The sequence below is a fragment of the Vreelandella sp. GE22 genome (assembly GCF_968212445.1).
This window is the reverse complement of sequence record NZ_OZ309110.1, coordinates 2,273,653-3,196,398: the sequence shown is the minus strand read 5'-3', so window position 1 is coordinate 3,196,398 and position 922,746 is coordinate 2,273,653. Positions and strand designations below refer to the sequence as shown.

Below are 922,746 nucleotides of genomic sequence, written 5' to 3'. Positions count from 1 at the left end.
ATAACAGTAAATGAAATCAACTTGTTTTTTGAAAAAAATACATTAACCGAAATCAACTAGATGTCGAGTCTCATGTGATTAACTGAGGGTGCTCAAAACTCTGTTCTAGCTTGGTCTATGAGGTCCTGGATTCACAGAATAACTGCAGCGCTTTTGCTCACGAGGCAGTGGCAGCAGCAGAGCCAGTTCGGCGAGCTACCCGCGCTCAACTGGCACACCTACGGCAGCGGCCACCTGCACGGGCTGAGCGCCCCGGGGCTGAACCTGGAAATCGATCTGGAGCCGGACGCCCTGCAATGGAGGGCCAAGTATTGGCGCTTCAGCGGTAGCAGCTGGGGGTTAGAGAATTATATTTTAGATTGCAATAAGTAGAGGTTTTTTAAATGAGCTTGGTTCATATTTATTATATGATATTGTTAGTTAATGGTGTGGCATATTTAAAGCTGCGTTACTCGTTAAGGGGGGTGTCCAGAGATATATGAGTGCTACTTCGGTGCCGTTAATTCGGAATCTATGAAAAAGACAGTTGATTTCAATAAATATATATTATCTAGAGATAGGTGGAATGATGGATTTAATAAAGAAACACTGCTGTGGGTTAGGGTTTATATGATATTAACCTATGTGAATATATTGTATACATCAGCTGGGGTAATGGGGTTTTTAATAATCGGTTTTCTTATATGATTAGTAAAGCCAAATGGGCTTGGCCGTAGAAGCTGAGCTTTCGCTAGGTTTTTGGTTCCGCGAAGAAATAGTTAAGGGAGCAATAAGGTGCTTCTTCTCTTTCCAGTCAGCACCAAATATTACAGATGGGAAGCTATCGGCCAACTCATGAGCGAGTCAGCGCACACGGTGAGGTAGCGTTCAGCTGAAACAATGCTTAGCAACTCATCGGCGAGCATCAGTACCACGCGAGTGCTGCTAGCTGCACACACCCTCACCGGCAACGTCCCTCCGGTAGAGTCGGGCTGCTAAAGAGTCCATGACATACCCATTTCTGTTAGAGTCGAGCGTACCAAGCTAGAAATATAGCGTGACCCCATTGTTGATCCATAACGCCATATAAATCCAGTTAGCGGTGATTTTATGCAGGACCTTTATCACGATCCAATTTTTTATTTTAAAACAAATGCATGGGAGGAGGGTGTTAATGATGAAGGTGCTTATAAAAAGATAATAGCCAGAGTAGAAGCTGGCGAGTCAGATTTTCTTGCGCTAAAAAGTTGGTACCTTGCTTTAGGAAAGGGGTGTGATAAAGATGTTTTGTCCGCGCTCGATATTCTAAATAATGATGCTTTAAATAGGAATGCAGGCGCGTTGTGTGCAGTAGGAGTCGGTTTTTTGCGTGGTTATTATGGTGAAGAGGATGAAGAGAAGGCGCTGTATTTTTTTGATAAAGCAGAAAAGATATGTTTTCGTAAGGCTAACTATCAAAAAGGATTGATGCGCTTTAATCGATACTATTTTCAGGGTAAGAGAGAAATAGATAAAGTTATGGCAAGAAGTTTTTTTGAAAAAGCAGCCAGGAACGGCCATGCAACTAGCCTGAGTTTTCTTGTTTTTTGCCGAGAAGGGCCACGGTTTAAACATATTTTTAGGCAGTTGAGGATGTTTTTTATTTACCTTCTCTCAAGAAGTTCTTTGAGTGGGCCAGAGCGATGGTGGTGTTATCGTGAACTAAGGCCTTATAGGCCTACGGCCGTTTCTCTCGCAGAAAATTGCGGTCATGCACTGGGTTATTTCGCTAAAAATTAGCACTGTTAGACGCGTCCCATCTTTAATTTTCCCCATATAGTGATTGAGTGCATGCTTTTTAAAATCCTGGTCGAAACTTACTCCACACTGTTGAGCTACAAACGTATAACACTAATAGCGCTTATCGGTCCGTTGGGGCTGACGCTAATAGCAGCGCTACTTACCCAAGGAGTCGTCATGCTTCAACCCAGGCCAGTGGCGCTTTACCTGTCACTTGAGTTACTGGCAGAGGCCATCGATATAGCGGCCTACACGCTTTTGGTGGTCGTGGTATGCAATGCCATCTTGCGTCAGCAAACCAGCGGCTTTGGTAGAGGGCTTTTCTGGGAGCAACGTGAAACGCGACTTTTCTTATACCAGCTAGGTCTTTATGCGTTATTCATTCCAGTGTCGCTATTCGCTTTCGTTCCCGTCGTCGGTATTTGGATCACGCTACTGCTGAGTGGTTATCTCTACAGCCGTTTGGCGCTGGTGTTGCCCGGTATTGCGGTCGGTCAGCCGCTTACCTTTCGATTGGCCTGGCAACTCTCTCGCCCCTACCAGTGGAGCGCTTTCGTTGTATTGGCGCTCTTTCCAACCGCAATAGGGATAGCGCTCGAAAGCCTGCCGAGTGCAGGTGCTTTGTTGCTTCTTCGGCCACTAATTTTCTTTGCGACCTCGCTCATTTCCGTAACGGCCATGGCCATTCTGTATCGAGAAATCGTGACCTCCGCCGCGCAAGACGCCGAACCCTTACCTTGACCGAGAGGCTGACGAAACCCTGGCCTATTTAGAGCGGAAATCACGTTCAAGGCGTTTTGAAAGTATAAAGGAGTAGATAGTGTATAAGCTTGTTTTAATGCCTGCATTGATCGCGCTGTTGTTAGGCGGTGCGCTGTCTTTTGCGAGCGAGTACTTCGAAAGAAGTACTGTGCTGGAAAAGTACGGTCGATCTATTGAAGAGGAAGCTGCAAAAAGAAGGGAAGCTATATGCGAAAAAATAGCCGATGTCTTTCCTGAGAATTCTGCTGCGTCCAGAAGCCTGGCACTTGAAGAGTTGAAAGAAATTGAAGAAAGAAAAAGGATTAGGGCCCATTAATATGAAGTTTCTAAGATTTACGATAGCGCTTATGGTTTTTTTAATAGTGCTTATAGCGACTTTAGCTATTTTGGGACGGTATATGAGTGACTTTATGTACGCCAAAAACCTTTCAACGCTCGCTTTATATCAGGATCAGTTGGAGGGGGAGGTGGGTGCTGATTTAGAGAGTTTTTTGAGCGCTCTTGATCACTCGAATGAGAGCGCCCGGAAGCAGTATTCTGATATGTGTGCCACTTATTAAGGCGAGAGTTGATATGGTTGAGAGTACGCTGTTTAGATCACTTGTTCTGGCATCGTTTTTGAGCAATATAGCGCTGTACTATTTTGGATGGCAGATGGCGTTTTATATGCCAGAGCAACATGTTGAGTTGTTAGGGTGGCAAGGATACTCTTCGATTTTCAATGAGGAAGGATTAAGGAATTTAGAAGTCATTATTATAGTGACCGAGCTCGCTGGGCTTGCAGGGCTTCTTTTTAAGCCACTGGTCTTCAGGAACGTGCTTCTTTTTAGCATGATGTTGTGGGTTTTCGAAGGGGTAGTGGGCGGTTACTACGTCTCCACACCGTTGATCAACATGCTGGATTCAATTCAGCGCATTCTGGTTTCGCTGACGCTTGGCTACGCCTTTTTTTCAAAAGACATCGCTAAGTAGCCGCTGATTTTAAGAGCCGGCAATACAACAGTCGAGTAAGTGGGAGATTTCTTATGGAGGGCGGAAGGAAGGGCCCTGCTTTCAAACTCAATCCGCTGGCTTTTAACTATTTGCTTTGTATGAGCGCTTATCGCTTGGTTAAAGACGCTTATCAGGCAGGCGCCACCTTTCTATCGAATCACGTGATGTCGAATGAATTCGTGATGGCGGTAGTAACGGTACACTTTGCCTACGTTCTGATTTTTTTATGTGGTTTGGCAATGGGTATGCTGACCGCCAAAAAGGTCCTCCTCCATTCGGCAGCCGCTACCGCAGCGAGTGTTGCACTGGATAGCTACTTTATAACGAACGCGACGACCGGCAATCATGAATGGGTGATTTTTATGCTCTTTCTTGGCGCCCTGCTGGGCGGGATGGGGGGAGCCGCCGCGTTATGCATCAAACGATTGAAAAACAGGCGCAGTCGCCGTTTGCCGTAATGGCTCCCGTTAACCAGTAGCGGGCCCTGATCACGGCGCGTAGATGGGGCGGGGGTTGGAACCGCAAAGGGCCGCGTTGTCTGGGCGACGATTTCCCTCCATTGAGTGTACAATCCCCTATCTTTTTCGATTTATCTGACGCTGGATCCATCACACCATGAGCAATGCCAAAACCCGTGTGCTGACCGGGATTACCACCTCCGGCACCCCCCATTTGGGTAACTATGTGGGGGCCATCAAGCCGGCCATCGAGGCAAGCCAGGACCCGAACGTGCAGTCGTTCTATTTCATGGCTGACTACCACGCGCTGATCAAGTGCCAGGACCCGAAGCGCGTGCAGCAGTCGCGCCTGGAGATCGCGGCCACGTGGCTGGCGCTGGGGCTCGATACCGACAACGCGATTTTTTACCGCCAGTCGGATATTCCGGAAATCCCGGAGCTTACGTGGATGCTCTCCTGCGTGTGCGCCAAGGGCCTGATGAACCGGGCCCACGCCTACAAGGCGGCGGTGGCGGACAACGAAGAGGCGGGCAACCAGGACGCGGATAAAGGCGTGACCATGGGGCTCTTTGGCTATCCGGTGCTGATGGCGGCGGATATCCTGATGTTCAACGCCAACAAGGTGCCGGTGGGGCGCGACCAGATCCAGCACATCGAGATGGCTCGCGATATCGCCGGGCGCTTCAACCACCTGTACAAGGGCAACTATTTCGCCCAGCCCGAGGCGGTGGTGGATGAAAAGTCCGAGGTGTTGAAAGGCCTGGACGGGCGCAAGATGTCGAAAAGCTACGACAACACCATCCCCTTGTTCGCCCCGGAGAAAAAGCTTCAAAAGCTCGTTCGCAAGATCAAGACCAACTCGCTGGAGCCTGGCGAGCCGAAAGACCCGGACACCTGCACGCTGTTTCAGATCTACGCAGCGTTTGCCTCCAGTGCCGAAACCGCGGCGCTTCGCGAGCAGTACGCCGCGGGTATCGGCTGGGGGGATGCGAAAAACCAGGTGTTCGATTACCTGAACGCACACCTGAGCGCGCCCCGCGAGCGCTACACGGCGCTGCTGGAAGACCCGGGCCATATCGAAGCGGTGCTGCAAAAAGGCGCCGAGCGCGCCCGGGAAGAGGCCACGCGCAGCATCGAGAAGCTACGTTCGGCCATGGGCCTGGGCCGCTTCGTTTAAGCGACCAAACGTCAAGCCTTTTCGATAACAAGGCGGCTTTCTAACGGTGGCGCTGCGTTTTATTGCGTCAAACAAGGCCCTTCCACTTAGCTGGGGAAGGGCTTTTGTGTACAGTGCAGTCCGGGTCTTGAAAAAAGTATCCAACGACAACCACTACGACCACGCGTTAGCGAGGAGCCTGCATGTCTCGTCATACTTCAGCGTCAGAGCCTGGTGTCGCACTGGGCGGCCTTCATCATCTTGCTTTATTGGTGGTCGCCGTGGGCAGTTTGCTGGGCGCCATCATGTGGCTGGCCATCCCGACCGCGGTGGCGCTCATCGTGGCGGGGAGCCTTGCGATCTCGCTGTGTCTTTTATGGGGGATTTCCTGGGCGCGGCTGGAGGAGGACCTTTTAAAAGGCATTCAGGCCATGCTGATTCCCATTTTGATCCTCATCAGCGTGGGGATGATGGTGGGGGTATGGATGCTCTCGGGCACGATACCAGCCATGGTTACGCTGGGGCTCGAGCTGCTGTCACCGGGGCTCTTTTTGGTGGTGGCATGTTTGTCGTGCTCGTTGATGTCGGTCATGGCGGGCACGTCCTGGGGCACGCTCAGCACGATCGGCGTGGCGCTCATGGCGGTGGCCGTGGGGCTCGACGTGCCGCTCGCCTGGGCGGCGGGGGCGATCGTCACGGGGACGTTTTTCGGCGACAAGCTGTCGCCGCTTTCCGATACGACCGTCATGGCGTCCGCCGTGTGCGAGGTGAACATCGTGACTCACATTCGTCACATGCTCTACTCGACGCTGCCGGCGTATCTCATTGCGCTGGCGGTCTACGCGTGGCTGGGTAGTAGCATCAGCACGGGGCAGGCCAGCGCGCCGGAAACCGCCGCGCTGATCGAGACGCTCAATGCGGTGTTCAGTATCAATGTGGTGACGCTGCTTCCGCCGGTGATGGTGTTCGTCTGCATTCTTCTGAAAAAGCCGGTGCTGCCGTCGTTCGCCGTGGGTATCGTCAGCGGCGCGCTGATCGCCGCGCTGCTTCAAGGGGCGGGGGCGAGTGAGATCGGCAATGCCATGAACGGCGGCTATAGCGCCAGCACCGGGGGTGAGATGGTCGATAGCATGCTCTCCCGCGGCGGGCTGCAGAGCATGATGTCCACGGTGGCGGTGCTGATCGCCGCGGCCGTACTGGGCGCCCCGTTCAAAAGCGCGGGTACCCTCGATGCGGCGATTGCGCTGTTGAACGAACGCCAGGCCGGGCGGCGGCAGGTGCTGGGTAGCGCCATGGGGCTGCACAGCCTGGCGTTCTTGCTGACCGGCAGCTACTACGTCACCTTCGCGCTTTTGGGGCCGCTGCTGCGCCCGCTGGTCGCCAATAGCGGCACGCCGCCCAAGAACCTGTCCAGGATTTTGGAAGACACCGGCACCACGCTCTCCCCGCTCATTCCCTGGGGCGTCACGGGTGCTTTCACGGCGGCTACACTGGGCGTTTCCACGGCGGATTTTTTCATCTACGCCATTCTCTGTTATGGCGCGATCGTGTTTTCGCTTTTCTATGTCGTGACCGGGCTCGGGCTTGGCCATGAGAAAACGCGTATTCGTTAGGTGCTGGGCGGATAAGCGAAATACACTGGGCGACGCTTGAAAAGCACGGTGGGGTGCAGCATGTAAGGGAGCGCTGCAACGGGTATTCCGGCTTTTATCGAACGGTATTTACAAAGGGACTATTGAATGCAATCGACGTACCGTCATCAAACGTTTACGGAAAAAGCGATGATCGTACTGGCGCTGGCGGTACTGGCGCTGGTGCTTTGGAAGCTGGTGGGGCTGTTGCTGCTGATTTTCGGCGCGGTGGTGGGCGCGTGTATTTTGCAAACCTGTATGGTGCCGCTGCTCAAATGGGGGGTGCCGCGCTGGCTGTCGCTTCTGATCGTGGTGGTGACATTGACGCTGGTGCTGGCGGGGATCAGCGTAGCCTTTGGCTCCCAGGTGGCGTCGGAACTCGAGTCGCTTTCGACTTTGCTGCCCGAAGCCTGGGAGCAGTTGCAGGAGCGCCTTCAGGGCACGCCGCTTGAGCCGCTAATGGAGAACGCCGGCGAGCGGGCGGGCTCGGTTTTCGAAAACGGCCTGGCGCAGGTCGGTATGGTGGTCGTCTCCATGGGCGGCAGCCTGGTCAATTTCTTCGCGCTGATCGTGGGGATGGTGTATTTTGCCGCTCAGCCGGATGTCTACCGCCGTGGGTTGTTGTTGCTGGCGCCGGTCAAAAGCCGGGACAAGCTGGCCGAGGCGCTGGATAAAAGCGGCAAGGCGCTGCGGTTTTGGCTCGGTGGCCAACTGGTTGCGATGGTCGTGACGGGTCTACTGGTCGGCGTGAGCATGTGGCTTTTGGGCGTGCCCGCGCCGCTGGGCCTTGGCCTGATTGCTGGGGTGCTGGATTTCGTGCCGCTGGTCGGCCCGCTTATCGCGGCCATTCCCGCGCTGCTACTGGCCTACACGGTCAGCCCGCAAACGGCGCTTTTTGTGCTGATCGCCTATACCATTATCCAGCAGATCGAAGGCAACGTGATGCAGCCGCTGGTTCAGCAGCGCGCGGTGAATTTGCCCCCCGCCATGCTGCTGTTTTCGCTCTTTGCAGCCAGTACGCTGTTTGGCGTGGCCGGGGTGCTGTTGGCGGCACCGCTCACCGTTATCGGCTTTGTGCTGATCAATACGCTCTACGTACAGCGTGACGAAGACGACGAACCGGTAAACGGTGAACAAGACAAGAGCGAGAAAAGCGAGTAGCCAACGCGTAGTGAGCTTTGATGAGGTATCGCAAAAGCGTTTTAAAATGAGGTTCAAAGGGTGGTGAATACGTCCGTTTTCGCCGTGCAGATGTTGAGTTTTTGAAAAGATCGAAGGTGCGCTATGTCGACCACTCCCGCCTCCGCGGAGGCTGAAAATTTCTCCAGCAAGTACCGTGTGCCGCTGATCGCCATGGCGGCGATCGTTTTCGGGGCGCTATTGATCGGCGTGTTCTTTAGTGCCAACACCGGCATGCTGATGATCATCGGCGGCCTGTTTGGTGTGGCGCTCTATCACGCGGCGTTTGGCTTTACCGCGGCCTGGCGGGCGTTCATCACCGAACGCCGGGGCCGCGGGCTGCGCGCGCAGATGGTAATGCTCGCCGTTGCCGTGGTGCTGTTTTTCCCCGCCCTGGGCGCGGGCACGTTATTCGATATGCCGGTCTCTGGCTTTGTCCGCCCCATCGGGATCTCTGTGGTGGTCGGCGCGTTCATCTTCGGTTTGGGCATGCAGCTTGGCGGTGGGTGCGCCTCGGGTACGCTGTTTACCGCCGGGGGCGGCAATGCTCGCATGCTGATTACGCTGCTGTTCTTCATCGTGGGCTCGGTGATTGGCACCGCGCACTTTACCTGGTGGCAGAGCCTGCCCGCGTTTGCGCCGGTCTCGCTGGTCGAAGTAGCGGGCCCGGGTGGCGGCATCGCGATCAGCCTGGTGCTGTTCGCCGCCATTGCCGCGTTGACGGTGGTAATGGAGCGCCGACGCCACGGCCAGCTAGAAAAACCGGCCCCGGTGACCAAACCGGGTAGCAAGCGTTGGCTGGAAGGCCCCTGGCCGCTATTGGCCGGCGCCGTGGCGCTGGCGCTGTTGAACTTCGCTACCCTGGCGCTGGCCGGGCGCCCCTGGGGTATTACCTCCGCCTTTGCGCTCTGGGGCGCGAAGGTCTTTAACTTCGTGGGCGGCGATGTCACTCAGTGGGGGTATTGGCAGTCGGAATCCAACATGGCGGCGCTGGATGCCAGCATTTTCTCGGACATTACTACCGTGATGAATATCGGCATCATGCTGGGCGCGATGGCCGCCGCTCACTTGGCCGGGCGCTTTGCATCGAATTTCAACATCCCGATCCGCTCGGTGATCGCGGCGATTCTCGGTGGGCTGATGCTGGGCTACGGCGCGCGGCTGGCCTTTGGCTGCAATATTGGCGCTTACTTCAGCGGTATTGCCTCGGGCAGCCTGCACGGCTGGCTCTGGATGGCCGCCGCCTTTGCCGGCAACATGCTGGGGGTCAAATTGCGGCCGCTGTTTTTCGCCGGTGTAGAAGGGCGCAAACCCAAGGCCAAAACGGCCTGACGCTAACCGGTTGATGTTCAACGCCCCGCTAAAAAAGCGGGGCATTTTTTTGCTCAAAGCCCGCCTGCGTGCCACCTTTGTCGTAGTGGCGTGATACATTATGCCGTTATAACCGTAAACGCTTGATATTGCTGCGCTGCAGCAGTAATGGACGAAAAGAGAGCCCCATGACTCAGAGCAAACGCCCCTTATACATTCCTTACGCCGGTCCTTCCTTGCTTGAAATGCCGCTATTGAACAAAGGCAGCGCGTTTACTCAAGAGGAGCGGCTCGCGTTCAATTTGATCGGTCTGTTGCCGCAAAAGGTCGAGACCATCGAAGACCAGCTCGAGCGCAGCTATCGCCAATATCAGCAGTGTCACAGCGACCTGGACCGCCATATCTATCTGCGCGCCATCCAGGACGATAACGAAACGCTCTATTTCCGCCTGGTGTCCGAGCACCTGGAAGAGATGCTGCCGATTATCTATACGCCGACCGTGGGCAAGGCGTGTCAGGAATTCTCCAATATCTATCGCAATCACCGGGGGCTTTTCATCGGCTACCCGGACCGCGAGCACATGGACGATATCCTGCGCAGCGCCACCAAGGACAACGTCAAGGTGATCGTGGTCACCGACGGCGAGCGCATTCTGGGCCTGGGCGACCAGGGCATCGGCGGTATGGGGATTCCCATTGGTAAGTTGGCGCTCTACACCGCCTGTGGCGGGATCAGCCCGGCCCATACGCTGCCCATCATGATCGACGTGGGCACTAATAATCAGGCGCTTCTGGACGACCCCATGTACATGGGCTGGCGCCACGAGCGAGTCGGCCAGGAAGAGTACGACGCCTTCATGGCGCAGTTCATCGCCGCTCTTAAGCGCCGCTGGCCCAACGCCCTGCTGCAGTTCGAGGATTTCGCCCAGGCCAACGCCGTGCCGCTACTGGAGCGCTACCGCAACGAGCTTTGCTGCTTCAACGATGACGTTCAGGGCACCGCCTCGGTGGTGGTGGGTACGCTGATGGCCGCCTGTCACGCCCGGGAAGAGAGCATCGCCAAGCAGCGCGTGGTGTTCGTCGGCGGCGGCTCTGCCGGCTGCGGTATCGCCGAGCAGGTCGTGGTCGCCATGCAGTCCGAGGGGCTTTCCGAGCGCGAGGCCCGCGAGCGTGTCTACGTGATTGACCGCGACGGGCTGATGACGACGGACCAACCCTGGCAGCGCGATTTCCAGCGCCGCCTGGCCCACGACCCGGCGCTGGTCGCCGACTGGAACGGCCAGGGCCTGGAAGAGACCATCGCGCAGATCAAGCCCACGGTGCTGATCGGCGTGTGCGGCCAGCGCGGTATCTTCACCGAGCAGGTGATCCGCACCATGCACGCCGGCTGCGAGAACCCGGTCATCATGCCGCTCTCCAACCCGACCTCCCAGGCCGAGGCGGTGCCGGAAGACGTGATTCGCTGGACCGACGGCCAGGCGCTGGTCGCCACTGGCAGTCCCTTCGCGCCGGTGGTCTATAACGGTCGCACCTACGCGATTGCCCAGTGCAACAACGCCTATATCTTCCCCGGCATTGGCCTGGGCGTGGTAGCGGCCAAGGCGCACCGGGTGACCGACGAGATGCTGATGAGTGCATCAAGAGCGCTGGCCCGGGAAGCGCCGCTGGTCAAAGAGGGCAAGGGCGCGCTTTTGCCGCCGCTTTCCAAGATTCGCGAAATCAGCCAGTCGATCGCTTTCGAGGTGGCGGCCATGGCGCAGCATAACGGCGTCGCGCTGACCACCAGTGGCACTCAGCTGCGTAAGGACATCGAAAACGCGAGCTGGGACCCGGATTACCGCGACTACCGTCGTCGCGCCGTTTAAGCGTTTTAACGTTCAAGGCTCTCGGCGCCGCTACTCAGGTAGCGGCGCTTTTTTTAGGGCCAAAAAAAGCCCCCACCGGAGTGGGGGCGTGCAAGCATTGGGTCGTGCGTTGCCGGTAGGGCTACGCTGCGCCAATCATCTTGCGCAGCACGTAGTGCAGGATACCACCGTGGCGATAGTACGCCAGCTCGTTGATCGTATCGATCCGGCATTTCGCCTCGATCGTACGCTCGTCACTGCCCTTTTTGATGGTGACCTTGACGTTGGAGCCGGGGCTTAGATCGCCCAATCCTTCGATGGATACTTCTTCATCGCCGGTCAGTCCCAGGCTTTCACGGCTTTCGCCTTCCGGGAACTGCAGCGGCACCACGCCCATACCGATCAGGTTGGAGCGGTGGATACGCTCATAAGACTCCGCCAGTACCGCGCGCACGCCTAAAAGCCGCGTACCCTTGGCCGCCCAGTCGCGACTCGACCCGGTGCCGTACTCTTTACCGGCAATGACCACCAGGGGCGTGCCTTCTTCCTGGTACTTCATCGCCGCGTCGTAGATGGACATCTGCTCGCCGCTGGGCACGTGGCGGGTTTCGCCGCCGACCACGCCGTCGAGCATTTCGTTTTGAATGCGTACGTTGGCGAAGGTGCCGCGCATCATGACCTGGTGGTTACCCCGGCGCGAACCGTAGGAGTTGAAATCCACCGGCTTCACGCCGTTTTCCTGCAGGTAGCGCCCGGCGGGGCTATCCGGCTTGATGGAGCCGGCCGGCGAAATGTGGTCGGTGGTGACCGAGTCGCCCAGCATCGCCAGGACCCGCGCGTTTTTAACGTCCTCGGTGGGTTCCGGCTCCCGGCCCATGCCTTCGAAAAAGGGCGGGTGCTGAATGTAGGTGGAGTCGGGCCACTCGTACACTTGGCTTTCCGGCACTTTGATCGCTTTCCAGGTTTCGTCGCCTTCGAACACCTCGCCATACTCCTTGCGGAACATGTCGGTGTTCACTTTCTCGACCGCCTCGGCGATCTCGGCCTGGGAGGGCCAGATGTCTTTCAGGTAGACCGGGTTGCCATCAGAGTCATCGCCCAGTGGGTCGGTGGTCAGATTGCTCTGTACGTTACCGGCCAGCGCGTAGGCCACGACCAAGGGCGGCGAGGAGAGCCAGTTGGTTTTGACCAACGGGTGAACCCGGCCTTCGAAGTTACGGTTGCCCGAAAGCACCGAGGCGACCGCCAGATCACCGGTGTTGATCGCTTTTTCGATCTCCTCGGGTAGCGGGCCGGAGTTACCGATACAGGTCGTGCAGCCGTAGCCCACCAGGTTGAAGCCCAGCGCGTCCAGGTCGTTGTTCAGATCCGCGGCGGCCAGGTAGTCGGTGACCACCTTGGAGCCGGGTGCCAGCGAGGTCTTGACCCAGGGCTTGGTTTCCAGACCTTTTTCGCGTGCCTTGCGGGCCAGAAGGCCGGCGGCCATCATCACGCTGGGGTTGGAGGTGTTGGTACACGAGGTGATCGCAGCAATGACCACGGCCCCCGGGTTCAAACGGAAGCTCTGGCCGTTGTAGGACACATCTTGGCTGTCGTTGTGCTCGAAGCTACGCTCGACACCCACGGCGGTCTGGCCGCCCTCCGAGGAGAACTTGCCGGTTTCGGTGTCCGGCTGGGTCTTGCCGTCGTCTTCCATTACCTTGGCGAAGGCACTGGGCAGGTCCTTGAGCGATACCCGGTCCTGGGGGCGCTTGGGCCCGGCCAGGCTTGCTTCGACGGTGCTCATATCAAGGCCGAGGGAGTCGCTGAAGATCGGCTCGTCGCCGGGCTCGCGCCACAGGCCCTGTTCCTGGCTGTAGGCTTTCACGAGCGCGATCTGATCGTCTTCGCGGCCGGTCAGGCGCATGTAGTTCAGGGTTTCTTCATCCACCGGGAAGAAACCACAGGTCGCACCGTACTCCGGCGCCATGTTGGCGATGGTGGCGCGGTCGGCCAGCGGGAGGTCTTTGAGGCCGTCGCCGTAGAACTCGACGAACTTACCCACCACGCCTTTCTTGCGCAGCATTTCGGTAACGGTGAGCACCAGGTCGGTCGCGGTAATGCCTTCTTGCAGCTTGCCGTCGAGCTTGAAGCCGATGACTTCGGGAATCAGCATGGAAACCGGCTGACCGAGCATCGCGGCCTCGGCTTCGATGCCGCCCACGCCCCAGCCAAGCACGCCCAGGCCGTTGATCATGGTGGTGTGCGAGTCGGTGCCGACCAGGGTGTCGGGGAAGGCGTAGGTCTTGCCGTCTTCTTCCTTGGTCCAGACCGATTTGCCCAGGTACTCGAGGTTGACCTGGTGGCAGATACCCGTGCCCGGCGGTACCACTTTAAAGTTATCGAAGGCCTGCTGGCCCCAGCGTAGAAACTCGTAACGCTCGCGGTTACGCTGCATTTCGATCTCGACGTTCTCGTCGAACGCCGTGGCGTGGCCGAACTCGTCGACCATGACCGAGTGGTCGATGACCAGATCGACCGGCGAGAGCGGGTTGATGCGGGCCGGATCTTCGCCGAGCTTTTCGACCGCGTCGCGCATGGAGGCCAGATCCACCACGCCGGGCACGCCGGTGAAGTCCTGCATGAGAACCCGCGCCGGGCGATAGCCGATCTCGCGGCTGGATTTACCCTCTTTTTGCCAGTCTACCAGCGCTTGCAGGTCGTCGTTTTCGACGCTTTCGTCGTCGCCAAAGCGTAGCTGGTTTTCCAACAGAATTTTCAGGGTCTTGGGTAGCCGGTCTATGTTGCCAAGCTTATCGGCCGCCTTGGGCAGGCTGTAATAGGTGTAGGAGTGACTCCCCACCTCCAGGGTGCTGAGCGTATCGGGTATCTTGCTCATTCCATGCTCCTCTCTCTTGAATGCGGGCTCTTGCTTGCTATGTATTGGATGATTGCAGTGCCACGGTGGTTCGTTTTCTAGAGCCTAGCCTATTAATAGCACATGGGTACTTTAATCCCGGCTTTCAAGGGATCCTGGCCTAATGGCCAAGCCTCCCCCTTGTAATTACTTGTACTCGACGCCATTTCAGGCAGACTCTCTTGTTTGGTTTTTCGGCCAGTACTACTCGCATCGCGCTGGCCGGGCCATCCGTTTTATTCGATATAGGTGGTGTCATGGAAACGCGTCATGAACGTTTGATTATTCTTGGCTCCGGGCCTGCCGGGTACACCGCGGCGGTGTACGCCGCGCGCGCCAACCTGCAGCCGTTGCTGATTACCGGGCTGCAGGCGGGCGGCCAGTTGACCACGACCACCGATGTGGATAACTGGCCGGGCGAGGCCGAGGGCATCCAGGGCCCGGCGCTGATGGAAAAGATGCAAGCTCACGCCGAGCGCTTCAATACCGAGGTGCTGTTCGACCATATCCATGAAGTCAGCTTAGGCGAAAAACCCTATACTTTGAAAGGCGATAGCGGCACCTACACCTGCGATGCGCTGATCATTGCCACCGGCGCCAGCGCCCGCTACCTGGGTCTGCCCACCGAGCAGCAGTTCATGGGCCAGGGCGTGTCCGCCTGCGCGACCTGCGACGGCTTTTTCTATCGTAATCAGGAAGTCGTGGTAGTGGGGGGCGGTAACACCGCCGTGGAAGAGGCGCTCTATCTTTCCAATATTGCCTCCAAGGTGACCCTGGTACACCGCCGCGACACCCTGCGCGCGGAGAAAATCCTGCAGGACAAACTGCAGGAGAAGGTCGAGGCCGGTACGATCGCGCTGGAGTGGTTCCAGCAGGTCGACGAAGTGCTGGGCGATAACAGCGGCGTGACCGGGGTGCGGCTGAAGTCGACCCTCGATGGCACCGTCAAGGAGCTCCACGCGCCTGGGCTTTTCGTTGCCATTGGCCATAGCCCCAATACCGGTATCTTCGAAGGCCAGCTCGCCATGAAGGGCGGCTACATTACCGTGAATTCCGGTCTCGAAGGCAACGCCACCGCCACCAGCGTGCCCGGCGTGTTTGCCTGCGGCGACGTAATGGACCATATCTACCGCCAGGCGATTACCTCCGCAGGTAGCGGCTGCATGGCAGCCCTCGACGCCGAGCGCTACCTCGACGGCATTGGCTGATTCTAACAGCGCTTCAAGGGTCGGCGCAGGGCACTGACGCGCTGTCTACCCGTAGCCGGCCCAGCTGGCTTAGTACCAGCTCTTTACCCGCATTGGCGCCGCTGCAGAGCTTGAAGCTGCCGTTATAGCCGCTGGCGTGGCCCAGCGGCGTGTAGCGTACCTGGCGCCATTGGCGGTTGTAGGTAATGCGGCTTTTCGGGTGCGCGGGGAAAATCCGCAGGATGCGCTGGGGCTCGGCGCTTTGACGAGGCGCGCCGTCGATCACCGCCAGCGGCAGGCTCCAGTCGTCGCTGCAGCGAAAGGCGGCGGTAACCGGGCAAAGAGTGACGGTCTCGCGCCGGGTAATGGCCGTATTGCGAGCCAGCGAGAATGCCCGCTGAAAGCGATTGATCTCGCCTTTGAGCGCCGTGCGTTGGTTTAGCGCCTGAAGGTGGGGAAGGGCGCCGGTGGTCAATAAGCCCATAATGAAGAGTGCGACGACCAGCTCCAAAAACGTCATCCCTCTGTCGCGATGCGCGTCGTGCGCTGCCTGGGCGCTGGCGTAACGCGAGCGGCGATGGTGGGATAGGAGTGCTTTATGCATGGGCTCACCCTGGCGGACCTCTCTTCAGGTTAGAGCGCTTTGCTTGGGCGGGGCGTAGGCGTAAGCGGAGCCTGGTGTAGGTTCAGGCGTAGTTAGCTGTAGGTAAAAAGGGACAGGCCTTGTGAGTGATTTCTTGATAGTGGGTGGCGGTATCATCGCCATGATGACCGCCCTACAGCTTGCCGATGCCGGCCAGACGGTGTGCATCGTCGAGCGCGGCACCTGCGGGCAAGAGGCCTCCTGGGCGGGGGGCGGTATCGTGTCGCCGCTCTATCCCTGGCGCCACTCGGCGGCCATTTCCTGGCTTTCGCGCTGGTCGGAGGGCGCCTACCCGGCGCTTGCCTTGCGCCTGTTGGAAGAGACCGGCATCGACCCGGAGTATCGCCAGAAAGGGCTTTTGTATTTGAGCGTCGAGGATGACGAGGCGGCGCTGGACTGGGCGCATCAAATGGGGAAACCGCTCGAGCGCGTGGGCGCCGCCTTCGTTCACGAAAAGGAGCCCCAGGCCGAGGCGGGTAGCGGCGCGCTCTGGATGCCAACGCTTGGCAGCGTGCGCAACCCGCGGCTGGGCCAGGCGCTGCGCGCCAGGCTCTCCGCCATGCCGGGCGTGACGCTTTGCGAGGGGCAGCCGGTCGAAGGGCTCATCGAACGACACGGCGACATTGCGGGGGTGAATACTCCTCAGGGCCCGCTTTTGGCCGGCCGCACCGTGCTCTGCGCCGGCGCCTGGAGTGCTGCGCTGTTGGCACCGCTCGGTATCCGCTTGCCGGTACGCCCGGTCAAAGGGCAAATGATTGCCTACCGCGCCCCGCCGGGGCTTGTACAGCGGGTGGTGCTCAAGGATGGGCGCTATATCATTCCCCGCAGCGATGGGCTTTTGCTGGTGGGCTCGACCCTGGAAGAAGCCGGGTTCGATAAAACCACTGATGAGGCGGCGCTGGTCTCACTCAAGCAAAGCGCCGAGGCGATCGTTCCCGCGCTTGCCGGTTACCCGGTAGCGCACCACTGGTCCGGGCTGCGCCCGGGCTCGCCCGGCGGGCTTCCGTTCATCGGCGCGCTCCCCGGCTACGCGTCGCTCTATATCAACGCGGGCCACCATCGTAATGGTCTGGTGCTCGCGCCGGCATCTACCCATTTATTGGTCGATACGCTGTTAAAGCGCCCACCACTGATCGACCCGACGCCGTATGTACCCACTCAAGAGCGGCTCGTCCTCTAAGCGGGGCCGTCCTTCTTTTGCTCCTGAATGTAGCGCTCCCGGTGGGCGGCTGAGCAAAACCACTTTTCTTCAAAGCGCAGCGCCTCGCTTTCCGGTACATGCACCTCGCACCAGCGGCAGCGCACCATGGTGCCGCCTTCGACGCGCTCGGGCGCATCCGTTTTTTGCGAGAGCTTGTGTTGGCGGTACATGCCGTAAAGTTTCAGGCCAACGTAGAACACCACCGCAAAAATAAGTAGCCGAATGATCAACAGGTTCATCCTTTTATCGCTCCCGGGCGGGAAAGTGGGTGTGTAAAATACTGCGTGTTCGAATGCGTGCGTTTATCGCCAGAGCCTTTGCCAGTAACGGGCGCTTGCGGGACAATACCCGCTTGCCGGTACGGTTTGGAGGCTGGGCTTTGAGTGCCATCGCGTGGCGTCCAAACGGTATGTTTCAAGGATTCTCAAGAGATTTTACCCCCCATGCAAGACTTAACGCTGGTCATGGCCCAACTCGACCCTTTGGTCGGTGATATTCCCGGTAATGCCGCCCGTGCGATCGAAGCCGTGCGCGAGGCGCGTATCGAGCACCGGGCGGACGTGGTGGTATTCCCCGAGCTTTTCTTGACCGGCTACCCGCCGGAGGATCTTTTATTGAGGGCTTCGATGGAGTCGCGCCTGCAAGAGGCCCGCGACACCATGGCGCAAAAGGTCGTCAAGGACGTGCTGGTGATCATTGGCTACCCCGGCGTTCGCGATGGGAAGCGTTTCAACCTGGCCGGGGTGCTTTATAACGGCGAGTGGCAGGCGGAGTACGCCAAGCAGGCGCTGCCCAATTACCAGGTGTTCGACGAACAGCGCTACTTCACGCCCGGCAATGCGCCGCTGGTATTCGAGCACAAGGGCGCCAAACTCGGCCTTCTGATCTGCGAAGACCTTTGGGAGAGCGCGCCCATCGAGGCCGCCTGTGGGCAAGGCGCCGATGCGCTCGTGGTGCTCAATGCCTCGCCCTATCATCAGGAAAAGCCCGGCGAGCGTCGGCGCCTGCTCACCCAGCGCGCTCAGGCCGTGAATCGCCCCATCGTCTACGTCAACACCATTGGCGGCCAGGACGAATTGGTGTTCGACGGCGGCTCGAGCGTGGTCGATGCCAAAGGCGAGCTCAAGATACTCGCGCCTTACTGGCAGGCAGGGTTGATGCCGGTGCGCCTCACTCAGACCCCGGAAAACGCCTGGGCCCCCGAGGCCGGCGAAATCGAACCCGACGTCTCGGCGGAGGAGAGCCTTTACTGCGCGTTGGTGACCGGCGTTCGCGACTACGTCAATAAAAGCGGCTTCAGTGGCGTAGTGCTGGGACTTTCCGGCGGGATCGACTCGGCGCTTTCCCTGGCGATCGCGGTGGACGCCTTGGGTGAGCAGCGCGTGCATGCGGTGATGATGCCTTACCGCTACACCGCGGATATCTCAAAGCAGGACGCCGCCGCCCAGGCCGAGATGCTGGGCGTCGATTTCGATGTCATGCCGATCGAGCCGATGGTCGAGGCCTTCACCCAGACGCTTTCCGAGAGCTTTGCTGGCGCCGAGCAAGACACGACCGAGGAGAACCTGCAGTCGCGCTGTCGCGGGGTGCTGTTGATGGCGATCTCCAACAAGAAAGGCTTGATGGTGCTGACCACCGGCAACAAGAGCGAAATGGCGGTGGGCTACGCCACGCTCTACGGCGATATGGTGGGCGGCTACAATGCCTTGAAGGATGTATATAAAACCTGGGTGTACCGGCTGGCGCGCTGGCGCAACACCCAGTCACCGGCGGTGCCCGAGCGCGTCATCGAGCGCCCGCCGAGTGCCGAGCTCGCCCCGGACCAGAACGACAGCGACTCACTGCCCGACTACGCCTTGCTCGATGCGATCCTCTCGCGCTACATCGAGGGCGACATGAGCGCCGAGGCGATCATCGCCGAGGGCTTTTCGCAAGACGATGTCTACCAGGTCGTGAAACTGGTGGACCGCTGCGAATACAAGCGCCGCCAGGCACCGGTCGGCGTTCGCGTGACCGCGCGCGGGTTCGGCCGCGACCGTCGCTACCCCATCGTCAACGGCTGGCAGCCCGGCGATTGACCCAAGCGTTGAACCTTAAAGCTCGGCCCAACAAAAAAGCCAAACGCTGTTTGGCTTTTTTTGGTTAAGGGGTGGCCTTCGAATGGGGTTTGAACGTCGTTTGAGCGTTCTTCTCAAAAGCTTTTCTCAAGAGCTCTTTTCAAAAGCTTTTCTTAAAAACTCTCCCAAGCGGGCTCGGAGGAGGACGATGCTAGCGCCTTGTTGGTTTCGGCAGGCGCGCTTGGCTTGGGCGCTTCGCGGCGGGGCGTGTCGCGTAATGGCTGGCTGGTAGACGGGGGCAGCTTGAATATCTGCATGGTCTGCATCAGTGCCTGGGCATTTTGGCGCAGCGTGTTGGCGGCGGCCGCGCTTTCATTGACCAAAGTGGCGTTATCCTGGGTCATCTGGTCCATCTCGGAGACGGCCTGATTGACCTCCTGAACACCGGCGCTCTGTTCGACGCTGGCGCTACTGATTTCGCCGATGATCACATTGACCCGCTCGATAGCGCTGACGATCTCATTGGTGGACTGGTTGGCGTGGCTGGCACGCTCGTTGCCGTGTTTCACACGTTCCAGGTTGCTGGAGATCAGCGCGTTGATCTCCTGGGCGGCGCTGGCGCTACGCTGGGCAAGGCTGCGCACTTCGCTGGCCACCACGGCAAAGCCGCGGCCGTGCTCGCCGGCCCGCGCCGCCTCGACCGAGGCGTTGAGCGCCAGAATGTTGGTCTGGAAAGCGATCGCGTCGATGGTCGAGATAATACCGGCGATTTCCTGAGAGCTTTGGTCGAGCTCGTTCATCGTGGTGGCAAGCTCGTTGACCGCCTTGCCGCCTTCCTTTGCAGTCGCGGCGGCCTGGCTTGCTTCCCGGCTTGCCTGCTCGGCGTTGGCGGCATTCTGGGTCACGGTGCTGCTGAGCTCTTCCATGGCGGCAGCGGTTTGGGCCAGCGCGCTTGACTGCTGCTCGGTGCGCGAGGCGAGGTTGTTATTCCCCTCGGCGATCTGCTCGCTGTTGCTGGCTACTGCCTCGGCAGAGGTGCGCACGTCCAAAACGATACGCTGAAGCTGCTCGGCCATGGCCATTTGCGAGGCCATGATGCCGCGTTCCCGGGTATTTGGCTGTGCCTGACGGCGCTCGTCGGCCACCGCCAGGTTACCGTTGCCGATAGCGCTCGAGAACGCCTGCACCTGGTCGGGTTCGGCGCCCAGTTCGCCCAACAGTTGCCGCGATAGGTAGAACGCGATGAGCCCGCCCAGCAGCAGCGCCGCGAGCGTCAAACCGATCATCAGCATCTCGAAACCAGCCGCGGTTTCCCGGGCGTGGTCGGTGGTCACATCATTGAGCTGCCCCTGAAGATCGATGAATTCGTTGATTTGCGAAAGCCACTGCGCGTAAGCGGGGCCTGCCTGTTCGATCAAAAGCGTTTGGGCGGCGGCGAAATCCCCCGCGAGCCGGGCTTCGATGACGGCCTCGGTCAAGCCCAGAGTCAGCGCCTGTTGGGCTTCGATGCGCTCGATGATGCTTGCCTCCTGAGCGGGCCCTGGTGCGCTTTGAACGATGCTGGCCATTGCCTGGGAGGCGCTACGGTAGTCATCTTGCAGACGCTGCATTTCACCATTTAACGCGCGGTACTGCTCAGCGGTGGTGGTGATGACGATATCGCGCAAAGCGATGGCGCGGTCGTGTACGCTGCCCCGCCAGTCGATCGCTTGGCGCTGTTTGTTGCCGTTGATGTCGTTGATTTCGGTCAGGTCGTTGCTGATTTGGTTGACCTGATAGATCCCTATCGCGGTGAGCATGGCCAGCAGGACCAAGACAATGGAGAAACCGACGGTCAGGCGTGTGGTGATTTTCCAAGAGCGTAACGTGTTCAAGCGCGTTCCCTCGCTGTGGAGTGTTCTTTTTTCGTGGGCTGCTCGAGTCGGGCAGTCCCAAAGTGTTTTTAGTTATACGGCAGCAGGAGAGAGGTTAGTTATTTGTACGATATTTGTACAAATAATAATTGTAGTTAAATATTACCGATTGTTATAGCGATTGGGCGGCGGGCCGGGTAATACCAAACGTCAGAATAAGCATAAAAAAACGCCTTTTGGACCACGCGCGTCCAAAAGGCGTTTGTACAATTTATGGCTCAAACGGCGACCGGCTAAACGGTGTCTCTTCTGCGGGCAGCGGCCCGACGCCTGCCGTTAAGGCGTCGGGTGTCCGGCGTTAGCGGTTAGCGGAGACGTGTTTGGGAACGAAGCGGTCGCCGCGAAGCTGGTCGTGGTTGGGGGCGTTTTCGCGCAGTACGGTGAGCACTTCTTCGGCGCGGTCGTTCATGCCCAGGCCCTGGTAGCCTTCGACCATGGTGGCCAGGGCGTCGCGGGTGGCGTTGGCTTCCGGGAAGTTCTCGATCACCCAGCGGCCGCGCTCGACGGCGGCAAGATAGGCGCCGCGACGCAGGTAGTAATCCGCCACGTGCAGCTCGTGCTGGGCCAAAAGCTCGCGCAGGTAGACGATGCGCTGCTGGGCGTCCGGGGCGTACTCGCTCTGCGGGAAGCGCTGAATCAGCTCGCGGAAATCGTTATAGGCATCCCGCGAGGCGCCAAGGTCACGCTTGGATATATCGATCAGGCGCAGGCGCTCGAGGCTGAAACGCCCGGCCTGCCAGGCCGACAGGCCGCGCAGGTAGTAGGCGTAATCCACCTGGGGGTGGTCGGGCTGCAAGCGAATGAAGCGGCTGGCCGCGGCGCGCGCCTCTTCCCAGTTGCCGTTTTCGTAGTAGGCGTAGATCAGCTCGAGCTGCGCCTGCTCGGCGTGAGCGCCGAAGGGGTAGCGGGTGTCCAGCGCTTCCAGCCGCTCGATGGCGATGGGGTAGCGGTTGTCTTCAAGCGCGGTGCGGGCAAGCTCGTAGAGCTCGCGCTCCTGCACCCCGCCGAACTCGCCTTCGTCCTGCTCGGCGTCGTCGTTATTGTTGCTGGCGCAGCCGGCCAACAGGGCCAGGCTCAAGGCTACGGCGCCAAAGCGGTGGGCAGTGGAGAAAACGCGCATCATCATCCTCGTTGCAAACAAGCCTCAATCACCGAAAAGCGAAGATGGCCATAAGTAGAAATGGTAGAATAGGTCGCAATTGGCCCACTATAAAACACCTTGGCGCAAAACGCAGGCATCCTGGCGTTTCGTTCGGGGTTCTGTGTCTTAAAGAGGTTTTGCATGTCGCACATCATCGAAGCCACGCGCCAGGTGCCCGCTGCCCTGGCCGGCGCTCGGTTGGACCAGGCCGCGGCCGAGTTGTTCAGCGAATACTCCCGCGAGCGCTTGAAAACGTGGATCAATGCCGGCGAGCTGACCGTGGACGGCGCGGCGGCCAAGCCCAAAGCCAAGCTTCACGGTTTGGAAACGCTGCATCTTCATACCACCCTGGAAGACGACACGCGCTTTGCCCCCCAGGAGATCGCCCTGGATATCGTGTATGAAGACGAGGCGGTGATCGTGCTGAACAAGCCCGCCAATATGGTCGTTCACCCGGCGGCGGGCAACCCGGACGGCACGCTTTTGAACGCGCTGCTGTTTCATCACGGCGCGCTTGCCGAGATTCCCCGGGCGGGCATCGTTCACCGGCTGGATAAAGACACCACCGGGTTGATGATGGTCGCCAAAACGCTGACCGCTCAGACCCGGCTGGTCGAGCAGCTTCAGGCACGCAGCGTTTCGCGCCAGTACGATGCGGTGGTGCTGGGCAAGCCCGTCTCCGGGGCAACGGTCGATGCGCCCATTGGGCGCCATCCGAAGGATCGCAAGCGCCAGGCGGTCACCGCTTCGGGCAAGCCCGCCGTGACCCACTACCGGGTGGTCGAGCGCTTTCGCGCCCACACCCACGTGCGCTGCCAGCTGGAAACCGGGCGCACCCACCAGATTCGTGTACACATGGCCCACGCGCGCTACCCGCTGATTGGTGATCCGCTCTATAGCGGGCGTGCCAAGCTTCCGCCCGGGGCGAGCGAGCCGCTCAAGGAAATTCTGCGCGAGTTCCCTCGCCAGGCCCTTCACGCCCGTAAACTCAGCTTCATTCATCCGATCACCGAGGAGCCGATGACGTTCAGGGCGGCGCTTCCCGATGAGCTTTTGATGCTACTGGACTACCTGCGCGAAGACAGCGAGACCAAGCGATGAGCGATGCCATCGATCTTCATCCGAGTCTCGTCGAGCCGGACTGGCCTGCCCCGGCCAACGTGCGCGGGTTTGTCACCACCCGCGAAACCGGCCCGAGCCAGGGAGATTTCGCCGCCTTCAACCCGGCAAATCACGTGGGCGACCACCCGGACCACGTAGCCCTTTGCCGGCGGCTTTTGCACAAGGAAATCGGCGACGACCGCCCGCTCTTGTGGCTCGACCAGATCCATGGCGCGCGGGTCCAGCAAACCTATCAGGCCACGCCGCCCAAAGCCGATGCCTCGATTGCCACGTCAACGCACTACGCCTGCGTGGTGCTGACCGCTGATTGCCTGCCGGTTTTTTTCTGTAACCGCCAGGGAAGCCAAGTGGCGGTCGCCCACGCGGGCTGGAAAGGCCTTGCCGGCGGCGTGCTGGAAGCGACCGTGGCCGCGATGAACTGCCCCGCCGACGATATTCTGGTGTGGCTGGGCCCGGCGATTTCCAACGCCCAGTTCGAGGTGGGCCCGGAGGTGTACGGCGCCTTCGTGGGCGCCCACCCGGAAACCATCGAGGCCTTCGAGCATAGCCCCTACCGGCTGAACCACTACATGGCGGATCTCTACCGGTTGGCGCGCTTTCGCCTGGCCGCGCTTGGCATCCACCACATCAGCGGCGGTCATTTCTGCACCGCCTGCGAGCCGCGCTTTTACTCTTACCGGCGCGATGCTGGCGCTACCGGGCGCATGGCAAGCGTGGTTTGGTTGCAGGATGTCTCGGCCTAAGCGATTAAAAAGTCCCAAAGGTGAAGCCCTTCGACAGGGCCACCTCTTGAAAGGGCGCTGAATCGGCACCATTTAATTTGTCAAGCCAATGCCTTTTTAGAGCGTTCCCATAACTTTTTAGAGGGTTCTCATAAAAAGCGCACCTGGCAGATTAAACCTTCGTTAGGGCCACGCCCGCGTCCAAACGCGCGGCTTTCCCCAGGAGAATGTCATGCGATTCGATAAATTCACCGCCAAACTACAAGCCGCCATTGCCGATGCACAGTCGCTGGCCGTCGGCCAGGGCCATAATCAGCTGGAACCGGTTCACCTATTGACCGCACTGCTGGATGCCAAAGACACCGGCATTAAGGCGCTGGTCGAAAAAGCCCAGGGTTCGAGTTCACGCCTGCGCGAGGGCCTCAAGCGTCAGCTCGACAACCTGCCAAAGGTTGGCCAGTTCGATGGCGACGTGCAGCCCTCCCGGGATCTGGTCAAGCTTTTCAACCTCACCGACCGAGAAGCGCAAAAGCGTGGCGACCAGTTCATTGCAAGCGAACTGGTGCTGTTGGCGGCGCTGGATAACGGTGCGCTTGCCAAAACGCTGAAAGAGGCCGGGCTTAACCGCCAGGCGCTGGAAGCCGCGATTACGGGCCTTCGCGGCGGCGCCAACGTCGATGATGCCAACGCCGAAGATCAGCGCGAGGCGCTCAACAAGTACACCATGGATCTTACCCAGCGGGCGCTGGACGGCAAGCTCGACCCGGTGATCGGCCGCGACGACGAGATTCGCCGTACCATTCAGGTCCTCCAGCGGCGCACCAAGAACAACCCGGTATTGATCGGCGAGCCCGGCGTGGGCAAGACCGCCATCGTCGAGGGCTTGGCCAGTCGTATCGTGGATGGCGAGGTGCCGGAAGGGTTGAAAGACAAGCGCGTGCTCTCGCTCGACATGGGCTCTTTGCTTGCCGGCGCCAAGTTTCGCGGCGAGTTCGAGGAGCGCTTGAAAGCGGTGCTCAAGGAGCTCGCCCAGGAGGAGGGTCGGGTGATCCTCTTCATCGACGAGCTGCACACCATGGTAGGGGCGGGCAAGGCCGAAGGCGCGATGGACGCCGGCAACATGCTCAAACCCGCGCTTGCCCGAGGCGAGCTTCACTGCGTGGGCGCGACCACCCTGGACGAGTACCGCAAGTACATCGAAAAGGACGCAGCCCTGGAGCGCCGTTTCCAGAAAGTGCTGGTCGATGAACCCTCGGAAGAGGACACCGTGGCGATTCTGCGCGGCCTTAAAGAGCGCTACGAAGTGCACCACGGCGTAGCCATCACCGACTCGGCGATCATCGCCGCGGCCAAGCTTTCTACGCGCTACATCACCGACCGGCAGCTTCCGGACAAAGCGATCGACCTGATCGACGAGGCCGCCTCGCGCATCCGCATGGAGCTCGACTCCAAACCCGAAGCGATGGATCGCCTCGACCGCCGTTTGATCCAGCTCAAGATGGAGCGCGAGGCGCTCAAAAAAGAGACCGACGAAGCGACCAAAAAGCGTTTAGAGGCGCTAAGCGGCCATATCCTGGATCTCGAGCGCGAGTACGCCGACCTCGACGAGATCTGGAAGGCGGAAAAGGCCAGTATTCAGGGGGCGGCGCAGTTCAAGGCCGAGCTGGAGCAGGCCCGTACCGATCTGGAGCAGGCGCGCCGCCAGGGCGATCTGGGCCGGATGTCGGAAATTCAGTACGGCAGAATCCCTGAGCTCGAGAAGAAAATTGCCGAGAGTGGCGAGGGAGAAGCCGACACCGCCAGCCACCAGCTTCTTCGCTCCAACGTGACCGAAGAGGAGATCGCCGAGGTCGTTTCACGCTGGACCGGTATTCCGGTGTCCAAGATGCTCGAAGGCGAGCGCGACAAGCTTTTACGCATGGAAGAGGCGCTGCACGAGCGGGTCATCGGCCAGGACGAGGCAGTGGAAGCGGTGGCCAACGCGGTGCGCCGCTCCCGGGCCGGGCTTTCGGACCCCAACCGGCCCAACGGCTCGTTTCTGTTTTTAGGCCCAACCGGGGTGGGCAAGACCGAGCTTTGCAAGTCGCTGGCCAACTTCCTCTTCGACACCATTGATGCGATGGTACGTATCGACATGTCCGAGTTCATGGAGAAGCACTCCGTGGCGCGGTTGATCGGCGCGCCCCCCGGCTACGTGGGGTATGAAGAGGGCGGTTATCTTACCGAGGCGGTACGCCGCAAGCCCTACTCGGTGCTGCTGCTCGACGAGGTGGAGAAAGCCCACCCGGACGTATTCAACATTTTGCTGCAGGTGCTCGAAGACGGCCGCCTGACCGATGGCCAGGGCCGTACGGTGGACTTTCGTAACACCGTGATCGTCATGACCTCGAACATGGGCTCGGACATCATCCAGCGTATGGGCGGCGATACCGGCGATGAAGCGACCGGCTATGAGACGATGAAGAGCGCGGTGATGGAGGTGGTAGGCAACCACTTCCGGCCGGAACTCATCAACCGCATCGACGAAGTGGTGGTGTTCCACGCCCTGGGCCAAACCCAGATTCAGGCGATTGCGTCCATTCAGCTCGAGCGCCTCAAGGCGCGCCTCGCCGAGCATGGCTTGCGTCTGGCGATTAGCGATGACGCCATGGCGCAGTTGGCCGTCGTGGGCTTTGACCCGGTCTATGGCGCAAGGCCGCTCAAGCGGGCGATTCAAAGCCGTATCGAAAACCCGCTGGCCCAGGACCTGCTGGCCGGCAAGTACGCCCCGGGCGCGACCATTCACATTAGCGCCGAGGAAGGGCGGCTGGTGTTTGCCTGATCCGCGTTTGATGAACTGGCCTTTATGAGCCCCCTGGCCCCGCCCGGCTTGCCGTGGCGGGGCTTTTTCGTAAGTAACTGGTTTTTTCGCCAGTTTTGGTGCGACTGCCCTTCTTTGGGGCGATGAAAGGTTGACACGCCAGGCGCGCTATTGGAATCTTGTGGGTTCCTGATTTGCGGACGCGGACCCCTCGGGTAATCCCCTATCCCCGCGTGAAGGGTAGGCTTACGCCTTTACCCGCCGAAGGACTTCCAGGCCCCGCTAACCGCGTGGTTTGGCCAACGCCCCGACGCGGCGAACCGCCGCGAGAGGAAGTAGCCTCGAAGGCCCGCTTCCGATGAGAGTGCAGGCCCTAACCGGGCCGTATGCCAGGGTTTGGCATCAGGTGTCGGCACCGCCGGCAGCGGCATACCGCCGCACTCGACACCGCAGCTATCTGCGGATCGCACTCGAGACCTTTAGGGGAGAATTACTGTGGAACTGCTTTCCGGCGCAGACATGATCGCCCGCTTCTTGAAAGACGAGGGCGTCGAATATATTTATGGGTACCCCGGCGGGGCGGCGCTGCATATCTACGATGCGCTTTTCCGCCAGGACGATGTCAAACATATCCTCGTTCGCCACGAACAGGCAGCGACCCACGCCGCCGATGGCTACGCACGCGCCTCCGGCAAGCCCGGCGTGGTGCTGGTGACCTCCGGGCCCGGGGCGACCAACGCCGTGACCGGCATCGCCACCGCCTACATGGACTCCATTCCCATGGTCGTTTTGTGCGGCCAGGTGGCGAGCCACTTGATTGGCGAAGACGCCTTCCAGGAAACCGATATCGTGGGCGTGACGCGCCCGATCGTGAAGCACAGCTTCTCGATCCGTCACCCCTCCGAGATTCCGGACGTGCTGAAAAAGGCGTTTTATCTTGCCTCGACCGGCCGCCCGGGCCCGGTCGTGGTCGATATTCCCAAGGATATGACCGCCCCGACCGAGCGCTACGAGTACACCTACCCGAAAAAGGTCAAGCTGCGCTCGTATAACCCGGTCAACCGCGGCCATACCGGCCAGATCAAAAAGGCCGTGGAGCTGATGCTCAAGGCCAAGCGCCCGGTTTTTTATACCGGCGGCGGCGTGGTGACGGGCAATGCCAGTGAAGGCCTGACCGACCTGGTCAAAAAGCTCGGCTTTCCGATCACCACCACCTTGATGGGCATTGGCGCCTACCCGCAAAGCGACAAGCAGTGCTTGGGGTGGCTGGGGATGCACGGCTCTTATGAGTCGAACATGGCCATGCACCACGCGGATCTGATCATCGCCATTGGTGCGCGTTTTGATGACCGGGTGACCAACAACACCTCCAAGTTCTGCCCCACGGCCAAGATCATTCATGTGGACGTGGACCCAAGCTCGATCTCCAAAACCGTGCGCGCGGACGTGCCGATCGTCGGCCCCGCGGCGGGCGTCATCAACGAGATGATCAGCCTGACCCAGGGCCGTACGGTGGAGCACGCCCAGGCGCTTAGCGAGTGGTGGGAGAAAATCGACGGCTGGCGCTTTGAGCGTGAAGGCAAGCTTTATGAGCCTTCCAAAACCGGTGAGGCGCTCAAGCCCCAGGAAGTGGTCGAGGCAGTGTGCCGTGTCACACGGGGTGAGGCGTTCGTCACCACCGACGTGGGCCAGCACCAGATGTTTGCCGCCCAGTACTACAAGTTCGACAAGCCCAACCGGCTGGTCACCTCTGGCGGCCTTGGCACCATGGGCTTTGGTTTTCCGGCGGCCATGGGCATCAAGAAGAGCTACCCGGATGACGACGTGGTGTGCATCACCGGCGAAGGAAGCTTCCAGATGATGATGCAGGAGCTCTCGACCTGTAAGCAGTACGGGGTGGGGGTCAAAATCGTCAATCTGAATAACCAGTCGCTGGGGATGGTGCGCCAATGGCAGGACTTGAACTACAAGTCGCGCCACGCCCACTCCTACATGGAGTCGCTACCGGATTTTCATCTGTTGATCGAGGCCTACGGCTTCACCGCGATCACCGTGACCACCATGGAGGAGCTCGAACCGGCGCTGGAGCGGGCCTTTGCCGACAAGCACGAGCTGGTGTTTTTGGATATCAAGGTCGACCCCTTCGAGCACGTCTATCCGATGCAGGTGCCCCTGGGCGCGATGCGCGACATGCTGCTGTCTAAAACGGAGCGTACCTGATGCGTCATATCATCTCGATTCTTCTGGAAAACGAACCGGGTGCGCTATCACGTGTGGTGGGCTTGTTTTCTCAGCGTAATTACAACATCGAAACCCTCAACGTGGCGCCCACCGAGGACCCGTCGCTCTCAAGGCTGACGGTCACGACGGTGGGCGACGACCGGGTGATCGAGCAGATCACCAAGCACCTCAACAAGCTGATTGACGTGGTCAAGCTGGTCGATTTGACCGAGGGCAACCACATCGAGCGCGAGCTGATGCTGGTGAAGGTCAAAGCGCTGGGCGCGGCCCGGGACGAAGTGAAGCGCACGGTGGATATCTTCCGCGCGCAGATCGTCGACGTCACCCCGAGTCTCTACACCGTGCAAATCACCGGCGACGCCGCCAAGCTGGACGCCTTCCTTCAGGCGATGGCGCCGGTCGGCATTCTCGAAGTAGGGCGCACCGGGGTCTCGGGTATTGCCCGGGGGGATAAGGTGCTGTCGCTTTAATCTGAGCGAAAGTACCCGCTGTCATTAGCGAAAAAACCGGTCAACGCCAGTTGACCGGTTTTTTTAATGAATGGGGTTAGTCAATCTCACCGACTACCCCATGGAAGGCCTCAGCGCGCAGCCGACGGTAGAACATACTGTGGTTGCGGTAGCCATATAAAAGCTACTCGTCTCCTTCAAAAGCCACACAGTCCTGATGATACTGGTCGGTAAAATCATCCACGGAAGAAAACATATTCAGGTCATAAGTAGACGCCTTGGCTAGGGCGAGATCATGAGAATAAGAATCACTCGTCTCCTTTTGTTTGGCTTTCTCTAATTCTTCTTCTTCAAAATCTCTGGATACAGTGCTGCCGGACAAGTGCTCTCGCATCAACATCCCAGCCACTGCAGCTGCCATTTCGCACGATTGGGGGCGAGAATAGGCATGTGAAGTTATTGTGGTGCCATTATAAGATTCGATAGTGTCGCTGGTACGTGCTCCAAAACTATCGAAGGTATCAGCTTGTACGACGCTACAGCTGAGCAGGAAAACGGCTGCTGTGGTAAGTAGTTGCTTATGGTGCATTCTGGTTGGCTCTTGGTTAGTCAAAGGTGTGGGGCTTGGCAACGCATAAAACATACCGAGGGGCGACGAGTGGTCAATGAGTTGAATGACCGACCAGAAAGCTCCTCGATTGGAAAGCATTGGCACAGGCGCTGGCTGATGATTCAGAAGCCCTGAATATCGCAGATGCTGCATTGATAGCTTGAATTGAGTATCAGAGGTCTGGAGCTATTTTTCCTCTAGACAGTCTTGATAGAATTGTTCTTTGAATTCTTCGGGGGAAGAGAATTGATCCAGGTCATACGAATAAGCTTTCACAATAGATAGCTCTATAGCGTTCAAATGATGGTTAGCCTCTGCTTCTTCTAGAGACGCATCCAGTTCATCACCTTCTAGGGTTTCCATCGCAGGATGGCCTCCCTTATGGATAGCTAGTATTTGTTCTGTGATTTCTGATGCCATTGCGCAGGAGTCTGTTTTATCGAGAGAACCTAGAGATTCTACCCGTGCTCCGTAACTGTTGTAGTAATCCGCGTGGGCGGTGCTGCTGGCAATCAATAGGGCGGCTGCTGTCATGAAGAGCGGTTTTTTATGCATCGGTTTTCTATCCTGGTTTTATCAAATTAAGTTAAAGTAGGGTCGCCTGAACGAAATGGTTAGTCAATAGTTTTGCCGATTAATGAGTGCTCAGGTGGTACAGGGCTCGAAAAGCAGTGGGGGAATGCTGCTGCTGTTAGTAACCATAGTGCCTGCGGCCTCGAATGATATCCGAACGATGGCCTGAATAATGAATGGAGATTTTATGCCGTTATTTAAAATGTGGACCGCAATTCTGTTGATGGCCATGGCACTGCCTGCATGTGTCAATTCGCCTTCCTATTCAACGGATCCGGGCTACTACTTTTCCGAACCTGCCCAGCGAGCATTGGCTGTCGCCGCCGGGCGGGGCGATATTGAGGCTATGCAACAAGCACTCGATCAGGGCGCCGACCCCAATACAGCGGGTGAAGATGCCATGACGCCGCTATTCTGGTCTGCTATGGATACCATGGGGGCCAATATCGATGGCTTTCGTTATTTGCTGGCGAACGGCGGAGACCCTAACCTGGTGGTCGTCGAAGAGAGTAAGCCCAGTAAAATTACCGCTCATTTAATCCACTTGGCTTTCACAAACCAAAATTCGGCTTTTCTTGAGGCGGCGCTAGAGGCTGGGTCAGACCCGAATACACTGGTCAATGTCGATGAAACATTGCTGTTTGAACGTCATACAGACGTATATATTGATCAAATTAGACTTTTAATTGAGCACGGTGCAGATGTGGACTTTAGAGGTGAGTTACAACGGACGCCATTAATGAACGCAATCTCCGGCAGTGAGTATAAAACCGCTCTAATGTTCATTGAGGCCGGCGCAGATCCTACCCTAACCAATGAAGTAACCGGTAGATCTGCACTTGATACAATTAAAAATTTTCATGATAGAGAGAGTCGGTATGGAGGGGCTGATTACGATCATCTGATTAATGCTTTAAAAGAAAAAAGCTATCTCGACGAATCCTTTTGAGCCTGAGTCCTTGCATGAAAAGGTCGTCGCAACAAGTCAAGTGCTTACAAAATTTATTCTAATAAGCACCGCTGGTACTGTTGTGTCTGACTGCGTTTGCTTTTATGTGCACGCAAGTAGCTGTTTGAGCCTTTCTCTTATTTCAGCGTTCGTTGATAGCGGTCCAAAAAGCATCGATCATCGGTGTTTTCAAGCGCCGGTTGAGCACGCAAAGGCCTACGTCGTAGTGGGGGAGCTCGGGTTTGACCGGCAGAACCTGCACGCGTCCGGCCAGCGGGCTGTTATCCAGCACGATTTTGGGCACTACTCCGACCCCAAAGCCCAGCGCCACCATGCTGACGATCGCTTCGTGCCCGGCCACCTGGGCGTAGATGCGTGGCGCCACGCCCATCGCCTTGAACCAGGTGTTGGCGTACTCCCGCGATAATCCGGCTTCCGAGAGAATCATCGGCACCTTTCGCCATTGCTCGGCGGTGGAGCTTGCCGGTGCTTGGGGCAGCCATGCGTAAGCGTGCATCGGTGCGATAAACAGCAGCGGCGAGCGGGTGAGGGATTTGAAGGTGAGGGCGCTTGGCGGGATGCGCGGGCGCGGGGTGATCGCCATGTCGTCCTGGCCTTCCAGCACGCGGGACATCGCCTCGGCCGGGTCGCCGGTGTGTAACTTGAGTTCGATACCGGGGTGGCGTTGGCGTACGTCGCTCAAAAGTTCGTACAGGAAGCTGTAGCTGGCGGTTACCGAGCAGTAAATACTGATTTCACCGAAAAGCTCCGTTGCTCCGGCGGCCAGGGTGCGCTTTTGAAGCTCCCACTGCTCGAGTGCTTCCCGGGCGTAGCGCTGAAATGCTTCCCCCTGGGGGGTAAGCGTCACATGGCGGTTGTCGCGCTCGAAAAGCCGCGCGCCCAATTCGCTTTCCAACTGCTGGATCGAACGGCTAAGCGTCGAGGGGCTTATGTGGCAAAGCTCGCTGGCGCGGCCGAAGTGCAGCGTATCCGAAAGCGCCAGGGCGTGTTTAAACAGGCGGAAGTCCATCGCAGTCTCTGTGTTTCACTATTTGAAATAGTATCTTGCAAATATAGCGTTTTACGCAACGATTGGCGCGGCGTAGAGTTAACTCATCGCCACATACCGACGCCGCACCACGGCTCGGTTGGCCAGCAACGCTGAAGCCGTTTCGCATAAACGGTTTAAAAAAGACACGATTCGATAACGACTTTTAGGAGACCACCATGCGCGTTTTTTACGATAAAGATTGCGACCTTTCCCTGATCCAGGCCAAGAAGGTCACCATCGTGGGTTACGGCTCCCAGGGGCACGCCCACGCCAACAACCTGAAAGAGTCCGGTGTCGATGTCACTGTGGCGCTGCGCCAGGGGTCTTCCTCTGCTTCCAAGGCCGAAGCGGCGGGTCTTAACGTGGCAAGCGTTGCCGATGCGTGCAAAACCGCCGACGTGGTGATGCTGCTCGCCCCGGACGAGAATCAGAAAGCGATCTACGAGCAGGAAGTCGAGCCGAACCTGAAGGAGGGCGCGACGTTGGCGTTTGCCCACGGCTTCAACATTCACTACAACCAGATCGAGCCGCGCCAGGACCTGGACGTGATCATGATCGCGCCGAAAGCGCCGGGCCACACCGTGCGTTCCGAGTTCGTCAAAGGCGGCGGCATCCCGGATCTAATCGCCATTCACCAGGATGCATCCGGCAACGCCAAGGAACTCGCGCTCTCTTACGCCGCGGGCGTGGGCGGTGGTCGCAGCGGTATCATCGAAACTACCTTTAAAGATGAAACCGAAACCGATTTGTTCGGCGAGCAGGCAGTCCTTTGCGGTGGCGCGGTCGAGCTTGTGAAAGCGGGCTTCGAAACGTTGACCGAAGCGGGCTACGCGCCGGAAATGGCCTACTTCGAGTGCCTGCACGAGCTCAAGCTGATCGTCGACTTGATGTATGAAGGCGGCATCGCCAACATGAACTACTCGATCTCCAACAATGCGGAGTACGGCGAGTACGTGACCGGCACCGAAGTGATCAACGAACAGTCTCGTGAGGCGATGCGCAATGCGCTCAAGCGCATTCAGACTGGCGAGTATGCCAAGATGTTCATCAGCGAAGGTACTTCCAACTACCCCTCGATGACCGCGCGCCGTCGTCTGAACGCCGAGCACGAAATCGAGCAGGTCGGTGCCAAACTGCGCGGCATGATGCCGTGGATCGCGGCCAACCAGCTGGTCGACAAGAGCAAAAACTGATTCGATACCTGTATCGTCGAGTTGGTTGCTATTAAAGAAGGGCGCGTTTATCGCGCCCTTTTTGCGTTGGGTGCCGGGTGCCAATAGCGGTAGCCGTTGGCCGGGTAGCGTGTAGAATGAAAACCTGCCTATACATGACTTCACATTAGGGATGACGCTTATGACTCAGGATGCTCGCGACCAAGAGCCAGGACATACTCCGCCGCCTTATAATCCAGAGAAGGACAGCGAGTCGGTCAGCAACGAAGATCTCGCCACGGCATTTTTGCGCGAAACCGAGGTCGTCGAAGAAGCCGTCGAAGACGGTCAGAAGATCCGCCGCAAAGGCATTTACCTGCTGCCCAACCTGTTTACGACCTCCGCGCTCTTCTCCGGCTTTTTTGCGGTGGTCGCCGGTATCAACGGTGATTTTAGCGCGGCGGCGGTGGCTATCTTCATCGCCATGGTGCTCGACGGCCTCGATGGCCGCGTGGCGCGCATGACCAATACGCAAAGCGCCTTCGGCGCCGAGTATGACAGTCTGGCCGACATGATCTCCTTTGGCATGGCCCCGGCATTGGTGGCGTTTAGCTGGATTCTTCAGGATATCGGCAAGACCGGCTGGGTCGTCGCCTTCTTGTACGTTGCCTGTGCCGCGCTCAGATTGGCGCGCTTCAACGTGCAGATCGGCAGTACCGACAAGAAGTGGTTCATCGGCTTGCCAAGCCCTTCCGCCGCCGCACTGGTTGCCGCCAGCGTATGGACCTTCCACAGCTTCGATGCCGATGCCTTTGGCTTCAAACTTTTAATGCTGGTCGTGGTGGGCGCGGCAGGCGTGTTGATGGTGAGCAACATTCGCTACTACAGTTTCAAGGAGCTCGACTTCAAAAAGCCGGTGCCTTTTGTCGTACTGCTGGCCGTCGTGCTCGGTTTTGTCATGATCTCGGTCGAACCACCGGTCATGCTATTACTACTGTTTGGCGCGTATGTGCTCTCGGGCCCGGTTTACGCGGTCGTGCGTAAGGCTAAAAGCAAGGGCGAGCAGGGCGGTGCCCGCTAAAGGTTACGCTGGCGTGACGCTTATGTGTTTTTTTAATAAAGCTTTTTCAAAAAGCCCTTGCACTCCCGGCAGTGAATCCGTAAAGTACGCATCCGCTGCCGGGGACGCAAGGCGTTGCCAGCGGTAGATGAGAGTGAAAACTCTCGGTTTGTCAGGAAGTTAGCGGTTTTTTGTTCGCTCGCTTCACTCGCCAAAATCGGCGGTTGACAAACTTCAGGAAATGCGTAGAATACGCCTTCCTCGCTACGGCAGCCGGCTCAGGTCATCGAGTCAAGTATTAGTCGAAGCGAAACCGCTCTTTAACAATTTGATCAGGTAATTCATGTGGGCGTTTGCCGATGAGGGTGACAAGTCACCAAACATCAAGGCAAGCGCACAAGAAGAATTTTCGAATTCTTCAAATTCGTTTGAACCTTGAGCCAGGATTGATTCGCCTCTGCGTCACGTCTTCGTATGTGGGGCAGGCAAGAATCACAATGATTTTAAACTGAAGAGTTTGATCATGGCTCAGATTGAACGCTGGCGGCAGGCTTAACACATGCAAGTCGAGCGGTAACAGGTCCAGCTTGCTGGACGCTGACGAGCGGCGGACGGGTGAGTAATGCATAGGAATCTACCCGGTAGTGGGGGATAACCTGGGGAAACCCAGGCTAATACCGCATACGTCCTACGGGAGAAAGGGGGCCTCTGGCTCCCGCTATCGGATGAGCCTATGTCGGATTAGCTGGTTGGTGAGGTAACGGCTCACCAAGGCAACGATCCGTAGCTGGTCTGAGAGGATGATCAGCCACATCGGGACTGAGACACGGCCCGAACTCCTACGGGAGGCAGCAGTGGGGAATATTGGACAATGGGCGCAAGCCTGATCCAGCCATGCCGCGTGTGTGAAGAAGGCTTTCGGGTTGTAAAGCACTTTCAGCGAGGAAGAACGCCTGGCGGTTAATACCCGCCAGGAAAGACATCACTCGCAGAAGAAGCACCGGCTAACTCCGTGCCAGCAGCCGCGGTAATACGGAGGGTGCAAGCGTTAATCGGAATTACTGGGCGTAAAGCGCGCGTAGGTGGCATGACAAGCCGGTTGTGAAAGCCCCGGGCTCAACCTGGGAACGGCATCCGGAACTGTCACGCTAGAGTGCAGGAGAGGAAGGTGGAATTCCCGGTGTAGCGGTGAAATGCGTAGAGATCGGGAGGAATACCAGTGGCGAAGGCGGCCTTCTGGACTGACACTGACACTGAGGTGCGAAAGCGTGGGTAGCAAACAGGATTAGATACCCTGGTAGTCCACGCCGTAAACGATGTCGACCAGCCGTTGGGTGCCTTGTGCACTTTGTGGCGAAGTTAACGCGATAAGTCGACCGCCTGGGGAGTACGGCCGCAAGGTTAAAACTCAAATGAATTGACGGGGGCCCGCACAAGCGGTGGAGCATGTGGTTTAATTCGATGCAACGCGAAGAACCTTACCTACCCTTGACATCCTGCGAACCCGGGAGAGATCCCGGGGTGTCTTCGGAAACGCAGAGACAGGTGCTGCATGGCTGTCGTCAGCTCGTGTTGTGAAATGTTGGGTTAAGTCCCGTAACGAGCGCAACCCTTGTCCCTATTTGCCAGCACGTAATGGTGGGAACTCTAGGGAGACTGCCGGTGACAAACCGGAGGAAGGTGGGGACGACGTCAAGTCATCATGGCCCTTACGGGTAGGGCTACACACGTGCTACAATGGCCGGTACAAAGGGCTGCGAACTCGCGAGAGTAAGCGAATCCCAGAAAGCCGGTCTCAGTCCGGATCGGAGTCTGCAACTCGACTCCGTGAAGTCGGAATCGCTAGTAATCGTGGATCAGAATGCCACGGTGAATACGTTCCCGGGCCTTGTACACACCGCCCGTCACACCATGGGAGTGGACTGCACCAGAAGTGGTTAGCCTAACTTTGGAGGGCGATCACCACGGTGTGGTTCATGACTGGGGTGAAGTCGTAACAAGGTAGCCGTAGGGGAACCTGCGGCTGGATCACCTCCTTAAACGATGCGTCACTCTCCCGGCAAGCGCTCACAATGAATTACCTGATCAAGTAGCTGTTGAATGAGCAGTGATAAGTCAATCGCCTTCGGCGATGCCTTATCACTGCTTATGGCAGTCGCTCTTTAACAATGTATATCATGCTGACAGTATCGAATGACGATATGAAGACAAGTGCCTTTAGGGTGGCTGTGTTTATAGCGTGATCTCGATACGCAATTGTTTTGTGATACGTTTCAAGCGTATCCGGCAATCGTTGTCATTGCGGGATCCAGACTCCTTCGGGTTATAGGGTCAAGCAATGAAGCGCACACGGTGGATGCCTAGGCAGTCAGAGGCGATGAAAGACGTTGTAGCCTGCGATAAGGTTCGGTGAGGTGGCAAACAACCTGCGACCCGGACATCTCTGAATGGGGAAACCCACTGACCACAAGGTCAGTATCGTATCCTGAATACATAGGGATACGAGGCGAACCGGGGGAACTGAAACATCTAAGTACCCCGAGGAAAAGAAATCAACCGAGATTCCCCCAGTAGCGGCGAGCGAACGGGGACCAGCCCTTAAGCATGTGAATGGCTAGACGAACGGATTGGGAAGTCCGGCCGTAGCGGGTGATAGCCCCGTAGTCGAAAGTCTGATCATGTGAAATCGAGTAGGTCGGGGCACGAGAAACCCTGATTGAAGACGGGGGGACCATCCTCCAAGGCTAAATACTCCTGACTGACCGATAGTGAACCAGTACCGTGAGGGAAAGGCGAAAAGAACCCCGGCGAGGGGAGTGAAATAGATCCTGAAACCGTGTGCGTACAAGCAGTAGGAGCCCACTTGTTGGGTGACTGCGTACCTTTTGTATAATGGGTCAGCGACTTATATTCAGTGGCGAGCTTAACCGATAGGGGAGGCGTAGCGAAAGCGAGTCTTAACTGGGCGACCAGTCGCTGGATATAGACCCGAAACCGGGCGATCTATCCATGAGCAGGGTGAAGGTTGAGTAACATCAACTGGAGGCCCGAACCAGGATCTGTTGAAAAAGATTTGGATGACTTGTGGATCGGAGTGAAAGGCTAATCAAGCCCGGAGATAGCTGGTTCTCCTCGAAAGCTATTTAGGTAGCGCCTCACGTATCACCACCGGGGGTAGAGCACTGTTTCGGCTAGGGGGCCATCCCGGCTTACCAACCCGAGGCAAACTCCGAATACCGGTGAGTGCAGCGTGGGAGACACACGGCGGGTGCTAACGTCCGTCGTGAAAAGGGCAACAACCCGGACCGTCAGCTAAGGTCCCCAAATCCTGGTTAAGTGGGAAACGATGTGGGAAGGCTCAGACAGCTAGGAGGTTGGCTTAGAAGCAGCCATCCTTTAAAGAAAGCGTAATAGCTCACTAGTCGAGTCGGCCTGCGCGGAAGATGTAACGGGGCTCAAACCAGGTACCGAAGCTACGGGTTCATCCTTAGGGATGAGCGGTAGAGGAGCGTCGTGTAAGCCGATGAAGGTGGATCGAGAGGTCTGCTGGAGGTATCACGAGTGCGAATGCTGACATGAGTAACGATAAGGGGAGTGAAAAACTCCCCCGCCGGAAGACCAAGGTTTTCTGTTCGATGCTAATCAGAGCAGAGTGAGTCGGCCCCTAAGGCGAGGCCGAAAGGCGTAGTCGATGGGAAACGGGTCAATATTCCCGTACCGGATGTCATTGCGATGGGGGGACGAAGAAGGCTAGGTGAGCCAGGCGTTGGTTGTCCTGGTGAAAGCGAGTAGGCCTGGGTCTCAGGTAAATCCGGGACCCTTTAAAGCCGAGACGCGAGACGAACGGATTACGATCCGGAAGTCACTGATGCCACGCTTCCAGGAAAAGCCTCTAAGCTTCAGATGACATGCGACCGTACCCCAAACCGACACAGGTGGTCAGGGTGAGAATCCCAAGGCGCTTGAGAGAACTCGGGTGAAGGAACTAGGCAAAATGGTGCCGTAACTTCGGGAGAAGGCACGCCGGATTAGGGTGAGAGGACTTGCTCCTTCAGCCCGAACCGGTCGAAGATACCAGGTGGCTGCAACTGTTTAGTAAAAACACAGCACTCTGCTAACGCGCAAGCGGACGTATAGGGTGTGACGCCTGCCCGGTGCCGGAAGGTTAAGTGATGGTGTTAGCCCTCTGGGCGAAGCTCTTGATCGAAGCCCCGGTAAACGGCGGCCGTAACTATAACGGTCCTAAGGTAGCGAAATTCCTTGTCGGGTAAGTTCCGACCTGCACGAATGGCGTAATGATGGCCACGCTGTCTCCACCCGAGACTCAGTGAAATTGAAATCGCCGTGAAGATGCGGTGTACCCGCGGCTAGACGGAAAGACCCCGTGAACCTTTACTATAGCTTCACACTGGATACTGATGTTGCCTGTGTAGGATAGCTGGGAGGCTTTGAACTCCGGACGCCAGTTCGGAGGGAGCCAACCTTGAAATACCAGCCTGGCATCATTGGTGTTCTCACTCGGGTCCGTTATCCGGATCGAGGACAGTGTGTGGTGGGTAGTTTGACTGGGGCGGTCTCCTCCCAAAGAGTAACGGAGGAGCACGAAGGTACCCTCAGCACGGTCGGACATCGTGCAATGAGTGCAAGAGCATAAGGGTGCTTGACTGCGAGACAGACACGTCGAGCAGGTGCGAAAGCAGGTTCTAGTGATCCGGTGGTTCTGTATGGAAGGGCCATCGCTCAACGGATAAAAGGTACTCCGGGGATAACAGGCTGATACCGCCCAAGAGTTCACATCGACGGCGGTGTTTGGCACCTCGATGTCGGCTCATCACATCCTGGGGCTGAAGTCGGTCCCAAGGGTATGGCTGTTCGCCATTTAAAGTGGTACGCGAGCTGGGTTTAGAACGTCGTGAGACAGTTCGGTCCCTATCTGCCGTGGGCGTTGGATGTTTGAGAAGGGCTGCTCCTAGTACGAGAGGACCGGAGTGGACGCACCTCTGGTGTTCCGGTTGTCACGCCAGTGGCATTGCCGGGTAGCTATGTGCGGACGGGATAACCGCTGAAAGCATCTAAGCGGGAAGCCCCCTTCAAGATGAGACATCCCCGAGGCCTCGAGCCTCCTGAAGGGCCCAGCGAGACCAGCTGGTTGATAGGCACGGTGTGGACGCGCTGCAAGGCGTTGAGCTAACGTGTACTAATGGCCCGTGAGGCTTGACCCTATAACACCCAAGGGGTCTGGTCCTGTAGTGACAACGACGCTCGACAGAGCACCGGATACATTGAGACGATCACAAGACAGTCAGCCGATATACATTGAAAGTTACGCCTGACGACCATGGCTTGCGTGAACCACCCGATCCCTTGCCGAACTCGGAAGTGAAACCGCAACGCGCCGATGGTAGTGTGGGGTCTCCCCATGCGAGAGTAGGTTATCGTCAGGCACCTCTTCGAAAAAGCCCCGAGCACTTTGTGTTCGGGGCTTTTTTATGCGCGCAGGAAAAGGTCCGGGCACTGGCAGGGGGCGCAAAAAGTATCAGTGCCTCCATGCCCTTGTAGGAGCCCAATTCATTGGGCGATGGCGGCGCCCGCCGCCCGGGGTTGGATTTGCCACCGTGCCTGCCGTCCACCCAAGCGGCGCGGTGCGCCGCATCGCTGGCTAAAGCCTGCTCCTACAAGAACAGGGGCACAACAGGGTATCGGTACCACCGCGCCCCTGCAGGAGCCCGATTCATCGGTGGTCCGACACCTCGGCGATGGTGGCGCCCAGCCGCCCGGGGTGGAATCCGCCACCGTGCCCGCCGCCCACCCAAGCGGCGCGGTGCGCCGCATCGCTGGCTAAAGCCTGCTCCTACAAGAACGGGGGCACAACAGGGTATCGGTACCTCCGCGCCCCTGTAGGAGCCCAATTTTATTGGGCGATGGCGGCGTCCGCCGCCCGGGGTCGAATTCGCCACTGTGCCGGCCGCCCACCCCGGCAGCGCGTTGCGCCGCATCGCGGGCTGAAGCCTGCTCCTACAAAAACGGGGGGCACACAAGGGCCTCGGTGTCACCGCGCCCTTGTAGGAGCCCGATTCATTGGTGGTCCGACACCTCGGCGATGGCGGCGTCAGCCGCCCGGGGTTGGATTCGCCACCGTGCCGGCCGTCCACCCCGGCGGCGCGGTGCGCCGCATCGCTGGCTGAAGCCTGCTCCTACAAAAGCATAAAGTGGCCCTTAATGGCAGATGCTTTCCAGTGCTTCCATCAGGCTGTCCATTTCGTCGTCGGTGCCGATGGTGATGCGCAGGAAGTTGGCGAGCGTGTCGGTATCGAAGTGGCGTACCAGAATGCCGCGTTCGCGCAGGGCGGCGAAAAGCTGGGCGCCTTCGAATGCCGGGTGCTGGGTGAGTACGAAATTCGCCTTGGAGGGCAGCACTTCAAAGCCGAGCGCCTCTAAACGGCCGCGAGTGCGCTCGCGGGTTGCGATCACATGGTTGCGGCAGGCGTCGAAATGCGCCTGGTCTTTTAACGCCTCGATACCGACCAGGCTTGCCAGGCTGTCCACCGGGAAGGAGTTGAACGAGTCCTTGACGCGCTGCAGGCCGTCGATCAGCTCGGCTGAGCCGATGGCGTAGCCCAAACGTAGCCCGGCCAGGCTGCGCGATTTGGAGAACGTGCCAGTCACCAGCAGGTTCGGATAGCGCTTGGTCAGCGCGACCGCGCTCTCGGCGCCGAAATCGACGTAGGCTTCGTCGATCAGCACTACCCGGTCCGGCACGCGCTGCAAAAGCGCCTCGATGGCATCGAGGGAGTGAGCGTGGCCGGTCGGCGCGTTGGGGTTGGCCAGAATCACGCCGCTGCGCTCGGTGTTTGCGCTCAGGGCGTCAAGGTCGACCTCCCACTTGGCATCGAGCGCGTGTTGGCGAAGTTCGATACCGTACAAGTTGGCGTAAACCGGGTAGAAGCTGTAGGTGATCGCCGGCGCATCGAGCGGCGCCCCGTGGCAGAAAAACGCCTTGAAAGCGAAGGCCAGCACTTCATCGGAGCCGTTGCCGACAAAGGTGTTGGTAATATCGACGGCCATGGTGTCGGCAAGCGTTTGGCGAAGCGCGCGGGAGGTAGGGTCCGGGTATAACCGCAGATGATCCGTTGCGTAGCTCCCCAGTGCCTGCCCCACGCCCGGCGCCGGGGGGTAAGGGTTTTCATTGGTGTTGAGCTTGATAAGGCGCTCAACGGGCTGCTCGCCGGGCACATACGGGGTGAGTGACCGAACGGCGGGGCTCCAGAATTGGCTCATTAGAGGTAACCTGATTATCCTTGCAAGGAGCATCATGGTGGCCCGGCGCTCGACCCAGCGCAAGTTCTACCGGCCGCGACGTCCTGCGCCTTGGCTGCGTTGCGGTGCCCTTGTGCGATTCCAAGGTGTCGGGGCTGGGCGTTGCACCTTGTAGCGGTTATGCTGTCACAAGCGCACGAAAGAAATGTATGTCCAACACGATAAGGAGACACCCAATGCAATTCAGGAGTTTGCTAGCCGGTTCGGCTATGTTGGCACTGTTGGCAGGCTGCGCATCTGGCCAGACCGATCAGAGTGAACAGGCACCGGCGATGAGCGCGTCCCAGGCGAACTATCAGGGCACGCTGCCTTGCCGCAACTGTGACGGCATCGATCTGGATGTCACGTTGGAAGGTGAAGAGAGCAGTGCCGCGCAGGAGCGTACGTTCGCGCTGCAGGCAAGCTATCGTAATCATCCCCAAACGCCGCCGGACGAAAACTACACCGGTAACTGGGAAGTGCTGACCGGTACGCCTTCTGATTCGAACGCGACCGTGTACGAACTCACGCCCAATGGCGATGGCCAGATCTACTACTTCCAGAAGATTAGCGAGCAAACCCTCGAACTGATCGACCCGGAACGCCGCCGCTTTGAAAACGGCGAGATGCTGCAGCTTCAGCGCCAGTAAGCGCGCAGGAACTGCACATTGTTCGATAGACAAAGGCGGCCGCGAGCCGCCTTTTGTGTTTTTGCCAGGCGTTGGTTAGGCCATGGTAGACAGTGAGACAGGAGCGAAACGGCGTGGCAAAAGCAAAGAGCGCCTTTGTGTGTACCGAATGCGGTGCCGAGTACCGTAAGTGGCAAGGGCAGTGCTCGAGTTGCAACGAATGGAATACGCTAAGCGAGGTCCGCCTGGCAAGCGCCCGGCCCGGTAGCGGCGCCCCCGCTCAAGGGCGCGGCGGCTACGCGGGGGATCTTTCCCGGGACGTGGTCGACTTGAGCAATGTCGATTTAAGCGAAGTGCCCAGGCTCAGCTCGACCTTCGGCGAGTTCGACCGCGTGCTGGGCGGCGGGCTGGTTCCGGGCTCCGCGGTGCTGCTAGGCGGCAACCCCGGCGCGGGTAAGTCGACCCTTTTACTGCAAACCGCCTGCAAGCTCGCCCAGCAGCGGCGTATCATGTACGTGACCGGTGAGGAGTCGCTCTCCCAGGTCGCCATGCGCGCCCACCGCCTACAGTTACCGACCAGCGGGCTCAAGATGCTGGCCGAAACCAGCGTCGAGACGATATTAGCGGTCGCCGAGCGCGAAAAGCCCGAAATACTGGTGATCGACTCGATCCAGACCATGCACCTGGAAGACATCAGCTCTGCGCCTGGCGGGGTCGCCCAGGTGCGCGAATCGTCGGCGGCGCTGACCCGTTTTGCCAAGCAGAGCAATACGGTGTTATTGCTGGTCGGCCACGTCACCAAGGATGGCACCCTGGCCGGGCCCAAGGTGCTCGAGCACATGATCGACGCCTCATTGCTTTTGGAAGGCGGCGCCGACTCGCGGTTTAGAACCTTGCGCGGCCAAAAAAACCGCTTCGGCGCGGTGAACGAGCTGGGTGTCTTCGCCATGCTGGAACAGGGCATGAAAGAGGTCAAAAACCCCAGTGCCATTTTCCTCTCCCGCCCGGAAGAGCAGTCGCCGGGTAGCCTGGTCATGGTGGTGTGGGAAGGTACGCGGCCGATTCTGGTCGAGGTGCAGGCGTTGGTGGATGAATCGGCGCTGGGCAACCCACGGCGCGTCGCGGTAGGCGTGGATCAAAACCGCCTGGCGATGCTGCTGGCCGTACTCAACCGCCACGGTGGGCTTTTCACCGGCGACCAGGACGTCTTCTTGAACGTAGTGGGCGGTGTCAAAGTGCTGGAGACCAGCGCCGATTTAGCGGTGCTGTTGGCGGTGGTGTCGAGCCTGCAAAACCGAGCGCTTGCCAAGGAGCTGGTGGTGTTTGGCGAGGTGGGGCTTTCCGGCGAGATCCGCCCGGTGCCCAGCGGCCAGGAGCGCATTGTCGAGGCGGCCAAGCACGGCTTTTTGCGCGCTATCGTGCCGCGGGCCAACGCCCCGAAGCAGCCACCCAAGGGTATGGAAGTCATCCCCGTCGATAAACTAAGCGATGCGCTGGAAGCGCTTTAAGCTGTACTACGCTTTTAGACACGAAGCTTTCAGATACGACGCTTTTAACAGCGGCCTGTCGTCATCAATGCAAAACGACGGGCCAATACCAATAACGACGCACCAATGGATTTTTTTCAAGGAGCGATACGATGAGTTCGATTCGACTAACCCAATATAGCCACGGCGCCGGTTGCGGCTGCAAAATCGCTCCGGACGTGCTGGACAGCATTCTAGCCAAAGCGGGGCCGGCCGCGGGGCACAAGCAGTTGATCGTCGGCAATCAGGGCCGGGAAGACGCCGCCGTGTATGACCTGGGTGACGGCCGCGGCATGGTCTCGACGACCGACTTTTTCATGCCGATTGTCGATGACCCCTTCGATTTCGGCCGTATTGCCGCGACCAACGCCATTAGCGACATTTACGCCATGGGCGCCACGCCGGTCATGGCGCTGAGCATTCTGGGCTGGCCGGTGGACAAGCTCGCCCCGGAGATCGCCGGCGACGTTATCGCCGGCGCCCAGGGCGTGTGCCGCGAGCTTGGTGTAGCGCTGGCCGGCGGGCACTCCATCGATGCGCCGGAGCCGATATTTGGCCTGGCGGTCAACGGCCTGGTCCAGCTCGACCAGCTCAAGCTCAACAGCAGTGCCAAACCCGGCGACCTGCTCTATTTGACCAAGCCTTTGGGCGTGGGGCTTTTGACCACGGCGGAGAAGCGCGGTCTGTTGGAAGACGGCCACCACGGCCTTGCCCGTGAAACCATGCTGAAATCCAACCGCATCGGTATCGAACTTGCCAGGGTCAAAGGCCTCAACGCCATGACCGATGTGACCGGCTTCGGCCTGGCCGGCCACCTGAGCGAGATTTGCAGCGCCAGCAACGTGATGGCCCAGGTCGATTTTCGCCGCCTGCCGCGGCTTTCCGAGGCCGAAGCCTACCGGCGCCAGGGCGCGGTGCCCGGTGGCACGCTGCGTAACCGCGACGCCCTGGGTAACCAACTGCCCGCCATGGACGAAGCCCACTGGCAGTGGCTTTGCGACCCGCAGACCTCCGGTGGCCTTTTGCTCAGCGTCGACCCCGCCTGGCAGGATGATGTCGAGCGCGTTGGCCGCGAGCACGGCCTGAACCTGCAGCCCTTCGGTACACTGAAGGCGCGCGCAGGCGACGCGCTGATCGAAGTGGTTGGGTAAATGACCACCGACCTACCCGCTACGACCGCGCTAATTGGCAAGGGCGCGCCGCTGATCGATGTGCGCGCGCCGGTGGAGTTCGCCCAGGGCGGCCTGCCCGGCGCGGTCAACCTGCCGCTAATGGTGGACGAAGAACGCCACCAGGTAGGCATCGCTTACAAGGAGCACGGCCAGCAAGCCGCGATCGCACTGGGCGAGCGCCTGGTCAGCGGCGACGTTAAAAAGGCGCGCATCGAGGCCTGGCGTGGGTATCTCGAGCGCCACCCCGAGGCGGTGCTTTACTGCTTTCGTGGCGGCCTGCGCTCACAGATCGCTCAGCAGTGGCTTGCGGAGGCGGGCATCGATGTGCCGCGCATTCAAGGCGGCTGGAAAGCCATGCGCCGCGCGCTCTATGAGCGTATCGACCAGGCCGCCGAGCAGCCGATGCTGGTCGTATCGGGGCTGACTGGCTCGGCCAAAACGGTGCTGGTCAACCAGCTGCAAAACGGCATCGATTTGGAAGCCTGCGCCAATCACAAGGGCTCGGCGTTTGGTCGCCAACCCGATGAACCGGCCACTCAGATCGATTTCGAGCACGCCCTGGCCCGGCAGCTGTTGGGTCAAAACGCCAAGCTGGTCATGGAAGACGAGTCACGCCAGATCGGCAGTGCCAATATTCCGCTCACCTTTTGGCAGGCGCTCGAGAAGGCGCCGCGCATTCGCGTCGAGATGCCGCTGGACTGGCGCCTGGAGCAGCTTCGTTATGACTATATCGAAGCGCTGGAGGCGGCTTACGCGGCGCGCTTTGGCCCCGAGCAGGGCTGGGAGCGCATGAAGGAGCAGCTCTCCAACAGCCTCAAACGCTTAGCCAAGCGGCTGGGCAACGCCCGGCTGCAGCGCCTTCAACGGCTGCAGGCCTTGGCGTTTAGCGCTCACGCCCAGGGCAACGTGCAGGCCCACGAAGCCTGGCTTGGGCCACTTTTGACCGAATATTATGACCCGTTATACCGCTACCACCTGGAGCGGCGCCAGAACGCTCCGGCACCGCTGCACGTAGGCGATTGGGATAGCTGCCTGGAAGCTGCCCGAGCGTGGAGCGCCTAGGCGCGCGCTAACCACTGCAGCATCACCCGGTCCAAAAGCGGGGCCAGGGCGTGAAAGCGCCCGGGGTTCTCCACCATGGCCTGCTCGCTTTGTAGGTAGCGATCGAGCGCCTGAGTGCCGGGCGTGGCTGGCGGGTGTTCGAACAACCCGGCCACGCTCTGCGCAGTCGCCTCGAGGTGGCACATCAGGCCGACCACCCGCCCGCCGTCCCAGGCAAAGCCCTGAAGTGGGGCGGCTTCGCTTCCACCTAACGGCAAAGCGTCCTCGGGCAGGCTAAACACGTAGCGGTGCCACATGAACGCCTCGAAGCGCCCCGGCAAATCGAACGGGCTATCTGGCGCAAGCGTCACCGTGTGCCAGCCGGTTTCCGGGTAGGTACCCGGTGCGATCACCGCGTCCAGGGCCTCGGCGATCCAAAGCGCCCCCAGGCCGATACCCAGTACCGGGCGCTGGCCGTCCAGATAGCGGTTGAGAAGCTTTTTTTCCGCCTTGAACCAGGCGGGGGGATCCTTGGCCAGCGTCTCCGGGCCATCGAGTACGATGAGCGCGTCGCACTCGCCGTGGCGCGGGGTGAGCTCGCCTTCGAACAGGCGGAACACGGTGTAGCTGTGGCCCATGCTCTCGAGCCAGTCGGTAAGACGCGCGGGGCCGTGGTCAGGGCCGTGCTGTAGCAGATGAATATGCATGGTAATCTCCTCGCCGGCCGTCGTTCACTGCGAAAATATCGCTTGGGTGTGCGACGATAGCGTATCGCCCTGTTTTCACCAATACCGTTTTCACCAATACCGTTTTCACCAATATAAAGGCTCAGGAAATCAACATGGTGGCCAAACCTCTTGGATTTTATCAAAAGCTGCAAACGCTTTCGCTGACGGCCCAGCAAGCCTTTATGGCGGCCCTTTGTGAGCGGCTGATCCCCAACTACGCGCTTTACGAGCAGACCACCGGTCACGGCGATAGCCATACACTTAAAACCGTGTTGAGCCTGGTATGGGAGCGGCTCACGGTGCCCAACGCCAGCATCGATTTTGCCCGCCAGGCAGAGAAGCTGGCCGAGTGTGAACCGCCCGCCGAGGACGACAGTTTCGGCGCCCGCCGGGCGCTGGATGCAGTGGTGTCCGTCACCTCGCTGCTGGATACGCTGCAGGGGGAAGCCGGCGAGGCGGTGCTGGACGTGAGCCGCACCTCTCGGGCCGGCGTACGCGCCTTCATCGAACTCACCGAAGGGGAAGAGGATGCCCAGAAGCTTGCGCTGATCATTCGCGATCACCCGCTAATGGAAGACGAAAACGACTTTCAGGACGCGGTGCTGGAAGCGGTGAGTGCGCCCCTCGATAAGGCCGCGTTAAAAGAAGTACGCGTGCTTGGCCGCAACGGCGGCATCAGCAACCTGGGGCTAAGCCTTGATGAGGACGACGACGCTTAAAGCACGCTTTTGAGCGCCTGGATGACCCGGCAGGCCTGGCCGTGCCGGGTGAACCCACGGGGCCTGGGTTACAGGCGCATCTCGATGCCGCGCTCAGCCATGAAGCGCTTGGCTTCGGGAATCGTGTACTCGCTGAAGTGAAAGATGCTGGCCGCCAGCACCGCGTCGGCACCGCCTTTCAATACGCCGTCGACCAGGTGCTCCAGGGTGCCCACGCCGCCCGAGGCGATCACCGGTACGCTCACCGCCTCGGAAATGGCGTGGGTCACGCCCAGATCGAAGCCGCTTTTGGTGCCGTCACGGTCCATGCTGGTCAGCAGTAGCTCGCCGGCACCCAGTTCGACCATCTTCTTCGCCCACTCGACGGCGTCCAGCCCGGTTGGTTTGCGCCCGCCATGGGTGAAGATTTCCCAGCGCGGCGTTTCGCCCTCCTTGGAGACCCTCTTGGCGTCGATCGCCACCACGATGCACTGGCTGCCAAAGCGCTCGGCGGCCTCGAAAACGAAATCCGGATTGGTTACCGCGGCGGTGTTGATCGACACCTTGTCGGCGCCGGCGTTGAGCATGGTGCGAATGTCGTCGCAGGTGCGGATACCACCGCCCACCGTGAGCGGAATGAATACTTCGCCGGCGATACGCGACACCATGTCTACCGTGGTCGCGCGCTCGTCGGAGCTTGCGGTGATATCCAAAAAGGTGATCTCGTCGGCGCCCTGCTGGTTATAGCGCTTGGCGATCTCCACCGGGTCGCCGGCATCGCGAATGCCCACGAAATTGACGCCCTTGACCACGCGGCCCGCGTCGACATCCAGGCAAGGGATGATCCGCTTGGCCAGGCTCATACCTTGCCCCCGGTCAGCTCGTCGCTCAGGCGCTGGGCCTCACGTACGTCCAGGCTTCCTTCATAAATGGCGCGGCCGGTAATGGCGCCCAGAATACCGCTATCCGCTACGCCGCAAAGCGCCTGGATGTCGTCGAGGTTGGTCACCCCGCCGGAGGCGATGACCGGAAGGCCGCCTTCACGGGCAAGCTCGGCGGTGGCCTCGATATTGACGCCTTGCATCATGCCATCCCGGGCGATGTCGGTGTAGACGATGCTCGAAACGCCGTCATTGGCGAAGCGCTTGGCAAGTTCGGTCGCCTTGATGGTGGAGACCTCCGCCCAGCCGTCTGTGGCCACGAAGCCATCTTTTGCGTCCAGGCCAACGATGATCTTGCCGGGGAAGGCGCGGCACATTTCGCCGACGAATGCTGGCTCCTTCACCGCTTTGGTACCGATGATCACGTAGGAAACGCCGGCGCTCAGGTAGTGCTCGATGGTTTCCGCGCTGCGGATACCGCCGCCGATCTGAATGGGGAGATTCGGGTAGGCGCGGGCGATGGCGGTGACCGCCTCTCCGTTGACCGGCTTGCCTTCGAAGGCGCCGTTCAAATCGACCAGGTGTAGGCGGCGCGCGCCAGCTTCGACCCAGCGGGCGGCCATGGCGACCGGGTCATCGCCGTAGGAGGTGGCATCCTCCATACGGCCCTGCTTCAAGCGCACGCACTGGCCGTCTTTGAGATCAATCGCGGGAATAACTAGCATGGTAAATCCTCTCAGGGCGTCCAGGTAACGAAGTTTTCAAGCAGGCGAAGACCCGCGCGTGCGCTTTTTTCCGGGTGAAACTGCACGGCGAACGTGGCGTCGCGGCCAATGGCCACGTGGGCTTTCACCTTGCCGTACTGGGTCGTGCCCAACACGTGGGCATCCTGGCTGGCGTTGACGTAGTAGCCGTGGACGAAATAGAAGCGCTCGTCGTTTTCGATACCCGCCCACAGCGGGTGGTCGTGGTGCTGGGTGAGGCGGTTCCAACCCATGTGCGGCACCTTCAGGCGCTGGTCGTGCTCGTCGCGCATGTCCGGGGGGAAACGGTCGACGCTGCCCTGAAAAAAGCCCAGGCAGTCCACGCCGCCGTTCTCTTCGCTTTTCTCCATCAGCATTTGCTGGCCTACGCAAATGCCCAAAAGCGGCTTGGCCTGGCGGGTCAGAATATCGTCGACCAAACCGCGAAGCTCGGTACGTTCGAGTTCGCCAATGCAATCGCGAATTGCGCCCTGGCCTGGCAGCACCACGCGGGTGGCGCCCAGAATACGGCGGGCATCCCGGGTGATGATGACGTTTTCGTGTGTGACGTGTTCAAGCGCCTTGGCCACGGAATGCAGGTTGCCCATTCCATAATCGATAACGGCAATGGTCATTACGCGCTCCTTTTAGTGGTTAGCGAAGTCGACCGGCAGGCAGCCTTCGACATTAAAGCGTTCCCTTGGTCGAGGGCATCTGTCCGGCCATTCGCGCGTCTTCGGCCAGCGCCATGCGTAGCGCCCGGCCAAAGGCCTTGAAAATGGTTTCTGCCTGGTGGTGGGCGTTGTCTCCCTTGAGGTTGTCGATATGCAGCGTCACGCGGGCGTGGCTGACGAACCCCTGGAAAAACTCGCTGAAAAGCTGGGTGTCCATTCGCCCGATGGTAGCGCGGGTGAAGGCGGCGTTCATGAATAGCCCCGGCCGGCCGGAGAAATCCACCACCACGCGGGAAAGCGCTTCATCCAACGGCACGTAAGCGTGGCCGTAGCGGTAGATGCCGCGCTTGTCGCCCACGGCTTCATTGAACGCCTGGCCCAGGGTGATGCCTAAATCCTCGACCGTATGGTGGTCGTCGATGTGCAGGTCGCCGGTCACGTCGAGCTCGATATCGATCATCCCGTGCCGCGCGACCTGGTCCAGCATGTGATCAAGAAACGCCACGCCGGATTCACCTTTTAGATGGCCCTGGCCGTCCAGATTGATCGTGACGGTGATCTGCGTTTCGTTGGTGTCACGGCTGATCGTGGCAATTCGCGCTGACATGTTGCATCTCCTGCGCTTACGCGCATAGTGGGGCGGCGGGCATGGGCTTCGGTAACCCCCGGGGCTTGGACATAATAGCGAGCCAAAACAACCATTATAGAGAATCGATGACCCCATCCGCTACAATGCGCGATAAGGTTGCCGCTTTACCGGCGCCCATCGAGCGGCTTAGCCGTAGCCAGGAGGATTTCAGCATGCCGGTGACGCTTTTCTACGTTGACCAGGCCCGGTGGGAGGCCGACGAGCGCATACGCCTCGATTTGAAGCGTATTTATGAGGACGCCCCCCAGGCGCGAATCAAGACCCTCGAGGTGGCGCCCTTCATCGAGGAGCACCTCGAGAACCGGCAATTCTTTGCCTGCGCCCACTTCAATGAACACCTGCTGGGGGCGGTGGCCATTTTCGAGGCCGAGGACCGCGCCTGGTGGTTGTCCGAGCTTTGCGTACGCAAGAGCGCCCGGCGGCGTGGCGTAGGGTCACGCCTTATGGCACTGTTGGCCGAACAGGCAAAGCACCAGGGCCGCACGCTGCGCATTGCCACGGCGACATTGCCGCTGGCCGATCGCGTGCTGCTTTCCAAAATAGGCTACCGGCCGAGTTCCGTGGCCACTTCCAATGCCGGTAACGGCGCTTTCCACGAAAGCGACCCCAACGAGTATGTCGAGCTAGACCCACAAGGGAAAGGGTGATGAAACAGTTATTGCGTATTTTGCTGGCCGCGGTCGGTATTTTGGCCATGGTGGCCGTGGCCGCCGTGGTGTATGTCACCACCTTTTTGGATCCCGAGGATTTCAAACCGCGCCTGGTCGAGGTGGTCGAGGAGCAAACCGGGCTGAGCCTGGCGCTGGAAGGGCCGATCACCTGGTCGTTCTACCCGCGCATCGGCGTCAGCGTCGAACAGGCCCGCGCCTGGCTGCCCGAACAATCGCGGGAAGAAACCTCCTTCGCCGCCGTCGACAGCGCCGAGGTGAGCGTGGCCTTCGCGCCATTGCTGCGCGGCGAAATCGCCGTCGACGGGCTGACCCTGGACGGCGTGCGCCTGAACCTCGAGCGCAACGCCGAAGGCGAGGGCAATTGGCAACTGCTCGTGGACCGGCTGGCCGAGCAGAACAGCGAAACCGCCGAAACCGTGCTGGCGCCGGCCAGCGCCGGCCCCCATGTCGATGCAGGCAATCTCTCGGTGGTGCTCAATATCGCCAGTGTCGAAGTGCGCAACGCCGATATCCGTTTTCGCGACGCGCCCAGCCAGTCGCTTTGGCGGCTACAGTCGTTGGATATTTCCGGCAGCAACGTCAACCCGGCGCGCTCCTTCCCGTTAAAAGCGATGTTCACCCTTACTCGGCACAACCGATTGGACGCCGAAGCGCTGGAGCGCCCGCCGGTATTCACCAGCGAGGTCAGCCTTGAAACCCGTATGCGGCTGGGGCTGGACGAAGAGCAGGTCGTTTTCGAAAACTTCCAACTCGGCACGCGCTCGACCACCTCGCAAGAGAGCGAGCCGCAGCAGCTAAGCCTGCGAGCCGCGGAAATGACCGCTCGGTTGGCCGAACAGCGCCTGAGCGTAAGCGAAGGCGTACTGGAAACCGGCTTTCGCCACGCCGAAAACTGGCAGGGCAGCCTGGCGATGACGCTGGCCTTTGCTTTAGATGCCGACTGGGCCGCGCAAACCGCCCAGTTACGCGATGCCCAGCTCACCGGCCCTGATGGGCTGCGCGTAAGCGGTCATCTCAATATCGAACAGCTTCAGGACGTCCCGCAGTACCAGGGCCAGCTCAACGCCGCGCCCTTTACCCTGCGCCCCTGGCTTTCACGCATGGGGGTCGAGCTCAATACCGCCAGCGAAGCCGCACTCAGCGATGTCGCCATGACCAGTCCGGTGCAGGGGAGCCTCGAGCAGATTTCGCTGCCGCAGCTTTCGCTGGTCATCGACAGCAGCACCTTCACCGGCGAGCTGGCCGCGGCGCTGGATGGCAGCGCGCTCAACTTCGATTTGACCGGCGACCAGCTCAACCTGGACCACTACTTGCCGGGTCCGGTCACCGCCCAGCAGGCCAGCCGGAGCATCATTCGCCGCGCCGTGGCCCAGCAAGAAAACCCGCTGCTGCCCCAGGCGTGGCTTGCCACGCTGGATCTACAGGGCGACCTGGCGCTCGATCAGCTCGAGCTTGCCGGGCTCGTGTTCAACGACCCGGAGCTTGCGCTGCGGGGCGAGCAGGGCCTACACCAGCTGACCGGGTTCGAGTCGCGCTTTTACGACGGGGCGCTCAACGCCACCGGCACCCTGGACGCCCGCGAGCCCATTTTGACCTGGCAGCTGGCCCCCCAGGTAGAGGGCGTGCAGGTCGCCCCGCTGATCGAAACCTTCAGCGACGAAGAGTCCCCAATTCGCGGGCGCTTGGACATAGCGGGCGACCTCTCGACCCAGGGCAACACCCGCGACGTGCTGACCAGCAACCTCAACGGCGAGCTCGATGCGCGCCTGAACGACGGCGCGATTTTGCACACCAACGTCTCTCAACAGGTGTGCGAACTGGTGGCTCGCATCGAAGGCGAAGGGACGCTCAGAGACTGGCAGCCCGATACCCGTTTCGAGCAGTTTGGCGCTACCTTTAACGTGCGCAACGGCGTGGTCACCAGCGACGACCTGCTGATCACCCTGCCGGGTATCGATATGCAGGGTAACGGCGAGCTCAACCTCAACAGCATGAACTTCCTGACCCGCGCCAACGCCCGGCTGGTCGATACCGCCGACGCGGCCTGCTCGGTCAACCCGCGCCTACAGGCGCTTGCGCTGCCCGTGCTATGCGAAGGCCATATCGACGACGAAAAGTCCCAGTGGTGCCGTCTGGATCGCGAGGCCTTTCAGAGCTCGGTGGTAGCGCTGGTTAGAGACGAAGCCGGTAGTGAACTCGAAGAGCGCCTGGGCGAAACACTCGACAATATCGACCAACGCCTGGGAGAGGGTGCCGCGCGGGAACTGCGCAACGGTATCCGCAATCTTTTCGACTGATACTGACCCCCTTTGATGCGCCGGCCCAAGGGCCGGCGCTTTTGTTATCGCCCGTATTACCTCATTAACTGCTCTAAAGGGAGCTGGAACATTAAATGGCCGATACGCCCACGCCGTGCCTGACGGCCCCTGAATTTCAACACCGGCTGCTGACCTGGTTCGACCAGTACGGCCGTCACGATCTGCCCTGGCAGTCGCCGCGCAGCGCCTACCGCGTGTGGGTGTCGGAAATCATGCTGCAGCAAACCCAGGTGAATACCGTGATTCCCTACTTCGAGCGCTTCATGGAGCACTTCCCGACGCTTAAGGCGCTGGCCGATGCCCCCCAGGACGAAGTGCTGCACCTATGGACCGGGCTTGGCTACTACGCCCGCGCCCGCAACCTGCATAAAGCCGCGCGCATCGCCTGCGAGGAGCACGGCGGCGAACTGCCTTCTGAGAGCGTCGAAGCGCTCACGGCGCTGCCCGGCATTGGCCGCTCCACCGCCGGCGCCATCATTGCCCAAAGCATTGGCGCCCGCGCGCCCATTCTGGACGGCAACGTCAAACGCTCGCTCACCCGGCTGCACGCCGTACCCGGCTGGCCCGGCAGGCCCGCCGTAGAGCGCAAGCTTTGGGCGCTGGCGGACTACTTCACCCCCGACGAGCGCCTTGCCGACTACACCCAAGCGGTCATGGATTTCGGCGCCACGCTCTGCACCCGAGCACGACCCGACTGCATCATCTGCCCGTTCAATGACGTATGCGCTGCCTACCAGGAGGGCGCCCCGCAGCGCTACCCGGAATCCAAACCCAAAAAGACGCTGCCCACCCGCGAAACCATCATGCTGATGCTACGCGACGACCAGGGGCGCGTATGGCTGGAGCAGCGCCCGCCTTCGGGGCTTTGGGGCGGGCTATGGGGGCTGCCTCAGTTCGACGACTACCAGGCCCTCGACGACTGGCTACAGACCCGGGTCAAAGCGCCCCATAAAGCGCACCCCTTGCCGGATTTCACCCACACCTTTAGCCACTTCCGGCTTTCGATCACCCCGCAGCCGGTGAGCTGCAAGGAAATGAACGGCGTGCACGAGCAGGGCGTATGGTACGACCCCAACGACCCGCCTGCCCTGGGCCTGGCTGCGCCGGTCAAGGCGCTGTTAAGTCAACTGGTGCCGTTTTCACTTGATCCGACCCCGGGGCCCTAGCCCATACTCGGTATCGACTTCCCACTTCAAAAGGAGCACCCCATGAGCAACACGGTTTTCTGTCGTAAGTACCAGCAAGAACTACCTGCGCTTGCGTTTCCGCCGCTGCCCGGCAAGCAGGGCCAGGAGATTCAGGCCACGGTGTCCCAAAAAGCCTGGGGGGAGTGGCAGGCGCTCCAGACCCGCCTGATCAATGAAAAGCACCTCAACATGCTCGAGCCGGAATCGCGCCAATACCTGATGGATCAGATGGAGCGCTTTTTAAATAACGAAACCACCGACCAGGCCGAAGGCTACGTGCCCCCCAGCCAGCCCTAGCCCACGAATGGCGGGCGTTTTGGCCCGGCGGGGTCAGCGCCCATAAACGTGGCGCTTTGCCATAACCACGTGATCGGAAAGAAAGTTTCACAAAGGTGTTGACGAAAAGCGGACTTTTTAGTTTAATACGCACCGTTGGCAGCGGCCAGATAGCTCAGTCGGTAGAGCAGGGGATTGAAAATCCCCGTGTCGGCGGTTCGATTCCGTCTCTGGCCACCAAGTGTTGGGGTATCGCCAAGTGGTAAGGCACCGCTTTTTGGTAGCGGCATTCCCAGGTTCGAATCCTGGTACCCCAGCCATTGCCAACAAGATTTCTTGTTGACTGACTCGCTTTACGCAATCGGTCAAATGTTCAAGAAAGCACGAAGCGCCGACATAGCTCAGTTGGTAGAGCAACTGACTTGTAATCAGTAGGTCCCGGGTTCGACTCCTGGTGTCGGCACCATCAAAAAGATGGTTAAAAGCAACATGTTACAGAACACGATCAAGCCGCCCTTTAGGGCGGCTTTTTTGTTTCCGTAGTTCTCTACATAGATCCCACCCCTAAATCACTCATCCCCAGGGTGATACACCAACGGTACGCTAAGGTCATAGGTGTCCATCATCGACGCTGACCGGTGACCACTGGCTTCCTGTTTTTCGTGACGTGTCCCTTTCGTATCGGTAATGCCGCGACGCTTGAGATCGTGAAGGCCGAAACGCTCTTCTTGTGTGATTATTTCCTCTTCGATGGCCAGCTTCATCAAGCGTTGCCAGGCCGTGTCCAGGCTCGACTTGCGTAGCTCGCTGCCATCGGCCGCGATGATCAGCGGGCGCGCTTCCGGGTGCATGGGTACGGCCTTTCCTTTTGCTTTCCAGATTCCGGCGCGGCGCTCGGTGGCGGCCGTCCAGGCGGCGTTCAACCGTGGGTACCAACGCACGACGTTATCGCGTGAGCCCTTGCGGCGGTTGGTCATCACGCCTTGCGCGGTGCTGTTGGCATCGGTGAGGGTGATCACTTCGATACCGCGCAGTCGGCAGATATAGGCCAGCTCCATTACCATCCAGAGGTAGGGCGCGCAGGCGCCTTTCTCGCCCCGCGTGCGTTGGCCGCGCTGTTGAGCGAACTCGTTCAATCGAGCGATGGTGGTCAGCTCCGGTAAGCGGCGCTGTTTGCGCTCTTTTGCAGCCTCGACGCCCTGGGCGGGGTTGGTTTCGCAGTGGCCGCGATTGATTCCCCAGCGAAACAGGCGGCGCAGGTAGCGCAGCAAGTGGTTGGCTTTGGAGGGGGTGCCCTCGGCGGCGATCCTGTCCACCAGCCGCTGGACCAGTGCTGGTGAAAATTGCGTGGTGGACAGGTCGCCCAGTGGCTTGTTCAGTTTCGTGGGCATTTCGAGCAGGGCCGCGCGGCAGTAGTCGTAGTCCTGTTGGGTCTTGATGGCCAACTCTTTGAGCTGCGCAGACTGGTGAAACTGCTGAGCCAGATAGCGAAGGGTGCGGCGATCAATGCCGCTGCGCTGCTCCATTATACGGTGCAGCTCTGACAGGGTGGCATCGGCCCCGGCGATGCGCTCGGTTTTCAGCTTGCCCGCTTCATCACGATATTGAACGTACCAGCGGCCCCGGCCGCGCTTGTCGTAATAAACCCCGTTGGGGAGTTTCGATTGGTTGATGTGCGCCGGTATGTCCGGGCTGTGCTTACGCGGGCGTGTCTTCATAGTATGTCGCTAGGGCTGAGTTCTTGTTTCGGAGCGGCTTCAATACCGCCCGCTTTGTTGATCAGGTCGATGGTCGTCCAAGGGCCCCGGCGGCCGTTGAATACCATCACGCCTTGTTCGCGAAGGCATCGGGCCGCGTCGGCTGGACGCTGGTAGCCGGTAATTGCCTTGATTGCTTCGCAGTCTATTACGCTTTGTAGGCTCATGAGTGACTCCTTACCCGCCACTGATTGAAGCGGTTGCGGATCGTGCGGAACGTTTGGCGCGCTTGGTGGTTGCTATCCAGTTCGGCGCGGCTTTGGATATTGCAGGCTGTGACCAGCCAGTCACGGGCGTCGTCTGAATTATGGGTGCCGTCCGGTAGGGCGCTTTCGTCAATACCATTCTTGGCTCGCCGGCGGCGATCGAGATAAAGCTGGAAGGCACTATCCTGACAAAGCATCGCGGCTTGTCTGGCATAAGTGGCCCCTTTGGGAATCGATGGTGACTGAGCCAGTGCAGCTGGCTCACTGCTCTCCACTGGGAATTCACCTGGCGCGCTGGCCAGTGCTTTTTCCAGCTTCTCGAATGCCTGCTTATCCAAAGGGTTGTAACAGCTCCGCCCGAAGATGCTGCGATAGGCGGCCAAGGCCGCGCTCCCAGTTATCCTGAGCATGTCGAGTTGTTTGGCAGCCTCTTCAGGGTTCTCGCGAACCCAGCTTGGGTCAATGGCCATGCTCACCCCTTAGCCTTCGGCTTCACTTCGTGAACCTCGAGCACTTCGCGGATCTCGATCACTTCAACACGCGGCTTGAGGTGACTGGCGGCACTGACGCCGAGCTGGAAGGCGCCGCCCACGCAAAAGGCCAGAACCGTAAACTTGATGACGTAACGCCAGTCTTGAGGAATCGGGTTTTTCATCGCTTACCGTCCTTGCCTGTTTTTCAGTTCACGGATGCCTTGGCACTCGATGCACGTAGTCGCCCAAGGCGCGGCTTTGCGGCGCGGTGCCGGGATCTCGTAGCCGCAATCGATACATTCATCGTGCGGCGCCGGTTGGGCTAGCCGTGTGCGGTTGGCCAGCGTGGTTTCCAGGGCGCGCTGGGTAACTTCCGCGGCGCGGTCGATGTTGTCTGCCATGATGGTTCCTTCTCTCAACACAGTTCGGGCGGGAAGTACTCGTCTTCCTCGCTTTGGGCGTATGCGGGTACCGGCGCGAAGAGTTTTCGCGCCGCTTCTTTGGCTTCCTGGCCTTCGCGGTAGGCGTCTTCCGCTTCGGCTCGGTAAATTTCTGAGCGCTTCCACTCTTCGAGACGTTCGCGCTGGGCTTTTTTCTCTTCCGGTGATGGCTCTCGGGGTTCGATGTCGACCCCCTGCGTACAGTTAGTGACACGAGTCCAAGGGGACTCGGCTTCGCCTCCTCCCGCACCCCCTTGGGGGCCGCGCGACTTGCTGCGCACTTCCCAGCGGTAGAAGCGGGTCAGATATTCGTGTTCGTTGCCCCGGCCATCGGAGACGACGATGCCGAAGGTGCCGGGCGTAGCTTCGCCGTGGCGGCCTTTGGCCTCGATGCCCTCGGCTATCTCGCCGGTGCCGTGGCTGTACTGTGCTTGTTCATCGTTTACACGGCTGAGATCCACGCGGGGCATCGTCCAGGGTTTGATGGGGCGCTGTTTGCGGGGCATATTGGGGCCGCCCATTAGGCGGAGGAACTGATCCCACTGGCCGGCGTTGGCGGCTTGGCGGATCTGTTCGAAGCGATTGGCAATGCGTTGATCCGGCCGGGTCGCGGCCTCCCAGTTTTCCAGCTCGTCTTGGTGTTTTTCGTTGAGGCGGCGGATCTCCCGCCAGACCGTCACGCTGGGCAGGCCGACGAACTGGAACTGGCGAATGCCCCACACGGCCGCCCAGGATTCGATACGTGGCGCCACGCTGTTGAGGTCGTGGCCGTAGGTGTCTTTGTCGTCGTTGGCGACGCCGTCGCGGGCGAACTGCTCGCCGTTGAGGTTCTTCGATATGTACTTGGCCACGTACCCGGCGGCGGTGCCTTTGGCGTAGTTGATGCGCTCGACCTTGAAGCGCGCGGTGGTCTTGCGCCCGCGGCGATCAAACAGCTCCTGGGGCGTGTCGGCTTCGGCGTGGTCGCGCACGATGTGATTCACGCGGTTGGCGTCTTCGCGCTTCATCCAGATCAACAAATGCCAGTGCGGGGTTCCGTCGTGGTGGGGCTCGACCACGCGGATGCCGTAGATGCCCAGATTCTCTCGGGCCAGCGCCGCGCGGGTGCGCGCCCACACCTTTTGCAAATACGCCTGAGCATCGCGCGGCGTGCTGCCGTCGTACTTCGGGTTGCGCACGCTGTGCTCGGAGATGACCGGGTGGAAGCGGCTGGGCGCGGTGATGGTGTAGAACATGCCGACATGCCCCAGGCGGCGGGATTCCGCTTCGGTGTCGCTGATGCGTAGCATGAGCTCGGCGCGGCGGTGGTTGGGGTTCGACAAGCCCAGCTCGGCGAGCTCGGCCAGGGTGTACACTTGGCCTTCCTGATTGATCGCCTCGAGCGCTTCGAGCAGCGCGGTATTGCGGTTTTTCTGGGCACGGCGGCGTTTCAGCGTGGCGTGGCTGCAGTAAATACCCGCCCGCTTGTGCACGCGGTGGGCTTCGCGCTGGACCTGCTCGAGCCGACGCCCGGCCAGCGTGCGCAGCTGACGCCGCCACCAGTTGGCATCTTCGAGCTTGGCGAGCTGGACGCTGGGTTTAAGCTTGAGGCCCGGCGGGTTGAAGCCGTGCGAGCGCGCCCGAAAGCGAGCCTTGTCGAGCGCCATTTCATTGACGACGCGCAGGCTCATTACCGGCGCGCGGTACCAGCGAAATACTGCCATCAATGGAATGACGCCCAACGGGGGGCTAAGTGGGTTGCGCGACGTCGCCACCTGGTAGGCGATCTCGCGCGCCTGCCCGCGAAGTGTGCGCGCTTTTGTCGGTTTGAGGTTGAGCGGTGGCGGCAGCAGGCCGAGGCGCAGGCGGCGGTTATGCTCGGCGATGCCGCCGATCAGCTTGCTCCGCTCACGCTCGACCGCGGTGGCCTGGGCTTCGGCGTGGTTCTGGACCGCTTCATCGTCGTGGGTCGCGTTCAGGCCGCGCAGCATCAAGCGCTCGGCGACACTCGACAGCCACTCGCAGCCCGCTTTCAAACCTGCGATGGTCGTCGCGCCGCGCTTGACCAGCCCTTCGAAGCCGCGCTCGAGGTCGTCTTTGATGGCCTCGAAGCGGCGGTAGATGTCGGTGGGCTCGATCAGGTCTTGCACGTTGTGGCGCAGCCAGCGGTTGGCGGCGGCGTGGCCGTGGCGTTTGGAGACATACACGTAACCACCGGCGAGCCGGTCGGCCAGCGAGGGCAGGCGCTCGAAGTGGCTGCGCAGGAAATACCCGCAATCGGGCGTACCTGAACTATGAGCGAAAGCGAGATCCAGCGCGCTCATTGGCTCGCCACCTGAGCGTTAACCACTGCAATGTCTTGGGCGTAATCCCCCAGCACGCCTTCCAGTTGTGTCAATTGGCGGCCGAGGGTTTGGGATTCCCGTAGGAGCTCCGAAGCGGCCATCGCGCGACCTTGCGCTTGGAGCTTAAACGTTAGCTCGGTCAATCGTTCGTGGGCGAGGTACAGGTTGAGCATGGTGTCGTTGACGTTCATGCGACCCCCTTTTCGATCAGCGCGAGCCAGTGCAGCGCGGCCCTGGTATTGCCTTCGGCCAATGCCTGGCGGGCGTGCGCGGCCAGCTCGGCGCTGGGGTGGGCGGTGCGGTTTCGTAGCTGATCGCGTAGGCCAGTGGCGTAGTCGCTCATGCGGTGGATCGCGGCGCGGATCGCGTCGCGGGCGGGTTTGGCGAACTCGCTGATTTGCTGGGTCGCGTCTTCCTTGAGGCCCGCGCTTTTGAGCACCAGGCGGCGCTCGGCGAAGGGCAGGTTGGCCCATACGTCGACCAGGTCTTGATCCGCCGCGCGGCCGTGGAGCTCGGCGCGGAGTTCGCCAAAGCCCGCGCGGTCGGGCTGGACGCGGGGCGGTTGGGGCAGGGTGGCTACGTTACTCATCGGTGACTTCCTCCTCGTAGGGGTCATCGTTCGCCGCGGGTATATCGAGCTTCATCTGGCTGAGTACCCAGGGCGAGGTGAACAGCTTCACGTCGGGGTTCGGGCAGCGGCTGGGGGCCAGGTTATGGATGAACTCGAGGTGGGCCTTGGCACGAAACCCGCAGTCGAATTCGTTGGTGCAGTGCAAGTAGAGCTCCCGCAACAGCGACATATCGCTTTTGGAGGTGCGCACCTTCATGTGGCCGCCGCAGTGGGGGCAGTCGATCCGCAATCGGCTGAACTCGGCGTGTTGGGTATCGGTGCTACTCACTGCGTTCTCCTGCGACGGGGTAAAGGGCGCGGCCCCGGCCCGTGAGCCCTTGGGTGCCTTTGCGTAAGCGGCGCCGGGTCAGCCACTCGGCGGCTTCTTCAATGGTGCTTAGGCCTTCCTGTTTGCGTACCGCCTCTAGCTGGCGTTCGAGTTCGTCGTCCAGCACTAGGTGGTTCTGGGGCATTTCAAGTGCTCCTTGAGGACCTTTTTCGTGCCTGTCTTTACGAAGCACGCTGGCCCACACTGGTGTTCACGAGATCGCCGACGCCCAGGGTGTCGAGGGCTTCTTTCAGCACTAACTGGCGCAGCAGGGTGGCCCTGGACATGCCGGTGTAGTCGACCAGGGCGTCGATGAGCTTGGCTTCGTACTCATCGAGGTTGATGGCGGCGTAGCGGTGGCGAATGCGGCGAGTATCTTGGTGCATGGCAGTGTTCCTTATGCAGCAGCACGCAGGGTTATTGGGCGGAGAGAGTGTCTTCGTCGTACTGGGCGATGCCACGCAGCATGAGCATGCGCACCGTGGCGGACATTGACCGGACCTCCAGCTGTTGAATGCGCTCGAGGTCGCCGCGCTCGGTTTCGGTGAGGTAGGTCATGACGGGTTTGTCGCACCCCTTGGGGGCATAAACCGGCTTCTGGGGAATGGTGTTGGTCGCGGTCATGGGTTAGGCTTCCTTAGTAAAGTAAAAGACTCTGAAAGAGACGGTCGGGCGAGGGGGTTAGCGCTCGTACAGGCGGATTAGCTTGCGCTGCAGGAAGTGTTCATCGAGGTGGACGCGCAGCTCCGCCAGGGCGTCTTCGATATCCACCGCGGCGGCGCCGTTGGCCAACAAGGTGGCAGCCAGTTGGCCGGTGGATTCGGCGGCGATGCGCTCTTCCAGCGCTTCGAGATCCGCCAGCGGGTTGGCCCCGCCGATCTCGGCGGTGATGGCTTGGCGGATGGCAGGCGAGCAGCGGTTCAGCTCGACGTCGATACCGCGAAAGAGCAGAACTTGGTTTAAGGCAGGTGTGGCCATGGCAGTGGTTCCCAATGTTTTTATCGATAGCCCGAGGGGGGCGTGAGGATGTCGGATAAAGGGCGTGTGAATCCGGAAATGAATCCCGAGCTGGCAGCTCAAGAGATCACGATGGAATTAATCAGGGCCGGTGCATTCACGATAACCAACCCCGGTTCTAGTCCTGCGTATGGTCGTGGGGTCGCTCAAGCTGTAACTAATGCTCACAGCATGTTTCTTAGTTACTACAAGGGTTTGGAAGGGGATGATTGAATTGTTCCAGGCCAGCCATTAACGAATTCGCCAAGCTGAGAGCACACTCGTTGAGGTATTCGCCGTTATTGCCCTGCTTCGCTAAGGCGCCGACCACATCAACCAGCACGCGCTCGCACATGGCTTGCTGGCGGGCGTTGAGTTGAAAGGGCTGAGTTTGCGGGGCGGCATCTGCCGATGCAGTGGCGTCAGGCTTAACCGCCGAGATCGACCACGTTCGATGAGGCACTTTGTCGTCGAGCTGGAAAGTGGCGGTGGTATCGGAGGCGCCCAGGTCGCTGACGATGCGCATGACATCCAGCAGTTCGGGAAAAGTCATGGTATGCGGGCATTTGGCGTTGAAGCCTTTGATACCGTTACGCGCAATGTCGAGCGTAAACGGCTCTTCGGTCCGATCGACGACGAGTTTTTGCACCGTGATGCGCGGTAAGGATTCAGCAGGTGTGGCCATGGCAGTGGCTCCCTTGCAAAGTGAAATGAAGTAAAAGACATCAACAGAATGGTACCGAACGGTTACCTTTGTCAAGAGTAGTGAGGACATAATGGTTTCATTGGGTGAGAGGCTTAGGAAAGAGAGGGAGCGACTGGGGTTGTCTCAAACCCAGTTCGGCGACCTAGCCCATGTGACTAAAAAGTCTCAAATGCTCTATGAGGCAGACCAACGCAGTCCTAAAGGCGATTATCTGACAGCGATTGCAGCTCAAGGAGTTGATGTTCAGTACGTTCTAACTGGAAACCAATCGGTATCCTCGAATATCGAACTTGTTGATCTATCCAATGGCTTGGCGGCAATACCGATGTATGACATCGAAGCCGCCGCCGGTGCCGGGCGCAGCTTCGAAGGCGAGCCGATCAAGACCACCCTGCAGTTCCCGCGCAGTGAGTTGGCTGCCCAGGGGCTCGACCCGGCGCAGATCGTGGGTGTGCAGGTGCGGGGCGATTCGATGGATGGCACCCTGGCGGATGGTGATTGGGTGTTGGTGAACCGCGCCGCGCGCGATCCGAAACAGGAAGGGGTTTTCTTGCTGCTGGTGAGTGGGGAGCGGCGGATCAAGCGGGTGCAGCGGTTGGCCGGTGGGGCGCTGTATTTGATTAGTGATAATGAGCTTTACCAGCCGGAGATGATTAAGCCGCAGGATATGGGGGATGTTGAGGTTCTGGGGCGGTGTGAGATTCGGATTGGGCGGGTGGTGTAGAACACTTTTATGCTTATAAGGGGAAGAAGATGGATGATAAATTCGTAGTTGGAGATATTGTCAAGCTAAAATCTGGCGGTCCTGAAATGACTGTAAATGCTCCTATAGCAAACCCCCGAGGCTATCGTTGCCAATGGTTTGCAGGAAAAAAATTAGAACAGGGTATTTTTCCAGGAGACTCCCTCGAAAAAGTCGAGAAATCTACATCATGAAGTCAAATGATGCAGCGGCTTGGATGCTTACTGAAATAGAGCGTGAAGGCTGTTTATATCAGGACGACGTGGTGGATTATCTGGTTAAGGGGAATGCCGATGATCTGCTCCGTGAAAATGCAGATGGCAATCTTGTCGTTGGAGCGGCGGTGCTAAAGGCTTTTCGAGGCCTTACCGAAACCAATGTTGTGTGGGTCAGGCCTGATCGCTATTGGCGGTTTCGTGTAGCAGAAGATGAGCCTGGTAGAGAGGCTCGGGGCTAAAAGGCGGTTTTAAATTGCCAGAATAAAATAGGAGAAGAGGGAATGAAGAAAGCAACTACCATGGCCATGTTGTCCTTATTAGTCGGCTTGTTTTCTGTAACTGCGCAGGCGGAAACGATTGAAGAGCTTATGAGTGAGGCTCGTGGGCTCGTTTCTACTGGTTTTGATATGTCGGCTTATGGTTCGTCGTCAAACAGCGACGAAGTAGCGCAGTGTATGGCTATGATGCGAGATAACCAGCCCCAAGCAGATGATCTGCGTTCTCGTATCGCTGAGCTGCCTTATAGCGTGTCTAAATCCAATCTGGATATGGCGGCTATTGATCTGAATCGTTGCCTATCGTGCGTACCTGATGCTGTTTCCAGCTGTGAAGCTGCTAATGAGTTGTTGGATACATCAGAACAGTATTTACAATGAAAAGTACTCAATGTTAGAAGTTGCTCTGCTTTTTTTAGGTGACGTGTGAAAGATATTTTCATTGCTTTTATTGACTTTCTGAAGATACCAGTCGGTATTATTCTTCCATATCTTTTACTTAAAGGTAAGATTAAAATCTTTATGCTAAAAGATTTGCTTTCAAAAAAGGTTTTAGAGATAGATTCGATTAAGAAAAAGGTAAGGCGTAAGATCGAAGGGTCAGATATAGACCTTACTAGCTTTGATCCACATGATAAAATTACAAAGGCAGATACTGAATATGCAAAAGATATCCTTTCTGAAGTATATGAATCCGCGTTTCATGCTGATAGAAATTTAGCAACAGTTGCCATGGTTTCATATAGGGTTTTTGAACGCTTTCATTTGGAAATGGATTTTTATTGTAAAAGTTCAGGCTATGTAAAATCAGGTATCAAGAAAGGATCTTTTTATTATTTTTTTAATTCAACTTTAGAGTACATAGAGTCTTGTGCTGTTCGCTCTGTTGAGTTTCCCAAGAAGTTAACGGTTCTGAGAAATCCATCTTATGGAATAAAGGGGCGACCTTTATTGCCTTCTGATAACTTAAATACTTTAAAAGGCCTTGAGCAGGGTCCTCTTTACAGACATGATAGATTTGATGCTGCCGGTTATTTTTTGGAGGTTATAGGTTTTAATGTAAATGAAAATAATTACTTAATGGCTAAAGCGTATTTCTCGGCTACCAAGAGCAATTCTTTAGCCCTTTTTTTATTTGTCGATAAAAGAATATCAGTGCCGTTAGAGATAGATGTTTCAAAAGATCGTGAGTCGCTCTTTGATAAAGAAGTTCTCTATTTTATAGGGTTTAGCTCTCATCGTCGCAGCAATGATAAAGGGACCTTTGACATTTTTCATATATATTACGCCAATATTTCTGATTATTATAAATTTGTAAATAATTCGCTTTTAGAAGAATTTGAAGATGTTTTTGGTAGTTGTTTTGGTAGTGACTTTTTTGATGTTAAATTTTATAAAGATAGTCAAGTTGTTCGGGTTACGGTTCTAAAGAAAAAAGCATACGAGCATTATTTAAATAATGAGCGATCTATATGCTATAACGCTTATGCTAAATCTGGAAAAGGGTTTTGGGAGTTTGTTTTTAAATCTCTTCTTAAAAATCCTTCTCTATCATATTGTGTTTTTTGTCATGGTGTATTTAATTTTATTAGAGGGTTAGGAGCAGTACTTTTAAATAGTATTGAGAGATTGAGAAAAAAGTTATTTTAACGGTTGGTTTGTTTATGGGCTATTCCCTCATCCGTATACGCCCGCATCAACTCATCCCAGTTCGTCGTATAGCGCGGACTGCGATGGGCGCACCTCAAATGCCACGGGGTGTTCTTCTCCGGTAGCCCCATGCGTACCGTGCCCTTGCCCATCTTCTCGTTCAGTTCGTCCATCGTAGCCATGAGCTTCTGGCTGCGCTGGCGGTCTTCTTCCGTTTGCGGGGTATCCATCAGGCTGAGCTGTTGGCGGTGCTGATCGGTGAGGTCCAGCATCATCACGCCCGCTTTCTTGTAGCCGTACTTGGGCCGGTAGATTCGGCTTAAGCCCGCGCTCGCGGCGGCGAGGATCTCGCGGGTGTCCTGGGTGGGGCGTTCCAGCTCGACCACCACGCTGGGCGAGTACTGGGGCTGGTCCTGCCGGAATCTATCCGTTTTGAGGAATACCAGCACGGCGCGGGCGAGGCTTTTTTGTGAACGCAGCTTTTCGGCACCGCGCTGGGCGTGGTGGCGGATCGCGCCGGAGAGGTCGCCGAGGTTACCGGTGGAGCGCCCAAACGAGCGGCTGGTCATGATGCGCTGCTTGGGTTCGGCTAGGTCGTTCATTTCCAGGCAGCTGACCCCGCGCAGCTCGAGCACCGTGCGTTCCATGTTCACGCTGAATTTGCGGCGCAGGTGTTTGGCGTCGGCTTCGCGCAGATCCCAGGCGGTTTTGATCCCCATGACTTGCAGGCGCTCGGTGAGGCGACGGCCCACGCCCCATACGTCGCCCACGTCGATCTGTTCCAGCAGGTGGCGGGCCTCGTCGGTGTCCGCGTGCATGATGCACACGCCGGGGTAGCCGGGGTGCTTCTTGGCGATGCGGTTGGCCAGCTTGGCCAAAGTGTGGGTGGCGGCCACGCCAACGCATACGGGAATCCCGGTATAGCGGCCTACTTTCCAGCGCACGCTGCGCGCGTGCTCGAGCAGGGCGTCCGGCTCGAAGCCGTCCATGCGCACGAACATTTCGTCGATGCTGTAAGGCTCGACCCCGGCGGTTTCCTGCTCGAGGATGCTTTGCACCCGGTGGGACATATCGCCGTAGAGCTCGTAGTTGGACGAGTGAAGGATGATTTCGCCGCGCTCGACCAGGTGGCGCACCTGGTGGGCGGGGGTGCCCATCTCGATGCCCAAGGCTTTCAGCTCGTTCGAACGGGCGATGATGCAGCCGTCGTTATTGGACATGATGCCCACCGGCTTGCGCTTGAGCTTGGGGTTGAATACGCGCTCGCAGCTGACGTAGAAGTTATTGCAGTCGACCAGACCAATCATTATTTGCCCTCCCTATTGTACAATACTGTTGTTTTATACAGTATTAGACCCTGGGAACGCGAGAGGCAAATGCCAATGCCTGTCATTAACATGGGATAACAAAGGGCAGTAGCATGCGAGTGAATTACCTGGGGCCGGCCGTGGTGGGCGTGGAGCACCCGGCCGTAGCGGAAATGGACCGGCGCAAATTTTCAGCAAGCTGCTTTCTGGTCGAGGTGGGCGAGGATGCTGCTGACAATGGCCCCTGGATGGAGGGCGATGTGCTGGTGGTGGATGAGGCGCGCTCGTATGGCCACGCCGATTTAGTGGTCGCGGAAGTGGGCGGCGAGTATCGGTTATTCAAGACGCATCGGGTGGGCGAGCGCTGCCGGTTGTTGCCCGCTACCGGGGGCGAGGGGTGTTTTATCAATGCCGAGCAGTTTCGGGGGGTGGTGGTGAGGCAGGCGCGGTGTTGGGCGGTGTAGGTAATGTCCTACGATTTCTGGCGTTGATCGCTTACGGCAAAGTGGGCTTTGGTTTGCCAGGCTGTGAGTGTCGCCTTGAAGCACGCGGTTTACCGCCGGAAGATTGCGGCATTACCTTGACCAGGGAGGGCTGAGCCAAACGGACCTGGCTTATCTGTAGGGATTTGGATATTAAAACCCCGGCTACTGGATGGCCGGGGTTATTTTTTTGAAAGAGCTAAGTCGACATGGAGCCAGCATCCACTCACTGCGTCTCCATCCTAATACTGCACGTATAGCCACGGTCGTTGAGATCGTGGCGCACCTCATCAATGATCCAGGGCGTGGCGTCGATCTGTTCCTTAAACCCTACGGTGGTGACCGGGGTTTCGGGGTAGATGTCGGCGCGGCCTTCGGCGAGATCCAGCGTTAGCTCGGCGTGTTTGCGCTGCAGGCGCGTGAGCTCGGCGCTGGCTTCTTCCAGGGCTTCGCCTTCACTGGCGTAGGTGTGGCGTAGGCGCTTGGCGTTGTCGCTGTTTCCCACCAGCACTTCCTTGCGTTCCGCTTCGTCGAGATCCGACCAGTAGGCGATGACGCCGGTGAACTCTTCCCGATCCGCGATCAAATACCGGTGGGTATCGCCGACGCCGCGCTTGAGGGTGAGCATGGGTATCGGCGTGCCGCTAGCGGTGACGCCGCCGTTCATGGGCATGAAGAGCAAGTTTCCGTTTTTGGCCTGGCAGAGTGCATCAAACCGCTCGGCCAGGCGGTAGAGGAAGTGGAGGTCTGATTCGTCGGTCTGGTCGATGTGCTCGATGAATATTCCCGCCAGCGGGGCGGCGATGTTGGGGGCGAGGCCCAGCCGGCCGGCGGCGGTGGCCACGATCTCTTGCAGGGTTTTCTGGTGGTAGCTTTCGCAGCGTTTGGCCGGGTTGTCTTTGCGTAGGTCTGCGCTGCGGGCGCGGATGGTGAGTACGTCCGGCGCGCCGGAGTGTTCGACCTCGTCGACGGTGAACGAGCCGCGGTCGACCAGGGCTTCACCTTCCCAGCCCAGCGCGACGGTCAGGATTTTGCCGCGCGGGGGGATCGCCAGGCGGCCGTCGTGGTCCTCAAGTGTCAGCGTGAGTTCGTCGGTCGTCGTGCCGCGCTTGTCTGTGATGGTGAGGCTTTGAAGGCGGCCGGTGGCGGCCATGCCGCCGATGGAGTAAGCGGGGCGACGGGCGGGAATCATACGAGCCTCGGGACGGCGCGCATGGCCATACCGGCGAGCGGGCCGAGCATTGCCAAGAGGTTACCGTTATCGTCTTCTACCCGGTGCAGCACCATATCGAAGTCGATCTGCTGGGCGGCACCGTCGCGCATGAGTGCCACTTTGCGTTCCTTGAGGCTTTCGAGCACGTAGTAGCCGTAGTTTTTGCCAGTGCCCTCAATCAGCGGCCAAGCGTTGCCCTCGTTGGCCATGTCGCGTAGCTGGTCGAGGTGCGGCTGGCCGCCGGTGAATTGCGGGTGCAGGGTGCCGGTGAGCGTAATGGTGTCCTCGCCGGGGCCGAGAAACTGCCGGGCGGGCAGTAGGCCGACACGGCCCTGGGCTTCCTGCCGCCAGCGGGTTTGGCGTTCGAGTTCCTGGTAGGCGGCGGTGTCGAGGGAGAACACGAACATGCCGAAAATCATCATCATGGTGGGTTACCTCAATCAATGTCGTGGAAGGCGCTGCGGCGCGATGCCTGGGCGCGGCGCTCGGCGTCGCGTAGGGCGCGCTGTACTTCGGCGTTGACCAGGCGCGCGAGATCCTGTTCGTTCATGCCCGGGGCGGCGTGGATCTCGATGTTGATGCCGCCGTTGATGACGAGCCCGGCGCTGGGCTCGCTGGGGCGGCTTTGCAGCGGCGGGCGGGCGTCGATCTGGACGCCGCGGGTGTCGATTTGCAGCGGGTCGAATTGGGGGAGCTCGGGCCACTCGAATGACAAGGCGTCGAGGCTTGGTAGTTCGGGCCGCTGTATTTCAAGCGCGCCCAGCGTGGGTAGCGTTGGCCGCTCGATGTGCAAGGCGTCGAGCGCTGGTGTTTTGGGCGCGGCTACCTCGCTGTAGAGCTGGGGTAGTTCGGGCCGTTGAATCTCTAGCGCGCCCAAGCGGGGCAGGTCCGGCCGTTCGATTTGCAGCGCGTCCAGCGTGGGCGTTTGAGGCGTGGCCACTTCGCTGTAGAGGCGGGGCATGTCCGGCACCGGGGGCGGCGCTACGTCCAGTGCAATCGCTGGTGATGCAATTCCGGCGCTGAGCATCAAGCCGGTGGCCGCATCACGCATGTTGCTGGCCAAGCTGCGCACTTGCTTAACGGGGCCGTCTGCATCGGCCTCGATGCCTTTAGCCATGCCTTGCGAGACGAAGCCACCAATGGTGGCAAATACGCGGCTGGGCGAGTGGATATCCAACCAGCCGCGCACCGTATCGGTTACGCCGCTGGCTAGATTGGCGGCGCTTTCTGTGGCGCGATTGGCGCCGTCGCGGATGCCTTGTCCTAAACCTGCAGCGGTATCCTTCCCGAGCTGAATAGCACGGTTGGCACCATTGCTTAATGAGTCCAGCGCACTGCCCATGGCGTCTTGTACCCAGCCCGCGATATTGCCCGCCATGCCCATTACTTGATCCCGAAGTGCGCCGATCATGCTGCCGATGCCGTTGATCATTCCCTCAACAATATTGACGCCGAAGCCTTCAAACACGCGGCTCGGTGAGTTAATGCCGAGGATGCCCTTGAACCAATCCATCACGCCGGTGGCAATGCTGGTAATACGCTCGCGCAGGGCGCCCAGCTTTTCGGTTATGCCTCCGATCAGGCCATCGATGATGAAGCCGCCCAGACTGCGAAAACCGTCGGGGATCTGGATGCCGAGGGCGTCTAGCGTCGAGACGAACGCGGTGTGCAGCAGGCCGAGCGGTGACCAGTCGAGTAGCAGGCGCGTGACGCCGCTGATGCCTTCTCCGAAGGCGTCACGCAGGCGTTGGATGATACCGCCCACGGCATTTTTAACGCTTGACCACGCGCGGCTGATACCGCCAGCGTAGGCGCTAATGATTTGGCTGCCGAACTCGGAGAGCGTGCCGGGTAGCTCGATGCCCAGTAGGCCTAGAGCGGAGGACATGCCGCTGTAGAGCAGGCCAAACGGTGACCAGTCGGCCAGCAGCCGCGCGACACCGCCGATGCCTTCGCCGAATGCATCTTTGACGCGCTGCCAAAGGCCTTGGAAAAACCCTTTGATGGGCTCCCAATATTTGTAAATGACCAGGGCCGTGGCGGCGATGGCCAGAATGGCCCAGCCGATGGGGTTGGTGACCAGAAAGGCGGCGGTGGCCTTGAGCGCGCCGAGCAGCCCGACCGTGAGTGCGCGGCCGACGGTGAACAGCGCAGCGCCGGCGGTTTTAAGGATGGGCGCGAGGGCACCGGCTTTGATGCCCAGGGTGGCCAGCGCGAAGCGGGTAAAGAGCAGCGGGCTTAAAATGCTGGCGAACGTCATGGTGATAGCGCCGCCGATGGTGGCCAATGCGATCAGACCACCGACAACCTTCGCAATCGTGCCAGCCAGCTCGGGGTTGGCTTTGATCCAATCGCCGACGCCGCGGGTGATGGCGGTAATGCTTTGGATGAGCTCGCGTAGCGGGCCGTCGTTGGTGTCGGTGATCGAGATGCCGACTTCTTCCCATGCACTGCGTAGCTCTTTTAGATCCCCGCCGACGTTGTCGGTCATCGTGGCGGCCATGCGGGCGTTTTCGCCCATGTTGTCGCCCAGGGCGTTGAGGATCTCATCAAGCTGGCCACCGCCCATGGCATCGACCAGTTCCGCCATGCCGGAGCCCGCCTCGACACCGAATATGTCCTGCATGATGGCTTTGCGTTCGACGTTGCCTAGATCCGCTGTGGCCTGACTGATATCGCGCAGGATATCGGGCATGGCGCGCATGTTGCCGTTGGCGTCGGACACCTGAAGCCCGATGTTTTCGATGGCAGCAGCACCCTTGGCAGCGGGGTTCGTGAGCCGGTTCATCATGGCGCGCATGGTGGTACCGGCTTGGCTGCCTTGAACGCCGATGTTGCCGAGGATGCCCGACATGGCAGCCGCTTGTTCCATCGTCAACTTGAGGTCTTCGGCGCCGCCGAGGTACTTCATCGTCTCGCCGAGCATTTCCAGATTGACGTTCGCGCGGCTTGCGGTACCGGAGAGAATGTCCGCCACCCGGGCCATCGAGCCATCGGCTTCCATATCGACCTTGAAGGCGCCGGCGATGTTGGAGGCGATATCCGCCGCGCGGCCGAGCTCGGTGTTGTTGGCCAAGGCGAGATCGAGCACGTCGCGCATCGAGGCGCGGATCGCGTCGCTACTCATGCCCGCGCGCAAAAGAAACTCTTGGCCGCTGCCGACTTCCGTGGCACTAAAGGCGGTGCTGCCGCCTAAATCCCGGGATTGTTGGCGTAACGCCTGATAGCGTTCGTCGTCGGCATCGAAGCGGCCGACGGCTTGTAGCGTGCTCATCTGCTCGCCCCAGGCAACACCCGGGCGGAGTAAGCGGCTGGCGGCGTAGCCCTGGGCGATGCCGGTCCCGAACATGCCCATACCCACGCCCTGGGCGCGGGCGACTTTCGCCATGCCGTTCTGGTAGCGGTCGCGCGCCTCGGTTAGTCGCCGTTGGCGTTGGGCGACTTCGGAGAGGTGGCGTTTCTGTTCCTGCAGGGCGGTATTTAGCCGCTCTTCTTTTGTGCGTAGCTCTCGCGAACTTCGGCCGAGGTTGTCGGTGCTGATGCCTGCGTCATCGAGGCGCGTTTTTAGACCTCGGATGCGCTCTGTTTGGGTGGCGTGGTTTTGAGTGAGTCGTTTTACTTCCTCGCCTGCGCCCTTGGTGCGGTTGCGGTATTCGCGCAGCGTGCGGGCGGATCTATCGAACTCGACCTGCTGGCTTTGAAGGCGCCCACGGGCACGCTCGAGCGACTGTGACAGCTGGTCACTGGGCTGCTTGGTTTCGAGTAGTTGTTTGGCTAACCGATCATATTCACGACGGGCAACGGTTAGTCCCGATTTAATGCCGTTATGGGCTTCGCGCTGCTTGTCGAGCGCTTGGGTGTACTGCTGGTTACGCGAGCGGGCGTCGCGCATTGCGCGGGTGTTTTGCCGCTGGGCGGCGTTTGCTTTGCGGTAGCTGGAGAGGTCGCCTTGCTGCCGCTGGAGTTCTTTGAGCGAGCTTTGGGTCTCGCGCATTTCGCGGGCGGTTTTGCCCGCGCCTTCGCGCATTTTCTTTAACGGGCCGGTGACACGGTCCACGGCGTTGAGCATCACTTGCAGTCGTAGATTACGTGCCATCGGTTTTCCTATTTATTGCCAGGCTTGCCCTTGGGCTTGCTGCCTTCGTGACGCTTCCGGGCCCGTTCGCGCCATTCCATTAGCTCTTCAAGTTCCATGCCGTCCATGGCTTGGGGTTCCCAGTGGAAGACCATGGCCAAGTCGGCCATCGCGTCTTCTACAAATTCCGGCAGGCTTAGGCTTCGATGTCTTTGAATTTCTTTGGGGTTAAAAAACCGTTCAGCGCCGTGCCGAGCTGGACAAGGTCGACGATGTCCATGGTTTTGAGTTCGGCTTCTGTGAGTGCCGGGGTGGTGATGCGCGGCATGACTTTGGTAAGGGCGGCCACGTCGAGGTTCATGATGTCGACGAGCGAGACGCCGCGCATGCCGCCTGACATGGGCTTGCGCACGATGATCTCGGTCACGTCGTTTTTGCCACGCTTGAGCGGTGTTTCGAGCTCGACGGCTTCGGTGGGAACGCCCGGCGCGGCGGCTTGGGCTTGGGTCGCGTCGGTCTGGTTGTCGGTCTGTTGGGTCATTGTGGTGTCCTATTCAAGAATGGGGTAGGGCCGCCGAGGCGGCCGTGGGCGAGGGCTAAACGCCCAGGGCGGCGCGGCGCTCTGCCAAGCGATCGACACCGCGTACTTTGAAGATGAAGCCGGGGACGTCACGCTCGATGACGTCTTCGCCGTCGACGATGAGCTTGAAGTAGCTGAGTGAAGTGGTGACGCTGATCTGGTTGTTGTCGCCTTTGCTCGCGTCGCCCATGGAAATAGTCTTGTGGCGGCCGCGCATGACGATTTCCACCGGGATAATGTCGCCGTCTTCGTCCGACTCATAAGAGCCGGTCATGCGGAGCATCGCGGCGTCGTGGATGGGGCTGCCGTAGCTGTCGTAGATGTCGACGATCATGCCGCCGGCGGTCCACTCGAACTCTTGGAGCTCGTTGCCCTGGTCGACCTCGATGGGGCCTTCCATGCCGCCGCCCTCGTACTCGACCATGCGGCGCGCGAGTTCGGGTAACGTCAGTTCGGGGATCTGGCCTTGCCAGTTGTTGCCGTCGCCGAACAGGTTGAAGTCTTTGAGAATGTGGGGGAGTGCCATGGGGTTCTACTCCTGTCAGGCGTTGATGCGGTCGGCAAAATCGACGAGATACTGGTCTGTAATGCGCTGCTGCAACATGAGATTTTCGAGCGGCGGCACCGGGGTGTAGTCGTAGTCGATATACAACTTGCCGCTCTTGAGCACCTCTTTACTGTTCAGCTCCGGATCGAACCAGGCTTCGCCGCCCAAGATGTAGCCCTTGCGCGTCAATTCCCGGAACTTGGCGTTGATGCCTTCGATGATGTCGCGCACCAGGCTGGGGTGCATGGGCTTATCGACGGGCCAAAGATGGGCTTCGGCGATGGTATCTGCGAGTACCTGGGCGGTGCGGGTGTAGGACTCGAACGCAAACAAAGGATCTTCGGAGCACGTGCGCGAGCCCCAGAAGCGAAAGCCTGATTTGTTGATCAGCGTGGTGACGTCGGCGGCGTTTAAATAGCCCGCGTCGGTCGCTGGATCCTGGAGATCCCAGAACACATCGTGGGTAATGCCGGTGACGCTGTTCACGGGCATGTTGGAAAGCGTTTTATGCCAGCCGATGTCGTTATCAAGTTTTGCGCGATGGCCAAGGGCTTTGGCAACGGCGGAGAGCGGGCGGCTTTCTTGCGCGTTGACGTCGAAGTTCTGGAAGTCGGGCCAGATCACCATGGCTTCTCGCGCGCCAAAGTTTTCGCGGTACATCACCGCTTCTTCTTTCGTCTCGCAGCCGTGACCGGCGACGTAGGCGAAGGCGCGCAGCTGTTGGGCTATCGCGATTAGCGCACTGGCGACGTTTTCGTTGTCGAGTTCGGGCACGCCCAGAATGCGGGGTTTGACGCCGAACTGCTGCTCGGCGGCCAGTAGTGCCTGGATGCCGGTTTTACGGCCGTTGGTGACGGTGCCGATCAGATTGGCGGTGGTGGCGGCTTCGTCTTCGCCTTCGGCGACGCGGACGACGACGCAGACGGCGCGGGCTTCTTCGACGATGGCTCGCAGCGAGCGGGCGAGGGTGCCGCCGGTACCGGCGTCGCTGATCGCGCTGTAGATGTCGGTGATCAGCACCGGGGTATCAAGGGGGAATTTAGCGGCGACGGCATCGGTGGCGGTGGCCACCAGCCCGATCACCGCCGTGCTGACGGTTCGGATGGGCCGGGTGCCCTCGTTGATTTCGACGACGCGGACGCCGTGGTGGTAATCCTGGGCCATGTGCTTGGCTCCTGCGCAGGTTCATGCGAATAGGTAAAGCGCCATGGTGGGCGGGGTTCGCGCGGGAGGGTAGTGGCGGGCGTTGTGCGAGATGCTGCGGACAGTGCATAATCATTAAAATTCATTTAATTTAGGAGCGAAGCTTGTGAACGACCAGAGAATAGATAAAGAAGAGATTTTTTATAGGGGTGTTAAGTCTTTTAGCAAACTTTTCTTTGAAAGCGTAACTAGGCTTACTTTGACTGGTTTTTTAATACAGGTGGCCATAACTTCAGGGAGTGAAGTTATTCTTACTGTTGCTTTGTTTCTTGTCTTTTTGGTTATTTTGAATGTTGTTTTAGATCTAATGCTTCCGATTAGGAATATTCGTTCTCTATCTTTAAATAAAAAGCTCGGTTGGATTCCAGAGGTTGTTATTTTTGTTCTCGTTTTTAGTCCAATAATTATCTTCATACAGTATGTGGTTGTGGGGGGTATGGCAGAACTTTTCGAGTACTATGCAACTTTGGCTAATAGGTAAACCTTCGAAAGTGAAGCCCGCCGATAGGCGGGCTTTTACATTGTTAAATTCAAGCTATGGGGTTAATGCAGTAGTAGTGAAACAAGTAGACAAGCCAAAAGTGGTACCAATGCATCTAACACTGATTTCATTGTCCACCCTCGCCAAGCCCCCTCATACCAAGCCACCGGCATGGCTCGGCCCCACGACCAGCCACGCCGGTTTGCGACGCGGTATTCGTTCTGGGCGATCTCGCGGCCGAGGAATATCGCGACGGCGATAGCCCCGGCAGCCCAGACGTTGGCCCATACCAGCCATAGGGCGAGCTGGATTAGCACGGCGATCAAGGCGTGTTCGAGGTAGGAGCGTTTCATTGTGTGTCCTCTTGCGGCCGGTACTGTTTGAGCTGCTCGATCGCCTGATGCGCCGCTTCTTCTGCAGCCTCAATCGTCTCCGCCCGCTGCACTGCGGCTTTACCACCCAGACGCAACTTGCGGATCCCGCGGAGGGCGGTTTCCCATTGCTCGGCGGTGGCGATGATTGCCTTGGCGGCGGCTTCGGCCTTCACCTCGAACATGGTGATGTGGTCCTGCACGCTCGAGGGGATCGCTTTTGCGTCTTTGCCGTTGGCTAGCCAGTCTGTGGCTTCTTGTTTGGCGAGCAGGTATTCCTGGTCGATGTAGCTGCCGGGGCTGACGAAGGCGGCGCGTGCGCTGCCGGCGGCGGTGTCGATTTCATTACACAACTGATCTGCGTAAGCCTTCATTAATACCTGTTTGGGAATTTTTTCGTCGAGCGTATCAACGTTATAAAAAGTGTTGCCCTCAAAGCTAACTTTTTGGATGCGCATTTTAGATTCCTTAATCCAGGACGAGGTTGGTTAGAACATTGCGCTTGTCACTGTAATAGTTGACAAGATCGGACCAGGTAAGACCGCCTACTAAAGATGTCCTATAAACATCCAGCCTCAGAGTTCCAAAGCTGCTCCCTGTACGGCTTCTTACTAGCCTGCTATTGCCAGTAGTGTTTTTGAGCACTTCGACATCGCAGTCGGACAGGAATATATCGCGCCCCGTGTTGCCCGCAAAAACAGCCATGATGGGCATTTCGTTCAGCCTGATATGACAGTTATAAAAAAGAACTGACGTGCTGCTTTGGGCATCCAGAATTAAACCTGAGCGCACTTCCAATTTCTTGTTTTCCACGTTATCAACGTCAAAAAATGTGTCGACATCAATGCTCGAGAATAAAATACTTCCGTTACGGACCCCGAATCCAGCGCCATAATGAGCGTCGTTGAATGCACTGTATTTCGTTTGTTGCACTAGCTTGGGCTTCTCACCCGTACCATAACCGTACACAGCGATGCTGCCTGACTGAATAGAGACGCCAGTATCTTCTATGACATGGACCTGACCTCTTCGCAGATAGATACGGATGGTTCCTCCATTTACAGCTTCCCGGCCCACCTGCTTGATGGTTCGGAACGGTGATCTTTCGCTACCGTCTCCATTATCGTTTCCGCTAGAAGCATCGATGTAAAAATTCTGTTCTGAGTATTCTTTTATAGCTACCGGAACTGCCTTGGTAGCCTCATCGACTTTCTTATCAATCCCTTTCATCTTCCCAGCAATCTCGCTGGTCAGTTTATTAGCGGCGCTGACGAGTGCCGCGACTTGGCTTTCTAGGCTCATGGGGCCTCCTGGGTGCTGTTTTGAATAGTGGCGGCGCCCTGGCTAAAGGCGTCGGTTAATGCGGTGAGTGATTCACCAAGCTGATTTTCCAGCTCGTTTACCCTGGCCTTGGTGGCTTTCTTGGCCAGCTCTTCGGCGATGGTGGTGGCGAAATTTGGGTTATTGCCGAGCGCTTCGGCGATCTCGGCGAGGGTGTCGAGGGTTTCCGGCGCGCTGCCGATCAGCACTTGAATGCGCGCGTCGATCTGCTCGGTGGTGAGCACGTCGGTTTTGTTGGCTTTATTGCGCAACTTGCCGTCGATCACGCCGAGGGTGTGGGTCACTGCCTGGCGTAGGGCGATGAGGTTTTCATCGAAGCTCATTTTGTGGCGTCCTCCTGGGCGGCGATCATGCCGCCGTGGTAGCTGATGGCGTCGGTGAGCGCGGCTAACACGCTGTCGATTTGGTGGGTGGCTTTGCTGGCCTCTGCGACCTGGGCGAGAGTCTCAGCCGATAGCGTGCCTGGCGGGCCTTGGGTACCGTGGCTGATGATCTGAAAGCGTGGCGGCGCGGGCAGGTGAACAGTGACCGAGCGCGCAGGCATGGTGACGGTGAGGCGAGTCGCGTTAGCCATGAATCACCCCCGGCGTTAGCTGGAAGTGGCCGCGCAGCAGGCTGTACACATCACCGGATGGAAACGTGATGCGCAGCTCGTACCGTGCGCCGGACCAGCCCGGCGATACGGCACCGGCCGTTTGCTCGGGGCGGATATGGACGTTGATGCCGCCGCGCTCGTGCTCTAGCTCGATGCCGTTACCGGTTTCACACGTCAGCAGCGGGGCGCCCTGAGTGGTGGCCACCACGAACACGGCCTCGCAGCCTGCGAGATCCACCGGCGTAGCGGCGGCGTCTTCGTTGGCCCAGGCGGCGCTAAAGCGGTAGGTGGTGCCGGCCACCAGGCTGATCGTGGGGGCCTGGGTACTCATGCGCGGTTCTCGAGCTCTTGCACGCGAAACAGCAGGTCCACTTGGCGTGCCATGTTGTCCACGATTGCCGCCGCGTTGGCGGTGTACTGTTCGCCCCAGGCCGCCAGTGACAGGTTCGCGCCGGTCCCCTCGACCGTGACGGACTCAGCGGGCAGGGCGTCCAAGCGCAGGTCGAAGGCAAGCAGCAAGGGCACCGCGTTGGAGATATAAGCCAATGGGTTGGCATCGGACCAGACCGCTAACAGCGTGCCGTCTTCAAGAAAGAACCCGACTTCGTGCACCCAAAATTCCGGCCCCTCGCCGTCGATGACGCCGGTGAGGTGAATCTGGTGGTCGCTGACCCGCTCGCCGTCGGCAATGCTGACGCGCCGGCGTTCGTTGACCAGCTTGAATTCGTTTTTGCCGGGGGTGCGGGCGTTGTCGCCGATGGCGATGTGGGTGATCCGAGCGGCCAGGCCGTCGTTTTCGGCATTGAACACGGCGGCGAGGCCCGCGGTGGTGATGACGGGTACAAGAGCGGTCATGTGGTGCTCTCCATTGTGTGATGAGTAACGGCAAAGCCCCGGCAGGTCGCGGCGATCGGCAGCGCTACCGCCGGTAGATGTGCCTGAGCCACTGACTCGGGGAGGACGATGCCGGGGGCGTTGGCCATGAGCCGCCGGGTCACGGCCAAGCCGTGATAGGCGCCGACCAGGGCAAGCCGGGCCGGTGACAGCGTGGCGTCCGTTGTGGGCTGTGCTGGGCGGCGGGTCAGCGCAGCGGCGTGATGGCTTGCCGTGACGGTTATACCGGCGGCCACTTCCAGCACTGGTTGAACGGGGTGCGTCTGCGCCCGGGAGAAGGCCGCGGGGTGCAGGTCGCTGGCGGTGGCCATGCCCGCCGCCAGTTCGAGCGGCGGCTGGGTGAGCCGGGCGTCGTTGCGGGCGAGCCCGGCGGCGCTCTGGGCATTGGCTACACCAACGGGGGTGGGGCCGAACTGGGCGGACAGCGAAAAATCGTAATGGCTGCGCAGGTTCTTGGCGCTTTGAATGGCGTGGTGAATTTGCGTGTAAAACGCACCGCTGAGCTGGCTGGCCATATCGCGGTTATCGTTCAGGTGCAGCCGGGCGCGGAAGGTGCCGGGCTGGGCGGTCGGTTTCTGCTCGAACCACTCGGTCAGCGTGACGTTAAGGCCCATGGCCGCCAGCGCTTTTTCCACCGCAAGACGAGTGCCCTTGATGCGGTGCACCGCGAAGCTTTCGGCAATGACGCGGCGCTTGGTGGCCTCAGGCCAGTCGGCTTCCCATACGTCGACCGAAAACGCCCAGGCGAGGAAAGGCAGTAGTTCCGCCGGGCAGGTGGCCGGGTCATAGAGCGTGCGCAGCGGTACCGGCAGGGCGAGCGGGTGCGATGCGGCAACGCGCGCCTCGAGCTGGCTGCGGTTGGGCGGTAGTAGGTGCGTGGTCATGGCAGGCGCTCCGTACTCAGATGGATGCCGGTGCAGCGGGGCGCCTGACTGGGCGCGCTGCGCAGATCCTGCCAAGCGTGGAGCGTGACGTTTTCGACGCCCTGTACCGTGAGCGCGGCGCTGATGCCGGAACGGGTGACCCAGCCGCCCAGGCGGTACCGGGCATCGACGTAAACGCTCAGTTCGTTGCGGGCTTCCTTGGTGACGAGCTCGGCATCGGGACCGGAGCGCAGTGTCAGCGTGGCGTTGACGGCGTAGTCGACGCGCTCAGCGGGCTGTAGGGTGAGCCGGTCGGTCAGGGGGCGATATGGCTCCAGGTAGTCGCGCACAGTGTCGAGCAGCTCGGGCGTGGCGATGCCGTCGTTCTGGCGAGATAGCACGGTGAGCACGACGTCGACCGGCGCGGGGCTTTCCACCGCGACGTCGCGCACGTCCGGGTGAGCGGCGGCGGCGTGGAATTGGTAGGCGCCTACCGGCCCGGCCACCGATAACCCTTCGAACGCGAGTTGAATACGGGCGCGAAAGGCGCGGTCGCTTTCGAACGTGGGCGGTATCGGCGGCACTTCTTTGGGGTCGCCGGGGTCGAGCATCAAGCGGGTTACTTGGAAGTTTGCGCCGAGCTGATCGAGATCCGCGCCGCCGGCGTAGGCGAGCATGACGGCGCGGGCGGCGTCGTTGATGCGCTCGCGCAGTAGCAGTTCGCGGTAAGCATTCTCTTGCAATAGCTTGGTCAGCGGCTCGCTTTCAAGTGCGAGTGTGGCCGCGAGATCGTCGCGCTCATCAAGGGGCGTGAGTTCGAATAGCCGCGCTTTTCGCTCGCTGAGAAGCGCCTCGTAATCCAGCGGCTCGATGACGTCCGGCGGGGTGATCTGAGAGAGATCTATCGGCGTGCTCATGAGAACGGCACCTCTACATGAAGGCGCTGGCCATCATGGGTCTGGGCGTCGATCCCAAGTAGGGCGCGGCCGTGTTGAGCAGTGTCGACTTGGCGGTTCACGCGCAGCACGCGCACTCGGGGTTCCCAGCGGGTAATGGCCATGACTGTGGCGGAGTACGCCTGTAGCAAGGTGGTGTCGTTCAGCGGCTGGTCGATCAGCTCGGGCAGCAGCGAGCCGTATTCGCGGCGCATCACGCGGGTGCCGATGGGCGTGGTGAGAATGTCGCGGATGCTTTGCTGAATATGAGCCAAGCCGTTCACTCGGTGGCCGTTGTCGGTGCGCATACCGGTCATGGTCAGCCCCCTACGAACACGTTGGTCGAGCCGGTGGCGACCAGCGAGCCACACGCGACGGGGTCACCGACGCGGCCTTTGGGGCGACCGTTGACGAATACGGTTTTGGAGCCCGCGGCGAGTACCGATTCATGCGAGCAGTGCCGCGCCCAGCCGTCGGCGACGCGGTGGCTGGGGATGCCGTTCACGAATACATCGGGCGAGCCGGATACTGATGGGCGCGGTGAGCATGAGCCGTGGCCGGTGCACATATCGCCGAGGCGGGTAGCTGCGGGCATGGTGGTCTCCTAGAGCGGCGTGGGCGCCGCCATTTCCTGGCGCACGTTGTCGAGCTGATCCGCCTGCTTGAGCGCGTTGATCATCGCAGCGCGGCTGAGGCCGCCATCGCCCTTCGTGATCGGGCGGGTGTAGATCCCCAGCGATTCCTGGCTTGCCCGGCGCTCGAGATTGCCCAGGGTGTTGGCGAGGGCGTGCTGGCTGGTGGCCAGCGAATCGCCGTTACCGGCATAAAGCGCTTCGCGCATGAGCTTGAGTTCGTCGCGGATCTCTTCGCCGACGGTGATCATTCGGTCGAAGTGGCCGCTGTAGTCGATTGCGCTTTGAGTGGCATCCATGTGGGCCCCCTAGTTCTCGTAGATGTTGCGACCTTTGAGGTGCATATCGCCGCTTGCCGTGATTCGGATATCGCCGGTGGCGTTGATCGTTATATCGCCGGGTATGTCGACGGTCAGGTGGTGCTCTACGTGGTTGTAATCGATCACCGCGCCGTCGGGCATGACGGCATGGAAGTGGTCGCCGTGGTCACTGGGTGCGCGGTGGAGGTTTCGAAACAGGCCGGTGAGCACGACGGCGGTATTCATGTCGCCGCCGGGGGCGATGACGAGTACCTGTTCGTCGACGTTCGGCGGGCACCAGGTGCGTGTGGTGCCCGCGCGGCTTTCGATCCAGCGCAGCCAGTTCGTTTCGAGCTCGCCGATTTGTACCCGCACGCGCGGCGGCTTGGGCGGCTCGGCGGCGGGGTCTCCGTAATCCACTTCAGTAACGATACCCACGCGGATCAGGTTGTTTATCAGGCGGCGTAATTCAGCGACGTTTTCCATGGCGTTCATGCTGCGCGGATCTCGCGTGGGTGGGTAGCGGCGGGCGTTGTGCCACGCGGGCAAGACAAGGCGGGTGTTATTTGCCGGGCGGGGTGAGGTGGTTTAGCACGCTTTCGGCGATGCGGTTGCGGTCGGCGGCGGTGATGCCGACGAGCTCACGCCGGGCGTATTGGTGCACGGGGCCGCCTTTTTCGACGCGGTCGCGCAGGCCGTAGTGATGCACGCGCGCAATTTTGGCGACGCGGCCGGTGAACTGGACGGCGGCCTCGTCGGCGCTGGTTTTGATGCGCAGGTGCTTCGCGGTGCGCAGCTTGGTGAACATGGCTTTACGGCGCACTTGGCCCCGGCGGCCGCGTAGCTCGGTGCGCGGCTCGAACGGGGTGCCGTCGGGGTTCGTTTGGGCTTTGATACGTTCGCGGTTAGCGATGCGCAGGTCGCGGGCGACGTTGCGGGCGAGGACGCGCCGCTCTTTTGGTGTGAGCTTGTCGATCAGCGGCGTGAGCCAGGCGTCCAGCTGCTGCAGGTCGTCGCTCATGCGGGGCTATCCCATTCGCTTTTGAGAACGTGTGCTGCGTCGGTTGGCCCTTTGACGTAGAGCTGCCAGCTTTTCGCGGGGCAGGCGTCGATGGGGTACTCGGGCATGCGGTGTTCGGATTCGATGCGACCGCTCTCGCAATCCACTTTCGAGACGACGCGCTCGGTGAGGCGCACGATCAGGGCGAGATCCCAACTGTGGTTATTCAGAATCTCGGCTTCGAGCTGGACGGCTTCGTCGGGATCGAGGTCGGGCTGGTAGGTGTTGAGCCATTGAAGTAGCGGAATCATCACGGTATCCAGTGAGCCACTGTAATCGGTGATGAGGATTTGAGCATCGACGGTGTATTGATGGCTCAAGTTGGTGCCGCGCGAAAACTTGATCTTGCCGTCATTGATGAACGTGTGGAGCTGTTCAGGATTGCGCTTTAGCTCGGGTATCGCGTTGAGTAGATGGGCGCGTAGGGATTGGAGTTTGATCATTGGAGTGCCTCGACGAGCCCATTGTGGCGGGTTGCGCAGCGGTGATATTCGGCGGCCCATTCGCTCATTGTCAGCGCAACGTCTTCACCGGTTCCTGTTTTGAGCAGGGGCAGCACGCTGGGGCACCGTTGCATTAAGTTCCGTTGAATCGGGTCGGGTGCCGGCGGCGGCATTGTTGAGCATGCGGATAGCGTCAGGCTCAAGGCATACGCGCTGATAAATGGGCTTTTGGATTTCACGGATGATTCCTCGGTCGATGATCCGCTCGTTCGCTGTTAGCTCGGCGAGGCGCGTTTCGACGTTCGCGGCGATCTCGGATTCGCGGGCGAGCCCGGCGTCGATGGCCTGGCGAGCGGCGCGCTCGGCGGTGAGCTGGTGGCTTTCGTTTTGCCAGTTAGAGACTTGCCAGCCGGCGGTGAAGGTGATGGCCAGCGCGGCGGCGCTGGCCAGGATAACGAGCTTACTCATGCGGCTAGCCTCAAGCCTTGGTCGTGACGGCGGTAGGCGGCGGCCATCTTGGTGTCGTAGTCGTTCGCGGCGTAATTGGGGCCGTTGTAGCGACGAGCGAAGTCGGCCCAATCGTGGCGGCGCAGCGCGGCATGAATCGCCTTGTCGGCTTCGATGAATCGAACAAAGGCAGCAAGCTGGCTGGGTTCGTCGGTGGCCATGCTCGCGGCGTAGTGCGCGGCGGATTCGTAGCCGAGGTTTTTCCAGTGAAAGCCCATGATTTGGAACAGGCCCCAGCTTGCGGACTCGATCGAGGCGGGATAGTGGATATTTGCGGCGCGTTCGCGGCGGTCGTGTTCACGATGGCCGCCAACGTAACCGCCGGGGCTCGCGTTGACGATGTCGGGCTGGGCACGCTGGTAGGGCACCGGGTTGATGCCGTGGTGTTGCAGCTGTCGGCGCATGATGTGGCGTTCGAACAGAATAACCGGCTGGCCGTTACGGGGGCCGCCGATGTGGAAGCCTTTGCCGCGACTTTCGACTTCGTTCACGGCCATGACGGCGGCGAGCTCGACGCCCAGCCGTTCGGCGGCGTTGACCAGGTCGATCTGGCGGAGTACGCGACTATCACGTTGGCCTTGGAGCGCGCTGCGGGTTTTGGGGCCGGCGATGCCGTCGGCGACCAGGCCTTGGGTTCGCTGGTAATTGCGCACCGCTTCTTCGGTTTTCGGGCCGAAGTGACCGTCGACGCTGATCGCGTAGCCCGCTTTATTGAGTTCACGCTGTAGCGCGGTGACGCTTGGGCCAATAGAACCTTGTCGTAACAGCATTAATGTCTCCAAAGTGGGCGGATAAGGTGGGCGACGTTGCCGCCGGTGCGGAGCAGGCCTACTGCCAGAGCGACCAGGCCTGCCGCTATGAGCCAGCGAGCCGCGTCACCGGGCGCTGGGCCGAAAATGGCGACGCAGGTAGTGGCCACGACGATGAGCCACGCCGCTAAAGCGACGCCGGGGCGGTAGCGGCCATCGCGCCGGCGGAATGTGAGCAGCCGGGCGACGATGACGAGCGCGGCGGTAATCGTGATCAGGTAGGTGATGCTCATTAGCGCCCTCCCAGCCATTTTTTGAGATCGAGCGTTTTTACTCCTTCGATTGCTCGTAGCCCTGCGGTGACCGAAACGGCCGCGGCGATGAATGCCGAGACGGCGGAGTGCTCCAGCATGTTGCTCAGCGTTGCAGGGCCGCCGAGGTAACCAATCCAGAACGAAATGAACAGGTAGACGAGCCGTTCGACGATGCCGAGTTCTTTCGCGCTCATTACAAAGAGCGTTGCGCCGCAAAATGCGCCGACGACGGCGTTCGCGTCGATGCCGGGCAACATGCCGATCACCATCGCGGCGAGCGAGGCAGTGCCGGCGGCAACGGCGGTTGATGGTTCGGCCATGTGATCCCCTTGTGTTTTCTCAGCTCCAGAGCTGAATCTTTGGTTTTTTGGTTTCGCGGGTTTCCGGCGGCGGCGGTAGCGTGACCGGGGTTCCCTCTTTGAGCACCGGGCCCTGGTCGGCCAGGTGCGGGTTGAGCTGTAGCGTTTGCTCGGTGATTGCGGCGGTTTTTCCGTAGACGCGGTAGAGCAGGGCGTCGAGTGTCTCGCCTTGGTGGGCGTGGGCCACGCGGTTCATATCAGCTCGACGGTGGTGTGTGATCGACCGACTATTTCGGCTATCGCCCAGCGACTGTCGGCGCGATAGTCGTCGGCTGCGGTTTCAATCGTTTCTGAGCGCAGCCTTGATTCACCCGTCGCCGAGTAGTCGCGGTAGCGTTCGTGAAGATCCGCTTGGGCTTGGGCGTAAACGGCTCGGGTATAGAGCAATTCGAGATCGCCAGGGGATTGCCACGGCTCTGGCGGTATTGCGTCCCAAGCCATCCGGCCGGCGTGCTGGTGTTCGTGCTGGTAGTCGGCGAGCTGCCGGTTGATGTCGGCTATCGCGGCGCGGAGCGACTGGCGGATGCGAACATCGGTGACACTCGTGACCCGCTCTTCGTCACGGAACGCGTTGGGGTCGATGTCTGGCCAGAATCCGTTATTGATGATAATGGCCAGCGTTTTGCTGGGGGCGTTGGTGCCGTGGGCGATCATGTGGCCACCTGTTCTTTCCGAGCGGTTAAGAAGGGGGTGGACCGCTTCGCGCGAGGCTCAAAGCCCTTGCTTGGCGGTGCCCCCTTGCCGTCGGGGTGCGACTCGGTTGGCGGTCAGGCGTTGGCTTGGCCGTCCTGTTTTTTCAGCTGCCGTTCGAGCTGCTGGATGTCTTGCTTGACGCCGATGCGCTCGTTCAGCGCGAGGGCCTCTTTCAGCTGGGCCAGTGCGCCTTCGGGGTCTTCGGCGGCGCGCAGGGCGTAGCCGTAGCTTTTGTGGAGCTTGGCTTTGATCTGGTCGTGCATGTCGTGGTCGCCGACGGTGGCGACGGTGCGGGCCATGACGTTAGCGAGGGCGTCGGCATCGGCGCCTTCTTTCTCCAACTGCGCTTTGACGCCCTCGGCGATCTCTTCGGCGAGGATGCTGACGGTGTCGCGGTCGTACTGGTCCGGCGTGTCGAGGTCGTGTTTCACGGCGTAGGTTCCGATTTCGAGGGCTTTATCGAACTCGCCAACATCGATACACCAGATCATGAGCGTCATGAGTACGTCGTCTTTGGCGCCGTTGCCCTCAGAGAGCACGCCGTCGACGTAGGGCATGTAGTCCGGCAACATCTCGCGCTTTTTCTCGATCTTGGCCGCGACTGACTTGATGGCTTTTAGCGTGCGGCGGGCTTCCCAGAGGGCGGCGGCGTGGAGTTCGAATTGCTGTCCGCGCTGTTGCTCACCGGGGGTGGCGGCCCCCGCCGCGTTTGCGGCGGAGACTCGTTCGAAGTGCTTGCGGGCGGGGCTTTTCATTACTCGCCCCCTTGCCCGGCTTCTTCGATGCCTTCGACCAAACAGCCGAAGCCGTAGTCCTCAACGACGTAATCGTCGTTGCTGGATTCGTAGTTCTCGATACGGTTGCGGCGCGGGTTGTCGAGCACGTAGCGGCGGCGACTACCGAGCTGCCAGTAGAGCGATAGGTTAGCCAGCGAGGTGATCATGACGGCGCCATCGGGCACGAACGGGGCGCGTACTGCCTGGAGGCCGCCGACGCGTTTCTGGCTGATGATCAGATCCATCGCGCGGGCTTCGGTCGGGGTTTCGGCGTGCGCTTGAATCAGCGGGAAATACTTATCGGCCAGCATCTTGCGGCCCATGATCGCTACGAGGTCAGTGTCTTCGCGGTACCATGGGTCGATCATTTCGTTGACGGCGTCGAACACCAGGGCATCGAGGTTTGCGTAGTCGCCGCCGGCGCCAACTTTTACGCCTTTGAGTACACGCTTAACGGCGTGCTCGCGGTACTTCTGCAACCAGCCCTTATTGACGTCCTCAAGCATCGGGTTGGCGGCGCGGTCGGTTTCGATTGCCGCTTTTTCACCGTTGAAGCCGATCATGATGCGGTCGAGCGCTTGGCGTTTCAGAATGGCGTTGCGTAGGCGGGCTTGGAAATCAGGGAAGCGTGCCCAGGCGTCGAGCTGCGCCCAGCGAATGTGGGTGTCGAACTCGGTGCTCACGCATTCGTAGCTCTCAGCCGTCAGCTCGGCCACATCGCGAGTCTGACGGTCTTTCTGCTCAACGTTGGTACGCCCGGCGATGGGGCCGGAGACGCCGAGGCCGACTTTCTGGCCCTTAATCTCGTCAACGCCGACCATATTGATCCGGCTCAGAAACTCGCTGGACTCCTGCATGCGGGTTTCGAGTGTCTGCTGGACGCCGGGTGTGACGTTGAACTGTTCGCTGGTGTTCTCGACGCCGTTCAGCTGGGCGAGCTGGCTCTTGAAGGCGTTGAAGGCTTTACGTGTATCGTTGCGCATTGATGTTCCCTTGAGTATTGGACGGTGGCGGCTGAATGGCGGCCGGCGTTAGCAGTCGGTGAGCTCGGCGGTGCCACCGGTCGCGGGCGTGCGCGGCGGGGTATCCGGCGTGTTGTCGATCTGGTTGAAGAGCTGCTCGAAGCGCTTTTTCAGGTCAGCGTGGTCGGTTTGCAGCTGACTGAACTGCTCAGCGGTGGGGCGGGTTTCGAGCTCGTCGGCCAGAGTGTTGTAGTGCTCGGCGACGACCTCGAGCGTGCCTTCCAGCTCGGTGCGGAATGCCTCGAACCCCTGAGTGGTCTTGGTATCGTGACGCTTGAACAGGCCGGCGATCTTTGCCTTGAGGCCGTCGGCAACCGGGGGCTTTTCTTCGGTGAAGTCGAGCTCGACTTCTACGGCTTCGGTGAACAGGTTCTCGGCGTGCTGTTTGCGGCTGGCCAGTGGGGAGGCGGCACCGGCATCGCGGCTGAACTTAATCATCTCGGTGCCGAGCGATGCCGGGGAGTCGGTAACCGCCAGGCCTTCGAGGTAGGCTTCACCGGTATCGCCGAATTTGGGGTTGATCTCGATCGAGCTGTAGACCTTCTGGCGACGCTTGTTCATCGCCTTGAGCTCGTCGGTAGGGTCGATCTCGGCGAAGAGAGCCAGCTTGCCATCTTCCACGTCGCGCGATTCGACCGAGAGCACGTCGCCCAAGGCGTTGAAGGCGCTATCCGCCGTCATGCCGCGAATGTGTTCCATCCAGATGCGGGCGCCATATTTCTTGGGGTCGTAGTTCGCGGCCATTTGGATGATCCAGTCGCGTTGGATCTCGCGGCCGTCGGTGGTTGCGCCTTCGGTGGCGACGCGGAAAAACTTGGGCATGTTGGGCTTCCTGAGCGGTTGGCGGTTCAATGCGCTCAGGTTCCGCGTGTAAGCGGTTTGGCTCAACGGGCGGGCGTTGTGCGGGGTTTGCATGACAAACAGAGGCGGGCGTCGGCATCGCGCGCGGCGGGTACGCTGGCGGCATGACGACAACCGCCCCCGACCCGATACCGAGCGCTGACGAATCGCCGCGCATGACCGCCCGCCACCTGTATTGGCAGGGGTGGCGAGTTGCGCGTATTGCCGAGGTGATCGGCGAGAAGCCCGCGACTGTTCATAGCTGGAAAGCGCGGGACCGCTGGGAAGACGCCACGCCCACCGAGCGCGTCGAGCATTCGCTCGAGGCGCGGATGGTGCAACTCATCGCGCTGCCCGAAAAGGAAGGCAAGCACTTCAAGGAGATCGATTTGCTGGGTCGGCAGATCGAACGGCTGGCCAGGGTGCGCAAGTACCAGGAAACCGGTAGCGAGTCTGACCTCAACCCGAACATCGAAGCGCGTAACGCGGGGCCGAAGAAGAAGCCTAAACGGAACGCGCTGGATGAAGAGCTGATGGAGGCGTTGGAAGTCGCCTTTCTTGATTCGCTGTTTGAATATCAAAGGGTTTGGTTCGAGGCAGGGCATAAGCACCGCATACGCAACATTCTCAAAAGCCGCCAGATCGGCGCCACTTGGTATTTCGCCCGCGAGGCTATCGTCGACGCGTTCAAGACTGGCCGGAACAAAATCTTTCTGTCTGCTAGCCGCGCCCAGGCGCACATCTTCCGCAATTACATCATTCAGTTCGTCAAAGAGGTGTGCGACGTCGAGCTTAAGGGCGACCCTATCGTCCTGGATAACGGCGCTGAGCTGCACTTCTTGGGTACCAACAGCAAGACCGCCCAGGGTTACCACGGCGACGTGTACTTGGATGAATATTTCTGGATTCACCGCTTCGCCGAGTTCCGCAAGGTCACCAGCGGCATGGCGATGCACAAGAAGTGGCGCCAGACGTATTTCAGCACGCCCAGCAGCGTGGGCCACGAGGGATATCCGTTCTGGAATGGCGACCTGTTCAACAAGCGGCGCAAGAAATCCGAGCGGGCCGAGTTTGACGTCAGTCATGAGGCGCTGAAGAACGGGAAGCTGTGCCCGGATGGGCACTGGCGGCAGATCGTCACGGTGCTGGATGCGATCGAGGGCGGGTGTGATCTGTTCGACCTTGAGCAGCTGCGCCTGGAGTACTCACCGGAAGAGTTCGACAACTTGCTGATGTGCGGGTTTGTCGATGACAGCCAGAGCGCATTCCCGCTGGCCACCATGAAGGCCTGCATGGTCGACTCTTGGGAAGTTTGGGACGACTACCGGCCCTACGCCCCGCGGCCGGTAGGTGACCGCGAAGTGTGGATCGGCTATGACCCCACCGGCCAAGGCGAGGACGGCGACGGCGCGGGGCTGGTGGTATTGCTGCCCGCTCGCTCGAGCGAGGAAAAGCACCGGGTGCTCGAGCGGCACCGGCTCAAGGGTCAGGACTACGAGAAGCAAGCCGAGTTTATCGAAGCGTTCCGCGACAAATACAACATTGCTCATATCGGTATCGACACTACCGGCATCGGCGGGGCGGTCGCGGAGTACGTCGAGAAGTGGTTCCCGACCGTCGTGCGGTACCGCTATGACGTTTCCCTCAAGACCAGCATGGTGCTGCAGGCTCAGCAGATCATGCGCAAAGACCGGTTGGAGTTCGATGCGGGCTGGTCGGATCTGGCCGCGTCGTTCATGGCCATCAAGAAAGAGCTTACCGGCAGCGGCCGGCAATTCACTTACGTGTCGGGTCGCAGCAAGGCGACCGGCCACGCGGATCTCGCGTGGGCAACCATGCACGCCCTACATTTTGAGCCTATCGACGGCCCCGCGATCGAGGGCTCTGGAAAATCCATCATGGAGATTTACGAATGACGACGACTGCCACCGCGGACAAACCGCGCCACCGTGTTTATGCCTATGAGACTGAAAAGGCCGCCCCGGCGGTGGCCACCGATGGCGGACGGATGGAGGCGTTCACGTTTGGCGATCCGGAGCCGGTCACATCGATGCGGGACGTTTGGTATGAGGGCGTCTGGCTCACGCCCGATGAGTGGTACGAGCCGCCTTTTCCGCTAAGCGTTCTTTCAAAGAGCTACCGGGCGACGCCGCACCATGGCAGCGCGATACAGGTGAAACGGAATATTCTGCTCAAGACGTTCATCCCGCATCCGCTCTTGAACCGGCGCAACTTCGCTGCGCTGGCTCTCGACTACCTCGTTTTTGGTAACGGGTACCTCGAGGAGGTGCGGGGTCGGCTGGGTCGTCGGCTGGGCTTACAGCATCGAAGCGCCAAATACATGCGGCGGGGGGACAACAATCGGTACTGGTGGCACCCGAACTATATGGAGCGTGTCGAGCTGCCCGCCGGGCGAACTATTCACTTGCTCGAGGCCGATATTGATCAAACCATTTACGGGGTACCGGACTATATCGGCAGCTTGCAAAGCGCCTGGCTCAATGAGTCCGCGACGCTGTTCCGGCGCCGGTACTATCTGAACGGCTCGCACGCTGGTTTCATCATGTACGTGAACGACCCTGCGCACGATACGAAAGACATCGATGACATGCGCAAGGCGCTCAAGGAGAGCAAAGGGCCGGGCAACTTCAGGAACCTGTTTCTTTACTCGCCTCGTGGGAAGAAGGACGGCGTGCAGATCATCCCTGTTTCCGAGGTAGCCGCGAAGGACGAGTTTGCCGCTATCAAAAACATCACTCGAGACGATCAGCTGGCCGGGCACCGGATACCGCCGCAGTTGATGGGAATCATCCCACAAAATACTGGTGGGTTCGGCACACCCCGGGAAGCGGCACGGGTGTTCGTGGCCAACGAGCTTGAGCCCATCCAAGCCATTTTTAAGGAGATCAACGACCACATTGGCGAGGAGGTCGTGAGATTCGAGCCGTACCGGCTGGACGATCCCAACGCCGACTAACCCCGACCGATAACCGAAGCCGCCCACCCGGGCGGCTTTTTTGTGCGCGCCTGCATGAAGCCAGTTTTTGAATAAGTCGTATTAGCCTTTTTATTAGCTCTCTCATTGCGTTTAAGCGCCTTTATTCTTTCCGCTCTCCGATGCCATCTTGATTGAGAACGTGCCGCACGCGCTCGCTCTGGCCGTCCTGCCCACCACCACGACGACCCACGCCGCGCCATCGTCACCCCGCCCCGCCCGCGCGCTAAATATGGTGGTTTTTATGCAGTGTTGCGCTAGGGACTCAGGCCGCGCCGGTACTGGGCGGAAGGGCGGTTATAAGGGGCGCATTTTTTATGCGTTCTCATGCGGAATTATGCAGTTATTGCGGCGGCTGGTGGAGTCGGTCGAGGTAGTGCTTGGCTAGCATTTCGAGAATGGGTTTTCGGTGGGCGTCCCAGATCTTTTCATCGACCATGGTGGCGATGATCGACGGCATTTCAGCTTGGGTTAACCAAAGCTCTTCCATTTCCCATGGCATTAGCTCAATTTTTGCACCGTGTTTTTGATGACGTATATCAAAGCGCACACAGTAGTCACCTTGGTGGTTTTGTTTGATAGCGTAGCTGAATCGCTTCATAGCATGGTGCTCTAAGTAGCTGAATCACAAGGCACGAATACCATGTTTTTACATATATCTTTTTAAGCTAACTCATTAATGAGACTGTAAAACTATTATACCTTGTAATCAGTAGGTCCCGGGTTCGACTCCTGGTGTCGGCACCATCAAAAGATGGTTAAAAGCTAAAGTGTTAAAGAACACGATCAAGCCGCCTTTTTAGGCGGCTTTTTTGTATGTCTAAAAAACGCCCACCGATGGACACGTTTGCCTTCTACAGACAGTGTTCGCTATATCGCCACTGCTCTTGCACTGCATTTGGCACTCCCCTTACAACTCAACTCTCTCAGCGCCACCAGTTGATTTCGACCCTTTTTTTAAATTCAAAAACGATTTTCCGAAAATCAGTAACTTAGCGACCCGCCCAAGAAAAGGGTAATTCCGCTCTTGTCGACCAAAGTCCTTTAGCAATCAGATAATTACTCTTGATAGACTCTTGTTCGCTGCCGCGCAGGCAGCTTAGAAATGTTCATCGAATCGAAATTGAACGGCCATGCGGTTCGCTGCCGCGCAGACAGCTTAGAAATGGCAAGGAATGTTGCCCATATCACGGTAAAGTTCGCTGCCGCGCAGGCAGCTTAGAAACATTCAATGATTCGGCTGGCGAAGCCCATAAGGTTCGCTGCCGCGCAGGCAGCTTAGAAAATGAGATAGCGCAGGAGTTCGCCGACCACCGGGTTCGCTGCCGCGCAGGCAGCTTAGAAACTGCCTGTCATCCGTTGCCCTTCGGTCGCTCCATTCGCTGCTGCACAGGCCGCTCATAAAATCCGATTGGAGAGCCGCTTTCGCCGCAAGTAGTTTGCTGCCGTACAGGCAGTTCAGGATCAATAGGATAGGCACCGCGGTGCGGATGCGCTGTCGCTTACGCCGCGCTACGCGGGGAGAGGTGGAAGAGGCGATGTAAGGGGGCGGGAAGCTGTTGGTGGTGGCGTTAACGCCTGTTTCGACGCACCAAAGTAACCATCAGCGCCAGAATGAAACAGGCCACCGCCGGCATCAGTACATCCAGCACCGAACCCAGGTGCCAGCCGGTGTACACGCCTTCGAACATGTCCACCGGCTGGGTTTGGCCCCACTCCCAGCCGCGCTGAATGGCCAGGCGATACTCGTGCTGGGCGATTTCGCGGCCCAGGAACACCGCCACGGCCAGCGAGCCGGACACCCAAAGGGTGACCCGGGGGAGCAGGGCGAGCAGGAGTTGAACGCCCAGGGCAATGACCACGTGTTCCAGCTGACTCATGTCCATAACGTATCCGTTGCGGCCGGTGGTAAGGGGCCAATCAAAACGGCCGCCCTAGGGGTGGCTTAGTGAAACCGGGGTAAGAGCTTATGAGCGGCGGTATCGAAAAAGCGTGCCATCCGGTCGATCAAGCTCGAGATATACGAGTTGCACAGAATCCAGGGCAGCACCACCAGCACGATGGCAAGCGCCCCGAAGTAGACATCGCTCACCCAGTGGCCACCCACCAAAATGCGCGGCAGGGTTACGAAGATAGCCAGCGCCACGGAAAGCGAGGCGATCAGGCGGTCGGCGAAGCGCAGCATGAAGCTGGCGAATACCATGGCCAGCACGCCGTGGTCGCTCGGGAAGCTGTTGGAGGCGGTCGCCTTGGCGTTCAGATAGGTGTAGTTGTTGAGAATGTTGACGTCGTCGTGCCACACCGTAGGGCTGGGGCGGGCGGCGAGCAAATCCATGTGCAGCATTTCACCCAGCAGCGCCCCCACCGCCGACATGATCAAGCCGATCGCCAGCCACTTGGGCCAGCTGCCGTTCTTGTCGCGCACCATGGCGAAGAACAGCATGATCACCAGCACGCCAAACATCACTTTATCGAAGGCGCGGGTGTTGAGCAGTGCCATGGTCTCGACCCAGCGCGGGTAGACCGGGCTTACGAACTGGTTGAAGAAGAAAAAGACGTCATCGTCCAGCTTGGTCCAAAAAAGTACCGATGGCAGCCACCAACTGGCGATCAGGGCAAATCCAAGGAAGTTGTAAAAAAGAATGCGGCGAGTGTGCATGGCAATACCCATATTGCGGCTTATGGTTCAGGGCATAGTTTAGTTGCTTAGCCTGTTAATGAACAGTGTTTCGTAATCTGTGCGTCATGCTCGCCTCCTCACTTTTCGGTCTTATCGGCGCTGCTGGCGGCGATGGCATTGGCCACGGTGGTGCGGGCGTGTTCGAGTACCGAGCTCCACTCCTCGGGCGTGGGGTCGGCAAAGCCCAGGCCACGCAGCAGAAAGAGCCCTTCGATTGCAAGCACGGCCTGGCGGATGTCTTTACTGGCGATATCGTCGCCGTCGAACAGCTCTAAAATGGTGCGGTAATACTCTCTTGCCGGGCGCGATTTCTCCGGCGAATGGAGCAGGGCTGTCATCAGAAAGGCGGAGCGGCGAATGAGCCGGTCGTCTTCGGTCAGCGCCTCATCGAGATAGGCGAGCAGGCGTTTGTGGCTATGTTGCCAATCGCTGCCTGCCCGGGTTTTGACGGCGCCATGCACGCGCTCGATCTCGCGCTGCAAGACCGCGGCCACCAGGTCGTCCTTGGTCGCGAAGCTGTAGACCAGGCCCCCTTTGCTGATACCGGCGCGCTCGGCCACGGCGTCGAGGGTGAACTGGCGCCCGGCGCTTTCCATGATGATGGCGTCGGCGGCGTCCAGAATGCGCTCGAGGGAAATCTCTTTCTTGCGTGCCATGGGCCTCCCGGTCTTCGTCGATCAGTGAACACTGGCAGTTTACCTTATCCCCGCTGGCTCGCGCTGAACGCCTTGCAATGCCGTCGGTATTTTTCGTTGCACCGAGTTGATCGATTGCGTCAAAAAAGCGCACTTTTATTTTCCGACTGGTCAGTCATAATCTCTCTTTTTTCGTGAGCGCTTCATGAGCGCCGCATTCACACACGTCAAAAGGTACAGAGCCATGGCGCTATCCAGACGCAGTTTTCTCTTGTCCGCCGGTACCGGTATCGCCGGCGGCGTGATGGGCGGTTTTTTAGGCGCGACCTACGGCGCCCGCCCAGGCTGGCGTCTGGAATCGCAGATCCCTCGGGCGGAAGGCGTGGCCACCTCGGACACCTTGCCCGCCCAGGCCGATGTGGTGGTGATCGGTGGCGGTATCGCCGGGCTTTCCACGGCGCTGTTTCTCAACCAGAAAGGGCTCAGTACGGTGGTGCTCGAAAAGGGCGTGGTGGCGGGGGAGCAGTCCAGCCGTGCCTTCGGTTGGGTCTACTCTAATAGCTGGGATTTGGGCAAGCTGGAGCTTGCCAACCGCTCGAAGGCAATCTGGCAAGGCTTTGCCGAGCGCTTCGACGAGGACATCGGTTTTCGCCAGACAGGTAACTACTCGCTGCTGGCCACCGACGACGAGGTAAGCGCAAGCCAGGACTGGCTTGACCAGGCGCGGGAGATTCAGCCGCAGACCGATGCGAGGCTGGTCACGGGTAGCGAACTCGACCGGCTGCTGCCCCAGGGCGCCGGGCAATACAAGGCGGTGCTTCATCAACCCAGCGACGGCACCGCCGAGCCGCGCTATTCGGTCTCGCGCATTGCGCGCGGGGCGATGAATGAGGGCGTGCAGATCGTTTCCCCTTGTGCGGCGCGCACCATCGACCGCCAGGGCGGTAGAGTCGTCGGCGTGCATACCGAGAAGGGCTACATCAAGGCCTCCCAGGTCGTGCTGGCCGGCGGTGCCTGGTCGTCGCTGTTTGCTGGTAACCTGGGCGTTCATCTACCGCAGCTCACCATTGCCTCGTCCATGCAGCGTTTGAGCCCCATCGACAACGCCTTGCCCGGTGCCGGCTATGGTCCGGATTTCGCTTGGCGTCAGATGGACACCGGCGAAACCGCGGTGGGTGTATCGGCCAACGTCGCGCCCATCACCACCGACAGCTTCCGCATGCTGCTGGACTTCTTGCCGGCGCTGAAGCACTCCGGCGATCTGCTCAAGGTACGCCTGTCGAGCGACTTCTTCGCCTCGCTCAACATGGCCTCAAAATGGTCCGCCGATGAGATCACGCCCTTCGAGCAGGTACGGATGCTCTCGGGCAGCGTGGATGAAGACGAAGTGAACACGGCTTTGGCCAACCTGCGCCGCGCCTACCCGCAGTACGAAAACGCCCAGGTGCGCGAGCGCTGGGCGGGCATGATCGACGCAACGCCGGACTCCACCCAGGTGATTTCAGACGTACCGGATAACGACGGGCTCTTTGTCATCACCGGTTTCTCCGGCAACGGCCTCACCACCGCGCCGGCGTCCGGGGAAATGCTCGCCGAGATGATTGCCGGCGAAGAAACCACCTGTGACCCGTCGATCTATCGCTTCAGCCGCTTTACCGACGGCTCGGAGTACGTGTTCCGCCACTGATAGGGTGTTGAGACCCTAAAACGCCAGCGCCACCCGAGAAGGTGGCGCTGGCGTTTAGCGAGGGTACTAAAGGATTAAAACGCGCGTACGTTAGAGCGCTTCGATCTTGGTTTTCTGCTCTTCGAGCAACTTTTTGGCGGACTGAAACTCGGCCAACTTCCCGCGCTCTTTGTCGATCACGGCGGCCGGGGCCTTGGCGGTGAAGCTTTCGTTGGAAAGCTTCTTCTCGACGCCGCCGATCAGCTTGTCCTGCTTGTCGATCTCCTTGTTCAAGCGCGCAAGCTCTGCGTCCTTGTCGATGAGATCCGCCATGGGCACCAGCACTTCCATATCACCGACCAGCTGGGTGGCGCTAAGCGGGGCATCGTCCGGGTTGGCAAGCCAGCTCACGCTTTCCAGCTTGGCAAGCTTGGAGAGGAACAGGCGGTTGTTCTCCAGGCGCTCGGCGTCCGTCGGCTGGCCCTTGGTCAGCAGTACGTCCAGCGGCTTGCCCGGGGCGATGTTCATCTCGGCGCGAATGTTACGCACGGCGACGATCACGCCTTTGAGCCACTCGATATCCCGGCTCGCCTGCTCGTCGATTTGGGCATCAATCGCCTGGGGCCAGGGCTGGTTCATGATCGATGCGTCCTGGCCCGGGTAGCGCCCGGCAAGCGGCGCGACGCGCTGCCAGATCTCTTCAGAGATATAGGGCATCATCGGGTGGGCCAGGCGCAGGATGGTTTCCAGTACGCGTACCAGGGTGCGACGGGTGCCGCGTTTGGCTTCAGCGGACGCATTTTCGTCCCACAGCACCGGCTTGGAGAGCTCCAGGTACCAGTCGCAGTACTCGTTCCAGACGAACTCGTAAAGCGCTTGCGATGCGTGGTCGAAGCGGTACTCGTCCATCGCTTTGGTGACCTGGGCCTCGGTTTTTTGTAGCTGCGAGATGATCCACCGATCCGCCAGCGAGAGCGTCACCGCCTCGTCACCTGTGCCGCAGTCTTCGCCTTCGGCATTCATCAGCACGTAGCGCGAGGCGTTCCACAGCTTGTTGCAGAAGTTGCGGTAGCCGTCCAGGCGGTTCATGTCGAACTTGATATCCCGCCCGGTGGTCGCTTGGGACAAGAACGTGAAGCGCAGCGCGTCGGTGCCGTGGGGCTCGATGCCGTCCTTGAACTCGTCCCTGGTCGCCTTGGCAATCGCTTTGGCTTTTTTCGGCTGCATCATGTTGCCGGTACGCTTCTCGAGAAGCGCGTCCAGGCTGATGCCGTCGATCAGGTCGATCGGGTCGAGCACGTTGCCCTTGGACTTGGACATCTTCTGGCCCTGGCCGTCCCGCACCAGGCCGTGCACGTAGACGGTCTTGAAGGGCACCTGGCCGGTGAACTTCAGCGTCATCATGATCATCCGGGCGACCCAGAAGAAGATGATGTCAAAGCCCGTGACCAACACGCTGGTCGGGTGGAAGGTCTCGAGCTCCGGGGTTTTTTCCGGCCAGCCAAGGGTGCCGAAGGTCCAAAGACCCGAGCTGAACCAGGTGTCCAGCACGTCTTCGTCCTGGGTGAGCGTGATATCGCTGCTCAGGCCGTGCTTTTCGCGAGCCTCGGCTTCAGTGCGCGCAACGAAGACGTTGCCTTGTTCGTCGTACCAGGCGGGAATGCGGTGGCCCCACCAGAGCTGGCGCGAGATGCACCAGTCCTGCAGGTCGCGCATCCAGGCGAAGTACATGTTCTCGTAGTTCTTGGGCACGAACTGGATGTCGCCGTTCTCGACCGCCGCGATGGCGGGCTTGGCGAGCTGGTCGACGGCCACGAACCACTGATCGGTCAAAAGCGGCTCGATGACGTCACCGGAGCGGTCGCCATACGGCAGGGTGTTGTTGACCGCTTCCACCTCGAGTAGCAGGCCGAGCGCGTCCATGTCGTCGACGATCTGCTGGCGCGCCTCGAACCGGTCGAGCCCGGCGTATTTGGCGGGCAGGGTGGCGTCTTCTTCCGGCTGGGGCTGGCCCTTGAGGTCGAAGATCTCGGCGCGTTCGAGAATCGTGGCGTCTTTCGAGAAGACGTTGATCAACAGATGGTTCTGGCGCTTGCCGACTTCGTAGTCGTTGAAGTCGTGGGCCGGGGTGATCTTCACACAGCCCGAGCCTTTCTCCATGTCCGCGTGCTCGTCAGCGACGATGGGAATGCGCCGGCCCACTAGCGGCAGCTCGATGAATTGGCCCACTAATGATGCGTAACGTTCGTCTTCCGGGTTCACCGCCACGCCGGTATCGCCCAGAAGTGTTTCCGGGCGGGTGGTGGCAACGACGACGTGATCCTTGCCGTCCGCGGTTTTCACGCCGTCGGCCAGCGGGTAGCGGAAATGCCAGAAGCTGCCTTGCTGCTCCTTGTTCTCCACTTCCAAATCGGAAATCGCGGTGTGCAGTGTCGGGTCCCAGTTGACCAGGCGCTTGCCGCGGTAAACGAGCTTCTCCTCATGCAGGCGCACGAATACTTCCTGCACCGCCTTGTAGAAGCCGTCGTCCATGGTGAAGCGCTCGCGGGACCAGTCCACACTGGCGCCCATGCGGCGCAGCTGGCGGGTAATGTGGCCGCCGGACTCTTCCTTCCACTCCCAGATCTTGTCCGTGAACGCCTCGCGCCCCAGCTCGTGGCGGGTCTTGCCTTCTTCCGCGGCCACCTTGCGCTCCACCAGCATTTGGGTCGCGATCCCCGCGTGGTCGGTGCCGACCTGCCAGAGCGTGTTGTTACCCTGCATCCGCTTCCAGCGCGTCAGGGTATCCATGATGGTGTCCTGGAAGGCGTGACCCATGTGGAGGCTGCCGGTCACGTTGGGCGGCGGAATCATGATGGAGAAGGGCGCACCGGTGCCGGACGGCGCGAAGCGGTTGTCCGCCTCCCAGCGCGCGTACCAGCGGGTTTCGATCTGTTCGGGTTGGTAGGTCTTTTCCATGTAGTGACTCGCAAACGATGCTTTCCCGAGAGACGCCCGAGGCAAGCATGAAATTCATAAAGGGGGCGAAAAATGGCGGCTAGTATAGCGCGATATGGTCCGATGCGTCAGGGCTCCTGGTTTGCTCAGTAGCCTAGGTCTATGGCTCTAGGGCAATTGTGCAAGTACCTCTTGCACAACCCTATCGACATGTTAAAGGTCGGTAGAGGCACGTATATACGATTGTTTCGCTCTGGAGAACCCTTGGAAGTCTTTTTATCCAATCTTGTGCGGCACCACCTCGTGACCCAGCTCCTTATAGCGCTGCCAGCAGGCGCGTTTAGTGACCAGCACCTGCTGGTGCTGGTTGATGATTTCGGCAACTCTTGTGAAGCGCTCGATGCCCTCGGGAATTTCCGGGTGCAGGTTCAAAAGCGCGGTCTCTTCCGCTGGGGTGGGCAGGGCACCAAAGCCCAGCGTAATGGGCACGCTTTCGGCCATGTCGCTGCCTTCCAGGGCGTGGGGCAGGTAGGCATCCTCGCGAAAGGTCCAGAGCGCGTCGTCGGCTTGCTGCGCCAGTGCCTGGTCCTCGCAGTGAAGGTGCAGCCGGTAGCCCTTGCGGTAGATGGTGTCCGCCAGCTTGCAGGCAAAGGCGAGCCGCGCCTCCAGGGTGGTGTCCTGAAGTATGTAGAAGTCGATTCGCGCCATGGAATTCCCGCATTGAAACGTCTGAAGGCCTGAAAGGTCGCCGCCGCACGAGGCGGCGGCGGGAGGGGTTACACCAGCTGGGTCAGCCAACCGTGGGTGTCGTCGCTGCGCCCGTACTGAATGTCGAGGAGGGTTTTGCGAATGCGCATGGCCACTTCATTGCCACCGTCGCCGTTCAGGCGAATCCGCTCGTGCTCGGTGACCAGCTCGCCCACCGGGGTAATCACCGCGGCGGTGCCGCAGGCGAAGACCTCGGTGATCTCACCGGACTCGGCACCTTCGCGCCATTCGTCGATGCTGATCGGGCGCTCTTCCGGGGTCAGGCCCATGTCTTTGGCAAGCGTGAGTACCGAGTTGCGCGTCACGCCTTCGAGAATCGTATCGGTCAGGCGCGGGGTGACCAGGCGGCCATCCTTGAACACGAAGAACAGGTTCATGCCCCCGAGCTCTTCGATCCACTTGTTCTCCGCCGCGTCCAAAAACGCGACCTGGCCGCAGCCGTGGCCTTCGGCCTCTTTCTGCGCGGCGAGTGAAGCCGCGTAGTTGCCGCCACACTTGGCAAAGCCGGTGCCGCCAGCGGCGGCGCGCTTGTAGGTGGACGAAAGCCAGATCGAGACCGGGTTCACGCCGCCTTTGAAGTAGGAGGCCGCGGGGGAGGCGATCACGTAGTAGTCCACTTCGTGGGCCGGGCGAACGCCGAGGAAGGCCTCTGAGGCGATCATGAACGGGCGCAGGTACAAGCTGCACTCGTCGGCATCGCTTTGCGGGGTGGGCACCCAGGTGTGGTCCTGGGCCAGCAAGGCTTTGATCGAGCCCAAAAAGTCCTCATCGGAAAGCTCGGGGAGTGCCAGGCGGCGGGCGCTACGGCGCAGGCGCTCGGCGTTTTTCTCCGGGCGGAAGGTCCAGACCGAGCCGTCCGCGTGGCGGTAGGCCTTGATGCCCTCGAAGATTTCCTGGCCGTAGTGCAGCACCGCGGCGGCCGGGTCCAGGGTCAGCGGCCCGTAGGGGCGCACCTGGTGGCCGTGCCAATCGGCGTCGACCGTCCAACGCACGTGCGCCATGTGGTCGGTGAAGTGTTTGCCAAAGCCTGGGTTTGCCAGCACGCTTTCGCGAAGGTTGTCCGGCGTTGCCTGATTGGAGGGCAGAATTTCAAAACGAGTTGCTGAACTTGCAGTGGGCACGGCGTATCGTCTCCGCAAAGCACCCCCGCGGGGGTAAGCATCAAAAATGGGGAAGGCGCCCGGTCGGCTGGGCGCCTTGATGTTTCAGGTTTAACGGTTGTGGCGGTGAAAGGCAACCGTTACGCGCCATAAGCGCTTATTTTGTCTCGGTATCGACCTGGGCGTCGGTTTCGCGGTCCAGCAAATACTGGGTCAAAAGCCCCACCGGGCGGCCGGTAGCGCCTTTTTGCTTACCCGAGTGCCAGGCCGTGCCGGCGATGTCCAGGTGCGCCCAGGGGAAATGATCGGCAAAGCGTGACAGAAAGCACGCCGCAGTGATCGTACCCGCAGGGCGCCCGCCGATATTGGCAAGATCCGCGAAGTTGGAGTCCAGCTGCTCTTGGTATTCGTCCCAAAGCGGCAGCTGCCAGGTACGATCCCAGGCGGTTTCACCGGCTTCCAGTACGTCGAGGGCCAGGTCGTCGTCGTTGGACAAAAGCCCGGTGGCGTGGTGGCCAAGGCCGACGATGACTGCACCGGTAAGCGTGGCGATATCGATGACGCTTGCTGGGGTGAAGCGCTCGGCGTAGGTGAGCGCATCGCACAGTACCAGCCGGCCCTCGGCGTCGGTGTTGAGTACTTCGACGGTCAAACCCTTGAGGGTCTTGATGATGTCACCAGGCTTGGTCGCTGCGCCGTCGGGCATGTTCTCGGCGGCGGCCACGATGAACACCGCGTTGAGCCTGGGTTTGATCTCGAGCACCGCCTTGACCGTGCCGAACACGCCGGCCGCGCCGCCCATGTCGAACTTCATCTCGTCCATGCCGTCGCCGGGCTTGAGCGAGATACCGCCGGTATCGAAGGTGATACCCTTGCCGATCAGTACGTGGGGGGCTTCATCCGGGTCGTCGGCGCCCTGGTACTTCATGACGATCAGCCGTGAAGGCTCGACGCTGCCGCGCCCGACCGATAAAAGCGAGCCCGCGCCCAGCGCTTCGAGCGCCTCTTCGTCCAGAATTTCCACGGCGAGGGCGCCGCGCGACTCCTTACCCAGCTTTTGTGCCTGTTCGGCCAGGTAGCGCGGGGTGCAAACGTTGCCGGGCAGGTTGGCCAACGTACGCGTAAAATTGACGCCCTGGCCGATCGCACAGCCGATTTTGGCGCCGTACTGGGCGTTTTGCACCTCGCTGCTTTCACTGACGATCAGGTGCAGTTTGGCAAGCGTAGGCGTGGGGGGCGGAGCGGATTTGAACTGGTCGAAACGGTAGAGCGCGCGCTCGGCAGCCTCCAGGGTCTTGCGCGCCTTCCAGGCGGTGTCGCGCCCTTCCAGCAAAATATCGGTGAAGGCGGTGCTGGCTTCGTCGATGGGCAGTTTCACCACCGCGGTCATGGCGGCCTCCATCGCCTTGATAACGGCCGCTTCCTGGCACTTTTCGCGCTCGCCAAGGCCGACCAGCAGAAGCCGCTGCGCGCCAAGCCCGGGGGCGAAGGGGATCAGCTGAACGTTGCCCAAGGCTGCGTCGAAATCGCCGCGCTCGAGTAGTTGACCGATCAGCCGCTCGCTCGCGTCGTCCAATTTCGCCACCGCGGGCAGCAACTCGCTATCTTTATAGACGGGCAGAACAAGGCACGCCGTTTCGGATTTGGCGGGATTGGCCGTCTGAACGGAAAATTCCATGACGTCTCCAACAAGACAAGCATCAAGTGATTCGCGATAATACCGCGATCGTACGTTGTATTAGTGTACCCAAGCCATGAACGCATTGCATGGTCACCTGCAGGCTTAGCCGGAGAGCGCGTTGATTTTATTTCGGTACTTGACTCGTGAAGTGTTACTCACCATGTCGGCGGTGGCCGGCATTTTGTTGCTGGTCATCATGGGTAGCCGCTTCATTCGCTACTTCGCCGATGCCGCCGAGGGCGATTTTCCCGTCACCATTCTGGGCAGTTTGATGTTTTATCACCTGCCCGGGTTCATGGAGCTGATTCTGCCGCTGGCATTTTTTCTCGGCATTCTGCTCGCCTACGGCCAGCTCTATATGAATAGCGAAATCACCGTGATGGTCGCCTGCGGCATGAGCCCCACGCGCCTTTTGCGGGTAACGCTGCTGCCGGCCTCGGTCGTGGCCGTGCTGGTAGGGCTTTGCAGCCTGTGGCTCACCCCGGCCGGGGCGCTTTTAACCGACGCCACCATCGAGGAGCAGCGCAGCCGTTTGGATGTCTCGGTGCTCGCCCCCGGGCGCTTTCAGTCCTTTGGCGGCGGGCGCACGGCGTATATCAGCGATTTCAATAGCGACGGCACCGAAATGCAGGAGGTGCTGGTGCACGAGCAGGCCAACCCGGATAGCGACAGCCCGCACAGCTACATCACCCGGGCGCGCGCGGGCCACCAGGAGACCCGAATGGAGACCGGCAGCCGCTTTCTGGTGCTGGAGGAGGGCGAACGCTACGGCGTCACCCCCGGGCGCCAGGCCGCCGAACGGCTGGTGTTCGATCGCTACACGCTGCGTTTGGGGCTCAGCCGTGAACGCCAGGAGCTCGATTCGCTGGAATACGCCACCACGGCGGATCTATGGCGCGAGCCCGGGCCGCGCGCCCAGGCGCAGTTTCAGTGGCGGGCCGGGCTTCCGCTGATGGTGTTCGTGCTGGCGCTGCTGGCCCAGCCGCTTTCCCAGGTCAACCCGCGCCAGGGGCGGTTCGCCAAGCTCTTGCCGGCGGTCTTTTTGTACGTCGCCTATTTAAGCCTGCTGTTGGCCGCCGTGGATGCCATCGGCAGCGGCACCCTCGCCACCACGGTGGGGGTGTGGCCGGTGCATGGGCTCTTTTTGGGGCTCGGGTGTCTGCTGATCTGGCGCTCGCAACGTAAAGGAATGCGCTAATGCTCAGTGTTTTAATGCCGGCGGATCGTTTGGACCGCTACATCGCCCGCAACATACTGGGCGCTATCGTCATCGTACAGATCGTGCTGCTGGGCCTGGATATAACCCTGGCCTACATTGGCGACCTGGGCGACACCCAGGGGAATTACTCGGCACTAGACGTGCTTTTGTATCTTGGCATGCGCCTGCCCTGGCGGTTTTATCAATACGCCCCGGTGGCGGTGCTGATCGGCGCACTGATCGGCCTGGGCACCATGGCCTCCAGCAACGAGCTGACCGTGATGCGCGCGGCCGGGCGCTCACTTGCGCGTATCGTCTGGGGGGTGATGAAGCCGGTGCTTTTGGTGGTAGCGGTGGTGCTGCTGGTGGCGGAGTTCGTCAGCCCCCGAACCGAGCAGTTCGCCGAAGCCTGGCGGCTGGAGCAGCGCCAGGGGGAAGGCACCATGCTCACAAGCCGCAGCGGCTGGCAGTTCGAGGGCGACAGCGTCTATCGTTTTGGCGCCATTCGCGCCGACAACGTGGTGCTCGATTTGACGCGCTACCGTTTCGAAGAGCGCCGCCTGGTCGAAGCGACCCGTGCTGAGCGCGCTTACTGGGAAGAGGGCGTGTGGCAGTTGGAGGCCGTGAACACCACGCGCATTTATGACGACCACACCGAGTCCGAGTACGTGCCCCAGGCGATGTGGGAAACCGCGCTAACCCCCACCCAGCTGGAGCGGCTTTTACGCGATATCGAAAGCCAGGCGCCCAGCGAGCTGTGGGCCTATGCTAACTTCCTGCAAAGCCAAGGGCTTAGCGCCGAGCAGCCCTTGCTCTACTTCTGGCAGAAGGTGCTGATGCCGCTGACCATGGCCTCGCTGGTCCTCATTGCCGCCTCGTTCGTTTTCGGGCCCCTGCGCACCGTAGCCGCCGGCACCCGGGTTTTCTACGGGGTCGTCACCGGGCTCGTTTTCAAGTACGTGCAGGATCTGCTGGCGCCGGCTTCCAGTATCTTTGGTTTCTCGCCGGTATGGGCGGTGCTGGTGCCTACGTTGGCGTGTGCCGTCGTCGGGGGCTACTTCCTGCACCGAAACGGCTAACCGCTTAAAAGATGTGAAAAGCCGGGTACCCAAAAGTGGCCCGGCTTTTTTGTGCGATTTTTTCAATCCTTGGCCTGAGCGCTAACGTACTGTATTGGTTTTATAAAACGCGAGGTAACTAAAAACGCTTAACAAAAGCGACTGATTTTTACTTGATAAGATGTATGCGAATCATTTACATTCGGTTTATGCATTTTATGAGGTGATGTCATGTACGTGTGCATGTGCAAGGGTGTGACCGACCATCAAATCCGTCAGCAGGTGAGCGACGGCGCGCGTAGCTTTCGCGACGTGCGCGAAGCCACCGGCTGCGCGACCCAGTGTGGCAAGTGTGCCTGCCTTGCCAAATCCATTACCCGTGAAGCGATTTACGACGAGCGCCAGCAAGCCGATATGGGTCTCGCTTACGCCGTATGACGCGAATCACTATTGTTTAAGTTACTTTTAGCAAATAACTGATTTGTTTGAATTTTTAGCTTGCTCCTTTATACTCTCAGTCATCCGGGAGTATGCCTTGTGGGCCGCTGCTCCTTTAATGACGTAACTGCTTGATTGTCCGAAAAACCTTTTACGACAAAAAGAGCGCACGCACAAAGAAGGTGATATATGAAAGGCGATCCCAAGGTTATTCAACATCTCAATATCGCACTGGGTAACGAACTCGTTGCGATCAACCAGTACTTTTTGCACGCCAAAATGTACAAGGACTGGGGCCTAAAGGCGCTGGCCAAGTGGGAATACGACGAATCCATCGAAGAGATGCAGCACGCTGACAAGATCATCGAGCGCATCCTGTTTTTGGAAGGGCTGCCCAACCTGCAGGACCTGGGCAAGCTGCATATCGGTGAAAACGTCAAGGAAATGCTCGAGTGCGATCTCAAGATCGAACACGACGGCCGTAACGACTACATCGAAGCCATCACCTACTGCGAAAGCGTGAAAGACTACGTGACCCGCGACATGCTGCGCGATTTGCTGGCCGATGAAGAAGAGCACATCGACCACATCGAAACCGAGCTCAGCCTGATCGATAAAGTCGGTGTCCAGAATTACATGCTGCGCCAGATGCAAATGGCCGGCGAAAACGAATAAGCCTTCGTTTAGCCCAAAAAAACCCCGAACCAGGTTCGGGGTTTTTTTATGGACGACCCTTTATTTGGACGGGTCGACCTGCTCGGTTTGCGCCCCAGAGTTGGGTTTGGCGCCCCCCAGGCTTGGCTCTTGACCCAGCGGCTCCGGCGTATTCTTGATCGAGTACTGGCTGCGCCCGTCAAGCGAAGGTCCTTCGCCCCAGCGGCCTTTCGGTGCGTCTTTATCCAGCAAGGTGTTCAGGTAGTAGTAGGAGTGCTCGGTCGCCTCATGCTCTTCCGGCGTCGAGTTGGGAATCGGTAACTGCGCTTCCATTCCACCCAGCTCCTCGATGATGGCCAGCCACTGCTGCTGGTGATAGGTATCCCGGGCGATCAAAAACGACAGGAAGTCCTTCATGCCGTGATCGTCGGTCCAGTTATAAAGACGCGTGGCCAGAACGCGCCCGCCGGATTCCGCCGCCACGTTGGCCATCATGTCCGCGCCGATATTGCCGGTGGCGTACACGTGGCTCATATCAAAAGGCACGCCGTTGGCGTTGACCGGCATGGCAGAAAGGCCCGATGACAGCAGGTGGCGCGGGTTTGCACCGCCCAGGATGGCGTTCATCACCGGGTCCTTGGCGGTTTCTTCCTGATAGGAAACCGGCGCGCCTTCCAGATTGAGCGCAACGGCATGGCCCAGCATCTCGATGTGCGATAGTTCTTCGGTGGCGGTCGACATTAGTATGTCACGAATACGGTCATCGCCGCGGGCGCCCATCGCCTGGAAGAAATACTGCATGGCCACGCGAATTTCGCCCTCGATACCACCAATCGCCTGTTGCAGTAGCATGGCGAACTGGGGGTTGGGCTTGTCGACCTTGACCGGGTACTGAAGTTTGGATGAATGATGAAACATGATTACTCTCCTTAGTCGTTTGCCAAGGGGTTCCTTGGTCATTACTCCGGCAACGCTTTGTTCAGTAAAAAATTGTTCAATAAAAATGAACGTTTACTATTGAACAACGAGTGTGGAGTAATTGGCTTTTACGTTTCGTCAAAATGTAGTGCTTCCTGCCTTTCACAGCCTGGCACATAAGAAGAGATATTCGAGTATTAATCGCTATTATTGTTTGAGTAGTTGGTTTTTAATTTAAATCAAATATTTATAATTTTTATAGTTTGATTTATGTTATGCGTTTAGGTGTCTTTAAGTAATGTTAGTTGGTTTCAATATTGTCTATAACTATCAATGCGCTGCTCTTTTAGTCTAAATTAAGTTGGCTGTTTTTATGTTAATAAGTTAATACAGGTTAATTACTTTTGATGCTTTAGACGATGTCGTGAAGTCTGGCTTGGCGATGAGAGCACGACACTAAAAGTACTTTTAAAAAGTATTCTTTAAAAGTGCTTTAAAAAAACCGCCCGGCGGTATTAACCGTCGAGCGGGCTGGAGCTGGATCTCAAGCTGGGAGAGGAGGTTAGCGGTTCTGTGCTGCGAAGGCGTCAGATCCTTCGAACGCCGCGACCGGCTCGTCCACGGAGAAGGTCGCCCGGCTCAGGCGGCGTACGCGCTTCATGAACAGCGCGATGCACACCAGCGTGCCAAGTGCGGCCACTACGTAGCTCATCTGCAGCGGAAGGCCGAACCCGATCGGCGCGAAGGCCAGGTAGGTAAAGGTCGCCATGGTCATGAAGACCGCAGGAATCGCCGTGATCAGGTAGGGCTTGCGTGACAACACCAGATACATGGTGCCCACCCACAGGGCGATCACCGCGGTGGTCTGGTTGGCCCAGGAGAAGTAGCGCCATAGCAGCGTGAAGTCCATGTGGGTTAGCGCGTAGGAGATCACGAACAGCGGCAGGGCGATCATGATGCGCTTGGCGATCGGTTTCTGGGCGATTTTCAGGTAGTCGGCAATGATCATGCGCGCACTGCGAAACGCGGTGTCACCGGAGGTGATCGGTAGCACGATAACGCCCAGAATGGCCAGCGTACCGCCCACGGCGCCCAGCATCGTGGTCGAGACTTCGCTCACCACGGCGGCAGGGCCACCGGCGGCGAGTACGTCAGACAGCGTCTGGTCGCCGTAGAATAGGCTCATGGCGGCGGCGGCCCAGATCATCGCAATCACGCCTTCGGTAATCATCATGCCGTAGAAGATACGCCGCCCGTTGGATTCGTTCTCCGTGGTGCGCGAGATGATCGGCGTTTGCGTGGCGTGAAAGCCGGAAAGCGCGCCGCAGGAGATCGTCAAAAACAGCAGCGGGAAGATCGGCGCGCCTTCCGGGTGCATGTTGGCAAACGAAAGCTCCGGAATCGGCGCCCCGGTCACGATCAAACCAATGCCAATACCCGCGGCGCTAAAGAGCAACAGCGCGCCAAAGTAAGGGTATACCCGGCCAATGACCTTATCGATCGGCAACAGCGTGGCGATCAGGTAGTAGGCAAAAATCGCAAGCGTAATGCCCACCAGCGAAAGCGAGGTCATGTTCGCCAAAAGCGTCGCGGGGGAGGTCACGAATACCGTGCCCACCAGTAACAGCAGCAACAGCGCGAAGCCGTTGACCACGTGTTTCATCGCCTTGCCCAAAAACTTGCCCGCCAGTTGCGGCAGGTGGGCGCCGTGGTTACGAATCGAGATCATGCCGGTCAGGTAGTCGTGCACCGCACCGGCAAAAATGCAGCCGATCACGATCCACACAAAAGCCACGGGGCCGTAAAGCGCGCCCAGAATCGGCCCGAAAATAGGTCCCACACCCGCAATGTTAAGAAGCTGAATGAGTGAGTTACGCGTGGTGTTCATCGGCACGTAGTCGATGTTGTCGCGCATGCTAAAAGCCGGTGTTGGACGCTTTCGGTCGGCGACGAACACGCGGTCAACGAACTTGCCGTAGGTAAAGTACCCTACTATTAGCAGCAGTATCGAGGCGATGAAGGTGATCATTGGGGGCACCCGGTGGTGGTCGGTGGCAAGGGGGAACGGGCGGGGCAGCAGGCGTTAGGCACGGCTGGCCTGCCCAAGCCTGCGAATGTATCTGTTCGCGGCGGGATTCGCTCTACGACTTTAGTTTCCCTTGCCGGGCCACGGGGCTTTATAACGCAAAACGGGCAGCCATGGGCTGCCCGTTTTCGATTCACACGAGTGCGGGGATCAGGACGCGGGGGTAACGCCACACAGCATGCGGGCACCACCGCCGCCCAGATGCGGCTCGTCTTCGTAGGTGTCGCCACCTTCATGAATGATCAAGGCGCGGTCGGTCATGTCGTCCATGCTTAAGCGCGGCGCGAGTACCGGAAGGTTCGCTTCGCCGTCTTCGTTCACCGTGAGGACCGGAAGGTCGCCCAGGTGGCCTTCGCCGTAGGGGCCCTGGTGGGTGTCGGTTTCTTCCGGGTCATAGTGACCACCGGCTGCCTGGGCGGCGGTCATCTCGCCGTCGTCATCCTCGGCGGGTTCGCAGCTCGGGTTCTGGTGCAGGTGGAAGCCGTAAATGCCGGGCTCCAGGTCGGTAATGGAGGGCGTCAGCAGCACGCCGCCGAACTCCGAGCTTTCTTCGATAGTCACGGTGCCCAGCGCTTCTTCTACGCCGTCGGCGGTGACTTCGTGCATGTTCACTTCCAGCGAATCGCTGGTTTGGGCATGGGCAGCGCCTGCTAGTAGAAGGGCCGCTGCAATACCGGTAAGAGGGGTTGCTAAACGCATGTGGTTTCTCCTTTCCTGTTCCATGGAAGCCCCGAAGGGTGCCTTTACAAGGTAGCTGCTTGGCGCCGGTGGCGCCAACGTGGCCGGGGGTTATTATCCTGGCCGGGTGACAACCGCCGGCGAAGCCGCGACAATAGCGCCACTTTTTTTGCGGGGAAGGCCATGGCGGCGTTACGCATTCTTTATCAGGACGAGCACCTGGTGGCGCTGCACAAGCCCGCCGGGCTTTTGGTGCACCGCTCCAAACTCGCCCGGGGAGAAACCACCTTCTTGTTGCAAATGCTGCGCGACCAGCTGGGCCAGCGGGTCTATCCGGTTCACCGGCTGGACCGGCCGACCTCCGGGGTGATGGTCATGGCGCTCTCTTCCGAGGCCGCGAGCAAGCTAAGCCAGGCGTTCAACGAGCGCGTGGTGGAAAAACGCTACCTGGCGGTGGTGCGCGGCAAGGCCCCGGACGCCGAGACCCTCGACTACCCGCTGCGCGAAGAGGACGGCACCCGCCCCAAGGCGGAAATGCCCGCCCTGGCCGCGCGTACCGATATCACACGGCTGGACAGCGTGGAACTGCCGGTGCAGGTCGACCGCTACCCGGTGGCGCGCTACTCGCTGGTCGAGGCGCGCCCGCTGACCGGGCGGCGCCATCAAATACGCCGCCACCTTTCCCGCCGCGGTTACCCCATCATTGGCGATGCCAAACACGGTAAAAGCGTACACAATCGCTTTTTCGCCGAGCAGCTTGGCGCCCCGCGGCTATTGCTGGCGGCCAGCCACCTGGCGTTCGACCACCCGTTTCAGTCGGCCCGCTTGAGCGTAAGCGGCGCGTTGGACCCGGTGATGACCGCGCTTTTCGAGCAGTTGGGTTGGGCCGGGCACCTGCCGCTGGATGGCGTCCGTCTTGAGGCGCTAACACCGGATACCGACGCGACCCCGGCACGTTAACCCAACATTCGCGCTAACCGAACATTGATAGAGAGTTTGCCATGTCGACCGACTACGACTTCCGCTTTGGCGGCATTCGCCGCCTTTACGGCCAGCGCGCAGCCAATGCCTTTCGCCACGCCCACGTGGTGGTGGTCGGCGTGGGCGGGGTGGGCAGCTGGACGGTCGAGGCGCTGGCGCGCTCAGGAGTTGGCAAGCTCACGCTGATCGACCTGGACGACGTCTGCGTCTCCAACGTCAACCGCCAGCTTCACGCCCTCGAGGGTACCATCGGCCAGCCCAAGGTCGCGGTGCTGGCCGAGCGCTGTCGCTTGATCAACCCCGACATCGACATCATCGCCGATACCGCGTTTGTGACCCCGACGAACCTGGCCAAGCGCATTCCTGATGATGCCGACCACGTGGTCGACGCCATTGACAGCGTGATCGCCAAGGCCGCGCTGATCGCCTGGTGCAAGCGGCGCAAGCTTCCCATCACCGTAACCGGCGCGGCCGGCGGGCAAACCGACCCCACGCGCATTCAGGTAGCGGATCTCACCCGCACCGAACACGACCCGCTGCTTTCGAAAGTGCGCTCGCGCCTGCGCCGGGACTACAACTTCTCGCGCAACCCCAAGCGGCGTTTCTCGGTCGAGTGCGTCTACTCCGACGAGCAGCTGGTCTACCCAAGCGCGGACGGCGAAGTGTGCCTACAAAAGCCCGGCAGCGGTGACGCCACCCGGCTGGACTGCGCCTCCGGCTTTGGCGCCGCCACCTTCGTCACCGGCACCTTTGGCTTCGTGGCGGCTTCCAAAGTGCTGGAGCGCTTGGCGAAAAAAGCCCACCTGAGCGATGTCACCCCCGTTACTGAAAAGGAAAGCGAATGACCGCCCCCGTTCCCGGCATTTACCGCCACTATAAAGGCGCACTTTACGAGGTGCTTGGCACCGCCCGGCATAGCGAAAGCGAAGAAGAGCTGGTCGTTTATCGCGCGCTGTACGGTGAGTACGGCCTCTGGGTGCGTCCGCTCGAGATGTTCAATGAGCACGTCTTCATCGAAGGACGCGACCAGCCGCGCTTCGCTCTGGATACGCCTTTTTAGTCAAGTTTACTTCGATTATGTAAGCGATTTCTTACATTTGTGTAAGTGATTCGCTCCTTGTAGCGGATACGTTTGCGCTTGTCGCCCAGGTCGTTATTCTCGTCATTCTCTAGTGACGGGTTAAGAGGCAAGGAGCAGCGTAATGGCAAAAGGAAAAGGGCTTCAATTCACTCTCACGCTTGCGGGCGTGGATGACGTCGCGGTCATCGACTTCACCCACCGCGAGGCGCTCTCCGAGCCCTTCGAGCTGACCCTGAACGTCGCCAGCCGCGAAGGCGACCTGGAGGCTTCCGAGCTTCTTGACCGCGAAGCCACGCTGACCGTCTGGCAGGACGGCGAGCCGCTGCGCCGGGTCCACGGCATCATCAGCGAGTTCGGCCGGGGTGATCGCGGCCATCGGCGCACCTTCTACTCGCTAACGCTGCGTCCGGCGCTCTGGCGCACCTCGCTGCGCCAGAACTCGCGCATTTTCCAAAAGGTCGATCCGCTCACCATCATCAACACCTTGCTGGACGAGCGCGGCATCACGGACGTGGCCTTCGCCGTCAGCCGTGAACCCCTCGAGCGGGAATACTGCGTGCAGTACCGCGAGACGGATCTCACCTTCATCGAGCGCCTCGCCGCCGAGGAGGGCCTGTTCTATTTCCACGAGTTCGAGGACAGCGAAGGCGGCGCCCACCGGCTGGTGTTCTCCGACGACCCCCAGGTACTCACCAACCTGGGCGAGCGCACCTACCACAGCCGCGCCGGCGGCACGCCCCCCACCCGCCACGTGCGCAAGCTGAGCCACACCGCCCGGGTTGCTGCCGCCAGCGCCCAGCTCAAGGACTACAGCTTCAAGAACCCGGCCTACGCCCAGCTTCACGATCACATGGGCGATGACGTCGCCGAGCACGGCCAGCAGACCGACTACGAACACTTTGACTACCCCGGCCGCTACAAGGAAGACGCCTCCGGCAAGCCCTTCACCCGCATCCGCCTGGAGCACCTGCGTCGCAACGCCACCACGGCCAGCGCCCAAAGCGATTTGCCCGAGTTCGCCCCCGGCGCGCGCTTCACGCTTGTTGATCACGACACCGAGAGCCTCAACCGGGACTGGCAGGTGGTCGCGGTGCACCACGCCGGCGAGCAGCCCCAGGCGCTGGAAGAGGACAGCATCAGCGCCAGCGACACCGGCGGCATGACCCGCTACGTCAACCAGGTCACGCTGATGCCCGGCGACGCCGCCTGGCGCGCCACCCCCAATCCCAAGCCAAGCGTCGACGGTCCCCAGGTGGCCTTCGTGGTCGGCCCGGAAGGCGAAGAGATTCACTGCGACGCGCACGGCCGGGTCAAGGTCCAGTTCCCCTGGGACCGCTACGCCGAGCCGGATGACACCGCCAGCTGCTGGGTGCGCGTCTCCCAGGGCTGGGCCGGCGGCGGCTACGGCAGCATTGCACTGCCGCGCATCGGCCACGAGGTGATCGTCTCGTTTCTGGAAGGCGACCCGGACCAGCCGCTGGTGACCGGAAGGACCTACCACGCGGTCAACCAGCCCCCCTACGATTTACCGGCGAACAAGACCCGCACGGTGCTGCGCACACAAAGCCACAAGGCCGAAGGCTTCAACGAGCTGCGCTTCGAGGATGAAGCGGGGGAAGAGCAGATCTGGGTCCACGCCCAGAAGGACCTGGAGCTTTTAACGCTCAACGACCGGACCGAGGAGATCGAAAACGACAGCTTCCTGAACGTTAAAAACGACCGCATCAGCGAGGTCGATCACGATGATCATCACACGGTGCACGGCGACCGCTTCGAACATGGCGAAGGCGATCAGCACCTCACCGTGCAGGGCAGCCTGCACCTCAACGCCGGCCAGGCCTGGCTGAGTGAAAGCGGCCGCGAACTCCACATCAAGGCCGGTCACAAGGTCGTGCTGGAAGCGGGCAGCGAGATCACCCTCAACGCGGGCGGCAGCTTCATCAAGCTGGATGGCGGTGGCATTACCATCGTCGGGCCGACCGTGAAGGTGAATGCGGGGGGCAGCCCGGGTAATGGGACCGGGCAGGCGGCGCAGCCCCCCAAATTACCGCCTGTATTGGACGGAAAGGATCATGATCGGGTGGAGGCAGATGGCCAATCGCCACTGCTGGATATGAATATTAAACCTGCCACGCAATACGCTGCGCTGTTACAGGAAAGCGCGTTATGCCCACTGTGTTCTGCTGATAAAGAGGCGAAGTAGTCATGGTGCTCAATGATCAACCTGCCCAATTGCTCGGCAATATCGACTGGCCATGGCCGCGCAATCGACATGTTTTTCTACTGATGGATGGCGTCAGAGTTAAAAAAATCGGAAAGCAGCTATATACATGGTCAGAAGGGAATTTAAATGCAGAGATGCTTTATGCAGGCACGCCTTTGTCAGATTTGAATGACATCTCGCCATGGTTAATTCAGCTATCGGGCCCGCAGGATATGGTGTTGAAGCATTTTCTTGCTCAAGGAACGTTGGCTGAGGGGGGATATATAATCGAAAGTGATGCCTCTCTTGCTGACCTAGCCAAGCATTACCGCCTCCTTTCGGTCGTGTTGGACCCATTGGAAATTCCCATGTTGCTAAGAGTGGCCGATCCTGCGGTGGCCGCCGCCGTGCTGCCCGATAGAAGCTCATCAGATGTGGCGCCCTGGGGGCCCATAGAAAAGCTCCACCTTCCGGATACAGTCAAGGGGGCATGGCTGTCTCATGCACCTCAACCCACGGCCTCGGCACCGCTAACGATTAAGCCGAGTGGTTATCAACTGAACGAGGAGCAGCATCAGCGGTTGCAGACCTGCAATAGGCGGCGCGACATTCGCTACCTGATGTCATTCGTGAAGCAGCACCATGGCGACTGGCCATGGGCGGACTCAGACATCGCGCGTTTTCGGCTGCTCGCCTCATTAGTCGAAAAGGCCCGCCATCACGGCTTTAACTCACCTAAAGAGTGGGCGCTGGTGTGTACCCTAATGAGCCGCTTGAACATTAACTCCTGGCAAGCGTTGGAGCAGCATGCGGTTTATCCCGTATTAACCGATAACCATCATTCAGCCCCGCAGCGACTGAAGCAAGCCCTCGCCACCATATCACCCAACACTGCCACTGCAGCGATAGAGGAAGCTAACGATGTCCGCGTTTGAACGCCCTTCAGATGATCGCGATAATGCCGAATTTGCTGCTAACGAACTCTCCTCACGCGATAGCGAAGAAGCCGCCACGTGCCCGCTCTTTATCGGCAAGATTCGGCTGGTTCCGCTGCGCTACGGCATCGTAGAAGAGCTAGAGCCCGAATTAAGTATGCCTTACTCGCTGACAGCGCGCCCGTTAGGGGTGCGCCTGCTGCGCAATGGCTTTCTGTATGTGCTGGATGGTGAAAGCAACGAGCTGCATGAATACGAGTATCGCGATCAAGGGAATACCTTAAAAGGGCACAATGACGGCAAACTCGAATACGAGACCGATCGCACGCTTTACGTCTGCTTTTCGGAGGTCCAGTGGACGAGCGCAAAACGCGCCCAGGTGCAGGAAAGCGAAGAGGATCGCGATGCCTTCATGCAGGCGATCAACCTTGGCAGCGCCAACCCCGTGACAGGTGGCGGCAAGGATCTGATTACCACCGCTCAAGCCGAAGAATGGGTGGCCGAGTTCGCGGAAGACGCCGAACTAGAGATGCCCGAAGGTGGGCACGAGCAAGAAGGTGAAGCCTATCACTGGGAGAATGATCACTATTACCACAAAACCCGCTTGGGTAAACTGCTCGCGCAACATGAAGTAGAAGATCGTGACGAATGCCTTTGCTTAATTGCGCGCGACGATATTGGGGTGATGCGTGACCTGGCACAGTTCCAAGATAAAGTCGTAGGTTGGATAGAACAGTGGGCCACCGAAAATGAGGGACGTACCGAGCGGGATTACATGCTGGCTTGCTACATCGAGTCGCTCTCCCAGCTACAAGAAGCTTCGCTAGATGATATGCGCGCTGTATCGGAAGATCCTGCCGTACAGGCGATGCTGGATGAAGTAGAGGCAATGGAAGAACCTCGGCAAAGTGAAGTGCGTCAAGACCTATTAGACTTCCTTAATCAGGACAGCAATACCGGAAGCTTGCCACAACCTACCGATTCGGACTTGCCTGATGATCTGAAAGATCGTTTGTACGAAATACGTCTTGAAGCGAACCGTGCCAATTACCAAGCAATCAATGAGCGATTACATGAAGAAGTGCGACGGTACTATGTGGAAGAGAGCTTTAGTGAAAGCCTTGGAAGAGACTTTGTAGATCGTCATCGTGAGGCACTGCACTCGATGAAGCAGGAGCACAACGAGAGGCTCAAGGCTCTGCTAAAAGGCAGTAAAATCGGGCAACGAGGCATTAACGATCTGATTGAACGGGATCGCATGGATGCCTTCCTCGCTGAGCAGCGTCCCCGGCTACAGCGCTGGAATGCCCTGCTTGATAATATCTCTAATGATCGCACTGATATGCTATGTAGTACACGGTTCCATAACGCGGCTTGGTATTATGATGCACAAGATGAGGGGCAAATCCTCGAAGGCTTTAAAGCCCAGTATGGTTGCTTGAAAGATATCTGCCGCAATGAAGATGTGACGGAACGGGTGGCTGCTTGGTTGGAAGCATCGCCACATTATGATCGGCCACTATTCCATACATTAACGCTTGCTAATCAGAATGACTATCTCGGTCAGTACTCAAGCATCACTAGCGCTGGCTACGGCACTTTACTTAAGCTAGATGAATTACGCAGTGAGTTAACAGCACTTGAGTCAGGGCAGTTGCCAGCAGTTGATACTCTACCGGAGAACACGCAAGTTATTGCCGATAGCGCCCACCAGACACTGGCGCCCGCTGTATCACGAGGAATCGCCCAGGTTATGGAGGAGTTCTATCAGAGCATCGACCGTAATTCGATGCCTGACATTGAAGAGCTATTCCGGCGCTTGCCCAAGGTTCTGCCAGCAAGAATTTTGGATGCCGCTCAGCGTACAGGGGCCACTTTTGTGGTGTCTTCTCCTGAAGAATTGGTGGCTTTCCGACGTACTATGCAGCATGTATTGGCTCTACATGAGGAGCTTGACACTCTTCGCAGACGCCGTGATCGGGTCAAGGAAACTGCTGGGCACCGCTCTCCTGAGGCTAAACGTCTACGTGCTGACTTCGTGCGTCTTCGTCATGAGCTTCAAACGGAGCCTGGGCGCGACCTTGCTCGCGCCATTAATCCTGTAGAAGAGCTTCCCGAAAACAGCATTCGTATTGTGAAAGCTAGCCCTGGGCGTATTGGCCTGACATTACTATTGCCTGCGGCTCAGCAGGCTGAAGTTGGTGGTTTGGTCCGCAATCTGCGGGAGGGGGTTGCGGCAACACCTAAAATAAATCTGGCCGGGGACGGGCTGGGTCTCTTAGTGTTTGCGGCTCAATTTTCAGTGCTATGCAATGCTACAAAAATATTCCTAGAAAATTATCGTAATGGAGAAGAAAGTGATTGGAATCCAGTTTTAAAAAGTTTGGTTACTACAGGTAGTGCTGGTTTACTTGCTGCACAAGGGATTATAGATACGACGCTTAGCGCCAGAACTAAGGTCCTTACAAGAGCATTAGATATCACTGGAGCACAAAGTATTAGTGCTTCTCTTGGGAAGTTGCATGTTTTCTTGGGGATTTTTACATATGCTTTTGGTGTTTATGCTTCTTTCGAAAGTGTTTCTAGCCGCCATACTGCATGGCAGGAAGCCATACGTAGTGGTAACCACAACGCCCAAAGTGCTGCTATAACGAGTATGGTTGGGGCAGGTGGTATGTTGGGTGCCAATGCTTATGGGCTGTCTAACACTTTAAGAACAGGGTTTTCGGCAGTATTTCGAGGTACAGGGTGGGCCGCTGCGGGAGCACGTCTGGGAACAGTATTTTGGCGCTTTAATCTCGCTGGGGGGGTGTTTAGCATATTGGAACTAGGCGGTAGCTGGCTTGCTAATTATTATAGTATTAGCCGACATGACGAGTGGCTGCTCTCTACCCCCTGGAGCCAAGATGCTTCTAAAGCCAGTGATGATCCATTTGAAGCGTATCAATCACAGTTACAGGAGATTGCTAAAGCGCCAAAAATTAGTGTCACTTTTGAAGAAGCTGACAGCTGGTGGCGACGGCAAGTTAGTAAGCCGGAGTCAGTTGATTTCAAGCTCTCTTTACCTATTAGCCTTAGAGACCTTGCGGCACCGTTTGGCGGAAGGGCGCCGATGCGCCTTTCCATCGGCGGTTACCAGGTACAGCCTGAAAATCGGGGGCGAGATTACCAGCCTGAACGTTGGGTGACGGCTACCGACAAGATTGTAGAAAGCTTGGCGCTTGTTGATAAGGCGCCACTTGAGTTTTCTCTTCCGCAGCCCGAACCACTGAGCTCGATATCACCGCGCCCTACCCATAATGTTTTTGCCATTCGGCTGGAAGTGCTGGACAGTAGTGGTCAGTATCAGGCTAACGATTACCATATTTACGTGTCACCCTCAGGCGGCAGTGGTGAGTACACGCCATCCGATGTTGCTATTCGTGGTGAGAAAGCCCCTTGGCAACACATTGACCCCCTTCTTTTTACTTGATAAGGCACCCCTATGTCGGCCAAGCAAAACCCAACGCCACGTCCTGATATCCTCCAGCCCCACCAGGCTGGAGATATCGAGTCTTTCCCCGGTGGCAATGTAAGCTATTTGTCACCGACTCCCTTACCTACGGGAACAACCCCTTTGGATTTCAACCAAGCTATTGGGGAAGTAAACGATGCCTACCTAGACTTCGGGGGAAGCCTCCCTACTCCTTTTACTTGGCAATTTACGCTAGGAGGCCCCTTTATTAGTTTTTTAATGTTGGTTTTTCTTATCCCAGTGCTTGGGGGAGGGCTAATGTGGTTTATTGGAAAAGATATCGAGCTTTTTTACGTAGGTATTGCCGGGCTTTTTAACGAAGTATTTGTTCAGGCTTCAGTAATCTGTTTCTTGATATTAATATTAGCCTTGTTCATTAAAGCTCATTATCACTATAAGTTCCGAGAAGCTGTCCCTACTCGCTTTCATCGCCAACGCCGCGAGGTCGCCTTCGCGCCGGGGGATGGCAAGCCACCCATCATTGTACCCTGGGAAAGCGTGGCGGCCTGGGTGACGCAGGCGCAGGGGGTAACGCAATACGGTGTGCAGCGTCAGTATGGCTTGGGGATAGGCTTTATCGAGCCTGAAACCGGACAACAGCACTTTCTTGAATTATCACAGCCGGGCATGCCCTTGGCGTTGGGGCTTTGGGAAGCCGTGCGGGCTTATATGGAATACGAGGTCAACACCCGCGAAGAGCTCCAAGACCCACAAGGACTGCATCGCCCCGGCGATCCGCCCTACGAGGGCGTGCACACCTTCCACAATGCCCGGCACCGATTGCACCGCCGCTACCGCGAGGGCGAAATAGGCCTGTTCACGGTCACCATGTGGTACCTGTGGCACATTATCGATTTGTGGACGATTCCTTTTTATCTTGCCGAATGGGAAATACGCGTTATCCAGAAAGCCGGCCAGAAGACGCTTCCAGCGAGTCTCTATGAATGGTCACAGGCACTGCCCGAAGCGCAGTGGGTCAAACCGAGCGATGAGCTTGTGCGCCTCTCGGCAGAAGTCAAAAAGCGCCACACTCAGCAGCCGAACCGGCCTATTACAGCTATCTTTGCCGAGGTTTACGGGGAGGAAACGACACTCACAGCCTGAGGCAATGGAAGCTAACACCGCAATCAGCGCGTTCAATGATGTCACATCAATAAACCAGTAGTGGAGAGTAAAGAAGTGAGTGAAAAAGTAGTAAGTGATCAACAGGAAAAAGTCTTAATCGAAAATATTGATTTTAAGTGCCCCTCATGTGCTTCCTGCTTCAGTGAGGAATCGCAATGGATCACTAATCTTTTAGAATCCAAAACGACCACTTGCCCAAACTGTGGAAGCGAACTGCTGATTGGAGCAGAAGAAGAGGGCCTTCTGGCAGCTTTAATGAAGAAGAAAGAGCGATTCGGTAAAGCAATGTTCGTCTTTATGGTGCCCTACACTATAGGAGGGCTTATCGTCTCCCTTTATTTCGGCGGGCTCGGTTTTATGCTTTATATGCCGGTCGGACTGGTTATTTTCTCTCTGTTGAAGATGCTGTTTGATAATCAACCTGACCTGACGATTGGCTTGAATCAAGCCTCATGACAGATATGCCAACGCTGGAACTTTGTGCCGCTACCACAAGATCCTGGTGGCCAGGTTTCACACTGCCAGGGGCAGGTATCATCGTCAGTGGGGCGGCCTGCGTGGCGCAATGGCCCAGTGCGAGCGCACCAACGACCCTGCCCGCTGGCGTTGTTTCCGGTGCAAGCGGCTGTGGGAGCACGCCCGCTTTGCTCACTGGTACACTGAATACCCCGCGCGCTCCCCAAAAAAGCCTGGGAAGAGCGCGTGTCGGCCCCTTTCTATGAGTTTGATGCCTACCTCGCGAGTTCGCCGGATACCCAGGGCAGTTCGACCTATTCACTGCAGCTTTTCCACCCCGGGACGGGCGTTCGCCAGAAGCTGGATGCGCAATTTCCACCCGGCAATATGGGTGGCGAAATGATTGCCGCGTGGTAGTTTATCCAGCGCTATATGGATGTCTCCCAGCCTTTGCCGGATGTGCCTGCGCTGGAAATTCATCGACCCAACGACCCTAAAACGGTGGAAGTGGATGAGCGCAAGGGCCGCAACCCTCGCTACTGGCGGGATATGAGTGAAGCTGAGGTGAAGCAGATCCAGGAAGAGAAGTATCGCCGCAATATTCGCCGGTAGTAGGCCGCCATAAGGTGATGACGAGCTATCAATGGCTCAGGAAACCTTCTTCTCATTCTCAGGAGACCCTGATTGAAACAACATAAATCAACCAGCCCCGCGTCGCTGCGCGCGGGCCAGTGGGCACGACAAGGCGGCAGTGTGCAGTATTGCTTGAGCCCGCTACCCCTGCCCACCGGTAGTGAGCTTGCCCACGATGTAACGAAAGTCGATGTGTACCACGACGATGCCGTGATGGATCTCCGCCCAGGGTCCAACCCGGAAGCAACCATGATGGCTGGGACCTGTGTGACAGGTGGGGGCGTTTTTGTGATTTTCGTGTCTCTGTTCGGGTTATGGGTTGCTGCGATGAGGGAGGGGGGCTATATAACGATATTTTTATTTATATTTTTACTCTCGTATATAATTTTATTGGTGATGGGTAATTTTGCCATCCCTTTCATGAACACCGCTCTTAGAAGGACGCCGCCGGTACGCTTGAATCGCCACCGCCGAGAAGTGGCGTTTGTCGTGGCGCCCAGGGGGCGTTTTTGGATGCCAGCACCGGAAAATGTGGTGTGGTGGTCAGTGGTTTCGTTTCTTTCCGCCTTCAGCGTGGGCGTAGCCCTTTTTGAGATTCATGACTGGTTTTACGGCAGAACCGAGCACTTTCCTATCGGGTTTGTGCTAATCCATATAACGACAGTCGCGTTAATGTTCGTTTACCCTTTCATTTACGACACGGTATCGCGCTTTTGCAAACGCGAGCGTCGTACGGTCATCGTTCCCTGGGAAGACGTGGTGGCGCTGGCAGGGGTCAGCCAACACCTATCGCCCTATGGCATCTCCGGCGTTGGCTGGGAGTTCGAGCTATTGGCCCCTGACCCCGAGCGCCCGGGCTATGCGCTGCCCGGCGGCGGGATCTCGTGCGGGGTAGGCGGCTATCCGGGGGCGTTGGCGCAGTGGGAATATATACGTTGCTTTATGGAAGAAGGTCCCAGCTCCATCTCTGCCCGAAGTGACAAATCCTGGACGGAAAAATACAACGACGAGATGACGCAGGCCAAGGCGTATTTCGAGCGTACCAACGAGCCGAAAAAGTGGCGACGTTTTCGGCGCGGCAAACGGTGGGAGCTCGCCCGCTTTGCGCACTGGTATGCCGACTATCGCGAGCAGCATATTCTGCCCCAGGCGGTACCCAGGGGCTGGCTTGCTGAATGGTCCAAACCCCTGCCGCCCGAAGAGCGGGCGACCCCCTCGGCGTCTCAGGTCCAGCTCAGCACCATCGTACGCGCCGCCTACCGGGGTGGCGAAACGTTCAGCACGATGGGCGATATCGAAAAACGCTTTGGGATCACGTCTGAAGCGCCGCGGAAAACGTCTTATCCCACGTTCCCTTTCGGGCGCGAGGCAGGCGATATGAAGAGATTGGCTGGACCAGGACAGAACAAATAAAGACATGGCGGAAAATCAGGATATAAACAATGAGTTTAAAGGCACCGGAGCTGCCACAGCCAGATACTCATCAGCCTCATCAGCCAGGAGAGACCCAATCCCTCCCTGGGGGGCGTATTACCTATCTTTCCCCTAAACCGTTGCCCACTGGTCATCAGGCACTGGATTTAAATGGTTCGATTAGTAGCCTTAATGAGGTATGGCTGGACGTTGGCGGGGGGTATTCCGACGTTTTTGGCTGGCAACTGCTTACTGGGGTAACGTTTGGTTTTTTTCTCTTTTCAGCTCTGTTTGGGCCTAGTCTAGTTTGGTTGATGATGGCTGATGCCCCATTTGCTTTTATGTGGGGTACTTATAAATTTGGTTTTTGGGTAGGAGTCGCGGGGGGAGGGGCTGGCTTTCTGCTGATGTATCTAGGGCACTGCATTGCTCTTAACCGTTTGCGGCATACTCCTCCGGTACGTTTTCATCGCCAACGTCGGGAAGTTTGCTTTGTATTAGAAGGTACACGCAAAACGGTAATAGTGCCTTGGGAATCCCTGATGGCGTGGGTGGTAGAAGCCCGGGGCGTTACCCAGTACGGCGTTCAGCAGCAGTTCGGCATGGGATTTGGCTACGCGCACCCAGAGACAGGCCAATGGCTAAAGCTTGAATTTATGACCTTTGCAAAGCCTCTGGCCATCAGCCATTGGGAGGCGATCCGTGCCTATATGGAATACGAGGTTAATTCACTGGCTGATATACAAGACCCTAACGTTATCAGGGGCGAGAATGATCCCCCCTGGGAAGGCGTACACACCCTGCGCAATGCCCGCCGTCGTATTAACCAGCGCCGAGCTGAGGGCGAAATCGGCTGGTTGTATTGGAGCTGCTGGTATTTTATTGACATCATTCAGCTCTGGAACTTGCCGGGTTATTTGACCGAAAGAGAAAACAAACGGCTAATAAAAACGCGGCCCAATGTGCTGCCAACCAAAATGACACGGTGGTCACAACCTCTTGGCGAAGAACAGTGGGCCAAACCAAGCGATGAGTTGGTGAGATTGTCCAAAGAGGTCAAGCGTATTCGCGAGCAAGACCCGGCCTTGCCGATTGAAATGGTGTTCGCCGACGCTTATCGACGCCAGGGTATCACCGCATAAGTTCAATATGCTCAAGACGAATATTCGCTCTGCTGTGCCCCCCATGCGCGCAGGGGAGCGGGAAAGCCGCGCCGGGGGCGAGCAATACTGCTTAAGCCCCTTGCCGCTACCGGTGAATAGTAAATATGCCGTGGATGTGGCGCATATCGACGTGCGCCACGATGACGTCACCATGGATCTTCGCCAGGGGGAAAGCCCGGAAGGTTTGATAACGGCGGGGTATACATTGACATCTGGCTTCTTGTTCATGCTTTTTTCAGGGCTGCCGATGCTGACTATGATTCAAACGATGTACGAGTTTGGCAGGCCTGGATACCGGCCAGTGAGCAAGAAAAAAGTGGATCTTTTACTCTTATGGTAGAGTACACCGAAACGCTGCTCTCACTAGGCGAAGAGCGCTTACGTTTCACCTTTTATAAACTTGACGCTTCCACAATTAAAAAAGAGATCGAACCCAATGGCGAGGAAGCCCGGGGTATGAGCGTGCCTGCCCGCTTTATCCTGACGGTTCCCCTAATACCAGAAAATTAAGGATACTTATATGTGGTTTATTCAGCCCAAGCAGGACTTCATGGCTGAGATGCCCTGGAGGTATACGAATGAAGTGGCGGTAATGAGTTGGCAGATAAAAGCAAGAAACTACGATACTTCAACAGCTAACATAGAATTAATTGCAATGGTACTGGTTAGTCTTGGAATGGGTGGGGGGGCGGCTTATTTGTTTTCCCACCCTGAAGTTCCATTGTTAATTTCGCTATCTTTCTCAATGATCATGCCTTTAGTTTTCATACCACTTTCTCTAAGTATTACCCACTATACAACCATCTTTGTCTATCGTTTTACTGAAACGATAGTGGAAGTGCATTCATGGGAACCGCGGCAGGTATCGGGCAAGGCATTCCTGAAGTGGTCCGCGATTATTTTGCTACCTGTAGTGGGCGTACTGGCATTATTTGAGCCAGCCTTGATAATTGCAGGTATCGGTCCTTTGGGAATGGGGCTTATGGCTTTGCAAGCAGGGTCGCAACAGGCAAAGAATAGTTATAAAGAACCGACTGTATACGATTGGCGAGAAACCGATAAGATCTATCTTTATCCTGGGAGAGATATCATCGGTTTGAATATCCCCTGGTACAACCCTAATGAAAATAAAATGATCCCTAATGGAATTAATGAAATTTATTGCAAGGAGGGTGAGAGAGAATCTGTGTTGAAATTCTTTAAATCCAGGTTGCCGGGTGTTGATGTGGTAGAAGAGAAGTTTCATTTGTGATGATGCTGATTTGGCTGCCGATGCAATACGAACCTATCCTACCGGCCGTGCCGTTTTTTAAAACTACTTCATGGAGCCACTGCAGCATTTTGGAGAATGTGTTAGAAAAAGCAGGGCCAGCGCCGGTATTCGCCTAGACTCAATATGGCTACTGGCTAAAAATCTCCTTTCCTGCTTCTCTAGCAGGGGATACTGCTAGTATCTCGGAGATCGGCCGAGAGGGATTTTGGGCGCTTGGCGATAGATTCAGGTTAGTATGGTCAAACTAATATGATAACGTGATTTTTCCCCAAACTGGTTCGAGTGACTAGAGTGGTTTCCAAAGGAACTGGTGTGCTCGCCGCAGTAACAACGTTTCTGGAGGCAATTGAGCGTAATCAACGTGGCGATAATGATGCCGCCATCGCGTTTGGTTTTGCCGCGGTAGGCGCCGTACTTACTGTGCTTGCTTTTTCCAGCCCGGTGGGCTGGGTCGGGCTTGCTCTGCTGGTAGGTGGTGCCGTGATAGGCACTCTATTAACGGATGGCCCCTTTGTGCAGTGGCTCAAAAACGAGCCCTTTGGCATGCAGCGTGGGGCAGCGCCTTGGCTGCTGGAGCCTGAAGAGGCTTACTATCGGCTTCAAAGTTTGCTGGCCAATATTTCTATCACCGCACGTCGCCTTACCACACAAGAGCAAGCTGCTTTACGTGCTAATGTAGCTGTGACCCATAACAGACCCACTCCATCATCAATTTTAATGGGTGAACTTTGGCAGAGGCAGCTCCAAGCAAGTAGTGTCAACACTGTCATCGAGGTGCAAAGCGCCTTACCAGGCATGGGGAGTGAATTGCAGGATGTGGTAGTGATAGGCCTGTTCGAATCTCACGTGAGTGATGCGAATCTCGGGAGTAATACCCGCCCCTTAAATATTATTCCTGCGCTTACTCAGTTATCCGCTAATAAATTTAATTATTATATACATACTCCAGAGAATCATCTAAGTGGTCTTGCTTTTATACGTTATGGACTGGAAGTGAGTGTCCAGTTTCGTAAAAGCGTGCATGTGCCGTTTGAGGTTGACGAGTTCTACCCGGCCCCTGAACCATTGAATGAAATGCCGAGGGGTTTGGATAATGTATTTAATAGAGAGTCTCTGAATAAAGATTATTGGAAAACGGAGTCGATATATGTCTAATCCTATAGATGACCATGACGTATATACTGAAACTGCTTATATCCCCAAAAAACGCATAGAGTGGGAGCATGACAATACCGACCGTGAGAAAATAATAGGGACGCCTTGGAAATGGTATAAACGCACGCAGGATAATGCCCCCAGTGACGAGTATAACGGCGCTAGCGCTAAAGCATCGGAGAACTGGGTGAAGGAGAAAGCTCGGCGTTTCAAGAATGGTGATAACTTTTTTAAAGTAATGCGTGTTATCTATAATCATGAATCCATCATGCCACCAAATTTCAGTTTTATTTCACAAGTTTTTGTTGTGTGTATGGCTTTTGGTAAAGGAGGAGCGTTTTTTTTTCCTGCATCGTACTGTTTTTTTTTATTAGTGTTTTTTTTAAAATTTTTATTTGGGGGGTGGGGTTGGGATGATGTTTTAAATCAGATAATGGCCGTAGGTTTTATCTTCTTTTATACAACTTTAGCATCGCTAGTTGTTTGGAAAGGGGGCCGGCTTCTTGAGAAAAAATTCCCCCGATTTTTATACCATATGCGCAAGGCTCCTCTCTGGCAGCTTAATCGCCAAACGGGCCTATTTACGGTGTATAACCCCAAAAAAGCCTGGGAGGAGCGGGTGTCGGCACCTTTTTACGAGTTTGATGCCTATCTTGAAAGCGCGCCGGATACCCAAGGTAGCCCTACTTATTCGCTGATGCTCTACCACCCTGAAACGGGGCTTCGTCAGAAACTGGATGCTCAGTTTCCGCCTACCAATATGCCCGGTGAGTTGGTGGCCGCATGGCAGTTTATCCAACGCTATATGGATATTTCCCAGCCGCTACCAGATGTCCCCGCTCTGGAAATACACCGTCACAAAGACCCTACCACGGCAGCCGCTGACCAGCGCAAAGGTCGCAACCCGCGTTACTGGCGAGATATGAGCGAAGCCGAGGTAGAGAAAATTCAGGAAGATAAGTACCAGAAGAACATTCGTTTGCGCTAAGGCAATTGCGCACAATAGGGCAGACACTAAAAAGTGTGCTCTGCCCGAACTTGCTTCAGGCCTTCGTGACACCGGCGGCATGACCCGCTACGTCAACCAGGTCACGCTGATGCCCGGCGACGCCGCCTGGCGCGCCACGCCCAATCCCAAGCCAAGCGTCGACGGCCCCCAGGTGGCTTTCGTGGTCGGCCCGGAAGGCGAAGAGATTCACTGCGACGAGCACGGCCGGGTCAAGGTCCAGTTCCCCTGGGACCGCTACGCTGAACCCGATGACACCGCCTGTTGCTGGGTGCGCGTCTCCCAGGGCTGGGCCGGCGGCGGCTACGGCAGCATTGCACTGCCGCGCATCGGCCACGAGGTGATCGTCTCGTTTCTGGAAGGCGACCCGGACCAGCCGCTGGTCACCGGGCGCACCTATCACGCGGTCAACCAGCCGCCCTACGATTTACCGGCGAACAAGACCCGCACGGTGCTGCGCACGCAAAGCCACAAGGCCGAAGGCTTTAACGAGCTGCGCTTCGAGGACGAGGCGGGGGAAGAGCAGATCTGGGTCCACGCCCAGAAGGACCTGGAGCTTTTAACGCTCAACGACCGCACCGAGGAGATCGAAAACGACAGCTTCCTGAACGTCAAAAACGACCGTATCAGCGAGGTCGATCACAATGATCATCACACGGTGCACGGCGACCGCTTCGAACATGGCGAAGGCGATCAGCACCTCACCGTACAGGGCAGCCTGCACCTCAACGCCGGCCAGGCCTGGCTCAGCGAAAGCGGCCGCGAACTCCACATCAAGGCCGGTCACAAGGTCGTGCTGGAAGCGGGCAGCGAGATCACCCTCAACGCGGGCGGCAGCTTCATCAAGCTGGATGGCGGTGGCATTACCATCGTCGGGCCGACCGTGAAGGTGAATGCGGGGGGCAGCCCGGGTAATGGGACCGGGCAGGCTGTGGAAGACCCGCTATTGCCCGGGCGGGCGGTGGCGGAGGCCCACGAGGCTGTCCCAGCAACCTCGTTGCCCAAGCTAAAAGACTACCAGCTCAGCGACGCGGCCATCATGCCGCTGTGCGGCAAAATCAATAATACTCAGTGTACCCGGGAGGACTGTCCATGTCTGACTGGTTGAGGCAAATGGCCGAGCGCTCCAGGGCCGCCTATAGCCTTGCAGAAGTGGCTGTTGGTCAACGCGGTTACGTGGTGCTGGATCAGCGGCGCGCGCCGGAGCAGTGTCGCTCGATACTCGGGCGCGAGGGGCGGCAGGAGTTTATGACGCTATTCGCAGGTACCTCACTCTCACCGCTTTTAGAAGCCAGCCCTTGGCTGGTAGAAGTTGGCGTGGGGAGTGATGCCTGGCACTATGCCGAGAAGCTCTGCCAAAAGCGCTTGGGGTGGATGTGCCTGCCTTCATCTGGCCAAACCCTTCAAAGCATCACCGATCATTTACGTTCTCTGTTCGTACTAGCCGATCCGCACGGTGGGACGTCACTCATCAATTTGCAGCAGCCCGCCGTGTGGATGGCGCTACTCGCCAGTGCCCCTATCAGCGTTTACAACCATTGGTTGAGACCCTTTCAACAGGTGGCAACGCCTACGCCCCAAGGCCAGTGGCTTGTCTGGCAAGTACAAGCTAGAACCACTGATGCATCTGATGTAGGGCAACTGACCAGCGAGATGGAAGTGGCGTTGAAAGAGAGTCAGCAGGCCTGGTGGTTGAGCCGTATGGCGAATGTCCCGCTGGGTAGTTTACGAGCCGTTTGGTTGGTCAAGATAAAGGTCTTGATGGAGGCAGGAATCACTCGTTCCGATCACCTGAAACGGCTTTTTCCCATGATAATCAGCGAGAGCGAGGTGCTGAGTTCACCCATAAAAGAGGTACTGGGTAAGCCGCTGCCATCTCGTAAAAAGGTACAGCAACTGGAGCATCTTGTATGAGTGCCTCGCAATCGTCGCAACGTCGTCTAAACACTGTCGTGGTCAATATATTCGAGTCGCCGCCCTCGGAGGGGGAAAGTCCGGGGGAGAATGCCTCTCACGTGTGTGAGGAGAATTGCTGGGCCGATATTATTTATATACCGGGTACACGAACGTTTTGGCTTTTGACCGAGGAAGTATCAGATGCGCTGATGGAAGCCTCTGACACCCTACGCGAGTGGACCAGCACAGAAGATAAGGAAGCGCGCCTTGACCTTCTGACGAACGAGGCCGGCTTGATGGAGTGTCTGCTACCCAGCCGCGCAGAAAGCTTTCTTAATGATTCCGAGCGTCAGCGCTATATCGAGAGCTTCAATCGACTGGTCGCGATCACATCTGAAGACATGCCATCCGTACAGCAACGGATCGCCCATGAGGAAGGCCTGCGTGACCTACTCTGGGATGTCAGCACGCCCGGTATGTTGCTTCATATCGTCGGCCATATTACGGGAAGTGAAGTCAGTGAAATTGAAAACGATTTACGCACACTCTACCAGCAGGGCGTAGAAAGAGCGGAAGAGCAGGGCTACTCGCTGGAGGGCGAGGCGTATTACGGGCCTTGGGAAGAAGAGATCGCACAGGCATTGGAAACATATCGTGTATGCCGTGAACAGGCGCAGAGACAATATCACTTCAATCCAGGCAGCCAAGGACCTGCGACTCCCTTCTCGCTTAGGGATGTCCTGGCAGAGTATCAACGCTTCATTGAGCTATGCGAATCCAATCCGCCCGTCGAGGCCGCGCAGGCTTGCCAATTTGTAGGTTATGTACAACAGCTGAGTGAACAGCAAACAGAAAAGTATCACGATTATCTCGAAAGCATTTTAAAACTCGCTGCACTTGGCATTGCCACGCCAGAGCTTGCACTCTCCAGTGCCTCCGGTGGTGGTTCAAATGTAGAGGGAGGCATAAACGGCTTCGATACCTATTGCCGCTTATTGAGAGAAAGCGCTGAGCTCAATGAGTCGGTAGAGCAAAAGCTAAGCGAATGGGAGTCCGGAACGGCAGGCCGCGCCCAACTGCCTGTTTTTCTTTTCGAGCAGGAACGCCAGCAGTACGAAAGGCTTCATGATCAGTTGGATGAGCTGTTTGAAGCGGCCAGCGAAGCAGTCAAGCAGATGAAGCCGGGACGAGTCCTGATATGGAACACGAACCTGAACGATGACCGGCATTCGCTAGGATACGAAAAGCGTAAAATCGAGCGGCTCGTACGCCGTGAATTTCCGCTTCGCGAGTTCAGCTCACCATTGGGCGACAAATCGCTGTGCCATATCAGTTTATGGCAACTGGCGCCTCTCATGTCAGAAACCGAACGCGAACGTTTGGATCAAGCACTTGGTGCCGATGGCGTACTGCCCGCCACCTTATGGGAAGCGCCTGAAACGGCGTTGACTCAGTGGTTGGCTTCGCGTGGCTGCGAGAGAATCGAGCATCAGCTCAGTTGGCACGAAGACACACTGGGTTTTTTCCAGCCGGATGACCTCTTTTCCTATTTGGAACAGCACCATTATGAGGTGGAGTCGTTAACGGGTGATAACAAAATCCGCTGGGGAGAAGCTCTCCAGAAGATCCTCTTTACCGGCCCTGGCCGTGAATCGTTGAGGCTTTTTGATGCCAGTGCACAAGCACAAATGCTGCGATTGGTCGGGATGACGCAATTTGACCTTAATGAGGAACGGTCAGAAGGTGAGCGTGACGCCCCTTGGAACGCCGAGGCGCAGTCCGGCAGCCTGGCATTTTTTGATGGTGAACTGACGTTCGAGGAAAAATCAGGTGCCAGCGTCACGCGCAATGATCAATTGGAACTGGCACGAGATACGGCCGGTGAGTGGTCCTTGAATGACAAGGATAAGACCGCTGCAAAGCTTTCTTACGGGTGGGAAAGTAAAGGCACGATCAGCCTGGCACGAGGCGAACTTCCTCTGGGGCGTTTGGTGCTACCTCAAAAGTCTCAAGCCTTGTCGGTCAGTATCGAACTGGCCGAACGTAATGAAACGCGCGACTTGGGGCGCTATACCGTTGTACTCGATGCGGTAGCCAAAGGCTTTGCCGGGGCAAGCGCAGTACTCTCAAGCGAGTTGGGGTTTGATTTCGATAAGGATGGGCTAAGCATCACTGGGGTCGACTGGGCCAAGCGCGAAGCCCAAGGCGCTGAGTTCGATGCGTTTGCGGGTGCCAAGCTGGGCATAGAGACGCGCTGTGCCCTTCACTGGGAGCCGCCGGAAAACTTGCAGCGCCTGCTGCCGACACGTGCCGCGTTATCAGAACTTGCCATGCAGGGCTCGAGCCGGTCACTCACGGGATGGCGAAGCCTTGGCAATGCCAAGTTGGGGGGCGAGGTATCCATCGGTATCGGGGCGAAGGCCGGTTTTCTTTTACGTATGCAGGGCGGTAAGTTCACGCTCGTCATGAGTGCTCGACTGGTCGTTGGCAAAGGCGTCGGCGGGTCGCTGGCGATTGATCTGGATGTAGATAGCCTTGATTTGTGGCTCACCATGCTTCACCGCGCCATGGTCGATAACAACTACGTCCAGCCCGAGTGGGTCGACGAAGAAGCCTACGAAACCCTGGGTTTTCTCGGTTATCTCGCCGCCACGACGTTGTTGAACGTAGGGCTTCTCGCCGCCCGCGGCAAGGCCGGTATCGAGCAGCTCTACAACGCCATGACGGGCGGGCAGAATGCGGGGCCGATTGCCTACGTTATTACCAACGATCCGCGGCAAGAACAGATGCGTAACTGGATTCAGCAACTAACGCCCGAGGCACTGGGGGCTTTGCTACATCTGCTAATCAGCGAACCGCGAGCGTTCGAAATTGAGACTCCCGGAAGAGGCCGAACCCGCGATAACGTAGAGTCATTCAATTCCCAGCAGGCATTGGACTTTCAGCAAATAGCCATTGCCAACTGTTTGGGGTGGATCGTGGACGGGGTAACAACCGGAGTCTACGGCTCACTATGTCGTTTTAGTCAGGAAGACCCGACTCCCTCACAGTACTTATTCGCCAAGGCACTTATACGAATGAGCGAGGACGGACAGCCATGGCATGATGACCCAAGACATGCCTACGAGCGCCGTAAACGTGACCTGGAATTTTTTATGGAACGGACTTCAGGCACAAGTGATGAAGACGTTAGATTTGCTAAACAAGAATACCGGCGCTATGCCGCAGGCTTAGCCACCGAAGTATGTGCTACTCAGTAAAGTAATCGACCAAGGAATGACGTCATGCGATCAACTCTTTTAGCTGCACTGACCAGCTTGCTTTTAGTACCGCTAAGCGTGCTGTCTGCTTGGGCCCTGGATGACGAAGCGCAAGCCGCCAAAGAGGAAAGAATGCGGTTATGGGGTATTCACCAGTGGGAAAGGATGCAGCCGCCACTTGAAATTGCCGCCGAAAGTGGCGATGCGGAAGCGATGTATTATTTGGGCGAAGCGAATCGACTGCTTAGCCGAGGTCTTTCACAGGCCGCACTTGACTGGTATTACCAAGCCGCTCAACACGGCGACCCCTACGCCATGCTGCGCTTGTTTGACGGTGGGGCCTGCGAGCTGGGCGACGTTTGCCCGGAAAACGGCGACGACTGGCCGCAGGAAGCGCTCGAGCTCATGCTGCCCCAGGCGGAAGCCGGAGACCCGGAGGCCATGGCGGCGCTTTATTACATTTATTACTACGTGGAAGAGCCCGACGAAGAAGAGGCGCTCGAGTGGCTGGACCGCGCTGCCGAGGCGGGCAATGCCTGGGCCATGCACTCGCTGGGCAAGCGTGCACGCAACGATGAGGATGCTTACAGTAGCGATACAGAGCGTTTGGAGGCCGCGGAGGTATGGTTTCGCCGGGCGGCCGAAGCGGGGTATGCGCCTGGGATGAATGATTTAGCCGTCATTTTGAGCCATTTGGGGCGATATGAAGAAGCTTGGGAGTGGATGCTTCAAGCCTCAGAGGCGGGCCATATTAATGGTAGGCAATGGGTAGCATCTTGCTATATCGAGCCTGAAGCACAAGGGCGGGAAATGTGTCAGGTAGACAAACAGCCTGCGAAAGGGTGGGCGATTATGCTGGCCAGAAATGAGGAAGTACCGGGTACTTCCTCAGAGCGAGCACTACGGGTGTATCATGATAGCCTTACCCCCGAACAACGCGCCGAAGGCGAGCGTATGAAGGAAGAATGGCTGGGCCTGGAACCGCCGCTTTCCTATTTCCCCGAGAAGTTTGGCCCCTGATGATGTTACTCCCTCGCGCCGGTCTTCTGGCAACCCTAGCCTGCTTGCTTTTGATACCGTTAACGCTACTACCACCTGCGTGGGCGTTGGATGACGAAGTGCAAGCCGCCAAAGAAGAGGGTATGAGGCTTTACAACGCACACCAACGCTCAAAGAGCCCACCCTATTTGGAAATAGCCGCAGAAGCGGGTGATGCGGAGGCGATGTATTATCTAGGAGAAGTTGATCGCTTGCGTCATATGGGTCTAACCCAGGCAGCACTGGACTGGTACCACCAGGCCGCTCTACACGCCGACCCCTACGCCATGCTGCGCCTGTTCGACGGAGGCGCCTGCGAGCTGGGCGACGTTTGTCCGGAAAACGGCGATGACTGGCCGCAGGAAGCGCTCGAGCTCACGCTGCCCAAGGCCGAAGACGGGGACGCTGAGGCCATGGCGGCGCTTTATTACATTTATTACTACGTGGAAGAGCCCGACGAAGAAGAGGCGCTCGAGTGGCTGGACCGCGCAGCCGAGGCGGGCAATGCCTGGGCTATGAACACGCTGGGCAAGCGCGCACGTGATGATGAGGATGCTTATGAAAGTGAAACTGCGCAGCTTGAAGCGGCGGAGGTATGGTTTCGCAGAGCAGCTGAACTCGGATATGCGCCATCCATGAACAATCTATCAGCAATTTTAAGTAATTTAGGACATAATGATGAAGCTTGGGAGTGGATGACAGAAGCTTCTGAAGCAGGTCACATAAATGGTAGGCGCTGGACAGCTTCATGCCATATAGTACCTGAAGAAGAAGGACGCGATTTATGTGACCCAGCGCCAGCACCGAATCCTGCTATCGGCTGGGCAATTATGTTGGCTATTGATGAAGAAGTGCCAGGAGCCTATTCCAACGATAGTCTTGAATATTACAAAGAAATGCTCACACCTGAACAATGCGAAGAAGGCGAGCGTATGAAAGACGATTGGCTGGGCCTGGAACCGCCGCTCTCCTATTTCCCCGAGAAATTTGGTCCCTGATGATGTTACTGCCTCGCCCCGGTCTTCTCGTGACACTAGCAAGCTTGCTTTTAGTCTCTCTAAGCGTGTCGCCTGCCTGGGCCCTGGATGACGAAGTGCAAGTAGCAAAAGATGAAGGGATGCGGCTTTATGGCATTAGAAAAGTAGATTCAGCTATTCCATTCCTTGAGCAAGCGGCTGAAGCTGGTGATGCAGAGGCGATGTACTACTTGGGTGAATTCAACCGCCGCTTGGTGATGGGTAACATGAACCAGGCCGCGCTGGACTGGTATTACCTGGCCGCCCAACACGGCGACCCCTACTCTATGCTGCGCTTGTTTGACGGTGGGGGCTGCGAGCTGGGCGATGTTTGCCCGGAAAATGGCGATGATTGGCCGCAGGAGGCACTCGAGCTCACGTTGCCTAAGGCAGAAGCCGGGGACTCGGATGCCATGGCGGCGCTTTATTACATTTATTACTACGTGGAAGAGCCCGACGAAGAAGAGGCGCTTGTGTGGCTACACCGGGCGGCCGAGGCGGGCAATGCTTGGGCCATGAACACGCTGGGTAAGAAGGCGCGTGATGAAGGAGGTTCTTTCGAGCTCAATATGGAGCAATTAGAAGCGGCGGAAGTATGGTTTCGCCGGGCAGCCGAGGCAGGGTATGCGCCGGGCATGAACAATTTGGCTGTCGTCTTGAGTCATCTAGAACATTACGAGGAGTCTAGAGAGTGGCGAGAAGCATCCTCTGACGCAGGACATATCAATGGGCGTCGATGGATAGCCGCCTGCAATATAGTGCCCACACTCAGAGACTTTAAGGACTTATGTCGGGCGGCATTAGAGCCAGATCCTGCAAAAGGGTGGGCAATATTGTTGGCAATTCAGGAAGAGGTGTCCGGAAGCTATTCAGATCAAGACCTGGATATCTATAGAGAGCACGTCACCCCCGAACAACGCGCCGAAGGCGAACGCATGAAAGACGACTGGCTGGGCTTGGAACCGCCGCTCTCTTATTTCCCCGAGAAGTTTGGCCCATGATGATGTTACTGCCTCGCGCCGTTCTTCTGGCGACATTAGCCAGCTTGCTCTTAATGCCGTTAACGCTACCGCCTGCTTGGGCCCTGGACGAGCAAGCGCAAGCCGCCAAAGAGGAAGGAATGCGGTTATGGGGTATTCACCAGTGGGAAAGGATGCAGCCGCCACTTGAAATTGCCGCCGAAAGTGGCGATGCGGAAGCGATGTATTATTTGGGCGAAGCGAATCGACTGCTTAGCCGAGGTCTTTCACAGGCCGCACTGGACTGGTATTACCAGGCCGCCCAGCACGGCGAGCCCTATGCCATGCTGCGCCTCGACTCAGGGGGCGCCTGCAAACTGGGCGGCGTTTGCCCCGAAAACGGCGATGACTGGCGAGACGCGGCCCTCGATGCGACCCTGCCCAAGGCCGAAGACGGCGACCCGGAGGCCATGATGGCGCTCTACTCCATCTACGCCGTAGAGGACAGAGAGGCCGCCAATCACTGGCTGCTGGAAGCGGCTGAAGCAGGCAACGTCTATGCTCAAGACTGGTTAGGGCGAAGAATTCGAGATGGTGAAAGTGGCACCAGGTACACCAACGATACGGAGCGCCGGGAAGCGGCTGAGGTTTGGTTCCGCCAGGCAGCGGAGCTGGGCTACCCACCTTCCATGAGTAACCTGGCAGGGATATTGGCGAACCTGGAGCGTTACGATGAGGCGTGGGAGTGGATGGAAAAAGCCTCGGATGCGGGGTAATCCCCCCGAAAAATAACCGCGGTGATAAGTGGAATTTTGTAACCTGAACAGACAGGAGATTCCACATGCGAAAATCACGTTTTACCGACAGCCAGATCATGGCGATTCTGAAGCAAGCCGAGAACGGCGTGCCGGTTCCTGAACTTTGCCGCGAGCACGGTATGAGCAGTGCCACGTTTTATAAATGGCGTTCGAAGTATGGCGGTATGGACGCGTCCATGATGAAGCGCCTCAAGGACCTGGAAGACGAAAACCGTCGGCTCAAGAAGATGTACGCCGAAGAGCGCTTGAAATCCGAGCTTCGCCAGGAGGCCCTTGAGGGAAAGTGGTAAAGCCATCTCAACGCCGAGAGATGGCAATAAATGCAGTTGATGCCGATCGCTGCAGTGTACGGCTGGCCTGTGTGGCCTTTGGTATCAGTGAGACCTGTTATCGCTACCGGGCAAAGCTGAGCCATGAGAACGCGGTGATTGCCGACTGGCTGGTGCGTTTAACCCATAACCAGCGTAACTGGGGTTTTGGGCTGTGTTACCTGTATCTGCGTAACGTGAAGGGCTTCGGCTGGAACCATAAGCGCATCTACCGGATTTACCGGGAACTGGAGCTTAACCTGCGGATCAAGCCCAGGAAGCGACTGGTGCGGAAAAAGCCGGAACCCCTGTCGGTACCGCAGGCTCTGAACGGCTGTTGGTCTATGGACTTCATGCACGACCAGTTGGCAGATGGCCGAACGTATCGGTTGTTCAACGTGCTCGATGACTACAACCGGGAAGGTCTGATCATCGATGCAGACTTCTCGCTGTCGGCAGAGCGCGTAATACGCTCTCTCACGCAGTTGATCGAATGGCGCGGCAAGCCAAAAGCCATTCGCTGTGACAACGGCCCGGAATACATCAGCGGTAAGCTCGTTACCTGGGCAAGGCAGGAAGGCATTGAACTTCGATACATCCAGCCGGGGAATCCGCAGCAGAATGCTTATGTTGAACGTTACAACCGAACGGTACGCTATGACTGGCTGAGCCATTACCTGTTCAACTCGATCAGTGAGGTTCAGGACTTTGCCACACGCTGGCTTTGGACTTACAACCACGAACGACCGAATATGGCATTGGGTGGAATGACACCGAAACAAAAGGTAGCCATGGCTGCCTAGACGCCTCTACTTATCGCCCCGGTTATAAATGGGGAGATTACCGCGGGGCTTATGAATGGTCGCATGTGGTTAGTTTCGTGCAATATCGTACCCAACAATGAAGGAAGGGAGTTGTGTAACAGCGCGCCGCTGCCTAACCCAGCAGAAGGATGGGCCATTGCCTTGGCTATCAACGAGGAAGTGCCCAATACTTACTCTTCTACCGATTGGTACAGATATCGCCAGATTGTTTCTCCTGAAGAGCGTGAAGAGGGCGAAGCCATGAAGGATGAGTGGTTGAATTTAGCACCGCTTTCCTATTTTCCCGATAAGTTTGGCTTTTAATGAGGGGCTTTCTTTACCGCACTCTATATTGCCTCACCGCCGCCGTTGCCCTGACGGCGGCAATGCCTGCCTATTCGCTCGATGATGCTGCCCAGGCTGCCAAAGACGAAGGCATGCGGCTTTATAACGCTTATCAACGCTCGAAAAGCGAGCCGTACCTGAAAACGGCCGCAGAAGCGGGGGATGTCGAGGCGATGTACTACCTGGGTGAGGTGTATCGCTTACGGCATATGGGATTAACGAATGATGCCATGGACTGGTACTACCAGGCCGCCCTGCACGGCGAGCCCTATGCCATGCTGCGTCTCGACTCCGGTGGCGCCTGCAAGTTGGGCGGCGTTTGCCCCGAGGAAGGCGATGACTGGCGAGACGCGGCCCTCGAGGTGACCCTGCCCAAGGCCGAAGAGGGCGACTCGGAGGCCATGATGGCGCTCTACTCCATCTACGCCGTAGAGGACAGTGAGGCCGCCAATCACTGGCTGCTGGAAGCGGCCGAAGCAGACAACGTCTATGCTCAAGACTGGTTGGGAAGAAGAATCCGCGATGGTGAAAGTGGCACTAGTTACACCAACGATACGGAGCGCTTGGAATCGGCTGAGGCTTGGTTTCGTCGGGCGGCCGAGCTGGGCTACCCACCTTCCATGAGCAACCTGGCAGGGATATTGGCGAATCTGGAGCGTTACGATGAAGCCTGGGAATGGATGGAAAAAGCCTCTGATGGGGGGCTTATCAATGGCCGGCAGTGGTTAGCTGATTGCAATATTATGCCGAATACTGAAGGAAGAAAGCTATGTGATGGCGCCCCCTCTCCTGATCCAGCAAAAGGGTGGGCCATTGCGCTCTCTATCGATGAGGAGGTACCCAATACTTTCTCGTCTACTACTTGGTATATATTTCGTCAGCATGTCACCCCTGAAGAGCGTGACGAAGGCGAGGCCATGAAAGAGGAGTGGTTAAATTTAGCACCGCTCTCCAATTTCCCCGATAAATTTGGCTTTTAATGATTGGCTGTCTTTACCGCACTTTATACTGCCTCACTGCCGCCGTCGTTCTCACGGCGGCAGCACCCGTCTACTCACTCGATGAAGACACCCAGGCTGCCAAGGACGAAGGCATGCGGCTCTGGGGCATCCACCAGTGGGAAACGATGCAGCCGCCACTGGAAATTGCTGCAGAAGCAGGCGATGTCGAGTCGATGTACTACCTCGGTGAAGCCAACCGGCTGCTTAGCCGCGGCTTGTCCAATGCAGCCATGGACTGGTACTACCAGGCCGCCCAAGACGGCGAGCCCTATACCATGCTGCGCCTCGACTCAGGGGGCGCCTGCAAACTGGGTGGTGTTTGCCCCGAGGAGGGCGATGACTGGCGCAAAGCGGCCCTCGATGCGGCCCTGCCCAAGGCCGAGGAAGGCGATACCGATGCCATGGTGGCGCTCTACTCCATTTATGCCAAGTTAGGCGATATGGAGGTCGCCGACCACTGGCTGCTGGAAGCAGCCGAGGCAGACAATACGTATGCGCAGGATTGGTTGGGACGAAGAATCCGCAGCGAACACGATAGTTACGGTAGTTACGTCAACGATACGGAGCGCCTGGAAGCGGCTGAGGCTTGGTTTCGTCGTGCGGCCGAGCTGGGCTATGCCCCCTCAATGAATAATTTATCGGCTACATTAGTGCACCTTGGTCGTTTAGAAGAAGCCTATGATTGGATGATAAGAGCATCAGATGCAGGAATGGCTCTTTCAAGATTTGCCATTGGTTGGTGTTATATTGAACCAGAATACGATGTTATTTGCCCTGATGAACCTCATATGGCAGCAGGGGTCGGGATTTTGGAGGCTATGGTAGAAGAGATTAATAAGCCTGAGGCAAAGTCTTTACTGGATGGTTTTTCAGAGCCGCTCACTGACCAAGAGCAAGAAGAAGCCGATGCAGTGAAAACTAAATGGCTCAATCACCAGCCACCACTTTCTTATTTTCCCGCCAAGTTTGGCTTTTAATGATTAATGGTCTCTACCGAACGCTGCATTGCCTCATGGCCGCCCTTGCCCTAACGGTGGCTATGCCTGCCTATTCGCTCGATGATGCTGCCCAAGCCGCCAAAGGCGAAAGTATGCGGCTTTATAACGCTTATCAACGCTCGAAAAGCGAGCCGTACCTGAAAACGGCAGCAGAACCTGGGCGGTAGCTGGCTTGCTAATTATTACAGTATTAGCCGACATGACGGGTGGCTGCTCTCTACCCCCTGGAGCCAAGGTGCTTCTAAAGTCAGTGATCGTCCATTTGAAGCGTATCAATCACGGTTACAGGAGATTGCTCAAGCACCCAAAATGGGTATCACTATTGAAGAGGCTGACAGCTGGTGGCGGCGGCAAGTTAGTGGGCCAGAGTCAGTTGATTTTAAACTCTCTTTGCCAATTCGCCTTGGAGACCTTGCGGCACCGTCTGTCAGAAGGGCGCCGGTGCGTCTTTCCATCGGTGTCTACCAAGTGCAGCCGGAAAATCAGGGGCAAGATTATCAGTCTGAATAATGGGTGAAGGCTACCGATAAGATCGTGGAAAGCTTGTCCCTTGCGGATAAAGCGCCACTCGCGTTTGCCCTGCCTCGGCCTGAGTCACTGAATTCGATATCGGCGCGGCCCACCCATAATGTTTTTGCCGTACGGCTGGAAGTGCTGGGCCACGATGGCCATTATCAGGCCAACGATTACCATATTTATGTATCGCCCTCAGGGCAGCGGAGATTACACGCCATCGGATGTTGCTATTCGCGGTCAACAAGCCCCGTGGCAACACATCGACCCTCTTCTTTTGATTTGATTAAGGCACTTCCATGTCGGCCAAACAAAACCCAACGCCGCGCCCGGATATGCTCCAGCCCCACCGGGCTGGAGATGTTGAGTCATTTTCAGGTGGTAAGGTTATCTACCTGTCGCCTACTCCCTTGCCTACAGGAGCAGCTCCTCTAGATTTCAATCAGGCGATTGGAGAATTAAATGATATCTGCTTGGATTTCGGGGAAAGCCTTCCTACGCCATTCACTTGGCAGTTCACGTTAGGTATACCCTTTATAGGCTTTTTGATGCTGGTTTTTCTTATTCCAGTGCTTGGGGGAGGGCTAATGTGGTTTATTGGAAAGGATATCGAGCTTTTTTACGCAGGTATTGCCGGGCTTTTTAATGAAGTATTTGCTCAGGCTTCAGTAATCTGTTTCTTGATATTAATATTAGCCTTGTTCATTAAAGCCCATTATCACTATAAGTTCCGGGAAGCTGTGCCCACACGCTTTCACCGCCAACGCCGCGAGGTCGCCTTCGCGCCGGGGGATGGCAAGCCACCCATCATTGTACCCTGGGAAAACGTGGCGGCCTGGGGACGCAAGCGCAGGGGGCAACGCAATACGGTGTACAGCGCCAGTATGGCCTGGGGATAGGCTTTATCGAGCCTGAAACCGGGCAGCAGCACTTCCTGGAATTATCACAGCCCGGCATGCCCTTAGCATTGGGGCTTTGGGAAGCGGTGCGGGCTTTTATGGAGTACGAGGTCAACACCCGCGAAGAGATTCAAGATCCTCACGGCTTGCATCGCCCTGGCGACCCGCCCTATGAAGGTGTACATACGTTCCACAATGCCCGGCGCCGATTGCACCGCCGTTACCGCGAGAGTGAGATCGGTCTTTTCAAGGTTACTCTGTGGTACCTGTGGCATATCATTGACCTTTGGACGATCCCTTTTTATTTGGCGGAATGGGAGATCCGTACTATCCAGAAGGCCGAGCGCCAGGGCCTCCCGGCCAGTCTTGATGAATGGTCGCAGCCCGTGCCCGAAGCTCAATGGGCCAAGCCCAGCCAGGAACTCACGCGCCTCTCAAACGAGGTCAAAAAGCGTCATGCTCGGCAGCCGAACCGGCCAATTACGGCCATCTTCGCCGAGGTTTATGCCAAGGAAGCGCCTCTTTCTGCTTGAGGGGACAAGAACACCACAGACAGCGCCGAAAGCGATTTTCCGGAGCTCACGCCCGGCGCGCGCTTTACGCTGACTGACCATTACACTTTGAGGCCAAGGCGCTTTACCCCAGAGCATTATGCGGTTGCCGTACGTTTTGAACGCTTGAATGAAGCCGGGCAATATCAAGCCAATGCCGATGATATCCAAGTGGTCTATCTGAACCCCTCCCTGGGTACTGGGCCAGAATCACACTACCAGCCAACTGATAGTGTCAACGCGCCGATTGAGCCAAGAGGCTGGTACGCTATTGATCCAAGCACTATGGTAATGAATCCGTAAACAGGAGCCAAAATGGCCAAGAAACATAAAGGCCTCACGGGGCCTGAACCGACCAAATCGCAGCAAGCGGGTAAGGTGGAGCGCTTACCGGCTGGAAAAATTATATTTCTGGCACCTCACCCCCTTCCAACTGGTGAGCCGGCACTAAACGAAGGGGCAATCAGCGAGCTTAACGATACTTGGCTGGATTATGGAGCTGGGTGGCCTGGTGTGTTTGGTAATCAACTAATCATAGCCTTGTCATTTTGGTCTTTCCTTTTCATGGCTGTTGTTGCGCCGCTATTACTTTCGCCGTTTATGTCTCAAAGAATGTTTAACGCTCTTTCTGATGGTTTTATAAGAAATGGCCTCTATATGGCGGCTGTTGGACTGTTTTTTGGGCTTTGGGGAGTACTTTCTGTGCACTCGAAACGCAAAAAAGTTATCCCAACGCGTTTTCACCGTCAACGTCGCCAAGTATGCTTTGTTCCGGAAAGTAAAAATGGTGATGGCTACGAAGCCCCTGTGTTTGTACCTTGGGAATCACTCCGGGTATGGGTTTTCGAGACCCGTGGCGCTACCCAGTATGGCGTGCAACAGCAGTACGGCATGGGAATAGGCTATTTGCTGCCGGGTACTGATAAATGGGTAAAAACCGAATTTATGACCCCTGCTTTGCCGTTGGCTCTGGCCGAGTGGGAAGCGCTTCGCGGTTATATGGAGTATGAAATCAACTCCTTGGATGAGGTCCAGAGCCCCCTTGCCATTCGAGAAGAAGGTGATCCGCCTTGGGAGGGGGCGCATACCATCCGTAATGCCCACCGCCGTCTGCATCGGCGCCGCCGCAACGGGGAGGTTGGCTGGTTCTACACCCTGGGTTGGTATCTCTACCACCTGCTCACCTTCTGGACGCTGCCAGGGTATCTGGCTGAGTTTGAGACATGGCTACTTAGACGCTCTGGTAAAAAGACACTGCCTGCTGAAATGGTGGAGTGGTCAAAACCACTGCCCGAAGAACAGTGGGCCAAGCCAAGCGCCGAGTTGGTAAGGCTCTCTGAAGAAGCCAGGCGGATTCGTAACGCCGATCCACAGCGGCCCATCGAAGAAGTATTTGCTGAGACTTACCGGCGGCAGGGGTTAGAAACCTGATTTTATGGCCAAAAAACATAAAGACCTTACAGGGCCAGACCCAACCAAACCGCAGCAAGCAGGTAATGTGGAGCGGCTATCAGCCGGAAAGATTATATTCCTAGCACCTCACCCCCTCCCCACGGGAGAACCAGCACTAAACGAAGGGGCGGTCAGTGAGATTAACAATACTTGGCTGGATTATGGAGCAGGGTGGCCAGGAGTGTTTGGTAATCAGTTCGTGATAGCTCTGTGCTTTTGGTCGTTTCTTGTAGTCGCTTTTGTTTTTCCGATGGTTTTGTACCCATTTGTCTCAGAAAGAGTCTTCCGTGCTTTCGTAGACGAAGCTTTTAGAAACGGCTTTATTGCGATATTAATTGGATTTGCGTTTGGGATATGGGCGACTGTTGAAGTTTATACGAAGCGCAAAAAGGTGATCCCTGCGCGCTTTAATCGTCAGCGTCGCGCAGTATGCTTTGTTCCGGAAAGTAAAGACGGTAACGGCTACGAAGCGCCCGTGTTTGTACCCTGGGAGTCATTACGTGTGTGGGTTTTTGAAACTCGTGGTGCTACGCAGTATGGCGTGCAACAACAGTACGGCATGGGGATCGGCTATGTGCTGCCTGGCACCGACCAATGGGTGAAAACCGAGTTTATGACGTCTGGATTACCACTGGCCTTGGCTGAGTGGGAAGCCTTGCGGGGTTACATGGAGTATGAAATCAACTCCCTGGATGAGATTCAGAGCCCCCTTGCCATTCGAGAAGAAGGTGATCCGCCTTGGGAGGGGGCGCATACCATCCGTAATGCCTGCCGCCGTTTGCATCGACGCCGCCGCAACGGTGAAGTTGGCTGGTTCTACACGCTGGGTTGGTATCTCTATCACCTGCTCACCTTCTGGACGCTACCAGGGTATCTGGCCGAGCTCGAGACGTGGCTACTTAGGCGCTCAGGTAAAAAGACACTGCCGGCTGAGATGGTGGAGTGGTCGAAACCATTGCCCGAAGAACAGTGGGCCAAGCCAAGCGACGAGTTGGTAAGGCTCTCTGAAGAAGCCAGGCGGATTCGTAAAGCCGACCCACAGCGGCCCATCGAAGAGGTATTTACAGACGCCTATAAGAGGATGAGATGTCAGCGGTGACTTGCGAGCGTGGCTAAACGTGCAGTGAGATGGGTGATATAGAAAAGCTCTTTGGCATCACGCACGAAGCGCTGTGGTAACCCCCTTGCCCGCATTTCCGTCTGGGCGCGAGTTATTGCCACAATGAGGTTCGGCATGAGGAGTAGAGTACACCGAAACGCTGCTCTCACTGTAGTGGCATAGTAAATTTGGCCACCTAATTAGAGGTGCTAATATGCACCAAGACATCACCAGGTGGCAGCATGGCAACAAGACCAAAACGTAACTTTAGCCCTGAATTCCGGCTCGAAGCAGCACAGCTAGTCGTCGATCAACACTACACGGTTCGTGAAGCGGCTGAAGCCATGAATGTGGGGTATTCGAGCATGGATAAATGGGTTCGTCAGTTACGCCAGGAGCGTGATGGCCAAAGCCCTAAAGCAACGCCCATGACAGCCGATCAGCTCAGGATTCGCGAGCTTGAAAAGCGCATCCGTGACATTGAGATGGAAAAAGACATCCTAAAAAAGGCTACCGCTCTCTTGATGTCGGACTCCCTGAACACTTCTCGCTAATCGAGAAACTCAAGACGAGCTACCCGGTAAAAAAACTGTGTGACGTGTTTGGCGTGCATCGCAGCAGCTTTAAATACTGGAGACAACGTTCACAAAGACCTGTGTGTGCCACGAAGACCAAGGAAATAGCCAAGGTCAGAGAGCTATTTCGCGAGAGCGAAGGCTCTGCAGGGGCGCGCAGCATCGCAGAGATGGCGACAAGGCAGGATGTGCCGTTAAGTCGCTATCGCGTTGGCCGCCTGATGGAAAAGCTTGGCCTGATTAGTTGCCAAGTGCCTGGGCACACCTACAAGAAAACAGGTGATGAACATGTTGAGGTACCGAACCACTTAGCGCGTCAGTTTAACGTTGAGGCGCCCAACCGCGTTTGGTGTGGCGACGTCACATATATCTGGACTGGCAAACGCTGGGCTTATCTAGCCGTTGTCATGGACTTATTTGCCAGGAAAACGATTGGCTGGTCGATGTCGTTGTCGCCCGATAGCGAACTCACCAGCAGCGCATTGGAAATGGCTTATGAGAGCCGTGGGCGGCCAAAAGGGGTTATGTTCCACAGCGACCAGGGCAGTCATTACACGAGCCGTAAGTTCCGTCAGACACTCTGGAAATGCCAGGCAAAACAAAGCCTGAGTCGACGTGGTAATTGCTGGGATAATGCGCCAATGGAGCGTTTCTTCAGGAGCTTAAAGGTTGAATGGGTGCCAACGTATGGCTATCGATCATTCTTGCAGGGGCAGCATCATATCGTGAACTATTTAATCGGGTATTACAGCCAGCTTAGGCCTCACCAGCATAACGGTGGTATGAGTCCGAACCAGGCAGAGGAAAAGTACTGGGTTAACTATAAAGCGGTGGCCAGTTTTACTTGACCACTACATTACGGCATTTTCATTCGTATACCTCCAGGGTATTTCGGCAATGAAGTCCTGCTTGGGCTGAATAAACCACATATAAGTATCCTTACTCTTCTGGTGTTAGGGGAACCGTCAGGGCAAAGTGGGCAGGCCCGCTCATACCTCGAGCTTCCTCGCCATTGGGTTCGATGTCTTTTCCGATTGCGGAAGCATCAGACTTGTAAAAGGTGAAACGTAAGCGGTCTTCGCCTGGTGTGAGCTGGCAAGTCAGAGCACGAAACTATGATATTTCCAAGAGTAGCTTGGAGTTAATGGTGTTCGTGATTATGGCATCGGGAGGGGGGTATGTAATGTCTTTATTCGTTGAGTCGTTGTTAGCCTCTTTTTTGCTAGGATTTGGTATGTTTCTACCTTTCTTTTTACTTGGCTTAAGTGTAACCCATTACACTACTATCTTTGTTTACCGTTTTACTGAAACGTTAGTGGAGGTGCATTCTTGGAAGCCGCAGGATGCTGCAGCTAGCGCATTCTTGAAGTGGTCCGCGATTATTTTGCTACCTGTGGTAGGCGTACTAGCATTATTTGAGCCAGCCTTGATAGTAGCGGGTATTGGCCCCTTGGGGATAGGGCTTATGGCCTTGACAGCGGGGTCTCGACAGACAAAGCAGGATAGTAGAAAACATCATTCATTTTATTGGCAAGACACCAATAAAATCTATCTTTATCCTGATAGATATATTATAGGTTTGAATACTCCTTGGTATCACCCTGAAAAAAGAAAAATTATTCCTAATGGAATGAACGCAATATATTGCAAAGAGGGCGAACGACAAGAAGTGTTTAGATTCTTTAAAGAAAGATTGCCAAATGTTGAGGTGGTAGAAGAGAAGTTTCATCTTTGGTGATGCTGATTTGGTTGCTGATGCAACACGAACCTACCTTACCGGCCGTGCCGTTTTTTAAAAACTACTTCATGGAGCCACTGCAGCATTTTGGAGAATGTGTTAGAAAAAGCGTGGCCAGCGCCGGTAGTCGCCTAGACTCAATATGGCTACTGGCTAAAAATCTCCTTTCCTGCTTCTCTAGCGGGGGATACTGCTAGTATCTCGGAGATCGGCCGAGAGGGATTTTGGGCGCCTGGCGATAGATTCAGGTTAGTATGGTCAAACTAATATGATAACGTGATTTTTCCCCAAACTGGTTCGAGTGACTAGGCTTTGTATGAAAAGTCATTTTTGCTAATGTAACCCATGCATAACCAGCATCGGTGCAATATGTCAGGACGCTACGAAATCCACGAGCAACAATGGCAGTTGATCAAAGACATCGTATCCCCGAGTCAAACCATGGGCAGGCCCAGAAAAGACGACCGGCAGATGCTCAATGGTATCTTCTGGGTGCTCTGTTCTGGCGCCAAATGGCGCGATCTACCTGAGCGCTATGGCCCCTGGAGCACCGTCTATGCCCGATTCCGTCAGTGGCGAGATGACGGTACGTTTGAGGCGGTCTTATCGCGTCTCCAGCTACAGCTTCGTGAAGATGGCTTGATAGACCTGGAAACGTGGATGATCGACTCAACCGCCGTTCGTGCAACCCGAGCCTCCGCTGGCGGAGGCAAAAAAGGGGATCCGACGAACCCGAACATCACGCGTTAGGCCGAAGTCGCGGCGGCATTACGACGAAGATCCACCTGGTTTGTGATCGGTTGGGCTGGCCCATCGCCTTCACTCTTTCTGCAGGGCAGGAGGCGGATACGCGCTACTTCCTGCCCACTCTGGAGAAAGTCCGGTTGTCGGGAAAGCGCGGCCGGCCACGCAAACGTTGTCGCTATATCGTGGCTGACAAGGGTTACGATAGCGAAGCCTTGCGCCGTTACTGTGATCGCGTTCGGATCAAACCCGTCATCGCTCAACGGCAGATGAAACGCAAACCGCGTCCGGGCCTCCCTCGCGGTTTCGATAAACCCAAATATCGCCAAAGAAATATCGTGGAGCGCGTGTTTAGTTGGCTCAAGGAGTGTCGCCGTATAGCGACTCGCCAAGAGAAGCTGGCCCGCAGCTTTTATGCGATGGTATGTGTAGCTTGCATACGTCGATGCCTACGGGCCGACTTTTCGTACAGACCCTAGGGAGTTGAAAGACCTATTGCCCCACTGGCAAGCGCTGAACGAGCTGGGAATGGGCGGGCAGCGCGAGCGTTCACTGGATGACTGGCGCAGCCTGGCGAAAGCCAACTTCGAAATCGAAGGCAGCGCCGGGGCGGGCGCCAATGCCGACTTCAAGCTGGGCAGGGAGGGCGGCAAATTTGTACTGCGCATATCCGCCAAGCTGGTTGCCCTGACGGGCATGGGCAGCAAGATCCGTTTCGAACTGGACCCCGCCTATCTCGATTTATGGCTGGCGATGCTGTACCGCGCCTACAAGGATAACCAGTACGAAACGCCAACGTGGATTACCCCGGAAGCCGAAAGCACGCTGGGCAAGATGAGCTTCCTGTATGCCACCTTGCTGTTGACCGGTGGATTACTGGCCGCGCGGGGGCTGGAACAGGTCGATAACTTATTTACCGAGCTAACCGGCGGGCAGAATGCCGGGCCGATAGCGTATGCGTTGGCTAATGACCCTCGGCAAGAAACATTGTCTGGCTGGGTTCAGGCATTAACTCCTAAGGCATTAGGTGCACTACTCCATGTACTCACCAATACGCCGCGAGCGTTCAAGGCTGAAGGTGAGGATAAATCCGCTGAACAAGCACAGGATGTTCAGCAGATCGCCATCTCGAAATGTCTGGAGTGGATCGTGGATGGCGTGACCACCGGGCAGTACGGCAGTTGCCGCTTTGATACGCAGACGTCGACGCCCGACCAACCGGCTCAATACCTGTTTACGAAAGCGGTGGCCCGCATGACCGTTGGGGGGGAGTTGATATGGGGTAGAGAAACAAATAGTTTAGCCCCAGCACACGATTCAGAAGATGATGAAGCGGCTATAACTCCCTACCAGGTGGGGCTCAATCGCTTGAATGTATTTATGCAAAGAGAGTCAAAATTGCAAGGTACACAAGTCTTTAGGGAAAAAGAACTTTATGAACTTAATGTTCAAAGGTTGGGTTCGGTGGATTGTAGTCAAGAGTCTTGATTTTTACTGAACTTTTAGAGAGATGCTAATGAGAATTTCAAGTTTGAAGTTGGTAAGTAAAACAGCGCTGTTGAGTGTCCTTTTAACTTTTAGCGCACAGGTTTGGGCGCTGGAAGAAGATGCCCAGGCTGCTAAAGAAGAAGGCATGCGTTTGTGGGGCATCCATCAGTGGGAAACGATGCAACCCCCGCTTAAAATTGCTGCTGAAGCAGGCGACGTGGAAGCCATGTACTACCTGGGTGAAGCAAACCGATTACTCAGTCGAGGCCTGTCCCGAGCAGCTATGGACTGGTACTACCAAGCCGCCCGGCACGGCGAGCCCTACGCCATGCTGCGCCTCAATTCGGGCGGCGCCTGTAAATTGGGCGACGTCTGCCCCGATAACGGCGACGACTGGCGCGAAGCGGCGCTCGAAGCGACTTTGCCCAAGGCCGAAGACGGCGATGCCGACGCGATGATGGCGCTCTATTCCATCTATGCCACGATGGAAGATGCGGACGCCGCCAATCATTGGTTGTTAGAAGCTGCGGAAGCAGACAGTGTCTATGCGCTAGATTGGTTGGGCCGCCGAGCCATTGACGATCAGGATAATTACGCTAGCGAAACTGAACTCTTAGAGGCAGCGGAAGGTTGGTTCCGCCGTGCAGCGGAATTGGGTTACCCGCCTGCCATGAGTAACCTATCAGCAATATTGCGTAATCTAAAACATTATGACGAAGCTTGGGAGTGGATAGAGAAAGCCTCTGATGCTGGACATATGAATGGCCGACAGTGGTTAGCTGATTGCAATATTATGCCTAACTCTAAGGGAAGGGAACTATGTAATGCAGCTCCTTCCCCAAATCCAGTAGAAGGGTGGGCAATTTTAACGGCTATTACTGAGGAAGTGCCTGATACTTTTTCATCCGGCCATTGGGAACTATATCGTCAATATGTTACACCCGAGCAGCGTGAGGAAGGAGAAGCTATGAAAGATGAGTGGCTAAATAAAGAGCCGCTTTCTTATTTTCCGCCCAAGTATGGTTATTAATGAAAAGTCGCTTTATCGCCCTCTATATTGCCTTACCGCCGCCGTTGCCTTAACGGCGGCAATACCCGCCTATTCGCTTAGCGACGATGCCCAGTCTGCTAAAAATGAAGGCATGCGGCTCTATAGTATTAGCAGGCCGAAAACCGCTATTCCCCATTTAGAACAAGCAGCACAAGCAGGTGATGCAGAGGCCATGTATTACCTGGGTGAAGCCAATCGCCGATTAGTAATGGGCAATATGAATACCGCCGCACTGGACTGGTACTACCAGGCTGCCCAACACGGCGAGCCCTACGCCATGCTGCGCCTGTTCGACGGTGGTGCCTGCGAACTGGGCGATGTTTGCCCGGATAATGGCGACGACTGGCCCCAAGAGGCGCTCGAACTCACACTGCCCAAGGCGGAAGCGGGTGACGCGGAAGCCATGGGCGCGCTCTATCATATTTATTACTACGTTGAAGAGCCCGATGAAGAAGAGGCGCTCACTTGGCTCCATCGTGCGGCTGAGGCGGGTGACGCCAATTCCATGAACTGGCTGGGTGAGCTAGCCCGCAGCGATAAGGATGGCTATAACAGTGACACGGAGCGGCTAGAAGCGGCGGAAGGATGGTTTCGACGAGGAGCTGAAGCAGGCTTTGCCCCATCCATGAACAACTTGGCCGTAGTCTTGAACCACTTGGGAAAAAACGAGGAATCTTGGGAGTGGCTAATACAGGCTTCTGAAGCTGGACATATTAACGGACGTGGTTGGTTGGGCGTCTGTAATATTGAGCCTGAAGGTGATGAAATGAGCCTATGCCATTCAGCTCCAGCTCCCGATCCAGCAAAAGGGTGGGCGATTTTACGAGCTATGAATGAAGAAGTGCCTGGAACGTCATCAGAGCGGTTATTGAGAGTTTATGGAGGCGGAGTTGCTTCTGAGCAGCGTGAACAAGGCGAACATTTGATCGCTGATTGGCTAGACCTTGAGCCGCCGCTCTCCTATTTTCCCAGAAAGTTTGGTTTTTAATGAGTAAGCCGCGTTATCGATTTCTGTGTTCATTTACCGCCGCCGTTGCCCTGACGGCGGCAATGCCCGCCTATTCGCTTGGCGACGATGCCCAGTCAGCTAAAGATGAAGGCATGCGGCTGTGGGGCATTCATCAATGGGAAAAGATGCAGCCCCTACTTGAGATAGCAGCTGAAAGTGGTGATATGGAAGCCATGTATTACTTGGGCGAAGCGAATCGATTACTCAGTCGAGGCCTTTCACAGGCTGCGCTGGATTGGTACTACCAAGCTGCCCAACACGGCGAGCCCTATGCCATGCTACGCCTCAATTCAGGCGGCGCTTGTAAGCTGGGCGACGTCTGCCCCGATAACGGCGACGACTGGCGCGAAGCCGCGCTCGAAGCGACCTTGCCCAAAGCCGAAGACGGCGATGCTGACGCCATGATGGCGCTCTACTCTATCTATGCCACGTTAGAAGATATGGACGCTGCCAATCATTGGTTGTTAGAAGCGGCTGAAGCAGACAGTGTCTATGCGCTAGATTGGTTAGCGCGAAGAACCCTCGGTGACCAGGATAGATACAAAAATGATACCGATCGTCGGACAGCCGCTGAAGTTTGGTTTCGTCGCGCTTCGGAGTTGGGGTATGGGCCTTCCATGAACAATTTATCATCTGTATTAGTTCAATTAGGGCGTGAGGAAGAGGCTTATGAATGGATGATAAGGTCATCTGATACGGGAGTAGTCGATGCAAGGATGGGGGTTGCCTGGTGTTATCTTGAGCCTGAGTTCGATGGGATTTGCTTGAATGAACAGAATATGGCGATAGGCGTAGGTGTTCTTGAAGCTATGGTTGAAGAGATCAATAAGTCTGAGGCAGAGTATTTGCTGGATAATGTGGCAGAACCCCTCACCGATGAAGAGAGAGAAGAAGCCAATGACGTAAAAGCTCAATGGCTTAACCAGGAGTCGCCGCTCTCCTATTTCCCCGACAAGTTTGGCTTTTAATGATTAACCGTTTCCATCGAACTCTATGTTACCTCACCGCCGCCGTTGCCTTAACGGCGGCGATGCCCGCCTATTCGCTCGGCGAAGACACCCAAGCCGCCAAGGACGAAGGCATGCGGCTTTATGGTATCCATCACTCCAAGTCTGCTATCCCCCTGTTAGAGCAAGCCGCTGAAGTAGGCGATGTGGAAGCCATGTACTACCTCGGCGAAGCCAATCGGCGTCTTGCTATGGGTGGCCTGTCGAATGCGGCCATGGACTGGTACTACCAGGCCGCCCAGCGCGGCGAGCCCTACGCCATGTTGCGTCTCGACTCAGGGGGCGCCTGCAAACTGGGCGGCATTTGCCCCGAGGACGGCAACGACTGGCGAGACGCGGCCCTTGATGCGACCCTGCCCAAGGCCGAAGACGGCGACTCGGCCGCCATGATGGCGCTCTATTCCATCTACGCCGTAGAGGACATGGAGGCCGCCAATCACTGGCTGCTGGAAGCGGCCGAAGCAGACAATGTCTATGCTCAAGACTGGTTAGGGCGAAGAATTCGAGATGGTGAAAGTGGCACCAGGTACACCAACGATACGGAGCGCCTGGAAGCGGCTGAGGTTTGGTTTCGACATGGGGCTGAAATGGGATATGGGCCTGCTATTAGGAATCTGGCTTTTACGTTAAAGCAGTTGGGTAGCTTGGATGAAGCCTACGAATGGCTGATCAAAGCATCACAGGCAGGCGATATACAAGGGCGTCTACGGCTTTCATGGTGTTATTTGGATCCTGGCCATAACGATATATGTCGCAATGCAGATAATAAAGCGGCGGGTGTAGGTATGCTGGAAGCGATGATTGAAGAGGCAGGTAAAAGTGAAGCTCAAGACTTATTGGATATGTCAGAAATCTCACTAACAGCCGCACAGCGAGCAGAGGCTGATGATATAAGAAATCAATGGCTAAACCACGAGCCACCGCTCTCTTACTTCCCCGCTAAATTTGGCTTTTAATGAGGGGCTATCTTTACCGTACTTTATATTGCCTCATGGCCGCCCTTGCCCTAACGGTGGCTATGCCTGCCTATTCGCTCGATGATGCTGCCCAAGCCGCCAAAGGCGAAAGTATGCGGCTTTATAACGCTTATCAACGCTCGAAAAGCGAGCCGTACCTGAAAACGGCAGCAGAACCTGGGCGGTAGCTGGCTTGCTAATTATTACAGTATTAGCCGACATGACGGGTGGCTGCTCTCTACCCCCTGGAGCCAAGGTGCTTCTAAAGTCAGTGATCGTCCATTTGAAGCGTATCAATCACGGTTACAGGAGATTGCTCAAGCACCCAAAATGGGTATCACTATTGAAGAGGCTGACAGCTGGTGGCGGCGGCAAGTTAGTGGGCCAGAGTCAGTTGATTTTAAACTCTCTTTGCCAATTCGCCTTGGAGACCTTGCGGCACCGTCTGTCAGAAGGGCGCCGGTGCGTCTTTCCATCGGTGTCTACCAAGTGCAGCCGGAAAATCAGGGGCAAGATTATCAGTCTGAATAATGGGTGAAGGCTACCGATAAGATCGTGGAAAGCTTGTCCCTTGCGGATAAAGCGCCACTCGCGTTTGCCCTGCCTCGGCCTGAGTCACTGAATTCGATATCGGCGCGGCCCACCCATAATGTTTTTGCCGTACGGCTGGAAGTGCTGGGCCACGATGGCCATTATCAGGCCAACGATTACCATATTTATGTATCGCCCTCAGGGCAGCGGAGATTACACGCCATCGGATGTTGCTATTCGCGGTCAACAAGCCCCGTGGCAACACATCGACCCTCTTCTTTTGATTTGATTAAGGCACTTCCATGTCGGCCAAACAAAACCCAACGCCGCGCCCGGATATGCTCCAGCCCCACCGGGCTGGAGATGTTGAGTCATTTTCAGGTGGTAAGGTTATCTACCTGTCGCCTACTCCCTTGCCTACAGGAGCAGCTCCTCTAGATTTCAATCAGGCGATTGGAGAATTAAATGATATCTGCTTGGATTTCGGGGAAAGCCTTCCTACGCCATTCACTTGGCAGTTCACGTTAGGTATACCCTTTATAGGCTTTTTGATGCTGGTTTTTCTTATTCCAGTGCTTGGGGGAGGGCTAATGTGGTTTATTGGAAAGGATATCGAGCTTTTTTACGCAGGTATTGCCGGGCTTTTTAATGAAGTATTTGCTCAGGCTTCAGTAATCTGTTTCTTGATATTAATATTAGCCTTGTTCATTAAAGCCCATTATCACTATAAGTTCCGGGAAGCTGTGCCCACACGCTTTCACCGCCAACGCCGCGAGGTCGCCTTCGCGCCGGGGGATGGCAAGCCACCCATCATTGTACCCTGGGAAAACGTGGCGGCCTGGGGACGCAAGCGCAGGGGGCAACGCAATACGGTGTACAGCGCCAGTATGGCCTGGGGATAGGCTTTATCGAGCCTGAAACCGGGCAGCAGCACTTCCTGGAATTATCACAGCCCGGCATGCCCTTAGCATTGGGGCTTTGGGAAGCGGTGCGGGCTTTTATGGAGTACGAGGTCAACACCCGCGAAGAGATTCAAGATCCTCACGGCTTGCATCGCCCTGGCGACCCGCCCTATGAAGGTGTACATACGTTCCACAATGCCCGGCGCCGATTGCACCGCCGTTACCGCGAGAGTGAGATCGGTCTTTTCAAGGTTACTCTGTGGTACCTGTGGCATATCATTGACCTTTGGACGATCCCTTTTTATTTGGCGGAATGGGAGATCCGTACTATCCAGAAGGCCGAGCGCCAGGGCCTCCCGGCCAGTCTTGATGAATGGTCGCAGCCCGTGCCCGAAGCTCAATGGGCCAAGCCCAGCCAGGAACTCACGCGCCTCTCAAACGAGGTCAAAAAGCGTCATGCTCGGCAGCCGAACCGGCCAATTACGGCCATCTTCGCCGAGGTTTATGCCAAGGAAGCGCCTCTTTCTGCTTGAGGGGACAAGAACACCACAGACAGCGCCGAAAGCGATTTTCCGGAGCTCACGCCCGGCGCGCGCTTTACGCTGACCGACCATGACACTTCGAGGCCAAACAGGTTTACCCCAGAGCACTATGCAGTTGCCGTACGTTTTGAACGCTCGAATGAAGCCGGGCAATATCAAGCCAATGCCAATGATACCCAAGTAATCTATCTGAACCCCTCCCTGGGGACTGGGCCAGAATCACACTACCAGCCAACCAATAGTGTCAACGCGCCGATTGAGCCAAGGGGCTGGTACGCTATTGATCCAAGCACCATGGTAATGAATCCGTAAACAGGAGCCTAAATGGCCAAAAAACATAAGAGCCTTATGGGGCCAGATCCAACTAAACCACAGCAAGCCGGTAATGTAGAGCGTCTATCAGGCGGGAGCATTACCTTTTTAGCGCCTTTGCCTCTTCCAACCGGGGAGCCAGCATTAAACGAAGGTACGATCAGCGATCTCAATGACACTTGGCTGGACTATGGTGACGGTTGGTTCGGAGTGTTTGGCAACCAACTATTATTGAGTGGCATATCAATAATGTCACTCATGATGCTGATTTTATTCCCAATAATTGTTTACTCCTTCATATCAGAACGTGCGTTTCAAACATTTTTAGATGAAGCAGTTAGAAACACTTTCTTGGTGGTATTATTGATATCAGCAATAGGCATTTTTGTAACAGTTAAGCATTTTCATATAAGGAAAAAAGCTATTCCTGCACGCTTTCACCGCCAGCGCCGCGAAGTGTGTTTTGTGCCGGAAAAGAAGAGCGGCGATGGCCATGAAAAGCCGGTTTTCATCCCCTGGGAGTCGCTTCGCGTATGGATTTTCGAGACTCGTGGCGCTACACAGTATGGTGTGCAACAGCAGTACGGTATGGGGATTGGTTATGTGCTGCCGGGTACTGATAAATGGGTGAAAACCGAATTTATGACCCCTGGCTTGCCGTTGGCCTTGGCAGAGTGGGAGGCTTTGCGGAGCTATATGGAGTATGAAGTCAATTCCCTGGATGAGATTCAGAGCCCCCTTGCCATTCGAGAAGAAGGTGACCCTCCATGGGAAGGATCACATACCATCCGTAATGCCCACCGTCGTCTTCATCGGCGTCGTCGCAACAGGGAGGTTGGCTGGTTCTACACTCTGGGTTGGTATCTCTACCACCTGCTCACCTTCTGGACACTTCCAGGTTACTTGGCTGAATGGACAAATAGGCTCGTTCGTCGATCAGGTACCAAAGCGTTACCTCCAGAGGTGGTGGAGTGGTCAAAACCACTGCCCGAAGAACAGTGGGCCAAGCCAAGCGCCGAGTTGGTAAGGCTCTCTGAAGAAGCCAGGCGGATTCGTAACGCCGACCCACAGCGGCCCATCGAAGAGGTATTTACAGACGCCTATAAGAGGATGAGATGTCAGCGGTGACTTGCGAGCGTGGCTAAACGTGCAGTGAGATGGGTAATATAGAAAAGCTCTTTGGCATCACGCACGAAGCGCTGTGGTAATCCCCTTGCCCGCATTTCCGTCTGGGCGCGAGTTATTGCCACAATGAGGTTCGGCATGAGGAGTAGAGTACACCGAAACGCTGCTCTCACCAGGCGAAGACCGCTTACGTTTCACCTTTTACAAGTCTGATGCTTCCGCAATCGGAAAAGACATCGAACCCAATGGCGAGGAGGCGCGGGGTATCAGCGTACCTGCCCACTTTGCCCTGACGGTTCCCCTAACACCAGAAGAGTAAGGATACTTATATGTGGTTTATTCAGCCCAAGCAGGACTTCATTGCCGAAATACCCTGGAGGTATACGAATGAAAATGCCGTAATGAGCTGGCAAGTCAGAGCACGAAACTATGATATTTCCAAGAGTAGCTTGGAGTTAATGGTGTTCGTGATTATGGCATCGGGAGGGGGGTATGTAATGTCTTTATTCGTTGAGTCGTTGTTAGCCTCTTTTTTGCTAGGGTTTGGTATGTTTCTACCTTTCTTTTTACTTGGCTTAAGTGTAACCCATTACACTACTATCTTTGTTTACCGTTTTACTGAAACGTTAGTGGAGGTGCATTCCTGGAAGCCGCAGGATGCTGCAGCTAGCGCATTCTTGAAGTGGTCCGCGATTATTTTGCTACCTGTGGTAGGCGTACTAGCATTATTTGAGCCAGCCTTGATAGTAGCGGGTATTGGCCCCTTGGGGATAGGGCTGATGGCCTTGACAGCGGGGTCTCGACAGACAAAGCAGGATAGTAGAAAACATCATTCATTTTATTGGCAAGACACCAATAAAATCTATCTTTATCCTGATAGAAATATTATAGGTTTGAATACTCCTTGGTATCACCCTGAAAAAAGAACAATTATTCCTAATGGAATGAACGCAATATATTGCAAAGAGGGCGAACGACAAGAAGTGTTTAGATTCTTTAAAGAAAGATTGCCAGATGTTGATGTGGTAGAAGAGAAGTTTCATTTGTGATGATGCTGATTTGGATGCCGATGCAATACGAACCTATCCTACCGGCCGTGCCGTTTTTTAAAAAACCACTTCATGGAGCCACTGCAGCATTTTGGAGAATGTGTTAGAAAAAGCAGGGCCAGCGCCGGTATTCGCCTAGACTCCATATGGCTAGTGGCTAAAAATCTCCTTTCCTGCTTCTCTAGCGGGGGATACTGCTAGTATCTCGGAGATCGGCCGAGAGGGATTTTGGGCGCCTGGCGATAGATTCAGGTTAGTATGGTCAAACTAATATGATAACGTGATTTTTCCCCAAACTGGTTCGAGTGACTAGAGTGGTTTCCAAAGGAGCTGGTGTGCTCGCCGCAGTAACAACGTTTCTGGAGGCAATTGAGCGTCATCAACGTGGCGATAATGATGCCGCCATCGCGTTTGGTTTTGCCGCGGTAGGCGCCGTACTTACTGTGCTTGCTTTTTCCAGCCCGGTGGGCTGGGGTGGGCTTGCTCTGCTGGTAGGTGGTGCCGTGATAGGCACTCTATTAACGGATGGCCCCTTTGTGCAGTGGCTCAAAAACGAGCCCTTTGGCATGCAGCGTGGGGCAGCGCCTTGGCTGCTGGAGCCTGAAGAGGCTTACTATCGGCTTCAAAGTTTGCTGGCCAATATTTCTATCACCGCACGTCGCCTTACCACACAAGAGCAAGCTGCTTTACGTGCTAATGTAGCTGTGACCCATAACAGACCCAATCCATCATCAATTTTAATGGGTGAACTTTGGCAGAGGCAGCTCCAAGCAAGTAGTGTCAACACCGTCATCGAGGTGCAAAGCGCCCTGCCAGGCATGGGGAGTGAATTGCAGGATGTGACAGTAATAGGCCTGTTCGAATCTCAAGTGAGTGATGCGGATCTCGGGAGTAATACGCGCCCCGTAAATGTTATCCCCACGCTGACCCGGTTATCCGCTAATGAAATAAAATATTATATACAAACTCCAGAGAGTCACCCAAGTAGCCTTGATTTCATTCGTTATAGACTGGAGGTGAGTATCCAGTTTCGTAAAAGCGTGCATGTGCCGTTTGAGGTTGACGAGTTCTACCCGGCCCCTGAACCATTGGATGAAATGCCGAGGTATTTGAATAACGTGTTTAATAGAGAGTCTCTGAATAAAGGTTTCTGGAAAACGGAGTCGACGTATGTCTAACTCTGAGGGTAGTGGTGATGCTTATGCCTATAATGCTTATAATCCCAAAAAGCGTCTTGAGTGGGACCAGAAAAAAGTCGACCGTGCGCATATGATCGGAATACCACTTAGCTGGTACAAGCGTACGCAAGATAATGCTAATAGTGAGGAGTATGGGTGCATAAATATTATAGCATCGAAAAACTGGGAGGAACAGAGAGCCAAGCGTGTCAAGTATGAAGATAGTGTTTTTGACGTGATGCGTGTCGTTTATGATCACGAATCTATGATGCCGCCTAATTACAGCTTTATTTCACAGGTTTTTTTTGTTGCGATGGCTTTCGGTAAGTTATGTGCTTATTGTTTCCTTGGCCTTTATTCTTTATTCTGTCTGCTTTTTTTTTCGTTTTTTATTTTCGGGGATTGGAGTTGGCAAGATACTTTAGCTAGTATGTTTGACATGGGTGTTATTTGTATTTCTACAGCTCTCGTTGGTCTATTTGTTTGGAAGAGTACGCGTCTGATTGAAAGAAAGTTCCCCCGATTTTTATACCATATGCGCAAGGCTCCCCTCTGGCAGCTCAATCGCCAAACGGGCCTGTTTACGGTCTATAACCCCAAAAAAGCCTGGGAAGAGCGCGTGTCGGCACCGTTCTACGAGTTTGATGCCTATCTTACCAGCTCACCGGATACCCAAGGCAGTTCGACCTATTCACTGCAGCTTTTCCACCCCGGGACGGGCGTTCGCCAGAAGCTGGATGCGCAATTTCCACCCGGCAATATGCGTGGCGAAATGATTGCCGCGTGGCAGTTTATCCAGCGCTATATGGATGTCTCCCAGCCTTTGCCGGATGTGCCCGCGCTGGAAATTCATCGACCCAACGATCCTAAAACCGCGGAAGTGGATGAGCGCAAGGGCCGCAACCCTCGCTACTGGCGGGATATGAGTGAAGCTGAGGTGAAGCAGATCCAGGAAGAGAAGTATCGCCGCAATATTCGCCGGTAGTAGGCCGCCATAAGGTGATGACGAGCTATCAATGGCTCAGGAAGCCTTCTTCTCATTCTCAGGAGACCCTGATTGAAACCACATAAATCAACCAGCCCCGCGCCGCTGCGCGCGGGCCAGTGGGCAAGACAAGGCGGCAGCGTGCAGTATTGCCTGAGCCCGCTCCCCCTGCCCACGGATAGTGAGCTTGCCCACGACGTAACGAAAGTCGATGTGTACTACGACGATGCCGTGATGGATCTTCGCGCGGGTGCAAACCCAGAAGCAAGCATGATGGCTGGGACCTGTGTGACAGGTGGAGGCATTATTTTGATTTTCGTATCTCTGTTGTTGTTATGGATTGCTGCGATGAGGGGGGGGGCTATATAACGATGTTTTTATTTATATTTTTGCTTCCATATTGGGGTCTTTTGATCGTGGGCAACTTTGCCATCCCTTTTATGAATACCGCCCTTAGAAGAACGCCGCCGGTACGCTTGAACCGCCACCACCGAGAGGTGGCATTTGTCGTAGCGCCCAGGGGGCGTTTTTGGATGCCAGCACCGGAAAGTTTGGTGTGGTGGTCCGTGGTTACGACCATTTCCGCCTTCAGCGTGGGCGTAGCCCTTTTTGAGATTCATGACTGGTTTTACGGCAGAACCGAGCACTTTCCTATCGGGTTTGTGCTAATCCATATAACGACAGTCGCGTTAATGTTCGTTTACCCTTTTATTTACGACACGGTATCGCGCTTTTGCAAACGCGAGCGTCGTACGGTCATCGTTCCCTGGGAAGACGTGGTGGCGCTGGCAGGGGTCAGCCAACACCTATCGCCCTATGGCATCTCCGGCGTTGGCTGGGAGTTTGAGCTTTTGGCCCCTGACCCCGAGCGCCCGGGCTATGCGCTGCCCGGCGGCGGGATCTCGTGCGGGGTAGGCGGCTATCCGGGGGCGTTGGCGCAGTGGGAATATATACGTTGCTTTATGGAAGAAGGTCCCAGCTCCATCTCTGCCCGAAGTGACAAATCCTGGACGGAAAAATACAACGACGAGATGACGCAGGCCAAGGCATATTTCGAGCGTACCAACGAGCCGAAAAAGTGGCGACGTTTTCGGCGCGGCAAGCGGTGGGAGTTCGCCCGCTTTGCGCACTGGTATGCCGACTATCGCGAGCAGCATATTCTGCCCCAGGCGGTACCCAGGGGCTGGCTTGCCGAATGGTCCAAACCCCTGCCGCCCGAAGAGCGGGCGACCCCCTCGGCGTCTCAGGTCCAGCTCAGCACCATCGTACGCGCCGCCTACCGGCGTGGCGAAACGTTCAGCACGATGGGCGATATCGAAAAACGCTTTGGCATAACGTCTGAAGCGCCGCGGAAAACGTCTTATCCCACGTTTCCTTTCGGGCGTGAGGCAGGCGGTATGAAGAGCTTGGCTGGACCAGGACAGAACAAATAAAGGCATGGCGGAAAATCAGGATATAAACAATGAGTTTAAAGGCACCGGATCTGCCACAGCCAGATACTCATCAGCCTCATCAGGCAGGAGAGACCCAATCCCTCCCTGGGGGGCGTATTACCTATCTTTCCCCCAAGCCTTTGCCCACTGGTCATCAAGCGCTGGACCTAAACGGCACAATCAGCGCCCTCAACGAGGCATGGTTGGATGTTGGTGGGGGGTACTCCGACGCTTTTGGCTGGCAGCTACTTACCGGCGTGAACTTTGGTTTGTTTGTATTTTCAGCATTGTTTGGGCCCAGTTTAGCCTGGTTGATGATGCCTGATGTACCGTTTGATTTTATTTTAGGACTAGCCAAATTTGGTTTTGGGGTAGGTGTTACGGGTGGGGGGGCTGTTTTTCTACTGATGTATCTAGGGCACTGTATTGCCCTTAGCCGTTTGCGGCATACTCCCCCGGTGCGTTTTCATCGTCAACGCCGCGAGGTGTGTTTTGTATTAGAAGGCACACGAAAAACAATGGTCGTTCCCTGGGAATCTCTGATGGCGTGGGTGGTAGAAGCCCGGGGCGTTACCCAGTACGGCGTTCAGCAGCAGTTCGGCATGGGATTTGGCTATGCGCACCCCGAGACTGGCCAATGGCTAAAACTCGAATTCATGACCTTTGCGAAACCCTTGGCCATTAGCCACTGGGAAGCAATCCGTGCCTATATGGAATACGAGGTCAACTCATTGGCTGACGTTCAGGACCCCAATATCATCAAGGGCGAGAACGACCCGCCCTGGGAAGGCGTGCATACCCTGCGCAATGCTCGCCGCCGTATTAATCAGCGCCGAGCTGACGGTGAAATCGGCTGGTTGTATTGGTGCGGCTGGTATCTTATTGACATCATTCAGCTATGGAACTTACCGGGATATTTAACCGAAAGGGAAAACAAGCGGTTAATAAAAACGCGGCCCAATATATTGCCAACCAAAATGACACGGTGGTCACAACCCCTTGGCGAAGAACATTGGGTCAAACCAGGCGATGAGTTGGTAAGATTGTCCAAAGAGGTCAAGCGTATTCGCGAGCAAGACCCGGCCTTGCCGATTGAAATGGTGTTCGCCGACGCTTATCGACGCCAAGGTATCACCGCATAAGGTCACTATGTTCAAGACGAATATTCGCTCTACGCTGCCCCCCATGCGCGCAGGGGAGCGGGAAAGCCGCGCCGGGGGCGAGCAATTCTGCCTGAGCCCCTTGCCGCTTCCTGTGAATAGTAAATACGCCGTGGAGGTGGCGCAAATCGATGTGCGTCATGATGAAACCACTATGGATATTCGCCAGGGCGCCAGCCCGGATAGCATGATGACGGCGGGCCATATGCTGAGCGTCGGTATCGTAGCCATAATGGCTTTCTGCCTTGTTGTATGGGTAGGCATAGGGGGATTTCCACCTGACCCTCAGTTTGCAGCCGCATGGGGGGGGGGGCTGTATTTCGTAACTCTTTTTACATTTATCGCTGGTATTGTCACGGTTAACTTAGTATTACAACGCATGCCACCTATTCGATTGAATCGCCAGCGTCGTGAAGTGGCCTTTGTGGTCGATCCTCCGGGTCGCTTCTGGCTGCCTGCTCCTTACAATCTTTGGATGATTTCTATCGTTGGGACCGCCTCCACCATTCCGGGGGGCATGGGCATCATTGAAATAGGCGAGTGGCTGCGCGGTGCCCGAGAAAACTTTCCTGTGGGGTTAGCGCTACTGCATATGGGGGCCATGGCCTTTCTCTTTATATATCCGGCGATTTACGACATTATCTGCCGACTCTGCAAGCGCGAGCGCCGTACGATACTGGTGCCTTGGGAAGACGTGGTGGCGGTGTGTGGTTTCAACCCCAGCCTGGGGCCGGGGGCCATCACCGGCTTTGGCTGGAACTTTGCACTGCTGCCCCCGGACCCGGAGCGCCCCGGCTATACGCTACCGGGGGCGGGCATCATCGTCAGCGTGGGCGGGCTACCGGGGGCGCTGTCCCAGTGGGAGTACATCCGCCGCTTTATGGAAGAAGGTACCGAGGCCATCACACCTGCCGCCCGTGAGTGGGGCGTGGCGTGGTACGACGCCTACGTGGCCCGGGAAAAGGCCGAGTGCGAACGCACCAATGACCCCGCCCGTTGGCGACGCTTTCGGCGCAAACGGCTGTGGGAGCACGCCCGCTTTGCCCACTGGTACACCGAATACCGCATGAAACACATTCTGCCGAAAGCCGTGCCCCATGACTGGCTGGCCGAGTGGTCGAAACCCTTACCCGAACCCCAGTGGGCCCAGCCATCGGCGGCGCTTAAGACACTTAGCGAGCACTTGCACGCCGCTTATCAGCGCGGCGAGACGTTCAGTGAGTTGGGCGATATCGAAAAGCGTTTTAACATCACGCCCGAAACGCCTCGTCGAGACCCTTATCCCACGTTTTTGTTTGGGCGCGAGGCAGGCGATATGAAGAGATTGGCTGGACCAGGACAGAACAAATAAAGGCATGGCGGAAAATCAGGATATAAACAATGAGTTTAAAGGCACCGGATCTGCCACAGCCAGATACTAATCAGCCTCACCAGGCAGGAGAAACCCAATCCCTCCCCGGGGGGCTTATTACCTATCTTTCCCCCAAACCGTTGCCCACTGGTCATCAGGCACTGGATTTAAATGGTTCGATTAGTAGCCTTAATGAGACGTGCCTGGATGTAGGTGGTGGATACATGGATGTTTTTGGCTGGCAATTACTGACCGGAGTAACGTTTTTTTTGTTTTTGTTCTCAGCGTTGTTCGGCCCAAGCCTGGCTTGGTTAATGTTAACGAATGCTTCGCTAGCCTCTATGTTAGACACTTTTAAATTTGGCACATGGGTAGGTTTAGCGGGAGGAGGCGCAGTTTTTTTAATAATGTATTCAGGCCACTGGACAGCGCTTAAAAGCATACGCAATACGCCACCCGTTCGCTTTCACCGCCAGCGTCGCGAAGTCTGTTTCGTAGTAGAAGAAACAAAAGAAACAGTCATTGTGCCCTGGGAGTCCCTCATGGCCTGGGTAGTCGAGGCACGCGGTGTTACTCAATACGGTGTACAGCAACAGTTTGGCGTAGGCATGGGCTACGCGCATCCTGAAACGGGGCATTGGCTAAAAATCGAGTTCATGACCTTCGCCAAACCGCTGGCGATCAGCTAGTGGGAGGCTGTGCGTGCCTACATGGAGTATGAGGTGAACACCCATGCCGAAATACAGGACCCACTAACTGCGCGCGCAGAAAACGATCGCCCCTGGGAAGGCGTACATACCCTGCGCCGGGCGCGCCAGCGAATGAATGAACGCCGCGCCAGCGGCGAGATCGGCTGGCTCTACTGGGGCGCCTGGCACGCGATGGATATTATTCAGCTTTGGAATCTGCCGGGCTATTTGACCGAGTGGGACAACCGCCGCTTGAGTAAGGCGCGCACCAACCTGCTGCCGCCTCAGATGATTGAATGGTCAAAACCACTGCCCGAAGAACAGTGGGCCAAACCGAGCGATGAGTTGGGATCGTTATCTAAAGAGGTCAAGCGTATTCGCGAGCAAGCCCCGGCCTTGCCGATTGAAATGGTGTTCGCCGACGCTTATCGACGTCAGGGTATCACCGCATAAGGTCAATATGTTCAAGACGAATATTCGCTCTGCTGTGCCCCCCATGCGCGCCGGCGAGCGCGAAAGCCGCGCCGGGGGCGAGCAGTACTGCCTGAGCCCGTTGCCGCTACCGGTGAATAGTGAATATGCCGTGGATGTGGCGCATATCGACGTGCGCCACGATGACGCCACCATGGATATTCGCCAGGGCGCCAGCCCGGATAGCATGATGACTGCTGGCCATATGCTGAGCGTCGGTATCGTAGCCATAATGGTCTTCTGCCTTGTTGTATGGGTAGGCATCGGGGGATTTCCACCTGACCCTCAGTTTGCAGCCGCATGGGGGGGAGGGCTGTATTTCGTAACTCTTTTTACATTTATCGCTGGTATTGTCACGGTTAACTTAGTCTTACAACGCATGCCACCTATTCGATTAAATCGTCAGCGTCGTGAAGTGGCCTTTGTGGTCGATCCTCCGGGTCGCTTCTGGCTGCCTGCTCCTTACAATCTTTGGATGATTTCTATCGTTGGGACCGCCTCCACCATTCCGGGGGGCATGGGCATCATTGAAATAGGCGAGTGGCTGCGCGGTGCCCGAGAAAACTTTCCTGTTGGGTTAACGCTACTGCATATGGGGGCCATGGCCTTTCTCTTTATATATCCGGCGATTTACGACATTATCTGCCGTCTTTGCAAACGTGAGCGCCGCACGGTACTGGTGCCCTGGGAAGACGTGGTGGCGGTGTGTGGTTTCAACCCCAGCCTGGGACCGGGGGCTATCACGGGTTTTGGCTGGAACTTTGCACTGCTGCCCCCGGACCCGGAGCGCCCCGGCTACACGCTACCGGGGGCGGGCATCATCGTTAGCGTGGGCGGGCTACCGGGGGCGCTGTCCCAGTGGGAGTACATCCGCCGCTTTATGGAAGAAGGTACCGAGGCCATCACACCTGCCGCCCGTGAGTGGGGCGTCGAGTGGTACGTCGCCTACGTGGCCCGTGAAAAGGCCGAGTGCGAACGCACCAATGATAAGGCCAGTTGGCGACGCTTTCGTCGCAAGCGGCTGTGGGAACACGCCCGCTTTGCCCACTGGTACACCGAATACCGCATGAAACACATTCTGCCGAAAGCCGTGCCCCATGACTGGCTGGCCGAGTGGTCGAAACCCTTGCCGAAGTCCCGGTGGGCTACCCCGTCGAAAGAAGTCACCGAGCTAAGCGAGCTATTACGGGCAGCTTACTTGCGTGGCGAGAAATTCATCGAAATGGGCGATATCGCCCAACACTTTGGCGTCGCGGTGCCCGCGGCCAGCCAAAAGGCCTACCCTTCGTTTCCCTTCAGAAGCAACGCCCAGCCTGTTTCGGATTATCATCAGTAAGGATCGTGTCATGACAGAAAAGAAGTGGCCAATGGGTACCCTTGCCGTTCTAACGTGCCAGGGGTGCCATCATAAATGGCCGGCCAACTGGAAACAGACCAAAGCACTACAGGAAGGCAAGCCAGTGGTGTGTCCCAAGTGTCATGCGGAATTACCCCTCAATGAAGAACAGAAGGCGGCATTCGAGGAGCATGTCGAGAGCATTGAAAAAACCACAGGCAAGGGATCTATCTGGGTCACGCTTGCAGGTCTGGCCAGTTTCGCGGTCGCGATCGGCTATTTCTTTAACGTTGTGCCTATGCCTGCGCTTGTGGCCGTGATCCTGCCTTGCGTTTTGATCATGTTCTCTTCTTCATCAAGCGCCAGGGAGATACAGCCGCTCTTTCTGGCGTTGTTGCCTCGGCATACCGATAGTCAACAGTAACCGAGCACTGGCGTTACTGTTGGTAGCGCTGCAGGTGCTATTGCCTTGATACGAATTGAGCGCTTCGCCTCGTTCATCTGTTTGATGAAAAAGACAAGAATCGCGACGGTGGCGCCCACCGGCTGGTGTTCTCCGACGGCCCCCAGGTGCTGACGAATCTGGGGGTAACCATCCCCTAAAATCGGTGCACCACACCGGCGAGCAGCCCCAGGCACTGGAAGAGGACAGCATCAGCGCCAGCGACACCGACACCGGCGGCATGACCCGCTACGTCAACCAGGTCACCCTGATGCCCGGTGACGCCGCCTGGCGCGCCACGCCCAACCCCAAGCCCCGGGTCGACGGCCCCCAGGTGGCCTTCGTGGTCGGCCCGGAAGGCGAAGAGATTCACTGCGACGAGCACGGCCGGGTCAAGGTCCAGTTCCCCTGGGACCGCTACGCCGAGCCGGATGACACCGCCAGCTGCTGGGTGCGCGTCTCCCAGGGCTGGGCCGGCGGCGGCTACGGCAGCATTGCACTGCCACGCATCGGCCACGAGGTGATCGTTTCCTTCCTGGAAGGCGACCCGGACCAGCCGCTGGTCACCGGGCGCACCTATCACGCGGTCAACCAGCCGCCCTACGATTTACCGGCGAACAAGACCCGCACGGTGCTGCGCACGCAAAGCCACAAGGCCGAAGGCTTCAACGAACTGCGCTTCGAGGATGAAGCAGGCGAGGAACAGATCGGGGTCCACGCCCAAAAAGACCTGGAGCTTCTGACGCTCAACGACCGTACCGAGGAGATCGAAAACGACAGCTTCCTGAACGTCAAAAACGACCGTATCAGCGAGGTCGATCACAATGATCATCACACGGTGCACGGCGACCGCTTCGTGCATGGCGAAGGCGATCAGCACCTCACCGTACAGGGCAGCCTGCACCTCAACGCCGGCCAGGCCTGGCTTAGCGAAAGCGGCCGCGAACTCCACATCAAGGCCGGTCACAAGGTCGTGCTGGAAGCGGGCAGCGAGATCACCCTCAACGCGGGCGGCAGCTTCATCAAGCTGGATGGCGGTGGCATTACCATCGTCGGGCCGACCGTGAAGGTGAATGCGGGGGGCAGCCCGGGTAATGGGACCGGGCAGGCGGCTCAGCCGCCCAAATTACCACCTGTATTGGACGGTATCGATCGAACACAGGCGTCGTTACAACCCATCAATCGGGCAGCCCAGTTAAAATCACTGCTCAAGGCACCTGCTTACTGTGATATTTGCGAAGCAAGTGACGCGGGTGAGGAGCGTTAAATGCCACCATTAGCGACCGCAACGCATGCCCTCATTGACGGCGTTTGTTACCCCAAGGCACTCAAGCGCTTGTACGGCCGTAGCGATATAGAAGAGATCGTGCCGCTCTACTTGGGAACGCGCTGGAAGGAGCTGGCTGAGCACGGCCCTTTACTGGTCAAGCTTGGAGGCACGGGGCTGATTAATGAGGCCAGCGCCGGGAACACTGATTGGTTATATCGAGCGATGTCCTTTTTTAGTAGCCAAAGTGATACTCGCCAGATCAGTCGACACCTTCGCCGTTTTATCACTTTCAAAGGAGCCGCCAATGTCGAGCAATTACTGCGCTTTGCGGACCCACTGGTCACACGGCACTGGCTGGAAAGCTATGGATCGGCATTACCCGCCCATGTGATGGGGCCTATCGATACATGGTGGGTGGCTCACTGGTCGCCTCGCTGGAGCGATCGGCGTGCTGTCACATGGCAAGCGTTCACGCTGGCAGACGCGCCCCTGACACCCAATGCCTTTGCTGCATCGGCCCACTGCCAGGCACCCGATTTCCTGCCCATGGCAGACGCCCAGTATGCTGCACTAGAGGCCGTGACCCAGTGGCAATTGAAAGAGCGGTTGACCGATCACTTTCAACAACAGGCGGCCGCCGCTTGGCAACGCCTGCCGGCTGAGCAGCGAGGGCAGTGGCTGGACGAACGGCTGGCGGACGCCCTGGCATGGGGCGCCAATACGCACCGCCAGCTCGCGATATGGGTAGATTTAAGCCTGCATTGGGGAGACGACTTTAGTACGGCAAGTGATGGGCTCTACCAGCGCTGGCGAGCCCACGAGGAGCAAGCGCTTCGCCTTTCCGCAGTAGAGCAGCTCTACGCGTTGGATCGCTGGAGTCGAACAGGCGCAGCCGCGACCTCACCGGTTCATGCCCGTTATTCAAGCACTTCCCACTCTTCATCATCTGTTAAAGAGGCATTTCATGGCTAACACGGACGCTCAGACACAATCCCGCGATGCCTCCTTTGATGAAACTCCCGTGGGTGGCGGTGTTTGCCCGCTGTTGCTGGATGTCGACATCTTTCCAGTGCGTTATGCAATCGATGAGGCTCCGGATGAAGCGAATGCACCCGCGCCCCATTTGATCGATGAGCAATGGCAGGGGCCTAATTATCCGGCGATTGAAACCCGCGATTACACGCTGCGCCAATTGCGTGATGGCTGGCTTTATGTGTGGGTGAGCGAAGAGGGCGAGATACGTATCGATGAATACGCCATAGATGGCGCCATGTTCAACGGGGCGCCTCATCTAACGTATTCGACCTGCGTGTCCATCGCCATGGCCTACTCCAGTGTCCAATGGACCGACCGCATTCGCGACTATGTGCTGGAGAATACGGAGGTTCGCCAGCGCATCATGCGCGCCGTGAACTTGAATGCCGCGGTCAGTGCTGTCGGTGATGACGCTTTTTCTCCTCACGCGGCTCCGATCACTCAATTGGCCGAGCACGTAGCAGATATTATGCCCAATGGTGCCGTGGATGGATTTACCAGCACTACTGTCTCGACTGTGGAAAGAGGAGCGGCGCTGGAAAACGTCGACAATAGCACTAGTCAAAACCGTGAAGATAACGATGAAGAAAGTAACGCAGATGATGATGAAGAAAGCTTTTATCGGTTACTTGAAGTAAAGCCAGAGATAACTCAAGCCAGTGTTCTTTCCACTATCGCTAATCACGATGAAGCTATCTTTGTAGCACTGGATGACGATTTGGGCATCGTCAATGACTTGACCATGGTTCTGGTTGGGCGCGAAATAGAGCTGGAAGCCTTTCTGGACGAATACGGACATAAGCTCGAGACGGCGCAAGTCGTCAAAGCGCTGTGTTTGATCGATATTGATGACCTAATCGGTGAAGACGTTCGCCAGGACCCCGAGCGTTATCGCGAGTTGACCGTCAAAACCGGTGAGTTGCTTGACGCTTTGAAAAACGTAACGAATGGATCGGACAATACGTTGCTCAATAGGGATCAGCGTATTGATCAGCTACGTGAAGAACTCATAGAGCTAGGCATGCCTGCCCCTCCAGGTCGCAACAGCCCGCTATACGAAGAGTGGCACGCCAAAGAGCATCCCCGCCTGGATGTCCGGCTGAACGAGGCCATCACCTTTCTAGCCGAAAAGGAGCCACAGCTTGAACGGTTGCAGGCACATATCGAAAACAGTCTGGCCGACCTGATCATCTGGCTGGAGCGCTTGCCATTATCCGCTCAGGATCTCTGTTTCGATACCTGTGATGCCGAGCAAAACCGGGCCATTCACGAATGTGGCTGTATGGCAATGGAAGCGCTTGGCGCGACACAAACAGGTCGAGCGTGGCTGGATGACACCTATCAAGTGCGCGATTCGCTGATTGGTTTTGCGATGAGTAACTTCGATCCCGCGCTGACGACCGCTCTAGAAACCATCGTGCAAAACTTTATCGAGGAAGGCACTGAGGATGGCGAGCCTGCAGATAGTGACGTAACGGCAACCAGCGTAATGGGGCAAGTTAGCGCTGGTATCGGGGTGCTCAATCTGGATGTGGTAAAGAATCATCCCGTATATAAAGCGTTGGCGCCGCCGGTCAAAGAGGCGTTCGAAACGCTGCGAACGGAAGTTAGTCGTTCAAATGCACAAATATGGGGAACAATTGGCTATCAAGTACTGCCATCCTTAAGTGCGAAAGGGCAAGTTTCTTTACAGAAAGCTGTAAAATCGCTGATGCATCCCTCGATGGTAGCGTTAGTACACCCCGACGTTGCCTCTACGGAAATCGTTATCGATCCTGAATACGAAAACAAACACCGCCAATGGCGGGAACAGGCATGGAAAATCACGGGAGACATTCACGATGAAAAGCTGCGCCGCCAAAACGCGGGTAACGCTCAAGAGCGCGCGGCAAGCACCAGAACATTGGAACGGCTTGAAGAGCAACGTTACGAGCATGCTTTTGATGAGCCCAAGCGCGCCACCGCCGCAGATGGGTCGCTGGACCAGCGTTCGTCAGGTAACCAAACGCGGGCCAATAACCTTACCAGCGCGGGCTATCATGAGCTTCGCTATCAGCATCAACTAAAATTGATGAACGGGGCGAGTGCCGCTCGCCGGCACATGACAAACCGTGTAGAGCAACTGGGCGGTGGCTTGGCCCTGTTGATCGCAGGGTTGAATCTTTACAGCTTCATGGATGCGGCCCGCACTGCCCAAAAAGAGGGTGTTGATGATGAGGGCATGCGCAAACTGGCCGCGACCACGGGAGCCGCGACGGTAGCGGTCATGAGCCTGTGGGTCATGCCATTTTGGAACAAGTATGCGAAACAGCAATTCAGGCTATCAGGAAATATGAAAGCGGTGGCAGGGGCCGGTGTTTCTAAATGGAGTGCCTCACCGAATAATGCGCAGGCTGCACGACTTGCCGCCAAATTGGCTACCCGCATGGCGGGGCTATCAGCCATTGGAGCAATTGCTGCCGGGTTGGATGCATGGCAGACGAGACAAGATATAAGAAAAGCATCCAGTGAGGTTGAGCATTCAGCGCTTTTAATTAAAGCTCTTGCAGGTGCCACTATAAGTATTACTACTGCTGCTCAGCTTGGTGGAGCTGTTGCAGGCAGAGTCGCTATTCTAGGCCGAACATATTCCTTTGCTTGGATACTTGGACCCTGGGTCTCCGGCATTCTATTTGCGGCAGGGGTGATCCACCTGGTTGCATCTTATTTTGCTGCCCGGTACAACCGCGAAGGGGTGCGTGAGTGGTTATATAGCAGCACTTGGGGCCAAGGCGACCCAGCATGGGAGGACAGCGACGAAGGTAATAAAAACGAGTGGCGAGCCTTGATGGAAATTCTGCTTCAGCCTTCCGTGAGGTTGACGAGTGTAAACGATGTAACGTTTGACTCGTCAAACATGAGTTATTATGGGATAGGCGATATTGCTAGCAGCTATCAAGGTTGCTGGCTGCAAATCGCCTTTCCCGCCTTGCTGGCGGGTGAAACTATCAAACTGTCCGAGAATGCCCGAGGTGGCTTCTGGGCACCTGCAAGCAGCTATGAACAAAGCCCTTCTCAACAAGGTAAGCGAGGATCAGTTCTACCCACCTATGCTGGCTACGACACTAACGATGTACGCGTATGGCAAGCCTGGATTCCTGCCAGAGAGCAATCCGAGCTCGAGCCGTTTGTACTAACGGTGAGTTATGAAGAGACGATGCACACACTATCAGGAAGTAGCTTAGGCTTTACCTTTTATAAGCCGAATGCTGCCAGAGGAAAAAAAGAGATTGAGCCTAATAGCGAAGAAGGCCAAGGCATCAGTCTGCCCGCTCACTTTGAGATCACGATACCCATGGGCTTAGAAGAGTAAGGATATTGATATGTGGTTTGTACAACCCAAGCAGGACTATATTCCAGAGATGCCATGGAAGCACACAGATGAGCCTGCCCTCATGAGCTGGCAAATTCGGGCGCGAAATTATGACACCTTTGCCGCGAATGTTTTATTGTCTGCATTGACGATTGTTAGCTTAGGTGGTGCTTATTTTTCTTTTGATACTGCTTCACTTGTTTTTGAAACATTTCTCTCTTCTCTTTTAGTTGGGGCGGGGATGTTCCTTCTTTTTATGCTAATCGTTATGAGTATGACCCATCAGACTACTATCCTTGTTTATCGGTTTACAGATCAGCATGCAGAGGAATGTTCCTGGAAACCCCAGATGGCGTCTGTGAAGCCATTTTTAAAATGGTCGGCTATTATCTCGATGCCAATTGTTCTAGTGCTGATTCTCATGGATTCGTCACTGCTCATTACCAGCCTTGGGCCGCTGGCAATGGGCTTGGCGGCTTGGATGATGGGGACATCAAAAGGTTATCAAGCACTACATGGAGCGCAACAGCACGACTACGATTGGCGCAAAGCCGACAAAATTTACCTTTATCCAGGAAGAGATATCATTGGCTTGAATGTGCCCTGGTATCACCCTGAAATGGACGAGATGATACCGGAGGGTATCAAGGAGATTTATTGCAAGAAAGGTGAGCGCGATAAAGTGTTGGGTTTTTTGACAAGCAATCTTCCAGATATCGAGGTTGTAGAAGAAAAGTTTCATCTGTGACGGTGGGGGGGATCGGTTTCTTAGCCATGTTCTGGGGGCATAGTTCGGCGTTGAGGCTTTTACGCAATACGCCACCCGTGCGCTTGCACCGCCAACGTCGCGAAGTCTGTTTTGTAGTAGAAGAAACAAAAGAAACAGTCATTGTGCCTTGGGAGTCCATCATGGCCTGGGTAGTCGAGGCACGCGGTGTTACTCAATACGGTGTGCAGCAACAGTTTGGCGTAGGCATGGGCTACGCGCATCCTGAAACGGGGCATTGGCTAAAAATCGAGTTCATGACCTTCGCCAAACCGCTGGCCATCAGCCAATGGGAAGCTGTACGTGCCTACATGGAGTATGAGGTGAACACCCATGCCGAAATACAGGACCCGCTAACCGCGCGCGAAGAAAGCGATCCCCCCTGGGAAGGCGTACATACCCTGCGCCGGGCGCGCCGGCGAATGAATGAACGCCGCGCCAGCGGCGAGATCGGCTGGCTCTACTGGGGCGCCTGGTACGCGATGGATATTATTCAGCTTTGAAATCTGCCGGGCTATTTGACCGAATGGGACAACCGGCGCTTGAGTAAGGCGCGCCCTAAACTGCTGCCGCCTGAGATGATTGAATGGTCGAAACCGTTGCCCGAAGAACAGTGGGCCAAACCAAGCGATGAGTTGGTAAGATTGTCCAAAGAGGTCAAGCGTATTCGCGAGCAAGACCCGGCCTTGCCGATTGAAATGGTGTTCGCCGACGCTTATCGACGCCAGGGTATCACCGCATAAGGTCACTATGTTCAAGACGAATATTCGCTCTACGCTGCCCCCCATGCGCGCGGGTGAACGGGAAAGCCGCGCCGGGGGCGAGCAATACTGCTTAAGCCCCTTGCCGCTACCGGTGAATAGCGAATACGCCTTGGATGTGGCGCATATCGACGTGCGCCACGATGACGCCACCATGGATATCCGCCAAGGTGCCAGCCCGGATAGCATGATGACGGCGGGACATATGCTAAGTGGTTTAACGCTATTTATGAGTGGTTTTTGCTTGATACTTGTTTTGGCTACTCTTATGAAAAATACGATGCAAGAGTTAGCATTTGCAGTATGGGGTGGGGGGCTGTATACAGGTTTTCTATTTGTCTTTACCCTTGCGATTCTTTGGCTCAATACGCTATTTAAGCGTATGCCGCCCATCCGTTTGAATCGTCAGCGTCGAGAAGTGGCCTTTGTGGTCGATCCACCAGGTCGTTTCTGGCTGCCCGCCCCTCACAATCTTTGGTTAGCGTCGGCGGCTAGCTTTGCTGTGAATATTTCTGGCTTCATGGGCCTCATTGAAATAGGCGAGTGGCTGCGCGGTGCTCGTGAGAGTTTTCCCTTCGGCTTTATGCTGATGCATGTCGGCGGGTTTACCTTTTTCTTCGTTTATCCTCCCCTTTACGATCTCATCTGCCGACTCTGCAAACGCGAGCGCCGCACGGTACTGGTGCCCTGGGAAGACGTGGTAGCGGTGTGTGGATTCAACCCCAGCCTGGGGCCGGGGGCGATTACCGGCTTTGGCTGGAACTTTGCACTGCTACCCCCGGACCCGGAGCGCCCCGGCTATACGCTACCGGGGGCGGGCATCATCGTCAGCGTGGGCGGGCTGCCGGGGGCGTTGTCCCAGTGGGAGTACATCCGCCGCTTTATGGAAGAAGGTACCAAGGCCATCACACCTGCCGCCCGTGAGTGGGGCGTGGCGTGGTACGACGCCTACGTGGCCCGGGAAAAGGCCGAGTGCGAACGCACCAATGACAAGGCCCGTTGGCGACGCTTTCGGCGCAAGCGGCTGTGGGAGCACGCCCGCTTTGCCCACTGGTACACCGAATACCGCATGAAACACATTCTGCCGAAAGCCGTGCCCCATGACTGGCTGGCCGAGTGGTCGAAACCCTTGCCGAAGTCCCGGTGGGCAACCCCGACGAAAGAAGTCACCGAGCTAAGCGAGTTATTACGGGCAGCTTACTTGCGTGGCGAGAAATTCATCGAAATGGGCGATATCGCCAAACGCTTTGGCGTCGCGGTACCCGCGGCCCGCCAAAAGGCCTACCCTTCGTTTCCCTTCAGAAGTAACGCCCAGCCTGTTTCAGATGAATATCAGTAAGCATCATGTCATGGCACAAAAAGTAGCCGTTGGGTCCCTTGGCCGTACTAGCTGCTGCCGGGTCACCAGAAGTGATCGAATAGCACTCGGTGCGCGCTAAGCCCAGGAAGCTTTCAATAGCCTCGCCAGGTAGAGAGTGGCCGGCCCAGCGCCGTGGTGATTTTGGTGAACCAGTTGTAGCTGCAAACTGCGCTGGGCGCCTTCGGCCAGGTTAAGAGGCACCAGCGCCCCGCGGCCGAGTGCTTCCTCCACCATGTATTCGGGCACCCAGCCATAGCCCAGCCCTTCCTCGATGGCCTCGATGACGGCGTCGAAGCGGTTGAAGCGCCAGATGACCGCCGAGGTGAAACTGTCGGGAACGTGCTCGGTATGATGGGCATCGCCGCTACTTTCGCATTTGATGACGTGAGAGAGCGCCAGGTCCTTGCGGGTAATCGGCTTTGAATGCAGGGCCAGCGGGTGCCCGGGGTGGGCAACGCACACCAGCCGGAGCTGGCCAAGCTCGTCACTGAGGGCGCCGGCGGGGCGTTGGCTTGTCAGGTAAAGATCCGCCTCGCGGTGTTGAAACCGGCCCAGCAGGGCCGGCAGGGTCACGTAGTCGATATCCAGCAGCGTGGCGGGAAAATGTGTTTTGAAGCGGGTCAGAATGTCCAGTAGCCAGCGCGATGGCACGCAGCTTTCGATGCACAGGCGTACCTTGATTTCATGGCCCTTTGCCAGTGAGCGCGCGCGGCCTTCGATTTGCAGCATGCCTTCTACCATGGCCTTGCCATCTTCGAGCAGCAGTTCGCCGATAGGCGTCAATACCGCCTTGCGCCCGCGTATTTCGATCAGCGTGGCGCCCAGTTGCTCCTGCAGTTTATTGACCGCGTAGCTCACCGTGGACTGGCTGCGCTCCAGGTGCTCGGCGGCTTTTTGAAAGCTACCTTGCTCGATCACCGTTTTGAACACGTTCCAGTGGTCCAGCGTCGTTTTGGGATTCATGGCGCTCAACGTATCTAAAAATTGGATCTATTTTAGCTATAATTTGATTTTTTAATCCAAAATTTATTGGCTAATCTGGGCTCGGAGGTAATCCAATGAGCCCAGCAAAACTGTTTTCTATTCTTCTCGCGGCCTCGGCCGTCGATATGGCCGCGGCGTCGACTTCGCTGACGACTGAGCACCTCGAACTCACCGGCGAGAGTCACTCGGGGGTGGTGAGCTACCTGGGGATTCCCTACGCCCAGCCGCCGGTGGGCGCGCGTCGCTGGCGCGCGCCCGAGCCGCTGACCGACACGACGCCAGTGCATAACCTGGGGCGCTTTGGCCCTGGCTGCGCGCAGCCCTATATCCAGGCGATGGCGGATCAAAACGTCGACCCGGAACAGACCAGCGAAGACTGCCTGTATCTCAACGTCTGGGCGCCGGAAGACGCCGCCGAGCGCGCCTATCCGGTCATGGTCTGGCTGCACGGCGGTGGGTTTAGAATCGGCGGTAGCCAGCTTGGGCTTTATAACGGTGAAGCGCTGGCGCGGGAAGGCGTGATCGTCGTGACGCTCAACTACCGCCTGGGGCGGCTGGGCTTTTTTGCCCACCCGGCGCTTGGCGACGAGGAATCGGGCAATTTTGGCCTGCTCGATCAAATCCAGGCGCTGCGTTTTGTACATCAGCATATCGGGGCGCTGGGCGGCGATCCTGACAATGTCACGCTGTTTGGTGAGTCCGCCGGTGGCGCCTCAATTCTCTATCTTATGGCCGCCCGGCAGGCGCAGGGGCTTTTTCATAAAGCGATCGTCCAGTCCGGCGCGATCGATATGCCGGAACTAAGCGGCGAGCAAATGGCGACGCTTGGCGAACGCTTTGCACGTAATGCCGGGGTCGCGGATGCCGATGCCGAGGCGCTGCGCTCGCTGCCGCTGGAGGCGGTATTGAACACCTCGCCTCAGGATAAAACCGACACCATGCCCTTTATCGATGGAAAGCTTGTCGAGCAAAGTGTCTATCAGGCGTTTGCCGAAGGCGAAGTGGTACCGGTGCCACTGCTTATCGGCAGTAACGACTATGAGGCGGGCTTTTTCCCGCCCGGCTTTAGCTTGCGCGTGCCGGAGATGATGAGCGCGGAGCAGTGGCGTAAGGCAACGGCCTACACCGATGACTACGGCGTGGCGCAAGATGCTGACCCCAGCCAGCGCCGCTACGCCCAAGCCGCCCAAATTGCGACGGACCTGTTCGTGACCCAGGGCACCCGCCGGGTGGCCCGCGACCATGCCGCCCAGGGCAATCCGGTGTACCGCTACAGCTTTACGTATGTGCCCCCGAGTGAGCGCGACACTACCCTGGGGGCGATTCACACCGCCGATGTTCATTACGTGCTGGGCAACGCGCTTTCCGGCGATGCCGACACTCAAGCCATGAGCGCCGAGCTGCAAAAGCGCTGGGCCGCTTTCGCTCGCACCGGTGAACCAACAGCGCGCCACCAGCGGCGCTGGCCAGGCTACCAGCGCAGTAATGAAATTCTGCTGCACTTTACCTCCGACGGCACCCGCGTTGGCGCGGATCAGGCCAGTGCCAGGCTCGACTTTCTTGAGTCGCTTGGCAGCCTGCAAATCAATTAATACGGTGAGAAACGCCATGACAAACGATCAGCCCTGGCCCGATTTCACGGCCGATACGACGCTTTCTGATGCGGTCTACAAGAAGGTAGTGCCCCACCCGGAAACACCCGAAGAGCTGCTGGCCAAGGGCCGCACGATTACCGCGCGCATTCAGCAAGTGGTGCCCGAAGAGCGCCTGCCGGGCAAAAAAATCCCCTACTGCATTCGCGCGGATATGGGCGAGCGCTACCTGATCGCCGGTACGGTCGTAAGCGTCATCGCCCGCGCGGCGGATTCCGGCAATATGTTCGAGATGTGCACGGTGACCGGCGGCAAGGGCGCTGGCCAGCCAGTGCACCATCACCGCGAGCACCATGTGGCGCTCTATTTGCTGGATGGCGAGGCGGAGCTTTGGCTCGACGAGGAGCGCTACCAGATGAAAAAGGGCGATTTTGCCAGCGTTCCGGAAGGCGTCGACTACGCTTTCCGCTTTGGCGCGCACCGTACCAAAATGCTGGTGTGGTATGCCGGTGAGGGAATTCAAGCGGTGCTCCAGGCGCTGGGCGAGCCCACCGCGCTCTATATTCAGCCCGAAAACGCGCCGCTCGACTGGCAGCCCGAACGCATCGCGGCGGCCGAGCACGCCGGCGATATTACCTTTGCCCCCGACCCGTTCCCCGAGCGGCCGTTGTTGCCCATCACCCGAACCTCGCTGCCTGAGCAGACCGTGGCCTACACCCTGGCGGCGGACGAGGGCCAGAAGTTCGCCGGCGGCCCCGAGTATTTTGCTCTGCTGGCGACCCAGCAAAATACCGGCGGCAAGTTCTTCGTGGTAATGAGCCAGGGGCCGCAAACGCCCATGATTCCCAGGCACTACCATAACCTGCATACGGAGAACTTCTTCTGCGTGGATGGTGGGCTGGACATGATCGTCAATCATTCCACGCTTAGCCTGGCGCCCGGAGATTTCGCCTCCATCCCCGCCGGGACTATTCACGCCTACCAGATGACCAGGCCGTTTAACCGCTTCATGGGTTTTTTGACCCCGGGGCTTTTCCAGAATTTCTTTGAAACCCTGGGCGAGGCGGGCTACGAGGCCAACGTTTACCCCAGCGAGCCGCGCCAGCTACGCTTTGACCGGGTGATCAAGGAACTCGAAAGCCTGGATCTGGTGGTGGTCGAAGAGCAGATGCAGGCCAAGGAAGCCGGCGGCCACTGATATGGTCAGCGTGCACGCAGCGTAATCCGCGTAAGCTCGGAAGGTTTGCCCAAGCGCAGGGCGAAACCCGGCCACAGCGCGGTGCCGTTATTCAGGTAAAGCGTCATGCCATCGACCTCATAACGCCCGGATACGAAGCCGTTGTTGGCGCGGGCGACGATCCGATCGAACCCCATGATCATGCCGCCGTGCGTGTGCCCGGAGAGCTGAAGATTAACGCCTTGCGCGGCGGCCCTGGCGGCGTTGCGTGGCTGGTGATCGAGTAGAATCACCGCCGCCTCCGGTGGGGCCCCCTCCAGCGCCTGAGCTAAATCCGGCCCCGGGCGGCCGCGCCCGGTGGCGGAGGCGTCCGTCACTCCCGCTATCACCAGTGCGGCCCCGTCGCGTTCGATAACGGTGTGCTGGTTGGCGAGTATCTGCATACCCAGCGTCTGATAGTGCGAAAGCCACTGCTCGACGCCGAAATAGTATTCGTGGTTCCCCGGGCTTACGATCACCCCATCCGGCGCCGAAAGCCCGGCGAGCGGGGCGACATCGTCGCGGCGCGCCGCCAGCTCGCCATCGATCAAATCCCCGGTAATCAAAACGACATCGGCGCCCAGCGCGTTGGTCTGCGCCACGACCTCCTCGACCCAGGGCCGCTCGAACAGCCGGCTGATGTGTAGATCGGTCAGGTGAGCGATCTGGTAACCCTCGAAGGCGTCGGGCAGCCCGGGGATCGCGATCTCGACATCCTTGAGCGGCGGCACCCTTGCCGCTTGGCTAACGCCGAACGCGGCAACGCCAAGGGCAAGAGCGGCCAGCGTATAGCGAAGCGCGGCGGGGATAGCGAGCAGGTGTCCTTTAGTCAGCGCCAGCAGCGCGGTAACGGCGTCGGTGACCAGCAGCATCAGCGCCAGAAAAATCATGGCGCCGAACAGCGTATTGACGGCCAGTACGACCGCGCGCGGCACTTCCGGTGAAAACATGCTGCCGAAGGCTAGTTGGGTCAGCAGGTGATGCTGCGACACCGCCAGCAGCACCGCGCTCAACGCCAGCTTGATCCACAGCGGCCAGCCAAGGGGGGCAATGAAGCGAATGATCACGATCAGACAGGGCAGCGAAACGGCAAAATGAAACATCGAAGGCTCTCGTTGGGTAAAGGAACGCAAGGCACGGTCCAGGAGAAAGGCTGAGCTGGAAAAGCCGCCAGGCGCCGTGCCCCTTGGCCGGTTAGCGCCGTAGGCCAGCTCATTGGCCATCACCCGCCAGAATGGAAAGACGGCCACGATATCACGCGCAATGTCGGCGTTGGTCACTTCCGCAAAACCCAAGGCGCCAGGCGTTTGAGGGGATAGCGTACCCGGGAAGGCCCGCCGTGGTGTGATTATAAGCGAACAAAGAGGCGTGCGCCTCTCCGTGGTAGGTGGGGGATTTTCACTCCCAGGTAGGGAAAGGGTCCGGTAATGCAGTCCAGGCCTCGACGCCCGCGAGACGTTCGTCTTCCGATAAAAGGCACGCATCGAGGGCGGCGCGCATGCGCTCCTGATTCAGGTTCTGGCCGATAAATACCAGTTCCTGGCGCATATCGCCAAAGGGCTCCTGCCATTTTTCCGTGATAAACGCGCGGTACTCCGGGTCGTCCGGCCAGCGCTCTTGCGGCACGGCCTTCCAGAACATGCCCGCCGCGCCGTGGTGGGCGATACCGCCGGCCTGGCTCCACTGGCCTGCCCAGTGCGGGCGGCTCGCCAACCAGAAGAAGCCTTTCGAGCGCAGCAGCCCCTCGCCGAACCAGTCGGCGTGTAGCAGCTCAAAAAACTTCTCCGGGTGAAAAGGGCGCCGCGCGTGGTAGGCGAAGCTGCCAATACCGTACTCCTCGGTTTCCGGTACGTGCTCGCCGCGCATCTCTTTTAGCCAACCCGGGGCTTGCTGGGCGCGTTCGAAATCGAATCGGCCGGTGTTGAGCACCTTATCGAGCGCTATTTTACCCTGGCGGATCGGCACTATCTCGGCCTCCGGGTTGAGCGAGGCGAGCACCGCTTTCAAGGTCTCGAGCTCGCTTTCGCTCATCAGGTCCGTTTTGCTAACCAACAGCACATCGCAAAACTCGATCTGGTCGGCCAGTAAGTCGGCCACGTTGCGTTCGTCTCCATCGCCCAGGCTTTCGCCGGCCTCTTCAAGGCTTTGAGCCTCGCGGTACTGATGCAAAAAGTTAGCGCCATCGACCACGGTGACCAGCGTATCCAGGCGTGCAACCTGGGAAAGGCTTTGACCGTCGTCATCTTCGAAGGTGAAGGTTTCGGCGACCGGAAGCGGCTCGGAAATGCCGGTCGATTCGATCACCAGATAATCGAAGTGCCCCGCTTTAGCGAGTCGGCCGACCTCTAAAAGAAGGTCTTCACGCAGCGTGCAGCAGATGCAGCCATTACTCATTTCCACGAGCCGCTCTTGCGTCCGGTTCAAACCGATGTCATGCCCCGGTGAAGAAGTGTCGGGCCCACCGCGCACCAGCGCCGCGTCGATATTGATCTCGCTCATGTCGTTGACGATGACGGCCACCCGCAAACCTTCACGGTTGGCCAGAATATGATTGAGCACGGTGGTTTTGCCCGCGCCTAAAAAGCCCGAAAGTACGGTGACGGGAAGTGGCTTGAATTCAGGCATGACGGTTAGTCTCCCATTTTGTGTTATGTAATATTATAACAATAAAGAAAGGATGAAAACATTCATGTACTCAAGAGGAGTAGCCAACACCTGGTTTGACGAGTAACGCTGATTGAGACCGCCTGGAAGTAATTCAACGCTAAAGGCGCCTGCACCGAGTTGGGCATTGGCCACAGGGCATTACCGTCCAAACATCAAAACCCCGAGTAGCGGCGATCCAACGGTGGGCGGTATTTGAACGGCGGGGAATCCGATACATTAGGGGAGTTGTTACACTGTTACCCAAGACCCGCCGTTCAGGGGGCGCGACATTGACGAAATAGAGCAGGCGAACAATGTTGTTTCAAGGCATGGGCTTAAATGCCGTTAACTGATCCATTTGAAGGCGCTTCATATCATGTTTCCTGACTCTGCACCGGATGTTCTAAAGCAGTTATCAAGAAGTTTAATCAGCAGTGACCGGGAAGAATTTTTTCAACACCTTACGTTTTCATTAGCATCGTTGCTCGATGTCGATCATGTGTTCATTGCCCGTATCGATGCTCATGGGAGCTTCGTATCGCCGCTGGCGTTTTACTCGAACGGGCAGTGGATAAGTGAAGCACCGTACTCGATCAAAGGGGCCGTGTGTGCCCAAATCAACCCCCGTTGCGAATTCATGGTAAGCCAGGGCGTCTGTGAGCAGTTTCCTGATGATCCGCATCTTGCGGCGCTCTCTGCCGAAGGCTTTTTGGGGGTGCCCATGCTGGATGCCGACGCCAACTGGCTCGGCGTCATAGCGCTCATTCACTCTTCCCCTTTGACCCTGCCGGATTTTGCCATCGATACGCTGCGTATTGCGGCTTCCCTGGCGGGGGTCGAGCTTTCGCGTCAATTGGCGGGGGCCAGCGCAAAAGTGCATATTGACCGCCAGCGCCGAGCGCTTCGGCTATTGAGTGAAGGCGGCGAGACGGTATTCAATGCCCCAACCGAGGCCGCCCTGATGCAAGGCTGTTGCGATGTGGCCGTGGGCACCGGTGGCTATGCGGCGGCCTGGATCAGCCGGCCCGACGCCACGCGGCGCGCGGATTCGCTGAGCGTCACCACAATGGCGGACCGGGATGGCGAGGAGGTTGCCTGGTGCAGCCCACGCCAACTCATGATCAAACGCTATAGCCACGTCGTCACCCAAAAAGCGTTCGAGCAGGGCCGCCCCCTGGTGGTGAGTGAGCTTACGAACACCGGCGGGGTCAACGAGAATCTCAAGGAGGGGCTGCTGGCCCTCGGCGTCAAAGCGTTTATTGCGCTTCCTCTGATGTTTCGCGATGTTCCGCTGGGCGTGCTGAGTTGTTATCACGCCCAGGACGCGGCCATTTCCGAAAAAGAGCTCAAGATCCTCGGCGACCTGGCCAACGATATCGCGTTCGGGCTGGACAATTTTCTGCGCCGCCAAAACGAGCAGAGCATTCAGCACGCGGTGACCCACGTAGCCACGGCGGTGTCCGCCGGCCACGGCAAGGCCTTTTTGTCGCAACTGACCGTGCACATGGCGACCGCGCTCTCGGCAGAGGTGGGGTTTATCGCCACGCTGGACAAAGAGGCCCCCGATATCGCCACGATGGTATCGATTCACGTCAACGGCGAGGAGCAGCCCGAGCTTCGCTATCACCTGACGGGGGTGCCGTGTGAGGATGTCATCGAGCACCGCGAGTGTATGGTGCTGGAAGGCGCTTCGGTGCGCATGCCCCGCGAGGCCAACGGCGCGCTCGATTGGGTGAATGGCTATATCGGCCACCGCCTGGATGACGCCCAGGGCAAGCCGATCGGTATCGTTGGCGTCATGTACGAGCAGGCGCTGACGCACACCCACATTGCCCGAGAGGTACTGCAGATATTTGCCGCCCGGGTCGCCTCGGAGCTCTCCCGCCAACAAGACGAGAGCCTTATCCGCGAGCTGGCCTACCGGGATGAAGGCACGCGGCTACCCAACCGCGCCGATTTCATTCGCCAACTGACACGCCACGTTGAGGCCAAGCCGCCTCGGCCGCTGGCGCTGCTGCTATTGGGGCTCGATCAGTTTAAAGAAGTGAACGACACGGCCGGCCACCACGGGGGCGATATGGTGCTCAGCGAAGTGGCCCAGCGTTTCGCGGCGGTGCTCGGCGATCAACATTACCTGGCGCGGCTGGGCAGCGACGAGTTCGTCGTCATCTGCCGTGACACCGGCCAGCAGGCGGCCCACGACGTGGCCGCATCGCTTCAAAAGGCGCTCGAAGCCCCGATCGTCGTCGAACAGCACTCGGCGGAGCTCAGCGCAAGCGTGGGCATATCGCTGTTTCCGGAGCAGGCGACGAGCGCGCAGGGCCTTCTGAAGTACGCCGATACCGCCATGTATCAGGCCAAGCGGCAGCCGGTCAATACGCGCCTTTTCCAGCCCTGGATGGAGCAGGTCATGCGCGAAAAGCTGGACATGGCCAAACGGTTGAGCGCCGCGATCGCCGATAAAACCCTCGGCCTGCACTTTCAGCCGCAGGTGGATATGCAAACCGGCGAGCTGATCGGTGCCGAAGCGCTATGCCGCTGGCAGGATGACGTGCTTGGCAGCATCTCGCCGGGTGTTTTCATTCCGCTGGCCGAAGAGCGCGGCATGATGATAGCGCTGGGGCGCTGCGTGATCGAAAAAGCCTGCCAGCATCTTGCCCACTGGAAGGCGCAGGGGCTCACGTTTCGCGGGCAGTTGGCGATCAACATAGCGGCGGACCAGTTCGACGACAGCGACCTGGCCGATGCGCTGCTCGAAAACTGCAGCGCCTACCAGATCGCCCCGTCCGCGCTGAGTCTGGAGCTGACCGAAAGCGGCATCATGATCAACCCCGAAGAGGCCGTTGCGATGACCCGCCACTTCAAGGAGCAGGGCATGGGCCTGGCCATCGACGACTTCGGCACCGGCTACTCGTCGCTTGCCTATTTGAAACGCTTCGCCGTGGACAAGATCAAGATCGACATCTCGTTCATCCGCGACATGCTCACTAGCGAAAACGATCGAATGATCGTTGCCACCATTATCGCCATGGCCCACACCCTGGGTCTGGAGACGATCGCCGAAGGGATCGAGAGCCCGCCGCAGATCAAGCCGCTTATCGACATGGGCTGTATCCAGGGCCAGGGCTACTACTTCGACCAGCCGTTGACCCCGGAGGATTTCGCCCGTCGTTGGCTCGGGGGCCAGGCGTGAGTTGGGCTGTCGCCGGTTCGCCGCGGGTGGTGCGTGGCGCAGGGAAGGGCGCCGGATTTGCCGAAACTTGATAGGCGAAGCGGGCGGTTAGCGCTAAGGTGGGGAAAAGCCAATAAACGGTCCCGATGCTGGCCGCTGGTCGTTGCGTGCCAGGTATCGAGGACCTTCTAGTGCGAAGGAGACACCCCATGGCCGGGAACTACCACACCCAAGTGGGTAGCCGCTGCTACCGCTTTAAAAGCCTTGCCGAGCTGATGGCGAAGGCCACCCCGGCGCGCGCCGGCGACCGGCTGGCCGGTGTGATGGCACAAAGCGCCGAGGAGCGCGTGGTTGCCCAGATGGTCCTGGCGGAGCTTCCGCTCACCACGTTTTTGAGTGAGACTCTGATTCCTTATGAGAACGACGAAATCACCCGGCTGATCATTGACGACCACGACGCCAGCGCCTTTGCGCCCATCACGCATCTGACCGTGGGCGATTTTCGCAACTGGCTGTTGTCGGACCAGGCCACCCCCGAGGTGCTGGAGCGCGTGCGCGCCGGGATCACCCCGGAAATGGCCGCCGCGGTGAGCAAGCTAATGCGCAACCAGGACCTGATTCTGGTGGCCAAGAAGTGCCATGTGAGTACCGCGTTTCGCAACTCCCTGGGGCTACCCGGGCGCCTCTCCACGCGGCTTCAGCCCAACCACCCGACCGACGACGTGACCGGTATCGCGGCGAGTATTCTGGACGGGCTTTTATACGGCAGTGGCGACGCGGTGATCGGCATCAACCCGGCCACCGACAACGTCGCCCAAAGCGTGAAGCTGATGCGCCTGATGGACGAGGTGATTCAAAAGTACGAGATCCCCACCCAGTCCTGCGTGCTAACCCACGTGACCAACACGCTGGAAGCGATCGAGCAAAACGCCCCGGTGGACCTGGTCTTTCAGTCCATCGGCGGCACCGAAGCCACCAATCGCAGTTTCGGCTTCGATCTGGCAACGCTTGCCGAGGCAGAAGCCGCGGCGCAGTCGCTCAATCGTGGCACGGTGGGGCGCAACGTCATGTACTTCGAGACCGGCCAGGGCAGCTCGCTCTCCGCCGACGCCCACCATGGGCTGGATCAGCAAACCTGCGAAGCGCGCGCCTACGGTGTGGCGCGCAAGTTCAGCCCGCTGCTGGTCAATACCGTGGTCGGCTTCATCGGCCCGGAGTATCTCTTCGATGGTAAAGAGATCACCCGCGCCGGGCTCGAGGATCATTTCTGCGGCAAGCTTTTGGGCGTCCCCATGGGGTGCGACGTCTGCTACACCAACCACGCCCAGGCCGACCAGAACGACATGGACAACCTGCTCACGCTTCTGGGCGTGGCCGGGTGCAATTTCGTGATGGGCATTCCAGGCTCTGATGACATCATGCTCAACTATCAGACCACCTCGTTTCACGATGCGCTCTACGCCCGCCGGGCGCTCGGCCTCAAGGCCGCGCCGGAGTTCGAACAGTGGCTTTCGCGCATGCAGATTTTCAGCGATATCGACGCCCACCGGCTGAGCGAGGGCCTGCCCGCCGCCTTTGCCAATAGCCTGCGCCATCTACCCGGGAAGGCCCGCCATGAACACTAAACCAACGCCTGGAACGCCCACCGACAGCCCACACCGCCACGAGCCGGTCGTCGTCGAAAACCCCTGGGAGACGCTGCGCGCCTTTACCGACGCGCGCATTGGTTTGGGCCGGGCCGGGGTGAGCCTGCCCACGAGCAAACTGTTGGAATTCCAGCTGGCCCACGCCCAGGCTCAGGACGCGGTGCACTGCCCGCTAGCACTAGAGGCCCTGAGCGAGACATTGACCGAGGCGCTCGCCCTCGAAATCGCCCCGATAGCGCTGCACAGTCACGCCGAGGACCGGGCCACGTATCTACAGCGCCCGGACTACGGCCGCCGGCTCGACGACGAGTCCCACGGGCGGCTCAAGGAGCACGCCACCACCGAGCGCGCCGACCTGGCCGTGGTGATCGTCGATGGTCTCTCGGCGCTGGCCGTGCAGCAAAACAGCGCGCCGTTTTTACAAGCGCTCTACCAGGCGTTCGAGGAAGACGCGCTCGATTGGACGCTCGCGCCGCTTAGCATCGTCGAGCAGGGGCGGGTCGCCATTGGCGACGAGGTCGGCGCGCTTTTGAACGCCGACGCCGTGCTGGTCATGATCGGCGAGCGCCCGGGGCTTAGCTCGCCGGATAGCCTGGGCCTCTACATGACCTGGGCGCCGGAAGTGGGCCTCAAGGACGACCGGCGCAACTGTATCTCCAACGTGCGCCCGGCAGGGCTCGATATGAAGAGCGCTTCCCGAAAGCTGTTGCTGCTGTTGAAGGAGGCGCGCGAGCGTAAGCTTTCCGGTGTGAAGCTCAAGGATCGCAGCGAGGACGACGTGGTCGAGGGCATCGGATCGACACGTAACTTTCTAGTGGCCGACTGACTGTTTTTTATCCGGCATATCGCCTAGGCTAACAAGCAATTCCGGCCGCCTTCACTTTAGTTCGAGCGGCCCTTTGAATGGCAAAGGAGGGCGTTATGTTGACAAGCGAGCCCGCAGACGGCAGCCACTTGCAGGCGGTGTCGTTGCCGCACCTGGTCGTGTTTACCGGCTCTGGCATCAGCGTGGAAAGCGGCATCAAGACGTTTCGCGCAAGCGACGGCCTGTGGGAGGAACACCCGGTCGAAAAGGTCGCCACCCCGGAAGGCTTTCGCGATGACCCCGAGCGCGTACTGGCCTTCTACGACCAGCGCCGCGCGCAGATTCGTAAAGCCAAACCCAACGCGGCGCACAAGGCGCTGGCCGCCCTCGAGCAGGATGGCTTCAGCGTCTCGATCATTACTCAAAATATCGACGACCTGCACGAGCGCGCAGGTTCTTCTCATGTGCTACATCTTCATGGCGAGATTCTAAAGGCGCGCTCCACCGTCGATGCGCGGCTGCGCTACCCGGTCACCGGTAATATCGCCCTGGGCGAGGTGTGCGACAAAGGCAGCCAGCTGCGCCCGGACGTGGTCTGGTTCGGCGAATCCGTGCCGCTTTTCGACCAGGCCTGTGAGCTTGCAAGCCAGGCGGACTTCTTTCTGGTGGTGGGTACCTCGCTTGCGGTCATGCCCGCCGCCTCGCTTTTGTCCTATATCGACGCGGAAACCCCTTGCGCACTGATCGACCCGGACGCGGATGCCCTGACCCCGCCCGGTGTCCTGGCGATCAACACCACCGCCGGGGAGGGCGTGCCGGCGCTGGTCAACCAGTGGCGTCGCCAAAGGAGTTTCGAGCTCTCCTGATCCGGGGGCGGGCGCTGGATCTCGGGCGCCCCGCCCGCTTTCACTGGCCCCGGCAGGCGGGTCTGGCTCGTCACGCGCCGGGCGCTGCTTTATACTCGGCGCCCTTTGACTAACTGGGTGCGCGGATGTCTGCCTCTGATACTACCTGTGAACAGGATGCGCCGGCCGAGCATCCTCAACCGCCGCGGCGCGAGTTCAAGGCGCGTGGCAGTTTCGTGATCCGCTGCGAAGGCTGTAACCTGCCCAAGCTCAACTGCCTGTGCCCCTACAAGGCCGTGGCGCAAAGCCACGCCCAGGTATGGCTGATCACCCATTCCCTCGAACATTACAAGCCGACCAATACCGGGCGGTTGATTGGCGATGTGCTGGCGCAAACCCGGGTATTTACCTGGTACCGCACCGCGCCGGACCCGGAGTTGATCGCGCTGCTCGAGGATCCGCGCTACGCGGCTTTCGTGATCTTTCCGGATGACCACCCGGACTACGCCGAACGCGTGGTGGGTATCGACGCCGTGCACAGCGCCAAGCGGGAGGCGCGCATACCGGTATTTATCATTCTGGACGGTACCTGGCGCCAGGCGCGGCGCATGTTTCGCAAAAGCCCTTACCTGGACGCGCTGCCGGTGCTGCCGCTGCATACCGAGCGCGAAACCCGCTACCGGCTAAGAAAGCCCGCCTCCCGCGCGCACCTGTGCACCGCGGAAGTGGCCACCGAGCTTCTGCGCCAGGCCGGCGACGAGGACGCGGCGAGCGTGCTGGACGATTACTTCGACGTGTTCAACGAAAGCTACGCGGAGAGCCGTTTCTATCGCAAGATCGACGAGCCGACCCCGGCCATGCGGCGGTTGCTGGCGCGCAAGGCGCAGGGCTAGTTAGGCAGCCAGCGCAGCAGCACCTTGCGCACCCAAAACCAGCGGTTGATAAGCAGCGCGGCGAAAATCAGGCTGCACCCCAGAAGCTGCAGCAGGGACATGGTTTCGCCAAACCACCAGCCGGCGAGTAGCGCGGTCCACACTGCCTCGAGCATGAGTATCACCGAGGCGTGGCTTGGGGTGGTCATGCCCTGGGCGGTGATCTGCAGGAAAAAGCGCAGGGCGCTTGCAAGTAGCGCACTGGCCATGAACCAGCCCAAAATCGAGGTGCTGAGCACCACCGGCTGATGCTCCACCAGCAGCGACGTAACGCTTAGCACCACCCCTACCGCGAGCAGTTGCAGCGTAGTGAGCGCCAGCGCCGGTACGTGGCGCACCACACGGGTGTTGACGTTGATCAAAAACGCAAAGCAGAGCGCGGCGCACACCATATAGAGCTGGCTGGCTTCTACCCGAAAGCCTGCGTTGAGCGAGAGTAGCGCAAAGCCCGTCAGGGCGACCGGCAGCGCCACCCAGGTCGAGCGGGGCGGGCGGTCACCGAACAGCAACCGCGCGACCACCGGCACCAGCAAAATCCCCAGGCTATTGATAAAGGCGCTTTCGCCCAGGTGGTCGGAGTGGCTGAGCCCGAGAATCCAAAAGCCAATGGCGGCACTAAACAGCACACCCACGAACAGGCCGCGGCGTATACGCCGCGCGGGCAGCCTGGCAAGCGATGGCCAGGCAAAGCCGAGTAGCACCAGCCCGGCAAGCAAAAAGCGGGTGCCGATGAACAGCAGCGGCGGCATACCCGCTAGCGCCTCCTTGGAAAATATCCAGCCCGCCGCTGCCACCATCGTGACCAATAGCAGCAGCGCATCCGCTTGCCAGGGCGCGCGCTCGATGTTGTTCACACGGCGCTGCCAAAAAGCGCACCGGCGATTCTAAAGCCGGCCACCCAGGTGCCCACCGCCGAGCCCAGCGTTGCCAGAATGAATACCAGCAGCGTGCGCGAAACGCGGTTTTTCCACCAGCCTTTCAACTGGGTCACGTCGTGGCGCAACGAAGAAAAATCGCGCACCTTGGGCTTGCGCATGTAAAGCTCGACCCCGGCGGCCACGAACCCGGCGCCAATCGTTGGGTTGAGCGAGGTGAGCGGGGCGGCGAAGAAGGTAGTGATCACCGTGACCGGGTGGGCCAGCGCAATAATGGTCGCCCCGCCGGAGAGAATACCGTTGATCAAGAACCACTCCAGCACCAACTGCCAGCCAAGCTCGGTATTGCGCGAAAAGCCAATCGCGAAGCCGGTAATCACCAGGGCGGTGATGAGCCAGGGCAGCGCCTTCCATATTTTGGAAGGCGGCGGCGTGGTCTCCAGCGCTTCGCGCTCGGTTTTGGGTGTCTCGGGCAGCGGCGCGCTCAGGTGCTCCGTGGTGCCTTTCAAGTGGCCGGCGCCCAGCACCACCAGCACGTTCTTGTAGCGCCCGGGCGGGGCCTGCTCGGCCAGGCGCAGCGCCATGTAACGGTCGCGCTCGCGAATTAAAGGGGTATAGAGGTTTTCCGACTCGGCGGCGAATTCGCTGAAGGTGGCCTCCAGCATGTCGCCTTCCTTGAGCTTTTCGATCTCTTCCTTGGACACGTCCTGGCGGGACATGACGCTGCCGAGCAGCCCGGTAAACAGCGAAAAGCGTTGCCACCAGGGGACGTTGCTGTAGATACGCTTTAGCGTCACGCCCACGTCGCGGTCGATCATCATAAGCGACAAGCCGTGGTTCTGGCTCGCCTCGACCGCCGCGCGCATCTCGGCCCCTGGCTGAATACCGGACTGGTCGGCGATGCGCTGCTGAAACGCGCCCAGGGCGAGACTGGCCGCTACCATGCCTGCCTTGCCCTGCTTGAACACCTGGAAAAGGTCTTGCTCGCCCATCGCGTCCGGGTTGGTCATGCTGTGGTGGCGGGCCTCGCAAAGCTCGATGGCCACGGCATCGAAGGCGCCGCTATCGAGCAGGCGCGTTACGTCCTCGGCGCTTTGGGCTGATACGTGGGCGGTGCCCAGCAGGGTGTAGCGGGTCGCGCCTATTTCAACGGTGTTCAAGGGGCCGCTGGTCGTCGGAAGCGCCTGGGCCGGCTCGGTGGAGGAGGGTGCGTCGTCATCAATCATGGTTGTCTCACTAAAAAAGGGGGCCTCGCGGCTTAGCGGCGCCAGAACGCGGGGGTGAACAGAACCAGTACGGTAAAGATCTCGAGGCGGCCTAAAAGCATCGCCAGCACCAGAATCCACTTGGCCAGGTCCGGCATGTCGCCGTAGTGTTCGCTTGCCTCGCCAAGCGCCGGGCCCAGGTTGTTGAGCGCCGAGCCGACGGTGGACCAGGCAGTGATTTGATCCACGCCGGTCGCCATGACGCCGACCAGCATCAAAAAGAACAGCATCACGTAGGCGGAGAAAAAGCCCCAAACGGCCTGGGCGATGCTGTCCGGCACGCTCACCTTGCCCACCTTGACCGCGATGACCGCGTTGGGGTGGATCAGGCGCATTACCTCACGCATGCCCTGTTTCAAAATCAAAATGATACGAATCACCTTCATGCCGCCAGCGGTCGAGCCGGAGCAGCCACCGATGAAGGCGGCCACGAACAGCATGAACGGCAGCGCCCCGGGCCAGCCGGAAAAATCCGCCACCGCAAAGCCGGCGGTCGTGGCTACCGAGACCACCTCAAAAAGCGCATGGCGCAGGCCGTGAAGGGTGTCGTAGGTGCCGGTAAACCAAAGCGTGAAGGTCGCGATGGTGACCAGACCCGCAAGAAACAGCATCAGAAAGCGCGCTTCCGGGTCTTCGAAGTAGTGCAGCAGGCGCTTCTCCCGCCAGGCGATGAAATGCAGGCTGAAGCTGAACGCCGAAATCAGCATGAAGGAGACGCAAATCAACTCGATGGCGGCGTTGTTGAAGTAGCCGATGCTGGCATCGTGGGTGGAGAAGCCGCCGATGGCCACGGTCGAAAAGCTGTGGCCGAGCGCGTCGAACCAGTTCATGCCCGCCAGCATATAGGCCACCAGGCACGCCATGGTCAGCGTGGCGTAAATGTACCAGAGCGCCTTGGCGGTTTCGGTGATGCGGGGGGTGAGCTTGGAGTCCTTGAGCGGGCCTGGAATCTCGGTGCGGTAAAGCGCCATGCCGCCCACGCCCAGCGTCGGCAAAATGGCCACTGCCAGCACCACGATCCCCATGCCACCCAGCCACTGAAGCTGCTGGCGGTAGTAGCGAATCGATTCGGGCAAAAAGTCGATGCCGGTAATCACCGTGGCCCCGGTCGTGGTGAGCCCCGAGAACGACTCGAACACCGCGTCGGTGAAGTCGAGGGCGGCGTCGCCGGACAGCATCAACGGGATCGAGCCGAAAAACGCCAGCACCGTCCAGAACATCGCCGCGATGATGAACCCATCGCGAATGCGCAGCTCCTTGTGCGCGCGCCGGTTGGGCAGGTATAGCAGCAGGCCCGTGGCCACGGTAATCGCGATGCCGCTAATAAAGGCGTACCAGACGCCATCGCGAAACCATAGCGACATCAGCGTGGGCGGCAACATGGTAAGGCTGAAGAGCATCAGCAACAGCCCTAAAATGCGTAGAATGACCCGCAGGCTCATGGAATCGAACGGCTCCTGGACAGTGTTTAAAAGAACGTAAGGCCGACTTGAAAAAGCCGTTCGACGTCGCGAATCCGGCGCTTGTCGATCACGAACAAAATCACGTGATCCCCGCTTTCCACCACGGCGTCACCGTGGGCGATGATGACCTCCTTGCCGCGCACCATCGCCCCGATGGTGGTGCCCTCGGGCAGGCCGATATCGCGCACCGCCCGGCCGACCACTTTGGAAGACTGCTTGTCACCGTGGGCGATCGCCTCGATTGCCTCGGCCGCACCCCGGCGCAGGGAGTGCACGTTGACGATGTCGCCCCGGCGCACGTGGGTCAAAAGGCTCCCGATGGTCGCCTGCTGCGGCGAGATCGCGATGTCGATCTCGCCGCCCTGGACCAGATCCACGTAGGCGGCGTTGTTGATCAGCGTCAGCACCTTTTTCGCCCCCAGCCGTTTGGCCAAAAGCGACGACATGATGTTGACCTCGTCGTCGTTGGTCAACGCGCAGAAGATATCGCAATCCTCGATATTCTCCTCTTCCAAGAGCCGCTTGCTGGTGGCGCTGCCGTGCAGCACCACGGTGCGGTCGAGGCGCTCGGAAAGGTTCGTGCAGCGCTCGAGACTGTGCTCGATGATCTTGACCTGGTGGCTGTGCTCCAGATGCTCGGCCAGGCGCTCGCCGATGTTGCCGCCGCCGGCGATGACCACTCGGCGAAAACCGCGCTCGACCCGTCTAAGCTCGCTCATCACCGCGCGAATGTCGCGCCGGGCGGCGAGGAAGAACACTTCGTCATCGGCCTCGATGATCGTATCGCCCCGCGGAATGATCGGCCGGTTGCGCCGGTAAATGGCCGCGACGCGGGTATCCACGTTGGGCATGTGGCGGCCCAAAAACGCCAGGTCCTGGCCCACCAGCGGGCCGCCGTAAAACGCCTTTACCGCCACCAGCTGTAAAAGCCCGCCGGCGAACTCCAGTACCTGAAGGGCGCCGGGGTGTTCGATCAAGCGGCGCACGTGGTCGGTCACCACCTGTTCGGGGCTGATCAATACATCGATGGGGATGGCTTCGTGGGCGAATAGCCCCTTGCGAGTAAGATAGGGCGTGGCGCGTACCCGGGCGATCTTGGTCGGCGTGCGAAAAAGCGTGTGCGCGACCTGGCAGGCGATCATGTTGACTTCGTCGGAGTTGGTCACCGCGATCAGCATGTCGGCGTCTTCGCAGCCCGCCTGACGCAGGATGATCGGGTAGGAACCAGCGCCGGTCACGGTGCGGATATCGAGCTTGGTGTGAAGCTCACGAAGCTTGGCCGTGTCCGTGTCGACCACGGTGATATCGTTCTCTTCGCGCGCGAGGTGTTCGGCCAGCGCCCCGCCGACCTGGCCGGCGCCAAGAATGATGATTTTCATGGCTGAATCGGTTCCATTGAAAGCGCCGGCGTTTTAATGAAAAGAGCGAAAGGGCGCCGCAAATAAAGACGGCGGCCAGTGTAAACCAGCCGCCGTCGAAAAGCAGTGAGGAAATTAATCCAGCGTGAAGCCGACCTTCACTGTCACCTGCCAATGAGCCACCCGGCCGTTTTCGATATGCCCGCGGGTGTCGATGACGTCCAGCCAGCGCATATGATCGATCGACTCGGACGCCTTGGCGAGGGCGTTTTGCACGGCGTCTTCGATGCTGGTTTCAGAAGAGCCGGTGATTTCTACGTGCTTGTAGATATGATTACTCATACGATTTTTCATCCTTGTGGTGAATAAACGGCTTCGAGCGTTTGGTTACGCCAAACGCTTTTCCAGCCTGGCATAAAAAAAGCCATCGTGACTGCTTTGTTGCGAAAAGAGCTGGCGGCCGTGGCCGCTCGTCTCGCCCCAGGCCACGTCCGACGGGGTGGTGGCCCGCGCATCCGGGGTGCGGCTGATGAACGCCTCGATTTGTTGGGCGTTCTCCTGGGGCAGCACCGAGCAGGTCGCGTACAAAAGCGTGCCGCCCGGGCGCAAAAGGCCCCACAGGTTATCCAAAAGCGAGGCCTGGAGCTTGGCCAGTTGGCCAATATCGCTTTGACGGCGCAGCTTTTTGATATCCGGGTGGCGGCGAATCACGCCGGTGCCCGAACAGGGCGCATCGAGTAAAATAGCATCGAAGTGCGTGCCGCTCCACCAGTCGCGCTCGGCGGCGTTGGCATGGCGCAAATCGGCGCTGAGCTTGAGCCGGCTGAGCGTATCGTCGACCCGGGCCAGGCGCTGGTTATCCATGTCGATAGCGGTCAGCGCGATATCGAACTGCTCGAGCAGGTGGGCGGTTTTGCCGCCGGGGGCGGCGCAGGCATCGAGCACCTGGGCGCCGGGGCGGGGCGCAAGCGCCGGGCCCAGAAGTGCCGCACTCAACTGGGCCGCCTCGTCCTGAACACTGACCCAGCCCTCCTTGAAGCCTGGCAGTATCGAGACGTCGCAGGGCGTTTCCAGCGTGATGCCGTCCGGGGCGTGGGCGCACAGGTGCGCGTCGAGCCCTTGATCGACCAGCTTGCCTAGGTACGCCTCGCGGTCGAGCTGGCGCTGATTGACGCGCAGGGTCATGGGGCCGGGGTGGTTATTGGCCTCTACCACCTCGCGCCACTGCTCGGGCCAAGCCTCGCGCAGCACTTTCAAAAGCCAGGGCGGGTGTTCCAGCGCCACGCTTTCGTCGCGGTCCACCTCGGCTTGCAGCGCCTCGCTTTCGCGCTGAAGCCGGCGCAGGCAGCCGTTCAATACCCGGGTGGCCCACTCTTTTTTCAAAAGCCGCGCCGCGCCGGCGGTTTCACCCACCGCCGCGTGGGCGGGAATCCGCATGTACAAAAGCTGGTAGATGCCGATCAATAACAGCGCGTGAATATCCTGATCGCGCTTTTTGAACGGCTGTTTGAGCAGTTTCGCGGCCAGCGCTTCAAGGCGCGGCAGGCGGCGGCAACTGCCAAAACAGAGCTCTTTTAAAAGGCCCCGGTCCCGGGCGATCACGCTGTGCTCGTCAAGGCCGGCCAGCGACCCTTGTTCGTTGAGGACCGGCGTCAGCGCGCGCGCGGCGGCGGCGCGCACCTCCTGGCCACTGCCTTCCTGGGGGCGCTTGGCGCTCATGAGTTCTCTCCGTGATGCGTCTGTTCGATCGTTGGCGTGCCCAGCTGGCTGCCCGGGACAAGCCGGGGCTGTGGGGCGTTGAGTAGTGCGCTGACCGGCAGCATTTTGGCGCCGGGGAGCTGCACGTGGCTAACGCACAGCACCTGGTGGCCGTGCTCGCCGCAGGCGATGCGCAGATGATCGTCGCCGTGGGCCAGCAGCGTGCCCGGGGCGGATGAATGCGGGGCCGGGCCTTCGGCGCGGGCCATGTAAAGGCGCAGGCGCTCATCGCCCAGCGCGCACCAGGCGACCGGCCAGGGGTTGAAGGCGCGGATTTTGCGCGCCAGCACATCGGCGCTTTGTGTGAAGTCGAGCTCGGCTTCCGCCTTGCTCAACTTGGCCGCGTAGGTGACGCCCTCCAGCGGCTGGGGCGTGGCCGTGGCGCTCGCCTGGTTCAAAGCGTCGAGCGTTTCGATCAGCGCCCTGGCGCCGTCCTCGGCGAGCTGGTCGTGAAGCGCCCCGCCGGTGGTGTGCTCGGTGATCGGCGTGCGTATTTCACTGAGCATCGCGCCGGAGTCCAGGCCTGCATCCATCTGCATGATGGTCACACCGGAGGCCGCGTCGCCGGCTTCGATGGCGCGCTGAATGGGCGCGGCGCCGCGCCAGCGGGGCAGCAGTGAGGCGTGAACGTTGATACAGCCAAGGCGCGGGATGTCGAGGACGGCCTGGGGGAGCAAAAGCCCGTAGGCCACGACCACCATGATATCGGCCTCGAGGGCGGCGAGCTCGGCCTGGGCGGCGGGGTCTTTCAGGCTCATCGGCTGATAGACCGGCAGTTCGTGCTCGAGGGCCAGACGCTTGACCGGGCCGGGGGTAAGCTTGCGCCCACGCCCAGCGGGCCGGTCGGGCTGCGTATAAACGCCTACCACCTGGTGGCCGCTTTCGAGCAGGGCGGCAAGGTGTGATTCGGCAAAATCCGGGGTGCCGGCAAAGACGACGCGCAGTGGGGGCATGGGTCTACCTGTTCGGGCTTTTTTCAGAAAATAGCGAGAGGGGCGTAAAAGCCGCCCGGTGGGCGGCTTTTTGATCGCTTAGGCGTCCTGCAGCTTGTGGCGCTTTTGCATCTTTTTCATGATGCGGTCGCGCTTCAACGCCGAGAGGTAGTCGACGAAAAGTACCCCTTCAAGGTGGTCGTACTCGTGCTGGATACAGTGGGCGAGCAGGCCATCGGCTTCGAGCTCGTAGGCCTCGCCGTTGCGATCCTGGGCATTGAGTTTGACCTTGAGAAAACGCGGCACCTCGGCGTAGTGCTCGGGGATCGACAGACACCCTTCGGAGAGCGGCTCTTGCTCTTCGCCGATCGGCTCGTAGCGCGGGTTGATCAACACCAGCGGCGCGTCACCGTTTTCAGAGACGTCCATCACCACCACGCGTTGGTGAACGTCGACCTGGGTGGCGGCAAGCCCGATGCCGCGCGCGTCGTACATGGTTTCCAGCATATCGTCGACGAGCTGGCGGACGCTGTCATCAACGGTCTCAACCGGTTTCGCCTTGGTTCTCAGGCGCTCATCGGGAAATTCGAGAATGGGACGTGTAGCCATGGCGTTACTATCACCGTTATTCAATCTGTGGTTTCAAAACAGGGGCTAGAATAGAGGTTAAAAACCGCGACAGGTTCCGGCGGCGGGTCAATGACCGCGCTTGAAAGTCGCCCGCGCCCCTGCCTCAATTGGGTTAGCGCGTCTATGTGCTTTACTATAGGCCACTATATCATGCTGGCGGTACTTCTGGGCATGCGCGCAGGCGTGTCTTCTACCGCTCTCACCCCTTTCAGGGAATCGCCATGGCCGTTAAAAAATCCCTTCGTTATAGCGCCTTCGTCGCGCTTTTGCTGGGGGGCTCGCTTGCCGCCAGTGCCGCAATGGCTTGGGAGCGTATCCGCGACGACGCCCCCGAGCGCTACACCGTCGTACAGGGCGACACGCTTTGGGATATCTCGGCGCGCTTTCTACGTGCTCCTTGGCAGTGGCCCACGCTTTGGCAGGCCAACCCGCAGATTCGAAACCCTCATCGTATCTACCCAGGCGATACCCTCGTGCTTGGCGACTGTGCCGGCGCCCCCTGTTTTGATTTCGAGCCCGGGCGCCCGGTGGTGAAGCTTTCGCCCCAGGTGCGCCGGGTCGAGCCCCGCGAGGCCGTAACGGCGCTGCCCCGCGAGGTGGTCGATGTGTTTTTACGCCAGCACCGCGTTCAACAGGCCAATGAGCCGCTTCGCGAGCTTGGCTACGTGGTGGGCGGCGAGAACGAGCGCTTCATCAGCGGCGCCGGCGACACGCTTTACGTGCGCGGCGAGCTCCCGGCGGACACGCGCATGGGTTTTTATCGCCCCGGCGAGCTCTACTTGTCTGGCGAGGGCGAAACCCTGGGGCGCGAGCTCGTCTATATCGGCGAAGCGCAACGGGCCGGCCAGCAGGGCGAGATCGCAAGCGTCAAGGTGCTGAGCGCTCAGCAGGAGGTGCGCAACAACGATATCCTGCTCACGCTGGACGATACCTTCGAGGCGGATTTTCAGCCGCGCGCCCCGCTTAATGACGTGGCCGGGCACATTATCGCCGCCCCCGGCGGGGTGCGTTTTATCGGCAGGCTGCAAATCGTGGCGCTGGACCTGGGGACCGAGGACGGCCTGCAGCCGGGCCACGTACTGCGCGTGGACCAGCAGGGCGAGCTCATCAACGACCCGCGCACCGGGGAGCTTTTTCAACTGCCCAATACGCAAAGCGGGCTGGTCATGGTATTCAAGCCCTATAACCGTATGAGCTATGCGCTGGTCATGCAGGCGTCCAACGTATTGGCGATAGGCGACGAGGTGCGCTCACCCAGTCGCCCGAATTAAAAAAACCGGTCGTCAGGATTAACAAAAGGGGGCGGGAATGGATACGAACGCATGGCTGGCCGTGGAAGCGCTACCGGGGATGGGCGCTCATCGCATCAAGGCGCTGGCCCAACGCCAGCCCAGCTGGCCCCAGGGGTGGCTTGCCGCGCTGCCGGGCCCGGCGGCAAGTGCGCTAAGGCTCTGGCTCGATCATCCATCTAAAAGCCCGCTGCAGGCGCGGGTGAACGCCACGCTCGACTGGCTCGCCGGTGGGCCGCGGCGCCACGTGCTTCATCCGGGCCATCCCCACTGGCCTGCTTTACTCGATGAGCTACCCGACCCGCCGCCGGTGCTTTGGGCGCTGGGCGATCTCGACGCGCTCAAAGGGCCGGGTATCGCCATGGTCGGTACCCGCAAGCCGACCGGCGAAGGCGCCCGAAACGCTCGACACTTCGCCCGGGAACTGGCCCGGCGCGGCTGGTGCGTGGTGAGCGGCATGGCGCTGGGCGTAGACGGGCTGGCCCAGCAAGCCGCCCTCGACGAAGGGGGCGCCACCGTGGCGGTGCTGGGCGGTGGCGTGGATATCATCTATCCGGCGAGCCACCGCGCGCTTTATGAGCAGCTAGGCCAAACCCCCGGCGCTTTGGTGCTGGCCGAGCACCCGCCCGGCACCAAAGCGCGGCCCGCTTTTTTCCCGCGGCGCAATCGTATCGTCACCGGGCTTTCGCTGGGCACGCTGGTGGTCGAGGCCACCGAGAAAAGCGGTAGCCTGGTGAGTGCAAGGCTTGCCCTAGAGCAGGGCCGCGAGCTCTTCGCCGTGCCGGGCTCGATTCATAACGTCCAGGCCCAGGGCAGTCTGGCGCTTTTAAAAAGCGGCGCGACCCTGGCGCGCCACGTCGACGATATGCTCGATGAGCTTGGCCACTGGGCGCCGGCGTACATGCCCGCAGCCCAGACGCCGGCACAACCCCCAACCGAATCTTTGCCGGCCATGAGTCACTCGGCTGAAAGCCCGCCGCCGGATGCGCTGCTTGCCGCGCTTTCGTCGGCCCCGACCCCCATCGACCTGCTGGTGCAACATACCGCGCAAAGCGTGGGCGAATGCCAGCAGCGCCTTTTGATGCTGGAGCTCGATGGCCTTGTGGCCCAGCAGGCGGGCGGCTGGGTGCGCCTTGGCTAGGCCGTGGTAGGATAAACCCACGTTGGCTGGCTACGCCGAATACTCAAAGGAGGCCTTGATGACATCGACGGTGGAACTTCAACGCGCGACCCAGGCGCTTCGCGAAGGCGGCGTCGTCGCGTGCCCGACCGAGGCGGTGTGGGGGCTTGGCTGCGACCCGGACAACGAGCAGGCACTCACCCACTTGATGCGCATGAAAGAGCGCGACCCGGCCAAGGGCGTCATTTTGGTGGCGGCCAGCATCGAGCAGTTCGGCCCCTGGCTTGCCGGGCTTCCGCTTGCGCTGCACGCCCCGCTTGCGGCGAGCTGGCCCGGCCCCAATACCTGGCTTGTGCCGGACAACGGGCGCAGCCACGCTTTGGTGCGCGGTGCCCACCAAAGCGTGGCGCTGCGCGTCACCAATCATCCTGGTTTGAAAGCGCTGTGCGACGCCTTTGGCGGGCCGCTGGTGTCCACCTCGGCCAACCGCGCGGGCGAGCCACCGGCCATGACCGAGCAAGAGGTGCAGACGCTGTTTGGCACGGAGCTTGGTGCCATCCTGCCCGGCGAGCTGGGCGCCCAGGCGCGCCCCAGCACTATTCGCGACCTGGCCTCCGGCAAGGTGCTGCGCTTTTGATATGAGCACCTTTCTGATGGACGCTATGGTAGCGCGGCTGGGCGCGGAGCGGGCCGGCCAGGCGCCGGGACCTTTTCCCCAGGACGGTCTGGTGCGCAACATCCACGGCGACTTCACGCCGATGATGTGCGGCGGCATCAGCGCGCTTTTACTCCAGATGCTGCACCCGCTGGCGCTGGCCGGCGTGTGGGACCACTCCAACTTTCGCCACGACATGGTGGGCCGGCTGCGGCGTACCAGCGACTTTATCGCCACCACCAGTTTCGGTACGTTCGAGCAGGCCGAAGAGGCAATTGCTCGGGTGCGCCGGGTGCATGCCCATGTACGCGGCCAGGCCGCCGACGGCCGCCCGTACGCCGCCGATGACCCGGACCTGCTCACCTGGGTGCACGTTGCGGAAATGAGCCGCTTCATGGCCGGTCACCTGCTGTATCGTAACCCGAACCTGAGCGCGGCCGACCAGGACCGCTACTTTTTCGAAACCGCCTGCATCGCCGAGGCGCTGGGCGCGCGCGACGTGCCCGACAGCCGGGAGGCGGTCGCGGCGTACCTCGAAACGAAGCGCGGCGAGCTTGTGTGCGATGAGCGCACCCGGGATGTGATCCAGGTGCTGCTGGCCGCGCCGCCGCGGCATCTGATATTGCGCCCGGGCGGGGCGCTTTTTATGCGCGCGGGGATCGACCTTCTGCCCGAATGGGCCGCGCGCCAGCTCGAGCTCGATATGTCGAAGCTCCAGCGCCGGCTCGTTCGCGCCAGCATCAAAGGCGCGATGCCCCTGATCAGCCGCGCGGTAAGAAGCGGCGCCTACCGCCGGGCGCTGACGCGGTTTCAGGGCCGCGCCTGAGCCGCTCGATTGCCCCTTCACCCCTTGCGCCTTACCCCTTACCATAAGCGTCTACCCTTTCAGGCACGGCTTTGGAGATACTGTGGCCCACGAGCACCTTGACGACGTTAAAACGTACCTGATGAACCTGCAGGACCGGCTCTGCGAAGGTCTTGCCCAGGCCGATGGCCGCGGCACGTTCAGAGAAGAGAGCTGGGAGCGTGAAGCCGGCGGCGGCGGGCGCTCGCGGGTGATCGAAAACGGCGCGATTTTCGAAAAGGGCGGAGTCAACTACTCCCACGTGTTTGGTGAAACGCTGCCGCCTTCGGCGACCGCCTCGCGCCCGGAGTTGGCCGGGCGCAGCTTCCACGCGGTGGGGGTGTCCTGGGTGCTGCATCCGGAGAACCCGCACGTGCCCACAAGCCACGGCAACGTGCGCTTTTTCATCGCCGAAAAAGAGGGCGAGGCACCGGTTTGGTGGTTTGGCGGCGGCATCGATCTCACCCCGTACTACCCGGTGTTCGAAGACGTGGTGCACTGGCACCAGGTGGCCAAAAACGCCTGCGCGCCCTTTGGCGATGAGGTTTATCCCCGCTACAAGGCGTGGTGCGACGAGTATTTCTACCTCAAGCATCGCGATGAAACCCGCGGGGTGGGAGGGCTCTTCTTCGACGACCTGAACGCGCCGGATTTCGAGCACGCCTTCGCCTTTCAGCGCGCCGTGGGCGATAGCTTTTTAGAGGCTTACCTGCCGATTATCGAGCGTCGCCGTGACACGCCCTGGGGCGAGCGCGAGCGCGAATTCCAGCTCTATCGGCGTGGGCGCTACGTGGAGTTCAACCTGGTGTGGGACCGGGGGACGCTGTTTGGTTTGCAAAGCGGCGGGCGCACCGAGTCCATCTTGATGTCGATGCCGCCGCTGGCCCGCTGGGAGTATGGCTATACCCCAGGTGCTGGCAGCCCCGAGGCGCACCTGGACGACTACCTGACCCCGCGCGATTGGCTGACCGAGGCCGAGAACCTGGGAGTGAGCCCGTGAGCGATCACTACTGTGTGCTCGGTAACCCGGTCAAACACTCCAAATCACCGATGATTCATCAGGCCTTCGCCGAGCAAACCGGTCAGGCCCTGCGCTACACCGCCGAGCTTGCCCCGCTCGACGGTTTCACCGCCGCCTGGCAGCAGTTCTGCCACCAGGGTGGGTATGGTGCCAACGTGACCGTGCCGTTCAAACAGGATGCCTTTGCGCTGTGCGATACGCTCAGCCTACGCGCCCGGCGCGCCGGTGCGGTGAATACCCTGATCAACGGCCAAAACGGCCGCGTCTATGGCGACAACACCGACGGCGTTGGCCTGCTGCGGGATCTAAAAGCCCAAGGGGTGGCGCTTCGCGATGCGCGCATTCTGGTGCTGGGCGCCGGTGGTGCGGTGCGCGGCGTGCTCGAGCCGCTGTTGAACGAAGGCCCGCAGGAAATCGTGATCGCCAACCGCACGGCCGACAAGGCTGAGGCGCTGGCCCGGGATTTCGCGGATTTAGGCAAGACAAGCGGGGGCGGGTATCACGCGCTTTTCGGCACGTTCGATCTGGTGATCAACGGCACCAGCGCAAGCCTGGCCGGCGATTTGCCGCCGTTACCGGACGCGCTGTTCAACCCGGGGGGTTACGCCTACGACATGATGTACGGGGCAAAGCCTACGGTATTCATGCAGTGGGCTGATACACGCGGTGCCACCACGGTAGACGGCCTGGGCATGCTGGTCGAGCAGGCCGCAGAGGCATTTTTCCTCTGGCGCAACGTGCGCCCGGATACCACGTCGGTGCGTCAGCTTTTGAGACGATCGCTGAGCGCTTGAGCGCGGCGTGCCCTGGGCACGCCGCAGGTCTACCCGGGCTTACGGGCGCGAGCAGTTCGGCGTGCGGCCCTGGCTTCTGGCCTGCTCATAGGTGGCCATGGCTTGGCCCATGCCGGACTGGAGCCCACTGATACGTTGATCCTGGCTTGGGTGGGTCGACATCCAGGCCGGCGGCGCGCCGCCGCTGGAGGCCGCCTGCATGTTTTCCCAAAGGGTGACGCTTTCTCGCGGGTCGAACCCGGCCTGGGCCATCAGGTCCTGGCCGATGATATCCGCTTCGCTTTCATGACGGCGGGAGAAGGGCAGCGCGATACCGTACTCGGCGCCCATACCCAGCACGCCCATCAGTTGCTGGCCGCCCGCGGACTGCATGCCCGAGGTGCTCGAAATCATCGAAAGGCCTAGCGAGGTCGCGCTCTTGGTCGAGGCGCGCTCGTTGGCGTGGTTGGCCAGCACGTGGCCGATTTCGTGGCCTACCACCGAGGCGAGCTGGTCCTGGCTGGTGGCCAAATCGAGCATGCCGGTATTCACGCCCATGTAGCCGCCGGGCAGCGCGAAAGCGTTGGGCTGCTCGGATTCGAACACGCGCACCTGCCAGTCCGAATTGCGCTGTTCGCTGGGCAGCACATCGACGATGGCGTTAGTGATGCACTGTACGTAGCGAAGGCTTGCCTGATCCCCCATGGGTACATCCTGCTGGTACTGAGCGAAGGCCTGCTGGCCCATCTGATTGAGCTCGGCATCCGAGAGCAGCAGAAGCTGCGAGCGGCCGGTCGGCGAGGTGCTACAGGCCGCAAGTGAAGCGCACAAAGCCGTAACGGCGAAAGGGCGAAGCCAACGCATGAAAGATTCCTTGTGGGTAAATGGTATGAACGGTTCGATGACGGTAGTTTTATCATAACGTATTGGGAGGGCAAGTATGGATGACGAATTAACCAGGCGCCTTACACGCCTTTTAGAGCGCGCCGAGCACTGGTTGCCTCCGGCGCCGGCACCGGTGGACTGGTCCACTCAAAGCGCTGCTTTGTGGCAGCGCCATCCGCTGGGTGGGCGGCTGGTGCCGGTACCGCCACGCGATACCACGACGCTGGATGATCTGCTCGGCATCGAGCGGCAAAAAAAGGCGCTCCTCGATAACACCCGGGCGTTTTTGAAGGGCTTGCCCGCCAATCACGCGCTTTTGTGGGGCTCCCGGGGGAGCGGCAAATCGTCGATCGTTCGCGCGCTGATCAATACGCTGGCGGCGGACGGCCTGCGCCTGATCCAGGTCGACCGCTATGACCTGGCAAGCCTGCCGCAGCTGGTCGAGGAGCTTCGTCATACTCCGCATCGCTTCGTGGTCTACTGCGACGACCTTTCCTTCGAGGGCAACGACGACGCCTACAAAGCGCTCAAAAGCGTGCTGGACGGCGCGCTAACCGGCCCGCCGGAGAACGTGCTGATCTACGCGACTTCCAACCGCCGCCACCTGCTGCCGGAATCGATGGCGGATAACCAAAGCTCGCAGCTGGTGGGGGAAGAGCTTCACCACGGCGACGCCGTCGAAGAGAAAATCTCGCTTTCGGATCGCTTTGGCTTGTGGCTTGGGTTTCATCCTTTCAACCAGGCGACCTACCTGGACGTCTGCGCTCACTGGGTCGTAAAGCTGGGCGGCGAAGACGCCTGGAACGACGCCGCCCGCGAAGAGGCGGTTCGTTTCGCCACGCAGCGCGGCGGACGCAGCGGGCGCGCCGCCTGGCAGTTTGCCGCCCACTGGGTCGGGCGCCAGGGGCTTTAACGTACCGGCGTGAGCTGGCCGTCCTGGCCCACGTTGAGGCGAATGGTCGGCGTGAACAGCCCCGATGGCAGGGTCATGCCAAGCCCGCGCAGGTTCCCCGGCGTAATCGCCAGCTCGCTGCCTGCGGGGAGCGAGCCGTGGGAGGCCAACTGCTGCGCCAGGTTGATCATCGGGCGAAGACGCTGCGGGTCGGTGGCCAGCACGTCGAAGGACACCGGCAGGCGCAAATTCGCCCCATCCCCCGGCGTTAGCGAGACCTCCTCGGCGTAGCGCCCGGAGACCGGATCCGCACCGGGCATATCCAACGTCCAGTTGAACCCCGACATATTGACCGCCGGCATCCCCGCCGGCAGGCCAAGCCCCAGCGCCATGGTTGCCTGGATCGGCAAGCTACCCGACCCCAGGCTGGACGCGATCAGGCTCGACAAGTTAGTGGTGTCGAACCCCGCGTTCAGATCATAAGGCCCCACCTTGACGTTCTCGACACCCAAGGACGTGACCGCCAAGCGAAAAGCAAAAAGGCTGGTTTGAGGAAGCGCCAGACAGCCGGTGAGTAGGCTTGCCAGGCTTAGAAGCGTTAGCCAGCGCCAACGGCGCGCAAGATGAGCCATGAGTCCCTCCTGTGAAGGGCGAAAGGTGGTAGGGCCAGCAATGAAAAGCCAGGCCATTTGAGGTAGAGCGGTGATGTTTGTCAACTGGTTTATCACATGGCCCCTAAGCGGGCGAACGCAACCCATCCAGTAAGGGCGGCTAACGCCGCCATCGCCGAATGAATTCAGCTCCTACGGTGGGCTTGGGGCAAAAGGGGTGGTAGGAGCAGGCTTCAGCCAGCGAAGCAGCGCAACGCGCTGCCGGGGTAGATGGCCATGGCGCACCAGTGCGGTCCATCAAGTAAGGGCGGCTAACGCCGCCATCGCCCAATGAATTGGGCTCCTACAATAAAGCCGTGCACTCATCCATTGTAGGAGCAGGCTTCAGCCAGCGAAGCAGCGCACAGCGCTGCCGGGGTTAAGTGGCGTGGCGCGTCAGGAGGTTCCATCGAGTAAGGGCGGCTGGCGCCGCCATCGCCCAATGAATTGGGCTCCTACAATAAAGCCGTGCACTCATCCATTGTAGGAGCAGGCTTCAGCCAGCGATGCAGCGCACAGCGCTGCCAGGGTGGGTGGCTCTGGCGCACCAGCGGGCGGCATCGAGTAAGGGCGGCTGACGCCGCCATCGCCCAATGAATTGGGCTCCTACAATAAAGCCGTGCACCCATCCATTGTAGGAGCAGGCTTCAGCCAGCGAAGCAGCGCGCAGCGCTGCCGGGTTAGGTGGCTATAACGCACCAGTAGGCCCCATCCAGTAAGGGCGGCTGACGCCGCCATCGCCCAATGAATTGGGCTCCTACAATAAAGCCGTGCACTCATCCATTGTAGGAGCAGGCTTCAGCCAGCGATGCAGCGCACAGCGCTGCCGGGGTAGGTGGCCGTGGCGGCGCCCGTGCGATCCATCGAGTAAGGGCGGCTGGCGCCGCCATCGCCCAATGAATTGGGCTCCTACAATAAAGCCGTGCACTCATCCATTGTAGGAGCAGGCTTTAGCCAGCGATGCAGCGCACAGCGCTGCCGGGGTTAAGTGGCGTGGTGCGTTAGTAGGCTCCATCGAGTAAGGGCGGCTGGCGCCGCCATCGCCCAATGAATTGGGCTCCTACAATAAAGCCGTGCACTCATCCATTGTAGGAGCAGGCTTCAACCACCACTGCAGCGCGCAGCGCTGCCGGGGTGGGCGGTGGCGCATCAGTGCGAACCATCGAGTAAGGGCGGCTGGCGCCGACATCGCCCAATGAATTGGGCTCCTGCAATAAAGCCGTGCCCCCATCTATTGTAGGAGCAGGCTTCAGCCAGCGAAGCAGCGCACCCGTGCGATCCATCGAGTAAGGGCGGCTGGCGCCGCCATCGCCCAATGAATTGGGCTCCTACAATAAAGCCGTGCACTCATCCATTGTAGGAGCAGGCTTCAGCCAGCGATGCAGCGCACAGCGCTGCCGGGGTTAAGTGGCGTGGCGCACCAGTGCGATCCATCCAGTAAGGACGGCTGGCGCCGCCATCGCCCAATGAATTGGGCTCCTACAATAAAGCCGTGCACTCATCCATTGTAGGAGCAGGCTTCAGCCAGCGATGCAGCGCACAGCGCTGCCAGGGTGGGTGGCTCTGGCGCACCAGCGGGCGCCATCGAGTAAGGGCGGCTAGCGCCGCCATCGCCCAATGAATTGGGCTCCTACAATAAAGCCGTGCACTCATCTATTGTAGGAGCAGGCTTCAGCCAGCGATGCAGCGCAACGCGCTGCAGTGGTGGGCGGCCACCATAAAAAAACGCCCGCTGAATAGCTCAGCAGGCGTTTTTAGAGAAGCGTCAGGCTCGCGTTAGCGGCGTTTCTGGCGTGCTTCCTTGGTGCGGTCCAGCTCGCGCTTTTTGGCTTTTTCCTTGTCGCTGGCGCCGGCCATGTGATCATAGGGGTTGTCGCCGGAGCGGAACTCGAAACGCATGGGGGTGCCGCGGACTTTCAACACCTTGCGGAAGGTGTTGGTCAGATAGCGCCGGTAGGCTTCGGGCAAGGAGCTGGTCTGGTTGCCGTGGACCACGATGATCGGCGGGTTGCTGCCGCCCTGGTGGGCCATGCGCAGCTTGATACGCCGGCCGTTGATCATGGGCGGCGGGTGCTGGCTGGTGGCATCTTGTAAGAGCGTGGTCAGGCGGTTGGTCGACCAGTGGGCGTTGGCCGCCTCGAACGCGCGCTCGATGGACGGGTAGAGATCGCCCACCGCGGTGCCGTGCAGCGCGGAGATAAAGTGCATCTCGGCGTAGTCGGCAAAGCCCAAGCGGCGCTTGATCTGGCTGCGCATCTTCTCCTTGGCGTCGCTCTCCAAGCCGTCCCACTTGTTGACCGCAAGCACCAGCGCCCGGCCGGTGGTCAGCACGTAGTCCAGCAGGTGCAGGTCTTGCTCGACCAGGCCGCTGCGCGCATCCAGCACCATCACCGCTACGTGGCACTCCTTGATGGCATCGAGGGTCTTGATGATCGAGAACTTCTCGGCGATCTCGCTGACGTTCTTGCGCCGCCTGACCCCTGCGGTATCCACCAGCACGAACGGCTTGCCGCGGCGCTCGAAGGGGATTTCGATGGCATCGCGGGTGGTGCCGGCTTCGTCGAACACCACCACCCGGTCTTCGCCGAGCAGCCGGTTGACCAGGGTGGATTTACCCACGTTGGGCCGGCCGATCACGCCGATACGAATACCCTTGCTGCCGGTATCCGCCGGAATGCTTTCGTCGCGGGCGGGGAAGGGCTCGAGCACGGTGTCCATCAAAAGCGACACGTTGCGCCCGTGGGCGGCGGCGATCGGCCATGGGTCGCCAAGGCCCAGACCCCAGAAATCCCCCATCGCCGAGTGCTCTTCGAGCCCGTCGGTTTTATTGACCACCAGCCAGGTTTTCTTCTGGTTGACGCGCAGGTGGTTGGCGATCGCCTCGTCGGCGACGTTCAGCCCCGAGCGGCCATCGACCAGAAACAGCACGATATCGGCTTCGTCGATCGCGGCCAGGGACTGCTCGGCCATGGCCGCGTCGATGCCTTCCTCGTCACCGCTAATGCCACCGGTGTCGATGACCGTGTAGGTCTTGTTACCCAGCAGGCCGTTGCCGTATTTACGATCGCGCGTAAGGCCTGGGAAATCGGCCACGAGGGCATCCCGCGAGCGTGTCAGGCGGTTAAACAGCGTCGATTTGCCCACATTGGGCCGACCGACTAGAGCGATGACGGGTGTCATGGAGTGAGTTCCAACGTTTGCAGCCGGCCATTGTTGGCCTGTACATGAATGGTGCTGCCTTCGGTGACCGGGCGCAGGGTGATGCCCGACTTGTGCACCCGGGTACGGCCGACGATGTTGCCTTCGCGGGCATCGATGAGATGCACGTAGCCTTCGAAGTCACCCACGACCAGGCGACCATCGGCAAAGGCGGGGGCGGTCAGCCAGCGATCTTCCAGGTCGTCGTTGCGCCAGATTTCCTGGCCGTTGTTGGCATCCAGCGCCACGACCTGACTGTCGTCGGTGACGACGAACAGCGTATTGCCGACGAGTACCGGCGTGTGGCGGCTAGAGAGGCTGGTCTCCCAAAGCGTGCCGCCCTGGGTTGCCTCGAGGGCTACGACGCGGCCGTTATAGCTGGTGACGAACAGGCGTCCGTCCTGGCTTAGGACCGGCTGGCCGGCAAGATCCACCAGGCGCTCGACTTCGCTGCGCCCGCGGGGCGTGGCGATCTGCATGTCCCAAAGCGGCTGGCCACTGCGGTTATCCAGCGTAGCCAAGCGGCCGTTGGCCAGGCCCACGAACGTAACCGGGTCGATCACCATCGGTGTGCCGGTACCCCGCAGCGTAAGCGCGGGTTGGGAGCTGGTGTAGACCCAGCGCTCCTGGCCGGTTTGGCGGTCAAGCGCGGTAATTTGGCCGTCGACGCTTTGCACGACCAGCAGCTGCTGATTGGCCTGGGGCGCGGCGAGCACTTCGCTGGAGACCCGCGAGCGCCAGTTGATGCTGCCATCAGACTGGTCGATCGCGATCACTTCGCCGTTACGCGTAGCAAGATATAGCTGGCCGGCAATGGCGTTCAGCGCACTGGAAAGCGGCGTGTCGAGCTCGATACGCCATTGGCGGTTGCCATTATTGGCGTTGAACGCCATGACCACGCCCTGGGCGTCGGCGGCGAAAACGGTGTTGCCTTCGCGAGTGGGCTCGATGGGGTAGCGAGCGCGCCCCAGGCCGTCGCCGACGCTTTGCCGCCACACGTTCTCCACGTTCGTGGTTTCGTTGAAGCTGGTGAGCTCCTTCGGCGTGAAAGCGGGTTCGCTCTTGCTGGCGCAGCCGGCCAGCATTACCAGCGCTGCCGCGCCTAGCGTGGCGCGCAGAAGCGCTTTATTGAATAACGGTTTGGAAAGGCTGATCGTCATCAGGAGGTCGCCTCCTCGGCGCCAAGGTCGTCTAGCTTAAACTGAATGCCGTAAAGCGACTGGTTCTGACCATCTGCGGCCAGCGCCTCTTGCCAGGCCGTGCGGGCGTTATCGGTATCGTCAAGGGCTGCATAGGCGTCGCCGCGGGCGTCAAGGCGCTGCGCGGCCAACGAGTCGGCCATCGGCTCGTCCAGCAGCGACAGCGCCCGGTCCGGGTTGCCCTGGGCGATTTCCACCCGGGCCAGACGCAGCCGGGCCAGGCTTTTCACGTAATCCCGCGAGGCGTTGTCCGCCACGCGCTCGAGCGCTTCCCGGGCGCCGTCCAGGTCGTTCTGGTCGACGGCCAGGCGCGCTTCGATCAAAAGCGCAAGCTCGGCGTAGAGCGTGCCACCGTGGTCATCGTTGATCTCGTCGACCAGACTACGGGCGGTTTCGAACTGCTCGGTGCTCTGCTCCGGCGCGTTGCTGATGGTCATCAACTGCTGGTAGCGCACGGAGGCCGCCGCTGCCTGGCCTTCCTGGTAGTTCTGCCAGGCGTGCCAGCCGAATACCCCGGCCGCCGCGATCACAGCGCCGGCGAGCAGCGAGGTGCCGTTCTCTTTCCACCAGCGCTTGATGACATCAAGCTGTTCTTCTTCGCTTCTCAGCTCCGCCACGGGCGGCCTCCTTGTTCTGGCATAGTGGGTAGGCCGGTTTGGCCTACCGGGCCTTGCGGCCTTTGAATGGTCAAGCGCTTAGCGGGCGATGAGTGCGTCGAGCGTGTCGACCAGCGCGCTCTGCTCGAGGGTTTGCTGCTCGCGCTCTTCGCGCAGGAACTTGAGTGTGACCGTTTGATTGGCCACTTCGTCTTCGCCCAGCAACAGCGCCACGCGGGCGGCGCTTTTATCGGCCTTTTTCATGCGGCTTTTGAAACTGCCGCCGCCGCAGTGAAGTTGCAGGCCAAGGCCGGGCAGTTCATTGCGTAGCCGTTCGGCAAGCGTCAGCGCGGCGGTGGTGGCGCTATCGTCCATCGCCAGCAGGTAGACATCGCACCCGCCCAGAGCCTCTGCGGGGACCAAATCGAGGGTTTCCAGCAGCAAAATCAGCCGCTCGATACCCATGGCAAACCCCACCGCCGGGGTGGGCTTGCCGCCCAACTGCTCGACTAGGCCATCGTAGCGCCCGCCGGCACACACGGTGCCCTGGCTTCCCAGCGCCGTGGTGGTCCACTCGAATACCGTGCGCGAGTAGTAATCCAGCCCGCGCACCAGGCGCGGGTTAACCACGTACTTGATACCCGCGGCTTCCAATAGCGCCGTCAACTGCTCGAAGTGCTCGAGCGACGCTTCGTCCAAGTGATCCATAAGCTGCGGCGCGCCGTCGAGCATGTCCGCCATGGCCGGGTTCTTGGAATCCAGAATACGCAGCGGGTTGCTGTCCAGGCGCCGTTTGGAGTCCTCGTCGAGAACGTCCTGGTGCTCGTTGAAGTAGGCGACGAGCTTGTCACGGTAGGCCGCCCGGGCGTCGAGCGAGCCCAGCGAGTTGAGCTCCAGCGTCACGTGCTCGCTTAGGCCCAGTTCCTGCCAAAGGCGCGCCGAGAGTAAAATCACCTCGGCGTCGATATCCGGGCCTTCGAAGCCGTAGGCTTCCACGCCGACCTGGTGGAACTGGCGGTAGCGGCCCTTTTGCGGGCGCTCGTGGCGAAACATCGGGCCCTGGTACCAGAGCCGCTGGGTCTGGTTGTAGAGCAGGCCGTGCTCCATGGCGGCGCGCACGCAGCTGGCGGTGCCTTCCGGGCGCAGCGTCAGGCTGTCGCCGTTTCGGTCCTCGAAGGTGTACATCTCTTTTTCGACGATGTCGGTCACTTCACCGATCGAACGGGCGAACAGCGCGGTTTGCTCGACGATCGGCATGCGGATTTCGTCGAAGGCGTAGCGCTGCATCAGGTTGCGCACCTTCGCCTCAAAAAATTGCCAGCGAGGGCTCTCGCTGGGCAATAGATCGTTCATACCACGAATGGCTTGAATCTTTTTAGCACCGGACTTGCTCAATGAGGACTCCTTATAAGCACGGGCAGCCTCTTGCGGGGCTGCCCGTCTTTTACGGCGTTACACGCTACGCGTGATGACGTCGTCTTGTTGCTGCTGTTTGAGGCGGACTTTTTCGCGGATCATCGCTTCCAGGTCGTCGACCAGGTGGTCGTTGCGTAGTTTGCTGGCCGGTTTACCGTCGATATAGACCAAATTGGCCGGTGAGCCGCCGGTCAGACCGATATCGGTCTCTTTGGCTTCGCCGGGTCCGTTGACCACGCAGCCGATCACCGAGACGTTGAGCGGCGTCATTACGTCTTCCAGGCGCTCTTCGAGCTGGTTCATGGTGTCGATGACGTCGAAGTTCTGGCGCGAGCAGCTGGGGCAGGCGATGAAGTTGATCCCCTTGGCGCGCAGCTTCAAGCTCTTGAGCATGTCGAAACCGACCTTGATCTCCTCGACCGGGTCGGCGGCCAGCGACACGCGAATGGTATCGCCGATGCCATCCATCAACAGCATCCCAAGGCCGATCGACGATTTTACCGTGCCCGAGCGCAGCCCGCCGGCTTCGGTAATCCCCAAGTGCAGGGGCTGTTCGATGCGGCTGGCCAAATCCCGGTAGGCGGCCACCGCCATGAACACGTCCGAGGCCTTGACGCTGACCTTGAAATCGTGGAAATCGAGCCGGTCGAGGTAGTCGATGTGGCGCATGGCGGATTCCACCAGCGCTTCCGGGGTCGGCTCGCCGTACTTCTTCTGCAGGTCTTTCTCGAGCGAGCCCGCGTTGACGCCGATACGAATCGGAATACCGTTATCCCGGGCGGCGTTGACCACTGCCTTGACGCGATCTTCCCGGCCAATGTTGCCTGGGTTGATGCGCAGACAGTCCACCCCCAGCTCGGCGACGCGCAGGGCGATCTTGTAGTCGAAGTGGATGTCCGCCACCAGCGGCACGTCAACGCGTTGCTTGATGCGGCCAAAGGCTTCGGCGGCGTCCATGTCCGGTACTGATACGCGCACGATATCCGCCCCGGCGTTTTCCAGCTGCTGGATCTGGCCGACGGTGGCGTCCACGTCCAGGGTGTCGGTATTGGTCATGCTCTGCACCGCAATCGGTGCATCGCCGCCTACCGGAACCTTGCCAACGTGGATCTGGCGGGACACTCGGCGTTTGATTGGAGAAGGGGCGTGCATAAGACGGATCACTCTCCTAGAGTAAATCGGGCAACGTTATTGGCACCGGCGCGCTGGCCAAGATCGACACTCTCGCCTAGGTAGATCAATTCCACGCCGGTGGCGTTACCGATGGTGAGTCGAAAAGGCGGTTCGCCTTCAACTGTAGCCGTGGTGCCCGGAGTTTGCAGGCCCACGAAAACGCGCTGATTGGTGGCATCGAAAATTTCGGTCCAGGACTGCTCGTTAAAGGTCAGTGCCATCGTCCTGGCGTCTGTCTGGGCCTGCTCTTCGCCGCCCTCGGCTTGCGTTGCGGCAATCGTCTGGGCCGATGCGATCGCAGCCTCGGACGGCTGCACCGGCTCGGGCTCGCTGACCGGCGCTTGCTCGGCGCTTTCTTCGTCTGCGCCGTTCTGGGCATCGCTTGGCGCGGGGGAGGAGACCGGCGTGTCAGGAAGGTCCGCGGCCGCGTCGTTTTCCGGCGTGGCGAACTGGCTCTCTTCTTCGGACGAGGGCGTGGCGCCCATGCTCGGCGGCTCGCTGCCGCCACGGCTTTGCCACCACATCACCGTCACGCCGATCAGCCCGGCAATCACTAATAGCGTCACCAGCTTGAAAAGCCAGGCGCCGGCCCGCGACGGGGGCCGCGAGGTCGTCACTGGCGTCACCTTGCGCTCGGCATCTGCGGTGCCAAAGCGTGCCTGATACGCCTCCAGCACGACCCGCTCATCCATCCCCAGGTATTTGGCGTAGGCCCGCAGGTAGCCGCGCCGGTAGGTGACCACGGGGATCTCATCGTAGTGGTCGCGCTCGAGCCCTTCGACCACGGCGGGGCGTAAATTCAGCGCCAGGGCGGCGTCCGTGAGCGGTACGCCAAGCTGTTCACGCTGGCTGCTGAGCAGCTCGCCGGGAGAGGCGGTTGAGGTCGTCGTATTCTCGTTTAAATGTGTGTCGCTCATGGCTGAGCATCCTTCAATAATTAGGTGATCAGGGCGCTGCGCCGTCCAGTGACCGACGCTGATAATCCGCGGCAGCTTGTTCATCGCCGCGGGCGCGGGCAATCGTGGCGGCCAGCGTTAGCGCCTGTGGGTCGGGGCCGGCCAACTGCAGGTAACTTTGCAGTGGCGCCCAGGCGCGCTCAAAATTGCCCTGAGAAGCTTCCAATTCGGCTAACATTAAATACCCGCGCGGACTCCGCGGGTCGATACTTTGGGCACGCGCGAAGCGCTCGCGGGCGCGGTTGATATCGTTCAACGCCACGTAGCACTGCCCTAAATTGGTAAAAAGCTGGGCGCGGTTGGCGTACTGAGCGTCCTGGGAGGCGATCTCCAATTGCTCGCAGGCCTCGTTGAAACGGGCCTGCTGGTATAAAAATGCCGCGTAGTTGTTACGCGCGCGGGTAAAAGAGGGCGCCGCCTCGACGGCCTGTTGGAAATAGCGCTGGGCCAACGCGTTCTCGCTCTGTTGCTGATAGACCAGCGCCATGCCTTGAAGTGCCTCGGCGTTTTGCGGGTCGGCCTCTAGGGCGCGGTCGAGGGCGTTAAGCGCGCGGGGAAGGTTGCCGCGCTCGAGGTAGGCAATGCCGAGTTCACTGTAGGCGGTGGCAGCGTCCTGACCGGTGCGCTGCGAGGAAGGCGTGCTGGTCGTCGCGCACCCGGCGAGCATCAGGCTACCCAGTAGCACGGGCAGTATCGATACTCTAAAGGGGGTCGCGCGGCTACCGTCAATCATGTACGCCCTCATGGGTGAATGTTAAACCGCTACTTGCTCGACGCCGGCCCGTGTCGGATGACGGCCTTTATCAAATGCCGATGTTAACCAAACGCCGATGTTTATCAAACGCCGATGTTTATCAGACCATTATGCCAGGTCGAAACAGGGTCCATCAAAGCGCTGTGCCGGATGGAAGTCAAGGCGCGTTAGTCAGCGTCGAGCTGTACCGACTGAATATGGCGCGCACTACGCTTGGTGCGGTCCTTCACACGCCCCACGAGCTGCCCGCAGGCGGCGTCGATATCGTCGCCGCGCGTCATGCGCACGGTGGCGTTGTAACCCAGGTCGTAAAGCCACTGCTGAAAGCGCATGACCTGATTGCGCGAGGGCTTCTCGTACCCTGAGTTGGGAAACGGGTTGAACGGAATCAAATTGATCTTGCAGGCAAGTTCCTTGAGCAGATCGGCGAGCTGCTCGGCGTGCTCCTGCTGGTCGTTCACATCCTTGATCAGGGTGTACTCGATCGTCACCTGCCGGTTTTCCGGGCACTTGGCCAGGTAGCGGTGGCAGGCATCCAAAAGCGCGCGGATGTTGTACTTGCGGTTGATCGGCACTAGCTCGTTTCTGAGCTCGTCATTGGCGGCGTGCAGCGAGATCGCCAGGCTCACGTCGATCTCGTCGCCGAGCTTGTCGAGCATGGGGACTACGCCGGAGGTGGAAAGCGTCACCCGGCGCTTGGAGAGGCCGTAACCGCTGTCGTCGAGCATCAGCTTCATGGCTGGCACGACGTTGTCGAAATTCAGAAGCGGCTCCCCCATACCCATCATGACCACGTTGGTCACCGGGCGGTTGGCCGTGTCGCGGCGCGGGCCGACGCTGCGTTGTGCGACCCACACCTGGCCGATGATCTCGGCAGCGGTCAGGTTACGCTGAAAGCCCTGCTTACCCGTGGAGCAGAAACTGCAGTCCAGCGAGCACCCCACCTGGGAGGAGACGCAGAGCGTACGGCGCTTGCCGTTTTCCGCCGGGATCAGCACCGTTTCCACGTAGCTGCCATCTTCCACCTCGAGCACCCACTTGCGAGTGCCATCCGTCGAGGTGCCTTCATACACCACCGCCGGCCCGCGAACTTCCGCCACCTGGGCGAGCTTTTCGCGCAGCGCTTTGGAGAGGTTGGTCATCGCGGCAAAATCGTCGACGCCCTCCTGGTGAATCCACTTCATCATCTGGGCGGCGCGGAATTTTTTCTCGCCAATCGAGAGAAAGAAAGCTTCCATCTGCGCGCGGGAAAGCCCCAGCAGATTTTGCAGCGCCGGTGTGGCGGATGCATCAGAGGAGGGTTTGGAGGCGACGGTCGCATCCGGCGTATGTTGGGCTACGGTGGTGGTCATGGCTCAGCGCTTGGAAAGGGCGGGGGCGAACCCCCGCAAAAATGGCCAGCAACGCGTGTGAAACGCCAGTGCGTGATTAGCGCGGGCAGATTTCGTCGTTGCCGAAGAAGTAAGAGATTTCGCGCTCGGCGCTTTCAGCGGAGTCGGAACCGTGAACGGCGTTGGCGTCGATAGTTTCAGCGAAGTCGGCGCGGATAGTGCCCGCTTCAGCTTCTTTCGGGTTGGTCGCACCCATCAGGTCGCGGTTTTTGGCAACGGCGCCTTCGCCTTCCAGTACTTGGACGACGACCGGGCCAGAGGTCATGAAGCCGACCAGATCTTTAAAGAAGGGGCGCTCTTTGTGCTCGGCGTAGAAACCGCCCGCTTTCTCTTCGGAAAGATGGAGCATCTTGGCGGCAACGACGCGCAGACCGGCGCTTTCAAAACGCGCGATGATGTCGCCAATCGCGTTTTTTGCAACGGCATCGGGCTTGATGATGGAAAGAGTGCGTTCGGTCGCCATGGTGTAGCTCCTTAGAGGGTATATAACAGAAAGTGCCGCTTCATCATGAAGCGGCGCAAAAATCTAGTGGCAGGCGCCAAGCGCCATACCAAGTGGGCGCGATTATAGCGCCTCCCAGCGGGGATGAATACCGGTTCGGCTAAACGGTGAAGCTCTCGCCGCAGCCGCACTCATCCTTGACGTTGGGGTTATTGAAGCGAAAGTAGCGGTTGAGGCCTTCGCTGACGTAATCGACTTCGCTGCCATCGAGCATTTCCAGTGCCTGCGGGTCGACATAGACGCTGGCGCCATGCTCTTCAAAGCGCACTTCGTCATCTTTGGCTTCGTCGGCGAAGTCCAGTACGTAGCTATAGCCCGAGCAGCCGCTTGGTTTGACGGCGACGCGAAGCCCCAGGCCCTGACCGCGCTCATCGAGCACGTGGCGGATCTGTTTAGCGGCGTCCTGGGTAATCGTTAGTGTTGCCATTGGCATGCTCCTTGAACGTTTCGGCCTTAGCGCGGCGGTGTGCGTAAACCGCTCACCGCATGGTGGATCAGGCCAAGCGCATGATCGATCTCGTGTTCGGTCGTAAAGCGCCCAAAACTAAAGCGCAGCGATGAGTGGGCGAGTTCACGCGGGATACCGGTGCCCAGTAATACATATGAGGGCTCGACGCTTGCAGAGTTGCAGGCCGAGCCGGTGGATATCGCCAGATCGCGCAGCGCCATCAAAAGCGGCTCACCGTCCACGCCTTCGAACGCCACGTTGACGATGTTGGGCACGGCGTGCTCGCTTGCCGCGTTGACGTGCACGCCGCCCAGCCCTTCAAGGCCTTTCAAAAACCGTGCGTTCAGGCGCGCGATGTTGACCTGGTCGGCCTCGCCGACCTCGCGCATCAATGCAAACGCCTCGCCCATACCGGCAATCTGATGGGTGGGCAGCGTGCCCGAGCGCATGCCGCGCTCGTGGCCACCGCCGTGGATAAGCGCTTCGACACGAATATCCGGGTGGCGTTTCACGTAAAGCGCGCCTATTCCTTTCGGCCCATACGTTTTATGCGCGGAAAGCGACATCAGGTCGACTTCCTGGGCGGCGGCGTCGAGCGTAATACGCCCCACCGCCTGGGCGGCATCGGTGTGAAACGCCGCGCCGAATTCGTGGGCCGTTTTGGCGAGTGCGGCGATGTCGTTGACCGCGCCCAGCTCGTTGTTCACCGCCATTAGCGAGACCAGGGTGGTATCGTCGCGAAGCGCCGCTTTGAGCTGTTCTGGCGTGGTGCGGCCATCGCTCCCCGGGGTGATCCAGGTGACCTCGAAGCCCTCGAACTCCAGGGCCCTGGCGGTATCGATCACCGCCTTGTGCTCGATGGTCGAGGTCACCAGGTGCATGCCACGCTCGCGATTGGCACGCATGAAACCGGTCAGCGCCAGGTTGTCGGCTTCCGTCGCGCCGCTGGTCCAGACGATTTCCCTGGGGTCTGCGCCAATCGTATCCGCTACCTGGCGGCGCGCCTGCTCGACGGCCTGCTCGGCCTGCCAGCCCAGCATATGGCTGCGCGAGGCCGGGTTGGCGAAGAGCTGATCCACCGTCAAGTAGCGCTGCATGACAGCGGCCACGCGTTCATCCACCGGTGTGGTGGCGGCGTAGTCCAGATAAATGGGAAGCGAGGGGGCGGAAGTCGTCGTCATGGGTTCCAGCGGCGTTTTAAATCATTGGGAAGAGGCGAGGATGCTCGCATCGACGCGGTGGCGCTGACGGGTCGCCGTTTGCAAGACGTCCGGGCGCTTGGCGAGCTGGCCCAGGGTAACGTCATCAAGAAACTGGCGAATCTGACCGGAGAGCTCGCACCATAAGTAGTGGGTCAGGCAGATATCGCCCTGCTGGCAATCCGACATGCCCTGACAGCGCGTGGCATCGACGCTTTCGTTCACCGCGTCGATCACCTGGGCGACGCTGATGTCGTCGAGTTCGCGGACCAGCAGATAGCCGCCGCCGGGGCCGCGCACGCTTTTGACGAGCCCCGCCCGGCGCAGCCGTGCAAAAAGCTGCTCCAGGTACGAAAGCGAAATCTCCTGACGCTTTGAAATATCGTTCAGACACGTGGGGCCTTGCTCGGCGTGAAGCGCCAAATCGAGCATCGCCGTCACGGCGTAACGGCCTTTGGTGGTCAAACGCATAGGAAATCCCGGTGCCAACCTTGGGCGCACTGACAAAAATAGAGGACCATTATGGGAAATCCCGAGTACTTTGGTCAACTATTATGGTCAGTGACTTTCCAGGCGCCTGCCGGGCGGGGGTGTCAGGCTAGCGCTGGGTATCGTCCGTCTTTGAGGCGGGCGCCGGCGTCGTGGGTCCGGGCTCGAGGCCTTCGCAGCCGGTTTCGTGTTCGTCCAGCACGCCGGCAAAGTCCTCGTCGTTAAGCTCGGGCAGGCGGCCTTCGCGGTAGCTGGCGTCGAGCTTGCCAAGGGTTGCGCACATGCGCTCCATGCGTCCGTCGACGGCGTGCATGTGATCGAGTATCGCCTGTATGGAGCGCGCCACCGGGTCGGGCATATCCTGGCTCACGCCGTAGGCATCGAAGCCGAATTTCTGGCACATGGCCTCGCGCCGGGCCGGGTCGACCTCGGGCGTGGCTTCCACGTCCGGGTCCGGGCGCTGAACGACCTTGCCGGGAATCCCCACGACGGTCGCCCCGGCGGGTACTTCCTTGGTGACCACCGCATTGGAGCCCACCTTCGCCCCGGCGCCTACGGTGAACGGCCCCAAAATCTTTGCCCCGGCACCGACGATGACGCCGTCGCCTAGTGTCGGGTGGCGTTTGCCTTTATTCCAGCTGGTGCCGCCCAGGGTCACGCCCTGGTAGAGGGTCACGTTGTCGCCGACCAGCGCGGTTTCACCGATCACCACGCCCATGCCGTGGTCGATGAAAAAGCGCCGCCCGATGGTCGCCCCCGGGTGGATCTCGATGCCGGTCAGGGCGCGGGCGAAGGTCGAAATCGTGCGCGCCAGCCACTTGAGGTTTTTCTTCCAGAGCCAGTGAGCGCCGCGGTGAAGCAGCAGCGCGTGAAGGCCCGGGTAGTTGGTGAGTACCTCGAGAAAGTTACGCGCCGCCGGGTCGCGGTCGAACACGCTATTAATATCTTCACGCAAACGTTCAAACATGGGGGGTCCTTCGTTCAGGCAACAGCGCATTTTTCGTTAGGCCAGGGCGCCGGCCGCACGACAGAGTCGCGCCCCGGGCCGCGGCCTTTGAGTTCGTGGCGTCAGTTTAGCGCGGCTTTTCGCCCGCCGCTTTTTCCGTGGCGGTGAGCACGCCGCGCAGAATGTTCATCTCGAATTTTTCGACCCGCGCGCGCAGGTAAAGCCGCCTTAACCTGGCCATGAGCTGGCGGGGCTTTTCCGGGTCGTGAAAATCGATGGTGATCAGCGTGCGTTCCAGGTGCTCGAAGTAGCGCTCGAGCTCTTCATGGGTGGCGAGCGCGTCGTCGCTTTCGACTGGCGAAGCCTCTTGGCCCGCAAGCCAGGCCACGCGGCATTCGTAGCTAATCACCTGCACGGCCGCGGCCAAATTCAGCGAGCTGAAGTCCGCGTTGGTGGGGATATGCACGTGGGCGTGGCAGCGCTGAAGCTCTGAATTGGTCAGGCCGCTGTCCTCGCGGCCGAATACCAGCGCTACCTGGGCGTTATCCGCCCGGCACTCGGTGGAAAGCGTATCGCCCAGCTCGCGCGGCGAGAGCATCGGCCAGGGGAGGGTGCGCGAACGGGCGCTAGCGCCGACGGCCAACGTGCAGTCCGCGACCGCCTCTTCGAGGGTGCCCACCACTTGGGCGCTGTGCAGCAGATGGTCCGCCCCCGAGGCGCGGGAGATACTGTCCTGGGTGATGACCTCGCAGCGCGGTGCGACCAGGCGGAGGTCCGCGAGTCCCATATTGTGCATGGCGCGGGCAACGGCGCCGATATTGCCGGGGTGACTGGTGCCGATAAGAACGATGCGGATGCGCTCAAGCATGAAAAGGCTCGGTAGTGACGTTAAGCGCGCAGTTTATCATGAGTCGATAGCAAGCCCGAGGGGGCTCTGTTAGAATTGCGCGCCAAAGGCACGTTCACCCTTTCTGTGCCGCCGTTCTTTAACATCACTGTGCAAGGTTTGATCATGAATCCGATGGTCCAGTTTACGCTGCGCGCTGCGCGTAGCGCCGTTGAACAATTTTTACGCGTTCGCGAGCGTATCGAAAACGCTCATGAGGAGTCCAACCTCGAGCGGCTTTTGGAAGACACCGCGCGCAAGGCGGAAGCCACCGTGGTGCACCAGCTCCAGCGCGGCTACCCGCAGCACGGCGTAAGCGGCCGCTATACCCCGCACAAGGCGGGCGAAGGCGACGGCGCCGACATCGTCTGGAACATCGAACCGCTTCACGGCTACTCCAACTTGTCCGTGGCGGGTAAAGGCTTTGCACTTTCCGTGGTGTGTCTTAAAAAAGGCCGCCCGGAACACGCGGTGGTGATTTCCCCCTTCGGCGACGACGAGTACATCGCCAGCCGCGGCAGCGGCGCCCAGCACAACGACAAGCGTATGCGCGTCAGCAAATCGACCGCGCTTCCCGGTACCCGCATGGCGATGAGCCTGCCGCCTTCCTGGCTGCGCGATACTCACCTTCCCGCTTATCTGAGCGTGGCCCAGCACGTGGCCCCGCAAACCGACACGCTGATTGCCACCGGCAGCGGCCTGTTGGATATCTGCGAGCTTGCCTGCGGTCGTGTGGATAGTCTCTTTGTGCTCGGTCTCGAAGAGCAGGATCTGCACGTCGGCTCGTTGCTGCTAAAAGAAGCGGGTGCCTTGACCGGTACGCTTCAAGGCCAGCCCTCGATCAAGCCCGAAGGCCAGCTGATGGCCGCCGGCCCGCGCCTCTACAAGGCGTTGATCAAGCAGCTGGCGCCGCATGTTTGATGTTTGTGAGTTGTGAATCGTAAGTTGTGAATCGTGAATCGTGAATCGTGAATCGTGAATCGTGAATCGTGAATCGTGAATCGTGAATCGTGAATCGTAAAAGCCCCTGCCGGTTTCCCGGCAGGGGCTTTTTTTGGTCGAGCCCTGGGGTTGAAAAGCGCCGTTACGGCAGCTCTTCTTCCTCTTCCTCGATCACTTTCTTCGTCGGAATCAAATCTTCCCGCGAGAGTTTCAGCGGCAGCAGCAGCGCCCCGGAAATGTAGATCGAGGAGAACGTACCCACCACGATGCCGATGAGCAGCGCCACGGCGAAGTTCTGGATCATGTCGCCGCCCAGAATCAGCAGCGCCAGCAGTACCAGCACCGTGGTACCGGAGGTGGCGAGCGTGCGTGACAGCGTGGCGTTGATCGCTTCGTTGAAGATCTGCGGCATATCGTCGATCTGCGAGGTGCGGATCGCCTCGCGGATGCGGTCGTAAACCACGATGGTGTCGTTGAGCGAGTAGCCGATGACCGCCAGAATCGCCGCCAGCACGGTCAGGTTGAAGTCGAGCTGGAACAGCGCGAACACGCCGACCACGATGATGACGTCGTGCACCAGGGCCAGCAGCGCACCGATGGCGAACTTGTACTGAAAGCGCAGGGCGACGTAGAGCATGACCACGCCGAGCGCCACCATCAGGCCCATCCCGCTTTGATCGCGCAACTGATCGCCCACCTGGGCGCCGACGAACTCGGCGCGAATCAGGTTAACGCTGTCGCCGCTTTCGCGTAAAAGGCCGACCACTTCGGTACCGACGTCCGGGTCGAATGCCTGCTGTAGGCGAATCAGCACCTCGGTGGAGGCACCGAAGGTTTGTACCGACACATCCTGGAAGCCGTTGCTTTCCAGTAGTTGGCGCACGGCATCCAACGACGGCGCTGCGCCGTAGCGCACTTCGATCAGCGTGCCGCCGGTGAAATCCAGCCCCAGGTTCAGGTTGAAAACGGCGATGGCGATGATCGAGACGACCAGCATGATGGCGGAGGCGATAAACGCCAACTTCCGCCGACCCATGAAGTCGATTTGCAGGTGTGATAGGGGTTTCATGACCACCTCTTGAAGTCGGGGCGAAGCGCAGGGATCCGGAACATGGTGATTAGATCCATAGCTTTTTGACGGGTTTGCTGCCGTAGGTCAGGTTGACCATGGCGCGCGTCACCATCAGCGCGGTGAACATCGACGTCAAAATGCCGATTGAGAGCGTTACGGCAAAGCCTTTCACCGGACCGGTGCCGATCGAGAACAGAATCACCGCCACCAATAGCGTGGTGATGTTGGCATCGACGATTGAGGTAAAGGCGCGCTCGTAGCCGGCGTGAATCGCCTGGGGAATCGACAGCCCGTTTCTAAGCTCTTCGCGGATGCGCTCGAAGATCAGCACGTTGGCGTCCACCGCCATCCCCAGGGTCAGTACGATACCCGCAATGCCGGGAAGCGTAAGCGTGGCGCCCAGCATCGACATCACCGCGACCAGCATGGTCAGGTTCAAACCCAGTGCAACGGTCGCGAATACGCCGAACACCTTGTAGCGGGCCAGCATGAACAGCACCACCAGCAGCAGGCCGATCTGTACCGATAGCAGGCCGCGCTCGATGTTCTCGGCGCCCAGGCTTGGCCCGATGGTGCGCTCTTGCGCAAAGTAGATGGGCGCGGCCAGCGAGCCGGAGCGCAGCAGCAGCGCAAGCTCGGCGGCTTCGGTGGGGGAGTCCAGCCCGGTGATGCGGAAGCTATTACCCAGCGCGCTCTGGATGGTGGCCAAACTGATCAGGCCGCGCTCCACGTAGGGCTCGCGCTCGATGGTCTCTTCGCCGGTGTCCGGGTCGGTGACCACGGTGTCTTCGCTTTTGTGCTCGATGAACAGCACCGCCATGTTGCGCCCGATATTGGTGCGCGTGGCGCGGTTCATGAGCGTACCGCCGGTGCCGTCCAGGTTGATGTTGACCTGGGGGCGGCCGTTTTCATCGAAGCTGTTGCTCGCGCTCGACACGCTGTCGCCGGTGATGATCACATCGCGCATCAGCTCCGCCGAGCGCCCCGGCTGGTTACGAAACACGTGGGTTTCGGTTTCCATGTCCGGGGTGTCGTTGCGCGCTTCCAGGCGAAACTCCAGGTTCGCCGTCGCGCCCACGATGCGCTTGGCGGCCACGGTATCCTGAATGCCGGGCAGTTCGACCACGATCTGACTCGGCCCCTGGCGCTGCACCATGGGCTCCGCCACGCCCAGCTCGTCCACCCGGTTGCGCAGGGTGGTCAGGTTCTGGTTGACCGCGTAGTCCTGGATCTCGCTGACGGTTTGATCGCTCATCGACATCACCAGTGTCGATGAGCGGCCGCTGCCTTCGCTTGCGTAGTCGAAGTCGGGGAATTCGCGGCTGATCAGGCGTCTTGCGGCGTCCCGGTCATCCGAGCTTGCAAAGTCCAGAGAGAGCGACTGGCCGTCGATCTCGGTATTACGGTAGCGAATACGCTCATCGCGCAGAAGCTCGCGCATGGCGCTGGCGTTGACTTCCAGACGCTGGGTAATGGCCGCGTCCATGTCCACTTCCAGCAAAAAGTGCACGCCGCCACGTAAATCCAGACCCAGGGTCATGGGCGAGGCGGAAAACGCCTGCAGCCAGCCGGGCGTCGCGTCGGCCAGGTTCAGCGCCACGGTGGCGTCGGGCCCGAGTACCTCAGACGCTACATCCCGGGCGTTGAGCTGGTCGTCGTCGCTTTGCAGGCGAATCAGCCACTGGCCGTTTTGCAGTTCGGTGCCGGTCACGTCGATGTCGTTATCGGCCAGCGCCTGCTGGACGCGCGAAATCTCGCGCTCGTCGAGGGTATCGCCTTGGGCGCTGCTTACCTGAATGGCGGGGTCGGCGGGAAATAAATTGGGAAGCGAGTAGATAAGGCCAACGATCAAGACGACCAGTATCAGTAGATACTTCCACAGGGGGTAACGGTTGAGCATGTAAGCCCTGCCTTCAATGACATACGGAATTGCCGTACGCGGTCGAACCGCGTACGGCAACGTTTACCATCATCGACCATGTCACCCGTGCCGGGGTGGCTGGCACGTTCGGCAGGGTGGGGCAATGATTAGATGGACTTGATAGTACCTTTGGGCAGCACCGCGGCCACGGCGTTTTTCTGCACGTTCACTTCGGTGCCTTCGGACACTTCCAGGGTGAGAAACTCATCCGACACCTTGGTCACACGGCCCACCAGGCCGCCGCCGATGACGACTTCATCGCCTTTGTCCAGGCTGGTCACCAGCTGCTTGTGCTGCTTGGCACGCTTGGCCTGGGGACGCCACAGCAGGAAGTAGAAAATCAGTACGAAACCGACCAACATGACGATTTGGGCGATCCCGCCGCCGCCGCCGACGGCTCCTTCGGCATGGGCCGGGGAGATAAAGAAATCCAGCATCGAGCGAACTCCTGGGTTAGACGTTAATGGGTGAAGCGGTTAAACCACGCGCCAAAGCGCGTGGCGATCAATTTGCAAGCGGTGGCACGGGCAGGCCGCGCTGGGCATAAAACCCTTCCACAAAGGCGGTCAATGTACCCGCTTCGATTGCCGCGCGCAAATCCGCCATGACGCGCTGATAGAACCGCAGGTTGTGGATCGTATTGAGCATCGAACCCAGCATTTCGTTGCAACGATCCAGGTGGTGCAGGTAGGCGCGCGAGAAGTTTTTACACGTATAGCAGTCGCACTCGTCATCGAGGGGGCGCGTGTCATGACGGTGCGTGGCATTGCGAATCTTGACCGTCCCCGTGGAGACGAAAAGATGGCCATTACGCGCGTTGCGGGTCGGCATTACGCAGTCGAACATATCCACACCGCGGCGCACGCCTTCTACCAAATCCTCGGGCTTGCCCACGCCCATCAAGTAGCGGGGGGTGTCGTCCGGCATCCAGGTGGGCAGGTAGTCCAGCACCTTGATCATCTCTTCCTTGGGCTCGCCGACGGAAAGCCCTCCGATCGCCAGGCCATCGAAGCCGATCTCCAAAAGGCCCTTCAACGAGCGCTCGCGAAGATCGGGGTGCATACCGCCCTGGATGATACCAAAAAGCGCCGAAGGCGAATCGCCGTGCGCATCGCGGGAGCGCTGGGCCCAGCGAAGCGACAGCTCCATGGACTTCTCGGCTTCGTCAAAGGTGGCCGGGTAGGGCGTGCACTCGTCAAAAATCATCACCACGTCCGAGCCCAGCGAGCGCTGCACGGCCATCGACTCTTCCGGGCCCATGAAGACCTTGCTGCCATCCACCGGCGAGCGAAAGTGCACCCCCTGCTCGGTGATCTTGCGGGTCTCGCCCAGCGAAAAGACCTGGAAGCCGCCGGAGTCGGTGAGAATTGGCTTATCCCATTGGGCGAAATCGTGCAGGTCGCCGTGGCCTTCGATCACTTCCGTGCCCGGGCGCAGCCATAAATGGAAGGTGTTGCCCAGGATGATCTCCGCGCCGATCTCCTTGACCGCTTCCGGCGTCATGCCTTTCACGGTGCCGTAGGTGCCGACCGGCATGAACGCCGGGGTTTCGACCGTGCCGCGGGGAAAGTGCAGGCGCCCGCGCCGAGCGCGGCCATCTTCCGCCAGGCGCTCGAAGCGCATAAAGCATTCATTTCGCATTGTCGTACTCGTCAATAATCGTCGGTGAAGCGCTAATAAAAGAAGGCGTGCTCAACGGGTCAGCAGCATGGCGTCGCCGTAGCTGAAAAAGGCGTAGCGCTCGTCCACCGCTGCCTGGTAGGCGTGCATGGTATGCGCGTACCCCACAAACGCGGAGACCAGCATCAAAAGCGTTGATTCCGGCAGGTGGAAGTTGGTGATCAACGCATCCACGCAGCGCCACTCGTAACCCGGGTAGATGAAGATATCGGTTTCGCCGTTATAGGGGGCGATCTCGCCATCGGCGCTTTTCTGGCAAGCGCTTTCCAGACAGCGAACGCTGGTGGTGCCCACGGCGATGACCCGGTTGCCCGCCGCGCGGGTGTCGCGCACTTTCTGGCAGGTCGCCTCGGACACCTCGATCCACTCGCTGTGCATGTGGTGCTCGAGGATGTTGTCCACCCGCACCGGCTGGAAAGTGCCCGCGCCCACGTGCAGCGTGACGAAGGCGCTGTCCACGCCTTTTTCGGCCAGCGCGTCCAATAGCGGCTGATCAAAATGCAGCCCCGCCGTGGGGGCGGCCACCGCGCCTTCGCGGCGGGCGTACACGGTCTGGTAGCGCTCGCGATCACTTAGCTCGTCTTCGCGCGTGATATAGGGCGGCAGCGGCATGTGGCCGTGGCGCTCCAGAAGCGCGATCATCGGCGTCTCGCCCAAAAAGCGCAGCTCGAACAGCGCATCATGGCGAGCTTCCACCACGGCGTGAATGTCGCCTTCAAAGATCAGCTCGGTACCGGGCTTCGGTGACTTGCTCGAACGCAGGTGGGCAAGCCCTCGGTGGCTATCCAGCGGGCGCTCTAAAAGCATTTCCACCTTGCCGCCGCTGGCCTTGTGGCCGTGCAGGCGGGCGGGAATCACGCGGGTATCGTTGAAGACCAGCAGATCGCCCGGCGCCAAAAGCTCGGTCAGCTCCGTGAACTGGCGATGCGCGAGCGCGCCGTTTTCGGCATCGACGCACAGCAAACGGCAGTCGCTTCGCTGCTCGGAGGGGTAGCGAGCAATCAGCTCATCGGGTAACTCGAAATGGAAGTCCGCGCGCTGCATGGGCAAGCTCTTTTCAGTGATCAAACAGGCGCCATAGGATAGCGCTTTCGCACCATAAAGTCAGTCGATGTGATTGACCTGGCGGCGATTCTCCGTATAATGCCCAGCCATTGCCGGTGTGGCGGAATTGGTAGACGCAGCGGATTCAAAATCCGCCGCTGTAAAAGGCGTGCCAGTTCGAGTCTGGCCACCGGTACCATGTTTTGAGGGCCTGACGTTTTTCGTCAGGCCCTTTTTTATGCCCTGAACTTACAGCCTTTACGCAACCCGCGCGTCGGCCACCGCGGCGCGCGTGTCCCATGCCATCCACCGTTTCATGTACTACCCCAACGTCGCTTTTCATAGCGCCTGCGACGTTTTCAATAGATGCCGAAATGAAAAAAGCGGCCACCTGAGGGTGGCCGCTTTTTTTGGGTAGTTAACTCAGTTCAGGAATAGGCCTGAGTTGGCGGTAGTGGGCGCTTCGTGAGGGTCTTTTTTCAATTTGAATATACTCACTGCCTTAACCAGCCTGTTTGCCTGACTATCCAGACTGTCTGCCGCCGTCGTCGCCTCTTCTACAAGCGAAGCGTTCTGCTGAGTCACCGCATCGAGCTGCACAATGGCATCACTGATCTGACGAATACCCGTGGTCTGCTCGGTAGCCGCCGCGCTAATCTCGTTCATCATGCTGGTCACGTTTTGAACGTGTGCCACGATATCCTGCATGGTCACCCCGGCTTCGTTAACCAGCTTCCCGCCCGATTCGACTTTCGTGACGCTATCGGTGATTAACGTTCTAATTTCCTGGGCGGACGAGGCACTGCGCTGCGCCAGGCTTCTGACTTCACTGGCGACTACCGCAAAGCCTCGCCCTTGTTCCCCGGCGCGAGCGGCTTCGACCGATGCGTTCAGAGCCAGAATGTTGGTTTGGAAGGCAATTTCATCGATGACGCCAATAATGTCGGAAATCTTGCGCGAGGAGGCCTGTATTTCATTCATCATGGTCTCGACACGTCCGACCACTTCGCCACCCTGAGTGGCGACATGGCTGGCGCCTATGGCCAACCTGACGGCCTCTTTAGCCGTCTCTTCTGTGCTGCTCACAACGCTGGAAATTTCATCCATCGCCGCGGCAGTCTGCTGCAAGTTGCTCGCCTGCTCTTCGGTACGCTGAGAAAGATCCGTATTGCCCGAGGCGATCTGACTGGAACCGGTCGCCACGTTTTCACTACTGCTACGAACCGTGCTCACCACATCGCTCAACGAATGCTGCATGACCGCCAGAGAGGCCATCAGACTGTTCGCCCGGGTGTTTCGTGCAGTGAAGTCTTCGGACAAGTCACCCTTTGCTACCTGGTCTACCAGCGTTCTTACCTCGGCCGGTTCAGCGCCAAGCTGTCCGATGATGGCGCGGTAGCCCCACCAAAGCATCAAAGCGACCGTGACGCTAAGTAGCGCCGACAACACAAGCATCGCACTTGACCAGAAATCTCGCGACGCTTCGGCCGCCACGATGGCGTTATCGGTGCGCGTATCGAGCATGGCATAGAATTGATCGATGGGCTCCATGATATGAGCGGCGTTCGTGTTGTACTCATCGTCGAACATCAATTCGATGGCTTGCCGCTGTGCCGTTTGGCTGGCCACGCCGTCCAGGGAATTGGCTTGTTCGGTCAACTCCATGGCACGTGTTTCCATGAGTACGAGATCCTGGGAGCGCTGTTGAGATTCGGCGAGTAGCGCAAGCTCCTCATCGGTAAAGCCCTGTTGGCGCATGAGGTCGAGCAACGCCGCCGGTTCTTCGAAGCCACCGGGCGGGGTGATACCGGCACCACGAAGTTCCCAATAAATTCGATTGTAGTGCGCGGGGCGGGGCGCCTCTCCATTAGCGATATCAATAATTTCCCGATACTGGTTTGCCCATTTTTCTTCACCGGTCACCACATAACTTCTGGCAAGCCTTGTCAGCATGAGAGAGTTCAGACGTAATTCGCTGGCCAGCAGATAGGATGCATAGCGGTCATGATTCGCCGCATCGACTTTCAAACTTTGCTGTTTGGTCATGTAAGACGCCAGCAAGACGAGCAGCGATACCATGGCGACGACCGCAAAAAGCGCGAGAAACACGGTTCTGACCGAAACTGCCTTTTCGATTTTCATTTATAAACTCTTGAAGGGAAGCACGCCATTTATTAGGCCGCTAATGATTTGAGGCAGTGTAATATCGGCAAGTGCGTTGCTTTCTTTAGCTTTGATGGGGGTTTTAGTGCGAAAAGTAAGGCGCTGGGCAGGCGGATAATCGCGCCTGAATCGGACTTATCCAGATAACCCCGATTCAGGAGGTCGGGGTCAGGGCGTAAAGGCCGCTCGCTTTCTATCCAGGCGCTTCGATGGCCCGTTCCAGTGTCGCCAGCCGCCCGGGCACCAGCGCATCCGCCACCGCGGTAATGCGGATTACGTTATTAAGCTTTGGATGGGCCAGGCGCGCGACCAGCACGCCTTCTTCCAATAGCTGCTGGTGGACGGTGGCGGCCAACTCGGCGCTTGGTAGACGAATGCCGACAAAGTTGGTGGCACTCGGGAGTACATCCGCCCCCAGAGCGCGAAAATGCTCGGCCAGTTGCTCGCGGCGCGCTTTGACATCCGCTACGTGTGAGTGCACCTCATCGAGGTTGTCCAGCACGATCTCGGCGGCGGCCATCGCGACCGACGAGACCGCGTAGTGAATACGCACTTTCATCATCATCGAAAGTACCTCGGGCTCGGCAATCGCGTAGCCGATACGAAGCCCGGCCATGCCGTGGGCCTTGGAGAGCGTACGCAGGCGAATCACCCCCGGCAGGGCGCGGGCGGCAAAGTCGCTGCCGGCGTCATCGCGAAAATCGCCGTAGGCTTCATCCAGCAACAGCCAGCAGGTAGCCGGCAGCGCTTCGCGGAGGGTGAGAATCGCCTCGTCGTCGTGCAGGTGGCCGCCGGGGTTATCCGGGTTGGCCAGGTAGACCAGTTGCGCCTCTTCCCGGTGGGCGGCGGCGGCCAGCGCTTTTAGATCGGGGGCCAGCACGCCTGGGACCTCGCGATAGTCCGGCTCGACCAACCGGCAGTCCTGGCCTCGGGCAAAATAGCCAAAGGTCGGGTAGGTGCCCGCCGTCGCAATCACCGTTTCCCCGGCCTCGCAGGTGGTGCGCAGGGCCAGCGCAATCAGGCTATCCGCCCCGGCGTCCACCAGCAGGTGCTCCAGCGGCGTCCCCAGTTGCTCGCTCAAGCGGGTACGCACGCCCATGGCTTCGGCATCGCCGTAGCGGTAGGCGTGCTCGGCCAAGGCATCACCAAAGTGCGCGCGCAGCGCCCGATGCGGCATATCCAGCCCCTCGTTGGAGCCCAGCTGATGAGGAATGGCCCGCCCAAGGCGGCGCTCCAGGGCCTTGATACCGGGGAAGGGATTGACCGGGCCTTCGCCGGTCAGGTGCTCGGGATAGCGGGGCATGATGATTTCCTGCAGTTCAAGTGACACGTGCTTTGGCCAAGCGCGATGGAAAGCGGCCAGAAAGTTGGGGCTTAGTATCCAGCAGTTAAACGCTTACATAAAGTGTCGGTAATCGCTGACCCCAAGGAGAGGTGTCGCCATGGCGCAGGTCTGGCAAGATAGACCTTTTAGACTCTTTATTTAGACTCTCTACCGTTCAAGGACACGCATGGCGCATCTGCTACGCATCGTGATGATTCACGGCCACCTGGAAGGCGTGGTCGAGCTGAGTGTGGATGGCCACACCAATATTTGCGGCACCAACGCCTCGGGCAAGACCACGCTCCAGCGCCTGGTCCCGGTGTTTTATGGCGAGCTGCCCAACAAGGTCGTGCCCAAGACGCGCATGAAGTTCGATGCGTTCTACCTGCCCCACCGCAACAGCTACCTGGTGTACGAGTACCGCCGCGAGGCGGGCAATATCTGCCAAGCGGTGCTGACGCGCAAAAGCGACGGCGGGGTCGAGTACCGCTTTGTCGCCGCGCCCTACCGGCCGGAGGACTATCTGGTGACGGGGGAGAACGGCGTGGAAGCGCTGGAGTACGCCCAGTGGGCCAGCGGCCTGCGGCGCAGTAATATCAGCGTCTCCTCCAAGCTCTCGGCGACCTCCGAGTACCGCGCCGTGATCCAGAACGACTTCACTCCCACCCCCGGCATGGCGATGCACGGCAATCGCAAGGAAGCACTGAAGCTACGTCAGCTCGCCGCCCAGTTCAGCCTGGTGGCGCCGGAGCACCGCATTCGCCATATCGAAAAGCTGGTCTCGGCGGTCCACGCCAAAGAGGGCAAGATGGATACCCTCAAGACCATGCTGGCGGCGATCTTCGAAGAAGACGGGGTGGAACTGCCGGTGACCCGGGTACGCAGCGCCAAGGCCCGCGACTGGATTGCCCAGATGCGCCAGTCGATGCGCCTGGAGCCGCTGCAGCGCTCGCTGACCCGCCTGCACGGTATCGACCGCGAACTCGCCCACCTGGACGCCACCCTCTGGCAGTTGAAGCCGCAGCTGGACGCCGACTTGAGCCGCGCCGAGCGCGCCCTAGCGGATGCCGACGCCGCCCGCGCCGAGCAGCAGCGCGCCTTCGAGTCAGAGCGGGTGCGCTTCGAGGCCGAGCGCGACCGGCTCAACGACCAGCTCAGCGAGCAGGAGAGCGAACTCAAACGGGCCCAACGCGATCTGAGCGACCTGCAGCAGCAGTTCGAAGCGTTCGAGGCCGCCGACATGCCGGGCCTTGAACAGGCGCTCAACGGCCTGCCCCAAAAGCGCGAGCAGTACGAGCAGCTAACGCGCCACCTGCGCACGCTGCAAGAAGCGGTGCAGGCAAGCCAGGCGCAAAAGGAGGAGCGCCTTCGCGAGCTTGGCGACACGTTGGCCCGCCAGAGCGACGAGACCCAAGCGCTGATGGACGCCCTGGCCGAAGAGAAAGCGGGCTACCGCGAAACCCAGTGGGAGGCTCAGCAGCAGCTCGATGCCCGCTATCAGGGCGAGCGCCAGACGGTGGAGGCGGGCTACCAGACCCGGCTAACCCAGGCCAGCGAGCAGCTGGCGGTATTAAAAGCCGCCCTCGACCACGGCGGGCCAACCGCTGAAGAGAGCGAAGAGGCGGCGCTGGTGCAGACCCGCGTCGACCAGGCCCAGGGCGAGCGTAACGCCGCCGGTAGCCAGCTCGAAAGCCTGCGCCAGGAACTGACGGGCCTCAAGCGCGAGCGCGACAGCGCCGAGCAGACCCACGCCGATGCACGCAAAGCTTTGCAGGCGGCCAACCAGCACCGCCAGGCGCTACACCAGCAGCGCGACCCGGCCCAGGGCACGCTGCGCCACTTTCTGCGCTACCACGCCCCCGGCTGGGAGCAGCGCCTGGGCAAGGTCATCGCCCCGGCGCTGCTGGAACGCCGCGACTTGGCGCCCACCCTGGTTGAGGCGCCGCTTGAGACCGAGAGCCTATTCGGCATTACCCTCGAGACCCAGGCCATCGAGCTACCGGAGTACGCCCAGGACGAAGCCAATCTGCTGGCCGCCATCGAGGCCGCCGAGGAGGCGGTGCTGCGCGAAGAGGCCAACGTGGCCAGCGTCGAAAAGCAGCTCAAGCGCCACAACGAGCGGGTTGGCGCCTGTGATGAGGCGTTCGGCCAGGCGCAGCAGGGTATCAAGCGCGCCGATCAGGAAGTCGAGTACGCCCTTGAAGCCCGCCGCCAGTGCCAGGCGCGCCACGGTGACGCCCAGCGCGCCCGCCAGAATGAGCGCAAGGCGGCGCTTGACGAGCAACAGGCGCTGCACCAGGCCCTGAAAGAAGAGCGCCAGCAAGCGCTGGATGCCCTGCACGCCGCCTATCAGGCCGAGCAGCTCGAACTCAAGGCCGACGCCCAGCAGCGCCTGGCCACGTTCGATCGCCAGCTCACCCAGTACAAGGAGCAGCTGCAGGCGCTGCGCGACGAGCACAAGCGCCAGAGTCGCGAGGTCGAGCAGGCCTTTGACCAGGCGCTGGAAGAGCAGGGCGTCGACCCGGTTACCCTCAAACAGACCCGCACCCGGCTCGGCGAGCTGGAACACCACATTCGCGATACCGCCGCCCGCCAGGAGGAGCTGGAGGCCTACCAGCGCTTCATGCGCGTGAGCTGGGGCCAGCGCAAGCCCGAACTCGTCGAGCAGGAGAGCCGCCTGACCCGCGAGGTCGGCGACACCCAACGCCAGCGCGATGAGAAGCAGCAGCGGTTTCAGGCCACCAAGGCCGAACACCAGCGCCAGATCAACGTCTTTGACGCCACCCGGCGCGAAAGTAACGAGCTGCTTGGCGAGCTCAAACCGCTGATGAAACAGCTCGACGAGCTCAACCTTGCCGCCGACCCCAGCCCCCAGCAGGCCACCCCCGGCGATAGCCAGGAGCGCATCACCCGCACCCGCCAGGCGCTCAAACAGCGTGCGGAAGAGCGCGACGCGCTGCGCAAGGGCTGCCAGGAGGTCGAGAGCCAACTGATAAAAGGTGCCAGTTCGAGCTTCGTCGACGCGCTGGAAAGCGAACGCGACAAGCTCAGCGACCCGGACGAGCCCCGCGCGCTGCTGCCGATACTGGCGGGCATGCTGCAACTGCTTGAAGACCAACAGCAGCAGCTCGTTCAGCAGGGCCGCAACCTGAGCGACGATCTGGACAAGTTCTTCACCGTGTTCAGCGACTTGAATCGGCGTATCAGCGCCCAGAGCAAGCGGCTTTCCGACGAAGTGGCGGATGACCTGGCCCTGGACGGCATCAAAAAGGCCGAGGTACGCATTCAGTCGACCATCGATGAGCTGGGCTTCTGGGAGCCGCTCAAGCTCTTCGCCAAGCGCTACAAGGCCTGGCGCGAATCCGACCAGACGCTGCCAAGCGACGACTACTTGAACGCCCTGGCGGACGTGGTGGATCTGTTGCGCCACGACCAGCCCTACAGCTTCGAGAGCCTGCTGCGCCTGGAACTTCACCTGAACGAAGGCGGCACGGATCTGGTCATCCGCAGCGACCGCCAACTGCTCGAATCCTCAAGCCACGGTATGGCCTACCTGATTCTGTGCAAGTTCCTGCTCGCCTTTACCCGGCTGTTGCGCGGGCGCGCCGAGATCGCCATCCACTGGCCGATCGATGAGATCGGCACGCTCGCCTACCACAACGTCGAAAAGCTTTTTGATGCCTGCGACAGCAACCGTATTCATATCGTCGGCGCCTTCCCCAACCCCGAGTCCGACGTGCTGCTGCTGTTCAACAACCGCTACTTGATCGACCGCGACGCGCAAAGGCCCGGCGTGCGCCGACTCAAACGCATCGAGCCGCGCCAAAGCCGCCTGGCCGAACGCCTGAAAGCCCGCAGCGAGGAGGTCTCCGTATGAGTGATGACTCACTTTCCAACGACCCGCGATCCTTTGATCTGCTGCCCCACGGCCCGCTGCTGGAAAAGCTGCTGGCCGGGGAGTTCGTCTGCGCGGTGAGCGACGAAGCCGCCTTCCAGCGCCTGCAGGATGACACGCTGCGCGAGGCCTTCGATGCCTACCTGCGCCCGCTCAACCGGCGGCTGGCGACCAACGAGGACAAAAGCGTCTACTTCCTCGGCTGGCGCCAGCTCGACGACGCTGCGCGCGAACAGCTCTCTCGCCAGTTGAACGACACCGTGCACAGCCTGCTGCCGCTGTTGGAGTGGCTGCAGCTGGTACAAGAGGCGCTTGGCCGCGACAGCGTGCCCGCCCCGGGGGACGTGCTCAAACCCGGCGAGCTACAGGCCAAAAGCGAAGACAACCCTAGCCTTCGCGAGCGCATCGAGCGGGTGGCCGGTGACGCCTTCTTTGGCTCCCAGAGCGACCAGCTCGACGCCCAGGTGAAGCAGGTGTTCAAGCGTTTGAAAGAGCACGGCTACCTGCTCCAGCCCCACGGCGACCGCCAGGTCTATCTGGTGACCGGCAAGGTAGAGTACCTGCTCGACCTGGTGCGCTTTATTCGCGACGAGGAGCACCTGCCGGTGGCGGATGACGTTGACGCCGCCCAGGAGACGCTGCTGTGAGCGAGGTCGAACGCGACAGTCAAAGCGCCGAGACCGCCCTGGAAAGCCGCCAGATGACCACCGGCGTGGAGCGCCTGGCCCTTTTGGGCCGCCACGCCGAGGTGCTGATGCAGGGCTACACTCAGGACGAAGTACCGCTGGCCGGGCTCAGCACCAGTGCGCTGCGCAAGCTCTTGGCCGCGCGCATCGTTTGGCGCCCGGACGAGCAGGGCGGGGTCAAGCTGACCCCCAAGGTACGCGAGCTGATCGCCGAGATGACCGCGGATGAAGCTCGCCGCCACGTCAACGCGGACGTGGCCGAAGCGCTGGAGCTGGTCCGCAGCCTGATTGGCAGCTATCGCGAGTCGAGCAGCCGCGGCGACTACTGGCAGCAGGAGCAGCAGCTTACCCGGCTGCGCCAGGCAGTGGACGACATGAACGGCCGCTTTGCCGATGCCATCGACAGCCTCTGGCAGCGTCTCAACAGCGACTTCGGCTTCGTCAGCCAGCTAAGCGACAAGGTGCGCGAGAACGACCGCGCCCAGAAGCAGGTGGTGCGCCTGCTCGACGGCCTGGCGTTGATTGACTTCCATGAGCTGATCGAGCTGGTGGGCAGCGACGGCACCCTGCGTAAGGTACTGGTCAGCCAGCTACAGCAGCAGATCAGCCAGCACTACACCAGCCTGCGCGAAGTGCAGCACCGCCTGATCGAGCTGATGGCGCGCTTTCGTCACCAGCAGGCGCGCAGCCGCCTTGTGTCCTGCATGGCCGCCTTTCTACGCGAACACCCAGGCTTCACCCCCGGCAACTACGCCCAGCGCAGCGACGTGCCTAGGCTTTTCAACCGCGCCGCCCCCATGGTGGCCGCCGGCGCCGCTGCGCTTGACCGCACCCAGGACACGCCCACACTGGCCGCGCTGCTGAGCGCCATCCCCACGCCCAGCCGCCCCGCCGAGCTGACCACCGCTGCCAGGCCCGCGCATGCCCAGGAAGACGCCGCCGTGGCCGCCCGCCAGCAGGCGCTGAAAGAAGACGTGGAAACGTTCTACCTCGACGTGGTGGACGCCGCCCCAACCCAGCCGGTCAGCGCGCTGGCGTACCTGGAGCAAAGCGGGCTCACCTGGAACGCCGAGATCTGGCTTTTCGAGGTCATCGCCGAGTTCCAGGGCCTGCCGCGCAGCGAGCAGCAGGCCTTTATCCTTGATCAAGAGGAGAAAAAGGCCAGCGACTATAACGACGTGCGCCTGATCCGCGATGTGTCGCTACAGCTGGCGCTGCCCCAGTGAACCTGCCCGGCCGCGCCCGCGCGGGGCTGAACGACGTGCAGCGCCTGCTTCGCCAACAAGGCCGCGTTGAGCGGCCCCGCCGCCAGTGGGTGGACGACGTCGTCGCCTGGTGCCGTGAGCAGGACATCGACCTGGGCCCGCGCCTGACCAGCCAGGCGCTCCGCTTCGATACTACGCTGCTCGCCGAGATCGACGCGGTGCTGGAAAGCGCCCACTTGGCCCCGCTGGGCCGTTCGCTCAGCGGCCTGACCAGCAGCGCTCAAGCGAAGGCAGGCGTTGAGGAAGACAAGCAAGGCCGCGAAGGCCCCCGCGCCTGGCGGGTGCTGCTCAATATGGCCCCTCAGCCCACCGCCGGGCTTGCCAACGCACCGCGCAGCATTCGCGATGTCGATCTTCGCAGCCTCTCCCTGGGCGTCTTCGGCCTGCTGCTTCAGGTCGAAAACCTGGACAGCTTCTACGCCTTCGACCCGAACATCGTCGCACTAAAAGGCTTCGCCCAACCGCTCATTGTCTACCGCGGCGACAGCCACTACGGTGGCGGCTTTAGCTTTCTCGCTGAGGCGTGGCGCAAAACCCGCCGCCCGCACCTCTACGCCGGTGACTTCGATGCCAAAGGTGTGACGCTGGCGCTCGACAGCGGCGCCACCCACTTACTGCTCCCCAGCATCGAATGGCTCACCCAACACGCCACGCCGCTGCACCAGCCCGCCGGGCAGTTAGCGTATCAACGGCGGCTGCGGCAACTGCACGTTAGCCTGCCGCCGGATCATCCGCTAAGGCCCTATCTGGCGCTGTTAGAGCAGCAACGGGGATTATTACAGCAATGGTTTGACGGGGACGAGGTATGTGTGAGGCTAGCGTAAATGCCTATCTATTTATCGGGCGGCCCGCTATTTGGTCCTTTAAACTCAGGCGTACTGCCGGGGGTTATGCATGCTCCAATATGATTGAAACCGGCAAAACGTGCGTGCACGCGAATTTTGGATATCCTGCCAAATTTTGCTTTTCTCTCAACAGAAACAATGGGATAAAGTTAATTTCTGCGGCAGCATAACCTCAATCAATGTGCTAGCGCGTTTAATGAGGTTATGTAGCCTTCCGTATAATCGCTTTTAGAATAAGTCACAAATAGTACAAACTTGAAAAAAGGGCTGAAAACCATGATAGAAATAAATTATATTTTAATAATCGCAGCTGCTTTTTTTGTAGTAGCCAGCCCCGGGCCAGCGACTCTAGCCATTGCAGGGACATCTATGAGTCAAGGGCGTTTACATGGTGCGACTTTGGCGGCCGGAACGCTAACAGGGTCTTTTTTCTGGTCTTGTTCAGCAGCATTTGGTCTTAGTGCTATTATGTATACGAATGCATGGTTATTTGAGCTGGTTAGATACGTTGGGGCATGCTACTTAATATTTTTAGCTTACAAGGCGTCTCGTTCATCCATTTATCACAAAGATATTGAAATAAATAGTATCTCTAAATCAAGCTTAATGAAAACATACCTCCGAGGTGTTGCCATTCACTTAACCAACCCGAAAGCCATTTTGTTCTTTGGGTCATTGTATTCCATTGGTATACCAGCTAATACCTCCCCACAGGACTTAATAAAAGTAATAGGTGTTGTTGGTTTAGAAAGTTTGATCATATTTCAAGGTTACGCTTATATATTCTCAATACCCAAAGTTCGTAGTACGTATCTAAAACTTCGCCGCTGGTTTGAAGCTTTTTTCGCCGTTATTTTTGGAGCGGCAGGGTTTAAGATATTAACAGCTAAGTTAGATTCATAGTTATTCTAACAAACGCAATCAGCCCGGAAAATTAATCGCTATGCGCTAAATTTTCCGCTGTTGCGGGTGTTGGGCGGAGGGCTGACATGAATCAAACAGAATATATACTGAGTGAAGAAGTTACCGGCTCTGCTCAAGAATTGCTCGGTGTCAGGTTTCACCCTGACTACATCGTGTTCATTAAATCAGGGTATGACCTCGGGGACTCTGTTCTTGAGCCACTAGAGATCGATAACCCCAAGTCTTACGTCAACATGTATGCATACTGCAAGGAAGCATGGGAGTTTTGGGGTGTCCCGAGGAGCTTACTGCCGATAGTGCATGACAACGCAGACTTCTACTGTGTCAATCAAGTAGGTGGAGTGGAGTTTTGGTCACACGATGCCCGCGCTGTAGCTGAATCTTGGTCGACGTTCGGCGATTGGGTTGCGGCTATGAAGTCAGAGGCGTGAGCATCGCCCAACAAGGCCAGGCACGGCGACGGCTTTTTCGTTGCGGCTTCGCCTCCACTACAAAGCCGCGCGTGCTGGCGCCGTTTAGGCAGCAATTGGGAGAATCATGGATAAGTATCTGAAGTATTGGAAACGCGGTTGGTGGGCATGGCTTCTGATGCTCTGCTCTAACCTCGCAATTAGCCTCCTCGTAATCCCATTGGTTTTTCTCTTCGGAGAGAACCAGATTGGCTACTGGAGTGCGCTACTCGTGGTATGGATTTTAATTGTCACCCCTTTGTCGGGCTGGCTTTTTGAGAAATTTGCAAGTAGCTCTGCAAGGATCAACGGTTCGCAAGGCGGTGACTGATACTGCCTAAAAAATCATTGAAGCCGAGGCCGCTTCGCGGTGCGGCTTAACTCATTTTTAGCCTCCAATGACCAGCATCTTACTAAAACTGATTTGCTCTATCGCCGGACTGTTCGGGGGGGGCATTCTTGCGTTCACATGGTTTGCCTTTCATCAAGACTACTTTGCATCGCTAGACAGTGGCTCCACTGCTTTAAAAATTGGTGTCACCTTCATTCGGGTAACATTCCTGCTCTTGTGTGCTTGGGCTGCATGGTGTCAGCCTTATCAAGCGGCGCCACTTTTTAATACATAGCCTCCCGTTCCTCAGTTGGCCCCTAAACCTGGGCATAGCCCCCGTCAACGAACACCTAACTCCCTGTCATAAAGCTGCTGTCCTCCGACCCTAGAAACGCTACCACCGCTGCGGTTTCTTTGGGGTCGCCCAGTCGCTCAAGCGGTATGGCTCTCTTCATCTCGCTCATGGCTTCGGAAGGGAGTAGTTCCATCACCTTGTCTGTTTGGGTCGGGCCAGGCGACATGACGTTCACGCGAATGCCCGTTCCCCTCAGGTCATGCGCCCAGCTGCGCGCCATATTGCGCACGGCCGCCTTGGAGGCGCTGTAGATGCTCATGGCCGGGGTGCCCATGCTGCCCACCGTGGACCCGGTCAGGATGATAGAGCCGCCATTGTTCATCAGGGGCAGCGCCTTCTGCACGGTGAAGAGGATGCCTTTGACGTTGATGTCGAAGATGTAGTCGTAGTGCTCGGCGGTGATCTGCCCCAGGGGTGCGAACTCGCCGACGCCCGCGTTGGCTACCAGTACGTCCAGGTGGTCTTTCTCTTTTTGCAATGTCTTGAATACGCGGTCAAGATCCTCCAGCTTCGTTACATCCGCCTGGAGACCCCGAGCGTTGGGGCCTAGTGTCACCGCCGCGTTGTCGAGGACGTCCTGGCGTCGTCCGACAATGAAGACGAAGGCGCCTTCGTCGATGAGGCGTTGGGCCGAGGCCAGGCCGATGCCGCTGGCGCCGCCGGTGATGAGTGCGATTTTGCCGTTTAGCCGATTCATGTTGGGGTTTCCGTGTGTGTGTTGACTCGATTCGCTTTAACGATATATAAACCACTTACTAATGTTCAAGTATGCACCTTTTGGTAAGTAGGATTATGGCAAACGAAAACTCAGAAAACCCACGCTTTATTTGCGGCCTGCATGCCACGCTGCACGTAATGACCGGGAAGTGGAAACCGTTGATTTTGTTCTTTTTAAACAAGGGCCCGACGCGTTACGGCGAGCTCAAGCGAAGCGTTCGGGGGGTAAGTGACAAAATGTTGATCCAGCAGTTGAAAGAGCTGGAGTCCGACGGCATCGTCAAGCGAACCGACTATGGGGAGATTCCGCTGCGCGTCGACTACTCGCTGACGCCCTTCGGGGAAGGTTTGGTGCGAGCCATGGAGCCGCTTTGCCGCTGGGGTGACGCGCACGAAGAGCACATTGCCGCAGCGATGGACCGCCGCCAAGCCAGCCGGTAAGAGATAGATGCCCCTAGTGGCCGTTTCGCAGATGCCTGGCGCCAAACCATCGGTCGCGCATATCTAAACCTATGACTTTGATGTCTAAGGCGCTACGTTGGCCTTAATAAAACGCTAACCCATTGTCTCATTCAGCCTGATTCATTAGCCTCGGGTATTTCTGCCAAGTAGTTAAGCCAGCTCTGGATGCCCAGCCCGCCGAGGTGCTGGTCGATGCGCTTCCTCACGTTATTTAACAAGCGAGTGCCTAATCATCCGAGACCATACACCTAATTGAACTGAAACTTAATTATATTTGGCAAGAAATTTTCTTCTTTTAGTTTTGATAAGACGTGGAGTAAATCTTTTTTTTCCTCTTTTCTTATCAAAAAAAATAAAAATTCATCGCCGTTAGTATCAACCTCAATAAGCTGGTGTGAAAGGTATTGTAAAGCCTTTTTTAAAGCGAATTTTTGTTCAGCGATGTCGTTGTGAACGTCAAAGGTATTGTCAGAAAGAGAGATGGAGTGTGTTGTTAATAATTGGCTGATTTGATGCTTGCAAGATTCAATATCTTTCCAGTCAACCCAGACAGCACATCCTCTCTTCATCAAATTTTCCATGACGAAGTAGAAAAATAAATCTTTGCTGTATTTGTCGTCCTCCTCATTCCAAAAAGAGTTCGATTGATGAAAGCCTTCTGTGAAAACTTCCCAAAAGCTTTTTTGGTAGTTTAGGGAATAGGGGGTCACCAGTTTGATGAGTTGCTGATAATTACTGAAATCGAAGCTGCTAATTTTTGCAATAAAACGATTTTGTCTACGTTGTCGATTTCTTATAGCTTTCTTTTGCTCTGATGCAATATTTCTGGCTTCTTCAGGGATTATTGATACCGCCCAATTAAATATGTTCCAGAAGTTATCATGAAAATCTGGATGCTGCACAATAGACTCCCATTTTGTACCATGCTCGCCCCAGCCTTGGAATAAATCAACATGGAAAAAGTCATGAGTGTCTTTATGTATTAAATAACCTTCTCGTAATTTCTCCGAGCGATGATGTTTCATGTAATAGAGGCTGATCCATCCCGCTGACATATCAATTAAAAGCCGCTTGTTTCCATTGCTATCCAACTTATAAAGCTGGCCTTGGTTTTTGGGCAGGAGTTTTAAAATTTCTAGGTATTTTGTTTCAATTTCTTTTAGCATATATCAACTCGTTAAGTTTTTTAAGTGATTTTAAATTATCCGATTATCATTAGAAATTAAGGCTAGCGTAGGCAACGAAGACCGCAAGACTGCGACGCTTTCTAACGTTGATTGGATGAATCTGTATCAATGTAATTCAATGTCTCAACTAATAATATCTCAGGTTGGATTAATTGACGACACCGCTGGCAACATGAGGTGTCTGTAAATTTTTAGCAGCTAAGCCTGTGGGGCATGTTGGCGGGCCGAGCGCCGGTGCGCCAGCACGCACTGCGCCACGATTAACGGCTTTCTTAAAGCCAGCACCAGATCATGGCGGAGGCTGAAGAGCTTGGCTTGAACTTCCAAGGGGGCTGGAGCGCCGGGCGACCAATACCTTTGATGCCCACCGTGGGCTTGCGTGGGCTGCCACCCAATACCGCGAGAAGCCGTTGCAGCTCGCCCTGTTCGATGCCTATTTCGGCGAGGCGAAAAATCCGGCATACCCTCAGGTGCTACTTAATAAGGCCGTTGAGGTGTGGCTTGGCGGTGACGAAGCCGAGGCCATCGCCCGCTCTGATGAACACGCAGACGAGGTGCGCGCGGCAGAGCAGACATTCATATAGGCAGGCGTCACCGTCGTGCCAGGCTTCATCCTCGACGGACGCTACCTGATTTCCGGCGCCCAACCGGCCGATGTGCTGCTTGATGCTCTGCCTCAGGCGGCCGAGGAAAACGCTAACTGATAATGCTACCAAGGAATTGAAGTGAAAAGGGGGCAGAAAGTCACTCGTAAACCAAGGTTAGACTTTTAAAAAATTACAATATAGCGGTGGTTTAAATGAAGTAGACAGTGCTAATCAGGGGCCAAGGTATGTTCAATTCAGCGTGTCTCTTCTTTTCCTTTTAGTTGATGTGAGAGAGATCGGGGTCGAAGATCAGCGACTGATGCGCCGCACCGCCGGCTATGACGCCCGCTGCTGCAGCAAGGGTCGCGTTTGGCATTGGGCTTGCGAGGTCACCGGCGGCGAAAACGCCTGGGACCGTCGTTGTCTGCATCTCGTTGACGTCGAGATATGGGCCGGTCGGCCCGTCCTTGGCCGCGCAGCCCAGTTGTTCTGCGATATCGCTGGCAAGGGTGGTTTGGGGGACAAGAAACAACCCCGCCAGCGGGATTTCACGCCCGTCGGCAAGCTTCGCGGCGGTGAGCGCGGGCGCCAGTCCGAGCAGACCCGTAATCGGCGTTGTCTCGATTTTTACACCTCGTGCGGAAAGTGCCTGATGTTGTTCCGGCGTCGGCGTGATGGCGCCTTGAGTGAATAATGTCGTTGGGCCCCAATCGGGAAGCAGCATCGCCTGGTGTATCGCCATGTCGTTTCTCGCCAACACTCCCACAGGTTGTTGGTTCAATTCGTAACCGTGGCAATACGGGCAGTGCAACACCGTCGCCCCCCAGCGCTCTGAGAGGCCCGGTAGGCCGGGCAGGGTGTCTCGAACACCATAAGCCAGGATCAGTCGGCGCGACACGATATTGCCTGCCTCCCTCAGCGAGACCCTGAACCCACCATCCTGTTGATATGCCGCTACGGCCTCGTCATCCACGACGCTTACGGTTGGATACGCGCTTAACTCGTTGCGCAACGCCTCCTTGATCTGTGCCGGGCGCCGGCCGTCTTGGCCCGGAAACCCGTGCGAAGACATTGCAAATCGATTGCGCGGCGCGCCGTCGTCGATAATTAATACGCTGCGGCGGGCGCGGGCCAACTGCATGGCTGCCGACAGCCCCGCAAAGCTGCCCCCGATGATGATCACCTCATGATCCATGATAACCCCTGCCTTTATGCTTAACGAAACATATAGAGTTACATGAAGAGGCGGCCAAGGCAATACATGAAACTTTATTTATTACGTGATGCCTGCTAGGGTCCTGGCTTTACAGATAACGAACGTGAAATGGATACCACCTATGCCTCGCGATCTTCGCATGTCCCGCCTATTGCACGTGCTGATTCACATGGACCGCCATGTGCATCGTGCGACGTCGGATGATATATCCAGGATGATCGCTACCAACCCCGTGGTGGTGCGTCGGATGATGAGCGGGCTGCGTGAGCGCGGGATTGTCACGTCGGAGAAGGGGCATGGGGGTGGCTGGAAACTGGTACAGCCGCTTTCAGAGATCACGTTGGGCACCATTTATGAAGCAGCAGGTGCGCCGTCTATATTCAATATCGGACCCAAGGCCGAGCCGGCCGAATGCCTGGTCGAACAGGCGGTGGATGCCCAGTTGAACACCACGCTGCAGGCAGCTGAAGCTAGCCTACTAGCACAATTCTCGAAGATAAGCGTTGAAGACCTGGCAAAGGATTTTGAGCGCCGCACTGCCGAACAGCAGCAGACATCATGACGCGCCTGTGACACCTGCCCCTATACCGGGCGTGGCTGTGGGGCAGGGCGGAAAGACCGCTGCGATCCCGGTTGTGCCCGCCTGGCCAGCACCTTATGTGCTTTGGAAAAAAATGAAAAAGTGGCTACTCATACTGCTTGCTTCGCTGTCGCTGCCCGCCGTGGCGGACGACGAGACGCTTGATTGCAATAACATAATGAACACGCTCGAGACCAATCGGTGCGCGGCTATCGAGTTAGAGGCCGCCGAAGACGTACTTACCCGCTATCTGGAAACGAGCGTTGAACTTAACGCGGCTGACCCGGAGCTGGTCGATGCTATCAGGGTGGCTCAAAAGCAGTGGCAGGCGTATGCCAATGCCCACTGCGGCGCTGTCTATACGCAGTGGCGCGACGGGACCATTCGCGGCGTCATGGGCATTACCTGCAGTACCCGTTTAACGAAACAGCGAACGCACGACATCTGGCAGGACTTTCTGACCTATATGGACAGTACGCCGCCGGTGTTACCGGAACCCGCTATCGAGTAACGCCTTGATCCTTTCCATAACCTTCTAATCGATGTCTTGCTCGCCCAGGCCTGCCTTCGCCATAAAGGCGCGGGCGTTTACTGCCTTGCCCGTCTAAACGATGATCGCACCGAGTAGCGTCGCCTTGACGCCTGCCATGTTGTTGGCATTAGCGCAGATGGAAGGGCAGGGTTCGAGCCAAGTAGCTATCGCCTCAAAGCCAATCTTCTACTCGAAGCCCAGGCACGCGATTAAACTCACGAACGTTATTGGTGACCAGAATCAACCCTCTTGAGCGAGCATGCCCGGCAATCATCTGATCATAGGGGCCGATGGGGGTGCCCGCTTTGGCCAGCTCGCTTCGTAGCTCTCCGCTGTGGTAGGCGGCGCCAGGGTCGTAGTCGAGTACTTCCAGTCGGGCGGAAAATCCTTCTATCACACTTAATTTTTTCTCGGGAGAAGCGGATTTTTCAGCACCGTACACCAATTCCATTAGTGTCACGGTACTGATGCAAATCTGCTCGCTATGCTGATTGAAGGTCTCGCGAACATGAGCCGGTTTATGTTTGATGGTAAAAATGCAGGTATTCGTATCGAGCATGTACTTAAGCATCAAAACGCCTCGCGTTCCTGCTCAACGGGCTGCTCGCGTTCACCCATAAAGTCTGTGGTGACGCTTGGGCCGTCGAACCAGCTGTCCCACGCTTCACCTGCGGGCGTAATCAAGCGCGCGCGACCCACTGCAATCACATCAACACGTGTAACGCCCTCCGGTAGCGCGAGCGATTTAGGCATGCGCACCGCTTGGCTACGATTACTTTTAAACACTGCTGCTTTTTCCATGGCCGCCTCCTTTTCAGTACTGTCGTTACTTGCTATATGCACGTAGCATGATTTCTATAGTTTGATCGCATTTTGGGATATGTCAAAGGGATATACAGTATGCAAAAAGTAAGAATCGACCTGGTGTCCGACGTCGCCTGCCCGTGGTGCGCCATCGGCTACCGGCGCCTGGAACAAGCGCTCGAAATCTTGAAAGGTGAGATCGACGTTGAGCTTCACTGGCAGCCCTTTGAACTCAACCGGGACATGCCGCCCGAAGGCGAGCCCATTCTGGAGCACCTGTGCCGCAAGTACGGCAAGGATGCGGCCACCATGGAACAGTCCCAGCGTGAGATCATGGCAGTGGCCGAAGAGCTCGGCTTGAATTTCCGTGGCGCCGTTGAGCGCCGGGCGAATAATACCTTCGATGCGCACCGTGTACTTGCCTGGGCGGCCACGCAGAACCTGGAAACGCCCCTGCAACTGGCCCTGTTCGAGGCCTACTTTGGCGAGGCCAAAAATCCGGCAGACCCGGAGGTGCTACGCGAGAAGGCGATCGAGGTGGGGCTTGATGGCGATGCCGCCGAAGCCATCGCCCGGTCGGATCAGTACGCGGATGAAGTTCGCGCGGCCGAACAGAGGTTCATGGATGCGGGAGTAAGTGCGGTACCGGGCATCATCCTCGACGGCCGCTACCTGATTTCCGGCGCCCAGCCCGCGGATGTGCTGGTCGATGCGCTGCGTCAGGTGGCCGAGGAAAACGCTAACCGCTAATGTATATCGACCAGCCGGGCTTTGCTTGACCATGTAGGCGCGGACGGGGCGATAGTGTTGGGCGATCTTTATGGCACTACGAGCAGCAGAGCAAACAGACCTCGCAAAGGTTTTAACCTGGCCCGCCACGGAGCAAGCATTTCTTATGTGGGCAGGGCCCGCGGTGCGTTACCCGGCAACGCCCGCCAGCGCGTGGGCTGATATCGAGGCCTCCGAGCAAAACGCTTACGTCCTTCTGGGTGTTGAAGGCCAACTGGTGGCGTTTGGTCAAATGCTGCAACGTGAAGGCGGCGTTATCCACTTGGCGCGGCTGGTGGTCGATCCGGCTTCGAGGGGGCAGGGCGTGGGTAGAGCGCTTTGCGTGGCGCTGATGGAAGAGGCCGCATCAAAGCAACAGGTCAGTGCGTTTACGCTCAAGGTGTTTGAGTCGAACAAGCCCGCTTTCCACCTGTATCAGTCGTTGGGTTTCGAGTTCAACGGCAGAGCGGAGTCCGGCGCGGTGGCCATGATCAAAAGAGTAGCGCGCGGTTGATGAGAGGATAAAAGCGGAGCGCCGAAGCGCCCCGCTTTTAAGCCTTACTCGCTCAGGCCCACCTTCTCCATAAACGCCCGCGCATGCACGTCCACCGCCTTGATGGCGCTGACGACCTGCTGCGGCGTGAGTTCGTACGCCAGGTTGTGGCTCGATTCGCCTTCTTTCAGCGCGGCCTCGGCGACGCGGAACAAATCATCGTCGCTGGCTTCGTCGAGCTTGAGCGCCTTCAGCGTCACCGGCAGGCCCAGCGCCAGGTACAGGTCCAGGTACTCTTCCAGTTCTGCTTGCGGGGTCTGGTCGAGAATCAACTGCGCCATGGTGCCGTAGGCGACTTTTTCGCCGTGGGTCAGGTCGTGGATCTCGCCGTGCAGGGCGGTGAAGCCGTTGTGGATGGCGTGGGCGCCTGCCAGGCCGCCGCTTTCGAAACCGAGACCGCTGAGCAGGGTGTTGGCTTCGACCACGGCTTCGAACGAGGGCGTGACGATCTGCGCCTGATTCGCCTGGTAGGCGAGCATGGCGTGCTCGAAGAGGATCTCTTCGCACTTCTCGCCAATGGTCGCGCCCAGAAGCGTGGACTTGCCGCCGGCCATGTTGTTGGCGTTGGCACGAATGGCGGCGCGCGCCTCGACCCAGGTGGCCAGCGCATCGGCAATGCCGGAGGCCAGAAAGCGCGGCGGCGCCTTGCAGATAATGCCGGTATCCACCAGCACCAGGTTGGGGTTCTTGTCGTAGAAGCGGTAGGAGTCGAATTCGCCTTCATCGTTGTAGATGACTGAGAGCGCGCTGGTCGGCGCATCGGTGGACGCCGTGGTCGGTAGCACCGCGCAGGCGGCTTTGAGCTCATCGGCCACGCCCTTGGCGGTGTCGATCGTCTTGCCGCCGCCGAAGCCGATGACGACTTGCGCTTGTTGCTGGCGGCCCAGCTCACTGATCCGCTCGATCTCGCGCGTGGAGGCCTCACCTTCGAACACGACACGCTCGAAACTCACGCCTTCGTTTTCCAGGCTCTCGCTTAATTGCTTACCGGCAATTTTCCAGACCACGTCGTCGGCGATGAGTAGGGCTTTTTTGCCCAAGGCCGCGACATAATGGCCGGCGCGGGCCGTTACACCTTCACCCTGAACGTAGCGGGCCGGGCTGATGAAGACTTTCTCGTTGGTCGCTTCCATGGTGAATAGTCCTGTACGTAGAGTGAGTTGCATGATCAGTGTAATCGTCTGTGACAGTGATGTACCCACTTCGTTTCGATTCAAAACCTATAGATTGACGCGGGTCATTTCATGGCGAATGGGCAGGCTCCAGGATAAGCTCGCTTTATTAAATTTAGGTAAAGAGACGATGAATAAATACACACAGATTGCACGAAAGCCGGTCTATCAATATCGCTCCGGCGCGGCACTCAAAAGCAGCATAACCAGCAAATGAACGTCGTGATCTCGCTATGGGAGCGCGGGGACCTGCTGGCTTAAACGCCGTGGTGCTTTAATAAGAGCCGTTCGATCTCACAATTAGCCGGTAAAAGGTGGCGCTTGGGAAAACGAAAAGTGAAGGACATTCTGTGTTGCTTGGGCTGCCGAGGAAGTGCAGCCTGGGTACTGCCGTGGACGTTTAAAAACATCGTCATTATATTGCTGCGGTGGGCGCTTTTGGTCGGTGGATTCGGTACGTTAATGCTGCAGGTATCCAATACTCTTTTATATGTTCTGGGGTTAGTGCTTTTATTTACCCTCTTTGACCAGACCAAAAGGTTCTATAGAACACGACTGGTTTGCAAGCGTTGTGGGGCGCCCATTACTGACGAAAAATTGGCGTGGTCGCGGTACCGGCGTTTCCCTGGTTTGCTGAAAAACATTCCCTGTTGGCGGCGCATTCACGTCGCCATTGATACGGGTATCGTTGCAGGATTGATGCCTGCCAAATGGTTAAGAAAGATCAGGATCTCTCATCACCAGTTCCTGGCGGCGGGCTTTGAGAATAATGACGAAGCAAGAGCGGTTCGCCACCTTGAAGTGCTGGAAACGCTGGAAGGTGAAAGAGGCCTTATCGATCTAGGGTCCAGGTACCTGGATGGGATAGGGGTGAAGGAGGACCATGAAAGAGCCTACCAATGTTTCGAGAAAGCGGCGGCCTTGAACGGCAAGTGGTTGATGTATGCAGAGTTCAATCTTGGTTGTATGCACATGGCGGGGCAGTTCGTTCCAGTGAACGATGTAAAGGCCGGCCAGTACTTCGAGAAAGCAGCCAATAAAGGACATCCGGCCGCCCAGTATAATTGGGGATTGGCCTTGATCGATGGCTGGGCGGGCTACGAAGATTATGCGGCGGGGGCCGAATGGCTCGAGAAAGCGGCCGCTTCCGGTATACCTGAGGCTCAGGACACTCTGGCAATGTTCGAGAACGCTAACCATCACACGGGATCACCATGAACCTGCTTTTTCTTGGCACCTCTGCCGGCGTCCCCACCAAACAGCGCAACGTCTCCGCCGTTGCGCTTTGCGAGCGTAAGGGCAAGGGCTGGTATCTGATCGACTGCGGCGAGGGCACCCAGCAGCAGATCCTTTACACCCGGCTTTCCCTGAATGCGCTGCGCGCTATATTGATTACCCACGTGCACGGCGACCACTGCTACGGGCCACCGGGACTTTTGGCGAGCGCGGCGATGAACGGCCGCCAGGCGCCGCTCACCGTGGTGGCGCCCGCCAGCATCCAGGCGTGGATGAAGGCAACTTTCGAGGCCACGTCGCTCTCGCTGCCTTTTGCCGTGACGTTCATCGACGCCGACGCGCTGCCAAACGTCGAGTTCGAGAACATGGCGGTGGCCACCTCACGGCTTTCTCACGGCGTGGCTTCTTACGCCTACAGCTTTACCGAAAAGCCCAAGCAGGATTTGAACGTCGAAGCATTGACCGCGCGGGGTATTCCGCGTGGCCCGCTGTGGGGCCAAATTCAGCATGGCGTGGATATCGAGTGGGGCGGCGAGACGCTGAAAAGCGCAGATTACCGGGTGTTCAAAAACCCGCCCGGCAAGATAGTGATCGCCGGTGATAACGACAGCCCCGAGCTTCTCACAGAAGCGTGCGCGGATGCCCAGGTGCTGGTGCACGAAGCCACTTATACTGCCGCGATGGCCGAAAAAGCGAGTGAGGTAGGGCATAGCTACGCGCAACAGGTGGCCGCGTTGGTCGAGGCGGCGGCGCTGCCTAATTTGGTGCTGACGCACTTTAGCCCGCGCTACCAGTCGCATACTCAAGCCTCGTCTTCGATCGAGGAGATCCGCGAGGAGGCTAAGAGCGCTTACGCCGGCACGCTCTATCTGGCTAGGGATTTTCTCGAGCTTGAGTTGGATAAAGAGGGCCGCTTGTCTGAAGTGTTTAACGGATAAACTTTCGAAAGCACTCGAGTTGCGGGTAACTATTTATACCGGATAGACTCCCGACTGTAAGTCGGAACAATATCCCTCCCTAGGCTGAACGAGCAGGTAGTCCTTTTTTCTGCCAGCCAATTCAAGCCGAAGTTCTCACCGCTATCTACTCGTGGCAAGTATTCGCCATCTTAATGGATTAAGATAGTGTCTCCATCCATTGCGTGATCTTCAAATATTCTGCTTAGCGTCTAAATGGTCGTTAACATGGCATGGGCGTCCTGCTGTCAGTGAAGGCGAGCGTTATCGCCCGATAGCTCTAATAACCCCGGCGCGTTGAGCAACGGGTAAAACCGTTGCTCAACGCGCCGGGTTTCGTTTTCCTTGCGACCTTTGAAAGGTTTTAGTCCGTTCGCCGACTATATTGAATTAAAAGCGGAGCAGTAATTCACAGGTAACGCAGATGGAGTTATATTCTGCTGCCAACATTCCCTGATGCTGCTCACCCCCTATTCCCACGGATACAAGCTCTATAGACGACTCACCCCCTTTCACTTCTCCACCAATTATCAATATTTCGTTAGCATGGCTCTCTAATTGATGGCCATCCGTAAAACAGGTTTGGACTAGGCTTCCAATACCCAATATTTGTGCGGTATCTATCCCGTAACGGTTTGCAATAGATGCTATCGCTTCACTAAGATCCTGATTTGGTCGCAGAGTCAACAATAGCGCATTGGGCTTGGTTGAAGAGGAAGAGCTCTGGTAAGGTGAAAAAAGGGAAAATCGAGTCTCTTCATCGGCAGTGACGGCTAAAAAAGCACCTTCTATCGCTATGCAAGATACTTGCACGTTATCAGCCAATACAGAAGAAGGTGACAATAAATGTCCTACCGCGACCTGTTCATCTCCTTGCTGCCATACGCCATGGCCATGGAGAAAAAGTTCTTCGTCACGTAGACCTACATGAATACCTGCTAACAGTATTTGAGCTGGTGCCGATAAGCGACGTGTTTCGCTATACCACGCTGCGTGTTGTCCACTCGGGTCATCGCCCGGAATAACATACTCGAGCGCTTCCATATCGGCGCCCTGTACCGTTATGTACGCTGATAAGATGGACTGTGCTTTCAAGGCTTGAACAATTGCATCATGAAGTGTTTGTCCGCCTTCAAGTGTGATTAATTTTTCTTCAGCATAGCAAGGTTGTACCTGATAACGGTTTGTATCAGGCGTACCCGGGTGCTGGATATAACCGGTCTTCGGTGTAGGGGTAGAAGATGAACTCATGGCGCCTCCTGTAATTCGCCACGCTCTATCAATATTTCACGAATCAGTTTTTTCGTTATTTTCCCGTAGGCCGTTTTGGGCATTTCGTTCCAGAGCACGAAGCTTTTGGGGACTTTATAACGGGCGATACGCTCATTCAGCCATGCGTTTAGGGAGGTTGCATCCAGTTGCTGGTCCGGGTAAAGCACACAAACGGCCATTCCCACTTCACCCCAGACTGGGTCAGGCACTCCCAGTACGGCGGTTTCAGAAATCGCAGGATGACTGAGCAGCTTTTCTTCGATTTCTCGTGGGTAAATATTGGAGCCCCCCGATATATACATATCGGAAACCCGACCCGTTAAGTAAAAGAAGCCTTCCTCATCCATATGGCCTAGATCGCCGGTCAAAAACCAGCCGTTTCGAAAACTCTTCTGGTTGGCCTCATCGTTATTGTAGTAGCCGGCAAAGACCGCAGGGCCGATCACGGCGATTTCTCCCGTTTCTCCTGCGGCGACTTCAATACCGTCGCTATCTTGAATTTGGACCTGTACCCCGGTACGTGAAAAGCCACAGCTTCCAATTTTCATGCTGTCATCATCGAGGTGATGGAAGGCCGGAGGCAATACCGTGATATTGCCTGTCACCTCTCCAAGCCCGAAGTACTGGACGAGAACTGATCCCAGAGTTTCTAAAGCTTTTGTTTGATCCGCTCGATACATGGGAGCGCCTGCGTAGATGACATAGCGCAAAGAGGAGTGATCGTGCCGCTTTACACTTTCATGCTCGATGAGCATTTTGACAATGGTGGGCACAGTAAAGAGATTAGTTACTTTCCATTTCTCAACGAGCCCCCAAATGACCTCCGGGTCAAATTTTTCATCAGCCGGAAGTATGGTTTTAACGCCGTGCGCTACTTGGGCAAGTTGATGTACGCCCGCGCCGTGTGATAGCGGCGCGACGACTATAGAGGCGTCAGAGGAGCTTGTTCCCGGCATCAGGTCACATAAGTGATTGGTGACAACGAAGGCCATTTGGCCATGGGTAAGCACCGCTGCCTTGGGGCGTCCGGTGGTGCCAGAGGTGAAGAAAAACCACGCCGGATCATCTCGGTCAACTTCGGCGGTCGCTATCTGATTGCCTGAAAAACGCTCGACAAGTGTTTCGTAATCGACACCGAAATTACTTTCTCCAATCGAGACAGTCACATCAATGATGGGAGCGCATGCGGCGGCATGATCAGTGAAGCTGGCGCCACACAGTAGGCCTTTCGCTCCGGAGGATTCGGCTAAATAAGCGACTTCGTCAGGCGACTGGCGGTAGTTGGTGGGAACCCATACGGCGCCTATTCTCCAGCATGCGAACATCGCTTCGAACATTTGATGGCAATTGGAGGATTGCACCAGTAGTCGATCCCCTTTTTTCAGCCCCATTTCATGGCCGAGCGCATACGCAAACGCTTGTGAGCGCTCCTCTATCTCTTTCCATGTCCAGGTTTTTTCACCCCATACGAAGCCAATTTCATCGGAGAAGCGGCGTGAACTCTCGGTCAGAAAGTGGGACAGGTTCATCACCCGAGTAGAAACAGGCCTCAAGCTCTCGTGGATATTAAGACTCATTTCACACGCTCCAGAATAGAAACGTAATTGGTGACCGCCGCGCCTCCCATATTGAAGACACCTGCCAGTTCCGCATTCGGTATTTGCATCTGGTTGGCTTCCCCCATCAACTGCATGGCAGCCATTACATGCATGGAAACGCCGGTGGCGCCGATAGGATGACCTTTGGATTTCAATCCGCCTGACGGGTTAACGGGCAAGGCGCCATCCTTGCGCGTGATGCCTTCCTGAATGACGCGGTGGCCGCTACCCTTTTCGGCAAGACCCATGGCTTCGTACTCAAGCAACTCCGCAATGGTGAAACAGTCATGTGTCTCCACGAGGGATAAATCCATGATATTCAAGCCGGCGTTTTCCAGTGCTCCTTGCCAGGCAATCGATGCCCCGCGAAACTCCAATACGTCTCGTCTTGAAAGCGCCATCAAGTCGTTGGCCTGCGTTCGTGCTCGAAAGGCGATGGCACGCTTTAATTGCGAGGCTGTTTCTGCATCGGCAATGATCATGGCCGCTGCGCCATCTGAGATGAGAGAGCAGTCCGTACGGCGCAAAGGGCCTGCTACTGTGGGGTTGCGTTCTGAAATAGTCGTACAGAAGTCGACGCCGAGATCTTTTTGCATCTGTGCATAAGGGTTGAACACACCGTTTGCGTGATTCTTCGCAGCAATCATGCCCAGTTCGTAAGAATGGTCTCCGTAGGTTTGGAAGTAGCGTTCAGCGATCTTGCCGAATACGCCTGCAAAGCCCCCGTCGATGTTGGCTTCTTCGCGATGATAGCTAGCGCTTAGGAGAATGTTTCCTACCTCTGCAGTAGGCGTTGCCGTCATTTTTTCTGCGCCGATGACCAAGGCGATACGACCACGTCCCGATTCAATGAAATCGAGCGCTCCATGCAACGCTGCGCTCCCTGTTGCACAGGCATTCTCGTACCGCGTTGCGGGTGTGTGCGCGAAGCGCTCATCGCCCATTGCTACAAGAGCTGCCTGGAAGTCCTGGGACGAAAACCCGTTGTTGTAAACGCCCACGAAAATGCCGTCGATCGCATCGTGGCTGACGCCTGCATGAACGAGCGCATCCTGGACCACGCTTTGCATGAGCGCTTGGGTATCGGGTTCGGGCGATTTTCCAAAAGGGGAGTGCGCCCAGCCGACGATCTGTGCTTTTGTCATTATTTGCTCCTGATGGTTGTATTTAGAATTTCTTGTATTCAAAAAAATCTTTGGCCAACTCCGTTTCGATCGCGGTGGCCGCCTCTCGTAGTGAGGGGATCAGTAGCTGTGTTCTACGTGGTTCCTGCATTCGATTTTCAATTGCTGCAATAGAGAGCGAGCCGACTAGAACGCCATCTGGCCAATGAAGAGCGATACCGATCCCCCAGGAATCGGGAAAGATCAGGCCAGAATTAAGCGCATAGCCTTGCTGTCGTGTTTCTCGTATAAGTTTTTGGATTTGATCGACGGATAGTTGAGAAAAGTCGTTTTCAAGAGTCGGTCGCTGTGCCTCCAGAACTTTTTGAATTTCAAGGTCAGGCAGCGTAGCCAGCATAGCCAGAGAACCTGCTCCAATTCCTAGCGGGTGATACGAGCCCTGGAGCAGTGCATGTGTGCGAATGGGATAGGCTCCATCCTCACGCTGCAGGCAGAGCGAAAGATGACCTCGCCTAATAGATAAGCAGGCTGCGTCTTGAGTTTTTTGAGCCAGCCAGGAAACGCTGCATCCTGCCAAGCGAGTAAGGTTGTGCTGTTCAGCGGCCCGCTGGCCTAGTAGAAAGGCTTCTGGCCCCAGTTGATAGCGCTGCGTGGAGTGAGACTGCTCAACCATGCCTGCATTGATAAGCGCTATCAAAAGCCGTCGAGTGGTTGGTTTATTCAAACCACTGTATTGCGTCAGTTCGGATAGAGATGCTCCCTCGCCTGCATGTCGGCCTATCTGACTCAAGAGAGTCATGGCGCGATCAACGCTTTGAGCCCCTGCCGTGGAATGACCAATATCAAATGCCTTGGCTTTGTATTCCATATTATGGACCATAGTTGAGTTTCTTTTTATCTTGTTAGATCTTATTTTGCAGATACTTTGACTTTTTGGAATAGTTTTGGCAAATTTTTATCGTCGTATATATAAATTAAGGTCCATATTATGGATCAATAACAATGAAGTGCTTCAGCACGCATACGCCACAAGGAATACAACACAATGAAATATTATGGTTTTCAAAAAGCTGTATGGCTCGCCTCGGTGACAAGCGCTTTGCTTGTGGGTACCGCTTCTGCCGAAACGCTGCGCCTCTCCCACAATACGGGTAACTCCACCTCTTGGCACTTGGGAGCGGAGCGCTTCGCTGAATTACTGGATGAGTCTTCTGATGGTGAGTTAGGTGTACGTGTTTTCCCTAACGCGCAGCTATCGGGTGGTGATCAGATGCGTCAAGCGGAAATGGTCGGGCGCGGAGCTCTTGATTTACTGATCACCTCAGCTATCAATGTCACTCCCTTGGTACCAGAGATGGCCGTTTTTTCGTTGCCCTACCTCTATGCCAATTATGATGAAGTCGATGCAACCATTCAGGGAGAACCCGTTGAGCTGCTTGAGACCATTCTCGAGGAGCGTGGCATTGTAGTGCTTGCGTGGGGTGAAAATGGTTTCAGAGAATTGACCAATAGCGTTCGCCCTGTACGAACGCCCGAGGATATTCGTGGCCTGAATATACGGGTGGCCGGCCCCATGTATGTTGACGTCATGAATGCCTTGGGCGCTAATCCACAACAAATGCAGTGGACAGAGACCATGACAGCCATGCAGCAAGGTGTCGTCGACGGACAAGAGAACCCCGTTGGTGCGGTCATTATTCCCCAGCAGATATATGAAGTGCAGGATTACCTGACCACTTGGCATTATTCCTATGATCCGATTTTTCTTGGAATGTCCAAGCAGCGTTGGGATGGGTTTGATGAGCAAGAACAAACAATGATCAAGCAGGCTGCAGATCAGGCGATGGCTTACCAAATAGAGATCACTCGAGAAAATACTGCTAAAGGACTGGATTTCCTTCGACAACAAGGTATGCAAATCACGGAGCTTACTGATGATGAAATCAGTGCCTTTCGAGATAAGACTCAACCTGCTTTCGATAAATGGTCAGAAATGATTGGCTCTGAAATAATTTCTACTTTTTTCGATGCCATCGAGGAAAGCGGCCGATAATTTCATTTGTTTCGTGTTTGATTTTAATGGAGCTTCAATATTTTTGAAGCTCCATTAATAAATATATGAGGTGTCTCAAATGAAATTTTTATTGAGAGAGGCAGAAAAGATAATTTGCGCAGTTCTTTTTTTGGCCATGACGTTGCTGGGTTTTGCTAATGTTATAGTTCGTTATGGGACTAACTATTCTTTAGCGGCTACCGAAGAGCTGCTAACTAATGGGTTCTTGATCCTCACTGTTTTTGGGGCTGCAATTGCTGCCAGAAGAGGTGAGCACTTGGCTGTCTCAATTCTTTATGACTTGCTTCCCGCTCTCTTGCGAAAGTGTCTTTTAGTAGTTTCAGGTGGTCTTTCACTTGTTTTGCTTATATTGTCAGCTTATTTCTCGTGGGAGGTGTTTACGAATCAGCTAGCATCAGGTATGCGTTCTTATGGGTTGGGATTGCCGGCCTGGTACTATCACATAGCCGTTCCCTTTGGTTTTGCCCTGATTATTATTCGTTATCTACAGAGCATGTGGGATGAATTAAAAAACCGTAGGGGTGCCACTATGGAGAATGGTAATGATTGATGTCTTCGAAAACCTCTCGTCTGGTTCGCAGATGATATTGGTTTTTTTTGTGCTATTGTTTTTACGTGTTCCTGTGGCTTTTTCTTTAGGCCTCTCTGCTCTTTATGCGATGTGGCATATTGGATTTGGGCTGGATCTGGCTGGCGACTTGATAGCTACTGGAGTCACCAAATTCTCGTTACTTGCTATTCCTTTCTTTATCTTGGCCGGCACTTTAATGGGAAGGTTGGGTATTGCTGAAAGGATGATACGTTTCTTTCAAGTACTCGTGGGCGGCTTGCCTGGAGGAATGGGTGTTGTAGGTACGGTGGTGTGCCTTTTCTGGGGGGCGGTAAGTGGTTCCGGGCCAGCCTCTGTGGCTGCGATAGGGCCCATGATCATTAAAGGAATGGAAGAAGACGGGTATCGCCGTGCTTGTGCCGCGGGCTTGGTATGTACTGGTGCAGCTCTTTCCATTGTTATACCCCCTTCAATTGGGTTGGTGATTTATGGAGTCATTTCCGAAACTTCAATTTCGAAATTATTTATAGCAGCCGTCATCCCGGGGTTATTGATGGGGGCGATGATGTTGCTAATCCTGCCTTTAGGCCGTGAAAAAAAAGGGGCCGGTTTCAATAACCTGGAGTCATATGCAACGTCTGTATTGGGGGCTTCTGTTCCTAATGGAACGTACAAACATCGTCTATGGGTAGCGTTTCGCCAATCGTTCTGGGGACTTCTAACACCGGTAGTCATTTTAGGTGGTATCTACTCAGGTGCCTTCACGCCGACTGAAGCCGCGCTAGTTGCAACTGTTTATGCAATTTTGGTGGGGGCGCTGGCATATCGCACACTTACTTTGAAAAGATTGTACGAGGCATTGAGCGATGCGGCTTCATCTTCATCCGTTGTTATGTTGGTGGTTGCTTATGCTGGCTTATTTGGTTGGGTTGTTACGGTAGATGATCTTGTTGGCTCATATTCCAGCTTGCTACTAGATATAAGTAGTAAAGAATGGGTTGTACTACTCGTCATCATGCTGATCTTATTAGTTGTGGGCATGTTCATGGATGCAGTAACTGTGATGTTCATATCTTTGCCCATCTTTATGCCAATTGTTCATGAAATGGGGTGGGATCCAGTCTGGTTTGGAGTCCTTTTAATGATCAATCTCTCGATTGGCCTTATTACGCCGCCGGTGGGGATTAATCTCTATGTCGCAGCGAATGTCTCAAAACTTTCGATCGAGGAAGTGGCGAAAGGTGCTTTACCGTTTGTGCTTGCTTGCTTGTTGGGGCTTGTGATAGTTGCGGCTTTTCCTTCTCTATCTCTTATTTTGATTGATTTATTTCGTTAATTAATTTGCTAAGGTGACCTGATGAAAACAAAAAACCGTATTGCTATTGTAACTGGGGCTGCTCGTGGTATTGGATTAGCAACGGCTAGGCTTTTTTTAGAAAATGAATATGAAGTGCTAATGATCGATCGTGATACTATTGAACTTGAAAAAGTTGCGGCTGATTTGGAAGGTGCGCATGCATGGGTGTACGACATATCAAATCCAGACGATATAGCCCATTTAGTACGCGAAGCCGAGAACCAATATGGGCGGGTTGATGCATTGGTAAACAATGCAGGTGTTGCGGATTTTCGACCGCTTGAAGAAACCACTTATGATATATGGCGCCGAGTCATGGCGACCAACCTGGATGGCATTTTTCTTACTACTCAGTCGTTATTGCCTCTGCTCAAGGTAGCCAAGGGTGCGATTGTTAATATCGCTTCTATTTCGGGTCTCAGAGCGAGTACGTTACGTGTAGCCTATGGCACGTCCAAAGCTGCGGTCATTCACCTGACTCAACAGCAAGCCGCTGAGCTAGGCGAACACGGCATTCGAGCAAACTGTGTGGCGCCGGGCCCGGTAGATACAAAGCTTGCGATGGCTGTCCATACTCCTGAAATTCGCGCTGCGTATCATGACGCTATCCCCTTGAATCGCTACGGAAGTGAGCGCGAGATCGCCGAAATGATCGTATTCCTTTGCTCTGAGAAAAGCAGCTATGTTACCGGGCAGGTCATTGCAGTAGATGGTGGATTCCAATCTACGGGGGTTGGACTACCTGCGCTTCGAAGCCTCAAGGGATGACAATCGAGACTTCATGGAAATATCTAGATATTCTTAATTCAGGCTGGTAGGTAAGTCCATTTTTTAGACAATAACGCTGACTCTGATAATAGAGCCAGCTACCCACGCATTTTCGACCTTCGTTTTTTAGGCGCTTATGATCGCTTCTGAATCGGCGTTGATTTCAGTGCCGCTTGAACGGATTCAACCCATTGGCCTGCATCATCATCATGCGCTTGGCAAAAGGCAGGCGCTCGGCCAGGTGCAGGCTGAAATCGCCCAGCTGGCGTAGCGGCTTGGCGCCGGTGAACAGGTGGTGGAAGCTGTCCGTGGCGGCAATCATCGCCTGATTGGCCAAGCGGCGCTGCCACTCGTAGCGTTTGAGCGCGGCGCTGTCGCCGGCATCGGTGTGGCCCAGAATCAGCTCGGCCAGGGCGTCGGCGTCGTGCAGGCCAATGTTCAGCCCCTGACCTGCCAGCGGGTGTACCACGTGGGCGGCGTCGCCCATTAGCGCCAGGCGTTTGGCGGTGTAGCTTCTGGCGTGCTGGCGTTTTATGGGGAAGCTTGCGCGGGCGACCACGCGGGTAATACCCCCCAGCCGCTTGGGGTACGCCGCTTCAATGGCGGTTTTAAGAGCGTCGTCGTCCATGGCCTCGCGGGCCTGGGTGGCGCCTTCCTGGTCGTACCACACAAGGGAGGCGCGGTGGCCGGGCAGCGGCAGCATGGCAAGGGGCCCGGTGGGCATGAAGCACTGCCAGCTCACATCTTGCTGGGGAAGTACTGTCTCCACGTTGATGATCATCGCGCGCTGGTGGTAGTCGTGGGTGGCGATCTCGATACCGGCCAGCTCACGAAGTTTGGAGTTCGCGCCGTCGGCACCGACCACCAGTTCGGCGCTCAGCGTCTGGCCGTTATCCAGCTCTACCATACGAGTGCTTCCGCTTGCGTAGGTCGCCACCAACGTGGTTTCGGTATAAAGCGTCACGCAGGCCATGCTTTCCAGGCGCTGCCACAGGGCGTGCTGAAGCGCGATGTTCTCGATGAAAAGGCCAAAGCGCTCCATATCGCTGTCCTCGGCCGAAAACAGGCTGTGCCCGGTGCCTTCCTGGTTCCACACTTCGATATGGCGAAACGACGAGGTGCGCTCTAGCGGAAGGTTAGTGTGGCTTGCCTCGATGAAGTCGAGCGAGCGTTTGTTCAGCGACGAGATACGCAGGTCATAGTCGCCCTCGGGGGCCTTGGGGGGCGTGCTGTGTTCGATCAGCGCCACGCGGCGGCCGGCTTGCCCCAGCCGCGCGGCCAGTGCCGCGCCCACCATGCCGCCGCCAATGATGATGATATCGTGATCTCGCTGCATGAAAGGGCTCCTCGTTAGGCCGGGGCGGGCACGTTGTATGCACCGCCACTGTCTTACAGTATCGTTGAGATGTTAACCGCTTTCCTAGGGTGAAGTATTGACGCAGATAAAAAACCTGACTGAAGTCGAGCAGGCGGGCGAAGAGTTGGCGGTGTTCATACTTCGCCACCCGCGGCTTTTCATCATTACCGGTGCCGGGGTCAGCACCGACAGCGGCATTCCCGATTACCGCGATGCCAACGGCCAGTGGAAACGCTCGCCGCCGGTACAGCACGGTGACTTCATGGGAAGTGCCAGCGTGCGCAAGCGCTACTGGGCGCGGGCGCTGATCGGCTTCAAGGCGCTGGGCAGCGCCCAGGTGGGCGGTTCGCACCGCGTGCTGGCCGCGCTCGAAGCCAAGGGCATGGTGGAAATGCTGGTGACGCAAAACGTCGACCGGCTTCATCAGCGGGCGGGCTCGAAGCGCGTGGTCGACCTGCACGGCCGGGCGGATACGGTGAGCTGTATGCGCTGCGGTTACAGCATCATGCGCTACGCCATGCACGCGGAAATGGCGCGCATGAATCCCCGCTTTGCGGCAATGGATGCCGCCCACGCCCCGGACGGCGACGCGGATCTGGAAACCGATTTCTCGAGCTTCAAGGTGTACGACTGCCCACGCTGTAGCGGGATATTGAAGCCCGACGTGGTCTATTACGGCGACGTGGTGCCCATGGCGCGCCGGCTCGAAGCCGAGGCGGCGCTGGCCCGCTCCAGTGCGGTGCTGGCCGTGGGGACCTCGCTGATGGTGTTCTCCGGCTACCGCTTCTGCCGCGAGGCCCACGCCCGGGGCCTGCCGGTGGCGTCACTTTCGCTGGGCGTGACCCGGGCCGATCACCTGCTCACCCACCAGTGGCGCGCGCCGCTTACGCCGGTACTGGCTCACGCGTTGACATGCCTGGAGCAAACCAGCACTAACGCGCTTTAGAGACCCAAGGGTTATCCGCCACCCAAAGCCGCCAGGGCGCGTCGCGATCCGCCGGGGCGGCGTAGTCGATACCCACACGCGGTCCGCTCGAAATACGCTCAACGGCCTCACCCCGGGCGACCCAAAGCTGTTCCGGCCGGGTCATGTCTTCACCGTAAAGCGATTTGTCGATTTGCAGTGCCCGGGTGAGCTTGCCCGGGCCGTTGCAGAGCGCCTTGCCCTGCATGGGGCGGTAGTAGCGCATGGCCTCTTCGTTGACGGCAGGCTCGACCGCACGCACCAGCACCGCGCAGGGGTTGCCTTCGGGCTGGGTGACGATATTCAAAAGCCAGTGCATGCCGTACACCAGGTACACGTAGGCGTGGCCGGGCGGGCCGAACATTGCCTCGGTGCGCGGCGTTTTGCACCGGTGGGCGTGGCAGGCGGAGTCCGCAGCACCCCGGTACGCTTCGGTTTCCACGATGGTGGCGGCGACCAGCTCATCGCCCACCCGGCGCACCAACTGGCAGCCCAGAAGCTCGCGTGCGACCAGCAGGGTATCGCGGTTATAAAACGGCCGGGGCAGGGGAGTATTGAGCGAGGATTCGGAAATATTAGGAAAACCCATGATATCGCCATAAACTTGAGTCAGGTGCTAGGGTATTACCCCAGCCCGACTATTGAAAGTGGAGGCCTTAGTGCTGAACTTCGATCACGAGTACCAAACGCTTCCCGAGCCACTGTGGCGTGCCTGCGAGCCTTCGGGCGTGGCATCGCCCAGCTTGATCGCCTTTAATGAGGCGCTCGCCGCAACGCTTGGCGCCCGCGCCGTGCCGGATGACGCCACGCTTGCGCAGTGGTTTAGCGGCAACGCTATCCCTGACGGCGCAAGCCCCGTCGCGCTTGGCTACGCCGGGCATCAGTTCGGCAATTTTGTGCCTCAACTGGGCGATGGCCGCGCGCTGCTGCTGGGCGAGGTGGTGGATAGCGAGGGCAAACGCTGGGATGTCCAGCTCAAGGGCAGCGGGCGAACGCCGTTCTCCCGCGGCGGCGACGGTCGCTCGCCACTTGGGCCGGTGCTGCGCGAATACCTGGTCAGCGAGTTCATGGCCGCTATCGGCGTGCCCACCACCCGGGCACTGGCGGCGGTGGCCGCAGGCGAGCGCGTAGTGCGCCAAATGCCCGAGCCCGGCGCGGTGTTCACTCGGGTCGCCTCGAGCCACGTTCGCGTGGGCACCTTCCAGTTTGCCGCACGTCAGGACCAGGCTACTTTAAAAGCGCTGGCGGACTACGTCATCCAGCGCCACTACCCCGAGGTCATGACCGAAGACGACCCTTACCTGGCGCTGCTCGAGTGCGTGACCCGCCGTCAGGCCGAGCTCGTCGCCCGCTGGATGAGCGTCGGGTTTATCCACGGCGTGATGAATACCGACAACACCAGTATCAGTGGCGAGACCATCGACTACGGCCCCTGCGCCTTCATGGAGCAGTTCGACCCGAGCAAGGTGTACAGCTCGATCGACGAAGGCGGGCGCTACGCTTTCAGTAACCAGCCCGCGGCGGCCCAGTGGAACCTGGCGCGCTTTGCCGAAACCTTGCTGCCCTTGATGAACGTGCAGGGCGAAGAAGGCGTCGAGCGCGCGGTAGAGGTGATTCGCGGTTTCGACACGCACTTCGATCATGCCCGGCGGCAGTTGCGTATTGCCAAGCTGGGGCTCGAAGAGGATGCCAAAGAGCTTGCCGACACCCTGATGGACGAGCTCGAAACGCTGATGCAGCAAGGGCGCATGGACATGACCGCCACCTTCGATGCGCTGACCCATTACGCCATCGACTTCGACGACGCCAGCCGCGAGGCGCTGTTGGCGCTCTCCCAAACGCCCAAAGCGTTAGACGTATGGCTCGAGACATGGCGGGGCAGCGAACTGGCCGAGCACGCCACGCGTCAGCACACCATGCGCCGTGCCAACCCGGTGGTCATTCCCCGTAACCACCGCGTGAAAGAGGTCATCGACGCCGCCCTTCAGGGGGATTTTGCGCCGTTTCATACACTGCTGGCGGCGGTAACCCACCCGTTCGATGAGTCGTCCAGCGCGCGCCGGCTGGCCGCGCCGGCCACCAGCAGCGAACAGGTACTGCGCACCTTCTGCGGTACCTAGCCGCTACACGCCATGGCATGGCGGGAGCGCGTCATGGCTATGCTATACTGTGATTTTTTACAGTTAAGGCGGTGGCTTTTCACGTGGCGCTGCTTTTCGACACGGAGGTAAGCAGGGGCCCGTGCGCAAGATTATTCACTGTGACTGCGACTGCTTCTACGCAGCGGTCGAAATGCGCGATAACCCGGCGCTTGCGGATATTCCTATCGCCATTGGCGGTTCCGTGGAGCAGCGCGGCGTGGTTGCCACGTGCAACTACCCCGCGCGGGAATACGGCATCCACTCCGCCATGCCCATGGGCCAGGCGCTCAAACGCTGCCCGCACCTCACCATCATTCGTGGCGACATGGCCAAGTACAAGGACGTGGCTCGCCAGGTGTTTGCCATCTACCGCGAGATGACCGAGCTAATCGAGCCGCTGTCACTGGACGAGGCGTTTCTGGACGTCTCTCAGGTAACCCAGTTCAAAGGCAGCGCCACGCTGATGGCCCAGGCCATTCGCGAGAAAGTGCGCCGGGAGGTGGGCATTACCGTCTCCGCCGGCGTTGCCCCCAACAAGTTTCTGGCCAAGATCGCCAGCGACTGGAACAAGCCCGATGGCCTGTGCGTGATTCCGCCCGACGACGTCGAGCGCTTCGTCGAGGCGCTGCCGGTCAAAAAGATTCACGGTGTCGGCCCGCGCACGGCGGAAAAAATGGCCAGCCTCGATATCCACACCTGCGCGGACCTGCGCACCCGAGCGCTCACCGAGCTGATCGAGCACTTCGGGCGCTTTGGTAAACGTTTGTTTGATCTAAGCCGCGGCCATGACGAGCGCCCGGTCAAGACCCACCGCGAGCGCAAGTCGATCAGCACCGAACAAACCTACTCCCAGGATTTGCCCACGCTCGAGGCGTGCCGGGGCGAGCTTCCCGAGCTTTTGAGCGATTTGGAGCGGCGCTACGCAAGACTGGACCCGCCCCCGGCGGTGAAGGGGCTAATGGTCAAGGTGAAGTTCAACGACTTTACCCAAACCACGGTCGAGCACGCCGACCCCGCGCCGAACATGGCGCAGTTCGAATCGCTTTTGAACGTTGGCTGGGCCCGCGGGGCGCGCCCGGTTCGCCTGCTGGGGGTGGGCTACCGTTTGGCCGACGGCGCCCCGGACACCCAGCTTTCGCTGTTTTAAGGGCCCCAAGGGCTTGGCCTTGACGCCGGTTCTGGCTTTGATTAAAACATCTGTATGACCGATAGCGGCCTAATGGCTGCTGCGCCCCGGACCGCCGGACCGTACTATTTCTTATACTGCCAGAGCCTTTATTAAAAAGCCCTTATGACAGAGCCCTTATGACACTTTCACGTCCTCCCCTGGTCTTTGCCCACGCCAACGGCTTTACCGGCGACAGTTACAAAAGCCTGCTGGCACCCTTGGCCGAGCACTTCGATCTTCAGCCTATCGACCGGGTCGGGCACCACCCGCGCTTCCCGGTGAATCGCAATTGGTCCAACCTGGTCGATGAGCTTTTACATTACCTGCCTACGCACACGAAGGTGCTGGGCGTGGGCCACTCGCTGGGCGGCACCCTGATGGCCATGGCCGCACTTCGCGAGCCCAAGCGCTTTTACGGCGTGGTCATGCTCGACCCGCCCTTGATGATGGGCGTCGATGCTTGGGCGTTGAAAGCGGCCAAGCGCTTTGGTTTCGTCGACCGGATCACCCCGGCCGGCAAAACGCGCAACCGGCGAAGCGTTTGGCCCAGCCGCGAGGCGATGACCACCTCGCTCAAAAGCCGTGGGCTTTTTCGCACCTTTACCCCACAGGCGCTTAGCGACTATGTTGAAACAGGCACCCGGCTACTCGAGGGCGGCCAAGCCGAGCTGGTGTTCGAACCCGGCGTCGAGGTCGCCATCTTTCGCAATTTGCCGGATCACCTTTCGTTCCGGCTGGCCCGGGTTCAGGTGCCGGTGGAAATCGTCGCCGGCGCGGGCTCTGACCTGTTGACACCCAAGCGCATTGGCCGCCTGCAGCGTAAGGGAATGTCGGTCAACCAGGTGCCGGGCGGGCATATGTTCCCCATGGAGCACCCGGAGGAGACCCGCACGGCGATTCTCGATGCCTGGCAGCGTATCCAGGCCCATTGAGGCGCCTTACCCCAAGCCCTATCGATAACGACCAGGAGAGCGACCATGTATCTTTCCGTACAGCTAAGCTACTACCCGCTGACCGATGACTTCAAACCGGTGGTCAAGGAGGTCGTCCAGCGCCTGGAGCAAAGCGGGCTCGAAGTTCACCCCAACCGCATGAGCACTCAGGTGTTCGGCGAATTCGACGCGGTCATGGCCGCCCTTAACGATGTCATGAAATGGTCCTTCGAGACCCACGGCAAAGCGGTATTCACGGCGAATTTTCTAGAAGGGGATCGCCGACCCAGGTAATTCGGTTTTATTGAACAGAACTTTTCAAGCCCGATGCCGCTTATCCAGAGCGGCATTTTATTGCCCTCAACGAGCGTTGAAAGTAAATAATTCTTTAGTTTTCGTTGGCGATTGTGTCGCGTCCTGGTGTCTAAAAGTCGTTAATGGAAACAGTCCGCCTGCTGATATAGGTAAATTGAAAAAGAACCTTAATAAAAATCGGCAGGGAACCTGACACCATGACTCTCATACAACGTAGCGCTCACCGGCTGCACACCGGTAAAACTCTTCTAACGGCCTTGGGATTGGCCTTGGTAAGCGGCCAGACGTATGCCCAGTCGTTCAGCCTGGACTTCTCCAACGAGTACAACGCAAGCTCGATTCACGCCCAAGGCGACGCCTACTTTATCGACAAGGTAGAAGAGCTGACGGACGGTGACATCGACATTACGCTGCATACCGGTGGCGCGCTTGGGTTTAATTCCGGTGACCACTTCTACGCAGTGGCCGATGGCGCCGTGGATATCGCCGATACCCTCTCCGGCACCATGAGCGGTGTGGATGCGCTCTTTTTGCTCTCCTCCTTGCCATTTCTAGTCAATGATATTGAAGACGCCCGCCAGCTTTACGACATTGCCAAACCCTATTACGAAGACGTATTCGAAGATAACGACCAGGTGCTGCTTTACGCCTCGCCCTGGCCGCCCAGCGGTATCTGGTCGAAGGATGCAATCGAAAGCGCCGATGATCTAACGAATCTAAAGATTCTCACCTTCGATCGCAGCGGCACCGAGACCTTTAGAAACGTCGGCGCCTCGCCGGTCAGCCTCTCCTGGGGTGATGTGGTGCCGCAGTTGGCCACCGGCGGCATCAGCGCCGTGCTTACCTCCGCCGAGGCCGGCGCCAATGGCAGCTTCTGGGAGCATCAAAACCACTTCTCCGCTGTTCAGTACGCCATCCCGCTCAACATGGTGCACATGAACAAGGCCGTGTTCGATTCATTCAGCGAAGAGCAGCAGCAGGCCGTGCTCGAAGCCGCTCGCCTGACCGACCAGTACAACTGGTCCGCCGTTGAAACGCGTACCGAGGAGAACTACCAGATGCTCTCGGAGAACGACGTCGAGGTCAGCGACCCCGTATCGCAAGATCTAAGTGACGCGCTCTCCGAGGCCTCTAGCAACGTAATCGAAAACTGGCTGGGGAACATTGGCGACATCGGCGAAACGATCCTGGATGAATTTAGAGGCCAGCAATGAGGTTTTTCGAGCTAATGGAAAAAGCGTCGAAGCTACTCAACCGTGCGGGCGCCGCGATTGCCGTGGCGCTCATCATCTACATGTTTGGCCATATCATTCTCGAAATCGTGATGCGCCTGTTGGGTCGCTCTACCTTCATTTTGGATGAATATATCGGCTACGCCGTGGCGACCATGGCGTTTCTGGGGCTTCCCTACGTGCTCGAAAAAGGCGGTTTGATTCGAGTGTCGCTGCTCATGGAGCGCATACCCGAACCCAAGCGGTGGCCTTTAGAGCTTTTCAGCAGCCTGGTTACCGCCGGCTGTTTTTTATGGCTCTCCACATTTTGGCTGCAAAACGTTCAGCGCAGCTATCAGCGTGGCGTGGTAAGTGAGACCCTGGCCGAAACGCCTATCTGGCTTCCCGAAGGCGCCATCCTCATTGGCATGTGGCTGATTTCACTTACGCTATTAGTGAGGTCATTAAAAATCGTGTTACTGCGCTCGCGGTACTCATCTCCCACGGCCTAGGCTTGGCTAACAGGAACGAACTATGGATATTTTCTGGACGGCCGTTGGCGTGGCGCTGCTGCTGGTGTTTTTCCTCTCAATGGGGACCTGGATATTCGCCTCGATGCTGGCGGTTTCCATTGGCTCGCTCTGGCTTTTCGGGGACTTCAGCGCTGATCGTATCGGTTTGATCTTCTCACGGATTTTATATCGGGCCAGCAATAGCTGGGAGCTTTCGGCGATTCCGCTATTTATTTTGATGGGCGAGCTGATCTTTCGCTCGAATCTCTCGGAGCGGCTTTTCAAAGGTTTGGTGCCGATTACCAGTCGGCTGCCAGGCGGTATTCTGCACACCAATGTATTGGGCTGTACGCTGTTTGCCGCCGTCAGCGGCTCGAGTGCGGCCACCACCGCCACCATCGGTAAGATTACCACCCAAGAGCTCAAGCAGCGCGGCTATGACCGGCACCTGTCGATCGGCTCGCTGGCCGGCGCGGGGAGTCTAGGGCTACTGATTCCGCCCTCGATCGTCATGATCGTGTACGGCGTTCAGGCGGAGGTTTCGATCAGCCAGCTGTTCATGGCGGGCGTTGTCCCGGGGCTTGTGATTGCGTTTCTGTATAGCGGCTACATTGGTATACGCGCCTTGATGTCTCCAGCGCTTGCTCCTAAACAGGTGGCGCATGAGCAGTCCATTGGCCAGTCGATTCTGCTTTTACTGCCCATTTTGATTCTGATCTCGATCGTGATCGGCTCGATCTACAGCGGCATCGCCACGCCATCCGAGGCGGCGGCGGTAGGCGTGGCGGCTACGCTGGTACTGTTGGGCGCCGAGCGGCAGATCAATTTGGCCATGCTCACCGAAGCCTTTCGGGGAACACTGATTACCTCGATCATGGTATGTAGCCTGTTGATCACCGCGACCCTTTTGTCGACGGCGATGGGCTATCTGCACCTTCCCCGCGAGCTTGCCAGTTGGATTGCCACACAGAACTTCAGCCCGGCCATGTTGTTGCTGGCGTTGGCTGTTTTTTATATCGTCCTGGGGCTTTTTTTGGACGGCATCTCGATTACCGTCATGAGCCTGCCCATTACGCTTCCGATCGTGCTGCTGGCAGGGTTCGACCCGATCTGGTTCGGCATTTTTCTAATCATCATGATCGAGCTTGGCCAGATCACCCCGCCCGTGGGCTTCAACCTCTTCGTTTTGCAAAGTCTGACAGGGGAAAGTATCGGTCGCGTGGCCTGGGCGGCGCTGCCGTTCTTTTTGCTGATGTGCCTGGCGGCCATTATCGTTAGCCTATGGCCCGGCCTGGTGCTTTGGCTGCCACGCTTCATGGCTGGCTGAGCCGTTAGTGCGGGATAAACAAAAACGCCGCCCGGTAGGGCGGCGTTTTTGCGTTCAGGCGGCGTTTGGCTCGGCGATCAGGTCAGCGAATCCAGGCAGGATTCGATGATGTCCAGGCCTTCGTTGAGCACGTCGTCTTCGATGGTGATCGGCATCAAAAAGCGGATGGTGTTGCCGTACATGCCGCAGGAGAGCAGGATCAGGCCTTTTTCGCGGGCTTTTTTGCAAAGCGCTCCGGCCAGGTCCGGGTTCGGCGCCTTTTTGCCTTCTTTCTCGGTGACCAGCTCGAAAGCGGCCATGGCGCCCAGGTTGCGCACGTTATCGATGCAGTCGAACTTGTTCTGCCACTCGTGGAAACGTTTGACCAGTTTGTTACCCAGCGCCAGGCTCTGCTCGAGAATGTTTTCCTCCTCGAACACTTCGAGTACCGCCAGGGCGGCGGCGCAGGCGGTGGGGCTGCCGGTGTAGGTGCCGCCCAGCGAGTTGGGGCCAGAGGCGTCCATGATTTTATCGGTACCGACGATGGCGGAGATCGGCATGCCATCGGCCATGCTTTTCGCCATGGTCATGATGTCGGGCTCGACGTCGCTGTGTTCGATGGCAAAGAGCTTGCCGGTACGCCCGAAACCCGACTGCACTTCGTCGACGATCATCAAGATGCCGAGCTCGTCGCAGATGTCGCGAACGCGTTTGAGAAAGGAGGCAGGGGCGGCGTAGAAGCCGCCTTCGCCGAGCACGGGTTCGAGTACGATGGCAGCGGTGTTGGTCGGGCCGGCGTCGGTTTTCAGCGCCATCATCAAGCCACGAATCGCCTCGTCTTCGCTGATGCCGTGATAAGGCACCGGATAGGGCGCACGGAAGACGGTGCCCGGCATCGGGCCGAAGTCGGTCTGGTAGGGCGCAACCTTGCCGTTCATCGCCATGGTGTAGAAGGTACGCCCGTGATAGCCGCCGTCGAAGCAGATCACGTTGGGGCGGCCGGTGGCCGCACGGGCGATCTTCACGGCATTTTCCAGCGCCTCGGCACCGGAGTTGGCCAGCATTACCTTGGCATGGCCGCGTACCGGCACGACCTGGCTGAGCTTTTCGGCTACCTTCACGTAGCCTTCATAGGGCATGACGGTCTGGCAGGTGTGCATTACCTTGTCGAGCTGTTCCTTGACCGCCGCGACGACCTTCGGGTGGCGGTGGCCAATGTTGAGTACGCCAATGCCACCGGCAAAATCGATGAAGCGGTGGCCGTCGGCATCCCAAATCTCGGCGTTCTCGGCACGGGCGGCAAAGGCCGTGGCGGGGCTTGCCGCGCCGGCGGCCACGTATTTTTGCTTTAGCGCGTTAAGCTCGGCATTGGTCATGGCGGGTTCCTTTAGCATTGGGCATGAATCACGGGTAGGGCATTAGCATAGTACGCCTACGCCGCTATTAAAATTCTGCGGGTGCCTCTGGCTGAGCCACCACGATCCGATTACGCCCCTGCGCCTTGGCACGGTACATGCCTTGGTCGCCGCGCTCGATCAAATCCTCGGCGCAGGAGGCCGGGGTGCTGGCGACACCGGCGGAGAGCGTGATCGTCAGTGCATGCTCGGTGAAGGTCTGTTCTTCTATGTGGGCGCGAAGACGCTCGGCGGCGGTTTGGGCTTCGCTACTGCTGGTTTCGGGCATGATGACCAGAAACTCTTCGCCCCCTAAGCGCACCTGCACGTCGGTGGCGCGAAGCCTGTTGTTGATCGCGGCGGAAAGCTCGGTCAGCACCGTATCGCCGGTCGCGTGGCCATAGGTGTCGTTGATGGTTTTGAAGCGATCCAGATCGAACATCATGACGCTGAGATCGCCACCATAGCGCCGGCAGCGCTTGAGTTCTTCGCTGAGATGGCAAATTCCAGCCCGCCGGTTCAAAAGCCCGGTAAGGCCATCGTGGCTGGCCAGGTGGTCCAGGCGGTCGTTCGCCTCTCGCAGCCGCTCTTCCAGCTGTTTTCGTTCGGTGATGTCGATCACGAAGGTCACTTTGCGCGGGGTGCCATCATCGCCTTCTACCCGAGCGGCTTCGGCAATGATGGTGCGCAAGTCGCCGTTTTTACAAAAAACCTGCCACTCCTGGCGCATCTCGGTCGGTTGCGTACCTTGAAGGAACTCATCGTGCATGGCGCCAGCCTTTTCGCGGTACTCCGGCGATACCATGACAGTGAAGTGCTGGCCGATGAGCTCTTCCTGGGTGTAACCGTAAAAGTTGCAGTAAGCTGGATTGACGAGCTCGAAACAGCCCCGGTTATCGGTGACGCAGATTCCTATGGGCGCGCTAGTCAGTACGCTCCACGCATTGCGTTTGGAGCGTTTTACCATTTCTTGTAATTGCTGGGCCGAAATGTCAGGCATTCACCACTCCGGGATTTAAATGCGCGAGCGCTTCGTCTCGCAGTGCCACGAGCCGTGGCGTAAGGTCCTCACCCAACGAGTCGATAGCGGGCTTGGCATAAAAGTAGCCTTGCTGGCGCATAATACCAGCGCGGGCCAACCAAAGCGCTTCACTGTGCGTTTCGATGCCTTCGGCAATTACCATGGTGTCGAGCTCCTGGGCCAGCGAAACGACCGCTTTGAGCAGGGCCTGGCGGCGCGGGTCGCTGTCGCAGTTCATGACGATTTCACGATCGATTTTAAGCGTGTCGGGGTTCAAGTCTGTGAGTAGATCCAGATTGGCGTAGCCGTTGCCGAAGTCGTCCAGGGCGGTCTTGAACCCCATGTTGTGATACGCATCGATGATATTGGCCAGGTGATGACGGTCCTCGACGCGCTCGGTTTCGGTGATCTCGAACACCAGGCGACTGGTGGGCCAGCCAACGCGCCGGGAAACTTCCAGGGTCGCCTGTATGCAGGCGTGGGGTTCGTATACCGCGTTGGGGAGAAAGTTGATCGAAAGGTCGGTCTGCATCCCCAGCGCGCTTGCCATCTCGATGGCTTTGACCCGGCAGGCCTGATCGAAGCGGTAGAGCAAGTCGTCGGTGACTTTGGAAATAATGCTCCAGGCGGACTCGCCGTTCACACCGCGCACGAGCGCTTCATACGTGGTGACCTGCGCTTTCGATAGATCCACGATAGGTTGAAACGCCATGGTGAAATCAAAGGGAAGTTCTCCATCGCAACGATTACACCGACCCTCTACCCGAGCGCAGTTACTCATGAAAAATCCTCTGTTAAGCCCTTGGTGTTTTGGGTGTTCAACACGTCTTGGCGCGTTTTATGACGCGTGACTTCAATGTGAATCGTAGCAGTTTAGTCGCAGAGGGGGGTTGCGTACATGACGGGCGTTAAGGTCCACACACCCTTTTAATTTATGTTGAAAAAGCTTTCAGGAGGGGCGAAGTTGGCTTAAGCGCCCGGTGCTGGCGCTCGAGGCTGCGCTAGATGATACCCGCCTTATAGAGTGCTTCGCGCTGGGCGGCGGTGATGCCGATTTCTTCCAGCACGCTGTCGGTATGCTGGCCTAAAAGCGGTGGGGCGGTTTGGGCGGATACCGCGTGACCGTCGATACGAACCGGGTTGGCCACCAGGTCGACGCTGCCCGCCATGGGGTGGGGCAGCGTCTGCTTGAGCCCCCGTGCCTTGACGTGAGCATCCTCGAAGACCCGGTCCAGGGTATTGATCGGCCCGCAGGGCACGCCGGCGTTTTCCAGCGTCGCAAGCCAATGGTCGATGGGCCTGAGTGCAATCGCTGCCTCTAAAAGCGGCACGAGCGCCTCGCGGTGGGCGACCCGGGCACCGTTGGTGGCGAAACGGGCATCTTCACAAAGCGCAGGCTGGCCGATCGCCGCGCAAAAGCGCTTGAACTGGGCGTCGTTACCCACCGCGACGATGATATGTCCATCCTGGGTGGCAAACGCCTGGTAGGGCACGATATTGGGGTGAGCGTTACCCAGCCGCTTGGGTACCTGGTGGGAGGTCAGGTAGTTGGTGGCCTGGTTAGCCAAAACGCCCACCTGAACATCCATCAGCGAAAGGTCTATATGGCAGCCTTCGCCGCTTTCGCGGCGTGCATACAGCGCGGCGAGGATGGCGTTGGTGGCGTAAAGGCCGGTGAAAATATCGGTGATCGCCACGCCCACTTTCACCGGGCCGCCACCGGGCACTTCGTCGGGTTGGCCGGTCAGGCTCATCAAGCCGCCCATGGCCTGGATCATGAAGTCGTAGCCGGCCCGGTGGGCGTAGGGGCTTTCTTGACCGAAGCCTGTGATCGAGCAGTAAACGAGCCCCGGGTTGATCGCTTTCAGGCTCTCGAAGTCGAGCCCGTAGCGCTTCAGCCCCCCGACCTTGAAGTTCTCGAGCACCACGTCGGCGTCGCCGGCCAGGGTCTTGATCAGCGCCTGGCCTTCGGGTTTTGCCATATCCACCGTGACCGAGCGCTTGCCGCGGTTGGCGCACAGGTAATAGGCGGACTCGAAACTTTCGCCAAGCCAGGGCGGGCCCCAGTGACGGGTGTCGTCGCCTTGGCCTGGGCGCTCGATCTTGATCACATCGGCGCCCATGTCGGCCAGGGTCTGGCCGCACCAGGGGCCGGCCAGCACGCGGGAAAGGTCGAGCACCTTAATGCCCTTAAGCGGCGTTGGCGTATCGCTCATGGGGGCTCCTTGCGCGGGGCGATGGATTAGAAAAACGCCTGTAGGCCGGTCTGGGCGCGGCCCAGAATAAGGGCATGGACATCGTGGGTTCCTTCGTAGGTGTTCACCGATTCCAGGTTCACCATGTGGCGAATGACGCCGTATTCATCGGAGACGCCGTTGCCGCCGTGCATGTCCCGGGATACCCGCGCGATATCCAGCGCCTTGCCGCAGTTGTTACGCTTGATCAGCGAGACCATTTCCGGCGTCCAGTTACCTGTATCCATCAAACGGCCGACCTGTAGCGCGGCTTGCAAGCCAAGCGCGATCTCGGTTTGCATGTCGGCGAGCTTTTTCTGAATCAGCTGGTTGGCGGCAAGCGGGCGGTTGAACTGCTTGCGGTCCAGGGTGTATTGGCGGGCGGCGTGCCAGCAAAACTCCGCGGTGCCCATCACGCCCCAGGCAATGCCGTAACGCGCCTTGTTCAAACAGCCGAACGGACCTTTCAGCCCACTGACGTTAGGCAACAGGTTCTCTTCGGGAACGAAGACGCCGTCGAGCACGATCTCGCCGGTGATCGAGGCGCGCAGCGACACCTTGCCTTCGATTTTCGGGGTGGAGAAGCCCTCGAACCCGCGCTCGACGATGAAGCCCTTGATCTGGTCGTCGTGAGCGGCGGATTTTGCCCAGACCACGGCGATATCGGCGATCGGACTGTTGGTGATCCACGTCTTGGCACCGGACAAGCGGTAGCCGCCGTCGACCTGCTCGGCGCGGGTGATCATCGAACCCGGGTCGGAGCCGTGATCCGGCTCGGTCAGGCCAAAGCAGCCGACCATTTCGCCGCTGGCGAGCTTGGGCAGATACTTCTGCTTTTGCTCCTCAGAGCCGTAGGCCTCGATCGGGTACATCACCAGCGACGACTGCACGCTCATCGCCGAACGGTAGCCGGAGTCGACCCGCTCTACCTCGCGGGCGATCAACCCATAGGCCACGTTGTTGACCCCCGCGCCGCCGTACTCCTCGGCAACGGTGGCACCTAGAAGTCCCAGCTCGCCCATCTCGGACATGATCTCGCGATCGAAGCGCTCCTCACGAAACGCGCTGAGCACGCGTGGCTGAAGATTTTGCTGGCAGTAGTCCCGCGCGGCGTCGCGGATCTGGCGTTCTTCGTCGGTAAGTTGCTGCTCGAGCAGCAGCGGGTCATCCCAGTTAAAGCGTGACATGGCGAAAGCCCTCTTGTTGAGTACTTGCAATGTATCGCCGTTTCAAAGAAATATCTACATTTTTATAAAACGTCGACTTTAGTCGATGCCTCGTGCCCGTAGCACCTCGGTAATGACCGGTACCGGGGTCATCAGGTGCTCGCGCATCATGCCCGCGGCGCGTTCGCCATCCCGGGCCAGAATCACCTCGACCAGCGCGCTGTGCTCCTGGTGCTTTTGGGCCAGCGCACTGGTCGACATCACGGTTTCCTGCAACCAAAGGTGGCGGTAACGCTCGACCTGGTTGAACAGCGCATCGCGCATTTGTAGCAGGTGGGGGGAGTTGCAGCCGCTGGCAATAGCGGTATGGAAAGCCTGGTGGCGCTGGTCCCAGTTATCGAGAAGCTCATCCGGGCTGCTGACGTCGGTGACCTTGCCCAGCCGGTGGGCGGTGGCCAGCACGTCGGCTTCCCAGTCATCGTCGCCACGCTCGATGGCCAACCCCAGCACCAGGCCTTCGAGCTGGGCGCGGGCATCGTAAATATCGCCCAGTTCGGCAAGCGACATGGGCGCGACGCGGTAGCCGCGCTGGCTAATGGCGACCACCAACCGGTCGGCCACCAGCTGGGAAAGCGCTTCTCGCAGCGGGCCGGTGCTCACCCCGTAATGCGTTTTCAGAAGGCTCATCAAGAGTTTCTCACCCGGCGGGTAGCGCCCGCGAATGATATCCCGCTTCAAATCGCGGTAGGCGCTAATGGCCAGGTTGGGCCGGGGTAGGGGCGGTTCCATCGAATCTCCTGGGGTGGCGGTCAAAATAGGCGTCATTATTGCGTAATTTTGAAAATTTATCTCAAGTGACGCTATTTCGTGAAAGGGCGCCGCCAGGCGTCGGCCGGTGAGCGCAGCGGGGGCGAATGCTTTTACGATGCCGTGGCTATGGCACTATCGTCCCATTAACGTTTGTTTTGAAACCGTGCTAACGTCATTAAAGCGGCTTTCAAAAACCACAAAGCCGCATTGCGCGACCTTGCGACTCCAATATCAATAAAGCACCCATGAGAGAGACAACGCCCATGCGAACGCTAAAATACGCTGCCGCCACGACCATGTTAGCGCTGGCGCTACCCGCCAGTGCACAGCAGCTCTCGATTGCCACCGGGGGCACCGGCGGCGTCTACTATCCAATTGGTGGCGGTCTGGCCGAAATGATCAACGACCATATCGAAGGGGCGCAGGCGACCGCGGAAGTTACTGGCGCCTCGGTCGAGAACATGGGGCTGATCATGCGTGGCGACGCGGATATGGCCACCGCTTTGGCGGACACCGTCTATCAGGCCTACACCGGCACCGGCGACTTCGAAGGCCGTCAGGTCGAAAACACCCGGGCGCTGGCCTCCCTCTACCCCAACGCCGTACAGCTGGTCACGCTTGCGGAGTCCGATATCCAGAGTATTAGTGACTTGGCCGGTAAACGGGTGTCGGTAGGCGCGCCGGGTAGCGGCACCGAGCTCAACGTCAGTGCGCTGCTCGAGTCCAACGGTATCAGTTACGATGACTTTGATCCGCAGCGGCTGAATTTCAACGAAACCGCCGATGCCATCCGCGATGGCGATATCGACGCTGGTTTTTGGAGCGTGGGCCCGCCCACCAGCTCGATCATGAACCTGGCGGCTACGCGCGATATCCGCTTGATAAGCCTTTCCGAGGAAGAGATTGCCAACGCCCGTGAAGACGAAGAGGTGTTCGCCCCCTACGAGCTGGCGGCCGGTCTTTACGACGGTATGGACGAAGCGGTGCAGACCATCGGTATTCCCAACGTCCTGGTGGTCAACGCCGATATGGACGAAGAGCTTGCCTACCAACTTACCCAGGTGCTTTTCGAACACACCGACGAGCTGATCGCCGTTCATCCGGCGGCCAACGACACCACCGTCGAGTTCACGATGGAGTCCACGCCGGTGCCGCTACACCCGGGCGCCATCCGCTACTTCGAAGAAACCGGCGCTGAGATCCCCGATCGCCTGCGTCCGTAAGCCTACCCGAGGCGTTCGGTCATGCAGTGGCTAGCGGCGTCGCTGATAGCGCTTTCATTGACGGCGCTACAAAGCGCCGGTGCCTGGGGACAGGCGCCGGCGCGTTTGACGGTGACCAGCGACGCCGGCGCCGTGCTGCTCGATCACCCCATCCCCGATGAAAGCCGCTGGTGTATGGCCTGGAACCACTCGGTGGCGCACTTTACCGTGCTCGACTGTTACCAGAACCGCGGCGGGCAGATGGTGCTGGAGCGTAGCCACCAGCCGGACTTCGCCGCGGGCCTTGGCCATATTGCCGGGCGCGGGGTGCAGGTTTCCGACGGCGAAGGCGGCTATTGGATCAATGCCATCGACGAGGCCGTGCCTGGTAATCGCTACCGGCTACGCGTAGGGGCGCTCTCGGTGAGCCATCGCATCACCTGGCCCGATAGCGGCCATGAAACGGTGAGCCTGAGCGAGCGCGCCCCCGGTGAGCGGGTGATCGTCGAACTCACCGCGCCGTGAGCCGGTGTCCGCGGCTATCCCTTGACGTTAAAACTCTTTGCTTGCTAACCCTTTCGAGGACTCCATGAGCGAATCCACTCAACCTGCGGTGGTCATGCCGGGGGCAAACGCGGTGCAGCCCCGCCAGGCACTTTGGGCCATCACGATCGTGGCGGTTGCCCTTTCGCTTTTCCAGCTCTACTCGGCGGGCATTCAGCCGTTGGGGCTTTTCTATCAGCGCAGTATCCACCTGGCGCTGATCATGTTGCTGGCGTTTTTGATGTTTCCCGTGTTCGGCCCGACCCGAGCACGCGGCGTACTTGGCTGGGCGCTCGACGCGATCTTCTTTGCCGGCGCGTTGATCACCGGCGGCTACCTGGTCTTCTTTTTGGATGAGATCATCAACCGTGCCGGGTTCTGGAACCAGACCGATATAACCGTGGCGATCATCGCCACGGTCACGGTGCTGGAAGCCAGCCGCCGGGCGGTGGGGTTTGGCATGACCATCATCGGTCTGATCGCGATCGTCTACGCGCTGGCCGGGCCCCGGGGGGAACTGGCTTGGCTTGGCGATTGGTTGCCGGGTATTTTGTCTCACCGCGGCTATACCCTCGACCGCGTAGCGGGACAGCTTTATCTTGGTCAGGAGGGTATTTTCGGCCTGCCGCTCGGGGTGGCGGCCACCTACATCTTCATTTTCGTGCTGTTCGGCGCCTTTTTGGAGAGCACCGGCGCGGGGCGGTTTTTCATCGATATGGCTTACGCCGCCACCGGGCGCCAGCGCGGCGGCCCGGCCAAGGCGGCGGTACTCGCCTCGGCGGGCATGGGCTCGATCTCCGGCAGCGCCATTGCCAATGTGGTGACCACCGGCGCCTTTACCATTCCGCTCATGAAAAAGCTCGGCTATCAGCCCAAACAGGCCGGCGGCATCGAGGCCGCGGCGTCGACCGGCGGGCAAATCATGCCGCCGCTGATGGGGGCCGGGGCGTTTTTGATCGCCGAGTACACCAATACGCCGTACCTGGACATCGTCAAGATCAGTATCCTGCCGGCCATCATGTACTTCGCCACGGTGTATCTCTTCGTGCATATCATCGCGCTAAAGCAAGGCATGCAGGGCATGCCGAGAAGCGAGCTGCCCAAAATGCGCCAAGTGATGAAGGATGGCTGGCACTTCTTACTGCCGCTGGCGGTACTGGTCTGGCTGCTGGTCATGAACCTTTCGCCCATGCGAGTGGGCTACTACGCGGTGGTAACCATGGTCGCCGTGGCGGTGATTCGCTACGCGCTTTGGTACTTCTTCGTCGCCCCCGGCCAGGGCCATCCGGTGACCTTCGAGCGCACCAAAAACGTGGTGTGGGCGGGGCTTGTTAAGCTGGTCGAAGGGCTGGAGCTTGGCGCGCGCAACGCCGTGGCGGTGTCCATGGCCTGCGCGGTGGCGGGTATCATCGTTGGCGTGGTGGGCCTGACCGGGCTGGGGCTCAAGTTCTCCTCGATGATGCTCGCTTTCTCCGGCGGCAACCTGGTGCTTGCGCTGGTCATGGTGCTGCTGGCGAGCCTGGTGCTGGGTATGGGGCTGCCGGTCACGGCGAGTTATATCGTGCTGATCGTGCTGGTCGGGCCGGCGCTCACCAGTGAATTCGGCGTGCCGCTTTTGATCGCGCATCTGGTGGTGTTCTGGTACTCCCAGGACTCCAACGTGACTCCGCCGATCGCGCTGGCCGGGTTTGCCGGGGCGGCGATTGCCGGCAGTAAACCCATGGAAACCGGCTTCCAGGCCTGGAAGTTTGCCAAAGGGCTCTACCTGATCCCGCTGTTCATGGTGTTCAACCCGGAGATCATCGTGGGCGGGCCGGTGCTGGTCGTGGTCTGGAACGCGGTGATCGCGATCTTCGCGCTGTGCGCCTTTGCCGCCTCGCTCGAGGGGTATCTGTTTACGCGCATGTCATGGCTACCGCGCCTGGCGATTGGGGCGGCGATCTTCGGCGTCTTCTACCCAAGCCTTTGGACCGAAATAGCCGGCGTGGTGGTGATCGCGGCGGTAATCGGCGTCAACTACCGTGCCAGCCTGCGCGAAACGCCCGCCGTCACGGCGTAACCCAAGCGTAGAACCACCGCGTATAAAAAAGCCCGGAACAGTGTTCCGGGCTTTTTCGTTAGCGCCTTTCATCAGCGCCGGGCAGCGCGCTTTAGAAGATCGATTCCGCCGCGCCCGAACCCTGGGAGCCGCTGGCCTCCTCGAGCTCGCGGCTAATGGTGCGCGCCTGGTAGGAGGGCAGATGGCCCTCACGGAAAAGCTCCACGAGCCCGCCGGACTGGCTGTCGTACAAGCGGCGGCCGCTGTCCGGGTCGACCCGCGCGGTGACGATGGAGGCGGGGCGCTCCGGCAGGGCCGAAGGCGTGCCTTCCAGGGCGCCGCCCATGAAGTCGATCCAGATCGGCAGGGCGGCGCTGGCGCCGTATTCCGCGGTGGTTTCGTTGCTGTCCTTACCCACCCAGACCGTCGTGACCAGGTCGCTGTTGAAGCCGGCGAACCAGGCATCGCGCTGGTTGTTGGTGGTACCGGTTTTACCCACGATGTCGTCGCGGTTCAGGCTGAGCGCGGCGCGCCCGGTGCCCGAGGTGATCACGTCGCGCAGCATGTCGCGCAGAATATACACCGCGCCGGCATCGGCGACGCGCCGGGCGACCGGATACTCCTTGCCGTCGATCTCGACGCTCTCCTGGCCTTCGGCACAGCTCGGGCAGGCGATCTGCGGCGTGGCCTCATCGAGGATCTCCCGGTCGTCGTCGCGGGTGACGCGCTCGATGAACCAGGGCGAGACCTGGAAGCCGCCGTTGGCGATCACCGCGTAAGCGTTGGTCATTTCCATGGGCGTGAGGCTCGCGCTACCCAGCGCCAGGGAAAGCCCGCGGGGCAGCCGGTCGACCGAGAAGCCGAAGCCTTCCAGGTAGTTGATGGTCGGGTTGACGCCCATCGTTTGGAGTACGCGAATGGTGACCAGGTTGCGCGAACGTGCCAGCGCCGGGCGCAGGCGCATCGGCCCCTGGAAGTCGCGGCTGGAGTTCATCGGCCGCCACAGCGAGTTGCTGCCGTCGTCTACCACCAGGGGCGAGTCGTTGACCACGCTCGCCGCCGTCATGTCGCCGTCGTCGAGGGCGGCCAGGTAGATGAAGGGCTTGAAGATCGAGCCCGACTGACGCTGGGCCTGAATGGCGCGGTTGAACTTGCTGGCGTTGAAATCGAAGCCGCCCTGCAGCGCCAGAATCGCGCCGGTGCGCGGGTCCTGAACCACCAGCGAACCTTCGACGTCCGGGCGCTGAGAAAGTCTTAGCGTGTCGTCGTCGTTCTCTACCACGCGGATCAGGTCTCCGCGCACGGCGATCTGATCGGCGCTTGACGGCTCGCCGCCGCGGCTGCGCGGGCTTTGGTAGGCGCGTGCCCAGTTCAGGCCGTCCCAGGCGATGGTTCTAAGTTCGCGGTCGCGGGTCAGCACCTGCATTTCCCGGCCGCTGCTCTGGACCACGATGGCCGGTTGCAAAAGGCCGTAGTTGGGTGTGCGCTCGAGCACCTGCAGCCAGTTGGAGACGTCGCCGTCGATGCCTTCGATCTCGGTCTGGCTGCGCTCCGCGGCTTGGCGCGCGGTCTGGCGGATTTCCGGCGACTCGGAAAGCTCCTCTTCAAGGCCTTGAGTATTCGTTTGCTCTTGGGCTTCGACGAGGCTTGCGGCGATGTCGCGCTGCTCTGCGCCGCGCCAGCCGTGGCGCCGGTCGTACTCGATCAAGCCGTTGGCCAGGGCGTTGCGGGCGGCGGGTTGAAGCTCGCTGTCGATGGTGGTGTAGATCCGGTAGCCGCCGGTGTAGGCGGTGTCACCAAAGCGCTCGACCGCATACTGGCGCGCCATTTCCGAGACGTAGGAGGCATCCACTTCGGTTTGGGTGTAGTGGCGACGCGCGGTCACCGGGTCCTGCACCGAGGCCTGGTAGGTATCGTTATCGATATAGCCAAGCTCGCGCATACGGAACAAAATCCAGTTGCGGCGAATCAGTGAGCGCTCGGAGTTGGCCAGCGGATTGAACGCCGACGGTGCCTTGGGAAGCCCCGCGATCATTGCGGTTTCGGCAAGCGTTAGTTCGGCAAGCGGCCGGTCGTAGTAGGTTTCCGCGGCGGTGGCGATGCCGTAGGCGCGGTTACCCAAAAAGATCTTGTTGACATAAAGCTCGAAGATTTGCTCTTTGGAGAGCACCTGCTCCATCTGCAGCGCCAGCAGGATTTCACGAATTTTACGCGTGAAGGTCTGGTCCAGCGTCAGCATATAGTTACGCGCGACCTGCATGGTGATGGTCGAGCCCCCGGACTGGATCGAGCCGCCGCTTCGGGCAAGCTCCACCGCCGCGCGGGCAAGCCCGCGCGGGTCGACCCCGGCGTGTTCGAAGTAGCTCGAATCCTCCGCGGCGACCAGCGCGTTGATCATGTCCTGGGGGATTTCGTCGAAATCGACCACCATGCGCCGCTCTTCGCCGAACTCGCCGATCAGCCGGCCGTCGTTGGTGAAGATACGCAGCGGGGTATGCAGTTCGAAATTTTGCAGCTGGCGAACGTCGGGAAGCCCCGGAGAAAAGTAGATGGCAGCACCTACCACGGCCAGCACGGCGGCGCCCACCAGGGCGGCAGCCATCGAAACCAGTGACAGGATAAGGGTTCGAAAAAACGTCATGAACAGAGGGCACCCGTGGAGATAAGATAAGTACGGCGTCCAACTGGCCGTATTGCGCAATTGGCGACCATTATAAGAAGCCAGGCCCTCGGCCACCAGTGTTGATATGCCATGATTGCCTCAACGTGTAGCGACGCCAAAAATAAGGTAACCTCGGGCGACGCTCGACAAGACGACAAAATCAACGGGACCACATGCGCCTACCAAAGTCTGGAAAGGGGTTGATCGGGGTCGATATCACCTCGGCCACCGTTAAGCTTTTAGAGCTCAAGCAGCTGGACGGCAATTTTCAGGTTCAGAGCTACGCCGTGCGCCCGCTCAAAGAGGGGGCCGTGGTGGAGCGCCGGATACGGGATATCAGTGATGTCGCCCGCGTGCTTCGAAACGCCGTCGAACACGCCAATCCCTCGACCCGTAAAGCCGCGGTCGCCGTTCCCGCCAGCGCCGCCATTAGCAAAACCCTGAGCTTTCCCGCTTCGCTGGGCGAAGACGAGATCGAGGCGCGGATAATCGAGGAGTACGACCGCCACATTCCTTTTCCGTTCAACGAGGTGGCCTTCGATTTTCAGCGTTTGGGGTTGGTGCCCGATGACGAAAGCCAGCAGCAGGTGGCGCTGGTGGCGTGTCGTCAGCGCGACGTCAGCCAGTTGACCGATACGCTGGTACAGGCCGGGCTCGAACCTGCTGCGGTGGATGTCGAAACCTTCGCCGTCGAACGCTCGTTTGGCGAGCTCAGGCGGGCGCTCAACGTCAGTGACGACCCCAGGGCGTGCGTGGCCCTGGTGGATCTGGGCGCTAATATGAACGCGTTCCACGTGCTGCGCGACGGGCGCATTACCTACAGCCGCGACACGGTATTTGGCGGGCGCCAGTTGACCGATGCCATTCGCGAACGGTTCGACCTGAGCAACGAAGAGGCCGGCCTTGCCAAAAAGCGCGGCGGCCTGCCCGAGGATTATCAGGCCAACGTGCTAACGCCTTTTATCGAAACCGTGGTGCAGCAGGTGGGCCGCTCGCTTCAGCTTTACTATACCGCCGGGCGCAAACAGCGGGTCGAGCACCTGGTACTGGCCGGCGGGTCGAGCGTGATCCCGGGGCTTGCCGAACGTATCGCCGAAGAGAACGGCCTGGCGGTGACGCTGGCCAACCCCTTTCACCGGATGCACATCTATAAGCGGCTGAACGTCGAGGGCCTGACCAACGACGCGCCGGCCATGCTCACCGCCTGTGGGCTTGCCATGAAGGTAGGCCAATGAATATCAACATCAACCTGTTGGCCTGGCGGGATGCGCGCCGGGAAAAGCGCACCCGGCAGTTCTATAAAATGCTGGCTTTGGCGCTGGTCGTGGGGGTGTTGATGGCGCTGGCCGTGGGGCTTGTGTATCAGCAAGAACTCGATGGGCAAGAGATGCGCAACGCCTACATCACCCGCCATGTCGAGCAGTTGGAGCAGCAGATTGCCGACGTGAAGCGCTATCAGGAAGACGCGGCACAGCTCAGCACCCAGCTCGAGCTTTTCAAAACCCTGCAAAGCGAGCGCACCGATACCGTCGAGCTTTTCAACGCGCTGGCCGCGAGCCTGGCCGACGGCGTGGTCTACGAGCAGTTAAGCCGGGAAGGGGAACGGGTTCGCCTCACCGCGACGGCCAACGACGAGCGCCAGGTCTCAGAGCAGCTGCGCCGCATTGCAAGTATGCAAGGCTTTGCCGTGCCGGTACTTTCCGAGGTGACCAGCGCCCCGAACCAGCAAGGGCGGCGGTTTGGCTTCGAGGTCGTCCAGACGCTGCACGATACAAGCCCTGACGCCGGTCAAGGGGAGGCCGCCCAGTGATGACGCGAGCCCGGGCGCGCCACGAATGGCAGCGTCTCAAAGAAGTCGACGTACAAAGTCTGGATCTCAAGGAGGCGGGCAGTTGGCCGGTTTTTTTGAAGGCGCTTTGCGTGGTGCTGGTATTTGCGCTTGCCTTTGGTGGGCTAATGGCGTGGCAGGTCAGCGACAAACGCGCCCGATTGTCCGAGGCGCAGCGCGAAGAGGTGCGACTTTTGAGCGAATACCGGGTCAAGGCCTCGGAAGTGGCGCTTTTGCCCAACGTGCAGAACCAGTTGACGACGCTCGGCGGACAGATGGACCGGATGCGCGCCATGCTGCCCACCAGCGCCGAGATTCCCTCGCTTTTGGACAGCATCAGCGACGCCGCGGTGGATAATCGGCTGACCATCGAAGTCGTCCGGTTGCGTGCGACCGTTAGCAACGAACACTACATCGAGCATCCGCTGGATATTCAGGTGCGCGGCGGATATCACCAACTGGGCCGCTTCGTGGCCGATATCAGCCAGCTCGCGCGTATCGTCACCCAGCACGACTTGACCATTACACCGGTCGAGCCGCAAAGCGACGTGCTCAGGCTCTCTTTGGTGGCGCGCACCTACAGCTATATCGACGACCCCAGCCACGAGGAGGCGGCGCCATGAGACAACGCCGCGTGTGCATGATGGCCCTGGTGGCGACCCTGACCGGCTGCAGCGATGCACGGCTGGACGAGCTGGACGCCACGCTTGCCGATATCCGCCGCGCCCCTAGTGGTCAGGCTTCCCTTGCAAGCGCGCCTTTTCCCGAGGCGGCATATTTAAACTACCAATATAGCGAGTCGCGCAGCCCGTTTTTGGCGCCTGAGCAGTTGGCGCGAAGTGAGACAATCTCGCCACGAAACAGCGCCCTGGCCCCGGATACCCAGCGCCCCCTGGAGCCGCTGGAAGCCTTTGCGCTTGCCTCGCTGCGCCTGGTGGGTACGCTGCAAATGGGGGGCCAGCGCGTGGCGCTGATCGCCACGCCCGACGGCAGCGTTGTGAACGTGCGCGAAGGTAATCACATGGGATCCAACTACGGGGAGGTCACCCGTATTTCGCTAGAGGAAGTCACTCTGCTCGAGCGCGTATTCAGCGAGCAGGAGGGCTGGCAGGAGAGCCCGGCCGCGCTGTCACTCGACCCCTAGCCGGCTGTTACTACTTATCGCTTGATAGACGTTGATCCGGGACCCGTTGTTTATGCTCATCACTGCCCGCTATACCGCGCTTTTTTTGCTCGCCCTTTGGCCTGCCATGGCCAATGCCGTGCTGCTGACCGATCTTCAGGTGCGCGAGGCATCCCAAGGGGAGGTGGAGCTTTTGCTCTCTTTCGACGGCCCTCCCGCCGAGCTCACCGGCTACGCGCTGGAGTCGCCGCCGCGTTTGGCGCTGGATTTGCCGGATACCCAAAGCGGGCTTGAAAACCGTAACCTTGTGGTCGACCAGGCGGGCGTCGAGCGGATCACGACCATCGAAGGCGGGGGGCGCACGCGCTTGATCGTCGAGCTGCAGGGGGCGCATACGTTTCGCTCGGCGCCGTCCCCCAGCCGGCTAAGCGTTTTTCTTACCCCAACTGGCGGTACTCCTCCGGCCGCGACGGCGTCTGCATCTGCTTCCACCTCTACTGCCCCGGTTGCGGCAACGCCGTCGGCGTCCGTTGTCAGCGCTTCCACTCCCGCCAGTGCCAGCGGGCCCCAGGTCGAGAACATCGATTTTCGCCGCGGCGCCAACGGCGCCGGGCGGCTGCTGGTCACGTTTAGCCAAAGCGGCGTAAGCGCCAGTGTCGAAGAGGCCGACCGCGGCGTCGTGCTTGCCAATCTGGAGGGCGTGACCTTGCCGGATTCACTCGACCAGATCCTCGATGTCACCGACTTCGCCACGCCGATCAACCGCATCACGCCGCGTGCCACCGCCCGGGGGGTGCAGTTAGAGCTTCAAACCCAGGGGGCTTTTGCGATGCTCTCTTCGCAGAGTGGGCGAGTGCTGACCGTGGACGTGGAGCCCGTCGCCGAATCCGAATCGCTTGCCCAGCGGGGCGAGGAGAGCTTCACCGGCGACCGGCTGAGCCTTAACTTTCAGGATATCGAGGTGCGTTCGGTACTGGCCACGCTTGCCGAGTTTACCGGTTTGAACCTGGTGGCCAGCGACAGCGTGACCGGGCGGGTAACGCTCAACCTGAACGACGTGCCCTGGGACCAGGCGCTGGCGCTGATTTTGCAAAGCCAAGGGCTCTCGAGTCGCGAACAGGGCAACGTGATCGTCATCGCGCCGGCGGGGGAGCTTGCCGATATCGAGCGCCAGGAGATCGAGTCGCGTAATCAGCGCCAGACCCTCACGCCGCTGGTCACCGAATTCATCGAAGTGCGCTACGCCCGCGCCGAGGATTTTGCCCAGCTTTTGCGCGGCGGCGACGGCTTCGGGCTTTTGACCGACCGTGGTCGGGTCACCGTCGACCAGCGCACCAATACGCTGCTGGTTCAGGACACCGCCGAGCAGATTCGCGAAATACTCGCCACCCTCGACCGGCTGGATATCGCCGTGCGCCAGGTGCAGATCGAGGCGCGCATCGTCATCGCCCGGGACACCGCCTCGCGCGAGCTAGGCATCAACTGGGGCGCTTCGAGCACCCGCGGTTTTCAGCTCAACGACGATGGCACGACCTACGGCCGGCGCAATATCAACCCGGCTGGCATCAACCGTGCCCAGGGCGGGCTCGCCGTCGATTTGGGGGCCGGTGCGGTGGCCGGCACCGGGTTTAGCTTTGGTTATCTCTCCGGCGACGTGCTGCTGGATCTCGAACTCAGGGCGCTCGAGAGCGAAGGCAAGAGTCAGACGATCTCCCAGCCGCGCATCATCACCGCCAACCAGCGCACCGCCACCATCCGCCAGGGCGAGGAGCGCGCGTTTCAGAGTGTGGATGTGCAGGGCAATCCGGATACCCAGTTCAAGGAGGCCGAGCTTTCGCTGGAGGTCACCCCGCAGATCACCCCGGATAACCGCATCATCATGGATCTCGTGATCAAAAACGACAGCTTCCGGGAAAGCGAATTCGGCGGGGAGCCGCCCATCGATACCAATCAGATCGAAACCCAGGTGCTGGTCGACAATGGCCAAACCGTCGTGCTTGGCGGTATCTTAACCACTGAGCAGCTCAGCCAAATTGCCAAAACCCCGTTATTGGGTGATCTACCCGTCCTCGGGCGGCTATTTCGCTACACCCAGGAGAGCAATGAAAAGGTAGAGCTGTTAGTGTTTATTACTCCACGACTACTAGATGATGGTTTGGCGGTTCGCTGATGCAGGATTTACCCAGCCTTTTTTTGGTCGGCCCCATGGGCGCCGGCAAAAGTACGATCGGCCGCTTGTTGGCCGCAGAGCTTTCGCGCACCTTTTATGACAGTGACCATGTCATACAGGATCGCTGCGGGGCGGATATTCCCTGGATTTTCGATGTCGAGGGCGAGCTTGGCTTTCGCCAGCGCGAAATGCAGATGATCGACGAGCTGACCCGCTTGCAAGGCGTGGTGCTGGCCACCGGCGGCGGCGCAGTACTGCGCGAAGAGAACCGGCAGGCGCTGCGAGAACGCGGCACCGTGGTCTATCTGCTCACGACCGTCGAGCAGCAGCTAAGGCGCACCCGCCGGGACAAAAACCGCCCGCTTTTGCAGTGCACCAACCGCGAACAGGTGCTGCGGGACATGTTCACGGCCCGCGATCCGCTCTACCGCGCCACCTCGGATGTGACCGTGCGCACCGACCGACGAAGCCCGCGGTCGGTGGTCAACGATATTCTCCGCCGTGCTCAGCGTCTCAACGACCCGCTCGAAAGCGCCTACCCGACCGACTCCAAGGTATCGTCATGACGTCACGTGCCAAGCGCACCCTGAACGTAGCCCTTGCCGAGCGCAGCTACCCAATTCACATCGGCGCTGGCTTGATCGCCGAGCCGGGTCTGCTCGCCCCTTATATTGCGGGTAGCCAGGTCCTCGTGGTGACCAACGAGACCATCGCGCCTTTATATCTCGACACGCTCTGCCAGGCCTTGCCCGAGGCGTGTAGCGTACGCACGCTGGTACTACCCGACGGCGAGCAGTATAAAAGTATCGAGCAGGTCGAGCGCATCTGGGATGCGCTGCTCGGCGCTGGTTTCAACCGGCGCTGCACGCTGGTGGCGCTCGGCGGCGGGGTGATCGGCGACATGGTCGGCTTCGCCGCCGCCGCCTACCAGCGGGGCGTCGCGTTCATTCAGGTGCCCACCACGCTGCTCTCCCAGGTGGACTCCTCGGTGGGCGGCAAAACCGGCGTCAATCATCCGCTTGGCAAGAACATGATCGGCGCGTTCTGGCAGCCCAAAGCGGTACTGGTCGATACCGATACGCTGACGACACTGCCTGGCCGCGAGCTTTCCGCCGGGCTTGCCGAGGTGATCAAGTACGGCCTGATTCGCGACGAGGCATTTTTGAGCTGGCTCGAAGCGCACATGGAGGCGCTTCGCCGCGTCGAGCCCGAGGCCATTAGCGAGGCGATCGCGCGAAGCTGTCAGACCAAGGCGGATATCGTCGCCGATGACGAAACCGAGCAGGGCGTGCGGGCGCTTTTGAACCTGGGGCACACCTTTGGCCACGCCATCGAGGCACACCAGGGCTACGGTAACTGGCTTCACGGCGAGGCAGTAGGCGCCGGCATGGCCATGGCCGCCACGCTTTCTCACGCGCTCGGCATGCTCAGCACCGAGGATCTGGCTCGTACCAGAGCGGTGATCGAAAGCGCCGGGCTGCCGCTGGCCGCCCCCGAAGGCATGCAGGTCGAAGATTTTTTGAGCCGTATGCGCTTGGACAAGAAAAACATCGATTCCCGGCTTCGCCTGATACTGCTCGAGGCCCTGGGGCAGGCGGTGATCAGCGACCAGACACCACCCGCGACGCTCGAAGCGCTGCTCCAGCGCTACCCCAGAGCCGTCAATAAAGGTGTCGTCGACCCGCGTTAGTCGTCTGCGCCCTGAAACGACAAGACCCGCCACGATTGCGGGTCTTGTCGTTTCAGGGCGCAGGAACCTGCATCACCTATGTTAATCGGTATGCCGTATGCGCTATCGGCATGGGGTTTTACGTTATCGTTAGACTAAAGTCTATGCGCCCGTTGGGGCGGTAAAAGCGACGCTGCTTTTTGGGTTAAGTGATTGACCCGGCTATATTTTTTACCCAAGGGTTAATGCAAATGCAGGATTTGGCAAGGATTTTGAGAAATTTCAGGCGGTCGGGCGATTGCGCCAGGTAGGGGCGAGTGGCTATGCTGATCGGCCATTTTCCTGCGGCAGCGAACGCATCAGAACAGGGGGCTCGGGCGGGAAATACGTAGCATAATAAAAAGAAAACCCGCTATTAAAGCATAGAGTCGCTGCCAGTAAAACACCTTGACTAGAGGCACGCCCATGAACAAAGGTCTTCATCAGCCTGGCGAGTTTCGTGATAACTGCGGCTTTGGGCTTATTGCTCATATGCAAGGGGACGCCAGTCACGATCTTTTAAAGACGGCCATCGAGTCGCTGACGTGCATGACGCACCGCGGCGGTATCGCCGCTGACGGCAAAACCGGCGATGGCTGTGGGCTGCTTTTAAAAATGCCCACCCGGTTCATGCGTGAAACCGCCAAAGAGGCGCTGGACGTCGAGCTTGGCGAACACTTTGCCGTGGGCGTGATCTTTCTACCCGTTGACGAGGCGCGCGCCCAGCGTGCCCGCGAAACCCTGGAGCGTGAGCTCGACAAGCGCGGACTCAAGCGTATTGGCTGGCGCGAAGTACCCACCGACTCCAGCGTATGCGGTCCCATGGCGCTGGATTGTCTGCCGCGCATCGAGCAGGTTTTCATCGAGCCCGGCGATAGCGGCAATTTCGCCGTGGATCTCTTCATGGCTCGGCGCTACGCCGAGCAGACGCTCAAGGATGACGAGGACTTTTACGTCTCCTCGCTCTCCTCCGAGGTGGTCTCCTATAAAGGTCTGGTAATGCCGGAGGATCTGCCGGCGTTCTACAAGGACCTGAACGACCCGCGCCTGGAAACCGCCATCTGCGTCTTTCACCAGCGCTTTTCGACCAACACCGCGCCGCGCTGGCCGCTGGCTCAGCCGTTTCGCCTGCTCGCTCACAACGGCGAGATCAACACCATCGAGGCCAACCGTGGCTGGGCCAACTCGCGCAAGGCCAACTTCGCAAGCGAGCACCTGCCGGACATCGCCGAGCTCGACGAAGTCGTCAACACGACCGGTTCCGACTCCTCGAGCATGGACAACATGCTCGAAGTGCTGCTCACCGGCGGCATGGAGCTTCACCGCGCCGTGCGTATGATGGTGCCGCCGGCCTGGCAGAACGTCGAGACCATGGACGCGGAACTGCGCGCCTTCTACGAATACAACTCCATGCACATGGAGCCCTGGGACGGCCCGGCGGGCGTGGTCATGACCGATGGCCGCCAGGCCGTGTGTATGCTCGACCGTAACGGCCTGCGCCCGGCACGCTGGGTGATGACCAAAAACGGCTACATTACGCTGGCATCCGAAACCGGCACCTACGGCTACAAACCCGAAGACGTGGTCGCCAAGGGGCGCGTGGGCCCGGGGCAGATGCTCGCCGTGGATACCCAAACCGGTGAAGTACTGCACACCGACGATATCGACAACCGCCTGAAGTCCGCCTTTCCCTACAAGCGCTGGCTCAAAGAGCAGGCCAGCTACCTGGAGTCGGCGCTGACCGAGCTTGCACGTTTTCAGAGCATGGACTCAGATGCGCTCAACGTGCAGCAAAAGATGTTCCAGGTCACCTTCGAGGAGCGCGACCAGTTGCTGCGCCCGCTGGCTGAAAGCGGCCAGGAGGCAGTGGGCTCCATGGGCGACGATACGCCGATGGCGGTGCTTTCCAGTCGCCCGCGCCTGCTCACCGACTACTTCCGTCAGAAGTTTGCCCAGGTGACCAATCCGCCGATCGATCCGCTGCGTGAGGCGATCGTGATGTCGCTGGAGACCTGTTGCGGCGCGGAGCTCAACGTGTTCAAGGCCACCCCCGAACACGCGCACCGTCTGATTCTGACCACCCCGGTCCTCTCGCCGCGCAAGTTCACCGCGTTGGTCAGTCAGGATGATCCGGCGTTTGCCAGCTGCCCGCTGCCCCTTGGCTATAACCCGGATGAAACGAGTCTCAAGCAGGCCGTGAACGCGCTTTGCCAAAAGGCCGAAGAGCAGGTCAAGGCGGGCTGCGTGCTGTTGGTGCTCTCGGACGCCGAGTTACCCAAAGGCGAAGTGCCGATCCAGGCGGCGTTGGCCGTCGGCGCGGTGCACAGTCACCTGGGAAGGCTGGCGCTGCGCCCCAACGCCAACATCATCGTGGAAACCGGCTACGCCCGGGATGCCCATCAGATGGCGGTGCTCTTTGGGGTGGGCGCCACCGCGGTTTACCCCTGGCTTGCCTACCAGGTCATGGCGGACATGCACCGCGTGGGCGAGTTGACCGGCAACCCCGCCGACTCCCGCGAGAACTACCGCAAGGGCCTGCAGAAAGGGCTTTTCAAGATTCTCTCCAAAATGGGAATCTCCACGCTCGCCTCCTACCGCGGCTCTATGCTGTTTGAGGCCGTCGGACTCAATGACGAGATCATGGAGATCTGCTTTGTCGGCATGGCCTCGCGCATTCAGGGGGCGGGTTTCAGCGAGCTACAGATGCAGCAAACGCTGATTGCCAAAGACGCCTGGACGCCGCGCAAGGGCATCTCCCAGGGCGGCCAGCTCAAGTACGTGCACGGGTTTGAATACCACGCCTACAACCCGGACGTGGTCATGACCTTGCAGGCGGCGGTGCAGGAGGGCAGCTACGCCAAGTGGAAGAAGTTCGCCCAGCACGTCAACGAGCGCCCGGTGGCGACCATCCGCGATCTGTTGAAGCTCAAGCTCACCGGCGATTCGATCGAACTCGACGAGGTGGAGTCCGTCGAGGATCTGCTGCCGCGCTTCGATAGCGCCGGCATGTCCCTCGGCGCGCTCTCGCCGGAAGCCCACGAGGCGCTGGCCCAAGCGATGAACGAAGCCGGCGGGCGCTCCAACTCCGGCGAAGGCGGCGAAGATCACGCCCGCTACGGCACGATCCGAAGCTCCAAAATCAAGCAGATCGCTTCGGGGCGCTTCGGCGTCACGCCCTCGTATTTGGTCAACGCCGAGGTGCTACAGATCAAGGTGGCCCAGGGCGCCAAGCCCGGTGAGGGTGGCCAGCTACCCGGCGGCAAGGTGAACGAACTCATCGCCCGGCTGCGCTACGCCGTTCCCGGCGTGACGCTGATTTCACCGCCGCCGCACCACGATATCTACTCGATCGAGGATCTGGCGCAGCTGATTTTCGATCTCAAACAGGTCAACCCGGACGCCCAGGTCTCGGTGAAGCTCGTCTCCGAACCTGGCATCGGCACCATCGCCACCGGGGTGGCCAAGGCCTACGCGGACCTGATCACCGTCTCGGGCTATGACGGCGGCACCGCGGCAAGCCCGATGACCTCGATCAAGCACGCGGGCTCCCCCTGGGAGCTGGGCCTTCCCGAGGTTCACCAGGCACTGCGCATCAACGGGCTGCGCGACAAGATTCGCCTGCAGACCGACGGCGGCTTGAAAACCGGCCTGGACGTGGTCAAGGCGGCGATTTTGGGCGCCGAGAGCTTTGGCTTTGGCACCGCGCCGATGGTCGCGCTGGGGTGCAAATACCTGCGTATTTGCCATCTCAATAACTGCGCCACCGGTGTCGCCACCCAGGACGACTACCTGCGCGGCGAACACTTTCGCGGCACTGTCGACATGGTCAAAAACTACTTCCGCTTTATCGCCGAAGAGGTGCGCGAGCTGATGGCACTGATCGGCGTGCGCCAGTTGACCGACCTGATCGGCCGTACGGACCTTTTGGAAGTGATCGAAGGCAACACCGCCGCCCAGCGGCGGCTGGACCTGACGCCGCTTCTGGAAAACGATTACGTGCCCGCGGACGCGCCGCAGTTTTGCACGGTGAGCCGTAACGTACCCCACGACCCCGGTGCCAAGAACCAAGAGGTATTGGGCGCTCTTAAAGATGCCATCGAAAACCGCGCTGGCGGCGACTTCAGCTTCGATATCACCAACTGCGATAGAAGCGTGGGCGCACTCAGCTCTGGCGCCATTGCCAAGCGTTACGGCGAAGAGGGCCTCGAGGAGGCACCGATTACCGCGCGCTTTACCGGGGTGGCCGGCCAGAGTTTCGGCGTCTGGAATGCGCGGGGCTTGAATCTTTATCTCGAGGGCGACGCCAACGACTACGTCGGCAAGGGGATGAACGGCGGGCGCATCGTGATCGTGCCACCCAGGGTGAGCGAGTTCGAAAGCCACAAGACCTCGATCGTCGGCAATACCTGCCTTTATGGCGCCACCGGCGGCACGCTGTATGCCGCGGGCGTGGCCGGCGAGCGCTTTGGTGTGCGCAACTCCGGCGCCATGGCGGTCATCGAGGGCGCGGGGGATCACTGCTGCGAATACATGACCGGCGGTATCGTCTGCGTACTGGGTGAAACCGGCGTGAACTTTGGCGCGGGCATGACCGGCGGCTTCGCCTATGTGATCGACGAAGAGCGCAACTTCGTGGATAAGTACAACCATGAGCTGGTGGAAATCCACCGCGTGAACACCGAAGCGATGGAAGCGTACCGCCGCCACCTGCGTGAGATGATCGAGGCCTACGTTGCCGAGACCGGTTCAAAACGCGGCGCGGCCATTTTGGAAGACTTCAGCGACTATGCGCGCCACTTCTGGCTGGTGAAGCCGAAGGCGGCGAGCCTGGGGAGTTTGCTGGATCAATCTCGGCGTCAGCCGCAGTAATCCAATGTGTCCATCGCCGAGAGGAGAGAGATCATGCCCAACCGTTTGAACAACGATTTCCAGTTTATCGATGTGGGTCGTAAAGACCCGCAGAAAAAAAAGGCGTACACCCGCGCCAAAGAGTTCGCCGAAATCTACGAGCCGTTCAAGCCAACGGACGCGGCAAGCCAGGCACACCGCTGTCTGCACTGCGGTAATCCGTACTGCGAGTGGAAGTGCCCGGTGCACAACTATATTCCCAACTGGCTGCAGCTGGTGGTGGAAGGCAACATCATCGAAGCCGCCGAGCTTTCCCACAAGACCAATTCGCTGCCGGAAGTGTGCGGGCGGGTCTGCCCCCAGGACCGGCTCTGCGAAGGTGATTGCACGCTCAACGACGGCTTTGGTGCGGTGACCATCGGCTCGATCGAGAAGTACATCACCGATACCGCCTTTGCCATGGGCTGGCGCCCGGACATGTCCAAGGTGGTATGGACCGATAAAAAGGTCGCGATCATCGGCGCCGGCCCAGCGGGCCTCGGTGCGGCGGACATCCTGGCGCGTAACGGCGTCAAACCCGTGGTATTCGATCGCCACCCGGAAATCGGTGGGCTTTTGACCTTCGGTATCCCCGAATTCAAGCTCGAAAAGAACGTCATGGAGCGCCGTCGCTCGGTATTCGAGGAAATGGGCATCGAGTTTCGCCTGAACGTCGAAATCGGCGTGGACATCGAGTTCGATACCCTGGTGCAAGAGTATGACGCGGTCTTTTTGGGCATGGGCACCTACCAGTACATGGAAGGTGGCTTTCCTGGCGAAGACCTGCCCGGCGTGTACAAGGCGCTCGATTTTCTGATCGCCAACGTCAATCGCCGGCTGGGTTTCGAGAAGGACGCCAACGACTACATCTCCATGGAAGGCAGGCGCGTGGTGGTGCTCGGCGGTGGCGACACCGCGATGGACTGTAACCGCAGCTCGATTCGCCAGAACGCGGCCAGTGTGACCTGCGCCTACCGCCGTGACGAAGAGAACATGCCGGGCTCGCGCCGCGAAGTGGCCAACGCTCGGGAAGAGGGCGTGGAGTTTCTTTTCAACCGCCAGCCCGTTGCCGTGGTGGGCGAAGAGAAGGTGGAGGGCGTGAAGGTGGCGCGCACGCGACTGGGTGAGCCGGACGAAAACGGCCGCCGCCGTCCGGAGATCGTGCCCGGCTCCGAAGAGGTGATTCCTGCGGACGCGGTGGTCATCGCGTTTGGCTTCCAGGCAAGCTCCATCCCCTGGTTCGAAGGTGCGAGCGTCGATGTCGACGAGCGCCGTCTGGTCAAGGCCCCGGAGCACGGCCACTACGCCTTCCAGACCAGCAACGAAAAGATCTTCGCCGGCGGCGATATGGTGCGCGGCTCCGATCTAGTGGTCACCGCGATCTATGAAGGCCGCCAGGCCGCCGAGGGGATGCTGGATTACCTGGGCGTTTGAGTTTGACGTTTTAGTGTGACAAAAGCGGGCCGTGGCGATACGGGCCGCTTTTTTTATGGTGTCTTGGAAATGGTGCCTAGAAAAGGGTGGCTGGGCCGGGGAAGGCTGGCGCCTTCCATCGCCCAATGGAATTGGGCTCCTACAAGGGTGGCAGTGGCAATGCTGTTGTAGGAGCAGGCTTTGGTCAGCGACCTGTTTGAGGAGGCAGGCGCCCCGCTGGCCCGACAGTTCAAATTGAGCCTTTAGGCGTACTCTGTTATTCTGCCATCCCATCCTGGTGTGGCTTTCTGCAACACCCATTGATCACGTTCTTACAGGTTTTCCATGACACGATATATCTTCGTGACCGGCGGCGTTGTGTCCTCTCTTGGCAAGGGCATCGCGTCGGCCTCGCTGGCGGCGATTCTAGAGGCCCGCGGCCTTAAGGTCACCATGCTCAAGCTCGACCCGTACATTAACGTGGACCCGGGCACCATGAGTCCCTTCCAGCACGGCGAGGTGTTCGTCACCGAGGATGGCGCTGAAACCGATCTGGACCTTGGCCACTACGAGCGCTTCATTCGGACTAGGATGACCCAGGGCAACAACTTCACCACCGGCCGGGTCTACGAGCACGTGCTGCGCAAGGAGCGCCGCGGCGACTACCTGGGCGGTACGGTGCAGGTGATTCCGCATATCACCGACGAAATCAAACAGCGCGTCTACGACGGCGGTAAAGGCTTCGACGTGGCGCTGGTCGAGATCGGCGGCACCGTCGGCGATATCGAGTCGCTGCCGTTTTTGGAGTCGATCCGCCAGATCCGTAGCGAGCAGGGCGCCAACCGCGCGCTGTTCATGCACCTGACGCTGGTGCCCTACATCAAGACCGCCGGCGAGACCAAGACCAAGCCGACCCAACACAGCGTGAAAGAGCTGCGCTCCATCGGTATCCAGCCGGATATCCTGATTTGTCGTAGCGAAGTCGAGCTCGAAGAGAGCGAGCGGCGCAAGATCGCGCTGTTTACCAACGTCGAAGAGCGCGCGGTGGTGCCGCTGCAGGACGCCGATACCATTTATCGTATTCCGCTGATGCTTCACGAGCACGGCCTCGACGATATCGTCTGCGACAAGCTGCGCCTGGAAGCCGGGCCCGCCGATCTCACCGAGTGGGTAAAGGTGCTGGACGCCAAGCTCAACCCGCTGAAGTCGGTCAGCATCGCCATGGTCGGCAAGTACATGGAGCTGCTGGACGCCTACAAGTCGCTCAACGAAGCGCTGATTCACGCCGGTATCCAGGGGCGTATCAAGGTCAATATCGACTACATCGACTCCGAAGACATCGAGCGCCACGGCACCGAGCGCCTGGCGGGTAAAGACGCCATTCTGGTGCCCGGCGGCTTTGGCGAGCGCGGTGTGGAAGGCAAGATCAAGACCGCCCAGTTCGCCCGCGAAAACAACGTGCCGTACTTGGGGATTTGTCTGGGGATGCAGGTTGCGGTCATCGAATTCGCGCGCAACGTGGCGGGCTGGACGGATGCCAACTCGACCGAGTTCACCCACGACACCCAGCACCCGGTGGTGGGCTTGATTACCGAGTGGATCAACGCCGAGGGCAAGATCGAGCTGCGCGATGCGGCCTCTGATCTTGGCGGCACTATGCGCCTGGGTGGGCAGGTCTGCCACCTGGCACCCAATAGCCGTGCCCGCGAGGCTTACGGCTCGGATGAAATCGTCGAGCGCCACCGCCACCGTTTCGAGGTGAACAACCAGTTCATCGACGAGCTGGAAAAAGCGGGGCTTGTGATCTCCGGCAAGAGCGTGGATCAGTCGCTGGTCGAGATGGTCGAGCTTTCTGACCACCCCTGGTACGTGGCGTGTCAGTTCCACCCGGAGTTTACCTCCACCCCGCGGGATGGCCATCCGCTGTTCTCGGGCTTCGTGAACGCCGCGGTCGAACACAAGGCGCAACGTACGCGCGCCCACGCCGCGCCCCACGACCACGATTAAGGGGACGATCATGACCTCACACGACTCTTCGCCGTCCACTTCCAGCGAGCGTCATATTTCCGTTGCCGGCCTCACCGCCGGCAATTCTTTGCCGCTGATGCTGCTGGGCGGCATGAACGTGCTGGAGTCTGCCGAGCTTGCCGATGAAGTCGCCGCGGCCTACGTCGAGGCCACCAGCGCCTTGAACATGCCCTACGTGTTCAAGGCCAGTTTCGACAAGGCCAACCGTAGCTCTGTGCACTCCTATCGTGGGCCGGGGCTCGAGAAGGGCCTCCAAATCCTGGCCGATATCAAGGCGCGCTATAACATCCCGATCATTACCGACGTGCACGAGCCCCACCAGGCCGCCGCCGCTGCAGAAGTGGCTGATATCATCCAACTGCCCGCGTTTTTGGCCCGCCAGACCGATCTGGTCGTGGCCATGGCCGAAACCGGGGCGGCGATCAATATTAAAAAGCCGCAGTTTCTCGCCCCGCACGAGATGCGCCATATCATCACCAAGTTTCAGGAAGCCGGGAACGACCGCCTGATGCTTTGCGAGCGTGGTTCGAGCTTTGGCTACAACAACCTCGTGGTGGACATGCTCGGCTTTGGCGACATGAAACAGACCGGCTACCCGCTCTTTTTCGATGTCACCCACGCGCTGCAGCGCCCGGGCGGGCGTGCTGACAGCGCCGACGGGCGCCGCGCCCAGGTGGCGGAACTCGCCCGGGCCGGCGTTGCCGTAGGCTTGGCCGGGCTCTTTTTGGAAGCGCACCCGGACCCGGACAACGCCAAGTGCGACGGGCCCTGCGCGCTGCCGCTGGATCAACTCGCGCCGTTTTTGACCCAGCTTTCAAAGCTCGATGCACTGGTGAAGGGCTTCGAGCCGCTCGCCATTCGCTAACCGGCCGGCCAGGCCCTGATATCAGGTTCGAGGACCTGAACTGACGCACGCGTGCGTCAACGGGAAACATCGCTATTCAGTAAACCGACAATCAAAGGACGCTGTCATGACCAAAATTGTGGATATCACCGCGCTTGAAGTGCTGGATTCCCGCGGTAACCCCACCGTAAGCGCCACGGTACGTTTGGAAAGCGGCGCGGTAGGCCAGGCGTGCGCCCCCAGTGGCGCTTCGACCGGCTCCCGCGAGGCGCTCGAGCTTCGCGACGGCGACAAGACGCGCTACCTGGGCAAGGGCGTTTTGAAAGCCGTGGGCGCGGTCAATGGCAGTATCCGTGAGGCGCTCGTCGGTATGGACGCCCGGGATCAGCGCGGTCTGGACAACGCCATGCTGAAACTCGATGGCACCGACAACAAGGCGAACCTGGGCGCCAATGCGATTCTTGCGGTATCGCTGGCGGCGGCCAAGGCGGCGGCGAACGCCAAGGGTGTGGCCCTTTACGCCCACATTGCCGAGCTTTACGGCAAGCCTGGCCACTACAGCATGCCCGTGCCGATGATGAACATTCTCAATGGCGGCGAGCACGCGGATAACAACGTCGATATCCAGGAGTTCATGGTTCAGCCGGTGGGGGCTTCCAGCTTCTCCGAGGCGCTGCGGGTCGGCGCGGAAATCTTCCACGCGCTGAAAAAGGTGCTCGCCGCCAAGGGGCTCTCCACCTCCGTTGGCGACGAAGGCGGCTTCGCGCCGAATCTTTCCTCCAACGCCGAGGCGCTGGCGGTGATCAAGCAGGCGGTGAGTGATGCCGGCTACACCCTGGGTCAGGACGTCACCCTGGCACTGGACTGCGCCTCCTCCGAGTTTTACAAGGATGGCCAGTACAATCTTTCCGGTGAAGGCAAAAGCTTCGACGCCCAGGGCTTCACCGACTACCTGGCAGGGCTTTGCGATGACTACCCGATCGTCTCGATCGAAGACGGTATGGACGAGTCCGACTGGGACGGCTGGAAAGCGCTGACCGACAAGCTCGGCGACAAAATCCAACTGGTGGGCGACGACTTGTTCGTGACCAACACGCGTATCCTCAAGCGCGGCATCGACGAGCAGATCGGCAACTCGATTTTGATCAAGTTCAACCAGATCGGCTCGCTCTCCGAGACCCTCGATGCGATCCAGATGGCTCAGGATGCCGGCTTCACCGCTGTGATCTCCCACCGCTCTGGCGAAACCGAAGACACCACCATTGCGGACCTGGCCGTGGGCACCGCGGCGGGCCAGATCAAGACCGGCTCGCTTTGCCGCTCGGACCGGGTCGCCAAGTACAACCGGCTGCTGGCGATCGAAGCCGAGCTTGGCAGTGTCGAGTATCCGGGCTTGAAAGCGATCAAGGGACAGTAAAGTCCAGGCCTCTGGTGTAAGCATTGTCTTAAGAATTTGTAAGAGATCGCTTACTTAGGCCGTCGATATCCGCTTATAAGCGTTAGGATTCGAGCGGTTTTTTTGACCGGTATTTCGCCAAGTATTTGAAATAAAAGTTTTTTGTCATCGAGGCGGGCCTGTGGGCCCGCTTTTTTTTGGGCGGTTGGCGCTTTTTGTGCAGCGCTGGATCTCTGGCACACTGTGATCAGGACAAGGGGAGGCAAGGATGCTTTAGGCAGTATAGAGCGTAATGTTGAAGGTGCGCCGAGTGACCAGACGATCGTGGCCTCGGCAGGGAGAAGCACCCAGGCAGTTCGACACAGGGAGTGGTCAGAGAAAGTGCTTGGAGCGGGCGGCCTATGGGCCGCCTTTTTTATGCCCGTATGAGCACCGGCGGTAGGCTAATCGCTAAATCTATCAGTAGTTATAAGAAAAACGCATTGTTATTCCTTTCCTCTATTAATTACCATTGCGCGCCTGAATTAGCAGACTATCAATTTAGCGCTGCTTTCCCGGTGCGCTTTTGCACCGCACTCGCTATCAGGAGGCGGCTACTATGCCCTGGTTAGTTGTTATCAACGTATTGATTTTGGCGTTAGCGATCGCGCTTTTGGCGCGCTGGCAGCGCCGCGGAGCGAGTCTTTCCCGCGTGGTGCTGGTGGGTCTGGTCGCTGGCGTCGTGCTGGGCGCCATTTTGCAGGCGCTTTTCGCCGATACCGCCACGCTGACCGGCACCCTCGACTGGGTGAATCTGGTCGGCGGCGGCTACGTGCAGCTTTTGAAGATGATCATCATGCCGCTGGTACTGGTGACGATCCTTTCGGCGGTCACGCGCCTTCACGACGCAAGCTCGCTTGGCAAGATCAGCTTCGGGGTGCTGGCCGTTTTGATGCTGACCACCGCGATTTCAGCGGTGATCGGTATTGGCATGACGCAGCTGTTCGGCCTTTCCGCGGAAGGTCTGGTGCAGGGCGCGCGGGAACTCGAGCGCGGCCAGGACATCATCGAGCGCAGCGCCCAGGTGTCGGATCTCACCGTGCCGCAGCTGCTGCTGTCGTTCATTCCCAGTAACCCGTTCCAGGACCTGGCCGGCGCGCGTCCCACCTCGATCATTAGCGTGGTGATCTTCGCGACCTTTTTGGGCCTGGCCGCACTGGGCATCAAGCGCGAAAACGCCGCGCTCGGCGACAAGCTGATCGACGGCATCGACGTGGTGCAGAAGTGGATCATGCGCCTGGTACGTATGGTGATCCGCCTCACGCCTTACGGGGTCATGGCGCTGATGACCCGGGTGGTGGCGACCTCGAATCTCGACGACATCCTGGGCTTGCTCGGTTTCGTGGTGGCCTCCTACGTGGGCCTGGCACTCATTCTGGTCATGCACGCGCTCTTTTTGTCCGGGGCGGGCGTCAATCCGCTGCGCTACTTCAAGAAAGTATGGCCGGTGCTCACCTTCGCGTTCACCTCGCGCTCGAGTGCTGCGACCATTCCGCTCAATATCGAAGCCCAGGTGGACCGCATCGGCGTGCCGCCGGCGATTGCCAACTTCGCCGCCTCCTTCGGCGCGACCATCGGCCAGAACGGCTGCGCGGGTCTTTATCCTGCGATGCTCGCCATGATGATCGCCCCTACGGTCGGGGTCGATCCACTCTCGCTCGAGTTTTTGGGTACCCTGGTGCTGGTGGTAACGCTTGCTTCCTTCGGCATTGCCGGGGTCGGCGGCGGGGCGACCTTTGCCGCGATCATCGTGCTCTCGACGCTGGATCTGCCCATTGCGCTGGCCGGGCTTTTGATCTCCATCGAGCCGCTGATCGACATGGGCCGCACGGCGATCAACGTCAACGGCTCAATGACCGCGGGCACGGTCACCAGCCGCCTGCTCAAGCAGCACGACGGCGCGGTCTTCGCCGCGGACTCCGAGGAGCTTGGCGAGCCCAAAGCGATCTAAAGCGCTTTCTTTTAGGCCAAAAAAAGCCACCCTCGGGTGGCTTTTTTTTATGGGCGATGGTCAGGGTGCCTAGCGCTCGAGCTTGTCCATCTTGCCGGTTTTGCCGTCCCACTCTTCGGCGTCGGGCAGCGGGTCTTTCTTCTCGCTGATATTGGGCCAGACATCGGCAAGCTCGGCGTTGATCTCGATGAAGGGTTGCTGACCCTCCGGAAGCTCGTCTTCCGAGAAGATCGCCTCGGCGGGGCACTCCGGCTCACACAGCGCGCAGTCGATGCACTCGTCCGGATGAATCACCAAAAAGTTCGGACCTTCGTAAAAGCAGTCGACCGGGCAGACTTCTACGCAGTCGGTATATTTGCACTGAATGCAGTTTTCGGTAACGACAAACGTCATCGGTTTATCCCTCTTGCATGGCCACCGCACGGTATGGCCATGGCGTGTCGTGAATGATAGTTAATCGTGAATGGTTATAAATCAGCCGTTTTTTAGAAGCTAAAAAATATGGGCCGTATTCTAGAGGTGCCTATGCCCCGCGGCAAGCGCCAACTGCACCGCTCATAGAAGCTCGCGCCACTGATACAAAAGCTCGAGGGCCTGGCGGGGCGACAGCGCGTCGACCTCCATGCCCTTGAGCGCTTCCACGACCGGGTGCGGCGCACTGGCGAACAGGTCGTTTTGCTGGGGCGTTTGGCTGGCGCCGGGCTGGCGCTCGCTCCCATCAACCGGTTGCCCCTGCACGTTTCGTTGCGGCTCACCTGTATCGCGTTGCTGCTCGTCTATATCGCGTTGTTCAAGGGCCACGAGCTTTTGCCGCGCCCGGGCAATCACCTCGGCGGGCACCCCGGCCAGTTGGGCGACCTGCAGGCCGTAGCTTTGGCTGGCCGGGCCTGCCTCGATACGGTGCATGAATACGATGCTGTCGCCGTGCTCGGTGGCGGTCAGGTGGATGTTGGCCACGCCCTGGGTCTGATCGGTTAGCCCGGTCATCTCGAAATAGTGGGTGGCAAAGAGCGTCAGCGCTTTGGTCGCGGCCAACTGCTCGGCGCTCGCCCAGGCAAGGGATAGCCCGTCGAAGGTGCTGGTGCCGCGGCCGATCTCGTCCATCAACACCAGGCTCTGCTCGGTGGCGTTGTGCAAGATATTGGCGGTTTCGGTCATCTCCACCATGAAGGTGGAGCGCCCGCCGGCCAGGTCGTCCGAGGAGCCGATACGCGTGAAGATGCGATCCAGCGGGCCGATTTCCGCGGATTGGGCGGGCACGAAGCTGCCGCTATGGGCGAGCAGGGCGATCAGCGCGGTCTGGCGCATGTAGGTCGATTTACCGCCCATGTTGGGGCCGGTAATGATCAGCATGTGCCGTTTGGGGGAGAGGTCGATATCGTTGGGCACGAAGGGCGTTTGGCTTACGTGCTCGACCACCGGGTGGCGCCCGGCGCTTACGTGAATGCCGGTGTGGGCGGTGAGCGTCGGGCGTACCCAGTCGAGCGCCTCGGCACGCTCGGCAAAGGCGCACAGCACGTCGAGCTCCGCCAGCGCCTGGGAGGTGCCCTGAAGCTCGTGGAGCAGGGTGTTGAGCTCGCCCAGAAGCCGCTCGTAGAGCCACTTCTCCCGCGAGAGCGCTCGGGACTTGGCCGAAAGCGCCTTGTCCTCGAACTCCTTGAGCTCGGGGATGATGAAGCGCTCGGCGTTTTTCAGCGTCTGGCGGCGAATGTACTCCGCCGGGGCTTGCTGCGCCTGGGCGCGGGGTAGTTCGATGAAGTAGCCGTGAACCCGGTTGTAGCCCACCTTCAGGTGAGAAAGGCCGGTGCGTTCGCGCTCGCGCCGTTCGAGCTCGATCAAATAATCACCGGCGTTCTCGGCAAGCCCTCTGTGCTCGTCGAGCGCGCTATCGAAGCCTTGTGCGATCACGCCGCCGTCGCGAATCACCACCGGTGGGTTGTCGATGATCGCCCGGCTCAGCGTATCGGCTATCTCCGGGTAGGGGCGAATATGCGGCTTGAGGCTATCGATGGCGCTGCCGCTCTCGACTTCTTCTAAAAGCCCCTGCAGCGTGGGCAGGGCATTGAGCGCGTCGCGCAGCTTGGCCAGGTCGCGTGGGCGGGCGCTGTAGAGCGCCACGCGGGCCAAAATACGCTCGATATCCCCCAGTTCGGAAAGCGCTTCGCGCAGCGCCATATAGGCGCTGTTCAGGGTGAGCAGTGCCACGCCCGCTTGGCGGGCCTGAACGATTTGGGTTTGGCGCAGCGGGCGGTTGAGCCAGCGCTTTAAAAGCCGCGAACCCATGGCGGTGGCGCAGGTGTCCAGAACGCTTGCCAGGGTATTGTCGGTGCTGCCGCCCAGATTGAGGTCGATTTCCAGATTGCGCCGGCTGGCGGCGTCGATCACCACCGCGTCGTCCCGGTTTTCCACGGTAATGGCGGTCACGTGGGGCAGGCGCGAGCGCTGAGTGTCCCGGGCGTAGTCGACCAGCACGCCGGCGGCGACCAGCGCGGTGGTCAGGTGGGCGCAGCCGAAGCCGCGTAGATCCTGCACCTCGAACTGATCACAAAGGCTGCGCGTGGCACTTTCCAGATCGAAAAGCCACTCGCCCTGGCGGCGCAGGCTGCGCTTTTGCGACCACGCCTCGGGCAGGGTCAGGTTTTCCGGCACCAAAAGCTCCGCCGGTGCCAGGCGGGTCAACTCGGCCAGCATCTCCGCTTCGCTTTCGACTTCGAGCACGTTGAAGCGCCCGCTGGAGAGCTCGAGCCAGGCCAGGCCAAAGCGCTCCTTGCCCGGGCACAGCGCCACCAGCACGTTGTCACGGCGGGCATCGAGCAGGGCTTCGTCGTGCAGCGTGCCGGGGGTGACGATACGCACCACCTGGCGCTCCACCGGGCCCTTGCTGGTGGCCGGGTCGCCGATCTGCTCGCAGATCGCGACTGATTCGCCGGCGCTGACCAGTCGGGCCAAATACCCTTCGGCGCTGTGGTAGGGTACACCGGCCATGGGAATCGGCTTGCCGCCGCTTTGGCCGCGGGCGGTCAGGGTGATATCCAAAAGCGTGGCGGCGCGCTTGGCGTCGTCGAAGAAGAGCTCGTAGAAATCCCCCATCCGGTAAAAAAGCAGGACCTCGGGGTGTTCGCGTTTGATTTTGAGGTATTGCGCCATCATTGGCGTGTGCGCGGGGCTGGCCTGTGACATGGGCGTCCTGATTGAGCGTGGCGCAAACGTATTGCGCCATGTTCTATGGGCAAGTGAAACGCAGTATTCTACGCTGAACGAAGCGCTTACATGAAGGAGTCTGCATGGCCGCTGACGCGTCTGGTTTGAAAAATCTCGATCTGGCGCTTCTTTCGAAGCGCCTGGGCAGGCTTTGCCTTGCTCGAAACGTTACGCTGACCACCGCGGAGTCCTGCACCGGCGGTGGGATTGCCACGGCGATTACCGCCGCGCCAGGTAGCTCGGGCTACTTTGAAACCGGCGTGGTCACCTACTCCAACGCCGCCAAGACCCGCCTGCTGGGCGTCGCAGAAGAGACCTTTGACGCCCACGGCGCGGTGAGCGAGGCGGTGGTCAATGAAATGGTCAAGGGGGCGTGCCGGGAAAGCGGTGCAAGCCTTGGCGTGGCGGTGAGCGGCGTGGCAGGCCCGGGGGGAGGCAGCGTCGATAAGCCCGTCGGGCTCGTCTGGCTTAGCGTGGGCGATGAAGCCCGCCAACACGCCCAGCGCTTCATCTTTCCCGGTAGCCGTCAGGCGGTGCGCGAGCAGGCGGTACGCGAGGCGCTGGTGGCCCTGATTTTGCGCCTATCCGACTAACGAAGCGGTAATCGAAAGGCGCTGGAAGTACCCAACATGGCCTGGTTTGGCGTAAATAAATAGCGTATCAGGGATAGGTTTTAGCGCTATTATTTGGCATAATACTGGCTAATTATACAGGTTGTTACGAGGACGCTTTAAATGGCTCAAGATGAAAACCGCACAAAAGCACTGAACGCCGCGCTCGGCCAGATCGATCGTCAGTTCGGCAAGGGCACCGTCATGCGTTTGGGCGATGCGCCGCGGGTGGTCATGCCATCGGTATCGACCGGCTCGCTCGGCCTCGATATTGCCCTCGGCATCGGCGGGCTTCCGTTTGGTCGCGTGGTGGAAATCTTCGGGCCGGAGTCCTCGGGTAAAACGACGCTGACGCTGTCGGTCATTGCGCAGGCGCAGAAGCAGGGCAAGGTGTGTGCGTTTGTGGACGCCGAGCACGCCCTCGACCCAAGCTACGCGGAAAAGCTGGGTATCAACCTGGACGACCTGCTGGTCTCCCAGCCGGATACCGGTGAGCAGGCCCTCGAGATCACCGACATGCTGGTACGCTCCGGCGGCGTCGACGTCATCATCATCGACTCCGTGGCCGCCCTCACGCCGCGCGCCGAGATCGAAGGTGAAATGGGCGACACCCACGTGGGCCTTCAAGCCCGCTTGATGTCCCAGGCGCTGCGTAAGATCACCGGCAACATCAAAAACGCCAACTGCCTGGTGGTATTCATCAACCAGATCCGCATGAAGATCGGCGTGATGTTCGGTAGCCCCGAAACCACCACCGGCGGTAACGCGCTGAAGTTCTACTCCAGTGTGCGTTTGGATATCCGCCGTACCGGCTCGGTGAAGTCCGGCGACGAAGTCACCGGTAACGAAACCCGCGTCAAGGTCGTGAAAAACAAGGTCGCGCCGCCTTTCCGCCAGGCCGAGTTCCAGATTCTTTACGGCAAGGGGATCTACCACGCCGGCGAGGTGATCGACCTGGGCGTGCAGTGTAATCTGGTGGATAAAGCCGGTGCCTGGTACAGCTACAAGGGCAGCAAAATCGGCCAGGGTAAAGCCAACGCTTCCCAGTACCTGGAAGAGCACCCGGAGATCATGGAAGAGATCGAAAGCCAGATTCGCGAGCAGCTTCTTGCCAAGCCCGACCCTAAAAAAGAGGAAAAGGAAGAGGTCGCGGCGCCGGCGGATGTCGATGCCGACGGCGAAGATAGCCTGATCTAAGTGCTGGCAATGCAAAACTTCGGAGACGTCCGTGTTTGGCACTAACAACGCGACCCCGCGCGGGGTCGCCATGGATCTTCTGGCGCGGCGCGAGTACTCTCGCGCCGAGCTTTTCGAGAAACTCACGCAAAAGAGTTTCGATGAAGTGGAGATCGAAAGCTGTCTGGACGCCCTGCAAGAGCAGGGGCTTCAAAGCGACAGCCGTTTCGCCGAGAGTTTCGTGCGCTCACGCATTCTGCGCGGCCAGGGCCCGGTGCGTATCAAAATGGAGCTTAGGCGCCGCGGTGTGGAAAGCGATCTTCAAGCGGAGGCTTTCGAATCCGTTCAGGCCCAGGAGCGAATCGACTGGTTCGAGCTTGCCTTCGAGACGCTTTCAAGACGTTTCAGCGATTCCGGGGCGCCGGCCGGTGAATCGTTCGTTCCCCCTAAAGAGCGCGCCAAACGCGAACGTTTCCTCGCCAATCGCGGCTTCGACTTCGATCAAATTCGCTACGCGCTGTCCCGTCTGGACACTTGAAGCGCGCATTCAGTCCCTCTGTCTTCCCCTAATTCCCTCTGGTTTTCGCCTAATTCTCCCTGTTTGGCCCGGCCGCGCCCATCGTGGCTTTAGTCGTGGGGCAACTTCGTTATAATAGATGTTTTGCGTGCCCCAGGGTGGTGGCGACAGCGCCCCGAGGCATCACGTTTTATTGTCACGGAACCCCTATGAAAAGCGCAGAGATCAGGCAGGCCTTTCTAACCTATTTCGAGGAGCACGGACATACCGTGGTTCCCTCGAGCTCGCTGGTACCGGGCAACGACCCGACGCTGTTGTTCACCAACGCGGGCATGGTGCCGTTCAAGGACGTGTTTCTGGGTCGTGACCCGCGCCCCTACGTGCGCGCCACCTCAGCCCAGCGCTGCGTGCGCGCCGGCGGCAAGCACAACGACCTGGATAACGTCGGCTACACCGCGCGCCACCACACCTTTTTCGAAATGCTGGGTAACTTCAGCTTCGGCGACTACTTCAAGCGAGACGCCATCCGCTTTGCCTGGCGCTTTTTGACCGAGACCCTGGGGCTGCCCAAAGAGAAACTTTGGGTCACCGTGCACATAAGCGATGAAGAAGCCGAACGGATCTGGAAAGACGAGATCGGCATTGACCCCGCGCGTTTCTCGCGCCTCGACGAAGACAACTTCTGGCAGATGGGCGATACCGGCCCCTGTGGCCCGAGCTCGGAAATCTTCTTCGATCACGGTGCTGACGTATGGGGTGGCCCGCCGGGAAGCCCGGAAGAGGACGGCGACCGCTACATCGAGATCTGGAACCTGGTCTTCATGCAGTTCGACCGCGACGCCCAGGGCACGTTGAACCCGCTGCCCAAGCCGTCGATCGACACCGGCATGGGCCTCGAGCGCGTGGCGGCGGTGATGCAGGGCGTGCACTCCAACTACGAGATCGACCTTTTTCAGAATCTGCTCAAGGCGGCGGCCCAGGCCACCGGCTACAGCGACCTGGAGGCGCCGTCGCTGCGCGTCATTGCCGACCATATCCGCTCCTGCGCGTTTTTGATCGCTGACGGCGTACTGCCGTCCAACGAAGGCCGCGGCTACGTACTGCGCCGGATCATCCGCCGCGCGGTGCGCCACGGCCACAAGCTCGGCGCGACCGGCGCGTTTTTCCATACGCTGGTCGCCGCCCTCGACGCCGAGATGGGGGATGCCTACCCGGAGCTTCGCGAATCCAGCGATCAAATCGCCCGGGTGCTGCTCAAGGAAGAAGAGCAGTTCGCGCGCACCCTGGATCACGGTATGGGGCTCTTGAGTGAGGCGCTTGAGTCTTTACAAGGCGATACGCTGCCCGGCGAGACGGTCTTCAAGCTTTACGACACCTACGGCTTTCCCTTCGATTTGACCGCCGACGTGTGCCGCGAGCGTGGCGTCAAACTCGACGAAGAGGGCTTTCAACAGGCACTGGAGGCCCAGCGCGAACGCGCCCGCGCCGCGAGCCAGTTCGGCGCCGATTACAGCGCCAATATCGAGCTCGACGGCACCACGGACTTCACCGGCTACGAGCTTTTGGCCGATGACGCCAAAGTCACCGCGCTGGTGGATAGCGAAGGCAACGCGCTCGCCGCGCTCGAGGCAGGCCAGAAGGGCATCGTGGTGCTGGACCGCACGCCGTTTTACGGCGAGTCCGGCGGCCAGGTCGGCGATACCGGCTACTTGCATGTCGAGGGCGGGCGTTTTCAGGTCAACGATACGCAAAAGCAAAGTGGTCACCATCTGCACCAGGGCGTGATGGTCGAAGGCACGCTCAGCGTGGGGGCGGATGTGCGCGGCGAGGTCGACACTGGCCTGCGTGCTGCCACCGTGCGCAACCACTCGGCCACCCACCTGCTGCACGAGGCGCTTCGTATGGTGCTGGGCGACCACGTCCAGCAGAAGGGGTCGCTGGTCAACGCCGAGCGGCTGCGCTTCGACTTCAGCCACTTCGAAGCATTGACGGCGGAGCAGCTCAAGGAAGTCGAGCGGCTGGTCAATGAGCAGGTGCTGGCCAACGCGCCGACCAAAACCGAGCAGATGAGCCTCGATGAGGCGAAAGCCAAAGGGGCTGCGGCTCTGTTCGAGGCGAAGTACGCCGACAATGTCCGCGTGCTGACCATCGGCGCTGACGATTTCTCCATCGAACTCTGCGGCGGCACCCACGTGGCGCGAAGCGGCGATATCGGCTGCTTCCATATCGTGACGGAGGCGGGCACCGCCGCCGGCGTTCGCCGTATCGAGGCGATCACCGGCGAAAACGCGCTGGCGTACTTCTACCAGCAAGAAGCCGCCCTGGAGCGGCTGGGGGCGCGGCTCAAGACCAAGCCCGAGCAGGTCGAATCCCGCATCGAATCGCTTTTCGAGCGCAACCGCACCCTCGAAAAAGAGCTCGAGCAGCTCAAGGCGAAGCTGGCAAGCTCGGCGGGCAGCGATATGCTGAGCCAGGCGCAGGAAGTCGGCGGCGTGAAGCTTCTGGCCACCCAGCTCGAAGGCGTTTCCGGCAAGGATCTACGCGGTATGCTCGACCAGCTCAAGAACAAGCTGGGCTCCGGGGTGATCCTTTTGGCGGTGGCCGACCAGGCGGCGGGCAAGGTGAGCCTGATCGCCGGTGTCACCGACGATTTGACTCACCGCGTGAAAGCCGGCGAACTCGTTAACCACGTGGCCGCCCAGGTGGGCGGCAAAGGCGGCGGACGGGCCGATATGGCCCAGGCCGGGGGTAGCCAACCCGAGGCCTTGCCGGGGGCGCTCGAGAGCGTGCCGGCCTGGTTGGAAAGCGTGCTCTAAGCAAGAGGCCGGTGGCAGCGTTGCCACCGGCTTTTTTTATATTCATCGGCGTAGTAACTGGCACGGTTTTCCAACGCCAATGCCGGGCTAGTCTACTATTACTCTTTTACTCCGAACCCATAGGGAAAATGGCATATGGCACTATACGTACAAAAGTTCGGCGGTACGTCGGTCGGCTCGGTCGACCGTATCAAGGCCGTGGCGGAAAAAGTAAAAGGCTTTCGCGACCAGGGCCACCAGATCGTCGTGGTCGTTTCTGCCATGAGCGGCGAGACCAACCGTCTCACCGACATGGCTCAGGCCTTGAACGACGACCCGACGCCGCGGGAAATGGATATGCTGCTCTCCACCGGCGAGCAGGTGACTATCTCGCTGCTTGCCATGGCGCTTCAGCAGTTGGGTGTCCCGGCGACGTCCCACACCGGCGCCCAGGTCGGTATTCACACCGATAACGCCTACACCAAGGCGCGCATCCAGCGTATCGAAACCGACGATCTGAAAAGTGATCTCGATGCCGGCAAGGTCGTGGTCGTGGCGGGCTTTCAAGGCGTGGATGAAGACGGCAACATTACCACCCTTGGCCGGGGTGGCTCGGACACCACCGGCGTGGCGCTGGCGGCCGCACTCGGCGCCGACGAATGCCAGATTTATACCGACGTCGATGGCGTTTACACCACCGACCCCCGTGTATGCTCCCGTGCTCAGCGCCTTGAAAGCATCACCGTCGAAGAGATGCTGGAGCTTGCAAGCCTGGGCTCCAAGGTGCTTCAGATTCGCGCGGTGGAGTTTGCCGGCAAGTACAACGTTCCGCTTCGGGTGCTCTCGAGCTTCGAGGATGGCCCCGGTACCCTGATTATTGCAGATGCTGACCAAGACGAGGATTCCATGGAAGAACCGCTGATCTCCGGTATTGCCTTTACCAAAAACGAAGCCAAGCTGACCCTTTTGCACACCCCGGATGTTCCCGGTGTTGCCTCGCGCATTTTAGGCCCCATTGCCGATGCCAATATCGAAGTCGATATGATCGTGCAGAACGTGGCGCCGGCCGGCGACTACACTGATTTCACCTTTACCGTGGCCAAGGGCGATTACAAGGCGACCAAAAGGCTTTTGGAAGAAACCGTGATCCCGGATCTCGGCGGCGGCGAGCTGCGCGGCGATGACAATATCGCCAAGGTGTCGCTGGTGGGTGTGGGCATGCGCTCCCACGCTGGGGTGGCCTCGAAAATGTTCCGTGTGCTGGCCGACGAGAACGTCAATATCCGTATGGTCTCCACCTCGGAGATCAAAATTTCGGTGGTCATCGACGAAAAGCACATGGAACTGGCGGTCAACGCACTGCACAAGGCGTTCGGGTTGGATAATGCAAATGTAGAATCCGAATAACATTTGTGCTCCAAACCTTCTACGCTAAGAGGTAACTTGCTACCGTAGGTGGTGAGCTTTCTTGCAACGGAAGTTCAAGTGTCATGGAGCCAGAGGCATCAGTCGTTGGTGACTGGTGCCGCTTTGCCGCATAATGGCGGCGTTGACGCCTCTGGCGGACACGAACCGTTGTACAAACGTCTGAGAAGGAGATCAGCCATGCTCATCCTAACGCGCCGCGTAGGCGAGACACTGATGATAGGTGATGAGATCACCGTCACAGTGTTAGGTGTAAAAGGTAATCAAGTCAGAATTGGTGTTAACGCCCCCAAGGATGTCGCCGTACATCGTGAAGAGATTTACCAGCGAATCCAGCGCGAGCGCGATACTGAAAGCGAACCCGAATAAATGGCGCCTTATACCACGTCCACTAAAGGGCGTTTAAGCGCTAACCCAAAGCCGGCGCGAAAAAATTTCTGCTTAAGTCTGGACAAGCCTCAGTATTATCGGTAATATTCGCGCCGTGCCGTTGAGGAGAGGTGGCCGAGTGGCTGAAGGCGCTCCCCTGCTAAGGGAGTATAGGGTTTATAGCCCTATCGAGGGTTCGAATCCCTCTCTCTCCGCCAACCGCATAACCCGTAACATGATTGCTTGAAGAGCAGTTGCTTTAAGATAAGCGCCCGTAGCTCAGCTGGATAGAGTATCTGACTACGAATCAGAGGGTCGGAGGTTCGAATCCTCCCGGGCGCGCCATCTTGTAAGCCTTCAGTGCTTTTAGTTCAATGTCTGATCTAACAAGCCTTTCGTTGCCAAGTGATTGATGTTACACTGTTTTTCGTCGATTAACGACGATCAAGCGCCCGTAGCTCAGCTGGATAGAGTATCTGACTACGAATCAGAGGGTCGGAGGTTCGAATCCTCCCGGGCGCGCCAGATTCCAGGAAAACCCGCCTTTTCAAAGGCGGGTTTTCTGCGTTGGTGCCCTGAGTCAGTACGCGTAAGGCGGCTGCTTAGGCGCCGGATATCGAGTCGGTTCAAAAGGATGGAACCTGACGCAGGAGGGCGGCTCGCGCTCTCTGCGGTCGTTTAAAACGCCTGCCACTTTACGTGGTCAGGCGTTTTTTTTGGCCGGGCGCTTTTGGGTTAGGCGGGGGTGGTGGTGATGGGTTGTGGCGTCGCCGGGACGAGCTCGCGCAAGAGCGTGTCGAGGTCGGTCACCCGCTTTAAGCGCTGGAAGTGCTGATTGGCCTCATGGTTTGACTGGCGCATTTGGGCAAGCCACTGCTTGACCAGCGACACGACCACACGGTCCGGTAGCGCTTCGCGCTGGCGCCTGGCGTAGTCGGCAATGACCCCGGCGCGCATCGCCCAGGTTGTCTCGCCCAGGCGCTCGCCGGTGTCGAGCCAGTGGCGAATGCGCGGCGCAAGCCAGGGGTCCGCCAGGGCGCTGCGTCCCAGCATCACATCCTGGCAGCCCGAGAGTGTGCGCGCTTTCCAGTAATCCTCCAGCGTCCAGATATCGCCGTTGGCAACGACGGGGATGCCAAGGCGTGCGCGAATTTTGCCAATCCATTCCCAGTGGGCCGGTGGGCGATAGCCTTCGTCGCGGGTGCGCCCGTGTACGACCAGCCGCGAGGCCCCACCTGCCTCGGCGGCCTGGCCGCAGGCAACGGCCAGACGCCGGTCCGAAAAGCCCAGACGAATCTTCGCCGTCACCGGTATTTGCCCTTCGAGCGCCTGGTAGACCGCATCGACGGCCTGGTAGACGCGCTCGGGGCGGCGCAATAGCGAGGCACCGCCATCGTGGCGGTTGACCAGTTTGGCCGGGCAGCCAAAGTTCAGATCCACGCTTACTGCGCCCAAGGAAGCCGCCTGGCGCGCGTTTTCGGCCAGCGCCTCGGGGCTGGATCCCAAAAGCTGCAGATGGACCGGCACGCCGCTGGGCGTGGCCACGTGCTCGAGCTCGAGTTCGGGGCAGTGCTTGTAAAACACACGGGGAGGCAGGCGGGCATCCACCACGCGGACAAACTCGGTGACCGTCCAGTCGAAACCGGGCTGACGCGTCAGTAGATCGCGGGTGAGGGCGTCGATCACACCTTCCATCGGCGCCAGGCCGATCTCCCCCTTTTGTAGTAAATTAACAACCATGGCTTCCACTTTAGCGTCATTGCATTCTATTCTGAATGTGGCAGGTTAGAGGATTGTCCTCACTGCGCCAAGCGCCTTTAGAGGCGTTTGGTGTGCCACTCAATGACATGACCAGGCGGGGGAAGTATGCAAGAAGGAGAATTGCTCCAGGAAGGGCTGGCCCTAATGGCGATGGGGATGGGGTTCGTCTTTGTTTTTCTTACCATCCTGGTGATCAGCGTCACGCTGATGTCGGCGCTCATACGGCGCTTTCAGCCCGCCCCGCAAGCCGCCACCCAACCCGCCGGGCGCGCGGCCCCACCGGAGCCTGCGGGTCAGGATGACGAAACCCTGGCCGTTATCTCGGCTGCCGTGCATCGTTACCGCACATCAAGTACCCGGTAACGACAGGAAACCCTAGCGAACTTTACAAAAGCGCAGCGCTGTATTTTGTTAAGTTTACTAACACAACACCCTTTTTTGAGATATAGAGCATGAACGAGAACAAACGCCCTCTAGGGGTTACCGATGTCGTCCTTCGCGATGCCCACCAGTCGCTGTTCGCTACCCGCCTGCGCCTGGACGACATGCTCCCTATCGCCGAAAAACTCGACAACATCGGCTTCTGGTCGCTCGAAACCTGGGGTGGGGCGACGTTTGATTCGTGTATCCGCTACCTGGGGGAAGACCCCTGGGAGCGCATTCGCGCGCTGAAAGAGGCGATGCCCAACACGCCTCAGGCAATGCTGTTGCGCGGCCAGAACCTGCTGGGCTATCGCCACTACGCCGATGACGTGGTCGACAAATTCGTCGAGCGGGCCAAAACTAACGGCGTCGACGTGTTTCGCGTTTTCGATGCGATGAATGACCCGCGCAACCTGGAGCGCGCGATCAAGGCCGTGCGCCAGGTCGGCGGCCACGCCCAGGGTACCATCTCCTACACGGTGAGCCCGGTACACACTCTGGACAGTTGGGTCGAGCTTGCCAGCACCATCGCGGACATGGGTGCCGACTCGCTGGCGATCAAGGACATGGCCGGGCTTTTGACGCCCTATACTGCTTTTGATTTGGTCACGCGACTCAAAAAGAGGCTCTCGATCCCTGTGCATTTGCACTGCCACGCGACCACCGGGCTTTCGACGTCGACCATTTTGAAGGCGGTCGAAGCGGGCGTGGATAACGTCGACACCGCGATCTCGTCGATGTCGATGACTTATGGCCATAGTCCGACGGAGTCCGTGGTCGCCATGCTCAAGGATACCGACCGCGACACGGGCCTGGATCTGGAAGCGCTCGAGGATATCGCGGGCTATTTCCGTCAGGTGCGCAAAAAGTACGCGGCGTTCGAGGGCTCGCTCCGGGGGATCGACTCGCGGATTCTGGTCGCCCAGGTGCCCGGCGGTATGCTGACCAATATGGAAGGCCAGCTAAAAGAGCAGGGCGCCGGCGACAAGCTCGACGACGTGCTCAGCGAAATTCCGCGGGTGCGTGAAGATCTCGGTTTCATTCCGCTGGTCACCCCGACCTCGCAGATCGTGGGCACCCAGGCGGTGATGAACGTGATGATGGGGGAGCGCTACAAGTCGATCTCCAAAGAGGTGCAGGCGCTACTTAAAGGCGAGTACGGTGCTGCCCCCGCGCCGTTTAGCTCGGAGCTGCAAGAGCGCGTGTTGGACGGCGGTGAGCCGATCACCTGCCGTCCGGCGGACAACCTCGCCCCGGAGATGGAGCGCTTGGCCAGTGAGCTTGAAGAAAAAGCCCAGGCCGAGAACATCCGCTTGGCCGAAGGTGAGTCGCGTATCGACGACGTGTTGACCTATGCGCTGTTCCCGCAGATCGGCCTCAAGTTTTTGAAAAACCGCGACAACCCGGGCGTCTTCGAGCCCGCGCCCCAGGCCGACCCGCAAAGCGTGGCCGTAAGCGAAGAAAAAACCAAAGCGCCGGCCAAAGCCGCCCCCGCCCAAGGGCCCGAGACCTACACCGTCAAGCTCAACGGCAAGGCCTACGTGGTCGAGGTCGCCGAAGGTGGCGATATCAGCCAGGTCAGCGAAACGCCAGCCAGCGGCGCGCCAGCCGAGCAGCCTGCCAGCCAACCCGCCGCGCCCAGCGGCGAGGGGATCGATGCGCCGCTTGCGGGTAACATCTTCAAGGTCAACGTGAAGGTGGGCGACCAGGTCGCGGAAGGCGACGTGGTGGTGATTCTCGAAGCCATGAAGATGGAGACCGAAGTGCGCGCCCAAAGCGCCGGCACGGTGTCCAGTGTCAACGTGAGCGAGGGCGATAGCGTCGCCGTTGGTGACTCCCTGGTCGAGCTTTAAGGGCATACGGTAATGGATAAATTAATCACCCTATGGGAGGGCTCGGGGCTTTATAACCTCGCGCTCGGCCAGGCCGTCATGATCCTGGTGGCGCTGGTGCTGTTGTATCTCGCCATCTACAAGAAGTTCGAGCCGCTTTTGCTGGTGCCAATCGGCTTTGGCGGCATTTTGGCCAATATCCCCGAGGCGGGCCTTGCGATCTCTGCGCTCGACCAGGCGATCGAAGTAGCGCGCCCGGCGATTTTGCAGCAAATCGGTGCGGCACTTGGCGTGGCGCTCGACCCGGTTGCCGGGGCGGAGGCCTGGCGGGAAGCGCTCAAAGCGGTTGCGCATAACGCCGCGCCAGAGCAGATGCGTGCCGCCCGCGATATCGCCGTGGGGGCGGGTTACAGCAATGGCGTGCTGTATAATTTCTACAGCGTGGCCATTGGCTCGGGCATCGCGCCGCTGGTCATCTTCATGGGCGTGGGCGCAATGACCGATTTCGGCCCTTTGCTTGCCAACCCGCGCACGCTGTTTCTGGGCGCGGCGGCGCAATTCGGCATCTTCGCCACGCTCTTTGGGGCGGTTCTGCTCACCTCGATGGGGGTGATGGACTTCTCGCTCAATCAGGCGGCGGCGATCGGGATCATCGGCGGGGCGGACGGGCCGACCTCGATCTACGTCTCGAGTGTGCTGGCACCCGAATTATTGGGCGCGATTGCCGTGGCGGCCTACGCCTACATGGCGCTGGTACCGTTGATCCAGCCGCCGATCATGCGTCTTCTGACCACCGATAAAGAGCGCAAGATCACCATGACGCAGCTGCGCCCGGTGTCGAAACTCGAGAAGATCGTGTTTCCGCTCATGCTGTTGATTTTGGTGGCGCTGTTCCTGCCGGACGCCGCGCCGCTTTTGGGCATGTTCTGCTTTGGTAACCTGATGCGCGAGTGCGGCGTGGTCGAGCGCCTGGCGGATACCGCCCAGAACGCCTTGATCAATATCGTCACCATCGTGCTAGGGCTCTCGGTGGGCTCCAAGCTGATGGCCGAAAGCTTTCTGGCCTTCGAGACGCTGGGCATTCTGGGCCTTGGCATCGTGGCCTTCGGGATCGGCACCGCCGCGGGGGTATTGATGGCCAAGCTGATGAACCTGGTCAGCAAAATGCCGATCAACCCGCTGATTGGCGCCGCCGGGGTCTCCGCGGTGCCGATGGCGGCGCGGGTGGCCAACCGGGTGGGACTCGAGTCCAATCCGCACAACTTCCTCTTGATGCACGCCATGGGGCCGAACGTGGCCGGCGTGATCGGCTCGGCGGTGGCCGCCGGGGTGATGATCAAGTATTTGGGGTAGGCGCTGTTAGTAATCAAAACGCCCCGCATGAGCGGGGCGTTTTGGTTTGTCGGTGTCTGAAATTTCCACGGTCTCGAGTAGCCCGTAGCGAGGGTCTTTCGCCAGGGATGGCGAAAGTAGCGTACAAGGAGGTATTTACAGCGCCCTCGCGTAGGGCTGCTCGAGACCAGCCCACCTGCTGGCCCATTCAGCTTTAACGCTTTTGAATATCCAGCGTGCTTTTAAGCCGGTTCTCAAGCGTCGTGAAGTCCGCGGCCTCGTCTTTGGGCCAGGCCACGGTGAGCGTGACGCCCTGGCCGTCGTAGTCGGCGGCGGCAATCGGCGCGCGCTGCTCTTCGAAATAGGCGCGGGCCAGGGCCTCCTGGGCGAAAGCGACTTTCAAAAGGTAGTGTTCACGCTCGACGATTTCCCGGGTGGGTAGGGTTTCGAGCGCCTTGTTTACGGCCTGGGCGTAGGCGCGGGCGAGCCCGCCGGTGCCGAGCTTTGTGCCGCCAAAGTAGCGGATCACCACGCAACCGACCTCGCCCAGAGCACTTCCCTGAAGCGCCTGGTACATCGGCCGGCCTGCGGTGCCGCCGGGTTCGCCGTCATCAGAGAAACCAATCGCGGTTTGCTCACCCGGCGGGCCGGCAATGAAGGCAGTGCAGTGGTGACTGGCACCAGGGTGGGCAGCGCGGGCGGCTTTTAGAAGCGCTTCGAACGCATCCGGCGTCGGGGCGTGGCAAAGCCAGGTGATGAACTGGCTTTTTTCGACGACGATCTCGGCCTCGAAGTGCGTGTCCGGGGAAAGGTTCGGGGCTCGGTAGCGCAAACGGGGCTCCTGAAGGCGATTAGTGGCGCTTCTCGGCAGCGGCGGGGCTTTTGCCCATTACCATGCCCAGCACCTGGATATCGCCATTATGCAGGAAAACCGCCGGCATCGCCTGGTCCTCGGGGCACAGATGCACGCCAAGCCTGTTGATCGAGAGCTCCTTGAGCACCACTTCGTGCTGGTTGATGGTGGCCGTGGCGGTTTCCCGGTGCGGGCCGCGCTGGTGGCGGTGGATCACGATCACGTCGCCGTCGAACAGGTTGTACTGCTGCATGCGATTGCCGCGAACGCGCAGCGCATAGGTGTTGCGCCGGGTCACGTCGCGCTCGGTGCTGGCGGCGCGGGGCGTAGCGTACTCTCTGGTGCTCGGGGCTTTGGGGCGCAGAGCGTTCGAGGTCTCAAGCGGTCGTGATGCGATCATTTGTTTCTCTCCAGCAATCGCCCGCTCCCTGGGCGTGAACAAGTGAAAAGCGACGCGGGTGCATGTCTTTTCATACAGTGGTTGGAGTATAAACCTGTTTTTGCATACAGTGCTAGCCCTGTATGAACACTTCTGTGTCGTATCGCGCTCTCTTTTTTGGCAAAGCCCCGTGGCTGTGGGCTTTAGTAAAGAGGTGTGATGCCCGGGGCGGCGCTACGCTGGCGCAAAAATGCCTTTTTGTGTAGAGTGCGCGCGATATCCACGCCTTGGGAGACCGCTTTGAGCCTGCGCCTTCAAGCCCGAAAGCTTGCCTGCGAGCGCGATGACCGCTTTCTATTCAAGGGGCTCGATGTCGAGATCAACGCAGGTGAGCTTCTGCGTGTCGAAGGCCCCAACGGCAGCGGCAAAACCACGCTTTTAAAGATACTGGCGGGCCAGCTCAACGATTACGAGGGCGGGCTCTATTTCAACGGAAAGCCCTTGGCCAAATGCCGCGATGATTTTCTCGCCAATCTGGTGTATCTGGGCCACGCGCCGGGCGTCAAAGCGGGGCTGACGCCGTTGGAAAACCTTGCCTGGTACCAGGCGTTGGATGGCGGGCCGGTAAGCGAGGCGGCCTGCGAGCGCGCGCTGGGAGACATCGGCCTGGCCGGATTCGAAGACGTGCCGGTGGGGCAGCTGTCCGCAGGCCAAGGGCGGCGCGTAGCGCTTGCCCGACTGAATCTGACACCCCGGGCGCTTTGGATACTCGATGAGCCGTTCACCGCGATCGACCGGGAAGGGGTAAAGGCGCTGGAGCAAACACTTTGGGCCCACGCGGACGAAGGCGGCAGCGTGGTGATCACGACCCACCACGCCCTGGGGGAACAGACCCGGGTGCGGCGTATGACGCTTGGCGAGAGGGTGGACAGTGACGCCGGCTGATCAAAAGACGTTACTTCGAACCGCCCCCGGCGGCGCTTTTCGGGCGTTCAAGGCGACGCTTACGCGGGATCTCACTCTGGCCTTTCGCCGTCGCGGCGAGGCGCTCAATCCACTGGTGTTTTACGCGCTGGTGATCACGCTGTTCCCAATCGGTATTTCGCCGGACCCCGCGCTTTTATCGGTGATAGCCCCCGGGCTTTTGTGGGTAGCGGCGCTGTTGGCGGCGTTACTCTCGCTTGATACGCTTTTTCGCAGCGATTTCGAGGATGGCAGCCTCGAGCAACTGCTGATTGCCCCGCAGCCGCTACTGGCGCAGGTGGTGGCCAAGGTGGCCGTACACTGGCTTTTAACGGGGCTGCCGCTTGCACTCATGGCGCCGGTGCTGGGCGCGATGCTGGCACTTCCGGCGGGAAGCTATGCGGTGCTGGCGCTTTCACTACTGCTGGGCAGCGCTACGTTGAGCCTTGTGGGCGCGATTGGCGCCGCGCTAACGGTGGGCCTGGCACGGGGCGGCGTGCTGACCTCGCTTTTGATTCTGCCGCTTTATATTCCGGTGCTGGTGTTTGGGGCAGGCGCGGTGCAGACCGCCATTGCGCTCGAAAGCGCCGCGCCACAGCTTGCCATGTTAGGGGCGCTGCTGGCGGTGGCGCTTTTACTGGCGCCGTCGGCGATTGCCGCCTCGCTTCGTATCAGTATCAACGGCTAAGGATGCGCGCCATGTGGGCTTTCATTCATAAGTTTGGTTCACCCAAGTGGTTTTATAGCTTGAGCACCCGGCTCGAGCCCTGGTGCTGGGCGCTGGCCGCCGCCTGCCTGATGGTCGGGGCCGTATGGGGGTTGGCGGTGGCGCCAGCGGACTACCAGCAGGGCGAGAGCTTTCGCATCATTTACGTTCACGTGCCCGCTGCGCTGCTGGCCCAGTCGGTGTTCGTTTCCATGGCGCTGGCAAGCCTGGTGTTCATGGTGTGGAAGATCAAAGTGGCCGACATGGCCGCCAAGGTGATGGCACCGTTCGGCGCGGCCATGACGTTTACGGCGCTTTTTTCCGGCGCGGTGTGGGGCGTGCCTACCTGGGGGACCTGGTGGGAGTGGGACGCGCGGCTGACCTCGATGCTGATTCTGCTTTTTTTGTACCTGGGCGTGATCGCCCTGCGCGGTGCGTTCAATCGCCGGGATAGCGGCGCCCGGGCCGCGGCGCTCCTCGCCATGGTCGGAGTGATCAATATCCCGATCATCAAGTACTCGGTCGAGTGGTGGTACACCCTGCACCAGTCCGCCACCTTTACGTTGACCTCGCGCCCGGCGATGCCGGCGGCCATGTGGCTGCCGCTGCTCGTCATGCTGGTCGGGTTTTATAGCTTTTTCGCCGCGATTACGCTTGCGCGCACGCGCAGCGAAATTCTGCGCCGGGAAGGCGACAAGCGCTGGGTTCGCGCGCTCCTAAGCGGAGATACATGATGGCGTTCACCTCGCTGACGGAATTTTTCGCGATGGGCGGCCACGGCGTTTACGTTTGGTCGGCCTGGGGCGTCACTACCTTGCTGCTATTACTGTGCCTTTTGCAGGCGCGCCTGGAGCGCCGCGGGCTGGTCAAAGCGGTGAGGCGTCGCGCCCGCCGCGAGCGGGCCCGCGCGCAAAACGGCCCACGCTCTTCTTCACACCCAGGGGGTAATGATGACGCCTAAACGCAAGCAGCGGCTTTTCGCGCTCATTGGCGTGGTGGCGCTGGCGGGCGTGGCCGTGGGGCTGACCCTCTTTGCGCTGCGCGCCAACATCAATTTGTTCTTCAGTCCGGTGCAAATCGCCCAGGGCCAAGCGCCACTGGAGCGCCAGATCCGCGCCGGCGGGCTGGTCAAGGCGGGTTCCGTCGCACGCGACCCGCAAAGTCTGGACGTCGCCTTCGTGGTCACCGACTACGTGGACGAGGTGAGCGTTTACTACAGCGGTATCCTCCCGGATTTGTTTCGCGAAGGCCAGGGCGTGGTGGTGGTCGGCGAGTTGCAGTCCGACGGACGCCTGAGAGCGGACAAGGTGCTGGCGCGTCACGACGAAAACTACATGCCGCCAGAGGTCGCCCAGGCGCTTGAGGAGGCGGGCTACTCACCGGCGGACTATCAGCAAAAGGCCGAACGGGTCGTCAAACAGTTGGAAGGGCCGGGCCGCCCTCAAACGGACGGGAATTAACGTATGTGGGTAAAGATGATTCCCGAAGTGGGCCATTTCGCGCTGATTCTGGCGCTGATGCTGGCGCTGGTTCAGGCCACGCTGCCACTGGCGGGCACGCTAACCCGCCGCCCGCTCTGGATGGCCTATGGTGGCCCCATGGCGGCGGGGCAGTTTCTGTTCGTGGGTCTTGCCTACGTCTGCCTGAGTGCAAGCTACCTGCTCGACGACTTCAGCGTGGCCAACGTGGCCAACAACTCCAACTCGATGCTGCCCTGGTACTACAAGGCCAGCGCCGTTTGGGGTAATCACGAAGGCTCGGTGCTGCTTTGGAGCTTGATGCTGGCCGGCTGGGGCTTTGCCGCTTCCCACTTTTCGAAGCCGCTGCCCCGGGATATGGCCGCCCGGGTGCAGAGCGTGATGGGCATGATCAGCGTCGGCTTTTTGGCCTTTATCCTGCTCACCTCCAACCCTTTCGAGCGGCTGTTGCTCAATATGCCAAGCGACGGCGCCGATCTGAACCCGCTCTTGCAGGATTTCGGCCTGGTGATCCACCCGCCCATGCTCTACATGGGCTACGTCGGCTTTTCGGTGGTCTTCGCCTTCGCCATCGCCGCGCTGATCGGCGGGCGGCTGGACGCGGCCTGGACCCGTTGGGCACGGCCCTGGGCGAATATCGCCTGGGCGTTTTTGACGGTCGGCATTGCGCTGGGCAGCTGGTGGGCTTACTACGAGCTTGGCTGGGGCGGCTGGTGGTTCTGGGACCCGGTCGAGAACGCCTCGCTTTTGCCCTGGCTGACCGGCACCGCGCTTTTGCACTCCCTGGCCGTGACCGAAAAGCGGGGATCGTTCAAAAGCTGGACGGTGCTTTTGGCCATCACCACTTTTTCGCTCTCGCTGATGGGCACGTTTTTGGTGCGCTCCGGCGTGCTGACCTCGGTGCACGCCTTCGCCAACGACCCGGCCCGCGGATTTTTCATCCTGGTGCTTCTGAGCGTGACGGTGACGCTGTCGCTTTTACTGTTTGCGCTGCGCGCCCCGCGGGTCAGCCACCAGGTCGGCTTTGGCTGGCTATCCCGGGATTCGCTGTTGCTGGTCAACAATTTGCTGCTGGTGATCATGACCGTCACCGTGCTGCTCGGGACCGTTTACCCCTTGATTCTCGACTCGCTGAATTTGGGTAAAATCAGCGTGGGCCCGCCGTATTTCAACGCGCTGTTCGTGCCGCTGACCGTTTTGCTGTGTCTGTTCATGGGCCTTGGCCCGCTGGCGCGCTGGAAGCACATGGGCGCGGGGGAGCTCAAGGCAAAGCTTTGGCTGTCGGGGCTGGCCGCACTGGTCATCAGCGCGGTGGCGCCGCTTTTGTACGCGGGCGAGTGGAATCTGTGGGTGAGCTTGGGGCTTTTGGCCGCGCTCTGGATCGTGCTGCCGCTGGCCCGGGATGTCTTCGATACCTGCCGCCGGGCAAGTTCGGTCACCCGCGGGCTTGGCAAACTCTCGCTTGCCTACTGGGGCATGGTGCTGGGCCACGTCGGCATGGCGGTCACGATCATCGGCGTCACGGTGGTCTCGAACTACAACATCGAGCGTAACGTGCGCATGGCGCCGGATACCACGGTCGAGGTGGCGGGTTATCAGTTCACCATGCAGGAACTGATCAGCCGGCGCGGGGCGAATTTTCTGGCCGATACCGCGGTGATCGAGGTGCGCAAGGGGGACGACGGCCGGGCGTTCAAGATGCAACCGGAGAAGCGCCTTTACCTGGCCACCCGCATGCCGATGACCCAGGTCGCGCTGCGCCCGGGGCTCTTTCGCGACCTTTACGTGGCGATGGGCGAGGACCTGGAGGACGGCAGCTACGCCATGCGCATTCAGTACAAGCCCTTCGTACGTTGGCTTTGGCTGGGGGCGCTGTTAATGGCGGCGGGGGCGGTGCTGGCGGTGATCGACAAACGCTATCGGCGCTCTAAAGCGCGCCCCCGCGCCCTCGAAACCCCTGTGGAGGCGCTATCATGAGACGCTGGCTGTTGCTGCTGTTACCGCTTGGTTTTGTCGGCATTGCGCTTTTCTTCTACCAGGGCCTTTCCCGCGACCCCTCCCAGCGCGACTCGGCGCTGATGGCCCGGGCGTTCCCCGCGTTTGAAGCGAGCACGCTGCGCGACCCAGAATTCCAGGTGGATGAATCGCTTTTGCGCGGCAAGCTCACGCTGGTCAACGTCTGGGGGGAGTGGTGTCCGGCCTGTAAACAGGAGATGCCGCAGCTCTTGACGCTCGCCGAGCATGGCATTCGCATGGTCGGCGTGAACTACCGCGACACCCGGGAAAAGGGTGGGCAGTTTTTGAGCGAGTACGGCGACCCTTTCGAGGTTAACATTTTCGACCCGGAGGGCCGTTTGGGATTCGACCTTGGCGTTTATGGTGCCCCGGAAACCTTTCTGGTCGATCGCGACGGCGTGATCCGTTATCACCACAAGGGCTACATCGGCCCCGACGATGTCGATGCGCGCATTCTACCGGAGGTCGAGAAATGGCGTTGAGGTCTCTTTTCGTTCTAATGCTGTTACTGGTGAGCCCTTTAGTGCTGGCCGCTATCGAGGTGCGCGAGTTCGACGACCCGGTGCTCGCGCAGCGTTATGCCGACCTGACCGCCTCCATGCGCTGCCCACTGTGCGAAAACCAGGCGATCGACGACTCCAACGCGCCGATTGCCGCGGACATGCGCCAGCGCGTGTTCGAGCTTCTCCACCAGGGCCAGTCGGACAGCGAAATCGTCAACCATATGGTGGCCCGCTTCGGCGAGTACATTCTTTATAACCCGCGTCTGGAAAACCGCACCTATTTGCTTTGGGGCGTGCCCATTGCGCTGGTGCTGCTGGCGATGGTGATTCTGGCGTTGATCGTGCGCGCCCGGCGCCAGGCCTCGAGCCAGGCGCTGAGCGCGGCGGAGCGCGAACGCCTGGACACCTTGATCAACCGCGAGAGGTCACCATGACGCCGCTTTGGATTGCGATTGCGCTCGCCGCACTCCCCGCGCTTTGGCTGCTACTCGCCCCGCTTTGGCGAGCCCAGGCGCTCCATGAGGCCCAGCGCCGCTTCGAGGAAGCCGACGGCGCCAACCAGCAGAACGTGGCCATTTTCAAACGCCGCCTCGCCTCGCTCGAAAATGCGCAGGCGAATGGCGACATCGACCAGGCGCGCTTTGACGAGGCCAAACTCGAGCTCGAGCGCAGCCTGCTCGACGACACCGCTGCTACGCCCCGGCGCGCGCTCAAGGGCCCGGGGGCGGGGCGCTTGGCCATTCCCATGGTGGTGGTAGCGGCACTGGCGGCGGGGGTTTTTATCTACCAACAAAACGGCGCCGAGGGCGATCTTGCCCTCTACGCGCTGCAACAGTCGGTGGAAAACGACCCCAACCCCTCCATGGAGCGCTATCTCGAGCGTTTGAAGGGCGAAGCCGAACGCCAGCCTGAAAATGCCAACGTGTGGGGCATGCTGTTTAGCTTTTACCGCCAAAGCGGCGAGCTCGAAAAAGCGGATGAGGCGCTTACCCGGCTCATCGAGGTCGACGGACGCGCCCCGGCGCTTTTGGGCGAGCTCGCCGAGCTTCGCTTTTTCATGGCCGGGCGCAGGCTCACCCCAAATGTTCGGGCGCTGGCCGACGAAGCCCTGGAAGTCGACCCGCGCCAGCCCAAGGTGCTGAGCCTTCTCGGCGTTCACGCCTTCGACGAAGGCGACTACGCGCTCGCTATCGACCGCTGGCGCCGGGCGTTGGCGAGTCTGGAGGACAGCGCCACGGTGGAGGCGCTTCGTGAGGGGATTCGCACGGCAAACGCCCGGCTGGAGGACGCGGATAGCGCTAACGTTTCGACCGACGGTGTGTTTGAATAGCCCGCTCGATTTTTATCTGCTTTATAAAGAGCCGCAATGCGCTTAACGTCCATACGCCTTACCGGGTTCAAGTCCTTCGTCGACCCCATTACGGTGCCCTTCGATGGCAACATGACCGCGATCGTCGGGCCCAACGGCTGCGGCAAATCCAATATCATCGATGCGGTGCGCTGGGTGATGGGCGAGTCCTCGGCCAAGACGCTGCGCGGCGAGTCGATGGCGGACGTTATCTTCAACGGCTCCACCGGGCGCAAGCCGGTCGGTCAGGCGGCGATCGAATTAAAATTCGATAACCGCGACGGTGGCATGGGCGGCGCCTACGCCCAGTACGCGGAAATCGTTGTCAAGCGTTTGGTTACCCGGGACGGCCAGTCCAACTACTTTTTCAACGGCCAAAAGTGTCGCCGCCGGGATATCGCGGATCTCTTCATGGGCACCGGCCTTGGCCCGCGCTCCTACGCGCTGATCGGCCAGGGTATGATCTCGCGGCTGATCGAGGCGCGCCCGGACGACCTGCGCGCGACCCTGGAAGAAGCGGCGGGGATCTCCAAATACAAGGAGCGCCGTCGCGAGACCGAAAACCGCATGCGCCGCACCCAGGAGAACCTGGAGCGCCTCGACGATATCCGCGAAGAGCTCGACAAGCAGCTCGAACGCTTGAAGCGCCAGGCCGAGTCCGCCAAGCGCTACCAGACCTTGAAAGCCCAGGAGTACCAGCTCAAGGGCGAGCTTGCGCTGATTCGCGGCCGCGCCTTGCGCGCTGAGCAGACCCGTCAGGAGAGCCGGGTGCGCGAGCTCGAAATCAGCGTCGAAAAAGACGTTTTCGGCGTGCGCGCCTGCGAAACCCGCCTCGAGCAGGCCCGCGCTCAGCACGATGAGCTCTCTGAGGTACTCGAGCGTCATCAGCAGCAGTTTTTCGAAACCACTACGCGCATTGCGCGCCTCGAGCAGGATCAGGCCCACCGCAAGAGCCGCGAAAGCCAGCTGGCAAACGACATCGACACCGCCCGGCGCGACCTTGACGAGCAGCGCCGGGTCAGTGAAGGCGACCAGACCCGTTTGGCCGAGATCGAGGCGCGCTGGGAGATATTACTGCCCGAGCTCGAAGCTCAACAGGAGCAGCTCGAAGTGCTCGAAGAGACGCTGGCGCAGGCCGCCCCGGCGCTCGAGGCCGCCGAGCAGCGTTTTGCCGATATCGATGCGCGCTGGCGCGACGTCAGCCGCGACGCCGAGCGCTGCCAGGACCAGATCGTCGATCTGGAACAGCGTATCAAGCGCCAGCAGGCCGAACGAGCCCGCCGCGAGCAGCAGCGCGGTGAGCTCGACGACACCGCTTCGCTGCAAAAAGAACATGCCCAGAGCCTGGCCGAGCTGCAGGAGGCCGAGCGTCGCGCCGAACACTTTCAAACCGAACGCGAACAGCGCCAGGCCCGCTACAGCGAGGCGCGTACCGCCCATCAGAGTGCTCTGAGCGTGCGCGAAGAAAAGCGCGGCGAGCTCAGCCAGTGCCAGGGCGAGCTCGCCTCGCTCAAGGCGTTGATCGACGCAGCGCTTGCCGACCACGACCCGGATCTACACACCCACCTCGAAGCCCTGGGGCTCGAAAACGCCCCGCGCCTCGGCGAGACGCTCAGCGCCTCGCCTGGTTGGGAGCCGGTGGTGTCCTGGCTGCTCGCGCCCTGGCTCAATGCCCGCATGGTCAGTGGCGCTACGCTCAAGGCGCTGCCCGAGGCGCTGGCCACCGACTGGTGTTTGATTCAAAGCGAGGCGAGCGCCGCGGCGAGCGACGCCCGGCTCGACTGCCTGGTCAGCGGCGCCGGAGCGCTGGGGGAGTGGCTGTCGCGCATTCACTTTGTCGAGAGCGACGACCAGGCCCAGGCACAAGTGGCGCACCTCGCCCCTGGCGAGAGCGTGGTTAGCCGTTCGGGCCTTTGGTGCGGGCGCGGCTGGCTGCATCAAAAGGCCAGCGGTGAAGGCGTCGATGCGCTGTTGATGACCCGGCGACGCTTTGACGAGCTAAGCCAGCAGCGCGAGGCCGTCGAGCAGGCGCTGGCGGAACTCGACGAGCGTTGCGAGACGCTGGCTCGAACGCTTGAATCGCTCGAGAGCGAGCGCGAGCAGCGTGGCGAAGAGGAGCGCGAGCACGGCAGCCTTCGCCAGCAACTGGCGGTGAAGGAGCAGCGCCTGGCCCAGCGTCTGGAGCACCTGCAGGGCCGCGCCGCGGAGATCGACGAGGAGCTTGCCACGCTAAGAGAGGACGAGGAGAGCCTTGCCTTGACCCTCGAGGAGCAGCGCGAGCGCTGGGGTGAAGCGATGACGCGCCTGGAGGAGGCGGCCACCGCCCGGGAAGAGAGCGTCGAGCAGCGTACCCGCGCCCGCGAAGAGTCTGATCGCCTGACCCGGGAGCAAGCGCCGCTCAAGGCGAGCCAGCAGGCGCTGGCGTTGGAGCGCGAGCGGCTCAACACCGAGCGCGATAGCCTGCGCGCCCAGCAGAGCCGATCGAGCGAAAGCGAAGAGCGCTTGAAGCTACGCATCGAAGAGCTCGAAGAGGCGCGTGAAACGCTTTTGGAGCCCGATGAGTTGGCCGCCGAAGAGCTCGAGGAGCTTCTCCACGAGCGCGAACAGCGCCAGGCACGGCTGAGCGAAACCCGAGAGCAAGCCCAGGTGATCTCCGAGCAGCTCAAAAACGACGAGCTCGCTCGGCAAAATCACGAGCGCACCCTCGAGCAAAGCCGGGAGCAGCTGCAAACCCTGCGTATGGAGGTTCAAGCGCTGGCGCTCAAGGCCACCACCCAGGATGAGGCACTGGCCGAGCTTGGACACGACGCCGAGGCGCTGGCCGCCGGGCTTGCCGATGATGCCGAGGAGTCGCGCTGGCAGTCGCTGTTGGAAGGCACGACGGAGAAGATACGCCGTCTTGGCGCGATCAACCTCGCCGCGATCGAGGAGTACGACCAGCAGGCCGAGCGGCGCGACTATTTAGAGGCGCAGCATGCTGAGCTTACCGAGGCGCTGGAAACCCTGGAGCGGGCGATCAAGCGTATCGATCAGGAGACACGGGTGCGTTTTCGCGAAACCTTCGATCAGGTCAACGCCGGGCTGCAGGCGCTTTTCCCGCGGGTATTCGGCGGCGGCGCGGCGTGGCTAACGCTGACCGGCGACGACCTGCTGGAAACCGGCGTGGCCATCATGGCGCGCCCGCCGGGTAAAAAGAACAGCACCATTCACCTGCTTTCCGGGGGGGAGAAGGCGCTAACGGCGCTGTCGCTGGTGTTTGCGATCTTCCAGCTCAACCCGGCGCCGTTTTGTATGCTCGACGAAGTCGACGCGCCGCTGGACGACGCCAACGTCGGCCGCTACGCAAAGCTCGTCAAGGAGATGTCCGAGAGCGTGCAGTTTATCTACATCACCCACAACAAGATCGCCATGGAGGCCGCCGAACGCCTGATGGGCGTGACCATGCAGGAGCCTGGCGTTTCGCGGCTTGTGTCCGTGGGTATCGAAGAGGCCACCGCGCTAGTCGACTGACCCGTTAATACGAGATCGACCGTTGCCGGCTATTACGCTTTGTTCATGATTTTAGCCCGGCGATGATAAGTGCTCTATTCATCCCCGGGTTCGAATAAGTGTTAGCCAAGCGTGGAATGGGCGCTCTTTTGTCAGCAGTCCGGCGCAAAAGGGGCTACAACGCTTGCCGGTGATCGATTAATCGCCGCCTCTTGCTATTCGTTTCAGCGCGACACTTCATAAGCAGCTGACCGGTGGGTTTTGAGCCGGCCAAGTTCACCTGTCAAAGTCGCGAAGGCGCAGTCGAAAGTCTTTGATAACAGGGGATTGCAAACGGGTTATTGGATACCGTTACGACTACGGTGAGCGCATTACTACTGGAAATATATATAGTAAAAACATTAATGGCCATAGTAGGAATCGAAGAGTGTTGTGTGTTCAAACTCGCAAGAACTAACGAACACTTGTTGCGATAATGCTTAGTTGTGCTTGTTTAATGATCGAATATGGTTGTAAGATTTTGTCATCTAGCGTTAATGCTTCTACAATTGGCGCACTAGTAAGCTTTTCGGCGAACTTTACTTCATTGCTAGCCTAGGGCGTTAGCCATGAATAAAGAAGCGCTGAAGTAAAAGTAAAAGTAAAAGGGCGTTGTTGCACGAAGGTGGCCGACCCAATCAAGCGCCAGGATGGCACTTTTGGCCGTTGGGCTTGTCGAAAAGCGGGGCTTGCTACGTCGATGGCTGGCGAGTAGCGGGGTAAGCTTTATTAGATAGAGCAGCAGGTTGCCCTTTTTTGTAGCAGACGCACTATGCCTGGTGGTAAATATAGCGTTTGGATGGACGCGGCTATCATCAGGGGTAGCGCCTTAAATCGGTTAAAATGACCCGTGGAATGCTCGACATGGAATTAAGAGAGTGGTTAATCATTCTAGGATTGGCGTTGGTGTCGCTTATCGTGGTCGATGGAGTGCGAAGGCTCCAGCGTCAGCGTCGGGTACCGCGTCTTGACCAGGCGGTCGATAACCTGCCCAAGGCATCGGTGAACGAGCTCGATGACGAGGCCAAAGAGGCCGAGCTAAGCTGGGAGCTGCCCAACGGCGGTGCCCGGGTCGTCAAGCCCGCCGACTACAGCGGTTTGGGTAAAAAGCCCAAGCTCGAGCGTCAGGACCATCCCGGGCCCTCCAGGGTACTCTCCGATTTCAAGCGTTCGTTTTCCAAAGTGGCGTCCCGCTCTAAAAGCGCGGCAACTAGCCAGCGCTTCGCCTATCAGGGCGGTTTCAGCGAGCGTGATGAAGAAAGCCCCGACGCTTCCCGCGCTGCCCCTAAAGCGAGCGCCCCGGCCAGTACCGCCGAACCAACCCGCGCGGCGAGCCCGAGCGAGCGCTCCGCTGATCAAAGCCCTGTTAAACACGCCCCCGTTGAAGAGCGTCGCGAGCCGAGCCTTTTTGCCGATGAAGCGCCTTTAAGTGAAGCGCCCTCGGCGGCCGAGCCCACCAGCGGCGCAGCCTCCACATCGCAAACACCCCTCGATACGCCGCACTCGCCTGGCGTGGCGCCCTCCGAACCTGCTTTTTCTACTCAGGCGGTTGGCACTGAGCCGGTGGAAGCCGCAGCGCCTAATGAGAGCGAAAAAGCCGATACCGCGACCGACGAGCCCGTGCTGCGCGCCGAGCCCGAAGACGCCGCCTTTGCCAAAACCAGCGAGTCACGTCAACGGCGCCAGCTGCGCTCCAACACCGCCGGTGAACTCGATGACGACGCCATAGACGAGTACCGTCTGGTCGATTTCGAGGGCATGGGCCGCTCCTTCAAGCGTCGCTTGATCGAGCGTCGTCAGGAGCGCGCCCGTAAAAAGGCGGAAAAAGCCGAACGCGTCAAGGCGCTTGCCAAGCAGAAAGCCGAGCGTAAGGCGCTGGAAGCCGAGCAGCGCCGCGAGGCCCGGGAAGCCGCCGAAGCCGAAAAAGCGCGTATTGCCCAGGAGCACGCCCGGGCCCGCGAAACCGAGGCCGCCCACGCAACGGCGCAGTACAACGACGACGAGCTTTATAGCGCCGAGCCTTCGATGGGCGCGCTGCGCGGCCAAAGCGCGAGAGACGCGCGCTTCGACGAAGACGAGGCGGCGTTCGATGAGGCCTACGATGCACCGGCTTTTGACGAAAACGTCGTACGCCCCCATCCGGCGCTCGAAAAAGCGCTGCGCCACGACGTATCGGGCGCGCGCGCCAAAGAGACGCTGACCGACGCCTCGGAAATGGTGGTGATCAGCGTGCTCTCGCGGGACGAAGAGGGCTTTGACGGCGGCAAGCTTTTGGAACTGATGATGGCCTGCGGATTGCGGTTTAGCCGCGAAATGGGCGTTTTCCATCGCTTCGAAACCGAAAGCCCCGATAGCGAGCTGCAGTTCTCCATGGTGAACGTGGTCAAACCCGGCACCTTCCCCATCGAAGAGATGGACGAGTTCGCCACGCCGGGTATTTCGTTTTTGATGCCGCTACCCGGGGCGCTCGATAGCTCCGCTGCGTTCGAAGCGATGGTCGAGACCGCCATGGTGGTCGTACGTCACATGGGCGGCGAGCTCAAGGACGAAAACCACAGCGTCATGACGGCGCAAACCATCGAGTTTGCTCGCCAGCGCGTGCATGAGTTCGAGCGCCGCCACCGCCTGCAGCGCCACACCGCCCGCTAATCGGCTTTTTAAGTGTCTCAAAACACCCGCCTCGCCAGGCGGGTGTTTTTGTTACTAGAGCCTAACGCCGCCAGGCTTTAGGATAGCGCCACTACGTACTGTTTTACGGAACCCTATTGCATGAGCCAGCCTTCCCCCCAGGTGCGTGAGGAAATCGCCGCGCTGCGCGCCGAGCTCGACGATGCCAACCACCGCTACTACGTGCTTGACGAGCCCGCACTGACCGATGCCGACTACGACCGCAAGCTCCAGGCGCTCAAAAACATCGAAGCGGACTACCCGGAACTGGTGACGGTCGATTCGCCCACCCAGCGCGTTGGCGCTGCCCCGGCGGAGGGCTTTCCCGCGGTGACCCACGCGCTACCGATGCTCTCGCTGGACAACGCGTTCAATCGCGACGACGTCGTTGCTTTCGCCGAGCGCGTGGCCGAGCGTTTGGAGCGAACCCCTGACGAGCTCGAGTTCAGTTGCGAGCCCAAGCTCGACGGCGCGGCGGTGTCGCTGGTCTATGAGCAGGGCGTATTGGTAAGCGGCGCCACCCGGGGCGACGGGCGCACCGGCGAAGGTATAACGTCGAATTTGCGCACGCTGCGCTCGGTGCCGCTCAGACTGCGCGGCGATAATGTGCCCGAGCTTTTGGAAGTACGTGGCGAAGTCATCATGCAACACAAAGGCTTCGAGGCGCTCAACGAGCGCGCCCGGGAAGAAGAGAGCCGCGTATTCGCCAACCCGCGCAACGCCGCTGCCGGTAGTCTTCGTCAGCTCGACCCACGGATTACCGCCAAGCGCCCGCTGGAGTTTCACGGCTATCAGGTGGCCAGGTTAGAGCCGGATAGCGGCGATACCACCCACAGCGCGCTGATGGAGCGGCTGAAAACGCTCGGGTTTCGCTCGAGCGCGGAGCTTGCCACGCTCAAGGGGCCCCAAGCGGTCGCCGACTACTGCGAACGGCTCGGCGAGAAGCGCCTGACCCTGGGGTTTGATATCGACGGCGTCGTGATCAAGGTCAACGATCTGCGCGCCCAGCGTGAGCTTGGCTTCGTGGCCCGCGCCCCGCGCTGGGCGGTGGCGTTCAAGTTTCCGGCTCAGGAGGAGATCACGACCCTCAACGACGTCGAGTTCCAGGTCGGGCGCACCGGCGCCATTACGCCGGTTGCGCGGCTCGAGCCGGTCACGGTGGCCGGCGTGACGGTCTCCAACGCGACGCTTCACAACGCCGATGAAATCACTCGGCTGGGCGTCATGATCGGCGACACCGTGGCGATTCGCCGGGCCGGCGATGTCATCCCCCAAGTGGTTCGGGTGGATACCGACAAGCGCCCGACCTCGGCGAAAGCGATCGTGTTTCCCGACGCCTGCCCGGTATGCAGCTCACAAATCGAGCGCGTCGAGGGCGAGGCGGTCGCGCGCTGCTCCGGCGGGCTCTTTTGCCCCGCCCAGCGCAAGGAGGCGCTCAAGCACTTCGCCAGCCGCAAGGCGCTGGATATCGACGGCCTGGGCTTGAAAATCATCGACCAACTGGTCGAGCGCGACTGGGTGCAGACCCCCGCGAACCTTTTCGAAATCGGCGTCGAGCGGCTGGCAACGCTGCCGCGCATGGCGCAAAAGTCCTCGGAAAACCTGGTGGAGTCGCTCGAAAAGGCTAAAAGCACCACCTTTGCGCGCTTTATCTATGCCCTCGGTATTCGCGAGGTGGGCGAGGCCACCGCCGCCAACCTGGCGAGCCACTTCGGCACTCTACAGGCGCTGCAGGGCGCCGAGCAGGCCGCGCTCGAGGCGGTCAACGATATCGGCCCGATCGTCGCCGCCCACGTACATACGTTTTTCAAGCAGCCGCATAACCAGAACACCATCGCCGATTTGATCCGGGTGGGCGTTACCTGGCAAGAGGTGGAAGTCACCCAGGGCCCCAGGCCGCTCGAAGGCCAGACCTGGGTATTGACCGGCAGTTTGGAAACCATGACCCGCGACGAGGGCAAGGCACGCCTTCAAGCGCTGGGCGCCAAGGTCGCGGGTAGCGTGTCCAAAAAGACCACCGGCGTGGTCGCCGGCGAGGCGGCGGGCAGCAAGCTTGCCAAAGCCCAGGAGCTGGAGGTGGACGTACTCAGTGAGGACGCCTTTATTCAACGACTTGCCGAGTGGGAGCAAACGTCATGAGCCGATTTATCGAAGTACCCGCACGGATGCTACCGCCGGAGACCCTCGACGCGCTGCTCCAGGCGTTCGTGACCCGCCAGGGCTACGACACCACCGACACCAGCGGTGAAGGCATGCACGGCTGGGTCATCGAGCTCAAGCGCCAGCTCGAGCGCGGCGAGCTCTTGATCGCCCACGATATCGAACTCGAGCAGACCGAGGTCATGACGCTTGCCCAGTGGCGCGCCTTCGGGCGCGATATCGCCGATGACGAAGAAGAGGGCGACTACTAAATCATGCGGACTGAGCGCGGATCAGCTCGCTGATCAGTCGCCTTCCCGGGTGCAGGTGATCGACGAGCGTATACTCCAGCGGCCGCGGCTCATCGCACATGCTCGAGGCGATCACCTCGGCGCACAGCGGCGTGCTGGCAAGCCCGCGGCTACCGTGAGCCGCGGATATCCAGAGCCCTTCGTGATGGGCGCCAGAAACCGGCGCCACCCGAGAGGCATCCTTCTGGAGCGCAGCATAATCGCTTCGCCACTGCTCGAACACCGGCACGGGCCCGGCGTAGGGCGTTTTGTCCGGGCTCGCCGCGCGTACCGCCGCGCGCCCGGTAAGGCGTTCCGGCGTAAGTGGTCCGCTCATTCGTTCGAGTTCATCGAGCCACTCGGGCAGGGCCGCGCGTAGCTCATCGATATTGCGCTGGTGATCCTCCGGGCGTATGTCGCGCTCGCCATCGTTGGGGATGAAACTCGCCCCGAAGGTGAGTACGCCGTCCGCCGGTGGGCAGAGATAGCCGCCGGCGCACACCACCCGCGTCGGCGCGTTGACGCCGTCGGGCAGCGCCAGCGAACTCACCTGCCCGCGTACCTGCTGAAAGGGGAGTGTGCGGGTCTGTTCCAGTGTATTGGCCAGGTGGGCGTTGGCGATGACCACCTGGTCGGCCTCGGCGCTCGTCTCGTGATCGAGGGTAAGCTGCCAGCCGCCGGGGGTCGGGGTCAGCGCCGTCACCTGGGCCTGGCGGTACTCGATACCCGGGTGCGCCAGTAGTGCTTGGCAGAGTAGCGCAGGGCGTACCCAGCCCGCCTGCGGGTAAACCAGGGCGTGCTCGACGCTGCCCGGCACGCCCGTAAGGGGGGCGAGTGAGCCTTCCTGCGCTTTCACCACCGCCTCGCCGAGCGGATGGCGCTTTAAAAAGCGCCGCTGGCGGTCCGCTTCCTTATCGCTTTGCGCAATCTGCACCACGCCGCAGGGCGCCCAAAACGCATCGTTTTTGGGCACCTCGCCCAGCCAGCGCGCGCTGTACAGAAGTCCGGCTAAATAAAAACGGCTCTGGTCGTTGGTCTCGGTGGCGAGTTTGACGTAAAGCGCGCCCTGGCGGTTACCCGAGCCGCCAGCGCCGGGCGCCTCGGCCTCGTACACCGTCACCTCCACACCGCGCCGGGCAAGTGCTGCCGCGACGCTCGTTCCGGCAAGCCCTGCGCCAATCACCGCGACCCGCTCGGCTTTTTGTACCGCGGGCGGGGTGAACCAGGGCGTCGCGTCGCGGCGGTTATCCACCGGGGGAGATTCGATCTCACCGGCCAGCATCTCGCGCTTACGCCCAAAGCCCGGCACCTTTTTGATCGTAAACCCGGCGGCCTTCAGCCCGCGCTTGACGATGCCGGCGCAGGTAAAGGTGGCAAAGGTGGCGTTGGGGCGCGAGCGCGCCGCCATGGCCTCGAAAAGCGCGGGTTGCCACATGGCCTCGTTTTTCGATGGGGCGAAGCCGTCGAGAAACCAGGCGTCGACCTGACCATCCAGCAGCGCCAGCCGCTCGGTGGTGTCGCCAAAGTGCAGGTCGAGGGTGACGCGCTCGGACAGGTGCAGCCGGTGGATACCGCTGACCGGCTCGGGCCACTGGGCGCATAGCACCTTTGCGTGGCGCGCAAGCGAGGGCCAGGCGCTTAGCGCCCGCTCGAGCGCCTCGCGCTCGAGCGGGTACATTTCTGTGGATAACAGATGAAGCCGAGCATTGGGGGCGGCGTGTTCTTCAAAGCAGGTCCAGGCGCAGAGCATGTTGAGACCGGTGCCAAAGCCGGTCTCGCCGATCACGAAGGGACGACCCGGCGCCCAGCCGGCGAAGCGCTCCGGCAGGCGGTTGGCGTTCAAAAAGACATGCTCGGTCTCGGCGCGGCCATCCTCGCGAGAGAAGTAGACGTCGTCAAAGCGCGTGGAGTGCGGGGCGGCGTCATCCCAGGTGAGCTGGGGGGCGGTTAACGCTTTTAGAGGTGGTAGAGCAGGGTGGCGCTGGGTCACACGGGTATCCGTTGTCGGGGCGTAGGGAAAAGCGATTAAAAAATGACCAATTTGTTAATACGGGCGTTATCTCTCGCTTTAAGAAAAGCGTCCGCCATGTTTTCACAGAGTTTTCCACAGCCTCTGTGCAAAACCCGGCGGTGCCGCATAGCTTTCTTTGAAAATCAAGGCAATACTTTTTTGAAAGGCTTCACCGTTACGGTAGCGTAGACGCCGGCATCCACGTAGGGGTCCTGATCCGCCCAGTTTTGGGCATCATCGAGGCTTTCGAACTCGGCAACGACCAGGCTCCCGCTAAAGCCGGTATCCCCCGGGGTTTCGCTGTCGATGGACGGGTGAGGCCCGGCCAGTACCAGGCGACCCTCGTCGCGCAGCGCTTCCAGGCGGGCAAGGTGGTCCGGGCGCGCCGTCAGGCGCTTTTCCAGACTCTCGGACACGTCTTCACTGATAATGGCATATAGCATGGGGCTTCCTTGGGCGTAAGCGAATGGGTTGGTCTTCGACCAGGCTTTGATGGATGGGCCCGTTGACCGGGCGGGGCCAAGCGCTCACTATAACGCGCTTGCAAGCCGCGAACGGGGCACGGCGGCGGGTCGTATGACCGCTGCATCCGTACTTATACGTGAAGCGCCCCTATTCTGACAAACTCCCCCTACGACGTCATGCCTATGCCCCGACTGCCCGTCACCGTGTTGCCCACTACCTTCGATGCCGATCACCGCTACCCGGTCGATTTGCATATGCACTCCACCGCCTCCGACGGGGCGCTATCGCCCTCCGAGCTGGTGGCGCTGTGCGCAAGTCGCGGGCTCTCCTTCATGTCGCTGACCGACCACGACACCATGGACGGGGTCGACGAGGCCGCCCGCGCCGCCGAACGTGAAGGCCTCTGCCTGGTTGCAGGTTGCGAGCTCTCCACCCGCTGGCAGGGCATCAATATTCACGTGGTGGCGCTGATGCCCGGCGGCGTTCAGGGGCCGTTGGTCGAGGGGCTCGAATTTCAGCGCCGGGCGCGCATCAAACGCGCCGAGGTGATCGCCGAGCGCCTCGAAAAGCTTGGCCTGCGTGACGCCCTGGCCAAGGCGCAGGCCCAGGCCGGAAGCGACCGGCCGCTGGGACGGCCGGACTTTGCCCGGGCGCTGGTGGCCGAGGGTCTGGCGCCGGACTGGGCCGGGGCGTTCAAGCGCTACCTGGGCAGCGGCAAGAAGGGCGACGTCAAAGCGCACTGGCCGGAGATTGGTGAGGCGGTGGAGTGGGTCGTGGCCTCCGGTGGCGTGGCGGCGATCGCCCACCCGCTGCGCTACGGGCTGACACGGCGCAAGCGCGGCCAGTTGATGGATGCGTTTACCGCCGCCGGCGGGCAGGCCGTGGAACTGGTCAGCGGCCAACAGAACCCGGACAGCACCCGGGATTTGGCCCGCCAGCTCGACGAGCGCGGACTTTACGCCTCGCTCGGCAGCGATTTTCACTTTCCCGGCAGCCACTCTGCCCCCGGCAGCATGAGCGAAATTCCGCGTACCGCGGCGTTACCCATCTGGCAGCACCCACGGCTTGTCCACATGCACCAGGCACCCGGCGGGCTGCTCGGCGCAAGCCAGTAGCGTCATCCAGAGCGTAAGGCCTCACTAACCGCTATGCTTGAGGTAGGCCCATCCGGGCGTTTTAACAGCCAAGGAGCGAGTAATGAGCCAGTATTTTCAGATACATCCGGAAAATCCGCAAAAGCGCTTGATCGACCAGGCGGTCGAGATCATCCGTAAAGGCGGCGTGGTTGCCTACCCGACGGACTCCGGGTATGCGCTGGGCTGTCACCTGGGCGAGAAAAAAGCGATCGAGAAGATCAAGTGGCTGCGCTCGCTCGATGACAAGCATAACTTTACGCTGATGTGCTCGGATCTCTCCGAGATAGGCACCTACGCCAAGGTGGATAACGCGGTGTTTCGCCTTCTAAAGGCGCACACGCCCGGCCCCTACACCTATATTCTGGAAGCCACCACCGAGGTGCCGCGGCTTTTGCTGCATCCCAAACGGCGCTCGATCGGCGTACGCGTGCCGGATCACCAGATCACCCACGCGCTGCTCGAGGCGCTGGGCGAGCCCATGATGAGCGTTACGCTCATTCCGGTGGACGAAACGCTCCCGCTGAACGAGCCCGAGGAGATTCGTGAGCGCTACAGTGCCCATCTGGATTTGATCATCGATGGCGGGGCCTGCCATCTGGACCCGACCAGCGTGATCGACCTGCGTGAGCTGCCACCGAAGATCGTGCGGCAAGGGCGCGGCGACACGACCCCCTTTGAAAGCTAGCGTCGGTCCGCCCTGATGAGGGGCGCCGAGCGTTAGTGCCCGGCGCCGTCCTCGTCTCCATCTTTATCCTTTGCTGGCTCATCGCCCTCTCGGTCAGCGTCCTGCTGCGCCTTCTCCTTTTTGCGCTTTTTCTCCTCTTTTTCCTCGCGCGGGTCCTCGCTGAATTCGTCGAGCCAGGTGCCGCAGCGTAGACAATAACGGGCGCGCTTTTCGTGGCGGTCGTGGCCGCAACCCGGGCAGGCCTCTTCCGAGTAGCGGTCCTCGCGAATCGAGCGGATCACCTGAGCGGAGAACACCCCGGTGGGCACGGCGATCACCGAGTAGCCGATCAGCATCAAAATCATGGTGATCGTCTTACCCACTGGCGTGACCGGCACGATGTCGCCGTAGCCCACCGTGGTCATGCTTACGATGGCCCAGTACATCGCGATCGGAATGCTGGTAAAGCCCGCCTCTTCGGATTCGATGGTGTACATCAGCGCGGCGAAGAGCGTGACCACCATCAGGATGCTGCTGAAAAACAAAAGAATCTGACGCAGGCTGCGGTGTAGCGCCTCCAGCAGCATACGCCCCTCGCCGACGAACTCCATCAGTCGCAGAATACGGAAAATCCGCAGCACCCGTAAAAGCCGCACGATGACCAGCGCGTGGGCGCCGGGCACCAACAGCACAAGCCAGGCAGGCAGAATGGCGACCAAATCCACGATGCCGTAAAAGCTCTTGATATAGACCGTTGGGCGTTCCAGACAGTAAAGGCGCACCAAAAGCTCGATACTAAAGGCGGCGGTGAAGCACCACTCCATGTAGAGGAAGATATCGCCATAGCGCTGGGCGTAACCCTCGACGCTACCCAGCAAAATCACCGAGACGCTCATCAAGATCATGACGATCAGCACCAGGTCGAAGGCCTTGGCGGCGGGCGTGTCGGATTCGAAAATGATGTGGAAAAGCTGCGAGCGGATGCCTTCCGGTCCCGGCGCGAGATGAAAACTCATGGCGATATCCTTAAGTAACTAGCCCGCTTAGCTTAGCGCGCTTTCAAGGGCCAGGCGATGCGCCAGGCTCAACGCGTTATAGCCAAACGTAATGCTGGGCACGTTGGGATCGAGCGCCCGGTAAAGCGCCGCGGCGGTGGGGCGAAGCGTCTCGTCCAGATCCTTGTGATCGGCCAGGGTTTTGTAGGCGTGCTCGGCGCTTTCGAAATGCTGGCTTTGTCCGCTGTCCTTGTAGGCGTCCAGGGCAACGGTGGCGCGGTGAAGCCACTCGCCGGGCGTTTCGGCTTCGGGGAGCGACCACTGCCCGTGGCCCAACGCATTGCCCCGGGCGGCCTTGCTCGAATCGCTCGGGCGAAGCGCGGTTTGAGCCGAAAGCGACAGCGCCAGCGACCAAAGCGCTGAGGGCGAGCCCGCCTTGAGTTCGAGCTCGACTTCGCAAATGGTGGCGCCGGCGCCGTTGCACTCGATTTGGCCTTCATCGAGCACCAGCTCGATGCGGCTATCGCTCCAGTCGATCAGCCAGCTGCGCCGGTCGAAGTCGGTACTCAAACTCGGTGTCAGCGCAGAAAGCGCGCCGCCCAATGGGCCTTCGAAAGGGGGCAGGGCCGCAAGCGCCTGGGTATCCAGCCCGTTTTCCACGGCCATCTCCCACTCGTTGCGCGTCGAGAGCCCGCCGCCGCCGTGGCCTTTGGTTTTCACCGTTTGAAGGGTCTGGGTATCACTCTGGCGAAGCCGCAACGCGATCCCGGCGCCAGCCAAATCCCCTTTGGGGGTGTCGAAATAGGTATTTTTGAGCTTTTTTTTCACCGGCTCCTGGGAAAGGGCCGGAAAGCTTAGAAAGGCATCGATGGACGCCGCAGGCAGCGCTAGCTTAAGCTCGACTTCAAGCGGGGCGTGATTTTCCATGACAATAGCTACCTTGCTTTTGTGAACATTGCGTTAAATTTTGACGTCTTTTATGAACTTTTCATGACGGGGGCGGGCGCACTCTTTATACTGGCGCCGCCATTTTCAGGCTTTCCACACTCAGGATGAAAGGCACTATGGTTACCTCCAATCCTTTTTCCGCCATGTTTGGCCGCTCGCCATTCCAGCCGCTTTTGGCCCATATCGTTAAAGCCAACGAGTGCGCCGACCAGCTGCTGCCCTTTTTCGAAGCCTCGCTTGCCGGTGACTGGGATACGGCCGCCACCCTTCGCGAAAAGGTTACCTGCCTCGAGCACGACGCGGATACGTTGAAAACCGAGCTGCGGCTCAACCTGCCCAACACCATGTTCCTACCGGTCTCGCGCTCGGATCTACTCGATCTGATCAGCGTGCAGGATAAGATCGCCAACAAGGTGCGTGACATTACCGGCATTATGCTGGGACGTAAAATGCGCGTGCCCGACGAGCTGGCCACACCCATGCGCGACTATATGCGTACCAGCGTTGCCTGCGTGGCCCAGGCGCGCCAGGCCCTCGAAGAGCTCAAGGAGCTTTTGGAGTCCGGCTTTGGGCGCAACGTGTCGGATGTAATGCACACCATGATTCGTGAGCTGCATACCCTGGAACACCAGGCGGACGATCAGCAGGTGGCGATCCGTCGCCAGCTTTTCGAGCTCGAAAGCCAGCTTCCCCCGGTCGACGTGATCTTTCTCTATAAGATCATCGAGTGGGTGGGCGAAGTATCGGACCGCGCAGAACGCGTGGGTAGCCGACTGCAGATTTTGACCGCGCGTTAAGGGGACCGCATGCAGATTATTGCCCAATATGGCGATGTATTTATCATTCTCGCCTGTGTTTTTGGCTTTTTCATGGCTTGGGGGGTCGGTGCCAACGATGTCGCCAATGCCATGGGAACCTCGGTGGGGTCCAAGGCGATCACCATCAAGCAGGCCATCATCATCGCCGTAATTTTCGAGTTTTTGGGCGCCTGGCTTGCTGGTGGTGAGGTGACCTCCACCATTCGGGGCGGCATCATCGACCCGAACCTTTTGGAGGCGAATCCGCAGTTTTTGGTTTACGGCATGCTCTCGGCGCTTTTGGCCGCGGGTATCTGGCTGATGGTCGCCTCGGCCCGGGGCTGGCCGGTCTCCACCACCCACTCGATCGTCGGCGCGATCGTCGGCTTCGCCGCGGTGGGCCTGGGGGTGGACGCAGTGGCCTGGGGCAAGGTGGGCCAGATCGCCTCGAGCTGGGTGGTCTCGCCGCTTTTGGCCGGTACCATCGGCTACGTGCTGTTCAAGTCCGTTCATCACCTGATTTTTGAAAACAGCGACCCCTTCACCGCGGCCAAGCGCTACGTGCCGGGCTACGTGTTTTTGGTCGGCTTTATCGTCGCCATGGTGACGCTCACCAAAGGGCTCTCCCACGTGGGGCTCGATTTGAGCTTTAGCCAGAGCCTGCTGCTTTCGATTCTGATCGGCGCGCTGATCATGGGTCTGGGGGTCTTGATGCAGCGACGCATCAAGTTCGAGCAAAGTGCCAACGACCACTTCGGCTACGCCAACGTCGAGCGGGTGTTCGGCGTTTTGATGATCTTCACCGCCTGCGCCATGGCTTTTGCCCACGGCTCCAACGACGTGGCCAACGCGGTGGGCCCGCTTGCCGCGGTGATCAGCGTGGTCAGAAGCCAGGGCGTGATCGACAGTGCCGCGCTGGTGCCCTGGTGGGTGCTGGTACTCGGCGGCGGCGGCATCGTGTTTGGCCTGGTGACCTACGGGCATCGCGTGATCGCAACCGTGGGTACCGGCATTACCGAGCTCACCCCGAGCCGCGGCTTTGCCGCAACACTTGCCGCGGCGAGCACCGTGGTACTGGCCTCCGCCACCGGTCTTCCCATCTCGACCACCCATACGCTGGTGGGCGCGGTGCTCGGCGTGGGCCTGGCCCGCGGTATGGCGGCACTGAACCTGCGGGTCATCGGTACCATCGTGATGTCCTGGCTGATCACGCTGCCCGCCGGCGCGTGTCTGGCCATCGTGTTCTTCTTCATGTTCAAGGGCATGTTCGGCTAAAAAGCGCCCCACGCCCCACCCTCTAGCGCGGCACCGTTTTGCTCCTTGCCCTGCGGCAAGATTGGCAAAACGGTGCCGCGCTTTTTGGGCTCTGGTAAAGTAAGTCCTTTGTCGTGACGCAAGCTTCCCATTCACCTGCTGCCGGAGAGCGGCCCCTTGGATACACGCTTCCCCTTTGTCGACTGGTTCCGCAACGCCTCGCCCTACATCAACGCTCACCGAGGGCGAACCTTCGTTATCCTGGTCGAAGGCGATGCCATGGCCTCCAGTCGCGGCGAGCAGCTAATCCAGGACCTGGCGCTTTTGCATACTCTTGGCGTTCGGCTGGTGGTGGTGTTCGGCGTGCGCCCCCAGGTGCAAAAGGCGCTGAGTGAGAGCGGCATCGAGCCGGTGCACGTGGGCGGGCGCTGGGTCGCCGACCGCGCGGTGATGGCTCAGGTGGAGCAGGTGGCGTCGCACCAGCGGCTTTGGCTGGAGGCGCGCTTGTCGCTTGGTTTGCCAAGCTCGCCGCTGCACGGCGTGGAACTTAGCGTGGTGTCCGGCAACCTGGTCACCGCCAAGCCCTTGGGCGTGCGCGAAGGCGTGGATTTCGATCACAGCGGTGAGGTGCGCCGGGTGCGCGGCGGCGCCATCGAGGAGCTTTTGGCCCAGGGGTCGCTCGTGTTGTTGCCGCCGCTGGGGTTTTCCAGCACCGGCGAGGTGTTCGACCTGGATGCCTCGGAAATCGCCCAGCACGCCGCGGTCGCGCTCAATGCCGACAAACTGATTTTATTGGGCGACTCCGAAGGGCTCAAGGACGAGCAAGGCGGCCTTTTGCGCCAGTTAAGCCCGGACGAGGCCGCGCCGCGCTTTGAGAGCGCCGCGCCGGGAAGCGAACTGGCCCGCCATTTGAGCGCGGCGTGCAGCGCGGCGCGCAAGGGCGTGGCGCGCACCCACCTGCTCTGCTGGCACGACCAGGACGCGCTGCTGGGCGAGCTCTTCACCCGGGATGGCGTGGGCACGATGATTACCGAACAGCACTACGAGCAACTGCGCCCGGCGACGCTTAACGACGTGGGGGGGCTTTTAGAGCTTTTGGAACCGCTGGAGCGGCGCGGCATGCTGGTGGCGCGCTCCCGCGAGCGCCTCGAGCACGAGATCGACGACTACCAGGTGATCGAGCGCGACGGCATGGTGATCGGCTGCGCGGCGCTGCACGTCTTTGCCGATGCGGCGATTGGCGAGCTGGCCTGCGTGGCGGTGCACGAAAACTACCGCGGCGGCGAGCGCGGCGAGCGGCTGGTCGAAGCCGCCGAGCAGCGCGCGCGCAGGCAAAGGCTGGCCTCGATTTTCGTGCTCACCACGCATACCGCCCACTGGTTCGTCGAGCGCGGCTTTCAGAGCGCAAGCCTCGAGGACCTGCCGCCGCTCAAGCGCGACGCCTACAACCACGCCCGCAAATCCAAGGTGCTGATCAAAACACTCACTTAACGCAGGCAAGACGGGGCGGGCGAAAAACTGGATAATGGGCGCCATCGCTCAGCCTCGTAAAACGAGTAGGGCACACTCATTGATTCGGACGTCCCCCCATGGAAATCAAAGTTAACTACCTCGATAACCTGCGCCTCGAGGCGAAGTTCGACGACTTCAGCGTTGTCTCCGACCAGCCCATTCGCTACAAGGGCGACGGCTCCGCCCCGGGGCCTTTCGATTACTTTCTGGCCTCGTCCGCCATGTGCGCGGCGTATTTCGTGAAGGTGTACTGCAACGCGCGCAATATCCCCACGGACAACATTCGCCTGTCCCAGAACAACATCGTCGACCCGGAGAACCGCTACAAGCAGATTTTCAAGATCCAGGTCGAGCTTCCCGAGGATATCTCCGAAAAAGACCGCGAGGGCATGCTGCGCTCCATCGACCGCTGCACGGTGAAAAAGGTCGTGCAGACCGGACCGGAGTTTCAAATCGAGGTGGTCGAGAACATCGACGAGGACGCCCAGGCCCTGCTGATGGGCGCGCCTGAAGGCAGCGAGACGTTCATCGAAGGCAAGGATGCGCCGCTGGAGCAGACCATCGCCCGCATGAGCGGCATTCTCAGTGATCTCGGCATGAAAATCGAGATCGCCTCCTGGCGCAACATCGTGCCCCACGTCTGGTCGCTGCACATTCGTGACGCCGCCGCGCCCATGTGCTTCACCAACGGCAAGGGCGCCACCAAAGAGAGCGCGCTCTGCTCGGCGCTTGGTGAGTTCATCGAGCGTTTGTCGTGCAACTTTTTCTACAACGACCAGTTCTTCGGCGAAGAGATCGCGGGCAGCGACTTCGTCCACTACCCCAATGAAAAGTGGTTCCAGCCGGGCCCGGATGACGCGCTACCCGAGGAGATCCTCGACGCGCATACCCAGGCGATCTACAACCCGGAAGGCGAGCTTGCCGCCTCGAACCTTTATGACACCAACTCCGGACGCGTGGATCGCGGCATTGTCTCCTTGCCCTTTGTGCGTCACTCGGATGGCGAGACGGTCTACTTCCCGTCGAACTTGATCGAGAACCTGTTTTTAAGCAACGGCATGAGCGCGGGCAACACCCTGGCGGAAGCCCAGGTGCAGTGTCTTTCCGAGATTTTCGAGCGCGCGGTCAAGCGCGATATTCTCGAGCAGGAGCTGGCGCTGCCGGACGTGCCGCAAGAGGTGATCGCGAAGTACCCGGGCATTAAAGAGGGGATCGAGGCGCTCGAAGCCCAGGGCTTCCCGGTGCTGGTCAAGGACGCCTCGATGGGCGGCCAGTTCCCGGTGATGTGCGTCACATTGATGAACCCGCGCACCGGCGGCGTGTTCGCCTCCTTCGGCGCTCATCCGCGTTTCGAGGTGGCGCTGGAGCGAAGCCTCACCGAACTTTTGCAGGGCCGTAGTTTCGAAGGCCTCAACGATCTGCCGCTGCCGACCTTCAACTCCCAGACCGTGGCCGAGCCCAACAACTTCGTCGAGCACTTCATCGACTCCGTGGGCGTGGTTTCCTGGCGCTTTTTCAGCGCCCAGTCGAACTTCGAGTTCGTCGAGTGGGACTTTTCCGAGGGCGGCACCAGGACCTCGCAACAGGAGGCCGACACGCTCTTCTCGATCTTTGCCGAGCTCGACGCCGAAGTCTACATGGCGGTGCACGAAGATTTGGGCGCGCCGGTGTGTCGTATTCTGGTGCCGGGCTACTCCGAGGTGTACCCCATCGAAGATCTGATTTGGGACAACACCAACAAGGCGCTGGACTACCGCGAGGACATCCTCAACCTGCACCGCCTGGATGACGCGCAGTTGACGGATCTGGTCGAGCGTCTGGAAGAGAGCCAGATGGACGATCATGCCGATATCATCACGCTGATCGGCATCGAGTTCGACGAGAACACGGTCTGGGGCCAGCTCACTATTTTAGAGCTCAAGCTTTTGATCTTTTTGGCGCTGGGCCGCTTTGAAGAGGCGCTGGACTGCGTGGAGATGTTCCAGCAGTACAACGACAACACCGTCGAGCGCGGACTCTTCTATCAGGCCCTCAACGCCGTGCTGGAAATCGAGCTCGACGACGAGCTGGAACGCGACAACTACCTGCCCAATCTGACCCGCATGTTCGGCGAACAGACCATGGCGGCGGTGGTTGGGTCGATAACCGGCGATGTACGCTTTTATGGCCTCACGCCGACCAACCTGCAGCTCGACGGTCTCGAGCGCCACCAGCGCCTGATCGAAAGTTACAAGAAACTTCACGCCGCCCGCGCGCGTCGGGCCTCTTGAACCATTACTCACTGACCGGACATGCCATGACACCGATGAGCCTGACTTCAATCGCTGCCGCCCTGACGCTCGTCTCCGGCGCGAGCCTTGCCCAAAGCGCCGAGCAGAGCCAAAGCGAGGTGCGAAAGCTTTACAGCGGCCAAATGATGCCCGATGAGCAGGTGGCGCTTTCGCGCCATATCGACCGGCTGTTCCCGACCCGTACGGTGAAGGCGGCAAGTTCCCCGCATCAGTTCGGCCAGCGCGACGCTTCATTAGAGAACTTCTCGCTGACCCATGAAGGCGTCACCTACGATATTTATGACTTCATGGCGCTCAACCGGGTAAGCGGCCTGATGGCGGTGCACGACAACGACGTGGTGTTCGAGCAGTACGCCCTCGGCAACAGCGCCGAGACCCCCTGGATGTCGATGTCGATCGCCAAGTCGATCTCCTCGACGCTGATCGGCGCCGCCCTCAAGGATGGCCATATCGAGAGCCTCGATGACGCCGTCAGTACCTACGTGCCCGAACTCGTCGGTAGTGTCTACGACGATGTCAGCGTCGAGCATATTCTGCTCATGGCCTCCGGGGTGGCCTGGGATGAAACCTACGCCGACCCGAACTCGGAGCGGCGCCACATGCTCGAGCTACAGCTCGAACAGCGCCCCGGTGCACTGCTGGATTTCATGGGCGGTTTAGAGCGAGCGGGGGCACCGGGCGAGGTGTGGAACTACAGCACCGGCGAAACCCAGCTGCTCTCGGCGATCATCAACGGCGCGGTGGGTAAAAGCGCCTCCGAATACCTGTCCGAGAAAATCTGGGCCGATTACGGCATGGAGACGGATGCCAAGTGGTGGCTCGATAGCGAAGACGGCCAGGAAATTGGCGGCAGTGGGCTTTTGATCACGCTTGCCGACTACGCTCGCTTTGGCCAGTTCGTGCTGGATGAATATAACGCGCCCAACGTGCTGCCCGAAGGCTGGGTCGCAGAGTCGGCAAGGCCCCATGAGATCGGCGGCGAAGAGATCGAATACGGCTACTCCTGGTGGCCGGAAGGCGAGGGCGCGTTTTCAGCGGTGGGGATATTTGGCCAGTGGATCTTCATCGACCCGGACAACGACATGGTGATCAGTATGACCAGCGCCCAGCCCAAGGCGGAAGCCATGGAGATCGTACCGATCACCGAATTCTTCCACGCGCTGAGCGATCACCTGGCCGGCGAGTAGAGTAATCCGGTTGCAACGCCTGGCCCGCTGGGCGAGGCGCAGGATAGATGGTTTAACGCTCCCGTTCACCCCAAGGAGGCGCTCGTGTTCATCAAGGAACAGCAGTTGGAAGGCCAGCACATCGTGCTCGAGCCACTCAATGCCGGTCATATCGAAGGGCTTGCGCGCGCGGTCAACGACGGCGAGGCCTGGAAGCTCTGGTACGCAAGTGTGCCCCATCCGGACGATATGGCCGCCTACGTAAAGCGCGGGATGGACGCGGCGGCGGCGGGCAACCTCGCTTACGCCGTGCGCCATAACGCCAGCGGTGACATCGTCGGCACCACGCGGTTCTACGGGGTCGATGCCGCCAACCGCCGGGCGATGCTGGGCTACACCTGGTACGCCCAAAGCGTGCGGCGCACGCCAGTGAATACCGAATGCAAGTTGTTGATGCTGGCCAACCTGTTCGAGGCATCGAATGCGGTGGCCGCGGAGTTTCGCACCCACTTTTTCAACCACGCCTCCCGCGCGGCCATCGAGCGCCTGGGTGCCAAGCAGGACGGCATTTTGAGATCCCACCAGATCATGCCTGACGGTTCGCTGCGCGACACAGTGGTCTACTCGATCATCGCCGCCGAGTGGCCGGCGGTGCGCCGCCATCTCGAAAGCAAGCTGGCGCACTTCGCGCCGGCGTAACGAATCGGCCCCGAGCTGGCTTTATCCGCCAAACGAGGCCTTTATCGGGCCAAGCGCGATTTTAGGTGCGCACGTGCTCAGACCTTGCCGGGCTCAGTACCAGCACCGCCAGCGGCGGCAGGGTGAGCGCAAGGCTCGCGCTCTGGCCGTGCAGCGGCGCATCATCGGCGACGATATGGCCCAGGTTGCCCAGGTTGGAGCCGCCGTAGCACTCGGCGTCGCTGTTGAGCCGCTCTTCCCAGCGACCGGCGACCGGCACGCCCAAACGATAGCCGTGGTGCGGGACCGGGGTCATGTTGGCCACCACCAGCACCGGCTCGCCGCCGGCGCTGGTGCGAAGCCAGGCGAAGACGCTATGGGTCTCGTCGTTGCTCATCACCCAGGTGAAGCCCCGCGCCTCGTTGTCCTGCTCGTGAAGGGCGGGGAGCGTCGCGTAGAGGCGGTTGAGATCGCCCACCAGGCGATGAATGCCGGTGTGTCGTGGCTCATCCAGTAATGCCCAGTCGAGTTCACGGTCATGGCTCCACTCGCGCCACTGGCCGAACTCACAGCCCATGAACAGCAGCTTCTTGCCCGGCTGGGTCCACATCACGCCAAGATAAGCGCGCAGGTTGGCGAACTGGCGCCATTCGTCCCCGGGCATCTTGCCGATCAGCGAGCCCTTGCCGTGGACCACTTCGTCGTGGGAAATCGGCAGCACGTAGTGCTCGGAGAACGCATACACCATGGGAAAGGTCATCTCATGATGGGCGTGAGAGCGATAGATCGGATCCTTGGCGATATAGGTCAAGGTGTCGTGCATCCAACCCATGTTCCACTTGTAGGCAAACCCCAGCCCGCCTTCCGCCGTCGGTTGGGTAACCCCCGGCCAGGCGGTGGACTCCTCGGCGATCACGATGGTACCGGGCGCTTCTTCGCTGACCACATCGTTGAGATGGCGCAGGAAATCGATGGTCTCGAGATTCTCCTGGCCGCCGTGGCGGTTGGGAATCCACTCGCCTTCGTTGCGCGAGTAGTTGCGGTAAAGCATGGAGGCCACTGCATCCACGCGCAGCGCATCGATATGAAAGTGCTTCAGCCAATGAAGCGCCGAGGCCAACATGAAACCGTGCACTTCCCGCCGACCCAGGTTGTAGATGTAGGTGTTCCAGTCCTGATGAAACCCTTCAAAGGGGTGCTCATACTCATACAGGGCGGTACCGTCAAAGCGTGCCAGACCATGGGGGTCGGTAGGGAAGTGCGCTGGCACCCAGTCAAGAATCACACCGAGCCCGGCACGGTGGCACGCATCGACGAAGTAGGCGAAGTCGGCGGGTGTGCCAAAGCGGGCGCTGGGGGCAAACTGGCCAAGCGGCTGGTAACCCCAGGAGCCGCCGAAAGGATGCTCCATGATGGGCAGCAGCTCGACATGGGTGAAGCCCAGCTCGAGCACATAGGGAATCAGGTGCTCGGCAAGGTCCCGCCAGCTGTAAAGCTCGCCGTTGTCGCCGCCGTGCTTGCGCCAGGAGGCCGCATGCACCTCATAAATGCTCATGGGGGCAGAGGGCGCGTGCACCTTCTCCCGCTTTTCGATCCACTCATCGTCATGCCAGGTAAACGGCGTGGTGTCGGCGACCACCGAGGCGGTGGAGGGTGGGGCTTCGGTGGCCAGCGCCACCGGGTCTGCGCGCAGCCCAAGCGCGCCATGGGCCTCCAGAATCTCGTATTTGTACGCTTGCCCCGAGCCAAGGCGTGGAATGAATAGCTCCCACACCCCGGCTGGGTGGCGCAGGCGCATTGCGTGGCGCCGGCCATCCCAGCTGTTGAAGTTACCCACCACCGAGACCCGCCTTGCATTCGGCGCCCAGACGGCAAAGCGCACGCCCTGGATGTCCTCTACCGCCATGGGCTGGGCGCCCAGGCAGTGCCCCAGGTTGCGATGGTTGCCTTCGCCCAGCAGGTAAAGATCCGTCTCACCCAGGAGCAGGTCGAAGCTGTAAGGGTCCTCGGTGATCTGCTCGCCCTGGGGCCAGCGGATGTGCAACTGATAGGGTGCGGCGTGGGGCAGCCGCGCGGCGAACAGGCCGGGGATCTGCAGGCCCGTCAGGCAGCAGCGCACGCCGCCATCCCGGTCCAGCACATCCACCCCGACAGCGCCGGGCAGGTAGACCCGCAGGTATTCGCCCTGTTCGTCGGTATGCATACCCAATACCGAAAAGGGATCGCGGTGGGTGCCTTCAACCAGGGCAGTGGCATCGTCTTCGCTCAGCCGCAGTGTGTCATCCAGCACGGGCCGGGTAGTCGTAACATCATTCATTGGGCTCTCCTGGGCTTAGCTGGTCAACAATGGCCGCTAGGCCGCGCAGCGGCACGCCAAGCCAGGTCGGGCGGTTAGCGGCTTCGTAGGCGATTTCGTAGGCGGTCTTTTCGAGCACGAACAGGTCAACGGCCGCCGCGGCGCCGTTGGCTTTCTGCCACGCGTGGGGAAGATCCAGCGTGGCCTGCCAGTAGGCATTCAAGAACACCTGACGCCCTTTAAGCAGATACTGCTCCACCACCTGATGGCCCTTGCCGGCGCTGTCGGCTTCACTGTGGCCCCCTTGGGCCTCTTCGATCCTGGCGTAGGCGTAATCGAAGGAGCGCAGCATACCGGCCACATCGCGCAGCGGGCTGTCCTTGGCGCGGCGCTCTTCAAGCGGCCTTGCCGGCTCACCCTCGAAATCGATGATATAGGCATCGTCGTGGGCCACCAGTACTTGGCCAAGATGCAGGTCGCCATGGATCCGGGTGATGAGGCTTCCCTCGGCAAGCGCGGCCATGTTGTCGATGGAGGAGAGGAGTTCGTCACGCTTTGCCAGAACGCTTGCGGCAATCTGCTGGTCGGCGTCATCGGCGGCGCCCATGTGCCGTTGAAGCAGCGCCAGCGCTTCTTCAACGCGCTGCGTCACGCGCTCTTTCCAGTGTGTAACCTGCGCGGGCCCGGCTACTTCGCTGGCAAACGCCGGGTCATCGGTAGGCAGCGCCAGCACCCTATGCAGCTCGCCCAAGCGCTGACCCAGGGTAGCGGCAAAGGCTTCCAGCTCGTCGAACGCGCCGTAACGCGCCTTATCCTTCACGAGTTCATGGGACTGCTCGTCCGCCAGGGCCTCGCGAATCGCGCGCTCGAGGGTCGAGCGGGTCCATGACCACGCATCGCCCTGGTTATCGATAAACCCTTGCACAATCATCAGGGTCTGCGGCGTGCCCTGTTCATCGACCTGGGTCACTTCCCCCAGTAGCGGGGCGGTGTTGATAAAGCCCCGCTCGGTCAGGTAACGGCCGATCTCGGCTTCCGGGTGAACGCCGGATTCCAGGCGACGAAACAGCTTGAGCACTAGTTGATGGTTGATCACCACTGAGCTATTGGACTGCTCGGCGCCCTGCTGGGCAATCTCCGGGTGCTCCGGCAGCGAAAGCTCGATAAGCGCCGGCGTTGGCAGAAAATGGATAGCGCCTCTCGCGCTTGGCAATACCACTGACTGACGCAGGGCATCCAGAACGGCCAGGGTAAAGGCATCCAGCGTCAGCGCGTCGGTGAGCAGGCCTACTTCATGGAAGCGGCGTACCCTCGCCATGGCAAGCTGTTGGGCAAGAGGGCTGCTCTGCTCATCCTCGGCCAGAAACGCCAGCGGTAGCTGATAGCGCTCGCTGCCCTGGGCGTGGGTGATCTCAAGCTCGCTGAGCAGCAGGGCATGGCCGCTGTGCTCAAGGCTTGCAAGCGAGTGCAGATGAATCGCCTCGACGCGCGCCTGCTTGGCCGCAAACCAGCGCCGCTTGGTCAGGTAGTGCGGCAAGGTTTCGCGCTCGAGCAGCTGCCTTGAGGCGCCTTCGAAAATCTCCTCGAGACGCTTTTTGATGATCAGGGTGACGAAATCCGGCATCGGCGCGGGTACTGGCGTATGCCACTCGGGCATGGCGGTTGCCGGGGCCAGCAGGAACCAGAAGAAACCGTAGGGTGGAAGTGTGAGCAGATAAGGCAGGCTGCCCACCGGCGGGAACGCACTGCCGCCGACCATCTCTACCGGCACTTGCCCTGCAAAAGCGGAAAGATCGAGCTCGACCGCTTGGGCAGTGCTGGCCACGTTGGCCACGCACAGCAGGGTTTCGGACTCGCCGTTATCCAAGGTCATCTCGCGCAGGTAGGCGAGAATATGCCGGTTGGCCGGATAGAGCGGGCGCAGGGTGCCGCGGCTGAAAGCCCGGTGCTGGCTGCGCACCGCCAGCAGGCGGCGCTGGTTGTTGAGCAGCGAGTGCGCGTCGCGGGTCTGGGCCTCGACATTGACGGTCTGATAGCCGTAGAGCGGGTCCATGACCGGGGGAAGTACCAGTTGGGCCGGGTCGGCGCGGGAGAAGCCGCCGTTGCGGTCTACCGACCACTGCATCGGTGTGCGTACGCCGTCACGATCGCCCAGGTAGATATTGTCACCCATGCCGATCTCGTCGCCGTAATACAACACCGGCGTACCCGGCATTGAAAGCAGCAAGCTGTTGAGCAGCTCAATGCGCCGCCGGTCACGTTGTAAAAGCGGTGCCAGACGCCGGCGAATCCCCAGGTTGATACGCGCCCGGCGGTCAGAGGCGTAGTGGTTCCACAGGTAGTCACGCTCCTTGTCGGTGACCATTTCAAGCGTCAGCTCGTCGTGGTTGCGCAAGAAAATCGCCCACTGACAGTTGACCGGAATGTCCGGCGTCTGGCGCAGGATGTCGGTGATCGGGAAGCGATCCTCCTGGGCCAGCGCCATGTACATGCGCGGCATCAGCGGGAAGTGGAAGGCCATGTGGCACTCGTCGCCATCGCCAAAGTAAGGGCGGGTGTCCTCGGGCCACTGATTGGCCTCGGCGAGCAGCATACGGTCCGGGTAGCGCTCGTCGAGCACCGCACGGATCTTCTTGAGCACCACGTGGGTTTCCGGGAGATTTTCGTTATTGGTGCCTTCACGCTCGACCAGATAAGGAATGGCATCGAGGCGCAGGCCGTCGACCCCCAGGTCCAGCCAGTACGCCATGACCTTGAGAATCTCGTCGAGTACTACGGGGTTGTCGAAGTTGAGATCCGGCTGGTGGGAGTAGAAACGGTGCCAGAAGTAGGCGCCGGCCACCGGGTCCCAGGTCCAGTTGGAGGATTCGGTGTCCAGAAAGATGATGCGCGTGCCTTGGTAGGCTTGATCCGTGTCCGACCAGACGTAGAAGTCGCGCTCTGGCGAGCCGGCAGGGGCTTGACGCGCACGCTGGAACCACTCGTGCTGGTCGGAAGTATGGTTGATGACCAGCTCGGTAATCACGCGCAGCCCGCGCTGGTGCGCCTGTTCGATGAAGCGCTTGGCATCGTCGAGCGTGCCGTAGTCGGGGCTGACGCCGGTGTATTCGGCGATATCGTAGCCGTCGTCGCGCCGAGGCGACGGGTAGAACGGCAGTATCCAGATCGTGTTGACGCCCAGGCTTACGATATAGTCGAGCTTCTGGATCAGACCTTCAAAATCGCCGATGCCGTCGTCGTTGGCGTCAAAGAACGACTTGACGTGCACCTGATAGATCACGGCGTCCTTGTACCAGAGGGGGTCGTCGAGAAAGTCGATCGTCTCGACGGCGTGTCGTTCGCTGCTGGCATCCATCATGGGGCGTACCCTCCCTGCATTCATCGATGTAAACGAATCTTTCCAACCGGTGAACCATTCACCGGTCGTTTATGGTTTCGGCGCCGCTAGCGCCCGGTTCGATCGCTGTCCGGGCTTGCAAGCCCCGCGCTAACCCGCCAGACGGTGAAGGGCAGCGCCTGCTCCAGGCGCAGCGACTGCCAGCGCCCGTGCCAGTGAACGCGCTTGCCGCTCATCAACTCCTCACCGAAAAGCGCCCCGTCATCAGGTTGGTCGAAAAGCGCGAAGGGCAGCTCGAAGGTGCCCTCCTGGGCGTCGAAGGGGTCGAGATTCACCGCCACCAGCACGACGTTGTCGCGGCTAGGCGTGGCCTTGGAAAAGAGCAGCAGGCGGTCGTTGTCGATTGGGTGAAAGGTGATGCCCAGATGCGTTTGCAGCGCCGGATTTTCGCGGCGGATACGGTTGAGCTGGGCGATCTCGTAGCTGATATTGCCCGGCGCCTGGTAGTCGCGCGGGCGAATCTCGTACTTCTCCGAATCCAGATACTCCTCCTTGCCGGGTACCGGGGCGCTTTCGCAAAGCTCGAACCCCGAGTACATGCCCCAGAGCCCGGAGCCTAGCGCGGCAAGCGCCGCGCGCTGCAAGAAGCCACTGCGCCCGCTGGTCTGTAGAAAATAAGGGTTGATGTCCGGCGTATTGACGAAGAAGTTGGGGCGGTAACCGTCACGCAGCGGTGCTTCATTGAGCTCTGTGAAGTATTCGGTCAGTTCGGCCTTGGTATGGCGCCAGGTGAAGTAGGTATAGCTCTGAGTGAAACCAAGCTTGCCTAGGCGCAGCATCATGGTCGGGCGAGTAAAGGCTTCCGCCAGGAACATCACGGCGGGGTCGCGGGCGCGGATATCGGCGATCAACCACTCCCAGAAGGGCAGCGGTTTGGTGTGCGGGTTATCGACGCGAAAGATCTTCACCCCTTCATCGACCCACGCCTGGACCACGTCACGCAGCTCGCGCCAAAGCCCGGGCACCGCGTCCTCGGCGTAGAAGTCGACGTTGACGATGTCCTGATACTTCTTGGGCGGATTTTCGGCGTAGCGAATCGTGCCGTCGGGCCGCCAGGAAAACCAACCCGGATGCTCGGCAAGCCAGGGGTGATCCGGCGAGCACTGAATGGCGAAATCCAGCGCAAGCTCGAGGCCGTGATCGAAGGCGGTGCGTACCAGGTCGCGAAAATCCTCACGGCTGCCAAGCTCCGGATGAATGGCCTCGTGGCCGCCCTCGTCGCTTCCGATTGCGTAGGGGCTGCCCGGATCCGTTGGGCCGGCCTCGAGGCTGTTGTTGGGCCCTTTGCGGTGCTTTCGCCCGATAGGATGAATGGGCGGGAAGTAGAGCACATCGAAGCCCATGTCGCGGATCAGCGGCAAGCGCCGGTGCACGTCCCTGAACGTGCCGTGGCGGCTGGCGTCCTGGGTCTCCGAGCGTGGAAAAAGCTCGTACCAGCTGGCAAAGCTCGCCTGCAGGCGCTCCACCTCCAGAGGGTAGTCGGCATGGGTGCGGGTCAGGTGGGGGCGAGGGTCGGCATCGCTCATCAGCCGCGCGGTATCGCGTTCGAGCAGCAGCGCCACCTGGGCGCCTTCGTCCGCCGCCTGGGCCTGGGCGTCCAGGCGCTCCTCTAGGGCTTGGCGTAGCGGGGCGCTTGCCCGGGCGGCGGCGCGCTCGAGCAGCAGGCGGCCCTCCGCAAGCTCCAGGGCGATGGGCACGCCGGCAGCGTGCTTTTTGGAAAGCTCGTAGCGGTAGGTGGCGAAAACGTCCCACCAGGCTTCGATATAAAAGACGTGGCGGCCTACCCGAGTGGGGGTGAAGTGGCCCTCCCAGCGGTCGAGCCCCAGGGGCTTGGCGAGCTGCATCGGGGCACGCTGCTCCTGGCCCTGATCGTCGACCCAGCCGATTTCGGCGGCCAGCACGTCGTGGCCGTCGGCGAAAATGGTCGCCGAGACGCGCACCGGCTCATCGACGGTGGCCTTGGCGGCGAAGCGCCCATCCTCCAGGGCCGGGGCGACGGCCTCGATGGCGATGCGCGGTGCTTGAACGGCCCGGGACAGCGCATCGCTTTCGCGGGGGACGTCATGATGTATCGAAGCCATAGCTTAGCTCTCCTTGCTCAAAGGCATGTCGAATGAACCTAACGGCCAGGCGCGCGGGGACCGGCGGCACTGACGAGTTCCAGAAGCGCCAGCGAATGGCTGGCTAGGGCAAACGCCTCACCGGGGGCGTCGAGTTCCAGATCATCCGGTCGGGCGTTGTCCAGGCGGCAGTGCCAGCGGCCCTTGTCTGGCTCGGGCAGGGTGAAACGCACGTCCTCATCGCCGGCGTTGAACAGCAGCAAAAGAGTGTCATCGGCCCCGGCCCGGCGGATACCGCTTGGCTGGGCGCGGCCGTCGAGCAGAAGCCCCAGCACGTGCAGGCTCGGGTCTTCCCAGCGCTCCACGCTCATCTCTTCACCGTCCGCGGCAAGCCAGGTCACTTCCTTGAGGCCCAGCTCCTCGTTGTACTCGCCGCTGAGAAAGCGGCCGCGGCGCAGAATCGGGTAGCGAAGGCGAAGGGCACTCACCCGACGGACGTACTCGATCATGGCGTGGGCGTCGCCTTCGAGGTTCCAGTCGAGCCAGCTGATCTCATTGTCCTGACAGTAGGCGTTATTGTTGCCCTGCTGGGTGCGCAGCAGTTCGTCGCCGGCCAGCAGCATCGGCGTGCCCTGGGAAAACAGCGTCGTGGCGATCAGGTTGCGGATTTGGCGCAGGCGCAGCGCCTTGATCTCGCTATCCTCGGTGGGGCCTTCCTCGCCGTGGTTGAAGGAGATGTTGTGGCCGTGGCCATCCTGATTGTTTTCGCCGTTGGCGTCGTTGTGCTTGTCGTTGTAGGCCACCAGGTCATACAGGGTGTAGCCATCGTGAGCGGTAACGAAATTCACCGAGGCGAACGGGCGCCGCCCCCGGCGCTTGAAGATATCCGCCGAGCCCATCAGCCGGGCGGCAAGCTCTTGAAGCTGGCCTTCGTCGCCGCGCCAGAAGGCGCGCACGCAGTCCCGGTAACGGTCGTTCCACTCCGCCCAGCCCGGGGGGAAGCCGCCTACCTGATAGCCGCCGGGGCCGCAGTCCCAGGGCTCGGCGATCAGCTTCACCCGGCCGAGCACCGGGTCCTGGCGGCAGGCGTCGAGAAAGCCGCCGCCTTCGTCGAAGCCATGGGGCTCGCGGCCCAAAATCGTTGCAAGGTCGAAGCGAAAACCGTCCACGCGCATTTCGGTGGCCCAGTAGCGCAGCGAGTCGGTGACCATTTGCAGCACGCGCTGATGGCTCAGATTCAGAGTGTTGCCGGTGCCGGTGTCGTCGATGTAGTAGCGCGGCTCTTCCGGCACCAGCCGGTAATAAGAGGCGTTATCGATCCCCTTGAGCGAGAGCGTCGGGCCGAGCTGGTTGCCTTCGGCGGTGTGGTTGTAGACCACATCGAGGATCACTTCCATGTCCGCGGCGTGGAAACGGGCCACCATCTCCTTGAACTCGTTGACACTCTCGCCGGAGAGATAGCGCGAGTGGGGGGCGAAGAACCCCAGGGTGTTGTAACCCCAGAAGTTATGCAGCCCCTGCTCCTGCAGGCGCTGGTCGTCGACGAAGGCGTGAATGGGCAAAAGCTCGATCGATGAGACGCCTAGTGAGCGGATGTAGCCCACCACGTCATTGACCATCAACCCGGCGAAGGTACCGCGCAGGGCCTCGGGCACGGCGGGGTGGCGCATGGTGTAGCCCCGCACGTGGGCCTCATAGACGATAGTGTGATCCCAGGGCAGCTGTACTTCTCGCGAGCGCCCCCAGGTGAAGGCCGGGTCGACCACTTTACAGCGGGGCATGAACGGGGCGCTGTCGCGCTCGTCGAAGCTCAGATCCGCGTCTTCGTGGCCGATGGTGTAGCCAAATAGCGCGTCGTCCCACTGGATTTCGCCGACGATCTGCTTGGCGTAGGGGTCGAGCAAGAGCTTGTGATGGTTGAAGCGGTGGCCCTGTTGCGGCGCGTAGGGGCCATACACCCGGTAGCCGTAAAGCAGACCCGGGCGCGCGTCCGGTAGATAGCCGTGCCATACCTCGTCGGTGTATTCGGGAAGCTCGATGCGCTCGATCTCGTGCTCGCCGCTGGCGTCGAACAGGCAAAGCTCTACCCGGGTGGCATGGGCGGAGAAAAGCGCGAAATTCACCCCCAGCCCATCCCAGGTCGCACCCAACGGAAAAGACCACCCTTCGTGCACGCGGGAGCGGCGCATCACGCTAGGCGATTCATCGGCGGCTACGGTGCTGTCGCCATCCCGCGGCGTCTGGCTTATCGTCATCGTCTTCATTCCTTGAGCCCTGATGGCTCGCAGGGGGCGGTGTAGGCCACCCCGGCCCAACACGGGGGAAAGTGGCTATTTTTCAGTTTTGGGCGAGCGCTTACGCGGCGCTGCCTTTTTGGCCGACGGTGTCGCTCTGGCCTGGTCACTCTTTTGGGCCCCGGCGCTCACGCGCGCGCGTTCCGGGGCGGGCACTGGCTCGACGCCCGGGGCGTGGCCACGATCCTGAACCGGCAGGTCGTCGGTGACCTCCGTTAAGCGGGCCTCGTTCTGGGAGGAGCTTGCATCGAGGTCGTCTTCCGGCTCATCGAGGGGCAAACGACTCTCTTCGATGCCGCGCTCGTCTTCCTCCAGGGGCAGGTCCTCTTCCATGATCGGCGGCTCGTCCAGGGGGGCGAGCAGCTCGTCCTGGGCATCGCTTTCGGCGTGTTGTTCGGCGGCGACGATCTTTCGCGCCCGCTCCCAGTGCTGTTGTTGCTGGCCCTCCGGGCGCCCTTCGGCTTCCCAGATGCTGTAGGCCAGTTGCCGGACACGTTCTTCATCGATCATTTCAACTCTCCCTGCGCCTCGCGCGCTGTCATTGCTCATCGGGGGTGAAAGCGTTCGCGTCGCCGTCACCCGCCGAACTATCTTCATTTAGAAATACCCCCACCGGCAGCGTGGACAGCAGCTCGCCAAGCGCGATCTTCTCGCCCTGGGATGCCACGCTTGCCTGGGTCAGTACGCTACGCCAGCGCCCCGGCAAGCCCTCAAGGCGCGTGTCGCCCCAGTGCGGCAGGGGCTGTTCGCTTGAATCCAGCAGCGCCGCGCTCAGGCGCGGGACCACCACCAGCAGCGTTTGCCCGTTATAGCGGCGAAGAAATGCCACCACGCGCTCGGCGTGTTCGCCGCTGGCCAAAAGGGGCTGATAGCTGCCCTTTAAAAAAAGCGCCGGATAGCGGCCTCGAAGGGCCAAGAGCCTGGCCGTCACCAATTGCTTGATGTGCCCGTCCGGCCAGCTTTTTAGCGCCTGCTCTAGAGCCGGGGCGCTTGAAAGCGCGGCCTGTCGCGCGGCGTAGTCCACCGGGCGGCGGTTGTCCGGGTCGACCAGGCTGTAATCCCAGAAATCGTTGCCCTGATAAAGGTCGGCGACGCCGGGTACGCTCAGGCGCAGCGTCGTTTGTGCCAGGCCGTTGACCGCGCCGGGCAGATCGAGCATTCGCGCCGCGTGGTGAAGGCCGTCGCGTAGTGCAGACGTGGTGAGAAGCCCCTCTAGAAAGCGCCGGCACACCTGCTCGTAAGCATCGTTGGGCCAAAGCCAGTGGCTTTTAAGCTTTGCCTCGCGCAGCGCCTTTTGTTGCCACTCGCCCAGCCGCTGGATAAACGTTGCCATGGCTTGGGTGTCCTGTGTGTTTTGGGCGTCCCGGGGGGCGAGGGTGGGCGGCCAGGCGGCGACAATGATCTGGTAAAGCAGCAGTTCATCGCCAGGCGAAGGCGCCACACCGTCCTCTAACGTCTGGCGCAAGGGCGCGGCCAGGGCGCGCCATTCGCCCACAAGACGCGTGAAGCGCGGGGCGTGTTCGCTCAATGCGGCAAGCCGGGCGCGAACGTCCTCGCCGCGCTTGTGGTCGTGGGTGGCGGTGGTCACCATGGCAGATGGAAACGCCTGGGCACGCAGGGCGTTGGCGGCGTGAAAGCGCGCCGGCGTATGGTGGAAGTGTTCGCCGTCGAAACCCACATCGTTTCGCGATATCAGCGCGGCGCTGCGATACCCCGCCGTATCCTCCACCGCCTTGGCGGCCACCGGCGAGGTGAGCTGTTGAAAGCGCACGATGGCGCGGTTTCTGAGCGCGCGCTCGGCCTTGTCGGCGCAGCCTCGGGGCGCATCGCCCCCCAGCCAGCGCGCCAGCGCCTCGAGGGTGTCGCGATCCGGTGGGCTCAACGCGCGTCTGGCCCCGGCCATCGCCTCCTGGAAAAACGCCTCGTCTGCCGGGGGGCGGCCGCTGTCGTCGGCGTAGCTGCGGTAAATGGGAAAGTGCACCACCAGGGCGTACAGCGCCCGGCGTATAGAACCCAGCGTGATGTCGCGGTGCGAAAGACCGGCGCGGGCCACCGCGTGAAGCGCCCGGGCGCAGGCGGCGTATTCGCTTGCCAGCAACGAGGTGAGGATTTCGCCCCGGGCTTGGCGTACTTCCTCCATGAACGTAAGCGCGCGGCCGCTAACGTCGCGCCACAGGGCGCGAAACGGCTGCTCCCCCGCCGGGTCGTGCATGAGCCCCGACACTTCGTTCATGAACTCGTAGCCGCTGGTACCGTCCACGCCCCAATCCGTGTGCAGCGTTTCACCGACGCCGAGAATTTTCTCGACATACAGCGCCACCCGCCGCGGCGCCTCGGTGGGTCGGCTCGCCTCCAGCGCGTCCAGCCGGCTGCGCAGGCGCAGGCAGTAGCCCCGCGGGTCGGCCAGCCCGTCGACGTGGTCGATGCGCAGGCCATCCACCCAGCCTTCTTTTACCAGGCGAAGCGGCAGGGCGTGCACGGCGTCGAAGACCCCGGGGTTTTCGATACGTAGCCCGCCAAGCTCGGTGACATCGAAAAAGCGCCGCCAGTTGATCTCGTCACTGGCGGTGCGCCAGTAGGCCAGCCGGTAGTGCTGGCGCGAAAGCAGCGCGTGCAGCCGGGTCATGCCATGCGGGTCGCTTGCCTTGAATAACGCAAGTACGCCCTCGAGACAGGCGCGGGCGTCCGGCGCGTCGAGCACGTGGTTCAACTGGGCACAGGCCTGGCCCGCCTGCAGGGCCGGGGGCGCTTTATGGGCCAGGGAGTCGAAAAACGCGGCCTGCTCATGAAGCGCGCTGTGCTCGGCGAAGCGCAGGATGTCGCCGTAATGGCGCGGGTCGATGGGAAAGCGGTGCTCGTGGTAGGCAACGTGAAAGCCGCCCTGGTCAAAGCACAGACTAAGCTCGCCGGCGGCCAGCGTCTCTTGGTAGGGCGCGCCCAGAAACGGCGCCAGCAGCTTGCCTTTCAACAGCGGGTCGGGGGAATCCCAGTCGACATCGAAAAACCCGGCATAGGCGCTCTGCTCGCCCCAGGTCAGCACATCCTGCCACCAGGGGTTTTCCGAGCCGCCCACGGCGAGATGATTGGGCACGATATCCAATACCAGCCCCATCTGGTGGGCGCGAAGCGTTTCGACCAGCGCCGTGAGCGCCGCTTCGCCACCGACTTCGTCGTCGATACGCGTGGGGTCGACGCCGTCGTAGCCGTGAGGCGAGCCCGCGCGCGAGGCCTGAAGCGGCGAGGCGTAGAGGTGGCTCACCCCGAGCGCGGCGAAGTGCGCCACCAAACGCTCGGCATCCCAAAGCGTGAAGCCCTTGTGAAACTGGAGCCGAAGCGTTGCGCGAATCTCATTCATGGAAAGGTCCCTTACTGGGCGCGGTTTTAGGCTCAACTTCGGACGACGGCGCCTCGATGGGACGCTGGCGCCTAACCCAGGCAAGACGCTCGAGACGCTGGCGTGTTTGTGGGCAGGAGAAAAGCGACGGGCTGTCGGCGGCCAGGCGGCGGCGCCAGTTGGGGTGCTGCTCGCCGCTGTTGGGGAGGTTCGGCTGCTCCTCCAGACCCAGAATGTCCTCGACGGGAATCAGCACCAGCGGTGCCGAGGTGGCGGCCAGGTGGTCAAGGCAAGCATCGATCACCCGCGTGGCGGGAATGTCGGCGGCGGCAAGCGCGCCAGGGGCAGACGAGGCGCTGAGAAGCCCGATAGTACTCGCCAGGCGCGCCCGCTCGAACTTGCGGGCAGCCTCTTCGGTTGCGCTGCTTTGGTCGGGCTTCAAGAGCCCAAGCTTGCTTCGCCACTGGATGTCGCGGCCCGCCCACCAGCCCGCTACCGTCGGCAGGTCGTGGGTCGTGGTGGTGGCAAGCGCGGCGTCGGACCACCGGTCAGCGCTCAAAAAGCGCTGCTGGTCGTCTTGCTCGAACCAAAGCACCTGCATGCCGAGAATGCCCCGGGCGGCGAGGGCCTCGCGAAAGTCCGGTGCCACGGTGCCCAAATCCTCGCCGATGACGATCGCCTGGTGGCGAAAGGACTCCAGCGCGACCAGGCGCAGCAGATCCTTTAGCGGGTAGCGCAGATAGCCACCGGCGCCTGGTGAAGCGCCCGCGGGCACTAGCCACAGGCGCTGCAGGCCCAAAACGTGATCGATTCTAAGCCCGCCGGCGTGGGCGAAACCGCAGCGCAGCATGTCGATGAAGCTTTGAAAGCCCGAGTGCACGAGCCCCCAGGGCGAGAAGGCCGCAAGGCCCCAGTCCTGCCCGTCGGCGTTGAACAGATCCGGCGGCGCGCCGATCGAAAGGCCGTCGAGCATCTCCCCCGGGCGGCTCCAGGTCTGGCTGCCCGCCGGGTCGACGCCGACCGCCAGATCGGCAATCAGCCCGACCCTCATGCCCGCGTGTCGGGCGCTTTGATGCGCGCGCTCGAGCCCCTCGGCGGTGAGCCACTGGAGAAAGGCGTGAAAGCCGATCTCGAGGGTATGGCGTTGGGCGAAGGCCGTGACCGCATCGCTTTGCGGATCGCGCAAGGCCTCTGTCCAGGCGTGCCAGTCGCCGGGGCCGTTGATCTGTTGAAGGGCCTCGAAGCGGCAGTGGTGTTCGAGCGCCTCGCCGCCGGCCTGGCGAAACGCCTGCAACTGGTCGCGCCATTGCCGCGCTTGCGGGTCATCGCCGTTGATGACGTCATCGTACAGAAAGCGCAGCCAGCCAAGCTTGGCCCGGGCCGCCTCCGGCCAGTTAACGAACGCCTCGGCTTCGAGGGAGGCAAGCTTTAGTTGCGTGTGACCATGCGCCTTGGCGCGTGCGACTGCGGTCTCGCCCAGCAGCGTCTCCGGGGCGCAGTGAAGCACGTTGTACAGTAGCCGGCTGGAGGGGGAGTAGGGGCTGTAGTGATGCACATTGGCGCTGAACATGGCGTGGGTGGGGCTGATCGCCAGGGCGTCCGCCCCCAGCTCCCTAAGCTGGGCAGCACTTTGGACGAGCGCCTCGAGATCCCCGATACCACCGTCGCCGGGCCGACGCAGTGCGTAGAGCTGAACCGCTGCGCCCCAAAGCCGTGGCGCAGCGCTTTGGGCTGCATCCGCCGGGGTGAAGCAGCGCGGCGGCGCTACGGCCAGGGTGAGCGTGGCGCGCTCGATCGTCAGCCGGTGGTAGCCCGGCGCGTCGATGGCGGGCACGCGAGAGGTTTCATCGAGTGTCCCCTCACGGCGCTCCCCACTTTCCAGAACGAGGGCGAATGGGGTGCCCGGGGCAAGCGACGAAGGGAGCGGGGTGGGGGCGTCGACATCCGCGGTAATCAGTGGCGGCCAGTCATTCGGGCTTTGCCCAGCGCTTAGTTGATTCAGGCGCCGGTGGCTTTCGGCGATCGCGGCGGCGGAGTCGGTGGCAAAGCCAAGACTATCGAGCAGGCGGTGCTGGGCATCCTGGGAGAGTCGGCAGGCGGCGCCATCGCTGTCCTCCCACTCGAGCAGCAGCCCCGCCGCCTGGGCAAGATCCTGAAGGGGCGTATTCATGGCGTGTCTCCGTGTTCGCCGGTCATCAGCCACGCCGCCGCCGAGCGCGGTGGCAGCCGGCCCGTCTCGGCGGTGCTTGCCACGCCGTCGCGGCTTTCGCATAAATGCGTTTCCAGGCAAAGCGCTTGGCTTTCAAGCATTGTGCTCTCCACGTCGGTCTCACCCAGGTTAATCGCGATCACCAGCTGTGCGCCGTCGCCCAGACGCCAGCGGGCGAGTACGGCTTTGTCGCCCAGAACATCGGCCCCCAGCGATCTTGCCCCTTCCAGGCGCGGTACGATCTGGAGATGGCGCAGGGATAAAAGCGTGCGGTAGCGCTCGAGGATGGCGTGGTGGGGCGGTAGCGTTCGCGCCTGAAAATCCGGCAAGGAAGCATCGAAGGTATCGGGGGCGTTGGGGTCGGGGATGTGCTCGCGAGCCTTTGATTCCTTGAATGCGGCGAAGTCGGCGAACTCCGCTCGGCGCCCTTCACGCACCGCCTCGGCCAGGGTTTCGTTGTGATCGGTGAAAAAGAGAAACGGGCGCTTCGAGCCCCACTCTTCGCCCATGAACAAAAGCGGCACCATGGGCGACAGCAGCAGCAAGAGGGTGGCCGCGGCCAGCGCATCCGGGTCGGCGAGCACGCTAAGGCGCTCGCCCAGCGCCCGGTTGCCGGTCTGGTCGTGGTTTTGCAAAAACGCCACGAACGCGATGGGGGCAAGGTGAGCGCTGGGCTCGCCTCGGGGCCGCCCGTGGCGCGAGGCCGCGCCCTGGTAGATGAACCCCTCGTTAAGACAACGCGCAAGGCGCTGAGTGGGCGCCTCGGTGAAGTCGCCGTAATAGCCCTCGCTTTCGCCGGTTAGCAGAACGTGCATCACGTTGTGCCAGTCGTCGTTCCACTGCGCGGTGAATAGCGGCGCTTCGAGCAGCGAGGCGCTGTTGGCCTCGTTTTCGAGCACCAGGTGCACGTGGCGGTCAATGGGGATCACGCGGTGAATCGTCTCGGCGAGTTCCACCAGAAAATCCTGCTCGCCGATGGCGTGCACGGCGTCGAAGCGCAGCCCGTCCAAACGGTACTCCGTGAGCCACATCAGGGCGTTGTCGATGAAAAAGCGGCGCACCATGGGCTCGCGAAAGTCGATAGCGGGGCCCCAGGGCGTGTCGACGTCGTCGCGAAAGAAACCGGCGGCGTAGTGGGCCAGGTAGTTGCCGTCCGGGCCGAAGTGGTTGTACACCACGTCGAGAAAGACCGAGAGCCCCAGGCCGTGGGCCTCGTCGATCAGCGCTTTCAACTCGTCGGGTGTGCCGTAGCTTCCCTGAACCGCGTAGGGCAGCACGCCGTCATACCCCCAGTTGCGCGTGCCGGGGTAGGCGGCCACCGGCATCAGCTCGATGGCGGTGACGCCCAACGTCTGCAGGTGGCCCAGGTGCGCGCGCACGCCGTCGAACCCACCGAGTGCGCCCGCATGAAGCTCGTAAAGCACGGTTTCTCGCCAGGGCCGGCCCCGCCATTGTGTGTGGCGCCAAGCGTAGTGGGCCGGGTCGATCACCACGCTCGGCCCATGAATATCCCCCGCCTGGGCCCGGGCGGCGGGGTCGGGTACGTTCAGCGAGCCTGCCGGCGTGACGAGCCGGTAGCCATAGCGCGCGCCGTGGCCACAGGCAAGCTCGGCGCTGACGCAACCATTGGCCTCTTTTGCCATGGTGACACGCTCGAATCCTTGTACCTCGAGTTCGACCTGTTCGGCATCCGGTGCCCACAGAACGAATCGCGTTCGACCGTCGTCGAGCACGTTGGCCCCCAGGGCGGGGCGCTGACTGCGTTCATGCATCGCTTCGACTCCTTCAAAGACGCTGCGTCGTGATGCGTTCGGCCTCGATGGCCTGCTGATAGAGCCTGGTGTAGGGAATGATGGACTGGCGCCAGTGATAGCGTCCGGTCATGGCGGCGCCGCGCATGGCGTTAAAAAGGTCCGTGCATTTATGTACGGCGAAGGCGCGCTGGATGGCGCGCATGTAGCTGCCGAACTGCATGTCGTCGAACAGAAAACCGGTCACACCGTCCTCGATGGTATCGGCAAGCCCACCGGTGCGGTGGGCGATGGGCAGCGAGCCAAAGCGCTGGGCGTACATCTGGCTCAACCCGCAGGGTTCGAAGCGCGAGGGCATGAGCAGAAAATCGCTGCCAGCGAATAAACAGCGCGCCTGGTACTCGTCGAAGCCGATATAGGCGGCCACAGCACCTTGATAGCGCCGCGCCAGCGCGCGAAGCGCCTGCTCCACGTCATGCTCACCGCAGCCCATGAAAACGATCTGCCCCCCGGCCTCGACGATGGCCTTGGTGGCCTCGATGGTAAGATCCAGCCCCTTTTGATGAACCAAACGCGAGATCACCACGAACAGCGGCCCGGCACCCGGTAATAGCCCGTAGCGCAGGCGTACGTAATCGGCGTTGGCGCGTTTCCCGCGCCAATCGTTGGAGGAGAACGCCTGAATCAGATGGCTGTCGGTGCGCGGGTCCCAGGAGTCGTCGATACCGTTGGGGATACCGCTCAAGCGCCCCTGATCGGCCTTGCAGCGAAGAAGGCCGTCCAGCCCGCAGCCGAATTGGGGCGTGGTGATCTCCTGGGCGTAGGTGGCGCTCACCGTGGTGACGCGGGAGGCATAGTTGATACCGGCTTTCATGAAGGAGAGATCGCCGTAATACTCGACGCCATCGATATTGAAGGCGTGCTCTGGAATGCCCAGCGCCGCTCGCCGGGAGCCATCGAAAAGCCCTTGATAGGCCAGGTTGTGAATCGTAAAGATGCAAGGCACCGGCGCGTTCTGCCAATGCAGATAAGCCGGGGCGAGGCCGCAGGCCCAGTCGTTCAGGTGCAACAGTTTGGGCTGCCAATCGAGCCCCGCCAGGCCCAGGGCGATATCCGCCGCCGCCTTGGAGAGCCGGGCGAAGCGGATGTCGTTATCCGCCCAGCCGGTGTCCTGGCCATCGCCGTAGCCGCTGGAGCCGCGCCCGTAGGGCGTGCCTTCGCGATCGAAGAGTTCCGGGCAGAGCAGGACGTAGACGATCAGACCGTCGCGGCAGGTGATCTGGCCGATCTTGCACGCCGGCAAGTCGGCGAAGGCGGCAAGCTCGCCGACCGGCGTGATCACGACATCGGCGGTAAGGATATCGCGGTAACCCGGAATCAGTACTCGGACATCGTGGTGTGCCGATAGGGCCCGAGGCAGGGCCGACGAAACGTCCCCCAGCCCACCCACCTTGACGAAGTCGCTCATCTCGGTGGTAACGAAAAGTATTGATTTGGAGGGCGAATCGTCAAACGGTGGGCGGCGGGTAATCGAAGTGTTATCTGAAGTTGTTCGATGTCGTCCGATGACATTTTTTTCTGAGTTATAACGCTTCGTCTTCAAGTGAGTATTCAAAGAAGTGTTTATTTTATAAGATGTTGGCGTTTGATAGTTTCTTTTTAAACTCGCTTTAGACTCGACTTTATGACTGTTTTTATTGCCCAATACCCCCTCGTCCATGCTCAACCTCCCCGGTTATCATGGTAGATACTGTTGGATTAGATAACTCATTATCTCGGCGACGTTCCTGTCGGCCGCCCGCGCCAAGCTCTGTGGCGGGTTTCTCTATTACTTTAGTCGAAATAAATAATAAAGCTGTAAGCTTTTGGCTATCCATAACGTTGGTTAACCAATATGTTGCTTGTTTTATTGATTTATACTTAGCGATCTCTTTGGTTGAATTAATATAAATGCTTTTAATGCATGACGTTAAAGTACTTTTTTTAACACCGGTTAGCATTCGATAGGGGCTGAAGTTTTTGTTTTTTTAAATCGAAGACAAAATAATTCGAGGGCAGGAAGGGAGTGAAAGAATAAAGCAGGGCGATGATTTGCAAGGTCCGCTGTGAAAAGTCCGATACAAAACCTTCGGCTTGGAAGATATCGGGACTTTGCCCCACGGAGGTGGGGCGCCGTGGGGCAAAGAGCCTAAGGGGATAGCGAGAGAAAAAAGAGTATCAGGGGAGGGGACAGAAGCGACAGAATGAATCCGCTGACCACCGCGACCGGCACGCAGGCCACGCCGCCGTGCTGCTGGATGACCGGCAAAGTGAAGTCCATCGAAGTGGCGCCGCCAAACCCGATCGCCAGTGCGGCGTGGCGGTGAATGATCAGCGGGATCAAGATAAACGCCAGAAGCTCCCGGGCCAGGTCGTTGAAAAATGCAACGCCGCCCAGCAGTGGCCCCAGCTGGTCGCCGATCAAAATGGCGGACAGCGAATACCAGCCAAACCCCGAGGCCATGGCCAGGCCTTCGCTCACGCTTAGCGAGAGAAGCGGGGCGGCGACAACCCCGGCCAGCAGCGAGCTTGCGGCCAGCGTCACCGCGATGGCAAGCCCCAGCCGGTTGAGCAGAATTTGTTTGAGCGCCATGCCGGAGTTGCGCAGTTGGCAGCCAATCAGCGCAAGCAGCGCGTAAAGCGCCCACTCGGCCAGCGTATCCGCCGTGGCGAACACGCCGCGGCCCAGAACCGGGGCGAGCAAAAGCCCGGCGGCCACCCCGGCCACCACCGTGACCAGCAGCAACAGCGACCCTTGAATGGCGGCAAGCTTGCTGGCCGGCGCATCCTTGACCACCGGTGAGGTGCCGGCCTTGAGTGTCATCCGGCGCGACAGCCACCCAAGGGCTGCCAGGTTGAACACGGTGGTAAGGCTGAAAAGTGTCAGGGCACTTGCGGCCAGGCGCGAAAGCTCGCCGGTCAGGTTTTCGAGCCCGGCCAGGCTTATGCCCATCAGTAGCAAAATGAGATACACCGAAGCGCTAACGCCCCGGTTGATCAGGTGCTGGAGGTAGGGTGAGCGAACGCGCACCAGGTAGCCCCCGATCAGGGGGAGTAGAACGATCAATAAACCCGTGAGCATTTAGGGGGCGGCGCCATCGCTTGGGGTGAACTCGGTCAACGTGATGGTGGTATCCCGGCGGCCGTCCTTGACATATTCCACCGAGAGAATCAGCCCGGGCCACTCGGGGGCGAAGCTGATTTCCATATGGCGGTCGGGTTTCTCGACATCCGTAAGCGTCACGCTCTGGGTATCGAACTTGCCGGCGGGCAGGTCAACGGTGGCGGTATCGTTGGTATAGTACTGAAAATGTTCGTCGCGGCCGCGATGATCGAGAAACTCGAGTTCGCAGGGCGCCCGTTGGGTGCACTCTTCAGAGCCGGCGCGGCGGGAAAGGTCGAACAGCGCGGCCTGGCGGTCGAGTGCCGTGAGTTCACTTTCACCCAGTTGGTAGCTGTCGCCCACGCCGAACAGCGAGTAGCTGCTCGAGTACAAAAGCGAACGGGTGGTGTCATCGTCAGCGGTAAAGCGGCTTCGCTCCTCGCCTTTGGCAACGGCGACGGAAAAGCGCATGCTGCTCAACCAGTGGCCTCCTTCCTGGCTTAGCGTATGGCGCACCGTGGCGCTGGGCCAGTTGCGAACCTCGAGGCGGTAGCGCGCTTCAAAAGGGCGCGGATCGTTGAAGCCCGTCTCTTCGCTGGAGACGGCGGTATGGGCACTTCCCATACCCAAGGCAGCGAGCAGCAACGCGCCGATTCGCCGGGGGTTGGACATCGCTTTCAAAATACGGGGCACAGGTTCCACTCCTTTGTGTGCAAATCGTCCTTAAGAGCCTCGAACCAGGCACTTCGTTCACGTCAGGCCTTTCATTATGGGCATCTGGCGTGCGCTAGTAGCCGTCATCCGGGTTGACCGTGGCGAGTGACTCTCCATCCTCGAAGGCGTGAAGGTAGGAGATGACCTGGTCGATGGCATCCACAAGCGGCGTGGGGGCCGCCATATGCGGCGTAATAATAACACGCGGATGCTGCCACAGGGCATGCTCGGCGGGCAGCGGCTCCTGCTCGAACACATCCAGTAGCGCCCCGCGTAGATGCCCCGGCGCCTGGCCCTCGCCCAGCGCCTCGATCAGCGCATTTTCGTCGATCAAGCTGCCCCGGCCCGGGTTGATCACGCTGGCGCCTTTTGGCAGTCGATGAAGACGCTCGGCGTTTAAAATATGCCGGGTCGCCGGGGTGTCCGGCAAAATGGTCACCACGCTGCGTACCTGGCTTAAAAGCTCATCGAGGCCCGCCTCGCCGTGCAGGCAGCGAACGTTTTTCAACTCCTTTGGCGAGCGGCTCCAGCCAAGCACCGGAAAGCCCGACTGATAAAGCGCCGCCGCCACCGAACGGCCGATCGCGCCCAGGCCCAAAACGCCGACCGGCCACTGCGATTTCTCCACGACTTCCTGGGTTTGCCACTGCGCGCTGGGCTGCTGGGCCGCGTAGCGGTCCATGCTGCGGTAAAAGTGCAATACCCCGTAAAGCACGTAGTCGGCCATTAGCTCACCCATGCCGGCATCGCGCAGTTTGACGATCGGCACATTGGCGGGGCGCTCGGGGGTGTTCAAAAGATGATCCACGCCGGCGCCCAGGTTGATGATGCCCTTGAGCGCCGTTTGCTCGGCCAGTAAATAGCCCGGTGCTTTCCAGACCGCCAGGTAGTCGGCGCCGAGGCGATCCGCTTTGGGGGCGTCGCTTGTGAGCACGGTGTCCTTCGGGAACGCCTCTAAAAGGGCGGCTTGCCACTGCTGGGCCTGGTCGGTATGTACCACTATTTTCATGAAGCGCTCCTCGAAATCGCATGTTGCGGGTTACCAGCTATCATGGGTTAAGTGGGGTAAGGGCTGCAAGGAGGCGGCCGTGCCCCGGCGCGCGCTCAAAGGCGCGCTTTCGCCATCGGGAAAGGAGATCCAGCATGACGACCAGCGCCCAGGTAGTCACCCGCCAACGCAGTGGCAAGGGTTTTACCTACCGCACCGAAGACGGTGAAACGCTCAAGGACACCCAGTGGCGCGAGTGGATCAAGTCGCTTGCCATTCCGCCGGCCTGGCGGGACGTCGAGATCACGCTCGACAAGCGCCATCACATTTACGCCACCGGGCGCGACGACGCCGGGCGCAAGCAGTACGTTTACAACCCCAAGTGGCGTGAGAAGCGCGAGGCGAAGAAGTTCGATCGGATGATCGCCTTCGCCCAAAAGCTTACGCCGATGCGCCGGGTGACCGGTCAGCACCTGCTCCAGGAGGGCCTTCCCCGGGAGAAAGTGTTGGCCTGCATGGTGCGCCTGATCGACAGCGCCTATTTTCGTCCGGGGAGCGAGCGTTACCGCCAGCAAAACGACTCTTATGGGCTGACCACCATGCGCTCCAAGCACTTGACCATCGACGGCGACGAGCTGATCTTCGACTACCGGGGTAAAAGTGGCCAGGACCAGCACCGGGTGGTCGAGGACGCACGCCTGGCAAGCGTGGTGGCCGAGCTCGACGACACGCCAGGCTATGAAATCTTCAAATACTTCGACGAAGACGGCAACAAGGTGCGCGTGGATAGCCATGATCTCAACGACTATATCCACGAGGTAATGGGCGAAGCCTTCAGTGCCAAGGATTTTCGCACCTGGGCGGGCACCTCGATCGCCGCCCTGGCCCTTGAAGAGGTGGGCATCGACGACGATGAAAAAATCAGCGAAAAGAACGTGCGCCAGGCCGTCGAAAAGGTCGCCAAGTCGCTGGGCAATACGCCGAGTATCGCCAAGGCGAGCTATATCGACCCGCGGATCGTGGAGAGCTACCTGGATGGCCAGACGCTGGAAAACTTTCGTCAGTTGGTCGACGTCGAGCTCGAACACGACGACCTGACCGGCCCGGACGAGCGTGCCGTCCTCGAACTTTTGAAGAGCCGCCTTGCGCGTAAAAAGTAGCGCCAAGCGGTGGACGTCTTCTCTAACCCCCTGGTGGGCATCGATTCACGCCCCAAAGGGGTTTTTGATAAAGGCTTTGACCGGTAGCCAAGGGTGGGTGCTAGTATCGGTTGAAGACGACATTTTGGCGGCGCTCGCGCCAAAGCTGTCGCTGCATTGGCCCAGCAAGCTGGTTTTTAGTGATTTTTAAGGGCGAGTTACTCGATGAATGAGGTTTCCCTGCCTTTCACTCGCGAAGAGTATGCCAATCGCCTTTGGAAGGTGCGCGCAGAAATGGCCGGCCGCGGCATCGACGTGCTGATCGTCAGCGACCCCTCCAACATGGCCTGGCTAACCGGCTATGACGGCTGGTCGTTCTACGTGCATCAGTGTGTGCTGGTGGGTCTGGAAGGGGAGCCGGTCTGGTTCGGCCGCCGTATGGACGCCAACGGAGCGCTTCGCACCTGCTGGATCGCCCCGGACAACATCACCTATTACCCCGACTACTACGTGCAAAACCCGGACATGCACCCGATGGAGTATCTGGCCCAGTCGGTGATGCCCGGGCGCGGCTGGCACACCGGCGTGGTGGGTATGGAGATGGACAACTACTACTTCTCCGCCAAGGCGTACCAGAGTCTTTTGCGCGAGCTGCCTCACGCGCGTTTCATGGACGCCAACGCACTGGTCAATTGGTGCCGGGCCATCAAGTCCCCCCAGGAAATCGCCTACCTGCGCGTGGCGGGGAAAATCGTCGAGGGCATGCATTCACGGATCATCGAGGTCGTCGAGCCCGGGCTTCCCAAAAGCAAGCTGGTCTCCGAAATCTACCGGGTAGGTATCGAGGGGTTCGTGGACGAAACCGGCAAGGTCTTCGGCGGCGACTACCCGGCCATCGTGCCGATGCTGCCCACCGGCAAGGACGCCGCCGCCCCGCACCTGACCTGGGACGACACGCCGTTTCGTAAAGGCGAGGGCACCTTTTTCGAGATCGCCGGGGTGTTCAAGCGCTACCACGCGCCGATGTCGCGCACCGTGTTTCTAGGCACGCCGCCGACGGATTTCATCCGCGCCGAATCCGCGCTTTTGGAGGGAATCGAAAACGGCCTGGCGGTGGCCAAACCCGGCAACCGCACCGCGGATATCGCCATGGCCCTGGGCGCGGCGATGGACAAGTACGGCTTTGACCGGGGCGGGGCGCGCTGCGGCTACTCGATCGGGCTCTCCTACCCGCCGGACTGGGGCGAGCGCACCATGAGCCTGCGACCGTCGGATGAAACGATTCTAAAGCCCGGCATGGTGTTCCACTTCATGCCCGGTCTCTGGGTCGACGAGTGGGGCCTGGAGATCACCGAAAGCATTCTGATTACCGAAACCGGCTGCGAGACACTGGCGAACTTTCCGCGCCAGCTGTTCGTCAAGTAACGCCGCCGATGAACGAATCGACCAAGGATACAGTGATGAGCTCTGAGACGAATATGCAACGGCCAAGCCCGGTTTCCGCCACCGTCGACTTCGAGGCCGACGGCGTTCAGCACGGTTTCTTGAAGCTGCCGATCTCGACGGACGTCTCGGCCTGGGGGGCGGTGATGATCCCGGTGACCGTGGTCAAAAACGGGGATGGCCCCACTGCGCTTTTGACCGGCGGTAACCACGGCGACGAATACGAAGGCATTACCTCGCTGCTCAAGCTTTCCAGCGCGCTGAAAGCGCAAGACGTAACCGGCCGGGTCATCATCGTGCCCTGCATGAATACGCCGGCGGTGATGGCCGGCACCCGCACCTCGCCGATGGACAAGGGCAACCTGAACAGAAGCTTTCCCGGCAACCCGGACGGTAGTGTGACCGCGCAAATTGCCGACTACTTTACCCGCGTGCTGGTCCCCATGAGTGACGTGGTCTTGGACCTGCACTCCGGCGGGCGCACGCTCGACATTCTGCCCTTCGCCGCCTCCCACGTGTTGGATGACAAAGCGCAGCAGCAGGCCGCGCTCGAGGGCGCCAAGGCGTTTGGCGCGCCCTACGCCATGGTGATGTTCGAGCTCGACGCCGAGAAACTCTTCGATACCACCTGTGAGCGCCAGGGCAAAACGTTCGTGGCCACCGAACTTGGCGGCGGCGGCACCTCCACGCCGCAGAGCATGGCGATCACCGAGCAGGGCGTGCGCAACTTTCTGATTCACTACGGGTTGGTGTCGGGCGAGGTCGCCATGCCCAAAGATGGCCAGGTCTATCTCGATATGCCCGATGCGAGCTGCTACGTACAGAGCCAGCATGAAGGCGTGTTGGAGCTGACCGTGGCGCTGGGCGATGCCGTGAAAAAAGGCCAGACCATTGCCTACGTTTATGATATGTCACGAAGCGGTACCGAGCCCGTGGCCTACCAGGCCGAGCGCGACGGCATTTTGATGGCCCGGCGCGCCCCGTCGCTGATCCATATGGGAGACACGCTGGCGGTGATCGCCGATGTCGTCGACCGTTTGGAGGCGTGAGTCAGCGCGTGCTAAAACTCGACCGCTTCGATTTGAAAATCCTCGATATCCTCGGCCGGGATGGGCGCATCACCAAGTCCAAGCTGGCCGAGGCGATCAATCTTTCGATCAGCCCCTGCTGGGAGCGGGTCAAGCGCCTGGAGCAGGCGGGGGTGATCGAGGGCTATACCGCGCGCATCAACCCGGACGTGCTGGTGCCGCGCAATACGGTCTGGGTACAGATCGAGCTAAAAGCGCATAACGCGGAGAGCTTTACGCGCTTCGAGGCGCTGGTGCAGGAAACGCCGGAGGCCACCGAGTGCGTCGCGGTGGGCGGCGGCGTCGATTACCTGGTGAAATTCGAGGCGCGCTCGATCGACAGCTACCAGCGGCTGATGGACCGATGGCTGGTCTCCGATGCCGGTATCGAGCGCTACTTTACCTACATCGTCACCAAGACGGTGAAGAAAAGGGCGGTCGAGATCGACGCCGCGGATATCCTCTAATCGTCGCTTAGAAGCGACAGCTGAATATCGTCCGCGTCGCCGTAAGAGCCTTCCCCCACCCGATTGCGCCCGGCACCTTTCGCGGTATAAAGCGCTTGATCCGCGGCTTTGATCAAATGGGGTAACCCCTCGCCGTGCTCCAGACTCCCCGTGCAGACGCCCACACTGACCGTCACGTACCCCGTGTGGGAGGCCTGGTGGACGATCGCGAGCGCTTCGACGCCGGCCCGGATCTGCTCGGCCAGCAAGGCGCCCGCTTTGGCGCTGTCCGAACTATCGGTATGAAGGACCAAAAACTCTTCGCCGCCGTACCGGCAGGCCGTATCGTGCGGGCCACAGGCGCTTTGAATGGCCCGGGCGATTTGTTGCAGACAGGCATCGCCTTCGTCATGGCCGTAGGCGTCGTTGAACGCCTTGAAATGGTCCACGTCGATCAAGATGACCACCGCGAACTTGTCCGGTACGCGCCGATTGCGTGTTAGCGAAGCGGCGTGCCGGTTCAGCCCCCGGCGGTTGGCGAGCCCGGTCAACGGGTCCACATGAGAAAGGCGGTCCAGCGTCTCGTTGCGCTTGGCAAGCTCGACGCGAAGCTCTTCCGCGTTGGCGTGCTGTAAATAGAGCTGCAGCGATTCCGTCGAGAAGCGGTAGTTCGCCAAGAGGGTCAATATCACGGTGGGCACGCCCACCACCAGGTGATTGATCACGTATTCCGTATTTGCGCCGGGTAAAAACCAGATGACGGTGTAAAGGCATACGCAAATGAAGAGCGAGGCGCCTAGGGTGTACTCGAACGGATGGGCCAGCACGATGGCCAACGCGAGCTGAAACACCAGCCCCGCATAGAAGTAGTGCAGCACGCGGGGGTCGCTGGTGCCCAGCAGGCTCAAGCACCATATCAGCAAGGCCAGGCTGACCATGATGGTGCTGGCGAGCTCCTTGTGGCGAATGGAAACGGGGCGCTTCAGATACCAGAACATAAAGGTGGCCAGCGGTATGGCCACGACAAAGCGCATGATCGCCGAGCGCAGGCCGGTGTCCGACAGCAAGTAGATGTCCACGGGAATATAGGAGAAGTAAAAAATCGTCAGCAGTGCGCTGAGCAGGCGCAACGTGCGAAGCCGCCGGTCGTTGCGGTCGATATCGTAACGCTCTTTTACCGTGGTCGTGCCATTGGTCTGGGCTAGCAGCTGGAAGTAGGGCAGTCGGTACACAGTGATCTCGTAGAGTTATCGCTTTTCTGAGCTACCGCGCGAAGAGAAAGGGAAATTACTAATCCAGGGGCTGGTAAATTTGACTGAGAGCCCTTGGGGGATATTAGCACCAAATAGCGCTGATCATGGCTTGGTTATATCCGTGAAACCTGCGTTTTAATTGCTTTCGATCCTTCGCGAAGTGTGCTCGCCAAAAAAAGAGACGTTAATACAGGGCCTGGCAAAAAAAGGGCCGTTCGATGTGCGGGTTTTCAAAAACACTTCGTGTGCGCTTTTCCTTAGGCTTGAATGACAGCAGGCGACACGTTTTGCGTCGCCTGCCGATCGTTCACGCGCAGCCAGGCCGTGCTTTAAACGAGACGGCTTAAGGAAGATGTTCATGACCACGCTATCGACAACGCTTGCCAAACGACTGGAGGACCCGCGTCTTTTCCGCCAGTACGCCTACGTGAACGGTCAATGGACCCACGGCAAGGGCGGGCGCGAAGAGGCCGTGCTCGACCCGGCCACCAACGAGGCCATTGGCCATATTCCGCTTCTCGAGGCCCGCCAGGTCACCGCCGCCGTGGACGCGGCGGAAAATGCTTTCGGCCAGTGGCGCCTGCTGCGCGCCGACGAGCGCTGCGAGCGGCTGCTTGCCTGGTATGATTTGATCCAGGCGCACCGCGAAGACCTGGCGATGATCATGACTCTGGAGCAGGGCAAGCCGCTGCCGGACGCCCGGGGCGAAGTCGAGTACGGGGCCAGTTTCGTACGTTGGTTCGCCGAAGAGGGCAAACGCACCTACGGCGAGACCATCCCCAGTCATATTCCCAACGCAACGCTTGGCACGATCAAGGAGCCGGTGGGGATCGCGGCGATGATCACCCCCTGGAACTTCCCGCTGGCGATGATCACCCGCAAGGCCGCCGCCGCGCTGGCTGCGGGCTGCCCGGTGATCATCAAACCCGCCAACGAGACGCCGTTTTCGGCGCTGGCGCTGGCGGAGCTTGCCGAGCGCGCCGGGATTCCCGCCGGCATTTTCAACGTGGTGCTGGGCGAGCCCGCCGAGGTTTCCAAAATACTGTGCAGCGAACCGCGCATTCGCGCGCTTTCGTTTACCGGCTCCACCCGGGTCGGGCGGCTTCTCATCGAGCAAAGCGCCCACACCGTCAAGCGGCTTTCCCTGGAGCTTGGCGGCAACGCGCCGTTTATCGTCGGCCCGGACATGGTCCCGAAAGAGGCCGCTTACGCGGCGGTGGCCGCCAAGTTCCAGACCGCCGGGCAGGACTGTCTCGCCGCCAACCGCATTCTGGTCCACGAATCGATCCATGACGCCTTCGTTGCCGAGTTTACCGAGCGCATGGCCGCACTCACCGTGGGTAACGGGCTGCACAGCGAGACCGATCTGGGCCCGCTGATTCACCGCCAGGCGGTGGAGAAAGCCGCCGCCATCGTCGACGACGCGATCTCCCAGGGCGCCACCCTGGTGGCCGGCGACCAGCACGATGCGCCGGGCGAGAACTACTTCATGCCGGTACTGCTCACCGGTGTCACGCCGAAGATGAAGGTCTGGCGCGAGGAGAACTTCGCCCCGGTTGCCGGTATCACGGCCTACGCCAGCGACGACGAGGTCATCGCCATGGCCAATGACACCGAGTACGGCCTGGCGGCCTACGTCTATACCCACGATATCCGCCGCATCTGGAAACTAATGCGCGCGCTCGAGTACGGCATGGTCAGCGTCAACTCGGTCAAAATGACCGGCCCACCGGTGCCTTTCGGCGGTGTGAAGCAGTCCGGTCTTGGCCGCGAGGGCGGCACCACCGGTATCGACGAGTACCTCGAAACCAAATACTACTGCCTCGGGGCGCTGGGCTCGGTTTCCGGAAGCTAAGTGACGGCTGACGACCCATTAACAAGACCTTCCCCTTGTGGGGAGGTTGTTTTTTTTCAGAGAGAACGCCATGAGCTTGCACCAGGATCTGATCGAGCGTGACCGTAAGGTCACGTTTCACGCCTCGACTCACCTCAAGGATTTCGCCCAGGGCGACGCCCCGGGCCGGGTCATCACCGGCGGTCAGGGCATCAACATCGTCGACAAGGATGGCCGCGAGTTCATCGACGGCTTCGCCGGGCTATATTGCGTGAATGTCGGCTACGGACGCACCGAAATCGCCGAGGCGATCTATAAGCAGGCGATGGAAATTTCCTACTACCACACCTACGTGGGCCACGCCAACGAGCCGCAGATCGAACTCTCCGAGCGCATCCTGAAAGCCGCCGGCATGAACATGTCGAAGGTTTACTACGGCATGTCCGGTAGTGATGCCAACGAAACCCAGCTCAAGATCGTGCGCTATTACAACAATGTGTTGGGCCGCCCACAGAAGAAAAAGGTGATCTCGCGGATGCGCGGCTACCACGGCTCCGGCATCGCGTCCGGGTCGCTGACCGGCTTGAAGGCGTTTCACGACCACTTCGATCTGCCCATCGACACCATTCGCCATACCGAGGCGCCGCATTATTACCTGCGCGCCGCGGAGCAGCACGGCATGACCGAGCGTGAATTCTCGGCGTACTGCGCCGAGAAACTCGAGACGATGATTCTGGAGGAGGGCCCGGAGACCGTGGCGGCCTTCATCGGCGAGCCGGTGCTGGGCACCGGCGGTATCGTGCCGCCGCCGGAAGGCTATTGGGAGGCGATTCAGGCGGTGCTCTATAAGTACGATGTGCTTTTGATCGCCGACGAAGTGGTTTGCGGCTTTGGCCGTACCGGCTCGGATTTCGGCAGCCACCACTACGCCATGAAGCCGGATCTGGTCACCATCGCCAAGGGGCTGACCAGCGCCTACCAGCCGCTTTCGGGGGTGATCGTTGGTGACAAGGTGTGGAAAGTGCTCGAACAGGGAACCGGTGAGTTCGGCCCGATCGGCCACGGCTGGACCTACTCGGGCCACGCCTTGGGCTGTGCGGCCGGGCTTGCCAATCTGGACATCATCGAGCGCGAGAACCTGGTGGGTAACGCCGCAGAAACCGGCAGCTACTTCCAGCAACAGCTCAAGGCCACGTTCGAAGGCCACCCGCTTTTGGGCGACGTGCGCGGCGTGGGCCTGATGGCCGCCCTCGAGTTCTCGCCAGACGCCCGCGAGCGCCTGCACTTTGACCCGGCGTTGAAAGTCGGCCCGCGGGTCGCCGCCGCCGCGCTCGAAGAGAACCTGATCGCCCGGGCCATGCCCCAGGGCGATATCCTCGGCTTCGCGCCGCCTTTGACCATCAACCGCCAAGAGGTGGATGAGGTGATCGAGCGCACCAGGCGCGCCGTCGACCGCGTCACCGACGAGCTGACCCGCTCGGGGGATCTCAAAACCGGCGATCAGGAAGCGGCGTTTACCGTTTGAGCCGCTGACCTCGTTCGAACGCCGCTACTTTGGGAGCGGCTTTTTTGTTTCCTGCCAAGCAGGCTACGCTTAAGACACGGTTCAATTTTCTGAAACGAGGTGTACGATGCAACCGGTACTGGCTTTTGACGTATACGGCACGCTCATCGATACCCAAGGCGTGGTCGTGGAGCTCGAGCGCCGTCTGGCCCAGCCAGACAAGGCAACGGAGTTTGCACGGCGCTGGCGCGAGAAACAGCTGGAGTACAGCTTTCGCTTTGGTTTGATGGGCGCCTACGTAAATTTTGCCGAGTGCACGCAAAAGGCGTTGGTATTGACCGACCGCGCGATGCAAACCGGCCTTTCCGACAACGACTGCGACCACCTGATGGCCGTGTACGGTGAGCTGCCCGCCTTCGATGATGTGGCGGGCGCGCTTGGCCAGTTAAAAGAGGCCGGGCTACGCTGCGTGGCGTTTTCCAACGGCACCGAAGAGGCCATGGGGGCGCTGCTCGGCAAGGCCGGGGTCACCGCCTATATGGACGATATGGTCAGCGTCGACCGTATCAAGCGCTTCAAACCCGACCCCGCGGTCTACGCTTACCTGCGCAGCCGGCTCGATACCCGCCCGGAGCATACCTGGCTCATTTCCAGCAACCCCTTTGACGTGATCGGCGCCAAACACGGCGGTCTTAAAAGCGCCTGGGTGCGCCGTCGCTCGGATACCCCCTTCGACCCTTGGGGGATCGAGCCGGATATGACCGTGACCGGCCTGGACGACCTGGCCAAGCGAATGGTGAGCCAGGCGGGCACCAGCACTTGATAGTGGCATGACGCTATAGCGATATAGCGAAAAAATCGGCCTGGCATGACCGTCAGGGGTTGGGTCTATTAGCGTTTAATGTTCTATAGTGTGCGTGCTAAAAGTCATTTTCGTTATGAGGGGTGCTTGCCCCGCCGAGGAGGAACGATGTCATCACGTATCAATGCAGTCGTACCGGATTTCGAAGCCGATACCAGCCAGGGCAGCATTCGCTTTCACGACTGGATTGGCGATAGCTGGGCGATTTTGTTCTCTCATCCGAAAGACTTTACCCCGGTCTGCACCACCGAGTTCGGCGCGGTCGCAAAGCTCAGTGAAGAATGGAAAAAGCGCGGCACCAAAGTGATCGGTGTTTCTGTCGACGGCGTCAACGACCACAAGCGCTGGGCGGGGGATATCGAAAGCTACAGCGGAAGTTCGGTCGATTTTCCGATCATCGCCGATGAAGGTCTCAGGGTATCCAAGCTTTTCGATATGCTGCCGGAAGATGCTTACCTGCCCGATGGCCGCACCCCGGCGGATAGCGCCACCGTGCGCTCGGTGTTCATCATTGGCCCGGACAAGCAGCTAAAGCTCTCCATGACCTATCCGATGACGGTCGGGCGCAACTTTGGTGAAATCCTGCGTGCCCTCGATGCGCTGCAGGCGACGGCCAAGCACGGTGTTGCCACGCCCGCGGATTGGACCGTGGGGCAGGACGTTATCATTCCGCCCAGCGTTTCCAACGAAGACGCCAAAGAGAAATTTGGTGAATTCGATACGGTGCTGCCGTACCTGCGCAAGACCCGCCTCAAATAACGGGCACAAAAAAGCCTGCAATGATGGCAGGCCTTTGATAAGAAGGGCGGCGATTAGCCGCCTTTTTCTATACCCGCAGGGTCGCTTACGCGGGCTGCAGGGCGAGCTGATCCACCGAGTTGGAGACGCCTCGGGCACCGGTGAGAATCTCGTTGACGATGGTCTCGATCTCGCCGACGCTTGCCTGGCTGTTTTTACCCTGCTCGACGACCTGCTGAACGGCCAGGCTCGTGCGCTCGACCAGGTCGCTGTTCTCCTTGAGCACGCGCGTGATCTCTGCCACGGCTTCGCTCGAGCCCTTGGCCAGCTGGCGTACTTCGTTGGCGACTACGGCGAAACCACGCCCCTGTTCGCCGGCTCGGGCCGCTTCTACCGCAGCGTTGAGCGATAACAAATTGGTTTGGTTGGCAATTTTGGCGATGGATGCGGTGATGTTATTGATGGTTTGCGCCTGTTGGTTGAGCGCGGCCATCAATGCCTGGGCATCTTCCAGGGTTTTGGACGCCTGCCGGGACTCCTCGACCACCTTCTGCAAGTGAGTCAAACCGTTTTGGGCGATCTGTTCGGTTTGGCTTGACGTGCTTTGGGCGTTGAGCACCGCGCGCCGGGCAGCCTCGTTCTCTTGAACGGCCGAGGTGATGTCGGTGGCGAACTTGACGACCTTGATGACGTTGCCTTTGCTATCGAAAACCGGGTTATAGGTCGCTTCCAGCCAGATGCTCTGGCCCCGGCTGTTGAGTCGCTCGAACTTACCCTGCTTGAACTGGCCGCTAGCAAGCTCGCCCCAGAACACCGCGAGCTGGGGAACGAAGTCCGCCGTGCAGAAAATACGGTGGTGCTGGCCGGTGATTTCGCCGCTTTTATACCCCATGGTGCGCTCGAAATTGACGTTGGCATTGAGGATAGTGCCATCCGGGGTGAACTCGATGACCGCCATGGAGCTGTCCAGCGCTTTCAGCACCGCGCTTTGGCTCTCTGCCGACTCGTGCTGCGTGGATATGTCGCTTGCGATCTTGATGATTTTGACAACCTTGTGACGGCGATTTCTCACCGGCAGGTAGATCGCTTCGAGCCAGACATCCTCACCGGTCGCGCTGATACGCCGAAAGCTGCCCTGCTGGGACTCGCCGTTGACAAGAGCTGCCCAGAAGCGCCGGTAGTCGGGGGAGTCGACCTCTTCCTGGGCGCAGAAGATGCTGTGGTGTTGGCCGACGATATCTTCGAGAGAGTAGCCGACCTTTTCCAGAAAGAGGGGACTGGCATCTTCGATAATGCCCTCCGGGGTGAAATGGATGCTGGCAGTATGTTCCTGCAGCGCCGCGGGTAGGGCGGAGTGTGTGATGTAAGCGAGCATGGTGGCTTCTCGGTGAGCTTCATGATTGTACAAATATTTTTGAATTGTACGTTTTTCATACAACTTTTATCGGATTATACTAGTGCGAAAGTAGTCAAAGTCTAACTATTTTTTGTGAAAGCGCGTGAGCAGGTGCGTAGACGATAGTAGACGGGGGAGTGTGACCATCATCCTGTTTTGCTCTTCGTTTGGCTAATAGTGGTTTACTACATCCAATATAGAAGTTGACTAATAGTGGGTGGCAATCGAAGGCTTGCTTGCTATAATCCACCGCCCAGGCGAAAGCTCTATCCGGGCTTATCGCTCAATTTTTAGTTCAAGATAGTTGCCGTCCATGTCCTTCAAACTGCGTTGGAAGATCCTTCCACCCTAGCGTTATGCCCCCTCCTTGCGGCTTCGAGCCGTGTTTTTTCGCCCCCGGACGACGCGTTTTCGCGTGTCTGTGGCGTGTAGTGAATAATTCAGCACATTTTTTGACCAGGATATGGGTATGGCGCTTTTTAGCAAGCACGAATGGTTTTCAAACATCAAAGGCGATTCGCTTTCGGGAATAGTGGTGGCGCTTGCGCTGATCCCCGAGGCGATCGCCTTTTCGATCATTGCCGGGGTGGACCCCAAGGTGGGGCTCTACGCCTCGTTTTGTATCGCGGTGATCATCGCCTTTACCGGCGGGCGCCCGGGTATGATCTCGGCGGCTACCGGCGCCATGGCACTTCTGATGGTGACGCTGGTGCGCGAGCACGGCCTCGAGTATCTGCTGGCGGCCACGCTGCTGACTGGTGTCCTGCAGATCGCGGCCGGCTATCTGAAGCTTGCCGAGCTGATGCGCTTCGTCTCACGCTCGGTGGTGACGGGCTTCGTCAACGCCCTGGCGATTCTGATCTTCATGGCGCAACTGCCGGAGCTTACCGATGTCACCTGGCACGTCTACGCCATGACCGCGGCGGGGCTTGGCATCATTTACCTGTTTCCTTACCTGCCCGCTATCGGCAAGTCGCTGCCGTCGCCGCTGGTGTGCATCGTGGTGCTGACCATCGTGTATATGGCAAGCGGCATGGAGATTCGCACGGTCGGCGATATGGGCGAGCTACCCGATACGCTGCCGGTCTTCTTGTGGCCGGATGTACCGTTGACCTTTGAAACCCTGACCATCATTTTCCCCTACGCGATCATGCTGGCGGTCGTGGGCCTTCTGGAATCGATGATGACGGCGACCATCGTCGATGATCTGACCGATACCCCGAGCAACAAGAACCGTGAGTGTAAGGGGCAGGGCGCGGCCAACATCGGCGCGGGTCTGCTTGGTGGCATGGCCGGCTGCGCGATGATCGGTCAGTCGGTGATCAACATAAAATCCGGTGGCCGAACGCGCCTTTCAACACTGATTGCCGGCGTGGTGCTGCTTTTGATGGTGGTATTTCTTTCCGATTGGGTCTCGCAGATTCCCATGGCGGCGCTGGTGGCGGTGATGATCATGGTGTCGATCGGTACCTTTAGCTGGGAGTCGATTCGCGATCTGAAAAAGCATCCCATGAGCACCAATATCGTGATGCTGGCTACCGTGGCCGTGACCGTGGGTACCCACAATCTGGCGCTTGGCGTATTCGTCGGCGTGCTGCTGGCGGCGCTGTTCTTCGCCAACAAGGTGGGCAACATCATGTATATCGGCTCGACCGAGGTCGAGGCAGGGCGTGCACGCGAGTATCAGGTGGTCGGCCAGGTATTCTTTGCCTCTTCCGAGCGCTTTTTAGCGGCGTTCGACTTCAAGGAGAGCCTGGATAAGGTGACGATCGATCTATCCCGTGCGCACTTCTGGGACGTGACCGCCGTGCAGGCACTTGATCGCGTCGTGATCAAGTTCCGCCGCGAGGGCACCGAGGTCGAACTGGTAGGCCTGAGCGAGGCCAGCGCCACGGTGGTCGACCGCTACGCGGTGCATAACGACCCCGAAGCGGTCGAAAAGCTCATGGGCGGCCATTAGACAAACAAGGAGAGCAGCATGTCCGAGCACGTATTCGCCGCTATCGACGGCTCCGGTTTTTCAGAAAGCGTGTGCGATTATGCCGCCTGGGCCAGCAAGGCATTAGGCGCGCCGCTTACCTTTGTCCGCGTGGTCGATAACCACTCGGCGGCGCCGAGCGAGCAGAACCTGTCGGGGAATTTGAATTTTGGTGCCCGCGAACACCTCATGGAAGAGCTCGCCTCGCTGGACGAGCGCAAGGCTCGAGTGAATCGCGAGCAAGGCCGGCTCGTGCTGGAGGCGGCTCAGTCACGCGCCGCTGAGCAGGGGACGACGGAGCCCAACACGCGCCAGCTCAACGGTACGCTGGTCGAGACCTTGGCCGAGCTCGAGACCGGGATGCGCCTTCTGGTCGTGGGCAAGCGCGGGGAAAACGCCCACCAGGCCAGCGGCCATCTGGGCTCCAACCTGGAGCGGGTAGTGCGTGAGTTGCACCGGCCCATTCTCATGGTGCCCGCGGCCTTCAAACGGCCGGAAAAGGTGATGATCGCCTTCGACGGCAGTAAGACCGCGCGTAAAGGCGTGGAGATGCTGGCCCGCTCACCGCTTTTTAGCGGCGCTGAATGCCACGTAGTGATCGTCGGCGCGGAGACCGCTGAACATCGCAGCGAGCTCGACTGGGCGCTGGGTATCCTGAAAGAGGCTGGACACCGGGCAGAGGGCGCGATTCGCGCTGGCGAGGTGGATCAGGTGCTGCCCGAGTATTGTCAACAGCACGGCATGGACCTGCTGGTCATGGGCGCCTACGGGCACTCGCGCATCCGCCATTTGCTGGTGGGCAGTACGACGACCAAAATGCTCCGTTCGAGCCAGGTGCCGGTACTGGTACTTCGCTAACGTTTGCCGCGGGCGGTATTCGCCGCCCGCTCCGGCTGAATGTGCGCAATCGACATACCATGAATGGGCGGCGGGGCCTATACCCCTGCCCGTGGATCCGTCACGTAAGCAAGCCTCACTGGGCACCAAGGAACGGGCGCGCCATGCGCTCACCCGCCACGGCCCCCAAAAGCCAGAGTGTCACGCTGACCCCGCCATACACCAGCGCAAGCCACGCATCTTGCTGCTGTATTAGGTAAAGGATTTCCAGGCTGAAGAGCGAAAAGGTGCTGAAGCCGCCGCAAAAGCCGGCCATCAAGAGCGGCTGTAGAGGGGCCCAGCGCCACCTGGCGTGGTATGTGACCATGACGCTCAGCCAAACCATCAAGCAAGACCCCGCGGCGTTCACCGCCAGGGTCCCCCAGGGAAAGTAGTTACCCAGAGTGGCGATAGCCCAGGAGGAGAGCGCGTAGCGGCAGACGCTACCCAGCGCGGTCCCGGCGGCGACGGTTAAATAGGTCGTAAGTGACGTCAAAACGTATTCGCCGCCAGGCCCCAACCCAGGGCGGCCAGCAGGAGCGCGCCAAAGAGCGTAGCGCCCAGAGTGCCCAGCGCCGCCGCCCGGTTTTGTCCTTGCCATAGAGTCAGCGTTTGCAGGCTGAGCGACGAGACCGTGGTATAGCCCCCCAGTAGCCCGGTGATCAGCAGTAGCCCGAGCGAGGAGTCGGCGAGCGTCTCAAAGCCGTAGCGGCCGAGGAGTAGCCCGGCCACGAAAGCACCGCTGGCGTTGACCAGCAGTGTCCCCCAGGGGAACGCGGTCCCCCAAAGCCGAACCGCTAAATTGGTGACTGCAAAGCGCCCCATACCGCCGAGCGCGGCACTGACAGCGACGAGCGCCGCATTGGTCAACATCTGCCCCATGCCTACCCCGTTTTATGAAATGCCCACGAGTATAGCAGGCCCGCCGATAGCGGGCCTTGGGCCCGGGATTACACCTCGCTGGTGAGCGGGTGGTTTTGGGGTTTGCCGATCTGTTGGGCGGCATTGATGCCGGAGAGCAGCGCCTTCAGCGAGGCGCTGACCGTGTCGCTGTCCTCGGCGAAGGCGCAGATCCGCTGGCCGTCGATATTGAGCTGCACGAACGCAATGGCGTTGGCTTCGCTGTCCCCGCCCAGCGAGTGTTCGCTGTAGTCGATGATCGCCACGTGGCTGTCGCAGTATTTGTACCAGGCATCGGTGAAGGAGGACATGGCGCCGTTACCGGTGCCTTCCAGACGCAGCGTCTTTGCGCCTTCCCTCAGCGTGATCTCGATGCCTTCGTTCTGGCCTTTCGAGAGACGGTAGTCGGCCAGTGCCAGCGGCGCCTCGAGGTTGAAGTGATCGACCATCACCTGGCGAACCATTTCGCTGGAAAGTTCGCTGTTGCGCACTTCGCTCTCTTTTTGCACGTAGGGGGCCAGTGCCAGCATCATCCAGCGCGGCAGGTTGATGCCGTAGTCGCGCTCCAGCAAAAACGCCATGCCGCCTTTGCCGGATTGGCTGTTCACGCGGATCACCGCCTGGTAGTCGCGGCCGATGTCGTGGGGGTCGATGGGCAGGTACGCCACCTGCCAAGGCTCATCCGCCTTCTGGTGCTTGAGCGACTTGCGGATCGCATCCTGATGGCTTCCGGAAAACGCGGTATAGACCATCTCGCCGACCCAGGGGTGGCGGGGGTGCATGGTAATACCCGTGCACTCGTGGACCACCTGAATGATCTCGTCCGGGTTGGAGAGATCGAGCATGGGGTCGATCCCCTGGCTGTAGAGGTTCATGGCCAGGGTCACGATATCCATGTTGCCGGTGCGCTCGCCGTTGCCCAGAAGTGTGCCTTCGACTCGGTCCGCGCCGGCCAGCAGCGCAAGCTCCGCCGAGGCCACCGCCCCGCCCCGGTCGTTGTGGGTATGCACCGAGACAATCACGCTGTCGCGCCGGCTGATGTGCTGGCAGAAATACTCGATCTGGTCGGCGTGATGATGGGGGCCGGCCACTTCCACGGTGGTGGGCAGGTTCAGGATGCAGGGGTTGTCCGGGGTGGGCTGCCACACGTCCATGACCGCCTCGCAAATCGCCAGCGAGAAGTCGATCTCGGTGCTCGAGAAGCTCTCCGGCGAGTACTGAAAACGCCAGTCGACATCCGGGTACTTGGCTGCATAGGTTTTCACCCAAGTCGCGCCCTGCACGGCGATATCGGTAATGCCGCTGCGGTCCATCTCGAAGACCCGCTCGCGCTGAACGGTGGACGTCGAGTTGTAGAGGTGGATGATCGCGCGCTTCACGCCAACGAGCGACTCGAACGTCTTCTCGATCAGGTGCTCGCGACACTGCACCAGCACGGCGATGGTCACGTCCTCCGGGATCTGGTCCTCCTCGATCAGCCAGCGCACGAAATCAAAATCCGGCTGGCTCGCCGAAGGAAAGCCGACCATCACTTCCTTGATACCGACCTTGACGATCTGGTGCCAGAAGCGCTTTTTCTGCTCGACGCTCATTGGCTCGAGTAGCGCCTGGTTGCCGTCGCGCAGATCCTCGCTCACCCAAATGGGCGCGCGCTCTAGATCCTGGTCCGGCCAGGTGCGCTTAAAAGCGGGAACGCGGGGGGCAGGGCGGTATTTGCGATGATCGAAGGCGGACATAAACGCTTCCTGACGGTTGTTCGGAAAAATGAGCAAGACCTGGCGAACACTGGGCTTCTGGATCACAGCTGCCCCGGCACCGGGCTTTTACGATAGCACCAGTATAGCGCTGCAGCCGTAGAAGATTATTGCTAATCAAGAGGACTTGCGCGGATAATTGGCAGAAACTATCTTTAAAACTCTATTTTACGGCAGGAGATAGCCGATGTTGCCGACTCCGTTAGAGATCGATCGCTATGACCGGCATATTCTCGATGTGCTTCAACAGGAGGGGCGCATCAGCAACCAGCTGCTCGCCGAACGGATCGGGCTTTCTCCTTCGCCGTGTCTTCGCCGGGTACGCGCGCTGGAAGAAAACGGCCTGATCACAGGCTACCGCGCCGAGGTCGATGCCCGCCAGCTCGGGTACGACCTGATGGTCCTTTTGCATATCGCCATGGACCAGCATACCCAGGAGCGCTTCGATAACTTCGAGCGCCACGTCCGCGAGATCCCCAACGTCATCGAGTGCTTGATCATCACCGGCCAGGCCGCGGATTTTCAGCTCAAGATTCTGATTCGCGATATGGACGAGTACCAGCACCTGCTGCTGCGTGTTATCAACCGTATCGAAGGCGTCACCGGGGCGCACACGAGCTTCGTGCTGCGCCGGGTGTTCGAGCACCGCCCGGTCTCCACCCGCCCCTGATGGGCTCCGTCACCCAGTACTCTCAAACTCTTCTCAAACCGTTTCAAGGAGAAAAACCATGTCGATCGAGCGCCACGATACCAAAGCACGCATGAGCCGCGCGGTCATCCACCAAGGGGTGGCGTATCTGTGCGGCCAGGTGGCAGGCCCCGACGCCCGCCAGGGCGATATTACCGAGCAGACGCAAAGCATGCTTGAGCGCGTCGATGCGCTGCTAAAGGAGATCGGTTCCAGCCGCGAGCAGCTTTTGAGCGCCACGGTGTATCTCAAGGAGGGCGGTGACGTGGCGGCCATGAACGCGGTGTGGGACGCCTGGGTGCCGGAAGGCTACGCCCCGGCGCGCACTTGCGTTTGCGCGGCGATGCCTTCCGAGGAGCTCAAAGTGGAAATTACCGTAACCGCTGCGGTGGGCGAGTAGCGCTCACGCTGCGCCGTTTGAACGCTACTCCAGCGGAAAGCGCGTGTCGCGCAGGCTCTCCTTGATCTTTTTAAGGTGCGGTAGAAAATCCTCGCCCCGGCGAAGCGTGACGCCGGTGGCCAGCGCATCGATCAGGGTGAGCTGGATGACCCGCGAGGTCATCGGCATGTAGTGGTCGGTGTCCTCCGGGGTGGCGACGTCCAGGGTGGCCGTACACACCCGGGCCAAAGGCGAGTCCGGCGCGGTAATGCCTAGCACCACCGCCCCCGCCGCTCGGGCGATTTGGGCGATATCGACGAGCTCCCGAGTGCGGCCGGTGTAGGAGATGATCACCACGACATCCCCGGTATGGCAGGCCGCAGCCACCATGCGCTGCATCAGGACATCGATGTAGGCCATGACCGGCAGGTTAAAGCGAAAGAACTTGTGCTGGGCATCCTGGGCCACCGCACCGGACGCGCCCAAACCAAAAAAGTGAATGTGCTTGGCCTGGGTGAGGTAGTCGACCATGCGCTCGACCGCGGCCATGTCGACCTGGCGCTCGGCGTCTTTTAGCGCCGCAATCGTGGCGCCGAAGATTTTCGGGGTGTACTGGGTGGCGTTGTCGCCAGGCTCGACGGCGCGGGTTACGTAGGGCGTGCCGCCGGCCAGACTCTGAGCCAGCTTGATCTTGAAATCCGGATACCCCTTGGCGCCAAAGTTGCGGCAAAACCGGTTGACGGTAGGCTCGCTGACCCCCGCCGCCTGGGCGAGGCTTGCGATGCTCAGGCTCGTCGCCGCCGCCGGGTCGTTCATAATGACGTTGGCCACCTTGAACTCGGAGCGGTTTAAGTCGTTGAGCCGTTCGCGCAAGCGGTCAAGGAGGTCGTGGGCCATTGGGTTTCCTGGGCGTTCGTCGTGGGGGAGTGGGCGCCCCACCGAGTACAAAAGTCGTAAAATTCATCGGCGGGCAGAGGCTGGGAGTAATAATACCCCTGCGCCGCTTCACAACCAATGGAGCGCAGGTAATCCGCCTGGGCTTTCGTCTCGATTCCCTCGGCCACGACGTCGCAGCCTACCGCGTGGGCCAGCCGGGTAATCGCCAGCGCTAGGTGGCGGTCGACCTCCATGTCCTCAAGATCCATCACGAAGGCGCGGTCGATCTTTAACGTCGAGAAGGGCAGCGTCTTGATGTAGGCAAGCGAAGAGTGGCCGGTGCCGAAATCGTCGATGGCGACGGCGATGTTGTTCTCGGAGAGCTTGGCAAGCTGCGCGCGCGCATTGTGCATATCGCTCAAAAGGCCGGACTCGGTCACTTCCAAAGCGAAAAAGCGCATGGGAACGTTAAACGCGGCCAGGGTGCTTAAAAGCGTCTCGGCAAAGTCGCGTCGGCCGAGCTGGCGAGCGGCGACGTTGACCGCGATATGAAAGTTATCATCCAAAAGCCCTTGTTCGCGCCAGGCCACGATGTGGCGCAGCGCCTCTTCGATGACCCACTCGCCGATAGTGAGAATATCGCCGCTGGCTTCGGCCAGCGGAATGAACTCCGCCGGTGATATACGGCCAAGCGAAGGATGATCCCAGCGCAGCAGCGCCTCGGCGCCGATCACCTGGTTGGTCGAAAGCGACAGCTTGGGCTGAAAGGCCAGGCTCATTTCCCCGCGCTGGGTGGCGCCGCGAATCGACTGCTGTAAGTGCAGGCGGTGGCGCTGTAGCGTTTCGAGCTCTTCGTTGTAGCTCTGCACGCGCACGGGGCCGTTTTTCTGCGGCAAGGCAAGGGCGGCCATGTGCACCAGGCGCTCCGGGTCGAAGGTGCCTTCCGCACTGCTGATGCCGATACGCACGGCCAGCGGCAGCAGTAAATCGCCCAGCGTCTGGTCCTGGTTGAAGCACTCCAAAAGCTGTACCGCCTGGCCGATCAACTGATCGATACTGGTTTCCGCAAGCACGACCAAAAGCTCGCTACCACCCCACATGCCTAGCTTGGCAGTGTCGCCTAGCTGCCCGTAGAGTTGTTGGCTTACGTGTAGCATGAGTTTGTCGGCAATCGCGTAGCCGTGAAAGCGCACCACCTCGTCGAGCTGGTCGATGGCGATAAACAAAAGCCCGGTCGGCGTGTTTTCCTTCGCCGCCATACGCAGCATCTGGGTCATCGCCCGGCGGTTGGGCAGCTTGGTGATGGTATCCGTGCGCGCCTGGTGGTCGAGCGCCTGATGCTGCTGCGCCGTTAGCCGTTCCAGGGTTTCGGCTTGCTGAGTGCGCAGCTGGTAGCGGTGTTCGACCTCCAACACGTTGTGGACGCGCTGCATGACGTCGTCGTGCTTGAAGGGTTTGGTGATGAAATCGCGCACGCCCATGGACTGGGCGCGACGCCGGGTTTCATCGTCGATTTGTGCCGTTAAAACGATGATGGGAAAGGCGTGGTCACCGAACGCGGCGTTGAGCGCCTCCATGACCGCATAGCCGTCCATATGCGGCATGCGGATATCGAGCAGCATCAGATCCGGGCGCTGTCTTTGGCAGTAGCTCACCACCTCACGCGGGTCGCTCATGCCATGGGTGTTGTCAAATCCGTGATCATCCAAAAGATCGAGTAACAGCTCGACATTGGCAGTATTGTCATCGACCACTAACAGATGTTTGCGGGCTAGCTTCATGGATCACTTCCAGGCGCAACGTGGAGAAACTCTTTGAGCATGCTCGAAAGTTTCTCGATATTGATAGGTTTGGTCAGGTAGTCGTTAAAGCCCGCCGCCAGGCCTTTTTCGATATCCCGCGGCAGCGCATTGGCCGACAGAGCGACCACCGTCATGGCCTCGAGTCCTGGTGTTTGGCGCAGGGCTTTAAGGGCCTGATAACCGTTCATGCCTGGCAGGTGGATATCCATTAGCACCAGGTCCGGGACCGCGTGGCGCAGGATATCCAGCGCAAGCTCGGCGCTGGCAACGGTTTGCAGCTCGATTTCTTCGAAATCGTCGATAATGTCCTGCATCAGCTGCTGATTCGTAGGGTTGTCCTCGACATAGAGCACTTGAAAACGCCGCTTACCGCTTTGCGGACGTAGCAGGCCGGGCGCGGACGTGTCCGTTTTGGCCACGCCGTGTTCGGTTAGTGGTAGCGTGAACCAGAACGTCGAGCCTTTACCCGCCACGCTGCTGACACCGATATGTCCCTGCATGTGTGTAACGAGCTCCCGGGTGATGGCAAGCCCGATACCGGTACCCTCGATGGTGGTGTGTTCGGCCTCCAAGCGGTTGAAGGGCTGAAAGAGCTCGTGCTGGCGGGCATCGTCGATGCCTATGCCGGTGTCGATCACGCTGATCTTTAACGTGTCTTGCTGGGGTGTCACGACGATCTCGATCAGTCCGTTGTCGCAGTTGTACTTGATTGCGTTGGAAATCAGATTCAAGAGCACCTGCTTGGTGCGGGTGTAGTCCGCCATGACGTTCAAGCCGGGATCCACCCTGGCGCGCTTGAGCGTGATGCCCGCCGCTTCGATATTGGCCTCGAGGGTGGCGCAGGCGTCGTCGAGCACGTTGGCGACCAGGATCGGCTCGAGGGACAACGCCAGATGCCCTGCCTCGATTTTGGCAAGATCGAGCACCTCGTTGATCAGGCTCAAAAGGTGCTGACCGCTGGTTTCGATTTGGCCGACCTGACGCTGCTGTTTTTCGCTGAGGGGGTCGCGGCGGCCCTTGCTCATCAGCTGGGCAAAACCGATGATGGCATTGAGCGGCGTACGCAGTTCGTGGCTCATCGACGAGAGGAATTCGCTTTTCGCCTGGTTGGCCTTTTCGGCCTGGTCCCGGGCGATCGCCAAATCGCAGGTGAACTGTTCGCGCTCGGCCATTTGCCGGTACAGATTGATCAGCAGCGCACAGGTATCGGTAAACGGCTGAAGCCAATCGAGCAGCGCCTGGTTGAGCGGCTGTTTGCTGTTGGCAATGGCGTACATGCCGATCAGACGTTCGCCGCTGTAGATGGGCACACCGAGATAGTTGTCCAGACGCGGGTGCCCGGGTGGAAAGCCGCCGCGCGTGCCATGGTCATGCACGTCGTCGGTCATCACGACCTCACCGTGAGCAAATACCCGGCCAAGGAGCGAGCTTGGATCGGTCAGCGTCATGTCACCACTGCTCAGGCGAGACATCAGCTCCTGGGAAGAGGTGCTCCAAAAAAGATCGGTAATGGCGTGAATCTTGAGGGCATTGGTAGTATCGGTTGGCAAGACCTCGCCGATCAGAGCGTAGTCGCTGTCGGTGAGCTCGCGCAGCGCCTCTGAAAGAAACGTCCAGAGCTGCTCGCCGGACATCAGCGCCTGGTAGTCGGTAATACCCTGATGCAGTACCTTCAAAAGGCCCTGCTCCTTTACGATCCGTCTGTTGGCTTCGTAAATGGTGGTCAGATCGGTCAGCACGCCCAAAAATTCGACCACCTTGCCCTGGTTGTCGTGAATGGCATTGACCGCCAGGTGTACCGGCACCCGGTGGCCCTGGCGGTGCATCGCCTCGACTTCGCGCCCTCGGCCGATCACCTTGGGGGCCCCACCGGCCAGATACCGCGAGATGAACAGATCGTGTTCGCTGGCAATGTGGGGCGGGGTCAAAACGGCGATGTTCTTGTTCAAAAGCTCGTGCGCTTCGTAGCCCAAAAGGCTCAGCGCGAAGGGGTTGATCGCGATGATGGCGCCTTCGCGATCAATGCGAATCTTGGCGGTGGCGCTTTTACTGAACAGGGCTTCGAAGCGCCGCGCGGTGCGCGTAAGCTCGGCCCTTAGCTTGTGCTGGCGGAAAATCTCTTCGACCTGGCCTGCCATGTTGGCCAAAAGCCGCTGTTCGCGCTCGGTAAAGTGGCGTGGCGTTTTGTCGATCAGGCAAAGCGTACCGATTACCTGGTTGTCGACCGGACGCAGCGGGTAGCCCGCGTAAAAGCGAATGTGCGGGGGCCCTAAAACCAGCGGATTGTCGGCAAAGCGCGGGTCCTTGAAGGTGTCTTCGACAACCAAAACGTCGTTTTTGTAAACGGCATGGGCGCAAAACGAAAACTCCTTGGGGGTTTCGCTGACGTCCAATCCGGTATGCGACTTGAACCACTGGCGTTTTTCATCGACCAGTGAAATCAGTGCAACGGGCACTTCGAAGATATCGCAAGCAAGCTCGGTCAAACGTTCCAGCGTTTCATCCGGAAGCGTGTCCAGCACCTCCAGGCTGTGCAAGGCCGCTAGGCGCTGGGGTTCGTTGTCGGGTATATCGGCGGCTTGCATATGTCGTCCATAAAATTGAGCCAATTCATTGTTTATCGGACGTTTGGGCCCGGGCTTTAATAATCCGGCACTGAGCGAGGCGTTTTACAGGTCAAATTGGGTAAATCGCGCGGCCGGGTTCTAGTGGGCAAACGATTGAGCGATACTGAACGTCTTGAGTGTTAATGATTCAATGCGAGGTGCCCATGCAAGGTGGCATGTCTTCCCAAGCGCTAACACTGGTGACGCTCTCAGCAGTCGACGGCGTTGCGCCCGCGCAGTGGGATGCGCTGGTAAGCCCGGAGCAGCCCTTTTTACGCCATGCGTTTTTGCGCGCGCTGGAGCAAAGCGGCTCGGTAAGTGAGGCCACCGGCTGGCAGCCACGCCATTTAAGCGTGTGGCAGGGTGAGCGGTTGGTCGCGGCGCTGCCGATGTATCTAAAAAGCCATTCCAACGGCGAGTACGTCTTCGACTGGGGCTGGGCCGAGGCCCTCGAGCGCGCCGGCGGCGACTACTATCCCAAGGCGTTAAGCGCCATTCCGTTCACGCCGGTGCCGGGCCAGCGCACGCTCCTTGCAGATGATATCGACCCGCAAAGCGCCTACGCGCTGCTGGCCAAGGGGTGGCGGCGCCAGTGCGATGAGTTGGGCCTTTCGAGCTGGCACCTGCTGTTTGCCAACGACCAGGAGGTGGCTGCCTGGCAGGCGCAAAGCCCTGATCTGATTACCCGCCAGGGCGTGCAGTTTCAGTGGCACGATCGAGGCTTCGAGGATTTCGACGGCTTTTTGGCGAGCCTGACCGCCAAGCGGCGAAAGACGATCAAGCGCGAGCGGCGTCTGGTGGCCGAGCAGGGGATTACGCTGCGCCGTCTGGAAGGCGACGAGATCGACGAGGCCGCCATGGCGCACTTTTTTCAGTGCTATACGATCACCTACCACGAGCGCGGCCGCCCGCCGTACTTGAACGCGGCATTTTTTGACGCGCTGCGCCGGGACATGCCGGCCTCACTGGTGCTGGTTCAGGCGCTGGTGGAAGGCCGACCTGTGGCCGCCGCGCTCTATTTTCGCGGTGCCACCACGCTTTACGGGCGCTACTGGGGCAGTGAGGTGGTCGCCGACTGCCTGCACTTTGAGGCCTGCTACTACCAGGGCATCGAATACTGCCTCGCGCGGGGGCTGACGCTTTTCGACCCCGGCACCCAGGGCGAGCACAAGCTGGTGCGCGGGTTCGCCCCCACCCCCACGCAGTCGCTTCACTATGTGGCGCATCCCGGCCTTGCCGCCGGGGTGGCCGAGTTCTGCGCCCAGGAAGGGCAGCACGTAAAGGCGTACCGGGCAGCCGCGTTAGAAGCGCTACCGTTTAAAACCGAAGGCTAAAGACACGGCTCGCCGCTTCGCCCGCTAAATGGCATAATGCGCGCCGTTCACGCCTGCCCCAAAGGCACTTGATTACAGGAACTTCAGATGCATCGATGGCTGGTCGTCGCCTTGCTGGGCGTTCTAGGTTTTTTACAGTATCAGCTATGGCTGGGTAACGGCGGCTGGCAGGATTTGCAGCGCGTCGAGGCGCGCGTGACAGTGCAGGAAGCGGCGAATGCGCCCATGCGCGAGCGCAACGCGCGCCTGGCCGCCGAGGTCACCGACCTTAAAACCGGTTTGGATGCGATCGAAGAGCGCGCGCGCAGCGATATGGGCATGGTGCGAAGCGACGAGCAGTTTTTCTGGGTGCCAGGGGTTGCGATCCAAAATGAATTGATTGGCCTGAACGCGGCACTGGTCACTCAGCCAAACCTTGCGCCCGCGGCGAACGCCCCGGACACCGACAATGAGTAAGGCGTTGTGGCTGGTGGTGCCCGCGGCGGGGCAGGGGCGGCGAATGGGCAGCGCCACCCCCAAACAGTATCTGCCGATTGCGGCGCGCCCGGTGCTGGCGCATACCCTCGAGCGTCTTTACCGCGCCTTTCCCGAAGCGCGCCTGGTGCTCTGCCTGGACCCGGCGGATCGCTGGTTCGACCCGGCCTGGGTGCCGTTTGCCCAGTGGCAGCGGGTCGAGGGCGGTGATGAGCGCATGGACAGCGTGCAAAACGCGCTCGATGCCATGGCCGCCGCCCCGGACGATATCGTCATGGTGCACGACGTGGCGCGCCCCTGCGTGACGTCTCTGGATCTGCACGCGCTTTACCAGGCGGCGCTGGAGCACCCGGGCGGGGCGCTTCTGGCCATGCCCGTGGCGGATACCATGAAGCGTGAAGGCGGGCCTGGTTTGAGCGCGACAACCGAGCCCCGCGACGGGCTTTGGCACGCGCTGACGCCCCAGGGCTTTCGCTTCGCGCTTTTAAAGCGTGCCCTCGACCAGGCCGTCAAGAATGGCGTAATGGTGACCGACGAGGCCTCGGCCGTCGAGGCGCTGGGCCAGGCACCGCGGCTGGTCAGTGCGCGGCGCGACAACCTGAAAATCACCCACCCTGACGATCTTGCCTTGGCGGCAGCCATTTTGGCGCTACAGGCAGGCAACAGCGAAGAGTAGTCTCGATGCGTATTGGCCATGGATTTGACGTACACCGCTTCGGCCCCGGCGATCATTTGATGGTCGGCGGGGTCAAGCTCGCTTTCGAACAAGGTTTCGTCGCCCACTCCGACGGCGATGTGCTGCTCCACGCGATCAGCGATGCCCTGTTGGGCGCCTGCGCGCTGGGCGATATCGGCCGCCACTTCCCCGACACCGACGCCGCCTGGCAAGGCGCGGACAGCCGCGAGCTGCTGCGCCACGTAGTGGCGCTGGTGCGGGAGGCGGGCTTCGTGGTCAACAACCTGGACGCCACGATCATGGCCCAGGCGCCTAAAATGGCGCCGCATATCGACGCCATGCGCCGTGTGATTGCCGAGGATATCGGGGCTGATATGGGCCTGGTCAACGTCAAGGCCACCACCACCGAGCGCCTCGGCTTTACCGGCCGTGGCGAAGGCATCGCCGCCGAGGCGGTCGTGCTGCTAAAGCCGGCGGCCAACTAATGGGGGCACTGCCCGTTTGGCCGCGGGTGCTCGACGCCCGCTTTGGGCCCCGCGCGCCGGGAAACTACCGCGCCTCGCCGGAGGATTTTTGGGTCGACGAGCAGCTCGACTTCACCCCGGAAGGCAGCGGTGAGCACCTGTGGCTGCGTATCGAAAAGCGCAACCAGACCACCCTCGACGTGGTGAACGCGCTAAGCCGGCTCTGCGAGGTGAGTCCCCGCGTCGTGGGCTACTCGGGTATGAAGGACCGGTCCGCGGTCACGCGCCAGTGGCTCAGCGTACAACTGCCGGGGGCGAGCGCACCGCCGACCCTCGATTCCGCGCTCGAGGCGCTGGGTATCAAGGTGATCGAGCAGGGGCGCCACCCAAGAAAGCTCAAGCGGGGCGTTCACCGCACTAATCGCTTTCGCCTGCGGGTAAGCGGTGAGGCAATCAACACGGATACGTTCCTGCCTCGCTGGGAGGCGCTCTGCCGTGAGGGGGTGGCCAACTACTTCGGCCCCCAGCGCTTTGGTAATGAGGGGCGCAACCTGCAAAAAGCGGCGGCAATTTTGCAAAAAGGCTGGCGCAAGCGCGACGACCGCCAGGGAATGCTGCTTTCCACCGCGCGTAGCTTTCTATTCAATGAAGTGCTAGGCGCGCGGATCGCGGACGGCCGCTGGAGAACCCCGCTTTTAGGCGATACCTTGATGCTCGACGGCACGCAAAGCGTGTTTAATGCCCAGGCCGAGGACGAGGGGCTCGAGGCGCGGGCCGACGCCCTCGACTTGCACCCGACCGGCCCGCTTTGGGGCACCGGCGAGCCGACAACCGGCGAGGCACTGGCCTACGAGCAGGCGCTTTACGCCTCCCACCCGGCGCTTTGCGATGGCCTGGTCAAGGCGGGCGTGAAAAAAAGCCACCGGGCGCTGCGCGTCCGCGTTATCGAGCCCCGGCTTACCTGGCAGAGCGCGGCCGCGGTGCTCGAATTTTCGCTGCCCAGGGGAAGCTTTGCCACCTCGCTTCTCGGCGAGCTGATCGATCATCCGGACTTTTGAACCAGGCTTTACGCCCAGACAACGCCCCAGGAGAGGCCCATGCGACGACTGCTGCTATCCAATGACGACGGTGTGTATGCGCCGGGTTTGCGCGCGCTGCACGACGGGCTGGTGAGTCATGCCCACCTGCGCGTAGTCGCGCCGGACCGGGACCGCAGCGGGGCGAGCAACTCGCTGACGCTTTCGCGCCCGCTGTCGCTCACCGCACTTGATAACGGCTTTTACAGTGTCGACGGCACGCCCGCCGACTGCGTGTATCTGGGCGTCAACGGCGTGTGGGACGAGCGCCCGGATCTGGTCATTGCCGGTATCAACCACGGCAGCAACCTGGGCGACGACGTGCTCTACTCCGGCACGGTGGCCGCGGCCATGGAGGGGCGCAACCTGGGTATGACCGCGATGGCGGTGTCGCTTTGCGGTGGGCGCCACTTCGAGACCGCGGCGCGCATGGCGGCTACGCTGGTGGGCGCCGCTGGCGCGCTTTCGCTGCCACCGCGCACGCTTTTGAACGTCAACGTGCCGGATCTACCCTGGGAGGAGATACAGGGCGTCAAGGTGACCCGGCTTGGCTATCGGGGGCCGGCGGAAAAAGCGCTGCCGGTCCAGGACCCAAGAGGGCGCACGCGGTACTGGATCGCTCCGGTCGCGGCCAATGCTGACGACGGCGAGGATACCGATTTTGCCGCGATCAACGCAGGCTTTGTCTCGATTACGCCGCTCCAGACCGATTTAACGCGCCACCCCGCCCGCGCGGACGTGCAAGCCTGGCTGGACGCTTTTGACTGAGCTCTCGTCAGGAGAGCGCCGTGGGCGGGGCATGACGTCCCAGCGCACGCGTAATCGTATGGTCGAACGTCTGGTGGGCCAGGGCATTACGAATACCCGGGTGCTCGAGGTGATGGCCCGCGAGCCACGCCATTTGTTCGTCGACGAAGCGCTTGCCCATCGCGCCTACGAAGACACGGCGCTGCCGATTGGCTGCGGGCAAACGCTCTCGCAGCCGTTTACCGTGGCGCGGATGACCGAACTGGTGCTAAAGGCCAGGCCGCAGCGCGTGCTGGAGGTGGGAACCGGGTCCGGGTATCAGGCGCTCATTCTGGCGCGGTTGGTGCCCTCACTCTACTCCGTCGAGCGTATAGCGACGCTTGCCGGCCGCGCCGCCAAGCGGCTCGAATATCTGGATGCCCGCGTCCAGTTGGCCCTGGCCGACGGCGGCGAAGGCTGGCCGCAAAAAGGGCCTTTCGACGTAATTTTATTGACCGCCTGCGCGCAGACGCTCCCGGAACCCTTGTTGGAGCAGCTAACCCGCGACGGCGTACTGATTGCCCCGCTGGAGGCGCCGGACGGCAGCCAGTGGTTAACGCAGGTCAAGCGTATCGGCGGCGCGTTCGAGAAACGAAGACTCGAGCCGGTACGGTTCGTCCCTTTATTGCAAGGAGTGGTGGATTGAAGCATCGACGCTTGGGCGTATTTTTCAAAGGCGCGGGTATGGGCGCCGCCGACGCGGTCCCCGGTGTCTCCGGTGGTACCATAGCCTTCATTACCGGTATCTATGAAGAGCTGATCCATACCATCCGGCAGTTCGGCCCCAGCGCTTGGGGGGCCTGGCGTCGGGGTGGTTGGCGCGGGCTTTTTGCCCACCTCAACCTGGGGTTTTTAATACCGCTACTGGCGGGCGTCGCGGTGAGTTTGGTCAGCGTAGCGCATCTGGCGCTTTGGCTGATGCAGGCGCATCCGCTCTTGCTCGACGGTTTCTTTTTTGGTTTGGTGGCCGCCTCGGCGCTGGTGGTCGGCCGCGCCACCGGACGCTGGCGGCTTATCTATATACTGCCGCTTTTGGCCGGCTTTTTGCTCGCTCGCGGGCTGCCGGCGCTGATGCCGCTGATTTTACTGCTGGGTAACGAGGCGCTGATCGTGATGACCGCCGGTGCCATCGCCATCAGTGCGATGCTGCTGCCCGGGGTCTCGGGGAGCTTTCTGTTACTCACCATGGGGCTTTATGGCACCATCATGGGGGCTATCAAAAGTCTTGATATGAGTATTATCATGCTGTTTGGCGTGGGATGCCTTGTCGGCTTGATGCTTTTTTCACGGTTTTTAGGCTGGCTTTTAAAGCGCTATCACGCGGGCACCATGCAGCTATTGCTTGGCTTCATCGTCGGCTCGCTACCGGTGCTATGGCCCTGGCGCGAACTACTGAGCTACCAACAGGGGCCAGAAGGGCAGATGATTCCACTGGCCCACCGCTACTTACTGCCAAGCGAGTACGCCGCGTTGACCGGTGCTTCCGCCCAGGTGGTGGGCGTGGTCGCATTGATGCTCGTTGGGGCGCTTCTGGTAGTATTACTCAATCGGCGTGCAGCTCAAAGGCCACGCAGTTCGACATAAAGCGCGCGGCGTTGAAAAGGAGTAGGGTTTGCATGCGTAAGGTTTTGACACTGTCTTTGTTAGCGCTGGCCGTTAGCGGCTGCGCTAACCAGCAGCCACACACCCCGCAGGTACGGGACTTGAGCGAAGCGAGGCGCGCCGTGGAAGACTCGCCTCAATACACCGTTGCCCCGGGCGATACGCTTTACGGTATCGCCTGGCAGCACGACCTGGACTACCGCGAGCTGGCGGCGCTCAATGATATCGACGCGCCTTATCAGATCCATCCGGGCCAGACCATTGCGCTGCGGCAGGGGGCGGGAAGCGCACCGGCGCGTAATCAGGCCTCCCATCAGGGCGGTGACATTCAAGTGTCGCGGCAAAGCGGCGCGGTCGCCACGGGCTTGAACTCGACGACCGTGGCAGCTAGTAATCAGGCCGCCAGCCAAAGCGACGACCAGCAGATGGACTGGCTCTTGCCGGATGAAAGCGCGATCGAGCGTAATCAGCGCATCAGCGCCGAGCGGGGCGAAAGCGAGACGCCGGATACCCCGAACGCCAGCGAGCCCGAAACGGCACAGGACGCTCCGCAAAGCGAGTCGCCCCAGGCGGACGAGCGCCCCCCGGAGCCCGAAACGGAACCCGAGCCTACGCCGGAGCCCGAGCCGGAACCCGAACCCGCCGCCGAGCCAGAACCCGAACCGGCGCCCGCCGCTTCCGCGCCGGATCGCTCCTCGCGAAGCTTCACCCCGGTCGACGATGTCAACTGGCGCTGGCCCACCGATGGGCAGGTGAGCGGAAACTTCGGTGAAGGAGGTACGATTACCGCCGGGATTGATATCACCGGACAAAAGGGGCAACCTGTAAGAGCTGCCGGTCCTGGCATCGTGGTATACGCCGGTAGCGGTGTGCGGGGTTACGGCAACCTCATACTGCTCAAACACAACGATCAGTATCTCAGCGCCTATGCTCATAACGACAGTTTGAGCGTCAGCGAAAACGATGTGGTCGAAGCGGGAGAAGTCATTGCCACGATGGGCGATAGCGATACCGACAGTGTCAAACTCCATTTTGAGGTGCGCCGCGATGGCCAGCCCCAAAACCCCTTGGAATTTTTACCATCGCGCTAACGCGTTCTCTCTAAACGGCTTGGTAAGAGCGCTTGGCGCCATTGGAAGAACCCGGATAGCTTGATAAGAGCGTCATATAACAATAACGGTGCACGCGCACACTGAAGTGCGGCCACCCATACTTTTCTACATGGCGGTTAGGCAAGACAACGGGGGTAAGACCATGAGTATGCTGGAGAAGGACCTACAGGAGGTTGACCTGGAGACGGTGGAAGAAGCGTTGGACGACGCTGAAGACACCGCCACCGAAGAGGAAAACGCCTTCGAAAAAGCGCTGGGTCGCGAGGATCGTCAAGCGACCCAAAGCCTGGACGCTACGCAAATTTATCTCAACGAGATCGGTTTTTCGCCGCTGTTGACGCCAGAAGAAGAGGTCTATTACGGCCGTTTGGCGCGCAAGGGTGACCCGCTTGGGCGCTCGCGAATGATCGAATCGAACCTACGTCTGGTCGTAAAAATCGCCCGGCGCTACCTCAACCGTGGCCTGACGCTGTTGGATTTGATCGAAGAAGGCAATCTGGGGCTGATCCGGGCCGTCGAAAAGTTCGACCCCGAGCGCGGTTTTCGTTTTTCGACCTACGCGACCTGGTGGATTCGCCAAACGATCGAACGGGCGCTGATGAACCAGACCCGTACCATTCGTTTGCCCATTCACGTGGTCAAGGAACTCAATATCTACCTGCGCGCCGCGCGGGAACTCACTCAAAAGCTCGACCACGAGGCAACGGCGGAAGAGATCGCCGAGCACCTGGATAAACCGGTCGAAACCGTCAAGAAGATGCTGGGGCTCAACGAGCGCGTCTCCTCCGTGGATTACCCCATGGGCGGGGAAAGTGACAAGCCCTTGATCGATACCCTGGCCGATGACGATGTCTCCGGCCCGGAATCGCTTCTGGTGGATGGTGACGTGCGCGAGCACGTGGATCACTGGCTCGACGAGCTGAGTGAAAAGCAGCGTGAAGTCGTGGTTCGCCGCTTTGGCCTGCGCGGACACGAATCGGCGACCCTCGAGGAAGTCGGCGCTGAAATCGGCCTGACCCGGGAACGGGTTCGTCAGATACAGGTGGAAGCCTTAAAGAAGCTTCGCCGCGCGCTGGAGAAACAGGGCCTTTCTCTCGACGCTATTTTCGAGAGCTAATACCCCCAGCGAGCCTTAAAAAAGGCAAGACCTAACGCACCGGATTAACCCTCCGGTGCGTTAATGTTAGTGGGCTACCCATTCGGGCGCCTTCAATATCCGATTTCATAAACGACCGTCGTCAGGCGCCCCGAGGCGTTTGTAAGTGAGTACCGTTAAAATGCGCCCGCTAGCGGCCCATATCGATTTAGACGCGCTGCGTCATAACTATCAGCTAGCCGCGGGCTGCGCGCCCCAAAGCCAGTCCGTTGCGGTCATCAAGGCCAACGCCTACGGCCACGGCGCCCTTGCCTGCGCCCGCGCACTGGCCCCCCAGGCGCCGGCCTTCGCGGTGGCCTGTATCGAAGAGGCCATCACCCTGCGCGAGGGAGGCATACAAGGGCCCATCGTGCTGCTCGAAGGCTTTTTCAGCGCCGACGAATTGGCCTTGGTGGACACCCTTGGCCTATGGGTCAGCGTGCACAGCGACTGGCAGGTCGAGGCGCTTTTAGCCTGCACGCCCGAAAAACCGATCCCCGTGTGGGTGAAGGTGGATTCGGGGATGCATCGGCTGGGCTTTGATCCACAGCGCGTGGAGGATGTCTGGCACCGCTTGAGCACCGCGCCTCAGGTGGGCGCGCTTCATCTGATGAGCCACTTCGCCACGGCGGACGCCGGCGAGCGTGGCTATTTCGACCGGCAAATGACGACGGTCAAAGCGCTCGGTGAAACCCTCGGCGCTCCGCTTTGCCTGGCGAACTCTCCCGCAACGCTTGCCCACCGCGACGCCCACGGCGCCTGGAACCGGCCTGGTGTGATGCTTTACGGCAGCAATCCGCTCGCGGTGGATAACGCCCTTACCCGCGCGCTTCGCCCGGTCATGAGCCTGCGCTCAGAAATCATCGCCCTGCGCAGTGTCGAAAAAGGCGAGCCGGTGGGTTACGGGGGGCGCTGGTTAGCGCCGCGGCGCTCGCGCATCGCCGTGGTGGCCGCAGGCTACGGTGATGGCTATGACCGCCACGCCAGTGACGGCACGCCGGTACTCATTAACGGTCAGCGCTGCCCCATCGCCGGGCGGGTGTCGATGGATATGCTCACGGTCGATGTGAGTGATATCGACGCCGGGATTGGCAGCGAGGTGGTGCTTTGGGGCCAAAGTGCCCACGGGGCGTTGCTGTGCGTCGATGAAGTGGCCCGCCACTGCGATACGATCAGCTATACGCTGTTGACCGGGGTCTTGCCTCGCGTGCCGCGCATTTACAGCGGCGCGCTCACTTAACGGTTACTGGTATGTCTAAAAAAACGTTTCCCCGCTCTTTCGCGCATCCGCGCTACTGGCCCACCTGGGTCGCCATTGGCGCGATGTATCTCGTCGCCTGGCTGCCCTGGCGGCTTAAGCTTTGGGTCGGCAAGATGATCGGTCTGCTCGCCTGGGCGCTGATCAAACGTCGGCGCCACATTACCGCCACCAATATCGCGCTCTGCTTTCCCGAGAAAAGCGTTGATGCCCAGCGACAGCTGGTCAAGGAGACCTTCATCGCCAACGGGATTGGGCTGGTGGAAACCGCCACCGGGTGGTGTCGCAGCGCGCAGGGCTTCAGGCACCGCGTCGCCTATAACGGCGAGGAGCACCTGGCCCGGGCGAAGGCCCAGGGCAAGGGGGTGCTGGTGGTCGGCATTCACTTTTCGACGCTGGATTTGGGCGGGGCGCTGCACTCGCTCTTCTTCCCGGCGGACGTGGTGTACCGGCCCCACAACAACCCGCTGTTCGAGCGTTTCATGACCCGCGCCCGTTCGCGCATTTTCGGCCAGGCTATCGACCGGCACGACCTGCGCGGGGTGGTGCGCCGCATCAAGGCGGGGCATATCGTCTGGTACTCGCCGGATCAGGATTTCGGCCGCGATGTCAGCGTCTTCGCGCCGCTATTCGGTCAACAGGCGGCGACCATCCGTTTGACCTCCAAGATCGCCCGTATGACCGGCGCGCCGGTGGTGCCATTGATGTTCCATAGAAACCCGGACAACCGCACCTATACCATTGAGTGCCTGCCGGCCTTCGAGAACTTCCCGAGCAAGGACGAGGTAGAGGATGCCACCCGGGTCAACCAGTTCATCGAACGGGCGATTCGCAAGCACCCGGAGCAGTATCTGTGGCTGCACCGGCGCTTCAAAACGCGCCCGGAAGGGGAGGAGAAGGTTTACTAGCCGAGGATCGATGCAAAGCTATGCGATCAGTGGGAGGAGGATCGTGTAACCCGTAGCGGGGGTCTTTCGCCAGGGAAGGCGAAAGTAGCGTACAGGGAAGTATTCACAGCGCCCCCGCGTAGGGTTGCGCGAGCCTCCGGGCCCGGAGCCGCCATCAAAAAAGCCGACGCGCGGGCGTCGGCTTTTTCGTCTTCGATCGCCATAGGGCTAATCGAGATTGCGCGAGTAGAAGATCTCCAGCATCTCCTTGCGCAGGCGGTTTTCGATTTCCCGCGCTTCCTCGAAGGTGATGTCCCGGCGCGAGGTGCCGAACAGGTAGTTATCCAGTTCGAAATCCTTGAGCAACATCTTGGTGTGGAACATGTTGTCCTGATACACGTTCACATCCATCATCTGATACGCGTGCTTGGTATCCTCGGCCAGATAGTCCTGAATCGAGGTGATAGCGTGATCGATGAAGAGCTTCTTGCCGTCCACATCCCGGGTGAAACCGCGTACCCGATAATCGATGGTGACGATATCGGAATCGAAGCTATGGATCAGGTAGTTCAGCGCCTTGAGCGGGCTGATGTGGCCACAGGTGGAGACGTCGATATCCAGCCGGAAGGTGCTGATGCCGTTATCCGGGTGGGATTCCGGGTAGCTATGCACCGTGACGTGGCTTTTATCCAAATGGCCGACCACGGTTTCCGGCAGCGGCCCGGGGCCTGGCCGGGTCTGCGCGGGTAGCGGCTCGTCCAACTCGTGCTCGGCGATCAGCACCGTCACGCTCGCGCCGTGGGGCTCGTAATCCTGACGTGCGATATTGAGCACGTGAGCACCAATGATATTGGTCACATCCTTGAGAATCTGCGTCAAACGCTCGGCGTTATAAAGCTCGTCGATATAATCGATATACTCGCCGCGCTGCTCTTCGGTTTTGGCGTAGCAGATATCGTAAATGTTGAAGCTTAACGAGCTGGTGAGGTTGTTAAACCCGTGGAGTCGGAGATTATCAGGCAATTCCGCGCCTCCTGGTAGCAGTGAAAACACCCCGACGAGCCAGCGCCGGAACCGGATCCGTACATGTTCCTGGTGTTACGTTGCCCGGGAACCGAGCGGGCGTATTATGCCCGCCCGGCCCCCGAGTTGCATCCAGCGACGCGATTTTAATCCGCCGCGGCGTCCTGAATTTCGAAGGAGTGGGTGATATCGACCCCGCCCTTGACCAGCATAATCGAGGCGCTGCAGTACTTCTCGGCGGAAAGCTCGACGGCGCGCTGGACCTGCTTCTCCTTGAGCGCCCGCCCGGTCACCACGAAATGAACGTGAATACGGGTAAACACCGACGGCACCTCGTCGGCGCGCTCGGCGTCGATCTCTGCCACGCAGTCCGTCACGTCTGCCCGGGCCTTGTCGAGAATGTTGAGCACGTCGAAAGCGGTGCAGCTCCCCATGCCCATCAGCAGCATTTCCATGGGGCGGGGGCCGGTATCGCGCCCGCCGTGATCCGGCGGGCCATCGATCACAACGCTATGGCCACTGCCCGATTCCGCCACGAACTGGCGGCCGTCTGTCCACTTCACCCGTGCTTTCACGCGGCTCTCCTTGCTAACGATTCGTACGTGGCGCGCAGCATAACACGCCTTTGCGCCAACCGGCGCTATCCCTCTACCGGCCAGCCGCCTTCGCCGATGGCGCTCAGTGCGGTGGTATCCGGGTTGTAGAGGTACACCCAGGCGTCGCCAAAGCGGGTGGCAAGCGTGACGCGCTGATACTCGCCATCAAAGGGCGCTTGTGGGCGATGGTCTTCCAGCACATCAAGCGCCGCCAGGGTCGCTTGATCGACGCGGTAAATCTCCAGCGCGATCCCTTTGGAGTCACGACGTTTGGCGCCAGGGTAGGGGCCGACGTCGTAGAGCGTAAGGAGCGCGCTCCTGTCATCGCCCAAAAACTCGGCATCCTCCAGCACGTGGGCGTTGTTGAGACCTTTTTTCAGCGTGCCGTAAACCGCGACCAGCGGCGTTAGGGCAATATCATCGGCAAGGCTCACGGGGCCTCCTGCCAAAAGGGTGAATCAGTTTAGCGTGCTGCCAAATGGCGTTCGAGCGCGCCAAGCCGCGCCGGCGTGCCTACGTCGACCCAGTGGCCGACAAAATGCTCGGCGCTGACCAGGCCTTTGGCTATCGCCGCTTTAAAAAGCGGCGCCAGGGCGAAGGCGCCGGCGCTGCTTTGTTCAAACAGCGCCGGGTGGATAACGCCGATGCCCGAATAGGTGAGCGCGGGTGTGGCCATCCGGGCCAGGCCTTCGATGATGGCGAAGTCCCCCTCCGGGTGCTGGGGCGGGTTATCCACTAACACCAGGTGGGCCAGCTTGCCCGGGGCAAGGGTGGGGGTTGGCAGCCAATCGCACCAGACATCGCCGTTGACCAGCAAAAAGGGCGCCTCGCCTAAAAGCGGTAGCGCGTTGAAAATGCCGCCGCCGGTTTCCAAAGGCGTTGGCTCGACGCTGTAGCGAATCGAAAGCCCGAAGCGCTCGCCATCGCCCAGTGCCTCGATGATCTGTTCGGCGCGGTAGCTTACGTTGATGACGACCTCGTCGATACCGGCCAGGCGTAGGTGGTCCAGGTGGTGCTCGATCAGCGCCTTGCCGCCTACCGGCAAAAGCGGCTTGGGGCAGGTGTCGGTCAGCGGGCGCATACGCGTGCCAAGCCCGGCGGCCAGAATCATCGCCTTCATGAAGCCTCACCCAGCTTGGCGGTGATCGCGGGACGCAGGGTGTCACGTAGCCAGGTGGTGAACTCGGCGTGCTGGCTAAGCGCTGCCAGGCTGTCCTCGAGGTGGTTCAAAAAGTGCGGCAAACGGGCCAGATACCCGGTTTTGGCGTCGCGCAGGGTCAGACGGCAGAAAATCCCCAGCACCTTGAGCGAACGCTGGGCGGCCATGGCGCGGCACTGGATCAAAAACGTGGTTTCATCGACTTTGGAGGAGAGGCGCCCGTCCCGGCGTGCCTGCGTGTAGAAGTGCCTGACCAAGGCGTCGAATTCGGCGGGCTCGAAGCGCCAGTAGCGCCCGCAAAGAATCGAGATGACGTCATAGCTGATGGGGCCGGCCACCGCGTCCTGAAAATCGATCATGTAGAGCTTTCCGGCGTGGGGCATGAGGTTCATGGCATCGAAATCCCGGTGTACACTCACTACCGGCTGCGCCAGCGCCTGGGTTATCAGATCGTCGTTCAGCGCTTCCAGGCTTTCCGGCGCCTCGAGACCAAGCCACTGGGTTAAACACCAAGTGGGGAACAGGTCGAGTTCGCGGCGTAGTAGCGAGGCGTCGTAGGGTGCCAGAGCGTCAGGGCTGGCGGCGTTTTGCAGACGACCGATTAGCTCGAGCGCTTCACCAGTGCGCGCGCGGGCGCTGGCGGCATCGGTAAACGCCGCCTGAAGCGGGGTGTCGCCCAGGTCTTCGAGCAGCATGAAACCGGCGTCGAGATCGGCATGGTAGATGGCGGGCACGGGCAGATTCGCTGCGTGCCATTGCCGGGCGATGGCGACGAACGGCGCCGAGTCCTCTTGCTCGGGTGGGGCGTCCATGACAATTTGTGTTTCGCCTCCGGGCAGTATCAGGCGAAAATAGCGGCGAAAACTCGCATCCCCCCCGGCCGGGGCGAGGGTGAGAGCGGACGGCGCGAGACCGTTTTTTTCAGCGACCCATCGGGTGAGGGCGTCGATCCTGGAAGTGGGCATGCAAGCTCCTTGCTGGTCGGACATCTAGCGAGCTGTATAATACCGATTCTGAATGCCAAGGATAACGAACATGGGCAAGCGATTTACGCGCACTGCGCCGGTAGGACACACGCTGGTGGGCATTTTTGCGCTCACCGCGTATTCAGCGATGGCGCAGAGTGAACCCTTGCCTGCCGAGGCGCTGGACTGGCAACCATACCGGCCCGCCGAGGCCGAGGGCCAGCTATGCCGCGGGCGCTACGTCATGCCCGGCTACCGGTTGCCCGCCGAGCAAAACCCCGAAACGCTCTCGATCGAAACGACACAAGCCGCCTACGCCCAGGATGGCGAAGCGCTGCTGCGCGGCGACGTAGTGCTGCGCCGGGCGGATAGCGAGCTCCAGGCCGCGCAGGTTTTTCTGCCGTCCAGCCGGGAACAGGTCGAGGTCGAAGGCGGACTGGCACTGCGCAACGGCCAGGCGCTTTTGCGCGGCGACCAGGCCACCCTGCGCCTGGACGAAGACCGCGGCCGTATCGACGACAGCCGTTTCGTGCTTTACGAGCCCCACCTGCGCGGCCAGGCCAGCCAGCTCGAACAGACCGGCGAAGACCAGTACCGGCTGCACGATGCTCGTTTTACCACCTGCGACCCGGGCGAAAACACCTGGCAGTTGGTGAGTAGCGACATCCGCCTCGATCAGGCCGCGGGCTTTGGCACCGCGCGCAATGCCCGCCTCGAGGTCAAGGACGTGCCGGTGTTTTACTGGCCCTGGGTGCGCTTTCCGCTGGATGAGCGCCGCCAAACCGGCTTTTTGTGGCCGACCCTGGGCTTTTCTAACAGCGGGCTGGACTACGCCCAGCCGTTTTACTGGAACATCGCACCCAATCAGGACGCCACCATCACCCCGCGCTTGATGAGTGACCGCGGCCTTCTTTTAAACGGCGAGTACCGCTACCTGCTCGATGAGAGTCAGGGCATGGTCGAGGGTGGCTATCTGGCCGACGACGGCGGTCGGCGCACCGGCGATAACCGTTTCGAAGGCCAGGAACGCTGGTATATCGACGCCCGCCACCGCGGCCGCGTCAACCCGCGCAGCAACTACAGCCTGCGCTACGGCGGGGCCAGCGACGGGCGCTACTTCGACGACTTCGGCGCCGAGTTCGGCCGCAGCGACCGCGCCGCCATGGAGCGTTTGGCCCAGGTCGATTACCGTGGCGAGCGCTGGCAGCTCGACGCCCGCGCCCAGGGGTTTCAGCGCCTGGAAGACCCGCTAAGCGACAGCGACAAGCCCTTTTACCGGCTACCCAGCCTGACGGCCAATACCAACAACTGGCAGCTCGGCGGCGGCTTTTATAGCCAGTGGCGCTCCAACGCCACCTACTTCTGGCGCGATGTCGATGAAACCCTGGTGCCGGAGCGCGAAGCCGCCAACGGCTCCCGGCTTCACCTTTCGCCGGCGGTGGGCTGGCGTTTCGAGGAGCCCTGGGGGTATATCGAGCCGCGCACCGAGTTTTGGAACACCGCCTACGAGCTCGATTACGGCGACCGTGACACCAGTCGAAGCACCTCGCCTACGCGCAGCGTCGCGATTACCTCTATCGACAGCGGCCTGGTGTTCGAGCGCGAACTGGCGCTGGGCGAAAGCGACTACCGCCAGACCCTGGAGCCGCGGCTCAACTACGCCTACGTTCCACGTACCGATCAGGTGGACTTACCCGAGTTCGACAGCCGCGAGCGCGCCTTCTCCTGGGACCAGCTTTGGTCGCCCCATCGCTTCTCCGGCGCTGACCGGGTGGGCGATCTCAACCGCGTGTCGTTAGGCGTTCAGTCGCGTTTGATCGAGGATGGCGCCGGGCGGGACCGGCTGAGCTTCGGTGTCGGCCAAAGCGTGTACTTCGCCGAGCGGCGCATCGACAGCGACGGCGACCCGGATACGCTGCCGGACCGCCCGGAAGAGAACCCGAACGTGAACCCGCAAAGCCGCTACCAGGCGACCCGCGAGCGCTCGCCGCTGGTCACCCGGCTCGATTGGCAGATCAGCGATCGCTGGAGCACCGGCTACGAGTGGCTGTACGATGATCAACGCGAGCAGACCGAGCGCTCCAGCGTCGACGTGGCTTATCGTCATCCCGAGGGCCACGTAGTGAACCTTGGCTACCGTTGGGAGATCGAAGGGTACGACCCGGGCGTGGTACCCGGCGACGACGGCTTTCGCGACTATAGCCGCGAAGAGTGGGATCTCTCGGTGGGCTACAAGGCCGCCCCGCAGATCGACCTGATCGGGCGCTATCTGTATGACCAAACCAACGACCGGGCGCTGGAGCAGCTCGCCGGTGTGCAATGGAACGACTGCTGCTACGGCGTGCAGGTGGTCTGGCGCGAGTGGATCGACGATAACGACACCGCCCGAATAGGGGATGATTTCAGCGACCGCGGACTGTTTCTGCGCTTCGTGTTCCGCGGTTTGGGCGGCGTGGGCCAAGGGGCGAACACGTATTTCGACCGGGCGGTTCCGGGCTATACCCCGTCACCCTTGTAACGCATGACCATCCAATACCCCGCTTTTATTCAATAGCGACGACAAGAGATTTTTCTATGACGATGAACAAGAGCCTAGCAGGTGGCGGTTTTTCACGGCAGCTAAAGTGGCTGTCGACGGCCGGGGCGCTGGCGCTGTGTCTGGGCGCGAGCGCGGCGCTGGTAAGCGTTAACGCCCACGCCCAAAACTTTCAAAATAGCCAACGCCAAACCCTGGACAGCGTGGCCGCGGTGGTCAACGACGGCGTGATCATGCAAAGCGAGCTCGACGAGCGTATGGCACAGGTCGAGCAGCAGGCCCAGGCCCAGGGCGGAAACCTGCCGCCGCGCCGCCAGCTCCAGGAGCAGGTGCTCGAGCGCATGGTGCTCGACGAGATCCAGCTGCAAATGGCCCGCCAGGCCAATCTAAGCGTCGACGATACCGAGCTCAATCGTCAGCTAAGAACCATCGCCGAATCCAACGGCCTGAGCATGGACGCCTTTGCCGACGCCGTCGAAGCCGACGGTATGTCGCTTGCCGAGGTGCGCGAAGACGTGCGCCGCGAGATGCTCATGCGCCAGGTCCAGCAGCGCCAGATTCAGCAGCGCGTAAGCGTCAGCGACCGTGATGTCGAGCGTTTCCTCGAGCAGCAGCCCGCTCAGCAGGGCCAGGCGTTCATCGAAGAGAGCCAGGCGCGCCACATTCTCGTGGAGCTTACGCCCACCCGCAATGAAGACCAGGCGCGGGAGCGCGCCGAGCAGGCCCGCGCGCGTTTGCAGCAGGGCGAGGCGTTCGGTGCGGTGGCCCGCGAGCTCAGCGACGACCGGGGCAGCGCCATGAACGGCGGCGACCTTGGCTGGGTACGCCCGGGCCAGACCGTGCCCGCCTTCGAAGAGGCGATGAACGACCTAAGCGCCGGCCAGGTCTCCGCGCCGGTGCGTTCGCAGTTCGGTTACCACATCATCGAAGTGCTCGACCGCCGCCGTCAGGACGTGACCGACGAGAGCCGTCGCGAGCAGGTACGCCAAGCGATTTTCCAGCGCCGTGCTAACGAAGAGCTGCAAAACTGGCAGCGTGAGATTCGCGACCAGGCCTTCGTGGATATCCGCCGGTAATGGCTGAAAGCGCTCCTCTTCCGCTGCTGATCACCACCGGTGAACCCGCCGGTATCGGCCCGGAACTGGTACTGATGCTGGCAGCCCAGGGGCGTCTCGGGCCCGAGACGCTGGCGGTGGGCGACCCCGGGATGCTACAAGATCGCGCCGCGCGCCTTGGCCTGGACGTGGAGATCGTCATCGCCGAGGACGGGCATTTGGAGCGCCCCGACACGCCGCATCTGGGGGTTTGGCCGGTAGCGCTGAAAGCGCCGTGCACCCCGGGTGAGCTTGACCCGGCCAACGCCGCCTACGTGATCGAAACCCTCGACGTGGGTGTTCGCGCCTGCCAGCAGGGTCTGGCCGGCGCCATCGTCACGGCGCCGCTGCACAAGGGCGTGATCATCGACGGCGGCTTCAAGGATTTTACCGGCCACACCGAGTGGCTGCGCGACGCCTGTGGTGTCGACGAGGTGGTAATGATGCTGGCCACCGACTGCGCGCTGCATACTCAGGCAAGCAGTTGGCAGGGCAGTGGGGACCTTCGCGTGGCGCTGGCGACCACCCATCTGGCGCTTCGCGACGTCGCCGATGCGATCACCTTCGAGCGTCTGACGCGGATCGTAACGATTCTTGCCGCCGATCTAACCCACCAGTTCGGTATCGCCGCCCCACGCATTGCCGTGTGCGGGCTGAACCCTCACGCCGGGGAGGACGGGCACTTGGGGCGCGAGGAGATCGAGACGATCACCCCGGCGCTTACTCACCTGCGTGGCCAGGGAATCGACGTGCGCGGCCCTTTCCCGGCGGATACGCTGTTTACCCCGCGCCACTTGCAAGAGGCTGACGCGGTGCTGGCGATGTATCACGACCAGGGGCTTTCAGTGCTAAAGTATGCAGGCTTTGGTCGGGCGGCCAATATCACCCTGGGCCTGCCGCTGGTGCGCACCTCGGTAGACCACGGCACCGCGCTCGATTTGGCCGGCCGCGGCGTAGCAAACCCGGATAGTCTTCTGGTGGCGCTCAACCTGGCGCGCCGATTAAGCGGTCGCCGCGCCGCCGCGCCGCCCGCTTAGCCGTCACCAGCCCGCCCACACCGTTACATGCTCTATCCTACTCAAGGACTTTCGTTAGATGTCTCAAGCGCCCCTTCAACACCGAGCTAGAAAACGCTTCGGCCAGAACTTTCTTCGTGACCCTGGCACCATTTCGCGCATCGTTCGCGCTATTGGGCCGGCGAAGGGCGACCGGCTGATCGAGATCGGCCCGGGCCAGGGCGCGCTGACCGGGCCGCTTCTGGACGCCAACGGCGCCCTTGAAGTGGTCGAGCTCGATCGTGACCTGATCCCGGGGCTGCGCGTGCAGTTTTTCAACTACCCGGGCTTTGTCATCCACGAAGGCGACGCGCTGAAGTTCGACTTTCACGCGCTCAAGGGCGACGGCCCGGCGCTGCGCGTGGTGGGCAACCTGCCTTACAACATCTCGACGCCGTTGATCGTACACCTGCTGGGCATGGGGTCCGCGGTGGCGGATATGCATTTCATGTTGCAAAAGGAAGTCGTCGAGCGGCTGGCCGCCGAACCCGGCGGCACCGACTGGGGGCGGCTGTCGGTCATGGCGCAGTATTACTGCCAGGTCGAGCAGCTCTTCGTCGTGGCGCCGGAGGCGTTCGTGCCGCGGCCCAAGGTGGATTCCGCCATCGTGCGACTGACCCCCCATGAGGAGCTGCCCCACACGGCGAAGGATCCGGCGCTTTTGTTCGAGCTGGTCAAGCTCGCCTTCGGCCAGCGGCGCAAAACGCTGCGCAACAACCTCAAGGGGCGGGTTAGCGCCGAGACCCTGGAAAGCCTCGAGATCGACCCGGGCCGGCGCCCCCAAACGCTGACCGTAGAAGAGTACGTCACGATCGCCAACCACGTGGCCGAGCTTTCGCCGGACGCCGAGCGGGGTGATTCGTGAGCCAGTTAGCGATCGAGGTGAGCGTGGTCCCGGCGTACTGCCCGGAGGAGTCTAGCGAAAGCGAGTCGCGCTACGTGTTCAGCTATACCGTAACGGTGCATAACCAGAGCCCGCACAGTGTGCAACTGATGGCGCGCTACTGGAAAATCACCCAGGGCAGTGGCGATGCCCAGGAAGTACGCGGCAAGGGCGTGGTCGGCCAGCAGCCGCTCATCGGCCCCGGCCAGCGCTTTCGCTACACCAGTCGGGCGATTCTGCAAACCCCGGTCGGGGTCATGGAAGGCGCCTACACGCTGCTCAATACCTATACCCAGCGCGCCTTCGACGTGCCCATCGCGCCGTTTCGCCTGGCCGCGCCCAGTCAGCTCCACTAGCCAGGTATCTCCCCACGCAGCTTTTCGTCGAGGTGAACGCCAAGGCGCAGGGCGAGCTGCACGATGGTGAGCGTAGGATTGGCGTGGCCGGCACTTGCGAACACGCTGGAGCCGGCCACGTACATGTTTTGCTGGGCGAAGAGTCGGCAGTCGCGATCGACCACGCCCTGGTCGGCGCTATCACTCATGCGCGTACCGCCCATGTGATGGCGCCCGGCAATTTCTCCCTCTTCGGGCAGCGCTACCGGCTCCGTGGCCAGCCAGTCGGCGAACTGCACGCGGCCAATATTCTGCTTAAGCAGGTACTCGCCCAAAAGCATCAGGCTTTCGCGAATCGTATGCCGGTCGAGTGCCGACTGCTGCCACACCAGCCGACTCAACGGCACGCCCAGCGCATCGCGCTCGTTAGAAAGCTCCACGGCGTTGTCGAATCGCGGCTCCTGCTCCCAGGCCGCGCGCAGGTACACCCCGTGCATGACCGGGCCACCGGCTCTTCCCGCAAGTTCGGCGCCAAGCCCGGGCGCCTGCTCGGCAAGCTCCGCGATGAGCGCCTCGGTGGCTTCCGGGGCCATGCGGTGCAGACGCAGCCCGCAGTTGAGAATGCCACGCTCGGCCATGGCGGCGGCGGTGGGCGAGAGATAAACGTTGTAATCGGTGTCGAGCCCGAAGCGGGCGGGCTCGAACAACAGCGCTTGGCCGATGGTCGCGTGGGGGTGCTCCATCCAGTAGCGGCCAAGCGTTGTGTCATCCGGCACCAGCCGCCCGCCGCTTTGCTGATTGCACCAAAGCAGCAGGCGCGAGTTTTCGATGCCGCCGCAGGCCAGCACGAAGGTGCGCGCGCGTATGGTTTTGCGTACGCCGTCGAAGTCGCTAAACGTAGCCGCGTGCACGCGGTCACCGTCGGTCTCGAGCCCGACCAGGTTGGCGGTCAGGCAGTAGGTGAGGGTCTCGAGCCCGTTCAGGGTGGCGGCGAACTTGTCCTTCATGCGCACTGCATGACCCAACGAGAAATAAACGCGCTCGAGCCCTGCGCCGTCGATGGGCGCATCCGGTGGGATGGTTTCCAGGTCCAAAAGCGCCGCGGCGGCTTCGAAATAAGGGGCGAGCGCTTGTTTGTCGATCGGCCAGCCGGTTTGTGGCGCGGCGGTCTTGGCGGTGAAATCGTGGGCGTCAAGCGTCCGGCACACGCCGCCCCAGTGGTTGGTCGAGCCGCCCATATAGCGAAGCCTGATGCTGGCCAGATCCAGGTAGGTGTCGCCTACGCTGGTACCCCGGTAAAGTGCCTGGGAGCGCTCGCTTCGCGAGGCTTCGCCGCCTTCGCATAGAAGCACCTGGTGGCCCTGCTGGGCCAGGGTCATGGCAAGGGTAATGCCCGCCGCCCCGGCGCCGATCACGCAGACATCATAAGGCTGGCGCTCGCTTAGCGCTTCAAATGGCTGATACATTAATGGTTAGTGTCCAGATCGGCGGGGGCGAGTAGCCAGCCGTTTTTGATCACCGGTGCCTTGGTTTGGGCGGCAAAGGTGCTGGCCCAGGGCGCGCCGGCCAACAGCGCGCTCCCGGCGCCCAACGAGGCGGCTTTTAAAAGCGCCCGGCGCGCAGGGTCTTTCGCCGTTGACGGCTGACCGGTCTTCGTTAAAGAGATAGCTCGCATAGGGCCCGTTTTCGTTGTGATGGTCATCCCCCCCAGATTAGCCGATCGGATGCCGGGAGCGGGGCATTTTCTTTAACGTTTTAATCTTTATTAGCCAACCATAAGGCTTTTTTTATGAGTACATACGCCATCGGGGATCTGCACGGCTGCCACGCGGAGTTCGTCGCTCTGCTCGATAAGCTCAGCTTCGACCCGACCCGCGATACGCTGTGGCTGGTGGGGGATCTGATCAACCGTGGTCCCGGCTCGCTTGCCTGCCTGCAAGAGGCCAAGGCGCTGGGAAGTGCCGCGCGCTGCGTACTGGGCAATCATGATTTTCACCTGCTGGTGGCCGCCCGGGGCGGCGGGCGGCTCAAGCGCGGCGACACCCTGGACGATATTCTGGGCGCCCCCCAACGCGAGGCGCTGCTCGACTGGCTTCAGGCCCAGCCGCTGGCGGTCGTAGAAGAGACCACGCTGATGGCCCACGCCGGGATACTTCCGAGCTGGAGCGCCGAGGCCGCGCTTGGCTACAGCGCCGAGGTCCAGGCCGCGCTTGCAAGCGAGGCTTCCGGGCGCTTTCTCGAGACGCTTTATGGCAATGAGCCGGCGCGCTTCACCGAGGCGCTGGACGGTATGGACCGGCTGCGCGCCCTGGTCAACGTGTTTTGCCGTATGCGTTTTATCAGCGCCGATGGCACCCTCGATTTCGCCGCCAAGGAGGGCCTGGATAGCGCGCCAGCCGGTTTCTACCCTTGGTTTCAGTTCCCGCGGGAGGACGATATTCGACTCATATTCGGCCACTGGGCTGCGCTCGAGGGCCAGACCCCCAAGGCTAAAATCGACGTCCACGCCCTGGATACCGGCTGCGTGTGGGGCGGCGCGTTGACCGCGATGAACCTCGATACCGGCGAGCGCACCGCGGTGGCCAGTCAAAATAAGGGCGCTTGAGGTGGCCGAACACGATCGTCGCCTGGAGGGGCTGGAGGTTTACCGGGTGGGCGGCGCCGTGCGCGATGCGCTGCTGGGGTGGCCGGTTTATGACAACGACTGGGTCGTGGTGGGCGCCACGGTCGATGCGATGCGTGAGCGCGGCTTCAAGCCCGTGGGCCGCGATTTTCCCGTGTTTTTGCACCCGGAAACGGCCGAGGAGTACGCCCTGGCGCGTACCGAACGCAAGGCCGGCCACGGCTATAGCGGTTTCGAGGTGCACGCAAGCCCCAAGGTAACGCTCGAAGAGGATTTGCTGCGCCGGGATTTGACCATCAACGCCATCGCCCAGCGCCCGGACGCCACACTTTGCGACCCGTTCGATGGCCAGGGCGATCTCGAAAAGCGCGTGCTGCGCCATGTTTCGCCCGCGTTTGGCGAAGACCCGCTGCGCGTGCTGCGCACCGCCCGTTTTCTGGCCCGCTACGCAGGGCTTGGTTTTGTCATCGCCGATGAAACGCGTGCGCTGATGCGCCGGATGAGCGACGCCGGCGAGCTCGAACACCTGGCCGCCGAGCGGGTATGGGTGGAAACCGAAAAGGCGCTGAGCGAACCGAGCCCGGCGGCGTATTTCACCACCCTGAACGATTGCGGGGCGCTTGAGAGCTGGTGGCCAGGGCTTGCGGCGGCGCTTGTCGAGGCGCTTGCGCTGATGCGCCTGGCCCCGCCCGAGCAGGGTCAGGCGCTGGCCCACTGGCGGATGGCGTTACTGGCAAGTGCCCTCAGTGATGCCAAACGGGAGGCGCTGGTCGAGCGGCTGCGCCTGCCCAACGCCGTGGCCACGCTTTGCCGCCAAGTGGCGCTCACACGTGCGCTGTTGAAGGCCGCCCTGAGCGGCGAGGGCGTGTTTAACTGGCTGGAGCGGCTGGACGCCTTTCGTAAACCCGCTCAGGTCGAAGCACAGCTTGAGTTGGTGGCGACGCTGGCGCCGGATTTACGGGAACCGCTGGCCCAGGCATTTGGGCACGCACGCGAGATCAACCCCCAGGCGCTGATAGCCGAGGGCTTTCACGGTGGGGAACTTGGCCAGGCGCTGCGCGAGCGGCGCCAGTGGGCGGTTTCTGAGGCGCTGTCAGGTTAAAAAGCTCAGGGCGAGATCGTCACGCCGCGCCACTCGAAGGCCACCGGCCAGAGGCGCTGGTTTTGGAAATCAGTGCGCTCGAAAAGCGTTTTGTAAGGGGTCTGACAGCGGGGGTGGCGCTGGTCGGGCAGAAGCTCCGAAAGCGGCTGGAGCACGAAAGCGTAGCGGGTGATGTCGTCCCGGGGAAGCGTGATATCCCCCACTTGCGCGCAAATGTCGCCCACGCTCAAAAGGTCGATATCCAGCGCCTTGGGCTGGTGGCGCTGGGTGGCGACGCGCGGGTTCAGGGCCGCTTCCTGGGCCTTCGTCCAGGCGCTCAGCGCCTGGATACTCCAATCGCTTTTAAACGCCACCACCGCGTTATAAAAGTTGGCTTCGCCTTCGCAGCCGACCGGCTCGCTTTCGAAGACCCGCGAGATGCTGACCTCGCCAAAGGTTTGCTCGAGTACCTCGAAACAGGCGCCCAAATGACGTAATGGCTCGGCGTTGCTGCCAAGGCTTAAACACACCAGGTTCACGGCGTGGATGCCTCGATGACCTCGGGGATCTCGCCGCGCACGATTTCAAGGCCGACGCTTTGTGCCTGGGGCACTGCACCGGGCTTGCGCACGGCCAAGCGTAGCCAGCTGATCGGAAACTCGTGGCGCAGGTATTCGCAAAGCCGTTCGGCGAAGGTTTCGATCAGCGCGAACTGATGCGCGTCGGCGAACTGCTGAATACGCTGGCAGATCGCGGCGTAGTCCAGGGTCAGGCGTAAATCGTCGGTCGCCGCGGCCGGGCGTATATCCGTTGCAAGCGTTAGATCCAGGCGCAGCGACTGGGTGATGGTGCGCTCCCAATCGTAAACGCCGATAACGGTTTCAATCACCAGGCCTTCAATTAAAATACGGTCCATGCGTCTTATCCCCATCACAGTCAGGAAATAGTGTACGTGAGCAAGCCGGTCAACGATACAAAACAGAGGGTTGTTGCCGGGTGGTAGCGCTTCTCTGCGTGGTGTTGGGTTACCTTTGCGGTAGCTGGCTCGCCGCGCTTTTCGTGTGCCGCCTGGCCCGGGTGGCGGATCCGCGCAAGTGCGGCTCCTGCAATCCCGGTGTTTCCAACGTGCTGCGCCTTTACGGGCCGCGCCTGGCGGGCGCGACGCTTGTCCTCGATGCCGCCAAAGCGATGCCCGTGCTTGCCCTGGCCAAAGGTCAGGGGCTGCCGGTATGGGTTCAAGGCGGGGTGGGGCTTGCGGTGCTGCTTGGCCACAGCTACCCACTGTGGCATGGCTTTCGCGGCGGCAAGGCGGTGGCCTGCGCCTTTGGGGCGCTGCTGGTGCTGGTGCCGTGGGTGGCGCTAGCAAGTGCGGCATGCTGGGCGCTGCTGGCCTGGCGGCTGCGCACCGCGGCGGTGGCCTCGCTTGTAAGCGCGCTGCTCGCTTTGCTGCTGGCGCTCTGGTTTTCCCCGGCCTACGTGTATGTGGTGGGCACTTTTACGCTGGTGGTGTTCTTACGCCACGCGTTCAATATTCGCCGCTTGCGCCGAGGCGAGGAGCCCGACCTTGGCGGGCGCCGCTAACGCGCGGGCGGGGTGAGCGACGCCAGTGGCCAGCGCGGCGTGGCCTGCATGATGCCGACCTTGTCATGCTCGCCGGCGTTCAGGCGCATCGCGCCCACAAAAGCGATCATCGCGCCGTTGTCGGTGCAAAACCGCGCACGGGGGTAGAAGGTGTCGGCGCCGCGCTTTCGGGTCTCGACGGCCAGGCGCTCGCGCAGGCGCGCGTTGGCGCTGACCCCGCCGGCCATCACTAGCCGCTTGAGGCCGGTTTCGTCCAGCGCCCGACGGCACTTGATCACCATGGTATCGACGACCGCCTCCTCGAACGCCCGGGCAACGTCGGCGCGGGCCTGCTCGTCGAGCGCCCCCTCGGCATCGAGTTTTTTCAGCGTCGTCAGGGTGTGGGTCTTGAGCCCGGAAAAGCTGAAGTCGAGCCCGGGGCGGTCGGTCATCGGCCGCGGAAAGCGAAAACGCTTGGGGTCGCCGCGTTCGGCGAGTTGGGCGACCAGCGGGCCGCCGGGGTAGGCAAGGCCCAGCATCTTGGCGGCCTTGTCGAAGGCTTCACCCGCGGCGTCGTCCACGGACTCGCCCAGTAGCCGGTAGCGGCCGAGCCCGGCCACTTCGACCAGCTGGGTATGCCCGCCGGAGACCAAAAGCGCGGCGAAGGGAAACGCCGGGGCGTACTCCTCGAGCATCGGCGCGAGCAGGTGGCCCTCCATGTGGTGCACGCCCAGCACCGGAATATCCAGCGCCCGGGCCATGCCGTGGGCGGTGCTGGCCCCCACCATCAGCGCGCCGACAAGCCCCGGCCCGGCAGTGTAGGCGATACCGTCCAGGTCCTTTTTGCCAAGACCGGCCTGGTGCAAGACCTGGTCGATCAGCGGTAAAAGCTTACGGGTATGATCTCTTGATGCGAGCTCAGGCACGACGCCGCCGTACTCGGCGTGCATGGCCACCTGGCTGTAGAGCGCATCGGCTAAAAGCCCTTCGCCCTCGGGCTTTTGTGTATCAAATATTGCTACGCCGGTTTCGTCGCAGGAGGTCTCAATGCCAAGCACACGCATAGGGGGTCTCTGTAAATCACTTGATAGCGGCGATTTTATCACGCTTGCCCGGCGAGCCGTTATGCGCTTTCGTCGTTCACCGCCGGTTGACGCAAGGAAAAGCTCGACTAGCTTTAGTGAAGATCCGTTTATCCACTTCGAGGAGATTGTAATGCGGGACCCGTTCAGTATTACCCGGCGTAGGCTTTTGGGCACAGTGTCCGCCATCGCGGGGGCGAGCTTGATTCCCGCCGCTTACGCAAGCGACTCCTCAAACGAGCGCGATGAAGACGCGCTCGAAGGCTCCCCAAGGCGCTGGTGTATCAAAGGCGCCACCGTGCTGACCATGGAGCCGGACAAGGCACCGCTGGAAAAGGCCGACATCTGGGTCGTCGATGGCAAGATCGAAGCGGTCGGTGAAAATCTCGATACCGGCGATAGCGAAATGATCAACGGCGAAGGCTTCATCGTCATGCCGGGGCTCGTCGATGCTCACAACCACCTGTGGCAAACCCAAATGCGCGGTATGTTCGGCCAGCGCGAGGGCAACCTGTTCTTTCCGCTGACCAACCGACTGGCCGAGCATTATCGCGCCTCGGATATTTGGGTCGGCGAATATCTGGGGGCGATGGAGAACATTAGCGCCGGGATCACGACCAGTAACGACTTTTTCGACAATAACCGTAGCCCCGAGCATAGCCAGGCGGCACTTGAGGCGCTGTCCGCCTCGCCGCTGCGCGCGCGGCTTCTTTTCGGCAACGAAAGCAAAACCAACGGCAGCCAGATCGACCTGGAACGCCTGAGCGAGCTTCACGAAAACTGGGAGCGTTACGGCGAGCAGGGGCGCCTTTCCCTGGGGCTGGCCTGGCGGCTGCCGGATAACCTGGGCAACCAGGACGCGCTGACCATGAAGCGCCGGGAATTCGACACCGCGCGCGAACTTGACCTGCCGATTGCCGTGCACGTAAGCGGCGAAGGCCACCATGAGATGTTCCAGCACCTGATCGATGGCGAGTTTTTGGTACCCAAGCTTCAGGTGGTGCACGCCACCGACGCGCGCGAGGAGCACCTTGCAGCTCTGGCCGAGGCCGGGGCGAGCCTTTCGCTGACGCCGGTCACCGAGCACCGGGTCGGCTACGGGATCACCCGTCTTTCCCACTTCAAGGACGTCGAGCGTTTGGGGCTGGGTATCGACGGTAACGCCCTGGCAGGTTGCGGTGATATGTTCGCGGTGATGAAACACGCCGCGCTGACCGAGATTGCCGCCAGCGGCGAGCAGGATAGCGTCGATTGCGAGCGCCTGGTTTCCCTTGCCACCCGTAAGGGCGCCGAGTCCATCGGTATGGGCGATGAGATCGGTACGCTCACCGCGGGCAAGCAGGCGGATCTGATCATGCTCGATACTAAAAGCGTAAGTCTTGGCATGCTGCCCACCGAGCCCTATGCGTTTATCGTATTCGCCGCCACCCCGGCCAACGTGTCGCTGGTCGCCGTGGGCGGGCGCATCGCCAAACGCGGCGGCGAGCTTCTGGACCTGGACGAAGAGCAGCTCGCCTCGCGCATTGGCGCCTCGCTTTCACACCTGCGCGAGCAGCTTTGAGCCCTGGCCGCCAACGGCGTTTGGCGAAGGCGGCCCAAAAGCGGCCGGTTGCAAAATTGCCTTGTGGCGACTAGACTACTCGGCGCTGTAAAAAGGGTCGTACACTGTATCTACAGATGTTGTATAAAGCGGTGTACGCACTATCCGAACTAAGTCTCCTTAAGGTGGTGAGTGCTTAATGCCTTCTGTAAAAGTACGTGATAACGAGCCGTTTGACGTCGCCCTGCGTCGCTTCAAGCGTTCTTGCGAAAAAGCCGGTGTTCTTTCCGAAGTACGCCGTCGTGAGCATTACGAGAAGCCGACTGCTGAGCGCAAGCGCAAAGCGGCCGCGGCCGTAAAACGTCACGCCAAGAAAATTCAGCGTGAGCAAAAGCGTTTCGAACGGCTCTATTGATCCGTACCCAGAAATATCCACGTCGGTTTTAGTGGATATTTCAAGAGGGATGCCAAGCGGCCGCCGTAAGGTGGCCGTTTGTTTTTAAGGGCGTCCCAAAGAATCGATGCTTACAAGAGAAAGTGGCGTAACCCAAGCACGTCGTTTGGGTTACATTATTTTATCTTGCCCCGCGCAGGAAACGTTCACCCATGGCCGGTCAGATCCCCCAGCGATTCATTGACGACCTATTGGACCGCGTCGACGTCGTCGAGGTGGTGGGTGAGCGCGTGCAGCTTAAAAAGGCCGGGCGTAATTACTCGGGCCTTTGCCCCTTCCATCAGGAAAAGACCCCCTCGTTTACGGTGAGCGCCGACAAGCAGTTCTACCACTGCTTTGGCTGCGGCGCCAACGGCAACGCGCTACGCTTTTTAATGGAGTACGACAAGCTCCCTTTCCCCGAAGCCGTCGAACAACTGGCCGCACGCCAGGGGCTCGAGGTTCCGCGCGAAGGCGGTGACGACCCCCGAGAGCGCAAGCGCGAGCAAAAGCGCAAAGAGGGCGTGAACCTTCTGGAGCTTGCCGGTAGCTTTTACCGCGAGCGGCTCAAGATGCAGGAAGGTCAGGGGGCCAAGGCGTACCTCAAAAAGCGCGATTTGTCCGATGAGGTGATTAGTACCTACGGTATCGGTTTCGCCCCGGATGGCTGGGAGGCGCTCAAGCAGCACCTCAGCGCCAAGGGCGTGAGCGAAGAGGTCCAGGTCGAATACGGGCTTTTGATTCACCGCGAAGATACCGGGCGCACCTATGACCGTTTCCGCGACCGGGTGATGTTCCCCATTCGCGACCTGCGCGGGCGCACGCTGGGCTTTGGCGGGCGCATCATGGGGGACGGCCAGCCGAAGTACCTGAACTCGCCGGAAACGCCGGTGTTTCATAAAGGCCGCGAGCTTTACGGACTTTATGAGGCTCGCCGGGCGGTCAATAAGCTCGAACAGCTGATCATGGTCGAAGGCTACATGGACGTGGTGGCGCTGGCGCAGTACGGCATTCACAACGCCGTGGCAACCCTAGGTACTGCGACCACCGAAGATCACCTGCATCGCCTTTTTCGCTTGGTCAACCGCGTAGTGTTCTGCTTCGACGGCGACCGCGCCGGGCGTCAGGCCGCCAGCCGGGCGCTGGAAACGGCGCTGCCGCAGATGATCGACGGGCGCGAAGCGCGCTTTTTGTTTCTGCCCGAAGGCGAAGACCCGGATTCGCTGGTACGCCGCGAAGGCGAAAAAGCCTTTCAGGACCGGGTCACCTGCGCGATGCCGCTGTCCGAGTTCTTGTTCGAGCAGGCCGGCCAGGGGCGCGATTTGAATACGGTCGAGGGGCGCGAACGCTTCGCAAGCCAGGTACTGCAGGCGATTGGTAAAGTGCCGGAGGGCATGCTTCAGTCGCTGCTGTTCGAGGCGCTTGCCAAACGAAGCGGGCTTGCCAAAGAGCAGCTTCAGGCCATGCTCGAAAAACGCGCCCCGGCGCCTGCCGCCGAAGCTGATGTCGACGAGCCGGCGCAGTCCGCGCCTTCCCCCGCCGCCCCCCGGAAAGCGGCCAAGCCGCGGTCGGCGCTTGGCAAGGTGCTCTCGAGCGTCGAGCGTATCAATCAATTGCTGCTTTTCGAGCCGCGGCTGGTCGAAGCACTCCCGGGCGAGCTCGATTGGCTGCCGGAAGACGACAGCCATACGCCGCTTTGTCGCGAGCTGGTCACGCTTTTGCGCGCCGGGCGCTATAAAAGCCCCCAGGTGGTGCTGGCGCATTTTCAAGGCAGCGAAGAGGGTCAGGTGCTCGCCGAGCTCGCTCGGCGGGAGCTTTTGATTCCGGCGGCCACGCGCGAAACCGAGCTTTTAGGGCTGGTCGAGCACCTAAGTGCCCATCAGCGCAAGCGCTCGCCGGAAGAGGAGTACCACGCGCTGCTGGCGCTCGAGCGTTCGGGGCAGAAGCTGGATAAAACCCAGCGGCAACGTTTGGCCACTCTGGTGGTCGAACTGACACGCAAGCAGTAGCGTCACAACAGGAAATGAAATCGAGAAGCGCTCGAAGCGAAGAGCAGGGTAGGGCGTTTGAAAAGAGCGCAGTGTGCGGGGTTGAATTTCCGCCGCCAGGCGCCATATAGGGAGCATTGCGGGCCATAAAATGGCCTAACCGAACAAACTAACACACCTGATTCGCCGCGCAAATACGTTTCGCTGGGAAAAATACAGCAAATTACGCTATAATGTTCGGCTTGTTGAGTTTAATCGATTCAGCGCCCCAGGTGTTTCATTCTTCTTCGTCGAGATAGGGTTTCTATGGCTGGAAATGCGCAGCAGCAGTCGCGTCTGAAGGAGTTGATCGCGCGCGGCAAGGAACAGGGCTACCTGACCTATGCCGAGGTCAACGACCATCTACCCGAGGATATCGCCGACCCGGATCAAGTGGAAGACATCATTGGCATGATCAACGACATGGGTATCAATGTCGTTGAAGAAGCGCCGGATGAAGACACTTTGATGATGTCGGATCACTCCACGGACGAGTCCGCTGCGGAAGAGGCCGTTGCGGCCCTTGCCGCCGTGGAAAGCGACGTAGGTCGCACGACCGACCCGGTGCGCATGTACATGCGCGAGATGGGTACGGTCGAGCTTCTGACCCGCGAAGGCGAAATCGAAATCGCCAAACGGATCGAAGAGGGCACGCGGGAAGTGATGTCGTCACTTGCCTATTTGCCGGGCGCGGTGACCTCCATCCTCGACGCCTACGACGCGACCCAGGACGAGGAAGCGCCAGGGCGACTGTCGGATCTCTTCTCCGGCTTCATCGACCCGGACGAAGGTATTCCAGGCGTTGCCGAAGCCGAAGTGGTCGAGCCCGAAGTCGACCCTGAACCTGGCGATGACGCCGAGATTGACGGCGACGGTGAGGACGAAGACGACGATAGCACCGCCAGCGAAGGTGGCCCGGACCCGGAAGAAGCGCGTGCGCGCTTCGAGCAGATCCGTGAGCAAAACGCCGCTGTGGGCACCGCGTTCAAAAAGCATGGCCGCGGCAGTGCCGAGCTCAAGGCCGAGCAGGCGCGTCTGGCCGAATTGTTCTCGCCGATCAAGCTCGTGCCCAAGCACTTCGAGCGCCTGGTGGGTCAGGTGCGTATCAGCGTCGAGCAGGTGCGTGCCCAGGAAAAGGCCATCATGCAGCTTTGCGTGAAAAAGGCCAAGGTGCCGCGCAAGCTGTTCATCAAGTCCTTCCCCGGTTTTGAATCGAACAAGGGCTGGCTGGATAAATTCCAGGAAGAGCAGCCGAAGTACGCCGATCGTTTGGAGCCGCTGCGCGCTGATATCGCCCGCTGCCAGCGCAAGATCGCCTTTGAAGAGGACATGGTCCAGCTGATCGTGTCGGATCTTAAAGAGGTCAACCGCAAGCTCTCGATCGGTGAGGCCAAGGCGCGCCGGGCCAAAAAAGAGATGGTCGAGGCGAACCTTCGTCTGGTGATCTCGATCGCCAAGAAGTACACCAACCGTGGCCTTCAGTTCCTGGATCTCATTCAGGAAGGCAATATCGGTTTGATGAAAGCGGTCGACAAGTTCGAATACCGCCGCGGTTACAAGTTCTCGACCTACGCCACCTGGTGGATTCGTCAGGCGATTACGCGTTCGATCGCCGACCAGGCGCGCACCATCCGTATTCCGGTGCATATGATCGAGACGATCAACAAGCTCAACCGCGTATCGCGTCAGATGCTTCAGGAAATGGGCCGCGAGCCCACGCCGGAAGAGCTTGGCGAGCGCCTCGAGATGCCGGAAGACAAGGTACGCAAGGTCCTGAAGATCGCCAAGGAGCCGATCTCCATGGAAACGCCCATCGGTGACGACGACGACTCGCACCTGGGCGACTTCATCGAAGACGGTACCATGCTGCTGCCGATCGACCTGGCCACCGGCGAAGGCTTGATCGAAGCCACGCGCAACGTGCTCGGCGGCTTGACCGCCCGGGAAGCCAAGGTGCTGCGCATGCGTTTCGGGATCGACATGAACACCGACCACACCCTCGAGGAAGTGGGCAAGCAGTTCGATGTCACCCGCGAGCGTATCCGCCAGATCGAAGCCAAAGCGCTTCGCAAACTGCGCCACCCCAGCCGCTCGGAGCCGCTACGCTCGTTTCTTGATGAGTAGTGAAGCGTGAATGGTAAGTAGTGAGTGGTTAGTAGTAAGTGGTGAATAGTAAGTGGTAAGTCGTGGAAAGCAAAAGCCCGCCGTTCTTTGAACGGCGGGCTTTTTCGTGCAGTGGGCTTTTTATAGCGTGTAGTAGGTGGCGGCTCCCGGGCCGACCGGTAGTCCAAAGACGAACACCCAGATGAAGAACAAAATACTCCAACCCACCAGCATGAACAGTGTATAGGGCAGCATCAGCGCGACCAGGGTGCCGATTCCCATGTCCTTACGATAACGCGAGGCGACGGCCAGGATCAGACCGAAGTAGCTCATCATCGGCGTGATCAGGTTGGTGGTGGAATCGCCGATCCGGTAGGCGGCCTGGATGACTTCCGGAGCGTAGCCCATCAGCATCAGCATGGGCACGAAGATCGGCGCGGTCACCGCCCACTGGGCCGAAGCGCTGCCCAGTGACAGGTTGACGAAGGCGCACATCAAAATGAACAGCGCGAAAAGCCCCGGACCGCTCAGGCCTAACGAGTCCAGAAGGCTCGCGCCGGCGACCGCCGTCACCGTACCGAAGTTGCTCCAGTTGAAGAGGGCGACGAACTGCGCGGCGAAAAACACCAGTACGATATAGAGCCCGAGGCTGCTCATGCTCTTGGCCATGGCGTTCACTACGTCGCGGTCGGTGTGCATGGTGCCCGCCATACGCCCGTAGACAAAACCGAGCAGGGTGAACGATACCGCCACGATCACCACGATACCGCTCAAAAAGGGCGAGCCACCAATCGCGCCGGTTTCCTGATTACGCAGCACACCGCTTTCCGGTACCACCAGCGCGAGGAGCACGGCGACAATGGCGAGTAGGGCCAGGCCGGTCCCCTTGAGCGCGCGCTTTTCACTCGCCTCCAGCCCTGTCATTTGCTGGTCGTCGATATCGCTTTCGGCATAGGCCTGGTCGAACTTGCCAAGCTTGGGCTCGACGATGTACTCGGTCACCAGGCCCCCGATGATGGTCACGAAGAAGGTGCTCACGAACATGAAGAACCAGTTGGCCTCGGCGCCCACGATATAGGCCGGGTCGAGAAGCCGCGCCGCTTCCTGGGTAATGCCGGAGAGCAGCGGGTCGACGGTGCCGATCAGAAGGTTCGCGCTATAGCCGCCGGACACCCCGCAAAACGCCGCGGCCAGGCCCGCCAAGGGGTGGCGACCCAGGGAGTGAAAGATCATCGCGGCCAGCGGAATCAGCACCACGTAGCCGAGTTCGGCGGCCATGTTGGACAGTATGCCGGCAAACACGACGGCGTAGGTGACCAAACGCGGTGAGCGATTGAGCACCAGCGCGCGCATGGCGGCGGATAAAAGCCCCGAGTGCTCCGCCACGCCTACGCCGAGCATGGCGACCAGCACGGTGCCAAGCGGTGCGAACCCGGTGAAGTTGGTGACCACTTCGGTGATCAGGCGGCGAAGCCCGTCGGCGTTCAAGAGCGAATTGACCGTAATCCATTCGCCTTCGTTGGCGGGGCGCGGGTCGGCCACCGATACGTCTAAAGCGCCGGCAATGCCGCTGGCCACGACCACGAGAACACACAAAATGGCGAATAGCGTCACCGGGTGGGGCAGCAGGTTGCCCAGCCACTCGACGCTATCCAGAAAGCGCGTGAACGCGCTGCGCTTGGATGCCTTTTCGGCGCTGTTGGGGTTTTCCATGAGAGGAATGTATCCGGTTGATTATTGGGAAGGTTTAAAAAGTGTTAAACGAAAACACTACGGTCATGCCAAAACCTTCGCAAATGGCTTTACGCATAGCGGTATATAAAAAATGAAACGCCGCCTTGAGGGCGGCGTTAAAAAGCGGGCGGCAGGGCGTATCAGGGGAGGGGGTTGGCCGCCTGGCGGGCAAGGTAGACGCGCCGGGCCATCAGCAGAAGCTCGAGGGTGGCAAACAGGATCAGGCTATAGCCAAGAAGCTCGACGACCTCTTCCGCGGCGTCCTTGAAGGTGCGCTCGTAGCCTTCGCCAAGCACTGCTTCCCAGAAAATGCTCCGCCCGTACAGGCGCGAAAAGACGTAAGTCGTCAGCACTCCGCCGGCGAAAAGGCCGAAAGCGAAGGTGTTGCTGTAGTAACGGAACTCGTCCAAAAACTGTTGGCGCTTGATCACCACCCAAGCAATCGAAGGAATCACGATCAGCGCGACCAGGATTTTCCAGGTATTGCGGGCGATGTACTCGTCCAGAAAATAGTCCTGCTCGCGGACCAGCGAGGAGGCAATAAAGGCGAACAGCAGTAGCGTGACCGTGGGCCATACTTTTAACACCTGGCGCACATAAATCAGCATGAGGCAGCAGGTCGCCAGCACCGCAGTTTGGGTCAGCTCGGTAAAGCCGTTTTCGCTAAAGCGAAGCACGGGCATATAGAGCGCTTCCAGGTAGGCGCCCTGAGCGATTGCGCCGATGAACAAAACATAAAGCGTTGCACGCATGAGAGTCGTTTTAAAATTGATGGGCCAGTTGGGTGGGGGGAGTGACATTGAGCTTCCTTACAAGACATAGCGTCGGCTATAAACATTCATTGATGAATGTTCATTATATCGTCACTTTGTCGTGCTCGCACGCTGATAATGCCGTCAAGGCGCTCCATGGGCGCTTTTGTCACCCGGTTGTCACTTTTTAACCTGGCGCCGCGCGTGGGGGTAGCTTTTTTTCGATATGCACCGCGAGATAGTCGACCAACTGGCGAATCTTGGGTGAAAGATGGCGGTGGCGGGGGTAGACCGCCCAAACGGCGGTATCGTGGTGTTGAAACGGCTCCAGTACCGCGATTAGCTCGCCACTTTCAAGGTAAGGCGCCACGTAGTAGTCGGGGAGCTGGGCAAGGCCGAGCCCTTTCAGGGCGGCGTCCAGTAGCGCAGGTCCGGAGTTTCCGCTCCAGCGCCCCTCCAGGCGAACCTCCCGGCGCTGGCCGTTGACCTCGAAAAGCCAGTAGGGGCGCGAGCCCAAAAGGCAGGGGTGCTGGCTGAGTTCGCTCAGCGTGTGGGGAACGGGGGCCTGGCGAAAGTAGCTGGACGCGCCGACGATATATTCGCGGCGCTCGCAAAGACGCTTGGCGATCAGTGAGGAATCCTTCAATACGCCCATGCGGATCGCGATATCGAAACCTTCGTCGATCAGCTCTACTTCGCGATTGGTGAAGTGCATGTGCACTTCGAGCTCCGGGTGCTGGCACTGAAAGTCGTTGACCAGCGGCGCCACGAAGCGCTCGCCGAAGGTGGTCGCGCAGGTCAGTTTTAAAAGACCCTTGGGCTTGGCCTGAAGCTCGCTAATGGCCTGCTCGGCATCGCGCAGACCATCGAACAGATGACGGCAGTGCTCGACGTAGAGTGAGCCGGCCTCGGTGAGGCGGATTTGACGCGTCGTGCGATAAAGAAGCTGCACGCCGAGCTGATTTTCCAGCTGGCTGACGAGACGGCTGGTATGCGAAGTAGACACTTTTAGATGACGTGCGGCGGCAGAAAACGTCCCTAGCCGTACGACTTCGACAAACGCTTCGATACGGTCCCAACGCTGCATGATGCTCCTCGAAGCCCATTGTTGCTGTCCAGCAATAATGTTGTGAGTATATCCCTATTTATCCTTGGCGCCTAGCTGACTACACTGACCCACGTCGAGTAAGGTCTTTGCTCTTTGTCCCAGGAGATATGGTATGAAATCACGCGCTGCTGTAGCGCTTGAAGCGGGTAAGCCGCTCGAGCTAGTCGAGATCGATGTAGAAGGCCCCAAGGCCGGTGAAGTGCTGGTCAAGATGGAAGCCACCAGCGTTTGTCATACCGATGCCTATACGCTGTCGGGCAAGGACCCGGAAGGTAACTTCCCTGCGGTACTGGGCCACGAAGGCGCCGGTATCGTCCAGGAAGTAGGCGAGGGCGTGACCAGCCTGAAACCCGGCGATCACGTCATTCCGCTTTATACCGCCGAGTGCGGCAAGTGTAAGTTCTGTCTTTCCGGCAAGACCAACCTTTGCAGCAGCGTACGCGCGACTCAAGGGAAGGGCGTCATGCCCGACGGAACCTCGCGTTTCTCACTGGACGGCCAGATGCTGCATCACTATATGGGCACGTCTACCTTCAGTGAGTACACCGTCGTACCGGAAGTGTCGCTGGCCGTGGTCTCCAAAGAAGCGCCCATGGACAAGATCTGCCTGTTGGGGTGCGGTGTGACCACCGGTATTGGCGCGGTGCTCAATACCGCCAAGGTTCAGCCCGGCGACACCGTCGCGATCTTCGGTTTGGGCGCGATCGGCCTGGCGGCGATTCAGGGCGCGGTAATGGCCAAGGCGGGCCGTATCATCGCCATCGACGTCAACGAAGACAAGTTCGAGCTGGCCAAGCAGTTCGGCGCCACCGACTTCGTCAACCCGAAGAAGTACTCGGACCCGATCCAGCAGGTCATCGTGGACATGACCGACGGCGGCGTGGACTACTCCTTCGAGTGTATCGGCAACGTCAACGTCATGCGCTCGGCGCTCGAGTGCTGCCACAAGGGCTGGGGCGAGTCGATCATCATCGGCGTGGCCGGCGCCGGCGAAGAGATCTCCACGCGGCCTTTCCAGCTGGTGACCGGACGCGTCTGGAAAGGCTCTGCGTTCGGTGGCGTCAAGGGGCGCAGTGAGCTTCCGGGCTACGTGGAAAGCTACATGAACGGTGAGATCAATATCGACGATTTCATCACCCACGACATGCCGTTCGAGAAGATCAACGAAGCGTTCGACCTGCTTCACAAGGGCGAAAGCATTCGCACCGTTCTGCACTTCTAACGTGTCGTCAGGTGGCCGCGTGCTAACGCTATCGTCACAAGCGTGACCAAACGCGGTGGGGTATCCCGCCGCGTTTTCATCTTTAGGAGCTTACTCATGAGCATGAGCGAAACTCTGGAGCTCGTCTCCGCCAACCGCAGCTTCGGCGGCTGGCACAAGCGCTACCGCCACTACTCGCGGGCGCTGGACTGCAACATGGTCTTTGCCGTTTACCTGCCACCCCAGGCTGAAAACGAGCGCGTACCGCTGGTCTGGTGGCTTTCCGGGCTTACCTGCAACGACGAAAATTTCATGCAAAAAGCCGGCGCTCACCGCGTGGCCGCCGAGCTTGGCATCGCCATCGTATGCCCCGATACCAGCCCGCGGGAAACCGACCTGCCCGGCGAGCACGAAAGTTTTGACCTGGGCTCCGGGGCCGGCTTCTACGTCAACGCCACCCAGCCGCCCTGGAAGAGCCACTACCGTATGTACGACTACGTGGTCGAAGAGCTCCCTTCCGTGGTGCGCCAGCACTTCCCGGTGAATGGGCGGGAGTCGATCAGCGGGCACTCCATGGGCGGCCACGGCGCGCTCATTCTGGCGCTGCGCCATCCTGGGCGGTTTAGCTCGGTATCCGCGTTCTCCCCGGTCGTGAATCCGATGAACTGCCCCTGGGGCCAGAAAGCCTTTAGCGCCTACCTGGGCGAGGACGAGTCCCGCTGGCGCCAGTACGATGCCTGCGAGCTGGTCGCCAACGGCGCCTCGCGTCAGCGTCTGTTCATCGACCAGGGCGACGCCGACCAGTTTTTGGAAGAGCAGCTCAAGCCCGAGCGTTTAGAGGCCGTGTGCGAAGAGCACGACCATCCACTAACGCTGCGCCGCCAGCCAGGGTACGATCACAGCTACTTCTTTATCGCCTCGTTCATCGAGGAGCATCTGCGTTATCATGCGCAGCACCTCATGAAACCCTAAGGATGTCGTAATGCTCAATCGTGCGCTGCGCCGCTATTTGCGTCTTCTATGGCGCGTTGTATGGCGTGGCGCACTCGCCTTCGTGCTGCTATCCGTAGCGCTGGTACTGCTCTTTAGCGTGGTGCCGCCGCCGGGGTCGATGATCATGGCCGAGCGCAAGGTGCAGAGCATTATCAACCGCGAGCCGATCACCATTACCCGCCAATGGCGAAGCTTCGAGGATCTTTCGAGCAACGCCAAGCTCGCCGTGATCGCGGCGGAAGATCAGCGTTTTCCCCAGCACCGCGGCTTCGATCTGGTCGAGCTCAAACGCGCCTGGCAAGCGCGCCAGGACGGATCCCGGCTACGTGGGGCCAGCACCTTGAGCCAGCAAACCGCCAAGAATGTCTTTCTGTGGAGCGGGCGCAGCTGGCTGCGTAAAGGGCTCGAGGCCTGGTTTACGCTATTGATCGAAACCTTTTGGAGTAAAACGCGCATTCTCGAGGTGTACCTGAACGTGGCCGAGTGGGATACCGGCGTATTTGGCCTGGAGGCCGCGGCGGATCACTACTTCGGCGCCTCGGGGAGTGCCATGACCGAACGTCAGGCCAGCTTGCTGGCCGCGATCCTGCCCGACCCACGTAACCGCAGCGCTTCGCGCCCGGACGCCCAGGTCGAGCGGCGCAGCCAGTGGATCCGCCAGCAAATGCGCAACCTGGGCGGCGTGGGCTACCTGGAGCGGCTTTAAACTTTCTCGTTAGGCTTCACCGGCACGCCCGTCGCCGGAACGCTTTGCCCTCTCATCTTTTTAAAACGTCAGATTGAGTATGTCAGGCGCTCGCCACAAAAGCGGGCCATTGGCGCTTGAAAGCAGCGCCGACGTTGAAACGCCACGGCCTGCAAGCCGCTTTGTTACATTTATTAACAATCTGTTGCGTATAATTTCACTAAAAGTTGAACCTGTGGAAGCATGTCGCGTCTGAATCACCACATACATAATGCGCAAAGAGGTTTCTTATCATGCAACGTTTGACTGCTTTGTTTTCAGCTGCACTGCTTGCAACCGGCCTGATGGCAGGTACCGCCAACGCCCAGCAAGCGCAAGACCCGGCGCAAGACCCGATGGCCACCCAGCAAGCGCCGGCTCAGGACTTCTCTGATCAGCAGCTACAGCAGTTCGCCGATGCTTCTCAAGAAATCGCCGTGATCTCTCAAGAGTACACACAGCGTCTGCAGGAAGCAGAAGACGAGTCCGCACAGCAGGAAGTACGCGCTGAAGCCAACGACCGTATGCTCGAAATCGTCGAGGACAGCGGTTTGGATGTCGATACCTTCAACGCGATCGGCCAATCCATTCAGCAGGATCCGGAAATGATGCAGCGCGTGCAAGAAATGGCTAGCGAGTCGTAACTGGCAATATGCTTGGTGTGGCGGGCGTATAGCAATCAGTAGCGCTTTAACGCTCGCCTGCCGCTGCATTACTCGAAAGCCCGATGCCTTGCATCGGGCTTTTTTGTGCGCGCTGCTTTACCGAGTGCTTGAATACCGCCAAACTTGCTCCACTGAAGTGAGCGTTGCACTCAAGGAGTCGCTATGGATGTGGAATTGTGGGAAATACGCCAGCACATGGGACAGTTCCCGCCCTTCGATGGACTGTCGGATGAGCTGCTGGACGCGATTGCCGAATGCGTAGAAGTTCGTTATTACAAAACCGGTAGCGAAGTGCTAACGCTCAACGAAGTGCTCGATGAGCTTTGCTATATCCGAAGCGGGGCGGTCGAAGTGTACCGCCGCCGGGGCGAGCTCTATAACCGGCTGGGCGAAGGCGATATTTTTGGCCATTTCAGCCTGTTGAGAAATCATCGCGTGCGCTTTCCCGCCACGGCGATCGAAGATACGCTCATGTACTTCATTCCCAAGCATATCTTCCAGCGCCTGTGTGAAGAGGACGAGGACTTCGCCGACTTCGTCGAACTCGAGCGCCCCAGGCTCGAAAGCGCCGCCCAGCAGCAGCAAAAGTCCAACGACATGATGGTCACGCGGATTCGCAAACTGGTGTCGCGCTATCCGGTCATGGTGGAGTCCACCATCAGCGTGCAGCAGGCGGCGGTTCAGGTCAGCCAAGCCCAGGCCTCGGCCGTACTGGTCATCGATGAAGGCAGTGAGAACCCGCGCTACAGTTTCAAGGATAGCGAAGGCAAGACCTGGCAGATGTGCGGTATTTTGACCGACAGTGACTTTCGTAACCGGGTCGTCGCGAAGGGCCTTTCGCCGCAGACGCCGATAGGCGAGGTCGTGTCGGATAAGCTCATTACGGTCCAGTCCGACGCCTCCATTTATGAAGCCATGCTCATCATGCTGCGAAGCAATGTGCACCATTTGCCGGTGCTCTACCGCCAGCGCCCGGTGGGCGTGGTGCATCTCTCCGACATCATCCGCTACGAAACCCACAGCGGGCTTTACCTGGTGAGCAACATCTTCAACCAGTCGAGCGTTCAGGGCCTGGCCCGCTTGGCGTCGGATGTTCGCGCCTCGTTCGTGCGTATGCTGCAGGAGGGCGCCAACTCGGTGATGGTGGGAAGTGCGCTCTCGACGATCGGGCGCAGCTTCTCCCGGCGGCTTTTGGAATTGGCCGAAGAAGAGCTGGGGCCGCCGCCGGTGCCGTACTGCTTCATGGTCAACGGCTCCATGGCGCGTAACGAGCAGGGCATCGTGACCGACCAGGATAACGCGCTGGTACTTTCGGACCGCTTTGACCCCGCCCAGCACGACGACTACTTCAAGGCGCTGGCCACCTTCGTCAGCGACGGCCTCGACGCCTGCGGCTATACCTACTGCAAGGGCGATATCATGGCCACCAACGAGCAGTGGCGCCAGCCCTTGCACGTTTGGAAAAATTATTTCGAGGAGTGGATCGCCAACCCCACGCCGGAGAAACTGCTACATAGCTCGATCTTTTTCGATCTGGACAGCATTTACGGCGAGGACCACTACGTGGAAACCTTGCAAGACCTGATTGCCCAAAGAGCGCCAGAGGCCCCGCGGTTTTTGGCCGCGATGGCACGCAATGCCCTCAATCGCACGCCACCGCTCGGGTTTTTCCGCACGTTCGTGATGGAAAAAGATGGCAAGCACAACAACTCGATCAATCTAAAGCGCCGCGGCACCGCGCCCATGGTGGATCTGATACGCGTTCACGCCCTGGCGTGTGGCTCCAAGGCCCAAAATAGCTTCCAGCGCTTGAACGACATCGACAATACGCAGCTACTTGCCTCCGGGGTGAGCGACAAGCTCAGCTATGCATTCGAATTTTTGTGCATATCGCGGCTTCGTCATCAAATGATCGACCTTCAGGAAGAGCGTGAACCGGATAACAACATCGAGCCGGAAAACGTCGACGATAGCGAGCGTCACACGCTCAAGGACGCGTTTCAGATGTTGAGCAACGCGCAGAAATTCCTGAAGTTCCGCTACCCCATGCCGACCCAGCGCTAGAGGCTACATTATGAAAGGAATAAGGCCGCGCCAGCGCATCAATCACGCCGACTGGGCCGGGTATATGGCCAAGCGCGTTAGCCAGGCTCAGGACCCGGCCCTCAAGGCCTTTTTCGATACCGCGTTGCCAGGCCCCGATACGCCCATCTCAGACGTACCCATGGTCGCGCTGGATATGGAAACGACCGGATTGGATGAGCGCCGCCACGCCATCGTCAGCATCGGCTTGATCCACTTCACGCTCGACCGTATCTCGCTCTCGTCGCGGCGTTATTGGCTGGTCAAACCCTCGAGGCCGCTTAACGGGGAGTCGGTGGCCTATCACCACATCACACACTCGGAAATCAGCCACGCCCCGGATCTGGACGAGATTTTGGGCGAGCTTTTGGACGAGCTGGCCGGTCGGCTGGTCGTGGTGCACTTTCGCAATATCGAGCGGCCGTTTCTGGATGCGGCGGTGAAGTCGCGCCGCAAAGAGGGCGTACTGTTTCCCATGATCGATACCATGTCGCTGGAGGCGCGCCTTCATCGTCAAACGCTGTGGTCGCGGTTTCGCCGCTGGCTGGGTAGACCACCGGTCTCGATTCGCCTCGATGCCAGCCGTCAGCGTTACGGTTTGCCCACCTATCAGGGCCACCATGCGCTGGTCGACGCTCTGGCCACCGCTGAGCTCTTTCAGGCTCAGGTAGCGCACCGTTACTCGCCGGATACGCCGCTCAAGAACTTCTGGTGCTAGCCGCCGCCATTTGTTGAGCGCAAAAAAACGGGCAGCCCTAAGGCTGCCCGTTTTCATTTTGCCGCGATAAAGCGTTTGTCTAAACCGCTTTGGGTTCGCTCATCAAGCCCTTGATGATGGCATAGCACGCCACCAGAAGAATAATGGCAAACGGGAAGCCGGTCGACACCGCCATGGTTTGGAGAGCCGTCAATCCACCGCCCAGCAGTAGCGCAATGGCAATGGCGCCTTCAATGATGGCCCAGAAAACGCGCTGGGAGGTGGGGGCATCCACTTTGCCGCCCGCTGTGATGGAGTCCACCACCAGGGAGCCCGAATCGGACGAGGTCACAAAGAAGATGATGACCAACAAAATCGCAACGAAGGACGTTATTTGTGCCAGGGGCAGTTGTTCCAGCATGACGAACAGCTGAAGATCGACGCCCGCATCGCGCACGGCGCCAATACCTTGGCTTACAACCTGGTCGATCGCTGTGCCGCCAAAGGTGGTCATCCAGAGGACAGATACCAGCGACGGTATGATCAACACGGAAATCAGGAATTCCCGGACCGTACGGCCCCGCGATACACGCGCGATGAACATGCCGACGTACGGGGACCAGGAGATCCACCATGCCCAATAGAAGGTGGTCCAGCCCTGGCTAAAGTTGGCATCCTCGCGGCCAAAGGGCGTTGAAAGCGCGGTGAAGTTAGTGGCGTAGCTCCACAGGTTTTCAAAAAAGCCCGACATGATGAACAGGGTAGGGCCAACGGCAATCACGAAGAACAGCAGCAGCGCCGCCATGATGATGTTGATCTTGGAAAGCAGTTGCATGCCTTTGTCGACACCGGCCGCGAGGGACGCGATGGCCAGCATCGTGATGCCGATAATCAACAGGATCATCGTAATGTCGCCTTCCGGCGCGCCAAACAGATAGGTCAGGCCCGCGGCCGCCTGGCTAGCGCCTAGACCGAGCGACGTTGCCAAGCCAAACAGCGAAGCAAACACGGCCAAAATATCGATTAAATGGCCGGGCCACCCCCAAACGCGCTCGCCCAAAATAGGGTAGAACACCGAGCGCATCGAAAGTGGTAGCCCCTTGTTGTACGAAAACAGGGCCAGTGAAAGTGCCACGATGGCGTAAATCGCCCAGGGGTGCAGGCCCCAGTGATAGATAGTGGCAGCCATGGCCAGTGACGTAGCACCCGCAGCGTCACCCACGGCGCCCCCTAGCGGCGCCCCACTAGAACCCTCAAACGAGGTTCCGAAGTGGGTGATGGGTTCATTGACAGCGAAGAACATCAAGCCAATGCCCATGCCTGCGGCAAACAGCATCGAAAACCAACCCATATAGGTGTAGTCGGGTTTCGCGTTGGTGCCACCCAGACGTATTTTACCCAGCGGGGAGAAAATCAATCCAATACATAAAATAACGAATATATTGGCAGCAGTGATAAAGAACCAGGACAGATTGCCCGTTAAAAAGTTAAAAATGGCATCGTATATCGGCGAAATAGTATCTTGCAGCGCCAGGGTCAACACCACGAATAGCAATATGACGATCGCTGAAATGCTGAATACCTTGCCGTGCAGGTCAAGGTTAAGACCCATTTTATTGGTCGTAAAATTATCCTGGCCGACGACGTAGTCGGTATCGATCAGGTTCGCTGCTCCTTCGGGCGCAGGAATCCCCTCCGACCCGGGTTCCTCCGGGGCATCATTTGGTTCTTGCTTATCCACGGGTACCTCTCCGTTCTGGTTAGAAATACGCCCTCGAGCGCTGTGTCATTCTTGCTGCGCCATATCTTAACAAGAATTGTATCCATGAGTCGTGATGATTGTTGTTTGTAAAATAATGGATGCGGAAAAGCGCCCACCGTCCAATTGCTGATACGGGGCCACTAAGCCGGTCATCTCGCCCTATACGCTACACATACGAAACGGGCGGCCCCAGGGCCGCCCGTTTCGTGTTGCTGCGCTTGACGCGTTTGGTTTACACCGCCTTGGGTTCGCTCATCAGGCCCTTGATGATCGCATAGCTTGCGACCAGCAGGATGATGGTGAACGGGAAGCCGGTAGAGACCGCCATGGTCTGCAGTGCGGTCAAGCCGCCGCCGAGAAGCAGCGCAATGGCGATGGCCCCTTCGATGATGGCCCAGAATACACGCTGCGGTTTGGGAGCATCCACTTTACCGCCAGCGGTGATCGAGTCGATGACCAGTGAGCCCGAGTCCGAGGAGGTCACGAAGAAGACGATGACCAGCACGATACCGATGAAGGAAGTGATCTGCGAAAACGGCAGCTGCTCGAGCATCAAGAAGAGCTGGAGATCGCCTTCGCCTTCCCGTACGGCTTCGATGCCCTGGCTTATGAACTGGTCGATGGCGGTGCCACCGAAAGCGGTCATCCAGAGGACCGATACCACGGTGGGCACGATCAATACCGAGATCAGGAACTCACGTACCGTACGTCCGCGGGATACCCGGGCGATGAACATACCGACGTAGGGCGACCAGGAGATCCACCAGGCCCAGTAGAACGCTGTCCAGCCTTGCGTAAAGCCGGTGTCATCGCGCCCGAAGGGGTTGGCGAGCGCAGGCAGGTTGACCACGTAGTGGAACATGTTTTCGAAGAAGCCCGTGGCGATGAACATTGTCGGGCCGACACCGATCACGAAGAAGAGCAGCGCCGCCGCCAAGGCGATGTTGATCTTGGAGAGCAGTTGTACACCTTTGTCGACGCCGGCAATGATCGAGCAGATGGCGATCATCGTGATGCCAACGATCAACAGGATCATCGTAATGTCGCTTTCCGGCGCGTTGAAGAGATAGGAGAGGCCAGCGGCTGCCTGGGTGGCGCCCAGCCCCAACGAGGTGGCAAGACCGAAGAGCGTCGCGAATACCGCCAGGATATCGATGACGTGGCCCGGCCAGCCCCAAACACGCTCACCCAGAATAGGGTAGAACACCGAGCGCATCGAGAGCGGAAGCCCCTTGTTGAACGAAAAAAGCGCTAGCGAGAGCGCGACGACCGCATAAATTGCCCAGGGGTGTAGGCCCCAGTGGTAAATAGTGGCCGCCATGGCGAGCGCCGTCGAGGTGCCCTCATCGCCCTGGGCACCCATCAAGGGAGCGCCGGAGCCCCCTTCCAGAGCGGTGCCGAAGTGGGTCAACGGCTCGCTGACGCCAAAGAACATTAGTCCGATACCCATACCCGCAGCGAAGAGCATGGAGAACCAGCCCATATAGGTAAAATCCGGCTTGGCGTCAGCTCCGCCAAGGCGAATTTTGCCTAGAGGGGAGATAATCAGCCCAAGACAGAGAATCACGAAGAGGTTGGCGGCAAGGATGAAGAACCACGCCAGGTTACCGGTCAAAAAGCTAAATATAGCGTTATAAAACGGCTCGATCGTATCCTGAAGGGCGAGGGTTATAACCACGAACAGCAGGATAATCACCGCCGAGATACTAAACACCTTGCCGTGAAGGTCGAGGCTGAACCCCATCTTGTTGGTGGTGATATTGTCCTGACCGATGACATAATCCGTATCGATAAGGTTTGCTGGCCCATCCGGTGAAGGAATCCCCTCGCCGACCGGCTCATCCTGAGATTCATTGGGTTTTTCATTTTCCACTGGATTTTTCTCCATGTTGAACCGAAGTCGTTGCTTTACCAACCTTTTATAAACGCGGCCGGTGCATCGCAATACACCGGCCGACCGATCACGGCTTGGGTTTACGAATCAAGCCACTGCTCGACCACATCCTGGTTCTCTTCGACCCATTGCTTGGCGGTTTCGTAGGGGTCGCTGCCGTCTTCCTGGTTCATCAGCATGACCTCGCCCATCTGCTCCGGCGTCCACTCGAAAGCGTCGAGAATGGCGTAGGCTTCGGGCATTTCGTCTTCGAAACCGTTGCGCACCACGGTATGGATCTGCTCGGCACCGCCGAAGACGCCTTCCGGGTCGTCGAGATATTTGAGATCCCAGCGCGCGAACATCCAGTGCGGGGTCCAACTGGTGACGACGATATCTTCTTCGTTATTGATCGCATTGCTGAGCGCGGCGACCATGGTGGCGTCGCTGCCGCTACGCAGGTTGAGCTCAAGGTCATAGGTATCGACGACTTCCTCGGCCAGGCCCATCAGGCCAGCACCCGGGTCAATACCGATGATCTCGTTGTCGAAAAGGGCTGCGTTATCGTTTAGCGCGTCGATTGAGTCCACATCGGTGTACTCGGGGACGACCAGGCCGAGCTTGGTGCCGTCCAGGTTGGGGCCGAGATCTTCTACGTCGCCGTCGATGCGCTCCATGTATTCGGCGTGGGTGGTCGGCAGCCAAGCCGCCACGATGGCATCGGCATCGCCGGTAGACAGCGCCTGGAACATGGCCGCCGCGGACAGAGAGGTCATGTTCACCTCGAAGCCTGCCTGTTCGAGCACCGCGGCGATCACGTTGGTGGAGGCTACTTCCGAGGACCACTCGACGTAGGCGAGATTGATCGTGCCCTGCTCCTGGGCCTGGGCAAGACTGCCCGTCATCAGGGTGCTACCGGCAAGCACGCCAAGGGTGGCGAGACGAATCGAACGATTGATGCGTGTTTTCATGTTGTTTCCCTTATTGATGAATGACGCTTTTATAAGAGGTCAACGCCTCTACTTGATGAGAGCCAAAACGTACTGGAACGCGTCCCGTTTTGGCCTCTCAAGCCTGGTGGCTTATACGCCGGGCTTCAACTTTCAAGCCCGGCAATAAGCCGAATGTTCTACTGCTGACGCGTTTTGCGAAGCGATTGAGTCAAACGGTCAAGCAGCATGGCCAGAATGACGACGGCAATACCGGCTTCGAAGCCGTCGCCTGGGCGAAGGCGCTGGATGGCGCGCCATACTTCGCTACCCAGGCCGTCGGCGCCGATCATCGCCGCAATGACCACCATCGAGAGCGCCAGCATGATGGTCTGGTTGATACCGGCCATGACCGTGGGCAGCGAAAGCGGCAGCTGCACTTTGAAAAGCTTCTGAGCGCGGGTCGCGCCGTAGGCATCGGCGGCTTCGATCAGATCCGTCGGGACCTGGCGAATCCCCAGGGTCGTGAAACGAATGGCCGGCGGCATGGAGAATATGACGGTGGCAAAAATGGCCGATACTGCCCCAATGCCGAAAAACGGGATCGCCGGAATCAGATAGACGAACGCGGGCATGGTCTGCATGAAATCCAGAATCGGCATGATGACGCGATAAAGCCGGTCCGAGAGCGCTGCCAGAATGCCGATCGGTAGCGCAATCACCACCGCCACCAGGGTAGCGATCACCACCAGCGTCAGCGTCTCGATCATCGGGTTCCAAAGGCCCAGATTCCAGATAAGTGCCAGACCCGCTATCGCGCCAATGGCCAGCCGTGTGCTTGCCAGCCGCCAGCAGAGCAGGGCGATAAGCGCCATCAATGCCCACTCGGGTAGCCACATCAGGCTGTCATTCAGGCTATTGATACCGGTTTGAGTAAAGCGGGAAATAGCCCGCGTAACGACCGAGTACTCACTGGTCAGCCATCTCAGCGCCGTCTCGATCCAGTTACCCAAGGGAATGCGTGGAATATCCATTACTGCTCTCCTGCTCGTGCCAGTTCATCGAGTACCGCGCCTTTAACGACCACCCCGAGCAGCCGCTTTTGTTCATCGACCACGGCAATCGGGAAGCTCTTTTCGCTAAACATGGCGAACAGGTGCTGCAGGGGCTCCTCGGGGGGGACCTGACGGAAATCCTGGGTGAGATACCCGGCGAGCGAGTCGGCGCCGGCCTCTATTGCTTTGCTCGCGGCGTCCGCCGTTAAAAGCCCATGCAGGCGGCGGTCGCGATCGGTCATGTAGATAGAGTCGAGGCTGTAATCGCGCATACGGCGCAGCGCAGTGCGTGGGCCGTCGGTGTCCCGGGCGCTGGTGCGCACCGGGCGCATGGCGCTTTCGGCGGTCAATATACGCGAGCGATCCACGCCTTCTATAAAGCGGCGCACGTAGTCATCCGCCGGTTTGGTCAGAATTTCTTCGGGGGTGCCGATCTGAACGACTTCACCATCTTTCAATAGCACGATGCGATCGCCAATGCTTAGCGCCTCGTCCAGGTCGTGGGTGATGAAGACGGTGGTTTTTTGCATGCGGGTCTGCAGTTGAAGAAGCTCTTGCTGCATGTCCTTGCGAATCAAGGGGTCCAGTGCGGAGAAGGCTTCGTCCATGAGCAGCACACTGGCATCGTTGGCAAGCGCTCGGGCAAGGCCCACGCGCTGCTGCATGCCACCGGAGAGCTGGTTGGGATAGGCGTCCTCCCAACCTCCCAGCCCCACCTGCTGGAGGGAGCTATGGGCAAGCTCCCGACGCTTGGCCTTGTCGATACCGCGAATCTCGAGACCGAATTCGGCGTTTTGCTGAACCGTTCGATGAGGAAAGAGCGCGAAGTTCTGAAAGACCATCGAAAAGTGGCGCCGGCGGCACTCCAAAAGCGCTTTCTCGCCTAGCGAAGGAATATCTTCGTCGTCGATGACGATTTCACCTTCGGTGGTTTCGATAAGCCGGTTCAAACAGCGGATAAGCGTTGACTTACCCGAACCTGAAAGCCCCATGATGACCAGGAGCTCGCCTTCATGGACATCGAAAGAAATATTGGAAAGGCCCAGCGTTTGACCGGTTTTCTCGAGAATCTCGGGGCGCTTAAGGCCCTGATCGCGAAGCTCGAGTGCTTTCTTTGGTTGTTTCCCGAATACCTTGCTTAAATTCCGAACCCGAATTTTAACAGGACGTGTTTCATCCATTGACCGTGCCTTTTATTGAAGTGACTTGTCGTTGGGCATCCTTGTGGCGCGAACACCACAGCAACCATTGATCCTGCTGCCCCCAAGAGATCATAAAAGCAAATTAACCATTACTCTTTGATTTATTAAATTTTATTATACATAAACGATGCCGGTGTGTCACAACGCTCAAACTGCACGGTTAACTAACGCTACATGTGTCATTTTGATCCCACCTCAATCAGGATAGATGAAACCTGGAATAGGTGGATTATTTTTTTAAGTTATTGTTTTTTAAAGTGGTAGTTTTTTATATGGTGACTTTGGCACGCAACGTGTAACAGTTTTACCAAACACTATTTTCGTAGTTTCAAATGCTCTACCCAGCCTTCGCGACTCGTTGGCTGGATTCGATAAAGTAGTTGAAGCAATCGATGAATTAACGGAGACAGGTCTTATGGATAAGCAAGCGAAACCGTTCAAGCGCAAGTCGCTCATCGCACTCGGCATGTTGGCTACGGTAAGCTCGCTAGCGCTTGCTGGCTGCGGCAACGATGAAGAAGAAGTGCCGCCGACTCAGCAGCCCGAGACCATGCAGCAAAACGATGGCGTCACGAATGAGCCGGGTACCATGAACGACGACCCCGCCATGAACGACGATCCGGCTATGGGTAACGACCCGGCCATGAACGACCCGGCGGCCAATGACCCGACGACGACGGACCCGGGCCTTGATAACAATGCCGCCACGTCGCAAGAGCCGATGCCCGGTGATGAGACCGAGCCCATGAACGATCAAGACCCCGAAGAGAACCCGGGCTTTGGTGAAGGTACCGACCCCATGCCGGGTGACGAAACCAACGACGACGAACAACTGAACCAGTAAGTTTTTACCGCTCCCTACGGTGGTGATCCGGCACGGCTGTCTGTTCCCTGCGGCTGTCATATGCGGTTCATCACCATTACCCCCGCCCCCCGCGGGGGTTTTTTTGGTTACTACCCTGGTGAATGCGTCTAAAAGCCGATTGACCGAAAACCGCTGCCCGGCTAGGCGTTTAGCGCGCTAATCGAGCTGGTAAAAAACGGGCGCTAGCGCTACGTTTAATAAGCCCCGTTCGGGACTACCGATTCAAGGATTGCCTTAAGGTCAAGGAGAAGGACATGGCGACAAAACGTAATAATCGCTTTACGGCACTTTTGTTGAGCGCTTTGCTAGCGCTGGGTGCGCTTGGGCTGGCGGGCTGTGGTGACAATGACGCGCCCAACCCGGAGGCAGAACCGGAAGAAGAGCAGCCCATGGGGACCGGGCCCATGTCCAACGATGACGCAGGTGAAACACCCAGCGACGACGTTTAAAATCTCGGGCGTTAAGCCCTGATAGGCAAAGCAAAAGGGCCAGGCAGTTACACTGCCTGGCCCTTTGCCGTCGAGATTGCCGGTTTCGCAGCGAATGGCTGCGTGCAGCTCGGCGTTTAGCTGTCGTCTTCCAGGCGCCGGTATAGCGTACGCCGCGCAATCCCGAGTACTTCCGCCGTACGGCGCTTGTTGCCGCCGGTCGCTTCCAACACTTTGCGGATATAGCGCTTTTCGACCTCTTCAAGACTTGGCCAGCGGTGCTGCGCCGGTGCTGGCGCCTGGATGCCGGGAAGTACCTCGCCGCTTAGCGTGGGCGAGAGCTCGGCCTCGGAGTGCGAGCCCGCATGGTCGCGAAGCCGTTCGGGCAGGTCGCCGTGCTTCAATAAACCCTCTTCGCTCAGCGTGACCGCGCGCATTACCGCGTTCTCGAGTTCGCGCACATTGCCGGGGAAGGGGTAGCTTAAAAGCGTGTTCAGCGCATCGGGTTCGATCTGCTCGATCTGCTTGCCCTGGGCTTCGGCGTGCTTGTCGATCAGGGCGAAAATCAGGTGCTCGATGTCGCTTCCGCGTTCGCGCAGCGGCGGTATGCGTAGCGAAAACGTTTCCAGGCGGTAGAACAGGTCGCTACGAAAGTTCTGGGCCTCGATCTCTTTTTCCAGATGACGGTGAGTGGCGGCGATAATACGCACATCCACCGGCTCTTCGCGCTCGCCGCCCACCGGGCGTACGGTTTTTTCCTGCAACGCGCGCAACAGTTTGGCCTGCAGGTTGATGGGCATTTCGCCGATCTCATCCAGAAACAGACTGCCGCCCTGGGCGCTTTGGAAAAGGCCTTTGCGCGCCTCGTTGGCGCCGGTGAAAGCGCCTTTTACGTGACCAAAGAACTCGCTCTCCATCAGGTCGGCGGGAATGCTTGCGCAGTTGACCGGCACGAACGGCGCCTCGGCCCGCGGGCTCTCCTGGTGAATCGCGCGGGCGAGCAGTTCCTTGCCGGTGCCGCTTTCGCCCAGAATGAGAATCGGGGCGTTGCTTTTGGCAAGCCGAGAGGCGTCGTGAAAAAGCGCCTGCATGGCGTGACTTTTACCCACGATGCCGTGGAAGTGGTTGAGCTCGCTATCGTGATTGAGCGCCAGGCGCTGGCGCTCGAGCACCCGAAACACCGCTTCGCGTATGGCGTCCAGATCCAATGGTTTGGTGAGAAAATCATCGGCGCCGAGTTTGAGCGCCTCGACCGCCTGGTCGATGGTGCCAAAGGCGGTAATGACGATGATACCCAGCTCCGAGCCGCTTTGGCGCAGTTGCTGTAGTAGCTGGATACCAGTCATGCCGGGCAGACGTACATCGGTGATCATCATGGCCACGGGCGTGTGGCTTAAAAGCGCCATGGCCTCTTCGGCGCTGGGTACGCCCAGCGTCTGATACCCCGCGTCGTGCAACTCCTCTTCCAACAGCTCACGGATCGCGGGGTCGTCTTCGACAACCAGTAACGGTAAAAGGTGGTCCTGTTCGGTCACAAACGTCTTCCTCAAGCGGATGCGGTTTCACTCAAGGGGAGGGTGATTTCAAACCCGGCCCCCCCGAGGGCGCTATCGAACACGCCAATCGTCCCGCCGTGATCGTTGATAATGCGGTGTACCATGGAAAGCCCCAGGCCACTGCCCTGGCCTACGGGCTTGGTCGTAAAGAACGGGTCGAACACCTGCTGGTGATTCGACGCCGGAATGCCCGGGCCGTCGTCCTCGACCCAGAGCGTAATTTCGTCTTCCTGCTGCTGCGCGCGTACCTGAACGAGGCTGACATCCGGCGCTTGCGCTGCGTTGCGCAGCAGGTTGGTCAGTACCTGCACGATCTGTTGGCCATCGACCAGCACGCAAAGCGACGGGTCGGGGAGCTTGATATCGAGGCGAATGCCGCGCGGCTCCAGCTCCTCTTCTACCAGTTCGCTGGCACTCATGATCAGTTGGTCAAGCGACTGTCGGTCTTTCTCCACATTGTGCTGGCGGCCAAGCTCCATCAACTGGCGCACGATCTCCACGATGCGCTCGACCTCGCCACGAATGCGCCCAAGCCTTGCCCGCTCGTCGTCGCCGATCACATCCCGCCGGGCCAGACGCTGCGCCTGGCCATTGATGACGGTAAGCGGCGCGCCGATTTCGTGGGCAACGCCGGCGGCGAGTACGCCGAGCTCGGCAAGCTTTTTGGATTTACGCAGACGCTTTTCGAGCTCGATTTCCCGCCGCCGCCGCGCGTCGATGTCCTGGTCCTTTTCGGCCATGGCGTCGAGCATACCGTTGAGCCCCGAGGCAAGGCGGCGGTACTCGACCGGCCCCTCGACGCTTGCCCGCTGGCTACGATCCCCGTCCTCGACCAAAAGCATAACACGCAAGAGCTGGTTCAAAGGCCGTTCGATATAGCGGCGAAAGCCCCACCAGATGCTCAGCACGATGCCGCCGGCACCAATGATGAACACCAGCACCGCGACGATGCTGATAAAGCCCGTATAGTTTTCGATGCCGGTGTTGAGCCGGTTGACCTGCAGGACGCCATACACGCTGCCGTCCTGGGTGCGCAGCGGAATCAGCGCCGAGTAGTAGGTCCAGCCGTCGTGCTGTCGGTAGTTGCTGTAAAGGTCGTCACGCTCGATCACGCTTTGAATTTCGTCCGGGGTAAACAGGTTTTTACCCAGCCCCAGGCCATAAATTTCCCGGCCCTGCACGTCAAATACGTAAGCGCCGTAAATACGGTGAAACGAGAACGCGGACTGCAGCGCCTCCTCGAGGGGGGCGGCGCTGTCGCGGGCTACTGCGTAGCTTAATGAAGTGCTCAGCGCCCGGGTGATGATTTCGACCTCGGTTTGAAGCTTGGAACGGACGTTATCTTCGAGGGCTTTGATGGCCACGAAACTAAACACGACCAGTGCAATAAACAGCGGCACGATGACCGTTAAAATCATTAAGTTACGTAAGCGCATCGGGTATCCATCGTGCCAGCAAAGGTGTCAAAGGTTAATCGACCGGCATCAGACGATAAAGCCCGGCCTGGTCGCTATCGGTCAAAAGGTAGATGCCGCCATCCGGGCCCTGGCGCACGTCGCGAATGCGCCCGATCTGACCTTCCAGTACGACCTCGCTTTCGACCACGCGCTCGCCGTCGATCACGAAACGCTCGAGCTTCTCGCTGGCAAGCCCGCCGGCCAGCAGGTTGCCCTGCCAGTGGGCAAAGCCATCGCTTGAGACTTCCGCAAGCCCGGAGGGCGCAAAGCGCCCCTCCATGTCCACCACGGGGTCCGTCATGCCGGGGGCGGAATCCGCCCCCAGCGGCTCATTGGTGGCGTAGTCGTTGCCCAGGGTTACCTCGGGCCAGCCGTAGTTGTGGCCGGCCTTGATCAGGTTAATCTCGTCGCCGGTGCGCGGGCCATGCTCGGAGACCCACGCCTGGCCGTTTTCGCGCACCACCATGCCCTGAATGTTGCGGTTGCCAAGCGTATAGATCTCATCGAGGGTGCCGGCATCATCGATAAAGGGGTTGTCTTGGGCGGCGGTGCCGGTGTCGGTCAGGCGAAGGGTCGAGCCCGCATGGTCATCGCTTGCCTGGGCGCGGCTGGGGTCGGAGCCCCGGTCCCCCACGCTCATCAACAGCGTGCCGTCATCGAGCCACGCCAGGCGTGAGCCGTAGTGGCGACCGGGGCCCGAGGCGCGGTCCTGCTCGAAAAGGTGCTCGACATCACCCAGCTCTTCGCCTTCCCAATGCACCCGCGAAAGTGCGGTACGCGTGCCGTTGGCGTCGGGCTTGCTCCAGGTGAAATAGATCCAGTCGTGTTCCCCGTCGCCAAAATCCGGATGGAGCACGACGTCCAAAAGCCCGCCCTGGCCCTGACGACTCACATCGGGCATGCCGCTGAGCACCTTTGCATGGCCCTCGCTATCCACCAGGTTGAGATGACCGCTACGCTCGCTGACCAAATACCGCCCGTCGGGTAGAAAAGCGACCGCCCAGGGGCGTGTAAAGCCGTCGGCCACGCGTTCGATGGAAAACGTGGCGGCATCGGTGGTCACGGCGTCGGTGATGATTTCAGCCTGAGCGCTATTCAAGCCGCCCAGCAGCAACAGCCCGCCCAGTAACGGTGAAAAAAACGGTGAAGCACGGCGGTCGAGGTGCGTGGGCGTCAGGGCAGGCGTTGTCGTCATGAGCGTGATCTCCGGCTTGGGAATTATAATTAATCTAGCAGTGACTACGCCCAACGGGGTAGGTTCCGTTAAACGCTACATCATCAGCGCCAGCAGCGCCGGCAGATAGAAAAGCGCCAGCAGGGTCGAGCAGAATACCAGGCTTGCCACGTAGACCGGCTCGCGCTTGGCGCGCTGGGCGAACAGGTAATTGAACACGGCCACCGGCATGCACATCTGCAAAATCAAAATACTCTGACCCAGCGGCGGCAGATTCAAAAGCGTCGAGACGAGCCAGGCAAGCCCGGCGGCCAGCGGAATGCGGACCAGGCTAAAGCCAATGCCAGAGCGCAGGTTCTTGACCTGAATGCTGGCAAGCGACACCCCCAGGGTGATCAACATCAGCGGGACGGTAAACCCGGACATCAGGTCCACGGTATTGGCAATCCAGGCCGGCAGCGCCGTGTCGGTCAGCAGCAGCGCCGTGGCGATCAAAATCGCGTAGACCGTGGGGGTTTTGACCAGGGTTTTGAGCGGATTGCCGCGGCTCGAGAGCATCGCGCCGATCGTGAACTGAAAAAGCGAGACGGTCACCATGATGGTGATGCCGTAAATAAACCCGGCGCTGCCAAAAGCGTAGAGCACCACCGGCAGGCCCATATTGCCGGTATTGGGATACATCATGGGCGCCAGGATGACCCGCCAATCCTTGCGCAAAAGCCGCGCGGCTCCAAAGGCCATCAGCCCCATGAGACTCAGTACCAGGGCCGTTGCCAGCATGGTTTTACCGAACGTATGCGCGTCGATCGAGGCACCGGCAAGCGAGGCCAGCACCAGCGCCGGGGTGCCGATATTGAACACCAGTCGGGTGACGAAATCGATCGGGTAGGGGTAGCCCAAACGGACCCACATAAAGCCGAGCCCGGCCCCGGCGAGCACCGGGGCCATGACGGCGAAGAGTTCAACGAGCATGAAGCGTCCTTGGCGAGCGTAAGCGCCTATTGTCGGCAATTAGGTCGTTAGCTGGCAAGGTTTCCCGGCGCGGCCCGGCAAAAAGCCCGGCTTTCCAGCTAGGCCGAAAGGGGCGGCACTCGCCACGGCGTGGGCACGCGCTCGCGCAGAAAGCTCAACAGCGCGCTGACCCGGCGCGAATGATGGCCGTAGGCGTAAAGCAGCGACACTGGCAAAGGTTTGGGCTCCCACCCGGCCAGGCAGTGCACCAGCTCGCCCGGGTGATGCGCTTCGCGCTGGGCGACTATCCAGTGGGGTAAAAGCCCGATGCCCTGGCCGCTGGCGATCGCGTTGATATGCATCACGGTCAAATCCACGCGCAGCCGCGAGCGGGGCGGGGAGAAAACGTATTCCGGCGCGTCTGCGTGATAAAGCGCTAGTCCCTTCGATGCGGTATCGAGGAGGTCGATCCAGGCATGATGGTAAAGCTCGCTTGGGTGGGTAAGTTTGGGCGCTTGCGCCAGGTAGCGGGGGCTTGCGTAAAGCCCGCGGGTAAGCTGGCCCAGCCGCTCCTGATTCAGGCCGCAGTCGTCGATACTACCCAGCCAAATATGCACGCTGTTGCTATCGAGTTTGGCGGGGGGTGTTTCGCGGCAGCGCAGGGTCAGTTCGACCCCTGGGTAGCGGGCCAGAAACGTCTCGGCCAAGCCGGCGACCCAGTCCCTTGCCAGTACACCGTGCGCCTCCAGCGTGATCTTGCCACTAATCTCTTCGCGCAGCTCCGAAAGCGCTTCCTGGCTTTGCTCGGCCAGCGCTAAAAGCTCGTTGCAGTAGCCGTGAAATAACAGCCCCGCCTCGGTCGGAATCAACTGGTTCGCCTGGCGCCTTAAAAGCGGCTGGTTCAAGCGCGCTTCCAGTTGGCTGATACGTCGACTCAGGGTGGATTTGGCCAGATCCATTTTCTGAGCGCTGCGCGTCAAACTACCGGTGGCCATTACATCCGAAAATGCGGCAAGTTCATCGAAATCAAGCATGGGAAAGGCCCGCGAGCAGAGATATTGCTGCTATTGTGCCAGCTTGGTATGTAAATGAAAATAAGAGGCATTTGTGTTCACCCGAAGCCGCTCTGTTGGAAAGGCTAACCACGGGTAGCCTTTTTTGCGGTGGGTGAGCCGGGGGCGGGGTGTTCGTAGCGTGCTAAAAAAGCCCCGGTGTTTGCCGGGGCTAAAAATCAGTAAGCGAGATCAGAGAGCATCGATCGAAAGCAACCAGCCTTAGAAGTCGTAGGTGGCGGAGAGCCAGTAGCTGCGGCCATCGACCGCCACACCGGTATTCGAGCGCCCGGTTTGCGTGTAGCGGTAGGCGACGTAGGTATCGCCGTCGAAGGTGTAGGTGTCGTAGTCGGAGAAGTCCTTGTCGAGCAGGTTATCGACCCGGCCGGTCAGGCGAACGTTGTCCGAGAAGCGGTAAGACGAGCGCAGATTGAACAGCTCATAGCCATCCAGGTCGTTACCCACCTGCTCGACCAGCGCGGCGGAGTTACCCGAGACGCTGCCGCTAAAGCGGTCGCGAGAGGCGTAGTATTCGCCTTCGAGCGTCGTGGTCCAGCGCGCGTTGATCGCCCAGGAGAGATCCGCAGTCAGCTTGTGTTTGGGCGCATTGGTCAACGCCTGGCCTTCGTTGTCGCCGGAGGTCACTTCGGTATCGGTGTAGGTGTAGCCGCCGCTGATGCTCCATTTAGGTGCGAACTGGTAGCGGCTGGTCAGCTCGATACCGCGGGTTTCGGCGCGGTCGACGTTGACTTCCTGGTTGAAGCTATCCTGGGTGGTGAAGTCGCCCACGCTGATACAGTTGGCGGCATCCGCAAACGGGCGGTTGCCGCTGCTATCGACAAACTGGCAGTTCGGAAGGTCGTCGCCATTGGCGATACGGTCACGGAACTGGGTAAAGAAGACCGTCGCCCCGGCGGAAAAGTTATCCAGGTTGTCGTAGATCGCGCCGATTTCGTAGTTGGTGCTCTTTTCCGGCGACAGGTTGGGCGAGCCCAGGCTTGCCGAGAGCCCCTGGTTGCCAAAACCGTTAACGCCGTCGTGCAGCTGGTTCAGCGTCGGGGTCTTATAGCCCTGGCTGATGCCGCCCTTGAGCGTCCACTCGTCGGTGGTATTCCACACCAGGTAACCACGCGGGCTGAAGTGGCCGCCAAAGGCGTTGTGGTGCTCAAAGCGCCCGCCCAGGGTCAGCGCCAGGTCGTCGCGTAGAAACCACTCGTCCTCGAGAAAGACGGCCCAGCTCGACTGGCTGAACGTTTCGTCGCCGGCGGTGGCGTCGATGAGTTCGGCGTCGATGTACTGCCCCCCCACGGTGACCATGTGATCATCCAGCGGCGCCACGAATTTGGTATCCACCACGATATCGCGGTTTTCGAGCTGGCGCGGCTCGCCGCCCTGGGCCACGTAGCCGTAAGCCGGGGCGTTACCCGCGGGCAACGTGCGGCCCAGGGACTCGGTTTCGTTGCGGGTAATGCTGCTATCCCAGGTGCCCGCGCTCAAATGCGCGGAGTGGCCCAAAGCGATCTGGTCGCGATTGAAGCGCAGCTCGTCCTCGTAGCCGAAGTAGGCGTCCGGCTCCGGCGTTTCGCAGTCGCTGCGGCGCAGGCCGTCCAGGCTTCCCAGGCGGCAGTCGTCGTTGTCGTAGGTCTGGCGGGCGCGCTCGGCGTCCAGCCAGATTTCGTGGGTATCGTCCGGGGTGAAGCTCACCCGGCCGCCGATCGAGTAGATGCGTGCCTCGGCCGGGCGGGGGTCGCGGCCGACGCTTTCCTCGACCAGGCGCTCGGAGCTTGCGCGGTCGAACAGGCGCCCGCGTAGCTGCACCCCAAGGGTATCTTCCACCAGCGGGCCCGAGGCGTAGAGGTTGAGGGTGGAGCTGTTGCCTTCGTCGCGGTCCTCCTGGAAGGAAGTCTCGACGCTGACCGACCCCGCCCATTCGGTCCCCACCCGGCGGGTGATGATGTTGATGACACCGCCCATGGCGTCGGAGCCGTAAAGCGTCGACATCGGCCCGCGAATCACTTCGATACGCTCGATAGCGGAAAGCGGCGGCATGAAACTGGTGGAGGTAGAGCTAAAACCGTTGGGCGTGACATCGCCGGAGGTATTCTGGCGGCGCCCATCGATCAGGATCAAGGTGTAGTCGCTGGGCATGCCGCGAATCGAAATCTCCCGCCCGCCGGTCTTGCCGGTGCCGGCACGGGTATCCACCCCGGGGATATCGGCAATGGCCTCGGCCACGTTGGTGAACGGGTTCTGCTCGAGTTCCTGGCGGGTGACCACCGAGATACTGGCCGGCGCATTGTTCAGCGTTTGCTCGTACCCGGCGGCGGTCACGACCATATCGTCGAGGTTGTTGGTCACCTGTTGGGCGTGCGTGGCAGTAGCAAAAGCGCCCAAGGCGACGGCGCTGGCAATGGCGGTGCGAGTAAAACGAGGCATTGAAGAACCCTTGCGATAAAAGTGGCTGTCTTGTTAATGAGACTTGTTATCAAATGCAATAGTGAGTCTAAAAATAATAGTTCCCAATATCGAGCGTAAATTAAGGAACGCCGTGTTGCTTAATATGGAACGACGAATGAAAAGCGCGCTGCATCGCCGCCAATGCGCTAACGGCGCCAAAACACTTTTTGAAAGGGGGCAGGGGTCTTCGATAAATTGGTAATGCAATTGCTTTTGAGAATCGTTACTATCAATGGCATTAACAAACAGGAGAGTTTCGATGGCGGGTACAGCGCGGGGTAACACGGTAGGCCGTTTGGCAATGGCGGGCGCTTTGGTCAGCGCACTTTTCGCGGGGCACGCCCAGGCTCGGACGCTCGAAACCGGCTTTGGCGAGGTGGAAGTCGAAGGCACCCCCGAGCGCGTGGTGACGGTTTACGAAGGCGCGCTGGACACCGCCATTGCCGCCGGCATCATGCCTCTGGGCGCAGTCAGTACCCGTGGCGGCACCGACGTGGCCAACTACGTGACCGAGTACTTCGACGATGAGCGCCCGGAGATGGTCGGCGTGGTACGTGAAATCAATATCGAAGCCGTACTTTCTCAAAAACCGGATTTGATCCTGGCCGCCGCCCAGCTCCCCGAAGAGCAGTACCAGTTGCTTTCGCGCATTGCGCCCACCATCGTGCCGCCCACCCAGACCTTCAAGCCGGACAACTGGGAAGCCGAAGCGCGCCTGTTTGGCGAAGCGCTCAACCGCCAGGAGGCGGTGGAAGAGGCCATTCAGGCGGTGGAAGCACGCGTCGAAGAACTTTCACAAAGGATTCAGGAAAACCACCCGGACGAGAACGCCTTCGTGGTGCGCTGGATGCCCAGCGGCCCCATGGTCATGTCACAAAACCTGATTGCCACCGGGCTTCTCAACCGCGTGGGTATCGATGTGAGTGATGCCGGGCTGGTCGAAGAGGGCAGCGCCCACAGCGATGCGCTGAGCCTGGAGAATATTTCCATGGTCGACGGCGACTGGCTGTTTCTGGCCACGCTCAACGAAGACGGCCAGGAGGCGCTGGACGCCGCCCAACAGAGCAATGCCTTCAACCGCCTGAACGTTGTACAGCAAGACCGAGTGATACCGGTTGACGGCCAGCTTTGGAGCAGTGCCAGCGGCCCGTTGGCGGCCATGGCCATTCTGGATAGTATCGAAAACGCCTTGCTGCCGTGACCGGAATAGCCCACGCACTTAGTGGGGCGGTCACGCGCCAAACGCCCCGTGTTCTGATGATGTATCTGCTCACCGCCCTCGTGGCGGTGAGTGTGTTGAGCCTGTTGATCGGCGCTGGCAGCGTAGGGCCGGTGCGAGTGCTGGCGCTTTTGCAGGGCAGCGCCGACAGCGAGGCGCGCTTTGTGGTGCAGGAGCTTCGCGCGCCGCGCATGCTGATCGGCATCGTGGTGGGGGCTGCCCTTGGCGTGGCCGGGGCGCTTTTACAAGCGGTATCGCGTAACCCCTTGGCCGAGCCGGGGCTTTTGGGCGTGAGTGCCGGGTCGGCGTTCGCCGTTGCGCTAGCGCTGGTGCTCGGCGCGAGCGCGGCGACGCTACGTATTTCCGTGGCCCAGCTGGGGGCGCTGGCCGGGTGTGTCTGCGTGCTGAGCGTGGCGCGCTTTCGCGGCGTGGGCAACGACCCGGTGCGCCTGGTGCTGGCCGGTGCGGCGTTTTCCGGGCTTTTGGGCTCGCTGACCTCGCTGATTTTGCTTTATGACCAGCGCGCCGCGGACGAGATCCGCTTCTGGGTCGTGGGGAGCCTGGCCGGGCGGCGCCTTGAGGATTTGGCCGCCGTGCTGCCAAGCCTGGCCGTGGCCGGGGTGATGGTGGTGTTCACCGCCCGCCCGCTGGCGGCGCTGGCGCTGGGCGAGCGCGCCGCCTCCGGGCTTGGTCATCATCCTTCGTTGATCCGCTGGATCGTGATCGGCTGTGTGGCGCTTTTGGTCGGCGCGGCTACGGCGATCGCCGGGCCGATTGCGTTCGTGGGCCTGGTGGTGCCGTTCGTCGCCCGGGCGCTGGCCGGGCCGGACATTCGCCGCACGCTCTGGTTCTGTCTGCCCATCGGACCCCTGATCGTGTTGAGCGCCGATATCATTTCGCGGGTCGTGGTCGCCCCCTCGGAGCTACCGCTGGGTGTGTTGACCGCGCTTTGCGGCGCGCCGGTGCTGATCGCGGTGGTGCGCGCCCGCCGTTTACCCATGCTTTGAGCCCGCGCCTTTTGCGGCGTGGCCTTTTACCACGGTAACTATTTACACGGTAATTATTGTTAACAGTGACGATGGCAACCAAAACGACAGCGAGCCCCGAGTACATGAAGGAGCTCCCTTCCCAACACGAGGCGGTGGACGACGTGCGCGCATTCAAAGCGAGCGACCCGGCGCTGCCTGGCTACTGGCGCCTGGCCTGGCACGCCAATGGGCAGGCGTACAGCGTACTGTTCGAGCGCCGCGCGGTATGGGTCAACTGCGCACTCATTCTCGCGCTATTGGTAGCCGGGGTCGTGTATCTGGCCTTTGGCAGCGTGCCGCTTTCCATTAGCGAAGTGATCCCGGCACTGGCGGGCCAGGGCGACATCATGACCACCTTCATGGTGCAGGAGCTTCGCCTGCCGCGCCTGGCCGGCGCCTGCCTGACCGGCGGGGCCTTTGCACTGGCGGGTATCCTGATGCAGACGCTGGCCGGTAACCGGCTGGCAACGCCTGGTATCATCGGTATCGACAACGGCGCGACGGCGTTCGCGGTCGCCTCGGTCATCGGTATTGGTACGTCTATCGCCCCGCCCGCCATGGCGCTGGCCGGGGCCACCACCGCTGCGGCGATTACCTTTGGCCTTTCTGCGGGCAGCGGCACTCAGGGGTATCGGTTCATCGTGGCGGGCATTGGCGTAGGCGCGGTGTTTGGCGCGTTGACCCAGTTCATTTTGGCTCGGGTACCCATCGACGACGCCAACGCCGCCTACCCCTGGACCGTCGGCACCCTCAACGCCCGTTCACCCGATGCGGTGCTGCTGCTGGCGTTAGGGCTGGCGGTGGGTATCGTGCTGGCGATGGTGCTGGCACGCTCGCTCACGCTGCTGCGCTTTAGAGACGCCGTGGCCAGCGGGCTGGGGGTGAAGGTCAAAGCCTGCCGCATCCAAGTGCTGGCGCTTTCCGTGGTGCTCACCGGGCTTGCCGTTGCGGTGGCAGGCCCGGTGGGCATGGTTGCGCTGATTGGCCCGGAAATCGCCCGCTCGCTTTCAAGTTCACGCCACGTACCGGTGCTGGCCGCCACGCTTGCCGGGGCGCTGGTCATGGTACTGGCGGATTTGGCCGGGCGAACGCTTTTATCACCCATCGAAATTCCCGTGGGCATCGTGACCGCCGTGGTGGGCGGCCCCTGGCTTTTATGGATCTTGATGCGCCCGCAACGGAGCCACCCATGAGCACCTCGCACGACACGCCTACGCTTGCCACCCAGGCGCTGAACATGAACTACGGCGCACGCCGGGTGATCAACGAGCTGGGCCTTGACCTGCCTAGCGGCCAGGTGACGGCCATTGTGGGGCCCAACGGCTGCGGTAAATCCACGCTGCTTTCGGGCTTGGCCCGGCTGCACAAGCCGGAAAGCGGCGCGGTGCTGCTCGACGGCGCCGATATCCAGGCATTACCCGCCAAGGCGCTTGCCAAGAAGCTTGCGCTGCTGCCCCAGGAGGCCGTGGCACCGGAAGGGCTCACCGTCACCGAGCTGATCCGCTTTGGCCGCCAGCCCCACCAGGGGTGGCTGCGCCAATGGTCGCCGGAGGACCAGCAGGTCGTCGAGTACGCGCTCAAGGCCGCCGGCTTGGAGGCGCTAGCGCACAGGCCGCTCGAGGCGCTTTCCGGCGGGCAGCGCCAGCGTGCCTGGATCGCCATGACCATCGCCCAGCAAACGCCGCTGCTGCTGCTGGATGAACCTACTTCCGCGCTGGATTTGGGCCACCAGATCGAAGTGTTCGAACTGGTGCAAAAGCTTGCCCGTGAAGGGCGCACCGTGGTGATGGTGCTGCACGATTTGGCCAGCGCCTGTCGCTACGCCGATCATCTCATTGCCATGTGTGAAGGGCGTATCGTCGCCGAAGGCACGCCCGCCGAGGTCGTGACCCCGGCGCTGGTACGTACGCTTTATCAGGTAGACTGCACGCTTTTAAAAGACCCGGACACCGGCAGCCCCTTGATTGCTAGCGTGCGCCGGGCGGCGGCTACTTAAGCGCTAGCGGTTGATCAGCACTGCATCGAGGGTGACCGGCACATGGTCGGCAATTTGCTGATAGCCCAGCAGCGACATCACCGTGCGCACCGTGTTGTTGGCCATGAGCGTGCTACCATTCAAGGCCATGGGCTCGGCGTGGGTCACGCGCACCTGGTTCAAGCCTTCCCGGGTAAAGCGCAGCGGCACGTCTTCTTGCTGATTGATGCCCTCGGTTTGCACGCGAAAGGTCAGTGTCTCGACCATCGATTCGCCGATATCCAGACGATCGAGGCGCTCCGGCGGCATCTGCGCGGTCAACGTCACCAGCGTGGAATCAGTGAGAAGCCGCGCCCATACCGGCAGCTCGCCAAAGCGCGAGAGCAGGTCGGTCTGGCTGAGTTTCAGCGGCAGGCGCAGGGTGCCGTCCGGCGAAATCTCGCCCTGCAAATCACGCACCTGATGATGATGGGTTTGCGGCGAGCCGCCGTCGAGCTGGGTAATACTCGCCTGCACCTGGGACTGGCTCGAATCCAGCTGCCAATCCGCCGACACCGGCATCGCCAGCACCAGCGGTAAAAGAGCAAACAAGGCTTTCATGGCATGTCTCCATAGTAAGGGCTCATCAGCAGACTCGCCCGCGGTGTAAAAGTGCCGCAATAAGATCAAGATAGCGCCCCAGGGGTAGCCTCGCCCCGCCACATTCGCTATGATATGCACGCCTTTCGGGCCCATAGCTCAGTTGGTTAGAGCAGGGGACTCATAATCCCTTGGTCGTCCGTTCAAGTCGGACTGGGCCCACCAATTATTTCTGGAAGTCCCCCCTGATAAATTCCTCTTGAAGTTACTTGATTTTATGACTTCAAACGCTGATTGATCTTTGTCCCAGTCACTCGTTTATGGCTTTCTTGGCTTATCGTGACTAGCGGCTGATTGCCTACCTGTGTATGTGTATCATAGCGCCCATTGATAACGAACGATTGACGTGGGGACGCACCGTGAACACAGAAAGCCACTCTCAACTTGCCGCCTTTATCTGGTCGGTGGCCGACCTGTTACGCGGCGATTTCAAACTGTCTCAGTATGGCCGGATCATCCTTCCTTTTACGCTGCTGCGGCGCCTGGAGTGTGTGCTCGAGCCCACCAAACAGACCGTGGTGGATGCGGCTCATCAGCATCGCGACAAGCCGGACGGCGTACGCGAGCAGCTTCTACTTCGCGCATCGGTGCAACCCTTTTATAACGCATCAAAGCTGACGCTGGGCACGCTCTCCTCGACGCAGACCGCCAATGACCTGATGAGCTACGTGCAGTCGTTCAGCCAGGACGCACGCGAAATTTTTGAGCACTTCGAGTTCGAGAGCTTTGTGCATCAGCTCAATGCCAATGACCTGCTTTATGAAGTCGTCAAAGCGTTTGCTAAAACGGATTTGAGCCCGGCACGGCTCTCCAACTTCGGTATGGGCCTGGTCTTCGAGGAGCTGATTCGCAAGTTCGCGGAAAGCTCCAACGAGACGGCGGGGGAGCACTTCACCCCGCGCGATATCGTCCATCTGACCACCTCGCTGGTGCTGACACACCAGGATGCCAAGCTCAAGAGTGGCGGCATCGTGACCGTGTATGACCCAACGGCGGGTACGGGCGGCTTTCTATCGGAAAGCGACGAGTACATACAGCAGGTCAGTGGTGGCATGAGCGTTTCGCTACATGGCCAGGAGTTGAACCCGGAGTCCTATGCGATCTGCAAGGCGGATATGCTGGTCAAGGGCCAGGAAGTTCGCCAGATCAAGCTGGGCAATACCCTCGCCAATGACCAGTTGGCTGGTGAACACTTTGATTTCATGCTCTCCAATCCACCCTTTGGCGTGGAGTGGAAGAAAGTCCAAAAGCAGGTCATCGAAGAACACAAGCAAAAGGGCTATAACGGTCGGTTTGGCCCGGGCCTGCCGCGGGTATCCGACGGCTCACTGCTGTTTCTGATGCACCTGGTAAGCAAGATGCGGCCCGCGCAGCAGGGTGGCTCGCGCATCGGTATTATCCTCAACGGCTCGCCGCTGTTTACCGGCGGTGCGGGCAGCGGAGAGTCCGAAATCCGTCGCTATCTGCTGCAGCACGATATGGTCGAGGCGATTATCGGCCTGCCCACGGATATGTTCTACAACACCGGCATCGCCACCTATGTGTGGATTCTCTCGAATGCCAAACCCGCCGAGCGCCGCGGCAAGGTTCAGCTCATCAACGCCACCGGCCGCGCCAGCAAGATGCGCAAGTCGCTGGGCAGCAAGCGTCAGTACGTGGCTGATGACGACATCGAAGCGATCGTACGGCTCTACGGCCAGAACCAGGCAGGTGAAGAGAGCAAAATTTTCCCGGTGGAAGCCTTCGGCTACCGGCGCATTACCGTAGAGCGCCCGCTGCGCCTGAATTTCCAGGCAAGCCCCGAGCGGCTGGCGAAGCTGGATGACGAAAAGCCTTTTCAGAAGCTTGACGAGGCCGAACGCGAGGCGATCAAGGAAGCCTGCGCGACGCTTGATCCTGACGAGCGCTATACCAACCGCGATGTTTTCACCAAAGCGCTCAAGGCGGCGCTAAAGGCGGCCGGATTGAAAATCGGCGCGCCGGTGCAAAAAGCACTCCTCAACGCGTTTTCCGAGCGCGACCCGGACGCCGATGCATGTAAGGAAGCAAATGGGAGAATAACTTCTGATGTAAATTTACGTGTACAAGTATATATACCGATAGGAGAGATAATTGATGAAAAGGCTTTTAACAAAATAACAGCTGATTTTGATGATGCTTGGGTGGAAAGGGACATTGTAGATCCAATTGATGGACAAGTTGGGTTGGTGGGATATGAAATAAACTTTAGCTCTTTTTTTATCGGAGATTTTCCTAAGGCGATGGTTAAGGGGCTTAATGCAGAATGGTTAAGATTTTGTGACTTTGCCAGTCCTGTTAAAGGTACAGATGATTCATGTTGGGATCTTTCTATTTCTTCTTTTACTGGCAAAGTGCTTAATAAATATGAGGAAGTTTATTCAGCGGTTTTAGGAAATAATCTGTTGTTCAAAATAAAAAAAGATGTTGTTTATGAAGAGTATTTAAAGATTGTTCTTGAAGGGCCGATATGGAAAAAAGGAGTTCTTGAGAATTTTTCAAAAATGGGTTTTAGGACTCTTAGCTATAAAGTGCTTGAGCAAGTTGAGTTGCCAATACCTAGTCTTGAAATTCAGAATGAAATGGTAGATTTTTTTGTTAATATTGATAAGAAGATAGTGGAGCTTCAAGATAATAAAGAAAAAGTTTGGTTGGCTCCATATATTAGGCGCTTTTCAATTGATAGCCAGAGGCCCGTCGAGCAATTAGCGGACGTTTTACCATATCCTCTTGCTAACCTTCTTCATCATCAAGAGAATACTAACGGAGGTTACGATAAAGAAAAGTACGAATTGATACTTAAGTTTCTTGAGTGTGTGTCTCAATATTTCTGCGCCGTACTTATATCCATCACAAATGACGCTGGTATTGATATTTTATCTGTTATTAATAAAAATAAAAAACAATTTAATAGATCTGGAGGGTCGTTTGGTTTTTGGGTTAGGTTTATAGAAGAAATTAATAACACTATTAAAGCATTAAACGAAAAAGCAGAGATAAAAAATGAAGCTTGGAAAGAGTTTTTAGACGAAGGAGGTCCAATTTTTAGTGCTTTACCAGTTTTGATAGATGCAAAAAATTTGAGAAATGACAAGGTAGGCCATGGTGCTTATCCAACATATAGTGAAGCAGCGAAAACGTTACAATATGCCGAAAAATATTTAGAGGATTTTTCAGCATGTTGTATATCATTCTTTTCTCAAGTTGAGCTGGTGAGACCGGGCTTATGTAGTTGGGATGGAGTTTCATATAAACATGAAATTGAGAAATTTTCTGGAGTTTATGCATATCCTTTCTTGAGAGATTTTGTTGTTTGTCGGAAACCTTTAAGGTACGGAAGTTTACATATTTTTTTAAAGGAGTATGAGCGCATAGTTGAGATTCCCGGGCTTTTAATAATGTTGTCAGCTGTTAATGAAGCTGATTTAGAAGGTTTTTTCTTCTTAGGAAAAAAAGAGAAGAATGGGTTTCTTTATCTCTGCCATCAGCAGCTTCCGATACAGCAGCGTATTGAGACAAATAGAAGATGTCCATTTTTAATAAATTAAGATGAGTAATTTTCATGACGAGTTTTTCTAGTCTTGCCGCCTTTATCTGGTCGGTGGCCGATCTGTTACGCGGCGACTTCAAACAGTCTCTGTATGGCCGCATTATTCTTCCTTTTACGCTGCTGCGGCGCCTGGAGTGTGTGCTCGAGCCCACCAAACAGACCGTGGTGGATGCGGCTCATCAGCATCGCGACAAGCCGGACGGCGTACGCGAGCAGCTTCTACTGCGCGCGTCGGGGCAGCCCTTTTATAACGCATCAAAGCTGACGCTGGGCACGATCTCCTCGACGCAGACCGCCAATGACCTGATGAGCTACGTGCAGTCGTTCAGTCAGGACGCACGCGAGATTTTCGAGCACTTCGAGTTCGAGAGCTTTGTGCATCAGCTCAGCGCCAATGACCTGCTCTTTCAGGTAGTAGAGTCGTTCGCTAAAACGGATTTGAGCCCAGCACGGCTCTCCAACTTCGGTATGGGCCTGGTCTTCGAGGAGCTGATTCGCAAGTTCGCGGAAAGCTCCAACGAGACAGCGGGGGAGCACTTCACTCCGCGCGATATCGTTCATTTGACCACCTCGCTGGTGCTGACACACCAGGACGCCAAGCTCAAAAGTGGCGGCATCGTGACCGTGTATGACCCAACGGCGGGTACGGGCGGCTTTCTATCGGAAAGCGACGAGTACATGCAGCAGGTGAGCGGCGGCATGAGCGTTTCGCTGCATGGCCAGGAGTTGAACCCGGAGTCCTACGCGATCTGCAAGGCCGACATGCTGGTCAAGGGCCAGGAAGTCCGCCAGATCAAGCTGGGCAATACCCTCGCCAACGACCAGCTGGCCGGTGAACACTTTGACTTCATGCTCTCCAATCCGCCCTTCGGCGTGGAGTGGAAGAAAGTCCAAAAGCAGGTAATCGAAGAACACAAGCAGAAGGGCTATAACGGTCGGTTTGGCCCGGGCCTGCCGCGGGTGTCTGACGGCTCACTGCTGTTTCTGATGCACCTGGTGAGCAAGATGCGGCCCGCGCAGCAGGGTGGCTCGCGCATCGGTATTATCCTCAACGGTTCGCCGCTGTTTACCGGTGGCGCGGGCAGCGGAGAGTCCGAAATCCGTCGCTATCTGCTGCAGCACGATATGGTCGAAGCGATTATCGGCCTGCCCACGGATATGTTCTACAACACCGGCATCGCCACCTATGTGTGGATTCTCTCGAATGCCAAACCCGCCGAGCGCCGTGGCAAGGTGCAGCTCATCAACGCCACCGGCCGCGCCAGCAAGATGCGCAAGTCACTGGGCAGCAAACGCCAGTACGTGGCCGATGACGATATCGAAGCGATCGTGCGGCTTTACGGCCAAAACCAGGCAGGTGAAGAGAGCAAAATCTTCCCGGTGGAAGCCTTCGGCTACCGGCGCATTACCGTAGAGCGCCCGCTGCGCCTGAACTTCCAGGCAAGCCCCGAGCGGCTGGCGAAACTGAATGACGAAAAGCCACTCCAGAAGCTCGACGAGGCCGAACGCGAGGCGATCAAGGAAGCCTGCGCGACGCTTGATCCTGACGAGCGCTATACCAACCGCGATGCCTTCACCAAAGCGCTCAAGGCGGCGCTAAAGGCGGCCGGATTGAAGATCGGCGCGCCGGTGCAAAAAGCACTCCTCAACGCGCTTTCCGAGCGCGACCCGGACGCCGATAGTTGCCGCGACAGCAAAGGCAATGTGGAGGCCGATAGCACTCTGCGCGATAACGAGAACGTACCGCTGGATGAGTCCGTCTTCGACTACTTCGAGCGGGAAGTGCGGCCCCACGTAGCGGATGCCTGGGTCGATGAAGACAAGCGCGATGAGCTGGACGAGCGCATCGGGATTGTCGGCTTCGAGATTCCCTTCAATCGCCATTTCTACGAGTTCAAGCCGCCGCGCCCGCTGGAAGAGATCGACGCCGATCTCAAGGCCTGCACCGACCGGATCAAACAGATGATCGAGGGGATGTCGGCATGAAGGGCATCGTCAGGCTTTGTCTTACACATTCATTGACAGTCACAGGGGGGTGGCATAGCATATTGCGTAATACACCCGCCATGCCTCTCAATGAAGCACACTTTGGCGGGTTTTTTGTGTCTGGAAGTTTTGTGCCGAGATATCATGTATGAGCGACTTCCAAAAGCCTGCCCACAGTATTGACGATCAGATCGCCACGCTACATCGCCGTGGCTTGGAGATACCGGACACCGAGCGGGCGCGGCACTACCTAAGCAATATCAGTTATTTCCGGTTTTCTGCGTATACTCGACCTTTTTATCGGCCCGGCCTTGAGGAACACCGTTTTCTTGAGGGTAGCGCTTTTGACGATGTGTTGAGGCTGTATGTGTTTGATCGCGAGCTGCGTCTGCTTCTGCTGGATGCTATCGAGCGATTGGAAGTCGCCTTGAGGGCCCAGTTGGCAAATACCCTGGCCGAGCACCATGGCCCTCACGGCTACCTGGATGCGTCAATTTTCGATACGCGCTACAACCACGGGTGGTTACTCAATAAGCTAGAGAGTATATCTCAAGGGCGAGATGTCGAATCCTTCCTGACCCATTACCGTATGAAGTATCAGTCAGCCCCTACCCAGCCCCCTATCTGGATGGCGGCAGAGCTTTTGACCTTCAAAGAGGTCTCGACGCTGTTTGCGAATTTGCGATTACCCCAGGATACCCAGCGCATCGAGCGCCATTTTGGCTGGAAAGCGCGCGTACTGCGCTCGTGGTTCCGCAGTCTTTCAGACTTGCGTAACGTCTGCGCCCACCATGGTCGCGTATGGAATCGTGTCTTCGGGAGCCGCCCCGAAATACCAAGGAAGGTACCGGCTATCTGGCCGACTATCCCCAGTAAAATTGCCACAGGATCACACGAAAACCCTGAACAGCGCCTCGACCCGCACCGACGGCTCTACTTCCAATTGGTCGTGATAGAGTCATTGATGCAAGCCGTGGCTCCCGCAAGCCAATGGGCCGAGCGCCTTGTAGCGCTACTGGACCGCTACTCGGACGTGTCGCGCCCCCATATGGGCTTTCCTGAGGATTGGGAACAAGAACCCTTCTGGCAAGAGGCGGTGATGAATGCAAGAAAGGGAGTGAAGGGATGAGTTTTCCGCAATATCCCGAATATAAGGACTCTGGCGTCGAGTGGCTGGGGGAGGTGCCTGCGCATTGGAGTCTATGCCGATTTAAGCAAGTCTTTAAGGAGCGCGTAGGCAGGTCTCAAGATGGCATCGGCGAACTCTTGTCAGTATCTGCGTATTGGGGAGTCCGTCCGCGGTCCGAGTCAAGAGAAGAAGGTGAGCATTTAAGCCGAGCTGACTCGCTGGAAGGTTACAAGTTGTGTGAAACTGGTGACTTGGTGATGAACATCATGCTGGCTTGGAATCGTGGGTTAGGCTTCGCTCGGCAGAGCGGCATTGTAAGTCCTGCTTATAGCGTTTTTTCCGTTGCTGATGGGTCAGAGCCTAGATTTCTTGACTATCTTGTTCGATCGGACGAATACATCCGTTATTACAAGGCTTTTTCCGCAGGTGTTATCGACTCCCGCCTCCGGCTTTATCCAGAAGTATTTGGTCGACTAACCTCTGCTCTCCCTACCTATGATGAGCAGGGCCATATCGCTGCCTTCCTCGACCACGAAACCGCCCGTATCGACGAGCTAATCGATGAGCAAAAGCGCCTTATCGAGCTGCTCAAGGAAAAGCGTCAGGCGGTGATCTCTCATGCCGTTACAAAGGGGCTGAATCCCGATGTGCCGATGAAGGACTCTGAGGTAGAGTGGTTGGGGGAGGTGCCGAAGCATTGGAAAGTGAAACGAGTCAAACATGTTGTTCGACTACTTGAGCAAGGTTGGAGTCCTCAGTGCGAAAATATTGCTGTCAAAGATGAAAGCGAGTGGGGAGTGCTCAAAGTAGGTTGCGTTAACCATGGCCGATTTAACTATTTGGAGAACAAAAAACTTCCTAACGACTTTTCGCCTAGAGTTGATTTGGCTATTAAGGCTAATGACGTTTTGATCTCGCGCGCGAATACACGCGAGCTTGTCGGCAGTTGTGCGGTTCCGACAATTGATTATCCAAATTTGATGTTATCGGACAAGTTGTTTCGTCTTCGTCTGCATAGTTTAGTTGCTGACCCATTATTTCTATCCTTTTATATGGGGGCCTCTCAAACTAAAAAGCAAATTGAGCTAGAGGCGACGGGCGCAAGTAGCTCAATGTTGAATATTGGACAAAGCACTGTGCTTGAAATGCCGTTTCCTTGTCCACCGCTCGAAGAGCAGGTGAAAATCCGTGACAAAATCATCAAACAGAATTATAGCTTGCTCAATTTGGCAGGTGAGGCTTTGGCACTGAAGGAAAGGCTCGAAGAACGCCGTTCCGCCCTAATCTCCGCCACCGTCACCGGCAAGATCGACGTCCGCAACTGGCAACCAGGTCAGGCGACCGAGCAACCCGAGCTCCCCATGGTCGCCGAAGCGCACGCCACCTACAGCTGAACCCGAATAACAAGGAGCGACGATGACGCAGGGTCGTAGTATTCGACTCTTTCTGGTGGATGGCACGCCTAACGGCCTGCTAACCGCCGAGATCATGAACTGGACCGGCCACGTGCTGACCGGTCCGCGTACCAAATTGAGTGAGTTGGTGCAGCGCCCGGAGTGTAAGCGCACCGGCATCTACTTTCTGGTCGGGCCGGACCCGGACAGTAGCCTGCGGCCGCTGGTGTATATCGGCGAGAGCGACGATGTCGCCAAGCGGCTCAAACAGCACAACCACCCTGAAGTCGCGGGGCCGGGCGGCGGCAAGGATTTCTGGGAGCGGGTCTGTCTGATTACCAGCAAGGATCAGAACCTCACCAAGGCCCACGTCAAATACCTGGAAAGCCTGTTGATCAAGAACGCCACAGAGGTTGGGCGCTGCAAACTGGTCAACGGTACCGCCCACGAGTATGTCAGCCTGCCCGAGTCCGACCGCGCCGATATGGCATTCTTTGCCGAGCAGATTCGTACTGTGCTGCCGGTGCTGGGGTTTGATCTACTTCGCGATTCGACCAAGCCATCTCATCGAAGAGAGCCGATAGAGTCTGAGTCCTCTGATGCTTCTCCACTATTCTATATGGTCGTACCCAAACACGGCATCAAGGCGCAGGGCCAAGAGCTTGATGGTGAGTTCTTTGTACTGGAAGGCTCACTAGCGCGAGCGGCTTGGACAGGACCGACCCATAGTTACCAAAAGCTTCACCAACAGCTTTGCGAAGAGGGAGTATTGGCTGAAGAGGAAAACGGGTTGCGGCGTTTTATCAAAGACTATGCATTTTCAAGCCCGAGCGCTGCCGCCGCCATTATTGTGGGGCGGGCCGCTAACGGGCGTAATGACTGGAAAGTCGAGGGGACCAAAACCAGTTACGGTGAATGGCAAGATCAGCAAGTGACTGCTGCCACCATGGAATAAGTACTACCTTAAGCGCAGTTGATCCATTCACGCCGAAGGTACCCGGGGTGTTGCAAGTGACTCAAAGTGTTTAATTAAACGTTATTGTGTGGCTAATCAGGCTTCTCCTTCCAGGCCCGAGCCGTTAGGCTATTTAAAAATAGAGCGAAGCGCAGGGGATACAATGGGAGATAGCAGGGAAGCCCGCTTTCAGCAGGATATCGTCGCTGCCATGGTGGCAGGCGGCTGGCTCGCGGGTTCCGCCAGTGGCTATGACCGCGCCTCGGCCCTCTACCCCGAAGACTTGCTGGGCTACGTACGCGATGCTCAGCCCGATCAGTGGGATAAATTCTGCAAGGCCAACCCCCAAGCGCCGGAGCAGGTTTTCTTTCAGAAAGTCGTCAACGAGCTCAAAAAGCGCGGTACGCTCGAGGTGTTGCGCCACGGCTTCAAGGTGCCGGGCGTTAAATTCGACCTGTGCAGCTTTCAGCCTGACCACGGCATGAACCCGCAGTCGCTTGCCCAGTACCGCGCCAACCGCCTGCGGGTGGTGCCTGAAGTCTCCTACTCGCCGCACGCCCAGGGCAAGGGCGCCGGTCAGAGCTACAACCCGCGCCTGGATCTGGTGCTGTTCGTCAACGGTATCCCCACTGCCACGCTGGAGCTCAAGAGCCAGTTCAAGCAGACGGTCGAAAACGCCAAACGCCAGTACCGTCAGGACCGCCCGACCAAGGACCCGGTCACCCGTAAGCCCGAGCCGCTGCTGACGTTCAAGCGTGGCGCGCTGGTGCATTTTGCGGTCAGCCAGACCGAGGTGGCCATGACCACCCAACTGGCCGGGTCGCAAACGTACTTTTTGCCATTCAACCGGGGTACCGAAGTCGGCGGTGCCGGTAACCCGTCTGCCCAGGATGAACAACGCTACGCCACCGCCTACCTCTGGGAGCAGGTATTCGCCCCGGACGCGTGGCTAAAGATTCTCGGTCGTTTCCTTCACCTCCAGGAGACGACCATGGAGGACTTTCACGGCCGCCGGAGTACCAAAGAGGCGCTTATTTTCCCCCGTTACCACCAGTGGGAGGTGGTCAACCGGCTCGTCGGCGCGACGCTCGCCGAGGGCGCGGGTAATCGCTACCTGGTGCAGCACAGCGCCGGGTCCGGTAAATCGAACTCCATTGCCTGGGTGGCGCACCAGCTGGCCAATCTCTACGGCAGCGATGGCGACAAGCTTTTTAACTCGGTCATTGTGGTCACCGACCGCACGGTGCTCGACAGCCAGCTTCAAGACACTATCTATCAATTCGAGCACGCCCACGGGGTGGTATGCCCCATCACGCGCGAAGGCGGCAGCCAGAGCAAGTCCGAGCAGCTGGCCGAGGCTCTGGAAAGTAATACCCGCATCATTATCGTCACCATCCAGACCTTCCCGGCGCTTTTTGACGCCCTCGAAAAACGCCCGACGCTGGCCAAGGGCCGCTACGCAGTGATTGCCGATGAAGCCCACTCATCACAAACCGGCCGCTCTGCCACCAAACTCAAGGCGCTGCTGGGCGTAGCAGATGAAGAAGGCGAGGGTGATGGGGCGGAAGTCAGCGCCGAGGCGATGCTGGGGGCGGCGGTGGCTGCCAGGGGGCCCAGCGATCTAATCAGCTACTACGCCTTTACGGCAACGCCCAAGGCCAAAACGCTTGAGTTGTTCGGGCGCCCGCCGGAACCGAGCCTACCCGCCAGCGACGACAACAAGCCCGAGCCGTTTCATCTCTACTCCATGCGCCAGGCCATCGAAGAGGGCTTTATTCTCGATGTGCTCACCAACTACGTGACCTACAGCACCGCCTGGAAGCTCGCCCACCCGGATGGCGAAGAGCAGGAAGTGGATTCGAAGAAGGCCTCGCGCACCATTGCCAGGTGGGTACGTCTGCACCCGTACAATATCGCTCAGCGGGTCGAAGTGATCGTCGAGCATTATCGTCAAAATGTTCAGCACCTGCTGGATGGGCAGGCCAAGGCGATGGTCGTCACGGCCAGCCGCGAGGAAGCCGTGCGCTATCAGCTCGCGATGCGCGAGTACATTCAGCGCCATAACTATCAAAGCGTTCACCCCATGGTGGCGTTCTCCGGCAGCGTACCGGCCGATGCTTACATTCCGGAAGAGGTCAGCGAGACAAGTCTGCTGCTCAACCCTGAGCTGAAAGGGCGCAAACTGGAAAAGGCGTTCGATACCGAGGAGTACAACGTAATGATCGCCGCCAACAAGTTCCAGACGGGCTTCGATCAACCCAAGCTTTGCGCCATGTACGTGGATAAAAAGCTGAAGGGGGTCGAGTGCGTGCAGACCCTCTCCCGCCTCAACCGGCTGTTTCCCGGTAAGCAGACGTACATTCTGGATTTCTATAACGAGGAGCAGGTGATTCTCGACGCCTTCGCCACCTATTACCGCAAGGCGGAACTCGCGGGCGTCTCCGACCCGCAGGTGGTCTACGACCTGCAAGGTAGCCTGGATGCCAGCGGCATTTATCACTGGCAGGAGGTCACCGCTTTTGCCACCGCATTTTTCGATCCAAAAGCTTCAGCCGCGAGCTTGAGCTATCACTGCCATCCGGCCCAGCAGCGCTTTAGCCAGCGTTATAACGCCATACTCGATCAGCTCCAAACCTGGCAGCACGCCCGCCAGGTAGCCGAAGCCAACGGCGATGATAAAGGCCTGAAACGTGCCGAGCAGGAGCTGAAAGACGCGGGCACGACTCGCGACGAGCTCGACCTGTTCCGTAAAAACCTCGCCAGTTTCGTACGCACCTACGAATTTCTCAGCCAGATCATTCAGTTCGACGATACCGAGCTCGAGCAGCTTTGCGTGTTTGCTCGTCACCTGCACCCGCTGCTACGCATCGACCGGCTATGGGAGGAGGAAGGCATCGACGTCAGCGAGCTGGAACTCACCCACTACCGCCAAACCAAGCACGAAGAGAAGCGCCTGCGCATCGATGAAGCCAAGGGCGACTACGGTCTGACGCCGGTCAGCGAAGTGGGCTCCGGTAAACCCCACGACCCCGAAAAGCAGCGCCTGGCCGAGATCATCGACCGGCTTAACGACCTTTACGGCTCAGAAGTCAGCGACGACGACAAGCTCCACTTCGCCAACGGCATTGCCGACCGCATCGAGCGCGATGAAGCGGTGATGACGCAGGTGCGCAGCCATAGTGCTGACCAGGTGATGCACGGCCTGTTTCCCAAGAAGGTGACCGACGCTGTAATCGATGCGCTTGGCGATCAGGAGACGCTGAGTATGCCGCTGTTGGAGGATGAGGAAACGGGTAGGCAATTTGCACTTTTGATACTGAAGTTATTGGCGGGGAGATCGAGCCGTGACTTGCATTCTGGGTAGCGAACTATTTTGGAGCTAATGGTTCGGCCTGTTTAGCTTGCTGGAGATTGATTAATAGAAGCCTCGCTCCCTGAATTCAACCAATAAGTTGAACTAGTGCTGAGTTTGTCTAATATAACTACTTTGCTGAGAATTGCAGGGGGCATTATGAGTATTGATATGTATCGTCGGCAAGTTACCAGCTTGCGTGATGCAAAAGCAAAGCTTATAGATCAGAAGGCTAAGGAATCGCAGAAAGCCGCTGATGCAGGAAAAAAAGCACTCGCTGCTGAGTCAGCAGCGAGTAAGGCCAAACAGTCATCAACAATTACTTCCAAGCTTAAAGAAGCAAATCGATTTGCTGATACACAAGCGAAACATCTAGGGGAGATTGCAAAGTTAGAGAAAAAAATCGCTGCTGAAGAGAAAAAACTGACAACAGCTCAAGGGCGACTTGAGAGCGAGGAGTCGAGAGCCTTTAAAAAAAGAAGCGCGGAAGAGAAAAAATTACAAGAAAGTCATAAAAGACAGTTTCGTTCGATGGAGTCTAGTCTAAAAGCTCATGAATCTCTTCATTATGACCATACTTCTCGAATTGATAAATTAAGCGCTCTTCCCGAAGAAATTACCGTCGCATTTTTTGCGACTGATCCGGCAACGGCTTCCGATCGTAGACTGTTATTAGATGAGGAAGTCAGAGAGATCCATCAAAAGCTTCGTTTATCTGATCATCGTGACTCGATTAGGCTTGAGTCGAGGTGGGCGCTACGCCCTGGAGACATTCTTCAATATATGAATGAGCTCAAGCCTACGGTTGTTCATTTTAGTGGGCATGGTAGTAACCTGGATGAGTTGGTTCTCCTGGATCGATATGGTAAAGCTGCATTAATATCGATGGAAAGCATTGTCGGCACCTTCGAGCTTTATGATTCAGTACGTCTGGTGTTTTTCAATACTTGTCATTCATTCAAACAGGCAGCTGAATGTACGAAATATGTAGATGCAGCGATTGGAATGAACCAGTCAATAGGGGATGAAGCGGCTCGTATATTTTCAGCACAATTCTATTCGGCAATCGGCTTCGGACAATCAATCCCCAATGCTTTTAAGCAAGCTAAGAATGCTCTAATGCTAGAGGGTATCCAAGAGGAATCTACACCAGAACTATATTTACGAGAGGGGATCGATGAAGATGAGCTGATACTAGTGAGACCAAGTAGCGAGTAACTCACCAGCGTTCCCCCCCATGGCACCCTTTATGCATATCCCACTACATGGATTGATTCCTTTCCTTTAACACGCTTGGGCTCATAACCCGGCGACGAGGGTGCCCATGCGCTCACTAACAATGCTCAGACCGGTCAAGTCGATCCTCCAAAGCGTGGCGCTTCTGCTGCTGGGCAACGGCCTACTCAACACGCTGCTTACACTCCGCGGCACAAGCGAGGGGTTTTCGACCACGCTATTGGGCATGGTGATGTCCGGGTATTTCGTGGGCTTTATTTGCGGGACCTGGATGAGTCGGCGGTTGATCAAGCGGATGGGCCATATCCGCACCTTTGGTTTTTGTGCCTCTATTTGCGCCACCATGGCGCTTTTGCATCTGGTCTTCATCAACCCTTGGGTGTGGCTGCCGCTGCGTATTATTTATGGGCTCTCGTTCATTACTCTGATTACGGTGATCGAAAGCTGGCTCAACAGCCAAGCGGCAAGCCACGAGCGGGGGCGCATCTTTGCCGTTTATATGGTGGTCAACCTGGGGGCGCTGGCGATTGCGCAGCAGTTTTTGCGGCTGTCATCGCCGGAGGGCTTTCTGCTGTTCGTGATGATCGCGATTTTGATCAGCTGGGCGGTGCTGCCCATTACGCTGACGCGCCGCGTGCAGCCGAAGATCTCCGAGCGGCCGAAAAGCAGTTTGCGGGCGCTTTTGGGGTTTGCGCCGCTGGCGGTGGCGTCCGCGGCGCTCTCCGGGCTTGCCATGGGGGCGTTTTGGTCGATGACGCCGATCTACGCCACCCATTTGGGGTTCGATATCGCCGGGGTGGGGCTGGTGATGAGTACGGCTATCGTGGGCGGGGCGCTTTTGCAGATTCCCATCGGGCGCTTTTCCGATCAACACGACCGGCCACTGGTGCTGATTTGGGTGGTACTGAGCGCGGCGCTGGTGGCGGCGGCCATACCCTTTGCGCCCAGCCATAACGTGCTCCTGGCGCTCTACTTCTTGTGGGGCGGGCTGGCGTTTTCGCTCTACCCGCTGGCGGTGGCGCAGTTGATCGACCAGCTCCACCCGGATGAGATCGTCGCGGGCTCGGCGGATATGCTGGTGATGCATGGTGCTGGCTGCGCGGTAGCCCCCTTGGCGGCGGGCTCGCTGATGCACGCGGTGGGCGATCACGGCTTGCCGCTCTATATTGCCTGCGTCTTCACGCTGCTGGGTGTGTACGCGATCTATCGCCGGCGCCGGGTGCGGGCATTGAAAACTCACACCGCCCACTTCGAGCCGATGGTGCAGAGCAGTGCCGAGGTGCTGGGCATGATGTTCGACGCCGTACAACCGGACCTCTTCGATGACCCGAGCTTTTATGAGGAGCACGAGCGCCGGCGGCTGGCGGATATCTTTCATGCCGGTAGCCGAAGGTGAGGGCAGGGAAGTAGGCCCGTTGGTGCTCTCGATAAAGCCGGGACTGGCGGGCGTTTGATCGTGCAACGCCTTGTTCCGGCAAAGCGGCTTGAGTCGGCCTCGATATTGTGATTGTGAATAATAATCCGTATCATTCAGCTTTGCTGACCGCCCATTTTGCTCTTTAATGAGACTGCCCTCATGCTTCGACCTCCGTTTGCAGCCGCACCGTTATCGTTTGCCGTTCGCCGTTCAATGCTCATCTCGTTGGGAAGTGCGCTGAGCATGGCGCCCCTGGCCGCACTGGCCCAAGAGGAAACGGTGGATATGGGCACGACGGTGGTCACCGCCACCGCGCTCAAGGTCGCAACGCCGGATATCGAAACGCCGCGGGCGATCTCCACGGTCAGTGAGCAGGAGCTCGAAGATCGCGGCGTCAACAAGTACGACGAAACCTTCCAGTACCGCTCTGGGGTGACGTCGCAGCCCTACGGCAACGACAACAACGCGGACTGGTTCTTCCTGCGCGGCTTTAGTGCGGAAAACGCCACTTACCAGGACGGCCTGCGCCTGTTTCGTACCGGCGGCTACTTCTGGTGGATGAACGAAACCTTTGGCCTGGAGCGGGTCGATCTCTTGAAGGGCCCGGCGTCGATTCTTTACGGCGAGGCGCCTCCCGGCGGTGTGATCAACGCGATCAGCAAGCGCCCGACGGATGAACCCCAGGGTAATATCACCGTAGAGGCGGGCAACGACGGTCACCGCCAGGTGGGCATCGACGTGTCCGGCCCGGTGGGCGAGCGCGACGACATGCGTTATCGCACCGTGGCGCTTTATCGTGACCAGGACGGCGAGCTCAACGGCAGCGAGAAAGAGCGCTACTACTTTGCGCCGAGCCTGGCCGTGGATTTTAGCGACGACACCACGGTCACGTTTTTGGCAAGCGTGCAGAAAGATGAAGGCACCCCCACCTCGGGCTTTTTCCCCGCTTTTGGCACGGTGAACGACTCGCCCTTTGGCAAGATCGACCGCCATACCAACTACGGCCAGCCCGATTACGACCACCTGGATCAGCGCCAGGTAGCGCTGGGGTATGAGCTTGAACACCAGATCAACGATACCTGGGAGTTTCAGCAGAACGCGCGCTACACCAATCTCGATCTCGAGCTTAGAAACGTCTACCCCAACTCCTACGTGACGCCGCCGCGGGGTATCTCGCGGGGCGTGATCGACCGCGACGGCGAGTACGACGGCTTCACGATCGACAACCGCCTGATCGCGCGCACCTATACCGAAAACACCGAAAACACGCTGCTGTTCGGCGCGGACTACCAAAAGCTCGATTTGAACTACACCAACCGCGACAGCTTCCGCACCGCCGGGGACGGCTCGTCGCTGTTCTCCAATATCGACACCGTGGATCTCTACAACCCGGACTACGCCTCGTTTAGCGCACCGGATACCGGCGACCCCACCGAGCACGATGTCGACCGCCGCCAGCTCGGCTTTTACGTGCAGGACCAGCTGCGCGTGGCGGACAGCTGGGTATTTTTGGCCGGGGCCCGTTACGACAACGTCGACAGCAGCGACGATTTCTCGGATGCCACCGGCCGTTCCAGCGAAGGCTATGACGACGAGCAGCTCTCGCTGACCGCCGGCGCCATGTACCTGGGCGATAACGGCGTTTCGCCCTACGTAAGCTACAGCGAATCCTTTACGCCGGTGGCGGGCATCGGCCCGAGCGGCTCAAGCTACGAGCCGCTGGAAGGCCGCCAGCTAGAGGCGGGGGTTAAAATCGCGCCCTTCGATGTCGACGGCTACGTCACCATTGCCGCCTTCGATATCAAGGAAAGCAATACGCTGATTTCCACCGATGCCCCGGTGCAGGAACAAGCGGGCGAGCGCCGCTCCAACGGTTTTGAAGTAGAGGGCGTGGGCTACCTGACCGATGAACTACAGCTGACCGCCGCCTACACCTACACCGACGCGCGCTATGACGAAAGCGACGACCAGCAGGACGAGCGCGTGCCGCTGATTCCGCGCCACTCGGCCTCGGCGTGGCTGGGTTACGACATGAGCCGGGCGCTGCCGGGCCTGTCGATTGGCGCTGGCGTGCGTTATTTGGGCGAAAGCGAAGCCAGCCCCGGCAGCAGCGTCGAAGGCAACGTCTCCTCGACCACGCTTTATGACGCCATGGCCCGTTATGAGATCGACGAGAACTGGTCCGCCCAGGTGAACGTTAAAAACCTCACTGATAAAGAGTACGTCAGCGGCTGCGATTTCTACTGCTACTACGGCGACTCGCGCAGCGTGATCGGAAGCGTCAGCTACCGCTGGTAACGATGCAGCCCCGTACGGTTTGTGAAGCGCTTTGAAACGACTCGGCCCGGCATGTTTGCCGGGCCGAGTCGTTTGGGGAGGCGCTGTCGTTTGGTTAAGCGCGTTCTAGCGGGCGTGTCGGCTGCGCCGGCGGCGAATGAGCCAGTAGGCGAGTAGCACGACGGCCAGCACCCCCAGCCCCAAACCGATCCTTGCCAGCAGCACCAGCGGCGAGCGCGGTCCGCCTTCGCGGATCACTTGAACGTCGTCGGCGGAAACCTCGAGGGCGGGGCGGCCCTGGGCATCGGTTTTGCCGAAGTGGCGCAGCAGGTAGTTGGAAAGCGCGGCGATCTCGTCGTTGTCCAGCGAATTGAACGCGTTGGGCTGCTCGCCGAAGGGCGGCATGAACACGTGCTCATCGCCTGCTTCGCGGTCGACGCCGTAGAGAATCGTGGCGATCAGGTTGCTGGCGTTTTCGTCCCCCAGCGCGCCGTTTCGATAAAGTCGCGGGTAGTAGCCGTCTTCGGTGCCGCGGCCATCCAATTGGTGACAGGAGGCGCAGTTGGCCGAATAGAGCTGGGCGCCGCGGCTGTCGCCTTCGAGCCCTTCGGCGTAGCCATCGCCGCGAAAGCTTGCCAAGTCGTCGGACGCCTCGCCGTGGCTAAAGCGGTTGCCGCCGTCGTCGCCGGTCGAGGCGGTGGCGGGAAGCGATTCGATATAGGTGGCCATGGCGTTCAGGTCGTCGTCGCGCAAATGCTGGAAGCTGTGGGAGACGGCTTCCGCCATGTTGCCGGCGGCCTGGGCCTGGGCGAGTTTGCCGGTGCGCAGGTAGGTGACCAGCTCGTCGTGGCGCCAACTACCGATGCCGCTCTCCTCGTTCGGGGTGATGTTGGGCGCGTACCAGGGCCCGACCTGGGCGCCGGCCATGGCTTGGTCGCGCTGCTCCTGCATCAGAAAGCCGCGCGGCGTATGGCAGCTGCCGCAGTGCGCCGGCCCTTCGACCAGGTAGCGCCCACGGTTCCACTCTTCGGAGTGCGCCGGGTCGTCGGCGAGCGGCTCGGCGTCGTGGAACAAGAGGTTCCAGCCTTTCATCGCGACGCGCAGGTTCATGGGAAACGGCAGGGCGGTGTCCGCCGTCGGTGCGTCCACCGGCTCCACTCCCGCCATGAAGTAGACGTAGAGCGCGTGAATGTCCTCATCGCTCATGTGCGCGTAGGCGGTGTAGGGCATCGCCGGGTAGAGGTTAGCGCCGTCGGCGCGAATGCCCTGGCGCAGCGCCCGGGCGAACTGCGCCTCGCTGTACTGGCCGATGCCGTGGCTTTTTGAGGGCGTGATATTGGTCGAGACGATCGCGCCGAGGGGCGATGTGATCTCCAGCCCACCCGCCATTGGCTCGCCGCCGGGGGCGGTGTGGCAGGCGGTGCAGTCCGCGGCGGTGGCGAGGTAGGCGCCGCGAGAAAGCGTCGCGTCGTCGGCCTCGGCGGTTTCGGCCAGAAGCGGCAGCGGCGCGGCTAGCAGCGCGGCGGCGGCCAGACCGCGTAGCAGGGGGCGTGTCGTCATCGTCATGCTCCCTTCGCCTGATTGATCAGCGCCTCGGCGGCCTTGAAGGCCAGCGCCACCATGGTGATCGTGCTGTTGCCGGTGGCGGTGCTGGGCATCGCGCCGCCGCCGGGCAGGAAGAGGTTGGCGTGATCGAAGGCGCGGCAGTCCGTATCCACCACCGAGTCCGCCGGGTCGGTGCCCATGATGGTGCTGCCCATCAGGTGTTTGCTCTGAGCGAAGGTGGTGGGTTCCTGGACGTCGACCGCGCCCATGGCCTCGGCGATGCGCCGGGCGATCGGCATCGAGTAGACCTCGGCGGAGCGCCGCGTGTAGTCGCCCACGTCGTAGTAGACGTGGGGCTTGGGAAGGCCCAGCCAATCCTTTTTAGCGGAGAGCGTCAGCCGGTTATTGGGGTCCGGCAGGATCTCGTGAGCGGCCACGACGTTGACCGTGCACGCCGCGCGACGGCGGATCTCTTCGTCCAGCGCCCGGCCCACCTTGCCGGTTTTCAGTGCGTTGAAGGTCTCGTAGCGGTTGCGCGCGAAGTTGTTCATGCGGAAGTAGGCGCCGGCGTGCTCGGCGCGGAAATCGCCCTGGGAGGTCTCCATGATGCCGCTGTTGACCACCGGCCCCTGGCCCAACCAGTAGGGTTCGTCCAGGGTCAGCGTCAGGCCCATCTGCGGGTGGTCCATCATGTTGCGCCCCACCTGGTCGGAGCTGTTGGCGATGCCGCTTGGGTTGCGCGCATCCGCGGACATCAGCAAGAGCTTGGGCGTTTCGATGGCGTTACAGGCGATCACGAAGTGGTCACCGGTCACTCGGTGGCTCTGGCGCTCCGGGTCCAGGTAGTGCACCGCCTCGATGCGGTTGCCCTCGCCGGTTTCGATATGGTTGGCCACGGCGTTGGAGAGGATTACCGCACCTTTCGCTTCCAGTCGACCCAGCGCGGTGGCGGCGTCGTACTTGGCGCCAATCGGGCACACCGGCACGCAGTTGTTGTTGCCGCAGCACGCCGGGCGATCGTCATAGGGCGAGCCGCTGTTGCGCGCCTGAGCTACCGGCAAGTTGGTGTAGCCCAGAGCGTCCTTCACCACCTGGCTGAATTTCTCCTCGCCCGGGGAGAAGGGCAGGTGGGGCATCGGGTAAGGTGCCGAGCGCGGATGGGGCGGCCACTGCAGCGCCGGATCAGAAGGCCCGCAGATACCCAGTTTCTGCTCGGCCATGTTGTAGTAGGGGTCGAGGGTGGCGTAATCGAACGGCCAGTCCCGGCCGACGCCGTAGAGCGAGTTCAGGCGCATGTCGTCCGGGGTCAGCCGCCAGCAGGTGCCGGCCCAATGCCAGGTCGAGCCGCCGGCGTAGCGAATATAGGTCTGGGCGTAGGAGTCCGGGCCGTCGAGCTGCAGGTAGTCGTCGTTCGGCATCGGGTGCGGGGCCCAGGGCTTGGGCGGGTAGCTCGACGAGGCGCTGCCCTTGATGCCCAGCGGCAGGTTGCGGTAGTTCTCGACGATTTCGGCGCGGGTCACCCGCGGGCCGGCGTCGAGCATCAGCACGGAGTGGCCGGCGTCGAGGAGCTGCTCGGCGACGACGACGCCGACGACGCCGGTACCGACGATGACCACGTCGGCGGAAGTGGTTTGAGTCATGGCGAGTCTGGGATCTTTTTAGTAAAGGTGTTGGCTTAGAAACTCGGAACGGGCAAGAGTGGGGCCGGTGAGCGGCTCCAGGCATTCGGCGCCGAGTAGGCGTAGGTGGGAATCGGCACGATGTCGAGCGTGGTCTGATATGTCAGCGCGTGCTCGAAGGTGAACTGTTCGGCATCGGCGGCGCTGCTCGAGGCGCCGCTGTACCAGGCGGCAATCACCCAGTAGGCGAAGTCCCGGGGCTCGCCGTCGGGAATTGCCTCGAAAAACTGCTCGACCTCGACGGCATTGTGTTGCTCGGCAACGGCGACGATCTGGTCGATACGCTCGTCCAGGCGGGCGTACTTCTGGGCGGCGAAGGCGGCGATGCGAAGCCCGGTGCCTTCGTGGAGCTCATGATTGATCAAAAGCTTTGAAAGCTGCATGAAACGCTGGTGAAGGGGCGTGCCTTCGAAGGCCTGCGCCCAGGCCCTGGTGGGGCCTGTGAAGGTAAAGTAGCCCAGCAGGCTGGCGCCGCCGATCAGCAGTTGGCGGCGAGAAACACCGGATGAAGAGTGACGTTTTTGCACGCGTGTTCCCTTGATGATGCGAGGTCGGTCAACCGTCTTTGAAATAAAGGCAACACTGCCTACAAGCTTTCATGGGGAGGTTGTTTGCGGGCTAATTGTATAGATAAATACGTCAGACATTAAGCCGCTTTTCAAAGTGTTGGGCGTCCTCGCTGCTTAAGGGCTTGGGATCACTTCGTATCGAGCCCTCAAACGGATGCTAGACCTCGTTATAGGGCCCTTGATGGGGTCAATTCCGCTTATAACTAATAGTGTCGGTGTGGCGCGACTAAGGTATAATATGCGCCGATTAATAGCGTGTTAAGACGTGGTCGGCACGCTGGTTTAGCCGCAAAGCGGTCCACTGCCGCCGATGTTGATCGGCGGCGGATACGCAAGGGAACGAACGAACATGGCAACTATTTCTCGCCGCCGCGTCATCCAGATGGCCGGCGGCTTTGCGCTTACGGGCGTGGCCGGGCGCTGGCTGGCAGTGCCCGAAGCCCTGGCCGGGCCACAAGGCGCCTCCGCCAATGAAGTAAGCGAGTTTCTCGACGTCTCGCGCCGGCTGATTGCGCGCGACGAGCTCGACGAAAATCTCGCAAGGGCCTTGGTGCACGCCTCCAAACTCGCCCTGGAGGATTTTACCGAGCAGCTGACGCGCCTAAAAAACCTGCTCGATGAGCAGCCGGCGCTGCTCCAGGCCCCGCGCCTCGATTTTGGCGAAGAGTACGCGGTGGAGGAGGCCACGGCCCGTTACATGCTCAGCGGCTGGTACACCGGCGTGGTCGGTACCGGCGAGCAGACGGTCTACGTCACCTACCTCAACTCGCTCTCCAACCAGATTGTCGCCGACAAGCTGGTGCCTTCGAGTTTCTCCTACGGCCCCTGCGGCAGCTGGCATCGAGCCCCTTAAAGAAGGTTTTTTCAAAGGCAGAGCTTTCCAAAGAGAACGCTTGCCAAAAACCAGGGCTTTCTAAAAACCAAAGCTTTCCAAAGACCGTAGCTTTTTGAAGAGAATAAGTGATCCCCATGAGTAACGATAAAGTTGCCGACGTCGTCGTGGTCGGTGCGGGCATTTGTGGTTCCTTGCTCGCCACGCGCCTGGCCCGGGCCGGGCGCTCCGTGCTGCTGCTGGAATCCGGCCCCCGCAAGGGCCGCGGCGAGCTGGTTCAGAACTACCGCGAGTCCGCCTTCAAGTCCGATTACATGGCGCCGTACCCCTATTCGGAGATGGCCCCGCACCCGCGCTTTTCGCCCACGGCCAACGAATACCTGGACCAGGCCGGGCCGCACCCCTACAACGCCCAGTACATTCGCATGCTGGGCGGCACCTCCTGGCACTGGGCGGCGCAGATGTGGCGCTTCGTGCCCAACGATTTTCGTACCCAAAGCCTTTACGGGGTCGGCGTGGATTGGCCGATCAGCTACGACGATCTCGAGGACTATTACTACCAGGTGGAAGTGATCACCGGCACCGGCGGCGAGCCGGATAACGGCTCGCCGCGGGCCAAGCCCTACCCCATGGAGCGAGTGCCGGCCTCTTACTTGCAGCAGCGGGTCACCGAGCGGTTGGCGCCGGATTATCGCGTCATCGACGACTCCACCGCGCGCAACAGCCGCAATTTCGACGGCCGCCCGGCGTGCTGCGGCAACAACAACTGTATGCCGATCTGCCCGATCGACGCCCAGTATCACGGTGGCATCGCCGCCCAGGAAGCCGAGCGGGAAGGGGTCGAGATCATCACCGAGGCGGTGGTCTACAACCTCGAACACGATAGCGAAGGCCGGATCAGCGCCGTGCACTATTACGATTGGGAAAAGGTGAGCCACAAGGTCACCGCCCAGACCGTAGTGCTGGCCGCCAACGCCATCGAGACGCCCAAGCTGCTGTTGATGTCGACCAGCGACACGTTCGAGCACGGCATCGCCAACGTGCGTGACAACGTCGGGCGTAATCTTTGCGACCACCCGGCGATTGGTATCAACTTCGATGTCGACGAGCCGATCTGGCCCGGCCGCGGCCCGGTCAGCCCGTGCTCTATCGGTGACTTCCGCGACGGCGATTTCCGCTCGGAGTACGCGCCGTTTCGTATCGATATCTCCAACGGCTCCAAGGTCGATACGGTCACCAAGGAGCTGCTTGCCGAGGGCTACCACGGCCGTGAGCTGCAGGAGCAGGTGCGCTACCGCGCCGCCCGCCGGTTGGGGATCAAAAATGCCATGGAACAGCTGCCGGACCCGAACAACCGCGTTACCCTGAGTGACAAGCGCGACGCCCTGGGCCTGCCCACGCCGCGCATGCACTGGAGCATCGGCGAGTACGAGCAGCGCGGCACCGAAGTGACCCGCGAGCACTACGACCGCATTGCCGAAATGCTGGGGGGCACCAACATCAAGCACAGCCGCAGTGGCGCGTTCTCCAACCGCCAGCACATCACCGGCACGCTCTCCATGGGCAATGACCCGGCTACCAGCGTAACCGACCAGTGGGGCCGCGCTCACGATCATGAAAACCTCTTCATGGTCGGCACCGGCGTGATGCCCACGGTGGGTACCTGCAACGTCACCCTGACCGCGGCGGCGCTGGCACTACGCACAGCGGACCGCATTCTGGAGGAGACCCAGCATGGATAATCGCCTCAAGGCAGGGCTTTTGTTGGCCGCAAGCGGCTTTGCGAGTGTCGCCATGGCTCAAACGGATGAGCCAAGCCGCGAGCAGATCCAGCGCGGCGAAGCGGTGGCCATCGCCGGTGACTGCGTGGCCTGCCACTCCGAGCCGGGCCGCCCGGCCTACAGCGGTGGACATCCCCTCCAGACCCCGCTGGGGGTGATCTACGCTACCAATATCACGCCCTCTACCGAGGCCGGAATTGGCAACTACTCGCTCGAGGAGTTCTCGCGTGCACTGCGTGAAGGTAAGCGCGCTGACGGTAGCCACCTCTATCCGGCGATGCCCTATAACGCCTACGCTAAACTTACCGACGAGGACGTCGAGGCGCTCTACGCCTACTTCATGCACGGCGTAGAACCCTCGGATGCCACGCCGCCGGAAACCGAACTGCCGTTTCCGTTCAATATCCGCTTCTCCATGGCGGCCTGGAACCTGCTCTTTTTGGACGACGAGCCTTTCCAGCCGGACCCGGAGCGCTCCGACGAGTGGAATCGCGGTGCTTATCTCGTTCAGGGCGCGACCCACTGCGGCACCTGCCACACGCCGCGTAATTTCCTGATGGCCGAAAAATCCGGCCAGGCGCTTTCGGGGGGCTCGCTCGGTACCTGGTACGCGCCGGATATCACCGATGATCCGGAAAACGGCATCGGTGACTGGAGCCGCCAACAGTTGGTCGACTACCTGCGCACGGGTCACGCCGATAACGGCGCCACTGCCGCGGGCCCGATGCTCGAAGCGATCGATCTGAGCTTCTCGCGCATGCCGGAGGAAGACATCGACGCGATCGCCGTCTATCTGCTGCCGGAAGCCGAGAGCGAAGAAGCCAGTGCGCAGGCTGGGGTAGAGGATGAAGAGGGCAGCGACAACGCCGATTTTTCTAACATCGGCCAGCTCATGGATGACGATACCCCGGCCGCCCTTGCGGATATCGGCCCCGGCGAGCGCATCTACCGCGACCAGTGCGCGGCCTGCCACGCCCCCAATGGCCGCGGCTTGAACGGTTTGCCCCCACTGGCCGGTCATCCGGTGCTCGACAAACCTAACGCGGATAACGTCGCCATGGTGATTCTCGAGGGTGTCTGGCCGGAACACCGCCAGGGCATGCTCGGTTTCGCCGACGAGCTCGACGATGGGCAGGTGGCCGAGGTCACCAACTACCTGATGAGTGAGTTCGGCGAAAGCGACGTCACCATGGAAACGGCGCGGGTGTCCGAGCTGCGCGCCGGCGGGGCGGGCTCGGACCTGCTGCTGCTGGCCCGGGCGGGCATGGTAGCGGCGGGCGTTGCGATCATCGCGCTGCTGGGCTTTTTGCTCTGGCGCCGGCGCCGCCATTGAGCCGCCGGGCCCTTTTAAAAGCCTGAACCAGCAACCCCGCTCCACGAAGCGGGGTTTTTTTATGCCCGGCCGCCAAGGAAATGCCTCAGCCCCCTTCTGGGCCTGCACCGCCACCCAAGGCAGCAAAAGGTGCTTATAAGCGTTTGTTTACAGTTTGTGTCATTTTTTTATAATTTGTATACACTGGGCAACGAAGCACGTAGAAGTATAAAAGGCTTATTCAAGCAATCGGCATGTTTTCGAGTTGACCGGCAGATTAAACACTATAGGGATGACGTCCTACTCGCGCATCGGGTGTTTCGAAGGGCGCTAAAGGCATGACGTTTCGAAAAAGCCGAGGGCAGTAAAAGCAACGCCTGGCGGGCGTACAGCGGTGGTCAAGAAGATGCAGCCGGACAATCTTACTCATGGAGAAAGGGGTCATGCTGGACGGTGAGTGCAATGACGATAAAGTTGACACGGTCAAAAGCAAAATAGCCGTGAGCGAGCAGCGGGGGGAGGCAGATACCGCGCTACACGCCGAGAAAGAGTGGGCCTACATTACGCTCAATTCGATTTGCGATGCGGTGTTGACCACGGATACTCAGAGCCGTGTGACCTACCTCAATAAAATGGCCGAAGAGCTCACCGGTTGGACGCGAGCGGAGGCGTTTGGCAATCCGCTCGAACGGGTGCTTCCCCTGGTCGATAACCAGACCCACGCCAGCGCGCTCAACCCTGCAGGGCGGGCCATGGCTGAAAACCGGCCAATAGAACTCTCCCTTGACGCCGTTTTGACGCGTCGTGATGGCAGCCAGCTGGAAATAGAGGATTCCGCCGCGCCGGTTCATAATCGTCATGGCGAGGTCGTCGGCGCGGTGGTGATTTTTCACGATGCCTGCCAATCGCTCACGCGTTCTGCCCGATTTGCCTACCAGGCGCAGCACGACCCGCTCACCGGACTGCCCAACCGCTTTCTGTTTGCCGAGCGCCTGTCGTGTGCCATGAGCCAGGCCCGGCGCCGTCAGCAGCCATTGGCGCTTTTGTATCTGGATATCGATCACTTCAAAGCGATCAACGACACCTTTGGTCACGCGCTGGGAGACCGCTATTTGCAGGTCGTGGCCGAGCGGCTCAAAGCCTGCTTACGCACCACGGATACCATCTGCCGTCAGGGCGGCGATGAATTCGTCGTGCTGTTGACCGAAATCATCGACGCCTCCAGTGCGCTGGGCGTGGCCGATAAGATCCTGGCAGCGCTCGCCAACCCCTGCCAGCTCGAAGGTCACGAGCACGCTATCAGCGTCAGCATCGGGGTGAGTCTTTACCCGGACCATGCGCAGAGCGAAAGCGAGCTTCTCCATCTTGCCGATATGGCGATGTATGCCGTCAAGCAAAGCGGACGCCACCAGTGCCTGCTTTATCACGCCGACATGCAGCAAGCGGCGAGCAACTTTCTTCAAGAGGTCGAAGGCGTGAAAAGGCGCTCGTGAGCTCTGCCAGGCGATTCAAAATGCGTTGAACGCCACCACCACCGCGCCGAATACCGCCACGCCGGCCGCCACCGGCCAGCCCAGCGAGCGTAGCCGCCGCCACACCAGCAGGGTCGTGAGCAGCCCAAGGGCGGTGCCCAGCCAGGAAGCGGCGTTGGGGTTGACCGGTATGATCGACACCCCAAGGACCGCGGCGATCATCAGCGGACCCAGAATGGCCAGCCACTCCGGCATCGCCGCGGGCCCTTCGCTTTGATCCAGGCGGCGCTGCATCCATAGAAACGGTATCACGCGAATCAAAAGCGTCCCCAGTGCCGAGAGCACGACGGCGACCCACAGTTCCACGCTCATGACCGCCCCCTATGAGAAAAGCGCACCGCGTAATAGCAAAGCGCCCCGCAGGCCGCCGCAAGCGGAATGGCCACGTTGCTCGCGCCGGTTAAAGCGAGGACCATGGCCGCCGTGATGGTAGTGCCAAGCGCCAGCGACCAGCGTAGATCGATAAAGCGCGGCGCGGTCATGGTCAAGAACAAGGCGGGCAGCGCGAAGGGCATGATGTCGCCGAGTAGCGGCCAGTAGCCGGTCACCGCTTCACCGCCTACCGCGCCCACCACCGTGCCCAGCACCCACATCGCCCAGGCCATCAGCGCAGCCCCTAAAAACCAGCCAAAGCGGTCGGGCTTTGCGACCCCGGGCAGCTTTGTCAGCGCCAGCCCGAAGACCTGGTCGGTCAACCCGTGCATTAGCCAGGGCCAGTGGCGGCTGCGCGGTAAAAGCGCCGCCAGGTTGGGGCCGTACACTACGTGGCGCACGTTGATCAAAAGTGTCAGTAGCACGACCAGCCACAGCGGCGCCCCGGCCGCGACCATGCCCACGAACAGAAACTGGGACGCGCCGGCGTAGATCAGCACCGAAATCGCCGCGGCCTCCCAGGTCGTGAATCCGGCCTGAGAAGCCACCAGGCCGAAGGATAGCGACACCGGCACGTAGCCGCCCAGCAAGGGCAGGCCGTCGAGTACCCCTTGCCTTGCGGCGCGCCACAAAGAGTGGGCGCGCGCGGGGTGATCGGTTGACTGACGCATAAAGCGAGGCCTTTAGTGATACGTAATGGTAATGAACATCGAAGCACTATCGCGCTGGGTGCGGTAGAGGTGCGCCCGGCCGGCGTCGATGTTCAAGGTGTCGCCGGGTAATAGCCGAGTCAGCGCGCCGTCTTCACCGGCTTCGAGCTGGCCGCTAATCAACATCAGCGTCTCCCGGGCGCCTGGCGTATGAGCGTCGGCGCGGCGCTCGGTAAAGGGGGCGCAGCGCATCCAGTAGGCATCGGTCGGGGGCGGGCCACTGCTTTGCTCGATAAGCTGTACCTCGACGCCGTCATCGCCCAGTGCTTCGTTGACCGGGGCTATGAGTGTCCCGAACGGTACGTCGAGCTGCACCGCTAATCGCCAGATCGTATCCAGTGTCGGGTTGCCGATGCCCTGTTCGAGCCGGCTAAGGTTGGACTTCGCCATGCCCGCCGCGCTTGCCAGCTGACTAAGCGAGTGCCCCCGTGCCTGGCGAAGGCGCTGTAGATGCTCTCCCAGTACCCGCAGGGCGTTTTCGTTCATGGGGGGCAAAGCTCCAGGCGCGTCATACGGTGGTCGAAGCGTTCTTTGGTTAAAACGTTCCATATATGGAACGTTTTAACCAAAGAGCGCCGGGGCGTCAACCCGGCGTTCAAGAAGTGATGGGATAAACTCGGAGAGCTAGGTGTTTTTCCTGCGTGCTCGGCAGGCGGCGGCGGTAAACAGCACGTCGGTGGAGGAGTTCAGCGCGGTTTCGGTGGCATCCTGTACCACGCTGATGACAAAGCCGATGGCGACCGCCTGCATGGCCACTTCCGTGGGAATACCGAACAGGCTGGCGGCCATGGGGATCAGCATCAAGGAGCCGCCCGCCACGCCGGAAACCCCACAGGCCGCCAGCGCCGATACGATGCACAGCAGAAGCGCCGTGGGGAAGTCGACGCTGATACCCAGCGTATGGGTCGTGGCCAGGGTAATCACGGTAATGGTGATCGCCGCGCCGCACATGTTGATGGTGGCGCCCAGCGGGATCGAAATGGAGTAGGTGTCGGCGTCCAGTTCCAGGCGGCGGCAAAGCTCCAGGTTGACCGGAATATTGGCGGCGGAACTGCGCGTGAAGAACGCGGTGATGGCGCTACCACGAAGGCACGCCCATACCAGGGGGTAGGGGTTTTGCCGGGTTACGAAGTAAACCAGCAGCGGGTTACTGATCAGCGCGACGATGGCCATGCAGCCCACAATGACCGCCAATAGCTGGGCGTAGTTGAGAAGCGCCTCCACGCCGGACTGCGCAATCGTGCCTGCCACCAACCCGAAAATCCCCAGCGGGGCCAAACGAATCACCAGGGTGACCAGCCGGGTGACGGCCGTGGAAAGGTCGGCAAGCGCCTGGCGAGTGCCGTCGCTTGCCTGGCGCAGTGCCAAACCAAGTGCGATGGCCCAGACCAGAATGGCGATAAAGTTGGCCTCCATCAGGGCGCTGACCGGGTTGGCCACCGCGTTGAGCAGCAAGTCGCGCAGCACGCTGAGAATATCGCCAGGCGGTGTCCCGTCGGCCTGGGGCGTATCGAGCGAGATTTCGGTCGGGAGCATGAAGCTGGCGGCCACGGCGATCAGCGCCGCGATCAACGTACCGGCCACATAAAGCCCCAATACCGAGCGGATCTGGGTGGGTCGGCCCCGTTGGTGCGCGGCAATCGCCGCCATGACCAGCACGAAGACCAGAATGGGCGCGACCGCTTGCAGCGCACTAATGAATAGCTGGCCGAGCAGCGCAACGCGGGCCGCCCCCGCCGGGGCCCAAAGGGCGAGCAGCACCCCGGCCACGATGCCAATCAGAATTTGGGAAATAAGGCCCAGCCGTAGAAGAGGCCGAAGCACCGTTTGGGCAGTCGCAATCATTGCAGAGCTCATGGTCAGTCACTGGAAATGGCGCCGAAGCGAGTCGCTCGCGCCCGCGGAAGCGAAGCATTCTAGCAGTTGAGGCGTGAGCGAGGGGGCTCATGATAAAAAACGTTACGGTGCACGCCGGGCGGCGGTATACGGGTAAAAAGCAGGCAAGCTCGTGTACATGAACGTTACAACGCAAAACGGCTTGCTTTCATCAGGAAAGCAAGCCGTTTTGGAATACGCTCGTTCGGTCTAGTCGATAGAGAAGAGCGCCTTACACCAGCGCAGCGGCCGATTCGGTTTTGGCTGTTTTAGCGGTTTGAGTCGCTTTTTTAGCAGCGCGCTCGCCGACTTTCTGGGCGTGGGCCGTAGCACTCATCGCATCGACCATGGCAAAGCCCTTGTCGGTGAGTTCGATGACGTCCGGCGAAGAGCCCCATTTCAGCAGCATTTCATCCAGATGACGCTCTGCGGTTTCGAAATGACCGCAATGGCTCAGCATCTTGGCAATCGTGAAATCACACTGCGGGGTGTCGTACATCTCTTCGCGTAGTTCTTGAATAGCAAGCTTCAGGCCAGCTTCCGAGATGTTTTCCAGTTTTAATCTATGCATGCCACCACTCCTTGTGAATGCGATTACTTAACTTAAGTATTTATTTATACGTGTCTTGTACCAATTCACAGTAATACACCTTTCAAGGAGAATCAATCATCAATTTCGCTGGGCGGGCAAAAAGCTGCCTGTATAAAAAAACCCCGCCGTGTAAGGCGGGGTTTTCGTTATGAAAAGCGCGGTACTAAAGCGGTATGGCAAAGGCCAGCGTCGCGAGGGTACCGGCTAAAAAAGAGGCGGCGGTTAACCAAATCAGGTCGTTCTTCCTCTCTTTTTCTCGGTTAATCCTTTGTTCGTTAAGGAATTTCTCGAGATGTTCGCGACTTCCGGGCTGTGCTCCATTGAAAAGATGTTGGCGTATCATCTTAACTCCTTGAGCGTCTATAACTTACATTATCCCCTCGAACGTGTACGGCTTTCAAAACCCGATGCTTATACAGACATTCTCTGGGTCTTGGCGAAAGTATAGACTAAGACGTACTCACGTGGTTCATAAAACTTATACAAAAAGTTCATCTTTCGTATGGGCATTCGGTTCGAGGGGCTGGCACGTATCCTCGGTGACCGGCACGGTATAGAAGGGGTTTGATCGGGTCGAGGCGCACAAAAGACCGTTAGCTTACTATCCAACTAAAGTTGTTAGACTTTGGTCGTAAGAACGGTTAATTAACTGGACTATTGCGCGCTTGCAGTGAATAAAGGGCCCGCTACAATCAGCAACGCTATTTTAACCATCCCGTAAGGTTCGCTAAGGCGACGCGCCTTTTTGCTCACTCGACTTCAAGCGGTACTGCTCTATGCTCAGAACTGCCACCTACACGCTCTGGGGCCAGCTTTGGCACTATCACCACCAGGCCAAAAATCTTTTACTCTGCGCGCTGCCGACAAGTAGCGCGCCCGGAGCCCCTCACGGCGGTTCAGGCGCCCCCGAGCAACCCGAGGGTGGCGAACCGGACAACCAGCCGCCCCGCCCGCCCGCCTATAACAAGGCCCAAACCGTGGGGCTCGTGCTTGGGCCTTTGCTGTTCGCCTTGACGATCATGTTCTTCCAGCCCGAGGACCTGAGCTTCGAAGCCCGCATGGTGTTGGCAACGACGCTTTGGGTCGCGGTTTGGTGGGTGACCGAAGCGATCCCGATTCCGGCGACGTCGCTTTTGCCGATCATACTGCTGCCGATTACCGGCGCCCTCGATGGGGGAGCGGTCACTGCCGCCTACGGCAATCCGATCGTGTTCCTTTTCCTGGGCGGTTTCATGATCGCCCTGGCCATGGAGAAGTGGGATCTGCACAAGCGCATTGCCCTGACGATCATTTCGATTCTGGGCACCAGCATCAATAGCATCGTGTTCGGCTTCATGGCCGCGACCGGCTTTTTGTCCATGTGGGTTTCCAACACCGCCTCGGTCATGATGATGCTACCGATCGGTACCGCGATCGTTTACCAGGTCACCCAGGAGCTCAACAAAACCGAGGGCGATCACAGCGTCGAGATCGAAAAGTTCAGCAAGGCGCTGATTTTTGGCGTGGGTTACGGCGGCACGATCGGTGGCCTGGGCACGCTGATCGGCACGCCCCCCAACATCATTTTGGCGGCGGTGGTCAGCGAGCTGTTCGGCTACGAAGTCTCCTTCGCCGGCTGGCTGATGTTTGCTTTCCCGGTGGTCGTGGTTTTGCTGGTGATCGGCTGGCTGATGCTGACCCGGTTTATCTACCCGATGAATCTTGGGCATCTGCCCGGCGGCAAAGCGCTGATCAAAAAAGAGATGGATGCGCTGGGCCGTACCAGCTTCGAAGAGAAGGCGGTACTGGCGGTCTTTCTGATGGCTGCGTTTTTCTGGATCACCCGCTCGTTTCTCTGGCAGGGCCAGATCATCAACATCCCCGGCATTAGCGATACCATGATCGCCATTGCGGCGGCGGTTGCGCTATTTTTGATTCCCTCGCCCAACAAGGGGGGCTGCCTGCTGGATTGGGATATCGCCAGAGATGTGCCCTGGGGCATTCTGCTGCTATTCGGCGGTGGCCTGGCCATTGCCGCCGGCTTCAACTCCTCCGGGTTGGCGGCCTGGATGGGCGATCAAATGAGCGTACTGGAAGGGGCCAACTTCCTGCTGGTCATTCTGCTCTCCACGGCCATGGTGCTCTATCTCACCGAGATTACCTCCAACACCGCCACCGCGACGATGATCCTGCCCGTGCTGGCCTCGTTGGCGCTGGCATTGAACGTACACCCGTTCGTGTTGATGGTGCCCGCGGCAATGGCGGCGAACTGCGCCTTCATGCTGCCGGTCGGTACACCGCCCAACGCGATCATCTTCGCCACTGGCAAGATCACCATCGTCGAAATGGTGCGCAACGGTTTCTGGCTCAACATCATCGCGCTTTTGTTGATCGTGGCGGCGACCTACTTCCTGCTGCCGGTTCTTTGGGGCATCGATTTGACCGCCTACCCGGACGCGTTTCGTAACTAGCCGCTTGGCGACCGAGCGCTAAAAGTACGCCTATCAAAGCCCCACTTCCTGTGGGGCTTTTTTTATGTAATGGACCTTCGAACGCCTTTCGCCATTGAACCGACGCTATTCGCTTACCCCCAATGAGCGCTAAAGTAACCCCATTTGGCTAATGTGCGCGATCCACTACGCTGTGAAGGCATTTATCGTTCAGCGCTTAGACTCAAAGGAGACCAGGATGAAGCAGGACACCGATAAGCAGGCCCACATTCGTAAGGCGCTGGGGGTTAACCCCTTTATCGACGAGGATAAGGAAATAGAGCGGCGCGTGGATTTTCTCTACCACGCGATGCGCGATGCCGGCCAGCATACCCTGGTGCTGGGCATCAGCGGCGGGGTGGACTCCACCGTGGCCGGGCGGTTGGCCCAAATGGCGGTCGAAAAAGCGCGCAAGAAGTATCTCGACGCGCAGTTCTACGCCATGCGCCTGCCCTACGCCGATCAGCACGACGAGGCGGACGCCCAGCAGGCGCTCGAGTTCATCCAGCCCGACCATCGGCTGACCGTGAACGTCAAGCCGGCCAGCGACGCGGCCCTAAAAGCACTTGAAGAAGCGGGGCTCGAGTTCAAGGACGAGCATCAGCGCGATTTCGTGCTGGGCAACATCAAGGCGCGCCAGCGTATGCTGGCCCAGTACGCCGTCGCCGGCACCCACGGCGGGCTGGTGGTGGGCACCGACCACGCCGCCGAGGCCGTCATGGGCTTTTTTACCAAACACGGCGACGGCGCCTGCGACGTGGTGCCCCTGGCCGGTTTGACCAAGCACCAGGTGCGCCGGATCGGCGAAAAGCTGGGCGCGCCGGACGCGCTGGTGAAAAAAGCGCCCACCGCGGACCTTGAAACCCTGAAGCCGCAGCTGGCCGACGAAGACGCCTTGGGCGTGACCTACGCCGACATCGACGCCTTTTTGGTGGGTGAGAATATCAATGAGGCGGCCCGAGCGACCATCGTGCAAACGTATGGGCGTACCGCGCACAAGCGCAACCTGCCCGTCGAGCCCTGGCTTGCCTTGAAAAGCCGCTAGCGCGGCAGGTTCCTGCGCCGTTTTGGCCAACACCATTTTGAAGAGCGCTCTTTGGAGAATGGTCTTTAGAGAGTGCTAAGATGCGGGCACTTTTTACAACGGCGAGCCTGCCATGCGACTACTTCACACCGCGGACTGGCATCTGGGGCGTTTGTTTCACAACGTCTCGCTGCTTGAAGACCAGCGCTTCGTTTTGAACCAACTCGTCGAGATCGTCGACCGGGACGCGGTGGACGTCGTGCTGGTCGCTGGTGATGTTTTCGACCGCTCGGTTCCCCCGGCCGCCGCCGTCACCCTGCTCGACGACATTCTTTTCGAGCTTTGCGAAAAGCGTGGCTTACCGGTCGTGATGATCTCCGGCAACCACGATAGCGCCGAGCGGCTTCGCTTTGGCGCCCGTCATCTCAAAAAGGCGGGCTTGCATATCCTTTCTGATTTGGCGGAGTGCGATGCGCCGGTCACGCTCACCGCCGGTGGCGTCGAGGTGGATGTTTTCGGCATTCCCTACGCGGACCCTGCCCACGTACGCAGCCACTTCAAATGTGACGTGCGGGATTTCGACAGCGCCCACCGCTTCTTGCTCGAACGTATCGAGGCCGCCCGCCGCGGGGGTACACCGACGTTTTTGATGAGCCACTGCTTCGTCGACGGCGCCAGCGCCTCGGATTCCGAGCGCCCGCTGAACCTGGGCGGCGCGGAGAGCGTGGCCTGGGAGCCGATGCAGGGCTTTGATTACGTCGCCCTTGGCCATCTGCACGGCCCGCAGTATCGCGGCGGCGTAAATATCCGCTACAGCGGCTCGCTTTTGAAATACAGCTTCTCGGAAGCCCGCCAGCGCAAGGGCGTCACCCTGGTGGATGTCGACGGGCAGGGCCAGGTAAGCTTCGAGCACCGCGTGCTAACGCCCAGGCGCGAAGTGCGGGTGCTGGAAGGCGAGCTCGAAGCGCTCCTGGCCGCCGGCCAGGGCGAAAGCGCGGGCCGCGATGATTACCTGCTGGTGTGCCTTACTGATCGTCACGCGATTCTCGACCCCATGAGCAAGCTGCGCGCGCTGTATCCCAACGTGCTGCACCTGGAAAAGCCCGGCATGCTCGAGTCGTGCGGCGCCCAGCAGCTCGACCGCGAGAAGCTCGAGTTCAGCGCGCTGGACATGTTCAGCGACTTTTTCGAGCAGACCAGCGGCGAGGCGATGACTAATGAGCAGCAGGCCCTCATGCGCGATTTGATCGGCGAGTTGAGTAAAGCGGAGGGCGCCTCATGACCCCGCTGGCGCTGACCATGCAGGCGTTCGGCCCTTTCGCCGGATGCGAGCGCCTGGACTTTACCGCCCTGGGCGAGCACCCGCTTTTTTTGATCAACGGGCCCACCGGGGCGGGCAAAAGCTCGATTCTCGACGCCATCTGCTTTGCGCTCTACGGCCAAACCACCGGGGACGAGCGCACGGCGAGCCAAATGCGCTGCGACCAGGCGGACGCTTCGCTTTTAACCGAGGTTACCCTCGATTTTCGCCTACGCGACGCGCTCTACCGCATTCGTCGCGTACCCCAGCAGGAGCGCCCCAAGGCCCGCGGCGAGGGCACCACCACCCAAAGCACCGAAGCCCAGCTTTGGCGCCTGACCGAGGACCGCCAAGAGGACAAGTGCCTGGTCGCCAAAAGCGTGAGCGAAGCCACCGGCCAAGTGCAGACGCTGCTGGGCCTGGACGCCGTTCAGTTTCGCCAGGTGATGGTGCTGCCCCAGGGCCGGTTTCGCGAGCTGCTGGTCGCAGAGTCCAAGGATCGCGAGAAGATCTTCGCCAAACTCTTTCAAACGCATATTTTTCAGCGCATCGAAGAGCAATTGCTGGAGCGCTCTAAAGAGATCGTCGCCAGGGTCAAAAGCCACCATCAGCATATCAGCGGGATTCTGGCCGGCGGCGAGCTCGAAAGCGAAGCGGCGCTGGAGGAGGAGGCGAGCGCGCTAACGCCCCGGGTCGAGCAGGCGCACGCCCTGCGCGAAGCCGCCGGCCGGGCGCGCCGCGCGGCGGAGAAAAACCGCGACGTGGGTGCCGCGTTGAAGCGCCAGTTCGCCGCCCGCGACGCCCTGGCCAACGACAAGGCCGCGCACATCGAGCAGGCCGAGGCCATCGAGCGCGCCCAGGCGCAGCTAAGCCAGGACGGCCAGGCCCAAACGCTGCGCGCCCCTTTTGATGCCCGCCGTCAGGCGCATCAGGCGCTGCAGGCCGCGCAAGCGGAACAGCGCCTGGCCAGCGAGGCCTTGAGTGAACAGCGCACCCGCGTGGAAGCTGCCAACGCCGCGCTCGACGCGGCCCGCCGGCGTCATCAGGACTTGGGCACGCTTACCGAACGCCGCCGCCAGCTGGGCGAGTATCTGGAGAAAGGCCAGGCGCTTCACGCGCTAAGCGCCCGCGTGCAGGCGGCGGCGGCCCACAAGCAAACCGCCGAGGCGAATTTTCAGCGCGACGAGAAAGCCCTCGAGGATACCCGGCGCCGGGGTGAGGCGCTCAGTACGCAGCTGGAGGCGCTGCAAACCGAGTACCAGCGCCTGGCAGGGGCGCCTTCGGAGCTTGCCCGCCATCGGGAGCTGCTTGCCAAACGCCAGGAGCTGGAGGCGCTCGACCGCCAGGCCCCGGCGCTCGACGAGCAGCGCCGCGGTGGCGAACAAACCCTCGAGCGTTGCCAGCGGGAGGCCCGGCGCGCCGAGCGCTACGCCACCGAGCAGGAAATGCGCTGGCACCAGGGGCAGGCTGCGCTGTTGGCGCGCACCTTACAAGCCGACACGCCGTGCCCGGTATGCGGCAGCCCCGACCACCCGGCTCCCGCCGAAGGCCAGGTCGACGTGGTCACCAAAGAACAGGTGGAACAGGCTAGGGTAGCGCTTGAAAACGCCCGCCAAGCGAGCAACGCCGCCGAGCGCGCGCTGCAAGAGAGCCGCCAGAAACGCCAAAACCTCGATGAGCAGCACTCTCAGGTGAGCCAGGCACTGGGCGAGTGGGCGAGCGCGACTTTGGCCGAACTCGAGCACGCCGTAAGGGCGCAAGGCGAACAGGCGGCGCGGCGTGGCCAGTTAGAAAGCGAGATTACCCAGCACCAACAAAGCCGCGACACGCTGCGCCAGGAGTGGGCGGCTCAGGACAGAGCGCTCAAAACCCGCCGCGCCGAGATGGACACCGCTCGGGAGGAGGCGCTGCGCCTGGCAAGCCACTACGAGCAGCTAAGCGAGGCGCTACCTGCGGATGCCCGCGACCCCCAGGCACTCAAGGCGAGCCTGGTCACACTTGACAGCGACATTGCGCAAATCGAGAGCACCTACCAAAAGGCCCAGCAGGCGTTTAACGCGCACGAAAGCCAGAAAGCCCGCTGTGAAGAGCGGCTAAGCGGCGCCGACAAACGCCTGGAGGAGTGTACGAGCGCCCTTGAAAAGGCAAGCGCCGCCTGGCGCGAGGCGCTGGGCCAAAGCCCCTTCGAGGACGCCGCGGCCTTCGAGGCCGCCAGGCTCGACGCCCACCAGCGCCAGGCGCTTTCCGAGCAAGTCGAAAGCTACCGGCATCGCCTGGCCGAACTGGAAGGGGCATTGGCCGGCGCCAACGCCCAACTGGGCGAGCAAGCGCTGCCGGACGTGGCCGAGCTCGAGGCGGCGGTCGAGGCCGCCCAGCACGAGGAGAACACCCGGCTCGAAGCCTGGCGCTCCCTCGATGCTCGGCTGGCCAACCTGGCCGCCATTCGTCAAAAACTTGCGGATGCCCATGCGGCTCAGGAAAAGCTCGAGGCGGAGTACCGGCTCTGGGGCACGCTCAGTGACGTCGCCAACGGGCGCACCGGCCACCGCATCAGCCTGCAGCGCTTCGTGCTGGGGGTGCTGCTCGACGACGTGCTGATTCAGGCCTCCGAGCGGCTGGTACGCATGAGCCGCGGGCGCTACCAGCTGGTGCGCCGCGAAGACCCCTCGAAAGGCAACAAGGCGTCCGGCCTGGAGCTCGATGTCGCCGATACCTACACCGGCAAGCAGCGCTCGGTGGCGACCCTTTCCGGCGGCGAATCCTTCATGGCGGCGCTTTCGTTGGCGCTGGGGCTTTCAGACGTGGTCCAGGCCTACGCCGGCGGGATTCAGCTCGACACGCTGTTCATCGACGAAGGTTTTGGAAGCCTCGATCAGGACGCCCTGGATCAGGCGATCGAGGTGCTGTGCGATCTGCAGATGAGCGGGCGCATGATCGGCATCATTTCCCACGTCAGCGAACTTAAAGAGCAAATGTCGGTTCGTATAGAGGTGCAGGCCAGCCGGCACGGCAGCACGACGGCGATCAAGGGAGCGGTGACCACCTAGCGTCGTCTTTCAAAGTGTCTCGTCGTAAAGCAAGGAGCAGCGAATGAACGCAAACGCCATTTTACAAAAATTGATGCAACAGGCCGGCGGCACGGCCCAGGGCGGCCAGGGCAGCGGTGTGGATGTAAAAGGGATGCTCGATGGTCTATCGCGCCAGCTCGGCGGTAATGAAGCCGGCGCTAAAGGCAGTGGTTTCGACATGAAGAGCCTGCTGGTCGGCTCCAAACGCGGACGCAAGCTGGGCGGCAAGGCGCTTAAGTACGGCGCCATTGCAGGGGTCGGCATGCTCGCCTGGAAGGCGTGGCAGAGTAGCCAGGCCGCCAAAGGGGGTAGCCCCGCGCCGCAGAGCAATGATGAAGGCGAACGCGTGGAGGCACTCACCGGCGAGTTACAGGAGCGGCGAAGCCTGGAGCTTTTACAAGCGATGATCATGGCCGCCCGGGCCGATGGTCATATCGACGAGCAGGAGCGCGCGCTGATCAGCGAGCAGATCGATACCCTGGGGGCCGATGACGAATTGCACGGCTGGGTCGAGCAGCAGTTAAACGCCCCACTCGATGCCAAAGCGCTGGCCCGTCAGGCAGATTCGCCCCAGGCGGCTCGGGAGATGTATCTGATCAGCCTGGCGGTGAGTGATGAGCAAAACCCCATGGAAAAAGCCTGGCTCGAACAGTTGGCCACCGAGCTCGAGCTGGACGCCGAGATGGTGACTCAACTCGAGCGCCAGGCGGTTCAGGCCGGCTGATGCTCGAAACGCTCAACCTGTGGCTCGCCTCGGGCCTGGGGCTTGGCTACGCTCCCGTCGCACCCGGCACCGTTGGGTCGCTGCTGGGCGTAGCGCTTGCCTGGGCGTTACTGGCGCGCCCGCTTGGCCAGCAGGTAGGGGCAGTTCTGGTACTACTAGGGATCGGTGGTGGCGTGTGCCACTACGCGGGCCTTTATCACGGGGGGCTTGATCACGGCAGTATCGTGCTCGATGAGATCGTTGCCTTTCCGCTGGCAGTGCTGGGCCTCAAGGCGGCGCGAACGCTTTGGGGTATGGCGCTGGCGTTTGGTGTGTATCGGTTTTTCGATGCGTTCAAGCCGGCGCCGGTGCATTTGGCCGAGTATGCGCCGGGCGGATTGGGCGTGGTGTTCGATGACGTCATCGCCGCGTTGTTGACCTGGCTTATCCTGGCCGCGGTGCTAACGCTTTATCGACGGCGCGGCGCGCGAGCTAACGCGTAGCCTTGCACCAAAACAGCAAAAAAAGCCGCAAGCAGCACTTGCGGTTTTTTTATACGGCAGTGAACTCAAGGCGCAAATACCGCCTTGCCTCGAGGTTAGTACCCGCCGACAAGAAAGCCGGTTTGAGGTAAAAGGGGGCGAAAGCGTCTAACCTGCTTGTAGGGTGGCGGGTTGCCACTCCATTAGCTCAAGGAGTCCACGGATGAACGCGAGTACTATTCTTAAGCAGTTGATGCAGCAAGAGGACGGCGAATTCGGTATCAAGGGTGTGCTGGATCATCCAGCACACCGGTCGGATGGTCAGCCGGGTCACCGCGTGGGCCGTCATGCATCGGGCCAGTCATCCCGTTCGAGCGGTTTCGATACGAAGAGTGCGCTGGGCGGCGGCGCTATGGCGATCCTGATGGGCTCCGGGCCTGGCCGCAAGCTGACCGGCAAGGCGATTAAATATGGCATTGTGGCGGGCATAGGCGTGTATGCCTGGAACGCGTGGCAGAACTCCCAGTTACGCAGCGGCCGTGGTGGCGAAGCGGACACCGAGTGGGAAAGCGGCCAGGCCCGTGCGAAGGACGACCACGTCGACTCCCTCAGCGGCGAACGTCAGGAGCAACGCAGCCGGGCACTGCTGCAGGCGATGATCATGGCCGCCCGCGCCGCCGTTCAAAACGACGAGCAGATACGCGCCTCGATGACCGGAAAGATGCACGCCCTGGGCGCTGATGATGAGTTGCACGCTTGGGTCGAGCAGCAGCTAAATGCTTCACTGGATGCCGAGGCACTTGCCGAGCAGGCGGACTCGCCCGAGGCCGCTCGTGAGATGTACTTGATTAGCGTGGCCGTTATCGATGATGGGGATCCCAAGGGGCGCGCATGGCTCGACCAGCTTGCCAACGCGATGGATATCTCCGATGAGCAGGCGTCCGAGCTCGAGCGTCTGGCGCGCGAAAGCAGGTAACCACACCTTCAGGGCATAAAAAAACGCCGCAAGCAGCGCTTGCGGCGTTTATCGTTTCTAACCAGTCAAACTGGCCAGCCAAAGGCGTTGCGGTATTACTCGCTAACGACGATGACCGCCTTGGCGTTGACGAATTCGTGCATGCCGAAGCCGCCGTGCTCGCGACCGTAGCCGGAGTCCTTCACGCCGCCGAAGGGCATTTCCGGAGTGGCCACGCCAAAGCCGTTGATGAAGACCATGCCGGTATCGAAGTACTTGCTGGCAAGCTCCGCGGCACGCTTGGTGTCCTTGGAGATGATACCGCCGCCCAAGCCGTAACGGCTGTCGTTGGCGATGCGCATGGCGTCTTCGTCGTCTTTTGCACGAATCAGCGCCGCGACCGGGCCGAACAGCTCGTCATCATAAGCCGGCTGGCCGGGCTCGACGTTTTCCAGCACGGTGATCGGGTAGAACGCACCGGGGCCAGTGGGCTTTTCACCGCCGCAGAGGATTTTGGCGCCTTTGCTCACGCTTTGCTCTACCTGGTCGTGCAGGCCGTCGCGCAGATCGACTCGCGCCATCGGGCCGACGTTGGTGCCGCTCTCTTTCGGGTCACCCACTTTAAGGCTCTTCATCTTCTCGACGAAACGCTCTTTGAAGGCCTCATAGTTTTTCTCGGTCACCACGAAGCGCTTCGCGGCCACGCAGGTCTGGCCACCGTTATACACCCGGCCCGTGACGCAGGTGTCGACGGCCAGATCCATATCCGCGTCGTCCAGCACCAGGTAGGCGTCGTTGGAGCCAAGCTCGAGAACGGTTTTCTTGAGGTTCTCGGCCGCCTTGGCGGCAACCTTGCGGCCAGCGCCGTCGCTACCGGTCAGCGTCACACCGCGCACGTATTTGTGCTCGATGATCTTGTCCGAGACATCGTGGGAGATGACCAGCGTGCGGAAGACGTTTTCCGGCAGGCCGGCTTCACGGTAGATTTTCTCGAGTAGCAGGCCGCTGCCGGTGACGTTTTCGGCGTGTTTGAGCAGCACCGCGTTACCCGCCATGATGTTGGCGATGGAGTAACGAACCGCCTGGTAGGCGGGGAAGTTCCACGGCTGAATGCCGTAGATTACGCCCATCGGCGAGTAGGTGACGAAGCCACGCTCGCCGTTGCCGGGCTTACGTTCTTCATCGGCAAGCTTGGTCGGGCCTTGCTCGGCAGTGTAGTCGCAGATACCGACACACAGATCGATTTCCCCACGCGCTTCTTCCGGAGGCTTGCCCATTTCGTCGACCATCAGGTTAACGAACGCTTCCTTGTTGTCGGCAAGTGCTTTACCGATCGCCTTGACGACCTTGGCACGCTCGTCGAGAGACTTCAGGCGCCACTGCAGAAAGGCTTCATGGGTCTGCTCGACCACCTTGAGGGCCTGGCTTTCATCCATCAACGGATAGCTTTCAAGGTTCTCGCCGGTGGCCGGGTTGACTGTCGTGATGCTGTTGCTCATAAGATCTCCTATCTATAGATCAACGCTTGTTTGATGTCGCGGTGGCGAAGACACCGCAACCAGTACGGTGCACTAAACTAAATAGTTACTAGCCGACTGGTCTAATTGACTCGCCTGATACTCTAGTAGAGAAATCCTGCTTTGGCAAAACCTGTTTTTTAAAGCGACGACTTCAAGGTAGCTGGTTTTGATCATTTACCAAGCGCGAAGGTTCCAAGCGGCGGGGTTCCCAGGCTCGAGACTTGGCCGACACGGCCGGGTCGGCCCATTCGCTGCGTTCGGGCGCCGTTTGCGTTTTTGGCGCTTTTAAGCCTTGATGAAGAGGAGCTGGCAGTGGCGCTTTCAAAGGTGCGATGCCAGATAATCAACGTCCGGGAGGCGCTATGGCCAAGACCAATAACAAGGGTGCACGCCAAATCGATCAGCCGTTCGACTACATCGTCATCGGGGCCGGCACCGCCGGGTGCTTGATGGCCAACCGGCTAAGCGCCGACCCCGCTAACCGGGTGCTTTTGATAGAGGCGGGCGGGCGCGATAACTACTACTGGATTCACGTGCCGGTGGGCTACCTTTACTGCATCAACAACCCGCGCACGGACTGGCTTTTCAAGACCGAACCAGCCCAGGGCTTGAACGGACGCTCGCTCATTTACCCTCGGGGTAAGGTTTTGGGGGGCTGCTCGAGCATTAACGGCATGATCTACATGCGCGGCCAGGCCCGCGACTATGACCACTGGGCCCGTGTCACCGGCGACCCGGCCTGGCACTGGGAGGCGTGCCTCGAGGATTTTATCCGCCACGAAAGCCACTACCGTATGGACGAGGCGGGCGGCGCCGACACCGAACATCGCAAGTTTCACGGTACAGACGGCGAGTGGCGGGTCGAAAAGCAGCGGCTCAAATGGCCCGTACTGGATGATTTCGCCCAGGCTGCCCAGCAGGCGGGTATTCCGCCCACCGACGATTTCAACCGCGGCTGCAACGAAGGGGTGGCGTACTTCGATGTGAACCAGCGCGCGGGCTGGCGCTGGAACACCGCCAAGGCGTTTCTGCGCCCGGCGCTCGAACGGCCGAATTTGACGCTTTGGTATTCGACTCAGGTCAATACGCTCTGCGTCGATCAAGCAAAGGTGGCGCTGCGCTGCACGGGGGTTGAAGTACTGCGCGGTGGGCGCGTGCAGCGAGTGGGCGCCGATAAAGAAGTGGTGCTCTGCGCCGGGGCGATCGGCACACCGCACCTTTTACAGCTTTCCGGTATCGGCCCGCGAAAGCCGCTGGAAAGCGTCGGTATAAAGGTAGTGAAGGAGCTCCCAGGCGTGGGCGAAAACCTGCAGGATCACCTCCAGATCCGTTCGGTGTATCGTGTCAGCAATGCCCAAACGCTCAATACCATTGCCGGCACGCTATGGGGCAAAATGGGCATCGGTTGGGAATATTTGACCAGGCGAACCGGGCCGATGAGCATGGCGCCTTCGCAACTGGGTGCCTTTACGCGAAGTTCCAGCGACTACGCCCACCCCAATATCCAGTACCACGTGCAGCCCTTGAGTTTGGAGGCCTTCGGCCAGCCGCTGCACCCTTTTCCAGCGATTACCGCAAGCGTCTGCAATTTGAACCCCACAAGCCGGGGCACGGTGCGACTGAAAAGCCGCGACCCCAAAGCGGCGCCCATGATCAGCCCCAACTACCTGAGCACCACGGAGGATCAAAAGGTGGCCGTGGATTCGCTTCGCGTCACCCGCCACATTGCCGCGCAGCCGGCGTTTGCCCGTTACAAGCCACAAGAGGTTAAGCCCGGCGCCCAGTATCAAAGTGACGAAGAGCTCACTCGCTTGGCCGGGGATATCGGCACTACCATCTTTCATCCGGTGGGGTCCACGCGCATGGGTAAAGCGGAGGATGAAATGGCGGTAGTCGACAGTCGACTGCGCGTTTTCGGGGTAGCCGGGCTGCGTATTGCGGATGCTGGCATCATGCCGACGATCACCAGTGGGAACACCAATTCACCCACGCTGATGATCGCTGAAAAGGCCGCACGATGGGTTTTAGAGGGGCGTTGAAAGGGCCGTCATCGTATTGACATTTTTTTCAAATATAATTTGACATGTGCATTGGTAGGGCACATCCTTCAAGCAGTAGGTTAGCAAGTCGAACGTTGTCAGCAGCATTGAAACGCTTTAGCGTTGAGTCTGGTGAAAGTTTCTTGTTCTACCCACTGTAACTCGGGTATTACCCGGCTTTAGATTAAGCTAAATCGAGGATTTTCGATCATGGCAACTGGTACCGTTAAGTGGTTTAACGACACTAAAGGCTTCGGCTTCATTTCTCCGGACGACAATGGCGACGATCTGTTCGCGCATTTCTCTGAAATTCAAGCTGACGGCTTCAAAACTCTGCAAGACGGCCAGAAGGTTTCCTTCGACGTCACTCAGGGTAAAAAAGGCCTTCAGGCTTCCAACATCAAAGTACTGTAATTTTACAGCGTTGATGTTGTCCGATCGCCGTTAAGGTAAACGGAACGAAAAAACCCCGCCAATCGCGGGGTTTTTTGTTCTTATACAAGCTCTTTTTCATATAAAGCTTTTTTCATACAAGATCCCGCGGTATGAATTCGTCCCAGCTTTGCGAATACACTCGCGTTTCGCCTTCCCAAGCGTCCAGCGTGGCCTGAATACGAAACGCGTCGGCGCTGGCCGTAAGCCTGGTATGGGTGAGGGTGCGCACCTCCCAGTCACCGCGCCGAAAAACGCGTTCCCAGTCGGTTATTCCCTCAATACTGCGATAGTCGCCGTAGGCGTAACGGTAGCGCTCGGTCACCTTGCCGCCGATTTCGAGGTCGATATCGTCGAAACGGTAGCGTCCTTCATCGTTGATCACCTCGAGTTCGTTGACGTCGGTCGCCAAATCGCGGATGACCCGCCAACTCTCGCTACCCGGAGCAAGCACCGTGGTATCGAGCCCGGGTGCGGACACCGGCGGCTCGAAGGCCGGTAGCGCCGCCTCTTCTTCGGCGCGCGGCTCCCGGGTGGGCAGGGTCAGCCGGCAGGCCTCGGGGTGAAAAGTGAGCCGGGCGGGCTCTGGCGCGGGCCAGGCAATCGGCCAATAGCTGGTCGAAAGCGATACGCGAATGGCGTGTCCGGCGACGAACTGCTGGGCGATATGCTTGAGCGCTACCTTGACCCGGTAGCGTTTGCCCGGCTCCAGCGGCTCGGGGTGCTCATTGCTATCGCGATGGGTCAGGTTCAAAAGCCCGTAGGAGACCCGGGTGGCCTTGTCGTCCGGGTGAATGTCGATCAGGCGCACCGCGACCATGGCGACCGGCTTGTCCGAGGAGAGCTCGAGCTCAAGCACCGGCTGGCCGCAAATCTCCAGCGGCGACGCCAGTATGGCGGTTTGAAAGACCAGCGCGCCGCCGTCCTCATCGCGCTGGTCGTGGGGCAAATCCGGCGGGGCGTTGTAGGAGCACCACTTGCCCGCGTGAAGCCCCACCGACAGCGAGGAGCGCAGCGAAAGCGGCGTGTCGTTTGTTGCTTCCCGGTTGGCCTCGGTTTCCGGTACCAGGCCGTGGCCGGCGGTCAGCATGAAGTGTTGGGGCACGATATTGGTGGAGGGCCACGTGGGTTCGGCGACCCAGCGTCCCGGGCGGTGGTCGTAGCGGGTGGAGGGTGGCGCCGACTCCTGCATCCATACGCGCAGCATGGGCTCCTCCATGATGGTGTTGTCGATACCCTTGAGCCAGTAGTCCCACCAGCGCAGCGCATCCTGCAAAAAGCCGATGGCCGGCCCCGGGACTCCCAGGTGCGGGTACTTGTGCGACCAGGGGCCAATGAGTCCTTTGCGGGGCACGTCGAGGCCCTGCAGCAGCCGGAACACCGCGTTGCAGTAGCCGTCCGCCCAGCCGCTGATGGCGTAGACCGGGCAGCGAATCGCGCTGAAATCCTCGCACACCGACCCATGCTTCCAGTAGTCGTCGCGGCGCTGGTGCTCGAGCCACTGCTTAAGCCAAAGCCCGCTGCCCGCCAAGCGCTCATGCCACATCTCGCGCCAGCGCTCGCCGACCAGTGCCGGGTCCGGCGGGCAGGCGTTGCCGTCGAACATGGTCGATGCCCAGGAGAGGTTATCGACCAGTAGGCAGCCGCCCATGTGGTGAACGTCGTCGGCGTAGCGGTCATCGGTGGAGCAGATGGTAATGATCGCCTTGAGCTGGGGCGGCTGGAGCGCGGCGATCTGCAGGCCGTTGAAGCCGCCCCAGGAAATACCCACCATGCCGGCCTTACCGGTACACCAGGGTTGGCGCTCGAGCCAGGCCAGAATTTCCACGCCGTCATCGAGCTCCTGGGGCAGGTACTCGTCATAAAGTACGCCGTCGGACTCGCCGGTACCGCGAATGTCCACTCGCACCCCGGCGTAGCCGTGGCCGGCCCAGAAGCGGTGCATGCCGGCATCGCGCTGGGCGGTCAGGTCACGTTTACGGTAGGGCAGGTACTCGACGATCGCCGGGACCGGATCGCTCTCGGCATCTTCTGGTCGCCAGATGCGCACGGCCAGTCGCGTACCGTCGCTCATTTCGATCCAGGTCTCCTCTTCGAAAACCCGACGGGGCAAGTTATCCACGATCTGCATCAGCACACTCCTTTGCAAGCGCAAGCGATGGGTTACCCCACGACCTCGGCGAAGTCGAAGGTGAGCCGCTGGGCAAGCGCCAAATAGTTTTGTTCCAGCGCTTGGCTGCTTTGAGCGCCCATCCAGATATAGGCCAGCGCGTAGCTATAGGCGTCCTGCTCGGGCAATGCCGAAAGCCGCTGGCCGGGCGCGACTTGAAGGTCGATCAGGGTGCCGGGGAAGTCCGCTTCAAGCGCTTCGATCTCTTGCTGGGAGGGGACCCGGGAGACCGTGGCGTCCTCGAAGAACACTCGGTAGAAAAACTTGCCGGCCACCGGGTAGTCGCCTTCGCGATGCGGCATGTTCGGTTTCTGACCCAGCGCCAAATCGACGGTGACCTGTTGATGGCTGACGCCGTCGACTTTCTCGAAGATATCGCAATGAGACTGGGAAATACGCGTGTTGACCTCCAAAAGCCAGATACGGTTTTGCACCTCGTCCCAGAAAAACTCTACGTTGAAGGCGGCGTTATCAAACCCGATATGCTCGAGCAGCATCGTGGTCAGCTCACGCATCTTGTCCTGGATTTTATCGGGCAGGGTGGAGGGATAGTGGTAGCAAAGAAAGCTGAGTACCCGCGGGTAGCGCAGCGAATCCACGATGCCATAGGGGACGACCTCCCCCTCGAATACGTAGCCCTCCACGGTGCACTGCCAGCCGCCGATGATCTCTTCGGCCATACAGAAGCCGCCGTCGACCTTGCGCACCTCGTCGGGGACCTCGGCCTGTTCGAGAATATAGTTGAAAGGCTCTGAAATGAGCCCGATGTCGCTACGCAATTTTGCGATGGCGGACTCGAAGTCCTCGGGACTGTCGATGCGAAATCCAAGGCGCGAGCCGGAGGACTTGATCGGTTTGACGAAAAACGGGAAGTAGAGCCCCGCCTTGCCGATCTCGGTCAGCGCCTGGTCATCGAAGGGATCAAAAGCGGTGAAGCGGGGAATGTAGTTGCCGATCACCTCGCGCTGGCACAGCCGGCTCCAGTACTTGTGCTCGCACTTCAGAAGGCTTTCCAGAGTGGTCGTGCGGGTATCGAAGCGGCTGCATAGAAGCGGCAGCATGGTCGAGACCGGAAAGTCCATGTAGCCGACGATTGCGTCGATGTCGTGCTCGAAGGCCGAGAGCGTTTGAGTGGCGCGTTCGACCATGGACTCGATGGGAAATATTTCGGTGTCGTAGACCTCGGTGGGTTCGATGACCCCGTGAAAGTGAAAATGCTCGGCGCCTCGAAGCCGCTTGAGGCGTTCATGATTGAAGTCGTTGAGACCGACGACGAAGATATGACGCGTTTTCATGTAGTACTCCCAGTATTCACGGATAGATCTGGCCGTACACCACGATCGATCAGCGCATTGAACAGCTGCGAAGTAAGAAGAGGGGTCAAGACCCGGTGACATTGTTTTCGTTTTGGTAACGGCCACCCGTTTATTAGCTTAGTTACTTTTTACGGGTACCGTTATTTTTTACCGATACCGCTACTTTTTTCATAAGCTGCGGGGCTGTGTTTTAAATCGCCGGAGGCGGCGGATATGACTAAAACGATTGCGCGCGGCGCGGGCAGGTCGGCGCGGTCGCTTGTTTGCTTATGCTTTTATGGTATTAGTGTGTTTCTAAAAATAACTTTTTAGAATATTTGCCAGGCGGCACAATGGCAGCGTTTTCTGTTTAAGGCGCGTGTCATGTCACTAGATGCTTGGATTGCAATCGGGGTCGTATTGACGGTGTTTCCGTTAATGGCGCTCTCGCGGCTGGGGCCGGATATCATCCTGCTCGGCGCGGTGGTGGTGCTGATGACCCTGGGGGTGATCGACCCGGGCCAGGCGCTGGGTGGCTTCTCCAACGCGGGGCTTTTTACCGTGGCCTTCATGTACGTGCTGGTGGCGGGTATTCGGGAAACCGGCGGGATCGATCTGATCATCCGCTTTGTTCTGGGAACGCCTGCCACCGAGCGGCGTTCGCTGGTGCGGCTGGTCCTGCCGGTCGCCTCGCTTAGCGCGTTTTTGAACAATACGCCGGTCATGGCGACCTACATCCCAGCGGTGATGAGCTGGAGCCGGCGTATCAAGCGCTCGCCCCAGCGACTTCTAATGCCGCTGAGTTTCGCGTCGATTCTGGGCGGTACGGTGACGCTTTTCGGCACCAGTACCAACCTGGTGGTCTACGGGCTTTTGACCGAGCGCTACCCCGATGTCTCCATGGGCCTTTTCGATCTAGCCTGGGTGGGCATACCGGTCGCGGTGGCGGGGCTTGCCTATCTGATTTTCGTGGCACCCAGGCTTTTACCCAACCGGGAAGGGATGGGCAAAGTCTTTGCCAACCCGCGGGAGTTCACCATCGAGATGGAGGTGGACCCGAGCGGCGTACTGGTCGACCGCAGCGTCGAGGAGGCGGGACTTCGACATCTTCAGGAGCTGTTTCTGGTCGAGATCGAGCGCGCGGGCAACGTGGTCAGCGTCGTCGGCCCCGGCGAGCGGCTGAAAGGTGGCGACCGGCTGGTGTTCGCCGGTACCAGCGATGCGGCGGTGGAGCTTCAGCAGATTCGTGGGCTGGTTCCCTCGAGCGAGCACGCCTCGAATTTGGAGAAAGAGTTCAAGGAGCGCCGCCTGGTCGAGGCGGTGGTTTCCAGCCAGTGCCAGTTTATTGGCCAGCGGATTCGCGACGGCCGCTTTCGCACGCTTTACGGCGCGGCGGTGTTAGCGGTGTGCCGCGGCGGTGAGCGAGTGACCGGCAATCTGGGCCAGGTACAGTTGCAATCCTCCGACGTGCTGCTTTTGGAGGCGCGCCCCCCGTTCATCGAGCGCCACCGGGAATCCCGGGACTTTCTGCTGATCAGTGAGCTCAACGGTGCCGCCCGGCCGGTGCACGAAAAAGCCCCGTTGGCTTGGGCGATTCTGCTCGGCGCAGTGCTGCTGGCGGCGGTGGGCGTGCTGAGCATGCTGGGTGCGGCGATGCTGGGCGCGGCGCTGGTACTCTTGACCGGCTGCTGCACGGTGGGCGGTGCCAAGCGCGGCCTCGACACCCAGGTGCTTTTGACCATTGCCGCTTCGTTCGGGGTGGGGGCGGCGCTTACAAGCTCGGGGGCGGCGGACGCGCTGGCCGGGGGCGTGCTTTCGATGGTGGCGGGCAGCCCCTGGCTTTTGCTGCTGGGCACTTACTGTGTCGTGGCGCTTTTGACCGAGCTGGTCACCAATAACGCCGCTGCGGTGATCATCTTTCCGGTCGTGACGGCGGCGGCGGAGAGTCTGGGCGTGAGCATCATGCCGTTCGTGGTGACCATCATGTTCGCCGCCTCGGCCAGCTTTTTGACGCCGATTGGCTATCAAACCAACCTGATGGTCTATGGCCCCGGCGGCTATCGCATCACCGATTTTCTCAAGGTAGGCGGGGGGTTGAACGTGCTGACCGGCGCCATTGCCGTTGCGTTGATTCCGCTGGTGTGGCCGTTCTAGCCGAACCGCTCGCCCAGCGCCTCACTTTGCGCTAGGGTGTCGCTTTTATTGCGAGGAAATCACGCTATGTCAGAGCCTGGTGAGTTGATCGTCGAGCCCAAAAACGGGCAGCCTGCGGATGCCTGTGTATTCATCATCCACGGCCTGGGCGCTGACGGACACGATTTCGAGCCGCTGATTCCGGCCATGGGGCTTTCCAAAAATCTGAATATCCGCTTCATCATGCCCCACGCACCGCGCTTGCCGGTGACCGTGAACGGCGGCATGGTGATGCCCGCCTGGTACGATATTCTGGCGATGGACCTGGGGCGCCGGGTGGATGAAACACAGCTCAAGCACTCCGCCGAGCGCATCCAGGCGCTGATTCAAGAGCAGCTCGACCAGGGGATGGATAGCCGACGGATCATCGTAGCCGGCTTCTCCCAGGGCGGGGCGGTCGCTTACCAGGCCGCGCTCACGTTCGATCAGCCGTTGGGTGGGTTGCTTGCCATGTCGACGTACCTGGCCACCGGCGAGAGCATCGAACTGGCCGCAGCGAACCAGTCGGTGCCGGTGGAAGTACATCACGGCAACTTCGACCCGGTGGTACCGGAGACCCTGGGCCGGGCCGGCGCCGACCGCCTAAAAGAGAAGGGCTACAGCGTTAACTACCGCCAATATCCCATGGCGCACGCGCTCTGCCCGCAGCAGGTCAACGATATCGGAAAATGGCTGCAGGCGCGCTTGGGTTAGCCCAGCGTCGACAAGCGAATAAAAGGCAAACACAGTAGTTTTTTCAAGCCGAGGGGTACCCGCAAAGGCCTATGCTAGCGTCTATCGACCTTTTGGAAATGGGCCTGGCTCTTTGCCTTGGCCTTTCCGCCTTTGTCTGCCTGTTCGACCGCCACGTGGCGCGGGCAACCTGCGCCTTCATCGTGTTTGCCCTGCTCATGGTGCTCGTTTGGGGGTGGTTGGGCGCGCCTTGGCTCGCCCTGGTGGAGTTCGTGCTGGGCGTACTACTAACCGGCGCTACCCTGTTTTACGCCCTCGGCGCCTTTGGCTATCACCCTCGCTATTTCTCCTTTCACGAACTCACCGTTAGCGATTTATGGCCACGCTTTGGCTTTTTTCGCCGCGTATCCTCGTCAAGCCGCCACATCGATACCTTTCGTGGCCCGGTCAGCCATCGTCTTGCCCGGGCGGTGCTGACCGTGGCCTGGTGTTTCATGGTCGGGGCGGTGCTTCGTCTCGTCATGCCCGGCATGGCCTACGCGCCTTCGGAGCATCCGCTGATGCTGGTGGCGGTGCTGATCGTGGGCACGGCGATGGGCGCCTTCGCCCTGCATCGGCATCGTCTGCGGCGGCTGATTGCCTTCAACGTGCTCGGCTCCGGGGTGTTTTTGCTGATGACCGGGCTTGCCGGCACCGTTGAGGGCGCCCAGGCGCTGGTCGGTGTAGCGCTGATGATCGCCTGGCTCGGCTCGCTTTTGGGCGCGCTCGTCATCCGCCAGCTACGCGCCCACGAAGGCGAAGCGGACCAGGAAGACCTGCAACACCCGGAGCGCGCGCAATGAGCTGGCGCTTCGGTCTACTGGAAAGCACCTTTACGCCGCTGCCACTTAGCCACTGGGCGCTTTTGTGCGTGCTGTTACTGCCGCTACTGGCGGGGCTTTTGGCGGCGGTTTTTCCGCCCAGGCGGGTTGGTGCGCTGCTCGTCGTCAGCCTTGTCGTGTTGGGCGCCGGGGTGGCGCTAATGGTGGATGCCCAGGCGGCGGGCACTTTGCGCTGGCAGGCCGAGGTGGCGGGGGTGAATCTGTCGCTTCGCTTGAACGGGCTGGGCGCGCTTTTGCTGTTGCTCACTCAGTGCGTCGGCGCGGCGGCGGCGCTCTACGCGCCGGGCTATTTGCGCCTGACCGAGGCGGGCCCGAATCAGCGCTGGCTCTGGCCGCTCATGGGGGCCGAGATCAGTGCGCTGTCGCTTTTATGGTTCGCCTCGGATCTGTTGACGCTCTATCTCGCCCTGGAGGTCGTGGGCCTGTCGGCCGTGGCCATGCTGCTGTTATCGAACAAGCCCGCCGCCCTGGAAGCGGGGATGCGCTATTTACTGCTCACCCTGGTGGGGTCGCTTACTTATCTGATGGGGGTGGCGCTCATTCTGGGGGAGTGGGGCCAGCTCGAACTCATGAAGCTGGCCGAGGTGGTCGAGCCCGGCGCGGTCGCTTGGGTGGCGGCGTCGCTGCTTGGCGCCGGGCTTGCTCTGAAAGCCGCGCTTTTTCCATTGCACGGCTGGTTGAGCCCGGTACACGAAAACGCCTGGACGCCGGTCAGCGCGCTGCACGCGGGGCTTGTCATCAAGGCATCGCTTTATATCCTGATTCTGCTCTGGAGCATTCTGTTGCCCGATACCTTCTGGGCGCCGCGATTCATCGCCTGGCTTGGGGCGCTGGCGATCGTCTGGGGCGGGTTGATCGCCTGGCGGGCGGACTCGCTGAAAACGCTGGTGGCCTCGTCCACGGTGGCCCAGCTTGGTTATCTAATGGTCGCCTTTCCCTTGCTGCTTGGCCCGGACGTCGCACCGATCCCCCAGGCGCTTGCCTGGCAGGGCTTCTGGCTGCAGCTGATCGGCCACGCCCTGGCCAAGGCAGCGATGTTTCTGGCCGCGGGCAATTTGATACTGGCGACCGGCGAAAGCTCGCTCAAAGGGCTTTCGGGGACCAGCCGGCATCTGCCGCTGTCGCTGTTGGTCTTTGGGATCGCCTCGATCACGCTGATGGGGCTGCCCCCGAGTGCCGGGTTTACCGCCAAGTGGCTGCTCCTACACGCCATGGTACTCTCCAAGCAGTGGGTGGCCGTGGCGGCACTATTGGCCGGCACACTGCTGACCGCGGCCTACGTGTTTCGCGTGTTTCGCTACTCCTTCGATGAAACCGCCCCGCATCATCGCTACCAGCCCCTGGCGCCGGGCATGGACGCCATCGCCCTGGCGCTTGCCTTGGCCGCGCTTGCTTTAGGGCTACTGGCGCATCTGCCGCTTTCGCTATTACACGGGGGTGGCGTATGAATATGGACTGGTTACCGCTGGCGGCGCTGCTGGTGTCGCTGTTTGCCGCCACGGCGATCTTTGCGCTACCGGAAGAGGCGCGCGCCGTGCGCACCGTGATCAACCTGAGCGCGGCGGCCTGTAAAGTAGCGCTGGTAACGCTGATGGTGGGGCGGGTGTCGGCCGGGTACGAGGATACCTTTAGTTTTCAGATCATCGGCGGTATCGATTTCGTGCTGCGGGCCGACGCCCTGGGCGTGATGTTCGCCGGGCTTTCCTCGATTCTGTGGCTCTGCACCACCATTTACGCGATCGGCTACTTGGAAGGGGCGGCCAACCGTAAGCGCTTTTTCGGCTTTTTCAGTCTCTGCGTGACCAGCACCCTGGGCGTGGCGCTGGCGGGGAATCTGTTCACCTTCCTGATTTTCTACGAAATGCTCACGCTTTCGACCTACCCCTTGGTGGCCCACGCGGGCAGTGCCAAGGCGTTGGCGGCGGGGCGGGTGTATCTGCGCTATACGCTCAGCGCTGGGGTCGTGCTGCTTTTGGGCGTGGTGCTGCTCTATAGCCTGACCGGCGATCAATCCTTCGCCTCCGAGCGGGGGCTTGCGCGTTATCTTGACGACCACCGCGTGCTTTTGACCGTGATCTTCGCGCTACTGGTCGGGGGGCTTTCGGTCAAAGCGGCGATCGTGCCGCTGCATGGTTGGCTGCCCCGGGCGATGGTGGCCCCGGCGCCGGTCAGCGCGTTGCTCCACGCCGTGGCCGTGGTCAAGGCCGGGGCATTCGGCATTTTGCGTATTATCTACGATCTTTACGGCATCGAGCTAAGCGTCGAACTCGGCGTGACCACGGTGCTGGCGGTACTGGCCTCGTTTACGATCATCTACGGTTCGCTGCGCGCGATCACTCAAAAAGAGCTCAAGCCCAGACTTGCCTTTTCCACTATCAGCCAAGTGTCCTACGTGGTGCTAGGGGTGTGTTTGGTCGGGCCCTTCGGCACGATCGGGGCGCTGGCGCATCTGCTTCACCAGGGGTTGATGAAGGTGACGCTGTTTTTCTGCGCGGGTATCTACGCCGAGGAGCTTGGTATTCACCGTATCGATGAAATGAACGGCGCCGGCAAGCGCATGCCGCTGACCAGTATCGCGTTTACCGTGGGCGCGCTTGGCATGATGGGGCTACCGCCGACCGCCGGGTTCATCACCAAGTGGTACTTAGGGATTGGCGCGATCGAGGCCCAGATGTACTGGGTCGTGGCGGTGCTGGTGGCCAGCAGTGTGCTGAACGCGATTTACTTTTTGCCCGTCGTGTACCGGCTCTGGTTTTGTGAGGGCCCCGCTCACGGGGTGGGCGAATGGCCCCACGAGCAGCGCCTGGGGCGGCTGGAAACCCATGGCTGGCTGTTGTGGCCGGCGGTGTTTACCGCGGTGGTGAGTCTGGGCGCCGGGCTTTTGGCAGGGCTGCCGTTTAGTCCGCTGGACTGGGCGACCCGAGTCGCGGTCGGGGAGTATCTGCCATGACGGCGCTCTTTCTACTCGCGCTTGGCTGGCCCGTGGCCGTGGCGGCGGGCGTTATCTGGCAGGCGCTGCGCGTGCCTGCGGCGAAGCGCGTCTTTTTTAACGTTTGGTGGCTAAGTGCTGGCTGGCCTGCGCTGGCGCTTGCGTTTGTCGGCGAGGCCCAGTGGAGCTGGTCGGCCTGGATGCTGGGCGGCCACTGGGAGCTCAACGCGCTGAGCCGCGCCTGGCTTGGGTTTACTGCGCTTTTATGGAGTCTGGCGGCGCTGCACGCCCGTGGCTATTTCAAGCGGTCCATGGCGCGGGCCCGCCAGGGCGAGGCGGCGGAAGGCGGCCGGCTGTTACGCTTTACGTTTTTCTGGCCGCTGACGTTTTTGGGCAATGCGTTCTTGATCCTTTCTCAGGATATCGCAAGCTTTTACCTCGGCTTTGCGCTGATGACCTTTGCTGCTTACCCATTGGTACTGCACAACCAGGATGCGAGCGCCAAGCGCGGGGCGAGCGCCTACATCCTGTTGGCGGTACTCGGCGAGGGGCTGATTTTGGCAGGGCTTCTGTGGGCCGCGGGGGAGTCCCAGGCGACCACGCTTGCCGGGGTGCGCGAAGGGATTCTCGATGCGCCCCAGGGGGTGTGGATGGCGCTTTTGCTGTGGCTGGGATTTGGCGTCAAGGCGGGTGTGGTGGGGCTTCATGTATGGTTGCCACTGGCCCACCCGGCGGCCCCGGCCCCGGCGAGCGCGGTGCTTAGCGGGGCCATGATCAAAGCCGGTCTTTTGGGCTGGCTAGTACTTTTACCGCTGGGCGCCGAAGGCCTTTCCGCCGAGCTCAAAACCCTTGGCGAGGTGATGCTCGTCGCCGGCTTTGCCGCGGCTTTTGGGGCGGCGCTTTACGGCGTGGGCCAGCACCATCCCAAGGCAGTGCTGGCCTACTCGAGCATCAGCCAAATGGGCATGATGACGGCGCTTGTGGCCATGGGCCTGGTCAACGCCGCGCTTTGGCCGCTGTTACTGCCAGGCGTCGTGCTATTTGCCGGCCACCACGCGCTGGCCAAGGGGGCGCTCTTTTTGGGCACCAGCATCAGCGAACACCTGCCGCGACGTCCCCCGGTGCTTTTATGGCTGGCGCTGGTGTTGCCCGGGCTTTCGCTGACCGGCGCCTTTGGCGCGGGCATCATCAGCAAGTACAGCGTCAAGCACGCGCTAGAGGAGATGCACCATAGCCAGGTGATCATGCTGCTGACGCTGGCGGCGGTGGGCACCACGGCGCTAGTGAGCGTATGCCTTTGGCGCCAGTGGCAGCAGCGTGGCGAAGGCGGCAATGACGCCTTTCAACTGGGCGGCTGGGCGCTGGCGATTGCCGCGGCGCTCTGTGTGCCCTGGTGGCTGCCGCTGCCCGAGGGCAGTGTGCACGTACCGGAGCTCTCTTCGCTTTGGTCGCTGGTCTGGCCGTTGCCCGCCGGTGTGCTGGCCGTGGTGGTGGGGTACTGGCTTGCCCGAGTGCTTGGTTTGAAGCCGCTACCGCCCGGGGATTTGTGGTGGGGGTACCGCCCGGTCGCCTTGAAAAGCGTGGCCTTTTGCAAGGGCGTGAGTAATAAGACGAAGCGGGCGAAGCGCGCCAGCGTCGATCGCGCGCTCGCTTTGGAGGCGCGCGTTATGACAAAGTTGGTTGAAACCCTGCAAGGCGAGGGATGGATGCGTCGGCACGGCAGCGGTTTGATGATGGCCTTTGCCGTGCTATTGGCACTTTTACTGATTTGGGAGGGCCTGGGATGAGCCAATCACACCAAAAAAGCACGTCCCGGGGCCGGCGCGCCCGCGCCCCCGAGGATATTCCGAAAGTAGGGTTGATGGATGTCGGCTGGCGGGTGATACGCGCCGCCCGGCGCAACCGGCTAACCATGCTGGCGGCGGGGGCCGCCTTCTACGCTTTACTGGCGTTTTTCCCCACCATCGCGGCGGTGATTTCACTGTGGGGGTTGTTGTTCGACCCGCTCGAGGCGGCCCAGCAGCTTTACGAAATTAGCCGGTTCATGCCGCCGGATGCGGCGGGGCTTATGGATCAACAGGCCGAGCAGGTGATCGAGAGCACCGAGATGGGGAACTTCATGGCGGCGATGATTGGGCTGGCGGTCGCCATGTTCATCGCCTCCAAGGGGGTCGCGGTGCTGGTGGTGGGGCTCAACGTGGTGTACGGCGAGAGCGAAAAACGTCCTTTTTTACACCGCACGGTGCTGCTGACCACGCTGACCTTTGGACTGATCGTCATGACCCTGGTGTCGCTTGCGTTCATTGCGCTGGTGCCCATGGCGGTGGATTCGCTCACTATCGAACCCCCCGTGGACCGGGTCCTGAAGTGGCTGCGCTGGCCGGCGCTGCTCATTTTGATGAGTGTCCTGATCGCGCTGCTTTACCGCTTTGCCCCCTACCGGCGTAAACCCCGTTGGGAGTGGATCAACTACGGTACGCTGCTGGCGACCGCCGCGTGGCTGATTGGCTCCGCGGTGCTTTCGCTCTACGTGCGTAACTTCAGCGCTTTCAGCGAGCTTTACGGCTCTTTGGGCGCGGTGGTGGCGCTGATGATGTGGTTTTGGTTATCGGCCTTTACCGTCCTGTTTGGTGCCGAGCTCAACTGCGAGCTTGAGCGCCAAACCCTGAGTGATACGACGGTGGGCCAGCCGCGCCCGTTGGGCGAGCGCGAAGCCTTCGCGGCGGATACGGTGGGGGTGACCAACCCGATGGGGGAGGACCGGAAAAACCAGGATAGCAAGTAGGTACCCGTCACTGGATAGCAAAGCGCCGCCTGTTAGGCGGCGCTTTCGTAGGTAACGTTTAGAGAGGTTTATCGAGACAGCGCGGCGGGCCTTTTATAAAAGCTTTTCTTATAAAAGCTCTTCGGCGGCGAGGGCCAGGCGCGAGCGCTCGACGCATTTTAGAGTAATGTGCCCGGCGTGGGGCCAGTCGCGAAAGCGCTCGACCACGGCGGCCATGCCGCAGGTGTTGGCGGAGAGGTAGGGCGTATCGATCTGGCCCACGTTACCCAGACAGACGATCTTGGTATTACGCCCGGCCCGAGTAACCAAAGACTTGAGCTGTTTGGGGGTGAAGTTTTGCGCCTCGTCGATGATCAGGAAGGTGTCGTTCAGGGTGCGCCCGCGCATGAAGCCCGGCGAGCGAATCTGGACCCGGGAGCCGATCAGTTGGCGGGTGGCGCCGTTGTCCCAGCTCGACTCACCGTCGTCGTTGCGCAGAAGGTTGTCCATGTTGTCGTGAAACGCCCCCATCCAGGGTGACATCTTCTCCTCCTCGGTGCCAGGGAGAAAGCCGATATCCTCGCCCATGGGAATCGGCGCGCGGGTGAACACGATGCGCTCGAAGCGCTTGGCGTCCAGGGTTTGCTGAAACGCGGCGGCCAGCGTCATGTAGGTCTTGCCGGTACCGGCGCTTCCGGCGATGGTGACCAGGTCGATCTCCGGGTCCATCAACAGGTTCAGAGTGAAGTTCTGGCGGCTATCGTGGGCGTGTACGCCCCACACCCCGGCGTGATGGCGATAGTTGGTCAGAAGCTGGAGTGTGGCGCTTTTGGGCCCCAGTTCGCGTACGACCGCCTCGAAATCGGCGCCGTTTTCGCTATCCGAGACCAGCATGCCGGTGTGCCACTCGACGGGCATCTCGCCCTTGAGGTGGTAAAAGGTGTGGTGGCCCGCGCGTTCGACGTGGACCTCGACATTGAGCGTCTCCCAAAGCGATGCACCTTCAAGCCCCGCATGATCGACGATGCTGGCGCCTTCGATCATGGCGTCGCTGTCCGAGAAGGCGCGGTCGTTATGGTAATCCTCCACCGGCATCTTGAGCGCGGCGGCCTTGATGCGCAGGTTGATATCCTTGGTGATCAGGATGACCGAGGCGTCCGGGCGTTCGTCGCGCAGCCGGCAGGTTTCGGCCAGAATGCGGTTGTCGGCGGTGTCGCTGACTTCGTTTAAAAGCTTGAGATCGTTGTAACAGAGAAAGTGTAAGCAGCCGCTTTGGCCGCTAATACGCGGGATGGGAACGCCGTTTTGAACTTCCCGGAACGTGACCTGGCTTGTGAGCTCCGAGAGTGTGCGGCTGACCTGGCGGGCCGTGCGGGCGATATCACGGATGCCGTTTTTGTGCTTATCGAGCTCCTCGAGAACGGTCATGGGAATGACTACGTCGTGCTCATCGAAATGGTAAAGGGCGGCGGGGTCGTGGATCAGGACATTGGTATCGAGAACATAGAGCCGTTTGGCTTTCTTATCGAGTTTGACCATCGGGGAAGTCGCTCCTGAGTTGACGGCAACATCGACACTGGCAGGGCTTGTTTACGCATCAATGACACTGCCCGTGTTGACTCTTTCGAGTGTCATTAATCTCCTCTGTGGCTTTTTTATAGAGTGGAAGGCACCGCCACTTTTCGCCACTCCCGCGTTTCAACGAAACCGGCCTTAAGCTTCGATGGCCAAAAATTGCGCCACTTTGTTAAGCAACACCGTGGCCACCGGCCCCTGGTGCTCGCCTTCGAGCGTGCGGTAATGGTAGCTCTCCAGCGCAAGCTCGTGGGGCAAGCGGTTGAGCGTACCGGCGCTTAACGCCTCGCTCACCAGCAGCGAGGGGAGCAGTGCCCAGCCGGTGCCCTGAATCACGGCGTCGCGAATCAGCTCGAACATGGTCAGGCTCAAGTAGTTGGCGGAAAAAAGCGCTTCGCTGACCAGCTTGTCATCCTGAACGTGGCTCAAACAGATCTGGGTGTACTGGGCCAGGTCATCGCGGCGAACGCTTGGCAGGCGGCTCAGCGGGTGGTGCGGGGCGGCGACCAGGCGCATGTCCACCGGCGCCAGGCTCTGCGCATTTAAAACCACGCTTGGCGCGGCGTAGAGCCCAAAGGCGATATCCACGGTTTGGCGGGCGATCAGCGCGTGGTGGGCCTGGGGCGGGGCCAGGTAAACAGAAATGGCGGTGAGCGGATAGCGCGCCTTGATGTCGTGCATCACGTTTTGCCAAAAGGTTTCCGGTAGGGCGTCGTCCCGGGCGATACAGAGCTGACTTTCAACGCCCAGACGTTGCTGCTGGCAATATTTGTTGATCCGCCCGGCGCTGGTCATAAGGCGGTAGCAGTCGGGCAGAATGCTTTCCCCCATGGGCGAAAGCGTAAGGCTATTGCCGGAGCGCTCGAAAAGCACCACGCCCAGGTGGTCTTCCAGCGCGCTCACCATAGCGCTAAGCGTGCTGCGCTTCATACCCGTATGGCGGGCAGCGCCGGCAAACGAGCGCTGCTCGGTGACCTCGATAAACGCCTGGATCTGTTCGATTCGCATGGATGACCCGTTGAGTGCCAAATAGATTGGCGCTGAGCGATTGGTAAGTACTGTTTGTGGCGCCTATTATGGCGCATCTTTCACCCCTTATTGGATGGTTTTCGCGTGTCTTCCTCAACGCTCGAGCGCCGTGCGCTCAGATTTTCGGCGCTCTCCGCTTCGCTCTTCGCGTTTGTCGGGCTCTTTATCGGATTGGCCTCCGGCTCCATCACCATTTTATTCGACAGCGGCTACTCGCTGCTCAGTTTGGTGCTGGCCTCGCTTTCGCTGGTGGCGCTGGGTCATGCCCAAAAGCCCGCGGATGAGCGCTACCCCTTTGGCCGGCTGACCGTGGAGCCGCTGGCGGTGCTGCTCAAGGGCGTGGTGATTGCGCTGGTATGCCTGTTCTCGCTGGTCTCGGCGCTTTGGAGCCTTTACCGGGGCGGGCGTATGGTCACCCTGGATTTGGCGCTGCTGTTTGGCCTGGCCAACGTGGCGGGGTGTCTTTTTACCTGGTGGCGGCTTGGCCGCTACGCTCGGGGGCGGCATTCCTCATTGATGGCCGCCGAGCTCAAACAGTGGCAGATGGACACCTGGCTAAGCGGCGCGGTGCTGATCGGGTTCATGCTCACCTTTGGGCTCACCTACACCCCCTGGGCAAGTTATGCCCGCTTTGCCGACCCGGTGATGGTGTTGGTGATCGTCGCCTACTTCATGCCCATGCCGGTGAAGATGGTGCGCGGCGCGCTCAAGGAACTGATGTTCGGCGAGCCCGGCGGTGGTATGCGCCAGGAGCTCGTGCGCCACGTCGCGGATTTCGACGTGGCAGAGCGCGACGTACGCCTGGCGCGGGTCGGTAATTTTCTCATGGTCGACATTCAGCTTGAAAAAGCGCAGATCGACGACGCCGAGGCGATCGTCGAAAGCGTGACCCGGCACTGCCATTATCGCCAGCTGCGCCCGGTCACCAGTATCACGCTGGTGACGTGAGCGGTACTAAAACGATTGACGCTTTTCGAGCGCGGTGGTATCTAGCCCTACCGGTAATCACATCGGAATTTCGAGGGTTTCAATGACATGCTACTTTGCCGCTTTCTACCCGCGCTGCTGGCTACCCTGTTGGTAGCGGGCTGCGCCAGCTCCACCGTCGCGCCCCGCTATACGTCGAGCAACCCGGATATCATGCGCGTGGGCGGCGAGCGCCCCTCCAACCCCGACCCGCGCACCGAAGACCTGGGCTCTTATTGCCTGGAAAGCACCGAGCGCTGGAACGAGCAGGGCCGCACACCCGATGGCCAGACCCTGTGGGCCAAGGACACGCTGCGCAAGGTCGTGCCCTGCCAGTAGGCCTTGGGCTTGTCGAAAAGCGGCGCCCGGCATTTCAATGCCGGGCGCCGCTTTTTGGGTTTAATCACGCTTTTTTTCGGGTTTGCCTTTACGTTGGGTGCTGGCGAAGTCTTCGAGCTCTTCTTCGCTCATCGAGTCGTACATCTCTTTGGACGAACCCACAAGCTCACCTGGTTTTGTTTCACCGCGCTTGGCCGAAAGGGCCGCGCCCGCCGCTTTTTGCTGCGCTTTCGATTTTGCCGGCATGCCAAGCTCCTTTGGAGTGGAGGGTATTAGTGTGCCTTCGTGATAACGCTTTGCTAAAGTTTAGCAGCGCTTTATCGCCCCGCCAGATGAAGGTGCTAAACGCCAAAACGGTTACTACTGAAACGATACGAGAGTCCCATGACGCCAGCGATCAACACCGCCAAAAAAGCGGGCATCGATTTCGACATTCATGAGTACAGCCACGAAAGCGGGGTGGCCTCCTACGGGCTGGAAGCCGCGGAAAAGCTGGGGGTCGATCCGGCGCAGGTGTTCAAAACCCTGGTGGTGGAGCTCGATGGCAAGACCCTGGCGGTGGCGGTGGTGCCGGTCACCCATCAGTTGGGCTTGAAGCAGGTGGCCAAGGCGGCCGGGGCCAAGAAAGCGGCCATGGCAAGCCCGGAGGCGGTGGAGCGCGCGACCGGCTACGTGCTGGGTGGGGTGAGTCCGCTGGGTCAGAAAAAACGCCTAGCGAGCTTTATCGACGACTCCGCCCAGCGCTTTTCGCGTATCTACGTGAGCGCCGGGCGGCGCGGGCTCGAGATCGCTCTGGCGCCCGAGACGCTTGCCAGGCTTTGTCAGGCGCGCTTTGCGGCGCTCGGCGCATAGCGCGAGGGCAAACGAGGCCGCTTTCTGGTATGGTGCCCGTTAAGCGTATTACCGGCGCCGCCTTGCCCATGAGCAAGGCGCTTTCGCCCATTTCAGGAATTTTTCGTGGCCGATACTTCTTTTGCCTCTCTGGCACTGCCCCCCGCTCTTATCGATAACCTGGCGTCTCTGGCGTACCACGAGATGACGCCGATTCAGGCGCAAAGCTTGCCGCCTATGCTCGAGGGTCGCGATGTGCTCGGCCAGGCCAAAACCGGCTCGGGTAAAACCGCCGCGTTCGGCCTGGCGCTGCTCGCCCAATTGCGGCTCGAGCGCTCACACATTCAGAGCCTGGTGCTTTGCCCCACCCGCGAACTTGCCGACCAGGTGGCCGAGGCGATTCGCGGGCTTGCCCGCACGCTTGCCAACGTCAAGGTGCTCACGCTTTGCGGCGGCGCCCCCTTTGGCCCGCAGCTTGCCTCCCTCGAGCACGGCGCGCACATCGTGGTGGGCACGCCCGGGCGCATCGAAGAGCACCTGCGCAAGGGCTCGCTAAGCCTCGATGGGCTGTCCACGCTGGTGCTGGACGAAGCCGATCGTATGCTCGATATGGGCTTTCGTCCGTCGATCGATGCCATCATTCGCGCCACGCCTGCCGATCGACAGACACTTTTGTTCAGCGCAACCTTCCCGGATGAGCACGCCGGCGGCGAGCTTGCCGAGATGACCCGGGGAGTGCTGCGCGATCACGTCAGTGTGGCGGTCACCGAGACCCACGACGATACCACCATCGAACAGCACTTTTTTGCTGTTAACGGCGAACGAGCGCGCATGAAAGGGCTGGTGGATCTGCTGCTTCACTACCGGCCGACTACCAGCGTGGTGTTTTGCAACACCAAGCGCGAAACCGATCAGGTCGCCGAGGAGCTAAGCGACGCGGGCTTTAGCGCCGTGGCGCTGCACGGTGATCTTGAGCAGAAAGACCGCGACCGGATTTTGGTGATGTTCGCCAACCAGAGCGTGTCGATTCTGGTAGCCACCGACGTCGCCGCGCGCGGGCTCGACATCGCCAAGCTCGACGCCGTGTTCAACTACCAGATTGCCCGCGAGCAGGGCGTGCATGTCCACCGGGTCGGGCGTACCGGCCGCGCCGGAGAGAGCGGCATTGCCGCCACCCTGGTCGCCCCGGAAGAGCACTACCGCCTCGAGCGCCTCGGTGAGTATCTAAGCGAGGTGTTTACGTTAGAGGCACTGCCCAAGCCCCGCCAGCAAACCCCTTTCGAGCCCGCCATGGCGACGCTTCAGCTAAACGGTGGCAAGAAGGACAAGCTGCGCCCCGGTGATATCCTTGGCGCGCTGACCGGCGAAGGGGGGCTGCGCGGGGACCAGGTCGGCAAGATCAAGGTACAGGCACGCAGTGCTTTCGTGGCGGTCGACCGCGAGGTGGTCAATAAAGCGCTTGGCAAGCTCGAGCGCGATAAACTCAAGGGCCGCGCCTTTCGCGTACGCCGCCTTTAGCATGAACGTATTGAACGCTTACGTATTCACCACGCACGCATCCGCCATCAGGAGTGACCGCCGCACGTTATGAAGATACCCAAACGATTACAGCCTCTGGTCGACGACGGCCTCGTGGAAGAGGTATTGATGCAGTTGATGAGCGGCAAGGAAGCGCAGGTGTATGTCGTTCTATCCAGCGGTGAAAAACGCTGTGCCAAGGTCTTCAAGGAGGCCAAGCAGCGTAGCTTCAAGCAGGCCGTTCAGTACCAGGAAGGGCGCAAGGAGCGCAACAGCCGCCGCGCCCGGGCCATGGCCAAAAAGACCAAATACGGCCAAAAAGAGCAGGAGCAGGCCTGGCTCTCCGCCGAGGTCGATGCACTTTATCGGCTTGCAGGCGCCGGCGTGCGCGTTCCCCAGCCCTACGGCTTCGTCGATGGCGTACTGTTGATGGAAATGATCACCGATGCCAACGGTGATGTGGCCCCGCGACTGGGCGATGTAGCGCTGAGTGAAGAGCAGGCGATTGCCTATCACGCCAAGGTGATCAACGACGTGGTGCTGATGCTATGCGCCGGGCTCGTTCACGGCGATTTATCCGAGTTCAACGTGCTGGTCGATGGCGAAGGCCCGGTGATCATCGACTTGCCCCAGGCGGTGGACGCCGCGGGCAACAATAGCGCCGCCGCCATGCTCGAACGCGATGTGAACAACATGCGCGCCTATTTCGGCCGCTTTGCACCCTCGCTTTTAGAGACCCACTACGCTAAAGAGATGTGGGCGCTTTACGAGGCCGGCAAACTGACCCCGGATAGCCAACTGACCGGCCACTTCGAGTTCGACACCCACCTGGCCGACGTGGGCGAGCTTTTGGACGTCATTGACGACGCCAAAGAGGAGGAGGCCGAACGCCAGGCACGCCTTCGCGACGACGATGGGGAAGACGACGGCTACCCGTACTGACCTTGCGCCACTAACCTTACTTCGCCGCCAAAATGCTAAGCTGCTTCATTGTTTAGCGGGTTAACGAAGGGCGCGGTAGCGCTTGGGGTGGCGAAGTGAAAGGGATGACGATGAGCAGGCGCACGGCACGCGCGTTGGGGATATCGCTGGGTGCCGGGGTGGTGGGCGGTGTGCTTTTTCAGCTCACCGGCCTTCCGCTTGCGTGGATGCTGGGGCCGCTGACCGCGAACCTGCTGCTTTCGTCCCGGGGCGTTCACGTGGCGGTACCCGAGGGGCTTCGCAACGTGTTTTTGGCGGTGATGGGGCTGGTGCTGGGCAGCCAGGTCACGCCGCAATTGGCCCACCGCGTGGGGGATTGGCCGGTCTCGGCGGTACTTTTGTTACTGGGGGTGGCGGCTTCCACGGCGGTCGCGGCGCGCTGGTACCGCCGCTGTGGGTTCGATTCGACCAGCGCCTGGTTCAGCGCCGCCCCCGGGGCCATGACCGCGATGATTCTGCTTGGCGACAAGGCCGGCGGCGACCCGCAGCGCATTGCGCTCGCCCAGTCGCTGCGGGTCATTTTAGTGATTCTATTTCTGCCGCCGCTGTTTTGGGTCTCCAGCGGCAGTGGCGAAAGTCCGGGCGCTGTCGATGCTGCGCTGACCGACGGCTGGATGCTGCTGTTGATCCCGCTTTTGCTGCCGCTGGGGCGCTGGCTGCGCCTGCCAAGCGCAGCGCTGTTGGCGCCGCTTTTGGCCGCCGCGGTGCTCTCGGGGTTCGATATCGCAAGTCTCACGCTTCCTGAGTGGGGCATGAATGTGATGCTTTGGGTGCTGGGTAGCGCGATCGGCTCGCGCTTCAAAGGCCTGACGGGGCGTACGCTCGGGCGCTATCTGTGGCAATCCGGCGTGGCGACGCTGGCAGCGTTAGCCGTACTGGCCGTCTTCGCTGAACTGATTCATCAGTTTTTGGGCGTAGGGCGCGACGTGGCGTTTCTGGCGCTGGCGCCGGGCGGCATAGGTGAAATCGCCATTCTCGCCGTGGCGCTGGATATCGACCCGGTGTTCGTCGCCTTTCATCATCTTTTACGCATGATCACGCTGATGATCGTGGCGCCTTTCTGGGCGCGTTTTTTAATGCGCCGCTAATAAAGCCGTGCCAGGACTCACGTTTGATACTTTTAAATTCTGGGCTTTAAAGGCTATCCATAAGGGCTATCCATAAGGACTTTCCATGCTCGCTCGCACGCTGAAATCGCTTTTTCACACCTTTGAAAGCCGTGTGAACCCGTACCCGGAAGGCAAGCTCGAGACGCCGCCGAAGGGGCTTTTGCCGTTTATCTGGCACTTCTCAAAACCGATCTGGCCGCTGCTTTTGGTGATGTCGCTGGTCACCGGTGCGGTCTCCGCCGCCGAGGTGTTCTTTTTCAGCTATATGGGCGAGCTGGTGGACTGGCTGGGTAATGTCGAGCGCGCCGGGTTCTGGCAGGAAAACGGTCTGTGGCTTGCCGGAGTGGGCCTACTGGTCATCCTGGGGCTGCCGCTTTTGGTGCTCTTGCAGTCCTTGATTACTCACCAAAGCATCTTCGGCAATTACCCGATGATCGGACGCTGGCTTTCGCATCGTCATATGCTCAGCCAAAGCCTGGCGTTCTACCAGGACGAGTTTGCCGGGCGCGTCTCGCAAAAGGTGATGCAGACGGCACTGGCCATTCGCGAGACCGTCACTAAAGTGATGGACCTGCTGGTCTACGCGCTGGTCTATTTCACCGGTGCGGCTTTTTTGTTGGGCCGCGCCGATCCCTGGCTCTTGCTGCCGCTGGGGCTTTGGCTTCTGGGGTATCTGGGCATCATGCGCTACTTCGTGCCGCGCCTTCGCGATGTCTCCATGGCCCAGGCCGATGCCCGTGCCGAGATGACCGGGCGCGTGGTCGACAGCTACAGCAACATTCAAACCATCAAGCTCTTTACCGATACCGTGCGCGAGCAGCGCTACGCCAAGGACGCCATGGAGGGCTTTCTGACCACGGTGCACCGCCAGATGCGCCTGGTCACGGTAATGAGCGTGTGCTTGACGCTTTTAAACACGATGTTGCTGGTGGGCATTGCCGGTATGGCGATCAGCGCCTGGTATTTGGAGGCGATCTCACTCGGGGTGCTGGCTATCGCCATCGCGCTGGTGATGCGCATTCGCTTCATGTCCGACTGGATACTCTGGGAAGTTGCCGGGCTTTTCGAGAACATCGGTACCGTGCAGGACGGCATGAACACCATCGCCCAGGCGCCGAGCATCAATGACGCCCCTGACGCTGCGCCGCTCGAGGTGCCCCACGGCGAGATCGTATTCGATGCGCTCACCTTCCACTACGCCCAGGCCCAGGGTGAGCACAAGACCGTGTTCGACGGCTTCGAACTCACCATTAAGCCCGGCGAGAAGATCGGCCTGATCGGGCGCTCCGGGGCCGGCAAGTCCACGCTTGCCAACCTACTGCTGCGTTTTTACGACCTGCAGGGCGGGCGCATTCGTATCGATGGCCAAAACATCGACGAGGTCACCCAGACCTCGCTTCGCCACCAGATCGGCATGGTGACCCAGGACACCTCGCTTCTGCACCGCTCGCTCAGAGACAACATTCGCTACGGCAGCCCCGAGGCCAGCGACGACGACGTGTGGCGCGCGGTTTGCCGCGCCCACGCGGATACCTTCATCGATGACCTGGTCGACCCGCATGGTCGGCGCGGTCTGGATGCCCACGTGGGCGAGCGCGGCGTAAAGCTCTCCGGCGGCCAGCGCCAGCGTATCGCCATTGCCCGGGTGCTTCTCAAAAACGCGCCGATTCTGGTGCTCGACGAGGCGACCTCGGCGCTGGATTCCGAGGTCGAGGCGGCGATCCAGGAGCAGCTCGACGCGCTGATGGAGGGCAAGACCGTGATCGCGATCGCCCACCGGCTCTCCACCATTGCCATGCTGGACCGCCTCATCGTGGTCGACCAGGGCCGGTTGGTGGAAAGCGGCACCCACCAGGAACTGCTCGACAAGGGGGGTATCTACGCAAGGCTCTGGCAGCGTCAGTCCGGCGGGTTCCTGGCTCAGGAATTGGACGAGGGCCTTGATCTGACCCAGGATGCCCCCACCTCCCACTCATACACGGATCAAGGAGATCGTCATGAAAACGATTAAGCTACAGGCACCCGGCGGTTTGGATAAGCTCTCGGCCGTTGATGGGGCGCCTGCGAAAGCGCCTGGAGCGGGGGAAATCAAGGTGCGCCTGCACGCAAGCTCGCTCAACTTCCATGACTACGCGGTGGCTGCGGGGATGATCCCGACCGAAGACGGGCGTATCCCGATGTCCGACGGTGCCGGCGTGGTGGAAGCCGTAGGCGAAGGCGTCGAGGAATTCGCCGTGGGGGATCGGGTGGTCTCCACCTTTTTCCCGACTTGGCTCGAGGGTCCGGCGCGGGTCGATAACTTCGCCACTACCCCAGGCGACGGTGCCGATGGCTACGCGCGGGAAGAGGTAACCGGCTCGGCCAGCAGCTTCACCCACCAGCCCGAAGGCTACAGCCACGCGGAAGCCGCTACGCTCACCACGGCAGGCCTGACCGCTTGGCGCGCGCTGGTAGTGGATGGCAACATCAAGGCCGGTGACACCGTGCTGGTACTGGGCACCGGTGGCGTCTCCATCTTTGCGCTGCAGTTTGCCAAAATGATGGGTGCCCGGGTGATTGCCACGTCCTCCTCCAACGAGAAGCTCGAACGCCTGCGGGAAATGGGGGCGGAGCACATCATCAACTATAAAGAGACGCCGGAGTGGGGCAAGGAAGTCCAAGCGCTGACCAACGGTGAAGGCGTGGACCACATCGTCGAAGTCGGCGGGCCGGCGACGCTGCCGCAGTCCATCGAGGCGATCAAGATTGGCGGGCACATGGCGCTGATCGGCATTCTGACCGGGCGTGAAGGTGATATTCCCACCGCCAAGCTGATGGCCAAGCAGGCCACCCTCAAGGGCTTGATTGTGGGTAGCCGTCGGGATCAGATCGAGATGATTCGCGCCATCGATACCGCGGGCATGCGCCCGGTGATCGACCGCGAGTTCGGTCTTGAAGAGATCGCCGAGGCGTTTCGCCATCAGGAATCCGGCAAACACTTCGGCAAAATCTGCCTGACGTTCTAACTCATTTGGGCACGGGCTAACCTTGCCCGCTCCCAAAACGATAAATCCCTGCACGCCTTGAACGGCGTGCAGGGATTATTTTTGGGCAAGGCCCCGCCAAGCGGGCTGATGTCGGGGATCAGGCGCTGTGCGCGGCCGGCTCGGTGGTACGGCTATACACCACGCCCTTGACCTCGAGCTCCATAATGTCCTCGTAGGGGTGCACCACGCCTTCGATATCGCCAGGGTCCCCGGCGGTATTATTGATCAGCGCTTCGGGAATCACTTTCACGCCTTTGATACCCGCATGCTGGATCCGCGCGCTAAAGCGGCTGCCCTGGTGATCGATCAGCACACGCTCGCCCGCAATACACTTGGTGAGCTTGTCGTGAAGCTCTCTTTGGTTTACCGGAACAACGCTCATTGCGACCTCCCGTTTAGCACTGCCCCCAGCGCCCACCCCGTCGTCTGAGGCTTGCGGCTCGAATCTGAGGTGATGGCTGCGTTGGTGAGCTTTTACGTTACGTCCAAACTATGACCGTTGCGCCCTGGTTAAGTTCGATAAGCACCGCTTTAGCGCTTGTGCCGTGCTACTCTTTACGGTCGATACAGTCACTTGAGACGTTATATGGCGAAGCGTTCGGAAAATGCTGCTCACCCGCTGGGCGAGGTCGTCAAACTCGAAGCGTTTTCCACCCCACAGAAAACCCAGCACTCGAGACGCCAGCGCTACGTTCGCGCCGCTAAAACCTGGCTGACCGGCAAGCGCGCCGCCGAACGTCAGGCGATCGAGGAAGAAAAGCTTCGTAAACTCCCCCAAGTGCGCCTGGCGCATTTGGTGCCGCCCATCGATTGGTCCCGGGCCGCTCGCGCGCTGGACGCCGTCATTACCGCCGAGTATGCCAGCGAACCGGTCGTGTTTTTCATTACCCCGCCTTTTGGCGGGCACGGCGACGTGGCCGCGCACTGGGCACGACTGCACGCTATTGATACCTGCGCGGCGCCGAGTATCGAGGCTCTGCTCGACGGCGATGGCAGCTGGATCGCGCAGTTCGACGGCAAATCCCGCTGGGTACTCCCTGCTTTACAGCACTGTTTTTTGCGCACAAGCCAGGGCATACAGGGCGTGCGCGCGTTGCTGGAAAGTGCCCTGGCCGGGCAGCTCGGGCGGGGTGTAATCGGTTGCGATAGCTGGAGCTACGCCTATTTAAAACACGTGGTGGGGCTCGATAGCGTACCGGCGCTAACGCTTCAGGCCGTGGAGGGAGAGCAGTTGGCCGAGTACTTTTTGGGCGAGGGCCAAAACGCGCTGACGGTCTACAGTACGCGCACCGGTAAGCCGGTTTCCAACCAACGGCGCGACAAGCGAAGTGCCAAAAGCGAGCTACAGTATCTGGCCGCCTACTGCCGGGGCCACTTGGGCGTGGCGTGGTATTACTGGCGCGAGCGACTGCGCGAGCCTGTTTCAAGCACCGGCGACGATAACGAACTTTGGCTGATCGACGCCCTCGACGAGGCCGAACTGACCAACGATACCGGCGACGTAGCGATTCTGGTCCTTCATGCGCTTTTGATTCATGGCGGCTTGAACGACGCGGCACTTGCCGCGGTACTGCCGTTCTCCTACCACGAAACCCTCAACGCTCGGCTCACGCTGACGCGCCTAAAGGTGCTGGGCGAACACCAGGGGCGCTGGCAGGTGGCCGCCTTGAGCTATGCAAGCGTGCGCGAACTGCTGGTGTCGCGAAATTATCTGGTGGATGCGCTATAGCGTACACGCAAGTGAGTGTTTAGGAGAGGTTCCAGGAGAGTCCCATGGAAGAGCGCAAACAGTACGCCAGGTTATTCAACGATATCGATACCCCCGCGATCCTCACCGTACTGGCGATTTTGCTGGCCATGGTGTTGTTGATCGTTTTAAGCCAGCGCGGGCTCAACTGGCTGGCGAACCGGCTTCACGGCCAACTGCGTTTTCGCGTCTTCGCGCTGGTTCCGCTGACCAGGCTGTTGGTTTTGATCGCGGCCATCGTCTTGATCGTACCGATCATCATCGACCCTTCGCTTCGCAACATGGTGACGCTTTTCGGCGCTATCGGCCTGGCGGTGGGGTTTGCGCTCAAGGACTACGTGAGTAGCCTGATCGCCGGGGTGGTGTCGGCGGTAGAGCTTCCCTATCGGCCCGGAGACTGGGTGCAAATCGAGGATACCTACGGCGAGGTCAAGCATGTGGGGATGCGCACGGTACATATCCAGACGCCGGACGACGATCTGGTCTCCATGCCGCACCTCAAACTATGGGAGACGCCGGTCTATAACGCCAATAACGGCGGGCCGACGCTTCAGTGCGTAGCGAGTTTTTATCTCTACGTGGAGGAGCAGGCCGGCTGGGTGCGCCAGGCGCTGAAGGACGTGGCGCTGACCAGCGCCTACCTCAAGTTCGAAGCACCCATCACCATCGTGGCCGAGGAGAAGCCCTGGGGGACTCACTACCGCATTCGCGCCTACCCGGTCGACCCGCGCCAGCAGTTTCTGTTCATCACCGACCTTACCGTTCGCGGCAAAAAAATGCTGAGTAAGGCCGGCGTCCAATCAGCGCTGCTGCCGCCGGATGCTGCGCTGGATTCCAGCGGCGAAATGGCTGGAGCGCCGAGCAAGCCGCGCGGTTAAGCGCGCTTTAGGCGTTCTGCTCGGGTAGCTCCGCGCTGTGAAAGACGTTCTGCACGTCGTCCAGGTCGTTGAGCATATCCAGAAACTTCTCGAACATCACCGCATCGTCGCCTTCTAATGGGGTGGTGGTCTGGGGCAAAAACTGGATCTCGTCCGCTTCGAAATCGATCTCGCCAAAGGCGTCGAGCAGTGCCTGCTTGGCCTTGGCGTATTCGGTGTGCGGGGCGAAGACGGTAATGTGCGCCTCTTCCTGCTCGATATCGGTGACATCCACATCGGCTTCCATCAGCGCTTCCAGCACCGCTTCCTCGTCCTGGCCCTGGAAGGCGAAGATCGCGCAGTGATCGAACATATGGCTGACGCTTCCGGGCGTGCCGATCTTGCTCTTGGTTTTGGTGAAGCAGCCGCGCACGTCGCCGAAGGTGCGGTTGGCGTTATCGGTCAAGCACTCCACGATCACCATGGCGTTGCCGGGGCCGAAGCCTTCGTAGCGGGAGGTGGAAAAATCCTCGCCGCCGGCGCCGTTGGCTTTGTCCAGCGCCTTGTCGATGACGTGCGAGGGCACCTGGTCTTTCTTGGCGCGCTCCATCAACCCCCGCAGGGCGAGGTTGCTGTTCGGGTCGGTGCCGCCGGATTTGGCGACGACATAAATTTCGCGCCCGTACTTGCTGTATACCTTGGTCTTCGCCGCGGCCGTTTTGGCCATTGACTCTTTACGGTTTTGAAACGCCCTACCCATGTTAACGTCCTTTCGTCGCCTAAAGCCGCCTGAACGTCAGGCGCTATGTTCGTCCGAGCTATGTCCATCAAAACAAGATTCATCAGAGCACTGTTCATCAGAATACTGTTCATCAGAACGAGGTTCATCAGAGCACTGCTTATCAGAGCACTGCTTATCAGAGCACTGTTTATCAAAAGGGAAAAATTTTACCCAACAGGGTACCATGCTAAAAGCGTTATTTAAGGGCAAGCGTGACGTGTGTCGGCGCGCGACGACAATTCTTCGGAAAAAAAGATGCAGCTATCATTATGGCTTTCGCTGGTGGCGATATGCGTGATGGGGGCGATGTCGCCCGGGCCGAGCCTGGCGCTCGTGCTACGTCATACGCTGGGAGGCGGGCGTATCAGAGGCGTCACCGCGGCGCTCACCCACGCGTTGGGCGTGGGCTTTTACGCGCTGCTCACGGTGCTGGGCCTGGGTGCGCTGATCGTAAGCCACCCCCAAGTGTTTCAGTGGATCACCTGGCTTGGGGCGGCCTACCTTGCCTGGCTTGGCATCAAAGCGCTGCGGGCGGGCAGCGCCGGGGTGCTGTCGCCGGCGCTTGCGGCCACGACCCAGCGCCAGGCGGTAAAAGAAGCGCTGTTGGTGGCGCTTTGTAACCCCAAGCTCATTTTGTTTTTCGTCGCGCTGCTCAGCCAGTTCGTCACCCCGCAAATGGGCTTTGACGCCAAGGCGATCGTCGTGATCACGGCGATGGTGATCGACGGAGGCTGGTATTTGCTGGTGGCGCTAGGGCTTTCCCACTCCTCGATACTGCCCTGGCTTCAGCGCTACTCGCACTGGGTCAATCGCGTCACCGGTATCTTTTTGATCGCCCTGGCACTTCGCGTGGTGGCCGGGCCGCTGGTCTGAGCGGGAGAGGCCGTGTTCTGGCTTACATGGTCTTCCCGCCTCGATCATGATACACAGTGATTTAGATATATAGGCAGGGGCTTGTGATGACGATTTTCGAGCAGGACTGTTACACCCATCAGGGCCAACCCTTCAACCTGCGCGCGCTGCAAGGACAGGTGCTTTTGGTGGTCAACGTCGCCAGTCAGTGCGGCTTTACTCCGCAGTTAAAAGAGCTCGAAGCACTCTACCAGCGCTACCGCGACCGCGGCTTTACCGTGCTCGGCTTTCCCTGCAACCAGTTCGGCCGCCAATCGCCGGAAGGCGCGGAGGCGTTTTGCCGCTTGGGCGAGGAGCGCTTCGGCGTGCACTTTCCGCTGATGGAGAAGGTCAAGGTGAACGGCCCGGACGCACACCCGCTGTTCGTTCAGCTAAAGGGGCAGGCGCCGGGGCTTTTGGGTACTCAGATGATCAAGTGGAACTTCACCAAGTTTCTGGTCGACCGCGACGGCCAGGTGGTGGCCCGGTTCGGGCCCAAGGAGCACGGCTATCCGCTGCGCCGGGCGCTCGAAGCGGCGCTGGATAAAAGCCCCACCGCTTAGCGGGGGCGGGCTACACCTGGCCGCGCGCGACCATCAAACGGTTCATCAGTGCTGCCCAGCGGTGGCGCACCATCATCGTGGTCAAGCCCGAGAACAGCGCCCAGCTCTTGCGCCGCCAGCCAGTCAAACGCAGGTTGTGCGACACCAGCTGCTGCATCAGCTTACGATCGTCGAACTGACGCCACTCGCTGGCGATGGAGAGCTGGTGGCGCGCCATCACCGGGGCAAGCTCCAGGCGAAACATCCACTCGAGCTCTTTGAACGACATCGTGTGCGCCTCGATGACCTCGACCATGTTCGCGTAATCGCGCTCGCCGGGTTCGCGGTCGAGCCATAACGGGGCAAGCGCCAGCCACAAATCGCCGCGCTCGTCCACTAACTGCTGTGCATTCATCAAGCGTTCATCACTCTTTTGTAGCCGCCTTATCGGGGGTGTCGCATTCATTGCGTATCCTGACGCTAATGGGCGCGAAGCTCAAGGGCGGACAGCGCCGGTCGAGACGGATAGAATAGGCGCTAACGCGGCGGCGCTGCCCGCTGATGAACGCCCATTTTCGATAAGGAGATCCTTCGTGATTATCAAACCCAAAGTACGCGGTTTTATCTGTACGACGACCCATCCCAAGGGCTGCGAGCAGAACGTGCTCGAGCAGATCGAAGCGACCAAAGCGCGCGGTTTGGATAAAAGCAAAGGCCCCAAAAAGGTTCTGGTGATCGGTGCCTCCAGCGGGTACGGCCTGGCGGCGCGGGTGACCGCCGCCTTTGGCTATGGCGCCGATACGCTGGGCGTGTTCTTCGAAAAACCGGGCAGTGAAAAGAAACCCGGCACCGCCGGCTGGTACAACAGCGCCGCCTTCGACAAGTTCGCCAAGCAGGAAGGCCTTTATAGCAAGGCGATCAACGGCGACGCTTTCTCTTCTGATGCGCGCGAAAAAGCCATCGAACTGATCAAACAGGACCTGGGCGAGGTGGATCTGGTGGTCTACTCGCTGGCATCCCCAGTGCGCAAAATGCCCGATACCGGCGAGCTCAAGCGCTCGAGTTTGAAACCGATCGGTGAGACCTACCGCGCCACGGCGATCGATACCAATAAAGACGCCATCATCGAAGCAGAAGTCGAGCCCGCCACCCAGGCCGAGATCGACGACACCATCACCGTGATGGGCGGCGAAGACTGGGAACTTTGGATGAACGCCCTCGATGAAGCCGGCGTGCTCGCCAAGGGGGCCAAAAGCGTAGCGTTTAGCTACATCGGTACCGAGATCACTTGGCCGATCTACTGGCACGGCGCGCTTGGCAAGGCCAAGGAAGATTTGGACCGCGCCGCCACCTCCATCGACGACACGCTAAGCCAAAGCGGCGGCGGGGCGAACGTGGCGGTTCTCAAGTCCGTGGTCACCCAGGCAAGCGCGGCGATCCCGGTCATGCCGCTCTACATCGCCATGGTCTATCGCATCATGAAAGAGCAGGGCCTGCACGAAGGCACCATCGACCAGTTGAACCGCCTCTTTGGCGAGCGCCTCTACGCCGATTCCTCTGTCGACAAAGGGCTCGACGACATGGGCCGTTTCCGTCTCGACGACTGGGAGCTTCGCGACGATGTTCAAAAAGCCTGCCAGGATCTCTGGCCGGAAGTCACCAGCGATAACCTTTTCGAAATTACCGACTATGCTGGTTACAAGCATGACTTTTTGAAATTGTTTGGCTTTGAGCGCACCGACGTCGATTACGACGCCGACGTTAACCCGGAGGTCGAGTTCGACGTCGTATCGCTTTGACCGTAAGCCCCGGCGGTTAACGAAAGGCGGGCGCCCTTTATCGAAAAGAGGGTTAGGCAGGGGCGCCCGCCCGAGGAAGGCGAGTATGGATACCGAAGAAAGCAGCACCCCCAACGAGAAAAAAGAACACGTACTGGGCCAGCGTGTCCCCGAAAAAGAGCCCCAAAAATCCGCCCACCTGCAGCCCGAAGCCAAGCGCTCATCCAAGGGGTTGCATAAGCTTTTGCCCATCGTGATCACTGTGCTGGCCGTCGTGTTGGCACTGGTGATCATTCTGGGGATCGTCAACGGCGGCTAACGCCGCGGAACTCATCCTGGCGTATCGGCAAGCCTCTGCGTTGACTGGCTCGGTGCAATATTTATTGCGTATCGCGGGTTTGCTCACTAGCTTCAATAGAGCATCTTAACTTTAAGGAGACACCCCATGAAACGGACTACATTGGCGGTTGCCATCGCGGCGATTTGTGCAGGCATGTCGATCCATGCGCTGGCCCAGGAAGAGTCGGCTAGCGAGGGTGACCAAGCCGCGGGCGGCTCGACGGAGCAGCAGCAGACCTCCGGCGCTGGCGCCCAGGGCGCCCAAGGCGCGCAAAGCCAGACGAGCACCGAAGACGATAGCGGCGAGATGCAAAGCGGTGATACGGACACCGATTCGGGTACAGATACCGATACGACGGGCGGCAACCAGGGTCAGATGAGCGATGACCAGGGCATGGATACCGACGACGACGCCATGAGCGATGACGCCGCCGGGGGTGATAGTGCAGGTCAAATGGAGAGCGAGCCCAGCCCCACCGATAACGACATGAACACCGAAGATACCATGGCGGACGACACCGCGGTGGACGACGACGAAACCAGCGCCAGCGACGGCCAGATGGGCGGCAACGAAGGTCGCACGCCGAACGCCATGGAAGATCCGGATAACCGCGAATCCGATGAAAGCCTGGCTGAAAACGATACCCAGGGTGGCTTGATGTCGCTGACGATCAGCGAGGTCGAAGGCATGACCGTGGTCAACCAGGAGGGTGAAGAGATCGGTAGCGTCGATAACGTCGTCGAGCACAACGACTCCGGCGATCTCTACGCAATCGTCTCCATTGGCGGCTTCTGGGGCTTCGGTGCCACCGATGTGGCGCTGGCGCTTCAGGAAATCAACGTCGAGGACGACCAGCTCGTCATGCAGACGACCTACGGCAGCGACGAGATCGAGTCCGCCACCGAAGAGTATAACGAGGATAACTACAGCCAGGTCGATGGCGACATGCAGGTAGGCGAGGTGGCCAACCACCCCAACCGTAACCAGTAACGCCTGGCTAAAACATCGAGGCAGCAGGGCAAGGGGTTTCCCCTTGCCCTTTTTCTTGCCTGCTATTTCACGCTGATTTAAAACGCTTTGTTGGTTAAGATGAGCCTTTGTCTTTAACCGGTCGTTTCCCCATGGCGCAAGCGTCGCTACATTCTGCTCGTTCGTTTGCCGGCCAACGTATCGGGGTGCTGCTGTTGCCCGGCTTTTCGCTGCTCTCTCATTCTTGTTTGGTCGAGCCGTTGCTGCTGGCCAACCAGCTAAGCGGTAAGCTTCGTTATCAGGTCGTCACATTGGGCCTTGACGAGGGCAGCGTGCGCAGCGCCGCTGCGCTCACCACCCAGGTCGAGTACGGTTTGCAAAACGCCCCAGGGCAGCTCGATAGCGTTTTTATAGCCGCGCCTTCGCCATTGCCCTATCCGCTTTCTCCAAGGCTTGTCGAGTGGCTTAGAACGCTTGCCAGCAAAACGGCGCTTGGCGGAGTTGCCGGCGGCAGCGAGGTGCTGGCGCGCTGCGGGTTGCTGGACGGCTACCGGGCGACCCTCCCCTGGCAGCGCTTCGCCGCGCTCTCCCAGGCCTACCCGGCGGTCACCTTCACCCAGACGCTGTTTGAAATCGACCGCCACCGGCTGAGCTGCGCCAGTGGCACCGCCGCGCTCGATATGAGCCTGACGCTGATTCGCCGGGACCTGGGCGAGGAGCTTGCCCGAAAAGTCTCGGAGCACTTCGCCTACGAGCGCGTGCGCATGGCCGACGAGCCCCAGCACGTGCCGCTACGTAGCCGCCTGGGCCACGCGCCACAAAGTCTGATAGACGCCGTCGCGTTGATGGAAGCCAATATCGAAGAGCCGTTTTCGACCCTGGAGCTTGCCGAGCATCTGGGCATTTCACGGCGCCAACTCGAGCGGCTTTTCAAGAAGTACCTGCAGGCGGTGCCCAGCCGCTACTACCTGGACTTGCGCCTGCAAGAAGCGCGCAAGCGCCTGCGGGAAAGCGACCAGCCGGTGGGGGATATCGCGCTGGCGGTTGGGTTCTCCTCCGGGGCGCACTTCTCCACCGCCTACCGTAATCACTTCGGGCTTACGCCTCGGGAGGAGCGACTGGTGCCTTGAGCGCACCGAGCGTTCGGCAAAAAGGCCGCGTCGAGCGGCCTTTTCTTCCTCCGGTACGCTTTTCGAGTAACGCTACGCCATGGTATCCACGATGCCGCCTTCCACGCGAAGCGCCGCTCCGGTGGTGGCGCTGGCCTGTTCAGACGCTATGTAAACGCACAGGTTGGCGACCTCGTCCGACGTTGCCAGGCGCTGGATGATGGAAGAAGGGCGGTTTTCGTCGATGAACTGCGTTTCGGCCTCTGCAAGCGAGATGCCTTTCTCTTTGGCCTGCGCCTCCATTAGGCGCATGACGCCTTCAGAGCGCGTGGGCCCGGGCAGGATGGCGTTGACCGTAACGTTGGTGCCGCTCAGGGTTTTGGCAAGCCCGCGAGAGACCGCCTGCAGGGCGGATTTAGTCATGCCGTAGTGAACCATCTCGGTGGGAATGTTCAGCGCCGATTCACTGGAAATAAACTCGACCCGGCCCCAGTTGCGCTCGCGCATGCCCTTGGCGTAATGGCGCGACAGGCGTACTGCGCTCATCACGTTGGTATCGAAAAAGCGCTGCCAGGTGTCGTCGTCGGTGTCAAAAAAGTCGCCGCCTTCGAAGATCCCCACGTTGTTGATTAAAATATCGGCCTCGGGCACGCGCTCTATCAGCTTTTGGCAGCCATCCGCCGTTGCCAGGTCTGCTGCCACGCCGGTGGCGTTGGCGCTATCCACCTCACGACTCAAAGATTCGAGCGCTTGGTCGACGCGCTCTTTGGTGCGCCCGGTAATCACTACCTCGGCACCCGCCGCGGCGAGCCCTTTGGCGATCGCGTAGCCGATACCCGCGGTAGAGCCTGTCACTACCGCCCGTTTACCGCTTAAGTCGATGTGCATCTCGCTCTCCTTGAAAAAGCAACTGGATGGCCGCCTAATGAAACCGTCGCGTTAACGCTAATCTTCAACGCATAACAACTATGGCGGCTGATAATCAAAAATCAAGCTGCCTTCCTGGGGCGTAAGCGCTTCTTTTTTGATAGGTCGTGGTCATCAGTCTTTGCCGGCGAACTGCCGCTTTCCATAATTAACCGTCCCATTCGTGAAAGTGCGAAACCTGCCAGGCTGCGTATACTAAAACCCTTTCGCCCCGACTGGAGACCCTCAATGAGCCATACGCCAAGCCGTCAGGATTTCGATACCTACATGACTCCCAACTACTCGCCCCAGCAGGTGGTGCCGGTGCGCGGCGAGGGTAGCCGCTTGTGGGATCAGGACGGGCGCGAGTATATCGACCTGGCCGGTGGTATCGCCGTGAACTCGCTGGGTCACTGTCATCCGGCGCTGGTGGGTGCGCTCAAGGAGCAGGGCGAAAAGCTCTGGCACCTCTCCAACATCTATACTAACGAGCCGGCTTTGCAGCTTGCCAAAAAGCTCGTCGATAGCACCTTCGCCGAGAAAGTGTATCTCTGCTCCTCGGGGGGCGAGGCCAACGAAGCCGCGCTGAAACTGGCGCGCCGCTACGCCGTGGATCACGTCGGCGAGCACAAGGACAAGATCATCTCCTTTAGCCAGTCCTTTCACGGGCGCACGCTGTTTACCGTCAGCGTCGGTGGCCAGCCCAAGTACTCCCAGGGCTTTGGCCCGATCCCCGGCGGTATCCAGCACGCCACGTTCAACGATTTGGAAAGCGTGCGCGCGCTGATGGGGGAGGACACCTGCGCGGTAATGGTCGAACCCATGCAAGGCGAGGGCGGTATCATCCCCGCTAGCCAGGAATTTTTGGAAGGGCTGCGCGCGCTCTGCGATGAACATGACGCGCTGTTGATCTTTGATGAGGTGCAAACCGGCGTCGGCCGTAGCGGCAAGCTCTACGCCTATCAGCGCTACGGCGTGACCCCGGATATCCTCACCAGCGCCAAGTCGTTGGGCGGTGGTTTCCCCATCGGCGCGATGCTCACCACGGACAAGATCGGCGCCTCTTTGGGCTTTGGCACCCACGGCTCCACCTACGGCGGCAACGCCTTGGGCTCGGCGGTGGCACTGGCTGCACTTAAGGTGATCGACACCCCCGAGGTGCTCGAAGGCGTCGAGACGCGCCATCAGCTTTTTCGTCGCCATCTCGAAGCGATCAACGAAAAGTATGGCGTTTTTAAAGAAGTTCGCGGTATGGGGCTCTTGATCGGCGCGCAGATGAGCGATGACTTCGAAGGCCGGGCGAAGGAGATTCTGCCGCTGGCCATCGAAGAGGGCTTGATGGCGCTGATCGCCGGGCCCAACGTGCTGCGTTTGGCGCCGTCGCTGGTGATCCCCGAAGCCGATATCGAAGAGGCCATGGTGCGCCTGGAGCGCGCGATAAAACGCCTCGTTCACGCTTCATGAGCCGGGCAGACGCAACCATGCCGTCAGAGCGGGTAGGGTTACGCATCGTTCGGCCGGTGGCGATGGCGGACATCGACGCGCTGATGGCGCTGGCCGAAAACGCCGTGCCCAAACTGACCAACTTGCCGGCCAATCGGGAACGCCTGGAGGAGCGCATCGAGCGCTCGCTGGAAGCGTTCGCCCGTCAGGCGGAGTTTCCCGGCGACGAGCAGTATATGTTCGTGCTGGAAGAGGCAAACGATGAAGGCGCGGCGCGGGTGCTGGGCACGGCGACGGTACGCGCCCAGGCTGGCGCCACGGATGCCTACTACACCTACCGTCAGGAAACGCTGATTCACGCCTCCCAGCAGCTGAACGTGCGCCGCGAGGTGCAGACCCTGGCGCTTTCCCACGAGGTGTCCGACGCCACGCTACTCTGTGCGTTCTCCCTCGACCCACGCTATCAGGGCACCAGCGCCGAGAGCCTGCTGCGCCGGGCCAGGCTAATGTTCATCGCCCAGTACCCGGAGCGCTTCTCGCGCATTCTGGCCGTGGCGTTTCCCGGCTACCTGGATGGCGAGCAGCGCTCGCCGTTTTGGGAGAGTGTGGGCAACCACTTCTTCGCGCGCAGTTTCCAGGAGATCAACCACATCGCGGGGATGCGCTCCAAGAGCTTCATCGCTGAAGTGATGCCCCAGTTTCCGCTCTACTTGCCGCTTTTGACGCCCCAGGCGCGGGCGGCGATCGGCCGCGAGCACCCGGCCCATGAAGCGCCTTTGCAGGAGCTTCTGAATGAAGGGTTCGTGCGCTCGCGCCATGTCGATATTTTCGACGCCGGGCCAATCGTAAAGGCCGAGCGCGAACGTCTGGAGACCTTTCGCCAGGCGGGGTGGCATCCGGTGCGTATCCGCCCGGCGCATACGCTGCCGGATGCCGAGCCCGCGCTCATCGCCAATCAGGGCGAGGATTTTCGCTGCCTGGTCGCGCGTTATGCGCTGTCGCCCACCGGCCAGCTGATGCTCAGCCCCGAGCACGCAAAGCGGCTCAACGTGGAAGAAGGCCGGGCGGTGCTGGTGGCCCCGCTTGCGCTGCCCAGCGCCCAGGATGTTCTTGACGAGGGAGAGATGTAATGCGCATTCGGCCCATTGTCCGTGACGATATCGAAGGGCTTCAGGTGCTTGCGCAGCAGGCCGGGGTGGGCTTTACCTCACTGCCCGACAACCGCGAGTTTCTCGCCGAGAAAATCGAATCCGCCGCGCGCGCTTTTGAAGAGCGCACGCCGGTCGACGACCGGCTCTACTTTTTCGTGCTCGAAGACGACGTCACTGGCGAGCTTGCTGGTTGCTGCGCCATCGTGGGTCAGATCGGCCGCGACGTGCCGTTTTATCACTACCGGCTTGGCACGCTTGCCCATTCCTCGATACAGCTCGACTTGCACCGCACCATCGACACGCTTTTTTTAAGCTCGGATCACACCGGCGACGCCGAGGTGTGTTCGCTGTTCGTGCGCCCGGAGTACCGCGGCGAAGCGAACAAGCACCTGCGCAACGGGGCGCTTCTTTCCAAGGCGCGGTGGCTATTCATCGCCCAGTTCCGCGACCGTTTTCCCGATAAAGTGCTGGCGGAAATGCGCGGGGTGTTCGACGAGCACAACCGTAGCCCGTTTTGGGAAAGCCTAGGCAAGCACTTTTTTCCGATGGATTTCGACGAGGCCGACCGGCTGACCGGCATGGGCCAGAAGAGCTTTATCGGCGAGCTCATGCCTAAGTTTCCAATCTACACCACCTTCATGTCCGAACAGGCCCGCGGCTGTATCGGCCAGGTGCATCACCACACCCGCCCGGCGCTCGAGATGCTCAAAAAAGAGGGGCTTCGCTGGGAGGGCTATATCGATATTTTCGACGGCGGCCCCACCGTCGAGGCCTACATCGACGATGTGCGCGCCGTGCGTACCTCGCGAGTGTGCCCGGTAGAGGTCGTTAAAAACGCCGCGCCCCAAAGCGTGAGCCGCTGGCTAGCCGCGACCACCACCATGGGCGATTTCCGCGCCGCCTGGGTGGGCCGGGGGCCCGACGACAACGGCACGCTCGTGCTCAGCGACGAAGAGGCCCGGCGCCTTGGCGTCGGCACCGGCGAATCGCTCAGACTACTCGATACCAGGGAGACGTCATGACCTCATCTTCTTTGAACGCCAAAGCGCAGCAGATGATCGGCGGCCAGTGGCAGGCCGGTGAAGGCGCGGCCTTGACCAAACGAGACCCGGTCGGCGGGCAAACGCTTTGGCAGGGCGAAGGCGCAAGTGCCGGCCAGGTAGGCCAAGCGGTTGCGGCCGCGCGCCAGGCCTTTGGTGGCTGGGCGCGCACGCCCTTCGAGGAGCGCCGCGCGCTGACCGAGCGTTTCGCCGAGGTGCTCAAATCGCGCAGTGAAGAGCTCGCCGTGGCGATCGCTTCAGAAACCGGCAAGCCGCTTTGGGAGGCGCGCACCGAAGCCGGCGCGATGGTCGGCAAGGTCGCGCTCTCCGCCCGGGCGTACACCGAGCGAACCGGCGAGCGCGAGAAGGAAGTCGGCAGCGCCAAAGCCGTGCTGCGCCATCGCCCTCACGGCGTGATGGCGGTGTTCGGCCCCTATAACTTTCCCGGTCATCTGCCCAACGGCCATATCGTACCGGCGCTTTTGGCGGGCAACACCGTGGTCTTCAAGCCCAGTGAGCAGACCCCGCTGACCGCGGACCTGACCCTGCAGTGCTGGTTGGAGGCGGGCCTGCCCGACGGGGTCATCAACCTGGTGCAGGGCGGCGCCGAGGTTGGCCAAGCGCTGGCGGGCAGCGCCCATATCGACGGGCTGCTGTTTACCGGCAGCGCCAAGGTCGGTGGCCTGCTGCACCAGCAGTTTGCCGGCCAGTTGGACAAAATTCTGGCTTTAGAGCTTGGCGGCAACAACCCGCTGGTGGTCAAGGATGTGCAGGACGAGCGCGCCGCCGTATTGACCATTTTGCAATCCGCGTTTCTCTCCGGCGGGCAGCGCTGCACCTGCGCTCGGCGTTTGATCGTGCCCCAAGGCGAGGCCGGTGACCGGCTGGTAGCGGCGCTTTCCGCGGCAATCGAGAAACTGCACGTGGCCGGGCCTTTTGAAGAGAACCCGGCGCCGTTTTACGCGGGGCTTGTAAGCGTTGCCGCCGCGAACGGCCTGCTCGAGGCCCAAAGTGAACTCGAGGCGCTGGGCGGCCGGGTGATCAACCGAATGCAGCGCTTGGAAGACAACACCAGCCTTTTGAGTCCGGCGTTGATCGACGTAACCGGGCTCAACGTGCCCGATGAGGAGCACTTCGGCCCGCTTCTGAAAATTCACCGCTACGGTGATTGGGACGAGGCGATCACGCTTGCCAACGACACCCGCTTTGGGCTCTCCGCTGGGCTAATCGGCGGCGCTCAGGCGGACTGGGACGACTTTTTGCTGCGCATTCGCGCGGGGATCGTCAACTGGAACCGCCAGACCACCGGCGCCTCCGGGGATGCGCCCTTTGGTGGCGTGGGCGACAGCGGTAATCACCGCCCGAGCGCCTTTTACGCGGCGGATTACTGCGCCTACCCGGTGGCCTCGATGGAGGCCGAAACCCTCGAGATGCCCGAGACCCTGCCGCCAGGAGTCACGCTATGAGCCACGGCCAGGCGGATGTTCGCGAGGTCAATTTCGACGGCCTGGTCGGCCCGACTCATAACTACGCCGGACTGGCGGCGGGCAATCTGGCATCGAAGCGCCACGAAGGCCACGTGGCCAACCCCAAAGAGGGCGCGCTGCAGGGGCTTTTGAAGATGAAGTCGCTCATGGAGGCCGGCTACGCCCAGGCAGTGTTGCCGCCCCAGCAGCGCCCGGATGTCGGCGCGCTGCGCGATCTGGGCTTTAGTGGAAGCGACGGCGAGGTGCTGGCGCGCGCCGGGCGGGATGCCCCCCAGCTTTTGCGCGCCGTCTGTTCGGCCTCCAGCATGTGGACCGCCAACGCCGCCACCGTCACGCCCAGTATGGATTCGCCGGACGCCCGCGCGCACTTTACCCCGGCCAACCTGCAGTCGAGCTTTCACCGCTTTCTGGAGCCCGACACCACCGGGCGCGTGCTTCGCTCGATTTTTGCCCATGAGCGCCACTTTAGCCATCATCCGGCGCTGCCCGCCACGCCGGCCTTTTCCGACGAGGGCGCCGCCAATCACACCAGGCTTTGCGGCGAGTACGGCGACCCCGGCGTGCACCTGTTCGTTTACGGGCGTAAGGCGTTTGGCGGCGAGCGCGAACCTCGCCGCTACCCGGCGCGGCAGACGCTGGAGGCGAGCCAGGCCGTGGCTCGCCAGCACGGCCTGAGCGAGGCGCAAACCGTGTTCGCCCAGCAGCGCCCGGACGCCATCGATGCCGGCGTGTTCCACAACGACGTGATCGCCGTGGGCAACGGTCCTGTGCTGCTCTACCACGAGATGGCGTTTCTGGACGAAGAGGCGACGCTCGACGCGCTACGCGCCAAAATGACCACACCTTTGATTGCGGTGCGCGTGCCCCAGGAGGCTGTCAGCCTGGACGACGCGGTGAGCTCGTATCTGTTCAACTCGCAGCTACTTTCCAACCCGGATGGCACCATGACCCTGGTCGTGCCCGGCGAGTGCCAGGAGAACGAGGCGGTATGGCGGCCGCTTCAGGATCTGATTCTGGCGGGCTACAACCCCATCAGCGAGGTCATCGTCAAGGACGTCAAGCAGAGCATGCAAAACGGCGGCGGCCCCGCGTGCCTGCGCTTGCGTGTGGTGCTTTCCGAGGTCGAACGCGACGCGATCGATGGCCGCGTGCTGCTCACGCCCGCGCTGTTCGAGGATCTTAGCGCTTGGGTCGAACACCACTATCGCGACCGGTTGGCCGCGGAAGATCTCGCCGACCCGCAGCTTGCTCGTGAGTCGCTCACCGCCCTCGACGAGCTCACGCAGCTTCTCGAGATCGGCTCGGTGTATCCGTTTCAGTTGGGGTAGGGTGAATCATCCTATGACGCCGCTCTTTCAGCCAACCCGTGACAAGGCGTTTGCTTCACGGCTCATTCAGCACAACATGATGTGTTATTACAAGCGGCTCGACATGCACTGGGACGACGCCGTGTTCGATCGCGATTGGCGCGAGCTCGAAAGCTATCAACTGGTGATTGACGCGTGTGCAGTGGGGCTTTTATGCCTCAACCGCGACGACCATGCGTACTACATCCGCGAGCTGCAGATTGCCCCAACATGGCAGCGGCAGGGGCTGGGGGCGGCAGCCATCCGTTTTACTCATGATAAAGCGCTGCGAGAGGGGGTCTCTGCCTTGCGCCTGCGGGTTTTCTGCATCAACCCGGCCAAGGGGCTCTACGAGCGCATGGGGTTTCATATCCGTAAAACCCAGGATAACACCCATTATATGGAGCGCCCGGTTTTCTGAACGCCCCCTCTCATCCTCGAAACCTTTCTGGCTGATAGCCGAACTCAGGAAAGCGGCTTGGCTTTGCCAACGTTGAGCAGCGCGATACCCGCGCCGATCAGTAGCGCACCCGGCAAGAGCCCTTGCGGGACGCTTTCGCCCTGTAAAAAGATCGCCACCGGTACGCCGAATAGCGCGCCGACGGAGCCCAGCAGGCTCAGCATCACCGGGCCGCCGGTTTTCTGCAGCAGAAAGAGCAGCAGAAATTGACCGGCGAAGACGCACGCCTGTAGCGCCATCAACGCGACCAGACCGGGGCGTAGGTGGGGCACGGCGAGCGAGAAGCCGGGCAAAAAGCCCACACCCAGCAGCAGTACCACCGCGGCCACTAGCATGCCAGGCGCCAGTGCCTGGCCAGAGACGCCGGCCGGCCAGCGCAGTGTGCGGTAAATATTGCCAATCGCCAGCAGTACCGGGCCGAGCAGCGCCAATAGAATCCAGTGTACATCCGCATCCGGGGCGGCCACCTTGTGGGCGGCCAGAACTATCGCCCCCGCCAGTGCCGAGAGTACCCCGAGCCCACGGCTTGGCTGGAAGCGCTCCATTTTTAGAAGCAGCGCGCCCAGATAGGTCAAAAGCGGCGGCAGCGTGATGACCAGCGCCACGAACCCGGCGCCGATATGCGCGATGGCGGAGAAGAAGAGCAGATTGGATCCGGCCACGCCGACCAGCGCCGACACCGTATAGTACTCCAGCGTGCGGGCGTTGACCGGCGGCAGCCGCCCCCGAGCCGCCGCCAGGGCCAGCAGGATGAGTGCGGCCCCACCAAGCGACCAGAACAGAAACGCCAGCGGTGAAAGCGCCATCTCTCCGGCCTGTTTGGCCAGGTTGGTCGAAAGGCCCAGCAGCGCGCCCCCGGTCAGCAAAAAGAGCAGCGAAGCGAGGCGCCTCGAGGTGGGCGAAGTGGCAGAGGGTGAGAGGGCGGAATCGGTTCGCTGCATGACAAGGCTCCGTAGAAATATCTTGATATCAAGGTATCCGGGGCTTTACCTTGACGTCAAGATAAAAAAACGTAAGCTTGGCGCATGGATCACGTCGATAGAATACTCAAACAGTGGCAGCAAGAGCGCCCGGACTTGGACGTGGCGGCCATGGGCACGCTTGGGCGACTCAAGCGGCTGCATAATGCTCTGATGCGCGCCATGGAACCCACCTGGGCGGCGTTTGGGCTGAGCGACTCGAGCTTTGACGTGCTCGCCACGCTCCGGCGCGAAGGCCCGCCCTACGCGCTTTCACCAAGCGATCTTATGGCCTCGACCATGGTGACCTCGGGCACCATGACCCATCGGATTCAGCAGCTCGAAAAAGCGGGGCTCGTCGAACGAGTCAAAAACCCGGACGACGGGCGCGGTTTTTTGATTTCACTTTCAACAGAAGGCTTTGGGCTGATCGATGCCGCCGTGACCGCTCACGTCGAAACGCAGCAGGCGCTGGTCAGCAGCCTGGATAATGCGCAGCGCGGCGAGCTCGATGTATTGCTCAAGCAGATGCTGGAAAGTCTTGATCAGCGCACCCAGGAAAACGACGTCCAGGAAAACGAGAGGTAACGCACGATGGCGCTTTTGTTGAAATGTCTGCTTGGGGCGCTGGCGGTGCTGCTTATTGCGCTTTTGTCGCGCACCAAAAGCTTTTTCATCGCCGGGTTGGTGCCGCTGTTTCCCACTTTTGCGCTGATTGCGCACTACATCGTAGGTTCCGAGCGCGGCATGGCGGATCTGCGCACCACGGCGCTGTTCGGGCTCTGCTCGCTGATTCCCTACGCGGCTTATCTCGTTGCCATCTACTACGTAAGCTACCGGCTCACCCTGACCGGAACCCTGACCGTGGCCACGCTGGTGTGGCTTCTGTTCGCGCTGCTGTTGCTATGGGGTTGGACGCGCTTTTACGCCGGCTAAAAGGCGCTCAACTATAAACAGACGTGCGCCGAACTGCTTGCGTCACCGCCTCCATGAAAGCTCGTACGCGTGCTACCTGGCGAAGATCCGGGTGGGTGAGCAGCCAAAGCGGCGTTGCGAGCGCCTCGATGGGATCGCTCAAGCGTACTAAAGCGCTATCGCCGTCGCCCAGATAGCAGGGGAGTACCGCTATGCCAGCGCCCTCGCGCACCGCCGATTGCATGCCCAGCAGGCTATCCAGCCGGTAGGCGGCGTTTTTATCCTTCATCCAGTTCTCCAAAATGGCGTCGCCCAAGTGAACGTCCGGGCCTACCCAGCACTCATCGAGCAGGGCGCCGGGCGCGCGAGGGGTGGGCGTTGCCTGCCAACGCGTGCGTTGGCCATACACTGCCAGGGCCACCTCGCCGAGCGGACGCCCGACCAGCGCCTCCGGCGGGGTGCGGGTGGGGCGGATGGCGATGTCCGCTTCCCGGCGCGAGAGGCTGTGGCGCTGGTTGGAGATCGCCACTTCGAGGTCGATATCCGGGTGGCGCTTGCGAAACGCGGCGAACACCGGGCTTAAAAGACCGGCGAACAGTGTGTCGGTGGTGGTGATACGCAGCGTGCCCGAAAGCGTGAGATCCTGGCCGACGATGCGCCGCTCGGCGCCGTACACCTCATGCTGTACCCGCTCGGCAGTGGCCGCCAGGTCTTCGCCCGCAAGCGTTGGGGTGTAGCCGTGGCGATGGCGCTCGAACAGCGTGACGTTCAGGCGCTTTTCAATCGCGTTGAGCCGACGAAAGACCGTCGCGTGGCTAACGTGCAGCGCTCGGCTGGCGCCAGAGAGCGAACCCTGTGAAGCGACGGCGAGTACCACCTGCAAGTCATCCCACTTCAACTGCTGTGCATTCATGCAAATCCACTTGTCATTTTTAGGGAATGGGGCGACAAATGCGAACAGGGTAGCCTGTCACTCTACTCAGTGACAGCGAAGGTTGGACATGAACATATTGATCATTTCAGCTCACCCCGAGCGGCGCTCGTTCAACGGCGCGCTGATCGACACCGCGGTTGATCAGCTACACAGCGCGGGGCATACGGTAGAGGTCAACGACCTCTACGCCGAGCGCTTCGACCCGGTCGAGCGCGCCGAACACTACGGGCGCCACAATGACGAGGTCTTCGCCCCGCTCGATGAACAGCGCGCGCACTACGAGCAACAGGCGCTACCGGCGGACGTTGCGCGCGAACTCGAGCGGCTCGAGTGGGCGGACCTGGTGATTTTTCAATTTCCGCTCTGGTGGCACGCCCAGCCGGCCATCTTGAAAGGCTGGTTCGATCGTGTGCTGGTTTACGGGGGCGCTACACCAGCCGGATGCGGTATAACCACGGCTACTTCCAGGGCAAGCGGGCGCTGCTCTCGATCACCGCTGGCTCGCCCCGGCAAGCCTTCCAGCCCTTTGGTCGCGCCGGGGACATGGCTGTCTGGCTCTGGCCGATCCACTCGTCGCTCTACTACGTGGGGTTCGAGGTGCTGGCGCCCCAGGTGAGCTATGGGGTACAGGGCGGCGGTATCGAATATCAACAACAGGAGGCGCTGGTCGAACATCTACAAGGGTGCAAAGAGCGCTGGGCCGAGCGCGTGCAAAAGCTTACCCAGGAGCGGCCGATCCCCTTCGCCGGGTGGGACGACTGGGATGAAACGGGCGTGCTCGAGGACACGGCGCCGCTTCGCTGGCGGGTGGGTTAGCGCTCGCGAGGCGCCCCGCCATAGGCCGGGCCGGCGGGCGGAAAGAGTGGCGGGTGTTTAACGCGGCGCGTCGATAATGGCGACGCCCGTGATCTGATGAAGGGCATCCATCAGCGAAGCGCGAAAGGTTTGGCCGTGGCCCATGCCTGGAAATTCGCGGTAGCTTGCCGTGATGCCGTCCATGGCGTCGAGGCGCTCGGCCAATCTTTCCGGGGCGTCTGGCGCTACGCTCGAAATGCGCTGAACGTGCGCCTGCACGCGCGGGTCGCTCAGGTCGCGGTGGCTGTGGTCGCGTTCGCGCTCGCTACCGCCCAGACTCAGCAGCACCCGTACCGGCTGGCCCGCGTAGCGGGTCGTGAAGCCGCGCTGTGGCTGGCCGAGCAGGGCGCCGTCGGCCCACCAAAGCGATGGGCTACCCGGGGCGTAGGTGGTGAATGCGTCAGGCCGGGTAAACAGCGTATGTAACACGAACAACCCGCCCAGCGAGTGGCCCCAGAGCGTTTGCTGCGCCGGGTCGGTGGTCACGCGCTTTTCGATCTCCGCGCGAACCTGGCCTTCGATTACCTCCAGAAAGGCGTCGGCGCCGCCGCCCGGGTATTCCGGCGAGGGCTCGCCGTCCTCGAGGGGGCGCGCGGTAAAGGTGTAGTCCTGTAGTCGTCGGCGGTCGATACGCAGGTCGTTGTCGTAGCCGACGAATACCAACACCGGTGGAACGCCCTGCTCGCCGAGGGAGTCGAGCAGGCCGGTATCGAATTCCATCAGCGCGGCGTTGGCGTCGAGCATCCAGAACGCCGGAAACCCGTTTTCGGGGGCGCTTTCTGTCGGAATGCCCAGCGTGACGCGCCAGCGCTTTTCGCTTCCGACCAAAAAGCGCTCGAAGCGGTACGTTTCCAGCCGTTCATCCAAAACGGTGTGGCCTATGGACTGTTGCGGATCGCGTTGCTGGGCCAAGGTAGGGCTACTCCAGAGCATCGTGAGCAGAAGAAGGGGCAGAATGCGGAACGCCGTAGCGCACGTCGGGGGAAGGATCATGAAACTCCCATGAAGGTTAATCCAACGCTTGCAGGTCAGGAGTAACCTCGCGCGGCGTTGATATCGTCGTTCAATAGATAAAATGTTAACGATAATTGATATTAATGAAAGAATAACGGCCCGCGCTCGCAAGCTCAGGTCATCCGGTTCGAATGAGTACGTTCAAAGGCGAATGATCAAAAGAGTCCTCCCATGGTAGATATCGCAGCGTTTTTAGGTTTTCTGATTTTTACCCCCGGCATCATGCGAAATTTGTACGCCGAGTCCGTGATGTACGATGAGTTCGGCCGACAAAAAACGCTTTTGCCGCTTTTGGTACTGCTGCCTGTTGCGCCACTTCTGTTGGTTGGCCTAACGATCATGGTGAGCGTCTGGGCGGGGATTGTCGTAGCTGGCCTTTGCTTTTTGCTGGTGTTGCTCATGGCGCGTAAAGACGTCGCCGTCTTTGATACCTCCGGCACGAGTCGCACCGACAAGGCAAAGAACGCCGCACACATGGCTTTCGGTGCCGCTTTGGCGGGCCTGCTTTATGTTGCGTTATATGCGCTTTATCCGTTGACCGTAGGGAACTGGTGACAAGTAGATAGTCAGCGTCGTGCGCGTTGTTACTATACTGCGACGTATTTGTCCGATCACCCTTTAGAGAGAGGCTTCTGTGTCGCTGGAATTCAATTGGTCGCGTTTCAATGAACTCGATGTCCGTGCCTTTTACACGATCGCCCGCGCGCGTGAGGCAGTATTCGTGGTCGAGCAGGCCTGCGCCTATCAGGAGATCGACGCGCTGGACCCGCTGGCGTGGCATCTACGCGCTACCGTCGAAGGGGAGCTTGCCGCCTATATTCGCTTGGTGGGGCCAGGGGATAAATTCGCCGAGCCTTCGATCGGGCGGGTGATGACCGTCCAGGCGTATCGCGGGCGGGAATACGGCCGTGCGCTGATGGTGGAGGCGATTCGCTTTACCGAGCAGATGTTTCCCGGGCAGGGTATTCGTATCGGCGCCCAGGTCTATTTGACCGCGTTCTACGAGTCCCTTGGCTTTGCGCCGGTTGGGGCGCCCTTCGATGAGGACGGCATCCCGCATATCGAGATGGTGAAGCCTGCGCCCGGCTACTCTGATAACGGTACCTGACCACGCTTTTACCGAGAGCGAGTACGACGCCGTTTACCGCGCCATGTTCGAGCGCCGTGACCCGCGCTCGCAGTTTCTCTTTGAGCCCCCACTTTGCCATTGATCTAGCGGTCATACCGTGTCGCAGAGTGGTTCGATATTTCTTGAAAAACGCCAGCAGGCGGGAGACCTTGAGTGGGCCTTCTTGTCGCCCTCGGCAGAGTTCGAACCCGGCGAGCGCACCGGCCGGGCAAGGACGAGCTGGAAAAACCCGAGCATATCCGTTAACGCTTCACCGTTGGCTACTGATAAAAAAGAACATCATCATGTTACTCAAGAAAAGCGTGTTACCCGCCGCGGCGTTGTTACTATCGACTGCCCTTTTAAACGGCGCGGCGTTTGCCCAAACCAGTGAGCGCGACCTGGCGGCCGAGGAGGCCAACCGCGAGCTGGTCGTCGAGTTCTACGAGCGCTTCTTCAACGACCACGAAACCGACGAGGCGTCAGAGGTCGTGGCCGACGACTACATCCAGCACAACCCCGGCGTACCGGATGGCAAGGAGCCCTTCGTCTCCTACTTCTCGGAGTTCTTCGAAGAGAACCCGGATTCCTATGCGGATATCACCCGCAGCGCCACCGACGGTGATCTGGTCTGGCTGCACGTACACTCCACCAACGGTGAGGACGACCCGGGCGAAGCCGTGGTCGATATCTTCCGCGTGGAAGACGGCATGATCGTCGAGCATTGGGACGTTATCCAAATCGTGCCGGAAGAATCCGCCAACGAGAACACCATGTTCTAAGCGAGCGCTAACGTACCGCTTGTTGATGCAAGAGTGTGAAGCCGGGCGACTGCCCGGCTTTTTGCGTTTCAAGGGGGCAAGTCCCGGCCGCTCGGACCGAGTCGCTTATCGCCTGGCGGGTTTTAGGTTAGAGTCGTCCAATCGATATCAGGAGCCGCCCATGCAAGAACGTCTCGACGCTCTGCTCGCCCCGCTGATCAGGGACGTACAGGTACTGACGCCCCAAGCCGACCCGGCCATGGCGGGGCCTACGCTTGCGAGCAAGTTCGGCGGCGTGCCCTACGCCGAGACGGGCACCGAGTGGCCGACGTGTGGTCTCTGTGAGCAGCCGCTTTCGTTCATCCTGCAGATGCATGATGCGTCGGCGAACGCTTTGTTCGTCTTCTATTACTGCTTTTACTGCCTGCCCTTCGGGGACGACCCGCGCGACCGCGCGCTCTGGCACGCGCAGTGGTTCCAGGCGCCCGCAAGCGACAGGCAGATCCTCCTCGAGCGCCCCTGTGCCGATAATGACGCGACCACGCCGTGTCGGATCACCACGCACTCGGCGCGGGTACTGCCGGACTGGGAGGGGGTCGATACCCACTCACCACAGGCCGAAGCGCTTTGCGGCGAGCTCGACCCGGGAAGCCCTTGGCAGGCGCTGTTTGATGCCACGACGCGGGCGGGCTGTCTCGATGAGCTGAAGAGCTGGCAAGGCGGCTACCCGCACTACCTGCAGGGCGAACACGTGCCAGACTGCCCGCACTGCCAAGCCCCCATGACGTTCCTGGTGCAGATCGACTCTGAGGAGGAGGCGAACCTTGACTGGGGAGCGGTGGGACTTGTTTACCTCTTTTACTGCGAGCGGCACCCGCAAATCTTCGAGTTCGTTCGGCAGAATACGTGAGCCGGGAACGTGTCTTCCACAAGCGACTTTTCACAAACAACTTCCCCCGAGGCAACCAGGACGACCCATGCAGGATATCTCGATCGAGCGGATGTTCGCCGATAGCGGCCATGTGCCCATCGTCGCCCGGTGGACGTTTGACACCTGGGGGCAGCAGCTGCATCCGGAGCGCACGTTTGCCGAGGCGCTCGAAGAGACGCGCCAAGAGTGCGGCAAGTGCGGCGTACCGTCGCTGTTCGTGGCGCTGAAAAGCGGCGTGGCGGTAGGCACCGCCAGCCTGATTGCCGACGATGTAACAAGCAGGCCGGAGCTTACGCCTTGGCTTGCCTCGGTGTACGTGTTACCCGAGTGGCGTGGGCGCGGGATTGCTTCGCGCCTGGTTCAACGCGTGGAGCGCGAAGCGCGTGAAAACGCTATCGCGCGCTTTTATCTTTATACGCCGGATCAGCAGGCGCTCTACCAACGTCTGGGTTGGCAGGAAATCGAGCGAATCGCCTATGCCGGGGAGAAGGTGACGATCATGACGCGCCCGTTGACGGTTGAAAACAGTGAGGAAACGTCATGATCAGCGGCCGCGCGCTGCACTATTTCGATACCGTGGCCCGCTGTCGTTCGCTGCGCCAAGCGGCGGCTCGGCTCAATATCGCGCCGACGGCCATCAGCCGCCAGATCGATATGCTAGAGCAGGAACTGGGTGCGCCCCTTTTAGAGCGCGGCCCTGGCGGCATCCATCTGACCGAGGCAGGCGAGCTGCTCGCCGCCCAGGCTCGGCATACCCTCCGCGATATGGAACGCGTCCATGAGCATATCGCCGACTTGCAGGGCCGGCGTACCGGGCGTGTTCGCCTGGTTGCCGCCGAAGGCGTGGTGGCCGGGCTATTGGCACCTACCCTGGCCGACATGGGGCGGCGCTACCCGGGGCTACGTTTCGATATCGACATTACCAGCGCCGGGCAGGTCGTCGAGCATCTCCGTCTGGGTGCCGCGGATATCGGGCTTTCGTTTTTCACACCGCGCCACGACGATATCGTCGTTCTGGAAAGCACGCGGCTCGAGCATCACGCCGTCATGGCGGCAGATCACCCTTTGGCAAGTGCCCGTGAAGTGTCGCTCCGGGCGTTGGCCGGGCACCGCATCATTTTGCCCGGCGAGACGTTCGGCGCCCGCCAGGCCTTCGAGCGCAGCGCCCACCGAGCGGGCATTCAGCTTTTGCCATCGTTCGATACCGCCTCGCTTGAAACCCAGAAAGCGCTGGCGCTGAACGGGGCGGGGGTGCTGATTTTGCCGCCCATGACGGTGGCCCGCGAGTGTCAGCGCGGCGAACTCGTCAGCGTACCGCTAGGGCCCAACGAGCTGGAGCCCGCCCGTATGGATCTATGCATCTATCGTCACCGCACGCAAAGCGTCGCGGTGGACACCTGCCTCGCCCTTCTAACCGACTCCCTCCAAGCTCTAAACGCCGCATTAGACTAATAGCGCACACAAAAAGTGGACACACGCTTATAAAAATTGAAATATTAGGTGCACTGGTGTGCGCCTGTGTGTCCAGGGCGCTGCTTGCCATCTCATAAGTCATCAACGCTGACGCAATAGCGACATCAGGGGAACCGTTATGCGACGTTCGTTCGTCTTGCCCACCTCCCGTGCCGGGTGGGGGCTTTTGATCGCCTTTATCGTTTTAGTGCTGGCCGGTATTTGGCCCGTGATCGGTCTGGTCAACCAAGCGCTACTGGTAGGGGGGCTGCCGCTTTTGATCGTGTGGAGCTACGGGGTCATCTTCGCCTGCGTAGGTGTGATGCTTGTAGGCAACCGGATCGTCGAGAGGGACGGCCATGAATAGCCTCTGGCCGCTGGTCATTACGCTTGGGTACGTCGCCATCGCCATGACGATCGGCTTGAAGGCCCGCGCCGGGCACCGTATGGATACCCTCGAGCAGTGGGGCGTGGCCGGGCGTAGCATGGGCCCTGTCACGCTTTATCTATTGATCGCGGCGGGCAGCGTGAGCGCCTACACCTTCATGGGCGCGCCGGGCTGGGCCTACTCGAAGGGCGTGGCGGTGTTTTATGTCGCGATTTATCTGGCGTATCTGGCGCTGGTGGCTTGGTACTTCGGTCCAAAAGTGTGGCAGTTCGGCGAACAGTTTGGCCACGTGACCCAGGCAAGCGCCATTGCGGATCGCTACCAGAGCCCGGCGCTGGGCGCTTTGGCCGCGCTGGTCATGGCGGTGGGATCTGTCGCCTACGCGGTGCTGCAAACCGTGGGCTCGGCCTACATTTTGTTCGTTATGAGCGGCGGGGCCATACCGGTCTGGCTGGGCGTGATCATCGTGCTTGCCTGCATCGCGGTGTATCTCTATGTCAGCGGCCAGCGTGCCATCGGCCGGACCAGCGCCTTTCAGGGCGCGCTCATGCTGGTGGTGGCTTGGGCGGTCGGGCTATGGGCGGTACACAGTGCGACCGGTGGTTTGAATTTTGCCGATGTGTTCGAGCGTATTCAGACGGATCACGGCGCGTTTCTCACGCTACCCGGCGCCGGTGGCGACATGAGCTTCAGCTTCTGGACCACCTCGATCATCGTTTCGATGTTTTCGTTCATGCCCCCGGTGTGGACCCAGTGGATGTGCGCGTCATCGGCGCGCACGATTCGGCGAAGCGCCACTTGGCTGCCTACCTACTACGTGGTGATCCTGCCCATGGTGGTGGTCGGCTTCATCGGTATCTACTCGCTGCCGGATCTGGCCCGGGCCGACACCGTGGTGCTGGAGTACGCCATGGCGCATCTACCGGTGGTGCTGGTCGGGCTTCTGGGTGCCGGCACGCTGGCCGCCTCGATGTCCTCGAGCGAGCCGTTCATCCACTCGGTGGCGCTCTCGACTACCAAGGATGTGCTGCAGCCGCTTTTCAAACTCTCGGACGCCTTCACGGCGAAACTTGCCCGCTGGCTGGTGCTGCCGGTGATGGCGCTGGTGATCGCGCCGCTAGCGATTGCCGAGCCGGGCAGCCTGGTAATGATTTTGCTCGTGGGCCTGGGCTTTGCGTCCCAAGTGCTGCCGGCGTTCATCGGCATGTTCTTCTGGCCGCGAGCCTCGAAGCTCGGCGTCATGGCGGGGATTTTGGCGGGGTTCGTCATCACGGTGGCGTTCACGACGCTTTGGTCGCATCCGCTGGGGATTCACGCCGGATTCTGGGGCTTGATGCTCAATCTGCCGGTGTTCGTGGCGGTCTCGCTTGTCACACCGGCGGTCGAGGCGAGCGTGGTCGAGCGGTTTTTCCGCATCGCCGCGCCCCGGGGCTTTCGGCAAGGCAGGTCACTGTCTTAATCCTTTAATGAAAAAAGGCGAGGATGGTGGGTCAGCATGTATCGACAACGTCCACCCAATAAGGCAGTGCCATGAGCCAACGGCTAGCCGGGCGCAATCGCCCTCAACAGGTCATCGGAGCGCTTTATGGCGCCAATGAAGCGCTTTCCAGCGCACAGCGTCAGACCCAATTCGCCCAAATGGCGGCATCGCCGGCGCGGTTTTTTGATGCCGCGGACGTCCTTTACTGGCAGGACGTGTGGAGCGACTGGCGCTTTACACTATTCGGCGGCTGGCCGGCAACGCAAACCTGGCTGCACGGCGACGCTCAGCTTTGCCGCTTTGCTGCATCGGCCTACCCTGGCGAGCCTGTCCGGTTTGGGCTGCAGGGCGTGGACCGGGCCCTGATCGGCGACTACCAATTCGATCTCTGGCGCCTGGCCACCAGCCTGGTGCTGGAAGCGCGGGAAAACGCCGGGCTCTCCGCCAAGGCCGTCGACCAGGCATTGAATGAGCTCGCCACGGGCTATCTTGAAGCCTTGAGCGCGCACCGTGAGGGTAAAACCCTCAAGGCGGGCGGGTTGAAAAGCGCCAAGGGCCCGCTCAAGGATTTTCTCGGCAAGGTGGCGGACAAGCAGCACCCTCAGCGCTCGTTGGAAAAATGGACCGAGCTTACGGATACCAAAGGGCGCCAGTTCGCTGCGCGGCCGGGCAAGCTTGCCAACTTGCCGGCGGACGTTGCCAGCAAGCTCAAGCGCATCATCGAAAACGAGTATCAGCAAACCCTGCAAGCCAGCGCTAAAGAGGGGGATGGGAACCACTTTCGGGTGAAGGACACCGCCCGGCGGCTAAACGCCTCGGGGCTCGAGCACTACTACGTGCTGCTGGAGGGCGGAGGCGATGGCCAGCACGACGATGTGCTGATCGAGGTCAAGGAGCAGCGCCCGCCCCAGGCGTATCACCTGCTGGGCAAGGCCGACCAGCAGGGCTGGCGAAAGCTCTTCCCCAACGAGGGGCTGCGCCACGCCGCCGCCTTTCACGCCCTGGCCGCCCACGACGATGCGTATTTGGGCTGGCTGACGCTAAACGACCGGGTGTTTGGTGTGCGCCGCATGCCCGGCTTTGCCAAACGTCTGCCTGCCAAAAAGCTCAAGGGGGCCAAGGTGTATCGCAAGCTTGCGCGCCAGTGGGGCGAAATTCTCGCCGCCGGGCACGTACAGGGGGCCAAAGCGCTGGCGCGAGGGGAGGAGGGCTTCGCCGATGCGGTGTATCAGCGTATCGAAGGGCACGAAGCCGCGTTTATCGACAGCGTGTCGCGCTTTGCCAAAGGGTACGCCGACTGCGTCGAGCAGGATTACCGGCTATTTATCGAACACTTCATGACAAGCGCTAGCTGACCAGGATAGCCGGCATAAAAAAAGCCGAGCATTGAGGCTCGGCTTTTCGACAAGGCGCTTTTAGTAGAACCTGCGCCCGGGCGCTTTACTGGCCGGCGGCGCCACCCACCACACCGCTTTGAAACGCACTTTGGCGCTCGGCTCGGGTGAAATCGCTGTTTCGCAGGTGGCTTTTCACGGTGTCTTCCGGGGAGCCCGCCATTTCGCGGAACATGCCCATCGAGCCCAGCAGCGCCGAGGACTCGTAGGGTACGAACACCCGCTCGCCGTCCTTGGCCATGTTGGGCAGCACCTTGATGTAGCTCTGGCCCAACAGATACCCCACCACGGTGCGCTTGTCGTCGTCGCTTTCGCCGATGGCGTTGAGCACCAGCTTGATGGACTCCTGCTCGCCCTGGGCGCGCAGAATCGCCGACTGCTTATCGCCTTCGGCGTTGAGGATGGCGGATTCACGCTGACCCTGGGCCATGGCGATCGCCGCGGACTTCTCGCCCTCGGCCTCGGTCACCGTGGCCCGGCGCTTACGCTCGGCGGCCATTTGCAAGCGCATGGCGGTTTCGACCTCGTCGGGCATGGCGATATCCTGCACTTCGACCCGCGAGATCTTCACGCCCCACTTGGAGGCGGGCTCTTCCATCGCGGCCTGAATTTCATTGTTCACCTCGGCGCGGGACTCGAACAGCTTGTCGAGCTCCATCTTGCCCACCACCGAGCGCAGCGTCGTCTTGGCGAGTACCTCGACGGCCTGGCTCATGTTCGCCACCTCGTACACCGCTCGCTTGGGGTCGATGATCTGGAAGTAGAGCGCGCCATTGATGCGCACCGTGACGTTATCCGTGGTCACTACCGGCTGACCCGGAAAGTCCATGACCGTTTCGCGGCGGTCGATACGCGTCTCGTCGGTGGTGATCGCCTGGTACTCTTCACCGAGCTTGCGATAGCGCAGCATGGTGATCGCCCGGGGCTGCTCGATGAATGGGATGATGATGTTGATCCCGCTTTCCAGCACGCGGTTGAACGAGCCAAGGCGCTCGACCACCATGACTTCGGACTGGCGAACGATCACCAAGCCTTTGGCGATGATCGCGATACCGATCACGACGATAATAAGGCTTATGATCAAGCCCGGGCTGATAGGTAGATCCATGGTCAGGGTTCCTCGTGGTTGGCGTTGTCCGGGGGATAGGAGGGTTCGGGTGGGGGTGTAAGCACGACAAGGGCGGTGGTGCCTTCGAAGCGTTTGAAGATCACGGGTGACCCGGCGGGAAGTTCGGTTTCGCCGCTTTCGAGCACGCGCAGGCGGTAAAAATCGCCGTTGACCTTGATGCCCGTGGCGTTATCGTAATCGCGCTTCAACGTGGTGTAGCGGTTGCCTTTTTCCACGCCGGTGCCGGTCGTGCCGTAAGCCACGCCCCGGGGTGAAAAGCGTGGGCGTATGACCATGATGGCTATGGGCACCAGCAGGCCGGCAAATATGCCCATGCTGACGAGCTGCCAGGGGAAGGTAAGGCCCAACAGGGTGACCATCGCCGTCAACGCGGCGGCCACGCCCAGCGCCAGCAGCAGCATTGCGCCGGAGGCAAGCTCGGCCAGGCTAAGCAGCAGGGCCAGCACCAGCCAGCCGTAGGCGGGGTTCCACTCCATAGACGTTCCTCCTTCTTTAAGGCGCCGGTTCAAACCGCCGACAAATGGCGCTCGCGCGTAGGTTAAAATGCGCGTTAGTGCTAGCTTACCGCAATAAAAGCCGCCGCGCGCCCTGTTTGGGTGCGCGCAATCACGAGGAGAGTCACGTGTCGGGAGTGGTGTACTGGCTTGATATGGCCGGGGTTATCGTCTTTGCGCTGTCCGGGGTCGTGCTGGCCTGTCGTTCGCGAATGGACCCGTTCGGTATGCTGGTGCTGGCAGCGGTGACCGGCATCGGCGGGGGCACGCTGCGCGATCTGGTGCTCGGTATTCACCCGGTTTTCTGGGTGAGCGACCCGACCTATCTGTGGGTCATCCTGGCGACCGTCGGTGTATCGCTTTTGGGCTTTCACTACATGCATCGTCTTTCGCGGCGTTTCCTGCCCGTCGCGGACGCCTTCGGCTTGGCGCTTTTCGTGGTGATCGGCACGCACAAGGCACTTTTTTTAGGGTTTTCGGGCGTGGTGGCGGTGGTCATGGGCATCATGACCGGCGTGGCCGGGGGCATGCTGCGCGACCTGCTCGCCCAGCGCGTGCCGATGGTGCTGCGCGAGGAAATCTACGCCACCGCCGCCATGGCCGGCGCCATCGTCTATGCGGGGCTCTACACGCTGGCCGCGCCGCTTTCTATCACCATCGCCGCCTCGCTGGCGGTCACGTTGGGCCTTCGCCTGGCCGCCATTCGCTGGCACCTGGCGCTGCCGCAGTTTGCCTGGGTCAACGTGGCACCCAAAGCGGATGACAGCGGCGCGCCCCTGTCGACCCCGCAAAAGGCCCGGGAGCGAGTACGCATGATTCGCCGGGAGCGCCCTGAGCACAAGCGCTAACCCGCTGTTACGGGCGCGGCTGGCGTCTGGCCTGGCGCCAGCGGTCGAACCAGCGCCTGGGCTGCAAAAGGCGCAGGCTGGGTTCGCTCTCCACCAGCTCGACGCCCAGGCCAAGCGCGCCCAGCCGGACATAGAGGCCGCCGCTGACGCTTTTTTGCTCGAGGATGATATCCGAAAGCATTAGCAGCGGCCCGCCGCGCAGGGAGATCCCGTGAAGTGCGATACGCTCGCCGCTCATCTCAAGCTGCGCCTCGCCTTCGATGCCGCGCACGTCGAGCAGCCGGCCCAACCAGTCGTTTTGCCGCGCGCGGGTCAAAAAGAGCCGCGCTAGCAGGCCGGAGTCGCGCATGGAAAGGCGCAGCGAACTCTTCAGATGAATGGGCTCGCCCCAGGTGAGCGCGGCATCGGTCATCGCCAGGCGCACCCACCAGCCGGCGTCCTGGGCGCCTTGCTCGCTGAGCCGGAACACGTTTTCGAGCTTGACGGAGGAGTCGCTTGCGCGAAAACGCCGGCTTTGCCAGTCGCCTTCGCTAAGCGCCAGGTGAAGCTCGATGTCGCCGCGTAGGCGCTGCTCGAGAAGGGCAAGCTCGGTTTCGAAGGCGCGCAGCGTGATCTCACCTTCGGCCTGGTAGCCGGTCAGGCGCCACTCGCTTTCAAGGCTTGCCTGGCCGCCCAACAGCGCAAAACCGTCGGTATCCGGTAGGTAGTCGCCGTAGCGGGTGATGTCCGGCACCTCGACCACCGGCAGGGCAATGCGCGTCGTGAAGTGTTCCGGGGAAGGTGACTGCCGGGCTTGGCGAAAGTGTGCGGTTTGGGTGGTCAGCGCCAAATGGCGCCCGGCGAGTGCTGCGCGGTCGTCGCCTTCGCGCAGCAGCGTGAATTGGGGAATGCCCAGCGTCAGCGAGGCGTCGTCGGCGCTGGTGATCTCGGCGGTCAGCTCGCCGCGGCCGGCGGCCACGTAGTCCAGAAAGTGCGCTTCTAAAGCGTTGGCATTGACGCGCAGCCGAGTGGGGGCGAGCAGCTCAGCACCACGAAACGCGCCATCCAGAAAGAGCTCGCCGCGCCCGGCCAGCGCCAGGCCGTGGCCCTCGGGCAAAAAGGCGTTCAAAAAGCCGAGCTGCTGAACGCCGCCTTGCAGGTTGAACCGCCCCGCGGTAACGCCGCCTTGGCGCTGAAAACGCCCCTGGCGTAGCCGCAGCGCGCTCTCCAGGCGCTCCTCCGGGGCGTCGGCGCTTCCCACCTGCCAGCGAAGCGAGGAGCCGCTCAAATCGAAGGTTTCACCGTCGAGCGAGGCGCTGGCGATCGTGAGCGCAAGCTCGGCGTCGCTTGTCAGCGTGCGCGGTTGGGTGTCATCGGCCAGGCGGGTGACCCAGCGTTCGCCGGCAAGCGTGACTTCGCCGCTCAACAGGGCGTTGTCGATCGAGAGCGCACCCTGGCTGCGGGCCTGGCCGCTGACGAGGGCAAGCGCGCCAGGCGCTGGCAGCGCGGCGTCAAGGTAGGGGGTGAGCGCGGCAATGCTTGGCAGGCGCGCGTTTTGCCACGCAAGGTTGGCACTAACGTGCTCCAGCCCCACGTCGTCCAGCGGGCTTTCAAGGTCCAACGCTATCTCGGCATCCGCCAGCAGGGTGCGCTCGTGATGGGTCAGGATGGCCTTATCGAGGACGAGCCGCGCTTTTAGCGGCGCATGGGGCAGACGCTCGGCGGTAAGGACGCCGTCGCCTCGGGCCTGAAACGCCTGGTAGGCGACGCTTAGCGCCTGGGCCTCGATGCGGATCTCGCCCCGGTGAAGCGCGGCGTCCTGCACCTCTGCGTAGGCGCGCAGCCGCCCCTGGCCGGTAAAGGCCAGCGGCGCGGGGGCGGCGGCGCTTGCGTAGCGGTCGAGCATATTGAGCCGCGTGACGCGGCCTTCGAGTTCGAGTGTGGCGCCGCTAGGGGGCGCGAGCCGGTCGATGCGCCGATTGGGTATCGAGGTCGCCACGCTTAGCGCGGTATCGGTGGCATAAGGGGCGCTGTCGGCCAGCACGACGTCCTCGAGTGTGGCCAAAAAGTGAAGCTTGCTATCGTCCACCCCCAGGCGTACCTGGCCGTTTCCCGTGGCGCTTTGTATGGCCTCGCTTTGCGACTGGGCCACATCGAGCAGTGGCGCGGTATCCACGCTAAAGCGAAGCGCTGGCGCGCTCAGAACCAGCTCGCTTTGCTCGGTGAGCACGCCGTTCTCGAGGCCAAGCGAGGCCTCGAGGGCGCCGCTGCCGGAAAGCCCAAGCCAGGGAAGTGCCTCTAGGTAGGGCATGAAGACATCCCAGGCATCGGCGCTGGCCGAGGCGTCCAGCCGCGCTGAAAGCGCCTCGAGCAGGGCAGGAGTGAGGGTTTGCGGCTCATCAAGGCGGGTGACGACGGGGGCCAACGTGGCCCGGGCATTCAGTTGGATGTCGCGGGCGAGTATTGCGCCATCGCTTGGGCGCAAAAGGCGGCCTTGCGTGACGGCTAGCATGAGGTCACTGGCTGCCGGCGTGTCGCCGCTTAGCTCGCTGTCTCGCAGGTGGAGCTCGCCTTCGGCTTCCAGGGCGATATCGCCTACCTGAAAGCGGCGTATGCCCTCGGCGTCCAGGGCGTGAATGTGCAGCGCGCCGCGTAATAGCGCCAGCAAAGAGAGCGAAAGGGTAGCGCGTTCGGCCTCGAGGCTAACGGGAAGCGCTTGGTCCTGGCGGGTCAGGGTGAGGTTTTCGACCTCCCACTGGCCCGGGTGGGGGCTCGTTGCGCGCTGCCACTGAATGTCGACGCCGTCGAGGTTCGAGAGCTTACCGGCCATCCATTGGCTGTTGAGCACCAGGGTCGTGGCAAGCCACCAGGTAACAGAAAGTACGAAGGCGCTGATTAGGACTATAATCAGTGCCAGTAGCCATCGCGAGTAAGGAGCGGTTTTGCGGGACGATCGGCTTTTGATAATGGCTCCTTTCGGCGCATGTTTTATGGCATTATGCGCGACAAGGGACTGAGATGGGTTTTCGATTTCAACGCTAGGCAGGCAGCAAAGCCATGTTCAAGGATTTTTACACGCAGCGCGGGGACTATGTGGTGATCTCCGCCGAGCAGGCCAGCCGTTTCGCCAAAGGCGTCGCCGGCGATTACAACCCTATCCATAATCCGGATGCGCGGCGCTTCTGCGTGCCCGGTGACCTGCTATTCACACTCGTTTTAGCCAGGTTTGGATTATCGCGCCACATGGAATTTCGCTTCACCAACATGGTCGCGGCACAGACACCGCTCAAGTTTTGCGAAGCCGACGATGGCCAGATCCACGTATGCGACGACACGGGCAAGTGCTACCTGCACGTTACCCGCCAGGGCGATGTCACCTTCGAGCCGGACGTGGTCGAAGGCTTCGCGCGCTGCTACGTGGCGTTTTCGGGAAAGAACTTCCCGCACTACTTGAAGCCGCTGATGGAAGAGCATGGCGTCATGTTCAACCCTAAACGCCCGCTGGTGATCTACGACAGCATGGGCTTCTCGCTGGCGCGTCTGGACGGTTTTACGCCCAACCTGGCGCTGACCGACTCGTCGCTCTGCGTTCAGGGCAAGCGCGCCGAAGCGCTATTGGAGTTTGCCATCGAATCCCAGGGGGAGTCGGTCGGGGTCGGGTCCAAAAAGCTCGTGGTCAGCGGGCTTTGTGACTACGACGACGACCAGATGTCGGCCATCGTCGACGAGTTCTACCGGCTGAAAGCGGCCTACGAGGCCGCCTGAGCCGCCAGGTGGGCGGGTGTCTAGCCTAGCGGCAGCACGTCCACCTCGACCTCCACGTGGTGGCCGCCACCGCCATTCATCACCCCCTTCAGCGGGGCGACATCGAAGTAATCGCGCCCCCATCCCACCACCGGGTGGCGCTCACCGGCAAACGTCCCGTTGGTCGGGTCCAGTGCCAGCCACCCCCACTGGGGAATCCACAGCGCAAGCCAGGCGTGGGAGGCATCCGCCCCCACCAGCCGGGGCTGGCCCGGTGGCGGCTCGGTCTCCAGGTAACCGCTCACGTAACGCGCGGCCAACCCGATCGAGCGCAGCGCACCGATCATCAAGTGGGCAAAGTCCTGACACACCCCGCGGTGGCTGGCCAATACCTCGTTGATTGGCGTAGCCAGTGTCGTGAAGCTGGGGTCGTACTCGAAGTGCTCATATACGTAGCCATTGAGCGCTATGGCCGCGTCGATGAGCCCGCGACCGGGCGTAAAGCACTGCCGGGCGAAATCGCCAAGCTCGCGATTTCGCCGCACGAAGGGCGAGTCCAGTCGGTAAAGTTCGGTCTCGAAGCGCGGGGTGGTCTTCAAAAGCTCGGCGGTGTGCTCCCAGCTCGCCGAGGCGGCGGGTAGCGCGTTCATTGCCCGTGTTTTGATCGGCGTGGTCACCGTCACATCGAGGGTTTGATGAAGTGCTTCCACCGCGAAATAGAGCACCCGGTTACCGAAGACGTCGCGGCGTTCGGCCTGGTGGTGGGGCGTGGGTGTAATGGCAAGCGTCGAGGCGCCGCACTGCTGGTGAGGCGTTTTGCGCGGTAGCATCCGTGCTTCGCTATGGCACAGCGTGACCGGCGCGCTGTAGTGATAGCGCGTGGTGTGGCGCAGGGTGTACTTCATTCGTCGCGCTCCATGCTGACCAGCTGGCGGGCGCGTTCCACGTGACTGAAGTGGCTATGGCTGATCGCATCGGAGAGGGCGTTGAGCGGCGTCAGCAGTTCGTCGAGCAATTGCCCAAGCGCCTGCTGCGCCTCCGGGGTATCGCTTAGGTGGCTTAGACGGTCGATGTCGGCCAGGTGCAGGGCGGCGTTGGCCTGGATCAGCAGGCGGCGCTCGGCGTTGCGGTAGGGGGTGTCGCTACCCGGCAGGCGCTCGACCTGTTTATTGAGCCGCTTGAGCATGAAGCCCACCGAGCGGGGGTTGGTTTCATCGAACAACAAAAGGTCGATGATGGCCGCCGGGTGGAGTTCGCTGCGGTAGCGCCGCCGGTAGGCGGTGAAGTTGTCGGTGGTGGCCAGCACCACTTCCCACATCGCCAGGCGGCGCTCAGGCTGGGCATTGAGGGTGAGCTTCAAAAGCCCTAAAAGGCCCAGCGCGCGGTCCAGAAAGCGGCCGATGTCCAAAAATCGCCAGCCGTAGTGGTGGGGCATGGTTTCGTTGCAAAGCCCGAAAAAAGCCGCCAGTTGGGCAAAGACGCTTTCGCAGGCGCGCCGCGCGCCGCGGGTATCAAGGCTTGGATGCAGCGTATCGAGCTGGTGGCGAAGCTGGTGAATAACGCGCCAGGAGTCGTCGCCCAGGTGGTCGCGCACGCTTTGCGCGTTGTGCAAAAGCTGCGAGAAAAGCGGCTGCAGCGCGCGGTGATCATTGCTGTCGAACTGGACCAGCAGCGCCGTCTGCTTGGCCAAAAAGCCGGCCGGCCGGGTAGAGCCCTGCGCTTCTGGCTTGTCGCAAAGGTCGAGCGCTTGCAAAAGCTCGTCCAGGACCTGGTCGGCAATGGCGTCCTGGTCGTACTCCATTAGTCGCAACAGCGCCTCGCGCAAAAGCCGCGCGCGGCTATCCAGGCGTTCGCCGTAGCGGCCCAACCAGTAAAGGCTTTCCGCCACGCGGCTGGGCAGGTCTTCGTTGTCGCGGGTGACCACGATGGGCCCGCGGGCCTGCTTGAGCTGGCTTACGTGGGGCTGGGCGCTGGCCGCGGTCACCCATACATCTTTCACCACCGGGCTTTCGAGCGACGGCGCGCCCGGCGCGCCCTGCCAGCAAAGCCCGCCGGGCATGACCTGGTACTCCTCGCGGGGGGCGCCGGTGGCCGTCGCACTTCTAGGCGTGCGGGCCACGAAGCAGCGCAGGTTGAACGTGGCCGGGCCGAGGGTTTTGAGCTTTTCATCGAATACCGGCAGCGTTGCCGAGGCGGTCTGCGCATCGGCGGCGGCCAGCAATAGAGGCTCCCCCAGAAGGTGCTCGCAAAGCGCCGGCAGGTAATCGGCCAGCGCGCCGTTTTCGAGTACCCCAACGCCGAGGGCGTTTGAAACCGCCACTCCTTGGGTGCGCGCGGTTTGTAAAAGCCCGGGCACGCCGATGCCGGAACCGTCGTCGAGCTCCAGCGGGTCGCACTCGGCGTCGCGGCAGTAGCGCAGTACCACGTCGACAGGCTTTAGCCCGCCCAGGGTACGTAGCCAGAGCTGGCCGTCCCGTACTACCAAATCCTGGCCCTTGACCAGCGCGATGTTGAGGTAGTTGGCAAGGTAGGCGTGCTCGAAGTAGCGCGAGCTTTGCGGGCCCGGCGTCAGTAGGACCACGGTGGGGTTATCGCGATGCTGGTAGGCCAGCACGGTGAGCGTTCGGTGATGGGCATCCAGAAAGCTCGCGAGGCGTTTTAGCGGTGCGTTGCGATACATCTGCGGCAGCGCCCGACCCATCAAAATACGGTTTTCCAGCGCGAAGCCGGTGCCCGAAGGCGTTTGCAGGCGGTCACTCACCACCCGCCAGTGGCCTTCGCTGTCCAGAATGACGTTGACGCCGTGATAGTCGATCGGCGCCCGCCCGCCGGGCTGAGCGCCATGGCAGGGCAGCAGGTAATCCGGTGAAGCCAGTAGTGCCTGAATTGGCAACAGCCCGGCGTCGAACAGGCGCCGCGCGCCGTAAATATCGTTGTAGATCGCGTTGAACAGACGGCTTCGCTGAACGAGCCCCGCCTCGAGCGCCTGCCACTGGGCCTGGTCGATCACCCAGGGCAGCGGGTCGAGCCGCCAGGCGCGGCGCTGACTCTCGTCGTGCATGTTGAAGATCACGCCGTTTTCAGCCAGCAGCGCCTGGATATCCTCCTGTTGGCGGTAGCGGCCCTGCTCGCCGAGCGCGTCGAGGCAATCGAGCAGTTCCTGCCAGCCGGGGCGCAGCTGGCCCTTTTGATCCAGCATGGCGTCAAAAGCCGCGGGCGCTGTGTTGCCTGGCCGTTCAAGATATCCCTCGACCAGCCCGGCGGGCGATGATGTAACAGAGGCCGTCATACAAGGGTTCCTAAAAGGGGGCATGGTAACCCGTTACTGGGGAGCCCGGCGTAAATCCAGCGTCAACGGAAACTCCATGCTGGGCATCTCCATCGCGGGCATTTGAAAGCCTTGCCGATGACCGCTTGCGCTAAACCGGCCGAGCCGGCGCGCTTCGGCTTCGAAAGCGTTGACCGGGAAGGTCTCGAAATTGCGCCCGGTAGGGCGCGCCACGTAGTAGGTGCAGCCCGCGACCGAGCGCTCGTTCCAGGTGTCGATCACGTCGAATATCAGCGGCGCCTGGGCGGGGGTATGCGGGTGCAGCGCCGAGGGCGGCTGCCAGGCACGGTAGCGCACGCCGGCGACTGCTTCGCCGCTGCGCCCGGTGGCTTTCAGCGGCAGGCGACGACCGTTGCAGGTCACGATATAGCGCTCGCCACTCATGCCGCTTACCCGGACCTCCAGGCGCTCGACCGGGGAGCCTGCGTAGCGCGCGGTAGCGTCGGCGAAGGCAACGTCGCGCGGCACGTGCCAGGGCTCGATCGCCTGGCGCAGCTCGATATCCAGCGCCGCCGTATGCAGGCGGCCGTGCACCGGAAAGCGGAATTCGCGGAAGGGTTCGAACCATTCGAGCTTGAAGTCGAAACCGTGGCGGCGAAGATCGTCCAGCACGTCGTTCAGGTCTTCCCACAGATAGTGGGGCAGAGCCCAGCGGTCCTGTAGCGCGCTTCCCCAGCGCACCGGTTTGGCGCGGTAAGGTGCTTTCCAGAACCTGGCCACCAGCGCGCGGATCAACAGCATCTGCATCAGGGCCATACGCGCGTGGGGCGCCATTTCGAAGCCGCGAAGCTTTAAAAGCCCTTGCGGTTTGCTATCGCTATCCGGTGGGTAAAGCTGGTCGATGCAGAGCTCGGCGCGTTGGGGGTTGCCGGTCGAGTCGGTCAACAGATGGCGCAGCAGGCCCTCGGCACGCCAGGGTTCTGCCGCGTCGTCCTGGGGGATCTGTTGAAGGGCGATTTCCAGCTCGTAAAGCGCTTCGAAGCGCGCCTCATCCACCCGCGGGGCCTGGCTTTCCGGGCCGGTAAAAAGCCCGGAGAATAGATACGAAAGACTCGGGTGGTGCTGCCAAAACGTGATCATGCTTGCCAGCAGTTGCGGGCGGCGTAAAAACGGCGAATCCTCTGGGGTGAGGCCGCCAAGGGTTACGTGATAGCCGCTGCCCGTGCCGGTGTGGCGGCCGTCGAGCATGAATTTTTCGGTACCCAGTCGCGCCTGGCGGGCCTGCTCGTAAATCCCCTCGGTTTGCGCCACCAACGTTTGCCAGCTAACCGCGGGCGGAACGTCGACCTCGATCACCCCGGGCTCCGGGGTGAGTAAAAAGCGTTCAAGGCGCGGGTCGTCAGGCGGGGCGTAGCCTTCGATCATCACCGGGCAGCCAATCTCCCGGGCACACTCTTCGATGCTTTCGAGCAACGCCAAAAAGTGCTCCAACTGGGTCAGCGGCGGTAAAAAGATGCACAGGCGCCCGTCGCGCGCCTCGATGCAAAGGCTCGTATGCACCAGGCTTTCGTCCCGCGCCTGCCCGGTGCTGGGCTGGCGCTGCATCGATTCGTCTTGCGCCGAGTGCGGGGTCGCGTAAGCAGGGCGCTCGGCGGCCCAGGGCTTGGCCGGCTGCGCCAGGCGCAGGCCCATGGGCGAGCCGCCCGGCGCCAGGTAGAGGTGGTCGCGCTCGAGCGGCCAGCGTCCGGTTTCCCAACGGTGGCCTTGGGCAGTGGCGTGACGCAGGGGCAGGACGTAGCCGACGACCGCCTCCAGCCCACGCTCCAGAAGCCTTGCCAGGCGGTGCCGCTCGACAGCATCGGTTGGATCGATGTCGCGCGGGTCGACATCGGCGGGTAGCGTTTGCGCTTTCCAACGGTAATAGACGGCGTCCTCGAAGGCCGGCATCCAGAAGCGCGCCTCGACCCCCAACTGCTCGGCAAGCGCGTGGGTAAAGCTTTTGGCCAGCAGGTCGTTGGCGTATACCCTGGGCGCGTCTTGTGTTGCGGCCAACCACTTTGGGTCGCGCCAGAGGGCCACGCCGTCCTTGCGCCAGTAACAGGCCTGCACCCAGCGGGGCAGCGCCTCGCCGGCGTGCCATTCGCCTTGCTGCTGCAAAACGCCGCCGCTTGCGAAGGCGTTTTGCAACCGGTTCAAAAGCACCTCGGCGCGCTCGCGCTTGTGCGTGCCCAGGGGCTCGGTATTCCACTGCGGGCTTTCGATGTCGTCGACCGACACGAAAGTGGGCTGGCCGCCCAGGGTCAGGCGAACGTCCTCGCGGTGGAGGGCGTCATCCACTTGGTCACCGAGGGCGAGAATCTGCGTCCACTGCGCCTCGGAATAGGGGCGGGTGACCCGGGCGTCTTCGTGGATACGCTCGACGCTCATCGTGACATCGAAGCTGACCTCGCATTTTTCCGAGAACCCAGTAATCGCCGCCGCGCTTCCCGTGGTTGGCGTGGCGGCCAGCGGAATGTGCCCCTCACCGGCAAATAGCCCCGAGGTCGGGTCGAGCCCCACCCAGCCCGCACCGGGCAAAAATACTTCGGTCCAGGCGTGCAGGTCGGTAAAGTCGGTTTCGGTGCCGCTCGGGCCGTCCAGCGCCTTGATGTCCGGGGCGAGCTGAATCAGATAGCCGGAGACAAAGCGCGCCGCCAATCCCAGATGACGGAAAATTTGTACCAGCAGCCAGGCGCTGTCGCGGCATGACCCGCTGCCAAGGGTCAGCGTCTCTTCGCAGCCCTGCACGCCGGGCTCCATGCGCACTCTGTAGCTGATGTCACTCTGCAGACGCTGGTTGATCGCGACGAGAAAATCCACGCAGGCCGCAGGCGTTTTGTCCACCTGGGCCAGCCACTCGGTGAGTCGCGGGCCTGGGGATTCCACCTCGAGGTAGGGGCTCAGCTCGCGCGCAAGCGCTTGTGGGTAGACGAACGGCAGGGTCTGGGCGATATCGTCGAGAAAAAAGTCGAACGGGTTGATCACCGTCATGGGGACGATGAGTTCGACGGCAATGGTGAGCTCGTTGCGCGGAGTGGGGAAGACGATGCGCGCGTTGAAATTGCCAAACGGGTCCTGCTGCCAATTGACGAAGTGGTCGTTGCCGGAAATATCGAGCGAGTAGGACTCGATATGGGTACGGCAGTGCGGCGCCGGGCGCAGGCGAACCACATGGGCCGATAAATGAACGGCCCGGTCGAATCGATAGGTGGTACGGTGGTGCAAGGCAACGCGAATGGTCATGGGCCACCCTTGAGTTGAGCGGGTATCGGTCAAAAGCCTGGATCGTACCGGCCTGGCAGTGGAGCCTGTCGCTGATTAAAGATGGGTGGGAGTCAGTATCCCCTTAGCTTAGGCACTTTGCAGCAGAATTTGCGTTTAATGAGGGGGATAGTTGAAAAGCGTTTACAGAACGTTACCCAATAACGTGTTTTTACCGCGGATGGGCCTAAACTGAATTGATCGGACCCGCGCGTCCGTCGCCGCGCCAGGAGAGAGCGCCTATGAGCCAAGTGAACTGGAATCAATACGCCTGCCGCGACTACTTTGACGAACTGATCGCCGCCCCGGGTCAACCTCGCGCCTCGGCGCTCGAGCTTTGCAACATGCTGGCCGACTTCAGCGCCGCAGAGCTTGCCGAGCGCAAAACCGCCGCTGAAGTCGCCATTCGCACCATGGGCATTACGTTTACGGTTTACTCCGAAGGCGCCATGATCGACCGGGCCTGGCCTTTCGATATCGTCCCGCGCATCATCTCGGCCCGGGAGTGGCGTAAAACCGAGGCCGGCCTCAAGCAGCGCGTCAAGGCACTGAATCTGTTTATCGACGATCTTTACCACGACCAGAAAGTCGTCAAGGACGGGGTGCTACCCGCTGAGGTGCTGGCGCAATCGGTCAATTTTCGCCCGCAGTGCGTGGGCATTGACCCGCCACACAAGGTGTGGGCGCATATTTGCGGCTCGGACCTGGTACGCGGCGCCGACGGTACCCTGTACGTACTGGAGGACAACCTGCGCATCCCTTCGGGCGTTTCTTACATGCTCGAAAACCGTAACGTCACCAAGCGCGTGCTCCCGGAGCTATTCGCCTCCGGCAAGATTTTGCCCGTGGACGACTACGTGGCCCAGCTTTACGACATGCTGGCGGCGATGTCGCCGCGCCCGGGGGACGACCCTCAGGTGGTCGTGCTCACGCCGGGCATCTACAACTCCGCCTACTTCGAGCACGCCTATCTTGCCCAGCAAATGGGCGTGGAGTTGGTGCAGGGCAGCGACCTGCTCGTTGACGAAAGCGATGTCGTTTACATGCGCACGGTCGAAGGGCGCCGCCGGGTGGACGTGATCTACCGTCGGGTCGATGACGAGTTTCTCGACCCGGAGGTCTTCAACCCGGAATCGAAGCTGGGGGTGGCGGGGCTGATGCGGGCCTGGCGGGCGGGCAACGTGGCGCTGGCCAACGCCCCGGGTGCGGGCGTGGCCGACGACAAGGTGGTGTACGCCTTCGTGCCCGAGCTGATTCGCTACTACCTGGGGGAAGAGCCGCTGCTGCCCAACGTACCGAGTTATCTGTGCATGTTCGAAGAAGACCGGGAGTATGTGCTCTCGCATCTGGACGAACTGGTAGTCAAGCCCGCCAATGAATCCGGCGGCTACGGCATGTTGATCGGCCCGCGCTCCACCAAAGAGACCCGCGAAGAGTTCGCCGACCTGATTCGCGCCAACCCGCGTAACTACATGGCCCAGCCGACCATCGCGCTTTCGACCACGCCAACGCTTGCCGGTGGTTTGCCGCAGCCGCGCCACGTGGACCTGCGCCCCTTCATACTTTCCGGGCCGGACACCTACGTGACCACCGGCGGGCTCACTCGGGTCGCACTGGTGGAAGGGTCGCTGGTGGTGAACTCCTCCCAGGGCGGGGGGAGCAAGGACACCTGGATCGTCGAAGTGGACGAACAGGACGAGGCGAGCGCCGCGCCATCGAAAGGAGAGCGTCATGCTGTCACGGGTCGCTGAGAATCTTTACTGGATGGCGCGCTATATCGAGCGCGCCGAGGACACCGCCAGGCTTTTGAGCGTCAATAGTCACCTGATGCTCGATTTGCCGCACAATCTGCCGCTTGGGTGGGCACCGCTGATCGAAATGACCGGCACGCTCGAAGATTACCAGGCGCGTTTCGATACCTTCGACGAGAAGGGCGTGGTGCATTTTCTGTGCGCCGATATCCAGAACCCAAGCTCGATTCTCGCGGCGCTTGCCAGCGCCCGCGAGAATCTGCGCACCACCCGCGATGTGGTTCCCCGGGAGATATGGGAAGAGGTGAATCATCTCTATTTGAGCGTGGCAGATCACGCCGAAAACGCGGTAAGCCCGCGTCGGCGCGACACCTTCTTGAAAAACGTGATTCGCAGCTGCCAGACCTTGACCGGGCTGATCGAGGGAACGCTGAGCCACGGCCCGGCGCGCACCTTCATCGAGCTTGGTCGCCAGCTCGAGCGGGCCGACATGACCACTCGAATTCTCGATGTGCGCTCGGCGAGTCTTTTGCCGCAAAACCCGGAGGAGCTTTTACCCTTCGAGAACCTGCAGTGGATGAGCGTGCTGAAGTCGCTGACCGCCTATCAGATGTACCGCCAGCAGGTGCGCCTGCGGGTGCGCGGCCCGGACGTGCTGCGCTTTTTGCTCCAGGATACGCACCTGCCGCGGGCGATCGCCTGCAGTCTCGAAATACTCGCCCACGAGCTTCAGTGGCTGCCGCGTCAGGACCGCGTGGTCGCGACGGTATCGATGGTGCGCGCAGATGTCGTCGACGCGGATATCCAGACGCTGGCGCACTCGCCCAGCAAGCTACACGCCTTTGTCGACGAGCTGCAGGTCGGCTTCGCCAAAATCCATCAGACGTTGAGCACCACCTATTTCGTGAATAGCGAAGACGTTCCCCGGGTCACCCAGAGCCAGTCGCAAAGTAGCCATAGCGGGGAGCAGGATAGCGACTAGCCCAGGCTTTGACCGGACACCGGCACCGGCGATGAGCGCGTGCCGGTATGAATGCTTGCCGCGCCCCGGCGGCGCCAAAGCTGCCGGGGCACCCCCCCCAAACGCGCATTAGTGGCACAGCCCCTAAAGCGCCAATTGACGTTTACGTTAACTTGCTGCTATATCTTGGCGGCCATACCCGCCCGGTAGTTGGCGGTAGCATCGGCATAACGATAAAAACGATAACGCTGCCGCGGGCGCCCTCAATAAAGCAATAACAACAGCATCAGGAGAAACGCCGTGGCTCTACGCGAGATTCCGCTTTTTATCGACGGTCAGGCCGTCACCTCGCAAAGCGGGGAGTGGCGCGATGTGATCAACCCGGCCACCCAAGAGGTCGTTGCCCGTGTGCCCTTTTGCACCCCGGAAGAGGTCGAGCGGGCCATTCAAAGCGCCCAGACAGCGTTCAAGCAGTGGCGCAAGGTGCCCTTGAACAAGCGCATGCGCATCATGATGACGTTGGCGGCGTTGATTCGCGAGCACACCGGCGAACTGGCCGCGCTGATTACCGAGGAGCACGGCAAAACCCTGCCGGACGCCGAAGGCGAAGTAGGTCGTGGGCTCGAAGTGGTCGAGCACGCCTGCTCGATCACTTCGCTTCAGCTTGGCGAACTGGCCGAAAACGCGGCCAATGACGTGGATGTGTATACCCTGCACCAGCCCCTGGGCGTTGGTGCGGGCATCACGGCGTTCAATTTTCCGATCATGTTGCCGTGCTTCATGTTTCCGCTGGCGATCGCCACGGGCAATACCTTCGTGTTGAAGCCTTCGGAGCAGGACCCGAGCGCCACCCTGCGCCTGGTCGAACTTGCCCACCAGGCGGGTATTCCGCCCGGTGTATTGAACGTGGTGCACGGGGGCCCGGAGGTCGCCAACCAGTTGGCGGATCACCCGGCCATCAAGGCGCTTTCGTTCATCGGCTCGTCTCACGTGGGGTCGCTTTTGTACCAGCGCGCCGCCGCGGCGGGCAAACGAATGCAGGCGATGATGGGCGCCAAGAATCACTGCGTCGTGATGCCGGATGCCAACCGCAGCCAGGCGATCAACAGCCTCTTGGGCTCGGCCTTTGGCGCGGCGGGCCAGCGCTGTATGGCCAACTCCGTCCTGGTGCTGGTGGGCGAGGCACAAACCTGGCTTGCCGATATCATCCAGGGCGCGCAAAACATGCGCGTGGGCCCCGGCACCCAGCGCGATGCGGACCTGGGTCCGCTGGTTTCCCCTCAGGCCAAAGTGCGGGTGGAAGCGCTCATCGAGCAGGGCGTAAGTGAGGGGGCGACCCTCGAACTCGACGGGCGTGGTTACACGGTCGCGGGCTACCCGGAGGGCAACTTCGTTGGCCCCACGCTTTTCAGTGGCGTGACCCCGACCATGCGCATCTATCAGGAAGAGATATTCGGCCCGGTGCTATGCGTGGTGAACGTGGCGACCCTCGATGAAGCCATTGCATTGATCAACGCTAACCCCAACGGCAACGGCACTTCGATTTTCACCAGCGCCGGGTGGGTGGCCAGGCGCTTCGAGTCTGACATCGACGTGGGCCAGATCGGCATCAACGTGCCCATTCCGGTGCCGGTGGCCTATTTCAGCTTTACCGGCTCGCGCGGCTCCAAACTTGGCGACTTGGGGCCCAACGGCAAGCAAGCGATTACCTTCTGGACGCAGACCAAAACCGTCACCGCCCGCTGGTTCGAGCCGGAAAACGTCTCCGCCGGCATCAACAGCACGATCTCGCTGAGCTAGCGCTCCCGTTCGAAACGTATCGGCGCGGGGGCCGCGCCGATACGAGCTCGAACCATCGTCGAAGGCGTCTTAACGCTCCAAAAGCGGCAGGCTTTGCTCGAATAGCTGCTCGATCGGGCCGAGCTGGCTTTCGTGCAGGATCAACAGCGTTTTACCGCCACCGCGCTGTTCGCTAAGCGGGGTGAGCAGCGCGAATTCGCCTTCTTCGAGGTGAAATTCGTGAATCTCACGCAGTCCTTCGGCGGTCTCACAAAGCGAGCAGCGGTAGGTGTCGTCCTCACCGTAGACCAGGCGGTGGTACATCTTGAACTGGGTATAGAGCGAAAGGCCGCCTTCGAAAGCGGGCCAGCGCGCCGGCGTTGTCTGAATGTCGTCGTCGAGCGCGACCCCCTTGGCCACGGCGTTGGCGATGGCCTCCGAGAGCGGCCTGGCCAGCAGCGCGCCTTCGTTCGAAGGCTGGGGCGTGCTTTGGCGCGACTGCCCGAAGCCACTGGCCGCGGCGCGAAAGTCTTCGAGCGAGGCAAGCGGGTAATCGATGTGTTCCAGGTCATTGGGTTCACAGCCGCCGTTTTCCCAACCGTGTACGATCCTGAGCGTCACCTGGCCGCGGGTCATCGGCCGACCCAGCAGCATATAAAGCGCGACCTTGATATGCAGCTCGCGCTCGGGGGTGTTGTTCTCGAAAGCTTGATAGGGCGCGGCAAACAGACCGTGCAACCGTCCGTTAACGTGTTCTTTGGCTTCGGTGAAGGTCATGATGTTTTCCTCAAGGGCACGGTTTCCTCTAAAAGTATGGCTTTTTAGCCGCAATAGCATTAATTATCGCATCTATCCGTTAACGCCTGGATTCAACGTAGGCTAAAGTTATCAGCCTTTACGCCGGGTTATGGCACTTCTTAACGTTTTTTCAGGATGCAAAGCGATGATTCGCAGTATGTTGACAGCGCCGGACGGCACGTTTCAGACCGGCGGCGAGGAGCTCTTCGCGCAGTGGCAGCAAAACCCGGAGAGCCACATCTGGATCGACCTGCAGGGCGAGACGCAGGAGACCGAGCGTGCGCTACTCGAGCGCTTCGAGTGTCATCCGCTGGCCATTCAGGATGCCCACAAGGAGCGCCACCCGCCCAAGATCGAAGAGTTCGAGCAGCATACGCTGATCATCTACCGGGGCATTTCCTCTTTCGATGCCGAGCTCAACTTCATCCCGCAGCAGATCGCGTTTTTTATCGGTGAACGCTTTCTGATCACGCTGCACCCGGGCGAGGCAATGAGTGTCGAGCGGCTTTTCAACGCCCAGGGCCAGGCGCTTTTGGCGCAGTCGCCGGAGCGCGCCGCGCTCAGAGTCATGTACACCTCGGCGGGGTTTTATAGCGACAGCCTGCTGGAGTTCGAAACCGCGCTGAGCGACCTGGAAGACGAGCTTTTGGACAACGGCAACGACGTGCTGATGCGCAAAATCATTACCTACCGGTCCCGATTGGTCAAAATGCGCCGTATTTTCAGCTACCACAAGGGCATTACCCAGGAGCTGACCGCCTACGACTACGAACACCTGCCGCGGGATCAAAGCGAAACCCTGCACGCGATCAACGATGTGGCCGAGCGCTTCGAGCGCCTTTATAGCCTGACCCAGATGTACTACGAGATCTGCGGCGACTTGGTCGATGGCTACATCTCGATCTCTTCACACCAGCTGAACATCACCATGCGCGTGCTCACGGTGATTACCGCGATTTTCGTGCCGCTGACCTTTATTGCCGGTATCTACGGCATGAACTTCGAGGTCATGCCAGAGCTTGGCTGGCGCTACGGTTACTTCTTCGTGTGGGGCGCTATGCTTGGCATCGCGGGCGTGTTGATTTGGCTGTTTAAACGCAAGGGGTGGTTTTAACCGCGGCGAAAGATTCGGCGCGGGGGGGATTGAGGGGGCCTTTAAATTTGATAGGGTCTTTTAAACCCACTCAGACCTTGACGGGTTTGAACTCAACCACAGGAGGCCGTTTATGGCCGATGTGCGCTCCGTTTCGGATACCATGGCCGCCATGCTGCTGACTGGCCACGGCGATGTCGATAAGCTCGAGTATCGAGAGGACGTCGCCACCCCCGCGCCGGGCCCGGGTCAGGTACTGGTCAGGGTCACCGCGACCGCCAAGAACAATACCGACCGCAAGGCCCGCGAAGGGCTCTACCCGACCAAAGGCAAGGAGGAAGTGACCTCCTTTGCGATGGGCGGTGCGCCGACCCTTGGCTTTCCGCGTATTCAGGGCGCGGACGTGGCCGGGCGGGTCGTCGCGGTGGGCGAGGGCGTCGATGCTTCGCGCATCGGTGAGCGTGGGCTTTTGGATTTCAACCTCTACGCTGATGAGCGCGGGGATATCAACCTGACCCCGGACTACTACGGCCACGGCGCCGACGGTGGCTTCGCCGAGTACGTCGCGCTGCCCTCGGATCAGTTCTACCACATCCCCAACGAAGGACTTGGCGACGCCGAACTCGCCTCGATGGGCATGTGCTCGTATCAAACCGCTTATCACATGATGACCGCCGCCAACGTGCGCGCGGGGGAGCGCGTGCTGGTCAGCGGCGCCAGCGGCGGCGTGGGCACCGCGCTGATCCAGCTTTGCCGCATCGTCGGGGCGATTCCCTTTGCGGTGAGCCAGCCGGACAAAGCGGATGCGCTGATTGCACTCGGTGCCGAGGCGGTGATCGACCGGGGCGATCTTGCAAGCTTCGTCGAGCGTGTGCTCGAGGCCACCCAGGGCGCGAACATCGACGCGGTCTTGGACCTGGTGGGCGGGCAGATGACCGATCTCTTCATCGACACCATGATTGGCGATATGCAGGCGCGCACTACCTACCCGCGGCTGTCGATTGCCGGCGCCAGCGGCGGCAACGTCAGTGAAATCATGTGGACGCGTATTTATCTCTATCAGGTACAGATCTTTGGCGTCTCTCACGGAACGCGCGAAGAGGCGGCGCAGCTAATGGCGTGGATCAAAAGCGGTGAGCTCAAGCCCGTGCTTCACGCGGCGTTCAAGCTCTCCAGACTTCACGACGCCGAGCGTTACTTCATGAACCGCGCCAGTAGCTACCTGGGTAAGATCGTGATCGTCCCCGATGCCCAGTGGGAGGCTCACGGCGCGGCGTTCGCGCTCGAATCAAACGGAGCGTCGTGACCACTTGACCGGGAGCTTTGCCGTGAAAAAACGCCATACCATTGAACTGATGGACACCCACGCCGGCGGTGATGTCAGCCGCATCGTCACCGGCGGTATCGATGCGCTGCCAGGGATGAGCGTGCGCCAGCAAATGGAGTATTTGCGCGACGACGCCGATGGCTTGCGTCGGCTGCTGCTCGAGGAGCCCTACGGCATCCCTGAAATGTCGGTGGACCTGCTCGTGCCCGCGGTCCACCCGGAAGCGGTAGCGGGCTATATCATCATGGAGGTCATGGGGTATCCCATTTACTCGGGCTCCAACACGCTGTGTACGGCCACCGCGGTGCTCGAAAGCGGCCTGGTGGCCAAGCAGGAGGGGATTCAGCGCTTCAACCTGGAGGCCCCGGCGGGGCTCGTTCAGATCGAGGCGCGGGTGCATAACGGCGTGGTGGAATCCGTCACCTGCGGCGGCCTGCCAAGCTATATCGATACCTACCGCGAGAGCGTCGCGGTGCCGGGGATTGGCGAGGTCACCTACTCGATCGCCTATAGCGGCGGCTTCTACGCGCTGGTCGACGCCGAGGCGCTGGGCTTCAAGCTGGTCCGCGAGGAGGAGGCCGCGCTTGCCGCCTGCGCCTATAAAATCGTCGAGGCGATCAAGGCCAAGCGCGGCTTCTCCCACTACACCCTGGGCGATGTGGGGCCGCTGCCGTTTTTACACTTCCTGGGGCCGGAAGAGCAGGTTGGCGAGGATTATATTCGCTCGCGCTCGACCACCTACGTACACCCCGGCGTGATTTGTCGCAGTACCACGGGCACCGGCACCTCGGCCAGGCTTGCATTAATGCAGTACGAAGGGCGGCTCAACGTCGGGGACAAGCTCGAAACCATTTCACTTCGTGAAACCGGTTTCATCGGTACTTTTATCGGCACCCATCAGGAAGGCGCCTACCAGGTAGTGGAGAACACCATTACCGGGCGCAGCTACGTGCTGGCCACCTCGCAAATCGTGATCAACTGCGACGACCCTTTGGTCGCCTGCGGCGAGCTTCACCATATCTTGAGCGACCGTCACGCTGAAGGCGATTAGGGGCAGGAGTAGCGGTATATGCGCTGGCTCGACTCCTTGCCGTGGCCCCGGGCGGTCCGTAGCGGGGGTCTTTCGCCAGGGATGGCGAAAGTAGCGTACAGGGAGGTATTTACAGCGCCCCCGCGTAGGATTGCCCGGGGCCACTTCCATGCTCAGGGCGACACCTTGCCTCGCAGCGATTTCACCGTGCCCTTGCGGGTTTTGTTATCCACCCGCCGGCGCTTGGCGCCTTTGCTGGGTTTGGTCGGGCGGCGCGCCTTGCGCGGCGTGACCGCCTCCAGAATCAGCGCTTTGAGCCGCGCCAGCGCATCCTCTTTATTGAGCTCTAGAGTGCGATGGCTCTGGGCCTTGATGATGATGACGCCTTCCTTGCTGATCCGTTGATCGGAAAAGGCCATCAGCCGCTCCTTGTACCCCGCGGGCAGGGTGGAGCTCAAAATATCGAAGCGCAGATGCACCGCCGAGGCGACCTTGTTCACGTTCTGGCCGCCCGCGCCCTGGGCGCGGATCTGGCTGATCACGATTTCCCAGTCCGCCAGCGTCACGTTGTTGGAAATTTGAAGCATCGTTAGGGGTTATCCCGCCAGGTTGGTCACCGGTTGGTTGTCGATAAAGGCCAACAGATTGTCGAAGGCATCGTTAAAGTAGAGCTCGAAGCTGTCTTTTTCAACATAGCCCAGGTGCGGCGTGGCGATGACGTTGGGCAGTTCGAAAAGCGGGTGCGAGGTGAGGGGCTCCTCGTCGAAGACGTCCAGAGCCGCGCGCCCGGGCCGGCCGGCTTTCAAGGCCGCCTCCAAAGCCCCCGGGGCAATCAGCCCCGCGCGGCTGGTGTTGACCAACAGCGAGCCGGGCTTCATGCGCGTTAGATGCTCTTCGGTGACGATGTGTTGGGTCTTGTCGTTTAGACGAAGATGCAGGCTCACCACGTCGGCGCGTTCGAAAAGCGCCTGCTGGTTTTGCACCACGCCAAGCCCCGCGTCGATCGCGCGCTCCCGGCTGCCGGAGCGCCCCCACACCAACACTTTCATACCAAACGCCTGGGCGTAACGGCCGACTACGCTGCCGATACGGCCATAGCCAAAAATACCCAGCGTGCGCCCCTTGAGGCCCGTGCCCAGGGTGCGCTGCCAGCGCCCGGCCTTGAGGTTTTCCACCTCTTCGGGAATATGGCGCATCGCCGCCAGTATCAGCGCCCAGGTCAACTCCGCCGCGGCATCCGGCGAGCCCTTGCCGGCCATCACCGTGATCCCTTGGCGCTTGCAGGCCGCAATATCCACGTGCGCCGCGCCGCCACCGGTTTGGCTGATCACCTTGAGCTTTGGTAGCCGCTCGATGAGCGCTTGGGTCATCGGCGTGCGCTCGCGAATCAGTACCAGGGCGTCGGCGTCCTTGAAGCGCTCTACCTGGGCTTCGAGCTCGGTCACGGTGTCGTTGTAGATGGTCACCGTCAGTCCGTCGAGTTTTTGAAAGGCGCCCAAGTGGCGAACGCAGTCCTGGTAGTCATCGGGTATCACTATATGCACGGGCGTCTTCCTTGAACTTTTGAATCGATAAACGTCTTTCACTATTAAAGCACAGACATCAGGCGGTATTGACCGCTACCCTTTAACCACTGTCGTTTTAAAACGTTTCAAATAATCCGGCCTTTAGCGGCCGGTCCACCATCAGGCAAGAAGGAGAGCGCCATGGCCCACTACGTAGTGGAAGACAATGAACTAAGCGCGGGTACGATTTACCGGCTTTTCTCGGGCACGATCTGCCCGCGCCCGATTGCCTGGGTGGCCACACGCGACGCCCAGGGGAGGGCCAATCTCGCGCCGTTTTCGTTTTTCAACGTGGCAAGCGTCGATCCGCCGGTACTGGCGTTTGCGCCGCTACTGGATGGCGAAGGCAGGGCCAAGGACACGGTGAACAACATCGAAGCGGTGGGCGAGTGCGTCGTGCACGTGGGTAGCGAGGATTTGATCGAGGCGCTCAACGCGACCAGCGCCACGCTCGACGCCCAGGAGGACGAGTTCACGCTTGCCGGGCTCGAAAAAGCCGAAATGCCGGGTGTTAGCGTGGCACGCATCAAGGACGCCCCGGTCGCCTTTGGCTGCCAACGTTACGATGTGATCCGCTTTGGCGATAAACCGTTGGCAGGCTCGCTGGTGTTGGTGCAGGTAGTGAGCATTCACATCGACGAGCAGATATGGGACGGGCGCCACGTGGACATGGCAACGCTCAAACCTACCGGCCGGCTGGCCGGCAACGACTACGTGCGGATCACCGACCGTTTCGTGATCGAGCGGCCGAGCTAATCGAGAGGAGACTTTTTATTGCGCTCTTCTTCGTAAAATTCGCTTAAGTTTAACGAGCCTTGGCCGATATAAGTGCCGCACTGCGCCCGATGTCCAGGGGCAGCGAACGTGATGTCCAAACGGTATGGCCACGCTCTTTATTTTAACTATAAGCGAACACGAAGAATGAAAAAGTCGTTAAGTATCCGCGCTATGTTGATTGGCCTTTTTACGGCGGCCGTGTTGGGAGCTTGTGTGCTCGCAACGACGGGTTGGTTCACCAACCAGCGGCTCGTCAACGCCCAGCATTATATTACCGGGGATGTATTGCCCCTTCAGGAAGCTAGCCGCCACCTGGTGCTGACGTTGGGGGCCTTTGGTCAGCGCCACGCCGATATGCTGGCGGCGCAAAGTGAGGCGGGGCTGGGTGCGGCCACCTCCCAGGACGTATTGAATGAGCGTTATCAGCGTGCCCGCGAAGACCTGTCGCGCCTCTCCCACGCAGACCAGGTGGCGCGTTTGGCGTCGCTGGATGCAAGCTATGAAAACCTGCTCGAAGGTGACAGCGCACTGGATAGGGTGCGTCGGGACACGTTGAGCCTGCGCATTCGAATCGCAGCGCAAATCGACGAGATGGAGCAGCGCATCAACAGCGTCATTCAAAGTGCGCAAACCGTATCCGACCGTACGCTTTACACTCAGTCGCGCCGCGAGGCGGCCCAGCGCGATATGATGGAGGCCTGGCGAGAAGAGGGCACCACCTCCCTCCCGACCCAGCTTTTGGATGATTTGTACGCCCCCCGCGTCGATATCGGTAGGTTGAGCGGCGAGGCGCGAGTGGCCATTGCAAGACTTGCGGATTTAAGCCGTCAGATGCTGCATGCAAGCGATATCGATGAGCTGATGGATCTGCGTAACTATGTCATCGTCCCCCAAGTAGCGCTGGCGCTGCAGTCGCTGGCGGCCATTGCCGAAGCGCCTAGTACCGAAGTGGAGCAACGCGCCGTCATCGCAGCGCTGGCCGACGAGATCACCGAACTCAACGAGCTAATGGTCGAAGACCCGGACTCGGTATACGCGTTGCGCGAAGCGCAGCTTGCGCTGGATGCACGCACCCAGGCGGCGCTTGCCGAAACCACCGCCGCCCTGGCGTCGATGCAGGATAATCTAAGCGATATCAACAGCTACATCACCACCCAGGCTAGCGGCGCCGCCACCGCCGCCGTGCGCCTGGCCGATACCGGGCGCACGCTATTGATATTGGTGACGCTGGGCGTCATTGCGCTACTCGCCATATTTGGCTGGCGCACGCTGGTTCGCGTACTGGGCCCACTGGTACTGATGCGCCGGCAAATGGAGACGATTGGCGGCGACGACGGAGAGCGCGCCGATCTTTCCAAACGTCTGGCGCTCAAGCATGACGACGAAGTCGGTAAGGCCGCGTTTGCCTTCAATCAAATGATGGATACGTTCGAAGCTATGGTGTGCCAGGTGCGCGAAAGCGCCGAAGACATTGCCCACAGCAGTGGCCAGATTGCCGGGGGCAATGAAAACCTGTCCGGGCGCACGGATCAGCAGGCAAGCTCACTGGCGCAGACGGCCTCGAGCGTGGAGCAGATGACCGCCACAGTGAAGCAGACGGCGGACTACGCCGAACAAGCGAAAAAGGCAAGCCATCACGTCGATCAGCGCGCCCGCGCCGCCGGCGGTGTGGCCAAACAAAGCGCCGAGGCGATGAGCGACATTCGCCATTCCAGCGAGCAGATTACGTCGATCGTCAAAGCGATCGACGATATTGCCTTTCAAACCAACCTGCTTGCCCTTAATGCATCGGTGGAAGCCGCGCGCGCCGGTGAGCAAGGACGCGGTTTTGCCGTGGTGGCCCAGGAGGTTCGCAAGCTGGCCGGACGCAGTGCCGATGAGGCCGCGCAGATTCGCCACTTGGTCGATGACAGCGTCAAAAAAGTCAGCGAAGGTGAGCAGTTGGTCCTCGCCTCGAGCAACCACCTGCAAGACATCATCGATAGCTTGGGCGAGGTGACGCATTATGTCAGCGATATCGCCGACGCCACCTCCGAGCAGTCCTCGGGTATCGAGCAGATCAACGAGGCGATCGCTCAGCTCGACCAGGTCACCCATCAAAACGCCAAACTGGTACAGGAGGCGACTCAGGCAAGCCAACGGCTGGATGAGCGGGCCGGGGACATGCACGCTCTGATGAGCCGGTTCCAGGTCAGTGGCTACGCTGAAACCAAAGCGCTACCCGCTAGCGAGAAAGCCCCACAACTGGCTTGAGCGTCGACCCGGGGTTGAATTCGCCTGCCAGCGTCGGCATTTACTGTTCAACAGTTGAAACGATACACAAGGAGTGAAGTATGACGACGCTCGTAGTCGGTGCCAACGGTCAAATCGGTAAGCAGTTTTGCGAACAGGCCCAGCAGGATGGCGTAGCCGTCAAGGCGATGGTGCGCCGCGAGGAGCAGGCCGAGTGGTTCAAGGCCCGCGGTATCGAGGTCGTCATCGGCGATCTCGAAGGCGAGATGGCCCATGCCTTCGAGGGCTGCAACGAGGTGGTCTTCACCGCCGGCTCGGGCCCGCACACCGGGCCGGACAAGACGCTGTTGATCGATTTATATGGCGCGATTCGCACGGCGGATATCGCCAAAGAGAAAGGCCTCGAGCGGTTTGTCATGGTCAGCGCGATCCGTGCCGAGCAGCCCCTCGAAGCGCCAGAGAAGATGCGCCCCTACATGGCGGCCAAGTTCGCCGCCGACCGGCATCTACAAAGCACCGGGTTGCCCTACGTGATTCTAAAACCCGGACCGTTGACCGATGACGCGCCGACGCATGGGTTTAGCGACTCGATGGAGGCGAGTGCAGGGGCGATCACCCGCGCGGACGTCGCCTACGCGCTTCTTCACGTGGTCAAAACCCCGGCGCTGAAAAACCAATCCGTGACGCTACTAAACGGCGAACGCTCCATCGACGCGCTGTTTAGCTAGCCGCTCGTATGAAACTCGACGCCCCCGTTGGCGTAATCGCCGACACCCACGGCCTGCTGCGCGACGAAGCGCTGACGCTTTTGGCAGGCTGTGGGGCGATTTTGCACCTGGGCGATGTGGGTAATAAGCCCGATGACGCTTTGATCCTCGACCGGCTCGAAGCGCTCGCCCCGCTTTACACGGTCAGGGGCAATATCGATACCGCGGACTGGTGTGAAAAACTGCCCGCCACGCAAACGCTGCTCGTCAACGGCTGGCGGCTGCACCTGGTGCATCGGCTCGCGGACTTCGACGAGGCGGTTGCCTGCGATGTAGTCCTTCATGGCCACTCGCACAAACCGCGCAACGAATGGCAAGGCGATAGGCTTTTGTTCAACCCGGGAGCGGCGGGCAAGCGCCGTTTCAAACTGCCGTTGACGCTTGGCAAGCTTTGGCTTGGCGAGCGTCGTATCCAGCGCGCTATTATCCATCTACCTTTGTAGCGCTTGCCCGGTAGACCACCGGCCAAGCACTTCAAAACGGGTGCTTGAAAACGAGAAGAGAGCGATGCCCCCACCCACTTCGCTTGCCTGCGCCGTTCGAACGCTGCTGGCGAGCGCCCCTGAAAGCCAATTGCCGTTCACCTACCAGCAGGTTGCAGAGCAGTTAGGCCTTACCCCTCCACGCACCATTGCAAGAGTGACCCAAGCGCTCGAGGCGCTAATGCGTGAGGATGCGGCGGCAAAGCGGCCGTTTATCGCCGCGCTGGTGGTCAGCCGGCGCGACGCTATACCGGCGACAGGATTTTTCGAGCTGGCAACCACCCTTGAGCGCTTTCCTCACGACCCCGCCCGCCAACGCGCCGCCTATCAGGTGGAATACGCTAAAGCACTCGCTACACGCTAGTGCTTGCGACTGGTTGCTGGGGGAGAGCGGCGTAGCGGGTCGAGTAGTCCGCTCAAGCCATTGTGATCGATTTCGTGCATCAGTTGGAGAAGCTGGCCAATCTCTCCCGAAGGAAAGCCCTCACGTGCAAACCAGTTAAGGTACGGCCCTGGCAGGTCGGCAATGAGCCAGCCGTGGTGTTTGCCAAACGGCATCGTGTAGGTCACCAGCTTTTCAAGATCGTCGGGGTTCACGGTCAACCTTTCTCACTTATTGATAGTCGTCGAAGACCAATGGCGTTAGGCATTGGTCGATAATCAGCGCGTCTGGGCTATTTTATCCCCATCAAAAGCCTTCGGATGGAGCGTTTTTTGAATCGGGTCAAAAATATGATTTTGTTTTCGTAAAAAGCCGCCTAGCATGGCTTTAAAGCGGCACTTTAGCCAAACGACCCTCGCCAAGTGGTGGCGCATTATTCAAGGAGCTTGCCATGAGCCTTTCCCCGTTTCACCTTGCCATTCCCGTCCACGATGTGGCGCTGGCGCGTGCATTTTATAACGACGTATTCGGCCTGGAGGAGGGCCGCTCCAGCGAGAACTGGGTCGACTTCAACTTCTTTGGCCACCAGCTAGTCATTCACGGCCATCCCAAAACGCCGGGCCAGGAGAGCGCGCACACCAACCCGGTCGACGGTCACGACGTGCCGGTGCCGCACTTCGGCGTGCTTTTGGAGTGGGACGAATGGGAGGCGCTGGCCGAGCGGCTGAAAGCGCAGGGCATCGAGTTCGTGATCGAACCCTACGTACGCTTCAAAGGCCAGGTCGGCGAGCAGGCGACGATGTTCTTGCTCGACCCCTGCGGTAACGCCCTCGAGTTCAAGGCGTTCAAGGACAAGAGCCAGATATTCGCCAAATAAGCCGCTATTCGATGTAGCACTGGGCGCCGGGGGTTAAACCCCCGGCGCCTTTTCGCGTTGGCGGTGCTGTAAAGGTGGGTGACCAAAATAGCGCTTGTAGTCGCGGCTGAACTGGGCGGCGCTGCGGTAGCCCACCGCCAGCGCCGTCTGGTTCACGTTATGGCTTTGCTGGGTGAGAAGCTGCTGCGCCTTGAGCAGGCGCAGGCGCTTTATGTACTGCACCGGGGATGCCCGGGTTATCTGCTTGAAGTGCAGGTGAAACGCGGAGCTACTCATGTTTACCTGGCGGGCCAGCGCCTCGACGCTGACTTCCTCGGCAAAGTGGTCGTGCAACCTGGCCAGTACCTGCACGATACGCGCGTAGTGGCCGTGCCCCTGAACCAGCGCGCGCAGCGCCGGGCCCTGTTCGCCCTTGAGCGCCTCGTAGACGACGTCGCGAATGCGCGCCGCGCCCATGGCGCTGCACGCTTCGCTTTCGTGCAGGGTGTCGATCAACCGCGCCACCGCGCCTTGCATGGCGGCGTTCATGGCGACGGATGCCATGGGGCGCGGCGCGGCATTTTGCGGCGCACAGCCGCCCATGGCGGTGACGAGCTCCCCCAGTAGCGCTGGGTCGAGCTTGATCGAAATGCCCAGCAGCGGCGCTTGGGGGCTGGCGTCGGTTTCGCACTCGAAGGGCAGCGGTAGGGTTTGCACCAGGTACTGGCCCGGGTCGTAGTGGATTTCCCGGTCACCCAGGTAGCCGGTTTTTCGCCCCTGGGCGATGATGATCAGGCTGGGTTCGTACATGAGCGGCGTGCGCGCTTGGCGGCGCGGCAGATAGAGCAGCGACACCTGGTCGAGCCGCGAGGCATTGAAGCCTTCGTGGCGCACCAGCGGCTCTATGAGCCGAGCAAGCGGGCTCGAAGGGGCAGAAGAGGTCACCATGATCGGGTTCCAAAAGGCCGTTTAACGAGGATTGTGCCATTTTTGCACGGTTTTTTGTTACTTGATTGCAGGGTTTTGGAGAAAAAGGCAAAAACGGTGGAGCTTCCTTCATCGCAAGATGGCCCAATAGGGTCAATAATGAAGGTACTTTCATTCGACCACTCGGAGCGTTTATGACCCAGGCACACTCCTATGCCGCTTTTGCCGCCGATAAGCCGCTGGCCCCGTTTAGTTTTGAGCGCCGCGAACCGCGCCCGGACGACGTCGCCATCGAAATTCTCTACTGTGGCGTTTGCCACAGCGACCTGCACTTCGCGCGTAACGATTGGGGTATGAGCCAGTATCCGGTCGTGCCCGGCCATGAAATCGTGGGCCGCGTAACGGCAGTGGGCGACAAGGTCAGCCGCTTCAAACAAGGCGACCTGGTCGGCGTGGGCTGCATGGTCGATTCTTGCCGCAGCTGCAGCGCCTGTAAGGATGGCGTCGAGCAGTACTGCCTGGAAGGCTTCACCATGACCTATGGTAGCGAAGACCGCCAGGACGGTACCGTCACCCAGGGTGGCTACTCCGATTCCATCGTGGTGAGCGAACACTTCGTACTGCAAATGCCCGACGGCATCGATCTTGCCTCCGCCGCGCCGCTTTTGTGCGCCGGTATCACCACCTACTCGCCGCTCAAGCATCACGGCGTCGGTAAAGGGCACAAGGTCGGTGTCATCGGTATGGGCGGTTTGGGCCACATGGGCGTGAAACTGGCCAAAGCGCTGGGCGCCGAAGTCACGCTCTTTACTCGCTCGAGCGCCAAGATAGAAGAAGCCAAGCGCAACGGTGCCGACCACGTCGTGGTTTCAAGCGATCAAGAGCAGATGGACGCGGTAGCGGAAACCTTCGACTTCATGCTCGATACCGTGCCGGTCCAGCACGACCTGAACCCCTACCTGACCTCGCTCAAGTATGACGGCACGCACATCATCGTGGGTCTGCTGGAGCCGATCGAACCCGCTATCGAAGCGTTCAACCTGGTGTTCAAGCGCCGTGTCGTGGCTGGCTCGTTGATCGGTGGCATCGCCGAAACCGAAGAGTTCTTGAAGCTTTGTGCCGACCAGGGCATCACCTGCGACATCGAGATGCTCGACATCAATGCGATCAACGAAGGCTTCGAGCGTATGGAAAAAGGTGACGTGCGCTACCGTTTCGTGATCGACATGGCCACCCTGAAAGGCGATAAGGCCTGATTGCTCGCGCCTTGACACGTAGCCGATATCCACCGCCCACCTCGTGTGGGCGGTTTTTTACGTACCGTTTTGCAAAACGCTTTTTAAACCTCAGGCAGATGGGCGACGACGCGCAGGCGCACGTAGTCGGCGCTCCAGTGGCCCTGGCCGTCGCTCAAGCTATGAGAAAGAAGATTCAGGGTGTTATCCACCACGGTGTTCTTCATGTTCTCATCGAGGCCGTGCAGAAAGGGCCCGGCAAAGGTGTCGAGCCAGCCGGTCATGCCGGTGGGTAGCGGCGTTGGGCGCGCTACCAGTTCGATGCTATCGACCTTGAAGCCGACGGTTTCGAGCAGGTGGGTATACTCCTGGGCGGTAGGGAAATACCAGGGATGGCGGCCCCGGGCGCTGATGCCACGAAACTGGAGTGCCGCGATCAGCGCGGTGCAAATCGCGGCGATGTTACCGTGACCGCCAAACTCGGCTATGAGCCGCCCGCCAGGTTTCAGGGCGCGCTTGATGCAAGCCAACACCGTTTGCGGGTCGAGCAGCCAGTGCAGAACGGCGTTGCTGAACACCGCATCGAACTCTTGATCGAAGGGGAGCTGGTAGGCGTCGATGTGCCTGGCATCGAGGCCGCGCTGACGGGCGGCTTCGACCATTTCTTCGGCGGCGTCCACGCCGACGACGTCGGCGCCAAGCTGGCTGATACGCTCGGTCAAGGCGCCGTCGCCGCAGCCCAGGTCGAGAATACGCTCGCCAGGCCTGGCGGCCAGAAGATCCAGCACGTCGTTGCCAAGCGCCGGCACGAAGCTTGCGTGCTCGGCGTAATCCTGGGCATTCCAGCGCTGGCCTGGGCCTTGCTGATGTTGGTCTTCAAAGGTATCGGACATAGTGGGCTTCCGAGCGTAAAAAGAGAAAGTGTGTTCCAAGCACAGTATAGTCCGCTACCGGTAGCGTAATGAGCAAGCAATTAACGCTACCTTGCTTTATTTTCGCTACGTTATGGCCTCCCTGTAGGATGAGATTTCTACTGTAGAGGGCCGTTTTTCGAATTCGTATTCGCATTGAGGAAGTATGAACGACACCATCAAGTTAATGACGTCTCACCGCTCGATTCGCAAGTTTCGCGATCAGTCGATCCCCCGGGAGCTTTTGGTCGAGCTGATCGAAGCGGGCCAGGGCGCGGCGACCTCCAGCCACGTGCAGGCGTACAGCATCATTCACGTCAAGGCGCCGGAAAACCGCGAAAAGCTCGCGGAGCTTGCCGGTGGGCAGCCTTATATCCACCAGGCGTCGACGTTTTTGGTCTTCTGTGCCGATATGAAACGGCCCACCGAAGCCGCCGAGCGCACCGGGGCGAAGGTCGTACGTGGCATGACCGAACAGCTACTGGTCTCCACCGTGGATGCCGCGCTGGTCGCACAAAACGTGGCCGTCGCCGCGGAGTCGGAAGGCCTGGGCATCTGCTATATCGGTGGCTTGCGCAATAATCCCGCCGCGGTCAGCGAGCTTTTACGCCTGCCCGAGCACGTCTACCCGGTGTTTGGCATGTGCATCGGCTATCCCGAGCCTGATCAGATCCCCGAGGTGAAGCCGCGTCTGCCCGTCGAAGCGGTGCTCAAGGAAGATTACTACAGCGAAGACCGTGACCAGGTCGAGGCGTTCGATGAAACCATGAAGGCGTACTACCAAGCGCGTAGCAGTGCCAACAAGGACACCGATTGGTCGCACAATCTGACGCCGCTGTTCGATACCAAGCTGCGGGCCCATATGCGCGAATTTCTCATCGAGCGCGGTTTCGAAATGAAGTAACGCCCTGGCCTCGGCCGCGCCAAGGCCGGCGCTCAGGTTTGCGACAAGTCGTTCAATAGGGTGGTCAGCGGTATCGGCTCGCCCAGGTGGAACCCCTGGGCGTAGTGGATGCCGTGGGCCTGCAAAAGCGCAAGCAGCGCCGGCTGCTCGACGAACTCGGCGATGGTCTGCTTGCCAAAGCCTTTGGCGATGTCGGCAATGGCTTTGACGATGGTTTGGCTGTCCGGGTCGGTCAGCAGGTTGCGGATGAAGGAGCCGTCGATCTTGATGTAGTCCACCGGTAGCTGCCCCAGGTAGTGGAAGCTGCTAAAGCCGACGCCGAAATCGTCCAGCGCCGTTTTACAGCCCAGCTCACGAAGCTTTTGAAGCACGTTGTGAGCGGCAGAAAAATCGGTGATCGCGGCGGTTTCGGTGACTTCCAGTATCAGGCGGCAGGGGTCGACCCGGTGGGCGTGAAGCTCCTCGGTCAAGTACTGGCTCAGCTCCTGGTCGTGAAGCGATTGGCCGGAGAGGTTGAGCGCCAGCGAAATACCGTGCGCTTGAAGCGTGGCAAGCGCTTTCAAGCTGTGATGAATCACCCACCGGTCCAACTGGGTAATCAGCCCGCTATGCTCGGCGATAGGGATGAAGTGCGCGGGCAGCACGAGGCTATTATTGGCGCCGCGCATCCGGAGCAGCGCCTCATAGTGCTTAACGGAATGATCCTCCAAGTGCACGATGGGCTGCACCCAGATATCGAACGCGTCGTTGTCCAGGGCTTGGCGAAGCCGCTCGACCCAGTATACCCGCTCTTGAAGTTCGCCGCGGGCGTCGTCGGCGGTCGAGAGCACGTGCCAGTGGGGGTCGCCGTGCTCCTTGGCTTTGTACATAGCGATATCGGCACTGGCTAAAAGATCGGCCGGCGTACTGCCGTGCAAGGGGGAAAGCGCAATGCCCACGCTTGCTCCAATATGGTGCTTGCGCCCGGCGGCGTTGAAATCAATGGCGTTGATGAGCTGGATGACATACTCGGCCACGTGAGCCGCCTGTTCGCTCGAAATACCGCTCATCAGCAGCGCAAACTCGTCGCCGCCCAGGCGCGCAATGGTGCTGCGCTGCCCCAGGTTGGCGCTGAGCGTAGAGGCGACTTTCCTGAGCAGCCGGTCACCGACGTGGTGGCCGCTAAGCTCGTTGATCTCCTTGAAGCGGTTCAGGTCGAGCAGTAAAACGGCGACCTCGGTGTGCTCCTCGAGCGCTTTTACAAGGGCCTCGTAAAAGTAACGCCGGTTATGAAGCTCGGTCGTGGTATCGCGTTCGGTGAGCCACACCAGGCGCGCCTCGGCGGCCTTGCGCTGGGTAATATCCAGCCCCACGGTAACGCACGCCAGGGAGCCGTCGGCGGCGTGATGAAGCGGCGCGTGATACCAGGCAACGGTAGTACGACGCTTGTCGAGCGCTTCAAACGTGCTTTCTTCAGGTCCCGGCCGCTCATCGCTGCCCACTTGGCCTGTTTGAGTGCGCTCCCGAAGCGGGGCCGGCATCGGCTCGGGCTGATTGAACACCGCGTTGAAATGCTGGCCGATCAGTTCCCCCTCTTGGCACCCCAGTGCCTCGTGGGTAAAACAGTTGGCCAGACGGATATAGCCCTGGCGGTCCTGGCCGATAATGAAGACCTGAGCGGTATTGAGCAGGCTATTGACGAAATCGCGCTCGCAGGCGAGTTCGTCCACACGTACACAGAGCTCGTCGCTGCGCTCTTTTACATCGTTTTCCAACGCATGTAGTTGCAGCGCCAGCGCTCGCGTTGCCTCTTCCAATACGTCGATCTCGTTGCGCCAGCGTGCGGGCCCCGGCAACAGCGTGCCCTGTACGTTTTCGAACTCGCCGCGGGCCAGCGAAGGGAGCAAATGCGCCACGTGGCGAAGCCTGGCCATTGGTCCGAGCAAGATGATCAGCAGTAAAAGTTCTGCGAGTACCCAGCCGATAACGCCGACCAGCAGCAGGGTTTGGGTCGCGGTTCGAATGGAGGCTATCTGTAGTGACGTGTCGGCGACCAGTAAAAAGTAGCCTGTGCTGCGCCAGTCACCGTCGTCCTGCATATAGACCGCGCTGATTTCCAAATGACGGTCATCGTGCTCGACGCTGTAGGGGGCGTTCACCAGCCGGTAGATGGGGACGCTTTTCGCAACGTTTTCGATGACGGGCAGGGCCTGCTCCAGGTGGGTCAGGGCGATAACGCGGCCCTCCCATTCGGGGATATTATGCACAGGCGCCGCGTTTTGGGTCTCCTCGCCGCCGGTCACCATCAGCGCGAGGTCGCTGCCCGACACCGCTTTGACTTCGCGCATTACGTCGGCCAAATCCCGGGAAAAGATCACCACGCCGCTGCTTTGCCCCTCCAGCAGTACCGGCACCGCCGCAAATTGCTGGCAGGTCAGCGCGCAGCGAAGCCGGGTCAGCGGTGCTTCCATGGTGAGTACGTCGTTGATCCAGCGCCGAGCAGGGAAGATCGGCGCTTCGTCTCCCACGCCGAAGTGAAGTACCTGGTCCCCCAACCGATTGAAGACGAAAAGATTGTCCACGCCGCCTTCAAGCTGAAGCGTTGGCCATTGGGCGCTCAACAGTGCGCGCAGCTGGCTTTCGCTGCCGCTTTCTAGCGCCGCACCAAGCTCTGGCGCCGCCGCTGCCAGCCCCGTTAACTGGCGCAGACTGTTGCTCGAGCGCTGCATGGCCAGGTGTATCTCGCGCTGCTGGCGCTCGTGCTGCTCCTGGCGTGCGGATTCCAACTGACGGGTCAAGTAGTGTTGCCCAAGCCATACAAAAAGCGCCATTAATCCCAGCAGCAAGAGGCTGCTAAGAGCCACTACCCGCCATGTCAAACTTAACCAGCGGGGCGCTCGCCGAGGTGCCGTAGGCTGCATGAATAGTCGTTTCCCGGTAACCAACGCCTAGGCGTCGTGAAAAATGTCACAAGAGCGTATCCCGTGTTGGCTTGCCGTGCGCGCCGTAAAGGCGTTGTTAATCGATGGAAATAACGTGAACCGTATCATCTATACAGCGCCGCTCGAGATAGCCAAGTGCGCCCGGCGTGTTGGCCAGTTTTTCACGCATTTCGGACAAATCGCGCACGCGGTGGGGCGCTGCGCCCATACCTGAAAACGCGACACGATCCCAGGCAAGCTGGAGCTGATGCGGATAAACATCCAGCCACTCTTTGGCAAAGCGTGTGTGCGCCGGGTGGCGGTTAGGCAGCACGAACACCTTAACCACGTGCCCATCCGGCCAGGTTTGCTGGCGCAGGGAAAAGAGGGCGCGAACGCCATCGCGGCTTAGGCCGGAAGTGGTCACCCCAGGATGAGTCACCGGCAGTAAATCTTCGGATGCCCGTGTTTGAGCGTGGACATCGCTTAAACATAGCCAAAGCGCCAAAAGCAGCCCGATGCCCGCAGCGCTTGTCACTACGTTTTTCAAAGAAGGCGTTATCACACCCTGTGTCGGCTGAAAGCGCATTTCATGCATCGCTTTGCAACCCCTTGGGGTGCTCCTTTGGGTGGCATACATCTACGTATTCGCGCGTCAGCAACGTTGGACATGGTGCCTCTCTAAAGTGCTTTTTATTAACAATTGGTTATTAAGCTTATAGGCTTTTACGTATGACGAAAATAGACGAAGGTGTATTAAGCTAATGCCGGCTTGCGATAGGGTATCCGCCTTTATGGGCATGGACCGCGAGCGGGCGCCGCCCCATCCGCTTGCTTGAGTTTAAAGCGCAGATCGCTGACTGGCACTACACTAACAAAGAATCGATACCGCCGCGCCTTGGGGCGGTCACCACGACAAAGGAGAGTCACCATGGCCGGTGGATGGGCAAAAGATGGCGCCGAGCAAGAGCAAATCGAGAGCACGCTGGAAGATGGTGTCGAGCGGGCGCGAAGTCAGCTGCCGAGCGGCGAGAGCAACACGCACTGCGAGGAGTGCGACGCGGTGATCCCCGAGCCGCGGCGCAAGGCCCTGCCCGGCGTCAAACTTTGCATCGCCTGCCAAGCCGCCGAGGATAAAAAGGCCACCAGTGCCAGCGGCTACAACCGCCGCGGCAGTAAGGATAGCCAGTTACGTTAGCCTGCTGCGTTGACCCGGCGTATTAAAAACCTTCGACGATTGCGCTAGTGTAAAAGACCATCTCTCGCGTCGCACCCGCCACGCCCTGAAAGGCCCTTACCATGCGCAAAAGACCTACCTGGTCCCGTATTCTTATCCATTTCGCCATCGCGCTGCTGGCGGGTATTGTGTTGGGCAGCGTTATTCAAACTCAAATCAATCTAGCGGCGCTTGGACACATGGGCGTCGACATATCCGCTTTCCGGCGCGTGATGACGACACTTTGGGACCTGGTGACCTTTTCGCCGGTGTATGCGCTGTTGTTCTCCGTTGGGTTCATCGTCTCCCAAAGCGTGGCGCTTTTTATCTCCCGGCTGCTGTGGGCCGGCCGCTACCGGCTGCTGCTTTGCCCATTGCTGGCGATCACGGCGCTGTTCATCACCTTCCATTTGGTAAACTATTTTGCGCCGATGCCCACCCTCATTGCAGCGACCCGCACAACGCTTGGTTTCGTCGCCATGCTCTCGAGCGCGGGGTTTGCCGGATTGGTGCTGGCGCTATTAAGGGGGCGCGGCCATTACCACCGCCACGCAGCGCAAGCAGCCAAAACGGCGGCGATCCTTTTAACTGCTGCAAGCCCTTTGCTGGCTACGCCGCCGCCAGCGCTGGCCCAAAACGCCACACCGGCCTACCAGTTGGAGACCCTCACCGAAGGCCTGGAGCATCCCTGGTCGCTGGCCTTTTTACCCGATGGCTACATGCTGGTGACCGAGCGCCCCGGTCGTCTGCGGCTTTTAACCCCGGAGGGCGAACTCCTGGCCGCTATCGAGAATGTCCCCGCGGTATACGCCGCCGGCCAATCGGGGCTTTTCGATGTGCTGCTTTCGCCCCGCTTTGGCCAGGATCGAACGCTTTTTCTAAGCTACGCGTGTGGCGAAGAGGAGGCCAATCACACTTGCCTTGCCCGCGCCCGCCTGGAAGGCGAAGCGCTGGAGCCGGTGGAGGAGATTTTTCGCGCAAGCCCCGCCAAACGTGGGGCCGCCCACTACGGCGGGCGCCTGGCCTGGTTTGCCGATGACACGCTCATTTTGACCCTGGGCGATGGGTTCGACTACCGCGAGCAGGCGCAAAACAACGCCAATCATATCGGCACGATCGTGCGTTTGAATCGTGACGGCAGCGTCCCGGCGGACAACCCGTTCGTGAATGATAAAAGCGCCCGCCCGGAGATCTACAGTTTTGGGCATCGTAACGTTCAGGGCCTGGTGGTCGACCGCGATAACCGCATCATCACCCACGAACACGGACCTCGCGGCGGTGACGAGATCAACATCATCGCCCCCGGCGCCAATTACGGCTGGCCGATCGCCACCACGGGGCTCGACTACACCGGCGCTCGGGTCACGCCCTTTACCGAGTATCCCGGCACCGAGTCACCGCTTCTCGAATGGACGCCTTCGATTGCCCCGTCGGGCATGACCCGCTACGACGGCGCACTGTTCCCCGAGTGGCAGGGCGACTTGCTGGTCGGCGCGCTGGTGGACCAACAAGTGCGCCGCGTTACGCTCTCCGATGATGCCAGCGAAGCCGAGGATGTCGAAGGCCTGTTTGGCGAGCTCGACGAGCGCATCCGCGATGTCCGTACCGGCCCGGACGGCGCGATTTATCTACTCACCGATAGCCCCCAGGGGCGCCTTGTTCGCGTCACACCCGCCACACCTTGACGCCGAGGCCGCGGGGTTCGCACGGGTCCCGCTGCGCGGCGCATCCACTCTGGGTGAGTTTGTGATTTCCTCGATCAAGACTAAAGTCAATAGAGTGCCTGTACGAACGGGACCGCGCTCGAACAACGCAATCGAGCCGCAATGACTTTGGACAAGGAGGTTATGATGAAGCCTATCAACACGTTCGACCCGACACGGCGTAAAGTGGTTGGCGGCCTGGCCACCGGGGTCGCCGCGGCCATGGCCACGCCCGCCTTTGGTCAGTCATCGACTGCTTCAAGTCAGTCCCGCGCGGGGTCCAACGGGGGCGAAGGCGCAAGCGAAGCGCTCAAAATGCAGGACCCCACCAGCCAGTACCCGGCACCGCCGTTTCCCGAACAGCCACAGGAGTGGCCGGGCTTGGCAAGCGAAATGGAGCCGCGACCGGACCACGGCGAAGAGAGCTACCGGGGCAGCGGCCGCCTGGAAGGGCGCCGGGCGCTGATTACCGGCGGTGACTCCGGTATCGGACGCGCCGCCGCCATTGCCTACGCCCGGGAAGGCGCTGACGTGGCGATCAACTACCTCGAAGCGGAGGAGTCCGACGCGCGCGAAGTGATCGAGCTGATCGAAGCGGAAGGGCGCACGGCGGTGGCGATTCCCGGCGACATTCAAAGCGAGGCATTCTGCCGCGAGCTGGTCGAGACCGCGGTGGAGCGCCTGGGCGGTCTGGATATTCTGGTCAACAACGCCGCGCGTCAGCAGTGGAAGCCGTCGATCACCGATATCTCCCACGACGACTTCGATGCCACCATGAAGACGAACCTTTACGCCATGTACTGGATCACCCAGGCGGCGATGGAGCATCTGGAAGCGGGGGCCTCGATCATCAACACCTCCTCGGTAGTAGCCTACGACCCGCCCAAGGTGCTGCTCGACTACTCCATGACCAAGGCGGCGATCATCGCCTTCACCAAAGGCCTGGCCAAACAGGTCGCCGAGCAGGGTATTCGCGTCAACGCCGTGGCACCAGGCCCGTTCTGGACACCGCTGCAGCCCAGCGGCGGTCAGCCGGACGACGCGGTGCAGAACTTCGGCGAAGACACGCCCTTCGGCCGCCCCGGCCAACCGGCGGAGATTGCCGGCATATACGTGCTGCTCGCCTCCCAGGAATCGAGCTTCACCACCGGGCACGTGTATGGCGCGGCAGGGGGCAGTGGTCAGCCCTGATACTGGCTCGGCCTGCGGGGGATGATGGTATATAATGAGCCGCTTAATTATATCCACTCGCAGGCTGCTCGATGGTCCAGATTGTTTATTCCCACCACACCGATGATCGCGAGTTCGTTCATCGCCGGATTACTACCGACCGCTTCGAGACAGCGGGCGACATCATCGATGAGTACCCCTATCAGCGCGAAGCCGAAATGTTCGAGGAGCTGGGCGAAGGGGGCGGTTTGGAGTTCCTGCTGGGCGATCTCAAGGACCAGCACGCGCACTACCATTTCATTCCCGTCGAGGCGGACAAGGGCATTCTCGATCTTTCCATCGTCGCTAAAAAAGGCGTTTTCAATCTTCTGGGCCGTCAGGCGCTGATCCGACACTTCTATCTTGTAACGCCCGATACCGCCAAAACGCATATTCAGGAGCTCTTCGAGCACTCCGTCGAATTTCTGTATGAAAAGCACCGCCCCTTCAAAAACTGATCCCGGCTTTCACCTTCAAGCTTCGATTGATCCAATCCAGTGCCCAGTGAGGGGCTTTCAATGACGTATCACGGCGCGATCATCGACGAGCGCTTGATGACCGACCACGAATACGCCTATGCGAAAAAAGTCGTGGCCGGGCATCGCTACCTCTTCTGGTTTTTGATGGGCAGCGGCGTCATCACGTTTTGCATGGGGGCGGGGCTTCCGATCGCTTTCAGCATGGGGTCGCTAACGCTCGATTGGATCGGATTTTCGCTCCTCGCGTTTCTGACGCTGGCGCCGATGATCACCGAGGAATAAGCACGAAAAATAGACACCAGAGATCATGAAAAAACAGGTACCCAACAACGATGCCGCAAGCGACGAGGTGAAGACGCTTGGTCAGCGTGACATGACGGCATACGAGCGGTTTCACGTAAGGCAGGTGGCGCTTTACAAGCGAATGGGGCTTCACGTCACCGCACTGGTCGGCGCGGTTTTCGGGCTGATGGGCATCGCGCTTTTAGTGCTTGCGCTGGGGCTTTTGATCCGCTTTCAGATCGTGGGCTTTTTGATCGCGGCGGCCACGACAGGGCTTCTGGGATATGTCGCGCGAGGGATGATCCGCGAAGGCACCAAGCGAAGGCTCAAAACGGCTACTCAGGTGAAAATGATCAAGGGCGTAATGGAGCAGCAGGCGGTCAGCTATGCCACCTATAACGGCAGAACCACTCTGTATTTCCATAGTATCGGCGACTTCGAGTTCATTCGGCCACTGGATACGGAAGTCATTTTCATGTTCTTGGTCGGGAAGCCCTTCGAGGCGCACGTGGTCGAGCTATCTTTTGAGACGCCCGACGGGGCGCCACTGGCGTTGAGAAAAAAGCGCGAGGCCATACTGCTCAAGCTTGCGAGCGAGGAGGGGGATGAGATAAAGGTCGACATCGACGGCGTCTATACCCGATACGGCCGACGCTATTTCTATCGCTACTTCCTGGCCCACGCGTTGATCATCGGGCCTTCGATACTGTTGAGCCTGGTGCTGATGATCCGTTACTCGGTTCCGCTCGCCGATGCTTACGGGCTCGGGTTATTTACCGGGTTGTTGGCCATCTTCGTGCCCATTGCCATCGCCTTCGCCGCCGGGTCGCTGGTCTATTTCCTGTGTTTGAGGCTTCGCAAGCTGATCAACCCCGATTACGTCAAAACCCACGAGGAGCGGCTAAAGGGGTAGAACCTTTTCACCCACCTGAAACGCGAGCCGGCCGATGAAATCCTCGACCAGTGGCGAAGTGTTCTCGCGATGCCAATTCACGTTGAGCGCCAGAGTCGAATCGGGCCCGCCCGAAAGCGGCGCCAGCGCGCAAAACACGACCCCGTCCAAACGTATTGATCGCGCGAGCGAGGCGGGCACCAGCGCAACGCCCAGCCCGCTGGCCACCAGCCCCAGCAGAGTATGAAGCTGGGCGGCCTCCTGCTTGATGACGGGAGAGAATCCCGCCGCCTGGCAAAGTGCCATCATTTGATGGTGGTAGCCCGACCCCAGTGCGCGCGGCGTGAACACGAAATCGGCCTTGGCAAACGCGCTTAACGCAACCGGCCCGCCCCTGGCGGCACTAGCCGCGCCCGGGTGGTCAGCGGGCAGCGCCAGTTTGATCTCCTCTTTCAGTACCTGGCGGGATTCGATCATCGGCGGCAGCGGCAATTCGCGCATCAGCGCCACGTCCACCTCACCGGATAACAGCGCATCGCGTTGACTAGCCGAAGGCATTTCGCGGATGACGAGCTCTACCTCGGGCAGGGTGGTGCGAAAGTCGCGCAGCGCCTCGAGCACCGGGGCGTAGCCGGCAAGCGATAGCGTGGCCACCGTCAGCTTTCCAGCCACGCCCTGGGCCACGCGGCGCGCCCGGCCAATGCCGCTATCGAGTTGCTCGAAGGTGGCGTAAGCGGTATCGAGAAACGCGCGACCGGCCGGGGTCAGGGTCACGCTTCGCCGGCTGCGGAGAAAAAGCGCAAAGCCTAGGCGCTCTTCGAGCCTCGCAATGGCCTGGCTCAAGGGCGGCTGAGCCATGTGCAGCCGCGCGGCGGCCCGGTGGAAATGGAGTTCTTCCGCCACGACGATGAACTGCTTGAGCAGGCGGGTTTCGATCATTGAAGGGTCTCGTCAGTAGGGGCCGCGATCCTGATACTTTAAATGATCGTTTAGGTCATCGGTAATATCGTGTACGTATCACATGCGCTTGCGATTAATATTAGATAAAAATAATTCAAAGCGTACCTTGATGGTGTTCACACACGCCAGATCGAGGAGACGAAGCATGTCATTTCAAGGCAAGACAGCCATCATTACCGGCGGCGGCCGGGGGCTCGGCTGGGCCTACGCCCGGGAGCTCGCCCGCGCTGGGGCGAACGTCGTGATTAGCGATAGCGGGGCTGGACGGGACGGCGACGGCAGCGACGCCACTGTGGTCGAAAAGGCAGCGGCGGCGCTCGAGCGGGAAGGGTATCGCGTCATCGCCCACCATGGGTCGCTGGAGGAGGAAGCCGAGTGTCGGGCGCTCATCGAGCGCACCCAGGCCACGTTCGGTGGGCTGGATATCATCATCCACAACGCCGGCTGGGTCGGCTACCAGGCAATTGAGCACGCCGGGGCGGCGTTTCTCGAGCGCTCGCTGGCCATCAATGTCTGGGCGCCGACCTGGCTTGCCAAACACGCCTGGCCTTATCTCAAGATGTCTTCGGCCCCGCGCATCGTGCTGACCACGTCTGACCGCGCCATGTACCTGGGCTACGGCCAGAAGGGCCTGGCCGCCTACGCGGCGGGCAAGATGGCCCAGGTCGGCCTCATGAATGCGCTGGCATTCGAAGGCGCGGAGCACGCCATTTTGGTGAACGCTGTCTCGCCGGTGGCCAGAACGCGCATGTGGGGCGAAACCGGTACACCGTCGGATCTCAAGCCCGAATGGGTGACGCCGGGGGTGTTGTATCTGGCAAGCGAGTCGTGCCAGGACAGCGGCTATATCCTGCGCGCCAGCAACGGCCAGTTCAGCGCCACCCGGTTCGAGGAGAGCGTCGGCGTCGACTACCCGCGAGATTTGAACCGCGTGCGTGCGGCCAGCATCGACGAGGTGGCCGAGCGGTGGAACGCGATCAAGGAGCGCGCCCATGCATATCGGTAACCTGAGCCGATGGGCAGAGGTGGGGGCCGAGCTTGGCGAAAGCCCGGTCTGGGATGAGCGCACCGGCACGCTCTATTTCGTCGATATCACTGGCGGGCGCCTATACGCTTTTGAACCAGGCGGCGGGCTTCAGACGCGCTACACGTCGCGCCAGCCCATCGGCGCGCTGGCGCTCACCGAAACAAGTGATCTGATATTCGCCGAAGGCTCGCGGGTCGCGCTGCTCGACCGTCAGACTCGTCACGTTACCCGAACCTCGGAGACGGTAAGCACGGCCCCGAATCACCGCTTCAACGACGGCGCCTGCGACCCCCAGGGGCGCTTCGTGAGCGGTTTGATGGATCAAGACCACGCAAGCGGAAGCGGACGGCTTTACAGCTTCGATGAGCGGCTAACGCCCACGCGCATTCATGAGGGCATGGGCCTGCCCAACGGCCTGGCGTGGAACCGGGCGGGGAGCCTTTACTTCGTGGACTCCGTGGCGCGGCGCATTCTGCAGGCGGACTACTCGCCGAGCACCGGCGCCCTGAGCAATATCGCTACCTTCGCGGAGACCCCAGCTCATCTTGGGCGACCCGACGGGCTCGCCATGGATGTGGAAGGCGGCATCTGGGTGTGCCAGTTCAACGGCGCCTGCTTGCTGCGCTATGACGCTTATGGTGAACTGACCGATAGATTACCGGCGCCCGTGCCCCGGCCCACCAGCTGCTGCTTCGGGGGCGACGACATGAAGACGCTTTTCGTGACCTCCGCCCGGTTTGGCATGAGCGCGGAGGCGCTCGAACGCTACCCCGAGTCGGGCGATCTGTTCGCGGTGCGCCTGCCCATAGCCGGCGAGCCGCGCTATCGTTTCAAGGCACATTAGCCCGCCCATTCGTTTCATAGTGAAGGAGAACCCCATGTTCAGCGGCCTGAGTGCCTTTCCGTTAACGCCCATGGACGAGCAGGGTATCCGCGAAGATGAATTCGTCGCCCTGATCCAGCGCCTGGCGGCGGCGCGGGTGGACTCCATCGGCGTGCTGGGCTCCACCGGGAGCTACGTTTACCTCTCCAGAGAGGAGCGCGCGCGTGTTACACGGCTGGCGGTGGAAAGCGCCGGTGACCTACCTGTGATGGCGGGCATCGGGGCGCTGCGCACCCGCGACGTGTTGGCGCTGGCGGAAGACGCCCAGAAGGCCGGGGCGAGCGGCGTGCTGCTGGCACCGGTGTCGTATCAAACGCTCACCGAGGACGAAGTGTTCCGCCACTATAAAACGGTGTGCGAAACGCTTAGCGTGCCGCTCTGCGTCTACGACAACCCCGGTACCACGCACTTCACCTTCAGTGACGAGCTGCATGGTCGTATTGCCGAACTCTCCCAAGTGAAGTCGATCAAGATACCGCCGGTGGCAGGCGATATCGACGCGGTTAGTGCGCGCATCACACGGCTGCGCGCTTTGATTTCCGACGATGTCACTCTTGGCATTAGTGGCGACTTCGTCGCAGCCACCGCCCTGACTGCCGGCTGCGACGGTTGGTATTCGGTGCTCGGCGGTCTGCTTCCGGAAAAAGCGCTGGCCATTACCCGCGCCGCCCAGGCAGGCAATGCCGAAAAAGCTCAGCGCCTGTCCAGCGAGCTCGAGCCGCTTTGGGCGCTCTTTCGCGAACACGGAAGCCTTAGGGTCATCGCGACCGCGGCGGAGCTAATGGGGCGGGTCAATGCGCCGTGTTTGCCGCTGCCGCTCAAAACCCTCGAAGGTCCTCACCGGGAAAACCTCGCCCAGGTGGTCGAGGCGCTATAGATGACGGGGCAAAAGAACGGGCCAGGCGGCTCTGTCGAAAAGACCCTGCCGCGCAGCTGGGTGTGGGACGATACCCGCGCCTTTCTGGCCGTAGCGCGCCACGGCACCTTGAGCGGGGCGGCGATGGAGCTTCATCTGGGTCTTGCCACGCTCTCTCGACGCATCGAGCGTCTCGAGCACGCGCTCGATGTGGCGCTTTTCATCCGCCTGCAGTCGGGGTACCGGCTGACCGAGGAGGGCGCCGGGCTTTTACAGAGTGCCGAAGCGATGGAGGCGGCGGCCGCCGCTTTCACTACCGGCGCGGCCCACCCTGCGCGGCTTACGGGAACGGTGCGTTTGGCCACGGCGGAGAATCTCGCCACCGAGCTGGTTCTGCCTGCGCTACCCGAATTCTACCGGCAATACCCGGGCATTCATCTCGAACTCGTCACCGATATTGCCGCGCTCAATCTGCATCGGCGGGATGCCGACCTGGCGCTTCGCATGGTCAGGCCGACCCGGGGTAACGTAACGCTGCGCCGATTGGGCACGCTTGGCTACGGGGTTTACGCCAGCGCCGAGGTCGCTGGGCAGCGGCGTACCGATATCAGCGAGAACGCTTTTATTACCTGGAGCGAAGAGTACGCCCACCTGCCAGCAGCCCAGTGGTGTGCACGTATATTGGAAGGACGCGCGCCGGCGCTAACCACCACCTCTGTCGCTACCCAGGTGGCGGCGGCCAAAGCGGGGTTGGGCCATGCCGTGCTGCCACACATCGTGGCGTCAAGCGCGGGGCTCGAATGCGTGGCAAGCGACATCGGCGTGACCCAACCCATCTATCTGGTCAGCCAGAGCGATCTTGGCCAAACCGGGCGGGTTCGCGCCGTAGCGGATTTTCTGACCGAGCTGGTCAGCCGCCATCAGGAAAGGCTGAGCGGCCGATAGCCGCACTTCTCAAGCATCACTCGGTCAGTTCGATCAGCCGATCCGGGTAGTTGGTGAACAGGCCATCGACGCCCCAGTCGAGCAGGTGCTGCATGTCATCAAACTCGTTGACCGTGTAGATATGCACTGCCAGGTCGTTGTCCTGGGCGCGGCGAACGTACTCCTCGTCGATCACCTCTTCGCCGTCATAAATATAGTTGGTGCCCAAACCGACCGCGTACTCGGCCACCGCTTGAAAATCCTCGTCGGTGGTGTCCTGAGGGGCCGGGGTGACGCCGGTCCACTCGCTCAGTTGGCCGTCGTTTTCATCGTCCGGGGAGTACCACACGAGCTGAATCAGCGGAATATCCGCGTTCAGGTCGTGAATTTTCAGAAGACTTTCCTGATCGAAGGATTGGATCAGCACGCGCCCGGTGTTGATCATGTCGTACGCTTCCAGGCGGCGCACCAGGCCCTCTTCTACGCCCGGGTTGAGTTCCGGCGACTTGGTTTCCAGATAAAACCGGGCATCCTCGCCGAAGCGGTTGAGTACTTCTTCCAGCGTGAGAATCTGCGCGCCTTCGAAGGCTTCATCGGCAAGCGCCGGGTTTTCCTCGTTGAACCAGGCGCCGGTATCCAGCTCTTTCAGCTCGGCCAGGGTGTGATCGTTGATATGGCCTTCGCCGTCGCTGGTACGCTCGAGGGTGTCATCGTGAAAAGCGACCAGCTCGCCATCAGCGGTCATCTGGATATCGAGTTCCAGGTAATCCGCGCCCCATTCGTGGGCCAGTTCCAAGGCGGCCATGCTGCTTTCCGGCGCATGGCCGCTGGCGCCGCGGTGGGCAATGACCTGAAACGACTGCAGATCCTTTAGCTGTTGCTCCAGCGGCGTGGTGTCGGCCAGCACGCTTGGGGAAACCAGAGCACCTGCTAAAAGACCCAAAGGCAGGGAAACGATCGCAAGACGTTGCATGATCAATCCTTTTATTGAATATACGATCAATGACCCTACAGGGTTTTAAGGGGCTTTCCAAACCACGGCTCAGCGTGGCCCGCATCACGCCCATCGGCCAGGCACTCGATCAGCACTTGCGCTTTTTTAGGTGGGTGAGGCGAAGGGTTGGAATCGGCCTGTAGCGTCGTCTTAATAAAGATCAGTTTTTGCTTGTTTAAGTCCACACCCGGTTTGGGGTGTGGTTGAATGAGAGGTTATTCACTTTGGCTTGAAAAGCCGCACCCAAACCGATTACAAGGAGCCGTGCGTGGACGCGCTGACCTGGTTGACCTATGTAGGCGTTATTTTTGCCCTGATCATCTTTCCCGGCCCGGTCGCACTTTTATGCACCAGCCACGGGCTTAAATTCGGCCGAAAGCAGACCACTGCGACGGTGTTGGGCGGAGTATCTGCCTCCCTGGTGTTGATGATGGTCTCTTCGCTAGGTTTGGGCGCGGTTCTGGCGGCGTCGGAACACGCCTTTTATATCCTGAAGCTCGTGGGCGGGGCGTATCTGATCTACCTGGGCATTGCCGCCTGGCGGGACGCCTCGGGCCTGGCGCTCGAAAATCCAACGCCCGAGGGGCGCCCGGGGATGTCGGTGAAAACGCTCTTTCGCCGGGGCTTTACCGTGGGCATTAGCAATCCCAAGGATCTGCTCTTTTTTGCCGCGCTGTTTCCCAACTTCATCGATGTGAGCCAACCCCAGTTCATTCAGTTCATTATTCTTGCGTTGACCTGGCTTGCAATCGATTTCACGCTTATGTCGACCTATGCGGGTCTTGGCTCCAGCATTAGCCGCTGGTTTCAAAGCCCGCGCCGCTACAAGCGGTTCAACCGGGCGACCGGCGGCCTGTTCATGGCCGCCGGCGGCACGCTGATCGCCTCGAACCAGTAGGCAGCGTTAACGCTGGTGATGCTCACTCGCCCGGGCGTCAAGGAGTGACACTTTGGCCAATCTCGTCATCTGTGCCGACGGCACCTGGAATCATCCCGAAGAAGACCTGGAAGAGGATCATCCGACCAACGTATTGAAGCTGGCGCGAGCCATTTCGCCGTTTAGCGGCGAGGCGCGCCAGCACGTCTCCTACGGCTGGGGCGTGGGCTCCCACGATAATCGGCTGACCGGCGCGCTGACCGGCGCCGGGATCGAAAAGAACATCATCGATGGCTACCGCTACATCGTTCAAAATTACGCCCCGGGCGACGATATCTACCTGTTCGGCTTTAGCCGCGGCGCCTATAACGTGCGTGCCTTGAGCGGGCTGATCAATAATTGCGGCATTCTGAAGCGCTCAGAGGCGGACCGGATCACCCAGGCCTGGGAGATGTACCGGGACGACGCCGACGAAAACTGGCCCGGTGGGGAGGCCGCCAAGGCGTTTCGCGAGGCCTATTGCCACCCCTCGCGGCGGGTTCACTTCATTGGCGTGTGGGACACCGTAGGCGCACTCGGTATACCGCTGAGCCTGTTGGGTGGGCTCTTCAATCACGACCACGAATTTTACGACACCAAGATGGGTAGCAATATCGCCACCGCCCGCCATGCGCTTGCCGTTGATGAAAAGCGCGAGGACTTCGAGCCCACGCTTTGGGAGGCCCGCGAAGGCATCGATTTGAAACAGGTGTGGTTTGCTGGCGTGCATAGCGACGTAGGCGGCGGCAAAGCACCGGATGACAACGGCCGGCAGGCCTCGGATACGCCGCTTAAGTGGATGGCAAACGAAGCGCGGGCCGCGGGGTTGGCCATCGAACCTCATTTGTTCGAGGAACTGACCGATGGCAGTCAAGCAGTGCTCAATGAATCGCGTAAACACGTGTACCGGTTAAGGGGCAAGCTCGACCGTCCGCTGGTCAACGAAAGCAAGCCCACGGCCATTCATTTTAGTGTCAAAGCCCGTTTCGAGCGCGACGAAAGTTACCGGCCCCCCAGGCTCGAGGCGCTGGTAGAAGAGCGCGGCTGGGAGGGTATCGTGCTAGAGCACTAGGCGTATTTTAGTAGGCCTTCTCGGAGCAACCCGGGCTCGCCCGTTCGTGCCGGGTATCACTTAAAGCAACCTGCTGGCCGCTCTTGCTGCCGGGCCAATAGTGCACTTGGTATGCTATCGAAGAATATAAGATTCGATTTTAATTCCTTTTTGACCACTTGAATTTGCACTAATATAGCGCGCCACACCCGTTGGACCGCAGGCCTTCAGAGGCCGCTATGCAAATATCAGGATCGATCATGAGTGAGCAAGAGGGCGCGCACTTCAAGCGCAGTATGCAGACGCGCCATTTGGTGATGTTGTCGCTGGGCGGCGTCATTGGTACCGGGCTTTTTCTAAGCTCTGGCTATACCGTGCAGCAGGCCGGGCCCACGGGCGCGGTATTGGCGTATCTGGTGGGCGGTATCGTCGCTTGGCTCGTGATGATGTGCCTGGGCGAGCTTGCCGTGCATATGCCGGACTCCGGCGCGTTCAGCGCCCACGCCAGCCGCTATATCGGCCCTGGTACCGGCTACATGGTGGCCTGGATGTACTGGCTGACCTGGACGGTGGCGCTGGGCTCGGAGTTTACCGCCGCGGCGGTGTTCATGGGGCGCTGGTTTCCCGATATTCCCGGCTGGTACTGGAGCGGGCTATTCGCGGCGATCGTGTTTGGCGTCAACGCCTTTACCTCGCGCTTTTTTGCCGAGTCCGAGTTCTGGCTTTCGTTGATCAAGGTGATCGCGGTGGTGGTGTTCGTCATCGTCGGCGCCGGCGCGATCATCGGCTGGGTGCCGCTGCAGGATGCAAGCGGCGCTAGTGTGGCATCCCCTGGGCTTTCGGCTTTTTGGGGCGAGGGCGCTATGTCACCGAGTCTCTTGGCTATCGGTACCACCTTGCTGGCGGTGATGTTTGCGTTTTCCGGTACCGAGCTCATCGGCATTGCTGCCGGTGAAACCGTCGACCCGGGGCGCAACGTACCCAAAGCGATCCGCGCCACGCTTTGGCGGCTCATTCTGTTTTTCGTGGGCACCATCATCGTGATTGCCGCGCTCTTACCGCAAAGCCAGGCCGGGCTGAGCCAAAGCCCGTTCGTCGCGGTGTTTCAGCGCCTGGGCGTGCCGGGGGCGGCGGACATCATGAACTTCGTGATCATCACCGCGCTGCTCTCGGCGGCCAACTCCGGGCTTTACGCCTCATCGCGTATGCTTTGGACGCTTTCCGATCAAGGCACGCTGCCCCCGGCGCTTGGCCGGCTCAACAAGCGCGGTATTCCCATGAACGCGCTACTGCTCAGCATGATCGGCGGTTTCGGCGCGCTGTTCTCGAGCGTTTACGCGCCGGAAACCGTCTACCTGGTGCTGGTGTCGATTTCGGGCCTCGCCGTGGTGGTGGTGTGGATGGCGATCGCCATCAGCCAGCTCAACTTTCGCCGCCAGTTCCTGCGTGAAGGCGGCCGCCTTGAAGACCTGGTCTACCGCACGCCGTTCTACCCCTGGGTGCCGCTGATCGCGTTCGCGGCGTGCCTGGCGGCGTGCATCGGTATCGCGTTTGATCCGCAGCAGCGCGTCGCGCTCTACTTTGGCGTGCCGTTCATCGCGCTTTGTTACCTGGTGCACTACGTGCGCCACCGCGCGGCGCCGCCAACCGCGATAGACACAGCTACCGCCACCGAGGAGAAAAGCATATGAGCGAGTCGAACCCAATCAAGGCCCTGCTGGCGGATGCGCCTTTCATGGTGATCGACGGGGCGCTGGCCACCGAGCTCGAGGCGCTGGGCTGTGATCTCAACGATAGCCTCTGGTCGGCGCGCCTTTTAAGCCAGGCGCCGGAGAAGATTCGCCAGGTGCATCAGGCGTATTTCGAAGCCGGGGCGGACTGCGCGATTACCGCAAGCTACCAGGCAACGATCCCCGGTTTCATGCAGGCGGGGCTAAGCGAGGTGCAGGCGCGCGCGCTGATCACGCGCTCGGTCACGCTGGCCCGTGAAGCCCGCGATGCGGTGTGGCAGCCCGGCCAAACCGACCGGCCCCAACCACTGGTGGCGGCCTCGGTCGGGCCTTACGGCGCCTATCTTGCCGACGGCAGCGAGTACCGGGGCGGGTATGAGCTGGACCGGGCCGGGCTCGTTGATTTTCACCGTGTGCGTTTTGAGCTTCTACTAAAAGCAGGCGCCGATGTGCTGGCCGTGGAGACGCTGCCGTCTCTGGAGGAAGCGTTGGCGATCACCGATTTGTTGGCCGAAAACCCCGGCGCTCAGGCCTGGATCACCTTTTCGGCGAAGGACGGCGAACACATCAGCGACGGTACGCCGATCGAGGCGTGTGCGGCGGCGCTGGCGGGCTGCCCGGGCGTGGCGGCCATTGGTGTGAACTGCACCGCGCTTGCGCATATCGAATCGCTGATCAAGGCGATCAAGCGCGCCTGCGATTTGCCGGTGTTGGTTTACCCCAACTCCGGCGAGGTGTACGACCCGGTGACCAAAACCTGGCACCCTGTGCCCTGCGATCACACCAGCGCGCCTTCCGGGCTTGCCCAGGGCGCCGAGCAGTGGCTGGCCGCGGGCGCTTCCGGCATTGGCGGGTGTTGCCGCACTACACCTGCGGATATCCAAGCGCTAGCCGCGTGGCGGCGCGCGCTTTAGGCCAACTGACGCTTCAAGGCGCTGGCTCGTTCAGCGCCTGCTTGAACCAGGCCGCCAGCCTGTCACCGGCCCGCGGGCTCGTTTGGCTCGGTAGCCATAAACAGAGCCGGGCAGGGGTTTCCACGCTGCCCCAGGGCGCCACCAGTCGTCCGCTTTTCAAGTCGTCCTCCACCAGCAGTTTGGGCGCAATGGCCACGCCCAGCCCCGCGGCTGCGGCTTCCATCAGGTAGTAAAGGTGATCGAACCCCTGGCCTTTCGTAAGCGCCTCGCTTAAACGCCCCTCTTCGAGCCCCTTGGCGCTTGCCCAGGCGGGCCAGGCCTGGGGGCGCGAGGCGGTGTAGAGAAGCGGCGCGTTATAAAGCGTGGCGGGCTTGTTAGAGTCGAGGCGGGCGGCGACCTCCGGGGTTGCCACTGCGCAAATCTCCTCGACCATTAGCTCGATCACCTCACCCTGCACGGGCCAGGGCGGCTCGATAAAGCCAAGCGTTGCGCTGGTGCTCTGTTGGACGAGCTGCTCGGTTTCGCTGACCACCACCTGCAGGTTGAGTTCGGGCAGGGCGCTCTTCAGGCGGCCAAGCCGGGGGATCAGCCAGCGTGCCAGCAGGCTGCCCGGGCAAGCCAGGGTGAAGGGCGCGCCGTCGATCTCACGCTTGAGAAGAGCGCAACTATCGCGCAGCCGCCCAAACGCTTCACCCAGCCCGCTTTGCAGCGTCTCGCCGTGGTGGGTCAGCGTAATGCCGCGGCCCGCCTTCCCAAAAAGCGCCGTGCCGAAGTGTTCGTCCAGGCTTTTGAGCTGGCGGCTGACCGCGCCGTGGGTCACGCTGAGCTCGTTAGCGGCGGCGGTTACGCTGCCCAGCCGGGCAGTGGCTTCGAATGCGCGCAGCGCGCTTAACGGCGGCAGGCTCTGGTGCATGGTAATCTCGAAATGGTTGATTAAAACTCACAGGTAACCGATATCTTATCGATTTTTATCGCGGCGTGCCCGGGTTAGCGTAAAGCCACTACTTTCTCTTTCGGCATTCGAGGTCGTGATGAACCAACCCTTTACTCCACCCGCCAGCCTGCCCGATGGCAACGGCATGTTCGGAAGCTTCGGCGGCCGTTTCGTCGCGGAAACGCTGATGCCGCTGATCAATGAGCTGCGGGACGAGTACGCCGCAGCCAAGAACGATCCGGAATTTCAGCGAAAGCTTGCCTATTTTCAAAACGACTACGTGGGCCGTCCTAGCCCGCTTTACTTCGCCGAGCGGCTGACCGAGCACTTTGGCGGTGCCCGCATCTACTTAAAGCGCGAGGAGCTCAACCACACCGGCGCGCACAAGATCAACAACTGCATCGGCCAGGTGCTGCTGGCCAAGCAGATGGGCAAAAAGCGCATCATCGCCGAGACCGGCGCGGGCATGCACGGTGTGGCCACCGCCACCGTGGCGGCGCGTTTTGGAATGTCGTGTGTGATCTACATGGGCACCACGGATATCGAACGCCAGCAGCCCAACGTGTTCCGCATGAAGCTATTGGGCGCGCAGGTGATCCCCGTCACCTCCGGCACCGGCACGCTGAAAGACGCCATGAACGAGGCCCTGCGCGACTGGGTGACCAATGTCGACGACACCTTCTACATTATCGGCACCGTGGCAGGCCCCCACCCGTACCCAGCCATGGTGCGCGATTTCCAGGCGGTGATCGGTCATGAAACCCGCCGCCAAATGCAGGAGAAAGAAGGGCGCCTGCCGGACTCGCTGGTAGCCTGCATTGGCGGTGGCTCCAACGCCATGGGGCTTTTTCACCCGTTCCTTGGCGATGACAGCGTGCAGATGATTGGCGTGGAAGCCGGCGGCAAGGGCGTGAGTACGGGCAAACACGCCGCCAGCCTGAACGGCGGCACGCCCGGCGTTTTACATGGCAACCGCACGTTTTTGCTGCAAGACGAGGACGGCCAGATTATTGACGCCCACTCGATTTCCGCAGGGCTCGATTACCCCGGCATCGGCCCCGAGCACGCCTGGCTTCACGAGCAGGGCCGGGTCGAGTACGTCTCGGCCACCGACGATAAAGCGCTGGAGGCCTTTCAGATTTGCTGCCAGCAAGAAGGCATCATCCCGGCGCTTGAAACCGCCCACGCCCTGGCCGAAGTGGCCAAACGCGCGCCCACGCTTCCCCGCGAGCACCTGATGGTCGTCAACTTAAGCGGCCGTGGCGATAAAGACATGATGAGCGTCGCGCACTACCTGGGAGATAAATTCAAATGAGTCACGCTGCTCACCATAAGCCCACCTCGCGCCTGCAAAACTGCTTTGCCGCGCTGAAAGAAGACAACCGCCCGGCGCTGGTCAGTTACCTGACCGCCGGGGACCCGGACGCCGACACCTCGCGGCGTTTGCTACACGGCCTGCCGGAAGCGGGGGTAGATATCATCGAGCTGGGTATGCCGTTCAGCGACCCCATGGCCGACGGCCCCGCCATTCAAAAAGCCGCCCTGCGCGCGCTCGATGGTGGCCAGACCCAGGCCAAAACCCTTGAGATGGTGCGCCGCTTTCGTGAAGAAAACGCCACCACGCCGATCGTGCTGATGGGCTACTACAATCCCATCTTCTGCTACGGCGTCGAGCGCTTTTTGACCGACGCCGCGCGCGCCGGAGTGGATGGCCTGATCGTGGTGGATCTACCGCCGGAGCACGACGACGAGCTCTGCCAGCCCGCCGCCCGCCACGGCATCGACTTCATCCGCCTGGCCACGCCCACCACCGACGCCAAACGTCTGCCCACAGTGCTGGCCAATGCCTCCGGCTTTATCTACTACGTCTCCGTGGCCGGTGTGACCGGCGCCGGTGCGGCCACGCCGGAAAGTGTCGAGCGCGCGGTCGCCGACCTAAAACGCCATACCCGGCTACCCATCGGCGTGGGCTTCGGTATTCGCACCCCGGAACAGGCCGCGACCATCGGGCGCTTCAGCGACGCCGTGGTGGTAGGCTCCGCGCTGGTCGACCGTATCGAGCAGGCCAGTACCGCTGACGAGGCGGTGAGCGAGGTGCACGGCCTTGTGCGTGAACTGGCGACGAGCGTGCGCCGCTGCCGCGAAGAAGCCCGCGAGCCGCAAATCAGTTAATTGATACGTGCTTGATACGTGCTGCGTTAAAGCGGGTTGTGTCCTGCTTTAATGCAGCGTGTAGGCGGTTGTTTGAACAATGACGGTGTCGTTATGCCGTGCGGGTTAATAAAAAAAATGGTTTTAGTTGCTTGCTGAATATTTTCTTGTTGAAGTGAACGAAATATTTTGGTTTTGGGACGCTCTGCAATGAAAACGGTAGGCTATGCATACCTTCATGAGTACTTGAATCTGGCCGTATGCCCGCCTGAGTATCCTGCCAGGGTGCGCCCTGTTACACGCATTATGTTTTTGGAACAAGAGATAGCGGTGCCTGCCGTGCGCGCTCCTGATGCCTCGTTACTTAACCACATGCTTTTCGCCCTTAAGCACGAAGGTATCAATCTGGCCATTCTGGCCGGTGCCTTGCCCCACTTGTCAGTTAAGCCGCTTCAAGACGCGCTGCACGCCTCTCCCAACGGCATCTATTTAAGAAAGTTGGGCTATTTATACGAGGCGATGGTCAAACCACTGCCGTTCGAGATTGCTGTAAGCGGCCGTGCGGTGCCTCTGTTTGATCCTGACCACTACATTACCGGGCCCACGGTGCGCGATAGCCGCTGGCGAATCGATTTCAATGGACTGGGAACGCTCGATTATTGTGCCACCGTGCGGCGTACGCCCGAGATTGCTGGACTGCTTGAAGAAGACATTTTGGCTCAAGCATCCATCTTCATGGACTCATTGCCCCCGGGAATGTTGGACCGCGCGATTCAGTGGGCCTACCTGAGTGAAACGCAATCGTCGTTTGCCATTGAAAGAGAATCGCCCACGCCGGATAAGCAGCAGCGCTTTATGCAGCTTCTTCGCCAGGCTCATGAGCGTAAGCCGCTGACACAAACGTATCTTGTGGAGCTGCAAAACAGCACTATCAACAATGCTTTCGATAAAGCGGCTTCATTTCGACATGAGCAAAACTACCTGCACAACGGCTCATCCGGAGCACTAGGTGTTAGCTACCTGCCGCCACCGCCCACCCTTTGCCATACGTTAATGAAGGCGCTGATGGACTGGGCAAATCAATGCTCAGAGCATGACGCTGAAAAGGGTGTTTCCCCGCTGGTGATTGCGGCGATACTCTCCTTTGGCTTCGTCTTTTTGCACCCTTTCATGGACGGTAACGGACGTATTTCACGCTTTCTGATACACCACACGCTGTGCCGGATGGGCGGGCTCTATCATGACAATCTGTTGCCCATTTCAGTGGCCATGAAGCGCCATGAAAATGATTACCTGAGTGCATTGGAGAAATTTTCGAAACCAGCTCGCGAATACTGGCGAGTCAGGTGGATAGATGCTGATGAATACCACTTTAATTACCAGGGCCTGAATGCGCTTTACCGGTACTGGGATGCTACACCCGCGGTGGCGTTCACGCTAAAAATGGCAAAAGCTGCCTTGGAAGATGAGTTAAAAACGGAAACACGCTATTTGGCGTGTTTTGATCGCGTTTATGCAGCAATAAACGAAACCTATGATATTCGAGGTAGCGACTTGGCGCGCCTTGTGATGATGTGCCTGAGTAACGACGGGCGCCTATCAAATAACCGCCGTAAACAGTTTCGCTATCAGGTACCCGATGATGCGCTAGAAGCGATCGAAGCCGAAGCGAAGCGCGTACTTGAAGAGTACGCAGATAGTGAGAAGGCTGCTGATACACGAGAATAGATCATTTGTTGAGCTGACACGCTGATAAAAGCAATCATCAGCGTGTCAGTTTTTAGCGTTAAACACTGCCGGGAAGAGGAGGCGGTAAGCTAAACAGCGCCGCCGTTGGCACGCAGCGTTTGCCCGTTCACCCAGCCCCCGGCCGGGGAGGCCAAAAAGGCGACTACATTGGCGATATCCTCGGGCTCGGCGAGGCGCTCGAGCGGTGGCATTTTCGCCAATCGCTCGATCAGCTCGTCGGATTTGCCTTTCAGAAAAAGATCCGTGGCGGTGGGGCCGGGGGCCACCGCGTTCACGGTGATACTGCGCCCGCGAAGCTCCTTGGCTAGAATCGCGGTCAGGGTTTCCACCGCCGCCTTGGTGGCGGCGTACACCGCGTAGTTCTCGAGCTTAAGCCCCACCACGCTGGTCGATAAATTGACGATGCGACCACCATCTTCCAGGTGCTTCGCTGCCTCGCGCAGGGTGTTGATCGAGCCTTTCAGGTTGGTATCGATCTGTGCGTCGACGTCCCCTTCGTCCATCTCGGCCAGCGGGGCGAGCTTCATGATGCCGGCGTTATTGACCAGCACATCGAGTCGCCCCCACTGGGCAAGCGTTGCATCGAACAGCGCGCGTACCGCTTGGGCATCGGCAATATCCGCTTGAACGGCGTGGGCCTGGCCGCCGCTGGCTTCGATCTCCTCGACCACCTGCGCCGCCGCCTTGGTGTTGCTCGTGAAGTTAACGACCACCGCGAAGCCATCACTGGCCAGCTTTTTGGCAATACTCGCGCCGATACCGCGCGAGCCACCGGTGACCAGGGCTACTTTTTGATCGTGCATTGCGTGCTCCATTGAGCGCATGGGGAAGGCGTGAGTAGCAGCATAGGCGAGAAACCTTTCACTACCATTACCTCGATGCCATCGCCACGTGGTTCTCCTGATTTGCGTATTGCAGGTACAGGCGTTTTAGCGTTATCTAAACGATAGACACCCCATGTCTGAACGCTCGCCCGCAAGCACCTGGCCCGCGTATTCAAAGAGTTTTCCAAAGTAAGCTATTGAAAATAATAAACTGTCAGGCCGCTGTCGTGTTGGTGACGTTGTTGGAAGCGCTATCGGCTTCGATGATGGTTTCTGGAACAGCAGCAAGGATTACACAATGATCGTTAGAAAACTCAGGTTGCAGCGTGGTTGGTCCCAGGATCAGTTGTCTCAACTCAGTGGATTGAGCGTTAGAACCATCCAGCGAATAGAGAGTGGGCATAAACCGGGGCTTGAGTCTCTTAAATCCTTGGCTGCTGTATTTGAAATCAATGTCGCAGACCTCGAGAGAGAACCCGAAATGAACAGCGAAATCACACTAACCGACAGTGAGAAATCCGTTATAGAAAAGGTAAGGGCCATCAAGGATTTTTATGCCCATCTTATTTCTTATGTGCTGATCATCTCACTGCTGTTTGTCATTAATCTCGTCAGTGGAACGGGATATATGTGGGCATGGTGGCCCGCCATGGGGTGGGGCATAGGCATTATCAGCCATGGCTTGAGTGCTTTTGAAGTACTGAACTTCTTCGGGCCGGAGTGGGAGAAAAAACAGATCGAGAAGAGGCTGGGCAGAAAGCTGTAAGCTGCTGCTTCTCGACTGCTTCGTTTCTCGAGTAGCTACCGCTAGCTGATCGAAGTAGCAAGCGGCCGCCACACGTGCTCGAACCCGATCGATAGCGCCACGGCGGCCAAAAGCCCGGCCATGACCCCGTTGAAGCCCTTCACGACGCCGGGGCTTTGGAGGCGCAGGCCGATCAACTGGCCCGCCAGCATGTAGCTTGCCGGGGCGCCGGCGGCCAGCAGCGCGAGCGCTACCGCCCAGACGGCCAGGCTAGCGCCTTGAATACCCGCTGCGGGAAATTGCAGCGTGGTGATGGGCAAGGTGGCGACCAGGGCCTTGGGGTTGAGTAGCTGCATGAAAAGCCCGTCGCGAAAGCTCAAAAGGTGCGGGGTAGCGGCCTCGGTTTCAAGCTTTCCGCTGGCGCGGGCGATTTTGAAGGCAAGGTACAATATGTAAGCGCAGCCCAGGGCGCTAATCGCCACCAGCGCCTGGTCGTCGATCCATGCAGCCCCTGCCCAGCCCAGCACCAACAGGTAAATCAGCATGGCGCTGCCCACGCCCAGGCAGAAGCCGACCGAACGCCTGGCTTGGCCGTTGACCCCCATATTCAAGCCGAGCAGATTCACGGGCCCGGGCGTGTACATAACGCCCAGCGCGTAGGCAATGATTCCTAGCATGGTAAAACCTCGTGCGGTGGTAGGTCGGTTGGCGAGTGATTAGCGGGCGATGTCGCGCTGGTACTGGTGGGGCGTCACGGCGTAAATGCGCTTGAAGCGGCGGATGAAATGGCTGAGATCGGCAAAGCCAAAACGCAGGGCGACCTCATTCAGCGAAACGCCTTGGGCGAGCGCCGCGCGGGCGGCGTTGATGCGGCAGTTGATGACGTACTGGTGCGGCGTGATGCCGTAATGCGCTCGAAACAGGCGCAAAAAGTGGTACTTGGAAAGATGCGCCGCCTGGCTTATTTCATCGAGGGAAATATCCCGTTCCAGGTGGGCATGAATATACGCCTTCGCCCGGGTCAGCAGCGCCTCCGGGCGTGTGGTGAGCGTATCGGTAGACGGCGCGCCGCCCAACTGCACGCTTCGCTCCACGATCTGGTAAAGCGCGTTTTCCTGGTCGATGGCGCTGCCTACGTTACGGGTCACCAGCCGCGCCAGTTCCATAATAGCGCCGCGCAAGCGGGCATCCTGAATGAGCGTGTTGGGGGAGCGAAAGCCTACGCTGGTGTGGCGGCCCAGCACCTCGGCAAACAGCGGATTCACCTGCGCCGGGTCGGCGTACAGCATCAGGTAACCCAGCGTGTGCTCGCCGCCGGGCTGGCCGTCGTGCACTTCTTCCGGATTGAACACAATGACGTTGCCCGGCGGGCTTTTGTGAAACTGCCCGCCGCTAAAGAAATCCTGGCGCCCGGAAAGCGTCACACCGAAGGCGTACTCTTCGTGAGCGTGGCGGTCGTAGCGAAAGTCGTCGAGGGCCGCGTGCAGCACCGTCAGGCCCGGCACGTGCTGGCTCTTGATGAACTGAAATTGGCTAGCGTTAGGCATTGCGCGCTCCCTGGTGCGTTACCCCGCTAGCTTAAGCCAGCATGGCCATTCTGTGCTTGTACATAATTGCTCAATCGATGAGGCTTGAAGGGGCGAGTACGGCCAGTGGTATGGCGTCGGGCTTGGCGCTATGCCGTATCCATCAAGGCTAACTGATTGATAACAAGGAAAAGCATGTTTCCAGTCTCCATTAAAGGCGTCTTGCTACTACCCTCGAGCGAGGTCGTGCTGACGCTCAATGATCGCAACGAGTGGGAGCTGCCCGGTGGGCGTATCGAAGTCGGCGAGAGCTCCTCTCGGTGTATGGAGAGAGAGTTCAAAGAGGAGCTGGATGTCGAGGTAGCCGCTCAGGACATCATCGACAGCTACCTATTCGAGGTCATTCCCGGCAAGCACGTGTTCATCGTGACCTATGGCTGTCGTCTCGTGGGCGGCTTTGCGCCGAAAGTCAGTCATGAACATTCAAGAATCGAGACATTCCCATTGGATGCGTTACCCCCCAACTTGCCGCCAGGCTATGCTCGTTCCATTGACGCATGGCGGTTGTTCAATCGCTGATCGCTTTGATGCCGAAAACCAGGTGTTTGGCCCACGGGGCTTGCTTGTGCCCTGGATTCGCCATTGGCATTATCACGCCTTGGCCGTTGATCGACGGCGTTAACGTGAGGACGTTCATGGGTAAGCTTTTTTCACTGTTAGTGGTACTGGCGCTGGGTTATGCGGGCGTTTATTTCTACTACGGCCACGCCGTGGAGCAGGAGGTGCAGCAGGCGCTCGATGAGCGCGGGCTCTCCGGCGTGAATGTGGAAAGTGTCGAGTACGGGCTGTGGGCGCCGGTGAGTACCTCGACGGAAATAACGCTGAACGTGAGCTATCGTGGCTCGCAAGCGGCACTGGACCTGGGGATCGAAGGGCACCCGGTGTTTTCTGATGAGGTCAGTGTGACCCTCGATGGCCTTCAGGCACTGCGGCTGGGTATCAGTTTTTAGACGTGGCTTGAGGGGGCACTGGTTGTTTGGAGTGTGGGAAGGCATAGCGAGAAGATGAAATAAGTACTAAAATCAGGGCTTGAATTAGCCCTTTTTTTGGAGCAGCCAACCATGCAGCAGGTATTGGCCCCACTATCCGTCAGTATTTCTGAATTGAAAAAGAACCCTTCCTCGCTGCTGGCGCAAGCCGACGGCGCCGCTATTGCCGTGTTGAATCACAACAAGCCTGCCGCTTATTTGATCCCGGCCGAGACCTTTGAGGCCATGATGGAAATGCTCGAAGATTACGAGCTTGCCAGGTTGGTAGAGCAGCGCCGAGGCGACAAGGATAAAGCGGTCACGGTAGAGTTGGATGACCTATAGGCTTCGGTTTGTACCCGCTGCGTTAAAGGAGTGGGAAAAACTGGGAGCGCCAGTCAAAAATCAGTTCAAAAAGAAGCTAGCTGAACGACTTGAAAATCCTCGTGTACCTGCTGACAAGCTCAGCGGGTATGACGCGATTTACAAGATCAAGCTGCGCACTGCTGGTTACCGCCTCGTGTATGAAGTCGTCGACGATGAGCTGTTTGTATATGTACTGGCCGTCGGCAAGCGCAACAAAGGTAAGGTATACACAACTCTCAAGCGCCGTACGTAACGTACGTCTTTAACACTTCCCGCATTAATAAATTCCACGAGATTCTACCCTTATGCACTACCGCCCCATGACCATCGACGATTACGCCGCTGCCGTGGCGCTTTGGCAGCAAACGCCGGGCGTGCGGCTGCGCGAAGTGGATTCCCACGAGGGCATTGCGCGCTACCTTGAGCGCAACCCGGGGCTGAGCGTGATCGCCGAGCGTGACGGTGTACTGGTGGGCACCATCATGGGTGGCCACGACGGCCACCGCGGGTTTATCCAGCACCTGTGCGTCGCGCCCGGCGAGCGTGAGCAGGGCATTGGCCGGGCGCTGGTAAAGCGCTGCCTGGATGGGCTGAAAGAGGAGGGCATTCACAAGTCGCATTTGATGCTGCTGGTGGATAACGCCGCCGGCAAGCGCTTTTGGGAAAATCTGGGCTGGGAGTTTCGTAGCGATATCTCGCTCTACTCGTTCATCAACGGTGCCGGGCCCAACGCTTAAGCACTTTTCAAGCAACGCCTGGGCCCTGCACCTTTGATCGCCGCTTTAACCGCTCATCAGGCTTAAAATGACCGGTAGGGTCATCAACGACACCAATAAAGACGCGATGATGGCCAGCGATATCGTGTCCTGGCGGTAGTCATACTTCTTCGCGAACACGTAAACCCCCGCGCCGATCGGCTGTGCCGCCATGACCACCGCCGCCGCCAGCCACAGGGCGCTCTCTTCCCCCATGCCAAAGAGATACACGCCCGCCAGCAACGTAATGGCGGGCTGTAGAACGATCTTGAGTACCAGCATGGGCGCGACGATACCCAGTGCTTCCCCGGTCACGTGCTCTTTCATATTGAGCCGGGATAAGCCAAGCCCCAGGGCAAACAGCGCCGTTGGGCCCGCCGCACTCCCCAGAAAGCTGGCAAACGCGTCCAAAAAAGCGGGCACTTTGATACCGAACAGCACGAAGACGAGCCCGGCGAGTACCGACACGGTCAGCGGGTTGGTGAACGTCGTCTTAAAGGCTTTCCAGAGACTGGCCACCGCCGAGGTGTGTTCCGCGCGCTGGCGGCTGGCGAACAGGTCCCAACTGATGATAACGGCCATGATGGCGGGAATATTGTGCAGGATCGTCGCGATGGCGGCCGGCAGTGCGGCCTCCTGGCCGTACACGGAAATCAGGATGGGCACGCCCATATAGCCGGTCGTGCCATAGCAGGCCCCCATGCTAAGAATCGACGACTGCGGCAGCGAAACGCCTTTGAACCTGGCCACCAGCCCTGCCACGACGTAAATGACCACAATGCCCACAAGGGAGGCGCCGATGAAGCCCCACTGTTTGAGTTCGTCGATATCCGCGTTGGCAATGGCCAGAAACAGCAGGGTGGGCAGCGCGATGTATAAGACGTAATCATTGATGAGCTTATCCGAACTCCCGCTATCCGGTTTTACCTTCCCAAAGCCGTAGCCCAGAAGAATCACCATAAAAATGGGGACAACGATCATGAACATGGCATTTCTCACGGTTTGAATAATGTGGGGAGTGGCAAGGCCTCTCGACTTGAGCGATTTTCACGGCCCGTTCGTTTTTTGTTAAATGAATTGTGTCGCTGTTAAAATCGTTTTTATCAATGTTGGGGAGACAGGGTGGCCATGCATTCAGAAGGGCAAGATGAGAACCCTCTTAACGGGCGCGGTATCACGCTCGAGCAACTGCGCGCCTTCGTGAGCGTCGCGCAGTACGGCGGGTTTGGCCGGGCGAGCGAGGCGCTGGCGCGTACTCAGTCCACGCTGAGCGTGGGACTCAAGCGCCTGGAAGAGGAGGTGGGCTGTCGCTTGATCGAGCGCCGCCAGGGCCAGGTGATGGGCCTGACCGAAGAAGGGCGGCGGCTACTACCGGCGGCTCGGGATATTCTTCACCGCACGAGCCGAGCGGTTAATTCGTTGAAGGCCTCCCGCCTGGAAGGCAAGATATCGCTGGGCGTGCCGGACGACTTCGCGGTGAGCAATCTTCACAAGGTGATTTCGCTTTGTTTGGAAGAAAACCCGGGGCTTCGGGTTGAAGTCACCGCGGCTTCCTCGGCAGTGCTTTCCGCGATGGCCGAAAACCAGCAGCTCGACATGGTGATTCTCAAGGGCATTGCGGGCCAGCCCGTGGTCTCAAAAACCGAGCAGGTCATTCAGGTCGAGCCGCTTTTCTGGGTAAGCGCCGGCGCCGTCCATTTCGATGAATTGGGCGATATTGCGCTGGCCACGTTTATGGACGGATGCGTGATTCGCAATAGCGCCGTCACGGCGCTGAAGAGTGTGGGCCGCTCGCACTATTTTTCCTACGTCAGCGGGTCGTTTGATAACGTCAAAAAGGCGGTCATGAGCGGGCTGGGCGTAGGGATTTTGCCCCAAAGCGCGCTGACCGAGGAGCTTTGCGTACTTTCTGAAGCCAACGGTGTACCGGACTTGCCCTCCATTCAGCTGGTGCTCAGCGTGTCGAACACAAGCGAGCTGCACGAGCGGTTTGCCCGCTACTTGAGTCGTTCGCTGGTCGAGTGACTGTGCGCTTTGTGCAATGAGCCATATTGGGCTCGGCGCACAAGAAAACGCCCCGCCGGTAAAGGCGGGGCGTTGGTTCAAAGCGATTTGTCAGACAGCTCTATAGCCCCTGAGCCCCGCGGCGCAGCCAGCCGTGCACGAACACGAGTTTCTTGAGCGTTTCCGGCGTGAGCATGAAGGGGTAGACATCTGCCAGGCCCATGGCGCGGTTGACGTGATTCACCCCCGCAATCAAGGCCGTGGCGATGTGAATCAGGCGCTCGGCGTCCGGCTCGGCGTAGGCGTCCCACTTGTGATCGCGGGGTAGCTCCGGCGAATCCATGCCGGAGGAGACGAAGCTGTCGGTGATATCGGTCAGGTGTAAAAGGTGCGAGACCGTCTCCGCCCAGTCTTCGTGGGGGTGGGCCGAGGCGTAGGTCGAGACGAAATCCGTGCGCCACTCTTCCGGCGGGCCTTCGTTGTAATGGTGCTTGAGCGCCTCGCCGTAGTCGGCGCGCTCATCGCCAAACATCTCGCGAAACGCCTCCATGAAGTCTTCCCGCAGGCTCAGCCGCCACCACAGCATGTGGGCGATTTCGTGGCGCATGTGGCCGATCATGGTGCGGTAGGGCTCCTCCAGCGCTTCACGGCGGGTGGTGACCAGTACCGGGTCGGCTTCTGCGATGCTGATGGTCACCACGCCATCCACGTGGCCCATCATCACCGGCTTTTTCCCTTCGGCCAGCAGGTGGAACACTGGCGGCGCACCCGGGTCTTCCGGGCGAAACCAGTTCCAGCGGCCCAGGTTGTCGATCACCCAGCGCTTGGCGGCTTCGGTTTGCGCCCAGTTGGGAATCGCATTGGGGATGGTCGGGTCCGGTGCCACGGCGGTCATCGCACAGGCGCGGCAAAGCTGGCCCTTTTGCGCGGCAATCCAGTTGCAGCCAATCACCTCGCGGTTGGCGCAAAACGGCGGCATGGGAATGAATGCCCGGGCCTGCGGGTCGTAGGCGACCGGAACGCCGTCGGCGGTGACCGCATTATCAAACCACAGGGAACCGGCACCAACCGGATTAGAAAAAACGCGCATGGGCGAAGCACCTCAATAAAGGAGCCTTGAGTCTAGGTGGTGATGGGCGAGCGCGTCCAATGACTTCTTTGCTCAAACGCCTGCTGTAGAGATTGCTTCAATGGGCAGGGAGAGTGAAGGCCAAACCCTCAGTTAGTCAAAAAGTGGTTTGGCTAGAGAAACTGCATAAAAATTAGTTATATAGGAAACCCATGATGACTGCCGTCGGGTAGCTCGATATCCACTCGGGCGCGGCCGCCTAATGCTTCGACATAGCGCTTAAGAGAGCTAAGACGCATATCCTGGCCAGCCTTTTCAAGCCCTGCAACGGTTGGCTGTCGGACACCCATTGCATCGGCGATTTCAGTTTGGGTCTTTTCTGCCAGCAGACGAATTTCAGCCAGCCTGATTTCAAATAGCATATCGCTCGCCTTCGCCTCAGCAGCGGCAACGATCTCTGGTTTTTCTTTTGCCAGCAAGTCTTCAAGTTTGCGTGCCATGGGGACTACCTCACTTTAAAGTTTCCAGATGCGCCGCATACTCTTTGTCGGCGACTGGAATCATTTCATCGTAAAAGCGCTTGTCGTTTCCGCCTTTATCACCAGCGCATAAAATGATGCCAGTACGCCTTGGGCCGAACGCAAAGAATGCTCTGATAGGGCGGCCACCGCTTTGTATACGCAGTTCTTTCATACTGGAAAACTGCGAGCCGTTCACCGTGTCAGCATGCGGTCGCGAGAGCATAGGACCCCGTTCGCGTAAAAGAAGAAGAGAGGCCAGGACATTCTCCCGGTCAGCTTCTTCACGCGAGAAAAACCACGCTTAAAAGGTGTCTGTCTGTTCTATTGACCACATGAGTACCTCGGAAGTTAATAGGTTATATGCTATATAGGAAATAACCTATTGGAAAGTATTTAAGCAGTAAGCAAGCTCCTTACCCACCACCGTTTCAAACCCAGGCTTAAGTACGTTTCAAGCCGCCACTACTGTTGTATTCAGCAGATCGCCCAACCGAGCACTTGGGCGGTTTATCCACTTGGGTGTCGTGGCAATGCTATGCTGCACGTATTTTTTTAAAGCCAAGAGAACCCCATGGACCACGCCGCATCGACCGCGCAGGACGCGCCCCGTTTTAAAGCCCCGGCCGGGGAGATCATTGGCTGGTATGATCGCGGCGTCATTCGCGCCACGGGTATTGCCTACGCGCGTACCGAGCGTTTCTGCCCACCCACCGATGAGCCGCCTGCCACCGCAACGATTCACGCCACCCGGTGGGCCCCGGCGGCGCCGCAAAACACCATTCCTGAGCTCAACGAAGCGCTTGGCGTGGCCGCCGACGAGTTTCACGCAAGCGAAGGCGCGCTGCACCTGTCGGTCACCGTGCCGGAAAACCCCTCAAAAGCCCCGCGCCCGGTGATGGTCTGGATTCACGGCGGCTCTTATGTGTTTGGCGCAGGCGACTTGGCGGTGTTCGACGTGCGCCCGCTGGCCCTCGAGCAGGATGTCATCGTGGTGTCGGTTACCTACCGGCTGGGCCTTTTAGGGTTTCTGGGCGGCTACGCGGGGCGGCCCGCCAACCTGGGGCTACTGGATATGATCTCCGCGCTTCGCTGGGTGAACACCAACATTGCCGCCATGGGTGGCGACCCTGGTAACGTCACGCTGTTCGGTCACTCCGCCGGGGGCGACGCGGCGGCGCACCTGATGATTGCCGAGGGCGTCGAGGGGCTTTTTCAGCGCGCGATCATCCAGAGCGCGCCGCTGGGTATTAGCCGGGGCCGCGCAAAGATGACCGCCAAAATGGGTAAAAAGGCCGCCGAGCTTGAAAGTGACGCGCCGCTGGACGAAGTGCTGCGCGTGCAAACGAAAGTAGCCGAGGCCGCCCGCGGCTTTGGCATGAAAGCGGCCATGCCCTTTGGCACCCAGTACGGCCACTACCCGCTGCCGGCTGAAACCGACATCGACCAGGCCTGGCGCCGCGCGGCGGAAAAATTCGACGTATTCATTGGCACCACTGCCGAGGAAACCGCACTGTTTCTGGTCATGTCGCCGGGGTTAACGCGGCTGCGCCATACGCCGCTGGTGGGGGAGGCCATTACCCGTGCCATGGTGGCGGCCACCACGCGCAAGGTGTATCAGCGCGACGCGCACCGGTTTGCCCGCCGCCATGCTCAAGCCGGCGGGCACGCTTTTGTCTACCGGCTTGATTGGAACAAGGGCCGCACGCCGTTTGGCGCCGCCCACACGATCGACCTACCGCTGCTGTTGGGCGAGCCCGCCAACTGGCAGTACGCGGATATCGTCAAACACGTAGATGAGACCACGCTGCTCGAACACGGCCAACGCCTGCGCAAGCTTTGGGCGGATTTCGCGCGGGATGGGCGGCTGCCGGATAAAGGCCGGGTCGAGCCGGGGATAGTAGAGTGGTGGCAGGCCAAGAGTAGATAGACTCACCCGCCGCTTTTAAACATCGTTTTAGGCCACCAGGGAAGCCGCCTTCAAAGCGGCTTCTTTCTCCAGCCCTTCCTGCTGTATGGCGTCGGACAAGGCCCCCATGGCATCGTTTAGCGCACCGGAAAGCTGGGAAATTTCGCCTTGCAGCGCGTTGGCTTTTTGTTGGCGCTGCTCGTCGCTCAGTGATTGATCCTGCATGACGGCTTGAAGCTCTTCCTGTTTCTTTCTCAGTTCTTCCTGAAGTTCCACGATGCGCTTCATGATCTCCTTTATCTCGATAGAGAAGTCGCTTTCGTCGATGTTCTTTTGTTTGGCCTCGGTGGAGGCGCGCGATTCCCCTGGCCCTGCCGCCAGCGCCCGCCCCAAGGGGGAAAGATCAACGTGAATGCCCGCGCTTTTCTCATTGGACTGTGTTGGCACGCTTTGCGCTGAAGAGGGCGTTTCGCTGGGCCGAAGCGCATTGGCTTTGTAGGACTCGACGGAAAACGTGATCCCGGAATGAATCGAAAGCGTCATATCAAACCCCGTTTTTAGTAATTTTTTGAGTTTTCAAAATGTTATCGGCTGCGGCGCGGTTTGCTTTAGCTAAGGGCCGGGCACGGCACGCTCGATTCTGCCCTGAAACGAGCCCGGTTCAACCTTAATTGCTACCGTTGAGCCCATTACCCGTGCACACCGGACAAGACGTCATCCTGTGCATTAAGTTAAAATAATACAGATACAACTAATGCACATGGGAAAAGACATGCAAGGCAATAACGATAGTTCTCGGGTTTATAGGCTTTCCTGGCTTGCTTACTTCAAGCCCTTTTTCATGGGCATTGTGGTTGCGATCGCGGGGCTGTTCATTTCCGGTATGGTGGGTCAGCCCTGGTTAAGCTGGGTGGCGCTGCTGGCCGGCATCGCAAGCTTTATCTACCACATCATCTATGTGCGCAGCGTTAGGATTTTCGTCAATGACGCCGGTGTATGGTACGACGAGGGCGTTTTCCCTTGGCAAAAGGGCATGCGGGGCGTGAAGTGGCGCGACCTGGACAGCGCAGTGTTCATCACCAACTTTGTCAGCTGGGCACTTCGCTCCTATACGGTGCACCTTGGCCACCGCTATACCAAGGACAGCGAGATCCACATTCGCCATGTCAAAAACGGCAATCAGTTCGCCGAGATGGTCAACGCCGAGCACCACCGCCAGGTGGGCAGTGAATCACCGAGTATCAACGTGGTGGGCTAAGCGGCTGCGCGCGAATGCCCGCATTTGACACTCGCAATCATCATTGGCTAACGTGCCCAAACCCGTAAGATGTTCCATATCTCATAAAGGTGTTCGTCCAATGAACTATTGATGCCTGCCGTTGCAATGACGGCCAGTCTCCACCAGCCCCTAAACGCGGGGGGAGGTCTTGGCATCCTGGGAATACCACATGACGAACACTTCTATCACCTTGAGCGGTGTCTCCTGCGTTTTGCCGGATGGCAGAACGCTTTTTACCGACCTTCATGAGCAGTTCGATAGCCGACCCACCGGCCTGGTGGGGCGCAACGGTGTCGGCAAGACTGTGCTCGCGCAAATGCTGGCGGGGCTTTTACCGCCGACCACCGGCCACTGCCAGCTTCCTGCCAACGTGCACTACCTTGCCCAGCAGGTGGCAGCCCCCTCGGCAAACGCGACCGTGGCGGAGCTTGCCGGGGTACACACAACGCTTAATGCGCTGGCACGAATCGAAGCGGGCAGCGCCGCGCTTGAGGATTTCGAGGCGGTCGATGAGCGTTGGGATATGCCCCAGCGGCTGCGTTTTGAGCTTGAACGCAGCGGCCTGGGGTATCTCGAAGCCCATACCCCCGCCGATACCTTGAGCGGTGGCGAAGCCATGCGGGTCGCTCTGATCGGCGCCATGCTATCAGAAGCGGACTTTCTGATTCTTGACGAGCCGAGTAATCACCTGGACCGACCCAACCGGCAGGCACTCATCGAGCAACTAAAGCGCTGGCCGAAGGGGCTGATCGTGGTCAGCCACGACCGCCAGCTGCTGGACGCCATGGAGCGGATCGTGGAGCTTTCCCCGCTGGGGCTACAAAGCTACGGCGGCAACTACACCTTTTACAGCGCGGCGAAGGCGCACGAGCAGCAAGCGGCGCAGGCCCGGCTCAGCCAGCACAAGCTTGCGCGCCAACGCGAAGAGCGGGCCATGCACAAGCAGCGCGAGCGCCAGGAGAAACGCCAAGCGCGTGATAGCCGCCAGGCCAAGGGCGCCAATCAGGCGAAGGTATTGCTCGATGGCCAGAAAGCGCGTAGTGAACACTCCATGGGCGCACTACGCCAACAGCACACCGCCAGCCGTGAAGAGCTCGATCAGCGCGTACGTGAAGCCGCCCGCCAGGTCGAAAAAGAGGTGCCCATCGCCCTACATGAAGTGGCACTGCTACGGGGCACGAATCGCCGAGTGGCCGAGTTGGAAAGGGTAGAACTCCCCTTCGTTGCGGGGGCCACACGCCACATTAGCCTGACGCTGCAAGGCCCGCAGAGAATCGGCATCGTGGGGGCGAATGGCTGCGGTAAGTCCACGCTGCTGCGTGTGATGGCGGGACTGGTGGTGCCTTTATCGGGCACCTGCCAGGTCACGCCTCAAAACGCCTATCTCGACCAGCGCCTTGATCGTTTTGACCCGACCCAAACCGTATTCGACCAGCTGCTGGCGGCTAACCGTAAAGCGAATGACGGCGAGCTTCGCATGCTGCTGGCCCAGCTTGGCCTGGATGCGCAGAAAATCACCAACCCCAGCGGCGCACTGAGCGGCGGGGAGCGCTTGAAAGCAGCGCTCGCGTGCCTGCTCTACGCCGACGCGCCGCCCCAGCTATTGATGCTGGACGAGCCCAATAACCACCTGGACTTGCCTTCCACCCAGGCATTGGAAACCATGCTACGCAGCTACCAGGGCACGTTGCTGGTGGTCTCCCACGACGACGCCTTTCTCGAAAACCTCACGCTCACGGACTACTTGCAAGCAACGGAGCAAGGGTGGCAACTGACGCCGGTGTGATCTTTCCCCTGTGCCCCTCACTGCCAGCGCTCTGCCACTCATAATACTTAAAGGTACTACTGCTCTTTTCAGGCGTTGGGTAAAGTGACTAACGCATGCTGAGCGCCGTGCAACGGCCTGAACTCATAACGGCGTTCCCACTCAGCGGAGGTGGTAATGAAAGCGATACTGTTCGACGTATTCGGCACCGTGGTCGATTGGCGCTCCAGCTTGATCCGCCAGTTTACGGAACTGGAAAAAGAGCTGGGCTTAGAGCTGCCCCGCGAGGCGCTGACCGATCAATGGCGCCAGCAATACGCGCCTTCCATGGACCGGGTACGCAAAGGCGAACTCCCCTGGACAAAGCTCGATGACCTGCACCGCGAAAGTCTGGTCAAACTGCTCGACCAACACGGGGTAGCGCTGGACGAGCCAGCCATTGATCGCATCAACCTCTTCTGGCACCGGCTAACGCCTTGGCCGGACGTACCGCGCGGCCTTGAGCGCTTAAAAGAGGACTACATCATCGGCACGCTGACCAACGGCAATGTTTCGCTGATGGTCGACGTTGCCCGCCACGCCAAACTACCCTGGGACATGATTTTCTGCGCCGAGCTGTTCGAGCATTATAAGCCGGATGCGGAAGTCTACTTAGGCGCGTGCCGCCTGCTGAACCTGCCGCCGGAAGAGGTGATGCTGTGCGCGGCGCATAATGCGGACCTGCGTGCTGCGCGGGGCTTGGGGATGAAGACGGCGTTTGTACCCCGGCCTACGGAGTATGGGCCGCAGCAGAGCAAGGATTTAGAGGCCGAGGAGGACTGGGATTTTGTGGCGGAGGACTTTGTCGCTTTGAGTGAGCGTCTTGGGAAATGAAAATCAGAAATGCCCCTTTCCCTACGCCCACCCGATAACCATCATAGTGTTCGGCCCCTCCTGGTGTTGTGAAGGGCGACATCTCGATGGTTAACTGAAACCGCCAGGCCATGGCCGAATCGCTCAAGACGTCAGGTCGGCGTTCGCGCATTGTGCTCGAAAGCCACTTCAGTCAGTCGGTCAAGGCGTGCGTGGAAGCGGGGTTGGCCGTTAGTCTGATCGACCGCGGCCGGGTCACCGAGCGCATGCAAATCCTCAAGGGCATGCCGGTTATTCTCGACCACGACATCGTGTTCGTGCGCAGCGCCGCCTCTCGTGGGGACGAAGCCGTGGAATTGTTGGCGCACGCGATGCAGCAGTCGTTTCGATTGTAGGCGCAGGCCGCTGATGACGGTTGCTACGCCGAAATATGGAGGCGCGGCCCTATCCAAATCTAGCGGACGCGGGCGCAACCAATCGAAGCCGCTAGAGAATGGGCCACGGTTGTAACTGCGACGGACGTAAGGGTAGTAATCTTTATTGGCGGCTACTTGCGGGGTGCTCATGGGCTTCTCTGAGCGGCGAAGTGCATGCTGTGCGTTTACGCAATGGCGCGTCTACCTGCCAATCGGTTGGCTGAAGTGCTGCACTTGGCGGGACTGGTCCAGAACTTGATGGAGGCGGCGTTTAGAAAGGTGAGTACGCGAAAGCATGGGGGCAATGAGATGGACAATAGAGTGTTGGAAACTCGGCATTAGTGAATTGTTCAGTGGCTGCCGGAGTAGCTGAACAGTGAGCATGGCGAAGCGCTTTAGGGCGCCATACATCTTGGGGAAAAGCTATTTTGTTGTTGCTGAATTATCTGGCTAAGCCTAAAGTTATAGTCTAAAGTGCTATGAATTTGAGCTATTGCTCATAAATATTAGCTGATAAGATTAATTGAGTATACCAGAAATAATTTAGGGTTAATTCAATACTAATTATCTTTCCAATTGAATTGGTCCTTTGAAAATTGATCGTAGAAGGTTACCTATAGCAAGGTTTTAAATATTTATTAAAATTAAAATCAATATGGAAGTTTTAAACGCCATTTAAGATAATGTTGATTTGGGCCTTCGTTAATAGTTGCTTTTTCGCTAGCAAGATGATGTGGTTGATATTTATTTTATATTTACAGTCTGAGGAGAGCGCTTATGAAGCATAGGTTGGTTGATAAATTTATTAGCAATAGAGCTTCTTTTGTTGAGATTCTAATTGCTGCTGTGTTTTTAGCAATAAGCGCAAGTGGTATAGCCTCTATTTTATTTGAATACTTTAAAGATAGTTCATTTTATTTGCTGATGTTTTTTTGCGTTATTTTGTTAGCTAGTATAGTCATTCTTGCTAAAAAAACTGTAAGTATGCGCAAGCAAAAGCTTAGAGTGGAGGGGTATATTATTACTGACCCACAAGAAAATGTATTGATTAATGTTCCTAGGTATCGATATTCAGAAGACTTGGCGATTTTTATGGCTGCTGCATTTAAAGAGAATCCTGCCTTGTTGATTCAGTGGAATAAAGAGCCCCTTGGAAGTGCGTTCGAGTTAAATTCCGAAGATGGATTATTAAATAAAAAATCTACTGCTGCAGCAAGATTGATTAAAGAAGCTACAGAGTATTATGTTTTAGATAACCTGTCTGCGCACTTGGCAGACTATTTTGATAAAAGTAAATGTTCGGGTTTAAAGCTTCGAGAGTACTCAAGAAAAGATGTTCCAGATATTTTGCTATCGAATAGGTTTATGGAGTTATTCACAGCGCCTATCGAAAATCGAACATCATTTAGTAATGAGTCATATAATAATAATGAGGGAGAGGCAATCATGTTGCAAGGGAAAGGAGGAGAGATTTATCATAGATTCAATCTTACTTTGCCTTCTGGCACAATTGTTTCAAGAGATAACTCAGGAGCTATAAAATTCGATACAGAATATTTTATATTAATTTTTGAAGTGCAGTTTGAAGAGTTTTCTTATGTTTCTCCTCGAGGCTTTGAAGAGTATTACTTAGGTATAGCCGATTTTGAAAAGTCTCGAGAGTATAAAATAGATATTGAGTTTTATGTTGAGTTTAAAATTTCTTCTTTTTTGAAAAGTAATAAGTGGAACTATCATGCTTGGATAGACGGGTTTCTTTGCTCTCTAGAAAAAGATATGAGTGCAAGTTCTTTCTTTGATCATATACAGTGGGATTTAGCACACACGATAATACAGTGTGGAGGAATGTCAGTTTATAGTAATAGATTAGATGATCCTGGAAATTAATCTTTTAACAATTAAAGTTGCGTTCCACTTTGTTTTAGGAGAATTATTGTGCAGTTTATTCATACAGATCTTGGGAATAGAAAGCGGGGAGAGGTGGTAGAGGTTACCCTCACCAGCGGCGCTAATGTTCGTTTAATGGATAGTGGTAATTTTAATAGCTATAAAAGCGGGCGTCGCCACACATATACAGGAGGTTTAGCCAAAAAGTCACCAGTAAGATTGCAAATTCCATCCTCCGGACATTGGCACCTTGCTGTTGATATGCAGGGCTTGCGTGGTAGTACTAAATCATCAGTTCGTGTTCTTCCTGGAGTATTGCCAGAGATAAAAGAGCGACCTTTAAGTGAAGTCCCAAGCCTTGTTAGAGAGAATGTGCCTCCATCGATTGAAGCAGGTGGTGAAACATATGATGTTTTCATTTCTCATGCTTCTGAGGATAAAGATGGTTTCGTTCGGCCCTTGGCAAACGCTCTCATGAATGCTGGTTTAAGCGTTTGGTTTGATGAAATGACGCTTCGAATTGGTGACAGTCTTAGGCAAAAAATTGATAAAGGATTGACAGCTAGCCGTGTTGGGCTCGTAGTGGTATCACCCGATTTTATTAATAAAGGATGGACGAACTATGAGCTTGACGGAATTGTTACTCGTACAATTTCCGGTGAGCAGATACTTCTTCCTATATGGCACAATATTACAAAGCAGCAGGTTATGGACTTCAGTCCATCATTGGCTGATAAAGTAGCTCGAAGTACTGCAACCCACACAGTAGAGGAAATTGCAGATGAAATAGCAGAGCTAATCAGATCTAGAGGATAATTAGATTTGTAACTTTTTGCTTTACTAAAATTTTCTAAACACATAACCTACATAACTTTCCACATCATCAACTTATTTAACAACCCGCGTTTGGCTTCCAGTCAGTATCTGCCCTTCGCGGGTGCTTATTGCCGATGCACACAAACTTGCGCTTCAAAATTGCGTTGATCGTCTTCTGTATTAGCAGTGCATTTTGCAACAATTCCGGTCCTTGGGGGGTGAGCAACGTCATGGCAAAAAAGGCTCCTACCAAATGTAGGCGCGAGTATAGCTTCATCATATTATTTTATTTGGGTTGATGGCTATCGTTTGCAATCATGCAGGCTTATAAAAATAGCTTGCGACAGCGACCACTTTGTCACTATCCATTCAACAGGAAGAACGCGTATGTCATTCACACAATAGCTCGTCCCTACTGACCCTCCCCCGAAATTAACACCATGAACCCGATGAGATTTCCAGCTAATCTTGATCAACGGAGATCTCATTATGAAAAAAGACACGCTACACCGAAGAGCAGATAATTGGCGCTATCAAGGAGCACGAGGCGGGTGCCAAAGTGGACGACCTGTGCCGCAGGCTGGGCATTTCTAGCGGTACCTTCTATAATTGGCGCAGCAAGTACGCCGGCCTGGAAGTAAGTGAGGCGAAGCGCTTGCGAGAGCTTGAAACGGAAAACAACAAGCTGAAAAAGCTTCTCGCTGACAAGCTGCTGGAAGTCGAAGCCATGAAGGATTTGCTGTCAAAAAAGTGGTAACGCCTACAGCCCGGAAAGCGGTTGTTCGATATCTGGTCGATGGCCACCAGATCAATGAGCGCTCCGCCTGCCAACTTTTAGGCATGTCCCGAGCGGCGTATCGGTATCAAGCTCAGAGTAACCAGGACGGCTTGTTGAGAGTGCGCCTCAAGGAACTGGCTGCACAGCAGTCTGCCCATGGTTATTTGTCGTTGCACGCGCTGTTGAAAGCGGAAGGCCTGGTCATTAACCGAAAGCGTATCTATCGAATTTATACCGAAGAAGGCCTGCAAGTACGCATCAAACGGCGCAAAAAGCTGCATCGTCCACGGCAGTGCCTGGACGTGCCAGCCAGGGTCAACGAATGGTGGTCAATGGACTTCGTCTCTGATCAGCTAGCGAATGGGCGGCGCTTTCGAGTACTGAATGTGGTGGACGACTTCTCACGAGAAATGGTGGGGCAGTTGGTCTCTGTATCGATTAGTGGACGACAGGTAGCCCGGTTTCTGGAGAAGCTGTGCGAGGCAAGAGATAAGCCGCGCAGGATTATTTGCGACAATGGTACCGAGATTACAAGCATGGCGATGTTCTTTTGGAGCAAGGAAGCGACGGTATCCCTGGGCTTTATCCAGCCGGGCAAGCCGACTCAAAGCGCCTTTGTGGAAAGCTTGAACGGCAAGTTCCGAAACGAATGCCTGAATCGTCACTGATTTAGGACACTCGATGAGGCAAGAGCAGAGATAGCGGTGTGGTGAGACCAATACAACCATGTTCGCTCTCACAGTTCGCTCAATTATTTGCCGCCCTTTGAATATGCCCACAGGGCAGCATAATATGGGAAATCTCATTGAGTCAGTGGTACTAATCTAGGGGAAAGGTCAGGGTGACTCCGATGTCCCCCGTTCTCGTATCAACATCGGGTTATTCGCTGCTAGCCTCACTCTCTTCCTTCTCAATCTGCCCACGCCGTTCCATCCAGTGCATCACCCCCCAGCAGAGCGCGGCCCAGCTTGCCCCGGCGGTCCAGCCGGCGAGCACATCGGTCGGCCAGTGGACGCCTAGATAAACGCGGCTTATGCCCACCAGCAGGGTCAGCAATATCGCCAGTATCAGCAGGTAAGCTTTCAGGCGAAGCGCGGGCTGTATGCGGATGAGCAGCGCAGCTAGCGTTAGGTAGGTCACGGCCGACATCATGGAGTGGCCGCTGGGAAAGCTCGCCGTGTAAACCATGGCTTCGTGGGGCACGAGATCCGGGCGGGCTCGGTCAAAGCCCATCTTCATCAGGGTGCTAAGCAGGATGCCGCCGGGCACCGCCACCAGGGCAAAGAGCGCCGCGCGAAAGTGCCTGGCGAGTAACAGATACCCAAGCGCGCCCATTGTCAGGAGCACCAACACGCCTACACCGCCTAGGGCGGTAAAGTCCCGGCCCATTTCCTCGACCCAGCCGGGGCCGATCGGGTCGTTAAGGTCGGCGGGGTTGCGAAGGGCGAGCAGCAAGCGCTCGTCGAAGCTCTGGGTGTCACCCTCGATCACTTCACCGGCCAGCGCGACGAAGCCCCAAATGCCGCCGGAAATGACCGCCAGGCACACCAGCATGGCGAGTTCATGGCGGCCGAGCCGAGATAGCAGGGAAACGCCCTGACGCCCGATACGGCTTATTGTCGTTTGATACTTCATTGGCAGCTCCTTTGCTTTGACCCGTCACCCGCCCCGTCGATTGAGGCGGGCATAGTGTAGCCCAAAGCGGCCGTTCAAGAGTTCGGCAATAGCGAATCGGTTTATCTGGCTGTTCGCTGTCATTCGTCAGCAGGTAGGTTTATAAAATGGGGTCGTGATAGTGGCTATTCTGCCACTGTCCCTTCTACAGGAAGAACATTGATGCAATTCACACAACTGCTGGTTCCCACTTACACCCAAATGCTGGGCGCGCTTTCGAACTGGCTGAAAAAAGCGCAAAGCCAGCTGCCGGATGCCGAGGCACAAGCGCTGCTTTCCGCACGCCTCGCGCCGGATATGTTTCCGCTTTCCACGCAGGTACGCTTTGCCTGCGTGCAGGCGCAAGAAGCGGTCCACCGCCTGCAAGGTAAAGACCTACCGGCCTCGATCAAGGAGCTGCTCGACGAAGGCCGTAACGCGGGTGAGGAGCCCGGCACGCTTGAGGATGCCCAAAAGCGTATCGATGAAACCCTCGCTTTACTGGGCGGCCTGGCATCCGATGCACTGGATGTCAGCGCAGACAAGCCGCTGGTACACGAGCTGCCCAACGGCATGGTTCTCGATCTAACCGCCGAGCAGTACGCGCGGGACTGGACGCTGGGGCAGTTCTACTTCCACATCATGACTGCCTACTCCATCCTGCGCAGCGAGAAGGTCGAGCTGGGCAAAGCCGACTATGTCGCGCATATGTTCCCGTATATTCGCCCGGAAACGATGCCTAAAGGCTGATCGACTTCCCAATTCCACTGCTCCGTCACTTCCCGCACTACTGCCTCATTCAACACCCCGCGCTTGGCTTCCACCAGGGTTAGCCACGGCCGGGCGCGGGTGATGCCGGTGTACACCCGCTCCCGGGTCAAAATCGGGTTGATCGTTGTGGGTAGCAGCAGGGCGGTGTGGACGAACTCCGAGCTCCGGGATTTGTGTGCCGTCATCGCGAATACGGTTCTACCGAGTGCAGCCGTGATGGTAGCACCCAGCGGATCGGGTTTGCCGGGTCACTGGTTGGAAAGACGAGGCTTAAGAGCGATCTTCCTGGCGCTCCTGATGAAGAGCGAGGCTCAGCTCGAAAGCCCATTGTGACCAGGAACGAAACCGCCCAGCAGGCGGTCGATATCCTTGGGAGGCATCGGACGGTAGAAGAAGAACCCCTGGACGAGGTCGCAATGCATTTCGCGAAGCAATGACAACTGTTCGGCGTTCTCGACACCCTCGGCCACCACTTCCAGTCCCAGCCGATGACCGATGAAGATGGTGCCCTCCATGATGGCCCTGTCCTTCGGCTGTGTGGGAGCGTCGTGGATGAAGGAACGATCGATCTTCAGGGCGGTGACGGGAAAGTGCTTGAGATAGCTCAGGGAGGAATAACCAGTCCCGAAGTCGTCGATGGCAATGCGAAAACCGCGATCATGGAGGCGCCGCAGGTCCTCGAGGACGGTCTCGTCGGCTTCGACCAGCACATGCTCGGTCAATTCGATGCCGATATCCCGCGGACTTAAGCCGTGACGCTGCAGCGATTCCTCGAAGCGCTTGAGGGCATCGGGACGCACCAGTTGACGACCCGAGACATTGATGTCGATACGGTGCTCATGAAATCCCTTGGCACGCCATTCCACCTGCTGGCGGCAAGCCTCTTCGATGACCCAGTCGCCCAGACGATGGATCAAACCGGAACGCTCGGCCAGCGGGATAAACTCGGCAGGCGAGATCGGCGGGCCTTCGGCAGGCTCCCAGCGTAACAAGGCCTCGAGATTCTCTATTCGCCCGCTGGCCGCCGAGACTTGGGGCTGGTAGTGGAGGGCGAGTTCACCGTTATTCACGGCTTCCTCGAGTCGCGTCGAGAGACAGTGCTGGCGAACCAGCTCATCATGGAGCTTCTGTTGGAAGAAACGTACAGTACCCCGACCCTCCAGTTTGGCGCTATTCTTGGCAACATCGGCATTACGGATCAATTCGCGTGACGATTCACCATTCCCGGGAAAGAACGCCACACCCAAACAGGCCGTGACCTGACGCTCCCGACCATTCAGGACGAAAGGTTCCCGAAAGACATTCTGAACATGACGCATGACCCGTCTGACATCGGAGTCCAGGTAGACGCCGGGAAAAGCCAGCACGAATTCATCGCTAGAGACACGGGACACCAGGTCAGTGACTTGCTGGCACTTTTTCAGTCGCCGAGTCAGCTCAATGAGCAGGCGATCGCCCTGATCATAGCCAAGGGCATCATTGATCTCGGCGAAGTGATCGATGTCCAGGTAGATGGTTGTCAGGCCATTGCCCTGGCGTCGACAAGAATCCAACAGGCTGTCCAGGTCGGCCTCGAAGGTCTGGCGGTTAGGGAGATGGGTGAGCCTGTCGAAACGGGTGGCGAATTCCAGGTCACGGTGGGCACGCTTTTGGTCGGAAAGATCGACATCCACGCAGAACATCAAGGGTGAGTCGGTATGCTGATTGAGCATCAGGTGCTGCGAAAAGACCGATACCAGTTCACCGGTTTTGTGCTTAAGCTCGAGTTCTTCGGCGGGTATATCGATCCTTTCTTTGATCCAGACACCATGCGCCTGGATTACCCCGTCACGCATGAAGGCAGGAATGATCAGATCTTCCAGTAACTGTCCCTGGGCTTCCTCAGCGGTATAGCCATAGAGACGAGTGCTACCTTCATTCCAGTAAATCACTCGCCGATCGCGATCATACCCTTGAACCGCCACTTTCGGCAGACTCTCCAGCAGGGCGCGGAATCGCTGCTCACTCTCCAGATGCTGGCGGCGTACTAACTCGACGTCTTCCCTGCCTGCATCATGCGAATCGATGTCATTAGTGGAAGGTGTCGTTGACGCCACCAACGTGAGCGCACCGGAAAACTCCCAGCGGTTCTCCTTCAGGCGTTCCGGATCTCTGTGATGTCGGGAATGGCTGGCAGTCATGGAGTCCACTTAAAGAAAAAGCACTATCAAGAGCCATCATTATGGCAAACATAGTCATTTATTGTGGTTATCTTACACCTATGTGCAGTAGGTAACCTACAGATGTACGTCATCAGTCGTCTGATCCTGTTTTCAAAAAACACTCTTTTTCAGTGCATTTTTTGACATATTGTTGCAGATCTTTTCATTTCTCTCCTGTTGACCGCGTTCTTACACCGGCAACACAGGGCAATTCCGCCCAGTTAACAGGAGAATACCATCATGAAACTCGATACCCTCAAGCACGGTTTCGATCCCACCTCCCTGCCTTCCGATTATTGGAATGCGGGAGTGGCCGAGGCGCTGAGGAATCAGGCGTGGGCGAAAACCGATATTCGGGAGCGCATCGATTTGGCCGCCTGGCAGGGGTTTACCGCTGACCTGCCGCGCGATCCCTATGTCAGCCAGCGCTGGAAGCGGATGTCATGGCTCGCCCTGAACGATCAGGGAGATGTCGGGGATATGGGCCAATGTCCCATGGCCCAGGGGGGAGCCTTCAATGACGCACAGAGCATGGCGGATCGCCTACGCTACTATGATCCGCTGACCAGTGAATTCATGGCACGCCCGGATGTGAAGGCCTTCGTGCACGCCTGGGCCAAGCTTTGGAGTATCGGTGCGCACGAACCCATTCTGATGCAGATCACCGGGGTTCGCGGGGAAGGCAGCATCGACCCCCTTCAGGGACAGGGGATTCACGCCGACGGCTGCAAGGCCCTGAGCATTCTGGTCCTCAATCGGGAAAACGTGGCGGGTGCTGAAAATCACCTCTACGGCGACAAGGCGGGTACGCAACCCTTGGTCGATATCACCCTGGATCCGGGTGATATCCTTCACCTGCGCGATGACCGGCTATTCCACAGTGTCGACGGGATCGAACAGCTCGACAGCGAAGCACCCTTCGAGCGGTTCATCATCATCATCAACAGCCGTTTCGTGGACGACTTCCAGAACCGGATGTTGCGTCGCCACTTCCCGGAAGCGGTCCTCAATGAGAGCTAATAACGCTCGGTAAATTGAGAACCTGGCAACACCCACGCCCCCGGAACTCCGGGGGCGTCTTGGTTTTGACCCCTATGCGCCGGTTCCGCTCACCCGCATTACCTCCCGCACCACCGCCTCATTCAACACCCCGCGTTTGGCTTCCACCAGGGTCAGCCACTGACGGGCGCGGGTGATGCCGGTGTACACCAGCTCCCGGGTCAAAATTGGGTTGATTGTGGTGGGCAGTAGCAGGGCGGTGTGGACGAACTCCGAGCCCTGGGATTTGTGTACCGTCATCGCGAACACGGTTTCCACCGAGTGCAGGCGCGAGGGCAGCACCCAGCGGATGGGTTTGTCCGGGTCGCTGGTCGGGAAAGCGACTCTCAACAGAGGCCTGCCGGGCGCGCGTGGGTCGGGCACGGCGAGTGTTATGCCGATGTCGCCGTTCATCAGTTTCAGGCCGTAGTCGTTTTGGGTGACCAGCACCGGGCGGCCTTCGAACCAGCTTTTTTCCAGGGTGTAGTCGTTGCCGTGCAGCAGGCCTTCGCCGCGCAGCGTTTTGGCGATGCGCAGGTTCAAACCCTCTACGCCCCAGGGGCCTTTGCGCAGCGCGCAGAGTAGCTGAAAGTGGCTGTAGGCTTCGAGTACCGCGCTTGCCCAGGCGTTGAACGCCGCCGGGTTGTCCTCGAAGGATTCTCCGTCGGGGCGCTGATCCACAAGCGTTGCCAGGTAGTGCCGGTAGCCGCTGGGCGGGGCAATGGGCTCACCCTTGTGGCTGGTGCGGCCCTGGCCGGCGTTGGCAAAGCCGCTGGGGCTTCCGTGAATGACCAGTTTATCCAGCGCGGCGTCGTCGCTTAATACCAGGTGGTGCAGGTCCGGGTAGCCGTGGCGCAGTACGTTTCGCACGTGCTGCTGCTTTTGTGCATCGCTTGCCGCGTGGCTTGGCTGGTTGATCGCTTTCGCTAGCTGGCCGATGCCGCTTTGTTCATCGAAGCGGTGGCTGACCCGCAGCATGGTAATCGCCTGGTCCTGGGGTTGGCCGGCGGGGTCGATGAACTCGGCGGGTATCGGCTGGCCGGTGGCGGTTTCTAGCCACTGGGCGGTTTGCGGGGTGTAGTGGGCGGCTTCGGCGCGGCGGCATAAATCGCCCAGTACCGCACCGGCTTCGACCGAGGCGAGCTGGTCTTTATCGCCCAGCAGTACCAGCTGCGCCTGGGCGGGCAGGGCGCTGAGCACGGCGGTCATCATTTCGATATCCACCATCGAGGCTTCGTCGATCACCAGCACGTCCAGCGCCAGCGGGTTGTGGGCGCTGTGGCGGAAATGGCGGGTATCCGGCCGGGCGCCCAGCAGGCGGTGCAGGGTGGTGACATCAACAGGAATGGACGCGTGCAACTGCTCGGCGCTGGCGTGCGCGCGGCCGTCATCCCACAGCCTGGCCAGTGCCTGGGTGGGAAGCTTACTGACCTGACCGGCGATGGATTCGTTCAGGCGCGCGGCGGCCTTGCCGGTGGGGGCGGCCAGGCGGATGCGTAGCGGCTGTTCGGTGTTTGCCAGTTGCAGCGTTTGCAGCAGGGCGAGCAGGCGCACCACGGTGGTGGTTTTGCCTGTGCCGGGGCCGCCGGTGATGACGGCGAAGCGGCTGCGAGCGGCGAGGGCGCAGGCGGTTTTTTGCCAGTCCAGTTCCAGGCTTGGCGGGAATAAGGTGTTTAGGGTTTGGGGGAGGAGGTCAGGTTCAGTGGTGCGGCCGGGATGACTAGCGTCATCCTTCGCCGACGTGTCGGACCACCAATGAATCGGGCTCCTACAAGTAGTAGCCAGACTATTGCTATGTTCTGAAGTAACAAGTCGATCAGCGATTTCCGCGTGGAGGGTTTGTTCGAACTGCCAGTAGCGGCGTAGGTAGAGCCTTGGGCCGCTTACGACCAGCGGGGTGTTGCCGGGGCCGGGGCTTGCAAGCGTTGGGTGGCTTAGCGCAGCTTGCCATTTATCTTGTGTGAGGGTGGCCAGTATTTGGCTTGGTAGCGGCGGTGGCTCTAACAGGTCGTCGCCTTCCGGCGGTAGCGAGAGCGCGAAATCCGGTGCGGCCAGGGTGGCGTTAATATCCAGGCATACGTGGCCGCGGCCGAGCTGGTGGCTGGCCAGGGCTGCGGCGAGTAGCAAAAGTGCCGGGGCGTCCGGGGCCTCCAATGCGAGAAAGCGCGCCAGCGCCCGGTCCAGGTCGCGCAGCCAGCCGCGAGCTACCCAGCGCTCCAGAAGATCCAGCAGGGCCTGGGTGTCATCAAGCGCCGGGTGGGGCGCCCCCGGTGGGGCTGCTGGCTCTACTGGGCCTGGTTCGGCGGCGTCGTCGTTGAAGAGATCGAACGTTTGGGAGTCGTGGCGGCTCACGCGGTGGCCTCCTGGGCGGTGCCGGTAAACAGGGCGTCGAGTGCCTCAACCAGCGCAACGGGGGCGGGCTCTGCATAAACGCCGCGCCCGGCGCTGCGGCTGCCGCGCAGGAATACGGTGAGCGAGCCGCCCAGGTGCTGGTGCGGGTCGTAGTCACTCACGCGGGCTTTCAACAGCCGGTGCATGGCAAGCAGGTAGAGCGCGGCCTGCAGGTCGTAGCGTTTTTCCAGTAGCGCCTGGCGCAGGGCGTCCGGCTCGTAGGCGGTGTCCCCCGGGCCCAGGTAGTTGGATTTCCAGTCCAGCACGTAAAAGCGGTCCTCGTGCTCGAAGGCCAAATCGATAAAGCCCTTGAGCATGCCGTTCAGAGTGTCGCGGTCCAGCGCCGGGCGGGCATGGCCGGCCAAAATATGGCGGCTTACCAGCGCGTCGATCGCGCGGGTGTCCACCGTGTGGGCGGCCAGCCAGAACTCGAGCTCGACCTGGTATTCGGTAATCGCCACCAGCGCCACGCTTTGGGTGGCGTTCAGCGGCAGCGCCGTGGTGAACAGCGCCTGCAGCCAGCCCGCTAATGGCTCCTGCCAGGCTTGCCAGCCGCGAAGCTGCACCCGGCGCCAGAGCATGTCGTTAAGCTGCGCTTCGTCGTCTGCGGCGGCCTGAAAGCCGAGCCTGCCCGCCCATTCCAAAAGCCCGTGCAGAAAGGTACCGGGCCCCGGCCCGCGGGGGAACTTGTGCAGGTGAAACGCCTGGGGTTCGGTGGCATCTCTTGGTTCGTCCAGCACCTCGAAGGCGGTGGCTTCCTGGGCGGTGGTGGGCTCCAACGGCGTGGTGGTGGGGGCGCTGAGCGTGCCGGAAAGGCGCAGCGCCGAGTAGCTGGCGATCCACCAGTGCTCCCGGGCCGGGCGGGTGGGCGTGCGGGCGTGGCCCAGCGCTTCACGCTCGGCGGCCGGGGCCAGGCGCAGCGCGGTGGGCGCCGGCGGCGCCTCCACGCGGAGGTTACTGCCCTCGGCCAAAGCCTCGAGTGCGGATGTGAGCGCACCAGGGGCGATGGGCTCACCGGCGTTCATCAGGTAGCCCATGGCGCTGTCTTCCCCCTCTTTGAGCGGGGCTAGGCCCAGCCAGGTGGCGTGGCGGGCGCGGGTCATCGCCACATACAGCTTGCGCAAATCCTCGCCCAGGCGTTCGCGGTCGGCGGTGTTTAAGGTTTCGTCGTCGGCGCTCAGGCTTAGCTGCAGGCGGCCGGTGTCGTCGTGCCAGCGCAGCGGCAGGTCGTCTTTTTTTACCGGGCGGTGGTTGCTGATGAAGGGCAGAAACACCAGCGGGTACTCGAGACCCTTGGATTTGTGAATGGTGACCACCTTGACCAGGTCCGCGTCGCTTTCCAGGCGCAGCTTGTGGCTGTCGTTCTGGTTGTCCGGCTCGTTAATGGCCTCGGCCAGAAAGCGGATCAGCGCGTGCTCACCGTCGAGCTCTTGGCTTGCCTGCTGTAGAAGCTCGCCCAGATGCAGCAGGTCGGTGAGTAAGCGCTCGCCGTCTTCGAAAGCGCCCAGCAGCCGGGCGGGAATCTCGAAATCCACCATTAGCTTGCGCACCAGCGGTAGCACCCCCTGGCGCTGCCAAAGCCGGTGGTAGTGGCCGAACTGCACCACGCGCGCCTCCCAGGCAAGCTCATCCTGCTGAAGGTGGTCGAGCTCGGCAAGCGAAAGCCCCAGCGCTGGGGTGGCCAGCGCCGCCCTTAGGTGCGCCTCGGCCTGGCGGGAGCTTGCCAGCGGCTCGGCGCAGGCGCGCAGAAGCCGCTCGACCTGGGCGGCCATGGGCGAGCTGAACACCTTGTCGTGATCCGATAGATACACGCTTTTCACCCCGCGGGCGGCCAGTGCCAGGCGAATCGCCCGCGCCTCACTCAGCCCGTTGACCAGCACCGCCATGTCGGAAGGCTTGAGCGGTGTGAGCGTTTCGCCGTTTTGAAAGCCGCTTTGGCCTTTTTGGCCCGCGTCCAGAAGGGTGGCCATGTGGGTGGCGCAGCGCTCGGCCATCTCGGTGTGGTAGGCGGTTTTGGAAAGCACCTCGTCGGCTGCCAGCGGCCACAGGGTCATCGCCGGTACCGGCTCGCCGTCGTGCACCAGCCACTCGTCCCGGCCACGGGCATCCACGGGCAGAAACGGCAAGGGGTTTTCGCCGCTTTCATCGCGAAACAAGAACGCGCCCTGGGGGTGGGCGTCGGCGTAGCGAAAGCAGTGGTTGACCGCCTCCACCATGGCGCGGGTCGAGCGAAAGTTGGTCGAAAGCGTGACGTGGCGGCCGTTGGTGTCCGCGCGGGCCTGCAGGTAGGTGAAAATGTCCGCGCCGCGAAAGGCGTAGATGGCCTGCTTGGGGTCGCCGATCAGCAAAATGGCGCTCTCCCGGGTGGGCGTGGCGACCTGGTACACCGCGTCGAAAATGCGGTACTGCACTGGGTCGGTGTCCTGAAACTCGTCGATCAGCGCTACCGGGAACTGACGCTTGATTTGCGCGGCCAAGGCTTCCCGGTTGGGGCCTTGCAGGGCGCGGTCCAAATGCGTCAAAAGCTCCGTCGGGCCCATTTCGGCCCGGCGCTGCTGCTCCCGCTCCAGGCGCACCTTGCACCACTGCACGGCGTGAATCAGAAGGTCGTTGTAGGGCTCGGGCAGCGCGTTCAATTCGGCTTTCAATGTGGCCAGCGCCTGCCAGGCCTCCATGAGCGGCGGCTCGCCTTCTTTCCATATTTCCCGCATGCCCTCCGGGGTCATGCGCTTCCAGGCGGTGTCGGTCAGCGCCGGGCGCTCCAAATCCGATTCACTCCACTGGCGCAGCGCGTCCAGCCAGTTAGCGCGGCTTTTGGCATTAAGGCTTTTGCCATTGAAGGCCTTGGCCTTCGCCGCCGCTTCGAGCTCGGGCCCTAGTTTTTCGAGCCACTTGCCCCAGGGCGCTTTTAGAGTGGCCAGCGCCTGGCTTTTCTGCGTCTGGGTCTCGGTTAGCGTTTCCTGGGGCGCCGGGCGCGGGTAGCCTAGGGCGTCGCTTTCGGCCAATAGCTTTGCAAGCTCGCCGTGAAGTTCCTCCGGGGATTTCCAGTATTGGGTAATCTGGCCTAGGGCCTCGGCGTCCAGCGGGTAGTAGAAGGTGCGCCAGTAGTCGCGCACTACTTCCTGCTCGAGCTCGCGCTGGTCGTTTTCCAGGTTCAGCGAGAAGAGGCTGCCGCTATCGAAGGCGTGCTCGCGCAGCATGCGGTAGCACCAGCTGTGAATGGTCGAAACGGCGGCCTCGTCCATCCACTCGGCGGCAAGCTCGAGGCGCCGCGCGCAGGCGGGCCAGGCCGCCGGGGTGTATTGCTCGCGCAGCGCGACCAGCAGGGCATCAAATTGGGTTTCACGAAACACCGCCGCGGCTTCCACCAGCCGTGCGCGAATGCGCTCGCGAAGCTCTTGGGTGGCGGCATTGGTGAAGGTGACCACGAGTATCTCCGGCGGGGTTAGCGGGCGGATAAAGGCGGTGTCGTCGTCCTCGGCTTGGCCGCCCAGCACCAGGCGCACGTACAAAAGCGCAATAGTGAAAGTTTTGCCGGTGCCTGCGCTTGCCTCTATCAAACGGCTGCCGTGCAGGGGCAGGCGTAGGGGATCAAGGGGGGCAGGCTGGCTCATAAACTCTCCGGGCGGGGCGGTGGAAAGCGCCTTTATGGCGCCAGCTTGGCACTATATCGCGATGGTTTGAGGGGATCAAAAGCGCCGCGGCGGTGCCTCGGGCTGTGAGATAGCGCCTTCACCTGCTAATCTTGTCGGCCAGCCCACGCCAGGACGCCCTTGGGTTCACCCTGAAAACTGGCTGCGCTCGGCAATACAGCGTTAAAAATCAGCTCAGAATACTCATTTACATTATGTAAACTCCGTTTCTTCGCCAATTTTTGCCTTGTCTTGCCTTCGCTCGCACAGTTTTCAAGCCGAACCCGAAAAGCTACCGAGGCACTTAGTTTTTGCTGACGATGAGACACCATGCTGACATCGCTTCTCGATAACGATTTTTACAAGATCACGATGCAAAACGCCGTGATCAAGCGCTTTCCCTACGCGCACGCGCACTACGCGTTCATCAACCGGGGCGAGCACAGCTTTCCTGAAGGGTTCGGTGCCGTACTTCGTCAGGAAGTGGACAAGATGGCCTCGCTCGCACTGACCGAGGAAGAAAAGAACTACCTGGAAACCACTTGCCCGTACCTGGACCCGACCTACCTCGATTTTCTGGCCGGTTTTCGTTATGACCCGTCCGAGGTCGTCATCGAGCAGCAGGGCAGCGAGCTTTCCGTGGTGATGGAAGGGCCCTGGTATCGCACCATTTTGTGGGAAGTGCCGTTGATGGCGCTGATCAGCGAGCTTTGGTACGTGCTGCGTGACGAGCAGGCGCCGGATAACACCGACGAGCTGATCGAGCAGCGTACCAAAGACAAAATCGAGCACTACCGCCATTTGGGGCTCAAGATTGCCGAATTCGGCACCCGGCGGCGCTTCTCGTATGCGGTGCACGACCGCGTGGTGGGCGCGCTTCGCCTCTACGGCGGCGACACCTTTACCGGCACCAGCAACGTGCTGTTGGCTATGCGCCACGGGGTGAAGCCGATCGGCACCCACGCTCACGAGTGGTTCATGTTTCACGGCGCGCGTTTTGGTTTCAAAATGGCCAACAGCCTGGCGCTGGAACATTGGGTAGACGTGTACCGCGGCGATTTGGGCATCGCGCTGACCGATACGTTTACCAGCAAAGCCTTTTTCGAAAGCTTCGATAAGAAGTTCGCCAAGCTTTTCGACGGCGTGCGCCACGACAGCGGCGACCCGGTGGAGTTCGCCAAGGCGACCATCGAGCACTACAAGCGGTTGGGCGTGAACCCGCAAAACAAGACGATCATTTTTTCCGACGCACTGACGCCGGAGCGCGTCGAGCACATCCAGGCGTTCTGCCAGGGGCGTATCGGCACCGCCTTCGGCATCGGCACCAACTTCACCAACGACGTAGGCGTCGAGCCGATGAATATGGTGATCAAGATGGTCAAGGCGCGCCCGGAAGGCCAGGGGTGGCTGCCGGTCATCAAGCTTTCCGACGTGCCGGACAAGCATACCGGCGACCCGGAGATGATTACGCTGGCCAAGAAAATCCTCTCGCTCAGCCACGCCTCCCCGGAGGCCTGCCCCTAAGCGGCCTCGCTTAAAGCGTTTCTAATCGGCGGGTTTTTCACGCCCGCCCTTGTTGGAAGGCTTCTTCACCGCGTTAAAAAGCGGCGCGTAAAGGGTTTCGACCAGCTCCGCGAAGCCTTCCCCCTGGGCGGTGCGGGCACCGAACAGCCGCGCGAAGTCCGGCCACTGGTGGGCGAGATACGCGCTTTTGGTGACATCCCCGGCCATGTAGCGCCCGCCCTCATAGGCGCTTTGCGCACTGGCGTAGGCCTTGCTCTCGGTGTCGCTCTCCGGCGTGCCCAATTGATTGAGCCACTCGAACCCCGCTTGGGGTGCCAGCGGTAGCGGCCCTTGCTGGCCGCGCTGCCAGGCGCTTAGCTGGGTCGTCAGGTGGGCCTGGGCGGTCTCGGCGGCCAGCGGCTCGAAGGTGGCGAGCCCCGCCTTTGAAATCAGCCGGGTGGTCAGGGGGCCATGCAGGTTGCCCGCCAAGTGCGCGACCCAGTGGCGCAGCAAGTGGTGCCACTGGTATTTGCTTTGGCGTACCAGGCTGGTGCTCAAAAGCAGCACGCGGCAGCGCTCGCCCTGGTCACTTTCGCGAAGCTCCCCCAGCCAGTCTTCAAGCCTGGTACCGTGGTCGGTCTCCAGGATGATCGGCAGCGGCGCGTTTATCTGCCTTGGCCACTCGGCCAGCGCCTTCTCGTACTCCTCGAAAAGGGCGTCCATCGGCTCGGCCAGGGCGTCGCGCATGCGCTCGCCGAAGGCGCCGATGGCCAGCACCCCCTGACCCTTGAAGCGCTCAAGGGCCGCGTGCAACGCCTCGATGCGCGGCTCGTCGTTATCCACCGCGCGGCGCTGGGCGGCAATCAGTTGATCCTGCAACTGCCAGTTCTGCAGGCCATCGAGTGCGAAGGGTTCGGCGTCGAGCTTTTCGATCGCTTCCTGCTCGAAATAGACCCCCAGGCGTGTGTTGAAAAAGCTCTTCACCGGCTCGCGCAGGAAATTACCCAACTGGGCCAGGTTCAGGGTGGCCGATTCGTCCTCGATAAGCGCGGGCAGCGCGGCAGCTTGCCGGGTGGTTTGCGCGGTGTGTACCTCGTGCCACTCGTGGGCGTAGGTGAAAAGCCCTTGGGAGGTCGCCTCGAAGTAGCGCCGGCTAAACGGCTGAAGCGGGTGCTCGGTGGTCAGCCGCGCGAGCAAGTCGTCGCTTTCGTGCTGCCAGCCTGCTTCTAAATGCTCGCGAAGTTGGCCCACCAGCACGGAAGGTGGTAGTGGCGTGTTGTCGATCTGGCTTCTGCCCACCCAGCTCACGTAGAGCTGGTCGCGGGCGGAGAGCAGCGCTTCCAAAAACAGGTAGCGGTCGTCTTCCCGCCGCGAACGGTCGCCGGGGCGGTAGTCGCCGCCCATCAGGTCGAAATCCAGCGGCGGCTGGGAGCGCGGATACTCGCCGTCGTTCATACCCAGCAGGCACACGCGCTTGAAGGGAATCGCGCGCATGGGCATCAGCGTTGCGAAGTTGACGGCCCCTGCCAGAAAGCGCTGAGAAAGGCTGTGCTCGTCGATCTGCGAAAGCCAGTGCTCGCGCACCATGGAAAGCGGCAGTGCATCCCCCAGCGCGGCTTCCTGGGTGCTCTCGAGCATCTGCTGCAAGCCGTTTTCCAGCTTGGTGAGCATCACGCTTTCCGCGGGGTCGTCGGTCAAGAAGAAGGTTTCGAGAAGCTCGCGTAGCCGGGCGACCCAGGTGGCGGGGTCCGCCGGCTGGCAAAAGCGCTCCCAGGTGACTTCCAGCTTTTCCAGCAGCGTAGCCAGCGGCCCCGCCAGGCGCGCCTCGAGCCCGCCGATATCATCGAACGGCTCGATACCCTGCCAGGACTCGGCCGCCCCCACGCTATAGCCCAGCAGCAAGCGGCGCAGGCCAAAGGCCCAGGTGTTCTGGGTGATGCCTTCCGGCAGTTCCAGGTGTTCGCGGGCGCGGGCGTTGAGCCCCCAGCGAATGCCGGCACCGGCCATCCAGCGCTCAAGAATGGGAATATCGCGCTCTTCCAACCCAAAGCGCTGGCGCAGGGCGGGTACGTCGAGCAAATCCAGCACGTCGCTGGTCGAAACGCGCAGCTCCGGCAGGCGCAGTAATTTTTCCAGCGCGATCATCATCGGCAGGCGGTGGCGGCTGGCCTGGTCCGAGAGCGTATGCGGGATATAGCGCGCATCGTCCTGGGTGAGCTTTCCAAACACCGCCTCGATATGCGGCGCGTAGCGGTCGATATCCGGCACCATGACGATGATATCCCGCGGGCGAAGGTTGGGGTCTTCGCTGAAGGCGGCGAGCAGCTGGTCGTGGAGGATCTCGACCTCGCGTTGGGGGCCGTGGGCGATGTGGAAAACGATCGAGTCGTCTTCTGCGCTTGGTGCGCCCCAGTGCTCGCGGGTTTCACCCACCGGGCGTAGTTCGCGAATGTCGTCCTGGAGCTGGCTCAAGAGCGTCCCTTCACCCTGGCAGAACGGCTCGAACATATCGATACGCAGCGCGCGCTGCTCGAAAAGGCTCTGGTAGTCGCCGGTGTCGTCGTGCTCGTCGATCAGGCGCAGGTAGTCGCGGCCCTGCTTGCCCCAGGCGGCCAACAGCGGCTGGGCGTGCAGGTGCAGGGCCTCGGTGGCATCGCCGGTGCCGAGTACATCCAGCGCCTCGGGCATGCCCTCCTTGCGGCGCTGGCGGTAGCGGCTGGCGCGCAGCAGGTCCTTGTGTTCGATGATATCCGCCCAGTAGTACTGGCAAGGGTTATGTACGCAGAGCACGATCTGACAGCAGCGCGAAAGCGCGGCCAGGGCCTCGAGGGTCTGCTGGGGCAGCGAGGAGATACCGAAGATGATCAGCCGCCGGGGTACGTTTGGCGGGCATACTTGGCCTTCCAACTGCTCGGTGGCGGTTAAAAAGCGCTGGTGCACCTGGGCGCGGCTGCTGTCGAGCCCGGCCTGGCCCTGGGTGGCGGCGACATCCTCACGCAGGCGCCGCCAAAGCGCGGGCTGCCACATCTGATGGGGTGCAAGCTCACGGTGCTCGCCTTGGGCGCTGATGAGTACGTCGCTGCCCGCCGCCCAGGCTTCCAGCCAGTCCGCCCGGTACACCTGGTACTGATCGAACAGGTCCGCCAGGCGTTCGGCGAGCTGGTAATGCTTGCGCTGGTCCCGGTCGAATTCGAGAAACCGCGCGAGAGGCTCGAACACTGGTTCATCGACCAGCGTGGGCAGAAGGCGCAAAAGGCGCCACACCAGGCGCGATTTATCGAAGGGCGACGTTTCCGGAACGGCGTCGTCCTGCGCATTCACGTGACTCAGCACCGTGCGGTAGGCCTGCCAGAGAAAGCGCGCGGGCAGGGTGACATCGAGTGCGGCCGCGATGCCCGCGCCGCCGTTTTTCGGGTCTTCGGCCAGGGCCAGCTTCAGCCACTGGCCGATCCCGTTGCTCTGCACCAGGATCGTTTCGTTTTCGAGCGGGCCCAGCGGGTGCAGGCGCATCCACTCCACCGCCACGGCGCGTAAATCTTCCAGCCGATTGGCGTGAATCACCATGAAACCCGGCGTTAGCGGTGGGGTGAGTAGGCTCATGAGCACATCCTGGTTGAGCGGTGAGAGCGGCCAGGCCGCTTGCATCGGGCCCGGCGCAACTAGGCCAGCGGGCTGCTGGAAAGGCGCAGACTAGTAGGAGAGGGTAACGTTACCAATGCCCATCAGGCCTAAAAAGGTCATGCCCACGAACAGCAGCAGATAAAGCAAAATCAGCACGCCGAAGATGGTGAAGTGGGTCTTGAGCTTGCCAAGTGCAAAGCGCAGCTCGCGCTCGTCGCCGCTTTGATAGGCACGCTGGCTGGCACTGGCCGCCTGAAAGAGTACGACACCCGCCCAGATGGGAATCCAGGCGACGATAATACCGATCACGGTAATCGCCGTTAACAGCCCGCCCAGAATCAGCATTACGCCGATCAGTTGCATCCAGAGTTTACCGCGGTATAGCGGCTCCGCGACGCTTTTTAAAAGCTCGTGTTTCTCCTGGGGTTCCATGGCGTCCTCGTGTGTCGAGTGAAAATCAGTGCGTTGTTGAAAGGCCATGATCTTAATGAGTTTCGACACTTTTGTCTTTACGCGCCGCGTCCCGGGAATTTTGCCGGATAATTGCCTTAAGCATCTTGCAGTGAGGCCCGCGCATCGCCAAGCTATGGGGTTTTATTAGAATATTTTATTAGAACACTATTAAAAATTCAGGAGCCTGCCATGACCGAGCCGACCAGCCCTTCTCAGAACGATTCCCAGGACGTTTCCCAGGACGATGCAGCGCAAGGCTCGCGGCGCCACTCCGCCCCGGTCGTGGACGGCCCGGGCAAAGCCGCCAGCCGTGCCATGCTGCGCGCGGTGGGCTTCAACGACGACGACTTCAAAAAGCCCCAGGTGGGGGTCGCCTCGACCTGGAGCATGGTGACACCGTGCAACAGCCATATCGGTGAGCTGGCCGAGCTTGCCCGGGACGGCGCCGATGCCGCCGGTGGCAAGGGCGTGGTGTTCAATACCATCACCATTTCTGATGGTATCGCCAACGGCACCGAGGGCATGAAGTACTCGCTGGTCTCCCGCGAGGTGATCGCGGACTCCATCGAGACGGTGGCGGGCTGCGAAGGGTTCGACGGGCTGGTCGCCATCGGCGGTTGCGACAAGAACATGCCCGGTTGCGTGATGGGCCTGGCGCGGCTCGACCGGCCCAGCGTGTTCGTCTATGGCGGCACCATCATGCCGGGCAAGGGCCACACGGATATCGTCTCGGTGTTCGAGGCCATGGGCGCGCATTCGCGTGGCGACATGGACCTGATCGAGCTCAAGCAGATCGAAGAGACCGCGATTCCCGGCCCCGGCTCCTGCGGCGGCATGTACACCGCCAACACCATGGCCTCGGCGATCGAAGCGCTGGGCATGAGCTTGCCGGGAAGCTCCGCGCAGAACGCGATTTCCCAGGAGAAGCGCGACGACTGTAAAGCCGCGGGGGAGGCGGTGCTCGAGCTTCTCAAGGCCGACATCAAGCCTTCCGATATCATGACCCGTGAGGCGTTCGAGAACGCGATTACCATCATTATCGCCCTCGGCGGCTCGACCAACGCGGTGCTGCACCTGATCGCCATGGCGCGCACCATCGACGTCGAGCTCAATCTCAAGGACTTCACCGAGATCGGCAAGCGTGTGCCGGTGGTGGCGGATCTGCGCCCCAGCGGCCACTACATGATGAGCGAGCTGGTCGCGATTGGCGGTATTCAGCCGCTGATGAAAATCCTGCTGGATGCGGGGCTTCTGCACGGTGACTGCCTGACCGTGACCGGCAAGACCCTGGCGGAAAACCTGGCGGACGTCGAACCCTACCCGATGGATCAGTCGATCATCGCGCCGCTGGACAACCCCGTTAAGGCGCAAAGCCACCTGCGCATTCTTTACGGCAACCTGGCCCCGGAAGGCGCGGTCGCCAAAATCACCGGCAAGGAAGGCACGCGCTTTAGCGGCCCGGCGCGGGTGTTTGGCTCCGAAGAGGAAGCCCAGGCGCGTATCAACGATGGCACCGTGGTGGCCGGCGACGTGGTGGTGATTCGCTACGAAGGCCCGAAAGGTGGCCCGGGCATGCGCGAAATGCTCACCCCGACCTCGGCGATCATGGGCCGGGGCCTGGGGAACGACGTCGCTCTCATCACCGACGGGCGTTTTTCCGGCGGTAGCCACGGCTTCGTGGTCGGCCACGTGGCCCCTGAAGCCTTCGAGGGCGGCCCGCTGGGCCTGGTCGAAACCGGCGATATCATCACCATCGACGCCGAGGCGGATACCATCGATATCGACGTAAGCGTTGACGAAATGACCCGCCGCCAGAGTCAGTGGCAACAACCTGCGCCGCGCTACACCCGCGGCGTACTGGCCAAGTACGCCCGTCAGGTAAGCTCCGCGAGCACTGGCGCGGTGACCGACCAGGACGACTAACTCGCCCTTTTTCGCGCCGTGCTTGTCACGCCGCTGAGTGCTCGCGCCACCGCGCTGTCCTCAGCGGCGTTTTAGTGTCATACGGGCGTCAAACTGGCCCGTTAAGCTGGTGATTTTCTTCCAGCAGAGGCCAGACGATGACGATCCAGGCGGCCAGGCGTAGAAACGTTGGCGAGGTGTTCCGGGTATTTTTGTGGCTGGGGTTGACCTCTTTTGGCGGCCCCATCGCGCATCTGGGGTACTTTCGTACCGAGTTCGTCGCCCGGCGGCGCTGGCTTTCCGAGGCGGCCTACGCGGATTTGGTGGCGCTTTGCCAGTTTCTACCGGGCCCGGCGAGTAGCCAGGTCGGTTTCGCTCTGGGGCTTCTGCGCGCCGGCCCCTGGGGCGCGGCGGCGGCGTGGCTTGCCTTTACGCTGCCCTCGGCCATCGTGCTTTTCCTGTTTGCGCTGGGGACGGCGGTGCTGGAGGGTCCGCTCGCCGAGCGCGTAATTGCCAGTCTCAAGGTCGTGGCTGTGGCGATCGTGGCCCACGCCGTTTGGGGAATGGCACGCAACCTGTGCCCGGACAAGACCCGGGCGGGCATTGCTCTTGGTGCGGTGTTCGTGGCGGTACTGGCCAGTGGGCCTTTGGGCCAGGTCAGCGCTATCGTGCTGGGCGGTGTGGCCGGGCTTTTGCTTTGCCGCGAAGCCGCCGCCCATAGCGATAGCGAAACGCTTCACTTTGGCGTGTCCCGCTTGGCGGGGTATGGCGCGCTCTTGCTCTTTGCCGGGCTTTTGCTCGCACTGCCGCTTTTGGCCCATCAGGCCCTTTGGCTTGATATTGCCGATGCCTTTTACCGTTCAGGGGCGCTGGTGTTTGGTGGTGGGCACGTGGTGCTCCCGCTGCTCAGCGCCGAAGTCGTCCAGCCTGGCTTTATCAGCGACGATGCGTTCATGACCGGTTACGGTGCGGCGCAGGCGATACCCGGGCCACTATTCACCTTTGCAGCCTACCTGGGGGCGCTGCTGCCGGGTATCCATAGCGTGCTGGGCGCACTGTTGGCACTCGTGGCGATTTTCGTACCCGGGTTTCTCTTGTTGATTGGCGCGCTGCCGTTCTGGAATCGTTTTCGGCAATGGGGGGCCGCTCAGGCGCTGTTGCGTGGCGCCAATGCGGCCGTCGTGGGTATTTTGGGGGCCGCGCTTTATCAGCCCGTGTGGGTAAGCGCGATCCTCACGCCTATCGACTTTGCGCTGGCGCTGACCGGCTTTTTACTGCTGAGCGTTTGGAAACTGGCGGCTTGGGCGGTGGTCATCATCGTGGTGCTGGGCGGGGTGGCTTTTTAGGCCGTTGAATGGACGACGCACGACGTGCATAAAAAACGCCCCGCAAGGGCGGGGCGTCTATGGATTCTGGCGAGAGAAGGCTGTCGCTAAGGCGCCTCCAGCTCTAGGGAGCGGCGCAGGACGTTGAGTTCATCAATGTCCAAGTGCTCGAGCCGTCCAGCGAGCAGGTCGCTGATTTTTTGAACGGGAAGGCCTGCTCTGCGGGCGATTTCCCGGCTTCCCAGGTCTGATACGGCGACCAGACGTGTGATAATACGCATCAGGCGCGTACGTTTTTCAAGTTCCCTGACATCGAGGTCAGGGCTGCTTCGCGGAGGGTCCAGCGTTTCTGCGTGAGCAGTCGAGTATGCCGTACTCATGTGACTCCATCAGTCAAAAGTGACCCCTACACAATGCCGCTAACCCAAGCGCTTTTCAATGCCTGTTTCGATGAAAAATTCGTCATTTGATCCAGGCCCTTAAAAGGGCGTGCTCTGGTAAACTATCCGCCTTCAAAATGTCAGCCAAGCCTTGCGGCTTTCGTTTGTCTTCACTAAGTCTTGAAACGGTTTTAGGCCTCTGGCCGAGGAGCGAATACATGTCCGAGAGCGCACCCCGAGTGGGCGTGATTATGGGGTCGAAATCCGACTGGCCCATCATGGAGCACGCCGTCACCATGCTCGAGCGTTTAGGGGTTGCCTGCGAGACCCGCGTGGTGTCGGCGCACCGCACGCCGGATTTGTTGTTCGACTACGCCAAAAGCGCGGCCGAGCGCGGCCTGCAAGTGATCGTGGCCGGGGCCGGTGGTGCCGCTCACCTGCCGGGTATGGTGGCCTCGCAAACGCCGCTTCCCGTGCTGGGGGTGCCGGTCGAATCCAAATCCTTAAAGGGGCTGGATTCGCTTCTTTCGATTGCCCAGATGCCCGGCGGCATTGCCGTGGGCACTCTGGCCATTGGTAAGCCTGGTGCGACCAACGCGGGGCTTTTGGCCGCGCAGATCGTGGGGCTTCAGGATAGCGCCGTGCGCGAGGCGGTCGAGGCCTTCCGCCAGGAGCAAACCCAAACGGTACTGGATAACCCGGACCCGCGGGCCGACACCGAAGCTTAAGGAGGCCACCATGAATATTGGCGTATTGGGCGCTGGTCAGCTGGGGCGAATGCTGGCACTTGCAGGTTATCCTTTAGGTAACCGCTTCACCTTTCTGGATACCACCGGAAGCCCTAGCGTGGGTATCGGCGAGGTGATCGTCGACCCGAACAACGAGCACCTGGCCGCGTTTCTCGACAAGGTGGATGTCGTTACCTATGAGTTCGAGCACCTGCCCGTCGAGCTCGTGCGCGAGATCGAGCGCCACAAGCCTGTCTACCCGGCAAGCAAAGCGATCGCGGTGTGCCAGAACCGGGTCGAAGAGAAGGCGCTGTTCGACCGTTTGAGTATTCCCACCCCCGCTTACCGGGTGGTGGAGAGCGCCGAGGCGCTTTTGGAGGCGGCCCGTGAGCTGGGCTGCCCGGTCGTCGCCAAGTCGGTCACCGAAGGCTACGACGGCAAGGGCCAGGCGGTGCTGAAGACCCCCGAGCAGGCCAGTGACGCCTGGGCGGCCATCGGGCACTCGCAGTTGATCGTTGAAGCCTTCGTGGATTTCGTGCGCGAGGTGTCGATCATTGCCGTGCGCGGCCGCGATGGCGAGGTGGTATTCTACCCCATGGCGGAAAACCAGCACGTTGACGGCATTTTGCGCTACTCGGTGGCCCCGCTGCCGGATTTGGACGAAAGCCTTCAGCATACCGCCGATGGCTACATTCGCGCGCTGCTCGACGAGCTCGATTACGTGGGCGTGCTGGCACTGGAGCTTTTCCAAACGCCGGATGGTAGCTTGCTCGCCAACGAGATGGCCCCGCGGGTACACAACTCCGGCCATTGGACGATGGACGGCGCGGTCACCAGCCAGTTCGAAAACCACCTGCGCGCCGTGCAGGGGCTGCCGCTAGGCGCCACCGACGCCATCGCGCCGACCTGCATGGTCAACGTCATCGGCCGGGAAGGCGATAACCCGGCTCTATTGGCGATACCCCATACGCACCTGCACCGTTACGACAAGGATGAGCGGGCCGGGCGCAAACTTGCCCATATCAATGTATGCGCCGAATCCCACGGTGCACTTTTAACCAAAGTGCGCCAGTGCCAGGCGCTACTGCCCGATGCGCCGCCGGTGCAGTGGAGTTTCAAGCCCGTTGCCTGATGTTTTTGTTTTTTAACCGCCTCACGTTAGGCGGTTTTTTTAAAGCCTGACGACGAGAGTCGCTTTGACCGTATAAATCATATAAAACTAGTGATTTAAATTTCGCTTTAGACGGTTGCCTTCAAGCTGGCAATACAATTGCGCAGGGATCGAATATGCTCTGGAAGCTTAAGCCCGCCATGGTTACGGACAATAGCCGCTCTTTCGACTTGGCCGGTGACGTCTCGTTGTGCGAGTTGGAGGCCGCGAAAGTCAGGCTTTTATATGAAAAGCTCTGGCAGCCGGTGGTTAGTAGCCTTCTCGTCGCGCTATGCGTGTCGTCGATCATGTGGGCCAGCATCGAGACGTCGACCATCGTGCTATGGTTGGTGGCGCTTTTTGCTATTTCGATATTCCGCTTACTGCTGGCCTATCGATACCAGCGTGTAGCCTATACCGCCCACTCGCGAAGGTGGCTTTACGCTTTCGCTTTTGGCGCGCTTTTTTCGGCGACTTTGTGGGGTGCGGCGGGGGTGCTGTTTTTTACCCCGGACCACCCAGGCCAGGTCGCCACCCTGGCGATCATCATGGCGGGGGTCGCCGCGGGGGGGACGACCACGCTTTCATCGGTGCGCTGGGTCGGTCTTGGCTTTATCAGCCAGATTCTCTTGCCGCTCTCCGTGGTGTTTTTCATCAATGGCGAGACGTTGATGGGCAGCATCATTCTGATTTTTTTGGTGCTGATGCTGGCCACCTGTTCACGTTTTCACTGCATTTTTCACGATAACATTTCCCTGCGCGTGAGCATCGAGGCGCGAGAAGAGCAACTGCTGGAAAGCCAGAACCGCTATCGCTCGATTTTCGACCACTCTCCGCTGGGCGTTTTAAACTTCGACCGCCATGGCACCATTACTGATTGCAACGACCAGATGCTAACGATTCTGGGCGGCGAGCGCGCGGCGTTCATCGGCTACCGAATGCTGGACCGCGTCGCCGACCAGGAGGTGGCCGAAGGGGTGAGGGACGCTCTCGAAAAAGGCTCGGGCTATTTCGAGGGTACCTTCTACCTGCCCGGCGCTGAAACCGGTACCCCTTTGCGCGCCATTTTCAGCGGGGTGAATAGCGCCAGTAACGAGCGCGTCGGAGGTATCGCGATCGTCGAGGACTTTACCGAACGCACCCAGAACGAGGCGATCATTTATCGCCAGGCGTATTACGATGCGCTGACCGATCTGCCCAACCGGCGTCTTTTCATCGAACGTCTCATGGGCCTTGCCGAACAGCCCGACAGCCGCGACAGCACCGGCCTGGTCATGTTCATGGATCTGGACCGTTTCAAGCTGATCAATGACACCTTTGGCCACGCCGCAGGCGATGACCTGCTGGTGCAAATAGCCAAGCGTCTGAAAATGCATTTGGGAGAACGGGATATGGCCGCCCGGCTGAGCGGCGATGAATTCGTGATGCTGATGCTCTTTGATCAGCCCCTGACCGAGGAGGCCGAGCACGTCGCCCTGGCGTGCATGGAGGCGCTTCAAAGCGCGCTTGGCGGGCGCTACAGCCTGGAGGGGCAGCAGGTCGAGGTAACCCCCAGCATGGGCTATACCTGCTTTAACGCCGCCAAGTGCGACCACACCGAAATTCTCAAGCAGGCGGATATTGCGATGTATCAGGCCAAAGCGGAGGGGCGGGCCCGGCTTCGCCGTTACCGCCCCGAAATGCGTAAAGCGCTGAACCAGGCCGCGCTACGCTCGAATCTGGTTAAATCGCTAATCGACCGCTAATCACAAGCCATAGCGCGATAAGCGCGAAGTGGCCCGGGTACCAGGCAAGCCACAGCCGCCGGGGCATCTGTTTGAATACTTTGGGGATATGCTGAGCGCCCCCCGCGGCCAACACCAGCACCAGGACACACGTCCCTACGGTGAAGGACTTGGACATGTCCGAGGCGTTCATCTGACCGGCGACCCAAAGCACGGGAAACGCAGCCAGCCCCGCCCAAAGCCTGGACTTCAGCGCATCCCGGGTTTCGTTGAGCGCATGCATGGCGAACATGAAAAACGGAATGAGCATTAGCCCGTTGTGGCCGTACTCCACCCAGAATCCCAGCAGGTACCAAAGCGTCACCCCGACCGCCGCGCCCAGCAATAGCCAGCCAAACCCCAAGCTCTGATGGCGGTAGTGCTGCCATCCCTGGCGCACCAGCGCCCCGATCGCCAGCCCGCTTGCCAGCGTAAAGCAGACATTCAAAATGAAGGCGTCGCTTAGGCGGGGCATCATCATGTACGGCACCTGGGCGGCAATGCCGATCACCAGCACTCGCCGGGCGTAGCGCAGCGGGTTGCGCGTGTTGAAAAGCCCGTGCCAGGCCACCATCGCTGCAAACAGCGGGAAGGCGATACGCCCGATCGACGAGCCCGCCCAGCCCAGATCCCAGTCGCTTGGCAGCACGTAACGTACCAGGTGGTCGACGGTCATGGTGAGTAGCGCAAGCCACTGGGCCCAAGCGGTCCAGTGGGAGAGTGGCCGTTCGGCGCGCTCTTGGGGCGTGGGTGACGCAGCGGTCCGGGCGCGAGCGCCAGAAAAGAAAGCCATAAAACCTCCGTGTTTAACATGACCCTATGAAGCAGGAGTAACGTTTTGGGTCAGACCCAAGCGTGGCGTTCGAGTTCATCGCCCAACGCCCTGGGCCGGCGCAAGGGCAACGAGCGCTTACTATACCCTATAAACGAAAAAACCCCGGCGAGCGCCGGGGTTTTTATCTTCAAACGCTTGGGCGTTATTCTTCGCCGAAGTAGCGCGCGTAGATCTCGTCGTAGGTGCCGTTTTCTTCGAGAGTGGCAAGTGCTTCGTTGAACCGCTCGGCCAGGGCTTCGTCGCGCTGGCGGAAGGCGATGCCGAAGCCGTCGCCAAAGTACTCCTTGGGCTCGGTGATCTGCTCGCCCACGATGGTGTAGTCACCTTCGTCGCTTTCTACCAGCGTGGACTGGCCGATCGGGAAGTCGAGGAAGACGATATCCAGACGCTCGGCGTCCATGTCCAGCACCATGTCATCGGCGGTGGAGTAGCGGCTGATATCGGCTATGCTGTCGTAGTTGTCGGTCACGTAGTTGTCTTGAAGCGTGCCGCGCTGAACGCCGATGGTCATGCCTTCGAGCGTCTGCTCATTGGCTTCGTCGATGTCCAGATCGCTTGCCGCGAACCAGGCCGAGGGCATGGTGATGTAGGGCTCGGAGAAGAGCACCTGCTGGCGGCGCTCGTCGTTGATGGTCATCGATGACATGACCGCATCGTAGTTACGCGCCAATAGCCCCGGGATGATGCCGTCCCACTCCTGCTCGACCCACTCGCAGGTCACGCCGATCTCTTCGCAGAGCGCGTTGCCCAGGTCGATGTCGAAACCGGTCAGGTCGCCTTCCGGGGTGCGGTACTCCATGGGCACGTAGGGGACGTCCACGCCGATACGCACGTTGTCGTAGTCGCGCGCCTGGGCATTCGAGGCGGCGGCCACGGCCAGGCCGATCAGGGAAACCGAGAGTAGCTTTTTCATCATGGCGCTCCGTTGCAAAAGGGTTCGTTTCAATAGATCTCTTTTAACGTAACTCAGGTTAGCGATGGCGCAAAGACCCAAGTGCTTCGTGAACCAACGTTTGTTTGACGATGGCGGCGCCTGACTACAGGCTTTGGGGGGTCAAATGCGCCAGTAACCGTTTCTCCAGAAAACGGAAGAAGAACAGAATCGCGAACGTCAGGCACAGATAAATCAGCGCGACGAACAGAAACGGTTCGAAGGGCGTATAAAAGCGCGAATACACATAGCGCGCCGCCCCGGTGAGGTCCATGAGCGTCACGACGCTGGCGATGGCGCTGGCGTGGAGCATGAAAATCACTTCGTTACCGTAGGCGGGCAGGGCGCGGCGAAAAGCGCTGGGAATGACGATGCGGCGCATCAGCAAACCTGGCGACATGCCGTAGGCTTTGGCCGCCTCGATTTCCCCCTTGCTGGTCGCCTTGATGGCACCGCGGAAAATCTCGGTGGTGTAGGCCGCCGTATTGAGCGTAAAGGCGATGAGCGCCGGATAGAACGCCTCACGAAAAATCGGCCACAGAAAGCTCTCCTGGATGCCTTCGAAAAAAACCACGCCGTAGTAGATGATGTAGAGCTGGATCAGAAGCGGCGTGCCGCGAAACACGTAGGTATACACGTATACCGGCAGGCTGATCCATTTGCGGCGAGAACTCCTCAGAATGGCCAGCGGCACGGCCAGTACCAGGCCAATCACCAGCGACAAAAACACCAACTGCGTGGTCGTCACCAGTCCTTCCCAGTAGTGACCCATGGTCGAGGGCGTGAAAATGGTGTTATCGGCGAGAAGGTCGTTGAACCAGGTGGAAATATCAAACATCTCAGTGCTCCCCAAAACCGACGTTGTAGCGCTTTTGCAGCCGGGCGAAGATCCACTCGGTAACGCTTGCGATCAATAAGTACGCCACCGCGACGGGGATCAGGAACACGAAGGGCTCGTGGGTTGCCCGCGAGGCTTCGGCGGCGACGCGCACCATGTCGGTCAAGCCGATCACCGAGACCAGCGCAGTGGTCTTGAGTAACACCATCCAGTTGTTGGAGAGCCCGGGCAGGGCGTGGCGCATCATCTGCGGAAAGCGAATACGGCGAAACACCAGCGCGCTTCCCATGCCGTAGGCCTTGCCCGCTTCGATCTGGCCGTTATCCACCGCCATGAACGCCCCGCGAAAGGTCTCGCCCATGTAGGCGCCGAAAATGAAGCCAATGGTCAGCACGCCGGCGGCGAAGGCGTTGAAGCTTAAGTAGATATCGATATCGTAGTTATAGTAAAGCACGTCGCTAATCGCGTTGACGCCGATCTGGCCGCCGTAGAATAAAAGCATCATCAGCACCAGATCCGGCACGCCGCGAATCAGGGTGGTATAGATACTGGCCACCCAGCGAAGCACGCCGTGGCGCGACATCTTGGCTGTCGCCGTCAAAAGCCCCAGCCCAATGGCTAGCAGTAGCGAGAGTACCGCGAGCTGAACGGTGACCCCGGCGCCTTCCAGAAGCCGCGGGCCGTAGCCTTGCAAATCGAGCATGGTCACATCCGGCATCAGTAGTTGGGGGTCAGAAACTGCTTAAGGCGTGGCGAGCGCGGGTTATCCAGCACTGCCTCTGGCTTGCCGGACTCCTCGACCACGCCCTGGTGCAGGTAGATCACTTGGCTCGATACCTCGCGGGCAAAGCCCATCTCGTGGGTGACGACGACCATAGTGCGGCCTTCTTTCGCCAAATCGCGCATGACCTTCAATACGTCGCCGACCAGTTCCGGGTCCAGCGCCGAGGTCGGCTCGTCGAACAGCATCACTTCCGGGTCCATGGCCAGGGCCCGGGCAATGGCGCCGCGCTGCTGCTGGCCGCCGGACATCTGCGCCGGGTAGGCCTTGGCCCGGGCGGTCAGCCCCACGCGCTCGAGCAGCGCATAGGCGTGCTCGGTGGCCTCTTTTTTCGATTGGCCCAGCACGTGCACCGGCGCTTCGATGATGTTGTCCAAAAGCGTCATGTGGGCCCACAGGTTGAAGCTTTGGAACACCATCGAGAGCTTGGCGCGCATCTTCACGACCTGTTTTTGGTCCGCCGGCTCGCGCCCGTGTTTGGTGGTCTTGAAACGGATGGGCTCGCCGTGAACGAACAGCTCGCCTTCATCCGGCTGTTCGAGCAGGTTCATGCAGCGCAGAAAGGTGCTCTTGCCTGAACCGGAGGCCCCGATCAGGGTGATGACATCGCCTTTATGGGCTTGAAGAGAAAGGCCCTTGAGCACTTCGGTATCGCCGAAGCGTTTTTTAATGTTGCGAACTTCCAGGGGGATAGGCGCCGCGGCCATAACATAGGCTCCAGTACAAGTTTGCCACTCTGTCACAGGTGTAAAACACGTGTTTGGGGCGTGGCTGACGCGAAAAAGGGGCGATTCTATCAGGCCTTATGCCCGAAGTGCTCGCTCTTATGAGAATAAGTGATCAACGCCGGGCGTTGGCCACCTATTCGAGCGTGCCCCTTACATTATTGTTATCTATCGCCAGGTCTTGCTGTTGAGTCTTGGTATCGGGTCTTGGTATCGGGTCTTGGTATCGGGTCTTGGTATCGAATCTTAGTGTACGGTGTTTAACGCCCAAGTGCTCGCGCTCATACCGGCACGGCCAGAAGGGCGGCGCGGGCGCCAATTTCCACCCGGGCGTTGGGGAACACGACGTGAAGCGGGGTTTCGCCCACCTGGAAATCACCGCCCTGGCCGTCTTTGGCCAGACAAGCGCCCGGTTCGAAGCGGGTAAAGTTCGCCACACTCTCCTCGAAACAGAGCGTGAAGTCCTCACAGTGGCGTATCAGTTCGTGCGCCACCTTGAAAAAGCGCGGCGGGGAGGCTGCGCTTTCCGGTTCTTCGCCGGCCCCCAGTGCGCTGATCAGGTTGGCCATGGGCGCAAGCGGCGCCAGGTCGTTATGACCAAACGCCGCCACCTGCCCTAGCTCGAAGGTGAACGCCTGGGCCTGGTGGTAATGTTTGCTGTAGTGAGAGAACGTAAAGCTTGGCTGGTGCTGGTGAAGCACCGCCTGCATGCCGGCAGCGGCCAGCCACGCCCACTGCCGGTCCTCGGTGGCGGTGTCGGCGAAGGGCTCCACGACAAAGCGCGGGTAAAGGCTTTGGCGAATCGCGGTGTGAAGGTCGTAGTGAAGGCGGGGCAGACCTTCACGGCGGGCGAAAAAGTCGTCCACCTCGTTCATCAGCACGCGGGCGCGATCGGGCTCTTCGCCCATGGCGGTCAGCTCGCGGTCGAATAGCCGGTTCAGGTTGGTGCTGATAAACCGAGTTTGGGCCTTGAGCGCCGGGATATTGCCCAAAATTACCAGCACCGGGGCTTTAAGGCGCGCGCTACCCACCTCGAGCGCGGCAAGCCACTGGCCCAAAAGCTCGACCGGGGCGGTTTCGTTACCATGAATGGCGGCGGAGAAAATACAGGCGTGGGCGTGCGCTTCAATCGTTTTGGGGCTTAGCTCTAAAATCCCCGGCGCGCGCAATTGGTAGTGCCCACCTGGGAGCGTGCCACCGCTTTTGGCGGGCGCTTTACCCTCCAGCGTCCAGTCCAGCCATTGGCTCAGCATGAATGACTCTCCATTGTTATCAATGCGCTTGGGCTTTTATATGTAGCACGTCTCGATGCTTGCGACAAAGGCGGCGTCGCTTGGCTATAAAGCACCAGGGCGCCCGTATAAACGCCCATAAAAAAGCGCCTGACCCGTTAGCGGGCCAAGCGCTTTATCGACGCTTACCAAAAAGCGGCACCTTTATTCGGCGCGCTGGCGCTCCATCTCTTGCTGGTATTCGCCGGCAAGCGAGGTTTTCTGGTTGTCCGCTAGGCCGCGACCGGCGAGCTGAAAGACTTCCTGCTCTTCTTCGTCCAGGTGGTGGGTCACCAGGTGCTGAAGCTGCTTGGCGTGGGTCAGCCAGTTCGTGGCGCTGTAGTCGGTGTCGTCCAAAAGCTCTATCAGTTCGTCGATCTCGTGGTGTTCGGCGACGCTGTGGCGCGCTTTTTCCTGGGTGAGGTCGATATCCATCATCGGAATATAGAGCGAGCGCTCTTCGGCATTGGCGTGAAACTTAAGCTCGGCACGTACCTGCTTGTAAAGCGCGTCGCGCTCGCTGCTGTCGCCGTGGGTCTCGACCAGACGGGCCAAAAGATCGCGCTGAAGATCGTGGTCTTTGCGCAGTGCTTCAAAAATCGTCATTCCCGGCTCCTTGGATGCAAGTACGATAATCGCCTTGAAAACTAGTGTTAGTTTTGCAAAAGCGCAAGGCGCTTCGGCCATCACGGTCAGTCGAGCGTCAACCCCCTTCATTTAGCTTAATTTTCCGCTAGGCTAGAGGAGGAGTTGATAGTCGACCCTGAAATCTCGAATGGAGAAAGCAATGACCAAGGTGCTGGTACTTTACTATTCCATGTATGGCCACGTGGATACGCTCGCGGCGGCGGTCGCCGAAGGCGCGAAAGAAGTCGACGGTGTCGAGGTCACGGTCAAGCGTGTACCCGAAACCATGCCCGAAGACGCCTACAAAAATGCCGGCGGCAAGCAGGACTTCGATACCCCCGAGGCCACGCCGAGTGAGCTGGCCGACTATGATGGCATCATCGTCGGCACACCAACGCGTTTCGGCAACATGGCGGGGCAGATGCGTACCTTCTTTGACCAGACCGGTGGTCTCTGGGCCAACGGTTCGCTGCGCGGCAAGGTCGCCAGTGTGTTTACCTCTACCGGTACCGGCGGCGGTGAAGAAATGACCGTCACCTCGACCTGGTCGACCCTGGCCCACCACGGCATGATCATCGTGCCGATCGGCTACGGTATCGAGGAGCAGTTCGATATTTCCGAAGTCAGCGGCGGCAACCCTTATGGGGCGGCGACCCTGGCTGGCGGCGACGGCTCTCGCCAGCCAAGCGAGCGCGAGCTCAAGCTTGCGCGTTTTCAAGGTAAGCTCGTGGCAGAGACGACGGCAAAGCTCGCCCGCTGAGACCATGGGCTAATTGCCGCGAGGCGTTAGCGCACTACTATAGTGTTCCTGCGAACCCCACTCTCGTGGGGTTCGCTCGTTCAACGCCGCCAATGGCCCAAGAGGTGCCGCGTGAGCCGACTCGATAAAGCCCGTAATCTGCACGACTTCGAAGCGCTGGCCCGACGCCACTTGCCAAGGCCCTTATTCGGCTATGTCGCCAATAGCGCCGAGGAGGGCAAAACCTTCGCCGAGAATCGGCGTGCGTTCGATGATTACGGCCTGATGCCCAGGGCGCTGGTCGATGTATCGCGCATCTCGACCGAGACCACGTTGTTAGGCAAGCCCTACAGCGCGCCGTTCGGCATCGCGCCGATGGGCATCAGCGCGCTGACCGCCTACCGGGGCGATCTCGTGCAGGCCCGGGCGGCGGCCAAAGAGCAGTTGCCGATGATTCTGAGTGGAAGCTCCTTGATTGCGCTGGAGGAGGTTCTGCGCGAGGGCGAAACCGATTGGTTTCAGGCTTACCTGCCGGGCACGCTGGAAGACGTTGAGGCGCTGCTGGCGCGCGTGGCCCGGGCGGGGTTTAAAAACCTGGTGATCACCGTGGACTACCCGGTGCCACCCAATAGCGACAACAATCGCAAAAGCGGCTTTTCGTCGCCGCTTCGACCCAGCCTGCGCTTGGCCTGGGACGGGCTGGTTCGCCCGCGCTGGCTGTTCGGTACCTTCCTGCGCACGCTTTACCACCACGGCATGCCGCACTTCGAGAACAACTACGCGCATCGCGGCATCGCGGTGCTCTCCAAAAACGTCAACCGCGACTTCTCCGGGCGCAGTCACCTGCAGTGGGAGTATCTCGAGCGGGTGCGCGCGCTTTGGCCGGGCAAGCTGATCGTCAAGGGGATTTTGAACCCGGCGGATGCCCGGAAAGTGGAGGCGCTGGGGGGCGATGCGGTGATCGTTTCCAACCACGGCGGGCGCCAATTGGACTACAGCCCGGCCGCGCTCGAGGCGCTGCCGGCGGTGGTGAGTGCCGTGTCGATTCCGGTGATGGTGGATAGCGGCTTTCGCCGGGGTACCGACGTGATCAAGGCGTTGGCGCTCGGGGCGTCGTTCGTGTTCATCGGCCGGCCCATGAACTACGCCGCCGCCTACGCTGGCGAGGCCGGCGTGCGCCACGCGCTGACACTTCTTCGCGAGGAAATAGTGCGCGACATGGCGCTGCTGGGCGTAACCGACATTGCTTGCCTAAGCCGCGAACACCTGATCGAGCGACGGCCAAGCCTGGCCTAACCCGCAATTCTCTTCGCAATGGCCTCGCCCAACGTTTCGGTCGTACCTTGCCCGCCGGCGTCTGCGGTGAGTACCTGGGGGTCGCCTTCGGCGAGTACCGCCTCGATGGCATCGACCATCGCTTTAGCGGCTTCCCCATGGCCCAGGTGTTCGAGCATCATCGCGCCGGACCAGATCTGGCCGATGGGGTTGGCGATGCCCTGGCCGGCGATATCCGGCGCGCTGCCGTGCACCGGCTCGAAGAGACTCGGGAAGTTACCTTCCGGGTTGATGTTGGCCGAGGGCGCAATGCCGATGGTGCCGGTACACGCCGGACCCAGGTCCGACAGAATGTCGCCGAACAGGTTGCTGCCCACCACCACGTCGAACCAGTCCGGGTGCAGCACGAAGTTCGCGGTCAGGATATCGATGTGGAATTTATCCACTTCGATCTCCGGGTACTGTTTGGCCATTTCCAGCACGCGTTCGTCCCAGTAGGGCATGGTGATGGAGATACCGTTGGATTTGGTCGCCGAGGTGAGCTTCTTGCGCGGCCGCGTCTTTGCCAAGTCAAAGGCGTACTTGAGGACGCGGTCGACGCCTGTACGGCTCATCACGGTTTCCTGAATGACGACTTCTCGATCGGTGCCTTCGAACATCTTGCCGCCAATGCTCGAGTACTCGCCCTCGGTGTTTTCCCGCACCACGTAGAAGTCGATATCGCCGGGTTCACGGCCGGCCAGCGGGCTCTTGATGCCCGGCATCAGCTTGCAGGGGCGAAGGTTGACGTACTGATCGAACCGGCGGCGAAACTGCAAAAGCGAGCCCCACAGCGAGATATGATCCGGCACTTTCTCCGGCCAGCCCACCGCGCCGTAGAACAGCGCATCGAAGCCCTTGAGCTGCTCGAACCAGTCGTCGGGCAGCATCTGGCCGTGTTCCAGGTAGTAGTCGCAGCTACCGAACTCGAAGTGGGTGAATGCCAGGTCGATGTCAAATCGTTTGGCCGCGGCTTGTAGCGCGCGCACGCCTTCTGGCATGACTTCGGTGCCGATACCGTCGCCGGCGATCACTGCAATGGTGTGGGCCATCAATAAGCTCCTTCGAAAACGCGCTGTCTTCATCGAGTAGTGTAGCGACTTTAGCGCCTTGGCTGGTCAGGCTACACTGCAAATGATTGTTGCCCAAAGCAATTGTTCTCCAAAAATGGATGAGGCGTGAGCGCGTTCGATGTCGGATCGAGAGGAGGGCACGATCAAGCAAGAGTGTCGAGACGTGCCAGGGGCGACTGGTTGAAGTAGTCGCAAAGCAGCGCAAAGAGCGCCGGATAGGCGCTTTCCAGATGCCGCGGGGCGGTGAAGAAGTATTCGCAGCAAACCGCGAAGCACTCGCCCGGGTGGCTGGCGGCGTAGTCGTCGATGGGCGGCTCGATTCCTGCCGCGATACAGCGGGCCAGGTCGTCCCACACCTCGGTGAACACTGCGTGCCACCGAGTGGCGGTCAGCGAGCGGGGAAGCGGCGGAAAACCGTCGATATCCATCGAGTTGCCCATATCGAGCTTGTGGGCAAGCTCATGGATCAATACGTTGAAACCGGTAAAGCCGCCGCTATCTTGAAGGTCGGTATAGGAGACGACGACCGGGCCCTGGTAGGAGGTTTCGCCGGCGCGTTCGTCAGTGAGGTGGTGCACCACGCCGAATTCATCCATCTCCTCGACCTCGCGGGTGAAGCTATCGGGCAAAATGACGATCTCGTGTACGTTGCCAAACGCTTCGCGGTGCTCGGCTTGGTTCCAGCCAAGCGTGAGCAGGCACGCCTGAGCCGCCAGCGCCAGCCGGTCCGCATCGTCGAAGGGCACGCCTTCTAGCGCCTTGTGCAGGGTCAGGCGCTTGGTGCTTAGAAAGTGCCTGGCGCGCTCGCCAAGCCGGGCGCCCTCGAACTCGGAGAGCGCGGCGAGTAGCGGCGTGTGCTCCTGCGCTTTTTGCCAGGTCTCGGCGAAAGGCACGGGCGTCGAGCGTTTAAACCACCGGTTGAGCATCACGTTTTTTAACCTCTATCGTAAAGCTGCGTATCGTTATTGGCTTCGCCACGTTTCTCCAGTGCGGTGGAGGCGTGCGGGCAAGGCCCATCTTACAACGCATTATCACAACGCGAGGAATGCCCATGTGGTCACAAAAGGAAATCAGTCTGGAGCCGCGCGCCCGGGGTTTTCATTTGATTACGGACGAGGTCTCGAAAGCCCTCAGCGCCATGGCGCGGGTCGAGGTCGGCCTTTTGCACGTTTTCATCAAGCATACGTCGGCGTCGCTGACGATCAACGAAAACGCCGACCCTACGGTAAGAGCCGACTTCGAGAGCTACTTCAATAAGGCGGTGCCGGAAAACGCGCCTTTTTATCAGCACGTATTCGAAGGCAGCGATGATATGCCCGCGCACCTGAAAGGCAGCCTTTTGGGCGCCAGCGTACAAATCCCCGTCACCCGGGGCCGGCTGAACGTGGGCACCTGGCAGGGGATTTATCTTTGCGAGCATCGCAACCACGGTGGCAGCCGCCAACTGGTGATCACGCTGCAAGGCGAGTGAGGCGCCCCGGTGAACGTGGTCACTGTTTGTCGCGTAGTGACTTTTCGCTGCCTGGTACTTTGTTGCCACGTAGTACCTTGTTGCCACGTAGTGCCTCGCGCCGGGCGCTGCGTGCATCGGCGTAGCGCTTTAAACCGAACAGTAGCGCTCCCCCCAGTACCAGGCCGGCCAGTGCGAACAGCACCTCTTCACGGCTGGCTGCGGTCAGCAGTGCGCCCAGCTGGCTGCCCAGTAAAATGATGATCGCAAGGCTGGGTACCAGCCCCAAGGTGGAGCCGATCATGTAGTCGCGAAAGCGCAGATGAAAGGCGCCGGCCAGCATGTTGGTCAACGTAAACGGCGCCAGCGGTATCACGTTGATCAAAATCATGGTGCGGATACCGCGCTTGGAAAGATAGCCTGATAGCCCGCGCAGGTGGCGGCCGCCGTAATCCATCAGCGCGTCGCGCCCCAGCCAGTGGCCGAGCCAGTAGGAGAGAATCGAAAAGCTGAGCGTTCCCAGAATGGCGTAGAAAAGCCCCCAGGCCGGGCCAAACAGCAAGCCGGTGGCCACGACCAGCAAGGTGAGAGGAAACATCACCAGCAACAGCACGTTATACGTCAAAATGACCGCCGCGAACATCCACGGCGCGCGCCGCCACTGGCTGACGTAGGCGATGCTCGAGTCGAGGCCTTCCGCCGTCATGAAGCCGGCGCGATCGAGCCACCACCAGGCAAATACTACGGCAATGAGTATGGCCATCAGGCCAAGGCCTTTCCAAAGCGTGCGTGACATCCCATTCACCACCGGCCGTTCTAAAGAGCGCCAGCATACGCTAGCCGGCCGGTGGGTTGAAGATGTCGTTAATCGAGTGTTGCTTCGACGACCGGCCAGGCGGGTTCGCCGTCGGCGGTGGTCACCCCGGCAAGCATGCTCTCGAGGCGCTCGGGGTGGTCACTCATCCACTGTCTGGCGACCTCGGATAAGTCTCCCTCCTCTTGCCCGAAGGCCTGAATCATCCAGCTCTGCTCGTCGGCGCTAAAGGTGAACTGCTCGAAAAAGGTCACCACGTTCGGATGGGCGTCGGCGTATTCGCTGCGCAGCACCGTGAGCACTTCGCTTTCGCCGTTGTTTTCACCGAACAGGTCGTTGGGGTCGTCCAGATAGCGCATGGGGAGCTCAAGGTTCATCCAGTGCGGCGTCCAGCCGACCCAGACCACCGGCTCTTCGCGGTTGATCGCGTCTTGCGCGGCGCTAAGCATTCCCACTTCGCTGGTATCCTGAAGGCGCCAGTCGCCAAAGCCGTTTGCGTCGCTGTCGATCGCCTCCTGGAGAATTTCGCTGGCCGCCGAGCCCGCGCCGAACCCCAGAATTTGCCCGTTGAACATGTCGCGGTTGGCGGTCAGGTCAGAAAAGCTCTGAATGCCGTTTTCATAGGTGTACTCGGGCACCGCCAGCGTCATCTGCGCGCCGTCCACGTTGTTGGCGACATCCACCAGCACGCCGGACGCCTTGCGCGGCTCGAACATCTCCCGCTGGGCGGGTAGCCATACACCCAAAAACGCGTCGATGTCGCCGCTTTCGATCCCCTGATAAATGACCTGAAGGCCGATTTGCTGGGCGCGGGTATCGTAGCCCAGCGCGTTTAAAAGCTGCTCGGCGATTTCGGTCTTAACCGTGATGCCAGGCCAGGCGGGAACGCCGAAATCGAGGGTGTCGTTGTCGGCCAGTGCGGCGGGGGCTGCGCCGAACGCGGCGCCAAGCGCCAGAGCGGAAACGGCCACCCGGGCGGCCAAGGGATGCACTTTCATACTGTCTCCTGTCGTTGTTTGTCGCCTTCGTCTGTGCTTTTCATGGGACGCGTCCATTGCGCAGCGCTTCATGAAAGACGCTAAACAAGATAGTCACTGGCGCCATAAAGGTCGAACTCTGCCAGGCCACCTGGGTGGGTGAAATTAATCAAATCGCTTGCCATTTTGGTGCAGGCGTGAAGAATGGCCCGGCTTACAGGTTATAAATTAAGGTGTGCCTTTATGGATTTTTCTCTTCCGCCGCTGCTGACCGCACTGGTCGACCGCGGCAACGGCCTGCTTTGGGGTAGCGTGCTGGTCTACCTGCTGATTGGTGCCGGGCTCTACTTCACGGTGCGCACCGGCGGCATTCAGGTGCGCTACTTTGGGCACATGTTCAAGCTGTTGCGCAGCTCGCGCCAAGCCAACGGTGGTATTTCCTCGTTTCAGGCGCTCTCTACAAGCCTTGCCGCGCGGGTGGGTACGGGCAATTTGGCCGGCGTGGCCGTGGCCATTTACTACGGCGGCCCCGGGGCAATTTTCTGGATGTGGATGACCGCGGTGGTGGGGATGTCCACCAGCTTTATCGAGTCCACCCTGGCCCAGGCTTATAAGGTCGACCACGGCGACAATACGTTCCGCGGCGGACCGGCGCGCTATATCGAGCGCGGGCTGGGCCTACGCTGGATGGCGGTGCTTTTCTCGGTGTGCCTGATCATCGCGTTTGGACTGGCGTTCAACAGCGTTCAGGCCAACTCCATTGCCCAGGCCATGGAGCAGGCGTTCGAGATTCCTACCTGGGTCATGGGCCTGGTGTTGATCGTCATCGTCACGCCGATCATCTTCGGTGGGCTCAAGTCCATTGCCAAAGTGGCCGAGCTAATCGTGCCGCTCATGGCGCTTCTTTACCTGATTCTGGCGCTGGTAGTGGTCGCGTTGAACGCGGCGGATCTGCCTGCAGCCTTCATGACGATCATTCGCGGCGCGTTTGGCCTTGAGCAGGCGGCGGGGGGCGTGGCCGGCTATGCGATCTCCCAGGCGATCATGAACGGCATTCAGCGCGGGTTGTTCTCCAACGAGGCAGGTATGGGCTCGGCGCCGAACGCCGCTGCCACGGCCAGCACCCGCCCCGACCACCCGGCCGCCCAAGGGTTTATTCAAATGCTCGGGGTGTTTCTGGATACGTTGGTGATCTGTACCGCAACCGCGGCGATCATCATCATGTCCGGTCCAGAGGTCCTAGCGGGCAGTGAGACCAACGGTATTCAACTGACCCAGATGGCGCTTTCAACCCACGTGGGCGAGTGGGGCAGCGCGTTCATTGCCGTGGGCATTTTGCTGTTTGCGTTCACCTCGTTGATCGCCAACTACTCCTACGGCGAGTCCAATATCGAGTACCTGGCCGGGCGGCGCGCGCCGGTGGCCATATTGATCTACCGCCTGGCGGTGCTCGGCATGATCATGGTGGGCTCGGTGGCGAGTCTGGGGGCTATCTGGAACTTCGCCGATCTCTCCATGGGGATGATGGCGGTGATCAACCTGATCGCGATCCTGATGCTGTCGCCCGTCGCCTTTGCGCTGTTTCGCGACTACGAAGCACAGCTCAAGGCAGGCCACGAGCCGGTTTTCCGGCCCCGGCAGTTTCCCAGGCTTGCCAACAAGGTCGACCCCAATGCCTGGCCCGATCGCGACTAACGCGTAAAGTACCCGGAGGTACTGGCGCGCGAATACCAGAGCGCAATGCAAAACCTCGCCTGAGCAAGGCGGGGTTTTTTATGCCGATAAATCGCTTTTATCGAACTAATGGCCCGAAAGAATGCGCTTAACGTTTTATAAAATCGACGTAAAATAGCGCTTTTCATTCGTATTCAGGAGCTTTGCATGACCCGCGCTTTACTCGTTACCTCCTCCATTCTTGGGGAAATCGGCCAGTCCAACGCCTTGGCGAGCCACTTCAACGCCCAGGCCAGCGCCCGCGGTGTCGACGTGCGCGTTCGCGACGTGGTGGCCAACCCGCTACCGCACTTGGAGCTTGCCGAGCTCGCCGCCTGGCAAACCCCGGTACAAGAGCGTAGCGACGAGCAAAAGCGCCTGGCCGCTTACTCCGACGACATGCTAGGAGAGCTTCGTGAAAGCGACGTCATCGTCATCGCGGTGCCCATGTACAACCTGGGCGTGCCCTCGCAGCTCAAAGCCTGGTTCGACCGGGTACTGCGCGCTGGCGAAACCTTCCGTTACACCGACACCGGACCCGTTGGTCTTGTCGAGGGCAAGCGGGCGATCATTCTAGCTGCGCGCGGTGGCCAGTACGCCGGCACCGAGCTCGACAGCCAAACGCCGCACCTGAAAACCATGCTAGGCTTGATGGGCATTACCGATGTCGACATCGTCTTTGCCGAAGGCCTGAACATGGGCGAAGAGCAGCGCGATGGCGCCTTGAAGGAAGCCTACCAGGGCATCGACCAACTGGTCGGCACGCTTTAAACGGATTCGAAATCATCTAGACGGGGAGGTGCGGTGCGCCCGGCGCTTTTGGAGCAAATCTACACCATCGTGGCGCAAATACCCGAAGGCCGGGTGACCACCTACGGGCGCATCGCCGCCATGACCGAGGGCGCCACCGCGCGCTCGGTCGGCTCTGCCATGCGCCACCTCCCCGCAGGTCATCAGCTCCCCTGGCACCGGGTGATCTCCGCCAGCCTAAAACTCGCCGACCACGGCGGCGCAACGCGCCAGCACGAAAAGCTGCGCGCCGAAGGCGTGGCCTTCGACGCTAAAGGCCGCGTGCCGCGTCATTTGGTGTGGCCCGACCACCCGTAGGCGCAGGCTTTAACCAGCAGCCAGCGATGCAGCGCACCGCGCTGCTTGGGTTGGGTTGGCGGGCCGACAGTGTCGCCTTCTCCCACAGGGGAGGCTGGCGCCTCCATCGCCCGATGAATCGGGCTCCTACAAGGGTGGTGTGCTTCCATCGGTGGTATGCCGGGCCGCCGATAAATTGCTGCGGGCCGAAGGCGTCGCCGGCGAGTGCCGCACAACCAGGTATACCCAACCCCCCGTAGGAGCAGGCTTCAGCCAGCGATGCAGCGCACCGCGCTGCTTGGGTTGGCATGCTAATAATTTCGCCTTCTCCCACAGGGAGGCTGGCACCTCCATCGCCCGATGAATCGGGCTCCTACAAGGGTGGGGTGCTTCCATCGCGGGTATGCCGGGCCGCCGATAAATCGCTGCGGGCCGAAGGCGTCGCCGGCGAGTGCCGCGCCACTTGATGTGGACTAACCCCCCCGTAGGAGCAGGCTTCAGCCAGCGATGCAGCGCACCGCGCTGCTTGGGTTGCCGGGCCAATAGCTTCGCCTTCTCCCACAAGGAGGCTGTCGCCTCCATCGCCCGATGAATCGGGCTCCTACAAGGGTGGGGTGCCGTCATCGCTGGTATGCCGGGCCGCTGATAAATCGCTGTGGGCCGGAGGCGTCGCCGGCGAGTACTGCGCCACCAGGTATGCCCAACCCCCCGTAGGAGCAGGCTTCAGCCAGCGATGCAGCGCACCGCGCTGCTTGGGTTGGCGGGCCGATATTGTCGCCTTCTCTCACAGGGAGGCTGGCGCCTCCATCGCCCGATGAATCGGGCTCCTACAAGGGTGGGGTGCCGTCATCGGTGGTATGCCGGGCCGCTGATAAATCGCTGTGGGCCGGAGGCGTCGCTGGCGAGTACTGCGCCACTAGGTATGCCCAACCCCCCGTAGGAGCAGGCTTCAGCCAGCGATGCAGCGCACCGCGCTGCTTGGGTTGGCGGGCCGATATTGTCGCCTTCTCTCACAGGGAGGCTGGCGCCTCCATCGCCCGATGAATCGGGCTCCTACAAGGGTGGGGTGCTTCCATCGCGGGTATGCCGGGCCGCCGATAAATCGCTGCGGGCCGAAGGCGTCGCCGGCGAGTGCCGCGCCACTTGATGTGGACTAACCCCCCGTAGGAGCAGGCTTCAGCCAGCGATGCAGCGCACCGCGCTGCTTGGGTTGCCGGGCCAATAGCTTCGCCTTCTCCCACAAGGAGGCTGTCGCCTCCATCGCCCGATGAATCGGGCTCCTACAAGGGTGGGTGGCGTCATCGGTGGTATGGCGGGCCACCGATGAAATCCGGTTCTGGCGTTATGGGGCTACCGTCTTAGTCGTCCAGATTCGCGCCGGACTTCCAGGACCAGTCGCGCCAGCGCAGGTCGAACAGGTCCTTGCGGCGGTCTTTCATGTTGGTCACCGAGCCTTCGGCGCGTACGACCGTCAGGCGGGTCAGGTCCAAATCCGAGAAGAAGATCATCTCGGTATTGGGCGTGGTTTCCGCCAGCACCGCGTCGTGGGGGAAGGCGAAGTCCGACGGCGTGAATACTGCCGACTGGGCGTACTGGATGTCCAGGTTCTCGATGGAGGGCAGGTTGCCCACGCTCCCACACAGCACCACGTAGCACTCGTTTTCGATCGCCCGGGCCTGGCCGCAGTGGCGTACGCGCAGGTAGCCGTTTTTGGTGTCGGTCCAGAAGGGCACGAAGAGAATATCCATGTCCTGGTCGGCCAGCAGCCGGCCAAGCTCGGGAAACTCGACGTCGTAGCAGATCAAAATGCCCACCCGGCCGGCGTCGGTATCGAATACGCGCAGCTCGTCGCCGCCTTCGATGACCCAGTCGCGGCGCTCTTGAGGGGTGATGTGCAGCTTCGCCTGCTTTTCGATCTCGCCGTCGCGGTGGAACAAGTAAGCCACGTTATAAAGCCGGTCGTCCTTGCCTGCCTCGATCATCGACCCGCCTACAATGTTGATATTGTAGGAGACCGCCATGCGCGAAAGCTCGCTTTTGAAGCGCTCGGTAAAGCCTGCCAGAAAGCGGATGGCCGCCATCTGGTCCTGCTGCGCCGCGCGGTCCTGAAGCCCCATCAAGGGCGTGGTGAACAGTTCCGGGAACACCGCGAAGTCGCTTTGGTAATCCGACAGCGCATCGACGAAGTACTCGATTTGCTGAAGCGCGGCCTCCACCGAGGAGAATTCGCGCATCTGCCACTGCACCGCGCCGACACGTACCTGGGTGGGGCGGGTATCCAGCACGCTTTCGGCGGGCTCGAACAGGATGTTGTTCCACTCCAAAAGCGTCGCGTAGCCGCGGGACTGCTCGTCTTCCGGCAGGTATTTGCGCAAAAGCCGCTTGACCTGGAAGTCGTTGGCGAGCTGGAACGAGAGGATCGGGTCGTAGATCTCTTTGCGCGAGACCTTGTCGATATACTGGGCCGGGGTCAGCTTGTCGGAGTGCTGGTGATATTCGGGGATACGCCCGCCGGCGAGAATCGCCCGCAGGTTGTGCGAGCGGCAAAGCTCCTTGCGCGCCTCGTAAAGGCGCCGGCCCAGCCGGTAGCCGCGGTAGTCCGGGTGAATCAGCACGTCCAACCCGTACATGGCATCGCCCTCTTCGTCATTCAAAATGACTTCGCGATGGCCGATCAGGTCGTCGTAGCGGTGGGGGTTGGAGAACGCGTCGTAATCCACCTGTACGGTCAGCGCCACGCCGACCAAAATGCCGTCGTCCTCGATCGCTATTTGGCCATCGGGGAATTCCTGGATGAGCTTGTCGATCGTGTGTCTGGGCCAGGCGCCGCCGATGTCGTGATAGACCGCATCCATCAGCGTTTTCAATTGGTCGTAGTCGTCGCTTGTCAGATTGCGAAGATTAAGGTGCAGTTCTTCCAGGGACATAGTATTGGGTACCCACCATAAAAAAAGTCGTTAGCCTAGTGTATCACTGCTGCGCGCTGCGGTTTTTATTACCGGGGACGGCGACCAGCGGTCGTGTCAACGTTTGCGCCATGATGACGCCGGCCAAAATCAGAACACCGCCGAAGAGATGAAAACCTGCGATGCGCTCGCCCAGAAACGCCATGGCGATCAGCGCGCTAAAAAGTGGCATCAGGTTGATGAAGATGCTCGATTGGTTGGCGCCAATTTGGCGCACCGCGCGCATCCACAAAAAGGTGGTAATGATCGAGGCGGGAATGCCCGCGTAGAGAATCAGCCACACGTTTTGAGCGTCAACCGGCGTCATTGGCCCCAGTAGGTAAGGCGGCAGCAAAAAAAGCACCGCAAAGCACACTTGGCCGTAAAGCAGTACCCAAGGGGGCAGGTTCATCTGCCAGCGCTTGAGCATGACGCCGTAAAGAGCGTAGCAGATGGCGGCAACGACCATTAGCGCATCACCAAACGCCACCTCGAGCTTCAATAGCGAAAGCGGGTTGCCCTGGCCGAGCAGAACGCTTACGCCGATAAACGCCAATAGCCCGCCGACCACGCCGCCAACGGTCGGCGGTTCGCGCAGAATCAGCGCGCTCAAAAGCACGGTCAAAAGCGGCACCATGGCCGCCAGAATCCCCATGTTGGTGGCGGTGGTGCTCTCGGCGGCAACGTAAGCAAGCCCCTGCCAAAGCCCCATGCCCAAAAGCCCCAGCACGGCAAGCTTCGGCCAGTGGCGTTTGATCTCAGGGAGATGTTTGAGCGCGGTGGGCAGCACGAACGGCGTCATGATGACAAGCGCCAAAAGCCAGCGTAAAAAGGCGATGCTGCTCGGTGCAATGGCGCCGACGGTGAGCTGGTTGATGGTCATGTTGCCCGACCAGATCACCACCGTCGCCAGCGGCGCGAGAAAGTAAATCAATGGCATAGCGAGTTCCCTGCTGGTTAGCCGGGTAATGTGACGCGCTTTGACGCTCTGAGCAAGAGGGCGTGGCTCAAAGGGTGCGCTCAAAGGTCTGTACGGCGTCGCACCAATGTCATACGCTTGTTTGAATATTTTAAAGCCGACTATTTAAATAAAACGCGAGAGACCGTGATGACGCAGCCGCCCGTTTACCCGCACCTCTTTGCCCCGATTCAGCTGGGGCATTTAAACTTGCCCAATCGCGTACTGATGGGCTCGATGCATACCAACCTGGAAGAGACGCCGAACGGCTTTGCTCGCCTGGCGGCGTTTTACGCCGAGCGCGCCCGGGCGGGGGTGAGTCTGATCGTGACCGGTGGTATCGCGCCCAACCCGGAAGGCGCGGTGTTCGAAGGGGCGAATGCCTTGACGGATTCGAGCCAACTGGACGAACACCGCCAGGTGATAGAGGCGGTGCATGCTGAAGGCGGGTATCTGTGCATGCAGATTCTTCACGCCGGGCGCTACGCCTACTCTCCACACCTTGTCGCGCCCTCGGCGCTTCAAGCGCCGATCAACCCGCACACGCCGCGTGCGCTCGAGACCCAGGAAGTCGAAGGTCAAATCGACGACTACGTGCGCTGCGCTATGCTCGCCCAAGAGGCGGGCTACGACGGCGTCGAGGTGATGGGCTCGGAAGGCTATTTGATCAACCAGTTCATCTGTCGGCGTACCAACACCCGCGACGACGCCTGGGGGGGCGATTTCAAAGCGCGTATCCGCTTTCCCGTGGAGATCGTCCGGCGTATTCGCGAGGCGGTCGGCGAGCGCTTTCTGGTGATCTTTCGCCTGTCGATGATCGACCTGGTGGAAGAGGGCAGCACTTGGGAGGAAGTGGTTGCCCTCGGCCAGGCGATCGAGGAGGCCGGGGCCAACGTGATCAATACCGGCATTGGTTGGCACGAGGCGCGTGTACCGACCATCGTTACCAGCGTGCCGCGAGCGGCGTTTACCGAGGTGACCCGGCGCATTCGTTCCTCGCTTTCGATTCCTTTGATTACGACCAATCGCATCAATATGCCCGAGGTGGCCGAGCAGGTACTTTCCGATGGCCACGCGGACATGGTCTCCATGGCGCGCCCGTTTCTTGCCGACCCGGCGTGGATACAAAAGGCCGAGGCCGGGCGCGCGGAAGAGATCAACACCTGTATCGCCTGCAACCAGGCATGTCTGGATCATACCTTCGCCGGCAAGCTGACGTCGTGTCTGGTCAACCCGCAGGCCTGCCACGAAACCGAGTTTAGCTTGGCGCCCACCACTGCTGCCCGGCGGGTGGCGGTGGTCGGCGGCGGCCCGGCGGGCTTGGCAACGGCGGTGGCCGCCGCCGAGCGGGGCCATCGGGTGGCGCTTTTCGAGCGCCGCGGCGAGCTGGGCGGGCAGTTCAACTACGCGCGCAAAATCCCCGGTAAAGAGGAGTTCGACGAGACGCTGCGCTATTTTCACGTCATGCTCGATAAGCACGACGTGGACGTGCGTTTGAATACCGAGGCCACCCTGGAGGCATTGAGCGAGTTCGATGTCGTCGTGATCGCCACCGGCGTGACACCGCGTACACTCACGCTGCCCGGCGCGGATCACCCCAGCGTATTGAGCTACGCCGAGGCGATCGAAAACCCGGAGCGCGTGGGGCGGGAGGTTGCGGTGATCGGCGCCGGCGGTATCGGTTTCGATGTCTCGGAGCTTTTGGCTCATCAGAGCCACCCGGCGCTTTCTATCGCCACCTGGTGCGAAGAGTGGGGCGTGGATATGGCGGTCAATGAGCCCGGCGGGCTCAAAGCGCCGGCACCGGCGGCGCCGGCTCGACGTATCACCATGCTGCAACGTAAGACCACCCGGCCCGGCAAGGGCCTGGGCAAAACTACCGGCTGGGTGCACCGCGCGGCGCTTAAGGCCCGCGGGGTGAAAACCCTGAGCGGCTGCGAGTATGTGCGCATCGATGACGAAGGCCTGCATATTCGCCTGGCCGGCGAAGCGCAGGTGCTCAAGGTGGATACGGTGGTGGTGTGCGCCGGGCAAGAATCGGTGCGCGATCTGCTCGCGCCGCTCGAGCAGGCCGGCCCCGAAGTGCACGTGATCGGCGGCGCCGATGAGGCCGCCGAACTCGACGCCAAGCGGGCGATCGACCAGGGCATGCGGTTGGCCGCCTCGCTTTGATCCTCGAAGCACCGTTTGGGAGGGCCGGGTGACGACCCGGTCGAATTAGCGCTAGACTAGCCTTTTGTCTTATGGCGCGTACGCCGCGCCGTAAGGTGTTCGTTCATTGTGTAAGCGGGTGGCACCCAGCTCGCTTCATGATCGTCAGCCAAAAGGACCCAGCCATCATGGCCTCGGAGTGCACCCCCCGATTTCTCGCCAGCGATAATACCTCCGGTATCTGCCCGGAAGCGATGCAGTACCTTTTAAAAGCCAACGACAGCGACGACCTGGCCTACGGTAACGATAGCTGGACTGCCCGCGCCGCGGATCGCTTTCGTGAGATGTTCGATTACGACTGCGACGTCTTTTTCGTCTTCAACGGTACCGCCGCGAATTCGCTGGCGCTCTCGGCCATGGGGCGCAGCTACCATAGCGTGATCTGCCACGAGCTTGCGCATATCGAAACCGACGAGTGTGGCGGGCCGGAATTTTTCTCCAACGGCGCCAAGCTTTTAACCTCGCCAGGCGCCAACGGCAAGCTGACCCCGGAAGGCATCGAGGCGCTGGTCACTAAAAGATCCGATATCCACTATCCCAAGCCCAAGGTGGTATCCCTCACCCAGGCGACCGAAGTCGGCACCCTTTATTCTCGGGAGGAGCTTCTAGCGATTCGCGCGGTGGCCGATAAGCACGACCTGCGCCTGCATATGGATGGCGCGCGCTTTGCTAACGCCTGCGCAAGCCTGGGCGCGACGCCGGCGGAGTTGACCTGGCAGGTGGGAGTGGATGCGCTGTGTTTCTCCGGCACCAAAAACGGCCTGGCCTTTGGCGAAGCGATTCTGTTTTTCAATCGTGAGTTGGCCGAAGACTTTTCCTACCGCTGCAAGCAGGCGGGCCAGTTGGCGTCCAAAATGCGCTACGTCTCCGCCCCCTGGCTCGGGCTTTTGGAAAGCGGTGCCTGGCTCACCAACGCTCAGCACGCCAACGCCATGGCGCGCTATTTGTCGGAAGGCCTTGCGGCGCTTCCCGGTGTTTCGCTGATGTTCCCCACCCAGGCCAATAGCGTTTTCGTGGAGCTTCCGCCCCACGTGGTCGAACGGCTCAAGGCCCAGGGCTGGACCTTCTATACCTTCATTGGCGCGGGCGGGGCACGCTTTGTCTGCGCCTGGAACACCACCGTCGAGCTGCTCGACCAGCTTCTGGCCGACGTAAGCGCGGCGATGGCCTAGGTACTTTTAGGGCGCGATTTCCTGGTTTGCGTTGGTAAAGCCCATCAGCGACAGGTTCACGTCCAGGCGCTGGCCGTCCGGGGCGATGGCGCTAACAGTGGCGCTACTTCCGCTGCGTAGCTGTTGCAGCATGCTCGGCTCCAGCGGAAGATCCGCGCGGCAGCCCTGCTCGTGGCAGAACTGGTAGGGGAAGCCGACCGGCTCGTTGTTATCCACCTGCAGCTGCATACCCGGCGCTAGATTCACGCCCAGCGGCAGCATGAAGGCCATGACCGCGTTGCCCTGGGCCTGCGGCGGGTAGCCGACCATGGCGCGCATCAGCGGCTCGTTGCTGTCCGGGTTGTTGATGATCTGGCTCATGGAGCAGCCCTGCTGCTGGCCGGCCCCCGAAGGGCAGCCCACTTCCCAATCCTGAAAGCTTTGAGTTTCGACGTTGGGGGCGCTCGTCTGCTGGGCCTGAGCCGTGGAAGCGGCGGTAGCGGCGAGCAGGGGTAATAGAGCGGTCATCAGCGCGCGACGAATCGGCATGGGTTCATATCTCCCGGGTTTGCAAAGGGCGAGCCGAAGCGGCCGCCATCGTGTCATAAATGGTTACCTGCATTCGAACATAAGGCAAGTCCCATGTTCCAGCCTCGCGTGTAGAAATCGGCCGCTACGTCTTCGGTACGCTTTAAACCTTCGCGGCTCTTAGCGTTGAAGGTTTTGTCCTCACTTTTTGTGTGGCTGACTACGCTGATAGAACGACACCCCGTTTGGCACGCCGCGTTTGAGATGTGTGAGTGGGCGGTATGCCTGAGGCTTGGTCACAGGAGAGTTCCATGAGCATCTTTGATCACGTTCAAGACCGATTCGCACGCACACAGCAAGAAGAGTTGACCCTCGAGGAGTATCTCGCCCTTTGCCAACGCGATCCTAAAATCTATGCCAGCGCCGCCGAGCGCATGCTGGAGGCGATCGGCGAGCCCGAGGTGATCGATACCGCGAAGGATGCGCACCTTTCGCGCATTTTTTCCAATAAAGTGATCCGACGCTACCCGGCGTTTGCCGAGTTTCACGGCATGGAAGAGGCCATCGAACAGATCGTGGCCTACTTTCGCCACGCAGCCCAAGGCCTCGAGGAGCGCAAGCAGATTCTCTACCTACTGGGGCCGGTGGGCGGCGGTAAATCCTCGCTTGCCGAGCGCCTGAAGCTTCTGATGGAGCGCATCCCGTTTTACGCGCTCAAGGATTCGCCGGTTCACGAGTCGCCTCTGGGGCTGTTTTCGCCGGAAGAGGACGGCGAAGTGCTCGAAAAAGAGTACGGCATCCCGCCGCGCTACTTGAAAAGCGTGATGTCGCCTTGGGCGGCCAAGCGCTTGAAGGAGGCCGGCGGCGATATCTCCTCGTTTCGCGTGGTGCGCCTTTATCCTTCAAGGCTCAACCAGATCGCGATCTCCAAGACCGAGCCCGGCGACGAGAACAACCAGGATATCTCCTCGCTGGTCGGCAAGGTCGATATCCGCAAGCTCGAGCTCTTCTCCCAGGACGACCCGGACGCCTACAGCTTCTCCGGCGGGCTTTGCCGCGCCAACCAGGGGTTGATGGAGTTCGTCGAGATGTTCAAGGCGCCGATCAAGGTGCTGCATCCGCTTTTGACGGCAACGCAAGAGGGTAACTACAACCCGACCGAGGGCATGGGCGCGATCCCGTTCAACGGCGTGATATTGGCCCACTCCAACGAGTCCGAGTGGCAGGCGTTTCGCAATAACCGCAACAACGAAGCGTTTCTGGACCGGGTCTATATCGTCAAGGTGCCGTACTGTTTGCGGGTCTCGGAAGAGGTGAGCATCTACCAGAAACTGCTCGAGGAGTCGTCGCTGAGCCAGGCCCCCTGCGCGCCGGACACCCTGCGCATGCTGGCGCAGTTCTCGATTCTTTCAAGGCTCAAGGTGCCCGAAAACTCCAGCGTCTACTCCAAGATGCGCGTCTACGACGGTGAGAATCTCAAGGACACCGACCCGCGAGCGAAGTCGATCCAGGAGTACCGCGACGCCGCCGGGGTCGATGAGGGCATGCAAGGGCTCTCCACGCGCTTTGCCTTCAAGATTCTTTCCAAGGTGTTCAACTTCGACAGTGTTGAGGTGGCCGCCAATCCGGTGCATCTGCTTTACGTGTTGGAGCAGTCGCTGGAGCGCGAGCAGCTCCCCTCCGAGGTATTCGAGCGCTACATCGGTTTCATCAAGGAGTTTCTGGCACCGCGTTACGTCGAATTCATCGGCAAGGAGATCCAGACCGCGTATCTCGAATCCTATAGCGAGTACGGCCAGAACATTTTCGATCGGTACGTTACCTACGCCGACTTCTGGATTCAGGACCAGGAATATCGGGACCCGGATACCGGCGAGCTGTTGAACCGCCAGTTGCTCAACGAAGAGCTCGAAAAGATCGAAAAACCCGCGGGTATCTCCAACCCCAAGGATTTTCGCCACGAAGTGGTCAACTTCGTGCTGCGCGCGCGGGCCCAGAACAACGGCATGAACCCGAGCTGGCAGTCCTACGAAAAGCTCAGAGGGGTGATCGAGCACAAGATGTTCGCCAACACTGAGGAGCTTCTCCCGGTGATCTCCTTCAACGCCAAGGCGTCGAAGTCGGACCAGAAAAAACACGAAGACTTCGTCGCGCGCATGGTCGAGCGCGGTTACACCGAAAAACAGGTACGGCTGCTTTCGGAGTGGTATCTGCGGGTGCGTAAATCCCAGTAGTGCAGGCGCCCATCTCAACGCTCTGACGCTTTGGAGGCTTTATGACCTACTTTATCGACCGCAGGCCGAACGCGAAGCACAAAAGCGCCGTCAACCGGCAGCGCTTTCTGGAGCGTTATCGCCACCATATCAAACGCTCGGTGGAAGAGGCGGTCAACCGCCGCTCGATCACCGATATGGAGCGCGGCGAGAGTGTCTCCATTCCCACCAAAGACATTTCCGAGCCGGTCTTTCAGCACGGCCCCGGCGGGCGGCGCGCCGTGGTATCGCCAGGCAACAAGGAGTTTTTGGAAGGCGACAAGATCCGCCGCCCGCCAGGGGGCGGTAACGGTAAAGGGGCCGGCGAGGGCGGCCCCGGTAAGCAGGGGCAAGGCGACGACGAGTTCGCCTTTACGCTAAGCCGCGAAGAGTTTCTCGAGTTCGTGTTCGACGGCCTCGAGTTACCGCATCTAGAGCGCACGCCGCTCAAGACCATGGAAGAGATCAAGATGGTGCGCGCCGGGCTCGCCCGCGACGGCGTGCCTTCACGCATGAGCGTGACCCGCTCGATGCGCGAAGCCTACGCCCGGCGTATCGCCATGCGCGCCCCCATCAAGCGCGCCTTGCGCGAAGCCCAAGCGGCGCTTGCCGAGGAGATGGCCAAAGACACCATCTTGAGAAATCCCGCCCGCGTTGCCGCGCTGCAGGCCGAGATAGAGCGGCTGGAAAAGCGCATCGAGGCAGTGCCATTCATCGACACCGTCGACCTTCGCTACCATCAGCTGGCCCCGGAGCCGCAGCCCTCGAGCCAAGCGGTGATTTTCTGCGTCATGGACGTGTCCGGGTCGATGACCCAGAACCACAAGGATATCGCCAAGCGTTTTTTCCTGCTGCTTTATCTGTTTCTGGAAAAGCACTACGAGAAGGTCGAGCTGGTGTTCGTGCGCCACCACACCGCCGCCCGGGAGGTCAGCGAAGAGGAGTTTTTCTACTCCCGGGAAACCGGCGGCACGATCGTCTCCAGCGCGCTGACGCTGGTCAACAAAATCATCCATAAGCGCTATCCACCCGGCCAGTGGAATCTCTACGTGGCTCAGGCCTCCGATGGCGACAACTGGGACGACGACTCCTCGATCTGCCGCAACATGCTAATCAACGAGCTGATGCCCCACCTTCAATACTACGCCTACGTCGAAATTACCCCGCACGAGCATCAGTCGCTTTGGCACGAGTATGAGAACGTCGCCCAACGCTTTAGCGAGCGCTTTGCCATGCGCCAGATTTTCGAAGCCGGCGACATTTATCCCGTTTTTCGCGAGCTGTTCAAGCGCCGCTCCCACGCGCAAGCGTGAGCGGCCACTCAATTGAAAAGGAGGGCGCGATGCGAGTCTCCCCCAATGCCTCCGCACCCGGTCCCATAGCGACGGGCTCGGACTGGAATTTCGACATCCTCGAGCGTTTCGACCAAGCGCTGGCCGGGCTTGCCGACGAGTACCGGCTCGACACCTACCCCAATCAGATCGAAGTGATCACCACCGAACAGATGATGGACGCCTACGCGAGTGTGGGCATGCCGGTGGGCTATCATCACTGGTCTTTCGGTAAGCAGTTTCTGGCCGTACAGCAGGCTTACAAGCGCGGCCAAATGGGGCTTGCCTATGAGCTCGTCATCAACGCCAACCCCTGTATCGCGTACCTGATGGAGGAGAATACGCTGATGATGCAGGTGCTGGTCATGGCCCACGCCTGCTACGGCCACAACTCGTTTTTCAAGGGCAACTATCTGTTCCGTACCTGGACCGAGGCGGACTCGATCGTCGATTACCTGGTATTCGCGCGCCGCTATATCACCCAGTGCGAAGAGCGCCACGGTACCCACGCCGTCGAGCAACTGCTCGACGCCTGCCACGCGCTACAGAATTACGGGGTGGACCGCTACAAGCGGCCATCGAAGATTTCCGCCGCCCAGGAAGCGACGCGCCAGCAGGAGCGCGAAGCCTACCTGCAAACCCAGGTCAACATGCTCTGGCGTACTATTCCTAAGCCTTTTGAGAAAACCGAGCCGCTGCTGGGTCAACTTCATGGCGAGGACGACCCGCTGGGCCTTCACGAAGGCGGTCGCTACCCGGCAGAGCCCCAGGAGAACCTGCTCTACTTCATCGAGAAGAACGCGCCGCTACTGGCGCCCTGGCAGCGCGAGATCGTGCGTATCGTGCGCAAGCTGGCCCAGTATTTTTATCCCCAACGCCAGACCCAAGTAATGAACGAAGGCTGGGCCTGTTTTTGGCACTATACGCTGATGAACCGGCTCTATGATGATGGTCACGTGGACGAAGGACTGATGCTCGAGTTTTTGCAGTCCCACGCGGCGGTCATCAACCAGCCGGACTTCGACAGCCCCTACTACAACGGCATCAACCCCTACGCGCTCGGGTTTGCGATTTTTCGCGATATCAAACGCCTGTGTGACGAGCCCACTGACGAGGATAAAGCGTGGTTTCCCGATATCGCCGGCACTGCCTGGCGGGAGACCCTGGAGTTCGCCATGCGCAACTTCAAGGATGAGTCGTTCATCCAGCAGTTTTTATCGCCCAAGGTGATTCGTGACCTCAAGCTTTTTGTCATGGTGGACGACGATCAAAGCGATACGCTCGCTATCGGGGCGATCCACAACGAGCAGGGATATCGCCGTGTACGGGACGCGCTTGCCGCCCAGTACGCGCTTTCGCTACGCGAGCCCAACATACAGGTATTCGAGGCGGCGATTCGTGGCGATCGGTCGCTCACGCTGCATCACGTAAAGGAGAGTCGCCGGCCGCTGGAGCGTAGTGTCTATCCGGTGATGCGCCACCTGCAAAAACTCTGGGGCTTTCCGGTCCATCTGGTATCCATGGACGAAGGGCGCGTGACCCATCGCTACCGTTGGCCGGTCGAGGAGGCGAGCGCAGAGGAGGGCGCGCAACCTTAATGACTACCCCGCCGGCAGGCGGGGTAGGAAGGGATCAACCTTTTGACGTCCAGGACTGGCACCAACCATTCGGGGCGACGCTATTTTCCGGAAAGAGCTGACAGCCTTCGTTGCCTTCGGTGAAAAACATGCAGTTGGAGCACAGTTCGCCTTCGCTGAAGGACGGGTGGTCACTGGCGTTTTCGGCCTCTTCGACATAGTTGAGTGCCTGGGCCGCGGGGGCGCTCGGGTCCAAACGCGGCAGCGACTGCGCGAAAGCGGTTTTAGACATGATGCCAACACCCAGCGGCAGGGCGGCAAGGCCCAGTACGCTGTCACGCATAAACTTACGCCGGCTCTGATCGGCCATGGTGTCTCCTTGGTTGCTCGGTCTAACGGTTCACAGTCTGAAAGCGTTACGGACGAGGCGCTAAAAGGCGCTCTGATTTTCGCCGTATTATAAAGTGTTTAACTTGCGCCTACCTTAACCCATGCGTTTCACCGCGACTAATGGGTTTCACGCCGCGCGGCAATAGGCCACATTAATCGCGTCGTTTGGCGGGACGGCGGGGGCTGGTATACTCGGCAAACGTTTAGACACGCTGGATTCAAATACGTTGACCTACGAGGGCGCCATGCAAAACGCTGTCATTTTGATTAATACCGAAAAAGGCCAGGTAAAAGGCGTCGCCGAGCGGCTGGCGGAGGTCGAGGGCATCAGTGAGGTATACTCTACCTGCGGGCGCTACGACCTGGTGGCGATTGCCCGCACCCGTGACTTCGAGAGTTTGGCGGAGCTTGTGACCGAGCGCCTGAACGCGGTAGAAGGCATTAGCGATACGGAAACCCTGAACGCCATGCAGGTGCACTCGCGCCACGACCTGGAAACCATGTTCTCGCTGGGCTGGTAGTCTTCTTGCCTTGAGTAGTAGCGGCGAAGTAGTAGCGGCGAATTAGAAAAAGAAAACAGGGCAAGGTAGGGAGAAACACGGTGGGAAAAACGCTTTCGCGCTGGGGCCGCCGGGGGCGGCGCTTTGGAGTGGCGCTGCTATTCGTGGTGGTCGGGGGCGGGCTTTGGGAGTTCCAGGAGCGCCAGCAAGTAGGCGAGGCGGTCTGGATGGGCGCACCCACTTGGGAGGATCTGAGCCTGACCACTTTTCACCGCGTGCTGCGCAACGACGGTTTCATCGTGGGCTGGTCGGATGTACGCATCAATCCGCTTTGGGTGAGCTACCAGGTGAGGGCCGTGCCGGACGATACCCGTATTGGCTCGCGGCCCAACTTTCGCGCCGACTGGCGAACGCTTTGGCCGGTTGGCACCGACAGCTATTCGGGCAGCGGCTATGACCGTGGCCACATGGCGCCCAACTACGCCATCGCCGCCGTTCACGGACGAAACGCCCAGCTCGATACCTTCCAGATGAGCAATATGAGCCCTCAGCGTCCGAAGCTGAACCGCCAACTGTGGCAACGTTTGGAGGAGTCGGTGATGGATCACTTCGCACCGCGCTTCGACTATCTGCAGGTCATTACCGGGCCGGTTTTCCCCGAGCGCTTCACTGACAACGTCTTGAACCGGGTGGGGCTGGTCGAAGTGCCCGAGGCATTCTATAAAATCATCGTGGCCCCGCATACAGAGGCGCCGTTGGCGCTGGCCTTCATCATGCCGCAAGACGTGCGCGGCAACGAGCCGCTGGCGGATTACCTGGTCACCATCGACGAGATCGAAGCACGCACCGGGCTCAATTTCTTCCCCAACCTCTCGCCACAACTCGAAGCGGTGCTGGAGGGCGAGCTACGCACTCAAGGGTGGGCACTTGAAGAGGTGTCGAAACGGCCGGGGCGGTTTCATTAAGACGCGTTGCTGGAGGGGCATCGGTTTGAGCCACCTTCGTTTTTTAAAGCGGTGCTTCCAGGCATGGAGAGTTTTGGACGAGCGTGGTTGGGCAGGTCAGGGAGCGACTGGATGTGCGTAAAAAGCCACGGTGATGCTTTAGGTACAGCATCGAAAAGAAGGTAGAGTAATGACGATAAACAAGAAAGGGGTAAAGCAAGAAAGGGGGAAAGTAAGTACCGTTAAATGATGCGGACGGGCTCATGGTGCCCAGGAGAGGACTTGAACCTCCACGTCCATACGGACACTAGCACCTGAAGCTAGCGCGTCTACCAATTCCGCCACCTGGGCGCATCATTTATTGCTTGTATTCGATTGGTGCCCGGGAGAGGACTTGAACCTCCACGACCATACAGTCACTAGCACCTGAAGCTAGCGCGTCTACCAATTCCGCCACCCGGGCGAATACAAACCCTTGTTTTACACCATCTGCCATCGTGAAAAGGGGTTAACTCGACGTTTGATGGTGCCCAGAAGAGGACTTGAACCTCCACGTCCATACGGACACTAGCACCTGAAGCTAGCGCGTCTACCAATTCCGCCATCTGGGCAAGTGGCGCGTATGATACCGAGCCATGGTTTAAATGCAAGTGTTGCATACGGTTTTTAAGTAAAAAAAGCGCGATTGGGTACGCTGACGGTTGGGTGATTGAAGCGGCAGCGTTATACTGAACCGATGACCAAACAAACCATGAAATTTTTCAGCGCGTTTTATCTTGTAAAAACGCCTGACCGTCTCTATAGGGCGTGCTCTTGCGCGGCCTTTCTTTTTCGCCTCCCGCAAACGCCATCAAGGACGACGATCACATGAAGTACTGGACGTTAAGTGATGACCCACACGCCGAGCGTGAGGCACATAAATACGATAATCCGGCACCCAGCCGGGAGTATCTGCTCGCCGCGCTCGAAAGCTACGGCAAGCCGATCACTCACGAAAACATGAGCCGCATGCTCGGCATCGAGGATGAGGATCATCTCGAAGCGGTGCGTCGCCGCTTGGCGGCCATGGAGCGCGACGGCCAGGTGCTGCGCGACCGCCGCGGTGCCTACGCACTGATCGACAAGCTCGACCTGATCAAGGGTAAAGTACAGGGCCACCGTGATGGTTTTGGCTTTTTGGTGCGCGACGACGGTAAAAAGCCGGATCTGCTGCTGCCCGCGCGGCAAATGCGCCGCATCTTCCATGGCGACCACGTGCTGGTACGGGTCAGCGGCCGTGATCGTCGCGGGCGCGACGAGGCGACCATTGCCGACGTCATCGCGCGCAATACCCAGACGCTGGTCGGGGTGTATCGCAGCAACACGCCGGAATTCGGCATCCTGATTCCGGAGAACCCGCGGATCACTCAGGAAGTGCTGATTCCGCATACCGCAAGCGAAGGCGCGAAAGACGGTCAGGTGGTCTCGGCCAAAATCACCCAGCAGCCCGCCACCCGCGTGCAGCCGGTGGGCGAGGTAGTCGAAGTGCTGGGCGAGCGCATGGACCCGGGCATGGAAATCGACATTGCCATTCGCAGCTACGAGATTCCGGCAGAGTTCCCGCCGGAGGTGATCGATCAAACCAGCACGATCTCCGCCGAGGTGCTGGAAGAGGACAAGCAGCACCGGGTCGATCTACGCGACAAGCCGTTGATCACCATCGACGACGAGTCGGCCAAGGACTTCGACGACGCGGTTTATGCGTGGAAGACCAAGTCCGGTAGCTGGAAGCTGATCGTAGCGATCGCCGACGTTTCGCATTACGTTCGTCCCGGCACCGCACTCGACGACGAAGCGCGTACGCGTGGTAACTCGGTGTACTTCCCGGGCCAGGTCGTGCCCATGTTGCCGGAGCTTCTCTCCAACGGCCTCTGTTCGCTGAACCCTCATGTCGACCGCCTGGTCATGGTCTGCGAGATGAACATCTCCAAGACCGGGGCGATCAGCCGCTACTCGTTCTACGAGGCGGTCATGAACTCCCACGCGCGTATGACCTACAACAAGGTCGCGGCGATGCTGGAGCCGGAAAGCGAGCAGGGCAAAGCGCTGCGTGAAGAGCACAAGGGCCTCGTCAAGCCGGTCGAGGATCTTCGCGAGCTTTATGGTCTGCTCAAGGAGGCCCGCGAAGCCCGCGGCGCGATCGATTTCGAGACGACCGAAACGGCGATCATCTTCAATGAAGAGCGCAAGATTGAGGAAATCGTCCCGCGTAGTCGTAACGACGCGCACAAGATGATCGAGGAGTGCATGCTGGCGGCCAACGTGGCCACCGCGCGCTTTCTGGACAAGCACGACCTGCCGGCGCTTTACCGGATTCACGAACGCCCCACGCCGGAGCGGCTGGAAAAGCTGCGCCTGTTCCTGAGCGAGCTGGGTCTCTCGGTGGGCGGCGGCGACGAGCCCACGCCCCAGGATTATCAGGCGCTCAGAGAGGCGATCAGTGATCGCCCGGATGCCGATATCATCCAGACCGTGATGCTGCGCTCAATGAACCAGGCGGTGTACTCGCCGCAAAACGAGGGGCATTTCGGCCTCGCGTATCAGGCCTACGCCCACTTCACCTCGCCGATTCGCCGCTATCCGGATCTGCTGGTGCATCGCGCGATTCGCTCGGTGATTCGCGGGCCGCGCCAGACCAATACCGTGGTGCGCGTCGAAGGCGCACCGGTCGAGCCGCCCAGCAAGTGGTGCCCCTATACGTTCGAGCAGATGCTCGAGCTCGGCGAGCACTGCTCGATGACCGAACGTCGGGCCGACGAAGCCACCCGCGATGTGGAGAGCTGGCTCAAATGCGAGTTCATGTCCGACAAGCTCGGCGAAACCTTCGACGGTACCATTGCCTCGGTCACCCAGTTCGGGCTGTTCGTGCGTCTGGATACCTTCTACGTCGAAGGGCTGGTCCACGTCACCTCGCTGCCTTCGGACTACTACCATTACGAAGCTGAAAAGCATCGCCTGAAAGGCGAGCGCACCGGCACGACCTACCGGCTGGGCGATGGCCTGTCCGTGCAGGTCGCTCGGGTGGATATGGATGATCGCAAGATCGACTTTGGCCTGACCGATGAAAAGCCGCGCCCGCGCCGCCAGCCGCGCAAGCGCCCGGGTAAGGGCGCCGAGGCGTCGGCAGCGTCGGATAAGCCTGCGAAATCCGATAAGCCGGATAAGCCGCGTCGTCAGCCGGCCAAGCGCAGCGCCGCGGGTAAGCCCGAAACAAAGGCCGAGGAGCCCACCACGCGTAGCGGGCCCAAGCGCTCGCGCAGGGCGCCCAAGAAACCATCGTTGGATAAGGAATAAGCATGAAGTCAGCATCCCGGCGTGGCGCGCGCAGCGCCGTTCAGGTGCCTGAAGGCCTTGAGCAGGTGTACGGCGTCCACGCGCTTGAAAGCTTGCTGGAGCGGGGCGAAGCCCCTCGCGAGCTTTGGGTGCAGCAGGGCGCGGGTAGGCGCCTTGACGTGCTTGTCGAGCGTGCTCGAGCAGGGGGCGCGCGGCTCAAGGAGCAGCCCAGGGAAATACTCGACCAGGTGACCAGTGGCGCTGCCCACCAGGGCGTGGTCGCGTTTTGCCCGCCGCTCACCGCAGAGGGCGAAGAGTCGCTATGGCTAAAGCTGCGCGCCTGGCAGGCCCCTGCGCCGCCGCTTCTACTGGTGCTCGATGGCGTGACCGACGTGCATAACTTCGGTGCCTGCTTGCGCAGTGCCGATGCGGCCGGCGCCCACGGTGTGATCGTCGCCAAGGATAACGCCGCCCCGCTCAACGCTACGGTGCGTAAGGTAGCTTGTGGCGCGGCAGAGGTCGTGCCGGTCTACCAGGTCACCAACCTGGCGCGTACGCTTGCCAAGCTCAAGGAGTTTGGCGTTTGGGTGACCGGTACCGCCGGCGAGGCCGACGCGGCGGTTTACGACATCGATTTCAAAGGGCCCACCGCGCTGGTCATGGGGGCCGAGGGCAAGGGCATGCGCCGGTTGACCCGGGAAAGCTGTGACCATTTGGCCAAGCTCCCCATGGCCGGTCAGGTCTCCAGTCTCAATGTGTCGGTGGCTGCGGGTATCTTTCTATTCGAGGCGGTTCGCCAGCGCCAGCTTGCAAGTTGACCCTAACCCCCCTAAAATGCGCTCGCCCGTTTATTTGCCGCGGGCGCTATGAGGCGTATGCCTCTCAAAACGACAGTTCTGCTTGATGCCTTGAATCGAGGCGCCGTTTTAAGCGGCGTTTCAGACAGGCATTTCAGTTAACTCCTTGCTTCCCTGTCACGGCCGCTATAGCGGACGCGCATCGGAAGCTGTCAAACCGCAAGGAGATTCCATGCGTCATTACGAAATCGTGTTTATGGTCCACCCGGATCAGAGCGAGCAAGTGCCGGCTATGGTCGAGCGCTACACCAGCATCGTGACCGAAAGCTCGGGCACCGTGCATCGCTTGGAAGATTGGGGCCGCCGCCATCTGGCATATCCGATCAACAAGATCCACAAAGCCCACTACGTGCTGATGAACGTCGAGTGCACCGGTGAAACCCTGGAAGAGATCGAAAACATCTTCCGTTTCAACGATGCCATCATCCGTAGCCTCGTTGTCCGTTGCAAGGAAGCGGTCACCGAAGCATCGCCGATGATGAAACCGGCAGAAGAGAAGCGCCCGCGTCGTGAAGATAAGCCGCGCAACGACGACGCTGACGCCGACTCTGAAACAGAAACCGAAGAAACTGCCTAAGTTTCTCCACCGCACGTTTTAAAGGAGCTCATCCATGGCACGTTTTTTCCGTCGCCGTAAGTTTTGCCGCTTCACCGCTGAAGGCGTCAAGCAGATCGACTATAAAGATCTGGACACGTTGAAGGCTTACATCACCGAAACCGGCAAGATCGTTCCGAGCCGTATCACCGGCACTAAAGCACGCTACCAGCGCCAGCTGGCGACCGCTATCAAGCGTTCGCGCTATCTGGCACTACTGCCCTATTCCGATAGCCACCAATAAGCGCTTGACGTAATGCTGGCACTGGCACGTTGGCTGATGCAGAAAACGCCCTACGCCGTTGGCGTAGCGGCGCTTGCATCCCTGGTGCCCTGGCTCTTTTGGATCGGGGCCGCCGTTGCCGCTTTGGTGACTCTGCGCCGCGGGTTTGCACCGGCGCTGCCGGTTATTTTGGCTGCCGCCATTCCCGCCGGGTTCTGGTGGGTACAGGGCGACGTCATCCCGCTGGCAAGCGTGCTGCTGACCACGCTGATGGCCGTCATTCTGCGCGAGCGGATGCGCTGGAGCGAAGCCCTGATCGTAGGCACGCTGGCTGCCGCCTTTATGGTGCAGCTAGGGGTCTTCAGCCCGCCGGGCGGGTCAGAGCTGATGCTCGAGCAGCTAAGAGAGAGCTCGGCTGATATCGACAACATGCTCAACGAGTTCGCACGCCAGGGCTACGATACCCGGGCGCTGGCCGCCATGGTGGTCGGCGGTGTGACAGGGTTGATCGTTTTGTTGGTGTCGGTGGCCTGTTTGGCACTGGGGCGTAGCGCGCAGGCCGGGCTTTATAATCCCGGCGGCTTTCGTGAAGAATTTCACGCGCTGCGCCTGTCCCCCAAAGAGTTCGCGCTATTGGCGATTCTTGGTGTGGTGGGGCTTTTGCTGGGCGGCGAAGCGATCCTGATCGTTGGCTGGGTGCCGCTGTTAGTGGCCGGTATTGCGTTAGTGCATTGGTTTATTGGATTAAAGGGGATGAACGGGCTGTGGCTGGCGGTATTTTATGTACTGCTGATCACAACCTTGCCCACGATTCTCATTGTGCTGCTGTTGGGGCTGATCGATACTTTCGCGAACGTTCGCGCACGCCTTACCCGCAGCAATTGACTAGAGGTTTACGAGATGGAAGTCATTCTGCTCGACAAGATTGGTAAGCTGGGCGGCCTGGGTGACAAGGTCACTGTAAAGCCCGGTTACGGCCGTAACTACCTGGTACCTTACGGCCTGGCCGTACCGGCTACCAAGGAAAACGTAGAAGCGTTTGACGCGCAGCGCGCCGAGCTCGAAGCTCAAGCCGCTGAGCGTAAAGCAGAAGCCGAAGCACGCGCGGAGCAGCTCAACGACATCGAACTGTCGCTGGTCTCCAAAGCGGGTGATGAAGGCAAACTGTTCGGCTCGATCGGCCCGCGCGATCTGGCCGATGCGATCTCCTCTGCTGGCATCGACGTTGCCAAGAGCGAAGTTCGCATGCCGCTGGGCCCGATTCGTCAAACCGGCGAATACGACATTGCCCTGCATCTGCATGCCGAAGTCGACGCATCGGTTCGCGTTGTGGTGGTTGCCGAGTAACGCTCGCGCATCCATCGACGCCGAAAAGGGCGCGGGTTCTCCCGCGCCCTTTGTTGTTTAAGCCCCTTAAAACCGGTCAAACTCTTTGAAATGGTCGAGGGCGAAGCTGAGCCGACTTTGCAAGGCGTGCGGCGTCTTGCAAAGCCGCCTCGAAGGCCGTTTAACGCACGCCAGGCGTTGAACGGTTCGATTGAGTAAGATAGTGGCCGCCACGCCACGCATATCGCGCTATTGAAAGGAGCCCGCGATGGAGGAGTCCTCCACGGACCAGGAAACCGCCGCGCTCAAGTTGCCCCCGCACTCGCTCGAAGCCGAGCAGTCGGTGCTGGGCGGACTGATGCTCGACAACCAGGCCTGGGACAACGTCTCGGAGCGCTTGGCGGCGGATGACTTTTACCGCTATGAACATCGCCTGGTGTTCAACGTCATGATCCACCTGGCCGAAGCCGGCCAGCCGCTTGACGTGGTAACGCTTTCCGAGGCACTGGAAGCCCGCGACCAGCTCGACACCGTCGGCGGGCTGGGCTTTCTGGCCGAGCTTGCCCGCAACACGCCGTCGGCGAGTAATATTCGCGCCTACGCCGATATCGTGCGCGAGCGCGCCACGCTCAGAAAGCTGATTCGCGCGGCCAACCAGATTGCCGATGGCGCCTTCTCGCCCCAGGGCCGCCCGGCAGACGAGCTTTTAAACGAAGCCGAACGGCTGGTGTTCCAGATTGCCGAGGAGCGGCCGAAAACCGGTGGCCCCATTGGCATGAGCGAGCTGTTGACCAAGGCCGTCGACCGTATCGACGAGCTTTTCAACATGAAAGGTGAGATGACCGGGCTCTCGTCGGGGTTTCGCGACCTGGACGAAATGACCTCGGGCTGGCAGCCTTCGGATTTGGTGATCATCGCCGGGCGACCCTCCATGGGCAAGACCACCTTCGCCATGAATTTGGTGGAGCACGCGGTGATATCCAGCGACAAGCCGGTGATGGTGTTCTCCATGGAGATGCCTGCGGAGTCGCTGATGCTACGTATGCTCTCGTCGCTTGGCCGTATCGACCAGACCCGGGTGCGCTCGGGCCAGCTCGAGGACGAAGATTGGCCGCGGCTGACCTCGGCGGTCAATTTGTTGAAGGACAAGCAGCTTTTCATCGACGACACCGCCGCGCTTTCACCCAACGAGATGCGCTCGCGCCTGCGCCGGATCGTGCGGGAGCACGGCAATATGTCCTTGATCATGATCGACTATCTGCAGCTAATGCAGATCCCCGGGTTTTCCGAAAACCGGACCGGCGAGATCTCGGAAATTTCCCGCTCGCTCAAAGGGCTGGCGAAGGAGTTCGGCTGCCCGGTGGTCGCGCTCTCCCAGCTTAACCGCTCGCTGGAGCAGCGCCCCAACAAGCGCCCGGTCATGTCGGATTTGCGCGAATCCGGGGCCATCGAGCAGGATGCGGACGTCATCGCCTTCGTTTACCGCGATGAGGTGTACAACCCGGACAACCCGGACAACCAGGGCATTGCCGAGCTCATCATCGGCAAGCAGCGTAACGGGCCGATTGGTACGGTACACATGGCCTTTATCGGCAAGTACACCCGGTTCGAGGACCTGGCGCCGGACAGCTACGGGCAAGCGTTTGGCGAATGACTTGAGCCCCGGAGTCCAGGCCGTATAATGCCGCCCCCTGGTTTCAAGCCGAAACGTTTTAGCGAAGGTTTGATGACCGCCGATATGAAAGCGGTCGTTAAATTCAGATATTGAAAAACAGATGTCAGCAACACAGGAGTAGCAGCATGGCGGGTGGTGGTTTCAAGCGGGGTAACCGCAAACGTCTTCCCAAGCTGGAAGGGCGAGGGGAGCTCGAGTCGCTGGAGCGCGAAGGTCCTTTCAAGGAGTGGCTGGGCATGCCGGATCTTTACCGCTACTACCTGGTGGTGAACGGTGAATCCTTTAGCTATCAAACTGAAGATGGCGAACTGCCCGTGGTCGTAGGCGATAAGGTCGTGTTCCGCTACAAGGAAACCAAAGGCGGCAACTGGATCGACCGTAATTCCCTGGGTAAAGCGATCGATCCTTCGCAGTACCAGTAGCGCAGTCCCCGTAAAAGGGCCGTGGGTCGCGTTTAACCATTCGGTCAGGAACTCTTTTGTTAGGTGGGCGTCTTAGCGCCTTGGTGCAGTGACAAAAGCGCAGTTCGAGAATTTGCGCTAACGTTACAATGTACGGTAACAATAATGTCATGGGGAGGCGTCACGCTGTGCCCCATGACCCCTAACAAAAGGAAGGATCCATGGATTTAAACGCACTCAAGGGCTTCGTCGAAGAGTCCGATAACTTCGAAATTCGCGTCATTACCCATTCGGGTAGCCGCTTTTATCAGGTAGAGCTCGAAGATGTCGAGGGCAGCCGCCACATGCTGACCCGGCAGAATAAGCCGATGCTGTTCCGCTCCCTCGACGATGTCTATCTCGAGTTAAAGCGTGCCGGTATTCACCGCGCCTACCTGGTTCAGCACGTGCCCCACGATGAAATGATCGGCCGCGCTGCGCACTATAGTGAGCCACTCACCTCGCGGATGCCGCTGGTTTTCTAATACCCCTGGCGCTGCTTTAATTTTTCACCCACCCGCAACGAGTTTTTCGTACCACTGCCCCAGCCGTACACGGTGGCGGGCAAATAAAAGGTAGCCTGCATTCATCACCCCGCGCAGGCCCGGCAAGCAAGAAAGCCAGACCCATCGCCGGTAGCCCAACACTGAATAGAGGGCCCGGCTCGCATCCATTCCGATATACCACGCCCCGTTGTTGTCGAGTACGTGCAACTTCCCCATGAGCGCATCGAAAGCCGGCCCCGAAGGCATGGGCTCGAAACCTTCCGCGCGAATATCGACAAGCTCCACCCTATTGCGATGATGATGTTTGGAGAGCCAGGCGACCTCTTTTTGACAAAACGGGCAGCGGCCATCGTAAAAAAGCGTGACCGGCGCGGCGGCGTTTTTGGCGGCGTCGAAAGAATTTTTCATGGTGTTACCGGCCTTTATAGCCTTGAGTGAAGGGGGCTGTCCGTAGCACGGCCTGTTTTAGTGGGAGCTTACGCAAAAGAGTTCGGCCTGGACATAATTGAATCCGTAGTTATACAAATAATGTTAATAGTATAACTTCATACCGCGAATTTGCTGAAAAGTGGTAAGCTTTCGCTACTAAAAATCTTCAGGAGCGATGGCCATGAATGAGACCGTTCAGACAGATCAGCCAGGTGAAGGGCGCCTGATGCACGCGCCGGCGTCGCATCCGCCGGTGGCGCGTAAAAAGGTCGGCGTGGTGCTGGCCAATCTGGGTACGCCGGATAATACGGACTACTGGTCCATGCGGCGCTACCTGAACGAGTTTCTGTCCGACAAACGCGTCGTGGACTACGCCGACTGGAAATGGCAGCCGTTATTACAAACCATTATCTTGACCAAGCGGCCCTTTGCCTCGGGTAAGGCGTACAAGAGCATCTGGAATACGGAAAACGACGAAAGCCCGCTTTTGACCATTACCCGCGCGCAGACCGACAAAATCGCTCGGCGTTTGAAGGCGCTCTACGGCGATGACGTCGAGGTGGATTTTTGCATGCGCTACGGTAATCCGTCGACGCCCAGCGTGCTCAACGCCATGCAAGCGAAGGGGTGCGAGCGGATCGTCTTCTTTCCGCTTTATCCGCAGTACGGCTCGCCCACCACGGCCACGGCCAACGACCAGGCGTTTCGTAGCCTGATGAAAATGAAGTGGCAGCCTGCGCTGCGTACCGTCCCCGCCTACTTTGACCACCCGAGTTATCTCAGGGCGCTGGCCAACTCGGTAGAAGAGGCGTATAGCGGTTTCGCGACCCGGCCCAGCAAGCTGGTGGCAAGCTACCACGGCGTCCCTGAGCGTTACTTGATGGAAGGTGATCCCTATCACTGCCACTGCCAGAAAACCACGCGGCTACTGCGCGAAACCCTTGGCTTCGATAAAGAAGAGATCGACACGGCGTTTCAGTCTCAGTTTGGCCCGGAAAAGTGGGTCGGACCGCAAACCGTCGAGCACGTGGCCGAACTTGCCCGCCAAGGACACAAGCATATAGCGGTTATTTCGCCGGCGTTTTCGGCGGACTGCGTTGAAACCCTTGAGGAAGTCGAAGAGGAGATACGCGAGGGCTTTATCCACGCGGGTGGCGAGACCTTTAGTTATATTCCCTGCTTGAATGATCGCGACGATCATATCGATGCGCTGGTCGAGGTGATCAACACCGAGCTGGGAGGGTGGCTTTCAACGCCGCGTTAAGAGAATAATATAAGGAAATTCAAGCATTAAGATAGCAGGCTAAGTGAATTTTCGGGCGCGTGCTTGCAGGCGCTCGATGGCAACCCGCGGCTTGCTGTTATAAGGTTTACGCCTTTAGTATCACAGTTATTCAACGCTGCGGTAATGGAGTCGCCGCGACATGTGTGCCCATCGTCCTGGGCATCACTCAGGGAGAACACGTTAGATGCAGCTCGCCATTTTGCTAGGTTTTTTACTGGCCGCTTCAGCCCCCTTGATGAACCGCTGGTTCGGGCAGCAGACAAGCTTCTTGCTGGCCCTGTTTCCTGGTGCCATCGCGGTGTGGCTTTTAAGTCAGGCGGGCAGCATCTTCACAGAAGGCCCGCTGCTTTTAGAGTGGCAATGGGTGCCTTCACTGGGCATCAGCCTGACCTTCATGATCGATGGCCTATCGCTGCTGTTCGGTCTTTTGATTACGATCATCGGTACCTGCGTGCTGGTTTATGCCGGCGGCTATCTGAAAGGCAGCCCAGACATCGGGCGTTTTCACGTGGCGATGCTGGCGTTCATGATGTCGATGCTGGGCCTTGTCATGGCCGACGGGCTGTTGACGTTATTCGTGTTTTGGGAACTGACCAGCATTACGTCGTACCTGTTGATCGGCTTTAACCATACCGATCTACAGGCGCGTAACTCAGCACGGCAAGGCCTGTTCGTAACGGTGGCGGGCGGGCTTGCGCTAATGGCCGGGCTGGTGCTTTTGGGTATTGCCAGTGGGTCCTGGTCGTTCTCCGAGATACTGGCTGGAAGCGAAGACCTTCGCGAGCACGCGCTTTATGTACCGATGGTGGTCTGTCTTCTGTTGGGTGCGTTTACCAAGTCCGCGCAGTTTCCGTTTCACTTCTGGCTACCCAATGCCATGGCCGCACCTTCGCCGGTGTCGGCCTATCTGCATTCCGCCACCATGGTCAAAGCGGGTATCTACCTGATGGCGCGCCTGCAGCCAGAGCTTGGTGGCACCGAGCTTTGGGTATGGACGCTGTCGCTGGTAGGCGCGTTCACCATGTTTACCGGCGCCTTTTTGGCGATCCACCATACCAATATCAAAAAGCTGTTGGCGTACTCCACCATCATGGCGTTGGGCACGCTGACCATGCTGTTGGGTATTGGTACCGACTACGCCATGACCGCCTTTGTCACCTTCATGCTGGCCCACTCCCTGTACAAAGGGGCGCTGTTCATGGTGGCGGGGATTTTGGACCACGAAACCGGCACCAAGGACGTGACCGAGATGGGGGGGCTGCGAACGGTGATGCCGGTGACTGCCACGATTGCGTTCGTCACCGCGCTTTCGCTTTCCGGGGTGCCGCCGCTATTTGGCTTTATCGGCAAGGAGCTGATGCTCGAAGCGGTGCTCGGTGCAGAGGGCTTTCAGGCGGTGCTTTTGGGGCTTGCTTTCGCCTCGGCGATCATGACCATCGCGGTGGCGGCCATCGTCGCACTGCGCCCGTTCTTCGGCAAGTATCGGCCAACGCCGATCGAGCCCCACGAGGCGCCGCCGAGCATGCTCATTGGCCCGGCGCTGCTTGCCTTTGGCTCGCTGTTTTTCGGGTTGGCCCCCGCGTTTTTCGGCATCGACGCACTTTTGACCGCGGCGGCCAGCGCCATCGTGGGAAGAACCCTCGAGGTGTCACTGTCGCTTTGGTACGGCGTCAACGCCGCGCTGATTCTGTCGGTCGTGAGTCTGGCGCTGGGCTTTTTGCTCTTCAAACGCTGGGATAGCGTGCGTGGCCGGCTCAGCGTGCTGGCGCCGATCCAGCGGCGCGGGCCAGAGGCGGGTTACGAAGGCGCTATGAACGCGATCGTGCGCTTCTCCGAGTGGCAGACCCGCATTCTGCAAAACGGCTATATGCGCAACTACATTCTGGTCATGTTGGTGGTGTTGATCGCGCTGGTGGGCTATTCGCTGCTGGTGCGCCATACGCCGCTTTTGAGTTTCGAGCTGGACGTACGCTTTCACGAGCTCATCGTGGTGGGCACCATGGCGATGGGCGCCATTTTCGCGACCATTTCGCGCTCCCGGCTGGGCGCGGTGGTCTCGGTGGGCATCATGGGCTTCTCCATCGCGCTGATCTTCATCCTCTTTAGCGCGCCGGACCTGGGCATTACGCAGCTGCTCGTCGAGACGCTGACGGTCATTTTGCTGGTGCTGGTACTGTTCAGGCTACCGCGCTTTTCCAATCTATCGACCAGCCTTGAGCGCGTGCGCGACGGCGCGATCGCCACGGCGATGGGCGTGTTGATCTTTTTGCTGGTCATGACGGCGTGGAGTATCGACCAGTTCGAGTCGATCTCGACCTACATGGTGGAGAACAGCGCGCCACTGGCGCATGGGCGCAATATCGTCAACGTGATTTTGGTGGATTACCGGGCGCTGGATACGCTAGGCGAGATGTTCGTGCTGGCGCTGGCCGCGATCGGCGTGATCGCCATGCTCAAGCTTCGTCATACCGCGCCCGAAGAGGCCAAGGCCAGTGACGATAAAGCGGCGGCCAAGGAGCCTATCGATGGTTAAATCAGGTACGATCATCCTCAACACGGCGGCGCGTTTTTTGATGCCGCTGCAGCTGATGTTCTCGGTGTTTCTATTGTTGCGCGGCCACGACGAGCCGGGCGGTGGCTTCATCGCCGGGCTGGTGGCGGCGGGGGGCTTTACGCTGTATTTGTTTGCCTTTGGGGTAAGCGCCACCAAAGAGGTGCTGCGCATGCTGGACCCGCGGGATTTGATCGGCATTGGGCTGTTGCTGGGCATGATTTCCGTCGTGCCCGCCTGGTTTCTCGATCAGCCCTTTTTGACTGCCCAGTGGTGGACCATCCCGATCATCGAGTTCAAGGCGTCGACCCCGCTCATTTTCGATGTCGGTGTGTATCTGGCGGTGCTGGGCTCGGTGGTGGGTATGGTCATGGCATTGATGGAGGTGGATAAAGATGAACCTTAACGAGCAGGGAGGCCGTTTATGGAGCCGATAATGGCCCTGGCGATCGGGCTTTTATACGCCACCGCCGTCTTCATGATGCTACGCCGATCCATCGTCAAACTGGTGATCGGGCTGCTGCTTTTGTCCAACGCCGCCAACCTTTTGATCTTTACGACGGCGGGGATGACCCGCGGCGCGCCGCCGCTTATTCCCGAAGGTATGTACCAGCCGCTTGGCGAAGTGGCCGACCCACTGCCCCAGGCGGTGGTGCTAACCGCCATCGTGATAGCCTTTGGCGTGCTGGCCTTTGCCGTGGTGTTGATCCGCCGCGCCTACGAAATCGTCAAGGCAGACGACCTGGATAAGATGAAGGATACCGACACGTGAGGCCTGAAGTTGCACTGCCCGTTTTACTTCCGCTGTTGTCCGGGGCGCTGTCGCTGCTTTTCTGGCGCTCGCGCCCGATGCAGCGCTTTCTTGCCGTGGCGGGTAACGTTGCCTTGCTGGTCGTAAGCCTTTGGCTGTTCGTCTCTGTGTTGAACGACGGCTACGTGACCATGCAAATGGGCAGTTGGCCGGCGCCGTTCGGCATTACGCTCATCGCCGATATGCTCAGCGCGGTGATGATCCTGATGACCGGTATCATCGGCCTGGCCATGGGGATCTACTCGCTGGCCTCGACCGGGCGCGGCCACGAAAAATTCGGCTACTACCCGCTGATGCACTTGCTGCTAGCGGGGGTGGCCGGCGCGTTTTTGACCGGCGATATCTTCAACCTCTATGTCTGGTTCGAGGTCATGCTGGTGGCGTCCTTCGCGCTTCTGATTCTGGGCGGGGAGCGCGCGCAGATGGAGGGGGCGATCAAGTACGTGACCCTCAATCTTTTGGCCTCGGTGATCTTTTTGACCGCCATCGGCCTTTTGTACGGCACCGTGGGCACGCTCAACATGGCCGATATCGCCGTGCGCATCGAACAGCTCGAGCATTCAGGCATGGTCGAGGTGTTGGCGGTGATGTTCATGGTCGCCTTTGGTATCAAGGCCGCCGCCTTTCCGCTGTTCTTCTGGCTGCCCGCTTCGTATCACACCCCGCCCGTGGCGGTGTCGGCGCTGTTTGCCGGTCTTTTGACCAAGGTGGGGGTCTACTCGCTGTTTCGCGTTTTTACCTTGATGTTCGATCAAACCATGGGCTACTTGCAGGACATCATGCTGTGGGGGGCGGTGCTGACCATGGTGACCGGGGTGCTGGGCGCCGCTGCGCAGTACGAATTCCGCCGTATTTTGTCCTTTCATATCGTCAGCCAGATCGGCTACATGATTCTCGGGCTGGCGATATTTACGCCGCTGGCCATCGCCGGCGGGGTGTTCGCGATCATGCACAACATCGTGGTGAAGACGAATCTGTTTTTGATCAGCGGTATCACCCATCGGCTGCAGGGCACCTACCAACTCAAGAAGATGGGCGGGCTTTACCGCCAGTCGCCTGGGCTTGCCGTGGCGTTTTTCGTCTCGGCCTTTTCGCTGGCGGGCATACCCCCGCTTTCCGGCTTTTTTGCCAAGTTCGTGCTCATTCGCGCAGGCCTTGAGGCCGAAGCCTACGTTGCCACCGGGATTGCGCTGGCGGTGGGGCTAATGACGCTCTACTCCATGGTGAAAATCTGGAACGAGGTTTTCTGGAAAGCGCTTCCCGAGGATAACGAGGTGCCCGCGGCGCAAACGCCCGTGGGCGATGATGGGCGACTTCTCAAGCCAAGTCTTTGGATCATGTATCTGCCCGTGATCGTGTTGGCGTTCATGTCGCTTGCCATCGGTCTCTTCGCCGAACCGATCATGCAGGTCATGACGATTATCGGCGAGCAGCTCTTCAACCCGGCAGGCTATGTGGACGCCGTACTGGGCGGCGCGCTTGGGGAGGAATTGCCATGACCGGTGCGATTTGGAATTTGCTGCTCGGCCTTGCCTGGGTGCTGCTGAGCGGCGACTTCACCGGCCTTAATCTGCTGGTGGGGATGATCTTTGGCTATATCGCGCTGGTGCTGATCGAGCACCAGGTCGATGCGCTCAAGGGCTATCCCGCGCGCATCCCGCGCATCATTCGCTTTCTCGGGTTTTTCATCAAGGAACTCATCCAGGCGAACCTGCGCGTCGGGTTCGATATTTTGACGCCGCCCTGGCACATGAAGCCCGGTGTGATCGCCATGCCGCTGTCGGCGCGCACGGAGATGGAAATCACCATGGTGGCGAACCTTATCTCGCTGACCCCGGGAACCCTGAGCCTGGACGTCTCCGACGACCGGCGGGTGTTGTATATTCACGCCATGTTCCTCGACGATGAGGACGAGCTGCGGCGCAATCTCAAAGAGATGGAGCACCGCGCACTGGAGCTATTTCGCTAATGAGTACCGTCATTTTAATTAGCCAGATCATCATGGGGCTGGCGCTGGTGCTTACCTTCGTACGCGTGGTACGCGGGCCGAGCCTGCCGGACCGTGTCGTAGCGCTGGAACTGTTCTCGACCACGGTGGTGGGGCTGGTGGGGGTTTATGCCGTCCAGTCCGAAGTGGCCAGTTTTCTGGACGCCGCCATCGTGATCGCGCTGATGGGCTTTCTTGCCGCGATCGGCTTCGCCCGCTTTTTGGAAAGAGGAGGGCCGCGGGATGATTGATGTCATAAAAGGAACGCTGCTGCTGGGGGGCTCGCTGTTTATCCTGCTGGCCGCGATCGGGCTTTTGCGCCTGCCGGATCTTTTGACCCGTATGCACGCCACCACCAAGGCCGCCGCGCTCGGCGTGATACTGATCATGCTAGCGGCGGCCATGCACTTTGCCGAGGTCGGGGTGGTGGCGCGCTCCTTTGCGATTATCCTGTTCATTCTCATGACGGCGCCGGTGGCTGCCCATGTTATCGGTCGGGCGGGCTATTTCGTGGGCTCCAAACTATGGAGTGGCACCGTCAAGGATGAGCTCAAGCCCAACTACGATCCGTTGACTCACGAGCTTAAAAGCGGGCTGGAAACCCACGAAAATGCCAAGCGGCCACCTCGTGCCAGCGACCCCTGATCCACCAACGCTTGATCGATGCTAGCGTAAAAAGATGAAACGATAAGTTTTCAATTAACTTATGCTAATGAATTAAACCGCTTCTTATGAAGCGGTTTTTTTGTATCCGTTTGACCCAAAGCGAAAAAACATGGACACTGTCCATGTACAATAATAGTATTGTATAAGATAACCTGTTCAGCTATTACGCTTGACAGCGTCGAGACACTCCATAGACATGCCCCGGATCTGGTTATTAAGCCCACGATGACCGCGTTCTATGCCCGCATCCATACATGAAGTCGTATTGGACGCCAAGCTGTTTGGCGCGCTACAGCGGATCACGCCGCCCATGCACACCCAGCCAGCAGAGCACGCTTAGGAGGCACCTGACATGAATTTAACGACCGATATTGTTTGGCTACACGACAATTTACGCGTGGCGGATAACCCGCTATTAAGATTCGACGCGCGGCCGGATCAACTTATCTGTCTCTATGTGCTGGATGAGCGCTTGCTCGAACCCTGCCTTTGCGGAGAGCAGACGCCGCGCTTGGGGCCTGCGCGGCTGCGTTTCATATGGCAAAGCCTGATGGAGCTTCGCGGCGAACTCTTGCAGCGCGGCAGCGACCTTCTGGTACGTGTCGGCGACCCCGCCTCGACGGTTGTAAAGCTTGCCAGTGAGTATCAGGCGCGCAGTGTAAGGGTAGCGACACACTCGGGTTACGAAGAGGCTGAGCACATCAGCCGCGTGGCCGAGTCGTTGCCTTCACCCAGCGTGCTTGAATGCATGGAAAACGGCTATCTTTTCGACCAGCAAGATCTTCCCTTCGCATTGGAGGATATGCCGGCCAGTTTCTCGGCATTTCGCCAGCGCCTGGAAAAACACTGGGAGGTCTCGGAAGCGCTCGACGCCCCCTTTACGCTGCCAGGCTGGCCCGCAAATGCCTCCCGCGGCTTTCCACCGCTCCATGCCGTGAGCGAAGAAAGCGCTTTTTGGCAGCCAGATAACCGTCAGGGGTTCAATTTCGTCGGGGGGGAAACAGCGGCCCGTAGCCGTCTCGATCAGTATCTTTGGCAGCAAAGCGGCGCCGAGTCCTATAAAAAGACGCGTAACGGTCTTTTGGGCGCCAACTTCTCGACCCGGTTTTCCCCTTGGCTTGCTCGCGGCTGTCTTTCGGCGCGTCAGGTTTACAAGGAAATCAAGGCCTGGGAGAAGGTGAACGGCGAGACCGAGTCGAGTCAGTGGATCGTTTTCGAGCTTCTCTGGCGCGACTACTTCCATCGTAACGCTCAGGCCGAAAAGGCCAGACTTTTTGGCGGTGAAACGCTGCCAGAACCCTGCGACAAATTCGACCTCTGGCGGGAGGGCAGTACCGGCGTGCCGTTTATTGACGCCGCTATGCTCGAGCTCAGCCAAACCGGATGGATCTCCAGCCGGGCGCGCCAAAACGTAGCCAGTTTTCTGATCAAAGACCTTGGCGTCGACTGGCGCCTTGGGGCCTGGTGGTTCGAGCACTGCCTGGTCGATTACGATGCAGCCAATAATTGGGGCAACTGGAGCCACCTTGCCGGTACCGGCCGCGATGGGCGCAAGGACCGCTACTTCAACGTGTTGAAACAGGCCAGGCACTACGACCCCAAAGGGCTTTACGTCGCACATTGGCTGCCTGAGCTTGCATCCTTCGAACTCAGCTCGAAACGCCACCAGCCGTGGCGCTGTGCGCCAAAGACGTTCGAGCCTCCCTGTGTGTCACCCCGGGAGTGGAGCCGGTGGTTGCTTGACGAACCCGTGCCGGGTGCTTTTGAGCCCAAAGAGCCGTTGAAATCCGATGAGGGTCGCGAAGAAGTCTCTTGTACCGAAACCAAGCTGACCCGTTCATTGGAGAAACAGGCTGTCCAGAGCCGCCAGCCCGTCGAAGAGCCTGAAGAAGCCGAAGAGTAGGGGAGTGCTAGCCGCTTTCGTTGACTTCATTAGCTGGTAAGTACTGCCAATCCAGGCCATTATCGATCTCTGCCAAGGATTGCCCGGAGATTGATACTATGTCGTTGAAAGTTAATATATTAGCAGGTTATCGAGGTCTGCAAGTAGGCGCGCTTACCCTGGCCGTTGGCGGTTTGCTGGCCGCGACACCTGTTCAAGCGAACCTTCAGCTAATGAGCGAAGTGGATGCGCGCGGGGCCCAGCAGCTAAGCGCAGCCAGCTTCAACCAGTGGCTCGAGGATTTTCGTCGCTACGCGCGCAGCCAAGGCATTAGCGAGGCGACGCTGTCAGAGGCTTTCGACGGTTTGCGCTACCGCGAGCGGGTCATCGAACTCGATCGTTACCAGCCGGAGTTCGTTCGGCCCATTTGGGCCTATCTGGACTCCGCCGTCTCCGATGCACGGGTAAGCAATGGGCGGGAGAAGCTCCAGGCGCATCGCCAAACCGCTGACCAGATGCAGAGCCGTTTTGGCGTGCCCGCCGAGATCATCGTGGCCATCTGGGGCATAGAGAGCAATTACGGCAGCAACTTTGGCGACTTCTCTACCCTCGAAGCACTCGCCACGCTGGCCTTCGACGGCCGTCGCCGCGAATTCGCCCGCAACGAACTTCTTGCCGCGTTGCGTATTATCGATGAAGGCGATATTTCCGCCGAGCAGATGAAAGGTTCCTGGGCCGGGGCCATGGGGCATACCCAGTTTATTCCTTCGAGCTTTGAAGCCTATGCCGTCGATGGTGACAACAATGGCCGCCGCGATATCTGGGGCAGCATCCCCGACGTCATGGCCTCCACCGCCAACTACCTTGCCAAGGCCAACTGGCAGCCCGGTAAGCCCTGGGGGCGCGAGGTGATCCTGCCCGATGATTTCGACTACGCGCAAACCGAGCGTCGCTCGACGAGCGAATGGGCAAGCCAGGGCGTGCGTGCGGTCAAAGGCGAACTACCGGGCTTCGACAGCGGAGCGATCATCGTGCCCGCGGGTGCCCAGGGCCCCGCGTTTTTAGTCGGGCCCAACTTCCGTTCGATCCTGCGTTACAACAACGCTACCAGCTACGCCCTCGCGGTGGGAACGCTGAGCGACGCCATCGCCGGGCGCGCGGGTATTAGTCAGGCCTGGCCGCGGGATGAGGCACCTTTAACGCGGGACGATGTCAGAACCCTCCAGCAGCGGCTCAACGCGGCTGGCTACTCGGTCGGCACGCCGGACGGCATTATGGGGCCCAACACGCAAAGCGGTCTGCGCACCTTTCAGCGTGACCAGGGCCTGACGCCGGATGGCTTCGCCACGCAGTCGCTGCTGGAGCGTCTTCGCTAACGGCGGCGCAGTACGGTAATTTTTACTCAAGGATGACACGCAATGAGCAAGGCTTTTTTTAAAAAAGTGAGCGTTTTCGCACTCACGGGCGCGGTACTGGCCAGTACCAGTGCCTTGGCTGATGAGCGTAAAGTGTACGGCTGGGTCGAAAATGCGCTGATCGACTCTTGGGATATTACGGTGAAGGCGAAGCTCGATAGCGGCGCCTTGACGTCTTCGCTTGATGCCCGGGATATCGAGCTTTTTGAAAAAGACGATGAGGACTGGGTGCGCTTTCGTCTGCAGTTAGAGGACCAGCAGAGCGGCGACACGTTTAGCGATGAGATCGAGCGTCCGCTGTATCGCGAGCTGACCGTGCGCGGCGCTGGCGGTAAGGATGACCGTCCGGTCGTGCTGCTGGATATCTGCATGGGGGATACGATCTATGAAGAGCAGTTTAGCCTTCGCGACCGTGACGAAATGAACTATCCCATGCTATTGGGCCGGCGCAGCATTGGCCATCTGGGGCTTCTCGATGTCGAAAGCACCTTCCTGCAGAGCCCGGACTGCGGCGATGATGCCGAGTACGTGGCCCACGATCCCAGCGAAGACGAGGAGTAAAGGCATCTGCAGCGTTAGCGTTATGCAGTAGATACCAGGCGTACAGGCCAGGCGCCTCGCTTGACCTGTACTGAGGCGCATAGGCGCTGCGCTAAACATAGGCGTTGCGCTAAAAAAGCTTCGAAAGTAGCGCCGTCACGGCGGTCTCCACCCGTAGGATGCGAGGGCCCAAATGGATGCCCTCGCAGCCTGCCTCCAGCAGTTTCTCCACTTCCCAGGGTATGAATCCACCTTCTGGCCCGACCAGCAAAAGCGTTGGGTCGGTAACGCCGCGCGGGCAAGCATTGCGCATGCCTGGATGGGCCAAAAGACCGTGGTGCTCGGCCAAAAGCGTCGGCAACCGATCTTCCAGAAAGGGTCTAAATCCTTTGGCCAACGAGATGTCCGGCAGGATCGTATCCTGGGTTTGCTCCAGGCCTAGAATGAGGTGCTGATGTATTTTATCTGGTGTGAGTTCCGGCGACTGCCAGTAGCTTTTTTCCACGCGTTTCGTGTGCAAAAGGGTGAGGTGTTTGACTCCCAGCGCCGTCACGTGCTCCAGGGTGCGGGCCAGCATACGCGGGCGCGGTAGCGCCAATACCAGATGAACGGGAAGCGGCGGCGGCGGCGCTTGCGTAAGCGTCGTCACCTTGAACACCGCGCGCTTCTCGTCGAGTTCCAAAAGCACCGCCTTGCCCACGCAACCGCCGAGCACGCCGACAGTAAACTCGTCGTTCACCTGGGCGCGGTGAACGCGCGTCAGGTGTTCCAGGCGGCGGGTGTCGGTCAGGGTAGCGCGCCAGTCGGCGCCAAGCTCGTCGGGGGCAAGCAGTATCAGGTTCATGAGGCTCATCGAAATAGGACTGGATAAAGCGCCGAGTGCAGGTTGTCGCCTCACTTGGCTTGCATGCGTGCGCGTTGCAGGCACAATACCAGCAACGGCGGCAAAAGCCTTTACCGCGTTTAAGGAGATGCGCTGTGCGCGTGATTCGCAAATATGCCAACCGGCGATTGTACGATACTCAGCAGAGCCGGTACGTAACGCTTGAAGACCTGCGGCGGTTGATTATCGACGAAGAGCCATTCCGGGTCGAGGACGCCAAAAGCGGTGAGGATCTGACGCGGACGATTCTGCTATCGATCATCATCGAACAGGAGCAGGCCGATAATAATTCCGAGGTTTTTTCCAACGATCTTTTAGCGCAGCTGATCCGTGTCTACGATATGTCGTCGCCGCTGCCGTTGTCGCGCTATCTGGAGCAGGGCACTCAACTGATGCTGCAGCAGCAAAAGCGGATGCAAAACCAGTGGCAGCAAGCGCTCAAAAACTCGCCCATGGAGCTAATGCGCGAGCTTGCCGAGGAGAACATGCGTTTTTGGCAAAGCGCGCTGAATAAGCCAGGGCCGGCGGATGACGACAATGATAACGAGCGCTCCTAGCGCCACGCTACAGGTTTGCTGTGGCATAATGCGCCCAGGTAACGCATCCGCTCGATAAGGAAAGACATGAACGTTTTGATGATAGGTGGCGGCGGGCGAGAGCACGCCCTGGCGTGGAAACTCGCGCAGTCGGCACAGGTAACGAAGGTGTTCGTCGCGCCCGGCAATGCGGGAACTGCCCGGGAGCCCTCGCTTGAAAACGTGGCCATCGAAGCCACCGATATCGATGGCCTGCTGGCGTTTGCCCAGCGTGAAAACATCGCGCTGACCGTCGTGGGGCCCGAGGCGCCACTGGTCGTTGGCGTAGTGGACCGCTTCCAGCAGGCGGGGCTTGCCATTTTTGGGCCCACCCAGGCGGCCGCCCAGCTCGAAGGCTCCAAATCCTTCACCAAGGATTTCCTTGCCCGCCATCAAATTCCCTCCGCCGCCTATCAAACCTTTACCCGGGTCGACGACGCGCTCGACTATCTGGCCGAGGTCGGCGCACCGATCGTCATCAAGGCCGACGGCCTGGCCGCGGGCAAGGGCGTGATCGTTGCCATGAGCGAGGCGGAAGCCAGGGCGGCGGTTCGCGATATGCTCGAAGCCAACGCCTTTGGCGATGCCGGCGCGCGGGTGGTCATCGAGGAGTTTCTCGAGGGCGAAGAAGCGAGCTTTATCGTCATGGTCGACGGCGAAAACGTCGTCCCCATGGCCACCAGCCAGGATCATAAGCGTGCCTTCGACGGCGACACCGGCCCGAACACCGGCGGCATGGGAGCTTACTCGCCGGCGCCGGTGGTCACACCGGAGATCGACGCGCGGGTCATGGAGCAGGTGATTTTGCCCACGGTGCGCGGCATGCGCGATGAGGGCAACGCCTACACCGGCTTTTTGTACGCGGGCCTGATGATCGACGAGGCCGGCAACCCGAAAGTGATCGAGTACAACTGCCGCTTCGGTGACCCGGAAACCCAGCCAATCATGATGCGCCTGACCTCTGATTTCGCCGCGCTTTGTTTGGCCGGGGCGAAAGGCGAGCTAGCCGGTTTTGAATGTCACTGGGACAGCCGCGCTGCCGTGGGCGTTGTGATGGCCGCGGGCGGCTACCCCAATAGCTACCGCAAGGGGGATATCATTACCGGGCTTGACGAAGCGGACACGCGACACTGCAAGGTCTTCCACGCCGGTACCGCGCAAAACGAGCAGGGCGGTATCACTACCGCCGGTGGGCGTGTGTTGTGTGTCACTGCGCTTGGCGAAAGCGTGTTGGAAGCCCAGGCAAAGGCCTATCTGGGCGTCGAGCAGATTCACTGGCAAGATGTCGAGTATCGTCGCGATATTGCGCACCGGGCCATCGCACGCGAACAGTCACGCTAATTTTAATAACCGTTTATCAAGGAGTGAGGTATGGAGCGCGTTACGCTGGATTTTCCTGAGGCAGCGATTATTCACCGCCACTCCTTGTCGGTGCGCATCACGGATATGAACTACGGCCGTCACTTGGGCCACGATGCGCTGGTGGGGCTGATCGCCGAGGCGCGTGCCCAGGCGTTGGCCGCGCTTGGATTCCCGGAGTGGGATCTGGCGGGCTATCCAAGTGTCGTGGCCGATTTGACCGTGTTGTACCAGCGTGAGGCGTGCTTCCCCGAGGTGCTTTCGATCGAAACCGCCGTTCCCGAACCCGAAGGCAAGGGACTTGTGGTGTATCACCGGGTTTTGAATGCGCAGGACCAGCGCGTCGCGACGGCCAAACTAACGCTGATGCTGGTCGATACGGCCGCCCGACAAACCGTCGAGGTGCCCGCAGAGGTCAAACGTGCGCTCGCCCATGCCCGAGGTGTCTAATGTCGCGTGAGTATCCGATTATTGCGATCACTGGCTCGTCCGGGGCGGGCACGACCACGGTCCGACGTAGCTTCGAGCGTATGTTCTTGCGCGAGGACATCCATGCGGCGATCGTCGACGGCGACGCCTTTCACCGCTATACCCGTGATGATCTGCAGCGTATCTTCCGCGAAGAGCCGGATCGCAAGGACGAGCTCTCGCACTTTGCCGTCGAGGCCAATTTGCTCGATCGCTTGGAGGGGCTTTTTGCCGAATACGGCGAGCACGGCTCGGGCACCTTTCGTCACTATATCCATGCCGAAGACAAGCAGAAGATCGAGGCCGGTTACCGTGTCGGTACCTTTACCGAGTGGCAGTCGCTACCCTGTGGAACGGATCTGCTCTTCTACGAAGGGTTGCACGGCGGCCTGGTGACGCCGGAGTACGATATCGCTCGCCATGCCGACCTTTTGATCGGCGTGGCGCCCACCATGAATCTCGAGTGGATTCAAAAGATCGACCGCGATACCAAGCTGCGTGGCTACTCTCAGGAGGCGGTGATCGATACGATCCTGGGGCGTATGGGCGACTACGTTCGCTATATTCAGCCGCAGTTTTCGCGCACGCACATCAATTTCCAGCGCGTTCCCACGGTAGATACCTCCAATCCTTTCGAGGTACAGGATATTCCCACCGACGCGGAGTCCTTCGTGGTGATTCGCTTTCGTGACCCTTCCACGGTGGACTTCCCCTGGCTTTTGGCCATGATCAAGGACGCCTTCATGACGCGCCCGCACACCCTGGTGGTACCCGGGGCGAGGCTGTCGCTTGCCATGGAGCTCATTTTGGCACCGCTGCTGCGCCATTTGCTGGCACAGCGGCGCTTTCGCTAAGCAAGCGCACGGTTCGTTAGCGACGCCTCATCGTCAATACGTCAGTCAATCGACCTGGCCAGCGAACAACACAGCCAGTGGACAACACAGCAGCGAATAACAGGAGCACGTCATGGAGTGTCTTTTCTGCAAGATCATCAATCGCGAAATACCTGCCGATATCGTTTATGAAGACGAGCACGTATTGGCGTTCAACGATATCGATCCCAAGGCGCCTACCCATCAACTGATCATTCCCAAACAGCATATCGCCACCCTGAACGATATCGAGCCCGATCACCTGGCCATCGTTGGGCGGCTTCAATACACCGCGGCCCGCCTGGCCAAAGAGCAGGGGTTTGCCGAAGACGGCTACCGCGTGGTGATGAACTGCAACGCCATGGGCGGTCAGACGGTCTATCATATCCATATGCATTTAATGGGCGGACGGCAGTTTACCTGGCCGGCCGGTTAACGCGCACGACAGGATCAAACGAGGTCATGCCAATGCGGGAACGCCACTTGAGCCGATCGGATCGGTTTATTTCACACATCGATAGCGCGCTGCGCACGCTGATTCCCAATACCCAGGGAGCGCAGCGCGCCAATCCCTCGGCTTTGACCCCCGAGGCGGCGCTTAGCGAGCTGGAGCGTCGCCACGCGGCCAGTACGCTACGGGTGCTGCATGTGGCCACCGCCGGGGTCCAGGGGCTATGCCAGGGGCAGGTGGGGCTTATTATGCTGCCTAAAGCGCGCCAGCAAATCGATCACTCCCAGCGCGAGGCAATCGATCATCTGGCGTGGTGCCAGCAACGTCTCGAGCAACTCGAAAGCCGCACCAGCTACTTTACGCCGGTTTACTATGGGGCCGGGGTGGGGCTTGGGATCATGACCGGTTTGATCAACGACCGCTTCGGACTCGGCATGGTAGCGGCCACCAAGGAGCTGATCGGCCGTCAAGTGACCGAGCAAATGGCATATCTGCCCGCCGAGGACCATCGCTCCCGCACGCTTATACGTCAGGTCGCCTCCGATAACACCCATCACGCGCAGTTGGCGATCGAAGCGGGGGGTATGCGTTTTCCCGCGCCTCTCAAGTGGGGGATGGGGTTGCTGGGCAATACGTCGCTCAAAAAAGCGCGCTATACCTGAACGGCTTGACGAACCCCACTGGCTGACCAATTCTAGAGAGTGTCCGCATACGCTTTAACGTGGCTTATGGGCTTCGTTGAAAAACACATAGGCACCCGCCGGCGCGAGCGGCGGCTTCAGGGAAGCAAGCCGGTTGAAAGGCACCGCCATAAAGGAGACGTAAAATGCTGGGTAACGCACTGCTTTTTTTGATTATCGCGATCATCGCCGGGGTACTCGGGTTTTCCGGCATTGCCGGGGTGGCCTCTACCATCGCCCAAGTGCTGTTCGTACTTTTTTTGATCCTTTTTCTCGTTTCGCTGTTTACCGGCCGGCGCCGATAGGGCGCTGGGTGCAGGTATAAAAAAAGCCCCTTTACAGGGGCTTTTTTGTGCTAGGACTTCGTACCAGCAAAACGTTGCCTATGCGTCGATGCGCTTGTACTTCATCCGCTTGGGCGTGTCGTTGCCTACGCGTTTTTTGTGGTCTTCTTCGTAGTCGGTGTAGTTACCGTCGAAGAATACCACTTCCGATTCGCCTTCGAAGGCCAGGATGTGTGTAGCGATCCGGTCCAAAAACCAGCGGTCGTGGGAGATCACGATCGCACAGCCCGGGAAAGCGAGAAGTGCTTCTTCCAGGGCGCGTAGGGTTTCGATATCCAGGTCGTTCGAGGGCTCATCGAGCAGCAGAACGTTGGCGCCTTGCTTGAGCGTTTGCGCCAGCTGTAGGCGACCGCGTTCGCCGCCGGAAAGCTCGCTGAGGCGTTTTTGCTGATCGTTGCCCTTGAAGTTGAAGCGACCCACGTAGGCGCGTGAGGACACCTCAAAGCCGTTGATGTTCAGGATATCCTGACCATCGGAGACGGCTTCCCATACGGTCTGTTTGTCGTCTAAAGCGTCGCGCAGCTGTTCGACGTAGGCGATATCGACCGTATTGCCGATGACCACTTCGCCTTCGTCGGGCTGCTCCTTACCGGTGATCAGCTTGAATAGCGTCGATTTACCCGCGCCGTTGCCGCCGACGATACCGATGATCGCGCCCGGCGGTACGGTAAAGGAAAGATCCTGGTAGAGGAGCTTGTCGTCGAAGCGCTTGGTCACGTTATGAAACTCGATGACCTTGTCCCCCAAGCGCGGGCCGGGCGGAATATAGATCTCGTTGGTTTCGTTACGCTTTTGGAAGTCGCCGGACTGCATCTCTTCGAAGCGGTTGAGGCGCGCCTTGCTCTTGGCCTGACGGCCCTTGGCGTTACTGCGTACCCACTCGAGTTCCTGCTTGATCGCTTTCTGGCGCGAGGCTTCCTGTTTGGCTTCCTGGGTCAGGCGCTGCTCTTTTTGCTCGAGCCACTGGGAGTAGTTGCCTTCGAAAGGAATGCCCTGACCGCGGTCGAGCTCGAGAATCCAGCCCGCCACGTTGTCCAGGAAGTAGCGGTCGTGGGTAATCGCCACGACGGTGCCGCTGTAGTCGTGCAAAAAGCGCTCGAGCCAGGCCACGGACTCGGCGTCCAGGTGGTTGGTGGGCTCGTCGAGCAGCAGCATGTCGGGGTTGGAGAGCAGCAAGCGGCAAAGCGCGACACGGCGGCGCTCACCACCGGACAGATTGCCTACTGTCGCCTCCCAGGGGGGCAGACGAAGGGCTTCGGCGGCCACTTCCAGCTTGCGCTCGATGTTGTGTGCGTCCGCGGCCTCGATCATGTTCTCCAGACGCGCCTGCTCGCTTGCCAGGGCGTCGAAGTCCGCGTCGGGCTCGGCGTAGGCGGCGTAGACCGCATCGAGTTTCTCCTGAGCGGCTTTTAGCTCGCCCAGCGCCTCTTCGACGGTGTCGCGAACGTTTTTCTCATCGTCGAGCTGCGGCTCCTGAGGGAGGTAACCCACGTTGATGCCAGCCATCGGGCGAGCTTCACCTTCAAACTCTGTATCGACACCGGCCATGATGCGCAGCAGTGTGGATTTACCCGCGCCGTTCAAACCCAGCACGCCGATCTTGGCGCCAGGGAAAAACGAAAGCGAGATATCCTTGAGAATTTGTTTTTTGGGCGGCACGACTTTGCCAACCCGGTTCATGGTGAATACGTATTGCGCCATGGAAATCCGTTAGGTTGTTGAACAGTGTGATCAAAAAGTGATGTGGGCGTAAATGATAGTGCCCCGAGCGAGTAAAGGCCAGAAAGAGGGCGGCCAACATGATCGCTCAGTGCCGTGAAGACGCTAAAAGGGTGCTCTTGCCCCTAGTCGTTCCAGTCGTCTTCGATAGCCCGCTTGAGATTACGCTCTTCAAGCCAGGCTTCTACCTGGCGGCGTGCACGCAGGGTATCGCCCTTGCTGGGCTTTTGCTTGCCGTACTGCTCGTCGTTGACCGCATCCAGGCTTTCGAAATCGTCGGCTTCGAGGTTTGCAGTGCTAAACGTATCGCGATTCAAGGGGTCACGGCTCATGAGATGCCCTCCAACCCAAGCCGGCGTACCGGCGTTTTATAGGCTTAGCGCTAAACGTTGGCTAAGCGCCCAGCGCACCACTGCGCTTAGGCGCTGTATAACGCCGCTTGGATTGAAGTTCAAGCTTTAAATGCAGGCGGGGTGAATCAGGCGCTTTCCTGCTGTTTTTGCAGCTCGGATAGTGCCCGTTGGGCTTCGACGCGCTCGGAGACGTCTTTTTGTACGCCGACGCAGTACATCAAGTTATCGCTTTCATCGAATACCGGCGTAATGGAAAGCTCGTTCCAGAACATGGTGCCGTCCTTGCGGTAGTTGCGCAGCACCTCGCGAGAGGAGCGACCGCTTTTGAGCGCCTCGCGGATCCGGTCGAGGGCGTCCTGGTCGCGGTCATCGTTTTGCAGAAAACGACAGTCCCGGTAGAGAATTTCATCGGCGGTGTAGCCGGTCAGGCGTTCAAAGCCTTTATTGACATAGATGAGAATGTTTTCCTCGCCTTCCTGCTCGGACACGACGATGCCGTCGTCCGATGCATCTACAATGCGCTCGAGTAATTCAGGGTTGATTAAAGGAGATCGTTTCATAAAAAATCCTGTTGCTAATCGCTCTTCCGTTGCCATGGCGCTGTACGTCAGCGCGGGAATCAACGGTACTTAAACACGCCAAACAGCATTAACATAGGCAGCAACGCTGGCGGTGGCAAATTATCCTCTCCGATCCAATAAGCGGGCACGCAAACGCGCGCCTGGGAGGGCTCATTCGACCTCGGGCAGCCGGTAGGCGCTGAGTATGGCGCAAAACGCCGTGAATGCCAGTACGAGCAGCAGTAGGGCACTGCCTAGCCACTGCGCCAATGCGCCCACCATGCCCCCCACGGCAAGCATCAAGGCGCCGGTCAGCGTATTGGAGAGCGCCACGTAAAGTGCACGATTATCCTGATTGGCGATATCGACCAGGTAGGTCTTGCGGCCAAGGCGCACGCCATGGTGAATGATCACCAGCAGCGCGTAGACGACGGCGTAGGGCACGATGCTTTGCGTCCATTCGTCGCCGACCCACACAAGGCTTGCGCCCAGTAGGCAGCAAAGCGTCGTGCCCAGGGCGGCGTAGCCCATGACACGGCGGCTGGATTGATCGGCAAGCTTGCCCCATACCGGGCTAGCAACCATGGCCGCCAGCCCCGATACGACGACCAAAAAGCCCAGGTTGCCCAGGCTGGTACCGCTTTGCTGCTGGCCGAGCAGCGCGATGTAGGGAAGGGCCAGGGCGCTCGAGAGTAATAACGCGCGGGAAACGTTGAAGTGCAAAAAGGTGCGGTCGGTTTTTAAAAGCGAAAACCCGTACTTGATGCTCTGCCAGGCATTTTCGCCGCCCTCTACCGCGCCGGGTTCTTCCTTGATGCGCGCCACGCAAAAGGCATTGAGTAGCCAGCCAAGGGCTGCGACGGCAAGCAGTGTAGCCAGCGCCCACTGGCCGGGGCTTTCGTTAAACAGCATCAGCACGCCGCCGGCAGCAAGGGTAGCGGCGCCGGCGACGCTACCGCTATAGCCCATGAGCGTGCCGCGGCGGCGTTTGGCGATGGTTTTACCCATTACATCCTTGGTGGCGATGGAAGAGATGCCCCGGGCGAGCGAAAGCAGCACCAGCACGCCGAGCACCAGTGCCCCGCCCAACGAATTACTGCCCCAAAGGGCCAGTAACGCTAAACAGAACGCGCACACCCCTTGAAGCACGGCGCCGGCGGCCCATACCCATTTGCGCCTGGGCTGGGGCCTGATGAAACCGGCCACGAATATCTGCGGAAGCAGCGCGCCGGCTTCACGGATGGGGACCAAAAATCCCACCATCCATACCGGCGCGCCCATGAGGCCCATGAGCCAAGGGAGCACCAACCGTGCGCTCGAGAGCTCGTCGGCCAGCTTATTGCCTAGCGCTGCAAACAGGTGCAAAAAGAAGTTGCGCGGCTGCTCGTGGCACGCTTGTTCGGGTATGTCCTGACACATTCGGCTATCGTCATCGCCGGTCAACCATTCGAACAGTCGGGTTTGGGAAATGGGCGGCTCAGCCATCGCGGTTCCTTGGCAGTTATTAATACAAGGTGACAGAATGCCGTTTTATCACCGCAGGTTAAAGCACTCGAGGCCGACACGATGCCGCGTATAAATGTCCGCTACTGCACGCAATGTCAGTGGCTTCTACGCAGTGCCTGGTACGCTCAGGAACTTCTTTCAACCTTTGGCGAGCAGCTTGATGAGGTGGCGCTGTCGCCTTCTCATGGTGGCACGTTCGAGATCTGGTGCGACGACGAGTTGATCTGGGAGCGCAAGCGTGACGACGGCTTCCCGGATAGCAAGGAGCTCAAAAAACGCGTGCGCGACAGGATCGACCCGGCCCGGGATCTTGGGCATATCGACCGATGAATCAGGACCGCCAGGCAATCGCATTCGGGTTAGGGGCAGTTGCGCTTTGGTCGACGGTGGCGACGGCCTTCAAGGTGGCGTTGGGTTACATGAGCCCGCTGGAGCTTATGTGGATCGCCGCGCTGGTCTCCTGGATGCTAATGGGGGCGCTGGTCATCAAGCGTGGTCACATCGGCAAACTGCGCCGCGGATGGAAAACCGCGGCCTGGGCTGGGCTGATGAACCCGGTAGCCTATTACCTGGTACTGTTTGCCGCCTACGACCGTTTACCAGGCCAGGAGGCCATGGCGCTCAATTATACCTGGGGGCTGGCCATGGCGCTTCTGGCCGTACCCCTTCTGGGCCAGCGTTTGACGCGATGGGACATGGCGGCGGGCGGCGTGGCCTACGCCGGTGTTTGGGTCATTGCAACGCGCGGGCAGGTCTTCAATCTGGCATTCGAGGATCCGCTGGGCATCGTGCTGGCACTTTGTTCAACGCTTATCTGGGCGCTTTACTGGCTTTTGAACGCCCGCGATGCGCGGGAGCCGCTGGTTGGTCAGTGGCAAAATTTTAGTGTTGGCTTGCCAGTGCTGACGTTTCTACTACTTTTAGGTCCGGGGGTTCAGTGGCACGGTTTGGCTGCGTTGGGCGCAGGTGTCTACGTCGGCTTGTTCGAGATGGGGATCGCCTTCATTTTCTGGCAGGTGGCGGTGCATAAGGTGTCGCGCACGGCCAAGGTGTCCAATCTGATTTTCCTCTCGCCGCCGGTATCGCTGCTGCTGTTGCACCTGGTCGTGGGAGAACCGCTTTTGGTATCTACTTTCGCGGGGCTTGGACTGATTTTAGGCGGTCTTGCCTTGCAGCAGGTACAAAGTGGTGAAAAAGACTGATTAAAAGAACGTGTTTTTTAGATTCTTATTGTAAAGTTTTGTGACTTTTGTTCTGATACGTTGCCTTAACCGTTAATGCTATTAACTTAAGCCAGGTTGTCGTGGCTGCTCTTTCCGGTCGTAGAAACATAAGCCAAGCGTCAGACCTTGACGCCGCGCAAAAAAACAGATGCCGGAGAAGTGGCAGAGTACGCCGCGATATCATCGCAAGAGTTTCAACGTAAGAGTGGAACGCTCAACAGGGATCCATGGATATGAAAGACAACGTAACAACGAAATTAAAGTATCTGTTTTCAGCGCGTGCGTTTCGCCCCATTACGTTAACGACGCTTGCGTGTCTGCCGCTTTCTGCTCTAGCGCAGTCGCTACCCGCCAGCCTCTACGCGCCGGGGTCCACGGATTTGCCGAGCGCCATTCAGCAAACCATCATCACCAACCCGCAGGTCAACGCGGCTTGGGCGAATTTCAATGCGTCGGGAAGCGATATCCGGGCCGCCCGGGGTGGCTATTTGCCGACGATCGATGTGCGCGCCGGCGTAGGGCGCCAGGATCGGCAAAACGACGGGCGAGGCAGCTACAGCAGTGATTTTGCCGAACTGACTCTGTCGCAAATGGTATTTGACGGTTTTGCGACGCGCAGTGATGTCGAGCGTCTGGACCGGGCCCGCCTGGTCGCTTATTTCGAGCTTTTAGGCGCGAGCGAAGAGGTCGCCCTCGAGGCCTTTGGCAGCTATATCGACGTACTTCGCTATCGTGAACTGGTGCGCCTGGCCCAGGATAATTACCGCCAGCACCAGCGCGTTTTCGGTCAGATCGAAGAGCGCACGCTTTCCGGCGCCGGGCGTGGGGTCGACCTGGAACAAATCAGCGGTCGTCTGGCGCTCGCCGAATCCAACCTGATGTCGGAAGCGTCCAATCTTCACGATGTGACTGCGCGTTATCAGCGTGTCGTCGGTGAGCTTCCCGCGCAAAACATGACGCCGGCACCTTCGCTGGCGGCGGACTTGCCGGCGGATGTGGCTCAGGCCGTTAGCATGGCCTTCGAAGGCAACCCGGATTTTCAAGCGGCGATGGAGAATATCGCCGTGGCCCGTGCCCAGCAGGAAAGCACACGCGCCGGTTATATGCCGCGCCTGGATATTCAAGGACGTACCGGCACCAATAACGATGACAACCTCACCGGGCGTAGTGACGAGCACAGCATCCAGCTCGTGGCGAGTATGAACCTGTACCGCGGTGGGGCAGACCAGGCAACCTTCGACGCGGCCGCTTCGCGGATCGAACAGGCGCAGAGTCAGCGTGAGCTTGCCTGTACCAACGTGCGCCAAACCACACAGATCGCCTATAACGATACCCAGCGTCTGCGCGAACAGCTTAGCTACCTCAACGAGCACCGTCAGTCCATTGACCGCGTGCGGGGTGCCTATCAGCAGCAGTTCGATATCGGTCAGCGCACCTTGTTGGACGTTCTCGACAGTGAGAACGAGTACTTCGAAGCCAGCCGTGCCTACGCCAACGCCGAGTTTGATTTGACCCTTGCTCAAGCGCGTACACTTGCGTCGATGGGCCAGCTCATGCAGACCCTCAACGTGACGCGTGACGATATCCCAAGCCTTGCCGAGCTCGACTATGACGGTACGACGTTAAGTTCCGCCGATACCTGTGCCGTTAACGGCCCCAGTGGCTTTACGTTGGATGATTTCACACAGGGTATTTCGGCCTCCTCCTCGAATTACTCGACGGCGTATCCGGCAGAGTAACCAGCGCCTGGCGCTGATCCCCTGCACATGTCACCGGTACACTGCGGATGCCGCCGTGTACCGGTTTGCGGCTTTCCTCTGCCTGAGTGACCAGTGGGTCTGGCAACGCCGCTGGAAGCTTTCGGTCTTCGAGGGGAAATAAGGGGATTGGGGGTGTCTTTTTACGGCCTTTAAAAAGGACGTTTTAAGATTAAATATAGCGAGATGGCTCAAAAAAATCAGGGCGTTGGGTGGGATGTAAAGCGCCTAACGTTGAGCGCTCGATGTTCTACTTTTCAGCGATGACTCGACCTCGCGGTACACCGACGGATAGGAGATTAGGTTTTAGTGGCTCAGCAAAAGCAGGTCGTCTCTACCAGTACTCCATCTCGCGAGCAAGCGGGGGATGAGCTTCTTGAATGTTTGAAAGCGATCGCCTCCTATCATCAGCACGAGGTATCCTCGGAGGCGCTCAAGGCGGGGTTGCCTTTGGAGCAAGGGAACCTCACGCCGTCGGTTTTTGGCCGCGCCGCGCACCGCGCTGGCCTGACGGCGCGCATCGTTAAAAGCCCTTTGCTGGGGCTCAATCCTTCGCTATTTCCTGCCGTGCTCCTGCTGGAGCCGGGACGCGCTTGTGTGCTTTTGGCACTGGACACTCAACAGCAAAAAGCCAGCGTCATCTTCCCGGAGCTTTCCGAGGCCGCCGTCGAAGTGGCGCTCGACGAGCTCAATGGTGGGTACAGCGGCGAGGCGATTTATGTCCGGCCCAGATTTCAGGCCGACAACAGTACTGAACCCGGCGTCAAGAAAAAGCGCGATCAACACTGGTTCTGGGGCGTCATCAAGGAAAACCGCCGTCTTTACCGTGACATCATCAGCGGGTCGATCGCGATCAACGTCTTTGCGCTGGCCATGCCGCTTTTCATCCTTAACGTCTATGATCGCGTGGTGCCCAATCAGGCGACCGACACACTTTGGGTGATGGCGGCGGGCGTGTTTATCGTGCTGTGCTTCGATTTGGCGCTTCGTCTGATGCGTAGCGCCTTTGTCGATTTAGCGGCGAGTCGGGCGGACGTGAAACTCTCCTCGGCGATCATGGCAAAGGTGCTGGGGATGCGCCTTGAAGAGCGTCCTGCTTCCACGGGCTCGTTTACGTCGACGCTGCAGTCGTTCGAATCGGTGCGCGCCTTTATCGGCTCGGCCACCATCGTCGGTATCGTCGATCTGCCTTTCGTGCTCATGTTCGTGGGTATCATCGCGCTCATCAATCCGTGGCTTGTGTTGCCGGTTATCGTGGGGATCCTCTTAGTACTGCTGTACGCGCTGGGCGCGCAGGGCAAGCTGCACCAGCTCTCTGAAACCACCTGGGAGGTGGGCGCCCAGCGCAACGCGCTGTTGGTAGAGTCGGTGTCTCAGCTCGAGAACGTCAAGGCGCTACGCGCCGAGAGCCGCATTCAGCGTCATTGGGAAAAAGCCTCGGCCTTTTTATCGCGCACCGGCGCGCAGTTAAAGCTGGTCAGCTCTTCGGTGTCGAGCGTGGCACTCTGGGCGCAAAACAGCGTGGCGGTGTGCGTCATCATCGTGGGGGTCTATCAAATCATCGAAGGCAACCTGACCCAGGGCGGGCTGATCGCAAGCTACATGCTCTCTTCCCGGGCGATGGCGCCGATTAGCCAGGCCGCAGCGCTGCTGGCCCAGTACCACCAATCCTCTACGGCGCTCGAGTCGCTCAATCGGGTCATGGAGAAAAAAGAGGAGCGCCACGAAGGCAAAGCTTACGTCGAGAAACCGAGTGTGGCCGGCCACCTTCAGCTCGAAAAAGTCACGTTGCGCTACCCGGACGAAGAGCGCGATGCGCTGCGCGACGTGTCGGTGACGATCAAGGAGGGCGAAAAGGTCGCGCTTCTGGGGCGTGTCGGTTGTGGCAAGTCGTCACTCAACAAGCTGCTTTTGGGGTTCTATCAGCCAAGCGCTGGCGCGGTAATGCTCGATGGAGTGGATATCCGGCAGTTGGATCCGCTGCAGTTAAGGCGCCATATCGGCTACGTGCCGCAAGAGGTAAGCCTCTTTGCCGGCTCGCTTCGCGACAATATCGTGGCCGGCGGTGGAAGTGACCGGGTCGACGATCATGCGTTGTTACGGGCGATCAAAATCGCCGGGCTCGAATCCCTGGTGAACGCCCACCCCAAGGGTGTGGATTTACAGGTTGGCGAGCGCGGCCAGGCGCTTTCCGGCGGGCAGAAGCAGGCGGTCGCCATTGCCCGCGCCGTGGTGCAAGACCCGCCGGTGCTGCTGCTCGATGAACCGACCAGCGCTATGGATAACGCCAGTGAAGAGACGTTCAAGGCGAATCTGACCCGCATTTCCGAGGGTAAAACCGTGCTGGTGGTGACCCACCGTACCTCGCTATTGTCGCTGGTCGACCGCATCATCGTGATGGATGCGGGTAAGGTCGTGGCCGATGGTCCGCGGGACAGTGTGGTCGAGGCGCTGCGCAACGGTCAGATCGGGAGGGCCTCATAATGGCGAAAAAGTCCTCTACTACCGAGCAAAAAGGGTTCGAAGCGATCGGCCGTTTCTCTGAAAAGGGCCAAAAGCCCTTTCGCCCTTTTATGGATCGGCTGTTCGCCCGCCGAGTAAGTTCTGCCCACCTCAACCGGGACTGGGCAAGCGATACCGACTGGGCGCGCATGCAGCAAGAGCCCATTCGCGCGCGGCTCTTTCTCTACGTCACCTTGCTTGCGTTCATTGCCGTGCTGGTATGGGCGTACTTCGCCCAGATCGACGAAGTGACGCGGGGTAACGGCCGGGTGATCCCCGCAAGCCACCTTCAGCGCATTCAATCCTTTGATGGCGGCGTGGTCGAGCAGATCAACGTGCGCGAAGGCCAAGTCGTCAGCGCTGGCGAAGTGCTCATGCAGATCGACCCTACCCGGTTTGTCTCCGATTTTCGCGAAAACCGCGCTCAGCGTTACGCGCTCGAAGCGCGTTCCGAGCGCCTTCGCGCGCTGGCCACGGGGACCGCGTTCGAACCATCCGACGAGCTCCTTCAAGAAGTACCCGGGATCGTGTCTCAGGAGCGCGAGGCTTACGAGAGCAGTATCGAAGAGCTTCGCGAGCAGGAGAACGTACTGGAAGACCGCGTTCGTCAGCGCCGGGAAGAGCTAAGAGAAGCCCAGTCCCGTCGCGACACCGCCGGGCGTGAAGCCAGTATGGCAAGCCAGGAGCTGAACCTTACGCGCCCGCTACTTTCGTCAGGCGCGGTATCGGAAGTGGAAGTATTGCGCCTCCAGCGCGAGGTGTCCCGGGCGACCGGCGAGCGCAATCAGGCGGACGCTTCCGTAGCGCGGCTTCAGGCGGCGGTCGAAGAGTCGCAGACCCAGCTTCGCGAACTAAGCGCCGAGCGACGCAGCGAGTGGCGCAGTAATCTGGCGCAAACCGTGGGCGATCTGAACGCGCTTCAGCAGTCGGGCACCGGTTTGCAGGACCGTGTACGGCTAACCGAAATTCGCTCGCCGGTGGATGGTGTCATTCAGCGTATCCATATCAACACCATCGGTGGTGTCGCCCAGCCCGGGCAAGAAGTGGTCGAAATTATTCCAAGCGATGACCAACTGCTGGTCGAGGCGCGTATTGCGCCCCAGGATATCGCCTTTTTGCACCCGGGGCAGGCCTCCACTATCAAGTTAACCGCCTACGACTACGCCATTTACGGTGGGCTTCAAGCTGAACTCGAGCATATCAGTGCCGATACGATTACCGATGACGATGGCAACACCTTCTATCTGGTACGGGTACGTAGTTTGCAAGACGAGGACGCGGCGCAGCGGCTGCAGGTCATCCCCGGGATGACCGCTCAAGTCGATATAGTGACGGGCAAACGAACGGTCATGCAGTTTTTGCTCAAGCCCGTTTTAAGAGCGTGGCGTGACTCAATGGGAGAGCGCTAATGAAACATCTATTTTTAACGGCGGATGGGATATTAAAGGCGCGCTGGCAGGAAGCGTTCCCCGGTGCCGCAGTGCTCACCCCGGATAGCGGGCTTGGCGCCGTCGATACCGGTGATGTGGTATGGCTGGTCACCACGGTCAACGCTTGGCAAACGCTGATTGGCACGATTACGCAAAAAGGCGCCGTGGTAGTGGTGTTGAGCTACGCCGCCGACGACCGTGAGGCCCTGCAGGCCCTCGACCACGGCGCGCGCGGCTACGCCCATACGCTTTCCGCACCGGCGATGCTCGAGCAGGTGGCGCTGGTGGTCACCAATCACGGCATTTGGGCGGGGCAGTCGCTTCTGTCCAGGGTTTTGGGCGGCTCCGCCCAAGCACTACAGCAGCGAAGCGGCGGCGAACGGGGGCTTTCAAACCAGCATTTAGCCTTGTTGACCGAGCGCGAGCGAGCGGTAGCCCAGGCGGTTTCAAGTGGAGCGAGTAACAAGGAAATCGCCCGCCAGCTGGATATCAGCGAGCGCACGGTCAAAGCGCACCTAAGCGCGATTTTCAAGAAGCTGGCGGTGCGCGACCGGCTACAATTGATGCTGAAGCTCGCCGCCGATGCAGAAGCTCGCTCCTTTGGGTAAATAGTCGCCGTTTCGGCCCGATTTCCCCCGCGGCTACGCCGTTTTAACACGGCGCCCCCCAAGCCGCGGGCGCTAAAATAAATGCACTACCTGTCCATCGGTACAATAGGTTTATCCCCTCTGTTTCCCTAGTATGGCGCTATAAGCCGCATCTCCCTTCGTGCCACCCACGAGCCTGCGGCCACTAACGTTTATCGGGGAACTACTTCATGGCAACAGCAACGGTCATTTCCATCACGGGCGACGCCTGGGTCGTGGACGCAGCGGGCAATATCCGCGAGGTTCGCATTGGCGACACCCTTAACGAGGGTGAAACGCTCATGACCTCGGACGGTGGCCGGGTAGAGCTGGATTTTGCCGATGGCACCGGTGCCAATGTGGTAGAAGGTGGCCAGGAAGTGGTCATTACGCCCGAGCTTGAAAGCGATGCGATCGTGACAAGCGACGAGGCCAGCGTTCTCGATGACGATATCGAAGCCCTGCTCGCGGCGCTCGAAGATGAGGATACCGACCTTCTCGATATTCTGGACCCCACCGCCGCAGGCGGCGCCGCGGGTGGCGGCGGCGAAGGCCACAGCTTCGTGCGCGTTGCGCGCATCTCCGAAGACGTTAGCCCCTTAAGTTTCTCCACCGCAGGCCCTGCCGCGGGCGCCTCCCCGGCATTCTTCGAGTTCTCTGGTGGCGAGCTGGATGATGCCGATGACGGCCTCACTCCTCCAGTCGACCCGACCGATCCTGCGGACCCGACTGATCCTACGGACCCGACCGATCCGACGGACCCGACCGATCCGACTGATCCCACGGACCCGACTGATCCTACGGACCCGACCGATCCGACGGACCCGACCGATCCAACGGACCCGACTGATCCGACGGACCCGACGGACCCGACCGATCCAACGGACCCGACTGATCCTACGGACCCGACTGATCCGACCGATCCCACGGACCCGACTGATCCTACGGACCCGACCGATCCTACGGACCCGACCGATCCTACGGACCCGACGGACCCGACCGATCCTACGGACCCGACTGATCCTACGGACCCGACTGATCCTACGGACCCGACTGATCCTACGGACCCGACTGATCCGACGGACCCGACCGATCCGACGGACCCGACCGATCCGACGGACCCGACCGATCCGACGGACCCGACCGATCCGACGGACCCGACCGATCCTACGGACCCGCCTGATCCTACGGACCCGACTGATCCCACGGACCCGACTGATCCCACGGACCCGACTGATCCCACGGACCCGCCTGATCCCACGGACCCGACTGATCCGACCGATCCCACGGATCCGACTGATCCTACGGACCCGACTGATCCTACGGACCCGACTGATCCTACGGACCCGACTGATCCTACGGACCCGACTGATCCCACGGACCCGACTGATCCCACGGACCCGACTGATCCCACGGACCCGACTGATCCGACCGATCCCACGGATCCGACTGATCCTACGGACCCGACTGATCCGACGGACCCGGAAGATGGTGATGCAGACGCCGACGCGGATTCCGATGCAGATGCGGACGCTGATGCAGATGCCGACGCGGACTCCGATTCTGACGCAGATGCAGATGCAGATGCAGATGCAGATGCGGACTCCGATTCTGATGCCGACGCAGATGCGGATTCTGACGCGGACGCCGATTCAGATGCGGATGCGGATGCGGACGCGGACGCGGACGCTGATTCGGATGCCGATGCCGACGCTGACGCTGATTCTGACACGGATGCAGATGCTGATTCCGACGCGGATGCGGATGCTGATGCAGATTCCGACGCCGACGCCGACGCCGACGCGGATGCAGATTCCGACGCCGATGCTGATTCGGACGCTGACGCTGACGCTGACGCAGATGCAGATGCAGATGCAGATGCAGATGCGGATTCTGACGCGGACTCCGATTCTGATGCAGACGCTGATGCCGACGCAGATGCGGATTCTGACGCAGATGCGGATTCTGACGCGGACGCCGATTCAGATGCGGATGCAGACGCTGACTCAGATGCGGATTCCGATGCAGATGCAGATGCAGATGCCGATTCAGACGCCGACGCGGACTCCGATTCTGATGCAGACGCAGACGCAGACGCAGATGCGGATTCTGACGCGGACGCCGATTCTGATGCAGACGCCGACGCCGACGCCGACGCCGACGCCGATGCTGATGCTGATTCTGACGCCGATGCAGATGCAGATGCAGATGCAGATGCGGATGCCGATTCAGACGCAGACGCTGATTCCGACGCGGATGCTGACTCAGATGCAGATGCAGATGCAGATGCGGACGCTGATTCCGATGCGGACGCCGACTCTGACGCGGATGCCGATGCCGATGCGGACGCTGATGCAGATTCCGACGCTGACTCAGACGCGGATGCCGACGCCGACGCCGACGCTGATTCTGATGCCGACGCGGATGCCGATTCAGACGCCGATGCTGATTCAGATGCGGACGCTGATGCTGATTCGGATGCCGACGCAGACGCCGACGCCGATGCAGATTCCGACGCCGATGCTGATTCGGACGCTGACGCTGATTCCGATGCGGACGCCGATGCTGATTCCGATGCAGATGCAGATGCAGATGCGGATTCTGACGCTGATGCCGACGCTGACGCTGATTCTGACGCGGATGCAGATGCTGATTCCGACGCGGATGCGGATGCTGATGCTGATTCAGACGCCGACGCGGATGCAGATTCCGACGCCGATGCTGATTCGGACGCTGATGCTGACGCAGATGCAGATGCAGATGCAGATGCAGATGCAGATGCGGATTCTGACGCGGACTCCGATTCTGATGCAGACGCTGATGCCGACGCAGATGCGGATTCCGATGCCGATGCAGATGCGGATGCCGATTCAGACGCTGATGCTGATGCAGATGCCGACGCGGACTCCGATTCTGATGCAGACGCAGATGCGGATTCTGACGCGGACGCCGATTCTGATGCAGACGCCGATTCTGATGCAGACGCCGACGCCGACGCCGACGCCGACGCCGATGCTGATTCGGATGCAGACTCTGACTCTGACGCGGATGCTGATTCGGATGCCGATGCAGATTCCGACGCTGATGCGGACGCGGATGCCGATTCCGACGCAGATGCGGATGCGGATGCCGATGCTGATTCGGATGCCGACGCCGATGCTGACTCTGATGCTGATGCTGATGCTGATGCGGACGCGGATGCAGATTCCGACGCCGATGCTGATTCGGACGCTGACGCTGACGCTGATTCCGATGCGGACGCCGACTCTGACGCGGATGCAGATTCCGATGCGGATGCTGATTCAGATTCCGACGCCGATGCTGATTCGGACGCTGACGCTGACGCTGATTCCGATGCGGACGCCGACTCTGACGCGGATGCCGACGCCGATGCGGATGCTGATTCAGATGCGGATGCTGATTCAGATGCGGATGCTGATTCAGATGCGGACGCTGATTCAGATGCGGACGCTGATGCTGATTCGGATGCAGATGCTGATGCCGACGCGGATGCCGATTCAGACGCCGATGCCGATTCAGACGCCGATGCGGACGCGGACGCTGATTCCGATGCGGATGCTGACTCAGACGCCGATGCCGATTCCGATGCAGATGCTGACGCCGACGCGGACTCCGACGCAGATGCGGATTCCGACGCCGATGCTGATTCGGACGCTGATGCGGATGCGGACGCCGATGCAGACGCTGACGCTGACGCCGATTCCGATTCCGATGCAGATGCCGATGCTGATTCGGATGCAGATGCTGATTCCGACGCGGATGCTGATTCGGATGCCGATGCAGATTCCGACGCTGATGCAGATGCCGACGCGGATGCGGATTCTGACGCGGACGCTGATTCGGATGCCGATGCCGATGCCGATGCCGATGCGGACGCTGATGCAGATGCAGATGCTGACTCAGACGCGGATGCCGACGCCGATGCTGATTCGGACGCTGATGCTGATGCGGACGCCGATGCAGACGCCGATTCCGATGCAGATGCAGATGCGGACGCCGATGCTGATTCGGATGCAGATGCTGATTCCGACGCGGATGCTGACTCTGACGCGGATGCTGATTCGGATGCCGATGCAGATTCCGACGCTGATGCAGATGCAGATGCCGACGCGGATGCGGATTCTGACGCGGACGCTGATTCGGATGCAGATGCCGATGCCGATGCCGATGCGGACGCTGATTCCGATGCAGATGCTGACTCAGACGCGGATGCCGATTCCGACGCAGATGCGGATGCAGATGCCGACGCGGACTCCGATTCTGATGCAGACGCTGATTCCGACGCCGATGCTGATTCCGACGCAGATGCGGATTCCGATGCTGATTCGGACGCTGACGCTGACGCTGATGCGGATGCGGATGCGGATGCAGACGCCGATGCAGACGCTGACGCCGATTCCGATGCAGATGCTGACTCAGACGCGGATGCCGATTCCGACGCAGATGCGGATGCCGATGCCGATGCCGATGCCGATGCCGATGCCGATGCTGATTCGGATGCCGATGCCGATGCCGATGCGGACGCTGATTCCGATGCAGATGCTGACTCAGACGCGGATGCCGATTCCGACGCAGATGCCGATGCCGATGCTGATTCGGATGCCGATGCCGATGCCGATGCCGATGCCGATGCCGATGCCGATGCCGATGCTGACGCGGACGCGGACGCAGATTCCGACGCCGATGCTGATTCGGACGCTGATTCCGATGCGGACGCTGATGCAGATGCCGACGCGGACTCCGATTCTGATGCAGACGCTGATTCCGACGCCGATGCTGATTCCGACGCAGATGCCGATGCTGACGCGGATGCAGACTCCGACGCCGATGCAGATTCCGATGCGGATGCTGATTCAGATGCGGACGCTGATGCTGATGCTGATGCAGATGCTGATTCCGATGCTGATGCTGATGCTGATGCTGATGCTGATTCGGATGCCGATGCCGATGCCGATGCCGATGCTGACGCGGATGCAGACTCCGACGCCGATGCAGATTCCGATGCGGACGCCGATTCGGACGCCGATGCAGACGCTGACGCTGACGCTGACGCCGATTCCGATGCAGATGCAGATGCAGATGCTGATTCGGATGCAGATGCAGATGCAGATTCGGATGCAGATTCCGACGCCGATGCGGATTCCGATTCAGATGGTTCTCATGAGCCAAAAGCCAAAATCACCATCGACAAGATCGCTGGCGACGACGTGATCAATGGCCAGGAAGCTAAGGACGACGTACGCGTTACCGGCACCGTCGGTGGCGACGCCCAGGCGGGTGACACCGTTACACTGACCGTGGGTGACAACACCTACGAAGGTGAGGTCACCGCCGACGCCGATGGCAACCTGACCTACGCCATCGACGTCCCGGGATCGGTTCTCGCCGAGAACGACACCGTTTACGCGGAAGTCACCGGCACGGATAGTGCAGGCAATGGCTACAGCGCCGAGACGGATCGCGACTACAGCGTCAACCTCGATGCCAGCGCCAAGATCACCATCGACAAGATTACCGGCGATGACGTGATCAACGGCGAGGAAGCGAAGGGCGACGTGCGCGTTACCGGCACTGTGCGGGGCGACGCTCAGGCGGGCGACACCGTCACGCTGACCGTGGGTGACAACACCTACGAAGGTGAGGTCACCGCCGACGCCGATGGCAACCTGACCTACGCCATCGACGTCCCGGGATCGGTTCTCGCCGAGAACGACACCGTTTACGCGGAAGTCACCGGCACGGACAGTGCAGGCAATGGCTACAGCGCCGAGACGGATCGCGACTACAGCGTCAACCTCGATGCCAGCGCCAAGATCACCATCGACAAGATTACCGGCGATGACGTGATCAACGGCGAGGAAGCGAAGGGCGACGTATGCGTCACCGGCACCGTGGGCGGCGACGCTCAGGCGGGCGACACCGTGACGCTGACCGTGGGCGACAACAGCTACATCGGCATCGTCGGTGAAGATCAGACCTACGCCATCGACGTGCCCGGCAGTGTGTTGGCCGAGAACGACACCGTTTACGCGGAAGTCACCGGAACCGATAGCGCAGGTAATCCTTACAGCGCCGAGACCGGCCGCGACTACAGCGTCGATATAGCGCCTTCATCTGAAGGCGGCTACGCCCTGGGTGATGAAGATAGCTCCAGTGCCGGTCACGATGACTTCCTGCTCAAATGGGAAGATTTCAATATCACCGACAAGGGATGGGTCGAATCCGATCCGGGTATCGTTGTCACTCAGCTGCCAACCAGTGGCTGGCTGCAAGCGAAAGAGGGTGATGGATGGCGTGATGTCGAAGAGGGCGAACGCTTCTCCAAAGCACAGATCGACGCAGAGGAGTTGCGCTTCAAGCCAGAGGCCAACGAGTCGGGCTTCGATGGTTATGGTGGCGATGGTGTGGGTAACATGCAGGCTGACTACGCGAAATTCAGCTTCAAACCCGCAGGTGAGCTCAAGGATGGTAAAGAGTCCACCTTCACCATCGACATTACCCCTGTCGCGGATAAACCGAACGTCGAACTAGAGGTTACCGCTGGCGATATCGTTCCGGGGGCAGGCGCTGGTAAGACGCTGCAGGTGAACGGCGGTAGCAGTCAACGCGGCGGCTTCGATGTTCGGGACGGTCAAATCGTCAAGATCGGCGATAATGTACGTGTATGGCTCTCGGAAGGAGATATCGCTCCCGAGAGTACCGGGACTGGGGTGGTCGCCTATTATGACCAGCACGGAAACCCGGCTGGTGACGCGGATTACTGCGACATCTTCGTGGTTCGCCCCGACAGCAAATTGCTCCATAACGTAACAGGGGTACGTAGCGGCGAGCCTGACGCGTTGGCGGACTACATCTTCATGTCGGGCCCTGCTAGCGGGTATGCCGTCTCGGTTGGAACCAACAACCGCAATGGTCAAATCAATACCCTCGAGAATGTCCATGTCAGCCATAATGGTCACTCCATCATCGAGGCAGGCAATCAGGTCGAAGGGTTCATCTATGGCGATGGTACCTGGGAAGCTCAAGACAAGTGTAATCCTGAACCGCCGATGGAATCCGTAGAGGGCGAGAAGCCTCTTCAGGAGCTAGTGGTCAAAGTTTCTGCCCAGTTGACCGATACCGACGGCAGCGAAGTACTTTCGGGTATTACGCTGAAAGGTATCCCGGAAGGCGCAAGCGTCGAGCTTAAAGACGCGCCGATGGGCATTGGGCTGGTCGAGCAAGATGGCGTATGGACGATTACCAACCCCGAGCATTTGCCCGGCCTGAAGGATATTCAGCTGGCGCTGAAAGTGCCTGCGGGTAGCGAGTCTTTCGAGATCGTCGCCGTGGCGAGTTCTACCGAGGTTTACCGCGATGCTGATGGTAACCCGGTGGCGCTCGAAGGCGTGACGCCAGCGTATGGCTTGGCAACTGAATATGTCGATGTGACCTCTGACAACACCATCGTGCCGGAAGTGAGCCTGGCGGTCGAAACGGTTCATGGCCTCGAGACGGTCACGAAGGATGGCTTTGCTGATCTGGGCGTGGGCGGCTCTGGCGACGGCTGGATCAATGATCCACGTCCGCCGGCAGATACCGAAAAGGCCCACTTCGATTTCGGTAAGGCACATGCGGGTGAAACCTTCACGTTAAGCTGGACGCAAATGGCGAAAGGCGGCTGGGAAGATGGTCGTACCGGCTGGCATCATAGAGGTGGCACCCGCGATACGTTCAAGGTGCTCGTCAATGGCCAGGAGCAGTACGAAACGTCCTGGTACGATCCCAACAACAGCAACTGGACCCGTTTCAAGCCTGAAAACCAGTCGCTGACCGTAATGCTGGATAAAAACGGTCAGGCGGTCGTCGAGTTCGAGGTGCGCTCGACCGAAGCCAATGAAGTAGTGGATGTCAGCAATATCAAGGCCGAGCTGAACGTCGAAACGACGATTTACAAGGTCGACCTTTCCGGCAGCATTGCAAAGGGTGAAATCGACTACTACGAAGTCGAAGTTGACGGTGGGCAGTTACTTTACAACGGTAACGTACTGGCCAGCGAAAACGGCGTTTATCGCGTAGAGCCCAGCCAGTTGGGCAGCTTGACCGTAAGGCCGGATGTTGGTTTGGACACCTTCGATGTGCGCGCAACCTCGTTTAGCGACAAGGGTGTAAGTAGCGATCAGGCGCTGGTGAATGTCGATGTGGAAATGCCCTCTACGCCCCCGGAGGTAAGCATCGATCTTATCGAGACAGGACAAGAGGCAGGTGTCGATGTATTAACCAAGGTATGGGGCAGCCTCAAAGATGGCTCCTTCGGCACCACAGGCATGTCGGTGAATACCCACGGTGCTAATCAGATGGTGAGCGGCTCTAGCCTCAAGGCCGATTGCAGTCGTAATCTGAAGATCGTGTCGAAAACCGGCAGTAATGAAACAGCCTATCTGCAGGTCGGGGATACCTACTCGATTAAGTGGCAGGAGCTCACTGGGTATAAGACTCTTTACTCTTTGAAGCACCCTCTCGGGCACAAGCAGGCAGTCTGGGAAGACCACTCCATGGAAGGCATGGTTACCCGTTCTGACAAAACCGATGTCAATGGGTCGGGCAACGATGTGGTCGTCTTCTCCGGAAAGGTCAATGGCGTAGCTAAAACCCTCGTCATCGATAACGGTCCGGAGGGTGTTCGCGAGGGCACTTACCATGTCCAGAACCACTACTACACCAACGACAAGGATGACAGCACCGTTGGCTTCCGTGAGATGAAGATTGCCGGCTCTGCCGATGCGGATGCAGAGGTGACGGTCACCGATAAGCATGGCCAGGTAGTGGATACCGTCAAGGCGAATGCTAACGGTGAGTGGACGACCGCTCTGAAACGTATCGATGGCGACAGCGGTGAACTCAAGGCCACCGCTATCGATGCAGACGGCAATATCTCGGTCGACACCAAGCATTACCAGCTTGGTGACAAGGGCAACAACGTGCTGCGCGGTACCGAAGCCAACGATCTTCTCTACGGCGGTGCCGGTAACGATACGTTAGTAGGCGGCGATGGAGACGACACGCTGATCGGTGGAGCGGGTAATGACACGCTGATAGGCGGCCCGGGTGACGATATTCTCGTCGGTGGCCTGGGTGCCGATACCTTCAAGTGGGAGTTCGGTGATCAGGGCAGTAGCCATAACGCGGCCACCGATGTGGTCAAGGACTTTACTCAGGGGGTATTTGGTAAGGATGCCCAAGCGGATCGTCTGGACCTCTCCGACCTGCTGAAAGGCGAGAACAACGAGAGTATCGATCAGTACATTCGCGCGGAGCAGCAGGGAAGCGATACGGTTCTGCATATCAAATCGGAAGGTGGTTTGTCTGCGGATAACAGTAACGCCGACCAGCGCGTGGTACTCAAGGACGTCACGATGCCGCAAGGCGAGAACTCTTCGGACTTTATCCAGAGTATGCTGCAGGATCACCAGCTAAAAATCGATCACTAAGGCGAAGGCGTTACACCAGCCTTGCAAAACGAAAGGCCGCCTCCGGGCGGCCTTTTTAACCTTGAATATTGGGTCATCAAGAAAGGGTGGTTGCGATGTTTTATATCAAACGCAATGCGGCGGGTGCGATTGTGCTTCTCAGCAAAGAGGCGTCCAGCGAGTTCTCGGAGCAGATAGCGGCCGACGACCCGGAGGTGCTGGCGTTTCTGGCGGAGCAGCCCGGATCCTCGGCCAGCTTCCTCGCCTCGGATCTGGCCTTCGTGCGGGTGGTGGAAGATTTGATGGAGGTGTTGTTGGATAAGGGCGTGATCTCGTTTACCGACTTGCCCGAGGCGGCGCAGAACAAGGTGATGCAGCGTAAGTCGCTGCGCTCCAAAAAAAACGTCAACCTGATCAGTGAGGACGGCGGTATCATTTGATACCGCCGTGGGCCTGGATCAGGCGGTACGAACGCCCGGGCCGGTAGCGCCATCCAGGCCCATACGGAAAAGCTGGCTCAGCTCCTGCTCGGTCGTTACCCCTTCGGCAATCACCAGAATGCCCAGCGAGTGGCAAAGCGTGGTCATGCTTCGCAGAATGCTCTGCTGCTCGAAGGATGCATGAATGTCGCGCACCAGGCTGCTGTCCACCTTCAAATACGAAAGACCGATATCCTGCAAGTCGGCAAGCCTTGTGAACGCCGCCCCCACGTGCTCGATCCCGAATTGGCAGCCCAGGTGGCGTAGCGCCGAACAGAACCCGCGGAAGCTGGCAATTGCGTAGGGGTCGAGGGTGGCGGGTATTTCGAAGCAGAGCCTGGGGGCCAGAGCGGCGTTTCTTTCCAACAGCGTACGCAGCTCGGTCACGAACTGCGCGTTGGTGATGGTGGCGATGGAAAGGTTGATACCCAAGGTCTGACCGGGCTCGGCACGTAGAAGCTCCAGCGCCTGCTGGATGACGGCCTTGTCCAGCGAAGCCTCCAAACTGAAGCGTGCAAGCCAGGGAATGAACACGCCGGCGCTTTGCCACTGCTCGGCCAGTTCAAGCCTGGCGGGGCTCTCGTAGTGGAGCACGTTTTGGTGGTTGTCCAGTACCGGAAAACGGCCGAGCTGGGGGCCTTGCTGGATGGCCAGATCCAGCGCCGAGCGCCAGTCCGCGTGGGTAGCAAACAGCGCCTGATGCTCGCGCTCACGAACGATTACGCGGGTCGCTGGTTGGGCGCTTTCGGCCTCGGCCAATGCGGTATCTAGCGTTGCCAGCAGCACGCTTCGCTCATCACTGGATGAGTAGCTGGTAATCGCGGCGGGCAGGCGCACCTCGACCACGGGGATGTTCGCCGTGGCAGCCGCAAGCGCTTGGCAAAGCTCTTCGTAAAGTGCCTCTATATGGCTTTGATGCGGCAACACCAGCATGAAATCGCTACCGTTCAAACGACCCACCAACGCTTCTTCCGAGGTGGTATCCAGCACTTCCAACTGCTTTACGAGCGCTTTCAACAAGGCGTCCGTTTCATCGTGGCCGAGTCGTTGGTTCAACTGGGGTAAATCCTGTACCCGCACCATCACCATAAGACCGTTTGCCCGGGCGTCGTCGCTATCCAGCAGCGCGGCCAAGCGCGCCATAAAGACATCCCGGCTAAGTGCTCCGGTCAGTCGGTCTTGTTGCAGGTCACGGCGCAGCTCGTCAAGCTTCTGGCTTTCGTGGGTCAGCATTTGACGGACATTGTTGGATAGCGCATTCATGGCGCGGGCGACTTCGCGAAGCTCGAGCGTACTGGGCTCTTGTATGGTCGTAAAACGCCGGGCGCTGATATCCCGTGCCTGGGCGACCACGCGGGTCAACGGGCGCCTGATGCTGCTGACGATCACCGCCGCAGCCGCCAGGCTCGCCACCCCCGCGGCGATGAACCAGCCGGCCAGCTCCAGAAAGCTTTTCCAAAGCGCGGCGTAGGCAAAGCTATACTGGCTTTCAAGGGTGAGGGTGCCGAACTGGCGCCAGCCATCCTGAATGGTGGCCTGGCCCGGCGGAATATCAAAGCGCACGAGCGCACGAAACCAACCGGGGACACCCCCCTGGTACGCGTTGGCGGCGCGCTCGATCAGAACATCACCCGCGGTGTCGCGCAGCACGATTTGCTGGTAGTAGCCGGTATCGAACTGCGCCGAGATCAAAAGCTCGAGGGTCACGATGTCCTTATCCAGCTGGCTCATCGAAAGCGCCAGTGCCGTGGCATTGTCCTCATTCTTGATGCTGATTTCCTGCTCGATATAGCCACGGCTGGTGGTAATGCTGATCGCAAGGCTTCCAATAAAGGAAAGCAGCAAAAGCCCTATAATAGCCAGCCAAAGCTGTTTGATAAGCGACATACGGCACGTCCTTCTATAAAAAGCCTTGTGATTGCATACGCTCTAAAGCATTTCGCCAGCGCGAAAGCCGGGCAAGCGGGTCAGCACGCGACTGTGATGAGCCGCCGGCCCATAACCCTTCGCTGTTGAAACTGAAAAGCGGGTCCAGGTCGGTACGCTGCGAAGCAGGAGAAATCGACGGTGCGATATTGTCCAGAATGAGCGGCTCCGCGTTAGGCGTCGCGTAGTAGCCTAGCACCATATGCGCCTGGGTGACTTGGCTGCGGCCTATCCGGGCACGCACGTAGATCATGCGCAGGCGCTCGCCGGGCACACCCAACTGCTTCAGAGTAATGTATTTAGCAATGGAGTAGTCTTCGCAGTCGCCCTGACCCTTGCCCATGGCCTCGAGCGGGGTCGCCCAGTAATCCTCTTCGCCCCAGGTGACAATGTCGTCGACCCAGCGAATGTTGCGGTTAAAGAAGTCGTTGACTTCACGCAGCTGGGTTTGGATATCTCGATTGGCCGCCCGCTCCAAGAGTGCAAACCACCCCTCCAGCACGCTCACACCGGACTGCCCATAGAGCGCGCTCATCCGCTGGCGTAAGCGCGCCGGATCGTAGGCCGAAGCACTAAAGGGAAAAAGCCCCAGCCCCGCGCCCAGCGCCAATAGACCGGCGCCGGTCAACAGCGCCCGTCTAGAGAGAGTCGGTCTGGAAGAGGGTGAACACCTGGGCATGGAGGCCTGGCCGCCGTCAAATAAAGCTTAAGATTACAAGTTAGCGGCCGGAAGTGCTATAACCCTCATCATAAAAAGAGTTGAACGGTATGAGTAAAATAATCCGCAGTGTCTACGCGCTGGCATCACCTAGTCAGCGTTGTCCAGCAGCGGCTCGAGGGCGGGCCATACGTTGTCCATGATAAGAGGCTGGGCCTCGGCGGTGGGGTGGATGCCGTCGCTTTGCATGAGCTCGCGGTTTAGCGCGATATTTTCCAGCAAAAAGGGGACCAGCGGAATATCGTACTCATCGGCCAGGGAGTGATAAACGCCGGTGAACGCGTCGCGGTAGGCCTGGCCGTAGTTGGGCGGAATATCGATACCCAGCAGCAGCACCTGGGCATCGATTTGCTGGCTTTGTTCGATCATGCTGGCGAGGTTAGCGCGCATTTGGCCCGGCGGCAGACCGCGCAGGCCGTCGTTGCCGCCGAGCTCCAAAAGAACGATGTCCGGCTCGCGCTTACTGAGTATCTCCTCGAAGCGCTCGGCGCCACCGCTGGTCGTCTCACCGCTGATACTGGCGTTGACCACGGTTGCCTCATCTTCCAGGCGCTGCTCCAAAAGCCTGACCCAGCCCTGGTCTTGTTCGATACCATAGGCCGCACTTAGGCTGTCACCCATGACCAGAAGCGTTGGCCGGATGTCGGCGCTTGCCAGGCTCGCGTTAAAGATGACTACCAGTGTCAGTAGTCCCCCGGTTACCATGCACGTAAGCCTATGCCACGTTAAAGGGATGCCACGCTTCATGTCCTACTCCTCTGAACCGGATACGAGATCGTCTGCTCATCTTGGTACTCAACAACAAAGCTTAACTGATGACCCGGCGTCATCGCACGCCTTGGGTGCAATACAAGGGCCGCCGGTGCTGCTGGCCGAACAGCTTTGCAAGCAGGTGAAAAGCGGCGAACGCTCGCTGACCATTTTAAAGGATCTTTCGCTGAGCGTTGCCCAAGGGGAAAGCGTGGCGATTTTAGGCAAAAGCGGGGCAGGGAAGTCGACCCTTTTAGGCCTTCTGGCCGGGCTCGATACGCCAAGTGACGGCGAGCTGAGCCTGTTTGGTCATCCCTTGAGTCGTCTGGACGAAGATGGCCGTGCGGCTCTGCGCGCCGGGCGTGTGGGGTTCGTGTTTCAGAATTTTCAACTACTGCCAACGCTCAGCGCACTGGAGAACGTGCTGTTGCCGCTGGAGCTTTCGCCGCGCGCCGGTGAAACCCAAACCGCGCACGCCTGGCTTGACCGCGTGGGGCTTGGCGAGCGCGTGGCGCACCTGCCCAAGCAGCTTTCCGGTGGCGAGCAGCAGCGCGTGGCCATTGCCCGGGCCTTCGTGACCGATCCCGAATTGGTCTTTGCCGACGAGCCCACCGGTAATCTGGACCCGGAGACCGGCGCTCAGGTGATCGACCTGCTTTTTACGCTGAACCAACAGGCCGGTACCACCTTGATTCTGGTCACCCACGACCACGCCCTGGCACGGCGCTGCGACCGCTGTCTGCGGTTGGAAGGTGGACAGTTGACGCCTTTCGACCCAGGCCATGTCACCCAAGGCGGTGTCGATGAGTAGTGTGAATTGGCGCTTGGCCGCGCGTAGCCTGAAGCGGGATCTGCGCGCCTCGGACGTGCGCGCGCTATTCGTCGCCCTGGTGTTGGCCGTAGCAGCTTCGACCATGATCGCGTTTTTCCTCGACCGCCTCGAACGCGGTCTCGAGCGTCAGGCGGGGCAGATGATGGGCGGTGACCTCGTTCTCGAACAGCGCGAGCCCTTCGATGATGCGCTGCGCGCGACCCTCGAGCAGGCCGGTTTTGCGCTGAGCGACCAGGTCGACCTGGTATCGATGATCAGCCGCGGCGAGCATTTTCAGCCCACCAGCCTCAAGGCGGTGGACGATGTTTACCCCCACTACGGCGTCACCCTGGTCGACTTTGGCCGCGGCGCTGAAGAGATCGCCTCCGGCCCGCCAACCGGCGAGGCCTGGGCCGACCCGCGGCTTGCCGAGCTGCTCGAATTGACGCTGGGCGAAAGCGTTCGAGTCGGCCAGACCGAGCTTGTGATTACTGGTATCCTGGAGCGCGAAGCCGACCAATCCGCCGGGTTTAGCAGTTTCAACCCACGCCTGATGCTCAATACCGCGGATCTCGACGCCACCGGGCTCATCCAGCCGGGCTCGCGCATCGAATTCGAGATTCTAGCCGCCGGCCCGCCCCGCGCCCTCAATAGTGTACAGCCACTGCTGACCGAGTTGAGAGAAGCCGGGGTGGAGGTGCGCGACGTGCGCGTGGACCGCCCCCAGTTGGGTAACGCTCTAGCGCGGGCGGAGAGCTACCTGGGCCTGGCTGGGCTTGTGGCCGTGCTGCTGGCCGGTGTGGCCGTGGCCATGTCGACCAAACGTTACGTAGAGCGCCACCTGGACACCGCCGCACTGCTGCGCTGTTTTGGGGCCAGCCAGTACCAGCTCGTGACGATCTTTGCGCTACAGCTTTTGGGGCTTGCGCTGATCGCCTCGCTGCTGGGGGCGCTGTTGGGGCTGGCGGGCCAAGCGGTGCTTTTGTGGCTGTTGGCGCAGTTTTTACCACTGACGCTCCCACCGCCGGGCATCATGCCGCTAGGCCTGGGTGTGCTGACCGCGCTTGCCGTGCTGGTCGGGTTTGCCGGCCCTACGCTTTTGCGTATCAAACAGGTGAGCGCGCTCAAAGTTCTGCGCCGGGAGCTGGACCCGGTGCCTCCAGCGGCCTGGCTGGTAGTCGGCGTGGCAAGCCTGGTATTCGGCGGACTGTTGTGGCTTTACTCGGGTAGCTTCTCGCTAGCCCTGGGGCTTTTGGTGGGCGGCGCGGTGCTGCTAGGCGTGCTGTGGGTGGTCAGCGCCTTACTGTTGGGACTGGTTCTCAACGCCGTGGCGCGGCTTTCCGGGGCGACGCCCTTGAGTCAGGCGTTCCGGCTGGGCGGCCGCCAGCTCGCCCGGCGCAAACAGGCAGGAAGGGGGCAGCTGCTGGCATTCTCCGTGACGTTCTTTGCCATGGCCATGATCGTGCTGGTGCGTGGCGACCTGTTGACCACCTGGCAAAGCCAGCTGCCCGAGGATACGCCCAACTACTTCGCGATCAACATTCAGCCCAGCGAGCGCGACGCCTTCGACGCCATGGTGTCGCCGCGGGTGGATACCCAAAGCGCGCTCTATCCCATGGTGCGCGGGCGTATCACGGCCATCAACGACCAGCCCCCGCGCGACGCCGTACCCGAGGATGCCCGGGGCGACGGCGCGCTGCGCCGCGAGCTCAATCTGACTTGGCAAGCAACGCTTCCCGAGGGCAACGACATCGTCGCTGGTCAGTGGTTTGAATCAGCGGCCAATGCCTCCCAAGGCTTTATGAGCGAAGTCGACGCGACCCCCGGTGCGGCCACCGTTCCCATCTCCGTCGAGCAAGGCCTGGCCGAGCGACTCGGCCTTGCGCTGGGCGATACGATGGCGTTCTCTATCGGCGGCGAGGCGATCGACACCCGTATCGCAAGTCTTCGAAGCCTCGACTGGGATAGCTTCAAGCCCAATTTTTTCGTGATCTTCCCGCCCGGCGTGCTGGAGAGCTTTGGGCACAGCTACATTACCGCGTTCTATCTTCCCGAGCGTGAAGAGGGCCTGATTTCGCAGCTGGTCAGGGATTTCCCCGGCGTGTCGCTTTTGAACGTGGACGCCATCCTCGGCCAGGTGCGCGACGTGTTGGGTCAGGTTACCCGCGCCGTCGAGCTGATCCTGCTGCTCGTCCTCATGGCCGGGGTCAGCGTGCTGTACGCAGCCCTCACTGCCAGCCGCCCGGTGCGCGCGCATGAAAGCGGGCTTTTGCGCGTATTCGGCGCGGGCAATCAAATGATCTCCCGCGTGCAGGGCGCCGAGTATGCGCTTTTGGGCTTCGCAAGCGGCTTGATGGGCGCCTTTTTAGCCGAAATCGCCAGCGCTGCGCTTTACCTTTACTGGCTGGATCTGACACCACGCGTACACGTTGCGCTGTGGCTTGCGCTCCCGTTGGGCGGGGCGCTACTGATCGGCGTGATCGGCCATGTGCTGTCGCGAAGCCTTCGCCGCCAGGCGCCGGCGGCAAGCCTTGGTCTGCTGGGTGAGGCTTAGGTGGGGGGCGGTGAATGGTGAATGGTGAATGGTGAATAGTGAATAGTGAGTGGTGAGTGGTGAGTGGTGAGTGGTGAGTGGGGGCGTGGTTTGAAGGGGGTTGTGAAAGGGTTTTATGAAAGGACTTCATGGTGTGGCTGAGTCGGATGCGATGAAAGTCGCCTCTGGCTGAGGTATCATGGCTGCCTTGCTTTTACTGATGCCCTAGCCTACGAGGTTTCCCCATGTTCAGCCGCGATATGACCATTGCCGGGTTTGATGATGCGCTTTTTGAGGCCATGCAGAAAGAAGAGGCCCGCCAGGAAGATCACATCGAACTGATTGCCTCGGAAAACTACGCAAGTCCCCGCGTACTCGAAGCGCAAGGAAGCCAGCTCACCAACAAGTACGCCGAAGGCTACCCAGGTAAGCGTTACTACGGCGGCTGTGAGTTCGTGGACATCGCGGAAAACATGGCGATCGACTACGCCAAGGAGCTGTTCGACGCGACTTACGTCAACGTTCAGCCCCACTCCGGCTCTCAGGCCAATAGCGCGGTGTTTCAGGCGCTGGTCAAGCCCGGTGATACCATTTTGGGCATGAGCCTGGACGCCGGCGGCCACCTGACTCACGGTGCCAAGCCCAACTTTTCCGGCAAGCACTACAACGCCATCCAATACGGCCTGAACGATCAGGGTTTGATCGATTTTGATCAGGTGGCCGCGCTTGCCCGCGAGCACCAGCCGAAAATGATCATCGCCGGCTTCTCCGCCTACTCGCAGATCATCGACTGGGCGAAATTCCGCGAAATCGCTGACGAAGTGGGCGCCTACCTGCTGGTGGATATGGCCCACGTCGCCGGCCTGGTCGCGGCAGGTGTTTACCCGAGCCCGCTGCCCCACGCCCACGTGGTCACCTCCACTACGCATAAAACCCTGCGTGGCCCGCGTAGCGGCGTGATTCTGTCCGCCGAAAACGACGCGGATATCGAGAAGAAGCTGCAGTCCGCTGTCTTCCCAGGCGGCCAAGGCGGCCCCTTGATGCACGTCATTGCCGCCAAGGCGATTTGCTTCAAGGAGGCGATGGCACCCGAGTTCAAGACCTATCAGCAGCAGGTCGTGAAAAACGCCCAGGCCATGGCGAAGGTGTTCATCGATCGCGGTTTCGATATCGTCTCCGGCGGCACCGAAGATCACCTCTTCCTGCTTTCGCTGGTCAAACAGGGCGTCACCGGTAAAGACGCCGATGCCGCGCTGGGCCGCGCGCATATCACCGTCAACAAGAACGCCGTTCCCAACGACCCGCAAAGCCCGTTCATCACCTCGGGCCTGCGTATCGGCACCCCGGCGGTGACCACCCGCGGTTTCGGCGAGACCGAATGTAGCGAACTCGCCGGCTGGATCTGCGATCTGCTGGACGTACTCGCCAGCGGCGATGACACGACCGCGGTCGAGGCCTCGATCAGCGAGAAAGTCGCGAAGGTGTGCCAGCGACTGCCGGTTTACAAGTAAGCGTTAAAACGTTTTCCCCGCTGGGGAGGTTAAAACGGGTGCCTAGCGGCACCCGTTTTTTTGTTGTCTTTTTAAAGCGCTTTTAGGGTTTTCAGGCAGTGCTGCACTAGTTGATGGGCGCGCTCGCTCGAGCCGGCTTCCACGTAGCAGCGAAGCTCCGGCGCGTTACCGGAGGGGCGCAGGTGAATGATCTCGCTATTTTCAAACGTGGCGCGCAAGCCGTCGGTAGTGTCCAGCGCGCTGATAGCGGTTTCAACGCCCAGGGTGCGCGCCAAACGTTCGGGCTCGGCTTGCCACTGCTGCAACAGTTGCTGGCTTTTTTGGGTCGCAAAATTTTTGAGCCGGTCGCTTGCGGTGTAGCGCTCGGGCAGGGCGTCGTTGAGCGCGGAGAGTGGCTTTTGCGAGCGTGCTGCCTCTACCATTAGGGTCAAGGCGGGCAGCAAAGCATCGCGGGTGGGCAGGGCGGCTAGCGTGCGGTGCTGCTGCTGTAGCGGCGACTCGAGGAGAAAGCCGCCGTTTGCCTCGAAGCCGGCCACGCGCTCGAACTGCGTGCTCAGTCGTTGCATTGCCGCCAGCACATAGGGCGAGCCAATACGTGTGCGCTCGACGGTTTCAAAAGCGCCGCACGCCTCGATCGCCGTATTGCAGCTAACCGGCACGGCCAGTGCCTCGATGCCGAGCGTCCGCGCGCAGAGCAGGCCCACGATATCCCCCCGAAGCCAGGTGCCGTTCTCGTCGCCTAGCAATGGGCGGTCGCCGTCACCATCCGTTGATAACAGCGCGTGCAAATCGTGCTGCAAAGCCCAGGCGCGCCCCAGGTCCTGGTCTTCTTCGCTCACCGCTTCGGTATCGACCGGTACGAAGTCGTCGCTGCGCCCCAAAACGATGACCTTAGCCCCCAACGACTCTAAAACGTGTGCGTTGAGATCCCGGCCGGCGGCGGAGTGCTGGTATAAGCCCACGCGCCACCCTGCCAGCGGCTTGCCGTCGAACCAATGCGTGTAGCGAGCGGTGTATGCCTGGTTGGCCGCGTCGGAAACGGCTTCTCTGGCCGGTGGCGCCAAGGGAGGCATCGCTACGCTACTGGCTAGAATCGCCGCTTCGTCGGCTTTGGTGATTTCTCCATCCGGGCGGTAGAACTTGATACCGTTACGATCAAACGGAATGTGGCTCCCTGTAATCATGATGCAAGGCACCTCATCGGCCATCGCCTTGAGGGCAAGCGCCGGGGTGGGGAGAACGCCGTAATCATCCACCGCGAGTCCCAGCGCCTTGGCCGCACTGGTACAGGCCGCCGCCATGGCCGGGCTGCTGGGGCGCCGGTCCATGCCCAGCGCGATCCGCTCGACCTTCGCGCCGGCGCGCATCGCGTCGATAAAGGCCACGGTAAAAGCAGCGCATACCTGATCGGTGAATTGCTCCACCAGGCCCCGCGCGCCGCTGGTGCCAAAGGCGATGCCGCTTGCATCGATAATCTCGGAGGTGGTGGGGGAAGCGTTCAAGAGCGTCTCCTTTTAAAGGAATAAAGTTAGCGTGTCCGGCATTCTAATGGCGCGCGGCGTGGCTTGCCATGGCCGTCACCCAAAACGAAAAAGCCCTCGCAAAGCGAGGGCTAATAAGGCGACTGGGATGGCTGAGGGCTTATACCTCGGCGCCCAGGTTCAACCCCACCAAAATAGGGTCATGGTCGGAGCTACGAAACGGGTCCGCCGCGTAGAGGTTCTCATTTTGGCGCTCGGTGGTGAATTCAGTGCTGTAATCCAGCGCGCTCGCCTCATCCGAGTTGATATGCCACGTGGTCGTACCGGTGACTTGATTGGCCAGCGATTCGCTTGCCAGCGCATGGTCGAGTGACCCCCAAAAGCCATCGAACACGTAGCTGTAGTCGTCGTCGAGCAATTCAAAACCGGCGTCCGTCAGGGTCGAGACCGGATCTTCCATGGCATAGGCGTTCAGATCCCCCAGAATGAGGACATCCTGATCGTCGCTGCCGGTGGGGTTGGTCTCGAGCCAGGCGAGCAGCTCTTCCGACGCTTCAACGCGGGAGGGGTTGTTGTTGCCTTGGCCGTCACCGATGGCGTCTTCGCCATTGATCACGCTGCCCTTGGACTTGAAGTGATTGACGACCACGGAGAACTGCTCGCCGTTGTTGTCAGTAAAGGTCTGCATCACCGGCGGGCGATTACCAAAAGCAAACGCGCCATCGGTCTTGGTGGCGGCATCGCCTTCAGGGCTTACGGCTTGGCTGTTGTAGATGACCCCGACGGTAATGGCGTCGTCGCCGGCACTCTCGATATATCCTTGCGCGTCCCGGGGCGTGCTGTACGCCCAGGTAACCCCCTCGATGCCCTGGTCCTGGATATCCGCATTGAGCGCGTCGACCAGGCTTGCCAGAGCACTATCTTCGCCGTAGCCGTTGTTCTCGACCTCCATCAACCCTAGGACATCGGCACCGCTTGTGTTGATGGCCTCGACGATCTTGGCTTCCTGACGGGCGAACTCCTCGGCGTTATTGGCGCCTCGTGGGCTGTGATTCGTGCCATTGAGGGTTTGTGTCTGCTCGCCGCTATCGCCCAGGGTATTGAAGTAGTTCAGTACGTTGAACGAGGCGACCTTGACGCTGGCATCCCCTAGCGCATCCACGTCCGGCGTGGCTGGGCGCTCGTCGCCGTAGAAATCCAGACCGTCTACGTTCTGTACCTTCCACTCGTCAAAGCTGAAATCCAAAACGCCCTCTAGTGTATCCAATTGGTCGCCACCGCGTAGCGGGTTGGACGCCGATAGTTCTTCACCGTTACGGCCGTAAATAATCGGGTCCGGGTTCTGGGCGGAGTTGGCATCGTCGATCTTGATGGTCCGCGCGTCGGCGTCTTCCAGCCACTCGGTGTAGCCTTCGACACTGGGCGCATTCACCTCGGTAAACTGCTCGAGGCGACCGCCCTCTGACAGCGTGACCTCGCCATAACGGCCCAGCTCATAAAGCTCGGTGACGACCAAGGGCTTGCCATCCATTGCCTCGATGGCCACCCGCATGCCTTCGAAGGCCTCAAGACCTTGCTTGTTGGCAAAGGGTAGCTTGATGACCTGGCTTTGCGGCAGCGGCTGGTCGTTTTGCAGAACGTTCAGGCTCGAGCGATCAGCGGTCAGCTGTGTTTTATCGTAATACTCGGATACGGTACCGCCGATCCGGACCTGGTCACCGGCCGAGAGTTGCGATAGCCACTCGCCGCTACCGCTGCCTGCGTAAACGAAGATACCTTCCGACGTGAGCGGGTTATCGTCGTTGTCTTCATCTTCTTCCTGCAGGAAGAAACCGTCGAGGCCCGGAGTGACCATGGTGACGATCGCTTCCAGCGTCACGGCTTCGCCGTCCAGAGCACTGGTACCGCCTTCGCCCTGGACTGTGGAGATCAGCGTGATCTCGGGCTCGGGCATGATGGCCGTGCCGGGGGAGGCGAGGGCGGCAACGTCGCTGCCGTCACCGCCTAGTGCGGTAGAGGTGCTGGCGCCTTCTTCACCTTGTTGCGTGAATGCCTGACGATCCACGTTCCAGGACGCAGCATCGTTACCCGTCGTATCCGGGTAGGCTTCGAAGGCGATCTGGTTTCCATCGACACGCGGGTCGCCTTGCCAAAGGGTAACGGCGTCGCCACCGCTGCCCAGGCCCGCGGCGTTATTGGCGTAGCCGATCTTGAGGTTGTCGATATTGGCCAGGTTGCTCCAAGCGTCTCGGAACTGGGCAACTGCCTCTTCTCCGCCATCGACGATGACGATGGCCGACTCGCCGGGTGCGAGGGTGGTAAGTCCCTCGATCGGCACGGCATCCTGCGGCGAGGCACTGTCGTCGTCGTAGTAGAGCGGGGCGCTGCCAAAGTCCAGCGACTCGTCCGAGCGGTTGGTGATCTCGAACCAGTCCTCGGTCACATCTGCGCCGTCTTGGCCTGGCCAGATTTCGGTAATCGCGAGACCGATGTCGGTTTCACCGGGGACGTAGGGCGCTTGTGTGGTGCCGATGCGGAAGGTCTGGGTCAGCCCTTCGGGCATGGCGCTATTGGCGAATTCCCAATTGTCCGGGTTGCTGATCGCGCTCAAGAGCTCGTCCGCCGTCCCGTAGCCTTCACCGGTGAACGCCGCGTTGCGTTCGCGGCCTACCGCCACTGCCGTAAGGCCGTTTTCAAGACCGGTCGGTAGCGCCGAGTTGTTGGAGTTGGTAGAGGTTTCCTGCCACTCGTCGCTGTTGGTCTGTACCGCATAGATGAACTCGGGATTGGTGTCCTCGCCCACAAAGGCGAGGATCTGGTCGCCGCTGACCGACAGATTGAAACTGCCATTACCCACGGCGGCGCTGTTGGCATCCGAAAACTGATCGGCGTCGCGGGTATGGGAAACGACGGTGCCGGGGGCCACACCGCCCTCGGGGGCGGTCCATTTCACAGCGCCTTCGTTGGCGCGGAAACCGTCGCCCATCCAGCCAGAGTCGGTAAAGGTGATTTCAGCCCCTTCGGCGATACCGCGCAGCGCGACGAACTGGAACTCTTTGTCGCTGCCGCTCACGGCGGTGACCGCGATATCCCCGGCGCGCGGAACCATGTCCGGAAACGCGTCGAACGTGACGTCGGTGCCGATAAATTGCTGCTGGCTATCGGGAAGGTCTTTGGATTCACGGCCATCGTCGAACCAGTCCACCGTGCCGCTATCGAACAGCACGCTGGCGGCGATACCGTCGTCGCTGGCCACGATATCAAATAGCGCTTCGGGCTTGGCACCGATTTCCCGGGGTAGGGTGTTCAAGTCGACGCCTTCGATTTCGCGCACGGCGTAATCGCCGTCCCAGAAATAGAGGCCGAAGCCGGTATCGTCGCTATCGTTTACCGGGCCTGCCAGGATCAGATAGCCTTCGTCGCCCGCCGATTCGATGGCACGTACCGCGCGTCCGTCCAGGTCCAGGCGCAAGGGCTCGCCAAAAGAGGCTTGAGTCGCTCCACCGGTCACTAACTCAGCGGCGTTGGTAACCGGCAACAGCTGCGCAAACCCGCCATCCAGCGGCGCGCGAAGCCCCAGATAAAGGGTGTCCTCGATAAAGACAGCGCCTTCGATATTGAGGCCTTGCTCGAGATTGAGCGCGTTCTCGCCAAGCCCGTGGCCATTACCCGAGTCCCAGGCGGCCAGCTGAGCGGCCAATTCAGTAAACTGCCCCACCACGTTGATTGACAGATCATCAGCGCTATCACCGGTGACTTCCGTTGCGAAAAGCAGGGAGCGCTGGCTGGTTTCGTGGGAGCCCAACCAATACTGCACGCCCTGGTAGCTGGCCACCGCTTCCAGATCGGCTTCCTGGCCATCGCTAAGCCCCAGGGCCTCGTTGAGATTGAACTCGCTGAGGGGCTCGCCGCCGGCTGCGCGATCATAAAGGCGTAGCGTTTGGTCTTCGTCATCGGCGACCAGCATCAGGTTTTCGTTAATGGCGACCGCTGCCGAGGCATCCGAGCTGCCCTGATAGTAGCGCTCACCAAGTTCAAAAATCGGTCGAGGGGTTTTATCCAGTTCGGGCTCTTCCGGCGGCTCTGATTCGCCGGGCTCTTCAGGCACCTCTGGTTCGCCTGGCTCTTCCGGGGCTTCTGGCTCTTCAGGCACCCCTGGTTCGCTTGGCTCTTCAGGGAGTTCGGGTTCTTCCGGTGTTTCTGGCACTTCAGGTTCACCGGGTTGTTCGGGCTGAGCTGCTTCCCGTTCTATTTGATCAACCAGGTCGTCCAGCAACGTATCGAAATCGTTGGTCGTATTGCCGCTGTTATTCCCGGTCAACGCTTGCAGCGTTTGAGCGGGTTTGAGTTGCTGGCTTTCACTGCTGGCGGCTAGTGCCTGGGCGATCTCGTCGCGGGAACTGCCCGCTTCGAGCAGCTCTAGCCAATAGGATGCCCCGGAAATGTCCGGGGAACGACCCAAAATGCCAAGGTAAGCCTGGTCAAGCCAGTCAGCATCGCTCGCTTGCCCGGTGGTTGCCTGAAATTCGGCCGACGCTTTTAGATGGCCGGTAATCTCCTCCAGCGACATGCCCGAACGGTACATGTTGGCCCAGTAAGAAAGCCCTTCGATATCCGCCAGGCGTAGCAGGTGGGTCGTGTAAAGCTCGGTCAAGGGCTGGATGGTCGAAGTGAACTCGGCGCCAGACATCAAGGTGCGCGCTACGGCCTCGGTATCCAGTGTGCCGCTTTCCAGTAAGCCCACCCAGTAGTTCAGCCCCTCTTCATCGGCCTGACGAAGTAAAAGTGTTTGATAAAGCGTACCGATGATCGTTTGATTTTCCATATCTAAAAGCCCCCCTGGAGCGGTGGTTCATTTGTTGTGTCTATGCATAAAGCGGCAGTGGTGGCGTCGTAACAGTTAGCATTGAAAGTTACTTGATGTTACGAGCGATCGGCTCAGCTTAACCACTCAATATGTCGATACCGTGACGCTGGGGTGTGCAAATTATTGCAAGTTGATGATTGTTAATTATTGTTTATAGCAAGGCCCAATACATAAAGACCACCTGGCTTTATTCAATCTGTCATGCTTTCGTCATTAATCGCCAGGTAATATCGCTAACTGTTTCAAAAGCCTGCCACGAAAAACGGTTACGGAAAACAAGGGGATTTCAATGAGCAACTTTCAGCTACAGCTTCTGCACGCATCGGACATGGAAGGCGGCGGGGGCGATCTACTAAACGCACCGAACTTCATCTCGATAGTCGATCATCTGGAAGATCAGTACGCTAATAGCCTGTTTGTGAGCTCGGGCGATCTGGTCTTGCCGGGGCCTTACCTGAACGCGGCGGCGGAAGAGAGTTTGCAGTCGGCCTTCCAAACGGCGGTGGAAGATGTGTATGGGCTGGAAGCGGGCTCCATGAGCGGCATAACGGCCGCATCGGGCCGTGTTGAAACGCTATTGATGGACTTGATCGACGCCGCAGCCGTTGCTCTTGGTAACCACGAATTCGACCTTGGCACGGGATTGATTGCCGACATGATCGCGCCGGTCACCAATGGCGACAGTGCTGCGGATGTCGAGTGGCTGGGGGCTCAGTTCCCCTACCTTTCCGCCAACCTGGACTTTTCCAACGATGCGGCGCTGAGCGGCCTGGCAACCAACGAAATTTTTTCCAGCGAAGCGTTTCAGTCCACGCTGGAGGAAGTGTTGGCCGGTGCCGATAAGCCCAAGCTTGCGCCAGCGGTCATTGCCGAAAGTGGTGGTGAGCAAATTGGTATTATCGGTATCACCACGCAGATTCTCGAGAGCATCTCATCAACGGGGGATGTCGATGTCATTACCGGCGGGCGCGACGACATGCAGGCGCTGGCGGGTGTAATCCAGCCGGTGATCGACGAGCTCGAGGCGCGCGGTGTCAACAAGATCATCTTAAGCTCGCACCTGCAGCAGATTCAGTTCGAAGAAGAGCTTGCCACGCTGCTGGATGGCGTGGATATCGTGATTGCAGGGGGCTCTGATTCTCTGCTCGCCAATGAGCAGGATATCGATCGTGGCCTTTTCCCCGGCGCCGGCGAGCCTTACAAGTCCTACCCCATCTTGACCCAGGATGCCTCCGGTAATGACGTCGTGGTCGTTAATACCGATGCGGGCTGGCGCTACGTGGCGCAGCTCGTGGTCGAGTTCGACGAGAACGGTAATATCATTCCCGAGTCGATCGACCCGGCGACCTCCGGCATTTACGCGTCTACCGACGAGCAGGTCGAAGCGCTATGGGGCAGCCTCGAGGCCGCGTTTGCAGAAGGTACCAAAGGGCAGGTGGCACAAGATTTGGTTGGCGCTGTCGGTGCCTTCGTCGAAGAGCAGGATGGCAATATTCTGGGCCTCACCGATGTTTACTTGAACGGTGACCGAGGTACGGTGCGTACCGAAGAGTCTAACCTGGGGAATCTGACGGCTGACGCCAATCTCTGGTATGCCAAACAGGTCGACAGCGATGTCATGGTCTCTTTCAAGAATAGCGGCGGCATCCGCGAGCCCATCGGTGATGTAGTGGTGCAAGGGGGCGATAGTGAGCCCAGCTACCAGCCGCCGGGCGCGAATCCAGCAATCGGCAAGCCGGAAGGCGGCGTATCCCAGCTCGATGCCGGCTCGGCGCTACGCTTTAATAATGACCTTGCCATTCTGACGCTGACGCGTAGCACGTTGTTGGACGTACTCGAGCACGCCGTCGCGGCTTCGGCGCCGAATATCACCGCCGGGCAGTTTGCTCAGGTGGGCGGTATTCAGTACAGCTTCGATTGGGAACAGCCCGCCGGGGAGCGCATTCAAAGCGCTGCTATCCTGAACGACGATGGTCAGATTCATGATGTTCTGGTCGCCAACGGCCGCTTGGTGGGTAACGCCGAAGAGAGTGTGAAGGTGGTGACCCTTGGCTTTATGGCGGACGGGGGAGATGACTATCCGCTCGAGGGTAATTACATCGACCGTGTCGATCTAGTGGACGCTTATGACCTGGATGGCAAGTTCGACTTCGCCGAAAAAGGTACCGAGCAAGACGCCTTTGCCGAGTACATGGGGGCGATGTACAGCGAAACGCCTTTTAATGAAGCCGAAACACCGGTCGGTGAAGATACGCGCATTCAAAATTTGGCTTTCCGCGACGACGCCGTGCTCAGCGAGACGGTCGACCCGCTACTACGCCTGTACGATGCTGCTTTTGATCGCGAAGCGGATGGCACCGGCCTGGGCTACTGGCTGGACGCCAGCGAAACCGCAGGGCTTGGTGATATCGCCAACAGCTTCGTAGCCTCTCAGGAGTTTGCGGCTCAGCACTCCGACATTCAAGACGATGCGTTCATTGAACTGATGTACACCAACGTACTCCAACGCGAATCCGATGCGGCCGGCAAGCAGTACTGGCTCGATGAGATGGCTAATGGAGTCGACCAGGGCAACGTTATGGTCGGTTTCACGGAGTCTGACGAGAGCATGCTACTTTTTGGATGATGCTTTTAGCTGAATCGGCTCTCGATACGCCTTTTCGAGCGACCTCAGCTGGATAGACAGAGCCTGCAAAGACAACGCCCCTACCCCTGGCAGGGGCGTTTCTGTTATGCTGCGGCGATTCTACCTCGCGTGATTTTATTGATTCTACGGTGACCCCTCCATGGCAAAGCAACAGGAAGCAACGGATCTACAGCGCGCATTGAGCGCCTGTAAAGGTTCGTTCGTGTCGGTGGGCTTTTTCAGTATGTTTGTCAATCTGCTGATGCTCGTGCCCCCGATGTATATGCTCCAGGTTTATGATCGCGTTCTAACCACCCAAAGTTTTGACACTTTGTTAATGCTAACGCTGGTGGTGGTGTTTCTTTTTATGGTCATGGGCGGTCTGGAGTTGGTCAGGTCCCGTATGCTGGTAAGAATTGGTAACCGCTTGGATACCACGATCAACCAGCGCCTCTACAGCGCCATGTTTAAGCGCAGTCTGGTGGCCCAGGGAGCCCAAAGCGCCCAGCCGCTAAATGACTTGACCAGTTTGCGTCAATTTTTGACCGGCAACGGATTATTTGCGTTTTTCGATGCGCCTTGGGTACCCATTTACCTGGGTATTTTGTTTATTTTTCACCCTTGGCTTGGCTTATTCGCTACCGGCGCGGGCATCATTTTGTTTGTACTCGCGGTCATCAATGAGAAATCGACCAAAGGGCTTTTAGCCGAGGCGAATAGCGAACAAATCCAGGCCCAAAATTTGGCAAACTCCAACCTTCGTAACTCGGAAGTGCTCCACGCGATGGGAATGCTGCCGGGCATCATGGGTCGGTGGTCCAAGCGCCACCACGAGTTTTTGGCCAAGCAATCCCAGGCCAGCGACCGCGCAGGCGCCTTGACGAACACGTCCAAGGTGTTGCGCCTGATGTTCCAGTCGCTGATTCTTGGCTTGGGCGCATGGCTGGTACTCAATGGTGATATGAGCCCGGGCATGATGATCGCGGGTTCGATTTTGATGGGCCGCGCGCTAGCACCTATCGACCAGATGATCGGCGGTTGGAAAGGCTTTGTGGCCGCCCGCGGAGCTTATAGCCGTTTGAACGATCTACTGACCCAAATCCCCGATGAAGATCGTCACATGTCGCTACCGGCCCCTCAAGGGGTTATCGATGTCGAAAACGTTGCCGCCGCGCCTCCCGGTGCACGCATGGCAACGATTCGCGGGATCAATTTCAATGTCGCCCAGGGCGAGCATGTTGGCATTATCGGCCCCAGCGCTGCCGGCAAGTCGACCTTGGCGCGCGTATTGCTGGGTATTTGGCCTACCCAGGTAGGCGATGTCCGCCTCGATGGCGGCGAAATCAATCAGTATAACCGCGACGAGTTGGGGCCCTATATCGGCTATCTGCCCCAGGATATCGAGCTTTTCGACGGCACTATCAGCGAGAATATCGCCCGTTTTGGCCAACTTAGTCCGGAAAAAGTAGTAGAGGCGGCCAAAAAAGCCGGCGTTCATGAAATGGTTCTTGAACTTTCAGATGGCTACGACACCGTTATTTCTTCTAATAGCGGTGCGCTATCCGGTGGGCAGCGTCAGCGTCTGGGGCTAGCGCGGGCGCTATACGGCAACCCCGTCCTGGTTGTACTGGATGAGCCCAATGCCAACCTGGACGATGCCGGCGAGCGTGCCTTGAGCGAAGCTATCGCGAGTCTGAAACAAGAGGGCACTACGCTGTTCGTAATCAGCCATCGCACCAGCGTGCTCAAGTCCATGGATAAACTGTTGGTGATGAAAGAGGGGCAAGTCAGCATGTTTGGCCCAAGAGATCAGGTGCTTGCCCAATTTGCCAAAAAATCGCGCCCCCAGGTAAGTCAGCAGAGTTCGACGCGTCTCTCTGCGATTTCCGGCGGTCGTAACGGTGGCAGCGAGGAGTCGTAGAATGAGCAAGAATAACGAGCAGCTTCCGGCAAAAAATGAAATTGACGTCACACCGCAAGGCCCGGCTACGATCGACGGCGAAGCCGAAGAGGCGCTGCCCACTAGCGACAAGGGGTATCGTAAGCTCGGATACGCTATCCTGGGTCTTGCGTTGGGTGGGTTCGTGCTGTGGTCAGTGACTGCATCGCTCGCCGTTGCCGTAGTGGCGCCTGGCAATGTATCCATGGAGTCGTTCAAGCGTACCGTCCAGCATTTGGAAGGCGGTATCGTACGCGAGTTGCTGGTCAACGACGGCGACCACGTTGAGGCCGGTCAACCCTTGGTCGTATTAAGCGACACCCAGGTACGCTCGCAGTTGGAAATCGCCCAATCCCAGTATTATATCAACCGTGCCATGGAAGCGCGGCTGCTCGCCGAGCAGCAGGGCGATGACATACTGGAGATGCCGGAAGAACTCAGCAATATCGACATCGAGCGCGTTCAGCGGGTGACCGCCGTACAACAGGGGCTCTTTCAGGCGCGGCGCCAATCGTTTAATAGCTCCATGGAAGCCATGGACGAGCAGATCGTTCAGATGCAGGAGCAAATCGAAGGGCTCGAGTCGCGCACCCGCGTGAATAACCAGCGGATTAGCTCACTGCGCTCCGAAGCACAGGATTTCCGCTCGCTGTACCGTGAAGGGTTGGGTGATAACCAGCGCCTTCGCGAGCTCGAACGCTTGATACTGCAGTATGAAGGCGATAACGCCGAATTTCAGGCCAACATTGCCCAACTGCGTTCGCAGATCAGCGAAAATCGTCTGCAGAAAGAAACCACTCGTCAAGAATTTCAGGCTGAAATCGGTGAACAACTGCGTACTGCGCAGTCGCAAATTGCCGAGGCGGAAGAGCAAATTACCTCATTGAGAGATCAGGTGAACCGCACGGTCGTCAGCGCGCCGGTTTCCGGCACCGTGGTGGGCCAGCAGGTACACACGATCGGGGCGGTAATTCGCCCCGGCGACACGATTATGGATGTCGTGCCCTCAAACGATGGCTTCGTGGTCGAAGCGCGCGTACCTACTCGCGAGATCGACAGTCTCTTTATAGGCCAATTTGCCGAAATCCGTTTCTCGGCCTTTAACCAGCGCTTAACGAGCCAGATCGACGGCGAGATCATTCATATCAGTGCCGACAGCTTTGAAGATGAAGCGACCGGCCAGCGCTACTATAAAACGCGCATAAAGGTCACCGATGAAGGTCAAGAAGATATGACCGAGCAAATGCAACTGCTTTCCGGTATGCCGGCAGAAGTGATGATTCGCACCGGCGAACGCACCTTTGCAAGCTATATCGGCAAGCCGGTCACCGATATGCTCGCGCGCGCCATCCGGGAGGATTAATGACAAGGACATCACGTTTTGCGCTAAGCGCACTAGCGTTTTCCGTCGCACTGGTTAGCCACTCGGCGCTCGCGCAAACTGATATGCCCGCCGACCCGCAGGCATTAAGCGAGTTTTCGACACTTTCTGACGCGACCGCCAGTGAGCCTCAGACGCTGCCATCGCTACCTGGGTTATTCGTGCGAGCGCTCCAACACGATTCGGACCTTTCCAGGCAGCGCCTGGAGCTCGAGGCGACGCGAGAAGAGATCCCGATGGCACGTTCGCGTCTGCTACCTGAGGTCTCGGCCAGCGGCGGCTACCTCTGGCAGGACTCGTCCAATCTTCAAACCGTCGGCGACGAAGATTTAGGCATTCCCCGAAATTCGGAGCGGCCAAGAGAGGTCGACGAAACCTTTTACCAGGTCCAACTGCAGCAGCCTTTGTTTAGCCTGGAGCGTTGGCGCGGCGTCGATGTCGCCAACGCCGAGGTTAGCGCCGCCGAGCTGCGGCTGGCGGTCGTCGAGCAGGAGTTGGCGCTCCAGGTTAGTGAAGCGTACGTTACGGCCTACCTGGCCGCACAGCGTCTGGGGCTTTTAGAAGCTCAGCAGGAGTCGCTGGATTTGCAGGTTCGCCAGGCAGATCGTGCCTTTGACTTGGGGATAGGCAATCGCGTTGATCTGCTGGAAGCGCAGTCGCGCTACGACCAAGCGGTCTCCGACGCGGTCGAGGCAGAAAACGAGCTGGATAACGCGCTGAGTGAACTGGAAAGACTGACCGGCGTAATGCCGAGTTTTGTCAGCAGCTCGCCAGGCGAACTGGGTGATGTCGTGCTGGCTGACGAAATCGGCGAAGTGGACGGCTGGCTTTCGCGTACCGGGCAAAATCTGAATGTTCTGTTGGCGGGCGAGCAACAAAGAGTGACCCAGGCCGATGCAAGCGTTAGTCGCTCGGGCTACTACCCCGAACTCAACCTCAATGTCAGCTACTCGGACCGCGACAGCGACGACCCCTATCGCGAAAGCGAAGACTACCGCGCAAGCGTCGAGGTAAGCGTACCCATTTACCGTGGCGGCTACACCAATGCAAGTGTTCGCCAGGGTGAAAAGCGTATCGAAGCAAGCCAAGCGACAGTCGATAACGAGCGTAACCTGGCCATGCAAGAGGTGCGCCGGCGCGTTAGGGCGCTCAACGGTGGCGAGCGCCGCCTCGAGGCCTTGAATCGTGCAATCGAGTCGGGTCAGCTCTTTTTGGATGCTGCCGAGCGCGGCGAGCAGTTGGGCCTTCGGGACCTGGTCGACGTCTTGGATGCGCGCTCGAGCTTCTACGATCAGCGTATTCAGTACGTCAATGCCGTGGGTGACTACGCTTTGGACCTGTTGTCGCTTCACGCTGCAGTGGGTAGCCTGGAGAGTCAGGATCTGGACCGCATCATGGCGTTACTGGCCTCCATGTCCACCAACGTACAGGTCGCCCGGTAGCCAGCAGCTATGGCCGTGATAAAAACAAGTCAAGGCAATGAATGGCTGCGCCGGGCTATGCGCTGCTTCGATGCGGGCGTCGCTATTTTGGTGGCACTAGCCGTACTTTCCTCGATGCCGCGTATCGACATTGAGGGTAACGACTACCTGTTTTTCATCCTCATCGGTAGTTTGCTGCTTCCCGCGGTAGGCGAGTTGATCGGCCTTTACCAGCCCTGGCGTGGGCGCAGCCTTTATACCATGCTCGGAATCTATCTGGCCGCTTGGCTTGCGACTATTGGGCTGCTCAGTCTGCTATTGGTGGCCATCAAGGAAACACAGAGTTTTTCACGCCTCTGGATGGGGGGTTCCGCGCTGGCGGTGTTGGGCGTGGGAAGCGTGATGCGTGCGCTACTCTATATTTATTTACGCAGGCTTCGCGCCCAGGGGCACAACCTCAAGCGTGTGCTGCTGGTCGGCAAACAGGAAAACATTGCGCTGTTGGAGGAGAAAATCGCGGCTATGCCTCAGGCCGGCTATACGGTAGTCGAGCATTATACCGACGAGGGCGGGGCTGCATTTTTTCAACGCATGGCGGCGTTTGCCAAGGCCAATATATTCCAACGTAGCTTTGACGAAATCTGGTTGGGCTACCCGCTGGTGCAAGGAAACCGTGTCCGCCACTTAACGCGGCTATTAGCCGGAATACCGACCAGTATCCGTTTTTTCCCCGATTTGCCAGACATACGCCTGCTCAACCACCGCATCACCCAGGTAGCCGGGCTTTATTCGCTTGAACTCAATTACACCCCGCTCAATGGCCCCATGAAAGTCATCAAGGCGCTTGAAGATCGCGTGCTGGGGTTGGCGCTTTTCATATTATTCAGCCCGGTAATGATGGCGGTGGCCATCGCGATACAGTGGAGTATGGGCGGGCCCGTGCTCTTCAAGCAGGAGCGTCATGGCCTCGATGGCAAACGCTTCAAGATTTACAAGTTTCGCACCATGTACTTGCATGAAAGCAGTCAAACGCATCAGGCGTCTCATCTTGATCAGCGGATAACCCCCGTAGGGCGCTTTCTGCGCCGCACCAGCCTGGATGAGCTTCCCCAGCTCTATAACGTGCTTCAAGGGCGCATGTCGCTGGTGGGGCCCAGACCCCACGCGATGGATCATAACGATCACTATAAAGACCATATCGATATTTATATGCAGCGCCATCGTGTCAAACCTGGCATGACCGGCTGGGCGCAGGTGAATGGCCTGCGTGGTATTACCGATGACGTCAAGCTGATGGAAAAGCGGGTAGAATACGACCTCTACTATATCGAGCGCTGGTCTTTGGGTTTTGATTTGAGAATTTTGACGATGACGCTCACACGAGGGTTTGTAAATGGCCAGCCGTAGATGGGCGAGGCATTTACAACTTTGCGGGCTTGTTTCAAGGAGGAATGATGATTTTACCGGTTATTTTGTCAGGGGGAGCCGGATCCCGGCTATGGCCTGTTTCCCGCGAGCACTATCCCAAGCAGTTTCTGAATTTACATCGTGACGACGCCAGCTTGCTGCAGGAAGCGGCGCTGCGCCTTGGCGATGTAGCAGATTCCGACGAGCCGCTAATCGTCTGCAACGAAGAGCACCGTTTTTTGGTCGCCGAGCAGATGCAGCAAATAGGTTTCAAAAATAGCCAGATCCTCCTTGAACCCTGTGGGCGTAATACGGCACCTGCGCTGGCGTTGGCTGCGTTGGCCGCCAGCCAAAGCAACCCCGAAGCCGAGCTTTTGGTCATGCCCGCCGACCACGTCATCAAGGATACGCAGGCGTTCGCCCAGGCCGTTGAGCAGGGGCTGGAGCTGAGCCAGAAAGGGCGGTTGGTAACGTTTGGTATCACCCCGACGACTGCGCATACCGGGTATGGCTATATTAAACGTGGCCAGGCGTTATCCCAGGGCTTCGAGGTAGAAGCCTTTGTAGAAAAGCCGGACGCGGTAGCTGCACAGCAGTATCTGGAAAGCGGCAGTTACTTCTGGAACAGCGGCATCTTCTTGTTCAAGGCGAGCAGCTTTCTTGCGGCGCTGGGTGAATACGCCCCGGATATTCTGGAAAACTGTCAGGCCGCATTTGAAGCGCGCAGCGAAGACATGGACTTTCTGCGTATTGATGAAGCCATCTTCGAGAAGTGTCGCAGTGAGTCGATCGACTACGCGGTCATGGAACACACTAAGCAGGCGGCGGTGGTGCCCATGTCGCCTGGCTGGAGCGATATTGGTGCCTGGGATGCGCTCCATGAGCTGCGCTCCAGTGAAGACCCGGTCAATGGCAATGCGGTTCATGGCGATGTCATGCTCCACGAAACTCAAAATAGCCTGGTGTATAGCGATTCGCGTCTGGTAGCCGCTGTGGGAGTGAGCAATCTGGTAATCGTCGAAACCGACGACGCCGTACTCGTTGCCGACCGCCGCCATGCCCAGGATACCAAGCTCATCGTCAACGCCTTGAAAGCCGCCGGGCGTAAAGAGTTTCAATCGCACCAGCAGGTTTACCGCCCCTGGGGGCATTACCGCACCATGGTATTGACCGATAGCTTTCAAGTGAAAGAAATCGTGGTCAAACCAGGCGGGACCCTCTCACTGCAGATGCATCATCACCGCGCCGAGCATTGGGTCGTCGTGGAAGGCACTGCGCGCGTTACCCAAGGCGAAGGGCATGGCGACATCTCCAATTTACGCAGTTTTTTGCTATCCGAAGACCAGTCGACCTATATCCCACTGGGTACGGTGCATCGGCTGGAAAACCCGGGCGTTATTCCTCTGAAGTTGATTGAGGTGCAAACGGGCTCTTACCTGGGGGAAGACGATATCGTTCGTTACACCGACAAGTATGGTCGTGAATAGGAGTCCTACGCAGTAATGAGAGTCGCCATTATTCACGATTGGCTGACCACCTGGGCCGGCGCCGAGAAAGCGCTGGCCGAGCTGCTCAACTGTTTCCCTCAGGCTGAAGTTTTCACGACGGTCAACTTTTTGGAAAAGCGCGATATTCCCGCGCTGAACGACAAAGTCATTCACACCAGCTTCATCCAGCGTTTGCCCTTTGCGCGAAAGCGCTACCGGCACTATTTACCACTGATGCCACTTGCCGTTGAACAGTTCGATTTAAAAGGTTTCGATCTGATTTTGTCCAGCAGCCACGCCGTTGCCAAGGGCGTGCTTTCCGACCCGAATGCGGTGCATATCTGCTACTGCTACAGCCCCATGCGCTACGCCTGGGATATGCAGCACCAGTACCTGCGGGAGTCGGGCAAGACACGTGGCGTGATGAGCGGGCTTATGCGTTGGCAGTTACATCGGCTTAGGCAATGGGACTACATTAGTGCTCAGCGTGTCGACCACTTCGTCGCCATTTCGCGCTACATTCAGCGGCGCATCGCCAACTGCTACCGCCGAGAAGCCGAGGTCATCTATCCGCCGGTCGAGGTAGATAAATTCCGCCACGACCAACCCCGTGAGGCGTTTTATCTGACGGCCTCACGGATGGTGCCCTACAAGCGTATCGATCTGGTGATCGAGGCGTTCAACCGAATGCCCGACAAACAGCTCGTCGTCATTGGCGATGGGCCAGATCATGCCAAGCTAAGCGCGATGGCGGGGCCGAACGTGACGTTATTGGGTTATCAGCCGGATGACGTGCTGATCGACCACCTGGAGCGCACCCGAGCCTTTTTGTTCATGGCCGAAGAGGATTTCGGTATTTTGCCCGTGGAGGCCCAGGCCGCCGGGGCGCCGGTCATTGGTTATGGTGTCGGAGGCTTAGCTGAAACCACTCTCGATGCTGTCTCCGGGCTGCTGGTCGCTGAGCAAACCAGCGAGGCGCTTATCGAACGGGTGGGCGAGTTCGAAGCCCGGCGCGAGGTCGAGCCCGATGCCTTCGCGGCGGCGGTGTGTCGACAAAGTGCCGAACGGTTCTCTACCGCTAATTTCACCCGTGCGATTCAGTCGCTGGTCAACAAATACCTCACGACGTGAAATGCCGGTCTTGATGGCCAAGCGTTCAGCGCAAGCGTTCGTAATGGCGTAGGCACTGCACCATCGGCTGCTCGCCCAGCCAAGCGATGACCTGACGGGTATAGCGGCTGCGCGCTTCGTCAACAAGGTGAAAGTTGGTATCGAAGAAGTCGTCGGTCTCATACATGGCATCACCAGGCTTGCCGACCCATTGGAGACCGGCGGCGCTTACTTTATCCGGTAAAGAGGCATAAAAGTGCGCCTCGATCGGCGAGTCCGTGTAGACCGGTTGATAGCGTAGCGGAGGCGGCATAAAGACAGGACAAGCGCCTTTTTCCAATAGACGGTCGCGAAACGCGCGTAGTTGTGCGCCGGCAAATTGACCCTGGCGTGCGGTATGGCCGTAGTTCTCTGCCGGTAGCGAGGTCAAGAAGTTCCAGTGCCGCGCTTCGCGTAGCGATCTAGCCGTATGTTGCTGGTCACCGTGGCTATCCAGGTTATGGGCGCCGTAATCGCCGCTCACTGTGAAGCCCTCGGGCAACCCTCGGTAACCCTCCAGAATACGTGTTAGCGATGTCCTGGCAATAACGCTGAGCGCCTGCTTCAAAGGGAGTTGCATGAAGGCTTCAGGGTGGCTGTTGGCCCAGTGAACCAAAGGGCTCGAGACGGGCTCATCCTGGTTGTAAAGCGGATACTCTAAAGGCAGAAGTACCAGGTCGCCGGACTGGATAGCGGGTTCGGCGCTTGCCAGAATGACGGGAAGCGAGATACCCGCGTTAACACCCAGGTTGACAGCGGGGCGCTGATAGGCCGCCTCCAACGCCTTACTGTCGATTCCAAACATGGCCGAGGAGCCGGCCACCACGACGATTTTAGGAGACGTGACTGCCTCGGCCCTGGCTTGCTTATAGCTGATCGCTCCGTCGATCCACGCGTTGTTCGGGTGTGGCCGGCCCAACTGGCCCGCCCAGAAAATCAACCAAAGGCTGAGTATTATCAAACCACCCGCGAGCAATCCCGTTAAAAAACGCACCATATTCTTGAGCTCTCTTTACATGTGCGCGCGGCGCTTAAAAGTTGAAATACAAAAAAGCCTGGCCGGGTAGATCGACCATGGCCTTGGCCACTATCACCAAAAGTACCCCCACAACACCTCCCTGCCATAAACCCCGCGATGGAAGCGCTAGCCACTGGGCCAGACGCATGCTGTTGGGCATCGTTAGGACGATGAACGAGCCGAACAGTAACAACGCCCCAGGGGATTGCCATGCCATGACACCTTCAGTCAAGGCGTGGCATATATCGCCAAGCGCTCCCCATTGCCAGTGGCCAAGGCCTGAGTACAACGCCCAGGTGTGCTCCAGACTGGTAGCCCGAAAGGGGACCCAGGCCAGCATGACCAGGGTCAATGTCAAAGGCCAACTGACGCCGCGTGGTAGCCGCACGGAGCTAAACCGTCGCCATACCACAAAGATGGCTAATAGCAGACCGTGTAGTCCCCCCCATAGTAAAAATTGCCATCCGGCTCCGTGCCAAAGCCCACCCAATAGCATGGTTGCCATTAGCGCTATTACATGGCGCGGCAGGCCATGACGGCTGCCGCCCAGCGGCACATAAAGGTAGTCGCGCAGAAACTGCGAGAGCGTAATGTGCCAGCGTCGCCAAAACGTTTGAATATCCACCGCGCGGTAGGGCGAGGCAAAGTTTTCGGGCAGCCTTATACCGAATAAGAGGGCCAGCCCTAGCGCCATATCCGCGTAGCCAGAGAAGTCAAAATAGAGCTGCAACCCGTAGGCCCAACCTGCCAGCAAGGTGTCTCCAGCGGCGATATTTTCGGGCGGGAGGGCAAAAAGTTGGTCCACGAAGGGCGCCAGGTTATCGGCAAGCAGCAGCTTCTTCGCAAGCCCGATGGCGAGCAGCACCAGCCCGCAGCGCACTAAAGCTGCTTCGGGGGGCCTTAGGCTTGCCAGCTGCGGCGCAAGGGTGCGGTAGTGGACGATAGGGCCAGCAATGAGCTGAGGAAAAAAGCTAACGAATACGCCATAGAGCGATAAAGGCCCGCGCGCGATTTTTCCCAGGCGGACATCTACCAAAAAAGCGATCTGTTGGAACGTAAAAAACGAAATGCCCAAAGGCAGTACCAAAGGGCTAAAAGCCTGGGGCGGCAGTTGAATCATTGAAAGCAGGAAAACCGAGTATTTGAACCAACCCAAAAGCCCAAGGTTGAACGTAACCCCTAGCCAGAGCCACCCCGGGTGCGGTTTGGCGACCCGCCCGGCGAGCCAATAGTTGATACCAATGCTCGCCAGTAACAGGGGCAGCAAGGTAATATCCCATGCCGCGTAAAAAACCAGCGAGGCGAGTCCAAGCCAGGCAAGTAGCAAGCGCGGTGTGGCCAAAAGCGTCAGCAGTAGAAAAATCAGCCAAACAATGGGCAAAAAAACCAGTAAAAACTGTGGAGTGCTAAAAACCATGCCTTTGCGCTCGAACGGTCGCGGGGGTAAATGCTAATGATAGTGCGGGCGTGAGCATACCATAATCGCGATCGCTTAAGACGCAACGGCAGAGTGAAACAGAGCCGTTCGCTGCTGGATAACCAGGACCTATTCACCGCTGATAAAGGGCGTACATGGACAGTCATCGCCGAACGACGCTGTTGCTGGTAGCACTACTGGCTACCTTGATGGGCAGCTATCTCTATAAGGGGATTCTCGACCCGACCCATACAGAGTGGCTTCTCGACGAAGGGGACCTGCTTCAGCACTTTTTAGGCTGGCATTACTTTCGCCATGAGGCTTGGGGATGGCCCATTGGCGCGCTGCATACTTTCGGCACCGAAGTGCGTACCAGCATCGTGTTTACCGACTCCTTACCCCTTGTAGCGATTCCTTTGAAACTTATACAGGCGTGGCTGCCCGACCCCTTTCAGTATCAGGGATTAGCGGCACTGTCGCACGTTGTACTTAACGGCGTCGCGGCTTGTCTGCTTTTAACCCGTATCAAGATGCCAATGATAGTGGCAGTCGCGCTGAGTCTTATGGTCGCCGTTATGCCTGCCGTGATTTTTCGCGGCCCAGGCGGTGCAGGGCACGAGTCGCTGATGGCGCACTGGGTGCTGTTATTGGCGATCTATCTGGTTCTTTTTCGCACGGATGTGAGCATCAGAGCCCTCGTGCACTGGGCGCTGCTTCTGACAGCGGCCGTACTCGTCCACTTTTACCTTTTTCTGCTGGCGGGTATGTGCTGGGCGCTTTGGTGGCTACTGGCAACATTGGAGCGCTACCGTGTTGCTTCAATAACCGCTGCGCCCCGCTGGTGGTGGGGGTGGCTGGCTTATACGCTTTTGCAGCCGCTCTCGGTTCTAGGGGTGATGTGGGCGGCTGGCTATCTGTATACCAGTGGGGCGTCGCCTGGATCGGATGGTTTCGGGTTTTATCTTGCCGAGTTCTTGGGTTTTTTTAACAGCTATAGCTATCTTCCGGGTTTCGAAAGCGCATCGCTTTTATCGTTAAACTGGCATCCTTCTATTGGCGGTCAGTATGAAGGAATGAGTTACGTTGGGTTGGGCATAATAGGACTCTGGGGGATGGCACTGCTGCTCTTCGTTGGCCGGCCGCAACGCATAACGGCGCGTTACCGCCGCAGAGCAGGGGCGCTTGCCTTACTAGCAGGTGGGCTTTTCATATTTGCTCTAAGCGATACGCTAGTGCTGGGCCGTCTATCGTTTGGGTTTCCTATTCCCTGGCCGGAGCCACTGCGTGGCCTGTTACGTGCCAGCGGGCGCATGGTCTGGGTGCTTATGTACCTTGCAACCTTCGCCGCGGTCTATGTACTGGCTCACCGGCTCAAGAAACGCCCGCTCATATTCGCAACGAGCATATTGTTGGCGGTTCAAGTCATTGATCTAAGCCGATGGCATCACCACTTTCACACCCAAAGCCAGCAGGCCGCTAGCTACCGCATGGTAGAGGATCCCCGCTTTAGCGGCTGGTCAACCCCGGAGCTTACATCGGCGCTGGCGGAGCATCAGGCGCTTGAACTCACTCACGCTAATGACATTGTGGCCATGCTGCCACTGGCTTGGCTGGCGGGTAAGTACCATATGTCGGTCAATGTGGCCTACGTGGCACGAATCACCGAGCCAACGATTAGTGCCGCCGTGGCGCCCACGCGCCAAGCACTGCTAGCGGGGCATCCGGCGCCGGATGTTGTCTACGCCATGGCTGATCCAGAAATGATCCAGCACGCCTGTACATTGCCCAACATGCAGTGTGTGGCCACGGCGCTTGCGACCTTTGCCTGGCAATCCCCCAATGAGGAGGCTCAATGAGCAATGCACCCTGGTGTCTAAGTATTATCGTACCGGTACTCGACGAGCAGGAGTCGCTGCAACCGTTTGTCGAGCGTATGCTCGAAGAGCTAAACCGGTGCGCACCAGTATTCGAAATTCTTTTCATCGACGATGGCTCGACGGATAACACCCTGGCGGACTTGAAGGCACTGAATGCGGGTGATGAACGCCTGCGCTACGTGTCGTTCAGCCGTAACTTCGGCAAAGAGGCCGCTTTGACGGCAGGGCTTGCCCACGCCAAAGGCGATGCCGTGATTCCCATGGATGTCGACCTACAAGACCCGCCGGAGTTGATTCCGGAATTTATTCGTTACTGGCGTGAAGAGAACTACGACATGGTGTACGGCGTTCGCGCTTCGCGCCCCGAGGACTCCAAGGCCAAGCGCACTACTGCCAAAGGCTTTTATAAGCTGTTTAACCGTATTACCCATTCGCCCATTCCAGGCAATGCGGGCGACTACCGACTGATGTCGAGGCGGGTGGTCGACGTGCTGTTGCAACTACCAGAGCGTAACCGATTCATGAAAGGCCTCTACGCTTGGGCGGGTTTCAAAACCATCGGTGTGCCGTATCAGCGCCCTGCCCGGCAGGCCGGAGAGAGCAAGTTCAGCTTCTGGAAGTTATGGAATTTTGCTCTGGATGGCCTGGTCGGTTTTAGCACCATTCCGCTGCGAGTATGGAGCTATATAGGGGCCTGCGTCGCTTTGGTCGCCTTTCTTTATATGGCCATTGTCATGCTGGATGTAGTGATTAGCGGCCGCGACGTGCCAGGCTACGCCTCGCTCATGAGCGTCGTACTGTTTTTCGGTGGGATGCAGCTTTTATCGATCGGTATTCTGGGCGAGTATATCGCACGGCTATTCATCGAAGTGAAAGGCCGTCCACTGTATGTCGTCGCCGATGCCTCAGCACCCGGCGGTACTGTGGCGGCGAGCCCGCATGCAAGCGAGGAGGAGTTGATCGAGACTTCATCTGGGGCCTCGAAAAATAGGGCCGGTAATGAGTAAAACACGCACCGAGTTGTGGCAGGCGCTACGTTTCATCGCTGTAGGCGCTACCGCCACTGTGACTCATATGCTGGTGGCAACGCTGCTTTATGCCGCCATGAACGGTCGCGCCATCGCCGTTATCAACTTCCTGGCTTGGCTTACCGCCTTTGGCGTCTCGTTTTGGGGCCATCAGCGGGTAACGTTCAAACGCTCGACCACGTTTGGGCGTTTTTTGCTGATGTCGCTTTCGGGCTTGGCCATTAACTATGCGCTGCTAGGTGCGCTGCTACTGACGCCGCTGCCGCCCTTGCTTGCGATGCTCTCAGCCATCGCGGTGGCCGCTATGAGCACTTATATATTGGCGAAGTACCATACCTTTGCTGAGGCTACCGAGCGCAAGTAGGGCCTTTTCCCTTTGGTAACGGTGGTGTGGGCTCACCGCTTGGCTTAACATGGCGCCCTGTTTGGACCCTATTCAGCACGGGAAAAAGGTAACGGAATGCTAACATCCCTTAAAGGGGCCTGGCGTTATCGCCAGTTCATCGCCACCTCCATACGCCACGAGCTGGTAACGCGTTTTGCCCGCAGCCGTATTGGCGGTGCCTGGATGATCATACATCCTCTCTCGATGGTACTGATCTATGCATTGGTACTGTCCGCGGTACTCTCGGCAAAGCTTCCCGGTATTGAAAGCCAGTATGCCTACGCCATTTACCTGACGGCCGGTATGCTAGGGTGGAGCCTTTTTAGCGAAATACTCAACCGCTGTCTCGGGGTCTTTATCGAGAACGCCAACTTAATGAAAAAGCTGGTGTTTCCAAAAATCGCTTTACCCGTGATCATTACCGGCTCCTGCCTAATCAACAACCTCGCGCTCTTTTTGGTGATCCTGGTCGTGTTTGCCTTGCTGGGCCACTTTACTCCAGCCACGCTGCCTTGGGTGCTCGTGCTTACCGGTATCACCGTTTTATTGGCGCTGGGGCTTGGCCTGATACTCGGGGTTTTGAACGTCTTCATTCGCGATATCGGCCAGCTTATGCCTATCGTGTTACAGTTTTTGTTCTGGTTTACCCCGGTCGTGTATCCCGCCGAAATCGTACCTGAATCGCTGCAATCTTTGATCGCCTTCAATCCGCTTTTCCACCTGATTGGCGCCTACCACGATGTACTGGCCTACGGTCAGCCGCCTTCTATTATGGTGCTCGCGGCACTAACGCTTCTGGGAGCAGGGCTGGTACTGGTCAGTGCGCTACTGTTTCGCAAGGCGAGCCCGGAAATGGTGGATGCGCTATGAATCACTCGACCAGAAACGTTTCAGCTACTAATACATCCGCCAGCGCGCAAGCGTTACTGGAAGTGCGCGATCTGGGTAAGGCCTATCGCCGCTACCGTAACGAGCTTACGCGCGTGGCCAGTTGGTTTACGTCCATCAAGCCTCAGGATGAGACCTGGATTCTGCGCGATATCAACTTCGATATCGCGCCGGGCGAGGCGGTCGGTATCGTCGGCCAAAACGGCGCGGGCAAGAGCACGCTGTTAAAGATGATCACTGGCACTTTACGGCCCACGGAAGGCTACATTCGAACCCACGGTCGAATAGCGGCGATACTGGAGCTTGGTATGGGCTTCAACGGCGAGCTAAGTGGGCGCCAGAATGTGCTGCACTCGGCGGGTCTGATGGGCTTTACCCATGCACAAATCAGCGCGGCGATGGACGATATCGAAGCCTTTGCTGAAATTGGCGACTACTTCGATAAACCCATGCGCGTTTACTCCAGCGGTATGCAGATGCGCGTCGCTTTTTCGGTAGCCACCGCGTTTCGTCCGGAAATTCTGATTGTCGATGAGGCGCTCTCGGTGGGCGATGCCTACTTCCAGCATAAAAGCTTTGATCGCATCCGCGAGTTCCAGCGTCAGGGCACTTCGCTTTTGATCGTTTCGCACGACAAGGCGGCCATACAAAGCCTTTGTGATCGCGCCATTTTGTTGGAGCAAGGCAAAGTGCTTCAGGATGGTCTGCCGCAAGACATCATGGATTACTACAACGCCCTGATTGCGCAAAAAGAGAACGCCAAGGTCGAGATCAAGCCTCTGGACAGCGGCCAGATTCAAACCCAGTCAGGCACTGGTGAGGCCAGTATCGCGCAGATCAGCCTGCACGCAGAAAAGGGCCAAGCGCTCGACGTAGTGGACGTAGGTCAGCCGGTAGAGCTCAGAGTGACGGTCGCCGTTCATGCCAACCTACCGGTGCTGGTGATTGGGTACAAGATAAAGGATCGGGTAGGCCAGGATGTGTTTGGAACGAACACCTGGCACACTCACCAAATAGAGCAGCAACTGATCGCCGGCGAGAAGCTGACCTATCGTATGCGCTTTAACGCTAACCTGGGGCCTGGCAGCTACTCCGTTTCGCTTTCACTTCACAGCAGTGATACCCATCTAACGCGCAATTACCAGTGGATAGACCACGCGCTGGTCTTCCAAATGGTGAATATGGAAAAAGACTTCTTTTTGGGCAGCAGTTGGATAATGCCCGTTATTGACTGTGAGCGAGAGGCCGTACCCCGTTCAGAATTCAACGAGTCGACGTAATGGATTTTTATACCCGTTTTACCAACCATTTTCGCGGTGAAAAGGACGCCATCAAGGAGCGCCTGAAGGTTTATGTGCCGCTGCTCGAGCCGATCATGGCACGTTATTCCGAGGCGACAGCAGTAGATCTGGGCTCCGGGCGTGGAGAGTGGCTCGAGTTAATGCGCGAAAATGGCTGGCCGGCCAAGGGGATCGATACCAACGAAAGCATGGCGAAAGCCTGCAATGAAAGCGGTCTCGAGGTTGAGGTTAGCGACGCCCTGGTCGCACTCAAGCAAACCGAAAGTGACACCCTGGCGGCCGTTACCGGGTTTCATATCGCCGAGCATATTCCGTTCGATAGCCTGGTGGAGCTGATCCAAGAGGCAAAACGCGCGCTGGTTCCCGGCGGCGTTTTGATTCTAGAGACGCCCAACCCGGAAAATTTGACCGTAGGGCTTTGGAGCTTTTACCTGGACCCGACCCACCTGCACCCGCTGCCGCCACCACTGCTACATTTCGTGGCCACCGATGCAGGCTATACCAAGGCTACTATCCTGCGTTTGAACGGCCCCAAACCGCCAAAGAGCGATGCAGCCGTTCGTGACTACCTGGACTGGGTCGTCTCGGCGTATCCGGACTACGCGCTGGTCGCCCATAAAGGCGCCGATGACGCCAGCGCCCCCTGGTTCGAATACCTGGATAAGCTGGCCGAGGCCCAGCAGGGCAGTCTCGAAACGCTGGCAGATAAAATCGAGCAACAGACCGATCAGTTGGTTGACGCTAATCATCAGCTCGTAATGGCAGAAGAAACGTTAGTGACTGCTGAGAATAAATGTCAAAAAGCTCTTCAAGAGCGTGACTACTATCAGCAAAAAGCCGAGCAGCTACTTCAAGAAGTCAATGGCATTTACAGTAGTCGCTCTTGGCGTATCACCAAGCCACTGCGTGGCGTCATGCACTTTCACCGCCATTCCTCCATTGCTCAAGGCAAGCTGCTACGTAAAATGGCGCAGATCCCTTGGTTAAAGCGTTTGGCACTGAAGATTTTAAACCGCTTCCCCGCGCTGAAGATGCGTGTATTGAAGCATATGGCCGCCAGCGACAGCCTCTTTAGCCGTAGAGGGCAGTTTAACGCCGAAGATTTCGCTAACCTCGACGCGGATGTCCAGGCGCGAGTGCGCTTGGAAAGTCTGGCGCTGCGCGACGCCCCCTTTGATACCCAGTCGGTGCAAGGTATACGCCTGGAAGGGCATATCAATGGCAGCTACAGCCTGGCCTCGGTCAACCGCCATCTATTGAGCCGCTTACAGCAAAGTGCTAGCCCGCCTGAGCTTTGGCTTGCGCCCCATGAAGGCTCGCCAGAGGCCCAGGTAAGCACAGCCCCCGGCGGCGTAGAGGAGGTCGCTCGACTAAACGCGCTGGTCGACCCCGCAGCCTGGCGAAACCTGGCCCCCGAACAGCGTGTGGCGCTTTATCATCGCTACCCACTTATCATACCGGAGCCGGCCCACGGCAAAGCCGTTGCGCTGTTCTTCTGGGAAGAGTCGTCGGTGCCGGCGGACATGGTCGACACGCTCAACCAGCACTACCAGGGGGTGATCGTTACCGCCTGGTTTGTCAAAAAAGTACTCATGGATAGTGGCTGCAGGCTTCCGATTCATGTGGTGGCTTTGCCGCTTGTGGCTAATCCGCACGCCTGCCAGGCCCGCGCGAGTGACCTTGTACGAGTCAGCCAGGGCCAGCCCGTTCATCTTTTGCACGTCTCCTCGGCGTTTCCGCGCAAGGGCGTCGATGTACTACTGCAGGCTTTCGAGCAATTAGCCCAGCAAGACGCCGATTTGATGTTGACGCTCAAGACCTTCCCGAACCCGCACAACCAAACCGACGCTTTGATCGAGGCGTATGTCAGCGAGCACCATCGCCGCCGGCTCACGGTCATCATGGAAGACTACTCCGCCGAACAGATGGCCGCGCTCTATCATCAAGCAGATATCGTGGTGCTACCGACACGAGGAGAGGGGCTCAACATGCCCGCCATAGAGGCCGGCGAGTTCTCGCGGGCGCTGGTGGTCACCGGTTACGGCGCCCACACCGATTTTGTCTCCTCTGCCGACGCCGGACGGGTGGATTACTGTTTCGATCACGCCCAGTCCCACTTTAATAGCGGCCAGGCGCTTTGGGTCGAACCCGGTGTCACCAGTACCGTCGAGCAAATCCAGCGCCAGGTCGAGGCGCTGCGCCAGGGCGGCGAGCGTGCTATGCAAACGGCGAGTGGGCTACACGATGCTATCCAGGCGCGTTTCTTTTCACCTTCTGCCGTGACATCGCTGCTGGCATCGCTTGCCCGGCTGCAAGCGCTGCCCGAGGCGCCGCTGCCCGCGCTTTCGATTAGCCTGTATTCCACTTGGGATGAGCCCTGTGGCATCGCGCAGTACAGCGACCATTTGCTGGAAGGCGTGCGCGCACTAGGCGAGCCGGTTGAAATCGAGGTGCACGCCGCAACTCGACCGCAGGTTGAGCGCACGGCATCACCCGGCGTTATCGGCGAGAGCTGGCAAAAAGGCGCCAGTCCCTCTTTGAGTAACGCCACCGGAAACGTTGTCTGGCTGCAGCATCATTTCGCGTTTTATGAGCTCGATCGTGCGCTTCAACAAGAGGTGAAGCAGTGTCGCCAGCAAGGCAAACGGGTATATATCACGCTTCACACGACCCGACCGGTAGTGGATTTCGATAGCGCACGCCGCCGCATGGTGGCATGCACGCTGGCCGAGTTCGATCGCGTTTTCGTGCATACGCTGGACGACCTTAACTACTTAAAGCGCATTGGCCTCACTGACAACGTGACTCAGATGCATCAGGGCGTTGTCAGCGACGATGCCGTTCAACCGCCGATCGCTCAGGCCCAAGAGACTGCGCCGATCATCGGGTGCTTCGGTTTTCTGCTTCCCCATAAAGGCGTCAATACGCTCATCGAAGCCTTCGCCGTGCTGCGCAAGCAGCACGCGCTTTTTGAGGCGGCAACGCTTAGACTCGTCACCTCGGTGCGGGACGAGTCGAGCTCTCAGGAGGAGTTGACACGCTGCCAGCGCACCGCCGAGCGGTTAGGGGTAGCAGCCAATATCGAGTGGTACACCGACTTCCTGGCACTCGAAGAGGCGCAGCAGCGTCTCGCGGAGTGCAGTGTCGTAGTACTGCCTTATCAGTACACTCAGGAATCCAGTAGCGCTGCGGTACGCACCGCCGTCGCCGCCTGTCCTACCGTACTGACGACGCCCGCGCCTATTTTTGACGAGGTAGCCGATGTGGTGTGGCAAAGCGAGGGGTTCGAGCGCGATGATATCGCCGAAGCGATTACGCAGGTATTGAACGCACCCGCAGAGCAGCGCGGCGAATACCATAAAGCCCGCGAGCAATGGCTATTTGAGCGGCGCTGGTCTACCCTGGCCCGCCGCTACTATGGCCTTTTCAGTGCCGCACTGGTCGATCAAAAGCTTCATGTTATGGCGAAAAACGGCGATTGATACCGAGTGGTGGCTCACCCATATAGCCTTGCCCCGAGTGAGGCATTAATAGTTGTGAAAGGGCGCAATGACCTTGCGCCCATTTATTAATTTTTCGAAGAGAAGGAACTGCGTCATGAATGCGATCGTGACAGGGATAACAGGTCAGGACGGCGCTTATCTAGCCGAGCTACTGCTTGAAAAGGGCTATACCGTATTCGGCACCTACCGCCGCACCAGCTCGGTCAACTTTTGGCGTATCGAAGAACTCGGTATTCAGGACCATCCCAATTTACACCTGGTCGAGTATGATTTGACCGACCTGTCGTCGAGCATCCGCCTGATGCAACAGTGCAAGCCGCGGGAGGTGTATAACCTGGCCGCCCAAAGCTTTGTAGGTGTCTCCTTTGACCAGCCGGTGACCACCGCTGAAATCACCGGTATCGGCGCCGTTAACTTGCTGGAAGCCATTCGTATCGTGGATAGCTCTATCCGCTTCTATCAGGCATCCACCTCCGAAATGTTCGGTAAGGTACAAGAAGTGCCGCAAACCGAGCAAACGCCGTTCTACCCCCGCAGCCCCTACGGTGTTGCCAAGCTCTACGCGCATTGGATGACCATCAACTACCGTGAATCTTACGATCTGTTCGCGACCAGCGGTATCTTGTTCAACCACGAATCGCCGCTGCGTGGTCGCGAATTCGTCACTCGCAAAATCACCGACGGCGTTGCACGCATCAAGCTTGGCAAGCAAACCCGTTTGGAACTTGGCAATCTGGATGCCAAGCGCGACTGGGGGTATGCAAAAGAGTACGTAGAGGGCATGTGGCGGATGCTCCAGGCCGACACGCCGGATACCTATGTGCTGGCCACCAACCGCACCGAAACGGTACGCGATTTCGTGACGTTGGCTTTCAAGGCCGTAGATATCGAGCTTCGCTGGGAAGGCGAGGGCGAAAACGAGTTTGCGGTAGATACCACCACCGGTAACAAGGTGGTAGTGATCAACCCGCGTTTCTACCGTCCGGCAGAGGTCGAACTGTTGATTGGCGACCCTGAAAAAGCAAATCAGCAACTGGGCTGGGCCCCCTCGACCAGCCTTGAAAAGCTTTGCAAGATGATGGTCGAGGCAGACCTGGTGCGTGTCGAGAAAGGCACCGGCGCCTAATAGCGCAACGTTTTTTTAGCCAAGGAGCCACCATGAAAACATGCCTGGTCACCGGGGGTAGCGGCTTTACCGGCCGCTACCTTATAGGCCATTTGAAGCGCCAGGGCCACCGCGTGGTGGCCCTGGCGAGCCAGCCCTGCGGAGCGGATGAAACGCACCACGTCGACCTCAATGATGAGGCCAGCCTGGCTGGCATTATCCGGCAGGTGGCACCAGAAGAGGTATACCATCTTGCGGCGCTCTCCTTTGTGGGCCATCCGACGCCGCTCGACTTCTACCGAGTCAACGTACTGGGCGCCGAAGCTTTGCTTAAGTCTCTTTGCAAGCTAGCATTGCCACCGCGGGTGCTAATTGCCAGTAGCGCCAACGTTTACGGGGCAAACGCCCAAGCGGTCATTGATGAAAGTGTGACGCCGCTCCCCGTTAACCATTACGCTCATTCCAAGCTGGCCATGGAGCACATGGCGAAAACATACGCTCAGCGATTACCGCTGATCATAGCGCGCCCCTTTAATTATACTGGCAGCGGTCAAGCTCCCCATTTTTTAGTGCCAAAAATAGTTGATCATATCAAGCGTCGCGAAAGAGTGATTGAGCTTGGCAATATTCATGTGAGTCGTGATTTCAGCGATGTGCGGGATATTTGCAAGGTTTACAAGCGCTTGTTATACCAATGGCCTTCCGATGCCCATAGCGGCGATATTATCAATATCGGTTCCGGCCGTTCGGTTTCGCTCAACGACTTGATCGAAGAGCTGCAATCCATCTCTGGTCACGAAATAGAAGTAACGGTCAATCCGGATTTTGTACGGTCGAACGAAATTCCCGAGCTGAAAGCCTGTACGCAACGCCTGGATCGGTGGGCGCCCGAATTAGACCGGTTTTCACTTCAGCAGACCCTTGAATGGATGCTTTCAAACTAATACACCATTTGTAGCAAAACACTGTTTTTTATTGGCAAATGACATGATATATGGCAAGCTGAATTTAGCTTGAATGACTAATAGTTTCAGTCTATTGGTGTTTGTTCCAACAAAACAGGGAACTACCAAAGCCTTGGCTTCAAAACGAGGAGCAAACAGAACGTTTGCTTGGCTGATGCTATTGACTTACCTTAGGGTCTACGAGTAAAACATAGCGGTCATATATACACGTGCGGGTGTAGAGAGATACACTAAGTTCGTTCAGATCTTGAGCCCGGGCGCAAGGAATGAGTATTGGAATTGGTGCCATCACCAAGCTGATCTCAGGAGCGAGGCCTCGCTCACTGCCGCCATCGCCAACAGGCATTGTGGCGGCTAATGTCGATTCGACGTCTAAATAAGGAGTTACATCAATGGCTTTGTCAGTCACTGAAATTCAGCAGCTTTATACGGCCTACCTGGGTCGTTCAGTCGATCAGGATGGTCTTGACTACTGGCAGGAACAGGACGTTAGCGAATTCGAACTGCGCGCTAACCTGGCCAACGACAATCAGGCCGAGTACGTTGAAATGTACGGCGATCGCTCTCGCGCCGAACTGGTAGAAGCTATCTACCAGAACATGTTCGGCCGCGACGCTGACGACGACGGTCTGGATTACTGGGTAAACGGTGACGGCGCATCCGTACCGGCCAGCGAGCTTCAGCAACTGTTCATTTCAGCAGCTTCTGAAGAAGACCGCGCCGAATTCGACGCACGCGTAAGCGACGACTTGGGTGGTATCAATCCGGTGCCGCAGCCCGAGCAAACCGATACCATCGACGTTACCTTCAATACCAGCACCGTTGGTAACTCTGAAGAGATCTTCGGTACTTTCGAAACCACTACCGATGGTGAGCTGGTTCAGATTGCACTGCCTTCCTTGGCTGTTCGTAATCAGCAGCAAACCGTTACTTCTATCGGCAAAGCCGAGTGGGACGAAGCCGGTCAGGTCGTAACGACTTCTGCCGATTACACTTTCAACATGTCCAACCAGTTGGGCGCTGAGAAAGAGTACGCTGGTCTGTTCCTGAGCCCGCTGCTGACTTCCGAGTCGCGTAGCGCTGACTCTCAGCTGTTCATCGAGCTGCTCGATATTCGTGCTGCAGGCACCGACGAGCCGCTGGGCAACCTGCCCATCGACGGTATCCGCTTCCAGGTTGACGGCGAAGCGACCGTACTGCGCTCCGACGGCATTTTCGAAGCCAAAACCTACCCGGAACTGCTTTCTGCCATCCGCGATGCGATCGCTGGCGATAGCGATCTGGCCGGTTTTACCGCTGAAATCGGTTCAAGCTTCACCGCAACCGACGGTGGTCAACCGATCCCGGGCGCGGTAGGTAACACCATTATCCTGACCGACTCTCAGGGCCGTGAAATCTCCAACGGTTCGTTCACCTACAGCGACCAGGAAACTGGCGGTTTCACTCTGTACGGTGATCTGTCTACCGAAGCGCCGGAATCCGTCCGTGACCTGATCTCCACTAACCTTGATCTGGACAACGTTGGTTACGGTTCTCAGGGTGGTTCTATCAACCTGGCCGGTGAGTCCAACACCGATAAAGGTATCGAAGAGTTCAATGTCGACGCGCAAAACGGCGTATGGCTGACTCGCCTCGAGTCTCAGTCTCCATCTGGTAACCAGGCGCTGAAAGAGATCAACCTGAACGGTAACGGCTATTTCCGCGTAGGCCAGCAAAGCGACCAGAATGTATTCAACATTCCGCAGCTGATGGTACAGGCTGCTGCACTTGCTGCCTCTACAGAAGTAACGCTGGCAGAAGCTCTTGAGAGCACCACTGGTCTGGTTGACGTTGAAAAAGTCAATGGACAGGACTTCGACGGTGAAGTGAAGCTGAATGCTTACATCACTGACGACGTCATTGGTCGTGACATGAATCTGCAGGACGATCAAAACGATCCAGCTGCTGATAACGTCAACTACACCTACCAGACTGCTGGTGGTGACGACCAGATCTCTCTGATCCTGGAAGAAGGCGTTCTTCAGCGTGAAGATGCACTTCTTAACATCAACGCTGGTAATGGCAACAACGTTGTTGAAACCATGATCGTTGATGATAACGGCATGGCGGTTGAAAGCGTTAACCAGCAGCTGAACCAGGACTTTGGCGCTGAGCAGGTTACTATCGTAACCGGTAACGGCGACGACGTTGTTCGTACCTGGGGTGCAGGCGACGCAACTATCAGCACTGGCGCTGGTAACGACGTCATCTACGCAGACAACTCCGGTCTGCTGCAAGAAGACGGCGCAACGCGTTGGGAGTTCAACTCCACTGCTTCTGGCGATGACCCCACCGGCGTCTCCAACAGCAACGCTGGTCTGTCTGCTGGTGCCAATGGTACCGAGCAAGTATTCGACGCGTTCAAACTGCAAGTACGGGTTGATTTCAAAGGCTTTGATTCTTCCTGGGTTAACGTAGCGCACAATGGTTCTACAACCACTTCGCTGCAGATCAATCAGGCTATCAAGGACGCGGTCAACAACGACGCGGTTCTTCAGCACCTGATCGCTGCCAACGATGGTAACGGTAACATTCTTGATATCGTTTCTTTGATCGACGGCGAAAACCTGGGCGATCTGACCATCGACTTCCGTGGTCCGCTTGAATCCGGCGCATCCAACAACGGTGGCCGTCCGCAGCTTGCCGCTGATGAGTCTGGTGCAACTGATGACCTGGATTCCATTCAGGATATCTACACCACTGACGGCGTAGACGGCGACGACGACGATAGCGTTGTAGGCGAAGTAGACGGTATCTCCAGCAGCGTTGAAAGCGACAACACCATCAATGCCGGTAGCGGCAATGATGTCATCGTTCTGGGTACTGGCGAAGACAGCAACGATACTATCGTGCTCGAAGATACCTTCGGCCGTAACAGCATCGTTAACTTCGTCTCTGGTAGCGATTCAGACGACGACGATAACTTCGACCAAGGCTACGACATCCTTGACTTCACCAGCTACCTCGGCGGTTCTGCTGACTTTGGTGGTGATCTGGGTAGCAACCGTAGCGTTGCCGTCACCGACAGCTTCAACTACGACAGCGGCGTTTCCTGGGGCTCGCTGACCGCTAGCGATGTTGCTAGCAACAGCGCTTACGAGGACCTGGGTGAAGGTAATAGCTTCGACAGCATCCTGATGGTTGAAGCAACCGGCAGCGGCGCTGGCCAGTACAAGGCGTTCCACCTGAACTCCTCCTCAAACAGCGATGATCTAAACGTAGAGCTGTTGGGCGTGCTGGACTTCGGTGCTACACAAGAATTTGACGCAGCTAACTTTGCATAACACTTAGCCGCTAAAAAGACTTGTAAGCCCCCAGCTTCGGCTGGGGGTTTTTTATTTGTAGCCACTATTTATGAACACACCGGTTATTGATCTGTCTGAATATTCGCGTGTAGTGAATTTCTGTATAACGAGACAATCATGAGGTTGTATGTCTAATTTTGTACCGCTCTCCTTAAATGGCTTCCAGGGTAAACGCTGGTTAAATACGCCTGATTTTAATTTTGTCTCTAATCAGCGTGCGATTGCGCTCGTAGCACAAGAGCTTCCTCATGCATTAGCGACCATGCCTTTAGGGTTTCGTAAGCTGGAAGATGGGCGCCACGAGCTGGTTGCTATCTGCTCACTGGCCAATCAGCAGAATTTGTTCGTTCATCTCGATGGCCGCTGGTTGGCTGGATATAAACCCGCACTTTTGCGCTCATATCCGTTTTTGACAAAGTACGATAGTGAGCAAAATCGACACGTACTTTGTATTGATGAAGATAGCGGTTTAATAATCGATGAATCTAGCCAGCAGGGAAATCCCTTTTTTGATGACTCGGGCCAGCTCGGTGAACAGCTCAATAGAGTAAAGGAGTTTTTGACCAAGTGGCAAAAGCAAAGAGAGGTAACCCAGAAGGCAGTCGACATGCTTTCCAGTTTAGGGTTGATAGTGCCATGGAAACTGGAAATAAAGCAGGAAAGCGGTGAAACCCTATCCGGGTTGAACGGCTTTTTTAGAGTCGATGAAGCGGCATTGAATGCGCTGCCTAGTCAAAAAATAGAAGCTTTAAGGCAAGTGAACGCGCTACCCGTTGCCTATGCTCAGCTTTTCTCTCAGCATAGAATTACCGTTCTTACTCGCCTTAACAGCATGCATTCGAAAAATGCTGAGACGCAATTTAATGAAAACGACATAGACTCGCTTTTCAACGATGGCGATGAAGATATTGGTTTCGATTTCGATAGCTGAAAAATTGCCAACCAGGGTGTCCACTCATGCACACACGAGTAGACATAACCCTGCGCATCTTTTAGTGCTGGCCATTCAAGGCCACCGCTATAAGTTAAGTATGGTAAAAAGCTTTCGGCTGTAGGTCGCCTTGCTTATGCAATAGTGTTGAGTCGAAATTCTTTTATCCTTTGTTAGTAATTAAGTAGAATGGCGCGCCTATTTGCAGGCGACAAGAGCGGAACTGGATGTCGGAATTACCCAAAAGCATCGTCATTGAAGGGCGTCGATACCCGACCTGGGCACTAAGCCTGCGTGCGCGTGAAAACTTTATACGCCTTCACCAGGTCGATGAGCACATCGCAACCCTGCAGGAGCGGCTTGCATTTTATACCTCTGCGAAAGCGAACTGCCTGGCTTGCTTGAAAAGCGCGTTGCCATCGAAAATTAACTACTACTGGCATAATGTACCGCTCGAATGGGCGCGTGCTCACTGGCGGCTCGAAGACCGAAGGTTCAACCTGCGCGAGCTGAGCATGACGGGTCATTACCGCGCCAACGACCGCGTACTGGTTTATGTGAAAGGCCATGGGGTCGTAGGGTGGGGGGAGGTGCAGCTTGATACGCACTCGACCCAGCGTCAATTGGCGTGGGGTTTTAGGGTTAAAGAGCTAAAACATGCGTTGCCCGCCAAGCGGCTTAAAGAGTTCGCAGTACGTCATCCCAATCGCGCCTCACAGGCTCTGCCCGATGGCGCGAAGACCGAAGAGCTCGTGGCGGCGTTGGAGACATATCCGGCAGCCGCGAATGTCGCGCTTTGAATAATGAACTTCGACATTCCTTGCTGTAGCTGTAATAATCCGCGCTTGGTTCAATGCTTGATAAGGAGTATTTTGTGGCTGAAGAAAAAGATCAAAAAGTAACCATCGATGGTCAAGAGTATAATATGGCTGATCTGTCTGAAAACGCGCGCAATCAGCTGGTTAACCTGCGCGTAACGGACCAGGAGGTCCAGCGTTTGAATCAGCAGTTGGCGATTGCACAGACAGCGCGTACAGCCTACGCCAACGCTTTGAAAGCAGAGCTTCCCGAGAAAAAAACGCACTAAGCGTTTCTCGACCGTTTTACCAAAAGCGCGGGCCATGGGCTCGCGCTTTTTTTATACGTGCCACCAGACACGGACGAAGCCGAAACATCGACCGGTAAAGAGCTTGCCCCGGATTCATTGACTTTTTAACGATAGCTGAGATATAGCTAGATAAGTGTCGGCCCGCCAACCCAAACATGATGTCAAATAATAACGTGTTCTTCACAACAAACACGAAAGGGAGGGGTTGGAACGGGCAGGCGACAGGGAGCGTTATCAGGGCAGGAGTTACCTATGCTAACGCCAACGCAGCAAGTGCAGTCGTACTATCTAGCGATGTTTGGTCGTGCCGCCGATCCAGCAGGTTTGAATTACTGGTCCAGCGAGCTCGACGCTCAAACCCTGGGGCTTGAAGGGGTTTTACAGCAAATGGTGTTATCCAGTGAGTTTGCGACCCAGCGCGAAACGCTTGCTCAGCTCGATAACAGCGGGTGGGTCAACGAGGCTTACCAACGTCTTTTTGCCCGCGAAGCGGAAGCCGAGGCGGTCACCTACTGGTCCGAGCAGGCACGCGCCGGTAATTCGCCCGAGACGCTTCTTGCAGCCATGTTGAACGCAGCCGAAGATACCGATGCGGAAGCGCTCAAGGCCTACGCGTCGATTGCAGAATTTTACTCCGCGAATGTTTCGGATGAAGATTACGACGCTGCAAAAGTACTCGTGCAGGATGGGTTTCGTTCCAACGAGCAGCTTTACCAGGATCTTGAAAGTCTGAATGAGACCTACGATACCTTGAGCCTGGTTCGGGCCGGCGAATCCCTGGAAGGCCGGCCACTCTACAGCGCTACAGTGGGGGACGGCCCGCGTAAACTAATGATCGTCACCCAGCAGCACGGTGACGAGCCGGTCGGCACCGAGGCCGCTATGCATCTGCTCGAATGGATAAGCGGCGATAGCGAGGCCGCTCAGTCACTGCGTGAGCAGGTAACGCTGACCGTCATGCCACGTGTCAATCCCGACGGCTTCGAGCGCTGGGAGCAACTAGTAGCCGGTGAAAGCGACCCGGAAACGACGTTGGACCCACGCCGCAACGCCGCCGATATCGACCTTAACCGTACCTGGGATTCGACGGAGGATCTCGACCCCGCCTTGATGCCGGAAACCCTGGCGGTGCGCGCGGTGCTGGACGCTTTTCAACCAGAGCTATTGCTCGACTACCACAACCAAAACAACTATCTCAACGAGGCAGGGGAGCTTGAGACGATGTCGGCGCTTTGGCCGACAAACGAAAATGTCGACCCTGCGTTGACGGCGACTTCCCAGCAGGCTGCCATCGCGCTTTCTCAAGGCTTGGAGCTATTCGATTACGGCTATTTGTCGCTGTTTCCGGGCGGGGATGATGCTTCGATAGGTCGCAATGGCATCGCCCTCGACGGTACGTCGGCGTTACTCATCGAGCAGCGCGGTCTGGAAGAGTTCGAGCTGAAATCCCTGGAAGGGCTGGAGCTTGATTTCGACGCGGTGGCAAGCGCACTGACCCTGGAAGGCATTCTCAGCATGATAGGTGTTATGAGTGCACTCGGTGAGGACGGCTTTGCCAGTATCGACCCTGCACTCGCGTTACTCTTGCCCGAGCGGGGCGAGCGCACGCCTTTCGAGGAGCTTTACGCCGAGGAGAGCAGTAACGAAACGGAGGCTGCCCTACAAGCGAGTCAGAGCCCGGAGGATGTCCTCGAGATTGCCACGGCAGGTGTCGCGGCACCAATAGAGCCCGAGTTTCAATTAGCCTGATAAACGCGTTACCTTTTGTATCCGGCCTCCGCCCAATGGCGGGGGCTTTTTTATGCTGGTCTTCAAACACTCGTGGATAAGCTTGAAATCAGGTGTGCTACTATCACCGGCTTTGCTTTGTGCTGGAAGGGCTGGATGGGCGATATTCGATCTTTATCTTTAATGGTCACGGTCACGGTGTTTTTAATGGGCGTGCTTACCCTGGTGTCACCATCGGGTTACTCGCTTGGCCCTGGGGTGCTGCTGTTGTTAAGCGCAAGCCTGCTCTTCAACGGCTCTCGGATCGAACTTTCCCACCGTGATAACGCCGTGATCGCCGCGCTTTTAGCCTATGGTTTGGTGGTGGGGGGTATGTCCGCACTCGAGCTGGGTGCGCCCGGCTTTGACCGCCCCTTGCGCTTTTTGTTAGCGGTACCCGTGCTGCTGCTATTGCTGCGCAGCCCACCTGGCCGTACCGCGCTCTGGGTGGGGTTGGCACTGGGCGCGATAGGGGCCGGCAGTTGGGCCATTTGGCAAAAGCTCGTTGAAAACGTCGACCGGGCTGGCGGGTTTTTGCATGTTATCCAGTTTGGCAATCTGAGCATGCTCATGGGTATGCTGTGCCTGGCCGGGCTTGGCTGGGCGGCGGTACAACGCAAGCGCCCCTTTTGGGTGGCGCTACTGCTGGCAGGCGCACTTCTGGGCATGTTGGGGTCGCTGCTTTCGGGTAGCCGCGGCGGGTGGATTGGCCTGCCCTTTATTGGCTTTGTACTTTATCGGGGCTATGGGCGCGCAGCGGCGCGCCGTTGGAAACTGGCTGCACTTGGCGGTGCCGCCTTGTTAGCGCTGGCCATGTACGCTATCCCACAAACCGGCGTACAAAACCGCGTACAGGCCGGTATTAACGATGTGGCGCAGTACATCTCCGGCGGCGAGCGTGATACCTCTTTAGGTTTGCGCTTTGAGATGTGGCGCGGCGCCAGCATGCTCATTGCCGAGCGGCCACTGTTTGGCTGGGGGGAGAAGGGGTACGTCGAGGCGATGGCGGCATTGGGCGAGCGCGGCGTGATTACGATGGGGGCCAGCGCGTTCGATCACGCCCATAACGACTTTATCGACGCCGCCGCCAAACGCGGGGCGGTGGGACTTTTGGTTCTGCTGGCGCTTTACATCATTCCGCTTAAAATGTTCGCCTCCGGGCTCAACCATCCGAATTTAGAGGTACGCTCGCTGGCCGTGGCCGGCACGCTGCTGCCGGTAGCGTATATCGATTTCGGCCTTTCCCAAACATTTTTAGCGCACAACAGCGGCGCCATGTTTTACGCTTTTTGGCTAGCGCTTTGGTGGGGGAGTTTTAGCGCTTACCAAAAGCGTGCCGCCCGTCAAGCACGGCCGTAAGCGCAAGGTGCGCTAATGGCCGTGCCATTAGCGTTACCAGCCGCCTTGACCCTCGAGCAGGCTGAGCACGTTGTTGTTGATCGGCAGTTTGAAATCGGCGCTGCCCAGTACCATGGCGTCGCCTGCCCGCACCACACGGGTACTCACGTAGATAAAATCCTGCCCTTGGGCGTAGGTGCCCATCAAGATCGAGCGCGCGTTGTTCTGCGCGCTTAGCCGCTGAACCTGGCGGGAAAGAATCAGCTCGCCGACGCTCTCTTCGATGAACATGCTGTCGCGCATTTTGACTTCGCGCACCTGCATACCCTGCTGGGCAAGGGCCGAGGCCATGATTTCCGAGCTGATCCGCCCAAAGGTCGACGACTGAGTCAGATTATCGATGCTGACGAAAGTAGCCGCGATCATCGGGCTATACCGGGTCAAGTCCGGATTGTTGGCGATCATGGTCATCGCGGCCTCGTGGGCCAGGTCGGACAGATCCGGTGGCGGCGGGGGCGGGTTGGCATGTCGCTGGTTGATGCCCGCGCAGCCGCTCAGTAACAGCACGCTCAGGACAAAAAGCGCCCGGCGCCAAGGGGGACGGCGCGTAATGAAGGCAAACGGTGAAGAAATCATTGCGTGCATGGCCTTACCAGGTGTTGGTGAGTGGGATAGAGGGCTCGACAGGGGTATGGTATACCCGGCGCGGCGCGTATTGGTGGCGATCACCCTTATTGATGTAGTAGATATTCGAAGAGGAGTACAGGATGCGCTCGCCATCGACGATCTGCGTCGTGACAATGATCTCTTCGTTGCCGGTGTGCGTCCAGCTGCCGCTGGTGATATCCGCCGCGACCCCCGCCGGAATCAGCCCCAGCGCCGGTTCGCTCCAACGGTTGATCGGAATCGTAGCCACGGCGATGCCCGCCGTTAGTGCGGTGAACGCGCCGACCGGCGGGCGGATAAAGCCGCGATCGCGATGCTCGACGACCTCGACATCAATAACGACCTCAGCGCTATTATCGGTGGGGTTCATCGTCACGTTGGCGCCTCGGGTGACCAGCTCGCTGGTCAAAAAGGTGCGGAAACCGCGGCCAAACTCGCCACCGCTGTAAGCTACATAGCCGTCCGGCTCCGGGTTTTGAATGTGTAGGTCGCGAAACCGTACGCGCTCGCGCTGAAGGATCTGGCCCGCTTCATGGCGTGCGAGTATTTCCCAATGGTGAGCGGCCTGCATGCGCTGTTGCTCGGAATAGGGATAGGTCGTCGCAATCGGCGCTTGCGAGGTATTGGCGTAAAAGCAGCCGCTCAGGGTAAGACTCAACAGTCCCACGCCAAGCGCGCCTCCCAAACGCGTTGTTCCAGCTAAAAGGCGGGTATACACCGGCTAGTTCCTTCTCTTCACAAAAGGTGTTTTTGATAGACTTGTCGACCACGTCTATATTCCATCGGCCAACGGGTAGAAAACTTGAATGAGTAGAGACACCTATGCTTGAAGACCACCGCGGAGGTCCGCGCCATGACTCGTTGCTGTCCGCGTACCCGTCGGACGATGGCAACAGCGGCTGGATGATCAGCTATATCGACATCATGACGCTGCTCGTCGCGCTTTTTGTGATCATTATCGCCGCAGCGAATGTAAGCCCTGGCTGGTCAAACGACGATCCGCTGGATTTATCGACCAGCGACGCGCCGGACACTCAGCAGCCCGAGCTTCGCGTGCCATTGCCGGAAACGCTAGAGCGTACCCCCGCCCCGGCGGCGAGGGGGCTAAGTCCCGCCGCCATTAGCGCCTCGCTTGGCGTGGTGGGGCCGTTACCTCGCAGGCCTATAGCGTCGCCGGCGGAAGTGCCGGTAGAAGCCCTTACACCCCCTGCGCTTTTGGCCCGCCAAGCGCCTGGCGCTCAAGTCGATGCGCTGGATATTGACGAGCCTGCGCCGGTTTTTGAGTGGCTGCTTCCCACGCCGCTCTTTACCGCCCAGGCCACGGCACGCCAGGGCAACGATACGCGTCTAACGGGCAACTCGGCCCTGGCCGACTACATGGTGATTCTAACCGATCAGCCACCGGTAAACGCGATTGCCTTGAGCGAAGAGGCCATCGAAGGAGCGGTGAGCGCCGCCGAAGGCTTAAACGAGCGCGTCGCCGACTCGCTTTATCTGCCAAGTTTAGAGGGGGTCGAAGTAGCGCGTGTCGCCGAAGGGATTAGCCTGCGCGTGCAGGATCAGCTGCTGTTTCCCTCGGCCACCTCGGATCTCACCGAAAGCGGCGCTTCTCTGGTGGATAGCCTACTGGCGACCATTCAGCGTTTTGATGGCGAGGTATGGGTCGAGGGCCACTCGGATAGCCAATCGATCAATACGCCGGAGTTTTCCTCCAACTGGGCGCTTTCCAGCGCCAGGGCCATCGCCATTGTCGAAGCGCTTGAGGCAGCCGGCGTAGAGGCCTCGCGGTTGCGAGCGGTGGGGCTCGCTGCGACGCGCCCGCTCGAGGACAACACTACGGCGGATGGACGCGCGAGAAACCGCCGGGTCGAGGTCGTCATCCACGTGGAGTAATTTACCGGCAAAAAAAGACCCGCCGGGGGAGGGCGGGTCACTAAGGGCTTGGCTCGGTGTATTCTGCTGGCGTCAGGTGAGGGGTGTACAAGGCCGCCAGCAGGTACAATTCGAGTATAGACATTTTGGCGTTTCTGCCAAGCATTTTTGAAAGTTTTTTTATACTTTGTTAAAGCCTTGTTCAAGTTTCCCTGTTTTTCAGTGATAACCCACAGGCAAAGAGTCAGAATGCAGGGTTTAATTTGCATCAATGTGGTGCAAAGTGTCTGCCCCGTTCTGGTGCTCGGAACTTTCGATCGCAGCGCTCGTTTTTTATCTTTTTGAAAGTAAAGAAAATACGCTGTGTGGCACGTAATCTGCTTGGTGGCTGATTCACACCGCCGCTCGTCAAGATCGGGTGGCCTAAAAACATGAGCAGGTACGCCATGCCGGAACACGTCCCATCACAACGATCGGCCCAAGCGCCTGGTAGCAGAGCGCTGGACCCCGCCTTCGAACCGCGATTGCTGGTAACGGACCTGGACGGCTCTTTGCTGGACCATGACAGCTACGATTTTTCTCCGGCCAGGGCGTCGCTCATCCGGCTAGGCGAGCTGGGGGTGCCCGTTATCCCCGTGACCAGTAAGACCCGCGCCGAGCTGATTCCGCTGCGCGAGGCCCTTAAGCTCACTTCCACCCCCTTTGTCGCTGAAAACGGCGCGGTGATCGGCCTGCCGCCGGGCTGGTGCCATCCAAGCCTGGACCGTCCGGGCGACGCCAGGGACGGCATCGTCATCAAGCATACCGGGGTGGATGCCCGCTTCATTCGCGCGCGACTAAACGTATGGCGTGAGCGCTTGGGCGTGCGCTTTACCCGTATGGGCGAGATGTCCGTTGAGCGGCTCATCGAACTGACCGGGCTGGACGAGACGCGCGCCAACGCCGCACGCCAGCGCGAAGGCAGCGAGCCGCTAATCTGGGAGGATGATGACAAGGCGTTGGAGGGCTTTCGTCAAGCGCTTGAAAGCGATGGCCTGGCGCTGACCCAGGGCGGGCGTTTTCATCATGTAATGGGCGCGGCCTCGGACAAAGGCAGTGCCGTGAACTGGCTGATCAAGCGCTTTAGCGCCCTGCGCGGGCGGGCACCGCTCAGCCTGGGTCTTGGCGATGGGCCCAACGATATCGAAATGCTCGAGGCCGTGAACCAGGCGGTGGTCATCAAGGGGCGTCATCGCTTGACCGTGGCCCCCGCTAACCCGCTTTTATATCGCACCAGCGCAGAGGGCCCCGAGGGCTGGGTCGAGGGCCTCATGTACTGGTGGGGCCAGGCAGACGAACGCTTGGCCGTGGCCGAAGACGACGCCACGACGGAATAAATTGAGTCTTGGGGCCTTTTAAGGTCAACACCGGACGATACGCCAGAGAGGGCACACTATGAGCGATTTTCATCAAAACGGTTTAGTGACGGACTTTCACAACTTGACGCGGCGTCCCGTCGAGGATCTCGAGAAAGACCTGGCTGGCTTTGCCGAGCGCCGCCCCATGGGGCTCATCCTGCCGTCGCTTTTTTCCGAGCTCGAGGGGCCGGCGCTGTCGGCGATCATCGACGAGCTCAAACACGTTCCCTACCTTGGCGAAATCGTGATCGGACTCGACCGGGCCGACCGCGAACAGTTCTTGTACGCCCGGGAGTTTTTCTCCCGTCTGCCGCAGCATACGCGCATCCTTTGGAACGACGGACCGCGCCTGCGCGCGCTAGACAGCGAACTCGAAGAGCACGGTCTGGGGGCGCTGGAGCCGGGTAAAGGGCGCAACGTGTGGTACTGCGCGGGCTATATGCTCGCCTCGAACCGCTCGACGGTAGTGGGGCTTCACGACTGCGATATTTTGACCTACGACCGTGGGCTGCTGGCGCGCTTGATGTACCCGGTGGCGCATCCGCGCTTCAACTACAGTTTCTGTAAGGGCTACTACCCGCGTATTGCCGAAGGCAAACTCAACGGCCGCGTCTCTCGGCTAATGGTTACACCGCTTCTGCGCGCTCTTAAAACCGTCTGCGGGCCGCTGCCGTATCTGGATTATCTGGACAGCTTTCGCTACCCGCTCTCCGGCGAGTTCGCCATGCGCCGTGACGTGCTGGAAGGCATTCGTATTCCGGCGGATTGGGGGCTCGAGATAGGCGTGCTCTCGGAGCTTCAGCGCAACTATTCGATGCGCCAGATCTGCCAGGTGGACATCGCCGATGCCTACGACCATAAACACCAACCCGTCAGCGAAGAAGACGCAAGCGGTGGGCTCAACCGCATGAGTCTGGATATCGCCAAAGCGCTTTACCGCAAACTCGCCACCCAGGGCGTGAGTTTTAGCAGCGAGGATTTCCGCACGCTCAAGGCGACCTATTATCGCCTGGCGCTCGATTTGATTGAAGCCTACGACCACGACGCCACCATGAACGGACTGAGTCTTGACCGCCACAGTGAAGAGCAGGCGGTCGAGCTTTTTGCCAGCAACCTGCTGGAGGCGGGCAACCTGTTTCTGGAAAACCCACGCGAACGTCCCTTTATCCCCAGCTGGAGCCGCGTCCAGGCCGCCGTACCGGATTTACTGGCGCGCATGCACGAAGCGGTCGAGTTGGACAATCAGGGCAAGGTCTAGCAAGAACGTAGGTCTAGCAAGAACGTATTCAGGCCTAATGGCAAGAGCAGGTTTCAGTGGGTAATTTCTAAAACGTGGCCTCGTCAGCGATGGAAGGCCATGCCTTCCATCGCCCAATAGAATGGGGCTCCTACGATAGGCCCATCCACCGTAGGCGCAGGCTTTAACCAGCGATGCCGCGTAAAGCGCGGCTGGGGGCGGTGCCAGAAAAAAGGCTGGCCTGAAAAGGCCAGCCTTATGAGCGACAGGCGTTAGAAGTCGCTAGGGGGAGTGTTGGCGCTGGGCAGGCGCTGCGGCGTTTGCGGCGCGGCGTCGTGGATACGAAAGTGCGTTACCCGGTCGCGCAGCTCCATGCTGAGCTGGGCCAGCGCTTGGGTGGCGTGGTTGCTCTCCTGAACCAGCCCGGCGTTTTGCTGGGTCATCTGATCCATCTGAGTGACCGCTTCGTTGACCTGCTCGATACCGCTGCTTTGTTCCTTGGTCGCCGCCGCGATCTCCTGTACCAGCGTGCTGAGCTGCTGAATGTCGCCCACCACGCTGCTGATGACATCGCCGGTATCGCGTACCTGCTGGCTGCCGCCGGTCACTTTCACGCCGGATTCTTCGATCAGTTTCTTGATCTCTTGGGCCGCCGCTGCCGAGCGGCTGGCCAGTTGGCGCACCTCGTTGGCTACTACGGCAAACCCGCGGCCCTGCTCGCCGGCGCGGGCGGCCTCGACCGAGGCATTGAGCGCCAGAATATTGGTCTGAAACGCGATGCCGTCGATCGTGTCGACGATGCTGCTCATCTGCGACGAGCTTTCGTTGATGGCATCCATCGTGCTGACCACGTTGGTCATGGCGTCGCTGCCGCGCTGCGCGTTGGAGGCCGTGGAGGCGGCCAACTGGCGCGCGTGGTCGGCGTGCTCGGCGTTTTGCTTCACCGTCGCCGTCAGTTCTTCCATGCTCGAAGCGGTTTCGGCAAGCGAAGCCGCCTGCTGCTCGGTGCGCGTCGAAAGCTCTTCGTTGACGCCCACGATCTGCTCGACCCCGCTATTGACCTGGTCGGCGCCCTGGTGAATCCCGCCAATCGTATCCGCCAGGTTTTCCCGCATACGGTTGATATTGAAAAGCAAACTGTGTTGATCCGAGCGGGCAAGCGTTGTGCTACGGGTCAGGTCACCATCGGCAATATGGCTGACTACGTTGGCGGCATAGCGCGGATCACCGCCCAGTCGGCGTCCTACATCGCGAATGATCCAGCCCATTAAAAGTGCCACGGGCAAGCCAATAATGAGAAAGGCGATCAGCGACTGAATCAGGTTGCTAATAAAATCCGCGTTGATGTCATCGGTATAGATGCCTGCGCCATAGGCCCAGCCCCAATCAGGTAAGTAAGCGAAATAGCTGATCTTGGGAAACTGGTCGTCCCCCGCATCGAGGCGGCGCGAATAGTATTCCACGTGGCCGCCGCCGGACTGAGCCGCTTCCATGAAAGTGCTGTAGAGGTACATACCGCGACTGTCCTGGAAGCTACTCATATCGTCGCCGCGTTCGCGCCTGGGGTGCGCGACGATATCGAGCTGCTCGTCGAAGGCGAAGATATACTCGCCGTCACCAAATTCGGCGTTGACGATACTCTCGATTGCGCGCTCCTGCGCTTGCTCGCGGGTTAGCTCGCCGCTGGCGGCCCGCGCTTGAAGTGATTCCAACTGGGAACCCAGACTCTCTACCACCTGCTGGATACTGGTGCGCCGCTCCTCCTCCATGGTTTGTCGAGTATCAAAGCTAAGCCAGCCCACCAGAGCCAGCATGGCAAAGCATATGATGGCCAGTACGCCCCACAGTCTTTGGTTCAACGTTAATCGTGTCATGGTGTTCCTGGTTTGGTTTTATTTAAAACAAGCGCTTATAGATACGCTGGTCTATATCGGCTGAAACCGGCGGAGCATTAATAAAAAACCCGCTTGCAAGGCAAACGGGTAATTTAAAACGGGTCGGGCCTTTCACAGCATCAGACGGATGCAATAGCGCTTTAAAAGCCGCTTTCGGGCGCTACGGTTAGACGCTCGGGCGGGGGCTCTGAGGCGGTAAAGCCGACACGGAAGTGGGCAACCGCTTGACGCAACTGCTGGCTGAGCTGCGAAAGCTGTTGAGCAGCATGGTTGCTTTGCTGTACCAGCCCGGCATTTTGCTGGGTCATCTGATCCATTTGAGTCACGGCCTCGTTGACCTGTTCGATGCCGCTACTCTGCTCCTTGGTGGCCGCGGCGATGTCTTGAACCAGCGTACTAAGCTGCTGAATATCGCCCACCACGCTATTGATGACCTCGCCGGTGCTGCGTACCTGCTGGCTACCTTCGGAAACCTTTGTCCCGGAGTCCTCGATCAGCTTTTTGATTTCCTGGGCCGCCGCTGCCGAGCGGCTGGCCAATTGACGTACTTCACTTGCGACCACAGCGAACCCGCGACCCTGTTCACCGGCGCGGGCGGCTTCCACCGAGGCGTTGAGCGCCAGGATGTTGGTCTGAAAAGCAATGGTGTCGATCGTATTGACGATACTGGTCATTTGGTTAGCGCTTTCACTGATGGCGTCCATCGTCGTGACGACGCTGGTCATGGCCTCACTGCCGCGCCGGGCGTGTTGTGCGGTGGACGAAGCTAGCTTTTGCGCGTGGTCGGCGTGCTCCGCGTTTTGCTTGACCGTCGCAGTGAGCTCTTCCATGCTCGAGGCGGTTTCGGCAAGGGCGGCGGCCTGCTGCTCAGTCCGTGTAGAAAGCTCTTCATTGACCCCCACGATATCCTCAACGCCGCTGTTGACCTGGTCGGCACCTCCGTGGATACCTCCAATCGTATGTGCAAGGTTCTCCCGCATGCGGTTAATATCGAACAACAGGCTGTCTTGATCCGAACGGCTAAGCGAGGTGCTGCGCGTCAGATCGCCATCGGCGATATGGCGGACTACGCTCGCGGCGTAGCGTGGGTCGCCGCCCAGCCGTCTTGAGACATCTCGAATTACCCAGCCCATGAGTAGTGTTACCGGTAAGCCGATCAGTAGCAGGGCGATGGCGACGTTGATCAGGCCGTCCAAAAACGTGGCGTTGATATCGTCGATATAAACGCCGGTCGCAATGCCCCAGCCCCATTCGGGAATGTAGCCCACGTAACTCATCTTGGGGATTTGTACGTCTTCGCCAAGGCGAGTGGTGGCGTAATAGACATGACCGCCACCGTTGCGAGCAGCTTCCAGCAGATCTACATAGAGTCGTACGCCGTTGGCATCTTCGTAACCGCTCATATCGGTGCCCACCTCTCTGGTCGGGTGGACGACGATATTAAGGTGATCATCAAAGGCGAATAGATACTCTCCGTCGTCGTATCTTACGCTTGCAATATTATCCATGGCGCGACGTTGCGCCTCTTCGATGCCGAGCTCACCGCGCACGACGCTTGCCTGCAGTGCCTCTACTTGGCTCTGCACGCTGGTCACGATATGGCGAATGCTGGCCCTGCGTTCGTCGTTGACCGTTTGCCGGTTGTCCCATGCAAGCCAGCCTACCAGAACAAGCATTGAGGCCCAGATAACCGCAAGTGTGCCCCAGAGTTTTTGCGTGGTCGTTAATCGATTCATGGTATGTAGGCGCCCTTATTATATTTGTTCTTTGTATATCGGCGTTCAAAACCGCGCCATTAAGGTATTGTGCTCAGCCTTTCGTCGTAGAGCCCCAGCCACGCCTCAAGGCGCCTCGCTGCCCATCATGTCGATCAAACGCTCCTCGCTTGGTAACCCCTCGATACGGTCGAGGCGGATATGGCCGTCGTCGGTTTCGCGCTGAAAAGCGCTGGTCGGTGTAGCGTTCAGGCCAAGCGCCTCGAAGAGCTGGTTATTGGTGTAAACCTGCTCCTCGATCGCGATCGCCTGGGCGGTGGCCTCGATAGGCTCGCCTTCGCTAAGCGCTTTCAAGGCGGCCGGCGGGTCATCGGCGGCGAGCAGCGTGGCGGCCAGCGCCGGGCTGTTGGGTGCCAAAATGCCGACCATGATGTGGCGAAGCTGGACCTCGCCGGCCTCGACCCAGGGCCGGGTTTGACGCCAAAGCTGCTTGCAGTAGCGACAGTTGGCATCGGTAAACATGTAGACCGTCCGGGGTGCTTCGCGGTCGCCATCCTGAATCCAGTGGCTCTGCACAAGGCTTTGCCAGGTCTGCGCTTCCAGCGGTACGCGCACAGAAGCCTCGAGCTGATCTTCGGTGACATTTTCACCCAGGCGATCCATCATCGTGCCGATAATGGCGTGCTCGCCATCCGGCGTCAGGTAGATGATCATCTCCTGACCTGGCGTGCTGGCGCCAAAGCCGGTAAGCCCGCCAGGGGCTTCGAAGCGTTCGTGAATCATGACGCCCTGATCGCGCAGCGCCTCGATGGGAGCGGGCAGTTCTGAGGCAACGCCAGGCGTCGCCCCCAGGCCTGCGCTTGCAAGCGCGGTGAGCAGTGATTTTTTAAACATGACCGGCATGGGGGTAGTGGCCTCAAGGGAGTGGGTCGTCGTGCAGCGCAGGTCGAGCGGTTCAACCCCCTTCGCGCACCAGCCAGCGAACGGCGTAGGGGGGCAGGGCTTGTTTCGGTATCCAGGCCTGCTCGCTATCGAGTGTTCGCCAGGTGTGCCGGTCGAGGGCGTCTGTCAGCGCCTTGTCGGCCTCATCGAGCGGGGCGGGCTTATCGGTCACGTTGAAAAGCGCCAGCAAGGTTCTACCTTCTTGAAGCGGGCCGCGCTCGATGGCCAGTACGTTGTCGCTTGTCGCGATAACGCGCTGGGCGGCGCCCGGATGAAAGCATGGCTCTGATCGGCGCTGCTTCAAAAATTCGCGTAGCGCAAAGAATATATCATGGGTCGGCGTCGTCGGGCTTTCCAGCAAAAGCTCCAGCTCATCGAGCGCCCAGTGGTGACGGTTGATCGAGCGCAGCCGTCCGCTTCGCTCTACGCCCTCGACGTCGTTGAGCGAGCCGGTCAGGGTGTGAATGTAAAGCGCGGGAATCCCCTGAAGCGTGAGCATGATCGCCTGGCTACACAAAAACCGTGCGATCTGCCAGGGGTCCGGTCCGCGGCGGGTGCCGCGCATTGCCTCGAACCAGGTGATGTTGATCTCGTAAGCCGTGTCGCTGCCGTCGGGGTTGCTGCGCATGCTGACAAAACCGCCGAAGCGGTGCATCAATTCAAGCAGCGCGTCGCGCTCGTGATCGGGTAGCAGGCCCTCCAGCGGGCGCACGCCGATGCCGTCATGGCTCGCGGTAAAGTTCAAGTAGGTGCAGTTGTCCGGAAGCGTGGGCAGGCTTGCAAGCCAGGCCTGTAGGGTCGAGGTTTCACCCCGGGTAAGGGTGTGCAACAAAAGTGGCGGCAGGGCGAACTGATACACCATGTGTGCCTCGTCCGCGGTTTTGACGGGCTCTGCTGCCTCCGGCAGTAGCCGCTCTAGGCCGAAGTAACTGATGTTCTCCGCGTGGGGCACGTTGGTTTCGGTGATCAACAGCGTCCCCGGGGCCACCTCGTCGACGATCGCGCGCAAAAGGCGCACCACGGTATGGGTTTCGGGCAGATGGATGCAGTTCGTGCCCAGGCGTTTCCATAAAAACGCCACGGCGTCGAGGCGGATGATGCGAATACCCTGCAGTAGATAGAAAAGCAGAATGCCCACGAATTCGAGCAGGACATCCGGGTTTTCGAAGTTCAGATCGATCTGGTCGTCGGAAAAGGTCGCCCACAGGTGGCGCGTGCCGCGCCGGGTGGCCACGGGCACCAACAGCGGGCTACTGCGTGGCCGGGTCACTTGGGAGACATCCGTCTGCGGGTCGGCCTCGATAAAGAAATCGCGCCCGGGTAGGCTCCCGGTCAGGTAGTCGACGAACCAGAGCGACTCCCGGGAGACGTGGTTGAGTACCAAATCGCCCATGAGGTCGAAGTGCTGGGCAATCTCGCGGATATGCGACCAATCGCCAAGCTCGGGATTGACTTCCCGGTAGTGAATGACCGAAAAGCCGTCGTCGCTGCTCCAGGGAAAGAAGGGCAGTACGTGCACGCCGCTAACGCAGTCGCCCAAGCGGTTGCGTAAAAAATCGCTGAGTACGGTAAGGGAAGGCTGATCCTCAGCGGTGATCGAGTCGCCATAGCTGATCACCCACTGATCCTTTTCGCTCCAAAGTGGTGCGTCGGGGGGTGCGTCGCTCACCCGGGCAACCGGCGTGCCGTCCTGGCTTTCGCCCCTTGCTCGGGCGTCGGCGTAGTACGCCAGGTGCTGGTTGATTCGCCGGACGACCTCGCCCGCGCGGTGGCCATAAAGGTGGGTCAAATAGCGGTGAAGCGTTTGCTCGAAAGGCGTCATGGCGCGTCCTCTTGTGATAGCTGTAACAAACGCTGCAGCTTGTGTGCCAAATCGTTACAATGCTAGGTTATGGCCGCGTCGATAGAAAAGGGTGAGGCGGCCCACGCATCTTGAACAGGTCCTTTTATGGCTGTTCAGTAGGCCTTTAAAAAGTCCTTTTTTAAAGGCCTACTCTTAAACGTATTGTGATCGATAGCGGGGCTTTTTTGAAAACGCGCGCAGGCGGCACAACGTGATTACTGCTCTAACCATAGGTTGACGGCCATGCATTGCCCTTTTTGTGGTGCTAATGATACTCGAGTCACCGACTCGCGCCTGGTGGCAGACGGCGACCAGGTGCGGCGGCGGCGCCAGTGCGCCAGCTGCCAGGAGCGCTTTACCACCTACGAAACCGCGGAGCTCATTATGCCGCGGGTGGTAAAATCCGATGGCTCCCGTGAAAGTTTCAACGAGGCCAAGCTACGCGCCGGCATGCTGCGCGCACTGGAAAAGCGCCCGGTCAGCGCCGAAGCCATCGAAGCGGCGGTCGAGCGCATTCGCCAGCAATTGCGTGCTCAGGGCGAGCGAGAAGTGAACGCCTGGGATATTGGCGAGGCGGTCATGAAAGCGCTGAGCGGGCTCGACCAGGTCGCGTACATCCGCTTTGCTTCGGTGTATCGCAAGTTTCAGGATCTGGACGAGTTTCGCGCCGAGATCGACCGGCTGGCGCAAAGCCCTAAAGAGGCCTCGAGTGCTACACCGGCAGGCGCTGATAATGAAGCGGTAAAGCCTGGCGGAGAGTCCTGATGAGCACAGCCTTTTCCCCCCGCGACCACGTCTATATGGCAAGAGCTCTTACGCTTGCCAAAAAGGGCCTTTATACCACTGACCCCAACCCGCGAGTGGGCTGTGTGATCGTTCGCTACGATGACGCGGGCGCCGAGGGCGAAGGGCGCGTGGTAGGCGAAGGCTTTCACGAGCGAGCAGGCGAGCCCCACGCGGAAGTGCATGCCCTTGATGCCGCCGGTGATAGTGCCCGCGGGGCGACCGCCTACGTTACGCTGGAACCTTGCTCTCACGTAGGCCGCACGGGCCCCTGCGCCGATGCCTTGGTGAGCGCCCAGGTAGCCCGGGTGGTAATCGCCATGGTCGACCCCAACCCGCAGGTCAGCGGCCAAGGGGTCGAGCGCTTGGAAAAGGCGGGTATCAAGGTCGAGACCGGGCTTTTGGCCTCAGATGCCCAGGCGCTCAATCCGGGGTTTATCTCGCGTATGCAGCGCGGGTTGCCATTCGTGCGCTTGAAAATGGCCATGAGTCTGGATGGGCGCACCGCCATGGGCTCGGGTGAGTCCCAGTGGATTACCGGACCCGAGGCGCGCCGCCAGGTACAGCGCCTACGCGCGCGCTCGAGCGCCATTTTGAGCGGCGTCGAGTCGATCATTTTGGATGATGCGCGCCTGACCCTGCGCGCCGAGCAGCTCGGCCTCGTTAACGGCGAGATAGTCGCCGCCCGCCAGCCGCTTCGTGTGATCATGGACTCGACGCTGCGCCTGCCGCTGGCGGCGGCCTGCCTGCAAGAGCCCGGCCAGACCCTGGTGGTCACCACCGAGCAGCACAGCGAAGAGAAACGCCGTAAACTGGAAGAGGCAGGCGCGCACATTCACGTAATGCCCGCTTTCGCGGCGGGCAGGGTGTCGCTTTCCGATATGCTGAGCTATTTGGCCTGCGAGTACGACGTCAACGAAGTGCTGGTAGAAACCGGCGCGACCCTGGCCGGGGCACTGCTCGATGCGCACCTGGTCGACGAGCTGCAGCTTTTTGTCGCGCCCACGCTTTTGGGGGGCGAAGCACGGCCGCTTTTCGCGCTGCCCGGGCTTACCGAAATGGCGCATCAAAAGCGCCTGGATATTCAGGATATCCGGGCGGTAGGGGAGGATTGGCGCATTATTGCCAAACCCCGCGATCTCGAGACCTGCGGTAACGCCGACTAAATCGCGCGCACGTTGAGAGGCGCTGACCAAGGGTTGGCGCTTGTGGCAAACGCGCTTAAACCTGGCGCGCGCGGGTCAGCCAAGGTACCCTTGCGCGCAAAATCGCACATAGTGCGGCTACTGTTTGGGAGATTCCATGGTGCACGCCTGTTCAGAGGGGCTGTCCCCGATTGCCGATCTGGTCGAAGATATCCGTCAGGGCAAAATGGTGATCCTCATGGATGATGAGGATCGCGAAAACGAAGGCGATATCATTATGGCGGCTGAAAAAGTTCAGCCCGAGCATATCAACTTCATGGCGCGCCACGCCTGCGGGCTGATCTGTATGCCCATGACGCGCGAGCGCTGCGAGCGGCTGGACCTGCCCTTGATGGTGGGTAAAAACGGCTCCGGTTTCGGCACCAAGTTCACCCTCTCCATCGAGGCCCGCGAAGGCGTGACGACCGGTATTTCGGCTGCGGATCGCGCGCGCACCGTACAGGCCGCGGCGGCCCCCAACGCGAAAGCGGCGGATATCGTCCAGCCCGGACACGTCTTCCCGTTGATGGCGGAGCCGGGCGGGGTGCTGCGCCGCGCCGGGCACACCGAGGCGGCCTGCGATTTGGCGGCACTTGCCGGGTGTGACCCGAGCGGGGTGATCTGTGAGATCATGAACGACGATGGCAGCATGGCGCGCCGCCCCGAACTCGAGGCGTTCGCCAACACCCACGGTATCAAGATGGGCACCATCGCCGATCTGATTCACTACCGCATGGTCAACGAGCAAACCGTCGATCTAATCGAAGCCACGCCGGTATCGACCACTCACGGCGAGCTGACGCTGCACGTGTTTCGCGACCGCCTGCAGGGCAGCCACCACCTGGCGCTGGTCAAAGGGCGACCCGCCCCGGAAGAAATCACCACGGTGCGCGTTCACCTGGCCGATACACTGCGCGACGTGCTGGGGCTGACCCAGGCGTCGTCCTATCGTTGGCACGCGCATCGGGCGCTCGATGAGATCGCCACGGCCGAGGCGGGCGTGCTGGTACTGATCGACGAAGGGTATCCGGCCCAGGATCTCAAGGATCAGTTGGAGCTGTTTTTGGGCCGCGTACAGCCACCGCGCACCAGCGACTCCGACGGCTCCGGTAATTACATGACCATCGGCACCGGCTCGCAGATTCTGCGCCATCTGGGCGTAGGCAAGATGCGCCTTCTCAGTTCGCCGTGGAAATTTTCAGCGCTTTCCGGGTTCGATCTCGAAGTCGTCGAGCTCGTAGGACCCGAAAGCGGCACTGAACCCACGTCTTGATAGATGATTAAGTAGGATTAAATAGATGCAATCCCTTTCGCAAGTTGAAGGCAGTTTTGTCGATGTCGACGGCCGCTACGTGATCGTCGTAGGGCGTTTCAACCACCACGTGGTCGATAGCCTGGTCGAAGGCGCCGTGGACAGTCTGACGCGCCACGGCGTCGACGCTGACAATATCCATATCGTGCACGTGCCCGGCGCCTGGGAGCTTCCTCTGGCGGTCAAGCGGGTACTCAAAACCATCAAGCCCGAGGCGGTGATTGCGCTGGGCGCGGTGATTCGTGGCGGTACGCCGCACTTTGAGTACGTGGCGGGCGGCTGCAACACGGCCATCAACCATCTTCAGCTCGAGTTCGATACGCCCATCGCCAATGGCGTGCTGACCGTGGAGTCCATCGAGCAGGCGATCGAGCGCGCCGGCACCAAGGCGGGTAATAAAGGCACCGAAGCGGCCATGGCCGCCATGGAAATGGTGTCGCTGCTGCGCGCGCTCCCTCTTGGAGAGAGTTCATGAGCGAGCGTCAGCCAAGCGCTGCCCAGCAGGCGCGCCGCGCCGCCCGAGAACTGACCGTGCAGGCGCTTTACCAGTGGGAAATGACCGGCAAGTCGGCCTCCACCGTGGAGACCGAGTTTCGTAGCCAGCTCGCCGACGACGACCTGGAAGACCACGAAAACTGGGTCATGGTGATGCAGATCGCCGACAAGGCGCTGTTTCACACGCTGTTGCACGAAACCGTGCGTCACAAAACCGAGCTCGATCGCGAAATTTCCCCGCTGCTGGATCGCCGCCTGGAAGATCTGGATGCGGTGGAGCTGGCCATTCTGCGCCTGGGTGCCTATGAGCTTGCCAAACGCCCGGAAGTGCCTTATCGCGTGGCGATCAATGAAGGCGTCGAGCTTGCCAAGTCCTTTGGCGCCACCGACGGCCACAAATACGTTAACGGCATTCTCGATAAGCTGGCCAATCGCTTACGCAGTGCCGAGGTAAGCGCTCGCCGGCTTTAAGGCGAGTTCGCTTGAATCGCGTCAAGGGGCCCCATGTGTTTGGCGAATTCGAACTCATTGAACGGTTTTTAAAACCCGCACCCGCGCTGGCTGATAACAGCGGTGTGGAGCTGGGCTGTGGTGACGATGCTACCTTGCTAACGCCCCAGCCGGGCTGTCAGCTGGCGGTGAGCGTCGACACATCGATCGTTGACGTTCACTTCCCCGCCGATGCCCCGGCCGAGGCTATCGGTCACCGCGCGTTAGCGGTGGCCTTGAGCGACCTGGCCGCCATGGGCGCCAGGTCGCGCTGGTGCATGATGGCGCTTAGTCAGCCCCAAAATGCCTTTCGCGACGCCTTTGATGCTACCCGCTGGTACCAGGCCTACGCGCAGGGCTTTCACGCGCTTTGCGACCAGCATCAAACGGCGCTGGTGGGTGGCGATTTCACCGCCGGTGCGCTGAGCATTAGTGTGACCGTCATGGGCGAGGTACCCGGTAACGAGGCACTCACCCGCGCCGGTGCCAGCCCCGGCGATCTTATCGCCGTGACCGGGGCGCTGGGTGGAGGCGCCGGCGGGCTTTATGTATGGCAGCAGGGCGAGCGCGACATGGCGCATCCGCTTTTGCAGCGCTATCTTCTGCCGACCCCGCAGTTAGAGGCAGGTATCGCGCTGCGGGGCCTTGCCAGCAGCGCGCTGGACATTTCGGATGGCCTGCTGGCCGACCTGGGGCATCTGCGCCGGGCCTCCGGCGTCGGGGCCGAGCTTTACCCCGAGGCGCTGCCCAAAGCCTGCGGGCTGGAAGAGGCCCTGGGAGACGGCGCGATGCAGGCCATGCTAAGTGGCGGCGACGATTACGAACTGTTGGTAACGCTTGCGCCGGGCAATGTCGCGAAAGCCGAGCAGGCGCTGGCGCAGATTGGCGTAGCGCTCACCGTCATTGGACGCTGTAGCGATACGCCCGGTGTACGTGGCGTAGACGCACAAAACGCCCAGGGATGGCAGCATTTCAACGGGGAAGCGCCATGAACCAGGCACCTTCGAGCGTTTGGCGCCGCCCGACCCACTTTTTTGCCTTTGGCTTGGGCAGCGGCATGGTGCCCTGGGCGCCGGGCACCTTTGGCACTCTCGCCGCCATTCCATTTTACTGGATCATGGCGGATCTGCCGCTGGGCTGGTACTTGAGCCTGGTGTTCGTAGCTTTTGTGGTCGGTGTCTGGCTCTGCGATAAAACCTCCCACGATCTGGGCGTTCATGACCACTCCGGCATCGTCTGGGACGAGTTCGTCGGCTACTGGATCACCATGGCCGCCGTGCCGTTCTCCTGGGAGGCCGCGCTTTGGGGGTTCATCGTCTTTCGCATCTTCGATGTCTTCAAACCCTGGCCGATTCGCTGGGCCGACCGGCGCGTGGCAGGCGGCTTCGGCATCATGATCGACGACGTCATGGCCGGGATCTACGCCTGGAGCACCATGCACCTGTGGTTCTGGCTCCACTGAAACGCCCGCTACGCTATAGCGGCGGCGGGCGGTCGCGTTCAAGGATGTTATCGCGGCGGTATTTGCTTTAGCGTAGTGGGCAATGCGCCTCGAGCCGGGCGTCAATCTTGGGCTATCCAGGGAGATGGCATGCGTAAGGAACGTCTTATTGTGCCGGTCATCGTGGTGGCGGCGCTTGTTTGGGCCGTCGCTCAGCTGGTTTCGAGTATTCTTTTCGAGCGCAGCCTGAGCCAGGCGCTGGAAGACCTGGAGGCCCGCGGCGAGTGGCGGGTAAGTCGCAGCGAAAGCCGCCAGGGCTGGCTGACCTCCCGCGGGCGGGTGCTGCTCTCACCGCTTTTGGGCAGGCCCTGGCAGCTTGCCCTGACCTACGATGCCCGTCACGGGCTTTTGAGCACCGATGTCGAAGGTACCCTGGTGCCTAGACTGGACAGCGCGCTGCAAAAAGCGGTCGGCGAGGTATCCGCGCTTTCGCTGCCGCGTTGGGAAGGGCGCTACCATACCTTGAGCGGTAAAAGTGAGCTACGCCTGGCGCTGGCGCCTTTCGTCATTCAGCAAAACGGCCGGGAGCTAGACGTGCGCGGTGCCCGCCTGCGTCTGGAAGGCGTGTTCGGCGACTGGCGCCTGCGCGCGCTGTTCGACCAGCTTACGCTAAGTGACGGCCAGGCTTACCTTTCGTTTGGCCCCACCACCCTCGAAAGCCGCTACACCTATATCGAAGACGCCTACCATTTCGCCCAGCGCGACCATCTGCACATCGACACCACCACGCTCTACTACCCGGGCTACGAGGTCCAGGCCGCGCCCATCGACCTGCAAAGCTACATGGTGCTCGATGAAAGCGAGCTGCGCTTGCAAGGTAGCCTTTCCGTGGGCGATGTACGCGTGCCCAGCGAAGCCCCGGATACCCCGTTACTGAGCGGTGAAATCGAAGCGGAGCTTTCGCGGCTCAACGCCGACGCCGTGCGCCAAATCATTCGCCGTATCCGTCAGGAGGCGGCTTGGGGCGACACGGACCGGCCCATGGCCGAAGGCTTCATGACACGCCTGGAGCCCGAAGTGCTTCACCTTCTGGGCGACTCGCCCCGGCTCGACGTTACCCGCATTGCCCTCGAGAGCCCGCTATTGGGCATTACCGTCGACGCGGACGGGGCGCTGTTCTTCGACGGTCGCCGGCTCGAGCCGCTCAGCCTGGCAGGACTTGGCAACGCCCAAGCGCGTAGCCACTGGAAGGAGCGAATCGACGGTGACTTCGTTTGGTACGATGCGCCGACGGTCGCCGCGCTATGGCTGGGGCTGCCGCTCGGCACGCGAGAGCTTCAATTCGACGTGATTCGCGGCAATTGGCGGGTGAACGGCCGCCCCATCCCCGAGCTTTGGCCCCAGTAGGCGCCCGTCCGCCGGCTTATCTTGTAAAGCGAACCGGAAGGCAGTAAGGCAAAAGGGTTCTAAGGCCCAAGGGTTGAAGTTTCCTCGCTCTGCCCACATTCCATGGGTAATACCAGGCGGCGCTACCGCCAGTCTCACCTATGGAGGCCGCATGAGCGACCAGGATCATCAGCACGACAACGATTCATCGGTTTGGTTGACCGACGACGAACCCGGCGGCAATGACGGTGTGAAAGACGGCGAACAGAGCTCGGACGGCGAAAAGGCCCACTCGCTGGTATCGGCCAGTGAAATGCTGCCGGAGCGCATCTACATTCTGCCTATCCATAACCGGCCTTTCTTCCCCGCCCAAGTCCAGCCGCTGGTAATCAACAAGGAGCGCTGGGAAGAAACCATGCGCCGGGTGGGCAACACCCCGCATCACACGCTCGGCGTCGCCTTTGTCGGCGAGCAGGGTGTGGATGAACTCGACGAGTCGAGCTTCCCGGAAATGGGCACCGCCGTTCGGGTTCACAAGCTCAAAAGCGAAGACCAGCAGATTCAGTTCATCGCTCAGGGCGTGCGCCGCTTCAAGATCCAACGTTGGCTCTCGAAAGAGCCGCCGTATCTGGTCGAGGTGAGCTACCCCAAAGAACCCGTGGATGCCGAGGATGAAGAGACCCGGGCCTACGCCATGGCGATCATCAACGGCATCAAGGAGCTTCTGCCGATCAACCCGCTCTACGGGGAGGAGCTCAAGCACTACCTCAACCGGTTTAGCCCCAACCAGCCAGGCCCGCTCACTGATTTCGCGGCGGCCATTACCTCGGCCAAGGGTCCTGAACTCCAGGATGTCTTATCGACCCTGCCGGTGGCGGATCGTATGCACAAGGTGCTGCCGCTGCTGCGCAAGGAGATCGACGTTGCCAAGCTGCAAAGCGAGATCAGCGAGCAGGTCAACGCCCAGATGCAGGACCGCCAGCGGGAGTTTTTCCTGCGCGAGCAGCTCAAGGTCATTCAGCGCGAGCTGGGCATCTCCAAGGACGACCGCGAAAACGATGTCGACACCTTCCGCGACCGCCTGAAAGAGCTGAAAGTGCCGGAGCGCGTTCAGCCGCGCATCGACGAAGAGCTCAATAAGCTCAGCGTGCTGGAGACGGGCTCGCCGGAGTACGGCACCACCCGCAACTATCTCGACTGGCTCACCTCGCTGCCCTGGGGGATCACCAGCGAGGACAAGCTGGATTTGACCCACGCCCGGCAAGTACTGGACCGCGACCACGACGGGCTGGGCGACGTCAAAGAGCGTATCGTCGAGTTTCTTGCCGAAGGTACTTTCAAGGGCGACGTGGGCGGCTCGATCGTGCTGCTCGTTGGCCCGCCCGGGGTGGGTAAAACCTCCGTGGGCCGCTCCATCGCCGAGGCGTTGGGCCGCGAGTTCTATCGCTTCTCGGTTGGCGGTATGCGCGACGAGGCCGAGATCAAGGGCCACCGGCGCACCTACGTGGGCGCCATGCCGGGCAAGCTGGTCCAGGCGTTCAAGGAGGTCAAGGTCGAAAACCCGGTCATCATGCTCGATGAGATCGACAAGCTCGGCCAGTCCTTCCAGGGCGACCCGGCCTCGGCGCTTTTGGAAGTGCTCGACCCGGAGCAAAACGTCGACTTTCTCGATCACTACCTCGACGTGCGCATGGACCTTTCCAAAGTGCTGTTCGTATGCACGGCCAACACCCTGGACTCTATCCCCGGGCCGCTTCTGGACCGCATGGAGCAGATTCGCCTCTCCGGCTATATCGCCGAAGAGAAAATGGAGATCGCCAAGCACCACCTCTGGCCGAAACTGCTCAAGCGCAACAACCTGCCCAAAAAGCGTATCAACCTGACCGATGCCGCCCTCAAGCAGGTCATCGAGGGCTACGCCCGGGAAGCCGGGGTGCGTCAGCTCGAAAAGCAGCTTCATCGCATCGTGCGTAAGTCGACGGTCAAGCTGTTGGAAGAGCCGGAAGAGACGGTCAAGATCTCGGTCAAGAACCTCGAGGAGTTTCTCGGCGCACCGCTGTTTAGAAAAGAGAAGGTGCTCAAGGGCGAAGGCGTGGTTACGGGACTGGCCTGGACGTCCATGGGCGGAGCAACGCTGCCCATCGAGGCGGGCAAGATCCATTCGCTGGACCGCGGCTTCAAGCTCACCGGTAAGCTTGGCGACGTGATGCAGGAGTCGGCCAATATCGCCTACAGCTACACCCTGGGGCACTTGAAAGAGTACGGCGCCGACCCGGAATTCTTCGACAAGGCGTTCGTTCACCTGCACGTGCCGGAAGGCGCGACCCCCAAGGATGGCCCCTCCGCCGGCGTCACCATGACCACTGCGCTTTTATCACTGGCCACGAAAAAGGCGATCGATCGGCCGCTGGCCATGACCGGCGAGCTAACGCTGACCGGCCAGGTACTACCGGTGGGCGGCATTCGCGAAAAAGTGATCGCCGCCCGGCGCAGCGATATCTTCGAGGTGATTCTGCCCGAGCCTAATCGCCGCGATTACGATGAACTGCCCGACTACCTGAAAGCCGGTATGACGGTCCACTTTGCCAACCGCTACCGTGACGTTGCGGACGTAGTGTTCAAATAATCGATTCTGAAAAAAACGCCATATAAGCAACTGTTGTTGTAAAAGTGATCCACGTCGAACGCCGCTCCAACATAAAAGAGTGGCGTTTTTTTTACGCCTATTCGTCGAATTAAAACTCAAGTCGTGCTGGATAATGCCGAAAAATCAATATTAATAACGACTGCCGAGGCAACCAAGGTGCGCAATAACCAACCTGTTACGCAACAAGAGTATGTACTCGACGATGAAACGGTTCTCATTTCTCGTTCTGATCTGGAGGGAAATGTTACTTATGCAAGCGCGGCTTTCGTCAAAGTAAGCGGCTATTCGCGCGACGAGCTAATGGGCTCGCCTCACAACATGATTCGTCACCCGGATATGCCCGAGGCGGCGTTTCGCGATTTCTGGCACACCATCAAGGCTGGTAATACCTGGCAAGGCCTCGTTAAAAACCGGCGTAAAAACGGCGATCACTATTGGGTGAACGCCACGGTGGCGGCACTTCGCGATGGCGACCGTATCGTGGGCTACACTTCGGTGCGCCGCAAGGCCGCCCCCACTGATATCGCGTTGGCCCAAAAAGTGTACGCCGAGATGCGTGACAAGGGTAAGTCGCGCGGCTATCAGGTCAAAAGAGGGGCGATACAGCGTAAAGGCGCACTGGGGCTGATCAGCCGTTTTCAGTTGGGTAGCTTGAAAGCCAAGCTCACCGGGATGGTGCTAATGGCGCTGGTGCTACTGGGATTGGCAGGGGGCCTTGGCGCCATGGGGGTCATCAAGGCGGGGGAGCGGCTGGATTTGCTCAACCATTCTGGACTTCAATCCATCGCTAGCCTACAAAATATCGAGCGGCATATCGGGCAGGCGGTCGAGCTCGTGGAGCCCGCCGTGCGAAACCCTCGTCGCGCGGATCTGGATGCGCTCTCGTCCACCATTGATGCGCATTTGCAGGAGATCCGGTCCGAGTGGTCGACATACCTCGCCCATGACGACATGCAGCAACCGAGTGTGCAGGCATTCGATGGGGCCCTTACGCAGTGGATCTCGGGGCTCACCCAAACGATGGACGCCCTGAGCGACGCTAGCGGGTTTGCCGCCTATGAAGCGTTCAACGATATCGTGGCGCCCACTACCGAGTCGATTCGCACGCTCAGTACTCAACTGGTCGATGACAAGCGCATCGAGGCCACCGCCAGGGTCGAAGAAGCTCGCCAGGAGCGCGAGCAAATGCTGCTCGCCCAGCTGCTGCTGATGGTCGTGGGGCTTTTGGTGATGGTGGGGCTGAGTATTCTTATTTTGCGGTCGGTTTTCAAAGGGTTGGAAGGCGCGCGCTACATGACCTTCCAGGTAGCCGCCGGTAATCTGGCGGCACGTAACCAGCTGCGCAGTGGCGATGAACTGGGCGATCTTGCCTACTCGCTGGATACCATGCGCTTTAGTCTGGCTGCCGTGGTGGGCGAGGTCGAAAATCGCGTCTCGGTGGTGACCCCGGCGGTCGAGCAGATCGCCGTGGAGAACGACAACCTGTCGCAGCGTACCGGCCAGCAGGCTACCGCGCTTGCGCAGACTGCCTCCAGCATGGTCGAGATGACCGCCACCGTGCAGCAGAATACCCAAAACGCCCGCCAGGCAAGCGAGCTGGCCGAGCAAAACGCGACCAGTACCCGCGATACCCGCCAACAGATGGAGCAGTTGGTGGAGCGCATGCAGCGCATCGCGCAAAGCGCGGAGAAAATGACCGAGATGATCGGCGTGATCGACGGGATCGCGTTCCAGACCAATATCCTCGCGCTGAACGCCTCGGTCGAGGCGGCGCGGGCCGGCGAGCACGGCCGCGGCTTCGCCGTCGTCGCCAGCGAGGTGCGCAACCTGGCCGGGCGCAGCGCCAACGCTGCCCAGGAGATTCGCCTAATGATCGATAGTGCTACCCAGGAAGTGGACGGCGGGCGCACGGCGGTCGCGCAGGCGGAGAGCTCGATCGAGAACGTCATGCAGCAGGTCAGCCAAGTCAGCGAGCTCATGGCCTCGATCACCAGCGCCTCGGACGAGCAGAGTAGCGGTATCGGCCAGATCAACGGTGCCATCGCCGAAATGGACAGCACCACCCAGCAAAACGCACATAAGGTCCAAATGATCGCCGAGTCCGCCGATAACCTGACCGTGGAAGTGTTCGAGCTGGCCAACGTCGTGGATGCCTTCCGACTCAAGGGCGCCCAGGAAGAGAACATCCAGGCATCCATCGAAAAGCTCGCCCGGGTCAACCAGGCACTACAAAAGTCAGCGCCCGCGCTCACTACCTATTAACTCCTACAGATGACGGCTGCCACGATCCACTGTAGGAGCCCAATTCATTGGTGGTCCGACACTTCGGCGATGGCGGCGTTAGCCGCCCTTCGGTGGTGAAGGCATTGCAGGTTGCCATCCCCACCAACCCCGGCAGCGCGTTGCGCTGCATCGCTGGCTAAAGCCTGCTCCTACAATAAATGGGTGCACGGTTCTATTGTAGGAGCCCAATTCATTGGTGGTCCGACACATCGGCGATGGAAGGCGATAGCCTTCCCTTACTAGCGGCGCCACCTCAAAAAATTCGCTGGCTGAAGCCTGCTCCTACAAATGACGGTTGCCACGATCCCTTGTAGGAGCCCAATTAGGAGCCCAATTTTATTGGGCGATGGCGGCGTTAGCCGCCCTTGGGTGATGAAGGCATTGCAGTTTGCCATAATCACCAACCCCGGCAGCGCGTTGCGCTGCATCGCTGGCTGAAGCCTGCTCCTACAAATGACGGTTGCCACGATCCACTGTAGGAGACCGATTCATTGGTGGTCCGACACTTCGGCGATGGAAGGCGATAGCCTTCCTTGACTGGCGGTGCCACCCCAAACAATTCGCTGGCTAAAGCCTGCTCCTACAAATGATGGTTGCCACTGTCTATTGTAGGAGCCCAATTCCATTGGGCGATGGAAGGCGATAGCCTTCCCTTACTGGCGGCGCCGGCTAAAGCAAATCCATGGCGTCTTCGCGCTTCTCGTCACGAAGCTTGTCGCGGGCGATATAAAGCGCGGCAATCGCACGGGCTTCGTGAAAATCCTCGCGCATCAAAAGCGCCGGTAAGTCCTCGAGGGCGTGCGTCTCGACGACCAGGGGCTCGGGTTCGTCGCCAGGGAGTCGCTGCTCATAAAGGTCGGTGGCCATGACCACCTGTATGCGGTGGTGCATGTAGTTCGGCGCCAGCGACAGCTCGATCAACGGCTCCAGGCGGTGCGCCCCGACGCCGCACTCTTCCATCAACTCGCGGTTGGCCGCGCCGATCACGTCTTCCCCCGGGTCCACTAGCCCCTTGGGCAGGGTCAGCGCGTACTCTTCGAAACCGGCGGCATACTCGCGTATCAACAATACGTGATCCGGGTCCGGCATGGCCACGATCATCACCGCCGCGTGGTCGGTGCCGGTCAAGCGCTCGAATCGGCGCTCTTCGCCGTTGGAGAAGCGCAAATCCAGCGCTTCGATATGGAAAAGGCGGCTTTTTGCCACGCTTTCCCGCGCCAGAATATGTGGCTTGACCGGGTAGCCCGAAAGCGTCGTTTCCAGCGCGCTGGCATCCGGTTGAGTCGGGTCTGGGTGAGAGGAGTCGGATCTGGACATAAGGGCCTCCATGGCTCGAAAAAACGCCTTGGGCTACAATAGCACGCTTACCGTTTTAACACCGGAGTGGCCATGATTGATTGGCGCGAGATCGATACCGTCTTGCTGGACATGGACGGCACGCTGCTGGATTTGCACTTTGATAGCCACTTCTGGCTCGAGCACCTGCCCAAGCGCTACGGCGAGCTACACAAGCTCGACGAGGCCACCCAGAACGAGCTGCGCGAACGCATCATCGGCGAGCAGGGTACGCTCAATTGGTACAGCCTGGCCTACTGGAGCCGCGAGCTCGATGTGGACGTGGTCGAGTTGAAGCGAGAAGTCCAGCATTTGATCGGTCTGCGCAGCGACGCGCTGGATTTTCTCACCTGGCTTAAAAACGCCCACCCGCGAGTGGTGCTGGCCACCAACGCCGACCGAGCCAGCCTGGCGCTAAAACTGCCGCTCACGGGGTTGGAAAAGTATCTCGACGCCATCATCTCCTCCGAAGATGTGGGTGCTGCGAAAGAGGAGCAGGCGTTCTGGTTTGCTCTACAAGAGCGCGAGCCCTTCGATCCGGCCCGCACCCTGTTTATCGACGACAACCCGCGCGTGCTCGAAAGCGCCCGGGAGTTCGGTATCAAATACCTGATGGGCATCAAGCAGCCCGATAGTCAGCGTCCCGAAAAAGAGCTGCAGGAATTCATCGCCCTGGACCGATTTGCCCAACTGCTGCCAGGCGATACCCCCACGCAGTAAGGAGAGCCTCAATGAGCGACAGCGTTCGGCTGGATAAATGGCTGTGGGCCGCGCGGTTTTTCAAGACCCGGGCACTGGCCAAAAAAGCCATCGAAGGTGGCAAGGTGCACTACAACGGTGACCGCGTTAAGACCAGCAAGAACGTCGAGGTCGGCGCGTTGATCCGTGTACCCCAGGGGTGGGATATCTACGAGGTCGAAGTGCTCACCCTGTCGGGCCAGCGCCGCGGCGCCCCGGAGGCGCGTACGCTCTACAGCGAAACCCAGGAGAGCGCAGAGCGCCGCGCCAAGGAAACCGAGGCCCGCCGCCTCAATAACGAAGTGATGCAGCATCCGTTAAAGCGCCCGGATAAAAAACAGCGCCGCGAGATTCAGCGCTTTCAGCGTAATCAGGGCGAGTAAATCTCCCCCTCAATGTCCCCAATTTTTTCGATGGTCCCCTATGTCTGATCAAATCCAACGCTTTATGTTCGACCACACCAACGTGCGCGGGGAGATCGTAAGCCTCGAGTCGGCCTATCACGAGGTGCTCAGCCGCCAAGCCTACCCGGAGGCGGTCAACACGCTGCTGGGCGAGCTGCTGGCCGCCGTGGCGCTGTTGACCGATACGGTCAAGCTCGACGGCACGCTGAGTATCGAAGTACGTGGCCAGGGCGATCTTTCGCTACTCATGGCCGAATCCAACCCCGGTGGCGAGCTGCGCGCCATTGCCAGGCTCAACGAAGAGGGCGCGCTACCCAGTGAGAGCGCCGGTTTTCGCGACCTGGTCGGCGAGGGCCAAATCATCATTACCCTCGACCCCAAAGAGGGCAAGCGCTACCAGGGGATCGTCGGTCTCGAACACGAAACCCTCGGCGCCTGCCTGGAGGCGTATTTCAGCCAGTCCGAGCAGCTGCCCACGCGGCTTTGGCTGGCCGCCGATGGCAAAACCGCCGGCGGACTGTTACTCCAGCGCCTGCCGGACGCCTCGCACAATCAGGACGTGGACGCCTGGGAGCGCAGCGTACACCTGGCCGAAACGATCAAAACCGAGGAAATCCTGGGACTCGAGCAGCGCGAGGTGCTCTACCGGCTTTACCACGAAGAGACCGTGCGCGTGTTCGAACCCAAGGCGCTGCGCTTTGGCTGCACTTGCTCGCGCGAGCGTATGAGCTCTTCACTTCACTCGCTGGGCGAAGCCGAGCTCAAGGATATTCTGGCCGAGCAGGGCGAAATAGAGACCCAATGTCACTTCTGCCACACGAAATATCACTACACTGCGGCACAAATCGAAGCGCTCATCGAAGATCCGGAGGGTCCCGCCCCGGTCATCCACTAATTATGTAGTCGCAAAGGCGTTGCCGGTATTTAAAGGTCATACACGCTTAACCCATGCAGGCCCTGGGCTATAGCACTAAAGGCAAACAAGTGTTTGAAAAATTACCGCAGCGCAGCACGAAAAAGCCTGTCATTGTAGTAGTTTAACTACAAAATGATTGTCCCAAGCCCCCGTTTCACGGGGGCTTTCTTTTTGCCATAATGCGCCGGTCTTCAGCGCCCGGCCCGCTTGTGTAGCGGCTGGGAGAACCTTTCCAGCGCAAAAAGAGGCCCACGTCTTTTGCGCTTGTAACGAGAAACGGCTTCAAGCCCAGGAACTGACATGACCACGACTCAAGCCGCTCCCCAAGCCCACGTCAACCTCAGCAGCGCCGAACTGGTCGAGCGCGCCGTGGCCCGTGGTGAAGGCCGCCTTTCCGCAGACGGCGCCTTGGTGGTGAATACCGGCGAGCGCACCGGGCGCTCCCCCAAGGACCGCTTCATCGTCGATGAGCCCTCCACGCGAGACAGCATCGATTGGGGCAGCGTCAACCGCCCCTTCGACGCCGAGAAGTTCTCCGCACTGTGGGCGCGGGTGGAAGAATATTTGGGCCGTGAAGAGCACTTCGTCGCCGAGCTGCACGTGGGCAGCGACGCGACCCATTACCTGCCGGTACGGGTCACTACCGAAACCGCCTGGCAGAACCTGTTCGGGCGCACCATGTTCGTGCGCCCGGAGACCTACAACCCGGCGAGTAAAGAGGCCTGGACGATTCTGAACGCCGCGGGTTTCGAGTGCGAACCGCGCCGCGACGGTACTAATTCTGATGGCACCGTGATCATCAACTTCGCCGAGAAAAAAGTGCTGATCGCCGGCATGCGCTACGCCGGCGAGATGAAAAAGGCGATGTTCTCGGTACAGAATTTTCTGCTACCCGACGCCGACGTGCTACCCATGCACTGCTCCGCCAACGTGGGCGAAGACGGCGAGACGTGTCTCTTCTTCGGCCTCTCCGGTACCGGTAAAACCACGCTCTCCGCCGACCAGGGGCGTTACCTGATCGGCGACGACGAGCACGCCTGGGGCGACGACATCGTCTTCAATATGGAAGGCGGCTGCTACGCCAAGTGCATCGACCTTTCCGAGAAGAACGAGCCGGTGATCTGGAACGCTATTCGTTTCGGCACCGTGCTTGAAAACGTGGTGCTCGACGACCGCCGCGTACCCAACTACGCCGACGATAGCCTGACCCAGAACTCTCGCGCCGCCTACCCGCTGGAACACGTCGAAAAGCGCGTGGCCGAGAACCTGGCCGGCGAGCCCTCAGCCATCGTCTTTTTGACCTGCGATATGTCCGGGGTGCTGCCGCCGGTATCGATTCTTTCCAAGGAAGCGGCGGCGTACCACTTTCTTTCCGGCTACACCGCCAAGGTGGGCTCTACGGAAATGGGTTCATCTGAGGGCTTGGCCGCCACGTTCTCGACCTGCTTCGGCGCACCGTTCTTCCCCCGCCCGGCGCGCGAATACGCCGATCTTCTGATCAAGCGTGTCGATAAAAAGGACGCTCAGGTGTACCTGGTCAACACCGGCTGGACCGGCGGCGCCTATGGTGAAGGGGGCGCGCGTTTCTCGATCCCGACCACCCGCGCGATCATCAGCGCCATTCAGTCCGGCGTACTGCGCGATATCGAAACCCAGCACATCGAGGGCCTGAACCTCGACGTACCCACCGCGGTGCCGGGCGTGGACTCAAGCCTTCTAAATCCCCGCGACACCTGGCAGGATCAAGGCGCGTTCGATCATCACCAGCGCGAACTCGCCACCAAATTCGTCGAGAACTTCAAAAAGTTCGAAGGCGTCAGTGATGCCATCATCAAGGCAGGCCCGCAGTTGAGCTGAACGGTTGAGTAACTCCCAAAAAGGCAGCGCTTTAGCGCTGCCTTTTTTATGGGCGGCCGGGTAAGCGGCCAGGGCCCGCTGGATGGGCGGTATTGGCTGAACCGCGCCGCTCGTGCCACCGACAATTCATGCCAGCCTAAAACGTTTGTGGTACCTTGTCGGCATTTGAAATGGCATGAGTTAGTGGCACGTATGGATGTGAATCAACGTATTATTTCGCGTTTAGCGGACGAGCTGAGTGTCAAGGCGCAGCAAGTCAGCGCCACGGTAGCGCTATTGGACGAAGGCGCGACCGTGCCCTTCATCGCCCGCTACCGTAAAGAGGTCACCGGGGCGCTGGACGACAGCCAACTGCGCCAACTCGACGAGCGCCTTCGCTACCTGCGCGAGCTCGAAGAGCGCCGCGGGGCGGTGCTTGCCGCCATCGACGAGCAGGGCAAGCTCGATGATGCATTGAAAGCGAGCATCGACGCCGCCGAAACCAAGCAGCGCCTCGAAGATTTATACCTGCCCTACAAGAAAAAACGCCGCACCAAGGCCCAGATTGCCCGCGAAGCCGGGCTCGAGCCGCTGGCCGACGCGCTACTGGCCGACCCCACGCTCGACCCGGAAAGCGAAGCGCAAGGGTATCTTCGCGCCGCCGACGGCGACATTGCCGCCATTGAAGACGCCAAGGCCGCGCTTGACGGCGCCAAGCAGATTCTCATGGAGCGCTTCGCCGAAGACCCGGAGCTGATCGGCCGACTGCGTGAGCGGCTTTGGGACGAAGGCCAACTCAGCGCCCGCATGCTCGATGGCAAAGCGCAGGAAGGTGCCAAGTTCTCCGATTACTTCGAGCACGACGAAAAGCTCGCTAAAGTGCCGTCCCACCGGGCGCTTGCCATGTTCCGTGGGCGTAACGAAGGCGTGCTGAGTTTGGCCATCCGCCTGCCCGGCGAAGACGAAGCCCCGATTCACCCGGCCCAGGTCGCCATCGCCAAGCAAGTGGGCGTTCAAGATCAGGGCCGCCCGGCCGATAAATGGCTGGGCGAGGTGGTGCGCTGGACCTGGCGGGTCAAGCTTTACACCGCGCTCGAGACCGAGCTGCTGGGCCGACTTCGCGAGCAGGCCGAGCAGACCGCCATCGATGTCTTCGCGGCCAATTTGAAGGATCTACTGCTGGCCGCGCCGGCGGGGCAGAAGGTCACGCTGGCGCTGGATCCAGGCCTGCGTACCGGCTGCAAGGTCGCCGTGGTCGATGCCACCGGGCAGTTCGTGGACCAAGCGACGATTTACCCTCACGCGCCGCAAAACCGCTGGACCGAGTCGCTCGCAGAGCTCACCAAGCTCATCAAACGCCATAATGTGGAGTTGATCGCGGTAGGTAACGGCACCGCCAGCCGCGAAACCGACAAGCTGGCCGGCGAGCTGGTCAAGGCGCTGGGGCCCGAGCAGCGCCTGAGCAAGGTCATGGTGTCCGAGGCGGGCGCGTCGGTTTATTCGGCCTCCGAGTACGCTTCCAAAGAGCTGCCGGATCTGGACGTTACGGTGCGCGGCGCGGTGTCGATTGCCCGGCGCCTGCAGGACCCGCTCGCCGAGCTGGTCAAAATCGAGCCGAAATCGATCGGCGTGGGCCAGTACCAGCACGATGTCTCCCAGGTGCAGCTCTCCAAAAGCCTGGAAGCGGTGATAGAAGACTGCGTGAACGCCGTGGGTGTGGATCTCAATACCGCCTCGAGCGCGCTTCTCTCGCGGGTGGCCGGGCTTAGCGCGGTGATTGCCGAAAACATCGTCGCCCAGCGTAACCAGCTCGGCGCGTTCAAAAGCCGTAAGGCGCTGTTGGACGTTAGCCGCCTAGGGCCGAAAACCTTCGAGCAGTGCGCCGGCTTTTTGCGTATCAGCAACGCCGAGAACCCGTTGGATGCCAGCGGCGTTCACCCCGAGGCTTACACCCTGGTCGAGCGCATCGCCAAGCAGAGCGGGCGCGACGTGAAGGGCCTGATTGGCGACAGCCAAACCCTCAAGGCGCTGAAACCGGCGGAGTTCGCCGACGAGCGCTTTGGTGTGCCCACGGTCAGCGATATTTTCAAAGAGTTAGACAAGCCCGGCCGCGACCCGCGCCCGGAGTTCAAGGCTGCGGAATTTCGCGAAGGGGTCGAGAAACTCAGTGACTTGACCCTCGGGATGGTGCTGGAAGGCACGGTCACCAACGTGACCCACTTTGGCGCGTTCGTGGATATCGGCGTTCACCAGGACGGTTTGGTGCATATCTCGGCGCTGGCCGAGAAATTCGTCGAGGACCCGCGTTCGGTCGTCAAGGCGGGGGATATCGTCACGGTGAAGGTGATGAGCGTGGATATCCCCCGCAAGCGGGTCGGACTCTCCATGCGGCTAAGCGATGAAGTCGAAAGCGAAGACGCTAGCCAGCGCGAACAGGGCGAGAAAAAAGCGCCGCGGGCGCAAAAGAGCGCCCGCGGTCAGCGCGAAAAGCCCGCCGCCGAGTCCTCCATGGGAGCGCTGGGCGCGGCGCTATTGAAAGCGAAGCAGGGCAAATAGTCGCGCGCCTTGAATGTTTCGTAGGTTGCGCCATATTCTTGGCTTTATTAAAGGCTAGCCTTAGGGCTACCCCGCCGATTTTACCAGGGCCCGCGCGGCGGGCCTGATTGACAAGGAGTGTTCGTTTTGGCTGAGCCACTCACTGTGCCAACGTCGTTAACCGCTCAAATCGAGCGCTTGCTGCCAAGCGCGAGCCTGGGGCGGTTAGGGCGGCTGCGGCGTGGACTAGAAAAAGAGGGGTTACGGGTGGATGCCAACGGCCATATCGCCCAGACGTCTCACCCCAAAGCGCTGGGCTCGAAACTGACCCACCCGCATATCACCACCGACTACTCGGAATCGCTTTTGGAGTACATCACCCCGGTGTACACCGAGCCGCGCGAGGCGTTGGCGTTTTTGTCCGACCTGCACACCTTTACCTACCAGCACCTGGAGAACGAATGGGTCTGGCCGGGCAGCATGCCGTCGCGGCTTTCCGGTAACGATAGCGTGCCGATCGCCGATTACGGGCATTCGAATGTGGGCACCATGAAGCACGTCTACCGCAAGGGGTTGGACGTACGTTACGGGCGCATCATGCAGGCGATTGCCGGGGTGCACTACAACGTGTCGCTGCCCGAGGACATGTGGCACGCCCTGCGCGAGCTCGAAAAAGCCACCAACATTCCGTTCAACGACTACCGTTCGACGCGCTACTTCGGCATGATCCGCCACTTTCGCCGTCATAGCTGGTTGCTGTTGTATCTTTTCGGCGCCTCGCCTGCGATCGACAAAAGCTTCCTGCCGGACGGCAAAATACCCGAAAAGCTCGAGCCGTTGAGCGACGATACCTATTACGCACCCTACGCCACGACGCTGCGCATGTCGGATCTTGGCTATCAGAACAAGGTGCAGGAGCAGCTCAAGATCTGCTTCAACTCGCTTTCCAACTACGTCAATACGCTGCGCCACGCGATCTCGTCGCCCTGGCCGGACTACGAAAAGCTTGGCGTAAACGTCGACGGCGACTGGCGCCAGCTCAATGCCAATATCCTGCAGATTGAAAACGAGTACTACAGCGATATTCGCCCCAAGCGTGTGGCCAAGCACAACGAAACGCCGAGCCAGGCACTCGAGGCGCGGGGTGTCGAGTACATCGAAGTGCGCTGCCTGGATTTGAATCCTTTCGACCCCCTGGGCATCACCGAAGACCAGATGCGCTTTGTGGATGTCTTCCTGCTGTGGTGTTTGCTAAGCGACAGCCCCTGGATTTCGGATGAGGAGTGTGACCGCCTGGACGACAACCGCCGCCTGGTGGTCGAGCGCGGCCGCGACCCGGCTCTGGAGCTGTTGCGAAACGGCGAAGCGATCTCGTTACCCGCCTGGGGCGAGCAGATCTTTGCCGAAATGGGCGAAGTAGCGCGTCTGCTGGACGCCGTCGAAGATGACGCTCCCCACCAGGCGGCGCTGGATGCCCTCGCGCCACGGCTTCAAGACCCGACGCTTACGCCCTCCGGCCAGATGCTCGAGCGCCTCAAAGAGGGCAACGGTTCGCTAAGCGATACGCTGCTGGCGCTGGCCCAGGAGCAGCGCGAGGCGCTGGAATCGACCCCCATGCTGCGCTCTCGTGAGGCGCTTTTGGACCAGTTGATCGATACCTCTCATCAGCAGCAGCACGATATCGAAGCCGCCGATCAGGAGTCGTTTAGCGAGTTCATCGAGCACTACTTTATCAAGGCCCGCGAAATGCGCACCTTTTCGTCCATTACCTCCGAGGAATTGGAATGATCCCATCATTCACCCGGTCCACGGCTTGGGCCGGGGTGGCCTTTTGCGCCGTGATGATGAGCGTGGCGCTGGTGCTCGAGCACGTTGTCGGGCTCGAGCCGTGCCCGCTGTGCATTTTTCAGCGGGTGGCGGTAATTACCGCCGGGATCATTTTGCTGCTGGCCGCGCTGCATAACCCCAAGAGCACCGCCGGTAAAACGGTTTACGGGGTGTTGGGGCTTGCAAGTGTGGCCACCGGCGCCTTCATTGCCGGGCGCCACGTATGGCTGCAGCATCTGCCGCCCAGCGAAGTGCCTTCTTGTGGGCCTGGGCTCGATTACATGATGGACATCCTGCCCATGCAGGAGGTCGTCGCCATGGTGCTGACCGGCTCCGGCGAGTGCGCCGAAATCGACTTCACCTTTTTGGGCCTGTCACTACCCGCCTGGACCCTGATCGGCTTTTTGATCCTGGCGCTGGTGCCACTGCGTATTCTGTGGCTTGCCTATAAGCGCTAACGGCTGATTTTCCGGCATCGGTTTCAAACCGGTGCCGGAAAATCGAAATCCCGTGCTTGCATTGACACGCTCAAGAGGAAAAGCGAGTCTAAGTGAGGACAAGTGGCTACCGGTTAGGAGAACGCCATGTTGGAGAACTGCACGAACGCCCAGGAACGATGGGGCGGAGTACACAGCTTGATCGACCGCTGGCTGGAGCAGCGCCGCTCTTTTCTAATCAGCTTCATCGAGCTAAAAGAAGCCTGCGACTCGGAGCTCGACGCCGTCAATAAGCCGCGCATCGACACTTTCAGCGAGCTTCTAATGGACTATATCAGCGCCGGGCATTTCGAGGTCTACCCGGAGCTCGCCCGAGAAGCCAAGGCCTTCGAGGACGAAAGCGCCCTGGAAATCGCCGGTAAGCTGCTGGAGCGTTTGGAGATGTCGACGGCCATGGTACTGGCGTTCGACGAAGATTACGCAAGCGTTGAGCACTGCCAAACGAATATCACGCGCCTTCCCGCCTGGCTCGACCGCCTCGCCAAAGCCCTGACCGAACGCTTCGCGCTGGAAGACCAGCTCATCGCCCGCCTGCACGCCGCTCATAGCCCGCAGACTGCCTCTTAAACAGCGTCCTTTGCATAGGTGCAGGTTTTTGGTGGCCCGCGACGTTGATGGTGATGGCACCTGGAATGCCTTCATCACCCAAGGGCGGCTAACGCCGCCATCGCCCAAAGAATTGGGCTCCTACAATGGAGCCGTGCCCCCATCCATTGTAGGAGCAGGCTTTAGCCAGCGATGCAGCGCAGAGCGCTGCCGGTTTTGGTGGCAATGGCAACCTGTAATGCCTTCACTACCGAAGGGCGGCTAACGCCGCCATCGCCCAATGAATTGGGCTCCTACAATGAAACCGTGCCCCCATCTTTTGTAGGAGCAGGCTTCAGCCAGCGAAGCAGCGCAACGCGCTGCTGGGGTTGGGGGTAATGGCAATCTAAATGCCTTCATCACCTATGGGCGGCTAATGCCGCCATCGCCGATGTGTCGGACCACCAATAAAACTGGGCTCCTACAATGGAGCCGTGCCCCCATCCATTGTAGGAGCAGGCTTTAGCCAGCGATGCAGCGCAGAGCGCTGCCGGGGTTGGTGGCAATGGCAACCCAGAATGCCTTCATCACCGAAGGGCGGCTAACGCCGCCATCGCCCAATGAATTGGGTTCCTACAATGAAACCGTACACCCATCTCTTGTAGGAGCAGGCTTCAGCCAGCGATGCAGCGCAACGCGCTGCCGGGGTTGGTGGCAACGGCAACCTAAAATGCCTTCATCACCGAAGGGCGGCTAACGCCGCCATCGCCCAATGAATTGGGCTCCTACAATGAAACCGTGCCCCCATCTTTTGTACGGGCGGGCTTTCAGCCACAACCTGTTATTACGCCACTAAAGCCATACGGCATCCCAAAAACTGTAATGGTTCACGTCCTGAACCAGCTCCGCGCGCAGCGGATTGCCGACTATGTAGCGGGCGACGTTCTTAAGGGATTCTTCCTCGCGGATCATTCGATCATGAAAACCGCGTTGCCAAATGTGCTCTCCTACGCCTATTGAAACGCGGCTTTTGTACCCTCGTACGGCCTCCGGCAAGTGGCCTTTAAGCTGTATGAGCCAGTGAACATGGTCAGGCATCACTACGAAACAAAGGGTTGTGGCCAAAGTTTCAACGTGGGGATGCGTAAAGTGCCTTGCGGCGCAGCAGGCATGATCGAAATTTGCGAAGTAAGGGTGGCGATTTTGCGTTGCAATCGTGATCAAGTAGTAAGCGCCGCTCAAGGAGTGTCTCCCTGCTCGCAGCCGGTGACCGCTTTGCACATTACACCTCTGCCAATTATTCATTTTAATTAGCGTAGCGCATTGGTTCCCAATCGCCCAGTGGCGCGCCCCATAACGAGCTCATGCACCGTAGGAGCAGGCTTCAGCCAGCGATGCAGCGCAACGCGCTGCCGGGGTTGGTGATTATGGCAACCCAAAATGCCTTCATCACCCAAGGGCGGCTAGCGCCGCCATCGCCCAATAAAATTGGGCTCCTACAATAGAGCCGTACACCCATCTCTTGTAGGAGCAGGCTTCAGCCAGCGATACAGCGCAACGCGCTGCCGGTTTTGGTGGCAATGGCAAACTGTAATGCCTTCTTCACCCAAGGGCGGCTAACGCCGCCATCGCCGATGTGTCGGACCACCAATAAAATTGGGCTCCTACAATGGAGCCGTGCACCCATCCATTGTAGGAGCAGGCTTTAGCCAGCGATGCAGCGCAGAGCGCTGCCGGTTTTGGTGGCAATGGCAACCTGTAATACTTTCACTACCCAAGGGCGGCTAACGCCGCCATCGCCCAATAAAATTGGGCTCCTACAATGGAGCCGTGCACCCATCCATTGTAGGAGCAGGCTTTAGCCAGCGACGCAGCGCAACGCGCTGCCGGGGTTGGGTGCTCTCTTTATTTATCGCGCCTTAACGTCCCACCAATTACCAGCATGCAGGGGGTAAGCAGCAGGGTGAGGGCGGTGGCGAAGGTGAGCCCACCCGCAATGGCGCTGGACATCTGGGTCCACCACTGGGCGGAGGGGGCGTTGAAGCCCAGCGCCGGGGCGAAAAGGTTGACGTTGATGCCCAGCACCATCGGCATCAGGCCCAGCACCGTGGTGATCGCGGTGAGCAGTACCGGGCGCAGGCGAAGGGCGCCCGCCTCCAGCGCCGCCTCGCCGGGCGCAAGCCCTTGGCCGCGCAGCTCGTTATAGGTGTCGATCAAGACGATATTGTTGTTCACCACGATCCCCGCCAGGGCGATCACGCCCATGCCGACCATGACGATGCCGAACGCCTGACCGGTTATCAAAAGCCCCATCAGTACGCCCGCGGTAGAAAATACGATCGCCGAGAGCACCAGCGCCGCTTGGTAGTAGCTGTTGAACTGAGTGACCAGAATCAGCGCCATCAGGCCCACGGCGACCAAAAACGCACTGACCAGAAACTGCATCGATTCCTGCTGATCTTCTTGCTCGCCGGCCACGTTGACCATGAGGGCGTCGGGCAACTGCCCTTGGCCTGCCTCGAACAGCGCGCGCAGGCGCTCATCCGCCAGATACCCCGGCGCGAGATCCGCCTCCAGCGTAATCGCCCGGCGGCCGTCGATACGGTTCAGCGTGCCGACCTTGGGCGCGGGGGTGAGGGTGACGAAGTGGGAAATGGGCACCTGGCCGCGCTCGGTATTGAGGGTCAAGCGCTCGAGCTGATCCAGGGTGCGAAAGCGCTCGGGTAGGCGAATCCGAATATCCACCTCGTCGCTCACCGTGGGCGGGCGGTAGCTTGCTACCTGCAGGCCGGTGGTCAGAAGCTGCACGGCACTGCCGATGGTGGTGATATCGGTGCCCATGCGCGAGGCGGCTTCGCGGTCCACATTGATCTGCCACTCCACGCCGGGCAGGCTGCGGTTATCCTGAATATCGGTAAAGCCGCCCAGGGTGCGCATTAATTCGCTCAACTGATCCACCCCCGCATCGGCTAGCGCCGGGTCGTTGGCGCTGATTTCCAGCACGATGGGCTTGCCGCCGCCAGGGCCTTGCTCCTGCTCCTGAAACTCCAGCGTAATACCGGGGATGTCCGCGGTGCGCTCGGCCATGTCGGCAAGAATTGTGCGGGCCGGGCGGCGCTGATACCAGTCGATGAACTGAAACTGCAGCGTGCCGACCACATCGTCGCCGGCCTGTTCGTTGGCCACGAACGAGCGCGCGTAGAGGGCTTCCACCTCGCTCATGGTGCCCAGGCGCGTCTCCACGCGCTTTAAAATGGCGTCGGCTTCGTCCACCGAGAAGTCGCCCCGGGCGCGCACCAGTACCTGGGCGCTGTCCGGCTCGACGTTGGGAAAGAAGTCGATGCCGTGATTGAAGCGAGCGTAGCCGGTATATAAAAGCGCGATGACCAGCAGCGAAAACGCCAGCACCCAGCCCGGGCGCTGTAGAAGGCGTGCAAGCAGCCGCCGGTAGCCGCGACCCAAGGCAGTGCTTTGGCCAAGCGTGGCGGTTTGCTCCTCCGGGTTAGCAACTTGACGGGTGATCAGCCGCCCAAGCGTGGGTAGAAACACCAGCGCCATGGCCAGGGAGGCCAGAAGGCAAAGGATCACCGTGGCCGGCAGGTACTTCATGAACTGACCGACCACGCCGGGCCAGAAGAGCAGCGGAACGAAAACGGCCAGGGTCGTCGCGGTCGAGGCGATGACCGGCCAGCTCATACGCGAGGCAGCGTTGAGCCAGGCATCGAACGGGGTTTGACCCTCTTTTAGGTAGCGATCAGCCAGCTCGCTCACTACGATAGCGCCATCCACCAGCATCCCGGCGACCAGAATCAGCGCAAACAGCACGACGATGTTGAGCGTAAAACCGAAGGCCCATACCAGCAAAATACCGGTCAAAAAGGCGCCGGGAATCGTCAGGCCCACCAGCAGCGCCATACGCAGCCCCATGACTGCGACCACCACGATCAGCACCAGCACCACCGCGGTCAATACGTTGTTCAAAAGCTCGGACAGCATATTGGCGACGGTGGTCGACTCATCGAGAATCGGGGTCACGCGAAGGGAATCGGGTAACAGCTCGCCCGCCTGGTCGAAGCGCGACCAAACGGCGTCGATGGTTTCGATGATGTTCGCCCCGGCGCGCTTGGATACCTCGAGTACCACAGCCGGCTCGCCGTTGATGCGCGCAAAGCCTTCCGGGTCCTTGAAGGTGGGATGAATCCAGGCGACGTCGCCAAACGTCACCACCCGGTCGCCGTCGATCTTCACCGGCATGTTCATGACGTCTTCGAGCGAGGTGATGACACCGGGCACTTTCAGCGCCAAACGCCCGGCGCCGGTATTCAAGCTGCCCGCCGCGACCAGGCGGTTATTACGCGATACCTGGTTGAACAATGCATCGAAGTCGATGCCGTAGCTCTCCAGTACCAGGGGGTCGACCACGATCTCGAGAAGATCCTCCTGCTCGCCGGCAATCTCGACCTCAAGCACGTTGGCGATGCCTTCGATTTCCTCTTTTAGGCGCCTTGCGATGGCGATGCGCTCCCGGGTATCCAACTGGCCGGAAAGACCGATACTCAGCACGGGAAATTCGGAGACGTTGACTTCCATCACCCGGGGCTCGTCCGCCTCATCGGGGAGCTCGGCCCTGGCAATGTCCACCCGTTCGCGCACGTCCGAAAGCGCCGTATTGGGGTCGAAGCCCGGGTCGAACTCCAGCGTGACCGAGGCGTGGCCTTCGCTGGACTGGGCGGTGAACTTACGCAGCCCCTCGATGCCGCGAAGCTCCTGCTCCATGGGGCGCACCAAAAGCCGCTCACCGTCTTCTGGGCTGACGCCTTCAAGGGTCAGCGACACGTAGATCAGCGGGATCGTAACGTCCGGGTTCGCCTCCTTGGGGATGACCTGCCAGGCGGTGACCCCGGCCAGCAAAAGGCCCATCAGCAACAGCAGCGTAGTGCGCGTATGGGTAAGCGCGGCCTGAATGAGTGAACGCATTTAAGGCCTCGCTGCCGCCGCGGCGCTACCGGGCTGGGGCGTCGCGTCGTCTACGTACACCGGCGTGACCGTATCGCCCACGCCAACGAGCCCGGCGCCCAGGGTGATCAGCGCCAGCGAATCCGGCAGGCCCGCCACAAAGGCGCTTTCCAGCGTTGCACTTATCAGCGTCACTGGCGTTTGTTTGACCTCATCGTTTTCGCCCAAGTGTTTGACGGCAAGCTCGCCTTCGTCGTTCAGGCTCAAAAGCGCGGGGGAGAGCGCGTGGGCCTGACGTGGGGGCAGGGTGATGGTGAACTCGGCGCTGCCGCCAGCCAGGCGCTGCCGCGTTGGGTTGTCGAGGGTGACCTCGATATAAAACGAGCGGGTTTGCTCCTCGGCGCGGCTGCTTATGTGAGAGACCTGGCCTTCCAGCGTATTACCGCTTAAAAGCCGTGCGGTGACCGGTAGGCCCACGCTCAGGTCATTGATTTGCTGCTGCGAGACCCAGGCCGTACCGGTCAGTGTTTGGTCATCGATCAACCGCCCCCACTCCTCACCGGGCTGGAGCAAGTCGCCAAGCTCGACCTGAATCCGGTCGACCACGCCCGCGAACGGTGCACTCGGGCGGGTGTCCGCCAGTTGGCGCTCCAGCTGTGCCACCTGGGCTGCACTGGCGCTAAGCGCGCTTTGCAGGCGAAGAAGGTCCGGCTCGGAGATAAACTCGCGACGACGCAGGTCCTGAGCGCCGGCGTATTCGGCCTGGGCCACCGCCAGCTCGTCCCGGGCCTGCTGCAAACGCTCGGGCAGGGCGTCGTTATCCAGTACCAAAAGCGTTTGTCCCTGGCTTACCTGCTCGCCCTGGGCCACGGGCTTTTCGGTAACGTAACCAGCGGCGTTGGCACGCAAGAGTGTTTCCTGGTGGGCCTCGAGCTGGCCTTGAATCACCTGCTCCGGAATATACGGCGTGCTTTGCAGGCGGGTGACCTCGACACGGGGCGCTTCGTCGCTTTGCTCGGTCTCTAAATCGGGCGGGGTGCTTTGAAAGCGCTGAAAGTCGCCCAACGCCAGCCATATGATCAACGCCAGTACGAATACACTGGCCAGGGCGTAGGAAAGGGGGATTCGTCGCATGGGGTGGTCGGTCTCAATATCAAACGAACGTTAGAATCGGCTCCCACCATAGCGCACTCGCGGCGGGGCGGCGAGCCTTTGAATCGCGACGCAACCGCCTGTGGCCTTTGTCTGATTGAGTTTTTTTTAAAGTGGGCATACCATCTTGGCGTCTTGTGTTCTGTCGACCACCCCAAGGCGAACCAACCAAGGAGCGATGATGAAAGATCCAGTACGTATTGCGATTACCGGCGGTGCCGGCCAAATCAGCTACTCTCTAATTTTCCGCATTGCCGCCGGCGACATGCTGGGGCCGGATCAGCCCGTCATTCTCCAGCTTTTGGAAATTCCTCAGGCGATGGACGCGCTAAACGGCGTGGTGATGGAAGTCAACGACTGTGCCTTCCCGCTGGTCCAGGACATCGTTGCCTCGGACGACCCGAACGTAGCGTTCAAGGATGCGGATTTCGCGCTGCTGGTGGGCGCCCGCCCGCGTGGCCCGGGTATGGAGCGTAAAGACCTGCTCGAAGCCAACGCCGCGATCTTCTCCGTACAGGGCAAGGCACTGAACGACCACGCCAGCCGCGACGTGAAAGTGCTGGTCGTCGGCAACCCGGCCAACACCAACGCGCTGATCGCATCCTGCAACGCGCCGGATCTCGACAAGGGCCAGTTCACCGCGATGACCCGCCTGGATCACAACCGCGCACTGACCCAGCTGGCCCAGAAAACCGGCAAGCACGTCACCGATATCGAAAACATGGTCATCTGGGGCAACCACAGCGCGACCCAGTACCCGGATATCGCCCAGTGCAAGGTCGACGGCAAGGCCGCCACCGATCTGGTCGAGCGCGACTGGTACGAAAACGACTTCATCCCCACCGTGCAGCAGCGCGGCGCGGCCATCATCAAGGCGCGCGGTGCTTCTTCCGCCGCGTCTGCCGCGTCTTCCGCCATCGACCACATGCACGACTGGGCGCTGGGTTGTGACGGCATCGTCAGCATGGCCATCCCCTCCGATGGCAGCTACGGCATCGAAGAAGGCATCATTTTCTCCTACCCGGTTCGCTGCAAAGGCGGCAAGTACGAAATCGTCCAGGGTTTCGAGCTGGACGCGTTCAGCAAAGAGAAAGTGCAGGCCACCGAGAAAGAGCTACGCGAAGAACGCGCCGCCGTCGAGCACCTGCTCGGCTAAGCCACGCGTGACGCAACGCCAAAACCCCGCAAGCATGCTTGCGGGGTTTTTTGTTATCTCAAAACTGCTCCTGCAAGAGAATTGGGGCACGGTTCCATTGTAGGAGCCCAATTCTTTGGTGGTCCGACACATCGGCGATGGCGGCGCTAGCCGCCCTTCGGTGATGAAGGCATTACAGGTTGCCGCAACCCCCAACCCCGGCAGCGCGTGGCGCTGCATCGCTGGCTGAAGCCTGCTCCTACAAGAGAGGGGGCACGGCTTTATTGTAGGAGCCCAATTTTATTGGGCGATGGCGGCGTTAGCCGCCCTTGGGTGACGAAGGCATTACAGGTTGCCATCACCACCAACCCCGGCAGCGCTCTGCGCTGCATCGCTGGCTGAAGCCTGCTCCTACAGTAGATGGGTGCACGGTTTTATTGTAGGAGCCCAATTTTATTGGTGGTCCGACACATCGGCGATGGCGGCGTTAGCCGCCCTTCGGTGGTGAAGGCATTACAGGTTGCCATCACCACCAACCCCGGCAGCGCGTTGCGCTGCATCGCTGGCTGAAGCCTGCTCCTACAATGGATGGGGGCACGGCTCCATTGTAGGAGCCCAATTCATTGGGCGATGGCGGCGCTAGCCGCCCTTCGGTAATGAGGGCATTACAGGTTGCCATAACCACCAACCCCGGCAGCGCGTTGCGCTGCATCGCTGGCTAAAGCCTGCTCCTACAATAAATGGGGGCACGGCTCTATTGTAGGAGCCCAATTTTATTGGGCGATGGCGGCGTTAGCCGCCCTTGGGTGACGAAGGCATTACAGGTTGCCATCACCACCAACCCCGGCAGCGCGTTGCGCTGCATCGCTGGCTGAAGCCTGCTCCTACAATAGATGGGGGCACGGTTTCATTGTAGGAGCCCAATTCATTGGGCGATGGCGGCGTTAGCCGCCCTTGGGTGGTGAAGGCATTTAAATTGCCACCACCACCAACCCCAGCAGCGCGTTGCGCTGCATCGCTGGCTGAAGCCTGCTCCTACAATAGATGAGTGCACGGCTCCATTGTAGGAGCCCAATTCTATTGGGCGATGGCGGCGTTAGCCGCCCTTGGGTGACGAAGGCATTACAGGTTGCCATAATCACCAACCCCGGCAGCGCGTTGCGCTGCATCGCTGGCTGAAGCCTGCTCCTACCATTCACCATTCACCATTCACCATTCACCATTCACCATTCACCATTCACCATTCACAATTCACCCATTAATCATCCCGCAAACTCATGATCCGCCATTGGCGCTCTTCGGCAATCTGGCGCAGGGTGGCGTCGGGGTCGACGGCGACCGGGTGTTCGACTTGTTCCAAAAGCGGCAGGTCATTGTGCGAGTCGCTGTAGAACCATGTGCCATCCAGGGTGTGGTCCTGGGTTTCCAGCCACGCTTGTAAACGGGTGACCTTACCTTCGCGGTAGCTCGGCACGCCGGTGACCTTGCCGGTGTAGCGCCCGTTGACCATTTCCGGCTCGACGGCGATCAGGTCATCCACGCCCAGGCGTTCGGCAATCGGCCCGGTAATGAAACGGTTGGTCGCGGTAATGATCAACAGCGTATCGCCTTTGGTGCGGTGGCGGGCCAGAAGCTCTTCACCCTTGGCGAGAATGTGCGGTTCGATCTTGCTGGCCATGAACTGCTGGTGCCAGGCGGCCAGTTGCTCCGGGGAGTTTTCGGCCAGCGGTTTCAAGGCCACCTCCAAAAATGCCGCCATATCCAGCGTGCCCGCTTCGTATTCGGTCATGAAACGGTCGTTGGCTTCGCGGTACGCCACCGGGTCCACGGCGCCCTGTTCCAGCAAAAACTCGCCCCAGGCGTGGTCGCTATCAATCGAGAGTAGCGTGTTGTCCAAATCGAAAATGGCCAGGCTCACCGTGTTCCCCTTGTTGGTGTATAGGTCTTGGATTCAGGCCGCTTAACGTTAAGCGCACAGAATTATCTCAGAGACCCAGGTCGCTGCCCACCGCGAACGCACTGTTTTCCCCCGTTTCCCCCGTTATTGCCCCCGAGCGTTATATTGTATTGATACGCTTGTCTGCCTTGTGGAAAAATGGGGACAACTGAAAATTCAAGAAGGTGAAGTCCGTGATCGACGCTGACGGCTTTCGCCCCAATGTTGGCATTATCATTGTCAATAGCCAGGGGCAGCTGCTTTGGGCGCGTCGCGTAGGACAAAATGCGTGGCAGTTCCCCCAGGGAGGCATTAAAGCAAGCGAAACTCCACAACAAGCGCTATATCGTGAACTGTTTGAGGAGATCGGCCTGACCGCCGACGATGTTGACATTGTCGCCTGTACCCGGGGGTGGCTGCGCTACCGTCTGCCACGACGCATGATTCGTACCCACTCGCGACCGGTCTGTATCGGTCAAAAGCAGAAGTGGTTTTTACTCAGGATTCGGTGTCAGGAGAACCGGATCAGCATGACGGCAACCCCCAAACCCGAATTCGACGGCTGGCGCTGGGTCAGCTACTGGTACCCCTTGGGTCAGGTCGTGCCGTTCAAGCGGGAAGTCTACCGGCGGGCCTTGCGCGAGCTTTCACCTCGCGTGCAGCGCTTGGCAATGGGAGATGAATAGCGTGAACAACACGGCGGGTCGGCATAGGGTCAATAGCGCAATCGAAAAGCGCTACTGGCCAAGCCGCTGCTCGCCGTGCCGCCTACCCCTCAGCGAGGACAACAAAAGTGAAGTCTAAAACATCCATGCTGGAGGTATTGAGGCGCGTCATACAAGAAGTGAACGGCGCGCGAACGTTGGAAGCCGCGCTGTCTACCATGGTGCGCCGTATCCGCAAGGCAATGCAGACCGATGTCTGCTCGTTCTATCTTTACGATAGCGATGTCGAGTCGCTGGTGCTGATGGAAACCATTGGCCTGCGCACTCAAGCCGTGGGCCGCGTGGTGCTGCCGCTGGGCGAAGGCCTGGTGGGGCTGGTGGCCAAGCGCAGCGAGCCGCTGAACCTGGAAGACGCCCGGGCCCACGCCCAGTTTCGCTACTTCGAGGCCACCGGCGAGGAGCGTTACTCGAGCTTTCTAGGCGTGCCCATCATTCACCAGCGCCAAATGTTGGGCGTGCTGGTCGTACAGCAAGCCGAGAAGCGCCGCTACGACGACGAAGACGAAGCGTTCCTGGTGACCATGGCCGCACAGCTGGCCGGGGTACTGGCCCACGCGCTAGCCACCGGGAATCTCTCGCGCCCGGCGCTACCTGGCGGCCAGGCGATGTTCAAGGGGGTGGCGGCCTCACCGGGGGTCTCGATCGGCGAAGCCGTCGTGATCAGCCCACCGGCGGATTTGAACAGCGTGCCGGATCTGGTTCCAAGCGACCAGGATTTCGAAGTCGCCCGCTTGAAAGAGGCCATTGCACAAACCCGCCGCGAAATCCGCGCCGCCGCCGAGCGCCTGGCCAGTCGTATCTCCGCCCAGGAGCTGGCGCTATTTGACGTTTACCAGCAGATGCTGGGCGAGGCGGCGCTTTCCGAAGAGGTCGAAAAGCGCATTCGCGAAGGGCAGTGGGCGCCGGGGGCGTTGGCGGATGTGGTACGCCGCCACGTTCAGTATCTCGAACGTGTGGACGACAACTACCTGCGCGAGCGTGCCGCCGACATTCGCGATTTGGGCCGGCGAGTGCTGGCACATCTTCAGCAGGATACCCCCTCGACCCCGGAAACCTACCCGGATAACGCGATTCTGGTCGGTGACGAGATCAGTGTGGCCATGCTGGGTGAAGTACCCCGAGGTAAGCTGAAAGGGCTGGTATCCGTGCGCGGCTCGAGCACCTCCCACGTGGCGATCGTGGCCCGGGCGATGGGCATTCCCACGGTGCTAGGCATGGTCGATTTACCGCTGCCGCGCTTGAACGGCGCTCCGGTCGTGCTGGATGGCCACCGAGGGCGCATGTTCGTGCGCCCCTCGCCAGAGCTCAAGGCGCGCTATGCCAGTTTGATTGCTGAAGAGCAGGCGCTGAGCGACATGCTCGAGCACGAGCAGGACCTGCCCAGCGAAACGCCGGATGGCCACAACCTTCCGCTCATGGTGAACACGGGGTTGGCGGTGGATGCCAGTGCGCTGCTCAAAAGCCGTATCGGCGGGGTGGGGCTTTACCGGACAGAAGTGCCGTTCATGATCGCCGAGCGCTTTCCCGGCGAGAAAGAACAAATGCGCATGTATCGCGAGCAGTTGGAAGGCTTCGCGCCGCTGCCGGTCGTGATGCGTACGCTGGATATCGGCGGCGACAAAGACCTGCCGTACTTTCCCATCGAGGAAGCCAACCCGTTTTTGGGCTGGCGAGGCATGCGGGTGACGCTGGACCACCCGGAAGTGTTAATGGTGCAACTGCGCGCCATGCTCAAGGCCTCCCATGGGATCGATAACCTCTATATTCTCTTCCCCATGATTACCAACGTGGAAGAGGTCGACGAAGCCTTGCGCCTGCTGGACCGCGCCATTCTCGAGCTGGGCGAGGAGGGGGTCGCCGTCGGACGCCCCCAGGTAGGCGTCATGATCGAAGTGCCCGCCACCATTTACCAAATGGATGCGCTGGCCAAGCGGGTCGATTTCTTCTCGGTGGGTAGTAATGACCTGACCCAGTATCTGCTGGCGGTAGATCGCAACAACCCACGCGTCTCGAGCCTTTACGATGCGCTGCACCCGGCGCTTCTCGGCGCACTCCAGGAGCTCTCCCAGGACGCCTTGCGCTTGAAAAAGCCGATTTCGCTTTGCGGCGAACTGGCCGGCGACCCGGCCGGCGCGCTGCTACTCATGGCGATGGGCTTTTCGAGCCTCTCGATGAATGCGCCTAGCCTGCCGAAAGTGCGCGCCGCGATTCGCCGCGTGCCGCTCACCGATGCCCAAGCGCTTTTGGATGAGATCATGGCGCTGGATACCCCGGCCCTGGTGCGCCAGCACTTGAACAAGCGCATGGACGAGTGGCAGCTAACCCACTTGCTGCCACCCCGCGACTAAACGCGTCTTTAAAGCGGCGCGCGGGGCTGGGTTAGGGTGGTTTCTCCCTCGCGCCGCCCCATGGGGCCAAACCGTTGCTCGGTCATTTGGGTGCGGCCCTGGGCGTCCAGGCTCAGCCAGGTGGTCGCGCGGGTACCGTAGTCTTCCCCGACGATGAACGCGGCCGAAAGGCGACGCTCAAGGCCTGCTTCTACGCCGGTATGGGGAAGTGCTTCGTCCGCGGCGGTGTTGGGGTCATGCAGCGCCCGGGCGGTGGCTGCTTGCCAGTCGCTTCCCGCCTCTTCGAGCGCCTGGCGGGCGGCGGTCAGCTTGGGCCAGGGCGTATCCAGGCGTGCATTGGAAAGCCCGTGCACGCCCGGCGGCACGCGGTCGATAAAAACGCCCGCGACCCCGCGATGCACGTGCCAAAGCGTCGCGTTGTGAGCCACCAGCAGGTTGAAACCGCCAAAGTGCGCGGCTTCGTCTTTGACCAACTGGTGAAGCCAGGCGGCCGGGTCATCGGCACGTAATGCCCGAAAGACGAGCTCGCCCCGGCTAGGGGCGCTGGCGGGGAGCGCCGCGCCGGGCTCGCGTACGTTGGTGAGCGCCGCCACCACCCCGCGACGGTTGGCCGCCAGCCAGCTGCCGCCGGCCTGTAAATCGCGCCCACCCAGAATGTCCGGGTGGTCTTGCCAGTGGTGTAGCGGCGCCGTTTGGCGGGCGTGAAACTCGTCGCGGTTACCGGCGAGCTTCAAGGGCGTGGCACTGCCCGGGTTCCAGGCAAAGGTAAGTAGACACATGGCGTCGATCGCCTTTCAAAAGTGGACCATGGCGCCCCATCGAAAGGGGCTAAATGTTATCATCTGCTCATATTGCCCGCCGCCTTCCGGCAGGGGCAAGCGCAAAACACCCTCTCTCAATCGGTAAGAGCGCTGCATCATGAGCATTGCGATCACACTACTGGGCTATCTCCTTTTGGGCGCGGCGGCTGGCACCATGGCCGGGCTGTTCGGCGTTGGCGGCGGGCTGATCATCGTTCCCGCCCTGGTGTTTGCATTCAATCTGCAAAACGTGGCGCCGGAAATCACCATGCACTTGGCCGTGGGTACCTCGCTTGCCACCATCGTGGTCACCGGTACGTCGTCGACCCTGGGGCATTACCGTAAGGGCAGTATTCACCGGCCCTGGTTCATAGCGCTGTTGCCGGGCCTGATGCTGGGCGCCATTGGTGGCGTCTTCATCGCAGGGAATCTCTCCGGCACGGTGCTGGGCACGCTTTTTGGCGTGTTCGTGCTTTTGCTGGCGGGCAAAATGGTTCTAGGGCTCAAGCCAAAGCCGGGCTCGATAGCGCCGGGTAAAATCGCCATGACGATCGCCGGTGGCATCGTCGGGGGCATCTCGGCGTTATTCGGTATCGGCGGCGGAGCGATGACCGTGCCTTGGCTTTCGCGCTGCGGCGCCACCATGACCCAGGCAGTGGGTACCTCGGCGGCGTGCGGGCTGCCCATTGCGCTGGTCGGCGCGCTCACCTTTATCGTAGTGGGGTGGAACAACGCGTTGCTGCCGGCCTGGTCCACCGGCTTTATCATGTGGCCGGCGTTTTCCGGCATCGTGTTGGCCAGTGTCCCTTTTGCCCGTGTAGGCGTTAAGCTGGCCCACGTGTTGTCGGCTCGCGTATTGCGGTTATCCTTTGCGCTGCTGCTGGCCGTCGTGGGGCTTCGCTTTATACTGGCTTGACGGCGCTGAACTAAAAAACGAAAAGGCAGCGCGGTGATAAGCCCGCGATGACCTGAACTGGTTTGTTTGTCTTGATTTACCTAGAGGCGGTTGATGATCAATTACCCAGCGATTGACCCGGTAGCGATTTCTCTCGGGCCCCTGCAGGTTCACTGGTACGGGCTGATGTACGTTGTCGGCTTCGTGGCGGCCTGGTGGCTTGGCTGCAAACGCGCGGCGCGCATTGGCCTGACCAACGACGATATCAGCGACCTGCTGTTTTACTGCGCCGTGGGCGTGGTCGCCGGTGGGCGTTTGGGCTACGCGCTGTTCTACGGTTTGGGGCAGTGGGCGGCGGACCCGCTCTGGGTCTTCCGTGTTTGGGACGGCGGCATGAGCTTTCACGGCGGTCTAATCGGCGTTCTGCTCGCCGCCTGGCTCTTCGCCCGGCGCAAGCGCTTGGCCTTTTTCACCCTGACCGATTTTATCGCGCCGCTGGTGCCTATCGGCCTGGGGGCCGGGCGCATTGGTAACTTCATCAATCATGAGCTGCCCGGGCGGGTTACCTCGCTGCCCTGGGGAATGCCGTTTCCCGGTATGGGGCCAGAACCACGTCATCCTTCTGCGCTTTATGAGGCGCTGCTGGAAGGACTGGTGCTCTTCGTGATTCTTTGGTGGGTGTCGGCCAAGCCGCGTGCCCGCGGGTTCGTTTCGGGCCTTTTCCTGCTGGGGTACGGTGTCTTCCGCTTTATGGTGGAGTTCGTGCGCCTACCGGATGCCCACATCGGGTTTATCGCCTTTGGCTGGGTCACCATGGGGATGCTGTTGACCCTGCCGATGATCGCGCTGGGCGTGGCGTTCATGGTGTGGTCGCGCACCAACCCGGTCGATGCGAAAGTGGTTTAACGTGCCCAGCACCTTTTAGCGCCCTGTCAGGGCCTTGTTGAACGAACGGATACCTGGGGCGGGCGGCGTTGTATTTCTCATCGGCCCCTGCCTAGAATAAAGCCTTTAATGATCTGCAACTCTGGAAACCCTGTGACTGCCTCAACGCCTGCAACCGCCGCACCTCAAGCGACCTCCACCGCGCTGGAACAGCCTTATCTGGACCTGATGCATACCGTGCTGGAGCAGGGCACCGACCGGGATGACCGTACCGGCGTCGGCACGCGGTCTCTTTTTGGCCACCAGATGCGCTTCGACCTGGCCCGTGGGTTCCCGCTTTTAACCACCAAAAAGCTGCACCTGCGCTCCATCATTCATGAGCTTTTATGGTTTTTGAAAGGCGATACCAATATTGGCTACCTGAAAGAGCATGGGGTGCGCATTTGGGACGAGTGGGCGGATGAAAACGGCGACCTGGGGCCGGTGTACGGCTACCAGTGGCGCAGTTGGCCCGACCCGAAAGGCGGCGAAGGGGTCGACCAAATAACCAACGTACTCGAGCAGATCCGCACCGCGCCGCAGTCCCGCCGGCTGGTGGTGTCGGCCTGGAACCCGGCCCAGGTCGATGAAATGAAACTGCCGCCGTGCCACTGCCTGTTCCAGTTCTACGTGGCCAATGGCCGGCTCTCCTGCCAGCTCTACCAGCGCAGTGCGGATATTTTCCTGGGCGTACCGTTCAATATCGCAAGCTATGCGCTGCTTACGTGCATGGTGGCCCAGGTGAGTGGCCTAAAACCCGGGGAGTTCATTCACACCCTGGGCGATGCCCACCTTTACAGTAACCATTTCGACCAAGCGAAAGAGCAGTTGGCCCGCGCGCCCTATAGCCCTCCCAGGCTCTGGTTGAATCCGGAGGTCACGGACCTGTTCGATTTCACCTTCGACGATATCCGCATCGACGACTATGCCTTTCATCCCCACATCAAAGCGAAGGTGGCCGTATGAGCCCGCAACTCGACCATGAGCCCTTGGTGCCGGTGGCAATGATCGTCGCCATGGCCAAAAACCGCGTGATTGGCGTTGAAGGTAATTTGCCCTGGTACTTGCCAGAAGACCTGAAGTTCTTTAAACGTAAGACCCAGGCAAAACCATTGGTAATGGGACGTAAGACGTACGCTTCCATTGGCAAGCCGCTGCCCAACCGCTTGAACATCGTGGTGACTCGAGACCCGCAATTCGACGCCGACGGGGTTCGTGTCTGTCATGATCTTGAAAGTGCGCTGACCCTTGCCGACCAGCAAGCCACGATAGAAGCAGCGGAAGAGATCATGGTCATGGGGGGCGGCGAAATTTATCGCCAGGCGTTGCCGTATGCCCAGCGCCTCTACGTCACCGAGGTGGATGTCGAGGTAGAAGGCGACACCACTTTTCCGGCAATACCGCCGCAAACGTTTCGAGAAGTAAAGCGCGTGGCGGGTACGCCCAGCGAAGGGCAGCCGCATTATGACTTTGTCGTTTACGAGCGTATTGACGACTGACCAGTTCCAGGGAGGGCGCCATGGCCGCCAGCGTAAATAGTTTGATCGAATCACTGGAGACGCACCTCCAGCGCACTCAGCAAGAACTCGAGCTACTGCGCCGGGAAAATACCGCGCTTCGCGAGCAGCTTGCCCGCGAGGCGGTGTCCTCTACACCGCCTTCAGCCGTGGCGGGCGAAAGCCAAATCGCACAGCCGCCAACGCCTGATGCGGTGCAAAAGGCGCCGCAGCCGCAAGTGACGCCTTCGGCCCATAGCCCGGTGCAGGCCCATCTGGAACAAGGGGGTAGTGCGTTCGAGCCTTTGGCATCAAAGCCGCATGTAGAAGAGCCCCAGGCGCAGAAAGCTCCGCAGGCTGACCCATCGAACGCCCAGGAATCCTCCGATACGCAGCAGCCTTCGCCCCACGCGCTTTTGAAACAGTGGTACGAGCGCTACCCCCATGCGTTTTTCAAAGGGCACACCAAACCGCTCAAGGTGGGTATTCATCATGACCTGGCCGAGCGCGAACCCTGGTCTGGCAAGTTGATACGCCGGGCGCTCGCCAACTATGTCAATTTGCCACGCTACGTGAAATCCATGCGCGAAGGGGCAGAGCGGGTCGATCTGGATGGCTTGCCCGCGGGGAAAGTAGATAAAGAGGCTTCGCTTCACGCCAACGAACGGCGCAAGGACCAAGCAGGCGAGAAACCCGCTCGTCAAGCTTCGAGCCAGGTGCACGACAAAGCGCCTAAAAAACCGAACCCGCAAGGCCATAAGACCGAGAATGCTTCTGCTGGCGCCACTGAACCGCGCGCTTCGCAAAACAAGGCGCCGGAAAAAAGCGATGAAGCAAAACCGCTTAGCATGGAAGAGAAAATAAAAGGGCTAATGCAGAAATTCGAAGGGCGCTGAGACTCATCAACAGGCCGTGGGTTCCATAAAAAAGCGCAAATCGTAAAAGAACACTGTTTTTTTCTATTGCGTTCCCTCGAATCCCGGTATAGAGTTTGACTTGCGAGCATTGGACTATAACAAGGCTTTAGAGAGGACATGCCACATATCGCTGGCTCAACCGGCGGATGGCAGAAGAGCATGACCCAAAGGCCAACCTGCAGGCTTATAAAAGTCTGGCAGACACGATCGAAACAGTAAGCTAGTTAAGGAACCTACATCATGAAAAAGACACTTTTAGCGACTGCTGTCATCGCCGCTCTGGGCGCTTCTGCTGCCGCTCAAGCAGCCACTGTTTACGACGAAGACGGCACCAAAGTTGACCTGTACGGCCGTATCGCACTCGGCGTTGCAGGCGGCGGCCCGGAAGAAGACGGCGGCGTAAAAATCGACAACGATCCGGAATTCGTCGACATCTCTTCGCGTCTTGGCTTCCGTCTGAGCCAGGAAGTTACTCGTGACCTGACCGCTTTCGGTCGTCTTGAGTGGCGTTTCCGTGCCGACGAATCCGGTAACCGTAACGGCAACAACTTCGACGCGTTCTCCGAAACTCGCCAGTCCTACCTCGGTATGACCAGCCAGCAGTTCGGTACGTTCCAAGCAGGTAACTTCGACAGCTTCTACAACCAGTTCGTTTCTCTGCCGTTCGACGTTTACGTCGACCAGGGTTACAGGTTCGGTGGCCATGCGAAGCAGTCTCGCGGCGACTCGATCGGTTACTACACGCCTGACCTGGAAGGCTTCACTGTATTCGTACAGGCGAAGCACTACAGCGAGCGCGGCATGGTCGACGAAACCATCACTGATCCGGTTTCTGGTGATGTCGTAGTGGGTCGTGAAACGTCTGATCAAGGCAGCGTAACTGCCGCACAGGGTGGTGTTCGCTACGCTGAAGGCCCGGTTACCGTTGGTCTAGGTTTCATCGATGACGTTGCCCGTGGCGATGGCGGTAACGGTGAAATGCTGTACGGCTTGATCGGTTCTTATGACTTCACCGATCAGTTCTCTGCTCGTCTGGGTTACGAAGGTCGTGACAACAGCAGCGACGCAGTACGCACTGGCCCGCTGGGCGTAGTAGATACTCGCGGTGGCGGCTACGACTCCGTAGGCGTTGGTGGTACCTTCACTACCGGCCCGTGGGCATTCAACATCGATTACTACAACATCGAGCGTGACGATGCCGAAACCAGCCGCTCTTGGGCGACTGGCGCGTACTACAACGTTTCCAGCAACTTCGACGTATTCCTGGAAGTGGCTGACGCTGACGCACCGCGCGTTAACCGTAACGACGACTTCTTCGGCAGCGACGGTACGCTTAGCGACCTGACTGACGACGTATACTGGCTGACAGGCGCGCGTTACTTCTTCTAAGCCCGGCTTAATTGACCCGAGCGCTTAAGAAGTACCCCCTGCAGTATATGGAACCGGCCCCTTTTGGGGCCGGTTTTTTTATTGTGCATAAAAATGTTTCGAGTAGTGAAGTTGGAAGTCGCCGAAGCCGATTCACCGGCCATTCGGGCATCCTCTGGCGACGTTTACTGGATCGCAGGTGGGCGCTAGCTCTTTTAACGCGAGCCCTTAAGCCACCTTCGCTTTAAAGCCGGCCCGGTGAAAGGTCGGCTTTTTTTGTATCAATAAAACAACATATAGTGAATAAACGTTTTAAGCGTGGAATTTGTAAAAGATTTGTTGAGGTGGAGCGCTAAAGAGGAATCACATACAATGGCCGTCTATTTTACGGCGCTGCGATAGCGCACCCCACGTTTTTACATAGTAAAGTGTAGGGCAAGGGAAAGCGCCCGGTTTAATCCCCGGGCGGTAGCGTGCCTTTTTTCTGGGAATCAAAATGATCTATACCCCACGTATCCAAACGGTATCCGTGCGCTTGCTGCTCACCGCCGTTAGCCTGGCGTTGTTGAGCGGGTGTGCCACCCGTTACCCCTCGGGTAGCGAATCGCAGCTTCAGTACGCGCTGAACAACGACAGTGCCCAAGCCATCAACAACGACACCATCAATGGCTTTCTAGAGCAGTCGCCCGCCGGGGGTGTCGTCAGTGCAGTTAGCAGCCCTTGGGGTAACAACGTCGAAATCGTCGCCGACCAGCCGTACCTGGCGGCAAGCGGTCGCGAATGCCGACGCCTGCAAATTATAGCCACGCAAGGTGAAAACCGCCGGGCGCTGGCATGTAAAACGCCCCAGGGCTGGGTCAATCAGCGTGTCGTCACACAAACGGTAGAAGGGCGGTTGCAATGAACGTATTTACCTTTCATAAACGCCTGAGCGTTACCAAAACGCTTGCTGCCGTTTCGTTGAGCTGTTTGATGGCCTTGGAAACGACCGCCCAGGCCCAGGTGTTGAGCCTGCCCGACAATACGCTCTCCAACCAACGCAGCAGCCAGTCTTCAAGCCAAAGCCAAAGCCAGCGCCAGGGTCAGGGGCAAGGCCAAGGGGGGCAGGCGGCCCAGGGGCAGCAGCAAGTAGAAGACGCGCCCCGCGCCGACTGGCGAAGCGGCACCTATGGCCCGCTGCCCAGAAATCAACCCAGAAACCCGGACCTACTCCCGCCGTTTGGCTTTAACCTGTTTACCGGCGGCTTTCGCGGCGCGATAGGCGATGGCATGAATGCTGACTATCGCATCAAGCCTGGCGACCAGGTCACCGTACGTGCTTGGGGGGCGATCGAGTTGGACCGCTCTCTGCCCGTGGACGCCCAAGGCAATATTTTCATCCCCGGTTCTGGCCCTATCAATGTGGAAGGCCTGAGCAGCCAGCAGGTGGATAACACCGTACGCCAGGCGATTACCTCGGTGTACCCGGATAACGTCGAAGTCTATACCAACCTGCAGGGCGTACAGCCTGTGGCGGTGTACGTCACCGGCTACGTGGAAAACCCCGGCCGCTATGCCGGTACGCCGGATGATTCGCTTTTGTACTTTCTGGACCAGGCCGGCGGTATCGACCAGGACCTGGGCAGCTACCGTCAGCTTCGCGTGATGCGTGACGGCAGCCAGATTGCCACCGTCGACCTTTACGACTTTCTCATCAACGGTACCATCCCCCGCCCGCAGTTCCAGGACGGCGACACGATCGTGGTTGAAGAGCGCGGCCCGGCGATTGCCGTAGTGGGAGACGTACACCGCGAACTGCGCTACGAACTGACCGGCAACACCTTAAGCGGGGCGGAGCTTGTCAACCTGGCGCGGCTAAGAAGCGGCGTTTCCCACGTGCTGCTTCGTGGCGACCGCCCCAGCGGCCCTATTGCTCAGTACTTTCCGCTGGGCCAGTTCTCGAGTGAAACCGTGCGCAGCGGCGATGAAGTCACCTTTAGCGCCGACCAGCGCAGCGAGACGATCGTGGTCGAGTTAGAAGGTAGCTACTACGGCCCCTCACGCTATGCGCTGCCGCGTAATGCACGGTTAAGTGAACTTTTGGACGCCGTGGCCGTACCCGAGCGCATGACGGCGGTTGAAAGTGTCTCTATTCAGCGTGAAAGTGTAAAAGAGCAGCAACGCCAATCCATGGAAGATAGCCTGCGCCGGCTGGAAACGACTTACCTAAGCGCCCCCTCGAGCACTAACGAAGAAGCCCAGGTACGCGCCCAGGAAGCGGAGCTCATTCAAAACTTTGTCGAGCGTGCACGCGAGCTGGAGCCAAGCGGTCGTATGGTCGTGGCGTATGATGGCAAAATCTCGGATATTCGCCTTCAGGATGGCGATGTCATCACCATCCCCGAAATCAGTGATTCTCTGCTGGTCAGTGGTGAGGTACTGGTGCCTCAGGCCGCCGTTTACCGCCCCGGCATGAACGTCATCGACTATATCGAAAGCGCCGGCGGCTTTACCAACCGTGCCGACGACGACCATATCCTGCTCGTCCGCCAAAACGGCGCGGTAGAAAATGCGCGCAAGGCCAGCCTGCGTGCGGGTGATGAGATTCTCGTTATGCCCGCCGCGCCAACGCACAACCTGCAGCTAGCCGCTACCTTGACACAAATTCTTTACCAGGTAGCCGTGGCCACGCGCGTCGCGGTCGATCTTTAACCATGGCCGATAACCCAACGGCACGCCGCGGCGCCCGCACGCCGTGGCAGGTAACCCGCAGTGTGTGGTACGCCATGTTCATGCGCGAGGCTATCTCGCGCACCATGTCCGACCGCATGGGCTGGTTCTGGATGATCTTCGAGCCGGTGGCATTTGTGGCGGTGATGGTAGGTATTCGCAGCTTTATTCGTGGTGATCAACTGATTGCCAATGCGGATTTTATTCCCTGGTTAATTGCCGGTTTGATGGGGTTTTTCCTTGTGCGCGAGGGCATGATGCGTGGAATGGGGGCGGTGGACTCCAGCAAGGCTCTATTTGCTTATCGACAAGTGCAACCTATAGACCCGGTGCTCGTGCGCAACTTTTTAGAAGGCACCCTACGCACATTCGTATTTTTAATCTTTATCGTAGGTGGTTTAATGCTCGGCTTGGATATGTATCCGGATAATGCGATTCGGGTCATGGCCGCTTGGCTTTCGCTTTGGAGCCTTGGGTTGGGGCTGGGTTTGGTGGTGTCGGTAGCAGCTACGCTAGTGCCCGAGATCGGCCGAGTAGTTCGCATATTAACGTTGCCGCTTCTTATTCTTTCCGGCGTTATTTTGCCACTCAATAGTCTACCCCACTGGCTATTGGAATACCTGATGCTCAATCCCATTCCCCACGGCCTCGAAACACTCCGTTTAGGCTTTTTCGAAAATTACAAGGTAGTGCACGGCACTAGCATGCTCTACTTCTGGCTCTTTACGCTCTCGCTCATTACGGTAGGGCTCATTATGCACCTGCGCTTTGTTGACCGGTTAAAGGCAAGCTAATTCATGCAAGGTTCTCTCTCTCGTTTCGTTAAAACATCGCCCCATTGGGCTGTCGCAATCCTTGCCATCATTCTGGTTACCTTTTACTGGTTCGTATGGGCGCAGGAGCGCTATGTTTCCCGCGCCACGGTCGTGCTGGAAAGCCCCCAGGTGGCCACACCAGAAATCAGCTTTGCGTCGCTCATGGGTGGCGGTGCGGGCAATACCCAGGATTTGCTGCTGCTGCGCGAACACCTGTTATCGGTGGATATGCTGCGCCACCTGGACCATGAACTCGGCTTTCGCGAACACTACAGCACCCACGGCGATATTTTCGCAACGCTTTGGCATGCCGATGCACCCATCGAAGACCTGCACGCCTACTATCAACGCCGGGTCGAGATCGAGATGGACGAGTATGCCGGCGTGCTCAATATAGAGGTAGAGGGCTATACGCCCGAGTTCGCCCAGCAGATGACCGCTATGCTGCTGGAGGCCGGTGAGGATCACATGAACGCCATGGGCCACCGCCTGGCACAAGAGCAGGTGCGCTTTCTGGAACAGCAAATGGTGCGTCTTGAAGAGCGTTTTCGTGAAACCCGTAGCGAACTTCTCGAGTTTCAAAACGAGTACGGTTTGATATCCCCCACGGCTACGGTAGAAAGCCTGAACCAAGTTGTGGCCACACTGGAAGGCGATCTCGCGAGGACGCAAGCCCAACGCGATGCCCTGGCCAGCTTCCAGAGCTCCCAATCTGCCGAGCTCCGGCAGGTCGAGCGCAACATTACCGCGCTGCGCGACCAAATCAGCGAGCAAAGCGAACGCCTGGCCCAGGCCGCCGGCGGCGCGCTGAACCGCGTCTCCGCCGAGTACGAAACCCTGGAGCTACAAGCCCAGTTCGCCCAGGAAACCTACTCCAGCGCCCTGGCCGCCCTCGAAAACACCCGCTTGGAAGCCGCCCGCCAGCTCAAGCAGGTAAGCGTACTGCAAAGCCCGCTACTACCGGAATACCCGGTATCGCCCAACCGGCTCTACAACAGCACGGTATTCGCCATCATCACCATCTTCCTCGCGTTCATCCTAAGCATGATCATCATGATCGTGAAGGACCACCGCGATTAGTGAGTGGAAAATGGCTATTGAGGCGCGATGCCAAGCGACCCCTTTTGTAGGACCCCGATTCATCGGTGGTCCTACACTTCGGCGATGTAAGGCAAAGCCTTCCCGAACTAACGCACCACATACACCCAACCGCCGACTAAAGCTCGCCCTTACGATCAGGCAGTGATCTCGCCACACTGTAGGAGCCCGATTCATCGGGCGATGGAAGGCAAAGCCTTCCTGACTCACGGCGCCTCATTCAACAAGTCGCTGGCTAAAGCCTGCTCCTACGATTCAAATGATCCAGTCACCCTTGTAGGAGCTGGATTCATCCGGCGATGGAAGGCGAAAGCCTTCCTGACTAACGGCGCCTCATTCAACAAATCGCTGGCTAAAGCCTGCTCCTACGATTCAAATGATCCAGTCACCCTTGTAGGAGCTGGATTCATCCGGCGATGGAAGGCAAAGCCTTCCCAAACTAACGGCTCCTCACGCCAAACATACGGCTAACCATGCTAGACATCCTCCACCACGGCGGCGCCAACGGCGTCACCGGCAGTTGCCACCAGCTAATACTAAACAGCGAAAACTCGCTGCTAATAGACTGCGGCCTGTTCCAGGGCGAGGATGCCCATGAAGATTCGTTCGAGCAGCTACAAATCGAGTTCGATATATCCACGGTACGAGCACTCATCGTTACCCACGTACATATCGACCACGTAGGGCGGCTGCCGTACCTCCTGGCGGCGGGTTTCAAAGGCCCCATTATTTGCTCGAAACCCACGGCTAAACTGCTACCGCTGGTGATCGAAGACGCGCTTAAAATAGGCTTCACCCGCGATGCCCAACTGATCGAGCGCTTCCAGGCACAGCTAGAATCCCAAATTGTAAGCGTGGCCTACGGCAAGTGGCACACGGTAGTAGCAGATGAAAACGCCAATACCCGCATAAAGCTAAAGCGGGCAGGGCACATACTGGGCTCGAGCTACGTAGAAGTAAGCCATCAGGACCTCTCCAGTCAGCAAAAAGAGCGAGTCGTGTTCTCTGGCGACTTGGGCGCCCCCCACGCGCCGCTACTGCCGGCCCCCAAGTCACCCCATGGCTGTAACCAGCTGGTATTGGAAAGCACCTACGGCAGCCGCACCCACCCCAATCGCGAAAATCGGCGAGCAGTACTCAAAAGTGCCATCACCCAAGCGCTTAAAAACGATGGCACGGTCATGGTGCCCGCCTTCAGCATTGGCCGTACCCAAGAGCTTCTGTATGAGCTTGAAAGCATCATTTTCGAGGCGAAAAAAGATCGGTGGAAAGACCTGGAAATCATCGTCGATTCCCCGCTCGCCGCCCGCTTCACGAAGGTGTACCGCGAGCTCAAACCCTACTGGGACGATGAGGCCCAAAAGCGCCTAAAAAGCGGGCGCCACCCGCTAAACTTCGCCAACCTCTACACGGTCGATTCTCACGAAGAATACCTGCAAACCGTAGAATACCTGGCCAAAAGCGGCAGGCCCGCTGTGGTCATTGCCGCCAGCGGCATGTGCGCGGGCGGGCGCATCATGAACTACCTAAAAGCCATGCTAGGCGATGCCCGCCACCAAGTACTGTTCGTAGGTTACCAAGGCGCCGGCACCCCTGGCCGCGCCATTCAGGAATACGGCCCCAAGGGCGGCTGGGTGGAGATAGACGGCCAGCGTATCGACATAAACGCAGGCGTTACCACCATTAGCGGCTACTCCGCCCACGCGGACCAAAAGAACCTGCTCGATTTCGTAAAACGCATGCGCCGCTGGCCCCACACCATTCACCTGGTACACGGCGAACAAAGCGCCCGCGAAGCACTCAAGAAAGAACTCGAAGCCATGTATAAGCGTAAGAGGCGGTCGGTGAGTGTAAGAGCGTAAGTCGTAAATCGTGAGTGGTGAGTGGTGAGTGGTGAGTGGTGAATCGTGAACGGTAAATGGTGAGTCGGTATGCGTAAGCATCAAGAGCTGCGGGTTTGGCAGTTAGCCATGGACCTAGTGGAGCAGGTATACACGCTAACCAAAACTTTGCCGGATGAAGAGCGGTATGGCTTGACAAGCCAAATGCGCCGTTGCGCAGTGTCCATTCCAAGCAACATCGCTGAAGGTGCCGCACGGGGAAGTACGCAAGAATTTATCCGTTTTCTTTATATAGCCCAAGGCTCGCTCAGCGAGCTGGAAACCCAATTACTCATAGCGAACCGCCTGAGCTACCTGCGGGATGTCTCAACCATTACAGGTAACACCCAGCAACTCTCAGCCCAACTAGGCGGCTTAATCAAACACTTAAAGAGTCGGTGAATCCTCATCGCCCCATGACCTTTCCATTCACCACTCACTATTCACCATTTACAAATCCATGATCGAAATCAAAAACCTCTACAAGCGCTACCACAACCACCACGGCAGCGACTGGGTACTCAGGGACATCAACGTCACGATACCCACCGGTGTAAGCGTGGGGTTGATCGGTGCCAACGGCGCGGGTAAATCGACGCTTTTGCGCCTGATCGCTGGTATGGACAAGCCTGAGCGGGGCGAGGTCATTCGCCATAGCCGCGTTTCCTGGCCGGTCGGGCTTTCCGGTGGTATGCAGGGCAGCATGACCGGCCGGCAAAACGTGAAGTTCGTGGCGCGCGTACAGGGCAGCACGGGTACAGAAGTACAGCGCATTATCGATTTCGTCGAGGACTTCGCCGAAATAGGCAGCGCGTTCGACGAGCCCATTCGCACCTACTCTACTGGTATGCGCTCGCGCATATCGTTCGGGCTATCGTTCGCCTTCGATTTCGACGTATACATTTCCGATGAAGCCACCGCCGTGGGCGACCGCGCCTTCAAGGACAAAGCCAAAAAGCTGTTTCAGTCCAAGGTAGGCGAAGCCTCGCTCATCATGGTGTCTCACAGCGAAGGTATTCTGACCGACCTGTGTAAAGCCGGCCTTTACCTCAAGGGGGGAAGCGCCTACTGGTATGACGATATCAAAGAAGCCATAGCCGCCTACCACGCAGACGTAGACGCCAAAAAAGCGGCGGGCGAAAGCGAATTCCCCAAGGATGTTATTGGCACGCGCCACTACCTGGCCGAGAGCCACCTGATATTAAAGGGCGCACAGGAAACGCTAAGCGAGCTACAAGAGCAGGGCGCACCGCCCGAGCAAATTATAGCGGCCAAGCAGGAAGTCAGCACCGCGGGTAAAACCGCGAGAGACGTACGCCTGCACCTGGAGGCGCTGGAAGAAAACGAGCGTCAATCGAAGAAGAAAAAGCGCGCCTGATACCCGGCCAGAGAGTTTATGAAGACCAAGACGTTTTTGATTACCGGCGGTGCCGGCTTTATCGGCTCTGCCGTAATACGTGAGCTGATTCAGAGCAGCGCGCATCATGTAGTGAATGTCGATAAGTTGACCTATGCGGGTAACCTGGAATCTCTAGAACACATATCGAACAGCGAGCGTTACACCTTCGAGCAGGCCGATATTTGCGATGCTCCCACCATGCAACGCCTGTTCGAAACCCATCAGCCCGATGTCGTGATGCACCTGGCCGCCGAGAGCCACGTGGACCGCTCGATAGATGGCCCGGCAGAATTCGTTCAAACCAACGTGGTTGGCACCACCGTGCTGCTGGAAGCCGCGCGCAGCTACTGGAGCACGTTGGAAGGCGAGCGTAGGGAAGACTTCCGGTTCCACCATATAAGCACTGATGAAGTATATGGTGATCTTGCCGAACCAGGCTCAAAGGGTGAGGAAATTACGGGTACATCATCTACCTCTCACCATTCACTATTCACCGAGCAAACCCCCTACGCGCCCAGCTCCCCCTATTCCGCCAGCAAAGCCAGTTCAGACCACATGGTACGCGCATGGCAGCGCACGTTTGGCCTACCCACACTGATCACCAACTGCTCGAATAACTACGGGCCGTATCATTTTCCTGAAAAACTGATTCCGTTGATAATACTCAACGCCCTGGCCGGCAAACCGCTACCGGTATACGGCGATGGCCAGCAGGTTCGCGACTGGCTGTACGTCGAAGACCACGCCCGTGCACTCATCAAGGTCGCAACCGAAGGTCAAGTAGGTGAAACCTACAACATCGGCGGCCACAACGAGCAAACAAACCTGCACGTAGTAGAAACCATCTGTGAAATCCTGGATGAGTTTATACCAAGTAAGAAGTTAGGCGTAAGGAGTGAGGAGAACAGTCCTGCTCCCTCACAAGCGCAGCGCTCACCCCTTACTACCTACAAAGAACTAATCACCTTCGTCACCGACCGCCCAGGCCACGACCTACGCTACGCCATCGATGCCAGCAAAATCGAACGCGAGCTAGGCTGGGTACCGCAAGAAACCTTCGAAACGGGCCTGCGTAAAACCGTACAGTGGTATCTGGATAACGAAACCTGGTGGAAACGCGTACAAGACGGCAGCTACCAGGGCGAGCGCTTGGGTAGCTTGTAAATGGTAAGCGCTTCGCTTGTGAGGGGTGAGGGGAAGGTATGAGGAAGCATCAGCAATTGCGGGTATGGCAAGAAGCGATGGATCTGGTTGTCTCGATCTACTCCATGACCTCCTCATTTCCATCCGCTGAGCGTTATGGTCTCTCCAGCCAGATGCAAAGAGCCGCTGTATCAGTGCCGAGCAATATTGCGGAAGGAGCCGCTCGTGGCAGTAAGCCCGATTTTCTCCGATTCCTATACATAGCGCGTGGTTCGCTCAGCGAGCTGGAAACACAATGTCAGATAGCCCTCCGCCTAGAATATGTATCTGATATTTCATTTCTGGAGTCAGTAATCAACTCTATTTTTTCTCAGCTAGGCGGGCTGATCAAACATCTGAAGGCAGCACCATGACATCAGAACGTTTACCCTTCACTCCTAACGCTTCACCCCTCACTATTTTGATTACCGGCGGCAATGGCCAGGTCGGTTTCGAACTCCAGCGCCAATTCGCGCTGTTCGGTAACGTCTTCGCCCCTACACGCCAGCAGCTCGACCTGACCAACTCTCATGCAGTTGATGCGTACCTGGCTGAGCACAAACCCGCGCTGATCCTCAACGCCGCCGCCTATACCGGCGTTGATAAAGCCGAAAGCGAACCCGAGCAAGCCAAGCGTTTGAATGCTGATCTACCTGCGCAGCTGGCCCAATACGCCGCCCAAAACGGTATTGCACTGGTGCACTACTCGAGCGATTACGTGTACCCCGGTAATGGCGAAACCCCTTGGCAGGAAGACAGCTCCACCGGCCCTTTGAGCACCTACGGCCAAACCAAGCTGGAAGGGGATAACGCGATTACTGAGAGCGGCGCCAACCACCTGATCTTTCGTACCAGCTGGGTATACGCCGCCCGCGGCAACAACTTCATGAACACCATGCTACGCTTGGGCAAGGAACGCGAGACGCTCAGTATCGTCAACGATCAAATAGGCGCACCCACCCCCGCCCGCCTAATTGCCCAGGTAACCGCGCAAGCATTCACCACTCACCATTCACCAATAACCATTCACATCCCGCAAGGCATCTACCACCTGGCCCCACGCGGCGAAACCAGCTGGCACGGCTTTGCCTGTGAAATCTTTAGCCAAGCCGCCAGGGCCGGGCAGGAGCTTACGATTAAGCCCAAGAACACTGCCGGCATACCCACGGCAGACTACCCAACGCCTGCAAAGCGTCCGCTCAATTCACGCATGAGCCTGACTAAACTTGAGGCCGCATTGGGTGTCACACTACCGCACTGGCAAAGCCAGCTAGCGCTGACACTAAAAGAGCACCTCGAGAATTAACCGGCCATGGAATACAGCGGCACCTAAAGCTGAACAGCAAACACCGGGCTTTATACCTTGTCCGTGTTTTCAGTGTGTGTCCGTGGCTAACACTTAAGGAAGAGGCTTTTCATGAGCCAAAGCACGCAACGTAAAGGCATTATTCTGGCCGGCGGTTCCGGCACGCGCTTGCACCCGATTACCCGCGGCGTTTCAAAACAGCTGCTACCGATTTACGACAAACCGATGATCTACTACCCGATCTCGGTACTCATGTTGGCAGGCATTCGTGAGATTCTGATTATCTCCACCCCGGAAGACCTTCCCCAGTACGAAAACCTGCTGGGTAATGGTGAAGATTTCGGCCTTACGCTCGAGTACGCCGAACAACCCACCCCGGATGGCTTGGCGCAAGCGTTCATCATCGGTGAGGAATTCATAGGGGACAGCCCTGTGTGTTTGGTGCTGGGCGACAATATCTTTCACGGCCAACACTTTTCCGAGCAGCTCAAGCGGGCCAGTGAACAGCCCAGTGGGGCTACGATATTCGGTTATCTGGTCAAAGACCCGGAGCGTTTCGGGGTGGTCGAGTTCGACGACGCGGGCAAAGCGATTTCCATCGAGGAAAAACCCAAGAAGCCCCAGTCTGCCTACGCGGTGACGGGCCTTTACTTCTACGACAATGACGTCATCGAGATCGCCAAGGGCGTAGAGCCTTCCGAGCGAGGCGAGTACGAAATTACCAGTGTCAATAACGCCTACCTCGAACGGGGTGACCTGCGCGTAGAACGCCTGGGCCGTGGCTTTGCGTGGCTGGACACAGGCACCCACGACAGCCTATTGGAAGCCAGCCAGTACGTGCAGACTATTGAGCACCGCCAGGGCTTAAAAATAGCCTGTTTGGAAGAAATCGCTTGGCAAAATGGCTGGATCAGCGATGAGTGTTTAGCAAGGCTTGCCAAACCGCTGGCCAAGACTCAATACGGCCAATACCTGCAGCGCCTGCTCAAGAAAAAGTAAGCATGCCACGGAAATCAACTCGCCACTGAAAGCACGGAAAACACGGATAGGTCCACCCCCTTTATTTTTCTTTCCGTGCTTTCAGTGAGTGTCCGTGGCCCAAAAAGGATCCAACATGCACTACGAAAAACTCGCCATTCCCGATGTCGTGCTACTCACCCCTAAAGTATTCGGCGACGAGCGGGGCTTCTTTATGGAAACCTTCCGTCAGAACGAGTTTGAAGAAAACTGTGGCAACTATCAGTTCGTGCAGGACAACCACAGCAAATCGTCGCAAGGTACATTGCGCGGCCTTCATTACCAGTTAAATCATCCTCAAGGAAAGCTGGTGCGTGTTACCCAGGGTGAAGTATTCGATGTAGCGGTAGATATGCGCAAAAGCTCGCCCACGTTCGGCCAGTGGGTTGGAGCTACGCTGAGTGCTGAAAACAAGCAACTGCTTTGGGTACCGCCGGGCTTTGCTCACGGCTTTTACGTTATCAGTGAAACAGCTGAGTTTCAGTACAAGTGTACCGATTATTATGACCCGGGTAGTGAAGTATCCATATTATGGAATGATCCCACGTTGGCTATCCAGTGGCCTTGCCAAAAAGATGCCCCCCAGCTTTCCGATAAAGATCGTAAAGGCCTTGAGTTTAACTCTGCGCCTGCATTTACATGATCCAAGGCTGATAGCTACTTTCTTTAATGCTCATGGGAGTGACCGAAGATGTTCATGGAAGAATCTGGAGATTTTCAGTGATATCAAATGAAGAAGTTCAGATGATTGAACAATCAATGCTGTTTGATGGCGAATGGTATGCTGAACGCTATCCTGATGTAAAAAGTAGCCATATAGATCCAGCGACGCACTACTGTAAATATGGCTGGAAAATGTTGCGAGATCCATCAGAAAAGTTCTCTACTGCTGGCTATTTAAACAAGCATAAAGATATCAAAAAGAAAAAGGTTAACCCCCTTTTTCATTATCTTCAGTTTGGCAGGGAAGAAGGAAGAGGCATCGTAGCGAGCTTTCATTCCGAAGGGTTAAGAAACATAAAGGTTAGAAAAACGAGCGCCGAACCTGCAACGCTTTCCAGGCAATTGGCAGAGACTCAATTTTTATTAGAAAAGTATTATATACGCTGTCAAGAACTCGAGCACCAAAAGTTGGGCCAAAAGACTAAATCGGAGTCACTGTGAAAGTATTAACTGTGTTCGGTACACGCCCTGAGGCCATCAAGATGGCACCCCTGGCTATTCAGTTAGCTGAAGATGAACGCTTCGACGCCAAGGTATGCGTCACGGCTCAGCACCGCGAAATGCTGGACCAAGTGCTTGAACTCTTCGAACTAAGCCCTGAATACGACCTGAATATCATGAAGCCAGGGCAGGACTTGAACGATGTGACCTGCGGTATTCTTCAAGGTCTCAAATCAGTGCTGGAAGATTTCAAGCCTGATATCGTGCTGGTACATGGTGATACCGCCACTACTTTCGCTACTACCCTGGCCTGTTATTACCAGCAGATCCCCGTTGGTCATGTTGAAGCTGGACTGCGTACCGGCAATTTGTATTCACCCTGGCCGGAAGAAGGAAATCGAAAACTGACGGGCGCGTTGGCAGCCGTTCATTTCGCTCCCACGGCGACCTCCAGGCAAAATCTGTTGGATGAAGGCGTGGACCCTGCAACGGTTCATGTAACGGGAAATACAGTCATCGATGCGCTTCTGGATGTGGTCGATAAGCTGAAAAACGATTCCGCCTTGACCACTGAACTGGCTAGCCGCTTTCCGATGCTTGATAGCAGTAAGCGCTTAGTGCTGGTCACCGGCCATCGTAGGGAAAGCTTTGGCGGTGGTTTCGAGCGCATTTGCCAAGCATTAGCTGAAACGGCAAAAGCCCATCCGGATACGCAAATTCTTTATCCTGTGCATCTGAACCCCAACGTACATGAGCCGGTCAGACGTCTTCTAGCGGATGTACATAACGTTCATTTGATCGAGCCTCAGGACTATTTGCCCTTTGTTTATTTAATGAACCGCGCCGCTATTATCTTGACGGACTCAGGGGGCATACAGGAAGAAGCGCCTTCCTTGGGCAAGCCTGTATTGGTAATGCGGGAGACCACCGAGCGTCCAGAAGCCCTTGAGGCAGGTACGGTGAGGTTAGTAGGTACAGACGTAGCCAGGATAACCGAAGCGTTGAACACGCTACTGACCGATGAGCAGGCGTATAACGCCATGAGCTATGCCCATAACCCCTATGGCGACGGCAAAGCATGCCAACGCATTCGCGACGTTTTGAGCGAATGGTAAACAGTCAGCGTTTCAGCTACCGGGCTGTAACCTCCCATTAATTTAGCTTCACCATTCACTATTTACGGTCAAAAAATGAAATTCGATACTATCTCCATGATCGGCTTGGGATACATTGGTTTACCGACTGCCGCTGTATTCGCTTCACGCAAGCAACATGTTATCGGTGTAGATGTAAACCAGTACGCGGTAGATACCATCAACAACGGCGAAATCCACATCGTAGAGCCGGAACTGGACATCATCGTCCATGCGGCGGTAACGCAAGGCTACCTGCGCGCTACCACCACCCCCGAACCTGCTGATGCGTTCATGGTGGCGGTACCCACACCGTTTCACACCGATGAGCATGGCCAGAACCATAAAGCCGACCTTAGCTACATTGAAGCAGCGGCCAAGTCGCTTGCGCCTGTATTGGTACCAGGCAACCTGGTCGTACTCGAGTCTACAAGCCCCATTGGTGCCACCGAGAAAATGGCCGAGTGGTTGGCCGAGGCACGGCCCGACCTCACTTTCCCGCAAACTCATGGGGAAGCTTCTGATATTCGTATTGCTCACTGCCCCGAGCGTGTTTTACCGGGCCACGTGATTCGTGAACTCGTCGAGAACGACCGCGTTATTGGTGGCATGACCTCCAAGTGCGCTGAAGTGGCCAGCCAACTTTATAAAATCGTAGTAGAGGGCGAGTGTGTAACCACTACCGCGCGTACCGCCGAGATGGCCAAGCTGACCGAAAACAGCTTCCGCGATGTAAACATTGCGTTCGCCAACGAGCTTTCGACGATCTGTCACGAGCTCGAAATCAACGTTTGGGAGCTAATTGCGTTGGCCAACCGCCACCCGCGGGTAAATATTTTATCCCCGGGTGCAGGTGTAGGTGGCCACTGTATAGCGGTAGACCCCTGGTTCATCGTGGATTCGTGCCCGGAGCAGGCTAAAATCATACGTGCTGCGCGTGAAGTGAACGATGCCAAACCCCACTGGGTACTTGGCCGCGTAAAAGAAGGGCTCGAGTACTACCATCAACAGCACCCGGATGCCAAGCGCAGCGACCTTACCGTGGCCTGCTTGGGTATTGCCTTCAAGCCGGACATCGATGACCTGCGCGAAAGCCCTGCATTAGGTATCACAAAGCAAATCGCGCAATTGGGTTGCCGCCTTCAGGTGGTAGAGCCCAACGTGAACGCTTTACCTAAAGAACTGCAGCACCCCAACGTTGAATTGAAAACTCTGGAAGAAGCCCTGAAACAAGCGGATGTAGTCTGCGTACTGGTTAAGCATAAATCCTTTATCGAGCACTTGGAAATCGTGCGCGCAAAAGAAACGGTGATTGATGCGGTCGGCCTGCTTGGCTGAAAACGTAGGTAGCGAGTGGTGAGCGATAGTTAAACGTAAATGGGTTTAACCTAAAACCAGTTTAATCAGCGACTCACCACTCACCACTCACCACTCACCTCTCAGCTTCTACCTTCTACCCACTACTTCCGGATTTTCATGGACGCATTGCTGACATACGCTATAAAACTTGCAAATCAAAAAGCCCCGGCCATTGGGATCCCCCTCCCAGGCCGCATAGCCTATGTGGTTAGCCATGGGCAAAGTTATGCAAGCAACGGCTATGCAATTAGAACGCAAGGAATTGCACACGCCTTAAACCAGCACGGCTTGGAAACGCTATGTTTTGTAAGGCCCGGCAGGCCATGGGAACTAAAGGCAGGAAAAAAGGGCACTCAGGCGGAAGTTAATATTGAAGGGGTACGTTATATCCACCGGCGCTGGTTGGCAGATGAAAAGCCCACCAGCGAAATTGAACATTTAGAAAAAAGCGCTGAGTACTTTACCGAGCTTTTCAGAATTTATCGGCCCAGCGTGGTACTGGCCGCCTCGAACTATATTGTAGGGTTGCCTGCTTGGGTAGCCGCCAAACGGCTGGGGCTGCCTTTCTATAATGAAGTGCGTGGTTTCTGGGAGCTTTCTCAAGATTCTCGTCAACTGGGTTATAAAGATACTCAAGAATTCAGAAACGAAGCAGAGCGCGATAGCTTTGTAGCCAAACAGGCAGAAAAGGTATTCACTCTGAATCAGCCTATGCTAAATGAGCTGATCAGGCGGGGCGTGGAAGCGGAAAACATCACTCTTGTACCCAATGGGGTAGGCAAGCTTCCTAAAGTCAAACCTGCTGATCCTCTCTTGAAAGCAAAGCTGGGCATCGAGCATGGCGATAAAGTGGTCGGCTACGTAGGCAGTTTCAGTGCTTATGAAGGTTTGGATTTACTTTTGAACGCTTGCGATGAGTTAGTACAACAGGGCGAAAAGGTCAAACTGTTACTAGTAGGTAGTGATCAGCCAGTTACTCAAGCGATCCGCAATCTAGAAACGCTTTCAGATACTTTAAAAAATGCAAATTGGCTGATTCAAGTAGGGCGTGTACCTCACGGACAAGTAGCTGACTATTACGCATTAATAGATACTGTTGTGATACCGCGTAAACGGTCTGAAGTCTGTGAGTTAGTGCCGCCAATGAAAGTAGCAGAAGCTCTGGTATATAATAAAAAGTTGTTGGTGTCTGATGTGCTTGCTTTGCGCGAGTACTCCGAGGTGTTTAAAAATGTAAAGGTTTTTTCAGCAGAGAGTAAAAAAAATGAACTGGCACATATTGTTAAAGCCTCTTTAAAAAAAGCTAGTAGTTTTTCACTGAAAAATAATTTACTATTTGTGGATCTTGTTAGTCCCATATATGAGGCTGTAATAAGTAAGAGCTCAATTGCTTTCCCACTATTGAATGAAAAATTTTCTCAAAATGGATATGCAAAAGATCTAAAGACCGATGAAGTAAGAGCTGCTAGAAAAAATGACAGTAAGAAGCTAAAATCTATATCTATTATGGATGAGATTTCAGAAGAATGCTGGCGTTATGAAATGACCACGTTCCCAATTAATCGAAATAACTATCAAGCACAAGTGGCTGGTTCTTTAGCTGATTTTTGTTTTTTAGAAAGCTGCTGGAAAGGAAATAAAGGATCTTGGCAGTTTGCCTTTACTTCTCCTGGTTTAAAACACGATAATGCCCAAGCACTTCTTGATTTAATACCGCAAGTAAAGAAAAAAATGCCATTGGTTTTCTGGAATAAAGAGGACCCTATGCATTTTGAACGCTATCTTCCAATAGCTAAGTCAGCAGATATTATATTCACTACTGATGAAAATAAAGTAGCTGATTATAAACGTAATGTACCAAATGCCGAAGTGTATTCAGTGCCATTTGCTGCACAGCAACGTATATGTAATCCCTCTAATCGATTTCGCCAAAAGTCTGAGTCAGTATGTTTTGCTGGTTCTTATTATGGTGTCGGGCATGATGAGAGAAAGCGACAAATGGATGCACTTTTACCCACTATTATAAAGTTTAATGGTGCCATCTATGATCGAATGTCCAAAATTGATAGTGAAAGGTATAAATTTCCAACTCAATATGATCCCTTTATAAGAGATGCAGTGCCATTTACTGAGGTGGTTGAACTTTACAAGCGCTTTAAAGTTTTTTTAAATGTTAATACAATCGTAGACTCGCCTACAATGATGTCACGTAGAGTATACGAGTTACTTGCTTGCGGTACACCAGTAGTTTCGACTCCATCAAAAGCAATTGAAGAGCAATTCGCAGGTATTGTTCATGTGGCTAATAATGCTGAAGAAGCAAATATTATAGTTGAAAGGCTTTTAACTGATGAGCATTTCTGGGAAAAAACCTCTCATATAGGCTATCGAGAGGTAATGAAAAAACATACGTATACTCATCGATTGGAAGACATTAAATCATCACTTGGTTATGAAGTTAACGATAGTAAACCTTTGGTTAGTATTATTACATGTACGCGTCGACCAAATATGATTGACCGTATTGTCGAAAATATGACGAGGCAGAATTATCCTAACTGTGAGCTGATTCTTGTTTTACAAGATTTTTCCGAGTCGCAGAAAGAAGAATTAGTAAAAAAAATTAAGGAAAAACCTTCTAATATTGTAGTCATTGAAGCTTTAGTAAATGATAGTTCTGACACGCTAGGAGAACGTTTTAATAAAGCAGCCGATATCGCCCAAGGTGAATATATAGCTAAAATGGATGATGACGATTTCTATTTTGAGAACTATCTTTCTGATATGTTAATTCCCTTTAGTTTTGGAGATTATGGCCTTGTTGGTAAAAAAGAGCTTTATATGTATCTTTCGGGTTCTAAAAAGTTGATTAAAAGATTCGCTGGAATGAAGCATCGAGAAGTCGATTTCGTAGCTGGAGCCACTTTCGTTTTTAAATCTGAAATTTTTAAAAAGTACAAGTTTAATGCTTTGAATCGTGGTGAAGATAGCGATTTAATCAGCCGAATGAAAGCGGATAACATAAAAATATATGCTGCAGATCCATTCAATTTTATCGTTTGGCGTGGAGAAGTAACAGCTCACACTTGGGGAGCTACCGATGAATATTTTATTTCTGGTAATCAAACTCAAGTTGTTGCTGATTCTTTAGATAGCAGATTATGTGATTTTTAACCACTTTTGCCATTAACTAAAGGGTTTTATAAGCAATGAGTAAAAGAGATAAATATATAAGATCTTTGTATGAACAAGAAAATTGGCAAGGGATTGTTGATTCTTATCATGATAAAAACCCTCTGGGTTTAGAAAGCGCAGAGATATGCAAGTTGTTTGTGAATGCACTTCGAAGAAAAGGTTTTTTTATTGAAGCTAATAGTTTAGAGCATAGTATTTCGGAGATTTCGGAAAAGCCTCGTTTAACACATATTGTAAGATTGATATTTGATCACGATTTTAATCATAAGTATGATGTTAATGGAGTGGTTGAATACTTTGTTAACTGCTTGAGTAAAAGCCATACACAAGCTTGGGCTGAATTTATTAAGTTATTAGCTAAAGATGCCTCTTTAAATGAGTTTAAAGAATATCAAGATAGATTTAATTTTTCACGGCAAAATCCAACACAACATAAAAAAATATTCATAGCTGGTTTTGGGCGATCAGGTACTGGTGCTTTACGCGCTTTGTTGAATGAGTTTAAAGAGGTTTATGAAGTCCCTGGCTCCGAAATTACTATCATATCAGGTCGCCGTAGTCTGTCATCTCTCTTTCATTCTCATAGTTTAAGTGTTTTTAAAGAAAAGTTTTTAGAGTTCTTTGCACTGCACGCGTTAAGTGTGTCAGAAGTTAATAATCACGCTGATAATAAAGAATTGCAAAAGTCTAAAATAATTATAGCTAAAACAGAAGAGGTAAAGCTCTTAAAGGCATTCTTTTATTTTTATATGGACGTGGTATTTTCTAGTCCTTTTTCTTCTAATAGCGTTGAAAAATCATCTCAAGATTTTTTAAATAGGTATATTGATTCTTTGATAAAGCCTAAAGGGAAAGAAGTTATTTTGTTTAATAATGTGGTCAATGCTCATAAACTTTGGATGATGAGATTGGTAGATAATTACTTATGTTTTCCCGTTTCAAGAGATCCAAGAAGTCAGTATGCCTCTTATATCTCTACATGGAGACCAGATTTTAGCGTGACTGGCTTTATAAAGCAGTTTGAAAAAGGAGAGAAATTGTACAATGATGGGGTAAATTCTCTTTCTGAAGGAAGAGAAAATATTATAAGAGTTTTTTTTGAAGATATTGTATGCTCTGAAAATGAAAGGTTAAAAATTGTTGATTTAGCAGGTTTGAAAAAAGAAAATGCATCAAGGTTCACCTTATTGAAACCTGAGGAATCAATTAGTAATGTGCTATTGCATGAATCGAATGAGTTTATGCACTGTAAGGAAGACTTCGAGCTTATTGCTAGTTTGCTTGGTGAATATTGTTTAGCTTTTGATGCTAATATTTATTGATTTTTGATATATTGGTTTATGATTGAGTTGGTTTGAATAGCAATTCAAGAAAGTTAAAAAGGAGTTTCATTATGTTTCTAGATTGTACGCTTAGAGATGGTGGTTATTATAATTCTTGGGATTTTTCTGAAGAACTTATTCATGAATATCTTGAGGCTATGCGGTCTGCGGGCGTCGATGTCGTAGAGCTTGGACTTCGTTCCCTTAAAAATCAAGGTTTTCAAGGTCCATGCGCATTTACGACCGATGAATTTATACGTGGTTTGGCTATTCCTGCTGAGCTAACCGTTGGAGTGATGGTTAATGGTAGTGAACTGGTTGGCGAGGTGCCTCAAATTGAAGCTCTAGAGCGCATGTTTCCAAATGATGCTGATAATTCTCCAGTAGAATTAGTGCGGATAGCTTGTCATGTGCATGAATTTGCCGGCTCACTACCGGCAGTAACTTGGCTTAAAGAGCGTGGTTACATGGTAGGCTTCAACCTTATGCAGGTGGCTGATCGTACTGAAGAAGAGGTAAAGGCCTTGGCAAGGGAAGCAAAGGCTTATCCGCTGGATGCGCTTTACTTTGCAGATAGCATGGGGAGCATGAATCCGGACCAAGCTGCGCAAATCATCAAATGGATGCGCACTGAATGGGCTGGGCCTATGGGCATTCATACCCATGATAACCTTGGGTTGGCGCTTTCTAACACGTTGCGTGCTATAGATGAAGGTGTTTCTTGGGTAGATGCAACCGTAACGGGTATGGGACGTGGCCCTGGGAACGCGCGTACAGAAGAGCTTGCGATTGAACTTGCCGAGCGACGTAAAAAGCAAGTGAGCATGGTTCCGTTAATGGCCTTGCTACGTAAGCACTTTAAGCCTATGCAAGAACATTACGGTTGGGGAACTAATCCGTATTATTATTTGGCGGGTAAATATGGTATTCATCCTACTTATATTCAAGAAATGCTAAGCGATTCGCGTTACGATGAAGAAGATGTGTTAGCTGTAATAGAGCATCTAAGAGTTGAAGGCGGCAAAAAGTTTAGTCCTTCGACACTAGATGCTGCACGTCTTTTCTATCGTGTTGATGCGCAAGGCAGTTGGTCTCCTAAAACTGTCTTTGAGAATCGTGATGTGTTACTACTGGGTTCTGGGCCTGGCGTGGCGCGTCATCGCAAAGCGCTTGAGCGTTACATTCGAGCGGCAAAACCTATTGTAGTTGCATTAAATACTCAAAGTGCTTTAGATGCCGAGCTTATTGATTTGCGTGTTGCATGTCACCCTGTTCGGCTTTTAGCGGATTGTGCAGAGCACACTCGTCTTCCTCAGCCTTTAATAACTCCCTTCTCTATGCTTCCTAGCGATGTATGTAATGCGCTAAAAGGGAAAGAAGTCCTTGATTTTGGTTTAAATATCGTTGCTGGGGAGTTTATATTTGGCTCTATGCATTGCGGTTTGCCAACTTCGCTGGTTGTCGCTTATGCACTTGCGGTAGCTACCAGCGGAAATGCAAATAATGTTTTAATGGCTGGTTTCGATGGTTATGGTGCTGACGATCCAAGGAGTCAGGAAATGCATAAGATTTTTGAACAATATCAGGCAAATAAGGAAGCTGTAAATCTTATTGCTATTACACCAACTCGTTACGGTCTTAGTACTAAGTCCGTTTACGCCCTGTAACTATGTTGAGAGGTTTTTATGCGTAGCGTTGTAATGATCCCTGCTCGATATGGTTCTAGCCGTTACCCAGGTAAGCCACTGGTAAGGCTTCTTGGTAAACCTATGGTGCTATGGGTAGCTGAGCTCTCTGCAAAAGCTGTGGGTAAAGAAAATGTATATGTCGCTACTGAAAGCGAGTTAATTGCTGAGGTAGTAGAAAACGCCGGCTTTAATGCGGTGATGACAACCGATGATGCTTTAACTGGTACTGACCGGCTTGCTCAGGCAGCTCAAAAATTAAAAGCTGATATTTATATTAATGTGCAGGGTGACGAAGCTCTGGTTGATCCCGTTGATATTTTAAAGGTTCGTGATGCTAAGCTTGAGAATATGGAAGATGTTATCAATGGTTTTAGCTGGATATCTGATGAGGAGGATCCACATAGCGCTAATATTCCAAAGGTTATTACTACCGAAGATAATAAGCTTGTTTATATGTCTCGCGTTGCTCTTCCTGGTTTTAAAAACCCTGGCAATGCGCCTATACGTTATAAAAAACAAGTCTGTATTTATGCTTTTACAAGCGAAGAGTTAGCTATGTTTCGTGCTTTTGGACGTAAGAGTGAGTTAGAATATAACGAAGACATTGAGATTTTACGCTTTCTTGAAATGGGCAAAGCTATTCGGCTAGTGGAGACTAAACCAGGTAGTTTAGCTGTAGATGTTCCAAGCGATGTATTAAAAGTGGAAGCGGCTATGCGCAAGGTAGGTTTAGGATGAAATTACCGGTAGATAAATACAAAACTCTTGTGTTTGATTGTGATGGCGTAGTGCTGAATTCTAATAAGGTTAAAACTGAAGCTTTTTACCAGGCTGCGCTGCCATATGGCAGCTCTGCTGCTCAGGCATTGGTCGATTATCATATAAAGAATGGTGGGGTCTCACGCTATAAGAAGTTTACTTATTTTATCGAAAATATAGTCCATGGTAAATCTGGCCCTACTTTAGATCAGCTTTTATATTACTATGCAGATAGAGTGTATGATGGTTTGGTCACATGCGATATTGCTGAAGGATTGACAACATTGCGGGAACGTACCGCAGCTTCACGCTGGACTATTGTCTCCGGAGGCGATCAAGCTGAGTTGCAAAAGGTTTTTGCTACAAGAGGCATAGCTGATATGTTTGATGGAGGCATATTTGGAAGTCCAGATACTAAAGAATTAATACTTTCTAGAGAGTTAGAAAAAGGAAATTTTAATAAGCCTGCTCTTTTCTTGGGTGACAGTAAATACGATCATAAAGTTGCTACAGAGGCTCATTTAGACTTCGTTTTTGTTGAAGGGTGGAGTGAGGTAGAAAATTGGAAGGAATGGGTGCAAGAATATAATATAGAATTTATCTCTTCTGTGAACCAGTTGTACTAATTTTATAGGTTTAAAGCATGTTTGCGCAAGATAATTTATGCTATATACTGGATTAATTTGTTTAGGTTTATAGATTTATTAATTACTGTTTTTGAACTATATACGGAAATGATATGTGCGGCATTGTAGGCGCAGTAAATGCGAAGGGTACCATCGCTTTTCTATTAGGAGGGCTCTCCACGCTGGAATATCGCGGCTACGATTCAGCGGGATTGGCGGTGCTAGACAATGGCTTGGAACGTGCAAGATCAAGAGGCCGCGTTGCTGAGTTGGCTACTCTGGTTGAAGGGCAAGGCATTAGCGGCAATGTTGGCATTGCCCATACCCGCTGGGCCACTCACGGTGTGCCTGCCGAACGCAATGCCCACCCGCATATCTCCGAAGGGCTAGCGGTAGTTCATAACGGCATTATTGAAAACTACGAAGCCTTGCGTGAGCAGCTTAAGAGTCTGGGGTACGAATTTACCTCCGATACGGACACGGAAACCATTGCCCACCTGATACAGGCCTGCTTCAAGGGTGAAATTGGCGAGCCAGCGGAAAACCTGCTTTCTGCCGTCCAGTGCGCCGTGGCGCACCTGGAAGGTGCGTTTGCCTTGGCCGTCATTAGTGAAGAGGAACCGGATTGCCTGGTAGTGGCCCGTGAAGGCTCGCCCTTGATGCTGGGCATTGCTGAAGATGGCCACTACGCTGCATCGGATGCTTCGGCTTTGCTTTCTGTTACCCAGCGCATGATGTACCTGGAAAATGGCGATGTGGCGCGGTTGAGCCTTGACGCCGTAGTCGTCATGAATGCAGAAGGTCAAGCCGTCGAACGCGAGGTAATTACTTCGCAGCTTAGTGCCAATGCCGTGGAGCTGGGTGAGTTCGAACATTTCATGCAAAAGGAGATCTTCGAGCAGCCCCAAGCACTCGGCAATACTCTGGAAATGATCAGCGGGGCTGGGCAGCTCCAGCCCGGTATCTTCGGGGCCGAGGCCACGAAGGTGTTCGAGCAGGTTGACGCCGTACTTATTCTGGCCTGCGGTACGTCCAGCTACGCAGGTATGACGGCCAAGTACTGGATCGAGCAGGTAGCGGGCCTGCCCTGCAATGTAGAGATTGCCAGTGAGTACCGCTACCGTGTAAGCGTTGCCAACCCGAACCAACTGGTCGTGGTCATTTCACAATCCGGTGAAACAGCAGATACCCTGGCGGCCTTGCAGTACGCGAAGTCATTGGGCCATACGCATACATTGGCCATTTGCAACGTACCCGAGTCGGCTATCGTGCGCGAGACGTCGCTTCGCTTCATCACCCGCGCGGGTCCGGAAATCGGTGTCGCCTCCACGAAGGCGTTTACCACTCAGTTGAGCGCTCTTTTTCTTCTAACGCTTTTGTTGGCCAAAGCTAATCAACGCTTGGATGAAGGCACCGAAAAGAACTACCTGGATGAGTTGCGCCACCTGCCCATCGCGGTCGATAAAGTACTTTCGCTCGAACCCGCTATCAAAGACTGGGCTCGGCATTTTGCCGATAAACACCATGCGCTTTTTTTAGGCCGGGGCCGCCATTATCCTATCGCCCTAGAAGGTGCGCTCAAGCTCAAAGAAATTTCCTATATCCATGCTGAAGCGTACCCTGCGGGTGAGCTCAAGCACGGGCCGCTAGCACTGGTCGATGCAGATATGCCGGTAGTGGTGGTAGCACCCAATGATGAACTTTTGGAAAAATTAAAGGCCAATATGCAGGAAGTCAGCGCTCGCGGTGGGCAGCTATATGTATTTGCGGATGGCGATAGCGCCGTGACGTCTTCCGAAGGCGTGAACTTACTGCAAATGCCCGAGCATTACGGTCTGCTTTCTCCTGTACTGCATGTGGTAGCACTTCAGTTGCTTTCCTATCACGTGGCTTTGGTGAAGGGGACGGATGTAGACAAGCCGCGCAATCTTGCCAAGAGCGTGACGGTGGAGTAGTAAGGCGCGGAAAGCGAGCTGATATTGAAAAGCATACACGTTTTCAGCGCGCTTTATTGGCGCGCTTTTTGTTTTCGATATACGGCTTACAGAACTACTTATTGCGTACATGGGAAAGGTATAACGGAATGCGAAAGTTTTTTGGCACGGATGGCGTGCGCGGCCGAGTAGGCGAATTCCCGATGACACCGGCTTTTGCAATGAAGCTGGGGTGGGCGGCAGGGCAAGTGTTAGGGGCCGAAGGCACAAGGGAAGTACTCATTGGTAAGGACACCCGAGCCAGCGGTTATATGTTGGAGTCCGCCCTGGAAGCCGGGTTTTCCGCCGCCGGAGTTAATGTAGCGCTGGTAGGGCCGCTGCCCACGCCTGGCGTAGCTTATTTAACTTCTACCTTTCGTATGGATGCAGGTGTAGTCATCAGCGCTTCGCACAACCCTTTTTACGATAACGGCATCAAAATATTTGCCCAGGGCGGGCGCAAATTGACCGACGCTCAAGAGCAAGAAATCGAGCGTTGGCTTCAGGTCGCTATTGAAGGCGGCATGACGTGCGTGGAATCCGATAAACTGGGCAAGGCGCGCCGTATTGATGATGCGGCGGGCCGCTATACCGAATACTGTAAAGCCAACCTGCCCGGCGCCTTGAGCCTGAACGGCCTGAAAATCGTGGTGGATTGCGCCAATGGGGCTGCCTACAAGGTAGCCCCCGCCGTGTACCTTGAGTTGGGCGCAGAGCTGATCAGCATTCACGATAAGCCCAACGGCGTGAATATCAATGCCAATTGTGGTGCTACTTCGATGCAAAGCTTACGCGCCGCGGTGCTGGAGAATGAAGCGGACATGGGCATTGCGCTGGACGGTGATGCTGACCGCCTGATGATGGTAGACCACACCGGCACGGTGGTAGATGGCGACGAGCTTTTATACCTGCTCGCGAAAGACGCTAAAGCGACAGGCTATACTGGCGGCGTAGCAGGAACCCTAATGAGCAACTTGGGGCTCGAGCATGCACTGAATGCTTTGGACATACCCTTTAAGCGCGCCAAAGTAGGCGACCGCTACGTGATGGAACAGCTAAAGGAAACTGGCTGGCGGCTAGGGGGTGAAGGCTCAGGGCATCTTCTAAGCCTGGACCACGCTTCTACCGGCGACGCGGTGATCGCTTCCCTGCGTGTGCTTACCTGTCTGTTGCAACAGCAAACGAACCTGTTCGAAGCTAAGCAGGGTATGCACAAGCTGCCACAAACGCTTATTAACGTGCGTTTTAAACCGGGAGGTGAGGTAAGCCCGCTTGAGTCACAAAAGGTCAAGCAAGTAGTGGCAGAGGTCGAAAGCAGGTTGGGGGTTAATGGCCGTGTATTGCTGCGCAAATCTGGCACCGAGCCGCTTATTCGTGTGATGGTGGAAGCGACGAACGCCCACACCGCTGAAACGGCTGCAACGGATATCGCGAATGTGATTCGCGAGTCGGTGGGCTAGCCTGTTCTGACCCGCTACTATTCAAACGCTTGAAATTAATGAATGTATCGAAAGAGCGCTTATCAGGATGTCTAATATGAAAATTGCGGTTGCAGGTACTGGCTATGTAGGCCTTTCTAACGCGGTGCTTTTAGCCCAGTATCAGGAAGTGGTGGCGGTCGATTTAGTGGCCGAAAAGATCGAGCTGATCAACGCTCGGCAGTCGCCGATCGAAGACGCTGAAATCGAAGCGTTCTTCCGTGATAAAACGCTGAACCTCAAGGCAACGCTGGACAAGGAATCGGCCTATGCCAATGCCGATTATGTCATCATTGCCACGCCTACCAACTACGACGCCGTTACCAACTATTTCGATACCTCAAGCGTTGAATCGGTCATTCAGGACGTCATTCGCATTAATCCAGATGCGGTCATGATCATCAAGTCCACGGTGCCGGTGGGGTATACCACCGAGGCCAAAGAGCGCTTCGGCACCCAAAACCTTATTTTCTCTCCAGAGTTTTTGCGCGAAGGAAAGGCGCTTTACGATAATCTGCACCCCTCACGTATCGTAGTGGGCGAGCGCTCAGAACGCGCTGAACGCTTCGCGGGGCTGCTTAAGGCGGGCGCAGTCAAGCAGGATATTCCCACGCTGTTTGTCGATAGCACCGAAGCCGAAGCAATCAAGCTATTCGCCAATACCTACCTTGCCATGCGCGTGGCTTACTTCAACGAGCTGGATACCTACGCGGAAACCCACGGGTTGGATGCCAAGCAGATCATCGAAGGGGTAGGGCTCGACCCGCGCATCGGCACGCACTACCGCAACCCCAGTTTTGGTTACGGTGGGTACTGCCTACCCAAGGACACCAAGCAGCTTTTAGCCAATTATGAAAATGTGCCCAACAACCTGATTGGCGCCATTGTGGATGCCAACCGTACGCGCAAAGACTTCATCGCTCAGTCTGTGTTGAACCGCAACCCCAGGGTAGTGGGCGTGTATCGGTTAATCATGAAATCGGGTTCGGATAATTTCCGCGCTAGCGCCATGCAGGGCGTGATGAAACGTATCAAGGCCAAGGGAGTCGAAGTCGTCGTCTATGAGCCCGTGCTGGAAGAGGCTGATTTCTTCAATTCTGAAGTCATTAAAGATCTGGACGTGTTCAAAGCGCGTTGTGATGTGATCATCGCCAATCGGCTGGTCGACGAGATCGTCGACGTACGTGAAAAAGTCTACACACGCGACCTTTTCGGTCAGGATTGATTAAAAATTGATAGAAAATCACGCTTTAATCCGCAAAATAGGGTGCCTTTCGCGTTAGCTACTAAACGGAATTATTGTTCAGATCTCAGGGAAAACCCATGTATTGGAAGCGTATCGAATTTATCCGCCACTCCGGGTTTATCGATGAGAAGTGGTACTTAAAGCGTTACCCGGATGTCGCGCGCTCCGGGATGGACCCGGTGGTTCACTACGTGAAATACGGTGAGCCCTGGGGGCGCATGCCGTCGCCTTTTTTCGACCCACGTTACTATTTGAGTACCTACGCGGATGTCGCTAAATCCGGCGAAAGCCCGCTCGTCCACTATTTAATGCACGGCCAGCAAGAAGACCGCCTGCCTGCGCCGCGGGTGTCGCTTCAAGCGGCCGAATCTGCACAGCTGAAAAGTCGCCGAACCAAAAAGAAGCAGCACCAGCGTATTAAAGACCTGGTCGCACGCGCCTATGGCCTGGAAATGGCCAATGTCGCCATCCCGGAGCTTGAAACCATTGCCCAGGAAGAAAGCGGCATCGCCCGCCAGTTTGCGCTTTGGGAACTGGGGCTTTGGTACGCCGGCAAGCAGGAGAGTAGCGCTCAGGAAAAAGCCGCCGGGTTCTTCCTGGCGTATATCGAGTCGACCCAGGATGAACAGCCGCAGGCAACCGCCAAAAAGCTGCTCTCCCAAGTATACGCGCGGTTAGGCCAGCTCGATACAGGAGCGGAGCTGCTGGCAAGCGTTCCCGCCAGCTTAAGAGACGACGACTGGGCGCTTTGCCACCTGAATTTGACGCAAGGTAGCGAAGCCCGCTTGGAGATTCTCAACCGCATTTATCAGCGGCATCACCTGGAAGCGCTCTATCTTCGCCGTGACGGCGAGCTGGCTCATAATAACGCCAGTTTTTACGAACAAGTAGGCGCTACTGCGACAAGCGCGAGTACATTTAAGGCGCGCGTGAGCGTTATCATTCCCGCTTATAATGCGGCGGCAATGCTGCCTACCGCGCTGGAGTCACTGCTGGCCCAGTCTCATCGTGAGCTTGAGATCATCGTTAGCGATGATGCCAGCACCGATGAAACCGTGGCCGTCGCACAGCGCTATGCCGCACAGGATGCGCGCATTAGCGTGCTGACCACCCAGGTGAATGAAGGCCCTTACGCCGCACGCAACCGTGCGCTGGACCACTGCACGGGCGAGTTCGTCACCACGCACGATGCCGATGACTGGTCACACCCGCGCAAGATCGAAACCCAGCTAGAACATTTAGAAGCGAACCCCTGCGTTATCGCCAACTGCTCGTCGCAAATTCGCTTACGTGAAGATGGCGGCATCTATTTGCGGCCCAAGGCGCGCTCCTTCCTTCTTATGAACCTCTCTTCTCTTATGTTCCGCCGTGTACCGGTACAGGAGAAGCTGGGTTATTGGGACAAAGTGCGCTTCGCGGCGGACTCCGAGTTTCTGGCCAGGCTGCGCCAAGTATTTGGGCAAGAGGCTGTAGCCACGCTAGAGGGCGCACCGCTTTGCTTTCAGCGCCAGGCAGCGGGTTCATTGACCGCCGATAGCGACTTCGGCTACCTGGGCTTCAAAACCGGTGCCCGCAAGGAGTACGACGAGTCGGCAGCTTATTGGCGTAAGCGTGCGGATATAAACGCAACGCCGCTACGCTATGGTAAAGAGGGGGCCGGGAACCAATTTGCTCGGCCAGGCCCCATGCGGGCGGATAAGGGCGCCTCACGTACCCACTATGACGTCATCATTGCTTCAGATTTTCGTTTACCTGGCGGTACCAGCCACTCCAACATCGAAGAGATCAAGGCGCAAACGCATTTTTGCCTGCGTACCGGCTTACTCAACATGCCGCGTTACGATTTGAACCCCGGGCGCACGATTAACGAAAACGTGCGCGATTTGGTAGATGGCGAAGGGGTGTCGTTTATCGTACCTGGCGAGCGGGTCACCTGTGACCACTTGGTGATTCGTCATCCACCGGTGGTTCAAAACCTGCCCGACCGCCTGCCCCAAGTGAATGCAGCGCGTATTTCGGTCATCGTGAATCAACCGCCGAAACGCGAATACAGTGAAACCGGCGCCACGCTTTATGATATCCCTACCTGCCAGGAGCATATCGTTCAGGCCTTTGGAAAAGAGCCGCGCTGGTATCCTATCGGGCCGCTGGTACGCGCCTCGCTTCATGACCATCACGCCAGCGAGCTCACCGGCGTGGCGTTGGCGGAAGAAGACTGGGTCAATATCATCAACGTAGATGAGTGGCTGCGCCCGGCACACGCCGTGCAAGGGCTGCCCATTCGCATTGGCCGCCATTCCCGCGACCAGTACGTGAAGTGGCCGGAATCCGCTGAGGTACTCTCCAAACTCTACCCGGACGACACGCGGTTTTCGATCGAAGTGCTGGGTGGGGCGCAAACACCCGTGGAGATACTCGGCCGTTTACCCGGCAACTGGGTCGTTCACGAATTTGGTTCGGTACACCCAGCGACGTTCTTACGCGAGCTCGATTTTTACGTCTACTATACCCATTCGGATTGGATAGAGGCGTTCGGGCGGGTCATGTTCGAAGCCATGGCCGCGGGGGTGCCGGTCATCATCGACCCGAAATACAAGCCGCTGTTCGGTGAAGCTGCCGTATATGCGCGCCCGGAAGAGGTGATTCCTGTGATCGAAGAACTGGTTAATGATCCAGCGCGTTACCAGGAACAGGTGCGTGTGGCGCTCCAGGTCGTTAGAGGCTTGTTCGGCTACGACGTTCACCTGGCGCGCTTGGGCATTGCTGAAGAGCAGCGCTTGATTGAAACCGGCCAATCCAAAATGGGATAAGGACATCAAACCATGAGAAAGCATAGTTTTTTCCTCATTCGGTATAGCGTTTTTACCAAAAGCAAGAGTGCCTGGGCGATTGGTAACAGTGTGGAAATGGAGGTCTACAAAAAGAACCTGTTCGATAGAGACAGGTTGCTAACGCACCAGGCGCTTTTTGAGAGTGTTACGCTGCCGGGGTTGGATAGCATGGTAGACCCCGCGCGCGCCACCGCGCTGGTGTTTATTTCCCAGGAGTTACCCGATGAGTTCGAATCACGCCTGCGGGAATTGGCCGACGAAAGAACATGGCTGAAAATCGTCAAGGTTCGCAGTGAAAAGGCATTGAATAGGCAAATTGATCTTAGAGTAGCCAAAGAGATTGAGACGCTTGAATACCCGCTATGCTACGCAACGGTTAGGTTGGATGATGACGATGCGTTAGCCAGTGATTTTTGCGATGTGCTCGAGCAGCATATGCAGCCGCACCAGGAAGATTACTGCGTTACGTTTCCCGAGGGGATTTTAAGTGTTTACGATGGCAATGCGTATACCGGCCACTACCAGCACCGGCAAATAAACAACGCGCAAGGGTTGGCTTTCGTCAAGACAGTCGCTTCGAAAGACGAAGTCGAAGAGCCTTTCGCTGTATTCTCGACCGGCAACCATACAAACGTCGATAAACGCTACCCGGTGGTGATGGATTCGAGAAAGCGCATGTTCATTAGAACCGAGCACGCCCATAGTGACCTGGTTGCCCACGCAGGAAGAGAGCGTGACAAGAACCGAATGGCCCCTCTGGACCAGAACGACCTGGATGACATGAAGAAGCGATTTGCGTTTGTTTCATCCGGATTATAGAGAAAAGACGAAGCTTGGTTTTAAGCTTTCTTTATCAGGTGGTTTGAATGATTGTTGATGATCAGGTTGTATTTTGTATATCGCTAAAGTCGCAAGTGAACGCGGCGGATTGGCAGCGGGTATGCCAAATGCTCGAGACAACAGTAGCCACTATTCAGCAGTCGACCAGTCATAAATTTCATATCGTCATAGTTGGCCATGAAAAGCCACAAATGGAAAAGATAGATTGGCGTTCTATCACGTTCATTACGGCACCCTTTAGCCCCCCCAGCAAGCGCGGAAAAGGCTGGGATAAACTTAAAAAAAGGCGTTTAGCCGCTTCCTGGGTAAAGCAGCACTGCGATAAGCGGTGCCGGCTAGCTTTCGTCGATGCCGATGACCTGGTGAGCGCTGATTTGGTCGAAGAAGCTTTAAAGGCCGACCCGGCCGTTTCGATCGTTATCGATGCTGGCTACCGCCTTGACGCTCGTAATGGCGATATGGAGCTCCTCGATAAAAGGTTTGCGCGCCACTGTGGCTCCTGTTTTTTACCCGTGTTTACCAAAGAAGAGTTACCGGATAGCTGGGAAGATGAGGGAACGGTTTTCTCCAAATTCGATGGTCATGGCAAGTTTTATTCAACCTGCGAAGAATTGAATCGTGACGTTGTTCTAATCAGAACGCCTAGTATCGTTTATTTGATGAACCATGAAGATAGTTTGGAGTATGCCAAGAAAGGCATAAAAGAGAGCGTTGTAAAAAGTAACTTGAAACTCTCCGAGCGTGACACCGTGCTGAGAAATAAATTTTCCAGCCGTTATTGGGACGGTGATTTGCACCTGGTATAAGGTAGCCGAAAAAGATAGCAGCCTGACGACTCGAATTCGTTGAAGTAGTGCTTAAAAGCGATGGAATGATTTGATGAAAATTGAAAGAAAAACGACGGCTGCCTCTATGGCCCCTTTGCAGTCGCTGGCCCAAGGCTCCATGTTTTGGCAGCCGGACAGCGTTGAAACCTCGTCCTGGCTGCATCATCTGCCTTGGATATTTTGGCTGATGGAGACGATGCAGCCCAAGCGTTGTGTCACGCTGGGCGCGCGGCCGGGTAGCCCGCACCTGGCGTTTTGCCAAGCGACGATGCGAACCGATCCGGACGCCGAGTGCATACTGGTAAGCGATGAAAGCAGTGCAAATGACATTGCCGCTACCGCTGAACGCCGTTATGGCGGGTGCCATCGCTTGGTGAATACTTCGCCCACGCGTGCTGCCAGGCACATGCAGCCGGGTATCGATATTATCGCATTGGATCTGGCCTCCAATGACGAAAATATGGATCTCATCCTCGAGCGCTGGCTTGGGTTGATGTCAGCGCAGGGCGTCGTTTTGCTTTCCGGCATTAATGGTGGTGAAGCGCAGCACGCTAACTACGAACTGTTTGTCAGCCTGCAAGAACGTTATCGCACCATTTCGTTTCACCACGGTGAAGGCCTTGGGGTCGTCATCGTAGGCGAGGCGCCTGCCGCGCTCATCGAAACGCTTTTAGCGCGTTGGAAAACCACCAGCGCCGCCCGGGCCGTTCGCGATATCTTCGCGCGCTTGGGGCGTGGCATAGCGGACCAGGCACTGAATGATCAGCACAAGGCGAAGCTGAGTCATGCCCAGCAGCGCCTTGATGAAGTGTTTCAGGAGCGAAACGCCAAGAGCGAAGAGCTAGCGCAGGTACGCGAAAAGCTGGCCGAAGCACAAGGTGCACTCGAGGCAAGTAACGCCGAAAAAACGTCATTAAAGGCTTTGGTTACCGAAAAAGACGCCAGTATCAGTACCCGCTTCAACGAGCTAGCGGTGCTCACCAATATGGTGGAAGAGGCGGATAAAAAGCGCGAGACCGCAGAGCGCAGAGCCGCGCAACTCCACGAGCGCAATGAAGAGAAGAAGGTCGAGGCGAAAGAATTTCGCCGCCAGTTGGCTAAAGCCGAAGCAAAAGACGAAGAGCGCAAAAAGCAGATCAACGACTTACGCGATAGTGTCGATGCCTCCGAGGCGGCCTATGGCGATGCTGCGGCCCGCGAGAACAAGGCGCTTTCGAAGATTGCCAAGCTGGAAGAGCTTTTGCAAAGCCGGGATAAAGAGTTGGCTGCTCGCTTTGAAGAGCTGGGCGACTTGACCGCCGCCATGGAAGAGAAAGAGGCGCAGCTTGAAGCTTTAAAGCAGGAACAGCTAAGCGCCAGTAAGGTTCAAGAGGCGTCGAGCGCCTCGCCGAGTAGCTCTCCAAAAAAGGGAACGCGTAGCCAGCGCAAACGCGCCCAGCGCAAGCAGCAAGAAGAGGTAGCGGAGCTCGAAGCCAGCCAGTGGTTCGATGGCCAGTGGTATCTAAACCAGTACCCGGATATCGCAAGCGAAACGCAGTATGGCCAGAAACCGGCGCTTCATTATTTGAAATTCGGCGGCTTTGAAGGGCGCGACCCCTCGCCGCACTTCGATAGTGCGGGCTACCTTCGTGCCTATCCGGATATCGCCGCGACCGGCATTAACCCGCTGCTGCACTACATCCGTTCTGGTATCAAGGAAGAGCGCGAGCCCCGCCCGCAATGATAGAGCGGTTTAAACACCTGTTGGGCATAACGCCTCGTCAACGCGAAGACGCTGACGAGGCGTTGGCGCGCTCGGAATTTGACGCGTCGTGGTACCTAAATGCCAACCCGGATGTTCGAGAAGCGGGCATGGTCCCCTGGGAGCACTACTGGCGCCACGGCCGCTTCGAAAACCGGCTGCCTCGACGTAATCGTGCCCTGGAGTGGGACCACGCCCTTTGGCGGGGCGCACACGGCGTTATTCTTGCCAGGCTTAATGGGCTGCTGGAAGCCCCGAGTGCCACGGCGGCCGAGCGCTACACGGCCAGGCTGGCACTCGCACGCTGGTACCGTTGGCAAGAGCAGTGGGACCGGGTCGTTCGACTGCTTACGCCCAAGGGAAGGCTGATAGAACCCGGCGAAAAGCTGGTTCAACAGGGCGTAGCGCTTTCGCCTAATCCAGCGCTTATTTTGGTGGAAGCGTGTTGCCGGTTTTTAATTGAAAAGGGCGGGAGTAAACAGTACCAGGCATTTTTAAAGCAAGCGCTCACCTATTTGAACCGGGACTTTCCCGAAACTGCCGATACAGCGCTGGCGAATGCCAACGCCCGGCGCTTTCTGGTCAATCGGTTGGATCACGCGGGTCTCGAAAACGAAGTGCTCACCACGCTAAATCGTTTTTACGTACGCCATGGCTTGAACCCTTTGGTAAAACCGCTCGAGAACGAGCCCTTGGCGCTGGATAACCTGTCTGCGGCGCCTGGTAATCGAACCCCGCTGGTTGACCCGCCGCTCGTATCGGTCATTGTCCCGGTTTACAACGCAGCCAGTGCCGTGGGTACCGCTTTGCAGGGGCTTTTTGCTCAGCAAGGCGTGCGCCTGGAAATCATTGCCGTCGACGATGCCAGTGGTGATGATTCGGTGGCCGTCGTTGAACACTGGCAGGCACGCTGTCCTGGTCACGTAACGTTGAAGCTGGTTCGCCACGAGCAAAACCAGGGGGCTTACGCGGCGCGTAATACCGGTGCCGCCCATGCAAGTGCAGCGTTCATCACCATTCATGATAGCGACGATTGGTCCCATCCTGAAAAACTGGTTCGCCAGGCCGAGGGGCTAGGCCGTGATGAAAGCGTAAAGGCGACGCTCTCCTATTGGGTAAGAACCACGCCCGAACTTTTGTTTCACCGCTGGCGGTTGGATGAGCACGGCTGGGTGTACCCCAACATCTCCTCTTTGATGGTCAAGCGCGAGGTGGTCGACACCCTGGGGTTTTGGGATGAGGTAAGTGTCAACGCCGATACCGAATACCGCCAGCGGATCGAGGCGGCTTTCGGTTCGCGCAGCATTGAAGAGGTGCTGCCCGGTATTCCCGTTTCCTTCGGGCGCTCCAGCATCCACTCCTTGAGCCAACAAAGCGCCTCGCACCTGGCTTCGCAATTTAGCGGCATGCGCTACTACTACATTGCGGCGGCCAAACGCTGGCACGCCCAAGCCAATGCGCCCGCGGATCTCTACCTAAAACCAAAACCTGGCGCGCGGCCTTTTTATGCCCCCAGCGCCATGTTACGCGCTACTAGCGCCCCACAACCAGGCGCGTATAGTGCCGAGGACGCGCTACAGGCCTCTGCGCTTTTCGACCCCGGCTGGTATCTGGAGCGTTACGTTGATCTACAGTCCGCCATGGTCGAGCCTTTTCAGCATTTTTGCACGGTGGGCTCCCAGGAAGGGCGCGACCCGGGCCCCGGCTTTTCCACCTCGGGCTATCGGCGCCGCTTCGAACAGCTCCTTCAGGAAAGCGGTTTAGAGCCCTGGGCCCACTATTTGCTGAATGAAAAAGCCGGCAGCACAACGAGTGAGAAAGCACTGCCCGTATGGGAAGGCAAGTGCGTAAAAGACTTGCAGCCCACAGTCATGCTTTGTGGTCATCAACTGAGTAAAACGCTGTTTGGCGCCGAGCGCAGCCTGCTCGATGTGCTCGAAGCCATGAAGGCTCTGCAGTGGAACGTGGTCGTCTTGTTGCCTGAAGCAGGGAATGCGCGTTTCGAGGCCATGCTGCTCGAACGCTGCGCGGCGCTAGCGGTCATTCCGTATGGGTGGTGGCAACAGGGCAAAGCGCCTAACCTTGAAACGGTTTCACATATCGAACGTTTGATAAAACGCTTTGAGGTGAAAGCGGTCCATGCCAATACGCTGGTATTGGATGAACCGCTCGAGGCCGCCCACCAGGCAGGCTTGCCCCGGGTGGTGCATGTGCGTGAGTTGCCCGCCCACGATGAAGCGCTGCGCGCCATTTTGGGCGCTTCTACTGAAGAAATCGTTACCCGGGTACATACAAGCGCTGATTTGATCATCGCCAATTCGTCTACCGTGGCTAAAGCTTTTGCCAACGGTGCCCGTGGTACTTCTAAAGCGCCTATTCGTGTGGTGCCCAATACCATCGACATGGCACCGCTGCTTGCCCTAGACCAACACCCCATGCGCCCGGTCGGCGAGTTTTGGGTGGGCATGTTGAGCAGCAACGTGGCTAAAAAAGGGCTCGAGGATATCGAAGCCGTGGCGGCGCTTCTTGCCGAACGCGCCCCTCATATCAAGTTTCGCCTATATGGCCCGCTTGGCCCAGCAGTGAGCCAACTGCTGGCGCGCCAAGGCGCTTCAGGCGCGCCGGGGAATGTGGTGTACGCCGGTTACGTCGAATCCCCGGAAAAAGCGCTGGCCGAGGTGGATATGATAGTGAACCTCTCTCGCTTCAAGGAGTCGTTTGGGCGTACGGTGCTCGAGGCGATGGCCGCAGGGCGCCCGGTAGTGGCCTACCGGTGGGGCGCGATACCGGAACTTGTCGTTAATGGGCGTACCGGATATTTGGTGGCCTTCGCGAAAACGGCCCGCGTTGCCAACAAGATCGAAAAGCTAAGCCGCTCACCAAAGCGTTGCCAGCAAATGGGCGAAGCGGGCAGGGCAAGAGCGCTAAGCGATTTTAGTAGCGATACTTTAAAAGTCGCGCTTGAACAAAGTTACAAGGTGTTGAATAAAGCGTTTAAAAGCTCGTTCCAGGTTAAAAGGAAATAGACCGTTTGAGTACAACAGGTGATGTAAAGCGTTGGTTAAAACGGCACTGGCCCGAGAGTTCAGAAGATACCGGCAGTACGCCGGTGTTTCGTTGGGAGCTGGATTACCCTTCTACTACCCGCGAACCCCGGTTTGTTTCTTCTGGCCGCGTCGTGCAGGGCTGGGTGCTTCTTGACGACGCCTTTATGGACCGATTGCCCAGTGCCCATATCGTTGCGCAGTGGGAGAGCACGTTCGAGCTGCGCTACCCTTTAGAGGTAGAACGCCCGGACGTCATCGAGCGGGTGCTAGAGGCCGACCCTGACAGCCACCCTCAGTGCTGCTGTGGGTTTCGTTTTACTATCCCCCCGCACATTCAAGCGTTCAGCCTCTGCCTCGAACTTCAGGGCCAGTTATGGCTGCTGCAAAGTGTGGATATTGCCAATACCGATGATGTACCGCCTCCGCAAGCTCTTAAAGTATTGGAGGGCAAGCAGGGGTGGCTGTTTTTGGATAACGATACCAATAATAGCGTGGATCAGTACCGTGGGCGTTTACTACTGACCGATGAAGGCCTGGAAAAATGGCAGACGTACCTGAGCGACTTGAACGCACTGGCAAAGCGTCAGAACGCTAAAAGCGCGGTTATCGTGGCGCCCTCCAAAGAGAGTGTGATGGGGCCACGCTATCATTCTGTAGAAGAGGGTTCCGGCGGGCCGATCCACCAGCTTTTAACCTTGCCTGGCGCCGCCGGGTTCGTTTATCCGGCTAATGAGTTGAAAGCGCTGAATGATGACGCCTTTATTCAAACCGATACCCACTGGACACACCGTGGCGCCATGGTAGCGACCAAAGCGCTAGCCCAGTCGCTTGGCCTAAGCCCGGACGCCGTGAATGGCGTTTTTGAAGGTGATAGCTATCGGGTTTATATGCATACGGGCGATTTGGGCAGTAAGTTTTCGCCAGAAAAACGCAGCGAAACCGAGGCGCTGAAGTCTTTTGGCTTCATCAATCACCGCTATTTCGATAACGGCTTACCCAACTTCGGCCGCTTGTTGGTCATTCACTACGAACAGGCGCTGGTGTCTGCTACCTGTGTGGTCTTTGGGTCTTCTTCCAGTTATTCCATGCTGAGCTATTTGAGTCGCCTGTTTACTCGTATCGTGTTCGTGCATAGCGCTGGTAACCTGGACCCGGAGCTCGTGGACACTGTTAAACCCGAGTACCTGGTCGTGCAAACCAATGCGCGTTTTGTGGTGCAGGTTCCCAAACCCAGGCAGGCGTTAAAAGCGCTAATCGAAGAAAAACGCGCACGTTTGACACCAGAGGAGAATGAACAGGTGACTAAGCGCCGGGTAGGTGTAAGTACTGATGATGCGTTGATCCAGTCGCTTGGCCTAACGCCCTGGGTGGCGCTCTAATCGTGTTGCCTGGATGCCGTGGGCGCATCGGGCTGTTAATATGTCCATTTTTTATGAGTGAGATCGTGTCAGGTACCATGAAAAAGAACTACGAAGAAGAATCAAATGGCAACAAGTAATAAACGGTATCTGCACCATCGTTCACCGCTGCACTTCATTCCCCAGCAGGAGCTCGTTCCAACCGAACGCCCCGGCGAGTGGAAGGCTACGGGCGCAGAAGCGCAGTTCAAACTCGAAGGCCAGCTCCCCTGGGCGGGCTGGAACATGCTCGAGATCGCCTGCGACCGGGATATCAGCGGCATCGTCGCCACACTGACCATCGAAACCGTCCGGCGCTCGATCACGGTCGATTTTCCACTGCGGATGGGTAAAACCACCAAGCGGCTGGTGTTCGTTCCCTGGGGCGTGAAGAAGATCACGCTCAGGCCATCCCATGTGGCGTGTACGTTCTCCTACAGCCATTTTCGGTTTGTTTGGCTGACCCCCACGTTTGCTTATAATCGGCTTTTGCAGCGCCTGGTGAGTACCCACCAGCATTACCGCGACCTAACGACTGACGAAGTACTGGTCAGCCTCAAACAGCAGGCTCGCAAACAGAGCCGCAAATGGCAGACGCTAGCGCGGGAGGATTACGACAGCACCTTCATTAGCATGTCGACCCGGCGCCACTATCAGCAGTGGATTCAACAGATCGAGCAGCGCCGCGCGCCGGATGAACATGAAGCGGCCGCCTATAAAGATTTTGCCTGTAGCGTCGTTATCGCGGTTGCCGGCGAACAAAAGCGCTCGCTCAAGCAGCTCAAACAGTGGCTATATCCCACGCTTGCAAGCGTTGCCGAACAGTCGCTTTCGCCCCGCCAGGCGCTTTTACTGCTTTCGCCGCGTCAGCATCAACGCCTGGCGGCCTGGTTGAGCGAATGGCAGCAAGAGCTTGCCTTTTTAGAGGTCGTTGAAACGCCGTCGTCCTCGATTGCCGAGCAGCGAAGCGAAGCCTTGGCGCATACAGCAGGCGATTGGGTGTATTTTCTGCGCCCAGGCGACCGCCTGGCGGACAACGCGCTTTACCACGCCGCGCGCATTGCGGCGGATAACCCCGCCGCCCAGGTGCTGGTCGCCGATGAGGACAGCCTGGACGAGCAGGGCGTGCGCAATTCGCCGCAGTTTAAGCCGGAATACAACGCCGATTTTCTATACGCCATGCCCTATATGGGCCGCGGGGTGTGTTATCAGCGCGGGATATTGAACCCCTTGGGTTTAGAGGCTGGCGGCGAGCACGCCCAAGACCCGGACTGGCTCGATTATGCCCAGCTTTTGAGCATTACCCGGCAACCAGCGTTTACGCCGGCGTGGTTTGCCCACGTGCCCCACATTGCTTACCACGGCGCGCAAAGTGGTGCTGAAACCAGTTTTGTATCCCTGCTGCAGCACCATTTTAAAGCGCTGGGGGCTAATACCCGCGTAAGTGAAGGGTTACTACCCGGCACCCAGCGTGTGCAGTGGCCCATGCCGGAACCGGAACCGCTCGTGAGTTTGCTGGTGCCCACCCGCGACGGCGTGCATATTCTGCGCCCCTGTGTGGATGCTCTTCTGGAGCGCACCGACTACACCCATTTCGAGCTGCTGATTCTGGATAACCAAAGTAGCTGTAAGGAAACGCTTGCGTATCTAAAGGATGTAGAAGCGCGGGACTCACGGGTGAGGGTGATCCACTACAACCACCCGTTCAACTACTCTTCGATCAACAACTTCGGTGCCGCCCAGGCCAAGGGCAGTATCATCGGTTTGATTAATAACGACGTCGAGCCGACCGAGGGCACGTGGCTGACCGAAATGGTCGAGCAGGTTTCGCGTCCAGACATCGGCTGTGTGGGCGCCAAGCTCTATTATCCCAATAATACCGTGCAGCATGGTGGTGTCATCTTGGGCCTGGGCGGTATGGCCGGCCACTCGCACCGGTTCTTTCAGCGCGATGACGACGGCTATATGGGCCGCCTGAAGGTCACGCAAAACCTTTCCGCCGTAACGGCTGCCTGTTTGCTGCTGCGTAAATCAGTGTTCGATGAGGTGAGCGGCTTGAACGAGGCGGACCTGGCCGTGGCCTATAACGATGTGGATCTCTGTATCAAGGTGCGCGAAGCGGGCTACCGGAATCTCTGGACCCCTTACGCGGCGCTTTATCACCATGAATCGATTTCCCGCGGGCAAGACAACACCCCCGAAAAACGCGCACGCTGGCTGCGTGAATTCGCCTATATGCGTAAAGCCTGGGGCGAGCTGCTGGACAGCGACCCCGCCTATAACCCCAACCTGACCCTGGTGCATGAGGATTTCTCGCTGCGTTGATGTTGGGTGAGTGGTGAGTGGTGAATGGTGAATTGTACCCGCGTGTGCCACGCGACATACGTAACGGCAGCGTTGATCATCCGCAACACCTTCATCTAAAGGAGCCTTTGTGAGCGGCCAGCATTGGACGGTATTGAGCGATGGGGCGCGGCCGACGGAGGATATTTATTTACTCGCCTCGGCGGCGGTGCTGCTTGAAGCGCATGGGCATCGCGTTCAGCGGGTGCTCGCTTCGCGTACCTCAGTATCGGCCTGGTGGCAGCAATGGCGCTTTCGTGAGCATTTGCGTGACCACCACCTGGTGATTTGCCGTTCGCTATCGCCGAGCTGGCTTGCGTGGCTGGAGCGCCATCGTGATCGGTTCGGCTCGATCATTTACCTCATCGACGACGACCTGCCAGCTGCTGCACGCGACACGGCGCTGCCCAGCGCATACCGCGAACGCATGGCGCGCATTGCCGCGCTTCAGCCCCGCCTGTTTGCTCTGTCCGATACCGTTGTGGCCTGCAGCGAACAGCTGGCCCAGCGGCTACGCGCTTTGCATAAAAACGTTCGGGTACTCACACCGGCTTTGCTGGCGCCGCTGCCTTCACGCCATCATTTCGAGAAAGGCCCGAGTAGTGAAAGCCCGTGGCAATTGGGCTTTCACGGCACCCGCGCCCACCTGCCGGATCTTGAACATATCGCCCCGGCGCTCAGCGCTTTGCAAACCCACCGCGATGACACCCGCCTGGAAATCATGCTGGGTGAATACACGCCCCCCGCTTTGGCAAAGCTCCCCAGGGCAGACACACCCACACCGCTTGGCTGGCCGGCATTTCAGGCCTACCAGCGCCGCCAGCGCATACACATCGGGCTGGCGCCGCTATGGGATACCCCCTTCAACGGGGGTAAATCCTTCATCAAGTTTCTGGATATCGCCGCCATGGGCGCAGTAGGCGTGTACTCCAACCGCTACCCCTACACCGAGGTCGTACGCCACGGCGAAAACGGCCTGTTGGCAAACGACGACCCCAAGCAATGGCAAGCCGCCATCACCCAACTGCTGGAAAATCCCCAAGCCACCGCCCAAATGGCCACCCAGGCCGCCCAGGACGCCCAACGCATCGGCAACCCTGAACATACCGCCGAATTTTGGATGAATATATAGCCAACCTCGAATTGCCGCCGGCTTTTGTAGGAGCCCAATTCCATTGGGCGATGGAAGGCGCTAGCCTTCCCAGGCCGCGGTGCCCGCATAAACAGATCGCTGGCTGAAGCCTGCTCCTACGGTGCAGGTGGCGAACCCGGATCGCCGCTGGCTTTTGTAGGAGCCCAATTCATTGGTGGTCCGACACTTCGGCGATGGAAGGCGCCAGCCTTCCCAGGGCCGCGGTGCCCGCATAAACAGATCGCTGGCTAAAGCCTGCTCCTACGGTGCAGGTAGTGAACCCGGATCGTCGTCGGCTTTCGTAGGAGCCCAATTCCATTGGGCGATGGAAGGCGCCAGCCTTCCCTGGCCGCGGTGCCCGCATAAAGAAATCGCTGGCTAAAGCCTGCTCCTACGGTGCGGGTAGTGAACCCGGATCGCCGCCGGCTCTTGTAGGAGCCCAATTCCATTGGGCGATGGAAGGCGCCAGCCTTCCCCCGGCCACGGTGCCACCTTAAAGAGATCGCTGGCTAAAGCCTGCTCCTACGAGTTAGGTGGCGCACTCAGACCGCCGCTGGGTTTTGTAGGAGCCCAATTCCATTGGGCGATGGAAGGCGTCAGCCTTCCCCCGGCCACGATACCCGCATAAACCGATCGCCGGCGAGGACCTACGCGTAAGCGTTTAGAGTTTTGCGGGAGGTTTGTAGTAGTATCTTCTCTATGGGATCGTCACTATTTTTTGCAAAGGAGGTGCATGTGGAAGCCCTTTTAAACGCGTTTTATGAACAAACTCCCAACACCGAGACAGCCGCCGAGCGCGTGGCGTTTGGTACCTCGGGCCACCGTGGTCGCGCCACTGATCGCACCTTCAACGCTGCGCATATTTGGGCGATTACCCAGGCCGTGGTGGACTACCGGGTGGACGCGGGCTACCAGGGGCCGCTGTTTTTAGGGCTGGATACCCACGCGCTTTCGCGCCCGGCCTGGGAGTGCGTGCTTCAGGTATTGGCGGCGAATAACGTGACGGTGAATATCGAAAAGGACCGGGGTTATACCGCCACGCCCCTGGTCAGCCACGCCATCCTGCAACACAACGCCAACAAAAATGCGCTCCGGGCAGATGGCCTGATCATCACGCCGTCCCACAACCCGCCGGAAGATGGCGGCATCAAGTACAACCCCTACCACGGTGGCCCGGCAGACACCGAGACGACCGGCTGGATCGAAGCGCGCGCCAACGACTACCTCACCCGTATCGATGATGTCCCCAGGGTAGCGCTCGAACAGGCGCTGGAACACGCCACCGAGTTCGACTTCACTGGTCTTTATGTCGAAAACCTGCCCCAGGTCGTAGATATCGAGGCGATCGAAAAGGCGGGGCTGACGCTTGGCGCCGACCCCATGGGCGGTACCGCCTTGCCGGTATGGCAGGCCATTTTGATGCGCTACGCGGTCAATGTCGAAGTAGTCAATACCACCGTCGACCCCGCCTTCAGCTTCATGCCGCCGGACCACGACGGCAAAACCCGCATGGACTGCTCTAGCCCCGCGGCCATGGCCAACCTGCTGGAAATCAAAGACCGCTTCGATATCGCCTTCGGCAACGACCCGGACGCCGACCGCCACGGCATCGTGGATGCGGGCGGGTTGATGAACCCCAACCACTTTTTAGCGGTGTGCGTGGATTATCTGCTGAGCTACCGCCCCCAGTGGCCAAGCAGCGGGGCCGGCGCGCTCAAGATCGGCAAGACCCTGGTATCGTCCTCGATGATCGACCGCGTGGTGGCCTCCCACGGGCGTGAGCTTTATGAAGTGCCGGTCGGCTTTAAGTGGTTCGTAGAAGGGCTGCACGAAGGGTATTTGGGCTTTGGCGGTGAAGAGAGCGCCGGGGCAAGCCTGCTCACCCGCGATGGCAACGCCTGGTCCACGGACAAGGATGGCATTGCGCTGTGCCTGCTGGCAGCCGAGATCATGGCGGTCACCGGCAAAACACCCAGCGCGTACTACCAGGAACTCACCGAGCGTTTGGGCACGCCCAGCTACAAGCGAGTCGACACCGCCTGTCGCCCGGAGGAAAAAGCCGCGTTTAAAAAACTGAGCGCCGACAGTGTTACCGTAGATACCCTGGCCGGGGATGCCATTACGGCGGTGCTCGTTAACGCGCCGGGCAACGGTGCCAGTATTGGCGGGATCAAGGTCGTGACCGAAAACGGCTGGTTCGCTGCACGACCCAGCGGCACCGAGTCGCTTTACAAGGTCTACGCCGAAAGCTTCAAGGGCCCCGAGCATCTGGATGAGCTGATTCGCAGCGCCCAGCAGCTTCTGGCCGGGGTGCTGGCGCAATAAGCCGTTAGCGCTCAGCTTGAGAGGCTGGATAGCCTCTCAAATGTTGTAAAATTGCCAATATGGCTTACGCTGTTGGCAACTTACACGCCGTATCATTCACTGAGGCGTTGTGTGCCAGGATGGCGCTTATAAAGCTAATTTAGGGGCTTATCGACACATAACGCGTTTTAACGTGAGCGGGTACGGAAAAATTTCGAGCTGCCCCGACCCGGCAGTACGCTTATAGCTTTGTAATATATAGCGTTGGTGGCTGGATCAACCAAAGTGGCTCGAAAATTGCTGGTAACAAGATGAATGAATCATCTTCGAAAGACTCAAGGACGACACAATGAATGTATCCACGCTCTCGACTGCCCGGCGTGTCTACACGCCGCTCAATGCCTTGAAGACGCATGCCGAGCAGATTCAGACGAAATCCCTCACCGATTTACTCGCGGGCGACAGCGACGTTGCCCTGCGTCGGAGCAAGGCCCTGCAATTTTCGCTGGGGTCGCTCCATATCGATTTCAGCAAGCAGCGTGTTAGCGAACAAACGCTTGCCCTGTTGATGGACTGGGTGCGCAGCTGCCGGCTGGAAGAAAAGCGCCAGGCCCTGTTTGCGGGCAGCCATGTCAACGTTTCCGAAGGACGCCCGGCGCTGCACATGGCGGCGCGCTGGCCAAGCGATGCCGATGCCCCGGAGGGCATGGAAGAGGCGGTCGCGTTTTGCCAAACCCAGCGGCAAAAGCTCTCGGATATGGTCGAGCGATTGCACGCGCGCCAGTGGTTTGGCGCCACGGGGCAGTCGGTGACCGATGTGGTGCATATTGGCGTGGGGGGCTCCGATTTGGGGCCAAAGCTCATTAGCGAGACTTTGGGGGCCTGCCCCAGCGAGCAGCACGTCAGTGTACACTACGTTTCCAGCATGGATGGTAGCCAGCTTCTACCGTTAATGGAGCGCCTCAACCCGGAAACCACGCTGCTGGTGTTGGCTTCCAAATCCTTCACCACCGCCGATACCCGCTTCAATGTGAACACCGCTTTGAGCTGGCTTAGCGAGGCGCTCGAGATCGACGTGGCAACGCTTTGCCGCTTTCAGCTGGTGGGTGTGTCGACCCGCGCGGATAAAATGAGCGAGTTTGGTATTCCCGAGGCGCACCAGCTCCACTTCAAGGAGTGGATCGGTGGGCGTTTTTCGCTCTGGTCGCCTATCGGGGTCAGCGTGGCCATGCAGTTGGGAATGGCGTCTTTCGAGCGGTTGCTGGAAGGGGCCCACGCGGTCGATCAGCATTTCCTCGAAACGCCATTGGAAGAGAACGTGCCGGTTTTAATGGCCGCGATAGGCGCCTGGAACTCGCAGTTTCTCGATATTCCAACCCACGCCGTGCTGCCCTACGATGCCCGTATGGCCAGCGTGCCCGCTTACCTGCAGCAACTGGAGATGGAATCCAACGGTAAAAGCGTCGGGCTTGATCGCAAACTGGTGCCGCACCCCACGTGCCCCATCATTTGGGGCGATGTAGGGCCCAATGCACAGCACGCGTTTTACCAGTTGCTGCACCAGGGAAGCCATACGGTGAGCGCCGACTTTATCGCTGTCGCGACCCGCGAATGTAATGCCTCGGGTGCGCTGGCCGATTCCCTGCGGGCTCAGGAACATCTGACGCTCGCCAACTGTTTGGCGCAGTCTCAACTGTTTGCGCTGGGGGATGACGCCATTCCGATGGTTTCTCGCGGGCAAATGGCCATGGGGTATCGCGGTAATCAGCCCAATAGCGTTATTTTGATGCAATCTTTGAATGCCTGGAGCATCGGCGCCTTGATCGCGCTTTACGAACACAAGGTTTACGTCCAGTCGGTACTGTGGAACGTCAACCCGTTCGACCAGCCCGGTGTAGAGCTTGGCAAGAAGCTGGCCGAAAGCTTTTATCAGGCCCTCGAAGAGCAGCCGATCGATACGCCCACCGTGCAGGACCCCAGTACGCGGGCATTACTTGAAAAAATACAGGCGTGGCGGCAGTGATCGCGCTTGAACCTACGAAACGCTTTAACGAAAAGGATGATTAGATGACTCAGGTCCGTAAAGCCATTATTCCTGTCGCGGGATTTGGGACGCGCCTTCTGCCGATCAGCAAGGCGATTCCCAAGGAGATGGTGCCGGTGGTCGACCGCCCGTTGATCCAGCACGTGGTCGAAGAGGCGCTGGCCGCGGGCATCAATGAAATTATTCTGGTCACTCGTACGGGGAAGTCCGCCATAGAAGACCACTTCGATGCGCACTACGAGCTCGAAGACTCGCTGGCCAAAAAAGGCAAGGATGCGCTGCTGGAAACGCTTTCAGCGATTGCGCCCCCCCGGTTGAAAGTTACCAGTGTGCGCCAGGCCAATGCCAAAGGCCTTGGTCACGCCATTCACTGCGCGGCCCACTTGCTGGACGACAACGAGCCCTTCGCCGTGATCCTGCCGGACGTACTGGTCAAGCCCCAGGTTGGTAGTGATACCTGCGACCTGGGCCGCATGGTAGAGCGTTGGGATGCCAACCAGGCGTCGCAAATCATGGTGGAAGCGGTGCCTCAGGAAGAGGTGTATCGCTACGGTATCGTCGACTGCGACGAGCCAAACGCCGGCGAAAGCGCCGATATGCGCGGCGTAGTCGAAAAGCCCAAGCCGGAAGAGGCCCCTTCGCGGCTGTCGGTCATTGGCCGGTACGTGCTGCCGTATCGCATCATGGAGCTTCTCGAAGACCAGGCGCCGGGCGCCGGCGACGAAATCCAGCTCACCGATGCCATCGACCGTCTCATGAAGGAAGGCCAAACCGTACAGGCGTTTCGCATGCACGGGCGCACCTTCGACTGCGGCCACATCGAAGGCTGGCTACAAGCCAACAACACCCTGGCCCGCGAAGCCGGGTTCGATATTTAATCGCCGCTGGCCAGTGTTCGCTCATAAAAAAGGCTCCCGAGGGAGCCTTTTTTGGGTCTGATATAACGGTGGCCCCGAACAAATCGCTGGCTAAAGCCTGCTCCTACGGTGCAGGTGACGCACTTGGTTTGCGGGGGCTTTTGTAGGAGCCCAATTTATTGGGCGATGGAAGGCGTCAGCCTTCCTTGGGCCGCGGTGCCACCTTAAAGAGATCGCTGGCTGAAGCCTGCTCCTACGGTGCGGGTGACGCACTTGGTTTGCGAGGGCTTTTGTAGGAGCCCAATTCATTGGGCGATGGCGCCGATAGGCGCCCCGGCCAAGCCTCCTCTTTCGCCTGAGGCGCCTTTCTTTAAACCCTACCTAACCATCAACATTAAACCGGCAATACCGCGCCATCCGCACGGGGTTCGGTGCCGCCTTGCAGCACGCCACTTGCCGCGTCACGCACAATCACCTGGCCGCGGCCGAAGGTAATGCCGCTGGTGCTCTTGACGATATGGTGGCCACGACGCTCCAGGGCTTGAATGAGGTGGTCCGGGAAGCCGGGTTCGACCTCGACGGTTTTGCCTTCTACCCATTTCCAGCGGGGCAGGTCCAGCGCAGCCTGGGGGTTCAAGTGATCCTCCAGCAGGCTGGCAACGACCTGAACGTGGCCCTGGGGCTGCATGTAGCCGCCCATTACCCCAAAGGGCCCCACGGCCTGGTGATCCTTGGTGATGAAACCCGGGATGATGGTGTGGTAGGTACGTTTGCCCGGGCGCAATACGTTGGCGTGGTCTTCCTGCAACGAGAACTGCCAGCCACGGTTTTGCAGGCTGATGCCCGTACCCGGCACCACGATACCCGAGCCAAAGCCATCGAAGTTGCTTTGAATGAACGACACCATGTTGCCTTCGTCATCCGCCGTGGACAGATAAACGGTGCCGCCCAGCAAGGGGTTGCCGTGGGTGGGGTCCAACGCCTCGGTGCCGATCAGCGACCCGCGCTGCTTGAGATACGCCGGCGAGAGCATTTGTTCGACGCTGGGCGTCATGTCGGCGGGCTCGGTGATGTAGCGAAGCCCGTCCACGTAGCCAAGCTTGGTGGCCTCGATACGCCGGTGAATGGATTCGACCAGATCACGCGGCTCGTCGCCCAGCGCTTCGAGAATACCCAGCGCCTGTAGGGCAATCAGGCCGCTGCCGTTGGGCGGAATCTCCCAGATATCGTGGCCGCGATAGCGCACACTAATGGGGTCGACCCACTCCGGCGTGAACGCGGCCAGGTCTTCTTTGCGCAAGAAGCCGCCGTGCTGGCGCGAGAAAGCGTCCATGGCCTCGGCCAATTCGCCTTTGTAGAATGCCTCGGCCCGGGTCTCGCCGATGGCGCGCAGGGTTTTGGCCATCTCCGGTGAGCGCCATACCTCGCCTGGGCGTGGGGCGTGGCCCTCGGGGGCGAAGTGATCGAACCAGGGGGCGAATTCCTGGCCTTCGTACTGGCGATAGCGCTTGAACGCTTGCTCCCAGAGCTGGCTGGCGGTAGGCAGCACCGCGTAGCCGTTCTCGGCAAGCTCGATGGCCGGCGCGATGAGTGCGGCGAAATCGAGCTTACCAAAACGCTCGGAAAGCGCCGCCCAGGCACCGGGCGCGCCGGGTACGGTGACCGGCACCAGCCCATGGGCGGGCATGGTGTCATGGCCCAGCGCCTTGACGGCCTCACACGAAATACCCTCCGGGGCGCGGCCGCTGGCGTTCAAACCGTGCAGCTCGCCATCGACCCACACCAGCGCGAAGGCGTCGCTACCGATACCGTTGGAGGTCGGCTCGACCACGGTCAGCGCCGCGGCGGTGGCGATGGCGGCGTCGATCGCGTTACCGCCGTCGCGCAGAATGTTGGCGCCCACCTGGGCGGCCAGCGTTTGCGAGGTGGCTACCATACCGCGTTTGCCAAAGGTGACCGTTCGGCGGGAGGCGGCGGGGTAGTAGTGAGGGTCGAGCTTCATGGTAATTCCTTGCGCTTGGGGAAGGTGCGGGCTCAATGATCGTTTGTGATATAAAAAATCGATTATTTTTAAGGCATTTGACTATAGGCGAAGCGCAAAAGCGGCGTCAATAGTCGTCAGGCGCCGTCGAGGTTTACCCCCGACCGCGGGGTGTGTCTTAATACCGGCTCTGAAAGTGTGCAGAGGAAGCGGCGATGAAAGCATTAGGGCGATATCTGGTATGGGGAGGTGAGGTCTTCACCGGGGCCAAGTCCTTCAAGGCCAACCCGTTACTGGGTAGCCATCGGCTCAACTGTTGGGGGCTCCACAAGAGCCGTGTTCGGTTGGCCTATTGGATCTCGCGGCTGCGCATGGCCATGTTCGCCCCCGGGGTGCCCAAGGCGGACCGCGAGCAGTTCAACGAGTACGGCTACGTGCTCAAGGAGAACTATCTTACGGAGGCGCACTTCCAGGCGCTGGTAGCGGCCATTGCCCGCTTCGACGGCGAAATTCGCGAGTGCTGCCAGGGCGATGCGCGCACCCACCGCATCCTGCTCACGCCGGAAGTGCTCGACGCGGTACCGGAAGTGAAAGCGGTGCTGGATGACCCGTCGCTCAAGCGGCTGTTTCGCTACTGCAGCGGCCACGCCCGCCTGCCGATCTGCCACATCGAGAACGTGCTCAACGACCCGGCGGCCCCCGATGTGCGCCGCGATCCGCAGAAGAACCTGCATATCGATACCTTCCAGCCGACCATGAAGTTCTGGCTTTATCTGGAAGAGGTCAGCGAGGCGAACGGCCCCTTCATTTACGTACCTGGCTCCAACCGCCCGCACCGTGACCGCTTGAAGTGGGAGCACGACATGAGCTTGAAGGCCAGCCGCCATGCGGATCACTACACCGCCAGCGGCTCGTTTCGGGTCAGCGCCGAAGATGCCGCTCGCTTGGGCAAGGAGGGGCCCCGGGCTTTCTGCGTGAAAGCCAATACGCTGCTGATCGCCAACACCTTCGGCATCCACGCCCGGGGTGACGCCGCGCCGGGCAGCTCGCGCCTGGCGCTTTGGGGTATGAGCCGTACCAATCCTTTTGTGCCGCTACCCGGCATCGGCATCGGCGCGATCAACCGTTTGCAGTACCGCGTGTTGCAGCGTATGCGAGTGCGCGATGATGAGAAAGCCGCCGCCCGCGGCGTTCCTTCCTCCTGGCACCGCATCGAGCAGACCCGCATCATCGAGGAGCGCCCGAAGGCGCCGTAGAATTCGGCCAGGCGTTGCCGCTAACGCGTAAAACCGAAAATGCCCGCTCGAGAGCGTAATGCCGATCAGTTAAGCTTGGCTATCACCTGTGGGACAGAGCTTTAGCTCGCGACGGGTGGCTTGGCCAGGGCGCCTGACGGCGCCATTCGCCGAATTGTCGGACCACCGCTGAAGCGGGCTCCACAACAACGAAATCTTGCATCCATCCCTTGTAGGAGCAGGCTTCAGCCAGCGATGCAGCGCAACGCGCTGCTGGGGTTGGTGATGATGGCAACCAAAAGTGCCGTCGCCACCGAAGGGCGGCTATCGCCGCCATCGCCCAATGGAATTGGGCTCCTACAATGGAATCGTGCCCCATCCCTCGTAAGAGCAGGCTTTAGCCAGCGACGCAGCGCAACGCGCTGCTACAATAGATTTACCGCTCGTTGTGGGTAGGCAAAAGCCTTAACTGATCGGCATTACGCTCGAGAGCGGGCATTTTTGATGGGCTTTGCAACAAAGCGAGGGGTGCCCGGGACGACTACCGAGATGCACTTTCCTCGAGTCTGCTGCGCTGCTCGGCCAGCCGGCGTTGGCGCCGGTAGCCGTAGATACTGTAGATACTGTAGATCACCGACAGGTGTGCGGGGCGCGCTGGCAGGTCGTTAGCGCGACTTCTCGAGGCTTGTGACATCGAGCTCGAGATGCTGGGGGCGGTGGAGCACGTTGAGCAGCACGATGGCGCGCTCTTCGCCCTTGGCGTGTTCGAAGACCGCCTCCAGGTGTTTGAACGGGCCGTCGCAGATGGTGACTTTCTCACCCGCCGTAAAGGTCACGTGGCTGCCTTCTAGGCGATGGGGCTGCGCATAAAGGCTTTGCACCAGGGCGTCCGGCACGGCCACCGGCGTATTGCCGAAGGTCAAGAGCTTGAGCACGCCACGGGTCGAGCGGATCGGCCGCCAGTTGCTGGCGATCTGGTCCAGGCGGATGAACAGGTAGTAGGGGAAGAGCGGCTCGGTCACCGTGACGAGCTTGCCCTGGCGCTTGCGCTTGATTTCCAAAACCGGGTGAAACACCTCGAACGCCTGGTTGGCCAAGTGCTCGGCGGCGCGAAACGACTCGCCGCCCTTGCATTGAATCACGTACCACTGGGCGCTCTCGGCGCTTTTGGTGTCGCTTTGCATGGTGTCGCTCAAACGTTTTGCGCAAGCAGCGCAGCTAACGCATCGAGGGTTTGGTCGATCTGCGCTTTGGTGTGCTCGCAGGAGAGGAAAAACCGCAGTCGGGCGCTTTTTTCCGGTACCGCCGGGTAAAGAATCGGCTGAACGTTGATCGCCTGCTCGAACAGCGCGTGGGAAAGCATGGCCGCCTTGGGCGAGCTTCCTACGATGATCGGCACGACCGCCGAGCCGATACTATGGCCGATATCCATACCCAGCGCCTGGGCGCGGGTCAGGAAGTAGCGGGCGTTCTCCTGAAGCCTGGCGACGCGCTCCGGCTCCTGGGCCATTAGCTCGAGCACCTTGATCGACGGCGCGGCCACCTGGGCGGGCATGCCCACGCTGTAAAGAAAGCCCGGCGCGAAGTAGCGCAGCATTTCGACCAGTGCCTTGGAGCCTGCGATATAGCCGCCGCACCCGGAAAGGGTCTTGCTCATGGTGCCCATCCAGATGTCGACCTCGGTCGGGTCGATCGCGAAGTGCTCGCGAAGCCCAAGACCGGTATCGCCCATCACGCCAAACGAGTGGGCTTCGTCCACCATCAGCCAGACCTGATAGCGCTTTTTCAGCTCGATAAAGCGCGGCAGATCCGGGATGTCGCCATCCATGCTGTAGAGGCCTTCGATCACCACGATCACGCGCTCGAACTGCCCGCGTTGACGTTCGAGCAGCGCTTCCAGAGCATCCGGGTCGTTGTGGTTGAACCACATCCGCTTGGCGCCGGAGAGCTGGGCGCCCACCAACGAGCTATTGTGGATGTACTCGTCGTGGAGCACTAAATCCTTGGGTCCCAGCAGGTAGCCCAGGGTGGAGACGTTGGTGGCGTGGCCGCTAACGAAGGCGACCGCGTCTTCCACGGCGTAGGTGCGCGCAATGGCCGCTTCGAGCTCGCCATGAATGGGACGCTCGCCGGACACCACGCGGCTGGCCGACACCGACGTGCCGTAATGAGCGGCGGCATCCGCGGCGGCTTGAATCACCCGCGCATCGCCGGAGTAGCCCAAGTAGTTATAGCTTGCGAAGTTGATGCACTCGCGCCCGTCGATCACGCTGGTGGCGCCGGCCTGGCCTTCGTGCACCTTGAAAAACGGGTCCACCAGGCCCAGTTGCTTGGCGGCGTCGCGCATCATGGTGAGCTGCTGGGCGCCCGGGTGGTCTTCGAAGCGCGTAAAGCGCTCGGGCACGGGCTGGCCTTTCGTTTGCGCCGCGGGCTCGCTGCTGGCAGCCGGCCCGCGGGTGCTGGGGCGGCTGCGCGCCTTTTCCAGCAGCTGTCGTTTTAAATCGGAACGCTTGGCGGTCATGGTGTCTCGGTAGTAGAGGGTGTCGCGGGCGCTTTTAGCTCGTCGGCGCCGTGGCGAGCGGCCAGAGAGGCTATCGCATCCTGTGGCGACTCTTCAACATCCTCATCCCCATGGTGGAGCTTTTTGATCAGCACCCCCGCGAGCTTGTTGAGCGTCGAAGCTTCACTAAGCACCATTACCGGCACCTGTACGCCCAGGCGGTTCTCGATGGCGGTCATCAGCTCCACGCCCATCAGCGAGTCGAAGCCCATGTCGTACACCGAGCGGTCGACGTCGATCTTCTCTTCCTCGATCAGCAAAATGCTGGCGAGTTCCGCGCGTAAAAGCTCGGTGACCGTTTGCTGAAGCTCTTCCGGAGAAAGGTCCGCCAGTAGCGCACTGATATCGTCGTCGCTGTCCGCGCTGGTGTCGTCGTCGCTTTGGCGGGCAAGCTCGTCAAAGCGCGGCGCAGCGGCGGTGGGCAGAAAGCGCGCCAGCGCCCCCCACTCGAGCTCCAGCACGCCCAGGCTTGCGCCGGGGGTGATCAGCATCTGCTCCAGCACGTTGAGCGCATCCGCCGAGCGCAGGGCCGAACCGCCCAGGCGCTCTTGCAGGGCGTCGCGGGTGCGCGTGTTACGGGCAAGGAAGCCGACGTCTTCGATGGCGCCCCAGCGTACGCAGGTCGCCGCCAGGCCTTTTTGGCGGCGGTGTTCAGCGAACGCCTCCATCCAGTGGTTGGCCGCCACGTAGTTGGCCTGGCCTGGGTTGCCGAACAGGGTCGTGGCCGACGAATAGAGGATGAAGAAATCCAGCGTGTCGTTTTGAGTGAGCGCGTCCAGGTGGCGGGCGCCCTCGATCTTGGGTGCCAGCACGCTCTGGATGCGCGCGGCGTCCAGGTTGCGGATCAGGCCGTCGTCGATCACCGTGGCGGCGTGAACGATACCGCGCAGCGGGTGAAGCTCGCCCCGGGCGCGTTCGAGCACGTTTTCAAGCGCAGCACGGTCGGTAATATCGCAGGCCGCGGCCAGCACCTTGACGCCTTGCGCCTCGAGTTTCTCGACCGCCTGTCGAGCGGCCTCGGTACGGGTGCCGCTACGGTTTAATAGAATCAACTGGCGCGCGCCCTTGCTCACCAGCCACTGGGCGGTTTTAAGGCCAAAGCCGCCAAGCCCACCGGTCACCAGGTAGCTGGCATCGGCAGGCAGGCTGAGCGTGTCCTGGCCCAGAGTGTTGCGCTCGGGGGCGGCGATCGGCGCGTCATAGGTGACGACCACTTTGCCGATCTGGCGGGCCTGCTGCATGTAGCGGAAGGCGTCGACCACCTGGCTGTGGGTGAAGGCGGTAAACGGCAGCGGGCTCAGGGTGCCATCGTTGAATAGCGCCATCATCTCGGTGAACAAGCGCTGGGTCAGAGCGGGCTGCACCTTCATGAGCTGGTCCGAGTCGATGCCGAAGTAGCTCAGGTTGTTACGAAACGGACGCAGGCCGATCTGGGTGTTTTCGTAGAAGTCGCGCTTGCCCAGTTCCAAAAAGCGGCCGAACGGGCGCAGCGCGCGCAGGTTCTGGTTGATCGCTTCGCCGGCCAGCGAGTTCAGCACGATATCCACGCCTTCCCCCTGGGTGTCGCGCAGAATCTCTTCGGCGAAGGTGAGCGAGCGCGAATCGTAAAGGTGCTCGACGTTCATCAGACGCAGGAAGTCGCGCTTCTCTTCCGAGCCGACGGTGGCGTAGATCTCTGCCCCCATCCACTGGGCGATTTGCAGCGCGGCGATGCCCACACCGCCCGCGGCGCCGTGAATCAGCACTTTTTCACCGGGTTCCAGCCGCGCCAGATGCTTGAGCGCGTAGTACACGGTAAAGAAGGTGGTGGGGATCGTCGCCGCCGCGGCGAAGCTTACCCCCTCGGGCAGCGGGGCGATGGCGTGCTGGCCCGCAATCAGCTTGTCGCTGAAGCTTGCCGGGCCAAAGCCGACCACGGCCTGGCCGGGGGTGACGTTTTGTACGTTGTCGCCCACCGCGATGACCTCGCCGGAGAACTCGAGGCCAAGCGTTGGCCCGGCAAAGCCGTTCTCGATCGCTTCATCGGATAAAAGGCCGAGGGTATACATCACATCGCGGAAGTTGAGCCCGGTGGCCTTGACGCGCACTTCGACGTCATTGGCGCCCAGCGCCGGTAGCGCCCGGGGGCGCCACTGAAGCTGGCGCAACTGGCCGGGTAGCGCAAAGCCAAGCGTCATCGCCTGGTGCGGCGCGCCGGTATCCGGCCCCGGTGCGTGGGGCGCGGCCTGGGTGCGCAGGCGCGTTGCGAAGCGCGCGCCGTCGGCGTGTAGCACCAGCTCGTTTTCGCCGTCCGGTGTGGCAAGCGTCTGGGCAAGAGTGGCCAGGGCTGCGTCGCTTAGCGGGTCGGGTAGTTCGACCAGCGTGACCGTATGGCCCACGGCTTCGTTGGCAAGCGAGCGGCCAAAGCCCCAAAGCGCGGCGTCGAAAGAGCCCGCCGGCCCCTGGGCGTTGAAACCGTGGGTCGCCAGCCACTGCGTGGGCGGGCAGCCCTGGTTTTCCAGGCCGCTGCCTTCCAGCGCAAGCGACCACTGCTGCGCGCGGGTGCAGCGCGCGGTTTGGCCGGGCGTGGTGGTGGCGCCCAACCCGTGAAGGTCGACGATATTGACCGGGCCCGGGGCGCTCGCGGCGTGTTCGAGCAGGCCTTCGCCTGCGCTTTGCAAAATGCGCGCAGGTTCGTCGCCGCTTTCGACCAGCCAGGTTTGACCCGGCGGTAGCGTTTCCTGCAGGCGCTCGCCCAGGGGGCGAGTGGCGGCGTCCGTCACGATGATATGACGCGTGACCACGGGGCTTGCCGCAGCCGGTGTGCCGGTGGCCCGGCCGTGAAGCATATAGGCGCCGCCGTCGTCCTCTTCCAGGGCAATGGCCGGCGAGAGCTCGAAGCCCAGGGCGCTCAGCCACTCGACCAGGTGCGCTTGCTCGACTGGCGCGGCGTTCAAACCAGGCGTTGCCAGCACGTCATCCAGCCAGCGGCTGGGGTTGACGCCAACGACCAACACCTGGGCGTCGGCGGCAAGCCGCTCGGGCAGCGCTTCGATCAGCGCGCGGGTGCGCTCGGCGCTGGTCACGTCCACGCTGATGAAAGCGAACTGGGCTTTTTGGGCTGGCGTAAGGGCGGCGCCGTTGTCGCTAAGCGCCGCCACGTCGATCAGCGGGAAACGTTCCTGAAGCTGCAGCGCCTGGTGTTTGGCGGTGTCTGTGGTGGTCAACGCGCGGTAGGCGTAGCGGCCGTTGTCCGCCGTGTTTAACAGCAGCGGCTCGAGCAGGCGCTGGCCAAGTGCCGGCGCGCAGGGGCCCGCTTCCAGCAGGTTCAGGCGCTGGCCATTGGGCAGATTCGTCAGCGCTTCGCTCACCAGTGCCTCGAGGCTTTCGGCCAGAACGTTCCAGCCGTTTTCGCCGATCAGCACGCGGTTGAGCTCGCTAAGCTGTTCCGGGGTGATATTGAGCGAGGCCGCGTCTTCTTGGCCGCTGGCCAGCGCTTTGCGGTGAAGGCCTCGCCGGCCGACCAGATGAATCGGGGCGAAGTAATCCGGGTAGTCCTGAACCAGTAGCTGCCAAATCGCCTCGGGGGGCGGGGTGTCGCTGCTCTCTTCTGGCGTTTGGGCAAACGCCTCGCTCAGGCTGTCCAGCAGCGGGGCGATCTCGGCGGCGTAGCGCTGGCCGGTGGCCTCACCGTAACGCTCGCCAAGCGCGGCCAGGGTGGCCAATGCTTGCTCGGGAAGCGCCTGCGCCGAGGCGTTCAGCGGGGCGGGGGTGAGCGCGACATCGATATAGCTTAGCTCGTGATGATGGGCGCGGTTCAGGCGGATCGCCTTGAAGCGGGTTTCGCTGAGTACGGCGACCGCGCGGCCGCGGGCATCGTACAGCTCGAAATCCGCCGTGAACGAGTGGGGCGCACGCTTGCCCATGACCGCCCGGGCCAGCACCGGCGCACCGGCCTCCAGGTCGACCTGAATACGGCCGACCCGCACCGGTACGAAGGCGAGCCCTTCGGCAAAGCCCTGATGGCTTGCCAGCAGCGGGATGAACATCTGGAAGGCACTGTCCAGAATGCCCGGGTGCAGGTGTAGCGAAGCGCGCTGGGCGTCGGTATCAGCGTCCAGCTCGATCTCGCCGATGACCGTATCGTCATCCAACCAGCCGCGCTTGATGGCCTGAAACGCCTCGCCATAGTGCAGCCCGATGGCGTCGGCCAGTGCGAGGTGCTCGTTTAGCGTGTAGTCCGGCGCGCGCTTGGGAAGCGCGGGGGCGGTGCGGTCCAGCAAAAAGCCGCGGCTTTCGCGCATGGTGCGCGCGACGGCGTTGAGCTGCCATTCGCTCTCGGCGGCGGGTTCGCGGGAGTGAATGGCGATTTGGCCGCTGTCCGGGTCCAGGTGCAGGCGCGCGGTGCGCCCGTTAGCGCCATCCAGCAGCAGCGGCGCACGGATCTCGAGCTCTTCGACATCCAGCAGCGCCGTCTCTTTTTGCGAGGCGTTGGCCGCCAGCGCCAGTTCGATAAAGCCCGCGCCCGGGAAAACCGCGCCTTCGCCGACCACGTGGCCAGCAAGCCAGGGCGTGCGCTGGGTATCCAGCTGGCTCTCCCAGGTGTTGGCCTGTTGGGCCAGCCGGTAGCCCAGCAGCGGGTGCTCGTAGTAGCGCGCCAGCAGCCCTTGGCCGTCGCCGGTGCCGGGCACCCAGTAACGGGTGCGCTGCCAGGCGTAGCGGGGCAGGTCGACGCGCTGGCCTTCGACCGGGAAAAAGCCCTGGGTATCGAAGGCGAGGCCGCTCAGCAGTAGCTGGCCCAGGCATTTGGTAAGAACTTCGAAGCCATTTTTGTGGCGCTCGAGGGTACCGGCCACCAGCCCCTGGGTGTCGAGATTGCGAAGCGTCTCGCTTAGGTAGCGGCGCAGGATAGGGTGCGCCCCGACCTCGACGAAGACGTTGTAGCCTTGTTCGATAAGCGTCGCTGCGGCGCGCTCGAAAAGCACCGGCTCGCGAATGTTGAGCCACCAGTAGTGGGCGTCGAGGGCACTTCCTTCGCTGAGGGCGCCGGTCACGGTCGAGTAGTAGGGGATCGATGTTTCGCCCGGGGTAATGTCGCTGAGCGCATCGATCACCCCTGCCTGGATGCTGTCCATGGCGGGGCTGTGGAAGGCGTAGTCGAGCGGTAGGCGCTTGGCGAAGATATCTTGGCCCACCAACTGTGCTTCGAGCGCTTGTAGCTGCCCGGCATCGCCGGCCAGGGTGATCCCCTTGGGGCTATTCACCCCGGCCAGGCTAATGCGGTCGAACGCCGGCATTTCAAGCCAAGGGGCAATGTCCTCGGCGCTGGTCGCCACGGCGGTCATTTCGCCCAGGCCCCGGGTCATGCCCTGGTAGTGGCTGCGGTAGTAGATAACCTTGACGGCGTCTTCCAGACTCAAGGCGCCCGCCGCCCAGGCAGCGGCGACTTCGCCCACGCTGTGGCCAAACACCGCTGCCGGCGTCACACCCCGGGCCTTGAGCCACTGGGTGAGCGCTACCTGTAGCGCGAACAGCGCAGGCTGAGCGATTTCCGTGCGATCCAGGCGGTTTTCCCCGGCGTTGTCGCTCTCACCGTTAAGACCTGCCAGCTCATCGCGTAGGGAGAAGCCACCCAGCTTTACGAACAGCGCATCGACCTCGTCTATGGCTGCACTGAATGTGGGTTCGTCCAGCAGGTTCTTGCCCATGGTTTCCCATTGGCAGCCGTTACCGTCATACACGAATACCGGGCCCTGGGGGGCGTCGAGTTTATCGAGTTTGATGACGTGCTTGGTGTCACCGTCGGCGAGTTCCTTGAGCGCGCTGATGGCTTCAGCCGTGGTTTGGGCAAAGCATAGCCCGCCCACGCGGTGGTGCTCGCGGTGGTGGAAAAGCGTATGGGCAATATCGTAAAAGCCTTGCTCGCTTTGCTCCAAATGGGTGACGAGGTTAGCGGCGTTGGCGGCCAGGGCGTCTTCGCTGCGCCCGCTAACGCGAATGGGCAAAGGCGCGTTTGCGGTATGGGCGGGCGGCACCTGTTTTTCCGGCGCGCTCTCCAAAATGACGTGAGCGTTGGCGCCCCCAAAGCCGAAGGAGTTGATGCCGATTACCAAGCGGCCTTCGGCCTTGAGCGGCTGCGCCTTGGTGACGACGCTGATATTCCACTCGTCGAATTTGATATTGGGGTTGAGTTTGCGAATGCCGATCGTCGCGGGCACTTCCCGGTATTTGAGGCTGTAAAGCGCTTTGGCAAGCCCGGCTACACCCGAGGCGGTTTCCAAGTGGCCCAGGTTGCTTTTGACCGAGCCGATGGGCAGCGGCGTTTGGCGGTGTTGGCCAAGCGCCTCGCCAATGGCGCGGGTTTCGATGGGGTCGCCCACCGAGGTGCCGGTACCGTGAGCCTCAAGATAGTCGATTTCATCCGGCGTGATGCCCGCCTGCTCGTAGGCGCGGCGCATCAGCGCAACTTGCGCGTCCGGGTTGGGGACCGTAATGCCCGATTTATAGCCGTCGGTATTGACCGCCGAGCCCGCGACCACGGCCAAAATATTGTCGCCATCGGCGATGGCCAAATCGTAATCTTTTAAAAAGAACAGCCCGGCGCCTTCCGAGCGCACGTAGCCGTTGCCGGCTTCGTCGAACACCTGGCAGCGGCCGGTCGGCGAGAGCATGCTCGCCTTGGAGAAAATGATGAACCCATAGGGGTGCAGGTGCAGGCTAATACCGCCGGCCAGCGCCATGGTGGTCTCGCCGCTTTTGATCGACTGGCAGGCCTGGTGAAAGGCGACCATGGACGATGAGCAGGCAGTGTCCAGCGACATGCTCGGGCCGTGGAAATCGAACACGTAGGAGAGCCGGTTCGAGGCGATGCTCGAGGTATTACCGGTCGCCGTGGAGGCGTCGATCGCTGCCATGTCGTCGGCTAAGAGGTAGGAGTAGTCGAGACTCGCCACGCCCAGAAACACGCCGCATTCGCTGCCGCGCAGGTCAGCCGGCTTCATACCGGCGTTTTCGATGGTCTCCCAGGCAAGCTCCAACAGCATGCGCTGTTGCGGGTCCATGTTGGCGGCTTCCCGCGGGGAAATACCAAAAAACTCTGCATCGAAGCCGCTGATGTCGCCAAGGCTACCGGCGGCAAAAGACACGCTGGTACCGGGGTGGCGTTTGTCCGGGTGCCAGAAAGCGTCGTGGCTCCACCGGTCCGGCGCCACTTGGGTCACCAGGTCTTTTTCGGCTTGCAGATTTTGCCAGAACGTTTCAGGGGTGGTGCCGGGGAAACGATGGGCGGCGCCGATAATGGCAACGCGTTTAGTCATTCTTGCTCCTGCGGTTCTGGATCTGCCTTGATCTGTTCGCTATTTCTATCGTGCCCAAACGCCCGCTCATACAAGGCGATACCCAATTCCTGCGCCTTCAAGGGGGTGGTGTCGGTGGCCACGTGGTCCTGGCGTTTCGTTGACCATATCATGTAAGGCGTCTCTCCCGTAGGGGCGCCGTAGTGTGCGTAGGCCTCGGGCAAAATGGGCACGTGGTCGCCGTAAAAACCCAAAAGCCCTGGGCGTTGGGTCACGCTCAGCGCTGCTTTTATCTGCTCGAGCATTGCGTCCGCTTCACCCAAATGCTTGAGGTAGACGGCCAGGTCTTTCAAGTGCCTGGCAGGGGGCCAACTGGCACCCGGAAGCACCGTGCTCATCCGTGTTTGTTCCGGCGCTTCCAAGTGCAGCGGGCCATGATTTTCCATGGTAATGACGAATACAAAGAGCGGCCTATTATCGTCATCTTCAAGCAGACGTCCAACCTTTCGTGCAACCGCGCGGTCACTCATGTACTGGCCGAATTTATCTTCAGCGGCAAAATCGTTGATATCGATGAACGAATCGAAGCCAAGTTTGGGGAAAACCTGGTCGCGCTTATAGAAAGAGCCAAGATAAGGGTGAACGCACACCGTGCGGTAGCCCTTGGCCTTGAACGCCGACGCAAGGCTAGGAAGCCCTTGGCGGGCCAGCGTATGGTAGGGGTTGAACTGGCGCGCGCCCCAGGCGCTGGCCGGCAGACCGGTCAGCACGCCGCATTCGGTGCGCACGGTATTGGCCCCCCAGGCCGGCACACTCAACGTGCCTTTTTGTAGCGCCTGGGACCAGGTGGCATCGAAGTGGCTAAGTGTTTGGGGGGCGACATCGGCGCACCAGGGCCGAGGGTCGAAAAACGATTCGCTTTGCACCAGCACTACGTGAGGGTGTGGCTCGTCCGGCTTGCTCGGTGGCGCGGCTTTATAAGTATTGGCATTGAAAGGGGCGTCGTCAGCGGTCGGCGCTTTCGAGCGAAATAGCGCCACGCCGTATGCCCAAAGGCTTGCGAAAAGCCCTAAACGACACATATCCGCGGCGGGCTGAAACGTGACCGGCGGGCACTTTTTCAAACCCGTTACGACCAGCCCAGCCCCGGCCAGCAACAATAACGCCAACTGAACGAGTACCTGGCCGGCGTCCCACCGGCTTAAAAGCGTTGGCTCGAAATATAAAAAGGCGCCGATCGCCAACGCCCCGGCCGTGCTTGCCGCAATGGCCAGCCCAATACCGAAAAACGGCACGTAGAGGCGCGGGTGCAAAATCGCATCCCAGAAGTATTCGAAATCGTGGCAGATGAACGGCTCTTTGAGGGTGTGCGATTTGGTATTGCTGGACTGCACCACGACCAGCGTTAGCGACAGCGCCAGCACCACCGCAAACCAGGGGCGCTGAAACACCAGGCTGAAAAGGCCAAAAAGCACGCACCAGCTACCGATATGCACGGCGTTAACGCCGAGGCCACGCTGGGTAAACGGCGCGGGGCGCGGGCGCAGGCAGGCCTCCATCACGTAGCTGGCGACCAGCCCCAGCAAGAAGGGCACCCAGAGTGCTTGGGTAAGGCTTTGCATCATGGCGCCTCCAGGTGGTCGAACCCCAGGCGCTTGATGAGCCACTGGGAAACGCCGGCGGGCAGCACGGCCAGCCACCAGGTGCCGAAATTGAGCGGAAACGGAAAGCTGACCCGGGCGCGGTTGGCGTCGATGCCGCGCTTGATCACACGCGCGGCACGCTCCGGCGGCCACTCGAAGGGCTTGGGCCCCGGCATGGCGTTGCACATGGGCGAGGTAACGTAGCCTGGCATGACCACGGTAACCCCGATATTAAACGGCGCAAGCAGGCCCCGGAGCCCTTCGCCGTAGGCCTTGATACCCGCTTTGCTGGCGCTGTAACTGGGTGTTGATGGCAGGCCGTGCCAGCCGGCCAAAGAGCTGATCAGTACCAGTTGGCCCTTACGGCGCGCCTTCATGGCGGGCACCAGGTGCTGGGTCATGCTGATCGGCGTTTTCAGGTTCACATCCAAAAGCGCCTGAACGTCTTGCCAGGCCTCGAGCTCACCCGGCCCCTGGGGGTGGGTGTTTTTACCCGCGCAGGCGATCATGACATCGGGTACCTGCTCGGCGCACACGCCGTGTAGCCACTCGGCCAGAGCGCTTTCGTCGGTGATATCGACGCTCGAGCACGTCACCCGAGCCCCGGCCGTCTCACATTCCCGGGCCAGTAAATCGAGCGCCTGGCTATTGCGGCCGTGAATCACCAGGTGCCAGCCCGCACGGGCGTAAAGCCTGGCCAGTGCGCCGCCAATGGCGCCGGTGGCGCCGGTAATCAAAACGCACGGGGTGGCTGGCGCGGCGCTTTGGTCATCGCCGGGGGTGGTGGGCGGTAGCGTGTCGTTCAAAGCAGCTTCTCCAAAGGCGAGGGGCTGGCCTCTAGTATACGGGCGGTATTGCCGACCGCTAAATCGATCCCCGTTGGGCAGTAAAAGCCGCCGTTGACCTGGGTAGTGTGCATCACAGTGGCACGAAAATAGCCGAACAGCGCGCTATTGGGCGCCGCCGGCGCGTGCCAGAACTCGTCCAACGGCCCGCCGCTGGTAAGCCCGGTCAGGTTGTAGATCGGGTCGCTCAGCGCAAAAGTAGGGCAGGCGTTTTCAAGCGCCACGATCCCCACGGTGCTGTTGACCGTGACCGCACCCGCGGCGTGCTTGAGTAGCGCCTCCAAATCGCCGGACTCCAGGTAGACGATGCGCCCCTGCAAACCGTAAAACCGCGCCAGGCGCTCGACGGTATTGGCGTGGCTAATCAGGCGCATATCCAGCGGGTGGTTTTTGATACATAAACGCGCGTTGGCCGGGGCGTGCTGGGCAAACGAGCCCAGCACGTGATCCATCACCTCGGCCATGTCGGCGTAGGGCGAGTGATCACGGATCTGGGCGTCGGTATCGAGCTGTAGCGGCAGCAAAAAGAACGGGGCGCTTGCTTCGATCAGCGCTTTGATGCGTGCGTTGTCGCGTTTTTTCCACTGCTTTAAAAGCGTAAAACGCTTGATATAGCCGGCGTACTCTTTCGGCGCGGTAATGCTCGAATGGTTACGGTAGTGCGGCGCCACCAGCGGGTTGGCAAGCCCGGCCAGGTGGTAGGCGACATCGTGGCGGGCGCGCATCTTGAACGAGGACTTAAAGCGCACCGGCTTTGGCGGCGTTGGCAGCGCCTTGCCGGTTTCAAAGAACCAGTTCGGGTCCCGGGGCAGCAGCGAGTGGCCGTTGACCCCTTCGCGCTCCAGGGTGATCCAGAAAGGGCGAAAGTAACCCTCTTCCAGCACGTGGGTGCGAATACCCGCAGCCGGGGCGTTGTCGATGGCGGCGCGGTGAACGGGGCGGCGGTCGCCGAACAAAAGCTGGTCGGTGATCGCGTAGCGCTGCCAAAGCATTTGCAGAAAGCCTGGCAGTTCATCGAGCTTACCGCGGAAAAGGTGGCTTTCGCCCAGCGACCGGCTCCAGTAGGCGATATCGCCGGCGTTGAAGTGTACCTTCACCACCCGGTGCCCATCGCGGATTAGCTGGCTTGCCAAGCGCTGATAAAAGGGCGAGCAAACGCCTTGCAGAAATAAGAATGCGCGCTTTTGTATCAACTCAATGGCTTCCAATAAAGAAATGACGGTAGTAGCGGTAAAGGCGCTGCCGGGTGCTCAGTGCGGGGGCTTTGGCGCGGGCCTGTTCCAACAGCGTAACGGCGGTTTCCGCGTTACAAAGCTGACGCGTGCGTGGGTCGACGTAGGTGGGGTAGCGTATCAGCGTACCGGCCACGAGCTCATCCAGGCTCAAGTGGCGGGTACGCCGGGTACACTGCATGGCGTCCAACGTTAACCCCCAGCCCGCATAAAAAGGCAGCCCGTAGGTGCTGACCTGGCAGCCGCGCAGCAGCGCCTCGAACCCGGTGAGCGAACTCATGGTGTGAACCGCCTCTACCTGCTCCAGCAGCGCCGAGATGTCCAGATGGCTGGCGTCGAGATCATACAGGGTTGCGGCCTGGTTATCGAGTTTACCCACCCGCGCACCGCTCAACACATCCGGGTGCGCTTTGTAGATGATGAACGCGTCCGGGTGCGCGCTGCGCACCGCTTTTAAAAGCGCGCTGTTGGTGCTCACCTGGGGCGAGCCCGTGGCGATCGAGGCATCGCTCTCCACCTGGCCCGGTACCAAAATCCTGCGCACGTGACCGGGTAGATCGAGCGCCGTTTGCCCTTGAACGTTGTATTTCGAGAGCTTGAGCGTGACCAGCCGGGTGCGAAGCGCGGCCGCGCGTTTAAGCTCATCGTCAGTAAATACGCTGTCGCTTAGCAGCGTTTCCAGATCGCTTGGCTGGCTGGGGTCGTAATAAATGCCCCGACGGTCGATGACCAACGAAAGCGGCCGGGCCAGATCCACTCCCAGCCCCACCGAGCGTATGAAGCCGTCTTCTATTCGCCATAGCCGCTTGAGCTTTGCCGGGTAGCGCGCCTTGAACGCCGCATCGATACGGCTCGACCATACCAGCAGGTGCGGGGTTTGCTCGCTGCCTTCTGGGGATGGAGTGGCTGGCGCCGGCGTTGCTTGCCCTGGTGTTTGAGCCGGCGGGTCCTCGGGCAGCGTTTTTTGAAAATCGACCGTGGCGGCGGGGCCCAAAAAGTCCCCGATAAAGCCGCGCTTCCAAACCGAGAAGCCATAGGCTTGCCAGTGCCCCTGCAGGCGCTCCTTTTGGCGTTTTTGGTCCTGGATCAGCGCAATGGTGGCTTCCAGGCTGCTGGGCTCGCCGGTGTAGGGGTTGGCGTAACGGCTGTAGCGCAGGTAGGCGGCGGCAAACACCTCGGCAAGCGTGCGCCTGGCTACCCGGCGCGGGCAGGCGAGCTGGTCCTGAGTGAGCCCCCAGCCGGCGTAGAAGGGCAGGCCGAAGCAGTGGACGGTCTTGCCGGCGACCAGCGCCTCGAAACCAAGCTGGCTGGTGACGACATACACGGTGTCGACCTGGTCAAATAGCGCCCAGGGGTTGAGATCCTGGCTGATCACCCGACAACGAGGGTGATCGGCGGCGCCCAGCAGGTGGCCCTGTTTGGTGCCGGCGACGACATCCGGATGAATCTTGACCCATATAGTGCTTTGCGGGTGCGCCGCTAGCGCGTGCTCCAGCATCCGGGTAAAGCTTGCCGACGAGGCCTGGCCGTAATGAATGGAGGCGTCGTTGGCGGTTTGGTCCACCACCAGCACGTTGGCCTCAGACGTATTTTTAGCAGACGTGCCTTCAAGCGGCGTATCCGGGGCGTGGTTGTACTTCGATAGCCGCCCGCGCTCGAGCAAGGCCATGCAGCGCTTGGCGCGTGCCAGCTCCTCATGTTCGAAGACGGCGTCATTTAGCTGGTTTTCGAGATCGCTTGGGCGCGTGGCGTCGTAATAGATGCCGGTATAGTCGGCTACCAGGCTTTGCGGTTGGTAGCCCTGCGCCCCCAGCCCCAGGGACCTGATAAAGCCATCTTCCAGGGACACGTAGGGAAGCGCGTGGCGGGCAGCAAAACGCCGGGCGCGCAGGCTGGTGGGTTTGAGCCCCCAGCCAATGACGGCGCTGGGCGGGCCGGAAAGCGGCCCAAGGCGTCTCAGTGCGTCAAATTCAGGCAGCAGTGCGTGAAGGTGGGGAATTTTACCAATCCCTTGCGAGGTGTAGCCTGCCGTGTGTTTTGCCATGTAACGCCATAGATCCTGGGGTGAAAGCCGTCATCGGGTCGGAATGTTACGCAGTTCGACCTTTCAAATGCCATAAAGTGTACGAAAATAATCCCCCTTCATTCCCGTGAATAAGGGCGTATTTTGAATGACTTGTTAGCAAGAATTAATTAAGGTGGAAATGTTGGTTAGAGTATGTGAGCCTTAAAAAAATAATTAAAACTAGCTTTGCCGCCTGAGTTGGCAATGTAGGCTAACCCATTTGCAAGATTACCCGCATCCGGCTGCTGATCGAGACTCTTAGGTACCCGGCGGCTTCATGGCGGCTAGCATTCTACTGCCACTGTCGTTCAAAGAAAATTGACGAATAGGTACAATCGGTGCTGCCAGCCCACTTACACAAAAGACTGACCCCATTTCGGTCCCTCAAAAGCCGACTGCTGCTGGGGCTCTCCGTTACGCTACTGATAGTGGCCGCGATCATGCTGGGGCTAACGTGGCAGGTCGGTAAAAACATGTTGCACGACGCCAACGTAACGCACCTGCGCTACGAGGCCAATCTGGTGTCCGATGAGCTCACCCAGCAGGTCGAAAACCGCATCGACGCCTTGCAGCGTTTGAGCGAGGCGATCGGCACCGCCAATGACGCCGAGTGGGTGCAGTACGAGCTCAGTAAAAACGACTCGCTGCTCGCCTGGTTCGAGGGCGTCGTCGTCAGTAACGCCTCTGGAACCCTGATTGCAGACTGGCCCAGTATCGTGGGGCGAGTGGGCCTGGAAGCCGCCGAGCAGGAGCATTTTCGGATGCTGCGCGGCACGCGAAGCCCCTATGTCAGTGAGCCTTTCGTGGGGCGCGCCAGCAACACGCCACTCGTGCTGGTCGGGGTGCCTCGAATAGACCGGGAAGGCCAGTTTCAAGGTTTCATTGGCGGCGTGGTGAGCCTGGACGCTGGCGGGCTATTTGGCCGCCTGGCGAAAATCCGCCTTGGGGATGACGGCTTCTCGGCCATTTATACGGCGTCCGGCAAAGTTCTTTACCACCCTGACGCGCAGCGGGTGAATACCGCCATTGACAAACCCAGGGCCTACCCCTGGCTCGATATGGCGCTGGATGGCTGGCGGGGTGAGGGAGCCGGCGCGCTTTTCAGCGGCCGTAACCTTTACCAGGCCTACTCCCAGGTGTGGCCGGCCAATTGGATCGTGGCGCTTTATTTGCCGGTCGACCAGGCACAAACCCCCTTGTCGGATTTCATCTACCGGCTATGGTGGATTTGGGTGGCGCTGGCGCTGTTGCTGCTCCCCCTTCTATGGTGGCTGCTGGCCCGCATACTCTCGCCGCTCAACCAGCTCGAGTCGCAAATCGACGAAGTGGGCCAGGGCGGGCGCTCCCACGTGGCGCTGGCCACCCGTATGCAGGAGCTTCAACAGGTCGCGCAGACCTTCAACCGCGTAGAGGACGAGCGCCAGCAGCTGATGACCAATCTCCACGAGCGCGAAGCGTTTTTGGATTCGGTACTGAACTCGAGCCCCCAGGGCATGTTCGTGGCCAACTTCGACGGTCGCATCACCTATATGAACCCCGCGCTTTTGACGATGCTGGGAATACCCCCGGATATGCTCATGGAGGCCTGGCTCAAGCAGATTCACCAGGACGACCGCCAGGGCGTGATCGACCTATGGCAGCACAGTTTAAAAACCGGCCAGGATTACGTGCGCCAACTGCGCTTTACCAAAAGCGATGATGAAATGCTCTGGCTGGATGTTCACGCCCGGGTGGTCATGCTTTCCCAGGGCGGGCACTCGCTGGGGCTTGTCGGGGTGGTCAAGGACATTACCGAGCGCCGCCAGCAGGAAGCCCTGCAGCGCTGGGAAGCCGAACACGACCCGCTGACGGGGCTGCTCAACCGGCGCGGTTTCCTGCGCCGCCTGGAAGAGGCGTTCGCCGATTTCCAAAAAACCAGCACGCCCTCGGCGCTGCTCTTGTTCGATCTCGATCATTTCAAACCGATCAACGATGAAGGCGGCCACGCCCTGGGCGATGAAATGCTGCGCCGGGTTGCCCAGGTGATCGCCTGGGAAGTACGCCGCAGCGACCACGTGGCCCGCCAGGGGGGCGACGAATTCGCCGTGCTGCTACCCAGCTGCACCCTGATTCAGGCGCGGCGCATTGCCGAATCGTTGCGTCAGGCGGTCAGCGAGGTCTCGGTCACCCACGCGGGCAAAGTGTATAACGTCACACTCAGCATGGGCGTGACGCAATTCGACGAAGGCGACGAGTCGGTCGAGGGCTCGCTCGAGCGCTCGGATGCCGCAAGCTACGAGGCAAAGGGCCGCGGGCGTAACGAAGTGGTCGTCAAACTGCCTGGCCAGCTCGACTCCATGACGCTATTCGACTGACACCGGTACGCCGGTGTCAGTCGGCAGGGCGTTGCGGTACTATCTTTCACTCTTATTCGCTCACTCTTTATCCATGATCCGTCATTCCATACCCATGAGACACCCTTTACCCATTAGAGCAGCCCTGTGGACCTTATAGAGCTCTTCGCGCGTACGTTAGACATTACCCTGCCGGTCTTTGCCATGGTGTTTATTGGCATCGTTTTGAAGCGGCTCAAGTTGATCGACCGGGCGTTCGTCTCGACCGCCTCGGCGCTGGTTTTTCGTGCGACCCTCCCGACGCTGATTTTTCTTAGCCTGATCCAGGCGGACCTAAGCGTAGCGCTGGATATCCGCCTGCTGGTGTTTTTTGCACTCGCCACGGTGGGCCAGTTCTTCGTGAGCTGGCTGTGGGCGCGCTACCGGGTGGTTCATTCTGAGCGTGGCATTTACGTACAGGGTGCCTTTCGGGGCAACGGCGGGGTCGTGGGACTGGCCCTGGCCGCCGGCATGTACGGCAATTACGGCCTTTCGGCGGGGAGCCTGCTGCTGGGGCTGGTCATCGTGCTGTATAACGTGCTCTCGGTTTGGGTGCTGTCGGTGTATCAGCCCGGCGCGACCACCAACTGGCGGGCCATGCTCAAAAACATCGCCACCAACCCGCTAATTCTAAGCGTCGTGCTGGCCATTCCCTTTACCGCGCTTTCGGTCGAGCTGCCCAACTGGGTGATGACCTCGGGCAACTACTTTGCCTCGCTTACGCTGCCGCTGGCGCTGATTTGCATTGGCGCCACGCTTTCTGCGGCCAGCCTGCGTAGCGGCCACCAGGTGGCGCTTAGCTCCAGCGTGATGAAAATGGTGGTGCTGCCCGCGGCCTCTACCGTCATCGCCTGGCTTTGCGGGTTCACCGGCGAGCAGCTGGGCCTTTTGTTCCTGTTTTTCGCAAGCCCCACGGCGGCGGCCAGCTTCGTCATGGCCAAAGCCATGAACGGCAACGTGACCCTGGCCGCCAACATCATCGCCCTGACCACGTTAATGGCCAGCCTGACGATTACCCTGGGCATTTTCGCCCTGCGACTGCTGGGCTGGATTTAATGCCACCGGTTGGCCTATACGGCCGGCCGCGCTATACTACGCGCCCCGCAATACCTTAAAGTCCCTGTAGCTCAGTAGGATAGAGCAGCCGCCTCCTAAGCGGCAGGTCGCAGGTTCGACTCCTGCCAGGGACGCCATTTCGCTTCAACACCTGAGTCATACGCCTGAATAAGCAGCCACCCTGAGGGTAGGGGTCAGGCAAATGCCGGGCCGTGGTCTGCTACTACCTTAATGGGATGCGCCCTTCGAATTCGCTCTTGGCTTTTCTTGCTGTGGTAGGCCTTCCAAAGGTCGCTTTTTTGCTGCAAATTGAGCCAGAAGTCAGGCGTATTGCCGAAGACCGTCGCTAGCATAATGGCGGTTTCAGCGGTCAACGCTCGCTTGTTATTGCAAAGTTCGTTGACCAGGCGCGGCGTAGTGCCCATCTGCCGAGCAAGCGCCGATTGAGTAAGCTCCAGCGGCTCAAGAAATTCAAGTGTCAGCATCTCACCAACCGTGGTGGGCTTACGCTCTGTCATCATCATGGCGTCACCTATAGGTGTGCGGGTCTAAATAGATATCACTAGCCTGGCCGTTAGACCACTGGAAGATCAGGCGATATTGCTTGTTTACTCGGATCGAGCATAAATGGGACAGTTTCCCGCTCAAGTGTTCGAAACGATTACCGGGCGGCATCCTCAAGTCAGCCTCCGACACCGATGCATCGATCAAATCCAGCTTGCGTTTCAAAGCACTAGCGATTGTTGATGGAATCGATCCGGTTATTTCTTCAGTCTTGTAAAACTCTTCCAGCCATTGGTCTCTGAACGATTTGATCATATGCAGCCTCTCGTCATTCCATTATACCGCCTAGTGGCATAGGTTCAACTTTTTGCTGAATATGCGAGAGTTGCGATAGCGCCATTCTTACCTTTAAAGCTAAGATTGGTTAGAGTGATCACAGAGGCGCAACCACAATTGTTTTAGGGGATCTGGATGGAATTTTCGAAGATTTTTTTAGTCGCTCTCGGCTGCCTGGTGCTCTCTGGATGGATTGCCACCCTGGTAATCGCGATAAAGAAAAAAAACTTAAAGAAACAAGTAACTGATGTAAGTTCAGCGCTTGAAGAAAAGAGTCATAAGATAAGCGAGCTAAACGCCACTCTTGAGCGCTTATCGAAGTATCAAGTGATTGAAGATGCAGAGCTGGAAGCGGAGCGTATAGTCTTCGAGGCAAAGAAAAAAGCCGGTCAGCTATGGCAAGACGCTGAACGTGAAAGCAAAAGCCATTTAACAGCTGCTTTCAGCAGGAAAGAAAACGCTGAATTCGAAGCTGTCAGTATCAAGCGAAATGCGGATGAAAAGCGGTCTCAAATAATCGCAGAAGCGCGGCGTGAGGCATCTGAAATTCGTGACAAAGTCAGGCTTTCGGAATCTAAATCACAAAGCCTCGTCCAAGAGGCTCATACCAGAGCCGAAAAGATCATCTCCCATGCCCGCATTCAGGCTGAGGAGACCGCTGGAAATGCATTGAAAGCGGTGGAAAACGCCAAACTCTATGAGCAAACAGCTAAGGCCATGAAGAATATCATCGAAGGTTATCACGATGATTACATTATTCCGAACGCCAGCCTGCTGGACGACTTGGCCGACGATTTTTCACATAAGGATGCCGGACAAAAGCTCAAGCAATCACGTAAGCACAGTGCAGATATGGCAAAAAATGGCCGGGCGGGCGACTGCGATTATGTCGAGAAAGTAAGAAGAGAATACGCCATCCACTTTGCAGTTGATGCTTTCAATGGCAAGGTCGATTCCATCCTGTCTAAAGTTAAGCATGATAATTACGGCAAACTGAAACAAGGGGTTCTCGATGCGTTTGCGTTGGTAAACCATAATGGACAACCCTTTAAAAACGCTCGAATCACCGACCTGTATTTGCAAGCACGGCTAGATGAGCTGAAGTGGGCGGTAGCGACAATGGAGCTAAAGCGCATTGAGCAGGAGGAGCAGAGAGAAATTCGTGAGCAAATGCGGGAAGAAGAGAAGGCCCGTAGAGATATTGAGAAAGCTTTAAAGCAGGCTGAAAAAGAAGAGAAAATGCTCGCTAAAGCGATGGCTGAGGCTCGAAAGCAACTTGAGAGTGCCAACGACGCTGAGCGCGAGGGCTATGAGGCCCGCATGGCAGAACTTGAGCTTCAACTGCAAGAATCAGCGTCTCGAGGCCAGCGTGCAATTTCGATGGCCCAACAGACAAGGCGTGGTCACGTTTACGTCATTTCGAACATTGGCTCATTCGGCGAAAATATTTTCAAGATAGGCATGACCCGTCGGCTTGAACCCCTGGATCGCGTCAAGGAGCTTGGTGATGCCAGCGTGCCATTCTCATTTGATGTGCATGCAATGATTTATTCCGACGATGCTCCCTCTTTAGAACGCGAGCTTCACCGGAGATTCGCTAACCGCCAAGTGAACCGGCTTAATGCGCGTAAGGAGTTTTTCCAAGTTCCTATCTCGGAAGTTCGAGAGGTGGTGGATAGCCAACAAGCCGAAGTCCATTGGACGATGGCGGCCGAGGCGTGGGAATACAGAGAGTCCCTTGCTCTAGCTGGAAAGCAGTTGCAAGCCGTATCGTAGTGTTGGTGGCTTGAACGCAAGCAGTGCCAGAAAGAGAAGCATAGATGAGGCTATTTATAGTGGCAGTACCGGGGCGCTATAGGTCTGAAGCGCAAATGGAGTATGTGCCCAACCTGAACGATCTCGACGCCGCATAGGCAAAGATGCTGGTATGAGATCCACGGCCCGCCTTTGTGCGGGGCGTTCGTCTGTTAAGGCTTAGCGAGAGAATGGCAGCTACTGAGCGCGGCCACAGACCGTCTGGCTAGGATGTTGCCAACCTCATACCCGCGTACCGGCCGCGACCCACGGCGCGCTATCGGCACCCCGCCCCGCCCGCGCGCTAAATGTAGTGGTTTTTATGCACCCTTGCGTCCGTCGCCAAGCCGCGCCACTGCTGAGCTGGCTGGTGGAAAATGAGTGCATGAGAATTATGCGGATTCATGCAGGGTTATGCAGTTTTGACGAATAGATAAGGGAGCAACAATCGAAAGCGGGGCCACCGGCAGGCCGATAGCTACAAAGGACATTCCTGACAAGATCCTGTAAGGCTAAAGTCTTCCGGCGCAGGGTGGCCTAAAGTTGCAGCTAAGCGGGTTGCGTAGATGTAAAGGAATGGGTAATACTGCTAACGATAGTTAAAGTGGAAATCATGGTTTTATGTGTGTCAAACTGTTTGCCACCATAATTCGCATATCACTAAACGACATCTTTCGACCACAAGCGGCCAGTCCGCCAGTAGCGGGGCCTGTACCCGTTTTGAATACAATAACTGATAGTTTTTGTACAATATTCCAAAAAATCGATTAAATAGAATGAGCGACCAATAAATAAATTATGGATATTTTTATTGAGCAATTAACGCCGAAGGATTGGGAGTGGTTTTGCTCACGTATGCTGCGTTACCATCATGGTGCAAATAATTTCTGGGAAGTGCCGGATGCAGATCAAGGAGATTCTGGCCTAGAGTTTTTTGCCATCGATGGAACACTTTATCAGTGCTATTTTCCTGATAAAAACGCAGATATGGCGGCCTACAAGCAAAAAATCCAGAAAAAAATAAGAGAGGATCTTAATAAACTAAAAACAAATGAAATTGAAATAGCAAGATTACTTGATGGGGCTGTGTTCAAAGTGAAGCGGTGGATTCTTTTGGTTCCTGAAATGAAGTCAAAAGAATTGATTAAATATTGTAATACTAAAAAAAATGATCTGCTAAAAGATCCTCCAGCCTTTATTGATGTTAATGATTTTCAGGTAAAAATCGACACATCGGATTGTTATCCTGATGGAGCGATTTTTGCAAAACAGAGCCACGCAAAGGCCGTGGATATTCCTCTAATTGAAGTTGATGATGCTAATAAGGCTGTATGGCAAGAAAGTAATATTGAGTTTTCAGCCAATATTGAACGAAAATCAGATACGCTCATGGGTGAAAAATCGAAAAAATTTAAAGATAATGTCGTTAAAAAATACATTCAGATTGAAAAATTTCTAGACGATCTTCGTGAAAATTATCCCGATCTTCACGAGCTGGTCGAAGATAGTGCGCGGGCACAGTTAGAAAAGATTAAAGACAATTCTTTGTTTGAGGACGCGCTTGATAAGGAGTTCGTTAATAACGTGCGTAAAGGAAATGAGCAGGCATTTTCAAAGCATGCTAAATTGATGTCTGATACAAACATGCAGTCGCTCTCTTTTGGCTATTTATCTAAATGGCTAGCCGAATGTTATATGGATTTTATCTATGAATAAGTGCAACAAGGTCAAGACGGTTATAAGTGACAAATCGTATCCTCTTCCTATAGAGATGCGACCACTGTGGCGAATATGTCTGATCGTGGTTTCTTTGGCTGTTGTATCAGGTGATAAGCGTTATCTGGATGTTAAGAAAGTTAATATTCTTGTATGGATACTCATTCGCCGAGCGCGCTGGGACGAATATGAAGAATTTCTTCATGGCCGCTCAGAAGATACCCCTTTAGTATCAGTTGATACAGCAATGTTTAAGGCTTTTGAGCTTGCCATAGCAAAAGAAATTTTAACGCTAGAGGCAGGCAGAATCTATATGACTAAGAATGCTGTTAATTTGTATGTACTACTTATCGAAAACGGCATCATGCAAGCTGAAATAGCTTATCTGAAAAAAAATGGGAAGAAACTCACAGATCATAAAGTTAAAGAATTGACGGGAGGGTTGTTATAGTGCTTGGATTAAAAATAGACAACCTGCATATTTTGGTGAACGCTAATGGACGGCAGTTCGAATGCACTATACCGTTTAAAGATGGTCTGAATATTATACGAGCCGAAAATTCGTCTGGAAAGTCAACATGTGTAAACGCAATTGCATACGGCTTGGGGCTGGAGGCTATACTAGGCCCAATCCGTAAGCGTCCTTTTCCGAAATCGCTTTATGAAGAAATTTTTGATTCAAAAGAAGATCAGAACCCATTTTTTGTTAGTTCTTCCAAAGTTACTCTTGATATAAGAAATAGTAAAGGTCAAGTAGCGCGCCTGACCCGTGATATAGCGGGGCATGCCATGAAGATTAGTGTTGAGATGGATGGTAAGATAACTGATTATTTTCTTGGGTCATCAGGTAAAGTAGGTTCCGCTGTTAGTGAAAGGGGGTTCCACCATTGGCTTGCTGATTATATAGACTGGTCTCTTCCAAATGTTGTGGCCTTTGATGGTTCCGAGACGACGCTTTATCTTGAGTGCATATTCCCTCTGTTTTTTGTTGAGCAAAAGCGCGGCTGGTCTGAGATACAGGCTAATATCCCGACACATTATGGTATTAAGAACGTTAAAAGGGTTGCGTCTGAATTTTGTTTAGGTATTGATAGTTTTGAGTTCGAGAGAAAAGCTATCAATTATAAGAATAAAATTGATGAGGCTAAATCTGAGTGGGATAAGCTGGCCTCGGCAGCACAAGTTGCAGCCGAGTTTAACTCTGTTGATTTGTCCATGATACCGGAAATTAACAAGTACCATACTAGTGTTAATATTGAGTTTTACTATTTGGAAGGAAATTCCAAGATAAGCGTTTCGGAAAAACAGAAGTCACTTTCAAAGCTTTTGGAAAGGCTAGAAAGTGATGTGATGGCAGTCACGCCAGATAATGATAAACTTGAATTTCAAAGTGCAGTTGTACGTAATCTCCAGAGGAATTATGAAGAGCTTTCCGAGCTTTCCGAAGCGACGATGATATCCGTGACTGATACGGAAAATAAGCTATTAACCCTTAAAAATGACCTGGACCAGTATCAACAACTTCGCCACTTGAAAAAGGTCGGTAGTGACATCGGAGCTAATCTGGATACCGAGACATGCCCGATTTGTGAGAGTGTTCTCTACGATACTCTTGGAAGCCGGAACGTTAAAAGACAGCCGATGACACTCGAAGAGAATATAGATTTTCTCAAGAGTCAGGTCGAGTTTTTCGAGACTGTACGTAATCGAGGGTTAAAACAGTTCAAAGTCTATCGTGTAAAAGCAAATTTTCTTAAATCCAGTTATGAAGCCGAAGTTCAGAAGTTGAAGGAAATTCGCGACGATATAAATGATTTCAATGGAGCTTCAAAATCACTGCTACGTGAAAAGATTGTGGCAGAAATCGCGCTGAAGGATTCAGAGAAGTTGAAAGCTATTCAAGACGAGTTGAGGGAGCGTGCCTCAAAAGCACACACAAAATGGACGACAAATATAGAGGGGCTAAGACTGCTACGCAAACAATCCAGTATTGATAATAAGGGGCTTGTAATAAACAGGCTTCAAGCAATAGTGAGAGGGGATCTCGAAGCATTCCGGTTTAACCCTTCGGCTATCAGATCTATTTCAATTTCGCCACAAACATTAAGACCTGAGCAAGAAGGCTATGATATTGTTGCTGAAACTTCGGCCAGTGATTATATACGGATCATTTGGGCGTACACCTTGGCATTGATGGAATTGGCAGCCAAAGAACAGGATGTAAAACATGGTGGATTTGTCGTATTTGATGAGCCGCGTCAACATGAGGCGAGTAAGTTGAGTTTTAGTAACTTAATCAGAAAGGCTTCTGATTCAAAGTCTTACGGTGGCCAGGTTGTCTTTGCTACGAGTTTGGACGAAGGCGAACTTTCGATTGCCTGCAAAGGCAAGGACGTTAACCTCATTTGCTTTAATGACTATATTCTGACCCCTGTTGAACAGGATGCTGAGGATGAGATTTATTAACCTAATTCTATAGAATATTTGAGCGGCTATTCGCTAAGCGATTTAGATAGATGTGCTAACAGTTATCGAGCCTAATGTCTCTGTCTAAGTGTTTATGGAAAATTAGGCCGATCAAACTACCGTCTACCAAGTGCATATTGTAGGGCTGGTTTTTCGCTAGGCCCCAAACCAGCCGCACAGCGAGCGTAGTATGATCCTTCGGTGAAGGACTGATCTGGCCGTAAACAGTCCATCTGTGTCGCAAATTGTATCACCAGTGATAATATCCAATTATAAGCCGTCAGCGAACTGTGGATGATGGTATACGGTGTGGTATATTGATTTTTTAATTATCATTTAAAAACGCTATTATTCAATAGTTTAATGGTTTTTTTAGACTCCTGCCAGGAACTAGCTTTTAAAAAAGCCCTGCATCCTCAACAATACTCAAATACCCATCCTCCACAAAATCTCCATCCAACTCTCAAGCATCAGTTAATCTTCAAGCCTTAACTTAACCAGCCATGTGGAGCCCTCAATGAACAAAAACCGTTTACCCATGATAGCCGCAGCATCTTTATTTATACCGTTATCTTTCACAGCCCAAGCTAAAGATGAAGATCCCTACACCAACCAATACAGCACCTGCATGGAAGCCTCCGGCGGCGTCACGCAATCCATGGTCGAGTGCATGAGCGACGAACTCGAGATTCAAGACCAACGTCTCAACGATGCCTACCGCGCTATTCGTAGCGAGTTACCCGAGGCGCGGCAAATCGCCCTGCGGGATGCCCAGCGGCTTTGGATCTCGTACCGGGATGCCAACTGCTACTTCTACGCGACAGGGGAAGGCACGATAGCTCGTTTGATCAGCAACGACTGCTTTTTAAGCGCCACCGCCAAGCGGGCCACGGAGCTTGCGGATATGCAGCAGCCCTGAGCCGGGTATTTCGCCACCGGGGCGGGGAGTGGCTATAGTGAGTCAACGGGGTTTATAAAAGGAGACCAATATGATTCGTTATAGCGTAGGCGCGGTGTTGCTTGTGGCCCTGGCAGGGTGCGCGGCACCTGGGTCCAACGGGGCAGAACAGGCGCAGGAAATGGCCGTGAATTACTGCGAGCGGGAAGGGGGCGAGGTGAGAACCCGCGACGGCAGCGATGATGGCCGCCAGTACTGTCATTTGATGGAGGGCCGAGTCATCGAAGTGAACCAGCTGTACCGTTCGGAAGGGTTGCGCTTACACGAGTGAAATTGCCCCACGGCGCCGGGCAAGCCGGCGCCGTGGGGGAGATAGGCGTTAGACGATCAGTGGCCGAACTTCTCGTTCTCGCCCATATCCGGAGTGTCGTCTTTTTTGATGTTGGCCTTGGCGATTTCGTAGAGCTGGTAGACTTTGCTCTCGTTGGCTTTCCAGTGCTCACCCATCTCGATCTTGATTTCGAGCAGGGCGATGTCCGGGTCGTCCTTGCCTTCCGGGAACCAGGCGGCGATGAAGGGGTTCCAGTACTTGTGTATCAGGTCGCGGTTGTCGGTCAGGTTGGCCTTGCCGGACATGGAGACGTAGATACCGTGCTCCTGATCCGAGAAGCTCAGGCAAACGTCGTGATCTTTTTCCGCCTCGAACACTTTTTCAGCGCTGCGGCGGGTGTAGAACCAAAGCGTGCCGTCGTACTCTTCCTGCACCAAGTGCATGGGGCGGGCGCGGGGCATTTCGTGGTCATTGGTGACCAACATGCCTACTTTGATATCCTTGATCATCGACCAGATTTTTTGCTTATGCTCGGGGCTCGACATCGTTCACTCTCCTTATGAATCGGCTTTCTATGCTAACGCGCACAGAGGCCTGTGCTTCGTTACCCGTTTCAGTGTAGAAGAGAGCGCGCCGGCTTGCCTTTAAATTAGCCGGCGCGTGGGGCCGGTTTTAAAACACTCTATCCATCGGGAGCGACATTGCGCCTGCACTATGTTGGGCCGTTACCGGAGCGTATCGGGTTTCTCCTCCTGCCGCGTTTTTCGATGATGGCGTTTTTCTCCGCCGTGGAGCCGCTGCGTATCGCCAACCGTATCAGCGGCAAGGCGCTTTTCGAGTGGGTGCTGTTGAGCGAAAACGGCGAGCCGGTCACCGCCAGCAACCAGATGACGTTGATGGTGGACCAGCCCATCGGCACCCTCGATGTATCGTCGTTGGCGCTTTGTAGCGGCTTCGAGCCCGAGGCCCATTTGAACCGGGCGCTCACGGGGTGGCTACACCGGTTGGACCAGGCCGGGTGCGCGCTCGGCGGGCTGGATACCGGCGGGTTCCTGTTGGCAAAAGCCGAGCTTTTGAAGGGCGAGCGGGTCACGCTTCACTGGGAGAGCCTGCCGGTGTTTCGCGAGCGCTTTCCCGGCATCGAAACCTCGGATGAGCTGTTCGAGCTAGGCGAGCGGCGTTTCTCCTGCGCCGGTGGGGCGGCGGCGATGGACATGGCGCTGGAGGTCATTGCCCGGCGCCACGGGGCGGCGCTGGCAGTGGCGGTCTCGGAGCAGCTGATTCACGAGCGCCTGCGCAGCCACCACGACCAGCAGCGCATGTCCCTCGCGCGGCGCCTGGGCAGCCACAACCGCCGCCTGGTCGAGGCGGTCGCGCTGATGGAGCGCCACCTGGAAGAACCGCTCACATTGGGCGAGATCGCCCGACAAAGCGGCGTTTCGGCGCGCCAATTACAGCGCCTGTTCGAGGACCAGCTAGGGGCCTCGCCGCGTCAGTGGTACCAGAACCTGCGCCTGGAACGCGCCGAGCGGCTCTTGATCGAAACCGACATGGGCGTACTCGCCATCGCCGTTGCTTGCGGGTTCGGCTCCAGTTCCAGCTTCGCCCGGGCGTTTCGTGCCCGGTTCGGGCATTCGCCCATTCAGGCGCGCCGCCACGCCCGGCTTTGAAACGCCATGTCGTAAAGTGTGGCTTTAGGGTCGCCTGGTGTCGTTTTCGCGGGGGTGAAGCGGTCAAACTGGTGGCCTACCGTCAATAGAGGAGACGCGAATGAGCACGGCCCTGAAAACACTGCCCGCAAGCGTTCTGCACGATACCCGTTCAAACAATATTCGCTCAAACCAGGCCCGCTCAACCAGCGCTCGCCTGCCCAAGGCGTTGATGGTCGGCGCGTTGAGCCTGAGCGGCCTGGCCTGCGCCACCGCCGCCCAGGCCGCGCTCGATGAAGTGCGTTTTGGCGTGCCGCCCTGGCCGGGGGTGACGGTGAAGTCCGAAGTGGCCGCGCAGTTGATGGAGGCCATGGGTTACGAGACCCGCCAGCGCGACCTGGCCGTCAGCGTGATTCTCGAAGGCCTGACCCGCGGCGATATCGACGTTTATCTGGGCGGCTGGTATCCGGTGCAAACGGATATGGTCGAGCCCCTGGTGGATAACGGCCAGGTCGAGAAGCTCGTCTCCAACATCGAAGGCGCGAACTCGGGGCTGGTGGTGCCGCGCTACGTGTATGACGCGGGGGTGACCACGGTGGCCGACCTGAACGAGCACCGTGAGCGTTTCGAAGGCGAGATTCAGGGCATCGAGGCGGGCACCGGCATCAATACCGCCGTGCTGAACGCCATCGACAACGACCTGGCCGGTTTGGGCGACTGGCGCCTGCGGGAAAGCTCCACTTCGGCCATGCTGGCCCAGGCCGAGCAGCGCATGCGCGACGAAGAGTGGGTGACCTTCGTGGGCTGGGAGCCCCACTGGATGAACGTAAGCTTCGATTTGGCGTATCTAAAAGACTCGGATGATGCGGGCGTGGCCGAGATCGAAAGTACCGTGTGGACCGTGGTACCGGCGAGCCTGGCCGAGGACGACCCGGCGCTGCACCGCTTTCTCTCCCAGTTCGTGGTGGATATCGAAGATCAAAACGAGTGGGTCCACGGCTACAGCTTCGACGACCGCCCGGCGGATGAAGTCGCCTCCGAGTGGATCGCCGCCAACCTGGAGACCGTCGAGGCCTGGCTGGACGGCGTCGAGGATAAAGACGGCGAACCCGCCATCGAAGCGGTAAGAGCCGCCTACGAATAACCCTTGGTCTTGCTTCTTTTCTAACTGAGCTACGTTGCTAAACGGCCTTCGCTGCTAACCGGCCTTTGAGGCTAAACGACGTTCGAGCGCCTGGCAGAAATCCTGCCAGGCGTTTTGCATGTCTGGAAGGTGTGCCTGGGCGTGAAGGGCGCCGTGCACCATGTTGGGCGCGCACCGGTAACCTACCTCTGCGCCTTGATGGCGCCACCGCTCGACCACTCGCTCGAGCGGTGCGGTCAGCGGGTCGTGCTCCACCGCGAGAACTTCGACGACGCCCTTGGGAAGCGGCGTCGGCGCGCTCGAAGCAAGCGCCGGGCACAGCGGCGAGATGAACAGCACGTCCTGGCGGCTCAATAGCGGGGCGTCTGGCCCCAGCGTTTCATGGTGCAAGCCGTTCACCGGTGGGTAGATAAGCCCCAGTACCGCTTTTGAATTAAGCCGTGTCGCGGCGTCCATCGCCAGCCGCGCGCCAGCGCTGTCACCCACCAGGCAAGCAGGCTCCGCGGCGTCGATCACCTCGCAACAGCGTTTGAGCATGCTGGAGTAATTCGCTTCATAAGCGAGGGGGTAGTCGACGCTGATCACCTCACGCTTGAGCTGCTCGGCCAGGCTTGCCGCGACGCCGTGATGACTCACCACCGACCCGATGGTGAAACCGCCGCCGTGTAGAAAGATCACAGGCTCAGGGCCAGCGTGGGCGGGCTTGAAGCGCCGTATGGGTACGTGGGCCAGTACGTCATCGGCTACCTGCATGCCCGCCGGGTCCGAAGGCGTGAACGACTGGCACAGCGCATCGTAGTGCTTTCGCGCCTGGGGCAGCGGCAGTGATTCAAGCGTGGCCTGGCCTTTTTCAAAGCGGCGAATGAAGGTTGTGATATCCATGTCAGGGAATTCCGATGGTACGCCCGGCAAGCGCGGGCCAAGTGTGTTCGTCGCAGGCGGGGAGCGAGGCGATGGCCTCGTTCACCGGCGCGGGAAAGGGCGCCGGGCGCCCGCTTTGCACGTCGATGCCCATTAGCATCTGCTCGCTGGTAGCAAGCAGCGCCCCCTCGCTATCCTGCATCTCGAAAAACACGTGCAGGCGCTTGGCATCCTGGTTCAACACCCGCGCGATAACAACCAAAGCCTGGCCCTCATGAGCTTCTTGCCGGTAGCAAAGGTGCGTTTCCAGGGTGTAGAGCGTGTAGCGATGCTGGGCGCGGCCCTCGCTGCCTAGGCCGATGTGGTCCATCAGCGCATCGACGGCCCGCGAGAAGACCCGGGCGTACTCGGCGTCGTTCATGTGGCCGTTGTAGTCGACCCAGTCGCTTGCCACTTCGGTGGTGAGTATCTGCATCAGAGCCGTCCTTTCAAGCCTTCGGCCTCGGGCCAGTATTTTTGCACCAGGCCGAGCAGTTCGACCAGGAAGTCGTCGCGGCGGCGGTCGAGCTCGGCCACGCTGCGCCCGGCGGCCTGGTGCTCGCAGCCTTCGACCACGCGGTCGATCAGCTCGTCGGTGAGCTCCGGGGCTTCGAGTTTGGTCCAGGGCTGTTTCAAGGCCGGTCCGAACTGCTCGAGCATATGGCGCATGCCCTGGTCGCCACCGGCCAAGTGGAAGGTCAGGAAGGTGCCCATCAACGACCAGCGCAGCCCGCAGCCGTAGACCACCGCGGCGTCCACTTCTTCGGTGGTGGCTACGCCGTCGTTGACCAAGTGCAGCGCCTCGCGCCAGAGCGCCTCCATCAAACGATCCGCCAGGTGGCCCTCGATCTCCTTGCGCACCACCAGCGGGCGCATGGCCAGGTCTTCGTAAAGGCGCTGAGCGCGTTCGATGTGGGCCGGCGTAGTAGTCTCGCCCCCCACCAGCTCGACCAGCGGCAGCAAATACACCGGGTTGAACGGGTGGGCGACGATCACCCGCCCCGGCGCTTTGAGGCAGCCAGCCTGAAGCTCAGAAGGCTTGTAGCCCGAGGTCGAGGAGCCGATCAGTACGGTTTCATCGGCGGCCTGGTCGATTCTGGCCAGCACGTCGCGCTTGAGTTCCAGGCGCTCGGGCACGTTCTCCTGAATGAGATCCGCGCCTTCGACCGCCGCGTCGATGGTATCGGCAAAACGCAGCCACTCCTTGCTGGCCCCCGGCGCCAGGCCCAGGCCTTCAAGCGAGGCCCAGGCGTTGTCGATGAATGCACGGGTACGCTCGGCAGCGGCCGGGTCCGGGTCGAACGCGACCACGTCGAAGCCCTGGGCCAACGCCCGGGCGATCCAGCCGTTGCCGATCACGCCGGTGCCGATGACGGACAGCTTTTGGGATCGTTGCTGAGACGGCTGTTGAGATCGTTGTTGAGACGGCTGCTGGCTCATGCGTTGGCTCCTTTATTCAAGGCTTTGGGGCCGTTGAGCGAGAGATGCGTGCGGGTCTCGGCCGGGGTCATCACCTGGCCGCCCAGGTTCTCGAGCAGGGTGGCGGCTTTTTCGACCAGCTGGGCGTTGGTCGCCATCACACCCTTTTTCAAGTAGAGGTTGTCCTCCAGCCCCACCCGGGCGTGGCCGCCGAGCAGCGCGGACTGCGCGACCATCGGCATCTGCGCGCGGCCGATGCCGAAGGCCGCCCACTGGGCGTTGGCGGGCAACTTGTTGCGCATGGCCACCATGGTTTCGGTGTCGGCTTCGGCGCCCCAGGGAATACCCAGGCAGAGCTGGTAGAGCGGGTCGCCGTCGATCAAGCCTTCCTGTTGAAGCTGGCGGGCGAACCAGACGTGGCCCAGGTCGAAACACTCGAGTTCCGGCTTGACGCCGGCGGCCTGCACCAGGCGGGCGTGCTCGCGCAGCCAGTCCGCCGGGTTGACGTAGACCATGTCGCCGAAGTTGAGGCTGCCGCAGTCCAGCGTGCACAGTTCGGGCAAGAGTTCCCCCACCGGGGCGTGGCGCTCGGCAGGCGTTTGAATATCGGTGCCTGGCCCGCCCCGGGTAGGGTCCTGGGTGTCGGGAATCCAGTCGCCGCCGCCGCCGGCGGTAATGTTCATCACGATGTCCTGGCCGGAATCGCGCACCCGGGCCATCACTTCGCGAAAATGCGCCGGGTCGTGGCTGACGCCGCCGGTGTTCGGGTCGCGCACGTGAATATGGGCCACGCTGGCGCCGGCCTTGGCCGCGGCGATGCAGTCGTTGGCGATCTGTTCCGGGGTGACCGGCACGTTGGGGTTCTTGCCGGTGGTGTCACCCGCGCCGGTCACGGCGCAGGTCAGGATGACATGGCGATTCATTACTCGCTCCACATTTGATGTTGATACGAATCAGTATGGCGCGATGCCAGGTTGTGAATTTGTTATAAGACGACGCTTGATATACCAGGGCGGACATTTGGCTGGGCGCTTTCGCCTAGGCGCTGACCGCTTGGCCAGGCTAAGCTTGGAGCACTGCGCGACAGGTAGTGTCCGCAGTGACCCGTGACGCTAGTAGAGATAACGAATAAAGCAAAGCATGGAGGCCCTATGGAGCTGTCTACTCCCCTACGCTATACCCCTGACGTTGAAACACCCCTGGAGGACGAGCAGGACGTCATCGATTCGCTCAATGACACCTTCGATACCATTTTAGAGCACACTTCTGAGGATTACGGCCACGCCGTGCGCGCCGTGCATGCCAAGGCCCACGGTATTTTGAGCGGTACGTTGAGCGTGGAGCAGGGGCTGCCCGATGAGTTGGCCCAGGGGCTTTTTGCCAGGCCCGGCGAGTTCGATGTGTTCTTGCGCCTTTCGACCAATGCCGGCGACATTCTTCCCGACGCCGTTTCGCTGCCCCGGGGGCTTGCGCTAAAAGTAGTGGATGTCGAAGGCGAGCGGCTGCCAGGCTCGGAAGGGCATAATCAGGATTTCATTTTGCTCAATGCGCCGGTCTTTCAAGCGCCCACGGCGAGCAAGTTTCTGACCAATCTCAAAATGCTGGCCAGTACCACGGACCGTTTGGAGGGCACCAAGGTGGTCGCCTCCAAAACCCTGCAGGGCGTGAACAAGGCGCTCGAGGCCGTGAGTAGTAGTAGCACCACGCTGGACGCGTTGGGCGGAGCGCCCAATATCGACCCGCTGGGGGAAACCTATTACAGCGCGACGGCTTTCCGCTACGGCGATTACATGGCCAAGTTCATGCTCAGACCGGTCAGCGACTCGCTCAAGGCGCTTACCGGGCGCACGGTCGATATCGACGGGCGCCAGGATGCGATCCGTGAAGATGTACGCGGTGAGATGCACCACCGCGCGGGCGAATGGGAGTTTTGCGTTCAGCTTTGCCGCGATCTCGAAAAGCAGCCGATCGAAGATGCAACGGTCGAGTGGGAAGAGACGCGCACGCCGTTTCAGCGGGTGGCCACGCTGCGTGTTCCCGCCCAGGATAGCTGGCAAGAAGAGAAGGTCAAGCGGGTCGAGGATGAAATGCGCTTTAGCGTCTGGACCGGTATTATCGACCACCAGCCGCTGGGTAATATCAACCGCGTGCGCAAGGAGACCTACCGCCACTCCGCGGATTTCCGTGCACGCTTCAACGGCTGCCCGTACCATGAACCGTCAGCCGGCTCTCATTGAGTCGAAGCGGTATCGATTTTTCTCCCTCGTTCAGGACCTCACACCGATGGCCAAGCCCTTGTTTCGTTTGAATCGCGCCGTGGTTGGATCACTGGCCGTGGCGGCGGCCCTGTTGCCGGCCGCGCTGCTGGCCCAGGACGCCCGTATCGGCAGCGTACGCACCGAGTTCAGAATGCTCGGGCCAAACAACACCATCGAGGTGGAGCGCTTCGACGACCCGAAGGTGCAGGGCATTTCGTGCTATATCTCCTACTCTCAGATTGGCGGTATTTCCGGCGCGATAGGCCTGGCGGAGGAGGCGAGCGAAGCGAGCGTGGCGTGTCGCCAAACCGGGCCGATCATCTTTGACCCGGATGAGGTCACCGAGCAGGAGGTCATTTTCACCCAGCGCCGCTCGGTGCTATTCAAAAACATGCGCGTCGTACGCATGCACGACGCCGGAACCCAAACCTTCGTCTACCTGACCTACAGCACCAAGCTGGTCGACGGCTCACCGAAAAATGCGATTACCGCGGTACACTACGGTGACTTAACTCCGGCCGCCCAGTAAGGCTTTACCCGGCTCTGAGCGCCTAGCGCGGGTCGGCGAAGGTCTGCGTCCAGTAAGTCGAATAGCGGGTGTCGTCGTTGTCGGCCCTCGCCATCCCCATTTCGCTGAACTGCTCGCTCATCAGGTTGCGACAATGGCCGGGGCTTTCGATCCAGCCCTCTATCGCTGCTTCGATCGACCGGTGGCCCGCCGCGATATTTTCGCCGACCGCTCGCCAGGCGTAGTCCTGTTCATTCACCCGCTCTTCGATGCTGGAGTCTTCGGAGCCGGTATGGCTAAAGAAGGCGTTCTCGGCCATGTCTTGTGAGTGCAGCCGGGCGGCGGCTTCGAGCTGGCAGCTCCAGCCAAGCGGCTCTACCGCAGGAAAAGACTCCCCACCGCACTCCCGGGCGCTGGCTCTGGCCTCGTTGACCCGCGAAAGCATTTCCTGCTGGCGCTCGGTCATCTCGCACTCGCTGGATGACGGCGTCTCTTGGGCTTTGGCGCTTAACGAGGCGGCCAGCAGGCAAATGCCCGCCACCGCCATGCCGGAAGTTCGTTTGAGTTGCTGGCGTGAAGATAGATTTTTCATGAATGCCCTGCCTAAAAGTATGCCGTGCTCGAATGCTTTACCCATCGCTCAAGCCTGGCCCGCCATCCAGGGGCAGGCAAGCCGTTACCGCTATGACCCGTGAGCCCGCAGCGTGCTTTCCAGCGCCTCGATACTGCGCTGGTAGCTCGCGTGTTCCCCCGCGCTGATAAACCCTTGCTCCCGGGCGAGCGCGCTCACGCTATTTTCAATCGCTTGAAGTTCATCGAGGTAGGCCTGACGCTCGGCGGCGCTTAGCGTATCGAGCGCTTCTAACCTGGCGCGCAGGGTTTGGGTGTGTCGCTTGACCCATGTTTGCCAGTGCCGGTTGACCGCCAAGCCTTCACCGGTGCGATACCCCTCCCAGCCTGACCCTTTCAATAGCGCCCAAAGCGCCTCTTCCGGGCGGTAGGTGCCGCTTACGGCCGGTACGTGGGTGTCGCCCATAGCGGCGGGGGGCGTGTGAATAAAGCAGCCCGTGCGGTGTGATAATTGCTGCAGCGCTTCGTCCATCCGCTGGGCGGGAAAATCAAAACTGACGGGGTCACGCTGGCAGGCCGCCTGGGCGGACGATGCCAGAAAAAACGAGAGCAGAAGGGCGGTACAGCAGCGGGGCATGGGCATTCTCGCAGTAGAGGGTGGCCTGGGGCACGCTCAGTATCTGACGTTGCTGGGCGTTGGGCAATCAAATACGTGGTGCCCGAAGGCGCTTGCACGATGGTTAAGCCGGGCGTCGCAGGCAGTGCGTATCCAGCTCATTCAAGCGGTTATATCCCAAAAGGCCAAGTGTCGACGCCATCTCTTTTTCGAGTAGCCCAAGCGCATGGGTGGCGCCCGCTTGCCCGCCGGCCGCAAGGCCATACAGCGTGGCTCTGCCAAGCCAAACGGCGTCCGCGCCGAGGGCCAGCGCCTTGATGATATCGGTGCCGCGACGAAAGCCGCTATCGACGAACACCTGGCAGCGCTCGCCCACCCGAGCCTTGACCTCCTCCAGGGTATCCATGGGTGAAAGCGAGTGATTGAGCTGGCGGCCCCCATGATTGGAGAGCACGACGGCGTCCACGCCCAGGTCCGCGGCGTGCTGGGCTTCCTGGGGTGCGAGTATGCCTTTCAGGATGAGTTTGCCGGGCCAGAACGCGCGCAGCCAGGCAATATCGTCCCAGTTTAGGGAAGGGTCCAGCTGTGGGCCGATGATCTGCGAGGCGCCCTGGGCGTTGCGCTTACCCGGCGGCAGCAGCTCATCCAGGTTCTTGAACGTGGGCAGCCCGTCGGGCCAAAGGACATCGCTCATCCAGCCGGGCTTGCCCAGCAGGTGAAGCAAATTGGGCAGCGAGGGCTTCATGGGTCGACGAAAATTGCGCACATCCCACTCGCGGTTGCCGTAAATGGCGCTGTCGGTGGTCACCACGATGGCCTCGAACCCCGCCGCCTGGCAGCGTTTGACCATCGATTCGACGAAGTCGCGGTCGCGATAGAAGTAGATCTGCATCCAGGCGGTGAGGCCTTCGACCGCGGCGATCTCTTCCAGACGCGTGGTCGAGACGCTGCTGAGTACGAAGGGGATACCGGCATCCCGGGCGGCGTGGGCAAGTTTTAGGTCACCGTCGCGGGTGAGCATACCGTTGAACCCGGTAGGGCCAATCGCTAGAGGCAGGCGGTAAGTGCCCCCCAATAGGGTGGTGCTCAAATCCCGCGGGCCGACATTGGTCATCGTTTTGGGCTCGAACAGGTACCGATCGAATACCGAACGGTTGCGGCGCAAGGTGTGCTCGTCGTCGCTTCCGCCGTAAACGTATTCAAATACGAAGTTGGGCATTCTTTTCTTCGCAATGCGCTCCAGGTCTTCGATATTCAAGGCTTTTTTATAATCCGAGCCCTTGTAAAACTGGCGTTTCATGATTGTTCACCTTCAACCAAAGTATAGCGTGAAAGGTCTTTTGTTTGTATCGCCATACTACCATACTAGTTCTATCAGTTAACGGCTTCACGCCTTGCAAAGACAGCTCGCTTTCCCGCGTTCAGCCATCATTGGATCAAGGGCTGTGGCTAATTTTCACCATATAACAAAGCGATTTTCCGAGATGTTCGATACTCGGGAAACGGTATCCCTCATTGAGGAGGCAACTTCATGAAAATCGAACACGCTTATACCATTGTCACCTCGCCGGGGCGTAACTTCGTTACCCTGAAAATCGTCACCGATGAAGGCACCTACGGTATCGGGGATGCCACGCTCAATGGCCGCGAAATGGCGGTGGTTGCCTACCTCGATGAACACGTGATACCGGCACTGATTGGCCGGGACCCGCAACGCATCGAGGATATCTGGCACTACCTGTATCGCGGCGCCTACTGGCGGCGTGGGCCGGTCACCATGAGCGCGATCGGCGCGGTGGATATGGCGCTTTGGGATATCAAATCAAAGCTTGCCGGTATGCCGCTTTACCAGATGCTGGGCGGTAAAAGCCGCGAGCGCGTGATGGTCTACGGCCATGCGACCGGGCGCGATATCGATGCGTGTTTAAAAGAGGTTGCCCGCCACGTGGACCAGGGCTACAAGGCGGTGCGCGTTCAGGCCGGCGTGCCGGGTATTGCGAGCATCTACGGCGTGGCGAAAAAGGATGGCGAGCCCTACGAGCCCGCCGACGCCGACCTGCCCGCCGAGCACGTTTGGAATACCTCCAAATATTTGAACCACGTGCCCAAGCTGTTTGCCGCCGTGCGCGAGCGCTTTGGTGATGACCTGCATATCCTGCACGATGTTCACCACCGCCTGACGCCCATCGAAGCGGCCCGGCTTGGCAAGGAAGTGGAGCCTTATCATTTGTTCTGGCTCGAGGACTGTGTACCGGCGGAAAATCAGGAGAGTTTCGGTCTGGTTCGTCAACACACCACCACACCGCTTGCCGTGGGGGAGGTGTTCAATAGCCTGTTCGATGCCAAGGCGCTGATCGAGAATCAGTGGATCGACTATATTCGCGCCACGCTCACCCACGCCGGCGGTATCACCCACATGCGCCGGCTGGCGGACCTGGCGGGGCTTTACCACGTGCGTACCGGGTTCCACGGGCCGACGGATCTCTCGCCGGTGTGCTTGGGCGCGGCGATCCACTTCGATACCTGGGTGCCCAACTTCGGTATTCAGGAGTACATGCCACACACCCACACCACCGACGAGGTCTTCCCCCACGATTATCGCTTCGAGGATGGCCATTTCATCGTGGGTGAAAAACCGGGGCACGGCGTCGATATCGACGAGGAACTTGCCAAACAGTATCCCTACAAGCGTGCCAGCCTTCCGGTCAACCGCCTTGAAGACGGCACCCTCTGGCACTGGTAAGGAGTTCTGCTCATGAAAGCATTTCAGGTCAATGCACCCCACGACTACCAAGTCGACGATGTCGATGTCCCGACACCCGCCGCGGGTGAGGTGCTGGTGCGCGTCGCGTTTGCCGGTATTTGCGGCTCCGACATGCACATCATCCACGGCGATAACGCCTTCGTGCGCTTTCCGCGTATTACCGGCCACGAGTTTGCCGGGGTGGTGGAGAGCACCGGTGAGGGCGTTGCGGATATCGCCGCCGGCGAACGCGTCTGCGTCGACCCGGTGATTAGCTGCGGCACCTGCTATCCGTGCCGTATCAACCGCCCCAACGTATGCAGCGCGCTGGAAGTGATCGGCGTGCACCGCAATGGCGGTTTCGAGGAGTTCGTGGCCGTGCCGGCCGCCAACGTACACAAGGTACCCGAGCATATCGGCCTGGACGCCGCCGCGTTGGTCGAGCCCTATACCATTGCCGCCAACGTGCTGGACCGCATGCAGCCGCACCGCGGCGACCAGCTTCTGATTCTGGGTGCGGGCATGATCGGCATGACCATCCTGCAGATGGCGCGGGCCATGGGCATCGACGAAATCATCGTGACCGATGTGATCGACGAGCGCTTGGACGCAGCCAAGGAGCTTGGCGCGACCCACGTGCTCAACAGCCATACCCAGGACGTCGAAAAAGAGATTCTGGCGCTGACCCAGGGTGAGGGCGTGCCGCTGATTGCCGATGCCGCCTGCGTACCGGCGCTACTGCCCCAGATGTTGCGCTTGGCGTCCCCTGCCGGGCGTATCGGCTTGCTCGGCTTCAGCGTTCAGCCAAGCGATCTCATCCAGCTCGAGGTCATCAAAAAAGAGCTGACTTTAGTGGGCTCGCGGCTCAATAATCGCAAGTTCCCGGAGGTGCTTGCGCTCATGGCAAGCGGCAAGCTCGACCCGCTGGCGCTGGTGAGCCATCGACTGCCGCTGGGCGAGATGCCCGATGCCATCGACATGCTCGATCACCGCCCGGAAGAAGCTCGCAAGGTGCTGATTCGAATCGGGGGCTGAAAGGAGTGCAAGCTTTTATCGTTGCCAACGATCTACATTAACGATCTACGCCAACTCGCCACGCCGTTTCATAATAATTAGGCGCTAACAATTTACAACGCAGAAGTGCAGGAGTGATAAAAATGATCAAAAAGCTACTAACCAGCGCAGTACTCGGAACGGTTCTGCTCAGCGCGCAGTCGGCGCTGGCGGCGGATTACACGCTACGCTTTGGTCACCTGGCCAATGAACAGAACATCTGGCACCAGGCCGCGGAGAAATTCAAGGAAGAGGTCGAAGCCAACTCCGACGGC

At 59.5% G+C, this 922,746-nt stretch carries 801 protein-coding genes, 12 tRNA genes, 3 rRNA genes, 6 pseudogenes and 1 CRISPR repeat array (2 of these 823 cut by a window edge); of the genes and pseudogenes, 527 read left to right on the top strand and 295 right to left on the bottom strand.

The annotated features are described in order from the left end of the window. The 12 genes from ACWHRL_RS14990 to ACWHRL_RS14935 all read left to right on the top strand — a co-directional run. On the top strand, positions 1–60 hold the end of the coding sequence (locus ACWHRL_RS14990) for an Imm58 family immunity protein (protein ID WP_447894304.1). Its footprint begins 255 nt before the window's first position; the window shows 60 of its 315 coding nt (coding positions 256–315); its start codon lies off the left edge, out of view; its stop codon occupies positions 58–60. 93 nt (positions 61–153) lie between these two features. Beyond that, positions 154–372 (top strand): hypothetical protein, encoded by a 219-nt coding sequence (locus ACWHRL_RS14985; protein ID WP_447894303.1) that lies wholly within the window; start codon positions 154–156, stop codon positions 370–372. A 717-nt stretch (positions 373–1,089) separates the two neighbouring features. Then, entirely contained in the window at positions 1,090–1,758 is a 669-nt protein-coding gene (locus ACWHRL_RS14980; RefSeq protein WP_447894302.1) for a hypothetical protein, read from the top strand. A gap of 51 nt (positions 1,759–1,809) precedes the next feature. After that, complete coding sequence (locus tag ACWHRL_RS14975) at positions 1,810–2,499, top strand: hypothetical protein (RefSeq protein WP_447894301.1); 690 nt, start codon at positions 1,810–1,812, stop codon at positions 2,497–2,499. Between the two features lie 79 nt (positions 2,500–2,578). Continuing rightward, on the top strand, positions 2,579–2,836 hold the full coding sequence (locus ACWHRL_RS14970; RefSeq protein WP_447894300.1) for a hypothetical protein: 258 nt from the start codon (positions 2,579–2,581) through the stop codon (positions 2,834–2,836). A 257-nt stretch (positions 2,837–3,093) separates the two neighbouring features. Continuing rightward, positions 3,094–3,492 carry a hypothetical protein gene (locus tag ACWHRL_RS14965; protein ID WP_447894299.1) on the top strand — a complete coding sequence of 133 codons (399 nt, stop codon included), beginning with the start codon at positions 3,094–3,096 and terminating at the stop codon, positions 3,490–3,492. A gap of 53 nt (positions 3,493–3,545) precedes the next feature. Beyond that, positions 3,546–3,971: a hypothetical protein gene (locus ACWHRL_RS14960; protein ID WP_447894298.1), complete on the top strand. Its 426-nt coding sequence runs from the start codon at positions 3,546–3,548 to the stop codon at positions 3,969–3,971. Positions 3,972–4,128: 157 nt separating this feature from the next. Beyond that, positions 4,129–5,148: a tryptophan--tRNA ligase gene (locus tag ACWHRL_RS14955; RefSeq protein WP_447894297.1), complete on the top strand. Its 1,020-nt coding sequence runs from the start codon at positions 4,129–4,131 to the stop codon at positions 5,146–5,148. Positions 5,149–5,330: 182 nt separating this feature from the next. Next, positions 5,331–6,740, top strand: coding sequence for a Na+/H+ antiporter NhaC family protein (locus tag ACWHRL_RS14950; protein WP_447894296.1), 1,410 nt, complete (start codon positions 5,331–5,333; stop codon positions 6,738–6,740). Between the two features lie 126 nt (positions 6,741–6,866). Continuing rightward, positions 6,867–7,919: an AI-2E family transporter gene (locus ACWHRL_RS14945; protein ID WP_447894295.1), complete on the top strand. Its 1,053-nt coding sequence runs from the start codon at positions 6,867–6,869 to the stop codon at positions 7,917–7,919. A 123-nt stretch (positions 7,920–8,042) separates the two neighbouring features. Next, positions 8,043–9,269 (top strand): YeeE/YedE family protein, encoded by a 1,227-nt coding sequence (locus ACWHRL_RS14940; RefSeq protein ID WP_447894294.1) that lies wholly within the window; start codon positions 8,043–8,045, stop codon positions 9,267–9,269. Between the two features lie 167 nt (positions 9,270–9,436). After that, on the top strand, positions 9,437–11,113 hold the full coding sequence (locus ACWHRL_RS14935) for an NAD-dependent malic enzyme (RefSeq protein WP_447894293.1): 1,677 nt from the start codon (positions 9,437–9,439) through the stop codon (positions 11,111–11,113). Positions 11,114–11,234: 121 nt separating this feature from the next. Here ACWHRL_RS14935 and acnA read toward each other — a convergent pair whose 3' ends face one another. Further along, positions 11,235–13,970 (bottom strand): aconitate hydratase AcnA, encoded by a 2,736-nt coding sequence (gene acnA / locus ACWHRL_RS14930; RefSeq protein ID WP_447894292.1) that lies wholly within the window; start codon positions 13,968–13,970, stop codon positions 11,235–11,237. Between the two features lie 275 nt (positions 13,971–14,245). Here acnA and trxB point away from each other — a divergent pair, with 275 nt between their 5' ends. After that, entirely contained in the window at positions 14,246–15,196 is a 951-nt protein-coding gene (gene trxB, locus ACWHRL_RS14925) for a thioredoxin-disulfide reductase (protein ID WP_447529884.1), read from the top strand. Positions 15,197–15,209: 13 nt separating this feature from the next. Here the strand turns inward: trxB and ACWHRL_RS14920 are convergent, their stop codons facing one another. Continuing rightward, positions 15,210–15,779: a GspH/FimT family pseudopilin gene (locus ACWHRL_RS14920; protein ID WP_447894291.1), complete on the bottom strand. Its 570-nt coding sequence runs from the start codon at positions 15,777–15,779 to the stop codon at positions 15,210–15,212. A gap of 121 nt (positions 15,780–15,900) precedes the next feature. Between ACWHRL_RS14920 and thiO the strand changes: the two genes are divergently transcribed. Then, complete coding sequence (thiO, locus tag ACWHRL_RS14915; protein WP_447894290.1) at positions 15,901–16,998, top strand: glycine oxidase ThiO; 1,098 nt, start codon at positions 15,901–15,903, stop codon at positions 16,996–16,998. Here thiO and ACWHRL_RS14910 read toward each other — a convergent pair. Beyond that, on the bottom strand, positions 16,995–17,258 hold the full coding sequence (locus tag ACWHRL_RS14910) for a PP0621 family protein (protein WP_447894289.1): 264 nt from the start codon (positions 17,256–17,258) through the stop codon (positions 16,995–16,997). The two genes, thiO and ACWHRL_RS14910, sit on opposite strands and share 4 nt — an antisense overlap. A 204-nt stretch (positions 17,259–17,462) precedes the next feature. Between ACWHRL_RS14910 and ACWHRL_RS14905 the strand changes: the two genes are divergently transcribed. Next, positions 17,463–19,097: an NAD+ synthase gene (locus tag ACWHRL_RS14905; RefSeq protein WP_447894288.1), complete on the top strand. Its 1,635-nt coding sequence runs from the start codon at positions 17,463–17,465 to the stop codon at positions 19,095–19,097. Positions 19,098–19,249: 152 nt separating this feature from the next. On the opposite strand, the gene ACWHRL_RS14900 is transcribed toward ACWHRL_RS14905, so the two are convergent. Further along, on the bottom strand, positions 19,250–20,950 hold the full coding sequence (locus ACWHRL_RS14900; RefSeq protein WP_447894287.1) for a methyl-accepting chemotaxis protein: 1,701 nt from the start codon (positions 20,948–20,950) through the stop codon (positions 19,250–19,252). A gap of 337 nt (positions 20,951–21,287) precedes the next feature. Then, positions 21,288–22,109, bottom strand: a complete 822-nt coding sequence (locus ACWHRL_RS14895) for an outer membrane protein assembly factor BamD (RefSeq protein ID WP_447894286.1) — start codon at positions 22,107–22,109, stop codon at positions 21,288–21,290. Positions 22,110–22,271: 162 nt separating this feature from the next. Between ACWHRL_RS14895 and rluD the strand changes: the two genes are divergently transcribed. From rluD to ilvN, 5 genes are all read left to right on the top strand, one after another. Further along, positions 22,272–23,231, top strand: coding sequence for a 23S rRNA pseudouridine(1911/1915/1917) synthase RluD (rluD, locus tag ACWHRL_RS14890; protein ID WP_447529878.1), 960 nt, complete (start codon positions 22,272–22,274; stop codon positions 23,229–23,231). Then, positions 23,228–23,995 carry a peptidoglycan editing factor PgeF gene (gene pgeF / locus ACWHRL_RS14885; protein ID WP_447894285.1) on the top strand — a complete coding sequence of 256 codons (768 nt, stop codon included), beginning with the start codon at positions 23,228–23,230 and terminating at the stop codon, positions 23,993–23,995. Before rluD ends, pgeF begins: the two co-directional genes overlap by 4 nt. Before the next feature lie 211 nt (positions 23,996–24,206). After that, the gene (gene clpB, locus ACWHRL_RS14880; protein ID WP_447894284.1) at positions 24,207–26,795 is read left to right on the top strand and encodes an ATP-dependent chaperone ClpB; all 2,589 of its coding nucleotides are present in this window, start codon (positions 24,207–24,209) and stop codon (positions 26,793–26,795) included. 474 nt (positions 26,796–27,269) lie between these two features. Further along, positions 27,270–28,994 (top strand): acetolactate synthase 3 large subunit, encoded by a 1,725-nt coding sequence (locus ACWHRL_RS14875; protein ID WP_447894283.1) that lies wholly within the window; start codon positions 27,270–27,272, stop codon positions 28,992–28,994. Beyond that, positions 28,994–29,485 (top strand): acetolactate synthase small subunit, encoded by a 492-nt coding sequence (gene ilvN, locus ACWHRL_RS14870; protein WP_447529874.1) that lies wholly within the window; start codon positions 28,994–28,996, stop codon positions 29,483–29,485. Before ACWHRL_RS14875 ends, ilvN begins: the two co-directional genes overlap by 1 nt. A 163-nt stretch (positions 29,486–29,648) precedes the next feature. Here ilvN and ACWHRL_RS14865 read toward each other — a convergent pair whose 3' ends face one another. Then, the gene (locus ACWHRL_RS14865) at positions 29,649–30,053 is read right to left on the bottom strand and encodes a hypothetical protein (RefSeq protein WP_447894282.1); all 405 of its coding nucleotides are present in this window, start codon (positions 30,051–30,053) and stop codon (positions 29,649–29,651) included. Positions 30,054–30,260: 207 nt separating this feature from the next. Beyond that, complete coding sequence (locus tag ACWHRL_RS14860) at positions 30,261–30,629, bottom strand: hypothetical protein (RefSeq protein ID WP_447894281.1); 369 nt, start codon at positions 30,627–30,629, stop codon at positions 30,261–30,263. Positions 30,630–30,834: 205 nt separating this feature from the next. Between ACWHRL_RS14860 and ACWHRL_RS14855 the strand changes: the two genes are divergently transcribed. After that, positions 30,835–31,596, top strand: coding sequence for an ankyrin repeat domain-containing protein (locus ACWHRL_RS14855; RefSeq protein WP_447894280.1), 762 nt, complete (start codon positions 30,835–30,837; stop codon positions 31,594–31,596). A gap of 142 nt (positions 31,597–31,738) precedes the next feature. Here ACWHRL_RS14855 and ilvY read toward each other — a convergent pair whose 3' ends face one another. Next, positions 31,739–32,626 (bottom strand): HTH-type transcriptional activator IlvY, encoded by an 888-nt coding sequence (gene ilvY / locus ACWHRL_RS14850; RefSeq protein WP_447894279.1) that lies wholly within the window; start codon positions 32,624–32,626, stop codon positions 31,739–31,741. A 197-nt stretch (positions 32,627–32,823) separates the two neighbouring features. Here ilvY and ilvC point away from each other — a divergent pair, with 197 nt between their 5' ends. From ilvC to rrf, 5 genes are all read left to right on the top strand, one after another. Further along, positions 32,824–33,840 (top strand): ketol-acid reductoisomerase, encoded by a 1,017-nt coding sequence (ilvC, locus tag ACWHRL_RS14845; RefSeq protein WP_447529862.1) that lies wholly within the window; start codon positions 32,824–32,826, stop codon positions 33,838–33,840. 160 nt (positions 33,841–34,000) lie between these two features. Continuing rightward, positions 34,001–34,879 (top strand): CDP-diacylglycerol--serine O-phosphatidyltransferase, encoded by an 879-nt coding sequence (gene pssA, locus ACWHRL_RS14840; protein WP_447894278.1) that lies wholly within the window; start codon positions 34,001–34,003, stop codon positions 34,877–34,879. Between the two features lie 484 nt (positions 34,880–35,363). Further along, positions 35,364–36,897, top strand: a 16S ribosomal RNA gene (locus tag ACWHRL_RS14835). 290 nt (positions 36,898–37,187) lie between these two features. Continuing rightward, positions 37,188–40,080, top strand: a 23S ribosomal RNA gene (locus ACWHRL_RS14830). A gap of 106 nt (positions 40,081–40,186) precedes the next feature. Continuing rightward, positions 40,187–40,302: ribosomal RNA gene (gene rrf / locus ACWHRL_RS14825) — 5S ribosomal RNA — on the top strand. Together the 16S, 23S and 5S rRNA genes form the textbook arrangement of a ribosomal RNA operon. A gap of 772 nt (positions 40,303–41,074) precedes the next feature. Here the strand turns inward: rrf and hisC are convergent. Beyond that, positions 41,075–42,136 carry a histidinol-phosphate transaminase gene (gene hisC, locus ACWHRL_RS14820; protein ID WP_447894277.1) on the bottom strand — a complete coding sequence of 354 codons (1,062 nt, stop codon included), beginning with the start codon at positions 42,134–42,136 and terminating at the stop codon, positions 41,075–41,077. A gap of 215 nt (positions 42,137–42,351) precedes the next feature. Between hisC and ACWHRL_RS14815 the strand changes: the two genes are divergently transcribed. The 4 genes from ACWHRL_RS14815 (at position 42,352) to mnmH (ending at position 46,543) form a co-directional block, all read left to right on the top strand. Next, positions 42,352–42,804 carry a copper resistance protein NlpE N-terminal domain-containing protein gene (locus ACWHRL_RS14815; protein WP_447529859.1) on the top strand — a complete coding sequence of 151 codons (453 nt, stop codon included), beginning with the start codon at positions 42,352–42,354 and terminating at the stop codon, positions 42,802–42,804. 113 nt (positions 42,805–42,917) lie between these two features. Further along, positions 42,918–44,291, top strand: coding sequence for a DNA repair protein RadA (gene radA / locus ACWHRL_RS14810; protein WP_447894276.1), 1,374 nt, complete (start codon positions 42,918–42,920; stop codon positions 44,289–44,291). 131 nt (positions 44,292–44,422) lie between these two features. Beyond that, positions 44,423–45,460: a selenide, water dikinase SelD gene (gene selD, locus ACWHRL_RS14805; RefSeq protein ID WP_447894275.1), complete on the top strand. Its 1,038-nt coding sequence runs from the start codon at positions 44,423–44,425 to the stop codon at positions 45,458–45,460. Next, positions 45,461–46,543 (top strand): tRNA 2-selenouridine(34) synthase MnmH, encoded by a 1,083-nt coding sequence (mnmH, locus tag ACWHRL_RS14800; RefSeq protein ID WP_447894274.1) that lies wholly within the window; start codon positions 45,461–45,463, stop codon positions 46,541–46,543. It begins immediately after the preceding gene. On the opposite strand, the gene ACWHRL_RS14795 is transcribed toward mnmH, so the two are convergent. Beyond that, complete coding sequence (locus ACWHRL_RS14795) at positions 46,540–47,229, bottom strand: type 1 glutamine amidotransferase (RefSeq protein ID WP_447894273.1); 690 nt, start codon at positions 47,227–47,229, stop codon at positions 46,540–46,542. The genes mnmH and ACWHRL_RS14795 overlap by 4 nt on opposite strands. 134 nt (positions 47,230–47,363) lie before the next feature. Between ACWHRL_RS14795 and ACWHRL_RS14790 the strand changes: the two genes are divergently transcribed. Further along, the gene (locus ACWHRL_RS14790) at positions 47,364–47,969 is read left to right on the top strand and encodes a YjaG family protein (RefSeq protein WP_447529854.1); all 606 of its coding nucleotides are present in this window, start codon (positions 47,364–47,366) and stop codon (positions 47,967–47,969) included. Between the two features lie 68 nt (positions 47,970–48,037). Here ACWHRL_RS14790 and hisF read toward each other — a convergent pair whose 3' ends face one another. From hisF to hisB, 4 genes are read right to left on the bottom strand one after another with little or no spacing between them, the layout of a single operon-like run. Further along, positions 48,038–48,811: an imidazole glycerol phosphate synthase subunit HisF gene (hisF, locus tag ACWHRL_RS14785; protein ID WP_447894272.1), complete on the bottom strand. Its 774-nt coding sequence runs from the start codon at positions 48,809–48,811 to the stop codon at positions 48,038–48,040. Continuing rightward, positions 48,808–49,554, bottom strand: coding sequence for a 1-(5-phosphoribosyl)-5-[(5-phosphoribosylamino)methylideneamino]imidazole-4-carboxamide isomerase (gene hisA, locus ACWHRL_RS14780; RefSeq protein WP_447529852.1), 747 nt, complete (start codon positions 49,552–49,554; stop codon positions 48,808–48,810). Before hisA ends, hisF begins: the two co-directional genes overlap by 4 nt. An 11-nt stretch (positions 49,555–49,565) precedes the next feature. Beyond that, positions 49,566–50,207: an imidazole glycerol phosphate synthase subunit HisH gene (hisH, locus tag ACWHRL_RS14775; protein ID WP_447529851.1), complete on the bottom strand. Its 642-nt coding sequence runs from the start codon at positions 50,205–50,207 to the stop codon at positions 49,566–49,568. A gap of 52 nt (positions 50,208–50,259) precedes the next feature. Beyond that, a complete protein-coding gene (gene hisB, locus ACWHRL_RS14770) occupies positions 50,260–50,853 on the bottom strand; it encodes an imidazoleglycerol-phosphate dehydratase HisB (RefSeq protein WP_447894271.1) in 594 nt (197 codons plus the stop codon). A gap of 194 nt (positions 50,854–51,047) precedes the next feature. Here hisB and ACWHRL_RS14765 point away from each other — a divergent pair, with 194 nt between their 5' ends. The 7 genes from ACWHRL_RS14765 to ACWHRL_RS14735 all read left to right on the top strand — a co-directional run bounded on the left by ACWHRL_RS14765 (position 51,048) and on the right by ACWHRL_RS14735 (position 55,813). Beyond that, positions 51,048–51,542, top strand: a complete 495-nt coding sequence (locus ACWHRL_RS14765) for an acetyl-CoA sensor PanZ family protein (protein WP_447530545.1) — start codon at positions 51,048–51,050, stop codon at positions 51,540–51,542. Next, positions 51,542–53,863, top strand: a complete 2,322-nt coding sequence (locus tag ACWHRL_RS14760; protein WP_447894270.1) for an AsmA family protein — start codon at positions 51,542–51,544, stop codon at positions 53,861–53,863. The genes ACWHRL_RS14765 and ACWHRL_RS14760 overlap by 1 nt, the downstream gene beginning before the upstream one ends. Before the next feature lie 95 nt (positions 53,864–53,958). Continuing rightward, positions 53,959–55,050, top strand: coding sequence for an A/G-specific adenine glycosylase (mutY, locus tag ACWHRL_RS14755; protein ID WP_447894269.1), 1,092 nt, complete (start codon positions 53,959–53,961; stop codon positions 55,048–55,050). 42 nt (positions 55,051–55,092) lie between these two features. Next, complete coding sequence (locus tag ACWHRL_RS14750) at positions 55,093–55,368, top strand: oxidative damage protection protein (protein ID WP_447529847.1); 276 nt, start codon at positions 55,093–55,095, stop codon at positions 55,366–55,368. Positions 55,369–55,511: 143 nt separating this feature from the next. Next, a tRNA-Phe gene (locus ACWHRL_RS14745) sits at positions 55,512–55,587 on the top strand. Between the two features lie 5 nt (positions 55,588–55,592). Continuing rightward, positions 55,593–55,667, top strand: a tRNA-Gln gene (locus ACWHRL_RS14740). A gap of 70 nt (positions 55,668–55,737) precedes the next feature. Beyond that, positions 55,738–55,813: transfer RNA gene (locus ACWHRL_RS14735), tRNA-Thr, on the top strand. 103 nt (positions 55,814–55,916) lie between these two features. Here ACWHRL_RS14735 and ACWHRL_RS14730 read toward each other — a convergent pair. The 14 genes from ACWHRL_RS14730 to ACWHRL_RS14665 form a co-directional block, all read right to left on the bottom strand. Next, positions 55,917–57,065, bottom strand: a complete 1,149-nt coding sequence (locus ACWHRL_RS14730; RefSeq protein WP_447894268.1) for a site-specific integrase — start codon at positions 57,063–57,065, stop codon at positions 55,917–55,919. Beyond that, on the bottom strand, positions 57,062–57,271 hold the full coding sequence (locus tag ACWHRL_RS14725) for a hypothetical protein (protein ID WP_447529845.1): 210 nt from the start codon (positions 57,269–57,271) through the stop codon (positions 57,062–57,064). Before ACWHRL_RS14725 ends, ACWHRL_RS14730 begins: the two co-directional genes overlap by 4 nt. Continuing rightward, the gene (locus tag ACWHRL_RS14720) at positions 57,268–57,780 is read right to left on the bottom strand and encodes a hypothetical protein (protein ID WP_447894267.1); all 513 of its coding nucleotides are present in this window, start codon (positions 57,778–57,780) and stop codon (positions 57,268–57,270) included. Before ACWHRL_RS14720 ends, ACWHRL_RS14725 begins: the two co-directional genes overlap by 4 nt. A gap of 2 nt (positions 57,781–57,782) precedes the next feature. Then, positions 57,783–57,965, bottom strand: a complete 183-nt coding sequence (locus ACWHRL_RS14715; protein WP_447894266.1) for a hypothetical protein — start codon at positions 57,963–57,965, stop codon at positions 57,783–57,785. A gap of 3 nt (positions 57,966–57,968) precedes the next feature. After that, positions 57,969–58,184, bottom strand: a complete 216-nt coding sequence (locus ACWHRL_RS14710; protein ID WP_447894265.1) for a TraR/DksA C4-type zinc finger protein — start codon at positions 58,182–58,184, stop codon at positions 57,969–57,971. Between the two features lie 14 nt (positions 58,185–58,198). Beyond that, positions 58,199–60,526, bottom strand: coding sequence for a replication endonuclease (locus ACWHRL_RS14705; protein WP_447894264.1), 2,328 nt, complete (start codon positions 60,524–60,526; stop codon positions 58,199–58,201). Further along, positions 60,523–60,738: a hypothetical protein gene (locus tag ACWHRL_RS14700; protein WP_447894263.1), complete on the bottom strand. Its 216-nt coding sequence runs from the start codon at positions 60,736–60,738 to the stop codon at positions 60,523–60,525. Before ACWHRL_RS14700 ends, ACWHRL_RS14705 begins: the two co-directional genes overlap by 4 nt. After that, positions 60,735–61,136, bottom strand: a complete 402-nt coding sequence (locus tag ACWHRL_RS14695) for a hypothetical protein (RefSeq protein WP_447894262.1) — start codon at positions 61,134–61,136, stop codon at positions 60,735–60,737. Before ACWHRL_RS14695 ends, ACWHRL_RS14700 begins: the two co-directional genes overlap by 4 nt. Further along, entirely contained in the window at positions 61,129–61,446 is a 318-nt protein-coding gene (locus ACWHRL_RS14690) for an ogr/Delta-like zinc finger family protein (RefSeq protein WP_447894261.1), read from the bottom strand. Before ACWHRL_RS14690 ends, ACWHRL_RS14695 begins: the two co-directional genes overlap by 8 nt. Beyond that, the gene (locus ACWHRL_RS14685) at positions 61,439–61,630 is read right to left on the bottom strand and encodes a hypothetical protein (RefSeq protein ID WP_447894260.1); all 192 of its coding nucleotides are present in this window, start codon (positions 61,628–61,630) and stop codon (positions 61,439–61,441) included. Before ACWHRL_RS14685 ends, ACWHRL_RS14690 begins: the two co-directional genes overlap by 8 nt. Positions 61,631–61,667: 37 nt before the next feature. Continuing rightward, positions 61,668–61,871: a hypothetical protein gene (locus ACWHRL_RS14680; RefSeq protein ID WP_447894259.1), complete on the bottom strand. Its 204-nt coding sequence runs from the start codon at positions 61,869–61,871 to the stop codon at positions 61,668–61,670. Positions 61,872–61,902: 31 nt separating this feature from the next. Beyond that, a complete protein-coding gene (locus tag ACWHRL_RS14675) occupies positions 61,903–62,109 on the bottom strand; it encodes a hypothetical protein (RefSeq protein ID WP_447894258.1) in 207 nt (68 codons plus the stop codon). Positions 62,110–62,166: 57 nt separating this feature from the next. Next, the gene (locus tag ACWHRL_RS14670; protein WP_447894257.1) at positions 62,167–62,463 is read right to left on the bottom strand and encodes a hypothetical protein; all 297 of its coding nucleotides are present in this window, start codon (positions 62,461–62,463) and stop codon (positions 62,167–62,169) included. Between the two features lie 217 nt (positions 62,464–62,680). Next, positions 62,681–63,166, bottom strand: coding sequence for a hypothetical protein (locus ACWHRL_RS14665; protein ID WP_447894256.1), 486 nt, complete (start codon positions 63,164–63,166; stop codon positions 62,681–62,683). A gap of 139 nt (positions 63,167–63,305) precedes the next feature. Here ACWHRL_RS14665 and ACWHRL_RS14660 point away from each other — a divergent pair, with 139 nt between their 5' ends. From ACWHRL_RS14660 to ACWHRL_RS14640, 5 genes are read left to right on the top strand one after another with little or no spacing between them, the layout of a single operon-like run. After that, on the top strand, positions 63,306–63,911 hold the full coding sequence (locus ACWHRL_RS14660) for a S24 family peptidase (RefSeq protein WP_447894255.1): 606 nt from the start codon (positions 63,306–63,308) through the stop codon (positions 63,909–63,911). Between the two features lie 29 nt (positions 63,912–63,940). Next, a complete protein-coding gene (locus ACWHRL_RS14655; RefSeq protein WP_447894254.1) occupies positions 63,941–64,123 on the top strand; it encodes a YodC family protein in 183 nt (60 codons plus the stop codon). Beyond that, complete coding sequence (locus ACWHRL_RS14650; RefSeq protein WP_447894253.1) at positions 64,120–64,386, top strand: DUF6953 family protein; 267 nt, start codon at positions 64,120–64,122, stop codon at positions 64,384–64,386. The genes ACWHRL_RS14655 and ACWHRL_RS14650 overlap by 4 nt, the downstream gene beginning before the upstream one ends. Before the next feature lie 42 nt (positions 64,387–64,428). After that, complete coding sequence (locus ACWHRL_RS14645; protein WP_447894252.1) at positions 64,429–64,803, top strand: hypothetical protein; 375 nt, start codon at positions 64,429–64,431, stop codon at positions 64,801–64,803. 45 nt (positions 64,804–64,848) lie between these two features. Then, positions 64,849–66,072, top strand: a complete 1,224-nt coding sequence (locus tag ACWHRL_RS14640) for a hypothetical protein (RefSeq protein WP_447894251.1) — start codon at positions 64,849–64,851, stop codon at positions 66,070–66,072. On the opposite strand, the gene ACWHRL_RS14635 is transcribed toward ACWHRL_RS14640, so the two are convergent. After that, entirely contained in the window at positions 66,069–67,379 is a 1,311-nt protein-coding gene (locus ACWHRL_RS14635) for a Y-family DNA polymerase (protein ID WP_447894250.1), read from the bottom strand. The two genes, ACWHRL_RS14640 and ACWHRL_RS14635, sit on opposite strands and share 4 nt — an antisense overlap. 113 nt (positions 67,380–67,492) lie before the next feature. On the opposite strand from ACWHRL_RS14635, the gene ACWHRL_RS14630 reads away from it, so the two are divergent. Then, the gene (locus ACWHRL_RS14630; protein ID WP_447894249.1) at positions 67,493–67,843 is read left to right on the top strand and encodes a hypothetical protein; all 351 of its coding nucleotides are present in this window, start codon (positions 67,493–67,495) and stop codon (positions 67,841–67,843) included. Between the two features lie 244 nt (positions 67,844–68,087). Here the strand turns inward: ACWHRL_RS14630 and ACWHRL_RS14625 are convergent, their stop codons facing one another. The 7 genes from ACWHRL_RS14625 to ACWHRL_RS14595 are packed head-to-tail and all read right to left on the bottom strand — an operon-like array spanning position 68,088 to position 75,440. After that, positions 68,088–69,053 (bottom strand): contractile injection system protein, VgrG/Pvc8 family, encoded by a 966-nt coding sequence (locus ACWHRL_RS14625; RefSeq protein WP_447894248.1) that lies wholly within the window; start codon positions 69,051–69,053, stop codon positions 68,088–68,090. Then, positions 69,050–69,499, bottom strand: coding sequence for a phage tail protein (locus ACWHRL_RS14620; RefSeq protein WP_447529824.1), 450 nt, complete (start codon positions 69,497–69,499; stop codon positions 69,050–69,052). Before ACWHRL_RS14620 ends, ACWHRL_RS14625 begins: the two co-directional genes overlap by 4 nt. An 11-nt stretch (positions 69,500–69,510) precedes the next feature. Beyond that, entirely contained in the window at positions 69,511–73,170 is a 3,660-nt protein-coding gene (locus tag ACWHRL_RS14615) for a phage tail tape measure protein (protein ID WP_447894247.1), read from the bottom strand. 8 nt (positions 73,171–73,178) lie between these two features. Further along, on the bottom strand, positions 73,179–73,319 hold the full coding sequence (locus ACWHRL_RS14610) for a GpE family phage tail protein (protein ID WP_447529822.1): 141 nt from the start codon (positions 73,317–73,319) through the stop codon (positions 73,179–73,181). A gap of 26 nt (positions 73,320–73,345) precedes the next feature. Next, positions 73,346–73,690, bottom strand: a complete 345-nt coding sequence (locus ACWHRL_RS14605) for a phage tail assembly protein (RefSeq protein WP_447894246.1) — start codon at positions 73,688–73,690, stop codon at positions 73,346–73,348. Positions 73,691–73,745: 55 nt separating this feature from the next. After that, positions 73,746–74,255 carry a phage major tail tube protein gene (locus ACWHRL_RS14600; RefSeq protein WP_447894245.1) on the bottom strand — a complete coding sequence of 170 codons (510 nt, stop codon included), beginning with the start codon at positions 74,253–74,255 and terminating at the stop codon, positions 73,746–73,748. Positions 74,256–74,270: 15 nt separating this feature from the next. Further along, on the bottom strand, positions 74,271–75,440 hold the full coding sequence (locus tag ACWHRL_RS14595) for a phage tail sheath protein (RefSeq protein WP_447894244.1): 1,170 nt from the start codon (positions 75,438–75,440) through the stop codon (positions 74,271–74,273). Between the two features lie 145 nt (positions 75,441–75,585). Here ACWHRL_RS14595 and ACWHRL_RS14590 point away from each other — a divergent pair, with 145 nt between their 5' ends. Further along, the gene (locus ACWHRL_RS14590) at positions 75,586–75,960 is read left to right on the top strand and encodes a hypothetical protein (RefSeq protein ID WP_447894243.1); all 375 of its coding nucleotides are present in this window, start codon (positions 75,586–75,588) and stop codon (positions 75,958–75,960) included. Between the two features lie 62 nt (positions 75,961–76,022). Here ACWHRL_RS14590 and ACWHRL_RS14585 read toward each other — a convergent pair whose 3' ends face one another. The 24 genes from ACWHRL_RS14585 to ACWHRL_RS14470 all read right to left on the bottom strand — a co-directional run bounded on the left by ACWHRL_RS14585 (position 76,023) and on the right by ACWHRL_RS14470 (position 88,635). Next, positions 76,023–76,313, bottom strand: a complete 291-nt coding sequence (locus ACWHRL_RS14585; protein ID WP_447894242.1) for a hypothetical protein — start codon at positions 76,311–76,313, stop codon at positions 76,023–76,025. After that, positions 76,310–76,789: a hypothetical protein gene (locus ACWHRL_RS14580; RefSeq protein ID WP_447894241.1), complete on the bottom strand. Its 480-nt coding sequence runs from the start codon at positions 76,787–76,789 to the stop codon at positions 76,310–76,312. The genes ACWHRL_RS14585 and ACWHRL_RS14580 overlap by 4 nt, the downstream gene beginning before the upstream one ends. Positions 76,790–76,799: 10 nt before the next feature. Then, a complete protein-coding gene (locus ACWHRL_RS14575; protein ID WP_447894240.1) occupies positions 76,800–77,633 on the bottom strand; it encodes a hypothetical protein in 834 nt (277 codons plus the stop codon). Then, entirely contained in the window at positions 77,630–77,995 is a 366-nt protein-coding gene (locus ACWHRL_RS14570; protein WP_447894239.1) for a hypothetical protein, read from the bottom strand. Before ACWHRL_RS14570 ends, ACWHRL_RS14575 begins: the two co-directional genes overlap by 4 nt. After that, positions 77,992–78,246: a hypothetical protein gene (locus tag ACWHRL_RS14565; protein ID WP_447894238.1), complete on the bottom strand. Its 255-nt coding sequence runs from the start codon at positions 78,244–78,246 to the stop codon at positions 77,992–77,994. The genes ACWHRL_RS14570 and ACWHRL_RS14565 overlap by 4 nt, the downstream gene beginning before the upstream one ends. Continuing rightward, positions 78,239–78,598 (bottom strand): hypothetical protein, encoded by a 360-nt coding sequence (locus tag ACWHRL_RS14560; RefSeq protein ID WP_447894237.1) that lies wholly within the window; start codon positions 78,596–78,598, stop codon positions 78,239–78,241. Before ACWHRL_RS14560 ends, ACWHRL_RS14565 begins: the two co-directional genes overlap by 8 nt. Continuing rightward, a complete protein-coding gene (locus tag ACWHRL_RS14555; RefSeq protein WP_447894236.1) occupies positions 78,595–79,122 on the bottom strand; it encodes a phage tail-collar fiber domain-containing protein in 528 nt (175 codons plus the stop codon). Before ACWHRL_RS14555 ends, ACWHRL_RS14560 begins: the two co-directional genes overlap by 4 nt. Next, positions 79,119–80,045 (bottom strand): phage tail protein I, encoded by a 927-nt coding sequence (locus ACWHRL_RS14550; RefSeq protein ID WP_447894235.1) that lies wholly within the window; start codon positions 80,043–80,045, stop codon positions 79,119–79,121. Before ACWHRL_RS14550 ends, ACWHRL_RS14555 begins: the two co-directional genes overlap by 4 nt. Next, entirely contained in the window at positions 80,042–80,941 is a 900-nt protein-coding gene (locus ACWHRL_RS14545) for a baseplate assembly protein (protein ID WP_447894234.1), read from the bottom strand. Before ACWHRL_RS14545 ends, ACWHRL_RS14550 begins: the two co-directional genes overlap by 4 nt. Next, positions 80,938–81,276: a GPW/gp25 family protein gene (locus tag ACWHRL_RS14540; protein ID WP_447894233.1), complete on the bottom strand. Its 339-nt coding sequence runs from the start codon at positions 81,274–81,276 to the stop codon at positions 80,938–80,940. The genes ACWHRL_RS14545 and ACWHRL_RS14540 overlap by 4 nt, the downstream gene beginning before the upstream one ends. 2 nt (positions 81,277–81,278) lie before the next feature. Then, positions 81,279–81,554, bottom strand: coding sequence for a PAAR domain-containing protein (locus ACWHRL_RS14535; RefSeq protein WP_447894232.1), 276 nt, complete (start codon positions 81,552–81,554; stop codon positions 81,279–81,281). A 9-nt stretch (positions 81,555–81,563) separates the two neighbouring features. Then, positions 81,564–81,890, bottom strand: a complete 327-nt coding sequence (locus ACWHRL_RS14530; protein ID WP_447529808.1) for a hypothetical protein — start codon at positions 81,888–81,890, stop codon at positions 81,564–81,566. Positions 81,891–81,899: 9 nt separating this feature from the next. Continuing rightward, positions 81,900–82,376 carry a phage baseplate assembly protein V gene (locus tag ACWHRL_RS14525; protein ID WP_447894231.1) on the bottom strand — a complete coding sequence of 159 codons (477 nt, stop codon included), beginning with the start codon at positions 82,374–82,376 and terminating at the stop codon, positions 81,900–81,902. 76 nt (positions 82,377–82,452) lie between these two features. Further along, positions 82,453–82,911: a phage virion morphogenesis protein gene (locus tag ACWHRL_RS14520; RefSeq protein WP_447894230.1), complete on the bottom strand. Its 459-nt coding sequence runs from the start codon at positions 82,909–82,911 to the stop codon at positions 82,453–82,455. Continuing rightward, the gene (locus tag ACWHRL_RS14515) at positions 82,908–83,393 is read right to left on the bottom strand and encodes a phage tail protein (RefSeq protein ID WP_447894229.1); all 486 of its coding nucleotides are present in this window, start codon (positions 83,391–83,393) and stop codon (positions 82,908–82,910) included. The genes ACWHRL_RS14520 and ACWHRL_RS14515 overlap by 4 nt, the downstream gene beginning before the upstream one ends. An 84-nt stretch (positions 83,394–83,477) precedes the next feature. Beyond that, complete coding sequence (locus ACWHRL_RS14510) at positions 83,478–83,861, bottom strand: hypothetical protein (RefSeq protein ID WP_447894228.1); 384 nt, start codon at positions 83,859–83,861, stop codon at positions 83,478–83,480. After that, on the bottom strand, positions 83,858–84,670 hold the full coding sequence (locus tag ACWHRL_RS14505; RefSeq protein WP_447894227.1) for an N-acetylmuramidase domain-containing protein: 813 nt from the start codon (positions 84,668–84,670) through the stop codon (positions 83,858–83,860). Before ACWHRL_RS14505 ends, ACWHRL_RS14510 begins: the two co-directional genes overlap by 4 nt. Next, entirely contained in the window at positions 84,670–84,942 is a 273-nt protein-coding gene (locus tag ACWHRL_RS14500) for a phage holin family protein (RefSeq protein WP_447894226.1), read from the bottom strand. Before ACWHRL_RS14500 ends, ACWHRL_RS14505 begins: the two co-directional genes overlap by 1 nt. Then, positions 84,942–85,283 carry a putative holin gene (locus ACWHRL_RS14495; RefSeq protein WP_447894225.1) on the bottom strand — a complete coding sequence of 114 codons (342 nt, stop codon included), beginning with the start codon at positions 85,281–85,283 and terminating at the stop codon, positions 84,942–84,944. The genes ACWHRL_RS14500 and ACWHRL_RS14495 overlap by 1 nt, the downstream gene beginning before the upstream one ends. 19 nt (positions 85,284–85,302) lie before the next feature. Then, a complete protein-coding gene (locus ACWHRL_RS14490; RefSeq protein ID WP_447894224.1) occupies positions 85,303–85,518 on the bottom strand; it encodes a tail protein X in 216 nt (71 codons plus the stop codon). Next, the gene (locus ACWHRL_RS14485; protein ID WP_447894223.1) at positions 85,515–85,976 is read right to left on the bottom strand and encodes a head completion/stabilization protein; all 462 of its coding nucleotides are present in this window, start codon (positions 85,974–85,976) and stop codon (positions 85,515–85,517) included. Before ACWHRL_RS14485 ends, ACWHRL_RS14490 begins: the two co-directional genes overlap by 4 nt. A gap of 113 nt (positions 85,977–86,089) precedes the next feature. Next, positions 86,090–86,770 carry a phage terminase small subunit gene (gpM, locus tag ACWHRL_RS14480; RefSeq protein WP_447894222.1) on the bottom strand — a complete coding sequence of 227 codons (681 nt, stop codon included), beginning with the start codon at positions 86,768–86,770 and terminating at the stop codon, positions 86,090–86,092. Further along, positions 86,770–87,774: a phage major capsid protein, P2 family gene (locus tag ACWHRL_RS14475; RefSeq protein WP_447894221.1), complete on the bottom strand. Its 1,005-nt coding sequence runs from the start codon at positions 87,772–87,774 to the stop codon at positions 86,770–86,772. Before ACWHRL_RS14475 ends, gpM begins: the two co-directional genes overlap by 1 nt. A gap of 48 nt (positions 87,775–87,822) precedes the next feature. Beyond that, positions 87,823–88,635 (bottom strand): GPO family capsid scaffolding protein, encoded by an 813-nt coding sequence (locus ACWHRL_RS14470; RefSeq protein WP_447894220.1) that lies wholly within the window; start codon positions 88,633–88,635, stop codon positions 87,823–87,825. A gap of 143 nt (positions 88,636–88,778) precedes the next feature. Between ACWHRL_RS14470 and ACWHRL_RS14465 the strand changes: the two genes are divergently transcribed. Then, a complete protein-coding gene (locus tag ACWHRL_RS14465) occupies positions 88,779–90,569 on the top strand; it encodes a terminase large subunit domain-containing protein (RefSeq protein WP_447894219.1) in 1,791 nt (596 codons plus the stop codon). Further along, complete coding sequence (locus ACWHRL_RS14460) at positions 90,566–91,630, top strand: phage portal protein (protein WP_447894218.1); 1,065 nt, start codon at positions 90,566–90,568, stop codon at positions 91,628–91,630. Before ACWHRL_RS14465 ends, ACWHRL_RS14460 begins: the two co-directional genes overlap by 4 nt. Positions 91,631–91,991: 361 nt before the next feature. Here the strand turns inward: ACWHRL_RS14460 and ACWHRL_RS14455 are convergent, their stop codons facing one another. From ACWHRL_RS14455 to ACWHRL_RS14440, 4 genes are all read right to left on the bottom strand, one after another. Beyond that, the gene (locus ACWHRL_RS14455) at positions 91,992–92,249 is read right to left on the bottom strand and encodes a hypothetical protein (RefSeq protein ID WP_447894217.1); all 258 of its coding nucleotides are present in this window, start codon (positions 92,247–92,249) and stop codon (positions 91,992–91,994) included. A 477-nt stretch (positions 92,250–92,726) separates the two neighbouring features. Further along, positions 92,727–92,993: direct repeats of the CRISPR family, unit length 28 nt; unit sequence GTTCGCTGCCGCGCAGGCAGCTTAGAAA. A gap of 226 nt (positions 92,994–93,219) precedes the next feature. After that, on the bottom strand, positions 93,220–93,528 hold the full coding sequence (locus ACWHRL_RS14450) for a hypothetical protein (RefSeq protein ID WP_447894216.1): 309 nt from the start codon (positions 93,526–93,528) through the stop codon (positions 93,220–93,222). Positions 93,529–93,593: 65 nt separating this feature from the next. Beyond that, complete coding sequence (locus tag ACWHRL_RS14445; RefSeq protein WP_447894215.1) at positions 93,594–94,307, bottom strand: phosphatase PAP2 family protein; 714 nt, start codon at positions 94,305–94,307, stop codon at positions 93,594–93,596. A gap of 98 nt (positions 94,308–94,405) precedes the next feature. Beyond that, the gene (locus ACWHRL_RS14440) at positions 94,406–94,984 is read right to left on the bottom strand and encodes a TetR/AcrR family transcriptional regulator (RefSeq protein ID WP_447894214.1); all 579 of its coding nucleotides are present in this window, start codon (positions 94,982–94,984) and stop codon (positions 94,406–94,408) included. Between the two features lie 223 nt (positions 94,985–95,207). Here ACWHRL_RS14440 and ACWHRL_RS14435 point away from each other — a divergent pair, with 223 nt between their 5' ends. After that, on the top strand, positions 95,208–96,650 hold the full coding sequence (locus ACWHRL_RS14435) for an NAD(P)/FAD-dependent oxidoreductase (RefSeq protein ID WP_447894213.1): 1,443 nt from the start codon (positions 95,208–95,210) through the stop codon (positions 96,648–96,650). Positions 96,651–96,740: 90 nt separating this feature from the next. On the opposite strand, the gene ACWHRL_RS14430 is transcribed toward ACWHRL_RS14435, so the two are convergent. The 4 genes from ACWHRL_RS14430 to ACWHRL_RS14415 form a co-directional block, all read right to left on the bottom strand. Next, positions 96,741–99,587: a valine--tRNA ligase gene (locus ACWHRL_RS14430; RefSeq protein WP_447894212.1), complete on the bottom strand. Its 2,847-nt coding sequence runs from the start codon at positions 99,585–99,587 to the stop codon at positions 96,741–96,743. 255 nt (positions 99,588–99,842) lie between these two features. Continuing rightward, on the bottom strand, positions 99,843–100,274 hold the full coding sequence (locus ACWHRL_RS14425; RefSeq protein WP_447894211.1) for a DNA polymerase III subunit chi: 432 nt from the start codon (positions 100,272–100,274) through the stop codon (positions 99,843–99,845). A gap of 68 nt (positions 100,275–100,342) precedes the next feature. After that, entirely contained in the window at positions 100,343–101,455 is a 1,113-nt protein-coding gene (locus ACWHRL_RS14420; RefSeq protein WP_447894210.1) for a branched-chain amino acid aminotransferase, read from the bottom strand. A gap of 136 nt (positions 101,456–101,591) precedes the next feature. Next, positions 101,592–103,112, bottom strand: a complete 1,521-nt coding sequence (locus ACWHRL_RS14415; RefSeq protein WP_447894209.1) for a leucyl aminopeptidase — start codon at positions 103,110–103,112, stop codon at positions 101,592–101,594. Between the two features lie 121 nt (positions 103,113–103,233). On the opposite strand from ACWHRL_RS14415, the gene lptF reads away from it, so the two are divergent. The 4 genes from lptF to bfr all read left to right on the top strand — a co-directional run bounded on the left by lptF (position 103,234) and on the right by bfr (position 106,484). Beyond that, the gene (lptF, locus tag ACWHRL_RS14410) at positions 103,234–104,313 is read left to right on the top strand and encodes an LPS export ABC transporter permease LptF (protein ID WP_447529782.1); all 1,080 of its coding nucleotides are present in this window, start codon (positions 103,234–103,236) and stop codon (positions 104,311–104,313) included. A gap of 14 nt (positions 104,314–104,327) precedes the next feature. Next, positions 104,328–105,392 (top strand): LPS export ABC transporter permease LptG, encoded by a 1,065-nt coding sequence (lptG, locus tag ACWHRL_RS14405; protein ID WP_447896184.1) that lies wholly within the window; start codon positions 104,328–104,330, stop codon positions 105,390–105,392. A 210-nt stretch (positions 105,393–105,602) separates the two neighbouring features. Continuing rightward, a complete protein-coding gene (locus ACWHRL_RS14400) occupies positions 105,603–105,809 on the top strand; it encodes a bacterioferritin-associated ferredoxin (RefSeq protein WP_447529780.1) in 207 nt (68 codons plus the stop codon). Positions 105,810–105,998: 189 nt separating this feature from the next. After that, entirely contained in the window at positions 105,999–106,484 is a 486-nt protein-coding gene (gene bfr, locus ACWHRL_RS14395; RefSeq protein WP_447529779.1) for a bacterioferritin, read from the top strand. Between the two features lie 60 nt (positions 106,485–106,544). Here the strand turns inward: bfr and ACWHRL_RS14390 are convergent, their stop codons facing one another. The 3 genes from ACWHRL_RS14390 to sodC all read right to left on the bottom strand — a co-directional run bounded on the left by ACWHRL_RS14390 (position 106,545) and on the right by sodC (position 110,166). Continuing rightward, positions 106,545–107,381: a manganese catalase family protein gene (locus ACWHRL_RS14390; protein ID WP_447894208.1), complete on the bottom strand. Its 837-nt coding sequence runs from the start codon at positions 107,379–107,381 to the stop codon at positions 106,545–106,547. 562 nt (positions 107,382–107,943) lie between these two features. Further along, the gene (locus ACWHRL_RS14385) at positions 107,944–109,410 is read right to left on the bottom strand and encodes a carbon starvation CstA family protein (RefSeq protein WP_447894207.1); all 1,467 of its coding nucleotides are present in this window, start codon (positions 109,408–109,410) and stop codon (positions 107,944–107,946) included. A gap of 207 nt (positions 109,411–109,617) precedes the next feature. After that, entirely contained in the window at positions 109,618–110,166 is a 549-nt protein-coding gene (gene sodC, locus ACWHRL_RS14380) for a superoxide dismutase [Cu-Zn] SodC (protein WP_447894206.1), read from the bottom strand. A 162-nt stretch (positions 110,167–110,328) separates the two neighbouring features. Here sodC and ACWHRL_RS14375 point away from each other — a divergent pair, with 162 nt between their 5' ends. The 60 genes and pseudogenes from ACWHRL_RS14375 (at position 110,329) to ACWHRL_RS14080 (ending at position 174,636) form a co-directional block, all read left to right on the top strand. Further along, on the top strand, positions 110,329–111,105 hold the full coding sequence (locus ACWHRL_RS14375; protein WP_447894205.1) for a pseudouridine synthase: 777 nt from the start codon (positions 110,329–110,331) through the stop codon (positions 111,103–111,105). 41 nt (positions 111,106–111,146) lie between these two features. Beyond that, positions 111,147–111,971: a tRNA cyclic N6-threonylcarbamoyladenosine(37) synthase TcdA gene (gene tcdA, locus ACWHRL_RS14370; RefSeq protein ID WP_447894204.1), complete on the top strand. Its 825-nt coding sequence runs from the start codon at positions 111,147–111,149 to the stop codon at positions 111,969–111,971. Further along, positions 111,968–112,186 (top strand): DUF1653 domain-containing protein, encoded by a 219-nt coding sequence (locus ACWHRL_RS14365; RefSeq protein ID WP_447894203.1) that lies wholly within the window; start codon positions 111,968–111,970, stop codon positions 112,184–112,186. The genes tcdA and ACWHRL_RS14365 overlap by 4 nt, the downstream gene beginning before the upstream one ends. Before the next feature lie 142 nt (positions 112,187–112,328). Continuing rightward, a complete protein-coding gene (locus tag ACWHRL_RS14360; protein ID WP_447894202.1) occupies positions 112,329–114,410 on the top strand; it encodes a type VI secretion system Vgr family protein in 2,082 nt (693 codons plus the stop codon). A 2-nt stretch (positions 114,411–114,412) separates the two neighbouring features. Further along, entirely contained in the window at positions 114,413–115,345 is a 933-nt protein-coding gene (locus ACWHRL_RS14355) for a DUF4123 domain-containing protein (protein WP_447894201.1), read from the top strand. Further along, a complete protein-coding gene (locus ACWHRL_RS14350) occupies positions 115,332–118,817 on the top strand; it encodes a toxin VasX (RefSeq protein WP_447894200.1) in 3,486 nt (1,161 codons plus the stop codon). The genes ACWHRL_RS14355 and ACWHRL_RS14350 overlap by 14 nt, the downstream gene beginning before the upstream one ends. 12 nt (positions 118,818–118,829) lie before the next feature. Then, on the top strand, positions 118,830–119,963 hold the full coding sequence (locus tag ACWHRL_RS14345; RefSeq protein WP_447894199.1) for a hypothetical protein: 1,134 nt from the start codon (positions 118,830–118,832) through the stop codon (positions 119,961–119,963). A 75-nt stretch (positions 119,964–120,038) separates the two neighbouring features. Further along, on the top strand, positions 120,039–120,440 hold the full coding sequence (locus ACWHRL_RS14340) for a hypothetical protein (RefSeq protein WP_447894198.1): 402 nt from the start codon (positions 120,039–120,041) through the stop codon (positions 120,438–120,440). A gap of 246 nt (positions 120,441–120,686) precedes the next feature. Beyond that, a complete protein-coding gene (locus ACWHRL_RS14335) occupies positions 120,687–120,857 on the top strand; it encodes a hypothetical protein (RefSeq protein ID WP_447894197.1) in 171 nt (56 codons plus the stop codon). 15 nt (positions 120,858–120,872) lie between these two features. Then, a complete protein-coding gene (locus ACWHRL_RS14330; RefSeq protein ID WP_447894196.1) occupies positions 120,873–121,052 on the top strand; it encodes a hypothetical protein in 180 nt (59 codons plus the stop codon). 72 nt (positions 121,053–121,124) lie between these two features. Next, on the top strand, positions 121,125–122,486 hold the full coding sequence (locus tag ACWHRL_RS14325) for a hypothetical protein (protein ID WP_447894195.1): 1,362 nt from the start codon (positions 121,125–121,127) through the stop codon (positions 122,484–122,486). A gap of 29 nt (positions 122,487–122,515) precedes the next feature. Beyond that, positions 122,516–123,628: a hypothetical protein gene (locus ACWHRL_RS14320; RefSeq protein ID WP_447894194.1), complete on the top strand. Its 1,113-nt coding sequence runs from the start codon at positions 122,516–122,518 to the stop codon at positions 123,626–123,628. A gap of 7 nt (positions 123,629–123,635) precedes the next feature. Beyond that, on the top strand, positions 123,636–123,989 hold the full coding sequence (locus ACWHRL_RS14315; protein WP_447894193.1) for a hypothetical protein: 354 nt from the start codon (positions 123,636–123,638) through the stop codon (positions 123,987–123,989). A 180-nt stretch (positions 123,990–124,169) separates the two neighbouring features. Continuing rightward, positions 124,170–124,901: a hypothetical protein gene (locus ACWHRL_RS14310; protein ID WP_447894192.1), complete on the top strand. Its 732-nt coding sequence runs from the start codon at positions 124,170–124,172 to the stop codon at positions 124,899–124,901. A 333-nt stretch (positions 124,902–125,234) separates the two neighbouring features. Next, positions 125,235–126,077 carry a hypothetical protein gene (locus ACWHRL_RS14305; RefSeq protein WP_447894191.1) on the top strand — a complete coding sequence of 281 codons (843 nt, stop codon included), beginning with the start codon at positions 125,235–125,237 and terminating at the stop codon, positions 126,075–126,077. Next, complete coding sequence (locus ACWHRL_RS14300) at positions 126,070–127,065, top strand: hypothetical protein (RefSeq protein ID WP_447894190.1); 996 nt, start codon at positions 126,070–126,072, stop codon at positions 127,063–127,065. Before ACWHRL_RS14305 ends, ACWHRL_RS14300 begins: the two co-directional genes overlap by 8 nt. Before the next feature lie 67 nt (positions 127,066–127,132). Then, positions 127,133–128,191: pseudogene (locus ACWHRL_RS14295) on the top strand (type VI secretion system Vgr family protein); the annotation flags it as partial. After that, positions 128,176–128,997, top strand: coding sequence for a DUF4123 domain-containing protein (locus ACWHRL_RS14290; protein WP_447894189.1), 822 nt, complete (start codon positions 128,176–128,178; stop codon positions 128,995–128,997). The pseudogene ACWHRL_RS14295 and the gene ACWHRL_RS14290, both read left to right, overlap by 16 nt. Then, complete coding sequence (locus tag ACWHRL_RS14285) at positions 128,994–132,239, top strand: hypothetical protein (protein WP_447894188.1); 3,246 nt, start codon at positions 128,994–128,996, stop codon at positions 132,237–132,239. Before ACWHRL_RS14290 ends, ACWHRL_RS14285 begins: the two co-directional genes overlap by 4 nt. 24 nt (positions 132,240–132,263) lie before the next feature. Continuing rightward, on the top strand, positions 132,264–133,259 hold the full coding sequence (locus tag ACWHRL_RS14280) for a tetratricopeptide repeat protein (RefSeq protein ID WP_447894187.1): 996 nt from the start codon (positions 132,264–132,266) through the stop codon (positions 133,257–133,259). Between the two features lie 98 nt (positions 133,260–133,357). Beyond that, the gene (locus tag ACWHRL_RS14275; protein ID WP_447894186.1) at positions 133,358–134,275 is read left to right on the top strand and encodes a tetratricopeptide repeat protein; all 918 of its coding nucleotides are present in this window, start codon (positions 133,358–133,360) and stop codon (positions 134,273–134,275) included. A 95-nt stretch (positions 134,276–134,370) separates the two neighbouring features. Further along, entirely contained in the window at positions 134,371–135,294 is a 924-nt protein-coding gene (locus ACWHRL_RS14270; protein WP_447894185.1) for a tetratricopeptide repeat protein, read from the top strand. A 119-nt stretch (positions 135,295–135,413) separates the two neighbouring features. Beyond that, a complete protein-coding gene (locus ACWHRL_RS14265; protein WP_447894184.1) occupies positions 135,414–136,028 on the top strand; it encodes a tetratricopeptide repeat protein in 615 nt (204 codons plus the stop codon). A gap of 65 nt (positions 136,029–136,093) precedes the next feature. Further along, a protein-coding gene (locus ACWHRL_RS14260; RefSeq protein ID WP_447894183.1) for an IS3 family transposase occupies positions 136,094–137,181 on the top strand; the annotation gives its coding sequence in 2 pieces (ribosomal slippage) (positions 136,094–136,349 and positions 136,349–137,181; 1,089 coding nt in all). 63 nt (positions 137,182–137,244) lie between these two features. Next, the gene (locus ACWHRL_RS14255) at positions 137,245–137,505 is read left to right on the top strand and encodes a hypothetical protein (protein WP_447894182.1); all 261 of its coding nucleotides are present in this window, start codon (positions 137,245–137,247) and stop codon (positions 137,503–137,505) included. Between the two features lie 62 nt (positions 137,506–137,567). Further along, positions 137,568–138,506, top strand: a complete 939-nt coding sequence (locus tag ACWHRL_RS14250) for a tetratricopeptide repeat protein (protein ID WP_447894181.1) — start codon at positions 137,568–137,570, stop codon at positions 138,504–138,506. Continuing rightward, entirely contained in the window at positions 138,506–139,504 is a 999-nt protein-coding gene (locus tag ACWHRL_RS14245; protein ID WP_447894180.1) for a tetratricopeptide repeat protein, read from the top strand. The genes ACWHRL_RS14250 and ACWHRL_RS14245 overlap by 1 nt, the downstream gene beginning before the upstream one ends. Before the next feature lie 833 nt (positions 139,505–140,337). After that, positions 140,338–140,937 carry a hypothetical protein gene (locus ACWHRL_RS14240; RefSeq protein ID WP_447894170.1) on the top strand — a complete coding sequence of 200 codons (600 nt, stop codon included), beginning with the start codon at positions 140,338–140,340 and terminating at the stop codon, positions 140,935–140,937. 98 nt (positions 140,938–141,035) lie between these two features. Further along, positions 141,036–141,470, top strand: a complete 435-nt coding sequence (locus ACWHRL_RS14235) for a hypothetical protein (protein WP_447894169.1) — start codon at positions 141,036–141,038, stop codon at positions 141,468–141,470. A 333-nt stretch (positions 141,471–141,803) separates the two neighbouring features. After that, positions 141,804–142,919 (top strand): hypothetical protein, encoded by a 1,116-nt coding sequence (locus ACWHRL_RS14230; RefSeq protein WP_447894179.1) that lies wholly within the window; start codon positions 141,804–141,806, stop codon positions 142,917–142,919. A 202-nt stretch (positions 142,920–143,121) separates the two neighbouring features. Continuing rightward, complete coding sequence (locus tag ACWHRL_RS14225; RefSeq protein WP_447894178.1) at positions 143,122–144,039, top strand: hypothetical protein; 918 nt, start codon at positions 143,122–143,124, stop codon at positions 144,037–144,039. A gap of 242 nt (positions 144,040–144,281) precedes the next feature. Then, a protein-coding gene (locus ACWHRL_RS14220) for an IS3 family transposase (RefSeq protein WP_447894177.1) occupies positions 144,282–145,462 on the top strand; the annotation gives its coding sequence in 2 pieces (ribosomal slippage) (positions 144,282–144,549 and positions 144,549–145,462; 1,182 coding nt in all). A 335-nt stretch (positions 145,463–145,797) separates the two neighbouring features. Continuing rightward, positions 145,798–146,352, top strand: coding sequence for a hypothetical protein (locus tag ACWHRL_RS14215; protein ID WP_447894176.1), 555 nt, complete (start codon positions 145,798–145,800; stop codon positions 146,350–146,352). Positions 146,353–146,721: 369 nt separating this feature from the next. Beyond that, positions 146,722–147,575, top strand: a protein-coding gene (locus ACWHRL_RS14210) for an IS5 family transposase (protein ID WP_447896183.1) whose coding sequence is annotated in 2 segments (ribosomal slippage) — positions 146,722–147,079 and positions 147,079–147,575 — 855 coding nt in all. Because the reading frame shifts where the segments join, the coding sequence is not laid out codon by codon here. Between the two features lie 49 nt (positions 147,576–147,624). Next, complete coding sequence (locus ACWHRL_RS14205) at positions 147,625–148,584, top strand: hypothetical protein (RefSeq protein ID WP_447894175.1); 960 nt, start codon at positions 147,625–147,627, stop codon at positions 148,582–148,584. A gap of 28 nt (positions 148,585–148,612) precedes the next feature. Then, positions 148,613–149,614 (top strand): tetratricopeptide repeat protein, encoded by a 1,002-nt coding sequence (locus ACWHRL_RS14200; protein ID WP_447894174.1) that lies wholly within the window; start codon positions 148,613–148,615, stop codon positions 149,612–149,614. Continuing rightward, entirely contained in the window at positions 149,604–150,623 is a 1,020-nt protein-coding gene (locus tag ACWHRL_RS14195) for a tetratricopeptide repeat protein (protein ID WP_447894173.1), read from the top strand. Before ACWHRL_RS14200 ends, ACWHRL_RS14195 begins: the two co-directional genes overlap by 11 nt. Continuing rightward, positions 150,623–151,612 (top strand): tetratricopeptide repeat protein, encoded by a 990-nt coding sequence (locus ACWHRL_RS14190; protein ID WP_447894172.1) that lies wholly within the window; start codon positions 150,623–150,625, stop codon positions 151,610–151,612. Before ACWHRL_RS14195 ends, ACWHRL_RS14190 begins: the two co-directional genes overlap by 1 nt. Further along, positions 151,612–152,607: a tetratricopeptide repeat protein gene (locus ACWHRL_RS14185; RefSeq protein ID WP_447894171.1), complete on the top strand. Its 996-nt coding sequence runs from the start codon at positions 151,612–151,614 to the stop codon at positions 152,605–152,607. Before ACWHRL_RS14190 ends, ACWHRL_RS14185 begins: the two co-directional genes overlap by 1 nt. A gap of 833 nt (positions 152,608–153,440) precedes the next feature. Continuing rightward, positions 153,441–154,040, top strand: a complete 600-nt coding sequence (locus ACWHRL_RS14180; protein WP_447894170.1) for a hypothetical protein — start codon at positions 153,441–153,443, stop codon at positions 154,038–154,040. Between the two features lie 98 nt (positions 154,041–154,138). Then, the gene (locus tag ACWHRL_RS14175; RefSeq protein ID WP_447894169.1) at positions 154,139–154,573 is read left to right on the top strand and encodes a hypothetical protein; all 435 of its coding nucleotides are present in this window, start codon (positions 154,139–154,141) and stop codon (positions 154,571–154,573) included. Between the two features lie 333 nt (positions 154,574–154,906). Then, complete coding sequence (locus ACWHRL_RS14170; protein ID WP_447894168.1) at positions 154,907–156,022, top strand: hypothetical protein; 1,116 nt, start codon at positions 154,907–154,909, stop codon at positions 156,020–156,022. 326 nt (positions 156,023–156,348) lie between these two features. After that, positions 156,349–157,068, top strand: a complete 720-nt coding sequence (locus ACWHRL_RS14165; RefSeq protein ID WP_447894167.1) for a hypothetical protein — start codon at positions 156,349–156,351, stop codon at positions 157,066–157,068. Between the two features lie 335 nt (positions 157,069–157,403). Next, on the top strand, positions 157,404–158,246 hold the full coding sequence (locus tag ACWHRL_RS14160) for a hypothetical protein (protein ID WP_447894166.1): 843 nt from the start codon (positions 157,404–157,406) through the stop codon (positions 158,244–158,246). Next, a complete protein-coding gene (locus ACWHRL_RS14155; RefSeq protein ID WP_447894165.1) occupies positions 158,239–159,231 on the top strand; it encodes a hypothetical protein in 993 nt (330 codons plus the stop codon). The genes ACWHRL_RS14160 and ACWHRL_RS14155 overlap by 8 nt, the downstream gene beginning before the upstream one ends. Before the next feature lie 72 nt (positions 159,232–159,303). Continuing rightward, the gene (locus ACWHRL_RS14150; RefSeq protein WP_447894164.1) at positions 159,304–159,600 is read left to right on the top strand and encodes a hypothetical protein; all 297 of its coding nucleotides are present in this window, start codon (positions 159,304–159,306) and stop codon (positions 159,598–159,600) included. A 323-nt stretch (positions 159,601–159,923) separates the two neighbouring features. Beyond that, positions 159,924–160,664, top strand: coding sequence for a hypothetical protein (locus ACWHRL_RS14145; protein ID WP_447894163.1), 741 nt, complete (start codon positions 159,924–159,926; stop codon positions 160,662–160,664). A 29-nt stretch (positions 160,665–160,693) separates the two neighbouring features. After that, positions 160,694–161,806 carry a hypothetical protein gene (locus ACWHRL_RS14140; protein WP_447894162.1) on the top strand — a complete coding sequence of 371 codons (1,113 nt, stop codon included), beginning with the start codon at positions 160,694–160,696 and terminating at the stop codon, positions 161,804–161,806. A 493-nt stretch (positions 161,807–162,299) separates the two neighbouring features. After that, entirely contained in the window at positions 162,300–163,175 is an 876-nt protein-coding gene (locus tag ACWHRL_RS14135) for a hypothetical protein (protein ID WP_447894161.1), read from the top strand. A 29-nt stretch (positions 163,176–163,204) separates the two neighbouring features. Next, the gene (locus tag ACWHRL_RS14130; RefSeq protein ID WP_447894160.1) at positions 163,205–163,864 is read left to right on the top strand and encodes a hypothetical protein; all 660 of its coding nucleotides are present in this window, start codon (positions 163,205–163,207) and stop codon (positions 163,862–163,864) included. Between the two features lie 33 nt (positions 163,865–163,897). Continuing rightward, on the top strand, positions 163,898–164,317 hold the full coding sequence (locus tag ACWHRL_RS14125; protein ID WP_447894159.1) for a hypothetical protein: 420 nt from the start codon (positions 163,898–163,900) through the stop codon (positions 164,315–164,317). A 493-nt stretch (positions 164,318–164,810) separates the two neighbouring features. Beyond that, a complete protein-coding gene (locus ACWHRL_RS14120) occupies positions 164,811–165,671 on the top strand; it encodes a hypothetical protein (RefSeq protein ID WP_447894158.1) in 861 nt (286 codons plus the stop codon). A gap of 10 nt (positions 165,672–165,681) precedes the next feature. After that, the gene (locus ACWHRL_RS14115) at positions 165,682–166,095 is read left to right on the top strand and encodes a hypothetical protein (RefSeq protein ID WP_447894157.1); all 414 of its coding nucleotides are present in this window, start codon (positions 165,682–165,684) and stop codon (positions 166,093–166,095) included. A 184-nt stretch (positions 166,096–166,279) separates the two neighbouring features. Further along, a pseudogene (locus tag ACWHRL_RS14110) lies at positions 166,280–167,380 on the top strand (type VI secretion system Vgr family protein); the annotation flags it as partial. Then, complete coding sequence (locus ACWHRL_RS14105) at positions 167,381–168,355, top strand: DUF4123 domain-containing protein (protein WP_447894156.1); 975 nt, start codon at positions 167,381–167,383, stop codon at positions 168,353–168,355. Then, positions 168,348–171,770, top strand: a complete 3,423-nt coding sequence (locus ACWHRL_RS14100) for a T6SS effector BTH_I2691 family protein (RefSeq protein ID WP_447894155.1) — start codon at positions 168,348–168,350, stop codon at positions 171,768–171,770. The genes ACWHRL_RS14105 and ACWHRL_RS14100 overlap by 8 nt, the downstream gene beginning before the upstream one ends. Before the next feature lie 10 nt (positions 171,771–171,780). Then, positions 171,781–172,518 carry a hypothetical protein gene (locus ACWHRL_RS14095; RefSeq protein ID WP_447894154.1) on the top strand — a complete coding sequence of 246 codons (738 nt, stop codon included), beginning with the start codon at positions 171,781–171,783 and terminating at the stop codon, positions 172,516–172,518. A 161-nt stretch (positions 172,519–172,679) separates the two neighbouring features. After that, positions 172,680–173,039 (top strand): hypothetical protein, encoded by a 360-nt coding sequence (locus ACWHRL_RS14090; RefSeq protein WP_447894153.1) that lies wholly within the window; start codon positions 172,680–172,682, stop codon positions 173,037–173,039. A gap of 15 nt (positions 173,040–173,054) precedes the next feature. Next, complete coding sequence (locus ACWHRL_RS14085; RefSeq protein WP_447894152.1) at positions 173,055–173,279, top strand: hypothetical protein; 225 nt, start codon at positions 173,055–173,057, stop codon at positions 173,277–173,279. A gap of 7 nt (positions 173,280–173,286) precedes the next feature. Beyond that, on the top strand, positions 173,287–174,636 hold the full coding sequence (locus tag ACWHRL_RS14080; RefSeq protein ID WP_447894151.1) for a hypothetical protein: 1,350 nt from the start codon (positions 173,287–173,289) through the stop codon (positions 174,634–174,636). 96 nt (positions 174,637–174,732) lie between these two features. On the opposite strand, the gene ACWHRL_RS14075 is transcribed toward ACWHRL_RS14080, so the two are convergent. Then, on the bottom strand, positions 174,733–175,620 hold the full coding sequence (locus ACWHRL_RS14075) for a LysR family transcriptional regulator (protein ID WP_447894150.1): 888 nt from the start codon (positions 175,618–175,620) through the stop codon (positions 174,733–174,735). 95 nt (positions 175,621–175,715) lie between these two features. On the opposite strand from ACWHRL_RS14075, the gene ACWHRL_RS14070 reads away from it, so the two are divergent. Both ACWHRL_RS14070 and ACWHRL_RS14065 read left to right on the top strand, forming a co-directional pair. Continuing rightward, positions 175,716–177,233 (top strand): carboxylesterase/lipase family protein, encoded by a 1,518-nt coding sequence (locus ACWHRL_RS14070; RefSeq protein ID WP_447894149.1) that lies wholly within the window; start codon positions 175,716–175,718, stop codon positions 177,231–177,233. Positions 177,234–177,249: 16 nt separating this feature from the next. After that, the gene (locus ACWHRL_RS14065) at positions 177,250–178,431 is read left to right on the top strand and encodes a quercetin 2,3-dioxygenase (protein WP_447894148.1); all 1,182 of its coding nucleotides are present in this window, start codon (positions 177,250–177,252) and stop codon (positions 178,429–178,431) included. A gap of 5 nt (positions 178,432–178,436) precedes the next feature. Here ACWHRL_RS14065 and ACWHRL_RS14060 read toward each other — a convergent pair whose 3' ends face one another. Together ACWHRL_RS14060 and zigA are read right to left on the bottom strand one after the other, a co-directional pair. Continuing rightward, complete coding sequence (locus ACWHRL_RS14060; protein WP_447894147.1) at positions 178,437–179,552, bottom strand: metallophosphoesterase; 1,116 nt, start codon at positions 179,550–179,552, stop codon at positions 178,437–178,439. A 295-nt stretch (positions 179,553–179,847) separates the two neighbouring features. Beyond that, positions 179,848–181,074, bottom strand: coding sequence for a zinc metallochaperone GTPase ZigA (gene zigA, locus ACWHRL_RS14055; protein WP_447529753.1), 1,227 nt, complete (start codon positions 181,072–181,074; stop codon positions 179,848–179,850). Positions 181,075–181,471: 397 nt separating this feature from the next. Between zigA and ACWHRL_RS14050 the strand changes: the two genes are divergently transcribed. The 5 genes from ACWHRL_RS14050 (at position 181,472) to ACWHRL_RS14030 (ending at position 188,456) form a co-directional block, all read left to right on the top strand. Beyond that, the gene (locus tag ACWHRL_RS14050) at positions 181,472–184,288 is read left to right on the top strand and encodes a bifunctional diguanylate cyclase/phosphodiesterase (protein WP_447894146.1); all 2,817 of its coding nucleotides are present in this window, start codon (positions 181,472–181,474) and stop codon (positions 184,286–184,288) included. A gap of 188 nt (positions 184,289–184,476) precedes the next feature. Further along, on the top strand, positions 184,477–185,892 hold the full coding sequence (locus ACWHRL_RS14045) for an ethanolamine ammonia-lyase subunit EutB (protein WP_447894145.1): 1,416 nt from the start codon (positions 184,477–184,479) through the stop codon (positions 185,890–185,892). Further along, a complete protein-coding gene (gene eutC / locus ACWHRL_RS14040; protein WP_447894144.1) occupies positions 185,882–186,739 on the top strand; it encodes an ethanolamine ammonia-lyase subunit EutC in 858 nt (285 codons plus the stop codon). Before ACWHRL_RS14045 ends, eutC begins: the two co-directional genes overlap by 11 nt. Positions 186,740–186,834: 95 nt before the next feature. Further along, the gene (locus tag ACWHRL_RS14035; protein WP_447894143.1) at positions 186,835–187,584 is read left to right on the top strand and encodes an SIR2 family NAD-dependent protein deacylase; all 750 of its coding nucleotides are present in this window, start codon (positions 186,835–186,837) and stop codon (positions 187,582–187,584) included. A gap of 125 nt (positions 187,585–187,709) precedes the next feature. After that, the gene (locus ACWHRL_RS14030) at positions 187,710–188,456 is read left to right on the top strand and encodes a tRNA-uridine aminocarboxypropyltransferase (RefSeq protein ID WP_447529748.1); all 747 of its coding nucleotides are present in this window, start codon (positions 187,710–187,712) and stop codon (positions 188,454–188,456) included. Here ACWHRL_RS14030 and ACWHRL_RS14025 read toward each other — a convergent pair. From ACWHRL_RS14025 to def, 8 genes are all read right to left on the bottom strand, one after another. After that, positions 188,453–189,349 (bottom strand): DMT family transporter, encoded by an 897-nt coding sequence (locus tag ACWHRL_RS14025; protein WP_447529747.1) that lies wholly within the window; start codon positions 189,347–189,349, stop codon positions 188,453–188,455. The genes ACWHRL_RS14030 and ACWHRL_RS14025 overlap by 4 nt on opposite strands. Continuing rightward, positions 189,346–190,596, bottom strand: coding sequence for a TraB/GumN family protein (locus ACWHRL_RS14020; protein ID WP_447894142.1), 1,251 nt, complete (start codon positions 190,594–190,596; stop codon positions 189,346–189,348). The genes ACWHRL_RS14025 and ACWHRL_RS14020 overlap by 4 nt, the downstream gene beginning before the upstream one ends. Positions 190,597–190,628: 32 nt before the next feature. Continuing rightward, the gene (locus ACWHRL_RS14015) at positions 190,629–192,077 is read right to left on the bottom strand and encodes a TrkH family potassium uptake protein (RefSeq protein ID WP_447894141.1); all 1,449 of its coding nucleotides are present in this window, start codon (positions 192,075–192,077) and stop codon (positions 190,629–190,631) included. Between the two features lie 26 nt (positions 192,078–192,103). Beyond that, positions 192,104–193,477, bottom strand: a complete 1,374-nt coding sequence (trkA, locus tag ACWHRL_RS14010) for a Trk system potassium transporter TrkA (protein ID WP_447894140.1) — start codon at positions 193,475–193,477, stop codon at positions 192,104–192,106. 114 nt (positions 193,478–193,591) lie between these two features. Continuing rightward, positions 193,592–193,798 (bottom strand): dodecin, encoded by a 207-nt coding sequence (locus ACWHRL_RS14005; RefSeq protein WP_447529743.1) that lies wholly within the window; start codon positions 193,796–193,798, stop codon positions 193,592–193,594. A gap of 45 nt (positions 193,799–193,843) precedes the next feature. Next, positions 193,844–195,175, bottom strand: coding sequence for a 16S rRNA (cytosine(967)-C(5))-methyltransferase RsmB (gene rsmB / locus ACWHRL_RS14000; protein ID WP_447894139.1), 1,332 nt, complete (start codon positions 195,173–195,175; stop codon positions 193,844–193,846). Further along, positions 195,172–196,167, bottom strand: a complete 996-nt coding sequence (fmt, locus tag ACWHRL_RS13995; protein WP_447894138.1) for a methionyl-tRNA formyltransferase — start codon at positions 196,165–196,167, stop codon at positions 195,172–195,174. The genes rsmB and fmt overlap by 4 nt, the downstream gene beginning before the upstream one ends. 78 nt (positions 196,168–196,245) lie before the next feature. Beyond that, entirely contained in the window at positions 196,246–196,755 is a 510-nt protein-coding gene (gene def / locus ACWHRL_RS13990) for a peptide deformylase (RefSeq protein WP_447529740.1), read from the bottom strand. Between the two features lie 242 nt (positions 196,756–196,997). Between def and ACWHRL_RS13985 the strand changes: the two genes are divergently transcribed. The 6 genes from ACWHRL_RS13985 (at position 196,998) to aroE (ending at position 202,499) form a co-directional block, all read left to right on the top strand. Next, the gene (locus tag ACWHRL_RS13985) at positions 196,998–198,047 is read left to right on the top strand and encodes a LysM peptidoglycan-binding domain-containing protein (protein WP_447894137.1); all 1,050 of its coding nucleotides are present in this window, start codon (positions 196,998–197,000) and stop codon (positions 198,045–198,047) included. A gap of 37 nt (positions 198,048–198,084) precedes the next feature. Beyond that, complete coding sequence (dprA, locus tag ACWHRL_RS13980) at positions 198,085–199,206, top strand: DNA-processing protein DprA (protein ID WP_447894136.1); 1,122 nt, start codon at positions 198,085–198,087, stop codon at positions 199,204–199,206. 58 nt (positions 199,207–199,264) lie between these two features. Next, positions 199,265–199,822, top strand: a complete 558-nt coding sequence (locus tag ACWHRL_RS13975; RefSeq protein WP_447529737.1) for an L-threonylcarbamoyladenylate synthase — start codon at positions 199,265–199,267, stop codon at positions 199,820–199,822. 1 nt (position 199,823) lies between these two features. Continuing rightward, positions 199,824–200,666 (top strand): oxygenase MpaB family protein, encoded by an 843-nt coding sequence (locus ACWHRL_RS13970; RefSeq protein WP_447894135.1) that lies wholly within the window; start codon positions 199,824–199,826, stop codon positions 200,664–200,666. An 82-nt stretch (positions 200,667–200,748) separates the two neighbouring features. Beyond that, entirely contained in the window at positions 200,749–201,684 is a 936-nt protein-coding gene (gene hemF / locus ACWHRL_RS13965) for an oxygen-dependent coproporphyrinogen oxidase (RefSeq protein WP_447894134.1), read from the top strand. Beyond that, the gene (aroE, locus tag ACWHRL_RS13960; protein WP_447894133.1) at positions 201,681–202,499 is read left to right on the top strand and encodes a shikimate dehydrogenase; all 819 of its coding nucleotides are present in this window, start codon (positions 201,681–201,683) and stop codon (positions 202,497–202,499) included. Before hemF ends, aroE begins: the two co-directional genes overlap by 4 nt. Before the next feature lie 39 nt (positions 202,500–202,538). Here aroE and ACWHRL_RS13955 read toward each other — a convergent pair whose 3' ends face one another. Beyond that, positions 202,539–203,342, bottom strand: a complete 804-nt coding sequence (locus ACWHRL_RS13955; protein WP_447529733.1) for a M48 family metallopeptidase — start codon at positions 203,340–203,342, stop codon at positions 202,539–202,541. Between the two features lie 76 nt (positions 203,343–203,418). Between ACWHRL_RS13955 and ACWHRL_RS13950 the strand changes: the two genes are divergently transcribed. Continuing rightward, complete coding sequence (locus ACWHRL_RS13950) at positions 203,419–204,276, top strand: ATP-binding protein (RefSeq protein WP_447894132.1); 858 nt, start codon at positions 203,419–203,421, stop codon at positions 204,274–204,276. Here the strand turns inward: ACWHRL_RS13950 and ACWHRL_RS13945 are convergent. The 15 genes from ACWHRL_RS13945 to trmJ all read right to left on the bottom strand — a co-directional run bounded on the left by ACWHRL_RS13945 (position 204,273) and on the right by trmJ (position 220,040). Then, positions 204,273–204,887 carry a hypothetical protein gene (locus ACWHRL_RS13945; protein ID WP_447894131.1) on the bottom strand — a complete coding sequence of 205 codons (615 nt, stop codon included), beginning with the start codon at positions 204,885–204,887 and terminating at the stop codon, positions 204,273–204,275. The genes ACWHRL_RS13950 and ACWHRL_RS13945 overlap by 4 nt on opposite strands. A gap of 1,794 nt (positions 204,888–206,681) precedes the next feature. Then, complete coding sequence (gene der, locus ACWHRL_RS13940; protein WP_447529730.1) at positions 206,682–208,085, bottom strand: ribosome biogenesis GTPase Der; 1,404 nt, start codon at positions 208,083–208,085, stop codon at positions 206,682–206,684. After that, on the bottom strand, positions 208,082–209,263 hold the full coding sequence (gene bamB, locus ACWHRL_RS13935; RefSeq protein ID WP_447894130.1) for an outer membrane protein assembly factor BamB: 1,182 nt from the start codon (positions 209,261–209,263) through the stop codon (positions 208,082–208,084). The genes der and bamB overlap by 4 nt, the downstream gene beginning before the upstream one ends. Further along, complete coding sequence (locus tag ACWHRL_RS13930; RefSeq protein ID WP_447529728.1) at positions 209,263–209,919, bottom strand: YfgM family protein; 657 nt, start codon at positions 209,917–209,919, stop codon at positions 209,263–209,265. Before ACWHRL_RS13930 ends, bamB begins: the two co-directional genes overlap by 1 nt. Before the next feature lie 78 nt (positions 209,920–209,997). After that, positions 209,998–211,293 (bottom strand): histidine--tRNA ligase, encoded by a 1,296-nt coding sequence (gene hisS, locus ACWHRL_RS13925; RefSeq protein WP_447894129.1) that lies wholly within the window; start codon positions 211,291–211,293, stop codon positions 209,998–210,000. A gap of 57 nt (positions 211,294–211,350) precedes the next feature. Then, complete coding sequence (gene ispG, locus ACWHRL_RS13920) at positions 211,351–212,466, bottom strand: flavodoxin-dependent (E)-4-hydroxy-3-methylbut-2-enyl-diphosphate synthase (RefSeq protein ID WP_447529726.1); 1,116 nt, start codon at positions 212,464–212,466, stop codon at positions 211,351–211,353. An 8-nt stretch (positions 212,467–212,474) separates the two neighbouring features. Next, the gene (locus ACWHRL_RS13915; protein WP_447529725.1) at positions 212,475–213,404 is read right to left on the bottom strand and encodes a RodZ domain-containing protein; all 930 of its coding nucleotides are present in this window, start codon (positions 213,402–213,404) and stop codon (positions 212,475–212,477) included. A gap of 28 nt (positions 213,405–213,432) precedes the next feature. Further along, complete coding sequence (pilW, locus tag ACWHRL_RS13910) at positions 213,433–214,176, bottom strand: type IV pilus biogenesis/stability protein PilW (protein ID WP_447894128.1); 744 nt, start codon at positions 214,174–214,176, stop codon at positions 213,433–213,435. Between the two features lie 188 nt (positions 214,177–214,364). Continuing rightward, on the bottom strand, positions 214,365–215,549 hold the full coding sequence (gene rlmN / locus ACWHRL_RS13905) for a 23S rRNA (adenine(2503)-C(2))-methyltransferase RlmN (protein WP_447529723.1): 1,185 nt from the start codon (positions 215,547–215,549) through the stop codon (positions 214,365–214,367). A gap of 76 nt (positions 215,550–215,625) precedes the next feature. Beyond that, positions 215,626–216,051 carry a nucleoside-diphosphate kinase gene (gene ndk / locus ACWHRL_RS13900; protein ID WP_447529722.1) on the bottom strand — a complete coding sequence of 142 codons (426 nt, stop codon included), beginning with the start codon at positions 216,049–216,051 and terminating at the stop codon, positions 215,626–215,628. A 139-nt stretch (positions 216,052–216,190) separates the two neighbouring features. Beyond that, a complete protein-coding gene (locus ACWHRL_RS13895; protein WP_447529721.1) occupies positions 216,191–216,517 on the bottom strand; it encodes a HesB/IscA family protein in 327 nt (108 codons plus the stop codon). Positions 216,518–216,543: 26 nt separating this feature from the next. Further along, positions 216,544–217,719 (bottom strand): aminotransferase class V-fold PLP-dependent enzyme, encoded by a 1,176-nt coding sequence (locus ACWHRL_RS13890; protein ID WP_447894127.1) that lies wholly within the window; start codon positions 217,717–217,719, stop codon positions 216,544–216,546. 21 nt (positions 217,720–217,740) lie between these two features. Then, the gene (iscR, locus tag ACWHRL_RS13885) at positions 217,741–218,208 is read right to left on the bottom strand and encodes a Fe-S cluster assembly transcriptional regulator IscR (RefSeq protein ID WP_447529719.1); all 468 of its coding nucleotides are present in this window, start codon (positions 218,206–218,208) and stop codon (positions 217,741–217,743) included. A gap of 127 nt (positions 218,209–218,335) precedes the next feature. Beyond that, entirely contained in the window at positions 218,336–219,223 is an 888-nt protein-coding gene (gene cysE, locus ACWHRL_RS13880; protein ID WP_447894126.1) for a serine O-acetyltransferase, read from the bottom strand. A 76-nt stretch (positions 219,224–219,299) separates the two neighbouring features. Beyond that, positions 219,300–220,040, bottom strand: coding sequence for a tRNA (cytosine(32)/uridine(32)-2'-O)-methyltransferase TrmJ (trmJ, locus tag ACWHRL_RS13875; protein ID WP_447894125.1), 741 nt, complete (start codon positions 220,038–220,040; stop codon positions 219,300–219,302). Between the two features lie 144 nt (positions 220,041–220,184). On the opposite strand from trmJ, the gene ACWHRL_RS13870 reads away from it, so the two are divergent. Then, a complete protein-coding gene (locus ACWHRL_RS13870; RefSeq protein ID WP_447894124.1) occupies positions 220,185–220,979 on the top strand; it encodes an inositol monophosphatase family protein in 795 nt (264 codons plus the stop codon). A 163-nt stretch (positions 220,980–221,142) separates the two neighbouring features. Here ACWHRL_RS13870 and secF read toward each other — a convergent pair whose 3' ends face one another. The 5 genes from secF to queA form a co-directional block, all read right to left on the bottom strand. Next, entirely contained in the window at positions 221,143–222,069 is a 927-nt protein-coding gene (secF, locus tag ACWHRL_RS13865) for a protein translocase subunit SecF (protein WP_447894123.1), read from the bottom strand. A 49-nt stretch (positions 222,070–222,118) separates the two neighbouring features. Continuing rightward, positions 222,119–223,972, bottom strand: coding sequence for a protein translocase subunit SecD (gene secD, locus ACWHRL_RS13860; protein ID WP_447894122.1), 1,854 nt, complete (start codon positions 223,970–223,972; stop codon positions 222,119–222,121). Positions 223,973–224,100: 128 nt separating this feature from the next. After that, the gene (yajC, locus tag ACWHRL_RS13855; RefSeq protein ID WP_447529712.1) at positions 224,101–224,430 is read right to left on the bottom strand and encodes a preprotein translocase subunit YajC; all 330 of its coding nucleotides are present in this window, start codon (positions 224,428–224,430) and stop codon (positions 224,101–224,103) included. Positions 224,431–224,497: 67 nt separating this feature from the next. After that, positions 224,498–225,616 (bottom strand): tRNA guanosine(34) transglycosylase Tgt, encoded by a 1,119-nt coding sequence (gene tgt / locus ACWHRL_RS13850; protein ID WP_447529711.1) that lies wholly within the window; start codon positions 225,614–225,616, stop codon positions 224,498–224,500. Positions 225,617–225,685: 69 nt separating this feature from the next. Next, a complete protein-coding gene (queA, locus tag ACWHRL_RS13845) occupies positions 225,686–226,717 on the bottom strand; it encodes a tRNA preQ1(34) S-adenosylmethionine ribosyltransferase-isomerase QueA (RefSeq protein ID WP_447894121.1) in 1,032 nt (343 codons plus the stop codon). Positions 226,718–226,829: 112 nt separating this feature from the next. On the opposite strand from queA, the gene ACWHRL_RS13840 reads away from it, so the two are divergent. Further along, positions 226,830–226,916: transfer RNA gene (locus ACWHRL_RS13840), tRNA-Leu, on the top strand. 224 nt (positions 226,917–227,140) lie between these two features. Here the strand turns inward: ACWHRL_RS13840 and ACWHRL_RS13835 are convergent. After that, positions 227,141–228,859: a methyl-accepting chemotaxis protein gene (locus ACWHRL_RS13835; RefSeq protein WP_447894119.1), complete on the bottom strand. Its 1,719-nt coding sequence runs from the start codon at positions 228,857–228,859 to the stop codon at positions 227,141–227,143. A gap of 214 nt (positions 228,860–229,073) precedes the next feature. After that, positions 229,074–230,183 (bottom strand): pyridoxal phosphate-dependent aminotransferase, encoded by a 1,110-nt coding sequence (locus tag ACWHRL_RS13830; protein WP_447894118.1) that lies wholly within the window; start codon positions 230,181–230,183, stop codon positions 229,074–229,076. A 208-nt stretch (positions 230,184–230,391) separates the two neighbouring features. On the opposite strand from ACWHRL_RS13830, the gene ACWHRL_RS13825 reads away from it, so the two are divergent. The 7 genes from ACWHRL_RS13825 to ACWHRL_RS13795 all read left to right on the top strand — a co-directional run bounded on the left by ACWHRL_RS13825 (position 230,392) and on the right by ACWHRL_RS13795 (position 238,599). Then, positions 230,392–234,081, top strand: coding sequence for an ATP-binding protein (locus ACWHRL_RS13825; RefSeq protein ID WP_447894116.1), 3,690 nt, complete (start codon positions 230,392–230,394; stop codon positions 234,079–234,081). After that, positions 234,078–234,746: a condensin complex protein MksE gene (locus tag ACWHRL_RS13820; protein ID WP_447894115.1), complete on the top strand. Its 669-nt coding sequence runs from the start codon at positions 234,078–234,080 to the stop codon at positions 234,744–234,746. The genes ACWHRL_RS13825 and ACWHRL_RS13820 overlap by 4 nt, the downstream gene beginning before the upstream one ends. A gap of 53 nt (positions 234,747–234,799) precedes the next feature. Continuing rightward, positions 234,800–236,011 (top strand): hypothetical protein, encoded by a 1,212-nt coding sequence (locus tag ACWHRL_RS13815; RefSeq protein ID WP_447896182.1) that lies wholly within the window; start codon positions 234,800–234,802, stop codon positions 236,009–236,011. Further along, positions 236,008–236,874 (top strand): DUF7281 domain-containing protein, encoded by an 867-nt coding sequence (locus tag ACWHRL_RS13810; RefSeq protein ID WP_447894114.1) that lies wholly within the window; start codon positions 236,008–236,010, stop codon positions 236,872–236,874. Before ACWHRL_RS13815 ends, ACWHRL_RS13810 begins: the two co-directional genes overlap by 4 nt. 276 nt (positions 236,875–237,150) lie before the next feature. Further along, positions 237,151–237,798, top strand: coding sequence for a LysE family translocator (locus ACWHRL_RS13805; RefSeq protein ID WP_447894113.1), 648 nt, complete (start codon positions 237,151–237,153; stop codon positions 237,796–237,798). 86 nt (positions 237,799–237,884) lie between these two features. Next, entirely contained in the window at positions 237,885–238,250 is a 366-nt protein-coding gene (locus ACWHRL_RS13800; protein ID WP_447894112.1) for an SMI1/KNR4 family protein, read from the top strand. A gap of 106 nt (positions 238,251–238,356) precedes the next feature. Next, positions 238,357–238,599 carry a hypothetical protein gene (locus ACWHRL_RS13795; protein WP_447894111.1) on the top strand — a complete coding sequence of 81 codons (243 nt, stop codon included), beginning with the start codon at positions 238,357–238,359 and terminating at the stop codon, positions 238,597–238,599. A gap of 350 nt (positions 238,600–238,949) precedes the next feature. On the opposite strand, the gene ACWHRL_RS13790 is transcribed toward ACWHRL_RS13795, so the two are convergent. Next, entirely contained in the window at positions 238,950–239,651 is a 702-nt protein-coding gene (locus ACWHRL_RS13790; RefSeq protein ID WP_447894109.1) for an SDR family NAD(P)-dependent oxidoreductase, read from the bottom strand. Between the two features lie 95 nt (positions 239,652–239,746). Between ACWHRL_RS13790 and ACWHRL_RS13785 the strand changes: the two genes are divergently transcribed. Next, positions 239,747–240,112: a winged helix-turn-helix transcriptional regulator gene (locus tag ACWHRL_RS13785; RefSeq protein WP_447894108.1), complete on the top strand. Its 366-nt coding sequence runs from the start codon at positions 239,747–239,749 to the stop codon at positions 240,110–240,112. A 269-nt stretch (positions 240,113–240,381) separates the two neighbouring features. On the opposite strand, the gene ACWHRL_RS13780 is transcribed toward ACWHRL_RS13785, so the two are convergent. Continuing rightward, complete coding sequence (locus ACWHRL_RS13780; RefSeq protein ID WP_447894107.1) at positions 240,382–241,299, bottom strand: DUF6630 family protein; 918 nt, start codon at positions 241,297–241,299, stop codon at positions 240,382–240,384. A gap of 353 nt (positions 241,300–241,652) precedes the next feature. Here ACWHRL_RS13780 and ACWHRL_RS13775 point away from each other — a divergent pair, with 353 nt between their 5' ends. Next, positions 241,653–241,904, top strand: coding sequence for a DsbA family protein (locus ACWHRL_RS13775; protein WP_447896181.1), 252 nt, complete (start codon positions 241,653–241,655; stop codon positions 241,902–241,904). A gap of 280 nt (positions 241,905–242,184) precedes the next feature. Here ACWHRL_RS13775 and ACWHRL_RS13770 read toward each other — a convergent pair whose 3' ends face one another. Continuing rightward, positions 242,185–243,102 (bottom strand): NAD(P)/FAD-dependent oxidoreductase, encoded by a 918-nt coding sequence (locus ACWHRL_RS13770; protein WP_447894106.1) that lies wholly within the window; start codon positions 243,100–243,102, stop codon positions 242,185–242,187. Between the two features lie 142 nt (positions 243,103–243,244). On the opposite strand from ACWHRL_RS13770, the gene ACWHRL_RS13765 reads away from it, so the two are divergent. Further along, positions 243,245–243,685, top strand: coding sequence for an RrF2 family transcriptional regulator (locus ACWHRL_RS13765; RefSeq protein ID WP_447894105.1), 441 nt, complete (start codon positions 243,245–243,247; stop codon positions 243,683–243,685). A gap of 112 nt (positions 243,686–243,797) precedes the next feature. Beyond that, on the top strand, positions 243,798–244,214 hold the full coding sequence (locus ACWHRL_RS13760; protein ID WP_447894104.1) for a lysozyme inhibitor LprI family protein: 417 nt from the start codon (positions 243,798–243,800) through the stop codon (positions 244,212–244,214). A 193-nt stretch (positions 244,215–244,407) separates the two neighbouring features. Here the strand turns inward: ACWHRL_RS13760 and vapC are convergent, their stop codons facing one another. Together vapC and vapB are read right to left on the bottom strand one after the other, a co-directional pair. Beyond that, entirely contained in the window at positions 244,408–244,806 is a 399-nt protein-coding gene (gene vapC, locus ACWHRL_RS13755) for a type II toxin-antitoxin system tRNA(fMet)-specific endonuclease VapC (protein ID WP_447894103.1), read from the bottom strand. Beyond that, positions 244,806–245,036, bottom strand: coding sequence for a type II toxin-antitoxin system VapB family antitoxin (gene vapB, locus ACWHRL_RS13750; RefSeq protein ID WP_447894102.1), 231 nt, complete (start codon positions 245,034–245,036; stop codon positions 244,806–244,808). Before vapB ends, vapC begins: the two co-directional genes overlap by 1 nt. Before the next feature lie 99 nt (positions 245,037–245,135). Between vapB and ACWHRL_RS13745 the strand changes: the two genes are divergently transcribed. Both ACWHRL_RS13745 and ACWHRL_RS13740 read left to right on the top strand, forming a co-directional pair. After that, complete coding sequence (locus ACWHRL_RS13745; protein WP_447894101.1) at positions 245,136–245,789, top strand: DsbA family oxidoreductase; 654 nt, start codon at positions 245,136–245,138, stop codon at positions 245,787–245,789. Between the two features lie 70 nt (positions 245,790–245,859). Then, the gene (locus tag ACWHRL_RS13740) at positions 245,860–246,321 is read left to right on the top strand and encodes a GNAT family N-acetyltransferase (RefSeq protein WP_447894100.1); all 462 of its coding nucleotides are present in this window, start codon (positions 245,860–245,862) and stop codon (positions 246,319–246,321) included. A gap of 44 nt (positions 246,322–246,365) precedes the next feature. Here the strand turns inward: ACWHRL_RS13740 and ACWHRL_RS13735 are convergent, their stop codons facing one another. Continuing rightward, positions 246,366–247,493, bottom strand: a complete 1,128-nt coding sequence (locus tag ACWHRL_RS13735) for a glycerol dehydrogenase (RefSeq protein WP_447894099.1) — start codon at positions 247,491–247,493, stop codon at positions 246,366–246,368. A gap of 375 nt (positions 247,494–247,868) precedes the next feature. On the opposite strand from ACWHRL_RS13735, the gene ACWHRL_RS13730 reads away from it, so the two are divergent. Together ACWHRL_RS13730 and ACWHRL_RS13725 are read left to right on the top strand one after the other, a co-directional pair. Beyond that, on the top strand, positions 247,869–248,750 hold the full coding sequence (locus ACWHRL_RS13730) for a tetratricopeptide repeat protein (RefSeq protein WP_447894098.1): 882 nt from the start codon (positions 247,869–247,871) through the stop codon (positions 248,748–248,750). Continuing rightward, positions 248,747–249,706: a ribonuclease Z gene (locus tag ACWHRL_RS13725; protein ID WP_447894097.1), complete on the top strand. Its 960-nt coding sequence runs from the start codon at positions 248,747–248,749 to the stop codon at positions 249,704–249,706. Before ACWHRL_RS13730 ends, ACWHRL_RS13725 begins: the two co-directional genes overlap by 4 nt. Before the next feature lie 408 nt (positions 249,707–250,114). Here the strand turns inward: ACWHRL_RS13725 and ACWHRL_RS13720 are convergent, their stop codons facing one another. From ACWHRL_RS13720 to ACWHRL_RS13705, 4 genes are read right to left on the bottom strand one after another with little or no spacing between them, the layout of a single operon-like run. Next, positions 250,115–250,975 (bottom strand): hypothetical protein, encoded by an 861-nt coding sequence (locus ACWHRL_RS13720; protein ID WP_447894096.1) that lies wholly within the window; start codon positions 250,973–250,975, stop codon positions 250,115–250,117. After that, positions 250,972–252,573, bottom strand: a complete 1,602-nt coding sequence (locus ACWHRL_RS13715; RefSeq protein ID WP_447894095.1) for an acyl-CoA synthetase — start codon at positions 252,571–252,573, stop codon at positions 250,972–250,974. The genes ACWHRL_RS13720 and ACWHRL_RS13715 overlap by 4 nt, the downstream gene beginning before the upstream one ends. Further along, the gene (locus tag ACWHRL_RS13710; RefSeq protein ID WP_447894094.1) at positions 252,570–253,739 is read right to left on the bottom strand and encodes an acetyl-CoA acetyltransferase; all 1,170 of its coding nucleotides are present in this window, start codon (positions 253,737–253,739) and stop codon (positions 252,570–252,572) included. The genes ACWHRL_RS13715 and ACWHRL_RS13710 overlap by 4 nt, the downstream gene beginning before the upstream one ends. A 22-nt stretch (positions 253,740–253,761) precedes the next feature. Next, positions 253,762–254,586 (bottom strand): IclR family transcriptional regulator, encoded by an 825-nt coding sequence (locus ACWHRL_RS13705; RefSeq protein ID WP_447894093.1) that lies wholly within the window; start codon positions 254,584–254,586, stop codon positions 253,762–253,764. Between the two features lie 177 nt (positions 254,587–254,763). Between ACWHRL_RS13705 and ACWHRL_RS13700 the strand changes: the two genes are divergently transcribed. The 4 genes from ACWHRL_RS13700 to ACWHRL_RS13685 all read left to right on the top strand — a co-directional run bounded on the left by ACWHRL_RS13700 (position 254,764) and on the right by ACWHRL_RS13685 (position 258,467). Next, complete coding sequence (locus ACWHRL_RS13700) at positions 254,764–255,771, top strand: DctP family TRAP transporter solute-binding subunit (RefSeq protein WP_447894092.1); 1,008 nt, start codon at positions 254,764–254,766, stop codon at positions 255,769–255,771. A 79-nt stretch (positions 255,772–255,850) separates the two neighbouring features. Then, the gene (locus ACWHRL_RS13695) at positions 255,851–256,342 is read left to right on the top strand and encodes a TRAP transporter small permease (RefSeq protein WP_447894091.1); all 492 of its coding nucleotides are present in this window, start codon (positions 255,851–255,853) and stop codon (positions 256,340–256,342) included. Next, positions 256,335–257,678, top strand: coding sequence for a TRAP transporter large permease (locus ACWHRL_RS13690; RefSeq protein WP_447894090.1), 1,344 nt, complete (start codon positions 256,335–256,337; stop codon positions 257,676–257,678). The genes ACWHRL_RS13695 and ACWHRL_RS13690 overlap by 8 nt, the downstream gene beginning before the upstream one ends. A 21-nt stretch (positions 257,679–257,699) precedes the next feature. Beyond that, complete coding sequence (locus tag ACWHRL_RS13685) at positions 257,700–258,467, top strand: SDR family NAD(P)-dependent oxidoreductase (RefSeq protein WP_447894088.1); 768 nt, start codon at positions 257,700–257,702, stop codon at positions 258,465–258,467. 163 nt (positions 258,468–258,630) lie between these two features. On the opposite strand, the gene ACWHRL_RS13680 is transcribed toward ACWHRL_RS13685, so the two are convergent. Then, positions 258,631–259,803, bottom strand: coding sequence for an FAD-dependent monooxygenase (locus ACWHRL_RS13680; RefSeq protein WP_447894086.1), 1,173 nt, complete (start codon positions 259,801–259,803; stop codon positions 258,631–258,633). A gap of 97 nt (positions 259,804–259,900) precedes the next feature. Here ACWHRL_RS13680 and ACWHRL_RS13675 point away from each other — a divergent pair, with 97 nt between their 5' ends. Further along, positions 259,901–260,770, top strand: a complete 870-nt coding sequence (locus ACWHRL_RS13675; protein WP_447894085.1) for an NAD-dependent protein deacetylase — start codon at positions 259,901–259,903, stop codon at positions 260,768–260,770. On the opposite strand, the gene ACWHRL_RS13670 is transcribed toward ACWHRL_RS13675, so the two are convergent. Then, positions 260,757–261,377, bottom strand: a complete 621-nt coding sequence (locus ACWHRL_RS13670) for a DNA-3-methyladenine glycosylase (protein WP_447529674.1) — start codon at positions 261,375–261,377, stop codon at positions 260,757–260,759. The genes ACWHRL_RS13675 and ACWHRL_RS13670 overlap by 14 nt on opposite strands. 70 nt (positions 261,378–261,447) lie before the next feature. Here ACWHRL_RS13670 and ACWHRL_RS13665 point away from each other — a divergent pair, with 70 nt between their 5' ends. From ACWHRL_RS13665 to ACWHRL_RS13635, 7 genes are all read left to right on the top strand, one after another. Next, positions 261,448–262,908, top strand: coding sequence for a protein adenylyltransferase SelO (locus ACWHRL_RS13665; protein WP_447894084.1), 1,461 nt, complete (start codon positions 261,448–261,450; stop codon positions 262,906–262,908). Positions 262,909–263,029: 121 nt separating this feature from the next. After that, positions 263,030–264,076 carry a DNA polymerase IV gene (dinB, locus tag ACWHRL_RS13660; protein ID WP_447894083.1) on the top strand — a complete coding sequence of 349 codons (1,047 nt, stop codon included), beginning with the start codon at positions 263,030–263,032 and terminating at the stop codon, positions 264,074–264,076. 158 nt (positions 264,077–264,234) lie between these two features. Next, on the top strand, positions 264,235–265,029 hold the full coding sequence (locus tag ACWHRL_RS13655; protein WP_447894082.1) for an alpha/beta fold hydrolase: 795 nt from the start codon (positions 264,235–264,237) through the stop codon (positions 265,027–265,029). Between the two features lie 45 nt (positions 265,030–265,074). Beyond that, complete coding sequence (locus ACWHRL_RS13650) at positions 265,075–265,323, top strand: YkoF family thiamine/hydroxymethylpyrimidine-binding protein (RefSeq protein ID WP_447894081.1); 249 nt, start codon at positions 265,075–265,077, stop codon at positions 265,321–265,323. Between the two features lie 218 nt (positions 265,324–265,541). Then, the gene (locus ACWHRL_RS13645) at positions 265,542–266,558 is read left to right on the top strand and encodes a TRAP transporter substrate-binding protein (RefSeq protein ID WP_447894080.1); all 1,017 of its coding nucleotides are present in this window, start codon (positions 265,542–265,544) and stop codon (positions 266,556–266,558) included. Beyond that, positions 266,555–267,067, top strand: coding sequence for a TRAP transporter small permease (locus ACWHRL_RS13640; protein WP_447894079.1), 513 nt, complete (start codon positions 266,555–266,557; stop codon positions 267,065–267,067). Before ACWHRL_RS13645 ends, ACWHRL_RS13640 begins: the two co-directional genes overlap by 4 nt. Before the next feature lie 22 nt (positions 267,068–267,089). Beyond that, positions 267,090–268,394: a TRAP transporter large permease gene (locus ACWHRL_RS13635; RefSeq protein ID WP_447894078.1), complete on the top strand. Its 1,305-nt coding sequence runs from the start codon at positions 267,090–267,092 to the stop codon at positions 268,392–268,394. 77 nt (positions 268,395–268,471) lie between these two features. On the opposite strand, the gene gabT is transcribed toward ACWHRL_RS13635, so the two are convergent. The 6 genes from gabT to csiR form a co-directional block, all read right to left on the bottom strand. Then, positions 268,472–269,749 carry a 4-aminobutyrate--2-oxoglutarate transaminase gene (gabT, locus tag ACWHRL_RS13630; RefSeq protein WP_447529669.1) on the bottom strand — a complete coding sequence of 426 codons (1,278 nt, stop codon included), beginning with the start codon at positions 269,747–269,749 and terminating at the stop codon, positions 268,472–268,474. A gap of 67 nt (positions 269,750–269,816) precedes the next feature. Further along, a complete protein-coding gene (locus tag ACWHRL_RS13625; RefSeq protein WP_447529668.1) occupies positions 269,817–270,767 on the bottom strand; it encodes a sensor domain-containing diguanylate cyclase in 951 nt (316 codons plus the stop codon). Next, on the bottom strand, positions 270,760–271,569 hold the full coding sequence (locus ACWHRL_RS13620) for an EAL domain-containing protein (RefSeq protein ID WP_447529667.1): 810 nt from the start codon (positions 271,567–271,569) through the stop codon (positions 270,760–270,762). Before ACWHRL_RS13620 ends, ACWHRL_RS13625 begins: the two co-directional genes overlap by 8 nt. A gap of 220 nt (positions 271,570–271,789) precedes the next feature. Then, complete coding sequence (locus ACWHRL_RS13615; RefSeq protein ID WP_447894077.1) at positions 271,790–273,004, bottom strand: CaiB/BaiF CoA transferase family protein; 1,215 nt, start codon at positions 273,002–273,004, stop codon at positions 271,790–271,792. Positions 273,005–273,030: 26 nt separating this feature from the next. Further along, positions 273,031–274,209, bottom strand: coding sequence for an acyl-CoA dehydrogenase (locus tag ACWHRL_RS13610; RefSeq protein WP_447529665.1), 1,179 nt, complete (start codon positions 274,207–274,209; stop codon positions 273,031–273,033). Between the two features lie 78 nt (positions 274,210–274,287). Then, entirely contained in the window at positions 274,288–274,977 is a 690-nt protein-coding gene (gene csiR, locus ACWHRL_RS13605; protein ID WP_447529664.1) for a DNA-binding transcriptional regulator CsiR, read from the bottom strand. Between the two features lie 284 nt (positions 274,978–275,261). On the opposite strand from csiR, the gene ACWHRL_RS13600 reads away from it, so the two are divergent. From ACWHRL_RS13600 to ACWHRL_RS13590, 3 genes are all read left to right on the top strand, one after another. Further along, the gene (locus ACWHRL_RS13600) at positions 275,262–276,221 is read left to right on the top strand and encodes a TAXI family TRAP transporter solute-binding subunit (protein WP_447529663.1); all 960 of its coding nucleotides are present in this window, start codon (positions 275,262–275,264) and stop codon (positions 276,219–276,221) included. A gap of 21 nt (positions 276,222–276,242) precedes the next feature. Continuing rightward, positions 276,243–276,725, top strand: a complete 483-nt coding sequence (locus ACWHRL_RS13595; protein WP_447529662.1) for a DUF1850 domain-containing protein — start codon at positions 276,243–276,245, stop codon at positions 276,723–276,725. A gap of 64 nt (positions 276,726–276,789) precedes the next feature. Continuing rightward, positions 276,790–278,802 (top strand): TRAP transporter permease, encoded by a 2,013-nt coding sequence (locus ACWHRL_RS13590; protein ID WP_447529661.1) that lies wholly within the window; start codon positions 276,790–276,792, stop codon positions 278,800–278,802. Positions 278,803–278,893: 91 nt separating this feature from the next. Here ACWHRL_RS13590 and ACWHRL_RS13585 read toward each other — a convergent pair whose 3' ends face one another. Then, the gene (locus ACWHRL_RS13585; RefSeq protein ID WP_447894076.1) at positions 278,894–281,422 is read right to left on the bottom strand and encodes a penicillin-binding protein 1A; all 2,529 of its coding nucleotides are present in this window, start codon (positions 281,420–281,422) and stop codon (positions 278,894–278,896) included. Between the two features lie 194 nt (positions 281,423–281,616). Between ACWHRL_RS13585 and pilM the strand changes: the two genes are divergently transcribed. The 13 genes from pilM to ACWHRL_RS13520 all read left to right on the top strand — a co-directional run bounded on the left by pilM (position 281,617) and on the right by ACWHRL_RS13520 (position 300,830). Further along, a complete protein-coding gene (pilM, locus tag ACWHRL_RS13580) occupies positions 281,617–282,678 on the top strand; it encodes a type IV pilus assembly protein PilM (protein WP_447894075.1) in 1,062 nt (353 codons plus the stop codon). After that, a complete protein-coding gene (locus ACWHRL_RS13575) occupies positions 282,675–283,253 on the top strand; it encodes a PilN domain-containing protein (RefSeq protein WP_447894074.1) in 579 nt (192 codons plus the stop codon). Before pilM ends, ACWHRL_RS13575 begins: the two co-directional genes overlap by 4 nt. Further along, on the top strand, positions 283,253–283,894 hold the full coding sequence (locus ACWHRL_RS13570) for a type 4a pilus biogenesis protein PilO (protein ID WP_447529657.1): 642 nt from the start codon (positions 283,253–283,255) through the stop codon (positions 283,892–283,894). The genes ACWHRL_RS13575 and ACWHRL_RS13570 overlap by 1 nt, the downstream gene beginning before the upstream one ends. Then, positions 283,891–284,415, top strand: a complete 525-nt coding sequence (locus ACWHRL_RS13565) for a pilus assembly protein PilP (protein WP_447529656.1) — start codon at positions 283,891–283,893, stop codon at positions 284,413–284,415. The genes ACWHRL_RS13570 and ACWHRL_RS13565 overlap by 4 nt, the downstream gene beginning before the upstream one ends. Positions 284,416–284,467: 52 nt before the next feature. Next, complete coding sequence (gene pilQ, locus ACWHRL_RS13560; RefSeq protein ID WP_447894073.1) at positions 284,468–286,564, top strand: type IV pilus secretin PilQ; 2,097 nt, start codon at positions 284,468–284,470, stop codon at positions 286,562–286,564. Continuing rightward, positions 286,564–287,130, top strand: a complete 567-nt coding sequence (aroK, locus tag ACWHRL_RS13555; RefSeq protein WP_447529654.1) for a shikimate kinase AroK — start codon at positions 286,564–286,566, stop codon at positions 287,128–287,130. Before pilQ ends, aroK begins: the two co-directional genes overlap by 1 nt. Further along, the gene (gene aroB, locus ACWHRL_RS13550) at positions 287,127–288,254 is read left to right on the top strand and encodes a 3-dehydroquinate synthase (protein WP_447894072.1); all 1,128 of its coding nucleotides are present in this window, start codon (positions 287,127–287,129) and stop codon (positions 288,252–288,254) included. Before aroK ends, aroB begins: the two co-directional genes overlap by 4 nt. A 444-nt stretch (positions 288,255–288,698) precedes the next feature. Beyond that, entirely contained in the window at positions 288,699–293,141 is a 4,443-nt protein-coding gene (gltB, locus tag ACWHRL_RS13545; RefSeq protein WP_447894071.1) for a glutamate synthase large subunit, read from the top strand. A 33-nt stretch (positions 293,142–293,174) separates the two neighbouring features. Continuing rightward, positions 293,175–294,593 (top strand): FAD-dependent oxidoreductase, encoded by a 1,419-nt coding sequence (locus ACWHRL_RS13540; RefSeq protein WP_447529651.1) that lies wholly within the window; start codon positions 293,175–293,177, stop codon positions 294,591–294,593. A gap of 324 nt (positions 294,594–294,917) precedes the next feature. After that, a complete protein-coding gene (locus ACWHRL_RS13535) occupies positions 294,918–296,579 on the top strand; it encodes a CTP synthase (protein WP_447894070.1) in 1,662 nt (553 codons plus the stop codon). A gap of 10 nt (positions 296,580–296,589) precedes the next feature. Next, positions 296,590–297,465: a 3-deoxy-8-phosphooctulonate synthase gene (kdsA, locus tag ACWHRL_RS13530; protein ID WP_447894069.1), complete on the top strand. Its 876-nt coding sequence runs from the start codon at positions 296,590–296,592 to the stop codon at positions 297,463–297,465. 106 nt (positions 297,466–297,571) lie between these two features. Further along, positions 297,572–298,861: a phosphopyruvate hydratase gene (gene eno / locus ACWHRL_RS13525; RefSeq protein ID WP_447894068.1), complete on the top strand. Its 1,290-nt coding sequence runs from the start codon at positions 297,572–297,574 to the stop codon at positions 298,859–298,861. A gap of 577 nt (positions 298,862–299,438) precedes the next feature. After that, a complete protein-coding gene (locus ACWHRL_RS13520; RefSeq protein WP_447894067.1) occupies positions 299,439–300,830 on the top strand; it encodes an L-cystine transporter in 1,392 nt (463 codons plus the stop codon). Positions 300,831–300,899: 69 nt separating this feature from the next. Here the strand turns inward: ACWHRL_RS13520 and fdxA are convergent, their stop codons facing one another. Both fdxA and mutS read right to left on the bottom strand, forming a co-directional pair. Further along, the gene (fdxA, locus tag ACWHRL_RS13515) at positions 300,900–301,223 is read right to left on the bottom strand and encodes a ferredoxin FdxA (RefSeq protein WP_447529646.1); all 324 of its coding nucleotides are present in this window, start codon (positions 301,221–301,223) and stop codon (positions 300,900–300,902) included. A 162-nt stretch (positions 301,224–301,385) separates the two neighbouring features. Continuing rightward, a complete protein-coding gene (gene mutS, locus ACWHRL_RS13510; RefSeq protein WP_447894066.1) occupies positions 301,386–304,010 on the bottom strand; it encodes a DNA mismatch repair protein MutS in 2,625 nt (874 codons plus the stop codon). 104 nt (positions 304,011–304,114) lie between these two features. Here mutS and ACWHRL_RS13505 point away from each other — a divergent pair, with 104 nt between their 5' ends. The 9 genes from ACWHRL_RS13505 (at position 304,115) to ACWHRL_RS13465 (ending at position 311,449) form a co-directional block, all read left to right on the top strand. Then, positions 304,115–304,624, top strand: coding sequence for a CinA family protein (locus tag ACWHRL_RS13505; protein ID WP_447894065.1), 510 nt, complete (start codon positions 304,115–304,117; stop codon positions 304,622–304,624). Between the two features lie 141 nt (positions 304,625–304,765). Next, positions 304,766–305,839, top strand: a complete 1,074-nt coding sequence (gene recA, locus ACWHRL_RS13500) for a recombinase RecA (protein WP_447894064.1) — start codon at positions 304,766–304,768, stop codon at positions 305,837–305,839. A 31-nt stretch (positions 305,840–305,870) separates the two neighbouring features. After that, positions 305,871–306,356 carry a regulatory protein RecX gene (locus tag ACWHRL_RS13495; protein WP_447894063.1) on the top strand — a complete coding sequence of 162 codons (486 nt, stop codon included), beginning with the start codon at positions 305,871–305,873 and terminating at the stop codon, positions 306,354–306,356. Positions 306,357–306,544: 188 nt separating this feature from the next. Then, positions 306,545–309,151: an alanine--tRNA ligase gene (alaS, locus tag ACWHRL_RS13490; RefSeq protein WP_447894062.1), complete on the top strand. Its 2,607-nt coding sequence runs from the start codon at positions 306,545–306,547 to the stop codon at positions 309,149–309,151. Positions 309,152–309,286: 135 nt separating this feature from the next. Further along, positions 309,287–310,537: an aspartate kinase gene (locus tag ACWHRL_RS13485; protein WP_447529641.1), complete on the top strand. Its 1,251-nt coding sequence runs from the start codon at positions 309,287–309,289 to the stop codon at positions 310,535–310,537. Between the two features lie 198 nt (positions 310,538–310,735). Next, positions 310,736–310,924, top strand: coding sequence for a carbon storage regulator CsrA (gene csrA, locus ACWHRL_RS13480; protein WP_252106858.1), 189 nt, complete (start codon positions 310,736–310,738; stop codon positions 310,922–310,924). Positions 310,925–311,049: 125 nt separating this feature from the next. Beyond that, positions 311,050–311,142 (top strand) — tRNA-Ser (locus ACWHRL_RS13475). 50 nt (positions 311,143–311,192) lie between these two features. Then, positions 311,193–311,269 (top strand) — tRNA-Arg (locus tag ACWHRL_RS13470). A 103-nt stretch (positions 311,270–311,372) separates the two neighbouring features. Then, a tRNA-Arg gene (locus ACWHRL_RS13465) sits at positions 311,373–311,449 on the top strand. Between the two features lie 210 nt (positions 311,450–311,659). Here ACWHRL_RS13465 and ACWHRL_RS13460 read toward each other — a convergent pair. Further along, a complete protein-coding gene (locus ACWHRL_RS13460; RefSeq protein ID WP_447894061.1) occupies positions 311,660–312,664 on the bottom strand; it encodes a tRNA dihydrouridine synthase in 1,005 nt (334 codons plus the stop codon). Between the two features lie 126 nt (positions 312,665–312,790). On the opposite strand from ACWHRL_RS13460, the gene ACWHRL_RS13455 reads away from it, so the two are divergent. The 3 genes from ACWHRL_RS13455 (at position 312,791) to ACWHRL_RS13445 (ending at position 316,293) form a co-directional block, all read left to right on the top strand. Further along, positions 312,791–313,048: an OadG family protein gene (locus ACWHRL_RS13455; protein WP_447894060.1), complete on the top strand. Its 258-nt coding sequence runs from the start codon at positions 312,791–312,793 to the stop codon at positions 313,046–313,048. Between the two features lie 89 nt (positions 313,049–313,137). Beyond that, positions 313,138–314,961, top strand: coding sequence for a sodium-extruding oxaloacetate decarboxylase subunit alpha (gene oadA / locus ACWHRL_RS13450; RefSeq protein WP_447894059.1), 1,824 nt, complete (start codon positions 313,138–313,140; stop codon positions 314,959–314,961). A 12-nt stretch (positions 314,962–314,973) separates the two neighbouring features. Continuing rightward, on the top strand, positions 314,974–316,293 hold the full coding sequence (locus ACWHRL_RS13445; protein ID WP_447529637.1) for a sodium ion-translocating decarboxylase subunit beta: 1,320 nt from the start codon (positions 314,974–314,976) through the stop codon (positions 316,291–316,293). A gap of 193 nt (positions 316,294–316,486) precedes the next feature. Here the strand turns inward: ACWHRL_RS13445 and ACWHRL_RS13440 are convergent, their stop codons facing one another. Together ACWHRL_RS13440 and ACWHRL_RS13435 are read right to left on the bottom strand one after the other, a co-directional pair. Continuing rightward, a complete protein-coding gene (locus ACWHRL_RS13440; protein WP_447894058.1) occupies positions 316,487–317,104 on the bottom strand; it encodes an IMPACT family protein in 618 nt (205 codons plus the stop codon). A gap of 19 nt (positions 317,105–317,123) precedes the next feature. Then, complete coding sequence (locus tag ACWHRL_RS13435; protein WP_447894057.1) at positions 317,124–317,525, bottom strand: LexA family protein; 402 nt, start codon at positions 317,523–317,525, stop codon at positions 317,124–317,126. A gap of 279 nt (positions 317,526–317,804) precedes the next feature. On the opposite strand from ACWHRL_RS13435, the gene ccmA reads away from it, so the two are divergent. The 13 genes from ccmA (at position 317,805) to ACWHRL_RS13370 (ending at position 333,124) form a co-directional block, all read left to right on the top strand. Beyond that, the gene (gene ccmA / locus ACWHRL_RS13430; protein WP_447894056.1) at positions 317,805–318,449 is read left to right on the top strand and encodes a cytochrome c biogenesis heme-transporting ATPase CcmA; all 645 of its coding nucleotides are present in this window, start codon (positions 317,805–317,807) and stop codon (positions 318,447–318,449) included. Further along, positions 318,436–319,155, top strand: a complete 720-nt coding sequence (ccmB, locus tag ACWHRL_RS13425; protein ID WP_447894055.1) for a heme exporter protein CcmB — start codon at positions 318,436–318,438, stop codon at positions 319,153–319,155. Before ccmA ends, ccmB begins: the two co-directional genes overlap by 14 nt. An 11-nt stretch (positions 319,156–319,166) precedes the next feature. Beyond that, entirely contained in the window at positions 319,167–319,907 is a 741-nt protein-coding gene (locus ACWHRL_RS13420; protein ID WP_447894054.1) for a heme ABC transporter permease, read from the top strand. After that, positions 319,904–320,134 carry a heme exporter protein CcmD gene (gene ccmD, locus ACWHRL_RS13415; RefSeq protein ID WP_447894053.1) on the top strand — a complete coding sequence of 77 codons (231 nt, stop codon included), beginning with the start codon at positions 319,904–319,906 and terminating at the stop codon, positions 320,132–320,134. The genes ACWHRL_RS13420 and ccmD overlap by 4 nt, the downstream gene beginning before the upstream one ends. After that, entirely contained in the window at positions 320,124–320,633 is a 510-nt protein-coding gene (gene ccmE, locus ACWHRL_RS13410) for a cytochrome c maturation protein CcmE (RefSeq protein WP_447894052.1), read from the top strand. The genes ccmD and ccmE overlap by 11 nt, the downstream gene beginning before the upstream one ends. 3 nt (positions 320,634–320,636) lie before the next feature. Beyond that, positions 320,637–322,628, top strand: a complete 1,992-nt coding sequence (locus ACWHRL_RS13405) for a heme lyase CcmF/NrfE family subunit (protein WP_447894051.1) — start codon at positions 320,637–320,639, stop codon at positions 322,626–322,628. Further along, positions 322,622–323,149: a DsbE family thiol:disulfide interchange protein gene (locus ACWHRL_RS13400; RefSeq protein WP_447896180.1), complete on the top strand. Its 528-nt coding sequence runs from the start codon at positions 322,622–322,624 to the stop codon at positions 323,147–323,149. Before ACWHRL_RS13405 ends, ACWHRL_RS13400 begins: the two co-directional genes overlap by 7 nt. Further along, positions 323,140–323,604 (top strand): cytochrome c-type biogenesis protein, encoded by a 465-nt coding sequence (locus ACWHRL_RS13395; RefSeq protein ID WP_447529629.1) that lies wholly within the window; start codon positions 323,140–323,142, stop codon positions 323,602–323,604. Before ACWHRL_RS13400 ends, ACWHRL_RS13395 begins: the two co-directional genes overlap by 10 nt. Beyond that, positions 323,601–324,500 (top strand): c-type cytochrome biogenesis protein CcmI, encoded by a 900-nt coding sequence (ccmI, locus tag ACWHRL_RS13390; RefSeq protein ID WP_447894050.1) that lies wholly within the window; start codon positions 323,601–323,603, stop codon positions 324,498–324,500. The genes ACWHRL_RS13395 and ccmI overlap by 4 nt, the downstream gene beginning before the upstream one ends. Positions 324,501–324,536: 36 nt before the next feature. Further along, the gene (gene smc, locus ACWHRL_RS13385) at positions 324,537–328,028 is read left to right on the top strand and encodes a chromosome segregation protein SMC (RefSeq protein ID WP_447894049.1); all 3,492 of its coding nucleotides are present in this window, start codon (positions 324,537–324,539) and stop codon (positions 328,026–328,028) included. A gap of 882 nt (positions 328,029–328,910) precedes the next feature. Beyond that, positions 328,911–330,695: a cell division protein ZipA gene (zipA, locus tag ACWHRL_RS13380; protein ID WP_447896179.1), complete on the top strand. Its 1,785-nt coding sequence runs from the start codon at positions 328,911–328,913 to the stop codon at positions 330,693–330,695. A 120-nt stretch (positions 330,696–330,815) separates the two neighbouring features. After that, complete coding sequence (ligA, locus tag ACWHRL_RS13375) at positions 330,816–332,852, top strand: NAD-dependent DNA ligase LigA (protein WP_447894048.1); 2,037 nt, start codon at positions 330,816–330,818, stop codon at positions 332,850–332,852. Further along, positions 332,849–333,124, top strand: coding sequence for a YheU family protein (locus ACWHRL_RS13370; RefSeq protein WP_447529625.1), 276 nt, complete (start codon positions 332,849–332,851; stop codon positions 333,122–333,124). Before ligA ends, ACWHRL_RS13370 begins: the two co-directional genes overlap by 4 nt. Position 333,125: 1 nt before the next feature. Here ACWHRL_RS13370 and mnmC read toward each other — a convergent pair whose 3' ends face one another. After that, positions 333,126–335,132, bottom strand: a complete 2,007-nt coding sequence (mnmC, locus tag ACWHRL_RS13365) for a bifunctional tRNA (5-methylaminomethyl-2-thiouridine)(34)-methyltransferase MnmD/FAD-dependent 5-carboxymethylaminomethyl-2-thiouridine(34) oxidoreductase MnmC (RefSeq protein ID WP_447894047.1) — start codon at positions 335,130–335,132, stop codon at positions 333,126–333,128. Between the two features lie 164 nt (positions 335,133–335,296). Continuing rightward, complete coding sequence (locus ACWHRL_RS13360; protein ID WP_447529623.1) at positions 335,297–335,596, bottom strand: YciI family protein; 300 nt, start codon at positions 335,594–335,596, stop codon at positions 335,297–335,299. A gap of 204 nt (positions 335,597–335,800) precedes the next feature. Here ACWHRL_RS13360 and ACWHRL_RS13355 point away from each other — a divergent pair, with 204 nt between their 5' ends. Together ACWHRL_RS13355 and ACWHRL_RS13350 are read left to right on the top strand one after the other, a co-directional pair. Beyond that, positions 335,801–336,733: a PHP domain-containing protein gene (locus tag ACWHRL_RS13355; RefSeq protein WP_447529622.1), complete on the top strand. Its 933-nt coding sequence runs from the start codon at positions 335,801–335,803 to the stop codon at positions 336,731–336,733. A gap of 82 nt (positions 336,734–336,815) precedes the next feature. Next, positions 336,816–337,439 carry an L-threonylcarbamoyladenylate synthase gene (locus ACWHRL_RS13350; protein ID WP_447894046.1) on the top strand — a complete coding sequence of 208 codons (624 nt, stop codon included), beginning with the start codon at positions 336,816–336,818 and terminating at the stop codon, positions 337,437–337,439. A 32-nt stretch (positions 337,440–337,471) separates the two neighbouring features. On the opposite strand, the gene ACWHRL_RS13345 is transcribed toward ACWHRL_RS13350, so the two are convergent. Together ACWHRL_RS13345 and ACWHRL_RS13340 are read right to left on the bottom strand one after the other, a co-directional pair. Then, positions 337,472–338,434, bottom strand: a complete 963-nt coding sequence (locus ACWHRL_RS13345; RefSeq protein ID WP_447894045.1) for an ion transporter — start codon at positions 338,432–338,434, stop codon at positions 337,472–337,474. Between the two features lie 27 nt (positions 338,435–338,461). Then, a complete protein-coding gene (locus tag ACWHRL_RS13340; RefSeq protein WP_447894044.1) occupies positions 338,462–339,340 on the bottom strand; it encodes a CYTH domain-containing protein in 879 nt (292 codons plus the stop codon). 137 nt (positions 339,341–339,477) lie between these two features. On the opposite strand from ACWHRL_RS13340, the gene ACWHRL_RS13335 reads away from it, so the two are divergent. The 6 genes from ACWHRL_RS13335 to ACWHRL_RS13310 all read left to right on the top strand — a co-directional run bounded on the left by ACWHRL_RS13335 (position 339,478) and on the right by ACWHRL_RS13310 (position 347,080). Then, complete coding sequence (locus ACWHRL_RS13335; protein ID WP_447529618.1) at positions 339,478–340,158, top strand: TIGR00153 family protein; 681 nt, start codon at positions 339,478–339,480, stop codon at positions 340,156–340,158. Between the two features lie 9 nt (positions 340,159–340,167). Further along, complete coding sequence (locus ACWHRL_RS13330) at positions 340,168–341,433, top strand: inorganic phosphate transporter (RefSeq protein ID WP_447529617.1); 1,266 nt, start codon at positions 340,168–340,170, stop codon at positions 341,431–341,433. A 156-nt stretch (positions 341,434–341,589) separates the two neighbouring features. Then, positions 341,590–342,903, top strand: coding sequence for an amino-acid N-acetyltransferase (gene argA / locus ACWHRL_RS13325; RefSeq protein WP_447894042.1), 1,314 nt, complete (start codon positions 341,590–341,592; stop codon positions 342,901–342,903). A 98-nt stretch (positions 342,904–343,001) separates the two neighbouring features. Then, complete coding sequence (locus ACWHRL_RS13320) at positions 343,002–345,194, top strand: OsmC domain/YcaO domain-containing protein (RefSeq protein ID WP_447894041.1); 2,193 nt, start codon at positions 343,002–343,004, stop codon at positions 345,192–345,194. Positions 345,195–345,229: 35 nt separating this feature from the next. Then, the gene (locus ACWHRL_RS13315) at positions 345,230–346,402 is read left to right on the top strand and encodes a serine hydrolase domain-containing protein (RefSeq protein WP_447894040.1); all 1,173 of its coding nucleotides are present in this window, start codon (positions 345,230–345,232) and stop codon (positions 346,400–346,402) included. Positions 346,403–346,486: 84 nt separating this feature from the next. After that, positions 346,487–347,080: a GNAT family N-acetyltransferase gene (locus tag ACWHRL_RS13310; RefSeq protein ID WP_447894039.1), complete on the top strand. Its 594-nt coding sequence runs from the start codon at positions 346,487–346,489 to the stop codon at positions 347,078–347,080. Between the two features lie 61 nt (positions 347,081–347,141). Here the strand turns inward: ACWHRL_RS13310 and glgB are convergent, their stop codons facing one another. The 12 genes from glgB to ACWHRL_RS13250 form a co-directional block, all read right to left on the bottom strand. After that, positions 347,142–349,376 (bottom strand): 1,4-alpha-glucan branching protein GlgB, encoded by a 2,235-nt coding sequence (gene glgB / locus ACWHRL_RS13305; protein WP_447894038.1) that lies wholly within the window; start codon positions 349,374–349,376, stop codon positions 347,142–347,144. Next, positions 349,369–352,713, bottom strand: a complete 3,345-nt coding sequence (gene treS, locus ACWHRL_RS13300) for a maltose alpha-D-glucosyltransferase (RefSeq protein WP_447529611.1) — start codon at positions 352,711–352,713, stop codon at positions 349,369–349,371. The genes glgB and treS overlap by 8 nt, the downstream gene beginning before the upstream one ends. An 86-nt stretch (positions 352,714–352,799) precedes the next feature. Next, positions 352,800–354,833: an alpha-1,4-glucan--maltose-1-phosphate maltosyltransferase gene (locus ACWHRL_RS13295; protein WP_447529610.1), complete on the bottom strand. Its 2,034-nt coding sequence runs from the start codon at positions 354,831–354,833 to the stop codon at positions 352,800–352,802. Between the two features lie 38 nt (positions 354,834–354,871). Next, positions 354,872–357,067 carry a glycogen debranching protein GlgX gene (glgX, locus tag ACWHRL_RS13290; RefSeq protein ID WP_447894037.1) on the bottom strand — a complete coding sequence of 732 codons (2,196 nt, stop codon included), beginning with the start codon at positions 357,065–357,067 and terminating at the stop codon, positions 354,872–354,874. A 75-nt stretch (positions 357,068–357,142) separates the two neighbouring features. Further along, positions 357,143–357,616 carry a DUF2934 domain-containing protein gene (locus ACWHRL_RS13285; RefSeq protein ID WP_447894035.1) on the bottom strand — a complete coding sequence of 158 codons (474 nt, stop codon included), beginning with the start codon at positions 357,614–357,616 and terminating at the stop codon, positions 357,143–357,145. A 28-nt stretch (positions 357,617–357,644) separates the two neighbouring features. Beyond that, on the bottom strand, positions 357,645–360,461 hold the full coding sequence (treY, locus tag ACWHRL_RS13280; protein WP_447894033.1) for a malto-oligosyltrehalose synthase: 2,817 nt from the start codon (positions 360,459–360,461) through the stop codon (positions 357,645–357,647). Then, entirely contained in the window at positions 360,454–362,610 is a 2,157-nt protein-coding gene (gene malQ / locus ACWHRL_RS13275; protein WP_447894032.1) for a 4-alpha-glucanotransferase, read from the bottom strand. The genes treY and malQ overlap by 8 nt, the downstream gene beginning before the upstream one ends. After that, positions 362,607–364,421 (bottom strand): malto-oligosyltrehalose trehalohydrolase, encoded by a 1,815-nt coding sequence (treZ, locus tag ACWHRL_RS13270; protein ID WP_447894031.1) that lies wholly within the window; start codon positions 364,419–364,421, stop codon positions 362,607–362,609. The genes malQ and treZ overlap by 4 nt, the downstream gene beginning before the upstream one ends. Positions 364,422–364,434: 13 nt before the next feature. Next, positions 364,435–366,120 (bottom strand): glycogen synthase GlgA, encoded by a 1,686-nt coding sequence (glgA, locus tag ACWHRL_RS13265; protein ID WP_447529604.1) that lies wholly within the window; start codon positions 366,118–366,120, stop codon positions 364,435–364,437. A gap of 468 nt (positions 366,121–366,588) precedes the next feature. Beyond that, positions 366,589–367,521, bottom strand: coding sequence for a lysine exporter LysO family protein (locus ACWHRL_RS13260; protein ID WP_447894030.1), 933 nt, complete (start codon positions 367,519–367,521; stop codon positions 366,589–366,591). Further along, positions 367,522–368,235, bottom strand: coding sequence for a hypothetical protein (locus ACWHRL_RS13255; protein WP_447529602.1), 714 nt, complete (start codon positions 368,233–368,235; stop codon positions 367,522–367,524). It lies immediately after the preceding gene. A 94-nt stretch (positions 368,236–368,329) separates the two neighbouring features. Beyond that, positions 368,330–369,265 carry a 2-hydroxyacid dehydrogenase gene (locus ACWHRL_RS13250; RefSeq protein WP_447894029.1) on the bottom strand — a complete coding sequence of 312 codons (936 nt, stop codon included), beginning with the start codon at positions 369,263–369,265 and terminating at the stop codon, positions 368,330–368,332. A gap of 134 nt (positions 369,266–369,399) precedes the next feature. Here ACWHRL_RS13250 and ACWHRL_RS13245 point away from each other — a divergent pair, with 134 nt between their 5' ends. The 4 genes from ACWHRL_RS13245 to ACWHRL_RS13230 all read left to right on the top strand — a co-directional run bounded on the left by ACWHRL_RS13245 (position 369,400) and on the right by ACWHRL_RS13230 (position 373,360). Next, positions 369,400–370,404: a DNA topoisomerase IB gene (locus ACWHRL_RS13245; RefSeq protein WP_447894028.1), complete on the top strand. Its 1,005-nt coding sequence runs from the start codon at positions 369,400–369,402 to the stop codon at positions 370,402–370,404. A gap of 204 nt (positions 370,405–370,608) precedes the next feature. Then, complete coding sequence (gene doeA, locus ACWHRL_RS13240; RefSeq protein ID WP_447894027.1) at positions 370,609–371,808, top strand: ectoine hydrolase DoeA; 1,200 nt, start codon at positions 370,609–370,611, stop codon at positions 371,806–371,808. A 35-nt stretch (positions 371,809–371,843) separates the two neighbouring features. Next, complete coding sequence (doeB, locus tag ACWHRL_RS13235) at positions 371,844–372,875, top strand: N(2)-acetyl-L-2,4-diaminobutanoate deacetylase DoeB (protein ID WP_447894026.1); 1,032 nt, start codon at positions 371,844–371,846, stop codon at positions 372,873–372,875. Between the two features lie 8 nt (positions 372,876–372,883). Continuing rightward, entirely contained in the window at positions 372,884–373,360 is a 477-nt protein-coding gene (locus ACWHRL_RS13230; RefSeq protein ID WP_447894025.1) for an Lrp/AsnC family transcriptional regulator, read from the top strand. Here ACWHRL_RS13230 and ACWHRL_RS13225 read toward each other — a convergent pair. Continuing rightward, positions 373,357–374,571 carry a GGDEF domain-containing protein gene (locus tag ACWHRL_RS13225; protein WP_447894024.1) on the bottom strand — a complete coding sequence of 405 codons (1,215 nt, stop codon included), beginning with the start codon at positions 374,569–374,571 and terminating at the stop codon, positions 373,357–373,359. The genes ACWHRL_RS13230 and ACWHRL_RS13225 overlap by 4 nt on opposite strands. Positions 374,572–374,950: 379 nt before the next feature. On the opposite strand from ACWHRL_RS13225, the gene ACWHRL_RS13220 reads away from it, so the two are divergent. The 4 genes from ACWHRL_RS13220 (at position 374,951) to ACWHRL_RS13205 (ending at position 379,551) form a co-directional block, all read left to right on the top strand. After that, on the top strand, positions 374,951–376,447 hold the full coding sequence (locus ACWHRL_RS13220) for an NAD-dependent succinate-semialdehyde dehydrogenase (protein ID WP_447894023.1): 1,497 nt from the start codon (positions 374,951–374,953) through the stop codon (positions 376,445–376,447). A gap of 70 nt (positions 376,448–376,517) precedes the next feature. Further along, positions 376,518–377,951 (top strand): aminotransferase, encoded by a 1,434-nt coding sequence (locus tag ACWHRL_RS13215; RefSeq protein ID WP_447894022.1) that lies wholly within the window; start codon positions 376,518–376,520, stop codon positions 377,949–377,951. A gap of 106 nt (positions 377,952–378,057) precedes the next feature. Next, positions 378,058–378,753 (top strand): haloacid dehalogenase type II, encoded by a 696-nt coding sequence (locus ACWHRL_RS13210; RefSeq protein WP_447894021.1) that lies wholly within the window; start codon positions 378,058–378,060, stop codon positions 378,751–378,753. Positions 378,754–378,900: 147 nt separating this feature from the next. Continuing rightward, complete coding sequence (locus ACWHRL_RS13205) at positions 378,901–379,551, top strand: peroxiredoxin (RefSeq protein WP_447894020.1); 651 nt, start codon at positions 378,901–378,903, stop codon at positions 379,549–379,551. A gap of 85 nt (positions 379,552–379,636) precedes the next feature. On the opposite strand, the gene ACWHRL_RS13200 is transcribed toward ACWHRL_RS13205, so the two are convergent. After that, entirely contained in the window at positions 379,637–380,905 is a 1,269-nt protein-coding gene (locus ACWHRL_RS13200) for a methyl-accepting chemotaxis protein (protein WP_447894019.1), read from the bottom strand. 490 nt (positions 380,906–381,395) lie between these two features. On the opposite strand from ACWHRL_RS13200, the gene ACWHRL_RS13195 reads away from it, so the two are divergent. Both ACWHRL_RS13195 and ACWHRL_RS13190 read left to right on the top strand, forming a co-directional pair. Beyond that, positions 381,396–382,886 (top strand): SulP family inorganic anion transporter, encoded by a 1,491-nt coding sequence (locus ACWHRL_RS13195; RefSeq protein ID WP_447894018.1) that lies wholly within the window; start codon positions 381,396–381,398, stop codon positions 382,884–382,886. An 18-nt stretch (positions 382,887–382,904) separates the two neighbouring features. Then, positions 382,905–383,762: a universal stress protein gene (locus ACWHRL_RS13190; RefSeq protein ID WP_447894017.1), complete on the top strand. Its 858-nt coding sequence runs from the start codon at positions 382,905–382,907 to the stop codon at positions 383,760–383,762. 115 nt (positions 383,763–383,877) lie between these two features. Here ACWHRL_RS13190 and ACWHRL_RS13185 read toward each other — a convergent pair whose 3' ends face one another. The 3 genes from ACWHRL_RS13185 to ACWHRL_RS13175 all read right to left on the bottom strand — a co-directional run bounded on the left by ACWHRL_RS13185 (position 383,878) and on the right by ACWHRL_RS13175 (position 386,416). Continuing rightward, on the bottom strand, positions 383,878–384,276 hold the full coding sequence (locus ACWHRL_RS13185) for a fluoride efflux transporter FluC (RefSeq protein WP_447894016.1): 399 nt from the start codon (positions 384,274–384,276) through the stop codon (positions 383,878–383,880). Next, positions 384,273–384,662 carry a fluoride efflux transporter FluC gene (locus tag ACWHRL_RS13180; RefSeq protein ID WP_447894015.1) on the bottom strand — a complete coding sequence of 130 codons (390 nt, stop codon included), beginning with the start codon at positions 384,660–384,662 and terminating at the stop codon, positions 384,273–384,275. Before ACWHRL_RS13180 ends, ACWHRL_RS13185 begins: the two co-directional genes overlap by 4 nt. 68 nt (positions 384,663–384,730) lie before the next feature. After that, positions 384,731–386,416 carry a 2-isopropylmalate synthase gene (locus tag ACWHRL_RS13175; protein ID WP_447894014.1) on the bottom strand — a complete coding sequence of 562 codons (1,686 nt, stop codon included), beginning with the start codon at positions 386,414–386,416 and terminating at the stop codon, positions 384,731–384,733. Between the two features lie 205 nt (positions 386,417–386,621). Between ACWHRL_RS13175 and ACWHRL_RS13170 the strand changes: the two genes are divergently transcribed. Continuing rightward, positions 386,622–387,104, top strand: coding sequence for an Lrp/AsnC family transcriptional regulator (locus ACWHRL_RS13170; protein ID WP_447894013.1), 483 nt, complete (start codon positions 386,622–386,624; stop codon positions 387,102–387,104). Between the two features lie 58 nt (positions 387,105–387,162). Beyond that, a complete protein-coding gene (locus ACWHRL_RS13165; RefSeq protein ID WP_447529582.1) occupies positions 387,163–387,522 on the top strand; it encodes a RidA family protein in 360 nt (119 codons plus the stop codon). Between the two features lie 24 nt (positions 387,523–387,546). On the opposite strand, the gene hexR is transcribed toward ACWHRL_RS13165, so the two are convergent. From hexR to ACWHRL_RS13150, 3 genes are read right to left on the bottom strand one after another with little or no spacing between them, the layout of a single operon-like run. Next, complete coding sequence (gene hexR / locus ACWHRL_RS13160) at positions 387,547–388,398, bottom strand: transcriptional regulator HexR (RefSeq protein WP_447894012.1); 852 nt, start codon at positions 388,396–388,398, stop codon at positions 387,547–387,549. Next, on the bottom strand, positions 388,350–390,158 hold the full coding sequence (locus ACWHRL_RS13155; protein WP_447529580.1) for a GGDEF/EAL domain-containing response regulator: 1,809 nt from the start codon (positions 390,156–390,158) through the stop codon (positions 388,350–388,352). Before ACWHRL_RS13155 ends, hexR begins: the two co-directional genes overlap by 49 nt. Further along, a complete protein-coding gene (locus tag ACWHRL_RS13150) occupies positions 390,155–392,764 on the bottom strand; it encodes a GAF domain-containing protein (protein ID WP_447894011.1) in 2,610 nt (869 codons plus the stop codon). Before ACWHRL_RS13150 ends, ACWHRL_RS13155 begins: the two co-directional genes overlap by 4 nt. 197 nt (positions 392,765–392,961) lie before the next feature. Here ACWHRL_RS13150 and ACWHRL_RS13145 point away from each other — a divergent pair, with 197 nt between their 5' ends. The 12 genes from ACWHRL_RS13145 (at position 392,962) to lpxL (ending at position 403,610) form a co-directional block, all read left to right on the top strand. Next, complete coding sequence (locus ACWHRL_RS13145; RefSeq protein WP_447530538.1) at positions 392,962–394,119, top strand: GNAT family N-acetyltransferase; 1,158 nt, start codon at positions 392,962–392,964, stop codon at positions 394,117–394,119. A gap of 87 nt (positions 394,120–394,206) precedes the next feature. Further along, positions 394,207–394,575: a cell division protein FtsB gene (gene ftsB, locus ACWHRL_RS13140; protein WP_447529578.1), complete on the top strand. Its 369-nt coding sequence runs from the start codon at positions 394,207–394,209 to the stop codon at positions 394,573–394,575. Next, on the top strand, positions 394,568–395,269 hold the full coding sequence (gene ispD / locus ACWHRL_RS13135; protein ID WP_447894010.1) for a 2-C-methyl-D-erythritol 4-phosphate cytidylyltransferase: 702 nt from the start codon (positions 394,568–394,570) through the stop codon (positions 395,267–395,269). Before ftsB ends, ispD begins: the two co-directional genes overlap by 8 nt. A gap of 5 nt (positions 395,270–395,274) precedes the next feature. Next, entirely contained in the window at positions 395,275–395,754 is a 480-nt protein-coding gene (ispF, locus tag ACWHRL_RS13130; RefSeq protein WP_447894009.1) for a 2-C-methyl-D-erythritol 2,4-cyclodiphosphate synthase, read from the top strand. Further along, on the top strand, positions 395,754–396,791 hold the full coding sequence (gene truD / locus ACWHRL_RS13125) for a tRNA pseudouridine(13) synthase TruD (protein ID WP_447894008.1): 1,038 nt from the start codon (positions 395,754–395,756) through the stop codon (positions 396,789–396,791). Before ispF ends, truD begins: the two co-directional genes overlap by 1 nt. A gap of 39 nt (positions 396,792–396,830) precedes the next feature. Beyond that, the gene (surE, locus tag ACWHRL_RS13120) at positions 396,831–397,577 is read left to right on the top strand and encodes a 5'/3'-nucleotidase SurE (protein ID WP_447529574.1); all 747 of its coding nucleotides are present in this window, start codon (positions 396,831–396,833) and stop codon (positions 397,575–397,577) included. Positions 397,578–397,608: 31 nt separating this feature from the next. Continuing rightward, complete coding sequence (locus ACWHRL_RS13115; protein ID WP_447529573.1) at positions 397,609–398,241, top strand: protein-L-isoaspartate(D-aspartate) O-methyltransferase; 633 nt, start codon at positions 397,609–397,611, stop codon at positions 398,239–398,241. Further along, positions 398,238–399,179 carry a DUF368 domain-containing protein gene (locus tag ACWHRL_RS13110; protein WP_447529572.1) on the top strand — a complete coding sequence of 314 codons (942 nt, stop codon included), beginning with the start codon at positions 398,238–398,240 and terminating at the stop codon, positions 399,177–399,179. The genes ACWHRL_RS13115 and ACWHRL_RS13110 overlap by 4 nt, the downstream gene beginning before the upstream one ends. A gap of 32 nt (positions 399,180–399,211) precedes the next feature. Next, positions 399,212–400,288, top strand: coding sequence for a peptidoglycan DD-metalloendopeptidase family protein (locus tag ACWHRL_RS13105; RefSeq protein ID WP_447894007.1), 1,077 nt, complete (start codon positions 399,212–399,214; stop codon positions 400,286–400,288). A gap of 163 nt (positions 400,289–400,451) precedes the next feature. Then, positions 400,452–401,426, top strand: coding sequence for an RNA polymerase sigma factor RpoS (gene rpoS / locus ACWHRL_RS13100; RefSeq protein WP_447529570.1), 975 nt, complete (start codon positions 400,452–400,454; stop codon positions 401,424–401,426). A 160-nt stretch (positions 401,427–401,586) separates the two neighbouring features. Beyond that, complete coding sequence (gene alr, locus ACWHRL_RS13095) at positions 401,587–402,684, top strand: alanine racemase (RefSeq protein ID WP_447896178.1); 1,098 nt, start codon at positions 401,587–401,589, stop codon at positions 402,682–402,684. An 11-nt stretch (positions 402,685–402,695) separates the two neighbouring features. Further along, positions 402,696–403,610, top strand: coding sequence for an LpxL/LpxP family Kdo(2)-lipid IV(A) lauroyl/palmitoleoyl acyltransferase (lpxL, locus tag ACWHRL_RS13090; RefSeq protein WP_447894006.1), 915 nt, complete (start codon positions 402,696–402,698; stop codon positions 403,608–403,610). A 207-nt stretch (positions 403,611–403,817) separates the two neighbouring features. Here lpxL and speD read toward each other — a convergent pair whose 3' ends face one another. The 5 genes from speD to ACWHRL_RS13065 form a co-directional block, all read right to left on the bottom strand. After that, positions 403,818–404,612 (bottom strand): adenosylmethionine decarboxylase, encoded by a 795-nt coding sequence (gene speD, locus ACWHRL_RS13085; RefSeq protein ID WP_447894005.1) that lies wholly within the window; start codon positions 404,610–404,612, stop codon positions 403,818–403,820. A gap of 146 nt (positions 404,613–404,758) precedes the next feature. Further along, positions 404,759–405,187, bottom strand: coding sequence for an OsmC family protein (locus ACWHRL_RS13080; RefSeq protein ID WP_447894004.1), 429 nt, complete (start codon positions 405,185–405,187; stop codon positions 404,759–404,761). 65 nt (positions 405,188–405,252) lie between these two features. Then, positions 405,253–405,642, bottom strand: coding sequence for a gamma-glutamylcyclotransferase family protein (locus tag ACWHRL_RS13075; protein WP_447894003.1), 390 nt, complete (start codon positions 405,640–405,642; stop codon positions 405,253–405,255). 29 nt (positions 405,643–405,671) lie between these two features. After that, positions 405,672–406,328 (bottom strand): N-acetylmuramate alpha-1-phosphate uridylyltransferase MurU, encoded by a 657-nt coding sequence (gene murU, locus ACWHRL_RS13070; protein WP_447894002.1) that lies wholly within the window; start codon positions 406,326–406,328, stop codon positions 405,672–405,674. Next, positions 406,325–407,332, bottom strand: a complete 1,008-nt coding sequence (locus tag ACWHRL_RS13065) for an aminoglycoside phosphotransferase family protein (protein ID WP_447894001.1) — start codon at positions 407,330–407,332, stop codon at positions 406,325–406,327. Before ACWHRL_RS13065 ends, murU begins: the two co-directional genes overlap by 4 nt. Positions 407,333–407,402: 70 nt before the next feature. On the opposite strand from ACWHRL_RS13065, the gene ACWHRL_RS13060 reads away from it, so the two are divergent. Genes ACWHRL_RS13060 through apaG form a run of 5 tightly spaced genes read left to right on the top strand, consistent with a single transcriptional unit; the run spans position 407,403 to position 413,256 of the window. Then, the gene (locus tag ACWHRL_RS13060; protein WP_447894000.1) at positions 407,403–409,850 is read left to right on the top strand and encodes an LPS-assembly protein LptD; all 2,448 of its coding nucleotides are present in this window, start codon (positions 407,403–407,405) and stop codon (positions 409,848–409,850) included. 56 nt (positions 409,851–409,906) lie between these two features. Further along, a complete protein-coding gene (locus ACWHRL_RS13055) occupies positions 409,907–410,944 on the top strand; it encodes a peptidylprolyl isomerase (RefSeq protein ID WP_447893999.1) in 1,038 nt (345 codons plus the stop codon). Then, positions 410,944–411,999 (top strand): 4-hydroxythreonine-4-phosphate dehydrogenase PdxA, encoded by a 1,056-nt coding sequence (gene pdxA / locus ACWHRL_RS13050; RefSeq protein ID WP_447893998.1) that lies wholly within the window; start codon positions 410,944–410,946, stop codon positions 411,997–411,999. The genes ACWHRL_RS13055 and pdxA overlap by 1 nt, the downstream gene beginning before the upstream one ends. 58 nt (positions 412,000–412,057) lie before the next feature. Beyond that, entirely contained in the window at positions 412,058–412,882 is an 825-nt protein-coding gene (gene rsmA / locus ACWHRL_RS13045) for a 16S rRNA (adenine(1518)-N(6)/adenine(1519)-N(6))-dimethyltransferase RsmA (RefSeq protein WP_447893997.1), read from the top strand. Beyond that, a complete protein-coding gene (apaG, locus tag ACWHRL_RS13040) occupies positions 412,879–413,256 on the top strand; it encodes a Co2+/Mg2+ efflux protein ApaG (RefSeq protein ID WP_447893996.1) in 378 nt (125 codons plus the stop codon). The genes rsmA and apaG overlap by 4 nt, the downstream gene beginning before the upstream one ends. Here apaG and ACWHRL_RS13035 read toward each other — a convergent pair. Next, the gene (locus tag ACWHRL_RS13035) at positions 413,253–414,701 is read right to left on the bottom strand and encodes an FAD-dependent oxidoreductase (RefSeq protein ID WP_447893995.1); all 1,449 of its coding nucleotides are present in this window, start codon (positions 414,699–414,701) and stop codon (positions 413,253–413,255) included. The two genes, apaG and ACWHRL_RS13035, sit on opposite strands and share 4 nt — an antisense overlap. After that, a complete protein-coding gene (locus tag ACWHRL_RS13030; RefSeq protein WP_447893994.1) occupies positions 414,701–414,910 on the bottom strand; it encodes a hypothetical protein in 210 nt (69 codons plus the stop codon). The genes ACWHRL_RS13035 and ACWHRL_RS13030 overlap by 1 nt, the downstream gene beginning before the upstream one ends. Positions 414,911–415,024: 114 nt before the next feature. On the opposite strand from ACWHRL_RS13030, the gene ACWHRL_RS13025 reads away from it, so the two are divergent. Further along, positions 415,025–415,840: a symmetrical bis(5'-nucleosyl)-tetraphosphatase gene (locus tag ACWHRL_RS13025; RefSeq protein ID WP_447893993.1), complete on the top strand. Its 816-nt coding sequence runs from the start codon at positions 415,025–415,027 to the stop codon at positions 415,838–415,840. Position 415,841: 1 nt separating this feature from the next. After that, positions 415,842–416,960, top strand: coding sequence for a polynucleotide adenylyltransferase (locus ACWHRL_RS13020; protein WP_447893992.1), 1,119 nt, complete (start codon positions 415,842–415,844; stop codon positions 416,958–416,960). A 5-nt stretch (positions 416,961–416,965) separates the two neighbouring features. Here the strand turns inward: ACWHRL_RS13020 and folK are convergent, their stop codons facing one another. After that, a complete protein-coding gene (gene folK, locus ACWHRL_RS13015; RefSeq protein WP_447893991.1) occupies positions 416,966–417,478 on the bottom strand; it encodes a 2-amino-4-hydroxy-6-hydroxymethyldihydropteridine diphosphokinase in 513 nt (170 codons plus the stop codon). After that, positions 417,475–417,855, bottom strand: a complete 381-nt coding sequence (gene folB, locus ACWHRL_RS13010) for a dihydroneopterin aldolase (protein WP_447529553.1) — start codon at positions 417,853–417,855, stop codon at positions 417,475–417,477. Before folB ends, folK begins: the two co-directional genes overlap by 4 nt. Before the next feature lie 80 nt (positions 417,856–417,935). On the opposite strand from folB, the gene plsY reads away from it, so the two are divergent. After that, complete coding sequence (gene plsY, locus ACWHRL_RS13005) at positions 417,936–418,520, top strand: glycerol-3-phosphate 1-O-acyltransferase PlsY (RefSeq protein ID WP_447893990.1); 585 nt, start codon at positions 417,936–417,938, stop codon at positions 418,518–418,520. Here the strand turns inward: plsY and tsaD are convergent. Beyond that, positions 418,517–419,563, bottom strand: coding sequence for a tRNA (adenosine(37)-N6)-threonylcarbamoyltransferase complex transferase subunit TsaD (tsaD, locus tag ACWHRL_RS13000; RefSeq protein ID WP_447893989.1), 1,047 nt, complete (start codon positions 419,561–419,563; stop codon positions 418,517–418,519). The two genes, plsY and tsaD, sit on opposite strands and share 4 nt — an antisense overlap. Positions 419,564–419,714: 151 nt before the next feature. Between tsaD and ACWHRL_RS12995 the strand changes: the two genes are divergently transcribed. The 4 genes from ACWHRL_RS12995 to rpoD all read left to right on the top strand — a co-directional run bounded on the left by ACWHRL_RS12995 (position 419,715) and on the right by rpoD (position 425,705). Beyond that, positions 419,715–421,142, top strand: coding sequence for an amidohydrolase family protein (locus ACWHRL_RS12995; RefSeq protein ID WP_447893988.1), 1,428 nt, complete (start codon positions 419,715–419,717; stop codon positions 421,140–421,142). Between the two features lie 178 nt (positions 421,143–421,320). Further along, entirely contained in the window at positions 421,321–421,536 is a 216-nt protein-coding gene (gene rpsU / locus ACWHRL_RS12990) for a 30S ribosomal protein S21 (protein ID WP_007113641.1), read from the top strand. Between the two features lie 191 nt (positions 421,537–421,727). Further along, positions 421,728–423,563, top strand: coding sequence for a DNA primase (gene dnaG / locus ACWHRL_RS12985; protein WP_447893987.1), 1,836 nt, complete (start codon positions 421,728–421,730; stop codon positions 423,561–423,563). A gap of 285 nt (positions 423,564–423,848) precedes the next feature. Further along, positions 423,849–425,705, top strand: a complete 1,857-nt coding sequence (gene rpoD / locus ACWHRL_RS12980; protein ID WP_447893986.1) for an RNA polymerase sigma factor RpoD — start codon at positions 423,849–423,851, stop codon at positions 425,703–425,705. Between the two features lie 120 nt (positions 425,706–425,825). Here the strand turns inward: rpoD and ACWHRL_RS12975 are convergent, their stop codons facing one another. The 3 genes from ACWHRL_RS12975 to ACWHRL_RS12965 form a co-directional block, all read right to left on the bottom strand. Next, complete coding sequence (locus tag ACWHRL_RS12975; protein WP_447893985.1) at positions 425,826–427,397, bottom strand: AbgT family transporter; 1,572 nt, start codon at positions 427,395–427,397, stop codon at positions 425,826–425,828. Positions 427,398–427,558: 161 nt separating this feature from the next. Then, a complete protein-coding gene (locus ACWHRL_RS12970; protein ID WP_447893984.1) occupies positions 427,559–428,218 on the bottom strand; it encodes a hypothetical protein in 660 nt (219 codons plus the stop codon). Between the two features lie 139 nt (positions 428,219–428,357). Continuing rightward, the gene (locus ACWHRL_RS12965) at positions 428,358–429,257 is read right to left on the bottom strand and encodes a LysR family transcriptional regulator (RefSeq protein WP_447529545.1); all 900 of its coding nucleotides are present in this window, start codon (positions 429,255–429,257) and stop codon (positions 428,358–428,360) included. 133 nt (positions 429,258–429,390) lie between these two features. Between ACWHRL_RS12965 and ACWHRL_RS12960 the strand changes: the two genes are divergently transcribed. The 6 genes from ACWHRL_RS12960 to ACWHRL_RS12935 all read left to right on the top strand — a co-directional run bounded on the left by ACWHRL_RS12960 (position 429,391) and on the right by ACWHRL_RS12935 (position 435,661). Further along, positions 429,391–430,500: an S-(hydroxymethyl)glutathione dehydrogenase/class III alcohol dehydrogenase gene (locus tag ACWHRL_RS12960; protein ID WP_447529544.1), complete on the top strand. Its 1,110-nt coding sequence runs from the start codon at positions 429,391–429,393 to the stop codon at positions 430,498–430,500. Positions 430,501–430,596: 96 nt separating this feature from the next. Then, positions 430,597–431,451 (top strand): S-formylglutathione hydrolase, encoded by an 855-nt coding sequence (fghA, locus tag ACWHRL_RS12955; protein WP_447529543.1) that lies wholly within the window; start codon positions 430,597–430,599, stop codon positions 431,449–431,451. 10 nt (positions 431,452–431,461) lie between these two features. Further along, complete coding sequence (gene mtgA / locus ACWHRL_RS12950) at positions 431,462–432,178, top strand: monofunctional biosynthetic peptidoglycan transglycosylase (RefSeq protein ID WP_447893983.1); 717 nt, start codon at positions 431,462–431,464, stop codon at positions 432,176–432,178. A gap of 272 nt (positions 432,179–432,450) precedes the next feature. After that, the gene (locus ACWHRL_RS12945; protein ID WP_447529541.1) at positions 432,451–432,840 is read left to right on the top strand and encodes a DUF4168 domain-containing protein; all 390 of its coding nucleotides are present in this window, start codon (positions 432,451–432,453) and stop codon (positions 432,838–432,840) included. Positions 432,841–433,023: 183 nt separating this feature from the next. Next, positions 433,024–434,925 carry a DUF294 nucleotidyltransferase-like domain-containing protein gene (locus ACWHRL_RS12940; protein WP_447529540.1) on the top strand — a complete coding sequence of 634 codons (1,902 nt, stop codon included), beginning with the start codon at positions 433,024–433,026 and terminating at the stop codon, positions 434,923–434,925. 10 nt (positions 434,926–434,935) lie between these two features. Then, the gene (locus ACWHRL_RS12935) at positions 434,936–435,661 is read left to right on the top strand and encodes a 3'-5' exonuclease (protein ID WP_447893982.1); all 726 of its coding nucleotides are present in this window, start codon (positions 434,936–434,938) and stop codon (positions 435,659–435,661) included. A 79-nt stretch (positions 435,662–435,740) separates the two neighbouring features. Here ACWHRL_RS12935 and ACWHRL_RS12930 read toward each other — a convergent pair whose 3' ends face one another. The 5 genes from ACWHRL_RS12930 to ACWHRL_RS12910 all read right to left on the bottom strand — a co-directional run bounded on the left by ACWHRL_RS12930 (position 435,741) and on the right by ACWHRL_RS12910 (position 442,440). Continuing rightward, complete coding sequence (locus tag ACWHRL_RS12930; RefSeq protein WP_447893981.1) at positions 435,741–437,381, bottom strand: BCCT family transporter; 1,641 nt, start codon at positions 437,379–437,381, stop codon at positions 435,741–435,743. 253 nt (positions 437,382–437,634) lie between these two features. Continuing rightward, positions 437,635–439,290, bottom strand: coding sequence for a BCCT family transporter (locus tag ACWHRL_RS12925; RefSeq protein WP_447893980.1), 1,656 nt, complete (start codon positions 439,288–439,290; stop codon positions 437,635–437,637). An 86-nt stretch (positions 439,291–439,376) separates the two neighbouring features. Beyond that, positions 439,377–440,246 (bottom strand): glycine betaine ABC transporter substrate-binding protein, encoded by an 870-nt coding sequence (locus ACWHRL_RS12920; protein WP_447893979.1) that lies wholly within the window; start codon positions 440,244–440,246, stop codon positions 439,377–439,379. Between the two features lie 158 nt (positions 440,247–440,404). After that, positions 440,405–441,238: an ABC transporter permease gene (locus ACWHRL_RS12915; protein WP_447529535.1), complete on the bottom strand. Its 834-nt coding sequence runs from the start codon at positions 441,236–441,238 to the stop codon at positions 440,405–440,407. Then, complete coding sequence (locus ACWHRL_RS12910) at positions 441,238–442,440, bottom strand: quaternary amine ABC transporter ATP-binding protein (protein ID WP_447529534.1); 1,203 nt, start codon at positions 442,438–442,440, stop codon at positions 441,238–441,240. The genes ACWHRL_RS12915 and ACWHRL_RS12910 overlap by 1 nt, the downstream gene beginning before the upstream one ends. A 436-nt stretch (positions 442,441–442,876) precedes the next feature. On the opposite strand from ACWHRL_RS12910, the gene ACWHRL_RS12905 reads away from it, so the two are divergent. Both ACWHRL_RS12905 and ACWHRL_RS12900 read left to right on the top strand, forming a co-directional pair. Further along, positions 442,877–443,305 (top strand): hypothetical protein, encoded by a 429-nt coding sequence (locus tag ACWHRL_RS12905; protein WP_447529533.1) that lies wholly within the window; start codon positions 442,877–442,879, stop codon positions 443,303–443,305. Positions 443,306–443,580: 275 nt separating this feature from the next. Beyond that, positions 443,581–443,775, top strand: a complete 195-nt coding sequence (locus tag ACWHRL_RS12900; RefSeq protein ID WP_447529532.1) for a hypothetical protein — start codon at positions 443,581–443,583, stop codon at positions 443,773–443,775. 116 nt (positions 443,776–443,891) lie between these two features. Here the strand turns inward: ACWHRL_RS12900 and ACWHRL_RS12895 are convergent, their stop codons facing one another. From ACWHRL_RS12895 to ACWHRL_RS12870, 6 genes are all read right to left on the bottom strand, one after another. Further along, positions 443,892–445,289, bottom strand: coding sequence for a sigma-54-dependent transcriptional regulator (locus tag ACWHRL_RS12895; RefSeq protein WP_447529531.1), 1,398 nt, complete (start codon positions 445,287–445,289; stop codon positions 443,892–443,894). A gap of 11 nt (positions 445,290–445,300) precedes the next feature. Next, a complete protein-coding gene (locus ACWHRL_RS12890) occupies positions 445,301–446,746 on the bottom strand; it encodes an ATP-binding protein (RefSeq protein ID WP_447529530.1) in 1,446 nt (481 codons plus the stop codon). A gap of 34 nt (positions 446,747–446,780) precedes the next feature. Further along, entirely contained in the window at positions 446,781–447,962 is a 1,182-nt protein-coding gene (locus ACWHRL_RS12885) for a PQQ-dependent sugar dehydrogenase (RefSeq protein ID WP_447893978.1), read from the bottom strand. 75 nt (positions 447,963–448,037) lie between these two features. Further along, the gene (locus ACWHRL_RS12880; RefSeq protein WP_447529528.1) at positions 448,038–448,913 is read right to left on the bottom strand and encodes an AEC family transporter; all 876 of its coding nucleotides are present in this window, start codon (positions 448,911–448,913) and stop codon (positions 448,038–448,040) included. Between the two features lie 98 nt (positions 448,914–449,011). Further along, positions 449,012–449,926, bottom strand: coding sequence for a LysR family transcriptional regulator (locus tag ACWHRL_RS12875; RefSeq protein ID WP_447893977.1), 915 nt, complete (start codon positions 449,924–449,926; stop codon positions 449,012–449,014). Between the two features lie 240 nt (positions 449,927–450,166). Then, positions 450,167–452,380, bottom strand: a complete 2,214-nt coding sequence (locus ACWHRL_RS12870) for a TonB-dependent receptor domain-containing protein (protein WP_447893976.1) — start codon at positions 452,378–452,380, stop codon at positions 450,167–450,169. Positions 452,381–452,660: 280 nt separating this feature from the next. On the opposite strand from ACWHRL_RS12870, the gene ACWHRL_RS12865 reads away from it, so the two are divergent. The 4 genes from ACWHRL_RS12865 to ACWHRL_RS12850 all read left to right on the top strand — a co-directional run bounded on the left by ACWHRL_RS12865 (position 452,661) and on the right by ACWHRL_RS12850 (position 456,644). Further along, on the top strand, positions 452,661–453,602 hold the full coding sequence (locus tag ACWHRL_RS12865) for an ABC transporter substrate-binding protein (protein WP_447893975.1): 942 nt from the start codon (positions 452,661–452,663) through the stop codon (positions 453,600–453,602). A gap of 56 nt (positions 453,603–453,658) precedes the next feature. Then, positions 453,659–454,627 carry a FecCD family ABC transporter permease gene (locus tag ACWHRL_RS12860; RefSeq protein WP_447896177.1) on the top strand — a complete coding sequence of 323 codons (969 nt, stop codon included), beginning with the start codon at positions 453,659–453,661 and terminating at the stop codon, positions 454,625–454,627. Positions 454,628–454,731: 104 nt separating this feature from the next. Then, positions 454,732–455,841 carry a FecCD family ABC transporter permease gene (locus tag ACWHRL_RS12855; RefSeq protein WP_447893974.1) on the top strand — a complete coding sequence of 370 codons (1,110 nt, stop codon included), beginning with the start codon at positions 454,732–454,734 and terminating at the stop codon, positions 455,839–455,841. Then, complete coding sequence (locus ACWHRL_RS12850) at positions 455,838–456,644, top strand: ABC transporter ATP-binding protein (protein WP_447893973.1); 807 nt, start codon at positions 455,838–455,840, stop codon at positions 456,642–456,644. Before ACWHRL_RS12855 ends, ACWHRL_RS12850 begins: the two co-directional genes overlap by 4 nt. 3 nt (positions 456,645–456,647) lie before the next feature. On the opposite strand, the gene ACWHRL_RS12845 is transcribed toward ACWHRL_RS12850, so the two are convergent. After that, entirely contained in the window at positions 456,648–457,223 is a 576-nt protein-coding gene (locus ACWHRL_RS12845; protein ID WP_447893972.1) for a hypothetical protein, read from the bottom strand. 127 nt (positions 457,224–457,350) lie between these two features. On the opposite strand from ACWHRL_RS12845, the gene ACWHRL_RS12840 reads away from it, so the two are divergent. The 10 genes from ACWHRL_RS12840 to ACWHRL_RS12795 all read left to right on the top strand — a co-directional run bounded on the left by ACWHRL_RS12840 (position 457,351) and on the right by ACWHRL_RS12795 (position 474,597). Further along, positions 457,351–457,427: transfer RNA gene (locus ACWHRL_RS12840), tRNA-Ile, on the top strand. A gap of 194 nt (positions 457,428–457,621) precedes the next feature. Next, positions 457,622–460,828 (top strand): N-6 DNA methylase, encoded by a 3,207-nt coding sequence (locus ACWHRL_RS12835; protein ID WP_447893971.1) that lies wholly within the window; start codon positions 457,622–457,624, stop codon positions 460,826–460,828. Between the two features lie 14 nt (positions 460,829–460,842). Further along, positions 460,843–462,816 (top strand): type I restriction-modification system subunit M, encoded by a 1,974-nt coding sequence (locus ACWHRL_RS12830; RefSeq protein WP_447893970.1) that lies wholly within the window; start codon positions 460,843–460,845, stop codon positions 462,814–462,816. A gap of 148 nt (positions 462,817–462,964) precedes the next feature. Beyond that, positions 462,965–463,945 carry an Abi family protein gene (locus ACWHRL_RS12825; protein ID WP_447893969.1) on the top strand — a complete coding sequence of 327 codons (981 nt, stop codon included), beginning with the start codon at positions 462,965–462,967 and terminating at the stop codon, positions 463,943–463,945. After that, entirely contained in the window at positions 463,942–465,339 is a 1,398-nt protein-coding gene (locus tag ACWHRL_RS12820; RefSeq protein ID WP_447893968.1) for a hypothetical protein, read from the top strand. The genes ACWHRL_RS12825 and ACWHRL_RS12820 overlap by 4 nt, the downstream gene beginning before the upstream one ends. Positions 465,340–465,361: 22 nt before the next feature. Next, on the top strand, positions 465,362–466,294 hold the full coding sequence (locus ACWHRL_RS12815; protein ID WP_447893967.1) for a GIY-YIG nuclease family protein: 933 nt from the start codon (positions 465,362–465,364) through the stop codon (positions 466,292–466,294). Between the two features lie 163 nt (positions 466,295–466,457). Further along, positions 466,458–469,658 carry a type I restriction endonuclease subunit R gene (locus tag ACWHRL_RS12810; RefSeq protein ID WP_447893966.1) on the top strand — a complete coding sequence of 1,067 codons (3,201 nt, stop codon included), beginning with the start codon at positions 466,458–466,460 and terminating at the stop codon, positions 469,656–469,658. Positions 469,659–469,805: 147 nt separating this feature from the next. Further along, positions 469,806–470,864: a hypothetical protein gene (locus ACWHRL_RS12805; protein ID WP_447893965.1), complete on the top strand. Its 1,059-nt coding sequence runs from the start codon at positions 469,806–469,808 to the stop codon at positions 470,862–470,864. A 106-nt stretch (positions 470,865–470,970) separates the two neighbouring features. Then, positions 470,971–472,278: an MFS transporter gene (locus ACWHRL_RS12800; RefSeq protein WP_447893964.1), complete on the top strand. Its 1,308-nt coding sequence runs from the start codon at positions 470,971–470,973 to the stop codon at positions 472,276–472,278. A 180-nt stretch (positions 472,279–472,458) separates the two neighbouring features. Then, positions 472,459–474,597 (top strand): TonB-dependent siderophore receptor, encoded by a 2,139-nt coding sequence (locus tag ACWHRL_RS12795; RefSeq protein ID WP_447893963.1) that lies wholly within the window; start codon positions 472,459–472,461, stop codon positions 474,595–474,597. 105 nt (positions 474,598–474,702) lie between these two features. On the opposite strand, the gene ACWHRL_RS12790 is transcribed toward ACWHRL_RS12795, so the two are convergent. The 3 genes from ACWHRL_RS12790 to ACWHRL_RS12780 are packed head-to-tail and all read right to left on the bottom strand — an operon-like array spanning position 474,703 to position 478,327. Next, a complete protein-coding gene (locus ACWHRL_RS12790; RefSeq protein WP_447893962.1) occupies positions 474,703–476,136 on the bottom strand; it encodes a c-type cytochrome in 1,434 nt (477 codons plus the stop codon). 2 nt (positions 476,137–476,138) lie between these two features. Further along, positions 476,139–477,761: a GMC family oxidoreductase gene (locus ACWHRL_RS12785; protein ID WP_447893961.1), complete on the bottom strand. Its 1,623-nt coding sequence runs from the start codon at positions 477,759–477,761 to the stop codon at positions 476,139–476,141. Positions 477,762–477,796: 35 nt separating this feature from the next. After that, positions 477,797–478,327, bottom strand: coding sequence for a sugar dehydrogenase complex small subunit (locus ACWHRL_RS12780; RefSeq protein WP_447893960.1), 531 nt, complete (start codon positions 478,325–478,327; stop codon positions 477,797–477,799). Positions 478,328–478,718: 391 nt separating this feature from the next. Between ACWHRL_RS12780 and ACWHRL_RS12775 the strand changes: the two genes are divergently transcribed. The 4 genes from ACWHRL_RS12775 to ACWHRL_RS12760 all read left to right on the top strand — a co-directional run bounded on the left by ACWHRL_RS12775 (position 478,719) and on the right by ACWHRL_RS12760 (position 483,787). Further along, positions 478,719–479,222, top strand: a complete 504-nt coding sequence (locus ACWHRL_RS12775; RefSeq protein WP_447893959.1) for a sugar dehydrogenase complex small subunit — start codon at positions 478,719–478,721, stop codon at positions 479,220–479,222. 116 nt (positions 479,223–479,338) lie between these two features. Beyond that, the gene (locus ACWHRL_RS12770) at positions 479,339–480,943 is read left to right on the top strand and encodes a GMC family oxidoreductase (RefSeq protein WP_447893958.1); all 1,605 of its coding nucleotides are present in this window, start codon (positions 479,339–479,341) and stop codon (positions 480,941–480,943) included. Next, a complete protein-coding gene (locus ACWHRL_RS12765; protein ID WP_447893957.1) occupies positions 480,936–482,315 on the top strand; it encodes a c-type cytochrome in 1,380 nt (459 codons plus the stop codon). The genes ACWHRL_RS12770 and ACWHRL_RS12765 overlap by 8 nt, the downstream gene beginning before the upstream one ends. A 422-nt stretch (positions 482,316–482,737) precedes the next feature. Beyond that, positions 482,738–483,787: a diguanylate cyclase domain-containing protein gene (locus tag ACWHRL_RS12760; protein ID WP_447893956.1), complete on the top strand. Its 1,050-nt coding sequence runs from the start codon at positions 482,738–482,740 to the stop codon at positions 483,785–483,787. 15 nt (positions 483,788–483,802) lie between these two features. On the opposite strand, the gene ACWHRL_RS12755 is transcribed toward ACWHRL_RS12760, so the two are convergent. From ACWHRL_RS12755 to ACWHRL_RS12730, 6 genes are all read right to left on the bottom strand, one after another. Continuing rightward, on the bottom strand, positions 483,803–484,138 hold the full coding sequence (locus tag ACWHRL_RS12755; protein ID WP_447893955.1) for an AzlD domain-containing protein: 336 nt from the start codon (positions 484,136–484,138) through the stop codon (positions 483,803–483,805). After that, positions 484,135–484,869, bottom strand: a complete 735-nt coding sequence (locus tag ACWHRL_RS12750; protein WP_447893954.1) for an AzlC family ABC transporter permease — start codon at positions 484,867–484,869, stop codon at positions 484,135–484,137. Before ACWHRL_RS12750 ends, ACWHRL_RS12755 begins: the two co-directional genes overlap by 4 nt. A gap of 12 nt (positions 484,870–484,881) precedes the next feature. Beyond that, positions 484,882–485,394 (bottom strand): helix-turn-helix domain-containing protein, encoded by a 513-nt coding sequence (locus ACWHRL_RS12745; protein WP_447893953.1) that lies wholly within the window; start codon positions 485,392–485,394, stop codon positions 484,882–484,884. Between the two features lie 138 nt (positions 485,395–485,532). After that, positions 485,533–486,753 carry a serine/threonine transporter SstT gene (gene sstT, locus ACWHRL_RS12740; RefSeq protein ID WP_447893952.1) on the bottom strand — a complete coding sequence of 407 codons (1,221 nt, stop codon included), beginning with the start codon at positions 486,751–486,753 and terminating at the stop codon, positions 485,533–485,535. 262 nt (positions 486,754–487,015) lie between these two features. Next, the gene (locus tag ACWHRL_RS12735; protein WP_447893951.1) at positions 487,016–487,354 is read right to left on the bottom strand and encodes a hypothetical protein; all 339 of its coding nucleotides are present in this window, start codon (positions 487,352–487,354) and stop codon (positions 487,016–487,018) included. A 184-nt stretch (positions 487,355–487,538) separates the two neighbouring features. Beyond that, positions 487,539–487,718, bottom strand: coding sequence for a hypothetical protein (locus ACWHRL_RS12730; RefSeq protein WP_447893950.1), 180 nt, complete (start codon positions 487,716–487,718; stop codon positions 487,539–487,541). A gap of 433 nt (positions 487,719–488,151) precedes the next feature. Between ACWHRL_RS12730 and ACWHRL_RS12725 the strand changes: the two genes are divergently transcribed. The 7 genes from ACWHRL_RS12725 to ACWHRL_RS12695 all read left to right on the top strand — a co-directional run bounded on the left by ACWHRL_RS12725 (position 488,152) and on the right by ACWHRL_RS12695 (position 497,396). Further along, complete coding sequence (locus tag ACWHRL_RS12725) at positions 488,152–489,825, top strand: SLC13 family permease (RefSeq protein ID WP_447893949.1); 1,674 nt, start codon at positions 488,152–488,154, stop codon at positions 489,823–489,825. Positions 489,826–490,042: 217 nt separating this feature from the next. Next, complete coding sequence (gene nadE, locus ACWHRL_RS12720) at positions 490,043–490,888, top strand: ammonia-dependent NAD(+) synthetase (protein WP_447893948.1); 846 nt, start codon at positions 490,043–490,045, stop codon at positions 490,886–490,888. 112 nt (positions 490,889–491,000) lie between these two features. Beyond that, positions 491,001–492,149, top strand: a complete 1,149-nt coding sequence (locus ACWHRL_RS12715) for an exonuclease SbcCD subunit D (protein ID WP_447893947.1) — start codon at positions 491,001–491,003, stop codon at positions 492,147–492,149. Further along, positions 492,146–495,214: an AAA family ATPase gene (locus ACWHRL_RS12710; protein WP_447893946.1), complete on the top strand. Its 3,069-nt coding sequence runs from the start codon at positions 492,146–492,148 to the stop codon at positions 495,212–495,214. The genes ACWHRL_RS12715 and ACWHRL_RS12710 overlap by 4 nt, the downstream gene beginning before the upstream one ends. Before the next feature lie 43 nt (positions 495,215–495,257). Then, positions 495,258–495,959 (top strand): tellurite resistance TerB family protein, encoded by a 702-nt coding sequence (locus ACWHRL_RS12705; protein WP_447893945.1) that lies wholly within the window; start codon positions 495,258–495,260, stop codon positions 495,957–495,959. Further along, a complete protein-coding gene (locus ACWHRL_RS12700) occupies positions 495,959–496,441 on the top strand; it encodes a phosphatidylglycerophosphatase A family protein (protein ID WP_447893944.1) in 483 nt (160 codons plus the stop codon). Before ACWHRL_RS12705 ends, ACWHRL_RS12700 begins: the two co-directional genes overlap by 1 nt. Positions 496,442–496,643: 202 nt before the next feature. After that, positions 496,644–497,396, top strand: coding sequence for a tellurite resistance TerB family protein (locus tag ACWHRL_RS12695; protein ID WP_447893943.1), 753 nt, complete (start codon positions 496,644–496,646; stop codon positions 497,394–497,396). A gap of 95 nt (positions 497,397–497,491) precedes the next feature. On the opposite strand, the gene ACWHRL_RS12690 is transcribed toward ACWHRL_RS12695, so the two are convergent. After that, the gene (locus ACWHRL_RS12690; protein ID WP_447893942.1) at positions 497,492–498,874 is read right to left on the bottom strand and encodes an NAD-dependent succinate-semialdehyde dehydrogenase; all 1,383 of its coding nucleotides are present in this window, start codon (positions 498,872–498,874) and stop codon (positions 497,492–497,494) included. Between the two features lie 383 nt (positions 498,875–499,257). Between ACWHRL_RS12690 and ACWHRL_RS12685 the strand changes: the two genes are divergently transcribed. Both ACWHRL_RS12685 and ACWHRL_RS12680 read left to right on the top strand, forming a co-directional pair. Next, the gene (locus ACWHRL_RS12685; RefSeq protein ID WP_447893941.1) at positions 499,258–500,934 is read left to right on the top strand and encodes a GMC family oxidoreductase; all 1,677 of its coding nucleotides are present in this window, start codon (positions 499,258–499,260) and stop codon (positions 500,932–500,934) included. A gap of 210 nt (positions 500,935–501,144) precedes the next feature. After that, positions 501,145–501,348, top strand: a complete 204-nt coding sequence (locus ACWHRL_RS12680; RefSeq protein ID WP_009101184.1) for a cold-shock protein — start codon at positions 501,145–501,147, stop codon at positions 501,346–501,348. Between the two features lie 112 nt (positions 501,349–501,460). Here the strand turns inward: ACWHRL_RS12680 and ACWHRL_RS12675 are convergent, their stop codons facing one another. Together ACWHRL_RS12675 and ACWHRL_RS12670 are read right to left on the bottom strand one after the other, a co-directional pair. Continuing rightward, the gene (locus tag ACWHRL_RS12675) at positions 501,461–503,497 is read right to left on the bottom strand and encodes a CocE/NonD family hydrolase (protein ID WP_447893940.1); all 2,037 of its coding nucleotides are present in this window, start codon (positions 503,495–503,497) and stop codon (positions 501,461–501,463) included. A gap of 32 nt (positions 503,498–503,529) precedes the next feature. After that, entirely contained in the window at positions 503,530–504,831 is a 1,302-nt protein-coding gene (locus tag ACWHRL_RS12670) for an ATP-grasp domain-containing protein (protein ID WP_447893939.1), read from the bottom strand. A 384-nt stretch (positions 504,832–505,215) separates the two neighbouring features. Here ACWHRL_RS12670 and ACWHRL_RS12665 point away from each other — a divergent pair, with 384 nt between their 5' ends. The 7 genes from ACWHRL_RS12665 (at position 505,216) to ACWHRL_RS12635 (ending at position 514,291) form a co-directional block, all read left to right on the top strand. Further along, entirely contained in the window at positions 505,216–506,985 is a 1,770-nt protein-coding gene (locus ACWHRL_RS12665; protein ID WP_447529492.1) for an SLC13 family permease, read from the top strand. A 66-nt stretch (positions 506,986–507,051) separates the two neighbouring features. Further along, entirely contained in the window at positions 507,052–507,717 is a 666-nt protein-coding gene (locus ACWHRL_RS12660) for an alpha/beta hydrolase (RefSeq protein WP_447893938.1), read from the top strand. Positions 507,718–507,788: 71 nt separating this feature from the next. Next, a complete protein-coding gene (locus ACWHRL_RS12655) occupies positions 507,789–508,538 on the top strand; it encodes a DUF4040 domain-containing protein (RefSeq protein ID WP_447893937.1) in 750 nt (249 codons plus the stop codon). Beyond that, the gene (locus ACWHRL_RS12650; protein ID WP_447893936.1) at positions 508,535–510,025 is read left to right on the top strand and encodes a complex I subunit 5 family protein; all 1,491 of its coding nucleotides are present in this window, start codon (positions 508,535–508,537) and stop codon (positions 510,023–510,025) included. The genes ACWHRL_RS12655 and ACWHRL_RS12650 overlap by 4 nt, the downstream gene beginning before the upstream one ends. After that, positions 510,022–511,527 (top strand): proton-conducting transporter transmembrane domain-containing protein, encoded by a 1,506-nt coding sequence (locus ACWHRL_RS12645; RefSeq protein WP_447893935.1) that lies wholly within the window; start codon positions 510,022–510,024, stop codon positions 511,525–511,527. The genes ACWHRL_RS12650 and ACWHRL_RS12645 overlap by 4 nt, the downstream gene beginning before the upstream one ends. Continuing rightward, the gene (locus tag ACWHRL_RS12640) at positions 511,524–513,293 is read left to right on the top strand and encodes a proton-conducting transporter transmembrane domain-containing protein (protein ID WP_447893934.1); all 1,770 of its coding nucleotides are present in this window, start codon (positions 511,524–511,526) and stop codon (positions 513,291–513,293) included. Before ACWHRL_RS12645 ends, ACWHRL_RS12640 begins: the two co-directional genes overlap by 4 nt. Beyond that, positions 513,290–514,291 carry a YihY/virulence factor BrkB family protein gene (locus tag ACWHRL_RS12635; RefSeq protein WP_447893933.1) on the top strand — a complete coding sequence of 334 codons (1,002 nt, stop codon included), beginning with the start codon at positions 513,290–513,292 and terminating at the stop codon, positions 514,289–514,291. The genes ACWHRL_RS12640 and ACWHRL_RS12635 overlap by 4 nt, the downstream gene beginning before the upstream one ends. A 108-nt stretch (positions 514,292–514,399) precedes the next feature. Here ACWHRL_RS12635 and ACWHRL_RS12630 read toward each other — a convergent pair whose 3' ends face one another. Together ACWHRL_RS12630 and ACWHRL_RS12625 are read right to left on the bottom strand one after the other, a co-directional pair. Then, entirely contained in the window at positions 514,400–515,809 is a 1,410-nt protein-coding gene (locus tag ACWHRL_RS12630; protein ID WP_447893932.1) for a PhoH family protein, read from the bottom strand. A gap of 174 nt (positions 515,810–515,983) precedes the next feature. Beyond that, a complete protein-coding gene (locus ACWHRL_RS12625; protein WP_447893931.1) occupies positions 515,984–516,853 on the bottom strand; it encodes a LysR family transcriptional regulator in 870 nt (289 codons plus the stop codon). Between the two features lie 105 nt (positions 516,854–516,958). Between ACWHRL_RS12625 and ACWHRL_RS12620 the strand changes: the two genes are divergently transcribed. Both ACWHRL_RS12620 and ACWHRL_RS12615 read left to right on the top strand, forming a co-directional pair. Next, on the top strand, positions 516,959–517,822 hold the full coding sequence (locus tag ACWHRL_RS12620) for a cation diffusion facilitator family transporter (protein ID WP_447893930.1): 864 nt from the start codon (positions 516,959–516,961) through the stop codon (positions 517,820–517,822). 87 nt (positions 517,823–517,909) lie between these two features. Further along, positions 517,910–518,179, top strand: a complete 270-nt coding sequence (locus ACWHRL_RS12615; RefSeq protein WP_447529482.1) for a hypothetical protein — start codon at positions 517,910–517,912, stop codon at positions 518,177–518,179. 60 nt (positions 518,180–518,239) lie between these two features. Here the strand turns inward: ACWHRL_RS12615 and ACWHRL_RS12610 are convergent, their stop codons facing one another. Continuing rightward, complete coding sequence (locus ACWHRL_RS12610; RefSeq protein WP_447529481.1) at positions 518,240–518,425, bottom strand: DUF3008 family protein; 186 nt, start codon at positions 518,423–518,425, stop codon at positions 518,240–518,242. A 138-nt stretch (positions 518,426–518,563) separates the two neighbouring features. On the opposite strand from ACWHRL_RS12610, the gene ybaK reads away from it, so the two are divergent. The 6 genes from ybaK (at position 518,564) to ACWHRL_RS12580 (ending at position 525,623) form a co-directional block, all read left to right on the top strand. Continuing rightward, positions 518,564–519,031 carry a Cys-tRNA(Pro) deacylase gene (gene ybaK, locus ACWHRL_RS12605; protein WP_447893929.1) on the top strand — a complete coding sequence of 156 codons (468 nt, stop codon included), beginning with the start codon at positions 518,564–518,566 and terminating at the stop codon, positions 519,029–519,031. A 105-nt stretch (positions 519,032–519,136) separates the two neighbouring features. Then, a complete protein-coding gene (gene dbpA, locus ACWHRL_RS12600) occupies positions 519,137–520,528 on the top strand; it encodes an ATP-dependent RNA helicase DbpA (protein ID WP_447893928.1) in 1,392 nt (463 codons plus the stop codon). Positions 520,529–520,597: 69 nt separating this feature from the next. Continuing rightward, positions 520,598–521,470, top strand: coding sequence for a PA4780 family RIO1-like protein kinase (locus tag ACWHRL_RS12595; RefSeq protein ID WP_447529478.1), 873 nt, complete (start codon positions 520,598–520,600; stop codon positions 521,468–521,470). A gap of 110 nt (positions 521,471–521,580) precedes the next feature. Beyond that, positions 521,581–522,597 (top strand): AbrB family transcriptional regulator, encoded by a 1,017-nt coding sequence (locus ACWHRL_RS12590; protein WP_447893927.1) that lies wholly within the window; start codon positions 521,581–521,583, stop codon positions 522,595–522,597. 85 nt (positions 522,598–522,682) lie between these two features. Next, positions 522,683–524,629, top strand: coding sequence for an ABC transporter ATP-binding protein (locus ACWHRL_RS12585; protein ID WP_447893926.1), 1,947 nt, complete (start codon positions 522,683–522,685; stop codon positions 524,627–524,629). Then, on the top strand, positions 524,616–525,623 hold the full coding sequence (locus ACWHRL_RS12580; RefSeq protein WP_447893925.1) for a zinc-dependent alcohol dehydrogenase family protein: 1,008 nt from the start codon (positions 524,616–524,618) through the stop codon (positions 525,621–525,623). The genes ACWHRL_RS12585 and ACWHRL_RS12580 overlap by 14 nt, the downstream gene beginning before the upstream one ends. Before the next feature lie 118 nt (positions 525,624–525,741). Here the strand turns inward: ACWHRL_RS12580 and ACWHRL_RS12575 are convergent, their stop codons facing one another. Further along, complete coding sequence (locus tag ACWHRL_RS12575) at positions 525,742–526,026, bottom strand: hypothetical protein (protein WP_447893924.1); 285 nt, start codon at positions 526,024–526,026, stop codon at positions 525,742–525,744. A 204-nt stretch (positions 526,027–526,230) separates the two neighbouring features. Between ACWHRL_RS12575 and ACWHRL_RS12570 the strand changes: the two genes are divergently transcribed. Together ACWHRL_RS12570 and ACWHRL_RS12565 are read left to right on the top strand one after the other, a co-directional pair. Further along, positions 526,231–527,373: a hypothetical protein gene (locus tag ACWHRL_RS12570; protein ID WP_447529473.1), complete on the top strand. Its 1,143-nt coding sequence runs from the start codon at positions 526,231–526,233 to the stop codon at positions 527,371–527,373. Positions 527,374–527,417: 44 nt separating this feature from the next. Further along, a complete protein-coding gene (locus ACWHRL_RS12565; protein WP_447893923.1) occupies positions 527,418–528,269 on the top strand; it encodes a mechanosensitive ion channel family protein in 852 nt (283 codons plus the stop codon). Positions 528,270–528,276: 7 nt separating this feature from the next. Here ACWHRL_RS12565 and ACWHRL_RS12560 read toward each other — a convergent pair whose 3' ends face one another. Beyond that, positions 528,277–529,008, bottom strand: a complete 732-nt coding sequence (locus ACWHRL_RS12560; RefSeq protein ID WP_447529471.1) for a YebC/PmpR family DNA-binding transcriptional regulator — start codon at positions 529,006–529,008, stop codon at positions 528,277–528,279. Positions 529,009–529,284: 276 nt separating this feature from the next. On the opposite strand from ACWHRL_RS12560, the gene ACWHRL_RS12555 reads away from it, so the two are divergent. Together ACWHRL_RS12555 and ACWHRL_RS12550 are read left to right on the top strand one after the other, a co-directional pair. Then, positions 529,285–529,902: a LysE family translocator gene (locus tag ACWHRL_RS12555; RefSeq protein WP_447893922.1), complete on the top strand. Its 618-nt coding sequence runs from the start codon at positions 529,285–529,287 to the stop codon at positions 529,900–529,902. Positions 529,903–529,988: 86 nt separating this feature from the next. Then, positions 529,989–530,483 carry a glutathione peroxidase gene (locus ACWHRL_RS12550; RefSeq protein WP_447893921.1) on the top strand — a complete coding sequence of 165 codons (495 nt, stop codon included), beginning with the start codon at positions 529,989–529,991 and terminating at the stop codon, positions 530,481–530,483. Between the two features lie 10 nt (positions 530,484–530,493). On the opposite strand, the gene ACWHRL_RS12545 is transcribed toward ACWHRL_RS12550, so the two are convergent. After that, entirely contained in the window at positions 530,494–530,877 is a 384-nt protein-coding gene (locus ACWHRL_RS12545) for a DUF7079 family protein (RefSeq protein ID WP_447896176.1), read from the bottom strand. 178 nt (positions 530,878–531,055) lie between these two features. Here ACWHRL_RS12545 and fabV point away from each other — a divergent pair, with 178 nt between their 5' ends. The 4 genes from fabV to ACWHRL_RS12525 all read left to right on the top strand — a co-directional run bounded on the left by fabV (position 531,056) and on the right by ACWHRL_RS12525 (position 534,679). Beyond that, positions 531,056–532,261: an enoyl-ACP reductase FabV gene (gene fabV / locus ACWHRL_RS12540; protein WP_447893920.1), complete on the top strand. Its 1,206-nt coding sequence runs from the start codon at positions 531,056–531,058 to the stop codon at positions 532,259–532,261. Positions 532,262–532,346: 85 nt separating this feature from the next. After that, positions 532,347–532,559 (top strand): hypothetical protein, encoded by a 213-nt coding sequence (locus ACWHRL_RS12535; RefSeq protein ID WP_447893919.1) that lies wholly within the window; start codon positions 532,347–532,349, stop codon positions 532,557–532,559. A 126-nt stretch (positions 532,560–532,685) separates the two neighbouring features. Beyond that, positions 532,686–533,570, top strand: coding sequence for a PRC-barrel domain-containing protein (locus tag ACWHRL_RS12530; protein WP_447893918.1), 885 nt, complete (start codon positions 532,686–532,688; stop codon positions 533,568–533,570). A 188-nt stretch (positions 533,571–533,758) separates the two neighbouring features. Further along, positions 533,759–534,679, top strand: a complete 921-nt coding sequence (locus ACWHRL_RS12525) for a GlxA family transcriptional regulator (RefSeq protein ID WP_447896175.1) — start codon at positions 533,759–533,761, stop codon at positions 534,677–534,679. Between the two features lie 72 nt (positions 534,680–534,751). On the opposite strand, the gene ACWHRL_RS12520 is transcribed toward ACWHRL_RS12525, so the two are convergent. Next, complete coding sequence (locus ACWHRL_RS12520; protein ID WP_447893917.1) at positions 534,752–535,546, bottom strand: SDR family NAD(P)-dependent oxidoreductase; 795 nt, start codon at positions 535,544–535,546, stop codon at positions 534,752–534,754. A 267-nt stretch (positions 535,547–535,813) separates the two neighbouring features. Between ACWHRL_RS12520 and ACWHRL_RS12515 the strand changes: the two genes are divergently transcribed. From ACWHRL_RS12515 to ACWHRL_RS12490, 6 genes are read left to right on the top strand one after another with little or no spacing between them, the layout of a single operon-like run. Next, positions 535,814–537,028, top strand: coding sequence for an aspartate aminotransferase family protein (locus tag ACWHRL_RS12515; protein ID WP_447893916.1), 1,215 nt, complete (start codon positions 535,814–535,816; stop codon positions 537,026–537,028). 17 nt (positions 537,029–537,045) lie between these two features. Next, positions 537,046–538,137, top strand: coding sequence for an arginine N-succinyltransferase (locus ACWHRL_RS12510; RefSeq protein ID WP_447529463.1), 1,092 nt, complete (start codon positions 537,046–537,048; stop codon positions 538,135–538,137). Next, positions 538,137–539,180 carry an arginine N-succinyltransferase gene (astA, locus tag ACWHRL_RS12505; protein WP_447893915.1) on the top strand — a complete coding sequence of 348 codons (1,044 nt, stop codon included), beginning with the start codon at positions 538,137–538,139 and terminating at the stop codon, positions 539,178–539,180. Before ACWHRL_RS12510 ends, astA begins: the two co-directional genes overlap by 1 nt. Positions 539,181–539,191: 11 nt before the next feature. Further along, complete coding sequence (astD, locus tag ACWHRL_RS12500) at positions 539,192–540,664, top strand: succinylglutamate-semialdehyde dehydrogenase (protein WP_447896174.1); 1,473 nt, start codon at positions 539,192–539,194, stop codon at positions 540,662–540,664. Further along, entirely contained in the window at positions 540,661–542,013 is a 1,353-nt protein-coding gene (astB, locus tag ACWHRL_RS12495; RefSeq protein ID WP_447893914.1) for an N-succinylarginine dihydrolase, read from the top strand. Before astD ends, astB begins: the two co-directional genes overlap by 4 nt. Before the next feature lie 13 nt (positions 542,014–542,026). After that, a complete protein-coding gene (locus tag ACWHRL_RS12490) occupies positions 542,027–542,452 on the top strand; it encodes a GNAT family N-acetyltransferase (RefSeq protein WP_447893913.1) in 426 nt (141 codons plus the stop codon). 44 nt (positions 542,453–542,496) lie between these two features. On the opposite strand, the gene ACWHRL_RS12485 is transcribed toward ACWHRL_RS12490, so the two are convergent. After that, positions 542,497–543,432: an EamA family transporter gene (locus tag ACWHRL_RS12485; protein ID WP_447893912.1), complete on the bottom strand. Its 936-nt coding sequence runs from the start codon at positions 543,430–543,432 to the stop codon at positions 542,497–542,499. Between the two features lie 84 nt (positions 543,433–543,516). Between ACWHRL_RS12485 and ACWHRL_RS12480 the strand changes: the two genes are divergently transcribed. Together ACWHRL_RS12480 and ACWHRL_RS12475 are read left to right on the top strand one after the other, a co-directional pair. Beyond that, positions 543,517–544,038: a MarR family winged helix-turn-helix transcriptional regulator gene (locus ACWHRL_RS12480; protein ID WP_447893911.1), complete on the top strand. Its 522-nt coding sequence runs from the start codon at positions 543,517–543,519 to the stop codon at positions 544,036–544,038. Between the two features lie 6 nt (positions 544,039–544,044). Then, complete coding sequence (locus ACWHRL_RS12475) at positions 544,045–544,386, top strand: GlpM family protein (RefSeq protein ID WP_447529457.1); 342 nt, start codon at positions 544,045–544,047, stop codon at positions 544,384–544,386. 7 nt (positions 544,387–544,393) lie between these two features. On the opposite strand, the gene ACWHRL_RS12470 is transcribed toward ACWHRL_RS12475, so the two are convergent. Continuing rightward, positions 544,394–545,278, bottom strand: a complete 885-nt coding sequence (locus ACWHRL_RS12470; protein ID WP_447893909.1) for a LysR family transcriptional regulator — start codon at positions 545,276–545,278, stop codon at positions 544,394–544,396. Positions 545,279–545,366: 88 nt separating this feature from the next. On the opposite strand from ACWHRL_RS12470, the pseudogene ACWHRL_RS12465 reads away from it, so the two are divergent. Together ACWHRL_RS12465 and ACWHRL_RS12460 are read left to right on the top strand one after the other, a co-directional pair. Continuing rightward, positions 545,367–545,902 (top strand): annotated as a pseudogene (locus tag ACWHRL_RS12465) (NAD(P)H-dependent oxidoreductase); the annotation flags it as partial. Between the two features lie 9 nt (positions 545,903–545,911). Further along, a complete protein-coding gene (locus ACWHRL_RS12460; RefSeq protein ID WP_447896202.1) occupies positions 545,912–546,115 on the top strand; it encodes a hypothetical protein in 204 nt (67 codons plus the stop codon). Positions 546,116–546,172: 57 nt separating this feature from the next. Here the strand turns inward: ACWHRL_RS12460 and ACWHRL_RS12455 are convergent, their stop codons facing one another. Further along, positions 546,173–547,066 (bottom strand): alpha/beta hydrolase, encoded by an 894-nt coding sequence (locus ACWHRL_RS12455; RefSeq protein WP_447893907.1) that lies wholly within the window; start codon positions 547,064–547,066, stop codon positions 546,173–546,175. Positions 547,067–547,339: 273 nt separating this feature from the next. Between ACWHRL_RS12455 and ACWHRL_RS12450 the strand changes: the two genes are divergently transcribed. From ACWHRL_RS12450 to ACWHRL_RS12410, 9 genes are all read left to right on the top strand, one after another. Continuing rightward, complete coding sequence (locus ACWHRL_RS12450) at positions 547,340–547,723, top strand: hypothetical protein (RefSeq protein ID WP_447893906.1); 384 nt, start codon at positions 547,340–547,342, stop codon at positions 547,721–547,723. A 79-nt stretch (positions 547,724–547,802) separates the two neighbouring features. After that, positions 547,803–548,276 (top strand): GNAT family N-acetyltransferase, encoded by a 474-nt coding sequence (locus tag ACWHRL_RS12445; protein WP_447893905.1) that lies wholly within the window; start codon positions 547,803–547,805, stop codon positions 548,274–548,276. Between the two features lie 305 nt (positions 548,277–548,581). After that, on the top strand, positions 548,582–549,058 hold the full coding sequence (locus tag ACWHRL_RS12440) for a nuclear transport factor 2 family protein (RefSeq protein WP_447893904.1): 477 nt from the start codon (positions 548,582–548,584) through the stop codon (positions 549,056–549,058). 160 nt (positions 549,059–549,218) lie between these two features. Further along, on the top strand, positions 549,219–549,947 hold the full coding sequence (locus tag ACWHRL_RS12435) for a DUF1963 domain-containing protein (RefSeq protein WP_447893903.1): 729 nt from the start codon (positions 549,219–549,221) through the stop codon (positions 549,945–549,947). Between the two features lie 67 nt (positions 549,948–550,014). After that, complete coding sequence (locus tag ACWHRL_RS12430; RefSeq protein WP_447893902.1) at positions 550,015–550,512, top strand: GNAT family N-acetyltransferase; 498 nt, start codon at positions 550,015–550,017, stop codon at positions 550,510–550,512. Further along, complete coding sequence (locus tag ACWHRL_RS12425; RefSeq protein ID WP_447893901.1) at positions 550,509–551,420, top strand: LysR family transcriptional regulator; 912 nt, start codon at positions 550,509–550,511, stop codon at positions 551,418–551,420. Before ACWHRL_RS12430 ends, ACWHRL_RS12425 begins: the two co-directional genes overlap by 4 nt. A gap of 139 nt (positions 551,421–551,559) precedes the next feature. Continuing rightward, the gene (locus ACWHRL_RS12420) at positions 551,560–551,787 is read left to right on the top strand and encodes a hypothetical protein (RefSeq protein WP_447529449.1); all 228 of its coding nucleotides are present in this window, start codon (positions 551,560–551,562) and stop codon (positions 551,785–551,787) included. Then, complete coding sequence (locus tag ACWHRL_RS12415) at positions 551,780–553,267, top strand: sodium:solute symporter family protein (RefSeq protein WP_447529448.1); 1,488 nt, start codon at positions 551,780–551,782, stop codon at positions 553,265–553,267. The genes ACWHRL_RS12420 and ACWHRL_RS12415 overlap by 8 nt, the downstream gene beginning before the upstream one ends. Positions 553,268–553,338: 71 nt before the next feature. After that, on the top strand, positions 553,339–554,643 hold the full coding sequence (locus tag ACWHRL_RS12410) for a DUF2252 family protein (protein ID WP_447893900.1): 1,305 nt from the start codon (positions 553,339–553,341) through the stop codon (positions 554,641–554,643). Between the two features lie 85 nt (positions 554,644–554,728). Here the strand turns inward: ACWHRL_RS12410 and ACWHRL_RS12405 are convergent, their stop codons facing one another. Next, positions 554,729–555,790, bottom strand: a complete 1,062-nt coding sequence (locus tag ACWHRL_RS12405; protein ID WP_447529446.1) for an SPFH domain-containing protein — start codon at positions 555,788–555,790, stop codon at positions 554,729–554,731. Between the two features lie 2 nt (positions 555,791–555,792). Then, positions 555,793–556,287 (bottom strand): nodulation efficiency, NfeD-like protein, encoded by a 495-nt coding sequence (locus ACWHRL_RS12400; protein WP_447893899.1) that lies wholly within the window; start codon positions 556,285–556,287, stop codon positions 555,793–555,795. Positions 556,288–556,433: 146 nt separating this feature from the next. Between ACWHRL_RS12400 and ACWHRL_RS12395 the strand changes: the two genes are divergently transcribed. After that, complete coding sequence (locus ACWHRL_RS12395) at positions 556,434–557,153, top strand: trimeric intracellular cation channel family protein (protein WP_447893898.1); 720 nt, start codon at positions 556,434–556,436, stop codon at positions 557,151–557,153. Between the two features lie 7 nt (positions 557,154–557,160). Here ACWHRL_RS12395 and ACWHRL_RS12390 read toward each other — a convergent pair whose 3' ends face one another. After that, on the bottom strand, positions 557,161–559,980 hold the full coding sequence (locus tag ACWHRL_RS12390) for a hypothetical protein (RefSeq protein ID WP_447893897.1): 2,820 nt from the start codon (positions 559,978–559,980) through the stop codon (positions 557,161–557,163). A 209-nt stretch (positions 559,981–560,189) separates the two neighbouring features. Here ACWHRL_RS12390 and ACWHRL_RS12385 point away from each other — a divergent pair, with 209 nt between their 5' ends. Beyond that, entirely contained in the window at positions 560,190–560,897 is a 708-nt protein-coding gene (locus ACWHRL_RS12385; RefSeq protein WP_447893896.1) for a DUF3581 family protein, read from the top strand. Between the two features lie 20 nt (positions 560,898–560,917). Here ACWHRL_RS12385 and ACWHRL_RS12380 read toward each other — a convergent pair whose 3' ends face one another. From ACWHRL_RS12380 to ACWHRL_RS12370, 3 genes are read right to left on the bottom strand one after another with little or no spacing between them, the layout of a single operon-like run. Next, positions 560,918–561,781 carry a transglutaminase family protein gene (locus ACWHRL_RS12380; RefSeq protein ID WP_447893895.1) on the bottom strand — a complete coding sequence of 288 codons (864 nt, stop codon included), beginning with the start codon at positions 561,779–561,781 and terminating at the stop codon, positions 560,918–560,920. After that, entirely contained in the window at positions 561,778–564,165 is a 2,388-nt protein-coding gene (locus tag ACWHRL_RS12375; RefSeq protein ID WP_447893894.1) for a circularly permuted type 2 ATP-grasp protein, read from the bottom strand. Before ACWHRL_RS12375 ends, ACWHRL_RS12380 begins: the two co-directional genes overlap by 4 nt. 33 nt (positions 564,166–564,198) lie before the next feature. Further along, positions 564,199–567,426: a transglutaminase family protein gene (locus ACWHRL_RS12370; protein ID WP_447893893.1), complete on the bottom strand. Its 3,228-nt coding sequence runs from the start codon at positions 567,424–567,426 to the stop codon at positions 564,199–564,201. Between the two features lie 260 nt (positions 567,427–567,686). Here ACWHRL_RS12370 and ACWHRL_RS12365 point away from each other — a divergent pair, with 260 nt between their 5' ends. From ACWHRL_RS12365 to ACWHRL_RS12355, 3 genes are all read left to right on the top strand, one after another. Further along, a complete protein-coding gene (locus ACWHRL_RS12365; protein WP_447529438.1) occupies positions 567,687–569,195 on the top strand; it encodes a circularly permuted type 2 ATP-grasp protein in 1,509 nt (502 codons plus the stop codon). Next, positions 569,176–570,177 (top strand): alpha-E domain-containing protein, encoded by a 1,002-nt coding sequence (locus ACWHRL_RS12360; RefSeq protein ID WP_447893892.1) that lies wholly within the window; start codon positions 569,176–569,178, stop codon positions 570,175–570,177. The genes ACWHRL_RS12365 and ACWHRL_RS12360 overlap by 20 nt, the downstream gene beginning before the upstream one ends. A 279-nt stretch (positions 570,178–570,456) precedes the next feature. Beyond that, the gene (locus tag ACWHRL_RS12355) at positions 570,457–571,956 is read left to right on the top strand and encodes a CoA-acylating methylmalonate-semialdehyde dehydrogenase (protein ID WP_447529436.1); all 1,500 of its coding nucleotides are present in this window, start codon (positions 570,457–570,459) and stop codon (positions 571,954–571,956) included. Positions 571,957–572,025: 69 nt separating this feature from the next. Here ACWHRL_RS12355 and ACWHRL_RS12350 read toward each other — a convergent pair whose 3' ends face one another. Further along, positions 572,026–572,712 (bottom strand): hypothetical protein, encoded by a 687-nt coding sequence (locus ACWHRL_RS12350; RefSeq protein WP_447893891.1) that lies wholly within the window; start codon positions 572,710–572,712, stop codon positions 572,026–572,028. A 166-nt stretch (positions 572,713–572,878) separates the two neighbouring features. Here ACWHRL_RS12350 and corA point away from each other — a divergent pair, with 166 nt between their 5' ends. From corA to ACWHRL_RS12335, 3 genes are all read left to right on the top strand, one after another. Next, positions 572,879–573,847, top strand: a complete 969-nt coding sequence (gene corA, locus ACWHRL_RS12345) for a magnesium/cobalt transporter CorA (protein WP_447893890.1) — start codon at positions 572,879–572,881, stop codon at positions 573,845–573,847. Positions 573,848–573,959: 112 nt separating this feature from the next. After that, positions 573,960–575,132 (top strand): alcohol dehydrogenase catalytic domain-containing protein, encoded by a 1,173-nt coding sequence (locus ACWHRL_RS12340; protein ID WP_447893889.1) that lies wholly within the window; start codon positions 573,960–573,962, stop codon positions 575,130–575,132. 22 nt (positions 575,133–575,154) lie between these two features. Further along, positions 575,155–576,204, top strand: coding sequence for a proline racemase family protein (locus tag ACWHRL_RS12335; RefSeq protein ID WP_447529432.1), 1,050 nt, complete (start codon positions 575,155–575,157; stop codon positions 576,202–576,204). Positions 576,205–576,356: 152 nt separating this feature from the next. Here ACWHRL_RS12335 and arfB read toward each other — a convergent pair whose 3' ends face one another. Both arfB and ACWHRL_RS12325 read right to left on the bottom strand, forming a co-directional pair. Continuing rightward, positions 576,357–576,770 carry an alternative ribosome rescue aminoacyl-tRNA hydrolase ArfB gene (arfB, locus tag ACWHRL_RS12330; RefSeq protein ID WP_447893888.1) on the bottom strand — a complete coding sequence of 138 codons (414 nt, stop codon included), beginning with the start codon at positions 576,768–576,770 and terminating at the stop codon, positions 576,357–576,359. 9 nt (positions 576,771–576,779) lie between these two features. Continuing rightward, positions 576,780–577,727, bottom strand: a complete 948-nt coding sequence (locus ACWHRL_RS12325) for a D-2-hydroxyacid dehydrogenase family protein (RefSeq protein WP_447893887.1) — start codon at positions 577,725–577,727, stop codon at positions 576,780–576,782. A gap of 162 nt (positions 577,728–577,889) precedes the next feature. Between ACWHRL_RS12325 and ACWHRL_RS12320 the strand changes: the two genes are divergently transcribed. The 5 genes from ACWHRL_RS12320 (at position 577,890) to ACWHRL_RS12300 (ending at position 582,370) form a co-directional block, all read left to right on the top strand. Beyond that, positions 577,890–578,504: a flavin reductase family protein gene (locus tag ACWHRL_RS12320; protein ID WP_447893886.1), complete on the top strand. Its 615-nt coding sequence runs from the start codon at positions 577,890–577,892 to the stop codon at positions 578,502–578,504. A 234-nt stretch (positions 578,505–578,738) separates the two neighbouring features. After that, complete coding sequence (locus ACWHRL_RS12315) at positions 578,739–580,778, top strand: methyl-accepting chemotaxis protein (RefSeq protein WP_447893885.1); 2,040 nt, start codon at positions 578,739–578,741, stop codon at positions 580,776–580,778. An 80-nt stretch (positions 580,779–580,858) separates the two neighbouring features. Further along, on the top strand, positions 580,859–581,485 hold the full coding sequence (locus ACWHRL_RS12310) for an SDR family oxidoreductase (RefSeq protein WP_447893884.1): 627 nt from the start codon (positions 580,859–580,861) through the stop codon (positions 581,483–581,485). Between the two features lie 8 nt (positions 581,486–581,493). Next, complete coding sequence (locus tag ACWHRL_RS12305; RefSeq protein WP_447893883.1) at positions 581,494–581,967, top strand: metallophosphoesterase family protein; 474 nt, start codon at positions 581,494–581,496, stop codon at positions 581,965–581,967. A gap of 64 nt (positions 581,968–582,031) precedes the next feature. Further along, a complete protein-coding gene (locus ACWHRL_RS12300) occupies positions 582,032–582,370 on the top strand; it encodes a hypothetical protein (RefSeq protein ID WP_447893882.1) in 339 nt (112 codons plus the stop codon). Here ACWHRL_RS12300 and ACWHRL_RS12295 read toward each other — a convergent pair. After that, positions 582,367–582,603 carry a DUF3820 family protein gene (locus tag ACWHRL_RS12295; RefSeq protein WP_447896173.1) on the bottom strand — a complete coding sequence of 79 codons (237 nt, stop codon included), beginning with the start codon at positions 582,601–582,603 and terminating at the stop codon, positions 582,367–582,369. The two genes, ACWHRL_RS12300 and ACWHRL_RS12295, sit on opposite strands and share 4 nt — an antisense overlap. A 236-nt stretch (positions 582,604–582,839) precedes the next feature. Between ACWHRL_RS12295 and ACWHRL_RS12290 the strand changes: the two genes are divergently transcribed. Next, positions 582,840–583,265, top strand: a complete 426-nt coding sequence (locus ACWHRL_RS12290) for a VOC family protein (protein ID WP_447893881.1) — start codon at positions 582,840–582,842, stop codon at positions 583,263–583,265. A 33-nt stretch (positions 583,266–583,298) separates the two neighbouring features. On the opposite strand, the gene ACWHRL_RS12285 is transcribed toward ACWHRL_RS12290, so the two are convergent. After that, complete coding sequence (locus ACWHRL_RS12285; RefSeq protein ID WP_447893880.1) at positions 583,299–584,192, bottom strand: AraC family transcriptional regulator N-terminal domain-containing protein; 894 nt, start codon at positions 584,190–584,192, stop codon at positions 583,299–583,301. A gap of 173 nt (positions 584,193–584,365) precedes the next feature. Here ACWHRL_RS12285 and ACWHRL_RS12280 point away from each other — a divergent pair, with 173 nt between their 5' ends. Beyond that, positions 584,366–585,427 (top strand): NAD(P)-dependent alcohol dehydrogenase, encoded by a 1,062-nt coding sequence (locus tag ACWHRL_RS12280; protein ID WP_447893879.1) that lies wholly within the window; start codon positions 584,366–584,368, stop codon positions 585,425–585,427. Positions 585,428–585,510: 83 nt separating this feature from the next. Here the strand turns inward: ACWHRL_RS12280 and ACWHRL_RS12275 are convergent, their stop codons facing one another. Continuing rightward, entirely contained in the window at positions 585,511–586,299 is a 789-nt protein-coding gene (locus ACWHRL_RS12275; protein ID WP_447529420.1) for a class I SAM-dependent methyltransferase, read from the bottom strand. 184 nt (positions 586,300–586,483) lie between these two features. On the opposite strand from ACWHRL_RS12275, the gene nfsA reads away from it, so the two are divergent. Continuing rightward, positions 586,484–587,221: an oxygen-insensitive NADPH nitroreductase gene (nfsA, locus tag ACWHRL_RS12270; RefSeq protein ID WP_447893878.1), complete on the top strand. Its 738-nt coding sequence runs from the start codon at positions 586,484–586,486 to the stop codon at positions 587,219–587,221. A gap of 32 nt (positions 587,222–587,253) precedes the next feature. Here the strand turns inward: nfsA and ACWHRL_RS12265 are convergent, their stop codons facing one another. After that, entirely contained in the window at positions 587,254–590,064 is a 2,811-nt protein-coding gene (locus ACWHRL_RS12265) for an EAL domain-containing protein (protein ID WP_447893877.1), read from the bottom strand. Positions 590,065–590,218: 154 nt separating this feature from the next. Beyond that, a complete protein-coding gene (locus tag ACWHRL_RS12260; RefSeq protein ID WP_447893876.1) occupies positions 590,219–590,686 on the bottom strand; it encodes a hypothetical protein in 468 nt (155 codons plus the stop codon). Positions 590,687–591,052: 366 nt separating this feature from the next. Here ACWHRL_RS12260 and ACWHRL_RS12255 point away from each other — a divergent pair, with 366 nt between their 5' ends. The 6 genes from ACWHRL_RS12255 (at position 591,053) to ACWHRL_RS12230 (ending at position 595,923) form a co-directional block, all read left to right on the top strand. Further along, the gene (locus tag ACWHRL_RS12255; protein WP_447893875.1) at positions 591,053–591,319 is read left to right on the top strand and encodes a DksA/TraR family C4-type zinc finger protein; all 267 of its coding nucleotides are present in this window, start codon (positions 591,053–591,055) and stop codon (positions 591,317–591,319) included. Positions 591,320–591,420: 101 nt separating this feature from the next. Beyond that, positions 591,421–593,022 carry a PQQ-dependent sugar dehydrogenase gene (locus tag ACWHRL_RS12250; RefSeq protein WP_447893874.1) on the top strand — a complete coding sequence of 534 codons (1,602 nt, stop codon included), beginning with the start codon at positions 591,421–591,423 and terminating at the stop codon, positions 593,020–593,022. A gap of 165 nt (positions 593,023–593,187) precedes the next feature. Then, positions 593,188–594,231: an SDR family oxidoreductase gene (locus ACWHRL_RS12245; RefSeq protein ID WP_447893873.1), complete on the top strand. Its 1,044-nt coding sequence runs from the start codon at positions 593,188–593,190 to the stop codon at positions 594,229–594,231. 71 nt (positions 594,232–594,302) lie between these two features. Beyond that, entirely contained in the window at positions 594,303–594,707 is a 405-nt protein-coding gene (locus ACWHRL_RS12240) for a hypothetical protein (protein WP_447893872.1), read from the top strand. Positions 594,708–594,767: 60 nt separating this feature from the next. Beyond that, positions 594,768–595,010 (top strand): hypothetical protein, encoded by a 243-nt coding sequence (locus ACWHRL_RS12235; RefSeq protein ID WP_447893871.1) that lies wholly within the window; start codon positions 594,768–594,770, stop codon positions 595,008–595,010. Between the two features lie 25 nt (positions 595,011–595,035). After that, entirely contained in the window at positions 595,036–595,923 is an 888-nt protein-coding gene (locus tag ACWHRL_RS12230) for a hypothetical protein (RefSeq protein WP_447893870.1), read from the top strand. Here ACWHRL_RS12230 and ACWHRL_RS12225 read toward each other — a convergent pair. Further along, positions 595,912–596,841, bottom strand: coding sequence for a LysR substrate-binding domain-containing protein (locus tag ACWHRL_RS12225; RefSeq protein WP_447893869.1), 930 nt, complete (start codon positions 596,839–596,841; stop codon positions 595,912–595,914). The genes ACWHRL_RS12230 and ACWHRL_RS12225 overlap by 12 nt on opposite strands. 166 nt (positions 596,842–597,007) lie before the next feature. Between ACWHRL_RS12225 and ACWHRL_RS12220 the strand changes: the two genes are divergently transcribed. From ACWHRL_RS12220 to ACWHRL_RS12205, 4 genes are read left to right on the top strand one after another with little or no spacing between them, the layout of a single operon-like run. Continuing rightward, a complete protein-coding gene (locus ACWHRL_RS12220; RefSeq protein ID WP_447893868.1) occupies positions 597,008–597,868 on the top strand; it encodes an SDR family NAD(P)-dependent oxidoreductase in 861 nt (286 codons plus the stop codon). Further along, the gene (locus tag ACWHRL_RS12215) at positions 597,855–598,733 is read left to right on the top strand and encodes an SMP-30/gluconolactonase/LRE family protein (RefSeq protein WP_447893867.1); all 879 of its coding nucleotides are present in this window, start codon (positions 597,855–597,857) and stop codon (positions 598,731–598,733) included. Before ACWHRL_RS12220 ends, ACWHRL_RS12215 begins: the two co-directional genes overlap by 14 nt. A gap of 34 nt (positions 598,734–598,767) precedes the next feature. Then, positions 598,768–599,649 carry a dihydrodipicolinate synthase family protein gene (locus ACWHRL_RS12210; RefSeq protein ID WP_447893866.1) on the top strand — a complete coding sequence of 294 codons (882 nt, stop codon included), beginning with the start codon at positions 598,768–598,770 and terminating at the stop codon, positions 599,647–599,649. Beyond that, positions 599,650–600,573: a LysR family transcriptional regulator gene (locus tag ACWHRL_RS12205; protein WP_447893865.1), complete on the top strand. Its 924-nt coding sequence runs from the start codon at positions 599,650–599,652 to the stop codon at positions 600,571–600,573. A gap of 16 nt (positions 600,574–600,589) precedes the next feature. Here the strand turns inward: ACWHRL_RS12205 and ACWHRL_RS12200 are convergent, their stop codons facing one another. Continuing rightward, positions 600,590–601,525: a glycerophosphodiester phosphodiesterase gene (locus ACWHRL_RS12200; RefSeq protein WP_447893864.1), complete on the bottom strand. Its 936-nt coding sequence runs from the start codon at positions 601,523–601,525 to the stop codon at positions 600,590–600,592. A 289-nt stretch (positions 601,526–601,814) separates the two neighbouring features. Between ACWHRL_RS12200 and ACWHRL_RS12195 the strand changes: the two genes are divergently transcribed. From ACWHRL_RS12195 to mmuM, 4 genes are all read left to right on the top strand, one after another. Continuing rightward, positions 601,815–602,444, top strand: a complete 630-nt coding sequence (locus ACWHRL_RS12195; protein ID WP_447893863.1) for a LysE family translocator — start codon at positions 601,815–601,817, stop codon at positions 602,442–602,444. Between the two features lie 52 nt (positions 602,445–602,496). Beyond that, positions 602,497–603,534 carry a DUF2235 domain-containing protein gene (locus tag ACWHRL_RS12190; RefSeq protein WP_447893862.1) on the top strand — a complete coding sequence of 346 codons (1,038 nt, stop codon included), beginning with the start codon at positions 602,497–602,499 and terminating at the stop codon, positions 603,532–603,534. Positions 603,535–603,773: 239 nt separating this feature from the next. Next, positions 603,774–605,204, top strand: a complete 1,431-nt coding sequence (locus ACWHRL_RS12185; protein ID WP_447893861.1) for an amino acid permease — start codon at positions 603,774–603,776, stop codon at positions 605,202–605,204. Next, positions 605,201–606,157: a homocysteine S-methyltransferase gene (mmuM, locus tag ACWHRL_RS12180; protein ID WP_447893860.1), complete on the top strand. Its 957-nt coding sequence runs from the start codon at positions 605,201–605,203 to the stop codon at positions 606,155–606,157. Before ACWHRL_RS12185 ends, mmuM begins: the two co-directional genes overlap by 4 nt. A gap of 13 nt (positions 606,158–606,170) precedes the next feature. On the opposite strand, the gene ACWHRL_RS12175 is transcribed toward mmuM, so the two are convergent. Next, on the bottom strand, positions 606,171–607,070 hold the full coding sequence (locus ACWHRL_RS12175; protein ID WP_447893859.1) for a LysR family transcriptional regulator: 900 nt from the start codon (positions 607,068–607,070) through the stop codon (positions 606,171–606,173). Between the two features lie 118 nt (positions 607,071–607,188). Here ACWHRL_RS12175 and trpB point away from each other — a divergent pair, with 118 nt between their 5' ends. The 3 genes from trpB to ACWHRL_RS12160 all read left to right on the top strand — a co-directional run bounded on the left by trpB (position 607,189) and on the right by ACWHRL_RS12160 (position 610,970). Further along, on the top strand, positions 607,189–608,406 hold the full coding sequence (gene trpB, locus ACWHRL_RS12170) for a tryptophan synthase subunit beta (RefSeq protein ID WP_447893858.1): 1,218 nt from the start codon (positions 607,189–607,191) through the stop codon (positions 608,404–608,406). Further along, positions 608,403–609,263: a tryptophan synthase subunit alpha gene (gene trpA / locus ACWHRL_RS12165; RefSeq protein WP_447893857.1), complete on the top strand. Its 861-nt coding sequence runs from the start codon at positions 608,403–608,405 to the stop codon at positions 609,261–609,263. The genes trpB and trpA overlap by 4 nt, the downstream gene beginning before the upstream one ends. A gap of 189 nt (positions 609,264–609,452) precedes the next feature. Beyond that, on the top strand, positions 609,453–610,970 hold the full coding sequence (locus ACWHRL_RS12160; protein ID WP_447893856.1) for a Fic family protein: 1,518 nt from the start codon (positions 609,453–609,455) through the stop codon (positions 610,968–610,970). An 89-nt stretch (positions 610,971–611,059) separates the two neighbouring features. Here ACWHRL_RS12160 and ACWHRL_RS12155 read toward each other — a convergent pair whose 3' ends face one another. Then, entirely contained in the window at positions 611,060–611,794 is a 735-nt protein-coding gene (locus ACWHRL_RS12155; RefSeq protein ID WP_447893855.1) for an SDR family oxidoreductase, read from the bottom strand. A gap of 319 nt (positions 611,795–612,113) precedes the next feature. Between ACWHRL_RS12155 and ACWHRL_RS12150 the strand changes: the two genes are divergently transcribed. Beyond that, positions 612,114–612,581 carry a 2TM domain-containing protein gene (locus ACWHRL_RS12150; RefSeq protein WP_447893854.1) on the top strand — a complete coding sequence of 156 codons (468 nt, stop codon included), beginning with the start codon at positions 612,114–612,116 and terminating at the stop codon, positions 612,579–612,581. Positions 612,582–612,622: 41 nt separating this feature from the next. Here the strand turns inward: ACWHRL_RS12150 and ACWHRL_RS12145 are convergent, their stop codons facing one another. Beyond that, on the bottom strand, positions 612,623–613,237 hold the full coding sequence (locus ACWHRL_RS12145) for a LysE family translocator (RefSeq protein ID WP_447893853.1): 615 nt from the start codon (positions 613,235–613,237) through the stop codon (positions 612,623–612,625). Positions 613,238–613,276: 39 nt separating this feature from the next. Continuing rightward, positions 613,277–614,107: an AraC family transcriptional regulator gene (locus ACWHRL_RS12140; RefSeq protein WP_447893852.1), complete on the bottom strand. Its 831-nt coding sequence runs from the start codon at positions 614,105–614,107 to the stop codon at positions 613,277–613,279. 174 nt (positions 614,108–614,281) lie between these two features. Here ACWHRL_RS12140 and ACWHRL_RS12135 point away from each other — a divergent pair, with 174 nt between their 5' ends. The 5 genes from ACWHRL_RS12135 (at position 614,282) to ACWHRL_RS12115 (ending at position 616,217) form a co-directional block, all read left to right on the top strand. After that, positions 614,282–614,665 carry an NUDIX hydrolase gene (locus tag ACWHRL_RS12135; protein WP_447893851.1) on the top strand — a complete coding sequence of 128 codons (384 nt, stop codon included), beginning with the start codon at positions 614,282–614,284 and terminating at the stop codon, positions 614,663–614,665. Between the two features lie 116 nt (positions 614,666–614,781). Beyond that, positions 614,782–615,096, top strand: coding sequence for a hypothetical protein (locus tag ACWHRL_RS12130; protein WP_447893850.1), 315 nt, complete (start codon positions 614,782–614,784; stop codon positions 615,094–615,096). Between the two features lie 111 nt (positions 615,097–615,207). After that, positions 615,208–615,459: a type II toxin-antitoxin system Phd/YefM family antitoxin gene (locus tag ACWHRL_RS12125; protein WP_447893849.1), complete on the top strand. Its 252-nt coding sequence runs from the start codon at positions 615,208–615,210 to the stop codon at positions 615,457–615,459. Beyond that, positions 615,449–615,733, top strand: coding sequence for a type II toxin-antitoxin system RelE family toxin (locus ACWHRL_RS12120; RefSeq protein WP_447893848.1), 285 nt, complete (start codon positions 615,449–615,451; stop codon positions 615,731–615,733). Before ACWHRL_RS12125 ends, ACWHRL_RS12120 begins: the two co-directional genes overlap by 11 nt. 52 nt (positions 615,734–615,785) lie before the next feature. Further along, the gene (locus tag ACWHRL_RS12115) at positions 615,786–616,217 is read left to right on the top strand and encodes a GNAT family N-acetyltransferase (RefSeq protein WP_447893847.1); all 432 of its coding nucleotides are present in this window, start codon (positions 615,786–615,788) and stop codon (positions 616,215–616,217) included. A 45-nt stretch (positions 616,218–616,262) separates the two neighbouring features. On the opposite strand, the gene ACWHRL_RS12110 is transcribed toward ACWHRL_RS12115, so the two are convergent. Beyond that, entirely contained in the window at positions 616,263–617,222 is a 960-nt protein-coding gene (locus ACWHRL_RS12110) for an AEC family transporter (RefSeq protein WP_447893846.1), read from the bottom strand. A 141-nt stretch (positions 617,223–617,363) separates the two neighbouring features. On the opposite strand from ACWHRL_RS12110, the gene ACWHRL_RS12105 reads away from it, so the two are divergent. Further along, the gene (locus ACWHRL_RS12105; RefSeq protein ID WP_447896172.1) at positions 617,364–618,260 is read left to right on the top strand and encodes a LysR family transcriptional regulator; all 897 of its coding nucleotides are present in this window, start codon (positions 617,364–617,366) and stop codon (positions 618,258–618,260) included. A gap of 100 nt (positions 618,261–618,360) precedes the next feature. On the opposite strand, the gene ACWHRL_RS12100 is transcribed toward ACWHRL_RS12105, so the two are convergent. From ACWHRL_RS12100 to ACWHRL_RS12090, 3 genes and pseudogenes are all read right to left on the bottom strand, one after another. After that, positions 618,361–619,329 carry a zinc-binding metallopeptidase family protein gene (locus tag ACWHRL_RS12100; protein ID WP_447893845.1) on the bottom strand — a complete coding sequence of 323 codons (969 nt, stop codon included), beginning with the start codon at positions 619,327–619,329 and terminating at the stop codon, positions 618,361–618,363. 176 nt (positions 619,330–619,505) lie between these two features. Further along, positions 619,506–619,808, bottom strand: coding sequence for a helix-turn-helix domain-containing protein (locus tag ACWHRL_RS12095; protein ID WP_447893844.1), 303 nt, complete (start codon positions 619,806–619,808; stop codon positions 619,506–619,508). A 10-nt stretch (positions 619,809–619,818) separates the two neighbouring features. Further along, positions 619,819–620,115, bottom strand: a pseudogene (locus ACWHRL_RS12090) (type II toxin-antitoxin system RelE/ParE family toxin); the annotation flags it as partial. 285 nt (positions 620,116–620,400) lie between these two features. On the opposite strand from ACWHRL_RS12090, the gene ACWHRL_RS12085 reads away from it, so the two are divergent. Continuing rightward, positions 620,401–621,756, top strand: coding sequence for a carboxylesterase family protein (locus tag ACWHRL_RS12085; protein ID WP_447893843.1), 1,356 nt, complete (start codon positions 620,401–620,403; stop codon positions 621,754–621,756). Between the two features lie 27 nt (positions 621,757–621,783). On the opposite strand, the gene ACWHRL_RS12080 is transcribed toward ACWHRL_RS12085, so the two are convergent. Further along, positions 621,784–622,278, bottom strand: coding sequence for a hypothetical protein (locus ACWHRL_RS12080; RefSeq protein WP_447893842.1), 495 nt, complete (start codon positions 622,276–622,278; stop codon positions 621,784–621,786). 229 nt (positions 622,279–622,507) lie between these two features. Between ACWHRL_RS12080 and ACWHRL_RS12075 the strand changes: the two genes are divergently transcribed. The 7 genes and pseudogenes from ACWHRL_RS12075 to ACWHRL_RS12045 all read left to right on the top strand — a co-directional run bounded on the left by ACWHRL_RS12075 (position 622,508) and on the right by ACWHRL_RS12045 (position 630,319). Next, a complete protein-coding gene (locus ACWHRL_RS12075) occupies positions 622,508–622,993 on the top strand; it encodes a hypothetical protein (protein WP_447893841.1) in 486 nt (161 codons plus the stop codon). Positions 622,994–623,183: 190 nt separating this feature from the next. Then, entirely contained in the window at positions 623,184–624,800 is a 1,617-nt protein-coding gene (locus ACWHRL_RS12070; protein ID WP_447893840.1) for an ABC-F family ATP-binding cassette domain-containing protein, read from the top strand. A 156-nt stretch (positions 624,801–624,956) separates the two neighbouring features. Beyond that, positions 624,957–625,652, top strand: coding sequence for a haloacid dehalogenase type II (locus ACWHRL_RS12065; RefSeq protein WP_447893839.1), 696 nt, complete (start codon positions 624,957–624,959; stop codon positions 625,650–625,652). A 152-nt stretch (positions 625,653–625,804) separates the two neighbouring features. After that, positions 625,805–626,026 (top strand): hypothetical protein, encoded by a 222-nt coding sequence (locus tag ACWHRL_RS12060; protein ID WP_447893838.1) that lies wholly within the window; start codon positions 625,805–625,807, stop codon positions 626,024–626,026. A 798-nt stretch (positions 626,027–626,824) separates the two neighbouring features. After that, a complete protein-coding gene (locus tag ACWHRL_RS12055) occupies positions 626,825–627,934 on the top strand; it encodes a hypothetical protein (protein ID WP_447893837.1) in 1,110 nt (369 codons plus the stop codon). A 48-nt stretch (positions 627,935–627,982) separates the two neighbouring features. Next, positions 627,983–628,750, top strand: coding sequence for a DUF1883 domain-containing protein (locus ACWHRL_RS12050; protein ID WP_447893836.1), 768 nt, complete (start codon positions 627,983–627,985; stop codon positions 628,748–628,750). Positions 628,751–629,270: 520 nt separating this feature from the next. Next, positions 629,271–630,319: pseudogene (locus tag ACWHRL_RS12045) on the top strand (IS3 family transposase). An 88-nt stretch (positions 630,320–630,407) separates the two neighbouring features. On the opposite strand, the gene ACWHRL_RS12040 reads toward ACWHRL_RS12045, so the two are convergent. Continuing rightward, the gene (locus ACWHRL_RS12040) at positions 630,408–631,163 is read right to left on the bottom strand and encodes a phosphatase PAP2 family protein (RefSeq protein WP_447893835.1); all 756 of its coding nucleotides are present in this window, start codon (positions 631,161–631,163) and stop codon (positions 630,408–630,410) included. Between the two features lie 201 nt (positions 631,164–631,364). Here ACWHRL_RS12040 and ACWHRL_RS12035 point away from each other — a divergent pair, with 201 nt between their 5' ends. Then, positions 631,365–631,931 (top strand): DUF1993 domain-containing protein, encoded by a 567-nt coding sequence (locus tag ACWHRL_RS12035; protein WP_447893834.1) that lies wholly within the window; start codon positions 631,365–631,367, stop codon positions 631,929–631,931. Here ACWHRL_RS12035 and ACWHRL_RS12030 read toward each other — a convergent pair. Then, positions 631,921–632,241: pseudogene (locus tag ACWHRL_RS12030) on the bottom strand (ATP-binding domain-containing protein); the annotation flags it as partial. The gene ACWHRL_RS12035 and the pseudogene ACWHRL_RS12030 sit on opposite strands and share 11 nt — an antisense overlap. A gap of 22 nt (positions 632,242–632,263) precedes the next feature. Then, on the bottom strand, positions 632,264–634,132 hold the full coding sequence (locus ACWHRL_RS12025) for a putative bifunctional diguanylate cyclase/phosphodiesterase (protein WP_447893833.1): 1,869 nt from the start codon (positions 634,130–634,132) through the stop codon (positions 632,264–632,266). Positions 634,133–634,393: 261 nt separating this feature from the next. Here ACWHRL_RS12025 and ACWHRL_RS12020 point away from each other — a divergent pair, with 261 nt between their 5' ends. Next, positions 634,394–635,173 (top strand): 2OG-Fe dioxygenase family protein, encoded by a 780-nt coding sequence (locus tag ACWHRL_RS12020; protein ID WP_447893832.1) that lies wholly within the window; start codon positions 634,394–634,396, stop codon positions 635,171–635,173. Between the two features lie 72 nt (positions 635,174–635,245). Here the strand turns inward: ACWHRL_RS12020 and recD are convergent, their stop codons facing one another. Then, positions 635,246–637,543 carry an exodeoxyribonuclease V subunit alpha gene (gene recD, locus ACWHRL_RS12015; RefSeq protein ID WP_447893831.1) on the bottom strand — a complete coding sequence of 766 codons (2,298 nt, stop codon included), beginning with the start codon at positions 637,541–637,543 and terminating at the stop codon, positions 635,246–635,248. Beyond that, on the bottom strand, positions 637,540–641,196 hold the full coding sequence (gene recB, locus ACWHRL_RS12010; RefSeq protein WP_447893830.1) for an exodeoxyribonuclease V subunit beta: 3,657 nt from the start codon (positions 641,194–641,196) through the stop codon (positions 637,540–637,542). Before recB ends, recD begins: the two co-directional genes overlap by 4 nt. Positions 641,197–641,544: 348 nt before the next feature. Between recB and pncB the strand changes: the two genes are divergently transcribed. Next, positions 641,545–642,738: a nicotinate phosphoribosyltransferase gene (gene pncB, locus ACWHRL_RS12005; protein WP_447893829.1), complete on the top strand. Its 1,194-nt coding sequence runs from the start codon at positions 641,545–641,547 to the stop codon at positions 642,736–642,738. Positions 642,739–642,759: 21 nt separating this feature from the next. Here pncB and recC read toward each other — a convergent pair whose 3' ends face one another. Then, positions 642,760–646,317 carry an exodeoxyribonuclease V subunit gamma gene (recC, locus tag ACWHRL_RS12000; protein WP_447893828.1) on the bottom strand — a complete coding sequence of 1,186 codons (3,558 nt, stop codon included), beginning with the start codon at positions 646,315–646,317 and terminating at the stop codon, positions 642,760–642,762. 90 nt (positions 646,318–646,407) lie between these two features. Beyond that, positions 646,408–646,770: a DUF5362 family protein gene (locus ACWHRL_RS11995; protein ID WP_447893827.1), complete on the bottom strand. Its 363-nt coding sequence runs from the start codon at positions 646,768–646,770 to the stop codon at positions 646,408–646,410. 210 nt (positions 646,771–646,980) lie between these two features. Here ACWHRL_RS11995 and ilvD point away from each other — a divergent pair, with 210 nt between their 5' ends. Beyond that, a complete protein-coding gene (gene ilvD / locus ACWHRL_RS11990) occupies positions 646,981–648,714 on the top strand; it encodes a dihydroxy-acid dehydratase (RefSeq protein ID WP_447893825.1) in 1,734 nt (577 codons plus the stop codon). 137 nt (positions 648,715–648,851) lie between these two features. Beyond that, positions 648,852–650,039 (top strand): chromate efflux transporter, encoded by a 1,188-nt coding sequence (chrA, locus tag ACWHRL_RS11985; RefSeq protein WP_447893824.1) that lies wholly within the window; start codon positions 648,852–648,854, stop codon positions 650,037–650,039. 86 nt (positions 650,040–650,125) lie between these two features. Here chrA and ACWHRL_RS11980 read toward each other — a convergent pair whose 3' ends face one another. Further along, positions 650,126–650,398 (bottom strand): XRE family transcriptional regulator, encoded by a 273-nt coding sequence (locus ACWHRL_RS11980; RefSeq protein WP_447529358.1) that lies wholly within the window; start codon positions 650,396–650,398, stop codon positions 650,126–650,128. Between the two features lie 218 nt (positions 650,399–650,616). Here ACWHRL_RS11980 and purE point away from each other — a divergent pair, with 218 nt between their 5' ends. The 3 genes from purE (at position 650,617) to ACWHRL_RS11965 (ending at position 654,021) form a co-directional block, all read left to right on the top strand. Continuing rightward, on the top strand, positions 650,617–651,126 hold the full coding sequence (gene purE / locus ACWHRL_RS11975; protein WP_447529357.1) for a 5-(carboxyamino)imidazole ribonucleotide mutase: 510 nt from the start codon (positions 650,617–650,619) through the stop codon (positions 651,124–651,126). A 10-nt stretch (positions 651,127–651,136) separates the two neighbouring features. Then, positions 651,137–652,258, top strand: coding sequence for a 5-(carboxyamino)imidazole ribonucleotide synthase (locus ACWHRL_RS11970; RefSeq protein ID WP_447893823.1), 1,122 nt, complete (start codon positions 651,137–651,139; stop codon positions 652,256–652,258). Positions 652,259–652,413: 155 nt separating this feature from the next. Then, positions 652,414–654,021, top strand: coding sequence for a diguanylate cyclase domain-containing protein (locus ACWHRL_RS11965; RefSeq protein ID WP_447893822.1), 1,608 nt, complete (start codon positions 652,414–652,416; stop codon positions 654,019–654,021). On the opposite strand, the gene ACWHRL_RS11960 is transcribed toward ACWHRL_RS11965, so the two are convergent. The 7 genes from ACWHRL_RS11960 to ACWHRL_RS11930 form a co-directional block, all read right to left on the bottom strand. After that, entirely contained in the window at positions 653,999–654,832 is an 834-nt protein-coding gene (locus ACWHRL_RS11960) for a TraX family protein (protein WP_447529354.1), read from the bottom strand. The two genes, ACWHRL_RS11965 and ACWHRL_RS11960, sit on opposite strands and share 23 nt — an antisense overlap. Before the next feature lie 184 nt (positions 654,833–655,016). Further along, entirely contained in the window at positions 655,017–655,787 is a 771-nt protein-coding gene (locus ACWHRL_RS11955; RefSeq protein WP_447893821.1) for a transporter substrate-binding domain-containing protein, read from the bottom strand. A 124-nt stretch (positions 655,788–655,911) separates the two neighbouring features. After that, entirely contained in the window at positions 655,912–656,643 is a 732-nt protein-coding gene (locus ACWHRL_RS11950) for an ABC transporter permease (RefSeq protein WP_447893820.1), read from the bottom strand. 1 nt (position 656,644) lies between these two features. Continuing rightward, on the bottom strand, positions 656,645–657,346 hold the full coding sequence (locus tag ACWHRL_RS11945; protein ID WP_447893819.1) for an ABC transporter permease: 702 nt from the start codon (positions 657,344–657,346) through the stop codon (positions 656,645–656,647). 14 nt (positions 657,347–657,360) lie between these two features. Then, entirely contained in the window at positions 657,361–658,131 is a 771-nt protein-coding gene (locus ACWHRL_RS11940; protein ID WP_447893818.1) for an ABC transporter ATP-binding protein, read from the bottom strand. 299 nt (positions 658,132–658,430) lie between these two features. Then, on the bottom strand, positions 658,431–659,402 hold the full coding sequence (locus ACWHRL_RS11935; RefSeq protein ID WP_447893817.1) for a succinylglutamate desuccinylase: 972 nt from the start codon (positions 659,400–659,402) through the stop codon (positions 658,431–658,433). Between the two features lie 183 nt (positions 659,403–659,585). Then, on the bottom strand, positions 659,586–660,026 hold the full coding sequence (locus tag ACWHRL_RS11930) for a hemerythrin domain-containing protein (RefSeq protein WP_447529348.1): 441 nt from the start codon (positions 660,024–660,026) through the stop codon (positions 659,586–659,588). A 181-nt stretch (positions 660,027–660,207) separates the two neighbouring features. Between ACWHRL_RS11930 and wrbA the strand changes: the two genes are divergently transcribed. Next, positions 660,208–660,807, top strand: a complete 600-nt coding sequence (gene wrbA, locus ACWHRL_RS11925; RefSeq protein ID WP_447893816.1) for an NAD(P)H:quinone oxidoreductase — start codon at positions 660,208–660,210, stop codon at positions 660,805–660,807. Positions 660,808–660,918: 111 nt separating this feature from the next. Next, positions 660,919–662,082, top strand: coding sequence for an alpha-hydroxy acid oxidase (locus tag ACWHRL_RS11920; protein ID WP_447893815.1), 1,164 nt, complete (start codon positions 660,919–660,921; stop codon positions 662,080–662,082). On the opposite strand, the gene ACWHRL_RS11915 is transcribed toward ACWHRL_RS11920, so the two are convergent. Together ACWHRL_RS11915 and ACWHRL_RS11910 are read right to left on the bottom strand one after the other, a co-directional pair. Continuing rightward, positions 662,079–663,152, bottom strand: a complete 1,074-nt coding sequence (locus tag ACWHRL_RS11915; RefSeq protein WP_447529337.1) for a tartrate dehydrogenase — start codon at positions 663,150–663,152, stop codon at positions 662,079–662,081. The genes ACWHRL_RS11920 and ACWHRL_RS11915 overlap by 4 nt on opposite strands. A 164-nt stretch (positions 663,153–663,316) precedes the next feature. Then, positions 663,317–664,099 carry a M90 family metallopeptidase gene (locus tag ACWHRL_RS11910; protein WP_447896171.1) on the bottom strand — a complete coding sequence of 261 codons (783 nt, stop codon included), beginning with the start codon at positions 664,097–664,099 and terminating at the stop codon, positions 663,317–663,319. A 125-nt stretch (positions 664,100–664,224) separates the two neighbouring features. On the opposite strand from ACWHRL_RS11910, the gene ACWHRL_RS11905 reads away from it, so the two are divergent. Continuing rightward, positions 664,225–664,644 (top strand): secondary thiamine-phosphate synthase enzyme YjbQ, encoded by a 420-nt coding sequence (locus ACWHRL_RS11905; RefSeq protein WP_447529336.1) that lies wholly within the window; start codon positions 664,225–664,227, stop codon positions 664,642–664,644. Between the two features lie 19 nt (positions 664,645–664,663). Here the strand turns inward: ACWHRL_RS11905 and ACWHRL_RS11900 are convergent, their stop codons facing one another. Both ACWHRL_RS11900 and ACWHRL_RS11895 read right to left on the bottom strand, forming a co-directional pair. After that, positions 664,664–665,419, bottom strand: a complete 756-nt coding sequence (locus ACWHRL_RS11900) for a TVP38/TMEM64 family protein (protein ID WP_447893814.1) — start codon at positions 665,417–665,419, stop codon at positions 664,664–664,666. 68 nt (positions 665,420–665,487) lie between these two features. Next, on the bottom strand, positions 665,488–666,435 hold the full coding sequence (locus tag ACWHRL_RS11895; protein WP_447893813.1) for an ABC transporter substrate-binding protein: 948 nt from the start codon (positions 666,433–666,435) through the stop codon (positions 665,488–665,490). A gap of 222 nt (positions 666,436–666,657) precedes the next feature. On the opposite strand from ACWHRL_RS11895, the gene ACWHRL_RS11890 reads away from it, so the two are divergent. The 3 genes from ACWHRL_RS11890 (at position 666,658) to ACWHRL_RS11880 (ending at position 669,234) form a co-directional block, all read left to right on the top strand. After that, the gene (locus tag ACWHRL_RS11890; RefSeq protein ID WP_447893812.1) at positions 666,658–668,109 is read left to right on the top strand and encodes an alanine/glycine:cation symporter family protein; all 1,452 of its coding nucleotides are present in this window, start codon (positions 666,658–666,660) and stop codon (positions 668,107–668,109) included. Between the two features lie 186 nt (positions 668,110–668,295). Continuing rightward, the gene (locus ACWHRL_RS11885) at positions 668,296–668,898 is read left to right on the top strand and encodes an FMN-dependent NADH-azoreductase (protein ID WP_447529332.1); all 603 of its coding nucleotides are present in this window, start codon (positions 668,296–668,298) and stop codon (positions 668,896–668,898) included. Between the two features lie 33 nt (positions 668,899–668,931). Then, the gene (locus tag ACWHRL_RS11880) at positions 668,932–669,234 is read left to right on the top strand and encodes an MGMT family protein (protein ID WP_447529331.1); all 303 of its coding nucleotides are present in this window, start codon (positions 668,932–668,934) and stop codon (positions 669,232–669,234) included. A 1,337-nt stretch (positions 669,235–670,571) separates the two neighbouring features. Here ACWHRL_RS11880 and ACWHRL_RS11875 read toward each other — a convergent pair. Continuing rightward, entirely contained in the window at positions 670,572–672,140 is a 1,569-nt protein-coding gene (locus ACWHRL_RS11875) for a GNAT family N-acetyltransferase (RefSeq protein ID WP_447529330.1), read from the bottom strand. Positions 672,141–672,183: 43 nt separating this feature from the next. Further along, positions 672,184–673,098: a DMT family transporter gene (locus ACWHRL_RS11870; protein WP_447893811.1), complete on the bottom strand. Its 915-nt coding sequence runs from the start codon at positions 673,096–673,098 to the stop codon at positions 672,184–672,186. Between the two features lie 168 nt (positions 673,099–673,266). On the opposite strand from ACWHRL_RS11870, the gene ACWHRL_RS11865 reads away from it, so the two are divergent. Continuing rightward, the gene (locus ACWHRL_RS11865) at positions 673,267–675,288 is read left to right on the top strand and encodes an FAD-dependent oxidoreductase (RefSeq protein ID WP_447893810.1); all 2,022 of its coding nucleotides are present in this window, start codon (positions 673,267–673,269) and stop codon (positions 675,286–675,288) included. 167 nt (positions 675,289–675,455) lie between these two features. Continuing rightward, complete coding sequence (locus ACWHRL_RS11860) at positions 675,456–676,499, top strand: threonine aldolase family protein (protein WP_447529327.1); 1,044 nt, start codon at positions 675,456–675,458, stop codon at positions 676,497–676,499. A 6-nt stretch (positions 676,500–676,505) separates the two neighbouring features. Here ACWHRL_RS11860 and ACWHRL_RS11855 read toward each other — a convergent pair whose 3' ends face one another. Next, positions 676,506–677,027, bottom strand: a complete 522-nt coding sequence (locus ACWHRL_RS11855; RefSeq protein WP_447529326.1) for an invasion associated locus B family protein — start codon at positions 677,025–677,027, stop codon at positions 676,506–676,508. Between the two features lie 290 nt (positions 677,028–677,317). Here ACWHRL_RS11855 and ACWHRL_RS11850 point away from each other — a divergent pair, with 290 nt between their 5' ends. Genes ACWHRL_RS11850 through ACWHRL_RS11840 form a run of 3 tightly spaced genes read left to right on the top strand, consistent with a single transcriptional unit; the run spans position 677,318 to position 682,187 of the window. Next, a complete protein-coding gene (locus ACWHRL_RS11850) occupies positions 677,318–679,240 on the top strand; it encodes a PrkA family serine protein kinase (protein ID WP_447893809.1) in 1,923 nt (640 codons plus the stop codon). A gap of 41 nt (positions 679,241–679,281) precedes the next feature. Next, positions 679,282–680,571 (top strand): YeaH/YhbH family protein, encoded by a 1,290-nt coding sequence (locus ACWHRL_RS11845; RefSeq protein ID WP_447893807.1) that lies wholly within the window; start codon positions 679,282–679,284, stop codon positions 680,569–680,571. Between the two features lie 29 nt (positions 680,572–680,600). Further along, complete coding sequence (locus ACWHRL_RS11840; RefSeq protein WP_447893806.1) at positions 680,601–682,187, top strand: SpoVR family protein; 1,587 nt, start codon at positions 680,601–680,603, stop codon at positions 682,185–682,187. Positions 682,188–682,221: 34 nt separating this feature from the next. On the opposite strand, the gene ACWHRL_RS11835 is transcribed toward ACWHRL_RS11840, so the two are convergent. Then, a complete protein-coding gene (locus ACWHRL_RS11835) occupies positions 682,222–682,536 on the bottom strand; it encodes a high-potential iron-sulfur protein (protein ID WP_447529322.1) in 315 nt (104 codons plus the stop codon). Positions 682,537–682,801: 265 nt separating this feature from the next. On the opposite strand from ACWHRL_RS11835, the gene ACWHRL_RS11830 reads away from it, so the two are divergent. Together ACWHRL_RS11830 and ACWHRL_RS11825 are read left to right on the top strand one after the other, a co-directional pair. After that, positions 682,802–683,077, top strand: a complete 276-nt coding sequence (locus ACWHRL_RS11830; protein ID WP_252107234.1) for an Lrp/AsnC family transcriptional regulator — start codon at positions 682,802–682,804, stop codon at positions 683,075–683,077. A gap of 80 nt (positions 683,078–683,157) precedes the next feature. Beyond that, the gene (locus tag ACWHRL_RS11825; protein ID WP_447893805.1) at positions 683,158–684,021 is read left to right on the top strand and encodes a DNA/RNA non-specific endonuclease; all 864 of its coding nucleotides are present in this window, start codon (positions 683,158–683,160) and stop codon (positions 684,019–684,021) included. Between the two features lie 243 nt (positions 684,022–684,264). Here the strand turns inward: ACWHRL_RS11825 and ACWHRL_RS11820 are convergent. The 3 genes from ACWHRL_RS11820 to ACWHRL_RS11810 form a co-directional block, all read right to left on the bottom strand. Next, positions 684,265–684,351, bottom strand: a tRNA-Leu gene (locus ACWHRL_RS11820). 25 nt (positions 684,352–684,376) lie between these two features. After that, positions 684,377–684,463 (bottom strand) — tRNA-Leu (locus ACWHRL_RS11815). A 61-nt stretch (positions 684,464–684,524) separates the two neighbouring features. After that, positions 684,525–684,611 (bottom strand) — tRNA-Leu (locus ACWHRL_RS11810). 256 nt (positions 684,612–684,867) lie between these two features. Here ACWHRL_RS11810 and rnr point away from each other — a divergent pair. The 9 genes from rnr (at position 684,868) to ACWHRL_RS11765 (ending at position 692,913) form a co-directional block, all read left to right on the top strand. After that, a complete protein-coding gene (rnr, locus tag ACWHRL_RS11805) occupies positions 684,868–687,333 on the top strand; it encodes a ribonuclease R (protein WP_447529320.1) in 2,466 nt (821 codons plus the stop codon). 2 nt (positions 687,334–687,335) lie between these two features. Further along, positions 687,336–688,130, top strand: a complete 795-nt coding sequence (rlmB, locus tag ACWHRL_RS11800; RefSeq protein ID WP_447529319.1) for a 23S rRNA (guanosine(2251)-2'-O)-methyltransferase RlmB — start codon at positions 687,336–687,338, stop codon at positions 688,128–688,130. Between the two features lie 211 nt (positions 688,131–688,341). Beyond that, positions 688,342–688,746, top strand: a complete 405-nt coding sequence (rpsF, locus tag ACWHRL_RS11795; RefSeq protein WP_447529318.1) for a 30S ribosomal protein S6 — start codon at positions 688,342–688,344, stop codon at positions 688,744–688,746. A gap of 34 nt (positions 688,747–688,780) precedes the next feature. Continuing rightward, the gene (gene rpsR, locus ACWHRL_RS11790) at positions 688,781–689,008 is read left to right on the top strand and encodes a 30S ribosomal protein S18 (RefSeq protein ID WP_009097135.1); all 228 of its coding nucleotides are present in this window, start codon (positions 688,781–688,783) and stop codon (positions 689,006–689,008) included. A gap of 12 nt (positions 689,009–689,020) precedes the next feature. Then, positions 689,021–689,872, top strand: coding sequence for a hypothetical protein (locus tag ACWHRL_RS11785; protein WP_447529317.1), 852 nt, complete (start codon positions 689,021–689,023; stop codon positions 689,870–689,872). A 15-nt stretch (positions 689,873–689,887) separates the two neighbouring features. After that, on the top strand, positions 689,888–690,334 hold the full coding sequence (rplI, locus tag ACWHRL_RS11780; RefSeq protein ID WP_447893804.1) for a 50S ribosomal protein L9: 447 nt from the start codon (positions 689,888–689,890) through the stop codon (positions 690,332–690,334). Between the two features lie 247 nt (positions 690,335–690,581). Beyond that, positions 690,582–691,967: a replicative DNA helicase gene (gene dnaB, locus ACWHRL_RS11775; protein WP_447529315.1), complete on the top strand. Its 1,386-nt coding sequence runs from the start codon at positions 690,582–690,584 to the stop codon at positions 691,965–691,967. A 146-nt stretch (positions 691,968–692,113) separates the two neighbouring features. Then, positions 692,114–692,410, top strand: a complete 297-nt coding sequence (locus tag ACWHRL_RS11770) for a hypothetical protein (RefSeq protein WP_447529314.1) — start codon at positions 692,114–692,116, stop codon at positions 692,408–692,410. Positions 692,411–692,610: 200 nt separating this feature from the next. Beyond that, a complete protein-coding gene (locus tag ACWHRL_RS11765; protein ID WP_447529313.1) occupies positions 692,611–692,913 on the top strand; it encodes a DUF6482 family protein in 303 nt (100 codons plus the stop codon). A 24-nt stretch (positions 692,914–692,937) separates the two neighbouring features. Here ACWHRL_RS11765 and ACWHRL_RS11760 read toward each other — a convergent pair whose 3' ends face one another. Next, on the bottom strand, positions 692,938–693,342 hold the full coding sequence (locus ACWHRL_RS11760) for a thiol-disulfide oxidoreductase DCC family protein (protein WP_447893803.1): 405 nt from the start codon (positions 693,340–693,342) through the stop codon (positions 692,938–692,940). Between the two features lie 202 nt (positions 693,343–693,544). On the opposite strand from ACWHRL_RS11760, the gene hemH reads away from it, so the two are divergent. The 11 genes from hemH (at position 693,545) to rloA3 (ending at position 704,521) form a co-directional block, all read left to right on the top strand. Continuing rightward, on the top strand, positions 693,545–694,627 hold the full coding sequence (hemH, locus tag ACWHRL_RS11755; RefSeq protein ID WP_447529311.1) for a ferrochelatase: 1,083 nt from the start codon (positions 693,545–693,547) through the stop codon (positions 694,625–694,627). Between the two features lie 205 nt (positions 694,628–694,832). Further along, positions 694,833–697,181, top strand: coding sequence for a putative monovalent cation/H+ antiporter subunit A (locus ACWHRL_RS11750; protein ID WP_447893802.1), 2,349 nt, complete (start codon positions 694,833–694,835; stop codon positions 697,179–697,181). Then, complete coding sequence (locus tag ACWHRL_RS11745; RefSeq protein WP_447529309.1) at positions 697,174–697,605, top strand: Na+/H+ antiporter subunit B; 432 nt, start codon at positions 697,174–697,176, stop codon at positions 697,603–697,605. Before ACWHRL_RS11750 ends, ACWHRL_RS11745 begins: the two co-directional genes overlap by 8 nt. An 18-nt stretch (positions 697,606–697,623) precedes the next feature. Continuing rightward, positions 697,624–697,971, top strand: a complete 348-nt coding sequence (locus tag ACWHRL_RS11740) for a Na+/H+ antiporter subunit C (protein ID WP_447529308.1) — start codon at positions 697,624–697,626, stop codon at positions 697,969–697,971. Further along, complete coding sequence (locus ACWHRL_RS11735) at positions 697,968–699,509, top strand: Na+/H+ antiporter subunit D (RefSeq protein ID WP_447893801.1); 1,542 nt, start codon at positions 697,968–697,970, stop codon at positions 699,507–699,509. Before ACWHRL_RS11740 ends, ACWHRL_RS11735 begins: the two co-directional genes overlap by 4 nt. Continuing rightward, a complete protein-coding gene (locus ACWHRL_RS11730) occupies positions 699,506–699,979 on the top strand; it encodes a Na+/H+ antiporter subunit E (RefSeq protein WP_447529306.1) in 474 nt (157 codons plus the stop codon). The genes ACWHRL_RS11735 and ACWHRL_RS11730 overlap by 4 nt, the downstream gene beginning before the upstream one ends. Then, on the top strand, positions 699,979–700,248 hold the full coding sequence (locus ACWHRL_RS11725) for a monovalent cation/H+ antiporter complex subunit F (protein WP_447893800.1): 270 nt from the start codon (positions 699,979–699,981) through the stop codon (positions 700,246–700,248). Before ACWHRL_RS11730 ends, ACWHRL_RS11725 begins: the two co-directional genes overlap by 1 nt. Next, on the top strand, positions 700,241–700,642 hold the full coding sequence (gene mnhG / locus ACWHRL_RS11720; protein WP_447893799.1) for a monovalent cation/H(+) antiporter subunit G: 402 nt from the start codon (positions 700,241–700,243) through the stop codon (positions 700,640–700,642). Before ACWHRL_RS11725 ends, mnhG begins: the two co-directional genes overlap by 8 nt. 373 nt (positions 700,643–701,015) lie before the next feature. Then, the gene (locus ACWHRL_RS11715) at positions 701,016–702,566 is read left to right on the top strand and encodes a DASH family cryptochrome (RefSeq protein WP_447893798.1); all 1,551 of its coding nucleotides are present in this window, start codon (positions 701,016–701,018) and stop codon (positions 702,564–702,566) included. 98 nt (positions 702,567–702,664) lie between these two features. After that, positions 702,665–703,921 (top strand): lytic murein transglycosylase, encoded by a 1,257-nt coding sequence (locus ACWHRL_RS11710; protein WP_447893797.1) that lies wholly within the window; start codon positions 702,665–702,667, stop codon positions 703,919–703,921. A 42-nt stretch (positions 703,922–703,963) separates the two neighbouring features. Beyond that, positions 703,964–704,521 (top strand): retropepsin-like aspartic peptidase RloA3, encoded by a 558-nt coding sequence (gene rloA3 / locus ACWHRL_RS11705; RefSeq protein ID WP_447529301.1) that lies wholly within the window; start codon positions 703,964–703,966, stop codon positions 704,519–704,521. A 109-nt stretch (positions 704,522–704,630) separates the two neighbouring features. Here the strand turns inward: rloA3 and ACWHRL_RS11700 are convergent, their stop codons facing one another. Then, positions 704,631–705,344, bottom strand: a complete 714-nt coding sequence (locus ACWHRL_RS11700; RefSeq protein WP_447529300.1) for a 16S rRNA (uracil(1498)-N(3))-methyltransferase — start codon at positions 705,342–705,344, stop codon at positions 704,631–704,633. Positions 705,345–705,478: 134 nt separating this feature from the next. On the opposite strand from ACWHRL_RS11700, the gene phaR reads away from it, so the two are divergent. The 7 genes from phaR to ACWHRL_RS11665 all read left to right on the top strand — a co-directional run bounded on the left by phaR (position 705,479) and on the right by ACWHRL_RS11665 (position 710,093). Further along, positions 705,479–705,940: a polyhydroxyalkanoate synthesis repressor PhaR gene (gene phaR / locus ACWHRL_RS11695; RefSeq protein WP_447893796.1), complete on the top strand. Its 462-nt coding sequence runs from the start codon at positions 705,479–705,481 to the stop codon at positions 705,938–705,940. Positions 705,941–706,006: 66 nt separating this feature from the next. Beyond that, positions 706,007–707,299 carry a phosphoribosylamine--glycine ligase gene (gene purD / locus ACWHRL_RS11690; protein WP_447893795.1) on the top strand — a complete coding sequence of 431 codons (1,293 nt, stop codon included), beginning with the start codon at positions 706,007–706,009 and terminating at the stop codon, positions 707,297–707,299. Between the two features lie 30 nt (positions 707,300–707,329). Then, a complete protein-coding gene (locus ACWHRL_RS11685) occupies positions 707,330–707,767 on the top strand; it encodes a thioesterase family protein (protein WP_447529297.1) in 438 nt (145 codons plus the stop codon). Then, positions 707,767–708,639: a phosphoribulokinase gene (locus ACWHRL_RS11680; protein ID WP_447529296.1), complete on the top strand. Its 873-nt coding sequence runs from the start codon at positions 707,767–707,769 to the stop codon at positions 708,637–708,639. Before ACWHRL_RS11685 ends, ACWHRL_RS11680 begins: the two co-directional genes overlap by 1 nt. A gap of 112 nt (positions 708,640–708,751) precedes the next feature. After that, positions 708,752–709,093, top strand: a complete 342-nt coding sequence (locus ACWHRL_RS11675) for a histidine triad nucleotide-binding protein (protein ID WP_447529295.1) — start codon at positions 708,752–708,754, stop codon at positions 709,091–709,093. Between the two features lie 47 nt (positions 709,094–709,140). Beyond that, the gene (locus ACWHRL_RS11670; protein ID WP_447529294.1) at positions 709,141–709,770 is read left to right on the top strand and encodes a 3-demethoxyubiquinol 3-hydroxylase; all 630 of its coding nucleotides are present in this window, start codon (positions 709,141–709,143) and stop codon (positions 709,768–709,770) included. A 164-nt stretch (positions 709,771–709,934) separates the two neighbouring features. Then, positions 709,935–710,093: a DUF1328 domain-containing protein gene (locus ACWHRL_RS11665; RefSeq protein ID WP_447893793.1), complete on the top strand. Its 159-nt coding sequence runs from the start codon at positions 709,935–709,937 to the stop codon at positions 710,091–710,093. 78 nt (positions 710,094–710,171) lie between these two features. On the opposite strand, the gene ettA is transcribed toward ACWHRL_RS11665, so the two are convergent. The 4 genes from ettA to ACWHRL_RS11645 form a co-directional block, all read right to left on the bottom strand. Beyond that, positions 710,172–711,833 carry an energy-dependent translational throttle protein EttA gene (gene ettA / locus ACWHRL_RS11660; protein ID WP_447529292.1) on the bottom strand — a complete coding sequence of 554 codons (1,662 nt, stop codon included), beginning with the start codon at positions 711,831–711,833 and terminating at the stop codon, positions 710,172–710,174. Positions 711,834–711,976: 143 nt separating this feature from the next. Beyond that, on the bottom strand, positions 711,977–712,183 hold the full coding sequence (locus tag ACWHRL_RS11655; protein WP_447529291.1) for a PA3496 family putative envelope integrity protein: 207 nt from the start codon (positions 712,181–712,183) through the stop codon (positions 711,977–711,979). Between the two features lie 146 nt (positions 712,184–712,329). After that, positions 712,330–712,764, bottom strand: coding sequence for a PAS domain-containing protein (locus ACWHRL_RS11650; protein ID WP_447893792.1), 435 nt, complete (start codon positions 712,762–712,764; stop codon positions 712,330–712,332). A gap of 171 nt (positions 712,765–712,935) precedes the next feature. Beyond that, complete coding sequence (locus tag ACWHRL_RS11645) at positions 712,936–714,249, bottom strand: MFS transporter (RefSeq protein WP_447893791.1); 1,314 nt, start codon at positions 714,247–714,249, stop codon at positions 712,936–712,938. Positions 714,250–714,330: 81 nt separating this feature from the next. Between ACWHRL_RS11645 and ACWHRL_RS11640 the strand changes: the two genes are divergently transcribed. From ACWHRL_RS11640 to ACWHRL_RS11615, 6 genes are all read left to right on the top strand, one after another. Continuing rightward, on the top strand, positions 714,331–714,600 hold the full coding sequence (locus ACWHRL_RS11640) for a SelT/SelW/SelH family protein (RefSeq protein WP_447529288.1): 270 nt from the start codon (positions 714,331–714,333) through the stop codon (positions 714,598–714,600). After that, positions 714,597–715,472: a DMT family transporter gene (locus ACWHRL_RS11635; protein WP_447893790.1), complete on the top strand. Its 876-nt coding sequence runs from the start codon at positions 714,597–714,599 to the stop codon at positions 715,470–715,472. The genes ACWHRL_RS11640 and ACWHRL_RS11635 overlap by 4 nt, the downstream gene beginning before the upstream one ends. 254 nt (positions 715,473–715,726) lie before the next feature. After that, positions 715,727–717,232, top strand: coding sequence for a TolC family outer membrane protein (locus ACWHRL_RS11630; RefSeq protein WP_447893789.1), 1,506 nt, complete (start codon positions 715,727–715,729; stop codon positions 717,230–717,232). 327 nt (positions 717,233–717,559) lie between these two features. Further along, positions 717,560–719,734 carry a type I secretion system permease/ATPase gene (locus ACWHRL_RS11625; protein WP_447893788.1) on the top strand — a complete coding sequence of 725 codons (2,175 nt, stop codon included), beginning with the start codon at positions 717,560–717,562 and terminating at the stop codon, positions 719,732–719,734. Further along, entirely contained in the window at positions 719,734–721,161 is a 1,428-nt protein-coding gene (locus tag ACWHRL_RS11620; protein WP_447529284.1) for an HlyD family type I secretion periplasmic adaptor subunit, read from the top strand. The genes ACWHRL_RS11625 and ACWHRL_RS11620 overlap by 1 nt, the downstream gene beginning before the upstream one ends. Further along, positions 721,161–721,790 carry a helix-turn-helix domain-containing protein gene (locus tag ACWHRL_RS11615; protein WP_447893787.1) on the top strand — a complete coding sequence of 210 codons (630 nt, stop codon included), beginning with the start codon at positions 721,161–721,163 and terminating at the stop codon, positions 721,788–721,790. The genes ACWHRL_RS11620 and ACWHRL_RS11615 overlap by 1 nt, the downstream gene beginning before the upstream one ends. Before the next feature lie 191 nt (positions 721,791–721,981). Here ACWHRL_RS11615 and ACWHRL_RS11610 read toward each other — a convergent pair whose 3' ends face one another. Next, a complete protein-coding gene (locus tag ACWHRL_RS11610) occupies positions 721,982–722,365 on the bottom strand; it encodes a hypothetical protein (RefSeq protein ID WP_447896201.1) in 384 nt (127 codons plus the stop codon). Between the two features lie 937 nt (positions 722,366–723,302). Between ACWHRL_RS11610 and ACWHRL_RS11605 the strand changes: the two genes are divergently transcribed. The 3 genes from ACWHRL_RS11605 to ACWHRL_RS11595 all read left to right on the top strand — a co-directional run bounded on the left by ACWHRL_RS11605 (position 723,303) and on the right by ACWHRL_RS11595 (position 731,718). Beyond that, positions 723,303–727,040 (top strand): hypothetical protein, encoded by a 3,738-nt coding sequence (locus tag ACWHRL_RS11605; RefSeq protein ID WP_447896200.1) that lies wholly within the window; start codon positions 723,303–723,305, stop codon positions 727,038–727,040. Continuing rightward, positions 727,007–731,299 (top strand): Ig-like domain-containing protein, encoded by a 4,293-nt coding sequence (locus ACWHRL_RS11600; protein ID WP_447896170.1) that lies wholly within the window; start codon positions 727,007–727,009, stop codon positions 731,297–731,299. Before ACWHRL_RS11605 ends, ACWHRL_RS11600 begins: the two co-directional genes overlap by 34 nt. A 95-nt stretch (positions 731,300–731,394) precedes the next feature. Then, positions 731,395–731,718 (top strand): tryptophan synthase subunit beta like protein, encoded by a 324-nt coding sequence (locus ACWHRL_RS11595; RefSeq protein WP_447893786.1) that lies wholly within the window; start codon positions 731,395–731,397, stop codon positions 731,716–731,718. A gap of 18 nt (positions 731,719–731,736) precedes the next feature. Here ACWHRL_RS11595 and ACWHRL_RS11590 read toward each other — a convergent pair whose 3' ends face one another. The 3 genes from ACWHRL_RS11590 to ACWHRL_RS11580 form a co-directional block, all read right to left on the bottom strand. After that, on the bottom strand, positions 731,737–733,644 hold the full coding sequence (locus ACWHRL_RS11590) for an EAL domain-containing protein (RefSeq protein WP_447893785.1): 1,908 nt from the start codon (positions 733,642–733,644) through the stop codon (positions 731,737–731,739). Between the two features lie 13 nt (positions 733,645–733,657). Beyond that, positions 733,658–734,362: a transglutaminase-like cysteine peptidase gene (locus tag ACWHRL_RS11585; RefSeq protein WP_447893784.1), complete on the bottom strand. Its 705-nt coding sequence runs from the start codon at positions 734,360–734,362 to the stop codon at positions 733,658–733,660. 129 nt (positions 734,363–734,491) lie between these two features. Further along, complete coding sequence (locus ACWHRL_RS11580) at positions 734,492–735,106, bottom strand: arylesterase (RefSeq protein ID WP_447893783.1); 615 nt, start codon at positions 735,104–735,106, stop codon at positions 734,492–734,494. A 133-nt stretch (positions 735,107–735,239) separates the two neighbouring features. Here ACWHRL_RS11580 and ACWHRL_RS11575 point away from each other — a divergent pair, with 133 nt between their 5' ends. The 3 genes from ACWHRL_RS11575 (at position 735,240) to glyA (ending at position 740,006) form a co-directional block, all read left to right on the top strand. Next, entirely contained in the window at positions 735,240–735,962 is a 723-nt protein-coding gene (locus ACWHRL_RS11575) for an ABC transporter ATP-binding protein (protein ID WP_447893782.1), read from the top strand. Next, the gene (locus ACWHRL_RS11570; RefSeq protein ID WP_447893781.1) at positions 735,955–738,516 is read left to right on the top strand and encodes an ABC transporter permease; all 2,562 of its coding nucleotides are present in this window, start codon (positions 735,955–735,957) and stop codon (positions 738,514–738,516) included. Before ACWHRL_RS11575 ends, ACWHRL_RS11570 begins: the two co-directional genes overlap by 8 nt. A gap of 224 nt (positions 738,517–738,740) precedes the next feature. After that, the gene (gene glyA, locus ACWHRL_RS11565; protein WP_447893780.1) at positions 738,741–740,006 is read left to right on the top strand and encodes a serine hydroxymethyltransferase; all 1,266 of its coding nucleotides are present in this window, start codon (positions 738,741–738,743) and stop codon (positions 740,004–740,006) included. Positions 740,007–740,077: 71 nt separating this feature from the next. On the opposite strand, the gene ACWHRL_RS11560 is transcribed toward glyA, so the two are convergent. Together ACWHRL_RS11560 and ACWHRL_RS11555 are read right to left on the bottom strand one after the other, a co-directional pair. After that, a complete protein-coding gene (locus tag ACWHRL_RS11560) occupies positions 740,078–741,508 on the bottom strand; it encodes a phosphomannomutase (RefSeq protein WP_447893779.1) in 1,431 nt (476 codons plus the stop codon). A 139-nt stretch (positions 741,509–741,647) separates the two neighbouring features. Then, positions 741,648–746,312, bottom strand: coding sequence for an ExeM/NucH family extracellular endonuclease (locus tag ACWHRL_RS11555; protein ID WP_447893778.1), 4,665 nt, complete (start codon positions 746,310–746,312; stop codon positions 741,648–741,650). Positions 746,313–746,643: 331 nt separating this feature from the next. Here ACWHRL_RS11555 and ACWHRL_RS11550 point away from each other — a divergent pair, with 331 nt between their 5' ends. The 7 genes from ACWHRL_RS11550 to ACWHRL_RS11520 all read left to right on the top strand — a co-directional run bounded on the left by ACWHRL_RS11550 (position 746,644) and on the right by ACWHRL_RS11520 (position 757,746). After that, positions 746,644–748,980: a DUF4214 domain-containing protein gene (locus ACWHRL_RS11550; protein ID WP_447893777.1), complete on the top strand. Its 2,337-nt coding sequence runs from the start codon at positions 746,644–746,646 to the stop codon at positions 748,978–748,980. 160 nt (positions 748,981–749,140) lie between these two features. Beyond that, entirely contained in the window at positions 749,141–750,901 is a 1,761-nt protein-coding gene (locus tag ACWHRL_RS11545) for a type I secretion system permease/ATPase (RefSeq protein ID WP_447893776.1), read from the top strand. A gap of 1 nt (position 750,902) precedes the next feature. Next, positions 750,903–752,282, top strand: coding sequence for an HlyD family type I secretion periplasmic adaptor subunit (locus ACWHRL_RS11540; RefSeq protein ID WP_447529268.1), 1,380 nt, complete (start codon positions 750,903–750,905; stop codon positions 752,280–752,282). Next, positions 752,282–753,742, top strand: coding sequence for a TolC family outer membrane protein (locus tag ACWHRL_RS11535; RefSeq protein WP_447529267.1), 1,461 nt, complete (start codon positions 752,282–752,284; stop codon positions 753,740–753,742). The genes ACWHRL_RS11540 and ACWHRL_RS11535 overlap by 1 nt, the downstream gene beginning before the upstream one ends. Before the next feature lie 9 nt (positions 753,743–753,751). Further along, entirely contained in the window at positions 753,752–755,128 is a 1,377-nt protein-coding gene (locus ACWHRL_RS11530; RefSeq protein WP_447893775.1) for an undecaprenyl-phosphate glucose phosphotransferase, read from the top strand. Positions 755,129–755,175: 47 nt separating this feature from the next. Beyond that, positions 755,176–756,615, top strand: coding sequence for a mannose-1-phosphate guanylyltransferase/mannose-6-phosphate isomerase (locus tag ACWHRL_RS11525; RefSeq protein ID WP_447893774.1), 1,440 nt, complete (start codon positions 755,176–755,178; stop codon positions 756,613–756,615). Positions 756,616–756,630: 15 nt separating this feature from the next. Continuing rightward, the gene (locus ACWHRL_RS11520) at positions 756,631–757,746 is read left to right on the top strand and encodes a glycosyltransferase family 4 protein (protein WP_447893773.1); all 1,116 of its coding nucleotides are present in this window, start codon (positions 756,631–756,633) and stop codon (positions 757,744–757,746) included. A gap of 25 nt (positions 757,747–757,771) precedes the next feature. On the opposite strand, the gene ACWHRL_RS11515 is transcribed toward ACWHRL_RS11520, so the two are convergent. Together ACWHRL_RS11515 and ACWHRL_RS11510 are read right to left on the bottom strand one after the other, a co-directional pair. After that, a complete protein-coding gene (locus tag ACWHRL_RS11515; protein WP_447893772.1) occupies positions 757,772–758,761 on the bottom strand; it encodes a hypothetical protein in 990 nt (329 codons plus the stop codon). Positions 758,762–758,795: 34 nt separating this feature from the next. Further along, a complete protein-coding gene (locus tag ACWHRL_RS11510; RefSeq protein WP_447893771.1) occupies positions 758,796–760,199 on the bottom strand; it encodes an MBOAT family O-acyltransferase in 1,404 nt (467 codons plus the stop codon). Between the two features lie 155 nt (positions 760,200–760,354). Here ACWHRL_RS11510 and ACWHRL_RS11505 point away from each other — a divergent pair, with 155 nt between their 5' ends. The 14 genes from ACWHRL_RS11505 to ACWHRL_RS11440 all read left to right on the top strand — a co-directional run bounded on the left by ACWHRL_RS11505 (position 760,355) and on the right by ACWHRL_RS11440 (position 779,760). Continuing rightward, positions 760,355–762,055, top strand: a complete 1,701-nt coding sequence (locus tag ACWHRL_RS11505; RefSeq protein WP_447893770.1) for a DUF6311 domain-containing protein — start codon at positions 760,355–760,357, stop codon at positions 762,053–762,055. Continuing rightward, a complete protein-coding gene (locus ACWHRL_RS11500; RefSeq protein WP_447893769.1) occupies positions 762,052–763,083 on the top strand; it encodes a glycosyltransferase family 2 protein in 1,032 nt (343 codons plus the stop codon). Before ACWHRL_RS11505 ends, ACWHRL_RS11500 begins: the two co-directional genes overlap by 4 nt. After that, positions 763,076–763,468 (top strand): GtrA family protein, encoded by a 393-nt coding sequence (locus ACWHRL_RS11495; protein WP_447893768.1) that lies wholly within the window; start codon positions 763,076–763,078, stop codon positions 763,466–763,468. The genes ACWHRL_RS11500 and ACWHRL_RS11495 overlap by 8 nt, the downstream gene beginning before the upstream one ends. 96 nt (positions 763,469–763,564) lie before the next feature. Further along, on the top strand, positions 763,565–764,359 hold the full coding sequence (locus tag ACWHRL_RS11490) for an ABC transporter permease (protein ID WP_447893767.1): 795 nt from the start codon (positions 763,565–763,567) through the stop codon (positions 764,357–764,359). Next, entirely contained in the window at positions 764,356–765,657 is a 1,302-nt protein-coding gene (locus ACWHRL_RS11485; RefSeq protein ID WP_447893766.1) for an ABC transporter ATP-binding protein, read from the top strand. Before ACWHRL_RS11490 ends, ACWHRL_RS11485 begins: the two co-directional genes overlap by 4 nt. Further along, positions 765,657–769,160, top strand: a complete 3,504-nt coding sequence (locus ACWHRL_RS11480; RefSeq protein ID WP_447893765.1) for a glycosyltransferase — start codon at positions 765,657–765,659, stop codon at positions 769,158–769,160. Before ACWHRL_RS11485 ends, ACWHRL_RS11480 begins: the two co-directional genes overlap by 1 nt. 115 nt (positions 769,161–769,275) lie before the next feature. Next, the gene (gene gmd / locus ACWHRL_RS11475; RefSeq protein ID WP_447529255.1) at positions 769,276–770,307 is read left to right on the top strand and encodes a GDP-mannose 4,6-dehydratase; all 1,032 of its coding nucleotides are present in this window, start codon (positions 769,276–769,278) and stop codon (positions 770,305–770,307) included. Positions 770,308–770,339: 32 nt separating this feature from the next. Then, on the top strand, positions 770,340–771,230 hold the full coding sequence (locus tag ACWHRL_RS11470) for an NAD-dependent epimerase/dehydratase family protein (protein WP_447893764.1): 891 nt from the start codon (positions 770,340–770,342) through the stop codon (positions 771,228–771,230). A gap of 413 nt (positions 771,231–771,643) precedes the next feature. After that, complete coding sequence (locus ACWHRL_RS11465) at positions 771,644–774,574, top strand: DUF4214 domain-containing protein (protein ID WP_447893763.1); 2,931 nt, start codon at positions 771,644–771,646, stop codon at positions 774,572–774,574. Positions 774,575–774,722: 148 nt separating this feature from the next. Then, the gene (locus ACWHRL_RS11460; protein ID WP_447893762.1) at positions 774,723–775,526 is read left to right on the top strand and encodes a SapC family protein; all 804 of its coding nucleotides are present in this window, start codon (positions 774,723–774,725) and stop codon (positions 775,524–775,526) included. A gap of 227 nt (positions 775,527–775,753) precedes the next feature. After that, entirely contained in the window at positions 775,754–776,326 is a 573-nt protein-coding gene (locus ACWHRL_RS11455) for a hypothetical protein (RefSeq protein ID WP_447529251.1), read from the top strand. A gap of 74 nt (positions 776,327–776,400) precedes the next feature. After that, positions 776,401–776,613: a DUF6447 family protein gene (locus tag ACWHRL_RS11450; RefSeq protein WP_447529250.1), complete on the top strand. Its 213-nt coding sequence runs from the start codon at positions 776,401–776,403 to the stop codon at positions 776,611–776,613. Positions 776,614–776,886: 273 nt separating this feature from the next. After that, positions 776,887–778,383 (top strand): M14 family zinc carboxypeptidase, encoded by a 1,497-nt coding sequence (locus ACWHRL_RS11445; protein ID WP_447529249.1) that lies wholly within the window; start codon positions 776,887–776,889, stop codon positions 778,381–778,383. Positions 778,384–778,518: 135 nt separating this feature from the next. Then, a complete protein-coding gene (locus tag ACWHRL_RS11440) occupies positions 778,519–779,760 on the top strand; it encodes an O-antigen ligase family protein (protein WP_447529248.1) in 1,242 nt (413 codons plus the stop codon). A 33-nt stretch (positions 779,761–779,793) separates the two neighbouring features. Here the strand turns inward: ACWHRL_RS11440 and ACWHRL_RS11435 are convergent, their stop codons facing one another. Both ACWHRL_RS11435 and ACWHRL_RS11430 read right to left on the bottom strand, forming a co-directional pair. Then, positions 779,794–780,384, bottom strand: a complete 591-nt coding sequence (locus ACWHRL_RS11435; protein WP_447893761.1) for a FlgO family outer membrane protein — start codon at positions 780,382–780,384, stop codon at positions 779,794–779,796. Between the two features lie 4 nt (positions 780,385–780,388). Beyond that, positions 780,389–781,123, bottom strand: coding sequence for a hypothetical protein (locus ACWHRL_RS11430; RefSeq protein ID WP_447893760.1), 735 nt, complete (start codon positions 781,121–781,123; stop codon positions 780,389–780,391). A 104-nt stretch (positions 781,124–781,227) separates the two neighbouring features. On the opposite strand from ACWHRL_RS11430, the gene ACWHRL_RS11425 reads away from it, so the two are divergent. The 3 genes from ACWHRL_RS11425 (at position 781,228) to ACWHRL_RS11415 (ending at position 784,932) form a co-directional block, all read left to right on the top strand. Continuing rightward, entirely contained in the window at positions 781,228–782,298 is a 1,071-nt protein-coding gene (locus ACWHRL_RS11425; protein ID WP_447893759.1) for an OmpA family protein, read from the top strand. 425 nt (positions 782,299–782,723) lie between these two features. Next, positions 782,724–783,653: an HAD-IIB family hydrolase gene (locus ACWHRL_RS11420; protein WP_447896169.1), complete on the top strand. Its 930-nt coding sequence runs from the start codon at positions 782,724–782,726 to the stop codon at positions 783,651–783,653. Positions 783,654–783,711: 58 nt separating this feature from the next. Continuing rightward, complete coding sequence (locus ACWHRL_RS11415) at positions 783,712–784,932, top strand: glycosyl transferase (RefSeq protein ID WP_447893758.1); 1,221 nt, start codon at positions 783,712–783,714, stop codon at positions 784,930–784,932. A gap of 251 nt (positions 784,933–785,183) precedes the next feature. Here ACWHRL_RS11415 and ACWHRL_RS11410 read toward each other — a convergent pair whose 3' ends face one another. From ACWHRL_RS11410 to ACWHRL_RS11395, 4 genes are all read right to left on the bottom strand, one after another. Then, positions 785,184–786,785, bottom strand: a complete 1,602-nt coding sequence (locus ACWHRL_RS11410; RefSeq protein WP_447893757.1) for a methyl-accepting chemotaxis protein — start codon at positions 786,783–786,785, stop codon at positions 785,184–785,186. Between the two features lie 161 nt (positions 786,786–786,946). Continuing rightward, entirely contained in the window at positions 786,947–788,542 is a 1,596-nt protein-coding gene (locus ACWHRL_RS11405) for a methyl-accepting chemotaxis protein (RefSeq protein WP_447893756.1), read from the bottom strand. 105 nt (positions 788,543–788,647) lie between these two features. Further along, entirely contained in the window at positions 788,648–789,415 is a 768-nt protein-coding gene (dsbG, locus tag ACWHRL_RS11400; protein ID WP_447893755.1) for a thiol:disulfide interchange protein DsbG, read from the bottom strand. A 61-nt stretch (positions 789,416–789,476) separates the two neighbouring features. Then, positions 789,477–791,285: a sugar phosphorylase gene (locus ACWHRL_RS11395; RefSeq protein ID WP_447893754.1), complete on the bottom strand. Its 1,809-nt coding sequence runs from the start codon at positions 791,283–791,285 to the stop codon at positions 789,477–789,479. Positions 791,286–791,549: 264 nt separating this feature from the next. On the opposite strand from ACWHRL_RS11395, the gene nrdR reads away from it, so the two are divergent. The 10 genes from nrdR to ACWHRL_RS11345 all read left to right on the top strand — a co-directional run bounded on the left by nrdR (position 791,550) and on the right by ACWHRL_RS11345 (position 803,305). Then, a complete protein-coding gene (gene nrdR, locus ACWHRL_RS11390; RefSeq protein WP_447529240.1) occupies positions 791,550–792,071 on the top strand; it encodes a transcriptional regulator NrdR in 522 nt (173 codons plus the stop codon). Further along, a complete protein-coding gene (gene ribD / locus ACWHRL_RS11385; protein WP_447893753.1) occupies positions 792,071–793,255 on the top strand; it encodes a bifunctional diaminohydroxyphosphoribosylaminopyrimidine deaminase/5-amino-6-(5-phosphoribosylamino)uracil reductase RibD in 1,185 nt (394 codons plus the stop codon). Before nrdR ends, ribD begins: the two co-directional genes overlap by 1 nt. A gap of 136 nt (positions 793,256–793,391) precedes the next feature. Then, positions 793,392–794,546, top strand: coding sequence for a bifunctional 3,4-dihydroxy-2-butanone-4-phosphate synthase/GTP cyclohydrolase II (gene ribBA / locus ACWHRL_RS11380; protein WP_447529238.1), 1,155 nt, complete (start codon positions 793,392–793,394; stop codon positions 794,544–794,546). A gap of 25 nt (positions 794,547–794,571) precedes the next feature. Next, positions 794,572–795,060: a 6,7-dimethyl-8-ribityllumazine synthase gene (gene ribH, locus ACWHRL_RS11375; protein WP_447529237.1), complete on the top strand. Its 489-nt coding sequence runs from the start codon at positions 794,572–794,574 to the stop codon at positions 795,058–795,060. After that, a complete protein-coding gene (nusB, locus tag ACWHRL_RS11370; RefSeq protein ID WP_447529236.1) occupies positions 795,057–795,551 on the top strand; it encodes a transcription antitermination factor NusB in 495 nt (164 codons plus the stop codon). The genes ribH and nusB overlap by 4 nt, the downstream gene beginning before the upstream one ends. Before the next feature lie 35 nt (positions 795,552–795,586). Next, the gene (thiL, locus tag ACWHRL_RS11365; protein WP_447893752.1) at positions 795,587–796,561 is read left to right on the top strand and encodes a thiamine-phosphate kinase; all 975 of its coding nucleotides are present in this window, start codon (positions 795,587–795,589) and stop codon (positions 796,559–796,561) included. Next, positions 796,558–797,031 carry a phosphatidylglycerophosphatase A family protein gene (locus tag ACWHRL_RS11360; RefSeq protein ID WP_447529235.1) on the top strand — a complete coding sequence of 158 codons (474 nt, stop codon included), beginning with the start codon at positions 796,558–796,560 and terminating at the stop codon, positions 797,029–797,031. Before thiL ends, ACWHRL_RS11360 begins: the two co-directional genes overlap by 4 nt. A 129-nt stretch (positions 797,032–797,160) precedes the next feature. Further along, the gene (locus tag ACWHRL_RS11355) at positions 797,161–798,417 is read left to right on the top strand and encodes a DUF945 family protein (protein ID WP_447893751.1); all 1,257 of its coding nucleotides are present in this window, start codon (positions 797,161–797,163) and stop codon (positions 798,415–798,417) included. Between the two features lie 151 nt (positions 798,418–798,568). Continuing rightward, entirely contained in the window at positions 798,569–801,022 is a 2,454-nt protein-coding gene (lon, locus tag ACWHRL_RS11350) for an endopeptidase La (protein ID WP_447893750.1), read from the top strand. Between the two features lie 123 nt (positions 801,023–801,145). Continuing rightward, positions 801,146–803,305, top strand: coding sequence for a methyl-accepting chemotaxis protein (locus ACWHRL_RS11345; RefSeq protein WP_447893749.1), 2,160 nt, complete (start codon positions 801,146–801,148; stop codon positions 803,303–803,305). A 690-nt stretch (positions 803,306–803,995) separates the two neighbouring features. Here ACWHRL_RS11345 and nudE read toward each other — a convergent pair. Continuing rightward, positions 803,996–804,643 carry an ADP compounds hydrolase NudE gene (gene nudE, locus ACWHRL_RS11340; RefSeq protein WP_447893748.1) on the bottom strand — a complete coding sequence of 216 codons (648 nt, stop codon included), beginning with the start codon at positions 804,641–804,643 and terminating at the stop codon, positions 803,996–803,998. A 72-nt stretch (positions 804,644–804,715) separates the two neighbouring features. On the opposite strand from nudE, the gene yrfG reads away from it, so the two are divergent. The 8 genes from yrfG to rsd all read left to right on the top strand — a co-directional run bounded on the left by yrfG (position 804,716) and on the right by rsd (position 813,981). After that, positions 804,716–805,381: a GMP/IMP nucleotidase gene (gene yrfG, locus ACWHRL_RS11335; RefSeq protein WP_447893747.1), complete on the top strand. Its 666-nt coding sequence runs from the start codon at positions 804,716–804,718 to the stop codon at positions 805,379–805,381. 11 nt (positions 805,382–805,392) lie between these two features. Further along, entirely contained in the window at positions 805,393–805,782 is a 390-nt protein-coding gene (hslR, locus tag ACWHRL_RS11330; RefSeq protein ID WP_447529229.1) for a ribosome-associated heat shock protein Hsp15, read from the top strand. Between the two features lie 40 nt (positions 805,783–805,822). Then, positions 805,823–806,698, top strand: coding sequence for an Hsp33 family molecular chaperone HslO (hslO, locus tag ACWHRL_RS11325; RefSeq protein ID WP_447893746.1), 876 nt, complete (start codon positions 805,823–805,825; stop codon positions 806,696–806,698). Between the two features lie 321 nt (positions 806,699–807,019). Further along, entirely contained in the window at positions 807,020–808,576 is a 1,557-nt protein-coding gene (locus ACWHRL_RS11320) for a phosphoenolpyruvate carboxykinase (protein ID WP_447893745.1), read from the top strand. Positions 808,577–808,768: 192 nt separating this feature from the next. Next, positions 808,769–811,111, top strand: a complete 2,343-nt coding sequence (locus tag ACWHRL_RS11315) for a Tex family protein (RefSeq protein ID WP_447893744.1) — start codon at positions 808,769–808,771, stop codon at positions 811,109–811,111. 126 nt (positions 811,112–811,237) lie between these two features. Next, positions 811,238–812,878: a glutamate--cysteine ligase gene (gene gshA, locus ACWHRL_RS11310; protein ID WP_447893743.1), complete on the top strand. Its 1,641-nt coding sequence runs from the start codon at positions 811,238–811,240 to the stop codon at positions 812,876–812,878. Further along, positions 812,875–813,375, top strand: coding sequence for a disulfide bond formation protein B (locus ACWHRL_RS11305; protein WP_447529224.1), 501 nt, complete (start codon positions 812,875–812,877; stop codon positions 813,373–813,375). The genes gshA and ACWHRL_RS11305 overlap by 4 nt, the downstream gene beginning before the upstream one ends. A gap of 126 nt (positions 813,376–813,501) precedes the next feature. After that, entirely contained in the window at positions 813,502–813,981 is a 480-nt protein-coding gene (gene rsd, locus ACWHRL_RS11300) for a sigma D regulator (protein WP_447893742.1), read from the top strand. 810 nt (positions 813,982–814,791) lie between these two features. On the opposite strand, the gene ACWHRL_RS11295 is transcribed toward rsd, so the two are convergent. From ACWHRL_RS11295 to ACWHRL_RS11285, 3 genes are all read right to left on the bottom strand, one after another. Next, the gene (locus ACWHRL_RS11295) at positions 814,792–815,244 is read right to left on the bottom strand and encodes an REP-associated tyrosine transposase (protein ID WP_447893741.1); all 453 of its coding nucleotides are present in this window, start codon (positions 815,242–815,244) and stop codon (positions 814,792–814,794) included. A 600-nt stretch (positions 815,245–815,844) separates the two neighbouring features. Then, on the bottom strand, positions 815,845–818,916 hold the full coding sequence (locus ACWHRL_RS11290) for an efflux RND transporter permease subunit (protein ID WP_447893740.1): 3,072 nt from the start codon (positions 818,914–818,916) through the stop codon (positions 815,845–815,847). Then, complete coding sequence (locus ACWHRL_RS11285) at positions 818,917–820,029, bottom strand: efflux RND transporter periplasmic adaptor subunit (RefSeq protein ID WP_447893739.1); 1,113 nt, start codon at positions 820,027–820,029, stop codon at positions 818,917–818,919. Between the two features lie 199 nt (positions 820,030–820,228). Between ACWHRL_RS11285 and ACWHRL_RS11280 the strand changes: the two genes are divergently transcribed. Continuing rightward, positions 820,229–821,203, top strand: coding sequence for a malate dehydrogenase (locus tag ACWHRL_RS11280; protein WP_447893738.1), 975 nt, complete (start codon positions 820,229–820,231; stop codon positions 821,201–821,203). A 1,237-nt stretch (positions 821,204–822,440) separates the two neighbouring features. Here the strand turns inward: ACWHRL_RS11280 and ACWHRL_RS11275 are convergent. After that, positions 822,441–823,100, bottom strand: a complete 660-nt coding sequence (locus tag ACWHRL_RS11275) for a histidinol-phosphatase (RefSeq protein ID WP_447893737.1) — start codon at positions 823,098–823,100, stop codon at positions 822,441–822,443. Between the two features lie 212 nt (positions 823,101–823,312). Here ACWHRL_RS11275 and ACWHRL_RS11270 point away from each other — a divergent pair, with 212 nt between their 5' ends. Together ACWHRL_RS11270 and ptsP are read left to right on the top strand one after the other, a co-directional pair. Continuing rightward, the gene (locus tag ACWHRL_RS11270) at positions 823,313–823,804 is read left to right on the top strand and encodes an RNA pyrophosphohydrolase (RefSeq protein ID WP_447893736.1); all 492 of its coding nucleotides are present in this window, start codon (positions 823,313–823,315) and stop codon (positions 823,802–823,804) included. Between the two features lie 125 nt (positions 823,805–823,929). Continuing rightward, a complete protein-coding gene (gene ptsP, locus ACWHRL_RS11265; RefSeq protein WP_447896168.1) occupies positions 823,930–826,191 on the top strand; it encodes a phosphoenolpyruvate--protein phosphotransferase in 2,262 nt (753 codons plus the stop codon). 8 nt (positions 826,192–826,199) lie between these two features. Here ptsP and ACWHRL_RS11260 read toward each other — a convergent pair whose 3' ends face one another. After that, positions 826,200–826,970: an NRDE family protein gene (locus ACWHRL_RS11260; protein ID WP_447893735.1), complete on the bottom strand. Its 771-nt coding sequence runs from the start codon at positions 826,968–826,970 to the stop codon at positions 826,200–826,202. Positions 826,971–827,109: 139 nt separating this feature from the next. Between ACWHRL_RS11260 and ACWHRL_RS11255 the strand changes: the two genes are divergently transcribed. The 40 genes from ACWHRL_RS11255 (at position 827,110) to ACWHRL_RS11060 (ending at position 879,324) form a co-directional block, all read left to right on the top strand. Beyond that, the gene (locus tag ACWHRL_RS11255) at positions 827,110–827,907 is read left to right on the top strand and encodes a sulfite exporter TauE/SafE family protein (RefSeq protein ID WP_447893734.1); all 798 of its coding nucleotides are present in this window, start codon (positions 827,110–827,112) and stop codon (positions 827,905–827,907) included. Between the two features lie 93 nt (positions 827,908–828,000). Next, positions 828,001–828,792: a prolipoprotein diacylglyceryl transferase gene (lgt, locus tag ACWHRL_RS11250; protein ID WP_447893733.1), complete on the top strand. Its 792-nt coding sequence runs from the start codon at positions 828,001–828,003 to the stop codon at positions 828,790–828,792. 207 nt (positions 828,793–828,999) lie between these two features. After that, entirely contained in the window at positions 829,000–829,776 is a 777-nt protein-coding gene (locus ACWHRL_RS11245; RefSeq protein WP_447896167.1) for a thymidylate synthase, read from the top strand. Continuing rightward, positions 829,773–830,309 (top strand): dihydrofolate reductase, encoded by a 537-nt coding sequence (locus tag ACWHRL_RS11240; RefSeq protein WP_447893732.1) that lies wholly within the window; start codon positions 829,773–829,775, stop codon positions 830,307–830,309. The genes ACWHRL_RS11245 and ACWHRL_RS11240 overlap by 4 nt, the downstream gene beginning before the upstream one ends. A gap of 20 nt (positions 830,310–830,329) precedes the next feature. Continuing rightward, the gene (locus ACWHRL_RS11235; RefSeq protein WP_447893731.1) at positions 830,330–831,202 is read left to right on the top strand and encodes a ProQ/FINO family protein; all 873 of its coding nucleotides are present in this window, start codon (positions 830,330–830,332) and stop codon (positions 831,200–831,202) included. A gap of 261 nt (positions 831,203–831,463) precedes the next feature. After that, positions 831,464–832,612, top strand: a complete 1,149-nt coding sequence (locus tag ACWHRL_RS11230; protein WP_447893730.1) for a porin — start codon at positions 831,464–831,466, stop codon at positions 832,610–832,612. A 475-nt stretch (positions 832,613–833,087) separates the two neighbouring features. Next, positions 833,088–833,495: a DVU3141 family protein gene (locus ACWHRL_RS11225; RefSeq protein ID WP_447529210.1), complete on the top strand. Its 408-nt coding sequence runs from the start codon at positions 833,088–833,090 to the stop codon at positions 833,493–833,495. Next, positions 833,492–835,282, top strand: a complete 1,791-nt coding sequence (locus ACWHRL_RS11220; protein ID WP_447893729.1) for a polysaccharide biosynthesis/export family protein — start codon at positions 833,492–833,494, stop codon at positions 835,280–835,282. Before ACWHRL_RS11225 ends, ACWHRL_RS11220 begins: the two co-directional genes overlap by 4 nt. Before the next feature lie 2 nt (positions 835,283–835,284). Further along, the gene (locus ACWHRL_RS11215; protein ID WP_447893727.1) at positions 835,285–836,094 is read left to right on the top strand and encodes an ABC transporter permease; all 810 of its coding nucleotides are present in this window, start codon (positions 835,285–835,287) and stop codon (positions 836,092–836,094) included. Positions 836,095–836,097: 3 nt separating this feature from the next. Beyond that, the gene (locus ACWHRL_RS11210) at positions 836,098–837,195 is read left to right on the top strand and encodes a chain-length determining protein (RefSeq protein WP_447893726.1); all 1,098 of its coding nucleotides are present in this window, start codon (positions 836,098–836,100) and stop codon (positions 837,193–837,195) included. Positions 837,196–837,686: 491 nt separating this feature from the next. After that, positions 837,687–839,075, top strand: coding sequence for an MBL fold metallo-hydrolase RNA specificity domain-containing protein (locus ACWHRL_RS11205; protein WP_447893725.1), 1,389 nt, complete (start codon positions 837,687–837,689; stop codon positions 839,073–839,075). Positions 839,076–839,144: 69 nt separating this feature from the next. Continuing rightward, positions 839,145–839,495, top strand: a complete 351-nt coding sequence (locus ACWHRL_RS11200) for a four helix bundle protein (protein WP_447893724.1) — start codon at positions 839,145–839,147, stop codon at positions 839,493–839,495. A gap of 58 nt (positions 839,496–839,553) precedes the next feature. Then, positions 839,554–840,471, top strand: coding sequence for an ABC transporter ATP-binding protein (locus ACWHRL_RS11195; RefSeq protein WP_447893723.1), 918 nt, complete (start codon positions 839,554–839,556; stop codon positions 840,469–840,471). A gap of 18 nt (positions 840,472–840,489) precedes the next feature. Then, positions 840,490–841,656: a dTDP-glucose 4,6-dehydratase gene (gene rfbB / locus ACWHRL_RS11190; protein ID WP_447893722.1), complete on the top strand. Its 1,167-nt coding sequence runs from the start codon at positions 840,490–840,492 to the stop codon at positions 841,654–841,656. 38 nt (positions 841,657–841,694) lie between these two features. Next, positions 841,695–842,048 (top strand): four helix bundle protein, encoded by a 354-nt coding sequence (locus ACWHRL_RS11185; RefSeq protein WP_447893721.1) that lies wholly within the window; start codon positions 841,695–841,697, stop codon positions 842,046–842,048. After that, positions 842,045–842,980: a dTDP-4-dehydrorhamnose reductase gene (gene rfbD / locus ACWHRL_RS11180; RefSeq protein ID WP_447893720.1), complete on the top strand. Its 936-nt coding sequence runs from the start codon at positions 842,045–842,047 to the stop codon at positions 842,978–842,980. The genes ACWHRL_RS11185 and rfbD overlap by 4 nt, the downstream gene beginning before the upstream one ends. A gap of 111 nt (positions 842,981–843,091) precedes the next feature. Next, positions 843,092–843,979, top strand: coding sequence for a glucose-1-phosphate thymidylyltransferase RfbA (gene rfbA, locus ACWHRL_RS11175; RefSeq protein ID WP_447893719.1), 888 nt, complete (start codon positions 843,092–843,094; stop codon positions 843,977–843,979). A gap of 115 nt (positions 843,980–844,094) precedes the next feature. After that, positions 844,095–844,640 carry a dTDP-4-dehydrorhamnose 3,5-epimerase gene (rfbC, locus tag ACWHRL_RS11170; RefSeq protein WP_447893718.1) on the top strand — a complete coding sequence of 182 codons (546 nt, stop codon included), beginning with the start codon at positions 844,095–844,097 and terminating at the stop codon, positions 844,638–844,640. 38 nt (positions 844,641–844,678) lie between these two features. Further along, positions 844,679–845,161: a hypothetical protein gene (locus tag ACWHRL_RS11165; protein WP_447893717.1), complete on the top strand. Its 483-nt coding sequence runs from the start codon at positions 844,679–844,681 to the stop codon at positions 845,159–845,161. Continuing rightward, positions 845,158–846,276 carry a non-hydrolyzing UDP-N-acetylglucosamine 2-epimerase gene (wecB, locus tag ACWHRL_RS11160; RefSeq protein ID WP_447893716.1) on the top strand — a complete coding sequence of 373 codons (1,119 nt, stop codon included), beginning with the start codon at positions 845,158–845,160 and terminating at the stop codon, positions 846,274–846,276. The genes ACWHRL_RS11165 and wecB overlap by 4 nt, the downstream gene beginning before the upstream one ends. 75 nt (positions 846,277–846,351) lie before the next feature. Continuing rightward, positions 846,352–847,632 carry a UDP-N-acetyl-D-mannosamine dehydrogenase gene (gene wecC / locus ACWHRL_RS11155; RefSeq protein ID WP_447893715.1) on the top strand — a complete coding sequence of 427 codons (1,281 nt, stop codon included), beginning with the start codon at positions 846,352–846,354 and terminating at the stop codon, positions 847,630–847,632. A gap of 138 nt (positions 847,633–847,770) precedes the next feature. Next, positions 847,771–850,827: a glycosyltransferase gene (locus ACWHRL_RS11150; protein WP_447893714.1), complete on the top strand. Its 3,057-nt coding sequence runs from the start codon at positions 847,771–847,773 to the stop codon at positions 850,825–850,827. A gap of 35 nt (positions 850,828–850,862) precedes the next feature. Further along, a complete protein-coding gene (locus ACWHRL_RS11145) occupies positions 850,863–852,170 on the top strand; it encodes a hypothetical protein (RefSeq protein WP_447893713.1) in 1,308 nt (435 codons plus the stop codon). A gap of 71 nt (positions 852,171–852,241) precedes the next feature. After that, a complete protein-coding gene (locus ACWHRL_RS11140; RefSeq protein ID WP_447893712.1) occupies positions 852,242–853,837 on the top strand; it encodes an aldolase catalytic domain-containing protein in 1,596 nt (531 codons plus the stop codon). Positions 853,838–853,855: 18 nt separating this feature from the next. Further along, a complete protein-coding gene (locus ACWHRL_RS11135; protein WP_447893711.1) occupies positions 853,856–854,596 on the top strand; it encodes a 3-deoxy-manno-octulosonate cytidylyltransferase in 741 nt (246 codons plus the stop codon). Further along, positions 854,593–855,243: an HAD family hydrolase gene (locus ACWHRL_RS11130; protein ID WP_447893710.1), complete on the top strand. Its 651-nt coding sequence runs from the start codon at positions 854,593–854,595 to the stop codon at positions 855,241–855,243. Before ACWHRL_RS11135 ends, ACWHRL_RS11130 begins: the two co-directional genes overlap by 4 nt. A gap of 113 nt (positions 855,244–855,356) precedes the next feature. Then, positions 855,357–857,198 (top strand): glutamine--fructose-6-phosphate transaminase (isomerizing), encoded by a 1,842-nt coding sequence (gene glmS, locus ACWHRL_RS11125; protein WP_447893709.1) that lies wholly within the window; start codon positions 855,357–855,359, stop codon positions 857,196–857,198. A gap of 128 nt (positions 857,199–857,326) precedes the next feature. Further along, positions 857,327–858,676, top strand: coding sequence for a phosphoglucosamine mutase (glmM, locus tag ACWHRL_RS11120; RefSeq protein ID WP_447893708.1), 1,350 nt, complete (start codon positions 857,327–857,329; stop codon positions 858,674–858,676). A gap of 76 nt (positions 858,677–858,752) precedes the next feature. Further along, complete coding sequence (locus tag ACWHRL_RS11115) at positions 858,753–859,919, top strand: nucleotide sugar dehydrogenase (RefSeq protein WP_447893707.1); 1,167 nt, start codon at positions 858,753–858,755, stop codon at positions 859,917–859,919. Between the two features lie 98 nt (positions 859,920–860,017). Continuing rightward, positions 860,018–862,750, top strand: a complete 2,733-nt coding sequence (locus ACWHRL_RS11110; RefSeq protein WP_447893706.1) for a glycosyltransferase — start codon at positions 860,018–860,020, stop codon at positions 862,748–862,750. Between the two features lie 12 nt (positions 862,751–862,762). Then, on the top strand, positions 862,763–863,590 hold the full coding sequence (locus ACWHRL_RS11105) for a glycosyltransferase (protein ID WP_447893705.1): 828 nt from the start codon (positions 862,763–862,765) through the stop codon (positions 863,588–863,590). 47 nt (positions 863,591–863,637) lie between these two features. Further along, the gene (locus tag ACWHRL_RS11100; protein WP_447893704.1) at positions 863,638–864,417 is read left to right on the top strand and encodes a hypothetical protein; all 780 of its coding nucleotides are present in this window, start codon (positions 863,638–863,640) and stop codon (positions 864,415–864,417) included. 73 nt (positions 864,418–864,490) lie between these two features. Continuing rightward, the gene (locus ACWHRL_RS11095; RefSeq protein ID WP_447893703.1) at positions 864,491–866,161 is read left to right on the top strand and encodes a hypothetical protein; all 1,671 of its coding nucleotides are present in this window, start codon (positions 864,491–864,493) and stop codon (positions 866,159–866,161) included. Then, positions 866,158–869,205 carry a glycosyltransferase gene (locus ACWHRL_RS11090; RefSeq protein ID WP_447893702.1) on the top strand — a complete coding sequence of 1,016 codons (3,048 nt, stop codon included), beginning with the start codon at positions 866,158–866,160 and terminating at the stop codon, positions 869,203–869,205. Before ACWHRL_RS11095 ends, ACWHRL_RS11090 begins: the two co-directional genes overlap by 4 nt. A gap of 5 nt (positions 869,206–869,210) precedes the next feature. After that, a complete protein-coding gene (locus ACWHRL_RS11085) occupies positions 869,211–870,605 on the top strand; it encodes an alginate O-acetyltransferase AlgX-related protein (protein ID WP_447893701.1) in 1,395 nt (464 codons plus the stop codon). A 105-nt stretch (positions 870,606–870,710) separates the two neighbouring features. Next, entirely contained in the window at positions 870,711–872,948 is a 2,238-nt protein-coding gene (locus ACWHRL_RS11080) for a glycosyltransferase family 2 protein (RefSeq protein ID WP_447893700.1), read from the top strand. A gap of 109 nt (positions 872,949–873,057) precedes the next feature. Beyond that, positions 873,058–874,098, top strand: coding sequence for a glycosyltransferase family 1 protein (locus ACWHRL_RS11075; protein ID WP_447893699.1), 1,041 nt, complete (start codon positions 873,058–873,060; stop codon positions 874,096–874,098). A gap of 699 nt (positions 874,099–874,797) precedes the next feature. Then, positions 874,798–876,423: a phosphoglucomutase (alpha-D-glucose-1,6-bisphosphate-dependent) gene (gene pgm, locus ACWHRL_RS11070; RefSeq protein WP_447893698.1), complete on the top strand. Its 1,626-nt coding sequence runs from the start codon at positions 874,798–874,800 to the stop codon at positions 876,421–876,423. Between the two features lie 328 nt (positions 876,424–876,751). Further along, complete coding sequence (gene pgi / locus ACWHRL_RS11065; RefSeq protein WP_447893697.1) at positions 876,752–878,425, top strand: glucose-6-phosphate isomerase; 1,674 nt, start codon at positions 876,752–876,754, stop codon at positions 878,423–878,425. Between the two features lie 44 nt (positions 878,426–878,469). Further along, a complete protein-coding gene (locus ACWHRL_RS11060) occupies positions 878,470–879,324 on the top strand; it encodes a UTP--glucose-1-phosphate uridylyltransferase (protein ID WP_447893696.1) in 855 nt (284 codons plus the stop codon). A gap of 373 nt (positions 879,325–879,697) precedes the next feature. Here the strand turns inward: ACWHRL_RS11060 and ACWHRL_RS11055 are convergent, their stop codons facing one another. Continuing rightward, positions 879,698–881,305, bottom strand: coding sequence for a gamma-glutamyltransferase family protein (locus tag ACWHRL_RS11055; protein ID WP_447893695.1), 1,608 nt, complete (start codon positions 881,303–881,305; stop codon positions 879,698–879,700). A 194-nt stretch (positions 881,306–881,499) separates the two neighbouring features. Between ACWHRL_RS11055 and ACWHRL_RS11050 the strand changes: the two genes are divergently transcribed. Next, positions 881,500–882,540, top strand: a complete 1,041-nt coding sequence (locus ACWHRL_RS11050; RefSeq protein WP_447893694.1) for a phytanoyl-CoA dioxygenase family protein — start codon at positions 881,500–881,502, stop codon at positions 882,538–882,540. Positions 882,541–883,184: 644 nt separating this feature from the next. On the opposite strand, the gene rfaH is transcribed toward ACWHRL_RS11050, so the two are convergent. From rfaH to ACWHRL_RS11015, 7 genes are read right to left on the bottom strand one after another with little or no spacing between them, the layout of a single operon-like run. Continuing rightward, entirely contained in the window at positions 883,185–883,703 is a 519-nt protein-coding gene (gene rfaH / locus ACWHRL_RS11045) for a transcription/translation regulatory transformer protein RfaH (RefSeq protein ID WP_447893693.1), read from the bottom strand. Between the two features lie 8 nt (positions 883,704–883,711). Then, positions 883,712–885,040: an aminotransferase class I/II-fold pyridoxal phosphate-dependent enzyme gene (locus ACWHRL_RS11040; protein ID WP_447893692.1), complete on the bottom strand. Its 1,329-nt coding sequence runs from the start codon at positions 885,038–885,040 to the stop codon at positions 883,712–883,714. Next, positions 885,037–892,374: a type I polyketide synthase gene (locus ACWHRL_RS11035; protein ID WP_447893691.1), complete on the bottom strand. Its 7,338-nt coding sequence runs from the start codon at positions 892,372–892,374 to the stop codon at positions 885,037–885,039. Before ACWHRL_RS11035 ends, ACWHRL_RS11040 begins: the two co-directional genes overlap by 4 nt. Then, the gene (locus tag ACWHRL_RS11030; RefSeq protein WP_447893690.1) at positions 892,371–893,978 is read right to left on the bottom strand and encodes an LTA synthase family protein; all 1,608 of its coding nucleotides are present in this window, start codon (positions 893,976–893,978) and stop codon (positions 892,371–892,373) included. Before ACWHRL_RS11030 ends, ACWHRL_RS11035 begins: the two co-directional genes overlap by 4 nt. Continuing rightward, positions 893,975–894,802 (bottom strand): SDR family NAD(P)-dependent oxidoreductase, encoded by an 828-nt coding sequence (locus tag ACWHRL_RS11025; protein WP_447893689.1) that lies wholly within the window; start codon positions 894,800–894,802, stop codon positions 893,975–893,977. Before ACWHRL_RS11025 ends, ACWHRL_RS11030 begins: the two co-directional genes overlap by 4 nt. Beyond that, positions 894,799–896,034, bottom strand: a complete 1,236-nt coding sequence (locus ACWHRL_RS11020) for a capsule biosynthesis protein (RefSeq protein WP_447893688.1) — start codon at positions 896,032–896,034, stop codon at positions 894,799–894,801. Before ACWHRL_RS11020 ends, ACWHRL_RS11025 begins: the two co-directional genes overlap by 4 nt. 1 nt (position 896,035) lies before the next feature. Continuing rightward, on the bottom strand, positions 896,036–898,117 hold the full coding sequence (locus tag ACWHRL_RS11015) for a capsular polysaccharide biosynthesis protein (protein ID WP_447893687.1): 2,082 nt from the start codon (positions 898,115–898,117) through the stop codon (positions 896,036–896,038). Positions 898,118–898,578: 461 nt separating this feature from the next. Between ACWHRL_RS11015 and ACWHRL_RS11010 the strand changes: the two genes are divergently transcribed. The 3 genes from ACWHRL_RS11010 (at position 898,579) to ACWHRL_RS11000 (ending at position 901,703) form a co-directional block, all read left to right on the top strand. Then, a complete protein-coding gene (locus tag ACWHRL_RS11010; protein WP_447893686.1) occupies positions 898,579–900,492 on the top strand; it encodes a sensor domain-containing diguanylate cyclase in 1,914 nt (637 codons plus the stop codon). Between the two features lie 126 nt (positions 900,493–900,618). Continuing rightward, the gene (locus ACWHRL_RS11005) at positions 900,619–901,566 is read left to right on the top strand and encodes an AEC family transporter (RefSeq protein ID WP_447893685.1); all 948 of its coding nucleotides are present in this window, start codon (positions 900,619–900,621) and stop codon (positions 901,564–901,566) included. Positions 901,567–901,626: 60 nt separating this feature from the next. Then, a tRNA-Arg gene (locus tag ACWHRL_RS11000) sits at positions 901,627–901,703 on the top strand. A gap of 57 nt (positions 901,704–901,760) precedes the next feature. Here ACWHRL_RS11000 and ACWHRL_RS10995 read toward each other — a convergent pair. Together ACWHRL_RS10995 and ACWHRL_RS10990 are read right to left on the bottom strand one after the other, a co-directional pair. Next, entirely contained in the window at positions 901,761–902,090 is a 330-nt protein-coding gene (locus tag ACWHRL_RS10995; protein WP_447553337.1) for a HigA family addiction module antitoxin, read from the bottom strand. Between the two features lie 4 nt (positions 902,091–902,094). Next, positions 902,095–902,385 carry a type II toxin-antitoxin system RelE/ParE family toxin gene (locus tag ACWHRL_RS10990; protein ID WP_447893684.1) on the bottom strand — a complete coding sequence of 97 codons (291 nt, stop codon included), beginning with the start codon at positions 902,383–902,385 and terminating at the stop codon, positions 902,095–902,097. A 156-nt stretch (positions 902,386–902,541) separates the two neighbouring features. Here ACWHRL_RS10990 and ACWHRL_RS10985 point away from each other — a divergent pair, with 156 nt between their 5' ends. From ACWHRL_RS10985 to ACWHRL_RS10960, 6 genes are all read left to right on the top strand, one after another. Further along, the gene (locus ACWHRL_RS10985) at positions 902,542–904,182 is read left to right on the top strand and encodes a DUF4041 domain-containing protein (RefSeq protein WP_447893683.1); all 1,641 of its coding nucleotides are present in this window, start codon (positions 902,542–902,544) and stop codon (positions 904,180–904,182) included. Positions 904,183–904,998: 816 nt separating this feature from the next. Next, positions 904,999–905,916 carry a hypothetical protein gene (locus ACWHRL_RS10980; RefSeq protein ID WP_447893682.1) on the top strand — a complete coding sequence of 306 codons (918 nt, stop codon included), beginning with the start codon at positions 904,999–905,001 and terminating at the stop codon, positions 905,914–905,916. Then, positions 905,909–906,367 carry a hypothetical protein gene (locus tag ACWHRL_RS10975; protein WP_447893681.1) on the top strand — a complete coding sequence of 153 codons (459 nt, stop codon included), beginning with the start codon at positions 905,909–905,911 and terminating at the stop codon, positions 906,365–906,367. Before ACWHRL_RS10980 ends, ACWHRL_RS10975 begins: the two co-directional genes overlap by 8 nt. Next, complete coding sequence (locus tag ACWHRL_RS10970; RefSeq protein ID WP_447893680.1) at positions 906,367–908,382, top strand: hypothetical protein; 2,016 nt, start codon at positions 906,367–906,369, stop codon at positions 908,380–908,382. The genes ACWHRL_RS10975 and ACWHRL_RS10970 overlap by 1 nt, the downstream gene beginning before the upstream one ends. Positions 908,383–909,010: 628 nt before the next feature. After that, a complete protein-coding gene (locus ACWHRL_RS10965) occupies positions 909,011–909,301 on the top strand; it encodes a lysozyme inhibitor LprI family protein (RefSeq protein ID WP_447893679.1) in 291 nt (96 codons plus the stop codon). Between the two features lie 160 nt (positions 909,302–909,461). Next, on the top strand, positions 909,462–909,611 hold the full coding sequence (locus ACWHRL_RS10960) for a DUF333 domain-containing protein (RefSeq protein ID WP_447893678.1): 150 nt from the start codon (positions 909,462–909,464) through the stop codon (positions 909,609–909,611). 56 nt (positions 909,612–909,667) lie between these two features. Here ACWHRL_RS10960 and ACWHRL_RS10955 read toward each other — a convergent pair whose 3' ends face one another. Then, entirely contained in the window at positions 909,668–910,156 is a 489-nt protein-coding gene (locus ACWHRL_RS10955; RefSeq protein ID WP_447893677.1) for a pyridoxamine 5'-phosphate oxidase family protein, read from the bottom strand. A gap of 156 nt (positions 910,157–910,312) precedes the next feature. On the opposite strand from ACWHRL_RS10955, the gene ACWHRL_RS10950 reads away from it, so the two are divergent. Both ACWHRL_RS10950 and ACWHRL_RS10945 read left to right on the top strand, forming a co-directional pair. After that, a complete protein-coding gene (locus ACWHRL_RS10950) occupies positions 910,313–911,281 on the top strand; it encodes a GlxA family transcriptional regulator (RefSeq protein WP_447893676.1) in 969 nt (322 codons plus the stop codon). 211 nt (positions 911,282–911,492) lie between these two features. Then, entirely contained in the window at positions 911,493–912,404 is a 912-nt protein-coding gene (locus ACWHRL_RS10945) for an ABC transporter substrate-binding protein (RefSeq protein ID WP_447896166.1), read from the top strand. 54 nt (positions 912,405–912,458) lie between these two features. Here ACWHRL_RS10945 and ACWHRL_RS10940 read toward each other — a convergent pair whose 3' ends face one another. From ACWHRL_RS10940 to ACWHRL_RS10925, 4 genes are read right to left on the bottom strand one after another with little or no spacing between them, the layout of a single operon-like run. Next, complete coding sequence (locus ACWHRL_RS10940; RefSeq protein ID WP_447893675.1) at positions 912,459–913,286, bottom strand: alpha/beta hydrolase; 828 nt, start codon at positions 913,284–913,286, stop codon at positions 912,459–912,461. Position 913,287: 1 nt separating this feature from the next. Next, positions 913,288–913,740, bottom strand: coding sequence for a thioesterase family protein (locus tag ACWHRL_RS10935; protein ID WP_447893674.1), 453 nt, complete (start codon positions 913,738–913,740; stop codon positions 913,288–913,290). Next, a complete protein-coding gene (locus tag ACWHRL_RS10930; RefSeq protein ID WP_447893673.1) occupies positions 913,740–914,744 on the bottom strand; it encodes an L-carnitine dehydrogenase in 1,005 nt (334 codons plus the stop codon). The genes ACWHRL_RS10935 and ACWHRL_RS10930 overlap by 1 nt, the downstream gene beginning before the upstream one ends. Next, positions 914,741–915,646: a 3-keto-5-aminohexanoate cleavage protein gene (locus tag ACWHRL_RS10925; RefSeq protein ID WP_447893672.1), complete on the bottom strand. Its 906-nt coding sequence runs from the start codon at positions 915,644–915,646 to the stop codon at positions 914,741–914,743. The genes ACWHRL_RS10930 and ACWHRL_RS10925 overlap by 4 nt, the downstream gene beginning before the upstream one ends. A gap of 228 nt (positions 915,647–915,874) precedes the next feature. Between ACWHRL_RS10925 and ACWHRL_RS10920 the strand changes: the two genes are divergently transcribed. Continuing rightward, positions 915,875–916,960, top strand: coding sequence for a catalase family protein (locus tag ACWHRL_RS10920; protein WP_447893671.1), 1,086 nt, complete (start codon positions 915,875–915,877; stop codon positions 916,958–916,960). A gap of 46 nt (positions 916,961–917,006) precedes the next feature. Beyond that, complete coding sequence (locus ACWHRL_RS10915; RefSeq protein ID WP_447893670.1) at positions 917,007–917,510, top strand: CreA family protein; 504 nt, start codon at positions 917,007–917,009, stop codon at positions 917,508–917,510. Between the two features lie 22 nt (positions 917,511–917,532). Here the strand turns inward: ACWHRL_RS10915 and ACWHRL_RS10910 are convergent, their stop codons facing one another. From ACWHRL_RS10910 to ACWHRL_RS10900, 3 genes are all read right to left on the bottom strand, one after another. After that, positions 917,533–918,081, bottom strand: coding sequence for a CAP domain-containing protein (locus ACWHRL_RS10910; protein ID WP_447893668.1), 549 nt, complete (start codon positions 918,079–918,081; stop codon positions 917,533–917,535). A gap of 90 nt (positions 918,082–918,171) precedes the next feature. Next, positions 918,172–918,696, bottom strand: coding sequence for a hypothetical protein (locus tag ACWHRL_RS10905; RefSeq protein WP_447893667.1), 525 nt, complete (start codon positions 918,694–918,696; stop codon positions 918,172–918,174). A 103-nt stretch (positions 918,697–918,799) separates the two neighbouring features. Next, on the bottom strand, positions 918,800–919,975 hold the full coding sequence (locus ACWHRL_RS10900) for an alpha-hydroxy acid oxidase (RefSeq protein ID WP_447893666.1): 1,176 nt from the start codon (positions 919,973–919,975) through the stop codon (positions 918,800–918,802). 231 nt (positions 919,976–920,206) lie between these two features. Between ACWHRL_RS10900 and manD the strand changes: the two genes are divergently transcribed. The 3 genes from manD to ACWHRL_RS10885 form a co-directional block, all read left to right on the top strand. After that, complete coding sequence (gene manD, locus ACWHRL_RS10895) at positions 920,207–921,418, top strand: D-mannonate dehydratase ManD (RefSeq protein WP_447893665.1); 1,212 nt, start codon at positions 920,207–920,209, stop codon at positions 921,416–921,418. A gap of 12 nt (positions 921,419–921,430) precedes the next feature. Continuing rightward, positions 921,431–922,453 (top strand): Zn-dependent oxidoreductase, encoded by a 1,023-nt coding sequence (locus tag ACWHRL_RS10890; RefSeq protein ID WP_447893664.1) that lies wholly within the window; start codon positions 921,431–921,433, stop codon positions 922,451–922,453. Positions 922,454–922,575: 122 nt separating this feature from the next. Further along, positions 922,576–922,746, top strand: partial view of a TRAP transporter substrate-binding protein gene (locus tag ACWHRL_RS10885; protein ID WP_447893663.1) — the beginning only. 798 nt of this gene lie beyond the right edge of the window; only the first 171 of its 969 coding nucleotides appear in the window; the start codon lies at positions 922,576–922,578; its stop codon lies beyond the right edge, outside the window.

Excerpts from the sequence above, each read along its gene's own strand:
- ACWHRL_RS14980 (WP_447894302.1), top strand. The coding sequence starts at position 1,090 with ATGCAGGACCTTTATCACGATCCAATTTTTTATTTTAAAACAAATGCA.
- ACWHRL_RS14975 (WP_447894301.1), top strand. The coding sequence starts at position 1,810 with ATGCTTTTTAAAATCCTGGTCGAAACTTACTCCACACTGTTGAGCTAC.
- ACWHRL_RS14965 (WP_447894299.1), top strand. The coding sequence starts at position 3,094 with ATGGTTGAGAGTACGCTGTTTAGATCACTTGTTCTGGCATCGTTTTTG.
- ACWHRL_RS14960 (WP_447894298.1), top strand. The coding sequence starts at position 3,546 with ATGGAGGGCGGAAGGAAGGGCCCTGCTTTCAAACTCAATCCGCTGGCT.
- ACWHRL_RS14955 (WP_447894297.1), top strand. The coding sequence starts at position 4,129 with ATGAGCAATGCCAAAACCCGTGTGCTGACCGGGATTACCACCTCCGGC.
- ACWHRL_RS14950 (WP_447894296.1), top strand. The coding sequence starts at position 5,331 with ATGTCTCGTCATACTTCAGCGTCAGAGCCTGGTGTCGCACTGGGCGGC.
- ACWHRL_RS14945 (WP_447894295.1), top strand. The coding sequence starts at position 6,867 with ATGCAATCGACGTACCGTCATCAAACGTTTACGGAAAAAGCGATGATC.
- ACWHRL_RS14940 (WP_447894294.1), top strand. The coding sequence starts at position 8,043 with ATGTCGACCACTCCCGCCTCCGCGGAGGCTGAAAATTTCTCCAGCAAG.
- ACWHRL_RS14935 (WP_447894293.1), top strand. The coding sequence starts at position 9,437 with ATGACTCAGAGCAAACGCCCCTTATACATTCCTTACGCCGGTCCTTCC.
- acnA (WP_447894292.1), bottom strand. The coding sequence starts at position 13,970 with ATGAGCAAGATACCCGATACGCTCAGCACCCTGGAGGTGGGGAGTCAC.
- trxB (WP_447529884.1), top strand. The coding sequence starts at position 14,246 with ATGGAAACGCGTCATGAACGTTTGATTATTCTTGGCTCCGGGCCTGCC.
- ACWHRL_RS14920 (WP_447894291.1), bottom strand. The coding sequence starts at position 15,779 with ATGCATAAAGCACTCCTATCCCACCATCGCCGCTCGCGTTACGCCAGC.
- ACWHRL_RS14910 (WP_447894289.1), bottom strand. The coding sequence starts at position 17,258 with ATGAACCTGTTGATCATTCGGCTACTTATTTTTGCGGTGGTGTTCTAC.
- ACWHRL_RS14905 (WP_447894288.1), top strand. The coding sequence starts at position 17,463 with ATGCAAGACTTAACGCTGGTCATGGCCCAACTCGACCCTTTGGTCGGT.
- ACWHRL_RS14895 (WP_447894286.1), bottom strand. The coding sequence starts at position 22,109 with ATGCGCGTTTTCTCCACTGCCCACCGCTTTGGCGCCGTAGCCTTGAGC.
- rluD (WP_447529878.1), top strand. The coding sequence starts at position 22,272 with ATGTCGCACATCATCGAAGCCACGCGCCAGGTGCCCGCTGCCCTGGCC.
- pgeF (WP_447894285.1), top strand. The coding sequence starts at position 23,228 with ATGAGCGATGCCATCGATCTTCATCCGAGTCTCGTCGAGCCGGACTGG.
- clpB (WP_447894284.1), top strand. The coding sequence starts at position 24,207 with ATGCGATTCGATAAATTCACCGCCAAACTACAAGCCGCCATTGCCGAT.
- ilvN (WP_447529874.1), top strand. The coding sequence starts at position 28,994 with ATGCGTCATATCATCTCGATTCTTCTGGAAAACGAACCGGGTGCGCTA.
- ACWHRL_RS14865 (WP_447894282.1), bottom strand. The coding sequence starts at position 30,053 with ATGCACCATAAGCAACTACTTACCACAGCAGCCGTTTTCCTGCTCAGC.
- ACWHRL_RS14860 (WP_447894281.1), bottom strand. The coding sequence starts at position 30,629 with ATGCATAAAAAACCGCTCTTCATGACAGCAGCCGCCCTATTGATTGCC.
- ACWHRL_RS14855 (WP_447894280.1), top strand. The coding sequence starts at position 30,835 with ATGCCGTTATTTAAAATGTGGACCGCAATTCTGTTGATGGCCATGGCA.
- ilvY (WP_447894279.1), bottom strand. The coding sequence starts at position 32,626 with ATGGACTTCCGCCTGTTTAAACACGCCCTGGCGCTTTCGGATACGCTG.
- ilvC (WP_447529862.1), top strand. The coding sequence starts at position 32,824 with ATGCGCGTTTTTTACGATAAAGATTGCGACCTTTCCCTGATCCAGGCC.
- pssA (WP_447894278.1), top strand. The coding sequence starts at position 34,001 with ATGACTCAGGATGCTCGCGACCAAGAGCCAGGACATACTCCGCCGCCT.
- hisC (WP_447894277.1), bottom strand. The coding sequence starts at position 42,136 with ATGAGCCAATTCTGGAGCCCCGCCGTTCGGTCACTCACCCCGTATGTG.
- ACWHRL_RS14815 (WP_447529859.1), top strand. The coding sequence starts at position 42,352 with ATGCAATTCAGGAGTTTGCTAGCCGGTTCGGCTATGTTGGCACTGTTG.
- selD (WP_447894275.1), top strand. The coding sequence starts at position 44,423 with ATGAGTTCGATTCGACTAACCCAATATAGCCACGGCGCCGGTTGCGGC.
- mnmH (WP_447894274.1), top strand. The coding sequence starts at position 45,461 with ATGACCACCGACCTACCCGCTACGACCGCGCTAATTGGCAAGGGCGCG.
- ACWHRL_RS14795 (WP_447894273.1), bottom strand. The coding sequence starts at position 47,229 with ATGCATATTCATCTGCTACAGCACGGCCCTGACCACGGCCCCGCGCGT.
- ACWHRL_RS14790 (WP_447529854.1), top strand. The coding sequence starts at position 47,364 with ATGGTGGCCAAACCTCTTGGATTTTATCAAAAGCTGCAAACGCTTTCG.
- hisF (WP_447894272.1), bottom strand. The coding sequence starts at position 48,811 with ATGAGCCTGGCCAAGCGGATCATCCCTTGCCTGGATGTCGACGCGGGC.
- hisA (WP_447529852.1), bottom strand. The coding sequence starts at position 49,554 with ATGCTAGTTATTCCCGCGATTGATCTCAAAGACGGCCAGTGCGTGCGC.
- hisH (WP_447529851.1), bottom strand. The coding sequence starts at position 50,207 with ATGACCATTGCCGTTATCGATTATGGAATGGGCAACCTGCATTCCGTG.
- hisB (WP_447894271.1), bottom strand. The coding sequence starts at position 50,853 with ATGTCAGCGCGAATTGCCACGATCAGCCGTGACACCAACGAAACGCAG.
- ACWHRL_RS14765 (WP_447530545.1), top strand. The coding sequence starts at position 51,048 with ATGCCGGTGACGCTTTTCTACGTTGACCAGGCCCGGTGGGAGGCCGAC.
- ACWHRL_RS14760 (WP_447894270.1), top strand. The coding sequence starts at position 51,542 with ATGAAACAGTTATTGCGTATTTTGCTGGCCGCGGTCGGTATTTTGGCC.
- mutY (WP_447894269.1), top strand. The coding sequence starts at position 53,959 with ATGGCCGATACGCCCACGCCGTGCCTGACGGCCCCTGAATTTCAACAC.
- ACWHRL_RS14750 (WP_447529847.1), top strand. The coding sequence starts at position 55,093 with ATGAGCAACACGGTTTTCTGTCGTAAGTACCAGCAAGAACTACCTGCG.
- ACWHRL_RS14730 (WP_447894268.1), bottom strand. The coding sequence starts at position 57,065 with ATGAAGACACGCCCGCGTAAGCACAGCCCGGACATACCGGCGCACATC.
- ACWHRL_RS14725 (WP_447529845.1), bottom strand. The coding sequence starts at position 57,271 with ATGAGCCTACAAAGCGTAATAGACTGCGAAGCAATCAAGGCAATTACC.
- ACWHRL_RS14720 (WP_447894267.1), bottom strand. The coding sequence starts at position 57,780 with ATGGCCATTGACCCAAGCTGGGTTCGCGAGAACCCTGAAGAGGCTGCC.
- ACWHRL_RS14715 (WP_447894266.1), bottom strand. The coding sequence starts at position 57,965 with ATGAAAAACCCGATTCCTCAAGACTGGCGTTACGTCATCAAGTTTACG.
- ACWHRL_RS14710 (WP_447894265.1), bottom strand. The coding sequence starts at position 58,184 with ATGGCAGACAACATCGACCGCGCCGCGGAAGTTACCCAGCGCGCCCTG.
- ACWHRL_RS14705 (WP_447894264.1), bottom strand. The coding sequence starts at position 60,526 with ATGAGCGCGCTGGATCTCGCTTTCGCTCATAGTTCAGGTACGCCCGAT.
- ACWHRL_RS14700 (WP_447894263.1), bottom strand. The coding sequence starts at position 60,738 with ATGAACGTCAACGACACCATGCTCAACCTGTACCTCGCCCACGAACGA.
- ACWHRL_RS14695 (WP_447894262.1), bottom strand. The coding sequence starts at position 61,136 with ATGAGTAACGTAGCCACCCTGCCCCAACCGCCCCGCGTCCAGCCCGAC.
- ACWHRL_RS14685 (WP_447894260.1), bottom strand. The coding sequence starts at position 61,630 with ATGCCCCAGAACCACCTAGTGCTGGACGACGAACTCGAACGCCAGCTA.
- ACWHRL_RS14680 (WP_447894259.1), bottom strand. The coding sequence starts at position 61,871 with ATGCACCAAGATACTCGCCGCATTCGCCACCGCTACGCCGCCATCAAC.
- ACWHRL_RS14675 (WP_447894258.1), bottom strand. The coding sequence starts at position 62,109 with ATGACCGCGACCAACACCATTCCCCAGAAGCCGGTTTATGCCCCCAAG.
- ACWHRL_RS14670 (WP_447894257.1), bottom strand. The coding sequence starts at position 62,463 with ATGGCCACACCTGCCTTAAACCAAGTTCTGCTCTTTCGCGGTATCGAC.
- ACWHRL_RS14665 (WP_447894256.1), bottom strand. The coding sequence starts at position 63,166 with ATGGCCACACCTGCTGAATCCTTACCGCGCATCACGGTGCAAAAACTC.
- ACWHRL_RS14655 (WP_447894254.1), top strand. The coding sequence starts at position 63,941 with ATGGATGATAAATTCGTAGTTGGAGATATTGTCAAGCTAAAATCTGGC.
- ACWHRL_RS14650 (WP_447894253.1), top strand. The coding sequence starts at position 64,120 with ATGAAGTCAAATGATGCAGCGGCTTGGATGCTTACTGAAATAGAGCGT.
- ACWHRL_RS14645 (WP_447894252.1), top strand. The coding sequence starts at position 64,429 with ATGAAGAAAGCAACTACCATGGCCATGTTGTCCTTATTAGTCGGCTTG.
- ACWHRL_RS14635 (WP_447894250.1), bottom strand. The coding sequence starts at position 67,379 with ATGATTGGTCTGGTCGACTGCAATAACTTCTACGTCAGCTGCGAGCGC.
- ACWHRL_RS14630 (WP_447894249.1), top strand. The coding sequence starts at position 67,493 with ATGCGAGTGAATTACCTGGGGCCGGCCGTGGTGGGCGTGGAGCACCCG.
- ACWHRL_RS14625 (WP_447894248.1), bottom strand. The coding sequence starts at position 69,053 with ATGATTCCCGCCCGTCGCCCCGCTTACTCCATCGGCGGCATGGCCGCC.
- ACWHRL_RS14620 (WP_447529824.1), bottom strand. The coding sequence starts at position 69,499 with ATGATGATGATTTTCGGCATGTTCGTGTTCTCCCTCGACACCGCCGCC.
- ACWHRL_RS14615 (WP_447894247.1), bottom strand. The coding sequence starts at position 73,170 with ATGGCACGTAATCTACGACTGCAAGTGATGCTCAACGCCGTGGACCGT.
- ACWHRL_RS14610 (WP_447529822.1), bottom strand. The coding sequence starts at position 73,319 with ATGGCCGACTTGGCCATGGTCTTCCACTGGGAACCCCAAGCCATGGAC.
- ACWHRL_RS14605 (WP_447894246.1), bottom strand. The coding sequence starts at position 73,690 with ATGACCCAACAGACCGACAACCAGACCGACGCGACCCAAGCCCAAGCC.
- ACWHRL_RS14600 (WP_447894245.1), bottom strand. The coding sequence starts at position 74,255 with ATGGCACTCCCCCACATTCTCAAAGACTTCAACCTGTTCGGCGACGGC.
- ACWHRL_RS14595 (WP_447894244.1), bottom strand. The coding sequence starts at position 75,440 with ATGGCCCAGGATTACCACCACGGCGTCCGCGTCGTCGAAATCAACGAG.
- ACWHRL_RS14585 (WP_447894242.1), bottom strand. The coding sequence starts at position 76,313 with ATGAAACGCTCCTACCTCGAACACGCCTTGATCGCCGTGCTAATCCAG.
- ACWHRL_RS14580 (WP_447894241.1), bottom strand. The coding sequence starts at position 76,789 with ATGCGCATCCAAAAAGTTAGCTTTGAGGGCAACACTTTTTATAACGTT.
- ACWHRL_RS14575 (WP_447894240.1), bottom strand. The coding sequence starts at position 77,633 with ATGAGCCTAGAAAGCCAAGTCGCGGCACTCGTCAGCGCCGCTAATAAA.
- ACWHRL_RS14570 (WP_447894239.1), bottom strand. The coding sequence starts at position 77,995 with ATGAGCTTCGATGAAAACCTCATCGCCCTACGCCAGGCAGTGACCCAC.
- ACWHRL_RS14565 (WP_447894238.1), bottom strand. The coding sequence starts at position 78,246 with ATGGCTAACGCGACTCGCCTCACCGTCACCATGCCTGCGCGCTCGGTC.
- ACWHRL_RS14560 (WP_447894237.1), bottom strand. The coding sequence starts at position 78,598 with ATGAGTACCCAGGCCCCCACGATCAGCCTGGTGGCCGGCACCACCTAC.
- ACWHRL_RS14555 (WP_447894236.1), bottom strand. The coding sequence starts at position 79,122 with ATGACCGCTCTTGTACCCGTCATCACCACCGCGGGCCTCGCCGCCGTG.
- ACWHRL_RS14550 (WP_447894235.1), bottom strand. The coding sequence starts at position 80,045 with ATGACCACGCACCTACTACCGCCCAACCGCAGCCAGCTCGAGGCGCGC.
- ACWHRL_RS14545 (WP_447894234.1), bottom strand. The coding sequence starts at position 80,941 with ATGAGCACGCCGATAGATCTCTCTCAGATCACCCCGCCGGACGTCATC.
- ACWHRL_RS14540 (WP_447894233.1), bottom strand. The coding sequence starts at position 81,276 with ATGACCGGTATGCGCACCGACAACGGCCACCGAGTGAACGGCTTGGCT.
- ACWHRL_RS14535 (WP_447894232.1), bottom strand. The coding sequence starts at position 81,554 with ATGCCCGCAGCTACCCGCCTCGGCGATATGTGCACCGGCCACGGCTCA.
- ACWHRL_RS14530 (WP_447529808.1), bottom strand. The coding sequence starts at position 81,890 with ATGGATGCCACTCAAAGCGCAATCGACTACAGCGGCCACTTCGACCGA.
- ACWHRL_RS14525 (WP_447894231.1), bottom strand. The coding sequence starts at position 82,376 with ATGGAAAACGTCGCTGAATTACGCCGCCTGATAAACAACCTGATCCGC.
- ACWHRL_RS14520 (WP_447894230.1), bottom strand. The coding sequence starts at position 82,911 with ATGAGCGACGACCTGCAGCAGCTGGACGCCTGGCTCACGCCGCTGATC.
- ACWHRL_RS14515 (WP_447894229.1), bottom strand. The coding sequence starts at position 83,393 with ATGATCAAACTCCAATCCCTACGCGCCCATCTACTCAACGCGATACCC.
- ACWHRL_RS14510 (WP_447894228.1), bottom strand. The coding sequence starts at position 83,861 with ATGAGTAAGCTCGTTATCCTGGCCAGCGCCGCCGCGCTGGCCATCACC.
- ACWHRL_RS14505 (WP_447894227.1), bottom strand. The coding sequence starts at position 84,670 with ATGCTGTTACGACAAGGTTCTATTGGCCCAAGCGTCACCGCGCTACAG.
- ACWHRL_RS14500 (WP_447894226.1), bottom strand. The coding sequence starts at position 84,942 with ATGAGCATCACCTACCTGATCACGATTACCGCCGCGCTCGTCATCGTC.
- ACWHRL_RS14495 (WP_447894225.1), bottom strand. The coding sequence starts at position 85,283 with ATGGCCGAACCATCAACCGCCGTTGCCGCCGGCACTGCCTCGCTCGCC.
- ACWHRL_RS14490 (WP_447894224.1), bottom strand. The coding sequence starts at position 85,518 with ATGAACCGCGTGGCCCACGCCCACCAAGGCGAGACACTCGACGCCCTG.
- ACWHRL_RS14485 (WP_447894223.1), bottom strand. The coding sequence starts at position 85,976 with ATGATCGCCCACGGCACCAACGCCCCCAGCAAAACGCTGGCCATTATC.
- gpM (WP_447894222.1), bottom strand. The coding sequence starts at position 86,770 with ATGAAAAGCCCCGCCCGCAAGCACTTCGAACGAGTCTCCGCCGCAAAC.
- ACWHRL_RS14475 (WP_447894221.1), bottom strand. The coding sequence starts at position 87,774 with ATGCGCAACGATACACGTAAAGCCTTCAACGCCTTCAAGAGCCAGCTC.
- ACWHRL_RS14470 (WP_447894220.1), bottom strand. The coding sequence starts at position 88,635 with ATGCCCAAGTTTTTCCGCGTCGCCACCGAAGGCGCAACCACCGACGGC.
- ACWHRL_RS14465 (WP_447894219.1), top strand. The coding sequence starts at position 88,779 with ATGACGACAACCGCCCCCGACCCGATACCGAGCGCTGACGAATCGCCG.
- ACWHRL_RS14460 (WP_447894218.1), top strand. The coding sequence starts at position 90,566 with ATGACGACGACTGCCACCGCGGACAAACCGCGCCACCGTGTTTATGCC.
- ACWHRL_RS14455 (WP_447894217.1), bottom strand. The coding sequence starts at position 92,249 with ATGAAGCGATTCAGCTACGCTATCAAACAAAACCACCAAGGTGACTAC.
- ACWHRL_RS14450 (WP_447894216.1), bottom strand. The coding sequence starts at position 93,528 with ATGAGTCAGCTGGAACACGTGGTCATTGCCCTGGGCGTTCAACTCCTG.
- ACWHRL_RS14445 (WP_447894215.1), bottom strand. The coding sequence starts at position 94,307 with ATGCACACTCGCCGCATTCTTTTTTACAACTTCCTTGGATTTGCCCTG.
- ACWHRL_RS14440 (WP_447894214.1), bottom strand. The coding sequence starts at position 94,984 with ATGGCACGCAAGAAAGAGATTTCCCTCGAGCGCATTCTGGACGCCGCC.
- ACWHRL_RS14435 (WP_447894213.1), top strand. The coding sequence starts at position 95,208 with ATGGCGCTATCCAGACGCAGTTTTCTCTTGTCCGCCGGTACCGGTATC.
- ACWHRL_RS14430 (WP_447894212.1), bottom strand. The coding sequence starts at position 99,587 with ATGGAAAAGACCTACCAACCCGAACAGATCGAAACCCGCTGGTACGCG.
- ACWHRL_RS14425 (WP_447894211.1), bottom strand. The coding sequence starts at position 100,274 with ATGGCGCGAATCGACTTCTACATACTTCAGGACACCACCCTGGAGGCG.
- ACWHRL_RS14415 (WP_447894209.1), bottom strand. The coding sequence starts at position 103,112 with ATGGAATTTTCCGTTCAGACGGCCAATCCCGCCAAATCCGAAACGGCG.
- lptG (WP_447896184.1), top strand. The coding sequence starts at position 104,328 with ATGCCGGCGGATCGTTTGGACCGCTACATCGCCCGCAACATACTGGGC.
- ACWHRL_RS14400 (WP_447529780.1), top strand. The coding sequence starts at position 105,603 with ATGTACGTGTGCATGTGCAAGGGTGTGACCGACCATCAAATCCGTCAG.
- bfr (WP_447529779.1), top strand. The coding sequence starts at position 105,999 with ATGAAAGGCGATCCCAAGGTTATTCAACATCTCAATATCGCACTGGGT.
- ACWHRL_RS14390 (WP_447894208.1), bottom strand. The coding sequence starts at position 107,381 with ATGTTTCATCATTCATCCAAACTTCAGTACCCGGTCAAGGTCGACAAG.
- ACWHRL_RS14385 (WP_447894207.1), bottom strand. The coding sequence starts at position 109,410 with ATGATCACCTTCATCGCCTCGATACTGCTGCTAATAGTAGGGTACTTT.
- sodC (WP_447894206.1), bottom strand. The coding sequence starts at position 110,166 with ATGCGTTTAGCAACCCCTCTTACCGGTATTGCAGCGGCCCTTCTACTA.
- ACWHRL_RS14375 (WP_447894205.1), top strand. The coding sequence starts at position 110,329 with ATGGCGGCGTTACGCATTCTTTATCAGGACGAGCACCTGGTGGCGCTG.
- tcdA (WP_447894204.1), top strand. The coding sequence starts at position 111,147 with ATGTCGACCGACTACGACTTCCGCTTTGGCGGCATTCGCCGCCTTTAC.
- ACWHRL_RS14365 (WP_447894203.1), top strand. The coding sequence starts at position 111,968 with ATGACCGCCCCCGTTCCCGGCATTTACCGCCACTATAAAGGCGCACTT.
- ACWHRL_RS14360 (WP_447894202.1), top strand. The coding sequence starts at position 112,329 with ATGGCAAAAGGAAAAGGGCTTCAATTCACTCTCACGCTTGCGGGCGTG.
- ACWHRL_RS14355 (WP_447894201.1), top strand. The coding sequence starts at position 114,413 with ATGGTGCTCAATGATCAACCTGCCCAATTGCTCGGCAATATCGACTGG.
- ACWHRL_RS14350 (WP_447894200.1), top strand. The coding sequence starts at position 115,332 with ATGTCCGCGTTTGAACGCCCTTCAGATGATCGCGATAATGCCGAATTT.
- ACWHRL_RS14345 (WP_447894199.1), top strand. The coding sequence starts at position 118,830 with ATGTCGGCCAAGCAAAACCCAACGCCACGTCCTGATATCCTCCAGCCC.
- ACWHRL_RS14330 (WP_447894196.1), top strand. The coding sequence starts at position 120,873 with ATGGATGTCTCCCAGCCTTTGCCGGATGTGCCTGCGCTGGAAATTCAT.
- ACWHRL_RS14320 (WP_447894194.1), top strand. The coding sequence starts at position 122,516 with ATGAGTTTAAAGGCACCGGAGCTGCCACAGCCAGATACTCATCAGCCT.
- ACWHRL_RS14315 (WP_447894193.1), top strand. The coding sequence starts at position 123,636 with ATGCTCAAGACGAATATTCGCTCTGCTGTGCCCCCCATGCGCGCAGGG.
- ACWHRL_RS14310 (WP_447894192.1), top strand. The coding sequence starts at position 124,170 with ATGTGGTTTATTCAGCCCAAGCAGGACTTCATGGCTGAGATGCCCTGG.
- ACWHRL_RS14300 (WP_447894190.1), top strand. The coding sequence starts at position 126,070 with ATGTCTAATCCTATAGATGACCATGACGTATATACTGAAACTGCTTAT.
- ACWHRL_RS14290 (WP_447894189.1), top strand. The coding sequence starts at position 128,176 with ATGTCTGACTGGTTGAGGCAAATGGCCGAGCGCTCCAGGGCCGCCTAT.
- ACWHRL_RS14285 (WP_447894188.1), top strand. The coding sequence starts at position 128,994 with ATGAGTGCCTCGCAATCGTCGCAACGTCGTCTAAACACTGTCGTGGTC.
- ACWHRL_RS14280 (WP_447894187.1), top strand. The coding sequence starts at position 132,264 with ATGCGATCAACTCTTTTAGCTGCACTGACCAGCTTGCTTTTAGTACCG.
- ACWHRL_RS14265 (WP_447894184.1), top strand. The coding sequence starts at position 135,414 with ATGCGGTTATGGGGTATTCACCAGTGGGAAAGGATGCAGCCGCCACTT.
- ACWHRL_RS14255 (WP_447894182.1), top strand. The coding sequence starts at position 137,245 with ATGTGGTTAGTTTCGTGCAATATCGTACCCAACAATGAAGGAAGGGAG.
- ACWHRL_RS14250 (WP_447894181.1), top strand. The coding sequence starts at position 137,568 with ATGCCTGCCTATTCGCTCGATGATGCTGCCCAGGCTGCCAAAGACGAA.
- ACWHRL_RS14245 (WP_447894180.1), top strand. The coding sequence starts at position 138,506 with ATGATTGGCTGTCTTTACCGCACTTTATACTGCCTCACTGCCGCCGTC.
- ACWHRL_RS14240 (WP_447894170.1), top strand. The coding sequence starts at position 140,338 with ATGTCGGCCAAACAAAACCCAACGCCGCGCCCGGATATGCTCCAGCCC.
- ACWHRL_RS14235 (WP_447894169.1), top strand. The coding sequence starts at position 141,036 with ATGGAGTACGAGGTCAACACCCGCGAAGAGATTCAAGATCCTCACGGC.
- ACWHRL_RS14230 (WP_447894179.1), top strand. The coding sequence starts at position 141,804 with ATGGCCAAGAAACATAAAGGCCTCACGGGGCCTGAACCGACCAAATCG.
- ACWHRL_RS14215 (WP_447894176.1), top strand. The coding sequence starts at position 145,798 with ATGTCTTTATTCGTTGAGTCGTTGTTAGCCTCTTTTTTGCTAGGATTT.
- ACWHRL_RS14205 (WP_447894175.1), top strand. The coding sequence starts at position 147,625 with ATGGGCGGGCAGCGCGAGCGTTCACTGGATGACTGGCGCAGCCTGGCG.
- ACWHRL_RS14200 (WP_447894174.1), top strand. The coding sequence starts at position 148,613 with ATGAGAATTTCAAGTTTGAAGTTGGTAAGTAAAACAGCGCTGTTGAGT.
- ACWHRL_RS14195 (WP_447894173.1), top strand. The coding sequence starts at position 149,604 with ATGGTTATTAATGAAAAGTCGCTTTATCGCCCTCTATATTGCCTTACC.
- ACWHRL_RS14190 (WP_447894172.1), top strand. The coding sequence starts at position 150,623 with ATGAGTAAGCCGCGTTATCGATTTCTGTGTTCATTTACCGCCGCCGTT.
- ACWHRL_RS14185 (WP_447894171.1), top strand. The coding sequence starts at position 151,612 with ATGATTAACCGTTTCCATCGAACTCTATGTTACCTCACCGCCGCCGTT.
- ACWHRL_RS14180 (WP_447894170.1), top strand. The coding sequence starts at position 153,441 with ATGTCGGCCAAACAAAACCCAACGCCGCGCCCGGATATGCTCCAGCCC.
- ACWHRL_RS14175 (WP_447894169.1), top strand. The coding sequence starts at position 154,139 with ATGGAGTACGAGGTCAACACCCGCGAAGAGATTCAAGATCCTCACGGC.
- ACWHRL_RS14170 (WP_447894168.1), top strand. The coding sequence starts at position 154,907 with ATGGCCAAAAAACATAAGAGCCTTATGGGGCCAGATCCAACTAAACCA.
- ACWHRL_RS14165 (WP_447894167.1), top strand. The coding sequence starts at position 156,349 with ATGTGGTTTATTCAGCCCAAGCAGGACTTCATTGCCGAAATACCCTGG.
- ACWHRL_RS14155 (WP_447894165.1), top strand. The coding sequence starts at position 158,239 with ATGTCTAACTCTGAGGGTAGTGGTGATGCTTATGCCTATAATGCTTAT.
- ACWHRL_RS14145 (WP_447894163.1), top strand. The coding sequence starts at position 159,924 with ATGTTCGTTTACCCTTTTATTTACGACACGGTATCGCGCTTTTGCAAA.
- ACWHRL_RS14140 (WP_447894162.1), top strand. The coding sequence starts at position 160,694 with ATGAGTTTAAAGGCACCGGATCTGCCACAGCCAGATACTCATCAGCCT.
- ACWHRL_RS14135 (WP_447894161.1), top strand. The coding sequence starts at position 162,300 with ATGATTTCTATCGTTGGGACCGCCTCCACCATTCCGGGGGGCATGGGC.
- ACWHRL_RS14130 (WP_447894160.1), top strand. The coding sequence starts at position 163,205 with ATGAGTTTAAAGGCACCGGATCTGCCACAGCCAGATACTAATCAGCCT.
- ACWHRL_RS14120 (WP_447894158.1), top strand. The coding sequence starts at position 164,811 with ATGATTTCTATCGTTGGGACCGCCTCCACCATTCCGGGGGGCATGGGC.
- ACWHRL_RS14115 (WP_447894157.1), top strand. The coding sequence starts at position 165,682 with ATGACAGAAAAGAAGTGGCCAATGGGTACCCTTGCCGTTCTAACGTGC.
- ACWHRL_RS14105 (WP_447894156.1), top strand. The coding sequence starts at position 167,381 with ATGCCACCATTAGCGACCGCAACGCATGCCCTCATTGACGGCGTTTGT.
- ACWHRL_RS14100 (WP_447894155.1), top strand. The coding sequence starts at position 168,348 with ATGGCTAACACGGACGCTCAGACACAATCCCGCGATGCCTCCTTTGAT.
- ACWHRL_RS14095 (WP_447894154.1), top strand. The coding sequence starts at position 171,781 with ATGTGGTTTGTACAACCCAAGCAGGACTATATTCCAGAGATGCCATGG.
- ACWHRL_RS14090 (WP_447894153.1), top strand. The coding sequence starts at position 172,680 with ATGGCCTGGGTAGTCGAGGCACGCGGTGTTACTCAATACGGTGTGCAG.
- ACWHRL_RS14080 (WP_447894151.1), top strand. The coding sequence starts at position 173,287 with ATGTTCAAGACGAATATTCGCTCTACGCTGCCCCCCATGCGCGCGGGT.
- ACWHRL_RS14075 (WP_447894150.1), bottom strand. The coding sequence starts at position 175,620 with ATGAATCCCAAAACGACGCTGGACCACTGGAACGTGTTCAAAACGGTG.
- ACWHRL_RS14070 (WP_447894149.1), top strand. The coding sequence starts at position 175,716 with ATGAGCCCAGCAAAACTGTTTTCTATTCTTCTCGCGGCCTCGGCCGTC.
- ACWHRL_RS14065 (WP_447894148.1), top strand. The coding sequence starts at position 177,250 with ATGACAAACGATCAGCCCTGGCCCGATTTCACGGCCGATACGACGCTT.
- ACWHRL_RS14060 (WP_447894147.1), bottom strand. The coding sequence starts at position 179,552 with ATGTTTCATTTTGCCGTTTCGCTGCCCTGTCTGATCGTGATCATTCGC.
- zigA (WP_447529753.1), bottom strand. The coding sequence starts at position 181,074 with ATGCCTGAATTCAAGCCACTTCCCGTCACCGTACTTTCGGGCTTTTTA.
- ACWHRL_RS14050 (WP_447894146.1), top strand. The coding sequence starts at position 181,472 with ATGTTTCCTGACTCTGCACCGGATGTTCTAAAGCAGTTATCAAGAAGT.
- ACWHRL_RS14045 (WP_447894145.1), top strand. The coding sequence starts at position 184,477 with ATGGCCGGGAACTACCACACCCAAGTGGGTAGCCGCTGCTACCGCTTT.
- eutC (WP_447894144.1), top strand. The coding sequence starts at position 185,882 with ATGAACACTAAACCAACGCCTGGAACGCCCACCGACAGCCCACACCGC.
- ACWHRL_RS14035 (WP_447894143.1), top strand. The coding sequence starts at position 186,835 with ATGTTGACAAGCGAGCCCGCAGACGGCAGCCACTTGCAGGCGGTGTCG.
- ACWHRL_RS14030 (WP_447529748.1), top strand. The coding sequence starts at position 187,710 with ATGTCTGCCTCTGATACTACCTGTGAACAGGATGCGCCGGCCGAGCAT.
- ACWHRL_RS14020 (WP_447894142.1), bottom strand. The coding sequence starts at position 190,596 with ATGATTGATGACGACGCACCCTCCTCCACCGAGCCGGCCCAGGCGCTT.
- ACWHRL_RS14015 (WP_447894141.1), bottom strand. The coding sequence starts at position 192,077 with ATGAGCCTGCGGGTCATTCTACGCATTTTAGGGCTGTTGCTGATGCTC.
- trkA (WP_447894140.1), bottom strand. The coding sequence starts at position 193,477 with ATGAAAATCATCATTCTTGGCGCCGGCCAGGTCGGCGGGGCGCTGGCC.
- ACWHRL_RS14005 (WP_447529743.1), bottom strand. The coding sequence starts at position 193,798 with ATGAGTAATCATATCTACAAGCACGTAGAAATCACCGGCTCTTCTGAA.
- rsmB (WP_447894139.1), bottom strand. The coding sequence starts at position 195,175 with ATGAGCGCCAAGCGCCCCCAGGAAGGCAGTGGCCAGGAGGTGCGCGCC.
- fmt (WP_447894138.1), bottom strand. The coding sequence starts at position 196,167 with ATGCCCCCACTGCGCGTCGTCTTTGCCGGCACCCCGGATTTTGCCGAA.
- def (WP_447529740.1), bottom strand. The coding sequence starts at position 196,755 with ATGGCTACACGTCCCATTCTCGAATTTCCCGATGAGCGCCTGAGAACC.
- ACWHRL_RS13985 (WP_447894137.1), top strand. The coding sequence starts at position 196,998 with ATGGCCGTTAAAAAATCCCTTCGTTATAGCGCCTTCGTCGCGCTTTTG.
- dprA (WP_447894136.1), top strand. The coding sequence starts at position 198,085 with ATGGATACGAACGCATGGCTGGCCGTGGAAGCGCTACCGGGGATGGGC.
- ACWHRL_RS13975 (WP_447529737.1), top strand. The coding sequence starts at position 199,265 with ATGACATCGACGGTGGAACTTCAACGCGCGACCCAGGCGCTTCGCGAA.
- ACWHRL_RS13970 (WP_447894135.1), top strand. The coding sequence starts at position 199,824 with ATGAGCACCTTTCTGATGGACGCTATGGTAGCGCGGCTGGGCGCGGAG.
- ACWHRL_RS13955 (WP_447529733.1), bottom strand. The coding sequence starts at position 203,342 with ATGCGTTGGCTTCGCCCTTTCGCCGTTACGGCTTTGTGCGCTTCACTT.
- ACWHRL_RS13950 (WP_447894132.1), top strand. The coding sequence starts at position 203,419 with ATGGATGACGAATTAACCAGGCGCCTTACACGCCTTTTAGAGCGCGCC.
- ACWHRL_RS13945 (WP_447894131.1), bottom strand. The coding sequence starts at position 204,887 with ATGGCTCATCTTGCGCGCCGTTGGCGCTGGCTAACGCTTCTAAGCCTG.
- der (WP_447529730.1), bottom strand. The coding sequence starts at position 208,085 with ATGACACCCGTCATCGCTCTAGTCGGTCGGCCCAATGTGGGCAAATCG.
- bamB (WP_447894130.1), bottom strand. The coding sequence starts at position 209,263 with ATGACGATCAGCCTTTCCAAACCGTTATTCAATAAAGCGCTTCTGCGC.
- ispG (WP_447529726.1), bottom strand. The coding sequence starts at position 212,466 with ATGCACGCCCCTTCTCCAATCAAACGCCGAGTGTCCCGCCAGATCCAC.
- ACWHRL_RS13915 (WP_447529725.1), bottom strand. The coding sequence starts at position 213,404 with ATGAGCGACACACATTTAAACGAGAATACGACGACCTCAACCGCCTCT.
- pilW (WP_447894128.1), bottom strand. The coding sequence starts at position 214,176 with ATGATTGACGGTAGCCGCGCGACCCCCTTTAGAGTATCGATACTGCCC.
- rlmN (WP_447529723.1), bottom strand. The coding sequence starts at position 215,549 with ATGACCACCACCGTAGCCCAACATACGCCGGATGCGACCGTCGCCTCC.
- ndk (WP_447529722.1), bottom strand. The coding sequence starts at position 216,051 with ATGGCGACCGAACGCACTCTTTCCATCATCAAGCCCGATGCCGTTGCA.
- ACWHRL_RS13895 (WP_447529721.1), bottom strand. The coding sequence starts at position 216,517 with ATGGCAACACTAACGATTACCCAGGACGCCGCTAAACAGATCCGCCAC.
- ACWHRL_RS13890 (WP_447894127.1), bottom strand. The coding sequence starts at position 217,719 with ATGACGACGACTTCCGCCCCCTCGCTTCCCATTTATCTGGACTACGCC.
- iscR (WP_447529719.1), bottom strand. The coding sequence starts at position 218,208 with ATGCGTTTGACCACCAAAGGCCGTTACGCCGTGACGGCGATGCTCGAT.
- cysE (WP_447894126.1), bottom strand. The coding sequence starts at position 219,223 with ATGCGCTGTTGCCTGAACGAAGGACCCCCCATGTTTGAACGTTTGCGT.
- trmJ (WP_447894125.1), bottom strand. The coding sequence starts at position 220,040 with ATGCTTGAGCGCATCCGCATCGTTCTTATCGGCACCAGTCACCCCGGC.
- ACWHRL_RS13870 (WP_447894124.1), top strand. The coding sequence starts at position 220,185 with ATGAATCCGATGGTCCAGTTTACGCTGCGCGCTGCGCGTAGCGCCGTT.
- secF (WP_447894123.1), bottom strand. The coding sequence starts at position 222,069 with ATGAAACCCCTATCACACCTGCAAATCGACTTCATGGGTCGGCGGAAG.
- secD (WP_447894122.1), bottom strand. The coding sequence starts at position 223,972 with ATGCTCAACCGTTACCCCCTGTGGAAGTATCTACTGATACTGGTCGTC.
- yajC (WP_447529712.1), bottom strand. The coding sequence starts at position 224,430 with ATGCTGGATTTCTTTATCTCCCCGGCCCATGCCGAAGGAGCCGTCGGC.
- tgt (WP_447529711.1), bottom strand. The coding sequence starts at position 225,616 with ATGCGCTTCGAGCGCCTGGCGGAAGATGGCCGCGCTCGGCGCGGGCGC.
- queA (WP_447894121.1), bottom strand. The coding sequence starts at position 226,717 with ATGCAGCGCGCGGACTTCCATTTCGAGTTACCCGATGAGCTGATTGCT.
- ACWHRL_RS13835 (WP_447894119.1), bottom strand. The coding sequence starts at position 228,859 with ATGAAAATCGAAAAGGCAGTTTCGGTCAGAACCGTGTTTCTCGCGCTT.
- ACWHRL_RS13830 (WP_447894118.1), bottom strand. The coding sequence starts at position 230,183 with ATGCCCCGCTATCCCGAGCACCTGACCGGCGAAGGCCCGGTCAATCCC.
- ACWHRL_RS13825 (WP_447894116.1), top strand. The coding sequence starts at position 230,392 with ATGGCGCATCTGCTACGCATCGTGATGATTCACGGCCACCTGGAAGGC.
- ACWHRL_RS13820 (WP_447894115.1), top strand. The coding sequence starts at position 234,078 with ATGAGTGATGACTCACTTTCCAACGACCCGCGATCCTTTGATCTGCTG.
- ACWHRL_RS13815 (WP_447896182.1), top strand. The coding sequence starts at position 234,800 with ATGACCACCGGCGTGGAGCGCCTGGCCCTTTTGGGCCGCCACGCCGAG.
- ACWHRL_RS13800 (WP_447894112.1), top strand. The coding sequence starts at position 237,885 with ATGAATCAAACAGAATATATACTGAGTGAAGAAGTTACCGGCTCTGCT.
- ACWHRL_RS13795 (WP_447894111.1), top strand. The coding sequence starts at position 238,357 with ATGGATAAGTATCTGAAGTATTGGAAACGCGGTTGGTGGGCATGGCTT.
- ACWHRL_RS13790 (WP_447894109.1), bottom strand. The coding sequence starts at position 239,651 with ATGAATCGGCTAAACGGCAAAATCGCACTCATCACCGGCGGCGCCAGC.
- ACWHRL_RS13785 (WP_447894108.1), top strand. The coding sequence starts at position 239,747 with ATGGCAAACGAAAACTCAGAAAACCCACGCTTTATTTGCGGCCTGCAT.
- ACWHRL_RS13780 (WP_447894107.1), bottom strand. The coding sequence starts at position 241,299 with ATGCTAAAAGAAATTGAAACAAAATACCTAGAAATTTTAAAACTCCTG.
- ACWHRL_RS13770 (WP_447894106.1), bottom strand. The coding sequence starts at position 243,102 with ATGGATCATGAGGTGATCATCATCGGGGGCAGCTTTGCGGGGCTGTCG.
- ACWHRL_RS13765 (WP_447894105.1), top strand. The coding sequence starts at position 243,245 with ATGCCTCGCGATCTTCGCATGTCCCGCCTATTGCACGTGCTGATTCAC.
- ACWHRL_RS13760 (WP_447894104.1), top strand. The coding sequence starts at position 243,798 with ATGAAAAAGTGGCTACTCATACTGCTTGCTTCGCTGTCGCTGCCCGCC.
- vapC (WP_447894103.1), bottom strand. The coding sequence starts at position 244,806 with ATGCTTAAGTACATGCTCGATACGAATACCTGCATTTTTACCATCAAA.
- vapB (WP_447894102.1), bottom strand. The coding sequence starts at position 245,036 with ATGGAAAAAGCAGCAGTGTTTAAAAGTAATCGTAGCCAAGCGGTGCGC.
- ACWHRL_RS13745 (WP_447894101.1), top strand. The coding sequence starts at position 245,136 with ATGCAAAAAGTAAGAATCGACCTGGTGTCCGACGTCGCCTGCCCGTGG.
- ACWHRL_RS13740 (WP_447894100.1), top strand. The coding sequence starts at position 245,860 with ATGGCACTACGAGCAGCAGAGCAAACAGACCTCGCAAAGGTTTTAACC.
- ACWHRL_RS13735 (WP_447894099.1), bottom strand. The coding sequence starts at position 247,493 with ATGGAAGCGACCAACGAGAAAGTCTTCATCAGCCCGGCCCGCTACGTT.
- ACWHRL_RS13725 (WP_447894097.1), top strand. The coding sequence starts at position 248,747 with ATGAACCTGCTTTTTCTTGGCACCTCTGCCGGCGTCCCCACCAAACAG.
- ACWHRL_RS13720 (WP_447894096.1), bottom strand. The coding sequence starts at position 250,975 with ATGAGTTCATCTTCTACCCCTACACCGAAGACCGGTTATATCCAGCAC.
- ACWHRL_RS13715 (WP_447894095.1), bottom strand. The coding sequence starts at position 252,573 with ATGAGTCTTAATATCCACGAGAGCTTGAGGCCTGTTTCTACTCGGGTG.
- ACWHRL_RS13710 (WP_447894094.1), bottom strand. The coding sequence starts at position 253,739 with ATGACAAAAGCACAGATCGTCGGCTGGGCGCACTCCCCTTTTGGAAAA.
- ACWHRL_RS13705 (WP_447894093.1), bottom strand. The coding sequence starts at position 254,586 with ATGGAATACAAAGCCAAGGCATTTGATATTGGTCATTCCACGGCAGGG.
- ACWHRL_RS13700 (WP_447894092.1), top strand. The coding sequence starts at position 254,764 with ATGAAATATTATGGTTTTCAAAAAGCTGTATGGCTCGCCTCGGTGACA.
- ACWHRL_RS13695 (WP_447894091.1), top strand. The coding sequence starts at position 255,851 with ATGAAATTTTTATTGAGAGAGGCAGAAAAGATAATTTGCGCAGTTCTT.
- ACWHRL_RS13690 (WP_447894090.1), top strand. The coding sequence starts at position 256,335 with ATGATTGATGTCTTCGAAAACCTCTCGTCTGGTTCGCAGATGATATTG.
- ACWHRL_RS13685 (WP_447894088.1), top strand. The coding sequence starts at position 257,700 with ATGAAAACAAAAAACCGTATTGCTATTGTAACTGGGGCTGCTCGTGGT.
- ACWHRL_RS13680 (WP_447894086.1), bottom strand. The coding sequence starts at position 259,803 with ATGCAGCGAGATCACGATATCATCATCATTGGCGGCGGCATGGTGGGC.
- ACWHRL_RS13670 (WP_447529674.1), bottom strand. The coding sequence starts at position 261,377 with ATGGGTTTTCCTAATATTTCCGAATCCTCGCTCAATACTCCCCTGCCC.
- ACWHRL_RS13655 (WP_447894082.1), top strand. The coding sequence starts at position 264,235 with ATGACACTTTCACGTCCTCCCCTGGTCTTTGCCCACGCCAACGGCTTT.
- ACWHRL_RS13650 (WP_447894081.1), top strand. The coding sequence starts at position 265,075 with ATGTATCTTTCCGTACAGCTAAGCTACTACCCGCTGACCGATGACTTC.
- ACWHRL_RS13645 (WP_447894080.1), top strand. The coding sequence starts at position 265,542 with ATGACTCTCATACAACGTAGCGCTCACCGGCTGCACACCGGTAAAACT.
- ACWHRL_RS13640 (WP_447894079.1), top strand. The coding sequence starts at position 266,555 with ATGAGGTTTTTCGAGCTAATGGAAAAAGCGTCGAAGCTACTCAACCGT.
- ACWHRL_RS13635 (WP_447894078.1), top strand. The coding sequence starts at position 267,090 with ATGGATATTTTCTGGACGGCCGTTGGCGTGGCGCTGCTGCTGGTGTTT.
- gabT (WP_447529669.1), bottom strand. The coding sequence starts at position 269,749 with ATGACCAATGCCGAGCTTAACGCGCTAAAGCAAAAATACGTGGCCGCC.
- ACWHRL_RS13625 (WP_447529668.1), bottom strand. The coding sequence starts at position 270,767 with ATGCCTGACATTTCGGCCCAGCAATTACAAGAAATGGTAAAACGCTCC.
- ACWHRL_RS13620 (WP_447529667.1), bottom strand. The coding sequence starts at position 271,569 with ATGAGTAACTGCGCTCGGGTAGAGGGTCGGTGTAATCGTTGCGATGGA.
- ACWHRL_RS13615 (WP_447894077.1), bottom strand. The coding sequence starts at position 273,004 with ATGAGCGATACGCCAACGCCGCTTAAGGGCATTAAGGTGCTCGACCTT.
- ACWHRL_RS13610 (WP_447529665.1), bottom strand. The coding sequence starts at position 274,209 with ATGTCACGCTTTAACTGGGATGACCCGCTGCTGCTCGAGCAGCAACTT.
- csiR (WP_447529664.1), bottom strand. The coding sequence starts at position 274,977 with ATGGAACCGCCCCTACCCCGGCCCAACCTGGCCATTAGCGCCTACCGC.
- ACWHRL_RS13600 (WP_447529663.1), top strand. The coding sequence starts at position 275,262 with ATGCGAACGCTAAAATACGCTGCCGCCACGACCATGTTAGCGCTGGCG.
- ACWHRL_RS13595 (WP_447529662.1), top strand. The coding sequence starts at position 276,243 with ATGCAGTGGCTAGCGGCGTCGCTGATAGCGCTTTCATTGACGGCGCTA.
- ACWHRL_RS13590 (WP_447529661.1), top strand. The coding sequence starts at position 276,790 with ATGAGCGAATCCACTCAACCTGCGGTGGTCATGCCGGGGGCAAACGCG.
- ACWHRL_RS13585 (WP_447894076.1), bottom strand. The coding sequence starts at position 281,422 with ATGACGTTTTTTCGAACCCTTATCCTGTCACTGGTTTCGATGGCTGCC.
- pilM (WP_447894075.1), top strand. The coding sequence starts at position 281,617 with ATGCGCCTACCAAAGTCTGGAAAGGGGTTGATCGGGGTCGATATCACC.
- ACWHRL_RS13575 (WP_447894074.1), top strand. The coding sequence starts at position 282,675 with ATGAATATCAACATCAACCTGTTGGCCTGGCGGGATGCGCGCCGGGAA.
- ACWHRL_RS13570 (WP_447529657.1), top strand. The coding sequence starts at position 283,253 with ATGACGCGAGCCCGGGCGCGCCACGAATGGCAGCGTCTCAAAGAAGTC.
- ACWHRL_RS13565 (WP_447529656.1), top strand. The coding sequence starts at position 283,891 with ATGAGACAACGCCGCGTGTGCATGATGGCCCTGGTGGCGACCCTGACC.
- pilQ (WP_447894073.1), top strand. The coding sequence starts at position 284,468 with ATGCTCATCACTGCCCGCTATACCGCGCTTTTTTTGCTCGCCCTTTGG.
- aroK (WP_447529654.1), top strand. The coding sequence starts at position 286,564 with ATGCAGGATTTACCCAGCCTTTTTTTGGTCGGCCCCATGGGCGCCGGC.
- aroB (WP_447894072.1), top strand. The coding sequence starts at position 287,127 with ATGACGTCACGTGCCAAGCGCACCCTGAACGTAGCCCTTGCCGAGCGC.
- gltB (WP_447894071.1), top strand. The coding sequence starts at position 288,699 with ATGAACAAAGGTCTTCATCAGCCTGGCGAGTTTCGTGATAACTGCGGC.
- ACWHRL_RS13540 (WP_447529651.1), top strand. The coding sequence starts at position 293,175 with ATGCCCAACCGTTTGAACAACGATTTCCAGTTTATCGATGTGGGTCGT.
- ACWHRL_RS13535 (WP_447894070.1), top strand. The coding sequence starts at position 294,918 with ATGACACGATATATCTTCGTGACCGGCGGCGTTGTGTCCTCTCTTGGC.
- kdsA (WP_447894069.1), top strand. The coding sequence starts at position 296,590 with ATGACCTCACACGACTCTTCGCCGTCCACTTCCAGCGAGCGTCATATT.
- eno (WP_447894068.1), top strand. The coding sequence starts at position 297,572 with ATGACCAAAATTGTGGATATCACCGCGCTTGAAGTGCTGGATTCCCGC.
- ACWHRL_RS13520 (WP_447894067.1), top strand. The coding sequence starts at position 299,439 with ATGCCCTGGTTAGTTGTTATCAACGTATTGATTTTGGCGTTAGCGATC.
- fdxA (WP_447529646.1), bottom strand. The coding sequence starts at position 301,223 with ATGACGTTTGTCGTTACCGAAAACTGCATTCAGTGCAAATATACCGAC.
- mutS (WP_447894066.1), bottom strand. The coding sequence starts at position 304,010 with ATGTCACAGGCCAGCCCCGCGCACACGCCAATGATGGCGCAATACCTC.
- ACWHRL_RS13505 (WP_447894065.1), top strand. The coding sequence starts at position 304,115 with ATGGCCGCTGACGCGTCTGGTTTGAAAAATCTCGATCTGGCGCTTCTT.
- recA (WP_447894064.1), top strand. The coding sequence starts at position 304,766 with ATGGCTCAAGATGAAAACCGCACAAAAGCACTGAACGCCGCGCTCGGC.
- alaS (WP_447894062.1), top strand. The coding sequence starts at position 306,545 with ATGAAAAGCGCAGAGATCAGGCAGGCCTTTCTAACCTATTTCGAGGAG.
- ACWHRL_RS13485 (WP_447529641.1), top strand. The coding sequence starts at position 309,287 with ATGGCACTATACGTACAAAAGTTCGGCGGTACGTCGGTCGGCTCGGTC.
- csrA (WP_252106858.1), top strand. The coding sequence starts at position 310,736 with ATGCTCATCCTAACGCGCCGCGTAGGCGAGACACTGATGATAGGTGAT.
- ACWHRL_RS13460 (WP_447894061.1), bottom strand. The coding sequence starts at position 312,664 with ATGGTTGTTAATTTACTACAAAAGGGGGAGATCGGCCTGGCGCCGATG.
- ACWHRL_RS13455 (WP_447894060.1), top strand. The coding sequence starts at position 312,791 with ATGCAAGAAGGAGAATTGCTCCAGGAAGGGCTGGCCCTAATGGCGATG.
- oadA (WP_447894059.1), top strand. The coding sequence starts at position 313,138 with ATGAACGAGAACAAACGCCCTCTAGGGGTTACCGATGTCGTCCTTCGC.
- ACWHRL_RS13445 (WP_447529637.1), top strand. The coding sequence starts at position 314,974 with ATGGATAAATTAATCACCCTATGGGAGGGCTCGGGGCTTTATAACCTC.
- ACWHRL_RS13435 (WP_447894057.1), bottom strand. The coding sequence starts at position 317,525 with ATGATCGCATCACGACCGCTTGAGACCTCGAACGCTCTGCGCCCCAAA.
- ACWHRL_RS13420 (WP_447894054.1), top strand. The coding sequence starts at position 319,167 with ATGTGGGCTTTCATTCATAAGTTTGGTTCACCCAAGTGGTTTTATAGC.
- ccmD (WP_447894053.1), top strand. The coding sequence starts at position 319,904 with ATGATGGCGTTCACCTCGCTGACGGAATTTTTCGCGATGGGCGGCCAC.
- ccmE (WP_447894052.1), top strand. The coding sequence starts at position 320,124 with ATGACGCCTAAACGCAAGCAGCGGCTTTTCGCGCTCATTGGCGTGGTG.
- ACWHRL_RS13405 (WP_447894051.1), top strand. The coding sequence starts at position 320,637 with ATGTGGGTAAAGATGATTCCCGAAGTGGGCCATTTCGCGCTGATTCTG.
- ACWHRL_RS13395 (WP_447529629.1), top strand. The coding sequence starts at position 323,140 with ATGGCGTTGAGGTCTCTTTTCGTTCTAATGCTGTTACTGGTGAGCCCT.
- ccmI (WP_447894050.1), top strand. The coding sequence starts at position 323,601 with ATGACGCCGCTTTGGATTGCGATTGCGCTCGCCGCACTCCCCGCGCTT.
- smc (WP_447894049.1), top strand. The coding sequence starts at position 324,537 with ATGCGCTTAACGTCCATACGCCTTACCGGGTTCAAGTCCTTCGTCGAC.
- zipA (WP_447896179.1), top strand. The coding sequence starts at position 328,911 with ATGGAATTAAGAGAGTGGTTAATCATTCTAGGATTGGCGTTGGTGTCG.
- ligA (WP_447894048.1), top strand. The coding sequence starts at position 330,816 with ATGAGCCAGCCTTCCCCCCAGGTGCGTGAGGAAATCGCCGCGCTGCGC.
- ACWHRL_RS13370 (WP_447529625.1), top strand. The coding sequence starts at position 332,849 with ATGAGCCGATTTATCGAAGTACCCGCACGGATGCTACCGCCGGAGACC.
- ACWHRL_RS13360 (WP_447529623.1), bottom strand. The coding sequence starts at position 335,596 with ATGCTATATGCCATTATCAGTGAAGACGTGTCCGAGAGTCTGGAAAAG.
- ACWHRL_RS13355 (WP_447529622.1), top strand. The coding sequence starts at position 335,801 with ATGCCCCGACTGCCCGTCACCGTGTTGCCCACTACCTTCGATGCCGAT.
- ACWHRL_RS13350 (WP_447894046.1), top strand. The coding sequence starts at position 336,816 with ATGAGCCAGTATTTTCAGATACATCCGGAAAATCCGCAAAAGCGCTTG.
- ACWHRL_RS13345 (WP_447894045.1), bottom strand. The coding sequence starts at position 338,434 with ATGAGTTTTCATCTCGCGCCGGGACCGGAAGGCATCCGCTCGCAGCTT.
- ACWHRL_RS13340 (WP_447894044.1), bottom strand. The coding sequence starts at position 339,340 with ATGGAAAATCACGCCCCGCTTGAAGTCGAGCTTAAGCTAGCGCTGCCT.
- ACWHRL_RS13335 (WP_447529618.1), top strand. The coding sequence starts at position 339,478 with ATGGTTACCTCCAATCCTTTTTCCGCCATGTTTGGCCGCTCGCCATTC.
- ACWHRL_RS13330 (WP_447529617.1), top strand. The coding sequence starts at position 340,168 with ATGCAGATTATTGCCCAATATGGCGATGTATTTATCATTCTCGCCTGT.
- ACWHRL_RS13320 (WP_447894041.1), top strand. The coding sequence starts at position 343,002 with ATGGAAATCAAAGTTAACTACCTCGATAACCTGCGCCTCGAGGCGAAG.
- ACWHRL_RS13315 (WP_447894040.1), top strand. The coding sequence starts at position 345,230 with ATGAGCCTGACTTCAATCGCTGCCGCCCTGACGCTCGTCTCCGGCGCG.
- glgB (WP_447894038.1), bottom strand. The coding sequence starts at position 349,376 with ATGAATGATGTTACGACTACCCGGCCCGTGCTGGATGACACACTGCGG.
- treS (WP_447529611.1), bottom strand. The coding sequence starts at position 352,713 with ATGATGGATGCCAGCAGCGAACGACACGCCGTCGAGACGATCGACTTT.
- ACWHRL_RS13295 (WP_447529610.1), bottom strand. The coding sequence starts at position 354,833 with ATGGCTTCGATACATCATGACGTCCCCCGCGAAAGCGATGCGCTGTCC.
- glgX (WP_447894037.1), bottom strand. The coding sequence starts at position 357,067 with ATGACGATAAGCCAGACGCCGCGGGATGGCGACAGCACCGTAGCCGCC.
- ACWHRL_RS13285 (WP_447894035.1), bottom strand. The coding sequence starts at position 357,616 with ATGATCGATGAAGAACGTGTCCGGCAACTGGCCTACAGCATCTGGGAA.
- treY (WP_447894033.1), bottom strand. The coding sequence starts at position 360,461 with ATGAATGAGATTCGCGCAACGCTTCGGCTCCAGTTTCACAAGGGCTTC.
- malQ (WP_447894032.1), bottom strand. The coding sequence starts at position 362,610 with ATGAATACGCCCCTTCAGGATCTTGCCCAGGCGGCGGGGCTGCTGCTC.
- treZ (WP_447894031.1), bottom strand. The coding sequence starts at position 364,421 with ATGCATGAACGCAGTCAGCGCCCCGCCCTGGGGGCCAACGTGCTCGAC.
- glgA (WP_447529604.1), bottom strand. The coding sequence starts at position 366,120 with ATGGACGAGGGGGTATTGGGCAATAAAAACAGTCATAAAGTCGAGTCT.
- ACWHRL_RS13260 (WP_447894030.1), bottom strand. The coding sequence starts at position 367,521 with ATGCTCACGGGTTTATTGATCGTTCTACTCCCCCTGATCGGGGGCTAC.
- ACWHRL_RS13250 (WP_447894029.1), bottom strand. The coding sequence starts at position 369,265 with ATGAAAATAGTGGTACATACCGACCAGGCCCAGCAGTGGCAAGCCGCC.
- ACWHRL_RS13245 (WP_447894028.1), top strand. The coding sequence starts at position 369,400 with ATGACGACCAGCGCCCAGGTAGTCACCCGCCAACGCAGTGGCAAGGGT.
- doeA (WP_447894027.1), top strand. The coding sequence starts at position 370,609 with ATGAATGAGGTTTCCCTGCCTTTCACTCGCGAAGAGTATGCCAATCGC.
- doeB (WP_447894026.1), top strand. The coding sequence starts at position 371,844 with ATGAGCTCTGAGACGAATATGCAACGGCCAAGCCCGGTTTCCGCCACC.
- ACWHRL_RS13220 (WP_447894023.1), top strand. The coding sequence starts at position 374,951 with ATGACCACGCTATCGACAACGCTTGCCAAACGACTGGAGGACCCGCGT.
- ACWHRL_RS13215 (WP_447894022.1), top strand. The coding sequence starts at position 376,518 with ATGAGCTTGCACCAGGATCTGATCGAGCGTGACCGTAAGGTCACGTTT.
- ACWHRL_RS13210 (WP_447894021.1), top strand. The coding sequence starts at position 378,058 with ATGCAACCGGTACTGGCTTTTGACGTATACGGCACGCTCATCGATACC.
- ACWHRL_RS13205 (WP_447894020.1), top strand. The coding sequence starts at position 378,901 with ATGTCATCACGTATCAATGCAGTCGTACCGGATTTCGAAGCCGATACC.
- ACWHRL_RS13200 (WP_447894019.1), bottom strand. The coding sequence starts at position 380,905 with ATGCTCGCTTACATCACACACTCCGCCCTACCCGCGGCGCTGCAGGAA.
- ACWHRL_RS13195 (WP_447894018.1), top strand. The coding sequence starts at position 381,396 with ATGGCGCTTTTTAGCAAGCACGAATGGTTTTCAAACATCAAAGGCGAT.
- ACWHRL_RS13190 (WP_447894017.1), top strand. The coding sequence starts at position 382,905 with ATGTCCGAGCACGTATTCGCCGCTATCGACGGCTCCGGTTTTTCAGAA.
- ACWHRL_RS13180 (WP_447894015.1), bottom strand. The coding sequence starts at position 384,662 with ATGGGGCAGATGTTGACCAATGCGGCGCTCGTCGCTGTCAGTGCCGCG.
- ACWHRL_RS13175 (WP_447894014.1), bottom strand. The coding sequence starts at position 386,416 with ATGTCCGCCTTCGATCATCGCAAATACCGCCCTGCCCCCCGCGTTCCC.
- ACWHRL_RS13170 (WP_447894013.1), top strand. The coding sequence starts at position 386,622 with ATGTTGCCGACTCCGTTAGAGATCGATCGCTATGACCGGCATATTCTC.
- ACWHRL_RS13165 (WP_447529582.1), top strand. The coding sequence starts at position 387,163 with ATGTCGATCGAGCGCCACGATACCAAAGCACGCATGAGCCGCGCGGTC.
- hexR (WP_447894012.1), bottom strand. The coding sequence starts at position 388,398 with ATGGCCCACGACCTCCTTGACCGCTTGCGCGAACGGCTCAACGACTTA.
- ACWHRL_RS13155 (WP_447529580.1), bottom strand. The coding sequence starts at position 390,158 with ATGAAGCTAGCCCGCAAACATCTGTTAGTGGTCGATGACAATACTGCC.
- ACWHRL_RS13150 (WP_447894011.1), bottom strand. The coding sequence starts at position 392,764 with ATGCAAGCCGCCGATATACCCGACAACGAACCCCAGCGCCTAGCGGCC.
- ACWHRL_RS13145 (WP_447530538.1), top strand. The coding sequence starts at position 392,962 with ATGTCTTCCCAAGCGCTAACACTGGTGACGCTCTCAGCAGTCGACGGC.
- ftsB (WP_447529578.1), top strand. The coding sequence starts at position 394,207 with ATGCATCGATGGCTGGTCGTCGCCTTGCTGGGCGTTCTAGGTTTTTTA.
- ispD (WP_447894010.1), top strand. The coding sequence starts at position 394,568 with ATGAGTAAGGCGTTGTGGCTGGTGGTGCCCGCGGCGGGGCAGGGGCGG.
- ispF (WP_447894009.1), top strand. The coding sequence starts at position 395,275 with ATGCGTATTGGCCATGGATTTGACGTACACCGCTTCGGCCCCGGCGAT.
- truD (WP_447894008.1), top strand. The coding sequence starts at position 395,754 with ATGGGGGCACTGCCCGTTTGGCCGCGGGTGCTCGACGCCCGCTTTGGG.
- surE (WP_447529574.1), top strand. The coding sequence starts at position 396,831 with ATGCGACGACTGCTGCTATCCAATGACGACGGTGTGTATGCGCCGGGT.
- ACWHRL_RS13115 (WP_447529573.1), top strand. The coding sequence starts at position 397,609 with ATGACGTCCCAGCGCACGCGTAATCGTATGGTCGAACGTCTGGTGGGC.
- ACWHRL_RS13105 (WP_447894007.1), top strand. The coding sequence starts at position 399,212 with ATGCGTAAGGTTTTGACACTGTCTTTGTTAGCGCTGGCCGTTAGCGGC.
- rpoS (WP_447529570.1), top strand. The coding sequence starts at position 400,452 with ATGAGTATGCTGGAGAAGGACCTACAGGAGGTTGACCTGGAGACGGTG.
- alr (WP_447896178.1), top strand. The coding sequence starts at position 401,587 with ATGCGCCCGCTAGCGGCCCATATCGATTTAGACGCGCTGCGTCATAAC.
- lpxL (WP_447894006.1), top strand. The coding sequence starts at position 402,696 with ATGTCTAAAAAAACGTTTCCCCGCTCTTTCGCGCATCCGCGCTACTGG.
- murU (WP_447894002.1), bottom strand. The coding sequence starts at position 406,328 with ATGAAGGCGATGATTCTGGCCGCCGGGCTTGGCACGCGTATGCGCCCG.
- ACWHRL_RS13065 (WP_447894001.1), bottom strand. The coding sequence starts at position 407,332 with ATGCCCACTTCCAGGATCGACGCCCTCACCCGATGGGTCGCTGAAAAA.
- ACWHRL_RS13060 (WP_447894000.1), top strand. The coding sequence starts at position 407,403 with ATGGGCAAGCGATTTACGCGCACTGCGCCGGTAGGACACACGCTGGTG.
- ACWHRL_RS13055 (WP_447893999.1), top strand. The coding sequence starts at position 409,907 with ATGACGATGAACAAGAGCCTAGCAGGTGGCGGTTTTTCACGGCAGCTA.
- pdxA (WP_447893998.1), top strand. The coding sequence starts at position 410,944 with ATGGCTGAAAGCGCTCCTCTTCCGCTGCTGATCACCACCGGTGAACCC.
- rsmA (WP_447893997.1), top strand. The coding sequence starts at position 412,058 with ATGTCTCAAGCGCCCCTTCAACACCGAGCTAGAAAACGCTTCGGCCAG.
- ACWHRL_RS13035 (WP_447893995.1), bottom strand. The coding sequence starts at position 414,701 with ATGTATCAGCCATTTGAAGCGCTAAGCGAGCGCCAGCCTTATGATGTC.
- ACWHRL_RS13030 (WP_447893994.1), bottom strand. The coding sequence starts at position 414,910 with ATGCGAGCTATCTCTTTAACGAAGACCGGTCAGCCGTCAACGGCGAAA.
- ACWHRL_RS13025 (WP_447893993.1), top strand. The coding sequence starts at position 415,025 with ATGAGTACATACGCCATCGGGGATCTGCACGGCTGCCACGCGGAGTTC.
- folB (WP_447529553.1), bottom strand. The coding sequence starts at position 417,855 with ATGGACCGTATTTTAATTGAAGGCCTGGTGATTGAAACCGTTATCGGC.
- tsaD (WP_447893989.1), bottom strand. The coding sequence starts at position 419,563 with ATGCGTGTGCTTGGCATTGAGACCTCCTGCGACGAAACCGGCGTAGCA.
- ACWHRL_RS12995 (WP_447893988.1), top strand. The coding sequence starts at position 419,715 with ATGCGGGACCCGTTCAGTATTACCCGGCGTAGGCTTTTGGGCACAGTG.
- rpsU (WP_007113641.1), top strand. The coding sequence starts at position 421,321 with ATGCCTTCTGTAAAAGTACGTGATAACGAGCCGTTTGACGTCGCCCTG.
- dnaG (WP_447893987.1), top strand. The coding sequence starts at position 421,728 with ATGGCCGGTCAGATCCCCCAGCGATTCATTGACGACCTATTGGACCGC.
- rpoD (WP_447893986.1), top strand. The coding sequence starts at position 423,849 with ATGGCTGGAAATGCGCAGCAGCAGTCGCGTCTGAAGGAGTTGATCGCG.
- ACWHRL_RS12975 (WP_447893985.1), bottom strand. The coding sequence starts at position 427,397 with ATGGAAAACCCCAACAGCGCCGAAAAGGCATCCAAGCGCAGCGCGTTC.
- ACWHRL_RS12970 (WP_447893984.1), bottom strand. The coding sequence starts at position 428,218 with ATGTCACTCCCCCCACCCAACTGGCCCATCAATTTTAAAACGACTCTC.
- ACWHRL_RS12965 (WP_447529545.1), bottom strand. The coding sequence starts at position 429,257 with ATGCAGCGTTGGGACCGTATCGAAGCGTTTGTCGAAGTCGTACGGCTA.
- ACWHRL_RS12960 (WP_447529544.1), top strand. The coding sequence starts at position 429,391 with ATGAAATCACGCGCTGCTGTAGCGCTTGAAGCGGGTAAGCCGCTCGAG.
- fghA (WP_447529543.1), top strand. The coding sequence starts at position 430,597 with ATGAGCATGAGCGAAACTCTGGAGCTCGTCTCCGCCAACCGCAGCTTC.
- mtgA (WP_447893983.1), top strand. The coding sequence starts at position 431,462 with ATGCTCAATCGTGCGCTGCGCCGCTATTTGCGTCTTCTATGGCGCGTT.
- ACWHRL_RS12945 (WP_447529541.1), top strand. The coding sequence starts at position 432,451 with ATGCAACGTTTGACTGCTTTGTTTTCAGCTGCACTGCTTGCAACCGGC.
- ACWHRL_RS12940 (WP_447529540.1), top strand. The coding sequence starts at position 433,024 with ATGGATGTGGAATTGTGGGAAATACGCCAGCACATGGGACAGTTCCCG.
- ACWHRL_RS12935 (WP_447893982.1), top strand. The coding sequence starts at position 434,936 with ATGAAAGGAATAAGGCCGCGCCAGCGCATCAATCACGCCGACTGGGCC.
- ACWHRL_RS12925 (WP_447893980.1), bottom strand. The coding sequence starts at position 439,290 with ATGGAGAAAAATCCAGTGGAAAATGAAAAACCCAATGAATCTCAGGAT.
- ACWHRL_RS12920 (WP_447893979.1), bottom strand. The coding sequence starts at position 440,246 with ATGAAAACACGCATCAATCGTTCGATTCGTCTCGCCACCCTTGGCGTG.
- ACWHRL_RS12915 (WP_447529535.1), bottom strand. The coding sequence starts at position 441,238 with ATGGATATTCCACGCATTCCCTTGGGTAACTGGATCGAGACGGCGCTG.
- ACWHRL_RS12910 (WP_447529534.1), bottom strand. The coding sequence starts at position 442,440 with ATGGATGAAACACGTCCTGTTAAAATTCGGGTTCGGAATTTAAGCAAG.
- ACWHRL_RS12905 (WP_447529533.1), top strand. The coding sequence starts at position 442,877 with ATGGATAAGCAAGCGAAACCGTTCAAGCGCAAGTCGCTCATCGCACTC.
- ACWHRL_RS12900 (WP_447529532.1), top strand. The coding sequence starts at position 443,581 with ATGGCGACAAAACGTAATAATCGCTTTACGGCACTTTTGTTGAGCGCT.
- ACWHRL_RS12890 (WP_447529530.1), bottom strand. The coding sequence starts at position 446,746 with ATGCGCTTACGTAACTTAATGATTTTAACGGTCATCGTGCCGCTGTTT.
- ACWHRL_RS12885 (WP_447893978.1), bottom strand. The coding sequence starts at position 447,962 with ATGACGACAACGCCTGCCCTGACGCCCACGCACCTCGACCGCCGTGCT.
- ACWHRL_RS12880 (WP_447529528.1), bottom strand. The coding sequence starts at position 448,913 with ATGCTCGTTGAACTCTTCGCCGTCATGGCCCCGGTGCTCGCCGGGGCC.
- ACWHRL_RS12875 (WP_447893977.1), bottom strand. The coding sequence starts at position 449,926 with ATGCTTGATTTCGATGAACTTGCCGCATTTTCGGATGTAATGGCCACC.
- ACWHRL_RS12870 (WP_447893976.1), bottom strand. The coding sequence starts at position 452,380 with ATGCCTCGTTTTACTCGCACCGCCATTGCCAGCGCCGTCGCCTTGGGC.
- ACWHRL_RS12865 (WP_447893975.1), top strand. The coding sequence starts at position 452,661 with ATGGCGGGTACAGCGCGGGGTAACACGGTAGGCCGTTTGGCAATGGCG.
- ACWHRL_RS12860 (WP_447896177.1), top strand. The coding sequence starts at position 453,659 with ATGATGTATCTGCTCACCGCCCTCGTGGCGGTGAGTGTGTTGAGCCTG.
- ACWHRL_RS12855 (WP_447893974.1), top strand. The coding sequence starts at position 454,732 with ATGAAGGAGCTCCCTTCCCAACACGAGGCGGTGGACGACGTGCGCGCA.
- ACWHRL_RS12850 (WP_447893973.1), top strand. The coding sequence starts at position 455,838 with ATGAGCACCTCGCACGACACGCCTACGCTTGCCACCCAGGCGCTGAAC.
- ACWHRL_RS12845 (WP_447893972.1), bottom strand. The coding sequence starts at position 457,223 with ATGAAAGCCTTGTTTGCTCTTTTACCGCTGGTGCTGGCGATGCCGGTG.
- ACWHRL_RS12830 (WP_447893970.1), top strand. The coding sequence starts at position 460,843 with ATGACGAGTTTTTCTAGTCTTGCCGCCTTTATCTGGTCGGTGGCCGAT.
- ACWHRL_RS12825 (WP_447893969.1), top strand. The coding sequence starts at position 462,965 with ATGAGCGACTTCCAAAAGCCTGCCCACAGTATTGACGATCAGATCGCC.
- ACWHRL_RS12820 (WP_447893968.1), top strand. The coding sequence starts at position 463,942 with ATGAGTTTTCCGCAATATCCCGAATATAAGGACTCTGGCGTCGAGTGG.
- ACWHRL_RS12815 (WP_447893967.1), top strand. The coding sequence starts at position 465,362 with ATGACGCAGGGTCGTAGTATTCGACTCTTTCTGGTGGATGGCACGCCT.
- ACWHRL_RS12810 (WP_447893966.1), top strand. The coding sequence starts at position 466,458 with ATGGGAGATAGCAGGGAAGCCCGCTTTCAGCAGGATATCGTCGCTGCC.
- ACWHRL_RS12805 (WP_447893965.1), top strand. The coding sequence starts at position 469,806 with ATGAGTATTGATATGTATCGTCGGCAAGTTACCAGCTTGCGTGATGCA.
- ACWHRL_RS12800 (WP_447893964.1), top strand. The coding sequence starts at position 470,971 with ATGCGCTCACTAACAATGCTCAGACCGGTCAAGTCGATCCTCCAAAGC.
- ACWHRL_RS12795 (WP_447893963.1), top strand. The coding sequence starts at position 472,459 with ATGCTTCGACCTCCGTTTGCAGCCGCACCGTTATCGTTTGCCGTTCGC.
- ACWHRL_RS12790 (WP_447893962.1), bottom strand. The coding sequence starts at position 476,136 with ATGACGACACGCCCCCTGCTACGCGGTCTGGCCGCCGCCGCGCTGCTA.
- ACWHRL_RS12785 (WP_447893961.1), bottom strand. The coding sequence starts at position 477,761 with ATGACTCAAACCACTTCCGCCGACGTGGTCATCGTCGGTACCGGCGTC.
- ACWHRL_RS12775 (WP_447893959.1), top strand. The coding sequence starts at position 478,719 with ATGGCAACTATTTCTCGCCGCCGCGTCATCCAGATGGCCGGCGGCTTT.
- ACWHRL_RS12770 (WP_447893958.1), top strand. The coding sequence starts at position 479,339 with ATGAGTAACGATAAAGTTGCCGACGTCGTCGTGGTCGGTGCGGGCATT.
- ACWHRL_RS12765 (WP_447893957.1), top strand. The coding sequence starts at position 480,936 with ATGGATAATCGCCTCAAGGCAGGGCTTTTGTTGGCCGCAAGCGGCTTT.
- ACWHRL_RS12760 (WP_447893956.1), top strand. The coding sequence starts at position 482,738 with ATGCTGGACGGTGAGTGCAATGACGATAAAGTTGACACGGTCAAAAGC.
- ACWHRL_RS12755 (WP_447893955.1), bottom strand. The coding sequence starts at position 484,138 with ATGAGCGTGGAACTGTGGGTCGCCGTCGTGCTCTCGGCACTGGGGACG.
- ACWHRL_RS12750 (WP_447893954.1), bottom strand. The coding sequence starts at position 484,869 with ATGCGTCAGTCAACCGATCACCCCGCGCGCGCCCACTCTTTGTGGCGC.
- ACWHRL_RS12745 (WP_447893953.1), bottom strand. The coding sequence starts at position 485,394 with ATGAACGAAAACGCCCTGCGGGTACTGGGAGAGCATCTACAGCGCCTT.
- sstT (WP_447893952.1), bottom strand. The coding sequence starts at position 486,753 with ATGATTGCGACTGCCCAAACGGTGCTTCGGCCTCTTCTACGGCTGGGC.
- ACWHRL_RS12735 (WP_447893951.1), bottom strand. The coding sequence starts at position 487,354 with ATGCATAGATTAAAACTGGAAAACATCTCGGAAGCTGGCCTGAAGCTT.
- ACWHRL_RS12730 (WP_447893950.1), bottom strand. The coding sequence starts at position 487,718 with ATGATACGCCAACATCTTTTCAATGGAGCACAGCCCGGAAGTCGCGAA.
- ACWHRL_RS12725 (WP_447893949.1), top strand. The coding sequence starts at position 488,152 with ATGCTCAGAACTGCCACCTACACGCTCTGGGGCCAGCTTTGGCACTAT.
- nadE (WP_447893948.1), top strand. The coding sequence starts at position 490,043 with ATGAAGCAGGACACCGATAAGCAGGCCCACATTCGTAAGGCGCTGGGG.
- ACWHRL_RS12715 (WP_447893947.1), top strand. The coding sequence starts at position 491,001 with ATGCGACTACTTCACACCGCGGACTGGCATCTGGGGCGTTTGTTTCAC.
- ACWHRL_RS12710 (WP_447893946.1), top strand. The coding sequence starts at position 492,146 with ATGACCCCGCTGGCGCTGACCATGCAGGCGTTCGGCCCTTTCGCCGGA.
- ACWHRL_RS12705 (WP_447893945.1), top strand. The coding sequence starts at position 495,258 with ATGAACGCAAACGCCATTTTACAAAAATTGATGCAACAGGCCGGCGGC.
- ACWHRL_RS12700 (WP_447893944.1), top strand. The coding sequence starts at position 495,959 with ATGCTCGAAACGCTCAACCTGTGGCTCGCCTCGGGCCTGGGGCTTGGC.
- ACWHRL_RS12695 (WP_447893943.1), top strand. The coding sequence starts at position 496,644 with ATGAACGCGAGTACTATTCTTAAGCAGTTGATGCAGCAAGAGGACGGC.
- ACWHRL_RS12690 (WP_447893942.1), bottom strand. The coding sequence starts at position 498,874 with ATGAGCAACAGCATCACGACAGTCAACCCGGCCACCGGCGAGAACCTT.
- ACWHRL_RS12685 (WP_447893941.1), top strand. The coding sequence starts at position 499,258 with ATGGCCAAGACCAATAACAAGGGTGCACGCCAAATCGATCAGCCGTTC.
- ACWHRL_RS12680 (WP_009101184.1), top strand. The coding sequence starts at position 501,145 with ATGGCAACTGGTACCGTTAAGTGGTTTAACGACACTAAAGGCTTCGGC.
- ACWHRL_RS12675 (WP_447893940.1), bottom strand. The coding sequence starts at position 503,497 with ATGCAGATCGTGGATAACTTGCCCCGTCGGGTTTTCGAAGAGGAGACC.
- ACWHRL_RS12670 (WP_447893939.1), bottom strand. The coding sequence starts at position 504,831 with ATGAAAACGCGTCATATCTTCGTCGTCGGTCTCAACGACTTCAATCAT.
- ACWHRL_RS12665 (WP_447529492.1), top strand. The coding sequence starts at position 505,216 with ATGTCACTAGATGCTTGGATTGCAATCGGGGTCGTATTGACGGTGTTT.
- ACWHRL_RS12660 (WP_447893938.1), top strand. The coding sequence starts at position 507,052 with ATGTCAGAGCCTGGTGAGTTGATCGTCGAGCCCAAAAACGGGCAGCCT.
- ACWHRL_RS12655 (WP_447893937.1), top strand. The coding sequence starts at position 507,789 with ATGCTAGCGTCTATCGACCTTTTGGAAATGGGCCTGGCTCTTTGCCTT.
- ACWHRL_RS12650 (WP_447893936.1), top strand. The coding sequence starts at position 508,535 with ATGAGCTGGCGCTTCGGTCTACTGGAAAGCACCTTTACGCCGCTGCCA.
- ACWHRL_RS12645 (WP_447893935.1), top strand. The coding sequence starts at position 510,022 with ATGAATATGGACTGGTTACCGCTGGCGGCGCTGCTGGTGTCGCTGTTT.
- ACWHRL_RS12640 (WP_447893934.1), top strand. The coding sequence starts at position 511,524 with ATGACGGCGCTCTTTCTACTCGCGCTTGGCTGGCCCGTGGCCGTGGCG.
- ACWHRL_RS12635 (WP_447893933.1), top strand. The coding sequence starts at position 513,290 with ATGAGCCAATCACACCAAAAAAGCACGTCCCGGGGCCGGCGCGCCCGC.
- ACWHRL_RS12630 (WP_447893932.1), bottom strand. The coding sequence starts at position 515,809 with ATGGTCAAACTCGATAAGAAAGCCAAACGGCTCTATGTTCTCGATACC.
- ACWHRL_RS12625 (WP_447893931.1), bottom strand. The coding sequence starts at position 516,853 with ATGCGAATCGAACAGATCCAGGCGTTTATCGAGGTCACCGAGCAGCGC.
- ACWHRL_RS12615 (WP_447529482.1), top strand. The coding sequence starts at position 517,910 with ATGCTACTTTGCCGCTTTCTACCCGCGCTGCTGGCTACCCTGTTGGTA.
- ACWHRL_RS12610 (WP_447529481.1), bottom strand. The coding sequence starts at position 518,425 with ATGCCGGCAAAATCGAAAGCGCAGCAAAAAGCGGCGGGCGCGGCCCTT.
- ybaK (WP_447893929.1), top strand. The coding sequence starts at position 518,564 with ATGACGCCAGCGATCAACACCGCCAAAAAAGCGGGCATCGATTTCGAC.
- ACWHRL_RS12595 (WP_447529478.1), top strand. The coding sequence starts at position 520,598 with ATGAAGATACCCAAACGATTACAGCCTCTGGTCGACGACGGCCTCGTG.
- ACWHRL_RS12590 (WP_447893927.1), top strand. The coding sequence starts at position 521,581 with ATGAGCAGGCGCACGGCACGCGCGTTGGGGATATCGCTGGGTGCCGGG.
- ACWHRL_RS12585 (WP_447893926.1), top strand. The coding sequence starts at position 522,683 with ATGCTCGCTCGCACGCTGAAATCGCTTTTTCACACCTTTGAAAGCCGT.
- ACWHRL_RS12580 (WP_447893925.1), top strand. The coding sequence starts at position 524,616 with ATGAAAACGATTAAGCTACAGGCACCCGGCGGTTTGGATAAGCTCTCG.
- ACWHRL_RS12575 (WP_447893924.1), bottom strand. The coding sequence starts at position 526,026 with ATGAGCGTTGTTCCGGTAAACCAAAGAGAGCTTCACGACAAGCTCACC.
- ACWHRL_RS12570 (WP_447529473.1), top strand. The coding sequence starts at position 526,231 with ATGGCGAAGCGTTCGGAAAATGCTGCTCACCCGCTGGGCGAGGTCGTC.
- ACWHRL_RS12565 (WP_447893923.1), top strand. The coding sequence starts at position 527,418 with ATGGAAGAGCGCAAACAGTACGCCAGGTTATTCAACGATATCGATACC.
- ACWHRL_RS12560 (WP_447529471.1), bottom strand. The coding sequence starts at position 529,008 with ATGGGTAGGGCGTTTCAAAACCGTAAAGAGTCAATGGCCAAAACGGCC.
- ACWHRL_RS12555 (WP_447893922.1), top strand. The coding sequence starts at position 529,285 with ATGCAGCTATCATTATGGCTTTCGCTGGTGGCGATATGCGTGATGGGG.
- ACWHRL_RS12550 (WP_447893921.1), top strand. The coding sequence starts at position 529,989 with ATGACGATTTTCGAGCAGGACTGTTACACCCATCAGGGCCAACCCTTC.
- ACWHRL_RS12545 (WP_447896176.1), bottom strand. The coding sequence starts at position 530,877 with ATGAATGCACAGCAGTTAGTGGACGAGCGCGGCGATTTGTGGCTGGCG.
- ACWHRL_RS12535 (WP_447893919.1), top strand. The coding sequence starts at position 532,347 with ATGGATACCGAAGAAAGCAGCACCCCCAACGAGAAAAAAGAACACGTA.
- ACWHRL_RS12530 (WP_447893918.1), top strand. The coding sequence starts at position 532,686 with ATGAAACGGACTACATTGGCGGTTGCCATCGCGGCGATTTGTGCAGGC.
- ACWHRL_RS12520 (WP_447893917.1), bottom strand. The coding sequence starts at position 535,546 with ATGCACATCGACTTAAGCGGTAAACGGGCGGTAGTGACAGGCTCTACC.
- ACWHRL_RS12515 (WP_447893916.1), top strand. The coding sequence starts at position 535,814 with ATGAGCCATACGCCAAGCCGTCAGGATTTCGATACCTACATGACTCCC.
- ACWHRL_RS12510 (WP_447529463.1), top strand. The coding sequence starts at position 537,046 with ATGCCGTCAGAGCGGGTAGGGTTACGCATCGTTCGGCCGGTGGCGATG.
- astA (WP_447893915.1), top strand. The coding sequence starts at position 538,137 with ATGCGCATTCGGCCCATTGTCCGTGACGATATCGAAGGGCTTCAGGTG.
- astB (WP_447893914.1), top strand. The coding sequence starts at position 540,661 with ATGAGCCACGGCCAGGCGGATGTTCGCGAGGTCAATTTCGACGGCCTG.
- ACWHRL_RS12490 (WP_447893913.1), top strand. The coding sequence starts at position 542,027 with ATGACGCCGCTCTTTCAGCCAACCCGTGACAAGGCGTTTGCTTCACGG.
- ACWHRL_RS12485 (WP_447893912.1), bottom strand. The coding sequence starts at position 543,432 with ATGCAGCGAACCGATTCCGCCCTCTCACCCTCTGCCACTTCGCCCACC.
- ACWHRL_RS12480 (WP_447893911.1), top strand. The coding sequence starts at position 543,517 with ATGGATCACGTCGATAGAATACTCAAACAGTGGCAGCAAGAGCGCCCG.
- ACWHRL_RS12475 (WP_447529457.1), top strand. The coding sequence starts at position 544,045 with ATGGCGCTTTTGTTGAAATGTCTGCTTGGGGCGCTGGCGGTGCTGCTT.
- ACWHRL_RS12470 (WP_447893909.1), bottom strand. The coding sequence starts at position 545,278 with ATGAATGCACAGCAGTTGAAGTGGGATGACTTGCAGGTGGTACTCGCC.
- ACWHRL_RS12450 (WP_447893906.1), top strand. The coding sequence starts at position 547,340 with ATGGTAGATATCGCAGCGTTTTTAGGTTTTCTGATTTTTACCCCCGGC.
- ACWHRL_RS12440 (WP_447893904.1), top strand. The coding sequence starts at position 548,582 with ATGTTACTCAAGAAAAGCGTGTTACCCGCCGCGGCGTTGTTACTATCG.
- ACWHRL_RS12435 (WP_447893903.1), top strand. The coding sequence starts at position 549,219 with ATGCAAGAACGTCTCGACGCTCTGCTCGCCCCGCTGATCAGGGACGTA.
- ACWHRL_RS12430 (WP_447893902.1), top strand. The coding sequence starts at position 550,015 with ATGCAGGATATCTCGATCGAGCGGATGTTCGCCGATAGCGGCCATGTG.
- ACWHRL_RS12425 (WP_447893901.1), top strand. The coding sequence starts at position 550,509 with ATGATCAGCGGCCGCGCGCTGCACTATTTCGATACCGTGGCCCGCTGT.
- ACWHRL_RS12420 (WP_447529449.1), top strand. The coding sequence starts at position 551,560 with ATGCGACGTTCGTTCGTCTTGCCCACCTCCCGTGCCGGGTGGGGGCTT.
- ACWHRL_RS12415 (WP_447529448.1), top strand. The coding sequence starts at position 551,780 with ATGAATAGCCTCTGGCCGCTGGTCATTACGCTTGGGTACGTCGCCATC.
- ACWHRL_RS12410 (WP_447893900.1), top strand. The coding sequence starts at position 553,339 with ATGAGCCAACGGCTAGCCGGGCGCAATCGCCCTCAACAGGTCATCGGA.
- ACWHRL_RS12405 (WP_447529446.1), bottom strand. The coding sequence starts at position 555,790 with ATGGATCTACCTATCAGCCCGGGCTTGATCATAAGCCTTATTATCGTC.
- ACWHRL_RS12400 (WP_447893899.1), bottom strand. The coding sequence starts at position 556,287 with ATGGAGTGGAACCCCGCCTACGGCTGGCTGGTGCTGGCCCTGCTGCTT.
- ACWHRL_RS12385 (WP_447893896.1), top strand. The coding sequence starts at position 560,190 with ATGTTCAAGGATTTTTACACGCAGCGCGGGGACTATGTGGTGATCTCC.
- ACWHRL_RS12380 (WP_447893895.1), bottom strand. The coding sequence starts at position 561,781 with ATGAAGTACACCCTGCGCCACACCACGCGCTATCACTACAGCGCGCCG.
- ACWHRL_RS12375 (WP_447893894.1), bottom strand. The coding sequence starts at position 564,165 with ATGACGGCCTCTGTTACATCATCGCCCGCCGGGCTGGTCGAGGGATAT.
- ACWHRL_RS12370 (WP_447893893.1), bottom strand. The coding sequence starts at position 567,426 with ATGACCATTCGCGTTGCCTTGCACCACCGTACCACCTATCGATTCGAC.
- ACWHRL_RS12365 (WP_447529438.1), top strand. The coding sequence starts at position 567,687 with ATGAGCCAAGTGAACTGGAATCAATACGCCTGCCGCGACTACTTTGAC.
- ACWHRL_RS12360 (WP_447893892.1), top strand. The coding sequence starts at position 569,176 with ATGCTGTCACGGGTCGCTGAGAATCTTTACTGGATGGCGCGCTATATC.
- ACWHRL_RS12350 (WP_447893891.1), bottom strand. The coding sequence starts at position 572,712 with ATGACCTTCACCGAAGCCAAAGAACACGTTAACGGACGGTTGCACGGT.
- corA (WP_447893890.1), top strand. The coding sequence starts at position 572,879 with ATGATTCGCAGTATGTTGACAGCGCCGGACGGCACGTTTCAGACCGGC.
- ACWHRL_RS12340 (WP_447893889.1), top strand. The coding sequence starts at position 573,960 with ATGGCCGATGTGCGCTCCGTTTCGGATACCATGGCCGCCATGCTGCTG.
- arfB (WP_447893888.1), bottom strand. The coding sequence starts at position 576,770 with ATGCTTCAAATTTCCAACAACGTGACGCTGGCGGACTGGGAAATCGTG.
- ACWHRL_RS12320 (WP_447893886.1), top strand. The coding sequence starts at position 577,890 with ATGGCCCACTACGTAGTGGAAGACAATGAACTAAGCGCGGGTACGATT.
- ACWHRL_RS12310 (WP_447893884.1), top strand. The coding sequence starts at position 580,859 with ATGACGACGCTCGTAGTCGGTGCCAACGGTCAAATCGGTAAGCAGTTT.
- ACWHRL_RS12305 (WP_447893883.1), top strand. The coding sequence starts at position 581,494 with ATGAAACTCGACGCCCCCGTTGGCGTAATCGCCGACACCCACGGCCTG.
- ACWHRL_RS12300 (WP_447893882.1), top strand. The coding sequence starts at position 582,032 with ATGCCCCCACCCACTTCGCTTGCCTGCGCCGTTCGAACGCTGCTGGCG.
- ACWHRL_RS12290 (WP_447893881.1), top strand. The coding sequence starts at position 582,840 with ATGAGCCTTTCCCCGTTTCACCTTGCCATTCCCGTCCACGATGTGGCG.
- ACWHRL_RS12285 (WP_447893880.1), bottom strand. The coding sequence starts at position 584,192 with ATGGTGACCTCTTCTGCCCCTTCGAGCCCGCTTGCTCGGCTCATAGAG.
- ACWHRL_RS12280 (WP_447893879.1), top strand. The coding sequence starts at position 584,366 with ATGACCCAGGCACACTCCTATGCCGCTTTTGCCGCCGATAAGCCGCTG.
- ACWHRL_RS12275 (WP_447529420.1), bottom strand. The coding sequence starts at position 586,299 with ATGTCCGATACCTTTGAAGACCAACATCAGCAAGGCCCAGGCCAGCGC.
- nfsA (WP_447893878.1), top strand. The coding sequence starts at position 586,484 with ATGAACGACACCATCAAGTTAATGACGTCTCACCGCTCGATTCGCAAG.
- ACWHRL_RS12255 (WP_447893875.1), top strand. The coding sequence starts at position 591,053 with ATGGCCGGTGGATGGGCAAAAGATGGCGCCGAGCAAGAGCAAATCGAG.
- ACWHRL_RS12250 (WP_447893874.1), top strand. The coding sequence starts at position 591,421 with ATGCGCAAAAGACCTACCTGGTCCCGTATTCTTATCCATTTCGCCATC.
- ACWHRL_RS12245 (WP_447893873.1), top strand. The coding sequence starts at position 593,188 with ATGAAGCCTATCAACACGTTCGACCCGACACGGCGTAAAGTGGTTGGC.
- ACWHRL_RS12240 (WP_447893872.1), top strand. The coding sequence starts at position 594,303 with ATGGTCCAGATTGTTTATTCCCACCACACCGATGATCGCGAGTTCGTT.
- ACWHRL_RS12235 (WP_447893871.1), top strand. The coding sequence starts at position 594,768 with ATGACGTATCACGGCGCGATCATCGACGAGCGCTTGATGACCGACCAC.
- ACWHRL_RS12230 (WP_447893870.1), top strand. The coding sequence starts at position 595,036 with ATGAAAAAACAGGTACCCAACAACGATGCCGCAAGCGACGAGGTGAAG.
- ACWHRL_RS12225 (WP_447893869.1), bottom strand. The coding sequence starts at position 596,841 with ATGATCGAAACCCGCCTGCTCAAGCAGTTCATCGTCGTGGCGGAAGAA.
- ACWHRL_RS12220 (WP_447893868.1), top strand. The coding sequence starts at position 597,008 with ATGTCATTTCAAGGCAAGACAGCCATCATTACCGGCGGCGGCCGGGGG.
- ACWHRL_RS12215 (WP_447893867.1), top strand. The coding sequence starts at position 597,855 with ATGCATATCGGTAACCTGAGCCGATGGGCAGAGGTGGGGGCCGAGCTT.
- ACWHRL_RS12210 (WP_447893866.1), top strand. The coding sequence starts at position 598,768 with ATGTTCAGCGGCCTGAGTGCCTTTCCGTTAACGCCCATGGACGAGCAG.
- ACWHRL_RS12205 (WP_447893865.1), top strand. The coding sequence starts at position 599,650 with ATGACGGGGCAAAAGAACGGGCCAGGCGGCTCTGTCGAAAAGACCCTG.
- ACWHRL_RS12200 (WP_447893864.1), bottom strand. The coding sequence starts at position 601,525 with ATGCAACGTCTTGCGATCGTTTCCCTGCCTTTGGGTCTTTTAGCAGGT.
- ACWHRL_RS12185 (WP_447893861.1), top strand. The coding sequence starts at position 603,774 with ATGAGTGAGCAAGAGGGCGCGCACTTCAAGCGCAGTATGCAGACGCGC.
- mmuM (WP_447893860.1), top strand. The coding sequence starts at position 605,201 with ATGAGCGAGTCGAACCCAATCAAGGCCCTGCTGGCGGATGCGCCTTTC.
- ACWHRL_RS12175 (WP_447893859.1), bottom strand. The coding sequence starts at position 607,070 with ATGCACCAGAGCCTGCCGCCGTTAAGCGCGCTGCGCGCATTCGAAGCC.
- trpB (WP_447893858.1), top strand. The coding sequence starts at position 607,189 with ATGAACCAACCCTTTACTCCACCCGCCAGCCTGCCCGATGGCAACGGC.
- trpA (WP_447893857.1), top strand. The coding sequence starts at position 608,403 with ATGAGTCACGCTGCTCACCATAAGCCCACCTCGCGCCTGCAAAACTGC.
- ACWHRL_RS12160 (WP_447893856.1), top strand. The coding sequence starts at position 609,453 with ATGAAAACGGTAGGCTATGCATACCTTCATGAGTACTTGAATCTGGCC.
- ACWHRL_RS12155 (WP_447893855.1), bottom strand. The coding sequence starts at position 611,794 with ATGCACGATCAAAAAGTAGCCCTGGTCACCGGTGGCTCGCGCGGTATC.
- ACWHRL_RS12150 (WP_447893854.1), top strand. The coding sequence starts at position 612,114 with ATGATCGTTAGAAAACTCAGGTTGCAGCGTGGTTGGTCCCAGGATCAG.
- ACWHRL_RS12145 (WP_447893853.1), bottom strand. The coding sequence starts at position 613,237 with ATGCTAGGAATCATTGCCTACGCGCTGGGCGTTATGTACACGCCCGGG.
- ACWHRL_RS12140 (WP_447893852.1), bottom strand. The coding sequence starts at position 614,107 with ATGCCTAACGCTAGCCAATTTCAGTTCATCAAGAGCCAGCACGTGCCG.
- ACWHRL_RS12135 (WP_447893851.1), top strand. The coding sequence starts at position 614,282 with ATGTTTCCAGTCTCCATTAAAGGCGTCTTGCTACTACCCTCGAGCGAG.
- ACWHRL_RS12130 (WP_447893850.1), top strand. The coding sequence starts at position 614,782 with ATGGGTAAGCTTTTTTCACTGTTAGTGGTACTGGCGCTGGGTTATGCG.
- ACWHRL_RS12125 (WP_447893849.1), top strand. The coding sequence starts at position 615,208 with ATGCAGCAGGTATTGGCCCCACTATCCGTCAGTATTTCTGAATTGAAA.
- ACWHRL_RS12120 (WP_447893848.1), top strand. The coding sequence starts at position 615,449 with ATGACCTATAGGCTTCGGTTTGTACCCGCTGCGTTAAAGGAGTGGGAA.
- ACWHRL_RS12115 (WP_447893847.1), top strand. The coding sequence starts at position 615,786 with ATGCACTACCGCCCCATGACCATCGACGATTACGCCGCTGCCGTGGCG.
- ACWHRL_RS12110 (WP_447893846.1), bottom strand. The coding sequence starts at position 617,222 with ATGTTCATGATCGTTGTCCCCATTTTTATGGTGATTCTTCTGGGCTAC.
- ACWHRL_RS12105 (WP_447896172.1), top strand. The coding sequence starts at position 617,364 with ATGCATTCAGAAGGGCAAGATGAGAACCCTCTTAACGGGCGCGGTATC.
- ACWHRL_RS12100 (WP_447893845.1), bottom strand. The coding sequence starts at position 619,329 with ATGCGCGTTTTTTCTAATCCGGTTGGTGCCGGTTCCCTGTGGTTTGAT.
- ACWHRL_RS12095 (WP_447893844.1), bottom strand. The coding sequence starts at position 619,808 with ATGGCACGCAAACTTGAAGACTTGCTGGCAAAAGAAAAACCAGAGATC.
- ACWHRL_RS12085 (WP_447893843.1), top strand. The coding sequence starts at position 620,401 with ATGGACCACGCCGCATCGACCGCGCAGGACGCGCCCCGTTTTAAAGCC.
- ACWHRL_RS12080 (WP_447893842.1), bottom strand. The coding sequence starts at position 622,278 with ATGACGCTTTCGATTCATTCCGGGATCACGTTTTCCGTCGAGTCCTAC.
- ACWHRL_RS12075 (WP_447893841.1), top strand. The coding sequence starts at position 622,508 with ATGCAAGGCAATAACGATAGTTCTCGGGTTTATAGGCTTTCCTGGCTT.
- ACWHRL_RS12070 (WP_447893840.1), top strand. The coding sequence starts at position 623,184 with ATGACGAACACTTCTATCACCTTGAGCGGTGTCTCCTGCGTTTTGCCG.
- ACWHRL_RS12065 (WP_447893839.1), top strand. The coding sequence starts at position 624,957 with ATGAAAGCGATACTGTTCGACGTATTCGGCACCGTGGTCGATTGGCGC.
- ACWHRL_RS12055 (WP_447893837.1), top strand. The coding sequence starts at position 626,825 with ATGAAGCATAGGTTGGTTGATAAATTTATTAGCAATAGAGCTTCTTTT.
- ACWHRL_RS12040 (WP_447893835.1), bottom strand. The coding sequence starts at position 631,163 with ATGAAGTATCAAACGACAATAAGCCGTATCGGGCGTCAGGGCGTTTCC.
- ACWHRL_RS12035 (WP_447893834.1), top strand. The coding sequence starts at position 631,365 with ATGCAATTCACACAACTGCTGGTTCCCACTTACACCCAAATGCTGGGC.
- ACWHRL_RS12025 (WP_447893833.1), bottom strand. The coding sequence starts at position 634,132 with ATGACTGCCAGCCATTCCCGACATCACAGAGATCCGGAACGCCTGAAG.
- ACWHRL_RS12020 (WP_447893832.1), top strand. The coding sequence starts at position 634,394 with ATGAAACTCGATACCCTCAAGCACGGTTTCGATCCCACCTCCCTGCCT.
- recB (WP_447893830.1), bottom strand. The coding sequence starts at position 641,196 with ATGAGCCAGCCTGCCCCCCTTGATCCCCTACGCCTGCCCCTGCACGGC.
- pncB (WP_447893829.1), top strand. The coding sequence starts at position 641,545 with ATGCTGACATCGCTTCTCGATAACGATTTTTACAAGATCACGATGCAA.
- recC (WP_447893828.1), bottom strand. The coding sequence starts at position 646,317 with ATGAGCCTACTCACCCCACCGCTAACGCCGGGTTTCATGGTGATTCAC.
- ACWHRL_RS11995 (WP_447893827.1), bottom strand. The coding sequence starts at position 646,770 with ATGGAACCCCAGGAGAAACACGAGCTTTTAAAAAGCGTCGCGGAGCCG.
- ilvD (WP_447893825.1), top strand. The coding sequence starts at position 646,981 with ATGACCGAGCCGACCAGCCCTTCTCAGAACGATTCCCAGGACGTTTCC.
- chrA (WP_447893824.1), top strand. The coding sequence starts at position 648,852 with ATGACGATCCAGGCGGCCAGGCGTAGAAACGTTGGCGAGGTGTTCCGG.
- ACWHRL_RS11980 (WP_447529358.1), bottom strand. The coding sequence starts at position 650,398 with ATGAGTACGGCATACTCGACTGCTCACGCAGAAACGCTGGACCCTCCG.
- purE (WP_447529357.1), top strand. The coding sequence starts at position 650,617 with ATGTCCGAGAGCGCACCCCGAGTGGGCGTGATTATGGGGTCGAAATCC.
- ACWHRL_RS11970 (WP_447893823.1), top strand. The coding sequence starts at position 651,137 with ATGAATATTGGCGTATTGGGCGCTGGTCAGCTGGGGCGAATGCTGGCA.
- ACWHRL_RS11965 (WP_447893822.1), top strand. The coding sequence starts at position 652,414 with ATGCTCTGGAAGCTTAAGCCCGCCATGGTTACGGACAATAGCCGCTCT.
- ACWHRL_RS11960 (WP_447529354.1), bottom strand. The coding sequence starts at position 654,832 with ATGGCTTTCTTTTCTGGCGCTCGCGCCCGGACCGCTGCGTCACCCACG.
- ACWHRL_RS11955 (WP_447893821.1), bottom strand. The coding sequence starts at position 655,787 with ATGAAAAAGCTACTCTCGGTTTCCCTGATCGGCCTGGCCGTGGCCGCC.
- ACWHRL_RS11950 (WP_447893820.1), bottom strand. The coding sequence starts at position 656,643 with ATGTTTGATATTTCCACCTGGTTCAACGACCTTCTCGCCGATAACACC.
- ACWHRL_RS11945 (WP_447893819.1), bottom strand. The coding sequence starts at position 657,346 with ATGCTCGATTTGCAAGGCTACGGCCCGCGGCTTCTGGAAGGCGCCGGG.
- ACWHRL_RS11940 (WP_447893818.1), bottom strand. The coding sequence starts at position 658,131 with ATGGCCGCGGCGCCTATCCCCCTGGAAGTTCGCAACATTAAAAAACGC.
- ACWHRL_RS11935 (WP_447893817.1), bottom strand. The coding sequence starts at position 659,402 with ATGCTGAGCCAATGGCTGGACTGGACGCTGGAGGGTAAAGCGCCCGCC.
- ACWHRL_RS11930 (WP_447529348.1), bottom strand. The coding sequence starts at position 660,026 with ATGACGATTTTTGAAGCACTGCGCAAAGACCACGATCTTCAGCGCGAT.
- wrbA (WP_447893816.1), top strand. The coding sequence starts at position 660,208 with ATGACCAAGGTGCTGGTACTTTACTATTCCATGTATGGCCACGTGGAT.
- ACWHRL_RS11915 (WP_447529337.1), bottom strand. The coding sequence starts at position 663,152 with ATGGCCCACACCATTGCAGTGATCGCCGGCGACGGTATCGGCACCGAA.
- ACWHRL_RS11910 (WP_447896171.1), bottom strand. The coding sequence starts at position 664,099 with ATGCTCAACCGGTGGTTTAAACGCTCGACGCCCGTGCCTTTCGCCGAG.
- ACWHRL_RS11905 (WP_447529336.1), top strand. The coding sequence starts at position 664,225 with ATGTGGTCACAAAAGGAAATCAGTCTGGAGCCGCGCGCCCGGGGTTTT.
- ACWHRL_RS11900 (WP_447893814.1), bottom strand. The coding sequence starts at position 665,419 with ATGTCACGCACGCTTTGGAAAGGCCTTGGCCTGATGGCCATACTCATT.
- ACWHRL_RS11895 (WP_447893813.1), bottom strand. The coding sequence starts at position 666,435 with ATGAAAGTGCATCCCTTGGCCGCCCGGGTGGCCGTTTCCGCTCTGGCG.
- ACWHRL_RS11890 (WP_447893812.1), top strand. The coding sequence starts at position 666,658 with ATGGATTTTTCTCTTCCGCCGCTGCTGACCGCACTGGTCGACCGCGGC.
- ACWHRL_RS11885 (WP_447529332.1), top strand. The coding sequence starts at position 668,296 with ATGACCCGCGCTTTACTCGTTACCTCCTCCATTCTTGGGGAAATCGGC.
- ACWHRL_RS11875 (WP_447529330.1), bottom strand. The coding sequence starts at position 672,140 with ATGTCCCTGGAAGAACTGCACCTTAATCTTCGCAATCTGACAAGCGAC.
- ACWHRL_RS11870 (WP_447893811.1), bottom strand. The coding sequence starts at position 673,098 with ATGCCATTGATTTACTTTCTCGCGCCGCTGGCGACGGTGGTGATCTGG.
- ACWHRL_RS11865 (WP_447893810.1), top strand. The coding sequence starts at position 673,267 with ATGACGCAGCCGCCCGTTTACCCGCACCTCTTTGCCCCGATTCAGCTG.
- ACWHRL_RS11860 (WP_447529327.1), top strand. The coding sequence starts at position 675,456 with ATGGCCTCGGAGTGCACCCCCCGATTTCTCGCCAGCGATAATACCTCC.
- ACWHRL_RS11855 (WP_447529326.1), bottom strand. The coding sequence starts at position 677,027 with ATGCCGATTCGTCGCGCGCTGATGACCGCTCTATTACCCCTGCTCGCC.
- ACWHRL_RS11850 (WP_447893809.1), top strand. The coding sequence starts at position 677,318 with ATGAGCATCTTTGATCACGTTCAAGACCGATTCGCACGCACACAGCAA.
- ACWHRL_RS11845 (WP_447893807.1), top strand. The coding sequence starts at position 679,282 with ATGACCTACTTTATCGACCGCAGGCCGAACGCGAAGCACAAAAGCGCC.
- ACWHRL_RS11840 (WP_447893806.1), top strand. The coding sequence starts at position 680,601 with ATGCGAGTCTCCCCCAATGCCTCCGCACCCGGTCCCATAGCGACGGGC.
- ACWHRL_RS11835 (WP_447529322.1), bottom strand. The coding sequence starts at position 682,536 with ATGGCCGATCAGAGCCGGCGTAAGTTTATGCGTGACAGCGTACTGGGC.
- ACWHRL_RS11830 (WP_252107234.1), top strand. The coding sequence starts at position 682,802 with ATGCAAAACGCTGTCATTTTGATTAATACCGAAAAAGGCCAGGTAAAA.
- rnr (WP_447529320.1), top strand. The coding sequence starts at position 684,868 with ATGAAGTACTGGACGTTAAGTGATGACCCACACGCCGAGCGTGAGGCA.
- rlmB (WP_447529319.1), top strand. The coding sequence starts at position 687,336 with ATGAAGTCAGCATCCCGGCGTGGCGCGCGCAGCGCCGTTCAGGTGCCT.
- rpsF (WP_447529318.1), top strand. The coding sequence starts at position 688,342 with ATGCGTCATTACGAAATCGTGTTTATGGTCCACCCGGATCAGAGCGAG.
- rpsR (WP_009097135.1), top strand. The coding sequence starts at position 688,781 with ATGGCACGTTTTTTCCGTCGCCGTAAGTTTTGCCGCTTCACCGCTGAA.
- ACWHRL_RS11785 (WP_447529317.1), top strand. The coding sequence starts at position 689,021 with ATGCTGGCACTGGCACGTTGGCTGATGCAGAAAACGCCCTACGCCGTT.
- rplI (WP_447893804.1), top strand. The coding sequence starts at position 689,888 with ATGGAAGTCATTCTGCTCGACAAGATTGGTAAGCTGGGCGGCCTGGGT.
- dnaB (WP_447529315.1), top strand. The coding sequence starts at position 690,582 with ATGGAGGAGTCCTCCACGGACCAGGAAACCGCCGCGCTCAAGTTGCCC.
- ACWHRL_RS11770 (WP_447529314.1), top strand. The coding sequence starts at position 692,114 with ATGGCGGGTGGTGGTTTCAAGCGGGGTAACCGCAAACGTCTTCCCAAG.
- ACWHRL_RS11765 (WP_447529313.1), top strand. The coding sequence starts at position 692,611 with ATGGATTTAAACGCACTCAAGGGCTTCGTCGAAGAGTCCGATAACTTC.
- ACWHRL_RS11760 (WP_447893803.1), bottom strand. The coding sequence starts at position 693,342 with ATGAAAAATTCTTTCGACGCCGCCAAAAACGCCGCCGCGCCGGTCACG.
- hemH (WP_447529311.1), top strand. The coding sequence starts at position 693,545 with ATGAATGAGACCGTTCAGACAGATCAGCCAGGTGAAGGGCGCCTGATG.
- ACWHRL_RS11750 (WP_447893802.1), top strand. The coding sequence starts at position 694,833 with ATGCAGCTCGCCATTTTGCTAGGTTTTTTACTGGCCGCTTCAGCCCCC.
- ACWHRL_RS11745 (WP_447529309.1), top strand. The coding sequence starts at position 697,174 with ATGGTTAAATCAGGTACGATCATCCTCAACACGGCGGCGCGTTTTTTG.
- ACWHRL_RS11740 (WP_447529308.1), top strand. The coding sequence starts at position 697,624 with ATGGAGCCGATAATGGCCCTGGCGATCGGGCTTTTATACGCCACCGCC.
- ACWHRL_RS11730 (WP_447529306.1), top strand. The coding sequence starts at position 699,506 with ATGACCGGTGCGATTTGGAATTTGCTGCTCGGCCTTGCCTGGGTGCTG.
- ACWHRL_RS11725 (WP_447893800.1), top strand. The coding sequence starts at position 699,979 with ATGAGTACCGTCATTTTAATTAGCCAGATCATCATGGGGCTGGCGCTG.
- mnhG (WP_447893799.1), top strand. The coding sequence starts at position 700,241 with ATGATTGATGTCATAAAAGGAACGCTGCTGCTGGGGGGCTCGCTGTTT.
- ACWHRL_RS11715 (WP_447893798.1), top strand. The coding sequence starts at position 701,016 with ATGAATTTAACGACCGATATTGTTTGGCTACACGACAATTTACGCGTG.
- ACWHRL_RS11710 (WP_447893797.1), top strand. The coding sequence starts at position 702,665 with ATGTCGTTGAAAGTTAATATATTAGCAGGTTATCGAGGTCTGCAAGTA.
- rloA3 (WP_447529301.1), top strand. The coding sequence starts at position 703,964 with ATGAGCAAGGCTTTTTTTAAAAAAGTGAGCGTTTTCGCACTCACGGGC.
- ACWHRL_RS11700 (WP_447529300.1), bottom strand. The coding sequence starts at position 705,344 with ATGAACCTGATACTGCTTGCCCCCGACGAGCTTGGCGCCGACTGGCGC.
- purD (WP_447893795.1), top strand. The coding sequence starts at position 706,007 with ATGAACGTTTTGATGATAGGTGGCGGCGGGCGAGAGCACGCCCTGGCG.
- ACWHRL_RS11685 (WP_447529297.1), top strand. The coding sequence starts at position 707,330 with ATGGAGCGCGTTACGCTGGATTTTCCTGAGGCAGCGATTATTCACCGC.
- ACWHRL_RS11680 (WP_447529296.1), top strand. The coding sequence starts at position 707,767 with ATGTCGCGTGAGTATCCGATTATTGCGATCACTGGCTCGTCCGGGGCG.
- ACWHRL_RS11675 (WP_447529295.1), top strand. The coding sequence starts at position 708,752 with ATGGAGTGTCTTTTCTGCAAGATCATCAATCGCGAAATACCTGCCGAT.
- ACWHRL_RS11665 (WP_447893793.1), top strand. The coding sequence starts at position 709,935 with ATGCTGGGTAACGCACTGCTTTTTTTGATTATCGCGATCATCGCCGGG.
- ettA (WP_447529292.1), bottom strand. The coding sequence starts at position 711,833 with ATGGCGCAATACGTATTCACCATGAACCGGGTTGGCAAAGTCGTGCCG.
- ACWHRL_RS11655 (WP_447529291.1), bottom strand. The coding sequence starts at position 712,183 with ATGAGCCGTGACCCCTTGAATCGCGATACGTTTAGCACTGCAAACCTC.
- ACWHRL_RS11650 (WP_447893792.1), bottom strand. The coding sequence starts at position 712,764 with ATGAAACGATCTCCTTTAATCAACCCTGAATTACTCGAGCGCATTGTA.
- ACWHRL_RS11645 (WP_447893791.1), bottom strand. The coding sequence starts at position 714,249 with ATGGCTGAGCCGCCCATTTCCCAAACCCGACTGTTCGAATGGTTGACC.
- ACWHRL_RS11640 (WP_447529288.1), top strand. The coding sequence starts at position 714,331 with ATGCCGCGTATAAATGTCCGCTACTGCACGCAATGTCAGTGGCTTCTA.
- ACWHRL_RS11635 (WP_447893790.1), top strand. The coding sequence starts at position 714,597 with ATGAATCAGGACCGCCAGGCAATCGCATTCGGGTTAGGGGCAGTTGCG.
- ACWHRL_RS11630 (WP_447893789.1), top strand. The coding sequence starts at position 715,727 with ATGAAAGACAACGTAACAACGAAATTAAAGTATCTGTTTTCAGCGCGT.
- ACWHRL_RS11620 (WP_447529284.1), top strand. The coding sequence starts at position 719,734 with ATGGCGAAAAAGTCCTCTACTACCGAGCAAAAAGGGTTCGAAGCGATC.
- ACWHRL_RS11615 (WP_447893787.1), top strand. The coding sequence starts at position 721,161 with ATGAAACATCTATTTTTAACGGCGGATGGGATATTAAAGGCGCGCTGG.
- ACWHRL_RS11605 (WP_447896200.1), top strand. The coding sequence starts at position 723,303 with ATGCAGACGCCGACGCGGATTCCGATGCAGATGCGGACGCTGATGCAG.
- ACWHRL_RS11595 (WP_447893786.1), top strand. The coding sequence starts at position 731,395 with ATGTTTTATATCAAACGCAATGCGGCGGGTGCGATTGTGCTTCTCAGC.
- ACWHRL_RS11590 (WP_447893785.1), bottom strand. The coding sequence starts at position 733,644 with ATGTCGCTTATCAAACAGCTTTGGCTGGCTATTATAGGGCTTTTGCTG.
- ACWHRL_RS11585 (WP_447893784.1), bottom strand. The coding sequence starts at position 734,362 with ATGCCCAGGTGTTCACCCTCTTCCAGACCGACTCTCTCTAGACGGGCG.
- ACWHRL_RS11580 (WP_447893783.1), bottom strand. The coding sequence starts at position 735,106 with ATGGTAACCGGGGGACTACTGACACTGGTAGTCATCTTTAACGCGAGC.
- ACWHRL_RS11570 (WP_447893781.1), top strand. The coding sequence starts at position 735,955 with ATGAGTAGTGTGAATTGGCGCTTGGCCGCGCGTAGCCTGAAGCGGGAT.
- glyA (WP_447893780.1), top strand. The coding sequence starts at position 738,741 with ATGTTCAGCCGCGATATGACCATTGCCGGGTTTGATGATGCGCTTTTT.
- ACWHRL_RS11555 (WP_447893778.1), bottom strand. The coding sequence starts at position 746,312 with ATGGAAAATCAAACGATCATCGGTACGCTTTATCAAACACTTTTACTT.
- ACWHRL_RS11550 (WP_447893777.1), top strand. The coding sequence starts at position 746,644 with ATGAGCAACTTTCAGCTACAGCTTCTGCACGCATCGGACATGGAAGGC.
- ACWHRL_RS11545 (WP_447893776.1), top strand. The coding sequence starts at position 749,141 with ATGGCAAAGCAACAGGAAGCAACGGATCTACAGCGCGCATTGAGCGCC.
- ACWHRL_RS11540 (WP_447529268.1), top strand. The coding sequence starts at position 750,903 with ATGAGCAAGAATAACGAGCAGCTTCCGGCAAAAAATGAAATTGACGTC.
- ACWHRL_RS11535 (WP_447529267.1), top strand. The coding sequence starts at position 752,282 with ATGACAAGGACATCACGTTTTGCGCTAAGCGCACTAGCGTTTTCCGTC.
- ACWHRL_RS11530 (WP_447893775.1), top strand. The coding sequence starts at position 753,752 with ATGGCCGTGATAAAAACAAGTCAAGGCAATGAATGGCTGCGCCGGGCT.
- ACWHRL_RS11525 (WP_447893774.1), top strand. The coding sequence starts at position 755,176 with ATGATTTTACCGGTTATTTTGTCAGGGGGAGCCGGATCCCGGCTATGG.
- ACWHRL_RS11520 (WP_447893773.1), top strand. The coding sequence starts at position 756,631 with ATGAGAGTCGCCATTATTCACGATTGGCTGACCACCTGGGCCGGCGCC.
- ACWHRL_RS11515 (WP_447893772.1), bottom strand. The coding sequence starts at position 758,761 with ATGGTGCGTTTTTTAACGGGATTGCTCGCGGGTGGTTTGATAATACTC.
- ACWHRL_RS11510 (WP_447893771.1), bottom strand. The coding sequence starts at position 760,199 with ATGGTTTTTAGCACTCCACAGTTTTTACTGGTTTTTTTGCCCATTGTT.
- ACWHRL_RS11505 (WP_447893770.1), top strand. The coding sequence starts at position 760,355 with ATGGACAGTCATCGCCGAACGACGCTGTTGCTGGTAGCACTACTGGCT.
- ACWHRL_RS11500 (WP_447893769.1), top strand. The coding sequence starts at position 762,052 with ATGAGCAATGCACCCTGGTGTCTAAGTATTATCGTACCGGTACTCGAC.
- ACWHRL_RS11495 (WP_447893768.1), top strand. The coding sequence starts at position 763,076 with ATGAGTAAAACACGCACCGAGTTGTGGCAGGCGCTACGTTTCATCGCT.
- ACWHRL_RS11490 (WP_447893767.1), top strand. The coding sequence starts at position 763,565 with ATGCTAACATCCCTTAAAGGGGCCTGGCGTTATCGCCAGTTCATCGCC.
- ACWHRL_RS11485 (WP_447893766.1), top strand. The coding sequence starts at position 764,356 with ATGAATCACTCGACCAGAAACGTTTCAGCTACTAATACATCCGCCAGC.
- ACWHRL_RS11480 (WP_447893765.1), top strand. The coding sequence starts at position 765,657 with ATGGATTTTTATACCCGTTTTACCAACCATTTTCGCGGTGAAAAGGAC.
- gmd (WP_447529255.1), top strand. The coding sequence starts at position 769,276 with ATGAATGCGATCGTGACAGGGATAACAGGTCAGGACGGCGCTTATCTA.
- ACWHRL_RS11470 (WP_447893764.1), top strand. The coding sequence starts at position 770,340 with ATGAAAACATGCCTGGTCACCGGGGGTAGCGGCTTTACCGGCCGCTAC.
- ACWHRL_RS11465 (WP_447893763.1), top strand. The coding sequence starts at position 771,644 with ATGGCTTTGTCAGTCACTGAAATTCAGCAGCTTTATACGGCCTACCTG.
- ACWHRL_RS11460 (WP_447893762.1), top strand. The coding sequence starts at position 774,723 with ATGTCTAATTTTGTACCGCTCTCCTTAAATGGCTTCCAGGGTAAACGC.
- ACWHRL_RS11455 (WP_447529251.1), top strand. The coding sequence starts at position 775,754 with ATGTCGGAATTACCCAAAAGCATCGTCATTGAAGGGCGTCGATACCCG.
- ACWHRL_RS11445 (WP_447529249.1), top strand. The coding sequence starts at position 776,887 with ATGCTAACGCCAACGCAGCAAGTGCAGTCGTACTATCTAGCGATGTTT.
- ACWHRL_RS11440 (WP_447529248.1), top strand. The coding sequence starts at position 778,519 with ATGGGCGATATTCGATCTTTATCTTTAATGGTCACGGTCACGGTGTTT.
- ACWHRL_RS11435 (WP_447893761.1), bottom strand. The coding sequence starts at position 780,384 with ATGCACGCAATGATTTCTTCACCGTTTGCCTTCATTACGCGCCGTCCC.
- ACWHRL_RS11425 (WP_447893759.1), top strand. The coding sequence starts at position 781,228 with ATGCTTGAAGACCACCGCGGAGGTCCGCGCCATGACTCGTTGCTGTCC.
- ACWHRL_RS11420 (WP_447896169.1), top strand. The coding sequence starts at position 782,724 with ATGCCGGAACACGTCCCATCACAACGATCGGCCCAAGCGCCTGGTAGC.
- ACWHRL_RS11415 (WP_447893758.1), top strand. The coding sequence starts at position 783,712 with ATGAGCGATTTTCATCAAAACGGTTTAGTGACGGACTTTCACAACTTG.
- ACWHRL_RS11410 (WP_447893757.1), bottom strand. The coding sequence starts at position 786,785 with ATGACACGATTAACGTTGAACCAAAGACTGTGGGGCGTACTGGCCATC.
- ACWHRL_RS11405 (WP_447893756.1), bottom strand. The coding sequence starts at position 788,542 with ATGAATCGATTAACGACCACGCAAAAACTCTGGGGCACACTTGCGGTT.
- dsbG (WP_447893755.1), bottom strand. The coding sequence starts at position 789,415 with ATGTTTAAAAAATCACTGCTCACCGCGCTTGCAAGCGCAGGCCTGGGG.
- ACWHRL_RS11395 (WP_447893754.1), bottom strand. The coding sequence starts at position 791,285 with ATGACGCCTTTCGAGCAAACGCTTCACCGCTATTTGACCCACCTTTAT.
- nrdR (WP_447529240.1), top strand. The coding sequence starts at position 791,550 with ATGCATTGCCCTTTTTGTGGTGCTAATGATACTCGAGTCACCGACTCG.
- ribD (WP_447893753.1), top strand. The coding sequence starts at position 792,071 with ATGAGCACAGCCTTTTCCCCCCGCGACCACGTCTATATGGCAAGAGCT.
- ribBA (WP_447529238.1), top strand. The coding sequence starts at position 793,392 with ATGGTGCACGCCTGTTCAGAGGGGCTGTCCCCGATTGCCGATCTGGTC.
- ribH (WP_447529237.1), top strand. The coding sequence starts at position 794,572 with ATGCAATCCCTTTCGCAAGTTGAAGGCAGTTTTGTCGATGTCGACGGC.
- nusB (WP_447529236.1), top strand. The coding sequence starts at position 795,057 with ATGAGCGAGCGTCAGCCAAGCGCTGCCCAGCAGGCGCGCCGCGCCGCC.
- ACWHRL_RS11360 (WP_447529235.1), top strand. The coding sequence starts at position 796,558 with ATGAACCAGGCACCTTCGAGCGTTTGGCGCCGCCCGACCCACTTTTTT.
- ACWHRL_RS11355 (WP_447893751.1), top strand. The coding sequence starts at position 797,161 with ATGCGTAAGGAACGTCTTATTGTGCCGGTCATCGTGGTGGCGGCGCTT.
- lon (WP_447893750.1), top strand. The coding sequence starts at position 798,569 with ATGAGCGACCAGGATCATCAGCACGACAACGATTCATCGGTTTGGTTG.
- nudE (WP_447893748.1), bottom strand. The coding sequence starts at position 804,643 with ATGTCCAGATCCGACTCCTCTCACCCAGACCCGACTCAACCGGATGCC.
- yrfG (WP_447893747.1), top strand. The coding sequence starts at position 804,716 with ATGATTGATTGGCGCGAGATCGATACCGTCTTGCTGGACATGGACGGC.
- hslR (WP_447529229.1), top strand. The coding sequence starts at position 805,393 with ATGAGCGACAGCGTTCGGCTGGATAAATGGCTGTGGGCCGCGCGGTTT.
- hslO (WP_447893746.1), top strand. The coding sequence starts at position 805,823 with ATGTCTGATCAAATCCAACGCTTTATGTTCGACCACACCAACGTGCGC.
- ACWHRL_RS11320 (WP_447893745.1), top strand. The coding sequence starts at position 807,020 with ATGACCACGACTCAAGCCGCTCCCCAAGCCCACGTCAACCTCAGCAGC.
- ACWHRL_RS11315 (WP_447893744.1), top strand. The coding sequence starts at position 808,769 with ATGGATGTGAATCAACGTATTATTTCGCGTTTAGCGGACGAGCTGAGT.
- ACWHRL_RS11305 (WP_447529224.1), top strand. The coding sequence starts at position 812,875 with ATGATCCCATCATTCACCCGGTCCACGGCTTGGGCCGGGGTGGCCTTT.
- rsd (WP_447893742.1), top strand. The coding sequence starts at position 813,502 with ATGTTGGAGAACTGCACGAACGCCCAGGAACGATGGGGCGGAGTACAC.
- ACWHRL_RS11295 (WP_447893741.1), bottom strand. The coding sequence starts at position 815,244 with ATGAATAATTGGCAGAGGTGTAATGTGCAAAGCGGTCACCGGCTGCGA.
- ACWHRL_RS11290 (WP_447893740.1), bottom strand. The coding sequence starts at position 818,916 with ATGCGTTCACTCATTCAGGCCGCGCTTACCCATACGCGCACTACGCTG.
- ACWHRL_RS11285 (WP_447893739.1), bottom strand. The coding sequence starts at position 820,029 with ATGCGACGAATCCCCCTTTCCTACGCCCTGGCCAGTGTATTCGTACTG.
- ACWHRL_RS11280 (WP_447893738.1), top strand. The coding sequence starts at position 820,229 with ATGAAAGATCCAGTACGTATTGCGATTACCGGCGGTGCCGGCCAAATC.
- ptsP (WP_447896168.1), top strand. The coding sequence starts at position 823,930 with ATGCTGGAGGTATTGAGGCGCGTCATACAAGAAGTGAACGGCGCGCGA.
- ACWHRL_RS11260 (WP_447893735.1), bottom strand. The coding sequence starts at position 826,970 with ATGTGTCTACTTACCTTTGCCTGGAACCCGGGCAGTGCCACGCCCTTG.
- ACWHRL_RS11255 (WP_447893734.1), top strand. The coding sequence starts at position 827,110 with ATGAGCATTGCGATCACACTACTGGGCTATCTCCTTTTGGGCGCGGCG.
- lgt (WP_447893733.1), top strand. The coding sequence starts at position 828,001 with ATGATCAATTACCCAGCGATTGACCCGGTAGCGATTTCTCTCGGGCCC.
- ACWHRL_RS11245 (WP_447896167.1), top strand. The coding sequence starts at position 829,000 with ATGCATACCGTGCTGGAGCAGGGCACCGACCGGGATGACCGTACCGGC.
- ACWHRL_RS11240 (WP_447893732.1), top strand. The coding sequence starts at position 829,773 with ATGAGCCCGCAACTCGACCATGAGCCCTTGGTGCCGGTGGCAATGATC.
- ACWHRL_RS11235 (WP_447893731.1), top strand. The coding sequence starts at position 830,330 with ATGGCCGCCAGCGTAAATAGTTTGATCGAATCACTGGAGACGCACCTC.
- ACWHRL_RS11230 (WP_447893730.1), top strand. The coding sequence starts at position 831,464 with ATGAAAAAGACACTTTTAGCGACTGCTGTCATCGCCGCTCTGGGCGCT.
- ACWHRL_RS11225 (WP_447529210.1), top strand. The coding sequence starts at position 833,088 with ATGATCTATACCCCACGTATCCAAACGGTATCCGTGCGCTTGCTGCTC.
- ACWHRL_RS11220 (WP_447893729.1), top strand. The coding sequence starts at position 833,492 with ATGAACGTATTTACCTTTCATAAACGCCTGAGCGTTACCAAAACGCTT.
- ACWHRL_RS11215 (WP_447893727.1), top strand. The coding sequence starts at position 835,285 with ATGGCCGATAACCCAACGGCACGCCGCGGCGCCCGCACGCCGTGGCAG.
- ACWHRL_RS11210 (WP_447893726.1), top strand. The coding sequence starts at position 836,098 with ATGCAAGGTTCTCTCTCTCGTTTCGTTAAAACATCGCCCCATTGGGCT.
- ACWHRL_RS11205 (WP_447893725.1), top strand. The coding sequence starts at position 837,687 with ATGCTAGACATCCTCCACCACGGCGGCGCCAACGGCGTCACCGGCAGT.
- ACWHRL_RS11200 (WP_447893724.1), top strand. The coding sequence starts at position 839,145 with ATGCGTAAGCATCAAGAGCTGCGGGTTTGGCAGTTAGCCATGGACCTA.
- ACWHRL_RS11195 (WP_447893723.1), top strand. The coding sequence starts at position 839,554 with ATGATCGAAATCAAAAACCTCTACAAGCGCTACCACAACCACCACGGC.
- rfbB (WP_447893722.1), top strand. The coding sequence starts at position 840,490 with ATGAAGACCAAGACGTTTTTGATTACCGGCGGTGCCGGCTTTATCGGC.
- ACWHRL_RS11185 (WP_447893721.1), top strand. The coding sequence starts at position 841,695 with ATGAGGAAGCATCAGCAATTGCGGGTATGGCAAGAAGCGATGGATCTG.
- rfbD (WP_447893720.1), top strand. The coding sequence starts at position 842,045 with ATGACATCAGAACGTTTACCCTTCACTCCTAACGCTTCACCCCTCACT.
- rfbA (WP_447893719.1), top strand. The coding sequence starts at position 843,092 with ATGAGCCAAAGCACGCAACGTAAAGGCATTATTCTGGCCGGCGGTTCC.
- rfbC (WP_447893718.1), top strand. The coding sequence starts at position 844,095 with ATGCACTACGAAAAACTCGCCATTCCCGATGTCGTGCTACTCACCCCT.
- wecC (WP_447893715.1), top strand. The coding sequence starts at position 846,352 with ATGAAATTCGATACTATCTCCATGATCGGCTTGGGATACATTGGTTTA.
- ACWHRL_RS11150 (WP_447893714.1), top strand. The coding sequence starts at position 847,771 with ATGGACGCATTGCTGACATACGCTATAAAACTTGCAAATCAAAAAGCC.
- ACWHRL_RS11145 (WP_447893713.1), top strand. The coding sequence starts at position 850,863 with ATGAGTAAAAGAGATAAATATATAAGATCTTTGTATGAACAAGAAAAT.
- ACWHRL_RS11140 (WP_447893712.1), top strand. The coding sequence starts at position 852,242 with ATGTTTCTAGATTGTACGCTTAGAGATGGTGGTTATTATAATTCTTGG.
- ACWHRL_RS11135 (WP_447893711.1), top strand. The coding sequence starts at position 853,856 with ATGCGTAGCGTTGTAATGATCCCTGCTCGATATGGTTCTAGCCGTTAC.
- ACWHRL_RS11130 (WP_447893710.1), top strand. The coding sequence starts at position 854,593 with ATGAAATTACCGGTAGATAAATACAAAACTCTTGTGTTTGATTGTGAT.
- glmS (WP_447893709.1), top strand. The coding sequence starts at position 855,357 with ATGTGCGGCATTGTAGGCGCAGTAAATGCGAAGGGTACCATCGCTTTT.
- glmM (WP_447893708.1), top strand. The coding sequence starts at position 857,327 with ATGCGAAAGTTTTTTGGCACGGATGGCGTGCGCGGCCGAGTAGGCGAA.
- ACWHRL_RS11115 (WP_447893707.1), top strand. The coding sequence starts at position 858,753 with ATGAAAATTGCGGTTGCAGGTACTGGCTATGTAGGCCTTTCTAACGCG.
- ACWHRL_RS11110 (WP_447893706.1), top strand. The coding sequence starts at position 860,018 with ATGTATTGGAAGCGTATCGAATTTATCCGCCACTCCGGGTTTATCGAT.
- ACWHRL_RS11105 (WP_447893705.1), top strand. The coding sequence starts at position 862,763 with ATGAGAAAGCATAGTTTTTTCCTCATTCGGTATAGCGTTTTTACCAAA.
- ACWHRL_RS11100 (WP_447893704.1), top strand. The coding sequence starts at position 863,638 with ATGATTGTTGATGATCAGGTTGTATTTTGTATATCGCTAAAGTCGCAA.
- ACWHRL_RS11095 (WP_447893703.1), top strand. The coding sequence starts at position 864,491 with ATGAAAATTGAAAGAAAAACGACGGCTGCCTCTATGGCCCCTTTGCAG.
- ACWHRL_RS11090 (WP_447893702.1), top strand. The coding sequence starts at position 866,158 with ATGATAGAGCGGTTTAAACACCTGTTGGGCATAACGCCTCGTCAACGC.
- ACWHRL_RS11080 (WP_447893700.1), top strand. The coding sequence starts at position 870,711 with ATGGCAACAAGTAATAAACGGTATCTGCACCATCGTTCACCGCTGCAC.
- pgm (WP_447893698.1), top strand. The coding sequence starts at position 874,798 with ATGGGATCGTCACTATTTTTTGCAAAGGAGGTGCATGTGGAAGCCCTT.
- pgi (WP_447893697.1), top strand. The coding sequence starts at position 876,752 with ATGAATGTATCCACGCTCTCGACTGCCCGGCGTGTCTACACGCCGCTC.
- ACWHRL_RS11060 (WP_447893696.1), top strand. The coding sequence starts at position 878,470 with ATGACTCAGGTCCGTAAAGCCATTATTCCTGTCGCGGGATTTGGGACG.
- ACWHRL_RS11055 (WP_447893695.1), bottom strand. The coding sequence starts at position 881,305 with ATGAAGCTCGACCCTCACTACTACCCCGCCGCCTCCCGCCGAACGGTC.
- ACWHRL_RS11050 (WP_447893694.1), top strand. The coding sequence starts at position 881,500 with ATGAAAGCATTAGGGCGATATCTGGTATGGGGAGGTGAGGTCTTCACC.
- rfaH (WP_447893693.1), bottom strand. The coding sequence starts at position 883,703 with ATGCAAAGCGACACCAAAAGCGCCGAGAGCGCCCAGTGGTACGTGATT.
- ACWHRL_RS11040 (WP_447893692.1), bottom strand. The coding sequence starts at position 885,040 with ATGACCGCCAAGCGTTCCGATTTAAAACGACAGCTGCTGGAAAAGGCG.
- ACWHRL_RS11035 (WP_447893691.1), bottom strand. The coding sequence starts at position 892,374 with ATGACTAAACGCGTTGCCATTATCGGCGCCGCCCATCGTTTCCCCGGC.
- ACWHRL_RS11030 (WP_447893690.1), bottom strand. The coding sequence starts at position 893,978 with ATGATGCAAAGCCTTACCCAAGCACTCTGGGTGCCCTTCTTGCTGGGG.
- ACWHRL_RS11015 (WP_447893687.1), bottom strand. The coding sequence starts at position 898,117 with ATGGCAAAACACACGGCAGGCTACACCTCGCAAGGGATTGGTAAAATT.
- ACWHRL_RS11010 (WP_447893686.1), top strand. The coding sequence starts at position 898,579 with ATGCTGGGGCTAACGTGGCAGGTCGGTAAAAACATGTTGCACGACGCC.
- ACWHRL_RS10995 (WP_447553337.1), bottom strand. The coding sequence starts at position 902,090 with ATGATGATGACAGAGCGTAAGCCCACCACGGTTGGTGAGATGCTGACA.
- ACWHRL_RS10990 (WP_447893684.1), bottom strand. The coding sequence starts at position 902,385 with ATGATCAAATCGTTCAGAGACCAATGGCTGGAAGAGTTTTACAAGACT.
- ACWHRL_RS10985 (WP_447893683.1), top strand. The coding sequence starts at position 902,542 with ATGGAATTTTCGAAGATTTTTTTAGTCGCTCTCGGCTGCCTGGTGCTC.
- ACWHRL_RS10980 (WP_447893682.1), top strand. The coding sequence starts at position 904,999 with ATGGATATTTTTATTGAGCAATTAACGCCGAAGGATTGGGAGTGGTTT.
- ACWHRL_RS10975 (WP_447893681.1), top strand. The coding sequence starts at position 905,909 with ATGAATAAGTGCAACAAGGTCAAGACGGTTATAAGTGACAAATCGTAT.
- ACWHRL_RS10965 (WP_447893679.1), top strand. The coding sequence starts at position 909,011 with ATGGAAGCCTCCGGCGGCGTCACGCAATCCATGGTCGAGTGCATGAGC.
- ACWHRL_RS10960 (WP_447893678.1), top strand. The coding sequence starts at position 909,462 with ATGGCCGTGAATTACTGCGAGCGGGAAGGGGGCGAGGTGAGAACCCGC.
- ACWHRL_RS10955 (WP_447893677.1), bottom strand. The coding sequence starts at position 910,156 with ATGTCGAGCCCCGAGCATAAGCAAAAAATCTGGTCGATGATCAAGGAT.
- ACWHRL_RS10945 (WP_447896166.1), top strand. The coding sequence starts at position 911,493 with ATGGTCGGCGCGTTGAGCCTGAGCGGCCTGGCCTGCGCCACCGCCGCC.
- ACWHRL_RS10940 (WP_447893675.1), bottom strand. The coding sequence starts at position 913,286 with ATGGATATCACAACCTTCATTCGCCGCTTTGAAAAAGGCCAGGCCACG.
- ACWHRL_RS10935 (WP_447893674.1), bottom strand. The coding sequence starts at position 913,740 with ATGCAGATACTCACCACCGAAGTGGCAAGCGACTGGGTCGACTACAAC.
- ACWHRL_RS10930 (WP_447893673.1), bottom strand. The coding sequence starts at position 914,744 with ATGAGCCAGCAGCCGTCTCAACAACGATCTCAACAGCCGTCTCAGCAA.
- ACWHRL_RS10925 (WP_447893672.1), bottom strand. The coding sequence starts at position 915,646 with ATGAATCGCCATGTCATCCTGACCTGCGCCGTGACCGGCGCGGGTGAC.
- ACWHRL_RS10920 (WP_447893671.1), top strand. The coding sequence starts at position 915,875 with ATGGAGCTGTCTACTCCCCTACGCTATACCCCTGACGTTGAAACACCC.
- ACWHRL_RS10915 (WP_447893670.1), top strand. The coding sequence starts at position 917,007 with ATGGCCAAGCCCTTGTTTCGTTTGAATCGCGCCGTGGTTGGATCACTG.
- ACWHRL_RS10910 (WP_447893668.1), bottom strand. The coding sequence starts at position 918,081 with ATGAAAAATCTATCTTCACGCCAGCAACTCAAACGAACTTCCGGCATG.
- ACWHRL_RS10905 (WP_447893667.1), bottom strand. The coding sequence starts at position 918,696 with ATGCCCCGCTGCTGTACCGCCCTTCTGCTCTCGTTTTTTCTGGCATCG.
- ACWHRL_RS10900 (WP_447893666.1), bottom strand. The coding sequence starts at position 919,975 with ATGAAACGCCAGTTTTACAAGGGCTCGGATTATAAAAAAGCCTTGAAT.
- manD (WP_447893665.1), top strand. The coding sequence starts at position 920,207 with ATGAAAATCGAACACGCTTATACCATTGTCACCTCGCCGGGGCGTAAC.
- ACWHRL_RS10890 (WP_447893664.1), top strand. The coding sequence starts at position 921,431 with ATGAAAGCATTTCAGGTCAATGCACCCCACGACTACCAAGTCGACGAT.